This window comes from Sedimentibacter sp., assembly GCF_038562225.1.
Classification (GTDB): Bacteria; Bacillota; Clostridia; order Tissierellales; family Sedimentibacteraceae; genus Sedimentibacter.
This window is the reverse complement of the sequence record NZ_JBCFAS010000001.1, coordinates 687,470-1,399,537: the sequence shown is the minus strand read 5'-3', so window position 1 is coordinate 1,399,537 and position 712,068 is coordinate 687,470. Positions and strand designations below refer to the sequence as shown.

Below are 712,068 nucleotides of genomic sequence, written 5' to 3'. Positions count from 1 at the left end.
AGATATACTTCGCATGCGGCATATCGGGAGCCATACAGCACCTGGCGGGAATGCAGAAGTCAGACATAATAGTGGCAATAAACAAGAATCCTGAAGCGCCCATATTCGAGATGGCGGATTATGCAATAGTGGGGGACCTGTACAAGGTTATTCCACAGCTTATTGAAGAGTGGGACAACGCCGAAGAGCTTTTTGACTCTTGCAATCAATAAATTCATAAAGGATGTGACGTATGTTTAACAATAATTATGTGAAATGTGAAGTGTCTGAAGGCATCGCGCTCTTGACAGTCACCAACCCTCCCATGAATCCGCTGAACAGAGCAGTCATAGATGGTTTGAAAGAATGCTTCAATCTGCTGGAAAAGGATGACAGCCTACGAGTGGTCATAGTTACAGGAAGCGGTGACAAATCATTTGTGGCAGGGGCAGACATTAAAGAATTTCCTGACTGGGTAGGCGATGTTACAGAAGAGATGACAATAAAAGGACAGAAACTGTTCGACAGAATTGAAAATTTCAAGGTACCGGTTATAGCAGCAATCAACGGTTATGCCCTGGGTGGCGGACTGGAGCTTGCCTTAAGCTGCGACATAAGAATAGCCTCTGTAAACGCTAACATGGGACTTCCCGAAGTGACTCTTGGAATAATTCCGGGATACGGAGGCACACAGCGCCTATGCAGGACTGTTTCAGTGGGACACGCAAAAAAAATGATATATACAGGTGAAAGCATCACTGCAAAAACAGCTTTTGAAATCGGACTGATCCAGGAAGTGCTGCCTCAGAATGAACTGATAGACAGAGCTTTTTATATGGCGCGAAAAATTTCATGCAACGGCCCCATTGCCGTTAGAGGAGCAAAGAGAGCCATTAACGCCGAAAGGAACATGACCATACAGCAAGGCATCGATACAGAACTTCAAATAGTAAAAGAAGTTCATTCAAGCAGTGATAAATTTGAAGGCGTTGATGCTTTCATAAACAAAAGGAAAGCTGTTTTTAAAAACAAATAACAAAGGAGATACAATTATGCCATTGATGACAGGCGAACAATATATTGAAAGCATAAGGAACATGAAGATGCAGATATACATGTTCGGAGAAAAAATCAATAATTCAGCAGACAATCCAATACTAAGACCTTCCCTGAATTCTGTCAGGACAACCTATGACCTGGCTCAGATGCCTGAATATGAAGACCTGATGACAGTAACATCTTCCATAACAGGCAAAAAAATAAACAGGTTCACACACATACATCAAAGCACGGATGATCTTGTAAAAAAGGTTAAGATGCAGAGGCTTCTTGGTCAGAAAACAGCTTCATGCTTCCAAAGGTGCGTGGGAATGGACGGATTCAATGCTGTGTTCAGCACAACATTCGAGGTGGACAAGGCACACGGCACTAAGTACCATGAAAACTTTGTAAATTTTATGAAATATGTGCAGGAAAATGACTTGACCGTCGATGGAGCCATGACGGATCCCAAGGGCAACAGAGCCCTTTCTCCAAGCAAGCAGGCTGATCCGGACTTATACCTGCATGTGGTTGAAAGAAGAGAAGATGGTATTGTGGTAAGAGGGGCAAAGGCTCATCAGACAGGAATCTGCAACTCACATGAGGTCCTGGTAATGCCCACCATTGCCATGGGACCTGATGACAAGGATTATGCGGTGGCTTTCTCGGTACCTGTTGACGCAGATGGAGTTTTTATGATAATAGGAAGACAGTCCTGTGATACAAGAAAGCTGGAGGGTTCGTCCATTGATGTTGGAAACAGCCAGTTTGGAGGAGTAGAAGCACTTACTGTATTCGACAATGTGTTTGTTCCAAATGACAGGATATTCCTAAACGGTGAAGCTGAATTTGCCGGAATGCTTGTTGAAAGATTTGCAGGCTACCACAGGCAAAGCTACGGCGGATGCAAGGTTGGAGTTGGTGATGTTCTTATAGGAGCAGCGGCTTTGGCGGCAGATTACAACGGAGCTCAGAAGGCTTCCCATGTTAAAGACAAGCTCATAGAAATGACTCACCTCAACGAAACTCTTTACTGCTGCGGCATAGCATGTTCCTCCCAGGGAAGCAGGACAGAATCAGGAAACTACATAATCGATCTGCTTCTTGCCAACGTGTGCAAGCAAAACATAACAAGGTTTCCATATGAAATAGCCAGGCTGGCAGAAGACATTGCAGGCGGATTGATGGTTACGGCTCCCTCTGAAAAAGATTTAAATGATGAAAAACTAAAACCCTATATTGAAAAATATCTAAAGGGAGTTGACGGCGTTCCTGTGGAGAACAGGCTGAGAGTTTTGAGACTCATTGAAAACATAACTTTGGGAACAGCTGCCGTGGGATACAGGACAGAATCCATGCATGGAGCAGGCTCTCCGCAGGCTCAGAGAATCATGATAGCCAGACAGGGAAATTTAGAACAAAAAAAAGAGCTGGCAAAATCAGTTGCAAAAATCATTAAATAATAGGGCATGAGGCATTAAAAAAGCTCCCGGGATGCCGGGAGCTTTGACGATACAAATTAAAACGGTTCCGTATACATGTCTTCGGACATATCTTCTGACATGGTTTCTTTCGTGTCTTGTCTTTTTTGGAGGAAATCCCTAGCTACCTGTGGGAACAGTGCGTAGGAAAGCACATCCTGCTCGGACTTGGCCAGACTTCCGATTTCTTCCTTGAATTTTTCAAAGCCGTCGCTTAACAGGTCAGCAGGTCTTACGGTTATGACATCATCGTTACCTATTATCTGCTTTTTAAGTTCTTCGGAAATGGGAGCGGCAGGTTTTCCATACATGCCTTTGACATAATTTTTTATTTCCGTAGGAATTATTTTGTATCTTCCTCCGGATATTACATTGAACACTGCCTGAGCTCCAACCATCTGGCTCAATGGAGTCACGAGAGGCGGATAGCCCAAGTCTTCTCTCACCCTTGGAACCTCTGCAAGCACTGCTTCAAACTTATCGCTGGCATTCAGCGTCTGCATCTGGTATATCATGTTCGAAAGCATGCCGCCGGGTATCTGATACTGCAGTGTCTTCGGTTCGGTCATGAGAACCTTTGTGTTGAACGTTCCGTTATCCTGGTACTTTTTCAATACTTCCTTGAAGTGATCGGCGGTGTTGTTCATTCTTGCAAAATCAAGCTGAGGATCCCATTGGGTTCCCTGCAGCGACAAGGCCAGCGATTCTGTTGCCGGCTGTGATGTTCCGGAAGACAGAGGTGATATGGCAGTGTCAACTATATCGATTCCTGCCTCTACAGCCTTCAGCATTGTCATCTGTGCGACTCCGCTGGTGCAGTGGGTGTGCAGCTCCAGAGGAAGATTTGTCACTACCTTGATTGATTTGACAAGGTCGTATGCTTCGTAAGGAAGAAGTATACCTGACATGTCCTTTATGCAGATTGAATCTGCGCCTGCATTTTCAAATTCCTTGATGAGGCTTAAGTAGTAATCAACAGTATGAACAGGACTCTTGGTGTAGGATATTGCGCACTGGCAGTGAGCTCCTTCTTTTTTGACAACGTCTATTGATTTTTTCAGGTTCCTGAAGTCATTCAAGGCATCGAAGAGCCTTACTATGTCAATTCCTTCGAATATTGCGTTTTTAAGGAACCTCTCAACCACATCATCCGGATAGTTTTTGTAACCCAGAAGGTTTTGCCCTCTTGAAAGCATCTGCAGTTTTGTGTTCTTTACGTTTGCTCTTATTTTTCTCAGTCTTTCCCAGGGATCTTCATTCAGGAATCTCAGGGCTGTGTCAAATGTGGCTCCGCCCCAAACCTCCATGGAATAAAATCCTGCTTTATCCATTTCTGACAGTATAGGCAATATTTCGTCTGTGGTCAATCTGGTCGCTATCAAAGACTGATGACCGTCTCTGAGAGATGTTTCGGTGATTTTTAGTTTAGACATATATCCTCCTTCAATCGATATTATAATCAACAATATTGCAAATATTCTTTAGAATAAATGCAAATCAGTAAGTTTCGGCATATTATTTAAAGCTTTCCCTTGATACGGGACATGCGCGTATGATATAATATCATAAATGGTTTGTTTTGTATATAACAATTTGAAAATAAAATATTTTGATTATAAAACAATTTGCGTTTTGTTGGGTATTGTCAAGGAGATAATATCATTCATTTCTACAATTGTACATAATTTAAGTAATTATTTTTGAATTATTTACATGCAAATATATAATATTTTACAAATATAATTAATAAAATAAGGCGGGTAAAAAATGGATCAGACAGATTTGAAAATCATTAGCATTTTGCAGCAGGACGGAAGGATTTCCATGAAGGAGCTTGGAAAAGCAGTTTCACTAAGCCCTCCTGCGGTGGCCGAAAGGGTGAAAAGACTTGAAGACGTAGGTATTATAGAGAGGTACAAGGCAGTAGTGAACAATGAGAAGGTTGGAAAACCAATCTGCGTTCTTATAAACGCTTCCATCAAGCCTGAAAAGCAGGAGATATTTCTGGACTTTGCCAAAAAATCCGAGGAAATTGTGGAGTGCCACCATGTTACTGGACCGCACAGCATGATAATGAAGGCATATCTCAGGGAAATGTCTCATCTTGAAGAACTGGTAGGTAAAATACAGTTCTACGGCAATACGGAAACTTATATTATAATGTCAAGCCCCATTTACGGAAAAGAGATTTAAGAACGCCCTTTAGTGTATACATAAAGCACAAATGATGAAGCCAGTATCAGTGTACTTCCTGCAATGCTCTGCATATCCGGTACTTCATGCAGAAATATGTAGGCCAGAACCGAAGAAAACATTATGTTGGAATAATCGTAAATGGATATCTCCGAAGCAGGGCAGCCATTGTATGCGAACGTGAGCGCTATTTGGCCCAGGGCGGCCAGAGCACCGAGCATTACTAGAAGAAACAGCTCATGTATGTCTGGAATCGCAAAGTCAATGAAGAAAAACGGCAGACAGCTTACGGAGGAAAAAAACGAATAATAAAAAACTGTGGTATACACGCTTTCTCTGTTGTTGATGAGCCTGATGAATATATAAGCTGCACCTGAAACAACTGCGGACACAAATCCTGCGGCGGCAGGTATGGCAGTGTAGTCAAACTGAGGTTTTATAACAAGCAGGGAGCCGATAATAGATACGGTAAGTACTGACAACTGGACTATGTTTATGTTTTCTTTCAGAAAAAAATGTGCAATTACAATGACAAACACGGGAGAAAGCTTGTTGAGCATGGCAGCGTCGGCTGCCAGCATTTGTGCTGTGGCATAAAAAAAGAGAACGACACCTGCAAATCCAAACAGGTATCTGAAAAAGAGGAATTTTTGGTTTTTTTTCAAGCCAAAGTAGCGAAGCCTCTTTTTCCTTATAATGAAAAAAGCCAGTATAAGGCTTATAAAATTTCTGAAGAATACTTTTTCGAGCAGCGGAATGTCAGGCAAAAGCTTGACAATTATTTGCATTGAAGAAAAAGTCAGCGCTGAAAACAGCATCAGCAAAATTGACTTATTTTTGTTTTTCATATTTATCCCATATTATTGATTTTTCAATATTTAATATGCTCAAAAATGAACTTATTATGTTTCAAAAAATTACATAGAATATTTTTGAAAATATGATATAATGATAAAGTTAAAAATATGAACAAATAAAAGCAGGAAAATTTGCAAGAGGTGCAGCAATGATAAGAATACAGCAGGTAAAGCTTCCCTTGGAACATTCGGAAGAAGATTTATATATAAAAGCAGCTGATGCTCTGAAAGTCAAAAAAGAAGACATAATATCGCTGTCGGTTTTCAGGAAATCAATAGATGCAAGAAAAAAAGATGAAATAATGTTCATTTACGCTTTGGATGCAGAACTTAAGATTGATTACAAGATTCCAAAGAGAAACAACAACATCGCTGAAGTTGAACCCTTCATATATGAGGCGGAAGCAACTGGAGAACTTCAGCTCAGCAACAGGCCTGTAATTGTCGGCAGCGGACCTGCCGGTCTTTTTTGTGCTCTTCTTCTGGCTGAAAAGGGATACAATCCTATTATCCTTGAAAGAGGCAAGAAGGTAAAAGACAGGGTAAAGGACATAGATAAGTTCTGGAAGGACGGGACGCTCAACGAAAATTCAAACATCCAGTTTGGAGAAGGCGGAGCAGGAACATTTTCTGACGGCAAGCTGAACACCCTTATTAAAGATCGCTCCAAAAGGGGCAAGAAGGTTCTTGAAGAATTTGTGGCAGCAGGAGCTCCGGCTGAAATCACCTATGTCAACAAGCCGCACATAGGCACAGACCTTTTAAGGAACGTGCTTGTGACCATCAGAAAAAAAATCATCAGTCTTGGCGGAACGTTCAGATTTGAGGAATGTGTGACCGACATCAGCATAAAGGAAAACAAGATTTACAGAATTGTAACGGAAAGCGACATAATAGACACGGATGTGTTGGTGCTTGCCATAGGACACAGCGCAAGAGATACGTTTGCCATGCTCAACAACAAACTTGAACTTACACCTAAGCCGTTTTCAATAGGGGTTAGAATAGAGCACCCACAGAAAATGATAAGTGAAGCTCAGTACGGTGAAATGGCAGGGCACCCCAACCTTGGACCTGCTGATTACAAATTTGTGCACAAGTGCAAGAACGGAAGAAGTGTCTACACATTCTGCATGTGCCCCGGCGGGGTAGTTACGGCTTCTGCCTCTGAAAAGGGAGGCGTTGTAACAAACGGCATGAGCTTCCATGAAAGAGATTTGGAAAATGCCAATGCAGCCATTGTTGTTTCCATCAATCCCGAGGATTTCGGGGGAGAATCAGATCCAATGGCTGGAGTTGAATTTCAGAGGAAGTGGGAACAAAAGGCCTTCGAACTTGGAGGAGGCAGCTTTAAGGCTCCTGTCCAGCTCTTCAAGGACTTCAAGGATAAAAAAGTTTCAACAGCCTTCGGTGAAATATATCCTACTTACAGGCCGGGAGCAACCTTTGCCAACCTGTGGGATTGTCTGCCTGGCTACGTGTGCGAAAGCCTTGTGGAAGGAATCACGGCTTTCGGCAACTGGCTGGTTGGTTTTGACAGACCGGATGCGGTGCTGACAGGAGTTGAAACCAGAACATCGTCTCCTCTTCGCATCACCAGGGATGACGATATGCAGTCCAACATAAAAGGTATATATCCATGCGGTGAAGGTTCGGGATACGCCGGAGGAATAATGTCTGCGGCTATTGATGGACTGAAGGTTGCTGAACAGATTATAAAAACTTATAAACCACTTGATGTGAAGGAATGATAGGATGAAGACAGCAGTTATCGGCGGAGGCGCGGCGGGACTGACAGCAGCCATTGCTGCGGCCAGAAACGGGGCTGAGGTTACCATTTTCGAAAAGATGAACAAAACAGGTAAAAAAATTCTGGCTACGGGAAACGGCAGATGCAATTATACCAACATGTATATGTCTCTTGAACGGTTCCATGGAAAAAATGTCACCCTGGCTGAAAATGTCCTTAATTTTTTCGACCGTGACAGGACTATTTCCTTTTTTGAAGACTTGGGTATTTATCCGTATATAGACCAAAGCGGAAAGGTGTACCCCAACTCTTTGCAGGCCTCAAGCATCCTGGATGTGCTCAGGTATGAGGCATCAAGGATGAATGTGGAGGAAGTCACAGATTTTGAGGTTATGGAGTTAAGGAAAAGTAAAGAAAGGTTCAGTATCATTGGAAAAGGAAAAACATATGTTTCTGACAGGGTTATAATATGCAGCGGCGGCAAAGCAAGCCCCCAGCTTGGTTCTGACGGCAGCGGCTTCGAAATTGCAAAAGCGTTAGGCCATAAAATAATCGAACCTTTCCCTGCTCTGGTTCAGCTGAAACTTTCCGGGAAATACTTTAAGCGTATAACAGGCATACGTCTTGACGGAGCAGTAAGAAGCTTCACAGACAAGGAATCAATCCGTGAAGAGGAAGGGGAACTCCTGTTTACGGACTACGGCATATCGGGTCCTCCTATACTGCAGATAAGCAGGAAGGTCACCGAATACATGAACAAGGGTCAGAAGGTTTTCATTTCGGTGGATTTGTTTCCGAATTTGACAAAAGCAAATCTATATGACATATTAAGAGAGAGATTTGCAAAAATAGGATACAAATCCATGGAAGACGGCATGGTCGGATTCATAAACAAGAAGCTGATTCCAGTGGTGCTTATGGAAGCAGGTTTTGAAAACACGGACAAAGAATGCGGAAAGTTGAACAAGAAGGAAATCTTTAAAATTATAGATACACTAAAGGAATGGAAATTTGAAGTTACCGGCCACAACACATGGCAACAGGCTCAGACCACGGCAGGAGGAGTTGCATTGACAGAAGTAAATCCAAACACGTTGGAGTCCTTAAAAGTCAAAGGCCTGTATTTTGCAGGCGAGGTGCTGGATGTGGACGGAGACTGCGGAGGATTCAATCTGCAGTGGGCATGGAGCTCCGGATACGCAGCAGGATACTTCAGTTCAATATAGCATTGAAGAAAGGATAAATCATGAAGAAATTTTTAGAGAAAATTTTCGGTTCATACAGCGAAAAAGAAGTTAAGAGGCTGGAGCCTGCAGTGGAAAAGATAATGTCTTTGGAAAAGACCATGGAAAATCTCACTGACAGCCAGCTAAGGGCAAAGACTGCCGAGTTCAAGGAAAGGCTGGCAAACGGCGAAACAAAAGATGACATACTTCCTGAGGCCTTTGCCGTTGTTAGAGAAGCCGCCTGGAGGGTATTGGGACAGAAACACTACCGGGTACAGCTCATAGGTGGTATGGTGCTTCACCAGGGACGAATTGCAGAAATGAAGACAGGCGAAGGAAAAACTTTGGTTTCAACGCTGCCTGTTTATTTGAATGCCCTTGACGGCAACGGAGTTCACGTAATCACAGTGAACGACTACCTGGCAAAGCGTGACTGCGACTGGATGGGAAAGGTTCATAATTTTCTTGGACTGTCGGTAGGATGCATCGTTCACGGCATTACAAAGGAAGAAAGAAAAAAAGCATACCTGTGCGACATCACCTACGGAACGAACAACGAATTTGGTTTCGATTACTTAAGAGACAACATGGTCATCCGCAAGGAAGAAATGGTTCAGAGGGATTTGAGCTACTGCATCATAGACGAAGTTGACTCCATATTGATAGATGAGGCGAGGACTCCGCTCATTATTTCCGGAGAAGGTGATGAATCCACCAGCCTTTATGAAATGGCAAACAGCTTTGTCCTGCCATTGAAGGGAAAAATACAGCTTCCTGAAGAAAAGAAGTCAAAGATGGACTACATGATGGGTGACGTGGATGAAGATGATACTGTTGACTACATCGTGGATGAAAAGGGCAAGAACGTAACTCTTACAGCAAGAGGTATTTCAAAGGCTGAAAGATACTTCAACATAGCTAACCTGGCAGATCAGGAAAACATGGAAATCTCACATCACATCAACCAGGCACTGAAGGCTCACAACACCATGAAGAAGGATATAGACTACATCGTTAAGGACGGAGAAGTTCTGATTGTAGATGAATTCACCGGCCGAATCATGTACGGAAGAAGATATTCCAACGGACTGCACCAGGCAATCGAGGCTAAGGAAAGAATCGAAGTCAGAAAAGAGTCCAAGACCCTGGCAACCATAACATTCCAGAACTACTTCAGAATGTACAAAAAACTGTCTGGTATGACAGGTACTGCCAAGACCGAGGAAGATGAGTTCAGAGAAATTTACAACGTTGATGTTATTGAAATACCCACCAACAAGGAAGTAGTTAGAAACGATCAGCAGGATGTTGTTTACAAGAACGAGACAGGAAAATTCAATGCTGTCATAAATGAAATAGCTGAAAAGCACAAAACAGGCCAGCCAATACTTGTAGGCACAATTTCCATAGAAAAATCAGAAATTTTAAGTAAGCTTTTAAAGAAACAGGGTGTAAAGCACGAAGTTCTGAATGCAAAGCAGCATGAAAAGGAAGCTGAAATAGTGGCACAGGCAGGACGTCTGGGTGCAGTAACCATTGCAACAAACATGGCCGGCCGTGGTACCGACATTGTTCTGGGAGGAAATCCGGAGTTCATCACCAAGCACAAGATGAAAATGAAGGGTTACTCAGATGAGCTTATAAACCAGGCCGACGGATTCAATGAAACAGAGGATGAAGAAATTCTTGAAGCCAGAAGCACATACAAGAAGCTTCTTGAAGAATCTAGGGAAGAATTGAAGGACGAACAGCAAAAAGTAAGGGATGCCGGCGGACTTCACATCATAGGCACGGAGCGCCATGAATCAAGACGTATTGACAACCAGTTAAGAGGACGTGCCGGCAGACAGGGAGACCCCGGTTCAACACGTTTTTACATTTCGCTTGAAGATGACCTTATGAGGCTGTTTGCAGGCGACAAGGTAAAAACCATTATCGAAACTCTGAAGATGCCTGAAGATGAGCCTTTAGAGGCAGGAATGCTCACAAGGACCATAGAAACAGCCCAGTCAAGGGTTGAAGGCAGAAACTTCGACATAAGAAAGCACGTTTTGCAGTATGATAACGTCATGAACAAACAAAGGGAAGTTATCTACACAGAAAGAAAAAGAGTGCTTCTAGGGGAGGACCTGAAGGAATATATCTCCAAGATGGTTGACAGCCTTATAGACAAAGGCATACAGATATACACCACTGATGAAAGGTATACTGATAACTGGGACATCAAAGGATTCGAAAAGTATGTCGCTGAAACATTCTACATGCTGATTGGATTTGACGGCGAAGAAAACATGTCGAGAGAGCTTCTCAGCGAAAAGGCAAGAAATGCCGTTGACAGACATTATGAAAGACAGGAAGCAGAGTTTGGAGCTGAAACTTTCAGGGAAGTTGAAAGAATAGTGCTTCTTAGAAATGTAGACACAAAGTGGATAGATCACATCGATGCCATGGATCAGCTGAGACAGGGTATCGGGTTAAGAGCAGTAGGAAACGAAGATCCGGTACGAGCGTACCAGATTGAAGGCTTTGACATGTTCGAGGAGATGATATCTTCAATCCAGGAGGACACCGTCAAGATGCTAATGCGCGTAAAACCGCAGGAAAGAATGCAGCGCAAGGAAGTTGCCAAGATCACCGGAACCAGCGGCGGAGACCTGGGAGGTACAGGAAAGCCTCAGCCTGTTGTAAACAAAGGTAAAAAGGTCGGAAGAAACGATCCTTGTCCATGCGGCAGCGGAAAGAAGTACAAGAAATGCTGCGGAGCAAATGAGGAAGAATAAGAAAATCAATGAAGAATTAAGAGTGAAGAGTTGAGAATTAAATGAAAGGATTTGTACGCATGCACAAATCCAACAATCATTCTTAATTCTTAATTCTTAATTTTTAATTATTGAAAGGGTGTGATAGATTGGTAGATTTGTATGAAATAACAGAAAGCATGAAAAGATTCAATGCCATTCTAAACGAGGTAGGTGGTTCCCTTTGACTTGGAAAAGTTGAGGGAAGAAAACATACTGCTTGAATCCGAAATGCAGGAGCCGGATTTCTGGAACAACCAGGAAAGGGCTCAGAAGGTATCACAGAAATTAAAACACAACACAAACAGAATCGAAGAGTACATGAACCTGAAGGAACAGGTTGAAGAACTAGAGCTTTTTCTTGAAATGATACGGGAGGAAGACGATGAAAGCCACCTTCCTGATCTGAAGGAGAGCATGGACCAGGTTGAAAAGCAGCTTGACAATGCCCGCATCATCGCTCTCTTAAGTGGAGAATATGATGAAAACAATGCAATTTTATCCATCCATGCGGGAGCAGGCGGCACGGAAGCCCAGGACTGGGCTGACATGCTGTACAGAATGTACACAAGGTGGATAGACTCTCACGGCTACAGGTACACCGTACTGGACATTCTTCCGGACACGGAAGCCGGAATCAAGAGTGTTACTCTATTGGTGGAAGGTGAAAATGCCTACGGTTATCTGAAATCTGAAAAAGGTGTTCACCGACTGGTGAGAATATCACCTTTCGACGCTTCAAACAGAAGGCACACATCGTTTGCATCGGTGGATATTACGCCGGAAATGGCTGAGGATGAGGAAATTGAGATAAATGAATCGGATCTTCGAATAGACACTTATCGTTCCAGCGGCGCAGGAGGCCAGTATGTAAACACCACAGACTCTGCAATCCGCATCACGCATATTCCCACGGGCGTGGTAGTTTCATGCCAGAACCAGAGATCGCAGCACAGCAACAAGGAATTTGCCATGAAGATGCTGAAGTCAAAGCTGATTGAAATAAAGAAGATGGAAAACAAGGAAAAAATCGAAGATATTCAGGGAAAATACAATCAGATTGCCTGGGGGAGCCAGATACGAAGCTATGTGTTCCATCCCTACAGCCTTGTGAAGGACCACCGTACCAATGCTGAAACGGCAAACGTGCAGTCTGTAATGGACGGCAGCCTTGACATGTTCATGAACGAATATCTGAAGATGAAATCACTAAAAAACAATTAAGAATTAAGAGTTAATAATTAATAGTTAAAGGAAGGAATATGCTCCGCATATTCCAACCATAATTCTTAATTAAGTAACAGGGGAGAGATTATGTTAGATATAAACAAAATATTGTGCGAAGAATTTAATATAAAGATGTTTCAGGTGGAGAACACTGTTAAGCTCATAGACGAAGGCAATACAATTCCTTTCATAGCCCGTTACCGCAAGGAGCAGACCGGCTCACTGGATGACGTTGTATTAAGGGACCTTTATGAAAGGCTTTTGTACCTTCGCAACCTTGAAACCAGAAAAGAAGAGGTCATCAGGCTCATCGAAGAGCAGGGCAAGCTGACTGAGGAACTGAAAAAAGAAATACTGGATGCTGATGTGCTGCAAAGGGTCGAAGACCTGTACAGACCGTTTAAGCAGAAAAAAGCAACACGTGCTTCAAAGGCAAAGGAAAAGGGACTGCAGGGTCTTGCAGACATAATCCTTGTGCAAAACATCACGAAAGGCGACCCAGAAGAAATCGCCAAGCCGTACATAGAAGAGGAAAAGGGCGTAAAGAACTCCAAGGAAGCCTACGAGGGAGCCTGCGACATAATAGCCGAAATGATATCCGACAATGCCGAGTACAGAAAGCACATCAGGGAAATCTATACTGCCGACGGTGTATTGGTTTCGGAAGCAGTTGATGAAAACGAAAAGACCGTGTACGACATGTACTACAAGTTCGAGGAAGCAGTGAAGATAATCGCCAATCACAGAATCCTTGCCATCAACAGAGGCGAGAACGAAAAGAAGCTCAAGGTCAAGCTTAAAACACCCGATGAAAAAATTATAAATTACATAAAATCAAACGAAATAAAAAATGAAGCAGCCATAACCACGGATTACTACGTGGCTGCCATCGAAGACAGCTACAAGAGGCTCATTTCTTCTTCCATAGAAAGAGAAGTAAGAAATTCGCTTACGGAAAGGGCCGAAGAAGAAGCAATAAAAGTTTTCGGCAAGAACACAAAGAACCTGTTGATGGCACCGCCTGTAAAGGATGTGCGAATACTTGCCATAGACCCCAGCTTCAGGACCGGCTGCAAGCTTGCGGTTTTGGATGAGACAGGAAAATTTCTGGAGCAGGGAGTTGTCTATCCCAACGAGCCCAAAAATGAAGTTGAAAAATCTCAGAAAATAATGACACAGATAATTAAGAAGTACGACATCGATGTAATAACCATCGGAAACGGAACAGCATCCAGAGAAACAGAGCAGGTTGTGGCTGACATGCTTTCAAGAATAGACAAGAAAATTACATACACTATTGTGTCGGAAGCCGGAGCCTCGGTGTATTCTGCCTCTAAGCTTGCTCAGGAGGAATATCCGGACCTTGACGTTACCATCAGAGGAGCCATTTCCATAGGAAGAAGGCTTCAGGACCCATTGGCAGAGCTTGTGAAAATAGATCCCAAGAGCATTGGCGTAGGCCAGTATCAGCACGACGTGAACCAGACCAAGCTTGGACAGGAGCTGGACGGTGTGGTTGAGGACTGCGTAAACAGCGTAGGAGTTGACATCAACACGGCTTCGCCTGCACTTTTGCAGTACGTTTCAGGCATATCAAAGACCATTGCAAAAAATATTGTTAAGTACAGGGAAGAAAACGGCAAGTTCGTTAACAGAAAGGAACTTCTCAAGGTTAAACAGCTTGGAGACAAGGCATTTGAACAGTGCGCTGGTTTCATGAGAATCACTGACGGGGAAAATCCGCTGGACAAGACTGCAGTGCACCCTGAATCCTACGAGATAGCAGAAAAGCTGCTGACAAAACTTGGTTATACCTATGATGACGTCAGAAACCAGAACCTCAGAGACATAAATGAGAGAATCAAGAGCATAAAGGTGAAGGAAGATGACAAAAAGGTTAAGATGTCAGGTAAAAACGCAAGGCTTCACGGGCTTGAAGCTCTGGCGCAGGTCAACTTCAAGGAAGAAAAAAAACCTTCCGGAGAAATGATAAAGGACAGGATAAAGGTCCTGGCACAGGAGCTGAACATAGGTGTTCCCACATTGACGGATATAATCTCAGAGCTTAAGAAACCCGGAAGAGACCCCAGAGAAGAGATGCCGAAGGTTATTTTCAGAAGCGACGTGGTTAAATTTGAAGATATGGAAGTTGGAATGAAGCTTACGGGAACAGTGAGAAACGTAGTGGATTTCGGAGCCTTTGTAGATATAGGAGTAAAGCAGGACGGACTGGTTCACCTTTCAGAGATGAGCGATAAGTATGTCAAAAACCCAATGGAAGTTGTGCAGGTTGGAGATACTGTCAACGTAACGATCATCAGCATTGACAAGGAAAGACAGAGAATCGGCCTCAGCATGAAGACCAAACGCTAGACAGGAGATTTAGATGATAGATACAGTAGTATTTGACTTTGACGGCACTTTGGCAGACACAAATCAAATGATCATCAATTCATTTAGACACATATACGGTATGTTTCTTAACAAGGAATGCAGCGAGGATTACATCATGAGCACTTTCGGTGAGCCGTTGAATCTCACCCTCACCAGGGATTTCGGACAGTTTGATTTTGATGAGGTCATAAATGCCTACAGGGATTATCAGAGGACCAAATTCAACGATGAGGTGACTCTTTATGAAACAGTGGAAGAGACCCTTGAGTACCTGAAAAACAAAGACATAAAGCTTGGCGTTGCAACATCAAGGTTTAAAAATTCAACAATGAAGGCGCTTGAAAGATTCAACATTGCAAAATATTTCGATTCTGTTGTGTCGGCAGATGATGTTACGAAACATAAGCCTGACAAGGAACCACTGATTAAGGTAATAACCGAGCTTAAAAGTACTTCAAACAGAACGCTGTATGTGGGAGACTCGAAATTTGACATAGAATGCGCCTTAAATGCGGCGGCAACTCCTGTATTGGTGGGATGGCAGTCCAATTCAAGGGAACTTGCGGATAAATACAACATAGAGCATGTTCTTGAGAAAATGTGGGACTTGACAGGTATGATAAAATAATAACGAGAGGCAGAACAATAAATTGCGAGCGCTATTTATTGTTCTGCCATATCCAAGGCAAAAAAGAGGCAATATGCGAGAGCATAAATAAATGGCAGCAAGGCAAACTGCTTAATAAGGAAGGGTGGATTATGGAGTTTAAAAATTTACTTATGGAAAAAAAGGACGGCATCTGTACGGTGACAATCAACAATCCGCAGACGCTGAACGCATTGAATGCAATTGTTTTGGAAGAACTTGAACAGGCATTTGACAGTCTGAAGGATGACGGTGAGGTTTACGTGGTGGTTCTTACCGGTGAAGGCAAAGCCTTTGTGGCAGGTGCCGATATTGCGTACATGAACACGCTTGACCCTGCAGGAGCAAAAAAATTCGGTGAAGACGGAGCAAGGCTTTTCAGAAAGATTGAAACATTGAACAAGCCGGTCATTGCAGCCGTAAACGGTTTTGCACTTGGCGGAGGATGCGAACTGGCCATGGCCTGCGACATAAGAATTGCATCCGTAAAAGCAAAATTCGGACAGCCTGAAGTAGGTCTGGGAATAATCCCGGGATTTTCCGGAACTCAGAGGCTTCCAAGGATTGTTGGACTTGGAATAGCCAAGGAACTTATATATACCGGCGGTCACATTGATGCGGAGGAAGCTTTGCGCATAGGTCTGGTCAACAAGGTAACCGACAAAGAGAATCTAATGGAAGAAACATACAAAATGGCAGATAAAATTAAATCAAACTCAAGGACAGCCATCAGGTATGCCAAGGAAAGCATCAACAAGGGAACAGAAACAGACATAGAAACAGGAATATCCTACGAGTCAAACATGTTTGCTCTTTGCTTCACATGCGAAGACCAAAAAGAAGGCATGACAGCATTTGCTGAAAAAAGAAAGCCCATATTCAAATAGTTTGTTTAAAATTGTTATTCATTTGGCAATCAAACGTATTCATTTTGAAAACAGGAGACCGCAATAAATTTTGCGGTCTTTTTTTGTGCTGAAATTATAACAAATTTTGAAATAAGGGTTGAATTATATGATTAAATTTAGTATAATCTTAATGTTTGAAGTTTGTCAAACAAAAGGGTTAAAGATTTAACAAATATTGTTAAAGGGCAAAAAGGGCAAACAAAAAATTTAAGGGAGTGAAATCATGAATTTTCAATTAAGCAAGGAACACGAAATGGCAAGACAGCTGTTCAGAAGTTTTGCTGTCAACGAAGTTCAGCCATTGGCACAAGAAATTGACGAAGAAGAAAGATTTCCCGTTGAAACCGTAGAAAAGATGAACAAGTACGGCTTCATGGGAATCCCGTTTCCAAAGGAATACGGCGGACAAGGCTGTGACTATCTTACTTATGTAATGGCAGTGGAAGAATTATCAAAGGTTTGCGCTACAACAGGCGTTGTGGTGTCAGCACACACATCTTTGTGCTGTTCTCCTTTGTATGAATTCGGAACAGAAGAACAAAAGAAAAAATATCTGACCAAGGTAGCATCAGGCCAGTGGCTTGGAGCATTCGGTCTGACAGAGCCAGGAGCAGGAACTGATGCTGCAGGCCAACAGACTAAGGCTGTTTTGGACGGAGACAACTACATTTTAAACGGAAGCAAAATATTCATAACAAACGGATCCTATGCTGACGTTTATATTGTATTGGCAATGACTGATAAATCACAAGGAACAAAAGGAATATCAGCATTTATAGTTGAAAAAACCTTCCCTGGTTTTTCAATAGGAAAAAAAGAATTAAAAATGGGTATCAGAGGATCTGCTACTTGCGAACTGATTTTTGAAGACTGCATAGTTCCAAAGGAAAATCTTCTAGGAAAAATTGGACAAGGCTTCAAGATAGCCATGAAGACTCTTGACGGCGGAAGAATCGGTATAGCAGCTCAGGCTCTTGGTATAGCTCAGGGAGCCATAGATGAAACTGTGAAATATGTGAAGGAAAGAAAGCAGTTTGGAAGATCACTTTCTCAATTCCAGAACACTCAGTTCCAATTGGCTGAAATGCAGACAAAAGTTGATGCTGCAAGAATGTTGGTTTACAGAGCAGCATGCAGCAAGGATGCGGGAGCACCTTACGGAGTTGATGCAGCAATGGCTAAACTTTTTGCTTCAGAAACAGCTATGGAAGTTACAACAAAGGCTGTTCAGCTTCACGGCGGATACGGATACACAAGAGATTATCCTGTTGAAAGAATGATGAGAGACGCTAAGATAACTGAAATCTATGAAGGAACTTCAGAGGTTCAAAGAATGGTTATCAGCGCTAATATGTTGAAATAGGGAGGCAAAAGACGTGAATATAGTAGTATGTATTAAACAGGTGCCTGATACAACAGAGGTCAGACTTGATCCAAAAACTAACACATTGATAAGAGATGGCGTGCCAAGCATCATCAACCCTGATGACAAGGCAGGTCTTGAAGCAGCAATAAGATTGAAAGATGAAATGGGAGCACATGTTACAGTAGTATCCATGGGACCTCCTCAGGCTGATTTAGCTTTGAGAGAAGCTTTGGCTATGGGAGCTGACGAGGCTATACTGCTTTCTGACAGAGCCTTCGGAGGCGCTGACACATGGGCAACTTCCACAACAATAGCAGCTGCCTTGAAAAACCTCGATTATGATTTGATAATTACCGGAAGACAGGCTATCGACGGCGACACTGCACAGGTTGGTCCTCAGATAGCAGAACACTTGAATCTTCCTAACATAAGCTATGCAGAAGACATCAAAATAGAAGGCGATTACATCATTGTAAAAAGACAATATGAGGACAGATACCACACAATTAAGGCTAAGCTGCCTATTCTAATAACAGCATTGGCAGAACTGAACAAACCTCGTTACATGACTCCAGGTAAGATTTTCGAAGCTTTCAGGGAAAAACAGGTTAAGGTTTGGGGACTCAAGGACTTGGTTGTGGATTTGGACAACATCGGTTTAAAAGGCTCTCCTACAAAGGTTAAAAAATCATTCACCAAGGGCGCAAAGTCCGCAGGAAAGGTATTTAACCTTGAACCATTGGAATCAGCTGAACTAATAGTTGATAAAATGAAAGAGAAATTTATAATTTAGTAGGGGGCTAGGACGATGAATATTTCAGAATACAAAGGAATTTTTGTTTTTGCCGAACAAAGAGACCGCAAGGTACAAAAAGTTGCCTTTGAGCTAATCGGCAAAGGAAAACAGCTGGCAAAAGATTTGAACACTACAGTAACTGCAGTCCTCCTTGGACATGACATGAAGGACGAAGCAAAAAGACTTTGCTATGCGGGGGCTGACAATGTTATTTATGTAGATGAAGCAGTACTTGATGTATACATGACAGAACCGTACGTATACACAATGAACAAGATAATAGAAGATAAGAAACCTGAAATTGTAATATACGGAGCAACTGCTATCGGAAGAGACATGGCACCGAGAGTATCTGCAAGGGTGCACACTGGTCTTACAGCAGACTGCACAGGATTGACAATCGAACCTGATGACGATGATCCGAATAAAATGAACCTGATGATGACAAGACCTGCCTTCGGCGGAAACCTAATGGCTACCATAGCATGCCCGAACCACAGACCTCAGATGGCAACAGTAAGACCTGGAGTTATGCAGGCTCAGAAAATGTCTGATCAGAATCCTGTAAACATAGAAGAGTACAAAATCGAAATTCCTGCAAGCTGCAAGAACGTAGAAGTACTTGATGTAACAAAAATAATCCAGCAGAGAATGAACATCGAAGATGCAAAGGTATTGGTTTCAGGCGGAAGAGGAATGCATGGTCCGGAAAACTATCCTATGCTTGAAGAGTTGGCAAATCTCTTAGGCGGAACTATTTCTGCTTCAAGAGCTGCAGTTGATGCCGGATGGGTTCCAAAAGACAGACAGGTTGGACAGACAGGAAAGACAGTTAGACCTAATCTTTACATTGCATGCGGTATTTCCGGGGCAATACAGCACTTGGCCGGAATGGAAGAATCCGATTTTATAATTGCAATCAATAAAGATGAAACAGCACCGATATTTGACGTTGCAGACGTTGGAATAGTTGGAGACGTGTTCAAGGTTGTTCCCCTTCTCATTGAAGAACTGAAGAAGGAAAAAAGCAAGGAAGATAAATAATAAAATTATCATAGCCTTACTCATAGATACGAAAAACGGTGAACGTTAAGTTCACCGTTTTTCATTGGTTTGTCAAGGGATGTGTTTTTGTCATCATCGCTGACAAAATGTATGTCCCTGTGACACACTGTTATATATCGATACCATATTTCTTCAGCTTGTTGTACAGGCTGCTGCGGTCAATGTCCAAAAGCTTTGCTGCGTAAGACTTGTTACCTTTGGCTTCTATGAGTGTCTTTATGATTTTTTCTTTTTCGATTTCAGCTGTAACATCGTAAAGTGAATTTGTGCTAAGCATTTGTTTGTTGTCTTCATCGCTTTTCTTGTACATTCTGGACAGCAAAAAATCGAAATACTCCAGTTTTAACGGCCCCTCTCCGGCAGCTATACAGGCACGCTCAAGCACATGCTTCAGTTCCCTCACGTTTCCTGTCCACGCGTACTGATAGAACAATGCATAGACATCATGTTTTATGTCTGTTATTTCCAAACCGTGAAATTTATTTATCTCTTCAATAAAATATTTACACAGGAGAGGAATGTCTTCAGGGCGTTCCCGCAGTGGAGGAATGTTTATTTCAACCACGTTAATCCTGTAGAACAGGTCTCTTCTGAACAGACCTTTTTCAACCTGCTTCTCTATATTTTGATTTGTGCAGCAAATGACCCGCACATCAATCTTTATTGTCTTTAAACCGCCAACCCGTTCCAGTTCACCTTCCTGTAGTACCCTGAGCAGTTTAGACTGCAGGCTCATGGGCATTTCTCCTATTTCATCAAGCAGCAGGGTGCCGTGGTTTGCCAATTCAAACTTTCCTATTTTGCCGTCCTTGGAAGCACCTGAAAATGATCCCGGCTCATAACCGAAAAGTTCTGATTCCAACAAATCCTTTGGAATAGCAGCACAGTTTATCTTAACAAAATTATTGCTGCGCCTGTTGCTCAACTCGTGCACGGCATTGGAGAATACTTCCTTGCCGGTTCCTGTTTCTCCGGTTATCAAAAATGTCAAATCTGATTTTGCAAATCTTTCAATGGTGTCTTTAATCATCATTATTGATTTGGACTGACTGATTATTTTGTTAATGGGATTTTGCAGCAGCTTTCCGGACAATTCTGAAATCTTTTTCTTGTATTCAAGATTTTCCTTTTGAAGTTCCTTTATCTGTTGGTTCAGTATGGAAACTTCATTCAGGTTGTAGAATGTAGCTGTGCTTATTACGCCGTAAAGTCTGTCGTTATCAATTATCGGGATTCTATTGCATACAACAGTCTGGCCGTTTTTAAGCGTGAACAGGTGCCCGATATCTTCCTTTCTGGTGTTGATGACCCGTGGAATCTCAGAATTGGGTATAATATCCTGAATCGGTCTTCCGAGAAAATCCTCTTCTTTAATATTAAGCAGTTCCTGATAATTTTTACTTAAAAAGACCACATTTCCCTCATCATCGGTAATGATGGCATAGTACAAACATCTAAGAGCTTTATTCAATATGTGTTGAAGTTTTTCGTCTTTGTTATTTTTTAGCATCATTATCCTCCTGAACAGCATAATAATTATAGCATATATTCGTAAACGGTTCCATAAAAAAGTTGCTCTGCAGCTACGGTAGGAGTCCCATGGTATAAAAGGAAAGAGAGCTTTCCTTTTATATAAAAAAGATATTCCAAAAATTAATATAATTTTGCAATATCTTTTATGCTCTTTCTTATTTACTTGCGGGGAAGAACAAGAGCTTCTCCCTTTGTAACCACAGTACCGTCCTGGTTTATGCAGTATGTTTTCAGGGAAACCCTGTTTTTCTCCGGAAAAATTTCATCGATTTCTGCAGTGGCGGTTATTGTGTCGCCAAAGTGCACCGGAGCTAAAAAATTCAGCGTCTGTGAAGAATATATGGTGCCGGGCCCCGGAAGTTGCACGCCTATGACTGCTGAAATCAAGGATGCAGACAACATGCCGTGGGCGATTCTTCCCTTGAAAAATGTGTTCTTTGCGTAATCTTCATTCAGATGCGCCGGGTTAATGTCACCGCTTATTCCGGCAAAAAGATATACGTCTGTCTCCGAAATAGTTTTTGTGAAGGATGCTTTCTGCCCTATGGTCAATTCGCTTATCTTAAAGCCTAACATTTAAACCTCCATTGAAATGCAACGATTAGAATACCTTCCTGGTAAGGCCGTAAATCTGACGGGCTTCATCAGGAGTGGCAGCTTGATAGTCAGCTTCTTCAAGCAGCCTCTTGGCTCTTGCAACGAACTGGGCATTAGACTCGGCAAGCACGCCTTTTTTGTAAATTACATTGTCTTCCATTCCCACTCGCAGATGTCCGCCCATGGCGATGGTTGCCATCATTATTGGCATGTGTCCTCTTCCGATGCCGCAGGCAGACCAGGTGGAGCCTTCAGGAATCAGGCTTTTTAAAAATACAAGGTTCTCTACGGAATTCGGCAGTCCTCCGGGAGCTCCCAAAACGAACTGGAAATGAAGCGGTGCTCTCAGGATACCCTTTTTCAAATAATATAAAGCGTTATGAACCATTCCGCCATCAAAAATTTCAATCTCAGGCTTTATGTTTGATTCCTGCAGCGCTAGTCCAAGCTTTTCCAGAAATTTTGGGTGGTTCTCAAATATGGTCCTGTGCTGCCAGTTCATGGTGCCGGCATCGTATGAAGCCATTTCAGGTAAAAGCTGCTGAAGAGGATAAATTCTTTCTTCGTCGCCGAAGCCAACGCTTCCGGAACTTGTAATGTTAATGCAGATATCGCAGTCTTTCTTTGCGCGTATCAAGTCAACCGTCTCTTTGTACTTTGCATAATCAGTTGAAGGGGTGCCGTCATCGTTTCTGACGTGTATATGTGCTATGGCAGCTCCTGCTTTCCATGATTCATATACGTCATCGGCAATTTCCTGAGGCGTTATGGACAGGTTGGGGTTATCCTCCCTTGTAGGCCATGATCCCGTAATTGCTACTGAAATAACTCTTTTGTTTTTTAAATCACTCATTGTAATTCCTCCATAAAATTTGTTAACTTAAGTTCAATATAGCAATCTTTATGCCAACGCACTTTTTCAACAGAAATGCGGAAAACTTCAGCAGTATGTCCGTAAAGTGTGGAAAATCAAACCACATTTGTGCAATAAAGTGTGGACGTTTTGTACAGTTCAGATGTTAGTGCTTCTGAAAATCAGCAAATTCCAATTATGCAGCCGTTGGCATGATTATTGCTTTTATACGCATGGCTGAGATTAAGGCCGATAATTAACGGGAGGATATTATAATGAGAGTAGCAATTTTTGGTTCAGGAGCAATGGGAACCGTGCTGGGAGCATTTTTAAACAAAAATGGTCTTGAAGCCGTTCTAATTGACAGCTATGCAGACCATGTAAAGGCTCTAAACGAAAATGGGGCGCACATAATAGGCTGTGTTGATATGACAGTTCCGGTCAAGGCAATTTTACCGGAGCAAATGGAAGGAAAATATGATATAGTATTTGTGTTCACAAAACAAACATCAAATGCTGAGGCTCTTCCAATACTCAGGAACTTCCTTAATGAAGACAGCGTAGTATGCACACTGCAAAACGGAGTTCCCGAATACAGCGTATCAGATTATATCGGAGGCAACAGGACTGTGGGAGGAACTGTGCTGTGGGGCGCAACTTTCATAGGACCTGGAGTATCAGAGGTTACGCAGGACGTTACTTGCGGCGATACCTTGTTTGATATAGGTGAGATTGACGGCAGTGTCACAGAAAGAATCAAAAAAGTTTCAGGAGTTCTTGAACATATGGGACCTGTCAGCATAGTTGAAAATTTAATGGGTGCACGCTGGTCAAAGCTGATCCTGAACAGCTGTATGAGCGGCATGTCTGCAGTCACAGGCTCCGTATTCGGCGACGTTCTCAATAACCTGAATGCCAGTGCCTGCTTAGGACTCATAGCAAAGGAAATCATTGAGGTAAGCTCGGCAGCCGGAGTTAAATTTGAGGATGTTATGGGCATGGACATGAAGGATTGGGGAAAAACAGGTACGTATGAAGATTATGTGCTCTCACAAAGATGCTTCAGAAAGTTCTATGCCGATAAAAGGACAGCAAAAGCAAGCATGCTTCAGGATTTGGAAAAGAGCAAGAAGACAGAAGTTGACATGATTAACGGATTTGTTGTTGAGCAGGGCAAAAAATATGGAATTCCCACTCCTTTCAACGACATAGCTGTCAAGGTCATCAAAGGAATAGAAAACAAGGAGCTTCCTTTGAGCATGGATAACCTGAGATTTTTCGATATACCTGATTTTGACGAATAACATTCAACTACAGGAAAAACAGATGGTTAGACATGAATTCGTGTTTAATCTGTAATCATTATGAACATAACTTAAGTTACTATAAATTAGAAAAGAGGTCTAATATGATAGGAATAATTGGTTTACTGGTGGCAATCGGCATCCTGGCGTTTCTGGCTTACAAAGGCGTAGGTGCCCTGCCTCTTACCATCGCAGCGGGACTGGTGGTAATTGTGTCAAACGGAATGGGCTTGTGGCAGTCTTTTTCCGAATTCTACATGAACGGATATATCGGATTTTTTAAATCATATTTCCTGATATTTGCTTCATCTGCACTGTATGCAAAAATAATGGAAGATACGGGTTCAGCCGTATCCATAGGGTACAAGTTCATTGACTGGTTTGGAAAAGGCAAAGCGATGCTTGTTGTGCTTCTTGCAACATCTGCATTGACATACGGCGGCATCAGCTTATTCGTTGTTGTATTTGCCGTTAGCCCCATAATAATGGTTCTGTTCAAGGAAGCAGACATACCAAGGCGCCTTGCCATGGGACCGCTGCTTGCAGGTTCGGCTGCATATACAATGACAGTGCTGCCTGGTTCTCCGCAGCTGACAAATGTTGTTCCTACAACGTATCTGGGGACAACACTCACAGCTGCTCCAGTGTTCAGCATCATTGTGGGAGTTATAATGTTTGTTGTGGAGTATGCATATCTGAAATGGGAAGAAAAGAGACTGAGAGCTGCAGGAGAGCACTTCACATACATCGAAGGAACTGATCACACAATGTATCAAATAGAAAGAAGCCAGCTTCCATCTGCTTCAAAATCATTCATACCACTGATAGTTGTTGTAGCCATGATCATAGGATTCAGAAATGTCATGCCGTCCTCAGCATCAATTGTACTGGCCATGACTGCGGCATCAGCCATAGCCATGATTTTCAACTGGGACAGGATAAAGGATAAAAAGGATTTGATAAACAAGGGCTTGGGGGGAGCCATAGGAGCAATTGCAGGACCCTGCGCGGTTGTAGCATTCGGAGGACTCGTTCAAAATTCACCTGCATTCCAGAACGTGGTTGCATGGATAAACGGATTCAACATGAACCCTTATATAACAGGTGTAACAGCAACCGCCATTATTTCGGGTATCACCGGTTCTTCATCAGGCGGTGTGAGAATTACCATGGAAACATTCGCACAGCAGTTCATTGCCAGCGGTGCAAACATGGAATATATGCACAGGCTGACCTCCATAGCTGCTGGAAGCTTGGACACGCTTCCTCACTCCAGCGGATTGTTTCTGATGTTCAGCTGGCTGGGACTAAACCACAAGCAGGGTTACAGATTCGTGTTTGTCACAACAGTCCTGGTACCTTTTATCTTTACGATAATATGTACCGCGGCAGTAATCGCATTGGGTTTTTAGAGGACGTTACAAGGGCAAAACTAAAGAGGCAAATATAAGGGCATATAGAATAAATAAAATAAGAATAATATGTGAAATCAGATGTATAATTAGACATCTGATTTTTTTATTTGATTATATAGGTTCCGATTTTTCAAAGCCAAATAATTTTTTAGAAGTGACAGCATAGAGTCATGATAACCATTAATAAATATAAATTGACATGAGTATAGTATATAATATAATTAAAGTACCTGATAAAACTGCAGAAAGTATGTGAAAATAATTGAAGGAGTGATAATATGCAATCACGAATTAAACACATTACTGCTGTCATTGTTTTAATTTCAATGTTCATGAATGTTGTAGCACCTTTTCGGGCTTTTGGAGAGGTTGATTCCGTCAAATTTGACGGAACCCAAAGTACCTGGGCAGAGCCTGAGATAAAAGAAGCTTACGGGCTTTCTCTCACATATTCAGATGTGATGAGCGGTTTTAACAAAAATATTACTCGTGAAGAATTCTGCACCTTAGTCATAAAGCTTTATGAAAAGCTTACAGGAGCAGTGCCTTCTGCAGCCGAAGATATTTTCAAGGACACGGACAATAAGGAAATATTAAAGGCTTACAAACTGGGGATTGTCAAGGGAACAGCCGCAGATTATTTCTCGCCCTCTGCCTACATCACAAGGCAGGAAATCTGCGTCATGATTTACAGAGCGCTTACTGTGAGTGTGCTTAATCTTGACAAGGATTCAAGTGGAAATTTCCCGTTCAAGGATGCTTCGAAAATAGCAGCCTGGGCAAATGATGCAATGAAATTTGCATATAAAAATGAAATCATGAAGGGGGTATCATCAGATGCAATAGACCCGCTGTCCAACACAACAAGGGAGCAAGCTATAGTACTTCTGCTTCGTACGTATAAAAAATACAGTGCTGAAGCAGCTTCCCAGGAAGCAGGAATAAAAGGAACAGTGACAGTTGTACAAGGACCGTCTCCAATAAAAGATTTTAAGAAAAAGTATGAATTCACAATGATCTCAAACAATGTTTTCTTCCCTAAATTTGATGAGAGAACAGAACTTTTTGTTTCCACCCAGGCAGGAAAACCAAGCAAGTTGCCTGCGTTTTCATCTGATTACAAGGACATCAGGTATTCTGAGATATATGCCGCATTGTCTAATCCTGTAATTACCCCCAGTATACCTCAAATACCTGATTTGGATACGCCGGTTATAAATCCTCCTAAAATTGAACTCCCGGATCTTCCGGTAATATATTACCAGCCTCCTATCAAGGAAAGAGCTAAAGGGCCTGTTTACACAAAGTCAGACTTTGGAGCCTTCATAGACAAGAATGCAGACAATGTGCGATGGTTTTCTTTCAAACTGAACAATGCCCCTGGAGCTGCAAAGGTTCTATGGCAGGTTTCAGCAGTTCAGTTTTCGGGATTCAAAAATGATTTTAAAACGCAGCCGGGAATTGTTTTAACAGGTGAAGCTGCAGTCAGCGCAAAGGAGTTTTCAGTGGATTTTGCAAAGGTTAATCTTGAAGCATCAAAACTTGTAAAAAATCCAATTCCCCAGACACAGAAAACTTTTTATGTGAGGGCGGTTGCAGTTGATGCAGCAGGCAATCCCATTGGAGATCCCGGAAGAGGAATTGCAGTGCTGTATGGTGAAAAGGTTATTTCTAAAATTCAGAATACACAGGCTGCTTTTGAACTGTGGACACCGAAGTCATGTCTTGGAAGCAGTCAGGCTGAAACTGTCGATAAACCTGTTCATGACCCGTGGTCAAACGGAAACAAGGTAAGCGTGGACCCGACTTCCACAACCACCAGGCTTTTCCAGCTGAGCAATCTGGATGAAGATGCATTAAGGGTAATAGTGCAGGTATACGACGAAGACTTTTATGAAGAGCAGACTTATGTGGACAAGAACAATCTGGTTTATGAAAAGGAATATAATAAATATGAACTTTACAGCGGAAGTTATACTCCTTCCTTGTTGGTGCCATTTAAGGAATTTGGAAAAGACCCTGCTCAGATGGCTGCCGAGCAGTACATAGAATACAATGTAAGAGTCATTGCAATAGCTGATGATGAACAGCCCGGCAGGGAAAAGACAATATACTCAGATGTTGTTACAGTGCAGTATGGATTTGGAAAACCGGTTACAATAATTGCACCTCCTGTTCCTCCTTCCAAGTACGACAAGACTGTTGTAATTGGTTATTCCATACCGAGTGTGAGGATTACAGGATACAAGTCAATCGGCTGGGCTGACCCGGAATACCTTTCACATTATTATGTGTACAGGGAACCAGAACCCCATGAAATAATCAACAAATGGAAGTATGGCGGAGAGACTCTGTCACCCAATATCAAAGCATTGATGTATCCAAACGGCAGCTATCCTGAATATGAAGCTGCAATCCACAGAGTAATACCTGAAGGCAGAAAGGTATACATTCCTAAACCTCAGGAAAAAGATAAGCCGTGGTATGAAGAACTTTATGACGGTGTGCTGGGTTTCTTTGTTGATTTGGTTTCTACGTTGGCTAAAATTTATTCTGATATCCAGCAAAAATATGAAGCCATTAAGAAAAAGCTAATTGAAACAGTTGTAAGCGTATTTCCGATACCGGCATTCAGGGAATATCTGGCGGTGGCTCTGGAAGGTATGATAAATTATGGGCTCATGTCAGTAGGAATACCTCCCACGTTGCCAAACTTTGAAAAACTTGCTGAAGACAACATAGCCTACCTTACTCAGGTTGCACTTACAGAAGCAGGAATTCCTCCAAATGAAATAACGGACGAAATCACAGAAAAGACTGCTTCAGGAATTGTGGATGAATTTAAGAACGCAAACAATAAAAAAGATGAAAATCCTGTGAATGCTCCGTTTTTAAGATTAAATCCCGATTACATGTATAATCCAGCCTATGTGGAAATTGAAGTGAGAAATGACACAGCATACCCAAGCGTTCCGGGGACACTGGATTTGAATGTGCAGTTCAGGCTGGACAGAAATGGAATATATGCAACGTCCTATGATCCTACCGGGCTTTTCCTCACAAATGACACAAACGAATACGGGTACGACCCTAATTACGCTGTTGAATCGTCGACAGAATACAGAAACCATTTTATTTATGGTCTTAACGGTTATACGGTGGATTATGTTAACGGAGGATTTATTGACGGGGTAGCAATCTATGAGGTGTTCAAGCCGGTTGTAGATTTGAAAATCCCTGTTGTGCAGCCACACAGCTCCATAAACCTCAAGGTATACCTTGAACCTGGAGGATTTGCTCTGACCAGTAGATATCCTGAAGCAGAACCGCCGAGGTACGAGGATTTTTACAACATGTACAAAAATAACGGCGGCGGTAAATACACCTGGTTCCAGATTGAAACGGATTATCCCTCAGGAGCAGGGTATCTCAGGAGCCTGGCACAAAAAGAAGGAAAACTCATATTTCTTGATCCTAAGACTGAGTATGTGTATCATTATGAGGATTCATTCAACGGATACGGAAGACTCATGAAAATGCCTGTAAACAGTGACTGGTAGAATAAAAAATTGGTGAACAGAAACCCTGTTCACCAATTACATTTATATAATGTTTTCTTGCTTATTTAGTCTGCATTCCGCTTGAACCCATGCCTGAAGTTCCGCTCATTTGTCTCTGAGCCATTTCAACTAATCTCTTAGTCATGTATCCGCCTACATAACCGTTCTGTCTTGCAGTAAGGTTACCTTTGTCAACTTGTTCATAGTTTGTTAATCCCAATTCACTTGCGATTTCAGCCTTCATTTGGTTAAGAGCCTGTTTTGCTTCTGGAACAACTATATTGTTGCTTCCGCTGTTGTTGTTGTTTGATGCCATAATTTTTTCTCCTTTCATGAAGTTGTTATTATTATTCTCGGTTTAACTTAATTTAATCATGTAAGATAATGTTTCGTTGGTAAATACTTCTTGGGCCCAATCAACCTGATTACAATTCTATGTATACAGGTCAATTTTTTAATTTACAGGATTAAATTTGTTCTGAAAGTCTAATTGCTGACTTTCTAACAATATTATTGACAGCACCCATAATATAATACATGGCAAATTATTGTACAAAAGGTCGACTGTTGGCAACTTTTTTTGTGAAGAAAAATCATAAATACTAAAAAAAATCCTGTGTTATTTGCTTAGTTTGTGCTAAAAATATATTTTTAATGCTAAGAGAAAGTTCCTGCAGTAAACTGCAATTCATCAGAGCGGTTTTTTATGCAGCCATGCTTGAATTAAATGCAAAAGAAAGCTATAATAAAAAGAAAGCAATTTTTTTAAAAATCACGGTTGCATGCAGGGGGATTTATGGCTATAACAGTTTCAGATGTACTAAATGCCGAAAGGTTAAAGAATATGAAATTAATAACCGGTCAAGGCGGATTGGATAAAGTTGTTAAAAAAGTTGGAATTTTGGATTACGAATTCATTAATAAAACAGAAGGACAATTTGGAGAAGGGGATTTTGTAATAAGCAGTTTTCTGTTTGCAAAGGACGATGAAAGATTGTTTGTGGATTCCGTAAAAAGCCTTATAAATGACAGAGTAGCCTGCCTGGCAATAAAAAATGTTTATTATCAGAATCTTACCCCGGAAATCATCGAATATGCAGACAAACTATCATTTCCCATATTTTTGTTTGATAACAGCATTTTTTTCGAAGACTTAATAACGGATATTACCGATATGGTCAGGGCTGACAACAGGGATCAGCTGACAGAAGCAAAAATTGACAATATTCTTCAGGGAAGCATGAACAGGACAACAGTCAGAGAAGCAGCATTGGAAATCAATAAGTATTTCAGGGAAAATTTCGTTGCAATTTATTGCGTGGAAAAGAAATCAGGAAAAGATAGGAATATTTTTATGCTGCTTAAAAAGTATAAAGATGCCTTTAAAAATAAATGTGAGTGTGTTTTAAAGTACAAAAACGGCATACTGGCAATCATTACGGAAAGTAAAATTGATAAAGACAGCATCACCGGCACCGCCTATGATTTTATTTCGGATTCAGGCATAAGCACAGAAGACTTCTATGTTGGAATAAGCAAGCTTCACGAAAGTTTAAATGAGTTTGACTATGGAGTAAACGAGTGCTTGTACGCAGTGAATGCAGGAGAAGCTTTATCCCAAAGCATAACTTTCTATAATGATATAGGCTTATACAAAATTCTACTGCCTTACATAAATAAGCACTGGATGAAAGATTTTTATGAAAGTTTAGTTAAGCCCCTTCAAAGTTATGATGCGAAGTATTCTGCAGAATTTTTAAAAACAGCAGTAGCTTACATTGACAATAACGGAAATATCAAGGATACGGCAGAAGCATTGTTTCAACATGAAAATACTGTAAGATACAGGATAGGTAAAATAAAAGAAATACTGAGTATGGAGAATGATCACAGCTTTTACGAACAGCTTTCAGCAGCTGTTAAAATATTTAAAATATTGAATAAGGAATATATGAACTGATATCAAAAAATCAAATTGCAATTGTAATAACTACAAAAAGAAGCAATAATTTTTTGCTGTTTTACAACAAAAGCAGATATATAATAAGAAAACAAAACAAAGGAGGCAGTTTATGTTTGATATAAAAGTTCTTAGCAAGGCAGACACGGAAAAGTTATTGAAAATGAATGATGTTATAAATGTTGTAGAAAATGTGTACAGGTCGAAATCAGAAAATAAAACATGTGTATTTCCCCTGATTTTTCATGAATTTGAACCTGGCGTTGCCGATATGGATATTAAATCCGGCTGGCTGAAGGAAAGCAATATATTTGGGCTGAAATTGGTTTCCTGGTTTGGTGAAAACGTTAAAAAGGATCTTCCTGCATTGATTGGAGCTATTATGGTAATGGATTCAACAACAGGAGTTCCCATCGGAATTTTAGACGGTGCGCACATTACAGGAATGAGAACCGGAGCTGCCGGCGCATTGGGAGCTAAATATCTGGCACGGCCTGATTCCAAAACACTGCTTATTGTTGGAGCCGGACACGTTTCAACTTTTCAGATGGCAGCGACTTTACTGCTTTTCCCTGACTTGAAAACAGTTATGATTTATGATCCCATGAACTTTAACACAGCCATTACAAAGGCAGAAACCATAAAGGACACTCTTAAAAATAATTTTGACATCAAGGTTGATGAAAAGGTGAAATTTACAGCTGTATCGGATATTAAGGATGCAACAGGCATAAGCGACATAATTATAACGGTAACTCCGTCAAGAAAACCGATTATTATGAAGGAATGGGTTAAACCTGGAACTCACTTCAGCTGCATAGGTGCTGATATGTCCGGAAAGGAAGAAATAGATCCGGAAATATTCAGGGATGCAAGAGTTTTTGGAGATGACATTACCCAGTGCATTAATGTAGGGGAAACTGAAATACCTGTGGCTTTGGGAATTATAAGCAAGGAACATATTGCAGGGGAAATAGGAGACATCATCTCAGGAAAGACAACCGGCAGAGAAAATAATGACCAGATTACAATTTTTGATGCAACAGGCATAGCGCTGCTTGACCTGGCCACTGCTAAGTTAGCCCTTGATGAAGCAAAAAGAAATTCTATGGGAAGCACAGTGGATTTATAATAAAAACCAAAATGGAGGATTAGCATGAAAATTAAAACCTTTAAAGTAGAACAATGGATGAACGATTATGAAAATGATGCAGTCTACAACCTGGGTGAGACATGCATAGATTCAATGACTTTGGGAGAACTGATAGAACTGTCGGGCCAAAATCCGGAAAAATACCTGGCTGCATTGAAAGACAAAAGGATGACTTACAGCCACATTTACGGCTCACCGGAACTGTTAAACGGCATCTCCGGCTTGTACAGGGACATACTGCCAAGCCACGTTATTCCTGCCCATGGGGCGGTAGGTGCAAATCACCAGGTTATAATTTCCATGATAGAGCCAAAGGATAACATGGTATCTGTAATGCCCACGTATCAGCAGCATTACTCAATTCCTGAATCCATCGGGGCAGAAGTGAGAATTCTCCAGCTGACACCGGAAAAAAGATTTCTTCCTGATTTGGATCTTTTGAGAAGTCTGGTGGACGAGAATACAAAGATGATTACAATAAACAACCCTGACAACCCCACGGGCTCATGGATTCCTGAAGACGTCATGATGGAAATCGTGGAAATTGCAAGAAGTGTCAATGCATATATATTGTCGGATGAAGTATACAGAGGAATTTCCGAGGACGGAAGCTACATGGTATCTATTGCCGATTTATATGAAAAAGGAATTTCTGTAGGAAGCATGTCAAAGATATTCTCACTTGCCGGGCTTAGAATGGGATGGATAGCATCAAGAAGCCAGGAAGTTATAGATGCGTGCCGCAAAAGAAGAGATTACGACACGATAAGCTGCGGTGTCTTGGATGACCTGTTTGCAAGTCTGGCCTTGGCCAATAAGGAAAAGATATTCGAAAGAAACAGTAAAATTTTGTTAAAAAACAGAGCAATCCTTGACCAGTGGGTGAATGAAACTCCTGAAGTAAGCTATATTAAACCTGTTGCCGGAACAACAGCCCTTGTGTATTACAAAAAGGATATGCCTTCCTATGAGCTGTGCATTAAGCTGCTCAAGGATAAAGGCGTGTTGTTTACACCTGGTTCATGCTTTGAAATGGAAGGCTGCGTTCGAATAGGATATGCATTTGATTCCAAAACTTTAAGAGAAGGCCTCGATAAGTTCACTGAACTTTTGAGAGAAATTTAAAGGCTGCGGTCAGTAGAATAAAATCAAGCACATTCTAGGAGGTAAAATGGTAAATTTTAACGATGTTTTAAAGGCAAGGGACAGGATAAAAAAATATGTTTCTCTTACTCCCCTGGATTTATCCATAGGGTTAAGCAGTGAAAGAACGAAGGTGTATTTAAAACTGGAGTGTCAGCAAAAGCAAAAAGCTTTTAAAGTGAGAGGTGCACTAAGCAAAATATCATCACTGACAGATGAAGAAAAACAAAGAGGAGTAACAGCCGTTTCATCTGGAAATCACGGTGCAGGTGTAAGCTTTGCAGCTCATTTGCTGGGAGTAAAAAATGCAAAGGTATTTGTGCCCGAAACTGCACCTAAGGCAAAGGTTGAAAAAATTAAATATTACGGTGCTGAAGTTGTTCAGGTCGGCAAAAACTATGATGAAACCCACAGGATTGCCGTAGAAGATATGGAAAAAAACAATATGATATATATTGATTCGTGTTCAGATGTTCAGTTAATAGCGGGACAAGGTACTGTGGGGCTTGAAATCATGGAGCAAAATCCTGAAGTTGACATTATTTTAGTTCCCATTGGCGGAGGCGGACTCATAACCGGAGTGAGCATTGCAGCCAAGCATATGAAGACCGGTGTAAAAGTTGTCGGAGTTCAGACAGCAGCATGCCCGGCAATGGTTAAGTCATTGGAGGACAATGTATTGTACGAAGAATTCCCGTCAGAGGACAGTATTTGCGATGCGTTAATAGGTGGAGTAACGGAAATTCCATTTAAAATGGCCTCAAAATGCATAGATGATATTATCGTTGTGTCGGAAGAATCAATAAAAAATGCAACCAGGGTATTATTGACAGAAGAAAAAGTTGTGTCTGAACCTTCTGGAGCGGTTGGAGTAGCAGCTCTATTGGAAAATCCTCAGTACTTTGAAGGAAAAAATGTTGCAATAGTTGTTACGGGCGGAAATCTGGACAAGGAATTAATGCAGAAAATAATATTAGAATGATGAGGGAATATATGCTTACTGATGAGATAAAGAAGTTATGCAATAAATATTTGAACCATATAATCGATTTCAGACATCAGTTCCATATGTATCCTGAATTAGGACACAAAGAGTTTATGACAGCAAAAGCAGTTGCTGATGAGTTGAGAAGACTAAACATCGAGGTTACTGAACACGTTTCGGGTACCGGCGTTATAGGGATTCTAAGAGGCAGGTATCCGGGAAGGACCATATTGCTCAGAGCTGATATGGATGCACTGCCTATCCGGGAAAATGCAGATGTAGAATACAAATCAAAAATTGATGGTGTTATGCATGCCTGTGCCCATGACGGGCACACAGCGTCGCTGCTGGGTGCTGCGATGATATTAAGCGAATTAAGAGATCAGCTGCACGGCAGTGTTAAATTTGTTTTTCAGCCGGATGAGGAATATGGGGACGGAGCCAAGTCAATGATTGAAGGCGGCATCCTTCATCAGGTGGACGCTGCCTTTGGGCTGCATCTATGGGGAGCATTTCCCGAGGGGCAGGTTAAGGTTAAGCATGGACCTGCAATGGCGGCTCCTGATAAATTTATGTTTAAGGTGATAGGCAAGGGAGGACACGGATCTACACCTCACCTTTGCGTTGACCCTGTAATGATAACGGTGCAGGCTATAAACAACATGCAGTCAATAATCAGCAGAAGGAAAAACACATTTAACCCGGCAGTAATTTCATTTTGCTCAATCAAGGCAGAAAGCGAATATAACACGATACCTGAGGCTGTTGAAGTAACAGGAACAATACGAACCTTTGATCCCTCGCTGAGATTGTGGATTATTGATGCCATGGAGCAGGTTCTAAAAGGTACTGCAGAATGTCAGGGAGCTAAATATGAATTTGCAGTGGATGAGGATTATGCGCTGCCACCGGTTGTAAATGATTATAAATTGACCGACCTGGTGCAAGGTTCAGCTGAAAAGATAATAGGAAAGGAGAATGTGGAAGCGCTGAGAGAGCCCTTGATGGCAGCAGAGGATTTTGCTTATTTCTCACAAGCGGTGCCATCATCTTTTTTCTTTGTGGGAATTTCGCTTGACAGCAATGAAGTTGCCCATCACAGCCCGGATTTTCAGTGGAATGACAAAACACTGTGCACATCTGCCAGTGTTACGGCGCAGATTGCAGTGGATTTTTTAAATGAACAGCCTTGAAATCAATAAAAATCTGTAAGGGATACTCCTTTTTGGAAAAATGCAAATGCATGTTTGCAATAAACCAGGAAGGAGTAATTTTATGCAGCGAAGTCGAAATAATGAACAAAAGGCGTGTTGTCACGGAAGAAAATCATAAATATTTTAAAAAAATATTGTACTATCCGTTTAATATGTGTTAAAATATAAAAAATAAAGTAACTGAATTTTTTTATTTACATATATTGATATTAAATTGCGAAAGGAGGTTACGGGATAGGCCACAGAAAATTATAGCGCCAGAACTGCTATGCAGTTGACGAGGACAGAGTTATCGAAAATTCGGCGGATGCTCTGCGATGAAGTTACATCGAGATGGTTTTTTAAAATGTGACAGGTGACTGTCAAGACAAAGAAAAACCAATAACTTTCATATCTTATTGAAATAATCATTCTGGTTTTTATCCCCCAAAATAAAGTTAATAGATGTAAAATAAAAAAATGATAATATATTATATTATCGTTGCTTTGTTGTGAAGCAGTAATAAGGCGATGCTTAATCTACAACGGTGTTTATTGTTGTGCCTGAAAGTTCGTCTTCAAAAAAACAAAAAATCAGAATGGAGAATTGATATGTGCGGAATAGTAGGATATATAGGATATGAAGATGTTAAGGAAATAATAATAGGCGGACTTGAGAAGCTTGAATACAGAGGCTATGACTCTGCAGGAATAGCAATTGCATACGACAACAACGTGTACATCTGCAAGGAGAAGGGAAGAATTGCACAATTAAGGGAGTGCCTGGACGTCAATGTTTCAGGAATGCTCGGCATAGGACACACCAGGTGGGCAACCCACGGCGTTCCGAACCAGATAAACTCACACCCACACCAGAGCAGCTCGAAGAGATTCACGCTGGTGCACAACGGAATAATCGAAAACGAACTTGAGCTTAGGCAGAAATATTTGAAAGATACCAAATTCACCAGCGACACAGACACAGAAGTGATAGTGCAGCTCATTGAAAAGTTCGTCAGTGACGGTGAACCGGTGGAGCTTGCCATAAGACACACCATGAGCGAGCTGAAAGGCTCCTACGCCCTTGCCATACTTGACCGGGACGACATGAACACCATGTATGCGGCAAAGAACAAGACACCTCTTCTGGCAGGAAAGGGCGAAGGCTTCAACATGCTGGGCAGCGATGCCATGGCCATGATAAACCATACAAATTTGTTCTATGAAATCGAAGACAAGGAATTTCTGAAGATTACAAGAGATTCAATTGAAATATACACCATCTACGGCAACAAGGTTACAAGAGAGCCCTACAAGGCAGACATAGACGCTTCAGACACAGAAAAGGGAACATACCCTCATTACATGATGAAAGAAATTGAAGAGCAGCCTTTTGTAATCAGAAAAATCATGTCTGAATATTCAGATGAAAAAGGAAACGCGTACGTGGAACCTGAAATATTGGAAGATGTGAGAAACTGCGACAAACTTTACATCATAGCCTGCGGAACAAGCTACCATGCAGGACTTATCGGAAAGCAATTTTTTGAAAAGATGGCAGGAAAACCGACGGAGGTTGTAATAGCCAGCGAGTTCATATACAACATGCCACTGCTGACGGAAAAGCCGCTGTTCATGTTTATATCACAAAGCGGTGAAACTGCAGACTGCAGAGCGGTTTTAGTAAAGGTCAAAGAACTGGGATACAGGACTCTGACTCTCACAAACGTGAAGGGTTCAACACTGTCAAGGGAAGCAGACAACACACTTTTACTGTATGCAGGTCCCGAAATAGCCGTTGCTTCCACAAAGGCATACACTGCACAAATTGCAGTTCTTGCCATACTGGCATCCATGGTTGACAACAAGCTGGATATCAATGTGTTCAAGGAACTTGGAAAGATTGCATATTCCATGGAGACTCTCTGTGACGAGAAGGACAGTTTCAAGGCGTTGGCAGAAAAATATCTCAAAGACAGCAGAAACTGCTTCTATATAGGAAGAAGCATGGACTACTTCGTTTGTCTGGAAGCTTCGCTGAAGCTGAAGGAAATCTCCTACATCCAGACGGAAGGCTTTGCAGCGGGAGAATTAAAACACGGAACCATAGCATTAATCGAGCATAACACTCCTGTAGTAGCAGTCATAACCCAGGAGAACATAAATCTGAACACAAGAAGCAACATAAAGGAAGTGAAGGCAAGAGGAGCAGCGACTCTTGTCATATCAATGAGGAAGCTGAGCCAGGAAACAGACGAGATAGTCATAGACGATGTGAACGAGCTGTTGGCGCCTCTGGCAGCCATAATTCCGGCACAGTATCTTTCTTACTATGCAGCGCTTTTAAAAGGCTGCGACATCGACAAGCCGAGAAACCTGGCAAAAAGCGTCACTGTGGAATAGGCGCTACTGGGAAAACAGCTGATTGATGTCCCCTTACAATAAACTCTTCCGAATGACAACAAAGTCGTCCGAGTGAAAAAAAGTCGTCCTAAAAATCATGTATGAAATCAAAATAAATTTATGATTTATACATGATTTTTTATTACCTGAGAATAGAAGCGGAAAGTAAAATTGAAAAAGAAAAACGGAAAACAAAATAGAAAAGCATCAGCCCCTAAATCCATATAGAAAAGATAAATTGAAAAATAAATTGAAAAGACAAATAGAAAAACCATGAAAAATCAGATAGAAATCTTGTTATAGATTTTAAAACAGTGAAAACAAAATTGAAGAAAATGTTGATAACTATATAGAAAAGAACCTTCCTTGTTAATACCCGGATCCAAAAACTTATACCTTAATTCTTTATTCTTTGCTCCTTATTTCTTTTTTCTAATCTGCATACTTATTCCTGTTATCTATCATTTTCGGACGACATTTTTGTAACTGGAAAAATTGAAGATGGATGGAAAAATGGATGGAAAATAGGTGGGGGAATGGGTTCAAGGATTAAGGAAGAAGGGGAACTTTCGGAAGAGTTTTTTGTAAGTATACATAGATAGGGAGAAGACTTAAGTGTTAAGAATTATAGAGGATACCATAGTTCCAAAATATAGCAATAAGATAAAAAAAGTGATATAATAAAAAAATACATGAACCTATGAATTAAAAATATAAAGTATTTTAAGTGGGGTTTAATATGAATTATAGTAATATTGATATTTTGCGATATTATATAAATATTATTGATAGTAAGGATTTTTTGTCAGATGAAGAATTATTAGAATTTTTAGTAAAGAATTACAATTTTTCAACTGAAGCAAATGATGATAGATATATATCTGATACTGCATTACTTATCAATAATTTTTTACTCGTGCATAGCGAAATTGTTAATGATTTAAAAGAAATAACAGAGAGAATTAATTACATTGAAAACTCCATGACTAAACTTAAATCAGGTAGTTATGAACATAGAAAACTGTTATATTACTGTTGGGAGGGGTTTCATGCTTGGGAAAGAGCATTTTGCAAACAAATTTGTGGATTTGTTTCCTGAATATGTGGCTGATTTAAAGGAACATCTAAGTGATTATAACGAGATTTTAGCACATGTATTCTTTGGGGATTTGATAGACATACCACTCTTTGAATTGCTGCTAACTAACAAAAATGTTAAGCAAATAGAAAAATATATAGATTTTATTGAGGATATGTATAAAAATGGTGATGGCGATGTTAAAAATGTTGTTGAAGTAACTATTCTTGAGTATCTTGGAGACGATGAAACAGTTTTAAAAAATGCACTTGGCTATTTTTCAGAAGATATTATAAAAGCATCTCAAGCCGTTGAGGCAACTATTTGGCGAAGAAGAATAAAATATCATTATGGTAAAAATAGAAAATTATTTGTTTCGTTCGAACCATGGTAATATGAATAGTATAAGCATTGTATGAAGCAGACAAATTCCAATTTATAGTTGAGTAATTTCGCATTAGCACGACGACATACTCTTTAGATATTATGGTGCATATGTAGTATTATATGACTCAAGTGTAATGTATTACTGCTCATAGTAGAGAAATATTGAAATTATAATACACTCAAATATATAAATATGGTACAATAATAAAATTATTATATAAAAATTACATATTAAGGTGAAATTATGAATTTTCTATGTGAGTCATGTAGTTTAAAAGAAGAAATTGAAAAAAACAGGATTATGTTGAATAATTTAATACTTGAAGAAAATCATAGATTGATTGATGAAGAAATAGTTAAGTTAAGCCAGTCTTTAGATACATTAGTGTATAGATGTATATTTTGTAATAAAAATTTAAACAATAATATTTTTGAAATTCATCTAAAAAATATATTTGGAACACACTCAACGTTTTATTATTATGGATACCAACATCTATTTAATAGTATGTACTTTTATATAAACCAAGGCATAAATAATAATGAACTTATTTATATTTCTATGGAAGAAAATATTTATAGTGAATTATTAGCATTCCTAAAAGTTAATAATGTTTCGGTTCAACATATTAAGTTTAGACCCGTAAAGGAATTGATTGAAAGTAATATAATGGGAGGACTTATTGAATTAAAAGAAAAAATTAATAACATTTGTTTGGAAGATGAAGTTAAAAAATATGAAGGCATAAGGTGGATTGGACAACCTACTTATGCTATTCAAACCACTTCACAAGATGCTTTTTTAAATTGGGAAATAAATTTAAGTGAAGCATTAAAGAATACTAATGCTTCTTTAATATGTATATATGATACCTATGATTATATGACTAAAGGTGTATTTATAAATGAAAAAGTAATAAAACAATCTTTAACTACTCATACTTTTGCTTTAAAAAATTCAGTTTTAGAAAAAATAAACTAATAAAAAAACTATTATTATAAAGTAAATTTTAAAGAATTTTTACGTCGTAAATTTCAAATTATGCGTCGCATTTGTAAAATTATGTGCATTAACAAAAGAAAATTATTAAAGGGGAGTTTTTATCATGTGTACAAGTTTTATTTACAGAGGACAAGATACAATTATTGGAATGAACTTTGATAACAATGGTATGAAGTATACTATTGATACTAAAAATCCAAAATGGTTTACTGTACTTGTTGATGGTGGACGTGGAATGTTGCCATCATTTGGAGTAGATAGATTGGGAAGGTTTTTCAACAATCTTGTAGTCGATTCAAATGGTAAGGGATTATATAAGCGGGCAAGCAAAAAGGTTACTCATACAACCAAACTAATTGAAGATATTCTCAATGATGCTATTTGCGTAGAAAATTTAGGTGAGTATTTAGAAAACATTGAAGTTGTTAATACTCCGTACTGGAGCAGTCATAATATGATTTGTGATTCTAGTGCAAATGTTTGGGTAGTAGAACCTGGCCGTGGAAATATAAGTAATCCTTCAAAATCCTCACCATTTTTTGTTATGACGAATTTCCCGTTATGGGATAATTTATATGAGAATGTTGAATGTGATTGCAGGTTTAAAGCCGTAACATGTTCATTAGAAAAAGCAAAACAAGTAAATGTTGAAACGGCATTTAGTATTCTTGATACTGTAAGTCAAAGAAACGGAGAATGGATTACTGCCATTTCGATGGTCTACTCAAAGAGTCTTAATACTGTATATTATTGTTTAAATGGAAATTTTAACGAGAGATTTGAGTTTAAGTTTTTATAGAATAAAAGTACGTAATTATTACTGCAATATTCATGTATTGCGAAACAATAGTGATTTGTATAATATCTGATAAATAGGAATTTATCGAATTGATAAGTAATGAAAGATATTTTGAGGTGTGAAATGGAACTTTGGGATGTATATGAAATTAATAGAAATAAAACAAATAAAACTATGGTTCGTGGGGAACCTTTTGAAAAAAATAATTATCATTTAGTTGTTCATGTTTGTGTTTTTAATTCTAATGGTGAGATGCTAATTCAACAAAGACAACCTTTCAAAGAAGGTTGGTCAAATATGTGGGATATAACAGTCGGTGGAAGTGCTATAAAAGGTGATACAAGTCAATCTGCTGCTGAAAGAGAATTGTATGAGGAAATTGGGTTAACAGTAGATTTAAAAAATATTAGACCTCACATTACCATAAACTTTAACAATGGATTTGATGATGTTTATCTAATTGAGCAAGAGGTAGATATAAATGAATTATCATTGCAGTATGAGGAGGTTCAGAATGTTAAGTGGGCTTCAAAAGAAGAGATATTTTCTTTGATAGAAAATGGTGAATTTATACCATATTATCATAGTTTGATACAATTGTTTTTTGATATACGAAAAAAATATGGTTGCACCAACCAAAAAGATTATACTGTAGTAGCAAATTCCAATTAGATTTGAAGGTGTAAGAGATGTTTTGACTTTGGATATGCAGATGGTATTGTTCCTGTATTGGCTCAACCAGAAAAAACTGTAGTGCCTAATGGCACAAGGGTTGGATAAGGATTATTATATCGTAATCTTAAACTATAAAAGAGGATAATTTAATGATAATTAGAGAGGCAAAAATATCTGATGCATTAAGTATTGCAAAAGTTAATGTAGATACTTGGCGAAGCACATATAAAGGCATTTTATCAAATGAATATCTTAATAACTTGTCTTACGAGCAAAGAGAGCAGGCAATGAAAAATATTATTAACAATTCTAAAAAAGATGGAATTTCTATTTTTGTTATTGAAGAAAGTATAAATAGAATAGTTGGATTTTTTACATGTGGAAGAGAAAGAAATAATGATGAAATTTATCATGGTGAATTGTATGCTATCTATATCATTGAGGAATATCAAAACAAGGGTATAGGAAAGATGCTTTTTAATCATGTTCAAGAAAGACTATCAAGCCAAAAATTACATCCAATGCTCATTTGGGTTTTAGAAGAAAATAAACCTGCATGTAACTTTTATGAGATAAGAGGCGGAAATAGAATTAAAGAAAGATATATAAATATTGAAAATGAAATATTAAAAGAAGTTGCATATGGTTTTATATGAATGGAGGAAATAAGTGAATTGTGAAATAAGACATAAAAGAATTTTTGAAATAGTTCAAAATAAATTGACTTGTTCAGCACATAATCTGGATCATGTAATGAGAGTCTACAATCTTTGCTTAATGATTTCAAAATATGAGGAAAATGTTGATTTAGAAATATTGATTCCAGCAGCATTGTTACATGATATTGCAAGAGTTGAAGAAAGTGAAGATAAAACAGGAAAAATTGATCATGCTGTTTTGGGAAGTGAAATTGCAGGAAATATATTAAAAAATTTAAAATATGATGAAGGAACGATAGAAAAAATCAAGCATTGTATTGTGACACATAGATTCAGAACCGGAAATGAACCAGGAATAATAGAAGCAAAAATACTTTTTGATTCAGATAAACTAGATGCAATAGGTACGATCGGTATTGCTCGGACTTTCATGTTGTCTGGACAATGTGGACAAAGGCTAGAATCAAATAATTCAATTAGAGATTATTTAAATGACAACACGACCGAAAATGGAAGAATTAGGGACAGTTCAAAACATAACCCAATAATTGAATATGAAGTCAAATTTAAAAAGATTCCGGATAAATTGTATACAAAAAAAGCAAAAGAAATATGTGAAGACAGGATTAAATTTATGGAGCAATATTTCAATAGATTAAAATTAGAATTACAAGGTAATGCGGAATAATTTAGAACAAAACTTATTCCTTAATCTTTATTCTTTGCTCTTATTTCTTTTTTTTAATCTGCATACTTATTCCTGTTATCTATCACTTTCGGACGACTTTTTTGTAATTTTTTGAGGAAGACATTTTTGTAATTGGAAAAATTGAAGATGGATGGAAAAATGGATGGAAGATAGGTGGGGGAATGGGTTTGGGGGTTTTGGAGGGAGGGGGATTTTCGGAAGAGTTTTTTGTAAGTATACAGTGAGTTGTAAATTATAATGATACTTAACTTTTGTTATCTATAAGTAAATATGAAAGAGGAAGGAAAATTTAGTTTTTTTCTTCCCCTTTTTAAATAGTTTAATTGAAATTTTCATACAAATTGTTTTGTAAAAACGTGTGCTTATAGCTAAAATGCTGTTCTAAGTAAGCTTTCTGAATAACAATTCAGACATCATTCCCTAAATTTTTCCTGTTATAATTGAGTCAACGGCTTCCTTTATTTCCTGATAGCTTGTGCACCTGCATAAATTAGATTGGAGCCACTGTTCTGTTATATAATCATCTGCATCTATGTGCTGCGCAGCTAATGAATGGCATACCATTAAAAATCCTGATGTGCAAAATCCACATTGAAATCCCCATTTTTCTACAAATGCTTTTTGAATTGGAGCATTTTTAAGACCTTCAATTGTTGTTATTTTATGTCCTATCATTTCTACGGTCAAAGCCAAACAGGACTTTATAGGCCAACCGTCAACAATAACAGTGCATGCACCGCAATCTCCGTTTTCACAGCCAGGCTTCGCGCCAGTTAGATTTAATTCATTTCGAAGAGTATAAAGCAATGTATCTGATGGATTTGCTGTGACTTTTCTTTTTTCACCGTTCACATCAAGTTCTATGATGCTTGTGTCTATTATTTTAATCATATTACACCTCGTTTAACTTTTTAAAAGTATTTTCAAGGGTGTTTTTGAGCACAAATTTTCTGTATTCTGATGATCCTTCAGTGTCATTTAATATTGAAGATGATACATGCTCGATAATTTGGCTTATTTTATTTTTATGGTTCATGCCCTCATCGTTAACATAATTTTCTATTTCTTTATTTCTGAATGGATATGAATATAATCCGCTGAAGGCAATTCTGATTTTATCATCCTTTTTAAGTGCTGCCACTGTTAAAAGCGGATAAGCAATTTTATCACTTTTTGTTTTTTTAACGTGAACATATGGAAGTGAAAAATATCTTTCATCTATTTTTAGGCTAACTAATAATTCACACGGCAAAAGATTGAGTTTTTTATTAAATATTTGATTTAACTGAACTTCTCGTCTTCCATTTTTCCCATAAATTACTGCGTTGCTGTCACAAAGCATTAAGGGAAGCGATGTTTCTTTATATATTATTGTACCGCACAAATTGCCGCCTATGGTCAATTTGCACTGAACGGTGTGATCGGCTATGCGGGCTGCAGTTTGACCAAGGAGGGGAAATAATTTTGATTCGGATATTTGGCTAAGTGTTACTGCACTCCCGATGTTTAATTTATTGTCCTTCATTTCCATAGTACAACATTCGGGAATTCCTTTTATATCAATGACAGCACCCATACGAATATTATTTGCTCTTGCCATTGTTATAACTTCAGTCCCACCGCTATAGTACATGGGATTTTTACCCTGTGAACTTAGTTCATTAAATGATTGGATGGCTTCTTCTAATGAGTCAACCTTGTAATATTCAAATTTAGTAGGTATCATTTTTACCTCCGGTTTTTTTGCTCCAGATATATTCCGGTGTTATTGGAAGTTTATCCACATCAATATTGGCTGCTAAGGATACGGCATTACCTAGTGCACCAGGAATTCCTATGATGCCGTGTTCAGCTATTCCCCTTGCTCCATACGGTGCTGATAAATCAGGTGTTTCTATAAAATCAACAACATATTCAGGATTTTCTCCGTATCTCATCATCTTATATGTTCTAAAGCTTGTAGTTTGCATGATGGCATTTGCATCGTATAAAAATTCTTCCCTGCTTCCTATTCCAAGTCCCATGCTCATTCCGCCCATCAAGAGACCCATTGCCGATTTTGGATTTAAGAGTTTTCCTACATCAATTACAGTTGCAGCCTTTACAAATCTATACGTATAATCGGTTTTATCAAATTCAATTTCAACCCCTTGAGCTCCGAGTGTCCATGATGGACCTGCTTTACCTGTTCCAGTGGCAGGATCAAGATGTGAAAGCCTGCTCATAATAAAACTGCCTCTTCCAAAAATATGACCACCCACTGTATTTCCATTGTCATATTGGAATCCATAAACTAAATCCTTAAAAGACATGTATGTTGTTGGATCTTCGTTTAAAAATACACGCATGTTGCCGACATCTAAATCTTCCGGAGAACATTTGAGAGCAACAGCAGCAGCTTTTTTTAACTGCATGATTAAGTCTTCTGCAGCTCTTAACACCGCACTTCCAGCCATATAGGTGCTCATGCTCGCAACAGTTTTCCAATGTGTTGGGCTTGTTTGTGTGTTTACATTCATAACTACATTGATTTTGTTCACAGGTATTTTCATTTTTTCTGCAAGAATTTGAGCCAATGTTGTTTTTGAGCCAGGACCTATTTCAACAACACCGCAGTTTAGATTTATGCTTCCGTCAGAATTAAAGGTGAGCAAAACACCTGAGGATGCATCAGAAGGTGAAACAGAAGTTTTCCAAAAACAACTGATGCCTTTAGTTCTAACCTTTCCATTGTCCAGTTCAATTTTATTTCCTTCCTGCCAATTCATGATTTGTTTAAGTTTCTCTAAACATAAAACAAGATCACCGGTATTGCTTTTGGTGATTTTCACCTGTGTTGGGGAAGTTGTGCCTGCAGTTATTGCATTGTTAACTCTTAATTGAATAGGGTCCATATTTAATTTTAATGCTAATTTATCCAACATTCTTTCTAAACAAAAAGCATTGCTCGCATGACTAAATCCTCTAAATGATGTGGAATAAGTATGATTTGTATAAATACTCATTGCATCACATGTTAAATTTTCTATATTGTATGGCCCTGAGCAGTCTACTGCAATAGCTTTTGCTAAACGTGGAGATATGTTGGAATAAGCTCCGCTATCAACAAAATAAGTCATTTCCGCTGCCTTTATTTTTCCATTGCTGTCAGCTCCAAGTTTAATTTTTACTTCGGCACCCATTTTACAAGGTGAAGTGGAAATATCCTCTTCACGGCTGTTTGCAATTTTTACTGGTCTTCCATCAACAGATTTTGAAGCAAGATATGCTAATATTTCTAATTGAACATTTGCTTTACCGCCAAAAGCACCTCCTACCAGGGGTGTATTTACAATAACTTTGCTTTCTTCTAATTTAAAATATTTGCTGATATATTGTTTTACTGTAAAAGGGGTTTGTGTTGAAGTATTTATTAGAACTGTTCCATCCGGTAAAATTTCAGCCGTTGCATTTCTAGCTTCCATGGCAGCATGGTCCGCCTGCGGCTCAATAAAGCTTCCTTCCACGATGACTTTGCTTTCCTGCCATCCCTTATTCATATCACCTTTTCTAATTTTTACAATGTGTGAAATATTAGTATTCTTTTGCGGATACACGTATTTGGATTCAAATTTATAATCAGTTAAATTCTCGTGAATCAATGCAGCATTTTCTCTTATTGCGTCAGAAACTGAATTGACAACAGGAAGAGGTTCGTATTCTATTTTTATTAAATTACCTGCTCTCATTGCAGTTTGCTCGCAATCAGCAACTACTAAAGCAACCGGTTCCCCGTAGTATCTAACTTTTTCCTTTGCAATGGGAGGCATGTCATCAATAAGCTCTCCAAATAAAATTTCACAATCATATCCTGTTAAAACAGACCTAACGCCAGGCTCTTTTAATGCTTCGGAAATATCTATGGATTTAATTTTTGCATGGGCATATGTGCTGCATAACATCTTTGCATGAAAACTATTTTTAACATATTCATCCACATTATATTTTGCTGCCCCGGTTACTTTGTCCCATGCTTCTTTTTTCAGAATGCTATTGCCTAAAGCCGTCAATTCATTTTCCTCCCTATTTTATTATGATGTAATCACCGCAATTTAATTGAGAAACAACAGCCCTCATGGCTTTTGCGATATCCCTGCACAATATTTTTTGCTCTTCAACGTCTTTTGCTATTAGTATTAACGGATTTCCTCCAAAAACTCTTTCTTTATTTAATGTAATATAAGCAATTATTTCAGCTTTTTCTTTTGCCATATAATTTCTCCTTAAGATTTAATTATTTGTCTTGAAGCGGATTTTTCATTAGTTCAGGATTCTTTTTAACATTTTCTAAAATTGGTGTTTGTCTTATTGTATCAATGAAAGCTCCTTCATCCCTTATTATTGGAACTATGGCTAAAGCAATTTTACCTGAACTGAATTGTTTTCTGATAAAATTATATCTTTTAACACCAAGTCTTCTGCAAACTTCAAAAAGTATTGCCTGCCTTTGACCATAATTATCAAGAGTGATTCGGAAATGTTCCTTTTTAGGAGATATTACAGCTCCAATACCTTCTGATTGTACTAATTTTCTTGAGTTATCAGTTCCTAATAAATTAGTAACAAATATATTATCCACGTATAGTTCAGAATTTCGTACTTCAATTTTACCTATTTTAACTTCGGCAAGATCACCAACATTATGTCCCTTTGAAAATCTTCTTAATATTAAAAATGTAATAGTACCGGCTATTACACCAACTGTAATATTCACCCACATTATAGAGCTGTTCACCGCATGCATGGTTATTTCAGAAATAAAAGATACTAAAAGAGCAAAATAATTTCTTGCTTCATATGTTTTAGCGATACCATCTATGTAAGCATCCCCTCTTTTAGCATATTCGGTACTGTCAACAGCTTTTAGGCTTTCCTTTTCTATTTTTCTGATATCCCTGAAATGCTGTATACCCAATGTTAGAAAAGTAACAGCAGAATAGTTCTTAGCTAAAAAAGCAGGAACGACAACAGCCCCTAAACAAGCGGCAACAGTACCTGAAACTAAATTTAATAAATATCCGTTGGGATAACTCGGGTACTGTCTATAATCCTGTATTATGGTCAATATTCTTGCTAAACTGCCCATAACTACAGCAGTACCTATAAGGATAAGTTGCTGCTGTGATATAATTTCTTCTTTCATTATGACCTCCAATTAAATTTTCGCTTAAATTATCTCGTTTATATGATAACAGTAATACTTCAAACAACCTATGTGAGAGTTTTCATGAATGAGGAACACTAGTATCGTCCTGTACGAGTCTTATTTCTACACCTGTAAATATACATTGAATATTTTATTATTCTATTTTTTGACATTAATTATTCGAAATTATATGTATAAATCAGCAATGTAATGCTGTTTACAGAACGGTTATGTTAACGGATACATGGCAAGAAATTTAGTAGAGACGGCTCAAAGACAGATTCAGAAAATATGATTTTAGGTGCTCAATTAACTTCAAATATTTCAAATTCAGCAAGTCTTGGGAATGTGACCAATTCTGTTCCAGCTTAAATAGTTCTACATCTGTAGGATCTGATGAATTACAAAATGTAAAAGATAAAGTGCAAGAAAGTGTTTATAACAACGGGATACTTTAATAATTACCATACCACCCTAATTTGAAAGGGATTCTAACCTATTATTATGAAGTTTGCGTTAGTCGGACTATTTCGGCAATGTACCTTTGTAGAAGTTCTCAAAATATTACGTGCATTTTGTCTTATATTTAAATCACCTATCTTGAAAAACTTTGCTTATAAATATTTCTGAGTTTAAAAACCTTCAAATTCATAAACAAGCTTAAAATAATTTCTAAACTTAGTTTTATAACATATTATTAATTAGTTAATATTCTTTTGAAAGGGCTAAATAAATGAATCGCAAATGCATAATAAATTTTTTGAAATCATTTATTGCAAAGAATTATTTCTTTATTTTACTTATTGTAATAGTATATTCATTATTCTCATTATTTTTTATAAATCATTTTCATTTTAATACTCAAATAAACGGAGTTGATGTATCGCTAAAATCGCATGATGAAATTAAGGATTTATTTGTAAATCACATTAATAATTATGAGTTGAAGCTCATAGAAAGAAATGGAATAATAGAAACAATTTCTGTAAAAAGTTTAGGCATAAATTATAATGACAAAAACAGTTTGTCAGATATTTATAAAATACAAAATTCTGCTATATGGGTAATTTCATTATTCAAAATACAAAAATATTATATTAACGATTTATATATATTCAGCCATGAAATATTTGAAAATAGTATAAATAGTTTAAACTGCTTAAATCATGATATCATTAGACCTAAAAATGCAAGTTTTTTGTATGTGAATGGTTCCTATAAAATCATTAAAGAAGTTTGGGGAAATAAAATAAACAAGGATCTTTTAAAAGAAAGGATAAAACATTCCATATTGTTAGGAGAACGAACACTATATTTAAACAAAAGTAATTGCTATGAAAATCCTAAATATACAATGATCTCAGACAAAACAATGGAAATTTATTATATGATTAACAAATATTTAAGCGCTAAAATCATTTATATATTTGGAAATAGAAAAGAAATATTGGATAAAAGTATAACTAATAAATGGGTTGTTATAAATGATGATTTAGAAGTTTATGTCAATAAAGCTAAAATATTGGATTATGTGAAAAATATAAGCAAAAAGTATGATACTATGGGTGCTGCAAGAAATTTTAACACATCTACAGAAAAAACCATAGAAGTAAAAGGCGGTTTGTATGGTTGGAAAATAGATGCATGGGCTGAATCCGAAGCTCTTATTAAAAATATAATAATGGGAGAAGTAATAGAAAAAGAACCTATCTACATTCAAAAGGCTCGCAGTAGGGAAGAAAATGATATTGGAGATACTTATGTAGAAATTAATATAACAAAACAGCATCTATGGTTTTATAAAAACGGAAAGCTATTAGTTCAAAGTAATATTGTAAGCGGCAACCCCAATAAGGGACATCAAACTGTTCTTGGTACTTATGCGCTTAATTATAAACAAAAAAATGCAATTCTTAAGGGGGAGGATTATGAAACCAATGTGAATTACTGGATGCCCTTTTATGGAAATATCGGCATACATGATGCAAAATGGAGATATGCTTTTGGAAAGGAAATCTATAAACATGCCGGCTCACATGGATGTGTTAATGTTCCGCTTAATGTAGCTCAAACAATTTTTGAAAATATTGAAGCGGGTATCCCAATTATTTGTTATGAGGAATGATTCGAAAAAGATTAAGGTATCTGATGTTCCATATTTATTCTAAGCTGATAAAAATCTGTTTAAGCGCATTATAAGTGGGTAAACATACCCTAGATACTAAATAAGGAGGATTTTAAATGAGCGTTAAGTGGAATGGTACTAAACTGTTGAAAACTATTGCGGGAAATGAAGCCGCAGCCGCTAAATTTTATAGAGATATTGCAGCGGAAGCAAGAATCGGAGAAAAATTTTTTGAGATACTGGCTACAGATGAAGAGCGGCATGAGAAAATTTATAATGCCTTGATGGACAAACATTCCAAGGATATTGAAGTGGAATTGGATGAAACAGATGCAGAATACATGGACTCGCTTATTGAAAATAATCTTGTGTTTGATGAAATGCTGATTGAAAACGCCAAGAAGCTTTTTTCAAAGGATCAAATCTTTGATCTGGCAGAAAAGGCTGAAAGGGATACCGTTATGTATGTTGTTGAACTTCAAAGACTATATCCTGACTTGGCAAGCGATGAAATGAATATCATACTGAAGGAAGAAAAATCACACTTAAAGATGGTTCTTGACAGAAAGAAAGAGAACAAGATGAATGTGAACCTGATGCTGTAAAATATAAAAGTACTGGGCATTTATTAATAGATATTTAAGAGAAAAAATCAATTGAACAGATTTTTTCTCTTTTTCACGTGTAAAATATTCACAAAGTTACATATATATGCAAATTAATGAATATTATTAATCAATATAAATAAGAATATCCTTTGGTAATGTTTGTTTAAGCAATGATACCAGTTTGGTTTTATCCATTTTCTTTCCGTTAATCAGCCATTCAATAACCATATCGGTGCCACCTCGAGATGCTATATCAATAGCAAAGTGCATTATTTCAGAATTAATATCAGCACCCTTAATGGCAAGATATCTCTCGTATGTCTTTTTAGTAACCGAAATGTCATAATTTCGAAGGCCGTTAATATCACTGCTTGCATAAGCGTTTTTCAATATACGATATTTATCCTCATAAATGTCAAGGTAATGCAATAATGCCTCCTCCCAACTCAAATCATCTGTAATACGCCCAAAACTTATTTCACAAATTTGGTCAAAGTACCAACCAACAAGATCATATTTATCCTTAAAATGGCGGTAAAAAGTCTTCCTTGAAAGAGATGTACCTGCTACTATTTCTCTGACCTGTATTTCATCAAGATTCTTTTTTATAAGCAGTTTCTCAAGTGATTCTGCCAATATCTTTTTAGTATTCATGTATTTCTCCTAAGCTTTTTAAGCATGCGAGTGAGTTTTCAGCATCTATAGTAATTATACTAAATTATAAACAGACGTAAATACTTAATAACTAATCAGAAGGAATTATTTTATTTTTTACGGTTAATTGTATTACAGTCGATGCGCCTTCTTATTACGAGATATTGTTAATACACTACTTGGGTTAGAAATCTAAAATTAAAAGAATTGTGCAAACTTTACTAACGCTTTTTTAAAAAGCATATTATTCTATTGTATAAGCATAAAGTTAAGATATTAGATTATTTGACGGTTGTTTTTTATATTATTGTCTTTTATAGAATTGAATTGTCTTGTCTTGTTCTAAAATTGTTAGAAGGGAGGTGAATTGATGAATCATTTGGCAGAAGAATTAATGCATGAACTTACTTGTGAGACCGTATTTGTCATTCCGGTTCTTGGAGGAATAGAAGTACTTGAATCAGTGGTAGTGACATGGGTAATAATGGCAATTCTACTGATTGCTTCGTTATTGCTAACAAAAAACTTAAAAGTGGACAACATAGGTAAAGGTCAGTTGTTATTGGAAGCAGCTGTAGGAGGTCTTCAAAATATGATTGAAGGTATCACTGGTGACCACGGCAAGAAATTTGTGCCATATTTGACAACTGTTCTTATTTTTTTAGGAATAGCTAACACAAGTGCTCTTTTTGGATTTAAACCGCCTACCAAAGACTTAAATGTGACTTTAGGACTGGCAATAATGAGCATAGTATTGACTGAGTGGGCCAAATTTCAAAAAAAAGGAGCCAGAAAATTTTTCAAAAGTTTTGCAGAACCTGTAGCTGTCGTAGCACCAATAAATGTTTTAGAAATTTTTATTCGACCATTGTCGCTTTGCATGAGGCTTTATGGGAATGTTCTTGGAGCTTTTGTGGTCATGGAATTAATAAAGCTCATAATTCCGGTTGGTGTACCTGTTCCGTTCAGTTTGTATTTTGATATTTTTGACGGGCTTATTCAGGCATATGTCTTTGTTTTCTTAACATCACTTTTTATTAAAGAAGCAATTGAATAATATTTTACTAAAAAAAGAAAGGGAGTATTTTTTATGACAACTTTATTAGCACTAGGTGCTGGAATAGCAGTACTTACAGGTATAGGAGCAGGTATCAGTATCGGTATGGCAACAGGCAAGGCTACAGAGGCAGTGGCTAGGCAGCCTGAAGCTGAAGGAGCAATCACTAAATTGTTACTGCTTGGATGTGCACTGGCAGAAGCGACCGCTATATATGGGTTCGTAGTAGCAATATTAATAATTTTGTTCCTAGCTTAAAAAGCATAAAGGTATTTTGTAAAAAAAGGGAGGCGAGGACGTTGCTCAAATTAAATATTAATCTCTTGTTCACAATAATAAATCTTCTTGTTCTATATTTATTGATGAAAAGATTTTTATTTATACCATTAAATAATGTAATGGAAAAAAGAAAGAATTTACTGGATCAAAAGTGTGCAGATGCTAATTTGATTAAGGATAATGCATTGAAATTAAAAAGTGAATATGAAGATGCTTTGAAATCTGCAAATGATATATCAAAACAAATTATTGAAGAAACAAAAGCAAAAGCTAGAATTGAATACGACAACATAGTAAAAAGTGCAAACGAGGAAGCCGGGAAAATAATAGCAAACGCGCATCAAAATATCGAATCTCTGCATAGTAAGGAACTTCTTAAGATGAAATCAGAAATTATTAATCTTGCTGTAGAAACTGCAGTTAAAATAATTGGCGCCAATGTAACACAAGAGAGCAATAAGATTCTATATGAAAGGTTCTTAAACGAAGCAGGTGAATTATATGATACAAAAGGCAGCAGATGAAAATAGGGAAAAACTGTCAGTGATTATTTCCTATGTAACTGCGCCTGATGATGCGCAGTATGAGAAAATTAAGAATTTTCTGGCGAAAAAATATGAAGTAAATATTACAGATATGAAAATTGATTTAATAGAAGAACCTAAACTCTTAGGTGGATTTATCATACGCGTCGGCAATCAGGAATACGATTACAGTATGCTCGGCCTGCTTAACCAAGTAAAGCAGGAAGTTCTATGCAGCAATATTAACTTTTCAAACTCTAAAGAAATAATATCTTTACTTAAAACGAAAATTGAAAATTTTGAGTTTGAAAAAACTGAAAAGGAAGTTGGATTTGTAAAACGTATTGGTGATGGTATAGTTTCTGTAGAAGGCATAGATCATGCAATGTTTGGCGAAATAGTAATTTTTGAATCCGGTGTTAAAGGAATGGTTCAGGATATCAGGATTGATGATATAGGATGTATTCTATTTGGAAGTGAAGCTGGTTTAAAGGAAGGTTCACGTGTAATCAGGACAGGCAAAATATCAGGCATTTTTGTAGGAGACAATTTGTTAGGAAGAGTAGTCGATGCCTTAGGCGACCCCATAGATGGGAAAGGAGAAATTCTGGCAGATGATTTTCGTCCTATCGAATATAAAGCACCAAGCATTATTGATAGGAAGTCAGTTAATACACCATTACAAACAGGAATTTTGGCAATTGATTCAATGTTCCCCATAGGCCGCGGGCAAAGGGAACTTATTATTGGTGACAGGCAGACAGGAAAAACAACCATTGCTACTGACACAATAATAAACCAAAAAGGGCAAAATGTAATTTGTATATATGTAGCTATAGGACAAAAAGCATCAACAGTTGCCAAAGTTGAAAACACCTTGAGGAAGTTTGGGGCCATGGATTATACAATTATCGTTTCAGCAACTGCAAGTGATCCGGCTTCACTGCAATACATTGCTCCATATTCTGGTACTTCGATGGCAGAATATTTCATGTATAAGGGAAAGGACGTATTGATAGTCTATGATGATTTATCTAAACACGCGGTAGCATACAGATCGCTGTCTCTTTTGCTTGAACGTTCTCCAGGCCGTGAGGCCTATCCGGGAGATGTTTTCTATTTGCATTCCAGACTTCTTGAAAGGTCCAGTAAACTTGTACCGGAATTAGGAGGCGGTTCTATAACTGCACTTCCAATAATTGAAACACAAGCAAATGATGTTTCAGCATATATACCTACTAATGTTATATCTATTACGGATGGCCAGATATATTTAGAGAGTGATTTGTTCTATGCGGGACAGCGTCCTGCTGTTAACGTTGGACTATCTGTGTCACGTGTAGGCGGTGCTGCACAGTCAAAAGCAATGAAAAAATCTTCAGGAAGCATTCGTATAGATCTTGCTCAATACCGTGAGATGGAAGTTTTCACTCAGTTCAGTTCAGATTTGGATGAAACTACACTTTCACAGTTAAATTACGGGAAAGGCCTAATGGAACTTTTAAAACAACCTTTATGCGAACCATTAAGTATGGCAAAACAGGTTATTTTACTTTGCGTTGCAACTAAAAGAGGAATGACAGGTATAGATATTAATAATTATAAGGAATATAAGAAAGGAATGTTGGAATATTTTGAACAGTACCATTTGGATATTATTCATGAACTGGAAAATTCAAAAGTACTGAGCAATGAACTTGAGATAAGAATATTAGAAGCAGCATCCGATTATAAAAGCAGGTGGTAGTATATGTCAAACGCGAGAGAGATCAAAAATAGAATAAGCAGCGTTAAGGATACCATGAAGATTACTAATGCAATGTTTATGATTTCTTCTTCAAAATTGAAAAAGGCGAAAAGTAACCTTAAAAATACTCAACCCTATTTCTATTCCTTACAAAAAGCCATTGTTCGCGTAATAAAAAGAATACCTGAAAATGTAAATCTTAGTTATTTTGATGATAAACCTGATAAAACAAACAGGAATATTGGTTATATTCTGATAACAGGAGATAAGGGTTTGGCCGGCGCTTATAACAATAATGTTATTAAAATTGCTGAAGATGAAATTAAAAAAGCTGGAAACCATGTTATGTTTGTAGCTGGTAATGTTGGCAGAAGCTATTTTGAGAACAAAGGAATTAATTATGACACTGAATTTAAATATACAGTTCAAAATCCTACACTTCACAGGGCAAGGGTTATTTCAGGAAAGATTGTTCAAATGTTCAATGAAAAGGAACTGGATGATGTCTATATCATATATACAAGAATGATTAATTCAATGGAAAGCAAAGCTGAAATACAGAAGATTTTACCTTTAAAAAAAGCTGATTTCACCGACGAAAGCAGTTCAGTCGATCTTGTAGATGAAACGAATTATCTACCTACACCACATGATGTATTAAACAATTTGATACCAAATTTCGTAACTGGTTTCATTTATGGTGCTTTAATTGAAGCTTATTCATGTGAACAGAACGCCAGAATGATGGCGATGGAATCAGCTACTAATAATGCAAAAGATATGTTAAAAGAATTATCAATTATTTATAATAGAGCTAGGCAAGCCGCCATTACTCAAGAGGTAACAGAAGTAATCAGCGGTGCTAAAGCTCAGAAAAGGAAGTAGCTATGAGTAAAGGAAAAATTGTTCAAATTTTAGGTCCTGTTGTAGATGTTGAATTTGATGGAAGTAATCTGCCCTCTATAAAGGAAGCACTAGAAGTAATTTATAACGGTGAAATACGCGTTATGGAAGTAGCACAGCATGTTGGTAATAATGTTGTTCGATGCATCATGCTTTCCTCCAGTGATGGCCTTTTTAGGAACATGGAAGTAATTGCAACAGGCGATGGAATCAAGGTACCTGTAGGAAAGAAAACACTTGGACGATTATTTAATGTAGTAGGAAATACAATAGATAAAGAGGAACCCTTGAAAAATGCGGAGAAATGGGTTATTCATCGAGAACCTCCTAAATTTGAGGAACAGAACCCGGTTGTAGAAATTCTGGAAACAGGAATTAAGGTAATAGATCTTCTTGCACCTTACGCAAAAGGTGGTAAGATTGGACTGTTTGGTGGAGCAGGAGTTGGCAAAACAGTTTTAATTCAGGAGTTAATACGAAATATTGCAACAGAACATGGGGGTTACTCTATTTTTACAGGAGTGGGAGAACGTTCAAGAGAAGGTAACGATTTGTGGATAGAAATGAAAGAATCTGGTGTATTGGACAAAACAGCACTTGTATTTGGTCAAATGAATGAACCACCGGGAGCACGCATGAGGGTCGCAGAATCTGGTCTCACTATGGCTGAATATTTCAGGGATGTCGAACATCAAAATGTATTATTGTTTATTGACAATATATTCAGATTCGTACAAGCAGGATCCGAGGTTTCAGCACTTCTTGGACGTATGCCTTCAGCAGTAGGGTATCAGCCTACGCTGGCAACAGAAATGGGTGAACTCCAGGAAAGAATAGCATCAACTAAAAATGGTTCTGTTACATCTGTACAGGCAGTTTATGTACCGGCAGACGATTTGACTGACCCAGCCCCTGCTACTACATTTGCTCATTTGGACGCTACAACTGTACTGTCCAGAAAAATCGTTGAACAGGGTATTTATCCGGCAGTTGATCCGCTTGAATCATCCTCAAGAATATTGGAAATTGAGGTTGTTGGAAAGGAGCATTATTATACAGCAATAAAAGTTCAGCAGATATTGCAAAAGTACAAGGAATTGCAGGATATCATTGCCATACTCGGTATGGAAGAACTTTCTGACGATGATAAGCTTACGGTGTTAAGAGCGAGAAAAATTCAGAGATTTCTGTCTCAGCCATTCCATGTGGCAGAAGTGTTTACAGGTATCCCCGGGCAATATGTGCCGCTGTCAGAAACTATTCGGGGTTTCAAATCAATAATAGACGGCGAAATGGATGATTACCCAGAATGGTCTTTTTTCAATGTGGGTACCATAGATGAAGTAATCCAAAAATCGAAAAAGGGTCAGTAGACAATGAGGTGACTAACTATTAGATGTCAATACTTTTTTGAAAAATATTTTTTTCAAAAAATGGGTAACTTTAATAAAACCTTTAAAAAGATTTTTTAAAAGCTAATAATCAGAGATAATGCTGGTTGCCACTACTCAATCAGCGAAGCTTAGCTGGGTCGAAATCTATGCCATTTTTTTCAAGTGTAAAAATGACGCGGATTAATTTTTTGACAAGGTGAGAGCAAGCCACACGATGTGTTTTACCTTCTGCTCTTTTCTTTGCATAGTATTCAGCTAATACCATGTTGTATTGTATTAAAGGAATGCATAAATTCATCAATGTATAACGAAGATGAGAAGAACCTCGTTTTACCATATGACCACCGTATTCAGATATTCCAGATTGATAATAGCCAGGTTCAAGTCCTGCAAAGGAGAGCATCTGAGAAGGAGTATTGAATTTAGACAAATCTCCATATTCAGCATAAATGACTGCTGCTGACAATGAACCAATACCAGGAATAGTTAAAGACTTTGGATTGATTTCTTCAATTAAAGAGAGGATTTGTCCCTCTAAGGAATCTACTTCCTGAGCAGCTTGTTTATATAAAGCCATAAGGCTGTTTAACTGAGAAACAAAAATTTCATTGCTTTCACCAACTGAATTTCTTGCCAGTTCTTTTAACTTAAGAAATTTTTGCATAGAGAATTTGCCTCTAGAAATGCGGCGAAGGTTGTCGTACGACTGAGAGTTCATATGAGCCATTTTTTCAGCCGTGCCATATGTTTCTAAAAGATAGAGGGCAGTTTTACTGAACGATTATCAAAAAGTGGCTTAAATTCAGGAAATATATGATCCAAGACATTTGTTATTTTCACAATATAAAAACTACGTTGTTTAACAAGAGAATCACGAAGACGTGTTAATGACTTTAATGAGTAAGTATGATAAAATCCTATTGGATGGGGTTTGTATTCAACCGTCATTAGCCATCGAGCAATAGAAGCACAATCAATTGCATCGGTTTTGGTACGCCTTAAAGACTGAGACTTGTTAAACTTAGCAAGAAGAACAGGGTTAAATTCCATGAAGCTGTAGTGGGCTTTTTCAAGGAATAACTTCAGGTTTAAAGCATAATGACCAGTAGATTCAAACCCTATTTTAATTTGTTCTTGATTATCAAGAGAATTGAGAACCGATAGAAGTTCTTCAAAACCATCACTATTGTTTTTGATGGTAAAAGAGTTACAAACATCGCTTGATTCAGTAATAATGAAACAGTCGTGTTTGTACTTGGAAATGTCGATGCCGACAAAGCACATTATAGATACCTCCTAAAATAATATTTTGCACTGTTGTTTTCCACAAGGATTCCGGCTGTGTTTTCACGTAAATATAAACGTCTATGCGTTAACTAACTAATTACCAGTTAAGACGAAAAGTAGTGGTCTGAGTCACCTCGAAACAGTCAAAGCTGTAGAAAAATAGAAACAAATCCACAGTGCTTATTCATTATAACGGAGTAATAAAGATTACCCCAACAAAAATGTTGGAAGAAAGGAGAATAATCCAACCACCTCATAAAGAGGATAATTGGATTATACGTGAAAAATGGGTACCTTTGAGTTGAAAATAATTGCCATTAATAAGATATTTTACGAAGGTCAATCAAAGCAGCTAATATTGCCGTCAACAGATGGGTCAATGGGAATTCTGGCTCATCATGAGAACGCTGTTATAGCTGTAAGTGTTGGTGAATTACGTATTGAAACCTCCGAAGGAAAATGGATTGTTGCTGTTACAGGTGCCGGCCATGTTCAGATTGATGAAAATAAAGTAGTTATGATTGTGGACACTGTAGAACTACCTGGGGAAATTGATGAACAAAGGGCGTTGGAAGCGAAGGAACGTGCAGAAGAACAACTTAGGCAGAAGCAGAGTACTTATGAGTATTATATGTCAAAAGCAAATTTAGCCAGAGCAATGGAACGTTTAAAAATAAAGAAGAAATATGATTCAGGATTATAGCACTTAGCACCCTAATAGGGTGCTTTTCTGCCATTCTAAGAATGTGCTGGGTTAACTGCAACTAAGAATAATAATGCTCATAATGGAAACAATTAGATAGTGAGGAAAAATTATTGCGCTAACTTTCATAATTATAAGGAGGATTGTTATTGAAACCATATTTTACTGATTCAGCAAGCAGTGTTCTTGCCATAGCATCAGAATCTGCCGGAAAATTTGGGCAAATCAACATTGGCGCGGAACATATTCTTCTTGGGCTGATCCAGGAAAAGACAGGATTTGTTTCAAGAATTCTAAATGAAAATGGAGTAGATGATGAAATAATATCTGAAATGATCAAAAAATGGATTCCTGCAAGCGAAACGGTAGCTTTTCAGGTTGTTCATGATTATTCACCATCCGTTATGAAAATAATAGAGAGCAGTCACAGGCAGGCAGACTGGTTCCATGCTGAAGCTACAAGTTCAGAACATATATTTTTAGCAATTTTGCAGGATAAAGACAATATGGCGGTAAAATTGATGAGAGTATTGGGAGTAGAAGCTCATAAATTATATATAGACATGATTTTAGCCATGAAAGAGAGCAAATCAGGTTATAGAGTTAAAGAATCCTGTGATGAAAATGTTGCATGTATAAAAACAGAAACACTGGATAAGTACAGCAGAGACCTTACAGCATTAGCAAGAGCCGGAAAACTGGATCCTTTAATTGGAAGAGAAAAAGAAATCCGTAGAATGATACAAATACTAAGCAGAAGAAATAAAAACAATACATGTCTTATAGGTGAACCAGGTGTTGGAAAAACTGCCATTGCTGAAGGCTTAGCCATGCGTATTGCTCAAAGTAAGGCGCCGGATTCTATGCTTAATAAAAGAGTGGTTGCTTTGGACTTGGGAGGCATAGTAGCTGGAAGTAAGTTTAGAGGTGAATTTGAAGAGAGATTTAAAAAAATTATCTGTGAAGTAATAGATGCAGGTAATATTTTGATGTTTTTAGATGAAATTCATACAATTGTCGGAGCGGGTGGTGCAGAAGGAGCAATTGATGCTTCTAATATACTGAAACCATATTTAGCGCGAGGAGAAATACAATTAATCGGTGCAACAACTGTGGAAGAATATAGAAAATATATAGAAAAGGAAGCTGCTTTAGAAAGAAGATTTCAACCAATAGTAGTTGAAGAACCTACCGTTGAAGAATCTATAGAGATACTCAACGGATTAATTCAGAAATATGAGCAGTATCATAACGTATATATTTTGTCGGAAGCTGTTGAAGCAGCAGTGGTGTTATCTAACCGGTATATAAATAACAGAAGATTGCCTGATAAGGCTCTGGATTTGATTGATGAGGCTTGTGCAGCTATAAAATTAGTAAATTTTGATGTGTCTCAAAAACTCAAGGATATGGGAAATAAAATTGATCAGATGGAGTTAGAGATTAATAATCTAATTGCAAATGGAGATGTAGAAAGGGCTGAAAAAGTAAGTGAAGAAAATAAAGAGTTGCAGCATAATTACTATAAAACTATGGATTACAGCAAAAATAACAAAGATGAAAGGGTAATGACAATTGGTAAAACAGAAATAGCAGACGTAGTATCTGACTGGACAAATATTCCTGTAAAAAATCTAACAGAAAAAGAAAGCGAGAAACTTCTTAAGCTGGAATTATTGATGCATAAGCGTATTATAGGACAAAACTCAGCAGTAACGGCAGTGGCGAGGGCTATGAGACGCGGCAGAATAGGAATACAAAATCCAAACAGACCGATAGGGTCATTTTTGTTTCTAGGTCCGACTGGTGTTGGAAAAACAGAGTTAAGCAAAGTGCTGTCGAACATCATGTTTGAAAAAGAACAGTCTTTTATACGAATCGACATGTCTGAATACATGGAGGCTCATTCTGTATCGAAAATAATTGGTTCTCCTCCAGGGTATGTAGGTTTTGAAGATGGCGGGCAATTGAGCGAATTAGTTAGACGCAACCCATATTCATTAGTATTATTTGATGAGATAGAAAAGGCGCACCCTGATGTGTTAAATATTTTTCTTCAGATATTAGATGACGGCCAGTTAACAGATGCAAAAGGAAGAAAAATCAATTTTAAGAATACCATTATCATTATGACGTCTAATATAGGAGCACATAGAATTATTGAACCTAGAGTTATAGGCTTCACAAGTGCTGACAGTGCTCAAGAAAGTTATGATAAAATGAAATCAGATGTTATGGTTGAAGTCAAACGTACTTTTAAACCTGAATTCATTAACAGAATCGATGACGTTATAGTGTTTAGCAATTTAAATAATGATGACATGTGTCAGATAATGACATTGCTTGTGGATGAACTTGCCGACCGCTGTGAAAAATTGTTTGGAATTAAGCTTATAATTGAATATGCAGTAAAGCAGTATATTGTTGAAAAGCATAAAGATTCAACAATGGGTGCCAGACCATTAAAACGTGCAGTTCAGTTGGAAATAGAAGACGCTTTGACTAGTGAACTTTTGAGTAAGTACGTTGCACCTGGAAGCAGCATTTTAGTTAAGCTTATTGATGAAAAGATAGTTTTTACTGTAATAGAAAACATAAGTCGTAATAGTTCAGAATGCCATGAAAGATTATATGATAAAATTAAAAGTTAATATGGTATCGATAGCTTTGTTATGGAATTTCTGCATTTCCTTATATATGAGAAATATAAGTCGTTAAAGAAATACGAAAATGTGTTTAGCAGCATTGCTAAACATTATTTTTTTGTGCAGGAAATCTTTGTGATATCTAGATTGTTCTAATCTTTATCAGCATAAAAATCGCTGTCTAAATTTGTGCAAAAGAAGTAAGGTAAGTTGAAAATGTGTTGAAAAACTAATGAATTTCTAAAGTCTTTAATGTAAGAAAATTTTAAAAACTGTGCACTTTTCACTAACCACAATTTTTTGCAAGCAGTATAATGAGTTAAATTTAACAAGGAGGAATTGTTATGAGTTCTAATGAAACAAAATTACAAGATGTTTTAAAATCACGCGGCATAGACATTGCTCAAGTTGACGAGCAATTGGAAGCTGAAATACCGGAAGCAAAAGAATCTTCCAAGAAATTAATGGAAACTTACTACACCTTAAAAGTTACTGCTGATATGGAAGTTCCATACTGGTATAACAGAAGCTGGTGGGAAAACGATGGCGAATTAATTGAAGTTAGAAGAGCCAGAGCCATGGGATGTGCTTTAGCACACATGACACCAACTATTCAGCCTTATGAAAAAATAGTTATGAACAAGACAAAAAATGTCAGAGGAGGATTTCCTTTCCCTTGGACAACATCAAGCTTTTTCCTTGCACAAGCTGATGCTTTGATGGCAGAAGTTGATGCTCCTCCTGAGAATGAAGCCGATTCTGTAAGTCAAGTTGGTGCTGGCGGTGGAAACGTTACTAAAAGTTATGGCAATATTATTTCTCTGGCTAAGAAATTTGGTATGAGAAAAGAAGAAATTCCTGTACTAGTAAAAACATCTGAGCCTTGGAGAGGAATTTCTATAGAAGATTTAGCTGACAAATATTCAAGAACATTACCTGGATATGGACAATACAGAGATTTGATGGACAGTGTTGTTTGTATGTTTGATTCCTTTGCAATTGCGCAGGGACGTGAAGTATCAAACTATTATGTTCCTTTAGAATATGGCTTTGACAGAATCATAGAAATATGTAATGAAAAAATGGCTGAAGTAATGGGTGAAGCAGGCGATGACGGAATATTGGGCATGAGCAGAGGATATTACTATGCAGCTATGAAAGAAATCACAATGGGTTTGAGCAAATGGTGCGAAAATTATTCAAAACAAGCAGCTTACCTTGCTTCTGTTGAGATGGATCCTGAATTGAAAGCTAACTATGAAAAGATTAAAGAAGTTATGGGTAATATAGCACATAAGAAACCTGCAAACTTCTGGGAAGCTCTGCAAATGACAGTATGCTGCCATCTGGGCGTTACAAATGAAGACGCAATGTCCGGATTATCTATAGGTAGAATTGGTCAGGTATTGCAGCCATACTATGAACATGACATTCGTGAAGGAATAATGACTGATGAAGAAGTAATAGAACTTCTTGAATTGCACAGAATTAAAATAACTTGTATTGAATGTTTTGCTTCTGCCGGAGTATCAGGCGGAGTTCTTTCGGGAAATACATTTAATAACTTGTCAATGGGCGGTTTGAACAAGGAAGGACTTACAGCAGTTGTTCCATTGGAATATTTGATTGTTGAAGCAGGAATGAGAAACAAAACTCCTCAGCCAACATTGAGTGTTTTATATGATGAAAAAACACCTGAAGATTTCCTTATGAAGTGTGCTGCTTGTACAAAACTTGGACTTGGATATCCTGCATGGATGAACAACCAAGGCGGCATCAATTACATGCTTGACAACTATGGACCGGAAGGCATGAATCTTGAAGATGCAAGAGCATGGTGCCTTGGTGGATGTCTTGAATCTTCACCTGGCTGTTTCCAGCCATTACATTTTGACGGAAAAGTAACTTGGGTACCTGGAGGAGCTTCACCAACTTGCGGTACAGGAGTTCACTTCCTTGCAATGCCAAAGATACTTGAACTTGTATTGACAAACGGCGTGGATAAGAGAACAGGCAAAAGAGTATATCCTGCACATAATAAAAATCTGGATTCATTTGAGGTCATTTATGAGCAATGGAAACAATACATGAATGATTCAATACTTATTCTTAATAAAGTAAATAACATTCAGATGGATGTATGGAGAAAATACCTTATGCCAGCTGTTAACTCTTTGTTGAAACCTGACTGCTTCAGAAAAGGCCAGCACTTGGGTACTATGGGTGCTAGATACAATGCCAGCATCAATGTGGAATCATGCGGAACTATTACATTAATAAACTCATTAGCTTCTATTAAGAAAAACGTATATGATGACAAGAAGTTTACACTAGAAGAAATGACAGATGCAATGATCAACAACTTTGGTTTCAAGACTGCTTATGAAACAGGAGTATTCTCGCCAGACTTCAGAGAAAGCACTGAAAACAGCCCTAAATATGAAGAAATATTTGCAGCTTGTGTAAATGCACCTAAATATGGAAATGCAATACCATATGTTGACCAATTGCTTAAGAGATACGAATATGACATGTATGACATGGTACACAGCTATCATTCATATTATGGTAAACCATTATACTTATGTCAGATTTCAGTATCAACACATGGCCCTCAAGGCTTTATTACTTTAGCAACAGCTGATTCCAGACTTGCAGGAACAACATATTCAGATGGTTCATTGTCAGCAGCTCCAGGAACAGATAAGAATGGACTTTATGCATTGTTTGAATCTGCAACTGTATATGATCACGGTATACACCAGAACTCTCAAATGAATCTGAAACTTCACCCTTCAGCAGTAAAAGGCTTGAACGGAACAAGAAAACTTCTTGACGTTGTAAGAGCTTACATGAGAAAAGGTGGATTCCACGTTCAGTTCAATGTTGTTGACTCTAAGACATTAAGAAGTGCGCAGGTAACACCTGACAAGTACAGAGATCTAATGATCCGTGTTGCAGGATTTACACAATACTGGTGTGAAATCGGAAAACAAATCCAGGATGAAGTAATATTCAGAACGGAATACGACGAAGCATAAAAAAATAATTATTGGAGGTATTATAATGAAACATTATGATTGTAAAAATTATATAAATTTAGACTGCGAAAAAGGACAATGCGCATTAAGTAAAAATTTAATTCCAATAGATGGAGAAGGCAGCGATGCATGCCCTATGTTCATTCAGGCTGAAAAGTGCGGAGTTTGCAAAAATTTTGCTGATCCTGACAAGTATGGGGTAGGAACTTGTAAAGGTTTTACAAAAGAAAACTGGGCATATGCTTCTTGTGGAGCATTTGCATGTGAAAAGTTCAGTAAATAATAAAAAAACAAGCAACTATAGGATTTGATATGGATAAAGAAAATATAAAATTAGGCACTGAAAAAAAAGGTTTGATATTTGACATACAGGCATATTCAGTGCATGACGGCCCTGGTTGCAGAACTAATGTTTTCTTTGTAGGTTGTCCAATGACATGTAAATGGTGCGCTAATCCTGAAAGCTGGAACAAGAAAAAACATATTATGTTTTCGGATAAAATGTGCAAATGGGAAAAGGGATGTGCGGCATGCAGAAATGTATGCCCGCATCACAACATAAAATTTGATCAGTCAGGCAAACCAAGCATAGACTGGGGCATTTGTATGAAGTGTGAAACATTTGACTGTGTCAATATTTGTCCAAACAATGCTTTCAAACAGGTTGTTAAAGAATATTCGGTTGATGAACTTGTTGCATTATTGAGGCGGGATTTCAACAGTTGGGGTCCGGACGGAGGAGTAACATTTACAGGCGGAGACCCACTGATGCACTATGAATTTTTGCTTGAGGTATTAAAAAAATGTCGTTCACTGCATATTCACACAGCAATTGAAACCGAAGCTTATGCAAACCAGGAAGAATTTTTGGAAATTATGAAATACATCAATTTTGCATTTATTGATGTCAAGAACATGGACAGAGAAAAACATAAGCAAGGGACCGGAGTTTATAATGATTTGGTATTTTCGAACATCAGAGCTCTGGTAAAGTCAGGATGGAACGGAAGACTAGTCCTAAGACAGCCAACTATAGCAGGATATAATGACAGCATCGAAAATGCCCAAAAGTTAATTGAGTTTATGAATGAAAACGGATTATATGAAATTAATCTGCTAAAATTCCATAGACTAGGTCTTACCAAATGGGAGCAGTTAGGAAAAGAATACGAATATAGCAATCATGGAGATATGACAGATGAAAAAATGGAATTTCTTCAAGAGTTGTATTTAGATAATAATATAGCATGCTATATTGGCGATGATACTCCTTTCTGATATACATTTGAAACACAGTAGAGCTGATGAGTATGAAGAAGAATTCATTTCGTCAGCTTTTCTAAAATTGAAACACAAATATAAAAATATAACATGGAGGAAATAAATGAAAACAGTAAAAAGAGTAGTTCTTTATTTATTAGGGTTTTTGGTATTAGCAATTGGTATTAATATTTCAAAACGAGCAGGGCTCGGTATTTCTCCTGTTAGTTCTATTCCTTATGCTTGTGAGCTTGTTTGGGGAATTGAACTAGGCAAAGCAACATATTTTGTATATATGGGTTTAATGGCATTGCAGATAATCTTATTGAGGAAAGACTATAAAGTAAGAAACTTGCTGCAGATAGTTCCTACTTTTATTCTTGGTACTTTTATAACTTACACCAGCACTAAATACTTATTGTTTTGGCTGCCTGAACCCAGCACCTATGTAATTAGACTTGTATATCTGGCTATCAGCATAGTGGTTATAGGCATTGGAGTTTCAGGATTTCTTATTCCTAACATAATGTCCCTTCCGGCAGAAGGCCTTTGCGCAGCTATCGTTCAGGTAAGTAAGGATAAAATCAAATTTGGTAATGCAAAGGTTGGAGTTGATACAGGCATGGTTTCGGTTTCAGCAATCCTGTCTCTTGTATTTCTAGGATCTTTGGCTACAGTAAGAGAAGGAACAATTTTAGCTGCATTACTTGTTGGAAAGGTTGTTGGTTATATTATGAAAAATTATAAGCCGAAAATTGTTGAGTGGTTAGATAAGGGCGAAAATACTAGTGAAAAACCTATCGATAAAGAAGCTGTTTAAGTGTAGTGTAATATGATTTCTTTGAGTTGGTGACATAAAATAATTTGAATAGTCAGTTGTAAATTTTATTTTATCATACGAAGAGGTAATTATGAATATTCAAGATGCTCATATATATCCATACATCAAAAATTATTTAGATCGGATTCCAGTAGCAACCTTCAAGAAAGGAACCTATTTTTCAAAGGCAGAAAACAGAGATAATCAGATTTACTATATATTGAGTGGGAATGTTAACGTCGAAAGCTTCTCAGAGATGGGGAAAAAAGTATTGGTAGATAGTATATCGGAAAATGAGTTTGCAGGTCAAATAAGTTATATAAGACAGTCTAATTTTTATTGTAATTCTTTAGCTGTGACAGATGTAAAGATGTTGTGCTTAAAAGAGGACTTAATGAGCATCTTGATGAAAAATCTTGAATTTTCAACAGTATTTTATTTTAAAACTAGCTCTAGAATTTATATTATGTATAAGAAAATGTTAATGAATAGCTTGTTTAGCCAATGTGAGCTGGTAGCATATTATATTATAGACAATTCTCATAAAGGTCAATTTGTCTACAAAAGCATTTACGATATTTGTGAAAAATTAAACATTAGTAGAAGGAGCTTTTATAATATAATAAACAAGTTTGTGGAGCTAAAAGTATTAGAAAAGGGTAGTGATTGTATCTATTTTGTAAAAGATGATAATTATTTAATAGAAAAATCAGATAATGTAAAACGGTTTATGGAAAATACTTATTAATGCTAGTGTTATTGAATATAAAGGATCTGACGGGAAATGCAGTTCATGGACAAACTTAGATATCATATTAATATAATAATAGACAGTAAATTGAAAAAGGAGGAACCAAGTGAAGTTCTCTTTACAATTAAATTGCGAGAACATTGATTGGAATAATGTTTCTGAATTATTAAAACGTGTTGGTATGGGGTTTTATGATGGTGATGTTCATAGGAAAGCATTTGAGAACAGCCATAGTGTTGTCTTTGCTTTTGATGGAAAACAGTTGATCGGATTTGGTCGTGCAATTTCAGATGGAGCTTATGAAGCTGCAGTTTACGACATTGCAGTAGTTCCTGAATATCAAGGCAAAGGAGTAGGCAAGTCTATTGTGGAGAGTATTATGCAACGTCTACCTCAATGCAATATAATACTGTTTGCTTCTCCAGGCAAAGAACCATTTTATAAAAAACTACACTTTAGAAAAATGAAAACAGGAATGGCACTCTTCATTAAGGAAGAGCAAATGCAGTCAGACGGATTCATAGAGTGATGCTGCAGATAAAACGATTTTAAGTCGATGTAATTCTTGGAAAAATCAATCCACATTTTTACAATACTGAATAAATGAATTTGTCGAAGCATATATTATATTATAACATTTAAGTCACATATTTGTCATTGTGTGGCTTGACTTTTATCATTTCTTTCAATAAAATCTAACTAAATACAATTTGCAGAAGCATAAGTGTTCAGTAAATAAGTCTAAGGTGGGACATTGAAAAGAATTCCACTCTATATGCTTTAGGAAATCGATTGCGAAGGTTAGGTAGGATTATGATAATTGAAGACACTCAAATTTACCCATATGTTAAAGATTATTTAGATAAGATTACTGTAATAGCTGTTAAAAAAGGAACATGTTTTTCAAAACCAGACAACAAGGATGATCAGATTTATTATATTTTGGAAGGTATAGTTAAAGTCGAAAGTGTTTCGGCAGAAGGTAAAAAAACAATAATAGATGTCATATCAGAAAATGAGTTTGCCGGTCAAATCAGTTATTTTAGGAAAAGCAATTTTTATGGAAATTCTTTAGCTTTTACTGATATTAAGTTGTTATGTTTAAAATTGGGTGTCATTAACACTTTGATGAATTATCCGGAATTTTCAAGTTTCTTCTATTTTAAAACGAGTGCTAGACTTTATCAAATGTATAAAAAGATGCTTATGGGTTATTTATTTAGTCAAAGTGAACTGGTTTCGTATTATATTATAGCGAATTCAATTAATGGTAAATTCATTTTCAAAAGCATTGACCAAATTTGTGAAAATGTTAACATTAGCAGAAGAAATCTATACAATATTCTTAACAAATATGAGAATGAAGGTGTTATCTTAAAGGCAGATAACGGTAAATACAATATAAATAAAGAAAAAATGTTAATAGAAAATTCAGATAAAGTTAAAAAATTTATGGAAAATAGCTATTGAACCTGATTAAAGACAAAGTTTTTGAATAATACATATCTATAATTCTACAATCACATATTAAGAGCAATTGTTTTTCTATGAAATAATTTTTAAGTGAACAACTATAGCAGAAACATAAGGAATTAGTATAACTGGTGGTAATATAATCTAATTAAATAAAAAAATAAAGTCTGGCATAAAACTTGCTTATATTATTTCTAAAATAAATTATAAGGAGGATATGCCATGAATAAGAAGCTGCTTATAGCTACCGGTATTGTTGCATTAGCTGTAGTTGGGTACCTGGTATACATGTATGTATTGATGCCGCCGTAACAAATGTAATTATAGCGTTAACTGTAATTTTAAATAAAAGGCAAAATATTAAGTGTCTTTATTGATTCATACTTTCGGAAAAAGTGAGTGTTCTCACTTTTTTTATTTAAGGCGATTCCTGGTTGTTCATATTTCTACAGTTGACTGTGAAATAATGGACAAGTGGAGAAACAAACAAAATAGTAATCGAAAAATTTACAATTTTCCAGCATGTTTAAAATGGCATGATACTTGCAATGTATTTAGCCAGAAAGTGGGAGCACTGAAAAGTAGCCTGACCTTTCTCCATACTTTTCTTCATAATATTTTCATCAGTAATTTGTACAATTGGAAAAATAAGATTCATTGTAATAAAAAATATAACGATCATACCTATAAGGAGGCAAATTAATGTTCATAATTCCGTTGTTAACAGTAGTCTTTGTTATTTGGTTAATATTTTATGCATTTGGAAATTCACACACTTCGTTTTACAACAACAATCCGATAAACTACAGCAGCAATCAAGGCTATAGCAAGGATAAGGCTCTTGAAATACTAAGAGAACGATATGCAAGAGGTGAAGTTTCTGATGAGGAATATCAAAAAATAAAGAGAAATTTGGAACTTTAAGCGGCTGCTGCAGCCAGGCTGGTTTTTAAAATGCGTGAGAAAAGTTAATGTTTATTAAATTTTTTATTTCGATAATTTGTCATATATGAAGCTGAATTTTTAATAATAATATTGACTTTGTACGTAAAGAGGAGAAGCAATGTGGAAAAAGCAGGTTTTACGAACATGAAAGTTACAAATATGTTCAGTGATATCGTAAAGAAAATTGTTATCATCAATGAAAAATAATTGTTTATAAACATGAAATGTTTCAAAGGAGTGATTGTATGAACTTTAGGAAATCTATGATATACCTTCTTATAAGTATTTTTATTTTGGTTATCATATATAACTATGTTATTCCGTTTCTTGCTTGGCAAAGTTACAATGCCAACAGCATGGGCATGCAGCGGTTTTGCAATGGTAGGAGCAAAGTTTGGATGGCTTCTGAACTTTGACATATCATCAGCGGACTATGTGCATCGAGTATCTGCTATGCTGTTCATTATATTGACTTTGGTTTCCATAATATATGAAGTCATAAGAGGTGTAAAAAACGATCAAAAATATCTGGCTTGGTCTATAATAGGCAAAAGCGGATACCAGCTTTTTACATTGATAATGTCGCTTTTACTCATCATAACTGGTGCAATAATATGGATATGTATTGAGTATGATTTGTCATTTGTTACATTTGCATTGCTGGTCCATGAATATCTTTCATATGTATTTCTTGCAAGCATAATCTGGCACATATATAAGAAAAGCCATGCGCTGATATGGCCAAAGTCATAAAACAAAAATTTAAGAAAGTGAGGGGCAAATAATGTTGCAAAAACCATGGTTTAAAGTTTTCATCTGGTTTATGGCTACCTTTTTCTTCTTCCTTTCAAGCGGTGTAATAATTTCAATCTTCGGTCCGGGTCCTTCAGAAAATGATGTTATGAGGTTTATGTCGGGTATGATGTCTGCAATGGAAAATTCCATTATGGGTATATCCATGAGCATAGAAAGCAATGATGCCTTCAGAAAGGTGATCCTTTTTTCGTATTCTATGCTTTCGCCAATCATAGCTGTCAGCATAGTTATGGGGTTTGCCATAAGATTTATGCACAGGAGGGACAAGGATGTTTGATAAAAAGAAGCTAAACTTCTTGAGGTTGTCGGTTCTATTTTCAGGCATGACAATTACCATACTGTTTCTTATGTGGAGCTCACCTAATAATACGAAGTCTGCAATGATGAACACCAGCATGGTCAGCATGATGAAGGACATGCATGTTTCGGATTTGAGCATGAGGGATTTGTTGCAAAATCCAGGTGCACAAAACTATCAACAGGAATCTGATATTGAGGAACATCATGAGGATTCACCTTTATACAAGATAGGAATCCTAACTACCAGTGTAGTATTCTTACTGATTCCGTTTTTAATTGGCGGTTCTGTGATGCTTGGCATAATATGGATAAGATAGGGGGATGGAATGGATATATTAGGATTAATAGGTCAACAGTATATGTTTCTATTGCTTGTAATATTGTTTCTAGGTTTTGGCCTTGGAACGTGGGCTGTGCTGAAGTCATTATTCAGTGATAAGTCAAATGCAGAAACATTTAAAAAAACTGCTGACCAGAACATGATTAAAGAAAAGAAAGCAACAAAAGAACTTAAACTTACAAAAATTATCGGAGGAATTAATATGAACAACGGATGGTTAAAATTAGGAGTATTTTCACTAGTGGGTCTGGTAATAAGCATAAGCATTTTAAGTTTCGTTTCAAACAGCAATGCTTACGGCATGAACATGTCAAACGTAATGAACACGAACAATACCATGAATGTTCAGGATACAATGAGCATGAACGGTATGAATACACAGGGAACCATGAACACAAACGGTATGAACACACAGGGTACCATGAACATGAATGGGCAGACTTCAAATTCATCGTATGATGCAAACATTCAGAATCAGCTAAACCAGATGCAGATGCAGTTAAATCAGTTACAGATGCAACTGCAAAACATGATGAATTCAGGAAACGGTCAGATGCAGACTCCAAGCACCAACACAAACAGCAGCGGAAGCATGAGCATGCCAATGATGTAATAAAGCTTAATAAAATGCTATTCACCATGTAAATATACAGCAGGAGCCACAACAAAATGTTGTGGCTTTTTAACTTTCTTCAAATGTCTGATACGCGTTTAGCAGCTTCTTTTTATATTGAATTCATGCTGTTGCTATGATGTATAAGAATGTAATCTGCAATCCTCCTTTCATTTAATGTTCCATTTTTGATTGCATATCCATTATCTTTTCAATTTCCACCTGAGTATCGTGGGATATATCATAAAAGCTTCCTAAAATATAGGCATGCATGTATGGAGGCATGTCAGGCATTTCCTTATCAGGGTTTATGCTTAACACATAGTTTCTGACAACGTCAGGTAGAGTATTTGCGGTTACCAGCAATAAGGGTGTATGCTTACCTAAATGGGCAAAGAGAACACCCGATAAAATATGGTACCATTTACTCAGGTCACTGTATGAAAATGCCCAGCCGCCGCTCTTGTTATGTTTCCATCCAAAACTGTCAACAGGGCTTTCATATCTGGAAAAGTTGACTGAAATAGAAAACGGATCGTAGCCGCTTATTCGGGACACATTGCCCTGTATCATGCTTCTGATTTGTGATTCGACAATTTCGCTGACTGTAAAAGCAGATCCAATAATATAGTAATTCTTGTTTTGGTTTCTTGATATGAAATTCTGGATTGGCAGAGGTATGTTGTTTTGTCCCACAATAATAATAGGAGTTCCTTTATGTGCTGCATAGAAGACTGAAATAATGCCTTCAGCATAATTTTCACCTGATATTACCATTACGTCATTTTTCCCTTCTTCTGATGTAGGGGGAACCAGGTTAAGTCTGAAGTCTGCCATTTCTGCGCATGCGCTGAACACATCTTCTGAACTTGTAATCCTATATGTTGTCAATCCGAATGTTCTGATATAATCTTCTACTCCCTTTGATACTGGTCCTGCAATCAGTATTTTTGCAGGAACATCCTCACCTGATGGATCCAGCCTCAGTATTTCATTTATGATCACGGGAGGCATGAAATTTCTTTCAGTGAACAGCACAGGTGCATTGACAGGGAAGTGAACTATGCTTGAGGCACATGTTCCGTATTGCCACATATCGGACGGCACGAGAATTACAGCATGCGGTCTCCAGTCAATATTTGTGCTGGGATAGACGACATTTGATACAGCAACATTAAAGTAATACATATCATCATAATTTACTCTCGTAGTGTTTACTGTTGCAAAAATATTTGTATAAAATGGTATGGAATTTTGTTGTAATGGATTGTTGTTTAATTTAAACATAATTTCACCTGCTTTCTATGTTTAATATATGATTGGATGTATGAGGTGATATTACTTATTAACCGTTTTTAAATAAGTTTACTAATTAATTAAATGATATTTCTGAGAAAATAATGAATAGAACAATATCCTAATAAAACAGCTAAATAAAAAATATTATGAATAATGTCTGCTTAACATCAAATAATACTTATATACCATATCAATCAAATAAAGGAGAAACTAAAATGGGTATAGTATCAAACAATCATATGCAATCATGCATAGATGCTTGCAACAAATGTGCACAGGCCTGTTTTGAGTGCTTTAATGCATGCTTAAATGAACCAGATTTAAACGCCAGGAAGAATTGCGTAAAAATTCTGGTGGAATGTGCAATGATGTGTCAGATGTCTGCTGCAACCATGTCAATGGGCGGTAGCTTCTCAACAGAACACTGCAAGATGTGCGCTCAGATTTGTGACAAATGCGCTGAAGAATGTGCAATGTTCAAAGATGATCATTGCAAGAAATGTGCAGATGTTTGTCGCATGTGCGCAGATGAATGCAGGAAAATGGCTGGTGCAATGGTTTAAAAATACAATTGAAATATTTCAGCTTGAGTACGAGACCGTTTCAAGTTTTGTATAAACTCAAAAAACTGACATAATTTTTAAGATGATTTTTACAAGGGCAGACCCCGGAAATGGGATCTCCCCTTGTTTTGTATTATATAGATAATTTTTTACATGTCAATAAAGACATAGTTAATGCTAAGATTTTAAAAGTTTAAATTTATTCAGGCATCCTATCTTCAAAGAATATGACAAGCTGTGAATGTATTTTTCCCCAATCCTGGCGGCGGCCTGTCCATTTTTTCGTAATGTCCATCATGGCCAGGTACAACATTTTTAGTAGGCTGTCATCATTGGGAAATACAGTCTTGCTTTTGGTTACCTTTCTAAGTTGCCGGTTGAATCCTTCAATAGTGTTTGTTGTATAAATCAATTTTCTTACTTCTTCCGGATATTTGAAATATGTTGATAAATTTGCCCAATTGTCTCTCCAGGATTTTGCAATCTTTGGATATTTTAATCTCCACTTTTCTTCAAACATTTCAAGTTCTGACAAGGCAATCGCCTCTGTTGGAGCAGCATAAACCCTCTTTAAATCAACCATCAGAGGTTTAATGTCTTTATATGATACAAATTTAGTCGTGTTCCTTATCTGATGAATTATGCATTGCTGCAATTCTGTCTTTGGAAAGACCGCTTCTATTGCCTGTGGGAAACCGCTCAGGCCATCAACACTTGCTATGAGAATATCTTCTACATCCCGATTTTTAAGACCGTTCATTATGGATAACCAGAACTTGGCGCTCTCATTTTCTCCAACGTACATACCCAGGACTTCCTTGATTCCATCCATATTGATTCCTATTGCTATGTATACAGCCTTTTTGACTATTCTTCCCTCGCTTCTAACATGAAAATGTATTGCATCCATAAATACGACAGCGTAAAGGCTTTCCAACGGCCTTTCCTGCCATTCCTTAACTATCGGAAGTATCTTGTCTGTTATTCTGCTTATTGTACTGTCTGAAACATCTATTCCGTACAAGTCCTGGAAATGACTTTCTATATCAGAAGTTGTCATTCCTTTTGCATACATGGAGAGTATCTTTTCTTCCATGTCCTGAGTTATGGTATTCTGATGCTTCTTTATCATCTGTGGTTCAAATTCACCATTTCGGTCTCTTGGAACATTGATGTCAAGATCTCCATAGCTGGTATGCATCGTCTTTTTACTGTATCCATTCCTACTGTTTTCGGTGTCCTTATTTTTGTAGTCATATTTGGAATAGCCAAGTTCTTCTTCCAATTCACCGTCCAGGCTTCCGTCTAGTACCACTGACAACATTTCTCTCATCATGTCTTTTACGTCGTTTCCATCTTTGAGAGGATGCTGCTTTAAATATTCACGTGTCATTTCTCTCAGTGCCTTTTTTTCTGGTGTTTCGTTTCTTCTTCCCATATTAAAAACCTCCAAAAACTGAGTATTTTTATTTTACATCAGTTTAGAGGTTTACACAATCTTTGAATCAGACCCTTGAGTTACCGGTAAGAAAGCTCTTGATAACATAATAATTTATTTATCAAGAGCTTTTCTTTGTTAGTTCTGCATAACCTATTTGTTACTGTTTTCAAACGGAGTATTTATTCTACATCAATTTAAATGTTAAAATTATTTGAATCGGATTCTATTTTAATTTATGTCATTTACTTTGTTTAGATGTTAGTATTACCTAATTGCATTATGATTTCAGGAATTACTTTTTTAAAATCCTCTACAATGCAATAGTCTGCTATTTTAAAAATAGGTGCATCTGGATCGCTATTGATTGCGATGATAGTATCAGAATTTTGCATTCCTACTTGATGTTGAATAGCTCCTGAAATTCCACATGCGAAGTATATTTTAGGTTTAACTGTAGTGCCAGTTTGTCCTATCATATGAGAGTGATCAAACCAACCTAATTCTACAGCAGCACGTGAACATGCTACTACGCCTCCAACAGTTTCTGCAAATTTTTTCAGAAGTTCAACTCCAGAATCATCTCCAAGACCACTGCCTCCTGCACAAATAATTTGAGCGTCAGCTAAGGATATGACATCTTTAGCGGTTTTTATTACTTCTACCAATTCAGTCTTTATATCTTCCTTTGATAGTTTAATGCGTAGGTTAATTATTTCGCCCTTATGAGCTGGATCTTTTTCTTTTTTATCCATTACCCCAGGCCTTACAGTAGCCATTTGAGGTCTTTTGTCTGGGCATGTAATTGTAACCATTAGATTTCCGCCAAATGCCGGCTTTGTTTGTTTGAGATTTCTATCTTCAATGTTTTTTTCAAGGTCTTCTGTATCTGCAGTTGTGTGTGTTTTCAGATAATCTATATAGTTTTGAGTGTTAATATCTAGCCTAGTAGAGTCTGCAGTAAGTCCGGTGTTTAATCGTGCTGCAATTCTTGGGGCAAGATCTTTTCCTATGTGAGTTGCCCCGAATAGCACAATTTCAGGTTCATATTCTTTTATAGCATCTGAGATGATTTTTGTGTAACCATCCGTAGTGTATCTTTTAAGTAGAGAGTCATTTGCAATATATACTATGTCTGCACCATAAGCAAAAAGTTCATCTACCAAATGGTTTATATTTTCTCCTATTAATATTGCGCATACTTTTGATTCTTCCCCTATTTCTCTTGAAAGTCTGTAGCCTTCACCAAGAATTTCTAAGGCAACATTCGTTAATCTTCCTTCTATTTGTTCTGCATATACCCATACATTTTTATTATCCTTTACCTTTGTAGACATGGTTTTCCTCCTTATATAACATGCGTTGCTCTTAGTTTTTTTAATAGATTTTCAGCTAATTCTTCTGGAGTATCTCCCTTTATCATTATCCCTTTACTAGTTTGAATAGATACAAAGGTTTTAGATACCTTTGTAGGAGAGGCTTCAAGTCCTACAGATGTTAGGTCCACTCCAATATCTGCTGAATTGTATGTTTTGATATCAAAATTTGCTCCTTTGAGTATGCCTTTTACTGACATATATCTAGGAATATTAAGCTCTTTCATAGTAGATATTACACAAGGCATTTTTATTTTTATAATTTCGTAACCATTGTCTAATTCGCGTTTTAACTTTAATAATTTATCATCTAATAATTCGAATTCTGTTACATATGTTACTTGTGGTAGTCCTAATTTTTCTGCAAGTTGCGGCCCTACTTGTGCGGTCTCTCCATCAATAGACTGTTGACCTGTAAAAATTATACTATATTCTCCGAGTTTTTTTATTCCAGCTGACAATGCGTTTGATGTTGCCCATGTATCCGAACCGCCAAGGGCTCTGTCGGAAAGTAAGACTGCATCATCTGCTCCCATGGCTATACATTCCTGTAATATTTCCTTTGCTTGTGGAGGTCCCATAGTTATAACAGTTACAGTTGTATCAGAATATTTATCTTTAATTTTTAATGCTTCTTCTAGTGCAGTTGCATCATAAGGATTTAGAATACTTTGTACACCATCTCTTATTAGAGTTCCTTTTTTATTGTCTATTTTTACTTCGCTTGTGTCTGGAACTTGTTTAACACATACAATTATTTTCATGTTCTATTCACCCACCTAATTGAATATATCGTTAGAGATAACCATTTTCATTACTTCTGAAGTGCCTTCGTACAATTCTGTAATCTTTGCATCGCGCATCATTCTTTCTACGGGATAATCTTTTATATACCCGTAACCTCCATGAAATTGTACTGCTTTTGTGGTTACATACATGGCTGTCTCTGAACATGCTAGCTTTGCCTGTGCTGCTTCTACAGTGCTTGGCAATCCTTTTTGTCTTTTGTCTGCTGCATTATATAGTAGAAATCTTGAGCCATCTATTTTTGTCTTCATTTTTGCCATTTCAAACGCTAAAGCTTGAAATTTATACAGAGATTTACTAAATTGTTTTCTTTCTTTCATATATGTTACAGCCTGATCAAATGCTCCTTGTGCTATACCTAGCGCCTGTGCAGCTATTCCAAGTCTTCCTACATCAAGAGAAGTCATAGCTATATTAAAGCCTTTTCCCAATTGACCAAGCAAGTTTTCTTTTGGTATGGTACAATTTTTAAAAATAAGTTCAGTTGTTATTGAAGCTCTGATACCCATTTTGTTTTCTTTTTTGCCGGTTGTAAAGCCAGGTGTACCTTTTTCTACTATGAAAGCACTTATCCCTTTAGTACCTTTAGATTTATCTGTCATAGCCATAATGATGTATACGTCTGAGACACCACCACCAGAAATAAATGTTTTTGTACCATTCAACAGCCAATGATCACCTTTGTCAACTGCTTTTGTTTGCTGCATTGATGCATCTGTGCCGGCATTTGCTTCTGTAAGCCCAAATGCTCCGATTTTTTTACCGGATAACAGATCTGGGAGGTACTTTTTCTTTTGTTCTTCAGTTCCATAAGTGAAAATTGGCCAGCAGCATAGGGCTATATGTGTTTGAACGATAACTCCATGAGAAGCACATACTTTTGATAACTCTTCTATTGCCATAACATATGTTACGTAATCCAATCCAGCCCCGCCATATTCTGTTGGAAGAGGCATTCCCATTACCCCTAATTTCCCAAGTTTTGAAATCGTCTCGTATGGAAATTTTGCATCTTCATCTAGTTCTTTAGCTATTGGTTCAATTTCAGCTTCAGCAAATTGCTTTATCATTTTTTTTATCATTTGTTGTCCTCTAGAATAACTAAATTCCATTTATTATTCCTCCTAATTTTTTTGCAAGCAAAATACATCTTGTATATGGGCTATATATTAGCAAGACTTATGCCAATAGTAGAGTAACGGTATTATTTATTATTGGTATCTGCTTATTATGAGTAATAACATAGGAGAAAAGCTATTGGTTAGCTAGACGAATTACCTTATTACAACCTTTATATAAAATAATTAAAATAAATTTTATTAAGTTTTCAGGTGTTGAAGCGCATTTAGTTTAGACAAATGTTTTATATTTTTAAGTGCTGTTAAGATTAAAATAATCCAAAGAACCATTATGGCAATTCAAAAATGACTTGATTTTTTATTTCATTTTCTAACATAAAATCATTTAGTGCTGAATTTAAAAAAATGAGTAATGCAGAAATGGTTTAATCAATACTAGGAAATTATATCTAATTGCTCAGGACTATAATTTTGATGAAGTTTCGAATATTCAATGCATACGTAGAATTTTATATAAGCCTTAAGTTCAACTTTAGGTAAAAGTTATTTTTGTGCTGGCATTTTGAAATGACAAACAATGCATTTTTGACTTAAAATTAATTATAATGCTTTTCTAATAGAGACAAATCCTATATTTATCAGTATAAAACTAGTTGGCATATAAATTGCTTTTGTAATAATTGACTAATAACTACAAAATTAAAACGGGGGTATTAGATAATGATAAAAAGACTTAGGACGTGATATTTTATGAAGACAGTATATGTGAAGTTGTGAAATGGTAAACGATTATATCAATAAAAAAAGAAAGGACGAAGTTTAAATGAAAAAAATTATGACTTGTATTATCTTAGTAATGCTATTATTATCATTGCTTGGCTGTAGCAGAAATGATGTAAATTCAGGGAATACACCAAATCAGGAAAGCTCAGAAAAAACCCTTAATATCACACTGGCAGATTATGGTTCAAGTAAAATGCCTCCAGCAGACGCATACAGATATGCTGTTGAGTATCTTAAAGAAAAAAGCGGTGGAAAAATAAACGTTGATTATGTTCCTGATGGCGCTTTAGGATATGAAGCAGAATCAATTCAGCAGTTAATGGATGGTACAATAGAAGCAGCAGTTTTAGGAACAAGCACATTTAGTAAGTACACAAATAAATTGGAAGTTTTCCAACTTCCTTTCCTGCTTAATGATTACGAAAAGGAATTAGCAGCTTTCGAAAGCCCAGAAGGACGAGCACTATTAGATTCAGTTGAAGAACTTGGATTTAAAATAATTACCTTCACAGAGAACGGTATGAGAAACTTTGCCAATAATGCAAGGCCTATTTTAAAAACTGAGGATCTAAAAGGGTTAAAGCTTAGAATTGCACCAAGTAATATGTTACAAAATGCCATGAACCTTTTAGGTGCAAATCCAACACCTTTAAATTATGCTGAAATATATACAGCTCTACAGAATAAAGTAATTGATGGAGAGGAAGTAAACATTACGTCTCTTTATGCAATGAAACACTATGAGACAATTAAGTATTTCTCAGAAATAGGCATGTATCCATTCCCTGCTGTTGTTGTTTTTAATCTGGATTATTGGAATTCTTTATCCGAAGAAGACCAAAATTTGATTATGGAAGCATTTAAAGAAGCAACAAAAAAAGAATTAACGGAATATCTACCTAACTTTGAAAAAATGGCAAGAGAAGAGTGTGAAAAAGCAGGTGTTGAATTCAACGTAATTGAAGACAAACAAGCCTTCAAAGACCTTGTAGCACCTCTTTATGAAGAATATAAAGATAAAGATCCTGATATAGCAGCATTCATAAAAATGGTTGAAGAACTTAAAAATTAGTTTTAATTTGCCCTCCCGGCTAGCTGGGAGGGCAAAGGTGAATTTTATAGTATGTTTAAAAATATTCTTCAAGGAGGTTATATACAATGGTTACAGTAAAAAGTATTTTTGATTTTATAGCCAAGCTTATTAAAGTTTTTTTGGGTGTACTGCTTGTTGTCATGCTTGTCGTAGCGTTGATAGAGGTTTTTAGGCGTTACATCTTAGGTCGATCGTTTGCTTGGGCAGAGGAATTAATAAGATATTTGATTATTTGGATTTCTTTTCTTGGAGCTGCTGTGGCGTACAAGGAAAATAACCTGGTTTTTTTTGATTTGGTTGCAAATAAAATTAAGGGCAAAGCGAAAATGATTCTTCTTATAATAACTAACACCATCACCTTGAGCATAATCCTTTTTGTTTTTTTAAATTCAGTAGAAACTATACTGAAGCCTTCTATTTTAACGCAAAAAAGTATAGGATTGCAAGTCCCTATGGTTATTCCATTCTTATCTGTTCCTTTAGGTCTGGGTTTAATGTTCTTATTTGGACTATATAAATATAGAGAAATCATTGCGGATTATGAAAATAATCAAATGTAAAAAATAGGGTGCCTATATGACACTACATTATAAAGATGGATGGTATAGATTATGACTTTATCGATTATTTCTTTTGCTGCTACCTTAATAGCTGGACTGCCCATAGCTATTGTATTGGGGGCAGCTGGGATAACACATTTAATTGAAATAGGAAATCCGGCATATCTTCATATTATCACTCAACGTATCTTTGCAGGGATGGACGTTGTAGGGCTGACCTGTATTCCTTTTTTTATCGTTGCAGGAGAGGTAATGAATGCTAGTGGTGTTACAGGAAAACTTTTGGAATTTATTCGTAGTGCAATTGGTCATTTTCGCGGAGGTCTGGCATATGCCGTTGTACTTATTGCAATGATATTATCAGCTATACTTGGATCAGCTAATGCTGTCGCTTCTATACTCGTAGCAACAATGATTCCAGAAATGTCAAAAGATAAATACCCTGAAGAATTCAGCGGTGCGTTAATCGCCTCTTCAGGAATACTAGGTCCTGTTATTCCACCAAGTGTTACTTTTGTTTATTTTAGTGTATTAAGTAATATTTCTGTAAACGCTTTATTCATGGGTGGGGTTATTCCAGGTATCCTTTTGGGCCTAGGATTTATCATTGTTATTACAGTAAGTGTAAAAAAATTCGGTTTACCAAAAGGAGCAGCTTTTAATTTCAAAAAATTATTATTAAGTTTTATTTCAGCTTTACCTGCATTAATCGTCCCATTTATTATTGTAGGTGGCATTATGGCAGGGATATTTACGCCTACAGAATCCGGAGCAGTTGCAGTATTAGCAGCTTTTCTTGCAGGCTTATTTTATAGGAAACTTAAATTTCATATGCTTCCGGGTATTTTTATAAGAGCTGCTATTGCTACATCAAGCATCTTTCTTATTATAGGTTTTGGAAATATCATAGGATGGTCTATGGCAATTGATAAAATTCCACAAGCAATTTCTGCTGCAATATTGGGGTTAACTCAAAGCAAGACTATTATCATATTGCTTATGTTAGGTGCTCTGGTTGTCATTGGTTGTGTTATGGAAGCTACGGCGGCAATGCTTATATTTACCCCTGTTATGCTACCTATTGCAATAGGAATAGGTATGAACCCTATACATTTTGGGATTGTGTTTTGTATCATGCTTACTATAGCTTTAGTAACACCACCTGTTGGAATGGTGTTATTTGTGACTTCAAATATTTCAAATATTTCTCTTGAAAAATTAAGTAAAGCTGTAGTTCCATTTGTAATCGTAGCATTTGTTGTGACGTTTGTAATTGCTTTCGTCCCAGATATTGTACTATGTATACCTAAAATGCTTGGTATTATATAGAATGTAAGTGAAAAGATTAAATGCAACAAGTAAGTTATTTTGGGACGTTATCTCATAAAAAAGGCTCAGACTTTGATATGATTGCACAATATAAGCAGGAGACTAAAATGAAAAAAATATTAGCTTTTAATGGTAGCCCTCATACCAATGGTAATACATCTTTAGCACTTAAAGTTGTAACAGATGAATTAAATAGAAATGGAGTCTGTACGGAAACAATCCAGCTGGGAGGAAAATATATAAGACCATGCTTAGGTTGCAGAAAGTGTTTTGAACTTAAAAACAAGTCATGTATTATTAAAGATGATAAAATAAATGAACTAATTTTAAAAATGGATAAGTCGGATGGATTTATAATAGGCAGTCCAGTCTTTACTTCTAATGTTACAGCTGCGGTAAAGGCTTTTATGGACAGAACAAACTTCGTGGCTAAGGCCAATGGATTTATGTTTAAAGGAAAGATTGGTGCACCTATAATTGTCGCAACAAAAACAGGTGCTAATTTTGCTTATTCTGCCATTAATTTTATGTTTGGGATTTCTGATATGATAACAGTTGGATCGACTTATTGGAATTGTGCATTTGGGAAAATGCCTGGAGATATTTTTAATGACAAAGAAGGTATAGAAGGGTTTGTCAGATTAGGCAATAATATTGCTGAATTACTGCAAAAAATATAAATATAAGAAATAGTGTCAAAGAGAATAAAGGTTATTTAGTTGTTAGACTAAATAACCATTTTTTTATTTTATAACAAAGAAAAATTTTTATTTGAAGATAATCTAATTATATATGTGTTGGTTTTAATATTACCACTTGAGATTATATCTGTGCGCTTTTCTTACAATTGTGGATTGTGTTGACTTTAATGCCTCAGCAGCTTTATAAGTACTTCCGTATTTTGTGAGAGCATTTTGAATAAGATTTCTTTCAAAATGTTCTACAGCTTCAGACAGAGACACGCTTTCCATATCTGATGTGAAGCTGTTGTCAGGATTTATAATATTACTAATGCTTTCTTCGCGTATCTCTTTTTCATTACCAATAATAATAAGCCTTTCTAAAAGGTTTTCTAGCTCTCTAATATTACCGGGCCAGCTATAATTTATAAGAAGTTGCATAGACTTATCTGATAGACGCTTATTTTTTCCGTATTTTTTATTAAATGTATCAAGAAAGTATTGCACAAATAGAGGAATATCAGATTTTCGTTCATTGAGAGGGGGAATATGTACAGGAATAACATTTAACCTATAGTATAAATCACCTCGGAAAAGCCCTTTGTTTACCATGGATAGTAGATCTTGATTTGTTGCTGCGATTACACGAACATCAATTTTTATTGATTTCAGTCCCCCAACTCTCATGATTTCACTTTCTTGAAGTACACGCAACAGTTTTGGCTGCAAATTATAAGGAAACTCTCCGATTTCATCTAAAAGTATTGTTCCGGTATCTGCGAGTTCAAATAGGCCCTGTTTTGACTTGCTAGCTCCAGTAAATGCACCTTTTTCATAACCGAATAATTCTGATTCTATTAGGTTTTCAGGTATTGAAGCGCAGTTTATTTTAACGAATGTTTTATCGTTTCTGAGACTGTTCTGATAGAGTTCATTAGCAAAAACTTCTTTTCCTACACCACTTTCTCCGGTAATTAGCACCGTAGCGTTGGTTTTTGATACAAAATTAAGATAATCCATTATATTAATGATCTCTTTGCTAGATCCAATTATTTTTGTTGGTAAATATTGTTTTCTATAATAATTCAATTCATTTGAAATAATAATATTTTTGTGAATTTCTTTTTCTAGTTTTTCAGATTTATCCGCTGATTCAGTTATGTCATTTAAAGTGGTAACAACATATTTTACTTGACCATCAACAATAATTGGAGAACTGGTAACTAAAATTTTACTGTTGTCTACAGAATAGGTAAACATAGAGATTTTAGTCTTAGTTTTCACCACTTTTAAAGCAACTGAGCTTGAAAGTGCCTCCTTGAAATGGGTTACGTTACTTTCTGGATTATCATCAAATTTATCAAAATCAATTGAAAAATAAAACTTTGCGTTGGATTTTTGTAACACATCGTTAATACGTTTCCCGATAGCATTCTCTCTATTGATACTCATGTGCTTTTCCCATTCCTTATTCACATAAACCAATAGTCCATCGCTGTTTATAATATGCAATGGCAACTCTAAGACATCAATTAAATCCGATATTTGTATACTGGATTCTAAATTCGTCATCTTACAATACCGCCTCTTTGAATTTTAAATTTCTTGAGAATCTTATCACACCTGTAATATATTGTCAATTCAAAAATGACTTAAAAATTTTGCTGCATTTTTACTGAACAATCAATGAAAAAGTTATTTGTATGCACTTTAAGAAAACTAAAACGATGCAAAAATGAATTAAAATATAGAATAATTCATTTGGTTGTATTTTAGTTAAACACTTCAATAAAACCTTGAATAATCAATGAATTTTGAATTCCGACATGATTACACGCTTGAGCAATTGCAGAGATATTATTGTATTTTCATTTTAATGGGTTTTCATAATGCATCTATGACTTAAAACGCATTGATCGTAAGTCTTTAGTGGCTGAAAGTCCTATATTTATTGGACTAAAACAGTTGGCACGTAAATTGCTATAATAATAAATAGATTTAATAAAATTATTAACAAAGGGGGTGAATTAATGCGCATCAAAGGTCAAAAGACCATGAAACAAAGGCTATTAGATAGAGAGATACTTCTGGGAACCTTTGTTAAACTTAATTGTCCACAATTGGTAGAGATGTTGGGATTTTCTGGATTGGATTTTGTTATTATAGATAGTAAGCATGGTGCTTACAGCTACGCCGATTTGCAAGATATGGTTAGGGTATCAAATGGTGTGTCTATGAATGCGATTGTTCGTATTCCTTCTATTACAGAAGAAAGTATTCTTCATTCGTGTGATATAGGTGCACAGGGGATTCAAGTACCTAATGCTAACACTTTGGAAGAAATTACTTTTGCTGCTGAACATATGCGTTATCATCCATATGGCAAAATGGAATTTGCATTAACAACCAGAGCATCTATGTACACTTTTTGTAATAGTTTGGATCATATTAATTATGTAAATAACGAGCTTTTATCTGTTATTATGATTGAAAATCTAGAAATGGCAGGAAGGATTCAAGAAATTTGTCAAATACCACAAATTGATGTGCTTTTTATTGGAGTAGAGAATATAAGTCAATCTATCGGAAAGCGAGGACAGACAAATGATCCCGAAGTTTTAGCAATTGTACGAGGAATCACGGAGACTGCGATGAAAAACGGTAAGTATGTAGGTGTTTATGCAGGGACTATTGAGGAAGTCAAGATGTATTCAAATTGGGGTATACAGTTAATTGCATATATTTCAGAAATGGTGATGATTGCTACTGAATTTAAAGAGGTCTGTGCATCATTAATGGCAATTAGGGATGAATCTAATATGTAGACTATTTTTAATTTGCATCATCAATTAAATGTAATATTAAATGTTAAAATCGGATTTTATCCGATTATATAAAAACTAATCATTAGTTAAAAAATGGAGGAATTAAAATGAGTAAAATTTCGTATGGAAACTGGAATGAGACAAAATGGCAACCGCTTAGAGCAGGCATAGAACGTGTTGTGTTTGGAATGGATGCCGACAGTATGTGCTGTACTATAGGTAGAGTTGAGAATGGAAATGAAGTAAAACCACATACACACCCAAATGAACAAATTGCTTTGGTACTTGAGGGAGAATGTGACTATTATGTAGATGGTGTTGCTTACAGAATGACTCCTGGTTCATGGGTTACTGTACCATCCAATGTTGAACATTACATTCATGTATATGACAGTTCTGTTCCATGCTTGCAAATGGACATATTTACACCGGATAGACCGGAATATACTGAGAGCTATACTCAATTTCTTAAAGAACAAGGAGAATAAAACTAAATTAAAGGAGATGATAGAATGGAATCTTCATATGATTGGGAAAAGATAACGCATTCTCTTTCAAGGCTTATTCGTATTGTTCCTACACCGGTGGGTTTACAGTTTTGTGAAAGTGATGAAGAACTTAATAGTATTCCTAAGGTAAGATTATCCGACATGCGGTTCACCGCATGTCAGGGTATAGGTCAGGCTATACAATTTGGTTGGACTGTGGGAATACGTCCGCAAAACATTCATGCAGATTATTGCAGAACAATTCATGGTATGGTTTCACCAGATGAGAAGTTTTATTCCGGCAAAATGTTTGCGAACATTTGGAATGATGAAGAAAGTGCTAAAAAACATCATTGTTCGATGCTGTGTGCGCCTCATAAGTATGTAGCAGTCGTTGCTTCACCACTTAGTGCGGAACGCCTAAATAGGGTTGATGTATGTCTGATATATGGTACTTCTGGACAATTATTTATGTTGTTAAGTGGTTTTCTGTATTCTGATTATCAGAAACTGGATTTCACTTTTTCAGGAGAATCAGCCTGCAATGATACTTGGATTCGCACATTGGTAACAGGAAAGCCTAATATGGGTCTACCAAGTTTTGCTGAAAGAAAATTTGGAGGAGTTGCTGACCATGAAATAGTCCTTTCAATTACCCCAAAAGATCTTGTAAAAGCTATAGATGGAACTGAAAAGTTATACAAAAATGGATTGCGTTATCCTATTGCACCATATGGATTAGTAACAGATGTTATGGCTGGTTTACCGGAAAGTTATAAAGCTTTTTAGTTAGGGAGGTGTTACATTGAGAGAAATTTTAAAAGGCATTATTGATATACACGTACATGCAGGCCCTTCGGTTGCTAAAAGGGAAGTTGATGCGTCGGATATGCTTAAAGCTGCTACTGCGGCAGGATACAAAGGTTTTTTAGTCAAGGACCACTACTTTCCAACAATGATGGGATGCAAAATGGTACAAGAACATTTAGGAAATGGCGATGTTGATATCTATGGAGCAATTGCTTTAAATAATTCTATAGGATTATTTAATTTAAATGCTGTAGACGCTGCATACAATATGGGTGTAAAAATAGTATATTTTCCTACTGTTTCTTCTAAAAATCATATTGATTCACATAAAGGTAATTTTGCTGGTTCAGGGAATAGTACTGTGAGCGAAAAACCAATTGTCTACGTTGACGAAAGCGGTGTCATGGATCCTGCTGCCGTTAAAGTTCTTAAATACATTGCCGATAAGGATATGGTTCTAGGCACTGGACACGGAACTGCATGGGAGGTTGACCATCTGGTAAGAAAAGCCGTCGAGATGGGTGTAAAGAAGATTCTTGTCAACCATCCGCATTTTCACATTGGCGCCACTTTTGAACAAATTAGGGAGTGGGCTGAATTAGGCGCATTTATTGAGTTAAATGTGTGTGTTTTTACAGATGGCTCCAGATTAGGAAGCGTGCCATGGAATGTTGTTGATGAAATGCTTAAGGTTGTTCCGGTTGACAAATTAATACTTGATTCTGATATGGGACAGAAGGGAAATGGATGCCCGGTAGAAGGGATGTATAACTTCATCTGTCTTTTAATGGAAAGAAATGGCTTGACAGAATCCGATATTAATACTATTGCAAAAGAAAATCCTGCAATTTTATTAGGTGTAAAATAAGTTTTATAATTGCAGTAGTTAAAGAAAGGAATTGAAAAATGAATAAAATTTTCATAACTGCAGCGCTAACCGGTGCTGTACATGTACCAAGTATGAGTCCATATTTGCCAATCACGCCTGATGAAATTGCAGAAGATGCGGTATCTGCTTGTGAAGCAGGGGCAGCTGTTGTTCACATACATGCCAGAAATCCTAAAACAGGAGAACCAAGTTCTTCATTAGAATTGATGAAAGAAACGATTCAAAAGGTAAAAGAACGTTGTGATGCAATTATATGTATAACTACTGGTGCAAGTCAGCTAATGTCTGTTGATGAACGGTTGTCTCCAGTATCACAATTAAAACCGGAACTTGCGTCTTGTAATGCAGGATCGATGAATTTTGTACTTGCAGAAATTGCAGGTAAAATTGAGGATGGTTTTGGTTGGGAAAAGCCTTATTTGGAGAAAACGCGTGACAATGTTTTCAAGAATACATTCAATGGCATGGAAAAGTATATTAAAACAATGGAAGAGTTTGGGACAAAACCAGAATTTGAAGTATATGATGTCTCCATGATTAACAACTTAGCGTACTTTAAGCATAAGGGTGTTCTAAAAGGAAAAGTATATGTACAATTTGTATTAGGAATATTAGGTGGTCTTCCTGCTACGGTAGAAAATCTTGTATTTCTAAAAAATACTGCTGATAGATTATTAGGTGACTATATTTGGTCAGTTGCAGCAGCGGGAAAACATCAGTTACCAATAGCTGCAGCTGCTTTATCACTGGGTGGTAATGTCCGCGTTGGATTAGAAGATAATTTATTTATAAAACGTGGTGTTTTAGCAAAATCCAGTGGAGAGCAAGTTTTAGCAGTGAAAAGCATTGCTGACGTTCTAGGTTATGATTTGGCGAGCCCAGAGGAAGTTCGTAAGATTATTGGACTTAAAGGTGCAGATAAAGTTGCATTTTAGTTCAGTAATTTATATATCTAAGCGTATTTCTTCAAATTAGTTTAAAAAAATTTAGAAAGAAGGGTGTAGAAATGATAAAAAAATTTACTAAAACTATTGTTATTGTTTTAATATTGTCTATGTTGCTTACTGGATGTGGTGGAGGGCTTGAATACAACAACTCATCATCACCAAAACCAGCTCAAAATGTGCAAGGATCTAGTGCAAGTAATACAGGTGCATCAAATGAAAAACCTTCTGGCACCAATAGCGTCGGATTAGAAAAGAATGTTTACGAAATTCCACAATATACACCGAAAGAAGGAGTTAAGATTATTAGAGCTGCAGTATCTTTAAATTCGGCTGATTATGGAATTACACCAGCAGGTGTATTATTTAAGACATTGGTAGATGGAATAGAAGAAAAGAGCGGTGGTAAAATCTTATTGCAAATGTATCCAGCAGATCAATTAGCTAGCAGTACTGATGATAAAATTGGCGGTTTATCCTCAGGGGCATTTGAACTTTCAGAGATTTCTGCAGGCGGATGGGGAGACTACACATCAGCTTTTGCGGCTTTAAACGTTCCGTTTTTATATAAAAATATTGAAGTAGCACATGAAGTAATAGATGGTCCTTTTGGTGAAGCAATGTTTAAGAAACTTACAGAAGATTGTAATGTCATTCCAATTAGTGTAATGGAACTAGGTATGCGTCATATGACAAACAGTGTTAAAGAAATTAACGCACCGGAAGACCTGAAAGGAATAAAAATCCGTGTACAGTCTGATCCAATCCAGATTGCTGCTTTTGAAGCTCTTGGTGGATCTATTGTATCTGTACCATTCGCAGAATTGTTTACTGCATTACAACAAAAGCTATGCGAAGCACAGGAAAACCCTATTCATAATATTGTATCAAAAAAATTCTATGAAATACAGCCTTATTTAACTTTATCAGAACATGGTCTTACAGAATCTCTAGTAATTGTTAGTGAAAAGTACTGGGATACTTTATCGGACGAAGAAAAAGGTTGGTTCCAAGAAATCGGAAGAGAAGCGACTGAAGCATCAAGAAAAGCATGCGCTGAACAAACAGACCTTTTAGTACAACAGTTAAGAGATTATGGTATAACTGTAACAGAATTATCAATAGAAGAAAAACAGGCCTTTATGGATAAAATGTCACCTGTTTATGATAAAGCAAAAGAAGCAATGGGAGCAGAGGCATGGGATAACTTGACCAAAGCTATTGCAGATGCTGAAACAAAATTGGGACTATAAATATTGATACTAAAATATAATGAGGTTACTTATATGAACAATAATATTGTAAAAAAGATTATTGACAATATAGAAATATATATCGGGACGGCATTATTTCTAATATTAATGGTTCTTTTGTCAGTACAGGTAACGAGCAGGTATGTGTTCGGATACTCTTTTTCATGGATTGAAGAATTATCGACTATTATGTTGATGTCAATGGTATACTGTGGAGTTGCAGGCGCTGTAAGGGGTCGAAAATTTCTTCGTATTGAAGTTTTAGTTGAATTAATGCCATTTAAAATAAAGAGAATTCTATTGATTTTTAGTAATATTGTTCAAGCAGGATGGATTGCGTTCATACTAATCCCTTTCTTCAATGTTATGTCAAGCATTGGGGGAGGGGTAACCTCCATTCTCCGAATTCCCAAATTATATATTTATGCTATTATACCGTCATTATTGATGTTGTCGTTAGTACGTACTGCACAGGAAGTATATATACTTATGCATGAAACTGAAAAACAATTGGGGAAATCAAAACCAGCATTTGACTTAGATGCTATTGCGGCAGAAGGTTTCGCTGAAAGAGAAAGTAATAAAAGAAACGAAAGTCGAGGAGATTCTTAATGAGCGTTGGATTAATATTTTTGTTGTTGTTTGTCCTTCTTTTTTTAGGTGTACCAATTGGTGTTAGCATCGGTATTCCAATTTGTCTTCTTGTATGGACTACTAAAATTACAACATTTGAGTTTATAGCACAATTTCTTTATTCAAAGCCTTCAGATTTTACTCTTTTGGCGCTTCCGTTTTTTATAGTTGCTGGAGATATTATGGATACTGGTGGACTTTCGAAGCGTCTTGTGGGTGTTGCAAACAGTTTTGTTGGTAATATCACAGGAGGACTTGGGGTTGTAGCTGTTTTAGGCTGTATGTTCTTTGGAGCTGTATCTGGTTCTGCTCCTGCTACAGTTGCAGCAATAGGAACAATTATGATTCCTCAGATGGTACGAGCAGGTTACGACAAATATTATGCTACTGGTCTTGTAGCAGTTGCAGGAGGATTGGGAATTATTGTGCCACCATCCTTTCCCATGGTGCTTTATGGAGTAACAAATGATGTATCTATCTCAGATCTATTTTTGGCAGGAATTGGACCTGCCCTTGTTGTAGGGGTTATATTGATTATCATCAACTATTTTGCATGTAAGAGAAGAGGTTACAAGAATATTGTAGGGAAAAGGGTTAGCCTAAAAGAACTTTTAAAATCAATATGGGATGCGAAATGGGCCCTATTAATGCCAGTGATTATTTTAGGTGGTATTTATACTGGCATATGTTCACCTACTGAAGCCGCAGTTGTATCATGTGTATATGGTTTGTTTATTGGAGTTTTTATCTATAAGGAACTTGATCCAAGAACGATAATTCCTATGTTTAAAAACAAAGTAGATTTTATCGGTGGAGTTATTTTCACTTTTGCTCCTGCAGGTGCTATGGGAGCGATATTCGCATACTTAGGTTATACGACGGTTGTAAAGAACTTCTTCCTGGGAATTTCAGATAATCCTTATGTTATTGTAATGCTAATTTATGGTATGCTTTTCGTTGTTGGTATGTTTGTTCAGACTATGCCTGCAATTGTAATTCTTTCTCCTATTCTTTTAGGTGTTGCTGAAGCAGTTGGAATTGATCCAGTACATTTTGGATTGATTATGACTCTTTCACTATCGGTTGCTTTTGTTACTCCGCCTGTAGCCTTGAACCTTTTTATTGCCTCTTCAATGACTGGGCTGAGTATAGACAAAATCACTCGAGCGGCAGTTCCGTTTATTGTTGGTTTGCTGGCTGCTGAAGTTATCGTTGGATTTAATCCTATTTTAACAACGGGGGTACTTCATTTGTTTGGGAGATAACCTACTGCAGTAAGATTGTTACTGCCTAATTTAAAAAATATAAGGAGAATATAAATAAATATGAAAATAGCAAGCGTTGATATTTTTCTCGTTACAATTGGCCGCCCATCTGTTTTAGGGAGTCCATGGAATCCTGTTGTTGTTCGTATCAACACAGATGAGGGTATTAGTGGTTATGGTGAAGTCGGACTAGCTTATGGGGATACAAAAGATGGTCCATTCGGTATGGTTAATGATTTTGCTAAGCTTATTATTGGTATGGACCCGATGAACAATGAAGCAATATGGAATAGATTACAAAATACTTTCTGGGGTCTAGGCGGAGGACCGATTATTTATGGAGCAATGAGTGGAATTGATATTGCGTTATGGGATATTAAGGGAAAAACATTTAATGCACCTGTATATCAGTTACTTGGTGGTAAAATGAATCAAAAGCTTAGAGCATATGCAAGTCAAATACAGTTTGACTGGGGCCCTGTAGCTAAGGCACTTGTACATCCGGAAGAATATGGAGAAGCATGTATTAAAGCAAAGGAGGATGGCTACAGTTGTATAAAAGTTGATCCGTTATGCTTTAATATGGAAGGTAAGTACAAAGGTTGGCCTTGCTCAGGTATATTGCAGCGGGAACAATTAAAGATTGTTAGAAACAGAGTTAAAGCGGTGCGAGAGGCAGTTCCAGATATGGATATCATTATAGAGGTACATTCACTTACTGATGCAAATTCAGCAGTACAACTTGCTCATGCTATTGAAGAGTTTGGAGTATTTTATTTCGAAGAACCAACAATGCCAATGAATGCTAGTAACATGAAAGAAATTGCAGAAAGAGTAAATATTCCTGTTGCGAGTGGAGAAAGAATCTATACTAGATGGGGATATCGTCCATTCTTTGAAAATCACGCATTACACATTATTCAACCTGATTTGGGGAACTGTGGAGGCATTACTGAGGGTAAAAAAATATGCGACATGGCGAAGGTATATGATGTAGGAGTTCAGGTTCATGTTTGCGGTGGTCCACAAGCAACAGCGGCAGCGTTACATCTGGAAGCTGTTATACCAAACTTTATTATTCATGAACACCATCAAGCTGCTCTGCTACCAGAAAATATTAGAACAGGCATTTACGACTATCAACCTGTAGATGGTTATTTTACGATACCAGATTTACCAGGAATTGGTCAGGAGCTTAGTAAAGAGGCAATGGATACTGCAATAAAAGTGACAGTTAAGTAAATGCCAAATGATATGATACATGTTTTGTATCAATTGAATCTAGGTTAGCCGTGCTTTGAAAAACACTTGAAATATATACTAATATAAATTATTAATGGAGGAATAACAATTATGATTAACAGTAGATTAAAAAAACAACTATTAGAAGGAAAGGTTATGATTGGAGCTTTTTTTAAAGCAAATAACCCTAATATGGTTGAAATGATGGCTTATGCGGGATATGATTTTATTATTGTTGATAATGAACATTCTAATTTTGACCATATTGACACAGAAAATATTATTAGAGCTGCAGATGGAGTTAATTTAGACACGATAATTCGAATACCTTCAGCTTCAGAGGAAAACATACTTCATTCATTGGATTCAGGAGCATCTGGTATTCAAGTGCCTAGTTTAAGGAATGCAGATGATGCAAAAAAATTTGTACCATTCACGAAATATTATCCGGTTGGGAACAGAGGGATGAACGTTAATCAACGTGCGGCAAAATTTGGGTTTATGCCTAGTGCAGAATATTTTAAATCTGCCAATGAAAACACACTGGTAGTTGTACATGTAGAAAATGTAGAGATGGCAGAGCAGATTGATGAATTGTGTAAAATTCCTGAAATAGATGTAATTTTTATTGGAGCTGGAGATCTTAGTCAATCCGTTGGAAAGCCAATGCAGGTTAATGATCCTGAAGTTATAAAGGTTGTTGATAATATTATTGATAAAACTAAGAAAAGCGGTAAAATTGTTGGAGCATGGGTTGGCAATATTGATGATGCAAGAAAATACATTGAGAAGGGTGCACGTTATTTGGGATTTTTATCTGATTCTTCAATTTTCATAAATGCACTAAAGGATGTTGGAAATCAAATTGAATCCTTAAAGCAAGTTATAAAATAAAAATGTATTAATAGTATTGTTGATTCTATTAATTATTTTGACATTAAATATTAGCTATACATATTGACGATATTTTAACAATAAAGTTATACTTAGTAAAGTGGCCTTTTTAAAATTTGCATTGAGATTTATTCAATTATACAGGAAATTTGAAGGTCACTATTTTTAATAGAAGAGCAAGAGAGTGGAAAATTTCTAGGAGTTTGATTGATACTTGTGCATAAAGAAGTTAAAAAGCTGTATCCATATATGTTATAAATTGTACAATGTAAAATCATAAGATTTGGATTGCAAATTAAAATAAAAATTTGGAGGGATCATTATAATGGAACATCAGAAGAATAGTGTATTTAGAGCATATGTTTTATTAATTTTAGCTATAGTATCAATTATTGGAGGTTTAAAGGTATTGAAGGCTCCAACTACAATAACATTATTGACAGGAGGTATATTAGTATCAATTGTTTCTGTACTTTGGGGTACAAAATGGGAAACAATTGAAAAGTCGTTATTTGAGAGCGTTGGGTTAATGGCAATTGGTATATATATCACTTTAGCGATAGGATTATTAGTTGGTTCCTGGATTCTTTCTGGTACCGTTCCAGTTATGATTTATTATGGCTTGAAATTATTGTCACCTTCAATATTTTTATTTATGACATGTATAATTTGTTCTTTGATGTCATTGATGACAGGATCATCATGGGGTACAATAGGTACTGTTGGTATAGCATTAATGGGAGTATCACAAGGGTTAGGAATACCAATGCAGTATACAGCTGGAGCAATCGTAGTAGGTGCAATGTTTGGAGATAAATTATCTCCGTTGTCTGATACTACAATTATGGCACCAGCACTATCAGGTGTAGATATTATTGAGCACATAAAGCACATGTTATATACAACAGTTCCTGGTTATGTTATTTCTTTGATTCTATTTATTATCTTAGGAATGCAGTATAAGACGGGAGGAGATATTACTAATTCTAATGCTCAAGAAATATTGAGTACGTTGCAAAATAGCTTCAACTTAAATCCATTGTTACTTTTACCACCTGTGGTTGTACTCTTCCTCATTTATAAAAAAGTTCCTAGTTTGCCTGTATTCGGTATAGGTATAATATTAGGATGTATATGTGCCGGAGTATTCCAAGGTAGTTCCTTATCAGAAATGACAACCGTTTTAAATGCGGGATTCAAGAGTGAAAGTGGTGTTAAATTGGTCGACAGCATGCTTTCCAGAGGAGGAATGACAAGCACTCTCGGGACTGTAGCAATTATTTTATCTGCAGCAGTATTCGGAGCACCTTTAAAAGCTGCAGGAGTTTTACAAGTATTGGTTAATAGTTTAAGTGAATCTACTAAAAGTTGGAAAGCGATTATGGTTGGATCCTATATAACGAACTTGATTTTTATTAGTATCACAACAAGTTACTACGTTTGTTTTACAGTTTTAGGACCAATTATGCAGCCTATATTCGATAAGTTTAACATTCCAAGAAAGAATCTATCAAGAATGCTAGAAGATACAGGTACAGCTTTATGTTGGATTATACCTTGGGGTATGTCCGGAATTTTTGCTTCAGGTATACTTGGTGTCCCAGTACTTGAATATGCAATATATGCTCCAACGACTTATTTAGGAATTGTTTTTGCTTTTATTTACATATTTACAGGTTTTGGAATTGGTAAATTAGAAGAAACAAAAATAGCATAAAAGGTATGAGAATCACTCATAAACTTGGGTGTGTCCAATGCAAAGCCTGAATATACCTGCAAGGGAACTTTAAACAGATAGAAAACTCATAGAGTTTTTCTAATATAAAACAGAAAATTTCAAAGCTTACATCGTAACCGAGGCCAGCTTTGAAATTTTTGCTTGTGATTTTACTTATAGATAGATTTCCATTTTCCAACATACTTACCTAATTTGTCATATAGAATTTCATATATTTTAGAATAGGATTGTAACCGCATAATAAAATGGCGCATTTAAAAAGTAATTTAAAATGGAATATAAATAAACCTAAAAATACAAATATTCAAGCTTCTATAATTCAAATAAGAAATGAGATTAATAATGACCTGAAAAAACCTCCAAACTGAGTAATTTTATTTTACATCAGTTTAGTGGCTAAATTCATTGAATCAGACCCGAGGAGATATCTCCTTAGCAGGGACTGCTTATTTTTCTTCCGATAAAATAGTACCCGTTTGACTTATTTCCATTCATGGTTGTGTACACAGTATGCTCCAGAACAAGTTTTTCAAATAAACCCGTAGACTGCTCAACCCACTTGATGTCATGGTGCCTCACAAGTGCTCCCTCCGGAAGTTCGAAAACTCCATATTGGTACTTTTCTTTAAACAGCTCATAACGCATTAGGTTCCGCTCATCATCATTCAATAAAAAGTCATTTATATAAATTATCCCGTTTGGCTTTAAAACACGCTGGACTTCTTTAAGCAGTGCCATTTGTTCATGGTCATCGATAATGCACGTAAGCACAGCAAGTAAAATTACCGCACGGCAGCTGCTGTCTTCCATAGGAATTGTCTTTCCCTTCATTATTCTCAAGTCGAGATGGGGATATTGACTTAGTCCCCGTTCTATCATGTTTTCCGACAAATCCATACCGATCAAATTGCGGTATCCGTTTTCGTGCAACAGATTCAATGTTCTTCCGTATCCGCAACCAACATCTAAAATCAACCCATCTTTACCTATATATTGAGAAAATTCTTCTATCTGAAAGGGCGTTGTAAATTCCTTCTTTTCAGCAACTGAATTCCAATATTTTTTTTGCTCCATGGCAGCCTCCTGTTTTCTTTTATTGCATTATAATATAATTACAGCTATAATTGTATGATAAATCTCACATTTAGTAAAATTTTGGGGGGGAAAATGCAAAAAGTACAAAATTCAATTGTAATTTCAAATTATATAATTAAATATTCAATTGCTGATATTTTTGGTTTTGATATAACTCCCTGCTTACAATTGATTCATTTTAAAGCCGGTGAGTTTATACTCAATGAGGGAGGTGCTTCCGAATATCTGTACTACCTGACTGAAGGGAGAGCCAAGCTTTACCTTACTCACAAAAACGGCAAGGTATCAATAATCAATTTCATTGAACCTCCCTGCTTCCTAGGAGAGATTGAGCTTATGGGAGCTCAGTCTGAGTCCAATGGAGTTCAGGCTTTAACTGATTGCTGCTGTCTGGCTGTACCGCTAAATGAATGTAAGGATAAAATGCTCAATGACATAAAGTTTTTAAAGCATCTGTGCGTATTTTTAAGCACCAAAGCCATCAACAATTCAAGCAGCTTCACGAAGAACGTCTCATATCCCTTGGAAAATCGTCTGGCAGCCTTTATACTAATGACATCAAACAATTCGTTGTATACGGAAAAACATACGGAGGTTTCAGAATTCCTGGGTGTCAGCTACCGACATCTCCTTTATGTGCTGGCTGGTTTTGTAAAAAAGGGTATACTTAAAAAAGAAGGCGGCTCATATAAAATCAATGATCTGAAAAGCCTGAACATACTTGCAAAGGAAATTTAAACAGATAGAAAAACATAGAGTTTTTCATGATTTCATAATTTTTCGCTAATATTAAACATAAAGTTCAAAGCTTACCCCGTAACCGGGGACAGTTTTGAACTTTTTTTGCGATTTTACTTATTTGAGAGATTTCCATTCCTCAACATACATGCCTAATATGTCATAGAGAATTTCACCTATTTTCGAATAGGATTCATCATTAAGATTTGCAAGAGATATTCTGATTGACCATTCTGAAGCTCCGAATCCGCTGCCGTTCATCAGGACAATGGATGACTGCTCTGCCAACCGTATGAGTATGTCAACAGGCTTGTAATTGTCCTGCAGGTAGTTGGCAAATTCCACATTGTAGTTTATGGTAGCCCATTCCAGCAGATCAAAGTGCGTGTAGTAGGCTGCATCGTAGGCATCCGCATTCAGCTCCAGGCCCAATCCTTCAAAGAGCAGCTTCTTGCGGCGTCGGCATATGCTCTTGGTCAGTTTTTTGTAGGAATTTTCCTTATCAATAATAGCAAACAATGAGAAGAATGCCATCTGAACCTGCTGAGGAGTGGAAAGGCCTGCTGTGTGGTTGAGGGCAACCTGGCGGCTGTCAGCCACAATCCTGTCTATGAACGGAATTTTATCGGGATCGGTTGACAACCCTGAATAACGTCTCCTTGCTCTTTCCTTTTTGTCTTCATCCTGCTCCCTCAACAGCTTGTCAAACACGTTGTCTTCATACAGAGCTATGGTTCCAAGGCGCCATCCGGTCACACCGAAATATTTCGAGTAGGAATAAACGCCAATGGTGTTGTAGGGCAAATCAGCCATTATTGAAATGAAACTGTCAACAAAGGTGCTGTAAACATCGTCTGAAATAATCATCAAATCAGGGTTTGAATCAGTTACGATGTCTTTGAGAAGTCTCACGGTTTCAGGTTTCATTGCAACTGACGGCGGATTGTTCGGATTGACTACAAACAACGCCTTAATTGAAGTATCTCGAAGTTTGTCCAATTCGCATGCAGGATACTGCCATGTATGTCTTCCTTTTTCATCAACATCATCAGCTGAAATATTGACAACCTCAAAATTATACCTTGGCAAGTGAGGAACCTCCAGGTATGGAGTAAAAATAGGAGTCATCAATGCTATTTTGTCTCCTCTTGACAATATGTTATTGGCAATGAGGGAGTCGAAGATATAGCACATTCCTGCAGTGGCTCCTTCAACGGCAAATGTGTTGAACCTGCGCTCAAGTGGTTCGTTGTAGCAAAGTTCCTGTATGAGGTAGTCATTTACCACAAGTTCCACATGATGGAGCATTCTGTCAGGCTGAGGGTAGTTGTCACCGATAATTCCATCCACAAGCTCATGAATCCAATCATCCGCATTGAAACATTTCACTGTTATTCCGTAATTTATCATTTTTTTCAGCAGCGTTATTCCCGGTGCATCAGGATTATTTCTCACAAATTCCTTAAATCTCCCGGCTATTCCTTCCTTCTTTGGCATTCCAGCCAGGTCTCCCTGATTCCATACCCTGCGGCTTTCTGAAACTGCAAATTGACCAAATGTGAAAAATGCTTCTCTCGGTGTCGCAGCTATCCAGTTTGGATTTCCTCTTCCTGCGTCCAGAAGTGAGTGGGCGCTTCCACGGCTGGAATCCTCTGCTAGGTTTATCAGTTTGTCCTTAAGCTCAAAAGGACTTATTTTTCCATATACCTTTTCAATTTCTTCTCGATGGTAGCTTGAATTATACATATATCCTCCGGAATGTTTTTTATTTTAAGTAAATTTATTTTGCTGGATTTAGATTGCGTTGATTTTACCACAGCCCTTTGCAAAATGGAATATATTAAATAAGGATTTATTGAATTTATACGTACATAAATTAGTTAATATAAAATATTAGATTATCATATAAGCTAAATTCTGAGATGGTGCTAATAAAATAAAAAATATGTAGTCTCGGAATCATGATTTTAACATGCGGATTTTTGCTTCAATAATGAAAAGTCATGTGCTATAATGTTAAAATCACTTACAATAGTGTTGCAAATATGATCTATGAAATAATTCATTTTCTATTAATATATTACAGGAGCAATAAATGCAAAATATTAAATTAACTCAAATTGTAAACGCAGGTTTGCTGATTGAAGGAAACGGCAAGAAAATATTGATTGATGCAATCCACTGCGAAAAGACCCATGAATGGAGCACCGTCACTGATGAGCTTATGGACTATATGATATACGGCAGCGGCAAATTCAAGGATATAAACTTTCTTTTATTTACCCACTGTCACAAAGATCATTTCAATGCTGAAAAGACATTTGAGTACATAAGAAACAACAAAGCAGAAATGCTGATAACTCCAAAGCTGGGTGATTCAGACTGCAAAAGCAGCGGGCTTCTGAAAGAACTGGATACTGATTACTACCAAATCGGGACTGTTGACATGGATAACCTTAAAATAAGCTATTTGCGGACAAAACACCTGGCTCATGAAAAGGTGGGTATAGACCATTACGTTTATATTGTGGAAATTGACAAAAAAATAATATTGTTTCTGGGGGATGCAGATTTCTGCAAGGCTGAGCTTGCTCAATCCATAAAGGATATCAGTGCTGATGTGCTGGTGGCACCGTTCATTGTTGTGAATTCCACCTTGGGAAGGAAATTTGTGGAGAATATAAATCCGCGCATTCTCATACTTAACCATCTTCCGGGAAGAGAAGATGACAGCAGCAGATACAGAGGACTAACCGACAGAAATATTGAAAAATTTGAGCATATGCTGCCTGAAACCATAATATTTCAAAACCTGTATGATGAGGCTCACATATAAATAAATTAGTTGTAAACAAATGGAAAGTATGCTATAATAACTTGGAATAACTATGGAGGATAATCATGACCAATACAATCGTCGCTGCAGACTTCACTTTCAGCAAACAAAGCAAGTTCAGCAGTTCTGTATCAAAAAATGGTATTTTTACACTTTACGGGAGAAGTGTATCCATTTTTAAGATAAGTGCAGATTGTATGAATCCGTGATTCCTTTACGTTCTTTTAATGCCAGCATTATGAGAGACTTACAGACTCGGGTTTATGCCTGAGTCTTTTTATTTCTTTATATTTGGATACATTCTTCCAAAGCCTCTGCGAGTTAATTTGAAAAAATGAGGCTTTTTGTTTTATCTATAAATATTTGGAGGAATGAAATGAATACAAAGTTTAAACGAAATATAAAAATAGGATATGCATATAATTTTTTTCTGCAGCTTAACATCACATCGGCCATATGGGTTTTGTACCTGTCATTTAAAGGGATGTCTCTGGCAGAAATAGGAATATTAGAATCAATTTATCACATTACAGGATTGCTGTTTGAACTTCCCACCGGAGCCATAGCTGACCTGCACGGGAGAAAGTTTTGTGTAGTGCTTGGAAGAGCGGTGAATCTGCTGTCCTGCATCCTCATGATCACATCAAAAAGTTTCATGGGTTTTGCTGTTTCATTTATATTGAGCAGCGCCGCCATGAATCTGAATTCCGGGGCCGCAGAAGCACTTATTTTCGACAGCCTTAAGGAGCTGGGAGAAGAAGACAGGTATAAAAAAATATGGGGGCAGCTGGCATTTGTCATGTCCATGTCCCAGGGAACAGCTGTGCTTTTGGGAGGAATACTGGCAGACATCAGGTTTTTGTACGCGTATATTTTCGGAACCTTTGTGCAGATGCTGGCGCTGATTGTAGCTTTCAATTTCAGCGAACCAACCATCCATAAACCGTATATGGATAAACATGAGGAAAACCGCAGCGGTAAGATACTGATGGATCAACTGACTTTAAGCATCCAGGCGCTTAAGGGCAGGAAGACCGTCATGTATGCGATTTTGTTCTCTGCATTGACCGGAAGTCTTCAGACAACAGTTTTTTTCTACAGCCAGAAGTATTTTTCGGATATGGGCTTAACAAAGACAATTATTGCAGTAATTTGTGCTTTTGGCAGCTTTATTGAGGCAATTAGCTCAAAATACGCATACAGTCTTGAAAAGAAGGTAAGACTGAAGGGTACGCTGATCTGCATCTGTGCCTTGAGCATTATATCACTGGCAGGACTGGCACTTTGGAGGAAATATTCCGTTTTGTTTTATATTATGACTACAGTATCAGGCGGATTTGCATATACCATAATGAGCGATTATATAAACTCACGGATACCATCGGCGTACAGGGCTACAATTTTGTCCTTTGACAGTTTTTCCTTCAGCTTGTTTATGATATTTTTATTTCCGTTATTTGGGTTTATGGCTCAGCGCACAGGTTTTGAAGCAACGTTTGGAGCGACGGCGCTTATATGCATTCCCTTGATGATATTCTTGACAAACAGGCTCACCTGGCACGATAATGAAGATGTTAAGAATGTAAAAGTATTAGAGAAACAGGATGAACCTATTGCAGCCAGACAGATATCATGACTTAGAGGTGATTAATATCAAGAATGTTCAAATGAAAATGGGTGAAATCAACCGCAGCGAACTAGTGGAATATTTTCTGAAAATAGGAGGAGAAACAGAAGATGAGGAAACATTTAAAGGTCCTCATTGGGAGGTTACAGTGGGACCTCAAATCCTCACAAGGTTTGGAGCACTGAATATCCGTCATGTTCTCATAAGCATCAAGGCTGAGGATAACGCGTTTGATGACTTTATGGAAAGGTTCAACCTGAATTTTCTCAGATGCGGAGGATAGGAAGTTTGCTGGTTATTGTTTAAAAATTGATTTAACAGGTATATATTATGTGAATAACAAATATATAATTATTGGGAGGAAAATGTTATGGCGTTTTTAGACAAGATTGGTAAAAAAATAGGGGATGTGGCCGGCTCTGCAAGCGAAATGGCCAAGGATTTTGCTGAAACAACAAAACTCAACTCAGAGGTTTCTGCAGAAGAAAAGAAAATCAGTCAGTACTTTCTGGAAATAGGGAAATATGTTTTTGAACAGGAAAAGGATAATCCGGAAAGTCCGGTTGCTGTAACTATCAACAAGATAATGGAATCCATGAAGACAATAGAAGACTTAAAGAAAAAAATCGAAGAAATAAAACTAGACAACAATTAACAAAAGCAGCGCAAAAGGTCCTCAAGACTAAAAAAGTCATGTATGCGGTACATGACTTTTTTGCGGTGTAACATAGATTATTTCAACAATTTACAATTGTCAGGAACAATGGTATAATGTTCTAAAGCAGAACAAATCATTCCTTAACTGTGCCAAGCATCCAGTCAGGACTCACTTTTAATATTTCGCACAGAGCAAGCAACTCATAATCGGTTACTATTCGTTTCTGCTGCTCAAGCTTAGAAATGCTCGCCCTGTCAATATAGACAGCCATTGTCTCCAACTTGGCAGACAGCTGCTGTTGGGTGAATTTATTTTTCAGCCTTGCTGTTTTAAGCTGAGGACCTATGATGTTACGAACATTGTTATCAATGATTAATTTCATACATTCACCTTGGCGAAGTTATAGTCAATATAGTTTAACCTATTTATTGCCATTTTTTGTTCTAATAATTCACATGTATTTTTTAACAAAAACAAATAAAATTGACAATAAAACATACAAAGTGGTAAAATATCTAAAGAAGCTAAATAATTGAATATTTCTGCAGACGGTTACTAGTGCGGTTACAATCCTTTCTTGATTTGCAATAAAAAAACAAAGTCAAAAATTTTTATATATGAAACGAGGGCCAAGGGGATGAAGGATGTAATAGAAACTTTTGATGCCTTGGCAGAATGGGATAGTTTTATTGCAAAAATCAATAAAAACCCTACTGCCAGGTATGTTACGCAGGATTCGTGGAATCGCTGCAAAGAATATGGTATAAATCCTGAGAAACTGATATACAAATTTTTATCAAAAGATGAGCTTGTCAGAAAGCTGAGGGAACATTCAAGATTGATTGAGATTTCTAAACCGTATATGGATTCCATATCCTTAAGTCTTGCAGGAAAACCGCATATGGTTGCCTTGTCTGATAAAGACGGGTGGATTATTGACAGCAGAGGAGTACCTGAGGAGCTGGGGGGCAAAAAATCAGGGCTTTGCATCGGAGCTAGCTGGGCAGAAATGCATATAGGCAACAATGGAATCGGAACGGCATTAAGCTTAAAACAACCGGTCTTGGTTTACGGAACGGAACACTTCTCAAAGGCATACAGTTCATACGCATGCATGGGTGTTCCGATAATATGCAACGGAAATGTCATAGGAGCCATGGATATTAGCGTACCTGAGCAATTTGCTCATCCTAACAGAATGAATATTCTTGTTGCCTGTGCCAGTTCCATTGAATCCGTTTTCAACTATATCAACAATTTTACTGGTGTGGACTATTCAGCTATAGGCGATTTGATTTCAACAGCTGTTCACGATCTGAAAAATCCGCTGGCAGTAATAAGCGGGCTGGGACAGCTGGGGAACATAACTTCAGATGAAGCAAAGATCAAGGGATATTTTGACAGAATTGTAAACCAGGCGGATGAAATGAACAAAATGGTTACTGAACTGCTGAACATATTCAAACCAGAAGAACTAATATCGCAAAAAATTGATTCTGTAATCGAAGAAGTGCTGAATATATACAAACCTATTTGCGAATCTAAAAAAGTTAAGCTTTCATTTGAATTTTGTACTGACAAACCCGTAGTCATAAGCCGTAAGCTTATAAAAAGAACAATTGAAAACATAGTCAACAATGCGGTTCAGGTGATTGAACACGGAGGATTCATTTCAGTCAAAACGTATTCAAACGGGCAGTCACTGTTCATTTCCATTGAGGACACAGCCGGAGGAATTCCTGAGGATATGCAGGACATTCTGTTTGAACCATTTGTGTTCAGACGAGGCGGAGGAACCGGGCTGGGACTTTTCATGGCATACTTCACTGTCACAAAGACACATAAGGGCAAAATATGGTTTGAAACAAAGCAGGGAGTTGGAACAACATTCTTCATAGAGCTTCCGCTGGCAGCTAAACATTTTGAGAATTAATATAACCAAAATCTTCAAGAGTGCTTGAAGATTTTTTTATGCCGTTCATTATTTCGCATTTCATCCCCGGATAATATAATGCAGTATAGCTGTATATAATAGCAGACAAAGCAAATCATATTAGAAAGCATTTAAGGAAGGATAATCATGAGCATATCATTTGAGACACTGAGAAAAGAAATGATCGGATACGGATGCAAATTTATGACACCCTACGGAGAAAGAGTCATGACGTATGCTGACTTCACAGCGTCGGCCAGAGGGCTGAATTTCATGGAAAAATACCTCATACATCTGCAGAAGTACTACGCCAACACCCATACTGAAGATGACATGACCGGAGAGACAATGACTAAGATACTGCACAAGTCACTGGATGTGATAAAGAAACATCTAAGCGCCGAAAAAAACTGCATTGTAATACCTTCAGGAAACGGAGCCACGGGAGCTATAGAAACCTTTGCAAAAATAACAGGCATCTACCTGCCTCCTGCAACAAGGAAAAGAGTTGGACGGATAACCGGCGGGATTTTGGAGGACAAAAACGATGAATGCCTGAAGCATGTTCCTGTGGTTTTCATCGGCCCTTATGAACATCACTCAAACATTCTCATGTGGAAGGAAGGTTTGGCACAGACGGTGGAAGTGGAGCTTAACCCTGACGGGGAAATGAATCTGGATGACTTAAGGCTCAAGGTTTCAGACGAAAGATACAAGGGCAGGCTGAAGATAGGTTCATTTTCGGCTGCTTCAAACGTCACCGGTGTCATCACGCCTGTTTACGAGGTTGCAAGGATAATGCACGAAAACGGCGGAATAGTATGTTTTGATTACGCTGCCTGTTCTCCTTACGTGGAAATAAACATGAATAAAAGCAGCACTGAATATTTTGACGCAGTGTATGTTGCTCCCCACAAGTGGCTTGGAGGCACAGGTTCATGCGGGCTGCTGGTTATGAACGAAAAACTTTATGACGACAATCTGCCTCCTACGGTTTCAGGTGGCGGCACCGTTTCTTATGTGAGCCCTTACGGTCACGACTACATAGCAAATCCCGAAGTCCGGGAAATGGCAGGCACACCGGGAATAGTGCAGCTGTTTAAGGCTGCATTGGCAATTGAACTGAAGGACTTCATCGGAACGGAAGAAATTGAAAGAAAAGAAAAGTTTTATACCAAAGTGGTCCTTGACAGGTTGAAAACAATTCAAAACATTGAAATACTGGGACCGGACAACGAGAACAGGATGCCTATTTTTTCAATAAAAATAAAACACGGGGACAAACTGCTTCATCCAAGGTTTGCAGCAAAACTCATAAACGACCTGTTCGGAATACAGATGAGAGCCGGATGCGCATGCGCTGCACCCTACGGACACAGGCTCATGAAAATCAGCGAAGAAAAGTCAAGGCAATACAGGCAGCTGATAAAAGACGGAATTTCATCCGTAAAGCCCGGATGGCTCAGATTCAACATACATTACGTGATGACGGAGGAAGAGGTGGATTTCATACTTGATGCAGTGGAGTTTACAGCCACATACGGTTATCTTTTCCTTAGTGAATATGAGATGGACCTGAAGACAGGTAAATGGGAAAACAGAAGTTTTCGGGATACGTATGAAGACGTGGACAGCTTTGGAATAGAAGAGTGTACGAAATTCATAGGCAGTCTGAAAACGGAAGATGGGCCTGAAAAAAGTCAGTTGATCAAAGAATACGAAAGATACATGAAGGAATCAAGGAAACTAGTAGAAGAGCTGTCAAAAAAGCCTGCCCTTTTCAAATCTCTTGAGCAGGGCAGTCTTGAAGGTCATGGTTGGTTTTACTTTGTCAACCTGAAGGATGTTACCTGACAGCCTTAAATCCCACAAGTTCTACCTGAGGTGTCAGATGACACGGCTTTTCATCCTGTTTTTTCATTAAGTCCGTGGAAAGATACTTTTTATTGTCATCGGCAAATACGGTAACGACAACCGCATCATCCCTTCCCAGGATGTCCTGAGCCTTCAGGGCCCCGAGAAAATTTGCTCCGGATGATATTCCCACACCGATTCCAAGCTGGGAGGCAAGCTTTCTTGCCATGTTGATTGCGTCACTGTCGTCTACCGTAATCACCTCATCCAGCTCATCAAGCCTTATAATTTCGGGAATGAAATCATCGCCTATGCCTGCGATCCTGTGGGAGCCGAACTTTTCACCCTTTGTAGTCATCATGGGAGAACTCTCAGGCTCCAGGGGATATGCCCGGCAGTGGGGATACATTTTTTGAAGAGCTTTTTTTACACCCATTATGGTGCCGCCTGTGCCCACTCCTGCAACAAAAGCGTTCGGCTTTTTATCAAGCTTTGCCAGCTGTAAAAGTATTTCGTTTCCTGTTGTCTCGTAGTGAGCATCTATATTTTTCATATTGGAAAATTGACGGGTCAGGCATGTTCCTGCATTTGTTCCCATTTCTTCTGCCAATTTAAGGCAGCCCTTGAAACCACCGTTTTCTCTGGACACTGATACCACTTTTGCTCCGAAGCTCTCCATAAGTTTCACACGCTCCTGGCACATCCAGTCCGGCATGTAGATTGTAACAGGATTTCCAAGGAATGCTCCTATTGCTGAAATGGAGATTCCAGTATTTCCGCTGGTGGCTTCGACAATCGAATCACCTTCACTGAGTGTGCCTTCTTCGTAGAACTGTTTCATTATATGCAGGACTATTCTGTCCTTTATGCTCCCCGTGAAATTGTAATATTCTGCTTTTGCGTAGACTTTCCTGTCTATTCCTTTGAATCTGAGGGTAATTTCCAACAGTGGGGTGTTGTTTATCATTGCTGAGATGCCGTTGAACTTTTCTGTTAATTTTTGGTTCATGGCGGATTCCTCCTTTATCAATGTTAGTATATGCTGTTTTACGCAATAAAACACAAATTCAGTCTGCCTGAAATACTGAAGAAAATTTATCCATAAATATGAAATCATCAACCAGTCAAATCTCACATACATTGTAGAAAGATTAAAAGAAAGCAGGGATGAAATGTCTTTTTATGCAAGTGTTGTTCAAAACTTTCTGGTTGCTTTCGGCGTTGTCATCGGAGCCGGCATATTTTCGGGCATAGGAGCCATAATCACAAACAATCCGCCCTACAAGGCCATGGTTGAAGCTGCAGGATCCATAAAAATTTGGGCTATTGCGGCATCATTGGGAGGTACGTTCTCTTCCTTCGCTGTAATTGAAAAGGGACTGTTTCAAGGAGAAGTTAGAACAATGATAAAGCAGGCCATATTCATACTCATTTCCCTGTCGGGAGCAAACGTCGGATACGGCTTTGTAAGAATAATTCAGATCTGCGGTGGCATATGGGGAAAATAAAAGAAGGCGGTCTCAGATACATGCTTTGTTTTGCTGCAGGGCTCATGTGGGGGGCTCTCATCGGGGCGGCACTCACAAGCATTCTGGTAAGCTACAGGATGGACACATTCTACGAAAAAATCGCATATCAGGAAAGTGTCATAGAAGATAATGAGGAAAAGCTCATGAAGTTGGAAAAGTCAATCAACAATTCCAACATTGTTCTGAAGGATATCCAGGTGGTGCTTGAAACGGACGGGCGGGAAATAAACAACATAGACAACATAGAAATTGAAAAGGCAATCAAGGAAAAGTTCAGTTCGCTGCTGGGTAAGGAGGTTAAAAGCCTGGATGCGGAAATACTGCTGCAGGTGGTTGACAAGAGAATTTTAAAATATGAAGAGGCTGAATACCAATTAAGCGTCAGAAAGCTGGTCCTGTCCGAAACCCTGAAGCTGTGGGTGGACATAACGGTAATGGAAATAGAGACCCAGGAATGAAACCATGTGAAAAGAGATTAATAAAAATACTGAGATTATTTTCTCAGTATTTTTTCTTTCAAGTCTTCCAAAGCTTCCTTGTAGCGTCTGGATTTTATGTCCGGAAACGCATGGAGAAGCCTTTTCTGTCCAAAGAATGAACTTGCCAGGATTTCATCCTTCTTTTCATTCATCTGGAGTATATTTGATTTCATGTCTTCAATTTTATGTGCCACGGCTTTCTTTCTGCCTTCGATGCTGTCTTCAACGGAAGAAATCTTTTCTTCTATTGATTCACCAACCAATGAGAGTTTTTCTTCGATAATATCGCTGACGGCATCTCTCTGTTCCCTGAAGTTGGTCTTAAGCTCTCCGCTTATCTCTACCAATGCAAGGCTTTCCTCTGAAATTCTCTCCGCCAGTTCGTCGGAAACAGATCTTATTTTTGCAGCCATGTCATTGATCTGTCTAAGCTGTTTGTTGAGTTTCAGCACAGACTGAACAGTTGCCAGCACATCCACAAAAATGACCGCCAGCAATATGCCAAGGACGATTTGACCTGCGTCGATGTTTAAATGGGATACTAACCTCTCTGTCATGGGATGTATGATGTTGATGATTATGAGGCATGCCGTCCCCCACATCAGTGAAAACTTAAGGCATATGTATCCCCTGATGTTGAAGGGACAGTCTGAATAGTCCCACCACCTGCTGTTGAAAGACTTTTCCAGTATCCAGCCCGTAATGAACTCCAGAACTGACGTAAGAAATACGCTGCCAAAGTACAGGAGCAGCAGGTTTTCTTTCACAGGCGTTAAAATTCCGGTTACCGCAAGAACGCCGAATCCGTATATGGGGCATATAGGGCCGTTTAAGAAACCCCGGTTTACAAATTCGCCTGTGCTTACGGCGGCATAGACAACCTCCAGGCACCAGCCCAGGAAGGCATAAATTACAAAATACCATAAATAAGAGTACATGTTAAACCTCGCTTGAGTATGAAATTATTAGTGCAATAGAAAATACAAAGTCTAACGGCTTTGTGCCGTATATTTATTTCATCGGTGCAAGTAATGATTTACAGCTTACCATAGATATACAATATAACGGCAAGATAAAACTTATCTTAAATTGTACTAAATATTTACATATTTATCATCTGTTATTTGAAATTTAAATTTGACCGGTGTTGAATATGGTGTATAATTATTGTGCATCATAAACATAAAACAAAAGATGATGCTGAAGAAAGGAGAGTCGCAATGGCTGAATTCAAATATGAAATAGTTGAAGAAATCGCTCAGGTTTCCGAGTCTGCAAAGGGATGGACGAAGGAACTTAACCTTATTAGCTGGAACGACAGAAGCCCTAAGTACGACCTGAGGGAGTGGTCGCCGGACCATGAAAAGATGGGAAAAGGAATAACATTATCCAAAGAGGAACTCATAAGCCTGAGGGAAGTGCTGAACAAACTTGACCTGTAAAGATGCAGCCTATGGCTGCTTTTTTAACGCATAGTATTTTTGCTGTTGTTTATTTGCGATTTATGGTAGAATAGAAAAAACAGTAAAGGGATCGTTACATGAAATTAAGAACGCAAATCATACTATTCTTCACCATGATTTTATCCATTTCAGTGGCAAGCATCATGCTTCTTTCATACTATCAGATGAAAGTTATCCTGAACGATCAGCTGGAAGAAAAGCTGTTCCATATAGCGTATTACACAGCTGAAGACACCATGGTGAAGGATGCCTTGTCCGAAAATGAGCTTAATCCTGAATTGAATGAGCACATCGAAATCATAAGAAAAAAAACAAAGGTTGACTTTATAGTTGTTTTCAACATGGACAGAATAAGATTTACCCATCCCAATCAGGAAAACATAGGAAGACTTTTCAAAGGCGGCGACGAAGTGCGGGTGCTTACAACCGCAGAAGAATATGTTTCCAAGGCTGAAGGAACCCTGGGAGTTTCCATGAGGGCCTTTGTTCCTGTATTTGCCTATGGGCGGCAGGTGGGAGCAGTAAGTGTTGGAAGCACCATCAATGAAATCAACAAATCCATCAACCGCAATATACAGCAGTTTTATCCCCTTATTCTTATCGGGCTTGTAGTCGGAATTTACATGTCTGCAATACTTGCTGCCAACATCAAGAATGAAATCCTGGGACTGGAGCCTAAGGAAATAACGCTCATGTTCAAGGAAAAGGATGCTATACTTGAAAATGTCAGAGAAGGAATAATAACTCTTGACGACAAGGGAAAGCTCATTCAGATAAACAAGGAGGCTTCACGCATTCTTGGAATAGGCAAGGAGGATTTGGGTCTTAATGCCGAAGAATTTCTGCAGCATAACAAGTTCTATGAAGTCATGAAAGACGGTGAGGTTATGCATAATGAGGAAGTAAAGATAAGGCCGGGCCTTTCAATACTCTGCAACAGCAGTATTCTGAAGAATGACAAGAACAAGGTTATAGGAAAGGTTGTAAGCTTCAGAGACCTGACCGAAGTGAAGAACATGGCTGAGGAATTAACGGGAGTAAAGAAGATGGCATGGTCTCTCAGGGCCAACAACCATGAATTCATGAACAAGCTTCATACTATTTCAGGGCTTATACAGCTGTGCGAATATGATCAGGCGCTGAAATACATTTCTTCCACGGCAAGCAGCAGGACGGCAATCACTGATATCATAACAGGAAACATTAAGCCATCCTCCGTATCGGCTCTGCTTCTGGCAAAGTACTACAAGGCTGAAGAACAGAGGGTAAAGCTTGAAATAGACCGGGAGTCCAAACTGGTAAGCCTTCCGGACCGCATGAGCGAAAGCGATTTGGAATCGGTAATAGGAAACCTTATCGAAAATTCTCTGGATGCAGTAAGTGTTGACGGAACCGGGAAAATATACTTCAAGATAAACGAAGCTGAAGGCAGGCTGATAATTGAAGTGAAAGACAACGGTCCGGGAATTCCCGAAAATATAAGGGAGAGGATATATGAACCCAGATTCAGCACTAAATCCGGCCAAAGAGGCTATGGCATGTTTATTGTCAAGAGCATCATAGACCGTGTGAGCGGAAGAATCTCCCTGTCAGTATCGGGAGGGACATCATGGTATATAGAAATTCCTATGGAAAGCGGTGAAGAGCATGATACAGGTAATGATAATTGAAGACGACCCAATGGTAAGGGATATCAATTCGAAGTTTCTAAAAAAGGTAGACGGATTCAAGCTGGTTAAGTCTGCCGCAAGTCTCACCGAAGCCAGGGAGTTTATGAAAAACGGAAGTGCTGACCTTATTCTGCTGGACATATATCTTCCCAAAGAAAACGGAATTGACTTTCTGAAGGAAATAAGGAGCGAAGGAATCTGTTCTGACGTGATACTCATCACAGCAGACAAAACAAGCACCATGATTCAGGAGGCATTCCGCTACGGAGCGGTTGACTATCTCATAAAGCCTTTTACGCTGGAGAGATTCAGGGAATCATTGGAAAAGTACAGGGAAATGTTTAAAGGGTTCAAAAATTCCAGCACCATCGAGCAGGATGATCTTGACAAGTACATTTCTAAGATTTGTGCAGCATCCGAGAAGAGCAGTGATGATGAACCGGAAAAAGGAATCAACAAATATACTTACAAGATAGTGTGGCTTGAGGTAGAATCCTGCAGCGATGAATACAAAACTGCCGAGGAGATTTCTGCGGCGTCAGGAGTAGCCAGGGTAACGGTGCGTAAATACCTTGACTACATGGAAAAAGAGGGAAAGGTTGTCAAGACCATCGAGTATGGTAAAATCGGAAGACCCCTTTATAAATACAAAATGATAAAACATTGATTTGATCGGATACGAGGACCTCGACTATTTGAGGTCTTTTTATTTTACCTCCGTTATGAAAACGTTAATTTTATATCAAAAAAAATTAAATGAACAAAACTTTTTTAAAAGTCCGTAATATTTACGAAAGCCAGTTGGAATGATATTATTACGACATAAATTAATTCATGTTATAGGGAGGAAAACGATTTGAATTATTTTGAAGAAAGCTTGAAACTGCACGAAAAATACAAGGGGAAAATTGAGGTGGTCTCAAAGCTGAAACTTGAGACAAGAGATGACTTAAGCCTTGCATACACTCCCGGAGTGGCAGAGCCTTGCAGAAAAATTCACGAAAACGAGGAAGATGTTTACAAATTCACTTCCAAGGGAAACATAGTGGCTGTAGTAACCGACGGAACAGCTGTGCTCGGTCTGGGTGACATAGGACCAAAGGCGGCACTTCCCGTTATGGAGGGAAAATCAATATTGTTCAAGGAATTTGCAGGAGTTGATGCATTCCCCATATGCCTTGACACCAAGAATGTTGATGAAATAGTAAATGCTGTGAAATTGATCGCACCGGGTCTCGGCGGAATAAATCTTGAGGACATAGGAGCTCCCAGGTGCTTTGAAATAGAAAATAAACTGAAAAAAATACTGGATATACCGGTATTCCACGACGACCAGCACGGAACAGCCATAGTTGTCCTTGCGGGCTTGATTAATGCCCTGAAGATTGTAAGCAAGAAAATTGAAGACCTTAAAATCGTTATAAACGGTGCAGGTGCTGCAGGTACAGCCATTGCAAATCTTCTTATGGCTGCAGGAGCAAAGAATATAATAGTTTGCGACAGAACAGGAGCCATCTATAAGGAAAGGGAAAAATTAAACGAGGCAAAGAAGGAACTTGCCCAAACAACAAATCCCGAAAACGAAAAAGGAAGTCTGGCAGATGTAATGACCGGAGCAGATGTGTTCATAGGTGTATCATCAGCAGATGCAGTTAAACCGGAGATGGTAAAATCCATGGGCAAGGATCCCATTATCCTGGCTATGGCTAATCCTACTCCTGAGATATTGCCGGATGAGGCAAAAAAAGCTGGAGCCAGAATTGTCGGAACAGGCCGCTCAGACTTTCCGAACCAGATAAACAACGTTCTTGTGTTTCCTGGAGTGTTCAGAGGAGCTCTGGATGTGAGGGCAAAAGAAATAAATCTTGAAATGAAGCTTGCTGCTGCATATGCCATTGCAGATTACATCCATGAAGATGAACTTAGCGAAGACAACATTATTCCCAGCGCCCTTGACAAGGGAGTTGCCAAAGCGGTAGCAAAAGCCATTGCTGAAGCTGCCCACAAGTCTGGTGCAGCAAGGATATAATTAAATAATAATTTTTGGGAGGAAATTATGAAAGATTACAAGATTATGGGAATAAGCCTACCGGTTTATTTCATGTTGCTGGCTGTTCTGTTAATAGCCATGGTATTGGATGTGCTTCCGACAGGCATGATAGGAGCTTTTGCATTCACAATGCTTATCGGTGCTCTTCTTGATGTGGTTGGAAACAACACACCTGTAGTAAAAACATTTTTCGGCGGCGGGCCAATAGTAATTATTTTTGCATCGTCTGCAATGGTATATTACAATCTGATTCCTGCTTCTGTATCAGAAAACGTAAAAACATTCATGAAAGGCGGAGGATTTCTTGATTTCTACATTGCTGCACTTATAACAGGTTCAATTCTCGGAATGAGCAAGAAACTTCTTATTAAGGCAGCTGTAAGATACTTTCCCACAATTATCGGTGGTGTTACTGTAGCTCTGGGTTTTGTTGCTCTGGGAGGCATGCTGTTCGGACAGTCTCCGGCAGAATCAATTGCCTACATTGGAATTCCCATAATGGGAGGGGGCATGGGTGCAGGAGCTGTACCTATTTCAGAAGTGTTTTCACAAGGCCTTGGGATTCCATCCGAAACCATACTGTCTAAGCTGGTTCCGGCTGTAGCTCTTGGAAATGCCATGGCTATAGTGTTCGGAGGACTTCTGGACAAATTGGGTAAAATAAGACCTGAACTCAGCGGAAATGGAAAGCTCATGGACATCGGAGAAGAAGAACTGAAGATGACAGAGAAAAAGGAAGATCTTACCCTGACAGATTACGGAATAGGAATTTTGATTGCAACATCATTCTTTGGTCTGGGCAATATAATAGCATACTTGTTTGACACATATGCAGGTCTTGACGTCCATACATATGCATGGATGATCATATCAGTTGCATTGGCTAAAGCATTCAACCTGTTGCCCCAAAAATATGAAACTGCTTGCGCCGGTTGGTATCAGTTTGTTGCAAAGAACTGGACTTCAGCCTTGCTGGTTGGAATAGGCATTGCCTACACAGACCTTGGTCAGGTCATATCAGCGTTCTCTCCTGTTTACCTGGTTCTTGTGTTCCTGGTAGTTCTTGGAGCAGTGGTTGGATCAGCTCTCGTAGGTAAGCTTGTAGGTTTCTATCCCATAGAAGCGGCAATTACAGCCGGGCTTTGCATGGCCAATATGGGAGGAACAGGAGACGTGGCTGTGCTTACCGCCGCACACAGAATGGAGTTAATGCCTTTCGCACAGATTTCTTCAAGGCTTGGAGGAGCATTCATCATACTCATGGCTACATTCCTGGTGCAGGTTTTCTTCTGATAATTATATAAAACAAAAATAAGCTCACCTGTTAAGGTGGGCTTTGCACATTTTTAATTATATGTTAGTATTTAATTTAAGCTGGAACGAATGGGTCGAATTCGTTTCACGAGGATGAAAGGAGCAATTATGGAAATTAAAAGGAGCGCATCGGCCGGAACCCTGGAGTCAAGCGATATACTGGTACAGGTGGAACCATATGGCAACGGTATTGAAATAGAACTTCAATCCGTGGTTATGGAACAGTTCGGAGATGATATTGAAAGAACCGTAAGAGAAGTTCTGAAGGAATTCAATGTGACAAGCGGGAAGTTCAGGCTAAAGGACAGAGGGGCAGTGGAGTGCGTCATAAGAGCAAGGGTTGAAACTGCCGTAAAAAGAGCAGAAGGAGCTGATAATCAATGAGAAGGAGTATGATGTTCATACCTGGAAACAACTCTGGCATGCTGCTGAACGCTGATGCCCTTGGAGCGGACAGCGTAATCTTTGACCTGGAGGACGCGGTTTCCCCTGCAGAAAAGGATTCAGCAAGAATCCTTGTGAGAAACGCCATGAAATATTTAAACTTTTCGGGATGCGAAATAATAATAAGAATAAACTCCATAGATACTCAGTTTTGGAAAAAGGACCTGGACGAAGTGATTCCCATGAAGCCTGACATGATTATGCTTCCAAAGTCAGGCACCGCAGACCATGTGAAGGCTGTAGCCTCTTATATGAAGGAAGTTGAGGAAAAAAACGGTGTAGACCGTGAGACAGCGATCATACCGCTCATAGAAACGGCTCTTGGTGTTGAAAATGCCTTTGAGATAGCCACGTCAAACAGCCGCGTAAAGGCAATTTTTCTTGGGGGCGAAGATTTGACAGCTGACCTTCGCTGCAAGAGAACAAAAAAAGGCGATGAGATTTTCTACAGCCGCGGCAGGATTGTGATGGCAGCCAGGGCTGCAGGAATAGCTGCTTACGACACTCCGTTCACGGATGTAGAGGATGAGGAAGGGCTCAGACTTGACGCAGAATTCGCCAAGGGGCTGGGATTCACCGGAAAGGCTGTTATATCGCCGAGACACGTCATGTGCATAAACGAGGTTTTCAGTCCTACAGCAGAAGAAATTGAGTATGCAATGGAAGTCATGGAAATCATAAAGACTGCAAAAGAACAGGGTAAGGGAGCAATTTCGCTTCGGGGCAAGATGATCGACGCGCCCATAGTGGAAAGGGCAAGGCAGACACTGGAAGCAGCGAAGTCTTTGGGAGGTATACAATGAGCAAACTGGTTAAATCTCTTAGGGAAGCCATACAATTGTGCGGGCTTAAGGACGGGATGAGGATTTCATTTCACCATCATTTAAGAAACGGCGACCACGTTCTGAACATGGTTATGGAAGAAGTTTCAGACATGGGCTACAGAGACCTGACAGTCAATGCAAGTTCCGTGTTCGACATACACGCTCCCCTGGTTGGTCACATCAAGAACAAGGTTGTAACAGGACTTGAAGTCAACTACATGGGAGGAGCCGTTGGAAGAGAAATATCATCGGGCATAATGGAAAAGCCTGTTGACTTCAGAAGCCACGGAGGACGCCCAAGCCACATCGAATCAGGCATAACTCCTATCGACATAGCGTTCATCGCAGCCCCTTCATCAGACAATATGGGCAACTGTTCCGGAAAGTACGGCAAATCAGCCTGTGGTTCTCTTGGCTATGCCTTTGCTGATGCCATGAATGCCAAAAAGGTTGTGATAATTACCGACAATCTTGTGGATTATCCATTAGATGATTTTTCCATAAGTGAAACGTATGTGGATTATGTGGTTTGTGTCGACAAGATAGGAGACCCCACAGGAATCGTTTCAGGAACAACAAAGATCACAAGGGATCCTGTTGGTCTTATGATGGCATCCTATGCAACAAAAGTAATACAGCACTCCGGTCTTCTGAAGGACGGCTTTTCATTTCAGACGGGTGCTGGAGGAGCGTCCCTGGCAGTGGCGAAGTACCTGAAGGAAATAATGCTCAAGGAAAACATAAAAGGAAGCTTCGGCATGGGCGGAATCACCGGGTACCTTGTGGATATGCTTGAAGAAGGATGCTTTCAATCTCTCATGGACGTTCAGTGCTTTGACTTACGAGCTGTAAAATCCATACGCGAAAATCCAAGACACAGGGAAGTGACAGCCTCACACTATGCAAGCCCCACAGCCAAAAGCGCCATAGTGGACAGCCTTGATGCAGTCATTCTTGGAGCAACTCAGATTGATACGGACTTCAACGTAAATGTGCATACAGACTCAAACGGATACATAATGGGAGGTTCAGGAGGTCACAGCGACACAGCGGCAGGAGCAAAGCTTACGATGATTGTGGCTCCGCTTACAAGAGCAAGGCTGTCAATAGTCGTAGACAAGGTTCTGTGCGTATCAACTCCCGGAAACACCGTGGATGTGCTGGTGACACAAAGAGGTATTGCCGTAAATCCTCTCAGGAAGGACCTTGAACAAAGGCTGAAGGACGCAGGTCTGCCAGTAACTGATATCCATGACCTGAAAAAACTTGCTGAAGGCATAACAGGTGTTCCTAAAAAAATAACCCTTGGAAACCGTGCTGTGGCCAACGTTATTTACCGGGACGGAAAGATAATTGATACCATAAAAAACACACTGAAGTAAGGAAATGCTATGGTCTATGAACAATATTACGAAGACTTCGGTTATCCCATGACAGGCAAAAAGCTTCAGCAGCTTAAGGATTTTCTTAAAGAGGAAGCTCTGGACTACGATGAGGGCATTGAATTTACTGTAAATCTATGTGACCGCAAAGGTGATATAGCTGCCACAGGTTCAATTGAAGGCAGTACCTTAAAATGCATTGCGGTATCCGAAAAGTTCCAGGGAGAAGGCCTTGCTGCCAGGATAGTGAGTGTCATTGTTTCAGAAGCATCATCAATGGGCAGAACGCACCTCATGCTTTTTACAAAGCCGGAAAATACTCACATATTCAAAGATCTTGGTTTTTATCTGATTTCTGAAACAAAGGGCGCTGCTCTCATGGAAAATCAAAAAAACGGAATTGCAAGTTACGTGAGGTCTCTGAAACCAGAAACAGACTATGATGAAACAGGAGCAATCGTATTAAACTGCAACCCTTTTACATGCGGTCACCTGTACCTTGCTGAAGAAGCATCCAGGAGCTGTGACTTTCTGCATCTCTTCGTGGTTTCCGAAGACAGGAGCATATTTCCTGCAGCTGCAAGGTATGAGCTTGTGAAAAAAGGAGTTGAACATCTTAAAAATGTGGCGGTTCATCAAACTTCAGACTATTTGATTTCCTCCGCCACATTTCCAACGTACTTCCTGAAGGATAAATTCAAGGCAGGAGAAATCAACTGCATTTTGGATCTAACCATATTCTGCGATTACTTTGTGAAAATACTTGGCATTACGAAGAGATTTGTGGGCACGGAGCCCTTTGACAAGGTTACGGCATCATATAACGAGCAGATGAAGGACATTTTACAAAGACGCGGCATCCGGGTAGTTGAAGTGGAAAGATATCAAAAGGAAGGTCACGTGGTCAGCGCATCTTGGGTAAGGCAGCTGATGGCTCAGAAAGACTACGAAGAAATAAAAAAAATAGTGCCCAAAACCACCTATGACTTTCTCTTGTCGGAAGAAGGACAGAAAATTGCCGGGGAAATAAGAAATAGCATGTAAATGTAAACAAAAATGATGAGCTTTCACTCATCATTTTTTGTTATTCTATACGGTATCATCTGAACCGCTGCTTTCAGTGGTTTTCTGTGTGGCCCCGCTGGTGCCGTCAGGCGCTGTTCTCTCGGGCATCTGAGGCATCTGTCCGTCAGGTCTTTGTGGTCTTTGGCCGTCTGCAGGCATCTGTCCGTCTGTTCCCGGCATCATTTTACCGCCGCGTCCTCCCGGGCCGAATCCTCCGGCAGTTACTTCACTGCCTGTTTCAGATATGGACAGGACATTTTTTGTAAGGGTGAAATCAGCAGTCTTTGTTCCGTTTTCATAGTCTCCGTCTGCATACAATCCGTTAGTGGAACTTCCTGTGCTTGTTCCGCCTGTGAAAAGCTGGTATGCTGCGTCAAGCGCCAAGTCCGGAGAGCTTACCAACACTGCCTGATAGTCTTTGGAAGGAGCATATGATGCTATGGATTTTCCGCTTCCATCCTGAATGTTTACGAGCGTTCCTGCCTTCTGAAGCTGTGAATAAACTACCAGCACCGAATTTTGTGAAGATGAAGATGATGGAGTCTGAACCATTCCCGCACTTCCTGCGGCTATTAAGAGGCCGCCGGTTATTTCAAAGGCTGAGTCGTAGTCAAGGGAACCGTTGCCGCTGCTTGTAGGACCGTCTACTATAACAGTACCGCCGCTCATGTATATGGAGCCGTTTGCGTCGAGACCGTCGCCTGAAGCATTTACATAGATGTTTCCGCCTGAAATTGAAAGCTTGTAGTCTGAAGATGCTGCGAATGTGTCCTGTCCGGGTCTTCCTGTCACAGATGAGCTGTCCTTGCCTCCTGCCACGTTTATTCCGTCATCCTGGGCATTAAGCCTAATGCTGCCCCCGCTTATGTTAACAACGGCGCTTTCAATTCCTTCATAGCTGTTTAATATTTCGATTGTTCCGCCGCTTATGTCAATAGATGCATCAGCGTGTATTCCGTCATCCTCTGCATTGATTGTGATATTTCCTCCGTAAATGGCCACAGTACTGTTTGAATGGATTGAGTCCACAGTTGAGGTAATGTTGAACTCTCCGTCAAATATAATCAGTTCTTTTTCTGCCTGCAGGCCGCTGGAGCCGGCTGTTATTTCAAAGGTGCCGCTTTCAAGTACTATGTTTCCCTTGTCAGCATCAGTGTCATTTGTTGATTTGATCCCGTCGCCTTTGGCATTGATCGTAATGTGGGAATCTTTTACGGCAACCAGGTCTTTTCCGAGAATACCGTCATCAACTGAATTGATGATGATTGTTCCTCCGGTAACCTTCAAATCGTCTTTTCCTGCTATGCCGTTGTTGTAGTTTGCGTTAACGGTCAATGTTCCTGAACCGTTGACAGTCAGGTCATCCTTGCTGAAAATCGCAGCATTGGGCTCGTCTTCTCCTTCCGCCAGCTCGTATGAGCTGCCGTCTGTCATAGAGTTTTGAGTGTCCTTTGCAAGCGACAGCACTACTTTTTCAGCGCTTTTTACATAGATTGGGGAACTGTCCGAACAGCTAATGTCTGCCCCGTTTAAGATTATTCTCACGGTGCCTTTGCCTGCGTCATCAATGACTATCTGGCCATCAAGTGTTCCGCTTAGGACATAAGTTCCTGCAGCGGTAATGGTGACAGTATTTCCATCGACCTTTGCACCGCTGCCCGTTACTTCGGCTGTTGTGGTGTTCAGGTTGATGTAAACAGGATTTTGTTCTTCCCAGTCTGAATAGTAATCGTCATCATCATATTCAACCAGGTTCTGTGACATGGTCTTAATGTTCAGTTCCACATTCTTGGTTTCGGTTTCGGATGAGACTGGTGTCTGTGTTGTTGTGTTTGCGCTGCATGATATGAGTAGCGCAGTGCTCATTAACAGAGCTGTTAATTTGTATTTCAATTTTGTTTTCATGTCTTTCTCCTTATAATTCGTCGTTTTGAGCATGTTTTCTGCTGCATACTATAGTAAGATTACCATTTCTGCATCTGATATCATCTATGAATGATTTCTCTTCAGCAGGATTTTTCAGCACCACGTTGTAATGTAGCTCAAACATGCTTCCAAGGTTGGTGGTTTTCACTTTTGTGAGACTTGAAGATTTTGTGTATTTTTCAAATAAGTCATCAAATACTTCGGAATAGTCAAGGTTTTCGGGAATTGTGACTTTCATCATCCTCTCGGTCTGATCACCGTCGCCGAAACCGGTTCTGTAAAGAATCATGAAAATGAGACATATTGCTGCAGTCACAGCAGCTGCAAATGTCAGAAATCCCATACCTGTAGCTATGCCAACTGCCATTGCGAAAAATATGAAACTTATTTCCTTTGAACTTCCGGGTACGGACCTGAACCTAACAAGGCTGAATGACCCCATTACGGCAACCCCTGTGCCAAGGTTTCCGTTGACCATCATTATGACTATTTGAATGAGTACCGGCATCAGCGCCAGTGTTATTGCGAAATTTTTTGTGTATGTCTTGCTTGACATGTATGTGTAAGATATTGCCAGGCCCAGTATCAGTGATACCGCCAGGCAAGCAGTTGCGTTTGTAACAGACAGCGTATCAGTTGCTGATGTTAAGATGCTTGTAAACATTTAAGGTTCCTCCAGTTTGTTTTATTGTTGTTTTCTTCATCGCAGCATTGTTGCTCCTGCACTATGTGCTCGGTAGTGCTTTCGTTTATAAGGTCCTGTTTGTAAATTACTCCGTATTTAGAGAATGAAGACGGATAAATGCAAAGCTCTGAAAGTATGCGTGCCAGCCACATGGGAAGCGCATTGGTTGTTTTAATTTCCATAAGGTAACCGCTAAAGCCGTCCAGTGCTTTTCCGTAGTCTCCTTTTTTCATGTCCAGATCGAAACTTCTGCTCCTGATGTCTATGTCAAAGGTTATTCTTAAGTCTTCATCTTCCTTGCCGAAGAGGGCAACCCTGTCGTATGCTACAAAGACTTTTTTCTTCGGCTTGTAGTAGTTTAGAAAATAGTCTATCTCATTGAGAATTTGACTGTCCAGTCCAGGTTTCACGCCGTGTTCAAGATAATCTTCAGCCTCCTTGAGGCTTAAGGATACTCTGCGTTTGAACACTGTACTGTCGCATTTTTTCTTTATCTCCAGAAAAACCTTGCTGCCATCATTGGGAACACCATAGCTTCTTAGTCTGAGTTTTTCCTTGTATTGAGGTTTCTCTATTGAATTTCTCACAAGGTCGTACCTGTCAGTATCGTAATAAATGTTGCAAATGGTGTGAAGACCGTATGCATCTATAGTCATGTATGGTTCTATCAGCTGAAAAAACTGGTTGAACTTTTCTTCCGAAAGTAGATATTTTTTTTCTATTCGCTCAAATACGTAATTTGTTTTATTTCCCATAACTTACCTCCGTTCTTTAACAATATGATAGGGCTCAAATGTGTTAAACAAGTGAAGATAAAATGATGGTTAGGTGATGAATTAATTTAAGTGACAAAATCAGTTTAATAAAAACAGAAACTAGACTCATAAAAACATTTTTCTGAATGTCGAACGAATAGTTTGAAATGTGAAATTAATATCACAATTTTAGCGAAAATACCAGTTGAATTTGGTCATGCTTTATACTATAATTAAGGCAAACGTTTCTAATAAAACGTTTGCGTCATGATAAATAAATGGGAGGTTAAAAAAGAAATGGAAGGAATTGCTCAATTAGTAACAAAGATCGATGGATGGCTGTGGGGATGGCCGCTTGTAATTTTGTTGTTCGGAACTCATCTATACTTAACATTCCGCCTTAAGTTCATCCAAAAACACATTGGTAAAGCAATTAAACTTTCAGTAACAAAAGATGAGCTGGCCACAGGCGACGTAAGCCAGTTCAGCGCTCTTGCAACAGCTTTGGCAGCTACAATCGGAACAGGAAACATTGTCGGTGTTGCTACCGCCATAGCATTAGGCGGACCGGGTGCCGTTTTCTGGACATGGATGACAGGTGTGTTCGGTATTGCAACAAAGTACGCAGAGTCTCTTCTTTCTGTTAAGTACAGAGTGAAGACAGCTGACGGAACCATGGCAGGAGGACCTATGTACGTATTGGAATACGGCATGAAGAACAAGCCTCTTGCATATGCTTTTGCTTTCTTCGGAAGCATCGCAGCATTTGGTATCGGTAACACAGTTCAGGCAAACTCAATCTCCGGAATGATGAACACCCAGTTTGGAACTCCTACATGGGTTACAGGTATCGGATTGGCAGTGCTTACCGGTATCGTTATCATAGGTGGAGTTAAGAGAATCGCCAGCGTTTGCGATAAGCTAGTTCCATTCATGGCAGTATTCTATGTTATTGGATGCGCAATAATCCTGACAATGACATTCAAGACAATTCCTGCTACAATCGGATTGATAGTATCCAACGCATTTACGGGAACAGCAGCTGTGGGAGGATTTGCAGGTTCAACAATCATGCTTACTGCAAGATACGGGGTTGCAAGAGGATTGTTCTCCAACGAATCCGGTCTTGGTAGCGCTCCAATAGTTGCAGCAGCTGCACAGACAAGAAACCCTGTAAGGCAGGCACTGGTTGCTTCAACAGGAACATTCTGGGATACTGTAATCGTGTGTGCAATCACAGGTATTACAATAGTAAATACAGGTTTGTGGAATACGGGACTTAACGGCGGAGCTCTAACAAATGCCGCTTTCGGAAACATCCCTGTTATAGGACCAATCGTTCTTACAATCGGTCTTCTGACATTCGTATTCTCAACCATTCTTGGATGGTCATACTACGGAGAAAAATGCGTAGAGTATCTGTTCCATTCAAAGAAAGCAATACTTCCTTACAGAATTATTTACACAGTAGCTGTATACTTTGGAGCAGTTATGTCTCTGGCATTTGTTTGGGACCTGGCAGACCTGTTCAACGGCCTGATGGCAATTCCAAACATCATTTCGCTGATTGCCTTGTCTAACGTTATAGTAAAAGAAACCAAGGATTATCTGTGGGATGACCATCTTGACAAGATAACCGACGAAGTAATGGTAGAACTTGACAGCAATATGATGGCTAAATCCAAATAGAAACAACAGTATTAACCCCTTTTATCAGACAAAATCTGAAGAAGGGGTTTTTTATGTTGTTAAAAAGGTTCATCTGGTATAATATATTAATATAATGCGTATGGGGGTTGCCATGTTGAATGATAAAGAACTTACGAATATGTTTCACGGTTTGAACTTTTGGGATAAATTAAGTCCCTCAGAAAAGGAACTTATAAAAAATAACATTACAGAGGTAAAGTATTCAAAGGGAGAAAACCTGCACAGCGCCGACAATGAGTGCCTGGGTCTATTGCTTGTTCAAAGCGGGGAGCTGAGAGTGTATATATTATCCGAAGACGGAAGGGAAGTAACACTCTACAGGCTGTCACAAGGTGATTCCTGTGTGCTGTCGGCTTCGTGCATACTCAGCAACATCACGTTTGATGTGTTTATAGATGCAGAAAGCGACACGGATGTGCTGCTGCTCAATATAGCTGCCTTCAGCCAGCTGACCCAAAGCAATGTGCATGTTGAAAACTTCGCACTGAAAAATGCCGTCGACAGATTTTCGGACGTTATGTGGGCCATAGAGCAGATACTGTTCACAAGTTTTGATAAAAGGCTTGCAACATTTCTTATTGACGAATCTTCAAAAAACAGGTCAACCGAAATACGGCTGACTCACGAGCAGATTGCCAAGTACATGGGGAGCGCCAGGGAAGTAGTATCAAGGATGCTGAAGAATTTTGAATCCCGGGGCATTTTGAAGCTCTCAAGAGGGATGATACAAATAAACGACAAGGATAAGCTGAAGGAGATGCTGAGAAAGTTCTGATAAAAAAAACCTGGATCAAATCCAGGTTTCTCTTTATTGCCAGTTTGAACCGCCTAAACCGCCGCCGAATCCTCCGCAGCCTCTGCCGCCGCCGAATCCTCTGCCGTTGCCAAGGCCCATCATGCCTCTGCCGCCGCCGGTACCATTGCCAAGGCAAGCTTCCTGTCTAAGTTGTATGTTTTCATATATCGCATCTGCTTCTTCCTGAGTGATAGCGCCTTCAGCTACCTTTTGATCCAGGAACTCTTTGTGGCTTTTCAGCATTTCGTCCCTGAATTCTTCCCACTGACCTTCATCATATGCAATCTGTCCGTAAGTAAGACCGGTAGCGGTTCTTTCCTCAGCAACCTCCTGGGCTGTCTTGCCTGTGAGATTTGCCACTATGTCTGCCGGCGAGCTTACCGAATATGCGAAAGCTGTAAGCGATGTGGCAGCCAGAGCCAGAACCAGCAGGCCCACCAATAAAATCTTTTTGTGTTTTTTCATATCAATTCCTCCTACAATATATTTTGTTTTTGTTTATGCTACAAATATAAAAAACAAATGTGGCAAAACTGTGTCTTTTTTATAGAAAATCTATGGATTTTTCATCTGAAGAAAACATATTTTTGCCACACATTAATTTATATATATGGTATAATAGGTATACAGATGAAAGAAAGGCCAAAGCTGTAAGAAGCTGTTTGGCCATACACTTAAGTATAACACTTAAAAGAAAAGAGGTGATGTTATGGCAGTTATGCTCATTGCTGACGACAACAGGCAGATTACTTCAATACTGGAAGGCTATGCAAAAAATGAAGGCTACGATGTAAAGACAGCTTACAACGGCAGGGAAGCCCTGAGAAATTTTGAAAAGCACAATCCTGACATTATACTGCTTGACGTCATGATGCCGGAAATGGATGGATTTGAAGTATGCCGGGAAATCAGAAGGCAGTCAAACGTTCCTATAATAATGATTACCGCCAGGGGCGAGGATTTCGAAAGAATCATGGGCCTTGACATTGGCGCTGATGATTACATAGTGAAGCCGTTTTCGCCTGCTGAAGTTATGGCCAGGGTCAGGGCAATAATGAGAAGGATTATGACTGACGACAAAAAAACAAATCAGGTGTTTTCCTTTGACAACCTTAAAATCAATATGAACGATTACATCGTGACCATAGACAACAAAAATGTTTCGCTTACAAAAAAAGAAATTGAAATATTGTGGACACTGGTATCAAACAAGAACAAGGTGTTCACAAGGGACAATCTGCTGAACAGCCTTTGGGGATATGATTACTACGGTGACAACAGAACAGTGGATTCTCACATAAAACGGCTAAGATCCAAACTTGATGAGTTCGACCATGAAAACTGGGACATTAAGACCATCTGGGGCGTGGGATACAAATTTGAGGTGAAGTCAGATGAAAAATAAGATTGCAAGAAAACTCATAGCTTATTTCTCAGCATCTCTCCTCATATTTTCTGTGGTCATCGGCGGAATTTTCATGAGCCTGTTTAAGAACTACACCATAGAAATTCATAAGAAGGACATTGAAAACAGGGCTGTGACCATAGCAAGGACCATTTCTGAGCTCATGGGCAGCGCCCCTTCGTATGGCGGAATGGGCATGGGAATGGGAGGCATGATGCAGGGAAGCCTTGGTTCATATCTAAGAAATGTGGATGACATAGCCATGGCTGATGTGTGGATTGTGGATGAAAATCTGAATCTTCTGACAGTGGGGCCTATGTCGCAGATGCATTACTCCTATTCAGACCTTCCGGAGGATGCTGACATTGTTGTGAAGGAAGTGTTCCGGGGCAGCACTACGTTCAGCGAAGGGTTCAGCGACCTTCTCAGGTCATCGACGCTGACGGTGGGGACGCCGATTGTGTCGGGCAGTGAAATAATCGGAGCTCTTCTCATACATTCGCCGGTGGAAGGAATGAACACTGCCATTTTCAGCGGTTTTAAGATGCTGGTGGTGAGCATATTCATGGCGCTTGTCCTTTCAACCGTTGTTTCGGTATTCCTGGCAATGTCGTTTACCAGACCTTTGAAGAAGATGAAGAACACCGCCCTGTTGCTTGCAGAAGGTGATTATACCGCAAAGACCGGTATAATCCAGGACGACGAAATCGGGGAGCTGGCATCAACAATAGATGTATTGAGCGAAAGGCTTGACAGGGCAAGTCATGAAAGCGAAACGCTGCAAAAGCAGAGGCAGGATTTCATCACTAACATTTCGCATGAGCTCCGGACTCCGGTCACCGTCATAAGAGGATCGCTGGAAGCAATTTGCGACGGCATCGTGAAGGAGCCGGAGCAGGTAAAGGAATACAACAAGCAGATGCTCAGTGAAAGCAAGAGCCTTGAAAGGCTGGTAAATGACCTTCTGGAACTCTCCAGGCTTCAGAACGCGGACTTTAAAATCGACATGCATGAAATAAACCTTTGCGACGTCATAAACGACGCAGTCAGAAGTGCTTCCAACATGGCCAGGAAGAAGAACATAATCATCGACTACGCTAAGGATTTGGACATTATGATTATAAAGGGTGACTACGGCAGACTCAGGCAGATGTTTATGATAGTAATTGACAATGCAATAAAATTTTCAAAGGAAAACAGCATAATATACATTTCATTAAACAACAATATTGTAACGGTAAAAGACCATGGAATAGGTATATCCAAGGAAGATATGCCGTACATATTCAACCGCTACTACAGGATAAAATCAGAAGAAAATAAGACAGGAACAGGCTTGGGACTTACCATTGCACAGCAGATAGCCAACAGGCACAACGTTGAAATGGATGCTGAAAGCGAGCCAGGTATGGGAACAAGCTTTATGTTCAAATTCAAGTGACAGAGAGGAAGAAAATGATTAAGAAGGTTAATCAGAAAAACGGCGATGAACTGTCCATACTGGGTTTTGGCTGCATGCGTCTGCCATCCAGGGGAGGAATGATCGATGAGCCAAGGGCCATCGCACTCATAAGAAATGCCATAGATCAGGGAGTTAACTATCTGGACACTGCATACATATACCACGGCGGAAAGAGCGAATCGCTGCTGGGCAAAGCTCTGGCGGACGGATACAGGGAGAAGGTGAAAATAGCCACCAAGCTTCCCACATACCTGGTGAACAGCCTGGAAGGGGCAAAAAAAATCATGGACACCCAGTTCGCCAGGCTTAGAACGGATATTATTGACTACTACCTCATGCACATGCTCACTGACCTGGCCATGTTTGAAAAAATGAAATCTCTGGGCGTAATGGACTATGTTGAAGAGCTTAAAAGGAAAGACAGCATAAAGAACATAGGATTTTCCTTTCACGGAGGCAAGACTGATTTTGAGGATATTATCAAAGCATATCCATGGGATTTCTGCCAGATACAGTACAACTATCTGGATGAAAACAGGCAGGCAACCAGTTCAGGTCTGATGCTGGCTTCTTCCCTGGGCATTCCCGTGATAATCATGGAGCCTCTGAGGGGAGGCAGGCTTGTGAACAGCCTTCCGAAGGAAGTGCTCAGCGCGTTCAAGAAATACCATCCGGACAGGTCTCCTGCTGAATGGGGCCTGAGGTGGCTGTGGAACCACAAGGAAATCAACGTGGTGCTTTCAGGAATGAGCGACGAGGCACAAGTGGAAGAAAACATAAAAATTGCCGGAAGTGCAAGGGAAGACTCGCTGACGGAAAAAGAACTCGACATTTTTGAAGAAGTAAAGGGGATAATGAACAGCAAAACAAAGGTTCCATGCACAGCATGCGGCTACTGCCTGCCGTGTCCCTACGGAGTGAACATACCGGGATGCTTTTCAAGCTACAACGACAGATACCTGTTAAACGACAGGAAAACCCGCTGGCAGTACATTCAAAACCTTGGGGCTTTATCTGCTCAGACTGCATTTGCATCACAGTGCAAAGAGTGCGGCAAGTGTGAGAAGCATTGCCCGCAAAACATAGAAATAAGAAAAGAACTTAAAAACGTAAGCCGCGAAATGGAAGGACCGCTTTTGAGGCCTGCCCTGAAGGTGGCCAGAAAGTTTCTCAGAATAAAAAAGCAGGAAAAGTAAACAGATAAAAGTATTGCAGGCGAAAGCCTGTTTTTTCTATATGGGAAAGTGAAAATTCTCTTGCTATCATCTTTATATAATAATCCGCATCTGTTACAGAAACTGTTGTATAATAAAATGAAAAAAATATAAAATACGAAATGAAAAAGCCCGCCAACTTTCTCTAACAGGCAGAGAGGAGAATTTTATGTTTGGAAAAGTCATAGACAAAAAAGAATACGTCTCATTCATAACCGAATACAAGACTTCCATGTACCGCATAGCCTACGGGTACCTGGGAGACGAATCAAAGTCCCTGGATGCCGTTGACGAGGCTGTTTATCTGGGATACAAGCATCTGAAGGAACTGAGGGAACCACAGTATCTTAAGACATGGCTTACGAGAATACTCATAAACGAGTGCTATAAAATAATCCGAAAATGCAGCCGGGAAACAGCAACAGATGTGCTTCCCGAAGAGGTGGTGGTTGAAAGCGAGTTTAAGCTCCCATTGAAAATGGCACTGCAAGAGCTTGAGGAGGATTTGAAAAAAGTAATAGTGCTTCGATACTTCGGCGGATACACCATAGCAGAAACCGCAAGCATACTCAACATTCCCGAAGGCACCTGTTCAACCAGGACGAGAAAGGCTCTGGGGCTTCTGAGGCTTGAGCTTGTTGATCAGAAAGGAGAGTAAAATGTCAAACAATAATGAAATAGATGAACTGATAAATAAATCCTTTGATTATCCTCTGGGTTTGGAATCCGTCGAACAGAGGCTTGAAGAAAGAATCAGAAGAGAAAAAAGAAGGAAGAAAACAACTGCAGCCTTTTTTTCAACAGCTGCAGCATTAATGTTCATAGTGCTAATAAACACAAGCGTTGCATTTGCAGGCATTGTGGCTGAAATTCCTTTGTTGGGAAGGATTGCGGAGTATGTGAAATTTGACAGGAGCCTTGCAAGCACCATAGAAAATGACTATATTCAGAAAACAGGCCTCATATCCATTGACGGACAGGAAAAGCTGCTTCTTCCCTATGTGATTGCCGATGAAAAAAATCTGGTGCTGTTTTTTCAGCTTCCTGATAATTTCAGCCTTTCAGAAAACCAGTGGGCAGGAATAAGTCTCATAGACATGACTGACGGCTCTACAGGAGAAAAGATTGAAGGCTTTGGATATTCCAGTTCCAACATATCGGCTGAGGGAATCAGAAAAGACGGTACAATCATACTTCAGAATTATCATTTTTCGGAAGGATCACTTCCTCAGTCGGTAAATATCAATGTTTCACTAAAAAAAGAAACATACGACAATGAGGAAGGCGAAAAAGATGAAAACATCAGTTCTGATACCATCGATATGCCTGAGGTGCAAAGCGTGGGGAACTTCTCATTTTCTATAAAATTTAATGAATTTGCAAAGCCGGTCAACTATGTGTTCAACCAGGAACATATGATTTTGGGTCAAAAAATAATTCTTAAAGAGATGAATGTCTATCCCACAGGTACGGAAGTACTGTTTGAATTTTCAAAAGATAATGCTGCATGGGTCAAGGGTCTGGAGCTTGCTCTGGAAGAGAACGGAGTGGAAAGATTCCGGGGGAAAGACGGCATAAGCGCCACCCATGATGAATCAAACACCTGGATGAAAGTTTACATCCAATCTGATTACTTTGAAAAGCCCAAGGAGCAGCAGCTTGTCATCAAAGGAATAAGGCTCATTGATAAGGAAGAAGAATTTTTGAGCGTGGACCTTGACAAAATGAAAATGACGCCGGAGGTTGAAGGCATAAAGCTTGTAAAAGCTGAAAAAAACGGCGGCAGCGTCAGTCTTGTTTTTGAGAGCAGGACGCTTAAAGGAGATACATTTGGCATGTTCAATCATGAATATACGGACTCCGAAGGAAATGTCTACGGTCTATGGTCAGAAGGAAGCAGCACCGCAGGAGATACTATGCAGACATCCATTACGGTTGAGTACCCAAACAGCGGGATTGTGATTCTTAAGAGAGACCTGTCAGTGAAAAATATGCTTGATGAACCCATAAGGGTGAGCCTCCCGGCACAGTGAAAATAAAGACAGAAGCTTGTTGTTTCTGTCTTTTTAATCGAACATATGTTTGACAAAACCTTGCTTCTGTGGTATCATAAAAGAAAAAAAGGATTCGGTTATGGACGACAGTTTGTTTGAAAAACTAAAAATACTATCGGATGCTGCAAAGTACGATGTATCCTGTGTGTCAAGCGGCGTGGAGCGAAAAAACAACACCGTCGGAGGCATAGGAAATGCATCAGCGGCAGGAATCTGTCACGCATGGTCATCGGACGGCAGGTGCATTTCACTTTTGAAAATACTTCTTACCAATGACTGCATCTATGACTGCAGCTATTGTCAAAACCGTGTGACAAATCCGATCAAAAGGGCAACCTTTACTCCGGAGGAGGTTGCAGAGCTGACCATACAATTTTACAGGAGAAATTACATTGAAGGACTTTTCCTGAGTTCAGCAGTGGAGAAAAGTCCGGACCACACCATGGAGAACATATACAAGGTGGTGTATCTTTTAAGGTACAAGTACAATTTCTGGGGTTACGTTCATGTGAAGGTCATTCCAGGGGCAAGTCCTCTGCTGGTAGAAAAGACAGGCGCGCTGGCGGACAGGATGAGCGTTAATATTGAGCTTCCAACCAGGGACAGCCTCAAAATTTTAGCGCCTCAGAAAAAAATGGAAAAGATTCTGGAACCTATGAACCTCATAAAAAATGAGATGTCCAGGTACCTGGAGGACAAGAGACATTCTGTAAATGCGCAGCGTTTCGTGCCGGGAGGACAGTCTACCCAGATGATCATAGGGGCCACTCCGGACAGCGACAGGACGATTCTTGACATGTCCCAGAATCTTTACGACCGTTTCAGCATGAAGAGAGTGTTTTTTTCAGCCTACATTCCTGTCATGTCCTCTCCGAATCTTCCTGCAGTCAGCACCATGCCGCCTCTTCTTCGGGAGCACAGGCTGTATCAGGCTGACTGGCTCATGCGCTTTTACTGTTTCAACTCTCAGGAGCTTTTTACGGAGGTTGAGCATAACCTGGATCTGGAGTTTGATCCCAAGCTGATGTATGCTCTTCGAAACCTTGGAAGGTTTCCTGTTGAAATCAACAAGGCTCCCTATGAGGAGCTGTTAAGGGTACCGGGGCTTGGAGTAACCAGCGCCCAAAGGATTGTCAGGGAAAGGAAGAATGCAGATCTTTCCTATGATTCATTGAAGAGGATGAAGACTGTTCTCAAGAGGGCAAGATACTTCATAACGGTCAACGGCAGGTATTATGGAAGCGCAAGTTTTGAGCCTGACGCCATCAGGGAGGAAATAAGGGCCAAGGAAGTTCAGCAGCAGATGAGCATTTTTGAGCTCATATAGGAGATACCATGGATTATTTATATGACGGAACGTTTGAAGGGTTTCTCACATGTGTTTTTTATCACTACAAGGTGGAAAAAGCATCAGGGATTTACTGCGCGAAAAGCTACCAGCAGTCTTTGGTGAACTCATGCAGAACAGTTGAAACAGATGTTCAGAAGGCAGGCATAGTTTCTGATGCCATCAACGGAAAAATATCCAGAGAAGCATACATAAACGCATATTACTGCTTTCTTTCAAATATAAGCGAAAAAGAAAACATGATTCTTGATTTTCTTATTTTTGCCTTTAGGTACGGACGGGATACAATGAACTTTTTTACCCACGAAAAGGTGCTGCCTGTGAACAAGGCGTACATCAAGGTTTCAAGAGAAGAACACAGGTTTTTGGGAATTCTTCGTTTTTCCGAGGTGGGGGGAATACTGTACTCGCGCTTTTCTCCGGATAACGACATACTGATTTTGCTAGCGGATCATTTTGCAGACAGGTACAAATTTGAAAGGTTCATCATTCACGACTGGAAAAGGGAAAAGGCGGTTGTGTACGCTGACGGCTTCTGGGAAATAAAGGAGAACATAATAATAGGGGACGTGGAATATTCGGATGATGAGAAAACAATTCAAAAGCTTTGGAAACAGTATTTCACAGATTTGGCAATTAAGGAGAGAAAGAACATAAATCTTCAGTTTCAGTTTGTTCCTGCCAGATACAGAAAAAACATGTCCGAATTCAAATGAAATTGTAATTATAATTTGCTGCATTTCTGCTTTGCTTCAGCTGACCATATTACAGCTTATATTCGCATCTCAATTTTATATATAATGTTATAAGTATGGATTAAAAGGTTCGTAAGCTTATTGCATTTATGTCAATTAGATACTTTTCCGGCAATTTACAGTCAGCACTCATAATTTACATAGAGCCTCAACTTTATAAATTATGATTCTTATTTTATTTGAAAAAATTTTAATCTTCATAATTTCCCCACAATTTTTTGTTACCATGCAAGTAAGATACCCCCCTGGGGTATAGTGTATTATCTATATATCACACAATTAGTCAAATAATAAATGGATGAAAGGAGAAATTATATTGAAAAAAGATAAAGAGAATGCTGTAACGTCTTTAAAGACAGTTAAGGGACAAATAGAAGGCATAATTAAGATGTTGGAAGAGGACAGATATTGTGTTGATATATCTAATCAAATATTTGCAGCACAATCGCTTTTAAAAAAATCCAATATTTTGATTTTAAAACAACATATTCATCATTGTGTAAAGGAAGCTATTAAAGAAGATAAGGGTGATGAAAAAATTAATGAAATAATCGTTGTTTTGGAGAAAATAATACAAAAATAAAAGAGGAGTGGTATAAATGTTTAATCTAATTAAAGACTGGCTGGACAGATTGGCTAAGGAAAATGAAAAGAGCTTTGGAAACGGCAGGCTTGATTGCTGTGATCTAAACAAGACAAAAAACACAAATACACAAGCTTCTATGAATACAATTAAGAAATGAGGTGCAGAGAATGGAAAAAAGCCTTAAGGTTCAAGGAATGACCTGTGCGTCCTGCGCAAAGACAGTTGAGAAAACTGCTAAGAAATTGCAGGGTGTTACAGAAGCAAATGTAAATTTCGCAACAGAAAAATTGAGTATTGAATTTGATGAAACTATGGTTACCGTTAAAGACATACAGGCAGCTGTCGAAAAAGCAGGGTATAGATTATTGTCTGAGTCCGTAAGCAAGACCTTGAAAATTGAAGGGATGACATGTGCCTCCTGCGCTAAAAATGTGGAAAAGGCAACCAGGAAGCTAAATGGTGTTACGGAAGCAAATGTAAACTTTGCTACAGAAAAGCTGACTTTAAGTTATGAACCGACCTTAGTAAAGGTTTCAGAAATAAAAGCTGCTATAGAAAAAGCCGGATATAAGGCTGTTGAAGAAGAAACGTCAGTAGATGCCGATAAGGAAAGAAAAGAAAAAGAAATAAAATCATTATGGAACAGATTTGTTATATCTGCAATTTTCACTGCTCCGCTTTTGTATATGGCTATGGGTCATATGTTTGGTAAAGCTTTAGGTATAATGCTTCCTGAAATTATAGATCCGATGATGAATCCTTGGAACTTCGCAATTGTGCAGTTGATTCTTGTTATCCCGTCTATGATTGTAGGATACAGATATTTTACGGTAGGTTTTAAATCGTTGTTCAAGGGAAGTCCTAATATGGATTCACTTATAGCAATAGGAACAGCTGCTGCATTCATATATGGTATTTATGCCATTGTGCAAATTTACGGCGGTGATGGTGAATATGCCAATGAATTATACTTTGAAGCAGGCGGTGTAATATTAACACTCATTACGCTGGGGAAATACTTAGAATCTGTAACTAAAGGAAAAACATCTGAAGCAATAAAGAAATTAATGGGGCTTGCACCTAAAACGGCAATAATATTAAGAGATGGCAAAGAAGTTGAAATTTCAATTGAAGATGTTGAAGTCGGCGATGTTATTGTTGTTAAGCCAGGAGAAAAAATGCCTGTTGACGGTGAAGTTGTTGAAGGAACCACATCAGTGGATGAATCAATGCTTACCGGTGAAAGCATCCCTGTTGAAAAAAATGTGGGAGATAATATAATTGGAGCAAGTATCAATAAAAATGGATCAATAAAATATAAGGCAACAAAGGTTGGAAAAGACACAGCACTTGCTCAAATAATAAAATTGGTCGAAGACGCTCAAGGTTCAAAGGCTCCCATTGCAAAGCTGGCTGACGTAATTTCAGGATATTTCGTACCCGTTGTAATTGTCCTTTCAATAATTTCAGCATTGTCGTGGTATTTCTTTGGAGGTGAATCAACCGTATTTGCTTTAACAATATTCATATCAATACTTGTAATAGCGTGCCCATGTGCATTGGGACTGGCAACACCTACTGCCATAATGGTAGGAACAGGCAAAGGAGCTGAAAACGGAGTATTGATAAAGAGCGGTGTTGCACTTGAAACAACTCATAAGATCAAAACAATCGTATTTGATAAAACAGGTACAATAACCGAAGGAAAACCGAAAGTGACAGATGTAGTAACAACAAATGGTATAACGGAAAATGATTTGCTGCAATTAACAGCATCGGCTGAAAAAGGCTCCGAGCATCCATTGGGCGAGGCAATAGTAAAAGGTGCAGAAGAAAAGGGATTGGAGCTTAAAAACCTGGAATCATTCACTGCAATACCAGGTCATGGAATAGAAGTTAAAATTGACGGCAAGGAAATATTGGCAGGAAACAGAAAGCTCATGGTTGAACGCAGCATATCATTGGAAAATTTGGAATCAACGTCAAATAAGCTGGCTGAAGAAGGAAAAACACCAATGTATGTAGCTATTGATGGTAAAATTGCCGGGATAATAGCTGTAGCTGATACAGTGAAAGAAAACAGCAAAAGAGCCATAGAAAAGTTACATCACATGGGAATTGAAGTTGCTATGATTACCGGTGACAACAGAAGGACTGCTGAGGCAATAGCCAGACAAGTAGGCATAGACAGAACATTAGCTGAAGTATTACCCCAGGATAAAGCTAATGAAGTTAAAAAGCTTCAGTCTGAAGGTAAAAAAGTGGCAATGGTTGGAGACGGCATAAACGATGCGCCTGCCTTGGCTCAGGCAGATATTGGGATAGCAATAGGTTCAGGTACAGACGTTGCAATGGAATCAGCAGACATAGTTCTTATGAGAAGTGACCTGATGGATGTGCCGACTGCTATACAGTTAAGCAAGAGCACAATTAAAAATATAAAGCAAAATCTGTTCTGGGCATTTGCATACAATACATTAGGCATACCTGTTGCAATGGGAGTATTATATGTATTTGGAGGACCATTGTTAAATCCAATGTTTGCTGCAGCTGCCATGAGTTTAAGTTCAGTGTCAGTATTGGCTAATGCTTTGAGATTAAAAAGATTCAAGCCAGTCAGATAATTAAAATTAATTTTTAAAATTATAAATTTAAAGGAGTATACTATGAGAAAGAATATATTGATTGAAGGAATGAGCTGTCAGCATTGTGTGAATCATGTTAAAGAAGCCTTGGGAGAAATTTGCGGAGTAAAAACTGTAGATGTTGATTTAGGCAATAAGAATGCTTTTGTTGAATTGGCACACCCTGTAGATGATGCAAAATTCAAGGAAGCAGTAGACGAAGCAGGTTATGAAGTGGTAGGAATTGAAGAATTATAACGTTATATAATTGTAAAATGGCTTTGATACTTAACTATTGAGGCCATTTTGCAATCGGGAAAGTTTGCTTTTCTTTTGTACAAAAACTAGGAGTACTGTCGGACGTCCTTGTTGTCAAGGGTGCGAAGCCAAAAATACGTAAGTGTTTTACGCGGATGGTTATTTGCTATTATTTAAGCATCACCAGATAAGTGTGTTGGTACAGGGGGGGTTAAAATGCATACTATTCATACGGTTAAATTGAAACAGAGCAATATGCTTTGCAACAGGTGCTTAACCAACGTGGTTAAAGCTCTCAGCCTCATAGAAGGCATAAAAGAATTAAATGTAAATCTTGATAAAAAATCGATTAAGATTACTTATGAAAATGAAAATTTTTCAAAAGAAGTAATACAAAAAATTATTAATGAGTCAATCGTTCACGGAAGAGTGGACAAAAAAATATATATTGAATAGAACTTACAATGAATGGCAAGGTGTGTGGCAAATTGTCTTTAGGAAGGATATTGTATGTTAAGTAAAATGACATTATGGGACAAAATGTTAGTTTTTTCGCTTATTGTGATAAGTCTGACATGGCTGGTGATGGCGATGTCCAATAAAACATCTAATAAAGCTAAAGAAGGAACTAAAACTGTCGAAATCGTAGCACATGGAAACTTGGTAGAAAAATTTACTATAACTGAAGATGCTAAAAACATTTACAGCTTTGAGTTTGGAAAAAACACCGGCTATATAGAAGTTAAGGACGGAGCGGTAAGAATGTTAGAAATGGATAGAGATATATGCCCTGAAGGTATATGTTCAAAAACGGGGTGGATAAAAAAGACATATGAAACTATTGTATGTATGCCTAATGGAATTATTGTTAACATAAAAAACAATGAAAACATTCTAGAAAAAAATGATGATACAGATGTTATTGTATAACAATGACCTTTAAGGTATTACATTCAATGATAATCTTAAATTTTGCCTGCTTACAGCGTTAAATTTTCCGTTATTGTAATTTTTAAAAGATGTTTGAACATAATAAGAACAGCAAAAACACGGAGGTATATATGGAATCATTTAACTCCCTTTACGAACATCTTTTAAATGCTGCCATAAACAAAAAAATCCACGAAGAAATAGATAAACTTACCAATTTCGACCCACACCACCTGGACTGCCTTCTGAATCCGGATAAGCATCCCACAGTAATACGTTTGGGAAACTGCTGCTGCAGTGATGCGGAAAGGCAAAAATGTGATCAAGAATGTGATTTCAACGCAATGACAAGGGATGAACAAGGAAACGTGCAGGTGGGAGACAGCTGTGTTGGATGTTCAAGGTGCATAGAAAACTGCATCAAAAACAATCTTACCGACAGGAAAGACCTGCTGCCTTTGTTTGAAATGCTCAACAGCAACGCACCTGTGTATGCCATGATTGCACCGGCGTTCACGAGCCAGTACGGTCCGCAGGTGACGCCTGGAAAATTAAGGAGCGCTTTCAAGCAGATAGGATTTGCCGGAATGATTGAAGTTGCCGTATTTGCCGACATACTGACGCTGAAGGAATCTCTTGAATTCGACCTATCCATAAAGACTGATGAGGATTTCCTACTGACGAGCTGCTGCTGTCCCATGTGGATTGCAATGATCAAGAAAATATACAACGACCTGGTTCCGCACATACCTCCGTCAGTTTCTCCCATGGTAGCCTGCGGCAGAGGAATAAAAAAGCTGCATCCAGACGTGAAGACAGTATTCATCGGACCCTGCGTAGCGAAAAAGGCTGAAGCCAGGGAAAAGGACATAGATGATGCAGTTGACTTTGTGCTGACTTTTCAAGAGGTTGCAGACATATTCAGACTGGCCGGCATAGAACCTGAAAAAATGGAAGAAGACTTAAGGGACCATTCCTCAAAGGCCGGAAGGATTTACGCAAGAACAGGCGGCGTCAGCGAAGCAATACAAAGCACGCTGGATTATCTTCGTCCCAACAGGAGCATTCCTTTGAAGTCAAAGCAGGCAAACGGCATAGCCAAGTGCAAGGAGCTTCTGAATGAAATCAAGGACGGCAACATAACCGCAAATTTCCTTGAAGGAATGGGGTGCGTTGGCGGCTGCGTAGGCGGACCCAAGCGGATTCTGGATAAGGAACAGGGGACTGATTACGTAAATGATTACGGAGACGAAGCCAGCTACAGAACGCCTGTTGACAATCCCTATGTGATGGAGCTTTTAAAAAGGCTAGGGTATGATACCATAGAGTCCCTTTTGGAAAGCGACAACATGTTCGTAAGAAAAATGTGAGTCCGAATTTAATCGGACTTTTTAAATTATAAAATTTTGAAGATTTTTATCTTGAATTGTGTTATTATGGATTAACTAATTTTATCATTGTATGAAGGAAGGATATTCAATTGATACAGATAGAACAAGCCATCAACAAACTTAACAAGAAGGTAACTGAAATTTCTCTCATAGCTCCCACAATTCAACTGGCTCAGAAAACAAGAAAAATTATTGAACAGCGCTGTGAGGATATTGACGTGTTTGTTCCCATCGCCAAGGAAGATGCGCTTAACGACGCTTTAAGGATTGCCAGAAACCTCATTGAACAGGGGGCCAGCGTCATTATAAGCAGGAAGGGAACTGCAGCTGCAATCAGGAATGCAGGATTAAACGTATCTGTAGTGGCCATCAACCAGATTCTGTCGGACTATATTGAATCCATTGAAATAGCAAAATATGAAAAGGGGATAATTGCATTTTTCTCCTATGATGAAATGACAGATGATGTGAGAAGCTTGTGCAGCATGCTCAGCATTAAGGCAAGATACTACACGTTCAAGAATGACTCTGACTGCGAGAGAATTGTGCAGCAGGCTCTGGCAGACGGAGCAGTTCTTGGAATCGGCGGCGTCATGACCCAGAAATATTCGGAAATTTACAACCTGAAGCACATCACCATCGAAAATTCGGAAGTTTCAATAAACAATGCCATTGATACGGCAAAGGAAATACTTCATGTTCAAAAGGAAGAAGCCAAGAAGCAAAATGAGCTGAAAATACAGCTTGAAAGGTACAAGGCGGTGCTGAACTTCACCCATGACGCAATCATAGCCGTTGATGAAACAGGCAAGGTGGATGTCATAAACCCTGTTGCCGAGCAAATTGTCAAAATAAGCCCGGGCTATGCAATCGGCAAGAACATAAAAAAGATTATACACAACTCCAGCCTGTTTGACGTTTTAAGCAGCAGGGAGAAGCAGCTTAACCAGCTTATGGACTTAAACGGCACGCTGGTTTCCACAAACAGGATACCCATAGTGGTTGATGACAAAATTCAAGGAGTTGTGGCAACATTTCAGGACGTAAAGGTCATACAGGAAAATGAGAACCGCATTAGAAGAAGCCTTCATGAAAAAGGCCTTGTGACCAGGTACAACTTCGACGACATAAAGGGAGAATCTGTTGAGATAAAAAAAGCAATATCCATAGCCAAAAGCTATGCAGCATCTGATTCCACCATTTTAATTCAGGGAGAAACAGGGACAGGCAAGGAGCTTTTTGCTCAAAGCATTCACAATTCCAGTTCCAGAAAGGGAGGGCCTTTTGTGGCAATAAACTGTGCTTCGCTGTCTTCAAACCTTTTGGAATCGGAATTGTTCGGATACGTGGAGGGAGCTTTTACCGGAGCAATCAAGGGAGGTAAAATAGGACTGTTTGAACTTGCCCACAAGGGAACGATTTTTCTCGACGAAATAGGAGAAATACCAATTGAAATCCAGGCGCAGCTCCTTCGCGTGCTTCAGGAAAAAGAAATAAGAAAGGTTGGTTCTGTTGTGAAGACTCCTGTGGATGTCAGGGTTATTACAGCCACAAACAGGAATTTGTTAGAAGAAATAAAGTCTAAGACATTCAGGGAGGATCTGTTCTACAGAATCGGGGTGCTGAACCTTACTGTACCTCCATTGAGGGAAAGAGACAATGACATATTTATGCTTGGCAGATTTTTCTTTGACAGGTATATGGGAAATGAGAAAACGGAATATATGAGCACCTTTGACAACATAATGAACAGGGTCAGGACCTATAAATGGTTTGGAAATATCAGAGAACTTCAAAACTTTGTTGAAAGAATCTGCGTACTGATGAAATATCACGGCAATTCCTATGATTTTGAACAGCTGGCCAGTAACTTCATCAACAAGGATTATGACATTAACGGTACCGGAAAAAATAATACAGAGGAAGTCGGGGTTAAACAAACCGCTATTGCCAAGGGCAATGATTTAAACAAGTGGGAAGCCGATAAAATAGCCAATGCCCTTAAAAATAATGATTTGTCAATTCAAAAAGCTGCTAAAGAGCTTGGAATAAGCAGGACAACTTTGTGGAGAAAAATGAAACAGCACAATATAAATGTATAGCATGTTTCGAAGTTTCAAGGTCTAGTGACAAAAAGAAGCTTTATGGAACAATGTGAAACAAATTGCGCTGAAGATGAATAAAATTTTGTAAAAATTGAAGTACTGACTTAAAAAAATCAGCACTTCTTATTTTTTTTATATAACAATTGCACTGAAATTCCAACAGATTTTGAAAGATAACATTTTCCAGTAAAAAGTTGGCACGGTTAATGCTAATTATAGATGTGCAATTAAAAATAATTAATCGCAGTAAAATTTTAAAACAAATTATCGGAGGATCGAATGGGAGAATTCAAGGTTAGAAAAATTGGCTTTATTGTGGGTGTGCTGCTTTGCGCAATATTAATTATTATGCCGACACCTGCAGGATTATCTGTTGTAGGACAAAGAGTATTGGCTGTTTCATCCTTAATGATTGTATTCTGGATGACTGAAGCAATATCAATTCCAGTAACGGCGCTGTTGCCAATACTGCTGTTTCCGATTTTAGGAATAACAGGTGCTAAGGGACAAAATGACATTCAATTGTTCAAACACTATGCTTATCAAACCGTGTATCTGGTTCTGGGTGTTGGCTTCCTTGCAACAGCTATGGTTAAATGGGGCCTGCACAGAAGAATGGCGCTTGGAATAGTAATGAAGGTTGGAAAGAAACCTGCAATGATAGTTCTTGGATTTATACTTGCAACTGCATTCGTATCGATGTGGATGTCAAATACAACTGCAACGGCCATGATGCTTCCTGTTGCTATGTCAATAATAGCAACAATGGATAAGACCATATCCGGCGGCTTCAAAAAAGCGATGGTTTTGTCAATACCGTTTGCTGCAACATTGGGCGGATTAGGAACGTTGATAGGAACTACAACAACTCCTACAGGAACTGGTATAATAGCAGAAACAATTGGGGTTCAGCTGGGATTTGTTGAATGGATGAAGATAGGACTTCCTTTCGTAATAGTAATGATTCCGCTGGCTTGGTTATGGATGGTTAAATTCTATAAGGTTGACAAGCTTGATGAAATTAACGTTGATGTTATAAGAAAAGAATATGATTCTTTGGGAATGATGAACAAGGGCGAAAAAATAACAGCCGTAGTATTCGCTGTGGCTGTATTGGCATGGGTTACAAGCGGATTGTGGAAGGGCTTCGTACCTTTTGCAACTGATGAAACTATTGCAATGGCAATTGCAATGGCGCTGGTTATGATACCTGTTGACTACAAAAAGGGCGAGTATGTTTTAAGCGGTAAAGAAGCTCTTGCAGATGCACCTTGGGGAACAATGCTGCTGCTCGGAGGCTCAATGGTAATGGGCAATGCATTCAAGGATTCCGGTGTTGCTCAGTGGATAGCTTCATCAATAGGAGGTTTGGGCGGAATGTCGCCGATAATGATCATCATGGTTATTGGTATAGTTACAGCCATGATTACAGAAGTTACAACAAATGCAGTTGTTGTTGCATCATTCCTGCCAGTGCTTCCGGGTATTGCAAATGCCATTGGAATGGATCCGCTGCAGCTGATGCTCGTATGTATGGTTGCTTCTAACTTCGCGTTCATGCTTCCTCCTGCAACCCCTCCAAATGCCATAGCTTACAGCACTGGTGCATTTGAAATTTCTGACCTTATGAAAGCTGGTTTGGGATTGAAAATCATATGCCTGATAGTATTCCCGATACTTATGTACCTAGTAGTATTCGGATTGTTCGGAATAGGAGCTTAATACATAAAGAAAAGGAGTAGATAAATTTTAACCGATTTATCTACTCTAAATTTTAAAACATTGTTAGCAAATATTGTATATCTAGAATAAAAATTAATCAAACACTTTGTATCTTTTTTAGGAGCAGTAAAATGAATAAAGGAATACTGGATGGAATAGTAGTGCTGGACCTGACCAGGGTTTTAGCCGGTCCTTACTGCGGAATGCTTCTGGCAGACATGGGCGCTACCGTTTATAAAATAGAACAGCCGAAAAAAGGCGACGACAGCAGGGCTTTCGGTCCGTTTATCAACGGTGAGAGCGCGTACTATATGAACCTTAACAGGAATAAACTTGGTGTAACATTGAATTTGAAAACACCTGAAGGAAAAGCAGTTTTTATAGAAATGGTAAAAAAAGCAGATGTAGTTATTGAAAACTACAGACCGGGCACAATGGAAAAGCTGGGCTTGGGATATGAAGAACTTAAAAAGATAAATCCCGGCATCGTTTACGGATGCGTTTCAGGCTTCGGTCATTACGGACCTTACAGCCAAAGGGCTGGATACGACATAATCGGACAGGCCATGGGCGGTCTCATGAGCACAACAGGCTGGCCAAACGGCGCCCCCACAAGAACGGGCACTGCCATGGGAGATGTGCTTGGCGGCCTTGGCTGCACAATTGGTATTTTGGCAGCTGTGGTAAACAAAATCAAAACAGGCGAAGGACAGAAGGTTGATGTATCATTGGTTGACTCTGTTGTATCATCACTGGAAATCATCACGCAGATTTATCTGGCAACAGGCAGGATTCCTGAAAGGATTGGAAACAGATACGAGTCGGCATATCCCTACGATTCATTTAAGTCAAAAGACGGTGATGTAATCATAGGCTGCGGCAACGATAAGCTCTGGAAGCTGCTGGTTGATGTAATGAATCAGCCGGAGCTGCTCCAGGACGAAAGATTTGCAACAAATGCCGCAAGGGTTAAGAACAATGAGCAGCTAAAACCAATTGTGGAAGCATGGACAGCCGGCCAAAACGTGGACGATGTTGTAGAAAAACTGTTGGCTGTAGGAGTGCCCTCATGTCCTATAAACACCATTGACAGAGTGGTGAAAGACCCTCATATTGCAGGTGCAAGGGAAATGTTCGTGGAGGTTGAACATCCGGTGGCAGGAAAAACAACGCTGACAGGGGACCACATCAAGTTCAGCGACAAAAAGGCTGAAATCAGGACTCCGGCTCCAACGCTGGGACAGCACAACAATCAAGTGTATGAAAGTCTTGTGGGATTGAGCAAAGAAACAATAAATGAATATGTGGAAAAGGGAATAATGTAGACATTGTTTCAATATGTTAAAAATTTGAGGCGCTGAAACGTAGGAAACGTAAGCGCCTCATATGACTTAAATGCTTAAATAAGAATTATTATTAGAACATGATGAACAGCAAAATGATACAATACGAAATAAAAGGAAACAAAATGAAACGTAAAATTCATCTTGCATATGGAGTAAAAATAAATTTTTGCTTAGAATATCAATAAAACAGCTGAATTAATCATTGATTTGAAATCATTTTGGAATATGTGGCATTAAATTTGCAAATACAATTACAAACGGATAAATATTTCAGATAAGCATGCTATCTGAAACGACGGTTAAAAATATAATAGGAGTGAAAATAGAATGAGCAAAGGATTATTAGATGGCATAGTAGTGCTGGACCTTACAAGGGTCCTGGCAGGACCGTATAGCGGAATGCTTCTGGCAGACATGGGAGCTACTGTATACAAGATAGAACAGCCAAAGAAAGGTGATGACAGCAGAGCATTCGGACCTTTCATAAACGGCGAGAGCGCATATTACATGAATTTGAACAGGAACAAGTTCGGAGTTACGCTTAACCTTAAAACTGCCGAAGGCAAGGCGGTCTTCATAGAGATGGTTAAAAAGGCTGATGTTGTAATAGAAAACTATCGTCCGGGAACAATGGAAAAATTAGGCCTGGGTTACGAAGATTTGAAAAAGATTAACCCCGGAATCGTTTATGGATGTGTTTCTGGTTTCGGTCACTACGGACCTTACAGCCAGAGAGCAGGTTATGATATAATCGGACAGGCCATGGGCGGTCTCATGAGCACAACAGGCTGGCCGGACGGAGCACCGACAAGAACCGGAACCGCAATGGGAGACGTTCTGGGCGGCCTCGGATGCACCATAGGAGTGCTGGCTGCAGTAGTGAACAAGATAAAAACAGGCGAAGGACAAAAGGTAGATGTGTCACTGGTAGATTCGGTTGTGTCTTCACTGGAAATAATAACTCAAATTTATCTTGCAACAGGAAGAATTCCGGAAAGAATAGGCAACAGATACGAATCCACATATCCTTATGATTCATTTAAGGCAAAAGACGGCGACGTTATCATCGCCTGCGGCAACGACAAGTTGTGGAAGCTGCTGGTAGGCGTAATGAATCAGCCTGAGCTTCTTGAAGATGAAAGATTTGCAATTAATGCTTTAAGAGTTAAAAATCATGCTGAATTAAAACCTATCATTGAAGCGTGGACAGTAACTCTGGAAGTAGATACAATTGTTGAAAGGCTTCTGGAAGTGGGAATTCCTTCATCACCAATCAACACCATTGACAGGGTCGTAAAGGATCCTCACATTGCAGGTGCAAGGGAAATGTTTGTGGAGGTTGAACACCCTGTGGCAGGAAAGACCACGCTGACCGGGGACCACATAAAGTTCAGCGATAAGAAGGCAGGAATAAGAATGCCGGCACCTACTTTAGGACAGCACAATTCAGAAGTTTATGGAAACTTCGCAGGATTAAGCGAAGAGACAATAAGGGAATATCTTGAAAAGGGTATATTCTAAATAAAAGGGGTAGTGAAATGGAAAAAATAAACATAGTGGAAGTTGGACCAAGAGACGGGTTTCAAAATCTCAAGGAATATATACCAGTTGAACAAAAAATAAAGGTAATTGACGATTTAATAGGGGCAGGCGTTAAACACATACAGCATACGTCATTTGTGAGCCCGAAGGCAATTCCTCAGCTGAAGGATGCCAAAGAAATTACACAGGAGCTTTTAAAGAAGTATCCGGACTTTGATTTCTTTGCGCTGGTTCCGAATCTTTACGGAGCAAAGGCAGCATACGAGCTGGGACTCAGGAAAGTTTCCTACGTGGTGTCCCTGAGCGTAAGCCACAACAAGGCCAATATCAACAGAACCCATGATGAGTCCTTAGCGGAACTGAAAAGCATAATGGACAACTACACAGATATGAACGTATGTGTTGATGTGGCAACCACATTCGGATGTCCATTTGAAGGAAAGTATTCAACCGATACGGTCGTGAAATTCATAGACCGAATTGCTAACATGGGAGTAAAGGAAATGTCGCTGGCAGACACGATCGGGGTGGCAAATCCAAGACAGGTGAGAGAAATAGTTTCTGCAGCCAAAAAGGAATTTCCTGAAATAGAATTCCAGGTACACATTCACGACACAAGAAACATGGGAATGGTGAACACTCTGGCTGCAATAGAATCAGGTATTACAAAAGTTCAGTCAACACTGGGAGGACTGGGCGGATGCCCGTTCGCACCGGGTGCTTCCGGAAACACGGCTACCGAGGACCTTGTGTACATGCTGAACGACATGGGATATGAAACAGGAATAGATGTGGAAAAGATCATTGAAGCCGCAAAATATGAAAAAACCATAATCACCGGCAATTTCAGCGGACATCTTATGAACATCCAGAAAGGTCAGTGCAACGCATAAAAAACAGAGCAATATGTCATGAAAATGATGTATTGCTTTTTATTTTGTAGTGAATGCTAAAAAGCTTTTGCACCTTGTATAATCTAAAATTTTACCGGATTGTTTAAAAACCTCATACATGGGTATGAATTAATATATTATGAATTTGTAAAATTGATTGTATCGTAATTTATGAGTTTCGCCATAATGTTATTTCCGGAGAGATAGATGAAAAACAGCAATACTGATGCCAAACGAAGATTTAAGCTGCCCGTCGAGGAAATCGAAGAAGTTTTAAAGGAAATCAATCCGCTGAAGGAAGCCCTCACAATTGTTGTCCTTTACGGCCTTTTCGGCGTCCTGTGGATTCTCCTTTCAGACAATGTGCTTGACATGTTCGCTTCTGACATGGAAACATACAAACTTTTACAGACCTGGAAAGGATGGTTTTATGTGCTGATAACCGTCATTTTTGCTTTTTTTCTTATAAAAAGCAGGGTAAGCCGCATAAAAAATGCATCTGAAGATGCTCTGGACGCTTACAAGAAACTGATTGATGCCAACGAGGAACAGGAAAAGCTTGCAAACGAGCTTATCTATCAGAAGGATCTGATCCACAGCATAATTGAGGATGCTCCCGTTTTGATTGTGATTTGGGATGAGGACGGCAGGGCAGTGAAGGCAAATTCCTGCTGCAATATCCTGTTTGGATGCGGTGAAGGCGATATCGACGGAGCTATGCTCAATGAGAAAATGTCAGCAGCCGGCAACGGAAATTTCACAGAGCATATTCGTGAGGTTTTGCAAAACGGCAAGGTAAAGGAGCATGAAACAAGTGTTACCGACAGAGACAGCGGTTTGAGGGACATTTTATGGAGCAGCAGTGCAATCAGCCATGAAGGCGGCAAAAAAACAATTGTTTCTATCGGAATAGATATTACAGAAAGAAAAAGGTTTGAAGATAACATAAGACGCATGGCTTACCATGATTCGCTCACGGGACTGCCCAACAGGGATAAGTTCGTCATGGAGATTGAACGCATGGCTGAAGAACAAAGGGGTTTAGGGAAGTTTGCCGTGGCTTTTCTGGATATTGACAATTTCAAGTACATAAACGATACTCTTGGCCATCCCACAGGGGATGAATTTCTGGTATACGTCAGCAAGGAGCTTTCTTCCGCGGTAAAAAATCCAGACATGATTGCCAGACTCGGAGGGGACGAGTTCGGCATACTTGTAACCTGTTTTGAAAATGAAGAAGAGCTTGTCTCCAGGCTTGAATGCATTAAAAACAGCCTGGGAAGCTTCTGGATCTCAGACAACAGGGAATTCCTGGTTTCCATGAGCATAGGAGCTGCCGTCTATCCCCATGATGGTACAAATGCCAGTACATTGCTTAAAAATTCTGACATTGCAATGAATGTTGCCAAAAAGGACGGAAAGAACAAATCAGTCATATATAAACGAAACATCCATGAAGACATAATCTGGCACATACAGATGTCAAATAAACTGCAGAAAGCCCTAGACAACAAGGAATTCATGCTGTACTATCAGCCTCAGATCGAGCTATCCACAGGGAAGATCGTCGGACTGGAAGCTCTGGTCAGATGGAAACATCCGGACGAAGGATTTATTTCACCGGCAGACTTTATCCCGGTAGCTGAAGAAACCGGCCAGATTTATTTGCTTGAACAGCGAATTGTAAAAAACGCACTGATCCAGAAAATGAAATGGGACAAGTCTGGATTCAACGACGTTGTTCTGTCTCTTAACCTTTCAAGCAAGACCCTTATAAGCGATTCAAACTTCAGGCAGATTGAAGCTATCCTTGAGGACTTTGATATGGATTATTCAAAAATTGTTTTTGAGATTACAGAAACTGTTTTGATTTCAAACATAGAACTGGCCATGGAGAGGCTGAACAAACTGAAGGAAATAGGACTCCAGATAGCTTTGGACGACTTCGGAACTGGATATTCGTCAATCACGTACCTGAAGAAGTTTCCTATCGATATAATAAAACTGGATAAAAGCTTTGTCAATTCCATCACGGGAAGGGACAGGGATGTTTCCATTGTGAAGTTTATACTGCTCTTGGCCAATGACCTTAATATGTCCGTTGTGGCAGAAGGAATTGAATCAGCTGATCAGCTTGAGTATCTTAAAATAATAAACTGCCAGATGGGGCAGGGATACTACATAGGAATGCCTTCACCTGCCGAAGATATAAGCATTCTTCTGGAACAGCGGGAATATGAGCAGCGTTCATAATTAAATATACCTCCGTGAGAAGGCCGTTTAATCGTGCCATCTGTCCGGAGTTTTTTTATTTTTGTTCCTAATTTTGGTTTATACGTACGTAATTAGAAATTTATCAATTTTATAACACAGCCTGCACACATTTCCATCACAATTGAAGCCTATATTTACATTATTTAGAATGTAAGGAGGACATAATGAACCAGGAAAAGAATTTTAAAAAATTCAAATTGCCTAAAATCGGAAAACCCAAACTGACAAAAAAGAAAGTTATAATCATTTCTGCAACAGCAGTTGTACTTGTGGGAGCTGTGATTGGATACAACACTTTTTTTGGTAAGGAAGAAACGGAAACAATAAATACCGCAACTGTAACAAAGGGAGATTTGACTGTCTCAATTGAAGGTTCCGGTGCTATTGAGGCAATGGAGATGTATGAAATAACTTCTCTTGCAACAGGAGACATACTCCAGTCTGATTTTGAGGAAGGTCAGGAAGTAAAGAAAGGCGACCTGCTCTACGTAATCGATACTAAGGACATCGACAACACTATAGAAAGAGCCAAGGTATCACTTGAGAAGCAACAGCTTTCCCACAATCAGACACTACAGGAATATGCGGGACTGTCTGTTGAATCTCCCATTTCAGGAGTAATAACCACCTGCTATGTCAAAAAAGGCGATTCGGTTCAAAACGGCACAAAGATAGCAGACATAATCAACAATGAGTATATGATGCTGGAGATACCCTTCAACTCCAGCGACGCTAAAGGCATACGCGCAGGAGATACGGCAAGCGTCACTCTCGAAAACTCATTTTATGAAACAACGGGTACCGTTACATATGTTTCATCAGGCGAAGTGGTGGTCGATTCCGGAGCAACCGTTTCAACAGTGAAGATAAAGGTTAAAAATCCCGGTTCTATCACCACCGCCGACAAGGCTACGGCAATAGTAGGCGATGCTGCCTGCAACTCTTCAGGAACATTGAGCTACTGGGAGGAAAAGACAGTGACAGCCGAAACTTCAGGCGATGTGGTGAGCGTAAACTACACAACCGGTGACAGGGTCAACTCAGGCAGCGTATTGGTGAATCTTGAAAGCACCAGTGCCGAAGTATCAGTGAAAACCAGCGAGCTTTCCTTGTCGGATGCGGAACTTTCCCTGCAGAATACATACGACAAGCTTGAAGATTACAACATAACTTCTCCAATCGACGGAACAGTAATTGAAAAGACGTCCAAGGCCGGAGATACACTTGATTCTGATTCCAGCAACACGGTTATGGCAGTAGTGGCAGACCTGTCCAATCTGAAATTTACCATAGACGTTGATGAACTTGACATTGGAAGTATCCAGGTGGGGCAGTCTGTGGAAGTTACAGCTGACTCCCTTGAAGGAAAAACCTTTGAAGGAACAATAAGCAACATAAGCAAGATAGGAACAAATTCCAACGGAGTGGCCTACTATCCTGTGACGGTTGTCATGGAATACTCTGATAATCTTATGATAGGCATGAACGTGGATGCAAAGATAGTCATAGAGTCCAAGGAGGACGTTCTAATGATTCCTGCATCGGCACTTAACAGAGGCAACAGGGTTCTTGTAGAAGACAAGGATGGCTCAAAAGCAAAAGCTGCCAGTCAGGATGCAAATGCTTCGAAGGCTCCCGGCAGGAACAGCGCTGCTCCTGATGGATACACCTATGTTACTGTGGAAATCGGAATCAGCAACACGGATTACGTGGAAATAGTGAGCGGTCTTGTAGAAGGCGATGTGGTTGTAATTCCGACAGAAACTACTACAAAAACAACACAGCAGACAGCTCCCGGAATGGGGGGATTTGAAGGCGGAGGCCAGATTCCGTCAGGCGGAGGAGGAATGCCGCCGGCAGGTATGTAATATTTTACTGGGAGGCTAACAATGATTGATTTAATAGACATGTATAAAATTTACCAGGTAGGCGATACGGAAATCAGAGCTCTCAATGGAATTAACCTGCATATAGAAGAAAACGAATTTGTGGCCATTGTAGGACAGTCAGGCTCCGGCAAGTCAACCTGCATGAACATGATCGGCTGTCTGGACATACCGACAACCGGGAAATACATATTGAACGGCAAGGATGTAAGCAAATTGAAAGAAGATGAGCTTTCGGAAATACGAAACCTCACTCTTGGATTCATATTTCAGCAGTACAACCTCATATCAAAGCTGAACGTATTCGAAAATGTTGAACTGCCGCTCATATACAGGGGAATAGAGAAGCATGAAAGAAAGAGGATGGTGGAAGAGTCGCTGGAGCGTGTGGGACTTTCCAACAGAATATACAATATGCCCTCTCAGCTTTCAGGGGGTCAGCAGCAGAGAGTGTCCATTGCAAGGGCGCTGTCGGGCAATCCGCCGGTCCTCCTTGCCGATGAACCCACAGGAGCTCTTGATTCTAAAACAGGTAAAGAGGTTTTGGGACTTCTGAAACAAATAAACGAAGAAGGAAACACGGTGGTGCTCATAACCCATGACAACAACATAGCGGAACAGGCAAAAAGAATAGTGAGACTTCACGACGGAAACATAATTGAGGACCGGATATTGGGGGTTGAGCGATGAACTTCAAACAATCATTCAATATGGCCATAAAAAGCCTCCTGGGAAGCAAGATGCGTTCCTTCCTGACGATGCTTGGAATAATCATAGGAGTTGCGTCGGTAATCATACTTGTAAGCCTCATAAGCGGAATGGCTGCCGACATGTCTGAAAGCTTCGAAAGCATGGGAACAAACCTGATTTCCGTCAGTATCAGAGGCAGGGGCGGCAACATTACCATTGATCCGGATGATATGCAGGAACTGGTTGACAACAACACCGAGATTCTGGCGGCTGTGACTCCTCTGGTGAACATACAAAGCGCCACGGTCAAGTATGAGACTGAAAACATAACAACAACAGTCACAGGCTGCAACGAATACTATCCGGACATAAAAAACAGCGATGTTTCAAGCGGAAGATTTATCACTTACCTGGATGTGGATAAAAGGCAGAAGGTATGCGTTGTTGGAACATATATTGTGCAGGAACTGTTCGGAGGGGCATCGCCTCTGGGTGAACAGTTAAAAGTAAACGGATCCACGTTCACAGTCGTGGGAGTGCTGGAGGAAAAGGCGGATTCTGAAGAAGGCAGCGACGATGATGTGGTTATGATTCCATACACCACTGCAGCAAGGCTTTCCTTCATGGGAAGAGTAAGCAGCTACTCATTCAGCGCATCATCCACAGAGACAGTGGAGGATGCCATGGCGGCTATAAATAAAAAAATGGGCGAATACTTCACCAGTACAAACTATTACAGCGTGTTCAGCGCCTCACAGGCCCTTGACCAGGTAAATGAAATGATGAGCACCGTTACACTGGTGCTGGTGGGAGTGGCTGCCATATCACTTTTGGTAGGAGGAATAGGCATTATGAACATAATGCTGGTGTCTGTAACTGAAAGGACCAGGGAAATTGGCATTCGTAAATCTCTGGGAGCAAAGAGAAAAGATATAATGAGCCAGTTTGTGGTTGAAGCCGCAACAACAAGCTCCGCCGGTGGCATCATTGGAATAGCCGTCGGCATGGGGTCTGCATACCTTGTGGGTTCCCTTATGGACATGACTGTTAAGCCGTCTGTGGGAGCAATTGTTATAGCATTTACGGTTTCGGTTGCCATCGGTGTAACATTTGGATACTTTCCTGCCAACAAGGCAGCAAAAATGAATCCTATCGATGCTTTGAGACACGATTAATTTATTTAAGAATTAAGAATTAATAATTTATAATTGTTAGAATGGAGAATACATTTCTGCTTATATGCGGAAAGTTCTATCGAAATACATTATAGGAAAGGAATGACGAAATGAAAAAATTACTGGCAATTGCTTTAATAATACTGTCAGTGGCTGCCACGTTCACAAATGTTTTTGCAGCAGAGGTATCATCGGAAGAAGTTGCTGAAGTTATGGAGTCCCTTGGAATCATGAGCGGGTACCCGGACGGAAGCCTGCACCTCGGCGACAAGCTCACAAGAGCGCAGTTTGCAAAAATAATGATAAATGCATCAGCCTACAGAAACACCGTATCATCAAAGTCAACCACATCTCCGTTCAAGGATGTGAAATATTCAAGCTGGGCAGCACCTTATGTGAGCGTAGCCGTCACCAATGGGCTCATAAAAGGCTATCCGGATGCAACGTTCAAGCCTGACAAGAATGTTACGCTGGAGGAAGCTGTGACTGTTGCTCTGACACTTTTGGGTTACACAAGCGATGATTTCGGTTCTTCATGGCCCTACGGGCAGCTGAGCGTTGCAGCTAACATAGGATTGCTGAAGAATGTATCAGCTTCAGCAGGAACTGAAATAACCAGGCAGGATGCCATGAGAATGGTGTACAACATGCTCAACAGCAATACAAAGACAGGAACAAGCTACATAGATTCAGTGGGATACAGCATGCTGGAGGACGTGATTCTCATAGCCACTTATGAAGAGGACCCCACCATCGGTGCGGGCAAAGTCTCCACATCCCAGGGAACGTACAGGGTTTCTGACACGTTCAATTCAGACAGCGTCGGGAAAAAAGGAAATGCGATTTTGAATGTCAACAATGAAATAATCTGCTTCATGCCTTCAAGCCAGCAGGTTGAAACGTACACTGCCTATGCAGCCCTTGAAAATGACATCATTGTGGCTACATCAAGCGGTTCTACACAATCGCTGGGATTGGGTTCAGGGACAACAGTATACATGGACGGAGCTAAAACAACTGTCTCTGCTGCAGTGTCAGACATAAGTGTAGGAGACATCGTAAAGGTGTCCAGGATTAACGGTAACATAGATTTCGTGGTTATATCAGGAAACACCCTGGTGGGACCGGTCATCGCCAGCGGATCAGACTGGGTCAATCTGTTCAGCACAGATGTGTCAGGAGCAACGCTTTTAAGGAACGGAAACAAGGCAGCAGTAAGCGACATCAACACAAACGATGTGCTGTACTATTCATCTGCACTTAACACCATCTGGGCGTACAACAAGAAGATAACAGGCGTCTACGAAGATGCATATCCAAACCAGGACCAGCCTTCAAAGATAACAATATCAGGAATAGATTACTCAATTGAAACAGCCGCAGCGTTTAACAAGCTTTCTTCAAAGGGTTCATTCCACATAGGCGACAGCGTGACGCTGCTTCTGGGCAAGGACGGGAAGATAGCAGATGTTGTTTCACCAACAGAATCAAAAACAGAAGTAGTGGGCTACCTTACAGAAAGCGGAAACAAGGATATAACCAATTCATCAGGTTACACTTACTCGGTAAACTACATCAAGATGGTAACAACAGACGGAGACGAACTTGAATACGAAGCTTACAAGGATTATTCAACAAAGATAAACAGCGTCGTGAGGGTTAAATTCTCAAACGGCCTTGCAACAATCACAACATTAAGCAGCTCCTCCATTTCGGGAACCTTTGATTGGGATGCGAAAAAGCTGGGCACCGCAAAGCTGGCGGCAGACGTAAAGATAATGGATGTGGGAGCATTGGACTCTGACATTACAAGCCAGTACGTCATAACATATCCTCAGCGACTTGACAACATAAAGATATCAAGCTCTGATGTACTGTATTACAGCAAGAACACAAACGGCGAAATCAATAGCCTGATACTGGAAAATGTGACAGGAGATGCGCTGTCCTACGGAATCGTTACTGCTGCGCAGGTAACTGAAGGAGACAGCAGCACATCGTCTTTGTACAAATGCAACATAGGCGGAAGCACGCTTACGTTATCAAAGAGCAACGGTTCATACACAAGCATATCAGCAGGGGACCCTGCTGCATTTGAAGTCAGCGGAGGTGCTGTGATTTCCATAAAGAAGCTGGTTGAGCTTTCTTCGAAGGTTACTGACGTAAACGGTGTTCAGCTGGAAACTTCTGACGGAAAGACATACCTTCTCAGCAGCGAGGTGGTTGTCTACCAGAAAAACTACTCCGGTTCCGGATACAAGGTCCTCCCGCTGTCAGACATCATAGGGTCAACTAGCTACAGCATAAAAGCGTATTATGACAAGGCTGAAATCAGCGGAGGAAGAATAAGGGTTATAGTTGTAACAGAAAATTAAAATGCAGTATTGAAAGAAAGCGGAGAATATCTCCGCTTTTTTGTGCATAATGTGCTTAATTGGAATTTAAATATGCTTTAAAATATATCATCCCTGTGATACAATATGCTGTGTATGGCGATGCCACACGAACTTATAATGAAAGAACAATCTCATGCAACAAGGAGAAATCATGGATACACAGCATTTTAAATTTTTTCAAAACACGAAATGTGAATATTTTCCGTGCCATAAGACGGAAAAGCCCGAAGAATTCAACTGTCTTTTTTGCTACTGTCCGCTGTACATGCTTAAAGACGGCTGCGGGGGAAACTTCTTAAAGAATCACGGAATAAAGGACTGTACAAGCTGCCTTGTACCTCATTCAAAAGGAAGCTACGAGAGAATAATGTCAAAAATGAAGGACGTTGTGGAAAAGGGCAGCGATTTTTAGTCTGATGAGATAGCAACATGCAATATTTTAATGGTAACGAGCATATTTTTTTAGTTTCTCTTTAAGTTGATAAATGAAAGTTTTTTATTTAAGATGAAATTTACACTCATTTAAGGGGCAGTGCTATGGAACTGATGAAAAATTTATTTAACAACAAGGGTTATATTGACGGAATCACTATAATCGATTTGCAGGGTGAAATACTGTTTACGGCAAAGTTCAACAACAAGCTCAATTCTGACACAAATGAAATATACGAGGTTGTGGGGAAAAAATTCCTTGATATTTACGAGAACCTGGATGAAAAAACAAGCACCACATATCAGTCCATGATTCATGGAGTTCCCTTTTATGTTGAAAATCAGGTTCTTAAATCGGCAAGCAGAGTTCCAATAAAGATTACATCCCTTTCAATTCCAATAAAATCTAACAACAAAATCGTAGGTGCAATAGATTTGTCCGTCGGCGAATATGATGAGGACAGGAAAGACGAAATTGAAATAGATACCGAACTGTATGAGAAGAGCCGCAAAGCCACTATTGATGCGTCTACCTTCGGAAACAACAAGGTAGACAAGCTTGAAACCAAAGGGCACCATGCAAACTATGTGAGAGACAACATCATCACAAACGACAAAAGAATGATGGAGCTGAAAAACTATATAAGGGTGGCAGCTGACTGCAGCCTTCCCACGCTCATATGCGGTGAAACCGGAACAGGCAAGGAACTTTTTGCCCACGCCATTCACAATGAAAGCAAGCGCAGGAACAAACCCTTCATTGCCCAAAACTGCGCAGCCATTCCGGACAACCTCCTTGAAAGCATCCTGTTCGGAACTTCCAAGGGAGCATTCACGGGAGCGGTGGACAATGCTGGACTTCTGGAGCTGGCCAATGGCGGAACCATATTTCTGGATGAAATAAATTCAATGCCTGTGCATCTGCAGACAAAGCTTTTAAGGGTTTTGCAGGACGGTTCCTTCAGAAGCATCGGTGCCAAAGAGGAAAAAAATGTTGATGTAAAAGTTATTGCTGCAATAAATGAAGATCCGCTGAAGGCTATAGAAACAGGCACGCTGCGCAAGGACATATACTACAGACTGAGTGCCATAAGCCTGAACATACCGCCTCTTAGGGAGAGAAAGGACGACATTCCTCTTCTTACCAGCTACATCATTTCCAAGTACAACAGCGTGTTCGGAAAAAGCATTAAGTATGTTTCCAACAACCTGTACGACAAATTAAACCAGTACGACTGGCCCGGAAATGTCAGAGAGCTTGAGAATGTGCTCATATATGGCATGAGCATGGTGGATGCTTCAAGTGCAAGCCTTAAATTTACGGATATTGAGCCTAAGTTCAACAAACTCATTGACATAAAGGATCTAGAACAAATGGAAATACAGCCTCTTAGCGACATGGTGGACAAATATGAGAAGTCCATTATCGAAAACGTTCTGGAAAGCTCGGGATACAACGTTTCTAAGGCTTCAAAGATATTGAACATTCCCAGGCAGACTCTTCAAAGAAAAGCAAAACGATATAACATCATTTGAAACATTGCCCGTAAATGAGCAGCTACATGCTCATTTACGGGCAATATAGATGTTGGGGATAAGAGCAGAATAAAGTCGTCAGGAAAAAAATGTTGAAATTTACGCCTCCTGCAGAATGCATATGTTGGCATGATTATTGCTTTAACATATGCAGATCAATTTGAGGAGGTAACATTTTGGTTTTTGGAGTATTAAAAGACATTAAGAATGGCGAGTTCAGAGTTATAGCAACTCCATCGGAAGTTGCCACCATTATAGGTGACGGGCACAAGGTTCTTGTGCAGAAGGAAGCGGGTCTTAAGGCTGGTTTTCTGGACAAGGAATATGAAGAGGTTGGAGCAGAAATGGTAGACACCATGGAAGAAATGTATTCAAGGTGTGATTTCCTGGCAAAGGTGAAGGAAATAGAACCAGAAGAATTTCATCTGCTAAAGGAAAACCAGATAGTATTCACCTGCATACATCCCGCTGCTCACAAGGAAGAAGTCCAGGCTCTTCTCGACAAGAAGGTCATAGCCTTTACGGCTGAAGATTCCCACAGATACGGTTCTCCCAACTGCGAAGCTGCAGGAAAGCAGGGAGCACTCATGGGACTTGAATCGCTTCTGTCAATAAACGGAGGAAGCGGAAAATTTGTCAGCGGTCTTGCCGGTGCACCCGGAATCAAGGTATTGATACTTGGAGCAGGAATCGTAGGTAAAAACGCGCTGCAGGTGCTTCAGTCTCTTGGAGCGTGGGTTACTGTAATGGATGTAAACATTGCGACACTCAGGGAAATAGGCAAGCTGTACGATGAGAAGGTAAACACCATGGTGTCCACAAAGTACAACATCAAGAAGCTTCTTCCTGACACAGACTTGGTTATTAACTGCGTCAAATGGCCGAAAAACAGCACAGAATTTTTGATTGACAGGGAAATGGTAAGGTCTATGCCAAGAGGCTCGGTAATAGTTGACATCAGCAATGACTATGGTGTAATTGAAACATTCCGTGAAACAACGCATGAAGATCCCAGGTACATTGAAGAAGGAGTGGTTCATTACTGCGTAAGCAACATTCCTGGAGCTATAGCCAACTCAACAACTGTGGCTTATGCAGCTTCAATTCTTCCGCATTTAAGAAACATAATGAATATCGGTATCGAAAAAGCATGCATCAAGGACGGATATCTGAGAAGAAGTATGACTGCTTACAAAGGATATCTTACACACGAAGAAACAAGCGCAATACAAGGAAGGCCTTGGATAAGACCGGAGGACATCCTGGGCATAGCACAAGAAAATCTGGATCCTGCACCACCGGCAACAGTATCAAGATCAAACAACAAAATTATAATCAAGGGGGAATAACATGGAACAACAAATAGTAAACATGGGTTTTATTTCAATAATTCCGTCACTTCTGGCAATCGCTCTTGCCTTTACCACAAGAAACACAGTTGTATCTTTGGCTTTTGCCTGCATCGTCGGTACATTCCTGGCCGGACAGGGCATGTTGGGCTTTCCTACATTGCTTAAGACCAGCCTGGGAACCACAAGCTTTGCATGGGTAATGCTCCTGAACACATTTATTGCAATATTGGTTGCTTTTTTTCAAAAGACAGGTGCAATTCAAGGATTTTCACAGTATATTGAAGACAAGAAACTCAGCAGAAAAGCAGTGCAGCTTGTAGCATGGGTTCTTGGTATGTTTGTTTACTTCAGCGATTCCTTCAGTCCGTTGTTTGTAGGAACAACCATGAGAAGCATATCTGACAAGGCAAAGGTTTCAAGAGAGAAATTGTCATACATTGCAGACTCCGGAGCAGCTCCTGTAAGCGTGCTTGTTCCCATAACCGGCTGGGCGGCATACCTGAGCGGTCTTGCAGTAGGCGTGGGAGCAATAGTAACTCAGGAAGATGCCATGAAGCTTTTCCTAAAGGCGGTTCCTTTCAACTTCTATGCGTTAATTACAGTAGCATTTGTTGGATTGATTGCTGCAGGAATCATTAAAGACTTCGGTCCCATGAAAAAAGCCGAGGAAAGAGCCATAAAAGAAGGCAAGGTGTTAAGAGACGGAGCTGAGCCTCTCATAGGCAAGGAACTTACAGAAATGGAAGCTTATCCGGGAATACAGCAAAGAGTGTTCTTAAACTTCATACTTCCTGTTCTCATGATTATGACCATAGCAATCGGAACATATATCAAGCTGAAATCTGCTAAGACAATGGAAGCTTTCCTGTTTGTAATGATATTCATGTCAATAAGCATGTTTGTACAGGGAATACCTTTCAAAGAAATTATGCACACCATGACTGACGGTGTTAAGGGTGCTGTTCCTGCAATCATGATACTGGCACTGGCATATTCAATCAATGCTCTGAGCAAGACTATGGGAACTGCAAATTACATCATTTCCATAAGTGAAGGATTCTTAAGCCCTCAGCTTCTGCCCGGAATCATATTCCTGATAGCTTCGGTTATGGCATTTGCAACAGGAACATCATGGGGAACATTCGCCATATGCATGCCGATTGCACTTCCGCTGGCATTTAGCTTTACAGGCGGCGAAGTAACTAATCTGGTTGTGGCATGCTTTGCAGCAGTAGCCGGCGGCGGAGTTTTCGGAGACCACTGCTCACCGCTTTCAGATACTACGATTTTGGCATCAACAGGATCTGCAGCAGACCATATAGACCATGTTAAGACGCAGCTTCCGTACGCATTGGTATGCGGTGCACTGTCCATGGCTGCTTACCTTGTAATCGGATTTACAAGTATTTAAGGAAAAGGGACACCTCTGACGAAGAAAGTCTTTGTAGTTAAGAGGAATGTCGCAAAATTGGAAAAACATCGCTTCGGCGATGTTTTTTGTCATTTATGGGAATGGCTGTTCATTTCATAAGGTAAAACAAGAACAGATGCAGCGGGTATGCTGCGTAAAAGACCATCTGAAGAAACTTGTTCTTTGGTCCCAGCTGGCCGTTGTAAAAATAAAGTATGGGCAGCGCCAGAAGCGAGAACTGCTGCAGCCACGAAGACATGAAGTTTGTAATGAACATTACGGTTGCCATCGTTATCATCCTTTTATCTCTTACCATGTTCCTTGTGAGGTAAAAAGCCACGATGTAAATTATTCCCATGATGTTGTAATCAACCTTCAAAATCATGGACAGCATACCGGCAGCTGCAAAAATCAGGTAATTGACTGCGGTGCCGGAGCCTCCATATTTCTCCATGAAGTAAATGGCAGCCAGTCCTATAAACAGGGTGAAGAAAATGTTCTGGTGAACAAAACCGATTCTGCCGTAAAAGGCAAGGTCAAAGGGAATTTCTGAAATAAGGGCAAAAATCAAAAGGCGCAGGCCGTACTTTTTGACGCTTCCTGTGTGTACGTATCCTTCAACCAGCAGGAAGCAGTATATGGGAAAGGCAATTCTTCCTATGATTCTGTACATGAATTGGCTGCTGTGAAAAATTGCTCCGTAATGGTCTATAATCATCGAGGCAAGGGCTGCCGCCTTAAGGAATAATACGTTCATTTTTATCTCCTGAATGTTTTATTTAATTATAGCATTGGGGAGGCTTATCTGCAATACAGAGACGTATTTCCGCGGAAATAATGTTGAAGACGGGCGGTGTCCGTAGTATAATACAGTTGAATGCATAAGGTTTAATTAAATTGTGAGCGAGGAAAAGAAATGAACATTAAGGATATTCTTTACAGACTGATTTCAGTACAAAGCGATACCGGTACAGAAAAAGAAAAAAATATGGCAGAATGCATTTTCGATATAATAAAGGAAGATGAGTATTTCAAAAAAAATCCGGAGCTTTTTGGGAAATATCACAACAACGATTTTCTGGACAGGCCTGTTGTATGGGCTCTTCGAAAAGGAAAAAGCAACAGAACCATTGTACTTACAGGTCACTATGACGCAGTGGAGATAGAGTCCTACGGCATCCTGAAAGATTATGCCCTCCAGCCTGATGAGCTTAAGGAAAAGCTTAAAACCGTCAGCATGCATGTAGACGCCAGAAACGACTTGAATTCAACCGACTGGTTATTTGGCAGGGGAATATGCGACATGAAATCAGGCATTGCCATAAACATAGATGCGGTGCTGTCCATGATCAATGAAGACGTGAATGTTCTTTTTACTGCCGTGCACGACGAGGAAAACCTGTCGGCAGGCATGAGGCAGTCCACAAAGCTTATGTGGGAGTTAAAAATGAAGCACGGGCTTGATTACAGACTCATAGTCATCACGGAGCCTCACAACAGGAAAAAGCCTGACACCTTAAGAATTTCCCTTGGTTCGGTCGGAAAAATAATGCCCCTGGTCGTTGCAAAGGGTAAGATTGCACACTCAAGCGATGTTATGGAGGGCCTTAACTCCACGGCTATCATGTCTCAAATAGTATCAAAAGCAGAGCTCAACCCCGTTTTGTGCTCCACTGATAAGAACATGACCACGCCTCCTCCTACAGTCCTTTATGCCAGGGATCTGAAGGAAACCTATGACGTTTCAGTTCCGGAATACAGCGCAGTGTTTTTTAACTATCAGTTTCTAAAGAGCAAGACCCCGGGTGAAATTATAGATGAAATGAGAGACATATGCCTGGAATCTATGAAAGAGGTCATTGAAAAATACAGCCGCGCCTACGACATCCTGAACGAAAACTACAGCCTGAAGGGAAATAACAAGAGAAACTACCGTCCGCTGGTCTATACATTTGAGGAAATAGAAAAGACAGCAATGGAAAAACATCCTGACTACATGAAGCTTAAGGGCGACCTCTATGAAGAAATAAACAGACAGGTCAGAAACAATGAAATATCCATGCAGGATGCAGGAATTTTTATTGTAAAAAGAATAATAGAGCTGTCAGCCATAACAGAGCCTTTGGCAGTGGTAGGCATCATACCTCCCTATTATCCTGCCGTGAACAACAGTTACCTTTCATCAACCGGTGAAGCTTATGAAAAGGCTGTGGAGAAAGCACTTCTTGAAGATTTCACCCTGAGGCTTGAAAGTGAAAGCTACTTCATGGGAATAAGCGATGGAAGCTACACATCATGCACGGACAGGGAAAGCGAAGAAAAAGTCATGGCCAACATGGTTACTTCAAAGGACGTTTATGACATACCATTTGACTACATTGAAGGAATTTCTGCTCCCATGATGGTTCTAGGTCCCTGGGGGAAGGAATACCACACAATTACAGAAAGAGTTTACATGCCGGATGTAGAAGGTACGGTGCCAAAACTCATACGAATGCTGATAAATATACTGTAAAAAAAGGACGTCGTCACTGTATTGCATGGACAACCAGGGACAACGTCCTTTACCGTTAAAACTTGTCGTAATATATTTTTTCCAACGGTATGTCTTTTTCTGTCAATGCATGGACAATTGAATCGATCATGGCAGGGCTTCCGCAAAGATAAGCGGAATAATTGCTGCCCTTCTCGACATATTTGCTGATTGAATCAGGTACTCGCCCTCTCTCTCCAGTCCATTCTGGAGATTCTTCCCGCGATAGTGCCGGTATAAATTTAAAATCATAGAGTGTTTCCTCAAAATCCTTTAACCTGTCAACCAAAAACAAATCATCCATTGTCTTTGCTCCGAAGAAAAATACGGCTTTACGATGAATTTTGTTATCAGCCATATACTGAAGTATCGATATAATCGGAGCCATTCCTGTACCTGCGCCTGCAAAGATTATGGGCCCCCCATCATCTTCATGGTAATAAAATTCGCCGTATGGACCATTTATATGAACACTGTCGCCCTTCTTTAAATGCTGGTGGACATACGTGGTTGCTATACCGCCGGTGTAACCTATTAACAGCTCTATGGCATGCTTGTCGTTTACAGACGAAGCCACGGAATATGCCCGATAAACCTCATCCGGGCTTCCTTCATAGGCAGGAGCCTTTAATTGAACATATTGCCCCGGCTTAAAATGTATTTCCTCTTCTCCTAAATCAAAGCGAAGGTGTTTAATTGTGTTTGTAAGCTGCTCCATTTTAACCACATATGTGGAGTATTCCCTTACATTAAACAATTCTTCGGGTATTTCTATTTCAATGTCCTGCTTAACCTTGCACTGGCAGGACAGCCTCACATTACTTTTTATTTCATCCTTTGTGAGCCAAGGCAGTTCAGTGGAAAGAACAGGTCCTCCACCTTCTGTGACCTTCACCTTGCAGTAACCGCAGGAGCCCTTGCCTCCGCATGCAGAAGGTATGAATATTTTTTGAGCTCTTAACGTGGATAGAAGATTGTTGCCTCCTTCAACAACATGTACCTTGTCCTTGTTGATTTTGAGCTTTACCTCACCGTAATTTCCAATGGTTCTGTCAGCCAGAGTCAGAATTAAGGCTAGCATGGCTGCTAATATTGAAAAAATAACAACTGTTGAAATTATTGTGCTCATAGCTGCCTCCTACTGTATTTGAACCATGCCGCTGAACCCTATGAAGGCAAGTGCCATGATACCTGTTATGATCAATGTTATGGGTGTGCCCCGCAACCCTTCAGGAATTGACTTTTCATGCAGCCTTGATCTTATTCCGGCCATCGCTGTGATTGCCAGTGCCCAGCCAATGCCGGAACCTGCGGCAAAAAACACTGTTTGAACAAAAGTGTACTGCCTTGAAACCATGAACAGTGAAACGCCAAGTATTGCACAATTAACTGTTATCAGCGGCAAAAATATTCCTAGGGCATAATAAAGATTTTGAAGATAGCGATCCAGGACCATTTCCAAAAGCTGCACAAAAGCTGCAATGACAAGGATGAAAATAATGTACATCAGGTATTCAAGATTAAACAAAACAATGACGTACCAATATACCAGATAGTTTAGGACAGCTGTGAAAGTAAGAACTGCAGTGACTGCAATTCCAAGCCCTATGGCAGTGGGTATTTCCTTTGATACAGCTATGAAGGAACACATTCCAAGGAAGTTTGAAAAAATCATATTGCTGGTAAAAATTGATGCTGCAAATATAACTATGGGATGTACATCTATCATTTTTTCTCAACCCCTTTCAATTGTTTCCTGGTTCTGAAGGTGTTGGCTGCCCACATTATGCATGCAAGAATGAAAAATGCAGAGGGAGGCATAACCATCAACGTCCATTTTATAAACTCAGCAGGCAATAAAGCATACCCGAAGACTGTACCAAAGCCTAAAATTTCTCTGACCGCTGAAATTAGCAGCAAGACCATGGTGTAACCAAGTCCGGCTGCAAGACCGTCCAGAAATGAAGGTATTGGAGGATTAGAAATGGCAAAGCCTTCTGCACGTCCCATTATTATGCAGTTAGTGATTATGAGTCCTACATAAGGGCCAAGCGCCTTGCTCATGTCAATCATATATGCTTTTAAAAATATGTCGACCATGATTACGTAGGATGAAATGATCAGCACTTGTACCATCATGCGTATGTGCTTTGGCGTTTTATCCTTTAAGACCGACACGGTGAATGATGAAAATGCGGTTACAAAAGAAAGAGCAATTCCCATTATCAATGAATTCATCATCCTGTTTGTAACGGCAAGAGCAGAGCAAATTCCAACAACCTGTACCAGAATGGGGTTTTCTGAAAGTATGCCCTTGTTAAATATCTTTTTGACTTCAAAGGATTTCATTGGTTGCTCACCTCCACTGTTTTAAAGAATTCTGCAAGGTCCTCATTTATGAATTTAACCACAGCAGCGGATGTTTGAGTTGCACCAGAAATTGCATCTACATTTCCTCCTTTACCAGGTCTTGAAATTATGTAGTTGCCGTTTACAGGAGATGTTATGTCTATGCTTCTGTACTGTTTTTTGTAGTCATCCTCGGAAATGCGTCCCCCAAGTCCCGGTGTTTCAGTTTGAGTGATAAATTCTATTCCAATGATTCTGGTAAAGTCCTTGTTTAATCCCAGGTAACCGGTAATTGAACCCCAAAGACCAGGACCGCTTATGGGAATTGCATATGCTTTTTCTTCATTTCCATCCATGAAAGCATATCCTGTTATATTCCCGAAGTTTTTTTCTGCAATTCTGTTGTTAAATATTTCTTCGCTTTCCTTTGGGTCGTCTCTTTCAGGCAGTATGTCGAATACATACAATATTTTATGCCTTAACTCATTTTCATTATTGAACTTAACAGTATTTGCCGTCACTTGGTTGAAGGCAGCCAGCACTGAAATAAATACAGCCGTTACTGCTGTCATAAAAACAACAGGATAGAGCAATGGCTTTTTCATGATGCCACCTCCAATTTCACGGTTTTTCCTGCCTTGCTTTCCTTTACAAAAAAATCGATTATTGGAGCGAATGTGTTGCCGATCAGAATTGCAAACATCATTCCTCCGTTGAATAAAGATAAGGCTCTTATGAGAACTGTCACCAAACCGATAACTATTCCATAAATCCATTTACCTGGTTCAGTCTTGGGAGCAGAAACAGGATCAGTTGCCATAAAGACAGTTCCAAACATGAAGCCTCCAAGCATCATTCCATACAGTGGACTGGAAACGTTCAAATCAGTAAAGTAATAAAGTATAAAGCTGGCAGCTGCAAACCCAATTAAAGATCCAGCCATTATCCTCCATGATGCTGCCTTTTTGTATATTAGATAAACAGCGGCAAGTATGATGATAACCTTGCAGGTTTCGCCTATGGAGCCTGGAACCAGACCAAAAAACAATGATTGAATGTTCACGGTCTCGCCGTAATTTTTAAACAGCATCATTGGAGTGGAACCGGAAATAACATCAATTTTATTGGTGGCATACGCTCCAAAGCCTCCCGGGAATCCGGATGAAATTTCATTCCACCATGCAGTCATGGGTTCGGGAAAATTTACGTATATGAAGGCTCTTCCAACGAGGGCCGGGTTAAAGATGTTTTTGCCGAATCCTCCGAATACAAGCTTCCCAAAGAACACTCCGAAAAGAATACCTATCACGGCAATCCACAGGGAAATTGCAGCAGGCAGCGTCAATGTATAAAGGACACATGTTACAAAAATAGCTTCAGATGCCTTGCTGCCTTGCTTTTTCTCCCAAAAGTGTTCTGCCATGGTGCCTGCCAGCAATACGGCTGACAGCAAAACAAGCACCCTTAATCCATAAAGGTATGCTGAAAATATAATTATGGGGATTAGGCACAAGAGAACAGTGCGCATCATTTTTTGACTTTTAAAATACCTCTTTAATAATTCATTAGTGCACATACAACCTCCAGATAATAAGTAGTTTCTAAAAATCCTATCTCATAATATATATCCATGATTAAATAATTGAAACTTATTTTAAAAATTATATGTGGAGATAATGTTCACCTCTTGATATTTTTTTAATTAGTTGTAAATTATTTTTCCCTGAAATATAATTATAATAAAACGTTCGCAAAGGCAGGTTCAAATGGCACAATTATTCTTCGTAATCATTTCTTTCATTCTTATTCCGGTTCTGGGAAAAACAAAGCTTAAACTGAGCACCATACTGTTCATATCCGCAGGTGTTCTGGCTGTGCTCTCAGGCATAGGAACGGAAAACATAGTTGATTCCGTTAAAAATACGGTCACCGGTTCATCCCTTAACACCATACTTACCATACTCATGGTCAGCGTCCTGGGCGGAGTGATGAAGCAATACAAAATCCTGGACAAGATAGTCGACACAATACAGCAGATTGTAAGCAGCAAAAAAACCATACTGATGATAATACCAGCACTGATAGGAGTGCTGATAATTCCGGGAGGGGCTCTGCTGTCAGCTCCATTTATATACAACCTGGGAGAGGAAATGAACATCCCTGCACCGAAGCGGGCTGCCATAAATCTTGTTTTCAGGCACGTGGCAATGTTTCTTCTTCCTTATTCAACGGGACTTCTGGTAATAACAGCATCAATACCCGAAATAAGCATGGTTAGGCTTGTGCTTTTAAACCTTGCTTTTGTGGTTCCCATGTTCGTAGTGGGATATTTTTTGTACATAAAGGATATCAAGGCACCAAAGAATACAAACAGGAAAGACATTGGAAGCAATGTTATGAAACTGGTGATGTACACCTCTCCGATCTACATATGCGTCATCATCAATGCCGTAACAGGATTGCCCTTTTACATCACCATGGCAGCCAGCGTCCTGGCAGTATATTTTTTAAGCGACAGGAATGATTTTATAAAAAATGTGATCAAGTCCATAAACTGGCAGACAGTCCTAATGGTTGCAGCAATTCTCCTGTTAAAGGAACTCATTTTGAAGATGGATGATCTGCTCTTGATTTTCAGCGGAATGTTCGACAAGAACGGCAGCATCTTTTCGGCACTTCTAATATTCCTTGTTTCCTCGGTGTTCTTCGGAATAATTACGGGAAACCAGACTGCGGCTCTGGCCATAATACTTCCTATGGTGTCTCAGCTTGATGTTTCCATGGATATGCTTCACGTTTACACATATTTTTCCTTTGCCAGCGCATTCATCGGATATTTCTTTTCACCCATTCATCTGTGCCAGGCATTCACAATCCAGCTGATGAATGTAACAACTCTTGAGCTTTACAAGGAGTACAGGTGGTACCTTCTGTCATCCCTGATTGTTTTGTTTGCATCGGCTTTCCTGTTCAATACAATTTTTGCATAAAAACTATCTGTACTGCCAGGAAATATTAAAACTGAACATTTACATGGTGTCAGCCTCGTTTATAATGAAGATAACAAGGAAGGAGGCATCATTATGAGCAGTAAAAAATATTCCATATACAAGATGGCTGTAGTGGGACTCATGGCAGCAATGGTATTTGTGGCCACTAACTTTAGGATAGAGATACCAACACCGCTGGGAAAGACAATGCTGCATCTGGGGAACGTCATGTGCATTCTGAGCGGCATTCTTTTCGGTGGAACAGTAGGAGGACTGGCAGCAGGATTCGGTTCTGCCATATTTGACTTGTTTGACCCGGCTTTTGCACCGGAATTTTGGATAACATTCATAATGAAGTTTGCCATGGGTTATACAGCAGGCAGGATTTCACATATGGGAAGCTTCAACGGTGAAAACAGGAAAATAAATGCTGTTGCCGCTGTAGCAGGAGCGGCTCTGTACGTTTTACTTTATATTTCAAAGACTATAATACTTCAATATGTTGTGCTTGAAAGCAAGTGGGAAGCAGTTTTAGCGGTGGCCGGAACTAAATTCATGGTTTCATCCGCAAATGCGATAATAGCCGTAATAGCGTCTCTTGCATTGTCAGCTGCAATTCGTCCGGCACTGAAATCAGCAGGGGTATTTGAAAAGTTTGAAAGTAGATAACATTAGCAGGCATAAAACGAATATTTGTAAATAATAAAAGGCAGCTGTGGCTGCCTTCTTACATTATACTCATTATTGTTATGCCAGCATCTTTAAAATTGATGATTTGGGCCTTACTCCGACCATGCTGCTGACTACTTTGCCGTTCTTCATTACTGCCAGGGTCGGAATGCTCATTATTCCGAATGCCGATGCAAGCTCCGGCTGTTCGTCGATGTTTATTTTTCCTACCTTTGCGTCAGTCACTTCTTTTGCTATCTCTTCTATAACAGGAGAAACCATCTTGCAGGGGGTACACCATGTTGCCCAGAAATCCAGAAGCACCGGTTTATCTGATTTTAAAACTTCCTGTTCGAAGTTGTCTCTTGTAATCTTTATTGTGCTCATATCCATTCTCCTTAATATTTAATATTATGGATTCATTTTATCACAACAAAAAAAATTATCTGTGATTAAGTCACATGGAGATGATTAAATTATTTAATGCGAAATAATGAAATTTACATTTGCAGGCAATACTAGTATAATATAAATAACTTAAATTTATATAATATAAATGTAAGGAGACAGCCATGAAAGAATTATTTTTGAACACAGATGAGGGACTGGTTCCCATAGAAGAACAGATTGTTGAAAAATATGGTTTGAAGGCAGGTACAAAGTCACCCTTTCACCGCTTCTGGATTGTTGACAAGAACGGAAAGAAAGGCGAAAACAAAGGATTTGGAACATCAAGCCCCGATGCAGATGAAATGCCTGAGGGAGAAGGCTTGGAAGACGACGAAATTGTTGAATTTGAAGAAACGGGAGCAATAATGTCTCAGTCAGAGATTATAGATTTTTCCCGCGGAACTGATTCAGACTTATAAGAGGGCTTACGCCCTCGGTTTTTGTTTCAGGAAAATCCAGTTATGAGTTTTTTACTTGACTGTCCTTGAAAATCATGACTTTGGTGCCGTCTTCAAGGGCCTGCTCTTCCATTTTTTTGCCGTTAACAAACGTGTCTCCGTTTTCATCCACTCTTATCTCCAGGTTTCTGTTCCTTGTCCCTATGGTGAAAGCCGTAGGAGGTCCGTCTGAAGAGTTTGCTATTACCACTACGTTTTCTACATCCACGCTTACAGTAGCCGTGTTGCTGGAAGTTGCATTTCCGCCGTTTCCGCCTTCTCCGCCTGCTGCATCGCCGCCTGAAGCTCCGGTGGGTTCCTCCTGCAGAGGCTGTACTGTGCTGGTTTCGCCGTTTACAGGTACACCCGGAGCAGATCTGGGTATTTCTAGTTCTGCATCAATCTCATTGGCTGATATGGCTATAAGACCTGTTGCCTGGGATGCGTCACCGCCCCTTGCATCTCCGCCGTCTCCGCCGTCTCCGGCCGTGGAATTGGCAGTCTGGTTTATCGATACGGTTGTCCTCAAGTCTATATGGTTTATTCTGTCTTCTTCATTTTCTTCACGGTCACACCATGGATATGTTGCGCATCTTGAAGCTGAATTACCCAAGGTGCCTGGATTGTTATATTTCTTATACATACTATCTATCTCCAAACTCAATTACAAGTTGCCTTGTACAATATCATATGTAAAAAATGCCTGTATGTGTACAACCAATAAAAAATAATTTTCAGCTTGACAGTTGAATAGTTGTTCAATTATAATTAATACAACAGTTGAGCAATTGTTCAATTGAAAGGAGGGTTAAATGTGATAAAAGAAGAAATGTTTTGCGATTGTGACGTAATTCATGGAGAAGTTGTGGAGCATGTAAGAACCAAAATGCCGCAGGATGAGGATATTTATGATTTGTCTGATTTTTTTAAGGTCATGGGCGACAGCACAAGACTGAAAATAATTTCTGCACTGGATGCTCATGAAATGTGCGTCTGCGACATAGCAGTGCTTCTGAACATGACCAAGTCCGCCATTTCCCACCAGCTCAGGTATCTGAAGCAGGCAGATCTGGTGAAATTCAGGAAGGAAGGAAAGACCGTGTTCTATTCCCTTAAGGATGAACATGTGAAGGACATCTTTGAAAAAGGAATGGAGCATATAAAAGAAAAATAAAAATTCGGAGGAAGATATGAAAAAGACGTTTAAGTTGGAAGGACTGGACTGCGCAAACTGCACAGCTAAAATCGAAAGGGAAGTTAGCTCACTGGACGGTGTAGACAGCGCCGTTGTAAATTTTATGACAACAAAGATGGTAATTGAAGGCGAAGAGGACAAAATGGCCAGCATCATAGCTGCTGCAGAAAAGATTGTTAAGAAATACGAACCTCATGTTGTATTCAAAAAAATGTAGGAGAGCATGATGAAAATACTTGTTAGGCGGCTGGCAGCCAGTGCAGCTTTTTTTACAGCCGCATTTATCATAAAAAACGAAACAGCAAAATTAATATTTTTTGTACTTAGTTACCTGTTTGCAGGCTACGATGTGGTGCTGGAGGCAGTCAGAAACATTTCAAGGGGAGATGTGTTTGATGAGAATTTTCTCATGGCTGTTGCCTCCCTTGGAGCTTTTGCCATAAAGGAAGCCCCGGAAGGTGCTGCAGTAATGCTCTTTTACCAGGTAGGCGAACTCTTCCAAAGCTATGCAGTGGGGCAGTCAAGAAAATCAATTGCTGGGCTCATGGACATAAGACCTGACTATGCCAACGTCAAAGTTGGTTCCGAGCTGGTTGTGAAGGATCCCGAAGAAGTAAAAATAGGAGATATCATAGTTGTGAAGCCCGGTGAAAAGGTGCCCCTGGACGGTATTGTGACAGAAGGCAGCTCCATGCTTGACACTTCTGCTCTGACAGGAGAGTCGGTTCCCCGGGAAGTTGAAGCGGGAAGCAGTTTGTTAAGCGGCTGCATCAACATAAACGGAGTGATAACGGCAGAGGTCACAAAGGAATTCGGAGAATCCACCGTGAGTAAAATCCTGGATCTTGTTGAGAACGCAGGGAGCAAGAAATCAAAATCCGAAAAATTCATAACAAGGTTTGCACGCTACTACACTCCTGCAGTGGTAGTAATTGCCGTGCTTCTGGCAGCTGTGCCTCCGCTGTTGATTCCTGAACAAAACTTCAGCACGTGGGTATACAGAGCTTTGGCGTTTCTGGTGGTATCCTGTCCTTGCGCTCTGGTAATTTCAGTTCCCTTAAGCTTCTTCGGAGGTATAGGCGGAGCATCAAAAAAAGGAATACTCGTTAAGGGAAGCAACTATCTTGAAGCTCTTGCAAGGGCTGAAATAGTCGTGTTTGACAAGACAGGAACCCTGACGAAGGGGGTGTTCAACGTTCATGAGGTGCGTCCGGAAGGTATGACCGACGAGGAACTATTAGAGCTTGCGGCTTATGCAGAACATTATTCCAACCATCCAATTTCATCTTCGCTTAAGAGGGCTTACAAAAAGGAAATTGACGCGACACGGATTTCCAAGGCGGAAGAAATACCCGGTCACGGAGTGTCTGCTGTTATAGACGGCAAAGATGTGCTTGCCGGTAATTTCAAGCTCATGGAAAAGATGAACATACCGTACCGGAAGCTGGAAGTGGCAGGCACAGTGGTTCATGCTGCAGTTGACAGAAAATATGCAGGATTTATAGTCATAGCCGATGAAATCAAGGAAGATTCAAAGGATGCAGTCGAAAAGCTGAAAAAAGCCGGCATTCATAAGACGGTAATGCTTACAGGCGACGCAAGGATTGCAGGCGAGAAGACAGCAGTGGAGCTTGGTCTCGACAAGGCTTATTGGGAGCTTCTGCCGGAGGACAAGGTGGACAAGGTCGAAGAGCTTCTGAAGGAAAAAACCGAAAAAGGAAATCTCGTATTTGTTGGTGACGGCATAAATGACGCACCGGTACTGGCCAGGGCGGACATAGGCATAGCCATGGGAGGTCTGGGTTCGGATGCAGCCATAGAAGCAGCGGACATTGTAATAATGACCGATGAACCCTCAAAGATTGCCACAGCCATTAAAATATCGCAGAAGACTTTGAGCATCGCATTTCAGAACATTGTTTTTGCAATCGGAGTCAAGCTTCTGATACTTCTATTATCGGCACTGGGATTTGCATCCATGTGGGCTGCAGTATTTGCCGATGTGGGAGTTGCAATAATAGCAATACTGAATTCATTCAGGGCACTTAATGTCAAAAACATAGATTGAGGCATTCGTGCCTTTTTCTTTTTGTTTCTATGGTCTGTGAAAACGTTGAATATAAGATGCCACTGTGCTATAATAAGCAAAAGATGACTGGATGAATAGTTAGGAGGATGAAATGGAATTAAGAAATTTTCATGAATTGATTGCTAAAGTTCAAAACAACGATACTAAAAAAAGAGTTGCAGTGGCTGCTGCCCATGACGAGCATACCCTGGAAGCCGTATTCAGAGCCATGCAGGACAAACTGGTGGAGCCGGTGCTGGTGGGAAACAAGGAAAAGATAGTTGAAATTATAAGAAGTCTCAAAGTTGAATTCGACGAAAACACCATTATCAATACAGAAAGTGACCAGGAAGCCGCCGAGAAAACGGTGGAGCTCATAAACACGGGCAAGGCTGATTTCATAATGAAAGGAAAGCTTCAGACAGCAGACCTTCTAAAAGCAGTTGTCAGCAAGGAAAAGGGGCTGAGAACAGGCAAGGTAATGTCGCATGTGGCAATACTCGAAGTTCCTTCATACCACAAACTCATATCGGTTACCGACGGCGGAATGATGATGTATCCGGATGTTGAAGAAAAGAAGCAGATAATAGAAAACGCTGTGGATGTGTTCCTGGCTATGGGATATGAATGCCCAAAAGTTGCCGTTCTTGCAGCTGTTGAAACCGTTAATCCCAAAATGCCTGAAACTGTCGATGCTGACATGCTTAAGAAAATGAATCAGAACGGTGAAATTAAAAACTGCATAGTGGAAGGACCAATATCCGTAGACCTTACGCTGAGCAGTGAATCAGCAGCCATCAAAGGTTTCGTTTCGCCTGTTACGGGAGATGCGGACATCCTTATAGCACCAAACATTACCACCGGAAACATCATGAGCAAGGCCATACTTGAGCTCGCACACGGAAAAATGGCCGGCATGATAGTCGGAGCAAAGGTTCCTGTGGTTTTGACATCAAGAGGTGCCACATCAGAAGAAAAATATCTGTCACTGGTTCTTTCGGCTTCCGCAGCCAAATAATCAAATAAGGGCATACAACCATCAGTTTGAAGACAAAGTTACTTCCTAACTTGTCATTCTGAGGGCGTACAGTCCTTTTTTATTTGTACCTTTTTGTACAGCTTTATAAATGTATAAAATAGTTCCGTAAATTTATCTTATGTTGTATAATATAAAAAACGGTGCGGGAGAAACAAATGGGAAGAAAAATAGGAATCATTGCAAACAATCAGGAACTTAAGGATCTAATCATAAAATTTTACGAACAGCAGGTGGAAGACGGCAGCATAATCATTGAAATTCTTGATCCTGAAAACATTGACGGTCAGGGAATAATGCTTGAGAAAAAAGGAGCCAGGGCTATAATAGCAAGAAGCGGAGGATATTCCCATACGGTGGGCAGGGTAGGGGTTCCTGTTATACAGCTTAAAATATCCACTCTTGACATACTTCATGCCATAAAAACAGCAAAAAAGTACAAGAAGGAAATAGTCCTGGTTCTTTCGCACATGGAAAGCTTTGACGTAAGTGAATGGGGAGATCTGATAAACTGCGGCGTGATAATAGAAGAATTTGACCACCAGAATAAGATAGAAGGAATAATCAGCAGCTACGTGTTTGACAAGAGGGACGTGGTGATTGTGGGAGGAGGAATTCCTTGCAGCATAGCACAAAACTACAACTTAAACTACGTACACATTGCAGCAAGCGATGATTCCGTACAGGATGCTGTTTCCAGGGCATGGGAGATAGTAGACAGCCTTTACGATCAGAAATACAAAAATGAAATATTGAACACAACACTTGACGGAGTGCACGACGCTGTGGTTGCCGTGGACAGCTGCGGCAGCATAATACTCTGCAACGAAAGGGCGCGTGAACTGCTGAAAAAAGACCGGCACGATGTGCTCGGCCACAGCCTTACCGCAGTTTTTCCGGAGCTTTCTTTGGTCATGGAAGTTCTATGCCGCAAAGAGAACAGGTACAATGAAATAATACATCTGAAGAAGGTAGTGGTTACGGCCAACATATCCATGCTGGACATAGAAGGTCAGACTGTGGGTGTAATCTGTTCCTTCCAGGACATAACAAAGCTTCAGAATCTGGAAAAGAAAATCAGGTATGAGCTTAACAAGAAAGGGCTGGTTGCAAAGTTCAAGTTTACGGATATAATAGCATCTGACAGAAACATGAAGGAAACTCTGGCCAAGGCAGTGAAAATAGGCATGTCCGACAGCACGTCAATCATTTACGGAGAAAGCGGAACAGGCAAGGAAATGATAGCCCAAAGCATTCACAACATCAGCGACCGCAGGGATGAACCTTTTGTAGCGGTAAACTGTGCGGCCCTTACTGAAAGCCTTTTGGAAAGCGAACTGTTCGGTTATGAGGAAGGAGCTTTCACAGGAGCCCGCAAGGGAGGCAAGCCGGGTCTTTTTGAGCTTGCTCACGGGGGAACCATTTTTCTTGACGAGATCAACAGCGTGTCTCTCAATCTGCAGTCAAAGCTTTTGAGGGTTCTGGAGGAAAAGGAAGTGATGAGAATAGGCTCAGACTACGTCATACCGCTTGATGTGAGAATACTGGCGGCAGCCAATGAAAGTCTGAAGGATAAGGTAAATGACGGAAGCTTCAGAAGCGACCTGTTTTACAGGCTGAATATACTGGAGCTGCACATACCTCCCCTCAGGGACAGAAAGAAGGACATCATAACACTTTTCATTCACTATCTTAAAGAGTATGCTAAAGAACAGGATATTCCTGAAGTAGGCACGGAACTGGAGAAAAGGCTTCTTCAATACTCCTGGCCTGGAAATGTAAGAGAACTTAAAAACATTGCCAAGAGGTTTATAATATTTGGAGAATTTGATCTTGAGTCGGAGGGCTTAACCAGGGATGATGCTGTAACAGGAGACAGCGAACCAGGTAAGGATGAGCCAAGAGACAGCTGTCATCAAGACGTTGGCGCAATACTTGACCTGAAGGAAATCGACAGATACGTGGAACAGAAGGTTATAAACATGCTTGAGGAGCAGGGGATGAGCAAGAACCAGATATCACGGATGCTGGGCATAAGTCGGTCTTCCCTGTGGAACAAGATCAATTCAGGAAAAGACATGTCTAAAAAATAAAACAATGTCCATTTTTTAAAACGTAAATGCAGGCTGCGGCGGACTGGAACCATTAAAATCAATGATTTCAGCCGCTGTTTTTTTGGCACGATTGTTGCAATGCTTAAAATATAAATGAAAAAGGAGCGTTACAATGAAAAAGTTAATGACAGGCAACGAAGCCGTGGCACGCGGCGCCTATGAAGCCGGCGTAAGATATGCTTCGGCTTATCCGGGAACTCCAAGCACAGAGATATTGGAAAATGTGGCATTGTACAAGGACAACATCGCAGCCGAATGGGCAGTAAACGAAAAAGTGGCTCTGGAAACGGCAATCGGAGCTTCCATGGCAGGAGCAAGGTCACTGGCAGCCATGAAGCATGTGGGCGTAAACGTAGCTGCAGACCCTCTGTTCACATTCTCATACACCGGCGTCTATGGAGGACTGGTTCTGGTTTCAGCTGATGAGCCCGGTCAGCACTCATCACAAAACGAACAGGACAACAGAAATTATGCAAAATTCGCAAAGATACCCATGCTTGAACCTTCAGATGCGCAGGAAGCAAAGGACATGACAAAGGAAGCCTTAGACTTAAGCGAAAGATTTGACACGCCGGTACTTCTGAGAATGACAACAAGGGTTTGTCATTCCAAGGGCATCGTAGAATGTTCTGACAGAATCGAAAAGGAAATAATAGAATACAAGAAAGACGTAAACAAGTTTGTGTCTGTTCCGGCCATAGCCAGAAAGCTGAGGGCAAAGGTGGAAGAAAGGCAGAAAAGTCTTCTGGAATTCTCAAATTCCACCCCATTGAACTTCATTGAATGGAACGGTACAAAGACAGGAGTGATTACATCGGGCGTATGTTACAGCTACGCAAGGGAGGTTTTCGGCAACTCGGTATCTTACCTGAAGCTAGGGTTCACCCAGCCTCTTCCTGATGAAAAGATCCGGAAATTCTGTTCAAAGGTAGAAAAAATATACGTAATTGAAGAAAACGATCCTTACATTGAGGAGCAGGTAAGGATCTTAGGATTTGAATGCTCAGGCAAAGGAACTTTCCCGCCTTTTGGAGAAAAACTGCCGGAGGTAATCAGAAAATCCGTATTCGGAGAAATACTGCCAACTGTTCAATATGACGAGAAGGAAGTTGTTTCAAGGCCTCCCACACTATGTGCAGGATGTCCGCACAGAGGATTCTACTACGAACTTGGTAAAAGAAAGAATGTCTTGGTGTCCGGTGACATAGGCTGTTACTCCTTGGCATTTTCCTATCCGTACAACTGCACGGACCACAACATCTGCATGGGAGCAAGCATGAGTGTGGGACATGGAGCCCAGAAGGTTTTCAACATGCAGAAAGACAGTAAAATGCGCGTTGTATCCTGTCTGGGAGACTCAACCTTCTTCCATACGGGCATTAACTCGCTTATAAACGTCATGTACAACAATTCCAACACGGTTAACGTAATACTTGACAACCGCATCACAGGCATGACAGGACATCAGGAAAACCCGGGTTCAGGTTACACACTTCAGGGAGACAAGACCGTTTCCATCGATATTGAAAAGATAGTCAGAGCCATAGGCTTCAAAAATGTGGCAGTGATAAATCCCAATGACCTTAAGGCGGTGAAGACTGCTCTTGACTGGGCACTGAACCTTGATGAGCCCTCTGTCATAATAACCAGATGGCCATGCGTTCTTAAAAAGTTCTCCTCCGAAGACAAGGAAGAATTCAAGGGCGCCTTCAATTCAAAATGCGCTGTTGATCCCGAAAGGTGCATTGGCTGCAAGGCGTGCACCAGGACAGGCTGCCCTGCCATTAGTTTTGACAAATCGGAAAAGAAAGCATCCATAGACCTCAACACTTGTGTAGGATGCGAAGTATGTGCCCAGGTATGTCCTGTGGAAGCAATAGGAAAGGTGGAAGCATAAATGACAAAGAGCATATTGTTGGTAGGAGTAGGCGGACAGGGAACGATCCTTGCCAGCAAACTTTTGACCATTGGACTTATGGAAGCAGGCTATGATGTGAAGATGAGCGAAATCCACGGCATGAGCCAGAGGGGAGGATCTGTTTCATCTCATGTAAGGTACGGTGAAAAAGTCGAATCACCTGTCATTGAACTGGGGGGAGCCGATATTCTGATTTCATTTGAAAAGATGGAGGCCTTAAGGTATCTTAACTACATTAAGCCTCAGGGAAAGGTCGTGGTGAATAATTTTGAAATTGCATCCATGCCTATACTTTCAGGGAAAGCCGAATATCCTTCAAATGCCCTTGAAACGCTCACAAACAGAGCAAATACGACAGTAATAGACGCGGCAGGCGAAGCAGAGAAACTGGGAAGTCCCAAGGTAATGAACGTCATACTTCTGGGAGCCATAATCAAAGCCATGGGGCTTGAAGAGATAGACTGGGAGAAAATCCTGAAAGAAAACATCAAGGAAAGACTGCTTGACATAAATCTGAAAGCCTTGGAGGCAGGAAAAAATCTTGTATAATGTATGTTCGGGAAAAATCCCGAACATAATTTTAATATGGATTCTGGAACATTAGATTTTTATAATAAAACATAGGAGAGATTATGAAAAAAGGAGATTTATTGTGGGGAGCAGCGCTTCTCGCTTGGATAGTGATGCTGGCAGTGCCGACATCAAGACAGTCATTTATGGCTGTTACAGGAGCCCATCCGTACATGGGAGGATTTATTAAATTTATGATTTTGGCTACAATGGGAGATTTGCTTGGAACAAGGCTCGTTAAGGGCAAGTATGTGATTCCCGAAGGCGTTGTGTACAGGGCAATAGGATGGGGTGTAATTGGGATGATGGTCACCCTGATGTTCACCTTGTTCATGGATGGTGCAGGAGCAGCACAGTCCAAGGGATTGCTTCCCTTTGCAGGATCAAGAATTGCTCAGGCATTTTTCGGAAGTGCTGTCATGAACCTGACATTCGGACCTATGATGATGGTATTTCACAAATTCATGGATCTGTTCATAGATGCAAAATATGAATCTAAAAGAAAAATAACTCTGAGCAGCCTTGTTGACAGACTTGACTGGCATACTCTGGTCCAGTTCAGCTGGGCGAAGACATGCACAATGTTCTGGATTCCTGCACACACTGTTGTGTTCATGCTTCCGTCAGAAATCAGGGTTTTGGTTTCCGCATTCTTATCAATTGCATTAGGGCTTCTGCTGGCATTTGCCAAGAAGGAAAAGCCGGCAAAGTCATCTTAAAGGAGAAATTATGGGATACAGAATACTTGCAATAAACCCCGGCTCCACTTCAACGAAGATTGCGCTTTATGAAGATGGGCAGGAGATACTGGTAAAGACACTTGACCATCCAGTATCTGAAATGGAGAAGTACGACAGGGTGGTGGACCAGTTTCAGATGCGCAGGGATGTGGTGCTTTCATTTTTAAAGGACAACGGCTTTGACGCCGGTACGCTGGATGCGGTTGTGGGAAGGGGAGGAATGCTGCCCCCCGTAAAGTCCGGAGCCTACAGGGTAAATGAGCTGATGGTTAACAGGCTGAGAAACAATCCCGTGCTGGAGCATGCGTCAAACCTCGGAGCTCTGATTGCATTTGAGATAGCATCATCAATCGGCAAAAATGCATACATCTATGATTCTGTAAAAGTGGATGAGCTTAAAGATGTGGCGAGGATTTCCGGCATGCCGGAAATACCCAGGCAAAGCACCAGCCATGTGCTGAACTCAAGAGCCATGGCCATTAAGGCCGCAAAAAAGCACGGCAGAAACTATACTGACATGAACTTCATAGTTGCCCATATGGGAGGTGGAGTGTCTTTAAGTGTATATGAAAAAGGAAATCTGTCAGACATTATTTCAGACGACGAAGGACCTTTTTCTCCTGAGCGTTCGGGAAGGGTGCACTGCAGGGCTCTTGTGGATCTGTGCTTTTCAGGAAAGTACAGCAGGAAAGAGGTTTCAAAAATGCTCAGCGGCAACGGAGGGCTTAAAGGATACCTGGGCACCACCGATGCCAGAGAAGTGGAAAGGATGATAGAAGATGGAAATCAGGAAGCACAGCTTGTCTATGAAGCCATGGCCTACCAGATTGCCAAGGGTATCGGCGAACTGTCCACAGTGCTGAAAGGCAGGGTGGATGCAATAATCCTTACAGGAGGCATAGCATACTCCAAAAAAATGACTGACATGATCAGGGAAAGGGTTGAGTTCATTGCTCCGGTTGAAGTAATGCCCGGTGAAAATGAAATGGAATCTCTGGCTCTCGGAGTGCTGAGGGTTCTCAAGGGACTTGAGCAGTCAAGGGAGTACACGGAATAAAGTCTGATAAGCAAAATTTAATCACATAAACGGGAACTTCCCTAATATAAATTAACTAACAGATATTAGGGGGAGTTTGCGTGAAAGGTGATTGCCATAAGCTTAAGGAAGAAATAAAAAAGCTGAGCGAAGACTACGGATTCAAGGGACTTTTTCATTTTACTGAATTTTCCAATTTAAAATCAATAATTGATATTGGCTATCTTTGCAGCAGGGCACTGTGCTATGCAAACAACATAGATTTCATGGACGCGTGTCCCGGGTGGGAAACCGCACAGAACGACGTGAAGAGCTGCACACGCTTTTACTATGATGCACCAAAAAATCAGTCTGCGAATCTTGAGGTTCCGGTTTATCTGCTGTTTTGCGAAGACCTTATATGTTTTGACCTGTCCATTTTTTCCGACGGTGATGCCCATTCCATGTACACGAAGTTTGGTACGGATCATGAGTTCTTCAGCAAAAAAATTGACTGGAATTCTGTTTTTAATAAGAGTGTGCCTTCTGACTCTCAAACGGGTCTATTGTCCATGCAAAGAAAAAGTAGCGCTGAAATGCTTATCGACGAACCGGTTCCCATAAAATACATGAAAAATGTAATATTCAGATGCAGTGCTGACTATAAGAGAGCATGCAGCATGTTCGGCAAAAACAAAATGTTCCGGGTTGAACCGGAAATTTTCGACTTTTGCCGTAATTTCATAAAGGATTACAGCATAATATACAACGAGAATCTGGACAAAAAAGTTTTCATTGTTCATTTCTGCACCAACGAAGCCGTGGAAGACGCAGGGAACAATGAGTACGTGCTCATTGACCTTGACGGCAATCTTATAAGCAGGAAAAAGATAGGATTTCCCGTGTCAGACAGCACTGATTTTTGTATAGAAATAACCAAGACTGAACAACCTGTCAGATTTAACCTGTATTTTAACGGAATACTCAGCATAGATGAAACTGTAGGATGAATTAAGCTTGCTTAATTTGTCTTTTTTATATAATAGGAAAGGGGGACGTAAGTCCCCCTAGCGGAGTTGCGGAGCAACTTTTTTATTCGGTCGGACATTGCTGCGTTGCGTGAGTAGGAGAAAATTTATAATTAAACAGGAAATTGAGTTAACTCTTTATATTTTTGTTGAAAAAAATAGGAAGGTGCAGTATTATTAGTAGTATTACAAAGGTTGAGGAGGGAGAGCGTGAACAGTTTCAAGATCAGACTGGCCCATGAAGACGATTATTATTCTATATTAGAGATTTACAAACCTTTTATTACAGATACATGCATCACATTTGAGTACAAGGTGCCGTCAGCAGAGGAATTCTGTGATAGGATGGCTAAAATTCAAAGGACATTTCCGCTGCTTGTATGCGAGGATGACGGTCGTGTGGCAGGATATGCCTACATATCACGATTCAGGGAAAGAGAAGCATACGACTGGTCCGTTGAATCTTCAATATACATAGAACCCGGGCATCAGGGGCAGAATATAGGCAAGGCTTTGTACATAGCCCTGATTGAGCTTGCGGAGCTGCTTGGATACAGAAATGTGTACGGAGTGGTTACAATGCCCAACGTAAAAAGCGAAAAGATACACAGTTCTCTTGGCTTTGAAACAGTGGGGGTTCTGAAAAACGTAGGTTACAAGTTCGACAAGTGGCTGGATGTAAAATACCTGAGCCTTAATGTTAAGGAGTACACACAAATCCCTGAAAAGCCCAGGAAAATTGAGGAAGTAGCTCATACAAAGGAATTTTCCATGATAATGGAAAGGGTGCAGAGTCTGTTAAGCTAAATTTGTGATTTAATCACTGAAATTGTGTATCTTGGAAAGTATAATACGATATCGGTTATGTCACAGGAAAGATAAAAAAATGTACAATTAAATAATTTATACGATGAGAAAAATTCACACCGAAATTATTGATTGTATTATTTTTTTGCCCTGAAATTGCATTTGGAGGTATCGATGACTAATTTTTTCAAGAATTTAAAGAACAACAAATTTCTGTTCATAATAAACCTGGTATACTTTGCTCTGGGGTTTGTGAACATACACTTTTCCCTTTTAGGGCTCATCTGCATGATGCTGCCGCTGATCCTTCTGGTTAAAACCAACAGAAAAACCTACTGCCAGGGGTACTGCCCCCGAGCAAATCTTTATACTAAAGCAGGAAAGCTTACAAGCAAGTATTCAATGAAGACTCCTGCTTACTTCATAAAGGGCAACATGAAGCATATAATGCTGGCTTATTTCGGCATAAGCCTGTTCTTCATAACAATGTCAACACTGAGAGTAGCTTCGGGAGCTATGAATCCTTTGGAACAGCTGAGATTTATGATTTATTTCCGCATACCGTTCAAACTTCCGCAGATGTTTGAGCTGCAGGGCATGGCGGGCTGGCTGACGCACCTTGCCTACAGATTCTATTCCATGATGATGACCACATCGTTTTTAGGTCTCGCGATGGCATTTGTTTACAAGCCTAGAACCTGGTGTACAATTTGTCCCATATCAACAATTTCAGAAATTTACCTGGACGGCAGGAAAAGAGTTAAGGATGAGGCAGCTTAAATTTTGGAATTTTCACTAATTTTTCACAAAAAGTTTGCACCTGGAATAATATTGTTATATTATTGAAGAATAAGCGCATGTGAAAAATTTTGAGGTGAAACATGAATATAAATTTGTTTGTGACGGCTGTTACTCCCGGCATTGCTCTGGGTTTGTTCATTTACTTGTTTGACAGGCACGACAGGGAGCCTGTGAGAGTACTTCTGAAGGTGTTTGTTATGGGGATAATTTCTGTTATTCCAACCGTATTTGTGGAAAACATCCTGTCGTTTTTCAACGTGTTTCCGGGACTGCTGGGAGTTGCTTACACTGCGTTCATCGTTGCAGGATTTACAGAGGAATACATGAAGAGGCAGGTTGTGCTGAAGTATGTATACTTCAATCCCGTATTTGACGAAAAGCTTGACGGCATTGTGTATTGCGTAATAGCTGCCCTTGGTTTTGCTACCATAGAAAACGTCATGTACGTTGTGTTCAGGTTTGCAGATGTTGAGTCCGTTGGGTTTTACCGGGCAATAATTTCCGTGCCTGCACACATGCTTTTTGCCGTAACCATGGGGTACTATCTTTCAATGGCCAAGTTTGCCATGACAGAGGAGGAAAGTCAGTTTTATTTCAAAAAATCCCTGACGGTTCCTGCCGTTCTCCACGGTATTTTTGATTTCATTCTCATGTCGCAGATTGACCTGCTGATGGTTTTGTTTGTTCCCTTCGTAATTTACCTGTGGGTGAACAACTTCAGGAAGCTGAACGTATATTACGCAGATTCAAAAAAGAGAAACGGGTTTTAGGTATCAATGATTAATTAGAAAGCCGGGCATATGTCCGGTTTTTTTGCGCACGCTTACGCTGACAAAATAATCGAAATATTAATATTTTATTGAAATTAATTGTAGAAATATGTATAATTAAGTTAGAATGACGGATTAAATCCGAAAAAAATATAAAAATATTCGTTATAACAGGAAGGATATATGAAAAAAGATATTTCAATTAACACATCTTTGTTCCACATAGATGGAAAGCCTGCTCTCAAAACAGCTATGCCGCTGGCTATGCAGCATCTGCTTGCAATGATAGTCGGCAATACGCTGCCGGCCCTAGTGTTGGCCAACACTCTTCAGCTGGCTCCTGAGCTTAAGATTCAGCTTGTTCAGGCAGGCATGTTCATTGCCGCCATTGCTACGCTTCTTCAGCTTTATCCCGTCATGAAAGTCGGAGCAAAGCTGCCTGTTGTCATGGGCTTAAGCTTTGCATACATACCTACACTTCTGGCTATAGGACAGGAACTCGGCATCGGTGCCATATTCGGTTCTCAGCTGGTAGGAGGTGTTGTGGCTTTTATAGTAGGAATTTTCATCAGGAAAATAAGAAAGCTGTTTCCGCCTATGGTAGCCGGAACTGTTGTCTTTACCATCGGTCTTTCACTTTACAGAGTTGCGGTCAACTACATGGCAGGAGGCTTTCAGTCAACAGATCCCAGGTACGGCGGTCTTGTTTACTGGGGCATTGCAGTGCTGACATTGGCAACGGTTCTCCTGTGCAACACATATGGAAAAGGCTACATTAAGCTTGCAGCCATACTGATTGGAATTGCTGTGGGATACGCCGCAAGTCTTGCGGCAGGAATTGTGTCATACGAATCCATAGTGTCCGCATCGGTCTTCAATTTCCCGAAGATCATGCCTTTCAAACTGGAATTCATCCCTTCTGCGGTTGCTACCATGGCAGTTATGTATGTTGTCAATTCCGTGCAGGCTGTTGGTGATCTGTCAGGAACAACAGTGGGCGGAATAGACAGGGAGGCCACTGATGAGGAAATATCCGGAGGTATAAAGGCAAACGGGGTAGTCAGCATCATAGGCTCATTCATAGGGGCACTGCCCACGGCAACATACAGCCAGAATGTAGGCATTGTGGCAATGACGAAGGTTGTAAGCCGAAAGGTAGTGGGGCTCACTGCTCTCATGATTCTGGCAGCAGGATTTGTACCGAAGTTCGGAGCTGTCATGACGTCAATTCCGCAGTGCGTCATAGGAGGGGCGACTATTTCTGTCTTTGCCCAGATTACAATGACAGGGATGAAACTCATCGTTCAGGACGAGATGTCAGTAAGAAACACTACCATCGTAGGACTTGGAATTGCCCTGGGAATGGGCATAACCCAGATTCCGGCGCAGGGACTTCAGTACATGCCTCAATGGTTCAGAATGGTGTTCACCAGCTCTCCGGTAGTAATGGCAACAGTGGTAGTGTTCCTGCTGAACATACTGCTTCCAAAGAAAACCATAGCCCAGGAAAAAGCTGAAAGGGAAGCAATCGAAAACAAAAATTAAGAGGCCTTATGAAATCCTTGACTGAAATATTTGAAATAGAAAAAGGCGACGTTGTGTCAATCGTCGGAACAGGAGGGAAGACATCCCTTCTTTTTCTGTTGGGTAAAGAGCTGGGAAAGCACTGCAAGGTTCTTCTAACCACAAGCACAAAGATATACGTCCCTAAGGCTGGAGACTGCGACTATGTTTTTACCTGTTTGGAAGATTATTTTGATGCCGAATTGGGTATAACAAAAGGGACGGTTGTTGTTTCAAAGGGTATAATGCAAAAGGAGCAAAAGCTTCTGGGAATTGATGACAGTGATGCTGACAGGCTGGCAGGCGACTTCCATGTTGTTCTTATAGAATCTGACGGTTCCCGCAATCTCCCGCTGAAAGGATGGAAGGATCACGAGCCGCCGGTTCTAGAAAAAACAACAAAGACCATCGGGATATTTCCCATAGACATGCTTGATGCACAGGTAACCCATGAAAATGTGTACGGCTATGAAAAGTTTATGCTAATGACCGGAAACAAGGACAAGGCAGACATGGAGACTGTTGGGAATATCTGTTCCCACATGGAAGGAATATTTAAAAATTCAAGAGGAAGATTGTTTTTTTTCATCAACAGGGCAGACGAGGACCAGAAATTGAAGAAGGCATTTGAATTGGCTTCTTACCTGAAGAAAAATGTTGTGGGCAATCCACTTGATTTTAAGGTGTGCCTAGGCTCACTGAAGGACGGTGTTTTTTATGAAGGTTAGCGCTGTTGTAATGGCTTCCGGAATGTCGAAAAGGATGAAAGCCGAAAAACTTCGAATGATTGTTGGAAATAAGCCTATGTACATGCATGTGCTGGAAAAAGTTTCGCAGTGTGACTTTTATGATACTGCAGTGGTGTCATGGGACCATGAAATATTAAAATCAGCCTCAGAGCTTGGATTCAAGGGTGTCAAGAACCCTGAATACGACCGGGGACAGAGCAAATCTGTGGTGCTGGGGCTTAAAAACCTTGAACAATCAGATGGGTACATGTTTTTTGTGGCAGACCAGCCGCTGCTGACGGCTGAGACAATAAAAGAGCTTTTAAGGACGTTTGAGAACAATCCCCAAAAAATAGTGATGCCAGTCTGTAAAGGCAGAAGGGGTAATCCGGTCATTTTTCCTGAAGCTTTAAAGGGGCAGCTGTTGTCTCTTGAAGGGGATACAGGCGGAAAAGCCGTCATAAGTTCCAATTCTGGCTCTGTATTGACGGTTGAAATCAAAAGCGAACAGGAGCTTCTTGACATTGATACAGCTGAAGATTACGAACGATTGGCATCGAAGGTGCATATGAATAAGGATATGGTGATTATAAAAGGAGGAGGAGACATTGCGACCGGAGTTGTTCAAAAGCTTCACCGCTGTGGGTTTCGCGTCCTCATACTTGAAGTTGAAAAACCCACGGCCATCAGAAGGGCAGTTTCCCTGTCGGAAGCAATCTTCAGGGGACACAAAGCAGTTGAAGACATAGTGTGCGTCCGTGCGGAAAGCATAGAAGAAATTTACAAAGCATGGCAGGAAGACAAGGTTGCAGCCGTTGTGGACCCTGAAGGTGCGTACATAAAGAAATTAAAGCCCAAAATAGTTGTGGACTGTATAATTGCCAAGAAAAATACAGGCATGAGCAGGGATCTGGCTCCCATAACAATTGCCGTGGGACCGGGCTTCACTGCTGGCAGTGATGTGGATGCTGTGGTAGAAAGCAACAGAGGACACAATTTGGGAAGAATATATTTTGAAGGTGAAGCCGAACCGAACACCCAAATTCCAGGAATCGTGAAAGGATTGAGCATGGAAAGGGTGCTTTATTCCCCATGCGGGGGTATATTCAGTACATCCCTTGAAATAGGCGACAGGGTAAAAAAAGGCGATGTTGTGGGTGAAACAGGCGGCATGATTGTAAGGGCAAAAATTGACGGCATAATCAGAGGCCTTTTGAGAGACGGAACAAAGGTAACTTCCAACTTCAAGATTGGAGATGTGGATCCCAGGGAAGATGAGTATGAAAACTGTTTTACCATATCGGACAAGGCAAGAGCCATCGGCGGAGGTGTTCTTGAAGCAGCAGAGATTTTAAAAAGAATAAAAAACATATAAAAATCAGGAATTTTCATTCCTGATTTTTGTTTTTCAGTGCTCTTATTTTTGTTTTTCAAGCAGCGCGAGAGCTATTTTTTCAGCTGTTATGGGAAGTTCCCTGAAGTTCAGACCTGTTGCGTTGTATATGGCGTTTGCTATGGCCGGCGCCGGAGTGTTTATAACAATCTCTCCGATTGATTTTGCTCCGAATGGTCCTGTTGGCTCGTAGCTGGATTCGAATTCGACCCTTATGGTGCCTGCATCTATGCGGGAAGGTATCTTGTACTGCATGAAGGAGTCGTTCATCATTCTTCCGGCTTTGTCATAGATTATGTCCTCAAACAGTGTCATTCCTATTCCTTGAACTATGCCGCCTTCTGTCTGAATTCTTGCCAGGTTTGGATTTATTGGAGTTCCGCAGTCAACTGCTGCAGCGTAATCAATAATCTCTACCTTTCCCGTTTGTTTGTCAAGCTCTATCTCAACGATGCCTGCCATAAACGGAGGAGGGGATGTGGGAGAGTAGTTTGACTCCGTTGCTGTGAGGTAACTGTTTACGCCAACCATGCTGCTGTTGGCAATGTCTCTGAGAGATATTTTTTTAAGCCCCTCATTACAGGACACTTCCTTGCCGTCAAATTCTGCCTCTTCCGGACTGCAGCCCAGAAGTCTTGCACCCTCAGCCACAATTTTCTTTCTGAGGGTATCACAGGTTTTAACCACTGCCATGCCGGTGATGTAGGTAGTGCTTGAAGCGTAGGACCCGGTGTCATAAGGTGACAGGTCAGTGTCAACTCCGTGCACTGCAATGTTATCCATATCCGTGTCCAGGCAGTCTGCTGCAATCTGGGACAGAATTGTGTCGCAGCCTGTTCCCATGTCTGTGGCTCCCACCATCAGTGTGTAGAAGCCGTCGTCAGAAAGTCTCATTTCCACAGCCCCCACATCTACGTTGGATATTCCGGAACCTTGCATTGCAACGGCCACCCCTACGGATCTTACTTTCCCGTTGCCCAGGTCCCTGCATGGATATTTTTCGTCCCAGCCTATCATTTCCTTTGCCCTTAAGAGGCACTGGTCCAGTGTACAGCTTCTGAGCATTTCGTTGTAGTAGGTAGGCATGACGTTTCCGACCTGACCCTGAGTGAGCATGTTCTTCATTCTAAGCTCCGTGGGATCCATGTGTAGTTCTTGAGCAAGCTCATTTATGGCTGATTCCAGTGCAAAGAATCCCTGAGTGGCTCCGTATCCGCGGTAAGCTCCTCCGCCCATGGTATTTGTGTACACCACATCATAATTGAACTTGTAGGCTGCTGCCTTGTTGTAAATGGTCATTGCCTTGTGGCCGGCCAATCCTACGGTTGTGGGACCGTGGTCTCCATAAGCTCCGGCATTCCACAGGGTGTCCATGTGTATAGCTTTGATATAGCCATCATCGTCTGCCCCCAGACGGATTTTTATCTGGCTTTCGTGTCTGGGGCTGCCGTTGGTGAGACTTTCTTTTCTGGAGAAAACAATTTTTGCGGGTTTACCTGTAAGCCATGTAACAACTGCGGGGAACATCTCGCTTACAGAGGACTGCTTGGAGCCGAAGCCTCCGCCTATTCTCGGTTTGATTACGCGAATCATGGACTTGGGTATGTCAAGGGCGTTTGCCATTATTCTTCTTATGTGAAAGGGTACCTGCGTAGAACTTAAAATGTTCAGCCTTCCGTAGGCATCCATGTATGTGTATGTCCTGAATGTTTCCATGGCAGTCTGGTGGTTTTGCTTCGTATGATAGGTCTGTTCCACTATGCGGGAGCATTTTTTAAGCTCTTCCTCAGCGTTTCCAAACTCGAATGTTTCAGATGCACACAAATTTCTCCTGCTGTCTGCACCGACGTCCACCAGCGATTTGAAATCATCTTCAGGGTGCACTATTATGCTGTTGTCCTTAGCCTTTCTGAAATCAAGTACAGGTTCAAGCACATTGTATTTAACCTTAATGAGACTCAAGGCCCTGTCCACGGATTTTTCATCGGATCCGGCCACAATAGTAACAGGATCACCGACGCATCTTAAGAGATTGTCCAGTATGGCCCTGTCGTAGGGGCTGAATTCCGGGAAAGTCTGCCCCGCAGTGGTGAATCTTGTCCTGGGTACATCCTTGTATGTCAGTACACATTCGATGCCCGGTACTTTTTTTGCTTTTTCCGTGTCTATTTCCTCAATTGCTGCGTGAGCGTGAGGGCTCCTGAGAAGCTTTACAATCAGGCAGTTTGCGGGAGCCATGTCATCGGTGTAAACTGGTTTGCCTGTAACAAGAGCCATAGCATCCTTTTTTCTTACGCCTTTGTTAACATAATTCATGCTAATCCTCCTTTACACCGCTTAAATATTTTTTTATTGCTCTTAATTGTCCCTGATAACCCGTGCAGCGGCACAGGTTTCCTTCAAGATATTTTTTTATTTCACCTTCTGTGGGGTTCACAAGCTCGTTTTTCATGGCGAGTACGTTCATGATGAAACCGGGGCTGCAGAAACCGCATTGCTCGGCTCCCTCGTCTGCCAAAAAACCTCCGAATTCTGCTGCTTCCTTTTCAAGACCTTCTATTGTCGTAACATGAAGACCATGAGCTCGGACCGCCAGCACAGAACAAGAAAGCACGGGCTTGTATTCAAGCATGACAGTGCACAAACCGCAGTTAGATGTTTCGCATCCTCTCTTTACGCTCAAAAAGCCCTTTTCTCTCACATAATCAATGAGAAGCTTGTCAGGTGCAATGTCGTCATTAAACTCTCTGTTGTTTATCCATAATTTAATCTGCATGCTGACCTCCCCTGATTATGGAGCCTATGTTTCTTTTTATGAGCACATGGGCAAGCAGCTGCCTGTACCTGCTGCTTCCTCTCATGTTTGAGCCGAACGGTGTTTCTGAAACAGCTTTAGAAACGGCTTTGTCAATTTCTTCTGCGCTCGGATTATCTCCCAGTTCAAAGGTTTTTAAAACAGCCTTCCCCGGACGGCCTCCCATGGAAGCTTTCCAGAAATTTCCGTTTTTTGAAACGGCACAAACGAGCACCGGAAAATCTGAGGAGCTCATTCTCTGGCTCATGCAGCTTGTCTTTCTTCCGTCCTTCTTAATGATTATCCTTACCACTATGTCCTTGTCGTAAGGCATGATTGCATATTCTTCAAGGGAAACAATGCCCTTTTTGAACAGCTCCACGCTGCAGTCAAGAGACATGAGCGCTGTAAGCAGGTCGGAAAATCCAAACCTGGAGAAGATGCTTCCGCCTACTGTTGCCAGATTTCGCATCTGAACTCCAACAATGTGCCCAAGGGCGTCACTGAACAAATTGTTGAAATTGCTATTTAAACCTTCGTGAAGTTCCAGCTGTCTCAATGTGCACATGCTGCCTATTCTGAAGTTTTCATCGTCTTCTTCTATGAGGTTCAGGCCTAAGGAGGACAGGTCAATGGCTGTGCCGATTTTTTTCCTGCCCATTTTAAGCCAAAGCATTCCGCCTATTATGGCGTTTCGCCTGCTCTGGTTAAGTTCGTATGCCTGGTCCAGGCTTTCGGCAAGAATATATTTGTCTATAGTAAACATGAATCCACTCCTTTCACATAACATTTCATTAGTCATTTAATTTTACATTATTTCGACAAAATATTCAATCGTCTTTTGGAAGGCAAAAAAATAAAAAAGCCGTTCACTTAGAATATGAACGGCTTAAGTTTATCAGTATTTTATGAATTTGGAGCCAGGTACGCCGCAGATGCTGCATTTTTCCGGAACTGACTTTTCAATGTTTCCGCAAACGGGACATAAGTAATAGAAGGCTTCCTCGTCGCTGTCGATGTTTTCTAATGCATCCTTGTACAGCCTTGCGTGAACTTCCTCTGCCTTCATGGCATAGTTGAATGACAGCAATGCTGCCTTGTTTCCTTCAGCTTCCGCAGCCTTAATGAATTCAGGATACATGCTTTCGTATTCGAAAGTTTCTCCTGCAACCGCATCCTGAAGATTGTCTTTCGTTGTTTTGATTTTTCCGGCAGTTTCAAGATGCTTCTGAGCGTGAAGAGCCTCTGCGTCAGATGCTGCTCTGAATAGTTTTGCCGCGTTTGTTTTGCCTTCTGCCTGTGCCTTTCTGGCATAAGCCTGATATTTTCTGTTTGCCTGTGATTCTCCTGCAAAACCTTCCATTAAATTGCTGAGTGTCTTGTTTTCTTCCATAATATCCTCCATCAAATAATATATATAGCCATATCGGCTTACTTACCCGAACATTTGGGACACATACCTTTGAAGTACACATTTTTGTCCCTGACTTCAAAACCATTCAAGCTGCTTGTTTCAACTGAGTCGATGTCAATGACGAAATCATAGATTTCATTGCAGTTCTGGCACTTGAAATGGCCGTGGCTGTGAGTGTTTATATCGTACCGCAATTCGTTGTCATCAATGTTTATAGCTCTCACTATGCCTGCCTCCGAAAGGGAGTTGAGTGTGTTGTAGACTGTGGTCTTAGACAGGGTGGGCACATGGTCGTGAAGAGCGCTGTAAATGTTGTCGACTGTGGGATGGCACTGATTGAGCACCAGGTATTCCAGAACCTTCAGCCGTTGGTGAGAAAGGCGTATATTGTGCTTTTTCAGTTGATTCAACAAATCCTCAAAGGTAATTTTCATGATATCCCTTCTAACTTTTAAAATCATTTTTAAATTGTAATAATTACAAACTAATAATAATATTAAACAAACAAATTGTCAAGTTATATTTTCAAATTTTTGGATTAAATTGTTTTAGTTGAAAAAATCAAAAAATTGAAGTATTATAGATATAACAATGTTTGAGAGGTAATGCGATGGTTGAAGAAAAACGATTTGCGGTCTTAATCGACGCGGACAACGTGTCTGCAAAATATGTGAAGTATATTATTGATGAAATAACAAATTACGGGGTTGCAACATACAAAAGAATTTATGCAGACTGGACCAAGCCTAATACCTCATCGTGGAAGGACGTGCTGTTGGAAAATTCAGTGACGCCCATTCAGCAGTACAGCTATACCGTGGGCAAGAATGCGACGGATGCTGCAATGATAATCGATGCCATGGATATTCTTTATTCCGGCAATGTGGACGGCTTCTGCATTGTTTCCAGCGACAGCGATTTTACAAAGCTTTCCTCAAGGCTTCGTGAATCCGGGATGCTGGTTGTGGGAATGGGAGAAAAGAAAACTCCAAAACCGTTTATTGCATCCTGCAACCAGTTTAAATACCTGGACGTGCTGGCTGAATCCGAAAACCAGATGTCCGCAGGGGGAACTTCTCAGTCCAAGGCTGATGAAATCAAGACAGAATCCGAAGCACAGGCAGACAAGGCTGCAAAGTCATCCAGGACAGCCGACAAGAATGACAAGGCCATGACAGACCTGAACACCATAAAGATGGCAATCATAAAAATGGTCAATGAAATAGACGACGAGGACCAGAGCATGAATATAGGCGAGCTTGGAAGCAGGCTGGTAAAAAGATATCCTGATTTTGACGTGCGTAACTACGGTGATACTAAGCTGTCAAAGTTCCTGAAGAAGTTTGATTTCCTTGAAATGCATACCAAGGGAGCCGAGGGAACGTCACTGTGGGTTTCTCTGAAGAAAAACCCCGAGGAACAGGAAGAAAATAAAGAAGAAAAACCTTCTGCACCAAAAAAACCTAGAAAGAGGACATATACCAAGAAAAAGAAAAACTGACGAACAAAAAGCGGGGACGGACCTATATTAAGACGATTTGGGTACGCCCCTTTTTTAGTGTCGAAGCTTAAAGATGTACTGTCTCATTCCGCAGAATTCAGCGGGAACTTCCACGCATGATACACCAAGAATCTGATCAATTGTGTTGTTTTGCAATACCATTTCAGGAGTACCAAAATCTTTGATTTCTCCATTGTCCATAATGCAGATGCTGTCTGAGGAGGCAAGAGCAAGGTTTATGTCATGGAGGACCATCACCACAGTCTTCCCCAGATTTTTTAGTTTTTTGACAGTCTGAATCATCTCCAGCTGATGGCTTATGTCCAGGTAAGCGGTAGGTTCATCAAGGAATATGATGTCCGTGTTCTGCGCCAGTACCATGGCAAGGTAGGCCTTTTGACGCTGGCCTCCCGACAGCTCCCGCAGGTTTTTATTACTGAATTCCGTCAAACTCATTGCCTCAATGGCTTCATGAACAGCATCCAGGTCTTTTTTCTGAAGAATCCTCGAAAAGTTAAGGTGGGGAAACCTTCCGTGCTTTACAAGACTGTGGACTGTCATGCATGGAATATCCCTGTTCTGTGGAAGAAATGAAATGTATTTTGCTATTTCATTGTGCTTCATGCAAAGGAGTTTTCTTTTCCCGGAAGCCGTTTGGAGAAAAACATCCCCTGCATCAGGCCTTATTAAACCTGATGCGGTTTTCAGAAGCGTGGTTTTCCCGCAGCCGTTTCTTCCTATTATGCTTGTTATTTTTCCTCTTCCAAATTCAACATTCAAGTTTTTTATTACGCAGTTGTTTTTATAGCCTGACGATACATTCATTAAACTTATCATAACATGCTCCTTCTTTTTTTCATCAGCAGGTATATAAAAAAGGGACCGCCCAAAAATGACATGATTATTCCAACAGGTATTTCAAAGGGAGCAAACAACACACGGGACAGTATGTCGCAAAAAACTGTGAAGCAGCTTCCAAGCAGTGCACTTGCTGCTATAAGAAACCTGTTGTCGTATCCGACCAAAAACCTTGCCGCATGAGGAACAATGAGGCCTATGAAGCCTAACAGCCCGGAGAAGCTTATGGCGCTGCCGCAAAGAAGCGCTGCTAAGGATAAAAATACAAATCTGTAAAATTCAACGTTAAGACCAAGTGATTTTGCCGTTTCATCGCCCAGGGACAAAACATTCATGTGACCGCTCAAAAGCATTGAAACCAAAAATCCTGCGAAAATGAAGAATGCTGCAATTGAAAGCTTATCCGATGTAACTCCGGAGAAACCTCCTATCATGAATGATGTCCTGCTTATGGAAGCTTCCGGCACCAGGGTGAGAACCGTATCTGTTATGGACCCGATGAAGCTTGAAACGGCAATTCCTGAAAGAACGATTGTCATTCTGGAGGCTCCTGTTTTCAAGGAGATGAAGTATACGAAAAGCACTGCAATGAGGGCTCCGAAAAAGGCAGCCAGCGGAGCCAGAAAATAATATGAAGGAAAAAACGCACTCACAAGCACAACAAAAAGCCCGGAGCCTGCATTGACGCCTATTACGTTGGGGCCGGCCAGATAATTGTTGAGAACCGTCTGCAATATGAGTCCCGATATCGACAATGCCGTGCCTGCAAGAACTGATGCAGATGTTCTGGGAATTCTCACGTACTTAATGATCCTGTACGAGTTTGAGGTGTCACCGGTATTTATAAGTGCACGGATTATTTCTTCAGTAGATAATTTTGAGGAACCAAGTCTGATACTAAGTGCAGCCAGCAAGACTAACAGGCAGAAAAGTAAAGATATGACTGTCATGTTGCAGGATGGCGTGTGCCTTTCACCTGCAATACTACCTGAAGACTTCAGGATATATGATCTTAGCCATATATTCATAGCTTTCTCCCCACCTTGCATTTGGTTTGTAGTGGAACAAGTCCTTTGGAAGAACCACGTACCGCCCGTTTTTAACCGCTGACAGGCTGCCCCAGGCGGGGTTGTTTTCAATGCTCTTTTCCATGAATTCCAATGCCTTCTGAGTGTTTCCCATGGTTGTTACGAAAATGTAGTCAGGATCTTCTTCAATGATTTCCTCCATGCTCAACTCCGCAAGCAATGACTGGTGTTTTTCGGCTATGTTTTCTGTTCCCAGATCCTGAAGGATTTTGTTTGTGAAATTGTCAGCATCCATGGCCCTGGCGCCGGATGAATAGGCACGGATGAACAGCACTGTGGGACGGAGCGGAACAATGGCTTTTGAAAGGACGTTTTCAATCTTCTCCTGAACTTCCGTACCGTTTGTACGGTATAAATCCTTAATTCCTGTAATGTCTGTGCAGATGCCAAGCATTCTCAAGTAATCTTCAAACTGCTCAACCTTGAAGTAACCATGAGGTATACCTGATTTTACCAGCGTCTCATGTATGTACAGGTGGCTTTCTACAGCAGAAGAAAGCAGTATGAAATCAGGCGAAAGAGATAAAATTTCCTCAAGGTTGGGTTCCTTCACCGTACCCACAATTCTGGTGCCTTCAGGCAATTCAATGCCGCGTTCTGAAGAAAGGTCTTCAGTGGTGCCTGCCAGGCTACCTCCGGCCAAAATCCACGTTTCTCCGTAGGACCCCGTAAGGGCTGCCACCCTGTCTGGTTTTTCCTTAAGTTCTACCTTGTATCCCAGGTCGTCTTCAAATGTGTAGTAAAATACATCACGAGTCTGAGCGGTACCAGGAGCATCTGCAGCAGCGCTTTTGCTGCTGCAGGAAGACAAAATCACGGAAAAAGCCAGGAGGGAAAATAGTATGAGTTTTCTGTTCACGTTTTTTTTCAGCATGATGCACCGCCGATGGTTTTTATGTTCAGCAGCTGGTCTTTAATATTCAACAAACGGTCGCTGATGAGCATCTCTTCAACCGTTTCAATTCCAAGTCTGTCAATAGTGGAAGCAAGACGTTCGCCTGATTCACCCTTCCACTTGAAAAGAAGAATTGCCTTTTCAACAACATCCATTGCTTCTTCTCTGGTAAATATACGTTTCAACGGTGTGCCCATGCGGATTTTTTTGCCCCATCTGCCGCCCACGCATACCTTGAAGCCCATGCTTCCGTCAGGCACTGTGCCGAAGGGACACTTGTCTATGCATGAACCGCAATTGATGCACAGTCCACTGTCAACAATGAGCTTTCCTTTAACAACATCGGCTGCATTTACAGGACAAGAAATTTTCACGGAGCATTTGCCGCAGCCCCTGCACTTATCAGGAAGGAAGTTTGGAACCATCTGACCTATTATTCCCAGGTCGTTAAGGTCAGGCTTGACACAGCTGTTAGGACAGCCTCCCACTGCAATTTTGAACTTGTGGGGAAGGGTCACATGCCTGTAGCCTTCGTAAAACCGCTTGTGAATTTCGGTTCCCATTTCCTGAGTGTCAAAAAGGCCGTTTGTGCACACGGTTCCCTTGCAGGCCACAACGGGTCGGACTTTAGAGCCTGTGCCTCCTGCGCTCATTCCTTCCTTTTTTATGTGCACCTTCACTTTTTCGATGTCTTCGTACCTGATGCCGGGCAGTTCCACGGTCAATCTTGATGTGAAGGTTATCTGTCCGTTTCCGAATTTTTCTGCAGCTTCAGAAAGATTTTTCATCTGTTTTGAGTTTAGAACCCCGTTTTCTGTAATTACTCTCATGGAGAAGCAGCAGCCGTCACGGTTTGAAAGAAAACCCTGGCCTTTTGCCAACTTCCTTTGTTCAGTAGATATGTTCATAAGCCCTCCATTATATAAATAATATTGCTAATTATAAGCCCTTAATGTTATAATTAAAAATAGCATTATTTTATGACATGATAGGTAATTACCTATGGGAGGAAATATGACAATCAGACATCTGAAAATACTCATTGCAGTCTGTGATTGCGGAAAAATGAGTCTGGCGGCCGAAAAGCTGTACATAGCCCAGCCTTCGGTGAGCCAGGCCATATCTGAAATAGAGCAGCACTATGGGATCAGGGTTTTTGAAAGGCTTTCAAAAAAGCTTTTCATCACCGAAGCTGGAGAAAATTTACTTAAGTATGCCAGGCACATTGTTTCCTTGTTTGAAGAGATGGAGGAAAGCATGCTGGACAAAAGCACCGGACCGACCCTGAAGATAGGCGCAACCATAACTGTGGGCACCTGCGTACTCAATGACATGCTGAACATTTTCAAAGCCGGAAGTCCCGGAGTCAGGACACAGGTGTTTGTTGAAAATACGGGAGTCATAGAGGAAATGATTCTAAAAAGTGATCTGGACATAGCAGTTGTGGAGGGAACCATAAAAAGCAGCGACATAATTTGTGTTCCGGTGTTACCGGACAGGCTGATACTGGTCTGTTCGCCGTTTGATGAATTTTCATCACTGCATGAAGTGGATTTTGCAAAACTGCATAACAGAGATTTCGTACTGCGGGAGGAAGGCAGCGGAACAAGGGAGCTTTTTGAAAAAGCAGCTGAAAGCAGGGGCATATCAATCAACAAAAAATGGATATGCAACAATTCGGAAGCCATAAAAAATGCCGTCATGAACGGTGAAGGCCTCACAGTTATTTCGGAAAGACTCGTTAAAAAGGAACTTGAATGCGGAGAACTCCACGCTGTTAAAATAAGGGACATGAATCTTATGAGAGACTTCAGCCTGGTCTACCACAAGAACAAGTACCTGTCTGACAGCCTGCAGGAATTCATAGAGTCCTGCACTAATTATGCATGAACAAATAAAAAAATGCAATACGAAAAAATGCTGCAGGATTTTGCAGCATTTCTTTATGAATGCGGAAAATGACTTTTCCTGCGTGGTTTATATGAGTGATTTCCGGGACAAATCCAATATGAGAAATGAGAGCCACAGCCTGTATATATCATCTCCGCTGGAAAGGTTCAGTCTTGTAAGTTCCTTGAACTTCCCTAGGCGGTAGACAAGCGTGTTTCTGTGAATTTTCAGGTGCTTTGCAGTATCGTTGAAGTTTCTGAACTTCAGATAGGCGCGGACCGTTTCTGCCAGATTTGTTTTGTACGTCCTGTCATACTGAATGATCTCTTTTAATTCCGGCATGCAGTAATGTTCCAACCGTCCTGATTTTTTCAGTGAGTAAAAGCAGTGATACAAGTACATTTCGTGATAATAAAATATGCTTTTGTCCTTGTTCAGTTCAAGCCCCAGATTCAGAATGTCTGAAGATTGTTCATAGTATTCCCTGAAGTCAATTATGCTTGAAAATGTGTTGCTCACACTTGCCGCCAGATTGTTGTTCGTGATGAATATTTCAAGATTGTACATTACCTGTGTTAGAGCGATGGTTTCAACCAGCATCACCAGGCGTTCGTTTGTGTAAATTGACTTGATGGCAGGAAATATCAGGGACAAGTGGTTCTTGTAAGCCATCATGGTCCTTATACCGTGCTGGGTGTTGTTTTCCGTGGGATTTTTGTAGCCAATCACTATGGCGTTGTAGCTGTCTTTCAAGGTCCAGCCGAAGCCCTTTACGCGTCTTAGGAATTCATCTCTTGATTCAAACCTGCCTGTAAGCAGTTCCATAAGAAGATTTTCTGTGCTGCTTACAGCAAGAGATGTCTTGTTTCTCTCAAGCCCTATTGAAACGGCATTGGCTAGTATGTCCATAATTTCGCAATGTTCGGGTTTGAAATCCCTCTTGTATGGTATTGCAATAAGCCATCCGAAGTACCGGCTGTTTACATTTACTGTTACAATTAGTCTGTTAAGTTTTTCGGGATATCTGGACTCAAGAAAAAATGCCTTCCTGCTTTTTGCGATGTCTTTCAAAAGATGGGCATAGTCATATTTTTCAAATAAATCTGCAGTTATAAATCCATTTTTCAATATGCAGGCTATGAGTTCATCGTTTACTTGAGCCAGTTCATCGGTGTCCGAACATTCAAGCATTTTTGTGGTGTTATCAGATAGAAAGATTGGATTGCCGATGAGTTCTGAAGCTGTTTTCAGCAACACCTTTATGGATGCGTTATTGAATAGCTCGCTTGTTATTGAGGTATAGGCGCTGTCGATGAGTCTTGAGGATTCAAGTAGAGACAGAGTCTGGATGAACAGTTCTTCTTTGTTTACACAGTCTTGCAGCAGCACGAAATTTCTTATACACCTGTCATCAAATTCATCTTCTGTGTCCTTTATAAGGATATATAAGACATCTACGATTGCAGGCTGAGCTGACAGGTATTCGCTCAAGGGAAAAATACAAGCCGTACCTGACAGCAGGTAGCTCATGGTTCTTGGCCGATATTCTATTCTGACTATGGGCTTTTTAGGAGAGGTAATTTTGTGCCTTAAACAGTTTTCTTTCAGCTTTTCCTTGAAATAGATCTCAAAAGTAATCATAGTGTCCTCCTTTGTACCAATGATACAAAAACAAAATTCTAGTTGTATCTTATAAACAATGAATTGAACTTATAAATATTATATAATATAAACATTACAAGTCAAAACATTTTTACGATTGAAGAGAATAATAATAAAAAGAAAGGGCGTGTTAAGGTAAATTGCGGGAAAGAATACAATGCAAGTGTTGTGGTACTGTCGAATTAAAATGTAGGTTTGTGTCTCAAATTTTAATTTAATGTATAATAATGCGATATGTACGTTGATTGAGAACATTGTATTCTTTGAATTATTGATGGATTTATTGGAAAAAACAACAAAATTTATTAAAGGAGTGATACTATGAGAGAGTTTACAGCAAAACCGAGTTTATTAGTTTTTGTGGCAGCATACTTTTTAATTCTGGTGGTTATCGGTGCATTTTATTCAAAGAAATCCAAGAATGCCGAAGAGTTTGTGCTGGCAGGAAAGGGCTTGGGACCTGTTGTTCTTGTTGGTACTTTTTTGGCAACATATGTGGGCAATGGGACCATATCCGGCGGAGGAAACTCGCTGGCTTACAACTTCGGGTTGTGGCCAGGCATATTCTTTGCAGTTCCGGCCATCAGCGCAATCATAATCTTATTTTTACTTTCAGGAAAGATACGTTCATTCGGCTCCTACACGGTTGCAGAAATTCTTGAAAAGAAGTACGGAGCAGCAGCACGCATTGTTTCAGGAGTAATAATAGCGTTCGCCATGGTTTCAATTTGTGCGTACCAGTACAAGGGCCTTGCATTCGTGCTGAATATCACAACAGGGATAGACGTTAAAATTGGTACTGCCGTTGCAGCTGCACTCATTATTTTCCTGGCATTTTCAGGCGGACTGAAATCAGTAGCGGTCAGCGATGCTTTCAGCGCATTTGTAATGCTTGTGGGAATCTGTATAGCAACGCCTTTCGTCATCAGGGCTGCCGGAGGATGGAGCAATGTTATTGAATCTGCGCCTCCCCAAACTCTGACGCTCAGCGGAGGCCAAACCTTCTACGGGTTCCTTGCGGGATACTTCCCGCTGTTTTTCTTGACAATGGGCGATCAGAACATGTATCAGCGTATAGCCGCAGGAAGCGGAACAAAACAGCTCAGGTTCGGATTCATAGGCTGGCTCCTGGGGATACTTGTCGTAATGCCTCTTGTTGCCGTCATTGCATTTTGTGCGAAATCAATTTTCGGAACAAACATTGCAGCCGGTATGGCCTTCATGTCAACGACAACAGTAATACCGACATTTATTGGAGGTTTGCTGCTGGCAGCCGCAACTGCATTCATAGTAACAACAGGAGACTCATACCTGCTTTCCGGAGCAACAAACATCACATATGACCTATATTCAAAGGTGATTAATCCAAATGCTACAGATGAACAGAAATTCAAGGTGACAAGGTATGCAATAGCGCTGGCTGGCATTTTTGCATACATACTTATCCAGTTTTTTCCGTCTGTGCTGGCTATTCAATACTGGTCCTACACAATATACGGCGCAGGAATAACACCTGCTCTTTTGGGAGCGCTGTGCTGGAAGAAGGTGACAAAAACAGGAGGCATTGCGTCAATGGTAATTGGGACAGTAGTGACCGTTATATGGGAAATGTTCAAGCATCCTTTTGGAGTGGCTACAGTCCTGGTGGCAGTGCCTGTTTCCTTTGCAGTGCTCATTGTTGTGTCATTGGCAACGCAGCCGCAAACAAAGGAAGCTTCTCAGCAAATTTAATAGTCGTAAAAACATTTTAATTGCGAGACATGAGTTAAACTATCACGTTGGCTGAATCATCAAATGAAAGGATAGGAATATGAATAATTTTATCAATATTAATGGGGACTGCTGGCTGATCAACGCAAATTATGTTGATGTCATAAACGGCAGTGTTAAAGAGAAAAAAAACATCAGGATAAATGATGGAGTCATTTCCGAAATCAGGGACAGTCTGCCTGAAAACGAAGGTGATGTTGTTGACTGCAGCAATGTTTACCTGACGCCAGGCCTGATCGATATGCATGTTCACATAACTTGGGACGGAGGTAATGCGCCGGTACGGACTATGCTTGAAGAAGGAAACTACGTCGCTGCAATCAGAGGACTGGCCAATGCGCAGGATTCCATGAAAAAAGGCGTTACAACCATCAGAGAAGTGGGATCGCCGGATGATACTGCCATAGACATTTCAAATGCCATAAGAAGGGGCATTGTAAAAGGTCCTAATATGATTCCGGCAGGCAGGATAATTCAGTGCACCGGCGGTCATGTTCCGGAAGTAGGAATAATTGCCGACACATCAGATGAGATAATGAAGGCAATAAGGTATCTGAAAGCCAAAGGAGCAGCGTGGATAAAGGTTGCTGCCACCGGCGGAGCTTACGGCCCTGAGGAAATAGGTCCTGTTTTATATACACAGGAGGAGCTTGCACTTATTGTGAAGGAATCTCACCGCCTGAACATGAAGGTTGCTGCACACGCTTTGTCGGAAGTGGGAATAAGAAACTGCATTGACGCGGGAATCGACACCATAGAACACGGTGCCCACATTGAAGAGGAATCATTGAAGAAGATGGTTGAAAAGGGGCTGGCTTTAATCCCCACACTTTCTGTTTATCAGTGTCTGGCAGAAAGCAAGGGAATATTGCCCCAAAACATAGTCGATAAGGCTGTAATGGTAGTGGGTCAGCAGAAAAAGACATTCAAAAAGGCTGTGGAGCTTGGGGTGAGGATTGCTCTGGGAACAGATGCAGGTTCTCCGAATTACGGCCCGCACCCATCCGTATATAAAGAGATGCTGGCTATGCATGAATATGGCATGATTGCTGCGGATGTCATCAGGTGTGCAACCATTAACGCCGCCCAGCTGCTGAACAACCATTCAATAGGTGTCATTGAAGAAGGAAGGGCTGCCGACATGGTGGCATTGAAAGCCAATCCCCTGGAGGATTTAGAAGCATTCGGTGATATTGTCTTTGTGTTGAAGGACGGAAATCTAGTTTAAGTAAGTTTTATTAGCGAAACTTCATCCTGAACAGGCGGATGAAGTTTTTACTGTTCCATAAAATGTTTTGACGATTTGACGTTTCGAATTACAAAATTTTAACGGCTTTAGCAAAAATGTACATAATGTGGGCTCATTGTGGTATAATCATTTTAGCACAGAATAAACGGAGGAACTATGGCAACATTTGACGATTTTTCTAAATTAGATATCAGGGTAGGGGAGATAATCAAGGCCGAAGTTTTCGAAAAGGCAAAAAGGCCGGCATACAAACTGTGGATAGATTTCGGGCAAGAAATAGGAATTAAAAAAACCAGCGCGCAAATCACAAATCTTTATTCAGTTGAGGAACTTGAGGGTAAACAGGTACTGGGAGTGGTAAATTTTCCGCCAAGGCAGATAGCAGACTTCATGTCAGAGGTATTGGTTCTGGGTACATATTCTAAGGAAGGCGTAGTGCTGATAAAGCCTGACAAGGTTGTTAACAAAGGAGACAAATTAGGATAAATTTATAATATGAGGGATTATTATGAAGCACGAATGGAGAAAACAAGAGACCGCACCGGAAAAGTTGATGACTGTGCTTCGCTTCAAGGTTGATGGTGCCTGATATACCAATGTATTCCAATTGACAAAATCCGCAAAATTTGATAAACTATTAATGTTATACGTTTTCACATACCATTCACAGCAGATAAAGCACATTAATGAACATCATAATCTAAAGGTAATGAGACGTAGAAAACGGATAATTGCCGGAAAAGGAATGTATAATCATAATTTGAATTATACGGGATAGTCTATGGTTAATTTTAGGAAAACGCTTGTAATAGCGGGTATATCATCAATATTGCTTTGTTCAACAGCACTTGCGGCAGACAACGATGCTGCAAACAGCTTAAATATTCAGGAAAACTTACAATCAGAAACTGCAGTGGAACCGACCGTACTTCAGGAAACCGCTCAGGAAAGTGAAGTTAAGCCGGAAGTTCAGGAAACAGCTCCAATTGAAACTGTAAGACAGGGAACAGTCACAGTGGATATTCTAAATGTAAGAAGCGGTCCATCCACGGATACGGAAATTTTGTACAAGCTTTCACTGGGCAGCACTGTCAGCATTGTTTCAGAAAACGACGGATGGTATGAAATAGTTTACGATTCAAACAAAGCCTTTGTGTTCGGCGAATACATAAGAATTATTGATGCATCTGCAGCAGCGGCTCCTTCAAGAAACGGCGTCGTTGAATATGCGAAGCTGTTCATAGGAACTCCTTATGTTTCAGGAGGAAGCTCTCCCAGCGGATTTGACTGCTCCGGATTCGTGAAGTACGTAATGGCCAACTTCGGAGTCGAAATGCCAAGAACTTCAACCGATCAATATTCCATTGGCGTAAGGGTTAAAAAATCGGAACTGATGCCCGGCGATCTTGTTTTCTTCAAGTATTCGGCAAGTTCATACCGATTGAGCCATGTGGGCATCTATGTGGGTGACGGGAATTTCATTCATTCGCCGATTCCGGGACAGACCGTTAGAATTGATACACTGACATCAGGATACTTTTCGACATATTATTACGGGGCTACGAGAGTAATTAAATAAAAAAGACAAATAAGCGGCATGAGAAATCATAGCCGCTTATTTTTGGATAAATTCTGCAACCATTTAATCATAATGTGGTATAATGGAAAATCATGAACCAATAGGAGAAGTAAATTGAAAACAAGCGAAAAAATATATCAGGTTGATTCCTATATGACCCATTTGCAATCCGAGGTTATAAGCTGTGTTAAAGAGGGTGATCATTACGAAGTCATTCTGGATAAAACAATTTTTTATCCTCACATGTCGGGAGGACAGCCAAAAGATGAAGGAACCATAAACGGTCTGGCTGTTTTTGATGTAGAGGAAAGGGGAGAGGAGATTGTACATAAGCTCAGGGAGCCCGTAAGCGGAAGGGTTAATCTGTCCATTGATTTTCCCCGCAGGTTTGACCACATGCAGCAGCATACAGGTCAGCATATTTTATCATATGCCTTATCAAGACTGTTTGACGGAAACACGGTGGGATTTCACTTAAGCGGCAGCTACACAACAATTGATCTGGACATAAACCTAAGCAACGGGATGGCAGAACAGGCTGAACTGCTCAGCAACATGATAATATATGAAAATAAGTCCGTAACATCAAGGGAATATCCATATGAGGAAGCGGTCGCGCTTGACCTTAGGAAGTGTCCTCCGAAACTGGATTTCCTCCGCATTATAAGCATTGAAGGATATGATTACAGTGCGTGCGGTGGAACACACGTAAGGAGCACCGGCGAAATAGGCATAATAAAAATAACAAAGACTGAAAAGTACAAGCAAGGCACCAGGGTTGAATTTCTTTGCGGCAAAAGGGCTTTGGCAGACTACGCAGCAAAGAACAACAACATAGCATCCCTGTCATCGCTTCTGACCTGCAGAACCGACATGCTCATGGAGAATTTTGAGAAAGTGCTGAACAGGAACAAACAGATGGAAAAGGAACAAAATATTCTGAAAAGTCAGCTCAATGATTACAAGGCCAAGGAATTAAAAATGAATTCCCAGTTGAAGGACAACATAAGATATGTTTTTGCAAAGACTGAGGATGATGTGAAAGATTTGAGATCCATATGCTCCAGGATAACGGAGGAGAATGATTTTGTTGCAGTGCTGGTTTCTGAAGCCGGCGGTACATGCAGCGTAGTTATTGGTCAATCCAAAAACCTTTGTTTTGACATTAAGAATGTTTTTGAAAAGTTAAAAGTCATAATAAACGGAAAGGGAGGAGGAAACAACTTCCTGCTTCAGTGTTCAGGCGACATTTTAAAAGGTGGAGAATGCATAATGACAGCTGGAAAGATGCTCCTTAACCGTTAGAAAAAATAAAGCCCGGGAGTGCCCGGGCTTTATGCTAGTTTTTGTGATATACCTTGTTGGATTCGTACTTGGGTTCGCATGTGAGGTGCAGTCCAAGTTTCTTGAATATTTTCTCATCAATGGATGAAAGCAGGACTGATGAGTGGACCTGGCAGCCTTTCAGCCTTGGCAGCTGTTCCAGTGTCAGCTGAGCCGATGGGTTGTGAGCTGCACTGACCGAAAGGGCAATGAGAATCTCATCTGTGTGAAGTCTCGGGTTGCAGCTTCCCAGGTAGGAGGTCTTCAGCGTCTGTATGGGTTCAATTGCCGACGGTGATACAAGATGGAGGTCCTGATCCAGTCCGCATAGTGCCTTAAGAGCATTCAAAAGCACACTTGCAGAAGCTCCCAGTAGTTCTGAAGTCTTGCCCGTAAGAATTGTGCCATCATGAAGCTCTATGGCCACGGCCGGCAATCCTGTCTGCTCTTCACGTTCAAGAGCCGGTTTCACAACCTTGCGGTCATCTTGAGAAACACCTGCCTGCTGCATGAGAAGTTCAAGCTTGTATAGCACATCCTTTGAGCAGAGACCTTTTTTCAGATCACAGAGGCCCTGGTAGTATCTTCTGATTATTTCCTGCTTGGATGCTTCGCGGCAAACTTCATCGTCAGTGATGCATTTTCCTGCCATGTTAACGCCCATGTCAGTAGGAGACTTGTAGGGGCTGTGTTCAAATATTTTTTCGAATATTGCATTAAGAACCGGAAAAATTTCAATGTCCCTGTTGTAGTTTACCGTTGCATCTCCGTAGGCTTCCAGATGGAACGGATCAATCATGTTCACATCGTTAAGGTCTGCAGTGGCTGCCTCGTAAGCAATGTTTACAGTGTGGTGCAGAGGGAGGTTCCAAATGGGGAAAGTTTCAAACTTGGCATACCCTGCCTTGATGCCGTGTTTGTGCTCATGATAAAGCTGTGAAAGGCATGTTGCCATTTTGCCGCTTCCAGGACCTGGTGCCGTAACAACTACCAGCGGTCTTGTGGTTTCAATGTAGTCGTTTTTGCCGTATCCCTCGTCGCTGACAATCAGTTTGATGTTGCCGGGGTATCCTTCAATCCTATAATGAATGTATGACTTTATGTTCAATGCGTGAAGCTTCTGACGGAACTGGTCTGCTGCGGCTTCCCCTGAATACTGTGTTATTACCACACTGCTCACAAGAAAACCCATGCCCCGGAAAGCATCGATGAGGCGGAATACATCATCGTCGTATGTGATGCCCAAGTCTCCCCTCATTTTGCTGCTCTCAATTGCGTCGGCGCTTATGGCTATTATTATTTCAGTCTGGTCTTTCAGCTGAGAAAGCATTTTTAGCTTGCTGTCGGGCAAGAAACCCGGAAGTACCCTTGATGCGTGGTAATCATCGAAAAGCTTTCCTCCGAATTCAAGATACAGCTTGTTGTCAAAGTTCGAAATTCTTTCTTTTATATGTTCAGACTGCATGCTCAGATACTTATTGTTATCAAATCCAATTTTCATAAATCTTCTCCTCAGTTTACATTAAGAGAAAGTATATCATTAACGGTTCCCTTAATCAACTATGACTTTATAAAAATAATAACAAATTTATTAAAGTTTATACTCATCTTCAAAAATATTATTGCAGTGGAAAATTTAGCCTTTTTGTTGACAAGGATAAAAAATGAGATGATAATATAATAGATGAACGCATCCTGAAAGATGCATGGAGCAGCGCCATAAAAACGCTGAAATAATATACGGAGTTGATAAATTGATACATAAGGCTATTGAATTTGCAGCGAAAGCTCACAGAAACCAGGAGAGAAAAGCTTCTGACGTCCCATACATAGTCCATCCCTATGAGGTGGCGCACATACTCACAAAGAGCGGATGTCAGGAGAATGTGATAGTTGCAGGTCTACTACACGACACTGTGGAGGACACCCATGTTGAAATCGAGGATATTGAAAGGGAATTCGGCTCTGAAACAGCACGTCTGGTATCTAAAGTGTCGGAAGATAAGTCAAAATCATGGGAAGAAAGAAAGCAGCACACGATTGATTACATAAGGTGTGAGGCAGACTTGGATGTAATGCTTCTTTCCTGCGCCGACAAGCTGTCAAACATGAGAAGCATGAAGGAAGATTTCGAAAAAATAGGTGAGGAGCTCTGGAGCCGCTTCAACCGTCCCAAGGAAAAACAAAGCTGGTATTACGGTGAGCTTATAGATGCCTTTGAGCCTTTGTTTGATTATGAAATGTACTGGGAACTTTCGGACATTTACTCAGATTTGTTTGCAACATACTACATCGACAAGTGTCAGGAGCTCATCGTAAAAACCAATGAGCATGATTACTACGGCTACAGTAGGGAACAGCAAAAGTGGGTGAGGGATGAGAAGCTGAAAGACCTCATTGACAAGGGAGAGGTTTCAAAGATAGAGAAAAATCGTGCTGTGGAGCTTGTGAAGCAGTGGAATGAACAAAATTAATCAGTGAGGAACTAGCATGCATATACTGGACAACGGTTATGAAATCAGTACCCTTAACAAAGAGGAACATTTTGAACAGGTGTACGAACTATGCTTGAAATGTTCAGATTATTTCATTCTGCATGACGGTATTGGCCCGGATGAGGCAGATGCTCGCGAGGTTTTTAATTCGCTTCCTCCTGGCAATACATATGATGACAAGTTTATCCTTGGAGTGTTTGGATTAAATAAAGAACTGGCAGGCTTGGCTGAAATAGTGAAAGACTATCCAATCAGGGATTCGTGGATAATCGGTCTCATGTTCATTGATCCTGCCTTGAGAAAACAGGGTATCGGCAGGATACTTCACGGTGAGATTGAATGTCTTGCGAGAAGTTCCGGAGCAGATACACTAAGGCTGGGTGCTGTTGAAGAAAACAAAGACGGAGTAAGGTTCTGGAAGTCGCTTGGATACGAAATAATCAGGCAGGAAAAGCGGGACTACAAAAGAAAGACGCATACATTGAATGTAATGAAATTGGAACTTAAATAAAAAAATACTAAAGACAAGGTGATAAGTTGAACTATTCAGGCAAAATAATAAAAAAAATGATTGAATACTTCGGCACTGATGTCAGAAGGATAAATCATGCCCTAAAGGTGTACGGCTACGCAAAGAGCATGGGGGAGCTGGAAAAGCTTCCGAGAGAAGAGCAGGAGATACTTGAAATTTCAGCCATTCTGCACGACATCGGAATAAAGGAAGCCGAAAGGAAGTATTCTTCTGCCGCAGGTATGTATCAGGAGATCGAGGGGCCTCCGGTTGCAAGGGAAATACTTTCAAAGTATACCATAAGCGATGAAAGCAAGGACCGCGTCTGCCACCTCATAGGCAACCACCATTCCTACAGCAAGATAGACGGAGCTGATTTTCAGATACTTGTGGAGGCTGATTTTTTAGTTAACATATTTGAAGATGACATTCAAAGGGAACAGGTTGAAATCATAGAACAAAAATATTTCAAAACTAAAAGCGGCAGGAAGTTTATAGAAAGCATGTACATGAATGCCGAATAATAAAAGGAGCACATATGCCATTTGAAATAGTCAGGAACGACATAACCAAAATGAAGGTTGATGCTGTAGTAAACGCGGCGAACTCTGCCCTTAAGATGGGCGGAGGAGTCTGTGGTGCTGTTTTTAACGCAGCAGGATGGGAACAACTCAGCAAGGAATGCGATTCTATCGGCGGCTGCAGCACAGGCGAAGCTGTAATAACCGGCGGGTACAAACTTCCAGCCAGGTACATCATTCATACGGTGGGACCCATCTGGCAGGGCGGGGATAAAAACGAAGAGCAGCTTTTGAGAAACTGCTACCTGAATTCACTTGAGCTGGCAAAACAATACGGCGTTGAATCCATTGCATTTCCTCTCATCTCATCAGGCATTTACGGATATCCAAAGGACAAGGCGCTTAGGGTGGCAGTGGCAGCCATCAGCGAATTTCTGCTCCACAGCGAAATAAAAGTGTTTCTTGCTGTGTTTGACAAGACAGCATTGAGCTTAAGCGGGAAGCTTTTCAAATCAATACGGGAATACATTGACGATACATATGCAGAAGAAAAGGCTCTGAATGATGAAAAAAGGAAGATTCAAAGCTACGAGCTGCAGGAAGCTGTTCAGGAGGAATTTTTATCTGATAGCATTCTGCATTCAGTACAAGCACCGCCATCAGGCATCAGAAAGCTTGAAGACGTTGTAGCCCAGCTTGATGAGACATTTTCGAACATGCTGTTTCGGCTCATTGACGAAAAAGGAAAAACGGATGTGGATACTTACAAGAAAGCAAACATCGACAGGAAGCTGTTTTCAAAAATAAGATCCGATAAAAATTACAGACCCAGAAAGTCAACTGCTCTGGCACTGGCGATTTCTCTTGAACTGAACCTGGACGAGTCAAAGGACTTGCTGGGGAAGGCGGGATACGCCATTTCCCACAGCAGCAAGTTTGACATCATAGTCGAATACTTCATACAGGAAGGTAATTACAACATATTTGAGATCAACGAAGCATTGTTTGCTTTCGACCAGCCATTGCTGGGTGTTTAGCCGCTTTTTAAGCGGTCGGGGGACATAGGTCCCCCTAGCGGAGTTGCGGAGCAACTTTTTTAGTATAATATGATTATGTAAAATTCAAGCTGTTTCGAAAAAAATGATACTATTAGTCAAAAATTTTAAAAATACTAAAAAATATCTGTTTATATAATTCGGCTGATGATATAATTTATCCGTTACATCTACGGGAGGGGCAATAGCATGAAGCAAAAAATTGACAAAATTAAATTTACAGAATTGTTTTCAGCCGGCAACAGAAATTTTACTGTTCTTTTCACTGTAATGGTTCTTGCCTGTATTCTGTTCATGTTTTCGGTATGGAAAATAAACAATGAAAAACAAAAAGAGGAAATCATGGAACTGGCCATAACAGCTGAGTCTGGATTTCAAAAATCTGCACTGTCAAAGCTTAATGCCGATGAAAGCGATATCACCATTCCTGAATACAAGGAAACCAAAGACAGTCTCATGCGAATATCAGCCATGAGCGATGAAATAGAGTACGCATACATATTCGTAAAGAAAAGTGGAAAAGTATATTTTCTTGCTGATTCCGAACCAGAGCAATCGGAATTTTATTCGCCTCCGGGGCAGGAGTATTACGAGGCTAACAGTGAGACATTCAAGGCATTTGAAGATGAAAATGTTATTGTATCTGAACCAATCACCGACAGGTGGGGTACATGGATAAGTGCACTTGTGCCCATGAAGGATGCACGAACGGGACAAATTGTTGCAGTGTTCGGATTGGACTATCCTGCGGACTTGTGGTTCAGACAGGCATTCAGTCAGACAGTACAGACAGGTGTGGCTGTGCTGTTATTTCTTCTTCTTTCCTTTGCAGTATACGTGGCTCTATTGAAGAACAAGGAACTGCTGAGCAATGAGAGGAGCAGGGAGGTGTTTTTCGACAGCCTTCCGGGTATGGCTTACCGCTGCCGTTTTGACAGGACGTGGACTATGGAATTTGTTTCAGGCGGATGTTACGAACTTACCGGTTACAAGGCTGAAGATATAATTAACAACAGGCTTGTGTCCTACAATGACATAATTGCTGAACAATACAGGGAAGCGCTCTGGAATAAGTGGATCCATGCGCTGAACCAGAAAGAACAGTTCAAGCATGAGTATGAAATAGTGACAGCTACGGGAGAGCGCAAGTGGGTGCTTGAGGTGGCTCAGGGGGTTTTTGACCGGAACGGAAACGTAGAGGCGCTGGAAGGAATAATCATCGATATAACAGAAACCAAGCAAAGTCAGATTCAAATAGATTATATAAACAATCATGACATGATGACTGGGCTTTACAACAGGAAGTACTATGAAAAAGCCAAAAGGGTACTGGACAAGGAACAGTACTACCCTCTGTCTATAATAGTTGGTGACATAAACGGAGTCAGATTCTTAAACGACGCTTACGGTCACAGTGAGGGTGATGCCGTAATACTTGCTACTGCCGGTATCATCAGGCGGCGTTGCGGTGAAAAGAGCATAATTGCAAGAACCGGGGGTGGTGAATTCAGCGTTCTTCTGCCAAACACCGGAATTGAGGAACTTCAGCTGATAGTAAGCAGGATAGAGCTTGACTGCAAGCTTCATGGTTCATCAGTTACAGGCAGCATCAGGACCATTAACTTATCTATGGGCTGCGCGACCAAGAATACAAAGGATGTTTCAATAGATGATGTAGAAAAGGAAGCCCACAGTTCTATGCTGAAACGAAAACTGCTGGCAGGAAGCAGCTATCACAGCTCCGTGGTTTCTTCCGTTATGGCGACTCTTGTGGAAAGAAGCCAGGAGACGGAGGAACATGCACAGAGGCTATCATCAATATCCAGAAAGATAGGAGAAGTATTAGGTCTTAATCAAAAAGACATAGACGAGCTTCAATTGTTTGCCATGCTTCATGATATCGGCAAGGTGGGCATTGACAGCAACATATTGAACAAGCCTGGGAGCCTTGATGAAGACGAAATGAACATAATGAAAAGACATCCTGAAATAGGCTACAGGATTGCTGCATCCACAGGTGAGCTAAAACCGATTGCAGAGTACATCCTCACCCACCATGAAAGGTGGGATGGCAAGGGATATCCGGGAGGCATAAGCAAAGAAAGCATACCATTGCTGTCTAGGATACTGGCAGTAGCAGACGCCTATGATGCCATGACTGAAGACCGGGTTTACCGCAAAAAAATGTCAAAGGAGCAGGCAGTGAAACAGATAGCAAAAAACTCAGGAACACAGTTTGATCCTGAGGTGGTGTCTGCATTTCTGAAGATAGTCGACCAGATTGAGTTCTAGGCAGCAGAAGGAAGTTTGAGAACAAGGCCTTATACGGCTTGCCTAGGAGAGCAATACAGGTCAGCTGAAACGGCATTGACAAATGATTTATACTAGAGGTGAATTATGGAGAAGGGATACGTTCACGTTTATACGGGAAACGGAAAAGGGAAGACTACGGCTGCCTTCGGACTGGCGGCAAGGGCTCTTTTGAGTGGAAAGATAGTTTATGTGGCTCAGTTTGTAAAAGACATGAAGTACAACGAAACAAAGCTTGAAGATCATTTCAGCAACATCACCATCAGGCAGTACGGAAGAGGCTGCTTCATAAACGGAGAAATGCCGGGAGAAGAAGATGTTCTGGCAGCCAGAAACGGCCTGGACGAATGCAGAAGAATACTGTCAGAAGGCCAATACGACCTTGTGGTACTGGACGAAATAACTATCGCACTGTCCTTTAAACTTCTTGATGTATCGGATGTTTTGAGGGCATTGGAGGGAAAATCGTACGGCACTGAAGTTGTCCTGACCGGCAGATACGCCCCTAAGGAAATAATCGACTTTGCGGACCTTGTGACAGACATGACTGAAGTGAAGCATTACTACACCCAGGGAGTGTTGTCAAGGGACGGCATTGACCACTGATTCCATGAGAAATATGAATGAAAAAAGCGGACGTCATCCGCTTTTTTGCTGCTAGTATTTTTTCAGCTGTTCCTTGATGCAGGTGTTCCATTCCTGCAGTTTCGTCTTTTCATTCAACAGGGGGTAAACAAGCAAAACCTTGCTGTAATCAAGGTAAACAGCCTTGACCTTTTCGCCCATCCTAACCTTTTCATGGCTTTCAAGTATGATTCCCTCAAGGCTTTGAACCTTGTCTATGTCTGAGTTTTCAATTATTTGGTCGACCGTCAGCACAGAGCCGGGCATTGAAAGGTACATTTTTCCCTTTATGCGCCCGTCATTGCCTGAAAGCCGCAGCCCAACACCAGCCAGTGCTCCTATTACGCCTCCGCCCGTGCCCCCATGTTCGGAAAGATAAACTCCAAGTTCTTCCGCAGTTTTATAAGCAATTTCCTTTTTCAAAATTTCTTTTTTTGCTCTTATGCCGTATTCCATCAGTCGTTTTGCATCTTTTATGTCGCTATGTCCAGCTATGCAAAGTCCGGGGTCTGAACCTTCTGCCGCTTCCTTTTCCAGGAAATCAACAGCAAACTTCTTCAATTCATGAAATATCTTCCTGTCATGGCTTATTTCAAAGCACATGGCGCTGTTGTGGGAAGTGTAGGGTATGTCCGGATGAAAGTACAGCTGATGTCTCGTTATGTAGGAGCACCTGCCCCATCCGTTTTTTTCTATCTGTTCGATCATCATGCTTGCCAGGGCTCCGGTTCCTCTCGTTTCTAAATTATCCGTGTCGTCAATGCATACTAAAGTCTTCATGATTCCTCCTAATTGGTTTTCAATTCTCTCATATCTTGTCCAGTCAATATTTGCTGTGCTTGCACTTCGGTTAAATCCATGCTGAAGAACCTGGAATAGTAATTTTTAGTTTCCTTAACCATGTCGAGGTCAGTGAAGTACTGTGGATAAAGAAGTCTGGAAGTCCACAGTATGGCCAGCGGTGTTTCCAAAGAGCCTGGGTGGCCCCAACGGGAAATGCCGTTTGGTATCTGGTAAACCTTCTTTTCCTTCACAGCTCTTAAGGATGCCCACTGTTCATTGGTAAGTATGTACTCCGGTACGCCGGATTCATTTGCTATTATAATGTCGGGATCCCACAGGTATATCTGTTCCAGTGTGGCATAAGTCTTGTCGCCGGAAACCTTCAGCTCATCATTGACGGATACGTTGATTCCTCCCGTCACCTGTATCCACTGATCCTGAAAGCTGTCCTTAAGGTCGGTGCGGACGGCTTCATTAACGGAGTGATAAAGGGAAACCCTTTCATCCTGAGGAATTGCTGAAGTGATTTTTCTGGTCTTTTCGATTGTTTCCATGTAGTAATTTATGTATGACTGGGCTTTTTCCTCTTCGCCAAGGACCTTGCCCATTATGGAAATGGTCTTCATCTGTTCTTCCATTGAGAAGTAATCAATGACAACGTACGGGATGTTTAAGCTGTCCAGCTTGTCTGTAGCATCCTTGTTCAGCGCCGTGTCAGTCTTGATGAAAACCACATCGGGGCTGCAGGATAAAAGTTCCTCAATGTTGATGGCGCCTGTGCTGAAGGGAACAGGCAGGTCTTTGATATGCGGATACATTTCTGTAAGAACCTTGTCCCTTTTCAAACCGTCAACAACGGCTACTATGTCATCGCCTCTTCCAAGAAGAGCAGCTACATGCCCTGTGTATGCATATCCGCATGCAATCCTTTCAACGGGAACCGCGATTGAAACTTCCCTGTTGAAGCAGTCCACCACAGTGATGAAACTCTCCTTCGCAGAATCGGCTTCAACATCTTTCGGTACAGCAGTTTCAGAAGCACATCCCCAAAGAAATAAAGATGACAGCAATATTATCGCCAACCATATATTCAGTCTAGCTTTCATGTGTTCCTCCTTCTTCTCTGGCTATGGATAAAGGAACAATCTGCCGTATGGACGTTTCCTCATCCATTTTAAAATCCAGGATTTTTGAATTGATCTGGTATGTCTGCAAAATGTTTTTTTCGTTTAATATTTTATAGGGCGTTCCATTTTCCTGGAATATGCCGTTGTTCATGAGGACCAGAGTTGTAGGGACGCGATTTGTTTCAAAATAGCAGGCATGGTTGGGAAAGTGAGTTGCCATCAGCACGGATATGCGTTGATTCTTTACAAGACCTGCTATTGTTTCAAGCACCAGCAGCTCATTTTTAAAGTCCAGGTGAGAGGTGGGCTCATCCATCACTATCAGTTCTGGCTGCTGAGCAAGGGCTCTTGCAATCATCACCAGCTGGCACTGGCCGCCGCTTATTTTAGTGTAAGGAACATCTGCCAGGTCTGAGATTCCAACTTTTTCAAGCGCTTCCATGGCAATATGCCTGTCGATTTCTGCAGGTGCTGAGAAAAGAGAGGTTTTGTGTGCCCTGCCCATAACCACTATATCCCTGACCATGTAAGGAAAAGACTTTTCATGATTCTGAGGCACATAGGCTATCTTTTCTGCAAGATTGGCTGGTTTTATGCTGCGGATGTCTTTGTTTCCCACAAGTATGCTTCCAGTATCCGGTTTTAAAATGCCAAGAACGCAGTCAAGAAGCGTAGTCTTGCCGCAGCCGTTGGGTCCTAGAACGCAAAACACCTCTCCTGGCCTTATGCTGAAGCTGATGCCGTGAAAAACATTCTTGTCTTTGTAGCTGAAGGAAGTGTTTATTACCTGTACCGTGAAATTGTCCATCACCATGATCCTCCCTTTGTTTTTTTAAGCAGATAAATGAAAAACGGGCCTCCAACCAGCGAAGTAAGTATGCCTATGGGTATCTCGCCGGCAGTCAGTGTTCTTGATATGTTGTCAATGGCTATGAGAAACGACGCGCCCAATGCACAGCTCACAGGTATGAGCCTGTTGTTGTCATTTCCTACGATCATGCGCCCTACATGGGGAATGATGAGCCCGACCCATCCGATGTTTCCGCTTACGCATACGGCTCCTGCAGTTGACAATGTGGCGAACACAATTGCAGCCAGTTTGTTCATGTTTGAGCTGATGCCCAGAGTATGAGCTTCCCGGTCACCCATTGAAAGCACGTTTATTCTCCATCGCATCATGATTAAGCCGGTCAGGCCAATGATCATCGGAGGAGCTCCGATGAGAATATCCTGGGCATTAGCAGAAGCAAAGCTTCCCATAAGCCAGAACGTTATGGCAGGAAGCTGATTGTAGGGATCTGCCATGTACTTCACCAGGGAAATCAGGGAAGAAAATATTGATGATACAACGGTACCGCCCAGCACAAGCATTATTGTGGGAGTAGTGTTGTAGATTTTTCCTATTGTATAGCTTAAGGTTACGGCAATTCCGCCGAAAACCAGCGCAAATAGGTACACTAAAAAAGAGGAGCGAGAGAACAATAGTATAGCCAGGGCAGCACCGAATCCCGAGCCGGAGCTTACCCCAAGCATCCCTGAATTTACAAGGGGATTGTGAAACAGTCCCTGAAATGCAGCTCCGCTGACAGCCAGGGAAGCTCCGGCCAGTGCTGATAAAAGTGCCCTGGGCATTCTTATATCCCAGATTATTGTTGCGTAGGTGTCGTTGACCAGTTCGTTTTTTAATAAAGGATACAGCAGAATTGACGGGATGTCCTTTAAGGGGACCGGATATCTTCCGTTGAACAAGGTCACAAGCACCAGCACAAATGGCGTTAAGAAAATAATTGTATTGATAAGCCGTCTATTTTTCATTTTTGTTCTTCTTTTTTTGAATTATCACGAGCGCAGCAGCCGCCACAACCAGTGCTGCAGCCATTGCTCCTGATTTCATGCTGTTTTTGCTGCCTGGTTCTTCTGCTGATACAGTCACAGATGGAGCATCTGAAGCTTTAGAAGTATCAGAGGGTTCAGACTCGGATGTGGCTGATTGGTTGGCGTATGCTTCCTTTGTCTGATTTTCATCCTCACTGTTTTCTGGTACAGGCAAAGCTTCTGCCGGCGGGTTTTCCGTTACTGAAGAGGAACCGGCAGGTTCTGCTTCAGTATTTTTTTCTCCTGCCGAAACCTGAGGATTTTCTGAGACTGTCTGCATTTCTTGAACATTATTGCTTTCAGCCACATTGCTTTCGTGTGTTCCCTGAGTGGTGAAAGAAACGTATGATGGCTCGCCTAGAGTACTACCGTTTTTGGCAAGCATGTCAGCCGATATTTCCACGGTGTAGGTTGTATTTTCTTTTAAGTCTGATAGGGGATCAATGTAGATTTCCCGCTTCTTATCCGGCTCAACCTGGTCATCAGGGAAAATCAGATTTGCTTCTACAATCTGATTGTTGCTATCCTTTAGAAAAATGCAGTTAAGATTGTTATCCTTTACGGAAAAATTGACCACATTCTTATTGAACAGCAAGGTGATTGTCACATCTGCCGGAACATCTTTGGAAGAGTCGGCAGGATTGGAACCAACCAGCTGAAAATCCACGCTTTTTCCGTCAACCGAATCTGATTCGCTGGCATACAGAGGGTATGAGCTTGCAGCAATTAATACTGCAAGAATCAATGACAACATTTTTATTTTCATAATCTCTCCGATATTTTATTTGTATTAAAAAAAACATATTTGAACCTGAGGGAAGACTTGGCTGCAAGGAGACGCGACTTCCAGACAGCCAGTCTGATTAATAATCATCCGGGGAGGGATATCATTGTACCGCTCAGTATAACAAAATATGTTTTGTTACCTAAATTATTTAACTGTGAAGCTGATCGTTTTGCCTTCGCCTAAAGTATTACCGTTGTTGGCTTTCAAACCTGCTCCTATGACTATGTTTACCGTTTTTCCGGATTTAAGCTGTGTCAATGGTTTAATGAAAATATTTGACTTTTCATCATCTGAATTTTCAATGCGGAAAATCTCACTTTCTATTACCTGTCCTTTGTTGTCCTGAAGTTTAACCTGAGTTTTGTTGTTGTCCCAGTACTCTCTTACTATTCCGCGATCAAAAACCAGCTTTATTATTATTTCGCTGTCCGGATTTCCATCTTCCAGCTTACCGAGCTCAACTGATTGATTGTTTTCGATTTCTACAAAGTATGCACCCAAAAGGTTAAGAGCAGCAACTCCGTTTCCTTTTTCTTCTGAAACCTGTTCAGCATCCTGCGGTAAAACTTCGTTTGGTTTTATGCTTAAAAGCAATGTCACTGCATCTGCGCCTGTAATTTTTTCAAAAGGTTTAATCTTATTTTTTCCTTCGAGGAGCCCTTTCTGCACATAGGCTTCCACTGCACCCTGTGCCCATGACGGTACATCGGATGCATCCTTGAAGTTAAGCATTTTTTCAGGTTTGTTTGACGTACCTGCATTCAGCAGCCTTATCGCCATTATGTATGCTTCAAGATTTGTTACATATCCTTCGGGGTCGAATGTGCCGTCACCTTTTCCAACAACGTACCCTGCACAAAAGGCCTTCTTAACTTCCTTATAATATGCTGAGTCAGTCTGGACATCTGAAAAGCTTATGTCCTTCTGTTCCTTGAAATCATACAAGGAATTAATCAAAGCTGTGAACTCTGCTCTGTTAAGGAACTTGTCCGGTTGAAAAGCTTCGCCCTGGTGGATTCGCCCCCAACCTGCTTCAAACCATTGCTCTTCGGTTTCGCCTGCTGCACTGCTCTGCGCGAATGCAACGGAAGGTAGCACCATAAGAAGAGTAAGGATTATTATTGTTGATAAACTGATTAGAGATAGATATTTCTTCATAACTTCCTCCTTGTTGTCTTTTGTAAAGGATAACATTCCTATCACATAAAAAAAACATCTTTCCGTGGAAAGATGCAGCATGCGTAAAATTGTGTACGCCAAGTAAGCCTGCAATTAATTTTACTTTCCAACGGGAGGCACAACCGTTTCCAATTATACCCTGACGAACTGCATCCATTGCCGAGGCTTTAGGTATCACAGTTTCGCAAAACTAATAAAGACGATATTTAATTAACACAATGATAGCATTTATTTCTTGAATTGTAAATAGTTTATTTTATAACAACATAAATTTTATGGCGCAAATCAATATTTGGTTTATTATCAGCCTTTCAAGGTATATATATATATAAAGGGCAAAAAGAAGGTGCTGTCATGAAAAAATTTCCTGTTGCCGCAGCAGCTATATTGGCGGTTGTTGCTGCTATTATTTTTATTTTGATAAATAAGGACTACATAATAAAGATTGCCGGCGAAAAATCGGGAGAAGAATCAGAAGCTGAGCTTGAACCAGGTGAAACATTGCCTGAAGACGAAACAAAAAACGCCAGAGACTATTTTACTGTTTTAAGTGATGTGAAATACACATATACTGAATCCGGATCAGGGCTTATCAGTGAAGTTTCTGTGGATTATTCATCTGATGATGCCATGCAGCTGAGGATTGTCTGTGACGGTTCAGTAAAGACTGCCGTTCTTGCGGTCAGGGAAGGTGAAGTATTTCTGACCCATCCCCAGAAGGAAGAATACTTCAGACAGAATATTATGAATAGTTGGAATGAGGGAGACATCATTTTAAAAGAGCCTATTGAGGAAGGAACACAGTGGCCGGTAAAGGGAGGGACAAGAAAGATCACTTCGCTTTCAGCATCTGTAAAGACACCTGAAGGCATGTTTGATGCGGTCCAGGTCACAACATTTCTGGATGGCAGGACGGTTACAGACTACTACAGCAGGGGTCTGGGTCTTGTTAAATCTGAAATAAGGGAGGAAGCTTCCAAAGACGAAGCACCCATCCTTGATCAGGAATATTCATCGGATAACCTGAACAGCAGCACAGCATTCGTACTTAACAGCATACAAAAAAATTACGTGTTGACTGAAGAGATAAATTATTACTTCCCTGACTTCAAAAAAATGAAGGTAAGAAGCTCTGCCAAAAAAACTAAGTTTCACACCAACGACATTACGGAGCAGGTCCTCACACATGATTACAGGAACGTTGTTTACGGTGACAGGCCGGTTTTATCAAATAACAGCAGCATAAACAAAGTTGATGTGGATCTTGACAACACACTGCATGTGGATTTAAGCAGCGGATTTGTTGATGATATGGACGTGGAAGCTATTTACGAAGGCATGATTCTCCAGAGCATTGCAAACACTATGGGAAGGTTTTTCAATGCCGAGCAGGTCAGGTTCACTGTTGAAAGCGAGGATTACAGGTCCCAAAACATCAGGATGCATCAAAGGCCCATGAAAGTCAGCTACCTGGATTTTCCACTGTACTTTGATGTTGTTGTGTACGGTGCCACGGCCGCTGGAGTGATGGCTGCAGTTTCTGCAGCACGGGAAGGAATGGATGTTGCGTTGATTGAATCAGCAGAACATGTGGGCGGGATGGTCACAGGCGGCTTGAGCTACACTGACCACGGCAATATCAATGTTATAGGAGGAATTACAAGGGAATTTTTCGAAGATGTGGGGAAAAAGTACGGCAGGAAAGTTATGTGGTACTACGAACCTCATGTGGCGGAGGAAGTTTTAAACGAAATGATTGAACGTGAGAGTATCCGCCTTTTCACGGGAAGCGCCCTCAGAGATCATAGGGGCGTGGACAAGGACGGCAGCACAATAATAAGCATGGAGACTGAAAAAGGCGATGTATTTTTTGCTCAGTATTTCATAGACAGCACCTATGAAGGAGACATGATGGCAGCATCGGGTGTGTCCTATGCCGTGGGAAGGGAAGACAATGACGACTTCGGAGAAAGTTTTGCCGGTGTTCTTCCTCCCCTGGGCAGGAACAACTTTTATTACAACCTGAAGGCTGAAGACGCAGAGGGTAAGCTGTATGGCGAAGTGTCCCTTAAGCTTCCCGGGCCGGCAGGGCAGGGTGATGACATGGTGCAGGCCTACAATTATCGCCTTATTCTCACAAACAATCCCAACAACCAGATACCATTCACAAAACCAGGGGATTATGACAGGGAAAGGTACCTTCTGTTAAGCTCATGGCTGGATATGCTTAAAAAAAGCGAGGGCAGGTCCATTAGATTTTCGGACGTGGCATATTTCGGGCCTCTTCCGGAAGGCAAGTACGATATTAACAATTCCGGGCCGTTTTCCACAGATTACATAGGGGGAAGCTTAAATTACCCTGAAGCAGGCTATGAACAAAGAGAAGAGATTAAAAATGAGCACAAAAATTACATACAGGGACTTTTATACTTCATTGGCAATGATGAGGCAGTTCCTACCGAGCTTCGTGAAGATGTGAAGAAGTGGGGATACGCGGCAGATGAGTTTACTGACAACGGATGCTGGCCGTACCAGCTTTACATCAGGGAAGCCAGGCGGATGAAGGGTGATTTTGTAATGACAGAACATGACGTTCGCAGGGACAAAATCAAGGATGACGTCATAGCCATGGGATCATACAACATAGATTCACACAACGTCCAGAGGTATATGACGCTGGACGGTTTCGTGCTTAACGAAGGAGAAATTCAGATACCCGTAACGCCGTACCAGATACCTTACAGGGTTATGCTGCCAAAAAGAAGTCAGGCGGATAACCTTCTGGTAACCGTGTGCGTATCTGCCACACACATAGCATATTCATCCCTGAGGATGGAACCCCAGTACATGATGATGGGTGAAGCTGCTGGGATTGCAGCGTCCTTGTCCGTGAAGCAAAGGACGGAAGTTCAGAACATAGATGTGGCAGAATTGCAGAAAATACTTGTTGAGAACGGCGCAGTCTTTAAGACAGCCGAATAATGGAGAGATAATATGAGATTGAGAAGCATTACAACAGCTTTTTTAAAAAACGGCGGTGATTATCTATTGATGGAAAGATCGGGAAACAATCATCTCATGCCTGGGTACTGGTATGGAGTTGGAGGACACATTGAGCCAGGTGAAATCAACAGGCCGCGAAATGCAGTTGTCAGGGAAATTTATGAAGAGACAGGCCTTGCGGAACATGACATTGATAACCTGCATCTGAAGTACATTCTTATGAGAAGGGGAAAAGAAGAAACAGTCATTAACTATATATTTTTCGGTGACGCTAAAAAAAGGGCGGTTGTTGAAAACAACGAGGGAACGCTTAACTGGATTCCTGAAGAAAATGTTTTGAAGCTTAAATTTGTTGATGCGCTTAGAATTTCACTGGAGCACTACATGAACGGAAACTTAAGCATGGATGAAATTCTTGTGGGGGTGGTGGGCAAATCGGGAGGGCAGTCTGCGGTTAGCTGGAGCGCACTTCAAAATGTCGATTGATTTTCAGCTATCACTTCAATTTAATGGTATGATTGTTGTAGGATTTATAAATATGTGGTATCATTGATTAAAGGATGTAAGTAAAGGGGATGATAATTTGTTCAGCCAGTTAAAGGAAACATGGAAATCTTACGTGGAATGCGGCACCGTGTCGGATGACATAAAAGCTGATGTTCTCCAGTCATGGAAAAGATGCGAGAGCATGGGTGTTGACTACAGGTCCGGAAAAGGGACAAAGGTAGCAGATGAAGTGCTTAAAGAAAGCATGTACAACAAGAGGGAAATGATAAAGCTTACCCGCCCGATCATGGAAAACGTTTATGAAATGGTTAAGGGAACAAGCTACAGCGTTGTGCTTACAGATGAGAAGGGAATAATTATCGACCTGATTATAAACAACGACATAAAGGACATACATGACAACCTTAATTTTGTGAAGGGCTCCCTGTGGGATGAAAAAAGCGTGGGAACCAATGCCATAGGAACATGTCTGACTGCAAACAAGCCTGTTCAGATAATCGGTCCCGAACATTACTGCGAATATCATCACCAATGGACATGTTCGGCTGCACCCATTCACAACAGCAAGGGCGAAATCATCGGATGCTTTGATATATCTGGGCGGGCAAAGGATGTGCAGACGCACACCTACGGAATAGCCGTATCAAGTGCGGAATGCATTGAGAAGCAGCTTGTTATTGCTGAATCCTACCACCTGATGGACACAACCTTCGATGCCATTCTTGACGGTATAATGGTCATCGACGCCAACATGAATGTGGTGAGGATAAACAGCAAAATACAGGACCTTTTCAAAATGGATGAGCAGGACATATTCAAGCTTGACATAAGCAGGATTTTCAAGGGTATAGACATAGAAAACAATATCTTTGCAAACAAGAACAAGATGAATTTTTCCGATTACACCATTTCCGTTGGGGCTAACAAAATCGAATGCTCATTGAACATATCACCCATTACCGCAGGAAACAACGTCACGGGTGCCGTGATGCTAATGAGGGAGGCCAAACAGGTCAGAAAGGAAGTAAGCAGACTTGCGGGGTTCAACGCCAATTACACCTTTGACAGTATCATAACCACCGATACAAGAATGAAGGAACTCATAGCAACTGCAAAAAAAATTTCCAGAACGAACTGCTCTGTGCTCATAGAAGGGGAAAGCGGCACAGGCAAGGAGCTTTATGCCCAGTCCATACATAATGAAAGCAACAGAAAAAACGGGCCATTCATTGCCGTTAACTGTTCAGCCATTCCCAAGGAGCTATTTGAAAGCGAACTCTTCGGATACGAGAGCGGATCCTTTACAGGAGCGGTTAAGGGAGGCCGGCCCGGGAAGTTCGAGCTGGCAAACGGAGGAACCTTATTTCTGGATGAAATAGGTGAGGTTCCGCTGGAGGTTCAGCCCAAGCTTTTGAGAGTACTTGACAATAATAAGATTGTGAGAATAGGAGGATCCTATGAAAGGGAGCTGGATGTGAGGGTCATTTCAGCCACGAACAGAAACCTTATCGAGGAGGTGTCAAAAGGTTCCTTCAGGCAGGATCTGTACTTCAGATTAAATGTCATAAATCTGAAAATTCCGCCCCTGAGGCAAAGAGCGGACGACATAACGGAGCTGGCAAGATACTTTCTTGGATGTCTTAACGAAGAAAACGGAAATTACAAGACCTTCAGCCAGGATTTCGAAAAGATGCTCAGAAGCCAGCAGTGGTCAGGCAATGTCAGGGAGCTTAAGAATGTTGTGCAGAGGGTCTACTACATGTCTGACAAGGTCATAATAAACAGCACTGTGCTGCAGAAAAATTCGTCTTACAGGGAAGACACCAGGGCAAGACAGTCGTTCAACCTAAAGGACATAGAAAAAACCAGCATAGAAATGGCACTGTCGGCAAACAGGGGCAACGTCCTGAAGGCTGCCAAGGACCTTAACATAAGTAAGGCCACCATATACAGAAAAATAAAGATGTATTCCATAGATTTGAACAGCGCGGTTTAACCGCCGGTCTGGATCGAATTTATAAAATCAGAAGCGAGTATCAAAATGAGACTCGTTTTTCGGCTTAAAAAGGACAACTGATGATAAAATTCTCAATTTGAGACAGCAGTCTCACTTTGAGAATTTTTTTGTGAGACAGATTTGTGCAACTTTTGTTTCGATCTTCATCTTGCATTGAAATTGCAACACAGAAAAATATGTCTTTCAACAGCAATTTTTGGCACGGATTTTGCTTTATATACAATCAAATAAATGAAAGGAGGAACAGACATGCCTCTTAAAGGAGCGTTTATTTTCATAGCACCAAACGCAGACAGCAGTATTCACAAAACGGAAATTGACACGGGAGAAGTTATTCTTACAACGGTTGGCGTAAAGTCCTACGAGGATGCGGTTGAAGCTGCCATAAAACTTGCCGATGAAGGCGTAACTGCATTTGAGCTTTGTGCAGGTTTCGGAAACAGGGGTACATACCTGGTAAGCGAAGCTGTAAAGGGCAGAGGAGTTGTTGGCGCAGTAAGGTTTGATTTGCATCCCGGCCTTGGCAATAAAAGCGGCGATGAAGTTTTTTAGGGGGTGTTCATACGAAAAGATTTGTTATTGAATTTGGTCTGGGGCTTGATTTTCACGGGCAGGATGTCACCAAGGCTGCAGTGAAGGCATCAAAGGATGCCATATCAAGAAGCTGCCTCATAGGGCTCAATGAAGTTTGCGGTTTTTCTCAGGAAGATGTGGATGACAATGTGCTTATTGATGTTACTGTAGCTGTGTCCAGACCTGAAGAAGTGGATGAGGAAGAAGTCAGGAAGTGTTTCCCTGTAGGTAAGGTAACGGTTCACGCCGTAAAAGGCGGCCTTAAAACAGACGGCCTGTACTTCACAAGATTTGAAGACAAGGACGATTCTATCGAAGCTTGTTTGGCTTGTGTAAAAGTAGAAATAAAATAATGATGGGAGGTAATATTTTGAAAATATCAAATGAACAGTTGAAAGACATGTATATGACCATGTTGAAGATCCGAAAGTTTGAAACAAGAGCTATGGACAAATTTGCAGAGGGCAAGATTCCGGGTTTTGTTCATCTTTACCTGGGAGAGGAAGCTGTTGCCACGGGAGCATGCGCAAATTTGAGAGAAGATGACTATATTACAAGCACCCACAGAGGCCATGGGCACATCATTGCCAAAGGCGGAGAATTAAACTACATGATGGCTGAACTTTTCGGCAAACAGGACGGTTACTGCAGAGGAAAGGGAGGCTCAATGCACATAGCCGATGCTTCCAGAGGAATCCTGGGAGCAAACGGAATAGTTGGAGCAGGCCACAACATTGCAGCCGGTGCAGGTCTGGCAATCCAATATAAGGGAACAGACCAGGTTTGCGTATGCTTCTTCGGTGACGCATCCACAAATCAGAGCACGTTCCACGAAGGATTGAACCTGGCAAGCATCTGGAAGCTTCCAGTAGTATTCGTATGCGAAAACAACGGCTACGGTATTTCAGTAAGCCAGGCAAGACACCAGGCCATCACAGACGTATCTGTCAGAGCGACTGCTTACAACATGCCCGGAGTGACCGTTGACGGTAACGATGTGTTTGCTGTTTATGAAGCTGTAGGTGAAGCGGTTGCAAGAGCCAGAAAGGGACAGGGACCGACACTTATAGAATGCAAGACATACAGGTTCAGGGGACACTTCGAAGGAGACCCGACAGTATACAGGCCTGCAGGTGAACTGGAAGCATGGCTTAAGAAGGACCCTATACCAAGGATGGAAAACTATCTGAAGGAAAACGGCGTAATGACTGAAGAAGAGATCAAAAAGTTGAATGACCATGTGGATAAAATGATCGATGATGCAAACGCCTTTGCGGACAACAGCAAAGTTCCGGCCTTGGAATCAGCTTTGGAGGATGTGTACACTGATATAGTTGAGGAGGGAAGAGTAAGATGAGAACAATGACTTATGCTGAAGGAATAAGAGAAGGAATGAGAAAGAAAATGCTGGATGATCCAAACGTTCTCCTGTTCGGCGAGGATGTTGGAAAGTTTGGAGGATGCTTCGGAGTCAGCGCCGGCATGTTTGACGAGTTCGGAGATAAAAGGGTGAGGGACACTCCCATTTCCGAAGGAGCAATCATAGGAGCTGCTGTCGGTTCAGCAGCATGCGGTTTAAGACCCATAGCAGAGCTTATGTTCATGGATTTCGTAACCGTCGGTATGGACCAGATAGTTAACCAGGCAGCAAAGCTGAGGTACATGACAGGCGGAAAAGTTACCCTCCCTATGGTAATAAGGCTTCCGGAAGGCGGAGGTGTAAGCGCAGCGGCTCAGCACTCCCAGTCGCTGGAAGCATGGCTTGCCCATATTCCGGGCCTCAAGGTCGTGTATCCCTCCAATGCTCAGGATGCATACGGACTTATGGTTTCTGCGGTTGAAGACGACAATCCGGTAATATTCATTGAGAACAAGACTCTTTACGCAGTTAAGAGCCAGGTTGATGACGAGCTGAAGGCTGTCCCCCTGGGAAAGGCCTCCGTGAAGAAGGAAGGAACGGATGTGTCGATCATCACCTACGGCAAGCAGGTGCTGGATGCTCTAAAGGCTGCTGAAACACTGGCAAAGGACGGCATCAATGCCGAGGTTCTGGATTTAAGGTCACTCTATCCTCTTGACAAGGAAGCAATTTTCAAGACTGTTGGAAAGACTCACAAGGTTGTAATCGTAAGCGAGGAAGTTAAAAGAGGAGCATACACGGGTGAAATAGCATCCATAATCGCAGAGGAATGCTTCTACGAATGCGACGCCCCCATTAAGAGAGTGGGAGCGCTGAACACTCCGGTTCCATTTGCAATGGGACTTGAAAGCTATATGCTGCCTGTGGAGCAGGATATCGTAGCCGCTGTCAAATCACTTTTCTGATATGATGCGCAGCATCTTTTGATGCTGCGCTAAGGAGGCAAATTATGACTTCCATAGGAATTATTGCAAATCCTGCTTCAGGAAAGGACATAAGAAGGCTTGTTTCCCATGCCACAGTCATTGACAACAATGAAAAGATAAACATTGTGGAGAGAATTGTGCTTGGAGCCCAATCCATGGGGGTTGACAAGGTGTACGTGATGCCGGATTCCTACAATATGGGATACAGGGTGGAAGACAAGCTGAAGCTATGTGAGGAACTGAAGTGTGAAATAGAAGTTATTGAAATGATTAGGACGGAAAGTATAGATGACACCGTTGCAGCAGCTGCCTTCATTGAAGAAAACAACGTTGGCTGCATCATAACCCTGGGCGGCGACGGCACTAACAGAGCCGCCGCCAAGTCTTTGAAACATGTTCCGCTCATTCCCATATCCACGGGAACAAACAACGTGTACCCTGTCATGCTTGAAGGCACAACAGTGGGGCTGGCTGCAGCTGCTGTGGCTTCCGGCACATTTGACAAGAGACTTTTCACATCCAGGGACAAGATCATAGAAATATACAAGGACGGCAGGCTGATTGACATCGCACTGGTAGATGCAGTCATCTCTAACGACGTGTTTGTGGGTTCAAGGGCAATCTGGGATACGGGAAGCATCGAAAAAATAATCGTAACCAGGTGCCATCCTGCTTCCATAGGTTTTTCGGCTGTTGTGGGGTGCAGGAAAATCATATTCCCTCATGACGACTACGGCGCATGCATGGACATAAACATGGGCAATAATGCCGTCAACGCTCCTGTAGCCGCCGGAGTTGTGGGGAGAATACCTGCAGGCGAACCGGCAATTCTGGATTTCGATGACGAATGCCTGTACGTTTCAAAGGACAGAGGAACCATTGCACTGGACGGTGAACGGGAGATAGAGTTTTCCGCCAATCAGAGTTTTGTATTTAAAATCAGAAGAAACGGACCTCTGCGCGTGAATGTGGTGAAGGCACTGGAGACTGCGCAGCAAAAAGGATTCTTCGAAGCTTGACAATTACAGTTACATACAAGGAGGTAAAATGGCTGAATTCATAGTAATGCCAAAAATGGGACTTACAATGACCGAAGGGTTTCTGACCAACTGGAGGAAGTCCGAAGGCGATACCATAAATGCAGGTGAAACCATATTCGACGTGGAAACCGACAAGCTTACAAACACGTACGAATCAAAGGTTTCAGGAGTTTTGAGAAAAATACTGGTGCAGGAAGGCACCGTAAGCGTGCTCATGCCTGTTGCGGTTGTCGGAACAAAGGATGAGGATATTTCTTCTCTTATGCCCCAGATGGGGCAGGGACATACAGAGCAGGTAAAAGAAGAAGTGAAGGCGCAACCGGTGAGTGCAGCAGCTTCAGCTGAAACTTCCGTTGCAGCTGGAAGAGCAAAAATTTCTCCAAGAGCAAAAAAAATCGCACAGGAGCTTGGAGTTGATCCGTCGACCGTTAAGGGAACAGGTCCGGGGGGAGCAGTCACAGAAGATGATATCAGAAAATTTGCAGAAAATAAAAATGATGCTGCCAGAATATCACCGACGGCAGCTGTGGTAGCCCAGCAGCTTGGCGTTGACACCGGTATGATAGAAAAGGATACTCGCATCATGAAGGATGACGTCATAAAATTCAAGCTGGGCGAAGAGTTGGAAAAATATGCTGCACCAATGGAATTCAGAAAGACAATGACAACCATGAGGAAGGTCATAGCCAAGAGGATGCATGAAAGCGTGCAGATATCGCCGACGGTGAACTACAATCTGAAGGTGGACACCACTGCCATGAAGCAGCTCAAGGAAGAGCTCAAGGACTGCGTAAAGCTTTCCTACACAGACATGCTGGTTAAGATTGTTTCAGCTGTGCTGCTTGAACACCCTCTGTTGAACAGCTCCATTGACGGAAATGAAACAGTGACAAGAAATTACGTCAACATGGGAGTTGCAGTAGCTCTGCCGGACGGACTGCTGGTGCCTGTCATAAAGTATGCCAACGTCAAAGGGTTGAAGGATATTTCAAAGGAAATAAGGGAACTGAGCCAGAAAGCCCGAATGAACGAGCTTACTCCGGATGAGCTCACAGGCGGAACCTTCACCATAACAAACATCGGCATGTACGGCATAGAATCCTTCACGCCCATAATCAACCAGCCTGAGGTGGCAATACTGGGCGTCAATACCATTGAAGAAGAAGCCAGGGTAGTTGACGGCCAGGTTAAGATAAGACCCATGATGAACCTGAGCCTCACTGCGGATCACCGAGCGGTGGACGGAGCAGTTGCAGCTGAATTCATGGCAAAACTGAAGACATACATTGAGAAGCCCGGAATGCTTTTGCTGTAGGAGGGACCATGAAAATAGCGATTTTAGGGGGAGGCCCCGGAGGATATGTGGCAGCCATAAGGGCAGCGCAGCTGGGAGCAGAGGTTACTTTAGTTGAGAAGGAGCATTTGGGAGGAACATGCCTCAACAAAGGATGCATACCCACAAAGGTTCTCCTGCACACAGCGGATGAGCTGGAAAGAATAAAAAAGGACTGCAGGGAAATCGGAATAAATGTTTCCGGAGCAGAACTTGATTGGAAACAGCTGCAAAAAAGAAAGGACAAAATAGTAAGGATTGAAGTGGGCGGAGTGGAGAACCTGCTGAAGAACAACAAGGTTGAAAAAATATCGGGAGAAGGAAAGTTTGCAGGAAGAAACAGCATAGAGGTCAAAACCACCGGCGGTTTAAGAACCGTAGATTTTGACTGCGCTATAATTGCAACCGGCTCCCGACCTGTAATAATCCCTCTGCCGGGAGTGGATTTGCCAGGAGTAATAACCAGCGATGAAGCACTGTCGCTTCCTCAGGTTCCAAAAAGCATGGTAATCATAGGAGGCGGAGTCATCGGAGCAGAGTTTGCAGCAGTGTACAGTGCATTCGGCTGCAAGGTCACCATTGTGGAAATGCTACCGAACATTGTTGCCAATATGGATCGCGACATAGTACAGCCTCTTCGGGATAAGCTAAAGAAAAACGGAGTGGAGATATACACTGACACTAGGGTTGAATCTATTACTGGGTCTGATGGAAATCTTCTGGTGAACACCGCATCTGCACAGGGTAGCAGGAGCTTCGCTGCAGAAAAGGTTCTTTTGTCCATAGGGAGAAAGCCTGTCACCGAGGGCATAGGTCTGGAGGAGCTGGGCATTAAAACCGTAAGGGGAGCCGTTGTTGTTAACAAACTCATGCAGACAAATGTGGATAACATATATGCCATAGGGGACTGCAACGGTGGAGTGATGCTGGCTCACGTGGCATCAGCCGAAGGAATTGTGGCCGTTGAGTCCATAATGAACAAAAAACCAAACATTGATTTCAAAACCATTCCTTACTGTGTCTACACAAGACCTGAACTGGCAGGTGTCGGAATGACGGAAGAGCAGGCAAGAACATCAGGTCATCAAGTAAAAACCGGAGTGTTTCCCATGTACATAAACGGTAAAGCTATGATAGAAGGAGATACTTCAGGGGTGGTGAAATATGTGACTGACGCTGCCACAGGTGAGATACTGGGACTTCACCTGTCAGGGCCCAGAGCCACAGAGCTCATCGTGGAAGGAGCCCTTGCCATAAGGCTTGAGGCCACTGTTGATGAAATAACTTCAACAATCCACGCCCACCCCACTGTGGGCGAATCACTGCTTGAAGCAGCCCATGCTGTGCAAAGCAATGCTCTCCACATACCAAAATAAATATAAGATTAAAAAGAGAATCAGCCCTTGCAGGCTGTCAGTTTGATGACAAATTCTAGGTTTGTCGATAGTCTGACAGCCTGAGGCTGTTTTTTATTTCGAAATTTAATTGTTCAACATTTTAAGTTAATGTGATAATATGAAATAAATTGATTACATAGGAGGAAATATGACATCAATAGGCATTATTGCAAACCCTGTTTCGGGAAAGGACATCAGAAGGCTTGTATCTCATGCTACCGTCATTGACAACGGCGAAAAGATCAACATCATTGAAAGAATTGTTCTGGGTGCCCAGTCCCTTGGTGTGGACACGGTTTACATGATGAACGATTCACACAAGATGGGCATGAAAGTCAGAGACAGGCTAAAGTCCAGCAACGAACTTAAGTGTGAAATCAATCTGACAGATACGATAACATTCAACAGCATTAAGGATACTGTAAATGCAGCTGAATTCATGGAAAAAAACAATGCCGGCTGCTTAATAGTCCTGGGAGGTGACGGTACCTGCAGGGCTGTTGCAAAGGCAGTTGAACAAACACCAGTCATTGCAATTTCAACAGGAACAAACAATGTGTATCCCGAAATGCTTGAAGGCACAGTTGCAGGAATGGCCGCTGCCGCAGTGGCTTCCGGGCTCCTTGACAGACAAAGCTATTCAGAAAGGGACAAGAGAATAGAAATATATTCGGTTTCAAAGCTTCTGGATATAGCCCTGGTTGATGCCGTAATATCAAACAATGCCTTCGTCGGCTCAAGGGCAATATGGGATATGGATGAAATAGAAAAGATATTTGTCACAAGAAGTCATCCTGCATCGATTGGTTTTTCTTCTATAGTTGGCTGCAGCAAGGTGGTGCTTCCGGAGGATGATTTCGGTGCATGGGTAAATCTGGATAACGATACGGACACGATTCTGGCTCCTGTTGCAGCAGGTATGCTGGAGCCTGTCAAGTCTGGAGAACCAATGGAGCTGAAACTGGAGCAGGAATATGAATACACGGCTGATGACAGCGGTACCATTGCCCTTGACGGTGAAAGGGAAATAGAATTTGTCAAAGGGCAGAGATTCACATTTAAAATTTCCAGAAAAGGCCCGTACCGCGTGAACGTTGTAAAGGCGCTGGAAGCAGCCGGTAGAAACGGATTTTTTAAATTGACGTAAGGTATTGCGGCAGGTATTTTGATTAAGCTATAACATATGAAGCTAACCGCTGCAAAAATTAATAAGACAGCTACACATGGACTGAGTTTATGTGTAGCTGTCCCTGTTGACCGGCATGATGAAAAGTTCGCCGCTACTGTCTATTGCAGCATAGAAAATGTCCTTTAACTTATATCCTTTCTTTTTGATTTCAAATTCAAGCCATTTCTCGTCAAGACCCATTTCATCCAGAGTATCCTTGTTTATTTTTCCGCCGTTTATAACCTGCGTAGGCAGGTTCTTGTTAGGCTTGAAGGATTTACCTGAATCCTGTCTCTCAAAATTCTGGTACTGAACCTTTTTCAAAACCGTAAGCTGGCCGTTGTTTTCAAGCACTGCATAGTCTACCTCTTCCATATTGAAAATGTTCATTGTTCTCAGCATCATATTCAGTTCGTCAACGTTGTACCTTGTTTTCTGCAGGGCGGTCTTTACTATTTGTCCTTGTTTTATGAGGACAGTTGGCCTTCCGTCGGTCCAGAATCTGATTCTGATTGATTTCAATGTCAGATACTCCATCATTACGGTCAGTGCAGCCCAAAGGATTATTCCGTAGATGCCGTGCTCAAATTGAAGCTCATCGTCTGTTGCCAGAGAAGCTGCCATGGACCCTATGGTAATGCCGGTCACATAATTGAAGAATGTCAGCTGGCTAAGCTGCTTTTTTCCCATCAATCGTGTCATCACAAGCAATACCAGGTATGAAACGAATACCCTTGCAGTAAGTTCAAGCCATTGCATATAATCACTCCAATCATTTTAATACACATATTGTCCCACTTAAAGGTATTTATATTCAAGACGATAAAAATATTCCGATTGGCTAAATTGTACTCTTGTTTAATATATTACTTATTTTTATGAATTGGATAAGTTGTATGAAAAACATTCAATTTTCAACAACGAATTCAAATTGACCAATACTTTTTGATGTGATAGATTTAAATTGTAATTAAAATAAACAATTGAGAGGGAAAATATGAACAGTAAAAATTCAAGCTTTGTAATGGTTTTTTCAGCGTTGTCAATAGCAATGAACATTGTATTGGGAACAGTGGTAGGGTTGTTGAATATACCGCTTGTGTTTTTGGACACCATAGGTACAATCTTTACAGCCGCATTGTTTGGACCTTTGTATGGTGCGATTGTCGGATGCCTGACAAACGTTATACAAGGTATTATTACAAACCCGAAGGATATTCCGTTTGCATTGGTAAATATTGCAGTAGGTATAATTGTGGGCCTTGTTTCAAGAAAATGGAAATTTGATTTTAAAACAGCGGTTATAACAGGTCTTATCCTATCGGTAGTATCTCCATTGATAGGAACACCGATAGCTACATATATTTACGGAGGAATAACGGGAGACATTAACGATGTGTTCTTCACATGGCTGGTTCAATCCGGACAGTCTATCTTTACCGCAGCATTCATACCTAGAATTACTAGCAACATAGTTGATAAGATTGCTAGTTGTATTTTGGTTTCATTTCTTTTGAGCAGGCTCCCTAAAAAGTATACGCAGAGGGTTTAGTATGGAAAGAAGCAAAAGAATTGTCTTTGTATCGCACTGCGTGTTAAATCAAAATGCAGTAGTATATCCGCTTGCAAGAGCCAAGGGAGCATATAAGGATATCGTAAAGGAACTTATTGATAGCGATGTTGGAATTCACCAGCTTCCATGTCCTGAATGCAGTCACCTTGGTCTTAAAAGAAAACCAATGACAAAGGATGAATACGATGCTGATGATTACAGGACATTGAACAGAAATTTCGCTTCAGACGCGGTTAAAGAAATAAAGGAATATTTGTCAAATGACTATGAAATAGCCGGCATAATTGGAATTAATGAAAGTCCAACCTGCGGAATTGAAGGAGAACCCGGAATATTCATGGAAGAATTCGAATTGCTGCTTAAACGTGCTGGCATTGCTGTAAAAATGATTGATGTTCCGGCTGATTACCATGATGACACAAAATCTGCGAAATTCATCGATGAACTCAGAAGCCTGTTGGTGAGATGAAGATTATTTATTGTGATTCAATCACTGATAAAGATTTGACGGCTCTTTATAATAATAAAAAAACTGCAAGGAGAGCTGTGATGTCATTATTTGATTTTTTCTTAAAAAATGAAGTTGATCCAAAGGATTTAAAAGATAAGACTCTGGTGGTGAACAAGGCCAGATGCCCGCAAAACCACAAGTGTCCCTCGGTGAGAGCATGTCCTGTGGGAGCACTTACTCAGAACAAATTTGAAGCTCCGAAAATAGATTTGAAAAAGTGTGTAAAATGCGGCAAATGTCTCAGAGTATGCCCCACAGGGGCAATTTCATTCCAATAAAGCAAAAAGCAAAACAGTAAATTCTGTTTTGCTTTTTTATAGGAAGAGTATATTATCTGATGCTTCCCGATGACGGCTTTGATATGTTCTTCAATGCAACCTCGGCATTGTCCGATAATCTTGGTTCTACTGAAATGTCTCCAAGGGATACCATTCCCACAAGACTGTTGTTTTCAACTACTGGAAGTCTTCGAATCTGTTTGTCGCCCATTATTCTGGCAGCTTCATGAACGTCCATTTCAGGTGTGCCAAGTACAGGGTTTGAAGTCATAACGTCACTTACAGATTGTCTGTCGGTGCCCTGACCGGATGCAACTGATCTCAGGGTAATGTCCCTGTCTGTAACTATTCCAACAACCTTTCCCTGATCTGTAACAGGAATTGAGCCTACATTGTACTGCTTCATAAGCTGTGCTGCAGCCTCCACGGAATCACCACAGTCTAAACTAGCAATCTCTCTGGACATAATGTCTCTTAATTTCAAAAAAATCACCTCCGAATTATATGTTTCCCATCCAAAGTGCTTTTATGAAAATCAAATAAATTATGTTAGAAATATTGAATTTACATTTATGTTTGAAAAACGTTTAAAAAGTGTTTAAAATAAATTATGTATTAATTTGTTCAATAATAAATATTTATTTTAAAACATCTTATTAAACATCAAAAAAAACAAATTGGTGTAGAATTGTAGTAAATAAATTATGGAGGGTGAAGTAATGGAGAATACTTCTAAAAAACCAACATTTGCTGTCTCTCTTTTGACAGTGGCGTTCTTATTTGTAGTTATTATTGTCCAGGTGATGGTTGCAGGCAGCCCGGACATCCACATGACTCTGGTGTTTTCAATAACATTTGCCGTACTGCTGCTGATGGCAACAGGAACAAAGTGGTCAGCGATTGAGGACGGTATACTGCATGGATGTAAAATTGCTACGGTTCCCATGCTTATACTTATGTTCATAGGAATGCTCATTCCTGCACTCATAGCATCAGGAACAATTCCGGCATTGATTTACTACGGTCTGAAAATCATCAATCCTAAAGTGTTTCTGCTTACTGCCGCATTAATATGCAGCATAGCATCCATGTGCACAGGAAGCAGCTGGACCACCGGAGGTACTTTCGGCGTGGCATTCATGGGCATAAGCATCGGTCTTGGAATACCGCCGGCAATAACGGCGGGTGCTGTTGTTTCAGGAGCCGTAATAGGCGATAAGCTGTCCCCGCTGTCAGACTCCACCAATCTCGCTGCTGGCGTAAGTGAGGCAAATTTATTTTCACACATACGAAGCATGCTTTACACTACTGTGCCGGCTTACGTGGTTTCGCTTGTGATTTATACGCTTCTGGGCATGAAGTACAGCGCTTCAACCATTGACACGACGGCAGTGGATGCCATACTTGAAGGAATCTCTGCAAATTTTAACGTAACTGCATCATATGCCGCAATAAGCTTAATACCTCTTTTATCGGTAATCGTTATGGCTGTGAAAAAAGTTAATGCACTGGCGGCAATGGTTGTGGCATCACTGATAGCCATGTTTATTGCAATGATAGCCCAGGGTTACAGCATTCTTGAAATGATGGCTTTCATGAACTACGGTTTTGGAATTGATACCGGTGTTGCAGCTGTTGACAAGCTGCTGAACAGAGGCGGCATACAGGCAATGATGTGGACCGTATCTCTGGGATATCTGGGTCTTTCCTACGGAGGAATTCTTGAAAAGACAGGCACTCTTGAAGCACTGCTGAACAAGATGGCAGGACTCACAAGAAATGCCAGGAATCTTATCATTACGCACATTTTGTCTTCAATAGTAGTTAATTTCATTTCTGCAAGCCAATATGTGGCAATAATTATACCAGGCAGGATGTATCTTCCTGCATATATGAAGCTTGGTATCAGAAATGACGTAGCATCAAGAACCTGTGAGGATTCCGGAACAGTCACATCTCCGCTGGTTCCATGGGGACTCTGCGGTGTGTTCTTTACTGGAGCCCTTGGAGTGAGCACCATGGAATACCTTCCCTATGCAATTTTGTGCTATCTTACTCCCGTAGTAGCCATCATATATGCTATTACTGGAAAATTCATTTGGAAAAAAGAAGAAGAAACAACATATATTGCAGCAGACAATGACGCAAAATAATAATGAAGTGGTGCCCTATGTATAAAATCGAAAAGGATCAAACGACCAAATTGCTTATGGATCTTGTTGCCATAGACAGCCCCTATTTTGAAGAAGATAATATCATGAATTTTGTTCTTGAATGGTTTTCAAGTAACCATATGGAAGCGTCCGTTCATGAGTATCATGAGAAAAAAGTCACCGGATTTAAGGGAAAAAACATCATTGTGAATCTAGACAGCAAAAAAAGCGGACCGGTAATCTGCATAAATGGTCATCTTGATACTGTGAAGCTTTGCAGCGGATGGACAACAAATCCCAGAGGTGAAGTCATGGATGACAGGCTTTACGGTGTGGGTGCCCTGGACATGAAGTCCGGATGCGCATCAACCATGGTAGCCTTAAGAGCATTTTATGAAAATCACAGGGATTTCAACGGAAGAATCATTGCCACCTACGTATCCGTAGAAGAAGGACCTTACGGCATGGGAACAAATTCACTGATTGAAGACGGCTATTTGAAGGACGTTGACTTTTCCATAGCGGCAGAACCAAGCGCCGGTTTTACCGGCAACAGTTTCCCTGACATATGCCTGGGTGCAAGAGGAGGCTATGGGCTTGAGGTTGAATTTTTTGGAGTGTCATCCCACGCTGCCACACCTGAACTGGGAATAAATGCTGCTTCGGATGCTGCCAGGTTCATATGCGAGCTTAAAAATGTCCATTATGTTGAAGATCCTCATCTTGGCAGAGGTTCAGCCTGCGTGGTGGCCGTGGAAAGCGACGGAGGCGCATGCAGTGTTCCGGATTATGCCAAGGTACGTCTGTTTTGGCACATAGTCGTTGGAGAAAACGAAAAAACCGTTACGGATGAAATCGATAAGGCAATTGAAAGGGCAGGCATACAATGCAGATACACAATCAAATTCAGGGAGGCTCCCTCAGAGGGGGCAAAGGGGTTTATGCCATACACCATATCAGCTGAAGAGCCTATGACCAGGACATTCACCGAAACCATAAAAGATGTGTGCAGAACAGATCCCAGTGTGTCATATTTTCAAAGCATCGGAGATTTCAATTACCTGGGCACGAGGCTGGGAGCACCGGTGGTTATATTCGGAGCTGCAGGAAGCAACTTTCACGGAAGCAATGAGTATGTGGAATTGGAGTCGGTTTATAAAACTGCTGAGGTAATCTATGCTTTTCTTGAAAGAGTATTGACGAGATGAACGAAGGGAAGGAAACTTCCCTCTTTCTTTATTTTGTACTTAAGTTTAGCAATGGGGTTTTGTTGATGTTATCTTTAAACTGTGCTATAATTTATATAACGTTGCATTTAACAACATCATTTGGAGGAAATCTATGCATGCCGATATTTTAATTAAAAATGGAAGTTGCATGACCATGGAAGGCAAGGAAATTAAAGACTGGGTTGCAATCGGTCAAAGCAGAATCATTGGTGTGGGTACGGAAAATGATTATGACACCCTTTTGGGCGAACATACGGTGGTGCTGGATGCCAGAGGCAACACAGTTGTTCCCGGGTTCATAGACAGCCATTTTCATGTGGTACAGACCGCTCTTGACTCTGTGAGCCTGGATTTGAGCGGCGTCAGTACTCATGATGATGTCGGCGAAAGAATCAGGGAAGCATCAAAGTCTTTCGTGGGAGATTACATAAGGGGAATCCGTCTTGAGGAAGGTCAGTTCGTTGAAAAAAGATTTCCGGATAGAAAGCTGCTGGACAAATATTGCAATGATGTGCCCGTGGTTTTGAATTCACTGGAGTACCAGGTCAGCATGCTGAACACCTGCGCTATGCTGTTTTTTAAAATACCTTTTACTGCAGAAGGTATTGAAACGGATGAACGGCAGATGCCCACAGGCATATTCAGAAAGCAAGCCAACGCCATACTGCGTTCAAACATACTGAAGAACATATCGGACAAAGTTCGGAAGGAAGCGGTTTCGGGAATCATGGAAACCCTTCTCATGAACGGGATAACAACAATCAATGCCATGGAAGGCGGTTTCATGTACAGTGACAAGGATGCTGATTTCGTTTTTGAAAACAGCAGGAATTTTCCCATTGACATGGAATTGTTCTATCAGACCACGGATATTGATAAGATTAAATCAATTGGCTTGAAAAGGCTGGGGGGATGTCTGTACATAGACGGAACGCTGGGCGCCAGGACAGCTGCTTTGTCCTTTGAGTACGCCGATTGTCCGGGAACAATGGGAAGCCTGTGCTTTACCCAGCAGGAAATAAATGAATTTGTAGTCAATTGCTACAGAAACAACCTTCAGCTTTCCCTGTACACCATCGGGGACAGAGCCATAGAAATAGCCCTCAACGCTCACGAAAGTGCTCTTTATCAAACAGGAATAACCGGTTTGAGGCACAGGCTTGAGCATGCGGAGCTTGCCAACGAAAATCAGATCAAACGTGCAAAAGAGCTGGGAATTATTTTTTCCATGCAGCCAACCTATGAGAATTATTGGGGAGGACGTGGAAAAATGTATGAGCAGAGGCTGGGAGAAAGGTACTTGTTGACAAACCCGTTCAGACAAATAGTCGACAATCAGGTTGTAATCTGCGGCGGTTCAGACAGCGACATAACTGAGCCCAGACCGCTTCTGGGAATTCATTCGGCAGTGAACCATCCAGTTGAGCAGCACAGGGTTGATGTTTACGAAGCATTGAAGATGTATACCTGCAACGGTGCCTATGCAATTTTTCAGGAGAAGGAAAAGGGAATGCTTAAACCCGGCTGGCTGGCTGACGTTGTAATTCTTGATGATGATATACTAAAGGCACCGCCTGACAAAATTGAAAAAATAAATGTATGTGTCACCATAAAATCAGGAGAAATTCTGTACAACAGCCTTGGATAAAGATGGGATTATTATGCTGAACATAAATTTTTTAGGGAAATCAACATTTGAATACGATGGGAAAATACTGGGAGACCAACTGGGAAACAAGGCCTCTGCTTTAATATGCCTCCTGGTACTCAACAACAAAAGATATCTGAGCCGGGAGAAAATCATAGGCTACCTTTGGCCTGACAGCAATCAGGAAGCAGCAAAGTACAACCTGAGATACAATCTATGGCTTATCAAGAAATACATAGGAGAAGATGCCGGCGGTAATCTTTTCCTTAAAATTGACAATGACTGCTGCTCCATAAACAGGAATTTTCAGTTCAGTTGCGACATCATCGACATAATGAAATTCAAGCCGGATGAAAAGGATACCATAGAAAGCATACTGAGGCTGAAGAAAATGTTCAGGGGAGACCTGCTGGAGGGGTGCTACTTCAACAAGTGCGATGAGCTTAACAATCTTATCATCTATGAAAGGATAAATTTCGAACAACGAAAGGTAAGAATTCTTAAAAGACTTGCAGAACTTTACGAAAACGATAGACTTTATGAAGAATGTACCGAAGCAATAAATGAGATCCTTGAGGCAGAACCTTATGATGAGGAGATGGTTCTGAAACTCCTGGATATTTATGCCAGAAGCGGAAAAAGGACAGCTGCCATAGCATACTACAACAATTTCTGCAACCGGTTGGGATGCAGCCTCGGCATACCGCCGTCCAGCGAGTTGAGAAACAAGTATAATGAAATAAGACTGTCCCTGTCGGATGATCGTGAAAGTGAAAGCGCAGCTGCTCCATCACCGGAAAGAATGAAAAACAGCGACAGAATCCGGATAGTATCCAGATGCTTGAAAGGTGTGGACTATTTTTGGATTTCGGATGTTGTGGGAAAGATAGCGGACATTGCTGACGAGAAGACGATAAACAGCCTTACAAGGAAGGAACTGCTGGACCTATGCCACATACAGGGAAACATTCTGAAATTTACCGGAAACAAGGTGGATCATGAAAGCGAACACAAAAGGGAAGTGTTGGGAGTCTGCATAATAAATGCCTTTGTTAAGCTTCTGGAAAATTTCTGCCGGGGGAAAAATGTCACTGTAGTTGTTCTGAATCAAAAAAATATGGATGAAGTATCATCCCATGTGCTGGAATATTTAAAAAGCACCCATATACAAGGACTGGATTTCATTGAACAATGAGCTGCCTTCCATATACTGATTGTCACAGGAATGGAGTCAGCTTTTTATATATGTAATAATTTGTAATTTTATGATTTTAGTAATATAATATATGAAACATTAATGTATGGGAGGCAAAAGATGAAAGATGGCAAGAAGGCCGTTTACTACATCTGCGATGATAAAAACTGGGGACATGTAAGCGGTCTTGTTTGGGAAATATTAAATGAAGAAGGTTATTTGAATCCTGCGGGGTTTTCGTTTGGCGGAAGAGAGGTTATGAAACATGCAGACTCAAAGGGCAACGAGTTTTATTTTGCGCCCAGCGACACTGCCGTTTGTCTTGACTACCCAAGGTTTCTGCCGGACATGAACAGGTATTTCAAGGATTTTGACATGTCGGGGATGGTAACCTGGCACGAAGGAGCCAATTCTCCCGATAAGGTACTGACTGTTCACACAATCGGTGATGTTCCTTCGGGGTGTTTTGGACCTGCCAATCCGCTTTACAATCATAATCTTGTGTGGGCCATGGAAAAGCTGAGGAAGGAAGCTGAGCTTTCTGATTTCAGCGTTGTGACTGAGGCAACCCATTGGTCCGGAGCACATGACGGGTTTGGGGATCCACAACTTATCCTTCAATATCCTGTTCCCATGGTTGACATCGAGGTCGGAAGCCAGGAAGAAAGCTGGAATAATCGTGATGCATGCAGGGTGCTGGCTCGTTCACTAGTGCATGTGTTTGATGAGGATGTGAAAATCAAGAGCCTTTTGTGCGTAGGGGGAGTGCATTTCGAACAGAACTTTGCTGAAGCCGCACATACAGTTTGGGATGGAGGGAGTACATTTTTCGGCGTTTCCCACATCATTGCAAATCAATGGCTCGTTTCAGGAGAATATGAAAACGACAACGGCATAAAAAGGCTGTCCAGTTGTATAGAATCAATAGCAGGAGGAATAGACGCAATAGTTTTTCACGATAAGCTCAAGGGTTGTTACAAGGATGTGGTCAGGAGCCTCGGAGAAAAATACAATGTACCCATTTTAAAACACCATGCTCTCAGGAATCCTGAAAACATCAGCTGGAACAAGTGATTACTGCTTTACTGCGCAGCAAAACTTTGCGTCTACGGCGCACATGCATTCGCTGTGGGCAAAATGATTGTTGATGAAACTGTAAAACAATGATATAATTGAACAATATATTCTGGACCGGTGAAATGTTGAAATACAAATATCAATATGTCACGAAGAATTAATCAATAAATTTGTCAGGAGGCAACTATGAAAATTGAAACACAACTTCTTCATGAAGGTTATCATCCTCAAAACGGCGAGCCGAGAGCGCTTCCCATATACCAGAGCACTACGTACAAGTACGATTCATCGGAACACATAGGAAAACTTTTTGACCTTTCTGCAGAAGGCCACATGTATTCCAGAATTTCAAATCCCACAGTTGCCTGCGTCGAAGCAAAGATTGCAGCTCTTGAAGGCGGTGTGGGAGCCATGTGCACCACCTCTGGACAGGCAGCTTCGCTTATATGCCTTTTAAACATACTCAAATCCGGAGACCACTTCATAAGCGTTTCAACAATCTATGGCGGTACAATCAACCTGTTTGCCGTAACATTGAAAAGATTCGGCATTGAGTGTTCATTTGTAAGCACCGATGCAGCTGAAGAGGAAATCCAAAGGCATTTTCGGGAAAACACCAGGGCTGTGTTTGGAGAGACCATTGCAAATCCTGCTCTATCCGTATTTGATATCGAAAAGTTTGCGACCATCGCTCACAAAAACAATGTTCCTCTCATAGTGGACAATACTTTTGCAACACCTGTTCTGTGCAGGCCTTTTGAGTTCGGTGCTGACATAGTGGTGCATTCCACCACGAAGTACATGGACGGCCATGCGGTGCAGCTGGGAGGTGTGATTGTGGACAGCGGAAACTTCGACTGGACGAACGGTAAGTTTCCAGAATTCACTGAACCTGACGAGTCATATCACGGAGTGGTGTACACAAGGGACTTCGGCAGGGCTGCATACATTGCCAAATCAAGGGTTCAGCTCATGAGGGACATCGGAGCCTATCCGTCTGCAAACGCTGCGTTTTTACTTAATCTCGGACTTGAAACGCTGGCAGTGAGAATGGAAAGACACTGCAGCAACGCACAGAAGGTTGCAGAATACCTAAGCAAATCAGAAAAGATTGAGTTCGTTAACTATCCGGGCCTTAAAACGGACAAGTACTACCAGCTGGCCCAAAAATATGTTCCAATGGGAGCAAGCGGCGTGATTTCCTTCTCAATAAAGGGAAGCAGGGAAAATGCCGTTAAATTCATTGACTCCTTAAAGCTGGCATCAAACGAGGTTCATGTGGCAGACATACGTACGTGTGTTCTTCATCCTGCCAGCTCCACCCACAGGCAGCTTTCTGACGGCCAGCTGGCTGCAGCAGGCATAACACCGGGGCTGGTAAGATTCTCCGTTGGTATTGAGAACATAGACGACATTCTGGAAGACATCGAACAGGCAATGTCAAACGTGCAATAAAGAATGCATCACGTCGTTCTTAGGAATAAAAAAGAGCGGAAGTCATATGACTTCCGCTCTTTCGTTGTCGTCAAGCTTGTTTGACGATTTGTACAATGCCCTCAGTGCAGAAAAAATTCTTTTGCAGCTTACGTCTGCTATGCCGTTCCTCTCAAGGTTCAAGTCTATGATGACACTGATTTTGCTGGTTTTGTTCTGCAAAACAACATTCACGTTCCATGGTGTTTCAAGTATGACTTGCCTGTCGTATTCGAATTTTTCGCGGCTTTTGTACTTTGTATCTTCAAACTGCATTGCTTCGATATCTCTAATGAGCTGAGGAACTTCCTTTTCATCCAGAACAATCTGCACAAGCTTCTTCTGCTTATCAACTCCGTTTATTTCTCTCATATGTTCTCCTTTTCGGTTGTTGCCGGTTTTTTATATTTTACCACAATCCAGGTCGTTTTCAATTTATTTATTTTAAAAATATTGAATTCAATCCATTGGAACGCTACGTTTCAAACCCGTCAATCGGGGTATAACTTTCTTAGGAATTGACGTATTCGGCGGCAGAAAGTATTCCAAAGAAAAATTATTAGTAAGGAGGAGCTATGAAAAAACGAATTTTTTCACTGACACTGGCGTTGCTGCTGGTTCTGTCCGCCGCTGTGCCCGGAGGCGCTGCAGTAAAGCCTGAGAAAACCAAAGATCAGATACTGGATGATTTTGAACTGAAAAGCAGCGGGAAACTTAAATATTACGAACAGGACGGACATGTGTTCATAAGCGGTGTCTTGAGCGGAAAAAGAAATTCCTCCATGAAAGATGCCCACGCTTTCCTTGATGAAAACGAAGCTCTGTTTAAAATTGAGGATGCCATGAAGGGATTTAAACCGGATGAGATAAAGAAGGATGAAAATGGGCACACGTTTGTATCATTCAAACAAAAAATAAAAGGAATCGAAGTGCTTAACAGTGAAATAATCGTTCACTATGACGGCATGGGAGTGATTGTAGGCATAAACGGAAACTACAGAGCTGAGAAGGAAGTAGAAAAACCCGGAAGCCTGAACATAAGCAAGAAAGAAGCCATCAAGAAGGCAAAAAGCCTTTTTGACTATCAAGAGCTTGGTTTTGAACCTGATGCTGAAAAAGTGATACTGGAAAAGGATGGGAATCTTTATGAAGCGTACATGGTAAACATTTATTACTTCGGACAGGAAGTGGGAAACTATGATGTGTATGTAGAAACAAGTTCCGGTGAAGTGATTGAAATAGAGGACAACATAAGATACGACGGCCATATTGTGGGACAAGGAGTCAATGTGTCCGGCAGCATTGTTGACCTTAACCTTTACCAATCCGGGTCAAGTTATTACATGAGAGACATTGTACCGGCAGACCCCACTGAAATAAAGACGTTCACAATGAACAACAAAACCAGCATAGGTTACCTCATCTATACAACTGAAAATCCGCCTTACTTTGCTGACGAGCCTGCAGGCGTAAGCGCACACTATGGAGCCGGGGCGGTGTATGATTTTTACAATGAGATGTTCAACAGAAACAGCCTCGACGGAAACGGCATGACCATCAAATCGTTTGTTCATTACAAGACCAGCTACAACAACGCTTTCTGGGACGGTTACGAGATGGTGTACGGTGACGGAGACGGTGTTCAGTTCACATATTTCAGCGGCGATCTGGATGTGGTTGCCCATGAAATGACACATGGTGTCACTGACTATGAGGCAGATCTGGTCTACAAGGACCAGTCCGGAGCTCTCAACGAGTCCATGTCTGATGTTTTCGGCGTGCTTGTTGAGACTTACGATGAGGCCGGAGGAGATAAAAGCAAATGGAGCTTCAATGCTGAAGACTGGGTTGTGGGAGATGAGATATATACACCCAATATTCCGGGAGATTACTTGAGGAGCCTAGCAAATCCCAGCAGAGACCATATGGATGAATATCTTTACACAACCCAGGATTACGGCGGTGTTCATACCAACTGCGGAATTCCCAACAAGGCGGCATTTTTGATTGCTCAGTCCATAGGCATGGAAAAGACAGCGAAAATATATTACAAGGCTCTGACAGACATAATGACACCAGAGACTGATTTTGCCATGGCATACTTAAGCCTGAGGGATGCGGCAGCAGCTCTTGGTTACGGTGATGACGTCTCTTCAGCCATCAAATATGCCTTTGAGCAGGTGGGAATCAAGGAAAGCATGGTTCAGGAAACAAGCATAGCGGTATCTCCTGAAACGCTGAATCTTATTGTCAAGCAGAAAGCACAGCTTACTGCAGTAACAGTGCCGTCAAATTCGGTTGTAACCTGGAAGAGCAGCAACAATAAGGTTGCTGTGGTGGATTCATCAGGCATGGTAACCGCAAAAGGTGCCGGAATGGCTTCAATAACCGCTTCGCTGCCCGACGGGAAATCGGCAGTCTGCACAGTCTATGTGACAAGAAAATAATTTCGGTAGGCACCGCTGGGCGGTGCCTTTTTTGATTAAACAAATCATTAGTGGGTAAATAGTAATTATAATTGCTGTAAACCATGAATAGATGATGTATAATATGTACAAGGCAAGAAAACATATAATATAACAAAGAGGTGAAGGAAATGGCAAACAAGAACATAAAAAAGGAAGAAAAGAAGAAAAAGAAAAAATCCGATGATGAAACGTACACAGGCATCACTTATGAAAGACCGGTTATGACACAGCCGGAACTGGTAACCAAAAAGAAGAAAACAAAATAAAAAAATAATAGTTAGGAAATAATATACCGGCAACAGGAGGTAATGATGAATATTCTTAACAGGTCCCTGACTCAATTTATAAAAACTGCAATGAAGGCATTTCAGACTTTTCCCGCTGCCATTGCAAACGCAATTGCTTTCTCCCTTTTACAATTGTGAGGATCCACCTTGACTGGCAGGAACAGGAAGCTTACAACTTTCTTTTCAACTGCCTGCACTGGTCTTTTGCCCTGGGAGCAATATTCAGCCTTGATTCAATAACAGCTGCTAAGAGCAGGTACGGGGACAGGAAGTCTTTTGTCACAGCAAATATTACGGGAGCTGCAGCTGCGGCAGTGACTTTTCTGCTGCTTTATTTTCTGGCAGGGGAGAATCCGGAGGATACCTATCTTCGTTACAAAACGATATCATTTATTGCGTCAGCAAGGGTGTCTGCTGCAATTTTCGTGAGCTTTCTGACATTTGTGGTGCTGGCCGGGTATCAGAATGATACGTCTGATTTTGCTTCTTCGTTATTCATGACCCACAAGGCATTTTTCATTGCTCTGATTTACGGCATAGTTATCATGAGCGGAACTTCCGGAGTTGCAGGGGCTGTGAGAGCCTTGCTTTACAAGGGGATGAGCAGCAAGGTCTACATGTACATAGGCACAGTCTCAGGATTTCTGGCCTTCACTATATTTACCGGATATTTTCCGGACTTCACCAAAGGTGTCACCGACGATCACCGTGCAGTTGCACAAAAGCAGCCGAGATTTGTGGAGGTGTTGTTTCAGTACATAATGGTTCCAATAGTGCTGGCCATGACGGTAGTGTTGGTGCTTTGGGCAGGAAAGACAATGCTTGGAGGCATGAAGGCGAATTTTGTAAGGCTGTCGGCCATAGCCACATCGTACGCAATAGGCGGAATATGGCTTCACATAATGGTAACACACAATGATACCGGACCTGCCGGATTCTATAGGAAGGTTTATCCCGTAACTGCTATTTTTATACTGGCTTTTGAAGCCTGGGCATTTGTAATCCAGCTTCAGAAGTACGGGCTCAAGACTACTGAATACAATTTTATAATAGTATGGATTGTTGCTCTGGTAGCTGCCGTGCTCCTTATTGCCAAAAAGCAGAAGGCACATCACATAATTGTTGCATCAGCCTGCGCTGCAGCCATAATTGCCGTTTTTCCGGCAGTTGGCTTCTATGACCTTCCGGTTTCTGCCCAGGTAAACAGGCTTGAACATTTGCTCCAAAGCCAGGGAATGCTTGAAAATGACAAAATAATTCCTGCAAAAGAAGAGCCGGAAAAGGAAGTAAGAGAAAAAATAACTGATGCAGTGAGCTTTTTAACAAGTCACCAGAACAAAAAACTACCTGCATGGTTTGAGAAAAATTTGATGAACAGCAGCAAGTTCAGCACCATAATGGGATTTGAGCAGACATGGCCAGAGTCTGATGATTATTACGGGGAGACGCCGGGGGATTACATGAGCATTAATTTGTACCTGGAGCCTTCAGCTGTTGACATCATCGGCTACAAATGGGCTGTAAACCTTCAGGACTACAGTGAAAAAGGAACCGGTGAAGGAATAAGTCTTGACGGCGTAAGAGGTACATACGAAATCTTCTGGACAATTAACCAGCAAAGCAACATACCTTCTCTGGAAATAACGCTGGATGACCGCACAATCATTGAAAATGACATGAATGATTACATTGACAGGATAACCTCTAAATATCCTCCTCAAAACTCGAAGTTCAATAAGGCAACTCTTGAGGATATGAGTCTTGAGCTTGAATCTCCGGAAATCACAGTGCTGCTTGTTTTCAGAAACATTGACGTCAATGTTAATGTCAAGGAAGATCAGATAAGCTACTTCCTGTACCTGGAAGCAATGTACATCAGGGAAAAGTGATTAATTGGAAATGCCGGCTGATTTAAAGAAATATAAAAATGCCGCTTACATCTGAGCAGATGAAAGCGGCATTTTTACTCTGGAACTTTTACGCAGCTAAGCTGCAGCATAATCAATATTTCCCAACGGGAGGCTTCACGTAGTCCGGCAGCGGGCATTGGTAAGCTCCTCCGTTTTGTTTTTGAACTGCTTTTTTTGCTTCTTCAATTACATCGGGCCTTTGCATGGTGCGTATGGCTGCAAGAGCCATGACCTTTGCGGCAGTCACGAGCCCCTTGTTTCCTATGGAACTGTTGGACTGCCCTGTCATTTGCCATGTGTGGCCAACATTGCCGATGCATGCGGTTGCAATGTTGAAGTTGACCGTAGGCACGGCATAGCACACATCTCCAACGTCCGTGGAACCTGATTTGTACTTTTTGTTCTTTTCATAATAGGGGTGGACAATGCTGTCAAGAGGTTTTTCAAGCACTTCATCTATTGTTTCTTCGCCGTAGGTTTCTGTTGTTTCCTCCCTGATGCTTTCCAAAGTGTTTTCGTTGTAGGATGAAAGATACATCCTGGCCAGTCTGTAATCCTGCTCATCCCAATGAGGCGCTCCCACTTCCTGGAGGCACTCATCCGCAATTTTTGCAAGGGCTGGGTTGGTTATGTAGTCGGAAAACGCCATAGTTACTTCGTAGGACATTTCCGTTTCAGTCATGAGCGCAGCGCCTTTCGCAACATTTACAACTCTCTGGAAGAGTTCCTTTACCTGCTTCACCTTCGGTGAGCGAACTTCGTACTTTATTAGGGAATGGTCCTGAACAACATTTGGAGCTGATCCGCCTGCATCCACATAAGCGTAATGCACCCTTGCCTGGTCAATCATGTGTTCCCTTAGGTAGTTGACTCCCACGCTCATGAGCTCGGCAGCATCAAGAGCGCTTCTGCCCAGGTGAGGAGCTCCTCCCGCATGGGCAGTAAGCCCTTTAAACTCGAAATTTGCTCCCATTATGGCAACCGAGCGGTCGGATTGAACTTCGTTTTTTGTGGCCGGGTGCCATGTGTACACGAAGTCCACGCCGTCAAAGAGGCCTGCCCGGGCCATGAACTGCTTCGCCCCCGCTCCTTCTTCTGCGGCACAGCCGTAATAGATCACTGTTCCCTGCAGGTTGTTTTCTTTCAGGTATTCCTTTGCTGCAACGGCAGCTCCAAGTGATCCCGCACCAAGCAGGTTGTGACCGCAGCCGTGTCCCGGTGCGCCTTCTTTTATGGGACACTTACGGGGATTGCCTCCTTCCTGGCTTAGGATGTCAAGGGCGTCGTACTCCCCAAGGAAACCGAACACAGGACTTCCTTCTCCGATGACAGCCGTGAACGCAGTAGGTATGTCGGCAACTCCGGTTGTAACTTTGAAGCCTTCGCCTTCCAGCACGTTTTTTAAAAGTTCGGCGGATTTTGCTTCTGCATAGGGAAGCTCGGCATAATTCCAAATCTTTGTACTTACATCAATTAAAAGTTCTTTTTTGTTTTCTATCACTTTATTAATAAAATCAAAATCTGTCACTGTATGCCTCCTTAAAGAACCTTGCTCAAAAATTCCACCGTTCTTGGATTCTTAGCGTGGTTGAATACCTGGTCCGGTGTTCCCTGCTCCTGTATGATTCCTTCAGCCATGAACAGTACGCGGTCGCTTACTTCCTTGGCAAATGCCATTTCATGCGTCACAATGACAATTGTCATCCCTGACAGTGCCAGGTCCTTGATTACATCAAGCACCTCCTTGACCATTTCCGGGTCCAGGGCACTGGTTGGCTCGTCAAACAAGATTACATCGGGTTCCATGGCAAGAGCCCTGACAATGGCAAGCCTCTGCTTCTGTCCGCCTGAAAGCTTCGTTGGGTATTCATGTTTCTTGTCCAGAAGACCTACCCTATCCAGAAGTTCGCAGGCCTGTTTTTCTGCTTCTACTTTGGGAACCTTCTTTTCCAGGATTGGGGCCAGCGTTATGTTTTCCATAACCGTAAGGTGTGGGAACACATTGAACAGCTGAAAAACCATGCCGATTTTTTGTCTGTGCTTGTCCATGTTCACTTTCCTGTCCGAAATGTCCACGCCTTCGAAAAATACTTTTCCTCCGGTGGGTTTTTCCAAAAGGTTGAGGCATCTTAAGAATGTGCTTTTTCCGCTGCCGGAAGGACCAATTATGGAAACGACCTCTCCTACGCTGATGCTTTCCGTTATATTTTTGAGAACCTGAAGCTTGCCGAATGACTTACTGAGGTTTTCAACTCTTATAAGTTCACGGTCACTCATTTCTTCTCAGCCTCCTTTCAAACAAACCAAGTGCCTTTGTCAGCACCGTTGTTACCACAAGATATATTATTCCCACAATAACCAGTGACGGTACTGCCAGGAATGTGGCGGACTGCACAGTCTTGTAGGATGTCATGAGTTCCTGAACGAAAAACACAGAAGCAAGTGAAGTCTGCTTTACCATGGTGATGTATTCGTTGCCCAGGGCAGGAAGTATGTTTTTCACAGCCTGAGGAAGGATTATTTTTCTCATGGTGTTGTAATTTGAAAGACCAAGGCTCTTTGCCGCCTCGGACTGCCCCTTGTCAACAGCCTGTATTCCTGCACGAATGACTTCGGCCACATAGGAGCTTGCATTTACTATGAGTGCTATTATTATGCATGATGTGTCCGACAATTGAAACGGGACAATCTTTGGAAGCAGCAGCCAGAAGAAGTAAAGCTGAAGGAGGATCGGAGTGCCTCTGAGTACACCTATGTAGGCTGTTGTAATCCAATCCAGTATTTTTATTTTTGAAAGCTTCATGATTGCAACAATGGTGCCGACTGCTGTCGCCGCAAGCACGGTAATTGCTGCCAGCCACAATGTTCCGATCAATCCGTTTATATACACGTAGTCGTACTTTGACCACAAATTAAAGATTGTTTGAATCATTTTTCGGCCTCCTTCCAGTCATGATTGATGTTCTGAAATCTGATCAATGAACTAGAGACCAAGTGATTTGGCATATTCGGAATATTCCTTGTGCCACTGTTCAAAGGTGCCGCTCTTTACTACTTCATCGATGATTGCATTTACTTTGTCTGTTAGTTCTTCTTCTCCCAATGGAATGCCTATTCTTGTGCCGGAAGTTTTTTCATCAACAAAGAATTTGAATCCTTCAACAATCATGAGTCCGGAGTCCTTGTTTGCTTCGATGTAAAGCTGTGCGGTAGGTATGCTTGTGGCGCACACATCAGCCTTTTTTTCCTGTACCATCAAAAATCCGTCTGTAGTGGCTGAAACACGCTTGAACTCTTTGTAGCCCGGTACCTGCTCGTTTACGAAAAGTTCCTGCAGCGAGCCGCTTTGAGCAACAATGACTTTATCTTTTATGTCTTCTGATGTTTTGATGTTCTCAGCGTCTTCAGTCCTGATCAGCAGCCCGTGATCGTTTCCGCTGCTTGAAAAATAGTAGCCTTTGGACATATTCATTGCCAAAGCCCTGGCAGGAGTGTAAGATAATGCTGAAATTGCAAGGTCGTATTTTCCTTCGGTGATGCTGCTTAAAACAGCTGAAAATTCCAGCGGAACTATTTTGAGTTCTACGCCAAGCTCGTCTGCTATGTACTGAGCCAGTTTAATGTCGCTTCCAACATACTGTTCGTTTCCTGACTTGCTGGGGTCTATAAACTCGTAGGGAGCAAAGTAAGGCTCTGTTGCCACTTCGATGTAGCCGCGGGCAATGATTTCTTCAAGCCTGTTTTTTGGTTCGGAAGTCTTCGAGTCTGCTGCTTCGTTTGCGGAAGCTGTTTTATTTGCAGAGCATCCCATAACCATTGAGGCAATGGTGCAGATAACCAGTAAAACAGCCAAAAATTTTGATTTTTTCATATGATTCTATCCCTTCAATTTATTGTAGTATAAGCAAACAAACGGTATAAATAAACATCGGCTTGTCCTTTTAGTGACAGCGAATTATGCATGCCTGTATTTAAATCAGAGACATAATAAGCATTGATGATTCCCGATTTTTGCTCCAATGTATTATTTATATCACACTTCCATAGGGTTATCAAGTTTTTTTACTTGGATAAAAATAATATTGTACGAAAAAATAACATGCCTAACAAATGCAGTATTATGCAAATGTTTTAATTTGTATAAAAACATTTGCCCGTAAGAAATCAAACGTATTTTGCACCGAACACTTTCTTTTTTACGGATGATGTTGTTTAGAATGTACATGTCTGATATAATATTTTAAAAAGAACAGGGCGATTAAATGGAAAATAATATAAAGGATGGAAAAGATATATGCTGGAATTGCTTAAAAAGAGAAGAACCGTAAGAAAATTTAAAAAAGAACAGGCAGAGGCTGATACAATCAATAAAATAGTCAAGGCCGGACTTCTGGCCCCTTCGTCAAAAGACAAGAAACCTGTTGAACTGGTTGTGATCAATGACAGGGCTGTCATGGATAAACTTAAGACCTGCAAGGCAAAGGGAGCTGTGGGGCTTGAAACGTCTGCGTTCGCCATAGCTGTCATAGCCGACAGCGAAAAAAGTGATGTATGGATTGAGGATGCGTCAATCGCGGCAATATTGATGCAGCTTGAGGCAGAATCTCTCGGAATAGGTTCTGTGTGGATTCAAATGCGAAAAAGGCAGGGAACATTCGGTGATTCTGAAACCGAGGTAAGGGAAGTTTTAAACATCCCCGACAATTATGGCGTGGTATGCGTTATAGCCTTTGGCTTCAAGGATGAGGAAAAGCATCCTTACGATGAGGGAAGTCTCAACATGTCAAAGGTTCATATGGAAAAATTTTAATGATTCTGCACAAATCCTGCGCATAGCTTGGTGATAAAGCATCCTTTGAACGGGTCATTCTGGGGACGCAGTCCGAAGAATCTCATCATTTCAAAATTATGAGATCCTTCGCTGTGCTCAGGATGACAATCAAGGTTTGTCAATAGCCTGTGTATTTATTTGTCTTTAGATTATTTTGTTGCGGTGAATTATATTTTTTTCAGTATCTTTTTAACTTCTGAAATGTAAAGTTTGTGATAATCCTTGTTGGGATACCACTTATCGTCATTTTCCCTCTCGATGAAAAATTCAGGTTTGAAATCCTGGGCGTAAAGCTTTTTGCATATTATAACCAAATCCGCCTCTTCGAAGTAAGGAGTACCGTCTTCGTGGGCAACGGTGAGATTTGATTTTGAAATCTTGTCTTCATCTCTTCCTGACACAGAGCCAATGTATGAGAGCTGTTTCTTGTAGCCTTTGTCAAAGAATGACAGGGAGAAAGTGTCTGATGATTCAATGAATTCCTTGGTGTATCTCTGTGGCCTGATAACGGTATAAGCCACGTTTTTGCCCCACATTACCCCGAGGCCGCCCCATGAAGCAGTCATGGCGTTTGCTTTGCCGTCCTTTTCTGCAGTTATCAGCATCCAGTCGCTTCCGATGAGTTCAAAAGGGCTTTTGTTCAATTCTTCAGTCTTTATTTCGGTAAATCTGCTCATTAATATATCCTTTCTATGTTTATTTACTATATTATATCAAAAAATAAATATTTTACAACATTTCTGGAAAGTACAATATTCTTTGGAATTAATTTACATAAGTATCTGTACGATTACCTCAGTTTTTGGCAAAGTTTTGTCGAAAGTATCTATTGAGGTATGTTATGAGAGAAATTGACAAGAAAGCTGTGGAAGCTAAGGAAGACAGGAATCTTGCAGAAGCATTCCTAAAGGAATATGAAGGATTCATACTTAAGGCTGCCTACAAGGCTACGGGCAGGTACATAACCAAATATGACGATCAGTGGTCTGTTTCGTTGCTGGCCTTTAATGAGGCTGTTCTCGCTTATTCCTATGACAAAGGATCTTTTTTATCTTTTTCGGAAATCGTAATAAAAAGAAGACTTTACGATTATATCAAAAGACAGTCCCGACATTTTTGCGAGATATCCATCAATCCTCATGTGTTTGAAAGCGATGGTGAAGAAGAGGATGTAGGAATCATGCAGGAAGTCATGGCAAAGGTTGCTGTCGTGGAAAACAACGAAGCGAAGATTGAAATTGAGGCTTTGTCAAAGGTTCTGACGGAATACGGATTCTCTTTTTTGGATCTGGCGCTGGTATCTCCCAAGGCGCAAAAGACGAAAACAGTGTGCGCAAAGGCCATAGCGTACCTGATGAGGGAAAACATCCTCCTGAATGAAATGCGCAGGTCCAGGATGCTTCCATTAAAAACCATTGAAAATAATTTGAAACTACCCAGAAAATTATTGGAGAGGCACAGAAAATACATTATAGCCGGGGCGGAGATAATGGCCGGAGATTATCCCGTATTATCGGAATACCTTAGCTTTGTCAGAGAAGAACTGAAATAAGGAATATCAGGTTTATTGAAAAAGCTATGAGGAACTTGAAAAAATCAAAAAATTTAGGACAGGATAGGTGGTCAAATGAAAGAAAACAAAACGAAATTAATTAAAAAAGCAGGAAGCATAGCTGTAGTGCTGGCAGTTGCAGCCGGAGGATTTGCATATGCATTGCCGGCAACCTATGTAAGCCTTGATGTAAATCCATCAGTTGAATATTCGGTTAATGCTTTTGGAAGAGTTTTATCGGTTAAGGCTATAAATGACGACGGAGAAGTGATTGCATCTGAACTTAACGTAAAAAATTTGGAGATTTCTAAAGCAGTAAAGCTTACAATAGACAAACTGAGAGAAAACGGCTACATAGCTGAAGGGGAAAATGCCGAGGTAGTCATTGCGGTATCCAATTCTAACGAGGAAAAGGCTGAAGAGCTGGCTGAAGCGCTTGAGGAAGAAACTCAGGAATACGTTGATGAAACAGGCGATGATGCTGAAGTGGAAGCTGAAGCTGTTGGCAGGGAAAGGGTTGAGGAAGCCAGAGCATTGGGAGTTACTCCCGGAAAACTAAACATAGTTCAAAAATTGGCTGCCAGTGCTGAAGGAATTGAGGGTGCTGAAGCAATAGTCATAGAAGAGTGGCTTGACAAACCGGTTAAAGATATCAACAAGGCAATTAAGGAAAACAGAAAAAATAAGGCAGCTGATGGTGAACAGGAAGTTGTAAGCAGCGACGAAGAAGAACAGGAAGCTGAAGAAGATGAAGATGCAAATGAAGCTTTAGCTTTGACAAAAGAAGACAAATCAAAGGACAAGACGGAGAAAATCAAGACCAACAACTCCTTGAAGAATACAGAGATTGAAGAAGACGATGCTGAAAACGATGCTGAAAACGATGCTGAAAACGATGCTGAAAACGATGCTGATGAAACTGAAGAAGATGAAGATTCTGAAGACAGTGCTGAAGAAACAGCTGAAACAAACAACAGTAAAGCAAACAAGAACAACACAAACGGAAACAAAAAATAGCACAGATGAGGTTTGTCCATGGAGACAGACCTTTTGCTTTTTATGGCCGCTAAACGCAAACAAATTTGCGAGTTGTTTGAAGAAATGTTCGTAGTTTTGTATTGCGAAACGGTGGAAATAATTTCCTAAGTTTGATTTTAAGTTTGCAGTTTTTGAAGCACACGCTCAGGATGATGTTGAAAATTACAGGTTTTTTTAATGTGATATATGTTTTTTACAACATTGTGTCATGTGGTGCCGCGCAATTCAAAAATTCACATCCAATATACATGTTGACAGACCAACTTGTCAGATGCTATAATTCACAAGGTTTTAATGTACGTGTTTTTAATCTAAATTAATTGTGAGGTTGAAATGAAACTAAAAAGATACGCCGTTCTTTTGTTGATGCCGGGGACTGTAATGCTGCTGCTGTTTTTGTTCCTTCCGCTCTTATCAATTTTGTTTCCGACTTTTTTCAAAGAAACTGTTACATTTGGAAATTATATAGAATTTTTCAGGGATAGTTATAATCTTGGCATTTTGTGGCGCACGTTCAAAATTTCCATCATTGTAACTATTATTTGTGTATTGGCGGGTGTTCCTACAGCTTACTTCATGTCTCTAGCTTCAAAAAGAACAAGAAGCGTGCTGCTGGCCGTAACTCTTTTTCCTCTGTTGACCAATTCTGTGGTGCGAAGCTTTGCATGGATTACTATTCTCGGTAAAAACGGAGTGTTGAATTCCTTGCTGATGAATATGAAAGTGATCAAGGCTCCCTTGAGCATGCTTTACACGGAGTCTGCGATAATTATCGGAACGGTTTATCTTTTCCTTCCGATTCTCATAACTACGGTGCTTGGAGTTCTTGACAACATAGACAACGATCTGATTGAAGCTGCTCAGACTTTGGGAGCCAGCTATTTCAAATCTTTTATGAAGGTGATACTTCCGCTGTGCGTTCCCGGCATATTGGTCGGCAGCATGCTTGTTTTCACCGGAACGCTGACAGCATACACTACTCCGCAGCTTCTGGGAGGAAACAAGAACATGATGCTTTCCACAATGCTTTACCAGGAGGCAAGCGCTCTGGGCAACTGGGAAAGCGCAGGCGTCATTGCTCTTGTAATGATAGTATTGACTCTGATTGTTATGAAATTTTTTAACTTCATAGCAAGACAGGCTGACAGAAGAGGGGAGGATGAAAATGCGTAAGAAGAATTTAGGATTGACGGTGCTGGCGTGTTTGGTGTTTGCCTTTTTGATAATCCCTCTTTTAATTGTGGTTGTAACGGCATTCGGAGAAGCAGCAGCCATACAATTTCCAATAAAAGGCTTTTCCCTGGAATGGTTTATAAAGGCATTCAAAACCAAGTCATTCATAAGGGGCCTGAAAACAAGCATGAACATTTCTATGGTGTCCACTGCCGCATCAATTCTGGTGGGTGTTCCTGCAGCCTACGCGCTGGCAAGAGGAAACTTAAAGCGCAGAGCTTTTTTGAAGAATGTTTTTTTGTCTCCGACTTTTGTTCCGGGAATCGTCATCGGCTTTGCACTTTTTCAGTTTCTGACCATAAAACTTCAGATGAAAATTATGACAAGTTTGTTCATGGGACACTTCCTGATTTCGCTTCCATATATAATCAGAGTTGTGGGCTCAAGCCTTGAACAGTTTGATTTCAGCATTGAGGAAGCCGCTTGGACCCTGGGTTGCACAAAGATAACAACTTTTGTCAAGATAGTGCTTCCCAACATTTCATCGGGAATATTCGCCTCATTCATGCTGGCGTTTATAAATTCCTTCAATAACATACCTGTATCGATGTTTTTGTCGGGGCCGGGAGTTCAGACACTTCCCATAGCCCTCATGAATCACATTGAGTACAACTATGACCCGACTGTTTCTGCCATGTCGGTGATGCTTATGCTTTGTACAATATTATTGATGTGGCTGATTGAAAAGACCTTGGGTCTTGCTACCATAGCTTAGAAAGGAGTTATCATGGGTTTTGTAGAATTGAAAGACATCTGCCTCAGCTATGACGGCAGCAAAAATATACTAAAGGATTTAAACCTGTCTATTGAAAAAGGAGAGCTTGTTTCTTTGTTGGGTCCCAGCGGCTGCGGAAAAACAACCACGCTGAGAATAATAGCAGGACTTATCAATCCCAACAGCGGTCAATTCATCGTTGACAGTGAGGACCTGACAAAGGTACCGGTCCACAAGAGAAACTTTGGAATGGTTTTTCAAAGTTACGCCTTGTTTCCACACATGACAGTTTTTGACAATGTGGCATTTGGATTAAAAAACCGTAAAATGGACAAGAATATGATAAAAGAAAAGGTAAACAGGATTCTTGAGGTCACAGACCTTGAGCAGTTTGCCAACCGATATCCGAAGCAGATGTCCGGAGGACAAAGGCAGCGTGTGGCATTAGCCAGAGCCCTGGTTGTGGAGCCGAAGCTTCTGCTGCTTGACGAACCTTTGAGCAATCTGGATGCGAAGCTTCGAATATCCATGCGTACAGAAATAAAAAGGATTCAGCAAAAACTTGGAATAACAACCGTATTTGTAACTCACGACCAGGAGGAGTGCTTTTCCATTTCGGACAAGGTTGCAGTAATGAACAACGGAGACATAGAGCAGTACGACACTCCGGAAAATATATACAAATTTCCGAAAACTGAATTTGTTGCAAGATTCATAGGGTTTGACAACTTCTTCGAAGTTGAGAAGTCTGCAGGCAACATCTACAGGGACAAAAACAATAATGAATTTGAAATTGACTTTGAAGATTCACGATCAAGAGCCGTTGCTACTATCAGACCTGACGACATTCAGATAGTCAGCGAACCATCTGACAAAAACATAGTTAGAGGAACGGTGGGCGTCAGAACTTTCCTGGGAGACAGCTACCAGTATGAAGTTATGACGGACATGGGAAAGATCAATGTAAACGACAAGTCGGACAGAATTTATCAACAAGGCGATGCAGTTATGCTGCTGATGCCAGGAAATAAAATAATTTTAGTATAACAAGGAGAAAGTAATGAAATTCAGAAAAAGTTTAGCGTTTTTAATGGTAAGTGCGAGCTTGTTGACAGCTTGCTCAGGCGGAGAAAAAAATGAAGCAGCTCCTGCCAAGGAAGAACCAAAGCAGCTGGTTGTTTCAACATTTGCACTGGGAGAAGACGAAGTTAATGCAGATATCATACAGCCGTTTGAAGAAGCAAACAATTGTGAAATAATTCTTGAAACAGGAAACGGCGGAGACAGATACACTAAGTTCTCATCAAATCCGAACAGCGGAATAGATGTCATAGAGCTTGCACAGAACACCAATGCACAGGCAGTTGAAGCAAATCTGTTCGAACAGCTGGATGCCACAAAGGTTCCAAACCTTGACAGCCTTATAGCACCTGCTGCAGAACTTGCTCAAAACGGATACGGAGCACCATTTGTTGTAAACAGCCTTGGAATAGTTTACAATCCTGAACAGGCAGGCATGGAAATAGATGAATGGTCTGATCTTTGGGATTCAAGCCTGGCAGGCAAGATTGCAATACCTGACATGACAATAACATACGGACCTCACATGCTTCACGTTGCATCAGATTATGCAAAAACAGACATAACCAGCGACAACGGAGCAGCGGCTTTCAAGGCATTAGAAGAACTGAAGCCTAACGTATTGAAGACATATACAAAGTCATCTGACCTTGCCAACATGTTCCAGACTGGAGAAATATCAGTGGCAGTAGTGGGAGACTTCGCCCTGCCAGTAATCTACAAGGCACAGCCTGACTTGGTTTATGTTGTTCCACAAAGCGGAACATACGCAAACTTTAACATAATAAACGTAAGTGCAACTTCTGCTAACAAGGAGCTTGCCTATGAGTATGTAAACTGGAGAATTTCTGAGCAGGTTCAGGCAAAGACCGCCTTGTCCCTGAATGAAACTCCTACAAACAAGAATGTGCAGCTTGATGAAGCAACAGCAAAGAACAAGACGTACGGAGACGTTGCAGAGCGTGCAAAATCAATCGACTCAAGCTTTGTTAACAAGAACCTGGACGAATGGATCAACCAGTGGAACCGCATAATGAACCAGTAATAATCTTGAGGACATGGAATTTCCCTGTCCTCTTGTTTTTATAGTGGGAGAGGTATAAGGTCCCAAGGACTTCCTATCCGAGTTTGAAAAGGAGTTATGATGAAAGCTGATTTTATTTTATACAACGCACAGGTTTTCAATGTTTTCTTAAAGAAATTTGAAAAAAGAAACATTGCTGTGAAAAACGGAAAAATACTGTGGGTCAGCCAGGACTGCATGGATACAATAGATGCCGCCGAGAGACTCGACATGCAGGGCAAGTACATTGTGCCGGGTTTGATTGATATTCACATGCATATTGAAAGCTCCATGACTACACCGTCCAGGTTTTCCGAAGCGGTGCTTCCTCACGGAACAACGACGGTTGTGGCTGATGCTCATGAAATAGCCAATGTTGCCGGGCTTGAAGGCATGGAAAGTTTCTTTCAGGCGGATACGCTGCTGGACATCTTTTATGCCGTACCATCGTCGGTTCCTTCCACAAATGGGAACCTGGAGACAACCGGCGGGAAAATAGGAGAGGCAGAAACAAAAAAGCTTCTTGAAAACAAAAGGGTTGTGTGCCTGGGAGAAGTGATGGACTTTAAGGGGCTTACAGGCAGCGGCCAGTCGGAAATTAAAAAAATCATGAACGCCTTCAGGGAACAAAGGCCTAATCTGCCCATAGAAGGACATATCCCAAGGGTTGAAGGACTTAACCTGGCAAAGTTTCTTTATGAAGGCGTTGGCTCTGACCACACACAGCAAAGCCCCAAATCTATAGAAGAAAAGATTTCAAGCGGAGTGTTCCTGCAGCTGCAAAAAAAATCCGTGACTGCCGATAACATGGCAGCCATCATGAGAAACAACTTCTGTGAGTATACCTGCTTTGTTACGGATGATGTGATGGCCGATGACCTTAGAAACGAACATCTAAACGGCATCCTCAAGCTCGCGGTATCCTGCGGCATGCCGGTAGAGACTGCAATCTATATGTGCACCTACACACCTGCTAGGTACATGGGATTAAGGGACAGAGGAAGCATAGCACCGGGCAAGACAGCTGATATGGTGGTGCTTTCAGACGTTGAAAACTTCCGTATAGAAACTGTTTACAAAGGCGGAAAAGCCATTTTCGAAAATTCATCTGCTCCTTTGAAGCGTTCAATATTTCCTGGGGAATTTTATCGGAGCATCAGGTGCAGGGAAATTGCTGAAGATGAACTGTCCTTAAAGGTCACGGATGATCCGGGTATCAGAGAGGCTGTCTGCAATGTCATAGAAATCGAAAGGTTCGGCACGTTCACAAAGAGGACAAAAGTGAACGTTAAGGTTAAAAACGGATTTCTTGACTGGGAAGGTTCCGGGCTGTCGCTTCTGGTTGTCATGGAACGTTACGGCAAGACGGGGCAGATTTCATTTGCCCTTACAAACATACTCAAGGGCAGGGGAGCTGTGGGAAGCACATGGGCTCACGACCATCACAATCTAATGGTCATGGGAACGGACAAACAGTCCATTGCATCGCTGCAGAGAAAGCTGTTAATGGAACAGGGAGGATACGGCGTCATGGTGGGAAAAAGGACAGAAGCATTTTGCTGCCTGCCCATAGGAGGAATTTTAAGCGATAAACCTATCGAAATTCTCGGAGAAGACCTTTCAAGGGTAAGAAAAGCCATGGAAAAGCTGGGGTATGAAAATTCAAATCCAGTAATGTCTTTTGCAACTCTTTCCCTGCCTGTATCACCGGAAATAAAGGTTACGGACAAGGGAATTTTTGACTGCCTTACGCAGGAAAAAATACCACTGGTGGAGGAACTCATATGAAGACACTTATTATTAATGCAGTCATATTGACAATGAATGACAGCTTTGATCTGTTCAACAAGGGATACCTTGCAGTCAGGGGGGAGAACATTGAAGCTGTCGGACCCATGGAGCAGTGCCCTGACATGGAAAGCTTTGATGAAGTGGTTGATGCCGAAGGAGGAATTCTTGTTCCGGGGTTCGTCAACACCCACACTCACATAGGAATGGTTCCGTTCAGAGGGCTTGGAGAAGACATGGTCGGCAGGCTCAACAGGTTTTTGATTCCGCTGGAAAAAAAGCAGATGACACAGTTTCTGGCAAAAGCAAGCGCAAAGTATGCCATTGCCGAAATGCAGCTGTCAGGCATCACTTCTTTTTTTGACATGTACTACTTCGAAGAAAGGCTGGCGGAGACCTGTGTTGAAATGGGAGAAAGGGCTGTGCTTGCGGAAACTGTAATTGAAAGCACCATTGACTCTTATAAGCCATACGGAGGCATAGAACTGGCAGAAGAATTCATAGGCCGGTGGAAGGGCAAAAGCTCACTCGTAACACCTTCCATAGCACCCCACGCGCCCTATTCAAACACGGAAGAATCCTTGCGCAAAAGCAGGGAGATTGCAGACAGGTTTGATGTGCCGTACATGATTCATCTGGCTGAAATGGATTTTGAGGTTTCAGCCATAAGGGAAAAATATGATATGACACCTGTTGAATATCTTGACAGCATCGGATTTCTTGGGGAGAATCTTACAGCAGCCCACTGCATTTTCATAAACAGCCGGGATGCTGAGATCTTAGGAAAACACAATGTGAAGGTTGCCCACTGCGTCGTGGCCAACACAAAATCTGCCAAGGGAATATCGCCTGTGAGGCTCATGCAGGAAAACAATGTGTGCGTAGGTCTTGGAACCGACGGCCCATCAAGCGGAAACACCCTCGATATGTTCACTGTCATGAAGGCAACAGCCTTAGCACAAAAAACTTTTCTTCGTGACCGTTCCGCCTACACTTCACGGGAAATCCTGAAGATGGCCACCATTGACGGAGCAAGAGCGCTGGGACTTCAAAAAATAGCCGGATCCCTGGAGCCGGGGAAAAAAGCAGACCTGACGTTGGTTGAAACAAAGAGCATCAACATGTATCCTTTGTATGACCCCTACGCCGCCCTAGTGTACCAGGCTGGATCACACAATGTGGAAACTGTGTATGTAAACGGCAACAGGATAGTGGAGAACAAAAATCTCTTAAGATATTCCGTAAAGGAAATTAAAGATGAGCTTGAGAAAGAATCTTTATCATTCAGATATGAAGCCTTAAAGATGCAGAATAAATAATAAAAATCCGGAATATAGTTTCCGGATTTTTGCTATTCTGTTCTTTATTCAGCCGTGAAGCGGCCGCTTTGTATGATGATGTTGTTTTCAAAGAATTGTGACATTCGTACATTAAGAGCTTCCTTGAAGAAACTCAGGGGAACAAAGGTTCTGCCGCTTAGGATTTCTGGAGCTGTCTCCAGTTCAAAACCGTATCCTGAAACCGTCGTTGTTTTATTCCCAACAGCAACCGTCACATCGCTTCCAACAGTGACGCTTCTGCTTTCATTGTTCCATGACACCTCATATCCAAGGGCTTCAGCAGCTGCCCTGAGAGGAACCATCACAATGCCGTTATCATCCACGTATGCTTCAGGTCCTTCCACAAGGACATCGTCGATGTAAATTCCAATCGCTTCATGTTCCTGCTGTGACAACACTATTATCTTTTTTGGAGTAGTCTGAGCAGGAATGCTCTTGGTTGAAAATTCGTAAAATACTATGAGCCTGCGGTTTCCAAGGACAGCTTCAAGCTCTGAAACCGTAGGAGCCTTGAACCAGTATATCTGGGTGTTATTTTCCCACACAATTTCAGTATCTTCTGCAAGATTTAGCTTAAGCATGTTATCCTGGCTTACCAGGTTTTCATCGAACTTGTCGGCTTTCATGAACATTTCAGCTGCTGCAGGAGCAACTATGTCAATTGTGTACTGAGGCGGATAAATCATTATCATTGGCCTTCCGGATTCGTAATACCCTGTGATTTCCTTTCCTGCCTCTATTGCGACATCGTCCACAAAGTATGTGTTTTCAGTCAAGATGAAGTATGCAGGGGCTTCATCGCTGCCCTCTAAGTAAACCTTTGTAGTTCCTTCATCTTTTTCATATATTTCCTTCACTGTTCCCGTGAAGGAGGAATAAAACGGCTGAGGATCAGAAGCCAATGGTTGCTCATTTAACGTATCCGAAAATGCCAGGGGTGAAAAAACCATGGTCAGACAAAGCACCGCGGCGATTAATTTAGCAGTTGTTTTCATGTGACACCTCCTTTTGATATATATAGTTAGACGGACTAATGCGGGGAAGGTTCCCATAAACCAATCCGAAATTTTAAAAGTTAAATCGGAGCATTTTACTTAGCCTCCGGTTTAATTATTAAGTACCCATGAATTCTTGCAAATGAGACATGCTGTAACACTTTTCTAGTAATGGAATAGATTATATATGAGCTTACCTCAAAAGGTGGTGATATTTATGAGTTATAGAAATAATGGTAGTGTAGCTGGTAGAACCGGCAGAAGAAGTGACTGCGAATGCGTGTTTGAATGTTTGTTAGAATTGCTTGAAGACGCACTTGAAGAAAATAACAATCATCATTGTCATAGACACAATAATGTGGCTGGTAGAACCGGCAGAAGATGTGATTGCGAATGTGTTTTCGAGTGTTTAGAAGAACTGCTTGAAGATGCTTTGGAAGAAAACAATAATCACCATTGTCATAGATAGTTTTGAAATTATATTTGGTCAGCTACGGGCGGGATTAATTCTCGCCCTTAAGTTATATAAAATAGTTTAAAATTTTACCGCAATAATAGTATACGTTGCCTTACTGACGAAAGTAAATGCGTTCTGACATTTGCGTATTGGAAAATTACTTAATTTATTGCGTTATATTAATACTTGTTGTAAAATTATGACATAATAGAAAAAAGAGCAGGAGGAAGTATGGAGAAAACGCTGGTTCTTATAAAGCCTGATGCCATGGAAAAGAAACTCATGGGAGATATTATTTCAATCTATGAAAAAAAAGGACTTCACATACGTGCCATAAAAATCATAAGGCCGGATGTGACAATTGCAGGAGAGCATTATGAAGAACACAAAGACAAACCGTTTTTCGGTGAGCTTGTGGAGTTTATCACCAGAGGGGAAGTGTGCGCAATGGTTCTTGAAGGGCACAGGGCAGTTGAAACAGTCAGGAAGCTTAATGGAGCCACGGATCCCTTAAATGCCGATGCAGGTTCCATAAGAGGAATGTACGCTGCTTCCAAGCAGGAAAACTGCGTTCATGCATCGGACTGCGGCGAAAGCGCAGCCCGTGAAATAGAAATCTGGTTTCCTGAATACTAGGCAGCTGAAGGATAATTAAATGGCTTTTCATAAGAAAGCCTTTTTTGTATTAAAAAAATTAAGGAATATAATACGGCTGCATCAATTATGTAAGTTATTTTTCTATTCGTCATCACCTTCGCACAGACGGATACCCATTCTGACTTTCTCTTCAGTGATGTTTAAAGCGATAATAAGGTTTCTTAGCAGTGCATTAGCCCTCTGAATATCGTCAATGGATGCATCGTTTACTGAACGTTTCATACACTTAATCTGAAAGTTCAGAATTTCAGCTAACCCCTCATCTAGCTTTATACCGGAATAAATCATTTTCTTTCCCATAATGTATCTTTCAGATTTATTGGCTATTTCAAATCCCTCCTGTTCTTAAGGATGTAAATAGCCCCGGTCAAGGGGGCTATTCTGTCACTTTTTATGGTGTTTATATTTGTCACATAGATCCATCAGGTTTTCCAGCTTAAATTGCAGCAACATCTCCTGCTTAATGACTGTCTGCAGCGTCCTTCTGACATCTTCATTTAGCTTTAAGGCATCATCCAGGCAGTGAAGCTTGCAGTCTTCACCTAAAAAACACTGTAATTTTTCACCTTCAGCATTTATGATATGAGCCAATCCCAACTCTTCCAAAGCAATGGAAAGAATGGTGGTATTGATTGCACCTTCAATATCAATATCAAAATCTATTTTAATTTTAGAATCAATATCAGGAATATTAGGCATTCCCATACGATCACCCCCTAGCAATATTAGAATATTCACTTTGCTTTTAAAAGTTACCTGAAGCGTGACATTTAGTTTTGCATTTTTGTATGTGATCAATTTGTGCATTGGAGGTCTGTTTATTTATTCCATGTTCACTGGCACCAAAAAACCCCACAATGTGAGGATTTCTGAATTATTACTTGCAATGAAACATACATTCATTTAGTTTATGTCCAGTTGGCTCTCCTGGTTGAAGAACGTCTTGTAACCAAACTGCACGAACAAAATAACTGTCAGTGCCACACTGCCAAGGATTCCAAGCATTATCGCTATCTGGTACTTTATGGCAACCAGAGGCGATGTTCCGGACAATATTTGTCCTGTCATCATTCCAGGCAGAAACACGATTCCCATGCCAAGCATTGAGTTGATTGTGGGAATTATGGCAGAGTCAAAGGCACCGTCCACAATATCCTTTGCGGCTCTCTTGGGAGTGGCACCCAGCATGAGAGCGGACTCAACCAGGTGTTTCTGCTCGTACATGCCGTCAACAAGCTTTGTAATTCCCAGGGATATGCCGGTCATGGAGTTGCCGATAAGCATGCCGCCCAAGGGAATGAAGTACTGAGGGTCGTACCATGGCCTTATGTTTACCACTACCAGCAAAAAGTAGAATATGGTGGCTATGGTTCCGGTTCCCATGGACAGGGCAATCACTTTTTTCAATCGGGAGGAAAGGGGCTTTTTAGACCTTTTAAAAATTGTGTAAACGGCGAAAGTTTCCATGGCAGCCATAACAGCTATGGTATATACGGGACTTGGATTGCCGAAAATATACACAAGCACATAACCTGTCAATATAAGCTGAAGGGTCATCCTTACGGAAGCCGTGAGGATTTCTTTTTCTCTTGATATTCCTCTTTTTCTTACAATTATGAGAAGAATGACCACAAACACGTAAGCTGCCGCCAGCTGCATTACCGTAAGATTTATCACACCTTCCATCACTGTTCCTCCCTTCTGAATATTTTTCCGTTTCTGACTTCAACAATCACGTCAGAGTACTTTTCTGCAACCTGCTTCGAATGAGTGACCATTATGAGCGTCTTGTTGTTTTTCCTTGAGTGCTCTACCAGTCCTTCAATGATTATTCTTTCGGTTTCATCATCAAGAGCCGATGAAGGTTCGTCCAGCAGCAGGACATCTGGATTCATAAGCAGGATTCTTCCTAGGGCAACCCTCTGCTTTTCACCTCCGGAAAGCTTGTTAGGGCTGTCATTTATATCCTTGTCAAGCTTAACTGCCTTAAGCACTTCTTCAAGCTCCTGGTCCGAAGCAGCCGGTCTTTCGGAAAATACCAGGCCCATGTTCAGATTTTCCCTTATGCTTCCGTTGAATATGGCAGGAGACTGTGGAAGCATAACCACTTTTCTTCTGAGCGCAACAGAGTCTATTTCCTTAAGATTTTTTCCATCCAGGTAAATCTCTCCGCTGTCGGGGCTTATGATCTTATTGAGCATTTTAAGCAGTGTTGTTTTTCCGCTTCCGCTTTCGCCCACAATGCAGGTTGTTTTATTATTTTCTATTGTCAGTCTGTCTATGTGGATTATATTTTTGTATTTGATGTTTTCAATGAGAAACATATGCACCTCTTAATCTTTCATTTCCTTAAACAGTTCATAGGCTTTCTTTCGTGCTTCGTCAAGCACTTCAGTGCCTGTGTGGGTTATGGCGTAGTATTTTCTTATCTTTCCTGAAACGTTGCGCTCTTCCTTTATGAGAAGGCCGCTTGATTCCATGCTGTGGAGCAGAGGATACAACGTACCCGGGCTCATGTCATAACCGTGGTTTTTAAGTTCGTCGATCATCCAGGAGCCGTAAAATGGTTCCTTTTTGGCATGATGGAGTATGTGAATCTGAATGAAGCCCAGGAAGAATTTCCTTAATATCTGATCTTTCATGTTACCTCCTAAAATATCACTTAACGATATCGAATTACGATATTAATATACCACCATTAATCACAAAATGCAAGCAATATTTAATTTTTACAAGTTTAATATTATAAATACAATATGAACTCTTTAATTTTCAGTTGACAATGTTTTTAAAATGAAATAACTTATATGTATATTAAAATATTGCGGGGGTAACAATGAAAATACTGGTTTTAAACTGCGGAAGCTCATCCATAAAATTTCAGATTGCAGAAATGCCCAAATACTGTGTGGAAGTACAGGGAAGCGTTGAAAGAATCGGTTATACAGATGCACAATTCAAGTATTCCAACAATAAAGAAAAGACGGAAGAAACACTACCCGTAATGAACCACGAAGAGGGAATAAACCTCATACTCAGAGCAATATTCGAGAACAACATTGCCGGAAAGGAAAATATCCAGATTCATGCAGTAGGTCACAGGGTGGTTCAGGGAGCAGACAAACAAAATATTTCAGTTCTCATCGATCAGGGTGTCATAGACAGCATCGAAAGCATTAAGGACCTGGCACCTCTTCACAACCCCAACCATCTGGCGGGAATTTACGCATGCAGAAAGCTTCTCCCTGGAATTTTACAGGTTGCGGTTTTTGACAACGGTTTTCACATGACTCTGCCAAAAGCAGCATACACATATGGCATACCTTACGAATACTACCAGAAGTACCGCATAAGAAGGTATGGTTTTCACGGAATTGCATTCAGAAGTATGGCTCAGGAAACTGAAAGAATACTGGGTGATTCTATTGACAGCTTCAGGATCGTTAATCTGATGCTGGGAAGCGGAACGACTGCCAATGCGGTGAGATACGGCAAGTCCGTTGAGGTGAGCACGGGCTTCACTCCTCACGAAGGTCTCATCCAGTCCACAAGAGCAGGAGACATTGACGCGGCTGCAGTCCTATATCTGATGAAAAAGGAGAATCTGTCAGTTGAGCAGGCAGATGAACTCATAAACAAGAAAAGCGGGTGGAAGGGACTTTCCGGAATAAGCAACGACATGAGAGAAATTTACGCCCAGGCCGAAAACAAGAACGAAAGAGCAATCCTGACAATAGATGCAGTGTGCCACAGAGCGAAAAAATATGTGGGAGCCTACAGCGCAGTGATGGAAGGTATGGATTTGCTGGTGTTTTCGGGAGGCGTGGGACAAAACGCCAGTTACATACGTGAAAAAATATGCTCAGGTCTGGAATACATGGGGGCAGAATTAGACCTGGAAAAGAACAGAAACCTTGAAGAAGACGGAATCATAAGCAAGGATACGTCAAAAATTAAAATATTGGTCGTAAAGGCCAACGAGGAAAAAATAATTGCAGAAGACACATTTAAACTGTGCAGCAGCAGGAGAACAGATGGATAAAATAGTGGAAGTTGATTTCAGCGACAATTCCATAAGGGAAGTAACCAAGGATGAAGCGCATAGAAACGGAATAATGCACAGGGCATTTTCTGTAATACTTTATGACGGCAGAAAAATACTCCTGCAGCAAAGAGCTCAGGACAAATACCACTGCGGAGGACTCTGGACAAACACGTGCTGCTCACACCCCAGGTGGAACGAAGATCTTGAAAGTGCCGTTTGCAGGAGACTTGCGGAAGAAATGGGCATAGAAGCCGAAACAGAAGAGCTGTGCAGCTTCACCTACTATTACAGATTCGACAACGGCATGACTGAATTTGAATACGATCACGTGTTTGTGGGAGAGTATAAAGGAGATTTCAGCCTGAACAGCCAGGAAGTGTCATGTGCAAAATGGATTGACATTGACGAGCTGGCTGAATGGATGAAAAACAGTCCGGAGGATTTTACTCCCTGGTTCATAATAATCATGCCGAGAATCATGGAACACATAAAAGAAAAACAGTCTCTGTGACATATTTGAATCGGGAAAATATTATCAGAAGGATATTCAGAAATGACAAAATAAGGCCTCTTGAATATTATGTAATATATTATCGGAAAGGAAGATATATAATATATGAATAATATGAACAGAGGCTACTATTTTTTTACTCCGTCCAATATGGTCAACGCATTCAGGAAACTTTGGGAGCAGCACGGTCTTTGGACACGATCGTTTATCGTAAGCACCGCTGCGGATTTGCCGGACCTTGAATATGTGACGGCAAGGCTTTTAAGAAATCCGTCTGACTTTGTCTTTGTGCTTGAGCCATTTTACGGAGAAGCTGCAGGCAGCTTCGAACAGCTTCTGCGTGAGCACCTTTTGATTGCTGCCAATCTCTTGAACCATGCGAAAAATAATGATGCCGAAGGTTACAATGAGGCCAGGATAGCATGGTACTCCAATGCCGATGAAATTGCGGCACTTTTGGCGTCCCTGAATCCCTACTGGTCCTACAGCCAGTGGAGGAATATGCTGCATCATCACCTGAGGCTGGTGGAGGAGGAGGCGACTCTTCGCCTGTTAGGCAAGTACAAGGAGGATGTGGAACTTTACGATACTATTGAGGAGCAAGCCCTTGAAATGGCTGACACGATGAGCGGCGGGATAATAAGACAGTTCAGGCTCGACATGAATCCCATGAGATAAACAAACCAAGACTCTGACATCGATATCAGATTTTTTCAGGTTAAGTATGATGATGTTGCATTTGCTTTTGATCTAAAATAACAAATTTACAAGTGGTTCTGAGTGCAAAATATAATAGTTTTGCACTCTTTAAATACGCCCGGCATGGGCCACAGCAATAGAATTAGAATTTAATTTCTGTTGAAGCATAAATTAGCATTTGGAAAATTTTACAATTCATGATAGAATTAATTCATAGTTTAAAACTTTGCGAACTTTATTGACAGTCATTATCAAACAAAGCGAAATACAAATTTTTTATATAATCAGAACAGGAGTTGATAAATTGAACAACATATTTATGCTGCCAATTACTTTTCATTTAGATAAAACAGAAATCATGATATATCCTACAATTTTGAAAGACGATAACGAATTAATCATGATTGATTGTGGTTATCCTGATTCCGTACCAAAGTTGGAAAATGCAATGCATAAAATTGAATTATCTCTAAATCAGTTAACGAAAATAATTATTACACATCATGACCACGATCACATGGGGGCGTTACGAGAGATAAAACAGCGATATCCGGCGGTAGAAATTCTGTGTTCAAAAGAAGAAGCTCCCTATATTACGGGGCAACGTAAATCGTTACGTTTGCAGCAGGCCGAGGCGATTCAGGATACTTTGCCGGAAAGTGAAAAGGAATATGGAAAGCAGTTTCAAAACTTTCTTGCCTCTGTTCAAAAAGTGGATGAAGTTACTGTGATAAAAACTGGAGATATCCTTCCTTTTTGTGGTGGTATTGAGGTGATTGATACGAAGGGACATATGCCTGGACATATCTCTTTATATATCGAAAAGGAAAAAGTACTTATTTCCGGAGATGCATTGGTGGTTGAAGGCGAAAAACTGTGTATGGCAATGCCTCAGTATGTTTTGAATATGCAAGATGCACAAGACTCAATTCGGAAATTGCAAAACTATGATATAGAAAAAATCATTTGCTACCATGGTGGGCTTTACAAATCTGATGTTAAGGGCAGTTTGAAAGAAATTATAGAAAGTTTCAAGTAAAGTTAATTCATTAATGGGACGGGAAAATGAAAGATATAATTGTTAAGGAGATATTTTATATTGCAATCAATATGCTATAAGGAATTGGAAAAAGCTGAAATAAATATAGACTTATTTAAAAATTTCAATCGCTATCAAGATGTAAGAAAATGTTGGCGTAAAGAAAATGGTAAATGGACATTGAAGGATATTGCTTTTATTGAACAATGGGGTTTAGAAGAATTCGAATATCTGATTACATGTCTTCAAAATACCATAAAAACAGGTGGTAAAGTTTTTGGCGCTTTTGATAATAATGCTCTTGTTGCATTTGCCTCTGTAGAAAATGAATTTTTCGGTTCTCATTCAGAATATTTGCAGCTTTCATGCATTCATACATCTTACGAAAGCCGCGGCAAAGGAATCGGTAAAATATTGTTTTCTATTATGAGTAAAATTGCAAAGGATATGGGTGCTCAAAAGTTATACATTTCTGCACATTCATCTGAAGAATCACAAGCTTTTTATAAAAAGATGGGCTGTGTAGAAGCTTTGCAATACAATGCTAAGTTACAAGATGCAGAACCTTATGATTGTCAATTGGAGTTTAGCTTAGAAGAGTTATGATAATAATGACATGTTGGAATTTTAATATTAAAAAATGGGTAGGAACTGATAAGGAGTAAGAACATGAAAAATATAGGAACGCAAAACATTGAAACACAAAGGCTTGTGCTAAGAAAATTCACTTTGAATGACGCAGATGACATGTATCGTAATTGGGCAAATGATGATGAAGTGACAAAATTTTTAACTTGGCCAACTCATTCTGACGTAGAAGTCTCTAAAAAAGTTTTAAATATATGGGTTAACGAATATGAAAATAATGCAAATTACCAGTGGTGTATTGAATTAAAAGAAAATAATGAGGCAATTGGAAGTATAGGTGTAGTTAATTTAAAAGAGAGTATTGAAACTGTAGAAATTGGATATTGTATTGGCCGCAAATACTGGAATAAAGGAATAACTTCTGAAGCATTGACCGCACTTATCAGGTTCTTTTTTGAAGAAGCAGAGGTAAAACGTGTAGAAGCAAGACACGATTCCAACAATCCAAATTCAGGCAAGGTGATGATGAAGTGTGGAATGAAATATGAAGGAAAACGAATAAAGGCAGATATAAACAATACAGGAATTTGTGATGTTTCGTTATACGGATTGACAATTGATGACTATAATTTATAATTCAAAATAGTATAGACAAGTTATCTATTGAAACTTAAATGTCCGTACAAAAATATCCTCAATAATTTGTGATTGTGTTAAATTTCGAACCAATCGTTAATATATCATCTCGATAAATAAGTTTTGTCAGGCAGCTTATCAAAGGAGTGGTTGGATGAAAAAAATAGTTATCTTAATTTTATTAAGTATTTTGATATTTGTTGCTGCAGGCTGTGAGATAGAGGGCGATAAAGGCACAGGTGAAATAAAAGACGTTGAGTCATATATGAATTCCAAAACAAAAGATAGAGTTAAAGACGTCGAATTGATAAATATAGAAATAATCCCCCAACGAATCGATACACATCAATTGATTTTAGACGGGACAACTTTTTATAATGGCAAAGATGAGACAATACCCGAACATAATGTAAAAACATTCAGAGCATTTTCTAAAAAAATAGATTCCTATGTCTTTCTGACATTTAACGAGTATTCCAAAGAGTATAATATGGTACAAAATTATGATGTTTCAGAAGAAAAGCAGGATGCGCTTGAGCTGACAAACGTACTGCAAGATATTATGAAAGCAAATCAGATACTGATAAAAACTTTAAATTACAGCAAGTTTGGTAAAGAAACAACAGATTTGAATGATGCATATAAGCTATCCGTCGACTACGATATTTCAAATTATATTCCTTCCAGTCCGTTATGGATAATAATAACCGTCGATTCTTCCGCCAATGACATCAGAAGTATCAAGGAAATGATACAAAAGACGATTAACACCATGGAAAAATATATTTCATTGGAAATAAAAACAAGCGATAACAGAACAATCACATTCTTTAAGAATGGTCAGCCGCTTATCGATTGCAATGAAGCGGGCGGGTTGCAAACTGATTTTTAGGAGCACTCCTTCAGCGCGGTGAATATTTCATGCGAGCGAACGAGTGGAGTATGAGGAAAATTTGCAGTTGACCAGACCAGAATTCCAATCTTGGTGGCTTTTAATATTTGATAATACTTCTTTGTCATAATTTCTATTATTGGTCTTGGAAAAGATGATTAGGATTAGGGGATTAATTTATCATGAATAGCATATAGGTCTCACCTGCTTTAATCGGTGCGTTTGATATAGATAAAGTTTAGCTGTCTAAGGAGGGATGTTTTTGAAATTTAAGTATTTTATTATGAATATTTCTATTATGATAATCATTATTGTATTAATTCAAATTTATCCCAAAGTAGACATTAGTGATATTATTTGGGTAAAAGATTTTAATTATGATGAAAGTCAAATTCATGATATCTCAATTGGTCTTTTGGATCCATGTCCTTTCATTCCTGTAAAAATAAATGATAAAAAAGTTAGATTATTATTTGATACGGGTAATGGAGTAGTTTTATTTTTAACAACGGCGCTTAAAGAACAAATAGATTATGAAATAACAGGAAAAACTACAGAGTTAAATTCGGATGGCACCTACAGAGGTGAAGGAAATGCTATCTTGATAAAAAATTTAACTATATTTAATGATGAATATTCAAATGTTCAATCATCACTTACTGATTGGAGAATGTATGGATTTTTTAAAAATAATGGAGGAATTGGCCTCAAGTATTTTAAAATAAAGTAGTAACTTTAGATTATGATAATAAAAAGATAGCAGTTGGTAACAAAGCCATAGATTATAGCAATCTACAAACTGATAGATATACCGTAATCCCACTTATAAGTTCAAATTTAAGTAATGAAAAGGATTTGTTGTTCTTTCAGGGGGAAATAAATGGAGAAAAAAGTACTATATATTTAGATACCGGCTCAACTCGGTCATTTTTAAATATTGACAACAGCGAAGATAATGAAATAGAAGTAAAATTAGGAGATAAAGAGTATAAGTTCAATTGCAGTAAGTTGAAATATGATGAGATTGGATTTCTAGATGAATTTGAATATCCTTTAAGGCTTGCAATCAATTCGGATTTATTGAAATCTAATCATTTTGTTATAACTATTGACAAGATACAAAATAACTTAATTATTTACCATAATTAATTCTAGTCATTTAAGAATTCAACAGTTATGATATGATATATTAATAGTTTTTTAAATAAGTAATTTGTGAGGAGGACTTGAAATGGAGTTAAAAATAATAAATCAAGATTTTTCAATATGCAAAGTAGAAGATTTATCACAAGTAAATTATTCAGATGAGTTTTGTTTTGTAAGTAAGACAGATGAGGAGTTATCATTAGTTTGCAGCACAAGTTCGGTACCCCAAAATGCAATTGAATGTGAAAATGGTTGGAAAGCTTTTAGAATACAAGGAGTGTTAGATTTTTCTCTTATAGGTATTTTGTCAAGAATATCAACGTTATTAGCAGAGAATAAGATTGGAATATTTGCAGTGTCAACATATAATACAGATTACATTTTAACCAAAGAGGAAAGCTTTGATAAATCAATTAAAATACTTGAACGAAATGGCTATGTAATAAAGTTATAGGCCTAAATTTGTTAATTACGGACTAATAATTGTTTATAATACCGATAAACAGGAATTTAACTAAGAAAGGGAAAAGGAATGAATCGTAGGATTGGAATGATTTCTTCTTGTATAACATTAATCAGCGCTATACTGTTTGCAATATTTATGCTGTTCGATATGTCGACAGCAGCGTATGCAATATGTATACTGCTGTCTTGCGGGTACATTGTAATGGTATCAGCATTTGCTGCTTATTCGGGTAAAGAGGTGGAAGCTGCTAAATATTCCGGAATTGCCTTTGCTGCCATTTATGGTGTATTTGTTATGCTTGTGTACTATGCGCAAATTACCACGCTTGTACAAAGTGTTTTAACAGAGGAGGCAACAAAGTTACTTGATTATCAGAAATTTGGTTTGTTTTTTAATTATGATCTTTTTGGATATGGTATGCTTTCTGTTTCTACTTTTTTTATTGGTGTTACAATCTTTCCAGAAAACAAAGAGGATAAAATACTGAAAGTTTTATTACTCGTTCATGGCATGTTTAGCATTGCCAGTTTGATTCCGGTGTTGGGGATCTTTAATGCCGAGATGGCAGGTGGGGATTTGATAGGTATAACAGTATTAGAGGTTTGGTGTCTCTACTTTATTCCAGTCTGCTTTTTAAGCTATCGATATTTCAAGAGAAAAAGCAATTAAATTTGATTTTGTATTACAGATTATTTACATAATAAGGAGCCAAGCCATGAAAAATGCATGCAATTTATATAAAAAATGCATGCATTTTTGTGTAAATATATTTTAAAGATTGTAAACCATATTTGCACTTATAAGGAGTGCGCTAGCATGTGATAATAGTATTGTAAACTAGCTTTCCTTGAAGTTTTTCTCCAGGGTTTTCATTCCCATGTAGAAGAATGCAGCCGTTGTTATGAAAGAAATAAAGTCTGCAAAGGGCGCCGCATAAAACAGTCCTTCTATGCCCCACAGTCTGGGGAAGACAATGATTGCAGGTATTAGAAATATCAGCTGTCTGGACAGTGTCAGGAACATTGCCGTCTTTGCTCTTCCTATGGCCTGAAAAAAGTTGGCGCCTATGACTTGGAAACCTACCAGCGGCATGCATAAAAACCATGACAGAAGAGCTGTCTTTCCGAAGCTAAGCAGTTCGGGCTCCCTGTTGAACAGCGATATGAGCTGCTCGGGAAATAATCTTGATATTGAAAAACCAAGTATGACAGTAATCGTTGCGGCTTTGATTGCAAGCTTCGCTGCCTCTTTTACCCTGTCAAATTTTCTTGCTCCGAAATTGAAGCTTATTATTGGCTGCACACCCTGGTTAAGACCAATGATGGGCATGATGAACAATGTCTGAAGGCTGTTTATAATGCCCATGCCGGACACTGCCAGGTCTCCTCCGTAAAGAAGAAGGTTCCTGTTCAACACAGCGTTTAGAAGGCTGCTTGCCAGCTGCAGCGAAAATCCGGGCAGCCCCAGGGTTGTAATTTTAAAAATCAGTCTTGGCTTGACTTTCATGTTTTTAAGTCTCAGCTTGTGGCGGCTCCTATTGCCCAGAAAATATGATACTACCCATACAAAGGAAAAAAACTGAGAAAGTATGGTTGCCAGCGCAGCACCGGCCATTCCCATATCAAGGGCGTAAATGAAAATCGGGTCAAGCACAATGTTGGTTCCGGCTCCCAGGAACATGGTGTACATGGCAAGCTTAGGGTTGCCGTCTGCCCTGATGAAATTGTTCATTCCCATGCTGGTTATCTGGAATACGGCTCCGAAGAAAATTACCCTCATGTATTCCATGGAATAGGGAAGTATTGTGGGGCTTGCTCCGAATAGGGTCATAAGTTTTGAAAGAAATATCTGCCCCAGCGTCATGTACAAAACACCTGCCAGCACAAGGACCGTAAATGCATTTCCCAGTGCGTTCTCAGCATCCTCTTCCTTTTTTTCCCCAAGCTTCATGGAGAAAAGAGTTGCTCCGCCCACGCCGAAAAGGATACCCAGCGAAAGCTGTATTATCATTATGGGGAATCCTATGGTTATTCCGGCGATTCCGTTTGCACCCAGCGTAGGGCTGTTTCCTATATAGATTCTGTCAACTATGTTGTAAAGTGCGTTGACCATCATTCCGACTATTGCAGGGACCGAAAACTTCAGGAGAAGTTTTGAAATTTTTTCGCTTCCCAGAGGATTTGCGTAAACCATTATGTATTGTCTCCTAAGCTCTTTAGATTTGTTTTGTCTATTTTGCCTGCCATATTTTCCAGTACCCTGAAAAGAACGGCCGCATCCTCTTCTGTGACATCCTCCATGAGAAATTCGCTCCAGTGAAAAATCCTGTTCCTGATATCTTCCTGATGCAGTTTTGCCAGGTCTGTAAGGTGAATACGGTTAAACCGTTTGTCAATGTCATCCTTCATTTTAATTACATAGCCTTTTTCTTCAAGGGATTTTATTGCTCTGGCAGTTGCGGACTTGTCAATGTCTAGATAGGATGAAAGCTCTTCCTGAGTCTTGCCGTCTTTTTTGAAAAGACAAAGCAGGAATGCATATTCCGCGGATGTGATGTTGTAGTCGTTCAAGGCGTAGTTGATGTACACCTGTGATTTTCTGTGAAGTTTTGAAATCAGTCTTCCGATGCTGGTTTTCATCTTTTCCTCCTTAGTTGCTATATCAACCATTATACGAAAGTAACAACAGTCAGTCAATTGTTTTTTGTTCCCTTGAAAATGGCCGAATCCTGAGGTATAATTGTATGGACTGACTGGAAGAGAACGATGGAAATTGGTACGTTTCATTTGCTTCCGGAGGAATAATGAGAAAGGGAGAGCGAAGCTGCTTTAATTCAATAAATGATAAAGACAGGGAAAAAATACAGGCACTACAAAGGAAATGATTATCTGGTGCTTTACATAGCAAAACATTCGGAAACAGAGGAGGAGCTGGTCATATACCAGGCCCTTTACGGCGAAATGGGAATTTGGGCAAGGCCTGCTGCCATGTTTGAGGAAATGGTCGAGGTTGACGGGAAACTGGTGGAACGCTTCAAAGAAATAGATCAATAACTTTAGTGAGAAAAATAAATTAATACCGGCAGTATCCTGCCGGTATTTGCTGTTAAATCTATTGGCCAAGCCTTCCGTGGAGTTTTTTACCCATGGCCGCGGCAATCACAGCCTTCAGCACATCGCCTGGAATGAAAACAAGCATACCTATCTGAAGGACTTTTGCTATGCTTAAACCTTTAGCCAGCATGATGTTAAGAATGTAGTACATGTATGGAAGCCCCATGGCATAGATTATCAATGTACCGGCTGTTGCTGCCGCAGCATTTATTACAACGGTATTTTCCTTGTTTTCTGTGATTTTTCCGACTACGAAGGCAGCTACGGAATATCCCAGCAAAAATCCGAAGCTGGGTTTGAAAACTGTCTGCACCCCTCCGGAGAATCCGGCAAATATGGGCAGTCCTGCCAGGCCAAGCAGAAGGTAGGCTATCTGGGAAAGAAGTGCCTTCTTTGATCCCAGGATCATTCCCGAAAGAATTACGAAAAATGACTGCAGTGTTATGGGAACAGGTCCGATGGGTATGCTTATAAACGCTCCTATGGCAGTCAGTGCGGTAAAAATTCCTGATTGTGTTATGTCTCTTATGCTTAATTTCATTTCATTTCTCCTTAGTATGATTTTATTGATACTTCGCCGGAATGAAGAGTCTCGGTCCTGCCGTCAGAAGTTTCTATGACCAGACCGCCTGACGAGTCAATATCCTTTGCCTGTGCTTCATGAAGATGGTTGTTTTTTGTATATGTTATTTGTTTTCCCAGGATTAGCGACCTGTCTTTGTATTCACTCAGAAATTCCTTTTTGTCGAGATTTTCGCAGCATGACAGGATATTGTTGATTATTTCGGCTGCAAGACGGTTTCTTAAGGCGAAGCCTTCTTCACCTGAAAAAACGGATGCGGCTTTTGCTTTCAGCTCATGAGGAAAATCCTCTTCCCTGGTCTTTACGTTTATACCGATTCCTGCAATTATGCTTTCAACGGTTCCGCTTTCAAAGTCTGTTACTGCTTCCGTCAATATGCCGCAGACCTTTTTTCCGTCCATGAAGATGTCGTTGACCCACTTTATCTGTGCTTTTTTGTCCGAGAACTTTTCAAGAGCCCTGCACACTGCCACTGCTGCTGCTGTGGTAATGAGAACTGAGTCTGATATTTCAAGCTTCGGCTTCAGTATGATGCTCATGTATATGCCGGTTCCCGCCGGTGAGAAGAAATCTCTGCCAAACCGCCCTCTTCCGCCGGTCTGCTCTTCAGATGCTATGACCGTTCCGTGAACACCGTTGTTTATGGCTTCTTCCTTTGCCCTTGTGTTTGTGGATGGAAGGGTTTTGTAAACATATATGGGGATACTTTTGTAATCGTTGCGAAGGTACAACCTCATTGCTTCTTCCGACAATACGTCCGAGTCAGAAGACAATGAGTATCCTTTATTGGAGGCTGAGTCTATTATGTAGCCTTCCTGCTTCAGCATGTTGATGGATTTCCACACAGCTGTCCTCGATACGCTGAGCATGTCTGCCAGCTCCTGTCCGGATATGGATTTACCTTTGTTCGTTTCTAAAATATTAAGTATTTCGCTTTTAACTGACATGTTACCACCTCAATGGAATTATACACAAACAAAGAAACATTGTCAACCAAAATATCGAAAAAGGTTAACGGCGTTTTGGAACTTTTTTTAAAAATATTCGTCAAATTAAAAACTGACATAAATACAGGGGGATAAAATGAAAAAAATAATTACGATTTTAATTGCTGCGCTAATGGCATCAAATACGCTTTGTTATGCAGAGACGCTGCCACAGGAAGATTTCAAGGTTGTAGGATACTATTCGGGAGACTTGTTTAACGAGCCGCTGGAAAACCTTCAGACAGACAAGCTCACCCATGTGATCTACGCATTTTTAATACCTAAGCAGGACGGAACGCTGGAGGAGCTTAAAGATCCCGAAGAGCTTGAAAAGCTTACAGAGAAGGCCCATGGGGACGGAGCCAGGGTGTTTGCCGCCCTTGGAGGGTGGTCCTATGAAGGCAAGGTTTTGGAGCCGGTTTTCAGGGAAGCCGCTTCCTCTGATGAGACCAGAAAGAAATTGGTTGACAGTGTGTGCGAATTTGCCGAAAAGTACAATCTTGACGGTGTGGAGCTTGACTGGGAGCATCCCAACAAGGACACCATAGAAATGTATGAAAAGCTTGCAGTGGAGCTTTCACAAGCACTGAGGGCAAACGGGAAGGAGCTGACGGCAGCATTGAACGGAGCCTGGTCAAAGACGGCAGGACCAGAAGTTTCAGGGCTTATTACCCAGGAATGCCTTGACAGCTTCAGCTTCATAAATGTAATGGCTTACGACATCAACAACGACAACCACAGCCCTTACTGGTTTTCTGAAACGTCCATCGACTACTGGCTTAACAGAGGAGTGGAAAAGGAGGACATCGTGCTGGGAATGCCACTTTATGCACGTCCCAGCTGGCTTCAGTACAGGCATCTTGTGGCTAAGGACGAAAGCTATGCATTTACGGATTACGCACCCACGCTGCCGCTTGCTTCCTACTACAACGGCATGAACACGCTGAAGGAAAAGACCAAGCTGGCCATGCGAAAAGCAGGAGGGGTGATGCTGTTCGATGTGAACGAAGACACAAATGATTCCTACAGCATTGTATCCATGATAGACAGCCTTCTGGAACAGACGAAAGGCTATACAAAACAAGAACTTGATAGTTTCATCACTGTTTTAATAGGCGGAAGGGAAGTCTATTTTTCAGTTGATGACGGTCTTGGCATTCCGTTCATCAACAGCGATAACCGCACCATGATACCGCTTAGAAAATCTCTTGAGACCATTGGAGCTTCAGTTGAATACGACAATACTACCCGTACTGTCATTGCCGTTAAAGGTGATACTACAGTCAGGATTCCCATAGGTCAGAAGCAGCTGGTGGTAAACGGTCAGGTAAGCCAGGAGGATACGGCTGCAGTCATCATGGAAGACAGGACATACATACCGCTTAGGTCCGTCATGAAGGCCTTTGGATACAGCGTCGATTACCATGACAGCAGCAGGACAGTAATTGTCAGCAATTAAGTGTGGAAAATTTCGCTCTTTTGGTGTATAATAATTGAATTACACTGCAAAAGAGGAAAAAATGAGCGTATCAATATCAAAAGCAATACTGCACATACTTGATCCCAGCCTGGGAATGCCTGTGCTATCAGAAAATCTTATGAGCTTCAACGACCAGATGCGGGAATATACGGAAAAGCACATACTGAAGTGCTACAACGACGCGGACCTGAAGAAAACCCGCTTTATAAGCGAGGTCGGACTGTTTAAGGGACTTGTTAAGGAGTATGCCAATACCGATGATTTTATGAAATTCTCCAGGGCCATTACGGAATTTTTCTTCAAACTTATTGCTGAAAATCCAGATGTTAGGCCCTGCGACCTGCTGTTTGTCCAGGCCAACGTGTTCAACAAGGACTACATGATCATCCTTAAGCTTAACTACAAGAAAGGATACATACATTTCACAAAGCAGGAGGAAGGAACAAAAAACATAATCATAGAGCAGCCCTGTGCGCTGCCGGCAGCGTCACAGAAAATTGACGAGTTCATATTTGTGGATACAAACTCCATGGAAGTATTTGTAAAGGAAAAGAAATGTCAGGTTTACAACGAGCCCTGCTATTATATTTCAAAGCACCTGCTTGAATGCAGAGAAGAAAAGCCTGACAAGGAAAAGGTGAAGATCATCACCCAGACGACCGACAAAATTATCAAGGAATTTTATGACGACGACATTATGATGAAGACCAGAGTGAAGAACATCATACGGGAAAATGTTGAGGAATCCCTTAAGTTCAATGTGGAGGAAATTTCCGAGCAGGTATTTGACGACCACGAAATCAAGAAGGCATACACGGAAGAAATAAAGATGAAGGGCATCAAGGAACCGGAAGTCAAGGTGAACTTCAATTATGCCAACAAGATCAAAACAAAACAAAAGATTGTAACCGACGAAGGAATCGAAATAAACATTCCCTATGAAATCATCAGCAACAAGGATAAGGTTGAATTCATAAACAACCCTGACGGAACCATATCCATAGTGCTGAAGAACATCGATTCAATCATAGACAAGTAAACGCCTGAACAGGCGTTTATTTATTTTTTATGGCTTCAGGACAACCTTGATGCACCCGTCTTCCTTCTTGTCGAATATTTCGTAGGCATGGGTGCCCTGTTCAAGTGACAGCTTGTGGGTTATTATGTCCCTGGCATCAAATTTGTTTTCCTTAATGAGCTTCAGTATGGGCTCCACATAAGCATGAGCCGGGCATTGGCCCATCTTGAGAGTGATGTTCCTGGAAAAGAAGTCTCCCAGCGGAAACAGATTGTACCTGCTGCCGTAAACTCCCACCAGAACCACAGTTCCCCCCTTTCTGACTGCCTGGGTTGCAATTTCTATGGCAGATTTGCTTCCTCCCTGAAGCTTCAGAGCAGTCTCGATTTTCTCAAATGTTGACATCTTGCCGTCCATACCAACGCAGTCGAGCACAACATCTGCTCCTCCACCGGTTATTTCCTTGATGTACTCTCCCGTGTTGTCATGTTCTTCAAAATTTAAAGTTTCTACGCCGTAGTTTTCATAGGCGTGCTTCAATCTGTAGCCGACTCTGTCAACAGCGATTATTCTCTTTGCACCCTTGAAGGCTGCCCATTTTATAGCTAAAAGCCCAACCGGTCCGCAGCCAAGCACCACCACGGTGTCACCCGGCTTAACCCCTCCTATGTCCACGCCCCAGTAAGAGGTTGGCAGTATGTCCGTAAGAAACAGCACCTGCTCGTCAGTTAATTCTTCGGGAACAACCGTAGGACCCACATTTGCATATGGAACCCTTAAAAGTTCGGCCTGGCCTCCGTCATAACCTCCGAAAGTATTGCTGTAGCCGAATATTCCTGCATTCTCGCCGTTTGGGTTTGAATTGTCGCACTGGCTGTAAAGTTCATGTTCGCAGTACCAGCAGTGACCGCAGGAAACAGGGAAGGGAACTATGACCCGGTCTCCCTTTTTAACCTTGTGAACATCGCTTCCCATATCCAGCACAATACCCATTGTTTCATGTCCCAGCACAAATCCTTTGGGCATGTTGGGTATCATGCCGTGCACAAGGTGAAGGTCCGAGCCGCATATGGCAGTTGAAGTGACCTTTATTACTATATCATCGCTCTTCTCTATGGACGGATCCCTGACGCTTTTAACTTTTACGTCCTGAATGCCGTCGTACACAATAGCTTTCATTTGTTCCTCCAATAAATATTTTTTTTAGTCTTGCCATGACAGTTTTTAATATGCATCGGAGATTGTTAAGGATTAGCTTTCCTGTAAAAGAATTATGTGGTATAATTTTTGTGATTAATTTGGACAGGAAGGACAGACAATATGACCATACTCAAGAGATTTGCCGGATCGTTGCTTGCAGCAACACTGATTTTGGCTTCGGCAGCGCCGAAAGCATATGCAGGTGATTATGCAAACTTCATCAAGGTTGAAGAATATTTGAATAATTTCACGGACATCAGCACAGATGATTGGTTTTGGGGAGACGTGGAAAGTGCCAGCAAGGCAGGGCTGCTGAAGGGTAAGACATACAGCACATTTGACCCTTACGGCAGGATTACTCTTGCAGAGGCGGCAGCGCTTGTGTCAAGGATTCACAGCATATACAACGGCAGCAATGAAACATTTGAACATAACTCAGACGAACCATGGTACAGGGTGTATGAGGAGTATGCCGTTTCAAACGGTCTAATGAAGCAGGGAGAATTTCCCGATTTGGAAAAAAACGCCACAAGGGCTGAACTTGCATACCTGTTCTTCAATGCACTGGGTGATGAAGGGCTGCCTCAGATTAACAGCGTTGCAAACATTCCCGACGTGGACGGCAGTGAAGAGTACAAAAAAGAAATTCTTGCACTTTACAATGCAGGAATAGTGATGGGAAATGACGCGTACGGAACATTCAATCCTGATGAAAGCATTACAAGGGCAGAAGTGAGTGCAATAGTGAGCAGGGCTGCATTTGAAAACAAAAGACTCACAAGAATACTTTTGGATGAAAAAAGCAGAGTTAATATTTACAGCACGGAAGGATCAACGGTAACTTCATTTTCAGCTGCAGGGAGGTATCTTGCTTCCGAAATGATGAAGGGAAACAAAAACATAGACATGAAGGAGCTTGACATATTCGGCGACGGTTTATCAAGAACAGAAATAGTTGATGCTCTTAAGGATTATATACTTTCAGCAAACACTCAAAATCCACTGATTTTCGGAATAGAATCATTCGTTTACCGAAGCGACGGCATGCTGAGCGTAAATTACACTTATGACACCAATTATCAAATGGCCCTTCAGGATGCGGTTAAGGAAAAGGTCTCGGAAATTATTAAAGAAATAATAAAACCCGGGATGACATACATTGAAAGGGAAATTGCCATTAACAACTACCTGTGCGACAATGTGGAGTACGATAACGATGCGGCTCAGCAGCTGTTGAAGTACGGCTACGTGGAAGAAGAGCACAGGGATTCCTTCAATGCATATGGTGCGCTTATAAAAGGAATTGCCGTGTGCGAAGGGTATGCTGAAGCATTTAAGCTTTTGTGCGACCAGGCGCAGATAACATCAATAGTCGTTACTGGAAAGCTTGACGATATAGGGCATGCCTGGAACAGGGTATACATATCCGGCAAGTGGTACGATGTGGATGTAACCAACAACGACAAGACACAAATGCCTAACTCTGCACTGAACCTTCCCATGCACATAGCTGACTTATATCTTTACGAGGACAGCTACTACATAACCGATGATTTGCTGGGAAAACTAGAGAGAGGCACGGACCAGAACTACGAGTTCTACAGATATGCGGGAAAATACGTTGAAAAGGAAAATGTCTACAGCTATCTTGTTGAAAACATAAAGAAAAACGGTTCGGTTACATTCAGAACAAGCAGCGATTACACCATGGCAAACCTTAAAAGGACACTGACCAGCGTCCTGGACAACATTAGCGGCAGCAGGTCCTTATCCTATGTGACAAGACTTGGCGTGGTATATGTGAATAGTTCAAGATAATTTATTATAGAGGTGGAATGATGTCGGAAAAAATTTTACTAAAAAACGGAACTGTTATAGATGAGAAGGGCAATGTTATTGAAGGACTGGATATTCTGGTCTCCGGCGGAAAAATAGAACAGCTTTTAACTCATGAGGAGTCAGCATCTGTTGAGGACTGCATCCACACAGACTGCAGCGGACTGTTCATAACCCCATCGTTCGTTAATCTTCATGCCCATTCGCCCATGAACATTCTTAAGGGAATAGCAGAGGATGTTTCCATAGACAGATGGTTCAACGAAAAAATATTTCCATACGAAAGCAAGCTTGAAAAAGACGATGTTTACTTCGGAACGGTTCTTGCTTCACTTGAGATGATCAATAACGGAGTCACGGCCTTTGCGGACCATTACTTCGCACAGGAAGCGGTGTACCGGGCTGTGGAAGACACCGGCATCCGTGCTGACATAGCTCCCACAATATTCGGACTGGCTGAAGACTACCGCGAACAGCTTAAGAGCGCAGAGGATTTCATCCTGAAAAACAATGGGAAAAATTCGAGAACTAAACTCCGCCTCGGGCCTCATGCTCCTTATACCTGTCCCGGGCAGAAGCTGAAGGAAATAGTAAATGCAGCAAAAAATCTTGGGGTTGGGATTCACATTCACGTGTCAGAAACCAGACAGCAGGTAGAGGACAGCCTGAAGCTCACAGGTAAAACTCCCGTGGAAGTGCTTTACGAATGCGGAGGTTTTGATACTGATGCTATCATTGCCCATGGTTTATGGACCTCAAAAGAGGATTTGAAGTTCATAAACGACAATGCATACTTTGCGTTTTGTCCCAAGACATACATGAAGCTGGCTATGGGAAACGGAAACATTTACGAGCTTAAGGACAGCATTAACTACTCCTTTGGAACAGACGGTGCTGCAAGCTCAAACACGCTGAGTCCCCTGGAGCAATCAAGGATCTTTGCATTGAACGGAAAGAACATCACAGGAGATGCCGAAGGATTTAAAGCCTCCGAAATATGGCAGAGCCTCATGAACGGACACAGGGCGTTGAAATTTGAAACAGGCAGAATAAAGGAAGGCTGCCAGGCTGACCTTCTGGTGTGGGACCTTCAAAAGCCTAACACATTTCCGGTATACGATCCTCTTTCATCCATAATTTACAGTTCGGATGCAAACAACATAGTGCACACCATGGTGCAGGGAGAGTTTTTAAAGTATGACGGAAGGCTGAAGGGCGATGTGAAAGGTGTGCTTCAAAATGTCGGAGACATAAAAAATAGGATTCTTAAAAGGGGAACGGGAAAAAGCAAGATAAGCTATTAAACGGAGGAATTGTCAATGGATAGGGATGAAAAGAAAGTTACTCTTTGGACCAGGCAGGATGCCCGCAGCCTGGATGAGCTTCAGAAAAACGGAGTTATCCGCATCACCAGGTTTCATCTGGAGGAAAAGTTTGATTTGATTGCAGACCACATAATCTATCTGTACAAATGGTTTGTGGATGCAGCAGACAAGAGGGTTCCGAAGCCGCAAGGCGTGGAGTTTCCAATCTGGTGCTCCGTAAGCAGGGAATACATGCTTCGTCCCACAGACGGACAAATAGTCTATGAGCTTGAAGTGGACAGTTCAGAGATAATTTATTTTGACGGATTAAAATGGGACTACGTGCTGAACCACCACTACGTTCCCAAGAATGAAAAGGATGCAGATGATTACGCCCTGGAAATGAAAAATAAGGGATACAAGAACACATTTTCTTTCATTGACGAAAAAACCGCACATTTTTTTCCGCAGGAAAGAAAAAGGGTTATGGACAGCTGGAACAGGGTTTTCGAAATCGACAATTGGGACATTTTCAGGATTCAGGCAAACATCTGGGAAATTAGGCCTGAAATGATAAAGCAGATTTTAAGAGAGGATACAGCAATATGAACAATGATTCAGTTTTAAGCATGTGGAGCGAATATACCGCCTCATTGGCAACGGGAGCGGATATGGATCTTACATACAGCGCATGGCATTTCTGCGACAATGAAAAAGATGCCGATGAGCTTGCAGAATTGGTGTTGAACGGCACTAAAAAAGCAACGGCATCTCTTTATGCTTCCTATGAATTTGAAAACGAACAGCCCCCAAAAACCGGAAACCACAGCGTAATAACAGACTGGAAGGGCAATGCACGCTGCATAATAAAAACAACCGACGTACAGATAGTTCCTTTTAAGGATGTTACAGAAGAGTTCGCATCGGTGGAGGGAGAAGGTGACAAGTCGCTTAAGTACTGGAGAAATTGTCACTGGGATTATTTTTCAAGAGAGATGAAGGAAATTGGAAAAGGTGCTGACGAAGACATGCTGGTTGTTTGTGAAAAGTTTGAAGTTGTGCACAAATAATTAAATCAGGTACATTTTTGGGGGCACTCACCTCAGAAATCAAAAAAATTATATTAACAATATGTTAGTTATTACAAAAATGCATATCAATTTTTACAATTGTATTTAATATATTAAATCTTGTGATATAATGTTAAACGTGCTCAATGAGTGTTAGCATGCATATTTCAAGGCAATTATATAATTAAAAAAGAGGGGAAGAAAGAGGATGACTATGTTTATCCTCTTTCTTTGTTATTGAGTTATTACACAATTCAGAAAATGAATTCAGCAGTCACATAGGCCTCAACCAGCAGTTCTCCTGGAATAATTGGTGTAGGGGCAGCGAACAATGCTTCCCTTTGATAGGGCTGCACAGGAAATGGGCTGTTCTCGGTAATCTTAACTATTTCCGGTTCCGAACCAAGACGCAGGTTCATGGCTACGGAGCTTGCCTTTTGCATTGCGTTCAGTACGGCCAGGTTCAGCGCCTGCTGGTAGTACATTTCCATGTTTGAAGCTTCGAAGGCAATGAGCTCCACTACATTGGCACCTGCATTCACAGAAGCGTCGATGATGTTTCCTGCCATGTCCATGTTGCTAGTTCTGATTTCCACTATGTTTCTTACGGAATATCCTCTGTCTATCTGTCTCCCGTTTTCATAATCGTAGAGTTTGTCAATGGAATACTGGTATGTTTTGACGTTGGTGACACCCATCCTCTGCAGTACCTGAATTATTGTCTGCATGATTGTGGCATTGGCAGATTGTATTTCAACCAGGTTGCTACCGGTTGTCTGTGTGCCCAGGCGTATTACGGCTGTGTCAGGAGCAGCGTATACCTGGCCTTTGCCTGAAAAGGTCATTGTCCTGTTCCGGGGGCTGTTATCCATGTAAGATCTTGTCATATAAAAACCGCCTTTCTCTATTTTATTAAAGTATATTCAGAAACATAATTTATTTAACTTGCATTGTCATCTCGGGAGAAATAATGTTATAATTATCGGGAAGACTATTTAGGCCTGGTGGGAGATTTTCCCCCGGAAGCTAAAACGATGAGGAGGAAACTATGAAATTCTTGTGGACAACGATTCTTGTAAAGGACATGGAAGAATCATTGAAGTTTTACCAGGAGGTTGTTGGACTTAAACTTGCCGACAGGTTCAATGCGGGTCCTGGAATGGAAATATGCTTTTTGGGCGAAGGCGAAACAAAACTGGAGCTCATATTCAGCGAAAAGTTTAAGGATATAGAACCGGGTAGTGCGGTGACGCTGGGTTTCAAGGTCGAATCCCTTGATGAAGCACAAAAAATTGTAAGGGAAAATGAAATAGAAATAAAAACCGGTCCGATGCAGCCCAATTCGCACCTGAGATACTTCATCATCCTTGACCCAAACGGCGTAAAGGTGCAGTTTGCTGAACAAATGGATTAATGATGGCCGCGTTCATCGATAGTCAGGTTGAAGGATGAAAAAGATAATAATAGAGCATTTACACAAGCTTGAAAAAAAAGAACAGAAAATATTGAATGCCAAAAAAAGCTTAATTGATGAAAAACTTGAGCCCATCATGGAAAAAGTTGAATCCAAGGTACCGGAAAATGTGAGAAAAGCTATGGATGCCGCTTTTGACAAATCATTCAGACTCGTTTTCAGCAACGGAACAAAGTATATTGAGAAGCTGTACAACAAGGAAAAAATACAGTTTAACTACAACGTGAACGATTGTAAAATTGACAGGACAGCCAGCAGGAGGAACTTAAAGAAAATTGACAACCATGCACTGCAAAGCAAGTTTATAAACGCTTCGATTTCGGCAATAGAAGGAGCAGGCCTGGGTCTCCTGGGCATGGGGCTTCCGGATATACCACTTTTCACTGCGGTCATACTGAAGACGATTTATGAAATATCCTTAAGCTACGGTTTTGTCTATGAGCTGGACGATGAAAAGATATACATACTTAATTTAATATGCGCTGCTCTTTCCAAAGACGAAGAGCAGAAGATACTAAACAGCAGGGTTGATGAAATTTCTACCAGGATTGACAGCCACGTTCTAGTGGGTCTTAATCTGGATGATGAAATAACCCAGGCATCAAAAATACTGTCGGACTCCATGCTGGCTTCAAAATTCGTTCAGGGAATACCTGTTGTGGGAGCTGTGGGGAGCTTCACCAATTACAAAATAGTCAGCAGGATAAGTAAGTACAGTTCTATCAAGTACAAGAAAAGATATCTTAACAACAAAAAATAAAGCAAGGCGTACCTTGCTTTATTTTTTTATGCGCTGTGGACATCGAACAGCAAATGGAATTCGGCCTTTGAAACATCCCTGTAGATGCTTTCAATTTCAGGTTCAATCAAATCTTCGATTTTTCCGCCGTATTCGATCCTGGCACACACGCCGCAGCTGGAACTGAGTTTTCTGGGAACCGGCTGAAGTGTGCAGCCTATGCTTAATTTCTGCATTTTCTTTTCAAACTTTATGGCTCCGGAATGGGTGAAAAATACGATGGTGTATTTCATTTCTTTCCTTTCACTGACATTACGTCGCCATGCTCATCTGCCTCTACAGAATACCCACGGCTTGTAAGAAATTTTTTAACGTTTGTTTTTGAAGTGTTGTTGTCAACCAGGACTTCAATGGAATCCGGGTTTGAGTCCAGAGCCTTTTTAGTCATTAAAACAGGCTGCGGACATGACGTTCCGCATGTATCTATTTTCATAAGCCACCCCTAATTATTTTTTTTGATCATGTCTGAATTTGCCACCGAGCATACCAGAAGCAGTATAAGGCAGATAACAACTGCAACCTGTCCGTTTGCGGAAGGTCCCTTGGCGCTGGAAGCAAGGGAGAAGTTGTGAGCAACGGCAGCTCCTGAAATCATACCCATCACTGCCACGGCAGAGTCAGAGTTTCCTTCGCCTGAAAGTATCAGCTGTCTTAAGGGGCATCCTCCAAGCAATACGCTGCCCCAGCCCACCAGCAGCATTCCCAGGAAGTTCCACACTCCGTCGGTGTGGGCGATGGGCTGCTGCGCAAATCCAAACTTGAAGCTTCCCAATGCCATATTGCCTAAAGCCGTTACGACTATTATGGCTATGAATCCCAGCAGCAGGAAATCCTGATTGAACATTATTTTGTCCCTCATGCCTCCAACCATGCAAAGTCTTGTTTTCTGGGCCAAAATTCCTACAATAAGACCTGCAGCAAGAGAAATGTACATTGGCGCATACTGGCTCCCCGGTCCTTCCTTGCTGAAGAATATGAATGCCGGAGCCGCAAGTAAAAGAATCAAAAGACCGGCTGCAAATGCCGGCATAACGTATCCGTCAAAGTTTGATGTCCTGTAGTTTCTTTTCAGGGTGAAACCCTTGTTTAAAAATATGATTCCGATTGAAATACCTGCAGCAAAACCGGCCAGTCCAACAACTGCATTAAGGTCTCCGCCGCCTATTCTCAATACCATTCGCAATGGGCATCCCAAAAACATAAGAGCACCGATCATTACAGCCATTCCCATGAAGAATCTGGTGATGGGCGATGAACCTCCCTTTGACTGAAACTCCCTGCCTGCAGCTGCGCTGATAAAAGCCCCCAGTATGAGACCTATTATTTCAGGTCTGATGTATTGCACAACCTCAGCTCTGTGAAGTCCTAAGGCACCTGCAATGTCTCTTTCGAAGCATGCGATGCAAAATCCCATGTTTTTAGGGTTTCCCAGCGCAACCAGCACTACGGCAATGATTCCCACCACGCTGCCTGCAAAAATAATACCTTTTTTGCTTTCAAAAAAAGGTACCTTTTCTCTTAAATCCATGTCTTCTTTTTCCATTTATTCCTCCTAATATAAGTAATGCCAACATATGTATTATATTTCACAATCTTTTGGAAGTAAAATGAAATAAAGTTTCAAACAATGACCAAGCCATAAGAACAATTTATACAACAATTATGGATGATAAAACATGAATGGTGTGCTATAATTATAATAAAAACAGGAAAATGTAAAACAAATTAAATTAAAGCGGGGATGTTATGTTACGAATTGCAATTTGTGACGATGATAAATCGATTTGCATGCAGCTGGAAGAAATAATCCTTCTGGCAGGCGAAAAGTTAAATGAAAGTATTGAGACGGAAGTTTTCTACTCGGGAGAGGAGCTGTGCAGGTTTCTGGAGGATGGCAGCAGTTTTGACGTCATTTTTCTCGACATCGAAATGAATAAAATAAACGGTGTGGAAGTGGGAAAAAGGATACGGAATGACCTCAACGACGAGGTTACTCAGATAGTCTATGTTTCCGGGAAGGAAAGCTATGCTATGGAGCTTTTTGAAATAAGGCCTTTGAATTTCCTGGTAAAGCCGGTTTCGGAAGAAAAGGTGGAATCTGTTTTGACCAGGGCCGTAAAGCTTCTTGGAGACGGCAGAAGGTTTTTCGAATACAAGAACGGAAGCGTGAATTTCAGCGTTCAGGTTGGTGATGTTTTATACTTTGAAAGCGAAGGAAGAAAGGTCAACATCATCCTCATGGACGATGTGAAAAGTTTTTACGGAAAGCTTTCTCAAGTAGAGGAACAGCTGAACAGCCAGGACTTTATCATGATACATAAAAGCTATCTCATAAACTTCTCCCATGTCATCGAATATACTTATGAATATGTGAAGATGTCCAACAAGGAAGTGCTGACCATAAGCCAGAACAACAGGAAGGCAGTGAGGGAGCGGCTGCTCGACAGAAAGCAGAGGGGTCATCATGACTAACAATGTTATCATAGTCTACCTTATAACAAATGTTTTCAGCACATACACAATTTACAGGTTCATGGCGATTTTTTTTGACTGCCGTGAAACCGACAGAAGAGTTGAAAGCATCTCATATATAATGTATTTCTTTGTAAACAGTCTACTTTTCATCGCATTCAACAATATGGCATTGAATGTGGCCTCCAACCTGGTGATGTTTTTTCTTTTGACCTACAACTATGAAGCAACCTTCAGGACACGGCTCATTGCCTCGGTGTCAATATACACCATTTTAATGATTATTGAAACGCTGGTTGTTCTGATTATGGGATATTTCGACATAACCGTCATGTCAATGGACAGAGATCTGCCGGTGATCTCAGGGATGATAAGCATAAAGATACTTTCATACACAGTGATGCTTTTCCTCTCGAATTTCAAGATGGTTAAGAACAACATCAACGTATCATACCTTCACTGGCTTTCAATATTTGTAATTCCTGCTGGCACCCTTGTTTCGGCTCTTATGCTTATAACTGAGGTACATTCGGAAAACATTGCCGGCATGATAGTTAGCATTGTAATACTGTTTGTCATCAACGTGTTCGTGTTTTATTTCTATGATGCTCTCATGAGGTCATATGATGAAAAAATGGAAAAAGTGCTGCTGCAGCAGCAAAACAGCGCATACTTGAAGCAGCTGGAAGTAATTAACCAGTCCCAGGAAAACTTAAGGGTATTGAGACATGACATAAAAAACCACGTTATGTCCCTGAAGTCTCTCATGGAAAGGGAAGACTGCGAAGGGATGTCGGATTACCTTGCCACTTTGTCAGATTACATCAACTATTCAGGCGAATATTCCAAAACCGGAAACGCTGAAATTGATTCAATCATCAACTACAAGATGGACAAGGCTAAATTATACGGCATAAAGACTGAAATAAATCTTAGCATACCTGAGAAACTTAACATAAGACCCTTCGACCTGAGCGTGGTATTCGGAAACCTCCTTGACAACGCCATTGAAGGGGCTTCCAGGTCAAAGACCGAAAAGATGGTAAAGGTTTCAGCAGAACTGGAAAACAATGTTTTGTATATTAACATAGCAAACACTTATGACGGAAACCTTAACTACAAGAACGGCAGGCTGGAGACGTCAAGTGAGGACAAACAGCGCCACGGCCTTGGACTTGTGAGCGTAAAAAAGTCTCTGGAAAACTACAACGGAACCATGTCCATCCGCCACAGCAAAGGCATGTTTTATGTGGATGTACTCATCTACAACAGCGCTGGCGTGCAGCGTTGAGTTTTTACATCAGGGCATATTAATTATTACAAAACGGGGCACAGCGATATTTTTTGTGATATTATAGTCAGGATAAATGTAAATGGAGGAATACCTTGGGAATAAACGAATATTTCAATAAAGTGTACACAATAGCTTTCAGGCTTACCGGCGAAGCGGGGGCAGCCGGAGAAATGGCTGAAGCTGCAATTGAAAGTTCTTCCTTGGAGTTTTCCAAAGATGGAGAAGTTCCTTCAGTTGCTCTTAAGCATGCAGCATCGGAGGTTATGCGTATATTTCTTGCGAAGCCTGAAATGAATTATGTTCATTTTTCTGCAGACAATAACGACACTAACACCGTTTGCGGTGCAGTTCTTTCGTTAGAACCCGTAAACAGGGTTGCAATCGTGTGGAGAGACATGCTTGACTACAGGATAGATGATCTGGCAGAAGCCTGTGGGTACACAAAGCACGGCCTGTACAGGGAGCTTAACAGAGCAAGAATGCATCTTAAAACCAGGATAGGGGAAAAAATTAAGAATGCGGGGTAATTATGAATGAGAAAACATACGAATTTGATGCAGAACTGAAGAAGGTTCCGGATATTGACGGAGCATATGTGGAGTTTCCTTACGACGTCAGAGAAGAGTTTAACAAGGGAAGAGTGAAGGTCCATGCCACATTTGACGGTGTGGAATACGAAGGAAGCCTTGTGAGAATGGGAACACCCGGTCATATTATCGGCGTCAGGAAGGATATCAGACAAAAAATTAAAAAGGAACCCGGCGATACGGTTCATGTTACTATAAGAGAAAGATGATTTAAATGACAGCGTATGCTGTCTTTGTTTTCTTTATTTTTTGTTTACAGGGAGGTCTTATGGGAAAAAGAAAATTAGTTGCAGCGTTGTTTGCAATTGTGGTTTTAAGCCAGACTTTAACTTCATGTTCCACCAATGACAAAAAAGTAGAAATTGAAAAACCTGCAGAGGACATTCAAAAGGAAGTTCCGAAATCATGGGAAATGGATATGTCCGAATACACGGTTCATGTGGATTACAGCCTTCCTGATTTTAAACCGGATGCAGAAGAATACAGCGTCAAAAAAGACTTGTCAGACCTGTTTAATGCAGGCCAGTTTGACGGTTTCACCGAAAAACAGAAAACGTCTATTTCCGAGGACGGTTTTGTGGTGCTTGAACCAAGCTACGAATTTGCAAAGCTGCACCACGTGTATGAAAGTTCCCTGTATAAAAACATACCAACTTTCATAACCGTTGATTCAGCCCTGCACATGTACCATCTGTACTATGACAGTTCGCTGAAGATGGTGGAAGCATCATCCCTGTCAGACAAGCTAATAAGTCTTTCTAAAAACATGCTTCATGAAAGCCTGGAAGCCTATCTAAATGAAGAATACTCTGTTTTGAAGGAAGAGCTGAAATTCGTGTCGTCATACTTTCTTACAGGTGCAATGCTGCTGGATGCGGACATTCAGGATGCTGACGTGCCTGAGGAAATTAAAGCCCTGTCAGAAGAGGAAATATCTCTCATACAGTCATCAGAGGGATTCAGCAAGTCACCCACACTGAAGAAGGATATGGACTATTCCCAGTTCACCGTAAGGGGACATTACGCAGGCAACGAAGTGCTGGAAAGGTATTTCAGGGCAATGATGTGGTACGGACTTGCAGGGTTTCCGGTGTTTGACGAGACAAAAGAGGAGCCTGTGCTGGATATTGACAGCATGGTCAAATCCATGATTATAACCTGCCTCACTCTTAAAAGCGAGGAAAGCTTCAAAGATTACGAAAATATATATTCCACCACGGCTCTGTATGTGGGGCTGTCCGACGATATCGGAATCTTCAGGCTAAGAGAGCTTGTCACTAATGTCTACGGCAAGGATCCCGATTTGAGGCTGTTTAAGGATGAATCATACCATGATGAGCTTTTAAAGGAAGCGCTGCTGCTGCCAGAGCTTGAAATAAAGCCAAAATACAGTTCTGTAAATGCTGCTGCCGGCAGGCAGTTCAGATTCATGGGGCAGAGGTATTCCTTTGACGCAGAAACATTGCAGAATCTCATGGAGCCGATACTTAGGCCGGTGCCTTCAGGTCTTGATGTTGCAGCAGCTCTTGGCAGCGAAAGAGCAGAAGAGCTGCTGGATAAGTATTATAAGCCGAAGGAAATGTGGGGCGGATACGAGACGAATCTTAACCTCATGAAGGAAAAGCAGGCAGGATTTACGGATGAACAGTGGAGCAAAGACCTGTACAAGGGGTGGCTGTGGTGCATAAAATCCTCAGCTTCGAGCTTTGCTGACATGGAAGGAATGCCTGGCTTCATGAGAAGCGAAAAATGGACGGATAAGAACATTCACACTGCACTGGGAAGCTATGCCGAACTAAAGCACGACTCCATACTTTACATGAAACAGGCTGTGGCCGAAATGGGAGGAGGACCTGAATTCATTCCGTACAACTACGTGGAACCCAATGTTGAGGTGTACGCAAAACTAAAGTGGCTTGCACAGTATACCAAGGAACACCTGAATATAAGAGGCATGCTCAACGAACCGTCATCAAACGTTCTAGACAGCATGATTGAAGCATATGACACGCTCATGACCGTGTCTGTAAAGGAACTGACAAATGTGGCGGTAACCGAAGAAGAAAACTACAGGCTTTACACCTACGGCGGCAGAATAGATTCCCTGGTTCAGATTATAAACAGCATGATGTGGGAAGAAAACATAGATACAGGAAACGAATACACCACGGCACTCATTGCAGATATTGCCACAGTTGCTCCAAGTGAAGCATATCCTTATTCAAGCTACCTTGAAATAGGAAACGGCCTTCCACTTGAGATTTACGTGGCGTGCAGAACAAACGGCAAGACGTACCTTGCCAAAGGGGCGCTGTTCAACTACTATGAGTTTCTCACCCAAGAAAGGCTTACAGATTCAAAGTGGCACAGCATGATAGGGGTGGAAAAACATGCCATGGTGTATAATCCAAAGACCGGCAGCTATGAAGAAAGTGAAGTCACGGACGAAAACAATATTCAGTCTGTTCCGGACAATCAGGACTACTTTGAGATAATGGAAATGAAAGAACCTGTAGAGATGGTTTCAAAGCCTGAATGGACTTACTCGTTCATATCCGGTGAAGGAAACCATGTGACAATACAGGGAGACATTAACCCTGACTGGTCCAAGTGATGAAGAAATGCATTGCAGCGATTTTGATAATTGCAGCGGCGGCTGCCTGGTTCCTGAACAGGCAGCCTGAGTTATGCATAAACGTGGACGGAAAAATCCTGAAGCTGCATGAATCGGGAGGATTTATTTTAACATCCGGCGGGTTTTCGCAGCAAAAACTTATGGATGAACGGCTGTTAAGCTTCAAAACTTATGACATTGACGGGGACTCAAGCCAGGAGATAATTGCCCTTACATCGGGAAATTATGAAGGGTATGGTAAAGATGTTGTTTTCTACGATATTTATGAAGAGTCGGGAAACATTATTGCCGAGGAAATGTACAGGGAGGATTTCTCAGGCTTAAAACCCTGGAAGATTGATGTGTGCCGCCTGGAAAGTGACAGCCAGGCAGACATATTAATAGGAGTGCAGAAAGACACCACGTTTTACAGCCAGGTTAGAAGAAGACCGTTTTTTTATTCGTGGGACGGCGAAAAACTAGTGAAGAAATGGCTAGGTTCGTACTTCAGCACGTGGGATTTGAAGGACATAGCTTTCGGGGATTTTTTCGGACTGGGATTTGATGCTGCCGCTGTGCTTGAGGAAAACGAAAACGGCCAATACAGGATTGGATTTTATCACTTTGCAGGTTTCGGCTTTGAAAACATGAACACAAGCGGGATTTTTAACCGCGTCAAGTCAATAAAAACCGTAAAACAAGACGGCAGGGAATATGCTGAGCTTGATTTTTACGGACTGAATAAAAGCATCTTATTGAATCATTAGGAGAGTGAAATGAAAAAGATTTTTACACGAAAAAGGGCAATTATTTTGCTGATTGCCGCTGCAGTAATTATTGCATTATTTTACAGGAAATCAAAAGGGAAGACAGAACCAGCCTTTGCAGCAAATGTTTCTAATTTGGAGAAAAAGACAATCGAGCAGATTATTTCTGTCAAGGCTCCCCTGGAGGGAGTGGAAAAGGCAGAGGTTGTGTCTGCCTTAAACTATGAGATAATCGACATAAAGGTCAAGGAAGGGGACATTGTGACCAAGGACCAGGTGCTGGCCGTTCTTGACAAGGAAGAGCTGGAAAAGGAAATTCAGGCTGAGGAAAACCAGCTGGAGCTTGTAATTCTTCAGCAGCAGGAAAAACAAAGAACCATGCAGATTGAATACGACAAGGCGCTCATGGAACTTATAAGTCTGGAAGACAACATGGAAAGCAGCAAGACACTTTACGAAAACGGAATCATAACCGAAGAGTCATTCAAAAAAATCGAAACCAGCCTGGCTGAAACAAAAAAGAACATTGAAAGCTACAATGCATCAAACGGAAGGGTTAGCCTAAGCCCTGCGGAGGAAAAGCAAATTGAAATACAAAAGCAGGATCTTGAACGGAAAAAAGAGGACATGGATAAGCTCTACATCAAAAGCCCCATTGACGGAACGGTGACCAGAGTAAATGTGAACATCGGAAGATATGCAAAAGACACCGAGGACGAAAAGGCAATGTTTGTGGTGGAGAATCTTTCTAAACTTCAAATGAAAGTTTCAGTGAGCGAATTTGACATAGGAAAAATAAAAAAAGGTCAGGCAGCTGAAATATATTCTGATATTCTTGGAAGTGATTTTGCAGATGGAACAGTGGCAAGAATTTCTCCAACAGCAGAGCAGAAGGACAACAACGACATGGAAAGGGTCATACCCGTGCTGATTGAAGTGACGAAAAAACCTGAAAGCCTCATAGCAGGCGTGGCTGCCACAGCCAAAATAAAGGTTGACAAATCAGAAGATGTATTTGCTGTTCCATCAGGTGCAATACTTCAGGATGAAAACGAACAAAGCAGGATTTACGTTGTTAAGGATGATGGAACTCTTATGACCATACAGGTAGAGACAGGTCTTGAGACAGACCTTGAAACGGAAATATCAGGCAGCGGCCTTGAAGAAGGAATGAAGGTTGTAGTAAATCCGGATTACACGCTGACCGACGGCATGGCGGTAAAGCAAAACGAAGAAAAAGAATAGGTATGGCCATGGAAGAGTTAATTACAATAAAAGATCTGAATAAAATATACAGCACCGGTTCTGTGCAGGTGCATGCCCTGAAGAATGTGAACCTAGAAATAAAAAGAGGAGAATTCATAGCCATCATGGGACAATCGGGCTCTGGAAAATCAACTCTTATGAATATTCTGGGCTGTCTCGACAGGCCTTCCTCCGGCAGGTATGTTCTGGATTCTCTGGAAATAGATAAGCAAAACGCAGATGAACTTTCGCTCATCAGAAACAAAAAAATAGGATTTGTGTTTCAGGCATTCAATCTCATACCCAGGACCAGCGTCTTAAGAAATGTGGAGCTTCCCATGATCTATGCCAGAGTGAAGTCTTCCGTCAGAAGGGACAGGGCACTGGAGCTTCTTGAAAAAGTCAATCTTAAGGACAGAATAAACCACATGCCTAACGAGCTGTCGGGAGGCCAGAAGCAAAGGGCAGCCATCGCCAGGGCACTGGCAAACAATCCTCCCATCATTCTTGCTGATGAGCCTACCGGAAACCTTGATACCCAGTCGTCGGAAGAAATAATCGAAATCTTTGAAGAGCTCAACAGGGAAGGATGTACAGTCATACTTGTAACACACGAACCTGACATCGCTTTGCACGCAGAAAGAGTCATATTGTTTAAAGACGGTCAGATTGTCAGTGACACCAGGAAGGAAGGTGAGCACAGTGTGGTTTGAAAACGTAAAAATCGCATTTTTGTCAATATTGTCCAATAAAATGCGCTCGCTTCTGACAATGCTTGGGATTATAATAGGAATAAGCTCCGTCATCGCAATAGTGTCCATAGGAGACAGCATGAAGGGCGTCATGGATGACATATACAAGGGCATAGGCAAAAACAGAGCCGTGTTGTATGTAGGAAACATAGACAATTTCAGGTCCACGGATTTTTTTTACAATGAAGACATCAAGCTTCTGAAGGAAAGATTCAAAGATAAGATTGTGTACATGGGACCAAACGAGAATCTGAGAAGCGACGTTACAGTAAAAAAAGATACGGTTAAGCTGAGGATGGCCTGCATAGACGGCGGGTACGACAAGGTTCAGGACATAAAGATGCTTTACGGCAGAATGATAAGCAAGAGCGATGTGGACAGAAAGGCAAGGATTATTGTCCTGGAAAAGGAAGCAGCAATTAAGCTGTTTGGAAGAGAAAACGCCACGGGAATGACAGTGAGGGTTAAAATTGAAAACAGCATGGAAGACCTTCTTGTGGTAGGAGTGTACAAAGATGAGCAGTCGCCTGTTCTGTCACTGCTGCAGGGACAGGATGTCTATGAGGACAGCTTCGTGCCATACACCATGGCCTTTTCGTCAGGTTATGGGTTTTACAGCCTTGATGTGTTTGTAAATGAAGATTTTTCAGTGGAACCTGTAGGGAAGGAGATGCTTAAATTCATAGCAAATCTTAAAAACAGGACAGAAGAAAACTATATGTTTTACACTGTTGAAGAGGATCAGGCTCAGGTGAACAGCATAGTCGGAGGCCTATCAATAGCTGTAGCCTGCATTGCCGCCATATCCCTGGTGGTAGGCGGAATAGGAATAATGAACATAATGCTGGTGTCTGTGACTGAAAGGACAAGGGAAATCGGAATTAAGAAGGCACTGGGAGCCAGGACCAAGGATGTGCTGTTTCAGTTTTTGATTGAATCGGCAACGCTTTCTGCCATAGGAGGAGTTGCAGGAACGGCGCTTGGAATAGGACTTGTAACTCTGGGAGGATCATTCATATCCATACCGATCGTTGTAAATCCTGCTGCTGTTGTGGCGGCAGTTATATTTGCAATGGTAATAGGTATATTTTTCGGTTATTACCCGGCCAGGAAGGCAGCAAAGGCAGATCCTATAGAAGCGCTGAGATATGAATAATTAAGTTAAGGAGACATTATGCTGAAAAAATTATCGGAAAGAATTTACTATCTGCCTCACAACCAGGAAACAGACAGACCCATATTGGGGTACATAAAGGGAGAAAAGTACTGCCTCATGGTGGATGCAGGAAATTCCAGGAAGCACGTTGAATTGTTCATGAGTGAAATTTCAAAGGAAGGCTTGAAATATCCGGACTTTGTTGCAATAACACATTCACACTGGGACCATACATACGGCATGGACGCCATTGATGCTCCGTCCATTGCATGCACATACACCAATGAACATCTTAAAGCTATGAGTAGTTGGGAATGGTCTGATGATGCCATGAAGGCGAGACTTAAAAGCGGAGAGGACATAGAGTTCTGCGACACAATGATACGAAGGGAATATGAAGATAGAACCAAAATAACCGTTAAGACTGCAGATATCGTGTTTGAAGAAAATCTCCACATGGATCTTGGGAATGTACGCTGCAGCATAATGAGGCTTGAAAGTTCCCATGCGGATGACTGCTGTGTGGTTTATGTTCCATCTGAAAAAACGGTGTTCATCGGCGACATTATAAGCGAGGACTTCCATCACGGCGAGCCAGTATACTACAGGGATAAACTGAAGAGCCTCACAGAAAATCTAAGGAAAATGGATTTTCACACTGCTCTGTTCGGCCACATGGAGCCATTAAGCAAGGAAGAGCTCATAGGGTGGCTGGGGGAAACAGAAATCGAAGTGGTTGAATAACAGATTATCGGGCTGTTGCATTAAGTACATTTACTAATGCAACAGCCCCTTATTTGTTATTATTTTCCTGTTCAGCGTGAGAACCTTACATGTTACAATGTATTAATATTTGAATTTTAAAAACAGGGTATAACAATCCGTAGGAAATTATTTGTTGGAAGTTGAAAGGACATCGTATGACTCTCATAGGAATCATAGAAAAAAAGAATGGTAAGGATGCAACCATATTAATAAAAAAGGAGCTGCCCTGCAAGGACAGGTGCAGACATTGCTCCGCAGGTTGCCATCTTTATTCCGAAAGGATAGTAACACAGGTGACAGATGATTTGCAGCCGGGAGACCGCGTGGAAATTGAGGCCAGAGGCGAAGCGGAGAAAGCAAACAGGCTGATGCAGTATCTGCTGCCGCTGACGCTTATGGCAGTTTCCATTGCTGCAGTGCAGGGGATTAGTGTTTTTAAGAACAAGGAAGCTTTTTCGGCCCTTGGGGTGTTTTTTTCACTGGTTGCATCGCAGCTGGTTATTTACCTGCATGACAGACGCAGGATGAAGGAAAAAGCATCAAAATTTTTAATAGGCAAAAAATTGTCTGACTACTAGTTTACGTTCAAGCAAAGCAATAATCTGAATAAAAAAATGAAACGAATTACAAATAATCGTTTCATTTTATTTTTCTTACGGAATCTCTAACCACTATTTCCGTATCCAGTGTGATTGTCTTCAGGTTCCCGGAACTGCTCCTGCTGCCCGGAGCCTTTTTCAGCCTTTCTTCAAGAAGCTCCATGGCCTTGTAACCCATCTGGTAATTGGGCTGCCTTACGGTTGTAAGGGATGGCTCCACAAGGCTTGCCATGTATATGTCGTCATATCCCATAACACCTACGTCCTTTGGTATGGAATATCCGTTTTCCTTCAGTTCTTTCATTGCTCCGATTGCAATCAGGTCATTTCCGCAAAATATCGCATCGAACTTCTCATTTTCCTCCAGAAGTCTCTTTACGCCTTCACGTCCCCATTCAATCCTGTATTCTCCGTACTTCACCAGATTTTCACAGAATTCAATGTTGTTGTCCTTCAAAGCTTTTCTGTATCCTTCAAGCCTGTCGTAAGCTGTTCTTGTTTTCAGTGAACCTGAAAGGTAGGCTATTTTTTTATAGCCGTTTTCTATAAGATAGTTCACTGCCCTGCAGGCTCCGCTGGCATTGTCCACTAGGACTTTGCCGCATATGTTGTCATTGTCGAAATCTCTGTCTATGAGGATGATTGGAACCTTGCACCTTTCAAGTACCTCAGACATTTTCTCGCTGCTTGAAGAATGGGCTATGATAATGCCGTCTGCCATTTTTTTTGTCAGCGATTCAATATATTTTTCTTCAACTTCCAGCTTGTCATCGGAATTACAGAATATTATGCTGTATCCTGACTGATTAGCTTTGTCTTCTGCGCCTCTGGCAATACCCGGGAAAAATGGGTTCATGATGTCAGGCAGAACAAGACCTATTATGTGAGTTCTTTGGGTCACAAGGCTTCCAGCCATGGCATTGGGTATGTAGTTGTACTTTTTGACAACATCCAGCACCCTGTTTCTTGTGGCTTCTGTTATATTTTCATCCTTTTTGTTTATGACCATTGATACGGTGGCAATGGACACATTGGCTTCCTTAGCTATTTCCTTAATGGTAATTTTCATTTTTCAGTCCTTATTTAAACGTTTATAGATTATAAATCTAAATTAATTAAAAGTCAACATATATTGAAAACATTTACAGTGGATGACGAATAACATAATTGAAATTCCATCATAATTTGTGTTATAATTGATTGTTGCAGCCAATAATCCCGGCAAACGGGCTGCGAAACGGTAAAGTGGCGGTGAGAATGATGACAAATAAGATTCTGAAAAATCCGGAATATTTTGAAATAAAGGACGATAAAAGCTGCAGTGTTTACTGCGGCTGCAATCAGGAATGGTATGCAAGAAAATGGCAGAGAATGGCAGGCTGCGGGCCTACGACAGCTTCAAATATCGTAATATACTGCAACAAGGTAAAGCACATCGACAAGGGAAGCGCCATATCCATAATGAATGAAATGTGGGATCACGTAACTCCCACCTTAAGGGGTGTGAACACCACAAAGATATTTTACGAGGGATTCTTGTCCTATGCAGACAGCAACGGAAGAAAGGCTGACTTTGAAGTGCTGGATATACCGAAGGATGCGGCGAACCGGCCTTCTTACGAAAAAGTAATTGACTTCATAAAAGGATCCCTGGAAGAAGATATTCCCATTGCATTTTTAAATCTGTGCAATGGAGAAGAATGCCGCCTTGACAAATGGCACTGGGTTACATTGATTTCTCTCAGCCTGGAAAAGGACAAGATATTTCATGCTCAGATACTGGACGAGGGGATGATAAAAACAATCGACCTGGATTTATGGTACAGGACCACAACCTTAGGAGGAGGATTCGTATCATTTTCCATGATATGAAGAAAGCGCATGTCAATTTTAATGGCGTGCGCTTATTATTTAAAAGGTATTCGTTTTTTGCATCCTGTGTTATAATATATTCATTAAACTCAAGAGGTACTGTATGAATAAGGAGAGGTTAACCAACTTGATATATTTGGCCAAAGTGGTTGCAATATGCGGAACATCAACTGTACTTTCGCTGATTATGAACAGCTTCGGCATAGGGAAGGAAAATTCACTGATGGTTTTTATTGTCGGAGTTCTGGCTGCCACAACCGTTACAAGAGGATACATATACAGCGGTCTGGCAGCAGTACTAAGCGGTCTTTTGTTCAACTATTACTTCACTGAGCCCTACCACAGTCTGAAAATAAGCAATACCCGTGATTTTGTGCTCATAGTGTTTTTCCTCATGGCTTCCCTCATTGCAAGCACAATTACTACAAAGCTTCAGAAGCAGACGCAGGCTGCAAAAAGAAACGAAAGAACAGCAAATCTCATGTACGAGGTCACAAAAGGCTTTCTTAATGTTACAGGCAAAGAAAATGTAATAATAAAGGGTATTAACTATATAAAGGATTACACGGGATACGGCTGCTATGTTAAGCTTGATGCAGACCACAGGGTTTTCAGCACCGAAGGTCTTCCGGAATGCACTGATGACTGCAGGGAAGGCATGCACATCATCCCGATAAAGGGAATTGCCAAGAAAATAGGAGTCATGCACATTGCAGCCGTGAGTTCCGGCATAATAAAGGAAAACGAAATGATAATCAAGGCCATAGTGTACCTGATGGCTATTGTTCTTGACAGAGAGTTCATAAACGAGGAACGGCACAACATAAAAATCGAGATGGAAAGCGAGCATTTGAAAAGCACGCTCTTAAGAAGCATCTCACACGACCTTCGAACACCGCTTACAGGTATACGGGGAGCAGGAGAGCTCATACTTGAAAGCTATGATAATCTGGATTCAAAGTCGGTGAAAAAGCTTGCCTGTGACATATGCGACGAATCAACATGGCTGATAAATACCGTTCAGAACATCCTTGACATGACCAGGTTCAGCGAAGGGCACATTGTGCTTAAAAAGGATTACGAAGCAGTCGATGACATAGTGAGCCAGACCATAACCCATGTTCCGCACCTTGCTTCATCAGGAAGGCTTCATGTGGTGGTACCTGAGGATATAATACTTGTTCCTGTGGAAGGAAGACTGATTGTCCAGATGCTTGTGAATCTGCTGGACAATGCATACAAACATGCAGGAGATGAAGCGCAGATTTTTTTAAGGGCTTACACCCGTGAAAATTATGCTGTTTTTGAAGTTTCTGACAACGGTGTTGGCATAGATCCGGACATAATGCACAAGATATTTGACGGGTTTGTGACTATACAAAAGAGCAAGATTGCAGACTCGCATTTGGGTGTGGGGCTGGGCCTTTCCATCTGCAAGGAAATTGTCACTGCCCACAGAGGAACCATCACTGCAAAAAACAAAGAAACTGGCGGAGCATTGTTTACGGTCATGCTTCCCCTGGAGGTTTAATATGGCTGCAAAGATACTGGTAATTGAAGATGACAACAAAATAATCAACTTTGTTACAATGGCTTTAAAGGCTAAAGGTTATTCCATTCTCACAGCAAGAAACGGCAATGAAGGGATATTAAGCTTCTGCACGGAAAACCCCGACATAATGCTTCTTGATCTGGGCCTTCCGGACATAGACGGGGTAGAAATAATAAAACAGGTAAGGAATGTTTCGAACATCCCGATGATAATAGTATCAGCCAGAGAGCAGGACTCAGACAAGATATCAGCTCTAGATGCAGGAGCCAACGACTATGTGACAAAACCATTTTCCATGGGAGAGCTCATGGCCAGAATCAGAGTCATGGAAAGGCTCATAGAAAGGGAGACGGCGCATGTGCCTGAAAGCGTGTACAAATTTGACTGCCTGACAGTTGACAGCGAAAAACACAGGATATTGGTGGACGACACCGAAGTTCATCTGACTCCCATTGAATACAAGCTTTTGCTTCTACTTATTGCAAACAGAGGAAAAGTTGTCACACACAGCCAGATATCAAAAGAAGTCTGGGGATACGGAGAAGAAGGAGATTCCAAGAGCATACGTGTGTTCATGGCCAGCCTCAGAAGAAAAATCGAAAAGGATACTTCTAGCCCGCGGTTTATCCTCACTGAAATAGGTGTGGGATACCGTTTTGCGGAAGAATGAAAAGCGCCCGCCAGGGCGCTTATATTATAGACTGTTTGTAAACTTCAGGACATCTTCAGATCTTCCGAGAACAAGTATCAGGTCGTCTTCCTTGAACATGTAATCTGCCTTGGGAAGCGTCACTACGTTGCTTCCGTTTTTTATGAGCAAAATGTTCAGGTGGTACTTCTTTCTTACGCTAACTTCTTCTATGGTTCTTCCAGTCCAGCTTTTCATTATGGGAATTTCGAATATGGAATAATCGTTTGTTATGGAGAAATAATCCAGCACGTTATTGGCACTGCATCTGATGGCAAGTTTTTCAGCCATGTCCTTATCGGGATACACAACTTCATCTGCTCCGTTTTTCAGCAGAAATTTTGCCTGTATGTCCCTGCTTGCCTTGGATATTACGTACTTGGCTCCTAGATCCTTCAGCAGCGATGTTATTTCAAGGGACGACTGGAACGTGTCTCCGATGGTTACGAAGCATACATCAAAGTTTCCAACTCCAAGGGCTCTGAGTACATCTTCCTTGGTGCAGTCGCCAATCTGAGCATCAGGAACCTGGCTGGCCATGTCTTCTATTATTGCCGCATCTTTGTCTACTATCATGACATCATTTTGCAGATCTATCATTTTAAGTGCCAAATGACGTCCGAAGGCACCCATTCCTATTATCAATACTGATTTCATAATATTCTCCTATCCAATTATAATTTTTTCCAGCGGTCTGCTGAGGGGAGCCGGTTCTTTCCTTTCAGCAAGAACCATAGCTACGGAAAGAACGCCGACCTTTCCGCCATACATCAAGAGCATTATCAAGGCTTTGGAAATCAGGCTCAGGTTCGATGTTATGCCCAGAGACAGTCCAACGGTGCCAAGGGCCGAGAACACTTCAAACATTACCTCGGTCAGAGTAAAGTTCTGCATGGAGCAGATGAGAAATACTGCCGAAATAGCTGCAAACATGTAGATGATGGTTATGGCACTGGCCTTTTTCAGCGCGTCGCTTTCAAGTCTTTTCTTAAATGCTGAAATTTCAGTGCTTTGTTTTGCGTTTGACAGCGCTCCGATGAGAAGCACCGCAAAGGTGGTTGTCTTGATTCCGCCTGCAGTTGATCCAGGGCTTCCCCCGATGATCATAAGAATTATTGTGAGCAGCGTGCCGCCTTCGGATAACCCGTTCTGGCTAATGGTATTAAATCCTGCGGTTCTGCTGGTTACTGACTGAAACATGGATGCCATCAATCTCTGTCCAAGGCTCAGGCCAGCCATGCCGCTTTCTCTCTCAACTATGAAGAACAAGATGGCGCTTCCGAATATGAGTATGAGGGTTGCCGTGAGAACAAGCTTTGTATGCAGGTGGTAATGTTTATAATCAAGCTTTTTGTTTGCTATGTCATCCCAAACCACAAAACCTAAACCTCCAACAACTATTAAGGCCATTACGGTGAAGTTAACCGCAGGGTTGTCGTAAAAGTGTGTCAGCGAAGAATTTTGTCCGTACTTGCCCATCAGGTCGAAACCTGCATTGCAAAATGCTGATACGGAATGGAAAATTCCGTTGTAAAGCCCTTCCTTGAAGCCCATCTGTCTGTAAAAGCTCAGTGTAAGCACTGCGGCGCCAATGCTTTCAAAAATTGCAGTCCTTATGATGATTTTCTTTACCAGAAGCACAATGCCTCCCAGTTTCATGGTGTTGGCTGATTCCATCAGAAGCCTTCTTTCCTTGAGTCCTATCCTCCTCCTCAAAAACAGAGAAAACAGGGTTATTACCGTCATGAAGCCGAGACCGCCTATTTGAATCAATAATAGTATAACGGTCTGACCGAAAAGCGACCAGTGCGTATAAGTGTCGTAAATGACAAGACCAGTTACGCAAAAGGCCGAGGCAGCTGTGAAAAGTGAATCCGAAAATGGTGTTGGTATTCCTTCCCTGGATGAAATGGGAAGGCTCAGCAGAAGTCCTCCCATAAAAATTATGGCAAATGTGCCGAACACTATTATTTCAGTATAATTAAGTTTTATTTTTTTAATTGCAAACATGGTTTCCCCCTAGCTGTATTTAAGTAATGTCAGTGCAATTTCAGATGGTGAAATATCGCCTGAGAAGATTACAGGAATAAGGTTTTCTTCGTATATTTTTCTGTTGTGGGGCTGGTTGCATACAGCCAGCACCTTTTTTATATCCATCATTTTTATACCCATGGCGCAGACGGTCAGGTTGTCTAGGTCGGAGCATCCTGCGGCAATCAGGTATCTGTAAGAACGTGACATGTCTATATTGTTTATGTCATGAACTGAGTCGGAGCTTATGCCTAAATCATTCAGGGCGTCGGAAATTTCCGTGGCAAATTTCATGTTTCCGTAAATCAAGGCATCGTATTCGACAATTTTTTCGGCAGAATTGAGTGCCGCCATGTCGCTGCCCTTTAGCTCAGCAGCTTTATGTAATTTATGATAATGTGAATATCCCATAAACAACAAAGCAAACAATATGATTCCTGCTAATATTACCATAAGACACCTCCTTTTGTATATATTTTAGCAGAATTTCTGTTAAATTGGTGTTAAGGTTGTCGACAAGGTGTTAAGATTGCATAAGTATGGTGTCAATACCTGGGGCTTTCGTCCTAAAACGGGTTAATGACATATGTTTATGACTTATGTTTATTTCGCGTGATATTGACTAACATATGCAATAATGGTATCATGATGTTGTTCTCTGTTAATCTTGCGAACAAATTTGTAGTATTTTTAACAACTTAATACTTTTCATTGACGGAAAACTTTTGCTTGTTATTTAGCATTTTAATGCTGAATATAGATCATACTTGGAGGGTATCATGAAAAAATTAGTTTCTATCACGGTATGCCTTGATGCTTTTAAGCATGGCTGCATGTGCCAAGGAGGAAGCTCCCAAAGCTGAAACCTTGACCGGTGTCGGTAAAGGTTTTGGGGGAGAAGTTACCGTTACGGTAACAAGAGAAGGGGACAAAATTACAAACGTAGTGGCAGTTGGAGAGAAAGAGACCAATGGAATAGGTTCCAAGGCTTTAGAAGAACTGCCTGCAAAAATAGTCGCAGCAAACTCAACTGAAGTTGATGTTGTTGCCGGAGCTACATATACAAGCAATGCAATAATCTATGCAGTTAACAATGCATTGGATCCTGTAAAATATCCTGCTCCTACTGAGGAAGCAAAGGAAGACAAGGAACCTGAAGCTCAGACTGCAGCAAAGGTATTCCAGGGATTTGGACTGGCCAGCAACGGTCGTCTCGGCCCAGGCAAGGACAACACTGAAACTCCTGTTTACAGCACCAACGACGTGTTTGCACACACATTGTTCGATGAAAACGGAAAAATTCTTGCTCTTTACGTAGATATACTTGAAGTTGCAACTCCCAACTACGACGGTGAAGGAATGCCTCATTTCAGCGGTTATCCTGGACAAGGCGGATATAACTACGACGAGAACCATGATGAGGTTGTAGATTCCAAGACACCGGACACAGAAGAAAACTTCCTGGCTGAAGTTAACTCCTGGACAACAAAGAGAGAAAGAGGAGATGGATACAGGCTGAATTCAGGAACATGGACAGAGGAAATGGATTATTTCCAGGACTTGTTCATCGGCATGACTGTTGAAGAGGTTGAGCAATGGTTTGGCAAGTACACATCAGATGTTAACGGAAGACCTTTGAAGGCAGATTCAGACAAGCCTGAAGATCAGACAAAGTACAATGCCCTTACAGCAGAAGAAAAAACAATGCTGGCAGATATAACATCAGCAGCAACTATGAGCTTAAAAGATGCACACGGCGATATAGTCGCAGCCATAAAAGAATCATATGAGAACAGAATACCTGTTGAATCAACAGACATAGCTTCGCAGGGAACTGCTCTTGTCAGCGTTCCAAGAGTGGGTCCTGGAAAAGATGACAAGGACGTACAGGTTTACAGCATCAACAAGGTTTTTGCAAACTCATTGTTTGACAAAGACGGAAAACTTGTATCCCTAAACGTGGATATACTTGAAACAGCCACACCAAACTATGACGGTGCCGAAATGCCTCATTTCTCAGGTTTCACCGGTCAATCATACAACAACGATGAAAACCATGACGAAAAGATTGACGGAACTCTTACTGTAACAGACGAAATCTTCCAGAAGGAAGTTGGAGGCTGGCTGACTAAGAGAGAAAGAGGAGACAGCTACAGGTTGAATTCAGGCACATGGACAGAAGAAATGGATTATTTCGAAGATCTGTTCCTGGGAATGACTGTTGAAGAAATTAAAGCTTGGAACGACAAGTACACATCCGATGTTAACGGAAGACCTCTGAAGGCTGATTCAGACAAGCCTGAAGACCAGACAAAGTACAATGCACTCACAACCGAAGAAAAAGCAATGCTGACAGATGTAACTGCATCGGCAACCATGAGCCTTACAGATGCTCACGGCGATATAATAGCTGCAATTGTCAAGTCATTTGAAAACAAATTGGATTTGAAGCTTACAATTCAATAAATGATAATCAAGACCGGTTCGCCGGTCTTTTTTTGCGTTCGTATGATTGGAATTATTCTGGTTATACTATTGTAAATTGAATTTTATGGAGGTTAATATGAAAAAAACAGTTTTGATATTATGCCTGGTTCTGCTTTTAAGTATGACAGCATGTGCTGACAACAACAATGCAACTCCCGGCACAGGAACCAATCAAACCGATACAAACAACAATACCGGAAACAACAATAACACCGGAACAAACGGGAATAACACTTCCGGAAACAACGCAGTAGGAAACAACGGCGGCAACGGCACAGGTGATGTATTGACCGGCACAGCCCGCGGATACGGCGGAGATGTAACGGTGACTGTAACACTTGACGGTGATGATATAACTTCAGTGGAAGCTGTAGGGGAAAATGAAACTCAGGGCGTTGGTTCCAAGGCCATAGAAGAACTGCCCGAAAGAATATCTGAAGCGGATTCCACCGATGTGGAAGGGGTATCAGGTGCAACAATAACCAGTAACGCCATAAAGGAAGCTGTTGACAAGGCATTGGAAGGTAAGAAATAATTACAAAAAAGAAACCAGCTCAATTGGCTGGTTTTTTCTGTTTTGCAAAGTTAGCGGCAAAGCCGGGATTTGCTAATCATATATTGACGACAAGATCAAAGAAGTGGAAGATTCCTTTATACATTCAATTTTATGAAGTTCATCCTGTATTGCTTTTAGTTCCAGGGGAGTTGTGCATCTTACTTTCATGATTATGCACCATGTTCCTGTAACTATGTGGCATTCTTCTATTACAAGATTAGGTATTTCCAGTTTTTTAAGCTGCATCAGCAATTTATCGTAATCGGTTGTTCTTACACGAAGCGAAATCATTGCGTTGGTTGTATAACCAAGTTTCATCCAGTTGATGTTTGCCTTGTAGCCTGAAATTATTCCCTGCTCTTCAAGCTTAGTAACCCTGTTGTGAATGGCAGGTCTGGACAGATTAAGTCTCTTGGAAAGTTCCTCATGAGAAATTCTGCCTTCTTTTTCAATGTTTTTGATAATTTGCATATCTAACGAATCCATACAGTACCTCATTAATGTTTTCATTTCGTAAACTAAACTATTGATTAATCTACAAACAGTATTAATATAGCATAAAGTATTGTAAATTGTAAATGATTTTTTCTAAAATATTAAGAAAAATTTATCAATATTCAGAATGCATAGAAGGATTGCTATGTGAAAAAATAAAAAGAAAACCAGGAAACGGAGGATGAATGTGAAACATATCAATAAAATTTTAGCAACCGTAACAGTTGCGTCCCTTGTGCTGGCATCAGGCTGTACCAACACAAACAGACAAAATGAAGGGCAGAACATTCAGGGAGCGAATACCGAAAGATCAGGGCAGGATATTCCCGCAAGGTACAGTGCCCAGGGTAAAATAGTAAAAATAGACAAGGACGGTCTTCATGTGCAGGATGGCGAAAACGTCAATCTGTACAAGGTTGACCAGGCGAGGTCCAGCAACTATTTTCTGGGCGAATATGTAGGCCTCAACAAACTGGAGGGAGACAGTTACGATGCTGTGTCTGACCAGTACTTTGACTACAGCCTGCGAAGAACATCGGACGGAAACGAAATAAAAAGGATTACGGCTACAGTTGGAGACGTAAACGATGAATTCATTTCGGCTGTGACTGAAATGGGAGACATAAAATTCAAAAATCCCGGAAACTTCAGCCTCATGGCAGGGGACCAGTTCATGGCGGACTACATCGAAGGCGACAATTTAAGCCAAATGCTTTCGTTCTATGACGAGTCTTCCAAGATAAGCGCCACGGTCAGGGAAATATCCAGGGATGTATCCGGAATGCTGCGCATATACGCAGTGTCCAACGACAAGGAGTATGACATAAGGGCTGATGCGGACACCATCACGAACTTCGCCCATTCTACGCTTAGGAGCGGAGATGAAATAATTGTGTATCCTGAAGACACATGGATTGGAGACCCGGAAGGGATTGATGCAAAGCTTATTGTAAAAAGATAACGAGGATTGACAAAACGTAACATTTGTTATACAATTATATCAATTAAAATAGCCTAAAGATAGTAGATACTAGGAGGCAAATTTTAGTGTACTTTGTATACTGAAATTTGCCTTTTTTATTTGCCGGGCAAATTATAAAGGAGACAAATATGGAAAAGGTTGTTATAACAGGAAATACTCTCACTCTTGAAGAGATTGCGGCAGTGTGCAGAAATTTCTGTAACGTTGAACTGTCTCAGTCAGCTGCAGATAAAATACTCATGTCCAGAAAGATAGTTGATGATTTTGTGGAAAACGGTGACGTGGTTTACGGTATTACCACCGGGTTCGGAAAATTCAGCGACGTTTCCATTTCAAAGGATGAATCGAAACTTCTTCAGAAAAACCTCATAGTGACCCACGCCGTAGGTGCAGGAAAGCCTTTTGATACGGAAATAGTAAGAGGCATCATACTTCTGAGAATAAACAACCTGGCTAAGGGCTATTCCGGTGCAAGGCTGGAAACCATTCAGACAATGATTGAAATGCTCAACAAAAAAGTCCATCCGGTTGTTCCTCAGAAAGGTTCTCTTGGCTCAAGCGGAGACCTGGCTCCTCTTTCTCACATGGTTCTTCCGATGATAGGACTTGGTCTTGCAGAATACGGCGGTGAGGTAATGACCGGACAAGAAGCCATGAGTAAGGCTGGCATACCGGTTATAGAGCTGACATCTAAAGAAGGACTGGCACTTATAAACGGAACTCAGGTAATGACAGCCGTGGGTGCACTGACAGTATATGATGCCATTAATCTGGTAAAGATATCTGACATAGCAGCTTCATTAAGCTTCGAGGCGCACCACGGAATTGTGGACGCACTCGATCACAAGGTTCACGATGTAAGACCTCACAAGGGACAGAAGGACACGGCAAGAATCATGCTGGACATCCTTTCCGGAAGCAAAATGACCACAAGACAGGGTGAGATAAGGGTTCAGGACGCTTATTCCTTAAGATGCACTCCTCAGGTCCACGGAGCCAGCAAGGATGCCATAAATTACGTAAGGGAAAAGGTTGAAATCGAAATAAATTCAGTTACGGACAATCCGATAATTTTCCCTGAAACAAAGGAAGGCATATCAGGCGGAAACTTCCACGGACAGCCTATGGCACTTTCTTTTGACTTCCTGGGAATTGCCCTGGCAGAGCTTGCTGATATATCCGAAAGAAGAATTGAAAGGCTTGTGAATCCGTCCTTAAGCGGCCTGCCGGCTTTCCTGGTTGAACACGGCGGTATAAATTCCGGCTTCATGATAGTACAATACTCGGCAGCATCACTGGTGTCTGAAAACAAGGTTCTGGCCCATCCGGCATCTGTTGACAGCATTCCTTCATCAGCTAATCAGGAAGACCATGTATCCATGGGAACCATAGCAGCCCGCAAATCCAGGGAAATATTGGAGAACGTCAGAAGAGTGCTGGCTATGGAAATCATGTGCGCATGCCAGGGGATAGACTTAAGAGGCAACAAGGGCCTCGGAAAGGGAACAAGGACTGTGTACGAAGAAGTAAGAAAATCTGTTCCTGTTCTGAAGGAAGACAGACCTCTCTATGAGGACATCAACAAGTGCGAAGATCTCATCGTGGATGGAACGCTTGTGAGAGCATGCGAGAGTGAAACAGGCAAATTACTGTTCTGATAAGCAATCGGAGAATAGAATTAACAAAAGCGCCTTGGGGCGTTTTTTGTTGTCCGCCGCTCAAGGATTGTTGTTGCTTACGGCAGTTTATAATGTTATAATTATTGAAAACACAAAAGGAGAAAATCATGGCAGAATTACAATTATCAAATCTTCTTATATTCAGAAACCTGCTGAATGACCAATTAATAAGACATTATGACCTGCTGGCGAAAAAATACTCTGCCTGCAGCGACCTTGAAGACCGGGAAATATTTTCAAACGAATATTACAATCTTTGCAGCATGCTTTTCAAATGCGGCTTCGATTCCATAGGAGACTACATATCATATAGGATTCTTTCTGATGAAAACATATTCAGCCTTAGAAGGGAAAAGGGTCTGGATATAGACGAAAAAGTGAAAAAAGCAGTTCTCCATGACATTTCAGTTCTTAAGAAAGCCTATGAGCTTCCTCTTAAAGGCATGGCTGACAAGGCAGGAGACACTAACTCATTCGTTAACTACCTGGTTGAAGAGGAGCTTACAGAGGTGTTCAAAAGCAAAAGACCGGAGGACATTTACAGCTTCATAAGCGATGAATTCCAAAAGTACGGCTGCGGAGAGTACAGGAACAACTATGCCTTCAGCATCAATGACAGCGGTGAAATAGTGAAAGTTGACAATTTCAATCCTGTTGCCATGGAAAACATTTATGGGTATGAAAGCCAGAAAGGTAAAATAATCAAGAACACGGAAAAGTTCCTGAAAGGCCAGTTTGCACTTAATGCCCTTCTCGTGGGAGACAGCGGAACAGGAAAGTCCACGACGGTCAAGGCTCTCATTCCCAAATACGCTAAAAACAAGCTGAGGCTTCTTGAGGTTGACAAGAAAAACCTGCACTTCATCTCAAAAATAATTGAAATATTAAAGAACAGAGGAATGTACTTCATTGTATTCATAGATGACTTATCCTTTGAAAGCAACGACAGCAGCTACAAATATCTGAAGTCTGCAGTTGAAGGAAGCATCTACGAACAGCCTTCAAACATTCTGTTCTATGTAACATCAAACAGAAAACACCTCATAAAGGAAAGTATGATAGAAAGGCAGAACGAGGTGCATATTCGAGATGCCATAAATGAACAGACTTCCCTGGCAGACCGCTTCGGCCTCACAATTCTTTACACAGAGCCAAACCAAAACGAATACTTTGAAATAGTCTTGGGTCTTGCAGAAAAATATAGGGTGAATTACGAGTCTAAGGAGCAGCTGCTGGCCGACGCCAAGAAGTTTGCGTTGCAAAACGGAGGCAGGACAGGCCGTTCAGCGGTACAGTTTGTAAAAACATACAATTAAATAAATATAGTTGGAACAAATAAAAATATATCAACGTCTAATAATATACCGAACGGAGTGAAGAAATGAAAGGCAATGAACTTTGGCTCGTTGAGCAAAGCCGGAAAGGCGATGTTGATGCATTTGAAGAGCTTATAAGGGATTATAAGAAAACGGCATATAACATTGCCCTGAGAGTTCTTCGAAATGTGGAGGATGCTGAGGATGCTTCCCAGGAAGCATTGATAAAGGTCTATAGAAGCATTCAGAATTTCAATATGCAGTCTTCCTTCAAATCCTGGATGTACAGGATTGTGGTGAACACCTGCATAGATTTCAAACGCAAAAAGAATATAAATGCCGTTTCGATCGACGAGAATATTGATTTAGGGGGAAACAGGGATGTTCAGATTGAAATAGCGGATGATACCAACAATCCGGATGTCCTCATAGAAAAAAATTTCAACAGCAAGCTCATAAACGATGCAGTAGGGAAACTGGATGAAGACTTTAAGACAATAATAGTGTTGCGTGACATTCAGGGCTTTTCCTACGGTGAAATTTCGGAAATACTTTCCTGCAACCTGGGTACTGTTAAGTCAAGGCTTAACAGGGCAAGAAGAAGCCTTAAGGAAATACTTGAAAAGGAAATGAACATTCAGAGCTGAGGTGGTGATAAGATGAATTGCAACGATATAAGGGATATGCTGTCATTGTATATTGATGACGAACTTGACGAGGAAGAAAGACTCCTGGTGGAGGAACACCTTAGAGGGTGTGAGGACTGCCGAAGGGAACTTGATGAATACAAAAAAATAATTCAGGCTCTGAGAGATCTGCCTGATGAAGAACCTCCACTTGGCTACTGCAAAAGACTTCATGAAAAGCTTTTGGCTGCTGAAAATGAAAAACCGAGAGTTCAGGAAATTTCAAGCGACAAGGTCAAACCTAACAAATCAGGTATAGTACCTCGCAGATGGATGAAGTACGCCGGACTTGCAGCGGCCGTTGTCCTGGTAGTTCTTGTTTACGGCATGAACAACCTTGGTAACTTCAACATGAAGGCTAAGTATGAAACGTCATACGACTCAGCATCCACAAATGAGGCTGCGCCTGCGGCTCCCATGGAAGAAGCCGGAAGCTACCAGTACTCCATGGATGTAAACAGGGGAAACGGGTTTGCCGATGAAAAGGCAGCTGTTGGATCTGACGGCGGTCAGTACGGAATAATGAGTGTTTCTGACAGGGAAATGAAGATCATAAAGACCGGAAGCCTGTATGTAAAAACAGAAAACTACAAGATGTTTATCGAAAATCTTTCAGCAACCGTGGGCTCCATGGGGGGATACATCGAAAGCAACAACACCGAGGTGTACCAGGTGTTTGAAAACAACAATAAGCTCATGCACGGAAATCTGAGAATAAGGGTTCCACAGGACAGATTCTACGAATTCGTGGATTATCTCGAAAAGTCAAGCGAAGTGAGAATGAAGAATCTAAGCGAGACTGATGTGACCAAGGATTACTACGAAAAGGACAACAGGGTGAAAAACCTGGAAGTTCAGGAAGAACATTTAAGACAGCTTTTTGACAAAGCAAACACAGTTGAGGAAATGCTTCTTATAGAAAATGAATTAAGACGCGTCAGGACTGAAATAGATAGTTTGAACATAAGTCTTTCAGACATTGACGACAGAGCATCCATGTCCACAGTAAACCTGGAGGTAGAGGAAGTTCTAACTGCCAGCATCGGAGTCACAAGCAAGGACAGCGTCTGGGAAAGAGCAAGGGAGGGGTTCATATACACCGTGAACTCAATCATACGGTCTCTGGAAAACATGGTGATTTACCTGATTTCCGCTTCACCGCTGCTGATACCGTTTATAATAGTTGCTGTGATTGTAGTTTTCAAGCTGAAAAAATACATCATGAAGAAAAACAAACTTTAAAGGGCTCTGCCCTTTATTTTTTTTATGTAATAAAAAACAACAAAACGCAAAATTTTATTTTATCGACGACAAGCATATGGTATAATTGAAGAATAATCGATGAAAAGAGGCAAATATATGGGTCAGGCAAGCATACAGGACATGTTGAGTGATAAAGCGAGAGAACAGATGAAGAGCATGTCAAACAGCAACAACAAAAGCATATCAGAGCTGAAGGCGGGCGAAAAGGCCGACGGCTTTTACCTTGTCAAAAGCTTTGAGGTAAAGAAGACTACAAACGGCAAGCAATACATAGATCTTGAACTGGTTGACAAAACCGGAGAAATAAATGCAAAAATCTGGGAGTACTCCAAGGAGACGGAAAGCATGGTATCCGAAAACGCCATAGTGAAGGTGAGGGGAGAAGTGCTTGAATGGAGCGGATCCATGCAGCTTAAGGTCAACAAAATCAGAGGAAGCCTCCCTGAGGACAACGTGAAAATAAGCGAGCTTATACCGTCGGCTCCAATAGAGCAGTCTGAAATGCTTTCAAAGGTGAAAGCATATGCCAGGAACATAACAGATGGGGAAATCAGGCTTTTGGTTTCCAATATTCTTGAAAAATACGAAAGCAGACTGTACTACTATCCTGCAGCAAAGAAAAACCATCATTCCTATCTGGGAGGCCTGTTGTACCACACCCTCAGGATGCTTCAGTCAGGGGAAAGGCTTGGACAGGTTTATGCATTCCTTAAAATGGATTACATCTATGCTGGAGTTCTTCTTCACGACATATGCAAAATTATTGAAATGGATTCCGACGAATACGGAGTGGTTTCCGATTACACTATGGAAGGTAAACTTCTGGGACACATCATACAGGGCATAAAGGAAATTGAGATTGAAGGAGAAAGGATTGGAATCAGCAGGGAGAAGAGCATCGTTCTTCAGCACATGGTCCTGTCCCACCATTATGAACCCGAATTCGGCAGTCCCAAGAAACCTATGACTCCGGAAGCGGAGATACTCCATTTCCTTGATATAATCGATGCCAGGATGTTTGACTTTGAACATGCCCTGGAAGGGGTTGAGCCCGGAAAATTCACGGATAAAATATGGCTTCTGGATAACAGGAACCTATATAAAGCAACAGAGTAGTTAAGAATTAAGAATGAAAAATGAAGAATTAAGAATTAATTGTTGCATTTAGGCTTTGCCTAAATGCTTCATTTAATTATTCACTCTTAATTATTAATTCTTCATTAGCAATACGGAGGTGTTTATGGGATTTAGGATTATTGCCGGCCGTTCGAAGTCCGGAAAGTCAACGTACATTTACGATGAAATAAACAGGGAGATTGCTCTTGGCAAAAAAGAGAATCTCCTGCTCATAGTTCCTGAACAGATGACGTACCAGTCTGAATACGAGGCCATAAACCGAATGGGTTCAAAGGGTATCATGTCTGCGGAAATTCTAAGCTTTACCAGACTCAGCTACAAGGTTCTTGAAGAGGTTGGCGGACTCAAGGTACAGGAGTTGAACCAGTACGGAAAGATTATGCTTTTGAAGAAGATTTTTGAGGAAAACAGGGACAACCTCAGGATGTTTAAAAAATCCGCTGCTCAGGAAGGCTTCTTAAGAGAATTTGAAAGCCTCATAAGTGAACTTAAGCAAAATCTGGTGAGTGTGGAGTTTGTGGAGCAGATCCTGAAGTACAAGGTCAGTGAACAGGACAACCCTCTACTTCGTGGTAAGCTTGAGGACATACTCACAATCTACAGGGAGTTTTGCCTCAGAACAAAGGACAGGTTCTTTGACCAGGAGGACAAGACAGATCTGTTTATAGCTGCTCTGTCAAATTCGGATTACATAAAGAACTCAAGAATATGGATTGACGGATTTGAAAGCTTCAGCGCTCAAAGGCTGAAGCTCATAAAGGAACTTGCAGCAAATTCACTGGATGTGACTGTCTCTATTACCATGGACGCCAAATGCCTGAACAGCCTTCAGGCTGTTGATGACTGGGAGGCTTTCAAGACTGTTCATGACACCTACAGGTCCCTTACCTCTGACGGTGAAATAAAGGCAGACATTATATCCCTGTGGGGAAACTATGTGCCTGAGGAAATGAATGTTGTTGAAAGAAGCATGTTCGCCGTTAACGATGAGAAGTTTTCAAAGGATACAGCCAGGATTCACATACGCTCATCCCTTAATCCATTTACTGAAACCGAAAAGGCAGCTTTGGAGATAATTTCTCTTTCCCGGGACAAAGGCTGCAGGTGGAAGGACATTGCAGTGGCAGTGGGAGATATGGGCAGCTACCAGGTAGAAATCAAGAAAGTATTCACACGGCACGGAATACCATTTTTCCTTGATGTTAAAAGAGATATCATGAATAATCCTCTTACAAAGTTCATGTTGTCTTTTTTTGACATGTTCATTTTCAACTTCAGGCATGAAAGCGTGTTTGAATTCTTAAAGACAGGTTTTTCAAGGCTTGATTACGACGAGGTAAGCAAGCTTGAAAACTTTGCACTTCAGTACGGTATTGAAGGGGACAGGTGGTTTAAACCATTCAGGTTCAAGGCTGACGGCATAGAATATTTCAACGGGCTCAGAGAGAAGTTTGCAGGCGGAATGCATGAGGCAAGGAAGAAATTTAAGGTGCTTACAACAGCAGAGGACATGACTTTGTTTTTGTTTGATTTTCTGGAAGAATTAAACGTGCAGGAAAAAATTGAGAAGCAGGTCAATGTGTTCAAGAAAACAGGATTGTATGAGCTTTCCAGCGAAAATGCCCAGGTGTGGAACAACGCCGTGGACATCCTTGAACAAATCAACCTGACAGGATCGGATATGAAAATGACTCCGCTTGATTACAAAAAAATGATTGAAGCAGGACTCAGGGAGGTAAGAGTAAGTATTATTCCTCCCACATTGGACAAGGTTACGATTGCAGATACACAAAAGATTGCAGTCAGGAGCTTCAAGGCTGTGTTTGTGCTGGGGGCAAACGAAGGAAAACTGGATATGAAAAACCCTGAAAGCGGACTTTTGTTGGATGACGAAAAAGAAGTTTTGGAATGCTCCGGAATGAAAATAATCAAAAATTCCGATTACTACATGTATAGGGAAAAGCACATGCTCTACAAGTTGTTTACAAGCGCTGAAGACTTCCTGTACTTAAGTTTTGCACTGGGAACATCAGAAGGCAAGTCTTTGCAGACATCCATGTATGTTTCAAGGCTTAAGGAATTGTTTCCGAAGGTGAAAGAAAAATCCGATCTGCGCGATTCTCCGCACTTGGACATGGTTTCCGGAAAGGGAGGAACGGTGGACTTTCTTGTATCACAGCTTAGGGGATACACCCAGGGAGATGAAATAGACCCTGTGTGGAAGCACGTCTACGCATGGTACGAATCAAACGACGAACATATTTCAAAGATAGTCAGACAAGGCCTTTCCTACGACAACAAGGCCGAGAAAATAAACAGGGAAAACCTGGATCGGATATTCCAGGTTCCTGTGACCATGTCTGTTTCCAGACTTGAAAATTTTGCTGCGTGCCCATTCAAGTTCTTCATGGAAAACATTATAAAACCGCAGCCAAGACTGGTGCAGAAAGTGGAGTTTTACGACCTGGGCAACATATACCACCAGGCTGTGGAAAGTTTCACCAACCGGATTTGTGACGGCGAAAACAGTTTAGAGCTTCTGGACCCGGAAAGAATAATTGAAATAGCCCAGTCATGCACAGAAAAGGTGCTTTTAGAAAACCAATCGGACTATATGGCTCTGGATGCCAATCAGCGCAACATGTACATGAAGGAAAAAATTAAAAGGCTTGTGAACAGGGCTGCGGAAACCATTGTAAAGCAGCTTCAAAGGGGCAGCTTCAGGCCGGTATACACGGAACTTTCCATTGGTGAAACAGATTCCGGCATTTCTGTTGAGCCTGTTGAAATAAAGTTGGACGAAAATCTCAGCATATGCTTCCAGGGAAGGATTGACAGAGTTGACACCCTTGAAAAGGACGGCAGGGTTTATGTAAACATCATAGATTACAAATCATCCTACAAGGACATCGACCTGTCCGATGCGGTGCAGGGTCTGCAGCTTCAGCTTCTTGTATATTTGTCCGCAATTGTTAAAAACGGTGAAAAACTTCTGACATCGAAACCTGAAGTGGGAGGAGCATACTACTTCTGCATAAATGATCCCATGGTTGACGGGGATGAGTATTCGGAAGATGAGGCAGAAGGCAGAATATTCAGGGAGCTGTCGCTGAAGGGATACACCCTGGAAGATGAACAGATAATAGGCAGTATGGACAAGGAAATTGCAAGCAGCAAGAAGTCGGACATTATAACGGTATCCTTCAACAAGGACGGAAGCCTGTCAAAGACATCAAAGACTCTGACAGACAGGGAATTCAGAGCCGTTTTGAAGAAGACCGACAGCGTGGCAACGGACCTGGCCAGAAATATTCTTGACGGTAAGATTGATATAAACCCATACAGGAAAGACGGGGATAAAACTCCCTGCTCATACTGCGGCTACAGGGGAGTGTGCCAGTTTGACCCTTCCTGTGATGAAAACAGCTACAGGAAAATACGAAAGCTTAAGAAGGATGACATCATAGCAGAGATTCTGGCTGAAGGCGGTGACGAAGATGAAATTTAGCGAAAACCAGCAAAAGGTAATTGACTTAAGAAACAAGAACATCCTTGTGTCTGCTGCTGCCGGTTCTGGAAAGACAACTGTTCTTGTGGAAAGGATAATAAATCTCATAATAAATGAGAAAGAGGACATAGACAAGTTCCTTATTGTAACATTTACCAATGCCGCCGCAGGAGGCATGAAACAGAAAATTCACAAGGCGCTGGTAAAGCAGGTGCAGCAGGGGACGGACAAAGACCGCATGAGAAGACAGCTTAATCTCCTTGGAAAGGCCAACATATCAACGATACATTCGTTCTGCATAGATGTGGTAAGGAAAAATTTCCACGTAGTAGGAATCGATCCTAACTTCCGCATAGGCGATATGAACGAGGTGGACATAATGCTTAAGGAATCTGTCGATGAGGTCCTGGAAAGGTATTATGATGAAAAAAGCCAAGGGTTTGTCAGGCTGGTTGAAAGCTTTACGGGCAACAGAGGAGATGAAGAGCTTGAAGAAATCATCAAGGATGTTTACAAATTCACCCTAAGCTTCCCGGATCCCTTGAACTGGCTTGAAGAAGCGGTTAAGATGCTCGATGTTTCCGGTGAGGAGCTTGAACGCTCCGTATGGCTTGAAGCAGTGAAGGACAACATGAACCTGCTGCTTGTCGGAGCAGAGGAAGCACTTGCTTCTTCCCTTGATCTTTGCAGCCAGGCTGATGGTCCACGCACATACTCAGAAGCAATAATTCAGGATGCGGATAACCTTAACAGTATGAAATCTCTCTTGGATTCCAGTTTTACGCAGTTCGTAAGATTTGCCCACGATGTCACATTTGCCACGTTGAAGGCACTAAGGGGAAGCGCCAAGGATGAGGTCAGCGTATCGAAGCAGGAAGAAGTCAAATCTCTTCGGGAAGAATACAAGAAGGTTGTCAAGACCATACGTGACATGATTCCTGACAGGACCATGGAAAACTTCGCAGATGACGTACGGTACATGCGCCAGCCCATGGAGACATTGTCCTGTATTATTAAGGAGTTAAGCGAAACATTCAAGGCGAAGAAACTTGAAAAGTCCATCGCGGATTTCAACGACGTAGAGCACTACGCTCTGCAGATATTGCGGCAGGACGAAATAAACCAGTCATACAAAAACAGGTTCAGATACATCTTCATCGATGAGTACCAGGACAGCAACAGGCTTCAGGAAGAACTTTTAAGTCTCATAAAGAGAGACGACAACCTGTTCATGGTGGGAGACGTGAAGCAGAGCATCTATCGCTTCAGGCTTGCAGACCCGGGCATATTCAACGAAAAAAGCGAGATGTTTCCAAACCAGGACAGTGAATTGAAGGACAGGAGAATAGATCTGAACCAGAACTTCAGAAGCAGGAGAGAGATACTAGACGGCATTAACCTGATTTTCAGCTGTATCATGTCAAAGAAGCTGGGAGAAGTGGACTACAACGAGGATGCTTATCTCAACTGGGGAGCCGTTTTTGGCGAGGGCGGCGGATGTTTTACCGAAATAGACGTCATTGACAAGAACTTTGCGGAATTGGAAGATGGGGACGAGGAAATACGGTCCATGAAGACAGCGGAGCTGGAAGCCACCTTTGCGGTACAAAAAATAAAGGAACTGCTTCAAGAGGATAAGAACGAACCCATCCGGGGTGATGAAGGTGAAATACCGAAGGAAAAGCTTCAGTACAGTGATATTGTAATTCTCATGCGTTCCGTTTCAAATTGGGCCGGTATATTTGAAGAAATTTTTGACAACGATGGTATTCCCTTCTATTACGACGGAGGGGAAGGGTATTTCGAAACAGTTGAAATACAGGTTGTGCTCAATCTTCTTAAAATAATTGATAACATAAGGCAGGATGTTCCGCTCCTAAGCGTTATGAGGTCGCCCGTAGGCGGCTTCACAACTGAAGAGCTCGTAAGGATAAGAGTTGCAAATCCAAAATTCAACTACATCGATGCCGTCTACGAATACAAAAACAAATCAAATGACAGACTGTCTCAAAAGTTGGAATCTTTCATATACAGGGTTGAAGGCTGGAAGAAAAGAAGCCGCTACATACACCTTAACGATCTTATATGGGAAGTATTGGTGGAAACAGATTACTACAGCTTCGTAGGCCTGCTTCCGAAGGGTGATTTGAGACAGGCCAACCTTAGGCTGTTGACCGACAAGGCTTATGAATTTGAAAAGACGTCCATGAGCGGACTGTTCAATTTCCTCAGGTATGTGGAAAAGCTGAAAATATCTTCAGGGGAAACGGGAAGTGCCAAGACGCTTGGAGAAAACGACAATGTTGTGAGGCTCATGTCAGTTCACAAGAGCAAGGGCTTGGAGTTTCCCGTAGTAATCATGTGCGGTATGAGCAAGAAATTCAACAGGTCGGATGTTTCAAAGAACATATTGAAGCACCGTCTCTATGGAATTGCCCCCAAGTACATTAATCCGGACAGTAGGATTTATAGGGAGACGTTTCCGCGCATAGCTGTCAAGAATGTCATCAGGAAGGAAAACCTGTCAGAGGAAATGAGAGTCCTTTACGTGGCAATGACAAGGGCAATCGACAGACTAATAATGATTGGAACTGTTGACGTATTTGAAAACAAAATAAAGAAGTGGCAGAAGGGGCCGTCACTGTACAACATATACTCGGAAGAAAGCTTCCTGGACTGGATATGCACCTGCCTGTTCAGCAAAATTGATGAAGACAGGATATTGAACCTTTGTGACAGCTTCGACAAGATTCACGAAATGCAGTTCAGGTCGGGAGATACATTATGTCCGGTCAAATTCAACGTGAACCGTGTCACTTTGTCCGGGATAGTCATCAGGGAACGAGAAATTGAGAATACCAGGAAACTGCGCCTTCATGACATTGATTGCTTTAAAGACAGCTTGGATGAGGAGCTCATGAATGAAGTGAAAAGGCGATTAAGCTACAAGTACGCTCATTCAAAATCTGTGAATGTGCCCACGAAGCTTTCGGTTACCGACATAAAGATGATGAACCAAGAAAACATTGAAAGCGTCAAGTACAGGATTCCAGTACTCAGGGACATACCGCGTTTCAAAGAGGAAGAAGGTTTTACAAAGGCAGAAATAGGAACTGTGATGCATTTTGTCATGCAGCATATGGACATCCGAAAGGAGCTTTCGCATAAGGACATCAAAGAGCAGGTGGACAAAATGGTGCATAAGAAGCTTCTGACCGAGAAGGAAGCTTCAGTGGTGGATGTATCTGCCATAGAGGAGTTCTTTAGGTCAGAAATAGGAATCAGAATGAAGAATTCTCCTGAAATTAAAAGGGAGGTTCCATTTGTCATAAGGAAGAATGCATCTGAGATTATAAACTCATTGAACAACGAGGATATAATACTCATACAGGGTATAATAGACTGTTATTTTACAGAGGGCGATGATGTGGTGATCATCGACTACAAGACAGATGACGTGCAGGAAGCCGGTTTGGATAAAATAGTGAGGGAATACAGCCCTCAGATATTGTCATACAAGGAAGCTGTGGAAAAAATAACCGGAAGAAACGTGAAGGAATGCTTCCTGTACCTGTTTGACGCAGGAAAAGCCTTGAAGATCAATTAAGAATTAAGAATGAAGAATTAAACGAGAGGATTTGTGCGCGCACAAATCCTTTCATCAATTCTTAATTATTAATTTTTAATTCTTAATTGCTTGCAGTTTTTCTTGGGCGGTGTCTGATCCGCACGGGTCGTTGCAGCTGCCTTTGATTTTTGTCCTCAATTTCTTCGTGGAGAGAAATATCAGGCTCCTGAGCAGTGCTTTCTGCGGCTTCATGAATTTCCCCGTAAATCTGATCTTCATCAGGCAGACTTGATTCGTTTTTAAACTGAAGAGAGTGCTGTCTGTTTTCTTTTTTTTGAGGTTCCTCATGTATTTCTTCATGATTCTTTTGGACTGATTTTTGCTGTGACATGCTGCTTAAGATGGGCATGAATGTTTCCATGAGGCTGCTTAAATCCATTGTGCTTTCGCTTGAATCCTTTGACTGATCTGCCTGTTTTGTGACGGATGACAGCATATCACTTATGTTTTTGTTGTTCAGCATATCGCTTAAATTTCCGTTTTTGAGCATATCGCCTAAATTTCCATTTTTGAGCATGTTCATGGCCACGCCCTCCATCATCTTTTCCATGTTGCCGGCAAGAAGAGGCTGAGCCAGCTTGCCAAGCGGAAGGCTGCCGCTTTTCATGAGAGCGGACATCTTTTCGGCTGTGGTCTTTGCGTTAAGGGGTTCCAGGGGCTTGAATGTCTGAGCTCTGTTTAAAAATGAATACATTCCTAAAAGGGTGCTGGTTTTTTCCGCGAGAGGCAAGTATGTATTTATCTTTGAAACAGTTTGAGGCGATGTAAGCGGTGCAAAGGTGCGGACCATGCCTATCATGTTTTCAATTTTTCGGGGGTCGGACATAAGTGAAGAAGCAACTTGTTTTGTGGAGCCTGACAGTTTAGACACCATGCCCGGCGATTTGTCGTTTCCCATAATGAACTTGGCTGCTAAAAAATACAGTAATATTTGAACAGGAATAATATCACCTTCTTATACTCATATTTATTAATACATTTTATTCTGATGCCATGTTAATGTTACAGGCAAATCAAAATTAAAGTTGTAATTTATTGGAGTAAAAAGCATATCATGTAATATGATTGGAGGTATATGAATGGCAAATATTTTTAAAAGTTTTGACGATAAAAATATAGATAAAGTTACAAACAGCAAAGAATTCAAGGCTGCTGCAAACGACAAGAACCTTAATGACTTCGTGAACAACAAGCAGTTCAAGGAGTTCAAGGAAAAATACAACGGCAAATCTGAGGATGAAATACTTCGGGATGCACAGAACATGAGCAAGCAGCTGAAGGAGCAGTACGGCGAAGAAGAATACTACAATAAAATCCAGGACCTCAAGAACTTTGAAATGTTTTTGAATCCGGAGCAAAAAAAGAAACTCAGAAAATTCATTGACAATTTAAAATAGCTATGATGCAAGACAAAGGAGGGATGTCCTCCTTTTTGGTTTTTGCAAGTTTACGCACAATAAAAGTAAATATGCACAAAAAAGAAAATATACAATGAATAACGAATAAAAATAAATTTACAGGCAATGTAATACATTGAATGTAATACTGACAATAAATGGCTTGAAAACGATACTATTTGGAGATGCGTTTTCTATTCGTAGCTTAGTTAAAGCCTGGTTTCGACAATAATCGTTTTCATTAAAATACAATTGACGTTTTTTGTTTAATAACTTGAATTTTTCAATCCGCCATTTATCGATTGACAATTAATATATATTCAATTATAATTTGATGTATATACAATGTAACCAATATTGTAAAAAAATTTGGAGGGTAAAGAATGAAGAAGATTATAAGTATGTTACTGGTTCTTCTGATGGTTTTAAGCATGGCAGCATGCAGCCAGCAGACCCAGGCACCTGCACCGGCAGAAAAACCTGCAGAAACTCCAGCAGCTGATAAGCCTGCCGAAACAAAGACAGACGAGCCTTTTGAAGGTAAAATTGCCATCGTAACAAACACTCTTTCTCAAAATGAAGAAGAATATCGTTCAGCACAGCAGATGGTAGAAAAATACGGCGAAAACAAAATAATGCACGTTTTGTGGCCGGACAACTTCATGACTGAACAGGAGCAAATGATCAGTACAGTTACAAAGATTGGTTCTGATCCTGATGTAAAAGCTTTGATAATCAACCAGGCGGTACCGGGAACTAACGCTGCAGTTGACAAGCTTTTGGAAAGCCGTGATGATATGTTCATAGTATACTGCACACCGCAGGAAAACCCACCGGACGTTGCTGCAAGAGCAGACCTGATACTTCAGCCAGACGAGCTTGGAATGGGAAAAACTATTCCTGAGCAGGCTAAAGCAATGGGAGCAAAGACATTTGTTCACTACTCATTCCCAAGACACATGTCAGTTGTTCTTCTGGCAGCCAGAAGAGACCTTATGATAGAAACATGTAAGGAAATAGGAATAGAATTTGTTGACGCTACAGCTCCAGACCCGACAGGAGATTCCGGAGTACCGGGAGCACAGCAGTTCATTCTTGAAGACGTGCCTAAGATGGTTGAAAAATACGGGAAAGACACAGCATTCTTCTCAACAAACTGTGCAATGCAGACTCCTCTTATCAAAGCTTGCTACGATGCAGGAGCTATTTATCCACAGCCATGCTGTCCGTCTCCATACCATGGATATCCATCAGCACTGGGTATCGAATCAACAGGTTACTCTGTTGACGCCATGGCAAACGTAATAAGCGAAACAGCCAAGAAACTTCAGGAAAAAGGTCTGCTTGGAAGATTCTCAACATGGCCTGTTCCTGTAGCCATGATGAACACTGTAGCTTCAACGGAATATGCAGTTAAATGGATAAACGGTGAAGTTGGCGATGAACTTGACACTAATGTATTGGAAGAGCTGATGACTGAATATGCTAACGGAATTGCTGTTACTACAACACCATACTCAGAAAATGGTCAGGAATTCTCAACATTCAGACTTACGATGATGGACTTCCTTACATACGCTGAAAGCGACATAATAAAATAAATAGCAAACTTAATAAGGAATGTTTCAGAATTTCCGAAAGGAACTTCTGTTTCATTCCTTTTTAGACGGAAAATATTATTCGGGAGGTAACAATGAGTGACAACCTTCTAAGCTTAAAGAACGTTTCAAAGGAATACTCCGGCAACAGAGTATTGAAGGATATAAATATTGAGCTAAAAAAAGGTGAAATACACGCTCTCATAGGAGAAAACGGAGCTGGAAAATCAACGCTTATGAACATTCTGTTCGGCATGCCTGTAATACATACCACAGGCGGATTCGAGGGAACCATAGAAATTGACGGCCAGACGGCCAACATCAAATCACCTCATGACGCCATGAAGTACGGCATAGGCATGGTTCATCAGGAATTTATGCTTATACCAGGATTTACCATAACGGAGAACGTTAAGCTTAACAGAGAAATAACAAAACAAAATCCTGTGAGCACAGTGCTGGGAAAAAGACTGGAGTCGCTTGATTTCAAGAAAATGAACGAGGATACCAGGAAGGCGCTGGACACACTGGACATGAACATTGACGAATTCTTGCCTGTAGCAGGTCTGCCTGTAGGGCATATGCAGTTTATAGAAATTGCCAGGGAAATAGACAAGACCGGTATTAAGATACTGGTGTTTGATGAGCCTACGGCTGTTCTGTCAGAGTCAGAGGCAAAGAATCTTCTGAATGCTATCAGAAAGCTTGCTCAAAAAGGAATAGGAATCATATTTATTAGTCACAGGCTTGATGAAATAGTAGACGTTGCGGATACCGTCACGGTGCTTCGAGACGGTGAGCATGTTGCAACAAAGGCTGTTAAAGATACTGACAAATTTGAGATTGCACAGCTGATGGTGGGTAGAAAAATATCCATTGAAAGAAGCGAATCCGCAAAGAAAAACCAGGACAATGAAACAATCATGAGCATCCGCGATCTGCACGTAGCCATGCCCGGAGAAAGAGTGAAGGGCATAAACATTGAGGTCAAAAAAGGAGAAATCGTTGGAATAGGCGGACTTGCCGGACAAGGAAAGCTTGGGCTGGCCAACGGTCTCATGGGAATTTATCCGTCAAACGGAGAGGTTGTTTTCAACGGAAACAATCTGGCTTTAAACGACCCGAAGTCTGCAATAAAGTCAGGACTGGCGTTTGTAAGCGAGGACAGAAAAGGAATCGGCCTTTTGCTGGATGAGTCCATTGAACTGAACATCGCTTTTTCAGCCATGCAGATAAACAATGATTTCCTGAATGAAGTGGGCCCTTTCAGATTCATGGATTCGAAAAAGATAAGGAACCATGCCAACAAGATGATAAAGGACCTGGATATCAGATGTACCTCACCGCTTCAAAAGGTCGGTAGGCTCAGCGGTGGAAATCAGCAGAAGGTTTGCGTTGCCAGAGCACTGACATTGAATCCGACGCTGCTGCTTGTTTCAGAACCCACCAGGGGAATCGACATAGGGGCTAAGAAGCTGGTTTTGGATTTGTTGAAAAATCTTAATGAACAGTACGGAATGACTATAGTGATGACTTCCTCCGAACTGGCAGAACTTAGAAGCATCTGCGACAGAATAGTCATTATCTGCGAAGGAAAAGTCGAGGGCGTTCTTCCTCCCGATGCACCTGATGCAGACTTCGGACTCATGATGTCAGGAAGCAGAATTCATGCGGAAAGGAGTGAGGCATAATGACCGGAGCAAAAGAAAAAAAAGGTACAAGCCTTAAGGATTTCACAAACAAAGTCGGACTTCCGACTCTAATAATAGGTTTATTTTGGGTTTGTATACTCATAGCAGGAGGAGTTCTGGGCATATCAATGACTACGCTGGTGAGCGACACCTTAAAGCGTGCCGGTATGAACGGAATACTTGTACTTGCCATGGTTCCATCCATACAGTCCGGCACAGGTCCGAACTTTGCGCTTCCTGTGGGAATAGTATGCGGCTTGTTTGCGCTGGTGTGTTCCATTGAATTTGGATTTGTTGGCTGGATGTGGATTCTGATGTCCTTTGTATTTGCAGTGCCGCTGGCAGCAGCAGTGGGATATTTGTACGGCAAACTTCTTAATGCGGTAAAAGGTTCAGAAATGACCATAGCAACTTATACCGGATTCTCCATAGTTGCGGCAATGTGCCTGGCATGGCTCATGATTCCTTTCAAGAATCCAAAGATGGGATGGTTTATAGGAAAAGGATTAAGAGAAACAATACAGCTGGATGCTGTTGGGGGAGCTCAGATACTCAGCAACTTCCTAAGGTTCAACATTGGAGGAGAAAAGGGAATAGCGATTCCAACCGGCATGCTGATGATATTTGCACTTTGCTGTTTCATTGTGTGGCTTTACTTCAGATCAAAATCAGGTATAGCAATTTCTGCAGGAGGAATTAATCCGGGATTCGCAAAGGCTTCCGGAATTGAAATAGACAGAAACAGGATTAAGGCAAACATACTTTCTACAGTTCTGGGAGCAGTAGGGATAATAGTGTATTCTCAGGGATACGGCTACGCGCAGCTTTACAGTGCGCCCTTGATGATGGCCTTTTCGGCTGTTGCAGCCATCCTCATAGGCGGAGCCACAGCTTCAAGGGCTAAAGTTTCTCATGTTATAATAGGCGTAATAATATTCCAGGGGCTTTTGACGACAGCACTGCCTGTTGCAAACCAACTGTTTGAAGGAACCGATCTATCGGAAATACTGCGTATGATAATTCAAAACGGAATAATCCTTTATGCCTTGACTCAGGTAAAAGGAGGCGAAAAATGATGAATAACGTATCTACAGGTGAAAGACTTAAAGCCGGAAAAAATTCGTCGTGGATTGCAGATAATATTGTTACATTAATATTTGTGGCGTTTACCATATTTGGATTTATGGTGTCCGACGGTGTAACTGTCAATTTCTTTTTGACTGAACTTACAAGCCGTTTCTTCAGAAATGCCTTTCTGGTTTTGTCGCTGGTAATTCCGGTTGTTGCAGGCCTTGGTCTTAACTTTGGTATAGTGGTAGGGGCCATGGCAGGACAGATTGCCATAGCCATAATTAGATATTACGGTCTGGGCGGTGTTTCGGGACTGATGCTGACATTTCTTCTGGCGTTTCCTATAGCTACGCTGTTCGGATACTTCACCGGCATTCTTTACAACAAGACAAGAGGTCAGGAGATGATCGCCAGCCTTATCGTGGGATATTTTGCAAACGGAATATATCAGTTTTTGTTCCTGTTTGCAGTGGGTGTTATTATTAAGGTGCCTGCAACCCATCCCATGATCAAACCTGACGGTGTGGGAATAAGAATGACAGTTGACCTTCTGCCGGTGGAGCAGGGAGGACTCAAGTACGCTCTTGACAACATAATGAAGATACCATTCATGTGGGCTGTATTGATAGTTGCGGCAGCAGTTCTTATTCTTCAGATATACAGACTTGCAAGGAACAAAAACAGTGCAGCATTTACAAATAACAGAAAAATGATGACATTTGTAAACGTTGCATGCTGCCTCATAGCAATTGCAATAAGCATCCATGCCATAGCTACAAAATCTAGCCTGATGAAGGTGAAAAGCGTTCCGGTGGTAAATTCACTGCTAATCATTGCTCTTTGCATTTTCAATGAGCTGATACTTAAGACCAAGCTTGGGCAGGATTTCAGAAGCGTCGGACAAAGCCAGCACATAGCCGAGGTGTCAGGTATAAATGTGGACCGCACCAGAATCATTGCAACCATAATGTCTACGGTTCTTGCTTCCTGGGGACAGATTATGTATCTGCAGAATATGGGAACATTGAATACGTACAATGCCCACACTCAGATAGGAATGTTTTCGGTTGCTTCTCTGCTGGTTGGAGGAGCCTCAACACAAAGAGCTAACATCAAGCATGCGATTCTGGGAACAATTTTGTTCAACTCCATGTTCATCATGTCTCCGGAAATTGGACAATCCATGTTTGGAAATGCTCTTCTGGGAGAATACTTCAGAACATTCATGGTTTACGGCGTAATCGGCCTTGCTCTGGGTCTTCATGTATGGAGGACAAACAAGAAGGGTAAACTAACGCTGGAATAAAAATAGCAATTAAGAATTAAGAATTACGGTGGGAATTTGTGGCTTAGCACAAATTCCTTCTTTTATTTAGGAGTATGACAACTACTAATTTGTCATTCTGAGCAGCAGCGAAGAATCTCCCTTTTTCAAATTGTCAAAAAAGTTGCACGTTGAAATCTTTAGTAGTATAATCAAAGCAATGTAATTTAACGGAGGAAAACATGAAAGACAATGTGCTGATACTTTCAATTGAATCATCCTGTGATGAGACTGCTGCCGCCGTTGTGGAGAACGGAAGAAATGTTTTGTCAAACGTAATCTCTTCCCAGATTGAAATCCACAAGGAATTCGGAGGTGTGGTTCCGGAGGTTGCTTCAAGAAAGCATATAGAAAATATAAATGATGTGGTGGAGGAGGCCATGAACACAGCCAACGTCACCAGAGACCAAATCGACGCGGTTGCCGTAACATACGGTCCCGGGCTGGTGGGAGCGCTGCTGGTGGGGGTGAATTTTGCAAAAGGTCTTGCTTATGCGTGGCAGAAGCCCCTCATAGGAGTCAATCACATAGAAGGACATATTTGCGCTAACTACATAGAAGATAAAAACCTTGAGCCTCCATTCATCTGCATGGTGGCGTCGGGAGGACACTCGCATCTGGTGTACGTGAAGGATTACGGGGTGTATGAAATCCTGGGTGTAACCAGGGATGATGCTGCGGGAGAAGCTTTTGACAAGATTGCCAGATCCATAGGTCTGGGATATCCCGGAGGACCCTTGGTAGACATGACTGCCAAAAAAGGAAACAAGGATGCCATAAGGTTTCCAAGGGTAATCATTGACGAGGAAACCCTTGACTTCAGCTTCAGCGGATTAAAATCAGCGGTTCTGAACTATCTGCACAACAGCAGCCAAAAAAACGAAGATGTTGTTATTGAGGATGTTGCCGCAAGTTTCCAGGAGGCTGTTGTTGAAGTTCTTGCCATGAAAACAATGAAAGCTGCAAAAATGAAGAATTGCGGCACGGTGGCACTGGCAGGGGGAGTTGCTTCCAACTCAAGGCTCAGGGATATACTTGAAGAGCAATGCCAAAGGTCAAATTATAAATTTACAAAACCATCGCCGATTTTATGCACAGACAATGCAGCCATGATTGGATCAGCTGCATACTTCAAATATTTAAATAAACAATTTGCAGATTCGTCGCTGAATGCAGATCCTAATCTGGACTTGGGACAGTAATTAACAGATATAAATAAAAAAGTATCAACAGCTGTGGATAAAGTTGTTGATACCTGTAATATGCAGAAAAGTTGTCCACAACAAATCAACAAAGGGTGGATAACTTTTTTTTATTCCTCCTGGATTTCAGTCCAAAGATTGTAAAATTCTTCAAGCTCTGATTTATAAATGTTTAATTTTTCATTCAGGCTAATAATTAGAACTTTGTCATTATATGTCGAAGGTTGACATAATTCCTGCTCCAATTCAGAAATTTTATTTTCATGCATTTCAATCTGAGCCTCAAGCTTCTTGATGTTTTTTTCCCGCTGCTGACGGTCTCGTATGGCTTCGCGCTCTTTTTTCTTTTCGGCATTTATTTGCGTCTTGGTTTTAGTGACGGTTTCTTCCTGGTCTTCTTCCTCAAGCTCGGCCTTTTTCTGTACGTAGTAGTCGTAATTGCCCAGGTACTGGAATATTCCTTCCTTAGACATATCAAATATTTTATTGGCGACCTTGTTCAGGAAGTATCGGTCGTGAGAAACAACAAGCACGGTTCCTTCGTAGTTTATTAGGGCATCCTCCAGTACTTCCTTTGAATCTATGTCAAGGTGGTTTGTAGGCTCGTCCATCAGAAGGAAGTTGGCCTTTGACGTCATTAGCTTCAATAAGGATAACCTTCCTTTTTCTCCTCCGCTTAAATCTCCAACGATTTTGTACATGTCGTCTCCGTTGAATAAAAACTGTGCCAGCATTGTTCTTATGTCATAGTAATTCAAGGTTGGGTTCTCGTCCCATATTTCATCAATTACCGTGTTTTCGCTGTCCAGATTTGTCTGCTCCTGGTCGTAGTATCCCGTGTGCACATAGTGGCCCATTGTGACGGTGCCTGTATATTGTCCGATCTTGCCTGCCACTGATTTAAGAAGTGTTGTTTTTCCTATACCGTTTGGTCCGATTATACCCACTTTCTCGCCTCGGTAAACTTCAAGGGAAATATTTTTGAATATTTCATTTTCCTCGAAACTCATACCAAGGTTTTCAACCTTCAGCACATCGCGCCCGCTTTTAATTTTCGGAGAGAAGCGGAGTTTAACCTTCTTGTTTTCCTGTGTAGGGCGGTCCATTTTTTTTATCCTGTCCAGGGCTTTCTGTCTGCTGAAGGCCTGCCTTATGTTCCTTTTGCTGCCATATGCGTGGAGCCTGCGGATCATTTCTTCCTGCCGTTCAATTTCCTTCTCGTATTCCTCATACTGCTTCATTTCTTGTTCAAGCTCGTTCTTCCTTTTTTTCATGAACTCGGTATAGTTTCCGTTGTATGCTTTAAGGAACTTGCTCTCCATGAGGAATATCCTTCCTACGGTATTGTCAAGAAAGTATCTGTCGTGAGAAATTATGATTACTGCTCCCTTGAAATCCTTGATGTATTTTTCAAGCCATGATATGGCTTCAATATCCAGATGGTTCGTCGGTTCGTCCAAAAGGAGAATGTCTGCTTTTTCCAGAAGAAGCTTAGCCAGCATGACCCTGCTTTTCTGTCCTCCGCTCAGAAGATTTATTTTTCTTTCAAATTCGTTTTCGGAAAATCCAAGCCCTCTTAAAACTCCCTTAATCTTGCTTTTAAAGCTGTAGCCCTCATTTTCTTCAAAAAGCTCCGACAGCCTTGCATAGGAGTCCATAACTTCATGGAGCTCGTCCTGGTCGTCTTCTTCTGTAAAGCTTCCGATTTTGTGAGACAGGCTGTGAAGCTCTTCTTCCATCTTTATGACATCGTCAAAAATAGTCAGCATCTCGTCCATGATGCTTTTTTCGGATTCTATATTTGTGTTTTGCTTTAGATAACCGAGCTTTTTTCCTTTTGCCCTGTAAATGGCTCCTGAATCGGGCTCCAAATTTTCAGTAAGTATATTGAACAAGGTAGTTTTTCCTGCTCCATTCAGGCCAATCAGTCCGATTTTTTCGTTGTCATTCACGGTAAATGAAATGTTCTCAATTACATTTTCAACCACGTAAGCCTTGGACACTTCGCTGCACGATAAAACTATCATATTATTATCCTTTCTAATCTGCTATTGTGAAATCTTAATGATTATATCAGTTTTAGTTTTTTTAAGCAATAAGCTAAAGCATGGTCAAAAGGCGCATGTTTTCCAGTATTGCGCTGAAAAAGCTTTTTATGACCAACGCTGCCTGCCTGTTCAGCTTCCTGCCATCAAAAAATATGTATTCGCTGTTATCCAAAAAATAAACTATTTTACCGATTTCCTCAGAAAGATCGCATTCAAATGTGATGTCGCTGTTTTCTTTTCTGTCAATACCAAGAAGAAAATCCGTAGAAACCTTGAAATAGTCGGACAGCTTTACCAGCTGGCTGATGCTTGGATTTCTTTTTCCGCTTTCATATAGTGAAATGGAGGATTCAGAGACATTTAGTATCCTGCTTAGTTCCTTTGAAGTAAGATTATTTTTGATGCGAAGATTACGTATTATTTCACCAGTCTCCATATTGCACCACCCTTAATATTCTTATTCCATTATAGTCCATGCAACGACAATTTTCAACAAAAATTTACAATTAGTAAACTTGAATGACTAATATTGACAAATAGTAAATAATGTATTATCATGATTACTATACGGGGGTGAATAATGTCGAATTATTTAAAAGAAGAAATGTTTCCGGTAGAAAGGTATATAGAAATCACTGATTTTGAGAGGCTCTTTGATGATTCAATCTCAGGCGGCAACGGCCGTTTCCTGGCTGCATCATTGGCAGGCTGCATAGAAGGCAACATTCAGCTTTGTGTCACGAAAAAAATATGGAGCGCGTGGCTCGGATATAATGAAATATGCTGTGAACCGATAAATGGTAAACCGCGCTACACATTCCTGAGTATTTATAATTTTGTAAAGTCAAATAAATGTTTTTTCGATTTTCTGGTAAGGTATTTCAATCTGTGGCACGGAAAAGAATTTTCAGAATTTACATATGACAGCTACCACATAGGTGAGCTTAAAGAAAACTACAAACATCTGGTAAGAATGATTAACCATGACCTGGAACAGGCAGTAAAAAACAAAGATCAGGAAGTTTTGGAACGGTATCGTATCATTATCAGCCACATAAACTTTGTTCTTATGAAGACTAGAAAATGTCTTCCAGATTTTTATTGACAATGAACCTTGTTTGTTATAAAGTTATTTAATATAATTATAATCTAATCCTCTTTAATAGAGGCTTTTTATTTAATTAAGCCAGGTAATGACTGTATTGCACTATTCAATTATATTGACGGAAAGGAATGAAAATATGCCAGTAATAATACCATCAAATCTGCCAGCATACAAAACCATGGAAGAAGAAAATATTTTCGTAATGAGCAAGGAAAGAGCTGAGACACAGGACATTCGACCGTTGGATGTGGCTCTTGTGAACCTGATGCCTACGAAAGTCGAAACGGAAACCCAGTTTGTAAGACTGCTTTCAAATTCTCCCATACAGATAAACGTGGAATTCATTCATACAAGCTCCCATGATTCCAAGAATATATCCGAAAGCCACATGAAGAGCTTTTATAAAAGCATAAAGGATGTTAAGGACAAGAAGTACGATGCCATGATAGTTACAGGAGCGCCCGTTGAACTAATGGAATTCGAGGAAGTGGATTATTGGGAGGAACTGAAGGAAATTTTAGACTTTTCAGCCACAAATGTCACTTCCGCAATGTTCATCTGCTGGGGTGCGCAGGCTGCATTGCACCATTATTACGGACTTGACAAGAGGACGCTGGATAAAAAGGTCTTCGGAGTTTTTGAACACGTCAAGATGCATGATACCTGTATGCTGTTAAACGGCTTTGATGACATATTCTACGTGCCGCACTCAAGACACACCGAGGTTACGGCAATCGACATAAAAAGCGTTGAGGAGCTTATTGTTCTGGCGGAATCAAAGGATGCCGGAGTACACATTGCAGTTACCGATGACTACAGCCGAATTTTTATCATGGGACACTCTGAGTACGACCCATTGACACTGAAAAAGGAATATGACAGGGACGTGGCACTGGGAAAAGACATAAACATTCCCATGAACTATTATCCCGGAGACGACCCATCAAAGGATCCATTTGTAAAATGGAGGAGTCACGCAAATCTTTTGTTCAAGAACTGGATAAACATCATCTATCAGGAAACTCCTTATGACAATAAAGAAATAGGAAATCACAGAACTGAGTGGTACCATTAAAATATAATGGTATCTTTTATTTTTGCTGCTAATATGATATCATGTATATAAATATAATTGAAGCTTTGGAGGAATCATGGGTAAATTATTTGGAACTGACGGAGTCAGGGGAATTGCAAACAAGGATCTGACAGCCGAATTAGCATATAAGCTCGGAAGAGTAGGAGGATACTTTCTGACAAGAGGCAAAAAAAGACCCAAAATGGTGGTTGGAATGGATACGAGGATTTCCGGCGACATGCTTGAGGGTGCACTGTCATCGGGACTTAACTCTGCAGGAATCGACGTCTTGTATCTGGGTGTGCTGCCCACACCTGCCGTGGCCTGCCTCATTAAGGTGCTTGAAGCCGACGGCGGTGTCATGATAACAGCATCTCACAATCCCGTTGAATACAACGGTATAAAATTTTTCAACGAAAAGGGTCTGAAGCTTACAGACAGCATGGAAGACTCTATAGAGGAATACATATTGAACGACCTTGACATAGATTATGTTCCTGTTTCCGGTGAAATAGGAAGAAAGATCAGAATAGAAAACCCTGTGAGAAAGTACATGGATTTTCTGAAGGATACCATTGATGTGGACCTCACCGGACTTAAGGTTGCAGTTGACTGCGGCAACGGCGCAGTGTACAAGGCTGCTCCGGTACTTCTCAACGAGCTGGGTGCACAGGTTTATGTCATCCACAACGACCCCAACGGCATCAACATAAATGTCAGCTGCGGCTCTACCAGACCTGAGGAAATTCAAAAGCTGGTGCTTGAAACCGGCGCGGATGCAGGACTTTCCTTTGACGGTGATGCCGACAGGCTCATTGCTTCAGACGAAAACGGAAACATAGTTGATGGGGACCATGTGCTTGCCATCTGCGGAACAAGCATGAAGGAAAAGGGAAGACTGAAGAGCAACACTGTAGTGGGTACCGTAATGACCAATATGGGACTTGACATCTGCCTTAAGGAAAAGGGAATTGAAATCATTAAAACGAAGGTTGGAGACAGGTACGTTCTTGAAGAAATGATCAGCGGCCATCACTCTATCGGAGGAGAACAGTCAGGGCATATAATATTTTTGGATTACAACACTACAGGAGACGGATTGTTGACAGCCATACAGCTTCTGAGCGTCATGAAGGAAAAAAACGAAAGGCTTTCGAAGCTGTCAGGAATCATGAAAGTCATGCCGCAGGTGCTTGTGAATTCTAAGGTGGCAGATGACAAAAAGAAATCCTACATGGAAGATGAAACAATTAAAAATAAAATAGAAGAAATAGAAAAACACTTTGACGGTAAAGGAAGGGTTCTCATCAGACCGTCGGGTACAGAGCCTCTCATAAGGGTCATGATTGAAGGAGAAGACCTGGATGAAATTCAGACAAAAGCCAACGAGCTTGCTGCCTTGATTGAAGAAAGGCTAAGCAACAATTAAGAGTTAAGAATTAAGAATTAAGAATTTATGTTGGAAACTGTGCGCAAGCACAGTTTCTTCGTTTAATTCTTCACTCTTCACTCTTAATTCTTCATTATCAATTCCCGAGGGGTATTTCCATGTATGGCAGGTACATGAAGCGTTCCTTGGGCTGGTGGTAGACTATTATGGATTTTAAAGTATATTCAGGGCTGGAAGAAAGTTTTTTCTCTGCCCTTGCCCGTATTTTTTCTATATCAACCGGCCTGTTGGGGCGCTGTTTCACAACTGTAAGGTGGGGAGTGTAGCCTCTTTTTTCCTTTTCAAGGTTCAGGGCAGCATATATCCTTTCGTAAAGCTTTATAAGTTCGGGAGAATTGACCTTCACATACAGCACGCGGTCACCGAACTGGCATAAGTCTTCCAGCTTTATTATAAAAGGCTTTGTGTTTCTGCAGACTTCAGCAGCCTTTTCGATGAATGAATCGTCATCGGGAAGGGCTGGCGGCGGAACAAGCGTAATGTGCGGTTCTGTAGTCAGAAATCTGAACTCCGCACGCAGCATTTCAATTTTGTTTCTGTACGTTTCCGGGACCGGAATTCCAATGAAATATTTCATGAGGTATCCTTTCTTATTCTATAAATTCCATATATAATATAACCATATTACTGATTATATATTTTTCTTCTGGTTTGAAACACAGTTTATTATGGTAATAATATTATTATACAACGTACGAAATTAATCAAGATATTGTTGTATTTAAAGATATGGAGAAAAGAATGGATTACGCTGATTACACGGATATATTTTTGAAATATGTCGAACAGATCGGCCCGGCTGCAGGAATATTGCTTCCTGTGGTTGAGGCTTTCGTTCCCGTGCTTCCTCTTGTGGGTTTTGTCATACTAAATGTGGGAGCTTTCGGTTTCTTCCTGGGATATTTGTATTCATGGATGGGAAACTGCCTGGGGTCACTCTTGTTGTTCCTCTTAATAAGGAAAATAGGAGGTAGAAAAATCGAAAGCAAGATTGAAAAAAGCAAGTACAGGGGAACTCTGGAAAAAATAAAGAGAAAAAATCTTACTGTACTGTTTTTTCTGTATTGTTTTCCTTTCACGCCGTCGTTTCTCATAAGCAGTACAGCTGCACTGACCAACATGAACACGCAGCAGTTTTTGCTTGCGCTGCTGCCGTCAAAGTTTGTCATGATTCTTTCTCTTGCCTTCATAGGGCAGAACGTGAGCTCATACTTTGAAAATCCCGCCAGGTCTGCTTTTTTTATAGGTTTTATTCTGGCAGTCAATTTTCTGTCCAGATACTTAATAAAAAAGTACGAAAAATATCACAGAAAAATATAAATTTGTTGTTGACATTGACGCTGCGTAAATGTGTACAATGAATTTGAGGAGTGAGTTATGGAATACACGGTAAAAACTTGACGATGAAAGATTCAAAGCATATTATGACAGCAAGAACCCGGGTACGGCAGCTTTTTTAAGGGAAGCAGTCCTGTACTACACCGGTTTGAAGCAGCTGTAAAAAAAGAAGGCTGATGCGTTGCATCAGCCTTTTAATCAGTTCATTTTATATATGCTTACCATTTCATGCAGAGATTGAGCTTGTGCTGCAAGCTCTTCGCTGGCAGCAGCCGTTTCTTCCGATGTAGCCGAATTGGACTGCACTACGCTGGATATCTGCTCGATTCCGATGTTGATCTGATCTATGGCCTCTCTTTGCTTTTGGGAAGCATCGGCTATTTCATAAACTATTTTGCTGACCTGGTTTGTCTTGTCAACGACGTTATGCAGCGCACGTTCGGTTTCGCCTGCTATCTTGCTTCCTTGTTCCACCGCAGTCACAGAGTTTTCAATCATGGCAGCTGTGCTTTTAGCTGCTTCCGCACTTTTGTTTGCAAGGCTTCTGACCTCATCAGCCACTACTGCGAAGCCTTTCCCGTGTATGCCTGCCCTAGCGGCTTCAACAGCAGCATTCAATGCAAGTATGTTCGTCTGGAATGCTATGTCGTCAATAGTCTTGATTATTTTACCTATTTCTTTTGATATTTTATTGATGTTGTCCATTGCATTCACCATATCGTTCATGTGTCTGCTGCTGGATTCAACCTCGATTTTCGTGTCGGTTGACAAGGTGTTAGCCATGTCTGCATTTTCAGAGTTTTCTTTTATCTGCTCTGCTATTTCCATGATTGTTGAACTAAGTTCCTCTATTGCTCCGGCTTGCTCCGTTGAACCCTGGGAAAGAGACTGTGAAGCAGATGAAACATGCACTGAACCGCTGTCGATGCCATCAGCCATCATTTTTATTTCCCTCATTATTTTTCCAAGTTCCATAAACAGGTTTTCCACTATGGTCATGATGTCCCTGTAGATTCCCTGATGTCTGTCTTTGTCCACATAAATCGTGAGATCATGATCGATGAGGGCATTGTGATAGATGCTGATGTCACCGGACAACAGCTGCACCGAGTTGACCGCACCCTCAATTGAACGGGCTAGAGTTCCTATTTCATCGTTGCTTGTGATTTCATTTATGCCTTTAAGAACATCGCTGTTCACATCTCCGGTTTCAATTGCCCTGGCTGCAGCGACCACCTTTTCAATTGGCGTCTTAAGTCCCCTCTTTAAAACGACCGCAATGATGGATATGGCTATTGCAACAGAAAGTACGGCTATCAGTGTGATTATTATGATGTTGGTAAAGAATTTCTTTTCAATTTCAGTATTGTCTCTACCGGAGTACAGCACCCCTGTTACGGTTGTTCCGTCCCTGGAGACTATCGGATAGTAGGCAGTTATGTAGTTTTTACCAAACAGTCTTGCCTTCCCTGTGTACTCTGTCCGCTGATTGATTACGATATCTGCTACTTTTGGATCAAGCGTTGTTCCAACAACTCTTTTGCCGTCTGAAACAATGGTGGTATTGATCCGTTTGTCACCTGCAAAGATGGTGAACTCTTCATTTGTGATTTCCTTCATATGATCCACCAGCTCAATGTTGTCAAGGTTGTAGGATGTGTATACGGCACCTATAACAGAGCCATTTTCGTCGAAAATGGGAGATGCAGCATTTACCGCATACACTGAATTTTCATCCATGCCTATGTCATAGTAAAGGTCGCCGGCCAGAGCTGTCATCACCGAAATCCTGCCTGAAATGTTGCTGTCTGTTGTTTCGGTTGCACTTGTGCTTGAAAGTATCGCTCCACTTGCGTCAGTGACCGTTATGTTCTCGACATCAAGGGCCTCACCAAGAGTCTGGGACTCAGCTAATGCCATACCTTGGTCTTTTGTTGTTACAGCATTGATTATTGTCTCGTCCAATGCAATTGTCTTTGAGGATATCTCAAGCGTCTTTCCCATGTTGTCAAGTTCTTCCTTCATCATGTCAGCAGAGGAAATCGCCTGGTCTGTTGACATGTGGGCTATAAGAGAATTCATGGGCAGCAGGGAAAACAATGCCGTGATGAATACCGCACAAACAATGCATATTACAAGCACAGTCAGAATTTTTCTGCTTAAACTTTTTGATTTGCTGCTTCTTTTGTTGTTAATCTTCTTTTTCAATTGTGCACCTCGTAATCAAATGATCTAGTATTTCTATTATCGAAGTATTTTTGGTAAAGTTTAGTCGCTGTTATAGTTTTTGTAAATAGGTTTTATTCTCAGTCTTACTTTTTGCAACTATTATTAATTATAACTGAAGTTATAACTTTACAAATCAGTTAAAATAACTGAAATTTTTTTACAAATATTTATATTTTTGCTGTTTTTTATTTTGTGCCGAATCAGTGTTTTTACATAGGAAATATAGCTGAAATTTAGGACATCATGCTACGCTTCAGAGTGATATGAATAATAACCCGCCTGAAATAATTATGCAGAAAATGATGTTAGCAAAACATCATTTTCTGCATAAATTGAATAGTAAGCATCATTTTCATAAGGAGTCTGCCATGTATTCTGATTATTATAGAAAAGCTAATGAACTATTTAAAAAAGCAAACAATAAAGTCATGTATGGAAAATTTACAGGTGCTTTGCAGCAGCCGGCTGCAGGAGTTCCAAACCCCACAGCACCAGCCTTTGAAACAGGTGTTTTAACAGTAAAGGTTGTATCGGAAACAGGAGTGCCGGTTGAAGGTGCACTGGTCACTGTATATCACTTTCACCCGGATGGAGTGCTGGAGGTTCATTACAACTCAAGAACCGATGGGGAAGGAACTGTTCCTGATATTGAATTGCTTGTGGTATACAGCGAAGTTCTTGAGAATGCAGAGTACTATTATTCTCTTTACAACTTAAGGGTTATTGCCGACAATTATACCCCTGTAAATATAATAAATTTTGAAGTTTTCCCTCAGATAAAAACAAATTACACAGTACGACTGGTCCCTGCATCAGAAAACGGGGCAGAAGAAACACCCGAAAGGACCATAGTAATTCCACCTAATCCGAGAGACTGAACGGTATGACTATGAAAGGAATGCGGAATTTTCAAATCCCAAAATAAAGGAGAGATTAAATGTATATTAATTATTACAATATAATCCACGACATCAGCTACAATCCATATGCAGCCAAAAACATATCATACAGAAATAAAGGCAACCGTAAACAATCATTCAATAATTTATCTGCAGCACAGGACTTAACTCCTGTTCCGGAATTTGAAACAGGCTTACTGACAGTGGAAGTATTGTCAGCAGCCGGACAACCAATTAAGGATGCTTTGGTTACCGTATTTCATTTTCATGATAACGGAGACCTGCATGTTCATTACAGCCTGGTGACCGATGAGAATGGAAGGGTTCCCACCATGGAGCTTCCTGTAAGGTTCATAATGCCGGGCAGAATAGATGAACAGCCTTATACAAATTACAACCTCAGGGCATTTTCAAAAGACTATTACCCAGTTAACATAATAAATTTCCGCATATATCCCAATGTTGAAACTGATTATACCTTCCAGCTAACCCCGCTGTCTGCCATCAGATCCGGAACTGTTCCGGAGGAAACACTGATAGAACCACCAAACTCTTCAGGACAGTCACATTTTTAAGAAAAACAATTATTTTGAATTGAGGTAATTGAAAGTATACAACTGTGAACAATGTGCATGATACACATAAGGCATGCTTTCAAGCTGTGCCTTATTTTTAATGCAGCGGCCAGCAAATAAAAAAATTAGGCCCTGCTATGCAGAGCCTAATAAAATATTTATAAAAAAACAAGGGGGAGAGGGGTTAATAAGATTATCTCTTACTAACTATGTTTTTATTATAGAAATAAAAGCTTTAACTAATCTTAAGAGTTTAGACGATTTATCGACGGCATTTTTGTATAATTTAGAAAAACGTTATTGGAGGTATAGATGAATGATTAATAATTTTGACATATCAGATGCAATGACCATCAAACTGGACGATGCGCTTCCCGAATACCCTGTTTTTAAAGAAAACATCAGAAGGGCGCCTAAAAGGGAGCTTACACTCAATGAAAGAGAAATAAAGCTGGCCTTGAAAAATGCGCTAAGATACGTGCCAGAAAGTCTTCATGAGACACTTGCACCGGAATTTCTGGATGAACTGATGACCAGAGGCAGAATCTACGGCTATCGCTTCATGCCCAAGGAAAGAATCTACGGAAAGCCCATAGATGAATACAAGGGAAAATGTATTGAAGGCAAGGCTTTTCAGGTCATGATAGACAACAACCTTGACCATGAGGTTGCCCTTTATCCCTACGAGCTGGTAACGTACGGGGAAACAGGACAGGTATGCCAGAACTGGATGCAGTACCAGCTTCTGAAGAAATACCTGGAGGAGCTGACCGATGAACAGACTCTTGCTGTCATGTCGGGACATCCGCTGGGACTATTCAAATCTCATAAAACCAGCCCCAGGGTAATAGTTTCAAACGGCCTCATGATCGGTATGTTTGACAATCCCCACGACTGGGCAAAGGCAACAGCCATGGGATGCTCCAGCTACGGACAGATGACTGCCGGAGGATGGATGTACATCGGACCCCAGGGAATAGTTCACGGTACATTCAACACTCTCATAAACGCAGGAAGAAAAGAACTGGGAATTCCTCAGGACAAGGATCTTGCAGGACATCTTTTCATTACGTCGGGTCTTGGCGGCATGAGCGGAGCCCAGCCGAAGGCTGTTGAGATAGCCAACGGTGTTGGAATAATTGCAGAGGTTGATTATTCAAGAATACAGACAAGATTGAGCCAGGGATGGGTTTCCATGGTTACAGACAGCCTGGAGGAAGCATTCAGGGCAGCCAGGGAACACATGGAAAGCAAGACAACAATCTCCATTGCATATCACGGAAACATTGTGGATCTTTTGGAATATGCAGTTGACAACAACATTCACATTGACCTTTTGTCAGACCAGACATCCTGCCACGTGCCCTACGACGGGGGATACTGCCCGAAGGGCCTGACATTTGAACAAAGAACCGAACTTTTGAAATCAGACAGAGAGAAGTTTGGAGAGCTTGTAGACAAATCTCTGGCTGAACACTTCGGGGCTGTAAAAACTTTGGTTAACAGGGGAACATATTTCTTCGACTACGGCAACGCCTTCATGAAGGCCGTTTTTGATGCGGGAGTGAAGGAAATTGCAAAAAACGGCATGGACACCAGCGAAGGGTTCATATTCCCCTCATATGTGGAAGATATTATGGGACCCATGCTGTTTGACTACGGCTATGGACCTTTCAGATGGGTTTGCTTAAGCGGAAAGCCGGAGGACCTGAGAAAGACAGACCATGCTGCAATGTCTGTAATTGACCCTGACAGAAGGGGACAGGACAGAGACAACTACATCTGGATCAGGGATGCAGAAAAGAACAAGCTGGTTGTGGGAACACAGGCAAGAATCCTCTACCAGGATGCCATAGGCAGAAGGGATATTGCCCTTAAGTTTAACGAGATGGTCAGAAACGGAGAAATAGGACCTGTAATGCTGGGAAGAGACCACCACGACACAGGCGGAACAGATTCGCCCTACAGGGAAACTTCAAACATTTATGACGGCAGCAACATCACCGCAGACATGGCGGTTCACTGCTATGCGGGAAACGCTGCAAGAGGAATGAGCCTTGTTGCCCTTCACAACGGCGGAGGAGTTGGAATCAGCAAGTCCATAAACGGAGGCTTCGGCATGGTTTTGGACGGCAGCGAAAGGGTTGACGACATATTGAGTAAGTCCATCCCATGGGATACCATGGTGGGCGTATCAAGAAGGTCCTGGGCAAGAAACGAACACTCCATCGAAACAACCATGGAATACAACAAGAAATTTGCAGGTGAAGACCATATCACCATACCCTATGTGGCAAGCGACGATCTAATTGAAAAAACTTTGAAAGAATACAACAAATAGGTTACTGTACAAGGAGAAAATATGAACAAGATTATAGAATGCGTACCTAATTTCAGCGAAGGAAGAGATCTTCAGAAGCTGGAAAAAATACTGGATGTTTTCAGGGCCAGAAAGAATGTAAAGCTTCTTGACTACTCCAGCGATGAGGATCACAACAGAAGCGTTGTGACGCTGGTGGGTGAGCCTGAGGAATTGGGAGAAGCCGTGATTGAAGCCATCGGAAAGGCTGTGGAGCTCATAGACCTTACCCATCATGAGGGGCAGCACCCGAGAATGGGAGCAGTAGACGTAATTCCGTTCATTCCCATAAAAAATGCAACAATTGAAGAAGCCGATGCACTGGCTAAGCATGTGGCCAAGGTTGCTTCGGAAAAATACGGACTTCCGTTCTTCCTTTATGAAAAATCAGCCACGGCTTCCCACAGAGAAAACCTGGCAAACATCAGAAAGGGACAGTTTGAGGGCATGGCTGAAAAGATGAAGGATGACATGTGGAAACCGGATTTCGGTCCTTACACAATCCATCCCACAGCCGGAGCCACAGCCATAGGAGCAAGAATGCCGCTTGTGGCATACAACGTGAACCTGAACACTAACAACCTTGAAATTGCAAGCAAGATTGCAAAGCAGGTGAGACACTTAAGCGGAGGCTTCAGGTATGTTAAGGCCCTGGGTATTGAGCTTGAAGACAGGGGCATTGTTCAGGTTTCAATGAATATGACCGACTACACCAAGACATCACTCTACAGGGTTTTTGAAACAATCAGAATGGAAGCAGAAAGATACGGCGTAAGCATTGTCGGGAGTGAAATCGTGGGCCTTGTTCCCATGCAGGCTCTCATTGACACTGCAGATTACTACCTGAGACTGGAGAATTTCTCCACAGACCAGGTACTTGAAACAAGGCTTCATTAAAAATACAAAAGGCCGCACTCAGGTGCGGCCATATGATATGGCGTAAATTTTGGAGGAAACTTATGAACAGGCTGATAATAAAAAATGCATCGGAACTGGTGACCTGCAGTGGTAAAAGTCCCAGGCATGGCACAGAAATGTCCGACATCGGAATCATCCATGACGGCTGCGTAGTAGCAGAGGACGGTATCATAACAGATGTGGGAACAACCGAAGAAATTCTTAAAAATTATGACTTAAGCACCTGTGAAGTTGTTGACGCCAGGAACAGGGCTGTACTTCCGGGATTTGTGGATTCACACACACACCTTATATTCGGTGGATACAGGGCAGACGAATTTTCATGGAGGCTCAAGGGAGACAGCTACATGTCCATCATGGAGCGGGGCGGAGGCATAACCAGCTCTGTTAGAGCCACCAGAAACACCACACTTGACGAGTTTATAGAAACCGGCAAAAAAAGGCTTGATAAGATGCTGGACATGGGAGTAACCACAGTGGAGGGAAAAAGCGGCTACGGTCTGGACCTTGAAACAGAAGTTAGGCAGCTTCAGGCCATGAAAAAGCTCGATGAAATTCATGCAGTTGATGTGGTGCCCACATTTTTGGGACCTCACAGCGTTCTTCCTGAATACAAGGGAAAAGAAGATGAGTTCATCGATTTCATGATCAGTGTGCTGGGGGAGGTATCTGGCAGCAAACTGGCAGAATTTGCAGACATATTCTGCGAAAAAAACGTGTTCTCTGTGGAACAGTCAAGAAAATTTCTTACGGCAGCCCAAAATGCAGGCTTGAAGCTCAAGATTCATGCCGATGAAATGGTGCAGCTTGGAGGAACCGAGCTTGCTGTTGAGCTTTCCTGCGTCTCGGCAGACCACCTGCTTCAGTCCTCAGACAAGGGAATTGAGATGCTGTCAAAATCAGACACAATCGCAACTCTGCTTCCGGCAACTGCCTTCTGCCTGAGGGAGGAATATGCCAGGGGAAGACAGATGATTGATGCAGGCTGTGCAGTTGCGCTTGCCACGGACTTCAACCCGGGCAGCTGCTTCACAAATTCAATTCCTCTTGTGATAGCGCTGGCGGCCATTCACATGAGGCTTTCAATAGAGGAAATAATTACAGCGCTCACCATTAACGCAGCAGCAGCAGTGGGAAGACAGGAAACCATCGGCAGCATCGAAAAGGGCAAGAAGGCGGACATAATTGTTCTTGAGTATCCGTCAATCAATTTTCTGCCGTACCACGCCGCCGTGAACATTGTGGAAACAGTAATTAAAAACGGAAAAATCGTAAAGGGGAAATAACATGAAAAACATGACGATAGATGAATTTGCAGCCATGGTTGCATCAAATTCTCCGGTACCGGGAGGAGGAAGCATCGCAGCTTTGTCGGGAGCCTTGAGCGCTGCACTGGCGCAAATGGTAGCCAATCTGACAATCGGAAAGAAAAAATATGCTGACAGCGAGGCTGAAATGAGAGAAGTGTCTGAAAAGGCAGAAGCGTTGAGACACACCCTTCTGGAGGACATTGAAAGGGACAGCCAGGCATACAACAGAGTAATGGAAGCATACAGGATGGCAAAGGACACAGATGAGGAAAAACTTTTAAGAAACAATGCCATAGAGCAAAGCGCCAGGAAAGCTGCCGAGGTACCTTTTCAGGTTGCCTGCATTGCCTATGAAATCATGCCGCTGGCCGAGGCTGCAGTTGCAAGAGGAAATGCCAATGCCGTTACTGACGGACTAGTGGCTGCAATGATGGCCAGGACAGCTGTGCTTTCTGCTTTGTTTAACGTGCGCATAAACCTTGGAACAATCAGCGATGCGGACTTTGTAAAGGAGTATTCGGAAAAATCAGACAGACTTCAGAATGATGTTCTTGCCTATGAGAAAAAAATATTGGAATTATCTCCATTTTAATGGTATACTAAAAAGGCAGATAATGCAAATCTCATAATCAAGAGGTGCGGTCATGAACAAACGGGGAATCGGTAAAATTGCTCTGCTTGTGGCACTTGAAGACACTAATGCCGATAAGCTCAAGGAATACTACGAAAAGAAAAATTACGTCATATTCCAGGGACAGGCCGGTTCCATGGACGCCAAAAAAATTGTGGCAGCCATAGAAACTGCCGCTTCAAGGGAAGATATAATCAGGGAAAACTACCATGAGGAGCATGCTCTTTACCATGCCATAATAGAGGCCTTAAGCGGTTACTGCAGGGGGCAGGTCATGCTTGGAGAAGTGTTGAGAAGCGCAGGACTGACATTTACGATCGTGAGAGGAACTCTGATTGAAGACGATCCTTCCAGCGGAAACTGGATAGCCGTAGTTCTTTACGGACAAATAGGATCTCCCAGAAGGGGCTTTGAGCATGAAGCCGTTGGCATGGGCATTCAGCCAATATAGTGAGGTATTATGAACACATCCTACTTGAGAACATTCATTGAAGTAATAAATTTAAAGAACATTTCAAAAGCAGCAGAAAAACTTTTCATAACGCAGCCGGCTGTGACCAAGCAGCTGCAGCTGTTGGAAAAGGACTTCGGTGCCGAGCTTTTTGTAAAAAACGGCAGAGAGATAGTACCCACGGAGGAAGGTCACATTCTTTACAAGTATGCCAAGGATGTGCTTAGCGGAGAAAGCAGGATTTATTCCCAGCTGAGAAAAAACAGTGATTCCATCAGCGGGAACATAACTGTGTACACCAGCTCCATGCCTGCAGACTACTACATACATGATCTGATTATCCAGTTTAACAAGCTGTATCCCGATACAACATACACCATAAAAAAAGTGGATACCGAAATGGTGTTTAAAAATATTGAAGAAGGATTCACCAGCTTCGGCTTTACCGGAAGCCTTCCAAGGAACAAAAAAATTGAAAGCATCTGCATAGCCGAAGATGAGGTTGTGATTGCCGCCTCTGCAGAAATGATGAGCGAAATAAAAGACGGAAAAATTACCCCGGCAGAATTTGCAAATTACAGATTCATTGTGAGGGAAAAGGGATCGGCAACACTTAGGATGTTTGAAGATTTTCTTGCAACAAAACGAATGAAGCTGAGCGATCTGAACATAATCATACAAGCCGAGGACAATCATACCATAAAGAAGTTCATATCCAACAACCTTGGGCTTGCCGTGCTTCCAAAAAAGGCTGTGGAGGAAGAGGTAAGAGAAAAAAGAGCATTCATTTTGAATGTGGAAGAGATGAACCTTAAAAGAAAGCTCTACTACGTTTATCAGCCCGACAGATATTTTTCAAAGGCTGAGGAAAAGTTCAAGGAGTTCATGACAAAAAATCAAAACTGCATGCAGCAGGACAAAAAGAAGTAAGGTCTGGAAATCCAGACCTTTTACTATGCGATGAAATCAAGATTGCAGTTGTTACAGATCTATATCGTCGCACCAGCTGAATAAAATAACCAACAGCAGGAAGAAGAACAATAATTCAGTTCCGTTGCCGCCAGCGCCGCCTACTCTATTATGAAAACATCCCATATTTAAACCTCCTTAAGTTTATTGTTTAACTCATTATATGTGGGAGGTTTCATGGGGTTACTTGTTTAACTTATTTAATCTTTCGTTTACCACCTTGAAGTCAAGATTTTCAAAAAACACGTCAATGTACAGCTTCCTGTTGATGCCGTAGTCAATCATGTAGGCGTGCTCATAAACGTCAAGGACTATGAGCGGCTCAGCATAAAGCATGACTCCGTCATCGTGGGAATCCTGTCCGTAAATGTAAAATTCGTCCTGGTACCTGTCATAACAGAACAAAACCCATCCCCTCATGGACATGGCTACGCACTTGAATTTTTCAAGAAAGCTGTCGTAGGATCCAAACACCTCATCTATTACCTTTTCTGATGAGCCGCATATCCTTGTGTTGTTGCCTGTCAGGTTTTCAAAGTACAGTTCGTGGAGTTTTATGGCATCAAAGCAGAAAGTTTTGGATTTCTGGGATGAGCGCATGCTGCTGTAATTTGAGCTGCAGTCAGAAAGATTGCTGTATGAAATGTCTTCATTCACCTTGTTAATGCAGTCAATGTACCTGACATACAGAGCATAATGCTCGGAAAGCTGCATCGCGGAAAGAAATTTAACATTTGAGAAATTGTAGTTTTTGGCAGTTACTGAATTCAAATTTATTTGCACCTCCGAATCGATAGTTAAATATATGTTTGAAAATTCAATATATGCGGAAAAATTCCTTTACCCTGACATCATTAATTGTTATAATAAATTAAGCAATTGGCAAAAATATTCCGGTATATCTACAGTCTGTAAAGTCAGAACCGGTTGCATAAAGGAGATTACATGGAAAAGAAAATAATGATATTGGATGGCAACAGCCTGCTCTTCAGAGCATTTTACGCCATGCCGTCGTTGAAGACCAAGAAGGGGCAGTATACAAATGCAGTTTATGGTTTTTTAAGCATGCTTTACAAGCTTTTAGATCTATATTCTCCCGAATACATATGCGTTGCCTTTGATCCGAAAAAACCCACATTCAGGCACGAACAGTACAAGGACTACAAGGCAACAAGACAAAAGGCTCCGGACGAACTTGTGTCGCAGTTTCAGCTTATACGCGATGTTCTTGACCTGCATAAAATCAAATGCGTGGAAATTGAAGGATTTGAAGCCGATGACGTGGCAGGTACATTTGCCAGCGCTGCCCAGGAAAACGGAACAAAAGTTTATCTGGTGACCAGCGACAGGGACTACCTTCAGCTCATAGATGAAAATACCAGCGTCATATTGACAAAAAAAGGTGTAACAAACACCGAGGAAATGGATTTGTCAAGGATGAACGAGGAATACGGCATAACGCCTGAGCAGTTTGTGGACCTAAAGGCTCTCATGGGCGATGCGTCAGACAACATTCCCGGAGTGGGCGGTGTCGGCGAAAAAACAGCATTGAAGCTCATTCAGGAGTACAAAAGTCTGGACAGCATTTATGAAAACATAGAAAGCATCAAGGGAAAGCTCAGGGAAAAGCTTGAATCGGACAAAATGCAGGCATACTTGAGCCAGACACTGGCACGTATCATAAAAGACATTCCCATCGAATTTCACATGGATGACTACAGAGTGCAAAAGCCTGATTCTTCCAAACTTTCGATGATGTACGACGAGCTGGAATTCAGAACCTTCAAAAAAAGAATAGAAGAAGACAGTTCTGCTGACATGTCACAGATGTCCATTTTTGACCATGAGAAAACAGAGCAGGATACAAAGAGCGACAGCAGGGAATGCTTAAGTATTGAGTATATAGACAGCAGTGAAAAGGTAAGGGACGTGGCAGAAAAGGTAAGAGCCGGCAAAAAGGCGTACCTGAAGTTCCTGTTTGATTGTGACAGAGCCATGTTTTGTAGCGCTGTGGCACTGGGGATTTCCGACGGATGCGGTATTTACTTTATAGATTTTAAAAAAACTACCGAGGATGAAGTTCTTGGCATTTTAAAGGATGTTTTTGAAGATGAATCCGTAGGAAAGTGCGGTCACAACCTTAAGAACGAAGCTATTTATCTCATGAGAAAAAACATAGAGCTTAAAGGTATTTCCTTCGATTCTGAAATCGGCAAGTATCTTCTTAATCCATCCGAAAGCTCATATTCCATAGACAAGATAGCCTATGAATACCTGAAGAGTGACATTCCTTCCGAAGGAGACATTCTTGGTTCGGGCAAAAAGGCAATAACGTTCAGAGAACTGGACCTTGAAGGAAGAAAGAACTACATTTTCAACTTCATCAACACCGTAATTAAATCAGAAAATCCCATAACTGCTGAAATTAAAGAGCTTGAGATGGATGTTCTTTTTGAAAAAATTGAGCTTCCGCTCATTGAGGTTTTGGCTTACATGGAGTTTATAGGCTTCAAGGTTGACTGTGACGTACTGGACAGCCTGGGAGTTCATTTCAGGGAAAAAATTGCTGAGCTTGAAAAGAAAATCTATGAGCATGCGGGAGAAAGCTTCAACATAAATTCTCCAAAGCAGCTTGCTTACATATTGTTTGAAAAATTAAACCTGCCGGTAATCAAAAAGACAAAGACAGGAATTTCTACAGACGCTGAGGTTTTAGACAAACTTAAGTCAGAACACGAAGTGGCAAGCCTCATAGTTGATTACAGGCAGATGGTCAAGCTGAACTCCACATATGTGGAAGGTCTTAAAAATGTTACAGGCGGTAGTGACGGAAGGGTTCATTCCGTATTCAATCAGACCATTGCAGCAACAGGAAGGATTTCAAGCACTGAACCAAACCTTCAGAACATTCCCACACGAACCCAGGAAGGCAGAGAGCTGAGAAAGGCTTTTGTTGCTGAGAAAGGTTTCGTTCTTTGCGATGCAGACTATTCTCAGATAGAGTTGAGGGTGCTGGCTCACCTTGCAGGGGAGCAAAACCTGATAGAGGCTTTCCAAAATCATGCGGATATCCACACCAAGACTGCCTCACAGGTTTTCCACGTGAACATGGAGGATGTTACACCTACCATGAGGAGCAGGGCTAAGGCAGTAAACTTCGGAATCGTGTACGGCATAAGCGACTACGGGTTAAGCCGAGACCTGGGCATACCCAGGAAGGAAGCAAAACAGTACATTGACAACTATTTAAGCTTTTACGGAAGCATCGACAGATACATGAAGGACATTGTTGAACAGGGCAAGAAGGATGGTTATGTGACAACCTATTTCGGCCGAAGAAGATACATTCCGGAGCTTTCTTCGAGGAATTTCAATATCCGTTCCTTTGGCGAGAGGATCGCTCTGAACACGCCGGTGCAAGGAACTGCCGCGGATATAATCAAGGCTGCCATGGTGGGTGTTTACAAGCGCCTTAAGAAAAACAATATGAAGTCCAGGCTCATACTTCAGGTGCATGATGAGCTCATCATCGAAGCTTCAACAGAAGAACTCGAAGAAGTGAAAAAAATCCTGAAGGAAGAAATGGAAAGCGTGGTGGACGGCTTCCTCGTGCGCCTGGAATCTGATGTGAACGTGGGCGGTAGCTGGTATGAGGCAAAATAGCGATTTGGAACATGATACTGCTAATATGGAAGGCAGTTCAAACAATAAAAAAGTCATCGTGATAACCGGAAGCATCGGAACGGGAAAGTCTGCTGCAGTAAATATATTGAAAAATTTGGGGTTTACCGTTCTTGATTCGGATAAAATCGTCCATGAAGGCTACAATAAGGGAACAGAGCTTTACAAAAAGCTGGTGGACCTCTTTGGGGAAGACATCCTTGATGAAAGCGGATCAGTTGACAGGCAGGTCCTGGGCAGGATCGTTTTCAGCGATGAAAAAAAGCTTGAGGCTTTAAATGAGCTGGTTCACAAATACGTGAGGCTGGTGCTTGAAAAAGGTGTTTCGGACTGCGGGGATGAAGTGGTGTTTCTTGACATACCCGTTATATTGGAAAGCATCGCCCGGGGCGAATCCTTCAAGCTTAAGTACGACGAGATATGGCTTGTTTATGTAAGTGAAAAAACGCAGAGAAAGAGGCTGGAAAAAAGAGCTCTTGTGGAAGGGAAAAATCCTGAGGATGTGCTCAAAATTATAGACAGACAGATTCCTATAGATCAAAAGGTATCCGTGGCCGATGAAGTCATTGACAACGAAGGAACGCTGGAAGACCTCGAGAAAAATATAGTAAAGCTTCTTACAATAAAAGGTATAAGGTGGTAATTATGGCAAGAAGACGAAACATGTACGGTAAAAGAAGAAAAATACGCTACGGGCGCATTGCATTTCTGGCTGCGCTGCTAGTCCTTGCGGCACTGGGAGCATTCAGCATCCTGAGAAGCACCGTTTACCAGGATGCAATCGATGATGCGATGAATTCGCAGATTATGAAGGTGTCAGGCACTGTCAGCAGTGTTTCCAAAGTGGATCCTAAAGTTTATACAAATGAGGGCATAAGGTATACAAATCAGCACGAAGGTATAAAAAGACTCGCAAGCTTTGATACAGCCATAGCAGAGGACAGTGACAGGAACAAACAGGTTAAGTCGCTGCTTGAAAACCTGTCCGTATCCGATGAAACTGAACTTGTGACGGAGCTTCCTCAAAAAGAAGGAGGCTATTACTGGATGGACGTAAGTGTGGTTGTGGAGGACAAATTTCTCGTGTTTGAGGGCGAAGAGCAATACAATTTCGATCTCTACTACGACATTGAAAACTCAAAGGTGTATGTGAGGGAAAAATACCACGACGAGTTCAGCACCAGAAACAACAAACAAAAACTGCAGGGCTACGAGGCTGATGCTGAGTTTAAAAGCTTAATGGAAAAACTGGTTCAGGCGGAATAAAATATGGAAGTATTAAATGGAGAAATCATAAGAAGACATCTGAATACGAAGTATATGGGAAGAAATGTGATACACCTTGATTCAGTGGAATCGACAAATGACTATGTTAAAACACATGGAGAGAAGTTTACAGAGGGAACGCTTGTAACATGCGGCGAACAGACAAAAGGACGCGGTAGGCAGGGCAGGAGATGGGAATCTGAAACTGGCCTTTGCATGTCTGTGCTTCTTAGGCCTGAAATTGAGATGCAGCACATTTCAAAGATAACTCAGGTATGTGCTGCTGCTGTATCAGCTGCTCTTTCAGAGTTAGGTGTAGAAGCGCAAATAAAGTGGCCCAACGACATATTCATTAACGGCAAAAAAGTGTGCGGAATACTGACTGAGATGAAAATTGCAGAGGACGGCAGTCCTCTTGTTGTGGTCGGAATGGGAATGAATGTGGACAATGCGTCGTTTCCCGATGACATAAAACAGACCGCATCCTCCATCCTGCTTGAAACAGGCATGCACGTTGAGAAAGGAATAATTGCAGCAAAGGTTCTGAACCATTTTGAAACTTTGTACAATGAACTTGAGAAAGGCAATTTTGAAGACAGCTTAAAGATTTGCAAAGAAAGGTCTTACATAATCGGAAAAGAAATAAACCTGATTGAGGGAAGCAAGATTACCGCTGCTACTGCAACAGACATCAGTCCGGACGGTGAACTGCAGGTCAGATACCAGGACGGAAGAACAGGCAGCGTTATTTCAGGAGAAGTATCCGTCAGGATAAGGTAGAATCGGCCAAGCTGTTACGTCGAAATAAAAATATCCGGCACGGCCGGATATTTTCATATATGGTTACTTTGTCACCTGGTATGTGCCGCGAACCATGAATATTGCATATTTTTCCGCATACACACCTCTTCCGTCATCCCTTGGAACTATCATAAGGTGGTTTGGCACCACGGCCATTCCTGACACGAAATCCTTGCCCAGCGTCACATCTGACAGGCCGCCCAACTGGCTGCCGATTATGTAAGCTTCACCGCCTCTGAGTATTATTTCGGTTCCGGAACCGCCGATGAGTTTTTCGCCGTCTCTTATTTCGACGATTTCAAGGGCCATGCCTGTGGAACCTGAGGAGGAGCCTGTGCCCTGACTGCTCAACTTATCTATCTGGGCCTGCATGTCATCGATGTTTTCGAGCTTGTACTGGCTGATCAGCGATGAGATCCTCTCATTAAGGTAGCTTAACACGACTATGGGGTCGCTTGTGTCGCCGGGGGCTGCAAAAATGACTGTTGAAAAGGCAAGCAGCAGCACAAAAGTCAGAATCAATGTTTTCTTCAAAATAACAACTCCCTTAACAGTATATTTTTATTTTATCCTATGGAAGGAAATAATTCAACATAAAGTGACAATTTCTGTTTGAAATTTTAAATTATTCTGAACAATCCTAAAAACAGGCCAAATTGTCCTACTGTTCAACTTAAGATTGAATTTGGGAAAATGAAATGTTATAATTGCAAAGTAATAAATACGATGGGAGAAATCTTATGCAAAAATTATGCATGGCAGCTAACAAATTGTTCAAGCTTCCTCAGCATCCCTTCAACCTTAGCAACGAAGGAAAGAAGACATATGCAGAGTGGCAGTATGAAAAAGGAATGGATACAATCAAGTTTTATTTGAAATATACAGACGTTAATGAAATGTTCAAGGACAGGACTGTTCTGGACATAGGCTGTGGCGCCGGAGGAAAGACTGTCTTTTATGCTTCACAGGGCGTCAGGAAAATAGTAGGGGTTGAAATCCTTGAAAAGTATAGAAAGGAAGCAGAAAAGCTTGCCGAAAAATACAAACTTGGGGACAAATTTGAATTTGTATGTGCTGACGCTTCAAACACACCGTTTGGGGACGAAACATTCGACACCATAATCATGAATGATGCCATGGAGCATGTGGACCAGCCTGAGATGGTTCTGGAGGAATGTTACAGAATACTGAAAAAGAACGGCAGACTGTACCTGAATTTTCCGCCTTACAACCATCCTTACGGGGCGCATCTCAGTGATGCCATAGGAATGCCCTGGGTTCATGTGTTCTTCAGCGAAAAAACGCTCATAGGCACATACAAGAACCTGGTCAGAGACCTGCCTGATGGAAAGGATAGAATCGAATTTAGAATCGGCAAAAAGCCTGACGGTACGGAATACTTCTCTTACATCAACAAGATGACAATAAAAAGGTACAAAAAAATCCTGGAGAACAGCCGATTCAAGTGCGCCTACTACAGTGAGGAGCCGCTGAGGGGATTTTTAAAATATCCTGCTAAGCTGCCATTTTTCAAGGAATTCCTTGTAAAAATGGTTGTGTGCGTTCTTGAAAAGTAACTGTAAGTTGATTTTGCAGATATGATGTGATATTGTTTATTTGATTTATATTGGCCTTAAAGGAGATAAAATGAAACTTAACAAGATTGATAAAGCAGTGCTGCTGTTAATATGCCTGTCCCTGCTGATAGGAATATACACCATATATCAGCGCGTGGAAGTAGAAAGGCAGTACAAAACTGCCGAGATTGTGCTTGACTACAATGAAATGACGAAATTCGCAGACTCCTCAGAACGTGATCTGGAGTGGTGGCTCAAAAAGTTCAAGGAATACGGAGCACAGTCGGTTGCAGTCCAGGAGGAAACAATAAACCGCCTGGTTGAGAGCGGTGAGCCCGTAAGAGCCGAAATCGTGTCCATGCTCATAGAAAACTATGGCTGGCAGGATACATACAGCGATGAAATAGTCAAAAGAATCGAGGATGGTGAAATTGGTGCTGAGGACGTGATTGTTTCAACATCCGACGAGAAAACATACAGCTACATAATTTCCGGACTAAAGGAAAGATATTCAAAAGATTTTTTCAAGGAATACACTGAGGAAGACATTCATTACATAGTTCTTGACGGAAAAGGTGACGACGTTTATTACAGCTCCGCCACAAGGGTTACCAACTCAGAAGGAGACGGCATTTACGAGAAAAAATCTGTGACAGATTCCAGGCTTCTAAACATAGGAATCGGTTATGACGATGAAAAAATAAATCTAATAAAAAAATCAGGTCTTGATGTAATTCTGAGGCCCATCAACTTTCCAACCTATAACGAGAAGCTTGCAGACGTGTACAAATCAGCAAACGAAAAATACGACCTTCAGCCCAGGCTGTACATACTTCATGGAAGAGAAGTTTTGGGCTTCCCGGATAATGAAGACAAACTTCTGGAATACATAGAAGAAGAAGGAATATCCGTGGTTATGGTTGAAAGCTCGGAGCAACGGGAACACATAGAGCAAAAGGGCCTTGTAAAGCTGGTTGAAGATTCCGGATACCAGTCATTAAGAGCCTTCACCATGTGGGATTATGTAAGGGCAAGGTATAAGTACTACAACTATGAAGGCGCAGAAGAAATTGAAAATACAATGTTCCGCGCAATCACCGAACGAAACATAAGAGTGATTTACTTCAAGCCTTTCTATGAGAAGGAAGGCAGCGTGAAGTACATGACCGATTCAGCCGAATACGAAAGGACTTTCACAAGCCTTCAGGAAAGGCTTAAGGATCACAACATAACCCTGGGAAGAGCAAATTACATGAATGAGTTTCACATCGGCTCAAAGAGGGTTGCTGTCCTGGCTTTCGGAATCACTTTATCCTGCGTATTTTTGTTCAAAAAAATGTTCAATATAAAGCATAAAATTGCAGATTATCTGTATCTGGCAGCTTTGCCGGCTGCTCTTGCACCCCTGGTCATGAGAAGTCTGTCGGAAAAGTTGTTTTCCCTGGCTGCGGCAGTGTCGTTTTCGGGAATTGCAATATACTTTTTCATGATGCAAATTAAAAGAATATATCATTCAGAAGAAAAGCACTCCAATGTCAAGCTTATGATACGTTCAGCGCTGATTTTGACGGGAGCAATTGCCATATCACTGGCTGGAGCAATCTTTGTGGATGCAATTCTTGCGGATGTGAGATACTTTTTGGAGATGGACATTTTCAGAGGTGTCAAAGCTTCACAGATTCTTCCCCTTGGTGTATTTGCGCTGGTTTATCTCATATACTATATGAACGACGGCTCCGATGATTCGCTGAAGGGAGTTGTTAACACAACCGTGAGGCTGCTTAATAAGGAAATAAAAATATTCTACATGATCATTGCAGGCGTCCTTGGTATAGCAGGGTACATTTATATATCAAGAACCGGCCATGAGACCAACGTGCAGCCGTCAAGCATAGAGATGATAACAAGAAACTTCATGGAATATGTTCTTTTGGCAAGACCGAGGACCAAGGAAATCCTCATTGCATTTCCTGCCATTTTTGCGGCAGTTTATACATCAAGCAGGAAGTCGGAGTTTTTTACGGCAATCTTTATGCTTGCAGGAGCCATAGGAACTTCAGATGTAATAAACACATTCTCTCATTTGAGAACTCCCGTGTATCTGTCTTTGGCCAGAACTTTTATAGGACTTGGCTTTGGAATTGTCTTAGGCTGCATTGTAGTCCTGGTGCTTGACCTATTATATAAACTATCAGGAAGAATACAGGAGAGACTCAAGTGAAAAAAATATTGTTAGCAGGGTATTACGGCTTTGGCAATCTGGGTGATGAAGCAATTTTAGAGATGGCGCTTGAGCAGATTCTGACCATTACAGACAGAAAAAGCATAACAATATTGTCAGGTAACAAGGAAGCAACTTTCAACAAATACAACATCGACACCATAGACCGCTACAATGTGCTGTCAATTATCAGAAAACTGAAGAAGTCAGATGCCATTGTTTTTGGCGGAGGAAGTCTTCTGCAGGACATCACAAGCAAGAGAAGCATCTACTACTACCTGTTTTTAATCAGGCTTGCCAAGCTCATGAATAACAAGGTAATAATGCTGAGCCAGGGAATCGGGCCTCTGGTCAGCCAGAAGAGCCAGACAGCCGTTTCAAAAACCTTAAAACATGTAAACTGCATCACAGTCCGCGACAAGCACTCCAAGGAATACCTGGAGGAATTGGGGGTTGAAGGGTCGAAAATATTTTTGTCCACTGATCCTGTTATTAACTTAAAAGCTGCCGGACCAATCCAAAAGGACAAAAAAGACCAGAAAAAAATCTGCTTCTCCTTAAGAAACTGGAAGAATGCAGATGTGGCCAGCAAAATAAGCAAGGTCGCCAAGAGGCTCACCGATGACGGAATGAAGTGCTTTTTCATACCATTTTACTACAATGAAGATTTGCTGTTGATTGAACAGGTTGAAAAAAGTCTCGGAGAGAGGGCTGTGTACTTCAAGGAGAGGCTGTCCACCAGCGAAGCCTTTGATATCATAAGAGACATGGATGTTATGGTTGGCGTAAGGCTTCACTCCCTTATATTTGCAGCAGCAGCCAACGTTCCGTTTGTTGCCGTTTCTTACGACCACAAGGTTGACCATTTTGCAAACAGCGTGAATATGAAGGTTTCATGCAAAATTGACGATATTGATGAGGAGCAGCTTTACAGTGAGATAAAAAACAAGCTGGAAAACGAAGAAGAAGAGAAGCTGCTGCTTGAAAAGAGCGTGGAGAAGCTCAGGGAGCTTACAAACATAAACTATAAGATATTGAAGGAAATATGATATGGAAAAGATCAGCATTATGGGCGTGAGAATCGACAACAAGTCCATGGAAGAGGTAATGGACATTGTCGAACAGAAGCTTAACAACGGGGAAAGATACATAATTTACACACCAAATACGGAAATAGTCATGATGTGCCAGGATGACGGTGAATTTCTTAATTTCATGAACAAGTCCGACATAAACATCCCGGATGGCATAGGGCTCGTGTATGCGTCGATGATTAAGAATCATCCCCTGAAGGGCAAGGTTGCAGGATTCGATCTGTCAATGAGACTTCTGGAGCTTGCCGGGAAAAAAGGCCTCAAGCTGTACGCAGTGGGCGGAAAACCTGGCGTTGCAGAGACGGCAATGAACAATGTCCATGAAAAGTATCCCGGAATAGTTATTTCCGGATCACACCACGGATATTTCAAGGGTGCCCACCTGGGGCAGGGAGGCAACCCAGAGGAACAAAAGGTTGTAGATGAAATAAACGCCCGGGAACCGGATATTCTGTTCGTGGGATTTGGTGCAAAGAAACAGGAGCAGTGGATTGAATTCAACAAGGATAAGCTAAACGCCAAAATCATCATAGGCAATGGCGGAACCATAGACGTGTTAGCAGGCAATGTGAAAAGGGCTCCGGACATATACGTGAATCTTGGCCTGGAATGGCTTTACAGGCTTATTAAAGAGCCCAGCAGAATTTCAAGGCAGGCTGTTTTGCCTGTATTCATGCTCAAGGTTATTTTTGGGAACAAAAATATTGTTAAGGAAATAAAGGAGGAAGTATGAAACTTTTTATCGATACTGCCAATGTTGAAGAAATCAAAAAGGCAAATGACATGGGAGTCATTTGCGGTGTAACAACTAATCCATCCCTCATAGCCAAGGAAGGAAGAGTGTTTGAAGAGGTTGTAAAAGAAATTACAGGAATTGTTGACGGTCCCATAAGCGCTGAAGTTATATGCCTTGATTCTGAGGGAATGATCAAAGAAGCCGTTGAGCTTTCAAAAATCCACAGGAACATAGTCATTAAAATCCCTATGACCGAAGAAGGATTGAAGGCTGTAAAGGTGTTAAGAAGGGAAAACATCAGGACGAATGTCACCTTGATATTTTCGGCAGGCCAGGCGCTTCTTGCTGCAAGGGCCGGTGCTTCATACGTGAGCCCTTTCATAGGAAGGCTTGACGACATAAGCACTGACGGAATGGAACTGATATCTGAAATTGTGGACATATTCAACTACCACGCAATAAAGACCGAAATAATTGCAGCAAGCGTAAGACACCCCATGCATGTAACACAGGCAGCAAGAATCGGGTGCCACATAGCAACTGTTCCCTACAAGGTGATAATTCAGATGACAAAGCACCCCCTCACAGACAAGGGAATAGAGCAGTTCTTAAAGGACTGGGAAACAGTACCTAAGAATTAAAAAGCAGTTAAGAATTAAGAGTTAAGAATTAAGAGTTAAGAATTAAGAATTGAAGGAAAGAATTGCGCCAAGGCGCAATTCTCACCATAATTATTAACTATTAATTATTAACTATCAATTAATATAATACGGAGGAAAATATGAGTTACGACGATTTGAAAATCACGGCTCAAAATTTGAGAAAAAACATTTTGACCATGATTCATGAAGCAAATTCAGGGCATCCGGGCGGATCCCTTTCGGCAGTTGAAATTGTCACATACCTTTACTACAGGGAAATGAACATATCCGACCCGAAGGATGAAGGACGCGACCGTTTTGTCCTTTCAAAGGGCCACGCAGCCCCGGTTCTTTATTCTGTGCTCATGGAAAAAGGATTCATCTCAAAGGATATGATTGGAAGTTTAAGACAGGTCAATTCAAAGCTGCAGGGACATCCGGACATGAAGAAGGTGCCGGGTGTGGAGGCTTCCACAGGATCTCTTGGTCAGGGACTTTCCATTGCCAACGGCATGGCTCTCGGTTTCAAGCTTGACGTCAGGAACAACAGGGTATTTGCACTTCTGGGTGACGGAGAGATACAGGAAGGAATGATATGGGAAGCTGCCATGCTGGCAAGCCACTACCACCTTGACAACCTCACTGCTGTACTTGACCACAACGGGCTTCAGATAGACGGAAACAACAGCGACGTAATGGGCATTGAACCGATAGATAAAAAATTTGAAGCATTCGGATGGCATGTAATGAAGGCTGACGGACATGACTTCGAGTCTCTTGAAAAGGCTTTTGAGGAAAGGAAATCCGTAAAGGGAAAACCTGCTATAATAATAGCTGAAACCACAAAAGGCAAAGGCTGCTCCTTCATGGAAGGCAAATCCTCATGGCACGGAAAAGCTCCAAACGCAGAAGAATTCTGCACGGCAATGGACGAAATAGGAGGTGGCATCAATGGCTAAGGCAACGAGAGAAGCATACGGCGAGGCTTTAAAGAAGCTGGCCGCAAACAATCCGGATGTGGTTGTACTGGACGCTGATCTTTCAGGTTCAACAAAGACTTCCGAATTTAAAAAAGTAAGCCCTGAAAGATTTTTCAACGTGGGCATAGCTGAACAAAACCTTGTGGGAACCGCAGCAGGTCTGTCGCTGGCCGGCAAGATTCCATTTGCAAGTTCCTTTGCAATGTTTGCAGCCGGAAGAGCTTTTGAAATCATCAGAAACACCGTGGCATATCCAAGACTGAACGTTAAGATTGCTGCAACCCATGCGGGACTCACAGTCGGAGAAGACGGAGCATCCCATCAGGCCATCGAAGACATAAGCCTCATGAGAAGCATTCCAAACATGACAGTAATAAACCCTGCAGACTGCATCGAGGCAGAGCAGGCCGTACTGAAGGCCGCTGAATATGAAGGACCGGTCTACATAAGACTCGGAAGAATGGCTGTTGAGGATGTGAACGACTCCTCTTACAAATTTGAAATCGGCAAGGGCGTGGAAATGAAAAATGGAAGCGACATAACCATCATAGCAACAGGCATTATGGTTCAAAAAGCTCTTAAGGCCGCAGAAAAGCTCGGTCAGGAAGGAATAGACGCAAGAGTTTTGAATATCCACACAATAAAGCCAATAGACAGTGAAATCATAGTTAAGGCTGCAAAGGAAACAGGAGTAATCGTGACCGCTGAAGAGCACAGCATCATTGGTGGTCTGGGAAGCGCCGTTCTTGAAGTTTTGTCAGACCAGTGCCCGGTACCCGTTAAGAGGGTAGGAGTAAATGACACATTCGGCGAGTCAGGAAAGCCTGAAGACCTTCTGAAGAAATATGCACTTACTGAAGATGATATTGCCGGTATGTGCAGAGAAGCCTTGAAACTGAAAAAATAACCTTGAAATAAGTGCTTCGGCACTTATTTTTCCTTTTTTTTGCAAAAAATATAATATTGCATCAAGTTATGAGCTTTCCACTGCAATCGGTCAAAAAATAAGCTGAAATTGTAATAAAAAAATACATATTTGGTATTGACATGCATTATATGTAAAGGTATAATGATTAATTTGACATAAGTTACGGGATAGTGTATACTATTAATATTAGGAGGTAACTTATGTTTAATTTAGGAGATAAGGTAGTATACCCGATGCATGGGGCGGGCGTAATTGAAACTTTGGAATCAAAAGAAATTTTGGGCGAAGTTAAGAGTTACTATGTTTTGAAGATGCCCATAGGTGAAATGAAGCTCATGATTCCTGTTGACAATGTTAACAACATCGGTTTGCGAAACATTATCGACAAGAGTCTGGTGGAAGGTGTGTATGACATACTGAAGCAGGCAGCAGTGCTGAATGATTCAAACTGGAACAAGAGGTACCGCGACAACATGGTGAAGATGAAGACTGGTGACATCTTCGAAGTGGCACAGGTTGTCAGGGATCTTACCTACAGGGACAGGGAGAAGGGCCTTTCAACAGGTGAGAAGAAAATGCTGGTGAGTGCGAAACAGATGCTCGTAAGCGAAATCTCACTTTCGATGGACGCCGACTCCAACGGTATTCAGGAATATTTGGAAAGCATTATAAACAAAGATGCACTAAACTGATAAACCGTAGTGCATTCTTTTTTATTGGTTTTAAGGTTTGATTAATGAAATTTCAGTATAATATTATTTAATTTGTTGTAGCCAAATAACAAAAAATGTGTTACATTAAATAATATAACAAAATTTGGGTATGATAGTAAGGAGGTGATTAGATGATAGATAGAATAGTAAGAGCAGTGATTACCATCGTAGGAGCAAGTTTTGGAGCTTTTATGGGGGTAGTGTTAAATCAAAATGGTCTTCTTAAATTTTCAGGTTTGCAAAATGTTTTAATAATTGTTGGTATCAGTTTAATTTTTGGAATTATATTTTTTCTACTTTCTGTTAAAATTAAAAAGACTGGTCAGAGAATAGCTGAGGCTTTCGAAAGAGAATTGCTGAAGTTTTCAACCATGGATATTATATGGGGCGCACTGGGGCTTATCGTTGGCTTTATAATTGCGTTTTTAATAAGCCAGCCTTTTGCTGACATAAAGTATGTGGGAACCATCGTTTCCATATTGTCCTACCTGCTGTTCGGATATCTTGGAATAAAAATATCCACAAGGAAAAAGGACGATGTCATATGGCCGCAGTTAAATCTCAAGAAGGTTCAACCGGTTAAAAAACAAGACAAGAATGCAAGAAAAGAAATAGTATCTCCAAAAATACTTGATACCAGTGTTATTATAGACGGAAGAATATCCGACATCTGCAGAACAGGATTTATAGAAGGTACACTTGTAATTCCGGAGTTTGTGCTGAAAGAACTCAGACACATAGCGGATTCATCAGACAGTCTCAAAAGAAACAGAGGAAGAAGGGGACTGGACATACTGAATATCCTACAGAAGGATGATTCAGTAAGTGTTGTCATAGAATCCAAGGATTACGGTGATAACATCGAAGTTGACGTGAAGCTTTTAAAGCTTGCCAAGGAACTTGGAGGAAAGGTGCTGACCAATGACTTCAACCTGAACAAGGTAGCAGAGTTCCAGGGAGTAGAAGTGCTGAACATCAACGAACTTGCTAATGCTGTGAAGCCCATAGTTCTTCCCGGAGAAGAAATGACTGTAATGGTTGTGAAGGATGGGAAGGAATCAGGACAGGGACTGGCGTATCTTGACGACGGAACAATGATTGTTGTTGAGGGAGGCAAGAAGTGCATAGGAGATTCCGTTGTGGTGACGGTTACCAGCGTGCTTCAGACTGCTGCCGGCAGAATGATTTTTGCAAAACTTAAGAATGTAATAACCAAAGCGGTTTAGTCAAAAATACTCAGAAATGAGTATTTTTTTTATATAATAAGAAAGTTCTCTTTCTTATTATATAAAAAACGAGGATTGCAAAGGACGGGATGTCCTTGCCGTTAAGGGGGGTGCTCAGTAAAAATGCGTTAGCGTTTTTACGCCGAAGGGGGACATAGGTCCCCATAGCGGAGTTGCGGAGCAACTTTTTTATATGATTTATATGATAGGAAGCCTTTTCACTGCTATATATTTGCCTTAATAACTGCATATATTTCCTTTGGTATGGTCAAAATAACAATATATGTGTTTGAGAGGTATCTATGATTATCGTTGCAATAAGAGCAGTAATATTATACAGTGTCCTGCTAGTTTCCATGAGAATCATGGGAAAGGGAGAACTGGGAGAGCTTCAGCCCTTTGACCTCGTTGTGTCTCTGGTGCTGGCTGAACTTGCCGTAATGCCCATGGAGGATCTGGGAGCGCCGCTGGTCCACGGCTTCATGGCTATAGCAGTCGTCATGTTTCTGCAGTGTCTTATTTCTTACATAACGTTGAAAAACAACAAGGCCAGAAAAATAATATGCGGCACTCCTACAGTCCTCTTTGATCACGGCAGGTTCAACACCAAAGACATGAACAAGCTGAGGATCAACGTCAGCGATGTGTTGGGACAAATGCGCCTCAAGGGTTACTGCAACGTTGATGACATTGATTATCTTATTATGGAAACAAACGGGGAAATGAGCATAATAGCTCCACAGGACCAGCCGGGAAAAAGATGTAAGAGAATTCCCATCGCTGTAATTCTTGACGGGAAAATACTGCACGGCAACCTTGAGAAGTTTAAGATTTCAGAAAACATGCTACAAAAGGAACTCAAGAAAAACAATATGAAAACAAAGCAGGTACTTTACGGTTTCGTTGACGAAGAAGACAAATTTATATTTTACAAGAGGTAGTTATGAGAATGGTGGTTATTTCATTGATAGTGCTGCTGGTCATGGTCGGTGTCTGGATATGGTTCCACTTTACTTCTGTGGAGCCTATCACATCCTACTACTGGGAGAACGTTGAGTCACTTTTAAATGTGGTGGACCGTGAAGACTGGGACACGGCTGAAAGGGACATTGAATTCTATCGGCAAAAATGGGACGGTGAAAGGAAGCTTTGGGTTTATTTCATCAATCAGGACGAAATAGACAGCATCGACATTTCCATGAAAAGGTCACTTTCCTACATAAAAAATAAAGACAAAAACAAGGCTCAAGCTGAGCTTGAGCACTTGAGGATACTGTTTAACATCATAAAAGAAAATGAATGTCTTGCACTTGACAATATATTTTAGTTATTTCACCCAGTTTACCAGTGTACCGATGTTTTCGATGTAGCATTCCATCTTGTCTCCTGGGTACATGTACTTTGGAGGATTGAAACCGGCTCCAACACCTGCAGGAGTTCCTGTGAGTATTATGTCTCCGGGGTACAGAGTTATGCCTGAGGACAGGTCGCTGATGATTGCGGGGATATCAAAAATCAGCTGGCTGGTGTTGCCGTTTTGTCTCAATTCTCCGTTTATGTAGCTTTTGATGTCAAGTCTGGGAGGAAATGAAATCACGGATTTGTGAGCAACGTACGGTCCCACCGGGCAGAAGGTGTCGAAGGATTTTCCCTTGTGCCACTGCATGTGATTTTGCTGCAGATCTCTTGCGGATATGTCGTTTGCTATTGTGTATCCGAAAATGTAATCTTCAGCATCTTCCTTGGAAATGTGCTTTCCTTCCTTTCCGATTATCACTGCCAGTTCAACTTCGTAGTCGAGTTCCTTAACAGTTTCGGAATGTGAATCAACGAAGTCACCCTGACCGATGGCTGGATATGCTATCTTGCTGAAGTAAATGGGATAGGCAGGTATGTCGCCGCTTACGTTCTTCAGGCTTTTTACTTCGTTTATGTGGTCGAGATAGTTCTTTCCGAGGCAGATTATGTTTCTTCTCGGATAAGGTATGGGGGATAATATTTTCACTTTATCGATGTCAATGGTGCCGCATGAGGATGCAGCTTCGTTGACTGCGGTTATGTCAAGTCCTTCGAACATATCAATAAGGCTGAGCATGTCTGAAGGTGCGGGCACATTCAGTTTTGAGAAAACATCGGCAGCAGGAACAACGCCGCCCTTGTCATCGGTTAAAAATCCCACAGATTCTTTTTCTTCGTAAAGGTAAGTCAATAAATACATTTTAGCCTCCGTTATAAGTATTGGCGGAAACGGGCACACCGCAATTCCGATAAGTTTAATATAATATATTTAAGATTATTTTACAAGGAAATTGTTTCGCTTTAAATTGCATTAAATTGTGAATGTTATGATAAACTTGCAGGTTGATGGTCCATGTGATATAATGTTACAAATTAAAATAATTTCAAGAGGTATACCATGAGCAGGTTTATGTTGAATGATTTGCACAAAGAAATATTACAAAGTTTGACGCAAAAGGATTTCCTGAAGAGAATCAACTTCTCCGAGGAAAAAATGCAGTCGTTTATCATCAATAAGAAGTTTGTAAATAACTTACTTATCCTCATAAATAAGAAACAGTTCATGTGCAAGGATGTTGTGGAACTTTCCATTGACATTCTCAACAGTGTTTGCCCGGAATCACCGAAGGACTGGCTTCCGTACATTTTCCAGTACGTGCTGAACAAGTCGTTCCCTGAAGCAGTTACCATCAAGCTTTACCTGAAATATGAAAACGGCGTGCTCATTTACCTGGAAATATTGAGGACTATTTTAAGACATGCTAAAAACAGCGACGTCTATGACAAGTTTGCAGACTTTAAGTTTCTGTCGGAGGAAGAGATAAGCGACCTGCCCAATCCCGACGAATACGTAAGCTTCCTGGACAAGTTTGATAAAAATTATATATACGAGCTCATGATGATCGATGCAGAGGTTAACGGCTACAATACGCTTCAGCATGTGGCTGCGGTTCATTATGTGGCCATGTATGTGGCAAGACAGCTCAAGAAGGTAGGAATACCCGTAAACCTTGGTCTTGTATCGGGAGCAGCAGCAGGTCATGACATAGGTAAGTACGGCTGCAAGGGACTGGAAAAAAGGAGGGTGGCATACCTTCACTACTACTACACTGACCAGTGGTTCATGAAACACAACATGCCTGGAATATCTCTCATTGCCGCCAATCATTCCACATGGGACCTGGAACTGGAGAACCTGCCTCTTGAGTCTTTGATTCTTATTTACGCGGATTTCAGGGTTAAGAACAAAGCCGGAAAAACCGGCATAGAAATGCATATTTATGAATTGAGCGAGTCGTTTGAGATAATTCTTGGAAAGCTTGACAACGTTGATGAAGCCAAGGAAAAAAGATATGTGAGGGTTTATTCAAAGCTTAAGGACTTTGAGAACTACATAGTTCACAAGGGAATAAACACGGATTTCAGCTCAGAGGAGCCCTCACCGAAAAAGATCATAGACTACGCCCTCATAGACGGTTACGATGTTGTAGAAAATTTCAAATACATGGCAATTGCCCACAACACTTCGCTCATGAGCAAGCTCAACAACGAGATTAACTTCACAAGCATGATAGAGGCTGCCAGAAGCGAACAGGACTGGAAAAACTTAAGGTCTTACCTCAACATACTCGAGGAGTATTCAATCTACCTGTCCCAGAAGGAAAAGCTCTTCACACTGAGCTTTTTGTATGAGCTTCTGGTCCACAGGGAAGGAGACATAAGGCGTCAGGCTTCAAACCTCATGGGGAAGATTATTGTTTCCTTTGACCTGGAATACTCCAAGGAAATTCCGGAAGACGTTAAAATTGAAATAAACGAGGAAATGACAGGGCTTGCTCTGTGGGACAAATATCTGGGATTGTTTTTGGACCCCGGCTACAAGGTTACCGACAACCACAAGGAATGGATAGGATATTCACTGAGGGTGTTTGTTGATTCTGTCATGAACTCTGACAGGAACAACAACAAGAAGGCTTATCTGGACCTTTTATTAAACTACTACAGAAACGAAGAAGATGAATATGTGGCAAGGTTTAATTCTTTGAATTCACTGTTGAGCATTCCTGTGGACCTGTACGAGACGGAGCAGCTTTCCTTCGTCATAGACTACGCAATCAAATCACTCAACAATCCTGCGGCAGATGTAAGGCTCATGGCTGTTCAGTTTTTCAATCATGTTGTTAAAAACAGGGATACGGCAAGCTCCAACCTTCAGAAGATATATGATTTTACGGCTGTCATTTCAGAAAATGACGGACTGTGTATAAACTACCTCAAGTACAAGATGGCCAAGAAGCTGGGAATGTCCTATGACCTGATCAACAGGTACAAGACGCTCATCACCAGCAGCCGCTATAAGACATCTGATTTATTCCTGAACAACCTTAAGGCTGCAACACCGTGGAACGTCAAGACAATCAGCATTGATTACATCATGGACCACATAAAGAATAAAAATGACGTGGCCCTACTTCAGACTGCAACTCACCTTGCCAACCTGGTGAAGGTAAGTGCAAAGGAATCGGTAAGAAACAAGGCAGGAAACTCTCTTGTTGAAATCGGGCCTCTTCTTTCCATAGACCAGAGAAACGAAATAGCTTTCGAGCTTATAAAAGGCCTAGAAATAGACGAGCTTCAGTACGCCAAGTACATTCCCGAATACCTGGGGAGATTTGTAATGCTACTGTATCCCAAGGAGCTTGACGAGTTCATCACTGACCTTAAAAATATATACAAAGGAACTAGTGAAAGGGCAAGCGCCCTGGTAATCACCACGTTCGGGGTCATGGTGCAGCACTATCCCGAGTATCTTGAAAGATTCGGAGAAGATGAGATCACATACAACAAGAGGCTGGTGAAGATGCTGGGAATAATCTTAAGCGGTCTTGCAAACTACAACCTGCAGGTAAAACAGGAAACTTTCCTTGTCATAGGCCAGCATATTTTCGGCTCCAGGAAACTCAATCTGGAGGAAAAGAACAAGATATTCCTGATGATTTACAAAAAGCTTCTGACGTTAATAAATGAAAAGGAAATGGGTGATCTGTTCTTCTTCAACAACTCGGCGTCATTCAACCACATATACAGATTCATAAGCGATTATGAGTTTTATTTCGAGAGCTTCGGCATCAGGGAAAACAAAAACATCGCATTTTTCCCGGGAACCTTTGACCCATTCTCCTTAAGCCATAAGGGAATCGTCACAGAAATAAGAAACCTGGGATACGATGTGTACCTGGCCGTGGACGAATTTTCCTGGTCCAAGAAGGTGCAGCCACGTCTCATAAGGAGGCAAATCATCAACATGTCTATTGCCGATGAGTTGGGAGTGTTTTTGTTCCCGGACGATATTCCAATCAACCTGACAAGTTCAAATGACTTGAGAGAACTAAGGTCGCTGTTTGAGGAGAAGGATATATTCATCGTGGTGGGAAGCGATGTGCTGATGAATGCCACGGCTTACAAGGCAAGGCCAACCAAGAGCTCAATCCACAGCTTCAACCACATAGTGTTCAAACGATCCAAGGACGACCTTACCCCAAGCTCAGCCAAGAAGGCTGAGGAAACAAAGGGCAGAATAAGAGGAAACCTTGTGGAGCTGCAGCTGCCTTTATACCTTGAAGACATAAGTTCAACCCAGATAAGGGAGAACATAGACAATAACAGAGATATTTCAAACCTCATAGACCCTCTGGCCCAAAGCTTCATTTACGACAGGAACCTGTACATCAGGGAACCTCTCAACAAGAGCGTATTGAAGTCAAAGCCTTTTGTCATCGAGGTAATAGAAGATTTAAGCAAAAAAATCGTGGACGAAATAGGCCATTACATTTTCATGTACACAAACCTGTATGAGAACATAGGGGAAAGGCTTGTTTCAAAGAAAATTAAGCTGCTGGTCATAAGAGACAGCAAAAATTCCAACAAGCTTCTGGGCTTTGCTGCATTCCACCAGATTGGTTCCTCGGAAGTCTACTCGGAGTTCCAGAGCCAGCACATTGCCAACTATGTAAGGGAGAAGACTGCAGGCAGGCTCATAGTCATTGACGGTATTTTCATAAACCCAAGCAAGATTTACGACAACATGGAGCAGATTCTCATAACCGAAACTCTTGCCCACTGTCTGAAAAATGATTTCACATACGCAATATACTGCAACATCCTTTCAAACAGCAACAGCGAAGCTGTAATGGAGACATTGGAACTTCAGGGATTCACAAGGATAACAGACGAAGGCATGAACAAGACCGTATATGCAGTTGACATGAAGTTCCCTGTATGTCTGACACTGAACCTTGAAAGCTTCATCAAGGAACCTTTGAACACAAATCCTAGGGTTCATGAAGCCATAGTTCAGGCAAGGAAGAAGCTGCAAAAGTCAATGACCGAACTGTATCCCGGCAGCTTGGTTCTGTCAATCGACAACGATATGATAAACCAGACGCTTATCAACAAAATATGCAGCATCAACAACGTAAGCAACGAGGTGCAGGTTCCCAAGGTGGTGGGAGAATTCATGTGCGTGCCTTTCGGCAACATTCTGAAAGGAATGGTGGTTCCAAACACCGTAACAAAGTCCCTGCACACGGAAAAAGTGTACACAACTGACGCCACTGCGTTTAAAATAACAGAATATCCTTTCTATTCGCCCATAGAAAATCAGGTGAAGACCATCAAATCCTTCGAAAAACCGGTTGTACTGGTGGATGATCTGCTTCACAAGGGCTACAGAATAAAGGAACTTGACCCGATCTTGAAAAAGCATAACATTGAGGTTAAGAAGATTATTTTGGGTATAATGTCAGGAAGAGGCAAGGATCTCATGGACATTCAGGGAAGAGAGGCGGACTGTGCTTACTTCATACCGAACCTGAGGCTGTGGTTCAACGAAAACCTCATGTATCCGTTTCTGGGAGGCGACGGCATGTGGATCAACAATGAAAATATGCTGAATCTCATACCATCTATAAACCTGATACTGCCTTATTATTCACCTATGTACATCAGCGGCGCCACCAATGAAGCAATTTATAAGCTTTCCATGGTGAGCCTTGAAAATGCAAAGCATATACTTCGTGTGCTTGAAACGGAGTTCCAGGACTTGTATGAGAAGAAGCTCACGGTGAAAAGACTGGGCGAGGTTTTATTGTCTCCGAGACTTCCATACCTGGGAGACAACATCTTCTACGATTTGAACATGGAAGCATCCGGTTACATGGACGTGAGCATTGAGACGCTTCTAAAGCTTGAGAGGATAATAAAATGATTTACTACAAGTTAAAGGGTAAATACCTGTTTTCACTGAAGGATGAATACGGCTACGAAAAGGTAAATGAGCTGCCGGAAGGCACAGAGGAACTTTACTTCCTGCACAAAAAAGACAGGGATCTATCCAAAAGGACATTTGCGGTTTCCGACCCGTCTGATTTGTTTTGCGAAAATGAAGATTTAAGTCTGCTGTGCATCAGCGGCGAAGAACGCCATGTTCCGGAAAATATATTGAAATTGATTGAACAGCGAAAAGTGAAGGCTGTGAATACAGAGTACAATGAATATGAGCAAAGCTTGTTCATGGAGAGCGAAGGAAAGAAGAAGGTGAACCTGCTGGCCCTGGGAGACGTGGGCAGCACCCTTCTCATGGGACTTAAGCTTCTGGGGGGCAATGCTGTTGAATCCATCGGTATTTACGACAGAAGCCGTGAAAAGATTCAAAGGTGGGAGTATGAAATGAACCAGACATCCTTTCCCTTTGATTACGACATCCTTCCCCAAGTACGAAGCATAGAAAAGGAAGAGCTCTTTGACTGCCACATGTTTGTGTTCTGTGCCTCCAAGGGAGTGCCTCCTGTTGGCAGCGAAAATGTGGATGTGAGAATGGTTCAGCTTGAGGAGAACGCAAAGCTTATCCGCGAGTATGCACAAGCTGCGGCAAATGCCAACTTTAAGGGGATTTTTGCGGTAGTTTCAGACCCCGTAGACCCCTTGTGTGCCGTTGTTCTGAAAGAAAGCAGAGGAGTTCTGGCACCGGAGCAGATCAAGGGCTATGGCCTTGGCGTTATGAATGCAAGAGCCATGTACTATGCGAAAAAACATGAAAAGTTTTCATCGTATCTGACGGAAGGAAGGGCCTTCGGCCCTCACGGCAACGATCTGGTAATTGCAAACAGCATTGTAAATTACGATGATAAAATATCAAAGGAGCTTACGAAGCTTGCCGTGGAGGCGAACCTTGAGGTAAGGAAGACCGGATTCAAGCCTTACATCGCGCCTGCATTTTCTTCGGGAGCCATATCCATCGTCCTTACACTGGAAGGAAAGTTTCATTACAGCTCCAACTACCTGGGGGGTGCTTTCATGGGTGGTAAGAACCGAAACATCCCATCGGGCCTTGAGATGGAAAAGATAAGCATGCCGGATGAGCTTTTTGAAAGAATAAAACACACATATGAAGCGCTAAAACAATTAAGAATTAAGAATGAAGAGTGAAGAATTAATGGTACAATCAGGCATAGCCTGATTGTTTCAACTAATTCTTAATTCTTAACTCTTAATTCTTCATTAAAAACAGGGGGTGTTGTTGTGGAAACATTAAACGTTTTCATACCGGGGGAAATTTCAAAGCGCCTTGAGCGTGTTCTTGAATTTTCACTGGAAGGATATGATGTGAAGACCTTTGGGTCAGCCGATGAAATAAAGAACATGGATAACATGAAGATTCTTTTTGCGGTGGAGCTTGGGGAATCAGGAATAAACATTGAACATTTTAAAATTCTTGAAAAAATAAAAATGTCAGGTAATGATTTCATGAAAGGTTCCGTGGGAAGCGTGCTGGTGAACAGCAGCAATGAGCTTTTCTCAAGAGACATAGCAAGAAAGACCATCCTTTACGCCAATATGGCAGGCTGCATGTTTCCGGGAAGGCCTCTTTCCGAAGCAACAGGGTCACTCAAGAACTTCAAAACACAGCAAAAGCTGTCCCATTTGAGCCTGGAGGAAATATGTCTTTCGGACAGCAGGAACGTGGTTGAAAGACTGATGAATTTCAATCCTCAAAAGCTGCAAAAGCCAAGGATGTTGGCTCTTCACGCAAGCAACTACAACACTTCAAACACCCTGAGTCTTTGGAACATGGTGAAGAAAAATCTCACGGGCTTTGACATCAGCGAGATACACATAGAAAACGGAGCAATAAGAGACTGCAAAGGCTGTTCATACAAAGCCTGCAAGCACTATTCCCAGAGCAACAACTGCTTTTATGGCGGAGTGATGGTGGAGGAAGTATACCCTGCCATCATAAACAGCGATGTCCTGGTGATGATATGCCCTAATTACAATGATTCCATAAGCGCCAACATGTCAGCAGCCATAAATCGGCTGACGGCTCTATTCAGGAAGGTGAAGTTTTATGACAAGTACGTGTATGCAGTCATCGTTTCGGGATTCAGCGGAAGCGACATAATTGCCCAGCAGCTCATAAGTGCGCTGAACATAAACAAGACCTTTATGCTGCCGTCTAAATTTGCCCTCATGGAAACGGCCAATGATTTCGGAGATGTGGAAAAAATAGAAAATATTTGGGATAAGGCCAGTGAGTTTGCCGACAGCATTAAATCGAGCACATTCTCAGCAGTCTGACGCTTCTTGTGAAGCGTTTTTTATTTATTCAAAAAAATTACTTGACCTGTCGTAGTAAATGTAATATAATTACTTCATCAGATGAAGTACGACAGTCGTAGTAGAATATAGAAAGAGGTACAAATATGATTAGCAGTGATGTAATTCGAGGCTACAATGATACAATGATATTGTATCTTTTGCTTAATGAACCATCTTATGGCTATGAGATTTCAAAAAGAGTGAGAGAATTAACAGATGAAAAATACGTAATGAAGGAAACGACTCTTTATTCTGCATTTAAGAGAATGGAATCCAATGGTTATATAGAATCATTCTCAGGCAGCGAAACAAACGGCAAACCGAGAACCTATTACAAAATAACGGAATCAGGTAAAAAATATTATAAGGAAAAATGTGAGGAATGGGAAATAACCCGGGAAGTTATTGAAAAATTTATAGAGGAGAATTATCATGAATACAATTAGAAATTATCTTGACAACATGTTTTTAGGACTGCCTGAAACAGAAGATGTAACAAGAGCAAAAAAAGAATTGCTTGCAATGATGGAGGATAAATACAACGAATTAAAAGACAGCGGAAAAACAGAAAATGAAGCTATAGGAATTGTGATTTCCGAGTTTGGAAACCTGGATGAACTTGGGGACACTCTGGGAATAAAGCAGGTACTTGAATATAAGAGTGACATTTCATTGATTACTTATGAAGAAGCAGAAGGTTATATAGAAGATTCAAGAGCAACAGCACCAAAGACAGCATTGGGAGTGTTTCTTTGCATAGCGTCTCCCATAACCCTTCTGGTTTTAATCGGACTTAAAGAACTCATTTTTGCTGAGGTCAAGGAAGAATTGTTCATAGCGGCAGGTCTGGTAGTTCTTATTGGGATGGTAGCTACTGCAGTTTCTTACTTTATTCGTTATTCAAGCAAGCTTGAAAAATACGACTACCTTAAGGAAAACATTTTTGAAATTGATTATAAAGCCGAACAGATGGTTCGAAAGGTACAAAAACAAGATGAACAGACGTACAAGTCAGCGGTAAGCATTTCCGTGGTTGGGTACATTTTAAGCGCTCTGCCGGTTATAGTTACTCCGCTGGTAACTGAAACTGATGGACTAAGTGTAATATCAGTAGCAGTGACATTGGCCATTGTAGCATTCTCCACATACAACATAATAAATAAAAGCGGTGCTTACGACGCATGCAACGTACTGCTGCAGCAAGGCGAATATTCTGCAAAAAACAAATCAAATAAAGCATTCCAGGCTGTTTCTAAAGTATATTGGCTGGTAGTGGTCGCTGCTTATCTGGGATACAGCTTCATTACAGGTAACTGGGCTATGTCATGGATTATCTGGCCAGTAGCCGGTGTGCTGTTCGGAGCCATTAAGGCAATTATGGATGCACGCTCGTAGAAATAAAAATCTGAGAGGAGCCAGCAACGGAAATTCTCAACGAAAACAGATAGTACCCAATTTTCAAAGAAATGTGAAAGTAGGGTGCTGTTTTGTTTTGTCGAAAATATGAATTCACCGTGGCATGAAAAACAATCACAATATCTTTGCAGTTGATGTATAGAAGATTTTTCCGGTTTATATTTGAAGTGTTTCTACAATAATGATATAATTTAATAAATCAGAAATCAGAATAGGAGATATTATGAAGGTTTTAGTACTAACAGGAAGTCCGCATGCAAACGGAACAACTGCATTGCTTGCAGATGAGTTTTGCAGCGGTGCAGTGGAATCAGGTCACGAGGTAGTTCGCTTCGATACAGCAAAATTGAAGCTTAATCCGTGTCTTGGCTGCGACCACTGCCGCAGGAACGAAGGCAAATGTGTGCATGAGTATGATGATATGATTGAAATAATTCTGCATCTGCTGACTGCTGACGCAGTTGCCCTGGTAACACCGCTTTACTACTTCGGCATGACATCGCAGTTAAAAAAGGTAGTGGACAGGTTTTATTCTGTTAATTCACTGCTCAGGGAAAAATCCAAAAAATTATACCTGATTGCAGCGGGTGCTGATACTGATGAATGGGCAATGGACGGAATAAGAGCTCACTACAAATGTCTGTGCAGCTACCTTAGATGGCAGGAAGGCGGAACACTTCTGGCTTATGGATTAGGCACGAGACAGGATGCCGAGAACAGTGAATATAAAACATTGGCTAAAAAACTCGGACAGGAAATATAGCCAAATATCAATAAGCTTTCCAGGGAGGATAAATTATGCTGGATGATTTAATATCTGTTTTGTATTCAGTAATATCAGAAAATGAAATAATGGATTTTATTGGGGACCTGGTAAGCATCCCAAGCTGCCACGGTATTAAAGATCAGGAAACTGCGGTTGCTGAAAAGATACATGATTTATTTGTAAAAGAAGGTATCGAATCGGAAATAAGCCATGTGGCTGACGGAAGATGCAATGTCATTGCCAGGCTAAAGGGGACGGGAAGCGGCAGGACGTTATTGCTGACAGGTCATACAGACACAGTACCGCCTTATGATATGAAAGATGCTTTTATTCTAAAAAAGGACAGCGGTAAATTGTATGGACGCGGTGTTGTTGACATGAAAGGTCCGCTGTCGTGTATGATTTATGGCATCATAGCAATTAAAAGAGCAAAAATAGATATTGCCGGCGATCTGATTTTTGCCGGGGTCATAGATGAAGAAGAAAAAAGCCTTGGAACCATTGACTTGCTGGAAAAGGGAATCAAAGCTGATGCTGCGATAGTGGGTGAGCCAACAAATTTTGAAGTGTGTGTTGCTCACAGGGGTCTGGAATGGTTTGAACTTAATTTTCAAGGAAGGACTGTACACGGCGGCGCGCAGAAATCAGGAGTAAATGCCATTTTGAAAGCCTCCGACTTTATTCATAGGACTGAAGAAAAGCTTCAGCCCAGGATTATGAATGAAACTCATCCTATTATAGGCACTTCATCGATGAATTACGGAACGATACACGGGGGAACACAACCAAGCACAGTTGCAGGCGAATGCTGCATGAGCATTGACAGAAGATGGGTGCCCGGAGTTAAGTATGAAGATGTCATAAAGCAGTATCAGGATGTTATTGACGAGCTTTCAAAGGAAGATGAACAATTTAAATGTACCCTAAAGGTTATGGACAGCAGCCTCATGAAAAAGGGGTATGTTCATGAATCTATGGAAACGAATATTGACCACCCGATTGTAAATATTGCCATGGAAAAGGCTAAGGAAGTATTAGGACATGAATCAAAGATTGCATATTTCCCGGCATGGTCTGACGGAGGACTGTTAAGCAGCTACGGAAATATACCCACTGTAATATTTGCTCCCGGCGATTTGAAGACAGCTCACTCTGCGGAGGAACAATTGGAAATAAGGCAAATCCTGCCGGCAGCATTCATTTATGCACTGATTGCAATAGAAATTTGCAGATAAACAAATGAAAGAGCAGCTGTCTTATGATTCTTACATATTTACATATGATTTCAGGCAACATAAGGATATGTGGCTGCAGCTATAAACTTGAAAGGAGTGATTCCATGATAAGCGGTATTGATTGGGAAAGTGCTATAAATATCCGCAGATCTACGCGAAGTTTTGAGATAAAACCTATTGAACTTACAAAAATGAACATGATCAAGAGTTTTATCGGTGATATGAAAATGCCTTTTGAGCACAATGTAAAAATTAAAATTTTTAATGCAAGTCCTGACAAGAAACTTTATACCATATTTTCAGCACCGCCTGATAATATGGCATTCATAACCGATACAGACTGCTGTTCCTTATCTGCAGCCGGATTCGTGGGCGAAGTCGCGGTCTTGTATGCCACAAGCATTGGACTTTCCACATGCTGGTATGGACATTATGCTTTGGCCGAATTGGAAAATGTAATGCCGCACTTAGGAGAATATAAAAATTTACAAAATCCAAAGTGGGGTTATGGAAAGGGTGAAGTGGAAGGTCAAAGAGCTATCTGCATCACGCCTCTTGGATACGGGAATCAAAATGGTGTCAGGCTTTTTGACAGGATGCAGCAAAGTTTAATAAGCTACAAGCGAAAGCCCATAGAAAATTTTTTAGAGGGAGACATGAAAGCAGATGACCTTTCACCGGAGATTCTATATGCACTGGATCTTGCACGGAAGGCTCCTTCAGCTGCTAACAGCCAGCACTGGCGTTTCTTGATATCGTCTGATCGTAAAACAATTTCCATAGCCATGCCGGCAGGCTACAAACATATAAAATGGGAGCATCCGGATGTTGATATCGGCATATGCGCCAGTCATCTCTGGTTGGGACTTCTTATGAAGAATATAAATTGTAAGGTGTCTCTCCTTGAAGAAGAAGGACGCGCAGTATGGCAATTTCATATTGATTAATATGGAGCAGTCTCGCTCTATTACAGAAAAAGCTTTAAACAAAGTAAGGTATTGTGATTGCAACTAGATTATTGATGAGGAGCACTATGGACAACATAGAAATAAATAAAAACATATTCAATTCAAAACCGGATAATGACAGGATTCAGGTTGAGCTGGATGCATATGAAATATTACAGCATCTTGAAATACCATTTACAGGCGTAGACCATGACGAAGCGATGACCATGGAGGATTTGCATTCAGTTGAAAGGGTGCTGGATGTGAAAGTGGGTAAAAATCTCTTGCTTTGCAATACACAAAAAACAAAATTTTATTTGCTGATAATGCCTGCAGATAAAAAATTTCTCACAAAAGATTTATCAAAACAAATAAACAGTGCAAGGCTTTCCTTTGCAGACGGAATCTATATGGAGCAATTCTTGAATATTAAACCCGGTTCATTAAGTATACTTGGGCTCATGAACGACAGGGACAATGAAGTTCAGCTGGTTATAGACAAGGATGTATTGGAAAATGAATATTTTGGATGCCATCCATGCGTGAATACATCTACATTAAAAATTAAGACATCCGACATAATTAATGTGTTTCTTCCCTGGACAAATCATGAATTGACGATAGTAAATCTTTGAGATATTGATTTTTCATCTTTCAGTCAGCATAAGGAAAACCATTATGATTAAAAATTATTTATCCATAAATCAAAAAATTTGATTGACAAATCTTTTTTTGGATGTTATACTTCTAAAAAATACAAATTAAAAAACAAAACAAACGCTGTGAAGAGGAGTAGTAAGCATTTTCAGCTATTTCAGAGAGTTGTTGGCCGGTGAAAAACAACATATGATGAGATGCAGAAGTAGCCTTGGAGCGGACCTTCCGAAAAATTAGAAGTAGGATGGTACGAAGAAGCCAATCGTTAAAAGTGGCAGGATATCGATTAGAAATATTCCGTATCCGGTGAGGGCATTTCGTATGAAATGAATAAGAGTGGTACCGCGAAAGATTATATCTTCCGTCTCTTAGGGATAGTATCCCTGAGAGAGGAAGATTTTTTTATGCGAAACTGGAAATTTCCTTAACCTTTCTCATGGACAACTAGTGCAATGATGTAGGTATTGTCAAATGACATAACTAATAAACTAAAATTAAATTCATGGAGGAAGTAAAATGGGAACAATGTATTATGACAAGGATGCGGATTTAAAGTATTTGGAAGGAAAGACTGTGGCAATTGTAGGTTATGGCAGCCAGGGGCACGCTCATGCTCTTAACCTTATGGAAAGCGGTATAAATGTAGTTATAGGACTGCAGGAAGGAAGTAAATCAAAAGCGAAGGCAGAATCTCACGGTCTGAATGTTATGTCGGTAGCAGAAGCTGCACGTGCGGCAGATGTTATTATGATGCTTGCACCGGATACTGTTCAGAAACAAATATATGAAGAAAGCATAGCTCCGAATTTGGAGGAAGGAAATGCACTTGCTTTTGCTCACGGATTTAACATTCACTTTCATCAGATTCTGCCGCCGAAATATATAGATGTATTCATGGTTGCACCAAAGGGACCCGGTCATCTGGTTAGAAGAACATATATGGAAGGAAAAGGCGTTCCTGATGTTTTTGCAATTCACCAGAATTACACGGGAAAATGCAAGGAAATTACATTAGCTTATGCCAAGGGTATAGGAGGAACAAGGGCAGGTGTTATAGAAACAACATTCAAGGAAGAAACTGAGACAGATTTATTCGGAGAACAGGCAGTTCTTTGCGGAGGAGTAACAGAACTGATTAAAGCAGGATTCGATACACTGACTCAAGCAGGTTATCAACCGGAAATAGCATACTTTGAATGCTTGCATGAAATGAAGCTCATCGTTGATCTCATCTATGAGGGCGGATTTGAAAACATGAGATATTCCATAAGCGATACTGCGGAATACGGAGACTATATAACAGGAACCAAAATAATTACCAAGGAAACTAGAAATACCATGAAGAAAATTTTGAGCGATATTCAAGACGGAACATTTGCATATGACTGGATATCTGAAAACAAAGCAGGAAAACCAAGGTTCCAGGCAATGAAAAACATGGAACTTGAGCATCCGATAATCGGAACAGGCAAGAAATTGAGATCAATGATGTCCTGGATTGGAAAATCAGCAGAAGGACAAGAATAACTTAGGAGCTCTGCCATCTGGATTAACAATAAGATGAAAAAGCCGGTAATGATGAGAATCAATTACCGGCTTTTTATATTTGGATTTCGGGGATGGACCTTTTAGTTATCTGTTGAAGTTATTTCCAAAATATGCTAATATTATTTTGCTGGTTAAACTATAAAAATACTCAAGAGCTTAACAGAATATTAAACAACTATGCCAAATTCAACTAAATTTATGTAAAGTAGTATAGATTTATATTTTAGGGAGGAATTATTGAATGAAAAAACTATTCAAGTCTTTTGCCTTTTGGTTTGTTATATTAGCTATATTGGAAATATACATGCATCAAGTAGGACAGGATTCAAAAAGTATTGTTTTGATTTACTTAAATCCAATTTTAAGGATAATATCTCGTTCTGATACAGGAAGATCCTTTATGAATTCGGGATTGCAAATTTCTTCTAGAACAATCATGGGGTATATTTCAATATATTGGTACATCGGTTCAATTGTAACTTTTATTGTTTATGGTTTAATCTTAGATGGTTTCAGATACGCTCTCAAGTGTATCTCCAATCGCGCAAAATGAGCAAAGATGTTGTTTTGTGGTGATGAAATAACAAAATTAATTTTAGGGAATGACCGTTTAATTGCAATAGTTTAATGTGAGCGTAGCTTTATTACTCAATAATTATTTAAATAATATTTCATATATAGAATGATCCATCATTATTATATTACCAATAATATCATAAAAGGAGAGGAACAATGAAAATAAAATATGTACATACAAATATTATTGCAAAAGATTGGAAGAAAGTTTCTCAATTTTATCAACACGTTTTTGGCTGCAAGCCAGTACCGCCAGAACGTAACTTAAGCGGAGAGTGGCTTGATAAATTAACTGGCATTGATAATGCTCATGTAACCGGAGAACACCTGACTTTACCTGGATATGAAGAATTTCATCCTACTTTGGAGATTTTTTCATACAATAATACAGATTCAAGTAATCCTAAAGCAATCAACGGCATTGGTTTATCTCATCTGGCTTTTGAAGTAGATGATGTTGCTTTAGTCCTTGAAAAAATAATAGAAGAAGGCGGCGGACAAGTAGGGGAACTAATAAAAACAAAATATCCCAACAACGTTACAGCAACCTTCGTATATGCAAAAGACATAGAAGGAAATATAATTGAGCTGCAAAGCTGGGAAAAATAAATGAAAAAGCACATGGCTAATGATACAAAGAAAATTATAGATACATTACTAAATAGTATTTCAGAAATTAGTGAAGTACAATCAATCGGAATAAGTGGCAGTATGACCTCTCTTCCAAGAGCAGGAGAAGGTGATATTGATATTTTTATATATTGTGATATGATACCTGATTTTGAAAAGAGACAAGCCATAATAAATCGGTTGGGAAACCAGATACAAGAAGGTAGAGTAAATATTTTTGAAGGTGGACATTGGGGAATTGGAGATTTCGTACTTATAAACGGTATTGAAACTTGGTTAATGTATTTTACAGTAAGTGAAACATTAACAGATGTAGAATCCATACTCAATGGTAAATATCCAGATAAATTGGATAACTACTACTATCCAATAGGTAGATGTGCCATGCTTAAAAATATCAATATTTTATACGATAAAAGTAACTTTTTAAATGACTTGAAAATAAGATTATCCAAGTATCCAGATAAATTAGGAAAGATACTCATACAATATCATATAGATGAACTTGATGACACAGAAGATTTGGAACGTGCTGTGGTCAGAAAAGATGTACTGTTTTATCACTTTGCAATGGATATTGCAATTGACCATTTCCTTCAAGCGTTGTTTGCTATTAACAAAGTCTATTTCCCAAGCAGAAAAAGAACGCTTGATTTTATTGAAAACTTCAATGTTAAACCCGAAGCATGCAATGAAACATTATTAGAAGTTATTAAGTTAGGTGGCTTTTCAGAGGGAATTAATCAATCATTTACACTATGGGGCAATATGGTTGATGAACTAAAGAAATTGGGTAATGTTTAGTGATTAGATTTCTTACCGTTGATAGTACAATCAATTGTAAGATGAGTATATAACAACTAGGAGGGAAACATGAAAAAATTTTTTACATATTTTATAACAATTTTATTTATAATTTCGAGTTTGAGTTCTACGGCATATGCTTTAGAAAAAGATTCAGAATCTATTGATGTAAGAGTATTTATCAATGACATGAGAGTACCAATAACTAAATGCATTAATAATTATTATATAAAAATTGATACTTTAAAAGAATTTGGGTTTGATGTCAATAAAGATAGAAAACAAAAAATAATAAATGTTTATCAAAATCCTGATATAATTATGAAACCTTTTGAAACAGATGATTATATAACAAAATGTTATTATGTTGCCAATACAGAATATAAAGTTTTTATTAACAATTGTGCTGTTGACGCAAAAAAGAGCAATAATGATATTTTAATAGATGTTAACAGTTTTTTAAATATTAAGGGTTATGATTTTGAAAAACAGGCTAACAGCAAAGATAATACTTGCGATATAAACATAAACAATTCTGATGGTATTAGAAATTTGTTTACAATGGCCGATAAAACCGAAGTGCATGTTACAAAACGAGAAAATTATTTTTATCGTGCTGATGATAGGGTGGGTGTTATCCAAGATAATATGGAATGGATATCCCTTGATTATATAAAAAAGCTTATTGACTTTGATAAAGTAATAGAAGAAAAAGATGAAGAGAGTATTTCGATTTGCTTGGAAAAGGGTAATTACAAAGTAAAAATTCAAGTAAATGTTAATGGTCATGCCTTTGCTGAATGCGGGCCGTTTTATTTTGAACTTACTGCAATGCCTTTAGAGTTGAATGGTGAGTTATATTTATCTTTCATAGATTCAGTACGGTTATTCAATTTGGAAGTAATCAAGGATGATGACATAATAAATAATAAAAAGATTGGGCCCGACTATGGAAATATTGTCAATGGCATGAATATCGTAAAAAATAACGACTGGTTTTACTATATCAATATTAAAGATAACAATAGCTTGTACAGAACCAATCAAGATATGAGCGAAAATAACAAGATTATCAATGGTCCCGTAGATCAATTTTATATTGAGAATCAGACAATATATTATATTGGATACAATTATGAAGCCAACAACGGCGGAATATTCAAATCTGACATTGACGGTACTGATAAGCAGCAAATTGCTGGTGGGGCAGCTTCTTTTCTTAATATTTTAGATAGTAAGCTATATTATTGTGAAGGGTCAGATGGTGGAAATCTATGTACAATTGATAAAGATGGTCATAATAAGAAAATCTTAATTCAAGGTAGGATTGCTTATCCAAACTTAGTCAACGGTTGGATTTACTATATTAATCTCCTTGATAACAGCAGCATATATAAAGCTGAAATAAATGGAAGTTATAATATTAAAATTAATACTAAATCTGCTAAATGCTTAAATGTTGATAATGACAAGATATTTTTTTCAGATGAAAATTACAGTTATTTTATGAATCATGACGGCAGCTTTGAAAACAAGATATATAATATGCCCGCTGATAATATATTAGTTAGTTCTGAAAATATATATTTGCTGAGGCGTTACCATGATGTGTATAAGCAGGATAAAGACAGCATATTGGGTGATTTAGTTTATGAGGGGTCTGAAGTTAGTGGTGTAGGGCTGCAAAATGATATGCTGATTATATCACTGCAAAATGAGGTAACAAGGAGTATTCAAAGATATGATATAGGTACAGGGATAAACGATGCTATAGATATTCAAGATGCCTTTAGCATTGAAGAAGTGCAGTATCCATATGTATACTATAAACCGGATGGCGGCAGCAAACTTCTCAGGTACAATGTTGATACAAAATCATCTGAAATCATTGTGCCAGGAATATTTTCCAGAGTATTGAACATTGTAGACGATTGGATTTACTACGAGGAAAATGAAGGTGAAGGCTTATACAGAGTAAAAACAGATGGTACCAATATGATGAAGCTGTTAGATAATGATGCATATTACTCTCATATTGACAGCAGTGGAATATATTATCTTAAATTAAAGAGTGATCTTACAATTGAGGGATACTATAAAGTTAACCTGGATGGAACTGACAGAAAAATGCTTATCAATGATTTGGATTCAGAATCTCCATTCGAGGTTTACAAAGATTACATATACTATAATCAGGAAGATGGCATGTACAGAGTTAAAAAGGATGGCACGGATAAAAAGAAGATTATTAATCAGTCCATACAGGAATTTAAAATAATAGATGACAACATTTACTATAAATCCCAAGGTGATTTATATTCAGCTGCGTGTGATGGAGGAGAGAAAGAAAAAATAATAGAAGATAGCGGACTTTCATTTACAAAGTATAAAGATAATATTTTTTATTTGAAATATGATAAGCAATATTCAGTACTATTTAAATATAACCTAAGGAGCAAACAGTCCGAACAGGTTACGAGCATGAAATTTCCTGACACCTATATTAGATTTGTAAAAGAAAAAGACAATAATCTGCTCTTGAGCTGTTCGGCAGGTATAGGCTTCAATGCTGTGACGTCATATTACCTTTTAGATATGGATACCGATGAAGTTAGACCGATACAGAACATAATTAATAACGGCTATATTACAAATGTATTTATAGAAGATGGTAATTTGTATTATGTGAAAATAGAACAAGGATCAAAGCTTATAATAAAGTAGTATAAATTATTTCGGGGACGGACCTTTTAGTTAGCAAATGAAACTAAAAGGTCCGTCCTCAAAATTCATGTTTAAATTTATTGCATAATTTAGTACAATATAGTAAGGAAATTTATCAGGAGATATTATGAACAAAAAAGTTAAAGTGGGAATCATTATTTCCAAGGCAATTATTCTATTAATTTTCTTATTATTCGTATCAATCATATTTGTAAATGTTTATGTGAAATCTTCCACTGAGGGCATGATAATAACATATGATGAGGCTGCAAAGAAAGATGCCGATTGCATATTGGTTCTAGGTGCCGGAGTGAGAAGAGACGGTTCTCCAAGTCCAATGCTGGAGGACAGAATCTTGACAGGCATAGATCTATATAATAAAGGGGTTTCTGAAAGATTGATCATGAGCGGTGACCACAGCACCAAAGAATACGATGAGGTCAACACAATGAAGAGATATGCAGTTTACATGGGAATACCTTCAGAGCATATTTTTATGGATCATGCAGGCATATCAACCTATGACAGCATCTATCGGGCAAAGGAAATATTTCAGGCTGACAATATTATAATTGTTACTCAAGAGTATCATCTGTATAGAGCTTTATACATTGCAAAGTCCCTTGGAATAGAGGCATATGGAGTATCAGCAGACAACAGAGTTTATGCAGGGCAGGATTTAAGAGAAATACGGGAGATAGCTGCAAGAGTCAAGGATTTTGCAATGGCAATTTTAAAGCCGAACCCCAAATTTCTGGGTGATACAATACCTGTCAGCGGAAACGGCGATGTCACAAATGATAATTAGCAAATTAAAGCAGTTCCTTTAAAAGTGGAATAAAGAAATGTATCTGCATTTTCTACAGATACATTTCTTGAGTGTGTGAAAGAATTTCTGTAAATTGACTTTCTTATATCATTTATTAAAATTATTCTTCCGTTACGTTCTCAGTTAAACCAGCCTTATTTAATAAAAAGTATAATATAACAGCAGTGACAATGAATGCGCTGCCGCCAACTACTCCTGTTGCTCCAGGACCTACAAATGGATTCCCTCCATCAACCGTAAAATACGTGGCCACTGCAGCAAAACCATTTAAGCTGCCATGGGCGATAACTGCAGGAATGCAACTTTTTGTCTTAATGGTCAAATATGAAAAAATAGTTCCAAGAACAATGCAAAACATGCACATTGCAAATATTCCGGCAAAAGGGAACCATGCATAATTTAATCCATAGTTATGTCCTAAAGCAGTTAAAGGAGCATGCCACAGTCCCCATATAACCCCGTTTATTAAGAGCATAGGTAACAGTTTGAATTTTTTCATCATCTTCGGAAGTAAATATCCTCTCCACGCCCATTCTTCTCCGAAACAAAATAGGGCATTGAGTATTGGTGAGAGAAATATAGCCATTACTACTTGTATAAACATTTTACTTTTTAAAGTTTCAGCTGATACATTTTGGCCTGTTGATTTATACATATTTATTAAATATGTCATATTCCCATCAAATTTATCAGGAAAAACAGTAAAATATATTGCAGCGCCAATTAATGTAAGTGCAATCATTCCAAACCATGCGAACACATAATATTTTATATTACCTTTGATATTAGGCTTTATCCAAAGATTTTTAAAACCCTCTTTAGTAATGATGCGAGTAATGACAACCCCTACTGATGGGATTAACATCACAGATGCCACTAAAAACTGAAAAACTGTCTGTATAGCTGGATCTGCAGATACTGCAAGTCTGCCAATCACGAAGATTTCCACAAAATAAGTAATAATAAACGTTACTGCTAAAAACGTCATTATTCTTTTAGTTTCCATATTGCTTGAATTACTGGAATTATCCATTATGCAACTGCCTCCATTATTTTTTCATGTTTTGCTCTAAGCGGCTCATCAATAACTTGTATTTTTCATTGCCTTTAATTGATTCAAAAACAGGATTATATAAAACCTCTATAAAACTTTTTTTCACTGCATTTTCATCCCTGGGAATAATAGATCCTAGAGGTATGCTTTCTTCAATCCATTCATCAATATAGTTAAAATAGCTGTTGCCTCTGATTTTAAGCGGGTAAGTGAAGCCGCACACAGTATCGACATAATCTTCTAATGCATTTAATGCTTTTTCATTATCCTGCTGCATTATATAGCTTTGAGCCGCTACTAAATGGATTCCTGCAACTGGATTAGAGACCATATTTTTTAAATCAAATGATTTAATAATCTGACAACCCTGTTGGTATATTGTTTCAAACATAGCAGGCTCTGACATGTGCATTGAAGCATTTATTGTGAGCAGCGATAAAATACTTATAACTTTCTGATAGAGGTTTACCTGACATATTTTTGCGGCCTTTTTTGCATCTCCTACAGACATATATGCCTGAATAAGCAGTTCATCCTCTCCTGAAACAGGAACCATTGTACTGTCTAATAAATCAATCACGCGGGTAAAGTTGCTGCTAAACATTTCCGCAACAGCCTCCATAGAATTAGCCTGCCTGATTTCATCCACAACATCAGATTCATCCTTAATACGCCGGCAAAGAAAAACACATTTCTGCAAAAGATCTATCTTGTTTTCATCTGTGTCAGTTAAAGTAAAATGATTCAAAAGAAGCTGAACCATTGTGAGAAGAAAAGGAAAACATGAATAATATTCTTTTGTCATCTGTTCGTATTCATTCATCACTTCACCGAACGGCCTTGTTGCAAAGTCCTTGCAAAATTTTGTATATATTTTTTTAATATCATCTTTTGTCAGCTGAGGAGAATATCCTATCAGCTCATCAACGGTAATATTGAAATAAGTTGCTATTTCAGGGAGAAGAAGAATGTCCGGATAACTTTGCGAAGACTCCCATTTTGAAACAGAAGCCTTTGAAACACCAATGTAATCAGCTAATTGCTCCTGTGTAATTCCTTTTTCTTTTCTTTTTTGAATGATGCATTTACTAATATTTAATTCTTTCATCTGTTTCACCTCTGATAATATCTTATAACCTTGAATATTTGCTGTCAATGGATTCACAGTTGATTTCGGTAGAAAAAGTTAACTTGCAAGAAACTTGTTTTGTAATTATAGCTTAAATTAGACCACTTCCACCAAGTAAAGGTAAAGGATATTAATTAAAATTACCATTTTAAGGAAACGTTTATTGACAGTTTTCTCCATATTGTGCTAGTATTATTTTAATGAATATATTGTGCGATTAACTTAATACTTGATTATTATTTACATTAGGGGGTGTAAAAAATGATTGAAATACCAGAAGCATCAACATTATCAATGCAATTAAACAAAACTGCTGCAGGAAAACGAATTAAGAATGTTATAGCTGCACAATCTCCTCATAAATTTGCATGGTTCAACAATGATCCGCAGGACTACAAAAGTATGCTCTTAGGAAAAGTTATAACCAGAGCAGAAGCAGTAGCCGGATATGTTGAAATCACAGTTGAGGATGCAGTATTATTATTTGGGGATGGAGTCAATTTAAGATTCCATGGGATTGAAGAAAAAAGACCGCAAAAGCACCAGCTTCTCGTTGAATTTGATGATTTTACAGCCTTAAGCGCATCAGTTCAAATGTATGGAGGTCTATGGTGCTTTAATATTGGAGAATTTGACAACTCATATTATTTACGCGCCAAAGAAAGTATATCTCCCATCTCTGAAGAATTTGACAGAGAATATTTTAATGCAATTTTATCTGCACCAGGAGCAGAAAAATTAAGTGCAAAAGCTTTGCTGGCAACTGAGCAAAGAATACCAGGCTTAGGAAACGGCACATTGCAGGACATTCTCTTCAACGCCGGAATTCATCCAAAGAAAAAAGTTTCATCATTTACCGAAAGCCATAAAGAACTACTCTATAATTCGATTAAAACTACCCTAAAAGAAATGATAGAAAAAGGCGGCAGGGACACCGAAAAAGATTTGTTCGGAAACCCAGGCGGCTACATAACAAAACTAAGCAAAAACACAACCAACAAACCATGTAAAATATGTGGCACGACAATAATAAAAGAAGCATACATGGGCGGCAGCATTTATTATTGTCCGAAATGCCAAAAGATATAAATGAATTTGGAAAGTAAAGTAAAGTAAATATAAAGGTATAAAATGAACTTATGTGTTGGCGAATAATTGGCAGTTCGTTAATATACGATTATAGCAATAATGTGAAATCTAAAAGGAGTTGCAAAATGTGCGAAAGAAGTGACGAACTAAGAAAAATTTCAAAGCAAGTTATAAATATTATTAATGGATCTATTTCACATAAGGGCGCTATGTTCAGCAGACCTTTTTTCGATACTAAGATTTCTAGAATAGTTTTTGATGAGTGTCAATTTGAAAAGATAGATCTTCAAAATGTCACTTTTGATAATTGTGAATTTAGAAAATGTAAGTTTGATTGCGTAATGATTCAAGATGGATGTTTTATTGATTGCGAACTAAGTACATGTAAATTTATAGACACTACTTTAGATGTAAAATTTGAAAAGTGCATTTTAATCACAACACAATTTATTCACTGTAATGCTATGGATGATGTATATTCATATGAAAAAGTAATGAAGAATGAGGGAAGCTTACTGGGGCTTGAAAAAGGTCCGAGATCGATAAGAAAAAATATAAGTTTTATGGACGTTAAATTCTTCATGATCGACTTTAATGATGTCGATTTACAATTTTCGATATTTAAAGGATGCCAAATTGATGGTATTGAATTCTATAACAACACAAATTTAATTGGTGCTAGATTTGAAAAAGTGAAGGAAACATTTATAGTTTTATTTCAATGTAAAGAGCGATTAATGTTTCCTGAATATACATTGGTACTTAATCAATATCCTGTTATTTTCAATGAGCAAACTTATTTTCCAACTTATAAAGAAGCTAAACAGTTAGCAAAAAAAGCGGATAGAAGAGAATTGATTGGTTTAGTCAATTCCTATGATGCAATCTATTCAAGTTGCCGTAATAATAACTTTGATATTAATTTGGCTGGAGACTATTATTATACATATAAGGCACTACTATGTAGAACCTTTACGGGGGTCCAAAAAATAAAATCAATATTCTATAAGTCGATTAATGGATATGGAGAAAAATGGCAGCGTGGAATGGTTTGGTCATTGATATTAATAGTTGCTTCTGCTTTTCTGTATCTATCAGGACTTCAAGTGAATGATACATTCGTTTCTGATGGATACATAATACAATATCAGATTGATTTTAAATCTATGGGAACATTTGATTTCATTAAATTTGTTAAGGACTTTGCATCATGTTTGTATTTTTCGATAATGACATTTACGACTGTTGGCTATGGCAATATGCAGGCCATCGGAATCATTTCAAATATTGTTAGTTCAGTTCAAATGTTAGTTGGTGTTCTATTGATGACAATAACAACAGGTACGCTACTAAGACGAATAATTAGATAGTTAAATTTCCCATTATGTTTATAATGAGATGAAATAAAATTAGATTTATAAAAAAAAAAATATGACATTAGGAGCCACATAATAATTGAATATAGAAATATGATGTTTACGAAAAAAGAAATTGAACAACAAATGTACTTTAAGGAACGGTATTTTGGTAGTGAAATTTGGTGCTAATTATAAATAAAATATATTATCTTATGTCAAAATATTTAAAAAAATGCGAAACAATAATTCGTGTTAGGCAGGTGGGTTTGTGTGAATATTATTAAGTTGAAGAAAGAAAATATTGAAAATTCTCTTGATATAGTGTGGGAGGTTTTTCAAGAATTTGAATCACCTGATTACTCAACAGATGGTATCGAAGAATTTAGAAAATTTATATCATATAATTCTATTGTTGAAAAATTTGATAAAGGAGAGTTGTGTTTTTGGGGATATATAGATAATGGTGAATTGACAGGCGTAATAGCAACAAGAGGAGTTAATCATATATGTATGCTGTTTGTGAAAAAGGATTATCATAGGAGAGGTATAGCAAGAAGTTTATTTCAAACAGTTAAAGAAATATGCAAAAAACAGGACAATGTTAGCAAAATTACTGTAAATTCATCTCCATATGCAGTCGAAGTGTATCATCGACTTGGTTTTGTTGATATAGACAAGGAGCAGACTGTGAATGGTATAAGATTCACCCCCATGGCATATGTGTTGAAGTAAGACTAAATATAATACCCACAGTTTAATTTAAATAAATTGTTAATATTATAAGCAAAATTAAAAACGATAGTGTATTAATCGAGTATGTCATTATCAAAAATATGAAATACAAATTATATAATAAAGCACAGTTAAATAGAAATTTGCCGACTTGTTAAAGTAGTATAGATTTATAACTTAACAAACTATGACTTATAGTTTAACGTCAGGTAAATTAATTTAGAAGAAGAAGGTATGAGCGTTGAATAGACAGAATATTTACGATGATAATGGTTTCTTTGAATCATATAAGCAATTAAGATCTGGAGTGAATGCAAATGAAATTGTTGAAATTCCTGCTCTTTTTGAAATGCTGCCTCCACTTAGTGGTCTTCGTATTTTGGATCTTGGTTGCGGCTATGGAGAACATTGTGTTAAGTACATAGAAATGGGAGCTGATAAGGTGGTAGGAATCGACATATCCGAAAAAATGCTACAGGTTGCCATTAATGAAAACTCATCACCTCAGATTATATACAAAAAATTGTATATGGAGGATTTATCAGAACTTAATCCATCCTTTGATTTGATTGTTAGCTCTTTAGCGTTACATTATATCGAGGATTTTAAAATGGTAGCGGAACAAGTATATAGATTGCTTAATAACGGTGGCAAATTTATTTTCTCGCAAGAGCATCCTTTTAGTACAAGTTTTACATATGGAAATCGATGGACTAAAGATGAAAATGGCAAAAAGCTCTATGCAAATATTTCTAATTATTCAATTGATGGTAAAAGAGAATCTCGATGGTTTAAGGATGGAGTTATTAAGTATCATAGGACGTTTTCAAGTATTATTAACACTTTAATCGAATCTGGATTCTGTATTGAGCAGATGTCAGAGCCAATTCCATCTGAGTTGGTAATGAATCAATATCCTGATTATTTGGACAACATTCATAAGCCTGATTTTCTGCTGATTAGAGCAAAGAAATTAAAGAAATAATTGCAGGATTGGTTAAATAGGAGAAACGAACCAAAATTGTTTATGTGCCATAAGGGGCAGTTCTCTGTGGGAAATCACCAATTCCAAGAGTAACGGTGTTAATAGATATAATGAAATGTTCAAGGAGAACCTTCACCTATGACCTCAGGAGGTTATTATGAAAAGATCAATGATGCAAGCATATGTTACAAAAAGCAATGAAGCTGTGGCTCTTTATCAAAAGGCTTTTGATGCTACTCTTAAAAGCAGTTATCCAAATAGTGACGGGACATTTTATCATTCCGAGCTTGATATTGAAGGGGAAGTTTTAGCTGTGGCAGAACGGACTTCAGAATTTGACCTTGTAGGCAAAAAACGGTTACAGGCAATGTAATGCAGTTTTGTTTGCATTATGGAGATGGCAATGAAGAAAAGGTGCGTAAAGCGTATGAAGTATTAAAAACTGATGCTGAAATTTTAACGCCACTAGCGCCATGTGAATTCAGTTCATTAATGGCAGATTTAATTGATAAATATGGCATCAGATGGTGCCTGTTTGTATAGTGAGACCTTATGTAAAATGTGCTGTTTAAATCTGTAAATATTAACAAAGCGCTATTATGATAATCGTCTAATTGATGAAATGGGCAGAATTGTGGGGGTGAAAATATGACAGTAGATTATGGAAAATACGAAGACATTGCGTCTTGGATGAAACTTGTAGAAGCAGTTAGTTGGAATTTTCCTGGATTAGAAACTTCTGAAAGCATAAATGAACACAGAAGTACAGTGATAGAGTTTATGAAAGAACAAAGAGCAATTTGTGTAAAAGATTTAGAAACAATAGTAGGAGTACTATTGTTTTCAAAAAAATATAATATGATATGCTGTCTTGCAGTTTTACCAGAATATCGAAATCAAGGCATTGCAAATATGTTACTCTCAACCGCATTGAGTAATCTTGATAGAACAAAAAATATTACAGTATCCACTTTTCGTGAAGGAGATACTAAAGGAATTGCTCCAAGAGCACTGTATAAGAAGTTTGGTTTTGTTGAAGGTGAATTGATAGAAGAATTTGGTTATTTGAGTCAAAAGTTTATATTGTATCCATAAATTTAAAATTTTGACTGGTAGTACATGTAGATTTAGATAGGTTTGCAGGCATTGTTAATCTGCATTGCTTGTAGCAACGAGCTTCAACATGGTATATTAGCATCGAAAGGAGGAGTTGCTATGTTCAGTGAAAACTTTAAAACACTTCGCAAGCAAAAATGTATGTCGCAGGAGACCTTGGCACAGCAACTTAATATTGTACGTCAAACCATATCGAAATGGGAGAAAGGGCTATCGGTGCCAGATGCTGACATGTTGACCCGGATTCCTGAACTGTTTGAGGTGTCTGTTAGTGAATTGCTGGGTTCGAAAATTGAGGAAGAAAAGAATATCAATGAGATAGCTGCTCAATTAGCATTGCTAAATGAACAGCTGGCTAATAGAAGTAGACGAAACCGGAAAATCTTGAAGGGTATTCTGATTGGTGTCTCTTCAGTCATACTTATTATGTTAATATTTTATATTACCGCTTTTACTTTATTCAAATATCATAAATCGTCCGAAGTGACAACTTCGGTTCAGCTATTATGTACTCTTGATGGAGAAGAATATACTTACGTCGTTACCTATGACGAACAATACAATATTATCGAAGCAGGTGGTAATGCATTTATTGCCGACCACGTGCAAACGGAACAATACAGTGATGCAAATATATTAATTGCTCAAATTGAAGATTATTTCAATGATCGTGGTGGGAGTGTTGAGTGCATCGAAGAAACCGATTAATTAGGCGTTAACTCCATTTGTGACAAACGAATTTCGTTGGAGCAGTAGTTTTTAAAACAAGCAGTGATAGCTGATTTTGTGTAGCACTGTAAAATTCAAATTTGTCGGTCATTTGAATTACCCATTATGTTTATGAAGTTTATGGAAATAAAAGAAATGAAACAGATAAATCAGAATTTTTTGTTTATGGGGTTAAAGATATGGCAAGAGGAATTATTATTTTTGGTTCAGCAGGTTCAGGAAAAACAACATTGGGGAAAATGGTCGCTGATAAGCTTGGTTTCCCATATTTCGACATAGATGATTATATATGGAGAAAAGATACTAATAAACCTTTCACAGTTATGTATACTCGCGATAAGAAGATTAATAGATTAATGACAGATATATCGAAAGGAAGTTATTTTGTGATGGCAGGTTCAATGGATAGCTTTAATGCACCATTTGTTCCATTGTTCGATTTGGCAGCACATATTACAGCATCTACCGAAACAAGAATTGTTCGGATTCATAAAAGAGAATATGAAATATTCGGAGAAAGAATCGTGAAAGGTGGAGATATGTATGAAGAACATTGCCGCTTTCTTGATAACTCAGCTAGATATGATTTGGATGGGTCCCCGTGTATGAAAACACATGAGCAGTGGGCTAATTCTTTACCTTGCAAAGTACTACGGTTGAGTGGAGATGAGGACTTAAATAAGAATGTTGATCTAATAGTTCAAGAATATTTAAAACAAAGTTTGCAAAAAGAGATTTAATGAAATTTATTTGTCGAGTATTTAAACTTCCCATTATGTTTATACGAAGTTATTTCAAAAAATGTGAAATACAAATTATTTATAATAACGCACAGTTAAATAGGAATTTGAATGGGAGAGTAATTTATGAATTATGAAGAAATAAAATATAAATTAAATAATGTTTATTTTATCAATGGTACCGCCTACGCTGGAAAATCGACTATTGTTAAAATGATATCAGATAGATTAGGTCTTTGTTTTTGTGGTGAAAATTATAATCTCGATAGAGTTTTAACAAAAATTGAACCTAATGAATGCCCCAACTTATGCTATTTTAAAACTATGAAAAGTTGGGATGAATATGTATCTCGAACACCAGAAGAATTTGATGCGTGGATTACAGGTGGACAAGTTGAAATTACTCCTTTTGAAATTGAAGATTTAATCGAATTATCAAAAAGTCAAAAGGTTATTGTTGATACTAATATTCCTGTGGATGTTTTGCATAAGATATCTGATTATAATCATGTGGCTATCTTATTATCACCACAGCGTATGTCTGTAGATGAATTTTTTAATAGAAAAGACCTAGAAAAATTATTTATCCTTGAACAAATAAAGAAAACAGAAAATCCTGAAAGTACTTTAGAGAATTTTAAAAAATGTATTGAAAAAGTAAATAGTTTAGAACATTATAATGAGTTTTTAAATAGTGGATTCAAATGTTTCATTAGAAAAGAAAATAGCAATTTAGAGGATAGATATAGTCAGATTATTAAACACTTTAAATTAATGTAGAAGGTTTAAGTTTAATGCCACATAAATTCCAATTTGTAGTTAAGTTATTTCACATACTTCAAAAACTTCGAACTAATTATTATTTATATAATATATCAAAGTGACAAACCAAAATTCGAGGAGTAAAAATTATGAAAAACAAAGCATTAGTTGTTATCGACATTCAAAATGATATTACAAAGAATTATAAGGAAATTATCGAAAATATCAACAAAGCCGTTGATTGGGCGGCTGACAATGATATTCATGTCGTTTACATTAAGCATAATAATTTGTCTGCCGGAACAAGAACCTTTAAGCCCGACACACGCGGTGCTGAATTGGTTCCGGATATGAAAATCGTATCCAAAAACATTTTTACAAAAACCAAAGGCAATGCATTAACAAGCGAAGATTTTGCTGCTTTTGCAAGTGAAAACGAAATCGGAGAATTCTACATTGCTGGTGCGGATGCCATAGCCTGTGTAAAATCCACTTGCTACAATATGGCTAAAGAAGGCTACATCGTTCACGTTCTGTCTGATTGTATCACCAGTTACGATAAAAGAAAAGTTGACGAGATGCTTCGATATTATGAGAGCAAAGGGTGTATTGTCAAGAAACTGAATGAAGTGATGTAAGACTACCAGGATAAAGAAAAGACAATGTTCATTTTATCGGTGAGGTTATGAGCATAACTCGAAGCGCGACCAATTATGTTTATTAAGCAATCAATATCAAACAATGCGAAATACAAATTACTTATATTTTTAATAAGGAGGAACAAAACACATGGAAATATTGAATGCAGAGCAATTACCAGAAGAATTTTTATGGAATGATTCCGTTGGCTTAGTTACAAAATCTTTGGGTGCTGCAGCGGGGAGCCAAAAGATTTATGTGAACATTGATTACGTTCCGCCGAAAGCATATAGCACCAAATATCATAGCCACTCCCAACAAGAAGAGTTTTTTATGATCCTTTCTGGCTCCGGAACTTTGCGCTTAAACGACAAAGAGTGGTTTGTGAAACAAGGTGACTTCATCGCAAAACCGGCGGCGCAAGAAATCGCGCATACGTTTTATAACTCCGGCAATGAAAGTCTGGTCATTTTAGATGTGGGAACCAACGAAAAAGAGGATACCTGCTACTATCCGGATGAGGATATGTATCTTCAGAAATCGAATGACCAACGCCGAATTTTCAGAGGAAAAGATTTAGATTCGTCGTGGACATCTGAGCCAAATCATAAAAAATGAGCAAGCTTCCCCTATGACCTATATAGAAAAGGAGATTAACATGCTGGAACAAATAGAAAGCAGAAGAAGCATCCGTAAATATCTTAATAAAAAAATTGAAAAAGAAAAGGTTGTTCAAGTATTAGAAAGTGCCAGATTGGCACCATCTGGCAGTAATACTCAACCATGGACTTTCATCATAGTTGAATCAGAGGAAACGAAAGAGAAATTATCGATTGCTGATCATAACCAAGAATGGATGATGACAGCTCCGGTATTTATTGTGTGTGTAGCTGATATTCGCTGTCGTATTTCTGAAAGTATCAGTGTCAGGCTGGATGAGAACAGCCCTGAGCCAGAGCTTAAACAAATTATCAGAGATACAGCTATTGCGATAGAACATATATTGCTTGAAGCAGAGCATTTGGGATTGGCAACATGTTGGACAGCTTGGTTTGAACAAGCTGCTGTCAGACCTGTTTTAAACATTCCGGAAGATAAATATGTGTGCGGAATAATTACGCTGGGATATGGTGATGAAGCACCAAATCAACGACCAAGAAAAAATATGGATGAAATCGTTCGGTATGAAAAATGGTAATATAAAAAAGGTTGAAGAATAAAACAGTTTGCTAATAAACAAAAGTGGGCAAATCAGAGAAAAATACTGATTTGCCCTTTCTTAATATTTATAGTGATTGAATTAGTGTTTGTTGGAATTTTAGTCCATAATATTGATCAAGATTTAAATTACAGTAATTGTACCGTTTTCATCAATTGTAATCTGCATCCCATCCTTGACATAAGCGAGGAATTCGTCCCCGAGAGAGTCAATGACCGGCATGGAAACACCATCCAGCCAAATATTAGACAGAATTGCACCTGCTGCAGCCAATGAGTCAATATGGTTGGCAAACAGCATACAGGCAGGTTGACGGCCCATGGAGCAGGCCGTGTAAAGCACCAGACCGCCAGTTGTAGAGCCGATAGTCTGAGGCAGACATAAAGCCTTGCCAGCCATGGGCTTTCCATAAAGATCCTTATTGTTCTGATCGCTGCACTTGGAAGTCTTATCTCCGAACTGCAGCGCCTTCTGGAATGAAGCAAGTGTATTCAGACCACCGTGTGAGACCAGAGCTTCCGCCTTTGAGGTGCCGGGTGTTACAACGCGTCCTTTAAATGTTCTCATTTACTTCCCTCCTTTTGTAATCTGAACCAGTATTTCATCATCGGTGAAATAGCGTGCGGTGGTATATGTTCGAAGCTTGTTACTTGAGGTTATGACCGGCATCTTTGCGCTCAGAGGGTTGTTCATGTACATCAGGGGGCATATATATGAGGTAATGACACCGGCAGCATTCAGCCGAGCTGAATAGGACGTGGTTTCAAATTCCTTTAAAACACCTGGTGCTGCCGTAAACACAGTGGGAATAACGACCTTCTTGTTTCCATACTGCTTCAGTGATGATTCTACCTTGTCTGTCCAGTCCTTAAGCTGCTGCAGGCTCATATGAGGACAGCCCATGAAGCATAGCTTGGGTTTGGCATCAAGGTTTTTCCACATTACAGGATAGTTGTCATAAACACGCTGGAGCTCATCATCGTCTATGACATAGACCTTTGCACCGTCAGTAATAAGCTGTTCTCCTTGCTCTACGGCTTCCGGCGTCAGACCGTCAATGTGATACAGACCCACTGCACCATTGGATGCGGTCGCTGCGCCGAAGTCCTTAAGGTAGGTGCAGGCATCATCATTTAGGTTATTGCCCAGCCATTTGTCAAGGCCTTTTACATATGGAACATCTTCCATTACCTTCATGCCTATTGCAGATCCAAGGAGCTGCGCTTCCGGCTTTTTAGAGGTTTTGACTTCTACAATCCAGTCTGCCTTGCGGCCTTCATCGGTAAGAAGGCCAAAGTAGGGCACAAAGCCTACGATTGAGCCCATGATGTCGAGTATACCAGAATTGCGGTTGCAGCGGGCACCCAGTACGGAGTTGGCATAGACAACGGCAGAGGATTCAGACCAGGATAGGACATCACCCTTGTTGGGCTTATTTCCTACTTCATCCATATAGCAGGTGCAGGTAAAAGCGTCGTCGTTGAGAAGGCCCAGCTTTTTCAGCTGATCCTCATAGTAATCTTGCTTGTTGTACATAAAATTTTTGAAAACCAGATTTTGTAGGAAACCGGATGGAACATTTTTATCCATGGGTCTTGGGTCTGCTGTGAACTTTTGGCTGGACACAGCACCCGCATCAATAAGCTGGTTCATCAGATCATAGACTGGCTGCAGAGCACCGAGTCCAAAAGAGGTGACAAGGTGGTTGTATTTACTGGTTACAGGTACCATCGTTTCTGCGCCAAAGGCTTCACCAAACATGACTAAGGTCTTCATTACCTTTGCCAGCGTTTCACCCTTTTCACCGTTTAAAATGGCTTGTTGCTCAGGTTTTAAATTCATAGATTTCCTCCTTACAGCTTAACAGCAAGATTATATGCTGCCCGGTTTGCTTCAAGCACTCTGCCGGCGGCGAAGCTGTCTCCGATATTGTAGATTTCAGGTGATGCGTGGGCTTCCTGCAAAGCAAAGTACAGGCTGTCATCAGGTCTGCCGCCCATGGCAAAGACTACCAGATCAGCATCCAGAAACTCTTCCTGATATTCGTCCTTTACCTTTGGTGCAAGAGGATTTTCAATATTTTTTGGCAGGATGGGCTGCCAGGTATTATATGGGTTGGGAACATTCTTATGAGTGTTGCGGGAAATCTTTACCTTGTTGTTTTCAAAGCCCTTCACCATTGCCATATTGATGAGTTTTACACCGTTTTTTTTCATGTAATAGATCAAATGGCCGCGGTTCGCGGTGCAGGCCCCATCCATAAGGTAAGGCAGCATTTCTACCACAGTAACATCCATATTTTTTTCAAAAGACAGCCAGTAGGCAGTTTCGCAGCCAACCACACCTCCTCCGATAATTACAACCTTCTTTGCCTCTCCCAGCAGCTCAGGATTCTCTAGCAGTTCTGTTGCCTGTGCAGTCTTCATATTTTCATAGCCTGGGACATTAAGTTCTGCTGCTTTGGTGCCGATGGCGGTCACGATCGTATCATAGCTTTTCTTCTTCAGGGTATCCAGATCACATTCTGTATTAAGAAAAATATCGATCATGCCTTCTTCGGCCGCTTTTATCACTGTTGCTTCCACATACATTCGGTAGTTGTTAAAGTCAAATTTTCCCTTAGGTGTTGAGCCGGGAATCATCTTACCGCCAATGCTGCCGGATTTTTCATACAAGTCAACCTTATGGCCCCTTGCAGCAGCCTGTAAGGCAAAGTTGCATCCGGCTGGCCCTGCGCCAATAACTGCAATGTGTTTTTTTATTTTTGCATCAGCGGGAATAGCCGGATGCACATCCTCAAATCCGGTTCTTGGATTTACAGCGCACTGGGGATGGCCGCCATCCACGAATTCGTTGATGCATCCCTCCTGACAACCTATGCATGGACAGATTTCTTCAACTTTACCGGCATACACCTTGTTAGGCCATTCAGGATCTGCCAGAAGCGGGCGCCCCAGCATCACCATGTCGCACATGTTGTCCCGAAGTGCCTGTTCTGCAAGGTCAGGATAGCCAAGCTTTCCTACAGCCACGATGGGTACCTCCACACCTGCATTGGACTTGATGCCATTGCTCTTGAAATATTCCTTGGCGTACTTGCTTATCTCCAGGAAGCAGCCTGCGGGCATGCCAGCAGGGGGATGGGGCAGCCACCAGTTATCGTAGCATCCCAGGTCAACGTCAAACATGTCAACGCCGGCTCTGACTAAATCTTCCATGTATTCAAGCGTATCCTCAATGGAGCGGCCGTTGGTGAATTTTTTTAAAGCACTTTCCGTTTCCATGGTTGAACCATAGGTTTCATTCAAAGCAAGACTTAAGTCTATACGGTACATAATAGGGTATGATGGATCTGTTCTATTGCGGATTTCTGTAACAAGGTCAATGCCGAACTGTTTCCAGTAGGCATAACGTCCCATCTTTCTGCGGTTAAAGGCAGGATTGGTCATTTGCTCAAGCAGGTAACCCTCATGACCGTGGAGATAGACACCGTCTAAGCCGCAGGCCTTGGCATCTGCCGCTGCCTGACCTGTGTTTTTGACAATCTTCTTCAGTTTCCCGTCGGAAATCCTGGCGCAGGGAATCTGAGAAATATAGAAATTAGGATTCCACGATGCTGAAACCGGGAACTTTAATTCATTGACCAGGCATTGCGGATTACCCACACGACCAAGCCCTGGTGTTAACTGTATAAAAATTCTGGAGCCGAAAGCGTGACAGCCCTGCGCCAGATCGCGCCAGCCAGCTTGTACTGTGCGGCTGCGGTCGATTCTGGGGAAGTAAGACAGTTTGCCCATTTCTGTGATAGAGTTGTCAATACCGTGAGAAATTGGTATGAGTCCGGTGGTCAGAAGACCGGTGCCGCCCTTTGCTCTTGCGAAGAAATACTGGAGCATCTTGTCGTTGGGACGTCCTGTTTCCTCGCACATATCGATGTTGCCCATAGGAGCCATGACGATGCGGTTCTTGATAACCAGATGATTTACACGAATGGGACTGAATATGTAATCATAGGGATACAGATTTTTTGTCATGGAGCCCATTGAAAAATGTGAACGTTTTCCATCTGAAACCCAGTCACCGTAGCTGTCGATAAGTTCTTGCACCAATGCATCTGTTTTCATAACTTAACACTTCCTTTGCTTTATAATAGTGCGCATTTCCATTTATTTACATACGTTACTTTTATGATATAATAAAGATAAGAAAAGCACAAGATATTATTTTGTGAAATATTCAACAAATGAATAGACCTTTGTTAAAAAAACTTTTGCAAAATTAGAGTTTAAGAGTGATAATGAATATAGAGACGGGTCTTTATTAGTAAGGTGACTGGAATAATACATAATTTTTACAATCAGGAGGAAGAAGTGGAAATTAAAAAAAGGAAGCTGGACGTTAAGGTCGCATGTTTGCAAATGGATGTAAAAATAGGCGACATTGCGGGAAATATAAAAAAATCTGTGCATATGATAAATGAAGCTGCAGATAATGGGGCCAAGCTTATAGTTATGCCTGAAATGGCCAATTCAGGATACAATTTTGACAACAGACAAGAAGCAATTGACTTAGCAGAGAACATCAATGACAGTGAAAGCGTAAAAGCATGGAGCAAGGCAGCTCTAGACAGGAATGTATACATAGTGTCAGGAATCACGGAAATAGATGGCACAGATTTGTACAACACAGCAGTATTGGTAGGACCTGAGGGGTTGATCGGAAAATATAGAAAGCTACATCTGTGGGAAGATGAGTTCCTGTGGTTTGAGCCGGGAAATCTCGGACTGCCTGTGTTTCATACGCCAATCGGCAGGATTGGTATCATAATATGCTACGACATGTGGTTTCCCGAAACATATAGGATTCTTTCTGCTCAGGGTGCCGATATAGTGTGTGTTCCCACAAATTGGGTTACCATAGACAGCCTTCCGGATAACATGAAAAATTTTGGACCTGTTCTTGGCATGGCCGCTGCCCATTCAAATGGAATATACATAGCTGCAGCAGACAGGGTGGGAACAGAAAGAGAGATGGTATTCCCCGGGAAAAGTTTAATAATAAGAACAGCCGGCATTCCTATTGCCGGGCCCGCAGACGATACTGAGCAGATCATTTACGGCAACTGCAATTTTGCCAAAGTAAGGGCTCACGGAACAACTAAGTACAATTCAACAAAGAAAGACAGAAGATTGGATGTCTACGATGAATTCCTGGGATATGATCCATTAAGCTACAATTAAGCAGGCAGTATAGAAGCAGCAGGGTGACATGGAAGCTCCGAAACGCTGAACAGCTATTACATTAGCCCGCTGTTTTAAACAGGTCAAAATACAGAGTTTAACGCCAATCCTTAAAAACGGTTGGCGTTTTCTGACAATAAGCCGTCCTTAATTGTAACGGTTTTTTGAGCCTGTCGGGCAACCTCACCGTCATGGGTAATTAGGACTATGGTCTTTCCTTCGTCGTTTAAGTTCTTTATTAAATTCATAATGTCATTTCCTGATTTAGAGTCAAGGTTGCCTGTAGGCTCATCTGCCAGTAAAACCGGCGGGCTGCCTGCCAAAGCTCTAGCAATTGCAACTCTTTGCTGCTGGCCGCCGGACAGCTCTGTGGGTCTGTGGTTCATTCTTTCAGTCAATCCAACCTTTTCTAATGCCTCCAATGTTCGTTCCTTTCGCTCCCTGTGGCTCATGCCTCTGTATATCAGGGGCAGCTCTACATTTTCATAGGCCGTTAACTTTGTGAGGAGATTGAACTTCTGAAATATAAATCCTATTTTTTCATTTCGTATCTTTGACAGCTGACGTTCGCTGTAGGTGCTTATTTCCCTGCCGTCTAGATAATATTCTCCAGAGGTTGGAATATCAAGGCATCCTATCATATTCATAAGAGTTGATTTGCCGGAACCTGATGGCCCCATGACAGACAGAAATTCACCCTGGTTAACTTTCAGAGTTATGCCTTTAAGAACCTCCACCTTCACCGAACCCATATCGTAAATTTTTTTTATATTTCTAAGCTCCAACATGCTATCGGCCTCCTCTGATGCTCATCATTCCGCCATTGAACATACTAGAAGATTTGTTTTGAATTTTGCCGTACACTATTATGTCACCTTCATTAATGCCGCTTATTACTTCTGCAAAATTTTTATTTGCAATTCCTAACTTCACTTCTATGTCTGATGCGTTTCCTGATTCATCCCTGACAGTAACCATGTAGTTGCCGTTTGATTTGCGAATGGCATCAACAGGCACAACTATTGCATCGCTTCTGCTGTCGGCAAGAATTTCTATATCTACATTCATTCCTGACATTAAAGCTTTTCTTTCATCTAACAGTACCGTAACGTCATAGGTTGTAACTCCGTTTTGATTTTTTCCTTCCATAGAAATTTTAGACACACTTCCGGTAAAGCTTTCATCTTTAAATACGTCAGAGGTAACATTAGCCTTTCGTCCCAACCGAATTTTTGTTATATCCAGTTCATCGACAGCAAGCACAACCTCCATCATATCCAAATCCGCAACAGTCATAAGAACTGAAGTTCTTCCCACAACATCTTCTTCTGAAACAGCTATGCTTAAAACAGTTCCTCTCATAGGAGAATAAACAGTGTCTCCTTCTTGCAAATCATTAAATTGAGTTTGATATTTCTCGATAAGATTTATTTGTTCAGTGATTTGCAGCTCAGTATCTTCCTCTTCTAATACTGCAATAATGTCCCCTTTGGTTACCTGCATACCGTTTTTGACATTTACTGATTTCACTTTTCCGCTTCTTGATGTGGAAACATTGTTTCCTTTCATTTCACTGATTTTTCCGTTATTCATATTAATTAAAGAACCTTCTGAATTGGTTACTGTCACCTGCGCCGGTTCATCCTGGCTGTATCCTCCGGGATTAGTGATTTTTACAGTAATCCTGTATCCAAAGATTCCTCCTCCTAACGGAATGGGGGTGCTGTCAATGTCGTGTACTACGCCTGACTCTGTAACGAAATATCTGGTTAAGAAAACTGAGGCTTCATCTCCGATTTTAATTTTTTCATATTGCTCCTTGCTGAAGTATGCCTCTACATAAGCGTTTTCAGTATCCTTTATAATGCAGACGCTGTAATTTATGCTTATTTGATCTCCAGCTTTAATTTTTAATCCGGATACTACCCCGGAACTGTCTGCATAAATAGTCAAGTCACTGTTTTTATCATATAACTGATTTAAATTTTTTCTTGCTTTTTCAATATTTAACGAAAGTTCTTTTGTTTGTATCTGGTTATTGCTGTCAGATTTTGATTTTAACGAAATCAGCACCTGGTTATTTTCAATAGAATCTCCTTCTGAAACATATATTTTTTCAACAACTCCGTCCGTTTCGGATTTAACTGTTCTTCTATCTGACGGATAAACACTTCCGCTGCCCTTTACAGATACAGATATGCTGTCTTTTACTGCCGTATATTCAATTTCATCGTAGGACAATGCACTGCTTGTCTCTGATGATGTCTTGCTGCTTGCTCTATAACCAATCAAAAGTATAAGAAGTATTGCTGCAGTTATAATAAGTGTCTTTTTGTTTTTCATTAACTTCTTTCTCCCAATCTCTAATGTATTTTAATTGATTTGTAAACGCGACTATGATTGTTATTCAAACCTTAGGGCATCAATGGGCCTTAGCTTTGATGCCTTGTTAGCTGGATATAATCCAAAAAATAACCCAATCAACAAGGAAAATCCAAATGCAACAGTTAGTACATACATGTTTATAACTAATCTGGTTCCCAGCAGCTTGCTGATATAAGACGACGCATATATACCCGACAAAACACCTATAATTCCGCCAATTCCGCTGATTATGGATGATTCGATTAAAAATTGCAGCATTATGCTTCCGCGTCCGGCACCTAAAGCCTTTCTAATTCCGATTTCTCTGGTTCTTTCTGAAACCGTGACAAGCATAATATTCATTATCCCAATGCCTCCAACCAACAAGGATATCCCTGCGATGCCTGCAAGCATAGCCGTAAGCATTCCTGTAATGTCATCCATAATATCAAGAATTTGTCCTTGACTAAATACAGTATAGGACTCATCATTGCCTAAATAATCATACAGATAACTTTCTATATTTTCGGCGGCTTGTCTTGCTGTGTCAGCTGACTCCGCCTGAGCTGTAATTTCATGGATTACCGCAGTCCTTTTTTGTCTCATAATATTTGATATGGGGATTATAACAATATCATCATAATCTCCTATTATTGAACTACCCTTGGGCTTTAATACTCCGACAACAGTGTATTTTTGTCCATCAATTAAAATTTCATTATCTATCGGATCATCATAACCAAACAGATTATTTACTGTTGTCAGACCCATAACCGCTACCTTATTTCTGTAATCCACATCGATGGGACTTATTAGCCTGCCATATTCCAGCTCATAGTTATTAATATTAAAGTAATTTTCATTAGCTCCAACTACTCGTACCTTTTCTGACTTAAGATCATGACTGACAGCACCGTATATGTTGTATATGGGAGTTGCAGATTTCACACCTTCTAGGTTTTCAAGTTCAATTAAGTCCTTATAGTCAAAAGAAGACCTTCTGTCACTAATATTGATGCTTATAATGTTTGAACCCATGCTTGATATTGTGTCCATCACGCTGGCTGTGGCACCTTGACCAATTGAAATCAGAACAATTACAGAAAAAACACCTATGATAATTCCAAGCATGGTAAGAAAGGTCCTTATTTTATTTGACATAATTGAATGGATAGACATTTTAAAGATACTTCTTAGGATCATAAAAGTTCCTTTCCTTGATAAGCTGACTTCATAGTAACGTCTTTATTGAATAAAAAATAATTTTTGCTTAGTACTAAATGATATCATAAATATATCTGCAATAAATTACGAAATAAATAAAAATGAGGATTTTGCTTGCTTTAATTAGGAATTATTGCCTGATAATGTATTTTGTAAACTGACGAAGTGCTGTATCTTGTTAAATATGGGAGAGGGTTATGGGGATGACATTTTGTCTATCCAGAATAATAATGTCAAATTCCATTATAGAAAATTTATTGATAACAGTGATAGAAAAGTGATCAATATTGTTAGAACGAGGATTGATAGACTGCTACTATGATAGTATAAGAGGTTGGCATTGTGGCTGAGAATGACAGGGGGTGACATTGGGTCGGGGTTGTCGTCATAATGATGGATAACGTTCCGATGACAACAACCTAGCCCCTCTGAAATTATCAATTAACATAACATGCAGTATTATCCATAAATAGTTATCATTGAACCTAATTTAACCCTTAGTTTCTCAAGCATGTCTTTTGTCATGGAATCTAAGTCGTATTTCGGGTTCCAGTCCCACTCCTGTCTGGCGGCGGAGTCATCCAATGAATTCGGCCATGAATCAGCTATTTCCTGCCTTATAGGATCAACATCATAGCTTAGTTCAAATTCAGGTATGAATTTTCTTATGGATGCAGCCAGTGTTTCGGGATCGAAGCTCATGGCAGTGACGTTAAACGCGTTGCGATGCTTAAGTCTGCCGGGATCTGCTTCAATCAATTCAATAATTGCACTCAGTGCGTCCCGTATATACATCATATCCATGTAAGTACCTTTTCGGATGAAGCTGGTATATTTCTTGCTTTTTAAGGCTTCATAATAAATATGTACCGCATAATCCGTCGTTCCTCCTCCGGGCAGCGTCTTGTACGAAATAAGTCCCGGGAAACGGACACCTCTTGTGTCAACACCAAATTTTTTAAAATAATAGTCACATAACAGTTCCCCGGCGACCTTCGTTACCCCATACATGGTGGTAGGTCTTTGGATTGTGTCCTGAGGAGTACTGTCCTTAGGAGTTGAAGGGCCGAAGGCGGCAATGGATGATGGCGTAAACACCATGCAGTTTTTTTCTCTGGCTGTTTCTAAGACGTTGTACAGCCCATTCATATTTATGTTCCAGCATTGTTGAGGATCCCTTTCTCCAACAGCCGACAGTATGGCAGCAAGGTTTACTATGGTGTTTATTTTGTGCTTATCAACTGCAGCTGACAATGTTTGAAGATCATTGATATCGACGATTTCAAATGGTCCGGATGCAATTAATTCTTCATGGCCTTCCTTTGCTCTTCTGTTGCTGGCCACCACATTGCCGGAACCGTAAATTTTGCGCATTTCTAAAGTTAATTCGGAACCTATTTGACCCAATGCCCCAGTGATTAATATTCTTCTCACAATATACCTCCATATTTAATTAACGCTTTTATTCAATATATATAATAGCCAAAAAATAAGTAATTAAAACATAAATTGCAGATAAGTCAAAAACAATTAAAGTGCCATAGGTAACGCAACGGACTAAATTGCTAATTGAGTTATCATACCCAGGAGCATCAATTTTAAGTAGATTAAATATTATTGTTAAGTCAACTGTTTTATAGTAAAATACAAGGGATATGTAATCGTTATTCAACTATAGTTGTTTTAGAACGAATAAAAGATCAAATATATTGCTAAATGAAGAACCAGTACTTTGATCTATTCAATAATTAAAATTTAATTATATCAGGGGGTAGCTATGGAAGGACCTGCAAAACAAACTAACTATATTATAAATAATAAACTGAACCATACCGGCACAATAACACTTGCAACAGAAAGATTAGTGCTCAGACGTTTTACAATTGAAGATTCAGAAGCGGTATATAACAATTGGACTAGTGACAGTGAAGTAAGCAAGTATATGAGATGGGAAAATCATAAAAATGTTCAAGAGACTATTTCTAAAGTTAGTGACTGGGTAAAAAGATATGCAGATAATAATTTCTATCAATGGGCAATAACATTAATAGATTCTGATGAACCAATCGGTGCCATTGGGTTGTTTGTTGTTAATGAAAGCGACATGTGCGGAGATTTTGGTTATTGCATAAGCAGAAAATATTGGGGGAGAGGTATTACGACCGAGGCTTTAAGGGAAGTTTTAGGACTTGCGTTTGAAATGGTTGGCTTTAATAGAATTGAATCTTATCATTCCATAAATAATCCTGCATCGGGTAAAGTGATGAAAAATGCTGGAATGAAGTTTGAAGGCCTTGCCAGGCAGAAGTACAAAAGCAATGTAGGGTTTGAAGACTGCAACATGTATTCTGTGATCAGAGAAGATTTTAGTAAATAAAACTTGATAAATGAAAGTACATCACAACAATTTACATGATAAAAGGAGTTTGAGATTTGAAAAGAAGCAGGATGCAAAAGGAAGCGGAAACAGTGCGCACAATGATCAGCATGTACTGTGAAGGCAATCATTCTTCTAAAGGCTCATTGTGCAATGATTGTATGGAATTAGCAAGCTATGCCCAATCAAGGGCTTTGAGCTGCAAGTTTGGAAACAGAAAACCTGTATGCGGCAAATGTAAAATTCATTGTTATAAGCCATCTATGCGTGAAAAAATCAAAATGGTGATGAGGTATTCAGGTCCAAGAATGATTTTTAAGCACCCTGTTATGCTGACTAGGCATGTCTTGGATTTGATTATATACTGATGCGAGGGCGGATCTTAAAATGAGCAAAGTAACGGACTTGAGCTTTTTTATAGAAAACTTCAATGTCCGTCCCCCAATTAACTGAAAGAGAAAGGGCGGAATATTCCGCAATACAAAATGAATAAACTTATAAAACTGACAAAACAAATATATTCAAGTGACATTATCGGATATGTAATGATATTTGCAGCCGGAACGCTTTGGGGTACTATCGGGCTGTTTGTAAAGCTGCTGAGCGGTGTGGGAGCAAATTCAACACTGACTGCATTCATGAGACTGTTTATGGGGTTTTTGATACTTGTTCCTGTTTTGTTTTTCATGGGCGGAATTAAAATGTTCGAAATTGATAAAAGCGGACTGATTCAATGTTTGCTGTTAGGGGTATTGTCTCAGGCGCTTTTTAATTATTGTTATAATGTGAGTATAGGAGTTGTGGGTGTAGCAACAGCATCCATACTTTTGTACGCTGCGCCGGTGTTTGTATGCATAATGTCAAAATTTATTTTCCAGGAACAAATAGGAATGCTGAAGATTTTTTCACTGGTATTAAATATCATCGGCTGCTTTTTAATGGTTACCGGCGGAAACCTATCCTACTTAAAATTATCTGTAATAGGAATTATTTTTGGGCTGGCTTCTGCTTTTCTTTACAGTCTTGTAACGATAATCGGGAAAATTGCTTCAGGCAGCGTTCATCCATTTACAATTGTGTTTTACAGCTTCTTGTTTGGCTGGCTGACACTTGGAATATTTACATCCCCATGGGAATCCATTGCAGGCGTTTCAAGCTTTAAATTTTGGATTTATTCAATAGGATACGGGCTCATCCCCACTGTTGGTTCATATTTGTTCTATATGAAAGGCCTGAGCAAAAACCTGGAAACATCCAGAGTGCCTGTTATTGCTTCAGTTGAGACAGTTGTTGCCACTTTGATAGGTGTTGTATTATTTAGTGAAAAACTAAATTTCATCAATGTGCTGGGCATAATCTTCTTGTTATCATCTATTGCCATGATGAACATGAAGTTTAAAGAAAAAGGCAAAGAAGCCGAAATCCCAAAATAGAAATTTAAACCAAGGAGAACGACATGAAGCAATATGATGAACGGGATATAATGTTTGCACGAATGAACTATAAAGAAGGCAGTAAAAATTACATCGATTATTACAATAGAAAAACTGAGATGAAGGAAACGGATGATTCATTGAGATCGTTGCCTGCCATGGGCGGTGAAGGTTCAGCAATGTTTGATAAAGTCAATTCACCGATTGTTGATGCTGCATTTAAATATTTAAGTGACATCAGAAAATTCTGTGAAGGTACTCCTATTGTAAATAAAGTAGATGTGAACCCTGCCGATATCACTGAAAGAATCAAGGGCTTGGCTAAATTTTACAATGCAAAGCTAGTCGGTATAACTGAAATGAAGGATTATCATTATTATTCACACAGAGGCAGACATGAGGAAAACTATGGTGAGGAAATAAATGAGAAACATAAATATGGGATAGTATTTGCAATTCCCATGGATACAGAAATGATAATGCGTGCCCCCAAGCTATCGGAATCCATTGGAGTTGTAAAAGGCTATGTTGAAGCAGCAACAACTGGAATGATTATTTCTTACTACATCCGGGAGCTTGGATATGATGCGAGAAACCATATGGACGGAAATTACCTGGTGGTTGCACCACTGGTAGCAATGGACGCAGGTTTAGGAGAGTTTGGGAGAAACGGCCTTATAATTACAAGGCAGTACGGTGCTTGTGTGAGACTTGGGGTTGTTACTACTGACATGCCGCTGATACCTGATAAGAAGGAAGACTTTGGGGTAAAGGAATTTTGCACTGATTGCGGAAGATGTGCAAGGACATGTCCTGGAAAGGCAATTTCAAAATCGGACATGGAAGAAAAGGATGGGATATTGAGATGGAAAATTAATGCTGAAGAATGCTATCGCAGATGGAGATGTTTAGGAACAGACTGCGGAATATGTATAGCAAATTGTCCTTTTACATACGGCATTCCTGAAAATTCAGTGTGGGACATTAAAACTTCAAAGGAAGCAAGGGACAAAATACTGAAGGAGTTCGATGAAAAGTATGGAATACGACCGATCATAAGAGAAGATGCCAGTTGGCTTACCGTCAATAATTCCGGCGACTAATCCAGGGGACGGACCTTAAAATTACAAAAATAAGGATGAACTTATTTTGGCAGTAAATTGGAAGGTCCGTCTCCAAGACTACAAAAACTTATTTAAATTTAGAATTTTCATAGTTGTAAGGAATGCTTGAGCCAACCAATACGTCTTCGATTTTTTCTATAATTAGCCAGTCATCCATGTTGCCCTGATGTTCAAAGATCAAAGGAGTGATTTCTTCAACATTATCAAATTCAACAAGACAAAGGCACTTTTTATTCCATCTTTCTACTTGTTTTGGAGATAAATTTAATTTAGATTGATTTTTATTTATTGTTTCTAAGGACTCTTCAGGAGAAAGTTTAACATAATTTTGCACTGAAACTACTTTTGCCTTTGCAGTAATCAAGCCTGTCCCTTTTTTCATGAAATATAGATCTTCACCATCAAAGACTCTGCTGTGGGGAATTTTCCTGCCTGCAGCACCTCTGATAATCATATGTTTAGATTTGTTTATTATTTTTTCCAATTCCTTTTCCTTATCATCACAATAAACTAAATGTACCATATTTCCTCCATTGGTGATGGTTTAAAACCGTTTTCTAATTTCTGACAATTGTTTGTTCAATACTAAAATATCCCGAAGCGCTTAAAAAGTCAATATAATAATTTTTATGATTTCCAAAAATATAGCTTGTTTTATATAAATATTATAATGCAGATGTATTAATACCAGACAAGACAATAATGGAACAAATTGTAAAAATTTTCGTCGTATAAATAGTATATTCTATATCCCGCTTATTACGAAGGAGCATGTTATGAAAAAATCAGTTTATATTGCTATGATTCTTATAATTTCATCATTTTCGATGGTTTTTGCAAATTCTGCACCTGTGTATTGGCAGGGGTACCCGTCATATGACATTTTGAACATAGACAAGGATTCTCCCATTGTGGTAAAAGGTGAAGATCTCATTTTTGATTTTTCTGATGAAAACAACGATTCACATTCTGTTGAAGCAAATGTTACAGCTCAATATGAAATGATTAATCCAACCGATAAAACTATATCAGTTCAAATGGCATTTCCATTTGTTGAAAGACTGTATGATATTGATTATGATAGCATAAAAATAACTGCTGACGGGAAAGAGCTTCCTTATGAGGTTTACATAGGCAATGTCATCAACAGCTACGGAAACAGCTTTGAAGAAAACAAAGGTCAACAATTTGATTTTGACGAAATTGTAACTGCCATATCCAATGATATGTATGAAGCCAAAAGTTTTTCTGCAGATGAAATCGGAAAACTATATTCCATTGAAATAAAACCGACTACTGATAAGGGTATAGATTTTACTGTAGATTTTACTTATGACCAGGATGAGACAAAAATCCTCACAGAAAATTTCAACGGGTTCAGCCTGAGTGGCGGGAAAGCAAGGATTACTTCCGGCTGCTTTCAGCCTCAGACTGCAGAGATTTATGTTTTAGGCGAAGACATAAATATGGATGTAAAAGGATATACCCTTGGCTCTTCAAAGGAAGAAACAGACATGTTTACCTATGAAATAACCGAAAAGGAAGTTGATGTAAGAACATACCTGCTTGGCAGCATGAAAAATTATTCTTTTGTTGATTATGAACACCTTTCGGATATTCAGATTTATAATCTTTATGCAGGCGCATTGGATAAGTACTTCATGAATAACATGGGATTCTGTACAGTAGATGATGTTTTATCGGAAAGTGGTTCTGTGAGAGTTATTACTTTATTGTACTCTGTTGAGTTTCTTCCGTCTCAAAGCCAGACTGTGAGTGTAAGCTACAACACAAAGGGAACAATGGACAAAAGAAACACTTCAAGTCCTCAGTATTTGTTTGATTATATCCTAAACCCTGCAAAAAACTGGAACAGCTTTAATAACCTGAACATTAAAATCATAACCCCACAGGAAGCACCTTACATCATACACAGCAGCATTGAATTAAATAAAGAAGAAGGCAATGTTTACACAGCTTCTCTAGAAAAACTGCCGGAAGACGATTTGTCATTTGCTCTTTATTCAAAGGAAAAAATAACATTGTATGATAAGATTGAAGGACGAATAAACAGAAGTTTCGGTTATTTTGCACCTATTGTTATTGGTATAGTTGGATTCTCTATAATAGTCATCAGTTTTATAATTGCAAGGAAATTTAAGAAAAGATAATATTCATAACAAGCCTATTATTATATGAATATAAAAGGAGGAAACATGCAAAAATCCTATGGTATTAAATTTATTGTATTATTTTTAATTTGTGTTTTCTTATTTTCAACAAACACGCTTGCTTTTGGAATGGATTTTAATGATGACATACAAAAAATAACATTGGATTATTATTACTATGATGGATTTGGGCAGGACAAAGTTGTTCAAAGTGTTAATGATGGAAGCTGGCATATTTTAAAACCAGATGGAAGCTTAATCAATTTAAAGGGAAAATATCTGGCTTTTGCAGGAATGGAAGGAAAAAATCAAATTTTCGATGACAATTATTACCGCTTCGTAATCGGAAATGACAGTTACAGTATAGATTATTCAAACAGATTCATATATGTCGATAAAAACGGACTGGAATGTTTTGTGGATGGATATAAATATGTTGACCCTACTAAAGGAGAAAATTATTTCATTTTAAGTAATGTAAAGGGCAACGGTTATGAAACCGGCTTGTACCATAAATGCAACAAGACGTTGATTATCCCTGCTGTATATGATACGTTGAATTATATAAGCGATGACAGGATCATAGCTTGTAAAAATGACAAATACGGAATGATGAACATCGAAAAGGAAGAAATAATTCCATTTAGTTATAAATATATTGATTACATTAATGATAATTTCATTATCGCCATTAATGATGATGACAAATATGGAGTAATAAATTTAGATAATGAAGTGGTACTTTCATTTGAATATGATGAAATTTATAATATACACGAATATGGTGGATATTTGAGAATTTCTATAAATAATAAATTTGGCTTGATTAATACTGCTACTGCTGAAATTGTGGTTCCTTTGGAGTATGAAGGCATTGAGTATTCAAGGAATGAAACAGCGGTAGCTATAATGGAAGGGCGTTATGGAGTAATAGATGTCACAAATAAAATTGTTGTTCCCTTTATATATGATTCCATAATGAATTGTTATGATGGTTTTATAGTTTACAAGGATGAAATGGCAGGCTTTGTTAATGAAGAAGGAAATGTAATTTTGCCTGTTGAATGTTATAACATTTCAGAAGTTAAGGACGGATATGTTACAGCAGTCATCGAAGACAAAAGCGGTGAACATAAATATGCTGTTTATGATTTAAATGGTGAAGAAATAGTACCGCCCATATATGATTACATAGATTATTATGCCACTGATAAATACATGCTTGTAAATAAGGGCTGGTATGCATATTTAATAAATAAAGAAACCGGAAAAGAGATGATAGCTGATTCTAATTTGCACTTTACAGATGTAAAATATATAAATGATAAATATTACGCAGGTGGATTAAGCGGCGGTTATGCTGTTGTTAATTTTGCAGGACAGCGTCTCACACTTCACAATTATAATGATATTTCAATTATAAATATTGATGGCGAAGACATAATTGCAGCAAAATATCATACTGAAAGGTTTAATACTTATTTTGATTATTTCAAGCAAACTAATGGTCCTTCAACATGGGCAAAAGATGAAGTTACAAAGGCAATTGAAAGCAATTTGGTTCCATTTGAGTACCAAGCAGCGTTTACTTTTAATATAAAAAGATATGAATTTTGCAGCATAATAGTGGAGTTCCTGGAAGAATATCAGGATACTTCAAGAGAAGAAATACTTAAAAACAATAATATAGACCTTGTAAATCCACCAATAACAGACGGCTTCAGCGAAGATATTGCCATATGTCTAGATTTAGGTATAGTAAATGGCAGAGGAAACGGTATATTTGATGGAGAAAGTGAAATTACAAGAGAGGAAGCAGCAGTAATGCTTACTAATCTGTCAAAATATCTAGGATTGTACAAAGATTCAGATGATGTTTATTTAAATGACAAATCAAGTGTATCGCCCTGGGCAATGGATGCAGTCAATTTTGTTCTTCAAAACAATATGATGCAGGGAGTTGGCAATGACATATTTTCGCCTAAAACCAATATTACAAGAGAACAAACTTACATTATTATGTATAGGATGCTGAATGATATTGATTTTTAAACGTTTAATAGCAAGGGAGTTTTTCATCAATGTAGAACAATACAAGGTTATGACAAAAAATGGTTCTTGGAGGTATCATGAAGAAGATTATATTTATTGTATTGTTAATATTATTAACTGCATGTACAAATAATGTTAACAACACAAATAATGATTTAATAGAAAACGAGGGTGTTGAAAAAGAATCAAAAAAAAATTCAATTGAAGGTGCTGAAATTGACAGAACAGGTATCTTATCAGGTGAAATAATTACTGATGGGATTTACGGAAAGTCAGGTAAATATTTCTTGTACTTTATTCCCGACAAGGAAACAAGGGAAATTATTTATCAGGATCACCCCTTGGAAATTGGTGAAAGTGTACCGTTAGAATTCGAAGATTTATCATTGATCAAAGATTTACCTAAAGAATTAGGAATATATAAAGTTGAAATCGATGCTGATTTTTCCGTTAATAAGTGGGCAGCTAAATTGAAGTCCATCAAATTGACTGATGATATAGGAACTGTTGAATATGAAGGCAAGACATATGAAACAAATGATCTGGATGAGAATGTACAGCCAAAAGACAGTGTGTGCGGATTAATAGTTGAAAACGTCAGAAGGTTTGATGGTGGGGGCGTAATAATTTTTTTTGCGGGTGAAATTGAAAGCGGAGGCTATTACAATGTATATCCCGGAGGAGATGTGTTCCAATATAACAAAGTAGGCAAAATAATAGCAGAAAAAGAATATAAAAAGAATTTTCCTACATACAAAGGAAAGGGTAATAATTTTTCTGTTTGGTTTACTGAAACCAATGAATTATATGAGGAGCTTGCAAATTTTTCAGCTATTGGAAGAGGAAAATTTAAATCATCAAATTATTATCTAGTTTACAATTACGGTATAGGTGCAGGCCCTGGGGAAATTCTCTCTGAAATTGTATCATTGGATGAAAATTACAAGGGATTGTTTGAATATAACGAAAATGAAATAAGAATAATGGGATTTGATGATGATTATTTAATTGCAGTTGAAAATAAAATAGATGGGCTAGAAGTAGCTGAAAGCACGTACTATTTTGTGGCACTGGGAGAATTTTCAAAGATTAAAATAGCTTCTTCTGATGGTGAATCAGGATACATGTTTGAAAAGTCCAATGAAGATAAGTCAAATAAAAATTATACTGATTTTAAAATGACAAACCAACCATATGGCAATTCAAGTAATCCGCAAAGGTCTCACACCATAGGGTACAGGTATTTTAATAATGACATTAGCAGCAGTGGAAAAGACTATTTGACTAAAGACGTGAATTATGGAACTTTTAAATACGGGGACAATAAAGTTGAGGTATATGAGGGAGATGCATTTTTAGGAATGGTGGCTGAAGATATTTCGGTAGTATACCGCTGTACAGAAGACTTTCCGGAAGAACTAGAAAGAATAAGGATAAAATTCACAGGAGAAACCACTCTTACCGGAAAATTAAATGTCAGTGTGGATGATGAATTTGGATACCAAGTATATTTTGTTGCTGATTCAGAAAGTGCAAGTAAACTTCCTCACCACATGAAGGATACAAGAGACGGCTCAGGATTTAGGTTTTCTAACGAAAACATCAAGGAAATTTTAGGCGAAGAGCCATTCAGCAAAGAGTGCGAAATAACAATAAACGATTATAATATACACTATGCTGCCACAGAAGCTTCTAATACGGCCGAACTAGTTTCAGTTAAGTATAATGACTAAATTCTGGGGACGGACCTTTAGAAATTAAAGGTCTGACCTCGAAATGTTTTTATAAGGGGGAGCATATGAAGAAAAATAATGCAATAGTAATAATTGTCTTAGTATCGTTATTGCTGCCGATAACATCTGCCTGTATCAATGTGAAAACATCAAATGACAGGATAGACAGCAATGATTTCAAGGTTGTGGGATATTATTCAGGAGATTTGTTCAATGAACCCGTTGAGAAGATTCAGACAGAAAAACTGACTCATATAATGTATTCTTTTGTTATTCCCAAAACAGATGGAACACTGCATGAACTGAAAAACCCGGAGCAGCTGAAGGAATTAGTAGAAAAGGCCCACAAAGATGGAACAAAAGTTTTCATTTCATTGGGGGGATGGTCCTATGAAGGTAATATGCTGGAGCCTGTATTTAAGGAATTAGCTTCAACAGACGTAAAAAGGGAAATATTCATAGAAAACGTATGTGCAATGGTTGACGAATACAATCTTGACGGAGTCGAACTGGATTGGGAACACCCAAATAAGGGCACAGCAGACATTTATGAAAAACTTGTTATAGAATTAAGCGATGCACTGAATTTGAAAGGTAAAGAATTGACGGCAGCCCTTAACGGCTCGTGGTATGAAGACTGGGCGGCTGAGGACACCAGTGTTATTACTGAAAGATGTCTTGAAAGATTCAGTTTTATTAATGTAATGGCTTATGATATGAACAATGCGGATCACAGCCCCATATGGTTTTTCGAAAATTCTATTTCCTATTGGCTCAACAGAGGGCTTCCTCATGAAAAGATCATAATGGGAATTCCGCTTTATGCAAAACCAAGCTGGAAGCAGTACAGGCACCTCGTAGCTGAAAACCCTGAATATGCCTTCACGGATTATGCTCCTACTACGCCTCTTGAGTCCTATTACAACGGCATCAATACATTAAGAGAAAAAACAGTAATTGCACTTAACAGAGCCGGAGGATTAATGCTGTTTGATGTAAACGAAGATACAAACGACCAATACAGCATCGTGTCAATGATACATGATATGCTTAAAAGAACTGAGAAGCTCACAAAAGAAGAGTTAGGTAATTATGTCACTGTTGTAATAGATAATAGAGAACTTGTTTTTAATGAAGAAGAAGGTTATGGAGTTCCGTATATTGATAATCGTGGAAGATTGATGGTTCCAATAAGAAAATCACTGGAAGCTATCGGAGCGGAAGTTAGCTATGACAGCAAAAAACAGATAATTACAGCAAAAAAATCCGATGAAGTCATAAACGTCCCCGTGGGCAAAAAGTATATGGAAGTAAACGGTCAAAATGTAAAGCTGGATACTTCTTCGGTTGTCAATGACAACAGGACATACATTCCTGTAAGAGCTGTTTTTAATGCATTGGGTTATGAAGTCCAATGGCATGATAATAGTAATACAGCAATATTAATTAAATGAAACTGAAAAAGGTGCGGGTAAAAACATTTTGCCCTGTGTTTTAAGCAAACAGCAGACAGACAAATAGAGTAAATGTATTCAGCAAAATTAGTCAATCCCCTCAATTAAATAATTATAATTATGAATGTTGAGGGGATTTTAATGAATGGATTTGTGTCAATGTAGTAGCACAAATCCATTCATTATTTTTGTATATAGCGGGATTATGCCTAAAAATTTAAATTAAGCAAAGTAAAAATATGTTTTAAAAAAACAATAAATGATATATAATGAACAATGGAAATTTTATACATTAAATATTTTAACACGTAACTAAAAATAAATTTCTTTTTTGGGCGGAGATTATGAAATATTACTTAAGGTACATGTATATACTTCTAATAATTGTTATGATTTGCACTACTATTTTTATTGTAACCAATAATGATGTTGAACTAAAAACGGTACAAGCTGATAAAGGTAAGATTGACTTAAACGAATGGGATGAATCAACACTTCTCAAATTAACAGGTGAATGGCAATATTATGATGGCTTGATGATAAAGGATATTGAAAATTCAACATCTGAAGAATATGTTGATGTGCCCCATATATTTAAAAAAAGTGAAAACATGGGCAATAACCCTTACGGAACAGCAACTTATAAATTAAGAATTTCAGGATTAAACAAGGACGTACATTACAGTATACAAATTATAAGCATAACAAGTGCTTACAGACTTATTGCCAATGGAAATGAAGTTTTAAAAGCCGGTCGAGTGGGATATACCCAAGAGGAACATGAGCCGGAAATGAAGAAAAAGCTTGGATATTTCAGACCTGACGAAGAAGGTAATGTTGAGTTATTAATTGAAATATCAAATTATTCATATAATTACGGAGGGTTTTGGAGAAATGCTCTGTTAGGGGACGAAAATATGATGTACAAATATTCCTCTCAACAGGAACGTCAACAAATATTTCTATTTTCTTCTTTGCTGACATTAGGTTTGTTTTTCCTAGGATTATATTCTATAAACGGAAGTTTTAAACCGCTTTTATATTTTTCTTTTATATGTCTTTTGACATCTATCAGAGTGCTGCTGACAAATTATAAACTATTTTATGATTTTATATATAATTTATCCTGGGAAGCAGGAACAAGGATGGAGTTTCTTACCGGTTATCTTATGTTGCCATTATTCGGCATGTTTTTTAATTCGTTGAAATATGCAACGCCAAATAAGTATGTCCATAGTGCATGTAAATTGTTTATAGCTATAAGCATATTTATAACCATTTTTACTGTTAATGAAATTTATGCTAATCTCCTCCAACCATACATTTGGTTATGTGTAGCAAGCTTTCCTTACTTTGGCTATGTGTTGGTTGAAGGTTTAAAAAGAAAGATGGCAGGAGTCAAAATCATTATAGTTGGTATTGCATCTGTAATAATATGCATGCTGGCAGATTCGTTTATGAACATAGGTTATGATATATTGCCAATCGGGATATTCTTTTTATTAATAAGCTATTCGGTTGTTGTAATTGAAAATTTAGTTCAAATAATACAACAAAATTATTATTTGGAAGAGGTAGTTACAACAGATTCGCTTACAGGTTTATATAATAGATACTATTTAAACAGACTTATAAAAAAAGGATATAAGGTAGAAGAGGGGAAACGCCTTTATGTATTGTTTTTTGATTTGGATAAATTTAAATATATTAATGATGTATACGGACACAGTGTGGGTGATGAAATTTTGAAAGAAAGTGCTAAAAGATTAAGGGAAAGCTTTCATCGTGAAACAGATGTTTTGTGCCGTTATGGAGGAGATGAATTTGTAGCATTTGTCAGCGTAAAGGACAATGACAGAAATATAGAAGGCATAATACAAAGAATTAAGAAAAGTTTTTCAGAGCCTTTTTTGGTGGGAAAAAATAATTTTTTAATCACTGTAAGCATTGGAGTTTCTGAGTTTCATAACGGGGATGATATGGAAAAAACCATACATAGGAGTGATTATGCCATGTATGCAGAAAAACAAAGCCATTTAAAGGCAGTGTTTGACAGTAGTTCAATTTAAACAAGCACCAGAATTTCAAACAGAAAGATATAGGCAATTTTTGTTACTAAAGATGCTGCAGGGGTGAAGTTTAAATTAAACCTCAGCCCCTTTTTTATTATTTGTTCTTCTTTGCCATAGGGTCGGAGATCATCTCATAACCTCCCATGCTTGTTATTGTTATTAAAATAGCATTTAGTATCATCATTATAATATCTTGTGCCTTATCGCCTGTATTAGCAAAAAAGAAAGTCAGAATTAATGATATTATAAAACTGTAAATTCTTACAAATGAATCTCCTAGTTTATTTTTAATTATAGATTTAGTAAACTGTACGATTAGCATAGTAGCGCCTGTGATACCTGCAAAGGTTGTAAGTACATCAGCGGTCATAAAGTCATTAAACATTTAATCACTCCCTAAATTATAGTATTAGTAAATTCTATGCTTGTTTTATAGTTTAAGAATTAGATTTGCTTCTTGGGCTTTTAAATTATTAGAGCTAAAAAGAAATATGATAATATTTAATCACAAATTACCGTCTTTATTTATGGTATAATGACAAAGTTAAAGCTAAATGGGTGCTGTATGAAATATATATGCTGAAGGAAGCGGCATTGGTTTGGCATATAGGCCTGTCCTTATAATCTATTAATGATGGCAGTGAATTAGTTTACCATTGATACAACAAAACAGGAGGATACGAAAATGAAAAATACATTTATATGTTATTCAAAATGAACTACGTGCAAAAAAGCCAAGTCTTGGCTGGAAGAAAATAATATTGAGTTTGAGGAAAGACCCATTAAGGAAGATAATCCCAATGAAATTGAACTAAGGCAATGGATAGAGAAAAGCGGATATCCCTTAAAAAAGTTTTTCAATACAAGCGGTACACTGTACAAGGATTTGAATATTAAGGAAAAGTTGAATGATATGTCCGAAGAGGAGCAAATTAAGCTTTTGGCAACAGATGGTATGCTTGTAAAAAGGCCTATATTTGTTGGAGAAGATATAGTGCTTGTTGGATTCAAAGAAGACGATTGGAAGACAAAATTGTCATGATACTAATTAAAGGACATAACTGATATTATCTTGCTTGAGAAAAAGTATCACAAGGATTCAATCAGTGAGCGTATTGTGTGGTTAATAAACGGCAACATCAAGGTTTATTTTTTAGTATTAATAATAGACGAGGAGTATTTTTATGCATTTTGTTGGTATAGATATTGGTTCTACTGCAGCTAAAGTAATTGTAATTTCAGAAGAAAAGAGGGAAATTGTGCACCATTTGGTTATGCCCACTGGATGGAGCAGCAAGGAGACTGCAGCAAACATACAAGATTGGTTAAAAGAACGAAACATTACTTCAGACAATTCCCATATTACAGCCACAGGCTACGGTAGAGTTTCAGTACCCTATGCTCATAAGGTAATAACTGAAATAACATGCCATGGAAAAGGTGCTTATTATTTAAATGGAGGAGATTGTACAGTAATAGACATTGGAGGGCAGGACACCAAGATAATTTATGTTAAGAACGGAATGGTTTCAAATTTTATTATGAATGATAAATGTTCTGCTGGGACAGGCCGTTTTTTAGAAATAATGGCTAACACATTAGGAGTTAATCTTAAAGAAATATTTGATCTGGCAGAGGGAGGGAAAGAAGTATCTATAAGCTCAATGTGTACTGTTTTTGCAGAATCTGAGGTTATAAGTTTAATTGGAAACGGCAGACCTAAAGAAGATATAGCATGGGGTGTTGTCAATTCCATTGTTAACAAAGTCTATACTTTAAGTACCAAATTGAATTCTGAAAGTGATACTTTCTTTTTAACAGGAGGATTTTGTGATAGTTTATATATGATTGAACAATTGAGTAAAAAACTTAAAAAAAATGTTGGCTCAAATCACATGGCACGTTTTGCCGGTGCTATTGGTGCGGCACTTTCAAAATAAGCAGGGATGAATATGAATAGTAATTTGTTAAATCAATTAGATGAATTTAAAAATCAGAGGCATGAAGCTTTTGTTTCAGCGTTTGAATTGAAAAGTGAAGGAAAGAAAATAGCAGGAGTCTATGGAGAAAATGTTCCGAGAGAAATACTCTGGGCATTAGATATTATCCCCATAAATATATATGGAATCGACGGGTCTAACATTGAGGCAGCAGAGAAATTTATTGATAAAAAAAGCTGCTCACTGTTAAAAGCTAGCTATGGTTACATATTAACTGACAGGTGTCCCTTTTCTCATTTCGCTGACATAATAATAGGCACAAATTATTGCTTTGATAAAGAATGCATGATTAATAAATTAGAAAATATAAAACAAGTTTATATAATAAAAGAACATAAAAATGCGGCTGATCTTGTATCAGAATATAAAGATTTCATATATTATCTTCAGCAAAAGTATAGTATAGATAAGTTTGATGAAGATAAATTTGTCAAAATAGTAAAGAATACAAATAATATAAGTAAACTGGTTCATGAAATCACAGATATTTACATGAAGCACCCCTATATTATGGGAAGCAATGATTTATTAAACATTATTTATGGCAGCCAGTTTATTTTTGATTTGGACGAACGTTTATACAAGCTTCAACAGCTGAAAGAAGCTCTAGATATGGCATTGTTTGAACATCCTGTCACTTTTAACAAAGGCAGTATATTAATAACCGGAGTACCATTGGGAGGCCTTAATGATGGAATTATAAAACCTCTTTCATCTTTAAATATATCTGTTTTGACATTATCCCGCTGTGAGGGTGAAAATTATAAAATTGTGGATGATTTTGAGGACTTGTATTTTAGTTTGGCGCAAAAGTATATAGCTGTTAATAGTCAAGAGAATTTAAACCGCATTATTTCTAAATATAATATAGTAGCTATTGTGAATTTGAAAATTCAAGGATGTGAAGTTCAATCGGAAGAATATAGTGCTTTAGGTATTCCTTATCTTCCTGTAAATATTGATTACAATTGTGATTATGAAAAAATTGCAATGAAGATTAAATCTTTTATTAATAAGCTGTAAAGTCAACGCTATATAATAAAATATTTTTATTGAAAGTTAATTTTGCATAAGTTTATGTTTCTTGTACTTTTAACGTTTTTCCACTATAATTGATTGAGATTGTTAATTAAATAATTATGTGGAGGGCTTACAATGCCAGATTACAGAGAAATGTGGAAAGAGTTAGGTATGAATTTAGACTTGCATGACCAATTATGCGAAGTATTACCTGTGGCATTTGGTGATGTATATTTAACTCAGGACAACCGCCCTGATTCAATGGACTATTATAATTTTGTAGTATCAGAAATTCACGGAGTTCGTCCAGCAGAGCTTATTGAACATCAGAAAAAAGGCGGAAAGGTTTTTGGGACGTTTTGTGTTTACGTTCCTGATGAAATCGTTTTTGCAGCAGGTGCTATTGCAACAGGATTATGCGGCGGTTCTCAGTTTTGGGTTCCTGGAGGAGAAAAGGTTCTGCCTACAAGTACATGTCCTCTGATTAAAGCTTCAGTTGGAGCAAGACTTGATAAAACTTGTCCGTTTTTCAGGATTGCAGATATGTATGTTGGAGAAACAACCTGTGACGGAAAGAAAAAGGCGTGGGAAATACTTGCAGAAGACGTTCCTGTACATGTAATGGATTTACCTCAAATGAAACGTCCAAAAGATATTGCTGCTTGGGCAGATGAAATAAAAATATTTTTAGAAAAGGTAGAGGTATTTACAGGAAATAAGGTAACTTATGAAAGCTTGGCTAATGCAATTAGATTAATTAATGATAAGAGACGAGCTTTAGCACGACTATATTCATATAGAAAAAATGAAAACCTTCCAATAAGCGGTAAAGATATTTTGCTAATATCTCAGATTGCATTTTATGATGATCCGACACGTTTTACTTCAATGACAAACAAACTTTGCGATGAATTAGAAGAAAGAGTGAAAAATAATGTGAGCGTATTTCCGGCTGGGACAAAGAGAATTATGCTTACAGGTACACCACTGGCTATTCCAAATTGGAAGCTGCACCATATAATAGAAACAAGCGGAGCTGCTGTCGTAGTTGAAGAAATGTGTACCGGCACAAGATATTTCGAAAATTTAGTAGATGAAACAAAGACTACTCTTAATGAACAAATAGATGTTTTGTCAAATAGATATATGGGCATTAATTGTGCATGCTTTACACCAAATGAAGGTAGAATAAAGGATATACTTCGTTTAGCTGAAGAATACCAAGTTGATGGTATCATTGATGTTAATTTGAAATTCTGCAACCTGTATGATACAGAGGGCTATAAAGTAGAAAGAGCTATAAAAGAAGCTGGTATTCCTGTTCTTGGAATTGAAACTGATTATACAGACCAGGACGCAGAACAATTGAGAACACGTATTGGCGCTTTTGTGGAAATGCTAGGAACCAAACAATTTGCTTAAATAGGAGAATACCGATGACAGAAAAAGAATATTACATAATTTTCCCCAATGTAGAAAATGGGTTAAGATTGAATGAGCTTCTAAAAGCTGAAAAGATTTCTGTCACAATTGCTCCTACACCTCGAGAAGCGACTAAATGCTGTGGCATATCACTGTTAATAAAAAATGTAAATGATATACCAATCATAAAAAAATGTATTGCTGATAATAAGATAGATATAATTAATATTTTTGAAACAGTAAATAAAAAAGATCCAATGCGAAATAAGTTTTGCTAGGATAAATAAAAATGGGGACAAGATGGACAGAGTATACTGTCACTGAAATAATCTTGTCCCCTTGATTTATAATATTTTCTTTACTATCTTTGAATTTTGTTTTTAACCCTGATGCTAATCAACAGTTTTGTATCACTTAATATTTTAGAGTTTGTCTCATCAATCATTAGCCAGCGCGTTCCGTTAAGGGATCCTGATGATTTGTAAAGTTCCTGAATATATTCCTCCAGGGTTGGAAGCAATAGCTCTACTTCAACAATTTCTTTTCTGCCTACACAAACCAGACATGTAAAATAATTTTTGTTAGGATACAATGTGCAGATGGACCTGCCTCCCTTTTTGTATTTGACATTCCATCCTGGCGCAAAGGAGCATGTGCTGTGTTCTATATGTGGTTTTACTGAGTAGGTGCTCTCAATAAATTCCGTCAATTCTCTCCAAAGTGGATTATCAATGTACTCACTTATTTCATTTGCTGAAGGTTTTTTGTCAATTGTAAAAATATCATTCCAATTCATAACAATCACTATCCTTTAGTTTTTTTTTTATAATCAAGAATTGAATTTTATATGTCAATACCAAAATATCCCTATTTTGATGTGTTGTCAACAAATAATTATTTTATTTTGATATAACTTTATCCTTTGTGGAAAAAGAGGCCGCGATCGGATAGCATCTTTATTTTGTAAAAATAAAAGGTGTTTCTTCTGGTGTTTTTATCCTATTCAGGTATAATATTAATATAAATTATGTGGGATTGGAAGTGGTGTTTTGATATTGGAAACAAAAAGATTATACTTGCGCCAGATGAAGCAGTCAGATTTATCGGCATTGTCTAAAATATTGCAGGATCCTGAAGTTATGTATGCCTATGAGCACGCATTTGATGATGTTGAAGTACAGGATTGGCTGAATAGGCAACTTGCCCGATATAAAGAAGACGGATTTGGTTTGTGGGCGGTAATTTTAAAATCAACTGATGAAATGATTGGCCAATGCGGACTCACCATGCAGAAGTACAACAACATTCAAGTGCTTGAGGTGGGATATCTTTTTCAAAAAGAATTCTGGCATAAGGGATTTGCCAGTGAAGCTGCAATTGCCTGCAAGGAATATGCGTTTGAAAATTTAAATGCAGATGAGGTGTATTCAATTATTCGTGACACCAACATTGCATCACAAAATGTAGCAGGGCGTAATGGTATGACTTTAAAGGACAGATTCATTAAACATTATTACAGCATTGATATGCCGCATTTGGTTTTCTCCGTAAAGCGTGTCAAATGAGAAATATCACTAAGGAAAAAGGTTAATAAATTAAGAAAGCGGGTAGTGCTGTAGAACTACAGTCACTGAGCATATAAATTTAATATATATTCCCTGATATCCAATTGGTGTTATGTTTAAATAAAGTAAACATATAATGTTACATAGACTAATTGGGGGGATGTTATGGCAAACAGGACTTTAATTGTTACAGTGTCATTAATGATGCAGCTTTCTTTTAATGCTGTTCAGGATGTTGATGCCAATATTTACAATGATGCCGGCAGCGGCTTAAACTATAGCACAGATGTTGACTTAATTCAAAGTCAGCAGACTGATATTACAGAATCTGTAACAGACGATCTGATCTTAACAGATGAAAGCTATCAGAATCCGGAAGTTGAAATACCAGAAGAAGAAATTAATCGGGAAAACACAAGAGAAATTGACCCGAACAAGCCAATGATAGCTTTAACCTACGATGACGGTCCGTCAAAGTATACTTTGGAGATTCTCAATTTGTTGAAGGAAAATAATTCGGCAGCAACATTCTTTGTTTTAGGTTCACAGGTGGAAAAATATGAGGAAGCCGTCATTCAGATTATTGAAGATGGATATCAGATTGGAAATCACAGCTATGACCACAAGAGGCTTACAGCATTAAATGACGAAGAATTGTATGACGAGATAAACAAGACAGATAAATTGATTTATGAATCAGCATTGTACAGGACTTCTGTCATGAGGCCTCCATATGGTTCGACAAGCGAAGCTTTATCAGAAAAGATTCAAAAACCCATCATCAAGTGGTCAATAGATACCAGAGACTGGGAAAGCAGAAATGCAGAAGCTATAACAGAAATAATACTTAAAAATGTCAAGGACGGAGACATAATACTTATGCACGACTTATATGAATCTTCGCTGGAAGCTTCAAAAGTAGTGATACCGGAGCTCATTAGAAGAGGCTTCCAGCTTGTTACCATAAGCGAGTTGTCGGAAAACAGGGAAGTTACTTTAAAAGCAGGGCAGTCATATTACCATATGTATAAATGATTTTACAGCACGAAAAATATCGATCCATCATATCCATCATAAAGATGGATTTTTTTTAATTCAATCTTACCGGAACATCTGCCAAATATTCTGCTTCAATGGAACAGATTGCAGCATCTATTCGTCTAACATACATATGTTTCCAGGTATGGAAACAGTATTTTAGCGGTTTTGGACAGTCAGCTATCATCGCAATGGAGGGACGATGCAAAAAATAAATAATATTTCAATACTAAAATATGGGTTAACAGCTGTGCTTATATCTTTCGTCATAAGTATGTTTGTTTATATGCAGTTTAGGCTAGATGAAGCAGTGTTTTTAAAGCACTACTATGATATGGAAATTAACTCCAACACAAATATGGACATTCATGTTATAACAAATTCTATTGACACAAGACGAATTGATGAAATTATTTTTCCGCAGATGCCTGATGGTTTTGCTTATGTTATGATTGGCAACATAAATTTTCAATTCAACAACAGATATTACAGGACTGAAAAGTTTGCTCACTATAGCTACAATATAATATCTCTGGAGCTGAATCCCATAAACCTAAACACAAATGAAGACGGTGAGGAAACGGTAGTGCTGGATAAGGCTGTCATTAGATACGATAACAATGATATTCAGGAAGTAGATATCGGTAAAATTGTGCTGCGCAAGAATGTCAGACGGACTGAGTCGCTGCAGTCGACATTAGTGAGTTCATCAAATGACAACACATCAACTTCCGTTTTCATATCAAATGATAATTTCGTCATAAACAGTATCGCTTCATATCTGGATGAAGAAGTTAAGGGCATACTGAAACTGTCGCTAAATGGTACGGATACTGATGAGATAGATTATCCCATACATGTTACATCCGATGATTCGTTGACCTTCGACAGCCAATTTAGATTCGATATGAAGGATGCTCGGAGATACAATGCATATGACGTCCAAAAAAGAATATCATTGACAGATTCTGAAGGAAATCAGGAAAGCATGCGCATTCTTAATCTGAACTATCGACCAACAGAAGCATTTTTGAATGAAAAGGACATAATCGCATATTTAAGTGAAACAGGGGTGAGATAGTGGAACAAATTGAAAATGGCTATGAAAAAATATTCTGGGGTTTTCTAATCTCAATGTTTGATATAAATTTGGGACCCGTAAACATTTTGCCGGACTTTATAGGATATTTCATGCTTGGTACCGGCATCTGTAAGATATATAAGGAATTTGAAAGCAAGGACTTAAAAACTGCCGATTCCATATCTAACTTTTTGGTGTTTTACTCGCTGGTCATGCCTGTCCTGAATTATGGCTTTTCCAATAACCTGATTGGCACGGATTTGAATTCACATCCGGTTAAGATACTTATAGATTCGGGATTATCAATTTTTATAAGTTCTATAATATTAATAATGATATTTTACATAATTTCAGGTTCAATCGCATTGTTCATAAAAAGAGAACAGAACAGTGAAGCAGGACAATTGGAAAAAATACAAAGAAAATATACGATGCTGTTCATGTCAGGGATGATCCTTGAAGCTGTTGCCTTAAACATTTCAAACGAATATTACGTTATGGTCTTGAAAATATATATGTTATTGGTCATGCTTTATTTCCCAAAAATAATAAGCAATATCAAGAAAACAATTATTGCTGTATAAAGAATATATAACAGAAAATCATGCATTATTGATGTATTTCCCATTCAAGTATGGCCTTAGATGCAAGCACCTTTAAGAAATTAAATCCTGAATGAATTTGAGAAAATGTAACAGAATATAATGACCCGGACAATTGATTCAAATAAGGCTCAGAACAGTGGAAATTTGGCTTGAGTAAAGCTTAATTAATACCGCAAAAGGAGTAGAAAATGAAAGACAGAAATATGAAAATAAACATTGAAAAATATGAAAAACCGGATATGGGGGAAATCGAAAAAAAGCTTTCAAAAAAACAATATGATGTGACTCAAAAGAATTTCACAGAGCCTCCATTTCAAAATGAATACTGGGATAATAAGGAGAAAGGAATATATGTTGATGTTGTAACGGGAATGCCTTTGTTCGTATCTTCCGACAAATATGATTCGGGGTGCGGATGGCCCAGCTTTACTAAACCGATAGATATAAATACAATTGTTTACAAAAGAGATACTACGCATGGAATGGAGAGGACAGAAGTGAGAAGCAAAAATGCAGAATCTCATCTTGGTCATGTTTTCTCAGATGGTCCCATGGAAGAGGGCGGTTTAAGATACTGCATAAACAGTGCATCCCTAAAATTCATACCGCTGTCCAAGATGGAAGAAAAAGGCTATGGCGAATATATAGAACTCGTAAATGAAAAAGACAAGTAATTGCCTTATAATGTAAAGGTGCTAATCTAATGTGAGATTAGCACTTTTTTGTCCTGAACAATGAATGGATAGTTAAGCACCAAATTATAAACTACCGGAAATTCTTTTTCAGCAAAGAGATAAAATTCCATACAAATAAAATAATTAAAACATAATTTTGTCATAAAGCTTCTTTATATTAAGAGTATAAAATAAATCTAAAATTTAAGGAGGTCATTAAAATGACAAATATGAAAAAATTAGCAGTACTTGGAGCAGTGGTATTAACAGTAGGAGCAACTTCTGTAACAGCATTTGCAGCATCAGCACTTACACCGGCAGAAGTGGCAGCACAGGTTACAGGAAGAACAGTTGAGCAAGTTACAGAGGAAAAATTCCAGAACGGAATTACTTATGGCGTTGTAGCTAAGAACTACGATTCATTGGAAGAATTCCAGGCGGCAATGCTGGAAAACAAGATAGCGATTCTCAATGAAAGAGTTGCAGAAGGAACAATCACTCAGGAAGAAGCCGATGAGATAATCGAAGCTTTAAAAGCAAATCAGGCAGTCTGTGACGGAACGGGTGAAGCCAGAATAGGCCAGAGCCTCGGAGCAGCATTTGGCGGTATGATGGGCAATGGCCAGGGGCAAGGATTTGGAGCTAACGGTCAGGGCAGAGGATTTGGAGGTCAGGGCGGAAACGGATTAGGAAACGGTCTTGGACTTAGAGACGGATCCTGTTTGGTACAGTAATAAGTAAAAATAATCAGCGGCTGTGGAATTTCACAGCCGCTGATTTATTGGAATAATAATTTAATCAGAAAGTCTGTCTACATCTAAAACGTTTGTGCTTTCTAAACCACTGATAACAGAAATATCAGGTATCATGACATTTCCATCCAATCAATTTTCATCAAGTGAGAAAATTTTTGCCTAAGAGGCAAAAATATGATATAATGTTAACGATTGCAAAATTACAAGAAAAATTGAACAAAATTGTGAAAGGATCTACAGTATCTATTAATGCTGACTGAGTAAGACAAATTACTAAATTAAATAAAAGGTGTAAAAATGCCAGATTATAAAATAGATGATGAGGTTTATAAGTTAATTGTAGAACAGTTAGACGGTGCCGTTGTTACAGATAAGGACGGCAGATATGTTTATGTAACCAAATCCTGGGAGGATTACTTTGGAATAACCTTGGAAAAGGTGAAAGGCAAATATGTCAGAGACGTTGTACCTACAACCAGGATTCATGAGGCACTGGAAAATAAACGTTCTATAATAGGTTATCCGATTCCTTTAAAGGCTAAAGATAATCATCAAAGCTTCTGCAATTATATACCTATTATAAAAAATGATGAGGTTGTGGCTGGTTTTATATACATCATATTCAACAATGAGAAAAAAGCAGTTGAATTTGCTAATATGCTCAACAAGATGACTGACGAATTAAACTATTATCAGCAAGAGCTGAGAAACTTAAGGAAGTCTAAATATAATATCGATGATATTATTGGAGAAAGTGATGCGGTTGCTAAATTGAGAAGTCAAATAAGAAGAGCAGCTAAATCAACTTCAAATGTATTGATAGAAGGTGAAACGGGAGTAGGAAAAGAATTGGTTGCCCATTCGATTCATGATTTAAGCAATAGATCCATGAAACCCCTTATAAAAGTTAATTGCGCTGCAATACCTTCCGAATTATTTGAGTCTGAACTTTTTGGATATGAGCATGGCGCCTTTACCGGAGCAAAAAAAGAAGGAAAGCAAGGAAAATTTGAACTGGCCAAGGGTGGAAGTTTGTTTCTGGATGAGATTAACCAGCTTTCAGTTGTTGCTCAGCCTAAACTCTTACGGGTTTTGCAGGAAAAGGAAATAGAAAAAATCGGGGGCAAGGGCAGCACACCTATAGATGTGAGGCTGATAGTTGCAACTAATTCGCCATTGGAAAAAATGGTGAAGGATAGAAAATTTAGAGATGATTTATATTACAGATTAAATGTAATAAGCATAAGAATACCTTCATTGAGAGAAAGAAAAGGAGATATTCCATTATTGGTCAATAATATTATTGATAAGCTTAATTTTCAATTAGGACTGAACGTTAAAGGTGTTGAAACCGAAGTGCTGGATAAGTTCATGGAATATGATTGGCCAGGAAACATAAGGGAGCTTCAGAATGTTATTGAACGTGGAATGAATATTGCTTTAACAGGAAGTTTGACCTGGAACAACTTTGAGGAATATTTTCACAATAAACTGTCCAGATTTAAGGTTTGCAGCAATAACAAAGCTATTCTGCCTCTAAAACAGGCTAAGGGAGATATCGAAAAAGAAATTATCATCGAAAGCCTTAAGAAGAATAATAACAACAGGGCTCAATCTGCTAAAGATCTAGGTATTTCAAGGACAATGCTTTATAAGAAAATAAAGCATTACAACATAAATTAAACTTTTATTTACGTTAATAAAAGTTTACACTTTCGTAAAGATGTTTAAATTAAAACAAAAATATGGCATAAAATGGGAAAGTGTAAATATTTGTTTGCATACAACAATTAAAAGCTGTGGCCGGATTAAAATCCGGCTCAGCTTTATTTTTATTACAGGTATTGAAATCATAATGAAATTTATTATCAATGATCAGTTAACAGCCTTGTTATCTGATTGGCACTAATTTTGCTTAATATATTATTGTTAAACGAATTATTGTATCTTGGAGGCAGAAATGAAAATTGTTGATTTAAGCATTACATTGGAAGATGGACTACCCAGCGATCCGCCTGTACAAATTCCGGTCATTGATTACAAAAACCACAAGGATACTGCAGCGGAAATGGCAGCATATTTCGGAGATGCTACAACAGATGATTTACCGGAAGGTAATGGATGGGCAATTGAATTTATCAAACTGACAACTCATTCGGGAACACATATTGATGCGCCATATCATTACTACCCTACTATGAATGGCGGCGAAAGAGCATGGACAATTGATGAAGTTCCACTGGATTGGTTTTACGGGCCGGCAGTTGTGGTGGATTTCAGAGACAGGGAAGATGGCTATAAAGTAGAAATTAAAGATTTTGAAGAGTATTTCAACAAGATTAATTATACTTTAAAGCCCGGTGATATTGTCTTGGTAAATACAGGAGCCAGCAAGGATTGGGGAACAAAAAAATATCTGACATCCGGCTGCGGTATGTCCAAGGAAGCCACACTTTGGCTGGTAAATCAGGGGATAAGAGTTGTAGGAACGGATGCATGGAGTTGGGATAGGCCGCTTCCTTTTATCGGAAAAGAGTTTAATGAAACACATAATAAGGACATAATCTGGGAAGCTCACAGAGCAGGTGCTGAAAAAGCATATTGTCATATTGAAAAGTTAACTAATCTGGAGTCACTGCCAATAACCGGCAGCAAATTCTTCTGTTTTCCGTTTAAAATTAAGGCAGCCAGTGCAGGCTGGATACGTGCTGTAGCATTTGTGGAAGATTAATTATTATTTATAAGGTTTTTAGGTTTTCCTTACAAAAACCTAAAAAATTATAGGAGGGTTTATAATGGTCAATATTATTTTTGGTATTTATTCAGTAATATTTGTTGCACTATTGATTGGCGCCGGCTTTATAGCAAAAAAATGGGTATCCGACTCTGACGATTTTATTATAGCCGGAAGAGAAATTAGCACTCCGATTAATACGCTAGCTGTTGTAGCCATAGGCTTTGCAGGTACCAGCATCACCCTGGCACCGGGCTTTTCTGTTCTCTATGGTGTAAGGGGAGGCATTATATGGGGAGTAATATATTCCATAGCCGGATTAATGGTATATGCCAACATATTTTCGAGCTTTATCAGAAGAAGCGGGGCTCAGACTCTTCCGGAGTATTTTGAAACAAGATACAACGGTAAGGTACGTGGCCTCATAGCTGTAACATCAGTAATAGGTATGTGCGGAATTCTAGCTAATAATGTAGTTTCATTGTCATCAATAGTATCAGGTTACACAGGATGGCCTATCACAATAATCACAGGTGCAGCATTTTTAGTAATTTTGATATTTGCAACCATGAGCGGTATGTGGGCAACCACCATAACAGACTTCATCCAGGTTTCGATAGGTACGATTGCTGTTCCGGTTTTCCTTGGAATTTTAGTTAATAAGTATGGAGGATTCGAATTTTTTGAAAGCTGGAAAGGTGGAAATTGGGTAAATACCGGATTGGCAGGAGCTACTATGCCAATGCTTACACTTAAATATCCAAGTGCTCTGACCTTTGCAATTTTGTTTGGTACAGCACTGGTATGGGGAAACAATTATTACTGGATAAAGATGGCTTCTTGCAGAAATGAAGGCGTTGCTAAAAAGTCTTATACAATTGGATCAATCTATCTGATAATTGTGTTCATGATTCCGTTATCTTTAATAGGAATTTATGCTGGAACCGTTATGCCTGAAGTATTTGCATTGGCAGGAGGAAAAGTAGCTCACACAGCAGCTTATGGTGTTATTGCAAAAGTTATCCCGCCGGCGTTGGGTTCGTTGTTTATAGTTGGTGCATGTGCCGCAGCATTATCTACAGCTTCCACCTCAGCAATGGGAGCTACATCAACAGCCACCCGAGATATTTACAAAAGAATGATAAATAAGGATGCTTCACCTACCGCTACATTAAAAGCCAGTAAAGTCTCCATGACATTGATCATTGCAGCAACCTGGGTTATGACATTCTTCCCGGGCGGCCCTACATACTTGTTTGCTTTTGCCAATGCATGGCTGACACCACCTGCTGTGCTGCTTTTGCTTGGAGCATTCTGGCCTAGATTTAATGCAAAAGGAGCTTACTGGGGCGTACTTTCAGGAATGGTTACAATGGTAGCTCTAACAGTGCTGGAATTGACTAAAATTTTCGTTATTGGTCAATGGACGCACATGGCTATTGTAGGATTTTTGGTATCTTTAGTAGTTGGAGTCTGTGCAGCACTCTCTTCACCTGCAAATTATTACGGTAAGGCTGATTGGAATATCAAAGCAGGTAACAGCAATAGGATAGATGTTAAACTGGATGAATTTGACTTGAAAGTATTGTCTATGATTAGAAACGGACATCAGTACTTAGCCGATATAAGCGATGGCCTCAGTGTTGATGCTAAAATTTCCAATTTATCAATAGAAAGGTTAGACCAAGGCGGTTATATAGAAAGAGCTGGTCTTAAGGGAAGTAAGTTCTTTACATACAATATTACAGAGAAAGCTGACGCTGTATTGCCAAAATTAGACGAAACAGACAGCAAACTTTTAGAAGACTATCTAAACACAAAATATTTGAAATTCATTGAAATGGCGAAAAATAATCCTGAAAAAATCGGCTTGTTCGCAAAAGAATTCAATATGGGTTCACTTCAAATGTCAAGCATGATTTCACATTTGACCAGAAGAGGATATATCAAGGAAACAGGAATGTTCAAGAGGCAAGTAGAAATAACCGACAAAGGAAATTCAATACTGCAAAAATATGCAGCATTGGGAGGTAATGTTTAATGAGCAAAATTATTATAACAGTAGCTCCAACGGGAGCCTGGCCAAAAAAGGAACAAAACCCAAATGTTCCGATGACTCCTGTTGAAATAGCAGAAGATGTTTTTAAGTGCTATAAAGCCGGTGCTTCAATTGCTCATCTTCATATGAGGGATGATGATGGAAATGGAACAATGAGTAAAGAGAAGTTTGAGGAAACAGTGGCCTTAATTAAAGAAAAATGTGATATAGTTTTAAACCTGACTACTTCAGGAGATTTAAATGCTACAGATGAAACGAGGCAAGAGCACTTAAAAGCTATAAGGCCTGAAATGGCATCCTATGATTGCGGTACTATGAACTGGATGCATAACAGTGTGTTTATGAATCATCCCAGATTTTTGGAGTCACTCGGCATGACAATGCAGGAATATGGTGTAAAACCAGAAATTGAAATTTTCGATTTGGGTATGATTTATAACTCCTTGTATTATCTGAAAAAAGGAATTTTGAAAGCCCCTCTTCACTATCAATTTGTATTGGGTGCTGCAGGTGGTGCGGCAGGAACGGTAGATAATTTATTGTTTATGAAAAATCTAATACCTGAAGGGTCAACCTGGTCGGCATTTGGTATAGGGAAGAGTCATGTGCCTATAATGCTGGCTGCAATAGCACTAGGTGGACATATAAGAGTAGGATTAGAAGATAATTTATACTTTGGTCATGGTGTATTGGCAACAAATGAGCAGCTGGTTGTGAGAGCATCCAATTTAGTGTGTGAATCTGGAAATGAAGTGGCTTCGCCTGATGAAGCCAGACAGATATTGGGCTTAGCTAGGTAAAAAGGAAGGAGATTCTCCTTCCTTTTCTAAGAAAAGAATGGTTCTTAAAAATAAAAGACACACATTTGTTTCTGGAGGAAGATATGAGTAAAAGTGTAGTAATTGTAAGTGCGGCAAGAACACCAATTGGGTCTTTTATGGGAGCTTTTTCCGAACTAAAGGCTCAGACATTGGGAGCTATAGCCATGAGTGAAGCTATAAAGAGAGCTGGCATAGAAACTTCAATAATTGATGAAGTCATAATGGGAAACATTGTTGGTGCAGATCCACGAGGAAATCCTGCAAGAGAAGCGCTTTTAGAAGCAGAAATTCCAATATCTGTTCCGGCTTTTACTGTTAATAAAAACTGTGCTTCAAGTGTAAAGAGCGTCACTCTTGCAGCAGCCCTGATTAAAGCAGGTGAATCCGATATAATCCTTGCGGGAGGAATGGAAAACATGACCAAAGTCCCGTATATATTAAGAAATGCAAGAAAAGGGTTTCGTATGGGAGAACAAAAAGTTGAGGATTTACTGATACTGCTGCTGGAAGGAATGGGATTAACTGCAGAGAGATTAGCAGAAAAATATGGTATCAGCAGAGATGAACAGGATGAATTTGCTTTGCGTAGTCAGTTGAAAGCATCAATGGCTCAAGAAAATGGCTTTTTTGAAGATGAAATAGTACCAGTAGAAGTAAGAAGCAAAAAAGGAAGCATTATTGTTACTAAGGATGAAGGCATAAAATCAAATACTAATTTAGAAGTGCTGTCTAAACTAAAGCCTGCCTTTAAAAACGGGGGCACTGTTACTGCGGGAAACTCTTCAACCATAAATGATGCAGGTGCAGCTCTTCTTCTTATGAGCGAAGCTAAGGCCAGAGAACTTGGATTAAAACCTTTAGTAAAAATATTAGGATGGGCTTCTGCAGGCTGTGAACCTGATATAATGGGCATTGGGCCTGTACCGGCAACCAAACTTCTGATGAACAAAATCGGAATGAAGATTTCTGACATAGATTTGATAGAACTGAATGAAGCTTTTGCGGTACAAAGTCTTGCAGTGATCAAGGAATTAGATTTGGATATCGAAAAGGTTAATGTTAATGGGGGAGCTATCGCACTTGGGCATCCGACAGGGGCTACCGGCTCAATTCTTATAACAAAATTAATTTACGAAATGAAAAGAAGAGCATCACAAACCGGTATGGTTACATTGTGTATCGGTGGGGGACAGGGAATGTCCCTGGTTTTAGAAAATGTGTAGATTCACATATACAGAGTTCTTTAACTTTATTGGTTGCTGTATTTTGTGATTAGAAATAGAATAACATATAGTTATCATATCGAATAAGCATAAATTCTAAACTCTTATTAATTATTGTTGTTTAATGGTTTAGTAAATGATATGCTTATTTTTGTGAGGAAATATTTAACATTGGAGGTACTATGAAATTCAAAAGCCCTTTATTGGTTGTAAACGATATCGAAGAATCAAAAAAGTTCTACAAAGAAGTTCTGGGGTTAAGAGTCATCATGGATATTGGAGCTAATGTCACCCTAACCGGCGGTGTTGCTCTGCAGACAAAGGAAAGCTGGAAAAGATTCATAAATAAAAATGACAGTGAAATAGCCTTTAGAGGCAATGATGCTGAATTGTACTTTGAAGAGGATGACTTTGACAGCTTTATAGAAAAATTAAATGCTCTTAGCTGCATTGAGTATGTTCATCCTGTAATGGAGCATTCATGGGGACAAAGAGTGGTGCGTTTCTATGATTTGGACAAACATATTATCGAAGTCGGAGAAAATATGAAAGTTGTATGCAAGCGTTTTTTGACCAGCGGACTTTCTGTGGAAGAAACGGCAATTAGAATGGATGTTCCGGTAAAGTATGTTCATCAATGTGTAAAATGATGCGTCAAAGTACTAGATTAAAAGCTATAAACAACTATAGCATAGTAAAATTCAATTAATAATTTCAGGAGAATATCATGACAGCAGCAAAAAAACTAAGAGAAATGCTATCTCAGAATAAAATAATTGTGGCTCCAGGCGCATATGATGCGTGGTCTGCAAAGTTAATCTCAAAATCAGGCTTCCAGGCAGTTTATATGACGGGTTACGGTGTATCTGCAAGTGTGTTGGGAAAACCGGATATTGGATTAATCACGTTGACCGAAATGGTGGCAGCTGCAAAAAACATAGTTGATGCAGCAGGAGACACACCTGTTATAGCAGATGCAGACAACGGTTATGGCGGTAATCTTAATGTAATGCGCACAGTGCAGGAATATGAGCGTGCCGGAGTTGCTGCCATACAGCTTGAAGACCAAGTCACGCCAAAAAGATGCGGGCATATGGAAGGAAAAGAAATAATATCCAAAGAAGAAATGGTTGCAAAGATTAAAGCAGCTGTATCCGCAAGGAAAGATCCTGACCTTTGCATAATTGCCAGAACTGATGCAAGAGCAGTCAATGGTTTTGAAGATGCGCTTGAAAGAGCAAAGATCTATGAAGAGGCGGGTGCTGACATCATATTTATTGAAGCGCCGCAGTCTGTGGATGAAATGAAAAAAGTTGCTCAATGCATAAAGTCACCTCTTCTTGCCAACATGGTTGAAAAGGGTAAGACTCCAATGCTTAAAAACAATGAACTTGAAAACATTGGATATAAAATAGCCATTTATCCCGTATCTCCTTTGTACGCTGCCACTAAGGCAGTTATTGACATCCTAAGCAGCATGAAAGAAAATGACACATCCTTGTCTTCATTGGATAAGATTGTTGATTTTCCGACGTTCAACAGCATGATTGATCTGCAGGAGCTGCGCGAATTGGAAAAGTCGTTCTTATAAGTCGGAAAAACAGTAAGCGTCCATATACTCACAGACCTTTAGAATATAAAACCTACATAAATAACACTCAAGCGATCAATCCTTTGAGTGTTATTTATCCTTTTTATTATTTATTTGCTCCTGAGCGGCAGCTGTTAATATTGTCTGGCCTACATTATTAATGAATTTTCCAAGTATTATTTGATCTTTTGCATCGATGCTGTCTATAAGCAAAATACCGATCAAAGATGACAAAAGTATAAACTGCTTTGGAGGCAGTGAAGTAATACATGAAACCAACGCCTTATATGTATTGTTTGATGCATTGTTTTCTCCTACTGTTTCTGAGGTATCATCAATACCTAAAGTTCTAATTATATCATCAAAGCCCATATTTTCTTTATTCATATAACCATTCCTTTTAAAAGTTTACTATATTAATATATGCCATAATTCATTTGTGGTTCAGCGATGACCCTAAAGTTAAAATATACAGCGTAGCATAAGCAGGTAGCCATTTTAAAAGACAGACATAAAAATTTCAAAGGCCATGGTTATGAGATGATAAACATGGCTTTTTAATACTATATATTTCTGAAATATGGCTGTATTTAATATTGTCAAAGAGATACAAAAGTTGTAGTATATAAAGAAAAGTTAAAAGGAGGGGTTTTATGGAAATAAGATTTTCTGATAGGGCAAATGGTTTAAAAGCTTCTGAAATAAGAGAACTGCTTAAACTGACTGAAATGCCCGAAATAATTTCCTTTGCAGGCGGTCTTCCGGCCAAGGAATTATTTCCGATAGAAAAGATAAAAGAAGTAATTTCAGAAGTTATGGATAAGGATGGTGCTGCAGCACTGCAGTACGGCCCTACGGAGGGATACAGGCCTCTCAGGGAAATAGTCGCGACAGAGAGAATGTCAACTGCACACATGAATCTTACTGCCGATGATGTGATCATAACCACAGGTTCTCAGCAGGGACTTGAGTTTTCAGCAAAGCTGTTTCTGAATAGGGGTGACGTTGTAATTTGCGAAAGTCCCAGTTATCTTGGAGCCATAAATGCATTCAAGGCTTACGAACCAAAATTTGTTGAAGTTGAAATGGATGAGCATGGCATGATAATGTCAGAGCTTGAAAAGGCTCTGAAGGAAAATCCTGAAGCAAAAATGATTTATACAATTCCTGATTTTCAAAATCCAACAGGCATAACACTCTCCGATGACAGAAGAAAAAGAATTGCTGAATTAGCTTCAGAGTACAAGATTCCTGTAATAGAGGACAATCCCTATGGAGAACTCATATATGAAGGAGAAGTTCATCCTGCAATAAAGAGTTTTGATAAGGAAGGTTGGGTTGTGTTTCTAGGCACTTTCTCAAAAACCTTCACTCCAGGTCTGAGGCTGGGATGGATATGCGCTTCACCTGAAATACTAAATAAATACGTGCTTATAAAGCAAGGAGCCGATCTGCAGTCAAGTTCACTGGACCAGAGGATTGCTGCAGTATTCATGCAGAAGTATGATTTAAACGAACACATAGAAAAAATCAGGGATGTTTATGGAAAACGCAGAACACTGATGCTTGAAAGCATGGACAAGTATTTTCCTGAAGAAGTGAAGCATACAAATCCCTACGGCGGACTCTTTACGTGGGTTGAGCTGAGAGAGGATCTTGATGCTGCAGCTATAATGGAAGAATGCATAAAAGAAAATGTTGCTTACGTTCCGGGAGGAAGCTTCTTCCCAAACAGCGCCAGAAAGAACTTTTTCAGAGTGAATTATTCATGTATGCCTGATGAAAAAATAGTTGAAGGTATAAAAAGATTGGGAAAAGTTTTAAAAAGGTACTATTAGTGTTCATAAAATGATTTTAACATATGAGATCCTTCGCTAACGCTCAGGATGACAGGAATGCACTAAATACAGCATCCTGTTTTATAAGACTGAACCAAAAGAGCTGTCCTGGTAGAAACATCTATTTGGACAGCTCATTTTTTAATCGGCAGGATTTACTCAGCCTGCTGCTAATCTACGAGGAAACTTAAAAGAGCGATGGAAATTAATTTGTCTTCGACAGAATCTGAACGTGACGTCATAACCAATGGTACTTTTGTGCCAATTATCACTGAGCCAACTCGCTTTTTAGCGTAATACGTTATTAAGAGCAAGAACAGGTGCCATATCCTTTGTTCAGCTGTTAAGATTAAGATTCAATTCCAAAGTATTTTCAGGTGCCATGTCCATAACCGGAGCCGCTTTTTTGATGTTCTTTGCTGTCGGTCAGATATCACTTGGAGCAAAAGCCTTTGCTGTTGCTACCGGTTCCGGACAATATTATGTCGGTTTATTGCTGACGGTAATTGTTACAATAATTTACACCATGTCAGGCGGTATAAAATCTCTCGCTAAGGTAGCCGTTGTGCAGGGTGTTATAATGCTGATATCTGTTTTAACAATAGCAATTGTTCTATTAACAAAAAATGCAGCAGCTTACGGAAGCCTCGAAGCAGCTTTGAGAACTGCTGCAGAAACAAAACCTTCGCTGGTTCTTGCAGATGCCTGGGGTTTCTGGCAATCTCTTGGACTAGCCATATTCGGTGGAGTCGGTTTGGGCAGTATTCCTCATGCGCTGTCAGTAACCCTGACATACAATGACCACTACAAGCTTGCCAGAGGTGCCATGATAAGCTGTATCGTATTTACGGTTTGTCAGGGAATCATGTGCATGATCGGACCCTGGACTTATGCATTGAATCCAAATATTCAGTCAGCTGACTACACTACCATGTATGTTGCAACGAACCTACTTCCTTCATGGTTGGGCGGAATCATATTCTGCGGAGTGTTTGCAGCCATCCAGTCTTCAATAGCCGGTGTTTGTATGGCAGGAGCTGCTCACCTTTCAAAAGACTTCATAGTTGACTGCCTGCTGCCTGATACGACAGATGAGAAGGCTGCAAAAATCAATAATGTAATGGTTCTTGTGGTAGCTGCTATAGCTGTTGCAATAGCTTGGTTCCCATCACCGTTAACTCAGATGGTAATAAACTTTGCAATAGGTGCTCTTGCTTCAGCATGGTACGTGCCGGTATTTATGGGATTCTACTGGAAGAAAGCAACCTCAACAGGCGCTTCAGCTTCAGTGATACTTGGTGCCATGACTTACATAGGATTGTATCTTGTTTCCACAAATCCGGCTACTAAACCATGGTGGGTTGCAAACATGGGAAACATGAATCCATTCCTGATTTCGATAATCGTATCATTCCTCGGAATGTATGTGGGAAGCTTATTGACACCAAACAGGAAATCGCCTTTGGGAGTTTACCAGGTTTGGTTCTGTGAAGATTATGATGAAAAATATGCATCACTGAATTTCAGTAAGAGTTCGAAGTAGTTAATATTTAACGCTTTGTAACAATAAAGCGGCTGTGGATTATTGTCCGCAGCCGCATATATTTGAAATCTTTATATCCATTCAAAATTTAATCTTTAAACATAATCCTAAACTGTTCTTTTATCATTTTTGTCCAATCTATTATATCATCTTGTTTATCATTGTTAGTACACCATTTCATAAGTATACCTGTAAAAACAGCAATGCAATGAATATAAGTCTCATTAAAACTCATTTTAGTTGAAAAAGCATTTTCATTAAGTGCATTCTCTATTATTGAAGTCAGATTATCAACATAAGAACGTCCTTTTACTCTAACATCTATTGATGAATTAACTTGACTTACATATGATGCTCGGGTTATTTCTTTGCCTATTTTTTTGAAATAATTAAACGCACATAAATTTAAGCTGATTAATTGTTCTTTGAAGGGAAGCTTTACATCAAAGAAATAATTTTCTGCTATGTATTTATCCAAACCTGAATTGACAGACATAGTAACTATGTAGTCCTTTGAAGGGAAATAATAATAAAAAGAGCCCTTTGTTAATTCACAATTATTGCATATATCATCAATTGTAACTTTATTTACGCCGTATTTTTTAAACAATTCTATTGCTGAGTCTAAAATAATCTGTCTCGTCTGTGCAGATTTCTGTTCTTGAAATGTTGTATTAATCGACATGTTTATCATCCTAGTTATTTTTTTTATTCATGTGATTAATTGTAATAATTTTATAATTTAATGTCAAGCCAATTAAAATTAGAAAATGTTTGTTAGTAACTTGACAAACAATTGGATGCTGATTATAATATAAAACATACCGCATAACATACCGCGGTATGTTATGCGGTAGAAAATTTTATAATTGGGGAGAGAAAATTATGTTTAAAAGAAATTTTAAATCTTTAACCGCTTTGATGCTAGCTGTTTTAATGATAGTATCAATGGTTACGGGTTGTTCACAACAAAGTGCAGCAACTCAGAATGCGGCACAACAGAGTTCTGCAAAATTGTATAATGCTGGAACTTATACTGGTGAAGGAAAAGGAAACAATGGAACAATTAAAGTTGAGGTTACATTTACAGATGCCGCCATTGAGAGCATAAAGGTAAAAGAACACAGTGAAACTGCTGGGCTCAGTGACCCGGCTATCGAAAGAATTCCAACAAAAATAGTTGAAGGACAAACGTTAAAAGTCGATGCTGTAACTGGCGCAACAAACAGTTCTAAAGGAATCATCGAGGCAGTAGCTTCTTGCGTGCAACAGGCTGGAGGAGATGTGGAGTCTCTAAAGGCAGCAGAATCTCAAGCAATTAAGGAAGAATCAAAAACAATTGAAAAAGAAGCGGATTTATTGATTATAGGTGCAGGCGGGGCAGGACTTACTGCTGCAAATGCTGCTATGGAGAACGGAGTTAAAAATGTAATATTAATTGAAAAACTGGCTTCTTTCGCCGGTGCATCTTCAATTGCCGGTGGTCTCGCCGGCGGAGGCTCCAAATTGCAGAAATCTTTCGGCTTAACTGATGACTCACCTGAAAAAATATTTATGGATATAGTAAAAGGTGGAGAGTATGCAAATGATCCGAGGTTAACTTGGATATGGGCTAATGAGATGGGACCAACACTGGATTGGCTTATAGAAGATATGGGAGTTGTTATTGAAAATCAATTCTCTAATTTCCCTGAACACTCAGTTCAACGTTCTTACTACGTAACGGGCAAAAGTATAAAGATGCTTGAAATTTTGGCTGAGAAGTTTGAAGCTGCCGGTGGAACTTTAATGATGGAGACTGAAGCTAAAAGCCTGATAATGGATGGAGATGCGGTAATAGGAGCAGTAGCAGTTGACGGCGATGGCAATACAGTAAATATAAAGGCTGAAAAAACTATTCTGGCAACAGGTGGCTTCGGAAATAATCCTGATATGCTTTCAGATGCTTTGGACGGGGTATTATTCTATGGAGCAGCTTCTTCAACAGGTGAAGGCATTATTATGGCCAAAAATGCAGGAGCAAAACTTAAATTCATGGACTACGTTAAAATGTACCCTCAGGGAATTGAAGTTGAGCCCGGAAAAGGAAGGGTAGCAACTGTTCATAGCATGCAAACAACACAAAAGACAGGCGCAATATATGTTAACAAAGAAGGCAAGCGTGTTGTAGATGAAAATTTAGATTTTGTTTCTATAAAAAATGCTACAAAAAAACAAACTGATAAGATAATTTACCTGGTAATGGATCAAAAAGCTTGGGATAAATGGAGCGTACTTGCAAACGGAGATGAAAATTCAAGTGCTGCTGGAAAATTCACATTTGAAGAGCAAGAAAAATGGTTCAATACGCCTGATGGAACTCCTATTTTTAGACGTGGCAATAATATTGAAGAAGTTGCCAAATCTGCTGGAATTGATGGGGTAGCATTAAAAGAAACTATAGACAACTGGAACAAGATGGTTGAGGCAGGAGCAGATTCTGAATTTGGCCGTGAAGAGCTGTTCACGCTTGATACGGATGGGACATACTACATAGTTGAACAAAAACTCAGGTTTGCTACAACTTTAGGCGGCCTCAGCATAAACGAAAACTTTGAAGTTTTAAATGCAAATGATGAAGCTATTCCAGGTCTATATGCTGCCGGAGAAAATGTTGGAGGCATCCATGGATATGAATCAATGCCTACGTGTATGCTTTCATGGGCAGTTACATCCGGCAAACTTGCAGGGGAATCTGTTGCGGCTGCTTTAAATAAATAATCAATATTATAATACAAATTAGCGGCTGTGGACTATTGTCCGCAGCCGCATATGTTTGAAATCTTAATGTCCATCGAAAATTTAGTTTTGCTGTCCATGATTTCATAGATGTCTGTTATGAGTTTTAAAACCTTGCTTTTTTCGCCTCTCACGAAGGTTGAAAGAACTCCCACGCTGTTTTCAAGACCTGAATCTTCTATGATGTCCAGCACTCTTTTTACATCTTCCATATAATCGTCACTGACGATTGGAGTGAATGTTATCTGGCATGAAGCTATTTTTTCCACAGGGCACATATGTAACCTCCCACTGTTTTACCAGCCATTTCATTTTCCTTTTCGTAAATGTAATCCTCTTCAGGGGAAAGGGGAGAAATAAACAGGCATTGACCGGAATCAGCAAGTTTTTCTTTGTTCCAGTTTTTTAAGTCATCTAAAGTTTTAAACTTTGCGTACTTAAACACGGTATCCTTGTTGAAGTCTTCATCCTGATATAATTTTCCCCAGCTGCTGTTGGCTGAAATGGTTCCAATCAGCACCTGGCCGCCTTCCTTGACAACCCGAAGCATTCCTTCAAGAGCCTTCGGAGCATCCTCATCCTCTACAAATTCAAAGGCAGCCATGGAAAATACTGCATCAAATTCATTTTCCTTAAACTTTAAATCAATCAAATCCATATGCAAAAACTTGATGGGGAGATTTTCTTCTGCTGATTTTTTGCGTGCAATGTCAAGCATGTTGTCTGAAATGTCAATTCCTGTAACATTGCAGCCCATCTTTGCAAGCTTTATGCTGAAGTTACCTGTACCGCATCCGATGTCCAGAACATTCATGCCCTTTTCAACGCGGATCATTTTAAAGGCAAGGTCTGTTTCAACCTTATCAACAAAGTTTCCCTTTTTATCCGTATACCATGCATCGTAATCAGATGCAACATTATCAAATATAGCCATGATTCTCACTCCGTTTCATTTGTACTGCAGCTATTCAAGACTCTTAATGATGTGTTTTTTATAGCTCATGAATTTTTCGCTCACGATGAAATCCTTATGCCTTGGTTTAGGTTCGTCAATTGTTATTTCTTCCGTAATCTTACCGGGTTTTCCTGCTATGATATAAATCCTGTCAGATAACAATATGGCTTCGTCTATGTCGTGGGTAATGAGGAATGTCGAAAGCTTTATTTGCTCCATGACATTCAAGTACCATTGGTGCATGTTGCCCTTTGTAATGTTGTCCAGTGCGCTGAAAGGTTCGTCCAACAATGCAACCTGGTTTGAAAAAAGATATGTCCTAAGCAGTGCGGCCCTTTGTCTCATACCCCCTGACAGCTGGTTGGGATACTTGTTTTCAGTGCCTTCAAGCCCAAACTCTTCAAAATATTTTGAAGTGTATTCACGAGCCTTTGATTTTTTCTCTCCCCTTATGATCAAGGGGAGAGATACATTATCAATTATGGTTTTGTAGGGAAGAAGCAGGTCTTTTTGCAGCATGTAGCTTACATTGCCTGTTGTTCCCGTTATGTTTTTACCGTCCAGTTCAACCGTTCCGCCATCAGGCTTTACGAGGCCTGCTATCACATTGAACAACGTTGTTTTTCCAACTCCGCTAACTCCTAAAATGGCGACAATCTCTCCCTGTTTCAATTCAATGGAAATATCATCTATGACTTTAGAACCTTCATAGCTGACAGTTATGTTTTTAGTAGCTAGCTTATTCATCGGCTGATCCTCTAATCTTTGTATTTATCAAATTAATCCATAAGGTATAGGTTTGTAAATCCTGCCCCTTTAGGAATTTCACTTTCAATGAGCTTGTTTTCAAACAGCCATCCATAGAAGCCGTCCCATCTTTCCTGGTCTATATAACCCCACTGCGCCGCGTCTGCAATATATTGGTCAGCAAGCCATTTCTGACTTTCTATTACTATTTCTGAATCCAGTTCAGGAGCAGCTTCAAGCAGTATCTTCGCTGCATCCTCAGGATTTTCTATTGCAAATTCATATCCCTGTTTTATGGCAGACAGTGCTTTTTTTACAGTTTCAGGATTTTCCTGCGCATAATTGGTGTTTGTGATAAGTACAGGGCTGTAGTAATCAAGTTCTGTACCGTAGTCAGCAAAGTTTAAGTAGTTTGTCTCTAGTCCCTTAACCTTTGTTGCTATGCCGTCCCATGCATAATATACCCAAACGGTGTCTATATCTGTCTGCAAGGCTGTGATAACATCGGTTACAGTGCTGGGCACCATTTCTATTTCATCGAAGTTTCCGCCGTCATCTTCAACTATCTTTCTGATGATGGCCTGCTCAATGGGCATATCCCATGTGGCATAGTTGTGACCGGCCATTTTGGCAGGGGAGTCAATACCGTCTTCCTTAAGTGAAATTATACCTGAAGTGTTGTGCTGAATCAATGCGGCAACTGCTGTAATGGGCATTGAGTTTGCAGAAGCAAAGTTTGGTGCCAGCGTGTCCTGGAAGCTTATTCCGAATTCGGCTCCGCCGCCGCCAACCAAGGCTTCAGCTCCACCCTCCGGCGGCTGCATGATTTCAACGTCCAGTCCCTGTTTAGCAAAATATCCTTTTGACTGGGCAACATATAAGCCTGTGTGGTTTGTATTGGGCGTCCAGTCAAGTACGATTCTTACTTTCTGATTTTCAGCAGTCTGATTGTTGCTGCCCTGATTCTGAGACTGGTTTGAACTGCAGGATGCAAGCACAAACAGTGAAAGCATCAGCACAGCAACCAGATACAAAGATTTTCTTTTTATGTTTTTCATTTTCATTGTCCTTTCAATTTTGATATTCAATTTTCTTTTTTTGTATTTTCCCATGGCATTGCTGATTTTTTTAGAAAAGACACTGCAAACATCAGCAGCAGACTTATGGCTGAAATAAAAAATATAACAGCGAACATCTTGTCAAAGGAATAAGATTTTCTTACCCTGGTCATATAGACACCAAGGCCCGTGAAGCCTCCCAGCCACTCAGAAACCACAGCCCCCACCACCGAGTAGGAAACTGAAATTCTAAGACCTGAGAAAAACTGGCTTAAGGCACCTGGCAGCTTAATATGTATGAAGCATTGAAGCCTGTTTGCACCCATTGCCCTCAACAGATTAAGAGCATCCTTGTCTGCGGAGTTAAACCCTTCCAGCAAGCTAACGGCTATGGGGAAAAACGTCGTTATGACTATCAGCGTGATTTTGGGCAAAATTCCGTAACCCAGCCAAAGAACCAAAAGAGGTGCTATGGCAACAGTAGGAACAGTCTGCGTCAGAACCATGATTGGGTACACGGATTTGTAAAAAAAGTTGAATCTGTCCATGAGTACGGCAATGACAAATCCCAGCGCTGTTCCGATGGTCAGGCCCAAAAACGCTTCAGTCAAAGTTGCCTTAGCATGTTCCATCAAAAGCGGAAAATCATTGACAAATGCCATAACCACATCAGCAGGAGAAGGAAGCATGTACTTCGGCACAACCCCCGTGGTGGATAAAAGCTGCCATACGATCAATATGACAACTATGGCAAAAAACGGAGATACCTTATTGATGATGCTTTGTAACTTTTTTTTCAATAGTCAGCACACCACCATCCGGAGCATAACCTATTTTTACATATGAAGATACCTTCGGAGCTCCTGCCTTGACTGCTATTAACTGGCAGTTTTTAACTATTTCCATCAGTTGGTCATAATCTCCTTCAATCGAAGTTTCGCTTGGTCCCACATAGTAATTTAATCCCGTGCTCTTAATATACGCAATTACTTCATCTACAATACGGATTACCTCTTCATCAGAATCCACATGCGGTAATACCTGAATAGCTACATTTGCTTGCATAAAGCCCTCCTGAAATTTAATTAGTATAGGTATAACAAAAACCTCTCCGGCAATGGGAGAGGTTGTAATCCTAAAGGTTATGCGCCAATATATACAATCCCTACGCCAGCATTACCTGGATCAGGTTCCAAACAGTTTTACTGTTTCAGGGTTTTGAACATTGGAGTAGTCCGCTTCTCAGCCTAATTCATTAAGCTCCCCTATGAATTAAATATTATCATAATGAAATGTTGTTGTCAAGGAGTGAGAAGAAATCAAGTTCTTTGGAGGTCTTTGTTGGCGGTATCTTCAATGAAACCCAGTTTAAAAAGTATAGCGGTTCGGCTGCTGACATTCAGCTTGTTGAAGATATTATCCATATGTGTCCGAACAGTATGAGTACTGATATACAACTTTGAAGCTATTTCTTTGTTGGAGAATCCCTGAGAAAGCAATTCCACAATTTCCAGCTGTCGTTCAGTAAGGTTGTATTTATAGGTAAAAGCATGCACATTTTGGAGTTTTGTTGGTGATTTTTTAATTATATAAAGAAGGTAATAGGTTTCAACACCGTTTTGCATACTTGGAACAATCGAAGGCACTATCTTGATAGTATAGTTATCCAGTTCATAATAAATGGCTGAAGTGGAATCCTTGGATTGAAAAGATATATTAGGCAATATATTTTGCACAACTTCATGGACTGGATCAGAAATAAAGGTTTCGCTTAAAAGATCGAGACAATAAATTTTGGCAATCTCATTACTGTTGATGATATTCCTTCTTTGATCAAGAACAATCATGCCTATGGGCAGCTGTGATATGCAATTTTTGTAAATCTGCTGCTCATTTTTTATTTGAGTTCTTACAAGATACTCGTGGAGTTGATAAGTTATATTGTCATAAAGACTTCTTAGAATCTCATAATCCCTGGGAGTAAAGTTACCTTCTTCTTTCGGACGAAATATACCAAGCGCACCGATCAGCTGGTTATTGAACTTTAGGGGCATGGCTACTTCATAATATAGATTATCCTTTTTCAAGAAATCTTTGTAATACTCCGTTGCTTCAAATTGTTTTAAGGACATAAGATCGGTTATTGCAATCGTTTTCTTAGTCATCATAAAGTAACCCATGTTAATTGGATGGAAAATATCTGTTTTGAAATAGTACTCAGCATACATCTGAAAAAGTTGTCCACTTATATTGAGGCCTATAGGGCTAGAAAACCGGCCGTCAGAATCAATTAGATGAAATGTGAGGTAGTTGAATGAAAAAATATTTGAAATGTTTTTTAACAATTCATAACGGTAATCTCCCTTACCGTTATGAATTTGAGAAATAAACTGCAGGATTTTGTCGTAATCCTTAATTGTGAGAAGACTTCTGCCCATATTAAGACCTCCCTCAAAAATTTTTTATCATGCCATTTTATTATTATAATTATATAAATATTTTAAATTTTTAGCAATAATAAATTGTTGAAACTATAAAAATACGTAAATTTACGTATGTGTTATTCAAAAAAATAAGGAATTTATGCGATGATAACGATTTTATTATTTGATAAGATTTAATAAAAAAGAAAGGAGAGACAAATATGAGCATTGAAGTTTATATGCCAAGATTAGGTGCGACTATGAAAGAAGGGACCTTGGTAAACTGGTTTAAAAAGGAAGGCGATACTGTTAAAAAGGGAGAGTCTTTGGCTGAAATATCTTCAGAAAAATTGACCAGCGAGATTGAGGCATCAGCAGATGGATATATGGACAAAATCATTGTCCAAGAAGGAGAGACAGTTCCTGTGGCTACAGTAATAGGAATAATTTCTGAATCAAACAGTAATACGAACCACCATACTGCACAGTATACAGAAATCAAAATAGAGGATCAACAGGGTCCTAAAACAATATTAGAGTCAAAACCGGTTAGCAGCCTTAGAAAGGTTATCGGAGAAAGAATGTCTGAGAGTTTACGCATATCGCCACAGGGAACAATGACTACGCGAGCAGACATGACGGAATTGATATTATTAAAGGATGAATTAGCTGAGCTTGGAAAGAAAGTTACATACACTGACATATTTGTTAAATTAGTAGGTCTTGCCCTTGAGAAAAATCCACTTTTAAATGCATCTATGGAAGATGGCAAACTGGTTTTATATAAATCTGTTAACATCGGCGTTGGAGTAGGAAGCGAAGATGGATTGTTTGTGCCTGTTATAAAAAATGTAGAGCAAAAAAGCCTGATGCAAATATCACAGGAAATTAAAGATATGGCATTAAAAATTAAAGAAAAACGTATTACCTCTGATGAAATGACGGGTGGAACATTTACTATCAGCAACCTTGGAATGTTTGATGTTGATATTATTACTCCTATCATCAATCCACCTGAAGCTGCTATTTTGGCTATCGGAACCACCCGCAAGGAGCCAGTGGCTTTAGAAGATGATAGAATAGTTGTACGCCCCATGACCACTTTATCTCTGACAGCTGACCATGCTGTAATGGATGGAATTCCTGCGGTAACTTTTTTATCAACAATTAAGGATCTCATGAAAAATCCAAAGGAAATTATTAATATTTAGCGGAGGAGGATCATTAGTAATTAAATTCAGTTAAGTCGAAATAAGTCAATCTAAAAACACAATGGAGGTGTAAAAATGAAGTACTCAGAAAGTGAATTGCTAAAATTTTATGAGCAGCTGGTTAGGGGTCGTAAGTACGAAGAAAAAATAATTACTCTGCTTGGACAGGGTAAGCTACAAGGTTTTTTCCACCTGGGGATTGGACAAGAGGCATCACAAGTTGGAGTAGTTAATGCGCTTGGACCAAATGATTATTTAGTGCCAACACACCGATTTCATCCTGGTCTGGTAAATAAGCTTGATTTAAAGAAATTGACTGCTGAGCTTTTAGGCAGAAGGTCAGGTTACAACAAGGGTCATGCTTTCACGTTTCATATTTCCAGTAAAGCAGAACGCATATTACCGGTAAACGGAATGTTAGGAGCAGGAATCCCTAATGCAGTTGGATATGCCTGGGCTTTGAAAATGGATAAAAAGGATTCTGTAGTAGTTTGTGTTTTGGGAGATGGTGCAGCTGCAGAAGGTAATGTGCATGAAGGCATGAACATTGCAGCTAATCTGAATGTGCCTATCGTTTTCTATATTGAAAACAATGGTTGGGCTGTATCTAACCCGTTTAATGAACAGACTAAGATTAAAAACCTTTCTGAAAGAGCGTCTGCCTATGGCATGACGGGAATTACTGTCGATGGTAATGATGTAATAAAAGTTAAAGAAACTCTTGAAGATGCCATTGCTAAAGCGAGAAAAGGGCAACCGAGTATAGTTGAAGCCAAGGTTAGTCGCTGGAGAGGCCATTTCGAGGGAGATCCAGGCTTTTACAGAAATCCCGAGGAGCTTGAAACCGCCTACAAAGAGGATTGTATTAAGCGCATGAAAAATACGTTGCTGGAGCAAGGCATAAGTGAAAAGAAATTTGAGGAAATAGATGAAAAAGTACATCAGGAAATAGAAGAGGCCTTCAATTATGCAGAGAAAGAACCATTTCCTACTGCAGAAGAAATTCTGAATTACGATAATGTATATGCAACAAATCTTGGAGGTGATTTGTTATGAGAATGCTTACTATGAATCAAGCAATTTTGGAAGCCCAAATGGAGGAAATGGAGAGAGATCCAGATGTATTCCTTATTGGAGAGGATGTAGCCATGCTTGGCAGTGCTTTTCAACAGTCTGCTGGTCTATATCAAAAATTTGGTCCTGACCGCGTATTCAATATGCCAGTTGCTGAATCCGGATATGCTAACTTTGGTGTTGGAGCTGCTACGGCAGGCAAGAGGCCTATCGTGGAAATGCAGTTTGGAGATTTTGTCATCATGGCTTTTGATGCGGTTGCCAGTCAGGGTACAAAGGCTCGTTACATGTCGGGTGGCGAACTGAGTGTACCTATGACAGTACGTTGTCCTCAAGGAGCAGGTGTAGGTGGTGGTGCCCAGCATTCCCAGTGTATAGAAGCTTGGTTTATGAACTTCCCTGGAATTAAAATTGTTATGCCGTCAACACCATATGATGCAAAAGGACTTTTAAAGACTGCCATACGTGATAATGATGTGGTGCTGTTTTTAGAACATAAATCTATGATGGGCGTTAAGGGTGAGGTGCCTGAAGGAGAGTACACCATACCTTTAGGCCAGGCACAAGTGGTCAGGGAAGGGAAAGATGTGACGATTATAGCTCTCCAGACTCAAGTATACCAGGCTTTGGATGCAGCAAAGGAGTTATCTAATGAAGGAATCGAAGTGGAGATTATCGACCCCCGCTCCTTAATACCTCTTGACACTAAGACGATAGGGGAGTCAGTAAAAAAGACTGGACGTGTGGTTATTGTGCATGAGGCTCCTAAGAGAGGCGGATTTGGCAGTGAAATTAGCGCTGTCATCACAGAAAAATTTTTCCCATATTTAAAAACACCAATCATCAGAATAGGAGCAGCCAACATTCCGTTGCCATTCGGAATGACTGAACAGTATTGTCTGCCTAATAAAGATACTATTGTGAAGAGTGTTAAAGATCTTTTGAAGTAATACCAGCACCTCAAATAATAGGAAAAGAGGAATGAAAGATGATATCTATTAATTTGGAAGGTAAAAAGGCCATTGTCACAGGTGCAGCAAGCGGCTTAGGAAAAGCTATTGCCTTGAAGCTGGCTGAAGCAGGATGTGATGTTGGAATTGGAGACATGAATTATGAAGGAGCACAAGAAGTAGTCAGACAAATAAAAAACATGAACGTTGCCAGCGTGGCATTCAAAGTTGACACCAGTAATGCAGATGATTTCAACAAGGGTGTAGATGAGGTTGTAAAAGAATTTGGTAAGCTTGATATTATGGTGAATAACGCAGGCATTGGAATCATGAAGCCATTCATGGACTTAACACAACAAGAAATTGATAAATTGGTAGACATAGATCTCAAAGGTGTAATCTATGGCACAAGGGCAGCACTGAAATATATGGTTCCACAAAAATCAGGGAAAATCGTCAATATGTCTTCAGTAGCGGCTAAAATGGGATCTCCTGGGGCAGCGGTTTACGCGGCAGCTAAAAACGGAGTAATTGCATTGAGCAATTCTCTGGCTCGTGAGGCAGCTGAATGCAACATCAATATAAATGCTGTCTGTCCAGGAATCATCAGAACAAATATGTGGGAAACGCAGTTGAAATTAATGACGAATAACGGTGATGACACAGTAAGGGATAAGGTCTTCAATGAGTTTTCAAGCAGTCAGATTCCGCTAAGAAGGCCACAAGAACCAGAAGATATTGCGCATATGGTTGTCTTCTTGGTATCTGACTTGGCTAAAAATATTACAGGACAGACAATAAATGTAGATGGTGGATGTGCAATTCACTGATATTTTCGATTAGGGCTTTGGCTTGGAGTGGTATCAGGTTCAAAGCCCTTTTATCATTATAGGGGCAGGAGATGCCAGAATTGATTAATAGAAATTTTATTGAAAAGGTGAGTAAAATGAATGAACAGATATCTTCAGATATTGCAGTTATTGGTGGAGGGCCAGGTGGTTATGCTGCAGCTATACTGGCTGCAAGGATGGGTGCAAATGTCGTACTAATTGAAAAGAATAAGTTGGGAGGTACCTGTCTGAACGCAGGCTGCATCCCAACCAAAGCACTTTTAAAGTGTACGGATGTTTATGCTTCAGCAGCCGATGCGTCTGCGTATGGTGTAACATACGGTCCTGTCTCATTTGATTTTAAAAAAATCATGTCTTATAAAAACCGTGTAGTAACTCAATTGGTTGGTGGTGTCACTCATTTAGTCAAGGCCAACAAAATAAAGTTTATTTCAGGCGAAGGAAAGCTTATGAATTCCAATACCATTTTGGTGAAGGCAGAAGATGGTTCTCAGGAAGTTCATGCTCAAAACATAATTTTGGCTACCGGAGCAAAAGAAGTGGTTATTCCTGGGTTTGAGCCCGATGGGGAGAAAATATTGAACAGCACTCAAATGTTATCCTTAAATGAATTGCCCAATAATTTGGTCATCATAGGCGGTGGTGTTATCGGTGTTGAATTTGCATCAATTTTTACCCGACTTGGTGTGAAGGTTACTATAATTGAGTTGACTGACCGCCTCATACCCTTGGAGGATGAAGAGCTATCGGAAAATATCAGAAAATTTTTGGAAAAGCAAGGGGTTTGCATTTACACACAAACACTTGCCCAAGGTATTGTCAAGCAATCTAGTGGGGAAATATGCGTTCAGGTAAAACTACCTGATGGTGATTTACAATTGGTTGAGTTTGATAAATTGTTAGTTTGTGTTGGGCGAAAGGCATTGCTGAGTGATGTGGGAGTTATGGAAATTGGAGTTCGTATGAGAAACGGTCATATAGAAACAGATGAACAAATGCGGACTAATATACCAGGTCTTTATGCAATAGGAGACGTTACACTTAGTGAACAGTTAGCTCATGTTGCTTATATGGAAGCTCGTACGGCCGTATTTAATATAATGGGTAAAACCTGTAATGCTGATTATTCTGCTATACCCCATTGCATATATACAAATCCTGAGATAGCTAGCGTGGGCCTCTCAGAGTCAAAAGCACGCGAGCTTCATGGTTCAGTAAAGATAGCTCGTTTCCCATTTGCTGGTAATGGCAAGGCTTTAATCGAAGGGCACAATGAAGGTTTTGTAAAGCTTATCATCAATGAGGAGTCCGAACAAATCATGGGAGCGGCAATAATAGGTCCCAAGGCTACAGAGTTGATTACCGAACTGACCTTGGCTGTACAGAAAAAAATGACAGTCATGGATTTGCTCAATACTGTCCATGCGCATCCTACTCTCTCTGAGGCTTTGGGTGAGTCAGCCTTGGCAGCTGTTGGACTTAATCTTCATTCAATTTAAAAAATAAAAAACATTTATCAATCCAAAAATCATATAGAAGGAGCGTGAGTGTAATGGGTAAGTTTTTACGTGTTAATATGAATGAAAAAAACATTTCTTTAGAGGATATCCAAGAGGAATATACATACTATGGCGGTCGTGGGCTTGTGGCCAAAATTCTGAATAATGAAGTAAATGCAGCTTGCGATGCGTTGGGACCGGAAAATAAGCTGATTGTCTGTCCCGGTCTAATCACGGGCACAATAGCACCCTCATCGGGTAGGCTGTCCATCGGTGGAAAAAGCCCGCTGACAGGGACTATCAAAGAAGCCAATGCTGGCGGTATTGTCGCACAACAGTTGGCTAAGCTGGATATCAAGGCTATTATTATTGAAGGACAACCAGAAATAAAATCTTGGCATATACTAAAGATAAGCAAAGAAAATGTTGAATTGTTGCCTGGAGAAAAATATTCGAACATGAATAATTACCAGCTTAATGATGAACTTCAGAAGGTATACGGTGATCATGTAGGAATCATTTCCATAGGCGGAGCTGGAGAAAGAGGTTATAAAAATTCTTCGATTCAGGTTACTGGTGCTAACAGATATCCAAGCAGGGCAGCAGCACGCGGAGGATTAGGTGCACTAATGGGGTCAAAGGGACTGAAGGCAATCATCTTGGATGTAAAAGGGCCGTTAACAGCACAATATGCTGACAAGGAAAAATTTACTGCAGCTGCTAGAAATTATATACAGGGCATCAAGGATAACCCGGTTTCAGGGCAGGCTATGCCAGCTTTAGGGACTGCAGTTCTTGTCAATATGGTCAACGCTATGGGAGCATTAACTACCCGAAATTACAGCAGTGGAAGATTTGAGGATGCTGAAAGTATCAGTGGAGAAAAACTTGTCGAAATCCAGAGCAAGAGAGGCGGAAAGGTCGGTCATTCATGCCATCCTGGATGCGCTATTAGCTGTTCCAATATTTACAATAATGATAAAGGTGAGTACTTAACATCAGGTATGGAGTATGAAACAATAGCATTAGTTGGAGCCAATTGCGGAATTAAATCACTGGATACTATTGCAGCTATTGATCGGATGTGCGATGACTTCGGACTGGATACTATGGATACAGGAATCACGATAGGAATCTGCATGGAAGCTGGTAAGCTGGCCTTTGGTGATGATGAAGGCGCTCTTGCCTTAGTTCAGGAAATGATTGACGGAACTGAGTTTGGAAAGATTCTAGGACATGGTCCTGAGTATGTAGGTAAAAAACTGGGAGTAAAAAGAATACCTACAGTTAAGGGACAGGGTATGGCAGGATATGATCCGCGTGCTTTGAAAGGCACAGGTGTAACATATGCCACAAGCCCTATGGGTGCAGATCATACTGCCGGTAATGCATTGGGCAATCCCACAGTAGATCCAATTAAAAAGGAAGGCCAAGTTGACTTATCCACAAATTTGCAGGTTGGTATGGCCACCTTCGACAACTTGGGTATGTGTATTTTTGCTGGATTTTGTACTGATGACCCTAAGAATGTCGGTTATCTGCTGGATATGATGACAGCTCGTTTTGGTGGTGAATGGACAGTTGATAGGCTTTTTGGAATCGGAGTACAAACTATAGCCATGGAGAAGCAGTTTAATAAAGCAGCTGGATTTACTGACAAGGATAACCGACTGCCGGATTTTGTATATAATGAGCCAATATCGCCAAGCAATTCTGTGTTTGATTTTACCGATGAAGAATTGAATTTGGCTATACCATTTTGAGATTAATGACTATAGATAAACTGTAAGGGGGAGGATTAAAACTGCTCCCCTTTATTTATTATAAGCAGCGGAAAATGAACATATTATTATAACAGGGGGACTAACAACCAATATGGTATATTATTGTATTAAGCTATACTCAATATTTAGGCTGCAACATAAATACTATAACAGTGAAAATGGCATCGAAATTCAAGGAGAACGAGAAATGAGTCTGAAAGAATTGATTCAGGCTTTGAATATTGACGAAAAGAGTGTTGCATTAATAACGGTTAATGGAGATATAGTTAATGATAGAAATCCTGTAGTAGCTGGAGGTAGTACGGTTTGCATATTCCCAACCTTTCCTAACGGAGGCTGAATTAATGGTAGACAATAAAAATGGATTGTAGTTTAAATATTAAAACATTATTTTGAAATTTATATAATTGAAAATTTCCTGAAATGTATTATAATTTCTAATAGGTGCATGGGATTTGAAAATTTCATTATTGAGATTAATGAGCGTTAATGAGAAAGAGGTGGAAAGCTTGATAGGAGCTATTATTGGTGATATTGCAGGATCTCGTTTCGAATTTAATAATCACAAAAGCAAGGATTTTGAACTCTTTGCTAGTGAAAGTCAAGTAACAGACGACACTATTATGACTATTGCTGTAGCAAAAGCAATTATGGAAACAGAGAAAGAATTAAAACCTGCATTAAATGAAAAGGGAAATAATTATGAGTACAATTCATTGCTAGAAAATATGGTAATTAAATATATGCAGGAAATAGGTCGCAAATACCCAAATTGCGGATATGGAGGCATGTTTAGACTTTGGGTTTTCACAGACAGTCCTGAGCCCTATAACAGCTTTGGTAATGGAGCAGCAATGAGAATTAGCCCGGTGGGACTTGCAGCAAGTACAGAGCAAGTCGCTTGTGAACTATCTGAAATAGTAACTTCGGTTACGCATGATCAAAATGAGGGCATTAAGGGTGCAGAAGCTTCAGCAGTAGCAATTTTTATGGCAAAGAGAGGATTCACAAAGGAAGAAATTAGGCAAAAAATAAATAAAAGTTACTATAAGCTAGATTTTTCAATTGATGAAATAAGGGATAAATATGATTTTAATGAAACCTGTCAGGAAACCGTTCCGCAAGCAATTGAAGCATTTCTTGAATCAACTTCATTTGAAGATGCAATAAGAACTGCTGTTTCATTGGGGGGAGATAGTGATACGCTTGCTGCTATAACAGGCTCTATTGCAGAAGCATACTACGGAGTTCCGGAAGATATAAAAGAAAAGGCACTAACTTACCTGGATTCTGAGCTGCGTACTATTTACGATGAATGGTGTGAGTTTATAGGAGAAAAAAGTGATTCAAATAAGTATAAAGTACTGACAAAATATATTGGGAAATTAGACTATGAACAGTTATATGGAACTTGGATTTGTTTTGGTGAATACGATGGAATCTCAAAGGAACCGATTGGGCTGCCATATGTAAGTTTCAAAGAATTAGTGGACTCGTTTATCAGAGAATTTTATGAATTTTCTGATAATCATCCAGAATACCAGCTTTCAGATTACAGTTCTATTTTGCATAATAATGACATTCAATGGAATAGAAAATCTATGAAAAATGCTGAGACAGAATGTTTGGACGAGCAATGTATCCTATCATTAATAATGGGTGCCATTAGAGCTGAGAGGATTACACGCCATGCTCATATTCAGTAAGGTTCCTAATAAGTATATTAAATAATAATTGATATTATATTTGACGCAGCTATTGGTAAGCAGTTCAAAGGTCTTTTTATAGGTCGAATCAACTATCAATTATTCTTATGAACATACGCTCTTTTTATATTCCAGAGGAGTCATGCCTGTTTTTTTTCTGAATTTTTCAATGTAGTAGCTGGTGCTGCCAAAGCCGCAGTCATAAGCGATCTGGCTGATTGATAAATCAGAAAAACACAAGGAATCTATACTTTTTTCAATTCTATAATCTATCACATATTCAAATATGGTGCATCCCATATGCCGTTTGAATAATCGGCAGCATTCACTGCTGCAAAGATGAACCTCATCAGAAAAATCCTTTAGCGTAAGCTTATCCTTATAACGGTTGTGAATCAACAACAGCAATGATTTAATGCGGTTTTCATCCGTTTCGGATATGGCTCTGTCAACAGGAAGCTTTTGCTTCTGAATCAAAATTATTTCTCTCCATACATTAAGCAAACTTATGAGGATATCAAGCTCATAGCCGTATTCACCTTCCGTATACAGACTATGCACTTTCGATAATAGCAGCAGAATTTGTTTTTCAGAAGTTGTTTCTGGTGAAAAAATGCAGTGAGTAAATGCTGAATTTTGAACGAATGGTCTTATCAGTCTTTGTTCGATGACATTTCCCGGTGTGCCATATAGCAGTGATGGATGCACGTTTATGCATACATATTTGCTGTCCGTAATTTCATAGGGCTTAATCATATGAAGGACATCCTTGTTTATAAAAAAACCTTGCCCGGGTTTTAGCATAATCTCTACATTGTTGACGTAAAGCATAATTCTGCCCGAAACCACATAGCAAAACTGCAGTTCATTGTGCCAATGCCAGTTTACAAACCCCAAGACATTTTTATTAAGCTGTGTTTCATAAATTGCAAAAGGAAAATCCAGACTGCCATGCTGTGTTGTTTCTTTCATTTGCTGATCAATATTAATATCATATACCTGCAAATTATTCACCCCTTATAATTCAAAATCAAAATAGCGATATTTTATAGTCATATTATTATATACGATGCAACTTGCTGTCAATATAATTATATTATGATAAAACAAAAAAGGAGAAAATTAAATGAGCATAAAATTATCAATAAATGAAGAACGATTCCTAAGCCGGCTTAAGGAGCTGGGTCAAACCGGCCGTGAAGGAGACAAGCTCACAAGGCTGGCAGCTTCTGATACGGATAAGGCCGGACGTGATGCAGTGGTTGCTTGGATGAAAGATGCCGGATTGGAAGTTAAAATTGATCGCATAGGAAACTTATTTGGTATTTGGAGCAACCGTGAAAATGAAGGACAATCTCCTGTCATGACAGGGTCACATATTGATACTGTCATTAACGCAGGGATTTATGATGGCTGTTATGGTGTAATTGCCGGTATTGAAGTGATTGATGCGTTGCGCAGTAACGGATTTGTTCCTTCCAGACCGATAGTAGTTGGTGTTTTCACCAATGAAGAAGGTGTGCGCTATGCACCTGACATGATGGGTTCCTTGGTGTATGCTGGAGATCTATCAGCAGATGAAGCACTTTCAACAGTCGGAACTGACGGTACAGTTCTTGGCGAAGAGTTAAAAAGAATTGGTTATTATGGTTCTGAAGAACCTGGATTTTTAAAGCCTCATTCATTCATAGAGCTTCATATAGAGCAGGGTCCCATACTTGACAGCATGAAAATGCCTGTTGGAGCAGTTGAAAATCTTCAGGGAATTTCCTGGCAGCGCATTACAATCGAAGGCGTGGCAAATCACGCTGGAACGACACCTATGGCAATGCGCAAAGATGCAGGGCATGCAGCAGCCAAGGTAATTAGTTTTGTATGCGACAGGGCAAGCAGCTCAAATTCTGTAGCAACAGTCGGATGCATTGAATTTGAACCAAATGCTATAAATGTCATACCTTCAAAAGCAGTATTTACTGTAGATTTGCGAAATCCAAATGATGAGACATTAAAGAAAGAAGAAGCTGCGCTTGCAGATTATCTGAAGGAGATCGAAGTCAGCAAAAATGTTAAAATTTCAACAGAAAGGTTAGTGCGTTTTGAACCTGTCATTTTTGATGAAAGTATAGTAAAGCTGGTTGAGGATGCAGCAAGACAGCACAACCTGCCGTGCAGACGAATAACATCAGGAGCAGGTCAGGACGCTCAGATGATGGCGCGCATATGTCCTACTGCTATGATTTTCGTTCCAAGTGTGGACGGTATCAGCCACAATTCCAAGGAGTTCACACTGGGACCTGATTTGGTTGCTGGAGCAAATGTGTTGATGAATGTGATTGTGAAGCTGGCAGAATCTGAATAAATTGAAAATACAGATTAGGTTGTAAACAGCATGGATAGAAAATATAATAAAACAATGGAACCTATGAAACTACGATTTTAGATATTACAAAGTTGATTTGTGAAATGAAATTAAATAAAATAATTACGGAGGGGACTATTATGGATAATAAGGAACTGTTAAATCAATTGGCTGAGTGGAGACACTATCTGCACCAAAATCCGGAAACAGCTTTTCAGGAAGAGAACACAGCAAGGTTTGTTGCAGAAAAATTAAAAGAAATGGGTTATGACGTTGAAACAGGAATCGGCATGACAGGTGTCGTTGCCAGCTTGACAGCTGGAGACGGTACAGGCGTCATAGGACTCAGAGCCGACATGGATGCAATCAACATGACGGAAAAAGGGGAAGTACCCTATGCTTCCAAGAACTGCGGCAAAATGCACGCATGCGGTCATGACGGACATACCGCTACACTGCTGGGAGCGGCAAAGCTGCTTGCAGAAAGAAAAAATTTCAACGGAACAGTTAGATTGATATTCCAGCCTGCCGAGGAGCCCGGAAAGGGTGCACAGGCAATGATTGATGATGGTTTTTTTGAAAAATTTCCTGTGGATGAAATTTACGGGCTTCACAATATGCCATTTATTCCTGAAGGCACGATCCACACGCGTCCGATGGGAATATTGGCAAGTGAAGATAATTTTGTCATTAAAATCAAAGGCAAGGGCTCCCATGCTTCAAGTCCTCATGTGGGAATAGACCCGCTTGTAACAGCTGCTCAGATTATAGTATCATTGCAGACAATAGTTTCCCGCAATGTTAATCCGTTAAATCAGGCAGTCATATCATGCACTGAGCTGCATACGGACGGAGTTCATAATGCCATACCTTCTAATGTTGAGATTTTAGGAGATACAAGAAGCTTTTCAACTGAAGTTCAAGAACAGATTGAAACAAGGATGAGAAGCATCTGCGAAGGAATTTGTCAGATGAATGGGGCAGAATGTGAATTTGAGTACACTCATGAGTTTGCACCTACAATCAATTGGGAAAAATGCGTAGATGTGGCTGCAAAGGCTGCTAAAAATGTTGTGGGAGAAGACAAGGTCAATACAAATTGCGAGCCTTGGATGGCCTCAGAAGATTTTGGCAACTTCCTGAAACATGTACCAGGATGTTTCGTGTTCCTCGGAAGCGGAAAAGGCGCTGACATTTCTGTAAACACTCCGCTTCATAATTCTCAGTACAACTATAACGACGATGTATTGCTGACAGGAGCAGAATTTTTTGCAGAGCTGGTAAAGGTGCATCTGCCGCAACATTATTAATGAACAAAGTATCTAAAAATAATATGAGAGCCTTCTATGATTTGTATAATTGTAGGAGGTTCTTTTGGTTTATATGCAAATAATTCTTTATTGACCGTTTTATGGTACACTTCATGTGTTAAAGTAATAATATGAGGGATACCATAAATAGTAAAAAAGATACATTATGTCTGAGATAAAGATACCCAGTCCGGACGTAAAAAAGGATGAAAACTATTTAAGTAATACCTTCAAAGATGATCAAGTCCAAAGGGGGATAATGCAAATGAAAAAAGTTGTACTGAATTTAATGGCAGTAATAGTTGTACTAATCTTACTTTCAGGGTGTGGAGGTACGCAGGTAAACTCTGTGGAAAAAACAGACACTGATGCACCGCAAAGAGAAACTGCTTCTGCAGATGAAACTAAGGAAGCTAAAGAAGAAAATGAATCATCAGAAAATAAGGAGCCTGCTGAACAAAGGGTTTATGGTATCGGAGAACGGGTTGTTGTGGATGACACATATGCTATAACAATATTAGGTGTACAAGAAACTGACTACAGGAATCAATTTTCAGAAAAAGAAGTAAATCAGGTACTGATTATTGACTATTTGTACGAGAATTTAAATTTGGCAGAAGATTTGTATATATCTGATATGAACTTCAAATTTGTTGATGCAGACGGAAATATGTGCGATTCATATCCTGCTTTTGGTTTGTATACACCTGAATACACACCTGTCGGGGCTAAAAGCTTAAGCTCGGTCGCTATCGGAACAGTGAGCAATAGCACTGAAGTAAGAGTGTTATACTATGACAATATGTTTGATTCAAAAAGTAAAGCGGAATTCAGGTTAAATGTCGGCGAATATGCATCTCCGGTACTGGAAGGTAAAATGCCAAATTATGAAAATATGTACAATGTTGGAGATATTATTGAAATCAAAACAGAAAGCGGAGATTATACATTGTGCATTGACAGCATAGAGCTTGTAACGGAGAGGAATCAATTTTCTGAACAAGAACCAAAAGAAGTGTATAAAATAGCATATACTTATTCAAACATCAGCCAGGATGATACCTTATACATTTCAGAAATGAATTTCAGGGTTATAGACGGTAATGGTAATATGGCATTTACCTATCCCGGCAATACCGCTGGTTATCCGCAGGAAACCATTAAAGGGGCAAGATGCAGTGCAGAAATGATATTTGGCACTTATACGGAAAGTAACGCGTTGGTACTTTGCTATACAGACAATTTATTTTCTGAAACATCGGATTTAAAAATATTTGTAAATACGAAATAGAGGAGATTGACATGAAAAAGAAATCAAATTTAATCATACTGCTGTGCATGACAATGATTATGATGATAGTTGGATGCAGTAAGGATCAAACGGCTGTGAATGAACAAAACAGTCAGGAAATTCTCACAGAGCAGGCAGATGGGCAAGAAACTTCAAATGAATCAGAAGCAGAAACCAGCGAATCTCAGGGAATTGGAGTTGAAAAAAATCTTCTGACTGTAGATATAACATTGCCTGCTGCTATTGCAGGAGATTTAACGGATTTCAATGAAGAGGAATATTTGTCACAAAACGAAGGTTTAAAGGCAGCTAAGGTAAACGAAGATGGTTCGCTTACTATAACTATGACTAAAAGCAAACATAAAGAGATGGTGGATGAAGTCCAAAAAAGCATTGATGAATCATTCGGGGAAATGATTGAAGGAGAAGACACGCCATACATTAAAAGCATTGATTATACTGATGATTACAGAGAAGTCAGCATAGGTGTAATCAAGGAAGAGTATGAGAATGCTTTTGATTTTACACCATTTATTGTAGGTTTATCAGCCAGCATGTACCAGTCGATGGCTGGTATAGATATTAATACAACGGTTGTAATTAAAGATGCTGCAACAGGAGTTGAAATTAATTCAGTAACTTATCCGGATGCCTGGAATAAGGAATAGATTAAGTATATAAAGTTGATGAGGTGAGAGCCTTCTATGATTTATATAATTGTAGGAGGCACTTCTATTTGAACAATGTTAAAGCATAAATTTTAAATTTATTTAATAATTGAAAAATGTCAGAAATTGTAATATAATTTTTTCAGAAGCAGGGGTTAGGATAATATATTTAAGGATGAAATAGTTCTTTATTGTCCGTTTTATGGTACACCTCATGTGTTAAATTAAAGATATGAAGGAATATAGAATTTTTATATACAGACAATGAGGGGGGCTCATGTCAAAAACATCAAATCAGAAGTTGAAACTCCTGTATCTGTTGAAAATACTGATGGAAAAAACAGATACAGATCATACTCTAACAGTTCCGGAAATGATATTTGAATTAGATAAATACAACATAAAGGCAGAAAGAAAAAGCATTTATGATGACATTGAATCCCTGATATCCTTTGGGATTGATATCCTATGCAGAAAATCAAAGACCTACGATTACTATATTGCCAGCAGGACATTTGAATTGGCAGAATTAAAGCTTCTTGCGGATGCAGTTGCATCATCAAAGTTCATAACTGAAAAGAAATCCAGGGAATTAATAAAGAAAATAGGGAGCTTAACAAGCAGCCATGAAGCCAAACAATTGGTAAGACAGATATATGTAGCAGGAAGAGTCAAGACCATGAATGAAAAAATCTATTACAATGTTGACGTAATTAATCATGCCATAGGCAGCAACAAGCAAATTTCCTTCAAATACTTTGAATATACCATAGATAAGAAAAAAAGATACAGAAACGATGGAATTAAGTACATAGCAAGCCCTTATGCACTTACTTGGGACGATGAGAATTACTATATGATTTCCTACTATGAAAAATACAACGGTATTACTCATTTTAGAGTAGATAAGATGGAAGACATCGAGATTACAGACCAGAACTGTCACACCGAAGATATGAATATCGTTGAATACACTAAGAAAATATTCAGCATGTATGGCGGTGAAGAAGAAACGGTCAACATTCAATTTGACAATTCATTGCTGGGGGTTGTGATAGATCGATTCGGAAAAGAAACTGTAACGTACAAGATCGATGAGAATAGCTTTATGGCAATCTTGACTGTAGAGGTAAGCCCTCCGTTTTGGGGTTGGATATTTCAATTCGGAAATAAAGCAAAGATTATTTCCCCGGAAAAGGTCAGGGAAGAGTTTGTTGAATATATAAATGAGGTTAAGGAAGGGTATTGAATTAAGGCAGTTATAAGTGTTTATACATATCATAATTTGAAGGGGTGTCTAAGGGTGGAATTAATTTACATATATAACATTACTGATTCTGTTTTAAAACAAACAAATATTAATGAGGAACAAAAAAGCAATATTAGCAAGATATTTAGTAAATTGCTTGGTAGTAATGAATTGGGAATTCCGGGGGAAGTTAGAAGGTTTATTGTTAATTCTGATAAAGATTCTAATCATAAGTTATTAAGAATAAAAAATGATTTTTTTAATAAAGATGTGTCTGAAAAACTAACACTACTTTTAGATTCTTTTGCTGATGATCTTCTTAAAGCTGAGTTAGTAGAATCTGATGGAACAATAAGGCGTAATAAAAGGATTACGCAAGGGATGTTGCTTATTAAAATGTTATCAGAAAAAATAATTTTTCTAAAGTTAGAAGAAATCCCGAGTATTGATAAAGACACCTTTGAAATAACAGATTCATTTGGTATCGATAGAAAATACTATAAAGCTGCGATTTATTGTGGAGAAGAAATTAATGTAATCGATAAAAATAAAAACGTGGCAAACTATTGGGTAGATTCGTTTTTAAATATTAAACAGTTGAGAAATGATGCTATAAATACATGCGATTTGGTTTCCGCAATAAAGGATAAAAGAATATTTAAAAAAGATATTTTAGAATCAGAATTAGGAAAAGATATTTATAAATATGCACAAGAATATATTTTTGCAGAGACAAGGTTTGATAGCGATGATATGTATAATATCATTATGAATAAAATTGATAGCGATGAACTATCAAAAGACGACATTTTTATTTCATCTGAATTAAGTAAAATTGACAGCGATTTTATTATTGACAAAAAAATTGTTAGCCACTCATATAAGAAGCGATTACAAGTCAATGATAATATTATTTTAGATTCAAAGGATATTTATACTGCCGTTAAAGCACAACACATAGTTAAAGAAGGTGCATATCTAAAGGTAAGAATAGGAAGTAATCATGAAAGTGAAATTGCTGAAATCTTTGAATTATTTGGATAAGGGTGATTAGTATGAAATTAAGATGGGACATTTCTGAACTAACAATAAATGAAATACCAGAGGAATACTTTGATGATATAGAATGCAAAGAATTAATAAAAAGATGTCGTATAGAAGTTGAAGATGGTAATGCCTGTGTTCGTTTATATCCAAGTAAAACGAGCATTTATATTGCTGATAATAGTAGAATTGAATCGTGTGATGATTTGAGTGAATTTCTACAATATTATTCTACTAAGCAAGATTTAATGACAGTTAATCAATTGTTTATTCCAACAGATAATAAGTGTGCTATTGAAGCGTTGGAAGATTATTCAGATACAAATTTAATATATAGAGATATGCTATCTTCAGTCATTATAGATATACCAAGTGTTAATAAGTCATTGATGAATTTTTCACCTTCAATTTTAGATGAAATTCGTGCTAAACTTGAAAAATATAATAAAGATTTAAATAACGCACTTAATTTTATCATTCAGTTTTTGAGTTTAATACCTATAGCAGATAAAGTCATGTATGATGAAGAAACAAAAACATTTTTATTTATACTTACAGATTTTCAGAAAGAAAAGAAATCCTGTATAAAATTGAAATGGAAAGAATACGAAAAAGTAACTAATACTTTTTTTTATCAATGTTACCTATGGATCACTTCCGATAAAAATAAAGGGATTGACATTGACTTGAAAAGAAATATTGTAAAAAATTATTTGAACAATATGGAAAACTTGGATTTAATTACAACCTTAAGCAGTAATGATATTACTGACATGTTTATTCATTTTGATGATATTCTTAAAATGGTAATCGCAAATAGAACTAAAGAGTATTTTGATAATAAAAGAATGATGAAGGAAGAATTTGTAGGTTTATTTACAAAAAGCAATGAAATATATTCTGATATTGTAAAGAGAATATTATCTCTGATTATAGTTATTGCAGCAGGAATTTATGGTGTTGTTTTTGTTAATGGACAAATATTTGATTGGTCAAAACCAAATAGAGATATGTCAATCTTGTTTATTGTTTTTATGATAGGAGAAGTTTTTGTAGGTTCTTCATTTGTTGCTGATATAGTTTCTTTCCGGAATTATAAAAATAAATTGAAAGAGATATACGGTATTCAGTTATTGATGAATACAAATGAATGGGAAAAAGTAATGAAAACAAGAAGCTATATTTTTCCATCTTTAGCATTGGCACTTGTGATTATTGGTACATTGATAGTGATAAATCATTTCTGGTAAAACAAATATATGGATCTGTGTCAATATAGTAGACACAAGAAGTTTAACTTTTTTGATACCACTCAGGCAGCTTCATGAGCAGCCTGTGGAGTCATATAATTTATAGAACCATGAATCCTTTTACGGTTGTACCAGGATTCAATATATTCAAATATTGCCTTGCGGGCAACATTGAAATCAAAGTATCTGTGATGGTTTACTTCTTCCTTTTTAAGTATGGAATGGAAAGACTCAATGCATGCATTATCATAGGGGTTACCTTTCCTACTAAAGGAATGGATAATTTCTTTTGAGGATAAATAGTCCTCAAACAAACGGCTTGTGTACTGTGTACCTAAGTCGCTGTGCAGAATAATGCCTTTTGTATCTCTAACATTCGTGCAGGCATTTTTAACTGCCTTCACAGCTAATTCTGCGGTCATGGAAGTTCCGTATGCATAACCGATAATCTTCTTGCTATGAAAATCCATAACAGAAGCTAAGTAAGTCCAGCCATCTTTAATGGTATATATGTAAGTGATATCAGTGCACCACTTTTGGTTGATGCTGGTTGTTTTAAAGTCCCTGTTCAAGATATTTTCTTTATCCTCTGATGTAACCTTTTCTGAGTGATAACGAAACTTTTTAACAACTATGGATCTAATGTCCATTGCACTCATATATCTCTGAACACGTTTAATGCTTACCTTTATACCATGATCGGTTAAGATTTTACGGATTTTTGGAGCTCCATACCTGGATTCGCTTTCTGTCCAGATTTGTTTAATCTCAGCTTTTAATTTTTCCATTTCTAGCTGACGTTTAGAAGGTATGCTAACTAAAGCCTTGTAATAAGTGCTTCTCGAAAATTTTAAGGCTTTGCATATAAGTTTTACGGTATATTTTGATTTGTATTTTTCGATAAAAGCAACGACTTCTTTTATCGTTTTCTTGCGAATATGGCGGTAGCTTTTTTTAGAATTTCATTCTCCATCTCAAGTTCAGCAATGCGTTTTTTCATTGCTTGGTAATCCTTAGCGGTCATTTCCTCATTATCAGCGACCTTGACTGGAGTTAATTGTTTAATCCATTTATATATCGTTACTGTTGCTACACCATACTCACTGCTCAGGTAAGCTACTGAGCTTCCTGAATTGTACAAATCTACAATCTGTTGTTTAAATTCATCCGTATAACGGGTACCATTTTTGGACATTGTTTAACACGCACCTTTCATTGTATTTATATTTTATCGTGTTAAACTTTTCGTGTCCACACTTATATATTAACACTAATAGGTGAATACACAATTAACTTGATTCTTAAGAATAAATTTTTTAGGATGTTTTGTTTGGGAAAGAAAACAGATTGACAAATGATTTGCCCAATGGCTAAATTATATTTTTATCAAATATTTAAAATAAATAGTAATGTATAATACACATTATTATGTTACAATTATTAGTGAATATTTATTGTGGAGGTTGCTTTACTAGATGATAACTGGAGAACTAAAGAATAAAATAGACGGGTTGTGGGATATATTTGCAGCTGGAGGATTAACAAACCCTCTTGACGTAATAGAACAAATTACATATCTCATGTTTATAAGAGATTTGGATGATGTAGATAATATAAAATCAAAAGAAAGCTTAATGCTTGGAACAAATTACAATAGTATGTTTGAAGGTGGATATCAGGTTGGAGATAAAAAAATTGATGGTTCTCAACTGAAATGGTCATCATTCAGAGATATTCCGGCAGCAAATATGTATGAAATAGTTCAGCTGGGTGTATTTCCATTTATTAAAACACTTCACGAAGATAAAAATAGCGCCTATTCTAAATATATGGATGATGCCATATTTAAAATTCCAACACCTCAATTACTTTCTAAAATTGTGGATTCTTTGGATGGAATATATGAATTCATCAATAAAGATTTTAAAAAGGATACAAAGGGTGATATCTATGAATATTTACTTTCAAAGATATCAGCGGCAGGTCGTAACGGGCAGTTCAGGACACCAAGACATATAATCCGAATGATGGTTGAATTAATGGCACCAAAACCTCAGGATGTAATATGCGATCCAGCATGTGGTACAAGCGGATTTCTGGTTAGTGCAGGAGAATATTTAAAAGAGAATTATCTTGAAGAAATATTTATGTATGCAGCAAACAAAAAACATTACAACAATGACATGTTTCATGGATACGATATGGACAGAACAATGCTTCGTATTGGAGCAATGAATATGATGACTCATGGCATTGAAAATCCTTGCATTGAATATAAAGACAGTCTGTCAGATCAGAACATAGATACAAACAAATATTCTATAATCTTGGCAAATCCACCTTTTAAAGGTAGTCTTGATTATGATATTGTTTCAACAGATTTGCTGAAGGTTACTAAAACAAAAAAGACAGAATTGTTGTTTCTCACATTATTCCTGCGTATGTTAAAAATAGGAGGAAGATGTGCTTCAATTGTACCTGATGGTGTATTGTTTGGTTCTTCAAACGCTCACAAGGATATACGTAAAGAAATTATTGACAACAATCGCCTAGAAGCAGTTATTTCTATGCCAAGTGGAGTGTTTAAACCTTACGCGGGAGTTTCTACGGGAATACTGATTTTCACCAAGACTGGTCATGGAGGAACTGATAAAGTTTGGTTCTATGACATGGAAGCAGACGGATATAGTCTTGATGACAAGAGAACACAAATTGAAGATAATGATATACCGGATATCATTAAACGCTTCCATAATCTTGATAAAGAAACTGAAAGAAAAAGAACTGATAAGAGCTTTTTAGTAAATAAACAAGAAATAATTGATAATAATTATGATTTATCTATTAACAAATATAAAGAAGTAGAGTATATAGCAGAGAAGTATCCACATCCAACTGAAATTATTAAAGAAATACTTGAAATGGAAGAGCAGATAACCAAAGGTTTGAAAGAACTGGAGGGATTATTGAATGATTAATTCGAATATGAAATTTGTAAAGATAGGAGATATATGTCAAGTTGTATCTGGCTCAACACCAAAGACAAATATAGAAGAATATTGGAATGGTAATATAAAATGGCTGACTCCAGCAGAAATATCGGATGATAGCATTATAATAAATAATACTGAGAGACATTTAACTAATGCTGGATTCAAAAGTGCAAACCTACGATTATTACCTGAAGGTACAGTACTGTTATCATCTAGAGCTCCTATCGGAAAAGTTGCAATTGTCGGAAGCCCAATGTCTTGTAATCAAGGGTTTAAAAATTTAATTTGTAAAAGTGAAATATTCAATTATTATTTATATTATTTTTTAAAATATAATACCAAGTATTTAAATTCGTTAGGGAGAGGAGCAACTTTTAAAGAAATATCAAAAGAAATAGTTGAAAACATTAAAATACCTTTACCATCTATAGAAAATCAAAAGGAAATTGTTAAAAAATTACATATATTGAATCATTTAATTTCAATTCGAAAACAACAAATTAATAAATTAGACTTACTAGTCAAATCCCGATTTGTAGAGATGTTTGGGGATCCAGTTTACAATACCATAGGTTGGAATGTCAAGAATGTTGGTGATCTATGCTTTGTTACTAAATTGGCGGGTTTTGAATATACAGAATATATAAAATATCAAAATTCTGGAGATGTTATCATGATTAGAGGGCTTAATGTTAAAAATAATCGTTTGAAATTGGACGATATATATTATATTGACTCTTCAGTTTCTGATATGTTACCAAGGTCACAGTTAAAAGAAAATGATATTGTAATGACCTATGTGGGGGTGAATATTGGTGATGTTGCGTTGGTCGATGGTTATAATAGATATCATTTAGCTCCTAATGTTGCAAAAATATCTCCTCATGATTTAACAAATTTAAATCCTATTTTCTTCGTATATCTGCTTGCTTTTAATAAACAAAATTTTGCTTCAAATGCAACTAATACTGCAAAACAAGCATTAAACATGGAAAAAATAAGAAATTTACAAATTATGTTACCACCGATAGATATTCAAAACCAATTCGCAGATTTTGTCCAACAAGTTGATAAACAGAAATTTGAATTGCAAAATAGTATGAACGAATTGAACACATTATATAATGCATTGCTACAAAAATATTTTGGTTGAATGTTTCATATGATATACTTCTTCATAAATGATTGGAGTAAAGTATATGAAAGATAATTTAATTACTGATATTGAACAGAATATGGCATTAATCCTTGACAACTGTCAGATGGAACAATTGCACAAAGTTTTAAAACATAGTCTATTTAATTATACTGTTATTGAGGATAGTCAAAATGTAATGCAGGTTGATAGTGAAATAGATTTGACTAAATTGTTTATTTCCGCAAAACGTGTTGAAGGATGTTCAGAGAGATCTATTAAATATTATAAATCTACCATAGAAAATATGTTAAAGATAGTAGGTAAGACAGTTAAACATCTTACTACGGATGACTTAAGAAATTATCTTGCAGATTATCATAAGAAAAGCAAGTGCAGCAAGGTAACAATTGATAATATTAGACGAATTTTATCTAGTTTTTTTTCATGGCTTGAAGATGAAGATTATATTTTAAAAAGTCCTGTCAGAAGAATTCATAAGGTTAAAACCGGAAAGACAGTAAAAGAAACTTATTCTGATGAAAATTTAGAAATAATGCGTGACAGCTGCAATGAATTAAGGGATCTTGCTATAATAGATTTGTTAGCATCTACCGGTATACGTGTAGGGGAGCTAGTTAAATTAAATAAAGAAGACATTAATTATAATGAAAGAGAATGTATTGTGTTTGGCAAAGGTGATAAGGAAAGAGAAGTTTATTTTGATGCAAGGACTAAGATACATTTACAAAATTATATAAATAGTAGAACAGATGAAAATCCAGCATTATTTGTCACTCTTTTAAAACCACATAATCGCTTGCAGATAAGCGGAGTAGAGATACGCTTAAGAGAATTAGGTGAAAAACTGAATATTATAAAAGTTCATCCTCATAAATTCAGGAGAACATTAGCTACTAGAGCAATAGATAAAGGCATGCCAATAGAACAGGTTCAACAACTATTGGGGCATCAGAAAATAGACACAACATTGCAATATGCAATCGTTAACCAAAAAAACGTAAAGAATTCTCACAGAAAGTACATAGGTTAAAATTACAAATCCCGATTTGTTGAGATGTTTGGAGATACACAAACAAATTCAAAGGGCTGGGAAATTTTAAGTTGGAAAGATGTATTTAATACAACAACAGGAAAACTTGATTCAAATGCAATGGTAGAAGGTGGTAAATATCCATTTTTTACATGTGCTAAGGAAAGTTTCTTGATTAATGAATTTGCATTTGATTGTGAAGCATTATTATTGGCAGGAAATAATGCTGCTGGCAAATATGATGTAAAATATTACAATGGAAAATTTAATGCATACCAAAGGACATATGTGTTGACGATTGTTAATAATAATTGGAAATATGAAATATTTAAGTTACAATTAGAAGATAAATTATTATATTTGCAGCAACAATCAAAGGGAACTAATACGAGATATTTAACAATGGGAATACTTAACGGTTTAAACTTTATAAATCCGCCAATTTACCTCCAAACACAATTTGCTGACTTTATCCAACAAGTTGATAAACAGAAATTTGCTAGTGAAAATATTAAAAATGATTTAAAATTAATAACTGAAAGGTAGGCGTAATTTAATGACAAACTTTGATTTTCTAAAAAAAGAACAACAATTTTCAACATTTGCAGATGTTGCTGTTTCTGCTGAAAAGGTTTTTAATATAGATTACGCTACCTCTGTGCTCAATTGCCGAAGGTCAATGGAGTTTGCAGTAAAATGGATGTATAGTGTCGATTGTTCCTTGAATATGCCATACCAGGATAAGTTAGCTACTTTAATAAATACAATTGATTTTAAAGATATAGTAGGTAATAATATTTATAAACGTATGGAATATATACGTATTGCAGGTAACAATGCCGCTCATAATGCAAAGAATATTTCAAAGGATCAAGCTAAGCTTGCGTTGCAAAATTTATTTGTATTTTTAGACTTTGTAGCATATTGTTATTCCAATGATTACACTGAACATGTTTATGATGAAAAATTACTTGAACAAATTCAAGCTGAACCCATAAAAGAACACAATGACATAAATATAGAAAAATTAATCAAAGAAAATGCACAACTAAAGGAACAATTAACAAAACGAAGAGAAGACAGAGAAGAAAAATATAATCAAAAGCCTATAGAACTTTCAGAATTTTCTACTCGTAAGGCATATATTGATGTAATGCTCACCGATGCAGGGTGGGAACGCAATAAAAACTGGATAGATGAATATCCTATTGAAGAAATGCCGAACAATTCAGGATTTGGATTTGCTGACTATGTATTATTTGGTGATGATGGAAGACCAATAGCTGTTATAGAGGCAAAAAAAACATGTGTTGATGTTTCTAAAGGAAGACAGCAGGCAGTACTTTATGCTAATTTTTTAGAAAAGAAATTTAAACGAAGACCGGTTATTTTCTTAAGTAACGGATTTGATACAAGAATATGGCTTGATGGTAAAAAGGGATATCCAGAAAGACAAGTATCCGGAATTTATTCTAAGCGAGATTTAGAAAAACTTTATAATATTTTGGCTATGCGAACTCATTTAGACAATATAAACATAAATGATGACATATCTAACAGATATTATCAAAAAGCTGCAGTTAAAGCTGTTTGTGAAGCATTTGATGATCAAAACAGAAGAAAGGCACTTCTTGTTATGGCCACAGGCAGCGGAAAAACAAGGACAGTTATTTCTATCGTGGACGTCTTAATACGTTATGGATGGGTTAAAAATGTTCTCTTTTTAGCGGATAGAAACAGTCTTGTAACACAGGCAAAAAGAGCTTTTATTAACTTAATGCCTGATTTATCAATTACAAATTTATGTGAAGATAAAAATAATGTAAATGCTAGGGCAGTCTTTTCTACTTATCAAACAATGATGAATTGTATAGATGACTCAAAGGATGAGGAAGGAAACAAACTATTTACTTGTGGACATTTTGACTTAATTATTGTTGATGAAGCCCATAGAAGCATTTACAAGAAATATAAAGATATATTTACATATTTTGATTCACTGCTTGTAGGGCTTACGGCTACACCTAAAGATGAAATTGACAAAAGCACTTATCGAATATTCGATTTAGAAGGCGGAGTACCTACCTATGGCTATGAACTTGAACAAGCAGTTGAAGATAAGTATCTTGTTGCTTATTCAGTTGCAGACACAAAACTTAAATTTATGCAGTCAGGAATTAAATACAGCGATTTATCAGAAGAAGAAAAAGAGGAATATGAAGAAACCTTTGCTGATGAAAATGGTGAAATACCAGAACAAATAGAAAGTAATGCATTAAATGAGTGGCTGTTCAATAAGGATACTATTCGCAAGGTATTAAATCTGATAATTACATACGGTTTAAAAGTAGATTATGGCAATAAGATAGGAAAAACAATTATTTTTGCTAAAAATCATAATCATGCTGAAGAAATATTAAAAGTATGGAATAGTGAATTTCCTGAATATAGGCAGCATTATGTAAGAATAATTGATAATTACACTAATTACTCCCAAAGCTTGATTGATGATTTTTCAGATGTGAACAAGCTGACGCAAATAGCTGTATCTGTTGATATGTTAGATACAGGAATTGATGTGCCGGAAATACTGAACTTGGTGTTTTTTAAACCTGTTTTCAGCAAATCAAAGTTCTGGCAAATGATAGGTCGAGGTACAAGACTTTGTCCGGGATTGATTGATGGCGAGGACAAAGATAAATTTTATATCTTCGATTTTTGTGGTACATTTGATTTCTTTGATATTAATAAAAATGGTAAGGAAGTAATGAGCACTGAAACTTTGCAGGAGAAAATCTTCAATCTTAAGGTTGATATTGTCTATAAATTGCAGGATTTAGAATATCAAACAGAAGATTTAATTCCATTTAGAAAAGATCTGGTACAATATCTTGTTGAAAAAGTTAATGAACTTAATCGTGAAAACTTTGCAGTTAAACAGCATTTGAAATATGTAGACAGCTATAACAAGGTTGAGGATTATAATTCTCTTAATTATGAAGTGACTATGCAATTAGCAGAACACATTGCACCGTTAATCTTGCCTGACAAAAATGAAATATCAGCAATTAGATTTGATAGTTTGTTGTATGGCATTGAACTGGCATACCTAGTCGGGAAAAAAAATAAGAAGGCAAGAACTGATTTAAATAAAAAATTATCAGCATTATCTCATTTTACTACAATACCGGAAATTTCTGCGCAAAAAGAATTTATTGAAAAGCTTATTCATACAGATTATATAGACAATGCAGGAATAAATGAGTTTGAAAACATCAGAACAAAACTGCGTGATTTAATGAAGTACGTTAAATTTGATCCTTATACGAAATATACTACAGATTTTAAAGATGATATTTTAAATATGGAATGGAGAGAAGCAGAACTGTCTAATGATGACTTGAAGAATTATAAAGCTAAAGTAGAGTATTACTTGAAGAAGCATGAAGATAATCTAGTTATTTCAAAGCTAAAAACAAATAAGCCTTTGACTAAGACAGATGTTAAAGAATTAGAAAGAATACTCTGGAATGAAATTGGAACCAAGCAGGATTATGAAAAGGAGTATGGAGACATACCCCTTGGGGAATTAGTTCGTTCAATAGTAGGTCTTTCCGTGGAAGCAGCTAACGATGCATTTTCAGATTATTTAAATAACGCGAACCTAAACAGTATTCAGATTAACTTTGTAAAAAGGATAATTTCTTACGTTATGAAAAATGGAATATTAAAAGACCTATCTATCCTTGGTGAACCTCCATTTAACGAAATGGGAAGTGTCGCAGAGATATTTGATTTAAGCACATGGTTGGGAATCAAAAAAGTTATTGATACAATCAATAGCAATGCAGCTGCGTAAATAAATCTAAAGATTTAATTGTTCAGGAAAATGAGAATTCAATTTTTATAAGATGTTACAACGAGAAACTGCTTTAAAGAATTTTGTTAATCGAAAAGATGTGAGAATTTGTACTGCAAATGTATTATGATGCATAGAGGTCAAAGCACTCTATGTATATTTATGATAAAATTAAGTAAAAGATTTTATAGATATTGAACATTATGGAGGATTTATATGAAAGCTGGAGAAACCAGTTTGCAAAAACTAATGAATGGAGCGATTCAATTTATCGTGCCTATTTATCAACGTACATATAGCTGGACATTTAAGCAGTGTAATCAATTATGGAAAGACATTATTCAAATTACCAATAATAAGAAAGATATGGTCCATTTTATTGGTTCAGTGGTATATATAGATCTTGGAACACCCATAGGAAAACCGCAACAACTGTTATTAATTGATGGTCAGCAAAGACTTACAACGCTTTCTTTACTTCTATGCGCTTTATCAAGACACATTGAGAAAAACAACCTTGAACAAATTATTAATCCTAATAAAATAAAAAATTACTTCTTAATAAATAGTGAGGAGTCGGGTAATGACAAATATAAAATATTACTAACAGAGCAGGATAAGGATACATATGTACGTATCCTTGAAGGTACTGAAAAAACACTTCATAATCCATCGGAACAAATGTTAAGAAACTTTGATCTTTTTACAAACATTATTGAACAAAGTGGTGAAAGCATTGAAACAATCTATGAGGGAATAAATCGTCTTATGCTGGTTTCAGTTGCTCTTGATAAGACGCAAGATAATCCTCAATTAATTTTTGAAAGTATGAATTCCACAGGTAAGGATCTATCACAAGCAGACTTAATAAGAAATTATATATTAATGGATCAATCACCTGATATGCAAACCAAACTTTATACAACATATTGGCGTCCAATGGAACAAGGGTTTGGTCAACAGGGATATACTGACTATTTTGATTTGTATATCAGAGATTTTCTTACAAGTCATAACAGTAGCGGTCGTATTTGTAAGATTAATGAAGTATATGAAGCATTTAAACAATATCATAAAAGTGGAATAACTGCTGAACAGTTGCTTAATGAAGTATTTATTTATGCTCAATATTATATCCGTATCCATTTGGGGAAAGAAGATGACAATGAACTTAAAATATTATGGGAACAAATTCGACTACTTGATGTCAGTGTCTGTTATCCATTCCTGATGCGTATATATAATGATTATGAAAACAAAGTTATAACTAAATCTGATTTTATTACAATAATTAAAGCAACTATTAGCTATGTTGTAAGACGTGTAATTTGCGAAATTCCTACAAACTCATTGAATAAGACATTTTCTACGTTTTATCAAAAAATCAAAAAGGACAAGTATGTTAGTAGTATCCTCTGTGAGTACGTTGTTAAAGATTCTTACAGGGTGTTTCCAACTGATGATGAATTTAAAGTCAAGTTTATTAACAAAGAAATATATAAATTACGTATAAGAAATTATATTCTTGAATCTTTGGAAAATAGAAATCATAAAGAACCGATTAGTATTATTGAAAACGGTTATACAATTGAACACATAATGCCACAAAATCCAAATTTAAATTCTGATTGGAAGAACATGCTTGGACCAAATTGGAAGGAAACACAAAAAAATTTGCTACATACTATTGGCAATTTAACATTAACAGGATATAACAGCGAAATGAGTGATAAACCATTTAATGTTAAACAAACCATTGAAGGCGGATTTAAAAAAAGTCATCTACGCTTAAATTATAATTTAGGTGATTTGCTTAAGTGGGATGAACTTGAAATCAAAGAACGTGCTGATGATCTTGCTGAACAAGCTATTAATATTTGGGAATATCCAAATGTATCTCAGACAGAAATAGATTTTTATACTAAATCTGAAAAGAAGGAAAATACTTATACGTCAATAGAACATTACCCACATATGTCTGATCCTATTAAGACAATTTACAATGAATTGGACAGGAAGCTACTTAACCTTGATACCTATATTTTTAAGGAATATAAAAAACATTATATTGCATATAAGAATGAAACCAATTTTGTTAATATAAAACCTTCAAGAGATGAGTTAACAGTTGCGTTTAATATTCCATTTGAAAATATTAAAGATGACAAAGGCTTGTGCTTAAATTATACTGGTATCGGAAATTTTGCAAGTAATGATGTGCTCCTAAAAGTTGATGAAACATCTGACTTGAGTTATGTAATAAATATAGCTAAGCAAGCCCTAAATTATCAACATGGAGATGTATATGTGGACAATGGTGTGCAGGAATATACAGAGGAATACTATGCTACTTTTGGAGTAAGTCCTGAGGGTAAGGCATGGGAGGATGCTGTCAAATATGGATTCATTTCAGCTGATGGAGGAGCTTGGTATACTAAAAGTTTGCAGCTTCTTAGTATAGGTGATCGTGTTTGGGTCTATGTTCCTCAAAATGGATTTGCTGGAGTCGGAATTGTTGCTGAAGAATCACAGCCAGCTAAAACTGCAACATTTGAAGTAGGTAGCAACAAAGTTAAGTTTATTGACTTGCCACTTTTAGGACATTATGGAACAGATACATCTGATGACAAACAAGAATATTTAGTAAAGGTAGAGTGGATTAAAACATTTGATTTAAAAACTGCGATTTGGGAAACTGGTTTCTTTGCTAATCAAAACTCTGTATGTCGGCCACAAACTGATAAATGGAAATATACTGTCGAATGTTTAAAAAGGGAATGGGAAATTGAATAGAGTTATATTAATATGTGTTGTTTTCTAAAATATAAGTAATCCAGGTAGGAACAATTGAATTAAAATAGAGCTGCTTGCTAAGAGTTGAGGACAAATATGACAAGAGCTACTGGTTGTACCTGGATGTGTTGAAGGAAAACCACATTAAGCTCCCTTGATAAATTTCTGAGGAAGATATGGCTTGAGTGCTGCGGAAATCTAATGGGATAAACTTGAAGATGACGGATCGGTATTTTTAATGTTACAAATTCAACTCGTATGGGCGTCTGCGGATATGAAGGCGTATTGGACGTCTACGAATTTAACGTTGATAAACTAAAGAAGAAATAGAAAGAAAGGTTGTTCATTCTTGGGCAAAAGAAACAGTACAGTTTTGTTTAATAGTTTAGCTCGCATATATGGCCTGTTTTATGAAATTCAGAAAAAGCGGTTTACCCAGGTTATAGGAATTGTAAAAAAAGAACTGGATATAAAAAAGTTCAATACAATTCTCGATGTGGGGTGCGGAACCGGTGCGTTATGTTCTGTTATGCATGATATGGGGCTTAATGTAACCGGTATAGATCCGGCTGAAAAAATGCTGAATATTGCAAGGGGAAAACCTGAAAACAAAGGTATCAGATTTACTCAGGCCAACATTCTTGAACGGCTGCCTTTTGAGGATAAATCTTTCGATGCTTCAATTGCTTCGTATGTGGCTCATGGCATGGGAAAAGAAGAAAGAAAATTGATTTACGCTGAAATGATCCGAGTGAAATTATAGGACTTGGAGAAATCCAGTAATATTAATGGTTTGCAGGCAATCAGCAAGTAGTATTTACAACAAAATTATGAATTCAGCAAATGCTGGGAACATCGTGCAAATTATGATATAATAAGGTAAATTGTGGCTAAGTCCTTAATATTATAAGGAGGGAAAGAATGATTTTTACACTTGATGCAAGAGGAAATGTTTTATTACCTGTTATGGTTAGTACTTTAAATCTGAATAATGAGCAATGCACTAAAGTCGTTCTTGGTGAATTTACAGAATTAAAAAAGAAACTGCAAGTTAAAGGAATAGAATATTCAAAATTAAAATCGGCATTAACCCCAGTGCACAAGGATAAAAAAGAAGCAGCTTTCATTTTTGACAGCAGTTTAATCGAAAATTGTTGGTATGGAAATGTGGTCTTCAAAAGTTTATTGCCAGCATTAAACAAGGAAAGTACGTATAGTATCCTTTGTGGAGATATTATAGCAGACAGAATCCCACTGGACATCAGTAAGGAAATAATTTTTGAGAACTTGGTACAATTTCACTCCACGGTTTTCAAGCATCCTATTCAATATTATGTCATTTATATCAACAACTTATCAGATGCACAACTAGAAGCAATCATTGAGGCATTGAGTAGTCAAGTTTTTTTCGTGGGATATGTGGATATGACTTTTTCCAGTAGATTAAAAACAATTCTGGCATACTCTTTGGTTCATTTAGGGATAAAATATCAAGACACGATGATACTCCAACATGAGGCTGATAGAGAAGATGATGAAAACATAAACAACTGTGGTTATGATTTCGAAAATTATGGATTCTCGGTAATAAGCATAAATGATATGTATTTCGGGCTATTTCTATCGTATAAAATAGAAGCACTCTTTGCAGATCCGGAAGATTTAAAATATTCGATGAATGCTATATATTCTAATGTGACTTCGGCTTTTGAGTTACCTGTATCAGTTGTCGAGAAAAAACTGCTTTATTTAAAAGAAAAGAAAGCAGCTATTATGGAGAAGTTGGGCCTTCAAGACTATTCCACAGAAGAACTGGCACATTTAATAAGAGATTGCATTACGAAAAGTTATTTTTATAACTTGGAGTATTTAGAAGAATATAATGTACCTAAATTCAATATCTCTCTGGAATTAAAAACAGTTGAAGGTAAATTGCGCAAAGTACTAGTCGCATTAAAGTATTCTCCATCCAATATGGGGCTAGAGCTAATAACTATGTATTAGAATTTTGTTTAAAGCCATTATCAAATTGTACCATATATATAGCGCTGTCATTCACCTCGGCTTTCGAGTGTCTCTATAGGACTTGCTTCCTACAAATGCTCATTAATATACGTAAATGAGAAGGGTAACAAAATCCAAGGTCATAATATATGATTATAATGAAAACAGATCTCTAGTGACGACTATCATTGAATGGCTTGAAGGCGGAGATTATTTCAATTTTATAAAGCATGCTGAATCCGAAATGAGAGAGTGTTTTTCTGATGTAAAGGCCGTGCATTTGGATGTTCGGGTTACCTGGTATGTTTGCGAAGTAGAGGATTGCCATGGATAAAAAGCCATATTTGAACTTAATATTGACGGTGACTGTCATATTGCTTATAACATTTGTCACCACAATGATAAACCAGGTTGCACAGCTCGTAAATATGACTTCAAAGCTTCATCCTTACTTTGGAATATTCGTGCTTGTTATTTTTACAGCATTAGGACTGGTAGCACTAATTTCAATAACATTGATTTTGATTAAGCTGGATAAGCCTCTGGTAATGCCTGACGAAAGCAACAAGGAAGAATATAAGAAGTACATCAAGTACTCTAATCAGGAGCTATTCTTAATTATTTAACTTGTAAATATGTATGCTTTCAGTTAGACTTGATAAGTGAAAATAATTAGAACGGATATAGTATATGAGCAGAAATTTGGATTTAAGAGAAGGTAAAATACGCAGTACTTTAGTTAAACTTGCTTTACCGATTATGGGCACGTCATTTATACATATGGCATACAATTTGACCGACATTATGTGGCTTGGAAGACTGAGCACTGGAGCAGTAGCTGCAGCAGGAACAGCCGGCTTTTTCCTATGGTTCGGAGCATCCTTAGTAATGATTACACAGGTGGGAGTAGGCGTTAATGTAGCTCAATATATTGGCCGCAATGATCCTGAAAGTGCTAAAAAATATATTTCCAACGGATTTCAACTGGATACATTCATAGCTTTATTGTATTCTTTGTTCCTGTTTTCATTCAGGCATAATATTATAGGCTTTTTCAATTTGCAAGATTCTGACGTAATTCGAATGGCTACGGAATATTTGACTATAATATCCATGGGAATAATTTTTCATTTTCTGAATCCGATTTTTTCAGCTGCGCTTAACAGCACCGGAAACAGCGTTACTCCATTTAAAGTAAATACTATAGGCTTAGTTGCCAACATTATACTTGACCCGCTGTTAATTTTTGGTGTTGGCCCCATACCTCAATTGGGTATAAAGGGAGCAGCTTTAGCAACAATAATGTCTCAATTTGTTGTTACAATATTATTTGTAATTTTGGGTAAAGTTTATAATAATATTTATTCCCACGTATCATTGCTTTCAAAGCCGGATATGAAAATTGTGAAAAATATTATGAAGCTTGGAGTTCCTCCATTTTTGCAGACAGGATTGCACGCTGTAATCAGCATGATTCTTGCTAAAATAGTTGCTCAGTTTGGTCCTGTGGCTGTAGCTGTACAAAGCATAGGTTCTCAAATAGAATCTATTTCATGGATGACATCCGAAGGATTTTCATCATCAATATCAGCATTTGTTGGACAAAATTACGGTGCTAAAAAGCTTGAACGAATTAAGGATGGCTATAAACAGGGTATACAAATTTTGGGCGGCATCGGTATTTTTACATCTTTGCTGCTGATATTTGCTGCTAAATTCTTGTTTGCAATATTTGTACCCAATGATCCGGTTGCCATACGGGAAGGCATTATATATTTAAGAATTTTAGGGTTGTCGCAATTTTTCATGTGTATTGAAATTGGAACGATAGGAGCCTTCAATGGTCTGGGTAAGACATTGCAGCCAACTGTTAACGGTGTAGTGTTTAATGCATTGAGAATTCCATTTGCTCTTATTCTTAGTTCTACGTTATTAGGATTATCCGGTGTCTGGTGGAGCATCAGCATATCCTCAATAATAAAAGGAATAATTTTATTTACATGGTTTAGATTTGTTCTTGCAAAATTAAAAGTATGATTTCCTTGATAAACTAAAGAAGAAACAGAGGAAGGTGGTTCATTCTTGGGCAAAAGAAACAGTACTGTTTTGTTTAATTCCATAGCTAAAATATATGGTCTGTTTTATGAAATTCAGAAAAGGCGGTTTAACCAGGTCATAGAAATCGTGAAAAAGGAGCTGGACATAAAGCAGTTCAAGACTGTTCTTGATGTGGGATGCGGGACAGGTGCCTTATGTTCGGTTATGAATAATATGGGAATAAGCGTGACCGGTGTTGATCCGGCTGAAAAAATGCTTAATATAGCCAAGGATAAGCCTGAAAACAAGGAAATCGTATTTACTCAGGCAAATATTCTGGAAGGGCTGCCTTTTGAGGATAAATCTTTTGATGCATCAATTGCCTCCTATGTGGCTCATGGCATGGGAAAAGAAGAAAGAAAACTGATGTACGCTGAAATGAAAAGGGTGACAAGATCCAAGGTCATAATCTATGATTACAATGAAAACAGATCCCTTGTGACTACCATCATTGAATGGCTTGAAGGCGGAGATTATTTCAATTTTATAAAGCATGCGGAGTCTGAAATGAGAGAGTGTTTTTCTGATGTTAAGGCTGTGCATGTGGATGTTCGGGTTACCTGGTACATTTGTGAAGCGGAGGATTAACATGGATAAAAAGTCGTATTTGAATTTAATGTTGACGGTGACTGTCATATTGCTCATATCGTTTGTGACCACAATGATAAACCAAGTCGCACAGCTTGTAAATATGGCTTCAAAGCTTCATCCTTACTTTGGGATTTTTGTGCTTGTTATTTTTGCTTCTTTAGGTCTGGCGGCAATGATTTCAATAACGTTGATTTTGTTTAAGCTCGATAAGCCTCTGGTTATGCCGGACGAAAGCAATAAGGAAGAATATGAGAAGTACATAACAGAATTTAAAAAGAGGCTCATGAAAAACAAGTACCTGAAAAAGATCCGTTATGAATGGGATGACAGCAAATCGAACCTTGAATCAGTCAATGATGCATTGAAAGAAATAGACATGGAATCGCAAAGATTGATAAAATTCAGCGCCACCGGAGTGTTCACAACAACAGCTGTTTCTCAGAACGGGTCTCTTGATGGAATTTTTGTGTTTATGGCTTCCTTAAAGCTCGTATGGAAAATAGCTTCGCTGTACAACCAAAGACCTGTATTGAGTGATGTGGTCAGGCTTTATACAAACGTATTCGGCACTGTTTTGGCAGCTAGGCAAATTGACGACCTGGACATTGTGGCAGAACAGCTGGGACAAATCCTTCCTGCTGTTGTCACCGGAGCACTTGGAAGTGCAGTACCGGGTGTGAGCTTTATCACATCCCTTGTGGCGGATTCCATATTGGAAGGCACCCTGAATACGCTGCTGGTATTAAGGGTTGGGGTGCTGACACAATATTACTGCAGAAGCATCACAAAGACTGAACCTAAGAGGCTTGCGAAAACTGCAACTGTACAGGCATGTAAGATTTTGGGCGAAATCATATCTCATGATCTTAAATCGATAATCGGGGTGTGGTCAAAGGCGGTATTGAAGTCCATCATTAAAGCTCCGCGCGGCACAAAGGAATACTTAATGGGAAAATTCAGCTCAAGGACGAAGACAACTGAAGATGAAGTCGCTGTTACCGACAATGACCAGTACTAAAGCTGATTGTAAGGTATAGCAAAATGAAAAATAATATTGCCGGAGGGAACAAATGAAATTAGTGATTCATGATTTAGAAGAAAAAAATTTTAGAAAAATCAAACTAAATTTGGATGAAAGTGTTAAAGTTATTTCAGATGATGGTACAATTCATAACTGTGTAGGTTGCTTTGGATGCTGGGTAAAAACTCCGGGAGAATGTGTAATACAAGATAAATATTCTGACATGGGAGAATTATTGTCTAAGTGTGATACGGTAAACATAATCAGCAAATGTTACTACGGAGGATACAGCCCGTTTGTAAAAAATGTACTCGACAGAAGCATTTCGTATGTACATCCTTATTTTGAAATAAGAAACGGCGATATGCACCACAAGAGCAGATATAACAATCGCTTTAAATTGCAGGTTATATTTTATGGTGAAGATATTACTGAAAATGAAAAACAGACTGCAGGAAAGCTGGTTAAAGCAAATTCCATCAATTTGAATTGCAATGACTGCGGAGTTTCTTTTGTTCAAAATATTGAAGAAATGGAAGGGCTGAGTATATGAGAATAGCATTGATAAACGGAAGTCCCAAAGTAAAAAGAAGTGCTTCGGAAAATATTTTAACAGCATTAAAAAAACTTTTTGCAGAAAGCGATACAGTTTTAGAGTTTAAATTAAGAACACCGACATTAAGCAGCAGGAAAATAGAGGAAATATCTAAATGCAACGTTTTAGTATTTGCATTTCCTTTGTATGTTGATGAAATTCCATCTCATTTAATAAATTGCCTTTATCAGATAGAAACATATCTTAAAGCAAATGCTGATAAGGATATAACAGTCTATGCATTAGTGAACTGCGGATTTTTTGAAGGAAGACAGAATTCAACAGCACTCGAAATGATGGAAAACTGGTGCAAAAAAGCAGGAGTTTCCTGGGGACAAGGCATAGGCATCGGCGGAGGCGGAATGTTATCCGGGATGACAAATGTTCCGGATGGGCAAGGTCCAATGAAATGCATGTGGAATGCTTTAAATGTTGTGGCAAACAATATAAAAAATTGCACCAGTTCAGAAAATATATATGTCTCACCATCATTTCCAAGATTTGTATATAAATTAGGGGGAAATGCAGGTTGGCGTAAGCAGATACAAGCCAACGGACTCAGCAGGAAAGATTTATTTATAAAGAAGTAGCTAGATTAATTATAGAGGTGAAGATAATATGGCCTTAAAGTTAGATGACAAACTCGTAGTCGGGATATCATCTCGTGCATTGTTTGACTTAGAGGAGGAAAATACCATATATGAAAGGGAAGGACTAAAAGCCTACTCTGAATATCAAATTGAACACGAAAACGAAGTTTTAAAACCTGGTACTGCATTTCCACTTATTAAGGCACTGCACAAATTGAATGCAGATAGCAGGCACCTTACTGAAATAATAGTAATGTCGAGAAACAGTGCTGATACAAGCTTGAGGATATTTAACTCAATTGAACATTATGGATTAAATATAAGCAGAGCTGCTTTGTCCGGTGGCGGTCAAATTGCTCCATACCTAAATGCATTCAGGACTGATTTGTTTCTATCAGCTAATGAGGAAGATGTTCAGGAAGCTATTAATGTGAATATTGCGGCTGGTATTATATGCTCGCATACGAATTTGCCGCTGGACCCAAATAAAGAAATCGAGCAGATAAGAATTGCATTTGATGGTGATGCAGTAATATTTTCGGACGAATCTGAAAGGATTTATCAGGAGCATGGTTTAAAGGCTTTTGCAGAGCATGAGCATAAAAATGCTCAAAAGCCTTTGCCTGAAGGGCCATTCGCAAAACTCCTAAAAACGCTTTCGATTGTGCAGCAGCAGTTTCCTGAAGAAACAGTCCCAATTCGAACAGCATTAGTAACTGCAAGAAATGCACCTGCACACGAAAGGGTAGTTCGTACGCTGCGTGCATGGAATATAAGAATTGATGAAGCATTTTTCCTTGGAGGCATCGATAAGAGCGAAGTACTCAAGGCCTTTGGCGCTAATATATTTTTTGATGACCAGACGTTACATACAGACCCGGCTTCAAGACTGGTTCCAGCCGCTAGAGTACCCTATAAAATGCAACAGTAAATATTTATGTTTTGACATCATGCATTCATTTTAGCAGGACGGATGCCACCCAATCATTCCATATGGTATTGTAAATTCCACAATGCCCGTAGAATAGGGGGCTATGTCATATTGCTGATAATATATGGTCATGCCACAGGGAGTTAAGTAGTAGCTGTCTGGATTGAAGCTTGTTATAATCAAGTTTTGATAATCTTCAAAATAAATACCTGGATTTTCATCTAGATTTTGTTCTGCCTGTCTTGTTATTTCATTTATCAATAAATTCATGTAATTTGTTCCTTTGTAAAAATAGCAGTACATTGGAATATATGTCCCTTGGCAGGTTTCCCAGGTATCAGAACTTCTAAGGGTACTACCGTGGGCTCCGCCTGTAAATTCATATTTGTCTTTGTAAAGACTCAGGAAGCAGTTTTCATTGTACGTCACGTTATATTCCATAATTGCTTCATTAACATGAAATGGGAAATTGTTGGTTTGAGAATCGTGATAATATTCAACTGCATTTTTGTACAAGGTTGTTGAAACATAATCATAATATTCTTTAATCTGTTTGTTTATCATGTTGTTAATATTGTTTTCAGCTGACTCGTCATGAGGCGTTTTTATCCTTGGATACCTAATAATTAGTGTTAGAATTACAATGCCATCATATTCAAAGCTATGTTTGAATTCTCTCATATTGATGATTGCGGTGCACCTAGGTCTTTTCATATACATCCCTCCTGCCCCATATTATGCTATAGATTAAAAAGAGTACTATAATATATTGAGCACAAAAAAGGCAAATGTGTACTAAGACGACATATGCTTAATGAAATATCACGCATTACAATTGAAATGATCATCATTTAAGAAGCGGAACATATGCGTTTCGGGAAACTATTTTATTTTAATTAGAAAATATTGTATGTTTTGATAAACTATGATAAGATATCGCTTGATATGCTTAATTAAATAAAAACAATGGGGAGAAATGTAAAACAATGAAAAAATCAATGATTAAAAGTGTTTTCTTGGCAATTGCTTTCATTTTTGTTTTGACTCAATCTGTTTTAGCATCGGAAAGCGGATCTTTTTCTGATATGCCGAATGATTGGTCAACAATTGCAATTGAAAACGCTATCTCAAACGGACTTTTAAGTGGTGACAATGGTAAAATAATGCCGGGTGAAAATCTTACACGTGCGCAGATGGCAGCAATCATAGTCAGAGCTTTTGGAACAAATGAAAAGACTTCATTAGCATCTTTTAGTGATATTTCCGATAAAGACTGGTATTATGAATCAATGGCAAAGGCAGTACAAATGAAAGCATTTGTTGGTAACGGAGATAAGCTGTATCCCAATAGCAACATTACTCGTGAAGAAGCATTTGTCGTTCTTGCTCGAGCATTTAAGTTATCTGGAAGCAATGAAAGTTTTCTGGACAGTTTTAAAGATAAATCTATTGTAAGTGACTGGGCAAAAGATTGTGTATCATCCCTTGCAGCGGAGGGATATATTTCAGGCTCTGAGGGCATGATCAATCCTAAAAAGAACATTACAAGAGCTGAATTTGCTCAGCTTATGGACAACATATTACAAAATTACATAGTAAAATCAGGTGCATATACAGATGATTTTAACGGCAATGTTATGATCAACAGACCTGATGTAATCTTAAAAAACATAACAATAAACGGTGATTTGGTTATTGGGGACGGTGTAGGCGACGGTGATGTGACATTAGACGGAGTAATAGTAACCGGTAAAGTTTTAATTCGTGGTGGCGGTATAAATTCAATTAAAATAGTTGGTGATTCAAGTATAAGAAATATCGTTATTGCACGTGTTGACGGCCAGGTTAGAGTTTATTCCGGTGATGGAACAGAAATTGGACAACTTATTGCGGATGGATATGATGATGTTATAATTGATGGTAAAATAGGAAATGTGACTGTTACAGCTCCCAATGTTACCGTGACTGCAGTCAATGCAGATGTTAGAACGGCTTTAATCGAAGGTGAAAACTCCAATATTATTTTTGCATCTGGTTCAAGTGCAGACAAAGTAATAATAAATGCTGCGAATACTACTGTAAAGGTTGAAGGATCAGTTGCTAAGATTTTGGCAAATGGTACAGGTGCAGTCATAGAGGGAAAAGGTAATGTGGGATCAGTTGAAGCCAATGCAGATGAAATTGATATTACAACTCCTAATACCAAAGTTACGGCAAGTAAGGGTACAACTGGCATTACTGCAGGTGGCGTAGAAATTAGCAGCGGTTCAAGTGCAACAACAAACACTAACGGCACAGGAATTATAACAAATAAAGGCAGTTCTGCAAAACAGCTTACTATTTCAGATCCTACATTGAATAAATCAAAAACATACGACGGAAGTACAACAGCTGATGTTACAGCAGGTACATTAGTCGGTGTTAATGATGGAGATGTTGTAACAGTAAATGCTTCAGCTTCCTATGACACTTCTTTAACAGGCACAGGCAAAACAATAACAGTTGTTTATACTCTTGGTGGTAAAGATGCTAGTAAATATGTTAAACCATCAGACTATTCAGTTAATGATGGTGAAATAACAGCAAAACAACTGACAGTATCAGCAGCTTCATTAATAAAAACAAAGACCTATGACGGAAGTACTTCTGCATCAGTGAGTGCTGGAACATTGAGCGGAGTTGTTGGTGATGATGTTGTTACAATAACTGCTGTTGCAAATTATAATACTTCTTCAGTAGGTACAGGAAAAACAATAGTAGTTGAATATACTCTTGACGGAGCAGATATAAATAATTATATCAAACCTATAGACTATTCCGTTATAGGCGGTGAAATAATTGCAAAACAACTGACAATATCAGACCCTGCATTGAATGCGACAAAAACATATGACGGAAGTACTTCAGCAGCGGTGTCTGCAGGAACACTAAGCGGAGTTGTTGCTGTAGATGATGTAACAGTAAGCTCTGTTGCAGAGTATGATACTTCTATGGCAGGCACAAACAAGACAATAACAGTTGTTTATACTTTAGGTGGAGCAGATAAAAATAACTATATTAAGCCGGCAGACTATTCTATAACTGACGGTGAGATAACAGTAAAACAACTGACAGTGACAGCTCCTTCATTGACAAAAACAAAAACATATGACGGAAGTAAAACAGCAGCAGTGACTGCAGGAACATTAGACGGAGTTGCCGCCGGAGATGATGTGACAGTGAGCGCTGTTGCAGAGTATGATACCTCTTCAGCAGGTACAAACAAAACAATAACAGTTGTATATACTTTAAGCGGAACAGATAGAAACAACTACATTAAGCCGGCAGACTATTCTGTTACTGACGGTGAAATAACGGCAAAACAATTGACAGTGACAGCTCCTTCACTGACAAAAACAAAAACATATGACGGAAATACAACAGCAGCAGTGGCTGCAGGAACATTAAGCGGAGTTGCTGCCGGGGATGATGTTACAGTAAGCGCAGTTGCAGAATATGATGCTTCTTCAGCAGGTACAAACAAGACAATAACAGTTGTTTATTCCCTTTTAGGTGAAGATGCCGGAAAATACAGTAAACCATCAGACTACATTGTTACTGACGGTGAAATAACAGCAAAACAACTGACCGTAACAGCACCTTCATTGACAACAACAAAAGCATATGACGGAAGCACAACAGCAGCTGTCACTGCAGGTACAATGAGCGGCGTTGTTGATGGTGACGAAGTAACAATAAACGCTGCTGCAGATTATGATACTTCCACAACAGGTTCAGATAAAACAATAACAGTTGTATATACTCTTGGCGGAGCAGATAAAGATAACTATAATAAACCGTCAAATTATTCTGCTGTTAACGGTGAAATAACAGCAATACAATTAACAGCAACAGCTCCTTCATTGACAAAAACGAAAACATATGACGGAAATACAACAGCGGCAGTGACTGCAGGAACATTAAACGGAGTTATTGCTGGTGATGATGTAACAGTAAGCGCAGATGCTGATTATGATGCTTCAGCAACAGGCACAAATAAAACTATTACAGTTGTATATACTTTAGGCGGAACAGATAAAGACAACTACATTAAACCAGTAGACTATTTTGCTGCTGACGCTGAAATAACAGCAAAACAATTGACAGTGACAGCACCTTTATTGACAACAACAAAAGCATATGACGGTAGTACAACAGCAGCGGTGACTGCAGGAACATTAAACGGAGTTATTGTTGGCGATAATGTAACCGTAAGCGCCACCGCTTCCTATGATACATCAGAAAAAGGAACTAACAAAACAATAACTGTAGTTTATACTCTAGGCGGAGCAGATGCCGGCAAATATATTAAACCAGCAGACTATTCAGTTACTGTGGGAGAAATAACAGCTAAACAACTGACAGTGACAGCTCCTTCATTGGCAACAACAAAAACATATGACAAAAGCACAACAGCAGCAGTGACTGCAGGAACATTGAGCGGGGTTGTTGATGGTGATGATGTAACAGTTAGTGCTTCAGCTTCATATAGTACTTCTTTTGCAGGCACAAACAAAACAATAACCGTAGTTTATACTATTGGTGGTGAAGATGCCGGCAAATATATAAAACCAGCAGACTATTCAGTTACTGTGGGAGAAATAACAGCTAAACAACTGACAGTAACAGCTCCTTCATTGACAAAAACGAAAACATATGACAAAAGTACAACAGCAGCAGTGTCTTCGGGAACATTGAGCGGAATTGTTGATGGAGATGATGTAACAGTAAGCGCTGTTGCAGATTATGCTACCTCTTCAGCTGGAACAAACAAAACAATAACAGTTGTATATACTCTAGGCGGAACAGATAAAGGCAACTATATTAAACCGGCAAACTATACTGCAGCTGACGGTGAAATAACAGCAATACAATTGACAGTAACAACTCCTTCGTTGACAACAACAAAGACATATGACGGAAATACAACAGCAGCAGTGACTGCAGGAACTTTGAGCGGAGTTGTTGATGGTGACGATGTAACAATAAGCGCTGCTGCAGATTATGATACTTCAGCAGCAGGCACAAACAAAACAATAACAGTTGTATATATCCTAGGCGGAGCAGATAAGAATAACTATATTAAGCCAGCAAACTTTATGGTTACTAACGGAGAAATAACTGTTCCAAATTTGGATCAGCCAAAACCGACGGGCTTAGCAGGAGTTGCACCATCATCATCTAGCAACAATGACGGTAAAATCACAGGTGTTGATAATACAATGGAATACAAACTTTCTTCAGATGAAAACTGGATTACGGTTACAGGAGCAGAAATCAACAACTTGTCAGCCGGTACTTACAATGTAAGATATGCAGCAAGAACTGGTTATAATCCGGGAACAATTGCTAATGTTACAGTTCCTGCTTATGTGGAATCATTGACAAGCAAGGTCATTACAAAGTTTGATTATTCTACTATTTATGCATCTCAGGCACAATTGACAAGCAAGGTAATCACAACATCGGATTTTTCATCGAACAACAAGTATTTTACAGTTATGGACAATCAAGGACATGTTATTCCGGTAGACCTATGGTGGAATATACCACAGAATGAATATGCAACGACACCGGCATCATCAGTTGGATCGGGTGTTGAAAGCATTATTCAGCAATGGTTTTATGATAACTTTGGATTAGATGGATTTTCAATCAGAACACTCTCTGCAAATTCGTTTGATGGAAGTCATTTTGTTATCAGCACATTTGCAACGGGAGCAGATGCCACTATTTATGTAGATGGTCCAGACTGGGCTTATTTCTTTGATAATCAGTTTGCCCATGGTACAAGTGATGATTCATCTGCCAATGCTTCGTTTACCATAAGTGATGGTGTTGATACAGCTACAATATATTTAGAATATGAATATTATGATATAAATGATTTAGTTGATGATATAAATTATCAAATAAATTCAAGCTCTGTCAATGCCACAGCAACATCGGTTGGGACTGACAGATTCAAAATAACAGGCAATGGCTTAACGATAAGCGGTACAAATAAAACAGACTTTTTTGATGTATTTGTAACGGAATAATAGCATCAGTCCCTGTATTTTAAATAATGCAGGGCATGATTCAAAGATAGTGTGAACCTCAAAACTGATGTAATATAAAAATACTCAGTAGAGAAATGTACTTTGACGCTGATAAATAAAATAAGAAAAAATGTAAATTAATAAAAATAAGGCCGTGTAAATACAAAATTATTTTCACGGCCTTTAAATACTATTAAACTTCTTCAATTAACATGTATTTTTTAGGTGTCATTCCAAACTTATCCTTAAATAAACCTATGAAATGAGAAATGTTTTCATATCCAAGGTTATAGGCTACTTCTGTAACGCTTTCCTTTTTTAACATTCTTTTAGCTTCTAGCAGTTTTATATTTGTAAAATATTCGTTAGGAGATACACCCATTACTTTTTTAAATTTAACAGAAAAATTTGCTGGTGACATATTCAATGCAGAAGCAATTTCAGAAATTGTAATACCTTCTGAAATGTTATCTTTCATCATATTCACTGAAATATGAATAAAATTATTTGAATCAACATTAAGAATATCATGAACACCTTTAATTCTAATAAGATTATAGGTCATTTCCTGTGCATATAGGTCCACTAGAAATTCTTTGTTTTTTTCACTGCTTAAAGCAGTTTTTAGAATCTTTTCAAAAGATGTATGGAGCTCGGGACTAACTTCTTTATATAAAATATTTTTATTTATGTCACAACTTAAATCGTTTTCAAACTCGATGCAGACTTTCTTGGTGATAGAGTCTATTAATGTACTGTTAATTTCAAAAACTAAGGCTTTAGTGGGAACATTAATTTCTAGGTTAACAGTAGAATTAGGCGGTAAAACAATAAATTCACTGTTGTTATATGTGAAGTTATCGTTATCATTGATCTTAACATTTTTTTCTCCATCAATTATTGTGCATAATCTGATGCTATCGTAAGATTTATAGTTACCTGAATATTTGTTGTTAAAATCATAGTATAAAACACGCAAATATTCAGTTTCTATTCCATGAATCAGCTCTGTTCTTCTATCAAAATTATCCATAGTATTCTCCTTTACAGCAAATAAAAGATGAAAATTATTATATCATACTTAATTTAATTTAAAAATAGTAAATTTTTAAAAAACAGATATTTTTATTAAAAATGAATTAGTTTTATTTTGAATAAACTGATATTATCAAATTCATAAATTTAATATGGTTTCGTCCCTTCAGAAGGAAAGGAAAACCTTATTATAAGATATTGTGACTCTGCAGTTGGCACACAAAGCCTGAGCAATGTCAAGAAAAATGAGAAAGAGGTGCTATTAATGAAAGTAACAAATGTTGATGAATTAATGGAAAAACTAGAAGAAGTAAGAGCTGCTCAAAAGAAGTTTGCTGCTTACACCCAGGAACAAGTTGACGAAATTTTTAGACTAGCAGCAATAGCAGCAAATAATGCCAGAATACCGCTTGCAAAAATGGCGGTTGAAGAAAGTGGAATGGGAATAGTAGAAGATAAGGTTATAAAAAATCATTTTGCTTCAGAATACATTTACAACAAATTCAAAGATCTAAAAACTTGTGGTGTTATAGAAAGGGATGAAGCGTTTGGCCTTACAAAAATTGCTGAGCCAATTGGCGTTATAGCTGCTGTTGTCCCAACAACTAACCCGACTTCAACTGCAATTTTTAAAGCTTTGATAGCTTTAAAAACCAGAAATGGCATCATATTTTCACCTCATCCAAGAGCAAAAAAATGTACTGTAGCAGCAGCTAAACTAGTGTTGGATGCAGCTGTTAAGGCCGGAGCTCCGGAAGGGATAATCGGATGGATAGACGAACCAACAGTTGAAATGTCAGGAATAGTAATGAAAGAAGCAGATATAATCCTTGCAACAGGCGGTCCGGCGATGGTTAAAGCTGCTTATTCATCAGGTAAACCGGCTATAGGAGTGGGCCCTGGTAATACACCGGCCTTAATTGATGATTCAGCTGATGTTAAAATGGCTGTGAACTCAATACTTCTTTCAAAGACTTTCGATAATGGTACGATCTGTGCTTCTGAGCAAGCGGTTATAGCAGTTGATTCAGTATATAATCAGGTGAAAAAGGAATTTGAGGATAGAGGAGCCTATATCCTAAAGAAAGATGAGGCGGCTAAGGTTGGAAGTGTAATATTAATAAATGGTTCTTTAAATGCTGGCATTGTTGGACAACCTGCATATAAAATAGCTCAGCTTGCCGGTGTAACTGTTCCTGAAACAGCTAAAGTTCTTATAGGCGAAGTGGAATCTGTCGGGCTGGAAGAACCGTTTGCACATGAAAAATTATCTCCTGTTTTAGCTTTATACAGAGGTAAAAACTTTGATGATGCATTTGCTAAAGCTGTAACACTTGTTGAACATGGTGGAATTGGCCACACTTCGGTATTATATGCAGACGAAATGATGGCTAAAGATAAAATAGCAAAATTTTCTGCCGGTATGAAGACTGCCAGAACATTAATAAATACTCCTTCATCTCATGGTGCTATAGGTGATTTATACAATTTTAAGTTGAATCCTTCTCTGACATTAGGCTGCGGTTCATGGGGCGGAAACTCTGTTTCGGAAAACGTTGGACCACAACATCTGATAAATGTGAAGAGTGTAGCTGAGAGGAGAGAAAATATGCTTTGGTTTAGAGTTCCTGAGAAGGTTTATTTCAAATATGGGTGTCTTCCGATCGCATTAAAAGAACTTAAAGACTTAAATAAAAAGAAAGCATTCATAGTTACTGATAAGGTTCTCTATCAATTAGGATACGTTGATAAAGTTACAAAGGTTCTCGATGAAATAGGTGTTGCTTATAAGATATTCACAGATGTAGAACCGGATCCAACTTTAGCCACAGCTAAAAAGGGTACTGAACAATTAGTAAGTTTCCAACCTGATACAATTATTGCTGTTGGTGGTGGATCAGCAATGGATGCTGCTAAAATCATGTGGGTAATGTATGAGCATCCGGAAGTGGCATTTGAAGATCTTGCCATGAGATTTATGGATATAAGAAAGAGAGTGTTCACATTCCCTAAAATGGGCGAAAAAGCAATGATGATATCAGTAGCAACATCAGCCGGTACCGGTTCTGAAGTTACTCCTTTTGCAGTTATTACAGATGAGAGAACAGGTTCAAAATATCCTTTAGCAGACTATGCATTAACTCCAAACATGGCTATAGTTGATGCTGAATTAATGATGGGAATGCCAAGAGGATTAACAGCTGCATCAGGTATAGATGCTTTAACTCACGCTCTTGAAGCATATGTATCCATAATGGCTTCGGAATTTACTAATGGATTGGCATTAGAAGCCATAGACTTAATTTTCAAATATTTACCGCTTGCATACAATGAAGGTCCAACCAATAAGGAAGCAAGAGAAAAAATGGGGCATGCTTCATGTGTCGCTGGTATGGCATTTGCTAACGCATTCTTAGGAATCTGCCACTCATTAGCACATAAGCTAGGAGCACAGCACCACGTACCACATGGAATTGCTAATGGATTATTAATAAATGAAGTAATTAAATTCAATGCAGTAGATGATCCAAGAAAGCAAGCTGCATTCGCTCAATACAAATACCCAAATGCTAAAGCAAGATATGCTAAGATTGCTGACTACCTTGGATTAGGTGGAAAAACAGAGGATGAAAAAGTTCAATTACTGGTTAATGCTATAGATGAATTAAAGGCAAAAGTTGGTATACCAATGACCATAAAAGAAGCTGGAGTTACAGAAGAAAGTTTCTATGCAACTCTTGATGATATGTCGGAGAAGGCTTTTGATGACCAATGTACAGGAGCTAATCCAAGATATCCATTAATAAGTGAACTTAAACAAATATATATAAATGTTTTCGATAAACCTGTTGCTCATAAAGAAGCTGCAGTTAATAAGGAAGCAAAGAAAAAATAAATTATATCCCTCCTGCATTATCTTATGTTATAAATTTAGAAGAGTACTACTAATAAACGAGATAAAAAAGGAAGGTGAACATCATTTTTCAAATTTTGGGACCTCACAGTCACTTATATAATTAAATTATTTTCCAGCTGTATTTGTAGTTTTTATTAAGGGTATAATATTTTATAGTTAATTTAACTACTATGAAGATATTTATGAAGTATTACTTTCTAGCAAAGTTTAAAAGGCATTTAGAAATTCCGTTCTAAATGCCTTTTGTCGTTAACTTAGGTAGCCATTTGGCTATACAAAATATTTTTATTAACAGGACTAATTATATCAGCCACCGGCTCCTAACCTTTAGGATCATCCGGGTAGTCTTAGCCACCGGCACTAAGGTCGTAAGTAACGGTTTGGTTGTTCAACATGTTGATTTCATACATTTGTCCCGCAGCAATCATGGTGTCTTTTGCCACTACTGAATCTGCATAGATGTAGACGCCAGTGAGTGGGCTGCGGTAAGCATTGCCGATCCATGGCTCATATGCACTACCAACAGCCAGAGGAGAACAATTAAAAGAAAAAATATTATTAAAAGTGGTTATAATTATATATTTTTCTATAATTTTCTTCTATTTTACTTTTTAAATTTCAAATAGTATACTTGGTTTGTTGTGCTAATAATGTTGCTTTATTAGTAAAGAAAGACTAATGGAGGTTATGTTGGATGATAATAGATTTTCACATGCATGAAAGAACTTTTTCTTCTGATAGTCAGATGAATTTAAAAGAGATGGTATTTGAAGCAAAAAGAAAAGGGTTAGATGGTATTTGTATAACTGATCATGATGAATATGGCTTAGCAGAATACGCAATGAAACTCTCTAAAATTGAAAACTTTCCTATTTTTGTTGGAGTAGAATATCTCTCTATTGAGGGGGATATAGTTGCATTTGGGATTAATGACCTGCCTAAAAGACATTTATCAGCGCAAGAATTTATTGATTGGGTGAATAATAGAGGAGGTGTTTGTATTGCTGCACATCCTTTTAGAAACAATAGTAGAGGGTTAGAGGAAAACTTACTTACAATAAAGGGCTTAACAGGAATTGAAGTTTTAAATGGCAGTACATCCAATGCGGCAAATCTAAAGGCTATGGAGTATTGTATGAAATTGGAGCTTCAACCGATTGGCGCCAGTGATTGTCATAATTTAATATCCTTAGGTAGGTATGCAACAAATGTTCCTATGGAATGTAAAACGGTAGAGGATTTAGTAGAAGCATTAAAAACAGTAAAATGTGAGCCGGTTATTTTAAGCGGATATAAAAAACTTGAATTATAATTTGGAGAAAACTAATTACAATGATTTAATTTATTTGTGTAAGTAAGCTTCGCAAAGATTTGATGGAGCTTCTATATTTAAAAAGGAGAAATAAAACAATGAAAAAGACTATTGCTTTAATACTATCATTAGTTATGATGATATCCCTTGTGGCATGTGGCTCAAAAAACAGTACAACACCTGCACTTGCTAATGAAACAGCAAAAACAGAACAAAATGCACAAACTGAACCTGTGAAAAATGATACTAATGGAACAACCGATGAAAAGAAATTTGAAGGAGTTACTCTAAAGGCATTTGTTTCTTATGGAAATATTGAAAATGCATTTGCAGATTTTACCGAAAAAACTGGAATAAAGGTAGAGTTTACTCCTTTGTCTACAGGAGCAGCATTAGCTAAGTTAAATGCTGAAGAAGGAAAATCTGATGTTGATGTATGGCTCGGAGGTGGAGCTGACTCCTACATTGCAGCAAAAGATAAGAACTATTTATATCAATATGTTCCTGAAGGAGCTAAAGATATTGATGAAATGTTTAAAGACAAAGATGGATACTGGACAGCAGTATCGTTTCAAACAGCAGGAATTATTGTTAATAACGAAGTATTGAAAAAATTAGACTTACCTGCTCCAAAGTCATGGGAAGACTTGACTAACCCAATTTATAAAGGGGAAATAATTTTTGCAAACCCTGCAATTTCTGGAACTGCATATTCTATGGTAGAAACTATGTATCAAAATTGGGGAGAAGAAAAAACTTATGACTATTTAACAAGATTGAATGAGAATGTAGCTTACTATACTGAGGGCGGCGGAGAGCCTTCAAAAAAAGTAGCTGCAGGAGAATTTGCAATAGGATTCGTACCAGTTACCGGTGAATATTATAATATGCAAGATGAATCGCCTGTATCTATTATTATACCTGAAGATATATTCCCATGGATTCCTTCTCCAGTTGCAATCTTCCAAAACTCTAAAAATATAGAAGCTGCAAAGGTATTTGCTGATTATTTTACATCTAAAGAAGGCGGAGATTCTCTACAAAAAGCAGAAGTGAGAATTATGTCTAGAAATGATGTTGAAATGCCTGAAATTATGAAGGACGCAACAAAAGATAGCTTTGTACCTGTAGATATGGCAAAAATGGCTGAAAATAGAGATAAGGTATTAAAAAAGTTCAGTGAAATAGCGGGAACTAAAGCTCCTGCAAAAAAATAATACGAAGTAAAAGGATACCTGTAGATAGAAATATTTATGGGTATCTTATTGTTATTTGTTTATGGCAATTCATATAGAAAGGCAGAAAGGAAAATTATTTTGGAAAAAGCATATCAAATTGATGTAAATAAAAGAAGAAATGCAAATGGGTATGGAATTTTATCCTGGTTTTCTGAAAATATTTTCGTGATAATTTTAATAAGTTTAATTTTAGTGTTTGTGGCGTTTCCCGTTATATCAGTCTTGCTAAAAAGTGCTGAAGGAGAAAGTGGATTTGTACTTCAATACTATCAAGAATTGTTTAATGAAGATATGTTTGATATAACTGTTCAGAGTTTATTGTTAACTATGGGATCGTCAATTATTGGCACTGTATTTGCATATATTTTATCATTAGGTATGTATGTATCTAGTCAGCGGCTTAGAAATGCAATGAAAAAAGTCTTGCTAGTAACAATTATATCTCCTCCTTTTGTAACCTCTATTGCTATGATTTTATTATTTGGCAGACGTGGATTTATAACCTATGGTTTATTGAATTTGAATTGGAATATTTACGGTTGGCAAGGAATTTTACTCATTCAGGTACTAAGTAATTTGTCCTTTGCGATGCTTATATTATCTAATAGTTTTGATTCTATAGACGAAAAAGCAGTTATAGCTTCTTTAGACTTAGGTGCGACTCCAATACAGACATTAAAAAATATTGTTATACCTAATACTATGTCAGGAATTCTTTCTGTATTGTTTATTCTTTTTACAATGAATTTTGCAGATTTTGGAACACCTGTTATTATTGGTGGCAGGTTTCAGACTTTAGCTACTGAGGCTTATAATACAGTTATTTCCACTGGCGATCTTAATAGAGGAGCGGCTATGAGTACTGTTATGGTTCTGCCTAGTATTTTAGCATTTATTTTTTATTCGCAAATGATGAAGAAAGTTGGAACTTCTAATTACGGTGGTAAAGGAGTATCTCATTCCGCCATAGCTTTAAAGCTCCCAAAAGGTATTAAAATCATATTAGAATTTTTTTTAGTTTTATTTATAGCGTTTAATTTGTTGAAATATGGTACGATTGTTTTATCTACCGTTACCAATAATGCCACTGGTACGCTTAGATTTACATTAGACAATTTTAGTAAACTTGAATCAGTATCAATGAGGGCGTTTCTAAGAAGTATTGGTTATTCGTTAATTGCAAGTGTATTAGCTGTAATAATTGGCACGACCATGAGCTATTATATATATCGATTAAAAAGAAAGAATCTAAAAATTTATGAATTTATTGCATCATTACCATATATTATCCCTGGAACCTTTTTTGGTTTAGGGTATTTGGTGGCCTATAATAAAAAACCGATTCTTTTAACTGGAACTGCAGCAATTGTAATATTAAATTTAGCATTTCGTCAGATTTCCGTTGCAAACAAGAATGCTAATTCTATATACCCAAATATAGAGGCTAAGCTCGAGTCAGCAGGTAAAGACTTAGGGGCAAATAAATTTCAGCTACTAAAGACTGTTATTATTCCTATGTCAATTCCAATTTTCACAACAAGTTTTGCACAAATTTTTACATCAAGTATGACTGCCTTTGGTTCTGTTATGTTTTTAGTAAGCCCAGGTAAACTATTAGCAAGCACAGAAATGTTTAGGCAGATTAAAGGCGGAGGTAATGCAGCTGGTTCAATCCTAGCCATATTGATTATATTAATTACTGGATTAGTCAATGTATTAATGACAAATATTCTAAAAAGGTTGTGGGAAAATAGATGTTCTTAAAGATAAAAAATGTCGCAAAAATGTTTGACGAAAAAAATGGTGTAAAGGAAATCAGCTTGAATGTTGAAAAAGGCGAGTTTATAACACTTTTAGGTCCTTCAGGTTGTGGAAAAACAACTTTACTTAATTTGATTGGCGGATTTTTAACCGTAGATTCGGGTGAAATCATATTGGAAGGAGAGAACATTGAACAAGTACCTCCTGAAAAAAGAAAAGTTTCAACAGTATTTCAAAATTATGCTCTTTTTTCATATTACAACGTATTGGATAATGTAGCATATGGTTTGAGATATTTTAGGAAATTACCAAAAAAAGAGGCCAGAAGGTTGGCACAAGATTATTTAAAAATGGTTGGACTAGAAGATTATGCTGATTACAATATAAGCAAATTAAGTGGAGGTCAACAACAAAGAGTTGCTTTAGCTCGTGGGCTTGCCACAAATCCGAAAGTTCTGCTGTTAGATGAGCCTCTTTCCAATCTTGATGCAAATTTAAGAGCTCAAATGAGATGTGAAATTAAGGAACTTCAAAGGAAGTACAACATAACGATGATTTTCGTTACCCATGATCAAGTAGAAGCTCTATCCATGAGTGACAGGATTGTGGTTATGGATAAGGGCTGCATATCTCAAGTTGGAACACCAAAAGAAATATATTTAAGTCCTGCAAATAAATATGTAGCTTCATTTGTAGGTAGTGCTAATTATATTGAAGAAAATGATAAATGCTATTTAGCAAGGCCAGAAGACATAGAAATTTCAAAATCTGTTGATGGAGATTTTAAAATAATTTCGATGATGTTTTTGGGAGCACATACGGATATAATAGTGGAAAAAGAAAATAAGCGTTTCGAAGTAAGTGTATTGGGGAATAAAATTATTGATATGGAGATTAATGATAAGGTCAATCTTCATGTTCTAAATAAGACTGAAATTTTATAAGTATTTATTACACAAATTAATTTATTTGACGATTTTCCACTCTAATATATTTTCCAGTAAATGGATGGGAACACTCTCATGCTTTGAACTTATATTAAAAAGAAAGCTTGAAAGAAAAAGACTATCAAGAAACTCCTTCATGAAATATACAAATTTTCATTTGTCTATTTCATGAAGGAGTTTTGAATTTCAATCTAATTGTTGCTTTGAAATTTTATGGACAACGCAATTGAAACAATATATATGATTACACAACCGGCGAATGCTGAAGACTGGTTGTTCATCAAAAAATTCACAAAGCTTAACACATAAGCTATTATTGGTTTTAACAGCTCCACATTCTTGAGAAGATTCAGAATTATGGGAATGAATATCAAGCCGTAAAACAATACTAAGTTTACTACATGTATTTTTAAATATCCGAATTTGTAATACAGTGGATAGAATATTGCAAATATAGCTGTACAAAACATAAAGCTATTTAGAAAGCTGTAAATTACATATGAACTGTCATGTTCCAATATGGATTTTACCATAGGCAATATACTTGAAAGAAATGAGCCTGCTAATATCATGACTGTAGTAAACAGGTATTTTCCTATAATGATGCTTTCTCTTTTAACCGGCATACTTTGAAAGATCATTGAAGATTTTGTCTTTTCTTCAACCGATATCAGGCCGATTACTATCGCATATGCAGCATAAGCGGTTGCGCTCATTATTATTTGAATGCTGATTGTCAAATCTCCGGTCAATATTGTGCTGCTCATGCTTATGGCGTAAATGAATATAAACAGCATGGTTTTATTGATTTTAAAAATCAAATTTATATCCTTGTTCATAAGTTTTATTGAATCTGACATAATCCACCTCTTAAAATTCTTTTTCAGCATATATTTTTAGAGCAAAATGCTTAGATATAATAAATGCTGCTGTTCCAAGTACTAAAAATACGGCTGATGAAAATTGTACAAGGTTGCTTTTCTGCAGTATATACAGTGGGATGCTAATGGTGCTCATAATCAGCATCATTAAAAAGATCCCGAACAACCTTGTCTTTGTATACCCGAATTTGAAAATCAGGACTGTTCCTACTGCAGCAAAAATCATTGACAACAGAAATGACAGCGACAATCCCATCATGAACATTTGGCCTGACATGAATTCAGTAACTCCAATAAAACTGTAAATCAAATGGGTTATCAGCGTCAATATCGTGTTGATGAGATATATCACGATGATTGATGTGAATTTGGCGTTAACTACTTCATCACGGGTAACTGGCAGGCTGTTCAACATGCAGTCATATTTGTAAAGGTCCTCATACTGTTCTATGATGTATATGGAGGTATATGTCATCAGCGGTACCGTCAAATTCAAACTTCCTACAGGATTGCTTGTTACAGTCCACAAGGGTATGGAAAAAATCATGAACAATGCATTGAAAAAATAGTTTTTTCGCATAATGAACAAATTTCTTTTTAAAGCCGGATTCATGATCTTTCACCTGCCATGTACAGCATAATGTCTTCGATGCTAGGTATGTCAATTACGATTTTTTCACCATACTTTTTGCGCAGCACATCGGCACTTAAGGTAAGTCCTGAAAATCCGAATTTATTCTTTTTTACTTGGATTAAACTATTCTGGATGTCGCTGTTTAATATTTCAAGGCCTCCCTTTACAATTCTGTATTCATCTTCTATTCTGGTCTTTTCTTCAGAAAATACTATTTGTCCTTTATTGATAAAAGTGATGTAGTCGGCCATCTTTTCAATATCTGATATGATATGCGTTGAAAAAATTATGCTTTTATTGCCATCTTCTATATACTCCTGAAGTATGGTTATTATTTCCTGCCTGAATATGGGGTCTAAACCTGATGTAGGCTCATCCATGATCAGCAGTTCTGCATCGTGGGACAATGCAGCTGCTATTGCGAACTTGGTCTTCATTCCCTTGGACAACTCTTTTATTTTATGGTTTTTATCAAGTCCAAACCTTTCAAGGTATTTATCAAATGCCGACCAACTCCATTTGTCATAGAAGTCAGCGATCATTTTAGCGTTATCCTTAAGACTTAAGTTGTCAAAATAGTTGCATTCGTCATATACAAATCCTATTCTGTTTTTTATTTCTTTCTCGTTAAGCGAATTGTCCAATCCGAATACCTTTATTTCCCCGGAGTTTCTTTTTATGAGGTTCATGATAAGTTTAATGGTTGTGGTTTTTCCGGCACCGTTAGGTCCGATGAAGCCCATGATATAACCTTTCTCCAGGCTGAAATTTACATTTTCCAGCTTGAAATTCTTATAGCTTTTGCTCAGATTTTTTATTTCCAAAATATTTTCCATAACTTCTCCCTATTCATAAATTAAATTTATCATTTCTGTCAATTCTGATTTTGATATATCAAAGATTTTACATGAGTCTATTATCTTTATGAGGTCGGTCTCAATCATTTTGTATTTTTGCTCTTTGATATTTTCAACACTTTGACATGCTATAAATGTGCCCTTGCCAGGAACCGTATGAATATAACCGTCTTTCTCAAGCTCTTCATACGATCGCTTGGTAGTTATAACACTTACCTGAAGTTCTTTGGCAAGATTCCTGATAGATGGCAAAGCAGTATTTTCCGTTAAAACCCCCTTTACTATTTGCTCCTTAATTTGATATGCAATTTGCTCATAAATAGGCTGCTTACTTGAATTTGAAATTATAATTTTCATTCCATCATCCTTGTCTTGTTCATACTGTATATATACTATATGCACAGTATGAACTCATGAATCAATTTTGTCAAGAGTTTTTTTCATAAAAATACCTGCAGTTCAGAGTTTATCTGCAGGTATTTTTTTAATCATTTAGAATAATCTTATGAAGCACTTCTGTTCTGCTGTTGCTGTCCATTTTCTTGAAAATATTCTGCATATGAGCTTTTACCGTATAGAGGCTGAGATAAAGCTCATCAGCAATTCTCTTATTCGAGTAACCCTGGGAAAGCATGAAGATGATTTCACACTCTCTGTCAGTAAGATTATATATTGTTTTAAGCTTGTTATAGCTGATTGCACTACTGTTTTCATTCTTCATTATATAGACGACATAATATGTCTTAAATCCGTTGATAAGATCAGGAACTGCAACAGGAACCAATTTAAAGGTATATTTCTTAACGTTGGTTTGCAGAGAAGTTTCATAAGTCAATCCTTTAAAATAAAGTTCATTAGCCAGATTTTTTACCAAGACCTTATTAAAATTATTATCGTCATCACATTCCCAAATTTCCTTTACATACTGAAGTGAATGTTGGTTGTAATTTATAAGATTAAACTTGCTGTCAATAACAACCATCCCAACAGGTGCTTCCTTAGCTAAGTTCATAATTAAGCTGTTTTCGTGCTGAAGCCTCAGCCTTTCTAAAGAATTTCTCAATAACGGGGTGACACTTCTGCGTACAAATTCGGCATACTGTATTTCCTTCTCCGTAAAAGTACCTTGGTGCTTCGGCTTCATGATGCCAATTACACCAAGAAGCTGGTTCTTATAGTGCAGTTGCAGTGCAATTTCATCGTAAACATCCATTTTCCTCAGATTGTCATTATAAAATTCAGTTTTTTCAAAATCGTTTAATGACATAATATCAGTGATATGGATTATGTTTTTTTTAAGTAAATTTTTTGGAATATTGATTGTATGGAATATGTCGGTTTTAAAATAATATTTTTCGTAAGACCTCATGATATCAGCATCTATATTGATTGAATCAGGAGGATTAATGTACTGTTCATTATCATCAGCAAAGAAGAAGGCTATGGAATAACCTTGGTACAACGTTTGCAAGGCTTGCAGTATTGTGTGCCTGATATCATCATCAAAAGAGTAAATCTGCGACTGAAAATCCAACAACTTTTCATAATCATTGACAGTAAACATTGCTACCTCCATTTAAATAGTATACAGCAAAACTTCAATAAAGGCATTTCTGATATGATATTTTATAAAATATAGTGGTATTTTTATGTATATTAAATTTTAATTAATTATAGTACAAGTATTTATTCAATGCAAGAGAATTAAAGGAGTAAATTCCTTTTAGTTATTAAGAACTAGATGTGAACATGAATTTTAATTATTTAGTGCAATTTTAATATATGAACACCTTAATTATAATTAAGGTGAAAGAAAATCAAAAATGTGAAGGGAGTGCATAAGATTGCCTCAAAATGTTTATATGCCTAAACTTGGAATGTCCATGGTGCAAGGAGAAATAGGGAAATGGCTGATTAAGGAGGGCGACAAGGTAAATAAAGGGGATGAAATTGTAGAAATCATAGAAAACAAAGCCACACAGACAGTGGAAGCAATGGTTTCAGGAACTGTTGAAAAAATTCTTGTCCAAGAAGGTGAAGTTGCTGCAGTAGGTGAACCTATAGCAATTATATCTGCATAATTGTTAGTCGTACAGAATGAGGAAGGAGACTGTTATGGAAGAAAACCATGAATTGATTATCGAGAATGGAAAAGAAATTCTGAAGGAACTTCCGCTGTCAGGAATTAGAAGAATGATAGCTGGCAAAATGGAGGAAAGCCTTAGAAAAGCACCACAGGCTACCGTAACAGCTAAAGCTGACATGTCTGCTCTGATATCACTTAAGAAAAAATATCTGGATGAAGGAATAGAACTGACATATACGGACTTATTTGTCAAAGTGACTGAATTTGCACTAAAGCTCAATCCTACATTGAATGCATCACTTCAAAACGGAAAAATCGTACAGTATAAATCAATAAATATCGGCGTTGCTGTGGGTACCGATAAAGCACTGTTTGTTCCGGCAATAAAGAATGTACAGAATAAAAGTTTATTGGAGGTATCGAACGAATTAAAAGGGCTGATTCAAAAAATTAAAGAGCAGAAAATTACTTCTGATGACCTTACAGGCGGCACCTTTACAATAAGCAATATGGGAATGTTTAAAGTTGATGTTATGACGCCGATTATCAATGTTCCTGAAGCAGCTATACTCAGCATAGGAACAACACGAAAAGAACTGGTTGTGGAGAATGACGAAACACTGAAAATTAAACCGATGACTACCCTGTCACTGACATTAGATCATGCTGTAATAGATGGCTTGCATGCTGCAAGATTCCTTGAAACATATTTGTTGATTATGGAAAATCCATTAAACTATTTTTCATAATTATAATTTGTAAAAAAAATGGAGGTATTATGATGAAATACTCAAAAGAACAAATGCTAGACATGTATGAAAAAATGGTCTTGTCTCGTGTTTATGAGGAAACAGTGATCGATTTTCTCGGCGAGGGTAAAATCCAAGGGGGAGCATGGCATCTTGCAATCGGCGAAGAAGCTGCTCAAACAGGCTGCCTCAGCGCACTAGGTCCAAATGATTTTCTTGAGCCGACATTCCGATGCCATGGACTTATGGCAACAAAAATGGATATCAACAAATTTACAGCAGAATGTCTCTGCAGAAGTACGGGCTATCAAAGAGGGATATCTGCAATCGTCCACCTGACATGCATTGATGAAAAAATTATTCCCGCAAATGGTATCCTTGGGGCAGGAATGCCTATTGCAGTCGGATATGCAGTGTCTTTAAAAAGGAGAAAGAAGGATGCAGTTGTTGTAGCCATGATCGGGGATGGTGCTTCAAATGAAGGGAACTTTTATGAAGCCATTAACATGGCTGGAATAATGGAAGCGCCGATTGTCTTTTTCATCGAAAATAATGGCATTGGTTTTACCAATCCAATCAGCAATGCAACAAGAGCTCAGGATCTCTCTGCTAAAGGTACTGCTGTCGGAATTCCCGGAGTGACCGTTGATGGAAATGATGTGCTTGCTGTAAGAGAAGCAGTGGAAGCCGCTATAAAAAAAGCAAAAGAAGGTATACCTAGCATAGTTGAAGCAAAGACTGTTCGTCTTCGACCACATGCTGAAGGGCTTTCTGTAGAGACAAGAGATCCAAAGTATATTGAAGAAGCAAAGAAAAATGATCCGATTATGCGTTATGAAAAAGTTTTAAAAGAGTTGGATGTTCTCAACGATAAAAAAATCTCCGAGATATATGCTAATATGAAGAAACTTTCGGTAGATGCGTTTGAGTTTGGATTTGCTTCACCATATCCGTCCAAGAAAGACCTGTGCGATGAAGGTCTTGTTTTTAAAACTATAGGAGGTGAATTATTATGAGAAATATAACTTATATGCAAGCATTGCAAGAAGCACATATTGAAGAAATGAAACGTGATGAAAGTATCTTTCTCATGGGAATAGAACTTAGAAATATGGGAAGCGGAATAGGGCAAACAATGGGAGCATATCAAGAGTTTGGTCCGGACCGTATATTTGACACTCCTATCAGTGAATCAGGTTATGTAGGTACTGCTGTTGGGTTAGCACTTGGTGGAATAAGGACAATAGTTGAAGTGCAATTTGCAGATTTTTTATCTTATGCATTTGACTCAATTGTAAATCAAGCAGCAAAGATTCGATATTTATCCGCTGGTAAAGAGTGCGTGCCGCTTGTTATAAGAGCGCCTCAAGGCATGGGATTTTTCTTTGGAGCTCAACATTCACAATGCGTAGAAGGATGGTTTTTAAATGTGCCCGGTTTAAAAATCGCTATTCCCAGCAATGCTTATGATGCAAAAGGTTTATTAAAATCTGCAATACGTGATGATGATCCGGTTTTATTCCTGGAACACAAGGAATGTATTTTTATGAAGGGAGAAGTTCCAGAAGAAGAATACACAGTACCTTTCGGACAAGCCAAGATTGTAAGACCAGGTGCTGACGTGACTATAGTTGCAATGCAGAAAATGGTTTGGGAAAGTCTGAAAGCTGCGGAAGAACTTGAAAAAGAAGGTGTTAGTGTTGAAATCATTGATCCAAGAACTTTGGTTCCTTTTGACAAAGACACTGTTTTCGAATCCGTAAAGAAAACCGGAAAGGTAGTTATTGCAAATGAAGCACCTAAAAGGGGAAGCGTAAGCGGAGAAATAAGCGCACTCATTACTGAAAACTGCTTTAATTATCTTAAGGCTCCGATTATGAGAGTTGGTGCTGAGAATATACCTATACCGTTTGGAGTTAATGAAACTCATGTTTTGCCAAATGCAAATGATATAATGGCTGCAGTAAAGTCAATAATTTAATTTGGTATTGGAAGTTTGGCGATTTGCTGCAAGATATGTATATCTTGCAGCAAGCTATATTGAGGGGAGTAGATTAAGATTAGTATAGGTATTATTGTTAATCCTTTTTCAGGCAAGGACTTAAGGAGAATAACTTCTCAAGCAAGTAATGTGGAAAATAACGAGAAGGCAGTTAAAGTTATAAGAATGATCAACAGCATGAAAAGATACGGGATAGACAAGGTGTATTTGATGCCGGATAATTACATGGTGAATGCAAACATAGCTTCAACAATCAATAGAGATAAAAACTTTGGTTCAATGGTTGAATTGCTTGATTTTATTCCGATTGATCAGCCGGAAGACACATTGAAGGCTGTTGAAATGATGAAGAACTTGAATATCGCTTGCCTGATAATTCTTGGAGGTGATGGAACCTGCAGACTTGCAGCTAAGACAGATATTGATGTTCCGTTTATTCCTGTTTCAACGGGAACTAATAATGTGTACCCGCAATTTTGGGAAGGTACAACTGTAGGAATTGCTGCTTCTTATATTGCAAAAAAAGGATCAGATAATTTACATAGGGGAAAAAGAATTGAGGTTTTTATCAACGGTGAATTCAGAGATATTGCATTAATTGATGCTGCTGTAACAGACTTGCCATATGTAGGAAGTAAGGTTGTACAGGAAATCGAAAATATCAGTGAGATAATCGTAACTGAATGTTCACCATGTTCTGTCGGATTTTCCTCTATAGCCGGAAGTATTAAATATTGCAGTGCTAATGACGATTACGGATATCGATTGAAAATCAATCCGTGCGGAAAAACAATTTTAGTTCCTGTGAGTCCTGGTAAACTTGAGAATATTACCTACTCTGAGTTTGAAAGGATGGATGTAGGGTCTGAATATATGTGTTATCCTGATTTTAACGGCACAATTGCCCTTGACGGAGAAAGAACTGTATGTTTCAGGAATGGAGAACAATTAAAAATTGTCATTACAAGGAAAGGTCCTTATAAAGTAGACGTTAAAAAAGTACTATGCAAAGCGGCAGAAAATAATTTCTTTCAGGTTAAGGACTAAATAGACTACTCATTTTTAAGCTAAACCAAAAAGATTATGATAGTGAAAGTGGAATTATAATCATTAGTGAAAAAGACATGAATCTTAGCGAATTGATTCATGTCTTGAGCATTGACGAACAGAGTGTTAACGGGTGTTTCGTTAATAGCTTAACTTCCTTACCCACATGAGGGATTTTACGTACAAGCTCATGAACTTTTCACGGGTTATTCCAGCAGCTGCCTTGTTCAACTCAGAGGCATGCAATTTTAACAATTCATAGTTTTTCACCATGTCCAATACTGTCTTTATCTCATTGTCTCCGCCCAGCAGCGCAGCTTTAACATCATCAGTAAGGCTCAGCTCATCCACGATTAATTTCATATCTTTATTTAAGAGAACATCAATGGCGGAAAACATTCCTGTCATGAAATATTCCAATCTGTTATTATCCTTTCCCATCTCTGTTGCCAGCAGTTCCATGAATTTTGCCCGTATGAAACAGGTTTTTATGAGTTCTTTATTTTCTACAGTTTGTATTTCCTTAAGCATCATTACATAAATCCATTTTCTGATTTCAATAATGCCTAATTGAACCAATGCCTGCTTTATGGTCATTATTTTATTTCTTGTTCCAAAGAAGGCAGAGTTAGCCAGTTTTAATAATTTGTAAGAAAGACCCAGATCTGTTTCTATAGTTTCAGCGATTTGTTGATAATCCGGCTCATTATTGTTCAATAAACTCATGATTTTAATCAGGTTTATATTTAAGCTTTCAATTTCCTTGCTTTTTATAATTACGGGCTTATTGAAAAAATAACCTTGGAAATAATCATATCCCATGTCCAGAGCCAATTGATATTCTTCTCTTGTTTCAACCTTGTCTGCCACAAACATGATTCTGTCCTTATACTGTTCTATGAGCTGCCTTTGTTTCAGGAAGTTTACAGCAGAAAATTCTATCTTTACAATATGGGCAATATCAAGGAGCGGCAAGTAGGCTCTTTTATCGATTACATAATCACCAAGAGCTATTATGTAACCTTTGTCTCTTAGCTTTCTGCATGCTTTGATTACACTTTCATTAATCTCGACATTCTCCAATAATTCCACAACCACTGTATCCGCAGGCAGCAGCAAGGGGATTTCCTCTATAAGAATCTGTTGGGAAAAATTAATGAAAGCTTTTGTGTCATCGGTTAGTTGGTGAATATCCATGCTTAAAAAGGCATTGCTGATCAATTCAGCTGTTGCTTTGTTGTCATCAGTTCCTTCATAAAAATTATTCATACTTCTGCGGTAAAGCAATTCATATCCAAATACATTCATATTTCTGTCAAATATGGGCTGACGGGCTACATAAACATCCATTAAATAATCCTTCCATTCTTTAGGTTCTTTGTTTGCTGTTTTCAAGATTTTTATTAAATCTGTATGTTAAATAAAAATAACAACTTAATTTCAAGCACTAAATGTAACTAATAATTTTCATTATAACATATATTCTTCCAATTTAATACAATAATTTGCATGTTTTTTTGTATTCCGACAAAAGTTAATCTGTATCTGTTTTTGAACCGAATAAGCCATAAAAAACAATTTGAAAAAACTCCAATAAGTATATGTAATAAATACATTACATATGACAACTTATATGACGGATATGCCTGATTATTTTACAGTTATTTAAGTTGTATTGTTAAAAATGTTATTTTAGCATACAGTCCGTGAAGATACCCGTGCTATAAAGTCTTGAAATAGTGCTTTCATATAATAATATGAAACTTACGACAAATTTCTCGGCAGTTTGGTTACGGAATTGCATTTTAAACGTATGGGGATTTACAAAAGGATATGTGCAGGTTTTGCGCATGTCCTATACAAAATAAAAGGAGTGAGAATATTGAAAAAAACATCTTTGTTGTTTCTGGTGCTTTTGGGTATGATACTGCTTTTTTCCTTTGTGGCGCATGAGGCTACGGCATTTGCAAAAGAAAGCGATCCTGTCGAGGAAGACGCTTCAAACCAGCAAATATTCGCTGAACCACCTTCTGAAGAATGCCTTGAAGAAACGGAAGAGGAAGTCATGGATATCAGCGTGACCAGCCCCAGCGCCATCACTGCCATTCTTGGCAATGTCTATTTAATCACAGGCAATGAAATTGAAATTGAATTTGATGAAGAAGTATTAAACGACGACGATGCGCAGAATACTTTTACAATTAAGGTTGATGGTCAACCTGTCGAATGGGAATTTCTCTCCTATTTCGATTTCGGTCCCTATAGAGAAAGGGGCGGAGTTGTGAATGTGCGTTTGACAGATGAAATGAATGTTGGTAAGCCACGCATTCAAAGGCGTGCAGTAACGCTTTTTGCCAATACTCAAAATGAAATGGGCCCGGCCGCAGCCAAAAGAATAACGGTTGAGGCTTATGACATGACGAAGACTGCTGACTTCATGCCATTCTACGAAGAAATTCAGCTGGGTCACATGTCTCAAATAGAGGCTTGGGGAGCTACAGGTTCAGGCAATAGCACATCTGATAATTTCTCGGGTGCCATAGGCAAACCCAAATACACCACCAATTACTTGACAAAACAGTTGGGTGAAGGTATAAACGCCATGGTTGGCCGCGCTGAATATCTGAACATACCTGCTGTTGATGCAGGGCTTCAGGCTCATGTGGTAGGCTCAACCCAATCCGTTTATGAAATTCCTGCGTACCGAGAGCTTTATGAATATGGCGTCACAGATGATACATATACACGTTCACGTATAGAAGGCAGTGTGGAAAAACCGATTATCGTCACCACTGCAGATGAGGTTATGCGTCATGACAGCACCGCCAAAGATGAAGACTCCATGGAGCCTGCCCGCCTCAGAGATGACTATTTTGATTTCGGCGAGGATTTTCTGCGTCTGTACTATAATTTTGGCATAGAGGAAGGAAGCAAGCTTTTCCCTATAGGGCAATTTAACGACTGGGACGAGTACCGTTATGATGTGCAGCTGGAAAAAGCCTACGAAAAAGCTATGGCCGAAGGCAAATGGGCGGGTACCATCATGGCCGAAAATGTTGAGAACTACTACATATACGGTGCAATGATTCATTTTGAAATGATACCTGAATCTGAAGAGGGATCGTGGGAATATGACAGATTCCCTGTAAATACCCGTGAAGAACTGAATGATTACGACAATGATCTATACAGGGCGTTGTGCGGCATACACGGAAGATACAACTATTTTTCAGGTACTCCGGATCAAAGCGGCAGTTTTACCAGCGATTCAATGAAGAACAGCCATCCATGGTTCTGGCACAGCCAGGCGGATAATTACCTTGTTGACATCAATAGCCAGTCTGAAGAGCGTGAACCTCTGAAAATAGAACATGTACGTATAATTTCCGACAGACAGATAGAAGTGAAGTTCAACCGTGAAATAAGCACTGTATCTCCTGCTGCAACCGCAGGCAACTGGAAAATATATAAAGACGGTACACCGCTTAATGTATCCGTAGTCGGCGGCTACGCATGGCGTACGGTTACCTTGCAGGTGCCATCTGGAACAGCAAACCGTCTGGACAACGGTAAACCGTATGGCAGGGCGTTCTCAGGCTTTACGCAGAAAGACATTGACGAGCGCAAGATAGATGCCGGCGGCTGGATAGCCAATGATCAGCAGCCCGGTCAGTATCCTCTTGAATATGGTCAGTTTGTAAGCCTTGAAGATGCCATAGAGGATTGGGGGGCAGGACCCAGCGGTACAATCGAGGTGGAATACGCAGGAGCGGACATTAAAGACTGGGACGGCAACGTGCTTGAGAAAAATGTCAGACAGGAAGCTGAATTTCTGCCGTATATAGGCAATGCCTACCGCAGCCCGCTTACAGGATTTTACGTTTACGCCGATACTGTTGTGGATCCGGATACCATAAAAGCCGGAGCGCAAATGTATGACACCGAATTGTCCAACAACCAGACTATAACTTATGGGATGAGCGCCGGAGGAGAAGATTTTCCAGAGAATCCTGCTGCTGTTGTAGCTGCTAATACGCCTCACAACAACGCTGACAGAAATTATGTTAGTGCTCTGCCGGCTGATTTTGGCACCAGTCCCGTTCAATATGACAGGGTTGGTCAAAGAATCGCGGACGGGTCCGTACGCATTGGCGGCGGCATGCAGGTTATCGGAGGATCGCATTTCGGTCATCACGCAGCCATGCAGCCCACACACAGAGGCCAAATAGGCACCAGCAACTTCCATGTGTATCTGTATGTTGAAGGATGGGGAGGCCAAATATTCCAGGCCGATGAAGTGCTCATACTGAAAGACACTCAATTGTCGAGATACAAAAATGAGAATCTTATATTCCACGAAGGCGGACACGGTATTGACAGTTTTACCAATGCCGGCAGCTATGCTCAGTTCGTAAGATTCGACACTACAGCCGCCTGGGTAACAGCAGTGGCCCCTGAAAACGGCAGAAGGTGGTGGAACCAGTACAACACGGAGGGTGCTTACCTGCGCAACAGAGACGAGCATGTTTCAACCGGCTCCACATTCTGGGACGGTACAATGCGCGAATCATTCCTGGGAATTAACGACGGTACATGGACGCCAATAAATACCCGTGAAGAGCTGTACCGTTACGACCCGTATTCCTTTGAAGTGTTCAAGAGGATGTTCTTCAACGGCGAACTGGGGCTTTATTATCACGACGAAGAAGGAAACCCAAGGGTAGGTGACCCGAATTACAGGGTATTGCCTGAAGATTGGGAACTTCTGAGAGATCAATATCAGGAATTCAGCCATTGGACAAGCGTGGACGATTTAATAGCCTGGGGCTGCACCATTCCAGAAATTGCACGCAGCAACCCTTACACCGGAGAATATAATCCGCTGGTTAACTGGATATCCTGGAATACTCCAAACGTCTGGGACATCGGTCTGATAGAAGACCCAGCGGTTCCATCAAACAAATTCGATTTCATAGGCCGTGACGCATATTACCCTGAGGATCCTTCGCCAACACAGAGCCAGACACACCCGTTCTTCAGAACAGGCGGCGTGCAAAAGCCTGTAAGATCATCAGAAATTGAAACGCTTGTAAGACCTGTTAAATGTGTGATTGCAGAAAGTTCCATTACAATGCCTCGTCCTGTTCTTGTTCAGTTCAAATTAGAAAGTTACGACGGCGCTATAACCAGGAACAATGCACAGTCCAGCTTTGAGCTTAAGATAGACGGACAGAAGACGCATTTTTACTTCTGGGACTTTGAAGAGGATAATGGTGTGGCTACAGTTACTCTTCGCTTGGATTGGCCTGAAGAAGACGGAGCAATAATTGAGATCACTAATGTTACGCTGGTTAGTGCAACACCGACAGCTTCCGTTGAAAGGATCAATGACAACGAAAATCTTCTTACAGTAAAAGTGACAGAGCTTTATGAGAACAGGTCAGAACTGGTCTTCACAACAACCGCTGTAATCAAAAATAACGCGGAAGGAACATATGCAACAGGCAATTACCAAGTATATGTCAACACAAAGGGCAACACTCAGATTCGCGACTGCCGCATCGTGACCGAGCCCAAATAGATAAAGACCGACAAAACAAACCACACCCTTTAACCAGGGTGTGGTTTGTTAATCATGAGCAGTTAATTGCGCCTAATTCTTCATTGCAAAACTGATACAAGAATGATAGAATGAGTGTCGGCAAAGGTTTTTATATTTAAAATAAAAAGGTGGTTGTATGGGTTTTATCCTAAGTAGAATTCAAGATACAGTTCAGCAATATGCTGATGTTATATCTAAGGTTTCTGGAGTAGATGTGGAAGTAGTGGACAATAATCTTTTCAGAGTGGCAGGTACTGGTATTTATGCAGGTAATACAAGTGCTGATATGTCAGATGAAGGTTATGTGTATAAGCATATTTTAAAAACCGGAGAAACAAAGGTGATATATTGTCCAGGGGAGGATGTGCTTTGCAGAAGCTGCCCCAGCAAGACCAGTTGCAAAGAAAAAATTGAAATTTCAATGCCGATAAAGATAGAAGAGGAAATAATTGGAGTTATTGGTTTAGTTGGAAGTACAGAAGAACAAAAAACATTAATACTTCAAAATGAAAAATTATATCTTGAATTTATTAAACAAATATCCTATTTTATTGCAGCTAAGGTCATGGAAGAAAGAAATAAAGAAATATTTGGCTCAATTATAGATACTCTTGACAGTGTAATTAATTATATGGACCAAGGCGTGGTTGTAATTGGTGATGATAATATAATCAGATCCGATAATGATAGTGCAAAAAAACACTTGGGTTTATCTAAGTTAGTAGGTAAAGAAATAATAGTACGCAGCACAGGTGACTCAATTAATGATACAGCTGAATATAAAATTGAGATAGAAGGTAAAACCATATTTGCCATTGGCGGAATGTATCCCCTTGAATTAAAAGACAAACTTTATAAAAACATCTTTGTATTTAAAGACATGAAATCATTTAAATCTGATATTTATGAAGCAACATCCACTCATAAAACATTTGAGACAAAGAATATTATTGGAAAAAGCAATGAGACTTTAAGTCTTATTAATAATATAAAAAAAGTAGCAAAATCAAGCTCAACAGTGCTTATTACCGGTGAAAGCGGTACAGGTAAAGAAATGGTTGCAACCTCTATATGGAGAGAAAGTGATAGAAAAGATCAGAAATTTGTTGCTGTTAATTGCGCTGCAATACCTGAAGCTCTTCTGGAAAGTGAATTATTTGGATATGTAAAAGGCGCTTTTAGCGGAGCAGATCCTAAGGGCAGAATAGGCAAGTTTGAGTTGGCAAACCAGGGGATAATTTTCTTGGATGAAATCGGAGATATGCCTATTTATCTTCAGGCGAAATTACTGAGAGTATTGCAAGAAAAGAATATTACCAGAATAGGTTCAAATCACGTTATCCCTATTGACGTAAAGGTTATTGCGGCTACTAATGCAGATCTAAAAGAAATGATGATAAAAAAGAAATTTAGAGAAGATCTATATTATAGATTAAACGTAATTCCCATCAATATTAAGCCCTTGAGAGAAAGACCTGATGATATAGTAGAGCTAGTAGAACATTTTATCAGTAAGTATGTAAGATTATTAAACAAAACATATAGTCATATTGATTTAAACACTATGAATTTACTGAAAAATCATTACTGGAAAGGTAATGTCAGAGAACTGGAAAACACTATAGAATTCATGGTAAACATGATGGAGGCAGATGGTATAATAAACAATAGGACATTACCTGTGGATTTTTTTGAAGACATGCTGAGTAAAAACAATAATTATAATGAAAATGCTGCAATTATACCGTTGAAAGAATTAGAAAAAAGGGAGATTAAAAAAGCAGCTCAAGCATTTGGAGATAGCACAGAAGGTAAGAAGCAGGCTGCAAATTCTTTAGGAATTAGTTTAGCAACTTATTATAGGCGCTTAGAGGAAATTGAAAGAAGCTAAATTATCAGAATGAGAAAACAATTTTAAAATTGAGAAATAATTTATGGAAATTATATAATAAATCTTGACGCTAATAATGATTCTGCTATTAGCGTCTTTTTAATTGATAAATTTTAATTTATTGAAATTTCAATATTTTAGGATAATTCTATGAAAGTATGTTCATGAATTAAAGACTTGGCATGAAAATTGCTCTTATTAATATTGTAATTGGTATCACAAAAAGATATTTAGTTATAATAGTATTTATTTAAGGAGGAGGTCAATGAAAGAAGCCTTCAAGATTGTAAAATTTGAAAGAAAAGAAGGAGAGAATTTTCCGTTGGATATACTTACCGCAAAAATATCCAAAGAGGTAATGAATTTCCATAAGAGTTTCCCAATGTATGCTCAAACACCATTGAGAGACATGAAAAACCTAGCAAAAGAATTAGGGTTAGGTGGAATTTATGTTAAGGATGAATCTTATAGATTCGGACTTAATGCATTCAAAGTATTAGGTGGAAGCTATGCAATAGGAAATTACTTAGCAAAAAAACTTAATAGAACAATAGATCAAATGCCGTATGAAAAATTAATATCAGAGGATTTTAGAAAAGAGCTTGGTGAAATGGTATTTGTTACTGCCACAGATGGAAATCATGGAAGAGGCGTTGCTTGGACTGCAAGACAATTAAAGCAAAAAGCTGTTGTGTTTATGCCTAAGGGAAGCTCAAAAGAAAGACTTGAAAACATAAGAGCTGAAGGTGCCGAAGCATCGATTACTGAACTAAATTACGATGAAGCAGTTAGATTAGCTAATAAAAATGCTGAGGAAAACGGTTGGGTAATGGTTCAGGACACTGCCTGGGAGGGATATGAAGACATACCAACATGGATAATTCAGGGATACAGTACCATGGGATATGAAGCTTATGAACAATTAAAAGCTCTTGGTGAAGAAAGACCTACACATATCTTCTTACAGGCAGGAGTTGGTTCTATGGCTGCTGCAATCACAGGATTATATTCATCCATCTATGGTGAAAAAAGACCAATAATAACTATTGTGGAGCCAAATAAAGCTGATTGCCTTTATAGAACTGCAGAAGCAAATGATGGACAACTTAGAACAGTAACGGGTGACATGGACACAATAATGGCAGGTTTAGCTTGTGGAGAACCTTGTACAATAGGCTGGAATATACTTAAGGATTATGCAGATAACTTTATCTCTTGTCCAGATTTTACTGCCGCTGAAGGAATGAGGATTTTAGGAAATCCTCCAAAGGGAGATGAGAAAGTAATATCTGGAGAAAGTGGAGCGGCTACATTAGGATGTGTTGCAGAAATAATGACAAATCCACATCTTAAAGATATTAAAGAAAAGCTTAACCTGGATGAGAATTCTAAGATATTATTCTTTAGTACTGAAGGGGACACTGATAAAGCTAGCTATCAAGATATTGTTTGGAACGGCAAGTATCCAAGCTATGAAAAGAAAGAATTTTAAAAGAGGTGAATTTAATGCTTAACAAAGAAAGAGAACAAACTGTAATAAGTTTATGCCAACGACTTGTTAAATCATCAAGCTATTCCGGACAAGAGGGCAAAGTTGCTGAAGAACTTAACAAGGCATTTAAAGAACTTGGATTTGATGACGTAGCTGTCGATAAGTATGGAAATATTATTGGCCATATAAAAGGCAACAAACCAGGAAAGAAAATAGTATTTGATGGACATATTGATACAGTTCCTGTTACCAATGAGTCTGAGTGGAAGTACCCTCCGTTTGCTGCAGAAATTCATGATGGAAAGATTTACGGAAGAGGAACTTCAGACATGAAGGGTGCTGTAGCAGCAATGGTTTGTGCAGCTGCAAACTTCGCAGAAGATACTAAAAAGGATTTTGCGGGAGAAATTTACGTAGCTGGAGTGGTTCATGAAGAATGTTTCGAAGGTGTTGCTGCGAGAGAAATATCAAAAAGAATAAATCCTGATTATGTAGTAATAGGAGAGGCTTCACAGCTAAATATTAAAATTGGTCAAAGAGGAAGAGGAGAAATTGTAATTGAAACATTTGGAGTTCCTTGCCACTCTGCCAATCCGGAAAAAGGAATTAACGCCGTATACAAAATGGCGGAAGTAGTTAGTGAAATTAGAAAATTAACTCCTACTCATCATGAAGTATTGGGAGATGGAATCCTTGAATTAGTAGATATTAAATCCAGTCCATATCCTGGAGCATCTGTAGTTCCTGAGTACTGCAGAGCAACTTATGATAGAAGACTACTGGTTGGAGAAACTAAGGAAAGTGTTCTTGCTCCAATAAACCAATTATTAGATGAAATGATGAAAAAGGATCCGGAGCTAAAAGTTAAAGCATCATATTCTGTTGGTAAAGAAATGTGCTACACCGGAAATGAAATAGAGGGAGAAAGATTCTTCCCGGGATGGTTATACGATGAGAGTGAAGAATTTGTTCAGGATGTGTACGCTGAATTAAAATCAATGGGCTTTGATCCAACCATCACTCAGTATAATTTCTGTACAAATGGCAGTCATTATGCAGGAGAAGCAAATATAAAGACATTAGGAATTGGACCATCTAAGGAAAATCTTGCTCATACTGTTAATGAATATATTGAAGTGGAACAACTAACATCTGTTACGCAATTGTATTACGGTGTTATGAACGCGTTACTAAAATAATATTTAAACTAGGAGGCAATTTTATGAACAGTACTCAAATTACAGCGCTTATTATTATCTTATTGTACATGGCAGCAACAGTAGCATTAGGATTATTCGTATCACAAAGAAAGAGAAACAAAGCTGAAAAACAAAGTAATGATGATTTCTTAATGGCAAGTAAATCTTTAGGACCGTTAGTTCTAGCAGGAACACTTTTTGCTGCTAATACTGGTGGTGCAAGTACTACTGGTATTGCAACAAATGTATTCAAGTATGGTCTTTCTGCAAGTTGGTATGTAATTGCGGCAGGCATCGGATTTGTTTTAGTTTCATTTATAGCCCCATTCTTTAGAAAATCACAAGCAAGTACAGTTCCGGAGATTATAAGTAAAAGATACGGTAAAGGATCACATATTTTTACAGCATTAACATCTATTACAGCATTATTTATGGCTACTGGAGCACAAATTATAGCTACAGCATCAATAATTAATGTAGTAACAGGTTTTGAGTTTAAAATAGCAGCTATAATAACTACGATAATAGTAATTCTATACACTATGATTGGTGGATACAAGTCAGTAACTGCAGCGAATATGATGCACGTTTTATTTATTACTGTTGGTATGACTATAGCTATGTTTATTGTAGTTAACAATAGTGCAATAGGTGGTTTCTCAGCACTGTTTGATAAAGCAAATGCTATGACAGATGCATCTGGAAATAATTATAACTTTGTTAGCATGACAAAAATTGGATTACCAACAATCATAGGATATATAGCCATGTACTTTATGACTTTCCCAACAGGTCAAGAAATAGTTCAGACTTATTGTTCTGCAAAAGATGGACAATCAGCTAAAGTTGGATCAGTAATTGCCGGATTAGTATCAGCCGCTTATGCAATAGTACCTGCTATTTTAGGATTAGTGGCTTATGTAGCTATTGATGGTTTTGCTGCTGCTGGAGCTCAAAAAAATGCATTGGCTCAAGCAACAATTACTTTTGCCCCACCTATAGTTTCAGGGATTGTATTAGCTGCTGTTGTAGCTGCTACAATGAGCAGTGCATCGGGAAATATGATAGGTACAGCTACCATGTTTACCAATGATATATTTAGACCTTACATTAACAAGGGTGTTCGTGATGACTTAAAAGAGGTTTGGATATCAAGAATCACAATGGTTATAGTAGGTAGTGTTGGTTTAATTATTGCAATAACAGCATCAAATATAATCAGTGTTATGATGGGTGCATTTGCACTTAGAAGTGCTGGTCCATTTGCGGCATTTATATGTGGGTTATTCTACAAAAATGTTACTAAGAGAGCTGGATTCTACTCAATAGTTACTGGAACAGCAGTTGCAGCATATTGGATATATGTATTAAAAACTCCTTACGGATTAAATGCAATGGTTCCAGGAGGATTGGTTGCATTTGCTGTAATCTTCTTAGTTTCAGCAATTGATAAAAGTATGGGGGTTAAGCCTCAACCCATGATTGAGTATTCTGATAAATAATTAAAGTTGACGTGAAAATAAACTAATAGAAGAGGTGAACATTGTGAAGAAACTAATAAAAAATGGTTTGATAGTTGATGGTAGCGGAAACAATTCATATAACGGAGATATTCTTCTTGATGGAGATAAGATAGAAAAAATAGGAGAGAATCTTCAATGTGAAGATGCTGAAATTATTGATGCTGAAGGTTTTGTAGTGGCACCGGGATTTATAGATACTCATAGTCACTCAAGCATGCTGTTGTTCAAGGATTCATTATTGACTCCAAAGATAAGACAAGGTATAACTACTGAACTAGTTGCCCAAGATGGTATGGGTCCTGCACCGGTTGATGATAACAATCTATCTTCTTGGATAAAGGCTATGAAAGGTCTTGAAGGAGAATATGTCGTTGAGTGGACTTGGAGAAGTGTAGCTGATTATCTAGAGAGAATAGAAAAATTAGATTTAGGACCTAATATTGCATATTTAGCTCCTCATGGAAATGTAAGAATGATTTCCATGGGATTGGATAACAGAAAACCAACTGAAGAAGAAATGACTTTAATGCAAGCTAATTTAGCTAAAGCTATAGATGAAGGTGCATTTGGAATGTCAACCGGTATGATATATCCACCTTGCTGCTATGCTGATATTGATGAGTTTATTGAATTAGGTAAGGTATTACATGACAAAGATGCAGTATTTGTAACACATCAAAGAAGTGAAGCGGATTCAATTTTAGATTCAATGGAAGAAATACTGACCATAGGTAAAGAAAGTGGATGTAAAGTTCATTTCTCACACTTTAAGGTATGCGGTAAAAACAATTGGGATAAATTCCCTAAAGTTTTAGATAGATTAGATAGAGCTAAAGAAGAGGGAATGATTGTTTCTTACGACCAATATCCTTACGTTGCCGGAAGCACAATGATGAGTGTTATTCTTCCGCCTTGGGTTCATGATGGTGGTACAGATAAATTGTTAGAAAGATTAAAAGATGCTGACTTAAGAGAAAAGATGAAAGAAGATATTGCCAACGGTATACCTGGATGGGATAATTTTGTTGAATTTGCAGGGATAGAAGGTATTTTCGTAACATTTGTCGGTTCAGAAAAGAATCAGGACGTTGTTGGAATGAATCTTGTTGAAGTTGGTAAATGCAAAGGCAAAGATCCTCTTGATGCAATATTTGATGTAATTCTTGAAGAAGAAAATATTGTTGGCTTAGTAGATTTCTACGGTACTGAAGAGCATGTAAAACTTATAATGAGCAGGCCTGAGCAAAATGTATGTACTGATGGTATCATGGGCGGAAAGCCTCATCCAAGATTGTTTGGAGCATTCCCGAGAGTATTAGGCAAATATGTCAGAGATGAGAAATCTTTCACTTTAGAGACTGCTATTTACAAAATGACAGGTAAATCTGCTGCGGTTTTAGGATTAAAGGACAGAGGTTTGCTAAAAGAAGGTTACAAGGCAGATTTAGTAGTAATTGATTTTGATAATATAATTGATAAAGGTGATTACACTAATCCTAACCAATATCCAGTGGGAATTGAGTATGTAATTGTAAATGGAGAAGTAGTAATCAAAGAAGGAGAGGACACTGGGAAAAGACCTGGTAAAGTTCTCAGAAAAAGCAAAGGTATGGAGATAAATTAATGAAGAAAATTATTTTTACAGAAGAGGCTCCTGCAGCAATTGGACCATATTCTCAAGCTATAGAAGTAAATGGAATGGTTTATACTTCAGGACAGCTGCCTATAGATTATAAAACAGGATTAATGTCTGATAATGTTGAAGTTCAAACTGAACAATCCTTGAAAAACGTATTTGCTATTCTTAAAGCAGCGGGTGCAGATCCGGCAAATGTTATTAAGACCACTGTTTTTATCAAAGACATGAATGATTTCCCAAGAATCAACAAGGTGTATGAAACATTCTTCCAGGGTAATTATCCAGCAAGATCTTGCGTAGAAGTTGCCAGATTGCCTAAGGATGCTTTAGTGGAAATTGAAGCTGTAGCATATAAGTAAACGAGATTCATTGAATATGGCAAGAGCACTATAACAACTTGTATTGTAATAAAACCCTTTAATATCATAGTTAAGTGCTTCCCGTCAAGTAGACAAATAAAAATATAAATCCTTTCTGCCAGCCGGTAATACCTACTGGCAGTTTTTATGCTGCTGTTTTACAGGAACTTATGATGTACATTTCCTGTCGTTGTGTTATATAATATAAAGAGCCATCCCAATAGTAGACAATTTGTCTGCTATAATTTAAGTTGAGATTGGCTATGACGTTTAATATTTTACGGGAGAAAGCCATTTAAATGTTTTTTCGACTATTAAAATTGAAAGGAATTATTAATGATTAGAATTAATTTAGAAAAGTGCATTGGCTGCGGTCTTTGCGCTGAAGATTGTCAATGCAGTGACATTAAGATTATTGACTGGAAGGCACAACCTTTGTTTAAATCCTGCTTAAACTGCGGACATTGCATTGCAGTATGCCCTCAAAATGCTGTATCAATAGATGAGTATGATATGAATGAGGTTTTAGACTATAGCAAGGATAAATTTTATGTCGAGCCGGAAAAGGTATTGAATTCTATTAAATATAGAAGAAGCATCAGGAATTTCACGGACAAGCCTGTGGAAAAAGAAAAGCTCATGAAAATTATTGACGCAGGACGATTCACCCCTAGCGGAGGTAACAGGCAGCCTATAAGCTTCGTGGTTGTTCAGGACAATATGAGCGAACTGACAAAATTAACGCTCGATGTTCTTAATGATATAGCATGTAGTTATGTGCCAAATGAAGATGATCCTCTTGATAGTCAGAAAAAAAGATATTCAGTTATGTGGAAAATGATGCACAGGCAATATAATAAATACGGTAAGGATAAATTGTTTTTTAATGCACCTTCAATCATAATAGTTCTCAGCGATAAAAATTTATCCTTCAATCCATATGTAGACGGAGGATTGGCGGCTGCCAATATGCAAACAATGGCTGATGCATTAAATTTAGGTGCTTGTTTTAATGGATTTTTTACATTTGCATCACATGACAAGAATATCAGAGAGTTCCTTAATATTTCAGACAGTAAAGTTGTTGTCACATCATTGCTGTTTGGATACACAAACAATAAGTATTATAGAACTGTTCCCAGAAAAAGTGCTGAAGTTAATTGGAGATAGTGACTTGCTACTTTATACGGAAGTTAAAAAGCAACCGTAAAGATAAGGACAGAGTTTGACTTAATATAAACTTTTTACGCAGGAAAATTGTTAAAAGATAGGCGAGTTTTAGCTTGTACTAAACTACATTAATGAAAAAAGGTTTCAGCAATTGCTGAAACCTTGTATATTATACTTCTTGATGCTATCCCATCAATTAAAATACTCAGGCAATAAATTTAATACTCTGTAGTCTACATGGTTTAAAAAAATCTTTTTAGCTTTTGTAAAATTACGAGTTTTTATAGCTTCATATAGTGCAGTATGACTAGTAGAGGAAATAAAAGTGTCTATGTTACCTGATTCTAAAAATTTTTTAAAGCGTCCCATTGTTATAGTGTAAAGATATTCTTTAATTATTTCTTGGGCGCTCTTATATGCGAGGATATATAATGAATTCTTAGATAATTCACAAATAGTAAAATGTACATTAAAATCATTTAAAGCAATATTCTTTAGCTTTTGTTCATACGAATAGTTAAAATCGTCAATGTCAATATTGTTAAATTCGTTTTCGTAATTTTCACAAGCAAGTCTAAGCTTTTCTAAATCATCATCATTTGAATTTATGATAGCAAGTCTAATACATTCCAAGTCAATCAATTTTCTAAATTCTTTTACATCCTCCATCATTTTAGGATATACAACTAAAGAAGGTACATCCTTTAGAACATCTTCTATTTTAAAGCTATTAATATAGGTTCCGTCTCCGGCTTTAGTAGTTACTAGACCCAGGGCATTAAGTCTTTGTAATGCCGAGCGTACTGTTAATCTACTTACATTATAAATTTTAGTAAGTTCGTTTTCAGTTGGGAGTTTATCTCCATCCTTTAACTCTCCATTTAATATTGAATCCTTTAATATATCGGTAAGCTGTTCGCTTAAACTGTTTTTTCTAATTATTTTACGTTTCATAATCATCCTCTTATTTTAATAGTATTTACCGAAGCAATTGTTGCTGCTAATTAGAAGAGCTTTCTTATAGCTGTAGCATTTATTAATACTATGTTTATTTGTAATACAAGCATAACAGCTTTTTACGTGTTTTGCAAGTATAAAATTAAATTAATAAAAAAATATTGAAATTCAAATATTTAATGGAGGTAATAGCACTACGGTGAAAATGTTTACAAAATTTTATTGACAGAAAAAAGATGCTAATATATACTTGTATTACAAGTATATGTTTATAACATATATTAAGCTTGTGAGCGAAATTTATATGGGAGGTTAAAATGAAAATTACTAAAGTAGACGTGTTGTTAGTTACTACAGCGAATCCAATTTGGCGACCAATTCTTTGTCGTATTCACACAGATGAAGGAATATACGGAGATGGGGAAGCAGCTGTAGCATATATAAGCGGTCAAACTGCTGCTTATGGTATGATTCAGGATTTAGCAAGGCTGATAATTGGAATGGATCCCATGAAAAATGAATTGATTTGGGATAAGCTTTATAAAAGCACATTTTGGGGTCAAAATGGAGGGCCTGTAGTATTTGCTGGAATAAGTGCATTAGATATAGCCTTATGGGATATCAAAGGAAAATACTTTAATGCTCCATTGCATGTGCTGCTGGGAGGAAAACGTAGAGACAAGCTTCGTGCTTATGCTAGTCAGCTTCAATTTGGTTGGGAGTTGGATTTTAAAGGTGCTTCTACAGGAATTCCTCAATGTACTCCTGAAGATTATGCAGCGACTTGCAAAAAAGCAATGAATGAAGGGTATGATGCTGTTAAAATTGACTTTTTTACGTTTGACAAAGATGGTACTCCTTTTACAGAAGAAGAACGAACGAGAATAATTAAACCATATTATATAAATTTAATAGAAGAACGACTGAAAGCAATTAGAAAGGAATGTGGACCGGATCTTGATATTATAATTGAAAACCACTCCTTCCCCGACGCACAAGGAGCAGTCCAAATTGGTCAGATGGCAGAAAAGTACAGAATTATGTACTTTGAAGAACCCAACACACCAACTCCATTTATGCAAGCATACATTGCTAATAAAGTTAACATTCCACAAGCTAGTGGCGAGCGAATATATGGAAGATGGCAGTATGCACCATATTTTGAAAATAAATCGCTTCAAGTTATACAACCGGATATTGGAAATTGTGGAGGAATTACAGAAGCAAAGAAAATTTGCGATATGGCTTATACATACGATGTAAGTGTACAAGCTCATGTGTGTGCAACTCCGCTTTCAACATCTGTAGCATTACATTTAGAGTCAGTGATACCTAATTTCGTAATACATGAACATCATGTAAATAACAGATGCGTTTTTAATTATAACCTTTCTAAATTTAATCCACAGCCGGTAAATGGATATATAGAAGTGCCTAACGAACCAGGTATCGGAAATGAAATAACTGATGAAGCATACAGATTAGCACAAGTTGTTACGATACAGTAATAATAAAATAAATTTATAATTATAAAAGGAGCGAGGTAGAATTATGAGATTTAAAAAACAAACTGCATTATTATTGACGACAATAATGGTATTAAACATTGTACTTACGGGTTGTGGAACAGGAAGTACACCAACAGAAACATCAACAGGGAAGACATCAGGAACAAGCGGAGGAATGACATTGGAAGAATATGCGTTATCAGTCGCTACACCGCTTTCAGCAGAAGATGCTGCTATTAATATTGAAGCTAAGTCAAGTAATCCTGACAAAGTAATATGGAAACATGCAAACGTTACAAATAACCAGACAGATTCACCATCAGTTCGTGGGGATAGACAATTTTTCATAGAATTGAAGAAAATCCTAGGAGATAAAGTTGAGATTCAGCTATTCAATGGTGGAGTACTTGGTACTACAGCAGATCAGCTTCTTGGAGGTTTACAAAACAGAAATTTTGAAAGTTGCTCATATAACGTAGGTGCAATGGCTGAATATACTAATGCTTTTATGCCTTTAGACGTAATGTTCTTAATTCCGGATCTTGAGACGGCTTTTAAGGTAGTTTCTGGTGAACCTGGTGAATTGATGAGGCAGGAGTGCATAAAAGATACAGGTCTTAACGTTTTAACAATGGGAGCTATAGGTATGCGTCATATAACAAATGGAAAAAGACCAATTACTTCTGTCACTGATATGAAGGGATTAAAAATACGTGTACAGAATAATCCGTTGCATCTTTTGGCATTTGGAGCCTTAGGATGTGCTCCTACACCGATAGCATATGCTGAACTGTTTACAAGTTTGCAGCAAGGTGTTGTTGATGGGCAGGAAAATCCAATTGCTAATATTTTTGCACAAAACTATGTAGAAGTTCAAAAGTATATGACATTAACAGAACATTTATATACAGCGGGCGCATTTATTGTAAACGATGAATGGTTAAAAGAGCAGTCTCCAGAATTCCAGCAAGCAGTTGAAAAAGCTGCAGCTATTGCACAGGAATATTCCGGACCGGAATTACAAAAAACTGAAGAAGCTCTCTTAAAGTGGATCACTGATAAAGGAATGGAAGTAATTGAACTTAGTGACGAGGCTAAAGCGGAATTCAAGGAAATCTCCATGAGTACATGGGATGAAGCGGCAGAAAAGATTGGAGTTGACTATTTTAACTCTATTAGAGAATCAATAGAAAAAATTTCAAATTAAATTTTGAGTTTTGTATTGAATTATTAATAGGTAATTGCAGCTCCTAGCTGCAATTACCTTAGTTAGCAGAGGAGGCAGTATATGAAAAAGTTTTTAAATAATATTGAGGTCTATTTAGGTACAATATGCTCCATAGCTATGGTAGTTATATTATTTATGCAGGTTGTATCCAGATATATATTTAACAATGCGTTTTCATGGTCTGAAGAGTTGGCAATAATTCTATTTATTCTGTCAACGTATTTTGGGGCGACAGCTGCAATCAGAACAAAACAACATCTTAGACTTGAAATAATTACTGATAAGCTAAGTCCTAAGGGTAAGCTGATCATGGAAATTGTTAACAATGCATTTTTTGCCTTGTTTAATATAATTATTCTAACTGGAGTAGTACCAATGGTTCAAAGGCTCAGGGAAAACGGTACAACAACAGCGGTAACACATATTCCTAAATGGTCAATATATATATTCCTACCTATATTGTTTATTCTCATGATCATAAGACTTATACAGGTTAGTATAAATAATATAAAACAAATTAAAGAAATAAATATGCAAAAAATCAATGTTTAAAGAGGTGAGTATATGGCATCAGCAGTATTATTTTTATCTGCAGCAGGGTTATTAGCAATCGGTGTTCCTGTTGGAATTTCTTTAGGACTGGCAATGATAGCGATTGCATTTGCATTTGATACGACTAATATAGGATTTATAGCTCAGGCTATGTATTCTGGTTTTGAATCATTACCTTTGACAGCTATTCCATGTTTTATGTTAGCTGGAGCTGTAATGGAAACAGGTGGGCTTTCTAAAAGGCTTGTCAATGTAGCTAGCAAAATGGTTGGCAATACTACCGGTGGTTTAGGTACAGTAACGGTTATAGCATGTTTATTCTTTGGAGCAATATCTGGTTCAGGGCCGGCAACAGTTGCTGCAATAGGAGGAATTATGATACCATACATGGTTAATGCGGGATACGATAGAACTTATGCAACAGGGTTGTCAGCAGTAGCTGGTGGCCTGGGGATAATTATGCCGCCAAGTATACCTTTGGTTATATATGGAGTTGCTACAACAACATCTATAGGAGATTTATTCCTTGCAGGAATTGGCCCTGCATTTATTGTAGGAGCAATATTAGTACTAGTCAATATATATCAATCGAAAAGGTTAGGTTACTTTGGAAACGGAGAAAATTTTTCATTTAGAGAACTCGTAAAAGCAACGTGGGATGCTAAATGGGCTTTATTAATGCCGTTAATTATACTGGGAGGTATATACGGTGGCATATTCACCCCGACAGAAGCAGCGGTAGTAGCCATATTTTACGGAATAATAGTAGGAATATATGGTTATAAGGAATTAACCTGGAAGGGCGTTATTAATATATTTACTAAAAACACATCATTTGTTGGTGGTATATTGCTGACTTTTGCACCAGCAGCGGCATTAGGAGCTGTTTTGGCATTATTAGGAATACCTACAGGTTTAACAAAATTCTTATTAGGACTTTCTTCAAATAAGATTGTAGTATTGCTGATAGTGAATATATTCCTGGTTTTTGTAGGAATGGTTGTCGATACGACTGCGGCAAACATCATATTTTCACCAATTCTTCTGACTGCTCTAAGACCATATGGAGTAGATCCAGTGCATTTTGGTCTTTTGATGACTATCAACCTAGCTATTGGCTTCGTTACACCACCTGTAGCAGGTAATTTATTTGTTGCGTCTGGTATTACTGGAATTCCAATGGATAAAATTGTTAAGAAAGCATTGCCATTCATTATATCTATGTTTGTGGCTTTGTTAATCATAACATATATACCTTTAACATCAATAGGAATTTTAAGATTACTTGGCCGTTAATGTAAAAATATAAGATTAAACAATATTAATTTTAGGGGAGAAATAGATGAAAATTACAAGTGTAGATATAATTAAGGCACCTACTAAAGATTCTACCAGTGGATACAAGTGGAATCCTGTGTTTGTTAGAATCAATACTGATGAAGGAATCAGCGGTTTTGGAGAGGTGGGTTTAGCATATGCGAATGCAAGTCAGGCAGGATTTGGTATGGCAGTTGATTTTGCTAAACTAATAATAGGAATGGATCCTATGAATAATGAAGAAATATGGAATAAACTTCATAGAACTACTTTTTGGGGCATGGGCGGAGGAACAGTAATTTTTTCTGGAATAAGTGCAATTGATATTGCACTTTGGGATATAAAGGGTAAGGCTCTAGGAGTTCCTGTTTACAAGTTGCTAGGAGGCAAGACCAACACTAAATTAAGAACTTATGCCAGTCAGATTCAATTTGGGTGGAGTAAAGAAAGTCAATCTCTTGTGAAACCAGAAGAATATGCTCAGGCTGCCAGAGACGCAATAGCAGATGGATATAATTGTATAAAGGTTGATCCAATAGGCTATGATCTTGAAGGCATATGGATGGGCTGGAGTAACTATGGTATTCTAGAGAATAGACAATTGCAAATTGCAGTTGACAGAGTTGCAGCAATAAGGGAAGCCGGCGGGCCTGATTTAGATATAATTATTGAACTCCATTCATTAACTGACACTAATACAGCAATTCAACTTGGAAGGGAATTGGAGAAATTCAGATGCTTCTACTATGAAGAGCCTACACAGCCTTTAAATGCCTCTTTATTTAAAGAGATTGACAGAGAGGTAAAAATACCTTTAGCAACAGGTGAACGTTCATACAGCAGATGGGGCTTCAGAAAGTTCTTTGAGGATAGGTCGATATCAATAATTCAGCCCGATCTATGCAATACAGGAGGAATAACTGAAGGAAAGAAGATATGTGATATGGCACATGTATATGACATCGGAGTACAAATACATGTATGTGGCGGACCAATCTCTACTGCAGCTGCATTGCAACTAGAAGCGGTTATTCCTAATTTTGTTATTCATGAACATCACCAAATGGCTTTGGTAAAAGATAACATAGACCTTTGCAAGTATGATTATCAGCCTAAAAATGGGTATTTTGAAATACCAGAAAGGCCTGGTATTGGACAAGAGCTTACAGATGAAACAATAAAAAATTCGCCATTGATGGTAACAATAAAATAAAATTATATAAAATTATATAAAAGGAGAAGGTATATATGAAAATTACAAGTGTAGATGTAATCAAAACAAACGGGGGAGCCCCTTCGGTTAAAGGAACTCACTGGAATCCTGTATGTGTGAGAATTAATACTGATGAAGGAATATGTGGTTTCGGGGAAGCAGGTGTAGCTTATTCATCTGGAACTGAAGCTGCATTTGGTATGATTAAGGATTTTGGTGAACTAATAATAGGAATGGATCCTATGAATAGTGAAATGATTTGGAACAAGCTTCACAGAACAACATTTTGGGGCATGGGTGGAGGAACAATTATATTTTCTGGTATGAGTGCAATTGATATAGCTCTCTGGGATATTAAGGGAAAAGTTTTAGGTGTACCCGTATATCAATTGCTAGGTGGTAAAACTAATACTAAGTTAAGATCTTATGCAAGCCAAATTCAATTTGATTGGGGTAAAGAATGTAAAGCTTTATCAAAACCTGAAGAATATGCTGAGGCAGCAAGAAAAGCGATGGCAGAAGGATATACAGCTGTTAAAGTCGATCCGGTTGGTTTCGATACGGAAGGAGTGTGGATGAGTTGGAGTAACTATGGGTTACTTGAAAATAAACAATTAAAAGTAGCTGTTGATAGAGTTGCTGCTATTAGAGAAGCAGGAGGGTCTGATTTAGATATTATAATAGAACTTCACTCACTCACTGATACTAATACTGCAATACAACTTGGTAGAGAGCTTGAAAAATACAGATGTTTCTATTATGAAGAACCTACACAACCACTTAATTCTGACTTATTTAGAGAAATTGCCAATAATGTAAAAATACCAATGGCAAGCGGTGAAAGAATTTATTCAAGATGGGGATACAGACCATTCTATGAAGATAGATCCTTGTCAATAATACAACCCGATTTATGTAATACGGGAGGAATAACAGAAGGAAAGAAAATATGTGATATGGCTCATGTTTATGACATTGGTGTTCAATTACATATCTGTGGAGGGCCGATTGCAACAGCTGCAGCTCTTCAACTTGAAGCAGTAATTCCTAATTTTGTCATCCATGAACATCATCAATGTGCATTAATGGATGAGAACATTAATCTATGCAAGTATAATTATCAACCAAAGAATGGTAGTTATGAAGTACCTGATTTACCAGGAATTGGACAGGAGTTGACAGATGAAGCAATTGCCAAAGCGGAAGTATATACAGTAAAATAGCTAAATAGTATAAAAAGTAAGTGTTAAGTAAGAATTTTGAAAAAGAGTTATCATTGAATAGAAGCTAGTTTCTATGAAAGATAGCTCTTTTTAAGCAATAATTTGAACTTAAGAGTTTCATATTAATTTTGAACAAAAGGCTTAGAATTTCTAAGCCTTTTATCATACAACAATGTATTACTTAAATTAAATTTGTAGTACAATTAATTCAAAATGTTGACAATAAGCATTAAGACTCTTATACTTAAATAAGAAGCTATATATAATTTATAAAAACAGGTGATTATTATGGAAAAAAATAATATCAATAGTGGCGAAAAAATTTCAATGGTGGAAAACATTTTGGATTCAATGCGATATAAAATTTTGACTCAAAAGTATACGAAAAATTATATGTTGACGGAAGCTGCTTTATCTGAAGAATATAATACATCTAGAGGCTCAATTCGTGCTGCATTGCAAGCATTAGAAAATGAAGGATTAATAACAACATTACCAAATGGTAGAAAACAAGTAAAGGAAATTTCGGAAAAATATATTAAAGATTTGTATGAAGTTCGACGTATGTTAGAATGCAAAGTTATAGAAATTGTATTAGCTAAAAAAAGTATAAGCTATACCATATTAGCTTCAGCGGCTGAAGATTTTAATACAATTGAAAGCGATGATGATGAGATAATTCGTCTTGAAAGAATAAAAGTTAATACAAAATTTCATCGAGCATTGTTTGAACTGTCAGAAAATAGACCGTTATTGCAGTGCTGGACCACTATGGAGCCTATTTTTGAAACTTTTGCAAAATTCAATTCATCTACAATTGGTACAAAAGAACAACACAAGGACTTTTATGTCAGCAATCACATTAAAATATTTGAACTAATTGTAGCTAGAGATAAATCAGTTAAAGATTATTTAATTCGACACATTAACGATGCTGAGGAAGAAACACTGAGAGATTTAAAATTTAAATAATCTTTTTTGAAATAACTTTTAATTCAGTAATGCTAATTATATCATCAGTCAGTTGTTTTTTTATAATTAAAATCACTTTAAGAATATCAAAAATTTACTTATTAAATGGAGGTTCATATGAAAAAATTTGTAATGGTTGACAGTCATACATTAAAAGGTACGGACTTTAGTCCAGAGTTAAACCTTTTATCTGAAAATGGTATTGAATGTGTATTGGCTGAATGCAAAACAGATGAGGAAATTATTAATGCTGTAAAAGATGCAGATGCAATTGGTCTTAATTATTCACATATCACGAAAGACATTATTTTAAAGATGCAAAATTGTAAAGCAATAATACGTTATGGAATTGGTTTTGATACTGTAGATGTAGAAGCTGCCACTGAAAGAGGTATAGCTGTTTGCAACCTTCCTGATTACTGCGTAGATGAGGTTGCAACCCATGCAATGGCTTTAATACTTGATACATGCAGAAAAACTACGTTTTTTGATAAAAGTGTAAGAGCTGGATTATGGGACAGTAATTATGGATATAAGATGCATAGATTAAGTGCATTGACACTTGGATTGATTGGATTTGGAAATACTGCACGATTATTGAGCCATTATGCAAAATCATTTGACATGAATATAATTTCATATGACCCATACGCACCAGATAATTTATTCGAGCAATATGGTGTAACAAGTGTGAGTTTAGAAAAACTTTACAAGGAATCAGACATAATATCAATTCATGTTCCATTAACTGATGAAACAAAACATTTGATTAATAAAGATACTATAGAAAAAATGAAAGACGGAGTAATAATTATAAATACTTCAAGAGGACCTATAATAAGTATTGATGATTTGCTAGAAGCATTAAAAAACAAAAAGGTTTGCGCTGCAGGACTTGATGTAGTAGAAATTGAACCTATTAAAGATCCAAACTGCAGAATATATAACTATGAGAATTTAGTTGTCACTCCTCATGCTGCTTACAATTCTGTTGAAGCTTCAAATAATCAACACATGAAGGTGGCAAAGACAGCAGTACAAGTTTTAAATGGAGAAATGCCATACAATGTAGTTAATATAAAGAAATTGAGCAAATAATCTATACGTGTATTAAATACATATATTTATATAAAATAGGAAGTGATCTATATGAAGTATATAGCAATTGATGTTGGTAGCAGTTTTATAAAGACATCTCTTTTTGATATGAAAAAATGCGTCATCATAGAAAAAAGAAAAATTGCATCTCCCCAAAAACTAGAGAATAAAGATAAAAATATATTTGAAATTTCTGCTGAGTTACTTTTTAACACAGTTAAAGAAATTATTGATGGGATGTCAGAAAAATATGAAGACATTGAAGGTGTAGTATTTTCTACACAAATGCATGGATTTGTCTATGATTCAAATTGTGAAGTTAATAAAGAAGATATTTATGTTTCATGGCAAGATAACAGATGCCTCAATATTATAGAAAATGAAGGAAGAAGCTATATAGAAGAACTTAAGGAGCTGTTTAGTAAGGAGGAAATGGCTGATTGCGGCGTATATATTAAACCATCCCTTGGGCTAAGCAACTTATATACTATGCTTTATGAAATAGACAATCAAAAGAGGACAGGCAAACTTTACACTTTAGGATCATATTTTATTTCTAGGCTTACTGGAAACAATATTTGCCATATAACAAATGCTGCTCCATTGGGGTTTTGTGATGTGGTAAATAAGAAATGGAATGAAAAAATTATTAAAAAAGCTGGTTTTGAAAATATTGTTCTTCCTGTAATAGCAAAAAGTGATTTTGAAGTTTGCGGAATTTATAAATCTAATGGTCAAGAATTAAAAATATATCCTGATTATGGCGATCATCAAATTTCAATACTTGGAAGCATGGCAGGTAAAAATGACGTTGTGATTAATATTGCAACTGCATCTCAAGTATCAAATACCACAGAACATTTTATGCCAGGTGAATATGAAACACGTCCGTTTTTTGAAGGCAGATATATGAATACAATTTCAAATATGCCTAGCGGAAGAAATTTAGATGTCTTAATTGATTTCATAAAAGATACAACACATATAATAACTGGAATATCTGTAGATACAAATGAGATATGGAATTCGGTTTTAAAAGATTTTAAATATGATCTAGACGGATTGACGGCAGATGTTGGATTTTACTCAACACCTTATAATATGAATGGTGGAAAAATTGGTGGAATTACATATAGCAATTTTAATTTAAACACTTTATTTTCAGCAGCATTTTATAATATGGCAGATGTTTATGATAAAAACATAAAGGGTCTTTGTGGTAACAACATAAAAGTAGAGAAACTCGTCTTTTCAGGAGGAGTGTCATGGAGAATACCGAAGCTTCTTGAAATTGTAAGTCAAAAAACGGGATATCCTTATTGTCATTCTGCAATTCCAGATGAAGCATTTTCAGGTTTATTTAGAATAGCACTTGTATGTGCAGGTATTTGTACGGATTTAAATGATAAAAAAGAACTAACACTGAAACTTAAGTAAGGAGAATTTTAATGCATAATTTAAAAGAGAGAATAAATAAAAAGGAAGTTGTTCTAGGTACTATGCTTTCAGAAGTTTACACACCTAATGTTGTGCGAGTAATTAAAGCAGGAGGGATGGAATTTATTATTATAGACAGTGAACATGGATACTTTGATTATTCGCAGATAGCAAATATTGTTGCTGTATGCAATGGATTTGACATCCCAATTATTGTTAGAGTGCCTAACATTGATAGAGCATCCATAACTAAAGTTTTGGATATGGGAGTAGATGGTCTTTTGATACCAATGGTTAATACTGCTTTAGACGCAGAAAATGTAGTTAACTATGCAAAATATGCACCTTTGGGTGCTCGAGGTATATCAACTACAAGAGCACATACTAATTATGAGCCTCCAAAACTTTCTGAATACATTGAACATGCAAATAATAAAACTATAATATTAGCACAAATTGAAACAAAACAAGCACTATTAAATGCAGATAAAATAATAGAAGTAGAAGGAATAGATGCTCTTATTATAGGACCTAATGACTTAGCTATTGATCTTGGTACACCAGGTGACTTTGAAACTGCAAGTATGGAAAAATCTATTGAAACAGTCGTAGCATCTGCTAGAAAGGCAAAAAAACCCTGTGGAATTGTAGCATCTAACATTGGATTTTTACATAAATGTAAAGATATGGGCATGACTATATTTAGCTGTAACAGTGAAGTAGGAATGATTAAAAGTGCATCAATGAAAATAGTTAAAGAATTTTATGAGAGTTAGTTTGATATACAATTAGTTTAATATTATAAAAATAAGGGGAATGAGGACAAAATAAAAGAAGCAAGTCCTGAAAAACCTGCTTCTTAATTGAAAAATTACATTGGGTTACGTCATGGTTATGTCAAATGAACTAATTCGCACTTAGCAAAAAATTGATGTAGACTGTAAACCCACAATTTTCAATATTCTTTTGGTCGGGATGAGAAGATTTGAACTTCCGACCCCAAGTCCCCCAGACTTGTACGCTAACCAAGCTGCGCTACATCCCGAATACAAATGCTATTATACATTAAAAAAACTGTTATGTAAAGTGTTAAAAAATAAATTTTTCAAATTTCCATATTATATATTGCATTTTAAAATGTATTCTGATAAAGTTTAAATATCCATGAGTAATTGGATAAAATAATAAATAAGGATGTACAAAACATGAGTGAAGATAAAGAATTATTTGACGGCTGCGAAGAAGAAGGCTGCAGCTGCGGCGACGATGATTGCGGATGCGGCTGTGGCTGCGGTGATCATGACGAAGAAGTGATGACCATAACCCTTGAAGACGGCACTGAGGTTGAATGCGCAATAATTGCAATTTTCCCGGTGGAAGACAAGGATTACATAGCATTGCTTCCTTTGGAAAACCAGGAAGACGGTGAAGTGTATCTTTACGGTTTCGAAGAATTTGAAGACGGAAGCTTTGAACTTTTAAGCATAGAATCCGACACTGAATATGAAGCTGTTACAAAGGCTTTTGACGAGATTCTTGACGAAGCAGAACTCGACGAGTTGTTTGACGAAGACGAGGAAGAAGAAGACGAAGAATAATCAAAAACCCGTGAAAAACGGGTTTTTGTTGTTTTTAGGGAGATCACGCTGCTCAGCATGCCCTAACCCAAAGATGAGATTCTCCAGGCTTAGCCTTCAGAATACATGTTCTAAAGGTAATCTGATAAAAACAAAACCCGCTTGCGCGGGTTTTATGTTTATCTATATAATATTATTGGTTTTTAAGAATTACGTCGTGAGCTCCACCTTCGGTTAATGATGTAGCAGAAACCACGGTCAGTCTTCCGTTTTGCTGAAGATCCTTTATGGATTTGGCTCCGCAGTTGCACATGGTTGATTTTATCTTGTGAAGAGTGCTGCCAAGACCATCGTCAAGCTTACCTGCATATGGCACGTAAGAGTCAACGCCTTCTTCAAACTGAAGTCCTGCTTTTCCGCCAAGGTCGTATCTGGCCCAGTTTCTTGCCCTGTTGGAACCTTCGCCCCAGTATTCCTTCACGAATCCGTTGCCGTACTTTATTTTGCCTGTAGGACTTTCATCAAATCCTGCAAAATATCTTCCCAGCATTACGAAGTCTGCGCCCATGGCAAGAGCAAGTGTAATGTGGTAGTCAAGAACTATTCCGCCGTCAGAACAGATAGGCACGTATATTCCTTTTTCATTGAAGTATTCGTCCCTGGCTGCAGCCACATCCAACACGGCTGATGCCTGGCCTCTGCCGATTCCCTTTTGCTCTCTTGTGATGCATATTGAGCCGCCGCCTATTCCTATCTTTATAAAGTCAGCCCCTGCGTCTGCCAGGTATCTGAAACCTTCTCTCTCAACGACGTTTCCGGCTCCTACCTTTACGCTGTCGCCGTACTTTTCCTTTATCCATCTGATGGTGTCTGACTGCCATTCGCTGTATCCTTCAGAGGAGTCGATGCATAAAACGTCTGCTCCGGCTTCTACCAGCGCAGGAACTCTTTCCCTGTAGTCTCTGGAATTTATACCGGCGCCTACAACGTATCTTTTCTTGCTGTCAAGAAGCGAACGTGGGTTTTCCTTGTCTTCGGAATAGTCTTTTCTGAAAACCATGTACACAAGGTTGAAATCTTCGTCAACTATGGGAAGTGCATTGAGCTTGTGCTGCCAGATGATATCATTGGCTTCTGTGAGCGTAATGCCTTCGTATCCTACGATCAGTGATTTTGCAGGAGTCATGAATTCCTCCACCTTTTTGTCAAGGGAGTCTCTGGTTGTTCTGTAGTCTCTGCTGGTGACTATTCCCAAAAGTTTTCCTGCGGAAGTTCCATTGGCTGTTACCGCCATAGTTGAATGGCCGGTTCTTTCCTTCAGATATAGAACATCCTGAAGCGTGTCTGTTGGTTTGAGGTTTGAATCGCTGATTACAAATCCTGCCTTGTATTTTTTGACCTTTCTTACCATCTCTGCTTCGCTTTCAATGGACTGGGAGCAGTAAATGAATGATATGCCTCCGTTTTTAGCCAGTGCTATGGCCATGTTGTTATCTGAAACTGACTGCATGATGGCAGATGAGAAAGGTATGTTAAGTTTTAATTCAGGCTCTTCGCCCTTTTTAAACCTGCAAATTGGAGTGCTTAAATTAACATTTTCGACAATACAATCTTTTGTGGTCAGGTTTGGTAAAAGTAAGTATTCTCCGAATGTTCTGGACGGCTCGTTGATAATTCTTGCCATTGATAAATCTCCTTTTCATGTGTTTTCGCAATGAAAATATAATAATTATTCTTGATAGATTATCATAACATAACTTCATTGTCAACCCAATATTTGCATTAATATTATCAATGGAAGCTGTATTTCCTGAAGCTACAGGTTGAAGCAAAAAGCCGCTATTTATGAACGTAATTGCATGATTGCAGATATCAGCCTTTGGAATTTGTGTGAGAAACTGAAGCACATCATTATGAAAATATTAAGAGGATATGCTGCAAGCTCAGGGTGACATAATCACAGTCTGCCTGCCGTGGTTTTAAGATTTGCTTAATAATTCAAACATATAATGTACCATACTATATATTATTTACAGATTAAATTACATTTGGAGGAAAGATGAAAGAACATAAGGATAATAAAAAACCATTCATATATTATTACATGATTGTGATGTTTGTGGTGATACTTCTGAATGCGGCGGTTTTTCCGTACGTGAACCGGATGCAGTCCAAGGTTCACGAGGTTGACTACGGAACGTTTCTCTCAATGGTGGAAGATGGAGACGTCACTAAGGTTGAGATAAACGATAAGCAAATTGCGTTTGTGTCAAAGTCAGACAGCAACAGCGTTTACATCACCGGGAAGATGGACGATCCCAACCTGGTGGACAGGCTGCTTGCCTCATCGGTAAAAATTGAGTTCGGACAGGTTGTTCCGGAGGAAAATTCCGTGCTGCTGGATGCAATTTTGTCATGGGTCATTCCGTTAATCATATTTGTTGGACTGGGGCAGCTTTTATCCAGACAGCTTCAGAAGAAAATGGGTTCTTTCGGCAATTCCATGCAGTTTGGTAAATCCAACGCCAAGATTTATGTGGAGGCTCAGACGGGCAAAAGATTTGAGGACGTGGCGGGGCAGGACGAGGCAAAGGAAGCCTTGACTGAAATTGTCGATTTTCTTCATAATCCTAAAAAGTACGAGGACATAGGTGCTACCATGCCTAAGGGCGCACTGCTGGTGGGACCTCCGGGAACAGGAAAGACTCTTATGGCCAAGGCCGTTGCTGGTGAAGCAAAGGTTCCGTTCTTCTCAATTTCAGGTTCTGAATTCGTTGAAATGTTTGTGGGAATGGGCGCGGCAAAGGTCAGGGACCTGTTCAAGCAGGCTCAGGATAAAGCACCGTGCATCGTGTTCATCGACGAAATAGATACAATCGGTAAGAAAAGAGACAGCGGCGGACTTTCAGGCAACGATGAAAGGGAGCAGACATTAAATCAGCTTCTTACGGAAATGGACGGATTCGACGGCAAAAAGGGCGTTGTAATACTTGCTGCAACCAACAGACCGGAGTCCCTTGACAAGGCGCTGTTAAGACCGGGGCGTTTCGACAGAAGGATTCCCGTCGAGCTTCCGGACCTGGCGGGACGCGAGGCCATACTGAAGGTTCATGCAAAGAATGTGCATCTGGAAGATGATATAGATTTCAATGCCATAGCCAGGGCAACGGCAGGAGCCAGCGGAGCAGAGCTTGCAAACATCATCAACGAGGGAGCTCTTAGGGCCGTAAAAAACGGCAGGTCAAAAACAACCCAGGAAGACCTTGAAGAAGCAGTGGAAGTAGTCATAGCAGGTTACCAAAGAAAAAATGCGGTGATTTCCCCCAAGGAGAAGAAAATCGTAGCATATCACGAAATAGGTCATGCGCTGGTGGCTGCAAAGCAGACAGAATCTGCTCCTGTTCACAAGATTACCATCGTGCCACGAACTTCAGGAGCGCTGGGATACACCATGCAGGTTGCCGAGGAGGAAACATTCCTTTTGTCCAAAGAGGAAGCATTCAACAAGATAGCCACATTCACAGGAGGCCGTGCAGCTGAAGAAGTTGTGTTCAACACATTCACAACGGGAGCATCAAACGACATCGAGCAGGCTACAAAGCTGGCAAGAGCAATGGTAACCCGTTACGGCATGAGCGAGGAATTTGACATGATGGCGCTGGAGAGCGTCAATAACCCATACCTGGGGCAGGAATCATCGCTTGCATGTTCTTCAAACACATCAGGCAAAATAGACAATGAAGTTTTGAAAATCATAAAGTCTGCCCATGAAAAGGCCATAGCCATACTGAGGGACAACGAGGATAAGCTTCACGAGCTGGCTTCGTACCTGCTGGAAAAGGAAACAATAACAGGCGAGGAATTCATGGAAATCCTGAACAATTAAGCTCCTGATAAACAATCGTCCGGCATTATAAAAAAAATGTAGAAAAAATAAAATATTTTGTGCCTGACCCCCAAAAAATTATTCGTGGTACGAAATATATAGTGTAAATTAATTACGCCCCCCTTGTAAAGAGTTATAAATTATGAGTCTTTACTTTATAAAGGATGATTTCTACAGAAATCATCCTTTATTATTTCTGAAGTTTCGTGCATAATATGCTTATCTGCAGCAAGCTTGAAATAGCTGTCACCTTTGTATTGTGCAAATCTGTACCTTTTGGAAGCGGCAGAAATGTTTTATCATTACTATGAAATTTACTGAGAGGTAATATTATGAAAAACGTTCCTAAAATAGCAGCTATACACGATATGTCCGGAATTGGAAGATGTTCCATGACCGTAATAATGCCTGTTCTTTCAGCTCTGGGCTGCCAGGTCTGCCCGTTGCCAACAGCACTTTTGAGCAACCACTCCGAATTTAAGAATTTTTATTTTTTCGATTTCACCCAGCATATGGAGGAATATTTCAGCAACTGGGAAAAGAACAACGCTGAATTTGACTGCGTGTACAGCGGCTTCATCGGCTCCGAGATGCAGATAGACATAATGCTTGACATCATAAGCAGGATAAAGAACAAAAAAGATGCCCTTGTGGTGGTGGATCCGGTAATGGGAGACCACGGCATAACCTACAAAACCTACAATGGCAGGATGGTGGAAAAAATGAGCCACCTGGTTCACGAGGCGGACATCATCACTCCTAACATGACTGAAGCAAGCATTTTGCTGGGAGAAAAGTATTCCGATGAAAAAATAGATACTAATATGCTCAAATCGTATCTTAAAAGGCTGTGCAGCCTTGGACCCGACATTGCAGTTATAACCGGAATCACTTCACAGGACGGGGAGAACATCAATGCATGTTACGACAAGAAAGAGGACTGTTACTGGAAGGTGCCCTTCAAGTTTGTGGGGAAGAGATATCCGGGCACAGGAGATCTTTTCACTTCGCTTTTGGTAGGGTATTTAATGAACGGAAAAATTCTTCCCGAAGCCATAGAGGAAGCTTCAAGGTTCGTATCCCTTGCCGTGGAATCAACTTACGAAGCAGGAACGCCAAGTTCAGAAGGTGTGCTGTTTGAAAAAATCATGAAGGAGCTTTACTCGGAAGTAGAAAATTATAAATATACTACGCTTTAATAATAAATTCAAAAACAATGCAGCCTGTATTCAACTGCATTATTTTTTTATTTTTGGAATATTTTATTACCAACTGCACATAATATTGATAATTTACTATTATTTTACTTGGCAGAAACTTTCCTTTCCCATTGGCAGCAGGCAAAACTGAGACGAAAATTAATCAGGAAACAAAAAAAGCTTGCAATAAATCCATTTGTGATATATAATATCGTTTGTTCAAAAAATATGGGATTTTGAAAAGGGATTGCCAATAATGCGTGAGTTTATACTTATGCAAAAAGTAAATTTTCTCGCGAAAATTTATACCTTTAATTGACAAGAGTCAATTTTCGGATAAACTTTTAAAGGTTGGTGGTAAAATGAAAAAGAAACAAATATACCCATTTATAATATCTGTAGTATTGATAATGAGCTTTATTGTAACTTATTATAATGAGGTAAACCAAAAGAACATCGCATTTGCGGAGTCAGAAACCGCGTATGCAGAACCTCCATTTAAAGAACTAAAGTATGATATTGACAGAAGCAGCGTTGAACATGAGACAAAAATAGTATATAACGATGAGAAGTATGTTGACTACGAAAAAGTAGTCCAGGAAGGTTCGGACGGAATGAAAAAGTCCGTATACCAAGAATCATATATAGACGGAGTTCTTGTTTCCAGGTCTCTGGAGGAAGAAATTGTTTATATCGATCCCGTAGAAGAAATAATCGAAGTGGGAACAAAGGAATACAAGGTTGCAACATCAAGAGGAGGGTTCCGTTACAATACGGAATTTGATATGGTTGCAACAGCCTATGATTTGTCTTATGCAAGCACAGGTAAGTATCCTGATGACCCCGAATATGGAATAACAGCATCTGGCACAAAAGCTCAGCCAGGTACAGTTGCAGTAGACCCAAGTGTAATACCTCTTGGTACGAAGCTTTACATAGCTTCCACAGATGGCAGTCCTGACTATGGTTACGCAACGGCTCTTGATACAGGAGGAGCGATCAAGGGTTACAGAATAGACTTGTTTATGGAAGACGGCACAAAAGCAAACAACTACGGAATCAGACAAGTTAAAGTCTATGTATTGGAGTAATTGAACAAGAAAAATTGCTTTCGGGCAATTTTTTCTTTTTTTGAATATTGATATAGGCAAAATTATAAAAATGGTGTATAGTAAATGGAGAATACTACAAGGAGAATTTTATGAAAAAGCCAATATTCATAGGAATATGCGGAGGAAGCGGTTCGGGAAAGACAACCATTGTAAACAAAATTTATTCAGCGGTTCCGGAAAAAAGCATTGCCATTCTGGAACACGATTCATACTATAAAGATCAGAGTTCCATGTCCTACGAACAAAGGTGCAGGACAAATTACGACCATCCATTTGCTTTCGATACGGACCTGTTCGTAGAGCACATCAAGGAGCTTAAGGAAGGCAAAACAATCAATAAACCAATTTATGACTACGGCATCCACAACAGGAAGCAGGAAACCATCGATGTGGATCCCAAGGAAATAATCATAGTTGAAGGATTGCTGGTATTTTACGAGGAAAGAATAAGAGATCTTCTGGACATAAAAATATATGTGGATACGGATGCAGACATAAGAATACTACGAAGAATCATAAGAGACATAAACGAAAGGTCAAGAAGTCTAGAATCCGTAATAAACCAGTACATGGACACCGTGCGTCCTGCTCATGAACAGTTCATAGAGCCAAGCAAGAAATATGCGGACATTATAGTTACAGAGGGCGGAAACAACCTTGTTGCCATCGATTTGATGGTCACAAAGATAAAATCCCTTCTGAACAAGGAACAAGGCAAGGAGTAACAATTTTGATAAAGGAAATAATAGTCGTTGAAGGCAAGTCGGACATTTCAGCAGTTAAAAGGGCTGTGGATGCACAGGTCATTGCTACCAGCGGTCTGGGCATCAATGACCAGATAATAAAAACAATCAAGAAGGCTTCAAAGAACAGGGGAATAATAATCCTGACTGACCCTGACTATCCGGGCAAAAAAATCAGGAACATGCTGTCTTCTGAAATAGAAAATTGCAAGCATGCTTTCATTGCAAGAAGCAAGGCGGAGAAGGACGGAGATATCGGAGTTGAGAATGCCAGTCCCGAGGATATCCGTGAAGCCCTGAAAAACGCCAGAGCTGTCATTGCCGAAGACAGGCAGGAATTTTCAAGTTCTGACATGACATACTATGAGCTTGTGGGAAGCGACAATGCCTCCAAAAGAAGGAGCGTGCTGGGAGATGAGCTGGGCATAGGATACTGCAGCGCCAAGCAGTTTTTAAAAAGGCTCAATTCGTTCGGCATTACCAGGGAAGAACTTGAAGAAGCAATTATCAGGATAGAAAATTCTACTAGTAAGGATGAGGATAAATAATGGATGACAAGAAACTGTATTCGCCCAAGGTGATGAAGGATATTCTCGACAAATACGGATTCAGGTTCAGCAAAAGCCTGGGACAGAACTTTCTCATCGACGGAAACATAATAAACAAAATAGCTGAAACTGCAGAGCTTGATGAAAATTCCGGCGTCATCGAAATAGGACCGGGATTCGGAACACTGACGCAGGTTCTGTGCCAGAAGGCTAAAAAGGTTGTTGCCATCGAGGTTGACAGGAGTCTGGAGAAGGTTCACCATGAAACATTGGATTATGACAACATTAAGATAATATACGAAGACTTCATGAAGATTGATGTGGACAAATTGATCAAGGAAGAATTCCAGGGCCTTGACGTAAAGATCGTGGCAAATCTCCCATACTACATAACTACTCCCATAATCATGAAAATATTGGAGGAAAGGTACAAGATTTCAAGGATAGTGGTGATGGTTCAAAAAGAAGTGGCCCAGAGGCTGAATTCCAAACCGGGAAGCAAGGAGTACGGTGCCATAACACTGGCTGTAAACTACCGAGCTGACACTGAGATAGCAATGATAGTTCCAAGTTCTGTTTTCATGCCTAGACCCAAGGTGGACTCGGCGGTAATCAGATTTGACATCCTCAAGAAGCCGAGGATAGAGGTTCTTGACGAGAACATACTCTTTGCGGCAATCAAGGCATCCTTCGGACAAAGGAGAAAGACGCTGCTTAACGGTCTTTCCAACAACCTTAAGCTTTCAAAGGATGTGGTGAAGACAGCCCTTGAACAGGCCGGAATTGACCCGGGTGTGAGAGGAGAAACCCTGAGCCTGGAGGATTTCGGAAGAATTGCCGATGAAATTGTAAAGACTAACAAATAATTTGTTTTGGAGGTGTTTATGAAAATTTATACAAAGACAGGGGATAAGGGACAGACTTCCCTGTATGACGGCACAAGGATTGATAAGGATTCCCTGCGGGTTGAATCTTACGGAACAGTGGATGAACTTAATTCATCCATCGGATTTGCTTCAAAATTCGTTGATGATGAGAAAATCAGGGAACAGCTTTTAAAAATTCAGATAAGACTGTTTTTTACAGCCGGAGAGCTGGCGACCGTAGAGGAAGGGATATATAAGTACAAAGTAAGGGAAGAAGACATTACTGCCCTTGAAAACATCATAGACGAATATCTGCCAAAGATCAGCGGGGCTGACAAGTTTATAGTTCCCGGTTCATCAAAGGCTGCAGCGGCTCTTCATGTTTCCAGGACCATTTGCAGGAGAGCGGAAAGAAGGATTCTTACCTTGAAGAAAAATGAAGAGGTAAGCGACACGCTGGTGAAGTTCGTCAACAGGCTTTCAGACGTTTTGTACACCTACGCCAGGTATCTTGAAAGCGAGCTTACCATAATGGATTTTGACAAATATTACAATGAAGGGCTTTAGCTTTGGCCCTTTTTATTTATAAAAATTTAAGATTTAAACTGCTTTACAAAATAAATATTTGTGATATCATATAGCAGTATTGAACTGATTTGGAGGAATTTGAATTGAAGCATTTTTTAAAAGTGTTTTTCATATCGCTGTTTTGTTTCTCTCTGGTCATAGCAGGAGGATTTTACCTGTTGAGCGGAGTTTACGGCGGTAATGCGGACGCTACGGATATATTCAATATTATAGGCATGAACAAGGATGAAAGAGTCAACGTTCTTCTTTTAGGACTGGAGCATGAGCGTTCTGACACCATCATGGTTGCAACATACGATACGAAGACCAAGACGGTGGATGTTATTTCAATTCCCAGGGATACATATGTGGACAGGGACGGTTTTGCCAACAGCGCAAACAACAAGATAAATTCCGTCTACACAGTAAAGGGTATTGAAGGTCTGGAGGAAATGATACAAAGCATTACAGGTATCAAGGTTGATAAATATGTTACAATAGATTACGACGGCGTGAGGGCAGCGGTTGATGCCGTGGGAGGCGTTGAGGTTGATGTGCCTTTTCACATGAGATACACGGACCCATATTCGGATCCGCCGCTTGATATAAACATACCCGCAGGCAAGCAGATCATCAACGGCGACAATGCCATGGAGTTTCTAAGGTTCAGAAAAACCAACTACTCCGGGTATTCAGGCTATGCTGAAGGAGACCTGGGAAGAATAGAGGCACAGCAGGGTTTTGTAAAAGCAGCAATCAAAAAGGCTCTGACTTTCAGGCTTCCAAAGGTTGTGGCAGAGGTTTATCCATATGTTGATACCGACTTTTCCATGGCTGAAGCCACCTCACTGGCTGTTGGAAGCGTGGGACTATCAACTGAAAATGTTAATTTCCACGTGCTTCCGGGAACCACTAAGACAATAAACGGACTGTCATTCTACATCATGGATCAGGCAGCCACCAAGGATCTTGTGTACGGAATATTAGGAATCGAATAAACAAAAAACGCCGCAAGGCGTTTTTTGCTGACAGCTAATATATGTCTTTGTCAGAAGGAGTAGATTTGTTCATGAGCATCTGTTCGCCCATACGCACCATTTCTCTGACACTTAATCCGTTGACGATAGCAGGGTACATGGCTGTTGAATTGACATTCAGTGTTGGAATGCCAAGTTCATTGGATATTTCCATTTTCAAGCTGTTAATGGCCTGCTGCGCTTCCGGGACAACCAATTTATTTCTGCTGCTCATTTTTACAGCCCCTTTCATTGAAGCTATGATAATATTATTGTCTCTTATGCAAAAATTAAACTGATAATAATTTCAAAAAAATATAAAATACGACATTAAAAATGTTTCAGCATTGTGAGATCACACAGTCTCATTCACCAATATATTAGCTCCCTCTGGTCGCATATATTGGGAATTCGTTGTGAGTGACCTACCGCTATTTTTCAGAAAAAACACTCTGAAAAATAGGGTTAGGGCATCTTTCGCTGACTCAAGGATGACAGGTTGTTATTGTAAATAGTTTTGGAAAACAGAATCTTCCTATTTAATATTATATACAATAAAAAATGAGCAGGTTTTCTGCTCATTTTTGTTATCTTGGAACTGTTATGGGAGTCTCTAAATCCCACAGCCAGTCTTTGTCATGTCTGCAATGTCGTCTGCCGATTGCTCCGAGAACTTCCTCACACCTGTCTCCTCTTTCTCCGAGGACTTCATCATGATGCCTTCTGCCGCCTGTTCCCAATACTTCGCCGCAGCAGGTTCTGCCGCCTGTTCCCAGTACGCCCTGGCATCTTCCGGTTCCGTCTATGCATCCGGGTCCACGAAGAGCAATCCTGAGTATTCCGGAATCTCCAAGCACTCTATCATCTCTGAATCTTTTTGATCTACGACACATTAAATAACACCTTATTCTGTTTTATTTTGAGCCAAGCTCATTATTATCATATTCCCGTGTCCTAAAAACGTTACGTCATTTAAAAAAATCAATCAACAAATTTTACGTTGAACTCCTCCATCCAAAGGTTCAGCTGTATGAAGTATGCAATGAGCTGAGGCCCTGTCATAAGCTGACCGTACCAAGGTTTTGTAAATGATTTTCCGCCTGATGCAACTATTTCAGAAACCCTACTTTTGTCAATGAGTTGGTATATGGGGGCGCTTTTGTTGGAAAGTATCTCAGTCATCCGGCTTCTGACGGCATTGGTGTAGTCCTGGTGATGGGTCTTTGGATAGGGGCTTTTCTTCCTGTCGATGATGTCATCGGGCATTGTTCCACGCAGCGCTTCACGCAGCAGTCCTTTTTCCCTGCCGTTGTAAAATTTCAACTGATTTGGAATGTTGAAGGCATATTCCACTATTCGATAGTCCGCAAAGGGAACCCTGACTTCCAGGCTGTTGGCCATGCTCATGCGGTCCTTGCGGTTTAAAAGCGTCATCATGAACCACTTGATGTTCAGATAAAACAATTCTCTCATCCTGGTTTCTTCTTTCGGTTCACTGGAAAGCTTCGGAACCCTTCTTATGGTATCCGCATAAGCCTGGTTCACATATTCCTCCATGGGTAGGTCCGCAAAATCCCTGCTTAGTATTTCGCGCCTTTCCCTGGTAGATTTGGACCAGGGGAATGTGTCTGCATTGATGTCTTCTGTTCTGGTGAACCATGGGTACCCGCCGAAAAGCTCATCTGCACATTCTCCTGAAAGCGCTACGGTTTGATTTTTTCTTATTTCTCTGCAAAACAACAGAAGGGAGGAGTCAATGTCAGCCATGCCGGGAAGGTCATTGGCTTTCACAGCATCGTCAAGAGCCCTTACAAGGTCCAGGTTGTCAAGAATGACAGTGTTGTGGCTGCTTTTTATGAATTCGGACATTCTGAGTGCAAAAATCTGGTCGGAGGTGGGCTGAAACAAGCTGGCCTGAAAAAATTTGTCGTTGTCCTTGTAATCAATGGAGTAGGTGGGGAGAGTCCCGCGGTTGGTTCTTCCGTAGTAGTCTGCTGCGATTGCAGAAATAGCGCTGGAGTCAAGTCCACCAGACAGAAAAGTACAAACGGGTACATCGGAAATAAGCTGTCTTTCAACTGCATCCGTCAAAAGATTTCTTACTGTTGATTTCGTCCCTTCAAAGTCTTCCTCATGTTCTCTCGCTTCCAGTTTCCAGTACTCCCTAAGATTCACGGTTCCGTCTTTGAACGTCAAGCAGTGTGCCGGGGGAATCTCTCTTATATCCCTGAAAACCCCCTTGCCGGGTGAGCGGGCTGGTCCCAGTCCCAGAATTTCCATGATTCCTTCCCTGTTTACAATAGGCTCCACAAGAGGGTGGGCAAGAAGAGCCTTAATCTGAGATGCAAACAGAAGGCTGCTTCCTTTTAAACTGTAAAACAGCGGCTTGACTCCCAGGTGATCTCTTGCCAGAAACAGGCTTTTGTTCTTTTCATCCCATATGCCGAATGCAAAAATACCGTTGATGCGGCTTAAACATTCCTCGCCCCACTCAATGAACGAAACAAGCAGCACCTCTGTATCGGAATACGAACGGAAGCTGTAGCCTTTGGAAAGAAGCTGGCTTCTCACATCCTCGGTGTTGTACAGTTCGCCGTTGTACACGATCACATACCTGTTTTCATCGGTTTGTCTTATCATCGGCTGTGCCCCGCCTTCTGCATCTATGATTACAAGCCGCCTGTGCCCCAATACTATGTTGTCATCAGCATATGATCCGGAATTGTCCGGCCCCCTTTTTTCAAGACTGTCGGTCATTTTTTCCACAAGTGCCCGGCTGTCGTATATTTTTTCCTCAGTGTTTATCCATCCTGCTATGCCGCACATATAATGCCTCCTTTTTATAACATAAAACATTATTATGTAATTACGTCTTTATTGTTCCACGGATTCATCATTTAATGACAAAAAAAGGGCTGCTGCATTAAGTGTATTACTGTCATCCTGAGCGTTAGCGAAGGATCTCATATGTTGAAATGATGAGATTCCTCGGGCTAAAACCATCAGAATGATACGATAATTATCACTAATGCAACAACCCTTTAATGGAGGCACTATTGAAATTTTAATTTTATGTTTTTCGCTATCAGATCAATAATTTCCTCGGTGGTTACTATTTTTTTGTTCTCTGATGATGAAAGTTCAAACAAATCCTTTGTTACAGCCCCGCTGTCTATAGTGTCCCTGCATGCTTGTTCCAGACTGTCGCAGAACTTAACAAGGTCCTGGTTTGCATCAAGCTCGCCTCGTTTTCTCAAGGCTCCGGTCCAAGCGAAGATAATTGCTATGGGGTTTGTTGAAGTGCTTTCTCCTTTCAGATGCCTGTAGTAATGCTGCTTAACAGTTCCGTGGGACGCTTCGTATTCATGGGAACCGTCCGGAGAAACCAGCACTGATGTCATCAGTGCAAGGCTTCCGTATCCCGTTGCCACCATGTCGCTCATTACATCGCCGTCATAGTTCTTGCACGCCCAGATTATACCGCCCTCGGACTTGATTATTCTTGAAACTGCATCGTCTATGAGCGTGTATGTGTAGTCTATGCCTGCATTTTCAAACTGTTTTTTATATTTGTCCCAATACTCCTCAAACACTTCCTTGAACTTGTTGTCGTAAGCCTTGACAACCGTGTCCTTTGTGGCAAACATGAGATTGCACTTTTCCTCCAGGGCATGCATGAAACATGACCTGGCAAAGCCTCTGATGGAGGAATCCAGGTTGTACTCTCCCATCACTATGCCGTCTTCCTCAAAATTGAAGATGGTGGTTCTTTTTTCACGGCCGTCTTTGGACGTAAGGACTATTTCAGCCCTGGTTCCAGCTTCCACATCCATGCTTGTGGATGTGTACACATCGCCGTATGAATGTCTGGCAATGGTGATTGGCTTTTTCCATCTTGGAATCAGCGGGGTGATTGTGCAAAATGTAATGGGTTTTCTGAACACTGTGCCGTCAAGTATTTTTCGGATGGTTCCGTTTGGGCTTGCTGACACTGTTTTTAAGCTGTATTCAATTTTTCTGTCTTCGTTGGCAGTTATGGTCGCGCATTTTACGCCAACACCGTGTTTTTTTATGGCATATGCTGCATTTGTTGTGATGCTGTCGTCTGTTTCATCCCTTTTCTTAAGGTGCAGGTCGTAATATTCCGTCTTAAGGTCAATATGAGGGAGCAACAGCTTTTCCTTGACCAAATGCCATATTACACGTGCCATTTCATCTCCGTCCAGTTCCACCAGCGGAGCAGTCATTTTAATTTTTTCCATATAAACCTCTTGTAATTTATTTTACCGTTGCGGATGTTGACCTTAAAGAGTAATCTACAGGTTCTTCTTGTTGTAGTTTATTAGAGAACCGCTTACCAGTATGTCTCTTTCTTTGTCAGTGAGGGCACCAAGTGACAGTGTTATTTTTCTTGGTTCTTCACCCAGGACGTATGCGGTTATCTCATCTGTCTTGTTCATGATGGCTGACCTTATTCCCGGTACGAATATGAAATCATCTTTTTGGATCAAGGACTCGTCATTTATTAAGAAAGGTACAATTCCCCAGTTAAGAAGGTTTGACCTGTATCTTTTTGTCGCATATTCCTTGGCTATGTTAGCCCAGGCTCCCAAAATTCTCTGGCATGAAGCAGCCTGCTCTCTGGCTGAACCGTCTCCCGGCTTGTTGGCGTAAATGGTGCTTCCTATGCCTGTAGCTTTTTCATCTATATTATTGAAGTTTTCGATTTTTCTTATTCTTTCAAAAACCTGCTTCAGTTCTTCATATTCAGCTGACGGCTGTTTTCCTTCCTCACGGGCTGTTTCATAGGCGTGAACCTTCTTTGAATTTTCCACGTAGTCCGGATCTTTTCTGCTTAGCGTAAACTCTGCAAGTCTGATCGGATTTGACCTGTAGGATGAAGTTTCACCTGAAGGAATGAGCTCATCTGTTGTGGTCACCGGGTCTGTGATGTGCGTTACAACCTTTATTACCATGTTGTCGGTCAGTTCAGGCATTGTAGGCCACGGTTTGATGTTTGGTCCGTAAGTCAGTTCAGAAGAAAGGTCTTCGCGGCCCCAGCCGTTGTAAACTCTTTTCTCGTAAATTGAACCATCAAAGTTGTAGTCCATGTCTGTGTAATCCACATCCAGTTCGTCTGCAGCGGTGAGGATTCCTCCGTTAATGGCAGTGGCGGCAATGGATCTTGCGTCCATGAGTGCAACCATTGAAACCTGACCTTCTGTTGGTTTTGAACCGTCCCTGTTGGGGAAGTTTCTAGTTGTATGTCTTATGGAGAATTCGTTGTTTGCCGGTGTGTCTCCTGCGCCAAAGCAAGGACCGCAGAATGCAGGCTTTATTACAGCTCCTGCTTCCATGAGGTCAGCAACAACTCCGTTTTTCACAAGCTCAATGTAAGCCGGTTGGCTTCCTGGATATACGCTCATTGAGAATTTGCCGTTGCCTGTGGATTTTCCCTTCATTATTTCGGCAGCTGCAACGATGTTGTCAAATGTTCCTCCTGCACAGCCTGCAATTATTCCCTGATCCACATAAATGTTGCCGTCAACCAGTTTGCTCATGAGGTCAACTTTTACGTTGTTGGACTCGAATGTCTTCTTGCTTGCTTCCTCTATCTGTGCGAAGATTTCCTTTGCGTTTCTCTTCAGCTCTTCGATTGTATAAACGTTGCTCGGGTGGAACGGAAGAGCAATGGACGGTTTGATCTGGGACAGGTCGACTTCCACCATTCCGTCATACAATGCTATGTTTTTAGGATTAAGCTTGCTGTAATCTTCCTTTCTTCCGTGGATCTCATAGAACTTTTCAACCTTCTCGTCTGTTTCCCAGATAGAGCTCCAGCATGTGGTTTCAGTTGTCATTACGTCTATCCCGTTTCTGTATTCCACAGGAAGGTACTCGATGCCTTCTCCTATGAATTCCATCACCTTGTTTTTTACAAAGTTGTTGTTGTAAACTTCCTTTATTATATTCAAGGCAACGTCGTGAGGACCTACACCGTTTTTAGGCTTGCCTTTGAGGTGGATTGCTATGACTTCCGGGTAGCTTATGTCGTATGTCTGTTCTAAAAGCTGCTTAGCCAGCTCGCCTCCGCCTTCGCCTACAGCCATGGTTCCAAGAGCACCGTACCTGGTGTGACTGTCGGAACCTAAAATCATGTTCCCGCACTTGGCCATCATCTCTCTGTTGTAGGAGTGTATTACAGCCAGATTTGGCGGAACGTAAATACCGCCGTATTTTTGTGCAGAAGAAAGAGCATATTTGTGGTCGTCCTCATTTATTGTTCCTCCTACGGCGCAAAGGCTGTTGTGGCAGTTTGTCATTACATAGGGAAGAGGGAATTTCTTCATGCCGCTGGCAATTGCCGTCTGAGTGATTCCCACATATGTGATGTCATGGGCTGTAATGGAATCAAATTTCAGTTTAAGCTTTTCCATGCTGTCTGAATGGTTGTGGTTTTTGATTATGCCGTAGGAAATGGTGCCTTTTCTGGCTTCGCTTTCATCAAAGGCCTGGCCTTCTTCCTGCATTGTAATTTCATTGAAATCCGCGCCCTTGGTAAAGACTTTTCTTCCTTTGAGCACAAGAACATTTTCATCGAAAATATTTATCATTTCATTCCTCCAAATTAGAATAATTTTATTGTTTATTCTTCAAATTAAGTGTATAATACAAATGACATATAGTCTAATATTCGTTTTATTATATTAGGCATAGGAAAAATCTATGTGGAGGAATTTATGAACGATAGAGAGCTTTTGTACATAAAAACCATAGCAGACACAAAGAGCATATCAAAAGCCGCACAGCAGCTGTTCATCGCGCAGCCTTCCTTGAGCCAGGCCATACAGAAGATAGAGGATGAGCTGGGCACAAAACTTTTTGTAAGAAAACACGATGGCATATCCCTTACTCTGGCAGGTGAAAAGTACTGCCTGGCAGCAACGGAAATACTGAACATTTATGATGATTTCAAAAATGAAGTGACATACATCAATGACCTGAAAAGAGGAAGAGTGAAAATCGGTATAACCGGTTTCATGGGAACATACCTGCTGCCGAAGCTGCTTCCTTTGTTTATGGAGAAGTTCCCCAATATTGAAATATATGTGATGGAGATGAATTCCACAGTTCTTGAGAAATCCCTCCTTGACGGATCAATTGACTTTGCCATCATGCACAGTCACCCCCTTAAGCATAATGAGCCCATAGACCATGAATTTCTGTACAAGGATCCTTTCATGATCGTTACAAAAAAGAATCATCCGCTGTCCCAGTTTGCAAAAAAGGACGACAGCCTGCCATACCCTTCTATTGACCTCAAACATTTCAAGGATGAAAAGTTCATCCTGTTGGAAAAGGACAAAAGAATCAGGCAGGTGTGCGACATAATATTTCATATTGCAGGAATAAATCCTGATGTGTGCCTTACGCTAAAAAGCTATGAAAGCGCCAGAAGAATCGCAAGCACCGGGTACGGGATAACGCTTGTCCCTCTTCAGTACCTTAATATTTTCAAAGGTGAGTACGAAGCTGATTATTACTTCATTGAAGACAACGAATATGCGTTTTGGGACACGTGCATAGCAACCAGCCCCAACATGTATCTGTCAAAGGCATCAAAAGTGTTCATCAATCTTATTCGTGAATACTTCAGCCAGGAGCAGCCCATATAATTAAATATCACGGAGGTTTTATGTACAGAGAATCATTTTCAGTGCCATGTTCCATAATAAGAGGAGGAACGAGCAAGGGTGTATTTTTCCTTGAAAATTCACTGCCGCCTGCAGGACAGATGCGGGACAATATTATCCTAAGCGCATTTGGAAGTCCTGACTCAAGGCAGATAGACGGACTGGGAGGGGCAAATTCCCTGACCAGCAAGGTGTGCATCATAGGCCCATCACAGAGGGAAGACGCAGATGTGGATTATACGTACGGTCAGGTCAGCCTGGACAAAGCCATGATCGACTGGGAAGGAAACTGCGGCAACATGGTATCCGCTGTGGGTATTTTTGCTGTGCAGAACAATCTTCTAAAACCGGTGGAGCCTTTTACGGTTGTGAGAATCTACAACACAAACAGCAGCAAGATCATTCACGTGACCTATCCTGTGAGGGACGGACTTGTTTTGTCTCAAGGAGATTATGCCATACCGGGAGTACCTGGAACCGGGGCCAAACTCAAGGTCGAGTTTTTCGATCCGGCGGGGTCTGTTACAAAGAAGCTGCTGCCTACGGGAAATACAAAGGACGTAATTAACTTAAACGAAAAGGGAAGCTACACAGTATCCATTGTGGATTCGGGAAATCCGGTCATATTTGTAAAGGCTGAAGACTTGAGCCTCAAGGGATACGAACTTCCGGCACAGATTGAAGGCACGCCTGGGGTGCTGGACATTCTTGAGGAAATAAGAAGCATCTGCGCCGAGCTTACAGGTATTGTAGCTGACAGAAGTATGGCTACGGCTAAGAGTCCGGCGTATCCTAAGATATGCATCGTTTCCAAGCCGCAGGATTACACAGGAACAGAGAACAGACAGGTAAGAGCTGAGGATGTTGACTTGCTGGCCAGAATGGCAGCTCTTCAGAAAATTCACAAGACTTTTGCAGTTACTGCAGCCGTATGCACCGGAGCCGCAGCAAAAATAGAAGGAACCATAGTGAACCAATTGATCAGCCAAAGGGCAAAAGAATCAGAAACGTTGGTAATCGGCCATCCTTACGGCCCTATGGAAGTGACGGTTCACATGGAGAACGGACACATAATCAAGGAGGGAATCTACCGGACAGCAAGGAAAATCATGGACGGAAGTGTCTTTATACCTCATACAAAACTAGGGGTATAGGCTGCGCCTATGGAAGATATATTTATTACGTATTTGCGAACATAATACTATTCAACTATAATTGTATACAAGATTGTATACAATTTTTTTCTTTGAAGCGACATAATTTTAATTTTGGACGTGCTGTATGAATGAAATAATTAAACTTGCGGAATATATTTCCGAGTTCAATCTTGATAAGGTGCCTCAAAATGTTTTGGAGACAACCAAAATATGCGTGCTTGATTCATTTGCCGCAGCTGTGGGTGCATCGCAGGATGAGACAATCAAAGGAATAATCGAGGAATATCAAAAGATTTACAGAAACGACAATGGAATTTATGTCTGGGGCCACGAAGTAAGGCTGCCGGTTGTGCAGGCTGCTTTTATAAATGCAATGATGGGACACAAGCTGGAGCTTGACGATGTGCATACGGGTTCAAAAACGCATATCGGAACGGTTGTTGTTCCCACGGCATTATGTTTGGCCCAGCAGCTGAACTCTTCAGGAAAAGATTTTCTGGAAGCAGTGATTTGCGGATATGAAGTGATGTCAAGAATAGGAATGGGTTTTGGAGTTTCAAGCCACCGCAACAAGGGCTGGCATGTTACATCCACGGCAGGTACATTCGGGGCAGCGGCCGCAGCGGCTAAACTGATGAAGCTAAGTGTGGAAGAAACCGCACACGCTTTGGGAATGGCCGGTACACAGTCCTTCGGCCTTTGGGCTTTTCTGGAGGACAGTGCTAGTTCAAAGATTCTGCATCCTGCCAGGGCAGCAGCAAGCGGCATAGAAGCCTGCTTTTTAGCCAAGGCCGGAATGACAGGACCTGTGAGCATACTGAGTGCCAGAGACGGAAGCCTTTTCAGGGCTATGTCGGATGAATACGATCTTACTCTTGTTACGAAGGATTTGGGCACTGTTTATGAAATTTTAAATGTAGACAACAAGCCTTATCCATGTTGCAGAAGCACTCACTGTGCCATTGATTCTGCGTTGAAGCTAAGGGAAAACCACAGCATCAGCGCCGACGACGTTAAAAAGGTTGTGATTGACACATATCTTGTAGGATACAAACAGTGCGGGCTCACAGAAGGCAGCAGAAATCCCAAAACTCCCACTGAGGCCAAATTCTCCACTCCATACACCTTTGCAGACGCAATGGTTAACGGCAGTGTAGTGCTTGAACATTTCAGTGAGGATTTCATAAGCGATACAAATATAAAAAAACTGTCAGATAAGGTGGAGGTCAGGGCAGACGACGAATTTACTGCCAGGTATCCCAATCACTGGGGATGCAGGACGACCGTGACGCTCAAGGATGGAAGCAGCTTATCTGTTGAAGTTCAGGATGCCACAGGCAGCGTATGCAGCCCTGTTTCTGAAAATGACATTAAAAGTAAGGCAGCGCCTCTTTTAAGAGTTGCTTATGATGAAAACAACGTAATTGATAAAATACTTGACATTGAAAAACAGACGGACATGTCATTGAATATGTACTTAAACAACTAGCGGGAGGCTGCAGTGGAAAAAATCACGGTTCCATACGGAAACAGTTTTCAGGAAGCAACAGTGCCTGAAGGTATAAGTGTTGAGACCATTGACTTATCAGCCGGCGATTACATCGAAGACGAGGAAGCAATCCTAAAAAATGCAATGGATAATCCTGTAGGTTCTTTGAAGCTGGAGGATATGATAAAAAAGGATGACAAAGTTCTGATAGTCGTCAATGACCATACAAGGCCGGGACCCAACAAACTCATTGTCCATGAAATAATAGGACGAATTGCCGACAAGGTAACTGATTTGAAACAAATCAAATTTATAGTTGCAACCGGCAGCCACAGAAAGACCACTCCGGAAGAAATAAACAGTATAGTCGGGGAAGATGTGGCAAAAATATTTGAAGTGCTTGTTCATCAGTGCAAGGACAAGGAAGACCTGGCATACATGGGAGAATCGCTGTACGGCGTTCCGGTCCATGTGAACAAAGCTCTAAAAGAATGCACATTCTGCATTGTTACGGGACTAATAGCACCTCACCACTCCGCCGGATACAGCGGAGGAAGAAAAAGCATAGTTCCGGGACTGGCTGGATTTGAAACACTTAAAATCCACCATTCTTTGCCGATAAGGCCGTATGATCCCGCCATGGGATTTATATATGGTAATCCGTTTCACGAAGTTGCATTGGACATAGCCAAAAAGGTAAATGTAAGGTTCATGGTCAATGCAGTTCAGAATCCCCACAAGCAAAACATTGCTTTTGTGGCAGGAGACTTGGTTGAAGCGCATAAAAAAGGAGTTGATATATGTAAGGGGGTCAGTGAAGTAATAATATCTGAAAAAGCAGATATTGTTGTTATCAGTCCCGGCGGATATCCGAGGGATAGGAATCTCTATCAATCTCAAAAAGCGCTGTCCGTTGCTGAAAAGATTGGTAATCCGGATTGTATCTTCATTCTTACAGCTGAATGCAAGGATGGGTATGGGGAAGGAGTTTTGAAGGAATGGCTTTCCGAAGCACACAACCCTCAGGAAGTTGTTGATAGATTCAAAGCTGAAGGTTACGATGTGGGAAGCAACAAGGCTTTTATGTATGCAAGAGCCATGCTCAAGGGGAGAATAATTGTTGTTTCAGATCACCTGAACAAAGAGGAGCTTCATGTAATGATGATGGGAGGAGCTCCTAGTCTGCAGCAAGCACTAGATTCGGCAATTAAAGAGAAAATGCCAAACAAAATTTTAGTCTTGCCTAATGCAGTGAACATAATTCCTACAATATTAAAAGGAGAATAATAATGAAAAAGAGATTTTTACTAACAGTAATGGCATTGGTGCTGTCACTTTCCATAATGGGATGCAGCAAGAAGGAAGCTGCGCCGTCAAACGATCCGGCAGCTCCACAGGCTTGGAAATTTGAAAGACCGATTGAAATAGTTATACCGTTCGGACCCGGAAGCGGAACCGATACTACAATAAGAGCATGGGCTCCATTGATGGAAAAAGAACTTGGAACAACTATAAACATCAACAACGTTGCAGGTGCCGGCGGAGTTCAGGGTGCTGAATTCTTCGTTAACCAGCCTGCAGACGGATACACTTTTGCAATGTACACACCTTCACATATAATAGCTGCTGTTGACGGAACAGCATCATTTGACATACTGAATGATACAATGCAGGTTGTAAGACTTGTTCAGGACTCAAACATCATATTGGCTGGAAAGAATGTTCCATACAACAACCTTGAAGAGTTGATTGCATACGCTAAAGCTAACCCTGGCAAGAAACCTACACTGGGAATGATGTCAATCAACGGTATAGACGGAGCTGCTGCTCAGCAACTGTTTGATGAAGCCGGAATCGAAGTTCAGTTCATACCATACGCAAGCGGTGCTGAAGCAAATGCTGCAATAATGGGCGGACACACAGACATGGTTCTTACAAGCCCATTTGATGGAAATGCTTACCTGAAGTCAGGCGATATGAAAGCTATCGTATTGCTGGCTGAAGAAAGAGCAACAAATCTTCCTGACGTACAGTGCACAGGCGAACTTGGAATCGAAGCTTACATCGGACCTTGGAGAGGTATAGTTGCAGCAAAGGGAACACCACAGGAAGCTATAGACGCTTTGGAAGCTGCAGCAGTTAAAGTTAATGAAATGCAAGAATGGAATGACTGGAAAGCATCAGTTGGTTTGAACGACAGACCTGGCTTTGCTACTCAGGAAGAATTCAAGACACTTTGGTTTGAATATTATGAAACTATGAAGGAACTCAGAGGCAAATAATAATTAGATAGCAATATAACCTTCTTGGACGGCTTTGATACTTAAATCTAAGAAGGTTATATTTCTGAATAACACTTATTAACAAAATATGTAATAAAATTTTTAAAATTTAAAAGGAGTGAAAAGTTTAATGGCCTTGGAATTATTGTTTAACTTAGGTTTAGCGGTATTTTTCATTTATTGTTACTTTTATGTGGGCTCAACTGTGCCCCAATCAGCGCCGGGAACATTAGGAGGCGGACAGTGGTCACAGCTTCTGCTGGTGCTGCTGGTTATCAGCTTGTTGGTGAATGCTTATAAAATCGTGAGAAACAGCAACGGTAACATAAGCTTCAAATTTAATTTCAACTTGAAAAAATTCGTGACAAACAAGATGTTCATAGGAAGCGTAATTATGCTTGTATATTCATATGTGCTGGATAAAATAGGCTTCCTTGTTGGTTCTGTAATATTGTTTTTACTTTATTCACGTCTTCTGGGCGAAAAGAGAATCAGGGTATTGCTGCTGTCATCCGTAGGATGTGTAATACTTCTGTACCTGATCTTTGACGTTGTGCTGGGCATAATGCTTCCTAGAGGAACAGGAATATTCAGAACATTGGCATTGTTCATAGAACAGTATATTTAGGGAGGAAAAAATGGAATTAATCAAATTGGGTATGCAAGTGGTACTTGTTCCACAAACACTTTTGCTTATATTATTTGGTACTATAATAGGCGTAATATTTGGTGCTCTTCCCGGCGTAAGTGCTTCAATGGCTGTTGTACTGGGACTCACATTCACCTACGGGCTTGATCCTGTTACATCAATCGCGTTTTTGGTAGCGGTTTACTGTGCTGCAATAACAGGAGGCGGAATAACTGCCATCCTATTTAAAATACCTGGAACACCTTCAAGTGCTCCTACAACTTTTGACGGACATCCTATGGCGCAAAACGGCCAGCCAATGAGAGCCCTGAGCATTGCGCTCATCTGTTCGGCATTGGGCGGTTTGTTCGCAGCATTTGCAATGTTTTTAATAAGCCCTCAGCTTTCATCGGCTGCACTTAAGTTCGGTCCTTCAGAGCTGTTTGCAATATCATTCATGGGACTTTCTGTTCTTACAGCCCTTGATGAAGGAAATGTATTAAAAACTCTGATTTCAGGTCTTCTGGGACTTTGGCTCGCAACTGTGGGAATGGACCCAATCGAAGGTATTGCCAGATTCACATGGGGAAATTCAACATTGCTTTCCGGTATAGAAATGATACCTGTTATGATAGGTATGTTTGCTATCACTCAGATACTGAAGGAAACTAAGGACAGAAGCAAGCTGGAAAGCCTTGAAGGCGTAGACAACAAAAAAGTTAACGATAAGCTGGTATCTTTCAAAGAGCTTTGGGCTATGAAGGACACTATTACAAAATCAGGAATCCTGGGAACAGTAGTAGGTATTCTTCCTGGAGCCGGTGCAACAATTGCTGCTTTCTTAAGCTACACTGCAGAAGTAAAGACATCTAAACATCCTGAAACATTTGGAAAAGGCGAGCCAAGAGGTATTGCTGCTTCAGAAACTGCAAACAACGCAGCAACAGGCGGTTCAATGGTTCCTCTGCTTTCACTGGGAATACCAGGAGGTAATGCTGCAGCCATCATGATGTCAGCTCTTGTAATGAAGGGCGTTCAGATGGGACCGTTGCTGCTTCAAACTCAGCCGCAATACATGGGCAGCGTGTTCGTTTCAATGATCATCACAAACATTGCAATGGTATTCGTTTCACTGGCTGTTGCTAAAATATTCGGAAAGATTCTTGGAATTCCTTACAGCATACTGGGTACAGTAATAATCCTTCTGGCTGTAATCGGAAGCTACGCTTTACAGAATACAACCGGTAACGTAGTTCTCATGATCATTGCCGGTATAATAGGATATGCATTTGCTGAATTCGGATTCAACAACGCAGCTCTGATACTTGGACTGGTTCTTGGAACAATGGTTGAATCTAACTTAAGAAGAGCAATAATGATCGAGCAGGGAGACATTGCTGCTGTGTTTACAAAACCTATAACTGCAGTATTGATGATAGTAAGTGCTATATCATTGCTGTGGCCGGTTGTTGGACCAATGATCATGAAAAAGAAGCGCAATGCTTAATAGGATAAAATATAGAATATTACAATTAAAAATATAGAGAATAACCGACTTGGGAATGCTTTCGAAGGTGGATGATGATAAATTTTTTATTGACAATAACAGCAGGAACAGCGGCCGGATACGTGCTTTCAAAGTTTAAGGTTCCGGGCGGTATGATGATCGGAAGCATTGCCGGGGCAGCGGCGCTAAACATTGCCACGGGCATGGCATACATGCCCTATGTGGGCAGGTTGGCGGCCCAGATCATAGCCGGGGCTTTCATCGGTGTCGGTTTGGAAAAAAGCGACCTGGCAAGGCTTAAGACAATCTATAAGCCAGCATCAGCCTTGCTTTTAGGTATGCTAATATTAAACATAATATCCGGATTTCTGATTTACAGAAGCAGCAGCCTGGACCTTACAACCTCTCTTATGAGTGCTGTACCGGGCGGTATAAGCGACATTCCCATAATCAGCGAAGAAATGGGTGCTGATTCCGCCAGTGTGGCGCTGCTTCAGTTTGTCAGGCTGGTTTTCGGCCTTGGCGTTTTTCCGTCTATGATATCTAAAGTATCAAACTGGAAGATGTTCAGGCAAAAAAGCCAGACAGAAATATATAAAAGAACAGTCAGCAATGACAACAGTGCGAAGCATATGCTTCTTACGCTGGCTGTGGCAGGTGTCTTCGGCACCATAGGGAAGATTTCGGGAATGCCTTCAGCTGCACTTGTATTTTCAATGGTCAGTGTTATAATATTTAAGTTGACCACAGGAAAGGCATGCATGCCCAGATCCATGAGGCGTTTTGCCCAGGTGCTGGCAGGGTGTTATATAGGCAGCAGTTTTACGATGAATGATGCAATGGAACTTAAAAATCTTGTTGTACCGTCATTGATTCTTCTGGCAGGCTACTTTGGTGCATGTTTCATCATAGGGAACATTCTGAACAAAAAGTACAGCATCCCCATTGATGAGGCAATGCTGGCCACAACGCCGGCTGGTGCTTCCGACATGGCCCTCATTTCTGCAGAAATCGGAATAGAAAGTTCGGATGTAATAGTGCTGCAGATAATAAGAATGATATCTGCTGTGTCTGTATTTCCGCAGGTAATAAGATTAATAGTAGCATTAGCGACATAATAAGGAGTATTATGAATAATCACGAGTATTGCATTTACATCAGCAAATTAGCATTGAAAGCAATTTTGTATGAGGTTTCGGCAACTCCTAAGCCGGGGCTGGTGGACAGAAATAATTCAGGCGCTCACAAGGACATGGACTTTTTTACATTCCTGGATTCAAGCGTCGCCTTGAGCGATTATTTCTACAGATGTGCAGAGGAAGCAATGTCATTTGATGGTGAAGGTTATTCAGAACTTTTGAGAAAATTGAGACCAATAGGCAAGCATGCAGAAATTGCAATGTTTGATGCAACATGCGGCATTAATACACATAAGGGTATAATTTTTTCGGCAGGCTTCATAGCAGCTGCTGCGGGTCTTCTTTTTAAAAAATATAAAAAAACAAGCATTTCAGCCGTGGAAATATCAGAAGCCGTAAAACTTATGGCAAGGGATGTATCGGAGGAATTAAAAGACGCCGAAAATAAAGACAAATTGACCTACGGGGAAAGGCTGTACAAAAAATTCGGTGCAAAAGGAATACGAGGAGAAGTGGAAAATGGTTTTGCCACTGCCCTTGAGTATTCACTGCCTGCCCTGAAGGAACTGCTTGCTAAGAAAGTCAGCGTCAACGATGCACTTGTTCATGTGCTTCTCATCCTCATATCCAGGACAGAAGACAGTAACATACTTGGGAGGCACAATAAAGAGATGCTTGAGTATGCAAGGAAATCTGCCCATGACGCCTTAAGGCATGGGGGCTGCCTGACTGAAAAAGGAAGAAAGACTGTTGAAGAAATGGACAGAGACTTCATAGAAAGAAACATAAGCCCGGGGGGCTCAGCCGACCTGGTAGCGGTTACGCTTCTTTTGTATCTCATTGAAAACGGCGGTTTAATATAAGGAGAGACATATGTACGGCAAAAACGTGGAAATCAGAACAGTCAATTTGAAAAACAGAGCAGAACGCAGCGAGGTTGATGAATTTCTGAAACAGCAGGAACTGCTTCTTGAAAAGGATGTTGAATTCACTCTTGCAATATATGAGGACGATAAAATAATCGGGACAGGGTCAATTACAGGAAATGTGCTGAAATGCATAGCCATCGATCCGGAATTTCAGGGTGAAGGTTTTTCAAACAAACTGGTTTCAATGCTGTTAAGCGAACAATATCAAAGAGGAAATTCACACCTGTTCATTTTTACCAAGCCGAAGAACAGTAAGATGTTCCAGGACTTTGGATTTAAGGAAATCACATCCGTTGACGGCCAGGTTACTCTTCTCGAGAACAATCCGAGAGGAATAGAAGATTACACTTCAAGGCTCAAGAGCCAAAGGCGCGATGGGAAAATTGTGTCAGGCCTTGTGATGAACTGCAACCCGTTTACTTTTGGACACCAATACCTTATTGAGACAGCTTCAGCAAACAGCGATGTCGTTCACATATTCGTTGTGTGGGAAGACCGGTCCGTATTTCCCAGCAATGTACGGTACAGGCTTGTAAAGGAAGGAACAAAACACCTGAAAAATGTGTTTGTGCACAGGGGAGAAAACTACATAATCTCAAATTCCACTTTCCCGTCTTACTTTTTGAAGGAAAAAAATTCGATAGTAAGTATCCATGCCAAACTGGATGTGAAGATTTTTGGCGAATTCATCGCACCGGCGCTTGGAATAAACAGAAGGTATGTGGGACAGGAGCTTTCAGACCCCGTTACAAAGGAATACAACACGGTAATGATTGAAACGCTCAGGGATTACAATATTGAAGTGATAGAAATAGAAAGAAAAAAAATACATGAAGCTGCTGTAAGTGCTTCAAGGGTAAGAGAACTCATAAGAAACGGCGAGATTGAAAAAGTCAGACACTTGGTTCCGCAGACAACTTACGAATTTTTGATTTCGGAAGAAGCCGGGCCCATTGTTGAAAAAATAATAAATGACAAAAAATAGATGCAAGGAGGCAACAAATGGAGATTAAGAAAGTTGGAGTTGCAGGTACTGTTGAGTCCAGTGATATAAATATTGTCATAGAACCTTCAGATAAACAGGGTATTGAAATCATACTGCAAAGCACTGTAATGAAACTGTTTGGAAGACAAATATGCAATGTCATCGAAGAAACACTCAAAAACGAAGGTGTCGAAAGCGCTGTGGTAAGAGCAGTGGATAAGGGCGCCATAGATTTTGTCATAAAGGCAAGAACACTGACAGCCTTGTACAGGGCTGCAGAAAAAAATGAATATGCATGGGGGGAGAAGTAAATGGTTAAATTACGAAGAACAATGATGTACGTTACCGGAAACAATCCCGCCAACATTATGGATGCTCACCTTTACGGTTCGGACTCCATAATGTTTGACCTGGAGGATTCTGTTTCGCTGAAGGAAAAAGATTCTGCCAGGTTCTTGGTGTATAATGCCTTAACAACCATGGATTACGGCGATGTGGAGACTGTTGTAAGAATAAACGGCCTTGACACACCTTTCGGCAGAGCTGACCTGGAGGCAATGGTTAAGGCTCAGCCTGACATCATAAGGCTTCCTAAGACCGAAAAAAAAGAAGATGTAATAGAGGTTGAAAACATAATTGCGGAAATAGAGGAAAGAATCGGTCTAGAAGTTGGAAGCACAAAAATAATGGCTGCCGTAGAGAGTCCTCTTGGAATAATGAACGCTTATGAAATAGCTACGGCAAGCAAGAGGCTTGTGGCCATAGCCATTGGAGCAGAGGATTTTGTGACCAGCATGAAGACAACCAGATCACCGGAAGGAATCGAGCTTCTGGCAGCAAGAAGCAACCTGCTGATGGCAGCCAGAGCTGCAGGAATCTATGCCCTGGACACTGTGTACTCAAACATAAAGGATGATGAAGGATTCCTTGAAGAAGTAAAATTGATCAAGCAGCTTGGTTTTGACGGCAAGTCTGTAATTCACCCGAGACAGATCGGCATGGTTCACAAAGTGTTTGCACCTACTGAAAAGGAAATAAAGTATGCCGTAAGAGTTTTAGATGCCATTAAGGAAGCAGAAGAAAAAGGCAGCGGAGTAATAGCTTTAGACGGCAAGATGATAGACATTCCAATTGTCGAAAGAGCATACAGAGTGCTTGAACTGGCAAAGGCATCCGGAATTTACAGGGAGGAAGAGTAAAATGATAAATGGTGTAGGAAGAGAAATTCCAACTTATATTGAAGGAATCGGTGACATAAAACCTTATGATAGACCATTCAGCGTAGTACCTGAAGGAAGCAAGGCAGGAAGCAGGCTGAAAAGACCTTTGCCCCACAAGGACAAGATCATCGGCTCAATCGAAGATGCCATTAAAGCTACCGGACTGAAGGACGGAATGACTGTATCGTTTCACCATCACTTCAGAAACGGAGACTTTATAATAAACATGGTTATCGATGCGGCTGCAAAAATGGGCATTAAGAACCTTCGCATAGCGCCAAGCTCCCTGGGAACATGCCACGGTCCATTGATAGATCATATTAAGAACGGAGTTATCACAAGAATAGAAAGCAGCGGAATCAGAGAACCTCTGGGCACTGCCATATCAGAAGGAATAATGGAAAATCCGGTTATCTTAAGGTCTCACGGAGGAAGAGCAAGAGCTGTTGAATCAGGTGAGCTGAAAATAGACGTTGCATTTCTTGGAGTTCCTGCTTGTGACAGCTATGGAAATGCCAATGGATTTTCAGGCAAATCCGCCTGCGGCTCTTTGGGATATGCAATGATAGATGCCAAATATGCTGACCAGGTGGTGCTCATCACAGATAACCTGGTTGATTATCCGTGCCTTCCTGCCAGCATAAACCAGACTCAGGTGGATTTTGTTGTTCAGGTTGACGCTGTGGGAGACCCCAAAGGAATCGTTTCAGGTGTAATTAGAAATACCAGCAATCCAAGAGACCTTCTGATTGCAGAAAATGCAGTAAAGGCAATTATGGCATCAGGTTACTTCAAGAACGGCTTTTCATATCAGACCGGTGCAGCAGGTTCTTCTCTGGCTGTTACAGGCTTCTTAAGGGAAAAGATGCTGGAGCACAACATAAAGGGAAGCTTCGGACTTGGAGGAATAACCTCACAGCTGGTTCAGCTCCTGGAGGAAGGACTGCTGGAAGGACTTTTCGATACGCAGTGCTTTGACCTGGTTGCTGCTGAATCAATGGGAAGAAACGCTAAGCACTTTGAAGTGGATGCAGGTTTTTATGCAAATCCGCACAATTCAGGATGTCTTGTGAACAATCTTGACATACTGATGCTGGGGGCACTGGAAATTGATACTGACTTCAACGTGAATGTGGTTTCAAAATCCGACGGGTCCATAAGCCAGGCTGTAGGCGGACACCAGGATACTGCAGCAGGGGCAAGACTGGCTGTTATTCTTGCTCCGCTGGTAAGAAGCAGAAACCCAATCATCGTGGACAAGGTAAAGACTGTATGCACTCCGGGAGAAACCATTGATGTTGTTGTAACGGATTACGGCATAGCAGTGAACCCATTGAGACAGGACTTGATAGAAAACTTCGGAAAAGCAGGCCTTAAGACACTCACCATAAACGAACTTAAGGACATAGCAGAAAAATTAACCGGAATACCTGAAAAAATAGAGTTTGACGACAAGATTGTAGGTGTAGTACAATACAGAGACGGATCGGTTATTGATGTAATAAGAAAAGTAAAATAGACTATGGAGTAAATATGATAGATATTAATTCTGACGTAAAAACAATGATTGACATACTTGACTCGAGGGAAGCAAGAGCTAAGAAGCAACTGGAGCTTCTTGAAAGATACCCGTATACATTAATCTCATTTACCTTGAATACGCCAGGATCGGTGAAAAGCTCAGGACTGTATACCGATATTCACAAGGAGGGCATTCACCACCTTTTGAAGGTATTAAATGCCACAAAGGTTGATATCATTCATATTGAAACACTTGATAAGCCAACCGGACGAGAGGGCTTTGTATCAATAGACCTTGACCCTGGACAGACAAAAAAAATAGTCACGGAAATTGAGGAAACCCATTACCTGGGGAGAATTTTTGATTTCGATGTGTTTGACCGCTACCACAATCAGATAAATAGGCCGGCGCTTGGCTTAAAGCCAAGACGATGCCTTCTTTGCAGCGAAGAAGCCCTGACATGCATAAGGATGAAAAACCACAGCTATGAAGAGCTGGCGGCTAAGGTGGAAGAAATCGGAACCACGTACTTCAAGCTTAAGGACAATGATAGTACAAAACCGAAGATTTCAATGAGCGAACAGGTGTATGAGAACATAAAGAAGGAGATTCTGGATAACAGGCTCAAGCCCGGGGAGAAGCTGGTTGAAGAAAACCTGGCCAGGGAAAACAATGTTAGCAGGACTCCTGTGAGAGAAGCTCTGAAGCAGCTGGACCAGGACGGTCTCATAACCTATTTTCCCAGAAGGGGATACTTTGTAAGCCAGATTTCCATGAAGGATATGCAGGAACTTTATGATGTGAGAGAAGTCCTTGAAGGATTGGCCATAAAGCGCATATGCCTGGACATTGACGAGAAGGGAATAAAGGCTTTGGAAAACATCATCTCAAGCATGGACGCTGCAATTGTGAACAACGACTATGCAGCAATGGAAAGGCTCCACAGCAAGTGGACTGAAGCAACCCTTGAAATGACCGGCAATGATCTGCTTAAGAGTTACCTGATGGCAGTGACCAAAAATTTGAGCAGACTTCGTAAAATTTCGCTGCACAGGCCCTTGCAGACCATCGATGCCTACAGGGAGACCAAGGACATAATGAATGCAATCTTGAATAACAATCCGGAAGAAAGCGAAAGGCTTGCAAGGCTTCACGTTCGAAACGCTAAAAACAGGTTTGAAAAAAACCTCATAGGACTATAAAAAGAGTTGCTTAAGGCAACTCTTTAATTATGTTTTATTGCATGTCATTCTGAGGGCGCAGCCCGAAGAATCTCATAGTTTAAACTTTATGATATCCTTCGCTGACGCTTAGGATACAATTAAATAGTCATTGGAATAAAGGCGTTGCGCAGCAACTCTTTTTTTTATCTGTTGTAGTTTTCATAGGATTCCTTGAATTTTTCGCTTATTGATTTTTTTCTGCAGTTTTCGCAGAGGTTTTCAGGGTCTTTTTCTTCCAGCTTTTTACTGATAAATTCAAGCGCCTGTTTTGTGGTGTACGGCTTGCCGCAGCGTTCGCATCTTACCAGGTTGAAGTCCTTGTTCCAGATTGTTCTTGTTTCTCCTCCATTCTTCATTTTTATGGACCCTGTCGGGCACACTTCGGCGCAGGCACCGCATCCGATGCAGTCCATGGAGAAATCGTCATAGGGTGTTGAAACCTTTTTTGTTGTTCCTCTGTTCACCAAGGAAATGGCACTGGTTCCCATCTTTTCGCAAGCTTTTACACATAGGCCGCACAAGATGCAGTCTTCGCTGCTTTTTGCGTCAGTAAATCTTTCGGGAACAGTTACGCCGTATTGTTCTGCCAAGCATTTTATATAATCGTTGTTGGGGGTTTTCATCAGAAGAAGCAGGATGATGTCTTTTCGAATCTTTTTAATCCTATCGCTGCCTGTGACAACCTCAAGCCCGTTCTTTATGGGAAAAACGCAGGATGAAACGACTTTTGATCTCTTGTCCTCTACCACTTCAACCATGCACAGCCTGCAGCGGCCCTGTCCTTCGAAACCTGTCTTGTGGCAGAGGTTTGGAATATCCACATTGTTTCTCTTTGCCACGTCAAGGAGTGTTTCTCCGGGAAAACCTTCATAATACTGTCCATCTATTTTAATGTTCATTCTGCACCTCCAATTACAACTGCTCCCGACGGGCATACGGAAAAGCATGTTCCGCACTTGATGCACAAAGACGGATCAATCTCGTGTGGAGCTTTCAAACCACCGCTTATGGCTCCTGTTGGGCAGTTCTTTTTACATAAGCCGCAGCCTACGCATGCGTCCCTGTTTATGGAATAGGAGGTGAGGTTTTTGCACACGCCCGCGCTGCACTTGTGGTTTACGATGTGGTCCAGGTATTCGTTCCTGAAATATTTCAAGGTAGTCATTACAGGATTGGGAGCAGTCTTTCCAAGACCGCATAGTGATGCTTCCTGGATTGTCACGCTTAAACTTTCAAGCAGGTCAAGATCTTCAATCTTTCCCTGACCCTTGGTGATGTTGTTCAGTATCTTAAGCATTGTGCTGATGCCTTCGCGGCAGGTGGTGCATTTGCCACAGGATTCCTCGGACAAAAATTCCATGTAGTACCTGGCCAGTTCAACCATGCAGGTGGTATCATCCATTACAATCACTCCGCCTGAGCCCATCATTGAACCTATTGCGCTTAATGAGTCAAAGTCCATTGGCACATCCAGATATTCACCTGGAATACACCCGCCTGACGGACCACCGGTCTGAACTGCCTTGAAAGGTCTGTCCTTTATTATGCCGCCTCCGATATCAAAAACAAGTTCCTTCAGCTTGGTTCCCATTGGAATTTCCACAAGCCCTGTGTTCTTGACCTTTCCCACCAGGGAGAATACCTTTGTTCCGGAATTTTTTTCCCTGCCTATGCTTTTAAACCAGTCGGACCCGTTCATGATTATAGGAGGAATGTTTGCCCATGTTTCAACGTTATTTAAAACAGTTGGCTGGTCCCACAGACCTTTTTCAACGCTTCTGATATACTTGGCCCTGGGTTCGCCTACGTTTCCTTCAATGGAAGCCATAAGGGCGCTAGATTCGCCGCACACAAAGGCACCTCCGCCTCTTACGATCTCAAGGTCAAAGTTAAATCCGCTTCCGAGGATGTTTTTTCCCAGTAAACTGTGCTGCCTTGCAGAATCTATGGCAGTCTGCATGTTCTTTCTTGCCAGCTGGTACTCATCCCTTATGTAGAGAAATCCTCTGTTTGAATTTATTGCATAACCGCAGATTATCATGCCTTCAATTACTGTGTGGGGGTCGCCTTCCATGACGCTTCTGTCCATGAAGGCACCTGGGTCACCTTCATCGCCGTTGCATACCACATATTTGGGAAAGTTGTCAAACTTGAAGCATGTTCTCCATTTGCTTCCTGTGGGAAATCCGGCTCCGCCTCTGCCTCTTAAGCCTGAAGCTTCAACTTCTGATATGATTTCATCTGGAGTCATGGAAAACAATGATATTTCCAGAGCCTTGTATCCGCCGCGCTCCTTGTAGTCTTCCAGACTTGTAGGGTCTATTTCGCCTATGTTTCTTAAGGCAATCTTGTTCTGATGCTTGTAAAAGGAGGCATCCTTGTGCGACACAATCCGTTTTTTTTCATTGGTGTCAAAATACAGCAGCTTGTCTATGATTTCACCGTTTTTAATGGTTTTTTCCACAATGTCATCAACATCGGATTCCTTCACCTTGAAATATGAAATTTCATCTGGCATAATTTTCACCACAGGACCTTTTTCGCAAAGACCGTTGCAGCCTGTGGACTTGACCAGGGGAACCACGTCCGTGTCCTGATCTTTCAATTTTTCCACAAAACGTGTATAAACACTGTAGCTGTTGTTTGCCAGGCATCCTGTTCCGCAGCACACCAGTATTTTCCTTTTTTCACTGTTCATGGGATGCCCTCCTGTATTCGTCGATGACGGATTTGACCTTGTCTCTGGTCATTTTGCCGTAATACTTGTCGTCTATTACCATTACGGGAGCCAGGGCACAGGCTCCAAGACAGTTTACTATCTCTATGGAAAACAAACCATCCTCCGTAGTTTCTCCGGGAGAGATGTCAAGAAGCTCAGCCACTTCATCTATGAGCATGTTGGCTCCTCTTATGTGGCAGGCTGTTCCGTTGCAGACCTTAATTATGTGTTTTCCCTTTGCTTTTAGGCTCAAAGCCTTGTAAAATGTCGCCATGCTGTATATTTCGCTGACTGGAAGTCTTAGGTAGTCTGCTACCAGTTGCATTACTTCTCTTGGAATGTATCCGTAGTGCTTTTGGACATCCTGCAAGATGGCCAGGGTAAATCTTTTCTCACAGGGATACTTTCTCAATAATACATCAAGTTCGTTTGATTCCATAATGTCGATGCTAGAATCAATCATAATATCACCTTCGTCAAAAATTTCAGAACATCCATTTAATGGATGTTCTGATTAATGTTATGCTTCCTGAGCCGATTTCATCTCAAGACCCAGTTCCTCAAGCTTTTCATCAGAAGGAACGCCGTATTCGTCCCAGCCGCGAACAGAGTAGTATTCGTTGAGCATGATTTCAAGCTCTGTTACCTTGCCTTTGGAAGGTCCGCTGGTTACAGGCTCCCTGAGCAGTCTCGGAGGCAGATAATCGTCTTCTCTTGTTAAGCCAGCCTCCAGATTGAATATTTTTTCAAGGTTCCAGATTCTTTCTCCGGCCTTGAGTATTTCATCATCGGTAAATTCCAATCCTGCTGTTCCTCTCAGCAAAGAGGAAACTTCAGGAAGCCCTATGGCAAATGTGGTGAACAGACAGATGTCTGAAGAGTCCACCACTGCAGTCAGGTCCTGGAACAGTTTTACAAGAGCAGCTTTTCCTTCAGTGGTCAGAGGATCTGTTTTCTTAGGAATACCAAGAACTTCCGTTGAAGTTACGTATCCTCTTACGTGGCAGCCGCCGCGGTTGCTTGTAGCGTAGGAGAGACCCATTCCCTGGATTGCTCTTCCGTCGTAAGCAGGCATTTCCTGTTTCTTGACAGTCATTGAAAATTCGGGATGTCCATATTTTTCAGCCATTCTGTAGGATCCCAGTGCCATTATGTCGCCGAAGCCTTCCCTGTAACCGGTTTTTTCAGTCCATTTCATTATTGACTGGGCATCGCCGAATACAAGTTCTTCACCGCCTAAGTCTTCCTTGGGCAGGTAGCCTTTTTCATAAAGCTCCATGGCACATGCAACAGTTGCTCCCATTGTGATTGGGTCCATACCCAGCATGTTGCACACATGGTTTGCCTTGTCAATTTCGTTTATATCGTCAATGCCGCAGGATGCGCCGTATGACCAGCCGGCTTCGTATTCAGGTCCTGCAACTATTCCCTTGTACTTGCCGTCAGGAATCTTTACGACTCTTCCGCAGCCTATTGGACATGCGAAGCATGCCTTATTTTTAACAAGATAGTTTTCTGTCAGGTATTCGCCGCTGATTTTTTCGCCGCCTTCAAATCTTGAAGACTGCCAGTTGTTTGTGGGGAGAGCGTGCATTTCATTCAATATGTTAACAAGAACTTCAGTTCCGTAGGTCTGAAGACCGCCGCCCTTGCCTGTTACACCGTTAGCCAGAACCTTTTCTCTCGCATCCTGGGCTGCTTTGTTAAACTGCAGGGCATTGGCAACCCCTATGCCGTTTGTTCCTTTTACAACAACAGCCTTCAGGTTTTTGCTTCCCATAACTGCTCCAAGGCCGGATCTGCCTGCTGCCCTGTCACGGTCGTTCATTATTGCGGCAAAGAGAACAAGTTTTTCTCCAGCAGGTCCGATGCATGCAACTTTTGCATCTTCTTCGTTTTCTGCAACAAGCATGTCCGTTGTTTCAAATACATTTTTTCCCCATACCTGTGAGGCGTCCTTGAGCTCTATTAAGTCATCATTTATGTGAAGGTAGACAGGGGAGGATGCTTTGCCTTCAAATATTATTCCGTCGTAGCCTGCAAACTTAAGCTCAGGTCCGAAGTATCCGCCGGAGTTGGCAGCTCCGATTGTGCCGGTAAGGGGAGCCTTAGCAACTACGTTGAATCTGCCGGCGCATGTGGCGTATGTACCTGTAACGGGACCGGTCATGAATATAAGCTTGTTGTCGGGACCCAAGGCGTCAACAGTAGGGTCAACCTCTTCATAAAGATATTTGGAACCAAGTCCCCTTCCGCCTAAAAATTCCCTGGCATAATCCATGTTGAGCTTTTCAACTTTGATTGTTTTACTTGTAAGATCAACTCTTATTAATTTTCCTGTGTATCCTTTCATTATTTAGCCCCCTCTCCAAATGCCTGTTTAAATTGGTTGGCAATAATTTTTCTCTTTTCCAGATTGCCGTCCAATTCTTTGTACTCAATGGCGCCGTAGCTGCACATTTTCGCACATTGAGGGTCACCGCCGCACATATCGCATTTGACAACTCTTTTCAGCCTTGAACTGTAGGTTATGTTACCGAACGGGCATGCGCTTACGCACATTTTGCATCCGATGCACTTGTCCTTATCGTAGTTCACAACACCTGTCTTTTCATCCTTGGTAAGAGCATTTACAACACATACAGTCATGCAGTGTGGCTCGTCGCATTGCATGCACATCATAGGAATTTGAAGCCCTATTTCGTCATAGAACAAGACCGAAACAGCAGAATCTTTAGGGTTGAAGTTATCCCCTTTGCTATAGGAACATGCAAGCTCGCATGTTCTGCAGCCAGTACACTTGTCTGGCGATACAACTAAACCTTTTGACATTTTACTCTGGCACCATTGTGCCAGTTCCACCTCCTTCAGTGCATTAAATTTAATAAGAGCAATTATTTTAATCATTGATTAAAATAAAAGGGATACAAATAAACAACCGTTTATTTGCATCCCTTTGCGCAATGGCAGGTGTAAAAATTGCTTTTTACGCCCTACTGTTCACAGAGGCCCATTAGGTCAACTGTGAATCGGGAATTAACCTCCGGCCACAGGAGGAAATACTGCCAAAATGTCATCAGCCTTTAATTTCTCATCAACTTCCCTGTATGCTCCGTTCACCAGCACCAATCCCAGTTCTTCCCTGCTAATGTCCAAGCTGTTCAATACATCCGATACAGTGGCTTCCTCGGGAAAGGACAATCGTTTTTTCTGAAATCTGCCTACCCTGAAGGTGGCAAACAACCTTACTTCTATTTCCATAAAAATCATCCTATTGTGTTTCTAGTTATTACCAATTTTTATTATAGCACATAGAAAACGCTTTTACAAGCAGAAAAAGATACTAAAAGTAAATTATATTCAATTATGTGAACTTATAGACAAAGTTTCGGCTGCTTGAAATTTGAGGATAGATTTAATTCAGCATTTGTGGTTTGGCTAAAAGAGCAAATGCAAAAATGCATAGACAACTTAAAAAATTTGTCGAATCTGTTTATTTATGCTAAATATTCATCGAGACAGTACGATATATGTATAAAGAACCTTGGGAGACATATATGAAAATAAAAAAATTGAACAAGCTTACAGTTAAAATACCGCTGCAGGTAATAGGCGTGATTGCTGCAGTCATGCTATCCATGTGCATTATACTGAGTCTTATGCTGCATAATGCCATGGAGAAAAAAATCAAGAACGAAATCAACTACATTGCGCAGGCAAACGCATATATGGCAAGGTCCTATCTTGATGCCATGAATAATATTTCAAAAACGTTGTCTCAGGAAGTTTTGAGGTACAAGGACATGGATTTTGAAGCTGCCAATGAAATGCTTGAAAGTTCATTAAATGACGTATTATATGATGAAAGAATTTTTTCTGCTTACTTTGCTTTTGAACCGGATGCATTTTACGAAGATAGCCCCAACGGTTACTCATACTATGCATTTCGTGACGGAAACTCAATCGACATGGATATTCTTCAGGATTACGATGTATATTCAACAGGGGATTACTATACAGCTCCTAAAAATGAGCTTCAGTCCCATGCCACTGAACCGTATTCCTATCAGCTCTCAACCGGAGAAACCGTATGGCTCATAACAATAAGCAATCCCATAATTGATGAGTCCGGAAGGTTTTTGGGAATTGCAAGCTGCGATATTCTGACTGAATCCATCAGCAGCCTGGACTATGATACAGGCGGTTATGAAACATCCTACAGCTACATACTGACCAACAAGGGAACGCATATAGCCCATTCAAAAAACGACAGCATGGTTGGCTCCTCGTATCAAAATGAATTTGATGTGTCTGGTGAACTTATAAGTGCGGTAAAAAGCGGAGAAAGCATATTCCGTTACGGCGTTTCCGATGCTGATGGAAGTGAATACCTGGTGTATCATGCACCTGTCCAAGTCGGCCTTACGGATGAGGTCTGGTCAAGCGCCTTCATTGTAAGCAAAAGTGAAGTGTTTTCATCGGTAAAGGGTATTGTCATGGTCATAGTATTGACTGCAGCTGCAGGCCTCCTGGTTCTGGCGTTGCTAAGCAGTCTGCTTATGAAAAGAGCACTTAAGCCTATAGACGGAATAATGAAAGCTGCCGAAAACATGAGAAACGGAAATCTTAACCTGCAGGAAGAAAACAATGTGAAGACAAATGATGAATTGGGGCAGCTGAATGGAATTTTCATGGAAACATCAAAAGCACTCAGCGGCTACATTAACGATATCGACACTGTATTAAACAATGTGTCTTCCGGAAACCTTACCATGAGTGTTGATAATGAATATGTGGGTGATTTCAAGTCTATCAAGGATTCAATGAACAATATAATAAACTCGTTGAACAATACCTTCAAGGAGATACAGAGCTCATCAAATGAGGTGGCGTCAGGTTCAGACCAGGTTGCAACAGCATCACAGGATTTATCCCAGGGTGCTTCGGAACAGGCAAGCTCTGTGGAGGAATTATCTGCAACGCTTCAGGAAATATCAGGGGCAGTTGAAAAAAATGCCGAAAATTCCCGCTACGCCAATGAAAAGGCAGCTGTCTTAAATGAAGACCTTCAGGAAGGAAGGGAACAGATGAAAAAGACAGTCCATGCCATGAACATCATAGATCAGAAGGCTGCGGAAATTGAGAAGATTATCAAGGCAATTGAAGACATTGCATTCCAGACAAACATACTGGCACTGAATGCCGCTGTGGAAGCAGCAAGGGCGGGTTCTGCAGGAAAGGGATTTGCAGTTGTGGCAGACGAGGTGAGAAACCTGGCAAGCAAAAGCGCCAGCGCAGCCAAAGACACAGCCCTTCTCATTCAGGATACCATCAAGGCAGTGCAGAATGGTACCGACATAGCAAACAATACTGAAAAGACCATGGAAAAGATAGTAGATGAAACAAACAGCATCATAGAACTGATAGAAGATATTTCAAAAGAGACCGCGGAACAATCGTCTTCCATAAAGGAGATCGAAATTGGCATGGACCAGATTTCCAAAGTTGTTCAGAACAACTCGGCAACAGCCGAAGAAAGTGCGGCCGCCAGTGAGGAGCTTTCCAACCAGGCAGTGATATTGAGAAGTCTGGTCATGAAGTTCACTTTGAAAAAATAGTAACCAACAGATAAAAACCTCTGCGGGGCAGAGGTTTTATGCTGTTGGCGGAGTGTTTAATTCCTGACTCTTTAAATCCAGATACACTTCAACCATCTTGTTCCATGTTTCTTCATCGACTATACCGTCCGGTTCCAGGCCGAATTCCTGCTGAAATGCCTTTACGACAGATTCCATTTCCTGTCTGAACTCAAAATTCAGCTGACTGTAGGGTATGCTGGGTATATTTGGAATCCTGGATGCAATGTAATATAGGTACAGTTGTACTACAGGTACTCCAGGGCCTATTTCACCTATTTCATATATTATTCCGGGGTAATTAATGTACGGAAGAGTTACTGCATCAGGCGTCAGGTTGGTGAATATCCCTAAAGCCATATTGTTTATGACTGCCCACGTTTCATCGCTTATGATGCCAACAGGGCGGATGTTCATGGTCTTTTGAAATTCAACAAGTGCATTGCTAGTGGCTGCATCAAGCACGCCGGTGATTTCCACAGGTGGAATGGTATCATAGTATGCTGACAGCACGTTTAAGTAGTATTGAACCAGCTGTACTCTTGGAACAACTATTCCGTTTCTTATTACAGGAAGCTCGCTGATGAACAAGCCTCCTGATGTCAATTCTGCCAATTTCCTAACCGCATCGTGTAAGTACCTGACTCTGTACCAGGTGCCTTTGTCAACGACTCCCGTTTGTGGCAGGTTGAAAATTGATTGAAATGACCTTACAGCAGCTTCCGTTTGAGGCGAAAATACACCGTCAACAGGAAGAATTTTTGGAATTGCCGGGTAGTTGTTTGAAATGTTGTTAAGCTGCAGCTGCAGAAAATACACAGGCTGGCCAGAGTCACCAAGTTTAAGGTCAAAACCAGGATACGAAGCTATGAATTCTCCCACTGGAGCATTTAATACCAGGTTTACATCCTGACCGTAGTAATATCTGAGTATCTCAAGAGGAGTGTAACCTTCGTTTGCCAGATCCACAGTCCCCCACTGATACATTCCGCTGCACTGGGAAATCCGGCCGTCGCAGAAAACGGCATATAATGGTTCCACCCTTGTTCCTCTCACTATGTAATCGTCAAAGGTTTCATCGACGATTCTGGATATATTGCCATAGATTTCTCTGTTAGGCACAAATGACTGGTCGAATTGGGTTGAACTGGTTATGTCAAAATCATACCCTCTGCTTCTGTACCACTCAGTGAACATTCTGTTAAGTGCAATTGACACAATGGCGTGAACATTGGCTCTTATGGCATTTTCAGGCCAGGTTGGATACAATTCGCTGCTGGCAACATTCTTAACATAATCAATGAAAGGCAAAGTCACATTCACTGCCTGGGAATCCGGCGGCCCCGTATGGACGGTTATTGTTTCAGGCAGGTAAATATATGATTGTTCAGATATTTGAAAACCCATGTAATCCTCCAAATGTTACTAATAATTAGATGGTTTACTTTAATATATGTTGCACATTGTCATTGATTACATGCTGGAATAATAATTGAAAGGATAAAAAATGAGAGCTGCAAAGTCAGAAGATGTAAGAAGATTAACTCTCTACGGATATTCTGGCAGGAGAGCAATCATTTATGATATGACTCACCTGCGTTTATTTTAAAAGCCCTGTAGATCTGCTCTATGAGAATGACCTTGAACAGCTGGTGGGGGAACGTCATTTTTGAAAATGACAGCTTGAAGTCGGCGGATGATAAAACTTCATCGGACAGGCCGTTGCTTCCTCCTATGATGAATGTTATTTCAGAAGTTCCTTCCACAGCAAGACGGCTGATTTTTTTTGCAAGCTCTTCAGAGCTAAGCAAAACACCTCTCACATCTAGAGCTACCACATAGGATCCTTTTGGAATCTTTGACAGAATCCTTGCTCCTTCCTTAATTTTTACCTGCTCTATTTCGGAAGGAGAGAAACTTTCATCGGCTCTTTCGTCGGGAATCTCTTCTTCAGTGAATTTGCAGAATTTTGAAAGCCTTTTGGCATATTCCTTTATAGCGTCTGTGTAGAATTTTTCTTTTATTTTTCCGACAGAAATTATTGTAATTTTCATTTGGCACCTTTTAGTTATTAAATTATATTAGAATAATATAATAATATATAGATAAATTCAAGTTATACAGAAATATTTTGGTAAAACGTTTACAAATATGTATTGAAAATGTTTTTTAAATATGCTATAATTTTCATACTGTTATCAACTTGAACGGAGGTATATATGAATACAATTAAAAGAATCGTAAGTATCTTATTATTTGTCGGCATGATTAATTCTCCGGCTTACAGCTTTACAGCAGCGATTGAACCTCCTAATGAAAATGAGATAAAATCAGTTATTGAGGAAAAATACGGCATAAACGTCGTGATATCAGACGAAGACGAAGGCATTGACATGAAGGAATGCCTGGTTGTGCTTGAAAGAAGCCTCCGAAGGTTTCCGGAAGGTGTCATAAAGGAAATAACGCAGTCCTATGATCAAAAGAACATTGAAACAAATGTGGTCATCAACAAAACAGAAATAATCGCTGAGCTTTTTACAGATTACATATTGACCGATGATTCGGCAACTATTCATATCAACGCCTTCCCCAGCAGACTTTACAAAGGAACCAGCATTGCTTCAGAAGAAAGCACAGTTCATGAACTGGGACATTTCATAAGCGGATATATTTTTGAACTCTACGGATATGACAAGCTCAAAGAAGAATTCTCAAAATTTAACGAAGGATTTGAATATGGCAGCTGGAATGAAAATTACGAAAAAATTTTTTTGAACAAGCATTCCGCCAAGAGCTTTGATGATGAAATTTCGGATTTGATCTGGTACACAGAGCTTCATCCGGATTATTTAAGAAACTTAAACAGTGTGGAAAACGAAGTTATTCATGAAAAGGTTGAGTATCTGGCGCGTGTATTTGACATATGCTTTGATTCGGTAGATGAGGAATCAAGGCTATGGATGGATGCTGTACCGCAGGAACCTGACAATTGGGCGGTATCAACTATAACTGCAATGAAAAACGCATCGCTTATTCCTGAGAAGTTCGATGGTATTTATGAAGCCTACATTACTAAAGAAGATTTCTACACAATAGCCATGCACATAGTTGAAAACAGGTATGGATCGGATAATTTAAACACCAGTTTCAACCTGAACACTCAGGAAGAACATGTGACCATCGATCCGGTGAACGGAGAAATATTCCTGGACGACGGCATAAGCTATGAATTTGAGGATAACCTTCTATGCAGCAGCAGGGAAGGAATATTTAAGGCGTATCAAATGGGCATAATTAGCCATGAAAGCGCAGGGCTTGAACCGGAAAGCTACATGACAAGGCTGGAGGCTGCCAAGCTCATGAGTTACATAGCTGATGAATTCGGTACGGACATATCCGATTACAGCGAAATTTTCTATGACGACTTATACAATGTCAGCAAGTCAGATAAACCTTTCATATACTTTGTTGCTTCCAGGGGACTCATGAAGGGCTACGGAACAAGATTCAACCCTTACGGCTACTGCACATATCAGGAGACATACATAATGCTGCTGAGGCTTTACAACATTTTATAATATACAGTTAAATAAAAATATTTAATAATTATTTTCGGTGTGGTATAATGGTAAAAACAGTATGAGGGTTAAAAACATGTTTGACTTGAGGAGCATTGTAATCGGCACAGTGTTGATGCTTAGGAAGTATACCTGCATAAATATTACCATATACGCGGATTCAAATGACGAAGACTTTAAAAACGGCATACTGGCATTGCCTGTAATTGGACTGGCTGTCGGCTTTGCTGCTTTTTTGCTGTTAACGCTCAGGTACGTCTACGACGGCTTTTTCATAAGCATTCTTGTTTTGTGCCTTTACTGCGCTGCAACAAGGGCAGTAAACCTAACGGACGTTTACAGGACCTTAAACTATATTGTCAAGCCCAAAAACCAGTCCGAACAGATTGTAGGAACTATTGGTGTCGTGCTTTTACTGCTTCTTTACGTATCCCTTTTTAAGGTGGTGTCACCACCGGCTGTTATTTTGATGTGTGTGGCAGGATACTCCAATCTTATGGTTTTGAGTCCTATAATTAAAAGAAACAAGGAATTCACTTCGGTCATGAAACACTGCGGCAGGTACCACGTAATTGCCGCCTTCGCCATGTCGTTTGCGCTATCAGCTCTGTTCAGCTACAGGCTGGTCATTTCACTGGCGCTTACATACATTGTTTCAGGATTGGCAGTTTCATTGGCTGATAAAAAAATCAAGACTCTCCCAAGCTCGGTGGAAGGACTGTTTATTGAAGCTTCCCAGATTATATTTCTGGTAATAACATATCTTGCAGGAATGTAGCCTCATTGTCTCGCCTGACGGAGAAAGACTATTGAAATGTCAGGCTAAATTTTTTTGACAAATAAATTCTGTTGTAGTATAATCACAAAAACGGGACTTTTCGGGTTTTCTTGTCCTTTTCGGAAGAAAGCTCTTTTTATTTGGAGGATTAAAATGGAAAACAAAAAAGTTATATTCAGCGGTATGCAGCCTTCAGGTTCACTGACACTGGGAAATTATCTGGGAGCCCTTAAAAACTGGGTGAAACTTCAAAGCGAATATGATAGCTACTATTGCGTTGTTGACATGCACGCCATCACTGTACCCAAGGAACCTAAGGATTTGAGAAAAAACACGCTGGAAGTTCTGGCAAACTACATAGCAGCCGGTTTGGATCCCGAACAGGTCACTTTATTCATTCAGTCGCACGTTTCAGCCCATGCTGAACTGGGATGGCTGTTAAATTGTTTTTCTTACTATGGTGAACTGGGAAGGATGACCCAGTTTAAAGACAAGTCCAAAAAACAGGATCAAAATGCAATAACTGCAGGGTTGTTCACATATCCTGTGCTGATGGCAGCCGACATACTTCTGTACCAGGCAGACCTGGTTCCTGTGGGTGAAGACCAAAGGCAGCATCTGGAAATAACAAGAGACATCGCCCAGCGATTCAACAACCGTTTCAGCGAAACCTTCAAGATTCCTGAGCCCTTCATTTCAAAGGACGGAGCGAAAATCATGAGCCTTCAGGAACCTGAAAGCAAGATGTCAAAATCAGATGCAAACGACAATGCATTCATACTTCTTATGGATGATGCAGATGCAATCAGGAGAAAATTCAAGAGGGCCGTGACAGATTCCGAGGGAGTTGTGAGGTACAGCGATTCACAGCCGGGAGTCAAGAATCTCATAAACATCAGCTCAAAGATAACCGGTAAGGCACCGGCTCAAATAGCTGCGGAATATGAAGGCAAAGGATATGCCCGGTTTAAGGATGACGTTGCTGAAATTGTCATTGAAGAATTAAGACCTATACAGGAAAAAATAGATTATCTGCTGAACAACAAGGACTATCTTGAAAAAATTTACGTTCACGGAGCAGAAAAGGCTGAAGCTGTTGCTCGAAAGACTTTGAGAAAAGCATACAAAAAAGTAGGGTTCATACCTAGATAAAAGACAGCTTTAATGGAGGAAAAATGTTAGCAATAATAAACGGTTACGTAAAGACCATTTGCGGTGAAGACATAGAAAACGGACAGGTTCTTGTGGAAAACGGCAAAATAAAAGCAGTGGGCAGAGATCTGGAAATACCGGCACATGCAGAAATAATTGATGCCAAGGGGATGCTGGTTACGCCGGGCCTTGTGGACGGCCACTGCCACATAGGACTCTTTGAAGAAGGCATAGGCTTTGAAGGAGAGGACGGCAACGAGGATGTGGAGCCGATCACCCCTCAGCTGAGAGCCATTGACGGAATAAATCCCATGGACCAAGGATTCAGGGACGCCATAGAAGGCGGAGTTACTACTGCCGTAACAGGTCCCGGAAGTGCAAATGTAATAGGCGGTTCATTTCTTGCAATGAAAACTTACGGTAAGAAGGTTGACGACATGGTCATCAAAGATCCGGTTGCCATGAAGATTGCATTCGGAGAAAATCCCAAAAGGGTGTATAACGAACAGCACAAGTCACCTGTAACACGAATGGCTGTGGCTGCCATGCTCAGAGAGACTCTGTATGAAGCCAGACAGTACATGGAGGATTTGGAGGCTTCGGTGGAAGACCCGGACAGAAAGCCAGATTTCGATTTGAAGCTTGACGCCATGCTGCCGGTTATGAAAAAGGAGATTCCGCTGAAAGCACATGCACACAGGGCTGATGACATTTTTACGGCTCTCAGGATAGCAAAGGAATTTGACCTTGATATAACACTTGACCACTGCACGGAAGGGCATCTGATCCCGGAAGAGCTTGCAGAAGCCGGAAAAGCCTGCCTCATCGGGCCGACTTTCGGACCAAGGACCAAGTATGAGCTGAGGAATAAAAGCTTTGAAACTCCCAAGATACTGGCAGACGCCGGACTTAAGATAGCAATCATCACAGATTCAAACGTGATTCCAATACAGCATATAGGAATGTGTGCCGGCATGGCAGTAAAGGCAGGACTTTCAGAGAAAGAAGCATGGAAGGCTATCACAATCAACCCGGCTGAAATAAACGGCATCGGCAGCAGGGTAGGGAGCCTGGAACCGGGTAAGGATGCGGATATTGCAATCTTCAGGGGAAATCCTCTGCTGGATGTGGACTACGAGACAGCAATGACCATAATAGACGGCAAAGTGGTTTACAAAAACAATAAAGTAAGCATATGACCAAAATTTTAATTTTGTCAGATGCTTATCCTGAGCTTGCGAAGGATCTTACAAAATCGAAATAACCGTATATATCCCACACCAAAAGGATTATCGTATTTAATTTGTCATTAGAACAAGAATGATAATAATTTATGCAGTCATCTGCAAAATAATATTTATATAAACAACGAGCTTCAATCTGTAACAGGTCATTTTATATAAGCATGAAAATTGCTGAATTATCGAGATAAACGGAACCGTAATGCGTTCCGTTTTAAATTGCGCGAAAAAGCGAAAAAATTTATAAATATTTATAAAAAAAACTTGCAAATTGTCCTTAAAAAGAATAAACTAAGCTGTGGAAAAAATGAGGAAGGTTACTATGAAGAAAAAAATAATTAATATAGCAGTAATAGCGCACGTTGATGCGGGAAAATCAACACTTGTGGATGCTTTTCTGCAACAGAGCGGAGTTTTCAGAGAAAACCAGGAAGTTGTGGATCAGGTAATGGATTCAAACGACATCGAGAGAGAAAGAGGAATCACCATATATTCCAAAAACTGCTCGGTAATGCATAAAGACATTAAAATTAATATTGTAGACACGCCGGGACATGCCGACTTCTCATCGGAAGTAGAGCGTATAATGAAGACTGTAGATACGGTTATCCTTTTGGTTGACTCCATAGAAGGACCCATGCCTCAGACTCGTTTCGTGCTTCAGAAATCGCTTAATATAGGTTTAAGACCGATTTTGCTTATAAATAAAATAGACAAGAAAAATCACAGGGCTGAGGAAGTTGTAAACGAGGTATTTGACCTGTTTGTGGAACTCGATGCCAATGATGAACAGCTGGATTTCCCCATACTGTACGGGGTTGCAAAGCAGGGTCTAGTTCAGTACGAGCTTGATCAGGAAAGTGACAGCATTGAACCGCTGTTTGAAACAATTATTAACCATGTATCAGCTTATCCTGACAGAGACTCTGATGACCTTCAGCTTCAGGTGTCATCCCTGGCATACGATGATTACATCGGAAGGCTTGGGATAGGAAGAGTTACGGCAGGCACACTGAAGGAAAACCAGACAGTGTCTGTTGCCAAGCACGACGGTACCGTGGAAAAGCAGAAAATCACCAATATATTTGTATATGAAGGCCTTAAAAGAACGCAGGTAAAAGAGGCACGCAGCGGAGATATTGTTGTGGTGTCAGGAATTTCCAACATATCCATCGGAGACACCATATGCAACGAAAATAAGGTTCTCCCTATGGAGACTATAAAAATAGAGGAACCGACGCTGTCAATGAATTTCCTTATCAACACATCCCCATTTGTAGGATTATCTGGTAAATACGTGACTACCAGACATTTGAAGGCAAGGCTTGAAAAGGAACTTGAGGTTAACGTGGGATTAAAGGTTGAACCTCTTGAGGGAGCAGTGGACGGCTACAAGGTATCCGGCAGGGGAGAGCTTCATCTGTCAATACTTCTTGAAAACATGAGAAGAGAAGGATACGAGGTTGCTGTTTCCAGACCTGAGGTTATTCTTCACAGAGAAGAAGGCGTTGTAAAGGAACCTATTGAAAAAGTTATAATAAATGTTCCGGAAGAGTATTCAGGTTCAGTTATTTCCAAGCTCAACCTGAGAAAGGGAATGATGAATTCCATGACTCCCGACGGAAACTTCGTGAAGATAGAATACATGGTTCCAACCAGAGGACTTCTGGGATACCGTACAGAGCTCATCAACGACACCAGAGGCGAAGGTACAATGGTCAGAAGCTTTGACCACTATGAAAAATTCAGGGGAGAAATTCCTCAAAGAACAAACGGTGTTCTTATTTCTAACGACCAGGGGGAAGCAATAGCATATTCGCTGAACAACCTGGAAGACAGGGGAATACTGTTCATTAATCCGGGAGACAAGGTTTATGAAGGAATGATCATAGGCATGAACTCCAGAGGTGAAGACATTGTTGTTAACCCATGCAAGGCCAAGAAGCAGTCAAACACAAGATCTTCTTCGGCAGATGACGCCATTAAGCTGTCACCTCCAAGAATCATGACGCTGGAAGCTGCTCTTGAATTCATAAACGACGACGAGCTTGTGGAGGTAACTCCGGACAGCATAAGGCTGAGGAAGAGACACCTCACCGAAATGGAAAGAAGAAAGAACGCAAACAAGCTAAAGACAAATTAAGAGTTAAGAGTGAAGAATTAAGAATTGATGAAAGGATTTGTGCCTAGCACAAATCCTTGTTTTTATTTCATAAAAAATTTAAAGTCCTTCACTGCGTTCAGAATCAGACTATCGATAAATGCGATGCTGTCATTCTGAGCGCAGCGAAGAATCTCATCTTTAAATTAAAAAGTAATAAGGATTTGTGCGTTGCACAAATCCTATCCATAATTCTTAACTCTTAATTCTTCATTCTTAATTAGTAGAAGGGTAGTTTAAATTTGCTTCTGTAAGATGGAGCAGCACTTCATTGTAAAATTTCGCAGCTTCAAACTTCGCCATGGGCAGGTTCATGTCCAGGTAATTGCCGCAGGACATGGCATCGGCTCCGGGCACCGGACCTTCAAAATTCATTATGAATTCAAACATTTCCTTTATTATGTCCACTACGTCCGACGATTTAAGTTCTCCCTTGAATATAACGTAAAAACCTGTTCTGCAGCCCATGGGCCCGAAATAGACTGTAAGGCTGTCATATACCGTATGGTTTCTCAGAAAAGTTGCTCCGATGTGTTCGATGGTGTGGCTTTCAGCTGTATTTATAACAGGTTCCCGGTTTGGCTCCTTCATCCTTATGTCAAAGGTGGTAACGATGCTGTCTCCCACCATATCTTTTCTGGAAACATAAATTCCTCGTTTTAAATCAATATGATTCACTTGAAAACTTTCTATCTTTTTCATTTTTTCTCCTTAACAAAAGTAACTTTATGAATACAATTTTACAACACAAACGCTGAAAAGTAAACTTAAAACATTGTAAACAATCAAATCATGTGATATAATCGCAGGTGAAAGTCCTAATTCAGGAGGATTAGATGAAGGCTAAAGAGTTGATGTCAATACTGCAAAATATTTTGCACCTGATAGACGAAGGAGTTCATGTTCTTGATAAAAACGGAAACACAATAATATATAATGATTCCATGTCCAAGCTTGAGAAGATGGAGACAAAGGAAGTAATCAAAAAGCCTTTCGGAGAAGTGTTTAAGAACCTTACAGGCGAGAACAGCACCTTGCTGAAAGCTCTGCAGCACAGGGAAAGCACACTGAACCAGAAGCAGACGTACCTTAACAAGGACGGTAAGGAAATAACCACAATCAATTCAACGCTTCCAGTGGTTGTCAACGAGGAGATTATTGCAGTTGTGGAGGTTGCTAAAAACATAACCAAGATGACTGAAATGTCACATACCATTTTGAAACTTCACGATCAGATCGGCAAGCCGCAGATGGCAAAATCAAAAATAATTAGAAAATATAATTTCAACAACATCATAGGAGAGAGTCCTAATTTTGTTGATGTAATAGAAAAAGCAAGAAGAGCGTCCAAAAATCCGGCTTCAGTATTTATATACGGCGAAACAGGAACAGGAAAGGAACTTATAGCTCAAAGCATTCACTATGAGAGCCAAAGGCGGGATAAACCTTTTATTGCACAAAACTGTGCGGCTTTACCTGAATCGCTTCTTGAAGGACTTCTTTTCGGAACGTCCAAGGGCGGATTCACCGGCGCAGTGGACAGGGCCGGGCTGTTTGAACAAGCCAACGGAGGTACTCTTCTTTTGGACGAAATCAACTCCATGCCATACGAACTTCAGGCAAAACTGCTGAGAGTGCTTCAGGAAAGCTACATACGACGTGTGGGAGGAACAAAGGACATACCCATAGATGTAAGAATCATCTCAACCAGCAACGAACAGCCGGAAAAAATTCTGTCTGAAGGTAAAATAAGAAAGGACCTGTTTTACAGGCTCAATGTGATTCAGATAAACATACCGCCTCTCAGGGAGAGGAAGGAAGACGTCTTGCTTTTGGCCGATATGTTTGTTGAAAAATACAACGAAAGGCTTAACAAGGAAATCATAGCCATATCCGATGAAGCAAAAGAAGTGCTTTTAGGTTACGAATACCCGGGAAATGTTCGCGAGCTTGAAAATATCATAATGTCAGCCATGAGCATGGCTGACGAAAGTGTAACCGTGCTTGACAGCAGCAACTTTCCGGTTCAGGTGCCTGTGCATAAGTCTGATTTAAACTACGAGGGCATGAGAGATGAAGGAATCGATGAATTTCTGAGCGGTCTGGAGAAAAAAATAATTACAGATACATTGAAAAAGTATGATTTCAACATTACAAGGTCTGCAGAAGTGTTGAAAATCAAGCGCCAGACGTTACAGCACAAAATAAGGAAGTATGAGATAAAAATATAATTTTTTTTGAAAATAGCAAAAATATTTGCAGTAAGCGCAAAAATATTTGCTATTTTTGTTTTCGGCAAACAAAATAATAAAGAATAATTATGAAAATGATTTATACGTATAAAATATTTGCATGAAAAAAAGCTGATGTTTCGGCGGAAAAAAGGATTTCAAATTTTATTGTTTTAACAGTCAGTCGTTTTTGGCACACAAATTGCTTATTATATTAGCAACTTAAAAAAATTTTTAGGAGGAATCATAAATGCAAAACGTAAAGGTTATTATATGGGGACTTGGAGCTATGGGCTCAGGTATGGCTAAAATGTTACTTAACAAAAAAGGTGTTGACATAGTAGGTGCAGTTGGAAGAGGATCAAAAATCGGAAAGAGCATGTATGAAGTAATCGGTGTTGAAAGAGGAGACAGACCAGAAGTATTGATTGGATCTGCAGAAGATGTAATCACTGAAAAGGCAGCTGACGTTGTTCTTTGCTGTACAGATTCTTATACAAAAGTTGCTTTTGAAAGATTGAAATTTGTTTTGGAGAAAAAAATCAACGTTGTATCAAGTGCAGAAGAAATGTCTTATCCACAAGCTCAACAGCCAGAACTTGCTAAACAGCTTGATGAAATTGCTAAGGCAAACGGAGTATCAATTCTTGGAACAGGTATTAACCCAGGTCTCATAATGGACTTGCTTGTAGTAGTTATGACTGGATGCTGTGAATCAGTTGATCACATTATATCAAGAAGAGTTAACAGCCTTTCACCATTTGGACCAACAGTTATGACTGAACAAGGTATAGGCATAACTGTTGAAGAGTTCAAAAAAGGTGTTGAAACAGGTCATTTGGCTGGACACGTTGGATTCCAGGAATCAATCAGCATGATTTCTGATGCTATAGGCTGGAATGTTGAAAAAATTACTACATCAATGGACCCAATAGTTACAGATGTTGACAGAAAGTCTCCATACGGCTTTGCAAAAGCTGGAAATGTTGCAGGCGTTGCTATGAAAGGCTACGGCTATATAGACGGAGAACTGAAAATCGAAATGGATCATCCTCAGCAAATAGAACCTGAACAAGTAGGCGTTACAACAGGAGACTATGTAATAATAAAAGGAACTCCTAACATCAATATGGTTAACTCACCTGAAGTACCGGGAGGAATCGGAACAATAGCTATGTGCGTAAACATGATACCTCAGATTATCAATGCTAAACCAGGTTTGAGAACTATGATAGACTTACCAGTTCCAAGAGCAATAATGGGAGACATGAGAAATCTTATCGATCCAGAATGCAAAATAGTTAAATAAGAAGCCCTAACCCCATTTTTTAGATGGTTTTTCTAAAAAATGGCGGTAGGTATTTCGCAACGATTATGATTACCCAATTTCTTCGACCGTTAGGGAGAAAGAAATTGTTGGTAATTCAAACGCAATGAGTTCCATATTTGCATGAGCGAAAGCGAATGTGCAAATATGTGAACGAAACTGCGCTTCCCAATGTATGCGATCATAGGAAGCAAATACATTGGTGAATGAGACTGCGTGACAATGTAAATCAACGCAATATATATAAAGGAAGTGCAATAATGATAAAAAAAGGCGAATGGGTTTTAATCCACAGAAATGTATTAGAACCATCACAAAGAGCCCCTCAGGTTCCAGATGACACAAAAAATGTACCTCTGGAATTGTGGGTTAAAGGATATTTGCAGGAAGATGCAAATATTGGAGATGAAGTAACAGTTTTAACAAGAACAAAGCGTGAAGAGCGCGGAACATTGTTGGAAGCTAATCCATATTACAAACATGATTTTGGCAAGTTTGTTCCTGAACTTTTGGTAGTGAGTGAACAAGTAAGAGACATCTTATTTGGAGGTGCAGAAAATGAATAAAGATATGAGCTACGCTGCAGTCATGGCCAGAAGACCGGAAATAATGAAAAATTCAGCAGGACTTGATTTTTCTCAGTTTGAAAGCGGTTCAATTGCATTTGACTATGAAAGAATGATGAAAGAAGCAGGATTTACAATTGCAGAAATTCAAAAAATTCAGTCAGAGCACGGAGTTGGAAACACTCCTATCATTGAACTGAGAAACCTTTCAGCACTGGCAAGAAAATTTGCACCGGCAGGCAAGGGAGCAAGAATATTCATAAAAGATGAAGCATCAAATGCATCAGGAAGCTTCAAGGCAAGAAGGGCATCAACGGCAGTGTACATGGCCAAAAAACTTGGGTACAAGGGAGTTGTGACTGCCACCAGCGGAAACTACGGAGCAGCAGTTGCATCACAGGCAGCAATGCACGGACTCAAATGCATCGTTGTTCAGGAATGCTACGATTCAAGAGGAGTAGGACAGCCTGAAATAATAGAAAAGGCAAGAGCATGCGAAGCATTGGGAGCAGAAGTTGTGCAGCTTTCAGTGGGACCTGAACTGTTCTACACGTTTTTAAGGATTCTTGAAGAAACAGGATACTTCAATGCATCACTTTACACACCGTTTGCGGTGGCTGGAGTTGAAACCCTCGGATATGAATTAGCAATGCAGTTCAGAGAAAAGTATGGCAAAGACCCTGATTATGTTGTAGCAACAAACGCAGGCGGGGGAAACCTTACAGGAACGGCAAGAGGACTTAGAAAAGCAGGAGCACAGTCACATGTAATAGCAGCAAGTGTAAATCTTGCAGGTCTTCACATGGCTTCAGACAATCAGTTTAACAGAAAGTCATTCACAACAGGACACACAGGATTCGGTATGCCGTTTACAACATGGCCGGACCGTTCAGATGTTCCGCGTTCAGCAGCAAGACCACTCCGATACATGGAAAGATACCTGACAGTTCATCAGGGAGATGTATTCTACATCACAGAAGCACTGGCAAGCCTTGAAGGATTGGAAAAAGGACCGGCAGGAAACACAGCTCTTACAGCAGCATTCTCACTGGCACAGGAACTTGATGAAGATCAGATCATAGTAGTTCAGGAAACAGAATACACAGGAGCAGGCAAGCACATTCAGCCGCAGCTGTCATTTGCAAGATCAAACGGCATAGAAATAAAATTTGGAAATCCAAAGGATGAAGTGCCTGGAACAAACATAATACTGCCAGAACATCCATCAATGATAAAAGCTGAAGATGCAGATCTTAATCACATGAGGGCATCACTTATAAAAAATGCTGTATCAACATACAATGTAACACCTACTGATGCTGACATAGCATTCCTTGCAGAAGAAACAAACACAAATGTTGATTTTGTAAAAGAAGTATTAGCTTCATTATAAAATATTAAAATAAATAAGGCGTATGAAATGCATACGCCTATTTGCAGATTATAAATTAAAAATGCAGGAGGAGCAAAAACATGAAAAGAGCTGACGATTTTGAACAAAGAAGAGTTCATTTGGCAAATCTTTCAGACGAAGAATTATATGATAGATTTTGGAATTTGGCAGAACAAATAGTAGACCCTCTACTTGAACTTGGAAAAAAGAACACAACTCCATCAGTTGAAAGAAGCGTTCTTTTAAGAATGGGATTTTCAAGCCTTGAAGTTAAACCTATTGTCGATGGCGTCATGAACAAAGGTTTGATGGGCAAAGGCGCAGGAAACGTTGTGTGGAGATTATCCAAGAAACTGGGAGTTTCAGTGCGCGAAGCAGGTCTTGAACTTGCTGCGGGAAGACACTGGGATGACGTGGATTCATTATTTTAAGGAGGGCATGTAGATGAAACTTGATCCTAACAAAAAGTTAGATATAAAAGAATTACTGAAAGACCTGGACAAATATGAACCAAAAAGACGCGGCTGGCACTGGAGAGAAGGAAGAAACGAGAAAAGGACCATCGGCGACTTTGAATACCATGAAACTTCAGAAAGCCTCACAAATTCAGTTCCTCTACCGGGAAGCCGCGGATTCGGTTACATCGATCCTCAGCCGGACTGCGTAATCACTACTGAAATTGCTTCAGGAAGATTTGAAGATGATATAAGAAGAATGCGTATGGCTGCCTGGCATGGTGCTGACCATCTGATGGTTATAAGAACTGCAGGACAGTCTCACATTGACTCGCTTCTTGAAGGAACAAACCAGGGTATCGGCGGTATAATGGTTACCAGAAAACAGGTAAGAGCAAGCCGTAAAGCTTGTGATTTAATAGAAGAAGAAGTTGGCCGTCCAATTAACTTCCACTCATACATTTCAGGCGTTGCAGGTCCTGACATTGCTGTTATGTTCGCTGAAGAAGGCGTTAACGGTGCTCACCAGGATCCTCAGTATAATGTGCTTTACAGAAACGTAAACATGGTAAGAAGTTTTGTTGACGCATGCGAAGCAAAGAAAATAATGTCATGGGCTAACATTCTTCAGATAGACGGAGCACACAATGCCAATGCAACAGCTATGAAAGCATGGAAAGTTATGCCTGAACTTATGGTTCAACATGCAATTAACTCAGCTTTCTCAAGAAAAGTTGGTATTAAACCTGAAAACATAGCATTGTCAACAGTTCCTCCTACAGCACCACCTGCACCATGTATGAGACTTGACCTTCCTTATGCAGTTGCTCTTCGTGACCTGTTCAGAGAATATAAGATGAGAGCTCAGCAAAATACAAAATACATGGAATCAGATACTCGTGAAGCTGCAGTAACTCACACTATGAACATGATGATTTCAAGACTTACAAGTGCTGATATCCAGTCAACAATCACTCCTGACGAAGGAAGAAACGTGCCATGGCATTATAACAATATCGCCGGAATAATGACAGCTAAACAGTCTCTTACAGGTATGGATGGCTTGAGAGAAATGGTTAAGCTTGACAGAGACGGAGTTTTAGGCAAAGATGTAAGAGAACTCAAAGAAAGAGCAATACTGTTCATGGAAGAAGTTCTTGAGGTTGGAGGATTCTTTAAAGCTGTTGAACAAGGATTCTTTGTTGACAGCGGAAAGTATCCTGAAAGAAACGGAGACGGTATAGCTCGTCAAATCGAAGGCGGTATCGGATACGGTTTCATTTATGAAAGAGATGAAGATTACTTTGCTCCTGTTTCTGTTCACTACGGATACAACAACATTCCTAAGGAGTTTGCTAAAGCCAGCGACGCCATAGGAGGAGATACTTTTGAAGACCGTTCAAAAATTATATATATTGATGAACTGGATGAACATGACAATGTCAACAAGAGACTTGAAGAAGCTGAAAAATATTATGATACAAATCTTGTAAAACCAGAAGTTGAATGGAGAGCCGACGGTACTGTTCTTCTTTCAATATTCCTTCCTCTTGATGAAAGAACTGCTGAATTTGCAGCCATAAAATGCGGAGAAAAAATGGGTCTTGAAGATGTTACAGTTGTTCACAAACAATGTCTGCACCCATCAGAAGGAACTTACTGTGAAATAAAAGGAAGAGTTAACTTCGACATTGACGTTAATGAACTGGTAATCCCAGAAAAAGTTGAAGTTCTTTCTGTTGAAGAAATAAGAGCTGATATACAGGAAAAACCAATGTTTGTTGTTGCTGCTACTGTAGGCGAAGACGAACATTCAGTTGGACTTAAGGAAACACTGGACATCAAACACGGTGGTATTGAAGGATTTGGTATTAAGTATGAATATCTTGGAACTTCATGCCCTGTTGAAAAATTAGTTGATGCTGCCATCGAAACAAATGCGGATGCAATATTGGTAAGTACAATTATAACTCATGATGATGTACACATTAAGAACATGAGAAAGATTCATGAACTTTGCATAGAAAAAGGTATAAGAGACAGAATTATGATAGTTTGCGGCGGAACTCAGGTTAACAATGAAATTGCCGTTGAAGCCGGAATGGATGCCGGATTCGGAAGAGGATCCCACGGTATTGATGTTGCAAGCTTCCTAGTAAAAAGAAGAAGGGAAATGAACGCATAGTGAAAGTAAATGTATTGGTAGCCGAAATAGGCAGCACCACTACAGTAGTTAATGCATTCAATGGAATAGGCACTTCCTGCCCGACATTTGTCGGGCAAGGGCAGGCGCCTACGTCTGTTCTTCAGGGGGATGTTACGGTTGGTCTCAAGGGTGCTATTAACGACTTGAAGAAGAATCTCAATGCAGACGAAATAACATGGGATGACATGCTGGCTACAAGCAGCGCTGCCGGTGGTTTAAAAATGACTGTCCATGGTCTTGTTTATGATATGACTGTTCGAGCAGCTAAAGAAGCAGCTCTTGGCGCCGGAGGAATCATCAAGATGATTACTTCAGGCAAGATTAGAAAGAGTGATTTAAAGAAAATTCAGGAAATAAGCCCCAATATTATTCTTGTTGCAGGCGGTGTGGATTACGGTGAAAGAGAAACAGCTCTTTTCAACCTGGAAATGATTCTTTCCATGGGACTTAAAACACCCATCATATATGCAGGCAATGTAGAAAACCAGGAAGAGGTGCGCCTCATGTGCGAGGAGGCAGGCAATCAGGTTTATATTGTGGAAAATGTATATCCGAAAATCGATACATTGGTTGTGGAACCCACAAGAAAAATAATACAGGATGCTTTCGAGGAACACATCATCCATGCTCCTGGCATGAGCAAGGTGAGAGAGCTGGTAAAAGGCCCTATAATTCCTACGCCAGGAGCTGTTATGGAAGCAGCAAAAGTATTGAAGGAAGAGTTGGGTGATCTTGTGATTTTTGATGTTGGGGGAGCAACAACAGATGTGCACTCTGTAACGGAAGGGTCAATCGAAATCAATTCAATTTTAATTAGTCCGGAACCGGTTGCCAAACGTACTGTTGAAGGTGACTTGGGAGTATATGTAAATGCAAATCATGTTGTGGAAAAAATAGGAATGGATAATTTGAAAAAAGAATTTCCGGACGCGGAAGAAATTTTGGCTGATTACAAACCTATACCAGAAAGTCCAAGAGAGATGCAGTTTGTTGAAAGACTCACAAAAGAAGCAGTCCTCACATCACTTGAAAGACATGCGGGGCATCTTCGATATTTCTATACGGCATCAGGCAAGAAGACTGTAGCTGAAGGAAAGGATCTCACAGCAATAAAATATATAATAGGCACCGGAGGAGCTTTAACAAGGCTTCCAGGCAAAAGAAAGCTATTAGAACTGGTTAAGAGCCATGGCAAGGAGCAGGAACTGTATCCTACAGAGGTAGCACAAATACTCATTGATGAAGATTATATTTTTTCTTCTCTGGGTGTGCTTTCTAAAAGTTATCATGACGATGCTCTTGCTTTAATGAAAAAAAGCTTAAGATTATAGGAGATTGATATGTATCCTAGATTGGTAACTGATTTAAAAAAAGTTGAAAATAATCTAAATAAAATTACTGAAGTAGTAAAAGGTTCAGGATGTTCCTTGATGATTGTAACAAAAGGATACTGTGCTGACATGGAAATTTACAAACTGTTGGAAAATTCAGAAATTGACTATCTGGCTGATTCCAGAATTCAAAATTTGAAAAAGTACGACGGAACAAAGAAGGAAAGAGTACTTTTAAGGCTTCCAATGATTTCAGAAGCAGAGAATGTTGTGCTTAATTCGGACATTTCTCTTAATTCTGAAATAGAAACAATAAAGCAATTAAACAAACATGCTGCAAAACACAACAAAAAGCACAAGATACTGCTCATGATAGATTTAGGCGATTTGAGAGAAGGAATATTCTATAAAGACGAAGATGTAATTTATGAGACAGTAAAAGAAATTTTGAAGCTTGAACACATAGAGCTTTACGGCCTTGGCGTAAACCTTACGTGTTACGGAGCTGTAATACCCAAAAATGAAAATCTTTCAATTTTAGTAGAAACAGCGTCTAAAATAGAAAACAAATTCAATATTAAGCTTAAGATGCTATCCGGAGGAAACTCAAGCTCTGTATACCTTATAGGCAAAAATGAACTGCCTGAGGGTATAAACAATTTAAGAGTGGGTGAAGCATTTCTTTTAGGAGATGAAACTGCTTACAGCCAGATGCTTGACGGTTTTTATGACGATGCGTTTACGCTGGAAGCTGAAATTATTGAATTAAAGGAAAAACAATCGGTTCCCATCGGAGAAACGGGAGTTGATGCATTTGGAAACAAACCTGTCTATGAAGACAGGGGCGTAATAAAAAGAGCCATAATAGCAGTAGGAAGACAGGACGTGGATCCTGACAACCTGCATCCTATAGACTCTGATATCGACATTTTAGGAGCAAGTTCGGATCACCTGATACTTGATGTAACCAAAGCTGAAAATGCATACAAGGTCGGAGACGTAGTAAGCTTCAGGCTGGCATATTCAAGTTTGCTGAGAGCCACAACAAGCTCATATGTGGAAAAAGAATACAAATAAAGAGGAGTTTATCTCCTCTTTGGTCTTTTTTGCCTTCTTGAGGCAGTCGGTTCCATTCTGTCCGGATTGGAGCCTGAATAAAACAACAGATTTCTGACCACTGCCCTTTCTTTTGCTGATACTTTGCTGCCTGCTAAGTCCCTTAAATTCTCAAAGTTATACTGCCTGGTTCGTTCCAGAACCTCCTTCAGTTTTTCGTCCTGAATTATGTATTTCGCAGTATGCATCCTTTCCCTGAGCTTTGTACTGTTTCTGTAAATTTCGTTCCCAACGGCGCATGCAGCCATTGCTATGTATCTTGAATCGAGCCTGTTTCGCATGTATTCTTCCAGATCAGCATCTTCGAGTATTTCTTCAAGTGTATTATGTACCTTTTTAAAATCCTGCCACATCTTATTATTGTATGTGCGAAGGGAGGATGTCTTGTTCCGCATGTAGTGATAGTATACTCCATGGTCAATACATACCCTGTCGCAGTAAACGAGTGACTGCACATTGAATAAAAGGTCTTCCATTATGGATATTCCCGGCTTAAACCTTAAGTTGAAATCATTTAAGAAATCCCTTCTGTACAAACATCTCCATACGCATCCCATTACATTGCTGTACTTGGGGAGAATGTCCTCCATTCCTACCATGTTGGCGATAAGCTCGTTGATAATGTCAAGCTTTCCCAGAACATCCCTGTTCACCTTTATGGTTTTCACGGTGATTGAAAATTTTGAATCCTTGATATAGTTGCACAATGCCATGCAGCAGCCGTATTTCTCGATGGTGTTATACATGCTTTCATACATCCTGGGTTCAATCCAGTCATCAGGATCCACAAAACCTACATATGTGCCTTTGGCAGCATCTATTCCAGCGTTCCTGGCTACAGACACACCTTCGTTCTTCTTGTCTATTACAACAATCCTGCTGTCCTTTTCTGCATAACTCCTGCAAATTTCAAGGCTTGAATCTTTTGAACCGTCGTTGACCAATATTATTTCAATATCTCTCATTGTCTGGGACAGAATGCTGTCCAGGCACCTGCTTAAATATTTTTCCACATTGTATACCGGAACTATAACGCTGACATTTTTCATATGCTCACCCTATAATAATTTATAACTAAATTATACCACCTGTTTAGAAAATTTCAACATTATGGCTGGTAATATGCAGTTTACAGAAAGGAAATGATGTGTCATAATTAATATTATTGACCAATCGAGGTTTGTTATGAACAAAAAAGCCAAAAAAGAAATAATAATGTACCTGGCGGCAGGAATCCTCACTACAATAGTTAACTTTGCAGTTTACTACGCTTTAATCTTTATGTGTGTGGACTACAAAGCGGCAAATACGGCGGCTTTTTTGGTGTCTGTGATATTTGCCTTTGCTGTTAACAAAAAATATGTTTTCTTAAGCAATAAAGGCATTTGGGAAGAGTTGGCCAGATTCTTTGCAGGAAGGGTATTCACTTACCTGCTTGACATAGGAACCATGATTGTGCTGGTGGAACTTTTAGGTGTCGGCCGATATGAAGCTAAGGTATGGGCGAACGGTGTTGTAATGGTTTCAAATTATGTAATAAGCAAGTTTTGGATATTCAGACAATAAAAAAATTGCTCGGCAACTCCGCTAGGGGGACCTATGTCCCCCTTTGGCGCAAAACTGCTTCCGCATTTTTGCTGAGAACCCCCCTTGACGGCAAGGACGTCCGACATGCACTCCCCGGTTTTTATATAATAAGAAAAAGAATTTTCTTATTATATAAAAAAATCCTCTTTCGAGGATCTTACTGGCGTACTTCTTCAATTGATTTAGCAATGCTGTGAGTTATAGGCTTCCATTCGATCTTTCTGAACAAAGCCACTATGGATATTGGAATATAAGTAAAAATGAAAACAGGGAACGTGAAAATATATTTTATTTTCTTCGCTGGAGTTGAATTGATGCTCTTCCATTCCGTTATTGTTGTAATAAGGCCAAGAGCAAACAAAATCAAATATGAATTAACTCCCGACATCAAAATTGCTCCTGATGTTTCTTTGATTATTTCAGGATATGTCTCAATGTTTATAAGACCTACCGTAAGAAATACCAGATTTATAAACACGCTGGCCAAAGAAAGCAAAAGAGCCGGCATTATGGTCATCAGCATGTCATAGCAGCTGAAGCTTCTCTTGGCGAATATGCTTTTGAACAATGTTTTTCCATATTTGGCAAATACCTGATAAAATCCTTTCGCCCAGCGAAGTCTCTGATTCCAGGACTGTTCGAACAGATAGGGCTGTTCATCGTAAAGTACTGCATTGCCGCAATATCCTATTTTTTCGCCTTGTATTGCATTGTCTATGGAAAACTCAATGTCTTCCGTAAGAAGGTGATGTTTCCATCCGTTGTTTTTTCTTATTATTTCGTCGCTTACCATGAAGCCTGTTCCGGAGATGGCACATCCTGTGTTAAGCATCATCCTTGAATTGTTCAGATACTTGGCTTCTCTTAAAAACCAAAGAGAATAACCTGCCGAAATCCAGTTTGTATCGTAATTTTTTGAGTTTCTGTAGCTGGTGATGATTTTGTACCCGTTGTCAAACACGTTGTTCATTTCAGCAACATAGTTTTCATCCAGCAGATTGTCTGCATCAAACACAAAGTATCCTTCATACTTTTCATCGCTGTTTATTATGCTTTTGAATGCATAATCAAGAGCATAGCCCTTGCCCACATTCTGTCTGTTGAACCTTTCAAACACAATTGCACCCGCATCTCTTGCAACATCTGCCGTATTGTCGGTGCAGTTGTCAGCTACCACGTATATGTCTATTAGCTCTTCCGGATATTTCTGTTTTTTGATGCTCGAGATCAATTGTCCTATGACGTTGCTTTCATTTCTTGCAGCTATAACCACTGCATATCTGTGGTTCGTGCTTGATGAAAAATTGCTTCCTTTTCTGAAAAGGGCAACCAATACGTAGTAAGCCTGGTACATGTAAAAACCCGTGAACAGTATCAATATAACAAAGTTAAATATATTTATAAACGATAACAATTTTCAATACCTCCATTTATACCTTTCAGTTTGCAGTATAGCCATTTATTTAAGATTAATCAATTAAGTATTTCTTAACATTCGTTTAACATTTGTGAAAACGTTGTTCAATAAACGTGATTTATTCTTTATTATTTCTTTGTTGACTTATTTTATCCTTTTCCAAAATTTCTAAAAATTACTTGACTATGTTGAAATTAGAAAATTATTTGACACTTATTCCGGCATATATTATACTATAAATACAATTAATTATTAGGAGTGAATTAAATAATGGATGATGACGTCATAAGTCAGGTCGCAATTTTAGTTATATTAGTGCTGTTATCAGCGTTTTTTTCAGCAAGCGAGGCAGCATTTAACAATTTCAGCAGAATACGTATAAAGAATTCAAACTATTCTAACAACAAAAAAGCAGAGTTGGTTATGAGATTGGACGAGAACAATGATAATCTCATGTCAACTATTCTTATTTTTAACAGTATTTTTAACGTAACAGCATCGGTGCTGTCAGTCTACATATTTTCAAAATATTTTGACACCTATGGAATTGCCATTTCAACTGCCATAATAATATTGATAATACTGGTTTTTGGAGAATTGATACCAAAAGGTATAGCTCAAATGGCACCGGAAAGATTTGCTATGTTTTCTGCCGGAATAATTAGTATTTTTATGTTGGTGTGTACGCCTGTTAATTTTGTTCTTTCAGCCATAAAGAGATCTTTTGGAAAGATATTTAAATCCGAAGCGCAGCCGTCCATAACAGAGGATGAGCTGAGAACCATGATTGATGAGGTTGAAAACGAAGGTGTAATTAACAAAAATGAAAGTGATCTCATACGCTCTGCCATAGAGTTCAATGAGACTGTCGTTGAAGACATATACACCCCCAGAATAGACATTGTGGGAATCGAGGAAGAGGAAAGCTTAGACGACATAAAGGAAAAATTCTTAATAAGCGGGTATTCAAGGCTTCCGGTGTTTAAGGATGACATGGACAACATTGTTGGAGTTCTGCATGAGAAGGACTTTTACCAGGCTTTGAACCGCAAGGAAAAAGATATTAAAAAGCTAGTTTCGAAGATAATATACATCACACCGAACAAAAAGATATCAGAACTGTTAAAAGAACTGCAAAGAGCCAAGGCTCACATGGCTGTGGTTATAGACGAGTACGGCGGCACTGAAGGAATCGTCACCATGGAAGACATAATAGAGGAGCTTGTGGGTGAAATATGGGATGAACATGACGAGGTCATAGAGTGGTTTAAAAAGATCGGGGAGGACAAATACCTGGTTTCATGCAATGCCGATGTGGACGACATGTTTGATTTGTTTGACATTGAGCCTGAAGAGGAAATTGACGTGACTACCGTAAACGGATGGATTACAATGCTCTTTGAAGAGATTCCTGAGGTAGGCGGCAAAATAGTGTACAAGAACCTTGACATAACCGTGACTAAGGCTGAAGCGAAAAGGGTTCTGGAAATTCAGGTGGAAAAAAACAAGGAAGAAAACTCAATTTGAATTATAAGCGTTTAAACAACGCTTTTTTTATTTTTGGAAATGTGCCATCCAGCCCATAGTTGTCATAATAGGTGCTTATTCAAAATATAATATTTAAAGACTAATTGGTCAATGCTGCGAAAAGGTATTTCATGAATGCGGGGATGAGTGCTTGAGAAAGTTATGGGTAGGTTTGATATTTCTTGGAATTGTGTTTTCAGTTGCAAACGGCAAGCCGGAGACATTGACGAATGTGCTTCTGTTTGACTTGCAGAAATCTGTTGATCTTATTATCAAGCTTGTTCCAGTCATGGCTTTTTGGACAGGAATGATGCGTATAGTGGAAAATTCGGGTATACTCAACAAGCTGTCCATACATTTAAAGCCCCTGGTCAGATATTTGTTCAAGGAAGTTCAGAGTGACACGAAGGCAGTCAATGCAATAGTTTTAACTCTCGCAGCAAACATGCTGGGCATAGGCAACTCGGCTACAGCCTTCGGAATTAAGGCCATGGAAGAGATGCAAAGAACCAACAGGGATAAGAAGACCGCCAACAGCGCCATGTGCATGTTTGTAATAATAAATGTGTCGTCCATACAGCTTATACCTCTAAGCATAATTAAACTTAGAGCCGATGCAGGCGCAGCTGTTCCCGGGGATATTCTGCTTCCCACAATTGCTGCCACGACATTTTCTACGGTTATCGCCGTATTGTTGGCAAAATATTTTGAAAGGAAGATGTGATGAGTTTTTCAGATATTGTTATGATTTTAGTGGTAGGGGGAATTTTGACCTACGGCTTATTTCATCAGGTTGATATTTATTCGTCTTTTGTGGAAGGGGCAATGGATGGAGCAAAGTCTGCCTTTAGAATTTTTCCTTACATACTGGCGGTGATTTTTGCAATAAATTTATTCATACAGTCAGGTGCTGAGGATTTCATAGTGAGCTTGTTAAGGCCCATTACCAGTTTTGTAGGTTTTCCGCCTGAGCTTTTATCACTGGCAATCATAAAGCCTCTATCGGGGGGAGGTTCTCTGGGAGTGTTCCAGACAATCCTTGACAGCTATGGAGCCGATACTTTTATAGGAAGGTGTGCGTCCGTGCTCATGGGATCATCGGAGACAATCTTTTATACGGCTGCTGTTTATTTTGGTTCAGTGGGCATAACAAACACAAGGCATACCATAAAGACAGGGCTGTTGGCACACGGAGCTTCCATATTTGCAGCACTGGCATTTTGCAGGTATATGTTTAATTAGATTTTTGTTTGCTGATTCTTTTTTTGCCTTCCAGCAGGTCCTGCCAGAATGCAAAGATGCCTGAAAGAAGGAAGACATCACCTATGCTTATGGTGATTGGATAGGGGTAGGGGGAAGGGATGGTTATTATGTCGCATAGAATTTTGAACCTTGTGCTGTCAGTAAGCAATGAATGTATCAAATCCTTGCCTGTCTGAAGGTATATCTTCTTTGCTTCGATGTCTGACAATGCGTCTGAAACATATACGGGCATCTTAAAACCGTTAGAAGTGATGGCGATGAAATTCATGAGTGTGCCTATGAAAAACAGCATCATGTATGACTTGCTTATGTTGTGCAATGTGACATAGAACAAGGCAAAATAAATTAGCCAGCTCATGGATAAAAATCTGAGAATGCTGCTGCCGGGATTTCTTTTAAACAAAAATTGAGCAGTAATTTCTATTACTGCCGCTGCAATCAACATTCCATAACCTTTGATTTTTACTTCCTTATTCAGAAAATCAAGGTTTTGTTTTTTTGCTGCTAGGTTCACAAGTGCAATTATAATCGATAGTATTGATGTAAAAATTATTTCAGGTATCATTATCCACCAAATTATTCAGTTAGTATGAAATAAGTGCTCCTTAAAGCTATTATTGCGTCATCTACAATGTCAGGGTTGAACTGTGTTCCTGCATTGATCCTAATTTCATTTAATGCTGTTTCAAGGCCCAGAGAATGCCTGTATGGCCTGTTTGTTGTCATGGCGTCAAAGGAATCTGCAATTGTAAGAATTGATGTTTCAATAGGTATGTTATCGTGAGTCAGACCGTCAGGGTACCCTCTTCCGTCGTTTCTTTCATGATGGTGCTTGATTATATCGGCAATGTTTGAGAGGTAGCTTAAATCGGAAATTATTGTAGCTCCAATTTCCGGATGGGACTTTATTGTTTTGAATTCATCTTCTTCAAGCTTGCCGTCCTTATTAAGGATTTTCTTGTCTATTCCTATCTTTCCGATGTCATGCAGCAGTGCCGCGCTTTTTATCAGGTCAATTTTTCCCTGAGGAAGGCCAACCTGTTTGGCTATGGCTTCTGCATAAGCGCTGACGCGCATGGAATGACCGCTGGTATATGGGTCACTGGCCTCGATGGCTCGTACCAAAACGTTCATGGTGTCAAAGTAATTCTTGCGCATGTCTATGTACAGCTTAAACGTGTATCTTGCCAGCAGCAGCGGAATGAAGAACAACAGTATTCCGCCGATGCCGTAGCTGTTGTATGAAAAGGCAAGTACTATTCCTAAAAGACTGACCATTACAATATTTATCAACAATCCGAAGAAGCTGCTCTTCCAAATGGTTGAAAATTTTTCTTTAAGAAGGATGGACATAAGTTCTGTCATGAAAAGTGTATTGGAGAAAATGTAGATCAGCAATGAAGCCGTACCTGCAACCGGATTGTAAAACACAAAACCAACGTCAATAATTTTATCAACGGCTACATATGTCATGGCTGCCAAACTGGAATTAATAATATATTGACTTATATTGAATACTGTTTTATAAATTGGACTATTAAAAATGTGAACGCGTCCACGACCATCAACATATGGACATCTAAAAGCAACTCCTGCTGCAGTTATGATTGCTGTGGTCAAGGGGTTAGTTAATAAAATAGCTGAAAAGGCCAAAGCAAAACTTACAGAAATTGCTCCTACTTTAGGCAACAAAATTAAGAATGTTTCTGCAACCGCTGATAGTAAAGAGAAAACCAAAAGTAGCACATAGTCGTTTACAGTGTAGGTTTTGAATAAGTAAACAAGAAGCATAACAGCTACTATAGTAAGTAAGGATATATAAGAGTATAGTTTGATATCAATTTTGGATTTTTCAATTTTATTTTTCATTGTATTTATACCATCTACCATATTATACCTCTATATAATGAAGGGCTGACTTCCTAAATTCCTTTTAAATATTAGATCCAGCTTATACCTGCGCCTGCAGCTAAAACTAAAGATACTAAAGAAGCTATTATAGGCATTAATTTTTTCATGGGAAACCTCCAACAGATAGTCTCTGCTCGGTTCGCTATTAGAACAGGAAGGTTCCGCTACGCTAGTTGTGAAAAAATGAGTTTTTGTTAGTCAGCCCAATCATTCTTTAAAAAATAAACAGACTTTTCTGTTAATTGCATTTAATGTTGCTTTTATTGTTGAATCAATCTTGTTGTTGGTCACTATGGAGGAACCTATAAGTACATTTTCCCTGCCGTGTTCTATGTGTGTTATTGCTGCGACCATAACATCCTTTCCTGCCACTCTTGCTGATTGTATGTCCTCAACAATGAAGCAGTCCAGGTCGATTGCTTTTTTAATTGAATCCAAAGTAGACAAAGCCGCTACCATGAGAGTGTTTTTTTCTGATTTTATTCCTTCTGCAATGCCTGTAAACTCTTTTTCGTCCCAGGAAAGCTTGGTATTGATTTTTATTCTGTCGTTTGTTGTTTCATTGGTGTAACCATCATACAAAAGCCTGAAGTCTGTATTGATTGAAATGTTTTTGTTGATTTGAGCCACACTGATGATTTTATAATCCACGTCCAGATTAAAGTGTGATAGCAGAGCGGTGCGAATGTCACGAGATATCTGTTTTGAGTGCCTGCTGCTGTCAGACAGAACATGTATTTCGCTAATATTGCCATTTGCATCAGAAATAATTTTACACGACATGACAGATTTTATATTGGCTAAGAAATATTCCACTTCATCAAAATTCATATTATTCCTCCAAATGTTATACTACACGCTTAAATTATAATACAGAATTCGCATGTTTTCAACAATTAATTAAAAAATTTTCATATTTTTCTAAAATTTATACAAAAAAAACACATCTTTTCGACAAAATGAAAAAATGTGTTTAATTAAATATGTTAAATTTCATTAAAATATTTTACAACTCCTGTAAAAATAGCCCATGCTGCCTTTTCCTGGTACTCGTCGGTAACAAGTTTTTGTTCTTCCATATTGTTGGATAAAAATCCACATTCAATGAGTACTACAGTGTTTTTTGTGTCATCCATTATCTTGATATCCTTTTTTACCTGCGGTACCCGTGAGTTGGCAGGGTCAAGGATTGTTTTCAAACTGTCCTGAAGAATAAGGGCTGCCTTCTTTCCCTGTTCATTACTTTTTTGGTAAAAAACATGCGCTCCGTAATACTGCTTCTGTGGGAAGGCATTGAGATGTATGGATATGACCAAGTCGGCATTGGAATTGTTTATTGCTTCAACACGGTTTTTAAGATCTTCGTTTTTCTTGGCTCTGATGGTTTCAGATATGCCGGTGTAAAGGCCGGTGTCGTTATACCTGGTCATTTCCACCTCAAATCCGCTCCCTTCAAGAAAACGCATGAGTTTTTCGGAAATTGCAAGGTTGATGGGTGCTTCACCAATATTCATATCACCGCTGGCGCCCTGGTCTATGCCTCCGTGGCCGGGGTCTATGAGAATCTTCAGTTTTCCTACCTTGTCGGTAGTCTCATTTATTGTGGGACTGGTCTTGGTCATATTTGAAAATATAATCATCAAAATTGTGATTGCAAGGGCTATTGAAAATACCACATTTATCTTTTTTAACACATTTTCCATACAATCCTCCGTTATGTATTCTTATTTAAGCTTATGAGTGGAGAACCCTAATATTACAAAATTTATCGGTTTGACAACCATGCATTAATCATATATAATTAATTCAATTGAATATTGAATTTGGTAACAATTGTTTTAAAAGGGAAAACAGTAAATCTGTTACAGCCCCCGCTACTGTAAAGGTGATAATTCTCAAGACCACTGTGAAAACGGGAAGGTGAGCGTTAGATGAACCGATAGTCAGGAGACCTGCCGAATTTGGTTTGAGGATTTTCGGGAGGATAATCTTAAATTTTACGTAAAGCTAATCTTCCATTCAGGAAGATTTTTTATTTCATAATCAAAGCAAAGAGGAAGTGGTTTATATTAAAATTAATGTACCAAGATTAATGATTGCGGCAGCCGGTAGCAACAACGGCAAGACCACGATCACAACAGCTCTTCTGAAAGGTTTTTCAATGAAGGGGAAAAAGGTAGCAGCATACAAATGCGGACCGGACTACATAGACCCTATGTTTCACTCGGAGGTTATAAACGTGCCTTCAAGAAACATAGATACTTTTATGCTTGGAGAAAATATCTGCAGATATGTTCTTGGAAAAAACAGCAAAGGAGCAGACATTTCCATAATCGAAGGAGTCATGGGATACTACGATGGAATCGGACACACAACAGAGGCAAGCTCCTACGAAATTTCAAGGCTTTTAAACTGTCCCACTGTTCTGGTGCTGGACGTAAACGGCATGGCTGTTTCAGCCTGCGCTTTAATAGAGGGCTTTCAGAGCTTCAGGGAAGGAAACAACATAAAAGGAGTAATACTGAACAATATTTCCGAAGGAATGTACAGCTACTACAGGGAACTCATAGAAAAAAACACAAATATAAAGGTTTACGGATTTCTTGAGAGATTGGAAAACTGCAGGCTTGAAAGCAGGCATCTTGGGCTTGTAACAGCTCAGGAAGTAGGGAACTTGTCCGACATTGTTCGTGAGCTGGGTGAAAACGCACTTAAAACTATAGATATGGATGGTTTGTACCAACTGTCTCTTACAGCTCCCGAACTTGAATATGATGAACCAGTCATTGAAAGAAAGGGAAGTGTGAACATAGGACTTGCATACGACAAGGCTTTTTGCTTTTACTACAGGGACAGCCTTGATGTTCTTGAAGCTATGGGAGCAAATTTGGTGAAGTTCAGTCCGCTTAGTGATAGGAAGCTTCCTGAAAACATCAGCGGCTTAATTTTTGGAGGAGGCTACCCTGAACTATACATGAAAGAACTGTCTCAAAACAAATCAATGATGGAAGAAATCAGGAAAAAGGTTGAAGAAGGAATGCCTGTCTTTGCCGAATGCGGAGGCTACATGTACCTACTTGACTCCTTTAAGGATGAAAAAGATGAATACAATCTGGTGGGATCGGCAAAAGGACAAAGCTTCATGACCAAAAAGCTCCACAATTTCGGATATGTGACCCTTACGGCGAACAAGGACAACCTCATGTGCAGAAAGGGCGGCACAATAAGGGCTCACGAGTTTCATTTCAGCACCAGCACAAATTTAGGAAATGCGTTTACTGCAACAAAACCGGAATCAGGAAGAACATGGAATTGCATAATTGCAGGCGAAGACAGGTTCATGGGGTATCCCCACCTGCATTTTCTTGGCAACATAGATTTTGCTCAAAACTTCATAAATAAATCCATAGATTATACCAAGAGGCAAAGCATATGATTCCGTTGATTGCAGGTTACATTATTGATTTTTTAATAGGAGATCCGCAAGGGTTTCCGCATCCGGTAAGGCTAATAGGAAAATTAATCAGCTTCATGGAGAAAGCTTTAAGGAAGAAGTGCAGTCTTGCTGAAGATGAGAGAAAAGCAGGAATGGTTTTGTGGTTTACGGTTGTGGGTACATCTTACCTGGTGCCGTTAATTATACTTTTAGTGGCTGCAAAGGTGAACACATTCATAGCTTTGGCAGTTCACAGCATAATGTGCTACTACATTCTGGCTGCCAGGAGTCTTCGGGATGAAAGCATGCTGGTGTATAACAATCTTCATGCAGGAGACATGGAAAAAGCCAGAAAATCACTGTCATACATTGTGGGGCGCGATGTGGAGCATCTGAACAATGTCCAGATCGCCAAGGCAGCAGTTGAAACTGTTGCGGAGAATACATCAGATGGTGTCATAGCTCCCATGCTTTACATACTGGTAGGTGGCGCTCCGCTGGGGTTCATGTACAAGGCCATAAACACCCTGGACTCCATGGTCGGCTACAAAAATGACAAATATATAAACTTTGGAAGATTTTCAGCAAAAGCTGACGATGCAGCAAACTTTCTGCCTGCAAGGATTGCTTCATACCTTATGATTACAGCTGCTTACGTCCTGAAAATGGATTATGCTTCTGCATATAGAATCTACAGAAGAGACAGATACAATCACAAGAGCCCGAATTCTGCCCATACGGAATCTGTGTGTGCCGGAGCCCTGAACATAATGCTGGGCGGTCCCAGCTGCTACAACGGAGTCCTGGTGGAAAAGCCGGTCATAGGGGATAACAAAAGGGAAGTTAAAAATGATGATATCATAAAAGCAAACAATCTCATGTATGCCACTTCCCTCCTGTGTCTTATACTCGGAGTTGCTCTAAGGTTCGTTGTGATGTCAATTAGTTAAAAATTAGTATACATCATATTGATGATTTTAATATAACAGAGGTAGACATGGAAACACACGGAGCAGACATATATACAGCTTCAAAGCTGTCGGGAATTGACAAGTTCAGCATAATAGATTTTTCTTCAAACATTAATCCTTTGGGAATTACCGTGGCTGTAAAACAGGCTGCAATGAATGGAATTGAAGGATCATTCAGGTATCCCGACATTGAATCTCGAGAACTTAGAGAATCAATATCGTCCTATGAAAGCGTGCCGACTGGATGGATATTCACATCAAACGGAGCTGCAGAGGCAATTTACAGAATTGTCATGCATCTGAAGCCTAAAAAGGGACTTGTTACAGCACCTGCATTCGGCGAATATGAAAGTGCGCTTAAGGCGTCAGGCTCTGCGATAAGCAGATACACTCTCAGGGAAGAACATAATTTTAAAATCGGGGAAGATATGCTTGACATAATTCGTGAGGATACGGACATAGTGTTTGTATGCAACCCAAACAATCCCACAGGGCAGCTGACACGCATGGACATGGTCGAAAAAATTTTAGACCGCTGCAGTAAAATGGGGGCGGTTACAGTTATAGACGAGTGCTTTCTGGATTTCGTCAGGGACAAGGAGAAATACAGCACTGTGAAACTGCTTCAGAAGTATGAAAATTTGATTGTCCTTAAGGCTTTTACCAAGATATATGCAATTCCAGGTATCAGGCTGGGTTACTGTCTTTGTTCAGACTCTGGGATGGTAGAAGGTCTGAAATCCTCGGGGCCTCCCTGGAACGTCTCAACTGTTGCTCAGGTTGCCGGGGCCGCGGCATTAAGAGAAACAGAGTATGTCAAAAGAACCGTAGCGTACGTGGAAAAACAAAGGGAGTATCTTGTTGGAGAACTTCAGAATCTCAACATAAAAACCTACGAAAGCCATGCCAATTATATATTGTTCAGGACTAAGGAAATAAATCTCAAGGATGAGATGCTCAAAAGGGGAATACTCATTAGAAGCTGTGCAAACTATGAAGGCCTTAGCCGTGAATACTTCAGGATTGCCGTAAAGACAGAAGGCGAGAACAGGCTGTTCATAGAAACATTGAAGGAAGTAACGGAAATCATATGAAAATGATAATGGTAATATTGGATGGTGCAAGTGAAGAAAGAATTCCTGAACTTGGAAACATGACGCCCATGGAATATGCCCGCACGCCCTTTCTGGATGAGATGGCCGTGAAAGGGTGCATTAGCAGAAGAACCTTTTATCCTAAAGGTAGAAAGCCCGACAGTTTAAACTGCATCTTATCAATTCTCGGAATAGATGAAAAGAATATTCCGTACAACAGGGCATACCTGGAGGCCGTGGCTGCAGACATAAACATCGGTAAAGATGAAGCTGTTCTTCGGTGCAACCTGGTAAGCCTTAAAGACGGCAGACTGGACTCCTTCAACGGCAAAAATCTTACCTACGAAGACATGAGCCGAGTCTCCATGAGGGTAAAGGCAGAGAAAGACATGAAATTTGAACATTTGAGCGAATACAGGAATTTGCTTGTGGTTAAAAAAAGCAGCGGGGTATTGTCCCTTAAGGACATTCATCCTCACGAAAATGTGGGAATGGAAGTAGAATATATTTTGGAGAATCTGAATGGTGTTCCTATGCTCAGAAGTTTTGCAGAGAGAAACAGGTTCACCTCAAACGGCAGCGACTACATGTTTTATCCATGGGGCGTATCACTTCCTGTAAAGCTTCCGTTTTTCAGGGAGCTTCACCACAAGTCCTGCTCCTGCGTCTGCAGTGCGCCCATAGTGAAGGGAATTGCAAAGGCAATGAAAATAGACCTGGCTGATTTGAAAAACGCCACAGGAGATGTTGACACGGACTTGAAGGAAAAGGCTTCTGCAGCCTTGAGGGAATCGGCGGGGCACGATGTGGTCCTTGTTCACATAAACGGAACGGACGAAGCTTCTCACAGGAAGGATCTGGAGGGAAAAATAAGGTTCATCGAAAGAATAGACAGCGAGTTTTTTAAAGAGTTAAAAGAAAACTTAAAATTTGCAGACATAACCGTGCTTTCCGACCATCAGACCAGCACCGTTACGGGAAAACACGAGGAAGGATGTGTGGATATAATACAGTCGGGCTCCACAAAGGAAGGATTACTATGGCAAAATCAATAATGGTTCAGGGAACAACATCAAATGCAGGCAAAAGTCTCATAACCGCGGCTCTTTGCAGAATATTCGCCCAGGATGGGTTCAGGGCGGCTCCGTTTAAGTCCCAGAACATGGCACTTAATTCGTTTATTACAAAAGACGGCTTCGAGATGGGAAGGGCTCAGGTCATGCAGGCAGAAGCAGCGGGCATAGAGCCTGATGTGAGGATGAATCCTATTTTGCTGAAGCCAACCGGAGACAAGGGATCCCAGGTGGTTCTTAACGGCAGGGTGTTCAGGGACATGACAGCAGGAGAATATTATAACTACAAGGAAGAGATGGTTCCTCACATTACCAGGGCTTACAACTCTCTTTCTGAAGCATATGACATAATTGTTATCGAAGGAGCTGGAAGCCCTGCGGAAATCAATCTGAAGCAGCAGGACATAGTCAACATGGGCATGGCTAAAATAGCCGATGCTCCTGTCATCATCGTAGGAGACATTGACAGGGGCGGTGTTTTTGCTTCCCTGGCAGGAACCATGCTGCTGTTCGATGAAGAAGAAAAATCCAGGGTCAAGGGATTTGTCATAAACAAATTCAGAGGGGACGAGAAGCTTCTCACACCGGGACTTAAAATGCTTGAAGACATAACGGGGGTAGATGTGCTGGGAGTTGTTCCGTATCTGAAGGTTGACATAGACGATGAGGACAGTTTGTCTGAAAGGTTGATTAAGGACCATGAACAAAAGCTTGTGGACATAGCTGTAATCAGACTTCCAAGGATTTCAAACTTCACGGACTTCAATGTATTCTCCGTCATAGAAGGAGTTTCCCTGCGATACGTATCTTCTCTGAGAGAACTGGGGGACCCTGACATGATAATTATACCCGGAACCAAGAACACCATAGATGACCTAAAATGGCTCAGACAGTCCGGACTTGAAGCCAGAATCATCAGGTTTGCAGGGACGGGAAATCCTGTTTTTGGAGTATGCGGCGGTTATCAGATGCTTGGACAAATCATACACGACCCGGAAAATGTGGAGGGCGGGGGAAGCATTAAAGGACTTGGGCTTCTCAATGCAGAAACTTTCTTTTACAGGGAAAAGACAACGGTGCAGACCAAGTGCAGAATAAACAGCATAGAAGGTTTTTTCAAGGATCTTTCAGGTATTGAAGTCTCAGGATATGAAATCCACATGGGGGATACAGTTGTTTCTGAAGGCTGCCCATTGACAGGTGAAGAAGGAAAACATGGAGGCTGCGCCGCAGGCAATGTGGCAGGAAGCTACATTCACGGAATTTTCGATAACAGCCAGGTTGCGAACACGATCGTCAGAATTCTGGCAGAGAGAAAAGGGTTGTCGCTGGATAACATAAAGGAATTTGATATGCAAAATTACAAGGAAAGCCAGTATGATTTGCTGGCACAGTGGGTAAGACAATCGCTTGACATTGAAAAAATCTACCGGATAGCCGGTCTTGAAAAACAAAAATAAAAATTAAAGATTTCTTCATGTATTATTTCTATAAAAATTACAATAATAAATTTGAGGAGGTTGAGTCATGGAACAAAAAATTGCAAGTCTTTCAAAGGAACAGGAACAGAAATTAAAAAGGATAGAATCTGAACTTGGCTGTGTTTTGATAGCCTATGAAAACAAGTCGCAGTCCTCGGAAACTAATTTTCATTAATTTGAAATATAAAAATACGCCCAATGAGGGCGTATAATAAGGAAGTTTTGATTTTATTGGAGACGGTGCAACCTAATGGCTACGCCGTCTATTTTAATTATGGTATTTTCAGCTGTGCGTTTGTTCTCCCCATACAAAACCATTTTCCATCATTGTCGCTTTAATAATCTCCAATGATATTTTATCTATGCCATTCCATGAACTAACTTCCTGTTCACTGTAACGACGAAGGTCACATAAAAAGGCGATTTCATGTTTTTTGAGTGCTGCACAAGCGGTAGATATCAACTTGGTAAATAGTACTTCAGCCGAAACCAACACGCATTTCTCTTTATAGGGAAAGCCTTTGTCAAATTCAACTTTTTCATCTTCCCCAATCTCAAACACAGGATCTTCATAATAACGTCCAGCAATACCGTCAAGAGCACCGTCATATAAAGGCATTGCCATAAAAGCATCGAAGTTAACTCCACCCGATGTAGTAATGCTAAACTCTTTTGCACGCTTAAAGCCAAAGCGAGTATAATAATCTGGATGACCAAAGAACAAAATGGCACGATATCCAAGTCTTTTTGCTTCTGAAATAGTATACGTCATAAGTGCCTTGCCAACACCACGATTTTGATATTCAGGTAAGACACTTAGTGGACCAAAATTCAAAACAATATACTCCCGACCTTGTGCATCAACAATTCTACCTTTAGAAAACATTACATTACCAACGATTATGTCGCTTATTACCGCAACATAATCTAGTTCCGGCACAAATGCAGAAACAGAGCGTAACTTATGCGCTAATAGATGCTCATTACAATCCGGATGATTCATTCCCCAGAAAGCCTCTCGAGTCAATTCTTCGACAATACGATAATCTTGAGGCTGCTCAAGACGTAATTGAATATTCAAAAAATCCCTCCTACCCATTATATAAAAAAATTCTATCAATTTCTACTTACCTTAACTATTATAGCATATTTTTGTTCACTAATGGGCGTATTTTTGTTTGTCAGAACTTGTCAAATTCGTCCTGCCAGAGCACTGCTTTGTTACTTTCCAGAGATTTTTTCAAATTAATAATTCTTTGATTTGTTGAACCTTTAAACCTCAGGTTGTTTTCATAATATTTCCGGTCAAAGGGACCATCCACCAAGACATCGCAATTTTTGAGAAGAGTCAGACTCTTTTCGTTTTTGATCAGTTCTTCGTAAATATGCCCCGAATAAATCCAGATGGTCTTGCAGGTGTTTATTTTGATTTTTTCTGCGAGCTTAGAAAGAGCAGCTGCCTGCATCATGGGCTCTCCGCCTATGAATGTTATGTGGGTGAAGCCTTTTGTAAGCTTTTCATAAACTTCATCAATTGTCATGGGGCTGCCTGACTGCATGTCCCAAAGGCTTTTGTTGTGGCAGCCTTCGCATTTTATGTCGCAGCCGCTTACGTAAAGGCTTGTTCTGAAGCCTTCGCCGTCAACAATGGTGTTTTCGTTTATGTTTGCAACGTAGATGATGTCTTCTAGCAACTATGCTTCACCCTGTCTTTCAGTTCTGCCTTTTTTGCAGCGTTCCAGCTGTCGGTTCCCCCAACCAGGTATCCTGTTATTCTCTGTATGGTGTCGATGTCGGTTCCGCCACACATTGGACATTCCTTGAGGTTTTCAGATGCATCTTCGTATCCGCAGCTTTTACAGCGGTTACGTGTGTGGTTGACGGAACCGTAACCCATGTTGTATCTGTCCATAAGGTCTACAGTCTGCATCACTGCTGCCGGATTGTGAGTGGCATCACCGTCAAGCTCAACGTAGAAAATGTGTCCTCCCTTTTCCAGTTCGTGGTAGGGAGCCTCTATTACTGCCTTGTGCTCTATAGAACACCTGTACCAGACAGGTACATGAGAGCTGTTGGTGTAGTATTCCTTGTCTGTTATGTTTGGTATTGAGCCAAATTGTTTTCTGTCCCTTTTTACGAATCTGCCGCTTAAGCCTTCCGCCGGCGTTGCAAGCAGGCTGTAGTTAAGGTCGTAGTATTCTGACTTTTCCTGGATTTTTTTGTTCATAAACCTTACTATTTCAAGACCAAGCTCCTGTGACCTGTCATTTTCGCCGTGGTGGTGACCAGTCAGTGCTATGAGGGTTTCAGCCAGGCCTATGAATCCGATGCCCAATGTTCCGTGCTTCAGCACGCTTTCAACTTTGTTATCGGAAGATAGCTTGTCGCTGCCGATCCACATTCCTGACATGAGCATTGGAAACTGTTTTTTTAGTGCAGTGCACTGGAATACAAACCTGTCATAAAGCTGTTCTGCAGCCGTATCAATACACTGCTGAAGCTTCTTGAAAAATTCTCTCATCTTTTCATTTTCGTCTTCAATTTCCATGCACTCCAGGGCAAGCTTAACAATGTTTACGGTGGTGAAGGACAGGTTGCCTCTTCCTATGGATGTCTTTTCTCCGTGTCTGTCCTCAAATACTCTGGTTCGGCATCCCATGGTGGCTGTTTCCTTCTCGAATCTCCTGGGGTCCTCTGCGCTCCAGCCCTCATGAATGTTGAATGAAGCATCAAGGTTCAGGAAGTTTGGAAAGAACCTTCTGGCTGAAACCTTGCAGGCATACTTGTACAAGTCGTAGTTCCTGTCTTCAGGCAGGTAGTTTACACCTCTTTTTTTCTTCCAGATATGAATGGGGAATATTGGCGTTTCACCGTTTCCAACTCCATGGTACGTGGACTTCAATACTTCTCTTATGATGCATCTTCCTTCGGCGCTTGTATCTGTTCCATAGTTTATGGAGCTGAACACCACCTGGTTTCCGCCTCTGGAATGGATGGTGTTCATGTTGTGGATGAACGCCTCCATGGACTGGTGAACTCGCTTCACGGCAGAATTTATTGCCTGCTGCTTGTACCTTTTAACTCCTTCAAGATTGTCAAGGGTTGTCTCAGCATAATCGTCGATTATCTCATCATAAAGAGAACTTAAATCTATGTTTAAAAGTTCTTCTATTTTTTTTACCTCCTCCACGTAAGTCAATCTGACGTATGGAGCCAGGTAAAAATCAAATGCCGGTATTGACTGGCCGCCGTGCATTTCGTTTTGAATCTGCTCCATGGAAATGCAGCCTATTATGGACGCTGTCTCAATTCTTTTTGCAGGCCTGCTTGAGCCGTGCCCGGCCCTGAAGCCGTTTGTGAGGATGTAGTCCAAAGGGTGCTGCAGGCAAGTCAGCGATTTTGTGGGGTAGTAATCCTTGTCGTGCACATGTATGTAGTTATTGTCAACGAAGGTTTTGGATTTTTCGGAAAGAAGGCAGTCATCCACAAAAGGTTTGGATGATTCGCTTGCAAATTTCATCATCATTCCTGCCGGGGTATCAGCGTTCATGTTTGCATTTTCTCTGGTGACGTCATTTGGAACTGTGTTGACTATGTCCATGTAGATGTCGTACTGCCTGCGGCCCCTGGCTATATTTCTTTTGTTTCTGTAAATGATGTACTCCTTTGCAACATCCTTTCTCTTGCTGGCCATGAGTTTCTTTTCAACCAGGTCCTGAATCTGTTCAACGGAAATGATCTCTTTTGTGCTGTCCGAAATGTCCTGGGCAATGTCCTTTGCCAGCTGCACATCCAGACCTGTTATCGTGTGGTTCATTGCTTTCAGAATTGCGTCTGATATCTTGCTCTTGTCAAACTCGATGAGCCTTCCGTCTCTTTTGATTACATTCATAATGTTCCTCCCTTGTCAGCATAAAAAAACTGCGGCTATTAACCACAGTCCGTATTTACTGTAAAAATATGCTCTGTATCACTTGACCAATTACCCGTTGGTGTGATCAGCTTCATGCAGGTCTTCTGGCTTGCACATTTGCATTGCTTTCTCCTTCCCGAAAAGTGGATATGAAAGCAACTACATGCATACAGCGGCGGGACCGCGCAGGATTTTTACCTGCTTCCCTCTTAGCTGCCTATTGGCAGAACATGAAACCAATATTTGATTACTACTAGATTATCATCAACTGGTTTTTTTGTCAACCTGTATTCCATGGAGCAATTATTGTTTATACGTATAAGGGGCAGAAATCTAGCGTATTCGGAAGGCGATTTTTATATCCTTCAAATATGTTTGTCATAAATCCGACGCTGCGTCGGAAAACCGACGCATAAAAACAACATTGTCCTCCAACTATCGGGTATTTTACACATTTATGTTTTTATTCCTTTGGCATGCTAATTGCATAGATTAGGACATCCAACATATTTAAAGGAGTGATGTTATGAGAATTGAACAACATCCTATTCTTCAGTTCCAGAGAGGGAATAAAATCAAATTCACCTTCAATGGACAGGAAGTGGAAGGATACGAAGGCGAAACAATAGCAGCAGCTCTTCATGCCGCCGGTGTGAAGGTGCTCGGAAAAAGCTTGTTCCTGCACAGACCCAGAGGATTTTACTGTGCAATCGGCAACTGTTCGTCATGTCTGATGACCGTAAACGGAACAGCCAACGTGAAGACATGCGTTACTGATCTGGAGGAAGGAATGATAGTCGAAACTCAGGAAGGCAAGGGAGTGATAGTATGAAACATACAGAGCTGTTGATTATAGGAGGAGGCCCTGCAGGTCTTTGTGCTGCCATAAGCGCCGCGTCCTCCGGAGCAAAGGTTTTGATAGTTGAGAGAAACAAGAATCTCGGAGGTCAGCTTGTTAAGCAGACACACATGTTTTTTGGCTCTGAGAAACAATACGCTTCAACACGTGGTATAGATATTACAGGAATATTATTGAAGGAACTTGACAAGTACAAAGAAAACGTCGAAATACTAACAGATACCACTGTTGTAGGAATGTATGAGGACGGAACTGTGACGGCTTTGCACAAGGAAGACAATTATTTCAAGATAAAACCTGAGGCTGTTGTGGTAGCCACGGGAGCATTTGAGAAGGCGCTGGCATTTCCCAACAACGATCTTCCGGGCATTTACGGTGCAGGTGCTGTACAGACTCTCATGAACGTATACGGCATCAAGCCGGGCGACAAGGTTTTAATGGTAGGAGCCGGAAACATAGGGCTGATTGTAAGCTACCAGCTCATGCAGGCAGGAGTTGAGGTTAAGGCAATTCTTGATGCGGCGCCGAAAATAGGCGGATACCTTGTGCATGCTTCCAAAATAAGAAGAATGGGCGTGCCGATTCTCACTTCCCACACAGTGAAGGAAGCAATAGGAAAAAACAGCCTTGAAAAAGCCATAGTGTGCCAGGTTGACGAAAGGTTCAATCCGGTTGAAGGCACAGAGATTGAATTTGATGCAGATGTCATGTGCATATCCGTAGGCCTCACTCCTCTTAATGAGCTGTTGTCCATGAGGGGATGCCAGATGAAGTACGTTCCGCAGCTCAGCGGTCTTGTTCCCTTGAGAAACGAGGACTACGAAACAACAGTAGAAAATGTATTTGCGGCAGGAGATGCCACCGGAGTGGAAGAAGCCAGTGCAGCAATGGTTGAAGGGTATCTTGCTGGACTTTGCGCGGCTGCAAAAATAGGTTACAAGGGCGAAGATTACAGCGAAAGAAAGAATGATTACGTGAAACAGCTTGATGCGTTGCGTTCTGGACCTGTAGGAAAGCACATTCTTTCCGGAATTGAACAGATAGTAACAACAGGAGGCCAGTATGTTTGAGAAGACAGGAATACCCAGCAAAGACATGGTTATGGGAAAATTCCCTCCCATTGAAAGAATAAATAAGGGGCCTGTGGCTGTGGTGGAATGCTATAAGGAAATTCCCTGCAATCCGTGTGAAACAGCCTGCAGGTTTGGGGCCATAGCAATAGGAGATGACATAAACAGCATACCGGTGCTGAATTCAGACAGCTGCACAGGCTGCGCCATATGCCTAAGCAAATGTCCCGGTCTTGCCATAATGGTCGTTGACGGTTCAAAATCCGACACAACGGTACAGGTGAAAATTCCTTATGAATTTCTTCCGCTTCCCAAGGAAGGCGACACGGTCAAAGGCCTTGACAGGGAAGGCAGGTACATTGCAGACGTGAAGGTATTGGCTGTTCAAAACCCCAAATCCTTTGACAGGACTCCTGTTGTCACAGTTGAAGCTGACAGAGGCATTTTGTACGACATTAGAAATATAAAGGTGGAGGCATAACATGGATGAGAACACTATAATCTGCAGATGCTCCGACGTTACGCTTAAGGAAGTCAGAGAACTTATCAGGGAAGGATACGTAACCTTCGATGAAATAAAAAGAATAACCAGAATAGGCATGGGTCCATGCCAGGGAAAGACATGCGGTCAGCTTGTCATGCGTGAAATAGCAAATGCCACCGGACAAAACATGAAGGACATAAAATTTCAGACAAACAGACCTCCGGTAGTAGGAGTAAAACTGGGGCTCATAGCAGAGGAGGGAAGAAGAAATGAAGACAATCGCTGATGTGGTAATAATAGGCGGAGGAATCTCAGGATGCTCCACTGCGTACAATCTGGCAAAAAAAGGCGTAAAGAACGTGGTTGTGCTTGAAAAGAACTACATATGCAGCGGTTCCACCGGAAGGTGCGGAGCGGGGGTAAGAATGCAGTGGGGAACCGAAATGAACTGCAAGATTGCGAAAAAAAGCATAGAGTTTTACGAACATGCCAACGAAATACTGGAATACGACAGAGACGTTGATTTCAAACAAAGCGGATACCTGCTGGTTGCCGACACTGATAAGGAAATCGAACAGTTCAAAAAGAACATCGAGGTTCAGCATGCATGCGGAATTCCGTCAAGGATGCTGAGTCTTCAGGAAGCAAAAGAAATTGTACCTTATCTGAACACAGACGTTCTAAAAGGAGCAGCTTTCTGCGAAAAGGACGGATTTTTAAACCCGTTCCACACAACAGATGCTTACTACAAGGCTGCAAAGAGGCTTGGAGTTGAGTTTAACACATTTACGGAAGCTACAGGCATAAAGGTTGAAAAGGGCAGAGTGGTGGGAGTTGAAACAAACAAGGGCTTCATAGCAACAAACATCGTCATGAACGCTGCCAATGCCTATTCAAAAGAACTGTGCGACATGGTGGGAGTGGATATTCCTGTTTATTCCGAAAGGCATCAGATTCTGGTGACTGAGCCTGTGGAGCCTATGCAGGATCCCATGGTAATGGCATTTGGACTTAATTTTTATGTTCAGCAGTCACCGGAAGGCTCATTCATAATGGGAAGAGGAGATGCCAACGAGCCAAGAGATCTTAGAGTGACTTCAAGCTGGCACTTCCTTGAGGAGATGGCCAAGACTATGGACACGGTTCTTCCTCCCATATCAAAGCTAAGAGTAGTAAGGCAGTGGGCAGGACTTTACAACATGACACCTGACAAGCAGCCAATCTACGACAAGGCAGAAAATGTGGAAGGCTTTTACATAGCAGTTGGCTTTAGCGGCCACGGCTTCATGTTCGGCCCCATAACAGGAATAGTGATGTCTGAAATGATTCTTAAAGAAACGCCGACAATCGATGTGAGCATGCTGAACCTCAACAGATTCAAGACTGGCAAGCTGCTGCTTGAACCGTCCGTCGTATAATTGCTTCTTTAAGCTTTATGTTGCTTTTTAAAAAATCAGATACTATAATAGAAATAGCAATAACAGTAAATTATGCGGGGGATACGCGATGAGAAAAAAATATCTGGATAAGCTTGTAAAAATACTGCAGGATAAAGACCTGGATGCCATACTGATTGCTCCGTCGGAGGAAATGGAATTCATCATGGGTCATAACACCCATCTCTGCGAAAGATTTCAATCTTTGATAATCAAAAAAGACGGTTCCTATTTTTACGTATGCAACCTGCTGACCGTGGATGAAATACAGGAAGTCCTGGGTCAGGATGCAAAGGTTTACGGATGGTTTGACGGAGATTTGTTTACGGATACCGTGAAAAAGGCATTTGAGGAACAGGGCCTCATCGGCAAGACAATAGGAGTCAACTCAACAGAAAGAGCATTTTTGATTCTTCAGATAATGGAAGCCGTGGATGTGAAATTTGTGAACGGAAAGCCGCTGCTTGAAGAAATGAGAATGATAAAGGACAAGGAAGAGCTTGATAACTTAAGGACAGCTGCAAGGATCACAGACGAATCATACACAGAACTTTTGAATTTCATCAGACCGGGAATCAAGGAAGCAGACATAGCCAGAAAGATGAACCAGATTTTCAAGGAAAAAGGAGCTGATGAGGGCTTTACCATGGTATGTTCCGGACCCAATTCCTCATATCCGCACTACAACAGCGACCAGAGAGTGATTCAGGAAAAGGATGTAATAGTGCTGGACTGGGGATGCAAGTACAACGACATGTGTGCAGATATGTCAAGAACCGTGTTCGTGGGAGACATTACAGATGAAGAAAGGCATGTTTACGAAATAGTGCTCGCTTCCCAGGAAGCCGGAGAAAAGGCAGCTGTCAACGGAGCATTCATTCCTGACGTTGACAAGGCAGCCAGGGACGTAATAGAAAATTCAGGTTACGGAAAAAATTTCTTTACAAGGCTGGGCCACGGCATCGGATACTCGGTTCATGAGGCTCCGGACATAAAGAAAAGCAACAGAAGAAATCTGGAGCCCGGTATGGTATTTAGCATTGAGCCGGGAATCTACATCGCAGGAAAGTTCGGAATGAGAATTGAGAACATAGTTGCAGTAACCGAAGACGGCAATGAGGTTCTCAACAAGGCATCTAAAGATATAATGATTATAAGAAACTGAAAGAATTAGGCAATGCCTAATTCTTTTCGCTTGAACAAGGAGAAATATATGAAGAAGACATTGGCTATAGTCAGCTACAGTGTGGAATCAGTAAACTCATACTATGAACAGATAATAAGCCTTTTCCAGGACAACATAAGCGTTGAAAAAATTTGCATCGATGATTTTGATCCTTCCAAAACCATCGATGACGACGTGATTCTTGTGCCTTCATTCGACATGTTTGAGAAAATCAAGAACAATGTGAAAAAGGAATCCGACATTCTGTTTGCAACCAGGACAATTTCAAAGGCTGGCATGGACAGCGTCCGAAGAATAAAGGCCGGAACAGATGTAATCCTTATTGATGAAAGTCCGGAAATGGCTGAACAGATAATATCCGTACTGTACCAGCTTGGTATTCGCCATATTGCCCTTCAGTCTTACTGGTCCGCCAAAGGCGAAGACATGAGCGGCAAGACTGCCATAATCCTGGGGCAGACTGAATTCACGCCTGACACCATAAAAAACATTGTTAACATAGGCAACAGTCTTCTTGACATCAATTCCATACTGGATCTGGGAGACAAGTTCGATTTGTTTCCTCTTCTTGACAAACAGGACATAATAAGGACTTATGAAGAGATAGAACCGTCAAACGTGGGACTGTTAAAGATTCTGGGCCTTACAAACAGCCGCGAAAGCCAGCTTGACATACTTCTTCAGTTCATAGATGCAGGTGTAATCGGAATAGGATTTGACCGCAAGGTTTTTCTTTACAATGAAAATGCAAAAAAAATCATAGGGCTTGAAAATGAACAGGTAATGGACCTTGACGGGACAGAGCTTTTTGATCAGATACCTTTTGAATACGTTCTTAACAGTCTTAAATCAGTTGAAGAAAAGCTTGTCAAAATAAACGATTACGACGTGGTTGCCACCGTAAATCCAATCAGGCATTCAGGCAAGCTTTACGGAGCCGTTGCCATTATCAGAAGGTATACGGACATGGAAAAACAGGAGCATATTCTGAGGAGACAGCTCATAGGCCATGGTCACAACGCCAAGTATAATTTTGACAACATAATAGGAAAAAGCGGTGCCATAATCGAATGCAAGAGCATCGCAAAGAGGATGGCAAAATCTGACTCATCGATTCTCATAACCGGCGAGACAGGAACCGGCAAGGAACTTTTTTCACAAGCCATACACAACAATTCAAAAAGAAAGAAATATCAGTTTGTTGCCGTAAATTGCGGAGCATTTCCGGAAAATCTCCTTGAAAGCGAACTTTTCGGTTACGAGGAAGGAGCTTTTACCGGAGCAAGAAAGGGAGGAAAGCCAGGACTCTTCGAGCTGGCCCACAAAGGAACGCTGTTCCTCGATGAAATTACAGAGATGCCCATGAACCTGCAGGTAAAACTTCTCAGAGCCCTTCAGGAAAGGCAGATAGTCAGAATAGGGGGAGACAGACTAATTGATGTGGATATAAGGGTGATTGCAGCAACAAACAAGGACATAAAAAAACTTGTTGCGGCAGGTGAGTTCAGGCAGGATCTGTACTACAGGCTCAATGTCCTGCCGCTTAGAATACCTCCCCTCAGAGACAGAAAAGAAGACATTATGTTCCTGGCGGAGTATATAAAGAAGCTTTTCAAAAGTAATTTTACATTTACGGAAGAGGCGAAAAGCATGCTGGTGGAGTATGACTGGAACGGCAATGTCAGGGAGCTTCGTAACTGCATTGAGTACCTGGTCAATCTGGAACAAAGCAAAATTGATGCCAAAGATCTACCCTTCGACTTTAACGAAGAGTTAAACGGAAACGACTCAATGGAACAGGATGCCGTCATGGAATTCATTGAAACTGCGGGGAATAACATAAGAAAGTACATCTTCGTGCTGGAGGAGCTGGAAAAGGGATTGCTTGGAAACAAGCGCCTGGGAAGAAGAAGCATAAGCGAACTGGCAAGGAAGAAGGGGATTTTCATAAGCGAGCAGGAAATAAGAACCATTCTGATAAATCTTGAGAAGTTTGCCATGGTTGAAATAAACAAGGGAAGAAGCGGAACGGTTATAACCGGAGCCGGAAGGCAGGCATTGAAGCATCTCACCATGTCATTATAAGAAATTTGTTGGAAAATATCTGGAAGAACGTCGGCAAGGCTCAAAATAAACTTGTAAAATAAATACAAACTATTTATAATAATATTATGGACTTAGGGGTAAAGGAGAACAATCTGAAATGGACTATAGGGAAGAAGCATTAAGTTTGCACAGAGACAATCCGGTTGTAGATACTCACCTGGATTTGGCAGGTGAAATTTATAATAGATATCTGGCAGGAGAAAAGGAAGTAATCAAGAACAGATTTCTTGAAAACTTCAAGAAAGGCGGATTTAATGTAATTGTGTCATCTTTGTATATTGATGATTTATTTTTGCCTGAAATGGCTTTGAAAACGGCTCTGGGTCAAATAAGAGCGCTGATGGAAGACGTGGAATCCTGCAACAAAGAGGTCATATTGATCAAGAACAAAGATGATCTCAACAAGGCGCTCAAAGAGGACAAGGTGGGAATCTTATTGTCCTTTGAAGGATTGGAGCCCATAGGCAGCGACATAGGTCTTTTAAGAATCTTCCATGAGCTTGGTGTAAGAGCTGCCGGACTGGTTTGGAGCAGAAGAAACTACGTTGCAGACGGATGCAGCTTCAGCCCTGTGGAAGAAGGACAGAGGGGCGGACTCACAAGGTTCGGCGTGCAGGTGGTTCGCAGGATGGAAGAGCTGAACATGCTCATTGATGTGAGTCATCTAAACGACGAAGGATTCTGGGACGTTGTGAAGTTCACCACTAAACCGTTTATTGCATCCCATTCCAATGCAAGAAATCTGCACGGAAGAATGAGAAACCTCACTGACGAGCAGATAAAGGCCATAGCCGAAAGAGGCGGGGTAATAGGCATCAACGCCTACAAAACCATTGCCGGGGTCATTGAAGGAGATAATCCCATAAAGAAGCTTGCCGACCACATCGAGTACATGGTTGAGCTTGTGGGCCCCTCACATGTAGGGTACGGTTTTGATCTTTGCAACAGCTATTATGAAAGCGAGCTGAAGTTTAGGTACGAGCCTCACAACAATGACTGCCTCGGTTCTCACGCTGAAGCTGTGCTGCTTACGGAGGAGCTGTTAAGAAGAGGAATGTCAAAAGAGGATGCCAAGCTAGTAATAGGCGGTAATTTTTTAAGAATCTTTAATGATATGCTTAAATAGCAACAAGTTATCAATTATATTTTCCTTTCTGCTGAAGCTTAGGAATGCATTGAATAATTCATTCATTGAATTCCGGGTTCTTAAGCCGATAAAATATAAGATTTCATTTTCAAGTCATAATAAGAAAGGAATCATGTAAAAATGAAGTATTTTTTTAGAGAGTGGGTTGTACCGGTTGCAATCGCTCTTATAATTGTTTTGTTTCTAAACAAATTCGTATTTATACTGGTCACAGTCCCCACAGGTTCCATGGAGGACACCATAATTCCCGGAGACAGACTGTATGTAAATGAGCTTTTTGACATAAAGGAAGCAAAACGTGGAGACATACTTGTGTTCAAGTCTGAAGAACTTGACAACAAGAGGCTGGTAAAAAGGCTCATCGGACTTCCCGGCGAAACTATCGAAATTACTTCCGACGGGAATGTGTATGTAAACGGTGAGAAGCTGAATGAACCGTATGCGGTGGATTGGGAAGGAGACGCCAAGACTTTCAATGTGCCTGAAAACTCTTACTTTTTCTTAGGCGACAACAGACCTATATCATATGATGCCAGGTATTGGCAGAACCCGTATATAAATGAGAGCAAAATCATAGGCAAGGTTTTATTCAGGTTTTTTCCTTTCAACCGAATGGGAAAAGTTGAATAATTAATTAAAGATTAAGGGTTATGATTTAAAATTAATAAGATGGAAATATTGGGGAGACTGATTGCATAGAATGAATCAGTACCCAATATTCCATGGCTGTACTACTCATTATTAAATAATATGTGGGAGGAATAAGATGGAAAGAGTTTTAAAAGGGTTGAAGCCGGAAAGAGTGTTTTATTACTTTGAGGAAATTTCAAAAATACCCCGAGGTTCAGGAAATGAGAAACAAGTGTCCGACTATCTTCTCAATCTTTCTAGAAACCAGGGCTGGGAAGCAATGCAGGATGAGAACCTGAACATAATAATAAAAAAAACGGCATCAAAAGGATATGAAAATTCACCGAAAGTAATGCTTCAAGGCCATATGGACATGGTTTGTGAAAAAAATGAAAACGTTAACCATGACTTTGAAAAGGATCCGATAAAACTCAGAATAATCGACGGACATATTTACGGAACAGAAACAACGCTGGGGGCAGATAACGGAATTGCCGTTGCAATGAGTCTTGCAGTACTGGAATCTGAAGAATTAAAGCATCCTGCTCTGGAAGTTTTGATAACAACCGATGAAGAAAAAGGAATGACCGGAGCTCAGAATCTGGATGGAAGTTTATTTAAAAGCAAGATATTATTGAATCTTGACAGCGAAGGTGAAGGAGTGTTCACTGCAGGATGTGCCGGGGGATGTGAAATTCAGTTCAAGATTCCTGCTGCCTATCATGCAGACAAAAGAGAAGCCTACAGGCTCAGCATCAAAGGTCTTCAGGGAGGCCATTCTGGAGTGGATATCCACAAGGAGAGAGGAAATGCAAACGTTCTATTGGGAAGGGTGCTGTACGACCTGTACGAATATGCTGACCTTGTGAGCATCCAGGGGGGATCGAAGACAAATGCCATTCCTAGAGAATCACATGCAATTATTACTGCTGAATATATAGATCAGGTAAAGAACATAATCGAAATATGGAACGGAATATTAAAAAAAGAACTGGCATTTACTGATCCGGATGTTGAAGTTTGTCTTGAAATCACAGACACAATGGAAGCGCCTCTGGAGAAACACATCTACAATAAGGTTCTGTCTGCCGTGAACCTGATACCAAACGGTGTTCTTTCAAGAAGCACTGTCATTGATCTGGTCATAAGGTCCAACAATCTGGCTGTCATATCAAGCGACGAACACTTTATCCAAATTATATGTCACGCCAGAAGTTCTGTTGAATCGCTTTTGACAAATGGCTTTATTCCTGCTGCGAAACAGCTGGCAGAAGCCTTGTCCATGGAGTGCGAGGTGGGAGCCTTATATCCCGGATGGGAATATGCCAAGGAGTCCGCAATCAGGGAAATCTGCATTGAAACATACCGCGAGATGTTTGGAAAGGAACCTGTTGTTGCAGCCATACACGCAGGGCTTGAATGCGGTCTTTTGATGGGTAAGATACCGGGCTTGGATGCAATTTCAATGGGGCCGGACGCCTATGATGCGCATTCTCCCAATGAGCATGTAAGCATCAAATCGGTTGAAAACATCTATAATTTGTTATGCAGAATACTGGAAAAAATAAAATAAGATAATCTCAACAAACTGTTTTTTATTTTAAACAATTATGAAGATTTTGTACTCAAAAGTCGAATAATTGTAAAGAAAAGCAAGCATTGTATTCGCTGCGGTTACAAAAAATGAAATCTGAATGCATAAAACAAGCTAAAAATTTTAAGGAAATTATTAGAAATTAGTATAAAAATACAACACAATTTCTAAAATAAGCCGTAAAATAATATGTAAATATAGCAAAATGAATGCGTTTACAATGCTGTGAAAAACGATTTCTTACATAAATAAACAGTTTTGGCATATAAATAAATTTGTTGATATTGCAAAATATTTATGATATAATTATTTAAACAATCAGCAAAGAGAGGAGATAGTAAAGTGGCAAAATATATAGTAAAAAGAATTATTTCAGCAATAATTACTATATGGTTTATCATGACTTTAACCTTCATTCTCATGAACAGCATACCGGGTGACCCGATGTCCATGGGAAAGGCCCTGCAGCCTGAGGTTGAAGCAGCAGTTAAGGCAAAATATGGACTAGACAAGCCTTTAATTGAACAATATGTAACATATTTAAAAAATTACGCTCAAGGTGATTTCGGTGTTTCCTTCCAAAAGGTCGGACTCACTACAAACAGGATAATTACTGACGGATTTCCGTACTCATTGACAATAGGCGGATGGTCTTCATTATTTATAATTATCGTGGGAATAAGCTTTGGTATAATGTCGGCATTGAAGCAGAACAAGGTTCCGGATAGGATCATGATGATTATTTCGACATTGGGAGCAACTATCCCCAGTTTCGTTTTCGCTACAATGTTTCTTTATGTGTTTAGCAGGAGGCTTGGCTGGGTTCCTTCCTTCGGGGCAGGTACCTGGAAGCATTATATAGGACCGGTTCTTTGTATAGGGATGTTTTCTCTCGCATACGTTACAAGGCTTACGAGAACGTCTGTTCTTGACGTATTGCAGCAGGATTACATCAGGACTGCAAGGGCTAAAGGTCTGTCTGAAGGTGTTGTAATAATAAAGCATGCTTTGCGTAACGCACTGATACCGGTGGTTACCTACTTGGGACCAATGATTGCAGCTTTGATTACGGGGTCATTTGTTGTAGAGAAGGTATTCGGTATTGCCGGAATTGGTTCTTTGTTTACCACAAGCATCACAAACAGGGACTATACATTGATTATGGGTATCACCGTTTTCTTTGGGGTGTTTATTGTAATTGCAACGCTGTTGGTTGACATTCTTTATGTATTTATTGATCCGCGTATAAAATATGATTAGGAGGAATATTATATAATGGAAAATATGAAAATGGCTCCTGACATGTGGACATCTCTGGAAAAACATGAAAAAGATGCGGAAAAGGTATCAAGACAAAGTCTGACATTTTGGCAGGATGCAAAGAGAAGATTGAAAGAAAACAAGGTTGCCATGGTTTCATTGATAGCGATTGTTATCGTCATATTTGCATGTACCTTTGTTCCCATGTTTTATCCCATAAGTTTCGAAAATCAGATTTTGGATTTTGCGAACATAGGCATAATGATGGACATATATGAAGTAAACGGTAGTTACTTCTATATGAACGGAGAATATTATCTCATAGATGTAACCTCGGACGGCAAATTGCTTCAGAAGCATCCGATAGTGAAAGATGATACTGCCAATAAGAAATATATCTATAATTTCGACGGTCAGGAAGTAATAGTTGATTACAGTCCATATTTCAATGCAAAAAAAGAATACATGGATTTGGAGAAGAAAGCCAAGAAAGATTCCAGCATAGATCTTACAGAAGCAAAGTTCAATTTGGATAATGCAAAGAAGGTTGAAGTAAAGGCTGGAGATCAGATATTAACCTCGGTTGACAGAGTTCACAACAAAACTTATATATTGGGTACTGACAATCTTGGAAGGGACATGTTCATAAGACTTCTTCACGGCGGACGAATTTCTCTTATAGTAGGTTTCGTAGCTGCATTTGTCAATCTGATCATAGGAGTTTTGTATGGCGGTATAGCCGGATATATCGGCGGAAAGGCCGACAATGTCATGATGCGTATAGTTGACGTTATCAGCGCCATTCCAACACTTTTGTATGTTATACTGCTCATGGTTGTTATGGGCAACGGCATGATGCCCATAATCATAGCACTGAGCATCACATACTGGCTTTCAATGGCCCGTCTGGTAAGAGGACAGGTACTTGGTCTTAAGGAACAGGAATTTGTTCTTGCAGCGCAGTCACTGGGAGCTTCGACAAAAAGAATAATGTTAAGACATCTGATTCCGAACATGATGGGACCAATAATGGTTTCAGCAACAATGCAAATACCCAGCGCCATATTCACCGAAGCGTTCCTGAGCTTCGTAGGACTTGGAGTTTCGGCTCCTCAGGCATCATGGGGTTCGCTTTGCAACGATGCGTTATTGACATACATGACATATCCTTATCAGTTGTTCCTGCCGGCATTTGCCATTTCTATTACGATATTGGCATTTAACTTGTTCAGCGACGGTCTGAGAGACGCTCTTGACCCAAAACAGAGAAAGTAAAGTGAGGTGTAAAAAATGTCAGAAAAATTATTGGAAGTTAAGGATTTAAGAACATCTTTTTTCACTCACTTAGGCGAAGTAAAGGCAATAAGAGGCATAAGCTTTGACGTTGAAAAAGGTGAATCCATTGGAATAGTTGGGGAATCAGGAAGCGGAAAGAGCGTTACTTCTCTTTCTATCATGAAACTGCTTCTGTACCCCGGAAAAATCGTCGGAGGAGAAATTCTGTTTAACGGCGAGGATTTGGTTAAAAAAACAAACAAGGAAATGATGAGTATCAGAGGCAATGAGATTGCAATGATATTCCAGGACCCTATGACATCATTAAACCCTGTTTACACAATAGGGGATCAAATTGCTGAAGCAATTATAAAGCATCAAAAATTATCAAGAAAAGACGCTCATGAAAAAGCTTTGGAGATGTTGAAGCTGGTAAACATACCTGACCCGGAGAAGAGAATTAAAAATTTCCCTCATGAATTTTCAGGCGGTATGAGACAAAGAGCCATGATAGCTATAGCCCTGTCATGCGAGCCGCAGCTTCTGATTGCGGACGAGCCTACGACGGCTCTTGATGTTACTATTCAGGCTCAGATTCTTGATCTTATGAAGAACCTGAATGGAAAACTTGATACATCCACAATGCTCATTACTCACGATCTTGGAGTTGTTGCCGACGTGTGCTCAAGAGTTGTGGTTATGTACGGCGGCCTTATTATGGAAAAAGGCTCCATCAGAGACATCTACTATGAGCCAAGACATCCATACACCATGGGATTGTTAAAATCAATACCTAAAGTAGCTTCTGATGAAAAACAAAGGCTTATTCCAATACCGGGTACTCCGCCTGATTTGCTGAATCCGCCTACGGGATGTCCATTTTATGCAAGATGCGAATATGCAATGCGTATATGCAATACTCAGCAGCCACCTCTTTTCAAATCAGAGGACGGCAAACACGAAGCAATGTGCTGGCTGCTTCACCCCGATGCTCCGAAAAACGAGAAATATGAACTGCTGAAGGGAGGAGTAAGAATTGGAAAATAATAAAGATATTTTAATAGAAGTCAAAAACCTTAAAAAATATTTTTCCAAGAATAAAGGAATAATCAGAAAGCACTATGAAGTTACAAAAGCAGTGGATGATGTTTCGTTCTATATTAGAAAAGGTGAAACCCTGGGCCTTGTTGGAGAGTCAGGCTGCGGAAAATCAACTACGGGACGAACAGTGCTGAGGCTCTACGAACCCACAGCAGGACAAATTCTGTACAACGGTACAGATATAGCCAAAATGGACAGAGAAGAGTTGATGCCTTACAGGAAAAAAATGCAGATGATTTTCCAGGACCCCTATGCGTCACTGAACGCCAGAATGACTGTTTCTGATATTATCGGAGAGCCTATGGACATTCACAACCTTGCTCACGGAAGGGAAAGGCAGGAAAAAATATTTGAACTGCTTGACACTGTAGGTCTCAACAAGGACCATGCTGCGCGTTATCCTCACGAATTTTCCGGTGGACAAAGACAGCGTATAGGTATTGCCAGGTCTCTGGCTGTAGACCCAGAATTCATCATATGTGACGAGCCAATATCAGCACTTGATGTTTCCATTCAGGCGCAGGTTGTAAACATGCTTGAAGACCTCCAGGAAGAAAGAGGACTCACATATTTGTTCATTGCCCACGACCTGTCCATGGTTAAGCACATATCCGACAGGGTAGGTGTTATGTACCTTGGAAGTCTGGTAGAGGTTGCATCCAGTAAAGAATTGTACAGGAATCCTGTTCATCCGTACACACAGGCTCTTTTATCTTCGATTCCTATACCTGATCCGGATATTGCCGAAGCTTCACAGCGTATTGTGCTTGAAGGTGATGTTCCAAGCCCTGTAAACCCGCCTTCAGGATGCAAGTTCAGGACAAGGTGCAAGTATGCTTCAAACAGGTGTGCAGAAGAAGATCCTAAGCTCAGAGACATTGGCGGTGAACATTTCGTAGCATGCCATCTTCTGGATAAATAAATTGATATTAAGCCCTTTATTGGTTGTGAAAAGAGTAACTCTTGACAGAATGCCGAAAAAGGGCCATAATATAAAATGCAGGTAACGATTACCTGCAAATACATAATTTTTTTGGAGGGATTTTATGTTAAAAAGAGTACTATCATTATTGCTTGTACTTGCAATGGTATTCTCTATATCAGTTGGCTGCGCTAAGCAAGAACCTGCACCAGCTCCAGCAGAAGAGAAACCGGCAGAAGAAAAACCAGCAGAACAACCAGCTGGAGAAGAAGATTACCTGGTTTGGAACATCGCAGTTGACCCTAGAACTTGGGACCCGACACTGAACAACGCAAATGACGGCGGACACATTATCAACAATATGTTCGAAGGTTTGACAAAAGAAACCCATGATGGTATTGAAGCTGCAGCAGCTGAATCCTGGGATATAACTAATGATGGCAAGACTTATACTTTCCATCTGAGAGATGGTTTGAAATGGTCTGATGGACAGCCTGTAACAGCCAAAGACTTCGAATATGCTTGGAAAAGAGCATGCGACCCTGCAGTGGCATCTGAATATTCATTCCTTGTTACCACTTACCTGGTTGGCGGAGAAGAATATTTCAACGGAACAGGTTCAAGAGACGATGTAGGCGTTAAGGCACTTGATGACAAGACATTGGAAGTTAACCTGAAATACCCTGTTGCTTACTTCCTGAGCTTGACTTCATTCTACACTTACATGCCTGTAAGAGAAGATATAGTTGAAGCTGCCGGCGAAGGCTGGGAAAAGAATCCTGAAACTTGTATCTCTAACGGAGCTTTCAAATTGGCAGAATACCAGACAGGTTCTCACCTGACAATGGTTAAGAACGAGAACTACTGGAATGCTGATACTGTAAAACTTGCCGGAGTCAAAGGTCTTATGATAGTTGAAGGAACGACAGCTCTTAACGGCTATGAAAACGGAGAAATCCAGGTACTTGACAGTATCACAATAGAGCAGATTCCAAGACTTCAGAAAGAAGATCCTAATTTTGTAATATATCCGCACATCGGTACTTACTATGTAAACTTCAATGTAGATAATGAAATATTCTCAAATGTTAAGGTTAGACAGGCGTTCTCACTTGCAATCGACAGAAAACAATTTGTTGAACAGGTTACTAAAGGTGGTCAGACACCTGCAACAGGATTCATCCCAGCTGGTATGATATATTCAGATGCAACTGAAATAAGACCATTGGATGAAAACGGACTTCCTGCACCGGAATATGGAATTGACCCAAGCAAGGCAAATGTTGAAGAAGCTAAAAAGTTGCTGGCTGAAGCCGGATATCCTGATGGAAAAGGACTTCCAAAAATTACTTTCCTTTACAACACAAACGAAAACAACAAGAAGATTGCTGAAGCATTGCAGGGTATGTGGAAACAAAACCTTGGCGTAGATGTTGAACTTCTGAACCAAGACTGGGCAGTATTCCAGGAAACAAGAAGAGCTGGCGAATACATGATGGCTAGAGGCGGCTGGTTGGGAGACTACGGCGACGCAATGACTATGCTTGATTTGTTCACAGTTAAATCAGGAAACAACGATCCGCAGTGGAGATACAAAGAAGAACCTAACGGAGCTCCTCATGACAAGACTCTGAACCCAGAACAAAAAGAATTTGAAGATGCTATCACCAGATCTCTTGAAACTTCCGGTAAGGAAAGAGATGCAGCTTTGAAGGCAGCTGAAGATTCATTGATGAACAACATGGTAATAGCACCTATCTATTACTATACTTGGACTACAATTGTTGATTCGGCAAAGGTTGAAGGTGTTGAACTCACATTGACAAACAAATGGGACTTCACACATGCTGAGTTGATAAAATAATTTTACAGAATAATAGCTAATAAATAAAGCGTAAAAAGGATTGAGCAAATTTGCTCAGTCCTTTTTTGCGGTGTGCAAAAAGGCTAAGATAAAAAATCTACCAGGTTTTACGTTTTATTTTGTGCTTCAAGCCTATATATACAGCGCATGAGTATAAAATTTATATTGATATATAAAAAAACAAGATGAATGTTACAATTAGCAAAAATATGATATAATTGTTGATACAGTCATATTAACGGGAGATGATTTGTTTTGCAGAAGAAATCAAAGTCCTTATCACATGAACCTGCTGATAAGAGAAAAATGCTTGAACTTACTTTAGAATATCTGAACGATGGTTTAATAATTGTTGACAACAACGGGACAGTTAAATCAATAAACAAGTTTGCACAGGCTCTCACCGGCTGGGACAAGGACTGTGCAGAAGACATGGAGCTTAAACAAGTTCTTAGGCTGCATGAAAGCGATAAAATAGAAAAAACAGGAAGGCTGTTATTGGAAACCATAAACAGTGAAGCATCAGTTGATATAGGGGAGGATACTGTCTTAATTTCAAAGACAGGTAATGAAATAAATGTTTCAGGCACATTTTCAAATATTTTTGATGAAAACAGCAATTCTTCGCTTGGAGTAGCTGTGCTGTTCAGGGATGTGACAAAAATACGAAACATGAAAAACGAATTGGAAAAAGAAAAAGAGCAAGCTCAAGCGGCAAATATGGCCAAAAGCTCATTTTTGGCCAATATGAGCCATGAAATCAGGACTCCTATAAACGGAATAGAAGGAATGATAGATTTGACGCTTAACACCGAACTTACAAGGGAACAGAGAGAAAATCTTTTAATTGCGAAAGAATGTTCAAATTCTTTGATTGAAGTTATAAATAACATATTGGATTTATCCAAAATCGAAGCCGGAAAAATGAAGCTTAACTGTTCAGTATTTAGCTTAAGGGAGCTTACAGAAACTCTGATAAAAACAAATATTGTACATGCAAGGGAAAAGGGCATATTACTTTCTTTTGAAGTTTTCGACGGCATTTATTCAGGAGACAGCCACAAGATTTCACAAATACTGAATAATTTGCTCAGCAATGCAATTAAGTTTACAGATCACGGAAGAGTGTACTTAACTGCTGAAATAATTGACGAAGATGAAAGTAAGGCGCTATTGAAATTTTCAGTGGAGGATACTGGAATAGGAATATCAGCCCAGGATATGGATAAGCTTTTTAAAAGCTTCAGCCAAATAGACGATACTTATACAAGAAAATACGGAGGAACAGGTTTAGGTCTTGTAATTTCAAAAAAACTCGCAGAATTGATGGGTGGTGAAATTACGGCGGAAAGCATAAAGGGACGGGGAAGTATATTCTCCTTGACTATTATGCTTGATAAGCAAAGCAATTTGCTGGATACGGCGGAAACAGGCGAAGCCAGCAGCATTCCGGAACACATACTAAGTACACCTGCAAAAATTCTTATAGCTGAAGACAACATCCCAAATCAGGAAGTTTTAAAAAGAATGTTAAGAAGAAAGAACTATGAAGTGAAGGTTGCGGATAATGGCGATATGGTTCTTAATATGCTGAATGCGGAAAAGTTTGATGTTGTTCTTATGGATATTCAGATGCCTGTCATGGATGGTGTTGAAGTAACGAGGATAATAAGAGAAAATGAGAAAAAAACAGGAGAGCATTTACAAATAATTGCTCTTACGGCATATGCAATTAAAGGAGACAGGGAGAAATTCCTAAGCCTGGGTATGGATGATTATATCTCAAAGCCTGTAATTATGACTGAACTTTATAGTTGTATAGAAAAGGCCGTTTCAAAGGGAAAAGATACAACATATCGTGATGCCGAGTTTTATCTGGATACAGTCATTATGCATCCAACAGATGACAAAAAAACAAGCATCGAAGAAGTATCGGCTTTGCTTAATAAACTGATTGATTCAGTAAATGATGAGGATTTCAAAAGCTGTGAAGACGTGTCTCATGCTTTAAAAAAGTATTCGAGGTACCTGAAATCACCGGTTATGAAGAATGCGGCTTTCAGAGCTGAGTTGGCAGCCCGCAGAAAGGATACCAGGTTTTTAAAGGAACAGGCAGAAATAATCAAAGAGGAATTAAGCAAGATAAAATAGCAGCAGTAAAGCTGCTATTTTTTTGTCAGAAATTGTCAGGGGACTATTGACAAAATGCGAAAAGGGTCTATACTTAAACGAAGTGAGTGAGTGTTTACATACAAAAGAAAGGGGATAAGGTGAAGCAGAACATTTTTTCTAGAGAAGAGAGAATCATACTGAGCGCTGTTGAAATAATTGATGAACTTGGAATCGATGGATTGTCCATCCGTGAACTGGCCAAGAAGGAAAAAGTGACAGAAGGTGCGCTGTACAGGCATTTTAAAAGCAAGAGCGACATTATAACTGAAGTTATAAAGTATTATTCGCGTTATGATTTAAACATCATGAATACAATAAACAAGAATAAGACCGATGCAAAGACATCAATTCTTTTTTTCATCAATTCATTTGCAGAGTATTATGAAAATTATCCTGAAATCACAGCTGTTTTTTGTTCATTTGAAAGCCTTATATATGAGCCCGGAATCGAAAGTCAGGTGATAGAACTCCTTGACAGGAGAAGAGCCTTTTTGATTTCAATTATTGAGCACGGCAAGAAGTCGGGAGAATTTAAGGGAAATCTTAACAGTGAAGATTTTGCGGATATTATTTTAGGTTCTTTCAGGCAGCTGATTTTTAGATGGCGAATTAAACAGCATGAATTTTCAATTAAAGAAAAATCAACGGATATGATTTCATTAATTCTTGAAAGTGCAGAAATAACGAAAAGTACGGAAATGCAATGAACAGGAAATGAAACAAAGACTAATGTATATGGAGGCAAGGTAATGGAGTTTTTTAACAGTATGAAAATAAGGACAAGGCTGATGAGCGGATATGTTTTTTCCTGTGTTCTTACATTTATAATTGGATTGTATTCAATTGATTCTTTGAAAAAAGTTGCTCAGGGCGATGCTTCGGCATACAGCTCCAAGGCAAGTATGATAGTAATTATTATTATAGTTGTTTCATGTGTCGTTTTGATTTTTGGAATCAACACATCCAATTACATACTCAAAAAAATCTACATATTGAAAAAGGCAGCAGATAAGCTTGCCTGCGGAGATACTCAGATGATGGCGGTTTCATCATCCGATGACGAAATAGATGAATTGTTCAAGTCCTTTAATTCAGTGGTCATAAACATAAAAGAAAAGGCTGACTTTGCCGAAAAAGTCTCTCAGGGGAATTTTGATACTGCACTGGACATTAAATCGAACAATGATGTTCTCGGACTGTCTCTGATGAAAATGCTTGAAACCGTCAAAGATGTGTCAACGGAAATAAACAGACTCATACAAGCTGTATCAAACGGCCGTCTTGACGCAAGAACAGATGTAAAAGCACTTAACGGCGGCTGGACTACCATGGTAAACGAACTGGATGTCTTGATGGATACGTACATGCATTATATTAAGGTTATGGAAGATTATCTTGACGGTATAAGCAAAGGTGAAAAGATGACGAAAATTACAGATGATGCAAAAGGCGACTGGATTGACATTAAAGAAAGCATAAATGGTTTGTTGGATTCCTTATATGGAATGCTTGATGACGTGAACATGCTGGTTAAGGCCGGAGCGGAAGGCAACTTAAGCATGAGGGCAGATGTTTCAAAACACCATGGCGGATATAAAGACATTATATCCGGAATCAACACTATGCTTGAAGAAATTATTAATCCGTTGAATGAATGTGAAGATGTGTTAAAAGAAATGTCAAAAGGAAACCTGCAGGTATCAGTAAAGGGCAGTTATAACGGCGAGATGGCAGTTATGAAGGATGCGTTGAATCATTTAGCCAATGGCATCTATGAACACATAGAAGAAACATCAAATGTCCTTTTGGAAATGTCAAAAGGGAATCTTAATGTAGAAATAACCGGATCTTATCACGGTGATTTTGTAGAGCTGAAAGAATCAACCAACAAAATAATACAATCCTTCAATGAGACACTGGGAGAAATAAATACAGCTGCAGAGCAGGTGTCTGCAGGTACAAGACAGGTTTCGGACTCCAGCCAGTCACTTTCTCAATGTTCTACTGAGCAGGCCGCTTCTGTACAGGAGATTACATCTTCTGTTGCTGAGATTGCCGCACAGACCAAAGAAAATGCAACAAATGCCAGCAAGGCAAATGAAATGGCTGAATTCATCAGAAAAAATGCAACCGAAGGCAATAGAGAAATGCAGAATGTTCTTAAAGCCATGGAAGAAATCAATCTATCCTCCAACAATATATCAAAGATAATCAGGGTAATTGACGATATTGCATTTCAAACCAACATACTTGCGTTGAATGCTGCAGTTGAGGCAGCCAGAGCAGGCCAGCACGGAAAAGGCTTTGCTGTTGTTGCAGATGAAGTGAGAAGTCTTGCTGCAAGAAGTGCTGAAGCTGCCAAAGAAACAACCTCAATGATAGAAGATTCAATAAAAAAAGCAGAAGAAGGAAAAATAATCACTGAACTGACCGCAGATTCTTTAAACAAGGTCACTGAAAACATTGTTTCCGTAGTGGATATTATAAATGGAATAGCTGTAGCATCCAATGAACAGGCAACTGCCATAAGCCAAGTAAACCAGGCTATAGAGGAAGTTTCAAAAGTAACTCAGACCAACACTGCAACAGCTGAAGAAACTGCAGCAGCATCAGAAGAGTTATCGAGCCAGGCAGTGCTTGTAAAAGAGCGAATAGGAAGGTTTATGCTGAAAAAGTGTGCAAAGGCTGATGCTTTCAACAGCAAAATAGACAACAACACATTGAGAATGATTCATGATTTGTTGTCATCAAGGGAACAAACAAGCAATTATGATACCCCGTATGCTTTAGCCGAATCAGCTTTCACTTCAAGCATTGACAATTCGTTTGATGATATTGAATTTGGAAAGTACTAGAGATCAAGATGATAGACATTAAAGACGACGAACTGAAAAAGCTCGCTGATTTTATCAAAAAAAAGTATGGTGTCAATTTGTTCGAAAAAAGACTGTTGATTCAGGGAAGACTTCAAAAGGTTCTTGCTCAGAGAAATTTAAAAAGTTTCTCTGAGTATTATGATTTTGTAGCAAAGGATGTAACAGGCAGAGCAGAAACAGAACTGCTAAACAAGGTTACAACAAACTATACTTTTTTTATGAGAGAGCCCGAACACTTCGCTTTTTTTAAAAACATCGTACTCCCATACCTTGTTGGTGAATACGGGGATGAAAAAAGCCTGCGAATCTGGAGTGCCGGATGTGCCTCCGGGGAGGAAGCATATACTCTGGACATGGTTATTTCAGATTATTTCGGCTTGAACAAGGGAGAATGGGATACAAAGATATTGGCGACGGATATATCCTCAGAAGCTATCAATTTGGCCATGGGGGGCATTTACAGCAGTTCAGACATTGAAAATGTACCAACTGCGTGGAAAAACAGGTATTTTGAAACGTATGACAAGACCAGAAGTCAAGTAAAACAAAACATAAGAAGTGATGTTATATTCAGAAAATTTAATCTTATGAATACTCAATTTCCCTTTAAGAGGAAATTTCATGTTATATTTTGCAGGAACGTAATGATTTATTTTGACAGTAAAACTAAGGAAAAATTAATAAAGAAGTTTTATGATTGGACAGTGGATGGAGGATACTTGTTTATCGGGCATTCAGAATCTGTCGGTTTTGGCGGTATCGGTTATAAAACTGTGATGCCTTCAGTATATAGAAAATAATAAAAAACTGATAAGAAGATAAAAACTGCTGATGGAAGTGGAAAAATGACAAAGATAATAGGGATAGGCGATTTTGCAGTAAGCTTCAGCGAAGAAGATATTATTAAAACATATGCATTGGGGTCCTGCGTTGCGCTTGTGGTCTACTGCCCGAGTTTAAAGGGGCTCGGAATGGCGCACATTGCCCTTCCGGATTCAACTATAACCGGACCAGGCAGTCACGGTTATAAGGAAGCATACTTTGCAGATAAAGCTGTACCGTTGCTTTTTGACAAGGTTTGCGGGGGGCTTTCTCGATACAGGAAAGAATACAGAGTGTCAATTTTTGGCGGTGCTTTATCAATGAACAAAAATGACATTTTCAACGTCGGCCTGAAAAATATAGTAGCAATTGAAGAAATACTTGTAAGAAACAATATAGTTTTTGATGCTACCAACACAGGCGGCTATTACAGCAGAACAGTTGAAGCTGATGTCAGGACGGGTACTCCCATAATAAGCAGTTGTCTATTGAATATGAGTAATCCAAATAGATATCTTTGTTCTGCTAATCAAAAGCAGATTATATAAACAGTTGAAAGTTAATTAAGTGAGGTAATGAAATGAGAATATTGATTGCAGAAGATGATTTGGCAAGCAGAAGGTACCTGTTGAAAATTCTTGAGCCATATGGTCAATGTGATTTTACAGTTAATGGAATTGAAACGTTGGATGCGTACTTGCTGGCTTTGGAAGAAGATTCACCATACGATCTGATACTTCTTGACATTATGATGCCTAAGGCAGACGGCATGAAGGTGCTGAAAAACATAAGACTAATTGAAAAACAAAGCGGAATTAAAGATATGGGTAAAGTGAAGATAATAATGACTACAGCATTAAACGACAATGAAACCATTGAAAGCTCCTATAACTGCGGATGTGACGCATATGCTGCAAAACCCATTGACGGAAAGAACCTGATTGACTTAATAAGAAAATTAGGAGTGTTGAAATAGTATTACATGACTAATACATAATGGAGAGTGTACAAATGTTTCTGGATAATTTAACCGAAAATAATTGTAAGCTTATACTTCAGTCAATCAGTGAAATTGTCTGGGCAGTGGATTTGAGTACGAATAAGCTTCAGATACTTTGCGGGCACAACAATCTTTTAGATTATAACAACAGTGAAGTTACTTCGCTTATGGACTTTGCAGAAAAGATTATTTTACCTGAAGACAAAGTGAGAGCAAAAAATGATTTTCATGAATTTGTAAGCGATAACGATATATTTCTAAACAGGCAATACAGAGTGAAGAATAAGCATGGAGAAATAAAATGGCTCTTGATAAACGGCAAGAGAATAAAATTTGACAACAGTGCGTATACAATCCTGATAGGTACGGTTTCGGACATTACAGAAAGAAAAAAGGCAGAGGAACAGATGCATTACATGGCTTACCATGACCAGCTTACAGGCCTTCCAAACAAAGCATCATTCCTTCGTGAAATTCAAAGAGCAATAGACGGATTCGGGAACAGGGATGTAAAAAGTGCTGTTATTTTTGTGGACATAGATAATTTTACAAGTATTAATGACAGTTTCAATCATCAGTACGGAGACACCTTGCTGAAGATTGTTTCAGAGCTTCTGAAATTTTGCGTAAGAGACTACGGATTTGTGTCCAGAGATGGAGGAGATGAATTTCTGATTTTTATTTCTGATATAATGAGCATGCAGCAATTAAAAAAAGTCATACATCACATAAACGAAAGCTTCCAAAACCCGTTTGAATTATTGGATGTAGAGACGTACGTCACCGTGAGCATGGGCATCTACATTTTTGACAACAAGGATCCGGATCCTAACATGATAACCAAAAATGTTGATATAGCAATGCATGAAGCAAAAATGCACGGCAAGAACAATTTTGTTTTTTATGATGATGAACTTGGATGTGCCATTGACCGAAGGAAAAAAATTGAAAGTTCCCTGCAGAGATCATTACAAAACGGCGAGCTTGAAATATACTACCAGCCCCAGGTAGACATAAATTATAACAAAATCAGCGGCATGGAAGCCTTGTTAAGGTGGAATTCGCCGGAATTCGGTACAGTAGCGCCTTCTGAATTCATACCAATTGCGGAGGAAAGCGGGCTTATATGCAAAATCGGAGAATGGGTACTGAAAAATGCTTGCTTGCAGGCCAAGGAGTGGAAGGAAAGAGGGTATACTTTTGATACCATAAGTGTGAACATATCGCCAAAACAGCTGAAGAACAGATACTTTGTCAAGCTGATCGACAAAGTTCTTCAGGAAAGTAAACTGGATCCTAAACACCTTGAGATTGAAATAACGGAAGGAACTTTGATAAAATCTGTGGAAGAGAAGTCAAAGCTGCTGCAGGGACTCATCGACAGAAACATTAAGGTTTCAATTGATGATTTCGGCAAAGGATATTCATCCTTAAGTTATTTGACAAGCCTTCCGATAAGTACCATTAAAATTGACAAGTCCTTTGTAGACCAACTGTGCAGTGATGAAAAGACAAGATGTATCATAGAATGCATCATAGAGCTGTCAAAAAAACTGCATTACAATGTTATAGCGGAAGGTGTTGAAAAACAGGAGCAGAAGGAGATTCTTAAGAACATGGGCTGCAACTTAGTACAGGGGTATTATTACAGTAAACCACTTACAGTATCTGCCATAGAGAAAACTTTCTCCAAAGAGGAGGCATGCTATGCCTGATTTAAATATTGAACATATGAATTTGACCGAAGAAGTGGTCGATAACCTGAAAATTATCTGTAACGATTTTACCGAAGCCATAATCTGCAGAAATATAAATGGAGCCATTACATACTTCAACAAGGGAGCTGAGAATCTGTACGGATATTCCAAAGAAGAAGTGATGGGGAAGACTACCACTGTATTCATTCCTGAATGCAGTATAAATGAGTACAAGGATGCCGTATACAAAGTTTATAGCAGCGGTAGGGCAGTAAAGTTTGAAACAATACGGAAAAACAAAGAGGGAGAATTGATTACAGTTTCTGTAGACCTTTATCCCATAACCCACGAGGGTAAAAAATCGGGCCATATTGGAATTATCAAGTCTATTATAGATAAAGAAATATACAGGCTTGCCATAAACGGGGGTAGTTTTGGTGTTTGGGACAGGGATTTGAAAACAAATACAATATATTATTCAAACAGGTGCAAGGAAATACTGGGATTTAAGCCCCATGAAATAAGCGACAGCGCCGATGAGTGGAAAAGCAGAATCCACAAGGACGATGTTGGTTTAGTTAGTGATAAGCTTAACAGGCACTATAATGGAGAGGAATACAACGCCGATTACAGGCTGAAATGCAAAGATGGAAGCTATAAATGGGTTAGAGCAAGGGGAAAGGTTTTTATGTGGGATAAAGACGGAAACCCTCTGAGGATGACCGGAACCATTTCGGACATAGATGAAGAAATGCTTGCCAGACAGAAAAATGAAGAAAATGAGAACAGACTTATTTGTCTTTATAATTCATTAAACGTGGGGATTGCGCATGGTGAGTTGATATATGACAGCAATGGCTGCTTGACAGACTATGAATGCCTTCACGTTAATAAGTACATGAAGGATATAATAGGTGTCGAAACTCAAAAGTTTCATAAAATTGACCTGCTGAGGCTGTTTGAAAAATCGGAAACAAACCTGCTGAAAATCCTGGAGCAATCCGTGAACAAAGGCGATAATACTGTTTTTGAATATTACAATGAAGCGATGGACAGATTCTTTCACTGCAACATATATTCTCCCAACCTGAAACAGTTTGTACTCCTGGTATCTGACATTTCTGAATTAAAAAACAATGAAATTGTTCTGGGACAAAAATACAAGGAACTTCAGGCTGTGTACGAAGAGCTTCAGGCTGTATATGAGGAACTTGCCACCACAGAGGAAGAACTGAGAGTCAACTACGAGGAATTGGAAAAGGCAAACGAAAATGCAGAAGCAGCCAATAAGGCTAAGTCACAGTTTCTTGCAAACATGAGTCATGAGCTGAGGACGCCTCTCAATGGAATATTGGGATGCACGCAGCTGTTAAAGCTAAGCAAGCTAACCTATGAGCAGAATGAGGATGTTATGATGATTGAGGAATCTTCAAACCGTCTTCTTGAGCTTATCAATGAAATCCTTAATTTGTCAAAGATTGAATCCGGAAAAATTGAATTGAATTATAAAAGATTCAATTTCTCCGAGCAGATGGAAATGGTAATTAAAGATCTGACTCTTATGGCAAGGAATAAAAATATAGAAATATTGTACTATATAGACCCGTTTATAAACAAGGAACTTATAGGTGATTACTTCAGGCTTAAACAGATAATAAACAATCTTATCAGCAATGCCGTAAAATTTACTGATCAAGGACATGTGTTTTTCAAGGTCAAGCAGATAAACAAGACCATGGATGAGACAATGCTTGAATTCATAGTTGAAGATACGGGAAAAGGGATAAAGGAAGATTTTAAAAATGATATTTTCAATAAGTTCTCTCAGGAAGAATCAAACTATACTAAATCTTATGGAGGAACAGGTCTTGGTCTTGCCATTTCAAAAGAACTTGTGAGGCTTATGGGCGGAGACATAGGCTTTGAAAGCACAGTTGACAAGGGCTCAAGGTTTTACTTCACCGTCAAGCTGAAAAATGCTGCTGATGTTGAATATGTGGAAGAAAACAAATACTATATCAACGAGAAAGCAGGAAACAGAAAGGTTTTAGTGGTTGAAGACAACGATATAAACTTGAAAATTACTGCCGCATTTTTGAAACAGTTGAAATATGAGTATCATTGTTCTCATAATGGACTTGAGGCATTTAACTATCTGGAGAAGAACAAAGCAGACATAGTTCTTATGGATGTGCAGATGCCTGTTTTAAACGGTTGTGATGCGACAAGGATGATCAGAGAAATGGAGTCCAGGTCGGGAGAGCATACAACTATTATTGCAATGACAGCATATGCAATGGAAGGAGACAGAAAGAAATTCATTGACTGCGGAATGGATGACTACATATCAAAGCCATTTAACATAGAAACCTTGGGTGAAATGCTCAAAAAATATTAAATTGCTGCTCTTTGACTTTTTCTGTTACTTAATATGTACAATTTAAAATATTAATTGTATAATCTACCTGGAGATGATTATATGAAATACAAGATGGTTGTGCTGGACTTGGACGGCACACTCTTAAACGATAATAAAGACATAAGCGAAAGAAATATACGCATGCTCAGCGAGCTTCATAATCAAGGTATTATGGTGGTAATTGCAACAGGGAGAAATTATTTCATGGCAAAGAGCCTGACGGAAGATATAAAACATGTTTCTCCTGTCATACTGGCTAACAACGGGGCAGTTATCAGGCGTTCACATAACGATGAGCTCCTGGAGTGCAATTATCTTGATACGGATTCTTTCAGAAAAATATATGAAGCAGGATTAAAAAGGGGACTGAATCCGGTTGTTCATGTTGACGAATACTTCAACGGTTACGACCTTATTTACGAACGGGAAAACTATGAGGAAGTCTACCGGGGCTATATTAAAAAAGATTATTCAAGAGCAAGGCTTAGAAAGTTTGAACCTGAAAACATAAATAATGTGCTGGCAGTCTGCTATTTTGACGAATTCGAACGACTCTCTGACTTCGGACTTGAAATGAAAGAAAACAACAAAGGAAAGTTCAATACCATATGCAACAGAAACATAAGCCAGCGCGCTCTTTTGGAATTCCTTCATGCAGATGGATGCAAGTGGGCAGCTTTGAAGAAATACTTAGGTCATATAAATATAAGTCCTGAAGAAATAATATCAATAGGAGATGACAACAACGACATTGAGCTCATTAAAAACTCAGGTCTTGGAATTGCCATGAACAATGCCACCCAGGAGTGCAAGGAAGCTTCAAAATTCATTTCCAGGCAGGACAACAACAAAGACGGCGTTTACTTTGTGCTGTCAGAGATATTCGAAATCAAATAATTGGACATATTTTCTCTCGGACAAAATATAATGTATTAATATTATGTAGTCAAGGAGGAATTATGAAAATATTAGCTGCAATTGCATCGATTCTAATAATTGTCGGAGCACTTAACTGGGGGTTGTACGGTATCGCAAAGATTGACATAGTTGAAAATTTCTTTGGAGGCTGGAACAGCAAAATTGGAAGAATTGTATACATTCTCATTGGAATTGCCGGTTTGTATTCGCTGCTTTATGTAATTTTTGCTTAATTTAAAAACATGCCCATGTGGTATGTTCAGACTATTGACAAACCTACGGTTGTCATCCTGAGCGCAGAGAAGGATCTCCTAATGTTTAAATTATGAGATCCTTCTGTCACGCTCTGAAGATACTTCTGTTAATATGAACATGCCTCGATGTTTTCATTTATGCATCAAGATTTTCAATTTCGCTTTACTTCATCTGCATTGTTCTGGCAATCCTGCCCACCATGTTTCTGTTCTGCATTCCATTTGTAATCAGTTCTGCGGAACCAACCGCTATGTTAGCAAGTCCGAATCCTATGAGACCATTTTTGTAGGAATCCGGAAGATTTGAGTTTCTAAGTGCGATTCCTGTTGCTGTAACTACAGTTCCAAGCACGGTTGGAACGATACCTTCTTTTATGTGCATATTTACCTCCTTAATAAATTTTGTTTTGATATTATCTGCAGAAAACAAAATTTAATTTGATTAATTTATTGGTAAATGAGAAAATAATTAAACAACAATTGAATAATCGCCCTTAATTAATTATAATAAACAAAAGAATCAAAATTTAATAATATAAAAGGTACTCATATGCTATATAATGAATATTCGGTTTATTTGAAAAAAAAATACGGCGAGAAGGTATACAAACTTCCTGTCAACATTCCCTGCACCTGTCCTAACCGTGACGGAACAGTGGGTTACGGAGGCTGCACATTCTGCGCCGAAGTGGGAACGGGATTTGAGATGCTTGACAATTCCTTAAGCGTGCGGGAGCAGCTTCAACGAAACATGGACTACATATCCGGAAAATACAATGCAAGGAAATTCATAGCATATTTTCAAAACTATACAAATACATACATGGAGCTTGAAAGGTTCAAAAAATACATACATGAAGCTTTAATGGACAATATTGTGGAAATTTCAGTTTCTACAAGGCCTGACTGCGTTTCTGACGAATACCTGAAATTTCTCTATTCGGTGCAGCAGGAACACAATATCAATATTTCCGTGGAACTTGGGCTTCAGACTGTAAACTACCACACTCTTTTGAAAATAAACAGGGGGCACACGCTGGCCGAATTTATCGATGCTGCAATCAGAATTAAAAAATTCGGTTTTGAAATATGTACCCACGTCATACTTAATCTTCCCTGGGATGACATGACGGATGTTGTTGAAACTGCTAAGATTTTGTCAGCTTTGAACATAGATCAGGTAAAAATACATTCGCTGTATATTATGGAAAATACTGAAATGGGAAGAATGTATAAGGAAGGTGAGATTAAGGTTACATCCATGGACGAATATGTGGAAAGGGTAATTGTGTTTTTGGAAAACCTAAACAGCAGCATTGTCGTTCAAAGGCTGGTGGGAAGGGCTCCCAAGGAAGGGTCGCTGTTTGTGAACTGGGGAATGAGCTGGTGGAAGATAAAAGACGCAATCCTGGACAAAATGGAAAGTGAAGGAAGGTACCAGGGAAAATTTTGCAATTTGTAAAAATAAGTAGTGTAAACATTTTCAATTTGTGGTACAATATAAATGTGATTAACTTTATTCAAAACAAATAAAAATAGGAGTGTGATTATTATGGTTCAATTAGTTTGCGGACACAGCGGCAGCGGAAAAACAATGAGAATGATTGAAATGGCAAACAAAACTATGGATAGTATACAAGGAAAAATGGTTTTCTTGGAAGCTAACAACAGGCACATATTTGATTTGGATTATAGGATAAGATACATCAACACAAAAGAGTTCGGATTGACCAATGCCGATCAGTTCCAGGGTTTTGTTTGTGGTTTAATTGCAACAGATTACGATGTGGAATTAGTATACATAGATGGTTTATACAAGATTGCTCAAGCCGGTATGGAAAACCTGGAGACCGTTGTAAACAGACTCGACTATTTATCAGAAAAATTTAACGTTAGTTTTATTATGAGTGTTAATCATGTTGAAGAAGAAATTCCTGAAAGTTTAAAAAACAGAATAATAAAATAGAGAATACACCACCGGCAACCGGTGGTTTTTATTATAGCAGGAATTTTAGTTTCCTGTTATATAGGTACAGGCAGAGTTTAGGATAACTCTGTTGCTGGTTATAAATACCTTGCGCATTTCCTTGCTAAAACAGTCGACTTCTGGTAGAATTAATGTACTGACAATTAGAAAGAGTGAGTATATGAATTACTTCAAACCAACAAAGACAATCTTTGACGAGTTTTTTGAGCACAGGGACATGCTTATAATCCAGCACATGAACGGAGATATAAGCAAGAAGGAGTACCTGGAACTAAACTACAAGTACATGATTGAAAAAAGCATCAAACCCTTTCAGAGGATTGACAGCTTTGAAAAGGGCATGTATAACTACCAGTACTACAACATGATGGCTAAATACCACAGGATGATAGCACAGGAAATCAAGGATAAGGGAAAGCACATTAGCTTTTACAGCAAGTACCTTGAGGAAGCGGATTACTATTACAACGAAAAGGATAAGACCTCATTCCGCCTCTTGAGATATCTTCACTATGAAAATGTTGAGTCATACTTCATAAAAATGGAATCATCCGCTCTTGAAGGAAAGCTGTATGAAATTGTTCTGAAGGACTACGAGTACGCCGTTCTCCATTCAAAATCGCTGTGGCTTTTGGATGTTCTGAAAAAGGAAAATGTGTTTTTGCCGGAAAGGAAGAAATCTGTAATTGATTACTATGTAAACCAAAAATATTAAGGAGCCCTAGGGCTCCTTTTTTTTCTGCTATTGGGCGTTGGCTATGATTTTTATGATATCATCAAGACCTGTGCCTACTTCTATGTCGTATATTCCACTTCTTAGCCTGGTGTCAAGACCAAGTTCCACGGAGCGGTTCAGAAATTCATTCTTGTTGCTTATGAGATTTGAATTAATAAGTATCTCTGCGATTGCTGACGGAAACGAACCTTCCGGAATCTCAACCGTTGCAATAACTCCTGAAGGTGCAGGAGTTTCCTGCGGTTTTTCTTCAGTGCTTCCCGGTTCCGGTTCATTCTGGCCTCCGGGAGTGTTGTTGTCCACAATGATTTGAGGCAAATCGGCAATAACTTCCTTCTCTATGCCCTTGTTGAACAATATGTCAAATCTCCATCCTAAAATTAGCGCCATCACAACAATTACTGTTATTATTAATCCGTAGTCGGTAATATTATATATAAAGTCTCTTATAGCATCAATTATAGTTTTCATAATCACTCCTGTTTTTTATAAGCAACTATTATGATACCATAAAAATGGCTTGCTTACAATAACCACATTTAATAAAAACATGTAAAATTTTCAATTGCTATATACAACGGACGATATTCTGATATAATAATGTAACAAAGACTGTGGTCTTTGTCTTAAAATATATTTATTGTATCGGCGTTCAAGCCGTTTGCGGCCTACGCCCAAGGTAGAATAATTACAAAAACAAAACAAACATACGGAGAAAACATGAAAGAAATTCTTATAACCAAAAATGAAGAAGGTCAAAGGCTGGACAGATTCCTCAAAAAGTATCTCAACAAGGCAAACCAGTCATTCATCTATAAAATGATACGAAAGAAAAATATAAAGCTGAACAACATGAAAGCAGAACCTGAGCAGATTCTCAAAAAGGATGATCTCGTGCAGCTTTATCTTTCAGACGACACTGTGGAAAAATTCAGGGAAAAGAAGACGCTTAAACAGTCCGACATCCATTTTGATCCTGTGTATGAGGATGATAACATACTGGTTGTGAACAAACCAATCGGCCTCAGTTCACAGCCCGACGAAACGGGTATGCGAAACCTGGTGGATGAAGTGAAGATGTACCTGGATGATAAGGAAGAAAACATCAGCTTCACATTCAAGCCTGCTGTGTGCAACCGCCTGGATAAAAACACCTCAGGTCTTGTAATCGCAGCCAAGAACTACGATGCTCTCAAGCAGACCAACAAGGCCATTAGGGAAAGAAAAATCAAAAAACTGTACATGGCAAAGGTCCACGGTATCGTGAAGAATGACCTGGAGCTTAAGGACTACCTCGTTAAAAACGAAGACAAAAACATGGTGAGAATCGTAAAGGAAATGGAAGAAAATGCAAAGGCTGTAATAACCAATGCTCATCCCATAAGAACCGAAGGGAACTTCACATGGCTGGAAATAGAAATTGAAACTGGCAGGGCACATCAGATAAGGGCCCACTTATCTTCAATAGGTCACCCCATTGCAGGTGACAGGAAGTACGGCAGAAAGGACAGCGAGAAGCACCAGGTTCTTCATGCCTACAAGCTGGTTCTTGGAGGTTATGAAAACGAGCTGGAGTATCTAAACGGAAAAGAAATAATATCAGACATTAAGGACAGGAAAATTATGATGTAGGAGGACTCATGAAGATAGAGCTGGTCGGAGAAAAAAACGGAACAATTGAACTGGAAGAAAATGAATCGCTGCTGGAGCTTTTGAAGAAGATTCACAAGGACGATTATTCCGGCTATCTGGGGATAAAGGTGAACAACAGGCTTCAGGAACTTGAAAGAGCAAGGTTCAAGGAAAACGACAAAATTGAGTTCATAGACATAAGGGACAGGGACGGACAGCGCATTTATGTCCGAACGCTTACACTGATTTACATAAAGGCCTGCAAGGACATTTTCAGCGACATAGACGTATGCATCGTGAATTCACTGAACAAGGGACTGTACACGGAACTGGAGCACAAGCACCTTGTAAACAAGCTGCAGCTTGAAAACATAAGAAAAAGGATGCAGGAGATAATCCAGGCGAAGCGACCTATAAAATCAATGACCATGAAGGTTGAAGAAGCCATGGGAATATTCAAGAGACAAGGTCTTGAGGATAAAATTGAGATCCTGAGCCAATGGGACAAGGAAGACATCAGAATCTATGAGCTTGACGGATATTATGACACCTTTTACGGTTACCTGGCTCCAAACACTGAGTTTGTGAAGGAATTTGACCTGAAACTTTTTTATCCCGGAATTATATTGAGTTTTCCAACCAGCGAAAGCAATTTCACGATTCCTGAATATATTGAACAAAAGAAACTTTCAAAAGTTTTCAAGGAAGCAGAGGAATGGGGGCGCATAATGGACGTTGGATATGTGGGATCTTTGAACAGGAAGATAATGAACAGCACCATCGATGACATGATACGAATCAACGAAGCTCTGCACGAGAAAAAAATCGCATACATTGCCGATGAAATTGCAAGCGATAAGAGTATAAAGGTAGTGCTCATTGCAGGACCTTCATCATCAGGCAAAACCACATTTGCCCAGAGGCTTTCCATACAGCTGAGGGTGAACGGCAAAAAAACCTATGCCCTTTCGCTGGACGACTACTTCGTGGATAGGGAGCACACTCCCAGGGATGAAAACGGCGGATATGACTTTGAAACCATAGATGCGCTGGACCTGGAGCTTTTCAATGAACAGCTTTTAGGCCTCATGTCATGCGAAGAAGTTGAAATCCCCATATTCAATTTCCATACGGGGATGAGGGAGATGGAAAGGAAGAAGGTAAAGCTCACAAATGACCACATAATAATCGTGGAAGGAATTCACGGGCTAAACGACAGGCTAACCAGCCATATACCGCAGATGAACAAGTTCAAGATATACATAAGCGCCCTTACGCAGCTTAACATTGACAATCACAACCGAATTTCCACATCCGATTTAAGGTTGGTAAGAAGAATCGTGAGGGATTCCATTCACAGAGGAAATGATGTGAACAGAACCATGGAGCTGTGGGATAACGTGGTTAAGGGAACAGAAAAGTATATTTTCCCCTACCAGGAAAATGCAGATGCCATATTCAATTCGGCTCTTGTGTATGAACTGAGCGTGCTTAAAAAATATGCTGAACCCATGATAAAGGAAATAAAAAAAGACAGCATCTTTTACCCGGAAAGGCAAAGACTGTTGAAATTTTTCAGCTATTTCAAAAGCATAGACGATGAAAGCGCAATTCCAAACACCTCCATACTCAGGGAGTTCATAGGAGGAAGCTGCTTCTTTTAATGAAGAGCAAAGAGTAAAAAAATTAAGAATTAAGAATAAATTAATTAAGAATTAAGAGTTAAGAATTAAGAATTGAAGGAAGCAAGACGGCAGGGCCGCCTTGCTTTTAGTTTGATGAAAAAGTATCTTTCAAACGTGTCATTCTGAATGCGAAGCCTGAAGGAGATTCTTCGCTACCGCTCAGAATGACAAATTCTTAGTTATCAATAGTCTGAGAATTGTGAAATGCAATATTTTGTTTAAAAAAAGAAGAACGGCTCGCCGTTCTTCTTCCATAATTATTAACTCTTAATTATTCATTCTTCATTGATTAAAAGTCGTTCAGGTCGATCTTGCCTCGTTTCATTCCAACGCTTAAGGCCAGGCCTATGCTCACCATGTTCACAAGCATGAACGTTCCGCCGTAACTTATGAAAGGAAGCGGAATTCCGGTAACAGGCATGAGGCCCATGGTCATTCCTATGTTTTCAAATATGTGGAACAGAAGCATTGCCGTAATTCCGGTCGTTATGAGAGAACCGAACAGATTTGAGGCGTGCCGGCCTATGCGTACGAGCCTGTATAGCAGCACAGAGTAAAGGAACAGGAGAAACAAACCTCCAGCCAGACCCAGCTCTTCTCCTACGACTGCAAATATGAAGTCAGTCTCCTTTGTGGGTAGGTATCCCAGCTGATTCTGAACACCCTTGAAAAGGCCTCTTCCGTAAATCATTCCGGACCCTATGGCCGTCTTTGACTGTATTACCTGGTAGCCTGTATCCTCGGGATCAAGCTCCGGGTAGAAGAAAGTCACTATTCTGTCCAGCCTGTAATCCTCGTTGGGAGTGTAGTCCTGCATTACGTACACAAAGGCAATTATGCCTATGACCAGGAGCACAAGGCCTATAATGAGTACGGCTATGATGTACTTTCGGTCTATTCCTGCTATGAATATCATCACTGCTATGAAGAATATGAAAACCAGGGCTGTTCCAAGGTCAGGCTGCAGTAAAATAAGCGCTACGGGGAAGAATGCAAATACAAGTATTTTTATTAGCACTGCCGGCTCGTCAATGTTGTCCTTGTTCAGGTCGATGAACTTGGACAAGGATATTATAACTCCGAACTTTGCAAGCTCCGACGGCTGAAAAACTATGGGGCCAATGGCTACCCAGCTTCGCACATCACCCCATTCCGAGGCGCTGACAGGGTTTATGAGAGCATACAAAAGCAGCAGTACGGAAATTGAATAAATGGGTATGTAAAAGCTTCCGTATATGTCATAGTCGATGAGAACCAGAAAGAACAATGCGCCCATTCCCAGACCAAATGCAAGAAGCTGAGTCTTAAGATAAGGCTCACTTCCAACGGCCTTGCTCATGGTGGCGCTGTTGATGATGATAAAGCCGAAAACACACAGGGTTATTGTTGTTAAAAATAATATAAAATCAAACCTTTTAAGCTTGTTTTCCTTCTTGAACATTTTTTTCTCCGATAGTTGTATTTAATCTCTACAAATTATAGCACATTTTGTATTAATGCAAAACAAAATTTTATGAGGAATCATCTGACAAGTCAAAACCAAAGAGCGAAAAAAATCTTAACAACAGAACAAATGTATGCTATAATGAAAAAACACCGGATTAAGAACAAATAAGGCAATAGTGATTTTAACGCCGGTAGAAAAACAGAACAGGAAACATCATGATTATATTCGGAATAGACCCGGGCCTGGCCATATCAGGCTACGGTGTTATCAATTACATAGGAAACAAATTTGAGGTTATAGAATACGGAGCTGTTACAACAGAAAGCTGTGAGGAATTTCCCAAGAGACTGAAGAAAATTTACGACAGGTACACAGCTCTTTTTGAATTGTACAAGCCTGATGCTGTTGCCATAGAGGAGCTTTTTTACAACAAGAACGTAAAAACTGCAATAGCCATAGCAGAGGCAAGGGGAGTCCATCTCTTGGCTGCAGAAAACAAGAACATACCTCTCTACGAATACACACCGCTTCAAATTAAGCAGGGAATTGTGGGATACGGAAGAGCAGAAAAGAAACAGGTTCAGGAAATGGTAAAGATAATCCTGAAGCTAAGTGAAGTGCCTAAACCTGATGACGTGGCAGACGGGCTTGCAGCTGCCATTTGTCATGCTCATTCTCTCAAATCGGCGGAAAGCTTCAGAATTTTAAATTATTGATTATACAGCGGAGGAAAATATGATCAGCTACATCAAAGGGGAAATAGCCAAAAAGGGTTTGGACTACATTATCCTGGAAAACAACAACATAGGATATTTTATAAACACATCGCTTTCCACGCTGAACAAGCTTAAGGAAAAGGATCATGAACTCATACTTACATACATGCATATAAGAGAGGACAACATATCGCTTTTCGGGTTTCTGACACAGGACGAGATGGAACTTTTCAAAAAACTCATAACGGTAAACGGAGTAGGACCCAAGGTAGGCCTTTCCATTTTGTCAACTTACGAATCAAACACGGTGAGGGAAATAATTCTCACGGATGATGCTGCCAGGATGTCAAAGGTTCCCGGAATCGGCAAGAAGACAGCCAGCAAGATAATACTTGAGCTGAAGGATAAGGTTGGAACGCTGGAAAGCATTCCTGCTTCAGCACAAAGGGAAATGATACCTCAACCGTCAGGGGAATCTTCAGACATAATTGACGCTCTGGTTTCACTGGGATTCAGTTCCTTTGACGCCAGGAAGGCTCTTGATGCCATGGACCTGACCGGAAAAAGCGAAAACGACATCATAAAAGAAGCCCTCAAAAATATTACTAGGCAGGTATAGAAATGTTTGATAGAGAAAACGAAATTACAGCAACCACCGTCAACAGCGGCGAGGAAGACCTGGAACTGAGCCTCCGGCCTCAGAAGCTTTCACAGTACATAGGCCAGAGCAAGGTTAAGGAAGTACTTGGAATTTTCATAGAATCAGCCAAAATGAGAAACCAGCCCCTTGACCACGTCCTGCTGTCAGGCCCTCCCGGTCTTGGAAAGACCACGCTGGCCAACATCATTTCCAATGAGATGGGAGTCAACATCAGGGTAACATCAGGCCCGGCCATCGAAAGGCAGGGAGATCTTGCTGCCATACTGACCAATTTAAATGAAAATGACGTTTTATTCATAGACGAAATACACAGGCTGAACAAAACCGTGGAGGAAATAATGTATCCTGCTCTGGAGGATTACGCCCTTGACATAATCATTGGTAAAGGTCCTTCAGCAAGATCCATACGCCTTGATTTGCCAAAGTTCACACTCATCGGAGCCACAACCCGCTCAGGCATGCTGGCATCACCTTTAAGAGACCGCTTTGGCGTCATGTGCAACCTTGATTTTTACAAGACCGAGGACCTTAAGGAAATTGTCCTTCGCTCTGCCGGTATCATAGACGTCGAAATAAGCCAGTCGGGAGCTGAAGAAATAGCAAGGCGCTCAAGAGGTACTCCCCGTATTGCCAACAGACTGTTGAAGCGTGTCAGGGATTATGCCATAGTGAGAAGCAAGGGAGTAATTGATTCAGGAACTGCCGACAGTGCACTGAAGATGCTTGAAATAGATGAAATGGGTCTTGACAAGCTGGACAGAAGGATACTGAACACTATCATAGAATATTACAGGGGAGGTCCTGTGGGCCTTGATACCCTGGCTGCATCAATCGGTGAAGAAAAGGTCACCATAGAGGATGTGTATGAGCCGTACCTTCTGCAGATTGGTTACCTGGCTCGAACTCCCAGAGGAAGGGTTGTTACGGAACTGGGCTACAGGCACGTGAACAAGACAAGAAAAAGTACAGACCAGATTTCTATGGATTTTGAGGGGTAGATATGAAGAAAATATTTTATAAAACAGCATTGATGACAGTCATGATGCTAGTTGTGTTTGCATCCGCATGCTACGCTTTTGGCGAAGAATATTCAGTGAGAGTGAGAATCAGGTCTCCGAGACTGTACAACCAGCAGGCAGGAATATCAGGATACGACGACATTGCAGTGAGTCAGGACGGTGATGAACTGTTAGTCCTGGGCGAAAGCTTAAGTGCGCTGATAGACTCATATTACGACGGCAACTACAACTTTCTGACCGATTCGGAGAAGGACTCCGCCAAGTATGGACCTTTCCACATAAGTTTATCCAAATCGTACAGTTCCTTTGATGAAGCAGAGGAAGCTGCTGAAAACTATGAAGACAGCTTCACAACAGATTTTTATCCCTTCTACGACGGAGAGGAATTTGTCGTGTATGCAGGAAAATTTAAGGATAAAGGCTCAGCTGTGACTTTCATGGGAGAACTAAATAAAGCCGGGATCAACAGCGATGTTGTGTTCTCAAATCTTGCGAATATAGCCGTATATGACAATTTCAACAACATAGTATTCATGTATGAAAACGGTCTTGATATGAGGTTTACATCAGTTAACTCCAAGGAAGACTGCTCCATGATAAAAATTGACGGCAGGCCTTACAGGGGGTCTATGGGATTTAAAATAATAGACGGTTCAAAGCTTCTTACCATAAATTACGTTGACCTGGAAAGTTACCTGTACGGAGTCGTTCCCAATGAAATTGCGGCTTCCTGGGGAATTGAAGCTCTTAAGGCACAGGCGGTGGCTGCAAGGACTTATGCCGTGTACAACATCAACCCTAAATCTGCATACGGCTATGACCTTGAAGACAACCAGAACAGCCAGGTTTACTGGGGATACGCTTATGAAAAAAGTTCAACCAACCAGGCTGTGGATGAAACAAAAGGACAGATGATATACTATGAAGGAAAACTCATCCAGGCGTTCTACCATTCCACAAGCGGTGGAAAGACGGAAGATTCGGAAAATGTATGGACCACGTCGCTTCCTTACGCAAGGGGTGTTGACGACGAGTATACCGATAACTCGGGTTCTCCATACAACCAGTGGCAAAAAAACTATGCAAAGGATGAAATAATAAAGAAGCTAAATGATGACGGAAACAGCGTCAGCGAGCTTTACGGCATTGAAATACGCCAGGTATCGGAAAATAACAGGGTCATGGAATGTATATTTTTAACTGATAATGGAGAAATTTCATACAAGAAGGAAAATGCCAGACTTCTTCTGGGGCTCATGAGCTCATGGTTCACGGTAGGGAACGGAAGCGTGTTTTATTTTGCCGATGACAGTGCCGTTTCTTCTCAAAACAGTTCGACGGTTCCTTCAAGGGGAATCCTTGACAGCATTACCGGCAATGAGACCGCCGCTTCATCAAGTTTGATTTCCGGAGGCGTCATAGGGAAATATGCTGTTTCAAGTTCAGGCAACAAAAAAATCAATCAGGAAAAACTGGCCTTCATAAGCTCTGATGGAGTTAAAATCGTGGATACAAACTCGGCACAATACAGCTTCGACGGAAGAGGATGGGGACACGGCATCGGAATGAGCCAGTACGGAGCAAAGGAAATGGCATCAGAAGGCTTTACATACGATGAAATATTAAAACACTATTATACTGGAGTAACAATTAAATGACGGAAACAAAAAATGATTTTAAAACAAGCGATTTTTACTATGACCTGCCTGAGGAGCTCATAGCACAGACTCCGATAAAGGAAAGAGATCATTCCAGGCTTCTTGTTCTGGATAAGAAAACCGGACAGGTGGAGCACAGACATTTCTACGACATCGTCGATTATCTGAATCCCGGAGATTGTCTGGTCATAAATGATACAAAGGTTCTGCCCGCAAGACTTTACGGAGTGAGGAAGGACACGGGAGCTGTAATAGAGATTCTGCTTCTGAAAAGAATAGACGACAAAAGGTGGGAGACGCTGGTTAAGCCCGGTAAAAAGGCCAGAGAAGGCGCAGAGATAGTATTCAAGGAGAATCTCCTTACGGGCACAATTGTTGATGTGCTGGAGGACGGAAACAGAATCATTCAGTTTGACTACAGCGGCATATTCGAGGAAATCCTGGATCAGCTGGGAGAGATGCCCCTTCCGCCGTACATTCATGAAAAGCTGGAGGACAAGGACAGGTACCAGACCATATACGCAAAAAATCCCGGTTCTGCTGCAGCACCCACTGCCGGACTTCATTTCAACAATGAGCTTCTAAAAAAAATCGAGGATAATGGCGTTAAAATTGCCAGGCTCACGCTTCATGTGGGACTGGGCACATTCAGACCTGTAAAGGCGGAATATATTTCTGAGCACAAGATGCATTCGGAATATTATGAGCTTACAGAAGAGGAAGCCGAAAAAATAAACTCCGCCAAGCTTGGAGGTTTCAAGGTGGTGTCCGTAGGAACCACCAGCACCAGGACGCTTGAAACCATCGGAGACGACAGTGGCCTTGTGAGGGCACAGAAGGGATGGACGGACATTTTCATATTCCCCGGTTACAGGTACAGGGTAATTGACAGCCTCATCACAAACTTCCATCTGCCGGAGTCCACGCTTGTGATGCTGGTAAGCGCGCTGGCAGGAAAAGAAAACATAATGAATGCGTACAATGCTGCCGTAAAGGAAAAATACAGATTTTTCAGTTTCGGAGACGCGATGCTCATAAAATAGATAAGAAGGTGAAACATGTTTAAATTTGAACTGATAAAAGAATCGAAGGAGTGCAAGGCAAGGCTCGGAAAAATACACACAAACCACGGTGACATAGAAACTCCAATATTTATGCCTGTGGGAACCAAGGCGACAGTAAAGGCCATGACTCCTGAAGAGCTTAAGGACCTGGAGGCTCAGATAATACTCGGAAACACGTACCATTTGTACTTAAGGCCCGGCCATGAACTCATAAAGGAAGCCGGCGGTCTTCACAAGTTTATGAACTGGGATAGACCAATACTCACAGACAGCGGCGGATTTCAGGTTTTCAGCCTCGGAAATTTACGAAAAATCAGGGAAGAAGGTGTTGAGTTCCGCTCCCATGTAGATGGTTCAAAACATTTTTTAAGTCCTGAAAAATCCATGGAAATACAAAACTACCTTGGTTCCGACATAATGATGGCATTTGACGAGTGCATTCCATACCCTGCAACTCGTGAATATGTGGAGCATTCCATCAAGAGAACCACCAGATGGGCGAAAAGATGCAAGGAATTTCACGAGAACACGGAAAACCAGGCGCTTTTCGGAATAGTGCAGGGCGGAATGTACGAGGACTTAAGGATAGAGAGCGCCAAGCAGATAACCGACCTGGATTTCCCGGGATACGCAATCGGAGGCTTGAGTGTCGGAGAGCCAAGGGACCTCATGTGTCACGTTATGGACTACACAGTAGACCTGCTGCCAAAGGATAAACCCAGGTATCTGATGGGCGTCGGAAGCCCCGATTACCTGTTTGAAGCCGTTGAAAGAGGCATCGATATGGCTGACTGCGTGCTTCCAACAAGGATGGCCAGACACGGAGCATTCATGACTAGCAGAGGACAGCTCACCATAAAGAACGCCAAGTACAAGCAAGACTTCAAGCCCATAGACGAAAACTGCGGCTGCTACACATGCAGAAACTATTCCAGGGCATACATCAGACATCTTTTCAATGAAAATGAGATTCTGGGAGCAAGGCTTGCATCCATACACAATTTATTTTTCTTGATTAATTTGATGAAAAGTATTAGAATTAGTATAATGGAAGATAATTTCATAAACTTTAAAAGACAGTTTTATGAAAATTATGGATATTAAAACCTAGGAGGAAATATGCCACAAGAATACAGCGGAATTTTAATGATGATCATTTTATTTGCGGTAATGTACTTCATGATGATCAGACCACAGAAAAAGAAAGACAAAGAAATCAAAGCCATGAGAGACAGCCTGTCAAACGGCGATGAAGTAATAACCATCGGAGGAATCCACGGCAAGGTAGTAAAGGTCAATGATGAAGTTGTTACTTTGGAAATGGCTCATGCTAAACAAAGACTGGAATTCTCAAAATGGGCAATCGGAAGCGTTGTTAAAAAAGGAAAAGACAAATCTGAAGCAAAACAGGATGTTGAAGACGCAATCGAAGAGTCAAAAACTGAAGACGAAGACAAATAAAAATACCCAAAAGGGTATTCTTGAAATCAAGGCCGCTTACAGCGGCTTTTTTGTTTGTAGAAAAACATGTCATTTTACAGTTTAAGTATGTTTTTTATCTTCAATGCAATGGATACCTGTTCGATAAATTTAAAATTGTTGTTTTCCAGGTTTAGTATCCTTTTTGCTTTGGAAATCCTGTATCGCACGGTGTTTTCGTGCTGGTTCAGCATAAGTGCTGTCTTTTTGAAATCACCGTCATTTTCAAGATATGATTCTATTGTCTTTATAAGCTCATGCTTGTCGCCGTTTGCTTCCGTTTCAGTAAGCGGTGTAATTATGTCCGAGTAAAAGTCCGTCAATATGTCGGTATCCTTCAGCGGATACAGTATTTTATACAAATTGACGTCTTTATAGTAAACAGCGTTTTGTTCCAATATAAATGATATTTCAAAGGCTAAAAGAGATTGCCTCATGCATATGTTGAAGTCTTCAACTTCTTCAAATATGCTGCTTATGCCCATATGGCAGCCCTCGTATGACGAACTCAGGATTGTTTTGATCTGTCCGAGCATCATGTCCTGGGACGAAAGCCTGTCAAAGTTCAATATAACGAAAAACCCGTTCTTATACTTCACTGTTTCAATTGAATTGATTGCTTTAATGTTAGAAATCAATATCTGTTTTTTTTGATTCGTAATGTCAGGAATCCGTATGTACAGGGAAGCATAATGTTTCTTAAAACTCCTGTTCACATCGGCAGCTGTTTCCATGACTGTTTTCTTGTTTGCGCCGCTGTCCAGAATCTTTTCGATTTTCATTTCGGAAATTGTGTCGGATTTATCTGCAAGTATCATTTCCATGGTTGTCTTAATTATTTCTGCATATGGAATGGCAGGATCGATAAATACCACCGGAAAATTATGTTTGTTGCACAAATCCAGAACCCTTTGAGGCAGCTTACTGATATATTCGGTTATGATTATGCTTCCGGAGCATTTGAATTCGATGTATGCATTGATGAATTGAAAGAGTTTATCATCGTCTTCCTTGACAATGTAAAAACTGTTGATGAACAAATCTCCCTTTTTTATGAGTCCGCTTACATTGATATCTTCCGGAAAAGGGCAGTCTATAAAGCTGATTCTTTCTATTTCATTGTTGAGGCCTTTTGCACCTGCAACAACAACCGAATCCTTGAATAAGTCGGCAGCCAGTAAATTTTGAACAGTTACAGACATTGAAGCACATCCTTTTTGTAGTATTTTTCTATTGTACTATACAAAAAAACATTTTTCCATATGATTTTTAAATTAAATACAAAAAAACGAACCTAATTTTATAAAAATTACAAAGACAGCAAAATTTATTTACTATATAATCAAAATAATATTATTTATAAAAAATGATGCATAATTTACTGCGCTGCAGATGGATGAAGCATCCTGCATGATTTGCGTCTGGGATACAGCATGTTTGAATTACAAGCAGATTAAAGAGATAAAGTGGCATAATACTGGGATTTAAGGTGCAAGTTGTTTGCACTTGAGAAAAAACAAATGCCATATGTACGCGAAATAGAAATGCATAAATAAAAATAGCAGCATTGTATATGCAAACGATACTATGATAACAGGAGGGAAAATGAGAACGTTAAATTTAAGTGAAGTGGAAGACATCCTGGTTGGCTGTACAATTTTGGGAACAGGCGGAGGCGGATCCCTTGATGAAGGTTTGGAAGCTGTTCGAAGAGCCTTTAATAAGGGATATGAATTTAAGCTTTTGGATTTTTCCGAAGTAAGCGATGACAGGTATTACATTAATCCGTACTTTTGCGGAAGCGTATCTCCAAAAGAAGAAAAAAAGGAGCTGTCCAATGAACTTGTAATGGCAGTGGAAGCTTTGGAGGAATACATGGGCTTGAAGTTCGACGGAGTCGTGTCTATTGAGTACGGAGGGGGAAATACGGGACAGGCAATGGCAGCAGCCGCAGAAATGGGAAAATATATCGTGGATTGCGACGCAGCAGGAAGAGCTGTTCCGGAACTGCAGTTTTCCACATACTTTGTAACAGACAGACCAATATATCCGTTTTCCGTGGCAACCAGATTCGGGGATGTGGGCATATTCCCAAGAGTCAGAGACGATTTAAGGGCTGAAGCCTTGTCAAGGTTTATGGCGGTAGGTTCCGAAGGTTCTGTTGGTATGGCGGATCATCCCATTAAAGGAAAACTGCTGAAAGAATCGGTTATCCCCAATGCCTTAAGCTATGCAGGAATGGTTGGAAAAGCACAGAGGGAAGCACTGGAATATGAAAAAAACCCTATAGACGAAATAATTTCTGCAGCCGGCGGAGTGCTGCTTTTTGAAGGAGTTGTAGATGAAGCCCAGTGGGAAAAAAAAGACGGCTTCACAGTGGGCACCATATGCATCGACGGAGCAGACAGATTTGAAGGCGACCGCTTAAAAATATGGTATAAAAATGAAAACATGATTTCATGGAAAAACGATGAGACATATGTTACCTGCCCGGATCTTATTTGTGTTGTTGAAAGCATCAGCGGTTATCCCATAACGAATCCGAACTGCAAGAACGGGGACAAGGTCTCGGTGCTGGGTTTTGAATCTCATGATCTGTGGAAGACCGAAAAGGGGCTAAGTATATTGAACCCCAGGTTTTTTGGATTTGACATGGATTGTAGGTATATAAAAAACATAAAATAATCGGAGGAAAAAATGAGGAGAAAATTAGCTTTAATTTTAGCGCTTATGATGGTTTTAACATCTCTTACCGCATGCGGCAATGGTCAAAGCGAAGCATCCAGTGCAAATAACCCACAGGCGGCTGAACAGATGGATGTGTTGTATTATGCTTACAATTCCATTCCAATACTTAACTGGGATCCCAGCATAGAATTTTCAAACGGAATCATCGTGCTGAATAACATCTATGAACAGCTGTTAAGATTCAATGCGGATACAAAGGAATACGAGAAGGTTCTTGCAACAGACTACAGCAAAAGCGAAGACGGTCTGGTTTGGACATTTAAACTCAGAGAAGGCGTAACGTTTCATGACGGCACACCTTTTAATGCGGAAGCTGTGAAATATTCCGTTGAAAGGACTAAAGAACTGGGACAGGGAGCTGCCTTCATCTGGTCTCCGGTAGAGACAATCAACATATTAGACGATTACACCGTGGAATTCGTTCTGTCATATGCAGCGCCTATGGACGTTATAGCAAGCTGTCCCTATGCAGCTTTCATGATGTCTCCTTCATTGAAAGACAAGCCTGACACATGGTTTGATGGAGGCAATGCCAACGGAACAGGTCCGTACAAACTGCAGGAAAGCAGTATGGGCGATGAAGTAATACTCACGAAGAATGAAACATACTGGAAGGGATGGGACGATGAACACTTCGAAAAGGTAATTGTAAAGAAGGTTTCCGAAACATCTTCCAGAAGACAAATGATCGAATCAGGCGAAGCTGACATCACGGTTGAACTTCCTTCAGAGGATGTGGAGGCGTTAAAGGCAAGCGGAAGCGTTGTTGTGGATGTTAACCCTTCATTCACCAACCTTATGGGATTCTTCAACACCCAGAAAGCTCCATTGAATGATGTGAAGGTAAGAGAGGCTCTCTCATACGCATTTCCTTATGAAGATGTCGTTAAATATGCCATGGGCGGCTATGCAGAGCAGTCATACGGGCCAATACCAGATGGCATGTGGGGACATTCAAAAGATCTGTTCAGGTACAGCTATAATCTGGAAAAAGCAAAACAGCTGCTGACAGAAGCCGGAATAAAAGAAGGGGAATTGAAACTTCTTCTCACTTACATGACAGGTGATGAAGCTGAAAAGAAGATGGCGGAACTTTACAAGGGAGAACTTTCCAAGATAGGTGTTGAGCTTGAAATAAGGGCAATGCCATGGGAAAGCCAGTGGGAAATGGCCATGGGAACAGATCATTCAGCCCAGCAGGACATTTTTGTAATGTACTGGTGGAATGATCTGGCTACACCGTATTCATACCTGTATTCGCTGTTCCACTCGGAAGAATCGACGCTGTACAATCTTGGATATTACAGCAACACACAATTTGACACCATGATTGATGGGGCACAGGAAAAATCAGCAACAAGCATCGATGAAGCAGAAAAGGACTTCATAGAAGCGCAAAAAATTCTACTGGCAGATACACCGGCCATATTCATGTATGACAAAAGCGTTACCTGGATAAAATCACCTTCACTGAAAGGGCACGAAGACAACCCTGCATACCCGTTTGTGGTGTTCTTCTATGACCTGTACAGGGAGAAATAGCAATGGAATAAAATCAAGGGAAGGCATTGCCTTCCCAAAGATTTGGAGGCAGACATTTGAAAAAATATATATTTAAGCGTGTGTTGCTGGGACTGCTGGTTTTAGCCGGAGTTGTCACAATTACGTTTTTTCTCACAAGAGTACTTCCATCCAATCCTGCGGCCCAATGGGTTGGTCCCAGAGCAACAAAGGAACAGATTGAAGCTGCAACCGTGGAACTGGGACTGGACAAACCGCTGCTGGTGCAGTTTCAAAAGTATACGACGGATTTGCTGCACGGAAACCTGGGCGTGTCACTGAGAACGAAGCAGCCTGTTTTAAATGAGCTAAAATCATACATTCCGCCCACACTGGAACTGGTCATCATATCCACCATATTGGCTGTTATGATAGGCATACCGCTGGGGCTTTATTCAGCAAAGAAAAAAGACAAGCTTCTGGACCACTTCTGCAGGTTCTTTTCAGTAGGAGCTGTATCCTTGCCGACCTTCTGGGTGGCGTTGTTTCTGCAGCTTATTTTTTACAGGTGGCTGCAGCTGCTTCCCCTTGGCGGTCAATTGGATGCAAAGCTGAAGCTTTTGTACTCCATTCCTAAATTTACAGGACTGCTTACGGTGGATACGCTCATATCCGGAAACATGAAGCTGTTTTTCGATGCCGCGAAGCACATTGTTCTTCCGGCTGTAACCATCTCGCTGTATCCCATAGGCCTGGTTGCAAGAATGACACGTTCTGCCCTGCTGGAGATTTTAGGCGAAGATTACATTAAGGCAGCAAGATCCTACGGTCTTAAAGAAAACCTTGTTTTGTGGAAGTATGCACTGAAAAACTCTCTGGGAACCACAGCCACCGTGCTTGCCCTGTCCATTGGTTACACGCTGGTAAACACCTTTCTCGTGGAAGCCATATTCAACTGGCCGGGCATAGGCAATTACATTTCTACAGCTGTAATGTCCATGGACTATCCGGCAATAATTGGCGTCACATTATTTTCAGCCTGTTCATACGTGATTTTGAACCTGCTGGCTGATATAATCATAGCCATTGACCCGAGAGTACGGGTATAGGAGGTAAAAATGAACAGTGATGCCAGAATCAAAATAATAAAATCCAAATTAAATCAGCAAAAAATGAATATTTACCTTCTGAAGAAAAATGCACTCACCTGTTTTGCTCTCTATGCGGTTGTCATACTTTCGCTTGTTGCCATCCTGGTACCGGTATTTCTGCCGGAGGATGTCCATGTAAACCAGGATGCAAATCCTGCTGAAAAGCTGATGCCTCCATCCATGGAACATCCATTCGGCACGGATGAACTGGGCAGGGATATCTTCAAGAGGGTGGCGCTGGGAACGAGAATATCATTGAGAACCGCAGTGCTTGCCGTCGGTGTAGCCATATTGATAGGAGTTCCCATAGGAGCCGTGGCTGGTTATTTCGGAGGAATTGCAGATGAACTGCTCATGAGGGTTACTGACATATTCCTGGGTTTTCCTTCTCTTTTGCTGGCCATAGTCATATCAGCATTTTTAGGACCAAACCTCAACAACGCCACACTTGCAATTGCCCTGTCATGGTGGCCCTGGTACACGCGAATAGTGAGGGGGCAGGCGGTGTCGCTTAAGGAAAGGCAGTTTGTCAAGGCTTCACAGGCTCTTGGCGCTCCTTCAGGAAGCATAATAATAAAGCATATTGTACCAAACTGCATTGCTCCCATTATTGTGCAGGCGTCCATGGATATAGGCGGAGTAATACTTACCATAGCTTCTTTAAGCTTTTTAGGGCTTGGGGCTCAGGCTCCCACACCTGAATGGGGCCTCATGGTAAGCACAAGCCGAAACTACTTTCTGAATGCGTGGTGGTACAGCATATTTCCAGGACTTGCAATATTTTTTACTGTTCTCATATTCAACCTGCTCGGTGACGGCCTTCGTGAAATCCTCGATCCGAGAACTAGAAGGAATTAGGAGGTGAGAAGATGGAACATAATGAAAAACCATTTCTTCATATAAAAGACCTGAAGGTGAATTTTAAAGGACTGGAAGGAACAAAGACCGTACTGGACATTGATGAGATAAAAATCAACAAGGGTGAAGCATTCGGAATTATTGGAGAAAGCGGAACCGGTAAAACCGTATTGGCTCTTTCCATACTCAAGCTTCTTGAAACACCTCCGGGAGAAATAGCCGGAGGGGAAATACTGCTTGACGGAGATGATTTGCTTAAAAAAACTTCAAAACAAATGGAAAAGGAAGTAAGGGGAAAGAAAATATCCATGATATTTCAAGATCCCATGTCTACATTGAACCCTGTTTATTCTGTAGGAGACCAGCTTAGAAACGTAATCATGAAAAATCAGGGTATGAACAGAAGGGATGCAGGTAACAAAGCCGTCGAAATGCTTAAGCTTGTGGATCTTCCCGATGCTGAACGGGCCATGGAAAAATATCCCCACGAACTTTCAGGAGGGCAGAGGCAGCGCGTCATAATAGCTCTGGCTTTAAGCTGCGGTGCTGAATTCATTATAGCTGACGAACCCACCAGAAACCTTGATGTCACCATACAGGCTGGAATTTTAAAACTTATAAAAGAACTTCAGACAACCCTTAATGTTACTGTATTATTCATAGCCAACAATCCCGGGCTTATTTCATCCACCTGCGACAATGCTGCCGTACTTTACAAGGGCTCAATCGTTGAACAGGGCAGCACAAAGGAGGTACTGAGAAACCCGAAACATCCGTACACCTTTGCTTTGCTGAATTCAATACCAAAGAGCAAGAAGGACAGGATAAAAATTAGCAAGACAGTCCATGTAGCTGAAGAAGACTCTGAAGGGTCATGCATTTATTACAGCAGCTGCAGTAAGAAACAAGAAGGGTGCAGAAGTATGCAGGAAGACATTTGGATAAGTGAAAAACACAGCGTCAAATGCTGCCTTGCCTTGGAGAATGCAAAAAAGGAGAGTATTTATGAGTGAAAATATATTGGAAATAAAAGATTTAAAGAAGTACTTTCCTGTAAAAGATCTAAAGGGTGCCTTTGTAAAGGCAGTTGACGGTGTATCGCTTAATCTTGCCAAGGGTGAAGTCCTGGGACTTGTGGGAGAATCAGGCTGCGGAAAATCAACGCTGGTGAACACGGTGCTTAACCTGACAAAGCCTACGGAAGGCGAAGTTATTTTTGATGGTAAAAGCATGTTTGCACTGAACAAAAAAGATATGAGGGAAACAAGAAAAAACATTCAGATAGTGTTTCAGGATCCGTTTTGGTCTCTTAATCCCAGGATGCTTGTAAAGGATGTCATTGGGGAACCATTGAGCGTTCAGACAAAGCTTAACAGTATCGAAATACTGGCGAAGGTGGAAGAGCTGCTGGAAATGGTTGGTCTCCCCAGGGAAGGGGCATACAAGTATCCCCATGAATTCAGCGGCGGGCAGAGGCAGAGAATTGCAATTGCCAGAGCCCTGTCCCTCATGCCAAAGCTTGTGGTGCTGGATGAACCTACATCCTCTATAGATGTCATATCCCAGGCTCAAATTTTAAGCCTGATTGATGAGCTGAAGGAAAAATTCAACCTGACCTACATTGTTATTTCACACGACTTAAGCGTTGTGAGCTACATGTCGGATAAAATCGCCGTTATGTACCTGGGGAAGCTTGTTGAATACGGCGAGACGGATTTGATATTCAACAATCCTAAACATCCATACACGGAAGCCTTGTTTGCAGCCATTCCTGATATCAATACTGAAAGTGTTGAACAGATCAAGACACTTGAAGGAAACATCCCAAGCTCAATAAATCCTCCTTCAGGATGCAGGTTTCACACCCGCTGTCCATACGCTTTTGACGAGTGCGCGAAATGCGAGCCTGAACTGGTCAGATGTCATGACGGAAGGCTCATTGCATGTCACCGGAATGTAAAGATTTAAAAAATACGTTTAACGGAAAGTATGACTGATATTTACGATAATAAGGAGAATAAAATGACGAAATTATTGGAGTTTGAACTGCAAAATGCAGCGGACCGGTTAATAAGAGAAATGCTGAAGGTTAAAAACGGAGAAACAGTTGTGATTACAGCTGATACATGTTCCAACGAAGCCGTTGTTAACGCTACTGCAGCAAGTGTTTATGCAGCAGGAGGAAAACCCATGGTCATAACCACTGCCACACCGAGTGGAGTGGGAAAGGCCGCAGACAAGGACCTTCCTGTGGAGGCTCTCGGAGCAGCCTTAAGCTTTACGGATGTATGGATTGAATACAACAAGCAGTGGCTTTTATATTCCACGCCATTTGAAAGTGCTTTTAACAACAACAAAAAAATCAGGTATATCAACCTGGTTGAAATGAATCCTGATTTGATGATAAGAAACATCGGAAACATAGATATTGGACAGCTGGCTGAATTCATGTGCAAATTCGAGATCATGAACAAGGCTGCGAAAACCTACAGAGTAACCACAACCGCAGGAACAAATCTTACTTTCGAAACTAATCCATTACACCTGGTTTGCAATGACTGCGGAGATGCTTCAAAACCCGGTATGAACATGATGCCGGGACAGCTGAACATTGTGCCTGAGTTTGATACGGTTCAGGGAACCATCGTCTTTGACGGTTCACTGGTGCCGCCCTTCAGGCTGTTGGATGCTCCTGTCAAGCTGACAATTGAAAACAGCAAAATTGTGAAGGTTGAAGGAGGCATTCAGGCAGAACAGTTCAGCGATTGGCTTAACAGCTTTGGAGATCCCAACATGTTTAAGCTGGCTCATATGGCTTACGGCTTAAATCCGGGAGCAAAACTGACCGGCGACATAGTAGAGGATGAAAGGGTATGGGGATGCGTTGAATGGGGTATAGGATATGTGAGCCCCATAGATGCACCGCCTGCAGGGCAGGATGCCAAATCACACTGCGACGGCATTTGTCTTAACGCATCTGTTTGGCTTGATGATGTGCAGGTTCTGGACAGAGGTAAATTCGTCCACCCGGAACTTAAAGCTTACGAAGATAAAATTTTCAAAAGGCAGGCATAACATGAGAATACTTACTAAACAAGACTTGCACGATATTCTTCTCGGTGCTGCCATCGTTGGCACCGGAGGAGGAGGAAGCCTCACGGAAGGGCTTAAGCTTGTGGACAAGACTTTTGATGAAGGTTATGAATTTAAACTGGCAGAGACCGATGAAATTCCCGACGAGGCCCTAATAGGCAGCCCGTACACCTGCGGTTCCATAGGAATTCTTTCTGATGAGCAGCAGAAAAAATATGATTCACTGCCTAAAATCAAGGAAGCCAAGGAGGTTATGGCTGTAAAGGTGCTTGAACAATACCTGGGAAATGAATTTTACGGCGTGATTGCAACAGAGCTTGGGGGAGGAAACACGGCAGCTGCACTGAATGTGGCTGCCAGACTCGGGAAACCCATAATAGATGCAGACCCTGCCGGAAGAAGCGTTCCGTGTCTGCAGCATTCAACCTTGGTTTTAAACCAGGTTCCCATCACACCCATGGGGCTTGCAAACCAGTTCGGTGACAGCATGATAATTTCAAGCGTTGCCAATGACGACAGGGCAGAGGTGCTGGCACGGCAGACGGCTGTGGCAAGTTTCAATTCCGTGGGGGTGGTGGATCATCCCGGCTATTGGAAGGATTTAAAAAATTCATTGATACAAAACACAATAACATATTGCCTGGAAATCGGAAAAACTGCCAGAATCGCCAACGAAGAAGGCAGAAACTTCGCTTACGATGTGTCGGAAAAATTTGATGGATTCGTTATTTTTGAAGGAGAAATCGATGAAGCCGACTGGGAAGACAGAGACGGTTTTACTTACGGAAATCTGTATATCAAGGGAGAAGACAAGTATCAGGGGCAGGATTTGCGTATATGGTTCCAGAACGAATACATAATGTCATGGAAAAACGGCCAGGTTTTTGCAACCGTACCGGACTCCATAAACATCTATGTGAAGGATGAAAAGCTGCCTTTGATAAATCCCAATGCCAGAGAAGGCATGAAGGTTACGGTATTTGTGCTTAAAGCCTTCGACCAGTGGAGAACAGAAAAGGCCATAGACATATTCGGACCAAGATTTTTCGGATACGACATGGACTACAGAAAAATAGAAGACATAGTATAGAAAAAGGGGCTTTGCACTGCGATTTGACGCTAATGCAAAGCTCTTTTTTGTTATTTCAATTCCAGTGGCTAAACCTTTGTCTATGGTATCTTCATATTATAAACTAAGTTGATTTTTCGTAACTTTCTTTAAAAGAACAATCACCTCGTGGGACAGGAGCGGAACCATGGATATGAGAACAAGGTTAAACCACTCGTCCAGTGAAAGCCTGACGGTTTCAAACACAACCGTCAGAAACGGAATCTCCGTAACGGCTATCTGAAGCATGAGACCAACTGCAAAGGCTCCCAGCATTGCTTTGTTTTCAAGGTGGTTCATCCTGAAAAGGCTCTTGTCGTAGTTTCGCATGCCTATGGCGTGGAAGAGCTGGGATACTCCTAGAGTGGTGAAAGCATAGGTCTGAGCGTGCATGAGTATGTCAGGGTCCCTAAGCATAAGCTTTATTCCTTCCAGTGTAACCTCCCGGCCGGCATCAGCCAGGTGAATGACCGGTGACCATATGAAGGCTCCCAGAGTGATGGCTGCAATCATGAAGCCGTTGTAAACCGTAAACAGCAGTCCGCCGTTGGCAAAAAGGCTTTCGCCGGGGTCCCTTGGCTTAGCTTTCATTATGTCTGAGTCCTTGGGATCCACTCCCAGGGCAAGGCCCGGCAGAGAGTCTGTGATAAGGTTGATCCACAGTATGTGTATGGACTGCAAGGGGGAAGCCAGTCCTGCGGCTATTGCCGTGAACATGGATATTACTTCGCCGAAGTTTGAGGATAGAAGGAACAGCACTGTCTTTTTGATGTTCTGGTAGATTCCTCTTCCTTCTGCCACCGCTTTTTCGATAGTGGAGAAATTATCGTCCGTAAGAACCATGTCAGCGGCACCCTTGGCTACGTCTGTTCCGGTTATTCCCATGGCCACACCTATATCGGCTGACTTTAACGACGGTGCGTCGTTTACGCCGTCTCCGGTCATGGACACAATTCTGCCGTTTGCCTTGAATGCCTTTACAATCATGACCTTGTGCTCCGGCGAAACACGGGCAAAGACTCTAAGATTTTCCACCATTTTATTAAGCTGTTCCTGCGATAATTCATTAAGCTCATGCCCTGTTATGCACTGGGATTCATCATCAGCAATCCCCAGGTCCCTGGCTATGGCAAGAGCGGTATCCTTGTGGTCGCCTGTTATCATAACAGTTGTTATGCCTGCATCTTTAAATTCGCTTACGGAATTCTTTGCCTCAGGACGGGGAGGGTCAATCATGCCCACAAGTCCTACAAAAGTGAGATTTTCTTCGCTGGCTGAATCATCACCTTCCTTAAATCCAAGTGCCAGTACCCTGAGAGATTTTTTTGCCATTTTGGCAGCGGCTTCTGTTATTTCTTTTTTGTGGCTGTCTTCTATGGCCGAAATTTTTCCAAGAATCAGTATGCTGCTGCACCTGTTTAAGAGTATGTCCATGGCTCCCTTCGTGTAGCTTACAACCCTGCCGTCTTTTTCCCTGTGTACGGTCGTCATGAGCTTTCTTGAAGAATCAAAGGCAAGCTCATTTATGCGGGGCATTTCCTGCTCAAGTGTTTCCCTTGACAAGTTCATGGCAGCGCCCATATCAATGAGGGCAAGCTCCGTGGGGTCACCGGTTCTCACTCCGCCCTTTGCGCTGGCGTCATTGCATAGCACAAAGCCGTTTACGAAGACTTTATTCTGGTCATATGAGATATCCAGGACGTCCTGTTCGGTTTTATCGTAATAGACCTCGGTAACGGTCATCTTATTCTGGGTTAATGTTCCTGTCTTGTCAGAACACACGATGCTTACAGCTCCCAGTGTTTCGACGGCAGGAAGCTTTCTCACTATTGTGTTAACCTTGACCATCCTTGTTACTCCCAAAGCCAGCACTATGGTTACAACGGCTGTGAGACCTTCCGGTATTGCAGCAACCGCAAGGGATATGGCAGTTATGAGCATCTCTATCATGTCTCTTCCCTGAAGCACGGCTATTCCAAACATGGCGGCAACAATCACTATTGCAGACAGACCAAGAACCTTTCCAAGGTCGTTGAGCCTTTTTTGAAGCGGAGTGAGCTCCTCTGCAGTTTCGTTGATCATAGCTGCAATTTTTCCTATTTCCGTATCCATTCCCGTGTATACTACAACGCCTTCACCTCTTCCATAGGCTACGCTGGTGGATGAAAAGGCCATGTTTATTCTGTCGCCTATGCCTGTTTCTTCATCAGCAACAAAATCAGCGTCCTTGTCAACAGGCACCGATTCTCCCGTCAAAGCTGACTCTTCGATTTTCAGGTTGAACGATTGTGTCAGCCTCAGATCTGCAGGTATTATCCTGCCTGCCTCAAGCAGCACAATGTCTCCCTTAACAAGCTCTCTGGCCGGGATTTCCATGGTCTTGCCGCCGCGCCTCACCGTGGCAGTGGGGCTTGAAAGGTTTTTCAATGCCAGTAGAGCGGCCTCGGCCTTTGATTCCTGAACCATTCCGATTACTGCGTTTATGAAAACCACAAGCAATATGATTACAGCATCCGTCACCTCATCAAGCATCACTGATATGGCTGCTGCGGCAAAAAGGATGTAAATCATGGTATCCTTAAGCTGGGTTAAAAACATCTGCAGCTTTGTCTTTGGTTTTTTCTCAACCAGTGAATTGGGTCCTTCCTTTTCAAGCCTTGCTGAAGCTTCCTGAGTACTTAATCCTTCATCGTATGCAGTGCCAAGTTCCAGACATACGTCTGCTGCTTTTTTTCGATAATACATAATTTTCTCTCCTTGAAATATATTTGTATCTTAACGAAAAAAAAGACTTTCAGCGCACCTTTTTTGTCAAGATACACTAAAAGTCTGGTTACCTGTGTTGCAATCAGATTTCCAGCCAGAATATTTCTATCCATGATGTTGACTGGAAATTTAAAACTACTCCCCTTTAGTAAAATGAATTCTACCAAAACATCAAAGAATTGTCAATGGTTTTTGATGTTCTTTTTTAGCGATTCATGAATAGTATTAAATAGAACGAGAAATGGAGGTTAATATGAATATAGGAAGGTTGCTGAGATATTCTCTTTACCTGATAATACTTTTGCTTTTAGTTTTCTTGCTGCTGACTTTGTACATGTACTTTTTCTCATCTAATCCGACAGCTGAAATTGCATATACAATATCAATTCCGGTGTGTATTTTCATTGTAGCGCTTCTTTACTCAAGGAGTACAGGGGAAAGAGGTCTTCTCAGAGGAATAGAGCTATGGATAGTGTATTTTGCCCTTGTGCTGCTTATGAAGGTTGCTTTTAACTTTACACAGGAAATAAATATTCTGCACAACATGCTCTACCTGCCGGCATCAATCCTTGGAGGGGTGCTGGGGGTGAACATGAAACAGAAGTCTGTTGGAAAATAGGCATTTTTGAATTGCTTAAAAAATATAAAAAAATGCTTTTAAATAATCTCCAAAAATGCTATAATTTATAAAGCTTATAAGGAGGTTCATTATGGTACATATAAAAACTTTAAACAACACTAAGTTAACAGATAATATGAGCGCAAAAGGATGCGGAGAATGCCAAACTTCATGTCAGTCTGCATGTAAAACTTCTTGCACAGTTGGAAATCAAAAGTGCGAGAACAAATAATGGTAGTGGCTTAGCCACTACTTTTTATATTATGAGCGGAGTTGCGGAGCAACTTTTTTATGTTAAGGAATAAACGGAGGAAACAATGATACACATTTTTAAAATGGACGATATGCACTTTGCGCTGGATACCAGCAGCGGACTGGTGCACGTGGTCGATGAAGTAATATTTGAACTTTTGACAGACGAAAATTTCAAAAATGAAGATAAAGTAAATGAAATAAAGAACAGGTTCGGAAAAGAGACTGTTGAAGAAGCGGTCCACGAAATAAACTATCTCATAGTGAACAAAATGCTCTATTCTGATGATGCAAACGCCGTGAACAAGATTAAGCCTGCAATAAAGGCAATGTGTCTTAACATGACCCATGACTGCAACCTGAGGTGCGAATACTGCTTCGCTTCCCAGGGAAGCTACAACGGAGCAAGAAGCTACATGAGCTTTGAAACCGGCAAGAAAGCTTTCGACTATCTAGTTAAAAGTTCAGGCAACAGGGTAAATCTGGAGGTGGATTTCTTCGGAGGAGAGCCTCTCATGAACTTCGACACCATAAAAAGGCTGGTGGAGTACGCCAGAAGCCTTGAAAAGGAACACAACAAGCATTTCAGGTTCACAGCAACCACTAACGGAGTGCTGCTTGACGACGAAAAGATAGATTATCTCAATGAAAACATGGACAATGTGGTCCTGAGCATCGACGGCAGAAAAGAGACCAACGACCACATGCGAAAGACAGTAAACCAAAAGGGAAGCTACGACGTCATAACTGAAAATTTCAAGAAATTCGTTTCAAAAAGAATGGACAAGGATTACTTTGCCAGAGGCACATATACTGCCTTCAACCTGGACTTTTCAGAAGACGTTAAACATATAAGAGATCTGGGCTTCGACAAGATATCCGTTGAGCCGGTTGTTGCAAAACCGGAAGAAAAGTACGCCCTTAAGGAAGAACACATAGAGACTCTCAAGGCTGAGTATGAGAAGCTGGCAAGGCTGTACCTGGAGTCATATCCTCAAAAAGAAAAGAAATTCCAGTTCTTCCACTTCAACATAGAGCTTGACGGCGGACCGTGCATATACAAAAGAAGCATCGGCTGCGGTGCCGGAACTGAATATGTTGCCGTTACTCCTGAGGGAGAACTGTATCCTTGCCACCAGTTTGTGGGACAGGAAGAATTCATCATCGGAAACGTGGATGAAGGAATAACAAATGAAAAAGTGACTGATATGTTCAAAAACGTGTCTGTAAACGAGAAACCAGTTTGCAGAGAATGCTGGGCGAAATATTACTGCAGCGGCGGATGCCACGCCAACGCTTACAACTTCAACAAGGACTTTAAGATACCATACAGTGTTGGATGCGAGCTTGAGAAAAAAAGGATAGAATGTTCAATCTTTATTAAGGCAAAGCTTGCAGGCTCAGAAATATAGGTTTAAAACCAAAAAACAGTGGTAAATATACAGTAAGGTATAGTATAATATAGGTGCTTCCGGGAAAGACTACTAGGTTTGTTAGCAATCTAAAACGGATACAATAATTTTTACATGGAGAGGAGAGTTACTATGCAAATTGGTTTTATTTTAATATTGGTGATTGCAATTTTTGTTGCAATTTTTGCAATTCAAAACGGCACACCCGTGCCTGTTGATTTATTCCTTGCCCGTTATGAAATGCCTCTGGCTTTGATCATGATGGCGTGCCTTATTATTGGAGCAGTAATGGTGCTGATTCTGGGTACCTCAAGACAGTTTAAGAAAAGAGCGGAAAACAAAGAAATCAAGAACAAGCTGAAGACATTTGAGAATGATAAGCTTCAGTTTGAAAACAGCATCAAGGCAATGGAAACAGAAATACAGACACTTAAGGACAATAATGCCTCACTCATTGCAAAGTCAACTGAACTTGAGGAAAAGCTAAAACTTAAGGAAGATAAAGTTGCTCTTCTTACAAAGCAGCTCGAAGAAAAAGAGGCTGCAAATATTCACGAAGGTGCTGATTCAGATTCAAATGATGAAAAAAGTGAAGCTTAAGGTCAATGAACACGAACAGGCAGAGATTAAGGAAATTAGCAGCAGATTCAACCTTTCGGACATATCTTCAAACATACTCCTGAACAGAAAATTAAGAACATCTGATGAAATAGAGCAGTTTCTGGACCCGGACTTCAGATATTTCGAAGCAGCTGAGAACTACAAGGACCTGGAAAAGGGCTGCCAAAGAATCATTGACGCAATAAATAACAACGAAAAAATACTGGTCTACGGCGATTATGACGTGGACGGCATAACATCCATAAGTCAGTTCATGATAATTTTGTCCATGGCGGGAGCGGATGCAGAGTACTACGTTCCCGAAAGGGAAAGCGAAGGATACGGAATAAGCACGGACTTTGTGAGAAGCCTGGAAAACAACGAAATACAGGCAGGACTGATTATCACAGTGGACTGCGGAATTGCTGAGGTTGAAAAGGTAGCTGAAATAAACAGCTTCGGCAAGGATGTCATAATCCTGGACCACCATCAGTGCAAGGAAACAATACCAGAGGCATTTGCCGTCATAAATCCCAAACAAGAAGATTGTCCGTCGAAAAACAAACAGTTGTGTGCGTCCGGACTGTCTTTTAAATTTTTGAGGCATTTAAACCGCACCCTCAATGTACAGGATGTGGAGAATGTGCTGCTGGAACTGGCGTGTCTAGGCACAATTGCAGACATTGTAGACCTCATCGGCGACAACAGGATAATTGCAAAAAACGGCCTGAGGAAAATCAACAACACGAAGATAATCGGACTAAAAAAGCTAATAGAGGTTTCAGGCATAGACTGCAAGGAGATTGAGTCCTACCACATAGGATTTATTATTGCTCCGCGAATCAATGCCGCAGGCAGGATGGATTCGGCAAGAAAGGCAATAGAACTCATGCTCACCAAGGATGAAGACAGAGCAGAAGAGCTTGCATGGGAGCTTGAGAATCTGAATGTTCTGAGAAAAAGCACAGAGCAGGAAATATTCGACGAAGCAGTAAAGAAAATCGAGACGGATTTTCTCTACAAGAAAAACGTCATAGTTGTCTATGGTGAAAACTGGCACGAGGGAGTGCTTGGAATAGTTGCGTCGAAGCTGACTGAAAAATACGAGCGCCCCAGCGTTGTAATTTCCGTCAAGGACGGCATCGGCAAGGGCTCTGCCAGAAGCCTGGATTATCTGGACATATTCGAGGCGTTTAAGGCTTCGGATTGCGACCTGGTAAAGTACGGCGGACACAAGCTTGCAGCAGGTCTGACAATTTTGGAAAAGAACATCTGTGCCTTTGCAAATTCCCTAAACAGTTACATTCAAAGCGTTAATTTAAGCGAAAGCTGCTACAGGGAAATCGAATCGGATGCTGTTCTTAGGATTTCAGATGTCAGCTTCTGCCTTTATGAAGAGATCAGCAGGTTTGAGCCTTTCGGCGCAGGAAATCCTAAGCCTGTTCTGGCCTTGGAAAATGTAAATCTCAAGAATATAAGAAAAGTAGGAAAGAACGGCAACCACCTGAGCTTTGTTCTGACCGACGAGGCAATGGAAGTTCCTGTAATAGGATTCGGAAAGATAAACATACTTGAAAAGATTCTCACAAGACCTCAATCCTATGCGGTGAGTCTGAGCATCAACGAGTTCAACGGCAGGAAAAGCATGCAGCTTGTGCTGCAGAATGTTGAAGAAAGAGAAGAGCTTGATTACAAGATTGACGATGAAAAGGTAAGAATGCTGAACTCAATAATCAACAAGACAAAGTCGAAAATAATCAAAACGGATATATTCATGCTCGTTGATAAGTTCAACAGGCTGTATAACACAAAAATTACCGCTGATGAGATAATATGTATATTGAAAAAGGCCAATAATATACAATATGCCCTGAAGGATGACATGTTGTACATTAAAAAATAAATTTGGAGGAATCATGGACTTAAAAGAAAAGATTCGAGTTATCGATGGTTTTCCGGTGGACGGAATTAGCTTTAAGGATATCACAACGCTTCTGAAGGATGCCGGAGCATTGAATGAGTGCATAAATCAAATGGCTGACCGTTTCAAGGGTCAGCAGGTTGACATAATTGTGGGACCTGAGTCAAGAGGTTTTATATTTGCCACACCACTGGCATACCTAATGAAGACAGGATTCGTTCCCGTGAGAAAGCCGGGAAAACTTCCTGCTGAAACCATAAGTTATGAGTATTCGCTGGAGTATGGCATGGATTCTTTGGAAATTCACAAGGATTCAATCCTACCCGGTCAAAAGGTTCTTATTGTGGATGACCTTCTGGCTACTGGCGGAACGATGTTTGCTGCTGCCAAGCTGGTGGAAAAGCTGGGCGGAGAAGTTGTTGGACTTGGATTTCTCATAGAACTTGAAGATTTGAACGGAAGAGAAAAACTTTCTGATTACAAAGTCGAATCCTTGGTAAAATACAACTAAGTACAATTAAGAATTAATAATTAAGAATTAAGAATTAATTATTGGAATTTTGCGGAGCAAAATTCCTTCCATAATTCTTCACTCTTCATTCTTAATTCTTAATTAAAAGTGAGGTGAGTACAATGTTGGAAAATATCATAAATCTTATTGAATCATACAATCCCAACGCTGATGTGAGCGTTGTGGCAAAGGCATACAACTATGCGGAAATGGCTCATTCAAACGCACAGAAGAGATTTTCGGGCGAGAGGTACTTTATTCACCCGTACAATGTTGCGCTCATTTTGGCTGACCTGCATGTTGATGTTCAGACAATAGCAGCCGGACTTCTGCACGATGTGGTTGAAGACACGGGAATTACCTATGACGATATAAAGAGGGAATTCGGTGAAGAAATTGCAAACATGGTTGACGGCGTAACCAAACTGAGCAAGGTCAAGTACAGAAACAAGGAAGAACGTCAGGCGGAATCTCTAAGGAAGATGATAATCGCCATGTCCAAGGACATACGCGTTGTAATCATAAAGCTTGCTGACCGTCTACACAACATAAGGACGCTTCAGTACATGCCGGATGAAAAGCAGTATCAGAAGGCCATGGAGACCATAGAAATTTATGCTCCCATCGCAAACCGTCTCGGTATTGCGTCCATTAAGTGGGAGCTTGAAGACCTGAGTCTCAAGTACATAGATCCCGAAGGATACGAGGACCTGGTACAAAAGGTTCAGCAAAAAAGCGAGCAGAGAAGAGACTATATATCACATATTATTCAGGTGATGTCTGAAAAGCTCAATGAAGCAGACATTCATGCCGATATAAAGGGCAGGCCCAAGAGCCTTTACAGCATCTACAAGAAGATGTACTTTAAAAACAGGTCCTTTGAGCAGATTTACGACCTTATTGCCGTGAGAATCATAGTAGACAGCATTAAGGACTGCTACGGAGCGCTGGGAACCGTTCACACCCTGTGGAAACCGGTTCCTGGCAGATTCAAGGACTACATAGCAATGCCTAAACCCAACATGTACCAGTCGCTGCACACTACGGTAATCGGTCCTGCAGGAGAACCCTTTGAAATTCAGATAAGAACACTGGAAATGCACAGGACTGCTGAATACGGTATCGCTGCCCATTGGAAGTACAAAGAAGGCATTGACGAGCAGACAAATTACGAAGAAAAGCTCAACTGGCTTAGGCAGATGCTGGAGTGGCAGCAGGAAACAAACGATCCTCAGGAGTTTATGGAATCATTGAAGATTGATTTGTACTCGGACGAGGTCTTTGTGTTCACTCCCAAGGGGGAGGTTGTAAACTTGCCCATAGGAGCCACGCCCATAGACTTTGCATACAGGGTGCACAGTGCCGTCGGTAACAAGTGCGTCGGAGCAAAGGTGAACGGTAGAATTGTTCCTCTGGACACAAAGCTTAAGACTGGAGATCAGATTGAGGTACTCACATCCCAGTCCAGTGCCGGTCCCAGCAGGGACTGGCTGAAAATTGCGGCATCAAGCGAGGCAAAGGCTAAAATAAGGAAGTTCTTCAAGGAAAGAGACAAGGACTTCAACATGGAAAAGGGCAAGGAGCTTGTTGAAAGGGAAATCAAGAAGCAGGGCTTTCAGGTGTCTGATTTGATGAAGGATGACTGGCTGAAGTTCGTTGCCGACAAATACAGCATGTTCACTGCGAACAATCTTTTTGCCGCCGTTGGAAACGGAGGCATAACCGAGAACCAGATAGTGAACAGGCTGAAGCTGATATATGCCGAAAAGAACAAGGATAAGATAGAGCTTGAAAAAATAGAAAATCTTGAAAAGGCAGCAAGCTTTTCAAGAGCTCCTGCAAGGGTTGAAAAGCATGCCTCAGGTGTTATAATCAAGGGAATAGACAACGTCAAGGTGCGTTTTTCAAAATGCTGCAACCCTGTTCCGGGCGATGCCATAGTGGGATATATCACAAGAGGAAGAGGAGTTTCGGTGCACAGGGCTGACTGCACGAACATACACGACCTGACAGACACTGAGGACCAAAGATTCATTGAGGTTGAGTGGGATTACGGCAAGCAAGCCACATTCATCAGCGAACTTCAGATAAAGGCGCTGGACAGACCAAAGCTTCTGCAGGATTTGACCAGCTTGTATGCGGAGGCAAAGCTCAATGCAGTTTCCCTCAACCTTAGAATTACAAAAGATAAAATAGCCATAGTAGACATAGGCTTTGAAATAAACGAAACAAAACAGATTGAAGATCTCATCAAGAAAATTAAAAAACTTGACGGAGTTCTCGATGTTTACAGAAACAAAAAATAAAACTACAACCGGATAAGCAGGTGATTAATTGAGAGCTGTTGTACAGCGTGTGAAGCGCGCGGAAGTAACGGTTGATGATGCTGTTATCGGCAGCATCGGCCATGGAATAATGCTTTTGCTCGGCGTTGAGGAAGACGACGGGGAAAAGGACCTGGATTACATGTGTGACAAGGTTCCGAACCTCAGGATTTTTGAGGATGAGAACGGGAAGATGAATAAAAGCCTTACTGATGTGGGAGGAAGACTGCTGGTGGTTTCGCAGTTCACGCTGCTTGGAGACGCCAGAAAGGGCAGAAGGCCCAGTTTCATTCAGGCGGCTGCGCCTGATAAGGCAATACCCATGTATGAAAAATTCATCAGCAGCATGAAAGGTTTAAACATAGATACGCAAACAGGCGAATTCGGCGCCGACATGCAGGTTGCGCTTGTAAATGACGGACCTGTGACAATATTGCTTGACAGCAAAAAAACATTTTAGGAGGAAATTATGATATTTGAAGCAATGACAGTTGGTTCTTACTTTTCTAACTGCTACATTGTTGCAAGCGAAAACACAAAGGAAGCTGCAATAATAGACCCCGGAGCGGATTTTAACAAAATAGACGAAAAGATCATTGAGCTTGGGCTTAAGCCAAAGATGGTAATTTTGACCCATGCTCACGGAGATCACATATGTGCTGTTACAGACCTTAAGGAAAAGTACGATGTGAAGGTGTACATCCACGAAGAGGATGCAACAGCGCTTGCTGACAGCAAAATAAACTTCTCAAAGGTTCTTTTTGGAAAGGATATTTCCATTGAAGCAGACGGAAAGCTTAAAGACGGCGATGTGCTCACACTTGACGACCTTAAGTTTGAAATAATTCACACCCCAGGCCACACCAAAGGAGGAATATGCATCAAAGTCGGCAATATAATGATGACAGGGGATACTCTGTTCAACAATTCAATCGGAAGAACAGATTTTCCGGGAGGCTCTTACGATGAGATCATCGATTCCATCCAGGAAAAAATATTCTGCCATGACGATGATATTATAATTTATCCGGGACACAACTCTCCTTCAACCATCAAATCGGAAAAGCTATATAACCCGTTTGTCAATTAAGGGGAAGAGATGAAATTTTATTTGTCGGGGCATTACTTTGACTATGAATCAAGGAATGCCCTGCGGATTTTTGACCTAAATGTTGTATGTGAAATTGAAAAGCTTGAAGATGCTAAATTCATGAGTTTTGACAGTGAGTATACCCTCTGTTCAAACCTCGAAGAACAAGAAGGAACCTTCACAAGCACGGCCAGCCTTTTCAGGGGAAAAAAGCTGCTGTTCAGCTCAGCCGTAAGCAGCCGTGATATTCTTCTTGAAACGGAAGACGAGAAAAAAATGAAGAAGGTCCTTGTGGAAAAGGCAATTCACAGCGTTCTGAAAAGACATTACAATGCTGTGCCCGACTACGGAATTCTTACGGGTGTAAGGGTTGTGAAAATACTTCTTTACGCCAGGCAGAACAAGCGTACAAACGGTGAAATAAACAGGATTCTGATGGACACATACGAGGTAACAGAGGAAAAAACAAAGCTCTTGTGGGACATATTACACGCAGAGGAAAAGTACGTGGACCCGGAAAAAAACAAGAACAGCTACAACCTGTACATCGGCATACCATTTTGCCCCACAAAGTGCGTGTACTGTTCATTCACATCATTTGTACATTTCAGGGAGAACACTTTAGAAAGTTACCTTGACACCCTGATCTTTGAAATCCAAAGTACCATCCAAATGGCAATTGAAAAAGGTCTTAAGCTTCACACCATCTACGTAGGGGGAGGAACTCCGTCAGTTCTAAGTGAAAAACAGATTGACAGACTTTTTGACTGCCTTAGGAAATTCTACAACCTGTCAGATATTGAGGAAATCACTTTTGAAGCCGGCAGACCGGACACAATTACTCCTGTTAAGCTGGATTGTCTTAAGAAAAACGGTGTGACGCGCATAAGCATCAACCCTCAGACAATGAATGAAGAGACCCTTAAGTCCATGGGAAGGCTCCATAAGCCCTCAGACATCCTTGAAGCATACAAAGCAGCAAGAATTGCAGGCTTTGATATCAATATGGATATGATTCTCGGACTTCCCGGGGAGACGAAGGAAGATGTCAAAAACACCATAACCGAAATAGTCAAGCTCATGCCTGAAAATATTACCGTTCATTCGCTGGCATACAAGAAAAAGTCAGAGCTCACCAAGGAAAGCACTAAGCTTGACAAGGACTACGACCTAATAAAACACATGCATGACGAAGTGATGGAAGCATGCCGGGGCAAAGGCTACAAGCCATACTACATGTACAGACAGAAAAACATAAAGGGAAATTCGGAAAACGTGGGATATGCTCTGCACGGCAAGGAAAGCATATACAACATGGTGATAATAGAGGAACTTGAAACAATACTGGCCTGCGGCATAGGCGCATCCAGCAAAATTATGCTTGAAAGCAACAGACACGAACCTGTAAGAAACTTTAAGAGCATAGAGGAATACCTGGGCCGTATTGATGAGATAATTGAAAAGAAAAGAAATTTATTGAGTTGAAAACGGAGGATTGAATGAAAAAAGTAACCATGTTCTACCTGGAAAACTGTCCACACTGCAGGAGGGCTTTCAAGATGGTGGAGGAGCTCAAGGCTCAGAATCCCGGATATGAAATCATAGATTTTGAATTCATAGAGGAATCCAAGAATGTTCAGGCTGCCAGCGCCCATGACTACTACTATGTGCCGGCGTTTTTCGTAGGCGGACGAAAGATTCATGAAGGTGTTCCATCCATGGAAAAGATTGAAGAGGTTTTAAAGGCTGCCATGTAACAGCCTGACTGATTGTTATATTAAAATGCTAGTTTAAACTAATCTTAAAATGAATGTTGGTCATAAGCCTTGTCAAAAAAATAAAAGGTCTTATGACCTTTTTATTTCTCTGTGTTTTCATCGTTCTCAATTTCTTCTGAGACATTTTTCTTTCTGAATCTGTTAACAATTTTCATTTCCTTGAAGTGGGTTGCGCGCTTGGAGTCGGATTCTATTTCCCAGTGTATTATAAGAGTAAGCGCTGCTCTTAAGATTACTATGGAAGCAAGTATAATGAGTTCGTCGATTGTCCTTATAATAAGGGTTTTTAAAATCTCCGCGCCAAGCTTGAATTCCAGTGCCATCGCCAATGACTGGGAAAATTCTATCTTTACTGTTTCGTCGGAAAAATTGAAGTAGCGCAGCAAGTATTTCACAAATGCCCTGAGAGCTGAATAGATAATAATAAATAATCCGATCAATTCCAAAACATGAGCGATGTTAGGGGCTAGTATTGAAATTAAATGTTCTAGCATGAGTTCCTCCGTTTTTTAAGAAAATATTACCTAACTATTATAATTCATTTTGTCGTTTCTGTCAAAGGTGAGTTCTCGTAATAACGCTATTGTAAAATATTTCATGTTTTACTCATATATTGTCCTTTTATTTATATAAATAAACAAAGGGGTGATATGTTGATATATATAAAAAAAAGAAAACTTGCCGCAGTGCTTAGCTGCTTGCTGCTTTTTGCATGGGTTATAGTTTATGAGACAGCCGACAACTTTTCCGTTTCCGTTTCCGCTGGAATCTCCAACTGGGGGCTTAAGTTCAACCAGGAAGGGCAGGCCCCTGTAGGCAATGAAACGGCAGATTACCTTAAAAAATACAATGCATACTACGTGGGAGATACTGATGAAAAGATAATTTACCTGACATTTGATGCAGGATACGAAAATGGATATACAAAGGACATACTTGACATACTGAAAAAACACAATGTTAAGGCTGCCTTCTTCCTTGTGGGACACTATTTGGAAAAAGAACCTGAAATTGTTAGGCGGATGATAGAGGAAGGTCACACAGTAGGGAACCACACCTACAGCCATCCTGACATGTCAATGATATCAGATGTGGAAAGCTTCAAGAAGGAGCTTAATTCACTGGAGGAATTGTACAAACAGATAACCGGTCAGGATATGCCCAGGTACTACAGGCCTCCTCAGGGCAAGTTCAATGAGGATAACCTGAAGCTTGCCAATGAGCTGGGATACAAGACTATATTCTGGAGCCTAGCATATGCTGACTGGTCAAATGACAAGCAGCCCACGAAGGAAATGGCCTTCTCAAAGCTCATACCCCGCATCCATCCGGGAGCCGTGGTGCTTTTGCACAGCACCTCAAAGACCAACTGCGAAATATTGGATGAACTTCTCACAAAGTATGAGGAGCTTGGATATACCTTCAAGACTCTTGACGAACTTGTAAAAGAACAATGAGGAATTGCGCCCGTGCGCAATTCCAACAAATAATTTTTCATTCTAATTAAATGATTGTATTTTTGTTATGTCAAGCATTTTTAAAAATGTCCCCAAAATTTTAAATATAAGCACCGGATAAATTCTGGTGCTTTGTTGTAATAAAAAATATGTGAAGATAGCATAAGCAGTAATTTATGTACATTAATTAAATCTTAGAAAAATAATTTCTAAAATTAATCAAACAGAATTGTGCTCTTTTTAAGCTACACTATCTCGACGATGTTTTTGATTTTTGCAATACCGATCAAAAGAAGCTTGTCTCCAAGGATGATTCATAGGCGGAATATAGCGTTTTTTAGGTTTAGATGGTGCTTCAACTAAATCAAAGTTTTTAGATGAAGGAGCATGATTTGGAACAAGGTCTAAAGCATGTACATTATTACCTACACAGAAGTACATTTCGCCATTGAAAGCTTGAATAACCATTCCAGAAGTTCCTTTGTGATAATGAACTGGAAGTCCATTTATATATAATTTTGTTTTGGACAAAATCAAATGTGATATATAAGACATTATCACAAATCAATCAGAATATTATCGGCAAATATTGGATATATATTGACAATTTTTACAAACTGGAATATAATCAATACAGAATACATTCGGCGAATAAATTCTGTTTAAAATACTAAAAAGGAGCGTGCGTTATGGAAAAAAAATACTTGATTATTTGCGGTAAGCTGTTTGACGGAAAACGCGAAGAATTACTAAGTAACATGGAAATTTTGGTAGAAGGAAAGCATATCAAAGCTGTAGGTAAGAACCTTAGCCGTCCAGAGTCTGTCGAGATTATTGATTTATCTCACTTAACCGTTACACCAGGTATGATAGATGCGCATGTGCATTCGGACATGTTGGATTGGACTCAGTTTGCATCTCATTTTGATCACTCATCGGAATGGTTTACGCTGGCACATCTGCATACGGCACAGAGATCTCTGGAGAGAGGATTTACTACTTTAAGAACATTCAACTCAGGTGTAAAAGGGTTCGGATTAATTGACGTAAAGAAAATGATAAATGCTGGGTATTTTCCCGGCTCCAGGCTGGTAGTTGCAGGGCATATGCTGGGCTCAACCGGTAGCCATGCAGACATAACGCAAAGATTAGCAGGCAATCCGGTACTGTCGGACGCTGCAACGGCTACAGGTATAGGAAATGGAGCTGAGTTTTTTAGAGAGGCCGTTCGAAGAGAAGTTAAATATGGAAGCGACTTTATAAAAATAATGCTATCCGGAGGTTTTTTTACTCCAAATGACTCACCGGTAGACCAGCAATTATCGGACGATGAGCTGTCCGCCATAATCGGCACAGCCTGTGGCTTAAGAAAACCCGTTACAGCACATGTTTACCATCCGCCTTTGATGCAGAAGCTTATCAAGTTCGGTATCACAGGTATGGAGCACGCTTCCATGATGGATGAGGAGACCGCTGAAATGGTAGAGAAAGCGGGAATCTATGTAGTGCCGACATTCCTGCCATATGACGAGATAATCAGGCTGGATGAAGCAAACTTGGCCAAAAAGTCTCCGGAATTTCAGGCAAAATTAAGGGAATACAGTGATCGGTTGGCTTCCGGAAGAAAAGTAATTATCAACAGTAATATAAAATTAGGTTATGGTACGGATCTGGTAGTAGTTCATCAGTGCTATGAGAGTTGGCGTGAGTATGATTCATGGATGAAGAGCGGTATGGATCCATTTAGGGCTCTAAAAGCAGCTACGTCTGTAAATGCTGAAATATTAGAATTAAGCAATTACATAGGTTCAATAGAGCCTGGTAAATATGCAGATCTGGCAGCGTGGCCAAAGGATCTGCTAAAAGAAAGTAATGCTCTTTCAGAATGTGCGTTCGTAATGAAAGAGGGAAAGGTATACCCGGCTTTGCACGGTGTAAACAATTAGTAAGGAGGCATGATGATATGAAAGATATGGCGATAGCAAACGGAGGCACATTATGGTTTTTATGTGCTCTAGTCATTGTAGCTGTTATAATTCAGACTATTGTTTTTATGAAAAAAGGTTGGGCAGAAGCCATTGCACTTGGCGTTCCCAAAGAGCAGCTAAAAAAGACAGTAACAGCCAGCATAAGTGTTTCAATACTACCAAGTATCCCTATTATTCTTATTCTATTTGCCATGCTTCCTATAATGGGGGTACCGATTCCATGGCTAAGACTAACAGTTATCGGTTCTGCTGGATATGAGATGCTGGCGGCCAGTATGGGTGTGGCAGCAACGGGGCAGAAATTTGCAGCAGGATCATTTTCAAAAGAAGCCTTTGGAGCAGCTATTTGGGTCATGTCTATTGGAGGATCAGTAGCTACGCTCGTAACACTTTGTATTTTGAGACCCATTACATTAGCTTACGACAAATTTAAAGCATCTAATATTAAATTGATAACAATAATTGGCCTTTGCTGTTTAACCGGCGTTTTGGGTTCTGTTACTGCTGATTATGGTACAAGATCTGTAATGGGAGGCATAGTTATCAGTATAAGTGCGATAAGTGCGTTTGTCTTGATAACGATAGCTAAAAAGTTTCCCAAGCTTAAATGGCTGAATGATTTCTATTTGGCTTTAAGCATGATAATCGCTATGGCCGGAGCCATTATCATTTCTTGAGATAGTCCAGCGGTAAGATGTCAATAGCCAAACTGGAAAAACAGGGCGTGCCAGACCAACGGATTTTTACTCCGTTGGAGGTATGTATAGTCGATTGGTTTTCAGCATAGTAAAAACCAAACGGACTAGTTTTCTGTCAGTCAATGCGAGTGCTCTCTTAAGAGTTGTCTTGAGTGTCTCACGGTACTTAAGTTCATAGAAGCGTTAAACTCGGTATCATGCATTCTCACCTTGTTTGCAGCTTCCATGAAGTAGTATCTTAGATACCGGTTCCCGGAAGCGATCAAATGGGTATTGTCCGCAGTGTATTTGCCGGATTGGTATTTACTCCAGCAGATGCCTGCAAATTTAGCCAAAGCAGCTTGATTTTTAAACCTATTGATATCCCCGATTTCAGCAATGATACCGGCAGCATAAACAAGGCCGGTCCCCTTAACAGAAGTAAGCGTGTTGGGAACGGCTTTCATTTGCTCTTCAATGGACATGTAAGCAATCTCGTCAGCAGAAAGGAACTCCTCAACAACGGCAGGGGAAGTGGTACCGAATTTGTCCGAGAAGACATACTCGTGAGCCAGAGAAGAGAAATTCAAGAACAGGTGGTTTAAAAAATGGTTTTTCTCCCTTGTAAGGTTACGGGCAGTATAGTAACGCGCACGGGTGAGTTTTTTTGAAAGCGTTTACCTGTTTGGTGTTAAGGATATGGATGTGAGGCTCAAAGCAACCAACGTTATCACGGGAACTAACATCGATGCCTACCATAAGAGAGGAGAACATAAGGATCACCTCATTCCGAGTGGGATATGAGGCACATTGACTTTACCATATGCCCGCAGCTCTGCATGGTACCCGACTGCAAAGGGGTACAGGATACAAACAGATAAGCACCCAGTGATACGAAGCTGACGCCAGACCAGGGGGACAGACTAAAAAGGCAGTAGACAATGTTACACACGCAAATGGAAAGGTAAAGATATATGCCATTTTCAAGGAGCAGGGCCGATAAAGGTGTGGCGGCCGCTTACTTCTGCGAAGTAAGCCTCTGGAGAGGCCTTCGAAGAGCCTTTGAAGTTATGGTTCTAAACAAAACTTCATAGTTTTGAAATTCTATGAAAGCTATTGAAAGATAAAAGATCATTTATTAAGATAGGAGGGTTACTATGGATAATTCAAATAACAAATCAAACCTTTTTAACAACTGGGTTCATAAGTTTGGCTTGATAAGCGGTTTTACCATATTATTATTGATGCTTGCCGTACCGGTTATCAGCTGTACCCTATACAATATGTGGCCAAATTTAAGGAGCCTGATTCCTTCATTTATATCGGTTGCTATGCTAATGCTCCCCTTTTGTATTGCAGAATGTATCGCTTATCCACCTATAATCGGTTCCGGTGCAGTCTATATGGCTTATATTACCGGCAATACAACCGCATTGAAGATGCCGTGTGCTATCAGTGCACTTAAAATTGCCGGTGTAAAACAGGGAACGGTGGAATCTGACGCAGTTTCTTTGGTAGCAGTGGGAACATCAACATTAACCGTTACTATTGTAATTATCATAGGCATGCTGCTTTCCACCCAATTGGCACCTATTTTAAACTCACCTGTATTAAAGCCGGGATTCAACAATTTACTCCCTTCCATTTTTGGTGCGTTAGCAGTAGGATCGATAATGGGGAAAGTAAAATATTTTATTACGCCATTTATAGTAGCGCTTTTCTTTGCAAAATTCACACACATTTCTTCTGCATATTATATGCTTATCGCAATAGTTGCTTCTGCTGTTATCGGCAGCATTCTTCATTCAAAAGAAGCCGCTAGTAATGGAACTATAGCACAATAATAGCTCAGCTGCAAAGAAATCGAGTAGGAGGGAAAGTTGAATAACTTTCCCGACCTCTCACACCACCATGCATACCGTTCGGTACATGGCGGTTCAACCGCATAAGTACAGAGACTCGTACCTGTCAAGGATGCTTAGTATCCGGCCTGTGTGAGTCTTTTGTTTGTAATTGTGTGTGAGAATACCGCTTCCGGCAACCGCCCAGTAGCCTTTGCGCTTGTTCCCGTTTCGATAGGCTTGCCAATCCGGCATGCCCAGCCCCCTCAGGTTCTTCACGCGTGTTTTGGGCTTCTAGCTTTTGGGCTTTGACTTGTCTTGTAGCCTTACCCTCATTCGCAACCTGATGAGATTTCTGTTCGTCAGGCCAGAGATTTGCATTCACCCTTCTCCAGATTCCACCTCACGACGGACACCCTTGGTGTCGGCTGTATCCTTCCCGCTACCGGGCGGATTAGGGACTTTCACCCTTTAGAACGAGAGCTCCCCGGGCGCATAAGAAATAAAAAGACTTGTATTTCCTTTACGAAAGAAAACAAGTCTTTTTTTCCCTATTATATTACTGTTCTTTATTTTTTAAAATGCCAAACAAGAATAAGTCGATAATAGAAGAACACATCACTTCGATATTATATGAATTTCTATTTACGCACCAGTCAACCACAATCCCTCGAATTAAAATGGTTATATAGTCCAATACATCCTTTGCAGCCAGGTTATCCTGAATGAGATCTTCTTCTTTGCCTTTGTTTATAAGATATTCCATAATTTTAAAATATTTTCTTTCATGATTCACCATCATGATTCTAGTTTCTTCATCCCTAATGAAATACGAATAAGAGACCCTTGCAAATTCTTGACCGCCACTGCATATCTGCTTAACTATATAAATCATGACTGCTTTAATTTTTTCTATAGCATTTAAATGACTGAATTTCGGATCTGTCAGAATCTTGTTAAAAAACTCGGTATACTTATTATCCAATACTTGCATGCTAAATATCATTATTTCATCTTTACTTTTAAAATGATAATAAAAACCGCCTATAGATGACTTCGCCCGTTCGGCAATTTCTTCAACTGTCGTATTATAGTAGCCTTTTTCTTGAAAAAGCTCTATAGCGCAATCTTTAATCCGTTCTTTTGTATTCTGCGCTTGAATTTGTCTTTTATAGCTTTTCTTTTGCATATTTATCCTATAGTTCCTTTCCCTTTTTTATATACTAAGCATACCATAAAGGGGCTACGTACACTGGAATATCCAATACAAAACCGGAGGTATCCGGATACTTTGCCGACTAGCTTGATTGTGCTTTTCGGAAACATAAAAATTATGATGTAACCTGCCACATTTGCGGACATGAATTCCATAGCAACTGGGACAAATTTCAGTCTCACAGCTTGGAGAATATTTTATATCGTCTGCATGCACGTATTCTCCTCACAATCCACATTCTATCATATCATAATTCCTCCTGCAAGTTTAATTTAATCTGTTGTGCTAGCTTTTGAATTACCAAAACTTGCGAATGAAAAACTCCAGCACATTATGTAACCTATCATTAGTCACCAAAAAAATGATAGGGGGGTAACAAAATATGCTGGAGTCTGATAGAACTTATTCTATTAGACCTGTGCAGTAAATTCTGGTGCTTTGTTGTAATAAAAAATTTGTGAAGATAGCATAAGCAGTAATTTATGTACATTAATTAAATCTTAGAAAAATAATTTCTAAAATTAATCAAACAGAATTGTGCTCTTTTTAAGCTACACTATCTCGACGATGTTTTTGATTTTTGCAATACCGATCAAAAGAAGCTTGTCTCCAAGGATGATTCATAGGCGGAATATAGCGTTTTTTAGGTTTAGATGGTGCTTCAACTAAATCAAAGTTTTTAGATGAAGGAGCATGATTTGGAACAAGGTCTAAAGCATGTACATTATTACCTACACAGAAGTACATTTCGCCATTGAAAGCTTGAATAACCATTCCAGAAGTTCCTTTGTGATAATGAACTGGAAGTCCATTTATATATAATTTTGTTTTGGACAAATCAAATGTGATATATAAGACATTATCACAAATCAATCAGATTCTAATTAAATGATTGTATTTTTGTTATTGACAAAAATACGGTGTTGTGTTAGTTTTATTGTAAACAGATTGCGTGGGGAAGAGTAATCATAAAGAAATAATCAAAGCAAGACAGGGACGATGGAAGCCTGTTATTAACTTGTGATGAATGACACCCCTATGGAGCAATACCTAATTGAGAGGGACTATCAATGTAGTCCAAGTAGGGTGGCAACGCGGGTTATACTCGTCCCTAGAGGGATGGGTTATTTTTTTTGATAAAAGCATGTAGAGGAGACAAATTATGGAAACAATGGGAACACTCAGAAGAACAAATATGTGCGGCGAGCTGAACAAACAGGACATCGGCAGTGAAGTTGTGCTCATGGGCTGGGTTCAGAAAAGAAGAAGCCTCGGAGGCTTGATATTTGCCGATTTAAGAGACATCACAGGATTGATTCAGGTTGTTTTTGACACTGATGTCAGCAAGGAAGCATTTGAAAAAGCTGAAAGCCTGAGAAGCGAATTTGTTATTGCTGTGAAGGGAGATATCAGGGAAAGGGAATCAAAAAATCCTGATATGGCAACCGGCGAAATCGAAGTTTACGCAAAGGAACTCAAGATTTTGGACACAGCAGAAACTCCTCCCATCTATATAAAGGATAACGACGATGTTTCCGAACAAATGCGTCTTAAGTACAGATACCTTGATTTAAGAAAGCCTCAGATGCAGAAGAACCTTCTGACCAGAAGCAAGACGTCCAAGGTTGTAAGGGAATTTTTATACGATAACGGCTTCAACGAAATAGAAACGCCATTTTTAGCTAAGCCAACACCTGAAGGAGCAAGAGACTATTTGGTTCCAAGCAGGGTGAATCCGGGAAGTTTCTACGCCCTTCCTCAGTCGCCACAGCTTTACAAACAGCTTCTGATGGTTTCAGGCATGAACAGATACTTCCAGATTGTCAGATGCTTCAGGGACGAGGACTTAAGAGCCAACAGACAGCCTGAGTTCACTCAGGTGGATATTGAAATGTCATTTGTTGACGTGGAAGATGTAATAAGCATCAATGAAAAGCTCATTGCAAAAATATTCAAGGAAATAAAGAATGTAGACATTGAGCTTCCTATTAAAAGAATGCCATACCAGGTAGCCATGGACAAATACGGCTGCGACAAGCCGGACCTTCGATTTGGATACGAACTTGTGAACATCACTGATATTTTTGAAAACACCGAGTTCAATGCGTTCAAGTCAACATATGAGGAAGGCGGACTCATCAAGTGCGTTAAAATAGACGGCTCTTCCGAAGAATTCTCCAAGAAGGGAATATCCAAGCTTGAAAAATTCGTTAAGACATACGGAGCAAAGGGACTGGCATGGCTAAAATATGAAAACGGCACACTGGAATCTCCTATAGCTAAATTCCTCTCTCAGGAAGAAATAGAAAAACTCATGGGCAGGCTTGATATTAAGGAGCGCGACATTGCTTTCATACTTGCGGACAAGGAATCGGTTGTCAATACCGCCCTTGGAGCTCTACGAATAGAAATAGCCCGCGACAAGAATCTAATAGATGAAAATAAATTTGAACTGGTTTGGATAACAGACTTCCCGCTTTTCGAATACAGCGAGGAAGAAGACAGATATGTGGCCAAGCACCACCCGTTCACGGCTCCCGTTGATGAAGATATAGACAAGATAGAGACAAATCCGGGAGAAGTAAGAGCAAAGGCCTACGACATAGTAATAAACGGAGATGAAATAGGCGGAGGCAGCATTCGTATAACAAACAGAAATCTGCAGAACAGGATGTTCAAAGCTCTCGGCTTCACGGAAGAGGAAGCCCTGGACAAATTCGGCTACCTGCTTGAAGCTTTCAAATACGGTGTTCCGCCTCACGGAGGAATTGCATACGGTCTGGATCGTTTCATGATGCTTCTGACCGAAAGCGACAACATAAGAGACGTAATTGCATTCCCGAAAACTCAGAGCGCTTCGTGCCTGATGACAGACTCTCCCAGCGGAGTGTCTGAAAAACAGCTTAAGGAGCTTGAAATTCAGGTAGCCCAGCAACAATAAAGAAAGGAAGTAACAATGGACCAGGTAGGAAAAATTGAAAAGATAAACGGCAACAAGGCAACCATATCGGTGAAGAGGGTGACAGCCTGCGGAGACAACTGTAAGAGCTGCGGCTCCTCATGCAAGGTCAACAGCGTTATTGTTGAATCAGACATAGACGGAGATTATGAAGTCGGAGACTATGTTGAGATAACAACTGAAAATGAAGTCATGTTCAAACACATACTCATTCTTTATGGTATTCCCTTCGCAGTTATGATGGTAGCCATATTTCTTGTTCAGCTCTTAGTCAGCGGCCCGGGCAAGGATGTCATTTCTGCAGTAAGCGCCATTGCATCGTTGGTTGTTTCGTTTTTTATACTGAAAGCTTACGATAAAAATGAAATGAAGAAAAATGTTCTTAAATTTACTGTGGGTAAGAAACTTTAGAATTGCAGGCTAAAATGAATATATTTGAAATGCAGTACGAAAATTCCATCAAGAAGAAAGGGCCTCTTGCACAGCGCATGAGGCCTGTGACCCTTGACACCTTCGTTGGCCAGGAGCACATCATAGGTGAAGGAAAGATTCTCAGAAGGGCCATCAAGGCTGACAAGCTGTCCTCCGCCATATTCTACGGACCTCCGGGAACAGGCAAGACGACACTGGCCAGGATTATCGCCGAAAATACCAACAACAATTTCACAACTCTCAACGCGGTAACAAGCGGCGTAAAGGACATCAAGGAAAAGATAAGCTATGCAGTGGATGAACTGGGCATGTACAACAAGAGAACCATATTGTTCATCGACGAAATCCACCGCTTCAATAAGGCTCAGCAGGATGCCTTGCTTCCTTATGTGGAAAACGGCACAATAATACTAATAGGCGCCACAACAGAGAACCCGTACTTCGAGGTGAACCCGGCTCTCATTTCCCGTTCACTGGTTTTTGAATTCAAGAAAATCACAGACGACGATATTGCAAAGGTAGTCAGAAAAGCTGTAACTGACATGGAAGACGGATACGGCTCAAAAAACGTGGAATTGACCGAAGAAGCATTAAAACACATTGTGGGCAACTCCAACGGAGACATAAGAAAGGCTCTTAGCGCTCTGGAACTGGGTGTTGAAACAACACCGGAATCAGAAGGCAGGATACTCATTGATATTTCCGTTGCCCAGGAATGCATACAGAAGAAAAAGATTGAATATGATAAGAATGGCGACAGTCATTACGATACAATTTCGGCATTCATAAAGAGTATGAGAGGCTCCGACCCGGACGCAGCTGTTTTCTGGCTTGCAAAGATGATAAAGGGTGGAGAAGACCCAAAATTCATAGCAAGACGAATAATCATCTGTGCATCTGAGGACGTGGGCAATGCCGATCCCAGGGCCCTTGAGGTTGCGGTGAATGCCTTCAAGGCAGTTGAGATAATCGGATTTCCGGAAGGGCGTATAATCCTAGCTCAGGCTGTAATTTACGTAGCATGCGCTCCCAAGAGCAACGCATCGTATCTGGCTATTGACAGAGCCATGGAAGCCGTGGAGAAAAACTCCCTGGAAGTTCCGCTTCACCTTAAGGACGGGCATTACAGCGGTGCCCAGAAGCTAGGCAGGGGTATGAGCTACAAGTACCCTCACGACTACGACAAGTTTTACGTGAAGCAGAATTACCTGCCGGAATCATTGATAAATCCGGGATTCTATCAGCCGAAGGAATCCGGTTATGAAGGCAAAATCAAAAAGTTTTTGGAATACCTTAGACAGTAAAGGGGGGACTTTATGAATCACAAACTGTTTGGCAAGGATATAACTGATGCGGATATTGCAGAATCACTAAAAAACAAGATTGCGTTCAGCCAGTACGACAAAGAACTTGAGTACGACATTTCCGTGGATTTTTTCAACCAGGACCTCCAGGATGAGGTGTTGAACGACAATGTATCCTTTGAAATCAAAAGGAAGCATTACATTTTTATTAAGGCAGTAAGGGACCTTTTTGAACTAAACAACATTAAAATAAACAAGTTTTATCTGATGGGAACGGTGCTGGGTCTGGACAAGGGCGAAATTGCCCTGTCGGTTTTAAAATCATCAAGCACAAAAAAAAGCAACATAGTCTGGCCATGCAAGGAAATTTTCATTTTTGAGGACAGCAAGAACAAACTGGACGACATGCTTTACAACAACCAGATATCCGAAGAGGACTATGAATCCAATCTTGAATATCTGAAGGATGAACTCAGCATTTACGACAATGAAGACGAGCACGGCTACATTAACTAAGGGAGGAAATATGAAAGCGTACGATCTTATTAACAAGGTTGAGCTTGAGGTCACAACTAAGGACCTTATCGACCTGATGACTGAAAAAAACAGGCAGGTGGACTTGATTCTCCACGAGAAAAAAACAGATGAAGACGGATATCTCACATGGGATGCAGAACATTGGACAACAGTGGATTCCAAGAGATTCATGAGATGCTATTCACTGGGAGAAAGACAGCTTCGAGATTATACTTCCCACAACATTTACGACCTCAGAAATGACTTTAAACCTGAGGAAGCAAAGGAAATACAAATAAACTAACATACATTGCGAAAAACCGCTTCGGCGGTTTTTTTTGTCTGTGCGTTCTCTTCATGTAACCTTATGTTCGTTTGTTAATAAAATGATGTAAGGCCAATAAAGGAGGAACACTATGGAAACTTATATCATTACCTTTAAGCACGGCAATTACGCTGTGGCCACTTACAACAAGCTCATTGGCTATGGCATTAAAAATATAAGGCTCTCCCAGACGCCTTTCAGCATCAGAAGCGAATGCGACATGTGCATCAAGGCATTTGGAAAGGACGCGCTGAATGCGGTTCTCAGGGAAGGCTCCCTCAGGAATTCCATCGATAATGCATACAGCGCGGTAAACATCAACGGTTCTTATATTTACAAGCTTATTCATTAAGAGATCAAACAAAGCATTCGTGCTTTGTTTTTTATTGCATAATAATATTTTTGCAATTAATGTTGACAATATTACTAGGGTATATTATAATAGCTTATACCCTACAAAAATAGTAGGAATTATTGAGAGGAGAACAGTATGATTTTATCAACAAAGGGCAGATATGGACTTAAAGCAGTATTTGAACTTGCTCTGAACTATGGTTTGGGACCTGTTTCTCTGAAAAAAATATCAGATAAGTATGATATATCGGAAAGCTATCTGGAACAGCTTTTTGCTAAACTTAGAAAAGACGGTTATATTGAAACTGTAAGGGGACCCCAGGGCGGATACATGCTGGCGAAAAAACCGCAGGAGATTACCGTTGGTATGATTTTAAGAGCGCTGGAAGGCGAAATGACCACTTCACAGTGCATAAGCAAGGATGTGTGTTCCAGGGAATCAATTTGCGCTACAAGAGTTATATTCGAAAAAATAGAAAACAGCATAAACAATGTTATCGACAATATAACTTTGGCTGATATGTACGAGGAACAAAAAAATATTTTTACGGAGGAATAAGATGAGCAGGAAAATATATCTTGACAACGCTGCAACAACAAGGGTTAAAAAAGAAGTAGTAGATGAAATGTACAAATATTTCGATGAGTTTTACGGCAATCCTTCAAGCTCACTGTATGAACTGGGAAGAAAGTCCAGAGAAGCCGTTGAAAATTCAAGGAAGAAAGTGGCAGATTTTTTGAATGCGGACGAAAAGGAAATTTACTTTACAGCCGGCGGTTCTGAATCAGACAACTGGGCAATAAAAGGTACGGCATTCGCCAACAAGAACAAGGGCAATCATATAATCACCACAAAAATTGAGCATCATGCAGTGCTTCATACATGCGAATACCTGGAGAAATTTGGATTTGAGACTACATACCTTGACGTAGACAGGTACGGAATGATCGACCTTGAACAGCTCAAGGAAGCAATCAGACCCGAGACCATATTGATTTCAATCATGTATGCAAACAATGAAATAGGGACAATACAGCCCATAGAGCAAATAGGCGAAATTGCCCACGAGCACGGGATAATATTCCACACTGACGCGGTGCAGGCTCTTGGAAGCGTTAAAATAGACGTTAAGAAACAAAACATAGATTTACTGTCCATGTCTGCTCATAAGATCGGCGGTCCAAAGGGTGTAGGCGGAATGTACATCAAAAAGGGAATAAAGATTGACAACTTCATTCACGGAGGCGGACAGGAAAGAGGCAAAAGAGCCGGAACGGAAGGCGTTCAAAACATCGTGGGATTCGGCAAGGCTGTGGAGCTGGCAAGCACCAACTTTGATGCTCACGTTAATAGACTTGCACAGCTGAGAGACAGACTCATTGACGGCATCAGGAAGAACATTCCGGAAGTTGTGTTAAACGGTCATCCTACCATGAGGCTTCCAAACAACGTAAACTTCTCATACAAGTACGTTGAGGGAGAATCCATACTTCTTCTTTTGGATATGGAAGGAATATCAGCATCAAGCGGTTCCGCCTGTACATCAGGTTCCCTTGATCCTTCGCACGTACTTCTGGCTACAGGACTTGATCACGGAACAGCACACGGTTCAATACGCTTCACGGTCAGCGAGGAACTGACAGAGGAAGAAATAGATTTCACTGTTGAAACAATGAAAAACATCATATCGAGACTTAGAGCAATGTCTCCAATTAAAAACGACGAAGACCTGAAAAAAGGCAACAACTAAAAACTATCAGAAAATATCGGAGGAAATTATGTATACAGAAACAGTCATGGACCATTTCAGAAATCCAAGAAACGTAGGTTCCATAGAAAACGCAGACGGAGTGGGCCAGGTCGGCAATCCTAAATGCGGAGATATAATGAAAATTTACCTGAAGATTAATGACGAAATTATAGAGGACGTCAAGTTTGAAACTTTCGGCTGCGGGTCAGCTATAGCATCATCAAGCATGGCAACGGAGCTAATTAAGGGGAAAAGCATTCAGGAAGCCGTAGACCTTACAAACAAGGCTGTCATTGAAGCTCTGGGAGGACTTCCTCCGGTAAAGGTTCACTGTTCAGTACTTGCAGAGCAGGCTGTGAAATCTGCGCTGTACGATTATTCACAGAAAACAGGCAAGGTCATCAAAGGTTTGGAAAATTACACACCGGAAGATGATGAAGACATCCACTGTCACTAAAATAAATCAGGATAAATAGCGGAGGTGTGACTTCCGCTTTTTTATATCATAGGAAAGACCTCTTTCCTATGATATAAAAAACGAGGACTAAATTGCTTAAGCTGTGGAAAAATGGAAATATAGTTGACAATATTGGAAAGAATACATTATAATTTCTTAATAGAGTAAACGTATGAGAAATGGAGGAAACATGGATACATTAGATAGATTTTCCATAAACAATATCAGGAAAGAATATTTGAACTTTTTCAAAAGCAAGGGGCATTTGACCGAGCAGAGCTTTTCGCTTATTCCGAAAAATGACAAGAGTTTGCTGCTCATCGGTGCCGGTATGGCGCCTCTTAAGAAGTACTTCACAGGTGCCGAAACTCCACCTTCCAAGAGAATGGCAACATGCCAGAAATGCGTTAGAACCGGAGACATAGACAATGTTGGACTCACAGCCAGACACCTGACATTTTTTGAAATGCTGGGAAATTTCTCTTTTGGAGATTATTTCAAGAACGAAGCAATTGCCTGGGCGTGGGAGCTTTTGACGGATGTATTGAAAATAGATGCCAACAGACTTTGGGTTACAGTGTACCTGGATGATGATGAAGCAGCCGAAATATGGCATACTAAGGTAGGCATACCCATGGAAAGGATAGTGAGACTTGGCAAGGACGACAACTTCTGGGAACTTGAAGTGGGACCCAGCGGACCATGCTCTGAAATTTACTACGACACAGGAGCAGACAGAGGCTGCGGCTCGCCTGACTGCAAACCGGGCTGCGACTGCAACCGATACATAGAAATCTGGAATCTGGTTTTCACTCAGTTTGACAAGGATGAACAAGGAGTGTACCACCCTCTTCCAAATCCCAACATAGATACAGGAATGGGGCTTGAAAGGGTTGCTTCGGTTCTTCAGGGAAAACCAACCGTGTTTGATGTGGAACCGCTCTTTTCAATTGTGAAGAAGGTACAGGAAATATCAGGCGTCGTTTACGGCGAAAACAATAAGAAAGACACTTCCATGAAAATAATCTGCGACCATTCAAGGGCAGCTACGTTTATGATAGGTGACGGCGTCATACCATCAAACGAAGGAAGAGGCTACGTTTTAAGACGACTTATAAGAAGAGCCATCCGTCAGGGAAAATCTCTTGGTATACAATCAGACTTTTTGACAAAGACTGTAAAGGTGGTTATAGACGGATGGAAGGAAGCATATCCATACCTGGCTGAAAAGGAAAGCTACATACTTAAGGTTGTTCAGCTGGAAGAAGAAAAATTCAAGACTACAATCGATCAGGGTCTGGAACTTCTCATGAAAGAAATAGAAGCCATGAAGGAATCAGGCAAGAACGTGTTCGATGGAAGCGTGGCATTCAGACTCTATGACACTTACGGGTTCCCTTCAGAACTCACTGAAGAAATAGTAATCGAAAACGGTTTTGAGTTTGACAAGAATGAGTTTAAATCCATCATGGACCAGCACAGACAGATGGCCAGGGAAGCAAGAAGCAAGACCGGAAGCTCAGGCTGGAAAGACCAGGACTTTAACATAGACGCAGAAAATACCGTGTTCACGGGTTATGAGAAACTTGCGGATACAGCTGAGGTAACTGCCATCGTTGTAGACGGCGAGCAGTCTAACACCATTTCAGAAGGGCAGTCAGGCTTCATTGTACTGGATAAAACTCCTTTCTATGCAGAAAGCGGCGGACAGACCGGTGACAGCGGAATATTCAGCGCCGATGAAATGGAAGCCTTGGTTTCGGACACAAGGAAGTTCAATAAGAGCATATTCCTTCATGAAACAACAGTAACCAGGGGAAGCATATCCGTTGGAGACAGGATTGCTGCCCAGGTCGATGCTGACCATAGAAAGAACACTGCAAAGAACCACACATGCACGCACATTCTGCACAAAGTGCTGAAGGAAATGCTGGGAGACCATGTAAACCAGGCAGGGTCATATGTTTCAAAGGACAGACTGAGATTTGACTACACCCATTTCGAAGGAGTGCCTCAGGACACTCTCAAGGAAATCGAAAGAAGAGTGAATGAGGCAATTCTCAAAGACTATCAGGTATCCACAGATGTTCTTGACATCGAGGAAGCCAGAAAGTCCGGAGCAACAGCGCTGTTTGACGAAAAGTATGAAGATAAGGTAAGGGTTGTGAGTGTAGGAGACTTCAGCAAGGAGCTTTGCGGCGGAACTCACATAGATGAAACAGCAAAAATAGGAATGTTCAAGGTTATCTCTGAGGGAGGAATTGCATCAGGAGTAAGAAGAATCGAGGCAATCACCGGAAGAGCAGCCATAGAATACTTAAACGATCTTGTGGCTATAACAGACGAAATGTGTGTTTCCATGAAAACAAGCAAGGAAGAGCTTGCTTCAAAGGTTAACGCCCTTAAGAAAGAATCAAAGGACAAAGAAAAAGAAATCCAAAAGCTCAATAACGAGCTTCTTAAACAAAGTATGGGGCAGATTCTCGATCAGTACGAAGAAATAAACGGAGTGAAACTATTTTCCCTCAGGCTTAAAGACAAGGATGCAAATGCCCTCAGGGACACTGCAGACAAAATCAGAGACAAAAATGAGAGCTGTGCAGTAATAATCGCATCGGATCTGGGAGACAAGGTTCTGTTCGTGTCTTCGGTTACAAAGGATCTGGTTGCAAAAGGAATTCATGCAGGCAACATGGTCAAGGCTGCCGCAACAGCAGCCGGCGGAGGCGGAGGAGGAAGGCCGGACTTCGCTCAGGCCGGAGGAAAGAACCCCGAAAAAATAGACGAAGCCCTGCAGGCAGTGAAAGAACAGTTAAAAACCTTATAATTAAGAATTAAGAATGAAGAGTGAAGAATTTATGGAAAGAAATTGTGCCTACGGGCACAATTTCATCCGAGAATTCTTAATTCTTAACTCTTAATTCATAATTAATTTAATGTTTGATTTTATTTCCAAAATGTAGTACAATAAACTAGGTTATGAATGAGGTGGATTATGGATAACAATATAAACAACACAGCAAAGTTTGATTACAGTATGGAATCATTGAATGAGGCCAGAGAAATAATTTCTCAGGTTTATCAGTCGCTAAAGGAAAAAGGATACAATCCCAACAACCAACTCATCGGATACATATTGTCCGGGGATCCAACTTATATAACCAACCATAACAACGCAAGAAGCTTAATAAGAAAAATAGAGAGAGACGAACTGTTAGAAGAAATATTAAATGTTTATTTGGATGTAATAGACCTTTAAAATTTGCAAGGAAAGCAGTATATGTACATATACTGCTCTTTTATATATGTGGTCCGGCACTCCTACAATGAACGGTGTGGTGGAAGATGAAGTATATTGATTTTTTTGAAAAACAAAATGTTTCAAAATTGTGTTACGGAACTTTGTCCTTAAGCGGTCTTCAAAATGTCGACAACACGAAGAACAAAGTAAATCTGCTTAATTACGCGTATGACAGAGGAATAAATTTTTTTGACACAGCAGAGCTTTATGACAACTATAATATTTTAAATGAATTCATAAAAGACAAAGACAGGGATAAACTAACCATAGCTACAAAAAGCTATGCATATGACGAAAAGACTGCGGAATATAGCGTCAATAAGGCTTTGAAGGAAATGAACACGGATTATCTGGATGTGTTCATGCTGCATGAGCAGGAAAACGGCAACAACTTTCTGGGACACTACCGGGCAGTTGAACGTTTCTTGAAATACAGGCAGGAAGGGATAATACGGCACCTGGGAATATCCACTCACAGGGTGGCTGCTGTCAGGGACAGCGTAAATTTCAAGGAAATAGAATTTGTGTTTCCGCTTTTGAACATGAAAGGAATAGGAATTTCCGACGGCACAGTCAATGACATGGTTGAAGCCGTAAAAAATGCAAAACAAGGCGGGAAATTCATAATGGCAATGAAGGTCTATGGGGGCGGACACCTGATAAATCAGGCCAGGGAAGCTTTTAAGTTTGCAAGCAGCCTGGATTTTGTGGACTCCATAGCAGTCGGTATGAGCACCGAGGCAGAAATCGATGCTAATATCGCTTACTTGGAAAACAATGAGTTAAATATTAACATAAAAAATAAAATTAGAAACCAAAAGAGAACACTCGTAGTAGAAGAGTGGTGCGTTGGTTGCGGAAAATGCGCAGTGAAATGCAGACAGAATGCCCTGAGTATTGTTGACGGAAAATGCGTCGTTGACATGGACAGGTGCGTGCTGTGCAGCTATTGCGCCGGTGAATGTACAGATTTTTATATCAAAATTGTGTGAGGTATCTATGGACAGATTGATGGGCCTGGATGTGGGAGACAGAACAATAGGAGTGGCTGTCAGTGATTTATTGATGATTACTGCTCAGGGAGTCACTACAATCAAAAGAACAAATATAAAGAACGATATCAACGAGCTCAGAAAAATCATTGATGAATATCAGGTGACGAAAATAGTGGCAGGACTACCCAAGATGCTGGACGGAACGGTCGGAATCCAGGGTGAGAAGGTGCTTGCATTCATAGAAAAGATGAAACAGCATCACATTGATTTGCCTGTTGAGCTGGAAGATGAGAGATTTACCACTACCATGTCAGAAAGAATGCTGATAGATGCCGATGTTAAAAGGAAAAAAAGAAAAGAAGTAATAGACAAATTAGCCGCAGTTCAGATTCTTACAGGATATATGCAGCGAAAAAAACTATAATGCCAAGAGGTGACTATGGAAGACAACATTATCGAACTGATCAATGAAGAAGGAAAGACGGAAAAGCTTGTTGTGGAAGCAACATTCCATATAGATGATACCATGTACGCCGTTCTTCATGAGATAGGCTCCGACGAAGGCATGATATTTTATGTTGAGGAAGCGGAAGACGGCAACGGTGTATTCATTCCCGTGGAAGATGAAGAAGAGATTCAGGAAGTTATAGAAGTATATGAAGGAATAGCGGATGATTTGATTTAATCATTTGCTGAGGTGTTCATTATGGGTGAAGCAGATTACCTGGTTAAATTGCTGTGTGAAAATGGTTATAAGATAACAATACAAAGAAGCTTGATTTATGAGATCCTGGCTGAAAACAAAGAAAAGCATTTAAGCACGGAAGAAATCTATGAGCTTGTAAAGAACAGGAACCCCAAAATGGGCATAGCTACAACCTACAGAACTCTGCAACTTTTTGAAGAAATAGGTTTGGTTTACCGGCATGAATTTGGTGACGGGCTGAGCAGGTACGAGATTTTATCTGAAAACAGCAATGAAATCCATCAGCATCATCATTTGTTGTGCAAGAAATGCGGAAAAATCATTGAAGTCAAGGAAGACTTGATGAACTCATTGGAAGAAATAATAGAAAAACAATACAATTTTGAGATATTGAATCATGTGGTCAAATTCACCGGACTCTGCAGTCAATGCAGAAATAAGGAGAATGAAGATGGCAACAGAAAAGAAACACAAGCTTAAAGTAATACCCCTGGGAGGTCTTGGGGAAATAGGAAAGAACATGACCGTTATAGAATACGGCAGCAACATCGTAGTAATAGACTGCGGAATGTCCTTTCCGGATGACGAAATGCTCGGTATAGACATTGTTATACCTGACATAACATATTTGATAAAAAACAAGGATAAAATAAAGGGAATACTGCTTACCCACGGTCATGAGGATCACATAGGCAATATTCCGTACCTTTTGAAAAAGATTAATGTGCCTATTTATGGAACAAGGCTCACGCTTGGACTTGTTCAGAACAAGATCCTCGAACATAAAATTGAGGATGCATCGCTAAATGTGGTGGAAGCGGGCCAGACAATAAACCTGGGATGCTTCAAGGTTAAATTCATAAGAGGCAACCACAGCATACCTGATGCCGTTGGTTTTGCCATTGACACGCCAATCGGAATGGTCGTGCACACCGGTGACTTCAAAATAGATTTCACACCCATCGATGACGATGTTATGGACCTTGGAACATATGCGGAGCTTGGCAGAAAAGGCGTGCTTCTGGCCATGTCCGACAGCACAAACGTTGAAAGACAAGGTTTCTCGGCTTCAGAGAGAACTGTGGGCGACAAATTTGTAGAATCCTTTAAAAACTGCGAGTCAAGAATTTTGGTGGCAACTTTTGCTTCAAACATCCACCGTGTACAGCAGGTAATAAATGCTGCCGTTGCCTATGGCAGGAAAGTTGCCGTGTCAGGTAAAAGCATGATAAACAACATTGATGTGGCACAGGAACTGGGCTATCTGGACATTCCGGACGGAACGCTCATAAACGTCAACGACCTGAAAAAATACAAAGACAATGAAATAGTGCTCATAACCACAGGCAGTCAGGGAGAGCCTATGTCGGCACTTACGAGAATTGCCAACAGCGATCACAAGAAAATACAGATAAAGCAAGGCGATTTGGTTATTATTTCTGCCAGCGCCATACCGGGCAATGAGAAAACCGTGTCCAGGGTTATAAACATGCTTTACGAAAAAGGTGCCATTGTATATTATGATGCACTTACTCAGGTTCACGTTTCGGGCCATGCAAGAAGAGATGAATTGAAGCTTATGCTGTCACTTTTAAAGCCCAAGTTTTTCATTCCGGTGCACGGCGAATACAGACACCTGGTTCAGCATGCAAGGCTTGCTGAAGAAATGGGAATACCTGCAGACCACACCGTAATAGGAAAAAACGGCGATGTAATAGAGCTTACATCGAAATCAATCTCCAAGAATAACACAGTAACATCGGGAAACATTCTGGTCGACGGACTTGGCGTAGGAGATGTGGGAAACATAGTCCTGAGAGACAGAAAGCTGCTGGCTGAAAACGGCCTGATAATAATAGTGCTTTCAACGGAAAAGGGCACAGGAAAGGTTCTTGCCGGACCTGAAATTGTGTCAAGAGGCTTCATTTACGTAAGGGAAAACATAGATTTGATCGAAGAGTCAAAGATGGTAGTGAGAAAAGCTCTGGCCAAGTGCGCAGACACCAAGGTCAAGGAATGGAACAACATCAAGATGATCATAAAAGATGCCTTAAGCAGCTTCATTTATGAAAAAATAAGAAGAAATCCTATGATTCTTCCTATTATCATCGAGGTTGACCCTGAAGACATAACGGGAAGCATTGAGGAATTTGAAAAGTTTGCTGATTTTTCAGACTATGATGAAGAATAAACAAAAAAGGACGTGAGTCCTTTTTTTAATAGCAGTCGGGGGATACAGGTTTCCTAGCGGTGTTGCGGAGCAATTTTTAATCTATTCAGGCTGCTGATGAATGATTGTTTCATCGCTTTCAGGCACACCCGAGGTTTCACCGCCCTGCAAGTCACCTGCCGTTCCTCGCTGACCCATTCCGGGGCTCATAGGGACCGTTTCTCCGATTGCATCTCCCGGATAAGGACCGTAGCAGGTATACCAATTCATGCAGTTCCAGTCAGGGTTTGGATTAGTACCCCTTTGAACGGCTTCTTCAAATGTTCTGGGCGCTGGGATTATGACAGGATCGCCGGGCA

656 protein-coding genes, 1 tRNA gene, 4 pseudogenes, 4 riboswitches and 1 other annotated feature (1 of these 666 running past the window's edge) are annotated in these 712,068 nt (G+C 40.0%); of the genes and pseudogenes, 501 read left to right on the top strand and 160 right to left on the bottom strand.

The genetic code is table 11. The annotated features are described in order from the left end of the window. The 3 genes and pseudogenes from AAGU76_RS06615 to AAGU76_RS06605 all read left to right on the top strand — a co-directional run. A pseudogene (locus AAGU76_RS06615) lies at positions 1-212 on the top strand (electron transfer flavoprotein subunit alpha); the annotation flags it as partial. A 20-nt stretch (positions 213-232) separates the two neighbouring features. Then, positions 233-1,015, top strand: coding sequence for an enoyl-CoA hydratase-related protein (locus tag AAGU76_RS06610; protein ID WP_342484655.1), 783 nt, complete (start codon positions 233-235; stop codon positions 1,013-1,015). Positions 1,016-1,031: 16 nt separating this feature from the next. Continuing rightward, positions 1,032-2,483 carry a 4-hydroxyphenylacetate 3-hydroxylase family protein gene (locus tag AAGU76_RS06605; protein WP_342484654.1) on the top strand — a complete coding sequence of 484 codons (1,452 nt, stop codon included), beginning with the start codon at positions 1,032-1,034 and terminating at the stop codon, positions 2,481-2,483. A gap of 56 nt (positions 2,484-2,539) precedes the next feature. Here AAGU76_RS06605 and AAGU76_RS06600 read toward each other — a convergent pair whose 3' ends face one another. Continuing rightward, a complete protein-coding gene (locus tag AAGU76_RS06600; RefSeq protein WP_342484653.1) occupies positions 2,540-3,934 on the bottom strand; it encodes an oxaloacetate decarboxylase subunit alpha in 1,395 nt (464 codons plus the stop codon). A 334-nt stretch (positions 3,935-4,268) separates the two neighbouring features. Here AAGU76_RS06600 and AAGU76_RS06595 point away from each other — a divergent pair, with 334 nt between their 5' ends. Then, on the top strand, positions 4,269-4,694 hold the full coding sequence (locus AAGU76_RS06595; protein WP_342484652.1) for an Lrp/AsnC family transcriptional regulator: 426 nt from the start codon (positions 4,269-4,271) through the stop codon (positions 4,692-4,694). On the opposite strand, the gene AAGU76_RS06590 is transcribed toward AAGU76_RS06595, so the two are convergent. Next, positions 4,691-5,542: a DMT family transporter gene (locus AAGU76_RS06590; protein WP_342484651.1), complete on the bottom strand. Its 852-nt coding sequence runs from the start codon at positions 5,540-5,542 to the stop codon at positions 4,691-4,693. The two genes, AAGU76_RS06595 and AAGU76_RS06590, sit on opposite strands and share 4 nt — an antisense overlap. A 158-nt stretch (positions 5,543-5,700) precedes the next feature. Between AAGU76_RS06590 and AAGU76_RS06585 the strand changes: the two genes are divergently transcribed. The 10 genes from AAGU76_RS06585 (at position 5,701) to AAGU76_RS06540 (ending at position 19,706) form a co-directional block, all read left to right on the top strand. Then, a complete protein-coding gene (locus tag AAGU76_RS06585) occupies positions 5,701-7,302 on the top strand; it encodes an FAD-dependent protein (protein WP_342484650.1) in 1,602 nt (533 codons plus the stop codon). A gap of 4 nt (positions 7,303-7,306) precedes the next feature. Then, positions 7,307-8,527 carry an NAD(P)/FAD-dependent oxidoreductase gene (locus AAGU76_RS06580; protein ID WP_342484649.1) on the top strand — a complete coding sequence of 407 codons (1,221 nt, stop codon included), beginning with the start codon at positions 7,307-7,309 and terminating at the stop codon, positions 8,525-8,527. Positions 8,528-8,547: 20 nt separating this feature from the next. Then, positions 8,548-11,307, top strand: a complete 2,760-nt coding sequence (secA, locus tag AAGU76_RS06575) for a preprotein translocase subunit SecA (RefSeq protein ID WP_342484648.1) — start codon at positions 8,548-8,550, stop codon at positions 11,305-11,307. Between the two features lie 158 nt (positions 11,308-11,465). After that, a protein-coding gene (gene prfB / locus AAGU76_RS06570) for a peptide chain release factor 2 (protein ID WP_342484687.1) occupies positions 11,466-12,549 on the top strand; the annotation gives its coding sequence in 2 pieces (ribosomal slippage) (positions 11,466-11,510 and positions 11,512-12,549; 1,083 coding nt in all). Between the two features lie 90 nt (positions 12,550-12,639). Continuing rightward, positions 12,640-14,925, top strand: coding sequence for a Tex family protein (locus AAGU76_RS06565; RefSeq protein ID WP_342484647.1), 2,286 nt, complete (start codon positions 12,640-12,642; stop codon positions 14,923-14,925). Positions 14,926-14,938: 13 nt separating this feature from the next. After that, the gene (locus AAGU76_RS06560) at positions 14,939-15,574 is read left to right on the top strand and encodes an HAD-IA family hydrolase (RefSeq protein WP_342484646.1); all 636 of its coding nucleotides are present in this window, start codon (positions 14,939-14,941) and stop codon (positions 15,572-15,574) included. 131 nt (positions 15,575-15,705) lie between these two features. Continuing rightward, entirely contained in the window at positions 15,706-16,479 is a 774-nt protein-coding gene (locus tag AAGU76_RS06555; RefSeq protein ID WP_342484645.1) for a short-chain-enoyl-CoA hydratase, read from the top strand. 244 nt (positions 16,480-16,723) lie between these two features. Next, entirely contained in the window at positions 16,724-17,863 is a 1,140-nt protein-coding gene (locus AAGU76_RS06550; protein WP_342484644.1) for an acyl-CoA dehydrogenase, read from the top strand. A 13-nt stretch (positions 17,864-17,876) separates the two neighbouring features. Further along, positions 17,877-18,659 carry an electron transfer flavoprotein subunit beta/FixA family protein gene (locus AAGU76_RS06545; protein ID WP_342484643.1) on the top strand — a complete coding sequence of 261 codons (783 nt, stop codon included), beginning with the start codon at positions 17,877-17,879 and terminating at the stop codon, positions 18,657-18,659. Positions 18,660-18,674: 15 nt separating this feature from the next. Continuing rightward, positions 18,675-19,706, top strand: a complete 1,032-nt coding sequence (locus tag AAGU76_RS06540; protein WP_342484642.1) for an electron transfer flavoprotein subunit alpha/FixB family protein — start codon at positions 18,675-18,677, stop codon at positions 19,704-19,706. A 130-nt stretch (positions 19,707-19,836) separates the two neighbouring features. On the opposite strand, the gene AAGU76_RS06535 is transcribed toward AAGU76_RS06540, so the two are convergent. The 3 genes from AAGU76_RS06535 to AAGU76_RS06525 form a co-directional block, all read right to left on the bottom strand. After that, the gene (locus AAGU76_RS06535) at positions 19,837-21,237 is read right to left on the bottom strand and encodes a sigma 54-interacting transcriptional regulator (protein WP_342484641.1); all 1,401 of its coding nucleotides are present in this window, start codon (positions 21,235-21,237) and stop codon (positions 19,837-19,839) included. 182 nt (positions 21,238-21,419) lie between these two features. Continuing rightward, complete coding sequence (locus tag AAGU76_RS06530) at positions 21,420-21,836, bottom strand: MaoC family dehydratase (RefSeq protein WP_342484640.1); 417 nt, start codon at positions 21,834-21,836, stop codon at positions 21,420-21,422. Between the two features lie 25 nt (positions 21,837-21,861). After that, positions 21,862-22,710, bottom strand: a complete 849-nt coding sequence (locus AAGU76_RS06525; RefSeq protein ID WP_342484639.1) for a 3-keto-5-aminohexanoate cleavage protein — start codon at positions 22,708-22,710, stop codon at positions 21,862-21,864. 275 nt (positions 22,711-22,985) lie between these two features. Between AAGU76_RS06525 and AAGU76_RS06520 the strand changes: the two genes are divergently transcribed. From AAGU76_RS06520 to AAGU76_RS06510, 3 genes are all read left to right on the top strand, one after another. After that, positions 22,986-24,014 carry a ketopantoate reductase family protein gene (locus tag AAGU76_RS06520; RefSeq protein WP_342484638.1) on the top strand — a complete coding sequence of 343 codons (1,029 nt, stop codon included), beginning with the start codon at positions 22,986-22,988 and terminating at the stop codon, positions 24,012-24,014. Between the two features lie 104 nt (positions 24,015-24,118). Next, positions 24,119-25,426, top strand: coding sequence for a GntP family permease (locus tag AAGU76_RS06515; RefSeq protein ID WP_342484637.1), 1,308 nt, complete (start codon positions 24,119-24,121; stop codon positions 25,424-25,426). A gap of 281 nt (positions 25,427-25,707) precedes the next feature. Next, on the top strand, positions 25,708-28,989 hold the full coding sequence (locus AAGU76_RS06510; protein WP_342484636.1) for an S-layer homology domain-containing protein: 3,282 nt from the start codon (positions 25,708-25,710) through the stop codon (positions 28,987-28,989). 61 nt (positions 28,990-29,050) lie between these two features. On the opposite strand, the gene AAGU76_RS06505 is transcribed toward AAGU76_RS06510, so the two are convergent. After that, on the bottom strand, positions 29,051-29,305 hold the full coding sequence (locus AAGU76_RS06505; RefSeq protein ID WP_342484635.1) for an alpha/beta-type small acid-soluble spore protein: 255 nt from the start codon (positions 29,303-29,305) through the stop codon (positions 29,051-29,053). Between the two features lie 480 nt (positions 29,306-29,785). Between AAGU76_RS06505 and AAGU76_RS06500 the strand changes: the two genes are divergently transcribed. The 14 genes and pseudogenes from AAGU76_RS06500 (at position 29,786) to AAGU76_RS06435 (ending at position 43,115) form a co-directional block, all read left to right on the top strand. Further along, on the top strand, positions 29,786-30,949 hold the full coding sequence (locus AAGU76_RS06500; protein ID WP_342484634.1) for a PucR family transcriptional regulator: 1,164 nt from the start codon (positions 29,786-29,788) through the stop codon (positions 30,947-30,949). Between the two features lie 112 nt (positions 30,950-31,061). Further along, on the top strand, positions 31,062-32,081 hold the full coding sequence (locus AAGU76_RS06495) for an ornithine cyclodeaminase family protein (protein WP_342484633.1): 1,020 nt from the start codon (positions 31,062-31,064) through the stop codon (positions 32,079-32,081). 24 nt (positions 32,082-32,105) lie between these two features. Beyond that, positions 32,106-33,227, top strand: a complete 1,122-nt coding sequence (locus AAGU76_RS06490; protein WP_342484632.1) for an aminotransferase — start codon at positions 32,106-32,108, stop codon at positions 33,225-33,227. A 46-nt stretch (positions 33,228-33,273) separates the two neighbouring features. Further along, positions 33,274-34,227, top strand: a complete 954-nt coding sequence (locus AAGU76_RS06485) for a threonine/serine dehydratase (RefSeq protein WP_342484631.1) — start codon at positions 33,274-33,276, stop codon at positions 34,225-34,227. Positions 34,228-34,238: 11 nt separating this feature from the next. Further along, on the top strand, positions 34,239-35,423 hold the full coding sequence (locus AAGU76_RS06480; protein WP_342484630.1) for a M20 family metallopeptidase: 1,185 nt from the start codon (positions 34,239-34,241) through the stop codon (positions 35,421-35,423). Positions 35,424-36,035: 612 nt separating this feature from the next. Then, complete coding sequence (gene glmS / locus AAGU76_RS06475) at positions 36,036-37,826, top strand: glutamine--fructose-6-phosphate transaminase (isomerizing) (RefSeq protein WP_342484629.1); 1,791 nt, start codon at positions 36,036-36,038, stop codon at positions 37,824-37,826. A gap of 739 nt (positions 37,827-38,565) precedes the next feature. Continuing rightward, a complete protein-coding gene (locus AAGU76_RS06470; RefSeq protein ID WP_342484628.1) occupies positions 38,566-38,925 on the top strand; it encodes a hypothetical protein in 360 nt (119 codons plus the stop codon). Next, the gene (locus tag AAGU76_RS06465) at positions 38,876-39,298 is read left to right on the top strand and encodes a hypothetical protein (RefSeq protein WP_342484627.1); all 423 of its coding nucleotides are present in this window, start codon (positions 38,876-38,878) and stop codon (positions 39,296-39,298) included. The genes AAGU76_RS06470 and AAGU76_RS06465 overlap by 50 nt, the downstream gene beginning before the upstream one ends. 237 nt (positions 39,299-39,535) lie before the next feature. Then, the gene (locus tag AAGU76_RS06460; protein WP_342484626.1) at positions 39,536-40,273 is read left to right on the top strand and encodes an MEDS domain-containing protein; all 738 of its coding nucleotides are present in this window, start codon (positions 39,536-39,538) and stop codon (positions 40,271-40,273) included. 124 nt (positions 40,274-40,397) lie between these two features. Further along, positions 40,398-41,093, top strand: a complete 696-nt coding sequence (locus tag AAGU76_RS06455; protein WP_342484625.1) for a hypothetical protein — start codon at positions 40,398-40,400, stop codon at positions 41,091-41,093. 123 nt (positions 41,094-41,216) lie between these two features. Further along, positions 41,217-41,765, top strand: a complete 549-nt coding sequence (locus AAGU76_RS06450; RefSeq protein WP_342484624.1) for an NUDIX domain-containing protein — start codon at positions 41,217-41,219, stop codon at positions 41,763-41,765. A gap of 21 nt (positions 41,766-41,786) precedes the next feature. After that, a pseudogene (locus AAGU76_RS06445) lies at positions 41,787-41,873 on the top strand (tRNA-binding protein); the annotation flags it as partial. Between the two features lie 44 nt (positions 41,874-41,917). Beyond that, positions 41,918-42,424 (top strand): GNAT family N-acetyltransferase, encoded by a 507-nt coding sequence (locus tag AAGU76_RS06440; RefSeq protein ID WP_342484623.1) that lies wholly within the window; start codon positions 41,918-41,920, stop codon positions 42,422-42,424. A 13-nt stretch (positions 42,425-42,437) separates the two neighbouring features. Then, positions 42,438-43,115 (top strand): HD domain-containing protein, encoded by a 678-nt coding sequence (locus tag AAGU76_RS06435; RefSeq protein ID WP_342484622.1) that lies wholly within the window; start codon positions 42,438-42,440, stop codon positions 43,113-43,115. Positions 43,116-43,556: 441 nt separating this feature from the next. On the opposite strand, the gene AAGU76_RS06430 is transcribed toward AAGU76_RS06435, so the two are convergent. From AAGU76_RS06430 to AAGU76_RS06410, 5 genes are read right to left on the bottom strand one after another with little or no spacing between them, the layout of a single operon-like run. After that, complete coding sequence (locus AAGU76_RS06430; protein ID WP_342484621.1) at positions 43,557-44,027, bottom strand: (2Fe-2S)-binding protein; 471 nt, start codon at positions 44,025-44,027, stop codon at positions 43,557-43,559. 1 nt (position 44,028) lies between these two features. Further along, positions 44,029-44,862: an FAD binding domain-containing protein gene (locus tag AAGU76_RS06425; RefSeq protein WP_342484620.1), complete on the bottom strand. Its 834-nt coding sequence runs from the start codon at positions 44,860-44,862 to the stop codon at positions 44,029-44,031. Beyond that, the gene (locus tag AAGU76_RS06420) at positions 44,849-47,185 is read right to left on the bottom strand and encodes a xanthine dehydrogenase family protein molybdopterin-binding subunit (protein ID WP_342484619.1); all 2,337 of its coding nucleotides are present in this window, start codon (positions 47,183-47,185) and stop codon (positions 44,849-44,851) included. Before AAGU76_RS06420 ends, AAGU76_RS06425 begins: the two co-directional genes overlap by 14 nt. A 13-nt stretch (positions 47,186-47,198) precedes the next feature. Further along, on the bottom strand, positions 47,199-47,387 hold the full coding sequence (locus AAGU76_RS06415; protein WP_342484618.1) for a hypothetical protein: 189 nt from the start codon (positions 47,385-47,387) through the stop codon (positions 47,199-47,201). Between the two features lie 22 nt (positions 47,388-47,409). Then, positions 47,410-48,318 carry a YIEGIA domain-containing protein gene (locus tag AAGU76_RS06410; protein ID WP_342484617.1) on the bottom strand — a complete coding sequence of 303 codons (909 nt, stop codon included), beginning with the start codon at positions 48,316-48,318 and terminating at the stop codon, positions 47,410-47,412. 736 nt (positions 48,319-49,054) lie between these two features. On the opposite strand from AAGU76_RS06410, the gene AAGU76_RS06405 reads away from it, so the two are divergent. Next, positions 49,055-50,446 carry a L,D-transpeptidase family protein gene (locus AAGU76_RS06405; RefSeq protein WP_342484616.1) on the top strand — a complete coding sequence of 464 codons (1,392 nt, stop codon included), beginning with the start codon at positions 49,055-49,057 and terminating at the stop codon, positions 50,444-50,446. A 116-nt stretch (positions 50,447-50,562) separates the two neighbouring features. Continuing rightward, positions 50,563-51,051 carry a hypothetical protein gene (locus tag AAGU76_RS06400; RefSeq protein ID WP_342484615.1) on the top strand — a complete coding sequence of 163 codons (489 nt, stop codon included), beginning with the start codon at positions 50,563-50,565 and terminating at the stop codon, positions 51,049-51,051. Positions 51,052-51,177: 126 nt separating this feature from the next. On the opposite strand, the gene AAGU76_RS06395 is transcribed toward AAGU76_RS06400, so the two are convergent. Further along, positions 51,178-51,708, bottom strand: a complete 531-nt coding sequence (locus AAGU76_RS06395; RefSeq protein ID WP_342484614.1) for a TetR/AcrR family transcriptional regulator C-terminal domain-containing protein — start codon at positions 51,706-51,708, stop codon at positions 51,178-51,180. A 370-nt stretch (positions 51,709-52,078) separates the two neighbouring features. On the opposite strand from AAGU76_RS06395, the gene AAGU76_RS06390 reads away from it, so the two are divergent. The 6 genes from AAGU76_RS06390 to atpD are packed head-to-tail and all read left to right on the top strand — an operon-like array spanning position 52,079 to position 57,591. Further along, complete coding sequence (locus tag AAGU76_RS06390) at positions 52,079-52,765, top strand: F0F1 ATP synthase subunit A (protein ID WP_342484613.1); 687 nt, start codon at positions 52,079-52,081, stop codon at positions 52,763-52,765. A 33-nt stretch (positions 52,766-52,798) separates the two neighbouring features. Next, positions 52,799-53,023, top strand: a complete 225-nt coding sequence (gene atpE, locus AAGU76_RS06385; RefSeq protein WP_342484612.1) for an ATP synthase F0 subunit C — start codon at positions 52,799-52,801, stop codon at positions 53,021-53,023. Between the two features lie 41 nt (positions 53,024-53,064). After that, positions 53,065-53,568, top strand: a complete 504-nt coding sequence (atpF, locus tag AAGU76_RS06380; RefSeq protein WP_342484611.1) for a F0F1 ATP synthase subunit B — start codon at positions 53,065-53,067, stop codon at positions 53,566-53,568. Next, on the top strand, positions 53,546-55,315 hold the full coding sequence (gene atpA / locus AAGU76_RS06375) for a F0F1 ATP synthase subunit alpha (RefSeq protein WP_342484610.1): 1,770 nt from the start codon (positions 53,546-53,548) through the stop codon (positions 55,313-55,315). Before atpF ends, atpA begins: the two co-directional genes overlap by 23 nt. Before the next feature lie 3 nt (positions 55,316-55,318). Next, entirely contained in the window at positions 55,319-56,200 is an 882-nt protein-coding gene (gene atpG, locus AAGU76_RS06370) for an ATP synthase F1 subunit gamma (RefSeq protein WP_342484609.1), read from the top strand. Between the two features lie 2 nt (positions 56,201-56,202). Next, on the top strand, positions 56,203-57,591 hold the full coding sequence (gene atpD / locus AAGU76_RS06365) for a F0F1 ATP synthase subunit beta (protein ID WP_342484608.1): 1,389 nt from the start codon (positions 56,203-56,205) through the stop codon (positions 57,589-57,591). 139 nt (positions 57,592-57,730) lie between these two features. Here the strand turns inward: atpD and AAGU76_RS06360 are convergent, their stop codons facing one another. Beyond that, a complete protein-coding gene (locus AAGU76_RS06360; RefSeq protein ID WP_342484607.1) occupies positions 57,731-58,276 on the bottom strand; it encodes a transposase in 546 nt (181 codons plus the stop codon). Between the two features lie 86 nt (positions 58,277-58,362). Further along, positions 58,363-58,896, bottom strand: a complete 534-nt coding sequence (locus tag AAGU76_RS06355) for an IS110 family transposase (protein WP_342484606.1) — start codon at positions 58,894-58,896, stop codon at positions 58,363-58,365. A gap of 289 nt (positions 58,897-59,185) precedes the next feature. Here AAGU76_RS06355 and atpC point away from each other — a divergent pair, with 289 nt between their 5' ends. The 11 genes from atpC (at position 59,186) to AAGU76_RS06300 (ending at position 71,290) form a co-directional block, all read left to right on the top strand. Continuing rightward, a complete protein-coding gene (gene atpC, locus AAGU76_RS06350) occupies positions 59,186-59,602 on the top strand; it encodes an ATP synthase F1 subunit epsilon (protein WP_342484605.1) in 417 nt (138 codons plus the stop codon). 149 nt (positions 59,603-59,751) lie between these two features. After that, positions 59,752-62,253, top strand: coding sequence for an ATP-dependent Clp protease ATP-binding subunit (locus tag AAGU76_RS06345; RefSeq protein WP_342484604.1), 2,502 nt, complete (start codon positions 59,752-59,754; stop codon positions 62,251-62,253). A gap of 338 nt (positions 62,254-62,591) precedes the next feature. Continuing rightward, complete coding sequence (gene hpdB, locus AAGU76_RS06340; RefSeq protein WP_342484603.1) at positions 62,592-65,288, top strand: 4-hydroxyphenylacetate decarboxylase large subunit; 2,697 nt, start codon at positions 62,592-62,594, stop codon at positions 65,286-65,288. Positions 65,289-65,313: 25 nt separating this feature from the next. Then, positions 65,314-65,571: a 4-hydroxyphenylacetate decarboxylase small subunit gene (hpdC, locus tag AAGU76_RS06335; protein ID WP_342484602.1), complete on the top strand. Its 258-nt coding sequence runs from the start codon at positions 65,314-65,316 to the stop codon at positions 65,569-65,571. Between the two features lie 29 nt (positions 65,572-65,600). Next, positions 65,601-66,566, top strand: a complete 966-nt coding sequence (gene hpdA / locus AAGU76_RS06330; RefSeq protein WP_342484601.1) for a 4-hydroxyphenylacetate decarboxylase activase — start codon at positions 65,601-65,603, stop codon at positions 66,564-66,566. A gap of 106 nt (positions 66,567-66,672) precedes the next feature. Then, positions 66,673-67,368: a DUF6198 family protein gene (locus AAGU76_RS06325; protein ID WP_342484600.1), complete on the top strand. Its 696-nt coding sequence runs from the start codon at positions 66,673-66,675 to the stop codon at positions 67,366-67,368. Between the two features lie 91 nt (positions 67,369-67,459). Then, the gene (locus AAGU76_RS06320) at positions 67,460-68,116 is read left to right on the top strand and encodes a Crp/Fnr family transcriptional regulator (RefSeq protein WP_342484599.1); all 657 of its coding nucleotides are present in this window, start codon (positions 67,460-67,462) and stop codon (positions 68,114-68,116) included. A 109-nt stretch (positions 68,117-68,225) separates the two neighbouring features. Next, positions 68,226-68,648, top strand: a complete 423-nt coding sequence (locus AAGU76_RS06315; RefSeq protein ID WP_342484598.1) for a GNAT family N-acetyltransferase — start codon at positions 68,226-68,228, stop codon at positions 68,646-68,648. Between the two features lie 284 nt (positions 68,649-68,932). Further along, complete coding sequence (locus AAGU76_RS06310) at positions 68,933-69,589, top strand: Crp/Fnr family transcriptional regulator (RefSeq protein ID WP_342484597.1); 657 nt, start codon at positions 68,933-68,935, stop codon at positions 69,587-69,589. A 705-nt stretch (positions 69,590-70,294) separates the two neighbouring features. Beyond that, positions 70,295-70,516, top strand: a complete 222-nt coding sequence (locus AAGU76_RS06305; protein WP_342484596.1) for an SHOCT domain-containing protein — start codon at positions 70,295-70,297, stop codon at positions 70,514-70,516. A 366-nt stretch (positions 70,517-70,882) separates the two neighbouring features. Then, positions 70,883-71,290 (top strand): hypothetical protein, encoded by a 408-nt coding sequence (locus tag AAGU76_RS06300; RefSeq protein ID WP_342484595.1) that lies wholly within the window; start codon positions 70,883-70,885, stop codon positions 71,288-71,290. A gap of 9 nt (positions 71,291-71,299) precedes the next feature. Here the strand turns inward: AAGU76_RS06300 and AAGU76_RS06295 are convergent, their stop codons facing one another. Further along, on the bottom strand, positions 71,300-71,596 hold the full coding sequence (locus AAGU76_RS06295) for a hypothetical protein (protein WP_342484594.1): 297 nt from the start codon (positions 71,594-71,596) through the stop codon (positions 71,300-71,302). Between the two features lie 26 nt (positions 71,597-71,622). Between AAGU76_RS06295 and AAGU76_RS06290 the strand changes: the two genes are divergently transcribed. Then, positions 71,623-71,970 (top strand): hypothetical protein, encoded by a 348-nt coding sequence (locus AAGU76_RS06290; RefSeq protein ID WP_342484593.1) that lies wholly within the window; start codon positions 71,623-71,625, stop codon positions 71,968-71,970. Positions 71,971-71,979: 9 nt separating this feature from the next. After that, on the top strand, positions 71,980-72,606 hold the full coding sequence (locus tag AAGU76_RS06285; protein WP_342484592.1) for a hypothetical protein: 627 nt from the start codon (positions 71,980-71,982) through the stop codon (positions 72,604-72,606). 174 nt (positions 72,607-72,780) lie between these two features. Here AAGU76_RS06285 and AAGU76_RS06280 read toward each other — a convergent pair whose 3' ends face one another. Further along, on the bottom strand, positions 72,781-73,893 hold the full coding sequence (locus tag AAGU76_RS06280; protein WP_342484591.1) for a cell wall-binding repeat-containing protein: 1,113 nt from the start codon (positions 73,891-73,893) through the stop codon (positions 72,781-72,783). Positions 73,894-74,120: 227 nt separating this feature from the next. Between AAGU76_RS06280 and AAGU76_RS06275 the strand changes: the two genes are divergently transcribed. After that, positions 74,121-74,468, top strand: coding sequence for a four-helix bundle copper-binding protein (locus tag AAGU76_RS06275; RefSeq protein WP_342484590.1), 348 nt, complete (start codon positions 74,121-74,123; stop codon positions 74,466-74,468). A gap of 199 nt (positions 74,469-74,667) precedes the next feature. On the opposite strand, the gene AAGU76_RS06270 is transcribed toward AAGU76_RS06275, so the two are convergent. The 4 genes from AAGU76_RS06270 to AAGU76_RS06255 all read right to left on the bottom strand — a co-directional run bounded on the left by AAGU76_RS06270 (position 74,668) and on the right by AAGU76_RS06255 (position 79,201). Then, positions 74,668-75,906 carry an IS256 family transposase gene (locus AAGU76_RS06270; protein WP_342484589.1) on the bottom strand — a complete coding sequence of 413 codons (1,239 nt, stop codon included), beginning with the start codon at positions 75,904-75,906 and terminating at the stop codon, positions 74,668-74,670. A gap of 254 nt (positions 75,907-76,160) precedes the next feature. Continuing rightward, entirely contained in the window at positions 76,161-77,243 is a 1,083-nt protein-coding gene (locus tag AAGU76_RS06265) for an electron transfer flavoprotein subunit alpha/FixB family protein (protein ID WP_342484588.1), read from the bottom strand. A gap of 11 nt (positions 77,244-77,254) precedes the next feature. Continuing rightward, complete coding sequence (locus AAGU76_RS06260; RefSeq protein WP_342484587.1) at positions 77,255-78,046, bottom strand: electron transfer flavoprotein subunit beta/FixA family protein; 792 nt, start codon at positions 78,044-78,046, stop codon at positions 77,255-77,257. Positions 78,047-78,061: 15 nt separating this feature from the next. Continuing rightward, positions 78,062-79,201: an acyl-CoA dehydrogenase gene (locus AAGU76_RS06255; protein WP_342484586.1), complete on the bottom strand. Its 1,140-nt coding sequence runs from the start codon at positions 79,199-79,201 to the stop codon at positions 78,062-78,064. A gap of 790 nt (positions 79,202-79,991) precedes the next feature. Here AAGU76_RS06255 and AAGU76_RS06250 point away from each other — a divergent pair. The 4 genes from AAGU76_RS06250 to AAGU76_RS06235 all read left to right on the top strand — a co-directional run bounded on the left by AAGU76_RS06250 (position 79,992) and on the right by AAGU76_RS06235 (position 83,613). Next, positions 79,992-81,023 (top strand): TRAP transporter substrate-binding protein, encoded by a 1,032-nt coding sequence (locus tag AAGU76_RS06250; protein ID WP_342484585.1) that lies wholly within the window; start codon positions 79,992-79,994, stop codon positions 81,021-81,023. Positions 81,024-81,109: 86 nt separating this feature from the next. After that, on the top strand, positions 81,110-81,604 hold the full coding sequence (locus AAGU76_RS06245; protein ID WP_342484584.1) for a TRAP transporter small permease: 495 nt from the start codon (positions 81,110-81,112) through the stop codon (positions 81,602-81,604). Positions 81,605-81,655: 51 nt separating this feature from the next. Further along, a complete protein-coding gene (locus AAGU76_RS06240; RefSeq protein WP_342484583.1) occupies positions 81,656-82,933 on the top strand; it encodes a TRAP transporter large permease in 1,278 nt (425 codons plus the stop codon). Positions 82,934-83,040: 107 nt separating this feature from the next. Next, a complete protein-coding gene (locus tag AAGU76_RS06235; RefSeq protein ID WP_342484582.1) occupies positions 83,041-83,613 on the top strand; it encodes a flavodoxin family protein in 573 nt (190 codons plus the stop codon). A gap of 129 nt (positions 83,614-83,742) precedes the next feature. Here AAGU76_RS06235 and AAGU76_RS06230 read toward each other — a convergent pair whose 3' ends face one another. After that, on the bottom strand, positions 83,743-85,185 hold the full coding sequence (locus AAGU76_RS06230) for a sigma 54-interacting transcriptional regulator (RefSeq protein ID WP_342484581.1): 1,443 nt from the start codon (positions 85,183-85,185) through the stop codon (positions 83,743-83,745). Between the two features lie 458 nt (positions 85,186-85,643). Between AAGU76_RS06230 and AAGU76_RS06225 the strand changes: the two genes are divergently transcribed. From AAGU76_RS06225 to nhaC (AAGU76_RS06175), 11 genes are all read left to right on the top strand, one after another. After that, the gene (locus tag AAGU76_RS06225) at positions 85,644-86,438 is read left to right on the top strand and encodes an aldolase/citrate lyase family protein (RefSeq protein WP_342484580.1); all 795 of its coding nucleotides are present in this window, start codon (positions 85,644-85,646) and stop codon (positions 86,436-86,438) included. A gap of 107 nt (positions 86,439-86,545) precedes the next feature. Beyond that, a complete protein-coding gene (locus tag AAGU76_RS06220; RefSeq protein WP_342484579.1) occupies positions 86,546-86,926 on the top strand; it encodes a cupin domain-containing protein in 381 nt (126 codons plus the stop codon). Positions 86,927-86,950: 24 nt separating this feature from the next. After that, positions 86,951-87,715, top strand: coding sequence for a DUF169 domain-containing protein (locus AAGU76_RS06215; protein WP_342484578.1), 765 nt, complete (start codon positions 86,951-86,953; stop codon positions 87,713-87,715). Positions 87,716-87,731: 16 nt separating this feature from the next. Then, positions 87,732-88,604, top strand: coding sequence for a DUF6282 family protein (locus tag AAGU76_RS06210; protein ID WP_342484577.1), 873 nt, complete (start codon positions 87,732-87,734; stop codon positions 88,602-88,604). Between the two features lie 38 nt (positions 88,605-88,642). After that, positions 88,643-89,560: a 3-keto-5-aminohexanoate cleavage protein gene (locus AAGU76_RS06205; RefSeq protein ID WP_342484576.1), complete on the top strand. Its 918-nt coding sequence runs from the start codon at positions 88,643-88,645 to the stop codon at positions 89,558-89,560. A 71-nt stretch (positions 89,561-89,631) separates the two neighbouring features. Next, positions 89,632-90,822, top strand: a complete 1,191-nt coding sequence (locus AAGU76_RS06200) for a DctP family TRAP transporter solute-binding subunit (RefSeq protein WP_342484575.1) — start codon at positions 89,632-89,634, stop codon at positions 90,820-90,822. A 33-nt stretch (positions 90,823-90,855) separates the two neighbouring features. Continuing rightward, positions 90,856-91,434 carry a TRAP transporter small permease gene (locus AAGU76_RS06195; protein WP_342484574.1) on the top strand — a complete coding sequence of 193 codons (579 nt, stop codon included), beginning with the start codon at positions 90,856-90,858 and terminating at the stop codon, positions 91,432-91,434. Beyond that, complete coding sequence (locus tag AAGU76_RS06190) at positions 91,434-92,720, top strand: TRAP transporter large permease (RefSeq protein ID WP_342484573.1); 1,287 nt, start codon at positions 91,434-91,436, stop codon at positions 92,718-92,720. The genes AAGU76_RS06195 and AAGU76_RS06190 overlap by 1 nt, the downstream gene beginning before the upstream one ends. 60 nt (positions 92,721-92,780) lie before the next feature. Continuing rightward, on the top strand, positions 92,781-93,962 hold the full coding sequence (locus AAGU76_RS06185) for a mandelate racemase/muconate lactonizing enzyme family protein (protein WP_342484572.1): 1,182 nt from the start codon (positions 92,781-92,783) through the stop codon (positions 93,960-93,962). A gap of 111 nt (positions 93,963-94,073) precedes the next feature. Then, positions 94,074-94,856, top strand: a complete 783-nt coding sequence (locus tag AAGU76_RS06180) for an aldolase/citrate lyase family protein (RefSeq protein ID WP_342484571.1) — start codon at positions 94,074-94,076, stop codon at positions 94,854-94,856. Positions 94,857-95,181: 325 nt separating this feature from the next. Continuing rightward, entirely contained in the window at positions 95,182-96,573 is a 1,392-nt protein-coding gene (gene nhaC / locus AAGU76_RS06175) for a Na+/H+ antiporter NhaC (protein ID WP_342484570.1), read from the top strand. Between the two features lie 453 nt (positions 96,574-97,026). Here nhaC (AAGU76_RS06175) and AAGU76_RS06170 read toward each other — a convergent pair whose 3' ends face one another. Continuing rightward, positions 97,027-97,668 (bottom strand): class I SAM-dependent methyltransferase, encoded by a 642-nt coding sequence (locus AAGU76_RS06170; RefSeq protein ID WP_342484569.1) that lies wholly within the window; start codon positions 97,666-97,668, stop codon positions 97,027-97,029. A gap of 93 nt (positions 97,669-97,761) precedes the next feature. Between AAGU76_RS06170 and yeiL the strand changes: the two genes are divergently transcribed. Next, positions 97,762-98,427 carry a transcriptional regulator YeiL gene (gene yeiL / locus AAGU76_RS06165; RefSeq protein ID WP_342484568.1) on the top strand — a complete coding sequence of 222 codons (666 nt, stop codon included), beginning with the start codon at positions 97,762-97,764 and terminating at the stop codon, positions 98,425-98,427. A 117-nt stretch (positions 98,428-98,544) separates the two neighbouring features. On the opposite strand, the gene aspD is transcribed toward yeiL, so the two are convergent. After that, a complete protein-coding gene (gene aspD, locus AAGU76_RS06160; RefSeq protein WP_342484567.1) occupies positions 98,545-100,173 on the bottom strand; it encodes an aspartate 4-decarboxylase in 1,629 nt (542 codons plus the stop codon). Positions 100,174-100,522: 349 nt separating this feature from the next. Here aspD and AAGU76_RS06155 point away from each other — a divergent pair, with 349 nt between their 5' ends. The 5 genes from AAGU76_RS06155 to AAGU76_RS06135 all read left to right on the top strand — a co-directional run bounded on the left by AAGU76_RS06155 (position 100,523) and on the right by AAGU76_RS06135 (position 103,545). Further along, a complete protein-coding gene (locus tag AAGU76_RS06155; RefSeq protein ID WP_342484566.1) occupies positions 100,523-101,263 on the top strand; it encodes an MBL fold metallo-hydrolase in 741 nt (246 codons plus the stop codon). 65 nt (positions 101,264-101,328) lie between these two features. Beyond that, positions 101,329-101,472 carry a hypothetical protein gene (locus tag AAGU76_RS06150; protein WP_342484565.1) on the top strand — a complete coding sequence of 48 codons (144 nt, stop codon included), beginning with the start codon at positions 101,329-101,331 and terminating at the stop codon, positions 101,470-101,472. Positions 101,473-101,639: 167 nt separating this feature from the next. Continuing rightward, positions 101,640-102,899 carry an MFS transporter gene (locus AAGU76_RS06145; protein WP_342484564.1) on the top strand — a complete coding sequence of 420 codons (1,260 nt, stop codon included), beginning with the start codon at positions 101,640-101,642 and terminating at the stop codon, positions 102,897-102,899. Continuing rightward, complete coding sequence (locus tag AAGU76_RS06140) at positions 102,877-103,173, top strand: hypothetical protein (RefSeq protein WP_342484563.1); 297 nt, start codon at positions 102,877-102,879, stop codon at positions 103,171-103,173. Before AAGU76_RS06145 ends, AAGU76_RS06140 begins: the two co-directional genes overlap by 23 nt. An 87-nt stretch (positions 103,174-103,260) precedes the next feature. Next, positions 103,261-103,545 carry a hypothetical protein gene (locus tag AAGU76_RS06135; RefSeq protein WP_342484562.1) on the top strand — a complete coding sequence of 95 codons (285 nt, stop codon included), beginning with the start codon at positions 103,261-103,263 and terminating at the stop codon, positions 103,543-103,545. A 136-nt stretch (positions 103,546-103,681) separates the two neighbouring features. Here AAGU76_RS06135 and AAGU76_RS06130 read toward each other — a convergent pair whose 3' ends face one another. Beyond that, positions 103,682-103,930, bottom strand: a complete 249-nt coding sequence (locus tag AAGU76_RS06130) for a helix-turn-helix transcriptional regulator (RefSeq protein WP_342484561.1) — start codon at positions 103,928-103,930, stop codon at positions 103,682-103,684. A gap of 255 nt (positions 103,931-104,185) precedes the next feature. Between AAGU76_RS06130 and AAGU76_RS06125 the strand changes: the two genes are divergently transcribed. Next, positions 104,186-105,481, top strand: a complete 1,296-nt coding sequence (locus AAGU76_RS06125; RefSeq protein ID WP_342484560.1) for an ATP-binding protein — start codon at positions 104,186-104,188, stop codon at positions 105,479-105,481. 147 nt (positions 105,482-105,628) lie between these two features. Beyond that, positions 105,629-107,335 carry an aminotransferase class V-fold PLP-dependent enzyme gene (locus AAGU76_RS06120; RefSeq protein WP_342484559.1) on the top strand — a complete coding sequence of 569 codons (1,707 nt, stop codon included), beginning with the start codon at positions 105,629-105,631 and terminating at the stop codon, positions 107,333-107,335. Here the strand turns inward: AAGU76_RS06120 and AAGU76_RS06115 are convergent. Then, entirely contained in the window at positions 107,328-108,344 is a 1,017-nt protein-coding gene (locus AAGU76_RS06115) for a cysteine synthase family protein (protein ID WP_342484558.1), read from the bottom strand. The two genes, AAGU76_RS06120 and AAGU76_RS06115, sit on opposite strands and share 8 nt — an antisense overlap. A gap of 163 nt (positions 108,345-108,507) precedes the next feature. Between AAGU76_RS06115 and AAGU76_RS06110 the strand changes: the two genes are divergently transcribed. Both AAGU76_RS06110 and AAGU76_RS06105 read left to right on the top strand, forming a co-directional pair. Continuing rightward, entirely contained in the window at positions 108,508-108,843 is a 336-nt protein-coding gene (locus tag AAGU76_RS06110) for a YtrH family sporulation protein (protein ID WP_342484557.1), read from the top strand. Continuing rightward, positions 108,831-109,322: a hypothetical protein gene (locus AAGU76_RS06105; protein ID WP_342484556.1), complete on the top strand. Its 492-nt coding sequence runs from the start codon at positions 108,831-108,833 to the stop codon at positions 109,320-109,322. Before AAGU76_RS06110 ends, AAGU76_RS06105 begins: the two co-directional genes overlap by 13 nt. A 35-nt stretch (positions 109,323-109,357) precedes the next feature. Here AAGU76_RS06105 and AAGU76_RS06100 read toward each other — a convergent pair whose 3' ends face one another. Next, complete coding sequence (locus tag AAGU76_RS06100; protein WP_342484555.1) at positions 109,358-110,281, bottom strand: hypothetical protein; 924 nt, start codon at positions 110,279-110,281, stop codon at positions 109,358-109,360. Positions 110,282-110,563: 282 nt separating this feature from the next. On the opposite strand from AAGU76_RS06100, the gene AAGU76_RS06095 reads away from it, so the two are divergent. The 9 genes from AAGU76_RS06095 to citC (AAGU76_RS06055) all read left to right on the top strand — a co-directional run bounded on the left by AAGU76_RS06095 (position 110,564) and on the right by citC (AAGU76_RS06055) (position 119,534). Continuing rightward, positions 110,564-110,785 (top strand): YdbC family protein, encoded by a 222-nt coding sequence (locus AAGU76_RS06095; RefSeq protein ID WP_342484554.1) that lies wholly within the window; start codon positions 110,564-110,566, stop codon positions 110,783-110,785. Positions 110,786-110,883: 98 nt separating this feature from the next. After that, a complete protein-coding gene (locus tag AAGU76_RS06090; protein ID WP_342484553.1) occupies positions 110,884-112,476 on the top strand; it encodes a sensor histidine kinase in 1,593 nt (530 codons plus the stop codon). Further along, positions 112,454-113,143 (top strand): response regulator, encoded by a 690-nt coding sequence (locus AAGU76_RS06085; protein WP_342484552.1) that lies wholly within the window; start codon positions 112,454-112,456, stop codon positions 113,141-113,143. Before AAGU76_RS06090 ends, AAGU76_RS06085 begins: the two co-directional genes overlap by 23 nt. A gap of 189 nt (positions 113,144-113,332) precedes the next feature. Further along, complete coding sequence (locus AAGU76_RS06080; RefSeq protein ID WP_342484551.1) at positions 113,333-114,505, top strand: malic enzyme-like NAD(P)-binding protein; 1,173 nt, start codon at positions 113,333-113,335, stop codon at positions 114,503-114,505. A gap of 27 nt (positions 114,506-114,532) precedes the next feature. Continuing rightward, positions 114,533-115,819, top strand: coding sequence for a 2-hydroxycarboxylate transporter family protein (locus tag AAGU76_RS06075; protein WP_342484550.1), 1,287 nt, complete (start codon positions 114,533-114,535; stop codon positions 115,817-115,819). Positions 115,820-115,948: 129 nt separating this feature from the next. Beyond that, a complete protein-coding gene (gene citD, locus AAGU76_RS06070; protein WP_342484549.1) occupies positions 115,949-116,224 on the top strand; it encodes a citrate lyase acyl carrier protein in 276 nt (91 codons plus the stop codon). Next, positions 116,221-117,087 carry an aldolase/citrate lyase family protein gene (locus AAGU76_RS06065; RefSeq protein WP_342484548.1) on the top strand — a complete coding sequence of 289 codons (867 nt, stop codon included), beginning with the start codon at positions 116,221-116,223 and terminating at the stop codon, positions 117,085-117,087. The genes citD (AAGU76_RS06070) and AAGU76_RS06065 overlap by 4 nt, the downstream gene beginning before the upstream one ends. Then, positions 117,084-118,490: a citrate lyase subunit alpha gene (citF, locus tag AAGU76_RS06060; RefSeq protein ID WP_342484547.1), complete on the top strand. Its 1,407-nt coding sequence runs from the start codon at positions 117,084-117,086 to the stop codon at positions 118,488-118,490. The genes AAGU76_RS06065 and citF (AAGU76_RS06060) overlap by 4 nt, the downstream gene beginning before the upstream one ends. Positions 118,491-118,499: 9 nt before the next feature. After that, positions 118,500-119,534 (top strand): [citrate (pro-3S)-lyase] ligase, encoded by a 1,035-nt coding sequence (gene citC / locus AAGU76_RS06055; protein WP_342484546.1) that lies wholly within the window; start codon positions 118,500-118,502, stop codon positions 119,532-119,534. A gap of 45 nt (positions 119,535-119,579) precedes the next feature. On the opposite strand, the gene AAGU76_RS06050 is transcribed toward citC (AAGU76_RS06055), so the two are convergent. The 3 genes from AAGU76_RS06050 to AAGU76_RS06040 are packed head-to-tail and all read right to left on the bottom strand — an operon-like array spanning position 119,580 to position 122,921. Beyond that, the gene (locus tag AAGU76_RS06050) at positions 119,580-121,460 is read right to left on the bottom strand and encodes a carbohydrate-binding domain-containing protein (protein ID WP_342484545.1); all 1,881 of its coding nucleotides are present in this window, start codon (positions 121,458-121,460) and stop codon (positions 119,580-119,582) included. Positions 121,461-121,470: 10 nt separating this feature from the next. Beyond that, complete coding sequence (locus tag AAGU76_RS06045; protein ID WP_342484544.1) at positions 121,471-122,145, bottom strand: DUF4956 domain-containing protein; 675 nt, start codon at positions 122,143-122,145, stop codon at positions 121,471-121,473. Further along, positions 122,127-122,921 carry a polyphosphate polymerase domain-containing protein gene (locus tag AAGU76_RS06040; protein WP_342484543.1) on the bottom strand — a complete coding sequence of 265 codons (795 nt, stop codon included), beginning with the start codon at positions 122,919-122,921 and terminating at the stop codon, positions 122,127-122,129. Before AAGU76_RS06040 ends, AAGU76_RS06045 begins: the two co-directional genes overlap by 19 nt. A gap of 297 nt (positions 122,922-123,218) precedes the next feature. On the opposite strand from AAGU76_RS06040, the gene AAGU76_RS06035 reads away from it, so the two are divergent. Together AAGU76_RS06035 and AAGU76_RS06030 are read left to right on the top strand one after the other, a co-directional pair. Beyond that, the gene (locus AAGU76_RS06035; protein ID WP_342484542.1) at positions 123,219-124,610 is read left to right on the top strand and encodes a sodium:alanine symporter family protein; all 1,392 of its coding nucleotides are present in this window, start codon (positions 123,219-123,221) and stop codon (positions 124,608-124,610) included. 112 nt (positions 124,611-124,722) lie between these two features. Continuing rightward, positions 124,723-125,406, top strand: a complete 684-nt coding sequence (locus AAGU76_RS06030; protein ID WP_342484541.1) for a Crp/Fnr family transcriptional regulator — start codon at positions 124,723-124,725, stop codon at positions 125,404-125,406. A 33-nt stretch (positions 125,407-125,439) separates the two neighbouring features. Here the strand turns inward: AAGU76_RS06030 and AAGU76_RS06025 are convergent, their stop codons facing one another. After that, on the bottom strand, positions 125,440-125,892 hold the full coding sequence (locus tag AAGU76_RS06025; RefSeq protein ID WP_342484540.1) for a hypothetical protein: 453 nt from the start codon (positions 125,890-125,892) through the stop codon (positions 125,440-125,442). A gap of 244 nt (positions 125,893-126,136) precedes the next feature. Here AAGU76_RS06025 and AAGU76_RS06020 point away from each other — a divergent pair, with 244 nt between their 5' ends. From AAGU76_RS06020 to AAGU76_RS05885, 28 genes are all read left to right on the top strand, one after another. Continuing rightward, positions 126,137-126,832, top strand: coding sequence for a response regulator transcription factor (locus AAGU76_RS06020; protein WP_342484539.1), 696 nt, complete (start codon positions 126,137-126,139; stop codon positions 126,830-126,832). Beyond that, positions 126,822-128,273, top strand: coding sequence for a HAMP domain-containing sensor histidine kinase (locus AAGU76_RS06015; RefSeq protein WP_342484538.1), 1,452 nt, complete (start codon positions 126,822-126,824; stop codon positions 128,271-128,273). The genes AAGU76_RS06020 and AAGU76_RS06015 overlap by 11 nt, the downstream gene beginning before the upstream one ends. 14 nt (positions 128,274-128,287) lie before the next feature. Continuing rightward, positions 128,288-129,490 (top strand): aldo/keto reductase, encoded by a 1,203-nt coding sequence (locus AAGU76_RS06010; protein ID WP_342484537.1) that lies wholly within the window; start codon positions 128,288-128,290, stop codon positions 129,488-129,490. Between the two features lie 187 nt (positions 129,491-129,677). Then, positions 129,678-130,166: a sigma-70 family RNA polymerase sigma factor gene (locus AAGU76_RS06005; protein WP_342484536.1), complete on the top strand. Its 489-nt coding sequence runs from the start codon at positions 129,678-129,680 to the stop codon at positions 130,164-130,166. 1 nt (position 130,167) lies between these two features. Beyond that, entirely contained in the window at positions 130,168-131,541 is a 1,374-nt protein-coding gene (locus AAGU76_RS06000; RefSeq protein WP_342484535.1) for a DUF4179 domain-containing protein, read from the top strand. A 100-nt stretch (positions 131,542-131,641) separates the two neighbouring features. Then, positions 131,642-132,889: a putative DNA modification/repair radical SAM protein gene (locus AAGU76_RS05995; RefSeq protein ID WP_342484534.1), complete on the top strand. Its 1,248-nt coding sequence runs from the start codon at positions 131,642-131,644 to the stop codon at positions 132,887-132,889. A gap of 8 nt (positions 132,890-132,897) precedes the next feature. Continuing rightward, on the top strand, positions 132,898-133,626 hold the full coding sequence (locus AAGU76_RS05990) for a TIGR03915 family putative DNA repair protein (RefSeq protein ID WP_342484533.1): 729 nt from the start codon (positions 132,898-132,900) through the stop codon (positions 133,624-133,626). 355 nt (positions 133,627-133,981) lie between these two features. Beyond that, the gene (locus AAGU76_RS05985) at positions 133,982-134,248 is read left to right on the top strand and encodes a metal-sensing transcriptional repressor (RefSeq protein ID WP_342484532.1); all 267 of its coding nucleotides are present in this window, start codon (positions 133,982-133,984) and stop codon (positions 134,246-134,248) included. Positions 134,249-134,264: 16 nt separating this feature from the next. Then, positions 134,265-134,408 (top strand): LDCC motif putative metal-binding protein, encoded by a 144-nt coding sequence (locus AAGU76_RS05980; RefSeq protein WP_342484531.1) that lies wholly within the window; start codon positions 134,265-134,267, stop codon positions 134,406-134,408. Positions 134,409-134,418: 10 nt separating this feature from the next. Continuing rightward, positions 134,419-136,875: a heavy metal translocating P-type ATPase gene (locus AAGU76_RS05975; protein WP_342484530.1), complete on the top strand. Its 2,457-nt coding sequence runs from the start codon at positions 134,419-134,421 to the stop codon at positions 136,873-136,875. 42 nt (positions 136,876-136,917) lie between these two features. Further along, positions 136,918-137,133, top strand: a complete 216-nt coding sequence (locus tag AAGU76_RS05970) for a heavy-metal-associated domain-containing protein (protein ID WP_342484529.1) — start codon at positions 136,918-136,920, stop codon at positions 137,131-137,133. A gap of 216 nt (positions 137,134-137,349) precedes the next feature. After that, positions 137,350-137,589: a heavy-metal-associated domain-containing protein gene (locus AAGU76_RS05965; protein ID WP_342484528.1), complete on the top strand. Its 240-nt coding sequence runs from the start codon at positions 137,350-137,352 to the stop codon at positions 137,587-137,589. Positions 137,590-137,643: 54 nt separating this feature from the next. Beyond that, entirely contained in the window at positions 137,644-138,063 is a 420-nt protein-coding gene (locus tag AAGU76_RS05960) for a NusG domain II-containing protein (RefSeq protein WP_342484527.1), read from the top strand. Between the two features lie 131 nt (positions 138,064-138,194). Further along, complete coding sequence (locus AAGU76_RS05955) at positions 138,195-139,433, top strand: [Fe-Fe] hydrogenase large subunit C-terminal domain-containing protein (RefSeq protein WP_342484526.1); 1,239 nt, start codon at positions 138,195-138,197, stop codon at positions 139,431-139,433. 110 nt (positions 139,434-139,543) lie between these two features. Beyond that, complete coding sequence (locus AAGU76_RS05950) at positions 139,544-141,556, top strand: sigma 54-interacting transcriptional regulator (protein ID WP_342484525.1); 2,013 nt, start codon at positions 139,544-139,546, stop codon at positions 141,554-141,556. Positions 141,557-141,838: 282 nt separating this feature from the next. Next, on the top strand, positions 141,839-143,281 hold the full coding sequence (locus AAGU76_RS05945; protein WP_342484524.1) for a DASS family sodium-coupled anion symporter: 1,443 nt from the start codon (positions 141,839-141,841) through the stop codon (positions 143,279-143,281). A gap of 131 nt (positions 143,282-143,412) precedes the next feature. Then, a complete protein-coding gene (locus AAGU76_RS05940; protein WP_342484523.1) occupies positions 143,413-144,606 on the top strand; it encodes a CoA transferase in 1,194 nt (397 codons plus the stop codon). A 348-nt stretch (positions 144,607-144,954) separates the two neighbouring features. Further along, the gene (locus tag AAGU76_RS05935) at positions 144,955-146,148 is read left to right on the top strand and encodes a CoA transferase (RefSeq protein WP_342484522.1); all 1,194 of its coding nucleotides are present in this window, start codon (positions 144,955-144,957) and stop codon (positions 146,146-146,148) included. A gap of 17 nt (positions 146,149-146,165) precedes the next feature. Continuing rightward, the gene (locus tag AAGU76_RS05930; protein ID WP_342484521.1) at positions 146,166-147,062 is read left to right on the top strand and encodes a hydroxymethylglutaryl-CoA lyase; all 897 of its coding nucleotides are present in this window, start codon (positions 146,166-146,168) and stop codon (positions 147,060-147,062) included. A gap of 207 nt (positions 147,063-147,269) precedes the next feature. After that, entirely contained in the window at positions 147,270-149,315 is a 2,046-nt protein-coding gene (locus tag AAGU76_RS05925; RefSeq protein WP_342484520.1) for an EAL domain-containing protein, read from the top strand. A gap of 185 nt (positions 149,316-149,500) precedes the next feature. Further along, entirely contained in the window at positions 149,501-151,204 is a 1,704-nt protein-coding gene (locus tag AAGU76_RS05920; RefSeq protein ID WP_342484519.1) for an HlyD family efflux transporter periplasmic adaptor subunit, read from the top strand. 21 nt (positions 151,205-151,225) lie between these two features. Continuing rightward, the gene (locus AAGU76_RS05915; RefSeq protein WP_342484518.1) at positions 151,226-151,912 is read left to right on the top strand and encodes an ABC transporter ATP-binding protein; all 687 of its coding nucleotides are present in this window, start codon (positions 151,226-151,228) and stop codon (positions 151,910-151,912) included. Then, on the top strand, positions 151,909-153,087 hold the full coding sequence (locus AAGU76_RS05910; RefSeq protein ID WP_342484517.1) for an ABC transporter permease: 1,179 nt from the start codon (positions 151,909-151,911) through the stop codon (positions 153,085-153,087). Before AAGU76_RS05915 ends, AAGU76_RS05910 begins: the two co-directional genes overlap by 4 nt. A 110-nt stretch (positions 153,088-153,197) precedes the next feature. Further along, a complete protein-coding gene (locus AAGU76_RS05905) occupies positions 153,198-155,462 on the top strand; it encodes an S-layer homology domain-containing protein (protein ID WP_342484516.1) in 2,265 nt (754 codons plus the stop codon). A 172-nt stretch (positions 155,463-155,634) separates the two neighbouring features. Further along, positions 155,635-155,895 carry a cysteine-rich small domain-containing protein gene (locus AAGU76_RS05900; RefSeq protein ID WP_342484515.1) on the top strand — a complete coding sequence of 87 codons (261 nt, stop codon included), beginning with the start codon at positions 155,635-155,637 and terminating at the stop codon, positions 155,893-155,895. Positions 155,896-156,020: 125 nt separating this feature from the next. Continuing rightward, complete coding sequence (locus tag AAGU76_RS05895; RefSeq protein ID WP_342484514.1) at positions 156,021-157,451, top strand: sigma 54-interacting transcriptional regulator; 1,431 nt, start codon at positions 156,021-156,023, stop codon at positions 157,449-157,451. 176 nt (positions 157,452-157,627) lie between these two features. After that, entirely contained in the window at positions 157,628-158,800 is a 1,173-nt protein-coding gene (locus AAGU76_RS05890; protein WP_342484513.1) for an alanine dehydrogenase, read from the top strand. A gap of 1 nt (position 158,801) precedes the next feature. After that, positions 158,802-160,214 carry a Na+/H+ antiporter NhaC family protein gene (locus AAGU76_RS05885; protein ID WP_342484512.1) on the top strand — a complete coding sequence of 471 codons (1,413 nt, stop codon included), beginning with the start codon at positions 158,802-158,804 and terminating at the stop codon, positions 160,212-160,214. A 109-nt stretch (positions 160,215-160,323) separates the two neighbouring features. On the opposite strand, the gene AAGU76_RS05880 is transcribed toward AAGU76_RS05885, so the two are convergent. Then, positions 160,324-160,971: a TraX family protein gene (locus AAGU76_RS05880; protein WP_342484511.1), complete on the bottom strand. Its 648-nt coding sequence runs from the start codon at positions 160,969-160,971 to the stop codon at positions 160,324-160,326. Positions 160,972-161,130: 159 nt separating this feature from the next. Between AAGU76_RS05880 and AAGU76_RS05875 the strand changes: the two genes are divergently transcribed. After that, complete coding sequence (locus tag AAGU76_RS05875; RefSeq protein WP_342484510.1) at positions 161,131-162,729, top strand: M20/M25/M40 family metallo-hydrolase; 1,599 nt, start codon at positions 161,131-161,133, stop codon at positions 162,727-162,729. A 55-nt stretch (positions 162,730-162,784) separates the two neighbouring features. Here AAGU76_RS05875 and AAGU76_RS05870 read toward each other — a convergent pair whose 3' ends face one another. The 5 genes from AAGU76_RS05870 to AAGU76_RS05850 are packed head-to-tail and all read right to left on the bottom strand — an operon-like array spanning position 162,785 to position 166,672. Further along, a complete protein-coding gene (locus AAGU76_RS05870; RefSeq protein WP_342484509.1) occupies positions 162,785-163,876 on the bottom strand; it encodes an FAD-binding oxidoreductase in 1,092 nt (363 codons plus the stop codon). Between the two features lie 9 nt (positions 163,877-163,885). Further along, positions 163,886-164,476 carry an Rnf-Nqr domain containing protein gene (locus AAGU76_RS05865; protein ID WP_342484508.1) on the bottom strand — a complete coding sequence of 197 codons (591 nt, stop codon included), beginning with the start codon at positions 164,474-164,476 and terminating at the stop codon, positions 163,886-163,888. Continuing rightward, the gene (locus AAGU76_RS05860) at positions 164,473-165,096 is read right to left on the bottom strand and encodes an NADH:ubiquinone reductase (Na(+)-transporting) subunit D (RefSeq protein ID WP_342484507.1); all 624 of its coding nucleotides are present in this window, start codon (positions 165,094-165,096) and stop codon (positions 164,473-164,475) included. The genes AAGU76_RS05865 and AAGU76_RS05860 overlap by 4 nt, the downstream gene beginning before the upstream one ends. Beyond that, positions 165,093-165,701 carry an FMN-binding protein gene (locus AAGU76_RS05855; protein ID WP_342484506.1) on the bottom strand — a complete coding sequence of 203 codons (609 nt, stop codon included), beginning with the start codon at positions 165,699-165,701 and terminating at the stop codon, positions 165,093-165,095. Before AAGU76_RS05855 ends, AAGU76_RS05860 begins: the two co-directional genes overlap by 4 nt. Further along, complete coding sequence (locus AAGU76_RS05850; RefSeq protein WP_342484505.1) at positions 165,698-166,672, bottom strand: RnfABCDGE type electron transport complex subunit D; 975 nt, start codon at positions 166,670-166,672, stop codon at positions 165,698-165,700. Before AAGU76_RS05850 ends, AAGU76_RS05855 begins: the two co-directional genes overlap by 4 nt. A gap of 190 nt (positions 166,673-166,862) precedes the next feature. On the opposite strand from AAGU76_RS05850, the gene AAGU76_RS05845 reads away from it, so the two are divergent. Together AAGU76_RS05845 and AAGU76_RS05840 are read left to right on the top strand one after the other, a co-directional pair. Further along, on the top strand, positions 166,863-168,086 hold the full coding sequence (locus AAGU76_RS05845; protein WP_342484504.1) for a DUF401 family protein: 1,224 nt from the start codon (positions 166,863-166,865) through the stop codon (positions 168,084-168,086). Between the two features lie 93 nt (positions 168,087-168,179). Beyond that, positions 168,180-168,755: an ECF transporter S component gene (locus AAGU76_RS05840; RefSeq protein WP_342484503.1), complete on the top strand. Its 576-nt coding sequence runs from the start codon at positions 168,180-168,182 to the stop codon at positions 168,753-168,755. 78 nt (positions 168,756-168,833) lie between these two features. On the opposite strand, the gene trxA is transcribed toward AAGU76_RS05840, so the two are convergent. Then, positions 168,834-169,142, bottom strand: coding sequence for a thioredoxin (trxA, locus tag AAGU76_RS05835; protein WP_342484502.1), 309 nt, complete (start codon positions 169,140-169,142; stop codon positions 168,834-168,836). A gap of 185 nt (positions 169,143-169,327) precedes the next feature. Between trxA and AAGU76_RS05830 the strand changes: the two genes are divergently transcribed. Beyond that, the gene (locus tag AAGU76_RS05830) at positions 169,328-169,624 is read left to right on the top strand and encodes a hypothetical protein (RefSeq protein WP_342484501.1); all 297 of its coding nucleotides are present in this window, start codon (positions 169,328-169,330) and stop codon (positions 169,622-169,624) included. Between the two features lie 40 nt (positions 169,625-169,664). Here the strand turns inward: AAGU76_RS05830 and AAGU76_RS05825 are convergent, their stop codons facing one another. Continuing rightward, the gene (locus tag AAGU76_RS05825; protein ID WP_342484500.1) at positions 169,665-170,285 is read right to left on the bottom strand and encodes a hypothetical protein; all 621 of its coding nucleotides are present in this window, start codon (positions 170,283-170,285) and stop codon (positions 169,665-169,667) included. A 186-nt stretch (positions 170,286-170,471) separates the two neighbouring features. Between AAGU76_RS05825 and AAGU76_RS05820 the strand changes: the two genes are divergently transcribed. The 16 genes from AAGU76_RS05820 (at position 170,472) to yqeB (ending at position 187,370) form a co-directional block, all read left to right on the top strand. After that, positions 170,472-170,816 (top strand): metalloregulator ArsR/SmtB family transcription factor, encoded by a 345-nt coding sequence (locus tag AAGU76_RS05820; RefSeq protein WP_342484686.1) that lies wholly within the window; start codon positions 170,472-170,474, stop codon positions 170,814-170,816. A 16-nt stretch (positions 170,817-170,832) separates the two neighbouring features. After that, positions 170,833-171,054, top strand: a complete 222-nt coding sequence (locus AAGU76_RS05815; protein WP_342484499.1) for a cation transporter — start codon at positions 170,833-170,835, stop codon at positions 171,052-171,054. A gap of 6 nt (positions 171,055-171,060) precedes the next feature. Then, positions 171,061-172,905, top strand: coding sequence for a heavy metal translocating P-type ATPase (locus AAGU76_RS05810; RefSeq protein ID WP_342484498.1), 1,845 nt, complete (start codon positions 171,061-171,063; stop codon positions 172,903-172,905). Positions 172,906-173,017: 112 nt separating this feature from the next. Further along, a complete protein-coding gene (locus AAGU76_RS05805; protein WP_342484497.1) occupies positions 173,018-173,923 on the top strand; it encodes a bifunctional enoyl-CoA hydratase/phosphate acetyltransferase in 906 nt (301 codons plus the stop codon). A gap of 176 nt (positions 173,924-174,099) precedes the next feature. Then, the gene (locus AAGU76_RS05800; protein WP_342484496.1) at positions 174,100-176,034 is read left to right on the top strand and encodes a sigma 54-interacting transcriptional regulator; all 1,935 of its coding nucleotides are present in this window, start codon (positions 174,100-174,102) and stop codon (positions 176,032-176,034) included. Positions 176,035-176,167: 133 nt separating this feature from the next. Beyond that, entirely contained in the window at positions 176,168-177,952 is a 1,785-nt protein-coding gene (gene iorA / locus AAGU76_RS05795) for an indolepyruvate ferredoxin oxidoreductase subunit alpha (RefSeq protein WP_342484495.1), read from the top strand. After that, a complete protein-coding gene (locus AAGU76_RS05790) occupies positions 177,953-178,522 on the top strand; it encodes an indolepyruvate oxidoreductase subunit beta (protein ID WP_342484494.1) in 570 nt (189 codons plus the stop codon). It begins immediately after the preceding gene. A gap of 83 nt (positions 178,523-178,605) precedes the next feature. Beyond that, positions 178,606-179,262, top strand: a complete 657-nt coding sequence (locus AAGU76_RS05785; protein WP_342484493.1) for a hypothetical protein — start codon at positions 178,606-178,608, stop codon at positions 179,260-179,262. A 10-nt stretch (positions 179,263-179,272) separates the two neighbouring features. After that, a complete protein-coding gene (buk, locus tag AAGU76_RS05780) occupies positions 179,273-180,340 on the top strand; it encodes a butyrate kinase (RefSeq protein WP_342484492.1) in 1,068 nt (355 codons plus the stop codon). Between the two features lie 80 nt (positions 180,341-180,420). Beyond that, positions 180,421-181,308, top strand: coding sequence for a DarT ssDNA thymidine ADP-ribosyltransferase family protein (locus AAGU76_RS05775; RefSeq protein ID WP_342484491.1), 888 nt, complete (start codon positions 180,421-180,423; stop codon positions 181,306-181,308). Between the two features lie 228 nt (positions 181,309-181,536). Further along, complete coding sequence (locus AAGU76_RS05770; RefSeq protein ID WP_342484490.1) at positions 181,537-182,133, top strand: N-acetyltransferase family protein; 597 nt, start codon at positions 181,537-181,539, stop codon at positions 182,131-182,133. Positions 182,134-182,307: 174 nt separating this feature from the next. Next, positions 182,308-182,913 (top strand): 4Fe-4S binding protein, encoded by a 606-nt coding sequence (locus AAGU76_RS05765; protein ID WP_342484489.1) that lies wholly within the window; start codon positions 182,308-182,310, stop codon positions 182,911-182,913. A gap of 101 nt (positions 182,914-183,014) precedes the next feature. After that, positions 183,015-183,704: a PrsW family glutamic-type intramembrane protease gene (locus tag AAGU76_RS05760; protein ID WP_342484488.1), complete on the top strand. Its 690-nt coding sequence runs from the start codon at positions 183,015-183,017 to the stop codon at positions 183,702-183,704. Between the two features lie 183 nt (positions 183,705-183,887). Beyond that, on the top strand, positions 183,888-185,249 hold the full coding sequence (locus AAGU76_RS05755; protein WP_342484487.1) for a nucleobase:cation symporter-2 family protein: 1,362 nt from the start codon (positions 183,888-183,890) through the stop codon (positions 185,247-185,249). 8 nt (positions 185,250-185,257) lie between these two features. Then, positions 185,258-185,995: a selenium cofactor biosynthesis protein YqeC gene (yqeC, locus tag AAGU76_RS05750; RefSeq protein WP_342484486.1), complete on the top strand. Its 738-nt coding sequence runs from the start codon at positions 185,258-185,260 to the stop codon at positions 185,993-185,995. Then, entirely contained in the window at positions 185,985-187,370 is a 1,386-nt protein-coding gene (gene yqeB / locus AAGU76_RS05745) for a selenium-dependent molybdenum cofactor biosynthesis protein YqeB (RefSeq protein WP_342484485.1), read from the top strand. Before yqeC ends, yqeB begins: the two co-directional genes overlap by 11 nt. 42 nt (positions 187,371-187,412) lie before the next feature. Here yqeB and AAGU76_RS05740 read toward each other — a convergent pair whose 3' ends face one another. The 5 genes from AAGU76_RS05740 to AAGU76_RS05720 all read right to left on the bottom strand — a co-directional run bounded on the left by AAGU76_RS05740 (position 187,413) and on the right by AAGU76_RS05720 (position 192,030). Continuing rightward, positions 187,413-189,704, bottom strand: a complete 2,292-nt coding sequence (locus AAGU76_RS05740) for a molybdopterin cofactor-binding domain-containing protein (RefSeq protein ID WP_342484484.1) — start codon at positions 189,702-189,704, stop codon at positions 187,413-187,415. A 1-nt stretch (position 189,705) separates the two neighbouring features. Continuing rightward, positions 189,706-190,164, bottom strand: a complete 459-nt coding sequence (locus AAGU76_RS05735; protein WP_342484483.1) for a 2Fe-2S iron-sulfur cluster-binding protein — start codon at positions 190,162-190,164, stop codon at positions 189,706-189,708. Next, complete coding sequence (locus AAGU76_RS05730; protein WP_342484482.1) at positions 190,154-190,948, bottom strand: FAD binding domain-containing protein; 795 nt, start codon at positions 190,946-190,948, stop codon at positions 190,154-190,156. Before AAGU76_RS05730 ends, AAGU76_RS05735 begins: the two co-directional genes overlap by 11 nt. Before the next feature lie 132 nt (positions 190,949-191,080). Next, a complete protein-coding gene (locus tag AAGU76_RS05725) occupies positions 191,081-191,575 on the bottom strand; it encodes a rubrerythrin family protein (protein WP_342484481.1) in 495 nt (164 codons plus the stop codon). 38 nt (positions 191,576-191,613) lie between these two features. Beyond that, on the bottom strand, positions 191,614-192,030 hold the full coding sequence (locus tag AAGU76_RS05720) for a Fur family transcriptional regulator (RefSeq protein ID WP_342484480.1): 417 nt from the start codon (positions 192,028-192,030) through the stop codon (positions 191,614-191,616). Positions 192,031-192,206: 176 nt separating this feature from the next. Here AAGU76_RS05720 and AAGU76_RS05715 point away from each other — a divergent pair, with 176 nt between their 5' ends. Then, positions 192,207-193,097 (top strand): NYN domain-containing protein, encoded by an 891-nt coding sequence (locus tag AAGU76_RS05715; protein ID WP_342484479.1) that lies wholly within the window; start codon positions 192,207-192,209, stop codon positions 193,095-193,097. A 54-nt stretch (positions 193,098-193,151) separates the two neighbouring features. Here AAGU76_RS05715 and AAGU76_RS05710 read toward each other — a convergent pair whose 3' ends face one another. The 4 genes from AAGU76_RS05710 to AAGU76_RS05695 are packed head-to-tail and all read right to left on the bottom strand — an operon-like array spanning position 193,152 to position 196,846. Then, positions 193,152-193,934, bottom strand: a complete 783-nt coding sequence (locus AAGU76_RS05710; protein WP_342484478.1) for an ABC transporter ATP-binding protein — start codon at positions 193,932-193,934, stop codon at positions 193,152-193,154. After that, positions 193,931-194,983 (bottom strand): iron ABC transporter permease, encoded by a 1,053-nt coding sequence (locus AAGU76_RS05705; RefSeq protein ID WP_342484477.1) that lies wholly within the window; start codon positions 194,981-194,983, stop codon positions 193,931-193,933. Before AAGU76_RS05705 ends, AAGU76_RS05710 begins: the two co-directional genes overlap by 4 nt. Beyond that, positions 194,940-195,917 (bottom strand): ABC transporter substrate-binding protein, encoded by a 978-nt coding sequence (locus tag AAGU76_RS05700; protein ID WP_342484476.1) that lies wholly within the window; start codon positions 195,915-195,917, stop codon positions 194,940-194,942. The genes AAGU76_RS05705 and AAGU76_RS05700 overlap by 44 nt, the downstream gene beginning before the upstream one ends. Then, positions 195,911-196,846 (bottom strand): 4Fe-4S binding protein, encoded by a 936-nt coding sequence (locus AAGU76_RS05695; protein WP_342484475.1) that lies wholly within the window; start codon positions 196,844-196,846, stop codon positions 195,911-195,913. Before AAGU76_RS05695 ends, AAGU76_RS05700 begins: the two co-directional genes overlap by 7 nt. A 106-nt stretch (positions 196,847-196,952) precedes the next feature. Here AAGU76_RS05695 and AAGU76_RS05690 point away from each other — a divergent pair, with 106 nt between their 5' ends. Further along, positions 196,953-197,828, top strand: coding sequence for a LysR family transcriptional regulator (locus tag AAGU76_RS05690; RefSeq protein ID WP_342484474.1), 876 nt, complete (start codon positions 196,953-196,955; stop codon positions 197,826-197,828). Positions 197,829-197,915: 87 nt separating this feature from the next. On the opposite strand, the gene AAGU76_RS05685 is transcribed toward AAGU76_RS05690, so the two are convergent. Continuing rightward, positions 197,916-199,469 (bottom strand): helix-turn-helix domain-containing protein, encoded by a 1,554-nt coding sequence (locus tag AAGU76_RS05685; RefSeq protein ID WP_342484473.1) that lies wholly within the window; start codon positions 199,467-199,469, stop codon positions 197,916-197,918. Between the two features lie 342 nt (positions 199,470-199,811). Between AAGU76_RS05685 and AAGU76_RS05680 the strand changes: the two genes are divergently transcribed. The 5 genes from AAGU76_RS05680 (at position 199,812) to AAGU76_RS05660 (ending at position 205,393) form a co-directional block, all read left to right on the top strand. Next, entirely contained in the window at positions 199,812-201,221 is a 1,410-nt protein-coding gene (locus tag AAGU76_RS05680) for a sodium:solute symporter family protein (RefSeq protein WP_342484472.1), read from the top strand. 79 nt (positions 201,222-201,300) lie between these two features. Further along, entirely contained in the window at positions 201,301-202,488 is a 1,188-nt protein-coding gene (locus tag AAGU76_RS05675; protein ID WP_342484471.1) for an amidohydrolase family protein, read from the top strand. 177 nt (positions 202,489-202,665) lie between these two features. Further along, the gene (locus AAGU76_RS05670) at positions 202,666-202,995 is read left to right on the top strand and encodes a tRNA-binding protein (RefSeq protein ID WP_342484470.1); all 330 of its coding nucleotides are present in this window, start codon (positions 202,666-202,668) and stop codon (positions 202,993-202,995) included. 295 nt (positions 202,996-203,290) lie between these two features. Further along, positions 203,291-204,088 carry an NlpC/P60 family protein gene (locus AAGU76_RS05665; RefSeq protein WP_342484469.1) on the top strand — a complete coding sequence of 266 codons (798 nt, stop codon included), beginning with the start codon at positions 203,291-203,293 and terminating at the stop codon, positions 204,086-204,088. 114 nt (positions 204,089-204,202) lie between these two features. Further along, a complete protein-coding gene (locus AAGU76_RS05660; protein WP_342484468.1) occupies positions 204,203-205,393 on the top strand; it encodes a DHHA1 domain-containing protein in 1,191 nt (396 codons plus the stop codon). Positions 205,394-205,427: 34 nt separating this feature from the next. Here AAGU76_RS05660 and AAGU76_RS05655 read toward each other — a convergent pair whose 3' ends face one another. Further along, the gene (locus AAGU76_RS05655) at positions 205,428-206,912 is read right to left on the bottom strand and encodes a DUF1846 domain-containing protein (RefSeq protein ID WP_342484467.1); all 1,485 of its coding nucleotides are present in this window, start codon (positions 206,910-206,912) and stop codon (positions 205,428-205,430) included. Between the two features lie 253 nt (positions 206,913-207,165). Between AAGU76_RS05655 and AAGU76_RS05650 the strand changes: the two genes are divergently transcribed. From AAGU76_RS05650 to cobO, 6 genes are all read left to right on the top strand, one after another. Beyond that, positions 207,166-207,885 carry an HD domain-containing protein gene (locus AAGU76_RS05650; protein ID WP_342484466.1) on the top strand — a complete coding sequence of 240 codons (720 nt, stop codon included), beginning with the start codon at positions 207,166-207,168 and terminating at the stop codon, positions 207,883-207,885. A 16-nt stretch (positions 207,886-207,901) separates the two neighbouring features. Further along, positions 207,902-208,417: a GNAT family N-acetyltransferase gene (locus AAGU76_RS05645; protein WP_342484465.1), complete on the top strand. Its 516-nt coding sequence runs from the start codon at positions 207,902-207,904 to the stop codon at positions 208,415-208,417. Positions 208,418-208,473: 56 nt separating this feature from the next. Next, positions 208,474-208,941, top strand: coding sequence for an HD domain-containing protein (locus tag AAGU76_RS05640; RefSeq protein ID WP_342484685.1), 468 nt, complete (start codon positions 208,474-208,476; stop codon positions 208,939-208,941). Between the two features lie 14 nt (positions 208,942-208,955). Then, complete coding sequence (locus AAGU76_RS05635) at positions 208,956-209,975, top strand: macro domain-containing protein (RefSeq protein ID WP_342484464.1); 1,020 nt, start codon at positions 208,956-208,958, stop codon at positions 209,973-209,975. A gap of 207 nt (positions 209,976-210,182) precedes the next feature. After that, positions 210,183-212,285 carry an HD domain-containing phosphohydrolase gene (locus AAGU76_RS05630; RefSeq protein ID WP_342484463.1) on the top strand — a complete coding sequence of 701 codons (2,103 nt, stop codon included), beginning with the start codon at positions 210,183-210,185 and terminating at the stop codon, positions 212,283-212,285. A 105-nt stretch (positions 212,286-212,390) separates the two neighbouring features. Then, positions 212,391-212,909, top strand: coding sequence for a cob(I)yrinic acid a,c-diamide adenosyltransferase (gene cobO, locus AAGU76_RS05625; RefSeq protein WP_342484462.1), 519 nt, complete (start codon positions 212,391-212,393; stop codon positions 212,907-212,909). A gap of 51 nt (positions 212,910-212,960) precedes the next feature. Here the strand turns inward: cobO and AAGU76_RS05620 are convergent, their stop codons facing one another. From AAGU76_RS05620 to AAGU76_RS05595, 6 genes are all read right to left on the bottom strand, one after another. Next, a complete protein-coding gene (locus AAGU76_RS05620; protein ID WP_342484461.1) occupies positions 212,961-213,707 on the bottom strand; it encodes a hypothetical protein in 747 nt (248 codons plus the stop codon). 8 nt (positions 213,708-213,715) lie between these two features. Next, positions 213,716-214,816, bottom strand: a complete 1,101-nt coding sequence (locus AAGU76_RS05615; protein ID WP_342484460.1) for an ABC transporter substrate-binding protein — start codon at positions 214,814-214,816, stop codon at positions 213,716-213,718. After that, on the bottom strand, positions 214,806-215,645 hold the full coding sequence (locus tag AAGU76_RS05610; protein WP_342484459.1) for an ABC transporter ATP-binding protein: 840 nt from the start codon (positions 215,643-215,645) through the stop codon (positions 214,806-214,808). Before AAGU76_RS05610 ends, AAGU76_RS05615 begins: the two co-directional genes overlap by 11 nt. Next, positions 215,645-216,652, bottom strand: coding sequence for an iron ABC transporter permease (locus AAGU76_RS05605; protein WP_342484458.1), 1,008 nt, complete (start codon positions 216,650-216,652; stop codon positions 215,645-215,647). The genes AAGU76_RS05610 and AAGU76_RS05605 overlap by 1 nt, the downstream gene beginning before the upstream one ends. Then, positions 216,642-217,478: an Ig-like domain-containing protein gene (locus AAGU76_RS05600; RefSeq protein ID WP_342484457.1), complete on the bottom strand. Its 837-nt coding sequence runs from the start codon at positions 217,476-217,478 to the stop codon at positions 216,642-216,644. The genes AAGU76_RS05605 and AAGU76_RS05600 overlap by 11 nt, the downstream gene beginning before the upstream one ends. 165 nt (positions 217,479-217,643) lie before the next feature. Beyond that, entirely contained in the window at positions 217,644-218,657 is a 1,014-nt protein-coding gene (locus AAGU76_RS05595; RefSeq protein ID WP_342484456.1) for an S-layer homology domain-containing protein, read from the bottom strand. Between the two features lie 104 nt (positions 218,658-218,761). Continuing rightward, positions 218,762-218,878: riboswitch (molybdenum cofactor riboswitch) on the bottom strand. A 154-nt stretch (positions 218,879-219,032) separates the two neighbouring features. On the opposite strand from AAGU76_RS05595, the gene AAGU76_RS05590 reads away from it, so the two are divergent. The 11 genes from AAGU76_RS05590 to AAGU76_RS05540 all read left to right on the top strand — a co-directional run bounded on the left by AAGU76_RS05590 (position 219,033) and on the right by AAGU76_RS05540 (position 232,041). Continuing rightward, the gene (locus AAGU76_RS05590) at positions 219,033-221,660 is read left to right on the top strand and encodes an FAD-dependent oxidoreductase (protein WP_342484455.1); all 2,628 of its coding nucleotides are present in this window, start codon (positions 219,033-219,035) and stop codon (positions 221,658-221,660) included. A gap of 12 nt (positions 221,661-221,672) precedes the next feature. Next, the gene (locus AAGU76_RS05585; protein WP_342484454.1) at positions 221,673-222,167 is read left to right on the top strand and encodes an NUDIX domain-containing protein; all 495 of its coding nucleotides are present in this window, start codon (positions 221,673-221,675) and stop codon (positions 222,165-222,167) included. Positions 222,168-222,264: 97 nt separating this feature from the next. After that, a complete protein-coding gene (locus AAGU76_RS05580; RefSeq protein ID WP_342484453.1) occupies positions 222,265-224,184 on the top strand; it encodes a sigma 54-interacting transcriptional regulator in 1,920 nt (639 codons plus the stop codon). A 270-nt stretch (positions 224,185-224,454) separates the two neighbouring features. Then, on the top strand, positions 224,455-224,757 hold the full coding sequence (locus AAGU76_RS05575) for a DUF6506 family protein (protein ID WP_342484452.1): 303 nt from the start codon (positions 224,455-224,457) through the stop codon (positions 224,755-224,757). 26 nt (positions 224,758-224,783) lie between these two features. Beyond that, positions 224,784-225,131, top strand: coding sequence for a Lin0512 family protein (locus tag AAGU76_RS05570; protein WP_342484684.1), 348 nt, complete (start codon positions 224,784-224,786; stop codon positions 225,129-225,131). Positions 225,132-225,145: 14 nt separating this feature from the next. Next, the gene (locus AAGU76_RS05565; protein ID WP_342484683.1) at positions 225,146-226,135 is read left to right on the top strand and encodes a thiamine pyrophosphate-dependent dehydrogenase E1 component subunit alpha; all 990 of its coding nucleotides are present in this window, start codon (positions 225,146-225,148) and stop codon (positions 226,133-226,135) included. Beyond that, positions 226,132-227,103, top strand: a complete 972-nt coding sequence (locus AAGU76_RS05560; RefSeq protein WP_342484451.1) for an alpha-ketoacid dehydrogenase subunit beta — start codon at positions 226,132-226,134, stop codon at positions 227,101-227,103. The genes AAGU76_RS05565 and AAGU76_RS05560 overlap by 4 nt, the downstream gene beginning before the upstream one ends. Positions 227,104-227,147: 44 nt before the next feature. Further along, the gene (locus AAGU76_RS05555) at positions 227,148-228,143 is read left to right on the top strand and encodes an NAD(+)/NADH kinase (RefSeq protein ID WP_342484450.1); all 996 of its coding nucleotides are present in this window, start codon (positions 227,148-227,150) and stop codon (positions 228,141-228,143) included. Between the two features lie 28 nt (positions 228,144-228,171). Then, positions 228,172-229,479 (top strand): dihydrolipoamide acetyltransferase family protein, encoded by a 1,308-nt coding sequence (locus AAGU76_RS05550; RefSeq protein ID WP_342484449.1) that lies wholly within the window; start codon positions 228,172-228,174, stop codon positions 229,477-229,479. 8 nt (positions 229,480-229,487) lie between these two features. After that, positions 229,488-230,873, top strand: a complete 1,386-nt coding sequence (gene lpdA, locus AAGU76_RS05545; RefSeq protein ID WP_342484448.1) for a dihydrolipoyl dehydrogenase — start codon at positions 229,488-229,490, stop codon at positions 230,871-230,873. A 169-nt stretch (positions 230,874-231,042) separates the two neighbouring features. After that, positions 231,043-232,041 (top strand): NAD(+)/NADH kinase, encoded by a 999-nt coding sequence (locus tag AAGU76_RS05540; protein WP_342484447.1) that lies wholly within the window; start codon positions 231,043-231,045, stop codon positions 232,039-232,041. An 87-nt stretch (positions 232,042-232,128) separates the two neighbouring features. Here AAGU76_RS05540 and AAGU76_RS05535 read toward each other — a convergent pair whose 3' ends face one another. Then, complete coding sequence (locus AAGU76_RS05535; RefSeq protein ID WP_342484446.1) at positions 232,129-232,821, bottom strand: DUF421 domain-containing protein; 693 nt, start codon at positions 232,819-232,821, stop codon at positions 232,129-232,131. Positions 232,822-233,059: 238 nt separating this feature from the next. On the opposite strand from AAGU76_RS05535, the gene AAGU76_RS05530 reads away from it, so the two are divergent. The 3 genes from AAGU76_RS05530 to AAGU76_RS05520 all read left to right on the top strand — a co-directional run bounded on the left by AAGU76_RS05530 (position 233,060) and on the right by AAGU76_RS05520 (position 234,424). Next, a complete protein-coding gene (locus AAGU76_RS05530; RefSeq protein ID WP_342484445.1) occupies positions 233,060-233,614 on the top strand; it encodes a CD3073 family putative ECF transporter S component in 555 nt (184 codons plus the stop codon). Between the two features lies 1 nt (position 233,615). Beyond that, positions 233,616-234,104, top strand: a complete 489-nt coding sequence (locus AAGU76_RS05525; RefSeq protein WP_342484444.1) for a CD3072 family TudS-related putative desulfidase — start codon at positions 233,616-233,618, stop codon at positions 234,102-234,104. Between the two features lie 80 nt (positions 234,105-234,184). Continuing rightward, on the top strand, positions 234,185-234,424 hold the full coding sequence (locus AAGU76_RS05520) for a 4Fe-4S binding protein (protein ID WP_342484443.1): 240 nt from the start codon (positions 234,185-234,187) through the stop codon (positions 234,422-234,424). A 52-nt stretch (positions 234,425-234,476) separates the two neighbouring features. Here the strand turns inward: AAGU76_RS05520 and AAGU76_RS05515 are convergent, their stop codons facing one another. Next, positions 234,477-234,908, bottom strand: coding sequence for a CBS domain-containing protein (locus AAGU76_RS05515; RefSeq protein ID WP_342484442.1), 432 nt, complete (start codon positions 234,906-234,908; stop codon positions 234,477-234,479). A gap of 235 nt (positions 234,909-235,143) precedes the next feature. Here AAGU76_RS05515 and nhaC (AAGU76_RS05510) point away from each other — a divergent pair, with 235 nt between their 5' ends. The 6 genes from nhaC (AAGU76_RS05510) (at position 235,144) to AAGU76_RS05485 (ending at position 243,181) form a co-directional block, all read left to right on the top strand. After that, entirely contained in the window at positions 235,144-236,577 is a 1,434-nt protein-coding gene (gene nhaC / locus AAGU76_RS05510) for a Na+/H+ antiporter NhaC (RefSeq protein WP_342484441.1), read from the top strand. A gap of 17 nt (positions 236,578-236,594) precedes the next feature. Further along, on the top strand, positions 236,595-237,785 hold the full coding sequence (locus tag AAGU76_RS05505; protein WP_342484440.1) for a M20/M25/M40 family metallo-hydrolase: 1,191 nt from the start codon (positions 236,595-236,597) through the stop codon (positions 237,783-237,785). 133 nt (positions 237,786-237,918) lie between these two features. Further along, positions 237,919-239,454, top strand: a complete 1,536-nt coding sequence (locus AAGU76_RS05500; protein ID WP_342484439.1) for an amidohydrolase — start codon at positions 237,919-237,921, stop codon at positions 239,452-239,454. A gap of 13 nt (positions 239,455-239,467) precedes the next feature. Continuing rightward, positions 239,468-240,649 carry a BTAD domain-containing putative transcriptional regulator gene (locus AAGU76_RS05495; protein WP_342484438.1) on the top strand — a complete coding sequence of 394 codons (1,182 nt, stop codon included), beginning with the start codon at positions 239,468-239,470 and terminating at the stop codon, positions 240,647-240,649. Between the two features lie 120 nt (positions 240,650-240,769). Continuing rightward, complete coding sequence (locus AAGU76_RS05490) at positions 240,770-241,723, top strand: D-aminoacyl-tRNA deacylase (protein WP_342484437.1); 954 nt, start codon at positions 240,770-240,772, stop codon at positions 241,721-241,723. A gap of 189 nt (positions 241,724-241,912) precedes the next feature. Beyond that, positions 241,913-243,181 carry a PLP-dependent transferase gene (locus AAGU76_RS05485; protein ID WP_342484436.1) on the top strand — a complete coding sequence of 423 codons (1,269 nt, stop codon included), beginning with the start codon at positions 241,913-241,915 and terminating at the stop codon, positions 243,179-243,181. 42 nt (positions 243,182-243,223) lie between these two features. On the opposite strand, the gene AAGU76_RS05480 is transcribed toward AAGU76_RS05485, so the two are convergent. Further along, positions 243,224-243,571, bottom strand: coding sequence for a hypothetical protein (locus AAGU76_RS05480; protein ID WP_342484435.1), 348 nt, complete (start codon positions 243,569-243,571; stop codon positions 243,224-243,226). A gap of 203 nt (positions 243,572-243,774) precedes the next feature. Here AAGU76_RS05480 and AAGU76_RS05475 point away from each other — a divergent pair, with 203 nt between their 5' ends. The 3 genes from AAGU76_RS05475 to AAGU76_RS05465 all read left to right on the top strand — a co-directional run bounded on the left by AAGU76_RS05475 (position 243,775) and on the right by AAGU76_RS05465 (position 247,843). Then, positions 243,775-245,646, top strand: coding sequence for a M4 family metallopeptidase (locus tag AAGU76_RS05475; RefSeq protein WP_342484434.1), 1,872 nt, complete (start codon positions 243,775-243,777; stop codon positions 245,644-245,646). 149 nt (positions 245,647-245,795) lie between these two features. Next, positions 245,796-245,933, top strand: coding sequence for a hypothetical protein (locus tag AAGU76_RS05470; RefSeq protein ID WP_342484433.1), 138 nt, complete (start codon positions 245,796-245,798; stop codon positions 245,931-245,933). Positions 245,934-246,088: 155 nt separating this feature from the next. Next, positions 246,089-247,843 carry a DUF4153 domain-containing protein gene (locus tag AAGU76_RS05465; RefSeq protein ID WP_342484432.1) on the top strand — a complete coding sequence of 585 codons (1,755 nt, stop codon included), beginning with the start codon at positions 246,089-246,091 and terminating at the stop codon, positions 247,841-247,843. A 112-nt stretch (positions 247,844-247,955) separates the two neighbouring features. Here AAGU76_RS05465 and AAGU76_RS05460 read toward each other — a convergent pair whose 3' ends face one another. Genes AAGU76_RS05460 through AAGU76_RS05445 form a run of 4 tightly spaced genes read right to left on the bottom strand, consistent with a single transcriptional unit; the run spans position 247,956 to position 251,735 of the window. Further along, the gene (locus AAGU76_RS05460; RefSeq protein WP_342484431.1) at positions 247,956-249,392 is read right to left on the bottom strand and encodes an amidohydrolase; all 1,437 of its coding nucleotides are present in this window, start codon (positions 249,390-249,392) and stop codon (positions 247,956-247,958) included. Positions 249,393-249,403: 11 nt separating this feature from the next. After that, positions 249,404-250,141, bottom strand: coding sequence for an amino acid ABC transporter ATP-binding protein (locus AAGU76_RS05455; RefSeq protein WP_342484430.1), 738 nt, complete (start codon positions 250,139-250,141; stop codon positions 249,404-249,406). Then, on the bottom strand, positions 250,134-250,796 hold the full coding sequence (locus tag AAGU76_RS05450) for an amino acid ABC transporter permease (RefSeq protein WP_342484429.1): 663 nt from the start codon (positions 250,794-250,796) through the stop codon (positions 250,134-250,136). Before AAGU76_RS05450 ends, AAGU76_RS05455 begins: the two co-directional genes overlap by 8 nt. A 51-nt stretch (positions 250,797-250,847) precedes the next feature. Next, complete coding sequence (locus AAGU76_RS05445; protein ID WP_342484428.1) at positions 250,848-251,735, bottom strand: transporter substrate-binding domain-containing protein; 888 nt, start codon at positions 251,733-251,735, stop codon at positions 250,848-250,850. A 423-nt stretch (positions 251,736-252,158) separates the two neighbouring features. Here AAGU76_RS05445 and AAGU76_RS05440 point away from each other — a divergent pair, with 423 nt between their 5' ends. Continuing rightward, positions 252,159-252,674: a nitroreductase family protein gene (locus AAGU76_RS05440; RefSeq protein ID WP_342484427.1), complete on the top strand. Its 516-nt coding sequence runs from the start codon at positions 252,159-252,161 to the stop codon at positions 252,672-252,674. Between the two features lie 188 nt (positions 252,675-252,862). On the opposite strand, the gene AAGU76_RS05435 is transcribed toward AAGU76_RS05440, so the two are convergent. Next, positions 252,863-253,372 (bottom strand): flavin reductase family protein, encoded by a 510-nt coding sequence (locus AAGU76_RS05435; RefSeq protein ID WP_342484426.1) that lies wholly within the window; start codon positions 253,370-253,372, stop codon positions 252,863-252,865. A gap of 164 nt (positions 253,373-253,536) precedes the next feature. On the opposite strand from AAGU76_RS05435, the gene AAGU76_RS05430 reads away from it, so the two are divergent. The 8 genes from AAGU76_RS05430 (at position 253,537) to AAGU76_RS05395 (ending at position 262,483) form a co-directional block, all read left to right on the top strand. Further along, positions 253,537-254,247 (top strand): RNA polymerase subunit sigma, encoded by a 711-nt coding sequence (locus AAGU76_RS05430; protein WP_342484425.1) that lies wholly within the window; start codon positions 253,537-253,539, stop codon positions 254,245-254,247. A 75-nt stretch (positions 254,248-254,322) separates the two neighbouring features. Next, entirely contained in the window at positions 254,323-255,264 is a 942-nt protein-coding gene (locus AAGU76_RS05425) for a hypothetical protein (RefSeq protein WP_342484424.1), read from the top strand. A 354-nt stretch (positions 255,265-255,618) separates the two neighbouring features. Continuing rightward, complete coding sequence (locus AAGU76_RS05420) at positions 255,619-256,458, top strand: ABC transporter permease (RefSeq protein ID WP_342484423.1); 840 nt, start codon at positions 255,619-255,621, stop codon at positions 256,456-256,458. Beyond that, positions 256,451-257,233 carry an ABC transporter permease gene (locus tag AAGU76_RS05415; RefSeq protein WP_342484422.1) on the top strand — a complete coding sequence of 261 codons (783 nt, stop codon included), beginning with the start codon at positions 256,451-256,453 and terminating at the stop codon, positions 257,231-257,233. Before AAGU76_RS05420 ends, AAGU76_RS05415 begins: the two co-directional genes overlap by 8 nt. A gap of 12 nt (positions 257,234-257,245) precedes the next feature. Continuing rightward, on the top strand, positions 257,246-258,280 hold the full coding sequence (locus tag AAGU76_RS05410) for an ABC transporter ATP-binding protein (protein ID WP_342484421.1): 1,035 nt from the start codon (positions 257,246-257,248) through the stop codon (positions 258,278-258,280). A gap of 13 nt (positions 258,281-258,293) precedes the next feature. Next, positions 258,294-259,358, top strand: a complete 1,065-nt coding sequence (locus tag AAGU76_RS05405; RefSeq protein WP_342484420.1) for an ABC transporter substrate-binding protein — start codon at positions 258,294-258,296, stop codon at positions 259,356-259,358. A 99-nt stretch (positions 259,359-259,457) separates the two neighbouring features. Next, the gene (locus tag AAGU76_RS05400) at positions 259,458-261,164 is read left to right on the top strand and encodes an adenine deaminase C-terminal domain-containing protein (protein WP_342484419.1); all 1,707 of its coding nucleotides are present in this window, start codon (positions 259,458-259,460) and stop codon (positions 261,162-261,164) included. Further along, entirely contained in the window at positions 261,161-262,483 is a 1,323-nt protein-coding gene (locus tag AAGU76_RS05395; RefSeq protein ID WP_342484418.1) for an amidohydrolase, read from the top strand. Before AAGU76_RS05400 ends, AAGU76_RS05395 begins: the two co-directional genes overlap by 4 nt. Positions 262,484-262,527: 44 nt before the next feature. Here the strand turns inward: AAGU76_RS05395 and AAGU76_RS05390 are convergent, their stop codons facing one another. Next, positions 262,528-263,499: a stalk domain-containing protein gene (locus AAGU76_RS05390; protein WP_342484417.1), complete on the bottom strand. Its 972-nt coding sequence runs from the start codon at positions 263,497-263,499 to the stop codon at positions 262,528-262,530. A 217-nt stretch (positions 263,500-263,716) separates the two neighbouring features. On the opposite strand from AAGU76_RS05390, the gene AAGU76_RS05385 reads away from it, so the two are divergent. Together AAGU76_RS05385 and ndk are read left to right on the top strand one after the other, a co-directional pair. After that, positions 263,717-263,968 carry a hypothetical protein gene (locus AAGU76_RS05385; protein WP_342484416.1) on the top strand — a complete coding sequence of 84 codons (252 nt, stop codon included), beginning with the start codon at positions 263,717-263,719 and terminating at the stop codon, positions 263,966-263,968. A gap of 219 nt (positions 263,969-264,187) precedes the next feature. Next, positions 264,188-264,592 carry a nucleoside-diphosphate kinase gene (gene ndk / locus AAGU76_RS05380; protein WP_342484415.1) on the top strand — a complete coding sequence of 135 codons (405 nt, stop codon included), beginning with the start codon at positions 264,188-264,190 and terminating at the stop codon, positions 264,590-264,592. 102 nt (positions 264,593-264,694) lie between these two features. On the opposite strand, the gene AAGU76_RS05375 is transcribed toward ndk, so the two are convergent. The 5 genes from AAGU76_RS05375 to AAGU76_RS05355 form a co-directional block, all read right to left on the bottom strand. Further along, positions 264,695-264,901 carry a hypothetical protein gene (locus AAGU76_RS05375; protein ID WP_342484414.1) on the bottom strand — a complete coding sequence of 69 codons (207 nt, stop codon included), beginning with the start codon at positions 264,899-264,901 and terminating at the stop codon, positions 264,695-264,697. 96 nt (positions 264,902-264,997) lie between these two features. Next, positions 264,998-265,318: a hypothetical protein gene (locus tag AAGU76_RS05370; protein WP_342484413.1), complete on the bottom strand. Its 321-nt coding sequence runs from the start codon at positions 265,316-265,318 to the stop codon at positions 264,998-265,000. 198 nt (positions 265,319-265,516) lie between these two features. Further along, positions 265,517-266,299: an iron export ABC transporter permease subunit FetB gene (fetB, locus tag AAGU76_RS05365; RefSeq protein WP_342484412.1), complete on the bottom strand. Its 783-nt coding sequence runs from the start codon at positions 266,297-266,299 to the stop codon at positions 265,517-265,519. Further along, complete coding sequence (locus AAGU76_RS05360; protein ID WP_342484411.1) at positions 266,299-266,937, bottom strand: ATP-binding cassette domain-containing protein; 639 nt, start codon at positions 266,935-266,937, stop codon at positions 266,299-266,301. Before AAGU76_RS05360 ends, fetB begins: the two co-directional genes overlap by 1 nt. Positions 266,938-266,946: 9 nt before the next feature. Beyond that, positions 266,947-267,255 carry a PadR family transcriptional regulator gene (locus tag AAGU76_RS05355; protein WP_342484410.1) on the bottom strand — a complete coding sequence of 103 codons (309 nt, stop codon included), beginning with the start codon at positions 267,253-267,255 and terminating at the stop codon, positions 266,947-266,949. Between the two features lie 194 nt (positions 267,256-267,449). Between AAGU76_RS05355 and AAGU76_RS05350 the strand changes: the two genes are divergently transcribed. The 10 genes from AAGU76_RS05350 (at position 267,450) to AAGU76_RS05305 (ending at position 275,304) form a co-directional block, all read left to right on the top strand. After that, positions 267,450-268,655: an acetate kinase gene (locus AAGU76_RS05350; protein WP_342484409.1), complete on the top strand. Its 1,206-nt coding sequence runs from the start codon at positions 267,450-267,452 to the stop codon at positions 268,653-268,655. Beyond that, positions 268,648-269,169, top strand: coding sequence for an isopentenyl-diphosphate Delta-isomerase (idi, locus tag AAGU76_RS05345; RefSeq protein ID WP_342484408.1), 522 nt, complete (start codon positions 268,648-268,650; stop codon positions 269,167-269,169). Before AAGU76_RS05350 ends, idi begins: the two co-directional genes overlap by 8 nt. Positions 269,170-269,274: 105 nt before the next feature. Continuing rightward, complete coding sequence (locus tag AAGU76_RS05340) at positions 269,275-269,847, top strand: acetylglutamate kinase (RefSeq protein WP_342484407.1); 573 nt, start codon at positions 269,275-269,277, stop codon at positions 269,845-269,847. A 325-nt stretch (positions 269,848-270,172) separates the two neighbouring features. Continuing rightward, positions 270,173-270,907, top strand: coding sequence for an MBL fold metallo-hydrolase (locus tag AAGU76_RS05335; RefSeq protein WP_342484406.1), 735 nt, complete (start codon positions 270,173-270,175; stop codon positions 270,905-270,907). A 60-nt stretch (positions 270,908-270,967) separates the two neighbouring features. Further along, positions 270,968-271,513, top strand: a complete 546-nt coding sequence (locus tag AAGU76_RS05330) for a GNAT family N-acetyltransferase (protein ID WP_342484405.1) — start codon at positions 270,968-270,970, stop codon at positions 271,511-271,513. A 63-nt stretch (positions 271,514-271,576) separates the two neighbouring features. Continuing rightward, a complete protein-coding gene (locus tag AAGU76_RS05325; protein WP_342484404.1) occupies positions 271,577-272,131 on the top strand; it encodes a GNAT family N-acetyltransferase in 555 nt (184 codons plus the stop codon). Between the two features lie 154 nt (positions 272,132-272,285). Beyond that, positions 272,286-273,023: a hypothetical protein gene (locus AAGU76_RS05320; RefSeq protein WP_342484403.1), complete on the top strand. Its 738-nt coding sequence runs from the start codon at positions 272,286-272,288 to the stop codon at positions 273,021-273,023. Between the two features lie 262 nt (positions 273,024-273,285). After that, entirely contained in the window at positions 273,286-273,753 is a 468-nt protein-coding gene (locus AAGU76_RS05315; RefSeq protein ID WP_342484402.1) for a retropepsin-like aspartic protease, read from the top strand. 501 nt (positions 273,754-274,254) lie between these two features. Next, positions 274,255-274,623 (top strand): ACT domain-containing protein, encoded by a 369-nt coding sequence (locus AAGU76_RS05310; RefSeq protein WP_342484401.1) that lies wholly within the window; start codon positions 274,255-274,257, stop codon positions 274,621-274,623. A gap of 213 nt (positions 274,624-274,836) precedes the next feature. Next, complete coding sequence (locus AAGU76_RS05305) at positions 274,837-275,304, top strand: hypothetical protein (protein ID WP_342484400.1); 468 nt, start codon at positions 274,837-274,839, stop codon at positions 275,302-275,304. Between the two features lie 168 nt (positions 275,305-275,472). Here the strand turns inward: AAGU76_RS05305 and AAGU76_RS05300 are convergent, their stop codons facing one another. After that, positions 275,473-276,828 (bottom strand): MATE family efflux transporter, encoded by a 1,356-nt coding sequence (locus tag AAGU76_RS05300; protein ID WP_342484399.1) that lies wholly within the window; start codon positions 276,826-276,828, stop codon positions 275,473-275,475. Continuing rightward, positions 276,828-277,274, bottom strand: coding sequence for a MarR family transcriptional regulator (locus tag AAGU76_RS05295; protein ID WP_342484398.1), 447 nt, complete (start codon positions 277,272-277,274; stop codon positions 276,828-276,830). The genes AAGU76_RS05300 and AAGU76_RS05295 overlap by 1 nt, the downstream gene beginning before the upstream one ends. A 201-nt stretch (positions 277,275-277,475) precedes the next feature. On the opposite strand from AAGU76_RS05295, the gene AAGU76_RS05290 reads away from it, so the two are divergent. After that, entirely contained in the window at positions 277,476-277,688 is a 213-nt protein-coding gene (locus AAGU76_RS05290) for a DUF1653 domain-containing protein (RefSeq protein WP_342484397.1), read from the top strand. A 58-nt stretch (positions 277,689-277,746) separates the two neighbouring features. Here the strand turns inward: AAGU76_RS05290 and AAGU76_RS05285 are convergent, their stop codons facing one another. Both AAGU76_RS05285 and AAGU76_RS05280 read right to left on the bottom strand, forming a co-directional pair. Further along, entirely contained in the window at positions 277,747-278,289 is a 543-nt protein-coding gene (locus tag AAGU76_RS05285; RefSeq protein ID WP_342484396.1) for a biotin transporter BioY, read from the bottom strand. A gap of 11 nt (positions 278,290-278,300) precedes the next feature. Further along, positions 278,301-279,278, bottom strand: coding sequence for a biotin--[acetyl-CoA-carboxylase] ligase (locus AAGU76_RS05280; protein WP_342484395.1), 978 nt, complete (start codon positions 279,276-279,278; stop codon positions 278,301-278,303). Positions 279,279-279,414: 136 nt separating this feature from the next. Here AAGU76_RS05280 and AAGU76_RS05275 point away from each other — a divergent pair, with 136 nt between their 5' ends. Together AAGU76_RS05275 and AAGU76_RS05270 are read left to right on the top strand one after the other, a co-directional pair. Then, the gene (locus AAGU76_RS05275; protein WP_342484394.1) at positions 279,415-280,776 is read left to right on the top strand and encodes a glycosyl hydrolase family 18 protein; all 1,362 of its coding nucleotides are present in this window, start codon (positions 279,415-279,417) and stop codon (positions 280,774-280,776) included. A gap of 61 nt (positions 280,777-280,837) precedes the next feature. Further along, a complete protein-coding gene (locus tag AAGU76_RS05270) occupies positions 280,838-281,836 on the top strand; it encodes a nucleoid-associated protein (RefSeq protein WP_342484393.1) in 999 nt (332 codons plus the stop codon). Between the two features lie 27 nt (positions 281,837-281,863). Here the strand turns inward: AAGU76_RS05270 and AAGU76_RS05265 are convergent, their stop codons facing one another. Further along, a complete protein-coding gene (locus tag AAGU76_RS05265) occupies positions 281,864-282,994 on the bottom strand; it encodes a zinc-dependent alcohol dehydrogenase (protein WP_342484392.1) in 1,131 nt (376 codons plus the stop codon). A 141-nt stretch (positions 282,995-283,135) separates the two neighbouring features. On the opposite strand from AAGU76_RS05265, the gene AAGU76_RS05260 reads away from it, so the two are divergent. From AAGU76_RS05260 to AAGU76_RS05245, 4 genes are read left to right on the top strand one after another with little or no spacing between them, the layout of a single operon-like run. After that, positions 283,136-284,833 carry an S-layer homology domain-containing protein gene (locus AAGU76_RS05260; RefSeq protein WP_342484391.1) on the top strand — a complete coding sequence of 566 codons (1,698 nt, stop codon included), beginning with the start codon at positions 283,136-283,138 and terminating at the stop codon, positions 284,831-284,833. 20 nt (positions 284,834-284,853) lie between these two features. Further along, the gene (locus AAGU76_RS05255) at positions 284,854-286,155 is read left to right on the top strand and encodes an amidohydrolase (protein WP_342484390.1); all 1,302 of its coding nucleotides are present in this window, start codon (positions 284,854-284,856) and stop codon (positions 286,153-286,155) included. A 15-nt stretch (positions 286,156-286,170) separates the two neighbouring features. Next, positions 286,171-286,764, top strand: a complete 594-nt coding sequence (locus AAGU76_RS05250) for a DUF3841 domain-containing protein (protein WP_342484389.1) — start codon at positions 286,171-286,173, stop codon at positions 286,762-286,764. After that, a complete protein-coding gene (locus tag AAGU76_RS05245) occupies positions 286,761-287,225 on the top strand; it encodes an ASCH domain-containing protein (RefSeq protein ID WP_342484388.1) in 465 nt (154 codons plus the stop codon). The genes AAGU76_RS05250 and AAGU76_RS05245 overlap by 4 nt, the downstream gene beginning before the upstream one ends. 254 nt (positions 287,226-287,479) lie before the next feature. On the opposite strand, the gene AAGU76_RS05240 is transcribed toward AAGU76_RS05245, so the two are convergent. After that, positions 287,480-288,112, bottom strand: a complete 633-nt coding sequence (locus tag AAGU76_RS05240) for an SIMPL domain-containing protein (protein ID WP_342484387.1) — start codon at positions 288,110-288,112, stop codon at positions 287,480-287,482. A gap of 161 nt (positions 288,113-288,273) precedes the next feature. Here AAGU76_RS05240 and AAGU76_RS05235 point away from each other — a divergent pair, with 161 nt between their 5' ends. Continuing rightward, complete coding sequence (locus AAGU76_RS05235; RefSeq protein WP_342484386.1) at positions 288,274-288,639, top strand: VOC family protein; 366 nt, start codon at positions 288,274-288,276, stop codon at positions 288,637-288,639. A gap of 34 nt (positions 288,640-288,673) precedes the next feature. Continuing rightward, positions 288,674-289,459 carry an EcsC family protein gene (locus AAGU76_RS05230; RefSeq protein ID WP_342484385.1) on the top strand — a complete coding sequence of 262 codons (786 nt, stop codon included), beginning with the start codon at positions 288,674-288,676 and terminating at the stop codon, positions 289,457-289,459. 26 nt (positions 289,460-289,485) lie between these two features. Here AAGU76_RS05230 and AAGU76_RS05225 read toward each other — a convergent pair whose 3' ends face one another. The 3 genes from AAGU76_RS05225 to yedE are packed head-to-tail and all read right to left on the bottom strand — an operon-like array spanning position 289,486 to position 291,041. Further along, positions 289,486-289,731 (bottom strand): DUF3343 domain-containing protein, encoded by a 246-nt coding sequence (locus AAGU76_RS05225; RefSeq protein ID WP_342484384.1) that lies wholly within the window; start codon positions 289,729-289,731, stop codon positions 289,486-289,488. Then, entirely contained in the window at positions 289,728-289,931 is a 204-nt protein-coding gene (locus AAGU76_RS05220) for a sulfurtransferase TusA family protein (protein ID WP_342484383.1), read from the bottom strand. Before AAGU76_RS05220 ends, AAGU76_RS05225 begins: the two co-directional genes overlap by 4 nt. A gap of 9 nt (positions 289,932-289,940) precedes the next feature. Then, positions 289,941-291,041 (bottom strand): YedE family putative selenium transporter, encoded by a 1,101-nt coding sequence (gene yedE, locus AAGU76_RS05215; RefSeq protein WP_342484382.1) that lies wholly within the window; start codon positions 291,039-291,041, stop codon positions 289,941-289,943. A 203-nt stretch (positions 291,042-291,244) separates the two neighbouring features. Here yedE and AAGU76_RS05210 point away from each other — a divergent pair, with 203 nt between their 5' ends. From AAGU76_RS05210 to AAGU76_RS05160, 11 genes are all read left to right on the top strand, one after another. Next, positions 291,245-291,970, top strand: a complete 726-nt coding sequence (locus AAGU76_RS05210; protein WP_342484381.1) for a LytTR family DNA-binding domain-containing protein — start codon at positions 291,245-291,247, stop codon at positions 291,968-291,970. Next, positions 291,963-293,261: a GHKL domain-containing protein gene (locus tag AAGU76_RS05205; protein ID WP_342484380.1), complete on the top strand. Its 1,299-nt coding sequence runs from the start codon at positions 291,963-291,965 to the stop codon at positions 293,259-293,261. Before AAGU76_RS05210 ends, AAGU76_RS05205 begins: the two co-directional genes overlap by 8 nt. Before the next feature lie 95 nt (positions 293,262-293,356). Beyond that, on the top strand, positions 293,357-293,791 hold the full coding sequence (locus tag AAGU76_RS05200; RefSeq protein ID WP_342484379.1) for a hypothetical protein: 435 nt from the start codon (positions 293,357-293,359) through the stop codon (positions 293,789-293,791). Positions 293,792-293,793: 2 nt separating this feature from the next. Continuing rightward, the gene (locus AAGU76_RS05195; RefSeq protein ID WP_342484378.1) at positions 293,794-294,060 is read left to right on the top strand and encodes a DUF1905 domain-containing protein; all 267 of its coding nucleotides are present in this window, start codon (positions 293,794-293,796) and stop codon (positions 294,058-294,060) included. A 59-nt stretch (positions 294,061-294,119) separates the two neighbouring features. Beyond that, on the top strand, positions 294,120-296,465 hold the full coding sequence (locus AAGU76_RS05190) for a DUF3160 domain-containing protein (protein ID WP_342484377.1): 2,346 nt from the start codon (positions 294,120-294,122) through the stop codon (positions 296,463-296,465). Continuing rightward, the gene (locus AAGU76_RS05185; RefSeq protein WP_342484376.1) at positions 296,465-297,232 is read left to right on the top strand and encodes a hypothetical protein; all 768 of its coding nucleotides are present in this window, start codon (positions 296,465-296,467) and stop codon (positions 297,230-297,232) included. Before AAGU76_RS05190 ends, AAGU76_RS05185 begins: the two co-directional genes overlap by 1 nt. A 9-nt stretch (positions 297,233-297,241) precedes the next feature. Continuing rightward, complete coding sequence (locus AAGU76_RS05180) at positions 297,242-298,477, top strand: efflux RND transporter periplasmic adaptor subunit (RefSeq protein ID WP_342484375.1); 1,236 nt, start codon at positions 297,242-297,244, stop codon at positions 298,475-298,477. Between the two features lie 8 nt (positions 298,478-298,485). Next, on the top strand, positions 298,486-299,190 hold the full coding sequence (locus tag AAGU76_RS05175) for an ABC transporter ATP-binding protein (protein WP_342484374.1): 705 nt from the start codon (positions 298,486-298,488) through the stop codon (positions 299,188-299,190). Then, positions 299,171-300,385, top strand: coding sequence for an ABC transporter permease (locus AAGU76_RS05170; protein ID WP_342484373.1), 1,215 nt, complete (start codon positions 299,171-299,173; stop codon positions 300,383-300,385). The genes AAGU76_RS05175 and AAGU76_RS05170 overlap by 20 nt, the downstream gene beginning before the upstream one ends. An 18-nt stretch (positions 300,386-300,403) precedes the next feature. Beyond that, positions 300,404-301,129 (top strand): MBL fold metallo-hydrolase, encoded by a 726-nt coding sequence (locus AAGU76_RS05165; protein WP_342484372.1) that lies wholly within the window; start codon positions 300,404-300,406, stop codon positions 301,127-301,129. Between the two features lie 176 nt (positions 301,130-301,305). Further along, positions 301,306-301,728 carry a SoxR reducing system RseC family protein gene (locus AAGU76_RS05160; RefSeq protein WP_342484371.1) on the top strand — a complete coding sequence of 141 codons (423 nt, stop codon included), beginning with the start codon at positions 301,306-301,308 and terminating at the stop codon, positions 301,726-301,728. Positions 301,729-301,789: 61 nt separating this feature from the next. On the opposite strand, the gene AAGU76_RS05155 is transcribed toward AAGU76_RS05160, so the two are convergent. Then, entirely contained in the window at positions 301,790-302,818 is a 1,029-nt protein-coding gene (locus AAGU76_RS05155) for a LacI family DNA-binding transcriptional regulator (RefSeq protein ID WP_342484370.1), read from the bottom strand. Positions 302,819-303,006: 188 nt separating this feature from the next. Here AAGU76_RS05155 and AAGU76_RS05150 point away from each other — a divergent pair, with 188 nt between their 5' ends. From AAGU76_RS05150 to AAGU76_RS05140, 3 genes are all read left to right on the top strand, one after another. Next, complete coding sequence (locus AAGU76_RS05150) at positions 303,007-303,621, top strand: hypothetical protein (protein WP_342484369.1); 615 nt, start codon at positions 303,007-303,009, stop codon at positions 303,619-303,621. A gap of 103 nt (positions 303,622-303,724) precedes the next feature. Further along, the gene (locus AAGU76_RS05145; RefSeq protein ID WP_342484368.1) at positions 303,725-305,152 is read left to right on the top strand and encodes a DUF4118 domain-containing protein; all 1,428 of its coding nucleotides are present in this window, start codon (positions 303,725-303,727) and stop codon (positions 305,150-305,152) included. A 1-nt stretch (position 305,153) separates the two neighbouring features. After that, on the top strand, positions 305,154-305,843 hold the full coding sequence (locus AAGU76_RS05140; protein ID WP_342484367.1) for a response regulator transcription factor: 690 nt from the start codon (positions 305,154-305,156) through the stop codon (positions 305,841-305,843). A 24-nt stretch (positions 305,844-305,867) separates the two neighbouring features. On the opposite strand, the gene AAGU76_RS05135 is transcribed toward AAGU76_RS05140, so the two are convergent. Genes AAGU76_RS05135 through AAGU76_RS05125 form a run of 3 tightly spaced genes read right to left on the bottom strand, consistent with a single transcriptional unit; the run spans position 305,868 to position 308,345 of the window. After that, complete coding sequence (locus AAGU76_RS05135) at positions 305,868-306,518, bottom strand: TrkA family potassium uptake protein (RefSeq protein ID WP_342484366.1); 651 nt, start codon at positions 306,516-306,518, stop codon at positions 305,868-305,870. Positions 306,519-306,527: 9 nt separating this feature from the next. Next, a complete protein-coding gene (locus AAGU76_RS05130; protein ID WP_342484365.1) occupies positions 306,528-307,871 on the bottom strand; it encodes a TrkH family potassium uptake protein in 1,344 nt (447 codons plus the stop codon). Between the two features lie 9 nt (positions 307,872-307,880). Further along, a complete protein-coding gene (locus tag AAGU76_RS05125) occupies positions 307,881-308,345 on the bottom strand; it encodes a hypothetical protein (protein WP_342484364.1) in 465 nt (154 codons plus the stop codon). 360 nt (positions 308,346-308,705) lie between these two features. Between AAGU76_RS05125 and AAGU76_RS05120 the strand changes: the two genes are divergently transcribed. Further along, positions 308,706-310,358, top strand: a complete 1,653-nt coding sequence (locus AAGU76_RS05120; protein ID WP_342484682.1) for an FMN-binding protein — start codon at positions 308,706-308,708, stop codon at positions 310,356-310,358. A gap of 97 nt (positions 310,359-310,455) precedes the next feature. Beyond that, complete coding sequence (locus tag AAGU76_RS05115) at positions 310,456-310,914, top strand: FMN-binding protein (protein ID WP_342484363.1); 459 nt, start codon at positions 310,456-310,458, stop codon at positions 310,912-310,914. Between the two features lie 72 nt (positions 310,915-310,986). Here the strand turns inward: AAGU76_RS05115 and AAGU76_RS05110 are convergent, their stop codons facing one another. Beyond that, positions 310,987-311,421 (bottom strand): Lrp/AsnC family transcriptional regulator, encoded by a 435-nt coding sequence (locus tag AAGU76_RS05110; protein WP_342484362.1) that lies wholly within the window; start codon positions 311,419-311,421, stop codon positions 310,987-310,989. Positions 311,422-311,617: 196 nt separating this feature from the next. Here AAGU76_RS05110 and AAGU76_RS05105 point away from each other — a divergent pair, with 196 nt between their 5' ends. The 8 genes from AAGU76_RS05105 to addA all read left to right on the top strand — a co-directional run bounded on the left by AAGU76_RS05105 (position 311,618) and on the right by addA (position 325,608). Beyond that, positions 311,618-312,391 (top strand): hypothetical protein, encoded by a 774-nt coding sequence (locus tag AAGU76_RS05105; protein WP_342484361.1) that lies wholly within the window; start codon positions 311,618-311,620, stop codon positions 312,389-312,391. A gap of 149 nt (positions 312,392-312,540) precedes the next feature. Then, complete coding sequence (hutH, locus tag AAGU76_RS05100; protein ID WP_342484360.1) at positions 312,541-314,070, top strand: histidine ammonia-lyase; 1,530 nt, start codon at positions 312,541-312,543, stop codon at positions 314,068-314,070. A gap of 128 nt (positions 314,071-314,198) precedes the next feature. Beyond that, complete coding sequence (locus tag AAGU76_RS05095; RefSeq protein WP_342484359.1) at positions 314,199-315,407, top strand: ATP-binding protein; 1,209 nt, start codon at positions 314,199-314,201, stop codon at positions 315,405-315,407. A gap of 65 nt (positions 315,408-315,472) precedes the next feature. Then, positions 315,473-316,054, top strand: coding sequence for a sigma-70 family RNA polymerase sigma factor (locus tag AAGU76_RS05090; RefSeq protein WP_342484358.1), 582 nt, complete (start codon positions 315,473-315,475; stop codon positions 316,052-316,054). A gap of 12 nt (positions 316,055-316,066) precedes the next feature. Continuing rightward, positions 316,067-317,335 carry a DUF4349 domain-containing protein gene (locus AAGU76_RS05085; protein WP_342484357.1) on the top strand — a complete coding sequence of 423 codons (1,269 nt, stop codon included), beginning with the start codon at positions 316,067-316,069 and terminating at the stop codon, positions 317,333-317,335. A 99-nt stretch (positions 317,336-317,434) separates the two neighbouring features. Then, complete coding sequence (locus tag AAGU76_RS05080; RefSeq protein WP_342484356.1) at positions 317,435-318,472, top strand: HD domain-containing protein; 1,038 nt, start codon at positions 317,435-317,437, stop codon at positions 318,470-318,472. A gap of 124 nt (positions 318,473-318,596) precedes the next feature. Then, a complete protein-coding gene (locus AAGU76_RS05075; protein WP_342484355.1) occupies positions 318,597-322,001 on the top strand; it encodes a PD-(D/E)XK nuclease family protein in 3,405 nt (1,134 codons plus the stop codon). Further along, positions 321,991-325,608, top strand: a complete 3,618-nt coding sequence (addA, locus tag AAGU76_RS05070) for a helicase-exonuclease AddAB subunit AddA (RefSeq protein ID WP_342484354.1) — start codon at positions 321,991-321,993, stop codon at positions 325,606-325,608. Before AAGU76_RS05075 ends, addA begins: the two co-directional genes overlap by 11 nt. Positions 325,609-325,690: 82 nt before the next feature. On the opposite strand, the gene AAGU76_RS05065 is transcribed toward addA, so the two are convergent. Next, entirely contained in the window at positions 325,691-326,527 is an 837-nt protein-coding gene (locus tag AAGU76_RS05065) for a hypothetical protein (RefSeq protein ID WP_342484353.1), read from the bottom strand. Between the two features lie 181 nt (positions 326,528-326,708). On the opposite strand from AAGU76_RS05065, the gene AAGU76_RS05060 reads away from it, so the two are divergent. The 6 genes from AAGU76_RS05060 (at position 326,709) to tsaD (ending at position 333,912) form a co-directional block, all read left to right on the top strand. Further along, the gene (locus AAGU76_RS05060; RefSeq protein ID WP_342484352.1) at positions 326,709-327,026 is read left to right on the top strand and encodes a hypothetical protein; all 318 of its coding nucleotides are present in this window, start codon (positions 326,709-326,711) and stop codon (positions 327,024-327,026) included. Between the two features lie 383 nt (positions 327,027-327,409). Next, entirely contained in the window at positions 327,410-328,627 is a 1,218-nt protein-coding gene (locus tag AAGU76_RS05055; RefSeq protein WP_342484351.1) for a DUF3798 domain-containing protein, read from the top strand. A gap of 92 nt (positions 328,628-328,719) precedes the next feature. After that, a complete protein-coding gene (locus AAGU76_RS05050) occupies positions 328,720-330,315 on the top strand; it encodes a sugar ABC transporter ATP-binding protein (RefSeq protein WP_342484350.1) in 1,596 nt (531 codons plus the stop codon). Then, on the top strand, positions 330,315-331,391 hold the full coding sequence (locus tag AAGU76_RS05045; protein WP_342484349.1) for an ABC transporter permease: 1,077 nt from the start codon (positions 330,315-330,317) through the stop codon (positions 331,389-331,391). The genes AAGU76_RS05050 and AAGU76_RS05045 overlap by 1 nt, the downstream gene beginning before the upstream one ends. After that, positions 331,388-332,692 carry an ABC transporter permease gene (locus AAGU76_RS05040; RefSeq protein ID WP_342484348.1) on the top strand — a complete coding sequence of 435 codons (1,305 nt, stop codon included), beginning with the start codon at positions 331,388-331,390 and terminating at the stop codon, positions 332,690-332,692. Before AAGU76_RS05045 ends, AAGU76_RS05040 begins: the two co-directional genes overlap by 4 nt. Positions 332,693-332,892: 200 nt before the next feature. Continuing rightward, on the top strand, positions 332,893-333,912 hold the full coding sequence (tsaD, locus tag AAGU76_RS05035; protein WP_342484347.1) for a tRNA (adenosine(37)-N6)-threonylcarbamoyltransferase complex transferase subunit TsaD: 1,020 nt from the start codon (positions 332,893-332,895) through the stop codon (positions 333,910-333,912). A 110-nt stretch (positions 333,913-334,022) separates the two neighbouring features. Here the strand turns inward: tsaD and AAGU76_RS05030 are convergent, their stop codons facing one another. After that, on the bottom strand, positions 334,023-335,939 hold the full coding sequence (locus AAGU76_RS05030) for an ABC-F family ATP-binding cassette domain-containing protein (RefSeq protein ID WP_342484346.1): 1,917 nt from the start codon (positions 335,937-335,939) through the stop codon (positions 334,023-334,025). A gap of 73 nt (positions 335,940-336,012) precedes the next feature. Next, positions 336,013-336,396: a helix-turn-helix transcriptional regulator gene (locus tag AAGU76_RS05025; protein ID WP_342484345.1), complete on the bottom strand. Its 384-nt coding sequence runs from the start codon at positions 336,394-336,396 to the stop codon at positions 336,013-336,015. 144 nt (positions 336,397-336,540) lie between these two features. On the opposite strand from AAGU76_RS05025, the gene AAGU76_RS05020 reads away from it, so the two are divergent. The 3 genes from AAGU76_RS05020 to glmM all read left to right on the top strand — a co-directional run bounded on the left by AAGU76_RS05020 (position 336,541) and on the right by glmM (position 339,569). Next, positions 336,541-337,065, top strand: coding sequence for a hypothetical protein (locus tag AAGU76_RS05020; RefSeq protein ID WP_342484344.1), 525 nt, complete (start codon positions 336,541-336,543; stop codon positions 337,063-337,065). 136 nt (positions 337,066-337,201) lie between these two features. Then, on the top strand, positions 337,202-338,140 hold the full coding sequence (gene metA / locus AAGU76_RS05015) for a homoserine O-succinyltransferase (protein WP_342484343.1): 939 nt from the start codon (positions 337,202-337,204) through the stop codon (positions 338,138-338,140). 76 nt (positions 338,141-338,216) lie between these two features. Next, the gene (gene glmM, locus AAGU76_RS05010; RefSeq protein WP_342484342.1) at positions 338,217-339,569 is read left to right on the top strand and encodes a phosphoglucosamine mutase; all 1,353 of its coding nucleotides are present in this window, start codon (positions 338,217-338,219) and stop codon (positions 339,567-339,569) included. A 97-nt stretch (positions 339,570-339,666) separates the two neighbouring features. On the opposite strand, the gene AAGU76_RS05005 is transcribed toward glmM, so the two are convergent. Further along, positions 339,667-340,167 (bottom strand): 2'-5' RNA ligase family protein, encoded by a 501-nt coding sequence (locus AAGU76_RS05005; RefSeq protein ID WP_342484341.1) that lies wholly within the window; start codon positions 340,165-340,167, stop codon positions 339,667-339,669. A gap of 164 nt (positions 340,168-340,331) precedes the next feature. Between AAGU76_RS05005 and AAGU76_RS05000 the strand changes: the two genes are divergently transcribed. Beyond that, a complete protein-coding gene (locus tag AAGU76_RS05000; protein WP_342484340.1) occupies positions 340,332-340,910 on the top strand; it encodes a VTT domain-containing protein in 579 nt (192 codons plus the stop codon). A 76-nt stretch (positions 340,911-340,986) separates the two neighbouring features. Continuing rightward, positions 340,987-341,091 (top strand): annotated as a pseudogene (locus AAGU76_RS04995) (TipAS antibiotic-recognition domain-containing protein); the annotation flags it as partial. 35 nt (positions 341,092-341,126) lie between these two features. On the opposite strand, the gene AAGU76_RS04990 reads toward AAGU76_RS04995, so the two are convergent. After that, positions 341,127-343,136 carry a methyl-accepting chemotaxis protein gene (locus AAGU76_RS04990; RefSeq protein ID WP_342484339.1) on the bottom strand — a complete coding sequence of 670 codons (2,010 nt, stop codon included), beginning with the start codon at positions 343,134-343,136 and terminating at the stop codon, positions 341,127-341,129. A gap of 389 nt (positions 343,137-343,525) precedes the next feature. Between AAGU76_RS04990 and AAGU76_RS04985 the strand changes: the two genes are divergently transcribed. From AAGU76_RS04985 to AAGU76_RS04950, 8 genes are all read left to right on the top strand, one after another. After that, positions 343,526-344,035, top strand: a complete 510-nt coding sequence (locus AAGU76_RS04985; RefSeq protein WP_342484338.1) for a hypothetical protein — start codon at positions 343,526-343,528, stop codon at positions 344,033-344,035. 59 nt (positions 344,036-344,094) lie between these two features. Next, positions 344,095-344,631: a carboxypeptidase-like regulatory domain-containing protein gene (locus AAGU76_RS04980; RefSeq protein ID WP_342484337.1), complete on the top strand. Its 537-nt coding sequence runs from the start codon at positions 344,095-344,097 to the stop codon at positions 344,629-344,631. A gap of 319 nt (positions 344,632-344,950) precedes the next feature. Then, positions 344,951-346,972, top strand: coding sequence for a urocanate hydratase (locus AAGU76_RS04975; RefSeq protein ID WP_342484681.1), 2,022 nt, complete (start codon positions 344,951-344,953; stop codon positions 346,970-346,972). Positions 346,973-346,993: 21 nt separating this feature from the next. After that, positions 346,994-347,887, top strand: a complete 894-nt coding sequence (gene ftcD / locus AAGU76_RS04970) for a glutamate formimidoyltransferase (RefSeq protein WP_342484336.1) — start codon at positions 346,994-346,996, stop codon at positions 347,885-347,887. 62 nt (positions 347,888-347,949) lie between these two features. Next, on the top strand, positions 347,950-349,194 hold the full coding sequence (gene hutI / locus AAGU76_RS04965) for an imidazolonepropionase (RefSeq protein ID WP_342484335.1): 1,245 nt from the start codon (positions 347,950-347,952) through the stop codon (positions 349,192-349,194). A gap of 1 nt (position 349,195) precedes the next feature. Next, a complete protein-coding gene (locus AAGU76_RS04960; RefSeq protein ID WP_342484334.1) occupies positions 349,196-349,810 on the top strand; it encodes a cyclodeaminase/cyclohydrolase family protein in 615 nt (204 codons plus the stop codon). Positions 349,811-349,862: 52 nt separating this feature from the next. Next, entirely contained in the window at positions 349,863-350,300 is a 438-nt protein-coding gene (locus tag AAGU76_RS04955) for a HutP family protein (protein WP_342484333.1), read from the top strand. A gap of 9 nt (positions 350,301-350,309) precedes the next feature. After that, complete coding sequence (locus tag AAGU76_RS04950) at positions 350,310-351,230, top strand: selenium metabolism-associated LysR family transcriptional regulator (RefSeq protein WP_342484332.1); 921 nt, start codon at positions 350,310-350,312, stop codon at positions 351,228-351,230. Between the two features lie 222 nt (positions 351,231-351,452). On the opposite strand, the gene AAGU76_RS04945 is transcribed toward AAGU76_RS04950, so the two are convergent. Then, positions 351,453-352,040 (bottom strand): Fe-Mn family superoxide dismutase, encoded by a 588-nt coding sequence (locus AAGU76_RS04945; protein ID WP_342484331.1) that lies wholly within the window; start codon positions 352,038-352,040, stop codon positions 351,453-351,455. A 174-nt stretch (positions 352,041-352,214) separates the two neighbouring features. On the opposite strand from AAGU76_RS04945, the gene polA reads away from it, so the two are divergent. The 4 genes from polA to AAGU76_RS04925 are packed head-to-tail and all read left to right on the top strand — an operon-like array spanning position 352,215 to position 356,996. After that, complete coding sequence (gene polA / locus AAGU76_RS04940) at positions 352,215-354,932, top strand: DNA polymerase I (protein WP_342484330.1); 2,718 nt, start codon at positions 352,215-352,217, stop codon at positions 354,930-354,932. Beyond that, complete coding sequence (gene coaE / locus AAGU76_RS04935; protein ID WP_342484329.1) at positions 354,919-355,593, top strand: dephospho-CoA kinase; 675 nt, start codon at positions 354,919-354,921, stop codon at positions 355,591-355,593. The genes polA and coaE overlap by 14 nt, the downstream gene beginning before the upstream one ends. 2 nt (positions 355,594-355,595) lie before the next feature. Then, positions 355,596-356,216 (top strand): hypothetical protein, encoded by a 621-nt coding sequence (locus AAGU76_RS04930; protein WP_342484328.1) that lies wholly within the window; start codon positions 355,596-355,598, stop codon positions 356,214-356,216. A gap of 3 nt (positions 356,217-356,219) precedes the next feature. Then, the gene (locus AAGU76_RS04925) at positions 356,220-356,996 is read left to right on the top strand and encodes a biotin--[acetyl-CoA-carboxylase] ligase (RefSeq protein WP_342484327.1); all 777 of its coding nucleotides are present in this window, start codon (positions 356,220-356,222) and stop codon (positions 356,994-356,996) included. Between the two features lie 63 nt (positions 356,997-357,059). Here the strand turns inward: AAGU76_RS04925 and AAGU76_RS04920 are convergent, their stop codons facing one another. Next, on the bottom strand, positions 357,060-357,551 hold the full coding sequence (locus AAGU76_RS04920) for a hypothetical protein (protein ID WP_342484326.1): 492 nt from the start codon (positions 357,549-357,551) through the stop codon (positions 357,060-357,062). Between the two features lie 206 nt (positions 357,552-357,757). Between AAGU76_RS04920 and AAGU76_RS04915 the strand changes: the two genes are divergently transcribed. From AAGU76_RS04915 to AAGU76_RS04865, 11 genes are all read left to right on the top strand, one after another. After that, the gene (locus tag AAGU76_RS04915) at positions 357,758-358,594 is read left to right on the top strand and encodes a class I SAM-dependent methyltransferase (protein WP_342484325.1); all 837 of its coding nucleotides are present in this window, start codon (positions 357,758-357,760) and stop codon (positions 358,592-358,594) included. 70 nt (positions 358,595-358,664) lie between these two features. Next, positions 358,665-360,815 carry a DUF5693 family protein gene (locus tag AAGU76_RS04910; protein ID WP_342484324.1) on the top strand — a complete coding sequence of 717 codons (2,151 nt, stop codon included), beginning with the start codon at positions 358,665-358,667 and terminating at the stop codon, positions 360,813-360,815. Beyond that, positions 360,812-361,864, top strand: coding sequence for a polysaccharide pyruvyl transferase CsaB (gene csaB / locus AAGU76_RS04905; protein WP_342484323.1), 1,053 nt, complete (start codon positions 360,812-360,814; stop codon positions 361,862-361,864). The genes AAGU76_RS04910 and csaB overlap by 4 nt, the downstream gene beginning before the upstream one ends. A 1-nt stretch (position 361,865) precedes the next feature. Beyond that, a complete protein-coding gene (locus AAGU76_RS04900) occupies positions 361,866-362,642 on the top strand; it encodes a WecB/TagA/CpsF family glycosyltransferase (protein WP_342484322.1) in 777 nt (258 codons plus the stop codon). Then, complete coding sequence (gene fsa / locus AAGU76_RS04895; protein ID WP_342484321.1) at positions 362,639-363,286, top strand: fructose-6-phosphate aldolase; 648 nt, start codon at positions 362,639-362,641, stop codon at positions 363,284-363,286. The genes AAGU76_RS04900 and fsa overlap by 4 nt, the downstream gene beginning before the upstream one ends. 140 nt (positions 363,287-363,426) lie before the next feature. Then, entirely contained in the window at positions 363,427-364,245 is an 819-nt protein-coding gene (locus tag AAGU76_RS04890) for a transketolase (RefSeq protein ID WP_342484320.1), read from the top strand. Then, a complete protein-coding gene (locus AAGU76_RS04885; RefSeq protein WP_342484319.1) occupies positions 364,238-365,173 on the top strand; it encodes a transketolase family protein in 936 nt (311 codons plus the stop codon). Before AAGU76_RS04890 ends, AAGU76_RS04885 begins: the two co-directional genes overlap by 8 nt. A gap of 221 nt (positions 365,174-365,394) precedes the next feature. After that, on the top strand, positions 365,395-365,886 hold the full coding sequence (locus AAGU76_RS04880) for a CarD family transcriptional regulator (RefSeq protein WP_342484318.1): 492 nt from the start codon (positions 365,395-365,397) through the stop codon (positions 365,884-365,886). Between the two features lie 152 nt (positions 365,887-366,038). Next, entirely contained in the window at positions 366,039-367,133 is a 1,095-nt protein-coding gene (locus tag AAGU76_RS04875; RefSeq protein WP_342484317.1) for a PIN domain-containing protein, read from the top strand. 302 nt (positions 367,134-367,435) lie between these two features. Further along, on the top strand, positions 367,436-368,074 hold the full coding sequence (locus AAGU76_RS04870; RefSeq protein ID WP_342484316.1) for a DUF421 domain-containing protein: 639 nt from the start codon (positions 367,436-367,438) through the stop codon (positions 368,072-368,074). Positions 368,075-368,076: 2 nt separating this feature from the next. Continuing rightward, entirely contained in the window at positions 368,077-368,460 is a 384-nt protein-coding gene (locus tag AAGU76_RS04865) for a DUF4363 family protein (RefSeq protein ID WP_342484315.1), read from the top strand. Here the strand turns inward: AAGU76_RS04865 and AAGU76_RS04860 are convergent, their stop codons facing one another. Continuing rightward, positions 368,461-369,351 (bottom strand): fumarylacetoacetate hydrolase family protein, encoded by an 891-nt coding sequence (locus AAGU76_RS04860; protein ID WP_342484314.1) that lies wholly within the window; start codon positions 369,349-369,351, stop codon positions 368,461-368,463. Between the two features lie 198 nt (positions 369,352-369,549). Here AAGU76_RS04860 and AAGU76_RS04855 point away from each other — a divergent pair, with 198 nt between their 5' ends. The 15 genes from AAGU76_RS04855 (at position 369,550) to AAGU76_RS04785 (ending at position 388,919) form a co-directional block, all read left to right on the top strand. Beyond that, a complete protein-coding gene (locus tag AAGU76_RS04855; protein WP_342484313.1) occupies positions 369,550-374,418 on the top strand; it encodes a cytidyltransferase in 4,869 nt (1,622 codons plus the stop codon). Further along, on the top strand, positions 374,415-375,638 hold the full coding sequence (locus AAGU76_RS04850) for a lactate dehydrogenase (protein ID WP_342484312.1): 1,224 nt from the start codon (positions 374,415-374,417) through the stop codon (positions 375,636-375,638). The genes AAGU76_RS04855 and AAGU76_RS04850 overlap by 4 nt, the downstream gene beginning before the upstream one ends. Positions 375,639-375,731: 93 nt before the next feature. Then, positions 375,732-376,787, top strand: a complete 1,056-nt coding sequence (locus AAGU76_RS04845) for an NAD(P)H-dependent oxidoreductase (RefSeq protein ID WP_342484311.1) — start codon at positions 375,732-375,734, stop codon at positions 376,785-376,787. Positions 376,788-376,912: 125 nt separating this feature from the next. Continuing rightward, positions 376,913-377,254: a PadR family transcriptional regulator gene (locus tag AAGU76_RS04840; protein ID WP_342484310.1), complete on the top strand. Its 342-nt coding sequence runs from the start codon at positions 376,913-376,915 to the stop codon at positions 377,252-377,254. Next, on the top strand, positions 377,241-378,203 hold the full coding sequence (locus tag AAGU76_RS04835) for a permease prefix domain 1-containing protein (protein WP_342484309.1): 963 nt from the start codon (positions 377,241-377,243) through the stop codon (positions 378,201-378,203). Before AAGU76_RS04840 ends, AAGU76_RS04835 begins: the two co-directional genes overlap by 14 nt. A gap of 244 nt (positions 378,204-378,447) precedes the next feature. After that, positions 378,448-378,987 (top strand): flavodoxin family protein, encoded by a 540-nt coding sequence (locus AAGU76_RS04830; protein WP_342484308.1) that lies wholly within the window; start codon positions 378,448-378,450, stop codon positions 378,985-378,987. 35 nt (positions 378,988-379,022) lie between these two features. After that, the gene (locus AAGU76_RS04825; RefSeq protein ID WP_342484307.1) at positions 379,023-380,225 is read left to right on the top strand and encodes a M20 family metallopeptidase; all 1,203 of its coding nucleotides are present in this window, start codon (positions 379,023-379,025) and stop codon (positions 380,223-380,225) included. A 23-nt stretch (positions 380,226-380,248) separates the two neighbouring features. Then, positions 380,249-381,172, top strand: a complete 924-nt coding sequence (locus AAGU76_RS04820; RefSeq protein WP_342484306.1) for a nitroreductase family protein — start codon at positions 380,249-380,251, stop codon at positions 381,170-381,172. An 86-nt stretch (positions 381,173-381,258) separates the two neighbouring features. Further along, positions 381,259-381,807, top strand: coding sequence for a prolyl-tRNA synthetase associated domain-containing protein (locus tag AAGU76_RS04815; RefSeq protein WP_342484305.1), 549 nt, complete (start codon positions 381,259-381,261; stop codon positions 381,805-381,807). A 138-nt stretch (positions 381,808-381,945) separates the two neighbouring features. After that, positions 381,946-382,201 (top strand) — a binding site (T-box leader). A 144-nt stretch (positions 382,202-382,345) separates the two neighbouring features. Beyond that, a complete protein-coding gene (ilvC, locus tag AAGU76_RS04810; protein WP_342484304.1) occupies positions 382,346-383,356 on the top strand; it encodes a ketol-acid reductoisomerase in 1,011 nt (336 codons plus the stop codon). Between the two features lie 262 nt (positions 383,357-383,618). After that, positions 383,619-383,930, top strand: a complete 312-nt coding sequence (locus AAGU76_RS04805; protein ID WP_342484303.1) for a hypothetical protein — start codon at positions 383,619-383,621, stop codon at positions 383,928-383,930. A gap of 179 nt (positions 383,931-384,109) precedes the next feature. Beyond that, on the top strand, positions 384,110-384,562 hold the full coding sequence (locus AAGU76_RS04800; RefSeq protein ID WP_342484302.1) for a VOC family protein: 453 nt from the start codon (positions 384,110-384,112) through the stop codon (positions 384,560-384,562). Continuing rightward, positions 384,563-385,387 carry a DUF4037 domain-containing protein gene (locus AAGU76_RS04795; protein ID WP_342484301.1) on the top strand — a complete coding sequence of 275 codons (825 nt, stop codon included), beginning with the start codon at positions 384,563-384,565 and terminating at the stop codon, positions 385,385-385,387. A gap of 69 nt (positions 385,388-385,456) precedes the next feature. Continuing rightward, positions 385,457-388,111 (top strand): DUF5050 domain-containing protein, encoded by a 2,655-nt coding sequence (locus tag AAGU76_RS04790; RefSeq protein ID WP_342484300.1) that lies wholly within the window; start codon positions 385,457-385,459, stop codon positions 388,109-388,111. 127 nt (positions 388,112-388,238) lie between these two features. After that, positions 388,239-388,919, top strand: a complete 681-nt coding sequence (locus AAGU76_RS04785; protein ID WP_342484299.1) for an ElyC/SanA/YdcF family protein — start codon at positions 388,239-388,241, stop codon at positions 388,917-388,919. Positions 388,920-389,040: 121 nt separating this feature from the next. Here the strand turns inward: AAGU76_RS04785 and AAGU76_RS04780 are convergent, their stop codons facing one another. Both AAGU76_RS04780 and AAGU76_RS04775 read right to left on the bottom strand, forming a co-directional pair. Then, complete coding sequence (locus AAGU76_RS04780) at positions 389,041-389,973, bottom strand: type II CAAX endopeptidase family protein (protein ID WP_342484298.1); 933 nt, start codon at positions 389,971-389,973, stop codon at positions 389,041-389,043. Between the two features lie 16 nt (positions 389,974-389,989). Beyond that, positions 389,990-391,102, bottom strand: coding sequence for a helix-turn-helix transcriptional regulator (locus AAGU76_RS04775; RefSeq protein ID WP_342484297.1), 1,113 nt, complete (start codon positions 391,100-391,102; stop codon positions 389,990-389,992). Between the two features lie 282 nt (positions 391,103-391,384). On the opposite strand from AAGU76_RS04775, the gene AAGU76_RS04770 reads away from it, so the two are divergent. From AAGU76_RS04770 to AAGU76_RS04715, 12 genes are all read left to right on the top strand, one after another. Next, positions 391,385-392,212 carry a DNA-formamidopyrimidine glycosylase family protein gene (locus tag AAGU76_RS04770; RefSeq protein ID WP_342484296.1) on the top strand — a complete coding sequence of 276 codons (828 nt, stop codon included), beginning with the start codon at positions 391,385-391,387 and terminating at the stop codon, positions 392,210-392,212. 125 nt (positions 392,213-392,337) lie between these two features. After that, positions 392,338-393,582: an ion channel gene (locus tag AAGU76_RS04765; RefSeq protein ID WP_342484295.1), complete on the top strand. Its 1,245-nt coding sequence runs from the start codon at positions 392,338-392,340 to the stop codon at positions 393,580-393,582. Between the two features lie 258 nt (positions 393,583-393,840). Next, complete coding sequence (locus AAGU76_RS04760) at positions 393,841-394,302, top strand: GNAT family N-acetyltransferase (RefSeq protein WP_342484294.1); 462 nt, start codon at positions 393,841-393,843, stop codon at positions 394,300-394,302. 241 nt (positions 394,303-394,543) lie between these two features. After that, positions 394,544-395,287, top strand: a complete 744-nt coding sequence (locus tag AAGU76_RS04755) for a class I SAM-dependent methyltransferase (RefSeq protein WP_342484293.1) — start codon at positions 394,544-394,546, stop codon at positions 395,285-395,287. Positions 395,288-395,444: 157 nt separating this feature from the next. After that, positions 395,445-395,660, top strand: a complete 216-nt coding sequence (locus AAGU76_RS04750; RefSeq protein WP_342484292.1) for a hypothetical protein — start codon at positions 395,445-395,447, stop codon at positions 395,658-395,660. Positions 395,661-395,935: 275 nt separating this feature from the next. After that, complete coding sequence (locus AAGU76_RS04745) at positions 395,936-396,382, top strand: GNAT family N-acetyltransferase (protein ID WP_342484291.1); 447 nt, start codon at positions 395,936-395,938, stop codon at positions 396,380-396,382. 120 nt (positions 396,383-396,502) lie between these two features. Further along, positions 396,503-397,111 carry a helix-turn-helix transcriptional regulator gene (locus AAGU76_RS04740; protein ID WP_342484290.1) on the top strand — a complete coding sequence of 203 codons (609 nt, stop codon included), beginning with the start codon at positions 396,503-396,505 and terminating at the stop codon, positions 397,109-397,111. Between the two features lie 200 nt (positions 397,112-397,311). Further along, entirely contained in the window at positions 397,312-397,872 is a 561-nt protein-coding gene (locus AAGU76_RS04735) for an AAA family ATPase (protein ID WP_342484289.1), read from the top strand. 126 nt (positions 397,873-397,998) lie between these two features. Next, a complete protein-coding gene (locus tag AAGU76_RS04730; RefSeq protein WP_342484288.1) occupies positions 397,999-398,652 on the top strand; it encodes a hypothetical protein in 654 nt (217 codons plus the stop codon). A 131-nt stretch (positions 398,653-398,783) separates the two neighbouring features. Next, complete coding sequence (locus AAGU76_RS04725; protein ID WP_342484287.1) at positions 398,784-399,272, top strand: cysteine hydrolase; 489 nt, start codon at positions 398,784-398,786, stop codon at positions 399,270-399,272. A gap of 151 nt (positions 399,273-399,423) precedes the next feature. Continuing rightward, entirely contained in the window at positions 399,424-399,891 is a 468-nt protein-coding gene (locus tag AAGU76_RS04720; protein ID WP_342484286.1) for a cupin domain-containing protein, read from the top strand. A gap of 40 nt (positions 399,892-399,931) precedes the next feature. Further along, positions 399,932-400,471, top strand: a complete 540-nt coding sequence (locus tag AAGU76_RS04715; protein WP_342484285.1) for a nitroreductase family protein — start codon at positions 399,932-399,934, stop codon at positions 400,469-400,471. 144 nt (positions 400,472-400,615) lie between these two features. Here the strand turns inward: AAGU76_RS04715 and AAGU76_RS04710 are convergent, their stop codons facing one another. From AAGU76_RS04710 to AAGU76_RS04700, 3 genes are read right to left on the bottom strand one after another with little or no spacing between them, the layout of a single operon-like run. Then, entirely contained in the window at positions 400,616-401,059 is a 444-nt protein-coding gene (locus AAGU76_RS04710; protein WP_342484284.1) for a DUF126 domain-containing protein, read from the bottom strand. Continuing rightward, on the bottom strand, positions 401,060-402,334 hold the full coding sequence (locus AAGU76_RS04705; RefSeq protein ID WP_342484283.1) for an aconitase X: 1,275 nt from the start codon (positions 402,332-402,334) through the stop codon (positions 401,060-401,062). It abuts the gene before it with no gap. Between the two features lie 11 nt (positions 402,335-402,345). Further along, positions 402,346-404,616, bottom strand: coding sequence for an FAD-dependent oxidoreductase (locus AAGU76_RS04700; RefSeq protein WP_342484282.1), 2,271 nt, complete (start codon positions 404,614-404,616; stop codon positions 402,346-402,348). A gap of 246 nt (positions 404,617-404,862) precedes the next feature. Here AAGU76_RS04700 and AAGU76_RS04695 point away from each other — a divergent pair, with 246 nt between their 5' ends. Beyond that, positions 404,863-405,732, top strand: coding sequence for a nitrilase family protein (locus AAGU76_RS04695; protein WP_342484281.1), 870 nt, complete (start codon positions 404,863-404,865; stop codon positions 405,730-405,732). A gap of 110 nt (positions 405,733-405,842) precedes the next feature. Here AAGU76_RS04695 and AAGU76_RS04690 read toward each other — a convergent pair whose 3' ends face one another. The 4 genes from AAGU76_RS04690 to AAGU76_RS04675 form a co-directional block, all read right to left on the bottom strand. After that, entirely contained in the window at positions 405,843-406,520 is a 678-nt protein-coding gene (locus tag AAGU76_RS04690) for an ABC transporter ATP-binding protein (RefSeq protein ID WP_342484280.1), read from the bottom strand. A 1-nt stretch (position 406,521) separates the two neighbouring features. Next, complete coding sequence (locus AAGU76_RS04685) at positions 406,522-408,075, bottom strand: efflux RND transporter periplasmic adaptor subunit (RefSeq protein ID WP_342484279.1); 1,554 nt, start codon at positions 408,073-408,075, stop codon at positions 406,522-406,524. Positions 408,076-408,135: 60 nt separating this feature from the next. Next, on the bottom strand, positions 408,136-409,227 hold the full coding sequence (locus AAGU76_RS04680; protein WP_342484278.1) for an ABC transporter permease: 1,092 nt from the start codon (positions 409,225-409,227) through the stop codon (positions 408,136-408,138). 552 nt (positions 409,228-409,779) lie between these two features. Next, positions 409,780-410,754, bottom strand: a complete 975-nt coding sequence (locus AAGU76_RS04675; protein WP_342484277.1) for an L-threonine 3-dehydrogenase — start codon at positions 410,752-410,754, stop codon at positions 409,780-409,782. Between the two features lie 343 nt (positions 410,755-411,097). On the opposite strand from AAGU76_RS04675, the gene AAGU76_RS04670 reads away from it, so the two are divergent. The 4 genes from AAGU76_RS04670 (at position 411,098) to AAGU76_RS04655 (ending at position 414,233) form a co-directional block, all read left to right on the top strand. Continuing rightward, positions 411,098-411,697: a GNAT family N-acetyltransferase gene (locus AAGU76_RS04670; RefSeq protein ID WP_342484276.1), complete on the top strand. Its 600-nt coding sequence runs from the start codon at positions 411,098-411,100 to the stop codon at positions 411,695-411,697. A gap of 71 nt (positions 411,698-411,768) precedes the next feature. Then, complete coding sequence (locus AAGU76_RS04665; protein WP_342484680.1) at positions 411,769-412,065, top strand: nitrous oxide-stimulated promoter family protein; 297 nt, start codon at positions 411,769-411,771, stop codon at positions 412,063-412,065. 117 nt (positions 412,066-412,182) lie between these two features. Then, positions 412,183-413,130 carry a DMT family transporter gene (locus tag AAGU76_RS04660; RefSeq protein WP_342484275.1) on the top strand — a complete coding sequence of 316 codons (948 nt, stop codon included), beginning with the start codon at positions 412,183-412,185 and terminating at the stop codon, positions 413,128-413,130. A 23-nt stretch (positions 413,131-413,153) separates the two neighbouring features. After that, entirely contained in the window at positions 413,154-414,233 is a 1,080-nt protein-coding gene (locus tag AAGU76_RS04655) for a reductive dehalogenase domain-containing protein (RefSeq protein ID WP_342484274.1), read from the top strand. An 88-nt stretch (positions 414,234-414,321) separates the two neighbouring features. Here the strand turns inward: AAGU76_RS04655 and AAGU76_RS04650 are convergent, their stop codons facing one another. Beyond that, positions 414,322-414,777, bottom strand: coding sequence for a hypothetical protein (locus AAGU76_RS04650; RefSeq protein ID WP_342484273.1), 456 nt, complete (start codon positions 414,775-414,777; stop codon positions 414,322-414,324). Between the two features lie 253 nt (positions 414,778-415,030). On the opposite strand from AAGU76_RS04650, the gene AAGU76_RS04645 reads away from it, so the two are divergent. The 5 genes from AAGU76_RS04645 to AAGU76_RS04625 all read left to right on the top strand — a co-directional run bounded on the left by AAGU76_RS04645 (position 415,031) and on the right by AAGU76_RS04625 (position 423,733). Beyond that, on the top strand, positions 415,031-416,425 hold the full coding sequence (locus AAGU76_RS04645) for a hypothetical protein (RefSeq protein WP_342484272.1): 1,395 nt from the start codon (positions 415,031-415,033) through the stop codon (positions 416,423-416,425). A gap of 45 nt (positions 416,426-416,470) precedes the next feature. Then, complete coding sequence (locus AAGU76_RS04640) at positions 416,471-418,477, top strand: WG repeat-containing protein (protein ID WP_342484271.1); 2,007 nt, start codon at positions 416,471-416,473, stop codon at positions 418,475-418,477. Positions 418,478-418,554: 77 nt separating this feature from the next. Next, positions 418,555-420,210 carry a hypothetical protein gene (locus tag AAGU76_RS04635; RefSeq protein WP_342484270.1) on the top strand — a complete coding sequence of 552 codons (1,656 nt, stop codon included), beginning with the start codon at positions 418,555-418,557 and terminating at the stop codon, positions 420,208-420,210. A 65-nt stretch (positions 420,211-420,275) separates the two neighbouring features. Next, the gene (locus AAGU76_RS04630) at positions 420,276-421,664 is read left to right on the top strand and encodes a glycosyl hydrolase family 18 protein (RefSeq protein WP_342484269.1); all 1,389 of its coding nucleotides are present in this window, start codon (positions 420,276-420,278) and stop codon (positions 421,662-421,664) included. Positions 421,665-422,008: 344 nt separating this feature from the next. Then, a complete protein-coding gene (locus tag AAGU76_RS04625) occupies positions 422,009-423,733 on the top strand; it encodes a diguanylate cyclase (RefSeq protein WP_342484268.1) in 1,725 nt (574 codons plus the stop codon). 97 nt (positions 423,734-423,830) lie between these two features. On the opposite strand, the gene AAGU76_RS04620 is transcribed toward AAGU76_RS04625, so the two are convergent. After that, on the bottom strand, positions 423,831-424,121 hold the full coding sequence (locus AAGU76_RS04620; protein WP_342484267.1) for a hypothetical protein: 291 nt from the start codon (positions 424,119-424,121) through the stop codon (positions 423,831-423,833). A gap of 300 nt (positions 424,122-424,421) precedes the next feature. On the opposite strand from AAGU76_RS04620, the gene AAGU76_RS04615 reads away from it, so the two are divergent. The 5 genes from AAGU76_RS04615 (at position 424,422) to AAGU76_RS04595 (ending at position 428,456) form a co-directional block, all read left to right on the top strand. Further along, on the top strand, positions 424,422-424,778 hold the full coding sequence (locus AAGU76_RS04615) for an arsenate reductase family protein (protein WP_342484266.1): 357 nt from the start codon (positions 424,422-424,424) through the stop codon (positions 424,776-424,778). Positions 424,779-424,920: 142 nt separating this feature from the next. Beyond that, complete coding sequence (locus AAGU76_RS04610) at positions 424,921-425,676, top strand: acyl-CoA dehydratase activase (protein WP_342484265.1); 756 nt, start codon at positions 424,921-424,923, stop codon at positions 425,674-425,676. Between the two features lie 12 nt (positions 425,677-425,688). After that, positions 425,689-426,759, top strand: a complete 1,071-nt coding sequence (locus AAGU76_RS04605) for a 2-hydroxyacyl-CoA dehydratase family protein (protein ID WP_342484264.1) — start codon at positions 425,689-425,691, stop codon at positions 426,757-426,759. 132 nt (positions 426,760-426,891) lie between these two features. Next, positions 426,892-428,178, top strand: coding sequence for a double-cubane-cluster-containing anaerobic reductase (locus AAGU76_RS04600; RefSeq protein ID WP_342484263.1), 1,287 nt, complete (start codon positions 426,892-426,894; stop codon positions 428,176-428,178). Positions 428,179-428,192: 14 nt separating this feature from the next. Further along, positions 428,193-428,456 carry a DUF3343 domain-containing protein gene (locus AAGU76_RS04595; protein WP_342484262.1) on the top strand — a complete coding sequence of 88 codons (264 nt, stop codon included), beginning with the start codon at positions 428,193-428,195 and terminating at the stop codon, positions 428,454-428,456. Positions 428,457-428,539: 83 nt separating this feature from the next. On the opposite strand, the gene AAGU76_RS04590 is transcribed toward AAGU76_RS04595, so the two are convergent. Next, positions 428,540-428,974, bottom strand: a complete 435-nt coding sequence (locus AAGU76_RS04590) for a DUF3788 domain-containing protein (RefSeq protein WP_342484261.1) — start codon at positions 428,972-428,974, stop codon at positions 428,540-428,542. A 253-nt stretch (positions 428,975-429,227) separates the two neighbouring features. Between AAGU76_RS04590 and AAGU76_RS04585 the strand changes: the two genes are divergently transcribed. The 13 genes and pseudogenes from AAGU76_RS04585 (at position 429,228) to AAGU76_RS04525 (ending at position 442,324) form a co-directional block, all read left to right on the top strand. Further along, entirely contained in the window at positions 429,228-429,743 is a 516-nt protein-coding gene (locus tag AAGU76_RS04585; protein ID WP_342484260.1) for a GNAT family N-acetyltransferase, read from the top strand. A 165-nt stretch (positions 429,744-429,908) separates the two neighbouring features. Next, on the top strand, positions 429,909-430,778 hold the full coding sequence (locus tag AAGU76_RS04580; protein ID WP_342484259.1) for a polysaccharide deacetylase family protein: 870 nt from the start codon (positions 429,909-429,911) through the stop codon (positions 430,776-430,778). A 205-nt stretch (positions 430,779-430,983) separates the two neighbouring features. Further along, positions 430,984-431,862, top strand: a complete 879-nt coding sequence (locus AAGU76_RS04575; protein ID WP_342484258.1) for a hypothetical protein — start codon at positions 430,984-430,986, stop codon at positions 431,860-431,862. Continuing rightward, positions 431,862-432,446 carry a hypothetical protein gene (locus tag AAGU76_RS04570; protein ID WP_342484257.1) on the top strand — a complete coding sequence of 195 codons (585 nt, stop codon included), beginning with the start codon at positions 431,862-431,864 and terminating at the stop codon, positions 432,444-432,446. The genes AAGU76_RS04575 and AAGU76_RS04570 overlap by 1 nt, the downstream gene beginning before the upstream one ends. Positions 432,447-432,691: 245 nt before the next feature. Beyond that, positions 432,692-433,141, top strand: a pseudogene (gene msrB / locus AAGU76_RS04565) (peptide-methionine (R)-S-oxide reductase MsrB); the annotation flags it as partial. 221 nt (positions 433,142-433,362) lie between these two features. After that, positions 433,363-433,875 carry a hypothetical protein gene (locus tag AAGU76_RS04560; protein WP_342484256.1) on the top strand — a complete coding sequence of 171 codons (513 nt, stop codon included), beginning with the start codon at positions 433,363-433,365 and terminating at the stop codon, positions 433,873-433,875. 318 nt (positions 433,876-434,193) lie between these two features. Beyond that, positions 434,194-435,579, top strand: a complete 1,386-nt coding sequence (locus tag AAGU76_RS04555; RefSeq protein WP_342484255.1) for a sigma 54-interacting transcriptional regulator — start codon at positions 434,194-434,196, stop codon at positions 435,577-435,579. Positions 435,580-435,856: 277 nt separating this feature from the next. Next, complete coding sequence (locus AAGU76_RS04550; protein ID WP_342484254.1) at positions 435,857-436,627, top strand: cyclase family protein; 771 nt, start codon at positions 435,857-435,859, stop codon at positions 436,625-436,627. Positions 436,628-436,691: 64 nt separating this feature from the next. After that, positions 436,692-438,671 (top strand): sodium:solute symporter family protein, encoded by a 1,980-nt coding sequence (locus AAGU76_RS04545; RefSeq protein ID WP_342484253.1) that lies wholly within the window; start codon positions 436,692-436,694, stop codon positions 438,669-438,671. Further along, entirely contained in the window at positions 438,671-439,489 is an 819-nt protein-coding gene (locus AAGU76_RS04540; RefSeq protein WP_342484252.1) for a 3-keto-5-aminohexanoate cleavage protein, read from the top strand. Before AAGU76_RS04545 ends, AAGU76_RS04540 begins: the two co-directional genes overlap by 1 nt. 83 nt (positions 439,490-439,572) lie before the next feature. Continuing rightward, positions 439,573-440,733: a thiolase family protein gene (locus tag AAGU76_RS04535; RefSeq protein ID WP_342484251.1), complete on the top strand. Its 1,161-nt coding sequence runs from the start codon at positions 439,573-439,575 to the stop codon at positions 440,731-440,733. A gap of 182 nt (positions 440,734-440,915) precedes the next feature. Beyond that, entirely contained in the window at positions 440,916-441,383 is a 468-nt protein-coding gene (locus AAGU76_RS04530) for a VOC family protein (RefSeq protein ID WP_342484250.1), read from the top strand. Positions 441,384-441,460: 77 nt separating this feature from the next. Beyond that, a complete protein-coding gene (locus AAGU76_RS04525; protein WP_342484249.1) occupies positions 441,461-442,324 on the top strand; it encodes an isocitrate lyase/PEP mutase family protein in 864 nt (287 codons plus the stop codon). A gap of 90 nt (positions 442,325-442,414) precedes the next feature. On the opposite strand, the gene AAGU76_RS04520 is transcribed toward AAGU76_RS04525, so the two are convergent. After that, positions 442,415-442,711 carry a hypothetical protein gene (locus tag AAGU76_RS04520; RefSeq protein WP_342484248.1) on the bottom strand — a complete coding sequence of 99 codons (297 nt, stop codon included), beginning with the start codon at positions 442,709-442,711 and terminating at the stop codon, positions 442,415-442,417. 266 nt (positions 442,712-442,977) lie between these two features. Between AAGU76_RS04520 and AAGU76_RS04515 the strand changes: the two genes are divergently transcribed. Continuing rightward, complete coding sequence (locus AAGU76_RS04515) at positions 442,978-444,162, top strand: PLP-dependent aminotransferase family protein (RefSeq protein ID WP_342484247.1); 1,185 nt, start codon at positions 442,978-442,980, stop codon at positions 444,160-444,162. A 325-nt stretch (positions 444,163-444,487) separates the two neighbouring features. After that, the gene (locus AAGU76_RS04510; protein WP_342484679.1) at positions 444,488-445,705 is read left to right on the top strand and encodes a hypothetical protein; all 1,218 of its coding nucleotides are present in this window, start codon (positions 444,488-444,490) and stop codon (positions 445,703-445,705) included. Positions 445,706-445,793: 88 nt separating this feature from the next. Here the strand turns inward: AAGU76_RS04510 and AAGU76_RS04505 are convergent, their stop codons facing one another. Then, positions 445,794-446,390: a TetR/AcrR family transcriptional regulator gene (locus AAGU76_RS04505; protein ID WP_342484246.1), complete on the bottom strand. Its 597-nt coding sequence runs from the start codon at positions 446,388-446,390 to the stop codon at positions 445,794-445,796. A gap of 200 nt (positions 446,391-446,590) precedes the next feature. On the opposite strand from AAGU76_RS04505, the gene AAGU76_RS04500 reads away from it, so the two are divergent. Beyond that, entirely contained in the window at positions 446,591-448,465 is a 1,875-nt protein-coding gene (locus AAGU76_RS04500; RefSeq protein WP_342484245.1) for an FAD-dependent oxidoreductase, read from the top strand. A 32-nt stretch (positions 448,466-448,497) separates the two neighbouring features. On the opposite strand, the gene AAGU76_RS04495 is transcribed toward AAGU76_RS04500, so the two are convergent. The 7 genes from AAGU76_RS04495 to AAGU76_RS04465 all read right to left on the bottom strand — a co-directional run bounded on the left by AAGU76_RS04495 (position 448,498) and on the right by AAGU76_RS04465 (position 453,681). Continuing rightward, positions 448,498-448,761 (bottom strand): YkoF family thiamine/hydroxymethylpyrimidine-binding protein, encoded by a 264-nt coding sequence (locus AAGU76_RS04495; protein ID WP_342484244.1) that lies wholly within the window; start codon positions 448,759-448,761, stop codon positions 448,498-448,500. Continuing rightward, the gene (locus AAGU76_RS04490) at positions 448,740-449,417 is read right to left on the bottom strand and encodes a class I SAM-dependent methyltransferase (protein WP_342484243.1); all 678 of its coding nucleotides are present in this window, start codon (positions 449,415-449,417) and stop codon (positions 448,740-448,742) included. Before AAGU76_RS04490 ends, AAGU76_RS04495 begins: the two co-directional genes overlap by 22 nt. A 30-nt stretch (positions 449,418-449,447) precedes the next feature. Then, entirely contained in the window at positions 449,448-450,185 is a 738-nt protein-coding gene (locus AAGU76_RS04485) for an ABC transporter ATP-binding protein (protein WP_342484242.1), read from the bottom strand. 32 nt (positions 450,186-450,217) lie between these two features. Continuing rightward, complete coding sequence (locus AAGU76_RS04480; protein WP_342484241.1) at positions 450,218-451,243, bottom strand: ABC transporter substrate-binding protein; 1,026 nt, start codon at positions 451,241-451,243, stop codon at positions 450,218-450,220. Positions 451,244-451,269: 26 nt separating this feature from the next. Then, the gene (locus AAGU76_RS04475; RefSeq protein ID WP_342484240.1) at positions 451,270-452,043 is read right to left on the bottom strand and encodes an ABC transporter permease; all 774 of its coding nucleotides are present in this window, start codon (positions 452,041-452,043) and stop codon (positions 451,270-451,272) included. Continuing rightward, on the bottom strand, positions 452,012-452,308 hold the full coding sequence (locus AAGU76_RS04470; protein WP_342484239.1) for a thiamine-binding protein: 297 nt from the start codon (positions 452,306-452,308) through the stop codon (positions 452,012-452,014). The genes AAGU76_RS04475 and AAGU76_RS04470 overlap by 32 nt, the downstream gene beginning before the upstream one ends. An 80-nt stretch (positions 452,309-452,388) precedes the next feature. Beyond that, a riboswitch (TPP riboswitch) is annotated at positions 452,389-452,520 on the bottom strand. Between the two features lie 42 nt (positions 452,521-452,562). Beyond that, positions 452,563-453,681 carry a response regulator transcription factor gene (locus AAGU76_RS04465; protein WP_342484238.1) on the bottom strand — a complete coding sequence of 373 codons (1,119 nt, stop codon included), beginning with the start codon at positions 453,679-453,681 and terminating at the stop codon, positions 452,563-452,565. Positions 453,682-453,887: 206 nt separating this feature from the next. On the opposite strand from AAGU76_RS04465, the gene AAGU76_RS04460 reads away from it, so the two are divergent. The 8 genes from AAGU76_RS04460 (at position 453,888) to AAGU76_RS04425 (ending at position 462,741) form a co-directional block, all read left to right on the top strand. Further along, positions 453,888-454,877: a dihydrolipoamide acetyltransferase family protein gene (locus tag AAGU76_RS04460; RefSeq protein WP_342484237.1), complete on the top strand. Its 990-nt coding sequence runs from the start codon at positions 453,888-453,890 to the stop codon at positions 454,875-454,877. Positions 454,878-454,952: 75 nt separating this feature from the next. Continuing rightward, positions 454,953-455,933, top strand: a complete 981-nt coding sequence (locus tag AAGU76_RS04455; RefSeq protein ID WP_342484236.1) for a thiamine pyrophosphate-dependent dehydrogenase E1 component subunit alpha — start codon at positions 454,953-454,955, stop codon at positions 455,931-455,933. Beyond that, on the top strand, positions 455,930-456,901 hold the full coding sequence (locus tag AAGU76_RS04450) for an alpha-ketoacid dehydrogenase subunit beta (RefSeq protein ID WP_342484235.1): 972 nt from the start codon (positions 455,930-455,932) through the stop codon (positions 456,899-456,901). The genes AAGU76_RS04455 and AAGU76_RS04450 overlap by 4 nt, the downstream gene beginning before the upstream one ends. Before the next feature lie 38 nt (positions 456,902-456,939). Continuing rightward, positions 456,940-457,731, top strand: a complete 792-nt coding sequence (locus tag AAGU76_RS04445) for an SDR family NAD(P)-dependent oxidoreductase (RefSeq protein ID WP_342484234.1) — start codon at positions 456,940-456,942, stop codon at positions 457,729-457,731. A 71-nt stretch (positions 457,732-457,802) separates the two neighbouring features. Beyond that, on the top strand, positions 457,803-459,251 hold the full coding sequence (lpdA, locus tag AAGU76_RS04440) for a dihydrolipoyl dehydrogenase (RefSeq protein WP_342484233.1): 1,449 nt from the start codon (positions 457,803-457,805) through the stop codon (positions 459,249-459,251). 53 nt (positions 459,252-459,304) lie between these two features. After that, positions 459,305-461,014: an aldehyde ferredoxin oxidoreductase C-terminal domain-containing protein gene (locus AAGU76_RS04435; RefSeq protein WP_342484232.1), complete on the top strand. Its 1,710-nt coding sequence runs from the start codon at positions 459,305-459,307 to the stop codon at positions 461,012-461,014. A 208-nt stretch (positions 461,015-461,222) separates the two neighbouring features. Next, entirely contained in the window at positions 461,223-461,375 is a 153-nt protein-coding gene (locus tag AAGU76_RS04430) for a hypothetical protein (protein ID WP_342484231.1), read from the top strand. Positions 461,376-461,490: 115 nt separating this feature from the next. Next, complete coding sequence (locus AAGU76_RS04425; protein WP_342484230.1) at positions 461,491-462,741, top strand: ADP-ribosylglycohydrolase family protein; 1,251 nt, start codon at positions 461,491-461,493, stop codon at positions 462,739-462,741. Between the two features lie 105 nt (positions 462,742-462,846). Here the strand turns inward: AAGU76_RS04425 and AAGU76_RS04420 are convergent, their stop codons facing one another. Further along, positions 462,847-463,746 (bottom strand): AraC family transcriptional regulator, encoded by a 900-nt coding sequence (locus AAGU76_RS04420; protein ID WP_342484229.1) that lies wholly within the window; start codon positions 463,744-463,746, stop codon positions 462,847-462,849. A gap of 121 nt (positions 463,747-463,867) precedes the next feature. On the opposite strand from AAGU76_RS04420, the gene AAGU76_RS04415 reads away from it, so the two are divergent. The 7 genes from AAGU76_RS04415 to AAGU76_RS04385 all read left to right on the top strand — a co-directional run bounded on the left by AAGU76_RS04415 (position 463,868) and on the right by AAGU76_RS04385 (position 471,912). Further along, positions 463,868-465,100, top strand: coding sequence for a Zn-dependent hydrolase (locus tag AAGU76_RS04415; RefSeq protein ID WP_342484228.1), 1,233 nt, complete (start codon positions 463,868-463,870; stop codon positions 465,098-465,100). A 140-nt stretch (positions 465,101-465,240) separates the two neighbouring features. Beyond that, positions 465,241-466,410, top strand: a complete 1,170-nt coding sequence (locus tag AAGU76_RS04410; protein WP_342484227.1) for a M20 aminoacylase family protein — start codon at positions 465,241-465,243, stop codon at positions 466,408-466,410. A gap of 265 nt (positions 466,411-466,675) precedes the next feature. Then, positions 466,676-467,701: a hypothetical protein gene (locus AAGU76_RS04405; protein WP_342484226.1), complete on the top strand. Its 1,026-nt coding sequence runs from the start codon at positions 466,676-466,678 to the stop codon at positions 467,699-467,701. An 11-nt stretch (positions 467,702-467,712) separates the two neighbouring features. Then, positions 467,713-468,369 carry a hypothetical protein gene (locus tag AAGU76_RS04400; protein ID WP_342484225.1) on the top strand — a complete coding sequence of 219 codons (657 nt, stop codon included), beginning with the start codon at positions 467,713-467,715 and terminating at the stop codon, positions 468,367-468,369. Positions 468,370-468,646: 277 nt separating this feature from the next. After that, the gene (locus AAGU76_RS04395) at positions 468,647-469,618 is read left to right on the top strand and encodes a WYL domain-containing protein (RefSeq protein ID WP_342484224.1); all 972 of its coding nucleotides are present in this window, start codon (positions 468,647-468,649) and stop codon (positions 469,616-469,618) included. A gap of 54 nt (positions 469,619-469,672) precedes the next feature. Beyond that, positions 469,673-470,662, top strand: coding sequence for a hypothetical protein (locus AAGU76_RS04390; protein ID WP_342484223.1), 990 nt, complete (start codon positions 469,673-469,675; stop codon positions 470,660-470,662). Positions 470,663-470,673: 11 nt separating this feature from the next. Continuing rightward, positions 470,674-471,912 (top strand): hypothetical protein, encoded by a 1,239-nt coding sequence (locus AAGU76_RS04385; protein ID WP_342484222.1) that lies wholly within the window; start codon positions 470,674-470,676, stop codon positions 471,910-471,912. Between the two features lie 62 nt (positions 471,913-471,974). Here the strand turns inward: AAGU76_RS04385 and AAGU76_RS04380 are convergent. Then, a protein-coding gene (locus AAGU76_RS04380) for an IS3 family transposase (protein WP_342482611.1) occupies positions 471,975-473,107 on the bottom strand; the annotation gives its coding sequence in 2 pieces (ribosomal slippage) (positions 471,975-472,861 and positions 472,861-473,107; 1,134 coding nt in all). Positions 473,108-473,387: 280 nt separating this feature from the next. Between AAGU76_RS04380 and AAGU76_RS04375 the strand changes: the two genes are divergently transcribed. From AAGU76_RS04375 to AAGU76_RS04305, 15 genes are all read left to right on the top strand, one after another. Beyond that, positions 473,388-474,890: a class I SAM-dependent DNA methyltransferase gene (locus AAGU76_RS04375; RefSeq protein WP_342484221.1), complete on the top strand. Its 1,503-nt coding sequence runs from the start codon at positions 473,388-473,390 to the stop codon at positions 474,888-474,890. Beyond that, entirely contained in the window at positions 474,883-476,058 is a 1,176-nt protein-coding gene (locus tag AAGU76_RS04370; protein WP_342484220.1) for a restriction endonuclease subunit S, read from the top strand. Before AAGU76_RS04375 ends, AAGU76_RS04370 begins: the two co-directional genes overlap by 8 nt. Positions 476,059-476,104: 46 nt before the next feature. Continuing rightward, entirely contained in the window at positions 476,105-477,094 is a 990-nt protein-coding gene (gene xerA / locus AAGU76_RS04365; protein ID WP_342484219.1) for a site-specific tyrosine recombinase/integron integrase, read from the top strand. A 24-nt stretch (positions 477,095-477,118) separates the two neighbouring features. Continuing rightward, on the top strand, positions 477,119-477,640 hold the full coding sequence (locus AAGU76_RS04360) for a restriction endonuclease subunit S (RefSeq protein WP_342484218.1): 522 nt from the start codon (positions 477,119-477,121) through the stop codon (positions 477,638-477,640). Positions 477,641-477,650: 10 nt separating this feature from the next. Beyond that, complete coding sequence (locus AAGU76_RS04355) at positions 477,651-480,953, top strand: DEAD/DEAH box helicase family protein (protein ID WP_342484217.1); 3,303 nt, start codon at positions 477,651-477,653, stop codon at positions 480,951-480,953. A 216-nt stretch (positions 480,954-481,169) separates the two neighbouring features. Beyond that, positions 481,170-483,746 (top strand): DUF262 and DUF1524 domain-containing protein, encoded by a 2,577-nt coding sequence (locus AAGU76_RS04350; RefSeq protein ID WP_342484216.1) that lies wholly within the window; start codon positions 481,170-481,172, stop codon positions 483,744-483,746. A gap of 349 nt (positions 483,747-484,095) precedes the next feature. Continuing rightward, a complete protein-coding gene (locus AAGU76_RS04345) occupies positions 484,096-484,509 on the top strand; it encodes a class I SAM-dependent methyltransferase (protein ID WP_342484215.1) in 414 nt (137 codons plus the stop codon). 158 nt (positions 484,510-484,667) lie between these two features. Then, positions 484,668-485,750 carry a hypothetical protein gene (locus tag AAGU76_RS04340; RefSeq protein ID WP_342484214.1) on the top strand — a complete coding sequence of 361 codons (1,083 nt, stop codon included), beginning with the start codon at positions 484,668-484,670 and terminating at the stop codon, positions 485,748-485,750. A 326-nt stretch (positions 485,751-486,076) separates the two neighbouring features. After that, entirely contained in the window at positions 486,077-486,376 is a 300-nt protein-coding gene (locus tag AAGU76_RS04335; RefSeq protein ID WP_342484213.1) for a hypothetical protein, read from the top strand. 64 nt (positions 486,377-486,440) lie between these two features. Then, complete coding sequence (locus tag AAGU76_RS04330; RefSeq protein WP_342484212.1) at positions 486,441-487,787, top strand: MATE family efflux transporter; 1,347 nt, start codon at positions 486,441-486,443, stop codon at positions 487,785-487,787. A 45-nt stretch (positions 487,788-487,832) separates the two neighbouring features. Then, complete coding sequence (locus tag AAGU76_RS04325; RefSeq protein WP_342484211.1) at positions 487,833-488,435, top strand: class I SAM-dependent methyltransferase; 603 nt, start codon at positions 487,833-487,835, stop codon at positions 488,433-488,435. Between the two features lies 1 nt (position 488,436). Continuing rightward, positions 488,437-489,456, top strand: a complete 1,020-nt coding sequence (locus tag AAGU76_RS04320; protein ID WP_342484210.1) for a DUF697 domain-containing protein — start codon at positions 488,437-488,439, stop codon at positions 489,454-489,456. A 52-nt stretch (positions 489,457-489,508) separates the two neighbouring features. Beyond that, entirely contained in the window at positions 489,509-490,012 is a 504-nt protein-coding gene (locus AAGU76_RS04315) for a flavodoxin family protein (protein WP_342484209.1), read from the top strand. Next, a complete protein-coding gene (locus tag AAGU76_RS04310; RefSeq protein ID WP_342484208.1) occupies positions 490,009-490,644 on the top strand; it encodes a hypothetical protein in 636 nt (211 codons plus the stop codon). The genes AAGU76_RS04315 and AAGU76_RS04310 overlap by 4 nt, the downstream gene beginning before the upstream one ends. Before the next feature lie 28 nt (positions 490,645-490,672). Then, positions 490,673-491,575: a 5'-nucleotidase gene (locus AAGU76_RS04305; RefSeq protein ID WP_342484207.1), complete on the top strand. Its 903-nt coding sequence runs from the start codon at positions 490,673-490,675 to the stop codon at positions 491,573-491,575. Between the two features lie 30 nt (positions 491,576-491,605). Here AAGU76_RS04305 and AAGU76_RS04300 read toward each other — a convergent pair whose 3' ends face one another. Next, entirely contained in the window at positions 491,606-492,289 is a 684-nt protein-coding gene (locus tag AAGU76_RS04300; RefSeq protein ID WP_342484206.1) for a DUF3298 and DUF4163 domain-containing protein, read from the bottom strand. A 272-nt stretch (positions 492,290-492,561) separates the two neighbouring features. On the opposite strand from AAGU76_RS04300, the gene AAGU76_RS04295 reads away from it, so the two are divergent. Next, on the top strand, positions 492,562-497,655 hold the full coding sequence (locus AAGU76_RS04295) for a YDG domain-containing protein (RefSeq protein WP_342484205.1): 5,094 nt from the start codon (positions 492,562-492,564) through the stop codon (positions 497,653-497,655). A gap of 193 nt (positions 497,656-497,848) precedes the next feature. On the opposite strand, the gene AAGU76_RS04290 is transcribed toward AAGU76_RS04295, so the two are convergent. Next, a complete protein-coding gene (locus tag AAGU76_RS04290; RefSeq protein WP_342484204.1) occupies positions 497,849-498,688 on the bottom strand; it encodes a helix-turn-helix transcriptional regulator in 840 nt (279 codons plus the stop codon). 267 nt (positions 498,689-498,955) lie between these two features. On the opposite strand from AAGU76_RS04290, the gene adhE reads away from it, so the two are divergent. The 5 genes from adhE to AAGU76_RS04265 all read left to right on the top strand — a co-directional run bounded on the left by adhE (position 498,956) and on the right by AAGU76_RS04265 (position 506,862). Beyond that, positions 498,956-501,586 (top strand): bifunctional acetaldehyde-CoA/alcohol dehydrogenase, encoded by a 2,631-nt coding sequence (adhE, locus tag AAGU76_RS04285; protein WP_342484203.1) that lies wholly within the window; start codon positions 498,956-498,958, stop codon positions 501,584-501,586. Positions 501,587-502,301: 715 nt separating this feature from the next. After that, a complete protein-coding gene (locus AAGU76_RS04280) occupies positions 502,302-502,919 on the top strand; it encodes a PHP domain-containing protein (RefSeq protein WP_342484202.1) in 618 nt (205 codons plus the stop codon). Between the two features lie 98 nt (positions 502,920-503,017). Continuing rightward, a complete protein-coding gene (locus AAGU76_RS04275; protein ID WP_342484201.1) occupies positions 503,018-504,136 on the top strand; it encodes an ABC transporter substrate-binding protein in 1,119 nt (372 codons plus the stop codon). Between the two features lie 99 nt (positions 504,137-504,235). Then, positions 504,236-505,921, top strand: a complete 1,686-nt coding sequence (locus tag AAGU76_RS04270; protein WP_342484200.1) for an iron ABC transporter permease — start codon at positions 504,236-504,238, stop codon at positions 505,919-505,921. Next, positions 505,912-506,862, top strand: coding sequence for an ABC transporter ATP-binding protein (locus tag AAGU76_RS04265; RefSeq protein ID WP_342484199.1), 951 nt, complete (start codon positions 505,912-505,914; stop codon positions 506,860-506,862). Before AAGU76_RS04270 ends, AAGU76_RS04265 begins: the two co-directional genes overlap by 10 nt. Positions 506,863-507,056: 194 nt before the next feature. Here the strand turns inward: AAGU76_RS04265 and AAGU76_RS04260 are convergent, their stop codons facing one another. The 5 genes from AAGU76_RS04260 to AAGU76_RS04240 form a co-directional block, all read right to left on the bottom strand. Beyond that, a complete protein-coding gene (locus tag AAGU76_RS04260) occupies positions 507,057-507,725 on the bottom strand; it encodes an ABC-2 transporter permease (RefSeq protein WP_342484198.1) in 669 nt (222 codons plus the stop codon). A gap of 10 nt (positions 507,726-507,735) precedes the next feature. After that, positions 507,736-508,359, bottom strand: a complete 624-nt coding sequence (locus AAGU76_RS04255; RefSeq protein ID WP_342484197.1) for an ABC-2 transporter permease — start codon at positions 508,357-508,359, stop codon at positions 507,736-507,738. After that, positions 508,356-509,216, bottom strand: coding sequence for an ABC transporter ATP-binding protein (locus AAGU76_RS04250; protein WP_342484196.1), 861 nt, complete (start codon positions 509,214-509,216; stop codon positions 508,356-508,358). The genes AAGU76_RS04255 and AAGU76_RS04250 overlap by 4 nt, the downstream gene beginning before the upstream one ends. Positions 509,217-509,225: 9 nt before the next feature. Next, positions 509,226-509,594 (bottom strand): GntR family transcriptional regulator, encoded by a 369-nt coding sequence (locus AAGU76_RS04245; protein ID WP_342484195.1) that lies wholly within the window; start codon positions 509,592-509,594, stop codon positions 509,226-509,228. 127 nt (positions 509,595-509,721) lie between these two features. After that, entirely contained in the window at positions 509,722-510,801 is a 1,080-nt protein-coding gene (locus AAGU76_RS04240) for a LuxR C-terminal-related transcriptional regulator (RefSeq protein ID WP_342484194.1), read from the bottom strand. Between the two features lie 280 nt (positions 510,802-511,081). Between AAGU76_RS04240 and AAGU76_RS04235 the strand changes: the two genes are divergently transcribed. The 5 genes from AAGU76_RS04235 to AAGU76_RS04215 all read left to right on the top strand — a co-directional run bounded on the left by AAGU76_RS04235 (position 511,082) and on the right by AAGU76_RS04215 (position 515,121). Further along, entirely contained in the window at positions 511,082-511,318 is a 237-nt protein-coding gene (locus tag AAGU76_RS04235) for a biotin/lipoyl-containing protein (protein ID WP_342484193.1), read from the top strand. 34 nt (positions 511,319-511,352) lie between these two features. Then, positions 511,353-512,072, top strand: a complete 720-nt coding sequence (locus AAGU76_RS04230; RefSeq protein WP_342484192.1) for a dihydrolipoamide acetyltransferase family protein — start codon at positions 511,353-511,355, stop codon at positions 512,070-512,072. A gap of 29 nt (positions 512,073-512,101) precedes the next feature. Beyond that, on the top strand, positions 512,102-513,088 hold the full coding sequence (locus AAGU76_RS04225) for a thiamine pyrophosphate-dependent dehydrogenase E1 component subunit alpha (protein ID WP_342484191.1): 987 nt from the start codon (positions 512,102-512,104) through the stop codon (positions 513,086-513,088). Next, complete coding sequence (locus AAGU76_RS04220) at positions 513,085-514,053, top strand: alpha-ketoacid dehydrogenase subunit beta (protein WP_342484190.1); 969 nt, start codon at positions 513,085-513,087, stop codon at positions 514,051-514,053. Before AAGU76_RS04225 ends, AAGU76_RS04220 begins: the two co-directional genes overlap by 4 nt. 72 nt (positions 514,054-514,125) lie before the next feature. Continuing rightward, on the top strand, positions 514,126-515,121 hold the full coding sequence (locus tag AAGU76_RS04215) for an NAD(+)/NADH kinase (RefSeq protein WP_342484678.1): 996 nt from the start codon (positions 514,126-514,128) through the stop codon (positions 515,119-515,121). A gap of 141 nt (positions 515,122-515,262) precedes the next feature. Here the strand turns inward: AAGU76_RS04215 and AAGU76_RS04210 are convergent, their stop codons facing one another. Continuing rightward, entirely contained in the window at positions 515,263-516,471 is a 1,209-nt protein-coding gene (locus tag AAGU76_RS04210) for an HDOD domain-containing protein (RefSeq protein WP_342484189.1), read from the bottom strand. Positions 516,472-517,003: 532 nt separating this feature from the next. On the opposite strand from AAGU76_RS04210, the gene AAGU76_RS04205 reads away from it, so the two are divergent. The 8 genes from AAGU76_RS04205 (at position 517,004) to AAGU76_RS04170 (ending at position 529,996) form a co-directional block, all read left to right on the top strand. Beyond that, positions 517,004-520,702, top strand: coding sequence for a hypothetical protein (locus tag AAGU76_RS04205; protein WP_342484188.1), 3,699 nt, complete (start codon positions 517,004-517,006; stop codon positions 520,700-520,702). Positions 520,703-520,859: 157 nt separating this feature from the next. Then, entirely contained in the window at positions 520,860-522,614 is a 1,755-nt protein-coding gene (locus AAGU76_RS04200) for a sigma 54-interacting transcriptional regulator (RefSeq protein WP_342484187.1), read from the top strand. 265 nt (positions 522,615-522,879) lie between these two features. Beyond that, a complete protein-coding gene (gene dpaL, locus AAGU76_RS04195; RefSeq protein WP_342484186.1) occupies positions 522,880-524,106 on the top strand; it encodes a diaminopropionate ammonia-lyase in 1,227 nt (408 codons plus the stop codon). Between the two features lie 14 nt (positions 524,107-524,120). Next, positions 524,121-525,305, top strand: a complete 1,185-nt coding sequence (locus tag AAGU76_RS04190) for a YgeY family selenium metabolism-linked hydrolase (protein WP_342484185.1) — start codon at positions 524,121-524,123, stop codon at positions 525,303-525,305. 23 nt (positions 525,306-525,328) lie between these two features. Next, complete coding sequence (locus AAGU76_RS04185) at positions 525,329-526,807, top strand: sodium:solute symporter family protein (protein ID WP_342484184.1); 1,479 nt, start codon at positions 525,329-525,331, stop codon at positions 526,805-526,807. A 43-nt stretch (positions 526,808-526,850) separates the two neighbouring features. Next, the gene (locus tag AAGU76_RS04180) at positions 526,851-528,452 is read left to right on the top strand and encodes a D-aminoacylase (RefSeq protein ID WP_342484183.1); all 1,602 of its coding nucleotides are present in this window, start codon (positions 526,851-526,853) and stop codon (positions 528,450-528,452) included. Then, entirely contained in the window at positions 528,452-528,826 is a 375-nt protein-coding gene (locus AAGU76_RS04175; RefSeq protein ID WP_342484182.1) for a RidA family protein, read from the top strand. Before AAGU76_RS04180 ends, AAGU76_RS04175 begins: the two co-directional genes overlap by 1 nt. A 336-nt stretch (positions 528,827-529,162) precedes the next feature. Continuing rightward, on the top strand, positions 529,163-529,996 hold the full coding sequence (locus AAGU76_RS04170; RefSeq protein WP_342484181.1) for a nitroreductase family protein: 834 nt from the start codon (positions 529,163-529,165) through the stop codon (positions 529,994-529,996). A gap of 192 nt (positions 529,997-530,188) precedes the next feature. On the opposite strand, the gene AAGU76_RS04165 is transcribed toward AAGU76_RS04170, so the two are convergent. Further along, positions 530,189-530,950 carry a GntR family transcriptional regulator gene (locus AAGU76_RS04165; RefSeq protein ID WP_342484180.1) on the bottom strand — a complete coding sequence of 254 codons (762 nt, stop codon included), beginning with the start codon at positions 530,948-530,950 and terminating at the stop codon, positions 530,189-530,191. A 320-nt stretch (positions 530,951-531,270) separates the two neighbouring features. Here AAGU76_RS04165 and AAGU76_RS04160 point away from each other — a divergent pair, with 320 nt between their 5' ends. The 10 genes from AAGU76_RS04160 to AAGU76_RS04115 all read left to right on the top strand — a co-directional run bounded on the left by AAGU76_RS04160 (position 531,271) and on the right by AAGU76_RS04115 (position 542,277). Then, positions 531,271-532,461 (top strand): mandelate racemase/muconate lactonizing enzyme family protein, encoded by a 1,191-nt coding sequence (locus AAGU76_RS04160; protein ID WP_342484179.1) that lies wholly within the window; start codon positions 531,271-531,273, stop codon positions 532,459-532,461. 43 nt (positions 532,462-532,504) lie between these two features. After that, positions 532,505-533,668: a TRAP transporter substrate-binding protein gene (locus tag AAGU76_RS04155; protein WP_342484178.1), complete on the top strand. Its 1,164-nt coding sequence runs from the start codon at positions 532,505-532,507 to the stop codon at positions 533,666-533,668. An 81-nt stretch (positions 533,669-533,749) separates the two neighbouring features. Further along, a complete protein-coding gene (locus tag AAGU76_RS04150) occupies positions 533,750-534,241 on the top strand; it encodes a TRAP transporter small permease (RefSeq protein ID WP_342484177.1) in 492 nt (163 codons plus the stop codon). Positions 534,242-534,253: 12 nt separating this feature from the next. After that, on the top strand, positions 534,254-535,537 hold the full coding sequence (locus AAGU76_RS04145) for a TRAP transporter large permease (protein ID WP_342484176.1): 1,284 nt from the start codon (positions 534,254-534,256) through the stop codon (positions 535,535-535,537). Between the two features lie 46 nt (positions 535,538-535,583). Beyond that, entirely contained in the window at positions 535,584-536,771 is a 1,188-nt protein-coding gene (locus tag AAGU76_RS04140) for a mandelate racemase/muconate lactonizing enzyme family protein (protein ID WP_342484175.1), read from the top strand. A 35-nt stretch (positions 536,772-536,806) separates the two neighbouring features. Then, the gene (locus AAGU76_RS04135; protein ID WP_342484174.1) at positions 536,807-537,994 is read left to right on the top strand and encodes a mandelate racemase/muconate lactonizing enzyme family protein; all 1,188 of its coding nucleotides are present in this window, start codon (positions 536,807-536,809) and stop codon (positions 537,992-537,994) included. A 288-nt stretch (positions 537,995-538,282) separates the two neighbouring features. Then, a complete protein-coding gene (locus tag AAGU76_RS04130) occupies positions 538,283-538,966 on the top strand; it encodes a GntR family transcriptional regulator (protein WP_342484173.1) in 684 nt (227 codons plus the stop codon). A 117-nt stretch (positions 538,967-539,083) separates the two neighbouring features. Then, the gene (locus tag AAGU76_RS04125; RefSeq protein WP_342484172.1) at positions 539,084-540,064 is read left to right on the top strand and encodes a C-terminal binding protein; all 981 of its coding nucleotides are present in this window, start codon (positions 539,084-539,086) and stop codon (positions 540,062-540,064) included. A gap of 51 nt (positions 540,065-540,115) precedes the next feature. After that, entirely contained in the window at positions 540,116-541,501 is a 1,386-nt protein-coding gene (locus tag AAGU76_RS04120; protein ID WP_342484171.1) for an FGGY family carbohydrate kinase, read from the top strand. Between the two features lie 11 nt (positions 541,502-541,512). Beyond that, positions 541,513-542,277, top strand: coding sequence for an aldolase/citrate lyase family protein (locus AAGU76_RS04115; RefSeq protein ID WP_342484170.1), 765 nt, complete (start codon positions 541,513-541,515; stop codon positions 542,275-542,277). A 191-nt stretch (positions 542,278-542,468) separates the two neighbouring features. On the opposite strand, the gene AAGU76_RS04110 is transcribed toward AAGU76_RS04115, so the two are convergent. After that, positions 542,469-542,546, bottom strand: a tRNA-Pro gene (locus tag AAGU76_RS04110). Positions 542,547-542,814: 268 nt separating this feature from the next. On the opposite strand from AAGU76_RS04110, the gene AAGU76_RS04105 reads away from it, so the two are divergent. After that, positions 542,815-543,099, top strand: a complete 285-nt coding sequence (locus AAGU76_RS04105) for a DUF1292 domain-containing protein (RefSeq protein ID WP_342484677.1) — start codon at positions 542,815-542,817, stop codon at positions 543,097-543,099. Between the two features lie 172 nt (positions 543,100-543,271). Here AAGU76_RS04105 and AAGU76_RS04100 read toward each other — a convergent pair whose 3' ends face one another. After that, positions 543,272-544,762 carry an IMP dehydrogenase gene (locus AAGU76_RS04100; RefSeq protein WP_342484169.1) on the bottom strand — a complete coding sequence of 497 codons (1,491 nt, stop codon included), beginning with the start codon at positions 544,760-544,762 and terminating at the stop codon, positions 543,272-543,274. 375 nt (positions 544,763-545,137) lie between these two features. Here AAGU76_RS04100 and ftsH point away from each other — a divergent pair, with 375 nt between their 5' ends. The 8 genes from ftsH (at position 545,138) to AAGU76_RS04060 (ending at position 552,997) form a co-directional block, all read left to right on the top strand. Beyond that, complete coding sequence (gene ftsH, locus AAGU76_RS04095) at positions 545,138-546,964, top strand: ATP-dependent zinc metalloprotease FtsH (RefSeq protein WP_342484168.1); 1,827 nt, start codon at positions 545,138-545,140, stop codon at positions 546,962-546,964. A 332-nt stretch (positions 546,965-547,296) separates the two neighbouring features. Then, entirely contained in the window at positions 547,297-548,163 is an 867-nt protein-coding gene (locus AAGU76_RS04090; protein ID WP_342484167.1) for a pyridoxamine kinase, read from the top strand. Between the two features lie 362 nt (positions 548,164-548,525). Next, complete coding sequence (locus AAGU76_RS04085) at positions 548,526-549,254, top strand: 3D domain-containing protein (protein WP_342484166.1); 729 nt, start codon at positions 548,526-548,528, stop codon at positions 549,252-549,254. A 110-nt stretch (positions 549,255-549,364) separates the two neighbouring features. Beyond that, positions 549,365-550,000, top strand: a complete 636-nt coding sequence (gene udk, locus AAGU76_RS04080; RefSeq protein WP_342484165.1) for a uridine kinase — start codon at positions 549,365-549,367, stop codon at positions 549,998-550,000. Between the two features lie 5 nt (positions 550,001-550,005). Then, complete coding sequence (rnmV, locus tag AAGU76_RS04075; protein WP_342484164.1) at positions 550,006-550,566, top strand: ribonuclease M5; 561 nt, start codon at positions 550,006-550,008, stop codon at positions 550,564-550,566. Then, positions 550,566-551,432 carry a 16S rRNA (adenine(1518)-N(6)/adenine(1519)-N(6))-dimethyltransferase RsmA gene (gene rsmA / locus AAGU76_RS04070; RefSeq protein WP_342484163.1) on the top strand — a complete coding sequence of 289 codons (867 nt, stop codon included), beginning with the start codon at positions 550,566-550,568 and terminating at the stop codon, positions 551,430-551,432. The genes rnmV and rsmA overlap by 1 nt, the downstream gene beginning before the upstream one ends. Before the next feature lie 18 nt (positions 551,433-551,450). Then, positions 551,451-551,999: a cob(I)yrinic acid a,c-diamide adenosyltransferase gene (locus AAGU76_RS04065; RefSeq protein ID WP_342484162.1), complete on the top strand. Its 549-nt coding sequence runs from the start codon at positions 551,451-551,453 to the stop codon at positions 551,997-551,999. A gap of 104 nt (positions 552,000-552,103) precedes the next feature. Continuing rightward, a complete protein-coding gene (locus AAGU76_RS04060; RefSeq protein ID WP_342484161.1) occupies positions 552,104-552,997 on the top strand; it encodes an LCP family protein in 894 nt (297 codons plus the stop codon). Between the two features lie 34 nt (positions 552,998-553,031). Here the strand turns inward: AAGU76_RS04060 and AAGU76_RS04055 are convergent, their stop codons facing one another. The 5 genes from AAGU76_RS04055 to AAGU76_RS04035 form a co-directional block, all read right to left on the bottom strand. After that, on the bottom strand, positions 553,032-553,250 hold the full coding sequence (locus tag AAGU76_RS04055; RefSeq protein ID WP_342484160.1) for a small, acid-soluble spore protein, alpha/beta type: 219 nt from the start codon (positions 553,248-553,250) through the stop codon (positions 553,032-553,034). 352 nt (positions 553,251-553,602) lie between these two features. Then, positions 553,603-553,908, bottom strand: a complete 306-nt coding sequence (locus AAGU76_RS04050; RefSeq protein WP_342484159.1) for a hypothetical protein — start codon at positions 553,906-553,908, stop codon at positions 553,603-553,605. 88 nt (positions 553,909-553,996) lie between these two features. Further along, positions 553,997-555,841 carry an asparagine synthase (glutamine-hydrolyzing) gene (gene asnB / locus AAGU76_RS04045; protein ID WP_342484158.1) on the bottom strand — a complete coding sequence of 615 codons (1,845 nt, stop codon included), beginning with the start codon at positions 555,839-555,841 and terminating at the stop codon, positions 553,997-553,999. 227 nt (positions 555,842-556,068) lie between these two features. Then, positions 556,069-557,277: an NADP-dependent isocitrate dehydrogenase gene (locus AAGU76_RS04040; protein ID WP_342484157.1), complete on the bottom strand. Its 1,209-nt coding sequence runs from the start codon at positions 557,275-557,277 to the stop codon at positions 556,069-556,071. A gap of 54 nt (positions 557,278-557,331) precedes the next feature. Then, on the bottom strand, positions 557,332-559,629 hold the full coding sequence (locus tag AAGU76_RS04035; protein ID WP_342484156.1) for a hydratase: 2,298 nt from the start codon (positions 559,627-559,629) through the stop codon (positions 557,332-557,334). A gap of 126 nt (positions 559,630-559,755) precedes the next feature. Between AAGU76_RS04035 and AAGU76_RS04030 the strand changes: the two genes are divergently transcribed. The 14 genes from AAGU76_RS04030 to citX all read left to right on the top strand — a co-directional run bounded on the left by AAGU76_RS04030 (position 559,756) and on the right by citX (position 574,769). Next, the gene (locus tag AAGU76_RS04030) at positions 559,756-560,691 is read left to right on the top strand and encodes a LysR family transcriptional regulator (RefSeq protein ID WP_342484155.1); all 936 of its coding nucleotides are present in this window, start codon (positions 559,756-559,758) and stop codon (positions 560,689-560,691) included. A gap of 20 nt (positions 560,692-560,711) precedes the next feature. Continuing rightward, positions 560,712-561,863, top strand: a complete 1,152-nt coding sequence (locus AAGU76_RS04025) for a PrpF domain-containing protein (protein ID WP_342484154.1) — start codon at positions 560,712-560,714, stop codon at positions 561,861-561,863. Between the two features lie 127 nt (positions 561,864-561,990). Continuing rightward, positions 561,991-563,355 carry an MmgE/PrpD family protein gene (locus AAGU76_RS04020; protein WP_342484153.1) on the top strand — a complete coding sequence of 455 codons (1,365 nt, stop codon included), beginning with the start codon at positions 561,991-561,993 and terminating at the stop codon, positions 563,353-563,355. Between the two features lie 12 nt (positions 563,356-563,367). Further along, positions 563,368-564,642, top strand: coding sequence for a nickel-dependent lactate racemase (larA, locus tag AAGU76_RS04015; RefSeq protein WP_342484152.1), 1,275 nt, complete (start codon positions 563,368-563,370; stop codon positions 564,640-564,642). 2 nt (positions 564,643-564,644) lie between these two features. Further along, a complete protein-coding gene (locus AAGU76_RS04010; RefSeq protein ID WP_342484151.1) occupies positions 564,645-565,637 on the top strand; it encodes a tripartite tricarboxylate transporter substrate binding protein in 993 nt (330 codons plus the stop codon). Positions 565,638-565,767: 130 nt separating this feature from the next. Next, the gene (locus AAGU76_RS04005) at positions 565,768-566,265 is read left to right on the top strand and encodes a tripartite tricarboxylate transporter TctB family protein (protein WP_342484150.1); all 498 of its coding nucleotides are present in this window, start codon (positions 565,768-565,770) and stop codon (positions 566,263-566,265) included. Between the two features lie 10 nt (positions 566,266-566,275). After that, positions 566,276-567,772 (top strand): tripartite tricarboxylate transporter permease, encoded by a 1,497-nt coding sequence (locus AAGU76_RS04000; protein WP_342484149.1) that lies wholly within the window; start codon positions 566,276-566,278, stop codon positions 567,770-567,772. 74 nt (positions 567,773-567,846) lie between these two features. Further along, positions 567,847-568,890, top strand: coding sequence for an AbrB family transcriptional regulator (locus AAGU76_RS03995; protein ID WP_342484148.1), 1,044 nt, complete (start codon positions 567,847-567,849; stop codon positions 568,888-568,890). Positions 568,891-568,901: 11 nt separating this feature from the next. Beyond that, entirely contained in the window at positions 568,902-569,774 is an 873-nt protein-coding gene (gene citG / locus AAGU76_RS03990; protein WP_342484147.1) for a triphosphoribosyl-dephospho-CoA synthase CitG, read from the top strand. Positions 569,775-569,784: 10 nt separating this feature from the next. Beyond that, positions 569,785-570,825 (top strand): [citrate (pro-3S)-lyase] ligase, encoded by a 1,041-nt coding sequence (gene citC / locus AAGU76_RS03985; protein ID WP_342484146.1) that lies wholly within the window; start codon positions 569,785-569,787, stop codon positions 570,823-570,825. A 17-nt stretch (positions 570,826-570,842) separates the two neighbouring features. Next, complete coding sequence (gene citD, locus AAGU76_RS03980) at positions 570,843-571,136, top strand: citrate lyase acyl carrier protein (RefSeq protein WP_342484145.1); 294 nt, start codon at positions 570,843-570,845, stop codon at positions 571,134-571,136. Further along, positions 571,137-572,024, top strand: coding sequence for a citrate (pro-3S)-lyase subunit beta (gene citE, locus AAGU76_RS03975; RefSeq protein ID WP_342484144.1), 888 nt, complete (start codon positions 571,137-571,139; stop codon positions 572,022-572,024). Between the two features lies 1 nt (position 572,025). Further along, the gene (citF, locus tag AAGU76_RS03970; RefSeq protein WP_342484143.1) at positions 572,026-573,564 is read left to right on the top strand and encodes a citrate lyase subunit alpha; all 1,539 of its coding nucleotides are present in this window, start codon (positions 572,026-572,028) and stop codon (positions 573,562-573,564) included. 14 nt (positions 573,565-573,578) lie between these two features. Further along, positions 573,579-574,769: a citrate lyase holo-[acyl-carrier protein] synthase gene (gene citX / locus AAGU76_RS03965; RefSeq protein ID WP_342484142.1), complete on the top strand. Its 1,191-nt coding sequence runs from the start codon at positions 573,579-573,581 to the stop codon at positions 574,767-574,769. Between the two features lie 164 nt (positions 574,770-574,933). Here the strand turns inward: citX and AAGU76_RS03960 are convergent, their stop codons facing one another. The 6 genes from AAGU76_RS03960 to AAGU76_RS03935 all read right to left on the bottom strand — a co-directional run bounded on the left by AAGU76_RS03960 (position 574,934) and on the right by AAGU76_RS03935 (position 580,770). Further along, positions 574,934-575,689 carry a 2Fe-2S iron-sulfur cluster-binding protein gene (locus AAGU76_RS03960; protein ID WP_342484141.1) on the bottom strand — a complete coding sequence of 252 codons (756 nt, stop codon included), beginning with the start codon at positions 575,687-575,689 and terminating at the stop codon, positions 574,934-574,936. Beyond that, the gene (locus tag AAGU76_RS03955) at positions 575,686-577,488 is read right to left on the bottom strand and encodes an NADH-quinone oxidoreductase subunit NuoF (RefSeq protein ID WP_342484140.1); all 1,803 of its coding nucleotides are present in this window, start codon (positions 577,486-577,488) and stop codon (positions 575,686-575,688) included. Before AAGU76_RS03955 ends, AAGU76_RS03960 begins: the two co-directional genes overlap by 4 nt. Then, entirely contained in the window at positions 577,478-577,972 is a 495-nt protein-coding gene (gene nuoE / locus AAGU76_RS03950; protein ID WP_342484139.1) for an NADH-quinone oxidoreductase subunit NuoE, read from the bottom strand. Before nuoE ends, AAGU76_RS03955 begins: the two co-directional genes overlap by 11 nt. A gap of 57 nt (positions 577,973-578,029) precedes the next feature. Then, positions 578,030-579,862: an aldehyde ferredoxin oxidoreductase family protein gene (locus tag AAGU76_RS03945; RefSeq protein ID WP_342484138.1), complete on the bottom strand. Its 1,833-nt coding sequence runs from the start codon at positions 579,860-579,862 to the stop codon at positions 578,030-578,032. Further along, a complete protein-coding gene (locus AAGU76_RS03940) occupies positions 579,862-580,341 on the bottom strand; it encodes a 4Fe-4S dicluster domain-containing protein (protein WP_342484137.1) in 480 nt (159 codons plus the stop codon). The genes AAGU76_RS03945 and AAGU76_RS03940 overlap by 1 nt, the downstream gene beginning before the upstream one ends. Before the next feature lie 204 nt (positions 580,342-580,545). After that, a complete protein-coding gene (locus AAGU76_RS03935; protein ID WP_342484136.1) occupies positions 580,546-580,770 on the bottom strand; it encodes a MoaD/ThiS family protein in 225 nt (74 codons plus the stop codon). Positions 580,771-581,066: 296 nt separating this feature from the next. Here AAGU76_RS03935 and AAGU76_RS03930 point away from each other — a divergent pair, with 296 nt between their 5' ends. After that, on the top strand, positions 581,067-583,127 hold the full coding sequence (locus AAGU76_RS03930) for a methyl-accepting chemotaxis protein (protein WP_342484135.1): 2,061 nt from the start codon (positions 581,067-581,069) through the stop codon (positions 583,125-583,127). 36 nt (positions 583,128-583,163) lie between these two features. Here AAGU76_RS03930 and AAGU76_RS03925 read toward each other — a convergent pair whose 3' ends face one another. Continuing rightward, positions 583,164-584,552, bottom strand: coding sequence for a peptidoglycan-binding protein (locus AAGU76_RS03925; protein ID WP_342484134.1), 1,389 nt, complete (start codon positions 584,550-584,552; stop codon positions 583,164-583,166). Between the two features lie 167 nt (positions 584,553-584,719). Beyond that, a complete protein-coding gene (rlmH, locus tag AAGU76_RS03920; protein ID WP_342484133.1) occupies positions 584,720-585,199 on the bottom strand; it encodes a 23S rRNA (pseudouridine(1915)-N(3))-methyltransferase RlmH in 480 nt (159 codons plus the stop codon). Between the two features lie 165 nt (positions 585,200-585,364). Between rlmH and AAGU76_RS03915 the strand changes: the two genes are divergently transcribed. The 5 genes from AAGU76_RS03915 to typA all read left to right on the top strand — a co-directional run bounded on the left by AAGU76_RS03915 (position 585,365) and on the right by typA (position 592,037). Beyond that, on the top strand, positions 585,365-586,723 hold the full coding sequence (locus AAGU76_RS03915; protein WP_342484132.1) for an S-layer homology domain-containing protein: 1,359 nt from the start codon (positions 585,365-585,367) through the stop codon (positions 586,721-586,723). A gap of 76 nt (positions 586,724-586,799) precedes the next feature. Continuing rightward, the gene (locus AAGU76_RS03910; RefSeq protein ID WP_342484131.1) at positions 586,800-587,501 is read left to right on the top strand and encodes a hypothetical protein; all 702 of its coding nucleotides are present in this window, start codon (positions 586,800-586,802) and stop codon (positions 587,499-587,501) included. A gap of 153 nt (positions 587,502-587,654) precedes the next feature. After that, positions 587,655-588,653 (top strand): tryptophan--tRNA ligase, encoded by a 999-nt coding sequence (gene trpS, locus AAGU76_RS03905; RefSeq protein WP_342484130.1) that lies wholly within the window; start codon positions 587,655-587,657, stop codon positions 588,651-588,653. Between the two features lie 23 nt (positions 588,654-588,676). Next, on the top strand, positions 588,677-589,852 hold the full coding sequence (locus tag AAGU76_RS03900; RefSeq protein WP_342484129.1) for an amidohydrolase: 1,176 nt from the start codon (positions 588,677-588,679) through the stop codon (positions 589,850-589,852). Positions 589,853-590,216: 364 nt separating this feature from the next. After that, a complete protein-coding gene (typA, locus tag AAGU76_RS03895) occupies positions 590,217-592,037 on the top strand; it encodes a translational GTPase TypA (protein WP_342484128.1) in 1,821 nt (606 codons plus the stop codon). Between the two features lie 234 nt (positions 592,038-592,271). On the opposite strand, the gene AAGU76_RS03890 is transcribed toward typA, so the two are convergent. Next, positions 592,272-592,757, bottom strand: coding sequence for an S-ribosylhomocysteine lyase (locus tag AAGU76_RS03890; RefSeq protein ID WP_342484127.1), 486 nt, complete (start codon positions 592,755-592,757; stop codon positions 592,272-592,274). Positions 592,758-592,891: 134 nt separating this feature from the next. Between AAGU76_RS03890 and AAGU76_RS03885 the strand changes: the two genes are divergently transcribed. The 8 genes from AAGU76_RS03885 to orr all read left to right on the top strand — a co-directional run bounded on the left by AAGU76_RS03885 (position 592,892) and on the right by orr (position 602,641). Continuing rightward, positions 592,892-594,286, top strand: coding sequence for a sigma 54-interacting transcriptional regulator (locus tag AAGU76_RS03885; protein ID WP_342484126.1), 1,395 nt, complete (start codon positions 592,892-592,894; stop codon positions 594,284-594,286). Positions 594,287-594,536: 250 nt separating this feature from the next. Continuing rightward, a complete protein-coding gene (gene ord / locus AAGU76_RS03880; RefSeq protein ID WP_019228155.1) occupies positions 594,537-595,595 on the top strand; it encodes a 2,4-diaminopentanoate dehydrogenase in 1,059 nt (352 codons plus the stop codon). Between the two features lie 278 nt (positions 595,596-595,873). Beyond that, positions 595,874-596,179 carry a 2-amino-4-oxopentanoate thiolase subunit OrtA gene (gene ortA / locus AAGU76_RS03875; protein WP_342484125.1) on the top strand — a complete coding sequence of 102 codons (306 nt, stop codon included), beginning with the start codon at positions 595,874-595,876 and terminating at the stop codon, positions 596,177-596,179. Further along, positions 596,172-597,572 (top strand): 2-amino-4-oxopentanoate thiolase subunit OrtB, encoded by a 1,401-nt coding sequence (gene ortB, locus AAGU76_RS03870; protein WP_342484124.1) that lies wholly within the window; start codon positions 596,172-596,174, stop codon positions 597,570-597,572. Before ortA ends, ortB begins: the two co-directional genes overlap by 8 nt. A gap of 80 nt (positions 597,573-597,652) precedes the next feature. Then, positions 597,653-598,003, top strand: a complete 351-nt coding sequence (locus tag AAGU76_RS03865) for an ornithine aminomutase subunit alpha (RefSeq protein WP_342484123.1) — start codon at positions 597,653-597,655, stop codon at positions 598,001-598,003. Between the two features lie 13 nt (positions 598,004-598,016). Beyond that, positions 598,017-600,212, top strand: a complete 2,196-nt coding sequence (oraE, locus tag AAGU76_RS03860) for a D-ornithine 4,5-aminomutase subunit OraE (RefSeq protein ID WP_342484122.1) — start codon at positions 598,017-598,019, stop codon at positions 600,210-600,212. Then, a complete protein-coding gene (locus tag AAGU76_RS03855; RefSeq protein ID WP_342484121.1) occupies positions 600,212-601,564 on the top strand; it encodes a GlmL-related ornithine degradation protein in 1,353 nt (450 codons plus the stop codon). Before oraE ends, AAGU76_RS03855 begins: the two co-directional genes overlap by 1 nt. A 9-nt stretch (positions 601,565-601,573) precedes the next feature. Further along, complete coding sequence (gene orr / locus AAGU76_RS03850) at positions 601,574-602,641, top strand: ornithine racemase Orr (RefSeq protein ID WP_342484120.1); 1,068 nt, start codon at positions 601,574-601,576, stop codon at positions 602,639-602,641. An 8-nt stretch (positions 602,642-602,649) separates the two neighbouring features. Here orr and AAGU76_RS03845 read toward each other — a convergent pair whose 3' ends face one another. Then, positions 602,650-603,729 carry a glycosyltransferase gene (locus AAGU76_RS03845; protein WP_342484119.1) on the bottom strand — a complete coding sequence of 360 codons (1,080 nt, stop codon included), beginning with the start codon at positions 603,727-603,729 and terminating at the stop codon, positions 602,650-602,652. 136 nt (positions 603,730-603,865) lie between these two features. Here AAGU76_RS03845 and AAGU76_RS03840 point away from each other — a divergent pair, with 136 nt between their 5' ends. Then, a complete protein-coding gene (locus AAGU76_RS03840; RefSeq protein WP_342484118.1) occupies positions 603,866-604,246 on the top strand; it encodes a GtrA family protein in 381 nt (126 codons plus the stop codon). A 178-nt stretch (positions 604,247-604,424) separates the two neighbouring features. Here AAGU76_RS03840 and AAGU76_RS03835 read toward each other — a convergent pair whose 3' ends face one another. Continuing rightward, positions 604,425-605,681 carry a glycosyltransferase family 2 protein gene (locus AAGU76_RS03835; protein ID WP_342484117.1) on the bottom strand — a complete coding sequence of 419 codons (1,257 nt, stop codon included), beginning with the start codon at positions 605,679-605,681 and terminating at the stop codon, positions 604,425-604,427. Between the two features lie 273 nt (positions 605,682-605,954). On the opposite strand from AAGU76_RS03835, the gene AAGU76_RS03830 reads away from it, so the two are divergent. The 3 genes from AAGU76_RS03830 to AAGU76_RS03820 all read left to right on the top strand — a co-directional run bounded on the left by AAGU76_RS03830 (position 605,955) and on the right by AAGU76_RS03820 (position 608,453). Beyond that, on the top strand, positions 605,955-607,211 hold the full coding sequence (locus AAGU76_RS03830) for a hemolysin family protein (protein ID WP_342484116.1): 1,257 nt from the start codon (positions 605,955-605,957) through the stop codon (positions 607,209-607,211). 151 nt (positions 607,212-607,362) lie between these two features. Beyond that, on the top strand, positions 607,363-607,935 hold the full coding sequence (locus tag AAGU76_RS03825) for a nucleoside recognition domain-containing protein (protein WP_342484115.1): 573 nt from the start codon (positions 607,363-607,365) through the stop codon (positions 607,933-607,935). Beyond that, positions 607,935-608,453, top strand: coding sequence for a nucleoside recognition domain-containing protein (locus AAGU76_RS03820; protein WP_342484114.1), 519 nt, complete (start codon positions 607,935-607,937; stop codon positions 608,451-608,453). The genes AAGU76_RS03825 and AAGU76_RS03820 overlap by 1 nt, the downstream gene beginning before the upstream one ends. On the opposite strand, the gene AAGU76_RS03815 is transcribed toward AAGU76_RS03820, so the two are convergent. The 4 genes from AAGU76_RS03815 to AAGU76_RS03800 all read right to left on the bottom strand — a co-directional run bounded on the left by AAGU76_RS03815 (position 608,446) and on the right by AAGU76_RS03800 (position 612,088). Next, entirely contained in the window at positions 608,446-609,039 is a 594-nt protein-coding gene (locus AAGU76_RS03815) for a DUF5317 domain-containing protein (protein ID WP_342484113.1), read from the bottom strand. The genes AAGU76_RS03820 and AAGU76_RS03815 overlap by 8 nt on opposite strands. Positions 609,040-609,050: 11 nt before the next feature. After that, on the bottom strand, positions 609,051-610,364 hold the full coding sequence (locus AAGU76_RS03810; RefSeq protein ID WP_342484112.1) for an HD-GYP domain-containing protein: 1,314 nt from the start codon (positions 610,362-610,364) through the stop codon (positions 609,051-609,053). 228 nt (positions 610,365-610,592) lie between these two features. Beyond that, the gene (locus AAGU76_RS03805) at positions 610,593-611,216 is read right to left on the bottom strand and encodes a hypothetical protein (protein WP_342484111.1); all 624 of its coding nucleotides are present in this window, start codon (positions 611,214-611,216) and stop codon (positions 610,593-610,595) included. 155 nt (positions 611,217-611,371) lie between these two features. Next, on the bottom strand, positions 611,372-612,088 hold the full coding sequence (locus tag AAGU76_RS03800) for an N-acetylmuramoyl-L-alanine amidase (protein WP_342484110.1): 717 nt from the start codon (positions 612,086-612,088) through the stop codon (positions 611,372-611,374). Positions 612,089-612,192: 104 nt separating this feature from the next. Continuing rightward, positions 612,193-612,360: riboswitch (cobalamin riboswitch) on the top strand. Positions 612,361-612,444: 84 nt separating this feature from the next. Here AAGU76_RS03800 and AAGU76_RS03795 point away from each other — a divergent pair. The 6 genes from AAGU76_RS03795 to AAGU76_RS03770 all read left to right on the top strand — a co-directional run bounded on the left by AAGU76_RS03795 (position 612,445) and on the right by AAGU76_RS03770 (position 618,615). Next, on the top strand, positions 612,445-613,821 hold the full coding sequence (locus tag AAGU76_RS03795) for a cobyrinate a,c-diamide synthase (RefSeq protein ID WP_342484109.1): 1,377 nt from the start codon (positions 612,445-612,447) through the stop codon (positions 613,819-613,821). Further along, positions 613,818-614,771 carry an adenosylcobinamide-phosphate synthase CbiB gene (gene cbiB, locus AAGU76_RS03790; protein ID WP_342484108.1) on the top strand — a complete coding sequence of 318 codons (954 nt, stop codon included), beginning with the start codon at positions 613,818-613,820 and terminating at the stop codon, positions 614,769-614,771. Before AAGU76_RS03795 ends, cbiB begins: the two co-directional genes overlap by 4 nt. A 47-nt stretch (positions 614,772-614,818) precedes the next feature. Continuing rightward, a complete protein-coding gene (gene cobD, locus AAGU76_RS03785) occupies positions 614,819-615,886 on the top strand; it encodes a threonine-phosphate decarboxylase CobD (RefSeq protein WP_342484107.1) in 1,068 nt (355 codons plus the stop codon). Beyond that, positions 615,883-616,941 carry a phosphoglycerate mutase gene (locus tag AAGU76_RS03780; protein ID WP_342484106.1) on the top strand — a complete coding sequence of 353 codons (1,059 nt, stop codon included), beginning with the start codon at positions 615,883-615,885 and terminating at the stop codon, positions 616,939-616,941. The genes cobD and AAGU76_RS03780 overlap by 4 nt, the downstream gene beginning before the upstream one ends. After that, a complete protein-coding gene (locus AAGU76_RS03775) occupies positions 616,926-618,419 on the top strand; it encodes a cobyric acid synthase (protein ID WP_342484105.1) in 1,494 nt (497 codons plus the stop codon). Before AAGU76_RS03780 ends, AAGU76_RS03775 begins: the two co-directional genes overlap by 16 nt. 67 nt (positions 618,420-618,486) lie before the next feature. Further along, on the top strand, positions 618,487-618,615 hold the full coding sequence (locus AAGU76_RS03770; protein ID WP_342484104.1) for a hypothetical protein: 129 nt from the start codon (positions 618,487-618,489) through the stop codon (positions 618,613-618,615). A 108-nt stretch (positions 618,616-618,723) separates the two neighbouring features. Here AAGU76_RS03770 and AAGU76_RS03765 read toward each other — a convergent pair whose 3' ends face one another. From AAGU76_RS03765 to AAGU76_RS03755, 3 genes are all read right to left on the bottom strand, one after another. Further along, positions 618,724-619,521, bottom strand: coding sequence for a GNAT family N-acetyltransferase (locus AAGU76_RS03765; RefSeq protein ID WP_342484103.1), 798 nt, complete (start codon positions 619,519-619,521; stop codon positions 618,724-618,726). A 100-nt stretch (positions 619,522-619,621) separates the two neighbouring features. Next, positions 619,622-620,134, bottom strand: a complete 513-nt coding sequence (nrdG, locus tag AAGU76_RS03760) for an anaerobic ribonucleoside-triphosphate reductase activating protein (RefSeq protein ID WP_342484102.1) — start codon at positions 620,132-620,134, stop codon at positions 619,622-619,624. After that, on the bottom strand, positions 620,128-622,332 hold the full coding sequence (locus AAGU76_RS03755; protein WP_342484101.1) for an anaerobic ribonucleoside triphosphate reductase: 2,205 nt from the start codon (positions 622,330-622,332) through the stop codon (positions 620,128-620,130). Before AAGU76_RS03755 ends, nrdG begins: the two co-directional genes overlap by 7 nt. 97 nt (positions 622,333-622,429) lie before the next feature. Beyond that, positions 622,430-622,602: riboswitch (cobalamin riboswitch) on the bottom strand. Positions 622,603-622,879: 277 nt separating this feature from the next. On the opposite strand from AAGU76_RS03755, the gene AAGU76_RS03750 reads away from it, so the two are divergent. From AAGU76_RS03750 to AAGU76_RS03630, 25 genes are all read left to right on the top strand, one after another. After that, positions 622,880-623,185, top strand: a complete 306-nt coding sequence (locus tag AAGU76_RS03750; protein ID WP_342484100.1) for a (2Fe-2S)-binding protein — start codon at positions 622,880-622,882, stop codon at positions 623,183-623,185. After that, complete coding sequence (locus tag AAGU76_RS03745) at positions 623,182-624,282, top strand: NAD(P)/FAD-dependent oxidoreductase (protein ID WP_342484099.1); 1,101 nt, start codon at positions 623,182-623,184, stop codon at positions 624,280-624,282. Before AAGU76_RS03750 ends, AAGU76_RS03745 begins: the two co-directional genes overlap by 4 nt. Beyond that, complete coding sequence (locus tag AAGU76_RS03740) at positions 624,275-624,763, top strand: 4Fe-4S ferredoxin (RefSeq protein ID WP_342484098.1); 489 nt, start codon at positions 624,275-624,277, stop codon at positions 624,761-624,763. The genes AAGU76_RS03745 and AAGU76_RS03740 overlap by 8 nt, the downstream gene beginning before the upstream one ends. A 1-nt stretch (position 624,764) precedes the next feature. Beyond that, entirely contained in the window at positions 624,765-625,052 is a 288-nt protein-coding gene (locus AAGU76_RS03735) for a (2Fe-2S)-binding protein (protein WP_342484097.1), read from the top strand. Beyond that, positions 625,036-626,184, top strand: a complete 1,149-nt coding sequence (locus AAGU76_RS03730) for an FAD-binding oxidoreductase (protein WP_342484096.1) — start codon at positions 625,036-625,038, stop codon at positions 626,182-626,184. The genes AAGU76_RS03735 and AAGU76_RS03730 overlap by 17 nt, the downstream gene beginning before the upstream one ends. A gap of 88 nt (positions 626,185-626,272) precedes the next feature. Continuing rightward, positions 626,273-627,367: a Xaa-Pro peptidase family protein gene (locus AAGU76_RS03725; RefSeq protein ID WP_342484095.1), complete on the top strand. Its 1,095-nt coding sequence runs from the start codon at positions 626,273-626,275 to the stop codon at positions 627,365-627,367. A gap of 48 nt (positions 627,368-627,415) precedes the next feature. Next, positions 627,416-629,473: a sigma 54-interacting transcriptional regulator gene (locus AAGU76_RS03720; protein ID WP_342484094.1), complete on the top strand. Its 2,058-nt coding sequence runs from the start codon at positions 627,416-627,418 to the stop codon at positions 629,471-629,473. 118 nt (positions 629,474-629,591) lie between these two features. Next, on the top strand, positions 629,592-630,620 hold the full coding sequence (locus tag AAGU76_RS03715; RefSeq protein WP_342484093.1) for a dipeptidase: 1,029 nt from the start codon (positions 629,592-629,594) through the stop codon (positions 630,618-630,620). Positions 630,621-630,761: 141 nt separating this feature from the next. Continuing rightward, positions 630,762-631,271, top strand: coding sequence for a signal peptidase I (gene lepB, locus AAGU76_RS03710; protein WP_342484092.1), 510 nt, complete (start codon positions 630,762-630,764; stop codon positions 631,269-631,271). A gap of 136 nt (positions 631,272-631,407) precedes the next feature. After that, positions 631,408-632,844 carry an aminoacyl-histidine dipeptidase gene (locus AAGU76_RS03705; protein ID WP_342484091.1) on the top strand — a complete coding sequence of 479 codons (1,437 nt, stop codon included), beginning with the start codon at positions 631,408-631,410 and terminating at the stop codon, positions 632,842-632,844. Positions 632,845-633,207: 363 nt separating this feature from the next. After that, positions 633,208-634,125, top strand: coding sequence for an ABC transporter permease (locus tag AAGU76_RS03700; RefSeq protein WP_342484090.1), 918 nt, complete (start codon positions 633,208-633,210; stop codon positions 634,123-634,125). A 15-nt stretch (positions 634,126-634,140) separates the two neighbouring features. Continuing rightward, positions 634,141-635,400, top strand: a complete 1,260-nt coding sequence (locus AAGU76_RS03695; protein WP_342484089.1) for an ABC transporter permease — start codon at positions 634,141-634,143, stop codon at positions 635,398-635,400. A 15-nt stretch (positions 635,401-635,415) separates the two neighbouring features. Further along, positions 635,416-636,447, top strand: a complete 1,032-nt coding sequence (locus tag AAGU76_RS03690) for an ABC transporter ATP-binding protein (RefSeq protein WP_342484088.1) — start codon at positions 635,416-635,418, stop codon at positions 636,445-636,447. Beyond that, positions 636,437-637,423, top strand: a complete 987-nt coding sequence (locus tag AAGU76_RS03685) for a dipeptide ABC transporter ATP-binding protein (RefSeq protein WP_342484087.1) — start codon at positions 636,437-636,439, stop codon at positions 637,421-637,423. Before AAGU76_RS03690 ends, AAGU76_RS03685 begins: the two co-directional genes overlap by 11 nt. A gap of 124 nt (positions 637,424-637,547) precedes the next feature. Then, positions 637,548-639,287 carry a peptide ABC transporter substrate-binding protein gene (locus AAGU76_RS03680; protein ID WP_342484086.1) on the top strand — a complete coding sequence of 580 codons (1,740 nt, stop codon included), beginning with the start codon at positions 637,548-637,550 and terminating at the stop codon, positions 639,285-639,287. Between the two features lie 255 nt (positions 639,288-639,542). Next, positions 639,543-641,438, top strand: a complete 1,896-nt coding sequence (locus AAGU76_RS03675) for an ATP-binding protein (protein WP_342484085.1) — start codon at positions 639,543-639,545, stop codon at positions 641,436-641,438. 119 nt (positions 641,439-641,557) lie between these two features. Beyond that, positions 641,558-642,166, top strand: coding sequence for a TetR/AcrR family transcriptional regulator (locus AAGU76_RS03670; protein ID WP_342484084.1), 609 nt, complete (start codon positions 641,558-641,560; stop codon positions 642,164-642,166). 42 nt (positions 642,167-642,208) lie between these two features. Further along, entirely contained in the window at positions 642,209-644,314 is a 2,106-nt protein-coding gene (locus tag AAGU76_RS03665; RefSeq protein ID WP_342484083.1) for a methyl-accepting chemotaxis protein, read from the top strand. An 8-nt stretch (positions 644,315-644,322) separates the two neighbouring features. Continuing rightward, positions 644,323-645,135 (top strand): protein-glutamate O-methyltransferase CheR, encoded by an 813-nt coding sequence (locus AAGU76_RS03660; RefSeq protein WP_342484082.1) that lies wholly within the window; start codon positions 644,323-644,325, stop codon positions 645,133-645,135. A gap of 45 nt (positions 645,136-645,180) precedes the next feature. Further along, positions 645,181-645,705, top strand: coding sequence for a chemotaxis protein CheD (locus AAGU76_RS03655; protein WP_342484081.1), 525 nt, complete (start codon positions 645,181-645,183; stop codon positions 645,703-645,705). A gap of 32 nt (positions 645,706-645,737) precedes the next feature. Continuing rightward, the gene (locus tag AAGU76_RS03650; protein ID WP_342484080.1) at positions 645,738-646,133 is read left to right on the top strand and encodes a response regulator; all 396 of its coding nucleotides are present in this window, start codon (positions 645,738-645,740) and stop codon (positions 646,131-646,133) included. A 35-nt stretch (positions 646,134-646,168) separates the two neighbouring features. Further along, a complete protein-coding gene (locus AAGU76_RS03645; RefSeq protein WP_342484079.1) occupies positions 646,169-647,872 on the top strand; it encodes an EAL domain-containing protein in 1,704 nt (567 codons plus the stop codon). Continuing rightward, positions 647,865-650,252, top strand: a complete 2,388-nt coding sequence (locus AAGU76_RS03640) for a PAS domain-containing protein (protein ID WP_342484078.1) — start codon at positions 647,865-647,867, stop codon at positions 650,250-650,252. The genes AAGU76_RS03645 and AAGU76_RS03640 overlap by 8 nt, the downstream gene beginning before the upstream one ends. An 81-nt stretch (positions 650,253-650,333) precedes the next feature. Then, complete coding sequence (locus AAGU76_RS03635) at positions 650,334-651,170, top strand: HAD family hydrolase (protein ID WP_342484077.1); 837 nt, start codon at positions 650,334-650,336, stop codon at positions 651,168-651,170. A gap of 62 nt (positions 651,171-651,232) precedes the next feature. After that, positions 651,233-651,424, top strand: coding sequence for a DUF378 domain-containing protein (locus AAGU76_RS03630; RefSeq protein ID WP_342484076.1), 192 nt, complete (start codon positions 651,233-651,235; stop codon positions 651,422-651,424). Between the two features lie 184 nt (positions 651,425-651,608). Here AAGU76_RS03630 and AAGU76_RS03625 read toward each other — a convergent pair whose 3' ends face one another. Next, positions 651,609-651,827: an asparagine synthase gene (locus AAGU76_RS03625; protein ID WP_342484075.1), complete on the bottom strand. Its 219-nt coding sequence runs from the start codon at positions 651,825-651,827 to the stop codon at positions 651,609-651,611. A gap of 168 nt (positions 651,828-651,995) precedes the next feature. On the opposite strand from AAGU76_RS03625, the gene AAGU76_RS03620 reads away from it, so the two are divergent. From AAGU76_RS03620 to AAGU76_RS03610, 3 genes are all read left to right on the top strand, one after another. Further along, positions 651,996-652,907, top strand: coding sequence for a TIGR01212 family radical SAM protein (locus AAGU76_RS03620; protein WP_342484074.1), 912 nt, complete (start codon positions 651,996-651,998; stop codon positions 652,905-652,907). Between the two features lie 90 nt (positions 652,908-652,997). After that, a complete protein-coding gene (locus AAGU76_RS03615) occupies positions 652,998-653,411 on the top strand; it encodes an ATP-binding protein (protein WP_342484073.1) in 414 nt (137 codons plus the stop codon). Between the two features lie 181 nt (positions 653,412-653,592). Further along, positions 653,593-654,147, top strand: a complete 555-nt coding sequence (locus AAGU76_RS03610; protein WP_342484072.1) for a DUF6648 family protein — start codon at positions 653,593-653,595, stop codon at positions 654,145-654,147. 27 nt (positions 654,148-654,174) lie between these two features. On the opposite strand, the gene AAGU76_RS03605 is transcribed toward AAGU76_RS03610, so the two are convergent. Beyond that, positions 654,175-654,639, bottom strand: coding sequence for a hypothetical protein (locus tag AAGU76_RS03605; protein WP_342484071.1), 465 nt, complete (start codon positions 654,637-654,639; stop codon positions 654,175-654,177). Between the two features lie 249 nt (positions 654,640-654,888). Here AAGU76_RS03605 and AAGU76_RS03600 point away from each other — a divergent pair, with 249 nt between their 5' ends. Next, positions 654,889-655,800, top strand: a complete 912-nt coding sequence (locus AAGU76_RS03600) for an RluA family pseudouridine synthase (protein WP_342484070.1) — start codon at positions 654,889-654,891, stop codon at positions 655,798-655,800. Between the two features lie 8 nt (positions 655,801-655,808). Beyond that, positions 655,809-657,464: a nucleoside kinase gene (locus tag AAGU76_RS03595; RefSeq protein WP_342484069.1), complete on the top strand. Its 1,656-nt coding sequence runs from the start codon at positions 655,809-655,811 to the stop codon at positions 657,462-657,464. A gap of 310 nt (positions 657,465-657,774) precedes the next feature. Here AAGU76_RS03595 and rodA read toward each other — a convergent pair whose 3' ends face one another. Continuing rightward, the gene (gene rodA / locus AAGU76_RS03590; RefSeq protein WP_342484068.1) at positions 657,775-658,926 is read right to left on the bottom strand and encodes a rod shape-determining protein RodA; all 1,152 of its coding nucleotides are present in this window, start codon (positions 658,924-658,926) and stop codon (positions 657,775-657,777) included. A gap of 221 nt (positions 658,927-659,147) precedes the next feature. On the opposite strand from rodA, the gene ruvC reads away from it, so the two are divergent. Genes ruvC through yajC form a run of 7 tightly spaced genes read left to right on the top strand, consistent with a single transcriptional unit; the run spans position 659,148 to position 665,511 of the window. After that, positions 659,148-659,648, top strand: coding sequence for a crossover junction endodeoxyribonuclease RuvC (ruvC, locus tag AAGU76_RS03585; protein WP_342484067.1), 501 nt, complete (start codon positions 659,148-659,150; stop codon positions 659,646-659,648). 19 nt (positions 659,649-659,667) lie between these two features. After that, positions 659,668-660,267 carry a Holliday junction branch migration protein RuvA gene (ruvA, locus tag AAGU76_RS03580; protein WP_342484066.1) on the top strand — a complete coding sequence of 200 codons (600 nt, stop codon included), beginning with the start codon at positions 659,668-659,670 and terminating at the stop codon, positions 660,265-660,267. A 2-nt stretch (positions 660,268-660,269) separates the two neighbouring features. After that, positions 660,270-661,307, top strand: coding sequence for a Holliday junction branch migration DNA helicase RuvB (gene ruvB / locus AAGU76_RS03575; protein WP_342484065.1), 1,038 nt, complete (start codon positions 660,270-660,272; stop codon positions 661,305-661,307). Between the two features lie 2 nt (positions 661,308-661,309). Next, positions 661,310-662,986, top strand: a complete 1,677-nt coding sequence (locus AAGU76_RS03570) for a SpoIID/LytB domain-containing protein (RefSeq protein ID WP_342484064.1) — start codon at positions 661,310-661,312, stop codon at positions 662,984-662,986. Beyond that, on the top strand, positions 662,983-664,029 hold the full coding sequence (gene queA / locus AAGU76_RS03565) for a tRNA preQ1(34) S-adenosylmethionine ribosyltransferase-isomerase QueA (RefSeq protein WP_342484063.1): 1,047 nt from the start codon (positions 662,983-662,985) through the stop codon (positions 664,027-664,029). The genes AAGU76_RS03570 and queA overlap by 4 nt, the downstream gene beginning before the upstream one ends. A gap of 15 nt (positions 664,030-664,044) precedes the next feature. Then, entirely contained in the window at positions 664,045-665,154 is a 1,110-nt protein-coding gene (tgt, locus tag AAGU76_RS03560; protein ID WP_342484062.1) for a tRNA guanosine(34) transglycosylase Tgt, read from the top strand. 15 nt (positions 665,155-665,169) lie between these two features. After that, a complete protein-coding gene (yajC, locus tag AAGU76_RS03555; RefSeq protein WP_342484061.1) occupies positions 665,170-665,511 on the top strand; it encodes a preprotein translocase subunit YajC in 342 nt (113 codons plus the stop codon). A 74-nt stretch (positions 665,512-665,585) separates the two neighbouring features. On the opposite strand, the gene AAGU76_RS03550 is transcribed toward yajC, so the two are convergent. Further along, positions 665,586-666,731 (bottom strand): PucR family transcriptional regulator, encoded by a 1,146-nt coding sequence (locus tag AAGU76_RS03550; protein WP_342484060.1) that lies wholly within the window; start codon positions 666,729-666,731, stop codon positions 665,586-665,588. A 403-nt stretch (positions 666,732-667,134) separates the two neighbouring features. Here AAGU76_RS03550 and AAGU76_RS03545 point away from each other — a divergent pair, with 403 nt between their 5' ends. Genes AAGU76_RS03545 through AAGU76_RS03510 form a run of 8 tightly spaced genes read left to right on the top strand, consistent with a single transcriptional unit; the run spans position 667,135 to position 675,969 of the window. Further along, the gene (locus AAGU76_RS03545) at positions 667,135-668,214 is read left to right on the top strand and encodes a DUF917 domain-containing protein (protein ID WP_342484059.1); all 1,080 of its coding nucleotides are present in this window, start codon (positions 667,135-667,137) and stop codon (positions 668,212-668,214) included. Positions 668,215-668,226: 12 nt separating this feature from the next. Next, the gene (locus tag AAGU76_RS03540) at positions 668,227-669,819 is read left to right on the top strand and encodes an ABC transporter substrate-binding protein (RefSeq protein WP_342484058.1); all 1,593 of its coding nucleotides are present in this window, start codon (positions 668,227-668,229) and stop codon (positions 669,817-669,819) included. Between the two features lie 56 nt (positions 669,820-669,875). Continuing rightward, complete coding sequence (locus tag AAGU76_RS03535; protein WP_342484057.1) at positions 669,876-670,886, top strand: ABC transporter permease; 1,011 nt, start codon at positions 669,876-669,878, stop codon at positions 670,884-670,886. A 9-nt stretch (positions 670,887-670,895) separates the two neighbouring features. Beyond that, a complete protein-coding gene (locus AAGU76_RS03530) occupies positions 670,896-671,786 on the top strand; it encodes an ABC transporter permease (protein WP_342484056.1) in 891 nt (296 codons plus the stop codon). An 11-nt stretch (positions 671,787-671,797) separates the two neighbouring features. Then, positions 671,798-672,799 carry an ABC transporter ATP-binding protein gene (locus AAGU76_RS03525; protein ID WP_342484055.1) on the top strand — a complete coding sequence of 334 codons (1,002 nt, stop codon included), beginning with the start codon at positions 671,798-671,800 and terminating at the stop codon, positions 672,797-672,799. Continuing rightward, positions 672,792-673,754: an oligopeptide/dipeptide ABC transporter ATP-binding protein gene (locus AAGU76_RS03520; protein WP_342484054.1), complete on the top strand. Its 963-nt coding sequence runs from the start codon at positions 672,792-672,794 to the stop codon at positions 673,752-673,754. Before AAGU76_RS03525 ends, AAGU76_RS03520 begins: the two co-directional genes overlap by 8 nt. A gap of 54 nt (positions 673,755-673,808) precedes the next feature. Next, positions 673,809-674,861, top strand: a complete 1,053-nt coding sequence (locus tag AAGU76_RS03515) for an aminopeptidase (protein WP_342484053.1) — start codon at positions 673,809-673,811, stop codon at positions 674,859-674,861. A 1-nt stretch (position 674,862) separates the two neighbouring features. Beyond that, positions 674,863-675,969, top strand: a complete 1,107-nt coding sequence (locus AAGU76_RS03510; protein WP_342484052.1) for a DUF917 domain-containing protein — start codon at positions 674,863-674,865, stop codon at positions 675,967-675,969. 96 nt (positions 675,970-676,065) lie between these two features. On the opposite strand, the gene AAGU76_RS03505 is transcribed toward AAGU76_RS03510, so the two are convergent. After that, the gene (locus tag AAGU76_RS03505) at positions 676,066-678,732 is read right to left on the bottom strand and encodes a cation-translocating P-type ATPase (protein WP_342484051.1); all 2,667 of its coding nucleotides are present in this window, start codon (positions 678,730-678,732) and stop codon (positions 676,066-676,068) included. 274 nt (positions 678,733-679,006) lie between these two features. Here AAGU76_RS03505 and AAGU76_RS03500 point away from each other — a divergent pair, with 274 nt between their 5' ends. The 11 genes from AAGU76_RS03500 (at position 679,007) to AAGU76_RS03450 (ending at position 689,239) form a co-directional block, all read left to right on the top strand. After that, positions 679,007-679,372, top strand: coding sequence for a TIGR04086 family membrane protein (locus tag AAGU76_RS03500; RefSeq protein ID WP_342484050.1), 366 nt, complete (start codon positions 679,007-679,009; stop codon positions 679,370-679,372). A 91-nt stretch (positions 679,373-679,463) separates the two neighbouring features. Further along, positions 679,464-679,604 carry a six-cysteine ranthipeptide SCIFF gene (gene scfA / locus AAGU76_RS03495; RefSeq protein ID WP_342484049.1) on the top strand — a complete coding sequence of 47 codons (141 nt, stop codon included), beginning with the start codon at positions 679,464-679,466 and terminating at the stop codon, positions 679,602-679,604. A gap of 85 nt (positions 679,605-679,689) precedes the next feature. After that, positions 679,690-681,036, top strand: a complete 1,347-nt coding sequence (scfB, locus tag AAGU76_RS03490; RefSeq protein ID WP_342484048.1) for a thioether cross-link-forming SCIFF peptide maturase — start codon at positions 679,690-679,692, stop codon at positions 681,034-681,036. Between the two features lie 132 nt (positions 681,037-681,168). Next, positions 681,169-681,636: a LapA family protein gene (locus AAGU76_RS03485; protein WP_342484047.1), complete on the top strand. Its 468-nt coding sequence runs from the start codon at positions 681,169-681,171 to the stop codon at positions 681,634-681,636. Beyond that, complete coding sequence (gene recJ / locus AAGU76_RS03480) at positions 681,614-683,539, top strand: single-stranded-DNA-specific exonuclease RecJ (protein WP_342484046.1); 1,926 nt, start codon at positions 681,614-681,616, stop codon at positions 683,537-683,539. The genes AAGU76_RS03485 and recJ overlap by 23 nt, the downstream gene beginning before the upstream one ends. A gap of 13 nt (positions 683,540-683,552) precedes the next feature. Continuing rightward, entirely contained in the window at positions 683,553-684,068 is a 516-nt protein-coding gene (locus AAGU76_RS03475) for an adenine phosphoribosyltransferase (protein WP_342484045.1), read from the top strand. 122 nt (positions 684,069-684,190) lie between these two features. After that, complete coding sequence (locus AAGU76_RS03470; protein ID WP_342484044.1) at positions 684,191-686,374, top strand: bifunctional (p)ppGpp synthetase/guanosine-3',5'-bis(diphosphate) 3'-pyrophosphohydrolase; 2,184 nt, start codon at positions 684,191-684,193, stop codon at positions 686,372-686,374. Between the two features lie 28 nt (positions 686,375-686,402). Continuing rightward, entirely contained in the window at positions 686,403-686,852 is a 450-nt protein-coding gene (gene dtd, locus AAGU76_RS03465) for a D-aminoacyl-tRNA deacylase (RefSeq protein ID WP_342484043.1), read from the top strand. A 9-nt stretch (positions 686,853-686,861) separates the two neighbouring features. Beyond that, a complete protein-coding gene (locus tag AAGU76_RS03460) occupies positions 686,862-687,482 on the top strand; it encodes an MBL fold metallo-hydrolase (RefSeq protein ID WP_342484042.1) in 621 nt (206 codons plus the stop codon). A gap of 9 nt (positions 687,483-687,491) precedes the next feature. Next, complete coding sequence (gene hemZ / locus AAGU76_RS03455) at positions 687,492-688,967, top strand: coproporphyrinogen dehydrogenase HemZ (protein ID WP_342484041.1); 1,476 nt, start codon at positions 687,492-687,494, stop codon at positions 688,965-688,967. Positions 688,968-688,981: 14 nt separating this feature from the next. Further along, positions 688,982-689,239, top strand: a complete 258-nt coding sequence (locus tag AAGU76_RS03450; protein ID WP_342484040.1) for a thioredoxin family protein — start codon at positions 688,982-688,984, stop codon at positions 689,237-689,239. 101 nt (positions 689,240-689,340) lie between these two features. Here the strand turns inward: AAGU76_RS03450 and AAGU76_RS03445 are convergent, their stop codons facing one another. Further along, positions 689,341-689,754, bottom strand: a complete 414-nt coding sequence (locus AAGU76_RS03445; RefSeq protein ID WP_342484039.1) for a DUF1622 domain-containing protein — start codon at positions 689,752-689,754, stop codon at positions 689,341-689,343. 156 nt (positions 689,755-689,910) lie between these two features. On the opposite strand from AAGU76_RS03445, the gene pdaA reads away from it, so the two are divergent. Then, positions 689,911-690,717 (top strand): delta-lactam-biosynthetic de-N-acetylase, encoded by an 807-nt coding sequence (gene pdaA, locus AAGU76_RS03440; protein ID WP_342484038.1) that lies wholly within the window; start codon positions 689,911-689,913, stop codon positions 690,715-690,717. 240 nt (positions 690,718-690,957) lie between these two features. On the opposite strand, the gene AAGU76_RS03435 is transcribed toward pdaA, so the two are convergent. Then, a complete protein-coding gene (locus AAGU76_RS03435) occupies positions 690,958-691,185 on the bottom strand; it encodes a hypothetical protein (protein ID WP_342484031.1) in 228 nt (75 codons plus the stop codon). A 290-nt stretch (positions 691,186-691,475) separates the two neighbouring features. Here AAGU76_RS03435 and AAGU76_RS03430 point away from each other — a divergent pair, with 290 nt between their 5' ends. Both AAGU76_RS03430 and AAGU76_RS03425 read left to right on the top strand, forming a co-directional pair. Then, positions 691,476-692,663: an amidohydrolase family protein gene (locus tag AAGU76_RS03430; protein ID WP_342484037.1), complete on the top strand. Its 1,188-nt coding sequence runs from the start codon at positions 691,476-691,478 to the stop codon at positions 692,661-692,663. 17 nt (positions 692,664-692,680) lie between these two features. After that, positions 692,681-693,382, top strand: a complete 702-nt coding sequence (locus AAGU76_RS03425; RefSeq protein ID WP_342484036.1) for a DUF5058 family protein — start codon at positions 692,681-692,683, stop codon at positions 693,380-693,382. 140 nt (positions 693,383-693,522) lie between these two features. Here AAGU76_RS03425 and AAGU76_RS03420 read toward each other — a convergent pair whose 3' ends face one another. Then, a complete protein-coding gene (locus tag AAGU76_RS03420) occupies positions 693,523-693,867 on the bottom strand; it encodes an IS110 family transposase (RefSeq protein ID WP_342484035.1) in 345 nt (114 codons plus the stop codon). Between the two features lie 672 nt (positions 693,868-694,539). Here AAGU76_RS03420 and AAGU76_RS03415 point away from each other — a divergent pair. Next, entirely contained in the window at positions 694,540-695,226 is a 687-nt protein-coding gene (locus AAGU76_RS03415; protein WP_342484034.1) for a hypothetical protein, read from the top strand. A 93-nt stretch (positions 695,227-695,319) separates the two neighbouring features. Here AAGU76_RS03415 and AAGU76_RS03410 read toward each other — a convergent pair whose 3' ends face one another. The 3 genes from AAGU76_RS03410 to AAGU76_RS03400 all read right to left on the bottom strand — a co-directional run bounded on the left by AAGU76_RS03410 (position 695,320) and on the right by AAGU76_RS03400 (position 697,213). Next, on the bottom strand, positions 695,320-695,478 hold the full coding sequence (locus AAGU76_RS03410; RefSeq protein WP_342484033.1) for a hypothetical protein: 159 nt from the start codon (positions 695,476-695,478) through the stop codon (positions 695,320-695,322). A gap of 304 nt (positions 695,479-695,782) precedes the next feature. Then, on the bottom strand, positions 695,783-696,412 hold the full coding sequence (locus tag AAGU76_RS03405) for a TetR/AcrR family transcriptional regulator (RefSeq protein ID WP_342484032.1): 630 nt from the start codon (positions 696,410-696,412) through the stop codon (positions 695,783-695,785). Positions 696,413-696,985: 573 nt separating this feature from the next. Further along, positions 696,986-697,213 carry a hypothetical protein gene (locus AAGU76_RS03400; RefSeq protein ID WP_342484031.1) on the bottom strand — a complete coding sequence of 76 codons (228 nt, stop codon included), beginning with the start codon at positions 697,211-697,213 and terminating at the stop codon, positions 696,986-696,988. A gap of 388 nt (positions 697,214-697,601) precedes the next feature. On the opposite strand from AAGU76_RS03400, the gene aspS reads away from it, so the two are divergent. The 16 genes from aspS (at position 697,602) to AAGU76_RS03320 (ending at position 711,730) form a co-directional block, all read left to right on the top strand. Beyond that, positions 697,602-699,380 (top strand): aspartate--tRNA ligase, encoded by a 1,779-nt coding sequence (gene aspS, locus AAGU76_RS03395; protein WP_342484030.1) that lies wholly within the window; start codon positions 697,602-697,604, stop codon positions 699,378-699,380. A gap of 15 nt (positions 699,381-699,395) precedes the next feature. After that, positions 699,396-699,809, top strand: a complete 414-nt coding sequence (locus tag AAGU76_RS03390; RefSeq protein ID WP_342484029.1) for a SoxR reducing system RseC family protein — start codon at positions 699,396-699,398, stop codon at positions 699,807-699,809. A gap of 14 nt (positions 699,810-699,823) precedes the next feature. Continuing rightward, on the top strand, positions 699,824-701,134 hold the full coding sequence (locus AAGU76_RS03385; RefSeq protein ID WP_342484028.1) for a replication-associated recombination protein A: 1,311 nt from the start codon (positions 699,824-699,826) through the stop codon (positions 701,132-701,134). A gap of 12 nt (positions 701,135-701,146) precedes the next feature. Then, the gene (locus tag AAGU76_RS03380) at positions 701,147-701,650 is read left to right on the top strand and encodes a hypothetical protein (protein ID WP_342484027.1); all 504 of its coding nucleotides are present in this window, start codon (positions 701,147-701,149) and stop codon (positions 701,648-701,650) included. A gap of 10 nt (positions 701,651-701,660) precedes the next feature. Next, the gene (locus tag AAGU76_RS03375) at positions 701,661-701,954 is read left to right on the top strand and encodes a hypothetical protein (RefSeq protein ID WP_342484026.1); all 294 of its coding nucleotides are present in this window, start codon (positions 701,661-701,663) and stop codon (positions 701,952-701,954) included. Between the two features lie 112 nt (positions 701,955-702,066). Further along, positions 702,067-702,327, top strand: a complete 261-nt coding sequence (locus AAGU76_RS03370) for a putative Se/S carrier-like protein (RefSeq protein WP_342484025.1) — start codon at positions 702,067-702,069, stop codon at positions 702,325-702,327. Between the two features lie 138 nt (positions 702,328-702,465). Next, positions 702,466-702,888, top strand: coding sequence for an Rrf2 family transcriptional regulator (locus AAGU76_RS03365; protein ID WP_342484024.1), 423 nt, complete (start codon positions 702,466-702,468; stop codon positions 702,886-702,888). A gap of 1 nt (position 702,889) precedes the next feature. After that, on the top strand, positions 702,890-704,080 hold the full coding sequence (nifS, locus tag AAGU76_RS03360) for a cysteine desulfurase NifS (protein ID WP_342484023.1): 1,191 nt from the start codon (positions 702,890-702,892) through the stop codon (positions 704,078-704,080). Positions 704,081-704,108: 28 nt separating this feature from the next. Continuing rightward, on the top strand, positions 704,109-704,537 hold the full coding sequence (gene nifU / locus AAGU76_RS03355) for a Fe-S cluster assembly scaffold protein NifU (protein WP_342484022.1): 429 nt from the start codon (positions 704,109-704,111) through the stop codon (positions 704,535-704,537). 190 nt (positions 704,538-704,727) lie between these two features. Then, positions 704,728-707,364, top strand: coding sequence for an alanine--tRNA ligase (gene alaS / locus AAGU76_RS03350; RefSeq protein ID WP_342484021.1), 2,637 nt, complete (start codon positions 704,728-704,730; stop codon positions 707,362-707,364). A 168-nt stretch (positions 707,365-707,532) separates the two neighbouring features. Continuing rightward, complete coding sequence (locus tag AAGU76_RS03345) at positions 707,533-707,796, top strand: IreB family regulatory phosphoprotein (protein ID WP_342484020.1); 264 nt, start codon at positions 707,533-707,535, stop codon at positions 707,794-707,796. An 86-nt stretch (positions 707,797-707,882) separates the two neighbouring features. Next, entirely contained in the window at positions 707,883-708,830 is a 948-nt protein-coding gene (locus AAGU76_RS03340) for an aldo/keto reductase (protein WP_342484019.1), read from the top strand. 7 nt (positions 708,831-708,837) lie between these two features. Next, positions 708,838-709,257: a Holliday junction resolvase RuvX gene (gene ruvX / locus AAGU76_RS03335; protein ID WP_342484018.1), complete on the top strand. Its 420-nt coding sequence runs from the start codon at positions 708,838-708,840 to the stop codon at positions 709,255-709,257. A gap of 15 nt (positions 709,258-709,272) precedes the next feature. After that, positions 709,273-709,518 (top strand): DUF1292 domain-containing protein, encoded by a 246-nt coding sequence (locus AAGU76_RS03330; protein WP_342484017.1) that lies wholly within the window; start codon positions 709,273-709,275, stop codon positions 709,516-709,518. A 21-nt stretch (positions 709,519-709,539) separates the two neighbouring features. Beyond that, positions 709,540-710,019: a Fur family transcriptional regulator gene (locus tag AAGU76_RS03325; RefSeq protein WP_342484016.1), complete on the top strand. Its 480-nt coding sequence runs from the start codon at positions 709,540-709,542 to the stop codon at positions 710,017-710,019. Beyond that, a complete protein-coding gene (locus tag AAGU76_RS03320) occupies positions 709,991-711,730 on the top strand; it encodes a ribonuclease J (RefSeq protein ID WP_342484015.1) in 1,740 nt (579 codons plus the stop codon). The genes AAGU76_RS03325 and AAGU76_RS03320 overlap by 29 nt, the downstream gene beginning before the upstream one ends. Before the next feature lie 81 nt (positions 711,731-711,811). Here the strand turns inward: AAGU76_RS03320 and AAGU76_RS03315 are convergent, their stop codons facing one another. Then, a protein-coding gene (locus AAGU76_RS03315) for a peroxiredoxin (protein ID WP_342484014.1) crosses the window boundary here: on the bottom strand, positions 711,812-712,068 show its final stretch. 577 nt of this gene lie beyond the right edge of the window; the window shows 257 of its 834 coding nt (coding positions 578-834); its start codon lies beyond the right edge, outside the window — the gene reads right to left on this strand; its stop codon occupies positions 711,812-711,814.

Excerpts from the sequence above, each read along its gene's own strand:
- AAGU76_RS06610 (WP_342484655.1), top strand. The coding sequence starts at position 233 with ATGTTTAACAATAATTATGTGAAATGTGAAGTGTCTGAAGGCATCGCG.
- AAGU76_RS06605 (WP_342484654.1), top strand. The coding sequence starts at position 1,032 with ATGCCATTGATGACAGGCGAACAATATATTGAAAGCATAAGGAACATG.
- AAGU76_RS06600 (WP_342484653.1), bottom strand. The coding sequence starts at position 3,934 with ATGTCTAAACTAAAAATCACCGAAACATCTCTCAGAGACGGTCATCAG.
- AAGU76_RS06595 (WP_342484652.1), top strand. The coding sequence starts at position 4,269 with ATGGATCAGACAGATTTGAAAATCATTAGCATTTTGCAGCAGGACGGA.
- AAGU76_RS06590 (WP_342484651.1), bottom strand. The coding sequence starts at position 5,542 with ATGAAAAACAAAAATAAGTCAATTTTGCTGATGCTGTTTTCAGCGCTG.
- AAGU76_RS06585 (WP_342484650.1), top strand. The coding sequence starts at position 5,701 with ATGATAAGAATACAGCAGGTAAAGCTTCCCTTGGAACATTCGGAAGAA.
- AAGU76_RS06580 (WP_342484649.1), top strand. The coding sequence starts at position 7,307 with ATGAAGACAGCAGTTATCGGCGGAGGCGCGGCGGGACTGACAGCAGCC.
- secA (WP_342484648.1), top strand. The coding sequence starts at position 8,548 with ATGAAGAAATTTTTAGAGAAAATTTTCGGTTCATACAGCGAAAAAGAA.
- AAGU76_RS06565 (WP_342484647.1), top strand. The coding sequence starts at position 12,640 with ATGTTAGATATAAACAAAATATTGTGCGAAGAATTTAATATAAAGATG.
- AAGU76_RS06560 (WP_342484646.1), top strand. The coding sequence starts at position 14,939 with ATGATAGATACAGTAGTATTTGACTTTGACGGCACTTTGGCAGACACA.
- AAGU76_RS06555 (WP_342484645.1), top strand. The coding sequence starts at position 15,706 with ATGGAGTTTAAAAATTTACTTATGGAAAAAAAGGACGGCATCTGTACG.
- AAGU76_RS06550 (WP_342484644.1), top strand. The coding sequence starts at position 16,724 with ATGAATTTTCAATTAAGCAAGGAACACGAAATGGCAAGACAGCTGTTC.
- AAGU76_RS06540 (WP_342484642.1), top strand. The coding sequence starts at position 18,675 with ATGAATATTTCAGAATACAAAGGAATTTTTGTTTTTGCCGAACAAAGA.
- AAGU76_RS06535 (WP_342484641.1), bottom strand. The coding sequence starts at position 21,237 with ATGCTAAAAAATAACAAAGACGAAAAACTTCAACACATATTGAATAAA.
- AAGU76_RS06530 (WP_342484640.1), bottom strand. The coding sequence starts at position 21,836 with ATGTTAGGCTTTAAGATAAGCGAATTGACCATAGGGCAGAAAGCATCC.
- AAGU76_RS06525 (WP_342484639.1), bottom strand. The coding sequence starts at position 22,710 with ATGAGTGATTTAAAAAACAAAAGAGTTATTTCAGTAGCAATTACGGGA.
- AAGU76_RS06520 (WP_342484638.1), top strand. The coding sequence starts at position 22,986 with ATGAGAGTAGCAATTTTTGGTTCAGGAGCAATGGGAACCGTGCTGGGA.
- AAGU76_RS06515 (WP_342484637.1), top strand. The coding sequence starts at position 24,119 with ATGATAGGAATAATTGGTTTACTGGTGGCAATCGGCATCCTGGCGTTT.
- AAGU76_RS06510 (WP_342484636.1), top strand. The coding sequence starts at position 25,708 with ATGCAATCACGAATTAAACACATTACTGCTGTCATTGTTTTAATTTCA.
- AAGU76_RS06505 (WP_342484635.1), bottom strand. The coding sequence starts at position 29,305 with ATGGCATCAAACAACAACAACAGCGGAAGCAACAATATAGTTGTTCCA.
- AAGU76_RS06500 (WP_342484634.1), top strand. The coding sequence starts at position 29,786 with ATGGCTATAACAGTTTCAGATGTACTAAATGCCGAAAGGTTAAAGAAT.
- AAGU76_RS06495 (WP_342484633.1), top strand. The coding sequence starts at position 31,062 with ATGTTTGATATAAAAGTTCTTAGCAAGGCAGACACGGAAAAGTTATTG.
- AAGU76_RS06490 (WP_342484632.1), top strand. The coding sequence starts at position 32,106 with ATGAAAATTAAAACCTTTAAAGTAGAACAATGGATGAACGATTATGAA.
- AAGU76_RS06485 (WP_342484631.1), top strand. The coding sequence starts at position 33,274 with ATGGTAAATTTTAACGATGTTTTAAAGGCAAGGGACAGGATAAAAAAA.
- AAGU76_RS06480 (WP_342484630.1), top strand. The coding sequence starts at position 34,239 with ATGCTTACTGATGAGATAAAGAAGTTATGCAATAAATATTTGAACCAT.
- glmS (WP_342484629.1), top strand. The coding sequence starts at position 36,036 with ATGTGCGGAATAGTAGGATATATAGGATATGAAGATGTTAAGGAAATA.
- AAGU76_RS06470 (WP_342484628.1), top strand. The coding sequence starts at position 38,566 with ATGAATTATAGTAATATTGATATTTTGCGATATTATATAAATATTATT.
- AAGU76_RS06465 (WP_342484627.1), top strand. The coding sequence starts at position 38,876 with ATGCTTGGGAAAGAGCATTTTGCAAACAAATTTGTGGATTTGTTTCCT.
- AAGU76_RS06460 (WP_342484626.1), top strand. The coding sequence starts at position 39,536 with ATGAATTTTCTATGTGAGTCATGTAGTTTAAAAGAAGAAATTGAAAAA.
- AAGU76_RS06455 (WP_342484625.1), top strand. The coding sequence starts at position 40,398 with ATGTGTACAAGTTTTATTTACAGAGGACAAGATACAATTATTGGAATG.
- AAGU76_RS06450 (WP_342484624.1), top strand. The coding sequence starts at position 41,217 with ATGGAACTTTGGGATGTATATGAAATTAATAGAAATAAAACAAATAAA.
- AAGU76_RS06440 (WP_342484623.1), top strand. The coding sequence starts at position 41,918 with ATGATAATTAGAGAGGCAAAAATATCTGATGCATTAAGTATTGCAAAA.
- AAGU76_RS06430 (WP_342484621.1), bottom strand. The coding sequence starts at position 44,027 with ATGATTAAAATAATAGACACAAGCATCATAGAACTTGATGTGAACGGT.
- AAGU76_RS06425 (WP_342484620.1), bottom strand. The coding sequence starts at position 44,862 with ATGATACCTACTAAATTTGAATATTACAAGGTTGACTCATTAGAAGAA.
- AAGU76_RS06415 (WP_342484618.1), bottom strand. The coding sequence starts at position 47,387 with ATGGCAAAAGAAAAAGCTGAAATAATTGCTTATATTACATTAAATAAA.
- AAGU76_RS06410 (WP_342484617.1), bottom strand. The coding sequence starts at position 48,318 with ATGAAAGAAGAAATTATATCACAGCAGCAACTTATCCTTATAGGTACT.
- AAGU76_RS06405 (WP_342484616.1), top strand. The coding sequence starts at position 49,055 with ATGAATCGCAAATGCATAATAAATTTTTTGAAATCATTTATTGCAAAG.
- AAGU76_RS06400 (WP_342484615.1), top strand. The coding sequence starts at position 50,563 with ATGAGCGTTAAGTGGAATGGTACTAAACTGTTGAAAACTATTGCGGGA.
- AAGU76_RS06395 (WP_342484614.1), bottom strand. The coding sequence starts at position 51,708 with ATGAATACTAAAAAGATATTGGCAGAATCACTTGAGAAACTGCTTATA.
- AAGU76_RS06390 (WP_342484613.1), top strand. The coding sequence starts at position 52,079 with ATGAATCATTTGGCAGAAGAATTAATGCATGAACTTACTTGTGAGACC.
- atpE (WP_342484612.1), top strand. The coding sequence starts at position 52,799 with ATGACAACTTTATTAGCACTAGGTGCTGGAATAGCAGTACTTACAGGT.
- atpA (WP_342484610.1), top strand. The coding sequence starts at position 53,546 with ATGATACAAAAGGCAGCAGATGAAAATAGGGAAAAACTGTCAGTGATT.
- atpG (WP_342484609.1), top strand. The coding sequence starts at position 55,319 with ATGTCAAACGCGAGAGAGATCAAAAATAGAATAAGCAGCGTTAAGGAT.
- atpD (WP_342484608.1), top strand. The coding sequence starts at position 56,203 with ATGAGTAAAGGAAAAATTGTTCAAATTTTAGGTCCTGTTGTAGATGTT.
- AAGU76_RS06360 (WP_342484607.1), bottom strand. The coding sequence starts at position 58,276 with ATGCAAAAATTTCTTAAGTTAAAAGAACTGGCAAGAAATTCAGTTGGT.
- AAGU76_RS06355 (WP_342484606.1), bottom strand. The coding sequence starts at position 58,896 with ATGTGCTTTGTCGGCATCGACATTTCCAAGTACAAACACGACTGTTTC.
- atpC (WP_342484605.1), top strand. The coding sequence starts at position 59,186 with ATGGGTACCTTTGAGTTGAAAATAATTGCCATTAATAAGATATTTTAC.
- hpdB (WP_342484603.1), top strand. The coding sequence starts at position 62,592 with ATGAGTTCTAATGAAACAAAATTACAAGATGTTTTAAAATCACGCGGC.
- hpdC (WP_342484602.1), top strand. The coding sequence starts at position 65,314 with ATGAAACATTATGATTGTAAAAATTATATAAATTTAGACTGCGAAAAA.
- hpdA (WP_342484601.1), top strand. The coding sequence starts at position 65,601 with ATGGATAAAGAAAATATAAAATTAGGCACTGAAAAAAAAGGTTTGATA.
- AAGU76_RS06325 (WP_342484600.1), top strand. The coding sequence starts at position 66,673 with ATGAAAACAGTAAAAAGAGTAGTTCTTTATTTATTAGGGTTTTTGGTA.
- AAGU76_RS06320 (WP_342484599.1), top strand. The coding sequence starts at position 67,460 with ATGAATATTCAAGATGCTCATATATATCCATACATCAAAAATTATTTA.
- AAGU76_RS06310 (WP_342484597.1), top strand. The coding sequence starts at position 68,933 with ATGATAATTGAAGACACTCAAATTTACCCATATGTTAAAGATTATTTA.
- AAGU76_RS06305 (WP_342484596.1), top strand. The coding sequence starts at position 70,295 with ATGTTCATAATTCCGTTGTTAACAGTAGTCTTTGTTATTTGGTTAATA.
- AAGU76_RS06300 (WP_342484595.1), top strand. The coding sequence starts at position 70,883 with ATGCCAACAGCATGGGCATGCAGCGGTTTTGCAATGGTAGGAGCAAAG.
- AAGU76_RS06295 (WP_342484594.1), bottom strand. The coding sequence starts at position 71,596 with ATGGCAAACCCCATAACTATGCTGACAGCTATGATTGGCGAAAGCATA.
- AAGU76_RS06290 (WP_342484593.1), top strand. The coding sequence starts at position 71,623 with ATGTTTGATAAAAAGAAGCTAAACTTCTTGAGGTTGTCGGTTCTATTT.
- AAGU76_RS06285 (WP_342484592.1), top strand. The coding sequence starts at position 71,980 with ATGGATATATTAGGATTAATAGGTCAACAGTATATGTTTCTATTGCTT.
- AAGU76_RS06280 (WP_342484591.1), bottom strand. The coding sequence starts at position 73,893 with ATGTTTAAATTAAACAACAATCCATTACAACAAAATTCCATACCATTT.
- AAGU76_RS06275 (WP_342484590.1), top strand. The coding sequence starts at position 74,121 with ATGGGTATAGTATCAAACAATCATATGCAATCATGCATAGATGCTTGC.
- AAGU76_RS06270 (WP_342484589.1), bottom strand. The coding sequence starts at position 75,906 with ATGGGAAGAAGAAACGAAACACCAGAAAAAAAGGCACTGAGAGAAATG.
- AAGU76_RS06265 (WP_342484588.1), bottom strand. The coding sequence starts at position 77,243 with ATGTCTACAAAGGTAAAGGATAATAAAAATGTATGGGTATATGCAGAA.
- AAGU76_RS06260 (WP_342484587.1), bottom strand. The coding sequence starts at position 78,046 with ATGAAAATAATTGTATGTGTTAAACAAGTTCCAGACACAAGCGAAGTA.
- AAGU76_RS06255 (WP_342484586.1), bottom strand. The coding sequence starts at position 79,201 with ATGGAATTTAGTTATTCTAGAGGACAACAAATGATAAAAAAAATGATA.
- AAGU76_RS06250 (WP_342484585.1), top strand. The coding sequence starts at position 79,992 with ATGAAAAAAATTATGACTTGTATTATCTTAGTAATGCTATTATTATCA.
- AAGU76_RS06245 (WP_342484584.1), top strand. The coding sequence starts at position 81,110 with ATGGTTACAGTAAAAAGTATTTTTGATTTTATAGCCAAGCTTATTAAA.
- AAGU76_RS06240 (WP_342484583.1), top strand. The coding sequence starts at position 81,656 with ATGACTTTATCGATTATTTCTTTTGCTGCTACCTTAATAGCTGGACTG.
- AAGU76_RS06235 (WP_342484582.1), top strand. The coding sequence starts at position 83,041 with ATGAAAAAAATATTAGCTTTTAATGGTAGCCCTCATACCAATGGTAAT.
- AAGU76_RS06230 (WP_342484581.1), bottom strand. The coding sequence starts at position 85,185 with ATGACGAATTTAGAATCCAGTATACAAATATCGGATTTAATTGATGTC.
- AAGU76_RS06225 (WP_342484580.1), top strand. The coding sequence starts at position 85,644 with ATGCGCATCAAAGGTCAAAAGACCATGAAACAAAGGCTATTAGATAGA.
- AAGU76_RS06220 (WP_342484579.1), top strand. The coding sequence starts at position 86,546 with ATGAGTAAAATTTCGTATGGAAACTGGAATGAGACAAAATGGCAACCG.
- AAGU76_RS06215 (WP_342484578.1), top strand. The coding sequence starts at position 86,951 with ATGGAATCTTCATATGATTGGGAAAAGATAACGCATTCTCTTTCAAGG.
- AAGU76_RS06205 (WP_342484576.1), top strand. The coding sequence starts at position 88,643 with ATGAATAAAATTTTCATAACTGCAGCGCTAACCGGTGCTGTACATGTA.
- AAGU76_RS06200 (WP_342484575.1), top strand. The coding sequence starts at position 89,632 with ATGATAAAAAAATTTACTAAAACTATTGTTATTGTTTTAATATTGTCT.
- AAGU76_RS06195 (WP_342484574.1), top strand. The coding sequence starts at position 90,856 with ATGAACAATAATATTGTAAAAAAGATTATTGACAATATAGAAATATAT.
- AAGU76_RS06190 (WP_342484573.1), top strand. The coding sequence starts at position 91,434 with ATGAGCGTTGGATTAATATTTTTGTTGTTGTTTGTCCTTCTTTTTTTA.
- AAGU76_RS06185 (WP_342484572.1), top strand. The coding sequence starts at position 92,781 with ATGAAAATAGCAAGCGTTGATATTTTTCTCGTTACAATTGGCCGCCCA.
- AAGU76_RS06180 (WP_342484571.1), top strand. The coding sequence starts at position 94,074 with ATGATTAACAGTAGATTAAAAAAACAACTATTAGAAGGAAAGGTTATG.
- nhaC (WP_342484570.1), top strand. The coding sequence starts at position 95,182 with ATGGAACATCAGAAGAATAGTGTATTTAGAGCATATGTTTTATTAATT.
- AAGU76_RS06170 (WP_342484569.1), bottom strand. The coding sequence starts at position 97,668 with ATGGAGCAAAAAAAATATTGGAATTCAGTTGCTGAAAAGAAGGAATTT.
- yeiL (WP_342484568.1), top strand. The coding sequence starts at position 97,762 with ATGCAAAAAGTACAAAATTCAATTGTAATTTCAAATTATATAATTAAA.
- aspD (WP_342484567.1), bottom strand. The coding sequence starts at position 100,173 with ATGTATAATTCAAGCTACCATCGAGAAGAAATTGAAAAGGTATATGGA.
- AAGU76_RS06155 (WP_342484566.1), top strand. The coding sequence starts at position 100,523 with ATGCAAAATATTAAATTAACTCAAATTGTAAACGCAGGTTTGCTGATT.
- AAGU76_RS06150 (WP_342484565.1), top strand. The coding sequence starts at position 101,329 with ATGACCAATACAATCGTCGCTGCAGACTTCACTTTCAGCAAACAAAGC.
- AAGU76_RS06145 (WP_342484564.1), top strand. The coding sequence starts at position 101,640 with ATGAATACAAAGTTTAAACGAAATATAAAAATAGGATATGCATATAAT.
- AAGU76_RS06135 (WP_342484562.1), top strand. The coding sequence starts at position 103,261 with ATGGCGTTTTTAGACAAGATTGGTAAAAAAATAGGGGATGTGGCCGGC.
- AAGU76_RS06130 (WP_342484561.1), bottom strand. The coding sequence starts at position 103,930 with ATGAAATTAATCATTGATAACAATGTTCGTAACATCATAGGTCCTCAG.
- AAGU76_RS06125 (WP_342484560.1), top strand. The coding sequence starts at position 104,186 with ATGAAGGATGTAATAGAAACTTTTGATGCCTTGGCAGAATGGGATAGT.
- AAGU76_RS06120 (WP_342484559.1), top strand. The coding sequence starts at position 105,629 with ATGAGCATATCATTTGAGACACTGAGAAAAGAAATGATCGGATACGGA.
- AAGU76_RS06115 (WP_342484558.1), bottom strand. The coding sequence starts at position 108,344 with ATGAACCAAAAATTAACAGAAAAGTTCAACGGCATCTCAGCAATGATA.
- AAGU76_RS06110 (WP_342484557.1), top strand. The coding sequence starts at position 108,508 with ATGTCTTTTTATGCAAGTGTTGTTCAAAACTTTCTGGTTGCTTTCGGC.
- AAGU76_RS06105 (WP_342484556.1), top strand. The coding sequence starts at position 108,831 with ATGGGGAAAATAAAAGAAGGCGGTCTCAGATACATGCTTTGTTTTGCT.
- AAGU76_RS06100 (WP_342484555.1), bottom strand. The coding sequence starts at position 110,281 with ATGTACTCTTATTTATGGTATTTTGTAATTTATGCCTTCCTGGGCTGG.
- AAGU76_RS06095 (WP_342484554.1), top strand. The coding sequence starts at position 110,564 with ATGGCTGAATTCAAATATGAAATAGTTGAAGAAATCGCTCAGGTTTCC.
- AAGU76_RS06090 (WP_342484553.1), top strand. The coding sequence starts at position 110,884 with ATGAAATTAAGAACGCAAATCATACTATTCTTCACCATGATTTTATCC.
- AAGU76_RS06085 (WP_342484552.1), top strand. The coding sequence starts at position 112,454 with ATGATACAGGTAATGATAATTGAAGACGACCCAATGGTAAGGGATATC.
- AAGU76_RS06075 (WP_342484550.1), top strand. The coding sequence starts at position 114,533 with ATGAAAGATTACAAGATTATGGGAATAAGCCTACCGGTTTATTTCATG.
- citD (WP_342484549.1), top strand. The coding sequence starts at position 115,949 with ATGGAAATTAAAAGGAGCGCATCGGCCGGAACCCTGGAGTCAAGCGAT.
- AAGU76_RS06065 (WP_342484548.1), top strand. The coding sequence starts at position 116,221 with ATGAGAAGGAGTATGATGTTCATACCTGGAAACAACTCTGGCATGCTG.
- citF (WP_342484547.1), top strand. The coding sequence starts at position 117,084 with ATGAGCAAACTGGTTAAATCTCTTAGGGAAGCCATACAATTGTGCGGG.
- citC (WP_342484546.1), top strand. The coding sequence starts at position 118,500 with ATGGTCTATGAACAATATTACGAAGACTTCGGTTATCCCATGACAGGC.
- AAGU76_RS06050 (WP_342484545.1), bottom strand. The coding sequence starts at position 121,460 with ATGAAAACAAAATTGAAATACAAATTAACAGCTCTGTTAATGAGCACT.
- AAGU76_RS06045 (WP_342484544.1), bottom strand. The coding sequence starts at position 122,145 with ATGTTTACAAGCATCTTAACATCAGCAACTGATACGCTGTCTGTTACA.
- AAGU76_RS06040 (WP_342484543.1), bottom strand. The coding sequence starts at position 122,921 with ATGGGAAATAAAACAAATTACGTATTTGAGCGAATAGAAAAAAAATAT.
- AAGU76_RS06035 (WP_342484542.1), top strand. The coding sequence starts at position 123,219 with ATGGAAGGAATTGCTCAATTAGTAACAAAGATCGATGGATGGCTGTGG.
- AAGU76_RS06030 (WP_342484541.1), top strand. The coding sequence starts at position 124,723 with ATGTTGAATGATAAAGAACTTACGAATATGTTTCACGGTTTGAACTTT.
- AAGU76_RS06025 (WP_342484540.1), bottom strand. The coding sequence starts at position 125,892 with ATGAAAAAACACAAAAAGATTTTATTGGTGGGCCTGCTGGTTCTGGCT.
- AAGU76_RS06020 (WP_342484539.1), top strand. The coding sequence starts at position 126,137 with ATGGCAGTTATGCTCATTGCTGACGACAACAGGCAGATTACTTCAATA.
- AAGU76_RS06015 (WP_342484538.1), top strand. The coding sequence starts at position 126,822 with ATGAAAAATAAGATTGCAAGAAAACTCATAGCTTATTTCTCAGCATCT.
- AAGU76_RS06010 (WP_342484537.1), top strand. The coding sequence starts at position 128,288 with ATGATTAAGAAGGTTAATCAGAAAAACGGCGATGAACTGTCCATACTG.
- AAGU76_RS06005 (WP_342484536.1), top strand. The coding sequence starts at position 129,678 with ATGTTTGGAAAAGTCATAGACAAAAAAGAATACGTCTCATTCATAACC.
- AAGU76_RS06000 (WP_342484535.1), top strand. The coding sequence starts at position 130,168 with ATGTCAAACAATAATGAAATAGATGAACTGATAAATAAATCCTTTGAT.
- AAGU76_RS05995 (WP_342484534.1), top strand. The coding sequence starts at position 131,642 with ATGGACGACAGTTTGTTTGAAAAACTAAAAATACTATCGGATGCTGCA.
- AAGU76_RS05990 (WP_342484533.1), top strand. The coding sequence starts at position 132,898 with ATGGATTATTTATATGACGGAACGTTTGAAGGGTTTCTCACATGTGTT.
- AAGU76_RS05980 (WP_342484531.1), top strand. The coding sequence starts at position 134,265 with ATGTTTAATCTAATTAAAGACTGGCTGGACAGATTGGCTAAGGAAAAT.
- AAGU76_RS05975 (WP_342484530.1), top strand. The coding sequence starts at position 134,419 with ATGGAAAAAAGCCTTAAGGTTCAAGGAATGACCTGTGCGTCCTGCGCA.
- AAGU76_RS05970 (WP_342484529.1), top strand. The coding sequence starts at position 136,918 with ATGAGAAAGAATATATTGATTGAAGGAATGAGCTGTCAGCATTGTGTG.
- AAGU76_RS05965 (WP_342484528.1), top strand. The coding sequence starts at position 137,350 with ATGCATACTATTCATACGGTTAAATTGAAACAGAGCAATATGCTTTGC.
- AAGU76_RS05960 (WP_342484527.1), top strand. The coding sequence starts at position 137,644 with ATGTTAAGTAAAATGACATTATGGGACAAAATGTTAGTTTTTTCGCTT.
- AAGU76_RS05955 (WP_342484526.1), top strand. The coding sequence starts at position 138,195 with ATGGAATCATTTAACTCCCTTTACGAACATCTTTTAAATGCTGCCATA.
- AAGU76_RS05945 (WP_342484524.1), top strand. The coding sequence starts at position 141,839 with ATGGGAGAATTCAAGGTTAGAAAAATTGGCTTTATTGTGGGTGTGCTG.
- AAGU76_RS05940 (WP_342484523.1), top strand. The coding sequence starts at position 143,413 with ATGAATAAAGGAATACTGGATGGAATAGTAGTGCTGGACCTGACCAGG.
- AAGU76_RS05935 (WP_342484522.1), top strand. The coding sequence starts at position 144,955 with ATGAGCAAAGGATTATTAGATGGCATAGTAGTGCTGGACCTTACAAGG.
- AAGU76_RS05930 (WP_342484521.1), top strand. The coding sequence starts at position 146,166 with ATGGAAAAAATAAACATAGTGGAAGTTGGACCAAGAGACGGGTTTCAA.
- AAGU76_RS05925 (WP_342484520.1), top strand. The coding sequence starts at position 147,270 with ATGAAAAACAGCAATACTGATGCCAAACGAAGATTTAAGCTGCCCGTC.
- AAGU76_RS05920 (WP_342484519.1), top strand. The coding sequence starts at position 149,501 with ATGAACCAGGAAAAGAATTTTAAAAAATTCAAATTGCCTAAAATCGGA.
- AAGU76_RS05915 (WP_342484518.1), top strand. The coding sequence starts at position 151,226 with ATGATTGATTTAATAGACATGTATAAAATTTACCAGGTAGGCGATACG.
- AAGU76_RS05910 (WP_342484517.1), top strand. The coding sequence starts at position 151,909 with ATGAACTTCAAACAATCATTCAATATGGCCATAAAAAGCCTCCTGGGA.
- AAGU76_RS05905 (WP_342484516.1), top strand. The coding sequence starts at position 153,198 with ATGAAAAAATTACTGGCAATTGCTTTAATAATACTGTCAGTGGCTGCC.
- AAGU76_RS05900 (WP_342484515.1), top strand. The coding sequence starts at position 155,635 with ATGGATACACAGCATTTTAAATTTTTTCAAAACACGAAATGTGAATAT.
- AAGU76_RS05895 (WP_342484514.1), top strand. The coding sequence starts at position 156,021 with ATGGAACTGATGAAAAATTTATTTAACAACAAGGGTTATATTGACGGA.
- AAGU76_RS05885 (WP_342484512.1), top strand. The coding sequence starts at position 158,802 with ATGGAACAACAAATAGTAAACATGGGTTTTATTTCAATAATTCCGTCA.
- AAGU76_RS05880 (WP_342484511.1), bottom strand. The coding sequence starts at position 160,971 with ATGAACGTATTATTCCTTAAGGCGGCAGCCCTTGCCTCGATGATTATA.
- AAGU76_RS05875 (WP_342484510.1), top strand. The coding sequence starts at position 161,131 with ATGAACATTAAGGATATTCTTTACAGACTGATTTCAGTACAAAGCGAT.
- AAGU76_RS05870 (WP_342484509.1), bottom strand. The coding sequence starts at position 163,876 with ATGAGCACAATAATTTCAACAGTTGTTATTTTTTCAATATTAGCAGCC.
- AAGU76_RS05865 (WP_342484508.1), bottom strand. The coding sequence starts at position 164,476 with ATGATAGATGTACATCCCATAGTTATATTTGCAGCATCAATTTTTACC.
- AAGU76_RS05860 (WP_342484507.1), bottom strand. The coding sequence starts at position 165,096 with ATGAAATCCTTTGAAGTCAAAAAGATATTTAACAAGGGCATACTTTCA.
- AAGU76_RS05855 (WP_342484506.1), bottom strand. The coding sequence starts at position 165,701 with ATGAAAAAGCCATTGCTCTATCCTGTTGTTTTTATGACAGCAGTAACG.
- AAGU76_RS05850 (WP_342484505.1), bottom strand. The coding sequence starts at position 166,672 with ATGTGCACTAATGAATTATTAAAGAGGTATTTTAAAAGTCAAAAAATG.
- AAGU76_RS05845 (WP_342484504.1), top strand. The coding sequence starts at position 166,863 with ATGGCACAATTATTCTTCGTAATCATTTCTTTCATTCTTATTCCGGTT.
- AAGU76_RS05840 (WP_342484503.1), top strand. The coding sequence starts at position 168,180 with ATGAGCAGTAAAAAATATTCCATATACAAGATGGCTGTAGTGGGACTC.
- trxA (WP_342484502.1), bottom strand. The coding sequence starts at position 169,142 with ATGAGCACAATAAAGATTACAAGAGACAACTTCGAACAGGAAGTTTTA.
- AAGU76_RS05830 (WP_342484501.1), top strand. The coding sequence starts at position 169,328 with ATGAAAGAATTATTTTTGAACACAGATGAGGGACTGGTTCCCATAGAA.
- AAGU76_RS05825 (WP_342484500.1), bottom strand. The coding sequence starts at position 170,285 with ATGTATAAGAAATATAACAATCCAGGCACCTTGGGTAATTCAGCTTCA.
- AAGU76_RS05820 (WP_342484686.1), top strand. The coding sequence starts at position 170,472 with ATGTTTTGCGATTGTGACGTAATTCATGGAGAAGTTGTGGAGCATGTA.
- AAGU76_RS05815 (WP_342484499.1), top strand. The coding sequence starts at position 170,833 with ATGAAAAAGACGTTTAAGTTGGAAGGACTGGACTGCGCAAACTGCACA.
- AAGU76_RS05810 (WP_342484498.1), top strand. The coding sequence starts at position 171,061 with ATGATGAAAATACTTGTTAGGCGGCTGGCAGCCAGTGCAGCTTTTTTT.
- AAGU76_RS05805 (WP_342484497.1), top strand. The coding sequence starts at position 173,018 with ATGGAATTAAGAAATTTTCATGAATTGATTGCTAAAGTTCAAAACAAC.
- AAGU76_RS05800 (WP_342484496.1), top strand. The coding sequence starts at position 174,100 with ATGGGAAGAAAAATAGGAATCATTGCAAACAATCAGGAACTTAAGGAT.
- iorA (WP_342484495.1), top strand. The coding sequence starts at position 176,168 with ATGAAAAAGTTAATGACAGGCAACGAAGCCGTGGCACGCGGCGCCTAT.
- AAGU76_RS05790 (WP_342484494.1), top strand. The coding sequence starts at position 177,953 with ATGACAAAGAGCATATTGTTGGTAGGAGTAGGCGGACAGGGAACGATC.
- AAGU76_RS05785 (WP_342484493.1), top strand. The coding sequence starts at position 178,606 with ATGAAAAAAGGAGATTTATTGTGGGGAGCAGCGCTTCTCGCTTGGATA.
- buk (WP_342484492.1), top strand. The coding sequence starts at position 179,273 with ATGGGATACAGAATACTTGCAATAAACCCCGGCTCCACTTCAACGAAG.
- AAGU76_RS05765 (WP_342484489.1), top strand. The coding sequence starts at position 182,308 with ATGACTAATTTTTTCAAGAATTTAAAGAACAACAAATTTCTGTTCATA.
- AAGU76_RS05760 (WP_342484488.1), top strand. The coding sequence starts at position 183,015 with ATGAATATAAATTTGTTTGTGACGGCTGTTACTCCCGGCATTGCTCTG.
- AAGU76_RS05755 (WP_342484487.1), top strand. The coding sequence starts at position 183,888 with ATGAAAAAAGATATTTCAATTAACACATCTTTGTTCCACATAGATGGA.
- yqeC (WP_342484486.1), top strand. The coding sequence starts at position 185,258 with ATGAAATCCTTGACTGAAATATTTGAAATAGAAAAAGGCGACGTTGTG.
- yqeB (WP_342484485.1), top strand. The coding sequence starts at position 185,985 with ATGAAGGTTAGCGCTGTTGTAATGGCTTCCGGAATGTCGAAAAGGATG.
- AAGU76_RS05740 (WP_342484484.1), bottom strand. The coding sequence starts at position 189,704 with ATGAATTATGTTAACAAAGGCGTAAGAAAAAAGGATGCTATGGCTCTT.
- AAGU76_RS05735 (WP_342484483.1), bottom strand. The coding sequence starts at position 190,164 with ATGCAGATTAAATTATGGATAAACAACAGAGAGTTTAATGACGACATT.
- AAGU76_RS05730 (WP_342484482.1), bottom strand. The coding sequence starts at position 190,948 with ATGTTTACTATAGACAAATATATTCTTGCCGAAAGCCTGGACCAGGCA.
- AAGU76_RS05725 (WP_342484481.1), bottom strand. The coding sequence starts at position 191,575 with ATGGAAGAAAACAAGACACTCAGCAATTTAATGGAAGGTTTTGCAGGA.
- AAGU76_RS05720 (WP_342484480.1), bottom strand. The coding sequence starts at position 192,030 with ATGAAAATTACCTTTGAGGATTTGTTGAATCAACTGAAAAAGCACAAT.
- AAGU76_RS05715 (WP_342484479.1), top strand. The coding sequence starts at position 192,207 with ATGGTTGAAGAAAAACGATTTGCGGTCTTAATCGACGCGGACAACGTG.
- AAGU76_RS05710 (WP_342484478.1), bottom strand. The coding sequence starts at position 193,934 with ATGATAAGTTTAATGAATGTATCGTCAGGCTATAAAAACAACTGCGTA.
- AAGU76_RS05705 (WP_342484477.1), bottom strand. The coding sequence starts at position 194,983 with ATGAATATATGGCTAAGATCATATATCCTGAAGTCTTCAGGTAGTATT.
- AAGU76_RS05700 (WP_342484476.1), bottom strand. The coding sequence starts at position 195,917 with ATGCTGAAAAAAAACGTGAACAGAAAACTCATACTATTTTCCCTCCTG.
- AAGU76_RS05695 (WP_342484475.1), bottom strand. The coding sequence starts at position 196,846 with ATGAACATATCTACTGAACAAAGGAAGTTGGCAAAAGGCCAGGGTTTT.
- AAGU76_RS05690 (WP_342484474.1), top strand. The coding sequence starts at position 196,953 with ATGACAATCAGACATCTGAAAATACTCATTGCAGTCTGTGATTGCGGA.
- AAGU76_RS05685 (WP_342484473.1), bottom strand. The coding sequence starts at position 199,469 with ATGATTACTTTTGAGATCTATTTCAAGGAAAAGCTGAAAGAAAACTGT.
- AAGU76_RS05680 (WP_342484472.1), top strand. The coding sequence starts at position 199,812 with ATGAGAGAGTTTACAGCAAAACCGAGTTTATTAGTTTTTGTGGCAGCA.
- AAGU76_RS05675 (WP_342484471.1), top strand. The coding sequence starts at position 201,301 with ATGAATAATTTTATCAATATTAATGGGGACTGCTGGCTGATCAACGCA.
- AAGU76_RS05670 (WP_342484470.1), top strand. The coding sequence starts at position 202,666 with ATGGCAACATTTGACGATTTTTCTAAATTAGATATCAGGGTAGGGGAG.
- AAGU76_RS05665 (WP_342484469.1), top strand. The coding sequence starts at position 203,291 with ATGGTTAATTTTAGGAAAACGCTTGTAATAGCGGGTATATCATCAATA.
- AAGU76_RS05655 (WP_342484467.1), bottom strand. The coding sequence starts at position 206,912 with ATGAAAATTGGATTTGATAACAATAAGTATCTGAGCATGCAGTCTGAA.
- AAGU76_RS05645 (WP_342484465.1), top strand. The coding sequence starts at position 207,902 with ATGCATATACTGGACAACGGTTATGAAATCAGTACCCTTAACAAAGAG.
- AAGU76_RS05640 (WP_342484685.1), top strand. The coding sequence starts at position 208,474 with ATGATTGAATACTTCGGCACTGATGTCAGAAGGATAAATCATGCCCTA.
- AAGU76_RS05635 (WP_342484464.1), top strand. The coding sequence starts at position 208,956 with ATGCCATTTGAAATAGTCAGGAACGACATAACCAAAATGAAGGTTGAT.
- AAGU76_RS05630 (WP_342484463.1), top strand. The coding sequence starts at position 210,183 with ATGAAGCAAAAAATTGACAAAATTAAATTTACAGAATTGTTTTCAGCC.
- cobO (WP_342484462.1), top strand. The coding sequence starts at position 212,391 with ATGGAGAAGGGATACGTTCACGTTTATACGGGAAACGGAAAAGGGAAG.
- AAGU76_RS05620 (WP_342484461.1), bottom strand. The coding sequence starts at position 213,707 with ATGAAGACTTTAGTATGCATTGACGACACGGATAATTTAGAAACGAGA.
- AAGU76_RS05615 (WP_342484460.1), bottom strand. The coding sequence starts at position 214,816 with ATGAAAGCTAGACTGAATATATGGTTGGCGATAATATTGCTGTCATCT.
- AAGU76_RS05610 (WP_342484459.1), bottom strand. The coding sequence starts at position 215,645 with ATGGACAATTTCACGGTACAGGTAATAAACACTTCCTTCAGCTACAAA.
- AAGU76_RS05605 (WP_342484458.1), bottom strand. The coding sequence starts at position 216,652 with ATGAAAAATAGACGGCTTATCAATACAATTATTTTCTTAACGCCATTT.
- AAGU76_RS05600 (WP_342484457.1), bottom strand. The coding sequence starts at position 217,478 with ATGAAAATAAAAATGTTGTCATTGATTCTTGCAGTATTAATTGCTGCA.
- AAGU76_RS05595 (WP_342484456.1), bottom strand. The coding sequence starts at position 218,657 with ATGAAGAAATATCTATCTCTAATCAGTTTATCAACAATAATAATCCTT.
- AAGU76_RS05590 (WP_342484455.1), top strand. The coding sequence starts at position 219,033 with ATGAAAAAATTTCCTGTTGCCGCAGCAGCTATATTGGCGGTTGTTGCT.
- AAGU76_RS05585 (WP_342484454.1), top strand. The coding sequence starts at position 221,673 with ATGAGATTGAGAAGCATTACAACAGCTTTTTTAAAAAACGGCGGTGAT.
- AAGU76_RS05575 (WP_342484452.1), top strand. The coding sequence starts at position 224,455 with ATGCCTCTTAAAGGAGCGTTTATTTTCATAGCACCAAACGCAGACAGC.
- AAGU76_RS05560 (WP_342484451.1), top strand. The coding sequence starts at position 226,132 with ATGAGAACAATGACTTATGCTGAAGGAATAAGAGAAGGAATGAGAAAG.
- AAGU76_RS05555 (WP_342484450.1), top strand. The coding sequence starts at position 227,148 with ATGACTTCCATAGGAATTATTGCAAATCCTGCTTCAGGAAAGGACATA.
- AAGU76_RS05550 (WP_342484449.1), top strand. The coding sequence starts at position 228,172 with ATGGCTGAATTCATAGTAATGCCAAAAATGGGACTTACAATGACCGAA.
- lpdA (WP_342484448.1), top strand. The coding sequence starts at position 229,488 with ATGAAAATAGCGATTTTAGGGGGAGGCCCCGGAGGATATGTGGCAGCC.
- AAGU76_RS05540 (WP_342484447.1), top strand. The coding sequence starts at position 231,043 with ATGACATCAATAGGCATTATTGCAAACCCTGTTTCGGGAAAGGACATC.
- AAGU76_RS05535 (WP_342484446.1), bottom strand. The coding sequence starts at position 232,821 with ATGCAATGGCTTGAACTTACTGCAAGGGTATTCGTTTCATACCTGGTA.
- AAGU76_RS05530 (WP_342484445.1), top strand. The coding sequence starts at position 233,060 with ATGAACAGTAAAAATTCAAGCTTTGTAATGGTTTTTTCAGCGTTGTCA.
- AAGU76_RS05525 (WP_342484444.1), top strand. The coding sequence starts at position 233,616 with ATGGAAAGAAGCAAAAGAATTGTCTTTGTATCGCACTGCGTGTTAAAT.
- AAGU76_RS05520 (WP_342484443.1), top strand. The coding sequence starts at position 234,185 with ATGTCATTATTTGATTTTTTCTTAAAAAATGAAGTTGATCCAAAGGAT.
- nhaC (WP_342484441.1), top strand. The coding sequence starts at position 235,144 with ATGGAGAATACTTCTAAAAAACCAACATTTGCTGTCTCTCTTTTGACA.
- AAGU76_RS05505 (WP_342484440.1), top strand. The coding sequence starts at position 236,595 with ATGTATAAAATCGAAAAGGATCAAACGACCAAATTGCTTATGGATCTT.
- AAGU76_RS05500 (WP_342484439.1), top strand. The coding sequence starts at position 237,919 with ATGCATGCCGATATTTTAATTAAAAATGGAAGTTGCATGACCATGGAA.
- AAGU76_RS05495 (WP_342484438.1), top strand. The coding sequence starts at position 239,468 with ATGCTGAACATAAATTTTTTAGGGAAATCAACATTTGAATACGATGGG.
- AAGU76_RS05490 (WP_342484437.1), top strand. The coding sequence starts at position 240,770 with ATGAAAGATGGCAAGAAGGCCGTTTACTACATCTGCGATGATAAAAAC.
- AAGU76_RS05485 (WP_342484436.1), top strand. The coding sequence starts at position 241,913 with ATGAAAATTGAAACACAACTTCTTCATGAAGGTTATCATCCTCAAAAC.
- AAGU76_RS05480 (WP_342484435.1), bottom strand. The coding sequence starts at position 243,571 with ATGAGAGAAATAAACGGAGTTGATAAGCAGAAGAAGCTTGTGCAGATT.
- AAGU76_RS05475 (WP_342484434.1), top strand. The coding sequence starts at position 243,775 with ATGAAAAAACGAATTTTTTCACTGACACTGGCGTTGCTGCTGGTTCTG.
- AAGU76_RS05470 (WP_342484433.1), top strand. The coding sequence starts at position 245,796 with ATGGCAAACAAGAACATAAAAAAGGAAGAAAAGAAGAAAAAGAAAAAA.
- AAGU76_RS05455 (WP_342484430.1), bottom strand. The coding sequence starts at position 250,141 with ATGAGTGACCGTGAACTTATAAGAGTTGAAAACCTCAGTAAGTCATTC.
- AAGU76_RS05450 (WP_342484429.1), bottom strand. The coding sequence starts at position 250,796 with ATGATTCAAACAATCTTTAATTTGTGGTCAAAGTACGACTACGTGTAT.
- AAGU76_RS05445 (WP_342484428.1), bottom strand. The coding sequence starts at position 251,735 with ATGAAAAAATCAAAATTTTTGGCTGTTTTACTGGTTATCTGCACCATT.
- AAGU76_RS05440 (WP_342484427.1), top strand. The coding sequence starts at position 252,159 with ATGCTGGAATTGCTTAAAAAGAGAAGAACCGTAAGAAAATTTAAAAAA.
- AAGU76_RS05435 (WP_342484426.1), bottom strand. The coding sequence starts at position 253,372 with ATGAGCAGATTTACCGAAATAAAGACTGAAGAATTGAACAAAAGCCCT.
- AAGU76_RS05430 (WP_342484425.1), top strand. The coding sequence starts at position 253,537 with ATGAGAGAAATTGACAAGAAAGCTGTGGAAGCTAAGGAAGACAGGAAT.
- AAGU76_RS05425 (WP_342484424.1), top strand. The coding sequence starts at position 254,323 with ATGAAAGAAAACAAAACGAAATTAATTAAAAAAGCAGGAAGCATAGCT.
- AAGU76_RS05420 (WP_342484423.1), top strand. The coding sequence starts at position 255,619 with ATGAAACTAAAAAGATACGCCGTTCTTTTGTTGATGCCGGGGACTGTA.
- AAGU76_RS05415 (WP_342484422.1), top strand. The coding sequence starts at position 256,451 with ATGCGTAAGAAGAATTTAGGATTGACGGTGCTGGCGTGTTTGGTGTTT.
- AAGU76_RS05410 (WP_342484421.1), top strand. The coding sequence starts at position 257,246 with ATGGGTTTTGTAGAATTGAAAGACATCTGCCTCAGCTATGACGGCAGC.
- AAGU76_RS05405 (WP_342484420.1), top strand. The coding sequence starts at position 258,294 with ATGAAATTCAGAAAAAGTTTAGCGTTTTTAATGGTAAGTGCGAGCTTG.
- AAGU76_RS05400 (WP_342484419.1), top strand. The coding sequence starts at position 259,458 with ATGAAAGCTGATTTTATTTTATACAACGCACAGGTTTTCAATGTTTTC.
- AAGU76_RS05395 (WP_342484418.1), top strand. The coding sequence starts at position 261,161 with ATGAAGACACTTATTATTAATGCAGTCATATTGACAATGAATGACAGC.
- AAGU76_RS05390 (WP_342484417.1), bottom strand. The coding sequence starts at position 263,499 with ATGAAAACAACTGCTAAATTAATCGCCGCGGTGCTTTGTCTGACCATG.
- AAGU76_RS05385 (WP_342484416.1), top strand. The coding sequence starts at position 263,717 with ATGAGTTATAGAAATAATGGTAGTGTAGCTGGTAGAACCGGCAGAAGA.
- ndk (WP_342484415.1), top strand. The coding sequence starts at position 264,188 with ATGGAGAAAACGCTGGTTCTTATAAAGCCTGATGCCATGGAAAAGAAA.
- AAGU76_RS05375 (WP_342484414.1), bottom strand. The coding sequence starts at position 264,901 with ATGATTTATTCCGGTATAAAGCTAGATGAGGGGTTAGCTGAAATTCTG.
- AAGU76_RS05370 (WP_342484413.1), bottom strand. The coding sequence starts at position 265,318 with ATGGGAATGCCTAATATTCCTGATATTGATTCTAAAATTAAAATAGAT.
- fetB (WP_342484412.1), bottom strand. The coding sequence starts at position 266,299 with ATGGAAGGTGTGATAAATCTTACGGTAATGCAGCTGGCGGCAGCTTAC.
- AAGU76_RS05360 (WP_342484411.1), bottom strand. The coding sequence starts at position 266,937 with ATGTTTCTCATTGAAAACATCAAATACAAAAATATAATCCACATAGAC.
- AAGU76_RS05355 (WP_342484410.1), bottom strand. The coding sequence starts at position 267,255 with ATGAAAGATCAGATATTAAGGAAATTCTTCCTGGGCTTCATTCAGATT.
- AAGU76_RS05350 (WP_342484409.1), top strand. The coding sequence starts at position 267,450 with ATGAAAATACTGGTTTTAAACTGCGGAAGCTCATCCATAAAATTTCAG.
- idi (WP_342484408.1), top strand. The coding sequence starts at position 268,648 with ATGGATAAAATAGTGGAAGTTGATTTCAGCGACAATTCCATAAGGGAA.
- AAGU76_RS05340 (WP_342484407.1), top strand. The coding sequence starts at position 269,275 with ATGAATAATATGAACAGAGGCTACTATTTTTTTACTCCGTCCAATATG.
- AAGU76_RS05325 (WP_342484404.1), top strand. The coding sequence starts at position 271,577 with ATGAAAAATATAGGAACGCAAAACATTGAAACACAAAGGCTTGTGCTA.
- AAGU76_RS05320 (WP_342484403.1), top strand. The coding sequence starts at position 272,286 with ATGAAAAAAATAGTTATCTTAATTTTATTAAGTATTTTGATATTTGTT.
- AAGU76_RS05310 (WP_342484401.1), top strand. The coding sequence starts at position 274,255 with ATGGAGTTAAAAATAATAAATCAAGATTTTTCAATATGCAAAGTAGAA.
- AAGU76_RS05305 (WP_342484400.1), top strand. The coding sequence starts at position 274,837 with ATGGTATCAGCATTTGCTGCTTATTCGGGTAAAGAGGTGGAAGCTGCT.
- AAGU76_RS05300 (WP_342484399.1), bottom strand. The coding sequence starts at position 276,828 with ATGGTTTACGCAAATCCTCTGGGAAGCGAAAAAATTTCAAAACTTCTC.
- AAGU76_RS05295 (WP_342484398.1), bottom strand. The coding sequence starts at position 277,274 with ATGAAAACCAGCATCGGAAGACTGATTTCAAAACTTCACAGAAAATCA.
- AAGU76_RS05290 (WP_342484397.1), top strand. The coding sequence starts at position 277,476 with ATGATAAAGACAGGGAAAAAATACAGGCACTACAAAGGAAATGATTAT.
- AAGU76_RS05285 (WP_342484396.1), bottom strand. The coding sequence starts at position 278,289 with ATGAAATTAAGCATAAGAGACATAACACAATCAGGAATTTTTACCGCA.
- AAGU76_RS05280 (WP_342484395.1), bottom strand. The coding sequence starts at position 279,278 with ATGTCAGTTAAAAGCGAAATACTTAATATTTTAGAAACGAACAAAGGT.
- AAGU76_RS05275 (WP_342484394.1), top strand. The coding sequence starts at position 279,415 with ATGAAAAAAATAATTACGATTTTAATTGCTGCGCTAATGGCATCAAAT.
- AAGU76_RS05270 (WP_342484393.1), top strand. The coding sequence starts at position 280,838 with ATGAGCGTATCAATATCAAAAGCAATACTGCACATACTTGATCCCAGC.
- AAGU76_RS05265 (WP_342484392.1), bottom strand. The coding sequence starts at position 282,994 with ATGAAAGCTATTGTGTACGACGGCATTCAGGACGTAAAAGTTAAAAGC.
- AAGU76_RS05260 (WP_342484391.1), top strand. The coding sequence starts at position 283,136 with ATGACCATACTCAAGAGATTTGCCGGATCGTTGCTTGCAGCAACACTG.
- AAGU76_RS05255 (WP_342484390.1), top strand. The coding sequence starts at position 284,854 with ATGTCGGAAAAAATTTTACTAAAAAACGGAACTGTTATAGATGAGAAG.
- AAGU76_RS05250 (WP_342484389.1), top strand. The coding sequence starts at position 286,171 with ATGGATAGGGATGAAAAGAAAGTTACTCTTTGGACCAGGCAGGATGCC.
- AAGU76_RS05245 (WP_342484388.1), top strand. The coding sequence starts at position 286,761 with ATGAACAATGATTCAGTTTTAAGCATGTGGAGCGAATATACCGCCTCA.
- AAGU76_RS05240 (WP_342484387.1), bottom strand. The coding sequence starts at position 288,112 with ATGACAAGATCTTACATGGATAACAGCCCCCGGAACAGGACAATGACC.
- AAGU76_RS05235 (WP_342484386.1), top strand. The coding sequence starts at position 288,274 with ATGAAATTCTTGTGGACAACGATTCTTGTAAAGGACATGGAAGAATCA.
- AAGU76_RS05230 (WP_342484385.1), top strand. The coding sequence starts at position 288,674 with ATGAAAAAGATAATAATAGAGCATTTACACAAGCTTGAAAAAAAAGAA.
- AAGU76_RS05225 (WP_342484384.1), bottom strand. The coding sequence starts at position 289,731 with ATGAAATACACCATCGTATTTTTCACCCATTCCGGAGCCATAAAGTTT.
- AAGU76_RS05220 (WP_342484383.1), bottom strand. The coding sequence starts at position 289,931 with ATGAAAATAGATACATGCGGAACGTCATGTCCGCAGCCTGTTTTAATG.
- yedE (WP_342484382.1), bottom strand. The coding sequence starts at position 291,041 with ATGGAAAAAGAAGACATGGATTTAAGAGAAAAGGTACCTTTTTTTGAA.
- AAGU76_RS05210 (WP_342484381.1), top strand. The coding sequence starts at position 291,245 with ATGTTACGAATTGCAATTTGTGACGATGATAAATCGATTTGCATGCAG.
- AAGU76_RS05205 (WP_342484380.1), top strand. The coding sequence starts at position 291,963 with ATGACTAACAATGTTATCATAGTCTACCTTATAACAAATGTTTTCAGC.
- AAGU76_RS05195 (WP_342484378.1), top strand. The coding sequence starts at position 293,794 with ATGAATGAGAAAACATACGAATTTGATGCAGAACTGAAGAAGGTTCCG.
- AAGU76_RS05190 (WP_342484377.1), top strand. The coding sequence starts at position 294,120 with ATGGGAAAAAGAAAATTAGTTGCAGCGTTGTTTGCAATTGTGGTTTTA.
- AAGU76_RS05185 (WP_342484376.1), top strand. The coding sequence starts at position 296,465 with ATGAAGAAATGCATTGCAGCGATTTTGATAATTGCAGCGGCGGCTGCC.
- AAGU76_RS05180 (WP_342484375.1), top strand. The coding sequence starts at position 297,242 with ATGAAAAAGATTTTTACACGAAAAAGGGCAATTATTTTGCTGATTGCC.
- AAGU76_RS05175 (WP_342484374.1), top strand. The coding sequence starts at position 298,486 with ATGGAAGAGTTAATTACAATAAAAGATCTGAATAAAATATACAGCACC.
- AAGU76_RS05165 (WP_342484372.1), top strand. The coding sequence starts at position 300,404 with ATGCTGAAAAAATTATCGGAAAGAATTTACTATCTGCCTCACAACCAG.
- AAGU76_RS05160 (WP_342484371.1), top strand. The coding sequence starts at position 301,306 with ATGACTCTCATAGGAATCATAGAAAAAAAGAATGGTAAGGATGCAACC.
- AAGU76_RS05155 (WP_342484370.1), bottom strand. The coding sequence starts at position 302,818 with ATGAAAATTACCATTAAGGAAATAGCTAAGGAAGCCAATGTGTCCATT.
- AAGU76_RS05150 (WP_342484369.1), top strand. The coding sequence starts at position 303,007 with ATGATGACAAATAAGATTCTGAAAAATCCGGAATATTTTGAAATAAAG.
- AAGU76_RS05145 (WP_342484368.1), top strand. The coding sequence starts at position 303,725 with ATGAATAAGGAGAGGTTAACCAACTTGATATATTTGGCCAAAGTGGTT.
- AAGU76_RS05140 (WP_342484367.1), top strand. The coding sequence starts at position 305,154 with ATGGCTGCAAAGATACTGGTAATTGAAGATGACAACAAAATAATCAAC.
- AAGU76_RS05135 (WP_342484366.1), bottom strand. The coding sequence starts at position 306,518 with ATGAAATCAGTATTGATAATAGGAATGGGTGCCTTCGGACGTCATTTG.
- AAGU76_RS05130 (WP_342484365.1), bottom strand. The coding sequence starts at position 307,871 with ATGTTTGCAATTAAAAAAATAAAACTTAATTATACTGAAATAATAGTG.
- AAGU76_RS05125 (WP_342484364.1), bottom strand. The coding sequence starts at position 308,345 with ATGGTAATATTAGCAGGAATCATATTGTTTGCTTTGTTGTTTATGGGA.
- AAGU76_RS05120 (WP_342484682.1), top strand. The coding sequence starts at position 308,706 with ATGCTTTTAAGCATGGCTGCATGTGCCAAGGAGGAAGCTCCCAAAGCT.
- AAGU76_RS05115 (WP_342484363.1), top strand. The coding sequence starts at position 310,456 with ATGAAAAAAACAGTTTTGATATTATGCCTGGTTCTGCTTTTAAGTATG.
- AAGU76_RS05110 (WP_342484362.1), bottom strand. The coding sequence starts at position 311,421 with ATGGATTCGTTAGATATGCAAATTATCAAAAACATTGAAAAAGAAGGC.
- hutH (WP_342484360.1), top strand. The coding sequence starts at position 312,541 with ATGGAAAAGGTTGTTATAACAGGAAATACTCTCACTCTTGAAGAGATT.
- AAGU76_RS05095 (WP_342484359.1), top strand. The coding sequence starts at position 314,199 with ATGGCAGAATTACAATTATCAAATCTTCTTATATTCAGAAACCTGCTG.
- AAGU76_RS05090 (WP_342484358.1), top strand. The coding sequence starts at position 315,473 with ATGAAAGGCAATGAACTTTGGCTCGTTGAGCAAAGCCGGAAAGGCGAT.
- AAGU76_RS05085 (WP_342484357.1), top strand. The coding sequence starts at position 316,067 with ATGAATTGCAACGATATAAGGGATATGCTGTCATTGTATATTGATGAC.
- AAGU76_RS05080 (WP_342484356.1), top strand. The coding sequence starts at position 317,435 with ATGAAAAGAGGCAAATATATGGGTCAGGCAAGCATACAGGACATGTTG.
- AAGU76_RS05075 (WP_342484355.1), top strand. The coding sequence starts at position 318,597 with ATGGGATTTAGGATTATTGCCGGCCGTTCGAAGTCCGGAAAGTCAACG.
- addA (WP_342484354.1), top strand. The coding sequence starts at position 321,991 with ATGAAATTTAGCGAAAACCAGCAAAAGGTAATTGACTTAAGAAACAAG.
- AAGU76_RS05065 (WP_342484353.1), bottom strand. The coding sequence starts at position 326,527 with ATGGGAAACGACAAATCGCCGGGCATGGTGTCTAAACTGTCAGGCTCC.
- AAGU76_RS05060 (WP_342484352.1), top strand. The coding sequence starts at position 326,709 with ATGGCAAATATTTTTAAAAGTTTTGACGATAAAAATATAGATAAAGTT.
- AAGU76_RS05055 (WP_342484351.1), top strand. The coding sequence starts at position 327,410 with ATGAAGAAGATTATAAGTATGTTACTGGTTCTTCTGATGGTTTTAAGC.
- AAGU76_RS05050 (WP_342484350.1), top strand. The coding sequence starts at position 328,720 with ATGAGTGACAACCTTCTAAGCTTAAAGAACGTTTCAAAGGAATACTCC.
- AAGU76_RS05045 (WP_342484349.1), top strand. The coding sequence starts at position 330,315 with ATGACCGGAGCAAAAGAAAAAAAAGGTACAAGCCTTAAGGATTTCACA.
- AAGU76_RS05040 (WP_342484348.1), top strand. The coding sequence starts at position 331,388 with ATGATGAATAACGTATCTACAGGTGAAAGACTTAAAGCCGGAAAAAAT.
- tsaD (WP_342484347.1), top strand. The coding sequence starts at position 332,893 with ATGAAAGACAATGTGCTGATACTTTCAATTGAATCATCCTGTGATGAG.
- AAGU76_RS05030 (WP_342484346.1), bottom strand. The coding sequence starts at position 335,939 with ATGATAGTTTTATCGTGCAGCGAAGTGTCCAAGGCTTACGTGGTTGAA.
- AAGU76_RS05025 (WP_342484345.1), bottom strand. The coding sequence starts at position 336,396 with ATGGAGACTGGTGAAATAATACGTAATCTTCGCATCAAAAATAATCTT.
- AAGU76_RS05020 (WP_342484344.1), top strand. The coding sequence starts at position 336,541 with ATGTCGAATTATTTAAAAGAAGAAATGTTTCCGGTAGAAAGGTATATA.
- metA (WP_342484343.1), top strand. The coding sequence starts at position 337,202 with ATGCCAGTAATAATACCATCAAATCTGCCAGCATACAAAACCATGGAA.
- glmM (WP_342484342.1), top strand. The coding sequence starts at position 338,217 with ATGGGTAAATTATTTGGAACTGACGGAGTCAGGGGAATTGCAAACAAG.
- AAGU76_RS05005 (WP_342484341.1), bottom strand. The coding sequence starts at position 340,167 with ATGAAATATTTCATTGGAATTCCGGTCCCGGAAACGTACAGAAACAAA.
- AAGU76_RS05000 (WP_342484340.1), top strand. The coding sequence starts at position 340,332 with ATGGATTACGCTGATTACACGGATATATTTTTGAAATATGTCGAACAG.
- AAGU76_RS04985 (WP_342484338.1), top strand. The coding sequence starts at position 343,526 with ATGTATTCTGATTATTATAGAAAAGCTAATGAACTATTTAAAAAAGCA.
- AAGU76_RS04980 (WP_342484337.1), top strand. The coding sequence starts at position 344,095 with ATGTATATTAATTATTACAATATAATCCACGACATCAGCTACAATCCA.
- ftcD (WP_342484336.1), top strand. The coding sequence starts at position 346,994 with ATGAACAAGATTATAGAATGCGTACCTAATTTCAGCGAAGGAAGAGAT.
- hutI (WP_342484335.1), top strand. The coding sequence starts at position 347,950 with ATGAACAGGCTGATAATAAAAAATGCATCGGAACTGGTGACCTGCAGT.
- AAGU76_RS04960 (WP_342484334.1), top strand. The coding sequence starts at position 349,196 with ATGAAAAACATGACGATAGATGAATTTGCAGCCATGGTTGCATCAAAT.
- AAGU76_RS04955 (WP_342484333.1), top strand. The coding sequence starts at position 349,863 with ATGAACAAACGGGGAATCGGTAAAATTGCTCTGCTTGTGGCACTTGAA.
- AAGU76_RS04950 (WP_342484332.1), top strand. The coding sequence starts at position 350,310 with ATGAACACATCCTACTTGAGAACATTCATTGAAGTAATAAATTTAAAG.
- polA (WP_342484330.1), top strand. The coding sequence starts at position 352,215 with ATGGAAAAGAAAATAATGATATTGGATGGCAACAGCCTGCTCTTCAGA.
- coaE (WP_342484329.1), top strand. The coding sequence starts at position 354,919 with ATGAGGCAAAATAGCGATTTGGAACATGATACTGCTAATATGGAAGGC.
- AAGU76_RS04930 (WP_342484328.1), top strand. The coding sequence starts at position 355,596 with ATGGCAAGAAGACGAAACATGTACGGTAAAAGAAGAAAAATACGCTAC.
- AAGU76_RS04925 (WP_342484327.1), top strand. The coding sequence starts at position 356,220 with ATGGAAGTATTAAATGGAGAAATCATAAGAAGACATCTGAATACGAAG.
- AAGU76_RS04915 (WP_342484325.1), top strand. The coding sequence starts at position 357,758 with ATGCAAAAATTATGCATGGCAGCTAACAAATTGTTCAAGCTTCCTCAG.
- AAGU76_RS04910 (WP_342484324.1), top strand. The coding sequence starts at position 358,665 with ATGAAACTTAACAAGATTGATAAAGCAGTGCTGCTGTTAATATGCCTG.
- AAGU76_RS04900 (WP_342484322.1), top strand. The coding sequence starts at position 361,866 with ATGGAAAAGATCAGCATTATGGGCGTGAGAATCGACAACAAGTCCATG.
- fsa (WP_342484321.1), top strand. The coding sequence starts at position 362,639 with ATGAAACTTTTTATCGATACTGCCAATGTTGAAGAAATCAAAAAGGCA.
- AAGU76_RS04890 (WP_342484320.1), top strand. The coding sequence starts at position 363,427 with ATGAGTTACGACGATTTGAAAATCACGGCTCAAAATTTGAGAAAAAAC.
- AAGU76_RS04885 (WP_342484319.1), top strand. The coding sequence starts at position 364,238 with ATGGCTAAGGCAACGAGAGAAGCATACGGCGAGGCTTTAAAGAAGCTG.
- AAGU76_RS04880 (WP_342484318.1), top strand. The coding sequence starts at position 365,395 with ATGTTTAATTTAGGAGATAAGGTAGTATACCCGATGCATGGGGCGGGC.
- AAGU76_RS04875 (WP_342484317.1), top strand. The coding sequence starts at position 366,039 with ATGATAGATAGAATAGTAAGAGCAGTGATTACCATCGTAGGAGCAAGT.
- AAGU76_RS04870 (WP_342484316.1), top strand. The coding sequence starts at position 367,436 with ATGATTATCGTTGCAATAAGAGCAGTAATATTATACAGTGTCCTGCTA.
- AAGU76_RS04865 (WP_342484315.1), top strand. The coding sequence starts at position 368,077 with ATGAGAATGGTGGTTATTTCATTGATAGTGCTGCTGGTCATGGTCGGT.
- AAGU76_RS04860 (WP_342484314.1), bottom strand. The coding sequence starts at position 369,351 with ATGTATTTATTGACTTACCTTTACGAAGAAAAAGAATCTGTGGGATTT.
- AAGU76_RS04855 (WP_342484313.1), top strand. The coding sequence starts at position 369,550 with ATGAGCAGGTTTATGTTGAATGATTTGCACAAAGAAATATTACAAAGT.
- AAGU76_RS04850 (WP_342484312.1), top strand. The coding sequence starts at position 374,415 with ATGATTTACTACAAGTTAAAGGGTAAATACCTGTTTTCACTGAAGGAT.
- AAGU76_RS04840 (WP_342484310.1), top strand. The coding sequence starts at position 376,913 with ATGATTAGCAGTGATGTAATTCGAGGCTACAATGATACAATGATATTG.
- AAGU76_RS04835 (WP_342484309.1), top strand. The coding sequence starts at position 377,241 with ATGAATACAATTAGAAATTATCTTGACAACATGTTTTTAGGACTGCCT.
- AAGU76_RS04830 (WP_342484308.1), top strand. The coding sequence starts at position 378,448 with ATGAAGGTTTTAGTACTAACAGGAAGTCCGCATGCAAACGGAACAACT.
- AAGU76_RS04825 (WP_342484307.1), top strand. The coding sequence starts at position 379,023 with ATGCTGGATGATTTAATATCTGTTTTGTATTCAGTAATATCAGAAAAT.
- AAGU76_RS04820 (WP_342484306.1), top strand. The coding sequence starts at position 380,249 with ATGATTCTTACATATTTACATATGATTTCAGGCAACATAAGGATATGT.
- AAGU76_RS04815 (WP_342484305.1), top strand. The coding sequence starts at position 381,259 with ATGGACAACATAGAAATAAATAAAAACATATTCAATTCAAAACCGGAT.
- ilvC (WP_342484304.1), top strand. The coding sequence starts at position 382,346 with ATGGGAACAATGTATTATGACAAGGATGCGGATTTAAAGTATTTGGAA.
- AAGU76_RS04805 (WP_342484303.1), top strand. The coding sequence starts at position 383,619 with ATGAAAAAACTATTCAAGTCTTTTGCCTTTTGGTTTGTTATATTAGCT.
- AAGU76_RS04800 (WP_342484302.1), top strand. The coding sequence starts at position 384,110 with ATGAAAATAAAATATGTACATACAAATATTATTGCAAAAGATTGGAAG.
- AAGU76_RS04795 (WP_342484301.1), top strand. The coding sequence starts at position 384,563 with ATGAAAAAGCACATGGCTAATGATACAAAGAAAATTATAGATACATTA.
- AAGU76_RS04790 (WP_342484300.1), top strand. The coding sequence starts at position 385,457 with ATGAAAAAATTTTTTACATATTTTATAACAATTTTATTTATAATTTCG.
- AAGU76_RS04785 (WP_342484299.1), top strand. The coding sequence starts at position 388,239 with ATGAACAAAAAAGTTAAAGTGGGAATCATTATTTCCAAGGCAATTATT.
- AAGU76_RS04780 (WP_342484298.1), bottom strand. The coding sequence starts at position 389,973 with ATGGATAATTCCAGTAATTCAAGCAATATGGAAACTAAAAGAATAATG.
- AAGU76_RS04775 (WP_342484297.1), bottom strand. The coding sequence starts at position 391,102 with ATGAAAGAATTAAATATTAGTAAATGCATCATTCAAAAAAGAAAAGAA.
- AAGU76_RS04770 (WP_342484296.1), top strand. The coding sequence starts at position 391,385 with ATGATTGAAATACCAGAAGCATCAACATTATCAATGCAATTAAACAAA.
- AAGU76_RS04765 (WP_342484295.1), top strand. The coding sequence starts at position 392,338 with ATGTGCGAAAGAAGTGACGAACTAAGAAAAATTTCAAAGCAAGTTATA.
- AAGU76_RS04750 (WP_342484292.1), top strand. The coding sequence starts at position 395,445 with ATGAAAAGATCAATGATGCAAGCATATGTTACAAAAAGCAATGAAGCT.
- AAGU76_RS04745 (WP_342484291.1), top strand. The coding sequence starts at position 395,936 with ATGACAGTAGATTATGGAAAATACGAAGACATTGCGTCTTGGATGAAA.
- AAGU76_RS04740 (WP_342484290.1), top strand. The coding sequence starts at position 396,503 with ATGTTCAGTGAAAACTTTAAAACACTTCGCAAGCAAAAATGTATGTCG.
- AAGU76_RS04735 (WP_342484289.1), top strand. The coding sequence starts at position 397,312 with ATGGCAAGAGGAATTATTATTTTTGGTTCAGCAGGTTCAGGAAAAACA.
- AAGU76_RS04730 (WP_342484288.1), top strand. The coding sequence starts at position 397,999 with ATGAATTATGAAGAAATAAAATATAAATTAAATAATGTTTATTTTATC.
- AAGU76_RS04725 (WP_342484287.1), top strand. The coding sequence starts at position 398,784 with ATGAAAAACAAAGCATTAGTTGTTATCGACATTCAAAATGATATTACA.
- AAGU76_RS04720 (WP_342484286.1), top strand. The coding sequence starts at position 399,424 with ATGGAAATATTGAATGCAGAGCAATTACCAGAAGAATTTTTATGGAAT.
- AAGU76_RS04715 (WP_342484285.1), top strand. The coding sequence starts at position 399,932 with ATGCTGGAACAAATAGAAAGCAGAAGAAGCATCCGTAAATATCTTAAT.
- AAGU76_RS04710 (WP_342484284.1), bottom strand. The coding sequence starts at position 401,059 with ATGAGAACATTTAAAGGACGCGTTGTAACACCCGGCACCTCAAAGGCG.
- AAGU76_RS04705 (WP_342484283.1), bottom strand. The coding sequence starts at position 402,334 with ATGAATTTAAAACCTGAGCAACAAGCCATTTTAAACGGTGAAAAGGGT.
- AAGU76_RS04700 (WP_342484282.1), bottom strand. The coding sequence starts at position 404,616 with ATGAAAACAGATGCATTGGTGCAAGAACTTATCGACAGCTACGGTGAC.
- AAGU76_RS04690 (WP_342484280.1), bottom strand. The coding sequence starts at position 406,520 with ATGTTGGAGCTTAGAAATATAAAAAAAATTTACGATATGGGTTCGGTG.
- AAGU76_RS04685 (WP_342484279.1), bottom strand. The coding sequence starts at position 408,075 with ATGAAAAACAAAAAGACACTTATTATAACTGCAGCAATACTTCTTATA.
- AAGU76_RS04680 (WP_342484278.1), bottom strand. The coding sequence starts at position 409,227 with ATGCTTGGAATTATCATAGGTGTTTTTTCTGTAATTGTTCTGATTTCA.
- AAGU76_RS04670 (WP_342484276.1), top strand. The coding sequence starts at position 411,098 with ATGGAAGGACCTGCAAAACAAACTAACTATATTATAAATAATAAACTG.
- AAGU76_RS04665 (WP_342484680.1), top strand. The coding sequence starts at position 411,769 with ATGCAAAAGGAAGCGGAAACAGTGCGCACAATGATCAGCATGTACTGT.
- AAGU76_RS04660 (WP_342484275.1), top strand. The coding sequence starts at position 412,183 with ATGAATAAACTTATAAAACTGACAAAACAAATATATTCAAGTGACATT.
- AAGU76_RS04655 (WP_342484274.1), top strand. The coding sequence starts at position 413,154 with ATGAAGCAATATGATGAACGGGATATAATGTTTGCACGAATGAACTAT.
- AAGU76_RS04650 (WP_342484273.1), bottom strand. The coding sequence starts at position 414,777 with ATGGTACATTTAGTTTATTGTGATGATAAGGAAAAGGAATTGGAAAAA.
- AAGU76_RS04645 (WP_342484272.1), top strand. The coding sequence starts at position 415,031 with ATGAAAAAATCAGTTTATATTGCTATGATTCTTATAATTTCATCATTT.
- AAGU76_RS04640 (WP_342484271.1), top strand. The coding sequence starts at position 416,471 with ATGCAAAAATCCTATGGTATTAAATTTATTGTATTATTTTTAATTTGT.
- AAGU76_RS04635 (WP_342484270.1), top strand. The coding sequence starts at position 418,555 with ATGAAGAAGATTATATTTATTGTATTGTTAATATTATTAACTGCATGT.
- AAGU76_RS04630 (WP_342484269.1), top strand. The coding sequence starts at position 420,276 with ATGAAGAAAAATAATGCAATAGTAATAATTGTCTTAGTATCGTTATTG.
- AAGU76_RS04625 (WP_342484268.1), top strand. The coding sequence starts at position 422,009 with ATGAAATATTACTTAAGGTACATGTATATACTTCTAATAATTGTTATG.
- AAGU76_RS04620 (WP_342484267.1), bottom strand. The coding sequence starts at position 424,121 with ATGTTTAATGACTTTATGACCGCTGATGTACTTACAACCTTTGCAGGT.
- AAGU76_RS04610 (WP_342484265.1), top strand. The coding sequence starts at position 424,921 with ATGCATTTTGTTGGTATAGATATTGGTTCTACTGCAGCTAAAGTAATT.
- AAGU76_RS04605 (WP_342484264.1), top strand. The coding sequence starts at position 425,689 with ATGAATAGTAATTTGTTAAATCAATTAGATGAATTTAAAAATCAGAGG.
- AAGU76_RS04600 (WP_342484263.1), top strand. The coding sequence starts at position 426,892 with ATGCCAGATTACAGAGAAATGTGGAAAGAGTTAGGTATGAATTTAGAC.
- AAGU76_RS04595 (WP_342484262.1), top strand. The coding sequence starts at position 428,193 with ATGACAGAAAAAGAATATTACATAATTTTCCCCAATGTAGAAAATGGG.
- AAGU76_RS04590 (WP_342484261.1), bottom strand. The coding sequence starts at position 428,974 with ATGAATTGGAATGATATTTTTACAATTGACAAAAAACCTTCAGCAAAT.
- AAGU76_RS04580 (WP_342484259.1), top strand. The coding sequence starts at position 429,909 with ATGGCAAACAGGACTTTAATTGTTACAGTGTCATTAATGATGCAGCTT.
- AAGU76_RS04575 (WP_342484258.1), top strand. The coding sequence starts at position 430,984 with ATGCAAAAAATAAATAATATTTCAATACTAAAATATGGGTTAACAGCT.
- AAGU76_RS04560 (WP_342484256.1), top strand. The coding sequence starts at position 433,363 with ATGACAAATATGAAAAAATTAGCAGTACTTGGAGCAGTGGTATTAACA.
- AAGU76_RS04555 (WP_342484255.1), top strand. The coding sequence starts at position 434,194 with ATGCCAGATTATAAAATAGATGATGAGGTTTATAAGTTAATTGTAGAA.
- AAGU76_RS04550 (WP_342484254.1), top strand. The coding sequence starts at position 435,857 with ATGAAAATTGTTGATTTAAGCATTACATTGGAAGATGGACTACCCAGC.
- AAGU76_RS04545 (WP_342484253.1), top strand. The coding sequence starts at position 436,692 with ATGGTCAATATTATTTTTGGTATTTATTCAGTAATATTTGTTGCACTA.
- AAGU76_RS04540 (WP_342484252.1), top strand. The coding sequence starts at position 438,671 with ATGAGCAAAATTATTATAACAGTAGCTCCAACGGGAGCCTGGCCAAAA.
- AAGU76_RS04535 (WP_342484251.1), top strand. The coding sequence starts at position 439,573 with ATGAGTAAAAGTGTAGTAATTGTAAGTGCGGCAAGAACACCAATTGGG.
- AAGU76_RS04530 (WP_342484250.1), top strand. The coding sequence starts at position 440,916 with ATGAAATTCAAAAGCCCTTTATTGGTTGTAAACGATATCGAAGAATCA.
- AAGU76_RS04525 (WP_342484249.1), top strand. The coding sequence starts at position 441,461 with ATGACAGCAGCAAAAAAACTAAGAGAAATGCTATCTCAGAATAAAATA.
- AAGU76_RS04520 (WP_342484248.1), bottom strand. The coding sequence starts at position 442,711 with ATGAATAAAGAAAATATGGGCTTTGATGATATAATTAGAACTTTAGGT.
- AAGU76_RS04515 (WP_342484247.1), top strand. The coding sequence starts at position 442,978 with ATGGAAATAAGATTTTCTGATAGGGCAAATGGTTTAAAAGCTTCTGAA.
- AAGU76_RS04505 (WP_342484246.1), bottom strand. The coding sequence starts at position 446,390 with ATGTCGATTAATACAACATTTCAAGAACAGAAATCTGCACAGACGAGA.
- AAGU76_RS04500 (WP_342484245.1), top strand. The coding sequence starts at position 446,591 with ATGTTTAAAAGAAATTTTAAATCTTTAACCGCTTTGATGCTAGCTGTT.
- AAGU76_RS04495 (WP_342484244.1), bottom strand. The coding sequence starts at position 448,761 with ATGTGCCCTGTGGAAAAAATAGCTTCATGCCAGATAACATTCACTCCA.
- AAGU76_RS04490 (WP_342484243.1), bottom strand. The coding sequence starts at position 449,417 with ATGGCTATATTTGATAATGTTGCATCTGATTACGATGCATGGTATACG.
- AAGU76_RS04485 (WP_342484242.1), bottom strand. The coding sequence starts at position 450,185 with ATGAATAAGCTAGCTACTAAAAACATAACTGTCAGCTATGAAGGTTCT.
- AAGU76_RS04480 (WP_342484241.1), bottom strand. The coding sequence starts at position 451,243 with ATGAAAAACATAAAAAGAAAATCTTTGTATCTGGTTGCTGTGCTGATG.
- AAGU76_RS04470 (WP_342484239.1), bottom strand. The coding sequence starts at position 452,308 with ATGCAAGCAAATGTAGCTATTCAGGTATTACCGCATGTGGATTCTGAT.
- AAGU76_RS04465 (WP_342484238.1), bottom strand. The coding sequence starts at position 453,681 with ATGGGCAGAAGTCTTCTCACAATTAAGGATTACGACAAAATCCTGCAG.
- AAGU76_RS04460 (WP_342484237.1), top strand. The coding sequence starts at position 453,888 with ATGAGCATTGAAGTTTATATGCCAAGATTAGGTGCGACTATGAAAGAA.
- AAGU76_RS04455 (WP_342484236.1), top strand. The coding sequence starts at position 454,953 with ATGAAGTACTCAGAAAGTGAATTGCTAAAATTTTATGAGCAGCTGGTT.
- AAGU76_RS04450 (WP_342484235.1), top strand. The coding sequence starts at position 455,930 with ATGAGAATGCTTACTATGAATCAAGCAATTTTGGAAGCCCAAATGGAG.
- AAGU76_RS04445 (WP_342484234.1), top strand. The coding sequence starts at position 456,940 with ATGATATCTATTAATTTGGAAGGTAAAAAGGCCATTGTCACAGGTGCA.
- lpdA (WP_342484233.1), top strand. The coding sequence starts at position 457,803 with ATGCCAGAATTGATTAATAGAAATTTTATTGAAAAGGTGAGTAAAATG.
- AAGU76_RS04435 (WP_342484232.1), top strand. The coding sequence starts at position 459,305 with ATGGGTAAGTTTTTACGTGTTAATATGAATGAAAAAAACATTTCTTTA.
- AAGU76_RS04430 (WP_342484231.1), top strand. The coding sequence starts at position 461,223 with ATGAGTCTGAAAGAATTGATTCAGGCTTTGAATATTGACGAAAAGAGT.
- AAGU76_RS04415 (WP_342484228.1), top strand. The coding sequence starts at position 463,868 with ATGAGCATAAAATTATCAATAAATGAAGAACGATTCCTAAGCCGGCTT.
- AAGU76_RS04410 (WP_342484227.1), top strand. The coding sequence starts at position 465,241 with ATGGATAATAAGGAACTGTTAAATCAATTGGCTGAGTGGAGACACTAT.
- AAGU76_RS04405 (WP_342484226.1), top strand. The coding sequence starts at position 466,676 with ATGAAAAAAGTTGTACTGAATTTAATGGCAGTAATAGTTGTACTAATC.
- AAGU76_RS04400 (WP_342484225.1), top strand. The coding sequence starts at position 467,713 with ATGAAAAAGAAATCAAATTTAATCATACTGCTGTGCATGACAATGATT.
- AAGU76_RS04395 (WP_342484224.1), top strand. The coding sequence starts at position 468,647 with ATGTCAAAAACATCAAATCAGAAGTTGAAACTCCTGTATCTGTTGAAA.
- AAGU76_RS04385 (WP_342484222.1), top strand. The coding sequence starts at position 470,674 with ATGAAATTAAGATGGGACATTTCTGAACTAACAATAAATGAAATACCA.
- AAGU76_RS04375 (WP_342484221.1), top strand. The coding sequence starts at position 473,388 with ATGATAACTGGAGAACTAAAGAATAAAATAGACGGGTTGTGGGATATA.
- AAGU76_RS04370 (WP_342484220.1), top strand. The coding sequence starts at position 474,883 with ATGATTAATTCGAATATGAAATTTGTAAAGATAGGAGATATATGTCAA.
- xerA (WP_342484219.1), top strand. The coding sequence starts at position 476,105 with ATGAAAGATAATTTAATTACTGATATTGAACAGAATATGGCATTAATC.
- AAGU76_RS04360 (WP_342484218.1), top strand. The coding sequence starts at position 477,119 with ATGTTTGGAGATACACAAACAAATTCAAAGGGCTGGGAAATTTTAAGT.
- AAGU76_RS04355 (WP_342484217.1), top strand. The coding sequence starts at position 477,651 with ATGACAAACTTTGATTTTCTAAAAAAAGAACAACAATTTTCAACATTT.
- AAGU76_RS04350 (WP_342484216.1), top strand. The coding sequence starts at position 481,170 with ATGAAAGCTGGAGAAACCAGTTTGCAAAAACTAATGAATGGAGCGATT.
- AAGU76_RS04340 (WP_342484214.1), top strand. The coding sequence starts at position 484,668 with ATGATTTTTACACTTGATGCAAGAGGAAATGTTTTATTACCTGTTATG.
- AAGU76_RS04335 (WP_342484213.1), top strand. The coding sequence starts at position 486,077 with ATGGATAAAAAGCCATATTTGAACTTAATATTGACGGTGACTGTCATA.
- AAGU76_RS04330 (WP_342484212.1), top strand. The coding sequence starts at position 486,441 with ATGAGCAGAAATTTGGATTTAAGAGAAGGTAAAATACGCAGTACTTTA.
- AAGU76_RS04320 (WP_342484210.1), top strand. The coding sequence starts at position 488,437 with ATGGATAAAAAGTCGTATTTGAATTTAATGTTGACGGTGACTGTCATA.
- AAGU76_RS04315 (WP_342484209.1), top strand. The coding sequence starts at position 489,509 with ATGAAATTAGTGATTCATGATTTAGAAGAAAAAAATTTTAGAAAAATC.
- AAGU76_RS04310 (WP_342484208.1), top strand. The coding sequence starts at position 490,009 with ATGAGAATAGCATTGATAAACGGAAGTCCCAAAGTAAAAAGAAGTGCT.
- AAGU76_RS04305 (WP_342484207.1), top strand. The coding sequence starts at position 490,673 with ATGGCCTTAAAGTTAGATGACAAACTCGTAGTCGGGATATCATCTCGT.
- AAGU76_RS04300 (WP_342484206.1), bottom strand. The coding sequence starts at position 492,289 with ATGAAAAGACCTAGGTGCACCGCAATCATCAATATGAGAGAATTCAAA.
- AAGU76_RS04295 (WP_342484205.1), top strand. The coding sequence starts at position 492,562 with ATGAAAAAATCAATGATTAAAAGTGTTTTCTTGGCAATTGCTTTCATT.
- AAGU76_RS04290 (WP_342484204.1), bottom strand. The coding sequence starts at position 498,688 with ATGGATAATTTTGATAGAAGAACAGAGCTGATTCATGGAATAGAAACT.
- adhE (WP_342484203.1), top strand. The coding sequence starts at position 498,956 with ATGAAAGTAACAAATGTTGATGAATTAATGGAAAAACTAGAAGAAGTA.
- AAGU76_RS04280 (WP_342484202.1), top strand. The coding sequence starts at position 502,302 with ATGATAATAGATTTTCACATGCATGAAAGAACTTTTTCTTCTGATAGT.
- AAGU76_RS04275 (WP_342484201.1), top strand. The coding sequence starts at position 503,018 with ATGAAAAAGACTATTGCTTTAATACTATCATTAGTTATGATGATATCC.
- AAGU76_RS04265 (WP_342484199.1), top strand. The coding sequence starts at position 505,912 with ATGTTCTTAAAGATAAAAAATGTCGCAAAAATGTTTGACGAAAAAAAT.
- AAGU76_RS04260 (WP_342484198.1), bottom strand. The coding sequence starts at position 507,725 with ATGTCAGATTCAATAAAACTTATGAACAAGGATATAAATTTGATTTTT.
- AAGU76_RS04255 (WP_342484197.1), bottom strand. The coding sequence starts at position 508,359 with ATGAATCCGGCTTTAAAAAGAAATTTGTTCATTATGCGAAAAAACTAT.
- AAGU76_RS04250 (WP_342484196.1), bottom strand. The coding sequence starts at position 509,216 with ATGGAAAATATTTTGGAAATAAAAAATCTGAGCAAAAGCTATAAGAAT.
- AAGU76_RS04245 (WP_342484195.1), bottom strand. The coding sequence starts at position 509,594 with ATGAAAATTATAATTTCAAATTCAAGTAAGCAGCCTATTTATGAGCAA.
- AAGU76_RS04240 (WP_342484194.1), bottom strand. The coding sequence starts at position 510,801 with ATGTTTACTGTCAATGATTATGAAAAGTTGTTGGATTTTCAGTCGCAG.
- AAGU76_RS04230 (WP_342484192.1), top strand. The coding sequence starts at position 511,353 with ATGGAAGAAAACCATGAATTGATTATCGAGAATGGAAAAGAAATTCTG.
- AAGU76_RS04225 (WP_342484191.1), top strand. The coding sequence starts at position 512,102 with ATGATGAAATACTCAAAAGAACAAATGCTAGACATGTATGAAAAAATG.
- AAGU76_RS04220 (WP_342484190.1), top strand. The coding sequence starts at position 513,085 with ATGAGAAATATAACTTATATGCAAGCATTGCAAGAAGCACATATTGAA.
- AAGU76_RS04210 (WP_342484189.1), bottom strand. The coding sequence starts at position 516,471 with ATGGATGTTTATGTAGCCCGTCAGCCCATATTTGACAGAAATATGAAT.
- AAGU76_RS04200 (WP_342484187.1), top strand. The coding sequence starts at position 520,860 with ATGGGTTTTATCCTAAGTAGAATTCAAGATACAGTTCAGCAATATGCT.
- dpaL (WP_342484186.1), top strand. The coding sequence starts at position 522,880 with ATGAAAGAAGCCTTCAAGATTGTAAAATTTGAAAGAAAAGAAGGAGAG.
- AAGU76_RS04190 (WP_342484185.1), top strand. The coding sequence starts at position 524,121 with ATGCTTAACAAAGAAAGAGAACAAACTGTAATAAGTTTATGCCAACGA.
- AAGU76_RS04185 (WP_342484184.1), top strand. The coding sequence starts at position 525,329 with ATGAACAGTACTCAAATTACAGCGCTTATTATTATCTTATTGTACATG.
- AAGU76_RS04175 (WP_342484182.1), top strand. The coding sequence starts at position 528,452 with ATGAAGAAAATTATTTTTACAGAAGAGGCTCCTGCAGCAATTGGACCA.
- AAGU76_RS04170 (WP_342484181.1), top strand. The coding sequence starts at position 529,163 with ATGATTAGAATTAATTTAGAAAAGTGCATTGGCTGCGGTCTTTGCGCT.
- AAGU76_RS04165 (WP_342484180.1), bottom strand. The coding sequence starts at position 530,950 with ATGAAACGTAAAATAATTAGAAAAAACAGTTTAAGCGAACAGCTTACC.
- AAGU76_RS04160 (WP_342484179.1), top strand. The coding sequence starts at position 531,271 with ATGAAAATTACTAAAGTAGACGTGTTGTTAGTTACTACAGCGAATCCA.
- AAGU76_RS04155 (WP_342484178.1), top strand. The coding sequence starts at position 532,505 with ATGAGATTTAAAAAACAAACTGCATTATTATTGACGACAATAATGGTA.
- AAGU76_RS04150 (WP_342484177.1), top strand. The coding sequence starts at position 533,750 with ATGAAAAAGTTTTTAAATAATATTGAGGTCTATTTAGGTACAATATGC.
- AAGU76_RS04145 (WP_342484176.1), top strand. The coding sequence starts at position 534,254 with ATGGCATCAGCAGTATTATTTTTATCTGCAGCAGGGTTATTAGCAATC.
- AAGU76_RS04140 (WP_342484175.1), top strand. The coding sequence starts at position 535,584 with ATGAAAATTACAAGTGTAGATATAATTAAGGCACCTACTAAAGATTCT.
- AAGU76_RS04135 (WP_342484174.1), top strand. The coding sequence starts at position 536,807 with ATGAAAATTACAAGTGTAGATGTAATCAAAACAAACGGGGGAGCCCCT.
- AAGU76_RS04130 (WP_342484173.1), top strand. The coding sequence starts at position 538,283 with ATGGAAAAAAATAATATCAATAGTGGCGAAAAAATTTCAATGGTGGAA.
- AAGU76_RS04125 (WP_342484172.1), top strand. The coding sequence starts at position 539,084 with ATGAAAAAATTTGTAATGGTTGACAGTCATACATTAAAAGGTACGGAC.
- AAGU76_RS04120 (WP_342484171.1), top strand. The coding sequence starts at position 540,116 with ATGAAGTATATAGCAATTGATGTTGGTAGCAGTTTTATAAAGACATCT.
- AAGU76_RS04115 (WP_342484170.1), top strand. The coding sequence starts at position 541,513 with ATGCATAATTTAAAAGAGAGAATAAATAAAAAGGAAGTTGTTCTAGGT.
- AAGU76_RS04105 (WP_342484677.1), top strand. The coding sequence starts at position 542,815 with ATGACCATAACCCTTGAAGACGGCACTGAGGTTGAATGCGCAATAATT.
- AAGU76_RS04100 (WP_342484169.1), bottom strand. The coding sequence starts at position 544,762 with ATGGCAAGAATTATCAACGAGCCGTCCAGAACATTCGGAGAATACTTA.
- ftsH (WP_342484168.1), top strand. The coding sequence starts at position 545,138 with ATGAAAGAACATAAGGATAATAAAAAACCATTCATATATTATTACATG.
- AAGU76_RS04090 (WP_342484167.1), top strand. The coding sequence starts at position 547,297 with ATGAAAAACGTTCCTAAAATAGCAGCTATACACGATATGTCCGGAATT.
- AAGU76_RS04085 (WP_342484166.1), top strand. The coding sequence starts at position 548,526 with ATGAAAAAGAAACAAATATACCCATTTATAATATCTGTAGTATTGATA.
- udk (WP_342484165.1), top strand. The coding sequence starts at position 549,365 with ATGAAAAAGCCAATATTCATAGGAATATGCGGAGGAAGCGGTTCGGGA.
- rsmA (WP_342484163.1), top strand. The coding sequence starts at position 550,566 with ATGGATGACAAGAAACTGTATTCGCCCAAGGTGATGAAGGATATTCTC.
- AAGU76_RS04065 (WP_342484162.1), top strand. The coding sequence starts at position 551,451 with ATGAAAATTTATACAAAGACAGGGGATAAGGGACAGACTTCCCTGTAT.
- AAGU76_RS04055 (WP_342484160.1), bottom strand. The coding sequence starts at position 553,250 with ATGAGCAGCAGAAATAAATTGGTTGTCCCGGAAGCGCAGCAGGCCATT.
- AAGU76_RS04050 (WP_342484159.1), bottom strand. The coding sequence starts at position 553,908 with ATGTGTCGTAGATCAAAAAGATTCAGAGATGATAGAGTGCTTGGAGAT.
- asnB (WP_342484158.1), bottom strand. The coding sequence starts at position 555,841 with ATGTGCGGCATAGCAGGATGGATAAACACTGAGGAAAAAATATACGAC.
- AAGU76_RS04040 (WP_342484157.1), bottom strand. The coding sequence starts at position 557,277 with ATGGAAAAAATTAAAATGACTGCTCCGCTGGTGGAACTGGACGGAGAT.
- AAGU76_RS04035 (WP_342484156.1), bottom strand. The coding sequence starts at position 559,629 with ATGATAAATATTTTCGATGAAAATGTTCTTGTGCTCAAAGGAAGAAAA.
- AAGU76_RS04030 (WP_342484155.1), top strand. The coding sequence starts at position 559,756 with ATGAACGATAGAGAGCTTTTGTACATAAAAACCATAGCAGACACAAAG.
- AAGU76_RS04025 (WP_342484154.1), top strand. The coding sequence starts at position 560,712 with ATGTACAGAGAATCATTTTCAGTGCCATGTTCCATAATAAGAGGAGGA.
- AAGU76_RS04020 (WP_342484153.1), top strand. The coding sequence starts at position 561,991 with ATGAATGAAATAATTAAACTTGCGGAATATATTTCCGAGTTCAATCTT.
- AAGU76_RS04010 (WP_342484151.1), top strand. The coding sequence starts at position 564,645 with ATGAAAAAGAGATTTTTACTAACAGTAATGGCATTGGTGCTGTCACTT.
- AAGU76_RS04005 (WP_342484150.1), top strand. The coding sequence starts at position 565,768 with ATGGCCTTGGAATTATTGTTTAACTTAGGTTTAGCGGTATTTTTCATT.
- AAGU76_RS04000 (WP_342484149.1), top strand. The coding sequence starts at position 566,276 with ATGGAATTAATCAAATTGGGTATGCAAGTGGTACTTGTTCCACAAACA.
- AAGU76_RS03995 (WP_342484148.1), top strand. The coding sequence starts at position 567,847 with ATGATAAATTTTTTATTGACAATAACAGCAGGAACAGCGGCCGGATAC.
- citG (WP_342484147.1), top strand. The coding sequence starts at position 568,902 with ATGAATAATCACGAGTATTGCATTTACATCAGCAAATTAGCATTGAAA.
- citC (WP_342484146.1), top strand. The coding sequence starts at position 569,785 with ATGTACGGCAAAAACGTGGAAATCAGAACAGTCAATTTGAAAAACAGA.
- citD (WP_342484145.1), top strand. The coding sequence starts at position 570,843 with ATGGAGATTAAGAAAGTTGGAGTTGCAGGTACTGTTGAGTCCAGTGAT.
- citE (WP_342484144.1), top strand. The coding sequence starts at position 571,137 with ATGGTTAAATTACGAAGAACAATGATGTACGTTACCGGAAACAATCCC.
- citF (WP_342484143.1), top strand. The coding sequence starts at position 572,026 with ATGATAAATGGTGTAGGAAGAGAAATTCCAACTTATATTGAAGGAATC.
- citX (WP_342484142.1), top strand. The coding sequence starts at position 573,579 with ATGATAGATATTAATTCTGACGTAAAAACAATGATTGACATACTTGAC.
- AAGU76_RS03960 (WP_342484141.1), bottom strand. The coding sequence starts at position 575,689 with ATGAACATTAAAATAGATGGACAGTATTATGAAGGTTTTCCCGGAGAA.
- AAGU76_RS03955 (WP_342484140.1), bottom strand. The coding sequence starts at position 577,488 with ATGAACAGTGAAAAAAGGAAAATACTGGTGTGCTGCGGAACAGGATGC.
- nuoE (WP_342484139.1), bottom strand. The coding sequence starts at position 577,972 with ATGATTGATTCTAGCATCGACATTATGGAATCAAACGAACTTGATGTA.
- AAGU76_RS03945 (WP_342484138.1), bottom strand. The coding sequence starts at position 579,862 with ATGAAAGGATACACAGGAAAATTAATAAGAGTTGATCTTACAAGTAAA.
- AAGU76_RS03940 (WP_342484137.1), bottom strand. The coding sequence starts at position 580,341 with ATGTCAAAAGGTTTAGTTGTATCGCCAGACAAGTGTACTGGCTGCAGA.
- AAGU76_RS03935 (WP_342484136.1), bottom strand. The coding sequence starts at position 580,770 with ATGGAAATAGAAGTAAGGTTGTTTGCCACCTTCAGGGTAGGCAGATTT.
- AAGU76_RS03930 (WP_342484135.1), top strand. The coding sequence starts at position 581,067 with ATGAAAATAAAAAAATTGAACAAGCTTACAGTTAAAATACCGCTGCAG.
- AAGU76_RS03925 (WP_342484134.1), bottom strand. The coding sequence starts at position 584,552 with ATGGGTTTTCAAATATCTGAACAATCATATATTTACCTGCCTGAAACA.
- rlmH (WP_342484133.1), bottom strand. The coding sequence starts at position 585,199 with ATGAAAATTACAATAATTTCTGTCGGAAAAATAAAAGAAAAATTCTAC.
- AAGU76_RS03915 (WP_342484132.1), top strand. The coding sequence starts at position 585,365 with ATGAATACAATTAAAAGAATCGTAAGTATCTTATTATTTGTCGGCATG.
- AAGU76_RS03910 (WP_342484131.1), top strand. The coding sequence starts at position 586,800 with ATGTTTGACTTGAGGAGCATTGTAATCGGCACAGTGTTGATGCTTAGG.
- trpS (WP_342484130.1), top strand. The coding sequence starts at position 587,655 with ATGGAAAACAAAAAAGTTATATTCAGCGGTATGCAGCCTTCAGGTTCA.
- AAGU76_RS03900 (WP_342484129.1), top strand. The coding sequence starts at position 588,677 with ATGTTAGCAATAATAAACGGTTACGTAAAGACCATTTGCGGTGAAGAC.
- typA (WP_342484128.1), top strand. The coding sequence starts at position 590,217 with ATGAAGAAAAAAATAATTAATATAGCAGTAATAGCGCACGTTGATGCG.
- AAGU76_RS03890 (WP_342484127.1), bottom strand. The coding sequence starts at position 592,757 with ATGAAAAAGATAGAAAGTTTTCAAGTGAATCATATTGATTTAAAACGA.
- AAGU76_RS03885 (WP_342484126.1), top strand. The coding sequence starts at position 592,892 with ATGAAGGCTAAAGAGTTGATGTCAATACTGCAAAATATTTTGCACCTG.
- ord (WP_019228155.1), top strand. The coding sequence starts at position 594,537 with ATGCAAAACGTAAAGGTTATTATATGGGGACTTGGAGCTATGGGCTCA.
- ortA (WP_342484125.1), top strand. The coding sequence starts at position 595,874 with ATGATAAAAAAAGGCGAATGGGTTTTAATCCACAGAAATGTATTAGAA.
- ortB (WP_342484124.1), top strand. The coding sequence starts at position 596,172 with ATGAATAAAGATATGAGCTACGCTGCAGTCATGGCCAGAAGACCGGAA.
- AAGU76_RS03865 (WP_342484123.1), top strand. The coding sequence starts at position 597,653 with ATGAAAAGAGCTGACGATTTTGAACAAAGAAGAGTTCATTTGGCAAAT.
- oraE (WP_342484122.1), top strand. The coding sequence starts at position 598,017 with ATGAAACTTGATCCTAACAAAAAGTTAGATATAAAAGAATTACTGAAA.
- orr (WP_342484120.1), top strand. The coding sequence starts at position 601,574 with ATGTATCCTAGATTGGTAACTGATTTAAAAAAAGTTGAAAATAATCTA.
- AAGU76_RS03845 (WP_342484119.1), bottom strand. The coding sequence starts at position 603,729 with ATGAAAAATGTCAGCGTTATAGTTCCGGTATACAATGTGGAAAAATAT.
- AAGU76_RS03840 (WP_342484118.1), top strand. The coding sequence starts at position 603,866 with ATGAACAAAAAAGCCAAAAAAGAAATAATAATGTACCTGGCGGCAGGA.
- AAGU76_RS03830 (WP_342484116.1), top strand. The coding sequence starts at position 605,955 with ATGGATGATGACGTCATAAGTCAGGTCGCAATTTTAGTTATATTAGTG.
- AAGU76_RS03820 (WP_342484114.1), top strand. The coding sequence starts at position 607,935 with ATGAGTTTTTCAGATATTGTTATGATTTTAGTGGTAGGGGGAATTTTG.
- AAGU76_RS03815 (WP_342484113.1), bottom strand. The coding sequence starts at position 609,039 with ATGATACCTGAAATAATTTTTACATCAATACTATCGATTATAATTGCA.
- AAGU76_RS03810 (WP_342484112.1), bottom strand. The coding sequence starts at position 610,364 with ATGGTAGATGGTATAAATACAATGAAAAATAAAATTGAAAAATCCAAA.
- AAGU76_RS03805 (WP_342484111.1), bottom strand. The coding sequence starts at position 611,216 with ATGAATTTTGATGAAGTGGAATATTTCTTAGCCAATATAAAATCTGTC.
- AAGU76_RS03800 (WP_342484110.1), bottom strand. The coding sequence starts at position 612,088 with ATGGAAAATGTGTTAAAAAAGATAAATGTGGTATTTTCAATAGCCCTT.
- cbiB (WP_342484108.1), top strand. The coding sequence starts at position 613,818 with ATGATTCCGTTGATTGCAGGTTACATTATTGATTTTTTAATAGGAGAT.
- cobD (WP_342484107.1), top strand. The coding sequence starts at position 614,819 with ATGGAAACACACGGAGCAGACATATATACAGCTTCAAAGCTGTCGGGA.
- AAGU76_RS03780 (WP_342484106.1), top strand. The coding sequence starts at position 615,883 with ATGAAAATGATAATGGTAATATTGGATGGTGCAAGTGAAGAAAGAATT.
- AAGU76_RS03775 (WP_342484105.1), top strand. The coding sequence starts at position 616,926 with ATGGCAAAATCAATAATGGTTCAGGGAACAACATCAAATGCAGGCAAA.
- AAGU76_RS03770 (WP_342484104.1), top strand. The coding sequence starts at position 618,487 with ATGGAACAAAAAATTGCAAGTCTTTCAAAGGAACAGGAACAGAAATTA.
- AAGU76_RS03755 (WP_342484101.1), bottom strand. The coding sequence starts at position 622,332 with ATGAATGTAATCAAAAGAGACGGAAGGCTCATCGAGTTTGACAAGAGC.
- AAGU76_RS03750 (WP_342484100.1), top strand. The coding sequence starts at position 622,880 with ATGAGAATTGAACAACATCCTATTCTTCAGTTCCAGAGAGGGAATAAA.
- AAGU76_RS03745 (WP_342484099.1), top strand. The coding sequence starts at position 623,182 with ATGAAACATACAGAGCTGTTGATTATAGGAGGAGGCCCTGCAGGTCTT.
- AAGU76_RS03740 (WP_342484098.1), top strand. The coding sequence starts at position 624,275 with ATGTTTGAGAAGACAGGAATACCCAGCAAAGACATGGTTATGGGAAAA.
- AAGU76_RS03735 (WP_342484097.1), top strand. The coding sequence starts at position 624,765 with ATGGATGAGAACACTATAATCTGCAGATGCTCCGACGTTACGCTTAAG.
- AAGU76_RS03730 (WP_342484096.1), top strand. The coding sequence starts at position 625,036 with ATGAAGACAATCGCTGATGTGGTAATAATAGGCGGAGGAATCTCAGGA.
- AAGU76_RS03725 (WP_342484095.1), top strand. The coding sequence starts at position 626,273 with ATGAGAAAAAAATATCTGGATAAGCTTGTAAAAATACTGCAGGATAAA.
- AAGU76_RS03720 (WP_342484094.1), top strand. The coding sequence starts at position 627,416 with ATGAAGAAGACATTGGCTATAGTCAGCTACAGTGTGGAATCAGTAAAC.
- AAGU76_RS03715 (WP_342484093.1), top strand. The coding sequence starts at position 629,592 with ATGGACTATAGGGAAGAAGCATTAAGTTTGCACAGAGACAATCCGGTT.
- lepB (WP_342484092.1), top strand. The coding sequence starts at position 630,762 with ATGAAGTATTTTTTTAGAGAGTGGGTTGTACCGGTTGCAATCGCTCTT.
- AAGU76_RS03705 (WP_342484091.1), top strand. The coding sequence starts at position 631,408 with ATGGAAAGAGTTTTAAAAGGGTTGAAGCCGGAAAGAGTGTTTTATTAC.
- AAGU76_RS03695 (WP_342484089.1), top strand. The coding sequence starts at position 634,141 with ATGGAAAATATGAAAATGGCTCCTGACATGTGGACATCTCTGGAAAAA.
- AAGU76_RS03690 (WP_342484088.1), top strand. The coding sequence starts at position 635,416 with ATGTCAGAAAAATTATTGGAAGTTAAGGATTTAAGAACATCTTTTTTC.
- AAGU76_RS03680 (WP_342484086.1), top strand. The coding sequence starts at position 637,548 with ATGTTAAAAAGAGTACTATCATTATTGCTTGTACTTGCAATGGTATTC.
- AAGU76_RS03665 (WP_342484083.1), top strand. The coding sequence starts at position 642,209 with ATGGAGTTTTTTAACAGTATGAAAATAAGGACAAGGCTGATGAGCGGA.
- AAGU76_RS03660 (WP_342484082.1), top strand. The coding sequence starts at position 644,323 with ATGATAGACATTAAAGACGACGAACTGAAAAAGCTCGCTGATTTTATC.
- AAGU76_RS03655 (WP_342484081.1), top strand. The coding sequence starts at position 645,181 with ATGACAAAGATAATAGGGATAGGCGATTTTGCAGTAAGCTTCAGCGAA.
- AAGU76_RS03650 (WP_342484080.1), top strand. The coding sequence starts at position 645,738 with ATGAGAATATTGATTGCAGAAGATGATTTGGCAAGCAGAAGGTACCTG.
- AAGU76_RS03645 (WP_342484079.1), top strand. The coding sequence starts at position 646,169 with ATGTTTCTGGATAATTTAACCGAAAATAATTGTAAGCTTATACTTCAG.
- AAGU76_RS03640 (WP_342484078.1), top strand. The coding sequence starts at position 647,865 with ATGCCTGATTTAAATATTGAACATATGAATTTGACCGAAGAAGTGGTC.
- AAGU76_RS03635 (WP_342484077.1), top strand. The coding sequence starts at position 650,334 with ATGAAATACAAGATGGTTGTGCTGGACTTGGACGGCACACTCTTAAAC.
- AAGU76_RS03630 (WP_342484076.1), top strand. The coding sequence starts at position 651,233 with ATGAAAATATTAGCTGCAATTGCATCGATTCTAATAATTGTCGGAGCA.
- AAGU76_RS03625 (WP_342484075.1), bottom strand. The coding sequence starts at position 651,827 with ATGCACATAAAAGAAGGTATCGTTCCAACCGTGCTTGGAACTGTAGTT.
- AAGU76_RS03620 (WP_342484074.1), top strand. The coding sequence starts at position 651,996 with ATGCTATATAATGAATATTCGGTTTATTTGAAAAAAAAATACGGCGAG.
- AAGU76_RS03615 (WP_342484073.1), top strand. The coding sequence starts at position 652,998 with ATGGTTCAATTAGTTTGCGGACACAGCGGCAGCGGAAAAACAATGAGA.
- AAGU76_RS03610 (WP_342484072.1), top strand. The coding sequence starts at position 653,593 with ATGAATTACTTCAAACCAACAAAGACAATCTTTGACGAGTTTTTTGAG.
- AAGU76_RS03605 (WP_342484071.1), bottom strand. The coding sequence starts at position 654,639 with ATGAAAACTATAATTGATGCTATAAGAGACTTTATATATAATATTACC.
- AAGU76_RS03600 (WP_342484070.1), top strand. The coding sequence starts at position 654,889 with ATGAAAGAAATTCTTATAACCAAAAATGAAGAAGGTCAAAGGCTGGAC.
- AAGU76_RS03595 (WP_342484069.1), top strand. The coding sequence starts at position 655,809 with ATGAAGATAGAGCTGGTCGGAGAAAAAAACGGAACAATTGAACTGGAA.
- rodA (WP_342484068.1), bottom strand. The coding sequence starts at position 658,926 with ATGTTCAAGAAGGAAAACAAGCTTAAAAGGTTTGATTTTATATTATTT.
- ruvC (WP_342484067.1), top strand. The coding sequence starts at position 659,148 with ATGATTATATTCGGAATAGACCCGGGCCTGGCCATATCAGGCTACGGT.
- ruvA (WP_342484066.1), top strand. The coding sequence starts at position 659,668 with ATGATCAGCTACATCAAAGGGGAAATAGCCAAAAAGGGTTTGGACTAC.
- ruvB (WP_342484065.1), top strand. The coding sequence starts at position 660,270 with ATGTTTGATAGAGAAAACGAAATTACAGCAACCACCGTCAACAGCGGC.
- AAGU76_RS03570 (WP_342484064.1), top strand. The coding sequence starts at position 661,310 with ATGAAGAAAATATTTTATAAAACAGCATTGATGACAGTCATGATGCTA.
- queA (WP_342484063.1), top strand. The coding sequence starts at position 662,983 with ATGACGGAAACAAAAAATGATTTTAAAACAAGCGATTTTTACTATGAC.
- tgt (WP_342484062.1), top strand. The coding sequence starts at position 664,045 with ATGTTTAAATTTGAACTGATAAAAGAATCGAAGGAGTGCAAGGCAAGG.
- yajC (WP_342484061.1), top strand. The coding sequence starts at position 665,170 with ATGCCACAAGAATACAGCGGAATTTTAATGATGATCATTTTATTTGCG.
- AAGU76_RS03550 (WP_342484060.1), bottom strand. The coding sequence starts at position 666,731 with ATGTCTGTAACTGTTCAAAATTTACTGGCTGCCGACTTATTCAAGGAT.
- AAGU76_RS03545 (WP_342484059.1), top strand. The coding sequence starts at position 667,135 with ATGAGAACGTTAAATTTAAGTGAAGTGGAAGACATCCTGGTTGGCTGT.
- AAGU76_RS03540 (WP_342484058.1), top strand. The coding sequence starts at position 668,227 with ATGAGGAGAAAATTAGCTTTAATTTTAGCGCTTATGATGGTTTTAACA.
- AAGU76_RS03530 (WP_342484056.1), top strand. The coding sequence starts at position 670,896 with ATGAACAGTGATGCCAGAATCAAAATAATAAAATCCAAATTAAATCAG.
- AAGU76_RS03525 (WP_342484055.1), top strand. The coding sequence starts at position 671,798 with ATGGAACATAATGAAAAACCATTTCTTCATATAAAAGACCTGAAGGTG.
- AAGU76_RS03520 (WP_342484054.1), top strand. The coding sequence starts at position 672,792 with ATGAGTGAAAATATATTGGAAATAAAAGATTTAAAGAAGTACTTTCCT.
- AAGU76_RS03515 (WP_342484053.1), top strand. The coding sequence starts at position 673,809 with ATGACGAAATTATTGGAGTTTGAACTGCAAAATGCAGCGGACCGGTTA.
- AAGU76_RS03510 (WP_342484052.1), top strand. The coding sequence starts at position 674,863 with ATGAGAATACTTACTAAACAAGACTTGCACGATATTCTTCTCGGTGCT.
- AAGU76_RS03505 (WP_342484051.1), bottom strand. The coding sequence starts at position 678,732 with ATGTATTATCGAAAAAAAGCAGCAGACGTATGTCTGGAACTTGGCACT.
- AAGU76_RS03500 (WP_342484050.1), top strand. The coding sequence starts at position 679,007 with ATGAATATAGGAAGGTTGCTGAGATATTCTCTTTACCTGATAATACTT.
- scfA (WP_342484049.1), top strand. The coding sequence starts at position 679,464 with ATGGTACATATAAAAACTTTAAACAACACTAAGTTAACAGATAATATG.
- scfB (WP_342484048.1), top strand. The coding sequence starts at position 679,690 with ATGATACACATTTTTAAAATGGACGATATGCACTTTGCGCTGGATACC.
- AAGU76_RS03485 (WP_342484047.1), top strand. The coding sequence starts at position 681,169 with ATGCAAATTGGTTTTATTTTAATATTGGTGATTGCAATTTTTGTTGCA.
- recJ (WP_342484046.1), top strand. The coding sequence starts at position 681,614 with ATGATGAAAAAAGTGAAGCTTAAGGTCAATGAACACGAACAGGCAGAG.
- AAGU76_RS03475 (WP_342484045.1), top strand. The coding sequence starts at position 683,553 with ATGGACTTAAAAGAAAAGATTCGAGTTATCGATGGTTTTCCGGTGGAC.
- AAGU76_RS03470 (WP_342484044.1), top strand. The coding sequence starts at position 684,191 with ATGTTGGAAAATATCATAAATCTTATTGAATCATACAATCCCAACGCT.
- AAGU76_RS03460 (WP_342484042.1), top strand. The coding sequence starts at position 686,862 with ATGATATTTGAAGCAATGACAGTTGGTTCTTACTTTTCTAACTGCTAC.
- hemZ (WP_342484041.1), top strand. The coding sequence starts at position 687,492 with ATGAAATTTTATTTGTCGGGGCATTACTTTGACTATGAATCAAGGAAT.
- AAGU76_RS03450 (WP_342484040.1), top strand. The coding sequence starts at position 688,982 with ATGAAAAAAGTAACCATGTTCTACCTGGAAAACTGTCCACACTGCAGG.
- AAGU76_RS03445 (WP_342484039.1), bottom strand. The coding sequence starts at position 689,754 with ATGCTAGAACATTTAATTTCAATACTAGCCCCTAACATCGCTCATGTT.
- pdaA (WP_342484038.1), top strand. The coding sequence starts at position 689,911 with ATGTTGATATATATAAAAAAAAGAAAACTTGCCGCAGTGCTTAGCTGC.
- AAGU76_RS03435 (WP_342484031.1), bottom strand. The coding sequence starts at position 691,185 with ATGGTTATTCAAGCTTTCAATGGCGAAATGTACTTCTGTGTAGGTAAT.
- AAGU76_RS03430 (WP_342484037.1), top strand. The coding sequence starts at position 691,476 with ATGGAAATTTTGGTAGAAGGAAAGCATATCAAAGCTGTAGGTAAGAAC.
- AAGU76_RS03425 (WP_342484036.1), top strand. The coding sequence starts at position 692,681 with ATGAAAGATATGGCGATAGCAAACGGAGGCACATTATGGTTTTTATGT.
- AAGU76_RS03420 (WP_342484035.1), bottom strand. The coding sequence starts at position 693,867 with ATGTCCATTGAAGAGCAAATGAAAGCCGTTCCCAACACGCTTACTTCT.
- AAGU76_RS03415 (WP_342484034.1), top strand. The coding sequence starts at position 694,540 with ATGGATAATTCAAATAACAAATCAAACCTTTTTAACAACTGGGTTCAT.
- AAGU76_RS03410 (WP_342484033.1), bottom strand. The coding sequence starts at position 695,478 with ATGCCGGATTGGCAAGCCTATCGAAACGGGAACAAGCGCAAAGGCTAC.
- AAGU76_RS03405 (WP_342484032.1), bottom strand. The coding sequence starts at position 696,412 with ATGCAAAAGAAAAGCTATAAAAGACAAATTCAAGCGCAGAATACAAAA.
- AAGU76_RS03400 (WP_342484031.1), bottom strand. The coding sequence starts at position 697,213 with ATGGTTATTCAAGCTTTCAATGGCGAAATGTACTTCTGTGTAGGTAAT.
- aspS (WP_342484030.1), top strand. The coding sequence starts at position 697,602 with ATGGAAACAATGGGAACACTCAGAAGAACAAATATGTGCGGCGAGCTG.
- AAGU76_RS03390 (WP_342484029.1), top strand. The coding sequence starts at position 699,396 with ATGGACCAGGTAGGAAAAATTGAAAAGATAAACGGCAACAAGGCAACC.
- AAGU76_RS03385 (WP_342484028.1), top strand. The coding sequence starts at position 699,824 with ATGAATATATTTGAAATGCAGTACGAAAATTCCATCAAGAAGAAAGGG.
- AAGU76_RS03380 (WP_342484027.1), top strand. The coding sequence starts at position 701,147 with ATGAATCACAAACTGTTTGGCAAGGATATAACTGATGCGGATATTGCA.
- AAGU76_RS03375 (WP_342484026.1), top strand. The coding sequence starts at position 701,661 with ATGAAAGCGTACGATCTTATTAACAAGGTTGAGCTTGAGGTCACAACT.
- AAGU76_RS03370 (WP_342484025.1), top strand. The coding sequence starts at position 702,067 with ATGGAAACTTATATCATTACCTTTAAGCACGGCAATTACGCTGTGGCC.
- AAGU76_RS03365 (WP_342484024.1), top strand. The coding sequence starts at position 702,466 with ATGATTTTATCAACAAAGGGCAGATATGGACTTAAAGCAGTATTTGAA.
- nifS (WP_342484023.1), top strand. The coding sequence starts at position 702,890 with ATGAGCAGGAAAATATATCTTGACAACGCTGCAACAACAAGGGTTAAA.
- nifU (WP_342484022.1), top strand. The coding sequence starts at position 704,109 with ATGTATACAGAAACAGTCATGGACCATTTCAGAAATCCAAGAAACGTA.
- alaS (WP_342484021.1), top strand. The coding sequence starts at position 704,728 with ATGGATACATTAGATAGATTTTCCATAAACAATATCAGGAAAGAATAT.
- AAGU76_RS03345 (WP_342484020.1), top strand. The coding sequence starts at position 707,533 with ATGGATAACAATATAAACAACACAGCAAAGTTTGATTACAGTATGGAA.
- AAGU76_RS03340 (WP_342484019.1), top strand. The coding sequence starts at position 707,883 with ATGAAGTATATTGATTTTTTTGAAAAACAAAATGTTTCAAAATTGTGT.
- ruvX (WP_342484018.1), top strand. The coding sequence starts at position 708,838 with ATGGACAGATTGATGGGCCTGGATGTGGGAGACAGAACAATAGGAGTG.
- AAGU76_RS03330 (WP_342484017.1), top strand. The coding sequence starts at position 709,273 with ATGGAAGACAACATTATCGAACTGATCAATGAAGAAGGAAAGACGGAA.
- AAGU76_RS03325 (WP_342484016.1), top strand. The coding sequence starts at position 709,540 with ATGGGTGAAGCAGATTACCTGGTTAAATTGCTGTGTGAAAATGGTTAT.
- AAGU76_RS03320 (WP_342484015.1), top strand. The coding sequence starts at position 709,991 with ATGGCAACAGAAAAGAAACACAAGCTTAAAGTAATACCCCTGGGAGGT.